This window comes from Burkholderia sp. FERM BP-3421, from assembly GCF_028657905.1.
Taxonomy (GTDB): domain Bacteria; phylum Pseudomonadota; class Gammaproteobacteria; order Burkholderiales; family Burkholderiaceae; genus Burkholderia.
In genome coordinates, this window is sequence record NZ_CP117782.1 from 2,444,013 (window position 1) to 3,351,232 (window position 907,220).

Here is a 907,220-nt window from a genome sequence, read left to right on the forward strand (position 1 = left end):
CCCGCGCTCGCGTTCGTGATGCGCCGCGAAGCGCCGACCTACACCGGCAAGCTCGACGACGCGATCGTCAAGGCGGTGTTCGACTGCGCGCAGGGCCGCTACGGTACGACCCTCGACTACGTGAGCCGCACCGTCGCCGCGCTGCGCGACAGCGGCATCCCCGACCGCGCGCTCGAGGCGCTGCTCGCGCGCTGCCGCTGAGCGGCCCGGCCGTACCGCGAGGCCGTTACGGCGAGGCCGACACAGCGACGCCACGACCTTGGTGTATCCTTGATCATTCCGTGACAGCGCGCCCCAACCGAAACCAGGCGCACCACCATGAACGATTCCTATCCCAGTCGAAAATTCACCGACAAACCGCATGAAAAGCGCTCGCTGCTCGAGCGCCTGACCGACTTCATCTCGCCCGAGCCCGACTCCCGGGCCGAGCTGCTCGAAATCCTGCAGGACGCGCACGAACGCAACCTGATCGACGCCGATTCGCTGTCGATGATCGAAGGCGTGTTCCAGGTCTCCGACCTGTGCGCGCGCGACATCATGGTGCCCCGCGCCCAGATGGACGCGCTCAACATCGCCGACAAGCCCGAGGATTTCATCCCCTTCGTGCTGGAAAAGGCCCATTCGCGCTACCCCGTCTACGAAGACAACCGCGACAACGTGATCGGCGTGCTGCTCGCGAAGGACCTGCTGCGCTTCTACGCCGAAGAAGAGTTCGATGTGCGCGGAATGCTGCGCCCGGCCGTGTTCATCCCGGAATCGAAGCGCCTGAACGTGCTGCTGCACGACTTCCGCGTGAACCGCAACCACCTCGCGATCGTCGTCGACGAGTACGGCGGCGTGGCGGGCCTCATCACGATCGAGGACGTGCTCGAACAGATCGTCGGCGACATCGAGGACGAATACGACTTCGACGAGGAAAGCGGCAACATCATCTCGGCGCCGGACGGCCGCTACCGCGTGCGCGCGCTGACCGAGATCGAGCAGTTCAACGAGACGTTCGGCACCGATTTCCCCGACGACGAAGTCGACACGATCGGCGGCCTCATCACGCATCACTTCGGCCGCGTGCCGCATCGGGGCGAGAAGCTGCGCCTCGACAACCTGATCTTCGAAATCCAGCGCGGCGACGCGCGTCAGGTCCACGTGCTGCTGGTGCGCCGCGATCCGCTTGCCGGCCGCCGCAGCGCATCCGCCGGCGACGACTGAACGCCGGGCCGCTTCGTCCCCTCCCTCGCATCCGACGCTCTCGCATGGCCGATCCGATCCCGTCCCGCCCGCGGCGCGGCGCCGCTTTTTCCGCATCCGGCCGTGCGCTGCCGGGCTGGCACTACCCGGCCGCACTGCTGGCGGGCGCGGCCAACACGCTGACCTTCGCGCCGACGCCGCACGGGGGCTGGCTGCAACTGCTGGTGTTCGCGTGGTTCTACGCGCAGCTCGTGCGCACCACGAGCCGCGCGCGCGCCGCGCTCACGGGCGCCGCGTTCGGCTTCGGCAACTTCCTCAGCGGCATCTGGTGGCTGTACATCAGCATGCACGTGTACGGCGAGATGGCCGCGCCGCTGGCGGGCGGCGCGCTCGTGCTGTTCTGCCTGTACCTGTCGGCTTATCCGGCGCTCTCGGCGCTGCTGTGGTCATGGTGCGCGGGCCGTCCCGGCAACGGCCGCGCCGAGGCCCGGCCGTTCTCGCCGACCTGGCACGGCGCGTTCGCCTTCGCGAGCGCCTGGGCGCTCGGCGAGTGGCTGCGCGGCACCCTGTTTACCGGCTTCCCGTGGCTCGCGAGCGGCTATCCGCAGGTCGACGGGCCGTTCGCCGGCTACGCGGCGCTGGTCGGGGTGTACGGCATCGGCTGGGTGCTCGCGCTGTTCGCGGCGCTCGTCGTGCAGGCCCTCGTGCGCTGGCGCACGCCCGGCCGCGCGTCGGCCGGCGCGGCCGCGCCGGCGGCGCTCGCGCTCGCGCTCGTCGCGGGCGGCCTCGCGCTCGCCCAAGTGCCGTGGACCGTGCCCGCGAACGCGCCGCTCAGCGTCCGGCTGCTGCAAGGCAACGTGAAGCAGGACGTCAAGTTCGAGGAAGCCGGCATCGTCGCCGCGATCGCGATGTACCAGAAGATGATCACCGACAAGCCGGCCGACCTGATCGTCACGCCGGAGACCGCGATCGCCGTGCTGATCCAGGAGCTGCCCGAGCCGTTCGCGCGCGCGATACGCAAGTTCAGCGACACGACCGGCTCGGCGGTGCTGTTCGGCGCGGTGGGCGCAACGGTGACCGACGACGGCCGGATCATCGACTACACCAACAGCCTGTACGGCGTCACGCCGAACTCGAAGGACATCTACCACTACGACAAGCATCACCTGGTGCCGTTCGGCGAGTTCATCCCGTGGGGATTCCGCTGGTTCGTCGACCTGATGAAGATGCCGCTCGGCGACTTCGCGCGCGGCGCGCCGGTGCAGCGGCCGTTCCTCGTGCACAACCAGCCGGTGATGGCGGACATCTGCTACGAGGACATCTTCGGCGAGGAAATCGCCGCGACGATCCGCGACAACCCGCAACCGCCGGGCGTGCTCGTCAACGTGACCAACCTCGCGTGGTTCGGCGACACCATCGCGCTCGACCAGCACCTGCAGATCGCGCGGATGCGCTCGCTCGAAACCGGCCGGCCCATGCTGCGCGCGACCAACACCGGCATGACGGCCGCCATCGACGCGCGCGGCCGCGTGATCGGCAAGCTGCGCCCGTTCACGATCGGCGTGCTCGACGTGCGCGTCGAAGGCACGACGGGCAGCACGCCCTACGTGACGAGCGGCAATACCGCCGTGCTCGCGCTGTCGCTGGTGCTGCTCGCCTTCGGCTTCGCGTTCGGCCCGCGCCTGCGCCGCCGCGGCTGACGCGCAGGCGCGCCCGCGCCTTCAGGCGGCCCAGTCCGCGCCGGACACCAGCGCGCGCAGGTCGCGCGCGACCGCCTCGAGCACCGGCTCCCACTGCGTGAAGGCCGACTGCCGATACAGCGTCACGCTCGGATACGACGGGCTGTCGCGCCGCTCGAGCCGCCACGGCCAATGCGGATTCACGTCGAGCAGCACCCAGGTCGGCCGGCCGAGCGCGCCGGCCAGATGCGCGACCGAGGTGCAGACCGTCACGACCAGATCGAGCGACGCGATCAGCGCCGCCGTATCGTCGAAGCTGCGCAGCGCGTCGGTGTGATCGATCACGGGGAAGCCGGCCGCCCGCGCGGCCGCGACGTCCTGATCCGCGCCCGGCTGCAGCGAATGGAACGCCACGCCCTCCAGCCCGCCGAACGCGGCCGCGTAGCGCTCGAGCCCGACCCGCCGCAACGGATTGCGCTGATGGGTCAGGCTGCCCGTCCAGGCCAGACCGACCCGGAACCGCCGCACGCCCGGCGCGGCCGCCTCGTCGCCGGCGTCGAGCCGCGCGCGCCACGCGTCGCGCGCCTCCTGATCGGCGCGCAGGTACGGCACGGTCTCGCCGAGCGCCGCATCGCCGAGCCCGAGCAGCCAGGGCACGCTCATCAACGGCACTTCGTAGTCGCAGGCAGGCAGCGCCTTGACGCCGCCGCCCGCGCTGAATCCGTCGACGTGCTCGCCGAGCGTGCGCTCAAGCAGCGCGGCGAGCGGCGGGAAGGTGTTCCACAGCAGCCGGCCGCCCTCGCGATGCACACGCTCGGCCAACACCGGCACGTAGCGACAGAACTGCAGCAGGTCGCCCATCCCCTGCTCGCCCCACAGCAGCAGCGTCTTGCCCGCCAGCGGCTCGCCGCGCCAGCGCGGCGCGGGCAACGTGGGCAGCTTGCCGCGCAGCTCGCCCGAGCCCGCCCAGCGCGCTTCGTGCTCCGCCCAGCCCGTCGCGTAATCGCCGCGCACCAGATGCAGGATCGCCAGATTGAAGCGATAGGTCGGATCGTCGGGCGCGCGCTCGCACGCGAGGCGCGTGAAGCGCTCGGCATCGTCCCAGCGCTGCGCCTCCTTGCAGGCGCTCGCCGCGTTGTTCAGCGCGAGCGGATTGTCCGGCGCGAGCGCGAGGGCGGTGTCGGCCGCACTCAACGCGCCCTCGAGGTCGAAACGGGCGATCCGCACGGTGACCAGGTTGATCCACGCGTCGACGTCGCGCGGCTCGACCCGCACCGCCTCTTCCAGCAGCGCGTTCTCGTCGGCCGGGTCGCCGCCCGACAAGCGGATCGCGATCGCCAGGTTGTTGCGCAGCGACGGCCAGTCGGGCGTATGCGCGAGCACCGCCCGGTACGGCGCGACCGCATCGGCATGGCGCCCGGCGAGCTGCAGTGTGTAGCCGTAGTTGAAGCCGGCATCCGCCGAATCCGGATGCAGCCGCCATTGCAGCTCCGCGAGCGCGAGCGCGTCGGCGCCGTGGCCTTCGCGCAGCAGCACCCCGGTCAGCTGGCGGATCGCGGCGTCGTCGAGGCGGTGCAGGTGCGCGGCCGCATCGAGCCACAGCGCGCGCGTCCCGGCCCGGCCGGCGTTGCCCGCCTCGAGCGCGCGGCGCAGGAACGCGAGGAGGGGCGGCAGGAGCGGCAACTGCGGAACGGTGGAGGTCATGGGATCGGGCGCGCGAATTCTGATCTGCACATCTTACCGGTTCCGTCGCGCGCGCAAGCGATTCCGTGCAGTCATGCCGACGTTGCCCCGCGTGCGCGAACGCCCGGACGCGCCGTTCCGGGCCCGCCTGCGCCCGCCCCGCGACGCGCCGCCGGCGGGCCCGCGAGCCCGCGCCGCGCGCCCGCGGCCGCAGCGGCGCGCCGATCCGGTAAAATTACGCGTTTCAGCACACCCAAGCCGCGCGCCGCGCGCGGCCGCGCGGGCCTCGCCCCGTCCGGCCGCACCGGAGCCCAGCGCCACGAAGGCCACTCATGCTTACGTTTCAGCAAATCATCCTGACGCTCCAGTCCTACTGGGACAAGCAGGGTTGCGCCCTGCTCCAGCCGATCGACATGGAAGTCGGCGCGGGCACGTCGCACGTGCACACGTTCCTGCGCGCGATCGGCCCCGAGCCGTGGCGCGCCGCGTACGTCCAGCCCTCGCGCCGTCCGAAGGACGGCCGCTACGGCGAGAACCCGAACCGCCTGCAGCACTACTACCAGTACCAGGTGGTGCTCAAGCCGGCCCCGGAAAACATCCTCGACCTGTACCTCGGCTCGCTCGAGGCGCTCGGCTTCGACCTGAAGCAGAACGACGTGCGCTTCGTCGAGGACGACTGGGAGAACCCGACCCTCGGCGCCTGGGGCCTCGGCTGGGAAGTCTGGCTGAACGGCATGGAGGTCACGCAGTTCACCTACTTCCAGCAGGTCGGCGGCCTCGACTGCAAGCCCGTGCTCGGCGAGATCACCTACGGGCTCGAACGCCTCGCGATGTACCTGCAGAAGGTCGAGAACGTCTACGACCTGATCTGGACGGAATGGACGGAGCAGGGCCCGAACGGCCCCGAGCTGCGCCGCCTGACCTACGGCGACGTCTATCACCAGAACGAGGTCGAGCAGTCGACCTACAACTTCGAGCACGCGAACGTCGACCTGCTGTTCACGTTCTTCAACAGCTACGAGGCCGAGGCGAAGCGCATGATCGACGCGCAGCTCGCGCTGCCCGCGTACGAGCTGGTGCTGAAGGCCGGCCACACGTTCAACCTGCTCGACGCGCGCGGCGCGATCTCGGTGACCGAACGCGCCGCCTACATCGGCCGGATCCGCGCGCTGTCGCGCCTCGTCGCGCAGGCGTACTACGCCTCGCGCGAAAAGCTCGGCTTCCCGATGGTCGGCAATCCGGTGCCGGGCGTGCCGGGCCTCACCACCGACGCGCAGGACGCCGCGCAGCCCGCATGGGCGCCGCCCCTCAAGGCCGAACGCAAGATCGATCAGGACTGACGAGATTTCCCCCACCATGACGCAAAACCATCCCGCTCCGCTGCTCGTCGAGCTGCTGACTGAAGAACTGCCGCCGAAGGCGCTCGCCCGGCTCGGCGACGCCTTCGCCGAGGGCATCGCGCAACGCCTCGCCGCGCGCGACCTGATCGACGGCGAACTCGCGTTCGAACGCTACGCGACGCCGCGCCGCCTCGCCGTGGTCGTGCGCAACGTGCGCGCCGTCGCGCCCGAAAAACAGGTGCGCGAGAAAGTGCTGCCGGTGTCGGTCGCGCTCGACCCCGCCGGCAACCCCACCGCGCCGCTCGCGAAGAAGCTCGCGGCGCTCGGCTTCCCGAACCTGTCGATCGCCGATCTCGAACGCGCGCAGGACGGCAAGGCCGAGGCCTTCTTCGTCAACTACGCGGCGCCCGGCGCGACGCTCGCCGACGGCCTGCAGGCCGCGCTCGACGAGACGCTCGCCAAGCTGCCGATCCCGAAGGTCATGACCTACCAGCGCCCGGACGGCACCGACGTGCAGTTCGTGCGCCCGGTGCATCGCCTGACCGTGCTGCACGACGCCCGCATCGTGCCCGTCAGCGCGTTCGGCATCGACGCCGGCGACACCACGCTCGGCCACCGCTTCCTGTCGGACGGCCTCGTCGCGATCCCGCACGCGGGCCAGTACGCGGACGTGCTGCGCGACAAGGGCCGCGTGATCGCGCACTTCGCCGACCGCAAGGAAACGATCCGCACCCACCTGCACGCGCAGGCCGGCGGCGACGACGTGGTGATGCCCGATGCGCTGCTCGACGAGGTCACCGCGCTCGTCGAATGGCCGGTCGTCTATCCGTGCCGCTTCGAGGACGAATTCCTGCAGGTGCCGCAGGAATGCCTGATCCTCACCATGCAGACCAACCAGAAGTACTTCGCGCTCACCGATGCGTCGGGCAAGCTGCGCTCCCGCTTCCTGATCGTGTCGAACATCGACACGAAAACGCCGGACGAGATCGTCGAGGGCAACGAGCGCGTCGTGCGCCCGCGCCTCGCCGACGCGAAGTTCTTCTTCGAGCAGGACAAGAAGAAGCCGCTCGCGGCACGCGTGCCGCTGCTCGCGAACGTCGTCTATCACAACAAGCTCGGCTCGGCGCTCGCGCGCGTCGAGCGCCTCGAAGCGCTGGCGGGCGAGATCGCGCCCGCGATCGGCGCCGACGCCGGGCAGGCGAAGCGCGCCGCGCACCTCGCGAAGGCCGACCTGCTGACCGACATGGTCGGCGAGTTCCCCGAGCTGCAGGGCACGATGGGCACCTACTACGCGCGCCACGACGGCGAAGCGGACGACGTCGCGCTCGCGTGCACCGAGCACTACCAGCCGCGCTTCTCCGGCGATGCGCTGCCGACCACGCCGGTGTCGACCGCCGTCGCGCTCGCCGACAAGCTCGAGACAATCGTCGGCATCTGGGGCATCGGCCTCGCGCCGACGGGCGAGAAGGATCCGTTCGCGCTGCGCCGCCATGCGCTCGGCGTGCTGCGCCTGCTGGTCGAGAAGCAGCTGCCGCTCGACCTGAAGCGGCTGCTGCGCGCGGCCCACGCGCGCTTCGCGGGCGTGGCCGGCGTCGCCGAATCGACCGATGCGATCCACGCGTTCTTCATCGACCGCCTGCGCGGGCTGCTGCGCGAGCGCGGCTACACGGCGGCCGAGATCGACGCGGTGCTGAGCCTCGAACCGAACCGCGTCGACGACCTCGTCGCGCGTCTCGACGCGGTGCGCGCGTTCGCGGGCCTCGCGGAGGCGGAAGCGCTCGCGGCCGCGAACAAGCGGATCTCGAACATCCTGAAGAAGTCGAAGAGCGACGGCGCACCGGGAGCCGGCGCACCGGCCGACGCGGTGCGCGCCGAACTGCTTGTCGAGGACGCCGAGAAGGAACTGAACCGCCAGCTCGACCAGGTCGCGCCGCGCGTGCAGGAACAGCTGGCCCGCGGCGAGTTCGCTGGCGCGCTGTCGGCGCTCGCGCAATTGCGCGACGCGGTCGACACGTTCTTCAAGGACGTGATGGTGAACGTCGACGATCCCGCCGTGCGCGACAACCGCCTCGCCCTGCTCGGCGCGCTGCACGTGCAGATGAACAGCGTCGCCGACATCTCGAAGCTGGCCGCCTGAGGAGCCGACGATGCCGACCAGCGCCACCAAGAAGCTCGTGGTTCTCGACCGGGACGGCGTGATCAACGTCGATTCGGATGCGTTCATCAAGACGCCCGACGAATGGATCGCGCTGCCGGGCGCCCTCGAGGCGATCGCGCGGCTCAACCATGCGGGCTACCGCGTCGTCGTCGCGACCAACCAGTCCGGCATCGGGCGCGGCCTGTTCGACATGGCGGCGCTCAACGCGATGCATCTGAAGATGCATCGCGCGGCGGCGGCGGTCGGCGCGCGCATCGACGCGGTGTTCTTCTGCCCGCACACGGCCGACGATCACTGCGACTGCCGCAAGCCGAAGCCCGGCATGATGCAGATGATCGCCGAACGCTTCGAGGTCGAGCCCGCCGACACGCCGATGGTCGGCGATTCGCTGCGCGACCTGCAGGCGGGCGCCGCGCTCGGTTTCCAGCCGCACCTGGTGCTGACCGGCAAAGGGCGCAAGACGCTCGCGGCCGGCGGCCTGCCTGACGGCACGCGGGTCCACGACGACCTGCGCGCGTTCGCGCTGGACTTCCTCTCCCAAGAACAGGAGTGACGCGCCCAGCCGCGCGCTCCACACGATCCAGGCCACGCCGATGCGTCTAGTCCGTTCCCTGCTGCTGTTGGTTTATTTCGTTCTGTACACGGTCCCGTATGCGACCGCGTGCTTCATCGCGTTCCCGTTCATGCGCTCCGACGCGCGCTACTGGATGGCGGCCGGCTGGTGCAAGTCGACGCTGTTCGTGGCGCGCTGGCTGAACGGCATCCGCTACCGGATCGAGGGCTACGAGAACCTCCCTAACGGCCCGGCCGTGCTGCTGTCGAAGCATCAGTCGGCCTGGGAGACGTTCGCGTTCCCGGCGCTGATGCCGCGCCCGATGTGCTACGTGTTCAAGCGCGAGCTGCTGTACGTGCCGTTCTTCGGCTGGGCGCTCGGCCTGCTGCACATGGTCAACATCAATCGCCGCGAAGGCAAGCACGCGTTCGACTCGGTGATCCGCCAGGGGCGCAAGCGGCTCGACGAAGGCGCATGGATGATCATGTTCCCGGAAGGCACGCGCACCCCGACCGGCCGCCAGGGCAAGTACAAGACCGGCGGCGCGCGTTTCGCGATCGCCGCCGGCGCGCCCGTCGTGCCGATCGCGCACAACGCAGGGCGCGTCTGGCCGCGCAATTCGTTCATGAAGTATCCGGGTATAGTCACGGTATCGATCGGCAAGCCGATCGATTCGCAAGGCCTGACGCCTGACGAATTGAACAACCGCGTCGAATCCTGGATCGAAGCGGAAATGCGCCGCATCGATCCGACCGCCTACCCGCATGAAGGCGGCAGCGCCGCCCCGTCGGCCGACGCCGTGCGTATCTGAGTCAAGCGAGTTTCACCCATTGCGCAACGCCAAACGAAGCGAACTGATGTCCAAGCGTTCCAGGCCGCGGCCTGCCGTCGTGGCTCTCGATCACCAACAGCTGGACCTGCCGCTCTTCGATGGGCCGGCGGCGGCGCCGTCGCCCGCCGCCGCACCGAGCGCGCCGCCGCCCCCCGCCCACGACCGTTCGCGCCGCACGCTGCCGCTCGACGGGCGCGTGCTCGAGTACCGGCTGAAGCGCTCCGCGCGCCGCACGATCGGCTTCGTGATCGACGGCACCGGCCTCACCATCACCGCGCCGCGCTGGGTCACGCTCGCCGACATCGAAGCCTCGATCACCGAGAAGCGCCGCTGGATCTTCGCGAAGCTCGCCGAATGGAAGACGCGCGTCGAGCAGCGCGCGCTGCCGCAGATCGACTGGCGCGACGGCGCGCAGATTCCCTATCTCGGCAAGCCCGTGGACATCGCGCTCGCCGCGCCCGGCGGCACGCTCGCGTTCGACGCCGAACGCGCGACGCTCGCGCTCGGCCTGCCCGCGCATGCGGACGACCAGCAGATCAAGGATCGGGTGCAGGGCTGGCTGCAGGGCGAGGCAAAGCGCATCTTCGGCGAGCGCCTCTCGGTGTACGCCGAGAAGCTCGACGTGACCTACGCCACCTATGCGCTGTCGTCGGCCGCCACCCGCTGGGGCAGCTGCTCGAGCGACGGCAAGATCCGCCTGAACTGGCGGCTGATCCACTTTCCGATGTCGATCATCGACTACGTGGTCGCCCACGAGCTGTCGCACCTGCGCGAGATGAACCACAGCCCCGCGTTCTGGCAGACGGTCGAATCGATCTTTCCGGAATTCCGCGAAGCGCGGCACACACTCAAGCATCACCCGCCCGAGCTGCTGCCGACGCTGTAAGGCCGGCGTTCGCCGGGCCGGACCCAGACGGACCGCCCGGCGCGCAAGCACGCGGCCCGGCTGCGTTGCACAGCCTGCCGCGCGTCGCGCTCAGCGCATTCAGTGAGCCTTGCGCTGGATGAACTCGATCTTGTAGCCGTCCGGATCCTCGACGAACGCGATCACCGTGGTGCCGTGCTTCATCGGGCCCGCCTCGCGGGTCACCTTGCCGCCCTGCGCCTTGATCCGGTCGCAGGCCTGGTAGGCATCGTCGACCTCGACAGCGAGGTGGCCGAAGCCGGCGCCCAGTTCATACGAGGGCGTGTCCCAGTTGTGCGTGAGCTCCAGCACCGTGCCGTCGCGCTCGTCGTCGTAGCCGACGAACGCGAGCGTGAACCGGCCTTCCGGATAGTCGTCGCGGCGCAGCAGCCGCATGCCGAGCAGCTCGGTGTAAAACTGGATCGAGCGGTCGAGGTCGCCGACGCGCAGCATCGTATGTAGCAATCGCATTCCATGTACTCCGTGGGGACTTGCTTGAACCTGCGAATGTACCAGAGCCGCGCGAATCCCGCCGGGCCCGGCCGCGCCCGACGCCAAGCGCCACGCGGGCCGATCGGTTAACATCGCCCGGCACCCGCCCGACCTCCCTTGCGCCGCGTCCCCGGATACCGTGATGAGCAGCAGCCTCGCCTTTGCCATGCCCCGCCGCACCCTCGACACCCGCGCGATCGGCGTGATGGTCCTGCTGTGCGCGATCTGGGGATTCCAGCAGGTCGCGATCAAGAGCGCCAATGCGACGGTCCCGCCGCTGCTCCAGGCCGGCCTGCGCTCCGCGGTCGCGGCGCTCCTCGTATGGGCCTGGGCCCGCTTGCGCGGCACGCCGCTGTTCACGGCCGACGGCACGCTCGGCCCCGGCCTCGCCGCGGGCGCCTTGTTCGCCGGCGAATTCCTGTGCGTGTTCATCGGCCTGACGCTGACGAGCGCAGCGCGCATGGCGATCTTCCTCTACAGCGCGCCCTGCTTCATCGCGCTGGGCCTGCATCTGTTCGTGCCCGGGGAAAGAATGCGCGGCATCCAGTGGGCGGGCATCGGGCTCGCCTTCGCCGGCATCGCGGTCGCATTCGCGGATGGGTTCGCGCGCCCCGCGGCGGGCGCGCATGCGCTGGCCGGCCTGATCGGCGACGCGCTCGGCGTGCTCGGCGGCGTGATGTGGGCCGGCACCACGCTGGTGGTGCGCGCGACCTCGCTGTCGCGCGGCAGCGCGAGCAAGGCGCTGTTCTATCAGCTCACGGTATCGGCCGTGCTGCTGCTCGCGCTCGCCGCGCTGCTCGGGCAGACCACCGTCGCGCACGTCACGCCGCGCGTGGCCGCGAGCCTCGCCTACCAGGCGGTGATCGTCGCGTTCTTCAGCTATCTCGCGTGGTTCTGGCTGCTCACGCGCTACATGGCGTCGCGGCTGTCGGTGTTCACCTTCCTGTCGCCGCTGTTCGGCGTGAGCTTCGGCGTGCTGTTCCTCGGCGAATCGGTCGGCGTGCGCTTCCTGTCGGCGGCCGCGCTCGTGCTGGCCGGCATCGCGCTCGTCAACACGCCGCCGCGCGCCGCGCGCTGACGGCAGGACACGCGACGGCTCGGCCGCGCGGCGCTCAGTCGGCCGCGCGAGCCGCCTGGACGGCCTGGGCGACGCGCACGTACTCGGCCACCTCGACATCCTCCGCGCGGCGCGCGAGATCGAAGCCGAGCGCCTCGAAGTCGATCGCGTCGCGATAGGCGCCGAGCGTGTTGCGCAGCATCTTGCGGCGCTGCGAGAACGCCGCCGTCACCACCTCGCCGAGCACGCCCTGATCGACCTCGGACAACTCGTGCGGCGCGTATGGAATCATCCGCACGATCGCGGAGTCGACCTTCGGCGGCGGCTGGAACGACTCCGGCGGCACGTCGATCAGCTTGTCCATCACGTAGCGGTACTGGAGCATCACCGACAGGCGGCTGAACGCCTTGGTGCCCGGCTCGGCGACCATCCGCTCCACCACCTCGTTCTGCAGCATGAAATGCTGGTCGACGACGCACGGCGCGAACGTCATCAGGTGGAACAGCAGCGGGCTCGAAATGTTGTACGGCAGGTTGCCGATGATGCGCAGCGACGGCGCATCGCCGGGGCGCGCGAGCGCGCCGAAATCGAACGCGAGCGCATCGCCCGCATGCAGTTCGAGCAGCGCGCCGAAGCGTTTCTGCAGGCGCCCGATCAGGTCGCGGTCGAGTTCCACCGCATGCAGCGGCGACTCGGGCGTCGCCAGCCGCTCGATCACGGGCCCGGTCAGCGCGCCGAGCCCCGGCCCGATCTCGACCATGCGTTCGCCGCGCTCGGGACGAATGGCGGACACGATCGAGTCGATCACCCCGTGGTCGACCAGAAAGTTCTGTCCGAAGCGCTTGCGCGCCATGTGTCCCTGATGCTGTCTGCTGTTCGACATCGAAAATAAGAAAACGGATGAAGCGGAAAGAAGCGGAAAAATTCAGCCGGCGCGCCGATGGCGCGCCATCGTGACGGCCGTGTCGAGGGCGGCGATCAGGCTGCCGGGATCGGCACGGCCCGTGCCCGCGAGATCGAGCGCGGTGCCGTGATCGACCGAGGTGCGGATGATCGGCAGGCCGAGCGTGATGTTGATGCCTTCGCCGAAGGTGGCGTACTTGAGCACCGGCAGGCCCTGGTCGTGGAACATCGCGAGCACGCAGTCGGCATCGCGCAGGTAGCGCGGCTGGAACAGCGTGTCGGCCGGATACGGGCCGCGCGCATCGATGCCGCGTGCGCGCGCCGCGTCGAGCGCCGGCCCGATCACGTCGATCTCCTCGCGGCCCAGGTAACCGTTCTCGCCCGCGTGCGGGTTGAGCCCCGTCACCAGGATCCGCGGCGCGGCCAGCCCGAAGCCCGTGCGCAGGTCGCGGTCGACGATGGCGAGGGTCTCGATCAGGCCGTCGACGCTGAGCGCGGCCGACACGTCCTTGAGCGGCAGGTGCGTGGTGGCGAGCGCGACGCGCAGCGGCGCGTCGCCCGTGCCCGCCAGCATCATCACGACGCGCGGCGTATGGGTGCGCTCGGCCAGGTATTCGGTATGTCCGGTGAACGGCACGCCGGCATCATTGATCGTGCTTTTCTGCAGCGGCGCCGTGACGATCGCGTCGTGGCGGCCGGCCAGCGCGCCGTCGATCGCCGCGTCGAGCAGGCCGAGCACGTAGCGGCCGTTCGCCGCGTCGAGCCGGCCGGCCAGGGCCGGGACGGCCAGCGGGTGATGCGCGAGCGCCACCGCGTCGCCCGCCGTGAGCGCCGCCCAGTCGACCCCGACCGCCGCCGCGCGCGCGGCGAGCAGTTCGGCGTCGCCGAGCACCGTGAAGCGTACGCCGGGCCAGCGCGCGCCGGCCTCGGCAAGCGCGCGCGCCGTCAGCTCGGGGCCCACGCCGGCGGGTTCGCCGGTCGTGATCGCGATCTGCAACGGGGCGCTCATGATCAGGACGTCACTGCGGCGGCAGCGCCGGCAGCTTGAACTGCACGTACGACGAATCGCGCAGCTCGCGCAGCCAGTCGGCGTACGCCTGCTCGGCCTTGCGCTGGCCGATCGCCTGACGCGCGATATCCATCTGCTGCTGGACCGAGCCTTCCGCGTCGCGGCGGCCGAGCACCTGGATCAGGTGGTAGCCATACTCGGAGCGCACCGGATTGCTGACCTGGCCGTCCTGCAGGTTGTTCATCGCGCGCTCGAACTCGGGCACGGTCTCGCCCGGGCTGATCCAGCCCAGATCGCCGCCCTGCGACGCGGAACCGTCCTGCGAATAGGTGCTCGCGAATTTCGCGAAATCGCCGCCGGCTTCGATCTGCTTGCGGATGTCGGCCAGCTGCTCGCGCGCCTGCGACTCGGACTTGCCTTCGCCGACGCGCAGCAGGATGTGGCGCACGTGCGTCTGCACGATCTTCGGCGAGGCCGCCGACGCGCTCTGGCTCTGGCGGCGGTCGACGAGACGCACGATCTCGAAGCCGTCCGGCACGCGGATCAGGGTCGGGTTGACCTGGCCGGGACGCAGCTGCGATGCGGCCTGCACGACGTCGGGCGGCAGCGTCGACGGCGACTTGAAGCCGAGATCGCCGCCCTTCTTCGCGTCGTCCGCCTGCGACTCGCTCTTCGCGAGCTTGCCGAAATTGGCGCCCGGCGCCTGCGCCTGCTGCAGCAGCGCCTCCGCCTTCTTCTGCGCGGCGTCGATCTCGGCCTGCGGCGCGTTGGCCGGCGCCTTCACGAAGATGTGCTCGAGCCGCAGATCCTGCTGCGTGCCGGCCGTCGGGCCGCGCTGGCTCGCGATGTAGTTCGCGACTTCCGCGTCGGACACGGTGATCCGGCTGTCGACTTCCTTCTCGCGCAGCTTCGACAGCATCAGTTCGGTGCGCGCGTCGCGCACGAACACGTCCCAGGGCACGCCCTGCGCCTCGAGCCGCGACTTGTACTGGTCGATCGTCATGCCGTTCGCCTGCGCGAGGCGCTGCAGCGTGACCTGCACGGTCGCGTTGTCGATCGAGATGCCGTCGTCCTTCGCCTTCTGCACCTGGATACGTTCAAGCACCATCTGGTTCAGCACCTGGGCGCGCAGCTGGTCGAGCGTCGGAACCGGCGCGTTCTGCTGCTGCAGCCGGCGCGAGATCAGGCCGACGCGCTGGTCCAGCTCGCGGCCGGTAATGACGTCGTTGTTGACCACGGCGACCACTTCATCGGCGAGCGTCGCGCCCGACGAACTCAGCGCCTGCGCCGCGGCGGGCGGAACGGTGACGAACGACGCGAGCGCGGCCATGCAGGACACGATTGCCGCGAAGCGAAGGGTTTTCTTCATTGCCACAGGTACTCCATTGAAATCGGGCTGATCCGGTGCCGGACCCGCTTGCGGCGGGCGTCTCCCTGGCGGTGGTTATTCGTAATTGCTGAAACGGGACAACGGCGGCGGCGCGGGCGGCAGCGGGGTGTAGCCCGGCACGCCGGCCCTGAACGAGGACACCAGCCCGTTGTCAACGCTCGCCAGCCCCTTCAGCGTCAGTTGCGCCATCATACGGCTCGACGCAGTCGGCTGGCCGGACGACGGATTCGAGCCGTTCGCGAAGCGCTGCATACCGATGCCGAGCGCCCAGCAGTCGGCATCGTATTGTAAGCCGACGAGCCCGTCGACCATGCGGTGGCTGGCGAGGTCGTAGTTGAAGCGGCCGATCGCATAGAGCCGGCGCGTGATCGGCCACTGGCCCGACACGAGGATCTGGTTGATCGGCTGGTTGTCGAGCGTCGTGTTCGAGCGCGTATAGCGGTACGCGACGTTGATCACGCGGCGCTCGCCCGGGCTGAAGCCGAAGCCGATGCTCGACTTCGTGAGCTGGTTGTTGTCGGCGTTGTACTGGAACGAGGTCTCCGACGCGAACCCCGCGCCGAGCTTGATCGACGCGCCGACGATCAGGTCCGAGTGCTGCGCCTGCGACTTCGTCTGGGTCGGCTGCAGCGTCACGCGCTGGTCGCTGAAGTAATACTGCTGCGCGATCACGAAGCGCGCGCGCTCGTCGCCCGTCGCCGGGTTGATGAAGCGGCTCGTCACGGCGGCGGTCAGCCGGTTCGCATCGGCGATCCGGTCGTTGCCGACGAAGGTGTTCGGCGTGAAGATCTCCGCGAGACCGAAGTCGGAATCGACGGTGTCGAACAGCGGCGCGAACGACTGGTCGCGGTACGGCGTGTACACGTAGTAAAGGCGCGGCTCCAGCGTCTGGATGAAGTCCTGGCCGAACAGCCGCACCGAGCGGTCGAAGATCAGCCCGGTGTCGAAGCTGAAGGTCGGGATCGACGTGGTGAAGCGCTTCGGCTGCCCCGGCACGCCGCCCGACGTGCTCGTCAGGTCGTACGACACCATGTGCATCTGCACCTTCGGCACGACGAAGTAGCCCGGCCCGTAGACGCCGTACGAGATGTACGGATTGAACATCACGCGGTCGCCTTCCGGCTGGTCCGCGGTGGTGATCCGGAAGCGCGTGTAGTCGGCTTCCGCGCCGAAGTCGAAACCGCCGACGTTGTACTTCGTGTACTTGACGTTCAACTGCGGCGCGCGGCTGTACGGCGCGACCGACGGCGCGAGCGTCTGCCAGTGCTGCATGCGCGTGAGCACCGACCACGGGCCGTTGTTGTAGGTCAGCCCGGCTTCCTGCTGGTACAGCGTCTGCGTGCCGTTGACGAACTGGTTGGTCGCGCCGAGCTCTCCCGGATAAGCCGAATCCGAAACCTTGTTGTAATAAACGTAGCCGCCGAAACCGTTGCCGAAGTTCTGCTGGTGCTGCCAGTAGATCGCGTAGCGGTTGCGCTGCGCGAGCCGGTCGTCAGGCAGGAATTCGCCCGTCAGCGTGCCGGAATAATTGGGCGACAGGTAGCGGAACGTCGCGTGCGTGAACACGCCGCGCTTCGAGAGCAGCTCGGGCGTGATCGTCAGGTCGCGGTTCGGCGCGATGTTGAAGTAGTACGGCAGCGCCAGCGAGAAGCCGTTGTCCGAATTCAGCGAGAAGGTCGGCGGCAGGAGGCCGCTGCGCCGCTCGCCGCTCAGCGGGAAGGTCATCCACGGGGTGGCGAAGATCGGCATGCCCTGGAAGAACAGCACGCCGTTGCGCGCCGTGCCCTCGTCCGCGCCGGTATCGAAGTCGAACTCGCTGCCCTTGATGTACCACGCGGGGTTGGTCGCGCACTGGCACGCCGTATAGGTGCCGTTGGTGAACACCGAGCGCTCGCTGTCGAGCATCTGCACGTGTTCCGCGCTGCCCGAGCCGCCCGTCGCCGAGAAATGGTACTTCGGCGTGGTCATGAAGCCCTGGTTCGCCTCGACCTTCAGGTGCGCCTCGGGGCCCGTGAAGAGGGTCCCGCCGTTCGCGACCCGCACCTGCCCGTAGGCGTCGGCCAGGTCGGTGTCCTCGTCGTAATGGAGCGCGTCCGCCTTGACCACCGCGTTGCCGCGCCGAAGCTCGGCCGAGCCCTTGGCGGCGAGATCCTGGTCGGTCGTGCCGCTCGTGTGATCGGCGATCACGAAGGTCGCGGGCTTGCCGGACCCGGCGGACGGATGCTCGGTCAGCTGGGGCGCGAGCCGCAGGTCCCACGGCGTGCCAATCGGCTGGGGCGCGGCGGCCGCCCCCGACAGCTGGGCCTGCGACACCGCCGGCACGAGGCCCGGCACCGCGAGCAGCGCGGCCGCGAGCCGCCGTCTGCGCGGCGCGGCATCGCGAGAGGAGACAATCGGGTAGAACGGTTTGGGCGGCATCTATCGTTGGGCGAATCGGCCCTGTCAAGCCAGGCACTGCGCACCGCTGCCCGCGCAATCGAACCGTGACTGCGACATGCGCACACGCAGGGAAGCGATCGGGCGGGCGGCGAAGCGGGCTGCAAAACCTGCGCCGGCGAGGATTGACACGGGACGCGTCAAAAAAGTCGTGGGGTATTATATGGCAAGACGTTACTCCCTCCCCCGAGTTTCAATGACACCCCCTTCCGCCGACTCCCGCCTCGCCCTGCTGTCCGCCTGGCTGGCGCCGTTCGCCGCGCGCTACGCGCTCGACCCCGCCACGCTCGAACCCGCCTCCACCGACGCGAGCTTCCGCCGGTATTTCCGCATCGCGAGCGGCGCCGAGCCGCAGGGCTCGCTGATCGCGGTCGACGCGCCGCCGCCCGAGAAGTGCCGCGAATTCGTCGAGATCGCGCAACTGCTGGCCGATGCCGGCGTGCACGTGCCGCGGGTGCTCGAGCACGATTTCGAGGCCGGCTTCATGCTCGTCACCGATCTCGGCCGCACCTCGTACATCTCGGTGCTCGACCCGGCCGACCCGCAGGCGGCCCGGCCGCTGCTGCGCGCGGCGCTCGACACGCTGGTCCGCTGGCAGGGCGCGAGCCGCGAAGGCGTGCTGCCGCCGTTCGACGAGGCGTTCCTGCGCCGCGAGATGGCGCTGATGCCCGAGTGGTACGTCGGCCGCCACCTCGGCCGCACGCTGTCCGACCAGGCGCTCGGCGTGCTCGAGCGCACCTTCGCGCTGCTGATCGCGAGCGCGCGCGCCCAGCCGCAGGGCTACATGCTGCGCGACTTCATGCCGCGCAACCTGATGGTGGCGCCGCCGAACCCCGGCGTGCTCGACTTCCAGGACGCGGTGTACGGCCCGCTCACCTACGACGTCGTATCGCTGCTGCGCGACGCCTTCGTCAGCTGGGACGAGGAGTTCGAGCTCGACTGCTTCGCCTATTACTGGGAGCAGGCGAAGAAGGCCGGGCTGCCGGTCGCCCCGGACTTCGGCGAGTTCTACCGCCAGCTCGAATGGATGGGCCTGCAGCGCCACATCAAGGTGCTGGGGCTGTTCGCGCGGATCAACTACCGTGACCACAAGCCGGTCTATCTCGGCGACCTGCCGCGTTTCGTCGGCTACGCGCGCAAGGTCGCGCAGCGCTACCGGCCGCTCGCGCCGTTCGCACGGCTGCTCGACGAACTCGAAGACAAATCGGCCGACGTCGGCTACACGTTCTGAATCCATGACGGCACTTCTCGACACGGCGATGATCTTCGCCGCCGGGCGCGGCGAACGGATGCGCCCGCTCACCGACCGGCATCCGAAGCCGCTTCTCGAAGCGGGCGGCAAGCCACTGATCGTCTGGCAGATCGAGCGGCTCGCGGCGGCCGGCTTCGCGACCATCGTGATCAACCACGCATGGCTCGGCGCGCAACTCGAGGCCGCGCTCGGCGACGGCGCGCGCTGGGGCGTGCGGCTGCGCTACTCGCCCGAGACCGAGGCGCTCGAAACGGCGGGCGGAATCGCGCAGGCGCGGCCGCTGATCGAGGCCGCGAGCGCCTCGCCGGTGTTCGCGGCGGTGAGCGGCGACGTGTACTGCGACTTCGATTACACGACGCTGCACGCGCGGGCCGCGGCGATGGCCGAACGGTCCGAGCCGGCGATGCATCTCGTGATGGTGCCGAATCCGCCGTTCCATCCGGACGGCGATTTCGCGCTGCCGGCCGACGGCGTGCTCGCGCTCGACGGCGCGCCGCGCCGCACGTTCGGCAACATCGGCCTGTACGACCTGCGGATGTTCGACGACCTCGCGCCCGGCACGCGGCGCGCGCTGACGCCTTATTACCGCGCGGCGATCGCCGCGCGCCGCGCGACGGGCGAACTGTACGCCGGCCTCTGGGAAAACATCGGCACGCCCGCGCAACTGGGCGCGCTCGACGCGCGGCTCAGGGCCGCCGGCTGACCCTGCGGGCGGGCGCCGCGTTCCGCGCCCGCCCGCACCCGCACCCCGCACCCCGCACCCGCACCCCGCACCCCGCACCCCGCACCCCGCACCTCGCACCCCGCACCCCGCACCCCGCACCCCGCACCCCGCACCCCGCACCTCGCATCCCACACCCCGCACCCCGCACCTCGCATCCCGCACCCCGCACCCCGCACCCCGCACCTCGCATCCCGCATCCCGCACCTCGCACCTCGCACCTCGCATCCCGCATCCCGCACCCCACACCCCGCACCTCGCATCCCGCATCCCGCACCTCGCATCCCGCGCGCCCGGCTCCACGGCCAACGCGCCCTCGCCCTCGCCCTCGCCCTCGCCGAGCGTCCGCTCGGACACTTGCCAATGGCAATCCGCATTCGACCACGCTATGCTGAGCCGCGCTGTCCCGTCGGTCATGCTGTTATTTCGGAATGCGAGGAAACATGTCGAAGCAGACAAGGACGCCGTTGATGCTGGCAGGCAGCATCGGCGCGCTGGGGGTGGTGTTCGGCGATATCGGCACGAGCCCGCTCTACACGTTCAAGACCGTCATCGACCTGACGGGCGGCAGCCGTCCTGAAACCATTCTCGGCATTGTCTCGCTGCTGGTGTGGACCCTGATCGTCGTCACGACGGTGAAATACGCGGGTTTCGCGATGCGCATCGACAACGACGGCGAAGGCGGCATCCTCGCGCTGATGGCCCTGCTCGGCGTCAAGCGTCACAAACGCCCGCTGATCGTCGCGGCGGGCCTGTTCGGCGCCGCGCTGATCTACGGCGACGGCGCGATCACGCCGGCGATCTCGGTGCTCTCGGCGCTGGAAGGGTTGACGCTCGTCGAGCCGACGCTGGAGCCCTACGTGCTGCCGCTGACCGTCGCGATCCTGCTGGCGCTGTTCGCGCTGCAGCCGCTCGGCACGGCGAGGATCGGCCGCGCGTTCGGCCCGATCATGGCCGTGTGGTTCCTCACGATGGCCGTGCTGGGCGTGTGGGGCATTGCGCGTCACCCGGCGATTCTGTGGGCGCTCAACCCGGCGCATGGCGTGAGCTACCTGTTCAACAGCGGCGGCGTCGGCTTCCTCGTGCTCGGCGGCGTGTTCCTCTGCGTCACGGGCGCCGAGGCGCTGTATGCCGACATGGGCCATTTCGGCGCGAAACCGATCAAGTTCGCCTGGGCGGCGCTGGTATTTCCGAGCCTGGTGCTCAATTACGCCGGGCAAGGGGCGCTCGTGCTAGCGGGCGCGCCCACGAGCGGCAACATCTTCTATCGCCTGTGCCCCGAGGCGCTGACCTTGCCGCTCGTGATCCTGTCGACCGTCGCGACCATCATCGCGAGCCAGTCGATCATCACGGGCGCGTTCTCGATGACGCGCCAGGCCATCCAGCTCGAATGGATGCCGCGCCTGAAGATCGAGCAGACCTCCGAGGCGGGATACGGGCAGATCTACATCGGCGCGGTCAACTGGACCCTGATGCTGGTCACCATCGGCCTCGTGCTGGCGTTCAGGAAATCGGACAACCTGGCGGGCGCCTACGGCATCGCCGTCTCGGCCACCATGCTGATGACCACGATGCTGCTGTTCATCGCGATGCGCGAAATCTGGGGCTGGAGCCGCGTCGCGAGCGGCGCCGTCGCGGCGCTGTTCTTCGTGTTCGACACGGCGTTCTTCGCCTCGAACCTCATGAAGCTGTTCGACGGCGGCTATGTGCCCTTGCTGCTGGCCCTGCTGGTCTATTCGGTGATGTTCATCTGGCACAGGGGCGTCACGGCGGTCGCCAATCGGCTCGGCGAAAGCCCGGTCTCCATCGACGCCTTCAAGACGACGCTCGACCGCGGCGTGGCGCGCGTTCCCGGCGCCGCGGTGTTCCTCACGCGCGCGCGCAATGCCGTGCCGCCCGTGCTGCTCTGGTACGTGAAGCACGGCCAGTCCCTGCATGAGCACGTGTTCGCCGTGACGCTGGAAACCGCCTCGACGCCCTGGGTGGACGCCGGCGAGCGGGTCGCGCTCGCGGAAACGCTGCCCGGCTTCTGGTCCGTGACCGCGCGCTACGGCTTCATGGAACACGCGGACCTGCCCGCGCTGATGACCGAGCTGGCCACCCGTCATGCGTGCCCGGTCGATCCGGCCTCGCTGACCTACTTCATCGGCATGGAGCGCATCGTGCCGCGCGACGACGGCCGGGGGCTGCCCCGCTGGATCGAGGCGCCGTTCGCGATGATGCTGCGCAACTGCGCGCGCGTGACCGACTACGCGCGCGTGCCCGCGGATCAGGTGGTGGAACTCGGCCGGCAGGTATCCATCTAGGGCGCGGCCTAGGCCTCGCCCGACACGGCCTGCGCCTCGCCGTCCGCGGCCGCGCGCTGCTGCAGCGCCCACATCTGCGCGTACAGGCCGTCCGCGCGGACCAGTTCCGCATGCGTGCCGCGCTCGACGATGCGCCCGTGGTCCATCACGATGATCTGCTGCGCGTGCACGACGGTCGAGAGGCGGTGCGCGATCACGAGCGTGGTGCGGTGCTGCGCGATCTGCTCCAGCTCCTGCTGGATCGCGCGCTCCGAGCGCGAATCGAGCGCGGACGTCGCCTCGTCGAACAGCAGGATGGGCGGATTCTTGAGGATCGTGCGCGCGATCGCGACGCGCTGCTTCTCGCCGCCCGACAGCTTGAGCCCGCGCTCGCCGACCGGCGTGTCATAGCCGTGCGGCAGGCTCTCGATGAAATCGTGGATGTGCGCGGCGCGCGCGGCGGCCAGCACGTCCTCGCGGCTCGCCGACGGCCGGCCGTAGGCGATGTTGTAGTAGATCGTGTCGTTGAACAGCACCGTGTCCTGCGGCACGATGCCGATCGACGCGCGCAGCGAATCCTGCGTGACCTCGCGCAGGTCCTGCCCGTCGATGCGGATCGCGCCGCCCGTCGCGCGCTCGAGGTCGTAGAAGCGGAACAGCAGGCGCGCAAGCGTCGACTTGCCGGAGCCGCTGTGGCCCACCACCGCGGTCGTGGTGCCTGCCTCGACCGTGAAGTTCACGTCGTGCAGGATCTGCCGCGCCGGCTCGTAGCCGAAATTCACGTGCTCGAAGCGCAGCTGCGCGCCCGCCACCCGCAGCGCGGGCGCGCCGGGCGCGTCGGCCACCTCGCGCGGCGCGGACAGCAGCGTGAACATGCGATCCATGTCGGTCAGGCTCTGCTTGAGCTCGCGATACACGACGCCGAGGAAATTCAGCGGGATGTACAGCTGCAGCATGAAGGTGTTGATCAGCACGAGATCGCCGAGCGTGAGCTTGCCGGCCAGCACGCCCTGCGTCGCACGCCACAGGATGAACACGAGCCCCGTGCCGATGATCGCCTGCTGCCCGAAGTTGAGGAACGACAGCGAATTCTGCGAGCGGATCGCGGCCTTGCGATAGCGCTGCAGGTTCTCGTCGTAGCGCCGCGTCTCCCATTCCTCGTTGCCGAAGTACTTGACCGTCTCGTAGTTGATCAGCGAATCGATCGCGCGCGAATTCGCGCGCGAATCGAGTTCGTTCATGGTGCGCCTGAAACGCGTGCGCCACTCGGTGACCTTGACCGTGAACGCGATGTAGGCGGCCAGCGCCGCGAGCGTCACGTATGCGTAGTACGCGTCGTAGCGCACCACGAAGAAGCCGAGCACCAGGCCGACCTCGACGAGCGTCGGCAGGATGCTGTACAGCGAATACGAGATCAGCTGCTGGATGCCGCGCGTGCCGCGCTCGATGTCGCGCGACATGCCGCCCGTCTGGCGCTCCAGGTGAAAGCGCAGCGACAGCCCGTGCAGGTGGCGGAACACCTGCAGCGCGAGCCGCCGCACCGCGCTTTCCGTGACCTTCGAGAACAGGATCTCGCGCAGTTCGGTGAACAGCGAGGTCGACAGCCGCACCAGCGCGTAGGCGACCACCAGGATGCCGAGGCCGCCCGCGAGCACCAGCCCCGCCGACTGCTCGGCGCGCCCGAGCGCGGTCAGCTGGTGAACCGGCGCGAGGCCGTCGACGATCCGCTTCATCACGATCGGCACGCCGAGATTCGCGACCTTCGCGCCGATCAGGCAGGTGAGCGCGAGCGCCACGCGCACCTTGTAGGTGGTCAGGTAGGGCAGCAACGAGCGGATCGTCTGCCAGTCGTTGCGCGGCCCGAGCGTGATCGGCGCGGGCTCGGAGGAAGCGGGAAAACGGCGCATGCGGGGTATAAGAGGAGAACGCGATGCCCGTAACGGTGCGCCGCCGCGCGCGGCGGCGCAAGCGTCGTGCAGTTCAGGTGCACGCTTTCTCGTACAATTTCAGAACTTTGCATTGTCGCAGAAGCCGGTTCGCCCCGCTGAAGGTCGCTCGCCGCCTGCGCACCGCACTCCCTTACAGAATGGAAGCTTCAACCATGACCGATTCGTCCCCGCAACTCCCGCAAAAATCCCCCGCGCTGCGCGTCGTGCCGCAACCGTCCGACGCGAATGTCCACGGCGACGTGTTCGGCGGCTGGATCATGGCGCAGGTCGACATCGCCGGCTCGATTCCCGCGAGCCGCCGCGCCAACGGCCGGGTCGCGACCGTCGCGGTCAACCAGTTCCTGTTCAAGCAGCCGGTGTTCGTCGGCGACCTGCTGAGCTTCTACGCCAGCATCGTCAAGACCGGCACTACCTCGGTGACGATCGACGTCGAGGTGTATGCGCAGCGGATGGGCCTCGTGGGCGAGGTCGTGAAGGTCACCGAAGCCACCCTCACCTACGTCGCGACCGACACCGACCGCCGGCCGCGCGCACTGCCGCCGCTCGAGTGAGCGGCGCGCGCCGCCGCGCTCAGCGCGCGGCGAGCCCGAATTCGCGCATCGCCGGAATGAAGTCGTGGTTGAGCCTGGGCTTGCGCGACAACTTCGCGAGCACGTAGCGCTGGAACGGCGCGAGCCGCGCCCACGCATCGCACGACGGCGCGGCGAGCCCGGCCAGCGCGCTCTGCTCGACGAGCGCCGCCGGCACCGCATCGACGCCGCGCCAGGCCGGATGCGCGTCGGGCTGGAACCAGTCGGGCTCGACGTCCGCGTGCGTGCGCAGCATCTCGAACAGCGCGTGGTCGAAATTCGGCTCGATCGCGGCATCCTCGTCGGCCGGAAAGCGCGCGAGCAGCTTGCGGTCCTCGAGCGGCAGCATCTGCCACTGCGCGAGCGAGATCCGCAGACCGAAGCGGTCGAGGTTGAAACGGACGATCATCGGGATATACGTGAAATCCTCGGACGATTCGACTTCGAAATTGAACAGCAGCGGCGTGTCGCTCAGTCCCATGTTGGCACCCGGTTGGTCGATCGCCGGCGCAGCGGGCCGGCCTGGAGTATTTTAGAACCTTCGCCGCGCATCGGCGTCATCCGTCCCTTTCCCAGCAGGAGCCTGTCGTGAACCCATCCGAAACCGTCGACGAACCCAGCGGCGTCGTCGAGCTCGCGGTGCGCCGCCGGCGCGGCGCCGAGATCGAGACGGCCATCGACCGGGTCGGCCAGGAGTGGCCGGTCGCGCTCGTCGTCAACGGCATCTCGCATGCGGTGATGATGTGCACGCCGCGCGACCTGGAGGCGTTCGCGATCGGTTTCGCGGTCTCGGAAGGCATCGTCGCGCGCGGCGCGGACATCAAGGACATCGAGGTCGCGCTGCGCGCCGACGGCCCGTTGCCGCACGCCGAGGTGCAGCTGACCGTCGTGCAGCAGGCGTTCGTCGCGCTGAAGGAGAAGCGCCGCGCGCTCGCGGGGCGCACCGGTTGCGGCGTGTGCGGAATCGAGAGCATCGACCTGCTCGACCTCGCGCCGGAACGCGTGCCGGACACGGGCTTCCTCGCGCGCCTCGCCCCGGACGCGATCGCGCGCGCCGCGCGCGAGCTGCCCGCGCATCAGGCGCTCACGCGCCAGACGGGCGGCCTGCATGCGGCCGCCTGGTGCGCCGCCGACGGCGCGATCCGGCTCGCCTTCGAGGACGTCGGCCGGCACAACGCGCTCGACAAGCTGATCGGCGCGCTCACGCTCGACCGCGCCGATCCGACCGACGGCTTCGTGTTCCTGTCGAGCCGCGCCAGCTACGAGCTGGTGCGCAAGGCGGCGCGGGTCGGCATTCCGCTCGTCGCGACGATCTCCGCGCCGTCGTCGCTCGCGATCACGATCGCGCGCGACGCGGGCCTGCGGCTCGTCAGCTTCTGCCGCGAGTCGGGCTACGTCGACTACGGCACCGCGTGACGCGCGCGGGCCGCACGCATCGCGCGGCCCGCTCGTTCAGTCGAACTGCCGGAAGTCCGGCTTGCGCTTCTCGAAGAACGCGCTCATCGCCTCGCGCGCCTCGGGCGAACGCAGCATCGCGCCGAAGTGCTGGCCTTCCTCGCTCATGCGCGATGCGATGTCGACGCCGCCCGTGTTCTTCAGCAGGGCCTTGGTGAGGCGCAGCGACGACGCCGGCAGCGCGGCCAGCTTCGCCGCCTGCTTCGCGGCGAACGCATCGAGTTCGGCGGCGGGCAGCACGCGGTTCACGAGGCCGATCCGGTGCGCCTCGAGCGCGTCGAACGGCTCGCCGAGCAGCAGCTTCTCGGCCGCCACCTGGTGCCCCGCGAGGCGCGGCAGCAGCAGGCTCGACGCCGCCTCCGGGCACAGCCCGAGCTGCACGAACGGCAGCGACAGCTGCGCTGTGTCGGCCGCATAGACGAGATCGCAGTGCAGCAGCATGGTCACGCCCACCCCGACCGCGACGCCCGCGACCGCCGCCACGAGCGGCTTCTGCGCGGTGCTGATCTGGCGCAGGAACTGGAACACCGGCGCGTTGTCGTCCTTCGGCGGCGCCTTCATGAAATCCTCGAGATCGTTGCCCGAGCTGAAGTTGCCTTCGGCGCCGCGCAACAGGATCACGCGCACCGCGCTGTCCTCCTGCGCCGCGCCGAGCGCGTCGGCGACGGTCTGGTACATCGCGGCCGTGAGCGCGTTCTTCTTCGCCGGGCGCGCGAACGTGATCGTCAGTACGCCACCGATGTTGTCGAGCTGGATATCCATCTGAATCGTCTCCGTTGCTGCAGTCGAGCTGCATGAAAAAACGGTGCGCGAGCTGCAGGCCCGCGCACCGTTGTCATCCTGGCCGAAGCGGATCGCTTACAAGCGTTCGATGATACCCGCCGCGCCCATGCCGGTGCCGACGCACATCGTCACCATGCCGTACTTCAGGTTGCGACGGCGCAGCCCGTGCACGACGGTGGCTGCGCGGATCGCGCCCGTCGCGCCGAGCGGATGGCCGAGCGCGATCGCGCCGCCGAGCGGGTTGACCTTGGCCGGATCGAGGCCGAGATCGCGGATCACCGCGAGCGACTGCGCCGCGAACGCTTCATTGAGTTCGATCCAGTCGAGGTCGTCCTGCTTGAGGCCGGCGGCCTTCAGCGCGGCCGGAATCGCCTCCTTCGGGCCGATCCCCATGATTTCCGGCGGCACGCCGCGCACCGCGAAGCTCACGAAGCGCGCGAGCGGCGTCAGGTTGAACTGCTTGAGCACCTTTTCCGACACGACGAGCAGCGCGCCCGCGCCGTCCGAGGTCTGCGAGCTGTTGCCGGCCGTGACCGACCCCTTGTTCGCGAACACCGTGCGCAGCTTCGCCAGGCCTTCGATCGAGGTGTCGGCGCGCGGGCCTTCGTCGAGCGCGATCTCGCGCGTCTTCACGCTGATCTCGCCCGTCGCCAGGTTCGGGAAATGCTCGGTGATCGTGTACGGCGCGATCTCGTCCTTGAACTCGCCCGCCTGCTGGCCGGCGATCGCCTTCTGATGCGACAGGAGCGAAAACGCGTCCTGGTCCTCGCGGCTCACCTTCCACTGCTCGGCGACGCGCTCGGCCGTCAGGCCCATCCCGTAGGCGATCCCGACGTCCTCGTTGCGATCGAAGATGTGCGGCGACATCGACGGCTTGTTGCCCATCATCGGCACCATGCTCATCGATTCGCAGCCGCCCGCGAACAGCGCGTCCGATTCGCCGACGCGGATCCGGTCGGCCGCCATCGCGAGCGCGGTGATGCCCGATGCGCAGAAGCGGTTGACCGTCACGCCGCCGACCGAGGTCGGCAGGCCGGCGAGCAGCGCGCTCATGCGCGCGACGTTGAGGCCCTGCTCGGCCTCGGGGATCGCGCAGCCGATGATCGCGTCCTCGATCAGCTTGGTGTCGAAGCCCGGCACCTGCGCCACGGCCGCCTTGATCGCGTGGACCAGCAGCTCGTCCGGCCGGGTGTTCTTGAATGCGCCGCGGGGCGCCTTGCCGATCGGCGTGCGGCTCGCGGCGACGATGTATGCGTCTTGCAACTGTTTGCTCATTTCTGGCTCCATGCTGGGCGGTCGACCCGGGCGCGTGCTTCAGCGCGTGCCCGGGCCCCGCACAAAGTTGTCCGCTTGCTCAGTTCCGCACCGGCTTGCCGGTCTGCAGCATGCCCATGATCCGTTCCTGGGTTTTCTGCGTGCCGAGCAGGTCGACGAACGCGCGGCGTTCGAGCGCCAACAGCCATTCCTCGTCGACCAGGCTGCCCGCCTCGACGTCGCCGCCGCACACCGCTTCCGCGATGCGGCTCGCGATCAGGAAATCGTGGGCGCTGATGAAGCGGCCGTCACGCATGTTGACGAGCTGCGCCTTGATCGTGGCGATCGCCGAACGGCCCGCGACCGGAACCTGCGTCGCCTTCAGCGGCGCGCGATAGCCCGCGGCCGACAGGGCGCGCGCTTCCTTCTTCGCGACGTCGAGCAGCTCGAACACGTTGAAGACGATCGTGTCCGACGGCTTCACGTAGCCCATGTCGCGCGCGTCGTGCGCCGAGGCCGAGACCTTCGCCATCGCCGCGTTCTCGAACGACTTGGTCACGAACTTGAGCAGCTCGCTCGTCGCGTTCGCGGCGCCCGCCGCGTCCGCCGCGCGCAGCGCCGCTTCCTTCAGGCCGCCGCCCGCCGGCACGAGGCCGACGCCGACTTCCACGAGACCGACGTAGCTCTCGACATGCACCACGCGCTTCGCGCTGTGCAGCATCAGCTCGCAGCCGCCGCCGAGCGCGATGCCCGACACCGCCGCCACCACCGGCACGTTCGCGTATTTGACGCGCAGCATGCCTTCCTGGAACTTCTTCACGAACGGCTCGATGCCCTTCGCGCCGCCCATCATGAACGCGGGCATCGCCTCTTCGAGGTTCGCGCCGGCCGAGAACGGGCCGCCCGGCGTGCCGAGCTTGAGCGAGGTCGGCTGCCAGACCACGACGCCCTTGAAGTCCTTCTCGGCCAGTTCGATCGCCTGCACGAGGCCGTCGATCACGCCCGGGCCGATCGTGTTCATCTTCGACTTGAACGACACGATCACGACGTCGTCCTCGCCCGCGCGGTCATCGACCCACGCGCGCACCGAGTCGGTCTCGAACAGCGTCTTGCCGTAGCTGTGCGGGTCGCGGCCGGTCTCGCCGAACAGCGGCGCGCGGAACACCTGCTTCTCGTAGACGGCGAGGTTCGAGCGCGGCACGAATGCCTTCGCGGCCGGCGACCACGAGCCATCCGCCGTGTGCACGCCGCCCTTCTCGGCCACCGCGCCTTCGAGCACCCAGGCGGGCAGCGGCGCGTTCGCGAGGGCCCTGCCCGCCGCGATATCCTCCTGCACCCACTCGGCGACCTGCTTCCAGCCGGCTGCCTGCCAGCCCTCGAACGGGCCTTCGTTCCAGCCGAAGCCCCAGCGGATCGCGAGGTCGACGTCGCGCGCGTTGTCCGCGATCGATTCGAGATGCACGCCGATGTAGTGGAACACATCGCGGAAGATCGCCCACAGGAACTGCGCGTGCGGGTGGTCGGTCTCGCGCAGCAGCTTGAGACGCTCCGCCGGCGGGCGCTTCAGGATGCGCGCGACGGTCTCGTCGGCCTTCGCGCCGGCGTCGACGTAGGCGCCCGTCTTCGCGTCGAGCACCTTGATCGCCTTGCCTTCCTTCTTGTAGAAACCGCCGCCCGTCTTCTGGCCGAGCGCGCCCTGCTTCACCAGTTCGGCGAGCACGGGCGGGGTCTGGTAGACCGGGAAGAACGGATCGTCGGCGAGGTTGTCCTGCATCGTCTTGATCACGTGCGCCATCGTGTCGAGGCCGACCACGTCCGCGGTGCGGAAGGTCGCCGACTTCGCGCGGCCGAGACGGCTGCCCGTCAGGTCGTCGACTTCGTCGAAGCGCAGGCCGAACTTCGCGGCCTCGGTGATCACGGCGAGGATCGAGTAGATGCCCACCCGGTTCGCGATGAAGTTCGGGGTGTCCTTCGCGCGCACCACGCCCTTGCCGACGACGCTCGTCAGGAAGGTTTCCAGCTGATCGAGGATCTCCGGGCGCGTGTGCGCGGTCGGGATCAGCTCGACGAGATGCATGTAGCGCGGCGGATTGAAGAAGTGCACGCCGCAGAAGCGCGCCTTCAGCTCGTCGGAGAAGCCGTCCGACAGCGCGTTGATCGACAGGCCCGAGGTGTTCGACGCGAAAATCGCGTTCGGCGCGAGGTGCGGCGCGACCTTCTTGTACAGGTCGTGCTTCCAGTCCATGCGCTCGGCGATCGCCTCGATCACGAGGTCGCACTCGGCGAGCTTCGCGATGTCGTCTTCGTAGTTGGCGGCCTGCAGGTACTTGGCGTCGTCCTTCGAGCCGAACGGCGCGGGCGACAGCTTCTTGAGGTTCTCGATGGCCTTGAGCGCGATGCCGCTCTTCGGGCCTTCCTTGGCGGGCAGATCGAACAGCAGCACCGGCACGCGTGCGTTGATGAGATGCGCGGCGATCTGCGCGCCCATCACGCCGGCGCCCAGCACGGCGACCTTGCGAATGATGAAATTGCTCACGGGACTCCTCCGGATGGTGCCGCGCGCCGCCTGTCGATCAGGCGGCGCGCGGCGGGCAAATGTTAGGGTCGCCCGGGCGGCGGGCCGCCCGGGGTGCGCGCGTCAGAACAGCGCTTCGTCGACTTCCATCATGGTCTTCGAACCGGCGCGCGCGGCGCGGATCGTCGACGCCGTCTCCGGCAGCAGGCGCGCGAAATAGAACCGCGCGGTCGCGAGCTTCGACTTGTAGAACGGATCGCCCGACGCTTCCTTGTCGAGCGCGATGCGCGCCATGCGCGCCCAGAAGTACGAGAACACCAGGTGGCCGACGGTGCGCAGGTACGGCACGGCGGCCGCGCCGACCTCGTCCGGGTTCTGCATCGCCTTCATGCCGATTTCCATCGTGAGCTTCTGGACCTTCTCGCCGATGTCCGCGAGCGGGTTGATGAACTCGGCCATTTCCGGCTTCACGCCTTCGGCTTCCGCGAATTCGGTGACGATCCTGCCGAATTTCTTGAGCTTCGCGCCCATGTCGCCGAGCACCTTGCGACCCAGCAGGTCGAGCGACTGCACCGAGTTCGTGCCTTCGTAGATCATGTTGATCCGCGCGTCGCGCACGTACTGCTCCATGCCCCACTCGGAGATGAAGCCGTGGCCGCCGTAGATCTGCATCGCGTGGTTCGTGCACTCGAACGCGTTGTCGGTCAGGAACGCCTTGATCACCGGCGTGAGCAGCGCGACCAGGTCGGCCGCTTCCTTGCGCACGGCTTCGTCGCCGTGCGACAGTTCCTTGTCGATCTGCAGCGCGGACCAGTACGTGAACGCGCGCGCGCCTTCCGCGTAGGCCTTCTGCGTGAGCAGCATGCGGCGCACGTCCGGGTGCACGATGATCGGGTCGGCCGGCTTGTCCGGCGCCTTCGGGCCCGTCAGCGAACGCATCTGCAGGCGTTCCTTCGCGTAGGTCAGCGAGTTCTGGTACGCGACTTCGGTCAGACCGAGGCCCTGCATGCCGACGCCGAGGCGCGCGGCATTCATCATCACGAACATCGCGTTGAGGCCCTTGTTCGGCTCGCCGACCAACCAACCGCTCGCACCGTCGAGGTTCATCACGCAGGTCGAGTTGCCGTGGATGCCCATCTTGTGCTCGATCGAGCCGCACTTGATGCCGTTGCGCGCGCCCGGCTCGCCCGACGCATCGGGGAGGAACTTCGGCACGATGAAGAGGGAGATCCCCTTGGTGCCCTGCGGCGCGTCCGGCAGGCGCGCGAGCACGAGGTGGACGATGTTCTTCGAGAGGTCGTGTTCGCCGCTCGAGATGAAGATCTTGGTGCCGGTGATCGCGTAGGAACCGTCGCTATTCGGCTCGGCCTTGGTGCGCAGGATGCCGAGGTCGGTGCCGCAGTGCGGCTCGGTCAGGCACATCGTGCCCGTCCACTCGCCCGCGACCAGCTTCGGCAGGTAAACCTTCTGCAGTTCCGGCGCGCCGTGCGCGTGCAGGCACTCGTAGGCGCCGTGCGACAGGCCCGGATACATGGTCCACGCCTGGTTCGCCGAGTTCATCATCTCGTAGAGCGCGTTGTTCACGAACGCGGGCAGGCCCTGGCCGCCGTAGTCCGGATCGCAGCCGAGCGCGGGCCAGCCGGCCTCGACGTACTGCTGGTACGCCTCCTTGAAGCCCGTCGGCGTCTTGACCACGCCGTCGCCTTCATAGGTGCAGCCTTCACGATCGCCCACCTGGTTCAGCGGGAACAGCACCTCGGAGCAGAACTTGCCCGCTTCTTCGAGCACCTGGTTGATCGTGTCGGCGTCGAGGTCCGCGTGCTTGGGCATCTGCTTGACTTCGGCTTCGACGTTCAGCAGCTCGTGCATCACGAATTGCATGTCGCGCAACGGCGCGGCGTACTGTCCCATGACTCTCTCCAAAGATAGGGCAATGGCTCGAGCTTCCCGCGGGCTTCGACGCTCCGCTAACGGCTCTCGCTCTGATACGAAACGATCGTTTTTTCCAGCGCGGCCCAGGTCAGGCGCACCGCATCCGGCAGATGCAGGAAGCGGGCGTCGTGATGCAGGCCGAGCGTGAAACTGTACAACTCGAAGAGCATCAGGTTCGGATCGGTGTCCTCACGCAGATGCCCCTCCTCCTTCGCCTGCGCGATCGCCCGCAGCAACGCGGCGCGCCACGCGGTCACGCTCGCGTTCAGCTGCTCGCGCACGGTGCTGTCGGGACGGTCGTCGTACTCGACGGCCCCGCTGATGTAGATGCATCCCGTCGTCACCTCGTGGATGCGCTTCTCGATCCAGCGGGCCAGCATCGCGCGCAGGCGGGGCAAACCGCGCGGCTCGCGCAGGCTCGGAAAGAACACCTCGTTCTCGAAACGACGGTGATATTCGCGCACGACCTCGACCTGCAGGTCCTCGCGCGATCCGAAGTGCGCGAACACGCCGCTCTTGCTCATCTGCATCCGCTCGGCCAACAGGCCAATCGTCAGACCTTCCAGCCCGTCCCGGCTGGCAAGGTCCAAAGCTGCTTCGAGAATCGCGGCACGCGTTTGTTCGCCTTTTCGCATAGCTTGTCTGTGTAACCGTTCGGGGTCATCGGAAAAAATCGAACGGCCGTACTATTATTGGGCGCGACCGTCCGTGAAACAAGGAAATTATTAGAAATCGGTTTCTAACCGTGCCGCTATTGTTGCGGGTTCCGTGCCCCGCAGGAAGGGGTATCCACGGATCGCGCCACCTTGCGTGGCCTAGCGGCGGGGGGCGTGGCCTGCACCACCCGGATCAGGCGCCGCGCGACGACTTGCGGCGTGCGGCGGGCGCCGAGCGAGGGGCGCCCGCGTCAATCATACCCGCCTGTCGTGAGCAGCTTCATCGCCGCGCGATAGACAGTGTACGCGAGCCAGTTCAGGAAACGCTCGCCGAGCGGGCGCGCCGCGTAGCGCGCAGGGTCGATCTCGCGGCCGTCGGCGAACGCGGCCGCGATCGCGTCGCGCAGCTGCGCGGTTTCCACGTCGTGCCGCACCAGCACGACATTGGCCTCGTTGTTGAGCACGAGGCTCAGCGCATCGAGATTCGACGAGCCGACCGTGGCCCAGTTGTCGTCGATCACCGCCACCTTGCCGTGCAGCATCGTGCGGTCGTATTCGGCGACGCGCACGCCCGCGCGCAGCAGCGCGTGATAGAGGAACGGCACCGCGGTGTCGAGCGCCGCGAACTCCTTGCGGCCGACCAGCACCCGCACCTTGACGCCGCGCCGCGCGGCGCCCGTCAGCGCGCGCCGCAGCTTGCGGCCGGGCATGAAATATGGATTGGCGAGCAGTACTGACTGGCGCGCGCGCCCGATCGCGGCCAGGTAGGCTTTCTCGATCGCGCGCCGGTTCAGCAGGTTGTCGCGCGCGACGAACGCGACGCTCGGTTCCGTGACCACCCGCAGCGCACCCGCCTTCACCCAGCGGTGGCTGCGCATCCAGCGGCGGAACTTGGCGGGGAAATCGTCGCGGTAGGCGCGCTGGGGCGCGTACTGCGCGTAGCTCTTGTGACCCGCCGAGATCCGCTCCCACTGCACCTCGAACGCCGCGCGGATATCGATGACGGCCGGCCCCGCCAGCTCCACCGCGAAATCCCAGCGCGGGTAGGCCAGGCGTTCGCCGTTTTGCGCGTAGTCGTCGACGAGGTTGATGCCGCCGCAGAACGCGTAGGCGTCGTCGATCACGGCCAGCTTGCGATGCGTGCGCGAAAAACCGAAGCGGCCGAACAGATAGGGGTTGTAGATGCGGTGCTCGACGCCTTCCGGGCCCCAGCCTTCGAACAGCGGCAGCCGCGCGGTGCCGATCCCGTCGGTAATCACGCGCACCCGCACGCCGCGGCGCGCGGCGCGCACCAGCGCATCGGACACCGGCCGGCCGGCCGCGTCATCGCAGAAGATATAGGTTTCGAGCATCACCTGCTCGCGCGCGCCGTCGATCCGCGCGATCAGGGCCGGGAAGAATGCGCGACCGCCGTCGCAGAGCCGCACCCGGTTGCCGGACGTGAAGGCGAGCCGCGACGCGGAACCGCGTTCCTGCAGGAACATCTGCCGGAGCAGGTCGAGCCGCACGCGGCGCTCGCTCATGCGCGATGCGCCGCGAGACGCGCGGGCAGCTGCAGGATCGCCTCGGCGTTCGACGGCGAGAAGCAGCGCGCCGCCGCCTCGCGATACGGCAGCCACAGGCTGTCGGTGTGTTCGCGCGGCGCAAGCGTGACCGCAGCGCCCGCCGGCACTTCCAGGCTGAACCAGTGCTCGACGTTGCGCGTGACGCCCGGCGCGTAGCGGTGCAGGTACTGCGGATAGATCGTGTATTCGATCCGATGCCGCCAGTCGACGAGCGCCTCGGGCGGAATCCCCGGGCTGCCGACCACGAGCCCGGTCTCTTCGCCGACCTCGCGCGCGGCCGCGTGCGCGAGCGCTTCGTCCGGCCAGTCCTTCGAGCCCGTCACCGACTGCCAGAACCCGGGCTGGTCCGCACGCTTGAGGATCAGCACGTCGAGCGCGGCGGTATGGATTACGACCAGGACGGATTCGGGGATTTTCGGTGGCTTCGTCATCGGGAGGTCATGCGGCGCGGCGGCCGTACGGCAAGGCGGCGCGACCGCCGGGCCGCGAGGGTTCCGACGACTGTACCGCAAAAAACGAAAAAGGCGCATCGCGCGCCTTTCTCCTCGTCGAGCGGGCGCCTGGGCGCCCGCCTTCGTTCGTGGCCCGACTCAGGCCTTCGGCTGCTCCGGCTGGCGCAGGCGGATGTGCAGCTCGCGCAGCTGGCGCTCGTCGACCGGGCTCGGCGCCTGCGTGAGCAGACACTGCGCGCGTTGCGTCTTCGGGAACGCGATCACATCGCGGATCGAATCGGCGCCCGCCATCATCGTCACGATGCGGTCGAGGCCGAACGCGATCCCGCCGTGCGGCGGCGCGCCGTACTGCAGCGCGTCGAGCAGGAAGCCGAACTTCGCCTGCGCCTCCTCCGGCCCGATCTTGAGCGCGCGGAACACCTGGCTCTGCACTTCCTCGCGGTGGATACGCACCGAGCCGCCGCCGATTTCCCAGCCGTTCAGCACCATGTCGTAGGCCTTCGCGAGGCAGCGCGCCGGATCGGTCTCGAGGTATTCGAGGTGCTCGTCCTTCGGGCTCGTGAACGGGTGGTGCGCGGCCACGTAGCGCGCCTCTTCCTCGTCGTAGTCGAACATCGGGAAGTCGACGACCCACAGCGGCTTCCAGCCCGCCTCGACGAGGCCGTTCGCCTTGCCGAACTCCGAATGGCCGATCTTGAGGCGCAGCGCGCCGAGGCTGTCGTTGACGACCTTCGCGCGGTCGGCCGCGAAGAAGATGATGTCGCCGTCCTCGGCGGCGGTGCGCTCGAGGATCGCCGCGATCGACGCGTCGTGCAGGTTCTTCACGATCGGGCTCTGCAGGCCGTCGCGGCCCTTCGCCTTCTCGTTGACCTTGATCCACGCGAGGCCCTTCGCGCCGTAGATGCGCACGAATTCCGTATAGCCGTCGATGTCGCCGCGCGACAGCTCGGCGCCCTTCGGCACGCGCAGCGCCGCGACGCGGCCGTCCTTCGCGTTCGCCGGTGCGCTGAACACCTTGAAGTCGACGTCCTTCATCGCATCGGTCAGCTCGGTGAATTCGAGCTTCACGCGCAGGTCCGGCTTGTCCGAGCCGAAGCGCGCCATCGCTTCCGAATACGGCATGACCGGGAAGGTCGCGGCCAGCTCGACGTCGATCGTCGTCTTGAAGATGTGACGGATCATGTCCTCGAACAGGTCGCGGATCTCCTGTTCGCCCAGGAACGAGGTCTCGCAGTCGATCTGCGTGAACTCGGGCTGGCGGTCCGCGCGCAGGTCTTCGTCGCGGAAGCACTTGGTGATCTGGTAGTAGCGGTCGAAGTTCGCGACCATCAACAGCTGCTTGAACAGCTGCGGCGACTGCGGCAGCGCGAAGAACTGGCCGGCGTTCACGCGCGACGGCACCAGGTAGTCGCGCGCGCCTTCCGGCGTGCTCTTCGTCAGCATCGGCGTCTCGATGTCGATGAAGCCCTCGCCGTCGAGGTACTTGCGCGCCTCGATCGCGACGCGGTAGCGCAGGCGCAGGTTGTGCTGCATCTGCGGGCGGCGCAGGTCGAGCACGCGGTGCGTGAGGCGGGTGGTTTCCGACAGGTTGTCGTCGTCGAGCTGGAACGGCGGCGTCACCGACGCGTTCAGCACGTTCAGCTCATGGCACAGCACCTCGATCTTGCCGCTCTTCAGGCCCGCGTTGGCGGTGCCTTCCGGGCGATTGCGCACGAGGCCCTTGATCTGCACGCAGAATTCGTTGCGCACGCCTTCCGCGGTCGCGAACATCTCCGCGCGGTCCGGGTCGCACACCACCTGCACGAGACCTTCCCGATCGCGCAGGTCGATGAAAATCACACCGCCGTGATCGCGGCGGCGCTGCACCCAGCCGCACAGCGACACGGTTTGGCCCAGCAGGTGTTCGGTCACGAGACCGCAGTATTCAGTTCGCATCGACATGATGTTAGCTTTCGTTCGGTTTGATCAATGGGCGGCGCTCGCGCGCCCCGGCATTACAGCGGCGGCTCGACGGGCCGGCGGGCGGGCGCGGCGACGGGCGCCGGGGGCGCCACCACGCCCATCGAGACGATGTACTTGAGCGCGGCGTCGACCGACATGTCCAGCTCGACGACCTCGCTCTTCGGCACCATCAGGAAGAAGCCGGAGGTCGGATTCGGCGTGGTCGGCACGTACACGCTCACGTACTCTTCCTTCAGGTGGTTGACCACGTCGCCACCCGGCGCGCCGGTCAGAAACGCAATCGTATAGGAACCGCGGCGCGGATACTCGATCAGGAGCGCCTTGCGGAACGCATTGCCGCTGCTCGACAGCAGCGTGTCGGACACCTGCTTGACGCTCGTGTAGATCGGGCCCACCACCGGGATGTGCCGCACCACGACGTTCCACCAGGTGACGAGCTTCTGCCCGATGAAGTTCTGGGTCGCGAGGCCGACGATGAAGATGAAGGCGATCGTGAGCAGCGCGCCGATCCCCGGCAGGCGGAAACCGAGCAGTCGCTCCGGCCGCCACGACTCGGGCAGCAGCAGCAGGGTCTGGTCCATCGTGCCGATGATGAGCCCGAGCACCCACAGCGTGATCGCGAGGGGCACCAGGACCAGCAGGCCGGTCAGGAATACCGTTTTGAGGGTCGTCTTTTTCATCATCCGCCGTCAGAAAGCCGCGCCGGTCGGCGCGGGCGTTACGTGGTGCTGGCCGGCGCGCTCGCGGCGGGCGCAGGCGCAGGCGCGGACGCCGGAGCCGCCGCTGCCGCGCTGTCGCCGCCGCTGGCGGCCGGCGTCGCCGCCGGGGCCGCCGCCGTTTCGCCGGCCGGGTTCGCCGCCGCCGCCGCGCCGCCCGAGCCGCCGCGGAAATCGGTCACGTACCAGCCCGAGCCCTTCAATTGGAACCCGGCGGCCGTGACCTGCTTGCGAAAACTGTCCTTCCCGCACTCCGGGCACTGCGACAGCGGCGCATCGCTCATCTTCTGGAGCACATCCTTCGCGTGACCGCACGCTTCGCATCGATAGGCGTAGATCGGCATGATATTTTTCCCGCGGAAAACGATAAACGGCTTGCAAAACCTTGAATTATAGCCGAAAGGCGCGCCCGCCCCTCACTACGACCGGCGCCAGGTCTGCCAGCGCTCGCGGCCCGCGAATACCGGCAAGGACGACGCGACCGGCGCGTCGTCGATCAGTTCGAAATACGGCCCGAGCAGCGCATCGAGCGCCGCGCGCTCGATGCCGAACGGCGGCCCCTTCGGCGTCTCGCCGATGAAGAAGTAGCCGGCCAGCAGGCCGCCCTTCGGCAGCAGCGCCGCCATCCGCGTCGCATACGCGGGCCACAGCGTGCGCGGGATCGCGCACAGGAAGGCCCGCTCGTAGATCCACTCCGGCGTGAACGGCGGCGTATAGGTGAAGAAATCGGCCTGCTCGACCAGGAGCGCATGCGGGCCGAGCTGCGCGCGCGCCGCGCTCACCGCCTGCGCCGCGAAATCGATCGCGCGCACCGGCCAGCCCGCGCGCGCGAGCCACAGCGCCTCGTACGCGCTGCCGCAACCGGGAATCAGCACCGGGCGCGGCGCATGCGCCGAAGCGAACGCGACGAACTCGGGCGGCGCGCCCGCCTGATCCCAGGGCGTCACGCCCCGCTCGAACCGCTCGTCCCAGAATGCCGCGTCGGCCGGGTTGCGCGATGCGAAATCGGCGCCGCTCGGGCCCGCGTCAGGGTGGGGAGGCTTCACTGCGCTCATCGTTCCGTGCTCCAGGTGCGGCGCCGCGCGCCGGCGTGTTGTGGCGGCGCTCAGCCGCCGTACGCGAGGACGATCAGGATCCGGGTCATCACCGCGCCGACGCCCATTGCGAGCCCAAACACCAACAGCGCCTGCAACAGCCGGTTGGTGCGCTTCTGTTCGAGCAGGATCTGCCGCATCATCTCGTCGCTCGCCACGCGCGGCGCCGCATGGCGTTCCGCGAGCACGTGGTGGATCAGCCGCGGCAGCTGGGGCAGCGTCTTGCTCCATTGCGGCGCCTCGACCTTGAAACGCTCGTACCAGCCGCGCAGGCCGATCTGCTCGGTCATCCAGCGTTCGAGATACGGCTTCGCGGTTTTCCACAGGTCCAGTTCGGGGTCGAGCGAACGGCCGAGGCCCTCGACGTTCAGCATGGTCTTCTGCAGCAGCACCAGCTGCGGCTGGATCTCGACGTTGAAGCGGCGCGAGGTGGAGAACAGCCGCATCAGCACCTGGCCGAGCGAGATGTCCTTGAGCGCGCGGTCGAAGTACGGCTCGCAGACCGCGCGGATCGCGCTCTCCAGCTCCTCGACCCGCGTATCGGACGGCACCCAGCCGGATTCGAGGTGTAGCGTGGCGACCCGGTGGTAGTCGCGCTTGAAGAACGCGAGGAAATTCTGCGCGAGGTAGTTCTTGTCGAAGTCGGACAGCGCGCCGACGATGCCGAAGTCGAGCGCGATGTAACGGCCGAAGTGCTTCGGGTCGAGGCTGACCTGGATGTTGCCCGGGTGCATGTCCGCGTGGAAGAAGCCGTCGCGGAACACCTGCGTGAAGAAGATCTCGACGCCTTCGCGCGCGAGCTTCGGGATATCGACGCCCGCCGCGCGCAGCGTATCGATCTGGCTGATCGGCACGCCCGACATGCGCTCCATCACGAGCACGCTCGAGGTCGAATAGTCCCAGAACATCTCGGGCACGAGCAGCAGATCGACGCCCGCGAAGTTGCGGCGCAGCTGGCTGCCGTTGGCGGCCTCGCGCATCAGGTCCAGCTCGTCGTGCAGGTACTTGTCGAACTCGGCGACCACCTCGCGCGGCTTCAGGCGACGGCCGTCCGGCCACAGCCGCTCGGTCCAGGTGGCGATGTCGCGCAACAGCGCGAGGTCGGAATCGATCACGGGCAGCATGTTCGGCCGCAGCACCTTGATCGCGACCGCGCGGCCCGCGTGCGTGCCCTCGCGGAACTTGGCGAAGTGCACCTGCGCGATCGACGCGCTCGCGACCGGATCGCGCTCGAATTCGTCGAACACCACGTCGACCTGCGCGCCGAGCGACTTCTCGATCAGCGCGATCGCGACCGCCGACTCGAACGGCGGCACCTGATCCTGCAGCTTCGCGAGTTCGTTCGCGAAATCGACGGGCAGCAGGTCGCGCCGCGTCGACAGCACCTGGCCGAACTTCACGAAGATCGGACCCAGGCTTTCGAGCGCCCGGCGCAGCCGCACCGCGGGTGGATCGGAAAAGCGCCGGCCGATCGTCGTGATGCGCAGCAGCAGCTTCACGCGCCGGTCGTCGACGCGCGACAACATCACCTCGTCCAGGCCGAAACGGATAACGGTATAGACAATCTTGATGAAACGGAAAATGCGCATGCGTGACGGCCCTCAGTGCGCGCTGCGCGGGCTGCCGCCCGCGCGCGCGCCAATGCTTTGTTCTAGTCGCTCGACCCGCTTCTCGACCCGCGCGAGCGCATCGCGCGCGCGCGCCAGTTCCGCGCCGACATCGGCGAGCGCGGCGCGCCGCACCACCTGGGGATTCTCATCGAGCCAGTACTCGGTCAGCGAGCCCAGCAGGTTGCGGCCGGTGCGCCGCGCATGCTCGCCCGTCGTACGCACGAGCGCGGCGATCCGATGCGCCGGCGCGTCGCCGATCAGGCGCGCCAGATCCTCCTCCGGCTCCCAGCGCAGATGCTCGGCGAGCTTCGCGATCTGCGTGGCGAATTCGGCGTCGCCCTCGATCTTCACGTGCTTCATCAGCGCCGCCTGGCCGCCCTGCGCGAACGCAGCCGCCGCGTCGAGCGGCGAGCGCCCCGCCGCGCCGAGTGCGATCGAGACGTCGCAGCCGCGCGCGTCGTGTTCGTCGACCGCGGCCAGACAGCCGTCCGGCTGCACCGCGAGCAGCAGCGTCACGGGCGGCACGTCGAGCCGGGCGAGCTTGCCGGCGTAGGGAGTCAGGCGGTCGCGCGCCCAGGATTCGCGGGCGAGCAGGTGATTGACGGCAGCGACAAAAGGCTTGGCGGCAAAGGTCATCGGACAGGGAAAGAAAAACCCGCGCAGGCGGGACGCCTGCGCGGGTTTCTATTGTAACGTCGGTTCGGTCCCGCCCTCTTGCCGCGTGACAGGAAACCGATTTCGGTCAGTGCGTGTTGACCTGCTGGATGCCCGCGAGCAGCCAGCCCTGGCCGTCCGCCTTCGACAGGTTCCAGATTTCCTCGAACGGCTCGGCCGACGCGCCGGCCGCCTCGCGGATCAGCCCCGAGAAGCGCACGCTCGCGAGCGACTCGGCGCCGCGCTCCTCGACCGCCAGCAGCTCGGCGTCGAGCTGCGCGACGTCGGTCTGGTTGGCGCCCGCGCCGCGCGAGGCGAGGTCGACCTTCACTTCCGCGAACATCTCCGGCGTCGTGAATTCACGGATATCGGCCATGTTGCCTTCGTCCCAGGCAGCCTGCAGGCGCACGAAGTAGACCTTCGCGTTGCGCAGGAACGCCTCGGTGTCGAAGCCGGCCGGCACCGCCACGGCGGCCGCGGCCGCCGCGACCGGCGCCGCGCCGCCGCCGAACACGCGCTGCGCCTCGCCGGCGTAGCTGCTGCCCGAGCCCGCGTAGCCCTGATTCTGGTTCTGGCTGAAGCCGGTGTCGAAGCCACCCTGGTTCAGCGACGGCTGGCTGCCGCCCGTCGCGTACGCCGGTTCCTGCGAACGACGACGATTCATGAACTTGCGGATCAGCCAGATGCCGACCATCGCGAGCAGCGCGATCACGATGACGTTCGCCATCATGCTCGCGAACGCCCCGCCCAGACCGAAGTGCGACAGCAGCGCGGCGATGCCGAGGCCGGCCGCGAGACCGGCGATCGGCCCGAGCCAGCGCGAGCGGTTCGGCTGCGCGGCCGGCGTCGGCTGCGCGCCGGGCGCGCGCTGCGCCTGCGACGGCGCGGCCTGCTGCATCGGCTGCTGCGCGGGCGGGGTCGCCTGGCGCTGCTGCAGCGACTGCGACTGGCGGCCGACGCTGCGGCCGCCGCCCATGCGCTTCGCCTCGGCGTCGAGCGACGCGAACGTACCGGCCGTGAGCAGGCCGACCATCAGGAGCGTGCCGATCCGTTTCGCCCACGGCTTCGGCTGCTTGCTGCGGTTAAACAATGAACGGGAATCAGACATCTCCATCTCCAGAATGTAAGACAAATGTATGGAAAGAACCCCTTAGTACTTGGTTCCGAGGTGTAACGCTACCACGCCACCTGACAAATTGTAATATTTGACGGCGTCGAGACCAGCGAGTTCCATCATCGTCTTCAGCGTGTCCTGATCGGGGTGCATCCGGATGGATTCAGCAAGATACCGGTAACTTTCAGCATCTTTCGCGAACTTGTCGCCAAGCCACGGTAATACTTTGAAAGAATAGAGATCGTAGGCTTTCTTCAGCGGCGACCACACCTTCGAGAACTCGAGCACCATCACGCGGCCGCCCGGCTTCGTCACGCGGCGCATCTCGGCCAGCGCCAGATCCTTGTGGGTCATGTTGCGCAGCCCGAACGCGACCGTCACGAGGTCGAAGTGGTTGTCCGGAAAGGGAATTTTCTCCGCGTCGCACAGGAGCGAGGGGGTCACGACGCCGCCGTCGAGCAACCGGTCGCGGCCGACCCGCAGCATCGATTCGTTGATGTCGGTATGCCAGACCTCGCCCGTCGGGCCGGCCGCCTTCGCGAACGAACGGGTCAGGTCGCCCGTGCCGGCCGCGAGGTCGAGCACCTTGAAGCCGGGCCGCACGTTCGCCTGCGCGATCGTGAACGCCTTCCACGCCCGATGCATGCCGACCGACATCAGGTCGTTCATCAGGTCGTAGTTGCTCGCGACCGAGTGGAACACCCCCGCCACCTTCTTCGCTTTCTCGGATTCCTCGACGGTTTCGAAGCCGAAGTGGGTTTTGCTCATCGCGTAGATTCCTCTGGAAAAGACAGAACGGCGCCGCATCCGGCGCCGTTGCTCAGTGGCAGTGGCCTTGCGACCCCGAGGCCGCTGGCATCGGGGCGTCGCGTTCGACGCCCGCCGCCTTCAATTTATCGAAATACTCGCGCCATAGCGCGTCCTGGCGGGTCGCCAGCTCGTACAGCAGATCCCACGAGTAGATGCCGGTCGAATGGCCGTCGGAGAAGGTCGGCTGCAATGCGTAGTGGCCGACGCCCTCGAGCGCCGTGATCGACACCTCGCGCTTGCCGGTCTGCAGGGTTTCCTGCCCCGGCCCGTGGCCGCGCACTTCCGCCGACGGCGAATAGACGCGCATCAGCTCGAAGGGAATCCGGTAGCTCTCGCCGTTCGGGTACTGCAGTTCGAGCACGCGCGACACCGCGTGCACGACGACGCCGGACGGAATCGGCGTCGTGGAAGTCAAGCCGCTCATGGCTCTCCCTGTTCGATGATCTGTTCGATTTCCTCGCGCACCGCGTTGTGCAGCAGCGTGGCCTGCGCGGCGCGCAGCCGCAGCAGCGCGTCCGACACCGAGCGCTGGCGAGGCGCCCAGACCGGCTGCGGAAAGTGCGCGTCGTTGGAGAAGCGCGGGATCACGTGCCAGTGCACGTGCGGCACCTGGTTGCCGAGGCTCGCGAGGTTCACCTTGGCGGGCTGCATCACGCGCCGCACCGCCCGCTCGACCGCGCACACGATCCGCATCAGGTACACGCGCTCCGCCTCGCTCAGGTCGGAGAATTCGGCGACGTGCGCATGCCAGATCACCCGGCAGAAGCCCGGGTAATCGGTCTCGCCGGTCGCCAGAACGACGCGCAGCGCGTCGTCCTTCCACAGCAGTTCGCCGCCGTCCTCGCGGCAGAAGATGCAATCCATCGTCGCTTCCTTACGGGTGGAATTACGGGTGGAATGTTCGTGACATTACACCAGTACGCGCTCGATCCCGCCATTATTCGCGCGAGCGACATAGTCGGCCATCCAGTTCTCGCCGAGTACATTGCGCGCGATCTCGACCACGATGTAGTCGGCCGAGATGTCGGCGTCCTCGTTGTAGCGCGACAGGCCCTGCAGGCAGGACGGGCAGCTGGTCAGGATCTTCACGTCGGCAGCGGCGGCCGGCGGCGCGCCGTCGGCCGCCACGACCGGGATGTTGCGCAGCTTGGCCGCGCCCTTGCGCAGCTCCTCTTCCTTGCGGAAGCGCACCTGCGTCGACACGTCCGGGCGCGTGACCGCGAGCGTGCCCGATTCGCCGCAGCAGCGATCGTTCTTCTCGATCCGGTAGCCGTCCTTCTCCGCGCCCATCAGCTCGTTGACCAGCGTGACCGGGTCCATCGTCTTGATCGGCGTATGGCACGGGTCGTGGTACATGTAGCGCACGCCCGCCACGCCGTCGAGCTTGATGCCCTTCTCGAGCAGGAACTCGTGGATGTCGATGATCCGGCAGCCCGGGAAGATCTTGTCGAATTCGTACCCGGCGAGCTGGTCGTAGCAGGTGCCGCACGACACCACGACGGTCTTGATGTCGAGGTAGTTGAGCGTCGTCGCGACCCGGTGGAACAGCACCCGGTTGTCGGTGACGATCTTCTCCGCCTTGTCGTACTGGCCCGCGCCGCGCTGCGGATAGCCGCAGCACAGGTAGCCCGGCGGCAGCACCGTCTGCACCCCGGCTTCCCACAGCATCGCCTGGGTCGCGAGCCCGACCTGCGAGAACAGGCGCTCGGAGCCGCAGCCCGGGAAGTAGAACACCGCCTCCGAATCGACCGAGGTCGTCTTCGGATCGCGGATGATCGGCACGATCTTGTTGTCCTCGATGTCGAGCAGCGCGCGCGCCGTCTTCTTCGGCAGGTTGCCCGGCATCTTCTTGTTGACGAAGTGGATCACCTGTTCGACCACGGGCGGCTTGCCGGTGGTCGCGGGCGGATGCGCTGTCTGCTTCTTCACCACCTTCTTGAGCACGTCGTTGGCGAAGCGCTGCGCCTTGTAGCCCACCCCCATCATCACGCTGCGCGCGGCATTGATGGTCTGCGGATTGGTCGCGTTCAGGAAGAACATCCCCGCCGCCTGGCCCGGGTTGAACTTCTTCTTGCCCATCTTGCGCAGCAGGTTGCGCATGTTCATCGTCACGTCGCCGAAGTCGATCTTCACCGGGCACGGCGTCTCGCACTTGTGGCACACCGTGCAGTGGTCGGCGACGTCGTTGAACTCGTCCCAGTGCTTGATCGACACGCCGCGCCGGGTCTGTTCCTCGTACAGGAACGCCTCGACCAGCAGCGAGGTCGCGAGGATCTTGTTGCGCGGGCTGTACAGCAGGTTCGCGCGCGGCACGTGGGTCGCGCACACCGGCTTGCACTTGCCGCAGCGCAGGCAGTCCTTCACCGAACTGGCGATCGCGCCGATGTCGGACTGCTGCATGATCAGCGATTCGTAGCCCATCAGCCCGAAGGACGGCGTGTACGCGTTGCGCAGGTCCGCGCCCGCGAGCAGCTTGCCCTTGTTGAAGCGCCCTTCCGGATCGACGCGCTGCTTGTAGGCGCGGAATTCGCCGATCTCGTCCTCGGTCAGGAACTCGAGCTTCGTGATGCCGATGCCGTGCTCGCCCGAGATCACGCCGTCGAGCGAGCGCGCGAGCTTCATGATGCGCGCGACCGCGGTATGGGCGTCCTGCAGCATCTCGTAGTTGTCGGAGTTGACGGGCAGGTTGGTGTGCACGTTGCCGTCGCCCGCGTGCATGTGCAGCGCGACGAACACGCGGCCGCGCAGCACCTGCTTGTGGACGCCCTGCGCCTCGTCGAGGATCTGCTTGAACGCGCCGCCGTTGAAGATCGCGCGCAGCTCCGCGCGGATCTCCTGCTTCCACGACACCCGCACGGTGCGGTCCTGAACGATGTGGAACACGGTTGCATCCGGCTGCGCGTCGACGCGGTCGGCGAGCTTTTCGGCGAGCGCCTCGTAGCCGAGCTGCACGAGGTAGTGCTGCGCCTCGCGCAGCGACAGGTCGAGCTTGTCGCGCAGGAAGATCCAGCGCGCGCGCACCCGCTTGAGCAGCGCGAGCGCCTGCTGCACGCGGTCCTCCAGCAGTTCCGCGCTCGGGATCTCGTTGGCGTCGTCGCTCTTGCCGAGCGGCAGCTTGCCCGTCGAGAAGAACGCCTCGAGCGCGTCGACCAGCTGCAGCTTGTTCTTGATCGACAGCTCGATGTTGATGCGCTCGATGCCGTCGGTGTACTCGCCCATCCGGTCGAGCGGGATCACCACGTCCTCGTTGATCTTGAACGCGTTGGTGTGCTTCGCGATCGCCGCGGTGCGGCTGCGGTCGAGCCAGAAGCGCTTGCGCGCCTCCGCGCTGACCGCGACGAAGCCCTCGCCGCTCTTGCCGTTCGCCATCCGGATCACTTCCGAGGTCGCGGTCGCGACCGCGTCCGCGTCGTCGCCGACGATGTCGCCGATCAGCACCATCTTCGGGAAGGCGTTGCGCTTGCTCTTGGTCGCGTAGCCGACCGCGCGCAGATAGCGCTCGTCGAGGTGCTCGAGGCCCGCGAGGATCGCGCCGCCCTGTTTCGAGGTCTCGAACAGGTAGTCCTTGATCTCGACGATGCTCGGAATCGCCTCGCGCGCCTGGCCGAAGAATTCGAGGCACACGGTGCGGGTATGCGCGGGCATCTTGTGCAGCACCCAGCGCGCGGACGTGATGAGCCCGTCGCAGCCTTCCTTCTGCACGCCCGGCAGGCCCGCGAGGAACTTGTCGGTGACGTCCTTGCCCAGCCCTTCCTTGCGGAAACGGCGGCCCTCGATATCGAGCGTCTCGGTGCGCAGCAGCTTCTCGCCCGGCGCGCGCGCGCCGTCGAACCACTTCAGCTCGAAGCGCGCGACCGCGATGTCGTGGATCTTGCCGAGGTTGTGCTCGATCCGCGTGACCTCCAGCCAGTTGCCGTCCGGATCGACCATCCGCCACCACGCCAGATTGTCGAGCGCGGTGCCCCACAGCACGGCCTTCTTGCCGCCCGCGTTCATCGCGACGTTGCCGCCGATGCAGGATGCGTCGAGCGAGGTCGGATCGACCGCGAACACGTAGCCGGCCGCCTCGGCCGCCTCGGTCACGCGGCGCGTGACCACGCCCGCGCCGGAGAAGATCGTCGGCACCTTGTGCGCGACGCCCGGCAGCTCGGTCAGCTCGACCGCGCCGAGCTGTTCGAGCTTCTCGGTGTTCACCACCGCGGAAAACGGCGTGAGCGGCACCGCGCCGCCCGTATAGCCGGTGCCGCCGCCGCGCGGGATCACCGTCAGGCCCAGCTCGAAGCAGGTCTTCACGAGCGCCGCGATCTCGGCCTCGCTGTCCGGCGTCAGCACGACGAACGGATACTCGACGCGCCAGTCGGTCGCGTCGGTCACGTGCGACACGCGCGAGAGGCCGTCGAAGCGGATGTTGTCCTTTTGCGTGCAGCGGCCGAGCGCCTTCGTCGCGCGCCGGCGCAACTCGGCCATCTTCTCGAATTCGTGCGCGAAGGTGTCGACCGCGCGATGCGCGGCCGCGGCCAGCATCTCGACGCGCGCCGCGCGCTCGCGGCCGGCGTCGTCGCGGTGCGCGGTGAGATCGGCGCTGCGGCGCTTCTCGATCTCGGACAGGCGGTGGTTCAGCGCCTCGATCAGCAACGCGCGGCGCTTCGGATTGTCGAGCAGGTCGTCCTGCAGGTAGGGATTGCGACGCACCACCCAGATGTCGCCGAGCACTTCGTACAGCATCCGCGCCGAGCGGCCGGTGCGGCGTTCGGCGCGCAGCTCGTCGAGCACGGCCCAGGCTTCGTCGCCGAGCAGGCGGATCACGATCTCGCGATCGGAGAACGACGTGTAGTTATACGGGATCTCGCGCAGGCGGGGCGCGGGGTCGGCGGCGACGGCAGCGGCCGCGCCGTGCGGGTCGAAAACTTGCGGTGCGTTCATGTTCGGACGATTCGAAGCGCCGTCCACGCCGTCACGACGTGAGACCGGCAAGCGCGAGGTGCGCAATCTTGGGGAAATCTTCTGTTACCAGGCGCGTGGCTTTGCATGGGACCCGAGCCGGCGCGACGGCGCCCGACTGCGAATCGATCATCACGCCCTGGCGGCGCTCGGAGCCATCAACACGATCGCGCGCAACGCGCGTGCCGTTCCGCCGCAGGACATGCTGCGCGCGGCGACGGCTTCAAACTGGCGATCCGGGGCGGCCTTTGCATCTTCCGATCCTTGATTCAAAAAGGGATTCTAACCCATGATCGCCCATCCCGTGAGGGGCCGGACCGGACCCGGGACCGGCTCCGGCGGGCCTCGCGGCGCGGCGCGCGCGGCCTTTCACCATCCGTCCGGTCGGTAACCATCCGGTTAAGCCCGAAACGACGAGGGTTGGCGCTATCATTGCCGTTTTACCGTTCGCTTACCGCTTCCGTCCCGCGTTCTCTCATGGCTTCCCACGATTATCTGAAGAAAATCCTGACCGCACGCGTCTACGACGTCGCGGTAGAGACCGAACTCGAACTCGCGCGCAACCTGTCCGCGCGGCTCGGCAACCCGGTCTACCTGAAGCGCGAGGACAACCAGCCGGTGTTCTCGTTCAAGCTGCGCGGCGCGTACAACAAGATGGCGCACATTCCCGCCGACGCGCTCGCGCGCGGCGTGATCACCGCCTCGGCCGGCAATCACGCGCAGGGCGTGGCGTTCTCGGCCGCGCGGCTCGGCGTCAAGGCGGTGATCGTGGTGCCCGTGACCACCCCGCAGGTCAAGGTCGACGCGGTGCGCGCGCACGGCGGCCCGACGGTCGAGGTGATCCAGGCGGGCGAGTCGTACAGCGATGCCTATGCGCATGCGCTCGAGGTGCAGCGTGCGCGCGACCTGACCTTCGTGCACCCGTTCGACGATCCGTACGTGATCGCCGGCCAGGGCACGATCGCGATGGAAATCCTGCGCCAGCATCAGGGCCCGATCCACGCGATCTTCGTGCCGATCGGCGGCGGCGGCCTCGCCGCGGGCGTGGCCGCGTACGTGAAGGCGGTGCGCCCGGAAATCCGCGTGATCGGCGTGCAGACCGACGACTCCTGCGCGATGGCGCAGTCGCTGAAAGCCGGCGCGCGCGTCGCGCTCACCGAGGTCGGGCTGTTCTCCGACGGCACCGCGGTCAAGCTGGTCGGCGAGGAAACCTTTCGATTGTGCGACGCGTATCTTGACGATGTCGTGACGGTCGATACCGACGCGCTGTGCGCCGCGATCAAGGACGTATTCCAGGACACCCGCAGCGTGCTGGAGCCCGCCGGCTCGCTCGCGGTCGCGGGCGCGAAGCGCTACGCGGAGCGCGAGGGAATCGAGGGCCAGACGCTCGTCGCGGTCACCTCGGGCGCGAACATGAATTTCGACCGGATGCGCTTCGTCGCGGAGCGCGCCGAGGTCGGCGAGGCACGCGAGGCGGTGTTCGCAGTGACGATCCCCGAGGAGCGCGGCAGTTTCCGGCGCTTCTGCGCGCTGGTCGGCGACCGCAACGTGACCGAGTTCAACTACCGCATCGCCGATGCGCGGGCGGCCCACATCTTCGTCGGCGTGCAGATCCGCCGGCGCGACGAACCGGCCGAGATCGCGGCCAACTTCGAGGCGCACGGCTTCACCACCGTCGACCTGTCGGGCGACGAGCTGTCGAAGCAGCACGTGCGCTACATGGTCGGCGGCCGCTCGCCGCTCGCGCGCGACGAGCGGCTGTTCCGCTTCGAATTCCCGGAACGGCCGGGCGCGCTGATGAAATTCCTGTCGTCGATGGCCCCCGACTGGAACATCAGCCTGTTCCACTATCGCAACCAGGGCGCCGACTACAGCTCGATCCTGGTCGGGCTGCAGGTGCCGCAGGCCGATCATGCGGAGTTCGACCGCTTCCTCGCCGCGCTCGGCTACCCGTACTGGGAAGAAAGCGGCAATCCGGCGTATCGTCTATTCCTTTCCTGACTTCAGACCGCACCATGCATCCCGAACATTCCCCACTCGGCAAGGACACCGTCTACTCGGACCGCTACGATGCGGCGCTGCTGTTCCCGATCCCGCGCGCGGGATCGCGCGAGCAGATCGGCATCGGCGCGCAGCTGCCGTTCTTCGGCACCGACATCTGGAACGCCTACGAGCTGTCCTGGCTCAACGCGCGCGGCAAGCCGCAGGTCGCGGTCGCGACCTTCTTCGTGCCGGCCGAATCGCCGAACATCGTCGAATCGAAATCGTTCAAGCTGTACCTGGGTTCGTTCGCGCAGACCGTGTTCGAGTCGCTCGACGCGGTGCGCGACACGCTCAAGCGCGACGTCTCCGCCAGCTGCGGCGCGAGCGTGGCCGTGCAGCTCACGGCGGCCGCCGACTTCCGCAAGCTGAAGATGGAGGAGTTGGACGGGCTGTCGCTCGACCGGCTCGATCTCGATGCGGAGGTCTACCATCCGGATCCGTCGCTGCTGTCGGCGGCGCACGACGAGGCGCCCGTCGAGGAAACCCTGGTGTCGGACCTGCTGAAGTCGAACTGCCCGGTCACGGGCCAGCCGGACTGGGGCAGCGTGCAGATCCACTATGTCGGCCCGCCGATCGACCACGCCGGGCTGCTGCGCTACATCATCTCGTTTCGCAGCCACACGGGCTTCCATGAGCAGTGCGTCGAGCGGATCTTCGCCGACGTGCTGCGCGCGTGCAAGCCGGTCAAGCTCGCGGTGTATGCGAGATACACGCGGCGCGGCGGGCTCGACATCAACCCGTTCCGCACCAACTACAACCAGCCGATGCCGGACAACGCGCGCACGGCGCGGCAGTAAGCAGCGTAAAAACGGACGCCAACGATGCGCGCCGCCGGGCGGAAAGGTCCGACAAGCCGCGCATGGTTAGCATCGAGTTTCCAGTAGTGAATCAAGGAGTTTCACGTAACGCGTCGATCGCGCAATGCAAAAAGAAAACGCCGAACCATCGATCAGTCGGTCGTCGGACCATCCATCGGCCCGTTCGCTCCGGATCATGTCGGCCGATGCCATCTAGAACGCCTCGGCGGTAATCTCCAGACGCTTTCCGAGCGCAGCAAACGCCGCCTCCAGCGTGTCGATCTTCGTCACGTGCGACAGATCCATGATCCTTTGAACCTCCTGAGGCCGGATCCCCATCCGCTTGGCCAGTTCGAACGGCCGCACGCTTTGATCCACCATCGCATTCAGAAGCAGAACCTTGGCGGACACGCTCGCGGGCAACTCCACGAACGCCTCGCCACGTCTTGCGCCGGAGGGAGGGGGAACCACCCGCTCATCTTCGATGTAGAAGTCCATCGCGGTCAGCAGCGCGTCCTCCGCCATGACCCACGCCTCCTCCTTCGTGGCGCCGGAGGTAATGGCTTCAGGAATATCTCGAAACGTTACGACGTATCCCTCTCCGTCCCGCTCCAGTTTGGCCGGATAACGCAACATAGGAATCTCCTTCTACTCATCAAGCACGATTGCATGAAGTCGTGCGCATCAAGCAATCAGTGTGGCCGGTGCGACCGAAACCCCTTGGGGCTTCCTCCTCACGCCAATCCCAGTTGCTTGCAAATTGCCCTCCTCAAGCCCTCCCCTATCTCTCCGGAGTGCCTCGGAAGCGTCGTCTGCCGGCCATTCAGGTACACCTTCGCATGCTTCGCCCCCTCCTCGAAGGTGGCGCCCCGATCGACCAACCATCGCCTGAATTCGCTGAATTTCACTCGGCCTCCCGCTTCTGCCTGCCCGCGCCTCCGCTCGCCTCGTGATTCAGATGCCACGCATCCGAGAAGAGTAAACAATTTTGTTTACTTCAACAAGGCCCCGGAAAACATTTTTGCCGACGCCGAAGCACAGTGCCGGCCAACGATCGGCCGACTCGACAGACGCGCATGACACGTGTCGGCGCGATCCCTCCCGCCCTGGCTGAACGACGCACACCGAAAGGGAGCCCTCACGGGCCGCGCATCGGGGAAAGGACGAGATTGAAATGGGACGCGCTTCGGAAAGCGCCGCGCAGGATCGTCGACGCACGACTGCGACGGCGCGCCGGCAAGAGCAGGTGCGCGATCCGCGCCTGCCGATTCCTCGGCACGCCAACCGCCAACAGCGGTGCGCAGAGATTTCCATCGAGCGGGATCGGGCGATCCCGCCATGTCAGGACGCCCGTTCAGCGCCTGAATACAACGACACACTTGCGCGGCCCCGCTCGCGGCGCCGCGCGATCCGGCCGCTTACGCGCCCGGCTTCTTGTACGCGATGCAGTCGACCTCGACCTTGCAGTCGATCACCATGCTCGACTGCACACAGGCGCGCGCCGGCGGATGCTCGCCGAAGTACGACAGGAACACCTTGTTGAACGACGCGAAATCGCGCGCGTCGTCGAGCCACACGCCGCAGCGCACGACGTGTTCGAGCCCGTAGCCCGCTTCCTTCAGGATCGCGATCACGTTCTCGATCGTCTGCTTCGACTGCGTGACGATGCCGCCCTCGACGACCTCGCCGTTCACCATCGGCGTCTGACCCGACACGTACAGCCAGCCGTCGGCCTCGACCGCCCGCGCAAACGGCATCACCTGACCGCCCGTCCCCTTCGCATCACCCACACCATAACGCTTCATCGATTCACTCCTGTTCGGTTTCGATGCATGACGGCGCGCCCGCGCGCGCCGGATTGAGATTGGAATTGACGCCGCGCGCCGCCGGACTCAAAACGCGTCCGCCGCCCGCGCGCCGCGCGCGACGAAATGGCCCGCGCGCTCGCCCGTCGGCATGCCGTCGCGATACGACAGCACGCCGTTCACCCATACCGCGTCGATCCCGCGCGCCGGCTGCTGCGGCCGGTCGAAGGTCGCGGCATCGAGCACCCGCGCCGGATCGAACAGCACCAGGTCGGCGTGGTAGCCGATCCGCACCTCGCCGCGCTTTTCCAGACCGAAGCGGCGCGCCGACAGCGAGGTCATCTTGCGCACGGCTTCTTCCAGCGGCAGCAGGCCGCTGTCGCGCGCATAGTGGCCGAGCACGCGCGGGAACGCGCCCCACAGCCGCGGATGCGGCAGCGGATCGTTGGGCAGCCCGTCCGAGCCGACCATCGTCGCCGGATGCGAGAGGATCCGCCGCACGTCGTCCTCGGACATGTTGTGATACACCGCGCCCGCCGGCTGCAGCCGGCGCGCGGCGTCCTGCTCGCTCACGCCCCATTCCGCCGCGATCGTGCTGATCAGCTTGCCCGCCATCTCCGGATGCGGCTCCGACCAGGTGATCGTGATGTCGATGTCGCCCGTCACCTGCTTGAGGTCGAGCGTCGACGAGCTGCGGCTGTACGGATAGCAGTCGCAGCCGATCGGCTGCAGCCGCCGCGCGCCGTCGAGCGACGCGAGCACTTCCGCGCTGCGCCCCCAGTTCGACGGCCCCGCGCATTTCAGGTGCGAGATCACGACCGGCACGCGTGCATGGCGGCCGACCCGGTAGGCCTCGTCCATCGCCTCGAGGATCGCGTCGAACTCGGTGCGCATGTGCGTCGTATACAGCGCGCCCGCCCACGCGAGCGGCTCCGCGAGCGCCATCACTTCCTCGGTGGGCGCCGCGAACGCGGAGCCGTAGGCGAGCCCCGAGCTGAGGCCGAGCGCGCCGTGCGCGAGCGCCTCTTCGAGCTGCGCGCGCATCGCGGCGATCTCCTCGCCGGTGGCCGCGCGATCGAGCCGGTCCATCTGGTTGCTGCGCAGCGCGGTATGACCGACCAGCGCCGCCACGTTCACCGCCGGACGCGCCTGGTTGACCGCGTCCACGTAGGCGGCGAAGCTCGGGTAGCAAAACGCGTCGCGCTCGCCGAGCAGGTTCATCGGATCGGGTGGATCGCCCGCCAGCGTGACGGGCGACGCGCTGATCCCGCAGTTGCCGACGATCACCGTCGTCACGCCCTGCGAGATCTTCGGCAGCATCTGCGGCGCGCGGATCACGTGCGTGTCGTCGTGCGTGTGCACGTCGACGAAGCCGGGCGCGAGCGCGCGCCCCTCGGCGTCGATCACCGTCTCCGCGAGCCAGTTCGACAGATTGCCGATCGCCGCGACATGACCGTCGCGCAGCGCGACGTCGCGCTCGACGGGCGGCGCGCCCGTACCGTCGTACAGCTGGGCGCCGACGATCAGCGTGTCGGCGGCTTCGGGATGCGAATGCATGTCAATCTCCCAAGGGTTGGCGGTCTCCGCCGCCGCGATAGGCATCGAGCGCCAGCTTGACGCGGCGCAGCCGCTCGCGGCACGCGTCGCCGAGCAGCAGCGCGACCTCGGTGACGAGCACGTCGAGCGCCATCATCATCACGTAGCGCGACGTCGACGGTTTGAAAATGAAATCGGTCTCGTACGCGACCACCGGGATCAGGTGATCCGCGAGCTGCGCGAGCGGCGAGGCGGGCGCGGTGATCGCGATCAGCGTCGCGCCGTAGCGCTTCGCGAGCGCGCAGCTGTCGAGCAGCTCCGGCACGCGGCCGGTCGCGGACAGCGCGACGATCACGCAGTCCTTCGTCACCGTGCTCGCCACCATCCGCTGCAGCAGGCCGTCCTGGTAGCTCGCGACCGGGCAGCCGAAACGCACGAGCCGGAAGCGCAGCTCGTCGGCGAGCGCGGTCGAACCGCCGCCCTGCCCGTACACGTAGATCATGCGCGCGGCCGCCAGCGCCTGCGCCGCGGCGTCGAAGCCGGTCTGCCGCAGCAGTTGCTGGTTGTGCGCGAGCGCGACCTGCACGTCGTCGAACACCCGTGCGACGGGGCTCGCCTCGCCGCTTGCCGGATCCTCCGCGGGCACGAGGAAGCGCTGCCCGACGGCCGCCGCCTGCGCGAGCCGCAGCTTCAGCTCGCGCACGTCGCGGCAGCCGACCGCCTTCGCGAAACGGGTCACCGTCGCGACGCTGACATCGGCCTGACCCGCGAGCGCGTTGATACTGGCGTGAGCGGCGCGCGCGAGGTCGTCGAGGATGAAGCCGGCGACCTTGCGCTCGGCGTCGCGCAGCTCCGGCGCGCACTCGGCGATCCGGGCGACGATGTCGAAGGCGGGCGGTTCGGCGAACGAATTCATGTGAATAAACGAGGGATGCGGATGCTGTTAGTAAATAACATTGCGGTGCCGATGCTACTTTCTGTACTATCGCCAAGTCAACTTCCAAGCGATATACATGGATGATGGAGCGAGATGACATGAAAGTTACAAACTATCAAGACGCGACGATCGCGCCGTTCAGCAAGGGCCTCGGCAACCTCCCCAGCGCGAGCGTGCCGCTCGCGGACGCGAGCCGGCTCGAATGGAACCTGCTCGCCGAGGACGTGAGCCTGCCCACCGCCGTGCTGTACGCGGACCGGGTCGAGCACAACCTGCAATGGATGCAGGCGTTCGTCGCCGAGTACGGCGTGAAGCTCGCGCCGCACGGCAAGACCACGATGGCGCCGCAGCTGTTCCGCCGCCAGCTGGACGCGGGCGCGTGGGGCATCACGCTGGCGACCGCGCACCAGGTGCAGGCCGCGTACCACGGCGGCGTGAGCCGCGTGCTGCTTGCCAACCAGCTGGTCGGCAAGCGCAACATGACGATGATCGCGGAGCTGTTGAGCGACCCGAGCTTCGAGTTCTTCTGTCTCGTCGATTCGGTCGACGGCGTCGAGCAGCTGGGCGCGTTCTTCGGCGCCGCGGGCCGCACGCTCGACGTGCTGCTCGAGCTGGGCGTGCCGGGCGGACGCACCGGCGTGCGCGACGACGCGCAGCGCGACGCGGTGCTGGCCGCCGTCGAGCGCCACCCGGGCGTGCTGCGGCTCGCCGGCATCGAGCTGTACGAAGGGGTGCTGAAGGAGGAAACCGAGGTGCGCACGTTCCTGCAGCGCGCGGTCAAGCTCGCGCGCGAGCTGGCCGCCGCCGGGCGCTTCGCGCGCGGGCCGGCGCTGCTGTCGGGCGCGGGCTCCGCGTGGTACGACGTGGTCGCCGACGAATTCGCGCAGGCGCAGTCGGAAGGCGTGATCGACGTCGTGCTGCGGCCGGGCTGCTACCTGACGCACGACGTCGGCATCTACAAGCAGGCGCAGAACGACATCTTCGCGCGCAATCCGGTCGCGAAGAAGATGGGCGAAGGGCTGCTGCCCGCGCTGCAGCTGTGGGCCTACGTGCAGTCGATCCCGGAGCCGGGCCGCGCGATCATCGCGCTCGGCAAGCGCGACGCGGCGTTCGACGCGGGCTTCCCCGAGCCCGCCCGCCATTTCCGGCCCGTCGCCGCATCGGGCGCCGAGGCGACGTCGGACGAGGATGAAGCGTCGGGCGCCGCTGCGTCGGGCGCCGCTGCGTCGGGCGCCGCTGCGTCGGCCGCCGCGCCGCGCCTGCTGGGCGCCGACGAAGGCTGGAAGGTCACCGGCATGATGGACCAGCACGCTTACCTGCAAGTCCCGGCCGATGCGGACCTGAAAGTCGGCGACATGGTCGCGTTCGACATCTCGCACCCGTGTCTGACCTTCGACAAATGGCGTCAGCTGCTGGTGCTCGACCCGCAGTACCGCGTCACGGAAGTCATCGAAACCTTCTTCTGAGCCGTCGCGCGCCCGCCGCCGCCCGAGCGGGCGGCGCGCACGGCGCGCGCGGAGTACACTGCGTGGCGCCCACCCGTCAGGAGAACGCCATGCCCGCCAAGAAGATCCTGTTTCTGACCGGCGATTTCGCCGAAGACTACGAAACCATGGTGCCGTTCCAGGCACTGCAGGCGATCGGCCATCAGGTCGACGCCGTGTGTCCCGGCAAGCGCGCCGGCGACAAGATCAAGACCGCGATCCACGATTTCGAAGGCGACCAGACCTACACCGAGAAGCCTGGCCATCAGTTCACGCTGAACGCGAGCTTCGACGGCGTCGACGCCGCGCGCTACGACGCGCTCGCGATCGCGGGCGGCCGCGCGCCCGAGTATCTGCGGCTCGATCCACAGGTGATCGCGCTGGTGCGCGCGTTCGCCGCCGCGGGCAAGCCGATCGCGGCGATCTGCCACGCGGCGCAGCTGCTTGCCGCGGCCGAGGTGATCCGCGGCAAGCGCATCTCCGCCTATCCGGCCTGCGCGCCCGAGGTGCGGCTCGCGGGCGGCGAGTACGTCGACCTCAAGGTCGACGAGGCCGTCACCGATGCGCCGTTCGTCACCGCGCCCGCCTGGCCCGCGCACCCCGCATGGCTCGCGCAGTTCCTCGTGCTGCTCGGCACGCGCATCGAACTGTAGGCGCTCAGGGCGCGCCCGCCTCGTCGGACAGCCCGACTTCCGACACCCGCACCTCCAGCAGCGCGAGCGCGCCGGACAACGCGTCGAGCGCGTCGTCGGGCAGCGACGCCATGGTCTTGCGCAGGAACGCATTGCGACGCGGCAGGCAGCCCTCGAACGCGGCGCGCCCCGCCGCCGTCAGCGTCACGTTGGTCACGCGATTGTCGCGCGGGTCCGGTTCGCGCTCGATCCAGCCGAGCGCCTCCAGCGTCTTCAGTTGCCGGGTCAGCGCGCCCGGGTCGATCCGCATCGTCTCGACGAGCCGCTTCTGCGACGACGAGCCGCCATGCTGGTTCAGCATCAGCATGATGCGCCAGCGCGGCAGCGGCTGGCCGACGTAGTGTTCGAATGCGCCCATGAAGGCGCGGTAGGTGCGGCCGAACTGCTGCATGACCGCGACGTGATCCCGTTCTTCCATCCGCTCGCTCGATCCTCGTGTAGTGGTCACGGCGCGCGTCAGTCGACCGCGACGGTCGGCTCGGCCGCGCGCCGCAGCGTGATGGGCGGCACGCGCCGCGCGTGCCAGGCGGCGAACAGCGCGACCAGCGCGCCAAGCGCCACGCCCAGGTGGATCGCGCCCACCAGCGCATCGCGCGCCGCCTCGATCAGGCGCGCGCCGTCGTGCCCCGCGCGGGTCAGCTCGTCGATCACGCGCGCCTGCGCGACGCGGTCGATCAGGATCTGCGGATCGGCGAGACGCGCGAACCAGCGCGACGCATGCTCGACACCGAGCGCGCCGCGCACGCCGCCTGCGTACATTTCGCTGACGAGGGTGCCCGTCAGCGCGGTGCCGACCATCCCGCCCACCATCCGCAGCGACTGCAGCAGCGCGGTCGCGATCCCCAGATGCTCGCGGCCCGCCGTCTGCTGCGCGAACACCGTGAGGTTCGGCAGCACGAAGCCGAGGCCGATCCCGCCCACGACCATCAGCGTCATCAGCAGCCAGCCGGGCGTCGCGTGGTTCGCCGCGACCACCCCGCCGCACGCGATCGCGAACAGCGCGAAACCGAGCGGCAGCATCACGTTCGGGCGGCGGATCCGCGTGATCACGCGGCCGTTCATGATGCTGCCGATCGTGATGAACACGACGAGCGGCGTGATCACGAGCCCGGCGTCCTTCGGCGACATCCCGAAACCGCCCTGGAACAGCAGCGGCGCGTAGAACAGCAGCGAGAACATCGCGAAGCCGCCGAGGATCGCGAGCACGAACAGCGTCGACAGCGCGCGGTTCGCGAACATGTCGAACGGCAGGATCGGCTGCGCGCAGCGCTTCTCCCACCACCACAGCGTCGCCCCGCCCGCGAGCCCGACCGCGAGCAGCAACGTCGGCCAGCCGACGAGGCCGTACTTCGGCAGCCATTCGACGAACAGCTGCAGCGCGCCGAGCGTCACCGCGATCAGCACCGCGCCGGGCCAGTCGAGCCGCATCTTCTGCGTGTGTTCGACATGGCGCAGGTGCGGCAGGAAGCGCCACACGAACAGCAGCGACAGCAGCCCGACCGGCAGGTTCACGTAGAACACCGAACGCCAGCCGTAATACTGCGTGAGGATCCCGCCCAGCGACGGGCCGATCGCGTTCGCGATGCCGAACGCGGAACTCATCATCACCTGCCAGCGCAGCCGGACCACCGAATCGGGAAACAGGTCCGGGATGCACGCGAACGCGGTGCCGACCAGCATCCCGCCGCCGATGCCCTGCAGGCCGCGCGCGAGCACCAGGAACAGCATGTCGTTGGCCATCCCGCACAGCACCGACGCACCGGTGAACACGACGATCGACGCGATCACGAACGGCTTGCGCCCGTAGTAGTCGCCGAGCCGGCCGAAGATCGGCACGGTGATCACCGAACTCAGCAGGTACGAGGTCGCGACCCACGCGTACAGCTCGAACCCCTTGAGTTCCGCGACGATCGTCGGCAGCGCGGTGCCGACCACGGTCTGGTCGAGCGCGACGAGCATCGTGACGAAGGAAATGCCGAGCATCGCGAGCAGCGATTCCCGGAACGGCAGGACTTGCCCGCTCGAATGGTGGGCAGCGGTATGAACAGCCATTTTTTGTCGGCGCAACGTTTGACGAGTCAACGAATAAAAAATTCTATCATGTGGCGTTGCGCAGCGCAGAACGCGCGCGCGCCCATCCGCCCCATCAGGAGGGATATGGAACCGATTTCATCCATCACTGGTCCGACGCTGTCGGCCGCCGATCTGGATACGCTGCGGCGCGCCAAGCTCGCGCTCGAAAGCCCGTCGCTGACGGTCAAGCTGACGAGCGTGGTGGGCGCGCCGATCGAGAAGCTGATCGCGAAGCTGCCGGGCTTCGCGACCGACAAGATCAACGACGCGACCCAGCTCGCGCTGCGCAAGTGCCTGCACCTCGCGCTGCGCACGATCGGCAAGTCGGGCGGCGTCGCGAGCGCGGGCGAGACGCCGGACAAGCCGAGCAACCTGCTGCACAAGCTCGCGGTCGCCACCACCGGCGCGGCGGGCGGCGCGTTCGGGCTGTTCGCGCTGCCGGTCGAGCTGCCGGTCACGACCACGCTGATGTTCCGCTCGATCTGCGACATCGCGCGCAGCGAGGGCGAGGACCTGCATTCGATCGAGACCCAGCTGCAATGCCTCGCCGTGCTCGGCATGGGCAGCGGCTTCCAGCCCTCGGACGGCAGCGCCGAAAGCGCCGATTTCGGCTATTTCGCGCTGCGCGGCGCGCTCGCGCAGGCGGTGTCGAAGGCGTCGTCGGAGATCGCGTCGAAGGGTTTCGCGGTCAAGGGCTCGACCACCCTGCTCAAGCTGCTGCAGGCCGTGACCGCGCGCTTTTCCGCGCAGGTCACGGAACAGGTCGCCGCGAAGTCGATTCCGGCGCTCGGCGCGGTGCTCGGCGCGACCGTCAATACGCTCTTCATCGATCACTTCCAGCAGGCCGCGCACGGCCACTTCGCGATCCGCCGCCTCGAGCGCCGCTACGGCACGGCGGCCGTCGAGGCCGCGTATCAGGCGATCGACGCGTCCGCCGTGCGCTGAGTGCCCCGCTCGACCGCGACGCGCCGCATGAACGCGGCCGCGCGCTCGAGCGCCTGCCCCGCCTCCGGCACGAACGGCGTATAGATCTGCCAGACATGCGGCTGCCGCGGCCAGATCTCGAATTCGACCGGCACGCCGGCCGCGCGCGCCTTGTCGGCGACGCGCCGCGCGTCGTCGAGCAGCACCTCGGTGCTGCCCGCCTGGATGAACAGCGGCGGCAGGCCGTCGAAATCCGCGTACAGCGGCGACGCATGCGGATGGGTGGCGGGCGCGTCGCCGAGATAGAGCCGCGCGGCGCGGCCGAGCGCCGCGCCCGCGAACATCGGGTCGATACCGTCGTGGCTGCGCAGGGTCTCGCCGGTTGCGGCGAGATCGGTCCACGGCGAGAACAGGATCGCCCCCGCCGGCAGTGCCTCGCCGGCGTCGCGCAGCGCGACCAGCGTCGCGAGCGCGAGGCCGCCGCCCGCCGAATCGCCGCCGAACACGATCGACTCGGGCGGCGTGCCGAGCGCCAGCAGGCGCCGGTACGCGGCGAGCGCGTCGGCGAGCGCGGCCGGGAACGGATGCTCGGGCGCGAGCCGGTAGTCGAGGGAAAACGCGCGCACGTTCGCGCGCCGCGCGAGCGTGAACACGATCGGCCGGTGCGTGGCGGGCGAGCAGAAGTAATAGCCGCCGCCGTGGAAATACAGCAGCAGGCGGCCGGGCGTCGCATCGGTGCGCTCGAACCATTCGCCGGCAAGCGGCGCGTCCTCGGGCCGGCCGTGCTCGCGCAGCCGCCAGCCGGACGGCGCGCGCCGCGCCCAGCGCGCGCGCAGCGCGGTGAGCCGGCGCGCGCGCGCCGGATCGATCACGGGATTGAGCGTTTCAGGATAGAAATGCCGGCGCAACAGCCAGCATGCGACCTTGCTTTGCCAACTCATCGAACGCACTCGGGAACGGGAACGCGCACCATACCATGCGCGCCGAACCGCACGCCTTGCCGGTCAGCCCGCGGGCAGCACCTGGCCGCGGATCTCGCCCATCGGATGCGCGCCCGTGTGGATGTTGAAGTACCACTTGCCCGCCATCAGGTCGGTGACCTGCGAGTCGGTCAGTTCCTTCGAACCCTTGATCGGGCTCGCCAGCCCGTCCTTCGGGATCGGCACCTGGACCCCCGCGTTCTGTCCCACGGGCGCCGGCCCGTGGAAGTGCGCGGCGGTCGCGGGCCCCGTCAGGCCCGCGTAGGACACGCTCCAGCTCAACGTGCGGCTCGCGGTGTCGAAGGTCGCGGCAAGCTTGCCCTCGCCCTTGCTCGTGGTCGGCGGCACCTCGCTCGACGGCTGCAGGCTCGCGGCGAGCTGCACGGTTTCGGCATGCGCGCCGCCCGCGGCGAACGCCGCGGCCAGCACGCCGATGCGGATCAGGCGAAACGAAAACATGGATGGCCCCCTCCCGTCACGACGGTCTGCGATCGCACGACAGGCTGCCGCGCCGATCCGACCGCTCCGGTCATGGTAGTCGATCGCGCGCCGCGCGCGCACGACGCACGAATGCGCCGCGCGAAACACGCACGCGCGCCGAACAGAGTGTTGCGCGGATCCGGCTCAATCCGCGCAACGCGGTTCGCTACACTGCGCGGCACAGTATTTCCTTCCGTCCGAAGGATTCTGCGAGTTTTGACGCGGCCCGCGGGCCGCGTTTTTTTTGCCTGCCCGCCGCGCCGCGCGCCCCGTTCCGCACGCACACAAAATTGCGCAGCGCGGGCGCGCGCGATCATCGACAATGCCCGCATCGATCACTTCCACGGAAGCCCATCGTGCGCACCCGCGAACTTGTTCCCGGCAACAATCCGCGTCACTGCTGCACGCTTCACCGTCTATTGCTGACCGGCGCGGCCTGCGCCGCCTTGCACGCGGGCGCCGCGTCCGCGCAGGAGTTCGCGCTGTTCGGCGGCCTGCTGCGCGGCAACGACGGCCACAGCTACGCCTGGGCCTTCGATTACCAGGAGGGGCTCGGCCGCTACGCGGCGCTCGGCTTCACCTGGTACAACGAGGGGCACATTCCCGACCATCACCGCGACGGCCAGGCCGTGCAGCTGTGGGGCCGCCTGCCGCTCGCCCAGCGCCGCTTCGTGATCTCGGCGGGCGCGGGCCCCTACCGCTACTTCGACACGACCGCCGCGTCCAACGGGCGCGGCTACTCGGACACGCACGGCTGGGGCGTGCTGATGAGCGTGCGCGCCGCGTATTACACCTCGCACCGCTGGGTCGCGCAGCTGCAGCTCAATCGCGCGCAGATCTTCGGCGGCCCGAGCACCACCTCGGTGATGTTCGGCGTCGGCTACCAGCTCGCCGCGCCCGCCACGCCCGGGCCGCGCGACGAGGCGCCGGGCCGCGCCGGCCCGGTCACGCGCAACGAGATCACGGCGATGGTCGGCGAGACGATCCTCAACAGCACGCGCTCGCCGAGCGCGCTCGGCGGCAGCGTCGAATACCGGCGCGGCATCCTGAACGAGGTCGACTGGACCGCGACCTACCTGTACGAAGGCTCGAAGAAATCGATCCGGCGCAACGGCGTCGCCACGCAGCTGTGGCTCACCCGCGCGTTCTTCGACGAGCGGCTCACGCTCGGCATCGGCGCGGGCGCGTATGTCGCGCTCGACGAACGCGAGGTGCCCGGCAAGGCCGGCCCGCCGGACGGACGGCTCGCCGGCCTGATCTCGATCTCCGCGAGCTACCGGATCGGCCCGCGCTGGTCCACCCGGCTCACCTGGAACCGTGTGATGACGCGCTACAACCGCGACACCGACGTGATCCAGGCCGGCGTCGGCTACCGCTTCTGAGCGCCGCGCTCAGCGCGGCGCGAGGTGCTTGAAGAAACCGTCGTAGAACGCGGGATCGGTGACGGTGGTCGTGATCGAATCGCCGTTGGTGTCCCACTGCGTGACCACGAAGCGCGCCCACACCGAGACGCCGCCGTCCGCGCGCGGCCGCACCATCAGCAACGCGCGCGCGCTTTCGTGATCGGTGCGCGCGGACAGCGGAACGCCCTTCGCCTTGAACACCGCGCGAATCGCCTCGCGCGCGCGATCGCCGACCACCCGGTTGCGCTCGCCCTCGACGAGCGCGCCGTCCGCATCCACCGTCACCGGATCGAAGTCGAGCGCGCGCAACGCGCCCGCGCCGGCGTCGCTCGCGGCGCGCAGCGTGCTCGCCGGATACGCGCGCTGCTGGACCCGCGCGAGCGACACGGCCTCCGCGTTCGTCAGGTCGATCGTGGTCTGCTTGGAGCTGAGCCGGATCAGGCCCGTCCTGCCGCTGTCGCCCGTCACCCGCGCCTGCGGGTTCGGGGTCTTGCAGCCGGCGAGCGCGAGCGCGCAGAAAGCGCCGGCGAGCGGGACGAGCCAGCGCGACGCGCGGCCGGAACGAACGGACGGAACGGACATGGCGGGACGGGGACGAAAAGGCGAAGCCCGCATCATGCCATGGGCGCGCGCGGTTTCGGCCATCGCGCACGCAACGCGCGCGGGCTGTCATGCAAACGTCATGCGACGACGGGCAGGACGCACCGCCGCACCTGTGCACGACGCCTCAATCGATCGCGCGCAGCACCCCGGCCAACTGCCGCGCCGCGCGCGCCCAGGTGAATTGCGCGGCGTGCGCGCGGCCGCGCGCGCGCATGCGGCCGCGCAGCGCGGGATCGTCCATCAGCTGCGCGATGCGCGCGGCGATGTCGGCCGGATCGCGCGCATCGCAATACAGCGCCGCGTCGCCGCACGCCTCGGGCAGCGACGCCTCGCGCGACGCGATCACCGGACAGCCGCACGACATCGCCTCGAGCGGCGGCAGGCCGAAGCCCTCGTACAGCGACGGGAACACGAAGCAGCCCGCGTGCTCGTACAGCGACTTCAACTCGCCGTCGCTGACATAGCCCGCCCGGATCACCTGTTGCGAAGCCTCGCCATCGGCCGATGCCGCCGCGCCGAAGATCTTCACGTTGGCGCCGCCCGCGATCACCACCTTCAGGTCGGGATGCGTGCGTTCGAGCAGCGCGACCGCCTCGAGCGCGCGCGCGAGGTTCTTGCCCGGCGCGAGCGAGCCGACGATCAGCACGAAGCGGTCGTAGGCGAGGCCCAGGCGCGCGAGCACCGCGTCGTCGCGTTCGATCCGCTCGAAATGATCCACGCCGGAATAGATCGTCGACACGTCGGTCGGCGCGACGCCCAGTCGCTCGACGATGCGCGCCTTCGAGAATACCGAGACGGTCAGGATGTGCCGCACGCGGCGCTTGAGCACCATGAACGCGAGCCGGTACCACAGCCGGAACGCAAGCGAATAGCCCTCCGGGAAATCAAACACCGCGGCGTCGTGGATCATCAGCACCTGGTTGCGCTTGAACAGCGGCCCGATGTTGCACAGGCTGAGGAGCGTCTGGTCGCGCGTGGCGAACGGCAGCGCGAGCTGTTCCCACAGCGCGCCGCGAAAACGCGGCACCACGCGGCACGCGAGCGTCGGCGGCAACGCGAGTGCGCCATGATCGCGCGGCACCACGAGCGTCGGCCCGCGCGCATCGGCCGGCGCGAGCCGCGCGAGCGCCGCGGTGAATTCGTGCGCGACGCGCTGCACGCCCGTCAGGCGCTGTGCGGTGAACTTGCCGTTGATCGCGACCGACGCGGGCAGCGCGGCGCGCGCCGCGCCGCGTTCGTCGGCGTCGAACCCGGGCCGGTACGGCGCGCCGGCGACGCCGCCCGAGGTGACCGCGTACGCGCCCGGCTCGGACGGAAAGGAGGAGCGGGATTCGCTCCCGGACGAAGGAGAAGTCATGGCTGCGGCGCTCGCGCGACATTCGGAGAGGGGCGCCCGTGTCCGCGCGGCGCGGTCACGAGCCCGGCCAGCCAGTGTCGCCGCGCGGGCGAGCGCGGTCTGTACGCTCGCCCGCACAAGCCGCGCGCCGCGCAAGCGTCAGCGATTGCGCGCGACCGACCAGACCAGGTAGAACGACTCCGCCGACGGCAGGATCTGCGCGAGCAGGCGGTTGAAGCGCGCCGCGGGCGCGGTGCCGACATAGACGACATCGAGCGGCTTCATGTCGAACTCGGTCGCGAGCATCAGCGCATCGACCTGGGTCATGTCGAGCCGGAACACCTCGGGCCGGTTGTGGCCCGGCGCGTAGTTGATCTTCTTGATGCCCTCCTGCAGGCCCGCCTGCGTGCCCGCGACCGACGTGAGCGGCGGATCCGGATGACGGATCACGATCACCTGGCGCGGATTCGCGCCGTTCGGGTCGATGCTGCCCGCGGTCGTGAGCGCGTCGGCGAGCGACAGCTGGCCCTGGTTCATGTACACGGTCTGCGGCTTCGGCACTTCGCCCATCACGAACACGCGGTTCTGCGTATGGTCCGGCACGTGCACGATGTCGCCCGTCCGCAGCACGATGTTCTGCCGCTGATCGCCGCGATTGAGGATCCGGTTCATGTCGATCGTCACCACCTGATCGCCGCGCGACACCAGCACGCGCTGCAGATCCGCGTCGGGATTCCCGCCGCCCGCGCGGTTGACCGCGTCGACCACGCGCATCGGCGAGCCGGTCAGCGACAGCTGGCCGGGGTTCTTCACGTCACCCGTCACCTGGACGCGCTGGCTGCGGTACTGCATCACCCGCACGTCGATCTGCGGATCCCTGAGGCGCGCCTTCAGCCGCCGCGTCAGCAGCACGGCGATCTGCACGGGGCTCATGCCCTCGACCCGCACGCGGCCCAGCGTCGGAAAGAAGATCGTGCCGTCCGCCGCGACCCGCTGCCCCTGCGCATCGAGGTCGCCCTGCCCGTTCGCGCCGAACGCGCTGGTCTGCTGCGGCAGCACGCCGCCGAGGCTGCCGGTCGCCTGCAGCGTACCGGGGTCGCCAAGCGGCGTGGTGGAGTCGGCGCCGCCGCGCGTCAGTTCCGGATGGCCCCACACGGTGACGCCGAGCACGTCGTCGGCGCCCACGCGGTAATCGTTGAAGGCGGCGGGCAGGCCGGACTGGATGCCGGCCTCGCGCGCACGCGCATCGGCCTCGTCGCCCTGCTTGAGCGTGTAGACGAGCTGCGGCGTGATCAGCTTGACGTCGTAGACGGTCGAATCCGTCGGTGCGCTCAGATTGTCGTTCATGCGGCTCGAATCGAGCGCTGGCCCCGGGGCCAGCGCGCAGCCCGACAGGACGGCCGCGAGCGCGGCCGCCATCGCGAGGGGCTTCAACATCGGGAAGTTCTCCTTATTGAGGGTGCCGCGCGGTGGCGCGGCGTCAGAATGCATTGCGGCCGACGAATCCCCTGACGAGCGTCATCAGGATGATCTTGATGTCGAACCAGAAGGTCCAGTTCTGCATGTAGAACAGGTCGAACTTCACGCGCGCGGCCATCTTCTCGACCTTGCGCGTCTCGCCGCGATAACCGTTGATCTGCGCCCAGCCGGTGATGCCGGGACGCACGCGGTAGCGGTACATGTAGCCGTCGACCAGCTCCTTGTAGAGATCGTCGTGCTCGATCGCGTGCGGGCGCGGCCCCACCACCGACATCTGGCCGAACAGCACGTTGAAGAACTGCGGCAGCTCGTCGAGCGAGGTGCGGCGCAGGAATGCGCCGACCCGCGTGATGCGCGCGTCGTTGCGCGAGGCCTGCGCCACGACGCCCGTGTGCTGTGCATGCACGCGCATCGTGCGGAATTTCAGGATCTCGAACTCGCGGCCGTCGACGCCCTTGCGGCGCTGCCGGAACAGCACCGGCCCCGGCGAGGACAGCTTGACCGCGCACGCGAGCGCCGTGAGCAGCGGCAGCAGCGGTATCAGCACCGCGAGCGCGAACAGCCGGTCGAACACGAACTTCGGCCACAGCTGCGGCACCGACAGCGGGCTCGTCGCGAGATTGATGGCCGGCATGCCCAGCACCTCGGTGACCGAGCGATTGAAGAACGCGATGCCGCGCACGTCCGGCAGGAAGCGCAGGTTGACGAAGTCGTGGCGGAATTCGCGCACGATGCGCTGGATCTGCCGCTCGTGCGACAGCGGCAGCGCGAGCCAGATCTCGTCGACGCCGTCCATCCGCACCTGTTGCCTGAACGCGCGGAAATCGGTGACGAGCGGTACGCCGCTCACCGACGGCTCGCCGGCTGCGCCCTCGTCGAACACGCACACCGGCACGAAGCCGGCCCGCCGCGCGGCCTGCATCTGTTCGAGCACGGCGCGCCCGTAGGCGCGCGAGCCGACGATCGCGACCCGCCGGCGCCGCATCCCGGCGCGGTGCATGCCGCTGCCGAACGCGTGGCCGAGCGCGCGGCCCAGCAGCAGCACCACGCCCGCCATCAGCACGGTGCGGCCGAGCCACGACAGCGACACCTCGGTGTCGCGATGCAGTGCGCCCGCGCACGCGGCGGCGAGCGCCGCGACGCCGAGCCAGCCGAGCAGCACGCGCACGAGCGCGCGATACGAGATCCGGTCGCGCGCCGCACCGTAGACGCCGAGCGCCGGGAACACCAGCAGCGTCAGCACGCACAGCAGCGCGACGAAGGCGCGCTGCGCGTCGGACAAATCGAGCGCGCCGCCGTCGCGCAGCGCCTGCGCGAGCAGCGCGCCCGCCGCGACCAGCAAAACATCCGCGAGCCGCACGAAGATTCCAGGCATGGTGAATTCTCCCGACGCTCAGGCCGCGGGCCGCACGGCGTCGCGATAGCCGCCGATCCGCAGCGGCCGGCCGTCCGCCGGGCACGTATCGTCCTCGTGCTGCGCGTGCGTGATGAGCCGGCTGAATTCGCCGCGGATCAAGCGATAGCATTCGCATGCATGCGCTTCCAGGCCCGCGCGATCGAGCACGGTGATATGGCCGCGCCGCTGGCGGATCAGGCCCGCCTCCTGCAGCTTGCCGGCCGCCTCGGTCACGCCTTCGCGGCGCACCCCGAGCATGTTCGCGATGGTCTGCTGCGTGACCGCCAGCTCGTCGCCCTCGATCCGGTCGTGCGCGAGCAGCAGCCAGCGGCACAGCTGCTCGCCGACCGAGTGGTGGCGATTGCACAGCGCGCTGCGCGAAATCTGCGTCATCGCCGCCTGCCAGTAGCGCAGCATCAGCGCGTAGGTATCGAGCGAGCGGTCGAATTCCTGGCGGAACACATGGGTCGGGATCCGGTAGGCGAAGCCGCCGCTGCGCACCTCGATGCGGCTCGACATCGCGCCCGAACCCGCCAGCGTCGATACGCCCACCGCGCCCTCGTTGCCGATCGCCGCGACCTCGACCATCGTGCCGTCCTCCATCAGGTACAGCACCGACATCATCGCGGTGGTCGGGAAATACAGGTGGCGCATCGGCTCGTCCGCGCCGTACAGCAGCTGCGCGCTCTTGATCTTGACCAGCTCAAGATGCGGCTCGAGCGCACACAGGCTGTCCTCGGTCAATGAACCCAGCAGCGCGTTCGTCTGGAAACCCTCTCGTTGATGCAACATGTTCGTGCCCTGATTGATCCACCCCGCCTGAAGCGGGTGCGGGTATTTGCTTTCGCAAGACACGGTCACGGCAAGATTCACTCATTACCTCTGCGTCGTGTCGGCGGCCTGAAGGTCGTCCTCATTGCACGTTGCCGTGCCGCCCTCTTGCAGGGGCGCCGATACGTCAAAGCGATTTACGTGCCAATTGCGGCTCATCCTTAATATCAAAAGACCTGGATTCGAATTAACATTCACCGCACAGTTTTATTCGTGCAAAAGCGTCGCATTCGCGGACACTTTGGCGCGCGCCAAGCGACATCCGATGTTGCATCGAACCATTGCACATGACGCACGCGCCCACCTTCTCCACACGGCATCCGCCTTTACACACAATGGTTTGCATCGTTTCGCCCCTACCCTAGGGCGAATACTTAGATTTCCGTAACGAAAGCAACCTGCGCACTGTAATCCGTATGAAACTGTCGCAAAAGTGAGCCGAAAGACCTTTACCCCGATCTGTGACTCAACCCGCACTTTCTGCGCAACACATTGATTTACATATGGATTTTTTAAATCCTGAAAATTCATCAAACAATGTTTAATCCATCTGTAAAATTTTCTTCATACATTTTCCCAGCAAGCAAAAAATACCCATTGGTCTTATATCGGTATTATCGAAAAATAAACCCCCTTGACCAATCCCATCACAAGCCATATCGATTTATCGCCCAAAAACTTTCATCGATAATCGGAAATCGTTAAAGTTTGTGAAATCGCGCATTATATGCAATCCCCATAAAAATCAAGCGTGATAATCTGGTTTCTCATCATCAACAGTCAAATCGAATTAACAAATCGATCGGTACGTCGCCTATGCGCTGCCGCGCCGATCGCCGCGATTCGACGCCTCACGTGCGGCCGCGGCCCACGCGATCGCTTCCGGCGCCAGCCGGACAAGGAAGCCACGTGACACATCGTGAATACAAGGAACCGGCCGTACGGCCGGGCGGCGTCATGATCGAGCTGCCCCATCGCACCGACGCGAACCGCTTCCTCGGCGCGCTCGGCGCGGCCGAGCGCGCCGCACTCGCCGGCCACCTGCAGCTCGTGCACGTGAAGTCGGGCCAGGTGTTGTGCGAGCCCGGCGAGGCGCTCGACTACGTCTACCTGCCCGTGACGACGGTGATCTCGATCCAGTACGCGTCGTCCGACGGCATGACGCTCGAGGTCGCGGAAATCGGCAGCGAAGGGCTCATCAGCCAGGAACTGATCGGCAGCAACGGCGCGACGCCGTGCCGCGTCGTCACCTGTCGCGACGGCTTCTCGTACCGGCTCGGCGCGCGCGTGTTCTCGAACCTGCTGCGCGATTCCGCGGACCTGCGCCGCCTCGTGTTCCTGTGCGTGCAGCTGCTCATGGTGCAGGCCACGCAGATCTCGTTCTGCAGCCGCCATCACGTGCTGAAGAATCAGTTGTGCAGATGGTTCATGCTGGCGTACGACCGTTCGCGCAGCGTCGAGATCCAGGTCACCCACAGCATGCTCGCGCAGATGCTCGGCGTGCGTCGCGAGACCGTGACGGACGCCGCCGGCGACATCCAGAAGGCGGGCCTGATCCGCCAGTACCGCAGCTCGATCATCCTGCTCGACCTGCCCGGCCTCGACGCACAGTCGTGCGGCTGCCACACGATCGTGCGCGACGAGATGAACAAGATCCTGTCCGGCAACGTCGGCGTGCTCGCCGAGCTGCGCAGCTGAGCCCGCCCGCGCACCGGTAAACCGCGTACTTCCGCTCGCGAGACGGACGTTTTTGTAACTGTCTGTAAGGTGACGAACAGAAGCGCCGCGGCCGCGATGGTCTACTAGCTCATCGGTTGGGTATGCAATCGGGTATTGCCCGCCGATCCGGAGACCATCTCCCATGCCGGAGCGCCAGGTGAACAACGAGCTCAGAACCATCATCAAGGATGTCGCGCACCTCGAGGTGCCGATCGATACAGTCGCCAACGGCGACGATCTGTACGAAGCAGGGCTGTCATCGCTGAATACCATTCAGCTGCTGCTCGCGATCGAACATCATTTCAACATCGAAGTGCCGGACGACATGCTGAACCGTCAGCTGTTCCAGAGCATCGATTCACTCGCCGGAGCCGTCACGCAGTTGCAGCGTGCCGCGCAATCCGCATGAAGCGCTTCGATGCCGAGGCCGGCCCCGGCTTCGCCGCCGCCGATGCCACCGACGACCATGCGCTCGACGACGCCGCGCGGCGCGTCGCGCAGGTCGCCGCCCAGTTCGCGGACGACGTCGATCGCGCCGCGCGCTTTCCCGGCGAGGCCCTCGACGCGATGCGCGAGCATCTGTTGCTCGGCGCGATGGTGCCGCGCGATCTGGGCGGGCGCGGTGCGTCGCTGGCCGCGGTCGCGTCGGCGTGCCGCATCATCGGCCATGCCTGCTCCTCGGCCGCGATGATCTTCGCGATGCACCAGATCCAGGTCGCCTGCATCGTCGAACATGCGCTGTCGGACAGCTGGTATCGCCAGTTCCTCCGGCAGCTCACGCAGCGCGAGTGGCTGCTCGCGTCGGCGACCTCGGAGGACCAGGTCGGCGGCAACCTGCGCAACAGCCATTGCGCGATCGAGATGCGCGAGGGCAGCTTCACGCTGCACAAGCTGGCGCCGACCATCTCCTACGGCGCGCACGCCGATGCGATCCTCGCGACCGCGCGGCGCGACGCGAACGCGCCCTCGTCCGAGCAGGTGCTCGTCACGCTGCTCAAGGAAGACACCACGCTCACGCCGCGCAGCGGCTGGGACACGTTCGGCATGCGCGGCACCTGCAGCGAGGGTTTCGCCCTCGACGCGCGCGGCCACGCCGAGCAGATCTTCCCGGCCCTGTTCGCGGAGATCGCCGAGCAGACCATGGTGCCGACCTCGCACATCCTGTGGGCCGCCGTGTGGGCGGGCATCGCAGGCGACGCGTTCCGGCGCGCGCATCAGTTCTTCCGCACGCAGATGCAGAAGCAGGGCAGCACACTGCCGCCGTCCGCCCGCCGGCTCGCGGAAGCGCTCGCGCTGCTGCAGGCGATCGACGCCCGCATCGAGGGCGCGCTGCGCCTGCACGGGCGCGGCATCACGCGCAGCTGGTCGGCGTCGATGGCGCACGCGGCCGAGCTGAACACGCTCAAGACCTATACGTCGTCGACCGCGCTCGAGATCGTCTCGCACGCGGCCATGATCTGCGGCATGGCGTCCTACAAGAACGGCACGCCGTACACGCTGGGCCGCCATATCCGCGACCTGCACTCCGCGCCGCTGATGATCAGCAACGACCGTATCGAGGCCAACACGGCCAACCTTTTGCTCGCGCTGCGCCCCGCTTCGCTGGAGAGAGATTCGTGAACGACATGACCATCCCCGCCGCGCCGGCCGCCGCCGCCGCCATCGACCGCGACGGCGTCAACCCGCTGCGCGACGAACTCGTCGCCGCCGGCCTGCTGATTCCCACCGGCGTGCAGGGCCTGTTCGGCCGCAGCGAACGCTTCGAGCGCGTGGTCGAGGGGCTCGACGCCTATATCTCGCGCCTCGGTGCGGACCAGCACGCCGAAGTGATGCGCTTCCCGCCCGCGATGAGCCGCCCCGAGTTCGAGCGCAGCGAATACCTGAAGAGCTTCCCGCAGCTCGCCGGCACCGTGCACAGCTTCTGCGGCGACGAACACGCGCAGCAGCGCGTGCTGCAATGCCTCGATCGCGGCGAAGACTGGACGGCCGACCAGAAGCCGACCTATGTCGTGATGACGCCGGCCGCCTGCTATCCGGTCTATCCGGTGATCGCGCAGCGCGGCCCGCTGCCGGCCGACGGCCGCATCGTCGACGTGTTCTCGTACTGCTTCCGCCACGAGCCGTCGCTCGACCCGACCCGCATGCAGTTGTTCCGGATGCGCGAGTACATCCGCATCGGCACGCCCGAGCAGATCCTCGCGTTCCGCGAGGACTGGATCGCGCGCGGCACGCGCATGATCGACGCGCTGCAGCTGCCGAACAGCATCGACCTCGCGAACGACCCGTTCTTCGGGCGCGGCGGCAAGATCGTCGCGAGCAGCCAGCGCGAGCAGAACCTCAAGTTCGAGCTGCTGATCCCGATCGAGCACGACGGCCGCCTGACCGCCTGCCTGAGCTTCAACTACCACATGGACCACTTCGGCCTGCTGTGGGGCATCAAGACCGACGCGAAGGCGGTCGCCCACACCGGCTGCGTCGGCTTCGGCCTCGAGCGCCTGACGCTCGGCCTGTTCCGCCATCACGGCTTCGATCTCGACCGGTGGCCGCAGTCCGTGCGCGACACGCTGTGGGGCGCGCAATGATTCGGGGCGCGCTCGATGCGCTGCCGGGCGCACCGCCCGGCGACGCGTTCGCCGATATCCGGCACCGCGCGCGCCACTATCGCCCGCATCCGCTGCACGGCCCGCAGATGGTCTGGAAACAGAGCAACTGCTATGTCGACCTGTGGATCGAGGTGCTGGGCTGGTGGGGGCTGAATCCGTATGCGGCGCTGCCGTTCACGGTCGGGCTCGACTTCGAGGGCGACCAGTTCACGTTCTTCAAGTTTCCGTTGGAGGACCTGGAGACGCTGTACGGCATCGTCGTGCAGGAGCATGCGATCTTCGAGTCGGTCGACGTCCACGTCGAGCGGCAGGTCGCGCGCGGCAACCTGATGCTGGTCGAGGTCGACGCATGGCATCTGCCGGACACGCGCGGCGCGACCTACCAGGCCGAGCACGCCAAGACCACGATCGGCATCGACGCGATCGATCGCGCGCAACGTCAGATCGGCTATTTCCACAACAACGGCTACTACCTTGCCGAGGGCGCGGATTACGACGGCCTGTTCGACGCCTCGTCGCCCGCCCGCCTGTTGCCTTACGTCGAACGCGCGGCGCGGCGCTTCGACCCGCTGCCGGAACGCGCGCTGTGCGACGCGTCGCTGGAACTGCTCGCGTGGCACCTGAAGCGGCGTCCCGCGCACAATCCGATCACGGCGTTCCGTCGCCAGTTCGCGATCGACGCGCATGCGATCGCCACGCGACCGCTCGGCTATTTCCACGCGTACTCGTTCAACACGGTGCGCCAGCTCGGCGCGAACTTCGAGCTGCTGGGCCGCTACCTGCGCTGGCTGGAGGCGAGCGGCTGCGGCGGGCCGTTCGAGTCGATGGTCGCGACCTGCGACACGATCGCCTCGGAATCGATGGTCCTCGAATTCCGGCTCGCCCGCGCCAGCGCGCGCGGCAAGGTGGAGCGCGGCGACAGCAGCCTCGACATCCTCGAGCGCGCGTACGCGACGCTCGTCGACCAGCTCGGCGCGCTCACGCCGCCGTCGCGACACGACGCCGCGTCGCCGGCCGGGATCACCACGGCAACGCAATGACCGCGGCGCCGGACAGCCTGGCGCGACTCGACGCCGGATGGACCCTCTGCGCGACGCCCGCGGGCGCGATCGACCGGCCTGAGCGCCTGCCCGACACCGGCTGGTGCGAGGCGCGCGTGCCCGGCACGGTCGCGCAGGCGCTCGCCGCCGCGGGCCGCTTCGATCCGGCCGCGCCGTATCCGCTCGGCGAATCCGACTACTGGTATCGCCTCGCGCTGCCGGGACGCGGCGCGCGCCGGCTGCGCCTGAACGGCCTCGCGACCCTCGCCGAGGTCTGGCTCGACGGCAAACGGCTGCTGTGCTCGACCAGCATGTTCATCGCGCACGAGCAGGACATCGTGCTGAACGACGCGAGCGTGCTGCATCTGTGCTTCCGCTCGCTCAAGCGGCATCTCGATACCGAGCCGTCGCCCGGCCGCGCGCGCTGGCGCACCCGGCTCGCCGAACCCGCCGGCCTGCGCGCGGTGCGCACCACCCTGCTCGGCCGCATGCCGGGCTGGTTCCCGGCCATCGAGCCGATCGGTCCGTGGCGCGCGATCGAGCTGATCGATCCGGCCGCCGGCCTCGCGGTGCTGCGTCATACGCTGCATGCGCGCGTCGACGGTCGCGACGGCCGGCTCGACGCCACGCTCGAATTCAGCGCGCCGCTCGCGCCGGGCGACGACGCGCGGCTCGTCTGCGGCGCGCACGCGGTATCGCTCGAACGCACCGGCCCGCGCACCGCGCGCGCCGGCCTGACCCTGCCCGAGGTCGCGCTGTGGTGGCCGCACACGCATGGCGAGCCCACCCTCCACACGGTCGAACTCGAACTGAACGGCACGCGGCGGCCGCTCGGCCGCACCGGCTTCCGCACGATCGCGCTGTCGCGCGGCGACGACGGCCGGGGCTTCGCCCTGTCGGTCAACGGCGTGCCGCTGTTCGCGCGCGGCGCATGCTGGTCGAGCGCCGACCCGCTCGCCCTGCACGCGCCGCCGCATGCCTACCGGCACGCGCTCGGTCTCGCGCGCGAAGCCGGCTGCAACCTGCTGCGCATCGGCGGCACCATGACCTACGAGGCCGAGGCGTTCTACGCGGCCTGCGACGAACTCGGCCTGCTGGTCTGGCAGGACTTCATGCTCGCGAACTTCGACTACCCCGCGGCCAACCCGCGCTTCGTCGACGCGCTCACCGAGGAAGCGCGCCAGTTCCTCGCGCGCCACGCCGCCAATCCATGCCTCGCCGTGCTGTGCGGCGGCAGCGAGATCGCGCAGCAGGCCGCGATGGTCGGGCTCGCGCCCGCGCAGCGCGACACGCCGCTCACGAGCGGGCTGCTCGCCGAGCAGGCCGCCGCCGGCCGCCCGGACGCGGTGTACATCGGCGATTCGCCGCACGGCGGCGTGCTGCCGTTCCTGCCGCGCGAGGGCGTGTCGCACTACTACGGGGTCGGCGCCTACCTGCGGCCGCCCGAGGACGCGCGACGCGCCGACGTCCGTTTCGCGAGCGAATGCCTGGCATTCGCGAACGTGCCCGGCGACGCCACGCTCGCCGCGCTGGGCCACCCGATTCCTCACAGCCCCGAATGGAAGCGCGCGGTGCCGCGGGACCGGGGCGCGTCGTGGGACTTCGACGACGTCCGCGACCACTACCTGCACACGCTGTACGGCGTCGCGCCCGCCCAGCTGCGCGCGCGCGATCCGGACCGCTACCTCGCGCTGTCGCGCGCGGTGGTCGCCGACCTGATGGTCGCGACGCTGTCCGAATGGCGGCGCGTCGGCTCGCGCTGCGCGGGCGCGCTCGTCTGGCAATACCAGGACGTGACGCCGGGCGCGGGCTGGGGCCTCGTCGACGCGTTCGGCCGCCCGAAATCGGCGTTCCACGCACTGCGCCAGGTGTCGCAGCCGCGCCAGGTGCTGCTGACCGACGAAGGGCTGAACGGGCTCGACGCGCACCTGCTCAACGACACGCCCGAGCCGCTCGACGCGCGGCTCGAACTGGTCGCGCTGCGCGACGGGCGCACCCCGGTCGCGCGCGCGGAACGGGTCGTGCGGATCGCCCCGCACGGCGGCGTCTGCCTGTCCTCGGCGGACCTGCTCGGGCGCTTCTTCGACTTCACCTACGCGTACCGCTTCGGCCCGCGCGAACACGACTGCGTGGTCGCCTCGCTCCATCACGCCGACGGCGCGCTGCTGTCGCGCGCATTCCACTTCCCCGAGCCCGCCGCCGCGAGCGTGCTCGAACCGCGCGACCTCGGCCTCGAAGCCGCGCTGTTGCGCGAAGACGCACGCTGGTGGGTCGAGTTGCAGACCCGCCAGCTCGCGCGCCACGTGCGGATCAGCGCGCCCGGCTGGCGCGCGCGCGACGACAGCTTCCATCTCGCGCCCGGCGCCGCGCTGCGCGTCGAACTGGTCGCAGAACCGGTCACAGAACCGGTCGACCGCTCCCCCGACGCTCACCAGGCTGCCCCGGCGGCAGACCAATGGCCGCCCGACCCGCCCGTGGTCGACGTGCGCGCCCTCAATTCCAACAAGACGATTCGCCCGAGGACACAACCATGAGACCTATCCAGTTCGATGCCTGTCTGGGATGGCTGCACGCGGGACGCACGACGCACGGCGTCGTACTGTGCGAGCCGCTCGGACACGAGGCGCTGTGGACCCACAAGCTGGTGCGTGCGCTCGCGGAGCGGCTCGCGGCGCGCGGCCTGTGGGTGCTGCGCTTCCACTATCCGTCGAGCGGGGATTCAGCGGGCGACGACCTCGCGCCGGGGCGCTTCGCGCGCAGCCTCGCGAGCGTGCGCGCCGCCGTGCGCGCGCTGCGCCTCTACGGTGGCGTCGACCACGTGACGCTCGCCGGCACGCGCGCGGGCGCGGCGTTCGCGCTGCTCGCGGCCGCCTCGCCCGAGTCGGACGCGCCGCCCATCGACGCGTTCGTCGCGCTCGCGCCCATGGTGCGGGGCCGCGCCTATCTGCGCGAACTCGCGATGGTCCAGCAGCGCTGGCTGGACAGCGCGCCGCCCACGGTGCGCGCGGGCCAGCGCGATGAACCCGGACTCAATATCCTCGGCCACCGCTATCCGGCCGATCTCGTCGACGCGCTCAAGGGCGTCGATCTCGTCGACGCGGTCGCCCGGGCGTCCACGCTGCCGCACGCGGCGCTGCTCGTCGACACCGAATACGGCGCGAGCCCCGCGCTGCGCGACGCGTTGCGCGCGCGCGGCGTGCCGGTCGACGAACTGGGCCTCGACGGCTGGGCGGGCGCGCTGCAGGAAGGCGCGCGTTCGCGGCTGCCGCTGCGCGCGCTCGACGCGCTGGCCGGCTGGATCGCGCGCGATCTCGGCACCTCGCCCGCGCGCGCCGCGCCGTCCATCCCCGCGGAAGCGCCGCTCGCCTGCACCGCCGACGGCGTCGCGGAACAGCTCGTGAGGATCGGCCCCGCGCGGCTCGTGGGCATGCTCTGCGAACCGGCGGAACCGACCGCCGTGCGCACCGACGTGCCGCTGCTGCTGATCCCGAATACCGCCGCGAATCCGCGCAGCGGCGACGGCCGGATCGCGGTGCGGCTGGCCCGCGCGCTCGCGCGCCAGGGCATCGCATCGCTGCGCATCGATATCGACGGGGTTGGCGACAGCGGCGCGCGCGCGCCCGACGATCAGTCGGTGGTGCTGTATTCCGAACGCACGATCGCCGACGTCGCGACCGCGGCCGACTGGTTCGCCGCGCGCGGCTGCCGGCCGGTGGTCGCGTTCGCGGTGTGCTCGGGCGCCTACGCGGCGCTGCACGCGGCCGCGCAGTCGACCTCGCTCGCCGGCGTGATCGCGATCAACCTGCCGCGCTTCATCTGGCCGCGCGGCATGACGCTCGCGGATGCGCTGCGCCAGCAGACCAACTCGGCGCGCGGCTATCTCGCCTCGGTGCGCGACTGGCGCAAGTGGCGCCAGCTGCTGCGCGAGCGCCGCGACCTGCGGCCGATCATCGGCGCGCTGCGCCGGCTTGCGCTCGCGCGCGTGCGCGTGCCGGTCGCGCGCCTCGCGGAGCGGATCGGCGTCGAGCCGTCGCGCGACACGCCGCGCGGCCTGCTGCGCGCGCTCGCGCGGCGCGGCGTGCGCACCTGGTTCGTGTACGGGGAATATGATCCGGGCGTCGACGAGCTGCGCCGCCATTTCGGCGCACCCGCCACTGCGTTCCGGCGTGCGCCGCTTGCAGACGTGCGGCTGATTCGCGAACTCGATCACTCGGTATACGGCTCGGCGGCGGCGGATCGGGTGATCGAGTTTTGCATCGAGACGCTGACCGGCTGGTCGCGCCTCGCGGCGGGCTCCGCCGCGCCGGCCCAGCCGGCCGTGGGCGAGCAACGCCGCGCATCGCGCCCGGCGTCGGCCTAGGTCAGTTCGACGAGGCGGCGCCGGCGCTCGCGCGCGGCCGCTCGATGCCGTAGGCGTCCATCCAGCGGTACAGGGTCGCGCGCGAGATGCCCAGCTCGCGCGCGGTGCCGGCGAGGCGGCCGCGATTGCGCAGCAGCGCCAGCTCGATCACCTCGCGCTCGATCGACTTGCGGATCTCCGCGACCGACAGCGGCGCGGTCTCGGCGCAATGGTCCAGCTCCAGGTCGTGCGCGGTGATCAGGCGGCCCTCGGCCATCACCAGCGCGCGCCGCACGCGGTTGATCAGTTCGCGCACGTTGCCCGGCCAATCGTGCTTGTACAGCGCGGAAATCGCGTCGGTCGAAAAACCGCGCACGCGATGCCGCGCGTCCGTCTTGAAGCGTTCGAGCATGTGCCGCGCGAGCAGCTCGATATCCTTGCCGCGCGCGCGCAGCGGCGGCTGGTCGACGCGCAGCACGCACAGACGATGGAACAGGTCCGCGCGGAAACGCCCTTCGTTCATCGCGCCGCGCAGGTCCACGTGGGTCGCCGACACGATGCGCACGTCGACCGGCACGGGATCGCTGCCGCCCAGGCGATGAATCGTGCGCTCCTGCAGGAAGCGCAGCAGGCTCGCCTGGCTTTCGAGCGGCAGGTCGCCGATCTCGTCGAGCAGCAGGGTGCCGCCGTTGGCCGCCTCGACATGGCCGACCTTGCGACCGCTCGCGCCCGTGAACGCGCCGCGTTCATAGCCGAACAGCTCGGATTGCAGCAGATGCGTCGGGATCGCACCGCAGTTGACCGCGACGAACGGCCCGGCGCGCCGCGCGGAATTGCGATGGATCGCGGCGGCCGTCAGTTCCTTGCCGGTGCCGGTCTCGCCCGACACCAGCACGGGCGCGTCGGTGCGCGCGATGCGCCGCACCGTCTCGAACAGTTGCAGCATCGCCTCGCAGGTGCCGATCATGCCCTGCTCGTCGGTCGCGAGCGGCGTCGCGTTCGGCGTGAACAGGCATTCCATCCCGTACGCATGGCCGACCGCGTCGACGATCCGCTGGTGCGACGCCGGCATCGTGATGTAGTCGAAGCAGTGATCGCGCAGCAGCGCGCGCACTTCGGGCATGCCCGCCTGCGGCGCCTCGATGAGCGCGACCCACGCGACCTGGCGCAGCGCCGCGCACACGGCCGCGACGCTGCCCAGCTCGTCGGGCGGCACACCGCTCAAGTCGAGGATGCCGCCCGTGACCTCACTCGTCGTGCTGCGGACCTGATGCGTGCCCGACACGATCGACACCCGCCAGTCGCGGCGCGCGAGTTCCTTGCGCAGCAGCGTCGACGGGGTGTGCGTCCAGTAAATCAGCGGGCGCTGTCGGGGAGATCTCCGAGTGAGACCCCCGATGATCGCGCTCGTCGTCATTGGTGCCTCCATAATGAACTGACCTGTCTACTCCACGAATTCGACCCACGAGGGAACCGGGCTACGCCGCGTGCGCACAGGCGCGCCGACACGAAAACCTCGGAAGAATGACGACCGGCCCGACCGGGCACGGCCATGGGATGCGAAGCGACGCCCGGCGCTCGACGCTTGCCGGACACGCGCCACGCGCGCGCAAGATCCGGCTGTCCGTCCCCGTTGGTGCTCGAAGCCGGGACACGATCCGGGCTGCGCCCGTCCGGATTGCTCGGGAGCGCGCATCAGATGCCTCGTTGGTCTCTCTGAGAGTTATTTGATTTTGCAAGGCGCACGGCTTCGCCATTGACGAGCCTCGTTGCGCCACAGGATTTGCAGTCAGCCATGCGGAGAATCCGGGACTATCCCTGCCGACAGGCAATCAAGCCACCTCGCCCGCATCGGGTTCCGGCTCGCCGGGGACGAGCGGCCGCGATGCAAGCGAGCCGCCTCGCCAACCCGCTGCGCCTCGTATCAGGGTGGCTTTCTATTGCGTCGTGCTTATGATGTCGACTGCGGAAGTTACTGTAACATTGGCCTTCACGAGCCATTCAATTCACAACCCTGATTTGACTATCATTGACCATTGCTGATTCGATTGTGATGAATACCGTGATGCAACTCCTTTTGCGTCTGTCGATTGTGGTACGGCTTTCACGTAATAACTGTGAAGGTGTGAAACAAGTTGCACACAGGGATTAATCAGAACAAATTGGCAGGCCGCGCGGCGCGCGCTCAACGCGTGTCGTCGAACCACGTTCGGCTCCATTCGGCCATCTTTGGCGCCTGAATCGAAATCCACGCGCTGACGGGCGCCGTGCGCCCGTAGCTCAACACGACGATCGCGCACGCCGCCGCGACGAAAGCGACGCTGGCGCGCGCCCCCGCCGCGTGCACGCCGGCGGCGCGGCCGGGCACGCGGCCGGCGCGCGGCGCGTCGGCCGGCGCGGAGCGCATCAGCCGCAACGTCGACGCCGCCGCCGCCGCGCCGAGCGCCCACCCCGACACGACTTCCGACCATGCGTGGAAACCGAGCGCGACGCGCGACCAGCCGATCGCGAACGCGAACAACAGGCCGCCGAGCGCCGCGCGGGCGCGCCGTCCGTCGCGCGCGGCAATCGCCGCGACGAGCGGATAAACCGCCGCGCCCAGCATCGTGTGGCCGCTCACGCCGGTGAAGTGCAGCGCCTCGATGCCGATCCCCCAGCCCGCGTAGACGAACTTGCTCAGCGCAACCAGGCCGATCGCACCGGCAAGCGCGGCGCCCCATTCGAGCGCGGCGCGCCGACGCCCGGTCGCGGCCAGCCAGCCCGATGCCGCGACGGCGAGCGGCGCCGTCATGTAGGGATCGCCGAAATTGGTCAGGAAAGACAGGAATTGCATGGCCGGCCGTCGCTGTGCGTCGCGCTCACGCGCGCGCCAATGCGCCATCGCGGGCCGCGTCAGGTCCGGCGCCGCCCGCGCCGGCCGCATCATGGCCCGCCGCGCCGCCCCCGCCGTCCGCCGGCGCCTCGTCCGCGTCGCGGTCGAACGGCGCGCCCAGCATGGGCGCAGCCAGTTCCGCGCGCAGGCCCGCATACGCTTCGAGCACGAGCCGCGCGAAGGCCGAGCGGAACCGCGCGGCGCTGAAGCGCTCCGCGTTCGCACGGCAGGCGTGCGGATCGAAGCTGCCCGCCGGCAAGGCCTCGAAGCGCGCGAGCGCGTCGAGCAGCGCGTCGCTCGTCTGGACTCCGTAGAACAGGCCGGTCGGATGATCGCCGGTCGCGCGCACCGACTCGCACACGCCGCCCTTGCCGTACGCGATCACCGGCGTGCCGCAGGCCTGCGCCTCGACGGGCGAGATGCCGAAGTCCTCTTCCGCCGCGAACACGAAGGCCCGCGCGCGCTGCAGATGGTCGTGCAGCACCTCGAACGGCTGATAGCCGAGCAGCGTGACGTTCGGCCCGGCGAGCGCGCGGATCTTGGCGTGCTCGGGACCGTCGCCGATCACGACCAGCCGGCGCGACGGCGTGCGCGAGAACGCCTCGACGATCAGGTCGATGCGCTTGTACGGCACGAGGCGCGAGGCGGTCAGATAGAAATCGTCCTTGTCGTCGCGGCGCGTCAGGTGCTCGACGTCGACCGGCGGATAAACGACCCGCGCATCGCGCCGATAGGTCTTGCGAATGCGGCGGCTGACGAACTGCGAGTTCGCGAGGAGCAGGTCGACGCCGTTCGCTGAGCGGGCGTCCCAGTTGCGGATGTAGTGCAGCAGCGTGCGCGCGAGCGCCGATTTCGGGCCGCGCGCGAGTCCCGCCTCATTCAGATACTGATGCTGCAGGTCCCATGCGTAACGCACCGGCGAATGCACGTAGCTGACGTGCAGCTGGTCGGGTCCCGTCAGCACGCCCTTGGCGACCGCGTACGAACTCGACAGCACGAGATCGTAGCCGGACAGGTCGAACTGCTCGATCGCGAGCGGAAACAGCGGCAGGTAGCCGCGATAGCGGGTGCGTGCGAACGGCAGTTTCTGGATGAACGACGTGCGCACGGGCCGGCCGCGCAAGCACGAACGATCTTCCAGGAAGTCGACGAGACTGAAGAGATCGGCCTGCGGGAAGCAATCGATCATCTGCGCGAGCACGCGTTCGGCGCCGCCATGAACCACCAGCCAGTCGTGAACGATTGCAACCTTCAAACACGGAATCCTATGGAGATGCTGCGCTGAATCGGATGGAGCCTGCGTCGCGAGCAACGGCGCACGGCCGTCGTCGCATGCTGTGCATTATCCGAACAAGCCCGCGCCGCCTATGTGCGGAACCGCACACTATCGCCGCATCGCGTCACGATCCGCGCGGCGCGTGCACCAATCACCAAACAGTGCGCTTACGAACAGAACAACAAGGGGCCTGTCCGTATCGTGGACCCAATGCGACGAGGCTGCGTCGCGCCCTTCTTTCGGCCGCGCGACCGCGCCGCCGACGGGCGCCGGATGCGGCCGTCAGATGAGGAATCGACATCATGGATTGGACCTGCTGTGAATTCAGGCACCTGAGTTCGAACGAGCTTTACCTGATCCTGCGCGTGCGCAACGCGGTCCTCGTGGTCGAGGACGCACACACGTTCCTGGACATCGACGGCAAGGATGAATCGGCCGTCCACGTGTTCGCCACCGACCGCAGCGGCGCCAGGCCCGCGATCGCGGCCTACGCGCGGCTGCTGCCGGGCGACGAGATCGATCCGGAGACGACGATCGACAAATGGCTGACGAGCGCCGCGCACCGCGACGACGGCACGGCAGCCGCGCTGGCCGAGCACGCGCTCGCCGCCGCGCATGCCCGCTGGCCGGAGGCGCCGGTGCGCACCCAGGCGCCCGCGCATCGCGAAGCGTTCTTCGTCGGCTTTGGCTTTCGCAAGGCGGACGGCCCATTTCTCGAACACGGCGCGCCCTACATCGGCATGGTGCGTCCGGTCGGCGGCGCGGCGCGCAGCGTGCGCACGCTGATCCGGCGCGCAAGCCGCGCGGCGGGCGCCGACGCGCACGGCGACGCCGAGCGCTATGTCTTTTCGAACCGACTTTCCGCCGACTCCGGGGCGAACCAATGACCGACACCACCTTGAACACCGCGGCGCGCGCCGCCACCCCCACCCTGCTGCCCGTGATTCTCGCGGGCGGCTCGGGCACGCGGCTCTGGCCGCTATCGCGCGAACACCATCCGAAGCAGCTGATCGACCTGATCGCCGACGAATCGCCGCTGGCCGCCACGGCGCGTCGCCTGAACGGCATCGAGCACGCCACGCTCGCGGACACGCTGCTGCTCGTGTGCGGCGAGCAGCACCGTTTCACCAGCGCCGCGCAGGTCAACGCGCGCGGCCTGCCCGCGCGGATCCTGATCGAGCCGGCCGCGCGCAATACCGCCCCCGCGCTCACGCTCGCCGCGCTCGAGGCGCGCGCGCGGCACGGCGACCCGGTGCTCGCGGTGATGCCCGCCGATCACGCGGTGGCGGACGTCACCGCGTTCCAGGAAGCCATCGCGCAGGCCGCGCGCTACGCGCAGGACGACGCCATCGTTACGCTCGGCGTGCTGCCGCGCCGCGCGGAAACCGGCTACGGCTACATCAAGCTCGGCGCGGGCGTGCCGGACGCGCACGGCGCGACGGGCGGCCACGCCATCGAGCGCTTCGTCGAGAAGCCGCACCAGGAGCTCGCGCAGCAATACCTGCAATCGGGCGAATACTGGTGGAACAGCGGGATCTTCGTGGTGCGCGCATCGACCTGGCTCAAGGCGATCGAAGCGCTGCAGCCGAAGATCTTCGCCGCCTGCGAGACCGCATGGCGCACCGGCGCGCAGGACGGCGCCTTCTTCAAGGTCGACGCCGCGACCTTCGCCGCCTGCCCGTCCGATTCGATCGACTACGCGGTGATGGAACGGCTCGCGGACGCGCGCGGTCTCGGCATCCGCGGCCTGATCGTGCCGTTGACGGCCGGCTGGTCCGACGTCGGCTCCTGGGACGCGGTCTGGGAAATCATGCCGAAGGACGAGTCCGGCAACGTCGCGCGCGGGCCGGTCGTGTTCGAGGGCACCGCCGACAGCCTGGTGCGCTCCGAGGGCCGCCTGATCGCCTGCGTCGGCCTCAAGGACGTGGTGGTGATCGAGACGGCCGACGCTGTGCTGGTCGCCGACAAGCATCGCGTGCAGGACGTCAAGCACGTGGTCGCGCGGCTCAAGTCCGACCAGCACGCCGAGGTGCGCGACCATCGCAAGGTCCGGCGGCCCTGGGGCTACTACGATTCGATCGATCTCGGCGAACGCTTCCAGGTGAAACGGATCGTGGTTGATCCGGGCAAGCAGCTGTCGCTGCAGATGCACTACCACCGCGCCGAGCACTGGATCGTCGTGCGCGGCACCGCGCGCGTCACCTGCGGCGAGCGCACCTTCCTGCTCAGCGAGAACGAATCGACCTACATCGCGGTCGGCACCGTGCACCGGCTCGAGAACCCGGGCCGGATTCCGCTCGAGATCATCGAGGTGCAGTCGGGCAACTATCTGGGCGAGGACGACATCGTGCGCTTCGAGGACCAGTACGGTCGCGCGGAAGCGGCAGGCGGTCCTGCGGCAGGCGGTCCTGCGGCTGCCGCCGATGCGCCCGCCGCCGAGGCGGCCGGCTCCACCCCTCGCGCGCATTGACGCCGACCGTCGCGACACGGCGCGCAGCGAAGCGCGCCGCGCCCTTCCCCTCATGAAGATCCTGGTCATCAACGACTACGCCCGCAAGGGCGGCGCCGAGGAGGTCTATCGCACCTCGGTCGAAGTCCTGCGCACGCAGCCCGGCGTCGATGTGCTCACGTTCGACGAACGCACGCCGGGCGTCGCCGCGGACGGCGCGGCGCGCGCCTGGAACACGGGCGCGGCGCGCGCGCTCGCCGCGCTGCTCGCGCGCGAACAGCCGGCGCGCGTGCTCGTGCACAACTACCACAACCTGCTGTCGCCCGCGATCCTGCCGGTGCTCGCGCGCCATCGCCGCCGCAGCGGCTGTCTCGCGCTGCTGACCTGCCACGACTACCACCTGGTGTTCTACAACCCGAACCTGCTGACTTATCCGGGCGGGCGGCCGACGCCGCTGCCGCTCGACGCGCTGCGGCGCGGCGCGCGCCTGTTCATGCGCGCGAGCCCGCGCGGCGCGCTGCACGACGCGGCGAAGAAGCTGCACTGGCACGCGGTCGACGCGCTGCTGCATCCGGCGCGCGGCTTCGACCTGCTGCTGTGCCCGAGCCCGTACATGCGCGACGCGCTCGCGCAGCGCGGGCTGACCCGCACCCTGCTGCTGGAAAATCCGGTCAGCACCGCGCTCACGGCCGTCGCGCCGGTGACCCGGCAGCGCGAGCGCTTCGATCTGGCCTTCGTCGGCCGCCTCGATCGCGAGAAGGGCCTCGACGAATTCCTCGCGCTCGCGGAGCAGACCGGGTTCGCGCGGATCGCGGGCGTCACGGTCTACGGCGACGGCGACGAGCGCGCCGCGCTCGAACGCAGGTACGCGGCGCACATCGCGGCGGGCCGGCTGCGCTTCGCGGGCCGGCTCGACCACGCCGCGCTGTTCATCGCGCTGCGCGCCCACGACGCGCTCGTGCTGCCGTCGATCTGGGCCGAGAACGCGCCGCTCGTGATCGTCGAGGCGGCGCTGTCCGGGTTGCCCGTGCTCGCGCACGACGTCGGCAGCCTGTCGAGCTTCGGCGACGAGATCGGCAACAAGATCCGCTACACGCATACGCCGGCCGGCCTGGCCCGGGCGTTCGACGCGCTCGGCGCGCATCTCGCCGACCCGCGGCGGCGCTACGACTGGTCGCGCTATACTCTGCCCCACTACGCGGCACGGCTCGGCGCCGCGCTGCAACTGAGCGCCGCCGACGCGCGCGCCGACTCCGTCATGCAACTGACCGCTCCACTCCGATCCGCCGCGCGGCGCGAAGGCCGCGCATGACGACGGTACGCAACAACTTCCTGCTGCTGATGACGCTGCAGATATCCACCTACGTGGTGCCGCTCGTCACGCTGCCGCTCCTGACCCGGGTGCTCGGCCCGGACGGCTACGGGCAGCTGTCGTTCGTGCTCGCGGTGGTCACCTACTTCATCAACTTCACGAACTACAGCTTCGACCTCACCGCGACGCCGCGCGTCACGCTCGCGCGCGACGATCGCGACGCGCGTTCGCGGATCTTCTGGGCGACCTTCCTCGCCCAGGCGGCGATCACGCTGGCGGGCTTCGCGATCCTGCTCGCGCTGACCTTCGCGATCCCGCGCTTCGGCGTGGAACGGCCGCTGCTGATGATGGGCTTCGGCATGACGGTCGGCGCGCTGTTCACGCCCGGCTGGTATTTCCAGGGCATCCAGAAGCTGCGCATCTACAGCATCACGCTGTTCGCGTGCCGCGCGCTCAGCGTGCCCGCGATGTTCCTCTTCGTGCACTCGCCCGCCGACCTCGGCGCGGCCGTCGCGATCAACGCGGCCGTGCCGCTCGCCTGCGGCGCGCTGGTGTTCGGCTATCTGATCGTGCAGCGCGAGGTCGGCTTCGTGCGGGTCGGCGCGGCCGACATCGTGGCCACGCTCAAGGGCGGCTGGCAGGTGTTCCTCGCGTCGACCTCGGTCGCGTTCTACGCATCGACCAACACGGTGCTGCTCGGCTTCGTGTCCGGCAACGTCGCGGCCGGCTATTTCGCGGCCGGCGACAAGCTGATCCGCGCGGCGATCAGCCTGCTGCAGCCGCTCAAGGCGGCCGCCTATCCGCACGTGAGCTACCTGATGCATCACGCGCGCGACGACGCGATGGCGTTCCTGCGCAAGCTGCTCGTGGTGCAGGGCGCGCTGGTGCTGTCGATCTCGCTCGCGATCTTCTTCTTCGCGCCGCTCGCGGTGCGGATCCTGTACGGCCCGAGCTACGCGCCGACCGTCGGCGTGCTGCGCTGCATGGCCTTCATTCCGTTCATGGCCGGCATGACCGATCTGTTCGGCGTGCAGACCATGCTGCCGCTCGGCATGAAGACCGCGTTCAGCCGGATCCTGATCTCGTCGGGCATTCTCAACGTCGCGCTGCTGCCGCTGCTCGCGAAGTTCTTCGCGGAACAGGGCGCGGCCGCCGCCGTGCTGATCGCCGAGACCTCGGTGGCGGCCGCGCTCGCGTGGGTGCTGTACCGCCAGCGCGTCGCGATGTTCGCGCGCCCCGCCCCGCGCCGCTAGCGCGGCGGCCGCGCGGCCGGCCCCGTGCTCAGCCCGGGCCCGCCTCGCACCACGGCGCCGGCCGGCCGAGGAAATAACCCTGCACATAGTCGACGCCGAGCGCGCGCAGCTTGCGCAGGGTCGCGGCGTTGTCGACATACTCCGCGACGGTCTTGCAGTTCATCGCGTGGCCGATGTCGTTCAGCGACGCGACGATGTCGAGGCTCGCCGGATTGCGCGCGATGTCCGCGACGAAACTGCCGTCGATCTTCAGATACTCGACGGGCAAGTGCTTGAGATAGCCGAACGACGCCATGCCCGCGCCGAAGTCGTCGAGCGCGAAGCGGCAGCCGAGCGCCTGCAGCTCGCGGATGAAGCGCGCCGCGCCGTCGAGATTGATGATCGCGGCCGTCTCGGTGATCTCGAAGCAGATCAGCGACGGCGGCACGCCGGTGCGCTCGAACTGCGCGCTCACGAAGGCGAGAAAACGTTCGTCGCCCACCGACGCGCCGGACAGATTGATCGCGTACTCGACGAAGCGCCGCTGCCGGATCCGCGCCAACGCGTCGAGCACGGTGCGCACCACCCAGCGGTCGATCTCGGTCATCAGCCCGTAGCGCTCGGCGGCCGGAATGAAGCGCGCGGGCGGCACGACGCCGTCGTCGTCGCCGTCCTGCGTGGCCATCCGCAGCAGCAGCTCGCAGCGCCGCGGCCCGTCCGCATCGGTCTGCGCGCGCGCATCGACGATCGGCTGCGCGTACAGGCGGAAATCGTCGAAGGCCAGCGCATGCCGCACCCGCGCGCTCCACGACACGTCGTTGATGTGATCCGCGAGCGCGCGGTCGAGCGGATCGGCGAACTGCAGGCGATTGCGGCCGCGCTGCTTGGCGACGCCGCAGGCGAGATCCGCGAGCCGCATCGTCTCCTCGAGGCGTGCGTCGCGCCCGGTGCCGCACAGACGCGCGATGCCGATGCTCACGCTGAGCGTGAACGGGTGGCCGTCCCAGTCGAACACGAAGCCATCGAGGCTCGCGCGCAGGCGTTCGGCGCCCTGCTCGACGGCCGCCTCGCCGCCCGCGTGCAGCAGCACGCAGAACTGGTCGCCCCCGAGCCGCGCGAGCACGTCGTCCGGGCCGATGCCCGCGGCGAAGCGCGCGGCGATCTCGCGCAGCAGCGCGTCGCCCGCCGCATAGCCGCAGGTATCGTTGACGAGCCGGAAGCGATCGATATCGAGAAACAGCAGCGCATCGGCGCGCGTCGCGCCGCTCAGCCGGAAATGCCGCTCGAATTCGCCACGGTTGGCAAGCCCGGTCAGCGCGTCGTGCGCCGTCTGCCACCCGCGCTGCCGCGCCAGCTCGCGTTCGCGCACGCGATGCCGCAGCATGGCGCCGGGCTCGCGCGCCAGGACGACGTCGTGCGCCGGATCATCCGATCCCGCCTTGGGCACATCGAGCATCTGCAAGGTCGTGCGCAGCGGCCGCCCGCCCGCGCCGGCCCACGCCGCGCGCGCGGCCCGGCCCGGCGCGCGGCTTTCGCGGCCCGCCCGCGCACCACGCTCGCCGAGCCCGAGCGCGCGCTCCATCCTGCTGACCCGAATCAGGAGACGGCGCAACTGCAGCGCGGGCAACAGCAGCAGCGCGCCGAGCGCGACGATGCCGATCGCCAGCGCGACGAGTGCGCCGTCGCGCGTGGCGGCCAGTTGCCCGTCATCCGCATCGACCTGCGCGAAATCCATGTCGCCCGCGCGCGGCGCACGCCACTGGACCTCGCGCAATGCCGGGCCCAGCGTATCGCGCGACGCCCAGTCGAGCGCCAGCGGCGCGGCATAGGGCGTATCGGCGGCATCGCCGTGCGGCGTCGACGATACGCTGTCGAGACCGTGCCGGATCTCGCGCGGCGGCCCGGCGCGGCGCGTGCAGACGCGCGTGAGCGTGCACGCGCAGGCGAAGCCGCCCGCGCCGCACGACGCGCGTCCGCCGCTCGCGAGCGCATCGCGCACGGCGGGCGTGAGCGCGACGCCGAGCAGGCTCACGCAGAACAACGCGCACGCCAACCCGGCGACGGGCCAGATGAGCGGCAGGAGTTGAAGGTTCGCAACTCTGAAGGATCGGGACAGGGCACTATCCATTGACGCGGATCCGGCAGCGGGGAGCTGCTACGCGTCCAAGGAAGCGGATGCAGCGGGACATGAAGGGGTGACGCATTCAAACGTCAAGCGAAGTCCGTTTTACTGTCATTCGATATCACTGCATGATCCGCTATCTATAAACAAGAGTATGTTGTCTGGATCACCCAACTTTATCCGATTTGACGATCATTCGCTTCATCATCTCGCCACGCCCGTCCAGCGCGCCTTTCGCGCCGGCGTCGGCCCGCGTCGCACGCGCCGGCACGCGGCCGTGCATCGCGCAATCGTCACGCATCCCTCATTAAATATTCATCGCACGCGACGCCGCGCATTCGGCAATCGGCTTATAGATATTTAAAAATTAACAATCCGAACTAACCGACTCGTATTCCATGCGATCTGGTTTTCAACCATGCCGCGCGACTCAGCGCCGGTAGCCGGGATCGACGCCGTCGACGAGCCGCTGCAGGGCATCGAACGCATCCTGGCCGGCGCCGAAGCGCGGGTCGAGATTGAGCGAGTCGCGCGCGCAGCCCTCGAGCACGGGCGTCGCGATGTCGAGCGCGGGGCCGACGGCCCCGGTCGCGACCTGCACCTCGCACGCGCGGTTGAGCAGCCACATCAGCGCGAACGCGTGCGCGAGGGTCGCGCCGATCGTCACCGGGCCGTGGTTGCGCAACAGCAGCACCGGCCGGCCGGCCGCGCTCGCGACGATGCGCGCGCCCTCGTCGCGCCGCACCGTGATGCCCTCGAAGTCGTGATACGCGATCCTGCCGTACAGCTGCGCCGCGTAGAAATTCGAGAACGCCAGGCCGCCGCGCGACGCGCACACCGCCATGGTCGGCGTCGTATGCACGTGCATCACGCAGTGCGCGTCCGGCAGCGCCGCGTGCAGGGCCGCGTGGAAGGTGAAACCCGCGGGATTGATCGGCCAGTCGGCGTGGCCGATCACCTGGCCGTCGAGATCGATCTTGACCAGGTTCGACGCGCACACCTCGCGGTAGTGCAGCCCGAACGGATTGATCAGGAAGTGCCCGTCCTCGCCCGGCACGCGCAGCGAGATATGGTTGTAGATCAGCTCGGTCCAGCCGAGCCGATCGAAGATCCGGTACGCGGCCGCGAGCTGCACGCGGGCGCGCCACTCGGCTTCGCCGAAGCGCGCCGGGCGCGGAAAAGGCTGGTCGGAATGCGAAGTCATGGGGCGTCTCCTGAATGGTCCGGCGCGGCGTCCGGCCTTAAGATGCGAGACGGCGCGCGCCCCGCGAACGACCACGATACGGGCCGGCCGCGCGATGCGCCAACGAACTTTTCTGATCGATTCATCCGTATACCGATATGAATATCAGCCTGAGACAGCTGCGCGCGTTCACGGCCGTCGCGCGCCACGGCGGCTTCACCGAGGCCGCGCGCGCGATGCACGTGACGCAATCCGCATTGAGCCTGCTCGTGAAGGAGCTGGAAGCCGACCTCGGCTTTCGCCTGTTCGACCGCACCACGCGCAAGGTGAGCCTGTCGCAGGCCGGCGAGGAATTCCTGCCGCTCGCCGAGCGGATTCTCGACGACCTGCGCATCGCGACGCAGAACGCGTCGAGCATCGCGCAGTTGAAGCGCGGCATCGTGCGCGTGTGCGCGCCGCAGATCGTCGCGTGCACGCTGCTGCCGCCCGCGCTCGCCGCCTATCGCACGCGCTTTCCCGACATCCGGGTGCGGCTCGTCGACACCCTGCTCGACGCGATGCTGAACCCGGTGCTCGGCGGCGAGGCCGATTTCGCGATCGGCCCCGATCCCGGCCGCGACGACTATCTGGCGAAGCGCCCGCTGTTCCGCAGCCCGCACGTCGTCTGGTGCCGCCCCGACCATCCGTTCGCGGGACGCCGCACGCTCGGCTGGGACGCGCTCGCGGGCGAGCCGCTCGTCGCGACGGGCAGCGACTTCGCGCAGCGCATCCTGCCGCAGGTCCGCGCGCGCCATCCGCGCCTCGCGCTCGACATCGCGCACGAAGCGGCGTTCGTCACCACGGGCTTCGGCCTCGTCGCCGCCGGCCTCGGCATCAATGTCGGCCCCGACTATCTGGCGACGCTCGCGCACAGCTTCCAGCTCACCTCGGTCAAGCTGCGCGCGCCGGTGCTCGGCAGCGTCGTGTGCGCGTTCCACCGGCGCGACCGGCCGCTGTCGCCGGCCGCCGCGAGCCTGCTCGCGTTTCTCGCAGCGCATCTCGTCGCCGCGCGCGGCGGCGCGTGACGCGGCGGGCGGCGCGTTCCGCGATTTGCGCACCGCACAATCCTTCATTAAACTTTCATTTCCATTGCATCCCGTGGCCTCCTCGCCACGTCCTCACGCGCCGCCCGCCCGGCGCGCCCGCCAGCCACGCAGCCCCCTCCGCCTGCGCAGCCAGCCCCGGCCACCGGGACGGCGCGCACGGGCTCGCCGGATGCCGCCTTTCCCCTTCGAGGACGTTCCATCGATGACATTCCGCTTCACCCCACCCATCCACCTCGCCGTCAGCCTCGCGCTGGCCTCGACCGCCCCGGGCGCGGGCGCCGCGCTGCAGCCGATCGACGAAGCGCCCGTCGCGCGCACGGTCGACATGCGCTGCCGGATCCATTCCGATACGAGCACCGACTGCACCACGACCGTCCGTCTCACGATCCTGCGTCCGGCCGGCCGCGAAATGATCTCGCGGCTCGACTTCCGCTACCTCGAGAACGACCGCCTCGACATCCGCGACGCAGCCGTGATCCAGCCCGACGGCACGCGGACGCCGCTCGCGGCGTCGCAGATCGACACCCGCACCGCGCCGAACCCGGCCGCCGGCCTGCGCCGCACCCGCCAGACCTCGCTCGCGTTTCCGGGCCTGCGGGTCGGGAGCGCCGTGGTCTACACGCGCGTCGAGCACACCTCGGCCACACCGCTCGCCGCCGAGTTCCACGAACGCCTGACATTCGGCCCGAAGCCCATACGCGACGACCGCTACCGCGCCGAATTCCAGGCCGACCGGCCCATCGTGTGGCGCGGCGAGCAGATGGAGGACTATCGCATCGAGACGTCCGACGACGACAAACGGCTCGTGATCGACCTGCGCGCGCCGCGCTACGTGAATCTCGTCAACGAAGCGGACAGCGTGCTGCGCCGGATCCCGCGCATCGAAATCGCGAGCAGCCTGAACGCGCAGGACCACTTCGGCGCATACGCGGCCCGCTACGACGCGATCCTGTCCGCGCCGCTGCCGCCCGCGGCCGCGGCGGCCGTGGCCGAGGCGCGCGCGCGTCCCGAGCCGGAGCGGGTCGCCGCACTGCTCAGGCATATCGATGCGCACTACCGCTATCTCGGCGACTGGCGCGCGAGCGAGCGCGGCTACGTGCCGTTCGAGCTGGAGAAGATCGAAGCGAACGGCTACGGCGATTGCAAGGATCTCGCGATCCTGCTCGCCGCCATGCTGAACGCGAGCGGCATCGCCGCGCGCCCCGCGTGGGTGTCGCTCGGCAGCGATGCGCCGCCGCTGCTGATCCCCGGCGCCCGCGCGCCGAATCACGTGGTGGTGCGCGCCATCGTCGACGGTCGCATCTGGTGGCTCGACCCGACCAGCCCGACCTATCTGCCGGGCCGTACGCTGCCCGGCCTGCAGGATCGCTGGGCGCTCGTCGCGGAAGCGGGTGGGCGCGTGCGCGAAGCGCGCATCGCGGCGGAAGCGCCGACCGTCGGCGCGGACGCGACGCTCCACAGCCGCATCGCCCCCGACGGCAGCGCGCGCCTCGACGGCCGCGCCGTGCTCGGCGGGCTGCCGCTGCTGCGCCTGCTCGCGCTCGATCGCGACCAGGGTGCGAGCGTCGGCGACCAGCGGCTGTGCACGCGCTGGTTCAACGAGCCCGTGCGCTGCGACATCGAACGGCCGCGTACCGACAGCATCTGGAGCGGCCCCTATGCGGTGCGCGCGATGGGCGAGGACCGCAACGTGCTGGAACGGGTGTCGGGAAAATCGGTGTATGACGGCGGCAAGCTGCGCGCGCAGTGGGAATACTACGCGGACTACCGGCAGTCGCGCGGCGCGGGCGACCTCTACCTCTCGGACGCCGACGTCACCGAGGTCTCGGTCCGTCTCGACGGGGTGCGGCCGGCGCGGCCGCTCGGCGCGTGCGCCGCGCATTCGCCGTGGTTCGATCTCGACGTGACGCCGGAACCGCGCGCGGAAGGTCTTGCGTACCGCTACCGGTTCGCGCAGAAGGTGCGCTGGCTCGATCACGACGACCTGGCGGGCGACGCGTTCGGCCGCTTCCTCGACGATGCGCGCCGCTGTACCGACGCGCTGCGCCAGACCGTGACCTTCGGGCCGTCGCGTTGATGGGTTGATGCGCCGATGCGCCGATGCATTGCGCATCGGCGCATCGGCCTCGGCTCAGTGCGCGCCCGCCGCGCTCGCGGTGTCGGCGCCGCCCGCGCGCGACGGCTTGGTGATCCAGATCAGCGGGATGATCAGGATGAAGATCACGGACGCCGCGTAGAAGATGTCGTTGAGCCCCATCACGGCCGCCTGGTTGTTCACCGACGCGTTGAACAGCGCATGCGCGGAGTCCGTGCCGAGCTGCAGCATCGAGCGCGAGTTGTCGATCTGCGCGGCGAACAGCGGATTGGTCGCGTTCGCCTGCTCGGTCAGCCGTTCGTGGTGCAGCACCATGCGGTTGTTCCAGGCATTGCCGATCAGCGAAGTGCCGACCGCGCCGCAGAAGGTCCGCCCGAAATTCGACAGGCCCGCCGCGGCGGGAATCTTGTCGGGCGGCAGCCCGGACAGGATGATCGAGGTCAGCGGCACGAAGAACATCGCCATCGGAATGCCTTGCAGCAGCGTCGGCAGGATCAGGTGCCACTGGTCGATGTCGGTGTAGAACGTGGTGCGCATCATGAACACGATCGCGAAGCTGACGAACGCCATCGTCGCGATGATGCGCGGATCGGAGCGCGGCAGGATGCGGCCCATCAAGGGCGTCAGGATCACCGCGAACACGCCGAGCGGCGCCGTGGTCAGCCCGGAGTCGACGGCGCGGTAGCCAAGGCTGCCCTGCATCCACTGCGGCAGGATCACGAGCGTGCCGAAGAACAGCCCGTACGCCACCGAGATCGCGATCGTGCCGCCCGCGAAGTTGCGCATCTTGAACAGCCGGATGTCGACGATCGGGTTCTTCTCGGTCAGTTCCCACACGATGAAGAACGCGAACGAAACGAGCGACACGATGCCGAGCGCGACGATCATCGGCGAGTTGAACCAGTCGAGATCCTTGCCCTTGTCGAGCATGATCTGCAGCGCGCCGACCCACAGCACCAGGAGCCCGAGCCCGACGGTGTCGATCGGCAGGCGTCGCGCCGGCGTCTCGCGATGCCGGAAGATGCCCCAGGTCACGGCCGCGGCGAACAGGCCCACCGGCAGGTTGATGTAGAAGATCCAGGACCAGCTGTAGTCATAGGTGATCCAGCCGCCGAGCGACGGCCCCGCGATCGGCCCGACGAGCGCCGTCATCGACCACAGCGCGAGCGCGGTCGACGATTTCTGTTTCGGCCACGCGCCCAGCAGCAGCGCCTGCGAGAGCGGCGCGAGCGGCCCCGCGACCGCGCCTTGCAGGATCCGCGCGGCGAGCAGCGTCGGCAGGTTCGGCGCGACGCCGCACAGCCAGGAGGCGAACACGAACAGCAGGATCGAGGTCACGAACAGCCGCACCTGGCCGAAGCGCTGCGTGAGCCAGCCCGTCAATGGAATCGAGATCGCGTTCGCGGCCGCGAAGATCGTGATCACCCAGGTGCCCTCGTCGACGGATACGCCGAGGTCGCCCGAGATGGTCGGGATCGCGACGTTCGCGATCGACGAATCGAGCACGTTCATGAACATCGCGAGCGACACCGCGAGGGTGCCGAGCGCGAGCTTTCCGCCCGAGAGCGGTGGAGGAGCAGCGTGTTGGGACATGGAGGCGTGCCTGCGTGGAAGGGGCGCGGCGGATGCGCCGCTCAGGCCGCCGGCCGCGCGGCCGGCGCCGGCGCCGGCGCGGCAGCGTTCGCGCCGCCTGCGTTCGCGCGGATGATGCGGGCGATCTCGGCATCGGCCTCGTCGCCGTACTTCGCGAACACGTCGGTCTGGTAGACCGTGTTCTGCACGCTGCCGAGCTGGCCGCCGCTTTCGTCCTTGATCGCGACGTCGACCTGCATCGACAGGCCGATCCGCAGCGGATGCTTCGCCAGCGCCTGCGGATCGAGCGCGATCCGCACGGGCAGGCGCTGCACGACCTTGATCCAGTTGCCGGTCGCGTTCTGGGCGGGCAGCAGCGAGAACGCGGAGCCCGTCCCCGCCGAGAAGCCGACGACCTTGCCGTGATAGGTGACCGACGAGCCGTAGATGTCGGCCGTCAGTTCGACCGGCTGGCCGATCCGCATATGGTTGAGCTGCACTTCCTTGAAGTTCGCGTCGACCCAGATCTGGCCGAGCGGCACCACCGACATCAGCGGCGTGCCCGGCGACACGCGCTGGCCGACCTGCACCGAACGTTTCGCGACATAGCCCGTGACCGGCGCGGGCAGCGTGTTGCGCGCGTTGTTCAGGTAGGCGTCGCGCACCCTGGCGGCGGCCGCGAGCACGTCGGGATGGTTGACGATGGTGGTATCGGCGGTCAGCGCGCGGTTCGCGGCGAGCTGCTGGCGGGTGGCGTCGAGCGACGCCTGCGCGCCCTTGACCGCGTCGCGCGCGTGCGAGATCTCTTCCTGCGACACCGCGCCCGTCTGCGCCACCGCGAGGCGGCGGCGCAGGTCGTCCTGCGCGCGCGACAGGTCGGACTCGCGCAGCGCGACCTGGGCGCGATACTGGTCGTCGTCGACATACCGGCCGCGCACCTGGCGCACCGTCTGAGCAAGATTCGCTTCCGCCTGTTGCAGCGCGACGCGCGCATCGGCGGGATCGAGCTGCACGAGCGGCTGGCCCGTGCGGATCGACTGCGTGTCGTCCGCGTTCACCGCGATCACGGTGCCCGTCACCTGCGGCGTGATCTGCACGACGTTGCCGTTCACGTAGGCATCGTCGGTCGACTCGTAAAAGCGCGCGACGAGGAAATAGTAGAGACCGTAGGCGATCGCGGCGATCACGATCACGACGACCAGCAGCGTCATCATCCGCTTGCGCTTGCCGCCTTCCTGCGGCGCGGCCGCCACCGGCGGCTGTTGGGATTCGCTCATGGCGAGTTTCTCCGTCTTATCTCGAGTAGTACGTGTGTGTATGAATTGGAATCGGTTCGGGCGGCGGGCGGCTCAATCCGCCTCAGTTCGCATTCGATGCCTGCCGCGCGACCACGGGCGCGGCGAGCCGCGTGCCGGTCGCGTCGAAGCCGCCGCCGAGCGCGCGGATCAGGCCGATCTGCAGATCGCGCCGGCGCATCTTCAGGTTCGTCACCGTCTGTTCGGCCGCGAGCCGGTTGCTGTCCGCGTTCAATACCTGCAGCTGCGGCGACAGCCCGCCCTTGTAGCGGATCACCGCCAGCTCGTAAGCCTTCGTCGACGCGTCGAGCGCGCGCTGCGCATCGCCCATCTGCTGGTCGATCGAGCGGATCGACGACACCTGCGTCGCCACCTCGTTCAGCGCGTTCACGAGCGTCTGGTCGTAGTTCGCCACGTCGAGATCGAAGTCCGCATAGCGGCCCTTGAGCTGCGCGCGCAGCGCGCCCGCATCGAAGATCGGCAAGTGGATCGCCGGGCCGAACTGCGCCTGCCGGCTCGCGAAATTGAGGAATTTGCCCCAGCCGAACGCATCGAAACCGAAGCCCGCCGCGAGGTTCACGTCGGGGTAGAACTCCGCCTTCGCTTCCTTCACGTTGTGCAGCGCCGCCTCCACCTGCCAGCGCGCGGCCACCAGGTCCGGCCGCCGCGCGACCAGATCGGCCGGCAGGTTGTCCGGCAGCGCCACCGCGCCGCTCGGGTTCAGCACCGGCTCGGCGATCGACAGCCCGCGATCCGGGCCCTTGCCGAGCAGCGCCGCGAGCTGGTAGCGCGTCGTCGTGATCTGGCCGTCGAGATCCGACAGCGTCGATTGGCTGGTCGCGACGTTGCCGCGCGCGGTCTGCCGCTCGACGTTGGTGTCGAGCCCCGCGCCGACCCGGCCGTCGGTGATCTTGCCCACGGTCTCGCGGTTGCCGATCTCGCGTTGCGCGATGTCGCGCAGCGCGTACAGCTGCGCGAGCTGGTTGTAGGTGCGCGCCACCGACGACGCGAGCGTCACGCGCGCCTGCTGCAGGTCCGCCTCGGCGGCTTTTTCCTGCGACACGGCCATCGCCAGCCGCGCGCGGTTCTTGCCCCACAGGTCGAGCTCCCACGACGCGCTCGCGAGCGCGTTGTTCTCGCTGTACCAGCTGCCGCCGTACGGCGGCGGGAACAGCCCGTTGCCCGAATACAGCTCGCGGGTCCACGAATACTTCGCGTCGGCCTTCGGCAGCAGCGTCGCGCGCGACGAATCGATATACGACGCCGCCTTCGCGATGCGCGCCTGCGCCTGCGCGATCGACGGGCTGCCGGCGAGCGCCTCGTCGATCAGCTTCGGCAGCTGCGGATCGCCGAACTGGCCGGCCCAGTCGAGCGCGGGCCACGGGCCCCCTTCGCCGGGCAGGCTGCGCGCGGTCTCGAACTGCGACGCGGGCGCGATCTGCTTGTCGCTCTTGATGCCGATGTAGTTCGCGCAACCCGCGAGCGCGAACGCGGCCGCCGCCGCGACGACGACCGCGCGGCCCCGCGCGATTCGGATCGACGCGCTCATTGCGTACGCTCCCGCGCGATGCGCTTCATTGCCCTGATGTCCATGCCTGTGATTCCCCGATGAAAGTCATGTTGTTCCGTGCACGCCGCCCCGGTTCGCCCGCATGCGCGCAAGCAGGCGTACGAGGTGGCGCGCGTCCTCCGGCGAGCAGCCGGCGAGCAGGTCGCCTAGCACCGCGCGAAAAATGGCCGGCAAGGCCGCCGCGTGCGCGCGCCCCGCTTCCGTGAGCGCGACGCGCACGATCCGCCGATCGTCGTGGCCGCGCACCCGCGCCAGCAGGCCGCGATGTTCGAGACGATCGAGCATGCGGGTGGCCGAACTCGCGTCGACGCCATGCGCGCGCGCCAGCTCGACCACGCTCGCCTCGTGGCGGCGCGCCAGCATGAACAGCAGGCGGCCCTGCATGCCGGTCACGCCGAGCGCCGCGCGCGTCCGTTGCGACAGCCGTTGCGCGAACGCCGCGTCGGCCCGCGACAGCAAGGCGCCCAGGCTGTCGTCCCCGCACCGGGACGCTTCCGCCCACGCGTCCGGCCGCGTCATGCGCGCCGCTCCGGCGCGCCGTCACGCGCGCGCCACATCGCGCACCACCTGTGACAGTTCATGCCGCAGGCGCGCGGCCCGCCGCGCGCCGAAGCGCGACTCGAACGCCTGCTGCGCGTCGCGCCAGCGCATCGCGGCATCGGACAGCTTCACGCGCCCCGCTCCGGTCAACACGAAGCGCAAGCCGCGGCCGCGCTCCGCCGTCACGCGGCGCGCGACCCACGCGCCGCGCAGGAGCGGGCGCAAGGTGCGAATGAGTGTCGTGCGATCCGTGGATGTGGCCCGCGCCAGTTCCACCATCGACAGCTCCTCGCCCGTCGACAGCGCGCGCAGGATGCAGAATTGCGCGGGCGTCACGCCCGCATCTGACAAATACCTTTCGTAGAACTGGGAGAGGTGCCTCGCGGCCCGCCGAATGGCAAAGCAATCGTCATCGACGGAAGGCTGAGTGTGCATGCGCACAGACTAGTGGCGCACGACCTGCGCATCAACGTCGTGCGCCGCATCAATTAATAACCGCGACGGCAAGAATCGGCGGCGCGCGACCATACCGGATCGAGGTCACGCACCGTTCGCGGCAGCCGTCCGATCAGGAGCATCACGTCGCGCGAACACGGCCAAAAGCACCACGGTGCTCATCGAGCTCATTGCAAATGGACTTCATCTTCGGTAAATACCGCGATTTTCTCATTCATTTAATTCAGATTTATCTCAATCATTAGATTCAAATCCACCACTTCCTCCGCCTCATATTTTCATATCGTGAAGGCAGGCGTTAACCACGGCCAATCAAGCCGTCTTGCGTGCTTCGTCGAACTGGCATCCGATTATTGAAAATACATTTAAAAATCCGACAAAACAAAAAGCCACGATACCTTTGCTAGTACTTGTTCAATGTCATCGAAATAAAACCCTCAGTAATATCCGTCCGCGCTTCGAGAAATATCGGAGGCGCACGCGGCCGACCAAAAACGAGGCATTCGAGTTTGAACATGCGCAACCACGTGGGCATCCACGCTCCCTTCCTGCCGCTGGCGAACCCGACGCGAGACGCGCCGCGGCCGGCCGGCCGCCCCCGCCATGAACCGAGGCGCGCGAACGCCGCATGCCGCGCTCACTGCCTCGTCTATGCGCTGTTCGCGCCCGTTCTCGCCTGGGCGCAGACCGCGCCCGCGCCGCACATCGACGCGCCGCGCGCCGGTCAGGCGCTGCGCGACATCGAGACCCCGCGCCCGACCGTCCCCGCCCCCGCGCAGCCCGATCTCGACCTGCCGCCCGCCGCCCCCGTCGGCGACGCAAGCGACGAAGGCCCACGGGTCGCCGTACGCCGCTTCGAATTGAGCGGCAATCAGCACTTCGACGCCGCGCGCCTGCAGGCGCTGCTCGCCGACCTCGTCGGCCGCGAGTTGAGCTTCGCGCAACTGCGCGAAGCTCCCGCGCGCATCACCGACTACTACCGCGCGCACGGCTACGTGCTGGCCCGCGCCTACCTGCCGCAGCAGGAGGTCGCGGACGGCGAGGTGCGCATCGCCGTCGTCGAGGGCCGCTACGGCCGGATCGAACTCCACAACCGCAGCCGCGTGCGGGACGCCGTGCTGCGCCAGCCGCTCGGCGCGTTGCGCGCCGATACGCTCGTGCAGGGCGCCGATCTCGAACGCAGCCTGATGCTGCTCGACGAACTGCCCGGCGTCGAGGTCAAGGGCACGCTGCGCGCGGGCGCCGAGCCGGGCACCACGGATCTCCTGATCGACGCGGAGCGCGGCCCGTTCGCGACGGGGGGGCTCGAATTCGACAACTTCGGCGAATGGCAGACGGGTCGCTATCGCTTCAGCGCGAGCGTCGACGTCAATACACCGCTCGGGCTCGGCGACCAGCTCACGCTGCGCGGCCTGACGAGCGAGCGCTCGCAGCGCTACTACCGTGCCGCCTACCAGTTGCCCGTCGGCCCCGCGTCGACGCGCCTGGGCGTCGGCTATTCCAACATGCGCTACCGCATCGGCGGGCCGCTCGAGGAACTGGGCATCTACGGCCGCGCCAACGTGCAAAGCGTGTCCGTCACGCAGCCGTTGCTGCGCAGCCGGCACACGAGCCTCAGCGCGCAGATCCTGTACGAGAACAAGAACCTGCATGACGGCTTGCGCGCGTTCGACATCCTCACCGACAAGAACGTCGGCCTGTGGTCGTTCAGCCTCAGCGGCCGCAGCGAGGACGACTGGCTCGGCGGCGGGCGCAACGGCTTCTCCGCGACGCTCGGCGTCGGCCGGCTGCGCAGCAACGATCCGCTCGGCACGAGCCGGCGCGCGAACACGCCGGGCCGCTTCGCGCGCCTGAACCTGAGCGCGCTGCGCCTGCAGGCGCTCAGCGCGCGCCTGCAGCTGTATACGCAGTTCAGCGCGCAACTCGCCTCGCGCAATCTCGACGCGTCGGAAAAGTTCAGCGTCGGCGGCCCCTATGGCGTGCGCGCGTATGCGCTCGGCGCGAGCGGCGGCGACCAGGGCTGGCAGGCCACGGCGGAATTGCGCTACCTGGCCGCGCCGGGCTGGCAGGTAAGCACCTTCCTCGACACCGGGCGCACGCAGATCGACAAGCAGCCCCTGTCCGACGACCTCAATACGTTCCAGCTGTCGTCGGTCGGAATCGGACTCAACTGGTATGGCGCAAAGCGCCAGCTCAGCGTCACCGCCGCGCTGCCGCTCGGCAACGAGCATGCGGCGCTGTCCCGCCGCTCGCCCGGCGTCTGGTTGCAGGCGGCCCAGTATTTCTGAGCAGTCCGCCGCCGCGCCTGACCCGGCGGGCGGCTTCATGGGGGATGCCACGAGCGTTCCCGGGAAGAGCGGCAAGCAGGCCGACCGCCCCTCCCACTTGATTAGCGATGCAAACCATTTCCGGATCGATCCGGTCACGCATTCCGAGGAGTCCAATCAGCATGAACAAGACCTACGCATTGGTATGGAACCTGACGCAGGGCCGCTGGGTTGCGGTCGGCGAAACCGCGCGCCGTCGCGGCAAATCCGCCGTCGGCAAGCGCCTCGCCGCCGCGGCCTCGCTGCTCGGCCTCGTCGCCCTGCCCGCCTTCGCGCTCCCGTCCGGCGAAACCCTCATCTCCGGCCAGGCCGATCTCGCGCGCGCCGAGAACGGCAAGACCCTCTCGATCAACCAGCATTCCGACAAGCTCATCACCGACTGGCAGGACTTCAGCGTCGCGGGCGGCGAGCGCGTGTCGTTCCACCAGCCCACCGCCATGTCCATCGCGCTCAACCGCGTGATCGGCAACAACGGCAGCCGCATCGATGGCCAGATCGACGCCAATGGCCGCGTCTTCCTCGTCAACCCGAACGGCATCCTGTTCGGCGCGGGTGCGCAAGTCAACGTCGGCGGCCTCGTCGCCTCCACCCAGCATCTCGCCGACACCGACTTCCTCGCCGGCAACTATCGCTTCTCCGGCACCTCCGCCCAGGGCGTCATCAACGAAGGCACGCTCAGCGCCGCCGAGGGCGGCGGCATCGCGCTGCTCGGCGCGCGCGTCGCCAACCACGGCGTCATCGAGGCGAAACTCGGCACCGTCGCGCTCGCGGCCGGCCACGCCTTCACCGTCAACTTCGACAGCAGCGGCCTGCTCAACGTCCAGGTCGACGCGGGCGCGGTCGACGCCCAGGCCAGCAACGGCGGTCTGCTCAGGGCCGACGGCGGTCAGGTGCTGATGAGCGCCCGCTCGGCGGGCCAGCTGCTCGACGCCGTCGTCAACCAGACCGGTACGGTCGAGGCGCGCGGCCTCGATGCGCGCGGCGGGAAGATCGTCCTCGACGGCGGCGCCGTCGTGGTCGAGGGCAAGCTCGACGCCTCCGCCGCCGATGCGAGCGCCCCGGCCGGCACGGTTCTCACGCGCGGCGGGCAGGTCGTCATCGCGAACGGCACGAAGGTCGACACGCACGCCGGCAGCACCGCCGGCACCTGGACCATCGAGGCCGCCAATGCAGGCGTCGCCCGCGCGGGTGGATACAGCCTCTACCCGGCGGGCGCATCGATCGAAGCGAACACGCTCGCCGACAATCTCGCCGACAATCACGTCACGCTCGCGAGCACCCGCGGCGATCTCGACGTCGCGGGCCCCGTATCCTGGGCATCCGACCGCGCCCTGACGCTCACCGCGCGAAACGGCAGCGTCAACGTGCAACAGGCGCTGTCCGCCTCCGGCAACGACGCGGCGCTCGTCGTCAACGCCAGCGACCGGATCAACGTGCGCGACGCCCTGCGCCTCACCGGCCGCAATGCCCGGCTCGAACTGAACGCGGCCAACGGCCACACCTTCGACGGCGACAAGGCCGTCGCCACGCTGTCGGGTCAACACGCATCGTTCCGCGCCAACGGCCACGACTACGCGGTCGTTCACAGCGTCGCCGACCTGCGCAACATCGACGCCGACCTGCAGGGCCGCTACGTACTCGGCAACGCCGTCGACGGCAAAGGCGCGAACTTCCGCAGCATCGGCGGCCCGGACGACTGGGCCTTCGAGGGCACGTTCGACGGTCTCGGCAACACGATCAGCCGGCTCGCGATCACGAACCCCCGCAGCAACGTGGTCGGCTTGTTCGGCACCAATGCCGGCCGGATCGCCAACCTCACGCTGCTCGGCGTCAGCGCAAGCGGCGTCGCGCAAGCCCAGTCGCCGCTGTCGATCGGCGCGCTCGCGGGCTTCAACACCGGCACCCTCTCGAACGTCGCGGCACACGACGTCACCGTCAGCGCCCACGGCAGCGCGTTCGTCGGCGGGCTCGTCGGCTCCAATCTGAGCGGCGTGATCCAGCACGCCCGCGTCTCGGGCCGGGTCAACGGCGATCGACAGGCTGCGGCGATCGGCGGGCTCGCCGGCGAAAATCTCACCTTCCTCGAGCCCAATGCCCGTGTCGCGCAGATCCTCGACAGCGACGCCAACGTGCGCGTCACGGCCGTCAACGGCGCGCCGACGGGCGGCCTCGTCGGCCTCAACAGGGGTTCGATCGAACGCGTGTCGAGCGCCGGCAGCGTGACCGGAGGCAACGCCAGTCTGCTCGGCGGGCTCGTCGGCCACAACGACGGCGTCGTTCGCGGCGCGACGGCCCGCAGCAACGTCCAGGCGACCGGCAACGCCACCATCGGCGGGCTCGTCGGCTCGAATCTCGGTCTGATCGATGCGTCGCACGCGGAAGGCACGGTGACGGCGGGCGCCAACAGCATGACAGGCGGCCTCGCGGGCATGAACGCCGGCACGATCCGGAGTTCGAGCGCGGCCGGCCGCGTCGTCGCGGGGAATTCGGCGGTCGCGGGCGGGCTCGTCGGGTCCGATCGCGGCATCATCGATGCGTCGCATGCGTCGGGCAGCGTCACGCTCGGCGCGGACGGCCAGGCAGGCGGCCTCGTCGGCGAGAGCCGCGGCCAGATCCGGAACACCAGCGCATCCGGCGACGTGGTAGCCGGCGCGCGCAGCCTGGTCGGCGGTCTCGTCGGCTCGCTCGTCCAGACAGGCGCGATCGGCGCGTCCTCCGCGAGCGGCAACGCCAGCGGCGGCCACGCCAGCGAGGTCGGCGGCCTGCTCGGCCGCAACAACCGGGCCAACGTCAGCTACGCCTCCGCGAGCGGGAATGTCCGGGGCGGCGACGCCAGCCAGGTCGGCGGTCTGGTCGGCAGCCAGGGCGGCGACGTCACGGCATCGTCGTCCTCGGGCAAGGTCTCCGGCGGCAACAATGCGCTGCTCGGCGGCCTGGCCGGCGGCAACTACGGTTCGGTCCGCCAGTCGTCGACCACGAGCCGCGTCGCGTATCAAGGCGGCATCGGGCAAATCTACGGCGCGCTCGCCGGCGTCAACTTCGGCTCGTTCGTCGGCAGCACCGCGCGCGGCAATGGCGCCGACGTTCCGCTGATCGGCCTGAACCGCGGCACGGTATCGGACTGAGCGGCCCGGGCGCGGCCTCACGCCGCCACGGCCCGGCGCACCCACGCGCCGGGCCGTGAAGAGGCCGCGCATCGTTTCCCTCCCCGTCGGCCGACCTCACGCGTCGGCCGCGTGATCCTGACTCGCTCGCTCCTCGAAAAACGCCACCGCATGATCAATGAACGCCCGCACCTTCGCGGGCAGCAGCGCGCGCGAGCTGTACGCGAGCCGCAGTTCGGTACCCGCGTCGATGATCTTGAACGTATCGAGCACCGGCACGAGCCGGCCCACGGCGAGATCGTCCTGCACCATCGCGACGGGCAGCACGCCGATCCCGAAGCCCTGCAGCACGAGCCCGAGATTGAACACGGCGTTGTTCGACACGATCTCGTAGCGCAGCGGCACGGTCAGCGTATCGCGGCCGACGCGAAAATTCAGTTCGGGCTTGCGCACCGCCGGCGAGATCGCAACGAACACGTGCGCGTCCAGTTCGGACGGGTGCGCGGGCACCGGATGCGCGGCGAGATAGTCGGGCGATGCGACGATCGTGAACGGAATGCGCTCCATCAGGCGCGTCACCACCGTGTCGGAGGTGAGCATGAACGGTAGCAGCAAGCCCACGTCGAAACCTTCCGCGACGAGATCGACCGGCCGCTCCGCGAGCGTGACGTCGAGCGACACCTTCGGATGCTTGCGCTTGAAACTCGATACGAGCGGCAGCAAGCGATGGGTGGTCGCGGTGGCGTGCGCGATCACCCGCAGCATGCCGGTCGGCTCGCGCGCCTGCATCGAGGCCCGCTCCTCGAGCGCGTCGAGATCCGCGAGCACGCGCACGCAGCCTTCATAGAACTGCTCGGCGGCCTCGGTCAGCGAGATCTGGCGCGTGGTGCGGTTGAACAGCCGGACCCCGAGCCGCTGCTCGAGGCCCGAAATCGCGCGCGACACGACCGGGGTGGACAGCCCCAGCATGTCGGCCGCGCGCGTGAAGCTGCGCGCGTCGACGACGGAGCAGAAGATGCGCAGGCTGTCGATATATTCCATGATGATTCACGCCACGGGACCGTAGACACCGGGCGGAATCGCCCGATAACCCGTCATTATCCAGCAAAGCCGCGCACCGCCGGCCGCACGCGCGGGGCGCGCATCGTGCGATCACTGTTCAAGTTGCAACAATCCGGTCATACGATCCTGCCGCGCGCGCCCGCCCCGGTCAGCCCCGATCATGGCGCGGGATCCCGGATCCATCTAAGATAGCGGCTGTTCGTACCCGTCCTCCCGAGGAGCAGAATGCACAGCGACGATCAACAACCGGACGCATTATTGATCGCGAACAGAATCAAGGAACTCCTGCTCGAACACGGCGTGGGCAAGCGGCAGCACGCGAACGAGGTCAGCCGCATTCTCGGTCTCAGCTTTTCCCAGGCGCACCGCAAGCTGAAGGGGCAGAGCCCGTGGGCGATCAACCAGGTCCGCGATATCGCGCTGGCGTTCGACGCGTCGCCGAGCGCGCTGCTCGACACGATGGACGGCGCCGATGCGCCGGCGCGCATGCGCATATGTCAAGCGGTCCTCAGCATCGGCCGCGAACGCATCCCGTGCACCGTGCATCTCGGCGCCGAGCTGTCGGGCGGACAGCGCGCCGATTTCATCGCGCTCGAACGCGACGGCGAATGGCAGATCCATCGCGGCGACGGCGCGCCGCCCGGCCGTCACTATCTGGCCGAAACGATTGAAATCCGCTCGACCTGTTCCGAGGTGCACAAGATGAGCATCGCGGTGCTCGACGACGCCGTCGAGACCGCCGATGAATTGTCGACGTACCTGTTGGCGCACGGCTTCAATGCGAGCCCGTTCTACGATGTGCCCTCGTTCCTCGACGCGCTGCGCACGCAGGCGTTCGACGGCTTCCTGATCGACTGGCTGATCGGCCAGGAAACGGCGGGCCGCTGCATCGAGGAGATTCGCGCGTCCGAGAACCCGGATGCGCCCGTGCTGATCCTGACGGGCTACCTCGACCTCAAGGAGCGCGAATCCGAGATCGCCACGGCGATGCGCGACTTCGACGTGCTCGGCCCCTACGAGAAGCCCGTCAAGCTCTCCGTGATCAAGGCCGCGCTCGAGCGCTGCTTCAACCTCTGACCCGCTCCGCCAGCGCGCGCGCGAGCGCCGCATCGAGATCCCGTCGCCGCACGGGCTTCAGCAGATAATCATCGAAGGGCCCCCGCTGCTCCGGCGTGAGCAGGTCCGGCTGATAGGCGCTCACGCCGATCAGCGGCGTGCGGCGATTCGGCCCGCGGCCGTCGCGCACCTCCCGCGCGATCGCCGTGCCGTCCTTGTCGGGCAGTTGCACGTCGAGCAGCACGGCGTCATACGGACGGCGCATCAGCTTCTGCATCGCGCGCAAGCCCGAATCGCACAGGTCGCACTGGTAGCCGAACTGCCTGAGCAGCGCGGCGAGCGACTCGCGCACCGCCTCGTGATCGTCGACCACCAGCACGTGCAGCGCCTCGTCGCGCTCGGCCGGGCTCGCGGGCGCGCGCGCCTCGTCGTGCGTATCGACGTATTGAATCGGCAGCGTGACGCTGAACACGCTGCCCTTGCCCAACTCGCTGCGCACCGCGATCCAGCCGCCCAGCAGATCGACGAGACCGCGCACGATCGCAAGCCCCATGCCGACGCCATCGCGCGCGCGCGTCACCGCGCCCGCCTCGTCGCCCTGCGTGAACGGCTCGAAGATCAACGCGAGCTTCTGGTTCGACACGCCCGCGCCGGTATCCTCGACCTCGAGCACCAGCGCCTCGCCGTCCGCCGTCTGCGCGCGCCGGCCGCGCAGCGCGACCGTGCCCGCGTCGGTGAACTTGATCGCGTTGCCGAGCAGGTTCGAGACGATCTGGCGGATCCGCACCGGATCCGAGTGGGCGGCCCGGATCCGTTCGTCGATGTCGCACGTGAACGCAAGCCGCTTGCGCGCGGCGCGGCAGCCCGCGTCGGCGGCGGCCATCCCGAGCAGCTCGGCGAGGTCGAACGGTTGACGGTGCAGGCTGAGCTTGCCGCTGTCGAGCCGGACGTAGTCGGTCAGGTCGCGCATCTGCGCCTCGATCTGCTTCGCGGCGACCTCGAGCCGGCGCACCGTGTCGACCTGCGCGTGCGCGAGCGGCGATTCGGCGATCACGTCGATCGCCGACGTGATGCTCTGCAAGGGCGTGCGCAATTCATGGCCGATCGCGCCGAGGAACGCATTCTTCGCGTTGACCGCCGCGCGCGCCGCATGCGCCGCCTGCTGCTCGGCCAGCAGCGCCTTGGCGTGCTGGCGCGTCGCGCGCCGTTCGCGCCGGATGTTGAGGATCGTGACGGCGCTCAGCACCAGCACCGAGGCGAGAATCACCGCGAGCCCGATGCAGATGATCCGGCGCGTCTCCATGAACTCCTGATACGCGCTGTCGCGCTGGCGGAATTCCGTCTGCGCGGCGATCGTGCCCATGTCGTGCGCGTAGCCGCGCAGCGCCTCGAGGCGCGCGTTGACCTCGGCCGTCGAGCCCGCGTGCGCGGCCAGCGCCTTCATCTGCGGATCGAGCCCGCCGAACAACTGGGCCGACGCGCGCACCGCATCGCGATAACCCGCCTCCTCATAAAGCTGCGCGGTGGATTCGGAGTGATTCGCGAGAATCGCGAATTTCGATTTCAGGATCTCGTATTCGAGCGTCAGATCACGGCACGGCCCGACACAACCCCATCGATTCTGATTGACGGTCAGTTCGAAGTCGTTGAGGCGGATCTGGTATTTCGCCACCGACAGCCCGTAATTCTCCTGCGTGCCGATCACCGAAATCAGGCTCGAATTGGGCTCCACGTTCTTGTAGCAAAACACGGCGGTCACCGCGGCCACCGCCAACAGGACCACCACCGCGCAATACAGGAGGCTGGCGTTCCCGCTGAATTTTTGACCCAGCTTCATTTAATGGTGATCCGGTTGATTTGCCAAATGAATCGGGAATTGTACAAGGGCCCTTTCAGCTCATCGCCGCCCTGGTCGCGCGGATACACCATGAACAGCGGCCCGAAATTCTCGAGGCTCAGGAATTTGCCGTCGGCCTTGTAGGCGAGCAGCACGCCGTACTTGCGCGCATCCTCGACCGGGATGTCGACCATGTAGCCGTCGAGCGCGCGCACCTCGAGCGTGGTCCCCGTGCCGCCCACCCGGTTGACCAGGTCGGCGAGGCCCACGCCCTCGAACACCTCGCGCCCGGTCCAGGCCGTCGAGGTGGTGATGCGGCGCACCGGCATCGCGAGCAGGTCCGCCTGCGCGAAGCGATAGACCGCCTGCTCGGCGTCCGTGTAGCGGCTGATCTTCCCCGCCACCGTCAGGTCGAATGCATGCGCCGCCAGCGCCGCCTGGCTAAGCGCGAGCACCGCACAAGCCCTCACTATGCGTTTCATGGTCGCCATCCAGAAGAGTGTGTAGCGCGATTGATTGATAGGCGTGTTCCACCAGCGCGAGGTCGCTCTCGCGGCTGCTCGCATGCAGGTTTCTCAACGCGGGAATCGCCAGGTCCACCGCCCGGCACGACGGGTAATCGCGCACCCGAAGCCCGGGCGGAATGGACGAGAAGAATGCGAGCGTCGGCACGTCGAAGCCGGCCGCCGCATGCACCGCCGCGCTGTCCGACGCGACGAGGCGATGCGCGCCGCGGACCCACGCGAGAAAGTGGGCCGTGTCGGGCGACAGCGGCGCGATGTCCACGTAGCGCGGATGCGCGAGCGGACCGAAGCCGAGCACCTCGCAACCGAAGCGCGCGGCGAGCGTGTCGACCCAGTGCGTGCGCAGGCGCGCCGGAATGCTGCGCAACGGCGTGCTCGCGGTTGCGCAGAACAGCACGTAGCGGCGCTGCCGCCAGGCGGGCGGCAGCGCCGGCAGCGCGAGCCGCTTCAGCCAGCGATTCGCCTTGAGCGCCGGGTCGACCGCGGCCGGCTCGACGCCCAGCGCCTGCAGGAAGAAATCGATCATCGGCAGCGTCGCGAAATCCGGCCAGAACAGGTGATTGCCGAGATCGACGCTGACGCCGGGCCCGCCCAGCGCCGCCAGCGGCTGCGGCAGCGCGCGCACCTCGGCGAGCGGGCCGCCGTCGAGGCGATAGAGCGCCTCGACATAGGCGGGCGCCCGCGCGGGCCGGCAGATCTCGATGCGCAGCGGCGGATGCAGCATGCGCAGCGCGTCGAGCGCGGTCAGGCCGATGATCGAATCGCCGAGCGCGACGCCCATGCCGTTGACGACCCGCAACCGGCTCACCTCCCGGTAGTCGATGCGGAACGGGCGGCGCGCGGCATTCAGGATGGCGGCTTCGGCGAGCGGGCGATAGGCCGGCGAAACATGCGGCGGCTGTTCGAGATCGTACGGCGCAACCACCTCGCCCGCGGCGCCGACGAGACTCCCGCGATTCGTCAACGCGTCTTCCGCACTCAAATACATGACCATCGCCCCGTGCCTCGATCAAATCCGCGATTAATTCGATTCGAATCCGCTCTTCTCAATCACGCCGTGCTTATTTGAATTGACGAAACTCCACCTATTCACGGCGTTACAGCCAGACAACGGGTCATGATCATCCGAGCGGAATGCAAAACCGCGGTGACGCCAGACACCCGGCAAAGTTACCATAGTAAATAAAAAACTTTTTAATTTCCCAATTAGAATCCCGGTTTATATTTTCAGCATTCGCCACGATAGGCGCATTGATTTGCAATTCGCAATTATTCAAGCAATGGGTACCGATTCCATCTCAAGAACGTGTCCGCATGCGGGATTCCGGTGCATGCCTGCACGAAACCGGCGCATCCGGATGCGCGCGCAACCACCGGCAAAGGAAACGGGCGGCGTCGCGCAAGCGACGCCGCCCTGCCGAGCGCCCGGCAGGACGGGAACCGACTACGCGTAGACGTCCGCGTCCGCGAGCAGGGCGCCTGGTCTTGGCCGCGACGATCGGCTCGCCGTCGAGCGGCCAGCCGATGCCGAGCGCCGGATCGCGCCGGAGCAGGCTGCGCTCGGCCTCCGGATACCAGTAGTCGGTGGTCTTGTAGAGAAACTGCGCATGGGCCGGCAGCACGTAGAAGCCGTGCGCGAACCCGGGCGGAATCCACGATCGCCGCGGGGACGCCGCGGACAACGTCACGCCGACCCATCGACCGAAGGCCGGCAGCGCCGCCGCAGGTCGACCGCGACATCGGACACATCGCCTTCCACGACCCGCACGAGCTTGCCCTGCGCCTGCCCGACCTGGTCATGCAGCCCGCGCAGCACGCCCTTCACGGAACGCGAATGATTGTCCGGGACGAAGATCGCGTGCGGCTCCACCTGCGCGGCCAACGCGCGCGCGTTGAAGCTTTCGAGAAAATAACCGCGCGCATCGCCGAACACGCGCGGCTCGACGCGCTTCACGTCCGGCAGCGCGGCGGGCGTCACCTGGGGGCTCATGCAATCTGCCCCGTCAGGATGGTGCGCAGCTACTGGCCGTAGCCGTTCTTCGCGAGCGGCTGCGCCAGCCGCGCGACCTGTTCGGCGTCGATCCAGCGCCGCCGGTAGGCGATCTCCTCGGGGCACGCGATCATGAGCCCCTGGCGCTTCTGCAGCGTCGCGACGAACTGCGCCGCGTCGATCAGCGAATCGTGCGTGCCGGTGTCGAGCCACGCGAAACCGCGCCCCATGATCTCGACGTCGAGCTTGCCGTCCGCGAGGTAGCGGCCGTTGACGTCGGTGATCTCCAGTTCGCCGCGCGCGGACGGCCGGATGCCGGCGGCGATGTCGCACACGTGCTTGTCGTAGAAGCAGAGCCCCGTGACCGCGTAGTTCGACGCGGTTTCGCCGGCTTCTCCTCGATCGACAGCGCACGGAACGACGCATCGAAATCGACCACGCCATAGCGTCCCGGATCGTGCACGTGATAGGCGAACACCGTCGCGCCGTCGGCGTTCGCATCCGCGCGTTCGAGCTGCTTCGGCAGATCGTGGCCGTGGAAGATGTTGTCGCCGAGGATCAGCGTCGACGGCTGTCCCGCGATGAACGAACGGCCGATCGGGAACGCCTGCGCGAGCCCGTCGGGCGACGGCTGCACGGCGTACTGGAGAGTGAGGCCCCACTGGCTGCCGTCGCCGGGCAGCGCGAAGAAGCGCGGCGTATCCTGCGGCGTCGAGATCAGCAGGATGTCGCGAATCCCGGCGCACATCAGCGTGGCGAGCGGGTAGAGTGGACCATCGGCTTGTCGTAGACGGGCAGCAGCTGCTTCGAGACGACCTGCGTGACGGGATAGAGGCGCGTGCCCGAACCGCCCGCGAGAATGATGCCTTTGCGTGCCATGACGCCCTCCTCAAGCGCGCCGCGCGTAATTGGTTGCGACCCAGTTCAGGTATTCGCCCGACATGACTTCGCGCACCCAGCCCGGATTGTCGAGGTACCAGCGCACGGTTTTCTCCAGGCCGCTCTCGAAGGTCTCGCGCGGCTTCCAGCCGATCTCGCGCTCGATCTTCCGCGCATCGATCGCGTAGCGGCGGTCATGGCCGGGGCGGTCGGCCACATAGGTGATCTGGTCGCCGTATACGCCCTCCGGCTTCGGCAGCACGCGGTCGAGCAACGCGCACAGCGTGGTCACGACGTCGATGTTGCGCTTCTCGCTGCGCCCCCCGACGTTGTAGGTCTCGCCCGGCACGCCGCCCGCGAGCACGGCGCGGATCGCGCTGCAGTGATCGCCGACATACAGCCAGTCGCGTACGTTGCTGCCGTCGCCGTAGATGGGCAGCGGCTTGCCCGAGATCGCATTGGCGATGATCAGCGGAATCAGCTTTTCCGGGAACTGGTACGGGCCGTAGTTGTTCGAGCAATGCGTGGTCAGCGTCGGCAGCCCGAAGGTGTGATGGTAGGCGCGCACCAGATGGTCGGAGCCCGCCTTGCTCGCCGAATACGGGCTGTTCGGCGCGTACGGCGTGCCTTCGTGGAACGGCGGCTCCTCGCTCGACAGCGAGCCGAACACCCCGTCCGTCGAGACATGCAGGAAGCGGAACGAAGCCTGCTTCGCCGCGTCGAGCCCGCGCCAGTATTCGCGCGCCGCCTCGAGCAACGTGAAGGTGCCGATCAAGTTGGTCTCGACGAACTGCGCCGGCCCGTCGATCGAACGGTCGACATGGCTTTCCGCCGCGAAATGCACGATCGCGCGCGGCCGATACTGCGCGAGCAGCGCGTCGAGCGTCGCGCGTTCACAGATGTCGCCGCACACGAATACGTGGCGCGTGTCCCCGTCGAGCGGCCGCAGCGTGCGCAGATTGCCCGCATAGGTCAGCTTGTCGAGATTCAATACGGGCTCGTCCGATTCCTTCAGCCAGTCGAGCACGAAGTTCGCGCCGATGAAACCCGCTCCGCCTGTTACCAGAATCATGTGCTTTTCCTAAGTCAAAGTGACCGGTCGGCCGGATCGCCGGACCGTTCGCAGGTTGGTGATGCGTTGATGCGTGCGCCGGCCTCCGCCGACGCGTGCGACCGGAGCCGCGCGCCTATACCATGCGCCGCGGGCCGCGCTCCGCCGGGCGTGCGCGCGTCGCGCCCGTCGCGATCACAGGCGGCGCGCATCCGCCCGGATCGATGACCCGGACTTGCTGTGCCTCGTTCGCCGGTGCGTCGGTTCCCGGCCGCGCGTCGCCCGCCGGACCGGGCGCGGCCGACGGCTCCTCGAAGTGCGTGACTCACTCATGTTGCTCGGCTCCTGGTTCGGCGCGCGGCGTGCGCAGCCCCGTTTAAAATAGGAATACTGATCAAATGACATCGTGGCGTCACCGTTGTCTATCCCTTCCCGTCCTGCTCGCGCCATGCGAACCGGCTCCGGCGCGCGCCCGTCAGCCTGGGTCGCGCGCCTTGCCCGCCGGTTCGCGCGGCGGGTTCAGCGCTGCCGCGCGAGCAATGCGTCCAGATCGAGGTCCGCGCGCTGCCGCAGCCAGTCGGCGATGATCCGGTACGACACCGACAGCGACGTCGGCATGCTCAGCGTGCCGCCGCCGATGCCCGCGACGATCTCGGCCGGCGTGAACCAGCGCACGTCTTCGAGTTCCTGATCGCGCGCGGCCATCTCCCGGCTCAGCGCGAGCGCGGAGAAGCCGAGCATCAACGAGCCCGGCATCGGCCACGGCTGCGACGAGTGATACGACACCGCGCCGACCCGGACGCCCGTTTCCTCCGCAACCTCGCGCCGCACCGCGTCTTCCAGGCTCTCGCCCGGTTCGACGAAGCCCGCGATCAGCGAATACAGCCCCGGCTCCCAGTGGCTGTGCCGGCCCAGCAGGCACGCGCCGTCGTGCTCGACGAGCGCGATGACCGCGGGATCGGTCCGCACGAAATGCTGTTGCGCGCAGTCCGGCGCGACGCACTGCAGCCGGTGGCCGCCCTGCTCCAGCGCGAGCGGCGAACCGCAGCGGCAGCAATGGCGCGTGGACTGCTGCCAATGCAGCAAGCCCTTCGCGTAGGCGTACAGGCCCGCGTCGAACGCCGACAGCCGCGGGCCCGCCTGCCGCAAGTCTTCGATGCGCGCGGCCAGCTGGTCCGGCGCAATCGCGCGCGCCGCGTCGAGCCGCACCACGAAGTAGCCGGCGCCGTCCACGACGCCCAGGAAGCTCGCCGGCGCGTCGGCCGGCAGCAGTTCGGCGCGCTGCGTCGCGTCGAGCCAGCGCACGCCCTCGCCATCGGGCGTCAGGTAGGCGCGCAACGCATCGTCGAGCAACAGGTAGCGCGCGCCCGGCGAACGGGCGAGCGTGTCGAGCCACGCCGCGTCGCCGCGCCGCTCGGCGTGGCGGTTCAACTCGCGGCCGACGCCGACGAACGGGTTGTCGCGGGTCGCGACGACAGGTGCGGCAGCGGCGGCCGCATCGGACGGAAAGTGGGACATGCGGGGATCCTGGTTGCGAAGCTGCGGTGACGGCAGTGCCGGACACGTGCGCGGTACGCCACGCCCCATCCCAGGATGAACGCGACGCGCGGCCGAGCGCGCGCCGGTCATTGCACTGCAAAATATGGCATTCGATGCAATCATATCGACACCTTGTTGCGCGTCAAGAAATTTCAGGATCCCGTCAAGCACCCCGTCGGCGCCCCCGCGCCGGGCCGTTTCCGCTCCCCGCGCCGGGCCGCCGCGCGGCTTGCGGCGCGGATCGCAGGGCTGCGCGCAGGCGCCGCCGAAGCGGGCCGGCGGCCCCGCCCGGCGCGGGCCGCGCCCGCGGCAGGCGCATACCGCCACACGGCAATTGAGCCGCGCCCGCGCGCGCCTTCCATGGAACACCACCATCGCCGAGCCCTAGGTTCTGTTCACATGCTCACCAGCGTCCCAAAGGCGCAGGCAGCGCCGCGAAGACGAGATAGTTGCCCGCGCGCTTGTTGTATCGAGTGGAGACGCGACGAAAATGCTTGATGCGATTGAAGAAGCGTTCGACGCTGTTCCGAATTCGGTACAGCGCGCGGCTGTGCCGACACTTGGTCTTTTGATTCGAACGTGGCGGGACGGCAACCTTGGCGTGCGCAGCATGGATAGTGTTCGCGAAGGCATCCGAGTCGTCGCCTTTATCGGCAATCACCGCGCCCGTGCGCCGATGCTCGACCAATTCGTGCGCGCACGAAATATCGGCAACCTGTCCCTCGGTGATGATCATTCACACAGGACGTCCAGCTTCATCGACAGCCAGATGCAGCTTGGTCGTCAGTCCGCCGCGCGAACGCCAGGGCGCTTGCGGGCCCACTGGCGGAATGCTGGCGCGCACGCACGAGGGTCGAGTCGATCAGCACGCGTTGATCTCCGTTTCATCGGACACTGCGTGCGCCACGCGCTCCCACACGCCTTTGCGACGCCACCGCGAGAAGCGCATATGCACCGAACTCCTTCGGCAAATCGCGCCACCGGCAGCCCGTTCAGCCGATCCAGAGAACGGCTTCGACAAACCAATGATTGTCGGCTGCCGTTCGTCCTGGAGCGCCTTCCTTGCCAGGCAAAACCGATTTGATTTGTGCCCATACCTCGTCGCCCAGTAACGTTCGAATCATCTTGGCCCGCTTGTGCAAAAGACAAGATGTAAATACATTTCATCGAATGTACAGACCCTGGTTGAATACCAGCGCACTTCAGGCCGTCGCGCCGGCTTGCGCCCGGTGCGCCATGCACGGCGACACGAATTCGCAGTCCTCAACATTTCGCGGCGCTTCCGACGCACCACGGGAACTGCGCCAAGTCGTCGGCCAGGCGCGAGCCCCGCGCGCAAACGCGCAGGCGCACGCCGGCCCACCGGCGAATCACAACGAATGAAATGCTGCGCGGGCAGCCAGCCGGCGGACCGGCATCCGCCCGCTAGCGGCGGGACGTCCGCCGCGTGCGGATCGACTCCGCGCGCGTCCGGCGGCCTCGGTGATACCTCGATTACGTTCCATTCACTTACCTCTCAAATAAGTGCGGACCAACGGGTTCGGTCTCTACGATGCAAGGTTCTGTCCTTTTCCGCGCACGACACGTCCGGCCCCTCGGTGAATCGGAACATCCGGGCCGTATGCGCTCGACTGCTCCCCATCCACAAACTCGCATGAGATGCGATGAATGAGCACTCGACTTATTGCATAAAACACCATGCTATCAGCGAATCCTTGCACGTCAAGTCATATTTTGTGCTGTGCCTTCAAGCCGCAATGATCGCCGGGATGCCGCTCGGGTACGCTTGAAAAAACTGAGCGTATCGCGCCACGCCTTTACTGGAAAGCCTTTCACGTTTCGATCGGGCACCCGTTCCGCGCGCGTGACCGGGCCCTGCACCGGAATGGATCGCGTGACATACGCGCGTTTGATTGCATTGCAGCAACCTGGCACGCCATAAGATGTTTGAGTGTGACCGTGCGCGATTTCGCCGGGATGCGCCGGTGAGCCCCGACGCGCCGCCGTCGATGCGCATGCCGCACGGACACCGTTCCACTCCGGCCGTCACCGGCCGCGCATGGATCGGCTGCGACCAGATCCGCCCGCGCCGCATGCGGAACGACGCCGTGTCCGCCGGCCTGATTCAGGATACCGAACGGAATCGGCATCCACCGCGCCGGCGGACCGCGGATGTCCTGGCTGATCGTGGAAGAAGGATCGGCGGCCGCCGTACGCGGGAATCCCGCCCTTTTCGATCCCGCCGACGCGTGACGCTCACGCAGCACGCGACGCCATCACCGAGTGCCGCGGCGCGCGACCATCGCAATACGCCCCGCGCTCATTCGGCCGGATACGTCGCGACCTCGATCAGATTGCCGTCCGGATCGCGGCAATACACCGACGTCATCGCGCCGAGCGCGCCTTCGCGCTGCACCGGCCCGGCTTCGATCGCGATCCCCTCCGCCACCCAGTGCGCCTTCACGGCATCGGCGTTGGCGCGCGTGACGAAACAGAGATCCGCGCTGCCGGACACGGGCGCCGCGCCGGTGAACCACGCAACCGTATCCGCGTCCCTCGGGCGCAGGTTGATCTTCTGATTGCCGAAGCGCATCGCGACGCGCGAACCGGTGCGCGACGCGAAGTCGATGCGCGTCATGCCGAGCGCGCGCGCATACCACGCGGCGCTCGCCTCCACGTCGGCGACGTTGAGGACGAGGTGGTCGATGCCGTCGATCAGGAAAGACATGGTGGCGTACCCTCCGCGCAAGCGCGCGATGCGTGTGGACATTCGATGCAGGCGGCGGCGATACCGGCGCGCCCCCACGGCCACAAGCCGTCCTGGTGGAGGCGGCAATCGACTCGCGCCTCGGGAAAAACGGGACGCGGTCCGAGCCCGCACCGCTCGAACAAACGGATTGCCGCGTCTCATGCGCACGAGAGGAACGCGCGCGGCCCCTCGCTCGCCCCCGGGATCGCCCGCCTCAGCCTCGCTGCGCCGCCGTCCCGGACACGAACGGATTGCCGGGCACACGCCACCGCCACGGCAGATCCTGGCCGACGCTGATCCCGATGCGAGGGCCGCCCGTCAGGTCGTCGGGCGGCGCCATGCCGTCGTCCACGATGGCGAAGCCCTGCTTGGCGCGAACCAGATCGATCCCGTCCTGCGCGCCGTCGATGCCCATGGCCTGGGTCAACCGGGCCGGCCCGCGGCAGAGATCGCGGTCGCGCGCGGGCAGACGCCGTGCCGCGCGCATGTGATCGAGCCCGTACAGCGGTTCCAGCGCGCGGATCAACACGCCGCTGCCGTCGCCCTCGGGTCCGCACACGCAGTTGCAGCACCAGTGCATGCCGTAGGTGAAATAGACGTACATATGCCCCGGCGGACCGAACATCGTCGCATTGCGCGCCGTCCTGCCCCGGTAGGTATGCGCGGCCGGATCGATCGCGCCCGCATACGCCTCGACCTCCACGATGCGGCCCGCGCGGCCGTCCGCCGCAGCGAGGATCTTGTTGAGCAGCTGCGGCGCCGCCGCGGGCGCGGCCCGGTCGAAGAACACGCGGGGCAACACGGCGCCCGGCCAGGTTATCGCGGTGCGCGCGCGGGTCACCCGGCATCTCCCGTCGAGGTATCGCCGCCGGCAAAGCATCGCGGCGCATGCCGATCGACGCTCAGCATGTCGCGCTCCGATCGCCCGCCGAGACCTCCGCCTGCAAACGGCGATACGCCTCGATCAGATCGTCGAGACTGAACGCGAGATTCCGTCCGCTGGGATTGGGCAGCACCCACACGGCGGCGCCCGCGATGTCCGCGTTCTGCCGTCCCCACGCGATGTCGCGCCGGCCGGACAGCCCCGCGTACGCCGCCTTGCCCAGAAAGGCGACCCGGCATGGCGCATGACGTGCGATCTTCCGCTCGAACTCGGCGGCGGCGGCAACGAACTCCTCGCGTGCGAGTTGATCGGCGCTCGCCGTCGGCCGGCTCACGACCGTCGTCAGACCGTATCCGTATTCGAGTATCGTGCGATCGTGCTCCGGCTGGATTTCCCTGGGGGTGAAGCCTGCGAGGTGCAGCACGCGCCAGAAGCGATTGCTTCTTCCCGCAAAGTGATGCCCCGTCGCGGCGGCCGTCATGCCGGGATTGATGCCGCAGAACAGCACCTTGAGGCGCGCGTCGATGAGGTCGGGGAGTTCGCCGGTCATCGCGGGGCGCGTGAATAGGTGGAAGATCCGGCTTCGACCTGAACCGGGCTCCGTTCCCACCTCGTCGATACAACGTGCATCACCTGACGTCCTCCTCTGATCGCATTCCCGGCACGCGTCGCGCCCCGTCGACATGGATATCTGTTCGCCGGCGGGTGGCCCGGCTGCCGGCGTCCACGCCATCCGGGCAACGACGCGCGCCGGCCGAAAATGTGCGATCCGGGGTCGTCTTGCCTGATCCGGGCGCCGATGCCTCGAACGGAGCGGCTTGCGAAGCGAGGGAATGATTTAATCACAGCTTGGCCGCGCGACCGGCGCGCGGCCGCCGGCTGGGCCCTGCTCGGCATCGTTTTCGGATTCCCGACGATCCGCTGCCATCGAATCGCCCTCCCCCTTACCCCGCCTCGATCAACACGGAGGCGCGTCGACGCGCGCGCCTCCCGACCCGACCGAGCGGCGGCGCTGTGGCGGCGATCGCAGATCATCGGTCAGCCACAATATTTTCTTTCTGCTCGGTCAAATTTTCATCGATTGTAAGAAAAATGAAAATGACCGATGCTCCCGTTTCCGCGTGCATGTGGCCGGGATTGGCCGAAATACCCGCCTCGGGCAATCCTCAAAAATATCCTGGGATGCCGCCTCCCTCAGTCAATCAGCATGCCTGAACGTGTGACGCTCAGGCCGGCAACCCGGCGAACCGGCGGCGCATCCCGCCTGCCACGACATGCACGGCGATCAACCGACAGGAACGAAGGATTCAAGCACATGAAGTTCAATACCCGAAGTCTCATGATGGCGGCCGCCTTCTCACTGAGCGCCGTCGCGACTTCCAGCCACGCCGCCGACAATGCGCAGGACACACTCGGACGCGTGGTGAGCGAGGCCATACGACCGGTGATGGCCAAGTACGACGTGGCCGGCATGGCGGTCGGCGTGATCGTCGACGGCGAGCCCCATGTGTTCAATTTCGGCGTGGCGTCGACCGCCACGCATGCGCCCGTCACGCGCGACACCTTGTTCGAACTCGGCTCCGTGAGCAAGACCCTGACCGCGACGCTGGCGTCGTACGCGCAGGCGAGCGGCAAGCTGTCCCTGTCGGATCCGACGCGTCGCTACCTGCCCGCGATGCAGGGCACCCGGTTCGGCGACGTGAAGCTCCTCAATCTGGGTACGCATACGCCCGGCGGATTTCCCTTGCAGGTGCCGGAGCGGATCGGCACCGACGATCAGCTGATGCAGTACTTCAAGGAGTGGCGGCCTGCGTACACTGCGGGAACGTACCGGACCTATGCCAACCCGAGTATCGGCATGCTCGGCGTGATCACCGCGAAAAGCATGGGGCGCGATTTCACCGCGCTGATGGAGCAGTGGCTGTTTCCCGCGCTCGGGATGAACAACACGTTCATCAACGTGCCCGCTGCTCAAATGGGTCGCTACGCGCAGGGCTACACCAAGGAAGGCGCACCGATCCGGGTGGCGCCGGGCATGCTGTCGGCGGAAGCCTACGGTGTCAAATCGTCGGTGGCGGACATGCTGCGCTTCGTGCAGGCCAACATGGCGCTCGTCCACCTCGACGGCAAGCTCCAGCAGGCGATCACCGATACGCACACCGGTTACTTCCAGGCGGGGCCGATGACCCAGGATCTGATCTGGGAGCAGTACCCGTATCCCACCAAGCTGGACGCCCTGCTGGAAGGGAATTCGGCCAGGATGGCGTTCGAGGCGACGCCGGTGGTCGCGTTGAACCCGCCGCACAAGCCGCGTCAGGATGTCTGGATCAACAAGACCGGCGGGACGAACGGCTTTGGCTCCTATGTTGCGTTCGTTCCGGAGAAGCAATTGGGGATCGTCATTCTCGCCAACAAGAACATTCCCAATGACGAGCGGATCAAGGCCACGTATCGCATCTTCTCCGCGCTGGCCGATGCTGCGCGGTAATCAGGGGAGTCCTATGCATCTCTCTCGTTGCGCAGCGGCGCTGCTGATGACCTTCGTCACGCTGCAGGCCGCGGAGGCGGCGGAACGCGCGCCCGCCACCAAGGAAACCGTGACGCTGCAACGGGTGCCCGTGGCGGGAACCGATCGGGAAATGGCGATGGGCATCGCCGAGTTTCCGCCGAATGCCGAGAAGCCCCGGCATAGTGCGACGGGGCCGGAGCTTTGCTATGTGCTCGAAGGCGCGGTGACGGTCAAAGTCGACGGACGGCCGCCGAAGATCGTCCGCGCGGGAGAAACCTTCCAGCTCCCCGCCCATGTCATGCACGTGACCACCGCCGGCCCGGCCGGGGCAAAGGTGCTCGCGACCTGGGTTCGCGACCCGGCCAAGGCGTTCAACGTCCCGGCGTCGAACTGACGAACGGGCGGCGGCCGACAAGTCGTCTGTCATCCGCCGCCCTTGTCGGGCAATCGAGCGCTGAACACATCGAAAGCGAAACTCAGGACATCAAATAGACCTTGACCATGAACCTCACTCGAAGGTTATGGTTTGTCACGGCAGGCGCATCGCGGCAAGGAACAGTTGTCCGCCGCACGCCAGGCAGCGTTTGCGCGACTGCCTGCCGTGACCGATGAAGGAGAGGTGTCCAGCATGACCAAGCGCATACTTCACGTCGTCAGCAATGTCGCCCATTACGCGGATCAGTCCGATCCGACGGGCTTGTGGCTGTCGGAGTTGACCCACGCCTGGCACGTCTTTGCCGGGAAAGGGTATGACCAGCGTCTTGTCAGCCCGAAGGGCGGCCCATCCCCCCTCGAACCGCGTTCGCTCAAATGGCCGCTCGCCGACGCCTCCGTCAAGGAATGGCTGACCGACAAGGACCGGCAGGCGCTCCTGTCGGCCACCGCTCGCCCCGACCAGATCGACCCGACGGACTTCGATGCGATTTATTTCACGGGCGGCCACGCGGTCATGTGGGATTTTCCCGACGACGCGGGACTGCAAAGGATCACGCGCGACATCTATGAACGCGGCGGGATCGTATCCTCCGTGTGTCACGGCTATTGCGGGCTGTTGAACACGAGGTTGAGCGACGGCGCGCTGCTGGTGGCCAACCGCCGGGTCACCGGGTACTCGTGGATCGAGGAAGTGCTGGCCGGCGTGGCGAAGAAGGTGCCGTACAACGCGGAACAGGAAATGGCTCGACGCGGCGCACGCTACGCGAAAGGGCTGCTGCCCTTCGTACCGAAGGTCGTCGCGGATGGCCGGCTGGTGACGGGGCAGAATCCCCAATCGGCCAAAGCCACGGCCAGGCAGGTTGCGGCGCTTCTATCGCTGCGGGCCGGTTAGCCCGACTTGGGGGATCTGCGTCGGTTTGCCCGGGTGACGCCGGCCGCCGGTTCGAGGCCGCTCCTCGCCCCCACCCGCCACCTCGCCAGCGTGCGCGTCGCGTTGGTCGCGCAGTCGACGTCATCGGGCTTCGCCGCGATCTCCGCCATCAACGACACCAGGCGCATCCTGTTCTGGGCAAGCCGCGCCTCCAACCCCTCGATGTCCCGCACCTCGGCGCTCAGCGCGTCGCACGGCCATCGCGCGCAATCGGGCGGCTGCAGCAAGCGAATTTCATCGAGGCTGAAGCCCGTCTTCTGCGCCGTCGCGACCAGATCGAGCACCCAGGACCGCGTCGGACGAATAGGCCCGATAGCCGTTCGTCTGGCGTTCGACCGCCGTCAGCAGACCGATCCGTTCGTAGAAGCGGATGCGCGAAGGGGTAAGGCCCGTGCGTTCCGCCAGTTCTCCTATCTTCATGTTCCCGATGGCCCTCCGCCCGCGCGGCCGACCGGCCTGCGCGTCGCGCCTTCGTCATGCGCCGACAGGATCGAAGATTCTCGGCCGAGTCGACGGATGCAGGCCCCGTCGCGCGTCCGTGATCCCGTCCGGGCAGAGGCCGGCAACCCCCACTCTAAGACTCGATATGACTTCAAGGTCAAGCGCCCGGATGCGGATGGACAGCATCGACCTCCACAGCAGCCCTTGATTCGCGCTCGTTGAAAACGGGGGGTTGGGATCAGATCATTGATGGGTGTGCAAACGGATCAGCCGCCGCGCGTCGCCTGCGCTCCGGCGCATCCCGAAAGACTATTGACATCAACGTTGTCTTTAATCCTAGAGTTGGACCCTGGCGATGCGCGGCGGCACACCGGATTGTTTCGGCAAACAAACGTTCGCCGGCTGCTCGAACGACTCGACAGGTTTGACCGATCGATTACACGAAAGCGTCCGTGGGCCGGACATCGCCCCTATTCCCCTCTCGAAAGGAAAAAAGCTGTACCGAGCAGCAAGGATCACCAGGCAGGACACCGATCGAAATCTGACACACCGAACAGGAGTACAGACCATGGGATACGTCACAACGAAAGATGGCGTCGAGATCTTCTACAAGGACTGGGGCCCGCGCGATGCGCAGGTGATCTTCTTCCATCACGGCTGGCCGCTCAGCGCCGACGACTGGGACGCCCAGATGCTCTTCTTTCTGTCGCACGGCTATCGGGTCGTGGCGCATGACCGCCGCGGCCACGGGCGCTCCAGCCAGGTATGGGACGGTCATGACATGGACCACTACGTCGACGACGTGGCGGCCGTGGTCAACCACCTCGGCGTGCAAAAGGCCATTCACGTCGGTCATTCCACGGGCGGCGGCGAAGTCATTCACTACGTCGCACGTCATGGGGAGGACCGCGTCGCCAAGGCCGTGCTGATCAGCGCCGTCCCGCCGCTGATGGTCAAGACGGAGAGCAACCCCGGCGGCCTGCCCAAGGCGGTGTTCGACGATCTCCAGGCCCAGCTCGCGGCGAACCGGGCGCAGTTCTATTACGACGTCCCGGCCGGGCCGTTCTACGGCTACAACCGCGCGGGCGCGAAACCGTTGCAAGGCGTCATCTGGAACTGGTGGCGGCAAGGCATGATGGGAAGCGCCAAGGCCCATTACGACGGCATCGTCGCGTTCTCGCAGACCGACTTCACCGAAGACCTGAAAAGCACCACGATCCCCGTCCTCGTGATGCACGGCGACGACGATCAGATCGTCCCGATCGCGGATTCCGGCCTGCTGTCGGCGAAGCTGGCCAGAAACAGCACGCTGAAGGTCTATCCGGGATTCCCGCACGGCATGCCGACCTCCCACGCCGAGACGATCAACGCGGATCTGCTCGCGTTCGTGCGCGGTTGAGCGACGGAATAGGTAGATGAATGCAGGCAAGCCGCGGAAGCGGTTTGCCTGCACGCCGCCGTTCGCGCACACGCCATCAGGGCAGAACCGCCCGAGTTGAGTCCGCGTGCGCATTCGATCGCCTCGCCCCGCGCTCGATCGGTGCATTCGCGCTGCCCGGCTCGAATTGGGGCGACGGGTCACGCAGCCGCCTTCATCGAGACGACGTTCATCAAAAACTCATGGGTCGTCGGCCCGCTTCGTCCTGATCGGAATGGCCTGTCGGCCGGAGCGCGCGAGCGGTCCATCCGTCCTGCGTCCATCGGCGGCCGCGGCACGCAGCTTTGCCATCGCGTTCGATGCATTGCAACGAAACGCATCCCCAGCGTGCTGAAAATACCGCTCGTCTTGCGGGCTTCGACTGTCGCAGCCGGCCAATTTCATGATCGCGGGCCCCGATACGCATCTCGACATCCCGGCGGGTTATTTGTCAATTTTTGTGAAAAGACATTGATTCTTTAATTTGGATGCCCTCTCATCCGACTTGAAGAATTTCAAAAAATTACAGATTTTAGATTCATTTTGTTTAGCAATTCTTATAAACAATCCTTCTGAAAAACACGCAACTCGCAACGAGTGGGAATTCGGCGATCTTTCATGCATAGTAGCCGGCTTCTGATTTTGTTCGCCCTGCCAGCAGCCCGCCTGGCCGGGCAGTCTTGGCAGGAAGATGCACGCGACGTTGCCGGAAAGAAGGCACCTGGGAGGCTGAGCCGCTCCCGTCCGGCCCGATGGCGTTCGCGATGAAATTGTTTGACACGCTTCGATCCAAATGATGTGGAGTACTTAGCATATTTAGCCTGAATCGAATCATTCCGGAGAATTATTCAATGAATAAAAAGATGCCAACCTGGACCGCGATCGCAGTACTTGCAGCTGCGACCCTGGTCGCATGCGGCGGCGACGACGCACCGGCAACCGTCCAAAATGCCGCGAATACCCCGGCCGCCGTGCCGCAGACGCCCGCCACGGCGACAGTGGAATCAGAACTCGACGTGTTCGCCAAGGTTGCGCCGGCCGACAAGGTGCTGGACGACGCCAACACCTACGATACGACTCGCGAGGGGTCGATCGCACTGTCCAAGATCAACGAGGATTCGTCGGTCAAGCGGCACACGATCACCATCAACGGCAAGGTGCTGCCGTACGTCGCCCGCGCCGGCCACCTGATCGCCTATCGCGGCAACGGAGCCAACAAAAAAGCAGAGGCGGCGGTCTTCTACACGGCCTATACGCGGGATGCACTGCCCAAGGAAAATCGCCCGGTCACGTTCCTGTGGAACGGCGGTCCGGGTTCGGCCTCGATCTGGCTGCACATGGGATCGTGGGGGCCGAAGCGGCTCAAGTCCGATGCGCCGAACATGGCCGACCCGACGAAGCAGCCCGATAGCTTCCCGTTCGAGGACAACGCGATCTCGCTGCTCGACCAGTCGGACATCGTGTTCGTCGATCCGCCCGGGACGGGCCTGTCCACGGCAATCGCGCCGACCAAGAACGGCGATCTATGGGGAACCGACGACGACGCCCAAGTGGTCGCTGACTTCATCACCAGCTATACGAACAAGTACAACCGGCAAAGCTCGCCCAAGTACCTGTACGGCGAATCCTATGGCGGCATCCGCACGCCAATCGTCGCCAACCTGCTGGAGCAGGCGGGCACCAGCGGCTACCGACCCGATCCGTCCGGCAAGCCGGCCAAGGTCCTGGCGGGATTCATCCTCAACTCGCCGCTCGTCGACTACAACTCCAATTGCGACATGATGGGCGGCGCGGTAACGTGCGAGGGATACATCCCGTCCTATGCGATGACGGCGGATTACTTCAAGAAATCAGTGAAGCGCGGTACGCAAACACAGGAGCAATACCTCGGCGAGCTGCGTACGCTGGCGAGAACGACGTTCCAAACCACGTTCAGCACGTACTTCGATTCGAACGGCAGGCCGAACGCCCAATGGAACGCGTACGCGGCAAGCCCCGCGGGCCAGGCGCTCCTGAATCGGATGGCGGACTACACCGGCATTCCGGCGGCGACCTGGAAAAACCGTTTCAACTACACGCCTCGGCCGTTCAGGGCGGCGTTGGTTCCCGGCTATTCCCTCGGCCGCTATGATGCGCGCATGAAGGTGCCGAACGGAAACAGCTTCGCGGCGGATGACTACATCAACGTCGCCTTCCTCAATCAGCTCAAAACGTACTTCCCCGACTTCGTCAACTACAAGACCAAGTCGAGCTACCAACCGCTGAACGACGAGACGATAGCCAATTGGAAATGGCAGCGGGCAGGCAGCAAGGATTATTACCCGCAGAGCATTACCGACATCCAGGCAGTCCTGACAGCCAACCCCGACGCCAAGCTGCTGATTCTCCACGGCTATGAGGATATTGCGACGCCGGGCTTCCAGACCGAGCTGGACCTTGAAGGAGTGAACCTCGGCGACCGGATTCCCATCAAATGGTTTGAGGGCGGGCATATGATTTACAACACGGAGATGTCGCGCGCGCCGCTGAAACAGGCGATCGACAACTATTACCAGTCGCCTGCGCGTGTCGCGGACGGCTCCTTACTGTGATCCAGGCGAGGACAGCCATGAAAATCGTGACTTTGATTGTTTCCGGCGTGGTCGTCGCAATGTCGGGGATCGGCGCGGCGTGTGCCTATGACGATCTGCCGAAACCGCCGCCGCCGCCGGAAGGCTGGGTCCAGCCGCCCAAGCAATCGGAAAGCTCCATTACGCAGGACGTGGATAACCAGATCACGCAACGCTTCACCGCAGCGGCGGGGGGCAACCCCGGCGGGCTGCTGTCGCAGCAACAGGCCAAGGCTGCCGGCTGGGGGCTGGTCAGCGACCATTTTTCGGAAATCGATCGTGCCGGAACCGGATACGTCCGGCTCGACGACGTGTTGCGGTTCATGTCGGAGCGGACGCCGCAACGCATCATGCGCATGAAAAACGCGGCGAAACTGGATCAGCGATCGTAACGTGGTGAGATTCCCCGCCGTGCGCGGCGGGGAATCGTGCTGCCGATCCGCGCACGATGGGGCCATCCCTGTCGAAACCGCGGACCGGCAATCTCGAACGGCCTGTCCGCATAGGACGCCCCGGCCTTCCAACACGGCTCAGCACGTCAATCGCACCGTCAGGCCATGCGTCCTGGCGTGCGCAAAAGTCCGATTCTTGAGGTCGCGCGGCGAAAAGGTGAGCGTTCGTCGTTCCAGGGGTGAACTTCACGAACCGCAGATCGCGTCACGCCGGACGCCATCCGACGAACGGAACCCGTTTGTACCGTCCAGGCACACTCCGCCCCGACGGAGCCATGCGTAAACAAAAAAGACCCGAAGGTCCAAGCCAAATCGCTGATTCAGCTCGAACATCCGGGTCTATGCCGACGCCAGGCGACGACGGTCCGTTTTAGAACGGAATATCGTCGTCCATCTCGTCGAACCCACCGCCCGCCGGCGCGCTCGGCCGGCTCGCGCCGCCGCCACCGCCGCCACCGCCACCACCGCTGCGAGCCGGCGCAGCCGCGCGGCCACCGCCGCCACCGCCGCCGCCGCGCTCCATATCACGCCCGCCGCCGTAGCCGCCGTCATCACCGCCACCGCCGCCCGCACCGCGGCCGCCCAGCATCTGCATCTGGTCGGCGACGATTTCCGTCGAGTACCGGTCCTGGCCATCCTGGCCTTGCCATTTGCGGGTGCGGATGCGCCCTTCGATGTACACCGACGAGCCCTTCTTCAGGTACTCGTTGACGATTTCAGCGAGACGGCCGAAGAACGCCACGCGGTGCCATTCGGTCGCTTCCTTGAATTCGCCGCTCGCCTTGTCCTTGTAGCGATCGGTCGTCGCGAGGCGGATGTTCGCCACCGCGTCGCCGCTCGGCAGGTAACGCACTTCCGGGTCGGCGCCGAGATTGCCGACGAGAATGACCTTGTTGACGGATGCCATCTGTTTCTCCAGTTGATTCGATATTTCAGCAGCGCTGGCAAGACCGCGCGGCGCCTCGTCGGCCCGGCCGACGCGGACGCGCGGCTCGGTCGGTTCAGGCCTTGCGCGGCGGCTGCTTCATGCTGGCGGCGATTATAAGCCACACCGCCACCAGGGCCGAGCATGCAAAAAACACCGCGTCCGGCCCGTTGTGCTTGAGCAGCCAGCCGCCGACCACGCCGCCCAGTGCCAGCCCGATCGACTGCGTCGTGTTGTACACGCCTGTCGCCGCGCCCTTGCGCGAACCCGGCGCAAGCTTCGACACGAGCGACGGCTGCGACGCCTCCAGGATGTTGAAGCCCAGGAAGTAGACGAACAGGATCGCCGCCACAATCAGAATCGTATGCGTCGACAGCCCCAACAACAATTGGCCGATCAGGATAGCCGCGATGCCGCCGAGCAGCACCGGCTTCATCTTGCCCCGTTTTTCCGCGACGATGATCGCGGGCACCATCATCACGAACGCCAGCCCCATCACCGGCAGATAGACCTGCCAGTGCGACGCGACGGGCAGCCCGCCGTCCACCAGCAGGCGCGGCACCACGAGGAACAGCGCGGTCTGCGTCGCATGCAGCACGAGCACGCCGAAGTTCAGCCGCAGCAGTTCGACGTTGTGCAGCACCTCGGCGAACGGCGCGCGCACGTGCACCGGCTTCGGCGCGTCCGGCACCACCCACAGCACGACGCCGATCGCGAGCACCGACAGCGCGCCGACGATCGTGAACAGGCCGTTCATCCCGACCCAGTGGAACACGATCGGCGCGCCAACGATCGCCACCGCGAACGACATCCCGATGCTGCCGCCCACCATCGCCATGGCCTTGGTGCGGTTCTGCTCGGAGGTCAGGTCCGCGATGAACGCGAGCACCGCCGACGATACGGCCCCCATTCCCTGAATGACGCGACCGACGATGATCCAGGTGATGTCGTGCGCGAACGCGGCCACGAAGCTGCCGAGCGCGAAGATCAGCAGGCCGATCGCGATCACCGGCTTGCGGCCGAACTTGTCGGAGGCCCAGCCGTAGAAGATGTAGAGCATCGACTGCGTGACGCCGTAGGCGCCGAGCGCGAGGCCGACGAGCAGCACGTTGTCGCCGCCGGGGATGGTTTTCGCGTAGACCGAAAACACCGGCATGATCATGAACAGGCCCAGCATGCGCAGCGCGAAGATCGCCGCGAGCGACGCTGTCGCGCGCAGCTCCGGCGCGCTCATGCGGGTCGAGGTAAGAGACGGATTGGACATCGGGAGTGAATTTCGAATGTGCGGTACCCGCGCCCGAGGCCGGGCGGCGGGAAATCCAGGCCGGCTGCGGACCGTCGCCACCCGCGCCGCGCCGTCCGACGGACGCATGCCGATGCGGTCCGGGCGTCGCCCGCGCAGCCCTGCTGACACTTGCTGCAAAGGCTTGGGGCCTGAAACGACGGTCTCGAAAAGCCGTTATAGTAGCAGGTTTGGTCTCCTCCTCTTTCGCCAGGTTCATGGAACAAATCCGTATCCGTGGGGCCCGTACCCACAACCTGAAGAACGTCAATCTCGATCTGCCGCGCCACAAGCTGATCGTGATCACGGGCTTGTCAGGCTCGGGCAAATCGTCGCTTGCGTTCGACACGCTGTACGCGGAAGGTCAGCGGCGCTACGTCGAAAGCCTGTCGGCTTACGCCCGGCAGTTCCTCCAGTTGATGGAAAAGCCGGATGTCGACCTGATCGAGGGTTTGTCTCCCGCGATCTCGATCGAGCAGAAGGCGACGTCGCACAATCCGCGTTCGACCGTCGGCACCGTCACGGAAATCCACGACTACCTGCGACTTTTGTACGCACGGGTCGGCACGCCATACTGCCCGGACCATGAGATCCCGCTGGAGGCGCAGAGCGTCTCGCAGATGGTCGATGCGGTGCTCGCGCTGCCCGAGGAGACCAAGCTGATGATCCTCGCGCCCGTGGTGGCGAACCGCAAGGGCGAGCACGCGGAGCTGTTCGAGGAGATGCAGGCGCAGGGCTTCGTGCGGTTTCGCGTGCGCTCGGGCGGCGGCACGGCCAACGAGGGCGTCGCGAAGATCTACGAGGTCGAATCGCTGCCGAAGCTCAAGAAGAACGACAAGCACACGATCGACGTCGTCGTCGACCGGCTGAAGGTGCGCGCGGACATGAAGCAGCGCCTCGCGGAATCGTTCGAGACCGCGCTGCGCCTGGCCGATGGCCGCGCGATCGCGCTCGAGATGGATACCGACCAGGAGCATCTGTTCAGCTCGAAGTTCGCGTGCCCGATCTGCTCGTATTCGCTGCAGGAGCTGGAGCCGCGCCTGTTCTCGTTCAACAACCCGATGGGCGCGTGCCCGGAATGCGACGGCCTCGGCCAGATCACGTTCTTCGATCCGAAGCGGGTCGTCGCGCATCCGTCGCTGTCGCTCGCGGCCGGCGCGGTCAAGGGCTGGGACAAGCGCAACCAGTTCTACTTCCAGATGCTGCAAAGCCTCGCGGCGTTCTACGACTTCGACATCGACACCGCGTTCGAGGACCTGCCCGAGAAGGTGAAGAAAATCCTGCTGTTCGGTTCGGGCAAGCAGACGATCCCGTTCTCGTACATCAACGAGCGCGGCCGCACGACGATCCGCGAGCACGTGTTCGAGGGGATCATCCCGAATCTCGAGCGGCGCTACCGCGAGACCGATTCGGTCGCGGTGCGTGAGGAACTCGCGAAATACCAGAACAACCAGCCGTGCCCGTCGTGCGACGGCACGCGCCTGCGCCGCGAGGCGCGCTTCGTGCGGATCGGCGCGGGCGACTACGCGCGCGCGATCTACGAGGTCAGCAGCTGGCCGCTGCGCGACGCGCTCGGCTACTTCGACGGGCTCACGCTCGAAGGCGCGAAGCGCGAGATCGCCGACAAGGTGATCAAGGAGATCGTCGCGCGCCTGACCTTCCTCAACAACGTCGGCCTCGACTACCTGTCGCTCGAGCGCAGCGCGGAAACGCTGTCGGGCGGCGAAGCCCAGCGGATCCGCCTCGCGTCGCAGATCGGCTCGGGCCTGACGGGCGTGATGTACGTGCTCGACGAGCCGTCGATCGGCCTGCACCAGCGCGACAACGACCGGCTGATCGGCACCCTCAAGCACCTGCGCGACCTGGGCAACTCGGTGATCGTCGTCGAGCACGACGAGGACATGATCCGCACCGCCGACTACGTGGTCGACATGGGCCCCGGCGCCGGCGAGCACGGCGGCGCGGTGATCGCGGAAGGCACGCCGAAGCAGGTGCAGGCGAGCACGGCGTCGCTGACGGGCCAGTACCTGTCCGGCAAGCGCACGATCGAATACCCGGACGAGCGCATCGAGCCGGATCCGGAGCGCATGCTGCGGATCGAGGACGCGCACGGCAACAACCTCAAGCACGTCACGCTGGAGCTGCCGGTCGGCCTGCTCTCCTGCATCACCGGCGTGTCCGGCTCGGGCAAGTCGACGCTGATCAACGACACGCTGTACCACGCGGTCGCGCGCCACCTGTACGGCTCGTCGGCCGAGCCGGCGCCGTACGAGTCGATCGAGGGCCTCGAGCACTTCGACAAGGTGATCAACGTCGACCAGTCGCCGATCGGCCGCACCCCGCGCTCGAACCCGGCCACCTACACGGGCCTGTTCACGCCGATCCGCGAGCTGTTCTCGGGCGTGCCGACCGCGAAGGAACGCGGCTACGATCCGGGCCGCTTCTCGTTCAACGTCAAGGGCGGCCGCTGCGAATCGTGCCAGGGCGACGGCGTGCTGAAGGTCGAGATGCACTTCCTGCCGGACGTCTACGTGCCGTGCGACGTGTGCCACGGCAAGCGCTACAACCGCGAGACGCTGGAAGTGCACTACAAGGGCAAGAACGTCAGCGAGGTGCTCGACATGACGGTCGAGCACGCGTACGAGTTCTTCGGCGCGGTGCCGGTGATCGCGCGCAAGCTCAAGACGCTGCTCGACGTCGGCCTCGGCTACATCCGCCTCGGCCAGTCGGCGACCACGCTGTCGGGCGGCGAGGCGCAGCGCGTGAAGCTGTCGCTCGAACTGTCGAAGCGCGACACCGGCCGCACGCTGTACATCCTCGACGAACCGACGACCGGCCTGCACTTCCACGACATCGCGCTGCTGCTCGAGGTGATCCACCGGCTGCGCGACCAGGGCAACACGGTCGTGATCATCGAGCACAACCTCGACGTGATCAAGACAGCCGACTGGGTGGTCGACCTCGGGCCGGAAGGCGGCGCGGGCGGCGGCCAGATCATCGCCCAGGGCACGCCCGAGCAGGTCGCGAAAACCAAGGCGAGCTTCACCGGCAGGTACCTCGCGCCGCTCCTCAAGCGCCGCAAGTGACCGCGGCGCGCCGCCCGGCGCGCGCCGCGCCGCATCGCCCGTCCCACGGCGCGATGCGGCGCCAATTACATTCCTGAAAACGCGATCATTTCGCCCGGCTTTCGTTGCTATACTCGCGGCGATCGGGGTCAATGTCCGCTTGCCGCCACAAGCGCGCCGGATCGCCCCGCCGAATACAGGAACCGTCATGGAGAAGCAATCCGAACCGCCGCGCGATACGCAGGCCCGAGAGCCGCATCTGCGCAGCGTCCGGCTGACCAGTGATTTCAGCCTGCCGAGGTTGTCGGCGCTCGAGATCGGCAGCTACCTCCTCGCGCTCGCCGGCCTGTGGCTCGTCCTGCACCTGCGCCTGCTCGGCGCGCTGCTCGCGGGCCTGCTCGTCTACCAGCTCGTGCACATGATCGCGCCCGCGATCGAACGCCACACGTCGAGCCAGCGCGCGCGCTGGGTCGCGGTCGTGCTGCTGTCGACCGTCATCGTGGGCGGCCTCGCGGGCCTGACGATCGCGATCATCGAGCACTTCGAACATACCGTCCCGAACCTGCAGAGCCTGCTCGGCCAGCTGATGCAGATCGTCGACCAGGCGCGCACCCGCACCCCGTCGTGGATCGCCAACGTGCTGCCGGTCGACGCCGAGCAGATGAAGGTCAAGGCGGCCGGCCTCATGACCAAGCACATGGACCAGCTCCAGCAGGGCGGAAAAAACGTCGCGCGGGTGTTCGGCCACGTGCTGTTCGGCATGATCATCGGCGCGATGATCGCGATCGGCGTCGATCGCCACAAGGTGCGCCAGCCGCTGTCGACCGCGCTCGTCACGCGCGTATCGCGCTTCGCCGACGCGTTCCGGCGGATCGTGTTCGCGCAGATCAAGATCTCGGCGATCAACGCGTTCTTCACGGGCATCTACCTGCTGGTCGCGCTGCCGATCTTCCACCAGCGGCTGCCGCTGTCGAAGACGCTCGTGCTCGTCACCTTCATCGTCGGCCTGCTGCCCGTGATCGGCAACCTGATCTCGAACACGCTGATCGTCGCGGTCTCGCTGTCGGTCAGCATGGGCACCGCGATCGCGTCGCTCGTGTTCCTCGTGGTGATCCACAAGCTCGAATACTTCCTGAACGCGAAGATCATCGGCGGGCAGATCGAATCGCGCGCATGGGAGCTGCTGCTCGCGATGCTCGTGATGGAGGCCGCGTTCGGCATCCCCGGCGTGATCGCCGCGCCGATCTTCTACGCGTACGTGAAGCGCGAACTCAGCTACCTGCGGCTGATCTGAGCGGAAGCGCCCGGGCGGCCCCGGGCGCGGCGGCGCGCCATCTTCCCTGAAACCCTCCCCGGGCGCGCGGCCCGAGGCCGCGCCGCGAGCCGGCCGGCCTGTTGGGCATGGCGGCGACGCGAACACGCCCGCCGCCATGCCGTGTCCGCTTAGCGGAACACCACCGTCTTGGTGCCGTTCAGCACGATCCGGTGTTCGACATGCCACTTCACCGCACGCGCGAGCGTCACGCACTCGACGTCGCGGCCGATCGCCGTCAGCTGGTCCGGCGTCATGCTGTGATCGACGCGCTCCACTTCCTGCTCGATGATCGGACCTTCGTCGAGATCGGTCGTCACGTAGTGCGCGGTCGCGCCGATCAGCTTCACGCCGCGATCGAACGCCTGGTAATACGGCTTCGCGCCCTTGAAGCTCGGCAGGAACGAGTGGTGGATGTTGATCGCGCGGCCGGCCAGTTGCTCGCACATCTGCGGCGACAGGATCTGCATGTAGCGCGCGAGCACCACGAGGTCGGCCTCGTGCTCGCCGATCACCTCCAGCACGCGCGCTTCCTGCGCGGCCTTCGCCGCCGCCGACGCGCCCGCCGCCAGCGGGAAGTGATGGAACGGGATGTCGTAGCTCGCGGCGAGCTGGTAGAAATCCTTGTGGTTCGACACGATCGCCGAAATCTCGATCGGCAGCTGACCCGTGCGATAGCGGAACAGCAGGTCGTTCAGGCAGTGGCCGATCTTCGACACGAGGAGCACGACGCGCGGCTTGAACGCCGCGTCGTGCATTTCCCAGCGCATGCCGAACCGCGCGGCGAGCGGCGTGAATTCGGTGCGCAGCGAATCGAGCGCGGCGGCCGCATCGGCGCCGTCGTGCTCGAAATGCACGCGCATGAAGAATTCGCCGGTGCTGCTGTCGCCGAACTGCGCGGAATCGAGAATGTTGCTGGCGCGCTCGAACAGGAAGCCCGAGACCGCGTGCACGATGCCGTGCCGGTCCGGGCACGACAGTTTGAGGATAAAGCTGTGATCGGTCGACATGACCGCTACTCCCTTCTTGTCTGGTTCAATTCGAATCGCCGGTCGCGCGTCACGCATCCGGCGGCGGCGCGAACAGCGCGTCGAGGCCCGGCGCCGCGTCGGGCGCGAGCCAGCGGTGCCGCAGCAGGCTGTCGAGCATCGCGAGGCTCGCGTCGATCGTCACCTCGCCCGCCCGCAGCCAGGCGATCAGCTGCGCAGGCCCCGCGAGCACGTGCTCCGCGACTTCGCCGTCCTGGTTGTGGGGCACGAAATCCTGCGGAAGCGGCACATCGTAGATGAAGATCTGCTCCGCCTGCGTGCCCTCCGGCAGCGAGCACAGGACATGCGCGGTGCGGCCGGCGATCGCGCGCGCCGCGAGTTCGGCCGGCATGCCGGCTTCCTCCCAGCACTCCTTGAGGAGCGTGTCCTCGACGCCGAGACCCCAGCCGATGCCGCCCGCGACCACGTTGTCGAGCATGCCCGGGTCGGTCGCCTTGGTCGCGCTGCGGCGCCCGATCCACATCCGCGGCGGCGTGGCCGGCGCATATTCTACGACGCCGTTCAGATGCACCGCGTAGGTCATCGTGCCGAAAAAGCGCGACGCGGCCCGTTCGATGTGGGCGAGCGGCGGATCGTCGAAGCGGTTGCGGATCGCATAGATCTCGTCGCGCCAGCCCGGGATCAGGCCTTCCGCCGCGAGCGCGCCGATCGGGCTCGCGAGCGCCATGCTGCGCGCATCGACGCTGTCGAAGCGCGCCGCGAGCCGCACCTCGCCCGCCTCGAACTCGAACACGTCGGGCCAGCGCGCGAGCCGCGCGACGTCGCGCGCGCGGATCCAGCCGACCCGCCGGCCGTCGATCATGAACGGCGCATGCGCGGCCGCGTCGAAACGCCGCGCGGCGGCAATGCACGGAAACGTCATCGCCATCCCCGTCAGTCCTTGAGCGCGACGCGCAGGCCGAGCGCGATGAAAGTCGCGCCCGCGAGCCGGTCGAGCCACACGCCGACGCGCGGCCGGCGCTTGAGCCACGCGCCGATCATGCCTGCGCACACGCCGAACAGCGAGAACACCACCGCGGTCTGCGCCATGAACAGCGCGCCGAGTTCCAGCATCTGCACGGCGACGGGCTGCGCGCCGCGCGGATCGACGAACTGCGGCAGGAACACGACGAAGAACAGCGTGACCTTCGGGTTCAGCAGGTTGCCGATCACGCTCTGGCGGAAGATCGTCGCGAGCGGCTGCGGCGCGCGCGCGTGCGCGTTCGCGAGGCCCTGGCTGCGCAGCGCCTTGATGCCGATCCAGACCAGGTAGGCGGCGCCCGCGAGCTTCAGCGCATGGAACGCGACGGGCGACGAGCGCAGCAGCGCGGCCACGCCGAACGCGGCGAGCGTCGTATGGAACAGGATGCCGGCGGCAAACCCGAGCGCGGCGACGAAGCCGGCCGCGCGGCCCTGCGAGATGCCGCGCGCGAGCACTTGCAGGTTGTCGGGACCCGGCGCCAGCGTGATCGCCATCGAGGTGGCGAGAAACAGCAGGAAGTTCGGCATCGCGGACTCGCTTGAGTGAGGGAATGAGGCGCGGCGTCGGCCGCTCAGTGGCCCGAGAACGCGGTCACGGTGTACAGCGGCAGGCCCGCGCCGCGCAGCAGCGCGGAACCGCCGAGATCCGGCAGGTCGATGATCGCCGCGCCCTCGACGACCACCGCGCCGAGCCGCTCGAGCAGCTTCTTGCCCGCCATCATGGTGCCGCCCGTCGCGATCAGGTCGTCGACGATGATCACGCGGTCGCCGGGCTTGCACGCGTCCTCGTGGATTTCCACGGTCGCGCTCCCGTATTCGAGATCGTAGGACTCGGCGCGCGTCTTGTACGGCAGCTTGCCGACCTTGCGGATCGGCACGAAGCCGATGTTCAGCTCGTACGCGACGATCGGCGCGATGATGAAGCCGCGCGCATCGAGCCCGGCGACGTAGTCGAGCTTCGCGTCGACGTAGCGCTCCACGAACAGGTCGACCAGCACCCGCAGCGCCTTCGGGCTCTGCAGCAGCGGCGTGATGTCGCGGAACTGCACGCCCGGCTGCGGCCAGTCCGGCACGGTGCGGATCTGGCTGTGGAGGAACGCGACGGGGTCGAGCGACGCATCCGACGACGGGTGATTCATGGACTTCTCCGAAAAAAACGGCGCGCAATGACTTGCGCACCGCCTGTCAATATTGGCGTGAGGATTGCGGCCAGGAGCGCCCCTGGCCGGGCGCCCCTAGCCGGGCGCCCCTCTCTGGCCATGGGCCCGGACCGCGCCGCGGCTCAGGCCGCGGCCGGGCTCTCGCGCCGGTGCAGCGACAGCCGCTCCTCGGCCAGCGCGAGCGCTTCCGGCAAGCCGCGCAGCACGACGATGTCGCTCGCGCGCAGCTTGGTGTCCGGGTCCGGCTCGACGCCGCGGATCCCGTGGCGGCGGATCGCCGTCACCTCGAGGCCGAGCGCGTAGAGCCCCAGCTCCTCGAGCGAGCGGCCGACCGCGTCCGCGCGCGCGTCGACCGGCACCGATTGTAGCCGCACCTGCTCGTGATCGTCGTCCTCCGCGTCGTCCGCGCCGTGGAAGTAGCCGCGCAGCAGGCTGTAGCGCGCGTCGCGCATTTCCTCCACGCGGCGCACCACGCGCCGCATCGGCACGCCCATCAGCACCAGCGTGTGCGACGCGAGCATCAGGCTGCCCTCGACGATCTCCGGGATCACCTCGGTCGCGCCCGCGGCGAGCAGGCGTTCGAGATCGGCGTCGTCGACCGTGCGCACGATCACGGGCAGGGTCGGTTCGAGTTCGTGCACGTTGTGCAGCACGCGCAGCGCGGACGGCGTGTTCGCATAGGTGATCGCGACCGCCGCGGCCCGGTGGATCCCGGCCGCGAGCAGCGACTCGCGGCGCGCCGCATCGCCGAACACCACGGATTCGCCGGCCGCCCCGGCCGCCGTGATGCGGTCGGGGTCGAGGTCGAGCGCGACATAGGGGATCCCTTCCTGCTCCAGCATGCGCGCGAGATTCTGGCCGGCCCGGCCGTAGCCGCAGATGATCACGTGGCCCTGCTGCTTGAGGCTCTGGGTCGCGATCCGCGTCATCTGCAGCGACTGCTGCATCCACTCGGTCGACGACAGCCGCATCACGATGCGGTCGGCGTTCTGGATCAGGAACGGCGCGGCCATCATCGACAGCAGCATCGAGGCGAGGATCGCCTGCAGCAGCATGGTATCGACGAGGTGGCGGTCGAGGATCAGGTTCAGCAGCACGAAGCCGAATTCGCCCGCCTGCGCGAGGCCGAGCCCGGTGCGCATCGCGACGCCGGGCGGCGCGCCGAACAGGCGCGCGAGCCCGGTGATCGTGACGCCCTTGAGCAGCACCTGGCCGACGAAGAAGCCGGCGACGATGAACGGATGCTGCCAGATCACGCTCGGGTCGAGCAGCATGCCGGTGGTGACGAAGAACAGGCCGAGCAGCACGTCCCGGAACGGCTTGATGTCCTCTTCCACCTGGTGCCGGTACGGCGTCTCGGCGATCAGCATGCCGGCGATGAACGCGCCGAGCGCGAGTGACAGCCCGAAGCGGTCGGTGATGAACGCGGCGCCGAGCGTGACGAGCAGCAGGTTCAGCACGAACAGCTCCTGCGAGCGGCGCCGCGCGACCACGTTGAGCCAGCGCGTCATGAAGCGCTGGCCGACGATCAGCAGCAGCGCGAGCGCGATCACGATCTTGATCGACGCGAGCCCGAGCGACATCGCGAGATCCTTCGACGACTCGCCGCCGAACGCCGCGATCACGATCAGGAGCGGCACCACCGCGAGATCCTGGAACAGCAGCACGCCGAAGATGTTGCGGCCGTGCTCCGTCTCGATTTCGAGACGCTCGGCCAGCATCTTCGACACGATCGCGGTCGACGACATCGCGAGCGCGCCGCCGAGCGCGACGCTGCCCTGCCAGGTGATGTGCACCCAGCGTTCGAACAACGCGCCGAGCAGCAGCGCGACGGCAATCGTGACGAGCACCTGCAGCAGGCCGAGCCCGAACACGAGCCGTCGCATCGCGCGCAGCTTCGCGAGCGAGAACTCGAGCCCGATCGAGAACATCAGGAAGACGACGCCGAACTCGGCGAGGTGCTCGGCGCGCTCGAGATCGGCGGCAAAGCCGAGCGCATGCGGGCCGACCACGATGCCGACGGTCAGATAGCCGAGCATCGGCGGCAGGTTCAGCGAACGGAACACGACCACCCCCACCACCGAAGCCAGCAGCAGCAGGAGCGTCATTTCGAGCGGGGAAATCACAGGCAAAGCGTCCTCGTTCGTCAGCGGCGCCGCACAACGGACGCCGGAATGGGCCGGAAGAAACAACGGCATGATGGCCGCGAGCGGCCCGGCGCGGCGAACAAACGCCTTTGCTATACTCCGCGCATGATAGCGAAAATCAATGATGACCGGGCGCTCGCGCTCGCCCGCGACGTGCTCGACATCGAGGCGGACGCCGTGCGTGCACTGCGCGACCAGCTCGACGGCAGCTTCATCGGCGCGATGGGCCTGCTGCTCGAATGCCGGGGCCGCGTGGTGGTGTCCGGCATCGGCAAATCGGGCCACATTGCACGCAAGATCGCCGCGACGCTGGCCAGCACCGGTACGCCCGCCTTCTTCGTCCACCCCGCCGAAGCCAGCCACGGCGACCTCGGGATGGTCACCGAGCACGATGTCTTCATCGCCCTTTCGAACTCCGGCGAGTCGGATGAGCTCGTCGCGATCGTGCCGCTCATCAAGCGGCTCGGCGCGAAGCTGATCGCGATCACGGGCCGCCCGGCCTCGAGCCTCGGCCAACTGGCCGACTTCCACCTGAACGCGGCGGTCGCGAAGGAAGCGTGCCCGCTGAATCTCGCGCCGACGGCGAGCACCACCGCGGCGCTCGCGCTCGGCGACGCGCTCGCGGTGGCCGTGCTCGACGCGCGCGGCTTCGGCTCCGAGGATTTCGCGCGCTCGCACCCGGGCGGCGCGCTCGGCCGCCGGCTGCTGACCTACGTGCGCGACGTGATGCGCACGGGCGCCGAGGTGCCGACCGTGGCCATCGACGCGACGCTGTCCGACGCGCTGTTCCAGATCACCGCGAAGCGCATGGGCATGACGGCCGTGGTCGGGCCGGACAACCGGGTCGCCGGCATCTTCACCGACGGCGACCTGCGCCGCGTGCTCGAACGCGACGGCGATTTCCGCCGCCTGCCGATCAGCGAGGTGATGACGCGCGGTCCGCGCACGATCGGCCCCGATCACCTGGCCGTCGAGGCGGTGGAGCTGATGGAGCGCCACCGGATCAACCAGATGCTCGTGGTCGACGCCGCCGGCGTGCTGATCGGCGCGCTGAACATGCACGACCTGTTTTCGAAGAAGGTAATCTGATGGGCGCCACTCCCGCCACGGCAGCCGAGCGCGCGAGCCGCGTGAAGCTGATGATTTTCGATGTCGACGGCGTGCTGACCGACGGCGGCCTGCATTTCACCGCGACGGGCGACACGATGAAGTCGTTCAATTCGCTCGACGGCCACGGCGTGAAGCTGCTCGGCGAGGCCGGCATCGCGACCGCGATCATCACCGGCCGCCGTTCCGAGATCGTCGCCGCGCGCGCGCGCGAGATGCGCATCGGGCACCTGTACCAGGGCGTCGAGGACAAGCGCGCGGCGCTCGCCGAGCTGCTCGCCGCGACGGGCATGACGCCCGACGCATGCGGCTACATGGGCGACGACTGGCCCGATCTGGCCGTGATGCTGCGCTGCGGCTTCGCGACCGCGCCCGCCAACGCACACCCCGAGGTGATCGCGCGCGCGCACTGGGTCGCGGAAGCGCGCGGCGGCCACGGCGCCGTGCGCGAGGTCTGCGACGCCATTCTGCGCGCGCAGCACCGCTACGACGCGCTGCTCGCCGCCGCCTGCGGAGCCTGACGGATGAATCCCCGATTTCGCCTGACCTCGCTGATTCCGCTGGTCGCGATGGCCGCGCTCGCGGGCATCACCTACTGGCTGCTGCAGGCCACGCTGCCGCCGCCCGGCGACGGCGAGGCGCGGCCGAAGAGCCATACGCCCGACTACTTCGCCGATCATTTCTCGGTGACCGAGCTGGACCAGACCGGCACCACGCAATACCGCCTGACGGCGGCCGGGCTCGTCCACTACGAGGACGACGAGTCGAGCGACCTGACGCTGCCGGCGCTGCGCGCGTTCCAGCCGGGCAAGCCGGTCGTGACGACCACCTCGAAGCGCGGCGTGGTCAACGGCGACGTGTCGATCGTCGACCTGTACGACGACGCCCGCATCGTGCGGGCGGCGGGCGGCGGCGATCCGCCGATGCAGGCCGATTCCGAACATTTCCGGGTGCTCGTCAACGACGATGTGATCGAGACCAAAAAGCCGGTTAAACTTCAGCGCGGCCTGTCGGTCGCCACCGCCACCGATGGCATGAAGTACAACAACGTCACCCGGGTCATCGATCTTTACGGCAACGTGCGCGGCATGATCGCCGCCGCTGACACGTCCGGCGGCTCCCATGGCCAACCCAAGTAAACCTCCACGCGTGACTGCATGAACGAATCGTTCCCTTGTTTTTCTGCCGGCCGCGCCCGTCGCGCCGTCCGCGCGTCGCTTGCCGCGGCGCTGATCGCGCTGCCGCTCGCCGGGCTGGCGCCGCTCGCCCACGCCGAAAAGGCCGACCAGGGCAAACCGATCAACGTCGAAGCCGACAACCTCACCTATGACGACCTGAAGCAGGTCACGGTCGCGACGGGCAACGTCGTGATCACCAAGGGCACGATCATCATCAAGGGCGATCGCGTCGAGGTGCGCCAGGATCCGCAGGGCTACCAGTACGCGACCGCGACGATGGCGCCGGGCAGCAAGAAGCATGCGTCGTTCCGCCAGAAGCGCGAAGGCCTCGACGAGTACATCGACGGCGACGCGGAGCGGATCGACTACGACGGCAAGCAGGATCTGACCACGCTGACCACGAACGCGACGGTGCGCCGCCTGCAGGGCCTGTCGACCGTGGCCGACACGGTGCACGGCAGCGTGATCACCTATGACGGCCAGCGCGACTTCTACACCGCGAAGGGCGGCAAGGACGTGGCCGCGCCGGGCAACCCGACGGGCCGCGTGCGCGCCATGCTGTCGCCGCGCAACGGCGGCCCCGCGCCGCTGAACGGCGCGCCCGCGCCGCTCGCGCCGTCGACCACGCTGCAGGGAGCCCCGCAATGAACGCGCTGCCGAATCGCCAGCCGGCCGGCACGAGCAGCTCGCTCGTGGTGCGCAACCTGAAGAAGCGCTACGGCTCGCGCACGGTCGTGAAGGATGTGTCGCTCGACGTGAAGAGCGGCGAGGTCGTCGGCCTGCTGGGGCCGAACGGCGCCGGCAAGACCACCTCGTTCTACATGATCGTCGGGCTCGTGCCGCTCGACGCCGGCGACATCTCGCTGAACGGCAGCCCGATCAGCCTGATGCCGATCCACAAGCGCGCGTCGCTGGGCCTGTCCTACCTGCCGCAGGAAGCCTCGGTGTTCCGCAAGCTCACCGTCGAGGAGAACATCCGCGCGGTGCTCGAGCTGCAGCACAACGACAACGGCAAGCTGCTCAGCAAGGACGAGATCGCGAGCCGCACGGAAGCGCTGCTCGACGAACTGCAGATCGCGCACCTGCGCGACAACCCGGCGCTGTCGCTGTCGGGCGGCGAGCGACGCCGCGTCGAGATCGCGCGCGCGCTCGCGAGCAATCCGAGCTTCATCCTGCTCGACGAGCCGTTCGCGGGCGTCGATCCGATCGCCGTGCTGGAAATCCAGAAGATCGTGAAGTTCCTGAAGCAGCGCAACATCGGCGTGCTGATCACCGACCACAACGTGCGCGAAACGCTCGGCATCTGCGATCACGCGTACATCATCAGCGACGGCAGCGTGCTCGCCTCGGGCGCGCCGAGCGAGATCATCGAGAACGAGAGCGTGCGCCGCGTGTACCTCGGCGAGCACTTCCGCATGTAAGCGGACTGCGCGGGGCGCCCGCCCCGCGGTTTCCCTTTCGGCCGGGGCGCGACGCCCCTGTTGCGGCGCCGCAGCCGATTGCGTCAACACGAATGACGCAACGCGCCGCCCTCGTGGCAAACTGCTGGTATGACTCCCTTTTTGCCATGAAAGCCAGCCTCCAACTTCGCCTGTCGCAACATCTCGCGCTGACCCCGCAGCTGCAGCAGTCGATCCGCCTGCTGCAGCTCTCGACGCTCGAATTGCAGCAGGAAGTGGCGATGGCGGTCTCACAGAACCCCCTGCTCGAGAACGACGACGACTGGATCACGAGCCCGCTGCGCGTCGCGTCGGACGGCTCGCTGATCGCGCAGTCGCCTGCGCAGGCATCGGCCGACATGTCGGGGCAGCCGCCGAACGGTTCGGGCGCGTCCAATGAGCGCCCGGAACGCGACGAGCCCGCCGGTGCCGACGAATACGACGGCTACTCCGACAACGGCGACGCGAGCCCGTGGAATCTCGACGACTTCGGCCGCTCCGCCCCCTCGTCCGATGAAGACGACATACCGCCGCTGCAGGTCCATGAAGCCACGACCTCGCTGCGCGATCACCTGTCCGCGCAGTTGCGCGTGACGCAGGCCGGCCCGCGCGACCGCGCGCTCGTGATGTTCCTGATCGAGTCGCTCGACGACGACGGCTACCTCACCGCGTCGTTCGACGAGATCCTGGCCGACCTGCCCGCCGAACTCGAGATCGACGTCGACGAACTGAACGCCGCGCTCGCGCTGCTGCACAGCTTCGACCCAGCAGGCGTCGGCGCGCGCTCGGCCTCCGAATGCCTGAGGCTGCAGCTGCTGCGGCTGGATCCGTCCCCGACGCGCGTGCTCGCGCTCGAGATCGTGTCGCAATATCTGGAGCTGCTGGCTGCGCGCGATTTCACGCGGCTGCGCAAGCACCTGAAGGCGAACGACGACGAGCTGCGCGACGCGCACACGCTGATCCGCTCGCTCGAACCGTTCCCCGGCTCGGCCTACGGCAAGGCCGAGGCCGACTACGTGGTGCCCGACATCATCGTGAAGAAAAGCGGCCAGAGCTGGCACGCGGAGCTCAATCCGGAAGTCGTGCCGCGCCTGCGCATCAACCATCTTTACGCGAACATCCTGCGCAACAGCCGCGGCGATCCGAGCGCCGGATCGTTGAAGCAGCAACTGCAGGAAGCGCGTTGGCTCATCAAGAATATCCAGCAGCGCTTCGACACGATCCTGCGCGTCGCGCAGGCGATTGTCGAACGTCAGAAGAATTTCTTTGCGCACGGCGAAATTGCCATGCGCCCCTTGGTTTTGCGGGAAATAGCTGATACGCTGGGCCTACACGAGTCGACTGTCTCCCGTGTGACAACAGGCAAGTACATGCTGACCCCGTTCGGGACGCTTGAATTTAAGTACTTCTTCGGATCACACGTGTCGACGGATACAGGGGGCGCCGCGTCATCCACGGCGATCCGCGCCCTCATCAAGCAACTGATAGGAGCCGAAGACCCAAAATCTCCTCTTTCGGACAGCCGCATAGCCGAGCTGCTGGCAGAACAAGGATTCGTGGTCGCGCGCCGCACGGTTGCCAAGTATCGCGAAGCCCTCAAGATCCCAGCGGTGAACCTGCGCAAGTCTCTGTAGCCCGTCGCGCCAGCGGCGGGTATTTTCCGGCCGCCGCGCTGTCGACGGCAAAGGCCGGCCGATGCCTCCGCCGCCTCCGCTGCGCTACGGGGAGGCAGCCAGGTCGACCGGCGCTGCCGCCTCTACGCGGAAGGTGGTCATTAGCTTGGAGAAGCACTATGAACCTGAAGATCAGTGGACACCATCTCGAAGTCACCCCTGCGATTCGCGAATACGTGATCACCAAGTTGGATAGGGTGCTGCGGCATAGCGACCAGGTTATCGATGGCACTGTGATCCTCTCGGTCGACAACCACAAGGAAAAGGACAAGCAGCAGCGAGCGGAAATCAATCTGCATCTGAAGGGCAAGGATATCTTCGTCGAAAGCGCGAACGGCAATCTGTACGCCGCGATCGATCTGCTGATCGACAAGCTCGACCGCCAGGTCGTCAAGCACATGGAGCGACTGCAAACGCACACGCACGATCCGCTCAAGCACCAGCCGGCCGTCGAGCAGATCGAACTGCCGCCGCAATGAAGCAATGAATCACGGCGCTCGAGCGCCATACCGGCCGCCCGCTTAGACGGGCGGTTTTTTTTGCTGCCCGCCCGCAGAGGCATGGGCAGCGCCGCAGCGCACCACGCCGTCTGCTGTGCTCTATAATGTCCCGTTATTACCGGGGGCGTTAAGCCGGCTCGCCGTGCTCTACAAGGTCTCCATCGCCTAACGCCGTCCTAATTGCCCGATATGGAAAATCAGTCCGCCGCCGCGAGGAGACCCCAGGCCGCTCCCTTGCCTGCCAACATGAATCGCCTAGCCAAAATCCTGCCCTTAGAGAACGTCGTCATCGGCCTCTCGGTCACCAGCAAGAAGCGCGTCTTCGAACAAGCCGGGCTGATCTTCGAAAATCAGAACGGTATCGCCCGCAGCATCGTCACCGACAACCTGTTCGCGCGCGAGCGCCTCGGCTCGACGGGTCTCGGTGAAGGCGTCGCGATTCCGCACGGCCGAATCAAGGGGCTCAAGCACCCGCTCGCCGCGTTCGTGCGGCTCGCCGAGCCGATCCCGTTCGAAGCGCCCGACGGCCAGCCGGTGTCGCTGTTGATCTTCCTGCTGGTGCCAGAACAGGCCACCCAGCAGCACCTCGAAATCCTCTCCGAAATCGCGCAGTTGCTGTCCGACCGCGACGCGCGCGAACGCCTGCATACCAGTACGGACCGCGACGAGTTGCATCAACTCCTCACTCAGTGGCAACCTTGAGCTGATCCGGGCGGTTTTTTTTCGCGACCGGCGGCACCGCCCGCCCCCCGGCCACCGCCCGCTGCCGGGCCGGCAGCGCGACCTTCGTCGCGCCGCCGCGGCGCCGGCTCCTTGGAGTGACGGACTCATGGATACGTCCAGCATCAACGCCCAGAGCATCTTCGACGACAACGCCGCCATGCTGAAACTCAGCTGGCTGACGGGGCATGAAGGCTGGGAACGCGGTTTTTCCTCCGACACGGTATCGAACGCGACCTCGAGCGCCGACCTCGTCGGCCACCTGAACCTGATCCACCCGAACCGGATCCAGGTCCTCGGCGAGGCCGAGATCAACTACTACCAGCGCCAGACCGACGAGGACCGCTCGCGCCACATGGCCGAGCTGATCGCCCTCGAACCGCCGTTCCTGGTGGTCGCGGGCGGCGCCGCCGCCCCGCCCGAGCTGGTGCTGCGCTGCACGCGCTCGTCCACGCCGCTGTTCACGACGCCGATGTCCGCGGCCGCCGTGATCGACAGCCTGCGGCTCTACATGTCGCGCATCCTCGCGCCGCGCGCGACGCTGCACGGCGTGTTCCTCGACATCCTCGGGATGGGCGTGCTGCTCACGGGCGACTCCGGCCTCGGCAAGAGCGAACTCGGCCTCGAGCTGATCAGCCGCGGCCACGGCCTCGTCGCCGACGACGCGGTCGACTTCGTGCGCCTCGGCCCCGACTTCGTCGAGGGCCGCTGCCCGCCGCTGCTGCAGAACCTGCTCGAAGTGCGCGGCCTCGGCCTGCTCGACATCAAGACGATCTTCGGCGAGACCGCCGTACGGCGAAAGATGAAGCTGAAGCTGATCGTCCAGCTGGTGCGCCGGCCGGACGGTGAATTCCAGCGGCTGCCGCTCGAAAGCCAGACGGTCGACGTGCTCGGCCTGCCGATCAGCAAGGTCACGATCCAGGTGGCGGCCGGCCGCAACCTCGCGGTGCTGGTCGAGGCGGCGGTCCGCAACACGATCCTCCAGCTGCGCGGGATCGACACGCTGCGCGACTTCATGGACCGGCAGCGCCTCGCGATGCAGGATCCCGACAGCCAGTTCCCGGGCAAGCTCGTGTAACGCGCGCCGGCTCGGCAGCGCCACGCGGGTGCCACGAGCCGGTGCTATGATGAAACGTCAGGATTTACGTCTTCCCATGCGCATTGTCCTCATCACCGGCATTTCCGGCTCCGGCAAATCCGTCGCGTTGAACGCGCTGGAAGACGCCGGCTATTACTGCGTCGACAACCTGCCGCCGCGCGTGCTGCCGGAACTCGCGCGCTACCTGGCCGAGGACGGCCAGCATCGGCTCGCGGTCGCGATCGACGCGCGCTCGAGCGCCTCGCTCGACGACATGCCGGGCCTGATCCGCGCGCTGTCCGTCGACCACGACGTGCGCGTGCTGTTCCTCAATGCGAGCACCCAGGCGCTGATCCAGCGCTTCTCCGAAACGCGCCGCCGCCATCCGCTGTCCGGTTCGCCGTCCCACGACGCGGACGTCGGCCTGCTGTCGTCGCTCGAGGAAGCCATCGAGCGCGAGCGCGACCTGGTCGCGCCGCTCGCGGAATTCGGCCACCAGATCGACACCAGCAGCCTGCGCGCGAACGTGCTGCGCAGCTGGGTCAAGCGCTTCATCGAGCAGAAGAACGACGACCTGGTGCTGATGTTCGAATCGTTCGGCTTCAAGCGCGGCGTGCCGCTCGACGCCGATTTCACGTTCGACGTGCGCGCGCTGCCGAACCCGTACTACGACCACCAGCTGCGCCCGCTCACCGGGCTCGACAAGCCGGTCATCGCGTTCCTCGACGCGCTGCCGATCGTCCACCAGATGATCGACGACATCGAGGCGTTCCTCGTCAAATGGCTGCCGCACTTCCGCGACGACAACCGCAGCTACCTGACCGTCGCGATCGGCTGCACGGGCGGCCAGCACCGCTCGGTGTTCATCGCGGAGACGCTCGCCGCGCGTCTCGCGCGCCAGGCCAACGTGATCGTGCGGCATCGTGACGCGCCGGTGGACACCGACGCGTCGTCGCGGCTCGTCACCTAGCGGGGCCGCCCCTCCTCGAGCGCGCGCCATGTCCTCTCTCTCGACCACTCTCATCGATCTGCCGCTGTTTCCGCTGCATACGGTGTTGTTCCCGGGAGGCCTGCTGCCGCTCAAGGTGTTCGAGGCGCGCTATCTCGACATGGCGCGCGCATGCCTGCGCGACGATGCGCCGTTCGGCGTGTGCCTGCTGCGCAGCGGGCCGGAAGTCGCGCAGGAAGGCGCGGTCTCGGTGCCCGAGACGATCGGCTGCATGGCGCGGATCGTCGAATGCGACACCGGCGAATTCGGCATGCTCTACCTGCGCACGATCGGCACGCAGCGCTTCGAGCTGCTGTCGCACCGCGTCGAGGCGAACGGCCTGCTGGTCGGCATCGCGGAGCCGATGCCCGACGACATTCCGCTCGACGGCGAGCTGACGCTCGCGCAATTCGGCGCCTGCGCGGAAGTGCTCGAACGGATCATCGAGGCGCTGCGCCGGACCGAGCCGGGCGAGATGCCGTTCGTCGAGCCGTTCTGCTTCGACAGCCCGACCTGGGTGGCCAACCGGCTGTCCGAGGTGCTGCCGCTCGACCTGCGCGCGCGGCAGAAGCTGATGGAGTTTCCCGATGTCGGCGCACGCATCGACGCCGTGCACCAGGTGCTGACCCGCCACGGATGGCTGTAGGCGCGCTCAGATCAGGGAGCCGCCGAGACTGTCGAGCAGCTTGCGCACCGGCGCGGGCACGCCGTACGCATCGAGCCCGCCGAGCGGCACCCACGCGGTTTCGTCATCGCCCGCGGCCAACGCGCCGGCCGCGGGCGCCCCGTCCAGTTCCGCGAGCCGCGGCTCGATCTCCAGCTTGAAGTGCGTGAAGGTGTGCGTAAACGACGCGAGCCGCACCAGCGACGCGCCGCCGAACGCGCGCGCGTGCTCGAGCAGCGCCGCGTCGCCGTCGGCCTCGGGCAGGCTCCAGAGTCCGCCCCAGATGCCCGTGGGCGGACGCCGCCGCAATAGCACGGCATCGCCGTCGCGCAGCACCAGCATCCAGGTGCGGCGCACGGGCACCGCCTTCTTCGGACGCGCGGCGGGCAGCTCGCGCTGCCGCCCGCTCGACTGCGCGACGCAGTCGCCCGCGAACGGACACCGCGCGCAATCGGGCTTGCCGCGTACGCACAAGGTCGCGCCGAGATCCATCAGGCCCTGCGTATACGCACTGACGTCGGCTTGATTCGCGGCGTCGGGCAACAGCGATTCCGCCAGCGCCCACATCTCGTTCTCGACGCGCTTCTCGCCCGGAAATCCCTCCACGCCGAACACCCGCGCGAGCACGCGTTTCACGTTGCCGTCGAGAATCGTCGCGCGCGCGCCGAACGCGAACGACGCGATCGCGGCCGCCGTCGAGCGGCCGATGCCGGGCAATTCGGCCAGCGCGTCCGGCGCCGCCGGGAACATGCCGCCGTGCTGCTCGACCACCACCTGCGCGCAGCGGTGCAGGTTGCGCGCCCGCGAGTAGTAGCCGAGCCCGGCCCACAGCGCCATCACGTCGTCGGCGGGGGCCGCCGCGAGCGCCGCGACATCGGGAAAGCGTTCGAGGAAGCGCAGGTAGTACGGCACGACGGTCGACACCTGGGTCTGCTGCAACATGATTTCCGACAACCAGATCCGGTAGGGATCGCGGGTGTTCTGCCACGGCAGGTCGTGGCGGCCGTGCGCGCGCTGCCACGCGATCAGCCTGGCGGCGAACCCGGCATGCAGCGGGGTGACGGGAAACGGAGCGGGGGGAATGCGGGGTGGCTTCAAGTTTTCAACGCTGACAATTCGGACAGTAATAGGTCGACCGCTGTCCCTGCACGATCTGGCGCACCGGCGTGCCGCAGACCCGGCACGGCGCGCCCGCGCGATCGTAGACGAAACAGTCGAGCTGGAAATAGCCGCTTTCGCCGTTGCTGCCGACGAAATCGCGCAAGGTGCTGCCGCCGCGCTCGATCGCGGCGGCGAGCGTCTCGCGCACCGCGTCGGCCAGGCGTTCGTAACGGGGCAGCGACACCCGGCCGGCCGCGGTGGTCGGCCGGATGCCCGCGCGGAACAGGCTCTCCGACGCGTAGATGTTGCCCACGCCGACCACGATGTCGCCCGCCAGCAGCGCCTGCTTCACCGACACGCTGCGCCCGCGCGTGCGCCGATGCAGCAGCACGCCGTCGAACCCCGCCTCGAGCGGCTCGACGCCGAGGCCCGCGAGCAGCGGATGGGTGCGCACGTCGCCCGCGCTGCGCGGATGCCAGAGCACCGCGCCGAAGCGACGCGGATCGCGAAAGCGCAATACAAAATCGTCAAACAACCAATCGATGTGATCGTGCCGCGCGGCGGCGGGCACCTGCGCGAGGTCCGGCAGGATGCGCAGGGTGCCCGTCATGCCGAGGTGGACGATGAACCAGCCGGCGTCGACCTCGAACAGCAGGTACTTGCCGCGCCGCTCGACCCGGAGCACCTCGCGGGCCTCGAGCGTGCGCGCCAGTTCGGCGGGCACGGGCCAGCGCAACATGGCGGTGCGCACCTCGACGCGGCGCACGCGCTGCCCCGCGACGAACGGCTCGATTCCACGGCGCGTGACTTCAACTTCCGGCAACTCTGGCATGGTTCGGTGGTCTGTATCTTGCTGGTAACGATTCTGCGCGTATTGTAGCGGGCGCGTTACAATCGACTGAAACATCGAACGGATTTCCATGACCTTGCCCTCGAAGCTGTTCCAGAAGCGCCGCACCGCACTTGCGCGCGGCCCGCTCGCTGCCCCGGTGCGTCGCGCGATCGGCGCGGCCCTCCTCGCGGCAACGGCGTTCGCCGCCCTGCCTGTGCAGGCGCAGGATCCGGTCCCGGACGACGACGTCGCCGAGGGCCTGCAGATCCCCGCGCTGCCCGAGGAGAAGAAGGATCTCCCGAACCTCCCGCTGACGGCCCAGATCGTCTACCAGGTGCTCGCGGCCGAAGTGGCGCTGCAGCGCGGCCAGCCCGCGCCCGCATACCAGACCTACCTGGCGCTCGCGCGCGACACGCAGGATCCGCGCAACGCGCAGCGCGCCACCGAGATCGCGCTCGCGGCGCAGAGCCCGGCGGATGCGCTCGTCGCCGCGAACCTGTGGCGCAAGTACGCGCCCGATTCGAACCGCGCAGCGCAAGTCGACGCCGCGCTGCTCGTGCTCGGCGGCAAGCCGGCCGAGGCGCAGCCGATGCTCGCGCGCGGGCTCGCGCGCGCGACCGACGATACGCGCGGCGATGCGATCCTCGCGCTGCAGGCGATGCTGATGCGCGGGCCGAACCGCGTGGAAGGGCTCGCCGTCCTTCAGGACCTGCTGAAGAACGACCTGAACCGGCCCGAGGCGCAGCTCGCGCTCGCCCGCCAGCAGCTGGCGACGGACGACAAGGCCGCCGCCGCGCAATCGCTGCGCCAGGCGCTGCAGCTCAAGCCCGACTACCTGCCGGCCGCGCTGATGCTGTCGCAGATGGGGCCGGACGAGCGCGCGGTCGGCATCGCGTCGTTCGAGAAGTACGTGCAGCAGAATCCGAAGTCGCGCGACGGGCGCCTCGCGCTCGCGCAGCTGTATCTCGCAGACGATCGCCTCGACGACGCGCAGAAGCAGTTCGAGGCGATGCGCAAGAACGACTCGAAGGATGCGACGCCGCTGATGGCGATCGCGCTGATCAAGATCCAGCAGAAGCAGCTCGACAACGCGACCACCTACCTGAAGCAGTACATCCAGGTCGCCGAGAAGAAGCCCGGCGCCGATGTCGGCCAGGCCTACATCTATCTCGCCCAGATCGCGCTCGATCAGGACAACGACGCACTCGCCGGCCAATGGCTCGACAAGATCGACCAGACGAGCCAGCACTACGTGCCCGCCCAGGTCACGCGCGCGCAGCTGCTGCAGAAGCAGGGCAAGACCGACGAGGCGCGCAAGGTGCTCGCCGACCTGCAAGTCGTCGATCCGCGCGATGCGGCGGTGATCGCGCGCACCGACGCGTCGATCCTGTTCACCGCGAAGCGTTACAAGGAGGCGTCGGACCGCCTCGCGCAGGCGGTCGAGGATTTCCCGGACGACCCCGACCTGCGCTACGACTACGCGATGGCGAGCGAGAAGCTCGGCCAGTTCACGACGATGGAAAAGCAGCTGCGGATCCTGATGCGCGCCCAGCCGGACAACCCGCAGGCCTACAACGCGCTCGGCTATTCGCTCGCGGACCGCAACCAGCGGCTGCAGGAAGCGAGCAAGCTGATCGAGAAGGCCAGCGCGCTCGCGCCCGATGATGCGTTCATCATGGACAGCCTCGGCTGGGTCAAGTACCGCCTCGGCGACAACGCGAGCGCGACGCGGATCCTGCGGCAGGCCTACGACCTGCAGCCGAACGCCGAGATCGGCGCGCACCTCGGCGAGGTGCTGTGGAAGAGCGGGTCGCAGGATCAGGCGCGCGCGGCGTGGCGCGAGGCCCAGAAGCTCGAACCCGACAACGACACGCTCGTGCAGACGCTCAAGCGCTTCCAGGTCAACGGGCTCTGATGATCGCAGCACCTTCGTCCTTCCGGTTCGCGCCGGCCCTGCGGCGTGCGGCGCTGACCGCCGCCGCCCTCGCGGCCCTCGTGCTTGCCGGCTGCGCCACCCCGCAGCGCCCTCCCACCGCGACGCACGTCCAGGGCGCGCTCGCCACCGCCGCGAACCACGCCTACACGGGCCGTTTCTCGGTGCAGTACAGCGATCAGCTCGGCAACGCGCGCAACGTGTACGGCAATTTCGATTGGCAGGAAGACGGCGACGATGTCTCGCTCGAATTGCGCAGCCCGCTCGGACAGACGCTCGCGGTCGTGAAATCGTCGCCGCGCGAAGCGTCGCTCGAACTGCCGAACCGCCAGCCGCAATACGCGACCGACGTCGGCGAACTGATGCAGAATACGCTCGGCTTCGCGCTGCCCCTCAACGGGCTGCGCTACTGGCTGCAGCCGACGCCCGCGCCCGCCACGCCGGCGACCACCGTGCGCGATCCGGGAAATGCGAGAATCACGCAGATCCGCCAGGACGGCTGGACCATCGATTACGTCGCGTACGCCGACGCACCGGCCACGGGCGTGAAGCGCATCAACCTGGTGCGGCAGGAGCCGCCGCTCGACATCAAGCTCGTGCTCGACCGCTGAACCCGCGCCTTTTGCCTGACTCTTTGCAAGCATGACCGATACGAACCGCTCGCTGCGGGGCTGCCTGGCCCCGGCGAAACTCAATCTCTTCCTGCACATCACGGGCCGTCGCCCCGACGGCTACCACGACCTGCAAAGCGTGTTCCAGCTGCTCAACTGGGGCGACCTGCTCGACTTCGCGCTGCGCGACGACGGCCGCATCGTGCGCCAGACCGACATCGAGGGCGTGCCGGCGCATACCGACCTGGTGGTGCGCGCGGCGATGCTGCTCAAGACCCATACCGGCTCGCCGCTCGGCGTCGACATCGCGATCGACAAGCGCCTGCCGATGGGCGCCGGCCTCGGCGGCGGCAGCTCGGACGCGGCCACCACGCTGCTCGCGCTCAATCGCCTGTGGCAACTCGATCTGCCGCGCGAGGAACTGCAGTCCCTCGCGGTCAAACTCGGCGCGGATGTGCCGTTCTTCGTTTTTGGAAAAAATGCGTTCGCAGAGGGTATCGGAGAAGAACTGAAGCATGTAGAATTGCCGACTCGCTGGTTCCTGGTTGTGACACCGCGGGTTCACGTTCCGACTGCTTCGATTTTTTCAGATAAATCGTTGACAAGAGATTCGAAACCCATCACAATTACGGACTTTCTTGCACGGCAAAGCTGCGATGCAGGATGGCCGGAAAGCTTCGGTCGGAATGACATGCAGCAGGTTGTGACAAGGCAGTACGCGGAAGTTGCGCAGGTGATCGAATGGTTGTATGATTTGACCCCCGCGCGGATGACCGGCTCCGGAGCTAGCGTGTTTGCAGCGTTCCGCAGCAGAGCTGAAGCAGAAGCGGTGCAAGCCAAACTGCCGGCAGGCTGGAACAGCGCGGTAGCCGAGAGCATGAACGAGCATCCACTCTTCGCTTTCGCGTCATAAGTTTTACTGTGTCGGATGTCCTGCACTTCCGGCAGAGTTCAAAGTTGAGTGTAGGGGAGTCGCCAAGTTGGTCAAGGCACCGGATTTTGATTCCGGCATGCGAGGGTTCGAGTCCTTCCTCCCCTGCCAAAATTTCTCGCATTTCCCGCCCAAGCCCGAAGCAGGTGCACGATGAGCAGCCATGACGGCCTGATGGTTTTTACTGGCAACGCAAATCCCGCGCTTGCTCAGGAAGTCGTCAAAATCCTTGGTATTCCCCTCGGCAAGGCAATGGTCAGCCGTTTTTCCGACGGCGAGATCCAGGTCGAGATTCAGGAAAACGTGCGCGGCAAGGACGTCTTCGTCCTGCAGTCCACTTGCGCACCGACCAACGACAACCTGATGGAACTGATGATCATGGTCGATGCGCTCAAGCGCGCATCCGCCGGCCGGATCACCGCTGCCATCCCCTACTTCGGCTACGCCCGCCAGGACCGCCGCCCGCGTTCGGCGCGCGTCGCGATCTCGGCGAAGGTCGTCGCGAACATGCTGGAAATCGCCGGCGTCGAGCGGATCATCACGATGGATCTGCACGCCGACCAGATTCAGGGCTTCTTCGATATCCCCGTCGACAACATCTACGCGACGCCGATCCTGCTGGGCGACCTGCGCAAGCAGAGCTACTCGGATCTGCTGGTGGTGTCGCCCGACGTCGGCGGCGTGGTGCGCGCCCGTGCGCTCGCGAAGCAGCTCAATTGCGACCTCGCGATCATCGACAAGCGTCGCCCGAAGGCGAACGTCGCCGAAGTGATGAACATCATCGGTGAAGTCGACGGCCGTACCTGCGTGATCATGGACGACATGGTCGATACCGCCGGCACGCTGTGCAAGGCCGCCCAGGTGCTGAAGGAGCGCGGCGCGAAGCAAGTGTTCGCCTACGCGACGCACCCGGTGCTGTCGGGCGGCGCGGGCGACCGGATCGCCGCTTCAGCGCTCGACGAGCTCGTCGTCACCGACACGATCCCGCTCAGCGAGGAATCGCTCAGCTGCCCGAAGATCCGCTCGCTGTCGAGCGCCGGCCTGCTGGCCGAAACGTTCTCGCGGATCCGTCGCGGCGACTCGGTGATGTCGCTGTTCGCGGAATCCTGAACCGCCACTGCCGCAGCAAAGCATGCGTGAAAAGCGAAGCGTCCTGCTTCGCTTTTTGCACAATCGGCCCGGGCTGACGAAACCCTGGCCGTTCGTTCGGGGGTCCGACGTCATCGATGCGGACCCCGTCTTACTACCTGGTCGCGGGTAGTTATTGGAGATTGTTATGAAAGTCGTCGCTTTCGAGCGCCAACAGCAAGGTACGGGTGCGAGCCGCCGCCTGCGCAACACCGGTAAGACCACGGGTATCGTGTACGGTGGTGAAGCAGCGCCCCAAATGATCGAACTCGATCACAACGCCCTGTGGCACGCCCTGAAGAAGGAAGCCTTCCACGCGTCGATCCTCGACCTCGAAGTGGCCGGCCAGTCGCAACAGGTTCTGCTGCGCGACGTGCAATACCACCCGTTCCGCCAGCTCGTGCTGCACGTGGACTTCCAGCGCGTCGACGCGAAGAAGAAGCTGCACACCAAGGTGCCGCTGCACTTCCTGAACGCGGAAATCAGCCCGGCAGTGAAGCTGTCGAGCGCGATCGTCTCGCACGTCGTGAACGAAATCGAAGTCGAGTGCCTGCCGGCTGCCCTGCCGGAGTTCCTCGAAGTCGATCTGTCGAAGATCGAAGCAGGTCAGTCGCTGCACGCGAAGGACGTCACGCTGCCGGCAGGCGTCGCGCTGGTCGCGCACGTCGACGCTGAAAACCCGGTGGTCGCCTCGGCGACGATCCCGGCGGGCGCAGTCTCGGACGCGGCTGAAGGCGAAACGCCGGCTGCCTGAGCGCCCTTTCGATCCGTTTCCTGAAACGGTCGACGCAACCCGCCGCGGCTTGCCCGGCGGGTTTTTCTTTTTCCAGGACGGGCCGCCTCCGCGCGGACGCGCCCTTTCGAACATCATGATCAAACTGATCGTCGGCCTCGGCAATCCCGGGGCGGAATACACGGCAACCCGCCATAACGCGGGCTTCTGGCTCATCGACCAGCTCGCGCGCGAAGCCGGCGCGACGCTGCGCGACGAGCGGCGCTTCCACGGCTTCTACGCGAAGGCGCGCCTGCATGGCGAGGAAGTGCATCTGCTCGAACCGCAGACCTACATGAACCGCTCCGGCCAGTCGGTCGTCGCCCTCGCCCAGTTCTTCAAGATCCTGCCCGACCAGATCCTCGTCGCGCACGACGAGCTCGACCTGCCCCCCGGCGCGGCCAAGCTCAAGCTCGGCGGCGGCAGCGGCGGCCACAACGGGCTCAAGGACATCTCGGCGCACCTGTCGTCGCAGCAGTACTGGCGCCTGCGTCTCGGCATCGGCCATCCGCGCGACCTGATCCCCGAGGGCGCGCGCGCGGGCGCCAAGCCCGACGTCGCGAACTTCGTGCTGAAGCCGCCGCGCCGCGAGGAGCAGGAGGTGATCGACGCCGCGATCGAGCGCGCGCTCGCGATCATGCCGCTCATCATCCAGGGCGAACTCGAACGCGCCATGATGCAGCTGCATCGCAACTGAGCCCGTCGCGGCGGGCCGCGCGCCCCCGGCTGGGTTAAGCTCGTGGTTTTTCCCAGCGTCAGGAGCCAAGCGGTGAGCCGTTACTAGAGCGACATCGTTCAGGAACTCGTGCCCTACGTGCCGGGCGAACAGCCCGCATTCGCGCACCCGGTCAAGCTGAACACCAACGAGAATCCCTATCCGCCGTCGCCGCGCGTCGTCGAGGCGATCCGGCGCGAGCTGGGCGAAACCGGCGACGCGCTGCGCCGCTACCCCGATCCGGCCGCACGCGCGCTGCGCGAGACGGTGGCCGCGCATCACGGCATCGACCCGGCCCAGGTGTTCGTCGGCAACGGCTCCGACGAAGTGCTCGCGCACGTGTTCCAGGCCTTGCTCAAGCACGCGCGGCCGATCCGCTTTCCCGACATCACCTACAGCTTTTATCCGACCTATGCGCGCCTCTACGGCGTCGCCTACGAGACGATGCCGCTCGCGGACGACTTCTCGATCCGCCCCGACGACTTCCTCGGCGACAACGGCGGCGTGCTGCTCCCGAATCCGAACGCGCCGACCGGCCACGCGCTGCCGCGCGCGGACATCGAGCGGATCGTCGCGGGCAATCCGGATGCGGTGGTGGTGATCGACGAGGCGTACGTGGATTTCGGCGCGGAGTCGGCGCTGCCGTTGATCGGGCGCTATCCGAACCTGCTCGTGGTGCACACGGTGTCGAAGGCGCGTTCGCTCGCCGGCATGCGGGTCGGCTTCGCGTTCGGCGACGCCGCGCTGATCGAGGCGCTCAACCGCGTGAAGGACAGTTTCAACTCGTATCCGCTCGACCGTCTCGCGCAAGTCGCCGCGCAGGCCGCCTACGAGGATCAGGACTGGTTCGAGGCGACCCGCGGCCGGGTCGCGGCGAGCCGTGCGCGCCTCGCGGCCGAGCTGGCCGCGCTCGGCTTCGAGGTCGTGCCGTCGGCGGCCAATTTCGTGTTCGCGCGCCATCCCGGCCGCGATGCGGCGACGCTCGCGGCCGCGCTCAGGCGACGGGAGATCATCGTCCGGCATTTCCGGCTGCCGCGCATCGAGCAGCATCTGCGCATCTCGATCGGCACCGACGCCGAATGCGACGCACTCGTCGCCGCGCTGCGCGAACTGCTCGCGCAGCCGGCCTGACTCGCCGGCCGGCGCGCCCCGCGCGTCAGGCGTCGCCGTCCTGCGCGGCGGCCGTCAGCGCGCGGTACTTCGCCATCAGCGCGTCATGGGTTTCCGGATGCTGCGGATCGCGCGGGATGCATTCGACCGGACACACCTGCTGGCACTGCGGCTCGTCGAAATGGCCGACGCACTCGGTACACTTGCTCGGATCGATCACGTAGATTTCCGGGCCCATCGAAATCGCGCCGTTCGGGCACTCGGGCTCGCACACGTCGCAATTGATGCACTCGTCGGTAATCATCAGGGACATACAGGTCTCGCTTCCGCCGGCGTGCGCCGGCGCTTGAATCAGCCGGCTGCGTCGCGTGTCACGCGGCCGGCCCGTGGCCCATCGCGGCCACTTTTTCCGTCAGCCATTTCTCGACCGACGGGAACACGAACTTGCTGACGTCGCCGCCCAGCTGCGCGATCTCGCGCACGATCGTGCCCGAGATGAACTGGTACTGGTCGGACGGCGTCATGAACATCGTCTCGACGTCGGGCAGCAGATAGCGGTTCATCCCCGCCATCTGGAACTCGTACTCGAAATCCGACACCGCACGCAGCCCGCGCACGATCACCCGCGCGTTGTTCGCGCGCACGAAATCCTTCAGCAGGCCGGTAAAGCCCATCACCTTCACGTTCGGGTAATGACCGAGCACTTCGTTCGCAATCTCCAGCCGTTCCTCGAGCGAGAAGAACGGCTTCTTCGCGCGGCTGTCCGCCACGCCGACGACCAGCGTATCAAAAATGCTCGATGCGCGCCGCACGAGATCCTCGTGGCCGCGCGTCAGCGGATCGAACGTACCGGGGTACACGGCGACTACCATGTCGCTCCTCCTGTCATCACGCAAATGGGGGCACGGCTACGCGCCGTGCCCGCCAGCCTGGACGCATCGCGCCCGGCGCCTCGTTTGGAACGCGCATTATTCATCATTTTCGCGTTGCAGCAAATGATAGTGGACTGCGCCCGCCTTGCCATGCCGCGCGACTTCCCACCCGGCCAGCACCTCATGCGCCTGCGGATCGAGTGCCTCGCCCGCCTCGACGTACAGGTGGCCGCCCGCGGCCACGAGCGGCAGGGCGAGCGCGAGCGCGCGCTCGAACAGCGCCGCATCGCCGAACGGCGGGTCGAGGAACACCACGTCGAACGAGCCCGGCGCGAGCCCCGCCGCGAGCCGCAGCGCGTCGGCCTCCGCGACCTCGATCGCGCGCGCGGCCAGCTTGTCCTTGTTCGCGCGCAGCTGCTGCGCCGCGCGCGGATGGCGCTCGACCATCACCACGCTCGCCGCGCCGCGCGACGCCGCTTCGAAGCCGAGCGCGCCGCTGCCCGCGAACAGGTCGAGACAGCGCCGGCCGTCGAGGTCCTGGCCGAGCCAGTTGAACAGCGTCTCGCGCACGCGATCGGGGGTGGGGCGCAGGCCGTCCAGGTCGAGCACCGGCAGCGGTGTGCGCTTCCAGTCGCCGCCGATGATGCGGATCGTGTGCGGCTTGCCGCGCGCGGACGACGCGGACGGACGAGCGGAGGACGGACGGGACATACGAAAATTCGATTCGGAAAAGGTCGGCGAGAGGGCGGCGGGACGGGCCCGCCGCCGCGAACAGGCGCACGTTACCACAAGCCGCGCGCGGCTTCGCCGGTGGCGACGCGGCGCGCCTGATAAAATGGCGGGCTTCGGGCCTCCCGGCCCCGGACGCCAGCCGGCGCGCGCGCCGGCCCGGCCGTGCCGCCGGCAGCGCGGTGCGCCTTCTTCCTCCAAGCCAGACCATGTTCAGTTTCTTCAAACGCTTCAAAGGCAACCCGACGCAGGAAGCCACGCCGGACGAGTCGCCGGCCCCGGCGCAAAGCGCACCGGAAGCCCCCGCGCCAACGCCCGCCCCCGCCCTTCGGCGCCCGCAGCCGCGCCGGCGCCCGTCGCCGCGGCCCCGGTCGCGCCCGCCCCGGCCGTCGTCGTGACGGTCACGGCCGCCGACAGCGGCCCGGGCGAGGTCGTCGAGACGGTCGAGATCGTGCCGCCGCCCGTCATCGAGCCCGGCGCGCGGAAATCGTGGCTCACGCGCCTCAAATCCGGCCTGTCGAAGACGAGCGCGAGCATCACCGGCGTCTTCGTCAGCACGAAAATCGACGAAGACCTCTACGAGGAGCTGGAGACGGCGCTGCTGATGTCCGACGCCGGCGTCGACGCGACCGAGTATCTGCTCGGCGCGCTGCGCGAGAAGGTCAAGGCAGAGCGCCTGACCGACCCGCAGCAGGTGAAGGGCGCGCTGCGCGACCTGCTGATCGGGCTGCTCAAGCCGCTCGAGAAATCGCTGATGCTCGGCCGCGCGCAGCCGCTCGTGATGATGATCGCGGGCGTCAACGGCGCGGGCAAGACGACCAGCATCGGCAAGCTCGCGAAGCACCTGCAGCGCTTCGACCAGTCGGTGCTGCTCGCCGCGGGCGACACGTTCCGCGCGGCCGCGCGCGAACAGCTGTCGATCTGGGGCGAACGCAACAACGTGACGGTGGTCCAGCAGGAAAGCGGCGATCCGGCCGCGGTGATCTTCGATGCGGTCGGCGCCGCGCGCGCGCGCAAGATCGACGTGATGATGGCCGATACCGCCGGCCGCCTGCCGACGCAATTGCACCTGATGGAGGAATTGCGCAAGGTGAAGCGCGTGATCGGCAAGGCGCTCGACGGCGCGCCGCACGAGGTGCTGCTCGTGATCGACGCGAACACCGGGCAGAACGCACTCGCGCAGGTCAAGGCGTTCGACGACGCACTCGGTCTCACCGGCCTCATCGTCACGAAGCTCGACGGCACCGCGAAGGGCGGCATCCTCGCCGCGATCGCGCGGCAGCGCCCGGTGCCCGTCTACTTCATCGGCGTGGGCGAGAAGGTCGAGGACCTGCAGCCGTTCAGCGCAGAGGAATTCACCGACGCGCTGCTCGGCTGATCCGGGCCGCCGTGCGGCGGCCCCGCCTCACTCCGCGTCGGGCTGCTCGCCCGGCGCGGCCGCGCGGAACGCCTCGAGCGTCATCGCGTATTCGTAGATGCGCCGGATCGTCGGATACGGCTGCAGGTCGATCGAGAAGCGCTGGGCGTTGAACACCTGCGGCGCCAGGCACAGGTCGGCCAGCGTCGGGGTATCGCCGAAGCACAGCCTGCCCACGCGCGGATCGCCCGCGAGCCGCGTCTCCAGCGTCTTGAATCCCGCCTCGATCCAGTGCCGGTACCACGCGTTCTTCGCGTCCTCGTCGACGCCGAGCGCATGTTTCAGGTACTTGAGCACGCGCAGGTTGTCGAGCGGGTGGATCTCGCACGCGATCTGCAGCGCGATCGCCCGCACATAGGCGCGGTCGAGCGCCGCCTTCGGCAGCAGCGGCGGCTCCGGATAGGCTTCCTCCAGGTACTCGATGATCGCGAGCGATTGCTGAAGCGTCGCCTCGCCGTCGACGAAGGTCGGCACGATCCCGTCCGGATTCAGTGCGCGGTATTCGTCCTTCAGCTGCTGGCCGCCGTCGCGCAGCATGTGCACGGGCACGTACTCGTACGTGCGCTGCTTCAGGTTCAGCGCGATACGCACCCGATACGACGCCGAACTCCGGAAATAGCTGTACAGCTTCATCTGTCTGTCTCCTTGCGCCGGCCGGGCGGCGAACCCGGTCCGTATGACCGCCGCGCCGTGCGGCTGGGGGAGCCAAGTGTAGCCGCATTCCACGCCCGGCTGCGCGCGCCGTCAACTTGCCAGAACGCCGCAAATACGGTACTGAATGGAATCCCACTGACCCTCGCGACGCCCGCCGCCGCGCCGCCCCGCATGCCGATGACCGACTCCCACGACACCGCCCCCTTTCCGTGCGCCCGCTTCATCAAGGAAATCGGCCGCGGACCGCACGGCGCGCGCGCGCTGTCGGCCGACGACACCTTCGCGCTGTACCGGGCGATGCTCGACGGCCGGGTCTCCGACGCGGAACTGGGCGCGATCCTGATCGCGTATCGCCTGAAGGGCGAGACCGCCGACGAACTGGCGGCGATGCTCGCCGCCGCGCATGCGTCGTTCGAGCCGCTGCGGGTCCGCGACGGCGCGTTCCGCCCGGTCTCGATCCCGAGCTACAACGGCGCGCGCAAGCAGGCGAACCTGGTGCCGCTGCTCGCGCTGCTGCTCGCGCGCGAAGGCGTGCCCGTGCTCGTGCACGGCGTCACCGAGGATCCCGGCCGCGTGACGAGCGCGGAAATCTTCGCCGCGCTGTCGATCCCCGCGGCGCGCTCGCACGACGAGATCGAGGACACCCTCGCCGAACGCCGCGTCGCGTTCGCGCCGATCACGCTGCTCGCGCCGCCGCTCGCACGCCTGCTCGCGATGCGCCGCGTGCTCGGCGTGCGCAATTCGACGCATACGCTCGTGAAGATCCTGCAGCCGTTCGAGCCGGCCGGCCTGCGGCTCGTCAACTATACGCATCCGCCCTATCGCGAGAGCCTCGCGCAGCTGTTCACCGGGCATCCCGAGGTCGCCGCGGGCGGCGCGCTGCTCGCGCGCGGCACCGAGGGCGAGGCGGTCGCCGACACGCGCCGCCAGGTGCAGGTCGACTGGCTGCACGACGGCCGCTGCGACACGCTGATCGAGCCGGAACGCGCGGCGGCCGATGCGGCGCCCGTCGACCTGCCCGCGGCGCGCGACGCGGCCACCACCGCCGCGTGGACAGACGCGGTGCTGCGCGGCGACGTCCCGGTGCCGGACACGGTCGCGCGCCAGGTCGAGCTGATCGCGCGACTCACGCGGATCGCCGCCTGATACGCCGGCCGCGCCGGCCACGCGGCCGTTCCGCGACATCCGTCGCCATTTTCTCGCGATGCAACGCGCACGCGGCGCGATTGACAGCATGCGCGGTCTTCGCATAGAGTTGCCCTATGCGTTCCTTCCAGAACACCCTCCGAATTACTTCCGGCCGCCTAGCGCGGCCGCTATCGCTACGACTAGCGTAAAGCTGTCGTAGCGCCGTGCATTTGTCCGCACGGTCCCTCCTTAGCAGTTCCTCGCAGTTCCTTCTCGCTGTTTTTTAACCCGTAGTCGTTAGCCTTCGTCCGTCTATCCGTCGGGCGATCCGCGAAGAAACCCCGCATCGCCGCGCGATCGAGCGCGACCTTGCGCAGGCCGCGTCCACCGACGCCCATGCCGCCCCTCTTCGCTCGCGACTTACCGCCACGAGGCCAAGATGAAGCGCAACCCCGCCGAGAAATACCGACCGTTCGAGCCTGTCCGTCTCCACGGACGCAAGTGGCCGACCCGCGCCATCGAACGCGCGCCGATCTGGATGAGCACCGATCTGCGCGACGGCAACCAGTCCCTGATCGAACCGATGAGCATCGAACAGAAGCTCGAATGCTTCGACATGCTGGTCGCGATCGGTTTCAAGGAGATCGAAGTCGGTTTTCCCTCGGCGTCGCAAACCGACTTCGATTTCGTGCGCAAGCTCATCGACGAACGGCGCATCCCCGACGACGTGACGATCGAAGTGCTCGTGCAATCGCGCGAGGACCTGATCGCGCGCACCTTCGAGGCCCTCGACGGCGTGCCGCGCGCGATCGTGCATCTGTACAACGCGATCTGCCCGTCGTTCCGGCGCATCGTGTTCGGCCTCTCGAAGGACGAGGTGAAGGCGCTCGCGGTCGACGGCACGCGGCTCATCAAGGAACACGCGCAGGCGCGGCCGGGCACCCGCTGGACCTACCAGTACTCGCCCGAGACCTTCAGCATGAGCGAGCTGCCGTTCGCGCGCGAGGTGTGCGACGCCGTCGCGCAGACCTGGCGGCCGACGCGCGATCACAAGATGATCGTCAATCTGCCCGCCACCGTCGAAGCCGCGATGCCGAACGTATTCGCCGACCAGATCGAATGGATGGACCGCAACCTCGGCTACCGCGACAGCATCGTGCTGTCCGTGCATCCGCACAACGATCGCGGCACCGCCGTCGCCGCGGCGGAGCTGGCGCTCCTCGCCGGCGCGGACCGCATCGAGGGCTGCCTGTTCGGCAACGGCGAACGCACCGGCAACGTCGACCTCGTCACGCTCGCGCTCAACCTGTACACGCAGGGCATCGACCCGGGCCTCGACTTCTCGGACATCGACGCGGTGCGCCGCGTGGTCGAACGCTGCAACCAGATCCCGGTCCATCCGCGTCATCCGTACGCGGGCGACCTCGTATTCACCGCCTTCTCCGGCTCGCACCAGGATGCGATCCGCAAGGGCTTCGCGCAGCAGCAGGCCGACGCGATCTGGGAAGTGCCGTACCTGCCGATCGATCCCGCCGACCTCGGCCGCAGCTACGACGCCGTGATCCGCGTGAACAGCCAGTCCGGCAAGGGCGGCGCGACCTTCCTGCTGGAACGCGGCCTCGGCTTCACGCCGCCGCGTCGCGTGCAGATCGAATTCAGCCACGCGGTGCAGGCGCTCGCCGATCGTTCGGGCGAGGAAGTGACGGGCGAGGCGATCTGCGCGCTGTTCGCCCGCGAATACCTCGAACCCGCCGGCCCCGCCGCACGCGCGGGCGGCACCGTGCGCTGGCACGATCGCGACATCTCGACCGCCTGCGCGGTGCCCGTCGACGCGACGCCGACCGTCGCGGCCGAACGCGCGGTCGCCGGCTTCGCGGCGGCGGGCGGCACCGCGATGGAGCTGGCGTCGTGCGAGGTGGTGCGCGCGGCGGATGGCCGCACGGCGGTCTTCGTCGGCTGCAAGGTGCGCGGCGCGGCGCTGCGCCACGGGGTCGGCGTGCACGAGCACGCGGTGGTCGCCGCGATCGACGCGGTCGCGAGCGCGATCAACCGTTCGGAATGGAGCCGCGCGGATCGCCGCGCGGCGGCTTGAGCCCGGCTCGAAGCCGGCCCGATGCGCGCCTCCCGCGCGCCGCGTCACCCGCGGCGCATGGGCACAGGACAAGCGGCCGAACCGGCCGCTTCGCGCGAGACATGAGAAGAGGCGCGACGAGCGCCTATGTCTCGGTCGCGCATCGGGTCGCCTGCCATGCCAGGAGACGCCACTTGCCGCTCTCCTGGGTCTGCACGGCGGTGTACGCGATCGGGAACACGAGGCCGCCGTTGTTGGCCTCCATCTCGATCAGCGCGCGGCCCGTCACGATGAAGGTCTCGTCGCCGACCGGCAGCACGTCCTGCGACTGGATCTCGATCTGGCGATAGCGGCGACGGCCCGCCGTGATCGCGTCGATGAACTGCTGCTTGCTCTCGCGCTTGCCATTCGTATGGACGTAGCAGACCTTGTCCGACAGCAGGACGTCGAGCGCCTCGCCGTCGCCGTCGACCATCGCGCGGAACCGGTCGCGCTCGAGCGCGCGTATCGCATCGATCACCTTCGCCACCATCGCCACACTCCTCGCCTGCAACCGCGCTGTCGCGCGTCGATCGGAATCAGAAGTTGTATTGCACGTAGAGCTGGCTGAAATTTATACCAGGATTCGGCTCTTTGATACCCGCATTGGACAGGTGCTGGAAGCGGAAGCCGGCCTGATACTGCTGACGATTGCCGAATTGCGCGCCGATTCCGACCATGTCCGCGAACTGGAACGAGGACGACATCGTGAAGTGCGTGGAGATGGTCGGATGCGACAGGAAGCGGATGCCCGCGCCGGCCTCGAGGAACGGGCGGATCGCGCCCGAGCTTTTGATGAAGCGGAACACGGGCGTCGCGCCGACTTCGACGATATTGCCGTGGACCGCATGATCGCCCTGATACCACCAGTTCGACACGTGCCCCTCGAGGACGAACGCGAAGTGCCAGCCGCCGATTGCCCACCCGTTCCAGCCCGGATCCCAGACCACGCCGAGATCGGCTGTCTTCACGTCGTGGTTGGCGATCCCGCCGCCGGCCTGCAGGCTCCAACGATCGGCAAAAGCGGCGCCGGAGCCGCTCAAGAGCGCGAGTGCCGCGGCCGCCTGCGCCGCGTACCGTCCCGCCCGGATCAGGTTCTTGTTCTTCATCCGTCCCACTCCAGCTGCTTGAATTGCATAGAGCCTCGCCGCTGCTTGAGCACGGGCTCGAAACAACTGAATCTTATGGTAAAGGACTTTTTCGATCGGTGTCGTCAGGCGAAATGGTTTGCTTCCAAATCATCAAGAATGAAAACGCTTTGCCTTTTCTCCCGAATATTCCTCCGCCATTTACCCCGCTCGCCCAATCTCCGTCGAGCTGCTATCGGAACTCAAAAATCGATAGCAAAATGGGAACTCGAATGCCCCGGTCGCCTCTAAGGATTAGCACTCAATTGGCGAGAGTGCTAAGATGAGCCGCGGAATCGCCCAATAACGGGGCTAGTCCCTGATTCCCCAGGAGTTTTCTACGTGAGCAACGCACTGACCCTTCCGAACACCCTGAGCCCGGCGTCGGCTACGGCCGCTTCGGCAGGCTCATTGACGCTCGCTTCGCAGTCGCTGCTGCCCGGCCAGCTCGGCAACATCGACGCCTACATCCAGGCGGTCAACCGGATCCCGCTCCTGAGCGCGGAAGAGGAACGCCGGTACGCCACCGAGTTCCGCGACCAGAGCAACCTCGATTCCGCGCGCCGGCTGGTGCTGTCGCACCTGCGCCTCGTGGTGTCGATCGCGCGCAACTACCTCGGCTACGGGCTGCCGCACGGCGACCTGATCCAGGAAGGCAACATCGGCCTGATGAAGGCGGTCAAGCGCTTCGATCCGGAGCAGAACGTGCGCCTCGTGTCGTACGCGATCCATTGGATCAAGGCCGAGATCCACGAATACATCCTGCGCAACTGGCGGATGGTGAAGGTGGCCACCACCAAGGCGCAGCGCAAGCTGTTCTTCAACCTGCGCAGCCACAAGAAAGGCATGCAGGCGTTCACGCCGGAAGAGATCGACGGTCTCGCCCAGGAGCTGAACGTGAAGCGCGAGGAAGTGGTCGAGATGGAGACCCGCCTCTCGGGCGGCGACATCGCGCTCGAAGGCCAGGTCGAGGACGGCGAGGAATCCTACGCGCCGATCGCCTATCTGGCCGATTCGCACAGCGAGCCCACCGCCGTGCTCGCCGCGCGCCAGCGCGACACGCTGCAAACCGACGGCATCGCGCAGGCGCTCGACGCGCTCGACGCGCGTAGCCGCCGCATCATCGAGGCCCGCTGGCTGAACGTCGACGACGACGGCTCGGGCGGCTCGACGCTGCACGACCTCGCCGCCGAGTTCGGCGTCTCGGCCGAGCGGATCCGCCAGATCGAGGCCAGCGCGATGAAGAAGATGCGCACCGCCCTGGCCGAATACGCGTAAGCCTCCCGGCTCCCGCACCGCAACCGCTGCCCTCCGGCAGCGGTTTTTTTTCGCCCGATTCACTCGCCGGCTTGAGCAGTCCGGCCGGCCGTTGCAACCGGCGCGCGCCTTTCTCCCCAATCGTTGAGCCACCTCAAATTCCCGCGCCGATTTCGCGACCGTGTGCCGCACTGCAGCACTAAGAGATTTCGCGGTCCGCTCGTAAAATTGGTATATCCGGACAAAAGGCGCTACAAATGCATGGAGTGGCCCCCGAACCGGAATAATCGGCAGGAATCTGCCTGAACCAAGCATCCGATACGCCGTGATACTCATCAACAAGAAAGCCGCGCCGCGCGCGGGCCCGTCGGGGTGGCGGACGCGCATGGCGGCCTGGGCCCGGGGCCCCACCCTCGCCCGTGACATCGCGATCGTGCTCGCCATCAAGCTGGTCTTGCTGATGGCGCTCAAGTACGCGTTTTTCAATCACCCGCAGGCGCGGCACATGTCGTTGCCCCCTGCCGCCGTCGCCGAGCAGCTGCTCTCGGTTCCGGCCTCCGATTCCTCTCAGGGAGACCACCATGATAAGTAGCGAAGTCGTCGATCTGTCGCGTCTGCAGTTCGGCATCACGGCGCTCTACCACTTCCTGTTCGTTCCGCTGACGCTCGGCCTGTCCTGGGTCCTCGTCATCATGGAAGCCGTCTACGTGATGACCGGCAAACAGGTCTACAAGGACATGACCCAGTTCTGGGGCAAGCTGTTCGGGATCAACTTCGCGATGGGCGTGACCACCGGGATCACGCTCGAATTCCAGTTCGGCACGAACTGGTCCTACTACTCGCACTATGTCGGCGACATCTTCGGCGTGCCGCTCGCCGTCGAAGGGCTGATGGCGTTCTTCCTCGAATCGACCTTCGTCGGCCTGTTCTTCTTCGGCTGGAACCGCCTCTCCAAGGTCAAGCATCTGCTCGTCACCTTCCTCGTCGCGCTGGGCTCGAACCTGTCCGCGCTGTGGATCCTGGTCGCGAACGGCTGGATGAACAATCCGGTCGGCGCGGAATTCAACTACCAGACCATGCGGATGGAGCTGACGAGCCTGTTCGACGTGCTGTTCAACCCGGTCGCGCAGGTCAAGTTCGTGCACACCGTGTCGGCGGGCTACGTCACGGCCGCGATGTTCGTGCTCGGCGTGTCGTCGTGGTATCTGCTCAAGAAGCGCGACACCGATTTCGCGCTGCGCTCGTTCGCGGTCGCGGCGGGTTTCGGCCTCGCCTCGACGCTGTGCGTGATCGTGCTCGGCGACGAATCGGGCTACACCACGGGCGAAGTGCAGAAGGTCAAGCTCGCGGCGATCGAATCGGAATGGGAAACCACGCCGGCGCCCGCGGCCTTCACGATCATCGGCCTGCCGAACCAGCAGGAAGAACGCACCGACTACGCGATCAAGATCCCGTACGCACTCGGCCTGATCGCGACGCGTTCGATCGATGAGCCGGTGATCGGCCTCAAGGACCTGATCAAGCGCAGCGAAGACCACATCCAGAGCGGCATGATCGCGTACGGCGCGCTGCAGAAGATCAAGGAAGGCGACGCCGGCGCCGAGACCCATGCGCTGTTCGACCAGCACAAGGCCTATCTCGGCTACGGGCTGATGCTCAAGCAGTTCACCGCGAACGTCACCGACGCGACGCCCGAGCAGATCAAGGCGGCCGCGAAGAAGACCATCCCGCCCGTGGCGCCCGTGTTCTTCTCGTTCCGCATCATGGTGTTCCTCGGCATCCTGTTCCTCGCGACCTTCATCGCGGCGTTCTGGTTCTGCGCGCGGCGCGAGCTGCTGCAGGAAAACCGCCGCTGGTTCCTGCGCTGGGCCGTGTGGGCGATCCCGCTGCCGTGGCTCGCCGTCGAATTCGGCTGGGTGGTCGCGGAACTGGGCCGTCAGCCGTGGACGATCGCCGGCATCCTGCCGACCCATCTGTCCGCGTCGAGCCTCACGCCGTCCGATCTGTATCTGAGCCTCGCCGGATTCATCGCGTTCTACACGGCGCTGTTCGTCATCGAGATCAAGCTGATGTTCAAGTACGCGCGACTCGGCCCGTCCTCGCTGCACACCGGCCGTTACTACCACGAGCAAAAGGCGATCGCCGATGCGACCGTCTGACGACGACCGCGTCCCCGCACTCGCATAAGGAATCGCTATGGACTACGCAACCCTCAAAGTGATCTGGTGGCTGCTCGTCGGCGTGCTGCTGATCGGCTTCGCCGTCACCGACGGCTTCGACATGGGCGCAACCGCGCTGCTGCCGTTCCTCGGCAAGACCGACGAGGAGCGCCGCATCATCGTCAACACCGTCGGCGCGACCTGGGAAGGCAACCAGGTCTGGCTCATCACCGCCGGCGGCGCGATGTTCGCGGCCTGGCCGCTCGTCTACGCGGCCTCGTTCTCGGGCTTCTACTTCGCGATGCTGCTCGTGCTGTTCGCGCTGTTCTTCCGGCCGGTCGGCTTCGACTACCGCAACAAGCGCCCCGACCCGCGCTGGCGCGCCGGCTGGGACTGGGGCCTGTTCGCGGGCGGCTTCGTGCCGTCGCTGGTGTTCGGCGTCGCGTTCGGCAACCTGCTGCAAGGCGTGCCGTTCTCGTTCGACACCGACCTGCGCGTCACCTACCACGGCGGCTTCTGGGCGCTCCTGAACCCGTTCGCGCTGCTGTGCGGGCTCGTCAGCCTGTCGATGCTCGTCGCGCACGGCGCGGCCTTCATCAAGATGAAGACCGACGGCGTGGTCGCCCGGCGCGCCTCGATCGCACTGCGCGTCGCCTCGCTCGTCGCGGTCGTGCTGTTCGTGCTGGCCGGCGTGCTGATCGCCTCGTTCATCGGCGGCTATCACATCACCCAGGCCGCGCCCACCGACTCGGTCGCGAACCCGCTGCTCAAGCAGGTGGCCGCCGGCTCGGGCCTGTGGCTCGCGAACTACGTCGACTACCCGTGGATGATCGCGGCGCCCGTGGTCGGCATCGCAGGCGGCCTGCTCGCCATGCTGCTCGCCGGCTCGAAGCTCGAAAAGACCGCGTTCGTCTGCACCGGCCTGATGGTGACCGGCGTGATCCTGACCGCGGGCTTCTCGATGTTCCCGTTCATCATGCCGTCCTCGCTCGACCCCCGCAGCAGCCTGACCGTGTGGGATTCGACCTCGAGCAAGCTGACGCTCGAAGTAATGCTCGGCGCCGTGATCGTATTCCTGCCGCTGATCCTGCTGTACACCACCTGGGTGTATCGCGTGATGCGCGGCAAGATCACCCCGCAGTTGCTCGAGGAAAACAAGCACACGATGTACTGACGCCGCGCCCGGGCGATCCGCCCGGGCCGGCACGTTTCGACAGGAGTCTGATCATGTGGTATTTCAGCTGGGTTCTCGGCATCGGCGTCGCGCTCGCGTTCGGCATCGTCAACGCGATGTGGCTCGAAGCCCGCCAGAAGGACGGGCCGCCCAAGGCCAAGCCCGCGCAGCACTGAGCCGCGCGTCGCGTTCGAACGAAGCCCCCGCCCGGGGGCTTTTTTACGCCCGCCGCGCGCCCGCCGGCCGGCGCCTCGCCTCATCCCGGACAGTGCCAATCAAATTCCAGATTAATACCACTTGAACACCAATCATCGGTTTTGTAAGATCTTCTGGAAAGCCGACGACAGGCCCCATCCACTCAAGTGGAGGAGACGTGAAGAATTCCCTTGCGGTGCGCTTCGTGCTGTCCTCCGCATCCGCCGATGCGCGGGGCGCGCCGCGCGCGCGTCCTGATGCCGCCTCCCCGCGCACGCACCCATGAGCGCGCGCCCGTCCGCACGCCGGCATCGCCGGCGCGAGCCCGACCCATGAGCGCGCGCGGCGTCCCGGCCGCGCCCCATCGCAGTTCCTGGATTCGTCACGGCATCACGCTTTCGGCGCCGAATCGCCGACCTCTCTAAGGAATACCCATGAACCGAATGCACGCTGTCGCTGCAGGGCTCGTTGCGTCCCTCGCATTCGCATGCGCTGTTGCGCATGCCCAAGCCGCACCGGCCGCCGCGCCGCAAGCGGGCGCGCCCGCCGCGTCCGCGGCCGGCCGGCCGCCCGTCAATCCGCTCGCACTCGCCGCCGCGCTGTCCAACAACCTCGCACTGCGCGTCGCGGTCGACAACAACAACGCCGCGGCCGCGGGCGTACCCTGCGCCAATCTCGGGGCCGACTGGGCCGGTTGCGCGACCGGCCGCCTGATCCTCGTCAACCGCGGCCAGACCCGGATCGACGGCGCCGGCTGGAAACTCTATCTGCACAGCATCCGCCGCCTGCTGCGCATCGACCATCCCGGCTTCGCGCTGCGCCACCTGACCGGCGACCTGTACGAGCTGACGCCGCGCGCGGGCGCGGTGCAGTTCGCGCCGGGCGCGCGCATCGAGGTGCCATTCGTCGCCGAATACTGGCTGCGCCGCTACAGCGACGTGCTGCCGCGGCCGTACGTCGTGGTCGCGGGCGCGCCGCCCGCCGTGCTGCGCTACGACGACACCGACGACGAAACCCGCTACGTCGAATCGCTGCCCGCCGACGCGCAAAGCAATTCGACCGGCAACGCACCGCCCGCGGTCGCGCAGCCCGTGGCGGCGCGCGCGCTGCCCGCGGTGCTGCGGCAGCAACTCGGCGACGCGACGCTCGACGTGCGCGGCGTCGATCTCGCGCTGCCCGACCTGTCCTGGGCGCACCTCGCCGCGCTGCGCGAGCGCGCGGGCACGCTCGGCCTCTACGGCGGCGGCGTCACGGTGCGCGGGCGCATCGCGCCGCGCCGCCTGCCCGCCGACATCGCGGTGCCCGGCGGCTACCGCCTGACGATCGGCCGCCAGGGCGTGACCATCGAGGGCTACGACGCGGCCGGGCTCTATTACGGCGTGCAGACGCTGTTCTCGCTGACGCCCGCGGGCGGCGGCGCGATCCCGTCGATGGTGGTCGAGGATGCGCCGCGCTTCCCGCACCGCGGCATGCATGTCGATCTCGCGCGCAACTTCAAGCACCCCGCGACGCTGCGCCGCCTGATCGACCAGATGAGCGCGTACAAGCTCAACCGGCTGCACCTGCACCTGTCCGACGACGAAGGCTGGCGCATCGAGATCCCGGGGCTGCCGGAGCTCACCGCGATCGGTGGACGCCGCTGCCACGACCCGAGCGAATCGGTGTGCCTGCTGCCGCAGCTCGGCTCCGGTCCCGACAACCGTTCGGGCGGCGGCTATCTGCGTCGCGACGAGTACATCGCGCTGCTGCGCTACGCGGCCGACCGCTTCGTCGACGTGATCCCGGAAATCGACATGCCCGCGCATGCGCGCGCGGCGGTGATGTCGATGGAGGCGCGCTACCGGCGGCTGCATGCGCAGGGACGCGAGCAGGAAGCGAATGCGTACCGGCTGCTCGATCCGCAGGACACGTCGAACACGCTGTCGGTGCAGTTCTACGATCGCCACAGCTATCTGAACCCGTGTGCGCCGGGCGCGCTCGCGTTCGCGACGAAGGTGATCCGCGAGATCGCGGCGATGCATGCGGACGCGCAGGCGCCGCTGCCGATCTGGCATTTCGGCGGCGACGAGGCGAAGAACATCCTGCTCGGCGCGGGCTTCCAGCCGCTCAACGGCACCGATCCGGGCAAGGGTCGCGTCGACCTCGCCGCGCAGGACAAGCCGTGGGCGCGCTCGCCGATGTGCACCGCGCTGCTGCAGCGGGGCGAGATCAAGTCGACCGACGAGTTGCCGACGCGCTTCGCGCAGCAGGTGAGCACGGTGGTCAACGCGAACGGCATCGGCACGATGGCCGCGTGGCAGGACGGGCTCAAGCACGCGAACGGGCCGCAGGACTTCGGCACGCGCAGCGTGATGGTGACGCTGTGGGACACGCTGTTCTGGGGCGCGGCCGACAGCGCGCGGGACTGGAGCGCGAAGGGCTATCGCACGGTGCTCGCGCTGCCCGACTACCTGTACTTCGACTTCCCGTACACGACCAATCCGCGTGAGCGCGGGTATTACTGGGGTTCGCACGCGACCGACGAGTACAAGGTGTTCTCGTTCGCGCCCGAGAACCTGCCGCAGAACGCCGAGGTGATGGCGGACCGCGACGGCAATCCGTTCGAAGTCACGGGCACGGGAGCCGCGCCGAAACTGGAAGGGATGCAAGGGCAGGCGTGGGGCGAGGTGATGCGCAACGACCAGTTGCTCGAATACATGGTGTATCCGCGCCTGCTCGCGCTCGCGGAACGCGCCTGGCACCGGGCGGGTTGGGAACGGCCGTATCAGGCGGGCGTGCGCTACAAGCTCGGCGATACGCATCTCGTCGACAAGAACGCCCTGCAGAACGACTGGGCCGGCTTCGCGACGGTGCTCAAGCAACGCGAGCTGCCGAAGCTGCAACGGGCGGGGATCGGGTATCGGCAGCCGACGTTCGAGTTGGCTGATCACTGACGGAGGGCGTGATCGGCTGCGAAGCCGGTCATGCACACGCCGGGCGCATGCGATATGCCCGGCGTGTGCGTCGGACAAACTGCCCACGCTGTTCGACGTTGAACACGCCATGCCGGCAACGCGCTTCGGCAAGGCGTTCCTCATCGAGCCTCGCCCCAAGTCCATACATCCCTCACGCATCACGCCTGTCGACGGGAACCCCTCTCCATATTTCATCCAGGCGGCCATGCCGATACGGAACGTATCCGATCGTCGCAAGGCATCGGGATCCGCGTCCGAGCGTCATGATGCGCGGCCCCGTCAACTCGGTGGATCGGCCGCTTTTTTGCGATGAATTCGACGGTACGCTGAAGCCACGAATGCACGCCGACGAACTCACGCTCGCTCTCGCGGGCACGGGCGAGTGTGTGGAAGATACCGGCATGCACGGGCGTGTCGCGAGGTGCGCGTCGTGTTGCCAAAGGGACGGACCATGACTGAACAGGAAACCGAAGACGCCGGCTTGTCTTCCACCGAGTATGTGAAGTGCGTCACCGCCTTCATGGACGATGTGAGCAGGTGGTGCGGAGACTGCGGCCTGGCCGTGGAACGCAACCTCGTCACACTGTGGGAGGAGCACATGGACAAATACGACGCCCCCGGCCTTCATATATCGAAAGACGGTGCGTCGTTGGGCAGGGTCGTGCCGACCGGATCAAGAATCATCGGTGCGGACGGGCGCGTGGACCTGAACGGTCGGATCACGAGGCATTCGCTCCTTTTCTATAGGGGAAGAAGTCCGTCGCCCCCGGCGCGGCCGATCGTCGGCCGACGCGCCGCGGCGGCGTCATCGATACGCACGCGCCCCGGAGTGGACGAAGACGGCTGGTATTGGATCGAGGCGTCCGTGCGCAGGTCGATGCGCGTCGACGAGAGTCTGTTTCTCGATCTGCTCACGGACGTTTCCGACTATGAGTTTTGATAACCCGCTCGATCCGGTCTATCGGTCATTTTCCATAGCGAGCGACTGTTTCAGGGTCGTTGCGCGAACGGTCCAAATGCAGCACGAGGAACTCATCGGACGCACGCACTTCGCCAGGGTGGCGCCGGAGGAGGCCAGTCCCGCCCTCGAAGGCGCAGCAAGACAAGCGGCCGACCTCGCCGTCCTGGCGCTGTTCGCTTCCTTCGAGCGGTTCGTCATCGCGCATCTGCAAGCGGCAAGCCATCTGCTCGCGGCAGGATACCCGCAGCAGTACGCCACCAGGCTGGCGGATAAATTCACGGATGAGGTCGAGTACTGGCGCTTCGGCGAGATCCTCAATCTTTTCAAGGCGGAGGTCGATCCTCACCTCATCGGCCAAGTGAAGCAAATCAAGCGCTATCGTGATCGCATTGCGCACAGCAACCCAGGCAAGCCAAGCGCGACGCAGGTCACGCCCGAGAAGACATTCGATATCCTGACCATGATGATCGAACGGATTCGACAGGCCCACGTACCGCCCGCCGGCAACGGGATGGGCGAGGCTCGCGCACCGGAATCCGCTCGATAAGCGCGAGGCGCTGATTGCGGCCTGCTTCCCGCACTCTGCAGCGCATCGCCGCCGAGCCGCCCCACCGTCAAGACTCAAAAAAGAAGCGGCTTGCGTTCCCGCAAGCCGCTTCCTCACCTCATGCCTCACAGGGCCGGACACGTCCGGCCTGGTCGATCACGCCGGCTGCGCCGCCGCCCCGCTGCCGTCCGTCGACGGCAACCGCGCCGCCAACTGCTGCGCATACCGCTGCGCCGCCTGCCCGCAGACGATGTGGAACGTATCGACCGACACCCACGCGACATCGAGCGCCGCCAGCCGCTGCCGGTCCACCGCCGACGGATCGCGCACGACCACGCGCAGACGCGTCGTCGCCACCGCATCGAGCGCCGCGACGTTGGTCGCGCCGCCGAACACCGCGAGCCAGCGCGCCGGCTCCGGATCGAGCGGCCCCGCATCGCCCGCCGCGACCGGCGCGGCAGCCGCCGCCGATGCCGTCGCCGCCGCACCCGAGCCGATCTCGCTGCGGATCTCGTCCGCGATCAGATCCGCTTCCGGCCCGATGATCACCTGCACGCTGCTGCCGCCGCGCTTGAGCACGCCGCGCGCGCCGATCGTCTTCAGATCCGCCTCGGACACCTTCTCCGGATCGACCACCGACAAACGCAGCCGCGTCGTGCATGCATCGACGACCGACAGGTTCGCCGCGCCGCCCAGCGCCGCGATGTAGTGCTGCGCGCGCGACACCGCGGCGCCCGCCGTCGGCGACACGAAGCCGCCGCTGCCGAACGAGGCCGCCTGCGCCTGTTCCGCGCCCGGCTCGCGGCCCGGGGTCGCCATGTTGAAGGTGCGGATGAAGAAGCGGAACAGCCCGTAGTACGCGACCGCATAGGCCACGCCGAGCGGAATCGCGATCCAGCCCTTCGTCGACAGGCCGTAGTTGAGCACATAGTCGATCGCGCCCGCCGAGAACGTGAAGCCGAGCTTCACGCCAAGCAGTTGGCAGATCGCGAGCGAAAGCCCCGTCAGCAGCGCATGGATCACGTACAGCACCGGCGCGAGGAACATGAAGCTGAATTCGATCGGCTCGGTCACGCCGGTCAGGAACGAGGTCAGCGCCATCGAGAACAGCAGGCCGCCGACCACCGCGCGGCGCTCCTTCGGCGCTTCATGGAACATCGCGAGACAGGCGGCCGGCAGGCCGAACATCATGATCGGGAAGAACCCGGCCATGAAGCCGCCCGCGGTCGGATCGCCCGCGAAGAAGCGATGCAGGTCGCCCGTCACCGCCGCGCCGCCCGCCGGCGTGAAGGTGCCGAACACGAACCAGGCGAGCGAGTTGATGATGTGGTGCAGGCCCGTGACGAGCAGCAGACGGTTCAGGAACCCGAACACGAAGGTGCCGATCGCGCCCGCGGTCGTGAGCCACTGGCCGGCCGCGTCGATCGCGTGCTGCACCGGCTGCCACACGTAGCCGAACACGATCCCGAGCACCACGCACACGAGCCCCGTGATGATCGGCACGAAGCGTTTGCCGCCGAAGAACGCGAGGTAGTCCGGCAGCTTGATGTCCTTGTAGCGGTTGTACAGCAGCCCCGCCGTGACCCCCGCGATGATCCCGGACAGCACGCCCATGTTCAGCTTCGGGTCGATGTCCTTCATGATCGCGACTTCGATCAGATAGCCGATCGCGCCCGCGAGCGCGGCCACGCCGTTGTTGTCCTTCGCGAAGCCGACCGCCACGCCGATCGCGAACAGGAGCGGCAGGTTGTCGAAGATCGCGCCGCCGGCGTCGGCGATCATCTTGATGTTGAACACATCCGGCTGGCCCAGGCGCAGCAGGATGCCGGCGACCGGCAGCACCGCGATCGGCAGCATCAGCGCCCTGCCCAGGCTCTGTATTTTCAGAAACGGGTTCCCGTCCATTCAGTCCTCCAATCCTTATGTCTCGTCGTTGATTTAATAGCTCTGTTGCCTGCAGCGGATGCGATTTCGTCGAACGCCGGTTCAGTCCAGCGGCCAGATTTCGCGGCTTGCAGCCCTTACCGCCTGTGCCGATTCCAGCGCGAGCGCGTCCTGCGCGCGTTGTCGGCACAGTTGATAATCGAGACGGCGCACACGCGCCTTGATGCCCGGCACCGACACCGGGTCCACCGACAATTCCGTGACGCCGAGGCCGACCAGCAGCGGCACCGCCACCGGATCGCCGCCCAGCGCGCCGCACACGCCCACCCACTTGCCGTGTTTCTCCGCGCCGCGCACGGTCGCGTCGATCAGGCGCAGCACGGCCGGATGCAGGCCGTCCGCGAGCGCGGCGAGATCCGCCTGGCAGCGGTCCATCGCGAGCGTGTACTGGGTCAGATCGTTGGTGCCGATCGACAGGAAGTCCGCGTGCGCCGCCAGCTGATCCGCGAGCAGCGCGGCCGACGGCACTTCGATCATCACGCCCACCTCGATCGGATCGGTGCGGCCGAGCGCGCGCGCGAATTCGTCGATGCGCGTGCGGATCCGCACCAGCTCGCCCACGTCGGTCACCATCGGCAGCAGGATCCGCACCGCGCCGAACGGCTTCACCGAGAGCAGGCCCTGCAACTGATCGTCGAGCAGGTCCGGCCGGACCTGCGCGAGCCGGATCCCGCGCAGGCCGAGCGCCGGATTCGGCTCGGGCGGCAGCGTCAGGTAATCGACTTCCTTGTCCGCGCCGACGTCGAGCGTGCGGATGATCGCGGTGCGGCCCTGCAGCGCGTCGACGATCGACTGGTAGCTCTGCTGATGCTCGCTCGTGGTCGGCGCAGCCTGGCGATGAATGAACATCAGCTCGGTGCGCAGCAGGCCGACCGAGTCGGCGCCGTTGTCGACCGCCACGTTCGCGTCGTCGAGCGTCGCGATGTTCGCGGCCACCTCGATGGTGCGGCCGTCATGCGTGACGGCGGCTTCGCGCGAGGTGCGGCGATTCACCTCGCGCACGCCCGCGAGTCGCCGGCGTTCGGTGCGCGCGCGCTCGACGTCGAGCGCCGTCGGCGCGTGTTCGAGCCGGCCCGCGCTCGCGTCGACCACCACCTGCGTGCCTTCCGGAATCGCGTGCAGCGCGTCGCCCACGGCCACCAGCGCGGGAATGCCGAGCTGGCGCGCGATGATCGCCGCATGCGAGGTCGCGCCGCCGCGCGCCATCACGAGTGCGGTCACGCGTTCGCGATCGAGCGTCGACAAGTCCGAGGGCGTGAATTCCTCCGCCGCCAACACGGCCTCGTCGGGCAGTTGGCGCGCGGTCGTGTTCGCATAGCCGAGTGCGCGCAGCACGCGCTTGTCGATGTCGCGCAGGTCGGCCGCGCGTTCGGCGAGCAGCGCGTCGTCGACGTTCGACAGGATCGCGATCTGCGCGCGGATCGTCTCGCGCCAGGCGTGGCCCGCGCTCTTGCCGAGGCTGATCAGGTCGCGCGCGGCGTCGATCAGCGTCGGGTCTTCGAGCAACACGCGGTGCACGGCGAAGATCCCGGCCTCGCCCACCGCGCCGCGTTGCGACGCGCTGCGCACCGTTTCGTCGAGCTCCGCGTCGACGTCGGCCAGCGCCTTGTCGAGCAGGCGACTCTCGGCGGCGGACGTGCCGCTCGCCCGCTCGGGCGGCGTCGGGTCGGCGTCGTCCCAGCGCACCAGCGCGCCCACCGCGATGCCGGGCGCCGCGCATACGCCCGCGAGCGTGTTCGGATCGAGCGGCACGCCGGCGCCGCGCGCGACGGCAGGCGCTTGGGCGAAACCGGCGGCGCGCGCCGGCTTCTCCTCGACCTCGCCGTGCGCCTCGCGCAGCAGTTCGACGGCGACCGCATCGACCGCGCGCGCGGCCTGCGGGCCGCTGCCGACCAGCTCGATGGTCGCGTGCTCGCCGGCACCGAGGCCGAGCAGGCCGACGACGCTCTCGATCGCCGCGCGGCGGCCTTCGAAATACACCTCGACCTTCGCGTCGAGGCCGCGCGCGGCTTCGCGCGCACGCGCGGCGGGCCGCGCATGCAGGCCGCCCGGCTGGCTCAGCGTGAGCGCGCGGCGCACCTCGGTCGAGGTCGAAGTCTCGGTCGCGGCGGGCGCGGCCTCGACGGGCTGCGCCGGCGCCGCGCCCTGCGCGCGCAAGGTGAGGAGCGTGGTTTCGCCCGCCGTCACGAGGCCGCCGCCCACGCGCCCGACGACCGCGAACGCATCCGAGTTGGCGACCGCGATCACCGACACGAGGCTGTGCGCTGCGCGCGCGACCGCGTCCTGGTCGAATTCGATCAGGAGGTCGCCCGTGCGCACCTGCGCGCCCTGCTCGACCTTCGCGGTGAACCCGCTGCCGGCCAGCTCGACGGTGTCGATGCCGATATGCAGCAGGATCTCCGCGCCCTGCTGCGTCGTGATCGTCACCGCGTGGCCGGTGCGCGCGAGATGCGACACCACGCCGTCGCACGGCGCGACGAGCCGGCCGTCGAGCGGATCGATGCCGATGCCGTCCCCGAACATGCCGCCCGAAAACACCGGATCGGGCACCTCGGCCAACGGGACGACCGGGCCCGTCAAGGGCGCCAGCAGGACAATCTGGTCGTGGGATGCATTCTTCAACAGGGACTCCTCGGCACGTCTCATCGCTTATCTCGGCTGGTCAATGCGTTTCGGTGACTTTGTTCAGGTGGCGCGGCGTGTCCGGATTGCGGCCGCGCGCGACGGCGAGATCCGCAGCCATCACGTAGAACGAAAGAATGGCGGCGATCGGATCGAGCGCCGGGTGGGCGGACTGCGCAAGCGGCAGCGTGGCGTCGGGCGTGCCGGCGGGCGCGGCGAGCAGCACCCGCGCGCCGCGCGCGCGCATGTCGCGCGCGAGCTGCAGGAGGCCTTCCTGTTCCGGCCCGGGCGGCGCGAACACGAGCAGCGGATAGTCGCGGTCGATCAGCTCCATCGGCCCGTGCCGCACTTCCGCGCTCGAGAATGCCTCGGCCTGGATGCCCGAGGTTTCCTTGAGCTTGAGCGCCGCTTCCTGCGCGATCGCGAGACCGAGCCCGCGACCGATCACGATCATCCGCTCGACGTCGCGCAACTCCGCGACGGCGCTCGACCAGTCGAGCCCGCCCGCCTGCACGAGCACGTCGGGCAGGCCGCGCAGCGCGGCGAGCAGCGCGGCGTCCTGCTGCCAGAACGCAACGATCTGCGCGGACAGCGACAGCATCGCGATATAGCTCTTGGTCGCGGCCACCGACAGCTCGGGGCCGGCCAGCAGCGGCAGCTGGTGCTCGCATGCGTCGGCGAGCGGCGACGGCAGCACGTTGACCGCCGCGACCGTGAGCGCGCCCGCGTCGCGCAGCGCCGCCATCGTATTGACGAGATCCGGGCTCTTGCCCGACTGCGAGAACGCCAGCGCGAGCTGCCCGGCCACGCGCAGCGGCGCCTGTTGCAAGGTGGCGACCGACATCGGCAGCGATGCGACCGGCACGCCGAGACGGCTCATCGTGAGGCTCGCGAAATAGCTGGCGGCGTGATCGGAACTGCCGCGCGCCACCGTCAGCGCGACCTGCGGCACATGCGCGGCCAGGTGCGCGGCGAGCACTTCGACGCGGCGGGTGTCGGCGAGTTGCGCGGCCACCACCTGGGCGGCTTCGCGCGCCTCGTTAAGCATATTCGACAATCGATTCTCCTTCGACATAGGTCGCGGTCAGGTTCAGGTCGCGGTCGAACACCGCGACGTCGGCCCACGCGCCGCGCGCGAGGCGGCCGCGATCGGCGACGCCGAGATAGTCGGCCGCGTAGCGCGACATGCGGTTCGACACGTCGGCGATCGGCAGGCCCAGCGACACGAGGTTGCGCAGCGCCTGGTCCATCGTCAGCGTGCTGCCGGCGAGCGTGCCGTCGGCCAGGCGCACGCCGCCCAGGCATTTCGTCACGTGCTGGCTGCCGAGCCGGTATTCGCCGTCCGGCATGCCGGTCGCGGACGTGCTGTCGGTCACGACGTAGAGCCGCGGGATCGCGCGCAGCGCCGCGCGGATCGCGCCCGGATGCACGTGCAGCAGATCGGGGATGATCTCCGCGTACTCCGCATGCGCGAGCGCCGCGCCGACGAGGCCCGGATTGCGGTGATGCAGCGGCGACATCGCGTTGAACAGGTGGGTGAAGCCGCATGCGCCGTGCTTGAGCGCGGTGACGGCGTCGTCGTAGGTCGCGAGCGAGTGGCCGAGCTGCACGCGCACGCCGCGCGCCGCCATCTCCGAGATGATCTCGATGTGGCCGGCGATCTCGGGCGCGAGCGTGACGACACGGATCGGCGCGATCGACAGGTACTTGAGCACTTCGTCGAGCACCGCCGACACGGCCGCGTCGGGCTGCGCGCCGAGCTTGCCCGGGTTGATGTAAGGACCTTCCAGGTGGACGCCCAGCACGCGCGCGCCGCCCGGCGTGCGCGTGCGCGCGACGTCGCCCAGGCCCGCGACGACGTGCATCAGTTCGTCGCGCGGCGCCGTCATCGTGGTGGCGAGCAGGCTGGTCGTGCCGTAGCGCGCGTGCGTGCGCGTGATCGCCTCGATCGCGTCGCCGCCTTCCATCACGTCGGCGCCGCCGCCGCCGTGCACGTGCAGGTCGATGAAACCCGGCAGGATGTACTGCGCGTCGTTCTTCGCCGGATCGACGCGGTCGCCCGACAGTGCGGTAATCCGGCCGTTCTCGAAATCGAGCGTGCCGTGGATCCAGCCTTCGGGGGTGAGTATGTTTCCGGTCAGCATGACTGTCTCTTGATGGTCTCGATGGCGCGTAAAAGGGTGCTGCTCTTGCTGCGAGAGAGTGGGTGGCCAGGCTGCGCGTAGCGCGTCAGCGTTTCAGTTCGGCCACGAAATCGTAATAGTCGTCACGGCAGTAGCTTTCGGTCACCTCGATTGCCCGCTGGTCGGCGCCGTAACCGATCCGCGTGATGAGCAGGAGCGCCGCGCCCGGCGCGACGCCCATCCATTTGGCGATCTCGCGCGTCGCGTTGACCGCGCGAAAGTGCTGCAGCGCGCGCACCACCGCTGCGCCGCGCATTTCCAGGTAGCGGTACAGCGACGCGCCGAGCGCCTGCGGATCCGGCACGAACGCCGCGGGCAGCGTCGAATGCTCGACCGCCATCACGATGCCGTCCGCGCGGCGCAGCCGTTCGAGCCGCGCGACCAGCGCGCCGGGCGCGAGCCCGAGATGCGTGAGCTCGTCGCGGCTGGCGGCGCGCAGGGCCCGCTTGAGCCATACCGAATCGGGTTGGAAGCCGCGCTGCTCCATCTTCGCCGTGAAGCCGACGAGGCGCGACAGCGGATCGGCCACGCGCGGCGTGATGAAACTGCCCGCGCCGCGCGCGCGCCGGATCAGCCCTTGTTCGACCAGCAGCGACAGCGCGCGCCGCGCGGTGATCCGCGACACACCGACCGACACCGACAGCACCCGTTCCGACGGCAGCGCCTCGCCGGCCTGCCACGCGCCGCCGTGAATCGCGCTCGCGAGATTGCGGGCGAGCTGCAGATAGAGCGGCGTGTCACTGTGAACGTCGGGCGCGAGGGCCGACCAGCCGATTTCCATGGGTATCCGTCGATCGAGAAGCGAACGCGGGGGCGTTCCGATGCGAGGCAATTATATAACCAAACTAATACCAGTCAATTCGACTGGGCCAGACCTCGCCGATACGCGGGAAGCGTTGCCTGGCGGGCGAATCGGCGCACCGAAACCCTTTATTTACAACGTTCTCCGGGATAGGGATTTACCCGTATCGGCTTGATCGGGGTCAGGAAACGCGCGGCGGGAGCAAACGTTTTTGCACCTGGATGAGACCGGAATAGCACCAGTCGAAGGCACTGGTATGCAACGTGGTGCGCAGGGGAATGGGGCGACGCCGAGCGCCGGCGACGCCCCTGCCCTTTCGCAACGCGGTCGATCAGCATCGGATCGACGCCGAGCGCCTTGCCGGTTTCACGCAGCACGCCGCGCGCGGCGGTAGGTCGAGACGGCGGCCGCGAGCGCGGCGCGCTCGTGTCCGTATTTCCTGTAGATATGTTGAATCACCTCTTCCCGACGCTGGTGTTCGAAATCCACGTCGATATAGTACCCATGTGCGCTCTACTGATTTGCGCGCATGCGCGTCCAGCCGATCCGTTCTGACATATCAAGGTGTGACCCTGACCCAAGAAATAGCCCGGATCAAAAGTAGAGAAATTCGGCATGAAGTGTCCAAGCTGACACGAAGGCCATGCCATGAAGACGAGCAAGTTCACCGAAGAGCAGATCGCGTTTTCACTGAAGCAGGCGGAACTGGGCACGAAGGTCGAAGAGATATGTCGCAAGCTCGGGATCAGCGAAGCGACGTGCTACCGCTGGAAGAAGAAATTCGGAGGGCTGGGGCCCTCCGAACTACTCCGGTTGCGACAGCTTGAAGAGGAAAACGCGAGGCCGAAGCGGCTCGTAGCGGGCCTGAGTCTTAATAAGGCCATGTTGCAGGACGTCCTGGCAAAAAAGCTCTAAAGCCGGCCCGTAGGCGCATGTTGATCGTGAGGATTGCGGCGTGCTGGCACGCGTGACAGGACTTCTCCGCGCGGCCATCGTTCATATTGGCGCATAGGTTTTGCCCCTTTCCTGGCAAGGTCCCGGCAGAGAGCTACGCCAAACCGACGCTCGACGTTTTCTGGGGTGCCCGCCCCCGTCCCACGAGAAAAGCCGCAGTCTCTACGGCGCTCGTTGCGTCACCGACCATGCATCGTGTCGGGTCTTCGTGTATGCAGTGACAGGACTTGCGGTCGCTGCTATGTACCACCGGTTTCCGAGCACCGAGCCGCGCCACACAACTGCCACTGCGCCGCTCGGCCCTTCCTGGTGGATCGTCACACGCTTGGCACTGCTCAGCGTCGACGCATTCGCCGGCGGCCTGTTCGTCAATTCGTTGCTGTCGCTCTGGCTGATGCAACGCTCCGGCCTGTCGATCGGCTCGGCGGGACAGTTCTTCTTCTGGACCGGACTACTCTCAGTTGGCTCCCAACTCGTGGCGCCACCGCTGTCGCACAGGATCGACCTGCTGAACACGATGGTGATTACGCACATCCCGTCGAGCCTGTGCCTGATCGGTGCGACGCTCACGCCGTCGCTGCCGGCGACGCTAGCGCTGCTGCTGATGCGCAGCGCCGCAATTGCACAATGCTCGGATTCCCATGACTCAATTTTCAGGATGCCAAAACAATTTAATCTGACAAAAAGTGAGAATTCCATGGATTGGCACATTGTATGATGAATATCTCATCAGGGAAACTACTGATTTATATGAGTATTCGCGTTGGCTCTACGTCGTCGATGTTCGTTCGAGTGGTAGCCAACGCATGCCTGTTCGCGATGGCATGCGGCGTGTCGTCAGTCTGGGCGTTCGATCCGTTGTGGGTCGAGCATTCCGTGTCGACAACACCCGCTGCAGGCGTCCTTGGATCGGATCGCGCGGCGGTATGCGTGTTTGACGCATTGCCAAGGCTACTGCGACTGCAGGACGCGATTGAGCGATCTCTATGCCTCAATCCGAAAACACGTGAGGCGTGGGCAAATGTCAAGATACAGGCGTCCGCGGTCGGCGTCGCGCGTGGAGCGTTCCTGCCAACGCTCTCGGCAAACTGGCAGGGTACGCGTGACAAGACAGTGAATCATGTCATCGGGTACTCCCAATACGACTCGGGTTATCGAACCAACCTGCAGAACGCAGGCGTGTCATTGAGCTGGGTTTTGTACGACTTTGGTAGTCGCGCCGCGGCGCTCCGAAATGAAGCGAATCTGCTAGCTGCCGCGCAGGCGAACCAGCAGGCAACCCTTCAGGAAGTGTTCGCAAAGGTCGCCAGGGATTACTACGCCGCTCAGGCGGCACGTGGTGCGCTCGCGGCCGCCCGTGAGATTGAACAGACGGCACACGATAGCGTCGATGCGGCCACTGCCCTGTTCAATGCCGGCAGGGCTGATGTCAGCGACCAGTTGCAGGCAGAGACAACCTACACGGATTCGATGATGAGTCGCGTCAAGTCCGAGGAAGCATGGAAAGTCGCAGAGGGAACGCTGGCAGCGGACATGAATCTGTCTTCGGACATCGAATTATCGCTACCTGATGTTGGGGATGGCGTCGCGCCGACCCGTCAGTTTACCGATTCGGTCGCTGAACTGATGAAGGAGGCGCAACGAACGCATCCCGCTATCGTCGCGGCTCAGGCACGGGTTGCTGCCGCCCGCGCGAAGGCCAGGCAGATCCGTGCAGATGGCTTGCCGCGCCTGAGTCTGGTTGCACAGTACAACTACAATAACCAGCCGACAAGCCTGCAGCTCGGCTATCCCGTGTTCCCTGCCAGGCATAGCGAGTGGTATTTGGGCATCCAGGTGACAATCCCGATCTTCGAAGGTTTCACGCGCACCTATCTGACGCACGGTGCCGAAGCGCAAACGGATCTGCAGGCCGCTCTCCTTGAGGAGACCCGTCAGCAGGTGGGTCTGGAAGTCTGGAACAGCTATCAGGCGTTGCAGAGCGCGACCTCGAATCTTGGCAACAGTGCAAAGCTGCTTTCACTCGCGCAACGTTCACAAAAAGTGGCGAGGCAGCGCTATAAGATGGGGGTTGGCAACATCCAAGAGCTACTCAACACACAGTCATCGCTAGCCACCGCGAAACAGAAGCGGATTCAGGCACTGACAGATTGGCGCTCGACGCGGCTGCAACTGGCAGCAAAGCTCGGCAATCTTGGTATGTGGAGTCTGGATGGCGCTCAATAGTTTGCCGGATCCTCGTTGTAGTGAATTGCACGCTCAAAGAGCGCCTTGGTCCTAAGTATGGAGCAGGAATAAGTCCCGTCAAACGGGAATGATAGTTAGATGAACTAAATGTGAATCAAGATGTAACTTATCCTGTTCATCGCCGGCATTCTTTCGCAGAGTGCGACTAAGAGGGCCAAATTCCAATCGTCGTTGGGGCACGATATGTCCGCGCGACAAATTTAAAGTGAGCGAGGGCTTCTGATGCGCCTGATCGAATTGCAAAGCGACTTCTTGGATGAGAGTTGTAGCGCGCTAAGTTTTAAGGCCCAGGAGCGCCTTTCGGTGGAACCGTTCTACAGGCTCGAACTGGTATCTCCCGACCCAGGGCTGAACTTCGAAGATCTGCTGGGTACCGGGCTATCGGTGTATATCGATATGGGTACGGACAAGGTGCGTCCGTTTAGTACGAACGTGTTCGCTGGCTACGATACCGGGCAACTTGGAAACCAGTATACCTACACGCTTGAGTTGGGAAGCTGGCTGTCCTTTATGGCCCAGACTCGCAACTGTCGCATCTTTCAGGGTCTGTCGGTGCCGGACATCGTTGCCCAGGTGTTCGAGGAACACCAGTTCACAAACTTCTATTTTGCGCTGGAGAACAGTTACGAGCCGCGTGAGTATTGCGTGCAGTTTCAGGAAAGCGATTTGGACTTCGTCAAGCGGCTACTGGAGGACGAAGGGATTTATTTCTGGGTGGAACATGCACTCGACTATCACGTGATCATGATCTCGGATACGCGGCGGTTCGTGGACCTGGATGCGCCTTACGGACAGATGTATTTTCTGCCCGATGGGGAGGAGTCGCGGGCAATTCAAGGCCGCGAGGGAATCCAGCGGCTCCAGCGCACGCGGCGGATCCGGCCGAACAATGTGGCGCTGCGGGACTTCAACTATCTCGCCCCGGGCAACCGGCTGGACATTGATGCGCAGATGCCGCAGGCAAGTCCACCTCCGATCGCACTGGAATACTACGACTACGGTGCGGGTTACAACGAGCTTGAGAGGGGGCAACGGCTGGCCCGCCTGAGGCTGGCCGCGCTGCAGGCGGAGTCGCACCTGCTGGTGGGACAGAGCAATGCCCGGGCGCTCGCTACAGGACACGCATTCACGCTGTACGGCCACCCCGATACGCAGCGTAACCGGCGCTACAACGTGGTTAGCACCGAGCTTTCGTTCGTGCAGGGCGAGCCCGACAGTGGGGCGCAAGGTCCCAATGTTGCCGTCACGTTTGAAGTGCTGGCGGACGATCAGCCGTTCGTGCCGTTGTGGGTGACCCCGCGCCCCTCGGTGCCCGGCATCCAAAGCGCTACTGTGGTGGGGCGGCCGGGTGATGAGGTGTATACGGACCAGTTCGGTCGCATCCGGGTGCACTTTCACTGGGACCGCTACAAGACAGTGGAAGCGGATGCGTCGTGCTGGATTCGGGTGTCACAGGCGTGGGCGGGCAAGGGCTGGGGGGTACTTGCACTACCACGCGTGGGACAAGAGGTGCTGATCACGTATGTGGACGGTGATCTTGATCGTCCGCTGGTGGTGGGCACCGTGTACAACGGTGAGAATCCGACGCCTTATGAGTTGCCGAAAGACATTCGCTACACGGGGCTGGTCTCGCGCTCGTTGAGAAACGGCAACTGCCAGAACGCCAGTCAACTTACGTTCGACGATCTTCGTGGCGCAGAACGGTTATTGCTCCACGCGGAGCGCGACATGCAGCAGACGGTCGAGCGCAACAGTTCGACGGCTGTCGGTCAGGATCTGAACCTTTCAGTTCAGGGAACCTACACATCTGTGACGGGTATCTCATATAGCTATACCGGCATCTCCGTGTCGTACACGGGGATCAGTGCGAGCTTTACCGGCGTGTCCACGAGCTTTACTGGAACATCAGCAGACTTCACCGGTGTGAGCACGTCGTTCACGGGCGTGAGCACATCGTTCACCGGCGTAAACACCGGCTTCACAGGCGTGTCCACCAGCGGTACGGGCGTATCCACAAGCTTCACTGGTGTATCCACGGACCTCACCGGCATATCCACCAGTGTGATAGGTGCAAGCACGTCCGTCACTGGGACGGTGACCAGCATGACGGGCGTCAGTTCATCGATAACCGATACCAGCACTGACATGACGGGCATCTCCATCTCCTACACCGGAACCTCCACGAGCGTGACGGGCACCAGCACATCGATCACTGGAGAGTCGAAGAGTGTGACCGGCACATCTGTCTCCGAAACCGGCACATCCGTTTCTACGACGGGCAGTTCGGTCAACGTTACAGGTACCGACGTTTCAACTGTCGGTTCGAGCACGTCGACCACGACGTTTGCGAGTAACTTCGTTGGCACCCAAATCGCCGTCACTGGAATCAATATCTCCAGTACGGCTCAGGACATTAAAGTTGGGGAAACCAAAATGTCAAATATCGGCTCCGATCTCATGAGCCGGGGGATGCTAGTCGTAAATTAGTTTTTCAGACTCAACATTCTCTCTTGATTCTTGGCGGAACACGTTCTTCAGGCGCATGACAATTTTTTTCATCGCTAAGGACTGCTACAGATAAGGTGGCTGAATTTGTCTACAACCGCATCCCTGTCAGCGCTATGTGCTCTGGCAAGACTTCATCGCATCTCGGCCGATCCTGACATCCTGTCGCATGAACTTGGGTTGTCGCGTAACGCTCCCGTCCCAGATGAACAGTTGTTGCTCGCATCCAGGCGACTAGGTTTAAAGGCGAAGATCAGGCTCACCCAGGCCCAGCGTCTGCCACTTGCGCCTCTGCCGGCGTTGGCCCGTATCAGGAATGCCGACGGTTCTGTAGGCGCCAGCAGCGACGACGAGCAACACCGGTGGGTGGTCTTATCCGAATGTGATGGCCAGCGCGTCGTGCTCCTGGACTCTGAGGCGGAAGGAAGTCGCGTCGTCGAGCCCCTCAGCAGCTTCATTGAGCGGTGGGCACCGTCAGGCTCAGGCGAATTGCTCCTCGCCACCAGCCACGCCAGCCTGGCCGGGACATTGGATCAGTTTGACTTTACCTGGTTCATACCCAGCATCGTCAAATACCGCAGGTTTCTGGCCGAGGTGCTGACCGTATCCGTTGTTTTGCAGCTTTTTGCGCTTGTCAGCCCCTTGTTTTTCCAGGTGGTGATGGACAAGGTACTCATACACCGCGGTCTCACCACGCTTGATGTGCTGGTGACGGGCCTTGTCATGGTGATTGTGTTCGAGAGCCTGCTTAGTGGCTTATGTGCTTATGTGTTCAGCCACACAACCAGCCGCATTGACGTGGAATTGGGTTCCCGCCTGTTTCGCCATCTTTTGCAGCTACCGCTGGCCTACTTCCAAGCTCGGCGGGTCGGCGACTCGGTCGCCCGCGTTCGCGAACTCGAGAACATTCGCAGCTTTTTGACGGGGCAGTCCCTCACGCTCGTACTGGATGTCGCTTTTTCGGTGCTTTTCATTGGCGTGATGCTGCTCTACAGCGTGCCGCTCACACTTATTGTGCTCATCAGCCTGCCTCTGTACGCCGTCCTGATCCTGAGCGTAGTGCCAGTACTTCGTAGGCGCCTGAACGAAAAGTTTGCCCGCGGCGCTGAAAGCCAGTCCATGGTGGTTGAAACCATCACCGGAATACAGACCGTGAAAGCCAACGCCCTGGAACCGGCCATCGCCCTGCGCTGGGAGAACCAGCTGGCAGGCTATGTAGCGGCCAGCTTCAAGACCCAGAACCTCACCACGTGGGCCCGCGAAGGTATCAACCTGATCGGCAAGCTGGTCAGCGCTGCGACCATGTGGTTTGGCGCCCGGCTGGTAATGGATCACCAACTCAGCGTGGGCCAGTTCGTGGCCTTCAACATGTTTGCCGGTCATGTCGCCCAACCCATCGTGCGGCTGTCGCAGATATGGACGGACTTCCAGCAAACAGGTATCTCCATGCAACGCCTGGGTGACATCCTCAATACGCCCACCGAAGTGCCCCCCAGCACGCCTGCTCCGTTGCCCACGCTCAAAGGGCACGTCACCTTTGACAACGTCACCTTCCGCTACCGGCGCGACGCCACGCCCGTTTTGCAGTGCGTGAGCATCGATATCAGCCCTGGCGCGGTCCTCGGCATTGTAGGTCGATCGGGATCGGGCAAAAGCACGCTGACCAAACTTGTGCAGCGTCTCTACCTGCCCGAGCAGGGACGTGTCCTGGTGGACGGGATCGACATCAGCTTGGTCGACGCCGGCCACCTGCGTCGCCAGATTGGCGTTGTGCTGCAGGATAACTTCCTGTTTAACCGTAGTGTTCGAGAAAACATTGCGATTGCCGATCCGGGTGCCCCCATCGAACGGGTGATGCACGTGGCCCGGATGGCCGGTGCGCACGAGTTCATCTGCGAACTGCCCGAGGGCTATAACACCGTTGTGGGCGAACAGGGAGCGTCGCTGAGCGGCGGACAGCGACAGCGTCTGGCGATTGCCCGTGCCCTGTTCACCGATCCGCGCATTCTGATTTTTGATGAAGCTACCAGCGCACTGGACTATGAAAGCGAGGCCATCATCCAGCGCAACATGGCCACGATTGCACTGGATCGTACTGTGATCATCATTGCCCATCGCCTAAGCGCGGTGCGCCATGCCGACTTCATCATTGCCATGGATAAAGGCCAGATTGTGGAAGGTGGTTCGCATGACGAACTGGTTCACGTTCCCAGCGGCCTATACGCGCATCTGTGGAGCATGCAGCAAAATAATTCTCCGTCGGAACAGATGGCATGAGTGATGCGACGAACCGCAATGCCTTCCAGCGCCATCCGCTATACGCGCTGCTCGTGCGCTACCGTTCCGCATTTCAGGCCGCGTGGCGACAACGGCACGAACTTGCCGGTCCGGTTCGGATGGCTGACGAAGCGGCCTTCATGCCGGCTGCTCTGAGTCTGCAGGTCACTCCGCCGCATCCAGCTCCGGGACGGATCATGTGGATCATCATCGCGCTGTTCGGGTTGGCCTTGCTATGGGCTTGCCTGGGTCAGGTTGACATTGTGGCCGAGGCTTCAGGACGCATCGTGGTGAGCGAGGGTACCAAGCTTATCCAGCCACTGGAGAGCAATGTAATCAAAGCGATCAAGGTAAAAGATGGCGATAGGGTCAAGGCTGGCCAGACGCTGATTGAACTGGATCCGGTCAGCGCGCAGGCCGACAACCATCGTGTCAGTCAGGAGCGCGAAAGTGCCTTCTCCGAACTGTGGCGCACCCAGGCCTTGATGCAGGCCGTGAGCGAAAACCTGGCGCAGCCTGTGTTGCCAGCGCAAGGCAGTCTGCCGGCGCAAGATCTGGTCACGATCCAGACCCAACTCAAGTCGGACTGGCAAGATCTGACGGCTCAGCGAGCCCGGCTCGACGCCGACGTGCATGCTAAACAGGCCGAGCTGGACGTCGCGCGCGCGGAGATTGCCAAAATCACGGCCACCTTGCCGATCGTCAGGCAACGCGAAACGGACTTTAACCGTCTTGCAAAACAAGGCTACGTCAGCCGGCATGACGATCAGGACCGTATCCGGGATCGCATTGAAATGGAACATGACCTGGCCACGTTGCGGGCCCGGCAGGAGGAAGCCGAGGCCACCATTGAGCAGGCCAGACAGACCCTTGTGGCCTGGCAGGCTGACACCATCAAGGCCCTGCATGAGCGCCATGCCAAAGCCGAGCTGCAACAGCGCCAACTGCAAGCGGAAGGCATCAAAGCCGAGCAGCGCGTCCATCAAACGACGCTCACTGCTCCGGTTGACGGCACCGTACAGCAGCTGGCCGTTCATACAACCGGAGGGGTGGTGACCCCAGCTCAGGTGTTACTTGTGGTCGTGCCCGAGAAAGACCAGGTCATGGCCGACGTGACGCTGGAGAACAAGGATGTGGGTTTTGTGAACGTGGGGCAGCCGGCGGAGATCAAGCTGGATGCCTTTCCCTACACGCGCTATGGGACGGTGCCATCCAGGGTAGCCATCATCACGGCGGATGCCGTAATACAGGACCCCGGCGCGCAAGCGTCGGGAACTGGCGGCAAGTCGACCAATCCTGCAGGCGGGGCGGTATTTCCGGTCACGCTGGCACTGGCGCAAAACTTCATTGAGGTGGGCGGCCGGCGAATCACGCTTAAGCCCGGCATGAACTTAACCGCTGAGATCAAGACGGGTAGGCGCCGCATCATTGATTACCTGCTCAGTCCGATCCGAACCTATACACGGGAAAGCCTGCGAGAGCGATAAATATTTCGCTGGAGTGAACGCGCCAATTCAAGAAACCGGATGACCGTATTGATTACGGCCCTATCCTGACGTAGACCGTTCGACAGCGTCAGGTAGGTTCCCGTCAATACGGTTTCCTGTCGTGGTCAGCACCCTCACCGTGCTGGCATTTTTCTGAAACCGTCCTAAGGAGACAGGCACATGCCTAATCCCCAGATCCGTCGTACCGTCGCTGTACATTCTCCTGCCGTCGAAGTAACTGGTGGTACATCTCGCGTAAGCACCCAGCGGAGCGATGCCTCCCCTCCCAGTCCCGTGTACCAGAATCATGCCGTTTCCGAGCCCCAAGCACCGGCAATCGTCAGTCCGGTGCATCAACCACAGGTCAGCGTCAAAAAAAGTGTCTCGGCGGTAAGCGTCGAGACGAGCCACTCTGAGGGGCCTACCTCATCGGTCAAAATTTCGTCTAAAGCACCGAATAGTTCCGCGCCAGATACGAATCCGACCTCAAATATCAATACCGACGCCCCCTCGACTGGTATTGTTGTTAACACAAATACCAGCAACACCGGTTCGCGGGCCGGTCTGGAAGGGGTCAAGGCCAGCGCCACTTTAAATAATAATAAGTCATTGGCGAATTCCGCGAACAACGTCATCGTCGCTCACTCGGTAACTTCGGCTCCTTATAATTTATTTAACGCGATCACCTCGACGCCTCTCGAACAGTTCAAAGCGACCACGGGCCTTGTTTCTGATGCAAAAAACATCACCGAGGAGATTTCCAAAAACAGCAGCCCGAATACACTTAAGCCGATCTCGAGCGGAAACATACAAAAAATTCCGTCAAACAAAATCGTTAGACTCGGCGGACAAGGAGTGAATATCGGAAGTAAAAACTCAAACGTATTCGAAGTAACGCCTTCAAAAATCAATGTGGCCAGCAACACTATTCTGCCGGTTCTAAAAGTTGCTTCTTCAGCAAGCAAGACCGCCACTGGGCCAATCACTGTCGCCCAGGGTATTGGGAATATCCAGGAAAACAAGCCCGTTGATGGCGCTCTCCAGGTAGTCGGAGGTACAGCCAAAACCGTGGAAGGTGGCAGCGAGCTGTACCAGCTAGCGAAGCCGGCGTCGAAAACGGCTGGCACGATCGCCAATACCACGAAAATTGTCGGATCCGGTGTCAGCGCGGTTATCTCCGCAAAAGATACATATGATGGGTTTTCTCAAGCCTTTGATACAACGGCGTCTGATGAGCAAAGAGCTTCGGCAACCATTCAGGGCAGTGTGGGAGCCGCCAATACGATTTTGAATGGCGCTGAATTAATTGGTGCAGCAACGGGCTCCTTTGGTGCCGCGGCAGTAGGCGGAGCCGGGGCCATCCCAATTGCAGTAAATCATGTGCTGCTGAACCACATCAACAATACCATTTCCGACAATCCCAACAGCCAAAGAGCTAAAATTTATCTCAATTCGTTTGCACATCCACAAAACTTCGGATGATCTGTTTTTGGTATTAGTTGATACGGCAGTTGGTGTGTGAAGTTGATCTTTCGAAGCTGCCATTTCAGCCCGGGCAAATTGCCCGGGCATCAGTTAATTGAACCGCAAGCCGACGCGTGATCCACCTTAGGCCTCCCTTTGATCTTGATGCGCTTTACCGTAGCAGCCTGATCCAGGCGCGACAAGGATTTACGATTTTCAAAAAAATATCTAATAGAATTAAATTTTTTCCATGAGCCGCACCGGGAATCGTGGAGGCTGGTTGGTTTAAGTTAATGCGGACACGTCAGCGGCATTTCTGAGTTGCCTGTCGTAGTTCAGCAGTCGGGATATAGCCAAGCGGTTCCATCAGGCGATGATGGTTGTACCAGGCCACCCATTCCAGCGTTTGCCAGTTCGATGGATTCCCTCGTTGAGATCCTCTGTCGGAGTGATGAATCAAGGTTCCGTCCTCGCCAGGTTGGCGGGCATACAGCGCCTGTTCAAGTGCATCCAGAACAAAGTCCGTGGTCATCGACGAGCTGACGCGCCAACCAACAATAGTAGAAGCCCAATGTCTTTCTGGGCCTCTCATTGAGCCGCGCTGCGATCTTGTTCAGTTGTGCCAGCTCGTATTGATCAAGTTGCGTACCGTGAGGCAAGGTTTGCGGCGTGCAGCCGATCATCGGTGCAATCGATTCGACTGCCGCCCACATCGACGGGGGCTCGGCTCGCTACGCTGCCCGCGTACCACGCGCACTGCGCGCTCTCGGACTTCCGGGGAAAACTTGCTTGGCTTCTTGTTCATGGCCCCATTCTCTCAAGAGTTGGAGCCTCCACAGAACTCGGCGCGGTTCAGTCCCTTCCTAGACTTCTCTCTAATGAAAGTTACGACTGACTGTCGGCAACTCGCCTAGAAGATGTGACAGATCTACCAGACGTTTGGCGACCAGGTGCTGAACCCCTTCAACGCTTTGCCAGACGCCCAACGCCGCCAACAGCTTAGCACCGAGGATTTCTTTACGCTGTCTCTCCAGCAACTTGGGCCAGATAATAACGTTCACGTTTCCGGTTTCGTCCTCAAGCGTGATGAAGATTACGCCTTTCGCAGTGCCCGGCCGCTGTCGTACCGTAACCAACCCGCATCCGCGCGCAAGCCTTCCGTTTGGGTAGGTGTTTAACGTCGTGGCCGGCATGAGCCTCTTCGCATGCAACATCGGACGCAGCAACGCCAAAGGATGTCGACGAAGCGTCAACCCCATGGACTGGTAATCACTCTGTATCTCGTTCCCTTCGGATGCCCATCCGAGATCCGGTGTTTCATCAACCACATTTGCTGAAGCAAGCAGATCCTTGTCGGGAACAGCGGCAACGGATTCCCACAGTGCACTTCGGCGACTGCCAGCCAGAGACGCAAGGGCATCGGCCCTAGCCAGAACATGCAAATCATGTCGATCCAACTGAGCTCGCCGAGCCAAATCGACCGTCGACGAAAAGGCCTCAACGGATCGTGCCATTTCAATACGATCAGCCGCCTCCGCTCGCATCCCATGCAGAAGAGAAAGACCAAGCCGAACAACCGGGCGTCCCCCCTGCTCGCGATACTCCAGTGACGATTCCCAGTTGCTGATCGTGACGTCTGCAGGCAAGACCGTGACCCCATGGCGCTTCGCATCCTGGATGAGCTGCGATGGAGAGTAGAACCCCATTGGCTGGCTATTAAGCAACGAGACAAGGAACGCCTCGGGCTCATGACACTTCAACCAGCTACTGACGTAGACAAGCAACGCAAAGCTTGCCGCATGACTTTCCGGGAAGCCATAGTCGGCGAACCCCTTGATCTGGGCAAAAATCGCTTCGGCAAATTCTCGTTCATAGCCACGTATCAACATGCCGCTCACCAAGCGGTCGTGGTAAGGCTCCAGCCCTCCTTTACGCTTCCAAGCTGCCATCGCGCGCCTCAGCCCGTCTGCCTCGCCAGGAGAGAAGCCGGCCGCAAGAATTGCAACCTGCATCACTTGCTCCTGAAAAATCGGCACGCCAAGCGTTCGAGCTAATGCTGTTTCCAGATCCTTACCTGGATAGCTGACCGGATCGATTCCTTGACGTCGCTTCAAATATGGATGAACAGCACCACCTTGAATCGGGCCAGGCCGCACGATCGCCACCTCAATCACAAGATCGTAGAACGTCCGTGGTCTCAATCGCGGCAACATCGACTGTTGCGCTCTCGACTCGATTTGGAATACCCCGACTGTATCTGCCTTCGAGATCATGTCGTACGTTTCCGGATCCTCTGACGGGATATCCTGCATCTCAAATGGCTGATCGCGGTCCAGGGATATGAGGTCAAGCGCCCGACGAATGACGCTCAACATTCCCAGCGCCAGCACATCCACTTTGAGCAACCCGAGCGACTCGAGATCATCCTTATCCCACTGGATCACGCTACGATCCTGCATTGCCGCGTTCTCAATCGGTACAAGGCGTGACAACTTGCCTCGGCTGATGACAAAGCCACCGGAGTGCTGAGAAAGATGCCGAGGAAAACCACACAGCTGAGCGGCAAGCGATGCCCATGTCTGAATGACGGGTGCTGATGGATCCAACCCTGACTCTGTAAATCGCTCGAGTAAATCTGCCGTACCGTCGAACCAGTGATGCGCCTTGGCAACTCGATCGACAATCTGGGCATCAACACCGACTGCTTTCCCTACATCCCGAAGCACGCCTCTTGCACGGTACGTCGATACCGCGGCAGCAATAGCCGCACGGTCACGACCATACTTTCGATAGATGTACTGCATGACGGCTTCTCTCTTTTGATGTTCGAAATCGACATCGATGTCCGGATGACTATTACGTTCCCGGCTGATGAACCGTTCGAACAACATCGTTGATCGTGCAGGATCCACCTCCGTTATGCCAAGGCAATAACAGACTGCAGAATTCGCAGCTGATCCACGCCCCTGGCAGAGAATTCCTTCGCTACGAGCAAATTTGACGATGTCATATACGGTCAAAAAGTATGGCTCGTAGCGCAACTCCGTGATCAGTTCGAGCTCATGTTCGAGCTGCGCTTGCACGTTGAGAGGGATGCCGCTCGAGAAGCGACGATGCGCTCCCATGTACGTTTCCTGTCGCAGATATTCAGTTGGTGTGAGTCCAGCCGGTACTAGCTCATCGGGATACTCGTAACGCAACTCATCGAGCGAGAACCCGCAACGCGAAAGGATCGCGACCGTCTCGCTTAATGCGTTTGGATGATAGAGATGCGCCAGACGTATCCGCGCCCGCAAATGCTGCTCGGCATTCGGTGCAAGCTCATAGCCGCACTCTGCAACAGGCTTACCTATACGGATCCCCGTCATTGTGTCCTGCAGCGGCTTCCTGGAACGGACATGCATGGTTACATGCCCGACTGCAACAACTGGGACACCATTGCCATACGCTATGTGTTCGACAACACCAGCATGAAGATTGTCCATGGCGCGCTGATGCAGACATAGGCCGACCCATGCACGCCCGGGGAACGTCTCCCATAGCCACTCAACTTGGGCATCCAACACTTCCGGATCCGCGGGGAACTTGGGAATCAAGATTGCGAGGCACCCTGGCATTCCTCTCAGATGGGCATGCACCTTCTCCGGTTTCAAGAGGTCCTGTGGCATGAGGCGATATCCACCTTTGGGTGAGCGCATGCGTGCCAGCGTGATGAGCTCGGAGAGATTGCCATACCCTTCGCGGTTCTGTGCAAGCAAGATCAGATCAAAAGCCGGCGACGAATCGGCCTGAGTCAGCTTGAAGTACGACCCGATGACCAACGGAAAATTTAGATCCTTGGCTGCTACATGTGCCCGTACAACTCCCGCCAAAGAGCATTCGTCCGTGATGGCAATCCCAGAGTAACCCAGCTGGGCGGCTCGCTTGACCAGCTCCTCTGCATGCGAAGCCCCCTCCAAGAAAGTGAAGTTCGATAAGCAGAAGAGCTCGGCATATGCCGGCAACGAGAGAGGCAATGTGTCCATGAGATTTACAACCGATGTAGAACATTTCCGTTGAACAGGACATCCGTCAGACATCCGAGCGCTCTGTGTGGCCGGCGCTCTGGGAAGCGATGCTCTTTCGCGCTATCCCGATTGATTCCGTATATCTACCGATTCATCTAAGGGGGTGAAGTACCGAGGCAAAAGGCTGGCAGGCAAGCGTGCCGCTCATCGGTAGAAAAAAGGGGGCTATATACGTCGATATCGGGCGGCTCGCCGCGCTCGCGGCTGATGAAGCGCTCGAACAACAGCGTGCTGCGCTCGGGATCGACCTCGGTCACGCGCAGGCAGTAGCACACCACCGAGTTCGCGGCCGAGCCGCGCCCCTGGCACAGGATGTCGCGGCTGCGCGCGTAGCTGACGATGTCGTAGACCGTCAGGAAGTACGCCTCGTATTTCAGGTCGGCGATCAGCGTCAGCTCGTATTCGATGCGCTCGCGCACCTTCCCGGGCACGCCGTACGGATAGCGCGCCTGCGCACCCTTCCAGGTTTCCTGCGCCAGATAGGTGGCCGGCGTATGGCCGGGCGGCACGATCTCGCGCGGATATTCGTAGCACAGCTGATCGGCCGTGGCCGGATAGCGCGGCACGAGGACCGCGAAGCAGCCGGGCATGCCGCGCAGGTGCGCGAAGGCCTCGGGCGGCGCCGCCAGCTCCTGCCGCGCGAGCCGGTAGGTGCCCTTCGGCGCGCGCATCCTGAGCCAGGAAATCAGCTCGGACAGGTTGCCGTAGCCATCGCGATCGCGCGCGAGCAGCACGAGGCCGAAGCCCTGCCCGTCCTCGTCGGGCGTGACCTCGAAATACGCGCCGACCACGAGCGGCAGCCCCGCCGCCTTCGCCGCGACATGCATGCGCACCGCGCCCGCGAGCGAGCACTCGTCGGTGATCGCGAGGCCGCGGTAGCGCAGCGCGACCGCGCGCTCGACCAGTTCGTCGGCCGTCGACGCGCCGTGCAGGAACGAGAAATTCGAGCGGCAGAACAGCTCGGCGTAATCGGGCGGCGCCGGCAGCGTGCTCAGCATCGCCGCCTACCCGAAGAAACCGTGCAGAAACCAGCCCGGCTCGCCGTCATGCGCCGTCCGGCCGTGATAGACCCAGTAGCATGCGCCCGCGTCGTCCTGCGCGACGTAGTAGTCGCGCGCGCGCGGCGCGCCGTCGAACCAGCCCGCCTCGATCCGCTCGCGCGCCGATGCGAGCGTGAGCGGCGTGCGGTACACCGGGCGGTTGTCGCGCTCCGCGAGCGGCAGCGGCTCGGCCAGCAGCCAGGCCGGCCGGGGCGCCGCGTGCGCGGGCTCGCCGGCCCGGCCGGACGGCTCGCCGAGCGGAATCCAGCGGTTCGCGATCTCGGGCCGGTAGTCGTCGACGGGCGCGGCGCGCAGCACGTTGTGCGCGCCGAGCCGCGCGCCCAGCAATTCGAACAGGCGCGCGCGCGCCTCCGGCGTGCCGCCCGGCTCCGGGAACAGATCGTCGGGCGGCGGCGCGGCCTCGACCACGCGCGTGGCGACGAGGCGCACCGCGATCACCGCGGCCGGCAGCGGCACACGCGCGAGCCGCTCGCCCAGCACCCGCACGCAGTGCGCTTCGTCGCGCGTCGGCGCGGCGAACGCGAGTTCGAGCACGGTCGGCGGCAGCGCGTGCCGCCCGCGCTCATGTTCGAGCCGGCATTCGAACGCCGTGAGCGACAGCTGCCGCGCGGCCAGCCAGCCGCCCAGCTGCGCGATCAGCCGCCGCGCGACGAACAGCACCGCCTCCGCGTGCTCGACCCGCTCCGGCAACTCGAGCCGCGCATCGAACACCGGCGGCACCGGCAGCCATTCGAACAGCTCCGGCGCATCGCCGTAGGCGCGGTCGAGCGCGCCGCTGAGCGCGGTGCCGCAGCGCCGCTGCAATGCGGCGCGCGGCAGGCGGCGCAGGTCGGCGAGCGTACGGCAGCCGAGCCCGTCGAACCAGGCCGCGAACGGCCGGGCCGCAGGCAGCAGCGCGCACGGCACGCAGGCGAGCGCACGCTCGAGCGACGCGCGCCGCAACACCCGGCGCGGCCGCCGCAGGCCGGCGCGCGCGAGCAGCCACGCGCCGCCGCCCGTGGGCGCGACGCCGATGCGCGCGCGATAGCCGAGCGTCGCGAGCGCCGCGCGCGCGGCGCGGCACAGCGCAGGCAGGCCGCCGAACAACCGCAGGCTCGCGCCGATCTCGACCAGCAGCGTCGCCTCGTCCTGCAGGGTCACGTTCGGCGCGAAGCGCAGCAACGCGAGCGCGACCGCGCGCAGCGCGTCCGCCTCGCGCGCCGGATCGCGTTCGAGCAGCCGCACGGCGGGTGCGACGGTCAGCACGCCGCCGCGCTTCATGCCCACGCGCACGCCCGCCGCGCGCGCCGCCGCGTCCGCGCGCAACACCACGCCCTGCTCCAGCACTGCGCAGCCGGAATCGGACTCAGGCGGCATCGGCTGCCGCGGCCGGAACACGTCCAGCGGCAGGGACGGCAGATGGACGCCGAGAAAAACGCGCATGACGGCTCCCCAGGATCGGCGACGGCAGCAGCGCGAGCGACAGCGCGCCGCTCGTCGCCGGCCCGCGGCGCTTGATGATGTCGACCGCGATGCCGCCGGGCTCGGGCCGCAGCGCGACGCGCAGCGGCGCCGGCGACGGCTGCTGCGCGGCGGCCAGCGGCCGCAGCATGATGAACAGGGTGGCGGACGCGCGCGCGGCCGCGAGGTGCAGCCGGCGCAGCGCCTCGGGCCGCGTATCCAGCTGCCACAGCAGCAGCGCGCCGCAGCAGCCGGCCTTGAGGATCTGCTCGGCCGTCCACAGCGCATCCGCGCTGCGCGCGGCGCGCAGCCACAGCAGCGCGTCGCGCGGCAGGCCGAGCCGGGCCAGCGCGCGCGCTTCCGGCACGTGAGGCGGCTGCACGAGCGCGAGCGGCCGCTGCGCGCTGACGGCCCGGACGAGCGCCGGCGCGAGCAGGCGCAGCTCGCCGCAGCCGGCCTGCGGCACGAGCAGCTCGGTCAGCCCGCCGAGCGGCCAGCCGCCGCCGGGCAACTCGGCCGACAGCGACGGATGGCCGGTCTCGATCGTGCGCGGCACGCCGCGCGCGAGCTGGGAGCCGCGCCACAGGGACGGATGAAGGGTTTCGGGAAGAACGGAGGATGCGGGCATGACGCCACCCATAACTGTATATTTATACAGTATAGGACAATGACGATGTTGCGCACAGTCCATGCCGACCCCGGGTTTGCTGGCGACTCCCGCCCTTGAAATCCTGCAGGTCCCGTCGCTCGGCACCGCGACATCTTCGCGGCCTGGCCGACCTCATCGATCATTCAGGATCTCAGCCATGCCGTCTCCGAGATGGATGCGTTGATGGCTCGCTTTCCGGCGGGCGGAGCACCCGTGACCGATTCATTGATCGATACGTCCGCCATCTTCGAGACGGCCTACGCCCGCTTCGTCGGCGTGATCGGACTCTCCGAAGTCAGACGGCGCGATGCGCTGCCGGCCCAGGCGCTGCGGAACAGAAACATTCTGCTCTACAGCAACATCGGCGTCTCCGTGCTGTTTTTCGTTGCAATCCTGATCTTTTCCCGATCGATCCAGAACTTCGGCCGGGCGCTGCGAACGGCCCATCAGGTGTCGCACACCAAGCAGGTGTTTCTCGCCGCGATCAACCACGAACTCCGCAACCCGCTGCAGACGATCGTATCCGCCACGGAAAACATCTCGCACTACGCCACCAGCCGCGAATTGATGCTCGCCGTGATCAACATCGACCAGGCGGTGAAGCACATCGAAACCCATATGCGGGATCTGACAGACTACCTGCGGTTCAAGACGCACAAGATCAACCTGCGCACCGCCCCGATCGATCTTCGCTCGATCGCCGCCGAAGCTGTCCGCCGATTCAAGCCGATGGCCGATAAAAAGGACATCCGGCTTCAGGCCACGTTTTACACGTCCCTATCGACATTCCTCTCCGACGAGCAACGCGTGCAACAGATCATCGACAATCTCGTCGAGAATGCGATCAAGTACTCGCCACATGGCGTCGTCGAAATAAGATGCGCGATTCTTGCGGAGTCAGGCCGTTCGCACGCAAAAATTGAAGTCATCGACGAGGGAATCGGCATCGACAGGAACAAGATCAATTTCCTGTTCTCGCCATTCTTTCAAAGCCAGTTTCAGGATAGCCCGGGGGTCTCCGGATACGGCATGGGCCTCGCGGTCGTGCGAGGTCTCGTGGAAGTCCTGGGTGGAGATATTTCCGTGGAAAGCGACGTCGGCAAGGGCACGGCCTTCATGGTCACGCTCCCCTGCCAATCGCTCGTCACGCACGATGCGCAACCCGGTCAGGCGTCGCCGGACGGGGGTGATTCGAACTGAGCGTCGATCAAGGCGCGGATTTCCCGCGATGCCGGCTCATCGCTCGATACTGCGAGAATGTTGGGGCCGAGATCATGGATGTCGTATTTGAAATCGATCAGCGTCCGATGCATGCTGCCGAGGTTCGACTTGATCTTCTCGATGAACAAGACCGGGCGGGACGCCCGCAAGGTTTCCAGCCCGCCGGCAATGACCGCCTCCTCCATGCCCTCGACATCGATCTTAACGAGGTCGACATGCGGCTGGTCTAACGAGTCGAGTGTGATTAACGGAACGTCGTACCCCGCGCCGTAGTTGATTTGCTGGCCGATATCCTCATTCTTTTTACCATGCACCAGCTCCAGGCTGCCGAAACTGGATTTCCGGTGGTAATCGACGAACGGCACCTTCAACGATCCGACCTCGCCGCCGATCGCCGCGTTTCTGGCGTCGACATTGAAGCAATTATTGATGGCGATGTTTCCGCACAGCGCATAGTAAACCGGCTTTTGCGCCTCGATCGAGATGACGCTGCCCGCATCGCCCAGCGCCCGCGCAAACTCTATCGTGTGTACGCCGATATTCGCGCCGCAGTCGATTGCCACGACAGGCCGCCGGCCGCCGAGCGCGCGCACCTTCATCCTCAGGATCGAATTGAGCAGTTCGACGTCGCTCTTATAAAATCCCCCGGTCTCCAGAATCCCACCCTACACCGTAGGTACCGTACGCTTCGCTACGATTTTCGTCACTTCTGTTGACGATAAGCGTTCCGTGACTCGTTGACGCCAATATGTAAGCAACTTTCACGAACATCCCTCGTTGAATATTTATTCACGCACCTTCGCGCAGGATTTCAATAATACACAGCGAGGCCCGGGAGATTTTCGACGCCCGGGCTTCGCCCGGCGTGAATCACATCCGCGCCCGGTTACGTCTCGCCTGTAATCGGTGGCCGCCAGTCGGAAGACGAGGGCAGATCCACGCGCCTGTCGTGCACTATTCGCACCCGCAGCGAATCATGGATGTTCGGCGTCGAATGCCGCCGAAGAGTCTGTTCGTTTAATTTATTCCACCCTCTTCGGATCACGCCTGCATCACCGATAAGTCCCGCAGGAAAACCTTTGAAGATCAGTCCGGAGCCGCCTCTTTCATGGAGCGAACGCCCGGCCCGACACCGTGGGGACGCACCACGCGCGCCCCCACGGTGCGCTTCACCCCAGCAGCAGCGCGTCGTCGTCGAGCCGCTCGTGCCGCACCTTCTCGAACATCTGCAGCAGGTCGGGCACGTCGAGGCCCTTGCGCGCGTCGCCGGCCACGTCGAGCACCACCTGCCCCTGGTGCAGCATCACCGTGCGATCGCCGTAGTCGAGCGCCTGCCGCATGCTGTGGGTGACCATCATCGTCGTCAGCTTGCCCTCGGCGACGATGCGCGCGGTCAGCTCCAGCACGAACGCGGCCGTCTTCGGGTCGAGCGCCGCGGTGTGCTCGTCGAGCAGCAGGATCCGCGACGGCCGCAGCGACGCCATCAACAGGCTCACCGCCTGCCGCTGGCCGCCCGACAGCAGGCCGATGCGATCGGCCAGGCGGTTCTCGAGCCCGAGGTTCAGGAGCCGCAGCTTGTCGCGGAACAGCTCGCGCGACGCGCGGTTGAGCGCCGGGCGAAAGCCGCGCCGCACGCCGCGCGCGGTCGCGAGCGCCATGTTCTCCTCGATCGTCAGCGCCTCGCAGGTGCCCGCCATCGGGTCCTGGAACACGCGCGCGACGAGGTGCGCGCGATCCCACGCCGGGCGGCGCGTGACTTCGGCGCCGTCGATCGAGATGCGGCCGGCGTCGACCGGCTGGTCGCCGCTGATCGCGTTCAGGAAGGTGGATTTGCCGGCGCCGTTCGAGCCGATCACCGCGACGAACTGGCCGTCCGGGATCTCCAGCGACAGGCCGCGCAGCGCGCGGGTCTCGATCGGCGTGCCGGGATTGAAGGTGAGTTTCAGGTCGTGTGCGGACAGCATCTCATGCCCCTCCGTTCTTGCGCGCGAACAACTTCTTGCGGGTTGCGGGCAGCACCAGCGCGACCGTGACGAGCAGCGCGGTGACGAGGTTCAGATCCTGCGCCTTCAGGCCGATGAAATCGCTGTTGAGCGCGAGCGCGATGAAGAAGCGATAGAGAATCGCGCCGATCACGACGGCCAGCGTCGTCAGCACCAGCCGGCGCGCGGGCAGGAGCGTCTCGCCGATGATCACGGCGGCGAGGCCGATCACGATCGTGCCGATCCCCATCGAGATGTCGGCGCCGCCCTGGGTCTGCGCGAACAGCGCGCCCGCCAGCGCGACGAGCGCGTTCGACAGCGCCATCCCGGCGAGCGTCGCGCGGCCAGTGGCGATTCCCTGCGCGCGCGCCATGCGCGGATTCGCGCCGGTCGCGCGCATCGCGAGGCCGAGCTGCGACGAGAAGAACCAGTCGAGGCCGAGCTTCGCGACCACCACGACCACGCACAGCAGGGCCGGGCGCAGCACGTAGTCGGGCATCCAGTCGGGCTGCAGCACCGAGAAAATGGTCGGCTCGGTGATCAGCGGCACGTTGGGCCGCCCCATGATCCGCAGGTTGACCGAGTACAGCGCGATCATCATCAGGATGCTCGCGAGCAGATCCATGATCTTGAGGCGCACGTTGAGCCAGCCGGTGATGAAGCCGGCGCACGCGCCCGCGGCGATCGCGACGAGGGTCGAGGTGAATGGATCATGGCCGGCCGCGATCAGCGTCGCGGCGACGGCGCCGCCGAGCGGAAAGCTGCCGTCGACGGTCAGGTCGGGAAAGTTGAGGATGCGGAACGAGATCAGCACCCCGAGGGCGACGAGGCTGAAGATCAGGCCGATCTCCAGCGCGCCCAGCAACGAAAACAAAGACATGATGGGGAATCCTGTTGCGGGCGCGGCACGCGTGCCGCGCCCGGTCGGCATCGGCGGCGGGCCCGGGTCGGGCGCGCCGTCCGCCTGTTCTATCGTGGCCCGGTAGGGCCCGCGCAACCGCGCCGCCCGCTCGCGCGGCGGCGCATGCGTCGCGTCTTACTTGATGACCGTCTTCGCTTCCTTCACGAGGTCGGGCGAGAGCGTGACGCCCTGCTTCGCGGCCGCGTCCGTGTTGACGAACAGTTCGAGGTTGCTGCTCGTCTCGGACGCGATCGCGCCCGGCTTCTCGCCCTTCAGGATCCGCACCACGATCTTGCCGGTCTGGCGGCCGAGATCGCCGTAGTTGATCCCGAGCGCCGCGATGCCGCCGCGCTTCACGCTGTCGGTGTCGCCCGCGACCAGCGGGATCTTCGCCTCGTTCGCGACCTTCACGAGCGCCTCGTAGGCGGACACGACGTTGTTGTCGGTGTTCGTGTAGATCACGTCGACCTTGCCGATCAGGCTCTTCGCGGCGGACGCGATGTCGACGGTGCGCGGCGCGGCCGCCTCCTTGAGGCTCATCCCCTGCTTCGCGAGCAGATCCTTGAGTTCCTTGACGACCACGACCGAGTTCGCCTCGCCCGGGTTGTAGACCATCCCGACCGTCTTGGCCTTCGGCACCACGCGCTTGATCAGCGCGACCTGGCGGTCGAGCGGCAGCTTGTCGGACACGCCCGTCACGTTGGTGCCCGACGGCCCCCAGCCCTTCACGAGCTGCGCGGCGACCGGATCGGTCACGCCCGAGTAGACGACCGGCACGTTCTTGGTCGACGCGACCACGGCCTGCGCGGCGGGCGTCGCGATCGCGACGATCACGTCGGGCTGGTCGCCGATGAACTTGCGGGCGATCTGCGCGGCGGTGCCGGTATTGCCCTGCGCGCTCTGGTATTCCCACTTGAGCTTGTCGCCGTCGTAGCCGGACGCCTTCAGCTCCGCGCGCACGCCGTCGCGGATCGCATCGAGCGCGGGGTGGTCGACGATCGACAGGACCTTGACGGTCTGCGCGTGTGCGCCGGACAGCATCGCGAGCGACACCGCGCCCGCCAGGATCGATTGGACGGCCACTGCCTTGAAACGCTTCATGTATGAGTCTCCCCCGGTATCGGTTCTGGGTTTTGGGTTCTATAGGGTGAATCGGGCCGCGTCGCATGACGCGCGCGCCTGTCATGCGATCGTCAGCCAGCGCACGAGCATACCATTCCATTAATATGAATTTCGAGGCGCGCACCCATCCGGCGCGCCCATGAAAAAAGCCCGCACGATCACGTGCGGGCTTTTCCATGAAACCACGGCGCGCCGAAGCGCGCGGCTCAGAACGATGCGACCATCGAGCCCTTGAACTGCTTCGCGATGAATTCCTTCACCTCGGGCGACTGGTACGCCTTCACGAGCTTCTTCACCCACGGCTGATCCTTGTCCTTCGCGCGCACCGCGATCAGGTTCGCGTACGGGCTCGTCAGCGATTCGAGCGCGATCGCGTCCTTGGTCGGCTGCAGGTTCGCGGCCAACGCGTAGTTGGTGTTGATCACCGCCGCGTCGACATCGCCGAGCACGCGCGGCAATTGCGCGGCGTCGAGTTCCGTCAGCTTGAGCTTCCTCGGGTTCTCGGCGATGTCGAGCACGGTCGCGTTGTTGCCGCCCGTGCCGGCGCCCGCCTTCAGCTTGATCACGCCTTGCGACTGCAACAGCAGCAGCGCGCGGTTCTCGTTCGACGGATCGTTCGGCAGCGCGACCTTCGCGCCCTGCGGCAGATCCTTGAGCGACTTGAACTTCTTCGAGTACACGCCGATCGGCGAGATGTAGGTGAGCCCGGCGCTGACGATCTTGTAGCCGCGCTGCTTCACCTGGCTGTCGAGGTAGGGCCCGTGCTGGAAGCTGTTCGCGTCGAGGTCGCCCGCGTCGAGCGCCGCGTTCGGCTGCACGTAGTCGTTGAACTCGATGACCTTGACGGTCAGGCCTTCCTTCTCCTTCGCGACCTTCTGCACGACCTGCCACACCTCCGAGTCCGGCCCGGCGACGGTGCCGACCTTGATGACCTTGTCCTGCGCGTACGCGCCGGAGGCGATGCTCAGTGCCGCGCCGGCCGCGACGACGGAAACCACTTTCAGGAGATTGCGACGCTTCATCTGTTATGTCTCGCTTGCTTGCAGTACGGATCAGGCTCGAAAAGGGAACTCATGAGGGACGGATGGCGGCCCGAGGCCGCCCGTCCGACAGAGCGCAGATGGTGGCACAGGATCCGCGCCCTGTGAAATACATCCCGCTCATATGGGTATGCCTCAGGCCAGGGCCGGCTCGGCGCGCGCCGCGTCGTCCCCGCTCCCGCCGCTCGGCGCGGCCGGTCGCGCCGGCGCGCGCGCCGTGCGCGGCGGCGGAGCGCCGCGCACCTGGAACGCGCTGACCGATTCGCGCAGGCGCGCCGCCTGTTCCTGCAGCGACGCGGCCGCGGCGGTCGCCTCCTCGACGAGCGCCGCGTTCTGCTGGGTGACCTCGTCCATCTGCGTGACCGCGCGGCCGACCTGGGTGATCCCGCTCGCCTGCTCCTCGGACGCGGCGGCGATCTCGCCCATGATGTCGGTCACGCGCCGCACCGCCTGCAGGATCTCGCTCATCGTCGTGCCGGCCTGGCCGACCAGCGACGAGCCGTTGTGCACGCGCTCGACCGACACATTGATCAGCTGCTTGATCTCCTTGGCCGCCGTCGCGCTGCGCTGCGCGAGCGAGCGCACCTCGCCCGCCACCACCGCGAAGCCGCGACCCTGCTCGCCCGCGCGCGCCGCTTCGACGGCCGCGTTCAGCGCGAGGATGTTGGTCTGGAACGCAATGCCTTCGATCACGCCGATGATGTCGGCGATCTTCTGCGAACTGTCGTTGATCTCGCCCATCGTGCCGATCACGCGGTTCACCACGTCGTTGCCCTTGAGCGCGATGTCCGACGCGTTGTGCGCGAGGCCGCTCGCCTGGCGCGCGTTGTCGGCGTTCTGCTTGACGGTCGCGGTCAGCTCTTCCATGCTCGCGGCGGTCTCCTCCAGCGAGGCCGCCTGCTGCTCGGTGCGCGCCGACAGGTCGTTGTTGCCGGCCGCGATCTGCTGGCTGGCCGCCGCGATCGATTCCGCCGCATGGCGGATGCCGCCGATCGTGCCTTGCAGCCGGTCCTGCATCTCGTGCATCGCGGCCATCATGCTGTGGGTATCGCCCGGGCGCACCGGCACCGTCTGGGTCAGGTCGCCGAGCGCGATGCGCGCGGCCAGGGCGGCCGCCTCGTCCGGCTCGCCGCCGAGGCTGCGCCGCACGTTGCGGATGATCACGAGCATCGCGAGCGTGATCACGGCCCCGATCACCGCCACCACCGCGAGGTGGCCGACCAGGGTCTCGTAGTAGACCGTATCGATGTCCTTGATGAACACGCCGCTCGAGATGTACCAGTCCCACGGCGCGAAGCGCGTCACGTAGCTGATCTTCGGCACCGCCGTCTCGCTGTGCGGCAGCCGGCCGCGGTAGTTCACGAAGCCGCGTCCGTCGGCCTTCGCCGCGTTCACCACCGAGACGAACAGCAGCTTGCCGTCGGGATCCTTGAAATCGCTGACCACGGTGCCGACCAGCTTCGGCAGCGTCGGGTGCATGAGCACCGTGGGCTTCGCGTCGGTCACGAACACATAGCCGGAGTCGCCGTCGTAGCGCATCGCCGCGAGCCGCGCGAGCGCGTCGCGCTGCGCATCGGCCTCGCTCATCGCGCCGCTCTGGGACAGCGCGTAGTACGACTGCACCACGCCCTGCGCGGCGTCGACGAGATTCGTCATGCCCGCCTTGCGCTCGGCGAGCATCGTCGCGCGCGTCTCGAACGCGCTCCACGCGCCCACCCCCAACAATCCGACCCATACGAGCGCAAGCGCCAGCCACAGCTTGCGGTTCAAACTCATTCTGCTCATCGTGCGTGCCTTTTTCAGTGTCTTGTCTTCGCACACCGCCCGCAGGCCGGCCTCTCGCCTGCTAACGATCGCCTCCGTTTATTACGGCACGCCGGCTTACAACTTGAATGGAATCCGCCACGAAATCCGCACCGCGCCGCACGCTGTGCTACAAGGAGCGCTGGCCGCGACACGGTGTCGCGGCGTCCTCGTGAGACCTCCATGTACGTCATCGACATCCAGTACACGGTGTCGCTCGAGCGCATCGACGACGCGCTCGAACGCCATCGCGCCTTCCTGCAGCGGCACTTCGACGCGGGCGTGTTCATCGCCGCCGGCCCGAAGGTGCCGCGCACGGGCGGCGTGATCCTCGCCGCGCGCATCGATCGCGACGCGCTCGACGCGATCCTGCGGAGCGATCCGTTCGTCACCGAACAGCTCGCGACCTACTCGGTGACGGAGTTCCGCATGACCCGTGCGGCCGACGGCCTGAATCTGCCGGCGCTGCCGTAGGCGCGCGCCGCCGCCGGACGGGGCGCAGGGCCGCGTCCGGCGGGGCAAAGGCGGGGAAAAGCGAAAAAGGCGGGAAGGGAAGGAAAAAGGTCTCGCCGCAAGGCCGCGCCGAACGGCCGCGCCAAACGGCCTCGCCGCTCAGCCGAGCAGCAGCTTCAGGTCGTGGACCCACGGCGCGGGGCCCTGGCCGTCGCGCACGAACAGACGCAGCTTGCCGTCCGGGTCGAACACGTAGCTCGCGGCGGTGTGGTCCATCGTATAGCTTCCCGGCGTCTTGCCCGGCACCTTCGCGTAGTAGACGCGGAAATCCTTGGTGATCTTCTTGAGCTGCGCCTCGTCGGCCGGACGCAGGCCGACGAAGGTCGGATTGAAGGCGGGCACGTACTGGCCGAGCAGCTCGGCCGTGTCGCGCTCCGGATCGACGGTCACGAACAGCACCTGCACGCGCTTGGCCGCATCCGGCCCGAGCTGCTGCAGCGCCTGCGACAGCTCGGCCATCGTGGTCGGGCACACGTCGGGGCAATGGGTGTAGCCGAAGAACATCACGACCGCCCGGCCCTTGAAGTCCGCCAGCGTGCGCACCTTGCCGGCGGTGTCGGGCAGCGCGAAATCGCTGCCGAACTGGGTGTTGCCGGTGATGTCGACGTTCTGGAACGCCGGGGCCTTGCTGCAGCCGGCGAGCAGCAGCGCGCCCGCGATCGCGCCGGCGGCGAGCCAGCCCTGGCGCGCGCGGCGCCCAAACAATGAATTCAGCATCGGATTCCGGACCAAAGCAAAAGCATGGACGTCACATCCCGAGCAGCGGATGCGCGTAGTGATCGACGAGCAGCGCGACGAACAGCAGCGACAAGTAGATGATCGAGTAGCGGAACGCCTGGCGCGCGAGCGCATCGGAGTAATCACGGTAGATCTTCCAGGCATAGGCGAGAAACACCGCGCCGAGCAGCACCGCGCTCGTCAGATAGACGATTCCGCTCATCCCGGAGATGAACGGCATCATCGTGACGGCGAACAGGATCACCGTGTACAGCAGGATGTGCAGGCGCGTGTACTGCTCGCCGTGCGTGTTCGGCAGCATCGGCAGGCCCGCGTTCTCGTAGTCCTTGCGGCGATACAGCGCGAGCACCCAGAAATGCGGCGGCGTCCAGACGAAGATGATCAGCACGAGGATCCACGCATCGCCCGGCACCGCGCCCGTGACCGCGGCCCAGCCGAGCGCGGGCGGCATCGCGCCGGACGCGCCGCCGATCACGATGTTCTGCGGCGTCATCGGCTTGAGCAGCAGCGTGTAGATCACCGCGTAGCCGACGAAGGTCGCGATCGTGAGCCACATCGTCAGCGGATTCGTGAACGTGTAGAGGGTCCAGGCGCCGGCGCCGCCGAGCACGGCCGAGAACAGCAGGATCTGCGCGCTCGTGATCTCGCCGCGCGCCGACGGCCGCCACGCCGTGCGGCGCATCATCGCGTCGATCTTCTGCTCGACGAGACAGTTGATCGCGAACGCCGCGCCCGCCAGCAGCCAGATGCCGACCGTGCCGCCGAGCAGCACCGTCCACGGCACCATGCCCGGGGTCGCGAGGAACATCCCGATCACCGCGCAGAACACCGCGAGCTGCGTGACCCGCGGCTTCGTCAGGGCCAGGTACTGGGAAAGACGGCTACCGGGGGTCTGGGAGAGTGAGGTCTGCATGGGCGCTCGGCGTCAGGCGGCCGCGGTGTCGCGCGCAGGCTGCGCGATCCGGCCGGGGCGACTTGAAAGGATGCGAAAGTTTAGCATGATGACGAGCAGCAGCAGGATCGCGGCGCCGCCGTTATGCGCGACGGCGACGGGCAAAGGCCACTGCAACACGATATTGGTCAAGCCCGTGACGAACTGGAGCACGACCACCAGCAGCACGCCGTCGGCCGGCCGCCGCAGCGACGCGAAACGGCGCAGCCGCAGCGCGAGGCCGATCAGGTAGGCGACCACGACGAACGCGAAGGTGCGATGGGTCCAGTGAATCGCGACCAGCGCGTCCTGGGTGATCGCGTCGCCGTCCTTGGTCATGCCGAGCGCGCGCCACAGGTGGAAGCCGTGCGTGAAATCCATCGGCGGAATCCACTGGCCGTTGCAGGTCGGGAAATCGGTGCACGCGAGCACCGCGTAGTTGGTGCTGACCCAGCCGCCCAGCGCGATCTGCACGACGAGCAGCACGAGCGCCGCGAGCGCCGCCGCGCGATAACGCCCCGCCCCGGGATCGTGCGCGGGCGGCGGCGTCTGGCGCGCGGCCAGCCAGCCGAGCGCGCCGAGCAGCGTGAGGCCGAGCAGCAGGTGGATCGTGACGATCACGGGCTGCAGCTTCATCGTCACCGTCCAGGCGCCGAACGCGCCCTGCACCAGGATCAGCAGCAGCAGCCCGGTCGGCCACCACGGCGACACGTGCAGCGGGCGACGGCGCAGCCGGGCCGTCCACGCGATCACGACCTGCGCGATGATCAGCACGCCGATCGCCATCGCGAAGTAGCGGTGGATCATCTCGATCCAGGCCTTCGTCATCGACACGGGGCCGGTCGGCATCGCCTGGTGCGCGGCCGTGATCGCCGCATGCGCGATGAACGGCGATGCGGTGCCGTAGCAGCCCGGCCAGTCCGGGCAGCCGAGCCCTGAATCGGTCAGGCGCGTGAAGCCGCCGAACATCACGAGGTCGAGCGTGAGGAAGGTCGTGATCCACACCAGCTTGCGGAATTTGTTGTCATCGGCCTTCACCCACACGTAGGACAGCGGCAGCAGCGCGATGCACAGGCCGATGAGGCCCAGTTGCACTAGATACGACATCTCGGGTTTCCTGTTAGCGGGCGCGGCCTGCGCTCAACCGATGCTCGACCACTTGAGCAGCTTCGTCACGTCGCGCTTGATCTTGCTCGGGTCCGGATTCTTCGGGAAACGCATCATCAGATTGCCGTTCGGATCGACCATGTAGATGTGGTCGCTCAACTGCGTGCCGGCGTCGACCGGCAGCCATTTCGCGAGTTCGGCCGGATCGGCGCTCAACTCGCGGGTGTCGGGGTAGGCGCGCCCGATCACGTCGGGCACGGCCGCCGCATCGCTGCGCAGCCACACCATCGTGATCCGGTGGCGCTCGCCCGCCTGCGTCGCGCGCACCTGGCGCATGAAGTAGAGCTTCTTCGCGCAGGCCTCGTCGCAGGCGCCGCCGTTCACCATCACGAGCAGCCAGACGCCGCGCAGCGACGCGAGCGGCACGCGCGCGCCGTGCTCGTCGGTGACCTCGAACGCGGCCGGGATCGGCCGCTGCGGCTCGATCAGCGTGCCGTAGTTGGTCGAGCCGCCCTGCGGCCGGATCACGTAGTAGGTGAAATACGACGCGAGCATGGGCGCCGCGCAGACCAGCGCGAGCAACAGCAGCATCCAGCGGCCGCGCTGCCACGAACCGCGTTGCGGGGCGGGCGAGCGGCTCGCCTCGGGTGGCGTCGGGCGGGAAGATTGCGTAGACAAAAGAGACCTCTCCAAACTAGGCGCGGCGCGATCCGCCGCGCGACAAACCCGCGCGGCTCACGCCGCGCCCGATGACTTGCGCGCGGCGCGCCGCGCCGCGTACAGACCGAATCCGACGGCCGCGGCCGCCATCGCCCACCACTGGGCCATGTAGCCGTAGTTGCGCTCGACGCCGAGCGTCGGCGCGGGCCAGTCGCGCACGAGCCGGTCGCCGATATCGTTCGTCTGCTGGATCACGAACGGCTGCAGCGGCAGCCCGGTTTCGCGCGCGTACTCGGCGACGTCGAGATTCTGACGGATCCGCTGGTTCGCGGCGGACCCGCCCTCGCCCAGCTCGAATGCGCGCGACGCGTCGGCGCGCGCGATGCCCTCGATCGCGACCTCGCCCGGCGGCGTCGGGAACGCCTCGATCGCGGTGCGATCCGCGATGTTGCGCGGCAGCCAGCCGCGATTGACGAGCACATAGCCGCCGCCCGACAGCTCGAGCGGCATCACCACGTAGAAGCCCGGCTGATCGTGGTACGGCCGGTTGTCCAGGTAGACCGCGCGCGCCGGCAGGAAGCGGCCGACCGCGCGCACCCGGTGGAATTCGATGTCGCGCAGCGCAATCGGCTGCGCATCCAGCGCGCGCGCGGGCGCCTGCTCGTAGCGCGCGATGCTGTCGGCGAGGGCTTCCTTCTGGTGGGCGCGGTCGAGCTGCCAGAAACCGAGCCGCACGGTCACGGCGACCACCAGGAAGATCAGGAGGACGGGGAGCCAACGGAACTTCATCGACGCGCGCTCCCCGGGCGACACCCGCACAGGTGAAGTGCGATAATTGACGCCTCCCTTTCGATCCACCGGTTTCCGGTCAGCTTCATGCACATCCTCGTTCCGATCGCGTTCGTCCTCATCATTGCCAGCCTGGGGTCGGCGCTGTATTTCATGATGCACGACCGCGGCCAGACGAAGCGCATGGTCTGGTCGCTCGCGGCGCGGGTCGGCCTGTCGATCACGCTGTTCCTGTTCATCCTGTTCGCAAACTGGATGGGCTGGATCCATTCGACCGGTTTGCCGATCGGCCGCTGATGCGGCATATCGCCGCAGCTCGGGCACCTTCAAGCAAAAGCGCCGCCTGACGAAGTCGGGGCGGCGCGGCGGATCCGGCTCGGGTTCGCGCGGCGAAGCGCCCGACCCAGGCACGACGGCCCGCGCATCGCTGCGCGGGCCGTTTTCATTACAGCCAGTAGACGACGACGTACAGGCCGAGCCAGACGACGTCGACGAAGTGCCAGTACCAGGCGGCGCCTTCGAACGCGAAATGGTGATCCGGCTTGAAGTGGCCGCGGATCATCCGCACCAGCACCACCGCGAGCATCGTGCCGCCGAGGAACACGTGGAAACCGTGGAAGCCCGTCAGCAGGAAGAACGTCGAGCCGTACACGCCCGAGCCGAGCGTCAGGTTCAGTTCGTTGTACGCGTGGAAGTACTCGAAGCCCTGCAGGAACAGGAAGCACACGCCGAGCACGAGCGTCGCGGCGAGCCAGGCGATCGCCTTCTTGCGGTGATCGTCGCGCAGCGCATGGTGCGACACCGTGAGCGTCGCGCCCGACGACAGCAGGAACGCGGTGTTCAGCGTCGGGATCGGCCACGGGCCCATCGTCTTGAAGTGACCGGCGAGCGCGGCCGGGCCTTCGTTCGGCCACACGGCGCTGAAGTCCGGCCAGATCAGCTTGTAGTCGAGGCTGCCCAGCTGGTGCAGCGCGATTTCGCGCGCGTAGAACAGCGCGCCGAAGAACGCGCCGAAGAACATCACTTCGGAGAAGATGAACCAGCTCATGCTCCAGCGGTACGACACGTCGACCCGCTTGCCGTACTGCCCGCCCTCCGACTCGGCGATCGCGTCGCCGAACCAGTGGTACAGCGTGAAGAGGAACCACAGCAGGCCAAGCAGCGCGGTATATGGCGCCCACGGCTCACCGTTGATCCAAAGCGCAAATGACCCCAGCATCGCCAGCAGGCCGACGGCCGCGCTGATCGGATGATGTGACGGATGCGGCACGAAATAGTACGGGCTCTCGTTTTGACCGCTCATGCTTGATTCTCCACTTCAGTCCAATTTGTTCCGGAAGTCCCGGCTTTATTTCTAGCGGCGCGCGACGGCGCCGCTTCGCTTTCTGCCACGGGCGCGCCGTGACACGCCCGTCGATACCCTGCCCCTACCCGACCACCGCGTGCACGATCGCGATCAGCACGCCGATGAACAGCGCCGCCGCGATCAGCGCGACCAGCAGCACGTGCAGCGGATTGAGCTGCGCGGCGTCGGCCTCGAGATCGCGCCGCTTGCGCACCCCGAAGAACGACCACAGCACCGCCTTGACCGTCTTCATGAAACTGCCTTTGCGGCCCGCGTCACTCGTCATGCGCTCCTCCCTCGTCACGCGTCCGGCTTCGCGGACACCGTGCGCCCCGCCGTGCCGGTCGTGGCCGTCGCGGGCGTATTCAGTTCGAAGAACGTGTACGACAGCGTGATCGTCTTCACGTCCTTCGGCAGCTTCGGATCGATCACGAACACCACCGGCATCTTGCGCGCTTCATTCGCCGCCAGCGTCTGCTGCGTGAAACAGAAACACTCGATCTTCTTGAAGAACTCCGTCGCCTGCTTCGGCGCGTAGCTCGGGATCGCCTGCGCGACGACCGGGCGGCCTTGCCCGTTCGTCACTTCGTACACCACCGTCGTCAGCTCGCCCGGATGCACGTCGATGCTGTTCTGCTCCGGCTTGAAGCCGAGCGGGCCGCGCGCATTCGCATCGAGCTCGATCGACACCTTGCGGCTGTAGTCGATCTGCGTGTTCTTCGCCTCGCGCGCGCTGACGTCGCGCTGCAACAGGTTGTTGATGCCGGTGATCTGGCAGATCGCGCGGTACATCGGCACCAGCGCGAAACCGAAGCCGAACATCAAGCCCACCACGACGACGAGCTTCGCGAGCATCACGCGGTTGAAAGAACGATCGGCGTCAGCCTCGGACTTCGACATGCGGAACTTCCTCAATACTGCGTCAGGACGTGGACAGGAACCACTGCTTGACGACGACACCCACAAAGAAAACGGCCACCGCCACCAGCAGGATCAAGCCAAGCCGCTTGTTGCCCGCGCGGATCTGCTCGGGCGACCGTCTTTGTTGTGGATTCCGGGTCATACGCTTGCTTTCAGGTTGCAGTCTCCGCGCCGCCTGCCGGCGGCGCGGAGAACGTGAACGGGATTACTCGACCGTCGGCGGATGCTCGAAGGTGTGGAACGGAGCCGGGCTCGGCACCGTCCACTCGAGGCCCGTCGCGCCGTCCCACGGCTTGTCGGACGCCTTCTCCAGTTCGCCGCCGCCGCGATAGGCCGGCAGTGCGACCGCGAACAGGAAGTACACCTGCGCGAGACCGAAGCCGAACGCGCCGATCGTCGCGATCTGGTTGAAGTCGGTGAACTGCGCCGGATAGTCGGCGTAGCGACGCGGCATGCCGGCGAGGCCGACGAAGTGCATCGGGAAGAACGTCAGGTTGAAGAAGATCATCGACGCCCAGAAGTGGATCTTGCCGCGCGTCTCGTTGTACATCCAGCCCGTCCACTTCGGCGCCCAGTAGTACCACCCGGAGAACAGCGCGAACAGCGAGCCCGCCACCAGCACGTAGTGGAAGTGGGCGACCACGAAATAGGTGCCGTGGTACTGGATGTCGAGCGGCGCCATCGCGAGCATCAGGCCCGTCAGGCCGCCGAACGTGAACACGAACAGGAAGCCGATCGAGAACAGCATCGGGGTTTCGAAGGTCATCGAGCCGCGCCACATCGTCGCGACCCAGTTGAACACCTTCACGCCCGTCGGCACGGCGATCAGCATCGTCGCGTACATGAAGAACAGCTGGCCCGTGACCGGCATGCCCGTCGCGAACATGTGGTGCGCCCAGACCATGAACGACAGGATCGCGATCGACGCGGTCGCGTAGACCATCGAGCTGTAGCCGAACAGCGGCTTGCGCGCGAACGCCGGGATCACCGCGGACACGATCCCGAACGCCGGCAGGATCATGATGTACACCTCGGGGTGGCCGAAGAACCAGAAGATGTGCTGGTACATCACCGGATCGCCGCCGCCTGCCGCATTGAAGAACGACGTGCCGAAGTGACGGTCGAACAGCACCATCGTGATCGCGCCCGCGAGCACCGGCATCACGGCGATCAGCAGGAACGCCGTGATCAGCCAGGTCCAGGCGAACAGCGGCATCTTCATCAGCGTCATGCCCGGCGCGCGCATGTTCAGCACCGTCACGATGATGTTGATGCCGCCCATGATCGACGACGCGCCCATGATGTGCACCGCGAAGATCGCGAAGTCCATGCCCGGGCCCATCTGGGTCGACAGCGGCGCGTACAGCGTCCAGCCGGCGGCCGTCGCGCCGCCCGGCGCGAAGAACGAGCCGACCAGCAGCACCGCGGCGACCGGCAGCAGCCAGAAGCTGAAGTTGTTCATCCGCGCGAACGCCATGTCGGACGCGCCGATCTGCAGCGGGATCATCCAGTTCGCGAAGCCGACGAAGGCCGGCATGATCGCGCCGAACACCATGATCAGGCCGTGCATCGTCGTGAGTTCGTTGAAGAACTCCGGACGCATGATCTGCAGGCCCGGCTCGAACAGCTCGGCGCGGATCGCGAGCGCCATCACGCCGCCCGACAGGAACATGATGAACGAGAACAGCAGGTACAGCGTACCGATGTCCTTGTGGTTGGTGGCGAACAGCCAACGGCGCCAGCCGTGCGGCGTCTCGTGCGCGTGGTCGTCGTGGGCGTGCCCGCCGGCGGCTACATCGTGTCCGATGCTAGACATAGAACTCTCCTAATCCGAATAACGTCGACAACACGTCAAGCCGCCGGGGCGATCTCGACGCGACGGGCTTCCTTCGCGTCCGTCCCGCCCGTGATCGTTTCCGGCTTCTTCATCACAATCCGGTCCTCTGCGACGCCGGCGGCCTTCAGCGCATCGCGCACGATCAGCGCACGGTGCTTCGCCAGTTCGGCGTTCGCGTCGGCCGAGCCCGTCGTGTCGGTGAAACCCGACAGCGTGAGCTTCGCGTCCGGATGCGCCTTCGCGTAGTCGGCTGCCGCGGCGATCGCGTCCTTCGCGTCCGCCGGCAGCTCGCTCTTGCCCGTCTCGAAATAGATCGCGGCCGGCAGCGCGGCAGCCTGCGCCGACGCAGCGGCGCCCGACGCGGGTTCCGCGGCGGGGGCGGCCGCCTGCGCGCCGCCTTCCGGCAGCTTGCCGCTGCGCGCGTCGGCCACCTGCTTCGGCTGCAGCGAATCGCCCATGTGGTTGCCCCACGAATTGCGCTCGTAGGTGATCACGGAAGCGATGTCGAGATCCGACAGCGACGCCCAGGTCGGCATCGCCGCCTTGCCGTGCAGCACGATGCTCACGTGCTCGGCGATCGGGCCGTTCGCGATCTTGCTGCCGTCGAGCGCCGGGAACGCGCCGAGGCCCTTGCCGTTCGGCTGGTGGCACACCGCGCAGTTGGCCTTGTAAACCTCTTCGCCGTGCGCGATCAGCTCGGCGCTCGTGTAAACCTTGTTCGGGTCGATGGCCGCGGCCGCCAGCTTGGACTTCTGGTCCTTGACCCACTTCGCGTAGTCGTCTTCCGACAGCACTTCGACGACCACCGGCATGTACGCGTGCTCCTTGCCGCACAGCTCCGTGCAGAAGCCGCGGAAGGTACCGACCTTGTCGGCCTTGAACCAGGTGTCGCGCACGAAGCCCGGAATCGCATCCTGCTTCACGCCGAACGCGGGCACATACCACGAGTGGACGACGTCGTTGGCGGTCGTGATGATGCGGATCTTCTTGTTGACCGGCACGACGAGCGGGTGGTCGACTTCCTGCAGGTAGGTGTCGGTGATCGGCGCCTGGCCGTTCACTTCGCTGCGCGGGGTCGACAGCGTCGACAGGAAGCTGATGCCTTCGCCCGGCCCCTTCACGTAGTCGTAGCCCCACTTCCACTGGTAGCCGGTGACCTTGACCGTGAGGTCGGCGTTGGTCGTGTCCTTCATCGCGACGACGGCCTTGGTGGCGGGCAGCGCCATCAGCACGACGATGATGAACGGCACGATCGTCCAGATGATTTCGACGGTGGTGCTTTCGTGGAAATTGGCGGCCTTGTGGCCCTTGGACTTGCGGTGCGCGAAGACCGAATAGAACATCACGCCGAACACGCCGACGAAGATCACCGTACACAGGATCAGCATCATCGTGTGGAGATCGTAGAGTTCTTCAGCGATCTTCGTGACCGGCGGCTGGAGATTGATCTCGTTGACGCGGGGGCCGCCCGGACTGTCACCGACCGCCAGAGCGGCGCCGGCAAAGAGCAGTCCACTGCATGCCAGCACGCCCATGAGGGCTCGCTTGATTGTTTTCATAGCTTCCTTACCCAAAATTTCCATTCAAACCCTCCCCCGTCGCAAGCTGCCTCGCTTTGCGCCGGCCGCCTCGTTCAGCCGCAACGCATCAGCGACGTACGCAGCTCATGTGCGAACTGCGCGCGCCGGTATTGCGCGAGATGCTGCCCGACCACCACGGTCTGCCCACGCGACACCAGCCTGATCGGATCGCGCGGCGACGCAGCCGGCTCGACCCGCACCCAGCGCGGGTTGAATTCGATCTGCGTCAGCTGCTCCGCGCTCATCCGCTCGATCAGCAGCCGATGAGGGAACAGCCGGATGCGTTCGTAATCGACCGCATGGCGCGCGTAAATGGCAAACGCGACGCCGACCGCCAGCAACTCGACCCCGGTGAAGGGCAGCACGAGCCACGCACCGCGCCACAGCAACAGTGCTGCGATGACAAGCGAAAACGCCGCGAGCGATACATAGAAAGTCACGAACTGGCGCGGCGACACCGAGCAGTTGCGCTTCATCAGCCAGTCCCGCAGGACCGGCTCGGCATCCGTCACACTGTCCGCTACTTCCATCGCAACCCCTCGCGAATGGCATGTGGAGCTTGCCCGCATCGGGCTCGCCGCCCTGTATTGTGGGGACCCCCAGGACGACAAACTGACGCATTATAGGCGCGATCAGGGGCATCCACAAGCAAACGCCCATCGCCCGGCGAGCCAAGCGCGACAAGCTTTCCGGCCATTTCGGGGGACTTTTTCCACCCGCTCGCGGCCGTTAATTCCAGACATAACAAATCCGCGCTTTACCGCTTCAGCGAGGCCTGGGACGCCCTTTGCCGATGTCCTCGATGCGCACGATCCCATGCCCTTCGGCGGTCGTGCGGGGCGCCGCCTTCCAGGCATGGCCGTAGATCACCTCGAAGGTCAGCGGGATCGTGCCGTCGTCGCGCCGGCGCGTTTCCAGCGCGTCGCCGAGCGCGCGCCGCAGGCGCCGCGACGGCCCCTGCCGGCGCGCGCCGCGCTCGAACGGATAAGCGCCCCAGCGGCGCACGTCCGCGAGCAGCGAATCGGCGGATTTGTAGGTGACGGTCAGCACTTCCTGGTCCATCACGGGGATCTCGAAGCCGCTTTCGACCAGCATGTCGCCCAGGTCGTGCATGTCGACGAACTCGACCACGTGCGGATCCGGCCGCGCGTCGCCGACCGCGGCCTCGGCTTCCGCGAACGCCGCGCGCAGCTCGCGCAGTGAATCGGGGCCGAGGGTGCTGAACATCAGCAGCCCGTCGACGCGCAGCACGCGGCGCCATTCCGGCAGGACGAGATCGGGACGCGCGTGCCAGTGCAGCGCGAGATTGGACCAGAGGAAATCGAAGGCGCCGCCGGCGAACGGCAGCGCGGAGAAGTCGGCCTGCGCGACGCGCGGCCCGCGATGGCCGAGCGCCTTCGCCAGTGAGGCGGGCAGGAAGCGCCGCCAGCTCGTCTCGGCGGTCTCGCGCGCCGACGCGCGCGCGAGCATCTCGCCCGACAGGTCGACGCCGAACACCGGCGCTTCAGGAAAGCGCGCGCGCAGCAGCGGCAGATCGTCGCCGACGCCGCAGCCCGCGTCGAGCACGCCGGCCGGGTTCACCTTGATGTAGTCGAGGCGCTCGCACATGCGCTGCGCGATCTCGCGCGGCAGGAACGCCACGGCGTCGAACGCGGCGGCGCGACGGTCGAAGATTCGCCGCAGGCGTCGTGGATCATAGGCCGGACGGCCGGTCGGTGCGGGAGCTGGGGACATGTCGGGCAAACTGGCGAAGAGCCCGAAGTATACTCGCTCGCTTCGCGCCCTTCAGCGAAGCGGGCCCCACCGGAGAAAACCGATGTCCGTGCCGCTCCCGCCGAGGCGCGACCGCCGCGCCCCATTTTCGTGCGCGGGCGTCGCGCTGGCGCGCCTCGCCGCGTGGGCGCTGCCGAATCTGTGCGCGCTGTGCGGCAATTTGTCACAGCGAACGCTGTGCGCGCAGTGCGACGCGGCGTACTGGAACGAGGCGCGGCTGCGCTGCGTGCAATGCGCGCTGCCGCTGCCCGCCCGGCCCGCCGCGGACTATCGATGCCGCGCGTGCCGCGACGCGCCGCCGCCGTTCGACGCGACGCTCGCGCTCGCCGATTACCGCGCGCCGCTCGACGGCCTCGCGCTCGACCTGAAGTTCCGCGCGCGGCTCGCGCTCGGCGCGGAATTCGCCGGCCGTCTCGCGCGGCTCGCCCACGAGCGCTTCGGCACGGCGCACGGCCTCGACCTGCTCGCGCCCGTGCCGCTCGCGCGGCGGCGGCTCGTCGCGCGCGGCTACAACCAGGCGTGGGCGATCGCCCGGCCGCTCGCGCGACACCTGCGGGCGCGCGCCGTATCGACGCTCGCCGAGCGGCGCGTCGACACAGCGCCGCAGTCGCGGCTCGACGCCGGCGCGCGCCACGCGAACGTCGCGGCGGCCTTCGCGCCGACGCGCGCGGTCGACGGGCTGCACGTGGGGCTCGTGGACGACGTCATGACGTCGGGCGCGACGCTCGGCGCGCTCGCGCGCTGCCTGAAGGACGCGGGTGCGCGCCGCGTGACGAATTTCGTCGCGCTGCGCACCGCGAAAGATTGAAATAGATTGACTCACATCAAGACTACTTGCCGGACTCGAATCATGTTCAACGTCGTTCTCGTCGAACCCGAAATCCCGCCGAACACCGGCAACGTCATCCGCCTGTGCGCGAACACCGGCGCGCGGCTGCATCTGATCGAGCCGCTCGGCTTCCCGCTCGACGACGCGCGCATGCGCCGCGCCGGGCTCGATTACCACGAGTACGCCAACATGCGCGTGCACCGAGACTGGGAGGCATTTGTCGCCGCCGAAACGCCGGACCCGACGCGCATGTTCGCGTTCACGACGCGCGGCTCGGGTCGCTTCCACGATCTCGCGTTCCAGCCGGGCGACTGGTTCGTGTTCGGCCCGGAGACGCGCGGCCTGCCCGCGCCGCTGCTCGAACGCTTCCCAACCAGCCAGCGCGTGCGGCTGCCGATGCGGCCGGACAACCGCAGCCTGAACCTGTCGAATACGGTCGCGGTCGTCGTGTTCGAGGCGTGGCGTCAGGCGGGCTTCGAAGGCGGAGCGTAAACGGAAGGAAGGCAGCGGAACGCGCGACGCTCAGGCGCGGGCGAGCGCGGCGCGGTAAAGCGCGAGCATCGGCTCGGAAAAGCAGGCGAACAGGATCCGGTCGAAGCAGCCGGCCTGGGGGCCGCCGTCGCGCAGCGCCTCGCCCACGGCGCGCACGGCGATCGCGGTCGCCGCCTCGGCCGGATAGCCGTACACGCCGCAACTGATCGCGGGAAACGCGAGCGACCGGCAGCCCGCCCCGGCCGCCGCCTCGAGCACGCGCCGGTAGCACGAGGCGAGCAGCGCCGCCTCGCCGTGCGCACCGCCCTGCCACACCGGCCCCACCGTATGAATCACGAAGCGCGCGGGCAGCCCGTGTCCGCGCGTGAGCTTCGCATCGCCGGTCGCGCAGCCGCCGAGCGCCGCGCATTCGCGCAGCAGGCCAGGGCCCGCCGCCCGGTGGATCGCACCGTCGACGCCGCCGCCGCCCAGCAGGGTTTCGTTGGCGGCGTTGACGATCGCGTCGAGCGCGAGCGTCGTGATGTCCACGACGCGCGCGTCCAGTTGAGTCGAACCGATGAGATGCGGCATGACGGCCTCCACGGCGAACCTCGCCCGCGCACAGCCTAGCGCGTTCGCCGCGCGCCCGCGCTGCGCTACTCGGCCTTCGCGTCGCGGCGCAGCAGGCCGCTCACCGCGTCGCGCGGCGCGACGCCGTCGAACAGCACGGCGCACACCGCCTCGGTGATCGGCATCTCGATGCCGTGATCGCGCGCGATCGACAGCACCGCCTGCGCGCAACGCACGCCTTCGGCGACGTGGCCGAGCGAGGCCAGGATCGCCTCGAGCGTGCGCCCTTCGGCCAGTTGCAGGCCGACGGTGCGGTTGCGCGACAGGTTGCCCGTCGCGGTCAGGATCAGGTCGCCCAGGCCGGTCAGCCCGGTGAAGGTTTCCGCGCGGCCGCCGAGCGTCACGCCCAGGCGCGACATCTCGGCCAGGCCGCGCGTGATCAGCGCGGCCCGCGCATTGAGGCCGAGCCCCAGGCCGTCGGCGATGCCGGTCGCGATCGCCAGCACGTTCTTCACCGCGCCGCCGACCTCGACGCCGACCACGTCGTCGCCGGTATAGATCCGCATCGCGCCGTGATGGAACGCCGCCACCGTGCGCTCGCGGCAGGCGGCCGAGGCGCTCGCGATCGTCAGCGCGACGGGCAGGCCCTCGCCGACCTCGCGCGCGAAGCTCGGGCCGGACAGCACGCCGTTGCTCGGCTGCCCGGGCAGCGCCTCCGCGATCATCCGGTGCGGCAAGAGCCGCGTGTCGGCCTCGAAACCCTTGCAGACCCATACCAGATGCGCGGGCACCCGGCCCGCGTCGCGCATCGCGCCGCACAGCGCGCGCAGCCCGGCGACGGGCGCCGCGACCACGCACAGCGCGTCGTCGCCCGCCGCATGCGCGAGCGCGGCCGCGAGATCGGCCTCGTAGCGCAGCGCCGGCGACAGCGCGACGCCGTCGAGGTAGCGGACGTTTTCGCGCCGGGCCTCAAGTTCGGAGACGAGCGCGCGATCGCGCGCCCACAGGAGCGTATCGTGCCGCGCGGCCAGATGGCCGGCCAGCGCGGTGCCCCACGCGCCGGCGCCGAGAACGGAAACTTTCATACCCAGCACCGGTCGGTCGCGGCCGCTCAGTTGAGCGTCGTGCCGTTCGGCGCGCCCTGCGCGCCGCCTTCCGCCTGCTGCGACAGCTGCGCGAGACGCTGCTCGTACAGCGCCTGGAAGTTGATTTCCGCGAGGTGGATCGGCGGGAAGCCCGCGCGCGTGATCGCGTCGGCGATGTTCGAACGCAGGTAAGGGAACAGGATCGTCGGGCAGGCGATGCCGACGAGCGGGTCGATCTGCTCGGCCGGGATGTTGCGGATATCGAAAATGCCGGCCTGCTTCGCTTCGATCAGGAACGCGACCTTGTCCTTGACCTTCGCGGTCACGGTGCCCGACACGACGATCTCGTACACGCTTTCCGCGAGGCGCTCGGCCTTCACGTCGACTTCGACCTCGACCGACGGCATGTCCTGCTCGAGGAAGATCGCCGGCGAATTCGGCTGCTCAAGCGACAGATCCTTCAGGTAGATGCGCTGGATATTGAAGAACGGCTGGTTTTCGACGTCGGACATGGTGGCTCCCTAAAATTGATAGCAAGGCGGCCGGAACCCTCCGGCCTGCCCGGTTTTGTTCGTGCTGCGGCACGCGTCGCCCCGATGCGGAGCGAAGGCGGCCATTCTGCCGGAATTAGGCGGCTTCCAGAAGCGGCTTCAAGCCGCCTTCGCGGTCGAGCTTCGACAGATCGTCGTAGCCGCCGACATGGGTTTCGCCGATATAGATCTGCGGCACCGTGCGACGGCCGGTGCGCGTCATCATTTCCTCGCGACGCGTCGGATCCTTGTCGATCAGCACCTTCTCGATCTGCTCGACGCCGCGCAGCTTCAAAAGCCGCTCGGCCTGGACGCAGTACGGGCAGACCTGGGTGCTGTACATGACCACTTTATTCACTTCACCACTCCTTATTTGACGACCGGCATGCCGGCCTGCTGCCATGCGGCCACGCCGCCCTGCAGCACGTGCACTTCGCCGTAGCCCGCGTCCTGCGCGAGCTTGGCCGCCTTCTGCGACTGCTGGCCGTTCTGGCAGACGAGCAGCAGCGGCGCGCTCTTGTTGCGGGCGACCTGTGCAAGCTTCGTCTGCAGTTCGCCGAATTCGACCGAGCGGGCCGCCGGCAGGTGGCCCACGCCGAATTCGGCCGCCGGGCGCAGGTCGATCACGACCGCGTTGCGGCGGTTGATCAGTTGGGTCGCCTCCGCCGCGGACAGGCCCGCCCCGCCGCGCCGCAGCGCGGGCAGGGCCAGCAGGCCGCCGGAAACCACCAGAATCCCGATGAGGGCCAGGTTCGTGTAATCGCTAAAGAACGTCACGGAAAATCCGCCGAAAAAAAGAGAAATCGAAACGACAATCCCGCCATTATAAAATAAGCGCCTTGCGCGATGGCGCCCCACCGCTGCCCGGGCCGTGTCGCGAACCGCTTCCTCACTACCGACCGCAAGCACATATGTACAAGCTCGTTCTCATCCGCCACGGCGAATCGACCTGGAACAAGGAAAACCGCTTCACGGGCTGGGTCGACGTCGACCTGACCGAACAGGGCAACCGCGAGGCCCGGCAGGCAGGCGTGCTGCTCAAGGAAGCCGGCTACGCGTTCGACATCGCCTACACCTCGGTGCTCAAGCGCGCGGTCCGCACACTGTGGCACGTGCAGGACGAAATGGACCAGATGTATCTGCCCGTCGTCCACACGTGGCGCCTGAACGAGCGCCACTACGGCGCGCTGTCCGGCCTCAACAAGGCCGAGACCGCCGCGAAGTTCGGCGACGAGCAGGTGCTGGTCTGGCGCCGCAGCTACGACACGCCGCCGCCCGCGCTCGAGGCGGACGACCCGCGCGCCCCGTTCGGCGACCCGCGCTACGCGAAGGTGCCGCGCGAGCAGCTGCCGCTCACCGAGTGCCTGAAGGACACGGTCGCGCGCGTGCTGCCGCTGTGGAACGAGTCGATCGCCCCGGCGGTGAAGGCCGGCAAGCAGGTGCTGATCGCCGCGCACGGCAATTCGCTGCGCGCGCTGATCAAGTATCTCGACGGCATCTCCGACAGCGACATCGTCGGCCTCAACATCCCGAACGGCGTGCCGCTCGTCTATGAGCTGGACGCCGGCCTCAAGCCGATCAAGCACTACTACCTCGGCGACCAGGACGCGATCGCGAAGGCCCAGGCCGCCGTCGCGCAGCAGGGCAAGTCGGCGGGCTAGGCCCGCGGCGGGCGCCCGCCCGGCGGCGGCGCCCGCGAACCCGCCGGGCCGGGCGCTGTCGAACCCGTTCCGGCGCGATCCGCTCGATTCGGGGGCGAGCAGTTATACTTGTCCGTCCTGTTGTCCCCGCCACAGCCACGCGCTTTCCGACCGCACCAGACTCTATGCGAATGAAATTGAAGAATATCGGCCTGATTGCCGCGGGCCTCGCGACCGGCGTATTCGCCACGTTGCAGATCTCCGCCTCGGCCCAGCAGGCGGCCGTCACGTCCCCGCTGCCGCTCGACCAGCTGCGGCTGTTCGCCGAGGTGTTCGGCCAGATCAAGCGCGAGTATGTCGAACCCGTCGATGACAAGAAGCTGCTGACGGCCGCGATCAAGGGCATGGTGTCGAGCCTCGACCCGCACTCGTCGTACCTCGACAAGACCGACTACGAGGAACTGCAGGAACAGACCAAGGGCCGCTTCGCGGGCCTCGGCATCGAGATTTCCCAGGAGGACGGCCTCGTCAAGGTGATCTCGCCGATCGAGGACACGCCCGCGTTCCGCGCCGGCATCCGTCCGGGCGACCTGATCACCCGCATCAACGATCGCCCCGTGCGCGGCATGACGCTCGACAAGGCCGTCAAGCAGATGCGCGGCGAGCCGGGCACCAAGGTCACGCTGACCATCTTCCGCAAGAGCGACGACCGCACCTTCCCGGTCACGGTCACGCGCGCGATCATCCGCGTGCAGAGCGTGAAGATGAAGATGCTCGACCCGGGCTACGCCTACATCCGCATCACCAGCTTCCAGGAACGCACGACGCCCGATCTCGCCGCCAAGCTGCAGGACATCGCGCGCCAGCAGCCGAACCTGAAGGGCCTCATCCTCGATCTGCGCAACAACGGCGGCGGCCTGCTGCAAAGCGCGGTCGGCGTCGCGGGCGCGTTCCTGCCGCCCGATTCCGTCGTCGTGTCGACCAACGGCCAGATCCCGGATTCGAAGCAGGTCTATCGCGACAACTACGACAACTACCGCCTGCCGTCGTTCGACAGCGATCCGCTCAAGAACCTGCCGGCCATCTTCAAGACGGTGCCGATGGTGGTGCTGACGAACGCGTACTCGGCGTCGGCGTCGGAAATCGTCGCGGGCGCGCTGCAGGATGCGCACCGCGCGCAGATCCTGGGCAAGACCACGTTCGGCAAGGGCTCGGTGCAGACGGTCCGGCCGATGACGGCCGACAGCGCGCTGCGCCTGACGACCGCGTACTACTACACGCCGAGCGGCCGTTCGATCCAGAACAAGGGCATCACGCCGGACATCCCGGTCGACCAGTTCGCGGACGGCGATCCGGACGACGTGCTCGTCACGCGCGAAGTCGACTACTCGAACCACCTCGCGAACACCCAGGATCCGAACGAGAAGAAGGAACAGGAAGATCGCGAGCAGCGTCGCATGGAGCAGCTGCGCGTCCTCGAGGAGCAGAACGACAAGAAGACGCCGGAGCAGCGCCAGAAAGACCGCGACCGCAAGCCGGTCGAGTTCGGCACCGCCGACGACTTCATGATGCAGCAGGCGCTCGCCAAGCTCGAGGGCAAGCCGGTGCAGGAGTCGAAGTCGATGCTTGCGGAAAGCACGAAGGGCGCGGCCACCGGCAAGGCGGCCTCGTCCGCCGCGGCGCCGAAGGGTGCGTCGAAGGCGGCCGCCAAGCCGGCCTCCGCCGCGCAGCCGGCCTCGGCGCCGCAGTAAGCGCCCAGGCGGCCCCAGCGGGCCATCGCGGCAAGCGCCGCGATGGCCCGTTTCATTTGCGCGCCTAGAATAGACGCCACGCGCCCCGTTTCCTCGCCCGACCGCCCGCCATGAACGACGACCAGCTCCTCCGCTATTCCCGCCACATCCTCGTCGACGAGATCGGCATCGAAGCGCAGCAGCGCTTTCTCGATGCGCACGCGCTCGTGATCGGCGCGGGCGGCCTCGGCTCGCCCGCGGCGATGTACCTGGCCGCGTCGGGCGTCGGCACGCTCACGCTCGTCGACGCCGACACGGTCGACCTCACCAACCTGCAGCGCCAGATCCTGCACGATACGGCCGCGGTCGGCCGTCGCAAGGTGGATTCGGGGCGCGACGCGCTCGCGCGGCTCAATCCGGAGGTGCGGGTGCACGCGGTCGCCGAGCGCGTCGACGACGCCTGGCTCGCGCACGCCGTGCCCAAGGCGAGCGTCGTGCTCGACTGCACCGACAACTTCGCGACCCGCCATGCGATCAACCGCGCGTGCGTCGCGCATCGGGTGCCGCTCGTGTCCGGCGCGGCGCTGCGCTTCGACGGCCAGATCAGCACCTTCGATTTCCGCGACCCGGCCTCGCCGTGCTACGCGTGCGTGTTTCCGGAGGATCAGCCGTTCGAGGAAGTCGCCTGCTCGACGATGGGTGTGTTCGCCCCGACGGTCGGCATCATCGGCGCGATGCAGGCGGCCGAGGCGCTGCGCGTGATCGGCGGCATCGGCGCGACGCTCGCCGGCCGGCTCATGATGCTCGATGCGCTGCGCATGGAGTGGAATACGATGCGGATCGCGCGACAGCCGGATTGCCCGGTGTGCGGCGACGCGCACGCGCACTGACGCGGCCCGCGCGCGGCCGCCGCGATCGTTGGCGCGGCCGCGCGACCTGAAGCCGGGAGGCTAGGCGGCGACGTCCGCGCGCGGTTCCGCGCTGTCGAGGCGCTTCAACGCCGACTGCACCTCCTCGGGCTCGAACGCCGCGAGCACGTCGGCCGTCGGCTTCTCGAGCGCCTTCAGATGCGCGCGCAGGATCTCCTGCTTGACCACCAGCAGCTGGCTCGGGTGCATCGAGAACTCGGTGAGCCCCATGCCGAGCAACAGACGCGTGAGCGCCGGATCGCCCGCCATCTCGCCGCACACCGACACCGGCACGCCCGCACGCTTCGCCTCGCGCAGCGTGTAGGAGATCAGGTGCAGCACGGCCGGATGCAGCGGGTCGTACAGATGCGCGACCGCGTTGTCCGCGCGATCGATCGCGAGCGTGTACTGGATCAGGTCGTTGGTGCCGATCGACAGGAAGTCGACCCGCTTCAGGAACAGCGGCAAGGCGATCGCCGCGGCCGGGATCTCGATCATCGCGCCGACCCGCACGGTCGGATCGTAGGAGAGCCCCGCGTCGTCGAGCTGGCGCTTTGCCTCGCGGATCAGGTCGAGCGTCTGGTCGATCTCCTGCGCATGCGCGAGCATCGGGATCAGGATCTTCACCGGGCCGAACACCGACGCGCGCAGGATCGCGCGCAGCTGCGTGAGGAACATCTGCGGCTCCGACAGGCTCCAGCGGATCGCGCGCAGGCCGAGCGCGGGATTCGGCGCGGTCTCGTAGCCTTCGTCGAGCGCTTCGAGCGGCTTGTCGGCGCCGACGTCGATGGTGCGGATCGTCACCGGCAGCCCGCGCATCAGCTCCACCGCGCGCCGATACGCACCGAACTGCTCCTCCTCCTCGGGCATCTGGTTCTTGTGATTCATGAACAGGAACTCGGTGCGGAACAGCCCCACCCCCACCGCGCCCGCGTCGATCGCGGCCTTCGCATCGTCGGGCAGCTCGATGTTCGCGCACAGATCGATGCGGGTACCGCACAAGGTTTGCGTCGGCGAGAACTTGAGGCGCTGCAGCTTGCGTTGCTCCAGCGCCTTTTCCGACTGCCGGTACGAGTACTCCTCGAGCACGATCGGCGCGGGATCGACGATCACGATCCCCTGGTCGCCGTCGACGATGATGAGGTCGTCCTGGCGGATCAGCGCGCTCGCGTGCTGGACCCCGACCGCGGCCGGGATGCCGAGGCTGCGCGCGACGATCGCCGTATGCGAGGTGCGGCCGCCGAGATCGGTGACGAAGGCCTGGAACGACTGGCTCTTGAACTGCATCATGTCGGCGGGCGCGATGTCGTGCGCGACCACGATCATCTCGTCCTTGCCGCGCGCGGCGCGATCGAGCGCCTGCGACGCGGACGGCGCGCCCGCGAGCGCCTTCAGCACCCGCTCGACCACCTGCTCGATGTCGGCCTTGCGCTCGCGCAGGTACTCGTCCTCGATGTCGTCGAAATGGCGGGTCAGCAGCTCGAGCTGCTCGGTCAGCGCCCACTCGACGTTGTAGCGGCGGGTGCGGATCAGGTCGATGGTTTCCTGCACCAGCATCGCGTCGCTCAGGATCATCGCGTGCACGTCGATGAACGCGGCGACTTCGGACGGCGTGTCGTCGTTCAGGTCGGCGCGCAGCGCGTCGAGTTCGCAGCGCACCGCGTGCAGCGACGCGCGAAAGCGTTCCACCTCGGCGTCGATCTGCGCGGCGTCGATCAGGTAATGGGCAACGTCGAGCGCCGCCCGCGCGATCAGATACGCACGTCCGATCGCGATGCCTCTTGAAACGGGAATACCATGCAGCGTGAAGGACACGCGCACCTCCTCTCATCATGTAAGCCGCGGCGCACCGCTGCGATGCGCTTATGACCCCGGTACCCGATTATAAATTCCGCCGCGCGCCAAGGCTGCATGCGGCGCAGCATGCAGTCGTCAATGCATTGTTGTGACGGAAACAGAAATGCCGCGGAAGCCCGCGGCATTCTCATCAAATTCCGGCGCGGCGCAACCGGTCGGTCTACTGACCTTCGCCGAACTTGTCGGCGATCAATTTCAGCAGTGAATCCATCGCCTCTTTTTCATCCGGCCCCTCGGTCTCGATCGTGATCGTGCTGCCAATCCCCGCCGCCAGCATCATCACGCCCATGATGCTCTTCGCATTGATCCGGCGACCGTTGCGGGTCATCCAGACCTCGGCCTGGAAATTCCCGGCCAGCTGGGTCAGCTTGGCGGAGGCCCGGGCATGCAGCCCCAATTTATTCACGATGGTCGTTTCTTGCTGAAGCATGGTTTCCGGTGATCAGGTCAGGGCAGCCGGCGAGCGCTTCGCCGGCCGGGGGTTGAATGACATGCATCCGCCCGCTCAGTGCGGCTCGGCCTGCGGTTTCGGTTCGGGCGGAATCGGCGCGCACTCGCCGCAGCCGAGCCCGGGCGAGCGCGGCGGCGGCGTGCCGGCCGCGACTTCGTGGATCCCCTTGGTGGAACCCGCGAGCGCCTTGTCGACGAGCGTATCGAGCGGCGTGGTGCGGTAACAGACCGCGCGCACCAGCATCGGCAGATTGACGCCCGCGAGCACGCGGACCCCGTCGAGCTTCGCGAGCTGGCCCGCGATGTTCGCGGGCGTCGCGCCGTACATGTCGGTCAGCACGAGCGCGCCGTTCTCTTCCTTCAGGCGCGCAAGCTCGGCGTGCGCGAACGCCATCACCTGAACGGGATCGCTGTCGGCCTGCACGTCGATGCAGCCGATGCGCGCGGGCACCCCGCCGTAGATATGCGAGATGCAGTCCCGCAGAGCGGTCGCGAGCGGTGCATGCGCGATGATGAGAATGCCAGCCATATCAGCCTTGCAACGAGTTCGGCCCGCCTGCCGGGCCTGGCGCACGAGAAACCGTGCCGGGCAAGCGGGCATTGTAGCAGGCCGTCCGGACCGGCCGGCGACGGGGCCTGCGCGGCCGCCGCCGGTGCCGGCGGGTCAGCCGGCGGCGCGCTCCAGCGCGTCGACGAACATCGCCGCCACATCGAAACCGGTCTGCTCCATGATTTCACGGAAACAGGTCGGGCTCGTGACATTCACTTCGGTCAGCCAGTCGCCGATCGCGTCGAGGCCGACGAGCAGCAAGCCGCGCGCCGCCAGCACGGGCGCCAGCGTCTCCGCGATCTCGCGGTCGCGCGCGGTGAGCGGCTGCGCGACGCCGAGACCGCCTGCAGCCAGATTACCGCGCACTTCATTCCCCTGCGGAATCCGGGCAAGCGAGTACGGAACCGGTACACCGCCGATAACCAGGATACGCTTGTCGCCCGCCTTGATCTCGGGAATGAATTTCTGCGCCATCACCGAGCGCGCGCCATCGTGGCTCAACATCTCGATGATCGAGCCGAGGTTCATCCCGTCGGCCTTCACGCGGAACACGCCCATCCCGCCCATGCCGTCGAGCGGCTTCAGGATCACGTCGCCGTGCTCCGCGTGGAACGCGCGCAGGCGCGCGGCGTCGCGCGTGACGAGCGTCGGCGCGACGAACTGCGGGAATTCGCCGATCGCGAGCTTTTCGGAGTGATCGCGGATCGCCTGCGGCCGGTTGAACACACGCGCGCCGCCGCGCTCGGCCTGCTCGAGCAGCCAGGTCGAGGTCACGTACTCCATGTCGAACGGCGGATCCTTGCGCATCAGCACCGCGCCGAACGACGCGAGCGCGCGCGCCTCGACCGGGCCCGCCTCGTGCCACGGCGCGCGATGCAGGTCGGCGGCGTCGCCGACGAGCGTCACGCGGCGCACGTCCGCCTCGACATGCGCGCCCGTCCACGCGAGATGGCGCGGCTCGCACGCATAGACTGCGTGGCCGCGGCGCGCGGCCTCGGCCATCATCGCGTAGGTCGAATCCTTGTAGATCCGGAACTGATCGAGCGGATCGGCGATAAAGAGGATATCCATGCGGTCCCTGAGCGTGGTGGGGCTGCGCCCCGCGATTTATACCTGGATGGCTTCCGGGTCGGTCTTCTCGAGCTCCACCGACGACGCGAGCAACCCGAGCCGCGCGACCACGCCGTACATGTAGAAGCGGTTCGGCGGCGCGGCGCCCGGCTTCGCGTGCGCGTCCGGCAGCGCGGTGTGCTCGAAGCCGAGCGGCACGTAGTGCATGCCGGGGGCGTTCAGGTTCTGGTCGCGCTCGCGCGCGCCGTGGGTGCGGTAGAACCCGCCCACCACGTAACGGTCGATCATGTAGACGACCGGCTCGGCCACTTCGTCGCCGATCCGCTCGAACGTGTACACGCCTTCCTGCACGATCACGTCGCGCACCGCGAGCCCCGCCTTCGATTCCGACATGCGCGCGCGCTCGGCCTTCGTCATGCGGCCGATCTCCGCGGCGTCGTGCACGGTCATCACGCCGCGCCCCGCGGTGCCCGCGTCGCCCTTCACGACCACGTACGGCTTCTCGCTGATGCCGTACTCGCGGTACTTGCGCGCGATCTTCTTGAGCACCGCGTCGATCGCCTCGGCGAGCGCGCCGCCGCCCTCCTGCGCCTGCCAGTCGATATCTTCGACGTGCGCGAAGTACGGGTTCACCATCCACGGGTCGACGCCGACCATCTTCGCGAACTTCTTCGCGACGTCGTCGTAGCAGGCGAAGTGATTCGACTTGCGGCGCACCGCCCAGCCCGCGTGCAGCGGCGGCAGCAGATACTGCTCGTGCAGGTTTTCGAGCACGGCCGGGATGCCCGCCGACAGATCGTTGTTCAGCAGGATCGAGCACGGCTCGAAATTCTTCAGGCCGAGACGGCGCGGCGTGCGCTCGAGCGGCTCCAGCACGATCTTCTGGCCGTCGGCCAGCGTGATCGGCGTGAGTTCGGCGATGCCCGGATCGAGCGAGCCGAAGCGCACGTTGAGCCCGGCCTGGCGCATGATCGTCGCGAGCCGCGCGACGTTCTCGAGATAGAACGCGTTGCGGGTCGGCAGCTCGGGAATCACGAGCAGATTCTTCGCATCGGGACAGATCTTCTCGATCGCGGCCATCGCGGCCTGCACGGCGAGCGGCAGCACTTCGGGCGGCAGGTTGTTGAAGCTGCCGGGAAACAGGTTCGCATCGACGGGCGCGAGCTTGAAGCCCGCATTGCGCAGGTCGACCGAACAATAGAACGGCGGTGTGTGTTCCTGCCATTCGAGCCTGAACCAGCGTTCAATGGCAGGCGTGGCGTCGAGGATCTTCCGCTCCAATTCGAGCAGCGGACCATTTAACGCCGTAACGAGGTGGGGAACCATGAATCACTCGCGGACGGGAGAAAAAAGATTGTAGAGCAATTGCCTACCGCATTTGGGGATTGTTCCCGCGATCGCAAGGATTTAATGGATGTTTATCGCTATAGACCTGATAGCCGACAGGGTTTAACGGCGCCACACCGCCGCCACACCCAAAAAAGAGCCCGCCGAACGGCGGGCCGAAGTCGCTGCGCTCATGCATTCCGGGCGGCGCGGCGTGAAACGGGCCGCGCGCCCGACGAACCGATCACGACCTGCGCTTACTCGACATGCTCGCCGTGCAGGATCACGTCGAGGCCCTCGCGCTCTTCCTCTTCCGACACGCGCAGGCCCATCACCAGATCGATCCCCTTCAACAGCACGAAACTGACCACGCCGCTGTAGACCAGCGTGATCGCCACGCCCTTGGCCTGCAGCAGCAGGCTGCCGTCGGCGCCGCCGATGTCCTTGACCGCGAACACGCCCGTCAGCAGCGCGCCGAGGATCCCGCCCACGCCGTGCACGCCGAAGGCGTCGAGCGAATCGTCGTAGCCGAGCTTGGTCTTGAGCCAGGTCGCCGACCAGAAGCACACGACGCCCGCCGCGATGCCGATCACGAGCGCACCGGCGACGCCGACGAAGCCGGCGGCCGGCGTGATCGCGACCAGCCCGGCGACCGCGCCCGACACGATGCCGAGCACCGAGGGCCGGCCCTTCGCGATCCATTCGGCGAACATCCAGCCGAGCGCCGCGCAGGCGGTGGCCACCTGGGTCGTCAGCATCGCGAACCCGGCGCGGCCGTCGGCCGCGACCGCCGAACCCGCGTTGAAGCCGAACCAGCCGACCCACAGCATCGAGCCGCCGATCAGCGTCAGCACCAGATTGTGCGGCGCCATCGCCTCGCGGCCATAGCCGACCCGCTTGCCGAGCACGAGGCAGGACACGAGGCCCGCGATGCCGGCATTGATGTGCACGACGGTGCCGCCCGCGAAGTCGAGCACGCCGTCCGACGACAGCCAGCCGGTCGGCTCCCACACCATGTGCGCGATCGGCACATAGACGATCAGCGACCAGAGCGTCATGAACACCAGCATCGCCGAGAACTTCATGCGGTCCGCGAACGCGCCGCAGATCAACGCCGGCGTGATGATCGCGAAGGTCATCTGGTAGACGAAATAAACCGTCTCGGGGATCGTCGGCGCGAGGTGGCTGACGGTCAGCGTGGTGGCCTTGTCGCCGTGGATGTAGTTCATGCCCGACAGGAACACCCGCGAGAAGCCGCCGATGAAGCCGTTGCCCGGCGTGAACGCGAGGCTGTAGCCGACCACCGTCCACAGCACCGTGATCAGCGCCGTGATCGCGAAGCTCTGCATCACGGTCGCGAGCACGTTCTTCTTGCGGACCATGCCGCCGTAGAACAGCGCGAGGCCCGGGATCGTCATGAACAGCACGAGGGCCGTCGAGGTCAGCATCCACGCGGTGTCGCCGGAATTGATCTTCGACGAATCGACCGAGAACGGCGCGGTCGGCGCGGCGGGCGCCGCCGCCGAAGCCGGCGCGGCGGCCGCGGCCGCGGCGCTGGCCTCGGCCGGCGCCGCCGCGGGCGCGCTCGCGGCCGGCGCGGCGGCCGCGCTGGCGTCGGGCGCGGAAGCCGCGGTGTCGGAGGCCGTCGCGGCGGAAGCCGCGGCCGCCGACGCGGCGTCGTCGGCCAGTGCCGTGCCCACGCCGCCCGCAATCAGCGAGCCGGCCATCAGCAGGGACATCAGGAAGTTGCGCATCTTGGGTTTCCTCTTATCGCTCGTCTTGTGTCGTGTATTACAGGGCGTCCGCGCCCGTCTCCCCGGTGCGGATCCGGACCACCTGCTCGATCGGCGTGACGAAGATCTTGCCGTCGCCGATCTTGCCGGTGCGCGCGGCCCGCTCGATCGCTTCCACCGCCTGTTCGACGAGATCGTCCGACACCGCGGCCTCGATCTTCATCTTGGGCAGGAAATCGACCACGTATTCCGCCCCCCGATACAGCTCGGTGTGCCCCTTCTGGCGGCCGAAGCCCTTGACCTCGGTGACCGTGATGCCCGAGACGCCGAGGGCCGACAGGGCCTCGCGCGTCTCATCGAGCTTGAACGGCTTGATGATGGCGGTAATCAGTTTCATGAAATCCTCTCGCTGTGTTGTCCCGTCAACCCGCTTGCCTGTGTGACGGGACACCCTGAGCAACTCGCATGCCATGTCGCGCCGCACGGCGCTCAACAGGCTTTCAGCAAGATTTCCGCGGTGCAGCGAGGCGGCGCTCAGGCGCGCGCAGCCTGGGCCGAACGGCCAACGCTCGGCCAGTTCGCTGGCGCAGCAAAAGGATCATTGCTAGAGTTCACGCACGTCCAAGGCATGAGGGCCCCGATCAGGCGGCCGCCATGCCCGGAAAACGGGCCCGGCCCGCGCACCAATTCCGGTCATGCGCGCCTTCCGGGCACGAACGTAACGGCACATGCACAAATAATGTGCAAAGAAGGGGAAACACCATGAAGCAACCCAGCGACGTTTTCAACGACCTGCAGGCGCGGGTCGGCGATCTGCTGAAAAACTCGCCGGCCAGGGATGTCGAGCGCAACGTGAAGGCCATGCTCACGCAAGGCTTCTCGAAGCTCGATCTCGTCACCCGCGAGGAGTTCGACACGCAGACGCAGGTGCTCGCACGCACCCGCGTCCGGCTCGAGGAGCTGGAAAAACGCGTCGCGGAACTCGAGCAGAAGCTGGCCGACGCCCAATCCTGACCTCGCGCGGACGCCGGCCCGGCCGGCGTCCGCCGCTCACCGCCGCTCTCGCGGCCCGGTTTTCCGTCCCAGTTCGCGCCTCGCCGGCAAGCGCGCAGCGAAATCGCCCACCTTGAACGAAGCGCGGCCCGCCGCGCTTCGCCCAGCGAGGAGTGCCCGCCATGTCGCTCGCCGTCGTGCGCAGTCGCGCCCCGGCCGCCGGCCGCGCGCCGGACGTCACCGTCGAAATCCATCTGGCCAACGGCCTGCCGGCGTTCTCGATCGTCGGCCTGCCCGACCTCGAAGTCCGCGAAAGCCGCGAGCGCGTACGCGCCGCGCTGCAGAACTGCGGCTTCGACTTCCCGGTGCGCCGCATCACCGTCAATCTCGCGCCCGCCGACCTGCCCAAGGAATCGGGCCGCTTCGACCTGCCCATCGCGCTCGGCATCCTCGCCGCGAGCGGGCAACTGCCGCCCGGCGTGCTCGACGGGCGCGAGTTCGCGGGCGAGCTGTCGCTCACGGGCGCGCTGCGGCCGATGCGCGGCGCATTCGCGATGGCCTGCGGCACCGCGCGCGGCGCGGCGGAGCCCGATGCGCGGGCCGCCGCCGGCCCGCCCGAACTGTATCTGCCGCTCGCGAGCGCGGCCGAGGCGGCGCTCGCGCCCGGCGTGACGGTTTACGGCGCGCCCGACCTGCCGGCGCTGTGCGCCCATCTGGCCGGCGCGCCGGACGGCCGCCTCACGCCCGCGACCGCGCCCTGTCTCGACGCGCGGCCGGGCTCGCCGGTCCCGGACCTCGCCGACGTGATCGGTCAGCGCGAGGCGCGCCGCGCGCTGGAGGTCGCGGCAGCGGGCGGGCACCACCTGCTGATGGTCGGGCCGCCCGGCGCGGGCAAATCGATGCTCGCCGCGCGGCTGCCGGGCCTCCTGCCGCCGATGAGCGACGACGAGGCGCTCGCGTCGGCGGCGCTGCTGTCGTCGAGCCGGCTCGGCTTCTCGCCCGCGCAGTGGCGGCGGCGGCCGTTTCGCGCGCCCCATCATTCATCGAGCGCGGCGGCGCTCGTCGGCGGCCGCAACCCGCCGCAGCCCGGCGAGATCACGCTCGCGCACCTCGGCGTGCTGTTCCTCGACGAATTGCCCGAATTCGACCGGCACGTGCTCGAAACGCTGCGCGAGCCGCTGGAGGCCGGCCACATCACGATCTCGCGCGCCGCGCTGCAGGCCGAGTTCCCGGCCGCGTGCCAGCTCGTCGCCGCGATGAATCCGTGCCCCTGCGGCTGGCGCGGCGATCCCGCCGGGCGCTGCCGCTGCACGCCGGACCTCGCCGCGCGCTACCTGCGCAAGCTGTCCGGTCCGCTGCTCGATCGCATCGACATCCAGATCGAGCTGCCCGCGCTCACGCCGGCCGAGCTGTCGGAACGGTCGGGCGCACCGGGCGAGACGAGCGCGGTGGTGGCGGAGCGGGTGGCCGGGGCGCGGGCGCGGCAGCTCGCGCGACAGGGCAAGACCAACCATGCGTTGAGCGGGCGCGAAGCCGACGAACTGTGCCGGCCCGATCATGCGGGCGACCTGCTGCTGCGCGAGGCGGGCGAGCGGTTCGGGTGGTCGGCGCGCGCGCATTACCGGGTGTTGAAGGTCGCGCGCACGATCGCGGATCTGGCCGGCGGCGCGGCGCCCGATGCCGCGCAGATCGCGGAGGCGATCCGGTATCGGCGGGTGGTGGCGGGCGGGTGAGCACATGCCGGGCATGGAGCCGCCCCCCCCGGCGGGCCGGCCGCCGAAACGCACGCCGGACAGGCTGCGCGCTCCCCGGCGTCTCCGGCGTTCTCTCCCGGTCAGACATAAAAATCCGCTGTCAAGACTTGACTTATGCACATTTCCGCGTATGAAGCCCTGCGTACGCTCATCCGCGGCGGCTTCACGAAGCAAGCACGCAACCCATTGATTAATTTGATTTTTTAATCAACCGACGTGAACCCCGAAACGCGTCGGCCCTGTTCCCGGCCGGGTTTCGCGGCGATCGGGCCGCACTTGTCAACAAAGTTATCCACATCCATTGTGGATAGCTCAAAAAGCCCTGCAAAATCCGGCGATTAGCGGCTTTTCCTGCGAAGCGACTTCAATCCGCGCACCCGTCGCGCGAACCCCGCCTCAATCGAGCTTCAGCGATCCGAAGAACTGCTCGAGTTGTTCGTCGGGCGGCGCGGCATCCGCGATCACGATCGCCTGATACACATGCCGGCCGCGCGCCACCAGCCGCGCGACGGCGATCTTGCGCGCCGCGCCCGCGCCGTCGAGCCGCAGCTCGACGCCCGCCGTCTGCCCGCCCGCCGCGAGCGGCACCAGCACCGGCTTGACCGCCGGCTCGGCCCCCAGGTTGCGCGCGAGCCCGGCCCGCAGGTAGTCGAGCACCGCGTGCTGGGTCGCGTCGCGCTCGTCCGGCAGCATCACCGTCCCGACCGCGTACACCGCGCCCGACAAGTGCGCGGCCTGCATCCGCATCTCCATCGGCACGCCGCCGATCTCGACCTGATGCGCCTCCACGGTCGGCTTCGCCGGCAGATCGACGCTGTAGCCGGCATCGCTGTGCAGCGTGCGCCAGTCGTACGCGGGCGTGCAGGCCGCGCAGGCCACGCACGCGCACCCCACGACGAACGCGCGCCGCCACCCCGCGACGCGCATGCGCCACGTCGCTCGAACCAGGGACAAACCGGTATGAATCATGCGTCTCGAACCATCATGCAAAACGCGCATTATCCGCTGCCGCGCGGCGCGGCGGGCCGCGATGCGCGCGGTCGATTGACGGTACAATGAGCGCCGTTCCCGCGGCCCGCGCGCCGCGCGCCTTGTCCCCGCACTCCCGAGGCCCAGCCGATGAGTTCCGCTCCCTCCCCCGCCGGCCGCCGCGCCGGCCCGCTGCGCTACGTCGCGCTCGCCGTCGTCGCGGTCGCGATCGCCGTCGCCGGCTATTTCGCGTTCGCGGGCAAGTCGAGCGCGCCCGACGCCACCTTCACGCTGCTGTCCGGCCAGAAGGTCTCCACCACGTCCGATCTGAAGGGCAAGGTCTATCTGGTCAATTTCTGGGCGACGAGCTGCGCGACCTGCATGCAGGAAATGCCGCAAATGGTCGAGACCTATAACCGCTTCAAGGGCCAGGGGCTCGAATTCGTCGCGGTCGCGATGAACTACGATCCGCCGATGTACGTCGCGAACTACGCGCAGACGCGCCAGTTGCCGTTCAAGGTCGCGCTCGACGACGGCAGCGTCGCGAAGCAGTATGGCAACGTCCAGCTCACGCCGACCACGTTCGTGATCGACAAGAACGGCAAGATCCTCAAGCGCTATGTCGGCACGCCGCAATTCGCGGAACTCGACCAGCTGCTGCAAAAGGCGCTGAACACCGCCGCCTGACCCGGGCACGCCGCGCGGGCGCGCCGCCGCCCGCGTCAGCGCTCCGTCTCGCCCCTGGCCGACAGGCCGTAGCGCTTCATCTTCTCGTACAGCGTCGCCTTGCCGACCTGCAGCCGGTCGGCCGCATCAGCGACCGCCCCGCCCGCCTCGCCCAAGGCCTGCGCGATCACCGCGCGCTCGAACTGCTCCACGCGCGCCTTCAGCGCCGGGCCGCCCGCGTCGTCCGGCGCCGCCTCGTCCGCCGCCGCATCCAGCCCCTCGGTCACGCCGAGCACGAAGCGGTCCGCCGCGTTGCGCAGCTCGCGCACGTTGCCGGGCCATTCGCGCTGCAGCAGCGCCGCGCGCTGCCGGTCGCTGAGCAGCGGCGCGGGCCGGCCGTAGCGCACCGCCGCGTCGAGCATGAAGTGCTCGAACAGCGGCACGATGTCCTCGCGACGCTCGGCAAGCGGCGGCAGCGCGACCGTCACGACGTTGAGCCGGTACAGCAGATCGCGCCGGAACGTGCCCGCCGCGACATGCTCGCGCATGTCGCCCTTCGCGGCCGCGACCACCCGGCAGTTCACGCGGATCGGCTGGTTCGAGCCGAGCCGCTCCAGCACGCCGTCCTGCAGCACCCGCAGCAGCTTCACCTGCAGCGCGAGCGGCATGCTCTCGATCTCGTCGAGGAACAGCGTGCCGCCCGACGCGTATTCGAGCTTGCCCACGCGGCGCTTGGCCGCCCCGGTGAACGCGCCCGGCTCGTAGCCGAACATCTCCGACTCGAACATCGGCTCCGGCAGCGCGCCGCAGTTCACCGCGATGAACGGCTTGTCGCGGCGCGGCGACAGCTCGTGCAGGCTGCGCGCGATCAGTTCCTTGCCCGCGCCGGTGTCGCCGTTGATCAGCACCGACGCATCGGTCGGCGCGATATTGGCGATCAGCCGCCGCACCTGCTCGATCGCCGGGCTGCGGCCGATGATGCGCGGCGCGACCACGCCCTGCCCGGCCAGTTCGCGCCGCAGCGCATGATTCTCGAGCACCAGCGTGCGGCGTTCGAGCGCGCGCCGCACCGTCTCGACGAGCCGTTCCGAGGCGAACGGCTTTTCGATGAAGTCGTAGGCGCCGTCGCGCATCGCCTGCACCGCCATCGAGATGTCGCCGTGCCCGGTGACGAGGATCACCGGCACGTCGGGTATGCGTTCGTGGCATTGCGCGAGCAGGTCGAGCCCGCTCGCGCCGGGCAGCCGGATATCGGACACGACCACGCCCGCCGCGTCGCCCGCGAGCGCTTTCTCGGCCGCCTCGGCCGAACCGAAGCCCACGACCTCGAAGCCCGCGAGCTGCAGGCTCTGCACGCTCGCGCGCCGCACCAGCTCGTCGTCCTCGATATAGATCACTTGCAGGGAAATCGTCATCTTTCGTCTACCTGATGCATGACGACTCGGCTCATGCGCCGGCCGCCGAAGTGTGCGGATGATGCGTGCGCACGCGGCGCAGCGTCAAGACGAACGCCGCGCCCCCGTCCGGCGCATTGCGCGCGGTCAGCGAGCCGCCGGCGTCGCTCGCGATCGACGAGGAGATCGCCAGCCCGAGCCCCAGCCCGCGCCCCATCTCCTTCGTCGTGAAAAACGGTTCGAACAGGCGCGGCAGCGCCTCCGGCGCGATGCCCGCGCCGTTGTCGCGCACCGTGATCGCGACCGTCGAGATCCCCACCTCGACCGCGATCTCGATGCGCGGCGCGGCGCCCGCCGCCACCGCGTCGAGCGCGTTGCCGAGCAGGTTGATCAGCACCTGCTCCAGCCGCAGGTCCTCGCACTGGACCACGAGCGCCGGATGATCGGCCGCGAGATCGAAGCGGACCGCCTCGGCCGGCCCGCGGGTCGGATCGCGCAGCGTCACGTCGACGTCGACGGGCCGCAGGCGTTCGTCGAGCAGCGCCAGCACGTTGCGCAGCGCGCGCGCGACCGGCGCGCGCTCGCTGCGCGGCCGCGCGCGGCCGACGAACAGCTTGAGCTGATTGGTGATCTTGCCCATCCGCTCGGTGAGCGCCGCGATCGCCGCGAGGTTCTCGCGGGCCGCCGTCTGGTCGCCGCGATCGAGCAGCACGCGGGTGTTGTCGGAGAAGCTGCGCAGCGCCGCGAGCGGCTGGTTCAGCTCGTGCGTGATGCCGGCCGCCATCTGGCCGAGCGCCGCGAGCTTGCCCGCCTGGATCAGCTCGTCGTGCGCGGCGCGCAACTCCTGCTCCGCGCGGATCCGGTCGCCGACCTCCTTCTGCAGCTGCTCGTTCGCCTGCGACAGGTCCGCGGTGCGCTCCGCGACCCGCTGGTTCAGCTCCGCGTAGGCGTTCTGCAGCAGCGCGCGGCTGCGGATCATTTCCCGCACGCGCGCGCGCCGCATCCGCCAGTAGAACCCCAGCAGGCACAGCGACACGAAGCCGAAGCCGGTGACGACGGTCGCGTTGCTCGCGTCGAGGTCGACCGGCTCGACGGGCGCGAGCGTGACCAGTTGCCAGTCGGGCTCGCCGAGCCGCCGCGTGGTCGCGAGATAGCGCGGCGCGCGCCGCCCGGCGCCGACCCGCACGATCCGCGCGTCGTCCGCGAGCACCTGCTCGGTGCGCATCGCGAGCGGCGTGACGGGCTGCTGCGCGTACTGCCGGGTCGCATAGATCGACGCCGCGACCGGCGCGGGCAAGGGCTGCATCGTGTGATATTTCCAGGCCGGCACCGAGGACAGGAAGATCACGCCGTGGTCGTCGGCGACGAGGAGCGGCTCGGACGCGTCCGCGCCCTGGAACCATTCGAGCGTGAGCTTCACCACCGCGACGCCGACGATCCGCCCGTCGCGCCGGACCGGCTGCGAGATGTAGTAGCCGGGATCGCGCGAGATCGTGCCGATCCCGAAGAAGCGCCCGACGCCGCCGTCCACCGCGTCGACGAAATACGGCCGGAACTGGTAGCCGTTGCCGACGAAGCTGTCCGGCTCGCGCCAGTTGCTCGCGGCGACGCAGCGCCCGTCCGCGCCGATGATGTAAGTCGCGGTCGCATGCGCGTGGCGGTTCATGTCCTCCAGGTAGCGGTTCGCGCGCGCGACGTAGCCCGCCTGACCCGGCTCCGCGAGCACGTCCTGCACGAACGGATGACCGCCGAGCAGGTAGGGCAGCGATTCGTAGCGGTCGAGCGTGCTCTTGAGCGCGTTGGTGGTGCGGTCGACGCGCGCGGCCGCGTTGCGGCGCAGTTCGTCGATGCCGCGCTGCCAGGTGACGTGCCAGGTCAGCGCGCAGGCCGCCGCCAGCGCCACGGCGAGCGTGAACAGGACGAACAGGCGGCGCTTCACGGTCACGGCTTCCGGGGGATGAGAGGCACTCATTGTGGCACAGGGGGGCGTCCGAACGACACGGGGCCGGCCCCCGCCGCGCGCGGGCCGGCCCCGTCGGGCGGCGGGCCGATCAGCGCCGACGCGCGGCGCGTGCGCTCAGACCCGGGCGGCCTCGCCCGCGTCCACCGCCTCGCCGCGCAGCGCGGCGCGCAGCTTCGCGCGATCGAGTTCCTTTTCCCACGCCGACACGACCACGGTCGCGACGCCGTTGCCGACGATGTTGGTCAGCGCGCGGCACTCGCTCATGAAGCGGTCGATGCCGAGGATCAGCACCATGCCCGACAGCGGGATGGTCGGCACCACGGCGAGGGTCGCGGCGAGCGTGATGAAGCCCGCGCCCGTCACGCCGCTCGCGCCCTTCGAGGTCAGCATCGCGACCGCGAGCAGCGTGAGCTGCTGCATCCAGGTCAGTTCGATGTTGGTCGCCTGCGCGATGAACAGCACGGCCATCGTCATGTAGATGTTGGTGCCGTCGAGGTTGAACGAATACCCGGTCGGCACCACGAGCCCGACCACCGAGCGCGAGCAGCCGGCTTTCTCGAGCTTCTCCATCAGCTGCGGCAGCGCGGCCTCGGACGAGCTGGTGCCGAGCACGATCAACAGTTCTTCCTTGATGTAGCCGACGAAGCGGATGATCGAGAAGCCGGTGAAGCGCGCGATCGAACCGAGCACGACCAGCACGAACACCACCGAGGTCAGGTAGAAGGTGCCGATCAGCTTGAGGAGCGGCACCAGCGAGCCGACGCCGTACTTGCCGATGGTGAACGCCATCGCGCCGAACGCGCCGATCGGCGCGAGCCTGGTGACGATGTGCACGATCCCGAACAGCACGCGCGTGACGCCGTCGATGAAGTCCGTGACCACCTTGCCGCGCTCGCCGAGATGCGCGAGCACGCTGCCGAACAGCAGCGCGATCAGCAGGATCTGCAGGATCTCGCCCTGCGCGAACGCATCGACCATCGTGTTCGGGATGATGTGCATCAGGAAATCGACGGTCGACTGGCCGTGCGCCTTGGCCGCGTACGACGCGACTTCCTTGCCGTTCAGCGTCGCCGGATCGATGTTGAAGCCGACGCCCGGGCGCAGCAGGTGGGTGGCCGCGAGGCCGAGCACGAGCGCGAAGGTCGAGACGATCTCGAAGTACAGCAGCGCCTTGCCGCCGACGCGCCCGACCTTCTTCATGTCCTGCATGCCGGCGATGCCGGTCACCACCGTGCAGAAGATGATCGGGCCGATCACCATCTTGATCAGCTTGATGAAGCCGTCGCCGAGCGGCTTCATGTCGATCGCGAGTGACGGATAGTAATGGCCGAGGAGCACGCCGACGATGATCGCGAAGATCACCTGGACGTAGAGGACTTTGTAGAACGGTTTCTTGTTCACGATGCTTCCAGAACGGAGAAGGGGATGGGTGAGCCGAAGGGCGGCGTCACGCGCGCGGGCGGATGTCAGGGGAGCCATCCGCCCGCGCGGCTGCCGTGCCGCGACAAGCGATGGACTCAGGTCGTCCGGGGGGAATGGGTCGAGCGGGTCATCGAATGTCTCCTTGCTGTAGTTGTCAGGCCGAGGCGGCCCTGTCCAATACATTGCAAGCTCGATGCCAGCTCGACTGCGTAACTCAAAGGCTTGAATTTATTGAGTTTTTCAATCACAAGAGAAACAGTCGCGTCCATTTTTCCGGAAATTCGGACAATTTCGATTCCGGCAATCCGGACGGTGGGCGGTGGGCGGTGGGCGGTGGGCGGTGGGCGGTGGGCGGCGGACGGTGGACGGTGGACGGTGGACGGTGGACGGCGGGCGGCGGGCGGCGGGCGGCGGGCGGCGGGCGGTGAACAACCGCCACCCGCCGACGGGCCCGGCCGCCCTCCATCGCTCATCGCGCGGGCGGCCCCCGCCCGATCGCGCCCACCGCGTGCAGCGCCGCGATCTCCACCTCCGGCAGCCCGAGCAGCGTACGCAACACCTCGTCGGTCGCCTCGCCCAGTACCGGCGGCGCGCCGCGCACCGGCAGCCGCTCGCCGTCGAAGCGGTACGGCGGCGCGAACACGTCGACCTCCCCCGCGACCGGATGCGGCTGCCGGGTCACGAGCCCCGCCGCCCGCGCGCGCGGCGAGGTCAGCGCCTCGTGCAGGCCGAGCACTTCGCCGCAGGGAATACCGCCCTCGGCCAGCGCGGCCAGCAAATCCGCGCGACGACGCCGCGCGAGCGCCGCGCGAATCTCCGGCAGCAGCGCGGCGCGATGCTCGGAGCGGCCGAGGTTGGTGCCGAAGCGCGGGTCCGCGGCGAGATCCGCGCGCTCGATCGCCGCGCAAAAGCGCGCGAACTGCGCGTTGTTGCCGACCGTGATCACGAGTGGCCCATCAGCGGCGTCGAACACGCCATACGGCACGATCGACGGATGCGCGTTGCCGTAGCGCGGCGGATCGCGTTCGAGCAGCAGCGCCTCGAGCCCGTAGTACGACGTGATCATCAGCCCGCAATCGAACAGCGCCATCTCGATGCGGCGCCCGCGCCCGCTCGCATGGCGCTCGTACAGCGCGGCGAGGATCGCCTGCGCCGCGTACATGCCGGTGAACAGGTCGACCGCCGCGACGCCGAACTTGAGCGGCGGCTGCTCCGCCTCGCCATTGAGCGCCATCAGCCCCGCCTCGCCTTGCACGACCAGGTCGTAGCCCGGGCGCGTCGCCTCCGGCCCCGCGCGGTCATAGCCCGAAATCGCGCAATGGATCAGGCGCGGGTTCAACGCGTTGAGCGTGTCGTAGCCGAGCCCGAGCTTTTCCGCGCCGCCCGCCTTGAAGTTATGGATCACCACGTCGCTCTGCCGCACGAGCGCGTGCGCGAGCCGCCGGCCCGCCTCGCCACCGAGGTCGAGACAGACCGAGCGCTTGCTGCGGTTCACGCTGTTGAAGTACGCGGTCTCGGTCTCGCCGATGCGCAGGCCCCAGTCGCGCGTATCGTCGCCGCGCCCGGGATGCTCGACCTTGATCACTTCCGCGCCGAGATCCGCGAGCACCATCGCGCTCCACGGCCCCGCGAGCACCCGCGAGAAATCGAGCACGCGCACGCCCGCGAGCGGCAGCGCGGCCGCGCCCTCAGCGCCCATCGCCGGCTCCCGTCCGCGCATCCGCCGAGCGGGACAGCGCGATATAGCGCGCGAGGTGATGGTCCTCGTCGCCGAGCTGGTGATCGATCATCACGAGCCGCTTCGCATAGTGCGACAGCGGCAGTTCCCGGGTCATGCCGATCCCGCCGTGCAGCTGGATCGCCTCCTCCGCAACCCGCGCGCCGATCCGGCCGATGCTGTATTTCGCCGCCGCGAGCGCGCGTTCGCGCGCAAGCCGGTCCGCGCCGAGCTGCGCGGCCGCGTTGATGACGGCGGAACGCGCCTGCTCGATTTCCAGCGCCAGGTCGGCCATGCGGTGCTGCAAGGCCTGGAAGCTGCCGATCGGCACGCCGAACTGGCGGCGCGTGCGCAGGTGCTCGAGCGTATGCGCCTTCGCGACCTCCATCGCGCCCAGCGCCTCCGCGCACAGCGCGAGCACGCCGAGGCCGAGCGTCCGTTCGAGCAGCGCGGCGGCGTTGCCCGCCGGGCCGAGCCGCGCATCGTCGTCGAGCAGCACGCCGTCGAGGCGCAGCTCCGCCGCTCGGCCGCCGTCGATCTTCGGGTAGTCGCGTATCGCGAGGCCCGGGGCGCCGCTCGACACGACGAACAACGCGAGGCCCGCCTCGTCGTCGTCGCGGCCGTCCGTGCGCGCGGACACCACGAAGCAATCCGCCTGCCCGCCGTGGTCGACCACCGCCTTCGCGCCGTTCAGCCGCCACTGCGCGCCGTGCCGCTCGGCGCGCGCGCGCACCAGGAACGGCTCGTAGTGCGTGCCCGGCTCGGCATGCGCGAACGCGGCGGTCGCCGCGCCGTCGATCAGCGCCGCGACGCGCGCGCGGTGCCGCGCTTCGCCCGTCGCCGCGAGCGCGCGCCCCGCGAGCAGCGCGCCGAGGAACGGCTCGACCACGAGCCCGCGCCCCAGCGCCTCGAACACCACCGCGATGTCGAAACCCGCGCCGCCGAAGCCGCCGTCGGCCTCCTCGAACAGCGCGCCCACCGCCCCCAGTTCCGCGAAGCGCCGCCACAGCTCGGCGCTGTAGCCCGCGCCGGAGCGCGCGATCCGGTCACGCGCGGCAAACCCGTACTGCTCGCCGATGAAGCGCTCGAGCGTATCCGCCAGCATCCGGCGGTCGTCGGTATGTCGAAAGTCCATCGCCGCTCCTTACAGGCCCAGCATCATCTTCGCGATGATGTTCTTCTGGATTTCATTCGAGCCGCCGAAGATCGACAGCTTGCGCTGGTTGAAGTACTGCGTCGCCGCGCTGGCCGCCTCGGCCGGGCCGACCGGCGCCTCCGCGTGGCCGGCGTCGAGCGCGTCGTCGATGAAGGGTTGCGCATACGGTCCCATCGCGCGTCGCAGCAGCGCGGCGAGTTCCTGACGGATCTCCGTGCCGCGGATCTTCAGCATCGAGCTTTCCGCGCCCGGCGCGCCGCCGCCCGCCACCGCCGCGAGCACGCGCAGGTTGGTGGTCTTCATGTTGTCCAGTTCGATCTCGACGCGCGCGAGCCGCGCCGCGAACAGCGGATCGTCCGCGAGCGGCCGGCCGTGCTTCGTCACCTTCGCCGCGACCGCGCGCAGCCGTTCGAGCGCCGCGACCGAAAAGCCGATCCCCGCGATGTTGGTGCGCTCGTAGGTGAGCAGGTATTTCGCGTAGGTCCAGCCGCGATTCTCCTCGCCGACGAGATTCGCGACCGGCACCCGCACGTCGGTGAGGAACACCTCGTTGACCTCGTGCTCGCCGTCGAGCGTCACGATCGGCCGCACCTCGACGCCCGGCGCCGCCATGTCGATCAGCAGGAAGCTGATGCCCTCCTGCTTGCGCACGTCGGTCGCGGTGCGCACGAGGCAGAAGATCATGTTCGCGTAGTGGCCGAGCGTGGTCCAGGTCTTCTGGCCGTTGACCACGTAATGATCGCCGTCGCGCACCGCCGTGGTCCGGACCGCCGCGAGATCCGAGCCCGCGCCCGGCTCCGAGTAGCCCTGGCACCACCAGTCGACGCCGTCGAGGATGCGCGGCAGGTAATGGCGCTTCTGCGCGTCGCTGCCGTACTTGATCAGCACCGGGCCCAGCATGTTGACGCCGAACGGCACGATGCGCGGCGCGCCCGCGAGCGCGCACTCGTTGTCGAACAGGAACTTCTGCGCGACGCTCCAGCCCGGGCCGCCGTACTCGCGCGGCCAGTGGCTCGCGAGCCAGCCGCGCGCGTTCAGGATCGCGTGCCAGCTCAGCATGTCGTCGCGGGTGAGGCGCAGGCCGCCCTTCACCTTGCGCGCGATCGGCGCGGGCAGGTGTTCGCGCAGGAAGCGCCGCACCTCGGCGCGGAACGCTTCCTCTTCGGCGGTGAAATTCAGATCCATGATTCAGCTCTCGATGAAGACATCGGGCGCGCGGCGTTCAGCCCGCGCGATCCAGGCTCGCGAAGTTCGCGCCGCGCGCGACCAGGTCGACGAGCAGCGGCGACGGCGTCCAGAACAGCGGGTCCTCGCGCGCGAATTCGCGGATGTCGGCCAGCACGCGATCGAGGCCGAGCGTGTCCGCGTAGTGCATCGGACCACCGCGATAGCGCGGGAAGCCGTAGCCGTGCAGGAACACCGCGTCGACGTCGAGCGGGCGCAGCGCGATCCGCTCGTGCACGACGTTCGCGCCTTCGTTGATCATCGCGGCCAGGTAGCGGCGCACGATCTCCGCATCGCTGAACGCGCGCGGCGTCACGCCCCGCTCCGCGCGCTCGGCCGCCACGATCGCCTCGACCTCGGGATCCGGCACGCCGGCGCGCGCGCCGTCCGGATACCGGTAGTAGCCGCGCCCCGTCTTCTGGCCGAACCAGCCGCGCTCGCACAGCCGGTCGGAGATCGCGACATAGCGGGCGCGCGGATCGCGCGTCGCCGCGCGGCGCTTGCGGGTCGCCCAGCCGATGTCGCCGCCCGCGAGGTCGACCACCTGGAACGGCCCCATCGGGAAGCCGAACGCACGGACCGCACGGTCGATCTGGTACGGCGACGCGCCGTCCTCCATCAGATAGTCGGCCGCGGTGCGGTAGACCGCGAGCACGCGATTGCCGATGAAGCCGTCGCAGACGCCGGCGCGCACCGGAGTCTTGCGCAGCTTCGCCGCGAACGCGAACGCGCTCGCCACGACCGCCGGATCGACCTGCGCCGGCACCACCACCTCGAGCAGCTTCATCAGGTTGGCCGGCGAGAAGAAATGCAGGCCGATCACGTCGGCGGCGCGCGGCGTGCCGGCCGCGAGCGCGTCGATGTCGAGGTATGACGTGTTGGTCGCGAGCACCGCGCCCGGCTTGCACACGCGCGACAGTTCCGCGAACACGGCCTGCTTCACCGCCATGTCCTCGAACACCGCCTCGATCACGAGATCGGCCTGCGCGAGCGCGTCGTAGGTCGTGCCGCCGTGCAGGCGCGCGAGCCGTTCGGTCTGCGCGGCGGGCGTGAGGCGGCCCTTCGCGACGAGCCCCGCATAGACCTTCTCGACGTGCGCGCGACCGCGTTCGAGCGCGGCCGCGTCACGCTCGATCAGCGTGACGGGCAGCCCCGCGTCGAGCACCGCGACGGCGATGCCCGCGCCCATCGTGCCGCCGCCGACGATCCCGACCCGCGCGATCGGGCGCGGCGTCGCGCCGCGCGCCTCGGGCGCCTTCGCGGCCTCGCGCTCCGCGAAGAACGCGTGCACGAGCCCCGCGCGCTGCGGGCTGTCGAGACAGGCGGCGAACAGCTCGCGCTCGCGCCGCAGCCCGGCGTCGAACGGCAGCGTGAGCGCGGCCTCGACCGCGTCGACGATCTTCGGCGGCGAGAACAGGCCGCGCGCGCGGCGCGTCGTCTCCGCGCGCGCCGCATCGAGCGCCGCCTGCGCGGACGCGCGATCGGCAAGCGCCTGCGCATCGCGGGTGCGGCGCACCGGCGCGCCCGCCGCGAGCAGTTCCTGCGCATACGCAAGCCCTTCGGCGAGCGTGTCGTCGCTGTGCGCGACGCGATCGACGAGCCCGAGCCGATGCGCCTCCTCCGCGCCGACATGGCGGCCGCTCAACATCAGGTCGAGCGCCGCCTGCGCGCCGATCAGGCGCGGCGCGCGCTGCGTGCCGCCCGCGCCCGGCAGCAGGCCGAGCAGCACTTCGGGCAGGCCGAGCTTCGCGCCCGGCACCGCGAGCCGGTAGTGCGCGGCGAGCGCGATCTCGAGGCCGCCGCCGAGCGCCGCGCCGTGCAGCGCGACCACCACCGGCTTCGCGCAATCCTCGATCGCCTGGCAGACCTCGGGCAACAGCGGCGGCAGCGGCGGCTTGCCGAACTCGCGAATGTCCGCGCCCGCGATGAAATTGCGCCCCGCGCCGACGATCAGCACGGCCGCGACGGCCGGATCGACGGCCGCGGCCTGCAGCGCGTCGAGCAGGCCGCGCCGCACCGCGGCGGACAGCGCATTGACGGGCGGATGGTCGAGCGTGACGACGAGCACCTTGTCGCGCCGCTCGCGCGCCACCGGTTCGTGATTCATCGGGGGTTCCTGCTCCTGGTTCATCGTGGCTCCGGGTCGGATCGCGCCGGCCGGCGCGGGTCGTGAGCCCGATTCTCGATTGATCCACCCGAATTGACAATTCCCCGAGTCCTTTACAATCCGTCAAGTCTGCTTTGACAATGAGTGTCGCGATGGATCTGAATGCGCTCACGCTGCTCGTCGACATCCTCGACGCGGGCAATCTCAGCAAGGCGGCGCAGCGGCTGCGGGTGAGCCGCGCGAACGTCAGCTACCGGCTCAACCAGCTGGAGAAATCGATCGGCCTGCAGCTGGTGCGGCGCACCACGCGGCGCATCGAGCCGACCGAGATCGGGCTGCGGCTGTACGAACACGGACGGCGGATCCAGAGCGAGCTGCTGGCCGCCGAGGAAGTCGTGACGACGCTCGGCCAGGACCTGCAGGGACGGGTCCGGCTGTCGGTGCCGAGCGGCTACGGGCAACTCGTGATGTCGGCGTGGCTGATCACTTTCAAGCGGCTCTATCCGGGCATCGTGCTCGACGTGGTGTTCGAGAACCGCGTCGAAGACCTGATGCGCGACGAGGTCGACATCGCGGTGCGCGTGATGTCCGAACCGCCGCAAAACCTGGTCGCGCGCGACATGGGCGCGGTGCGCTACGTCGCGTGCGCGTCGGCGGCGTATGCGGCCGCGCACGGCATGCCGGGCAGCCTCGGCGCGCTGCGCGGCGCGCCCCTCATCACCTCGGCGGTGATGGGGCGGCAGTTGCGCGTCGCCGCGTATCTCGGCGACGAGCGCCACGAGGTGCTGCTCGAACCCACCCTGATTTCGGAGAACTTCCTGTTCCTGCGCGACGCGATCCTCGCGGGGCTCGGCGTCGGCCTCGTGCCGGACTACGTGGTGCACGACGACGCGCGGCGCGGCGCGGTGGCAACCGCGCTCGACGCATACCGGCTCAGCATCTTCGGCACCCACATGTACATGCTGTACATGCCGGACCGGCATCACACGCGCGCGATGTCGACCTTCATCGACTTCGTGCTCGACGAGGCGCGGCGCAGCGGGCGCGGCGACGGCTGACGCGATGCACGTCAGGGTTTATGGTCGGATGACAATCCGCTTGCGCGGCGGTGACAATGACACGCCGCCGCGCCGACCGGCGCGGCGGCCCCGAACCCTGAGCGAGGTGTCGATGACGAACCGGAATCACCCGCGCGAGCACGGCGCATGGATGCGCGCCGCGCTCGCGGTATTGCTCGCCGGCATGGCGGCCTGTTCGAGCGCGCCCGACGCGTCGGCGCCGCATGCGCCGACCGCCGGGGCGGCCGCGCCCGCGCCCGCGCCGAGCGACGGCGGCGCGCTGCCCGCGCCGCCGGAAGCCGCCTCGGGCTGGACCGACAAGCCGGGCTGGACCGCGCAGCGCGACATGATCGCGGCCGCCAATCCGCTCGCGGCGCAGGCCGGCAACCAGATGCTGAAGGCGGGCGGCAGCGCGGTCGACGCGGCGATCGCGGCGCAACTGGTGCTGACGCTCGTCGAGCCGCAATCGTCGGGCATCGGCGGCGGCGCGTTCCTGCTGTACGCGAATGCGCAGGGCATGCAGGCCTACGACGGCCGGGAGACCGCGCCGGCCGCCGCGACCGATCGCCTGTTCCTCGGCCCGGACGGCAAGCCGCTGCCGTTCTATCAAGGCGTGGTGGGCGGCCGCTCGGTGGGCGCGCCGGGCGTGCTGCGCATGCTCGAGCTCGCGCATCGCGCGCACGGCAGGCTGCCGTGGCGCACGCTGTTCCAGCCGGCGATCCGGCTCGCCGGACAGGGTTTCGCGATCAGCCCGCGGCTCGCGTCGCTGCTCGCGAGCGAGCGCTACCTGATGAACGATCCGGCCGCGCGCGCCTATTTCTACAACCGCGACGGCACGCCGAAGCAGGCCGGCGCGATCCTCAGGAATCCGCAGCTTGCGGCGGTGCTGGCGCAGGTGGCCGAGCATGGCGCGAATGCGTTCTACAGCGGCCCGATCGCACGCGACATCGTCGCCAAGGTGCGCCGGCATCCGACCAACCCGGGCCTCCTCACCGTTCAGGATCTCGCCCGCTACCGCGCGAAGGCGCGCGCCCCGCTGTGCGCCGACTACCGCAAGTGGACCGTGTGCGGGATGCCGCCGCCGTCGTCGGGCGGCCTCGCCATCGCGCAGATGCTGGGGATCCTCGCGGCCATGCCGGACTGGCAGCAGATCGGCGCGCAAAAACCGGTGCGCAACGCGTACGGCGACGAGCCGACGCCGTTCGCGGCGCACCTGTTCAGCGAAGCCGGGCGGCTCGCCTACGCGGATCGCGCGCGCTACGTGGCCGATCCCGATTTCACGCCGCTGCCCGGCGGCGATGCGAAATCGCTGACGGACCCGCGTTATCTCGCGCAGCGCGCGCGGCTCGTCGGCGACGTCAGCATGGGGCGCGCCCCGGCCGGCACGCCCGACGGCGCGACGCTCGCGCGCGCCGACGATCGCAGCCCGGAACTGCCCTCGACCTCGCAGATCTCGGTGGTCGACCGGTACGGCGGCGCGGTGTCGATGACGACCAGCATCGAGGATCAGTTCGGTTCGCGCCTGATGGTGCGCGGCTTCCTGCTCAACAACCAGCTGACCGATTTCTCGTTCGTCTCGGAGGAGAACGGGCGGCCGGTCGCGAACCGGGTGCAGGCGGGCAAGCGGCCGCGCTCGTCGATGGCGCCCGAGATCGTGTTCGAGAAAGGCACGCGGCGCGTGATGATGGTGGTCGGCTCGCCGGGCGGCTCGTCGATCATCAACTACGTCGCGAAGACGCTGATCGGAACCATGGACTGGGGCATGACGATGCAGCAGGCGATCGCGCTGCCCAACTTCGGCTCGCGCAACGGGCCGACCGAGCTGGAGAAGGGGCGCGTGTCCGACGCGCTCGTCGACGGGCTCAAGGCGCGCGGGCATGAGGTCGCGCTCGTGGACCTCACGTCCGGCGTGCAGGGCATCCAGCGCATCAATGTCGAAGGGCAGTCGGTGTGGTTCGGCGGCGCGGATCCCCGGCGCGAAGGGGTCGCGATGGGGCATTGAGGGCGCCGCGCCGACGCGAGCGGTGTCCGGCCCGCCGGGCGGCGGGCCCCGGCTACCGGACAGCGGCCCCGCGCGAAGCGTCACCGCCCTGCAGTTCGGCGAGCGCGATGTCGCATTGGAATTCGACGGGGGTGCGCAATTGATGGCGGGTCGTCTTCGGCGGATAGAGATGACGCCGCAGCCCGCGCGCGATCACATCCGCCGGCGAGAGCGCGAACTCCGGACGACGCGAGGCCAGGATCACGCTGGAATAGTCGAGCAACAGGCACGGCACCCAGGACAGCGCGGACCGCAAGGCGAACTCTCGCCGATGATGGCCGTCCATGATGACGTGCGTGGCTTGCTCGATCAGCAGCGGATAGCGCCAGCAGCCCAGCGCCGCGATCTCGCGGGAGACGTCCTGTACGCGGGCCTCGATGAATTCCTCGGTGGGCAACAGGTGTTCGGGCCGCAACAGCACGAGATCGCTGCGCTGGACGATGGTCTTCGTGACGATGATGCCGCTCAAGAGTGTTCCTCCCTGTCACGCAATGTGACGACGATTGATCTCGGCCCGCCCCGCTCGTTCGCGTCGCCGCGATCCGCATGGCCCATGCAAAGTAAGGGTATCCAGTCCGTTAGGGCGGTATTAAACTGGCGCACTTCGACACCCATTCAGGAGCCGCGACATGAATTCGACGACTCTCCTACTGTATGTCATCGCCGTCTCCGCCGTCACGGTCACGCCGGGCCCCACGATGCTGCTCGCGCTGAACAACGGCGCCACGCGCGGGATGCGCATCGCGGCGTACGGCATCGCCGGGGCCGCGCTGTCCGATCTCATCCTGATCGGCGCGGTCGGATGCGGGCTCGGCGCGATCATGCAGGCCTCGGAGCACCTGTTCGCGCTGCTGAAGTGGGTGGGCGCCGTCTACCTGCTGTACCTCGCCTGGTCGCTGTGGCGCGCGCCCGCGACCCCGCCCCAGGCCGATGCCGTGCAGGCGGACGGCGCACAGGACGGCCGCTCCGCATTCAAGCGCTCGCTGCTCGTCGCCCTGTCGAATCCGAAGGGGCTGCTGTTCTTCTCGGCCTTCCTGCCGCAGTTCATCCAGCCTCAAGCGAGCGCGGCGACCCAGTACGCCACGCTCGCCATCCTCACCGCCGTGATCGACATCCTGTTGATGAGCGTCTACGCGGTCAGCGGCTATCACGTGATGAAGGTGATGTCCGGACAGGCGCTGAAATGGCTGAACCGGGGTTGCGCCGGCATGCTGGCCGGCCTGGCGATCGCCCTCAGCCTCTATCGCCGCAACACCGTGGCCTGAGGCGATGACGCGCCGGCGCCCGGCGCATCGGCGCCCGACGCATCGGCGCCCGACCCGGCGTCAGTCGACGACCGGCAGCTTGGCGAGCGCGGCCGCCATCTCGGCTTCATCGTAAGTCTGGTCGGCGAGCTTCGACGCGTTGAAGTTCTGATACGCGCTCATGTCGAAATGACCATGCCCGGACAGGTTGAACAGGATGCTCTCCGGCCGCCCTTCCCGCTTGCACCGCAACGCTTCCTGAATGGCGCAGGACACGGCATGCGTGGCTTCCGGCGCGGGCACGATGCCTTCGCAGCGCGCGAACAGCTGGCCCGCGGCAAAGCACTCGGTTTGCTGGAAGGCCATCGCCTCGATCAGACCCAACTCGCGGATGTGCGACACCAGCGGCGCCATGCCGTGATACCGCAGCCCCCCTGCATGGAGCCCCGGCGGTGTGAAGGTCGCGCCCAGCGTGTGCATCTTCGCGAGCGGCGTGATGCCCGCCGTGTCGCCGAAGTCATAGGCATACTGCCCGCGCGTCAACGACGGACACGCCGACGGCTCCGCCGCGATATAGCGGCGCGAGCGTCCGCCGCGCAACTGCTGGCCGAGGAACGGGAAGACCAGGCCCGCGAAATTCGACCCGCCGCCCGTGCACGCAATGATGACGTCGGGATCGTCGCCGGCCATCTCCATCTGCATCAGCGCTTCCTGACCGACGATGGTCTGGTGCAGCAGCACGTGATTCAGGACCGAGCCGAGCGCATAGCGCGTCTCCGGCGTCGCCCCGGCCGCCTCGACCGCCTCGGAGATGGCGATGCCGAGCGAACCGGGATGCTCGGGATCGCCGGCCAGGATCGAACGGCCGAATGCGGTCTCCAGCGACGGCGACGCCAGGCAGCGCGCGCCGTAGGTTTCCATCAGCGCCCGGCGATACGGCTTCTGGTCGTATGAGATGCGAACCTGGTAGACGGTGACGTCCAGCCCGAACAGTTGTCCGGCGAATGCGAGCGAGGCGCCCCATTGTCCCGCGCCGGTTTCCGTGACCAGGCGCTTGATGCCGGCCTGCTGGTTGTACCAGGCCTGCGGCACCGCCGAATTCGGCTTGTGCGATCCGGACGGAGACACCCCCTCATACTTGTAGTAGATGCGCGCCGGCGTATCGAGCGCCCGTTCCAGCCGATGCGCGCGAATCAGCGGCGACGGCCGCCACAGCCGATACACGTCGCGCACGGCGTCGGGGATCGGGATCTCCCGTTCGGTCGACAGTTCCTGCTCGATGATCGCGGGCGGGAACAGGCCCGCGAGGTCGCTCGCCTGGATGGGCTGCCGCGTGCCGGGATGCAGCATCGGCGGCGCGGGTCGGGGCAGATCCGCGACGAGGTTGTACCAGACGCGCGGAAGTTTCGACTCGTCGAGCATGAAGCGGGTAGTCTGATTCATCACAATCGTTCCGTTAGTTAAGGCATGGGCAGGGAAAATCGGCCGTCAACGCATGACCGGACAGCAGTTGAGCCGTGCAGGACGCCTGTGGCCAATGCGCGTGGATCGCCTCGCGCAGGACGGCGGACAACGCGAGCAGATCGGCCTCGCCGCCGGCATGCAGCGCTTCCGCCACGACGAACGCCCGCGTGGTCGACGACGAAATGGCGGAGAAGCCGCTTTGCCGATGGGACCATTTGCGCGCATGCGCGCGGCCGGACTCGTCCTCGAAGGTGACTTCGCCGGCCGGCACGACGGCCGTCTCGCCGTCGAATCCCTCATACGCGGAACGGCCGGAGGCGTAACCGACCTCGAGCCGCCCGTCGATCCGGTCGATGTCCAGCCCGGCCACGGGCACCGCGAAGCGCGCGGACAACGCATTGCAGAGCAGCACGAACGGATGCAGACCGACCGTGAACGCATCGCTGGTTCTCAGACGCCGGAGAATCGATTCGGCCGCCATGCGGAACTTGGTCGGATCGACGCCGCTCTGCCGATAGGCCGCCCGCCAGTCGCGCACCGATTCGATCTGGCTCTCCGAACCCTGTTGCCGCAGCCGTTCGCGCGCGATCGCCAGGTTCGCCTCGACCGCCTCGCTCACGCTCGGCTCGGGAGACAGCCCGTCCACGAAGCACACGAGCGATCGCAGTTTCGGAAAATCGGCGACCAGCGTTCCGGCATACCTGAAGGCGCGCATCATGAATTCGTCAGCCCCTTCTCGCGCAACTGAAGCGCCGTGAGCGTATCGATGATCGCGCGGTAGATCGCGACGATCGCATCGGCGTTCCCGTCGGCGCGACGCGCGCGCGCCGCCGCCGCGTCGAGCACCTGCTGAACGCGGTCGCAGCCGCGGATTTCCTCGACCGTGTGCTTGTGCTTGGATGCCTCCAATGCAAGCGCGATGCGTTTCGCCAGGAGCGGGACGATCTGATCGTCGATGCCGTCGATCTGTCGGCGGATGTCGGCCAGTTGTTCCGGGATGGACATGAGAATGCCTCCAACAAAGTAGGGGTGAGCGGGAACGGGGCGGGCGGGCGCTATGCCGCGCGCTCGTTGACGGTATGCGGCGCCAGATACTGCGCCCGCTGCGCGGGCGGCACCGCGCGCAGCAGGCCGGCCATGCCGATCATGCGCATCAGCATCGCGTGCAGCGATTCGAGCCCCTCTCGATCCTTCATGCCGGCGCCCGGCGAACCGCCGTGGATGACGACCGGGTAGCCGCTGCCGACGAGAATCATTCTGTTGAGCAGGAAATTGCTGACCAGCTGGTGAAACACGGCTTCGTGCGCATAGCGCCGGCCGGTGATCACCGCACCCGCGACCTTGTTGGCCAGCGGTCGCTCGAAACGGAGATAGCCGACCCCGGCGCGCTCGATGAAGATCTGCATCGGATGCGCCATGCCGTAGCCGTGGACCGGCACCGCGTAGATGATCCCGTCGGCCTTGCGAAGCCTCGCGACGATCCCCGGCATGTCGTCGTCCAGCTCGCACGAGGTCGAGCGCATGTTGCATTCGCCGCATCCTCCGCACGGCAGGATCCGATGCTCGCGCAGATGCACGACGTCTATCGTGCACGCGTGATCCGCCAGGATCGAGCGGATGTGTTCGGCGACCTGCTCGGTGTTGCCCATTGCCCGTTCCGAGCCCGTGACGATCGCGAAATGCAGCGGCGTCGCTTCAGGTGGATTCATGATCGATGGCCCTCGTCAGATGCGCTGGAATCGCTGCCGCAATGCCAGGGGCGCGGTCAGGTCCAGCAGATATTTGTCGGTTCGGCACGCGGCTGCGTCGAGATAGCCGATCCCCTGCGAAGGATCGAGCGGAAATCCCGGCACCGCGGCTTGCAGATGAAGATCGCGGCTGGGCTGGAAGCGCGTCGCCATGGCCCAGAACAGGTCCTCCGGGGAATGGATGTCGATATCCTCGTCGACGACCCAGATCGCCTTGACGAGGCGGTGTCGCGCGATCACCTCGTCGCGGAGCCGCGCCATCGCGCCGTCCGTGTCGCGGTGTTTCCTGACGCGCAGCACGGCAATCAGCTGGCCGCCGCCGGCGGACAGATAATGCACATCGAGCACGGCCAGGTCGGCGCCGGGCCGCTGCGCGAAATAGCGGATCATGCCGGCCTCGGTCGGCAAGGCAAGCAGCTCGGATTGCTCCTTGCCCGGCCCGAGAAACGCCTGATAGATCGGCGAGCGCCGATGGAACACCGCGGATACCTCGATCACCGGCAACGCGGCGTGCGCGTCGCCCATGTAGCCCAGGAACTCCGGCATCGCCCCGCGCGCGGCGGCGTGCGCGCGCTCGTCCGCGGTATCCGCGAGCAGCATGCCTTCGATGACGATTTCGCTCTGCGCGAGACAGAACGTCTCGTTCGTCGCACAGCGCGCGATGTCGATCGGCTTGCCCAGGAGGGCGCCTGCGGTTTCCAGTTCGCCACGGCCGGGTTCGACGAAGGGCGCGCTCAGGCACGACGCGAGATAGACCGCGGGCGGCGCACCGATGTTGATCGAGATCGGCAGCGGACGACGCTGGTCGAGCGCTTTCCGATACAGCTGGTCGAGGTCGCGACCCGGCAGGATCCAGATCGTCAGGCGCGTGGCGTCCAGCACGCGCATCCGGTGGATCGACACGCTTGCGAATCCGCGGTCCGGATCCCCCGCGCACACGATGCCGGCGGTCAGATACGGCCCGGCGTCGTCCGCCGTGGTCGTCAGGATCGGGAGCGCATCCAGCCCCGCCGGCGCCTGCTCCTCGCGGCACGGCGGCGCGGCGCACCAGCGCGGCGCAATGCGGGCGCCCAGCTTCAGCGCGAGATGTCGCGCACCGCTCCCGGGACTCGCGCCGAGCAGCCATTCATTGCGCGCCCGCGAGCCGAAGCAGCCCATGGCCACGGGCATGCGCCCGTTCGCGCCGGTGTACAGGACGACAGGCTCATCGCCGCTGCGCGGGCTCCCCGGCGATACGGCGAAGTGCGTGCGATAGTGGGCCGCGATTTCCAGATGAGGATCGAGCCCCGCGTCCATTTCCACGAGCGCATCGCGCGCGCGCCAGGCGTCGAGCGCATCTCGCAGCGAGTGAGGGGGAGACCAATGACGGATCGGCATGTGTCCACCGGCGCATCAACGCGACGCGGCTTCCGTCTGGTTGTCGACCACGAACACGAGGGTCCGGCCGTCGACCGCGCCGCGGGACCGATGCCGGACGCCGTCGGGAATCGAGAATGCCGCGCCCGGGTGGCAGTCGAATGTCTGGTCGTCGAAGATGATCGTGAAGCGCCCCTCGAGGACATAACCCTGATGCCCGACCAGACACCAGTGCTGTTCGTCGAACCCGGGCGGCAGTTCGAGCAGGCGCAGGCGCTTGCCGTTGGAATAGAAGATCTTGACCCGCCCATCGGCGCCGGGCTTGGTCCAGCGCTCCCAGGGCGCCTGCTCGGCATCGAAGGTGACGGGATCGTAGGCAATGTTGGACATCGTGGCGTTCCGTTAGTGAGAGAAAAGGACTGCTGATTAGACAGGGACGGCTACGCGCCTGGACGACGCGGCGCCCAGGTGGTGTTCGAAGAAACTGCTGAAGATCGACAGGCCGTTCTCCGTGGAGATGCTTTCCGGATGAAACTGCACGCCCTCGACCGGCAAATGCCGATGACGCACCCCCATCACCTGCTGGTCGTCCAACGCGTGCGCCGTGACGATCAACGCGTCCGGCACGCTGTCGCGCGCGATCACGAGCGAGTGGTAGCGTGTGGCGGCAAACGGCTTGCCCGAGGTCTTTCGGAACACGCCGATCCCGTCGTTGGCGATCACGCTCGTCTTGCCATGCATGCAGATGGGCGCGCGCACGACTTGCCCGCCATAGGCCATCCCGATGGCCTGATGCCCGAGGCAGACCCCCAGCACCGGCGCGCGCCGCTCCAGCGCGCGGATCATGTCCGGATAGCGCGCCTCCTCGGGACGCCCGGGCCCCGGCCCCAGCACCACGGCATCCGGCGGATCGGCGAGCATCGCGTCGATCCCCGGATCGTCGTAGCGCAGAACACGGGTATCCAGTCCGATCGATCGGAGATAGATATCAATGACAAATACGAAGCTGTCGTACGCATCCACGAGCACAACCTTCATGCGAGCAACTCCTGTCCAGTGACGGTGCGATAGAGCATGCGCAACTTGGCCAGCGTTTCCTGCCATTCGCGTTCCGGATGCGAGTCGTACACCACGCCCGCGCTGGCGCGCAGCCGATATTCGCCTTCGATCCGGCATGCCATCCGAATGCAGAGCGCCAGGTTCATCTCGCCGCGAAAATCGATCAGCCCGATCGCGCCGGCGTATTGGCCGCGCGGCGAGGCCTCCAGGTTCTCGATGATTTCCATCGCGCGGATTTTCGGCGCGCCGACCATCGTGCCCGCGGGAAACGTGGCGCGCAGCACGTCGATCGCATCGCACTCGGGACGCAGATCGCCGGATACGGTCGAGACGAGGTGATACAGCGAGGGAAATTCCTCCAGGGCCATCAAGCTCGGCACCTCGAGCGAGCCCGGCTTGCAGATGCGCCCGATATCGTTGCGGCACAGATCGACCAGCATCACGTGCTCGGCGTTCTCCTTCACGGACGCGCTCAGTTCGTTCCTCAGCGCCTGCGGATCCATCCCGGCCGATTTCGCCAGGGTGCCCGCGATCGGCCGCATCGACAGCCGGCGGCCCGCGAGCCGCACGTAGTTCTCGGGGCTCGCGCCGACCAGCGTCATGTCGTCGGCCTGATGCAGGAACATGTACGGCGAGGGATTCTGCATCCGGAGCTTCGCGTAGAGCGACAACGGGTCCATCGCGGATCCGATGCGGATTTCATGCCCCAGTTGAACCTGGTAGATGTCCCCCGCATGGATATGCTCCAGCGCGGTCCACGACGCATCGAGATAGCGCCCCTTGGTGGTCGACCATCGAATCTCTCCGACCTCCGGCGAAACCGGCAGGAACGGCGACGGCGCGTCGAACAGTCCCAGCAGGGCCGGGAGGTCCGGCGCATCGAAGCCCGGCGCGTGGTTCACGTACAGGGTCGCGCCATCCGTCCCGAAGAGGATCATGTGCTGGTAGAGATCCAGGCGGATCAGCGTCGATTCGTCACGCGGCAGGCGGCGAGGCAGGCGCTCGACGAGCGCGGCCGCGTCGTAGCCGATCCTTGCCACGAAGCCGGCGACGAAGGGCTCCCCGGCGTTCTCCATCCGGTAGCTCGAGAACAGCAAGGTGCGAAGCATGCGCCACAGCAGATCCGTGGAAGCCAGCGCCGCACGCCCGGCGGCATCGAACCGGGGCATGCCCGGCACCGCCTCGACCGTGCGAATCAGGTGCTGGCGCACGGCGTCGGCGGCGTCGATGCGCACCTCGTCGGCCGTCATGCAAATCGAGCCCAGCTTGTTGACGGCGACGAACGACTGCTGGCAATCGGCCGCCGGCCCGCGCACCGATTCGGCGAGAAATGCGTGTTGCGCTCCGAATCGTTCGACAGCCAGGCGATACACGCTGAACGGATCGACGCCGGGTTTGATGCCGATTGGGAAAACTTCTGTCTGGATGGTGTGCATCACAAATAGATTCGCTGGTTGGTCACAACACGCTTAATCGTTTCCAAATAATCAGCCTTGAAAAAGAATCGCACCAGATACACGGAACCACGCTTTAACACTCGCACCTGACGCAAGTTGTATTCTGTGCTCCCCTCATATCGGGCTATCTGTACCGGGTTACGCGAGACATCTCGCAACAATTCAATTACAAAAAAACACACCCGAACAGCATGGAACCGATTTACTCACCAGCCATATAGAAAAAAGGTACAGGGTCGAATGCGAGCAGATTCATATGGATACCAACCTCTTTATGTCAAGTTGGCGAAGCGAATCGAATATGCGATTCAAGTGGGCGCCTACTCGCCGGGGGATCGTTTGCCGTCGTTGAGGAAATGCGCACAAGATCATTCCGTCTCGCTGTCGACGGTTCTGGAGGCCTATCGGAGTCTCGAGGACGCGCGACTGATCGAATGCCGCCCCAAGGCCGGGCATTTCGTGTCCGTTCCGCTGCATCGGGCCTCGGAGACCGAGGTCGGCGCCTTGCCCGCGTGGTCGGCGGCGGTGGAAGTCGCGACCTTGATCGAGACGATGATGCGCTCCACGACCGTCCCCCATCTGGTTTCGTTTGGATCGGGGTACCCCGCGTGCGACCTGATGCAGGCCGAGATGAGGCGCGCCATGCTGCATGCCGTGCAACGCGGCGGCAGGGCGCCGGGATACGATCCGACGACGCCCGGGGAGGATGCGCTGCGCAAGGCCATCGCGCGACGAACCTTGACGATGGGATGCGCGCTCGATCCCCGCGAGATCATCCTGACGACCGGCGCAACCGAATCGGTCAGCTTGTGCCTGATGGCCGTGACCCGGCCCGGAGACACGGTGGCGGTGGAGTCGCCCACCTCGTTCGGCTTCCTGCGAACCCTGGGCGTGCTGGGGCTCAGCGTCCTGGAGATCCCCTCTCATCCCACGCACGGGCTGTCCGTCGATGCGCTGGCGCTCGCGTTGCGCACCAACCGCGTGAGCGCCGTGCTGGCGACGCCGACGCTGGCGAATCCGACGGGTACGTGCATGCCGCTCGCGGAACGCGAACGCCTGGTGCAGTTGCTGGCGCGGGATGAGATTCCGTTGATCGAAGACGTGATCTACAACGACCTGGTCCACGACGACGTGTACCGCCGAGCGGTGAAGTCGTATGACAAGACGGGAACCGTGCTGCTGTGCGGCTCCTATTCGAAAACGATCTCGCCCGGATTGCGGGTGGGCTGGCTGTCCGCCGGTGCGTTCGCCACGCGCATCCGCACGCTGAAATCCGCGATATCGGGCAGCAATTGCCTGATCAACGAGCTGGCGCTCGCCGAACTGCTCGCGGAGTCCCACTACAATCGGCGGCTCCGCGCGCTGCATCAGGCGTATTGCAAGAGCCGCGTCGAAGCCCGGCGCATCATCGCGCGCGCCTTTCCAAAGGGGACGCGCGTGAATGATCCGATCGGAGGATCAATACTGTGGGTCGAATTGCCGGGGGAATTGGATTCGCTCGCGCTTTTCAAGGCGTGCCTTCAGGAGCAAATCCTGATCGCCCCGGGCACGATGTTCAGCGTCTCCGATTCATATCGACACTGCTTTCGGATCAGTGTGCCGCGGCTGTGGGAAAACGTGCATGGCCGGGCATTGGCGCGAATCGGAGAAATCAGCTTCGATTTATTGACTCGGGGAATTCCGTGAATTTCGTGAATTCCGGGATTCCCGATTTATTCGATCGTCCGCGTTTCCATTACCCATTCGCTTAAAATCGCAACACGCATCAGTCAATCCCGGAGAATCCGCGGATTTAACGCGCGGCCGAACGGTTCCAATGCGCGCATTCCGTCACGAGCGAACGGCTTTCGATAAACGGCTTTCGATATATCGCGCGGTTGTCCCGCGAGACAGGTATCGGGCAAGGCGGCCCGTGGGAGGCGGCCATCGATGCCGCCGAACCGAAGCGCCCGCGCGGCACCAGGCCCGGCGCCGCCACCGTCGGGCCGCCGCCCGCTCACCCCCGCCCCTTCCACGGCACGAGCCGGCGCTCGACCGCCCGCATCAGCAGGTCGAACGCCCACGCGATCACGCCGATGATGATGATCCCCATCACGACGACGTCGGTGCGCAGGAAGCTCGACGCATTGAGCACCATCTGTCCGAGCCCGGCCGTGGCCGCGACCATTTCCGCGGCGACCAGCGTGGTCCAGCCGAAGCCGATCGCGATCCGCAGGCCGGTGAGGATTTCCGGCTGCGCGGCGGGCAGCACCACGTGACGGACCACCTGCGCGAAGCTGCCGCCCAGCGAATACGCGGCATTGATCTGTTCGAGCGTCGCGCTCTTCACGCCGGCGCGCGCGGCCATCGCGATCGGCGCGAAGCAGGCGAGGAAGATCACGACCAGCTTGGCGGTCTCGTCGATGCCGAACCAGATCACCACGAGCGGCAGATACGCGAGCGGCGGCAAGGGCCGGTAGAACTCGAGCGGCGGATCGAGCAGCCCGCGCGCGATGCGGCTCACGCCCATCAGGATCCCGGTCGGCACGCCGACCACCACCGCCAGCGCGAACGCGCCGAACACGCGCAGCGCGCTCCAGCCCAGGTGCTGCGCGAGCGGCAGGCCGCCCTGGATCCGCCCATGCCACGCATCGACGAACGCGCGCCACACCGCGTCCGGCGGCGGCAGGAACAGCGGCGGCAGCCATTGCCAGCGCGTCGCGGCCCACCACAGCACGGCCAGCCCCGCCACCGATGCGACGCTGAGCCCGGCCGTGGCGCCCTCGCCCGGCACCCGATAGCGTCGTTGCCGCCCGCGCCGCGCGTCCGCCCGGCCGCGCGCGTCCCGCCTCTCTTCCGCGAACCGCGGGTGCTCCACGACCGCATCCCGTCCGCTCATGCCGCCGCCTCCATCGGTTCGCGCCGGTGCAGGCGCTCGATCAGCCGCTCGCGCCATTCAATGAATTCCGCCGACGACTTCACCGCGCGCGCATCGCGCGTCTCCACGTAACGACGCGCGAACGGCAGGTCATAGGTTTCCGCGATCCGTCCCGGCCCCGGCGTCATCACCACCAGCCGCGTCGCGAGAAACAGCGCCTCCTCGACGCCGTGCGTGATGAAGAACACCGTGTTGCGGGTCCGCGCCCACAGGTCGAGCACCAGCTCCTGCATCGCCTCGCGCGTCATCGCGTCGAGCGCCCCCATCGGCTCGTCCATCAGCAGCACGCCCGGATCGCCCGCCAGCGCGCGGGCGATCCCCACCCGCTGCTGCATCCCGCCCGACAGCTCGTAGACGCGCGCATGCGCATGTCGTTCGAGCCCGACGAGCGCAAGCATGCGGCGCGCCCGCGCCTCCCGCTCGGCTTTCGGCACCTGCCGAAAACGCAGGCCGAGCGCGACGTTGCCCAGCACGTCGAGCCACGGCAGCAGCGCATATTTCTGGAACACGACGCCGCGCTCCGCGCCCGGCCCCGTGACGGGCGCGCCATCGATCAGCACGTCGCCCTCGGTCGGCGCGACGAAGCCCGCGATGCAGTTGAGCAGGGTCGTCTTGCCGCACCCCGACGCCCCCAGCGCCACCACGAACTCGCCCGCCTCGATGCGCAGATCAACCCCGGCCAGCGCCTGCGTGCCGGCCTGGCCGCGCGCGCCCGGATACGCGACGGACAGTCGCCGAATCTCCAGCCTGCTCATGTTGACCTCCCCCGCGCTCAGCGCGCGGCCGCCTTCTGGACGAACCGCGGGTCGACGCCCGCCGAATAATCGGGCAGCACGGCCTGGATCGTGCCCTGCGCCTTGAGGAACGCCGCCGTCGCCGCGAGCGACTTCGCCGCGCCCGACTGCGCGCCGCCGCCCAGCCAGACGTTCGAGGCCTGCTCGGCCGGCGTCGGGAAGGCGTACAGCGCGAGGCTCGCCGGCACGTCGGGCAGGTTCGCCCCCGACACTTTCGCGACCGCCGCCGCCTGCGCCGAGCCGACGCCCCAGGCCGCCGGCCGCGCGCGGTAGTCCGCGTCGGCCGCCGCCAGCACCTTGACGAAGCGCGCGACGAACTCGGGATTGTCGCGCGCGAACGCGCGGCTCACCACGAAGCCGTCGAAGGTCGCCTTGCCGGTCTGTTTCGCGATCTGCCCCGACGTGGTCAGCACCCGCCCGCTCTGCTTCACCTTCGCGAGCACCGGGTCCCAGATGTAGGTCGCGTCGATGTCGCCGCGCGCCCACGCCGCCGCGACCTCGGGGGGGCGCAGGTTCACGATCTTCACGTCGTTCGGGTTCACGCCCGCGTTTTGCAGCGCGACCAGCGTGTGGAAATGCGAAGTCGACACGTAGGGCACGCCGATCTTGCGGCCCTTCAGGCCCGCGATGCTCGTCACGCCCGAGCCGTCGCGCGCGACCAGCGCCTCGGCGTCGTTGATGTTGTCGAGGATCCAGAACAGCGAGATGTCGAGCCCCTGCGACAAGCCGGCCGCGATCGGGCTCGATCCCGCCTCGCCCAGCTGCACCGAGCCCGACGCGAGCGCGCGGATCACGTCCGCGCCGCTGTCGAGCTTGCGGAACGTGACCTTGTAGCCGGTCGCCTTCTCGACTTCACCGCTCGCCTGCGCATAGCGCCACGGCACCACCATGTCCTGGTACGCGATCACCACTTCGCGCGGCCCGGCGTGCGCGGCCGGCGCGGCCACGGCGGATGCGACGACCGTCAGCGCGGCCGCCGCGAGGCGAATCAATCGGGAACGCTGCATGGTACTTCTCTCCTGTCGGTGCGGCAAAAAGGCTTCCGACTATAGGAGGTTTGAAACCGCGGGGTTCCAATTAATCCTGCGATGCTATTGATGCCGTTGGCGCTTTGCTTTCCCTGTTCGATTGGATGCGCCGCGCGATCGGGCCGGCAAAGCCGCGCCGCAGCGACGCTCACGCGTGCGCGAACGCCGCCGCGAGCGCGTCGACCACCACCCGCACGCGCGCCGCGCGCGCCAGGTCGCGATGCAGGACCAGCCACGCCTCGTAGTCGGCCGCCCGGCGCGCCTCCGGCCAGACCCGCACGAGCGCCGGATCGCGGCGCGCGAGATAGACGGGCAGTTCGCCGAGCGCCAGCCCCGCGCGCACGAAAGTCGCGAGCATCAGGCTCGAATCCAGTTCGGCCGCCACCCGGGCGTGCGCGATCGACTCGCCCACGAGCGTGCCGTCCTGCCGCTCGGTCACGCCCGCCTGGTACAGCGCGATGTCGTGGCCCGCGAGCCCGTCGCCCGCGCGCGGCGCGCCGCGCGCGTCGAGGTAGCCGCGCGTCGCGTACAGCCCGACCTCCCACTGCGCGAGCCGGCGCACGATCAGTTCGCCCTGGGCCGGACGCACGGTGCGGATCGCGATGTCGGCCTCGCGGCGCGACAGGTCGAGAAGCCGCCGGGTCGTCGTCAGGATCACGCGCACGTCCGGGTGGGCCTCGCGCAGCGACGCGATCGCCGGCGTCACGAAATCGACCGCGAGCGCATCGGTGGTGGTGACCCGCACCTCGCCCGCGATCCGTTCGTCGAGTTGCTCCGCGCGCCGCTCGAACGACAGCGCGAGGCGCTCCATCGCCGCGCCCGCGTCGCGCGCCTGCCGGCCCGCGTCGGTCAGCGCCTCGCCGCCGCGCGTGCGCAGGAACAGGGTCGCGCCGAGCCGCGCCTCGAGCGCGGCCAGGCGGCGCCCGACCGTCGTCTGGTCGATCCCGAGCGTGCGTCCCGCGCCCGACAGCGAACCCGCGCGGCAGATCGCGAGAAAGATCCGCAGGTCGTCCCAGTTCCCGTTCGTCATCGCTTTCGTTTCTCGTCGTTCAGGCGTTTTTGCATGTGCCTCGTGCATTTCCATGCATTTTCACACGAGCACGACGCGCCTACGATGCGAGACCTTTTCACTCCGCCCTGCTCCCGCCATGCTCCATCCCTCCCTGATCCTGGTCGTCGCCGTGCTGAGCGTGTTCGGCCTGCTCGCCTCCGACGTCTACCTGCCGGCCATGCCCGCGATGGCCGTCGCGTTCGGCGTCGCCGACTGGCGGATGCCGCAGACCGTGTCCGTCTACCTGCTCGCGCTCGCGATCGCGCAACTCGGCTACGGGCCGCTGGCCGACCGCTGGGGCCGCAAGCCCGTGCTGATCGCCGGCATCCTGCTGTACATCGCCGGCTCGCTCGGCTGCGCGAGCGCCGCCGGCTTCATGCCGTTTCTCGCCTGGCGCGCGCTCGAAGCGCTCGGCGCGGCGGCCGGGCTCGTACTCGGCCGCACCATCATCGCGGACACCTGCGACACGCAGGCGGCCGCCCGCGTGTACGGCATCGTGTATCCGCTCGTATCCCTGTCGCCGGCGCTCGCGCCCGCGCTCGGCGCGCATCTCGCGCAGCGGTTCGGCTGGCGGGCCGACTTCGTCTTCGTCGCCGCGTTCGGTGCGCTCGCGCTGCTGCTCACGCTCGTTTATCTGCCGGAAACCCGTCGCGACGCATCGGGCGTCGATACGTCGGGCGTCGATACGCAGGGCGTCGACACGCCCCGCGCGCGCGCCGGCTTCGTCGCAGTGCTCACCGACCGCGACTTCATCCGCTACACGCTGGTCGTGTGCGCGATCTACGCCGCATGGTTCATCTACCTCACCCAGTCGCCGTTCCTGTTCGTACGGCTCGGCGTCGCGCCGACCACCGCCGGCTGGCTGTACCTGCCGCTCACGGGCGGCATCATCGCCGCCAACCTCGCCGCGAAGCGGCTGCTCGGCCGCCTGCCCTACGACGCGATCGTCGCGCTCGGCCTCGCGAGCTTCGCGCTCGGCGGCGCGGCGTTCGTCGTCTGCGCCGCGCTCGGGGTCGCGCAGGTCGCCGCGCTGGTGCTGCCGATGCTGCTCGTCAGCGTGGCGAACGGGTCGTCGCTGTCGCTCGCGGTGCCGGCCGCGATCGGCGCCCGGCACGGGCGGCCCGCGATCGCGTCGGGCCTCGTCGGCTGCTGCCAGATCGGCGGCGCATCGCTCGCCGCGTTCGGCGTGAGCGCGGGATTCGGGACGGGTCAGGGGGTGCTGGCGATGGCGATCGCCGTGTGTGCCGGGGTCGCGGGCGCAGCGGCGCTGTTCGGCGCGCGGCCATGCAAAAAGCCCGCATCGCTGCGGGCCTTTCTCGGTGCGGCGCAACGGAAACGCTGCGCGCGGCTTACACCACGCCGGCGCCGTGCGCCTGCAGATCCGCGTGATAGCTCGAACGCACCATCGCACCGACCGCCGCGTGCGTGAAGCCCATCTTGTACGCCTCTTCCTCGTACATCTTGAAGGTGTCCGGGTGCACGTACTCGCGCACCGGCAGGTGATGCTCGGACGGCTGCAGGTACTGGCCGATCGTCAGCATGTCGACGTCGTGCTCGCGCAGGTCGCGCATCACCTGGAGGATTTCCTCCGGCGTCTCGCCGAGACCGACCATCAGCCCCGACTTGGTCGCGACGTCCGGGTGCAGCGCCTTGAAATCCTTGAGCAGCTTGAGCGAGTGCGCGTAGTCCGAACCGGGGCGCGCTTCCTTGTAAAGGCGCGGCACCGTTTCGAGATTGTGGTTCATCACGTCGGGCGGCGCGGCGTTGAGGATCTGCAGCGCGCGATCGAGACGGCCGCGGAAATCCGGCGTGAGGATCTCGATTCGGGTCTCGGGCGAGTGCTCGCGCACCTGCCGGATGCACTCGACGAAATGGCCCGCGCCGCCGTCGCGCAGGTCGTCGCGGTCGACGCTCGTGATCACCACGTACTTGAGCCTGAGCGCGCCGATCGTGCGCGCGAGGTTCTTCGGCTCCTCGACGTCGAGCGGATCGGGGCGGCCGTGGCCGACGTCGCAGAACGGGCAGCGGCGCGTGCACTTGTCGCCCATGATCATGAAGGTCGCCGTCCCCTTGCCGAAGCACTCGCCGATGTTCGGGCAGCTCGCTTCCTCGCACACCGTATGCAGGTTGTGCTCGCGCAGGATCGTCTTGATCTCGTTGAAGCGCGAACTGCCGGTGGCCGCCTTCACGCGGATCCACTCCGGCTTCTTCAGCTTCTCGATCGGGATGATCTTGATCGGGATGCGCGCCGTCTTCGCCTGCGCCTTCTGCTTGGCGGTCGGATCGTAGGCGGCGGCCGGATCGGCCGATGCGGAGGTAGCGATAAGGTCAGTCATTCGATTGTTCCAGTGCCTGCGGCAATACGGCGGCCGCGGTTGCGCCGTCGAGGTTGGCGATCAGACGGGCCACCAGCGTGCGGGCGACCTCGTCCCAGCCGGCCGTCGCGCCCACGCTCGCCATGTCGACCGTTTCGAGCCCCGCGTAACCACAGGGGTTGATCGCGAGGAACGGCCGGAGGTCCATCTTCACGTTGAGGCTCAGGCCGTGATAGCTGCAGCCGTTGCGGATCTTGAGGCCCAGCGCCGCGATCTTGGCGCCCTCGTGAGGGCCGGATGCCACATAGATCCCGGGCGCGCCCGCCTTGCGAACCGACGCGAGATTATACGCCGCGAGGGTTTCCAGCACGGCATCCTCGATCCGGGTGACGAGCGTGCGCACCATCAGCTTGCGCCGCCGCAAGTCGAGCAGCAGGTAGACGACGATCTGGCCGGGGCCGTGATAGGTGATCTGCCCCCCCCGGTCGACCTTGACGAGCGGCACGCCGCTGTCGGCCACCAGCAGGTGGGCGGGGTCGCCCGCCTGGCCGAGCGTGTAGACGGGCGGATGCTCGACCACCCAGATTTCGTCGCCGCTGTCCGCCGTGCGCGCCTCGGTGAACGCGCGCATCGCATCGAAACTGACCGGGTAGGGCTCGACGCCGAGCCAGCGGACCGTGACGGGCGGCGGGGCGGAAACGGAGGGAGGGGGAACGACCGGCGAGGCAGACATGGGCGATAGTTTACCGAAATCCCACCCGCGCCGCCGGCCTATGAAGGGGACGAATCACCGGCCGCCGCGGCGGCCGATGGAGTCAGACCGTGCGCCAGTCGTCGCCGAACCAGCCGGCGACGCGCGCGAGCGCGCGCTTCACGCCCGACACGGCCGCCTGCCGCACCGGCAGCGCCACCGAGAACGCGACGCAGGCGCTTGCCCGGCCGTCGCTGCTGAGCCACAGGCGCTCGCCGCGGCGCAGCTTCAGGCCCTCGCCCGCCACCAGGAAGTAATCGTCGACATCGTCGCTGCGCGTGGCCCACACCACCCCGCCCTGCACGCTCAGCCGGGTGCTGCGCGCGACCCGCAGCGGAATCGTCTCGCCGGCCTGGATTTCGAAGGTAATGCTTGAGGAAATCTCTCTCATGACAGTCTCCGACAAATCTGCTTCAATGGCTCCAATCGTATATGGATCAACGACTTGCACCAAACGATCTATTTTCACCGCCTTGTGAGAAAAATTAGCAAATGGACTTACGCCAGCTGCCTGCGCTGAATGCGCTCCGGGTATTCGAGGCGGCCGCGCGCCACGGCAGTTTCTCGCGCGCGGCGGACGAGCTGTTCGTCACGCACGGCGCGGTGAGCCATCAGGTGCGCGCGCTGGAGTCGGACCTGGGCACGCCGCTGTTCCTGCGTCACGGCAGGCGCCTGCAGCTGACCGAGGCGGGCAGCCGCTATGCGCAGCAGGTGCGCACCGCGCTGATCATGCTCGCCGACGCGACCCGCGACGTGCGCGCGAGCGATCGCGAGCGGCGCCTCGTGGTGTCGATGCTGTCGTCGTTCGCCGCGCGCTGGCTGACGCCGCGGATCGGCCCCTTCATTGAACGGCATCCGGAAATCGATCTCGAATTGCAGTCGACCAACGTGCTCACCGATTTCTCGCGCGACGACGTCGACGCGGTGATCCGCTTCGGCACCGGCGACTATCCGGGGCTGTACGTGGAGCCCTTGCTCGAGGAGGCGTTTTTCCCGGTCTGCGCGCCGACCCTGAACGGCGGCGTGCTGCCGCGCACGCCCGCGGACCTGCCGCGCTACGCGCTGCTGCGCTCGAACGACGAGCTGTGGCGGCCGTGGTTCGACGCGGCGGGCCTCGATACGCTGACCGAACCGCGCCGCGGCGTGCTGTACCAGGATTCATCGAACCTGCTGCAGGCGGCGATCGACGGCCAGGGCATCGCGCTCGTGCGGCGCTCGCTGGCGATCCACGAGCTGGCGCTCGGACGGATCGTGCGCTTGTTCGATATCGATGGGCCGAGCCCGTGGCACTACTTCCTCGTGTGCCCGGAGCCGATGCTGCGCACCGCGCGGGTACAGGCGTTCCGGCGTTGGCTGCTGGAGGAGATCGCGCGCTTCAAGCTGGAGTGCGCGGGACTGGAGGCGCGGCGCGCGGCGGACGCCGCCGCGCGCCGGCAGGTATGACGCGCAGGATCAGAGCACGACCTTGACCATCGGATGGCCGGTGAGCGCGCGATAGATGGTGTCGAGCTGCGCCTGGCTCGTGGCCCGCACGGTGATCGTGAGGCCCGTGTAGTTGCCGCCGCTCGACACGCGCTCCTCGATCTTCTCGAGGTCGATTTCGTTGTCGTGCACGCTCACGACCTTGAAGATCGTGTCCTTGAACTCGGGATGCGCCTTGCCCATGATCTTGATCGGGAAGTCGCACGGGAACTCCAGCAGCGAGTCCTTGCGCGCCTCGATCGCGCCGGTCATTTCGACGGTCTTGGTGGGTTCGGTCATGGTGATACTCCGGCAAAAAGGTCAGACAGGTTCCAGCTCGCGCGTCTTCGCGCGCTGATAGGCCTCGTACAGCGCCGCGTAGACGGGCCCGGGCGTGCCGCCCTGCACGGGCAGATCGTCGAGCAGCGTCACGGGCAGGATTTCCTTGGTGGCCGACGTGATCATGATCTCGTCGGCCGCGCGCAGCTCGGCCTCGTTGATGTCGCGCGAGACGAACGGGATGCCGCATGCGTTCGCGAGCTCCTCGACGAGCGCGTAGCGGATCCCTTCGAGGATCTTGTTGCTGCGCGGCGGCGCGAGCAGCTCGCCGTTCTTCACGATCCAGACGTTGGCCGACGAGCATTCGGTGACGTGGCCGTCGCGCAGCTGGATCGTCTCGAACGCATCGTGCTCGACCGCATGCTGGGCCATCAGCACATTGCCGAGCAGCGACGTCGACTTGATGTCGCAATGGAGCCAGCGGCGATCCTCGGCGGTCACGCAGCGCACGCCGCGCGCGCGCACCTCGGCGCTCGGCAGGCTCAGCGGGCTGACCATCATGAACACGGTGGGCACGGCGCCCGCCGGAAACGCGTGGCCGCGCTTCGCGACGCCGCGCGTCACCTGGATGTAGACGAGCGCATGGCGGCCCTCGCCGAGCGCGGCGGCGTTCGCTTCGAGCGACGCGTCGATGAGCGCGCGCCAGCCGGCCTCGTCGTGCGGATTCTCGATGCCGATCTTCTTGAGGCTGCGTTCAAGGCGCGCGAGATGCTGCGCGATCCGGAACGGCGCGCGGCCGCCTTCATGCGCGTAGGCCGGCACGACCTCGTAGATGCCGTCGCCGAAGATGAAGCCGCGGTCGAGGACCGGAATGCGCGCCTCGGACAGCGGCACGCGTTGCACGTGAGACGACACGCTCAGGTAAACGACCGGATCGAAATCAGCTTGGCTCATGACGGTTGGGCTCGAGAAGGGATCGGAAGGAAGACTCCGCGTAGCTTACTTCTTTTTGCTGAACATCAGCAGGATCGAATCCCAGATCCGGCCGAGGAGGCCGGCTTCCGGCACGGCTTCGAGCGCGACGATCGGGAATTGCGCGAGCGTCTTGCCGTCGGCGACGAGCTTGACCGTCCCGACCTGCTGGCCTTGCGCGAGCGGCGCGATCAGCGGGGCGTTGAGATCGACTTCCGGCTTGACCTTGTCGCCCATGCCCTTCGGCACGGTGATCGACTGGTCCTTCAGCACGCCGACCTGGACCGTGTTGCTCTTGCCCTTGTAGATGCGCGGGGTTTCGATCGCCTGGCCGGCCTTGTAGAGGCGCACGGCGTCGAACGCGCTGTAGCCGTAGTTCAGCATCTTCATGCTGTCCTGGACGCGGTCGCTTTCCTTGACCTCGCCCATCATCACCGTGACGAGGCGGCGGTTGCCTTCCGACGCGCCCGGCAGCGGCCGCTTCGCGGACGCGATCAGGCAGAAGCCGGCTGCCTGGGTGTGGCCGGTCTTGAGGCCGTCGACGGTCGGATCGATCCAGAGCAGGCGATTGCGGTTCGGCTGCTTGATCTTGTTGTACGTGAATTCCTTGACCGAGAAGATGTTGTAGTAGTCGGGGAAATCGCGGATCAGATGGGTCGAGAGCGTCGCGAGGTCGTTGGCCGTCGTGTAGTGCTGCGGATCGGGCATGCCGTTCACGTCGGCGAAGCGGGTGCTCTTCATGCCGAGGCGCTGGGCTTCGGTGTTCATCATGTTGATGAACTGGGCTTCGCTGCCGCCGACCAGCTCGGCGAGCGCGATGGCCGCGTCGTTGCCGGACTGGATGATCATCCCGTAGACGAGGTCGTGCACCGAGACCGGCTTGTTGGCTTCGATGAACATGCGCGATTCGTCGCGGCCGACGCGGCGGACCGCCTCGCTCGGCGTGACGATCTGCTCCATCGAGATCTTCTTCGCGTCGAGGGCCTCGAACACCAGATAGGCGGTCATGAGCTTCGTGAGCGAGGCCGGCTCGATGCGCTCGTCGGCGTTGCCGGAGGCGAGGATCTGATTGCTGGACGCATCGACGAGGACCCACGAGCGCGCGTTGACGCCGGGCGGGGGCACGGCGCCGGGCATGAAGGTCGCGGGCGCGCCGGTCGGCTCGGCAGCGGCGGGCGCGGCGGGCGCCTTGGCCTTGGCGGCGGGCTTGGCTTCGGCGACGGCGATCGTCGACACGAGCGCGGCGGGCAGCGCGATGCCGAGGGCGACATTGCGGGCGGCGAGCGCGAGGGTGGTGGTGGAGGCGAGGGACGTGAGGCCGAAGGAAGACAAACGCATGGTCGATTCAGGCAGAAAGTGCAGCGCACGGGGTGCGCGGTTGAGAGCCGGGCGGCGGGCGTTTCGGCGTTCGCGGGAGGCGGAGCGGGCGAAACGCGCCGGTTGGACAGATCGCGGGACGATCGGTTCGCGGGCTGGGCGCACGGGAGGCGCGCGGGCCGCGGACCGGGCGGCGGATCCGGCCGGACCAGCCGGGCGGCGCTTGGAACCTGGGCATTATACGTGGGGTTGCGAGGCGAACCCGGGCGTGCGGCGGCGCCGGCAAGCAGGCCGATACGCGTCGCGACGCGTATCGGTCAACATCGGCCGAGATTATTGCGCATCGAAACGAAGGGGCCGAGGTTCGGCCCGGCCGATCCGGCTGCCGGGCGAAACGCCCGGCGCACATCGGCGCCGCGCCGCATTGGCTTCGCCTGGGCGGCCGGCGGTTCGCGTGCGGCGACCTGCGCGCGCCTCGCCGCTGCATCCTGTCGGGATTTCTTCCAGACAAGGAACGATTCGCGATGCTCAAATCCCCCACCGCCCACAACGCCGTCCAGATCGATCGGTACATGCCGGCGGATTTCCAGCCCAACGCCAACCGTTCCGACGGCAAGCATCCGGTCGACAACGCCAAGGTCGCGCAGCGCAATCCGCCCGCGGGCACGGCGCACATGCTTGATTCGCTGACGCGCTACCAGGGCCAGGCGCGCGTGCCCCAGGCGCTGCGCTGGACCGCGACGACCGCCTTGCTGGCCGCGAAACAGGCGACTCCCAGGAGAACCACCCCGGAAGTCCAGGCGTCGGTGCTCAACGGCACGGTGTACCTGGGAACCAATGCGGCCTCGGACGCGGACACCTTGCTCAAGGCGCAACTGCACAAGATCATCAACAACGAAGCGGACCGCACGCAGATCGTCAACGCAACCAGGACGAAAGCCGAAGAAACGTCCCAGCTCGTGACGAACTGCGTCGGCCACGGCGCGGCGGCCCATGCCGCCCATGCCCATGCCGACGGAGAACTCAACGGGCTGGCTGAAAAATATGGACGGACCGCCGACGAGAAAATCTCGCTCGCGGCGGATGTCACGGCGCTCCGCACCGACGCGGAGCAGTCCGGCCGGGCGCTTCACGATCTGTTCGCCAATCAGAACGGGTTCTCCAACCAGAACCTGGACACCCACATGGGGCAGCTTGAAACGTTGAAATGGCAGCCCCACGACGAAGCCGCCACCCACCACCTCCTCACCCAGATTCGCGCGCCCGCCGCCGATACCGCAGCACTGACAAACGGCCTGGCGCAATTCCGCACGGCTGCGGCGACGCAACGCAGCCAGATAGAGAATCTCGCGGAAAAATATACGGCGCCCGGCGCGGACCGGACGGCGCTCGTGGCGACGTTGACCAAGGAACTCCGGGACGTGACGGGGGCCAAGCTTCGGGAAGACGCCCATGCCGTCCAACTGCCCAAGCTGCAGGAAAACGCGCGCATCAGCCAGCAGGAGGAGCGCCACCTGAATAAACTGCTCGCCTTCGTCAACGAACCCGATAAATTCAAGGCGCATCTCGACCGCGCGGAAGCCGAGATCAACGCGTCCACGTCCTCCGGCGCGTCGACCGATCCGTCGCACGGCCTGAACCTGAGCGCGGTCCAGCGCAATCGCGTCAAGCATCTGCTGACGCAGTTGCGGGACGCCCTGCGCAGCAGCGAGGCTGACGGCAAGATCATGATGGCGCCGGGACGGGCGACCGATTCCACGCGCATCATGCAGCACGCCGAACAGCGCATCATCGAGCACGTCCAGCGCAATCAGCCCGCGCTGGAAACGGAGGCCAGGCGGCAGTTCCACGAGCTCGAGGAGCCCGACGCCACCGCGCCGCCCCTCACGCCCGAGCAGCGGAAAATGGCGTCGACGAAGCCCATCGATCTTTACGTGGCGGGCACCAAGCCGCCCTGCGACGTATGCGAAACCACCGAGGTCAACCGGGACACCGTCGCGACCGAAGCCGTCGCGGCAAACCCCGACCACACGCCCAAGTTCGTCGTCACCCGCTTCGAGGACCAGGATTACAAGGTTGGCCCGCTGTTTCCGGGGCAATATGCCAACAGCGACGACACGCGTCTTTCACAGAAACTGGTCGATCACTTCGGCGGCGACCTGACTCAGTCCGATCTGACCCGGACGGCGCGCAAACGGGCCGATTCCGTGCAGGACGACGCGCCCCCGGCCGGGTCCTGAGTCGCGCGCATCGGGGCGGCGGCGCGAGGCGGACCTAGCGCCACGCCGCCACGATGATCCGCTTCAGCACATGCAGCTTGCGGTGAAAGAAATGCTCCGCGCCGGGAATGACGACCACGGGCAATTCCTGCGGCCGCGCCCAGTCATAAACGGCCGAGATCGGCACCGTCTCGTCGACCTCGCCGTGAATGACGACGGTATCCTCGGGCACGTTCGCGACCTGCCACCGGCTGGCCGCCGTCCCGACGAACACCATGCGCTCGACGGCCTGCCCGGCCCCGCGCAGCCGCTCGGCGACATGCGACAGCACGAAGGTTCCGAACGAAAACCCGGCCAGCACGAGCGGCATCTGCGCATACGCGCCCTGCGCGCGCATGTGCGCGATCACGGCAAGCAGGTCGTCCGCTTCGCCGACGCCGTTGTCATGCGCTCCCTGCGTCGCCCCGACCCCGCGGAAATTCGATCGATAGACCACGTACCCGAGCTGCACGAGCGTGCGCGCCAGCGTCTGCGCGACCTTGTTGTCCATGGTCCCGCCGAACAACGGATGCGGATGCGCGACGAGCGCGATGCCGCGCGGCGCCTCGCCGTTTTCGCGCACGGCGTCGGGCAGGTCCACGGCGATCTCGATCTCGCCGACCGGGCCGGCAATCAGGGACTTCTGCGTATGTACGTTCATGCTGCTGTCTCGTTCACTTCACACTCCACCACTCGAAACCCGCGACCCGCGCTCAGATCCGGAGCCGCTCCACCACCTGACCGTCGCGCAGGTGCGACTCGACGATCTCGTCGATATCGTTCTTGTCGACATACGTGTACCACGTCCCTTCCGGATACACGACCATCACCGGCCCTTCCTCGCAACGGTCGAGACAACCCGCCTTGTTGATGCGCACCTTGCCGGCGCCGGCGAGCCCCAGCTCCTTCACGCGTTTCTTCGCGTATTCCTGCATCGTCTGCGCATCGCAGTTCGCGCAGCTCGGGCGTTCCGCGCCCGCCTCGCGCTGGTTCAGGCAGAAAAAGACGTGGTGTTGGTAGTAGGCATCCATGATGTGGGCGATCGGGCGCGACGTCGGCGCCGGTAGAGTGGGAATGGTTGGAATTCGGGAACGCCCGATTATAGCGAGCCGCTCGCCCGCCCGCTGACGCTAGCCGCGCCGCCCGAGCCAGCCGCGCTCGATCTGCGTCGCGAGCCACAGGAGCGCCGCATAGGGCCAGCTCCACGCGAGCCAGTGCGCGATCCCGTTGAAATGCACATAGCGGCCCTGCCGCCAGTCGGACAGCGTGTATTCGAAAAACGGATCCACCGGCAGCAGGTTCACCAGCGCCACCGCCGCCGCCAGCGCGAGCGTCGCGAGCCCGACCCGCGCCGGCCGCCCGAGCGGCAGCGCGAGCCACGCCACCGCGAGCGCCGACCCCATCCCCAGCCACGCGCCGGGCGCGGCCCATTCGAAGCGCAAGCCGCCGCGCGCCTGCAGATACGCCGCCGCCGCCTTCAAGCCCAGCGCCAGCGCCGCGTAGCCGGCCAGCAGCCGCACGCGCGGCGCGTCCGGACGCATCGCGAGCGACGCGAGCAGCAGCGCCCCGGCAAGTCCCAGTCCCGCCACCAGCGCATCCCAGCCCGACGCGCCGAGCCAGCCGTCGAGCCGCTCCGGCCAGCGCGCCACCTGCCAGGCGGGCGGCAGCCAATCGAGCAGCGCGCCGCGCATCGACGCATCCGTGCGCGCCCACAGCGCCGCCGGCCAGTCGCCGAGCCCGTACAGCCAGGGAGAGGGAAACAACACCGCGAACGGCCACAGCGCCGCGATGAACAAAGGCGTCGACGCCTCCGCGTCGAACCACGCGTCGCGCACCCGCCGCAGCAGGCCGCGCTCGATCAGCGCGCCCGCCGCCGGCGCGGCGAGCAGCGCCCCCGCGAGCGCGCCGCCCGCATTGGCCGCCAGGTCGAGGTTGGACGATACGCGCGCGGGCAAGTAGGTTTGCAGCGCCTCCATCGCCGCCGACAGCAGCACGCCGAGGAGGCCCGCCGCGAGCACGGCGCGCGCGCCGCGCCAGCGCGGATACAGCGACAGCACCGCGAGCGCGCCGAACGGCAGGTAACCGAGGATATTGGTGACGACGTCGAACGTCGTCACGTAGCGCGGCATCGGCGCGAGCACGTAGTCGAACGGCCCCACGCCGAGCGAGCGCCATCCGGAGAACGGCGACAGCGACGCATAGACGATCAGCGCCGCGTACACGGCGAGCGCCTGCCGCGCGAGCGTCGAACGGCGGCCCGCGCCGGGCTTCATCCGGACCGCGCAGCCGCCGCGCCCGTCACGGCGCGGCCGCGTAGGTCTGCACGCCGAGCCAGGCCACCAGCTGCGCGACCAGCTCGTCGCTCGCGGTCGCCAGCGCGCGCGCGCCGCCCGCCGCATCGGGCGTGCTCGACGGCGCGCGCGAGACGAACGTGCGCTGGCTCAGCACCTTGCCGTCGCGCGTCAGCGTCGCGCGCGCGGTCACCGCCGCATGGCTTTCCGAGCGGCCGTCGAACACCTGCTCGAATTCGTCGAGCTCGACCTTGAGCACCGGCGCGCGCACGCCGTCCGCGCCCTCCAGCACCGTGCCGCGCAGCGCCAGCGCGCCGCGCAGGCGCTGCGTCAGCAACTGCGCGGGCGGCGCGGTCCAACGGCTGTCGCGGTAGGACGCGAGGCGCTGCGCGTCCGCATACGCGAGCCGGTAGTTGAGCTTGTCCGAATCGAGCACGTCGGGCGCCGTCACGTCGAGCACCTTGAGCGCGGGCCCGCTGCCCGCCGACGCGGCCGGCGTCGCCGGGCCGAAGTCGTAGCGGATGTTGCTCAGCGCGGCCGGCGTACCGGCGCAGCCCGCGAGCGCGAGCGTCAGCGTCAGCGCCGCGAGCAGCGCGGCGCCCGGGCGAGCCGGACGGCGAGGAAAAGGTGACATGACGTGTTCCTGCATTTCAAAAGACAAGGTTCTGTTTCCCACCGCCGCTCACTGCCCGGCGGCCGCGCCCTGCGGCCAGGCGAAGCCCGCCTCGCCCGGCCCCGGCGCCGCGCCCGGCGCGCCGAACAGCAGGCTGCGCGGATTGCGCCCGACCTCGCCCGCGACGTCCTTCAGCGTGCGCGACGCGTCGCTCACGTTCGTCGCCAGCGTGTTGAAGCGCGGCAGCGTGTCGTAGTGGACCCGGGCGTTCAGGTCGGCCAGCGTCTGGTCCATCGTCGACAACGCCGCGCCCGCCTGCTCGGCGGCCTTGCCGGCGCGGTCGAGATTCGCCGCGAGCGGGCCGCCCGGCGCGACGAGCGCATTCGCCGACGCGAGCGTGCGGTTGACCTGCGTGACCGTCTCCGGCATCTGCGCGACCGCCGGCCCGAGCTGCCGGGTCAGGGTGGTCACGCCGTCCGCCGCCTGCTGCATGCTCGCCGCGGTCGCGCGCAGCTGCGCGCGCATGTCGTCGGAAAGCATCGCGTTGACGCTCTTCGCCGCCACTTCCATCTGCCGCAGCAGCTCGTCGCCGCGCTGCTGGATCTGGTCGAACAGGCTCGGGTGCATCGGGATCTGCGCGACCGACTTGGTCGAGGTCGGCAGCGGCGACACGTCGCCGCCCGTGTCGTCGAGCTGCACGAACGCGATGCCCGTCACGCCCTGGAAACCCAGGCTGCCGAAGGTCGAGCGCGTGATCGGCGCGTCCTTGTCGACCAGGATCCGGATCACGATCTCGCCCGGGTGCGCCCGATCGAAGTTGATCGACTGCACCTTGCCGACGTCGAGCCCGCGATAGCGCACCGCCGCGTCCGGGAACAACCCGGTGACATTGGTGCGCGCGACCAGGTCATAAGGGATCCGCACGGTGCGGTCGACGTTGAACCAGAACACCGCGCCCACGATCGCGGACAGCAACCCGATCGTGAACAGCCCGGCCCAGAACGCATGTGACTTGTTTTCCATTCGGGAATTCCTTCGTCGTCTACAACTCGACACTCGACAGCGCCGGCGCGAGCGCGGCCTTCGGCAGCTTCGCACGCCGCTCGGGCGGCAACGCCTGCAGCGCGCGCCGGCCGCGCAGGCCCAGAAAATACTCGTGGATGAACGGATGATCGACGTTCGCGACCGCCTCGACGGGCGCGGCCACCAGCACCTTGCGGTCCGCGATCACCGCGACCCGCGTCGACAGCGCGACCATCGTGTCGAGATCGTGCGTGACCATCACGACCGTGAGGCCCAGCGTGCGATGCAGCGTCGCGATCAGCTCGACGAATTCGTCCGACGCCTGCGGATCGAGGCCCGCCGTCGGCTCGTCGAGGAACAGCAGCTCGGGCTCGAGCGCGATCGCGCGCGCGATCCCCACCCGCTTCACCATCCCGCCCGACAGCGCGGCCGGCATCTTCGACGCATGCTTGCACGGCAGCCCGACCATCTCGAGCTTCAGCATCACGATATCGTGCAGCAGGTCTTCCGGGATCTTGCCCAGCTCGCGCAGCGGCTGCGCGATGTTGTCGAACACCGTCATCGACGAGAACAGCGCGCCCTGCTGGAACAGCATGCCGGACCGGTTGCGCATGACCCGCGCGGAATCCGCGTCGATGGTCGCGTTGTCCTGGCCGAACACCTTGATGGTGCCGGACGTCGGCCGTTCGAGCCCGAGGATCTGGCGCACCAGCGTGGTCTTGCCCGACCCGGAGCCGCCGACGATCGACACGATCTCGCCCTGCCGCACGTCGAAATCCAGGTGCTCGTGCACGACGTTGCGCCCGTAGCGCTTCGACAGGTCGTGCACTTCGATCACGAGGTCGTTGGTCGCCATCAGCCGAGCCCCACGTTCTGGAACAGGATCGCGAACACCGCGTCGGCCAGGATCACGACCGTGATCGAGGTGACGACCGAGGTCGTCGTGCCCTCGCCGAGGCTCTGCGAATTCGCCTTGATCCGGAAGCCGAAGTGGCAGGCGACGAGCGCGATCAGCATCCCGAACACGATGCCCTTGCCGAGCCCGATCCACAGGTTCGCGATCGGCACCACGCCCGGCAGCGAGCGCACGAAGTAACTGACGTCGATGCCCAGCACGAGCTTCGCGGCGAGCGCGCCGCCCGACAGCGCGACGATGTTGGTCCACATCACGAGGAGCGGCATCGCGACGCCGAGCGCGAGCACCCGCGGCAGGATGATCCGCAAGCCGTGCGGGATCCCCATCACGCGCATCGCGTCGAGCTCCTCGGTGACGCGCATCACGCCGATCCGCGCGGTGATCGCCGAGCCCGAGCGGCCCGCGACCAGGATCGCCGACAGCACCGGCCCCAGCTCGCGGATCACCGACAGCCCGAGGATGTTCACGATATAGCGGTTCGCGCCGAACATCTGCAGCTGCTGCGCGGACAGGTAGCTGAGCACGATGCCGATCAGGAACGCGACGAGCGCCGTGATCGGCAGCGCCTGCGTGCCCGCGCTGTAGATGCTCGCGGAGAACTCGGTCCACGGCATCGTGCGCGGCCGGCGCAGCACCCCGAGCAGGTCGAGCATCACGCTGCCGAACATCGTGATCGCGCCGCGCAGGTGCTCGCCGAACTTGAACAGCGCGAGCCCGAGGCGCGTGACCGGCCCGGCGTGCACGACGGGCTCGGGCGGCTCGCGCCCCTCGTCGAGCCGCTGGATCCGCTCGAACACGATCCGCTGGGTGTCGGTCAGCGCGATGTCGGCGGGCAGCCGGTGGCCCCACACGCGCCACAGCGCCTGGCCGCCGACGTGGTCGAGCCGCTCGATGGCGGACAGGTCCCACTCGCGCACCGGATGGCGCGCGAGCCCGGCCACGCGGCGCGCGGCGCCGCCCCGGTCGCGATCGAGCGCGAGCGCGAGCGCCGTCCACTGGCCGGAAAGCCGCACGGTCTTGCCTTGGCTGCCGGTCTCGACCGACAGGCCCGGAGGTGTCTGGAAATCCAAGTGGCGATTCGGGACAGAACGATGACAGCGGCCATTGTAGCGAACCGGGCCATCCCGCGACGCGCCGATTTGCCCGGCTCCGGCCCGCGGCCCTGCCAGCCCTGCCAGCTGGCGCGCAGCTTCCGAACAGCCATCATGGCACTTTCATTCGGCCGTCACGTTTCCTTTCGATACTCTCACGCGCCGAATAGACGGCCGTCGGCGCCCGCGCGCCGCTTCTCTTTTCCGCACGACAAGACAGCACACAGAACAGGAAAATCCGATGCTCTTCCCGCCGTTGTCCCGCCCGCGTCTGCCGGCCGTCGCCGCGCTCGCGTCCCTCGCGTTCCTCGCCGCCTGCAACAGCGACGGCACCAGCTCGCCCGCCCAGCCGCCCGCCGCGCAAGCGCCCGCCGTCGGCACCAAGGCGACGGTCGCGGTGCTCGAGACGACCGACCTGCACACCAACGTGCTGTCGTACGACTATTTCAAGCTCGCGGCCGACAACTCGCTCGGCTTCGAGCGGGTCGCGACGCTGATCGCGCAGGCGCGCGCGCAGTATCCGAACACGCTGCTGTTCGACAACGGCGACACGATCCAGGGCACGGCGCTCGCCGACTACCAGGCGCTCGTGAGCCCGGTGTCGTGCGACCAGACGCTCGCGATCTACAAGGTGATGAACGCGGCGAAGTTCGACGGCGGCGGGATCGGCAACCACGAATTCAACTACGGGCTGCCGTACCTGTCGCAGGTCACGGGCAACACCTTCAACGTGGCCGGCATGCCGGACCCGGCGCAGCAGAAGAAGTGCGCGGGCCCGGATTTCCCGCAGGTGCTCGCCAACGTGGTGAGCGCGAAGACCAACGCGCCGCTGTTCCAGCCCTACACGATCATCACCCGGACGGTCACCGCGACGGCGCCCGACGGCAGCACCGTGAGCGCGCCCGTGAAGGTCGGCATCATCGGCTTCACGCCGCCCGCGATCATGAACTGGGACAAGCGCTGGCTCGACGGCAAGGTCTACACGCGCGGCCTGAAAGAAACCGCCGAGCAGTACGTGCCGGAAATGCGCGCGAAGGGCGCGGACCTGATCGTCGCGATCTCGCACGGCGGCCTCGACAACTCGGCGTACTCGCCGACGATGGAGAACGGCAGCTGGTGGCTGTCCACCGTGCCGGGCATCGATGCGATGCTGATCGGCCACTCGCACCAGGTGTTCCCGGATGCGACGAGCACGGTCGGCCAGTTCAACCTGCCGGGCGTCGACAAGGTCAAGGGCACGGTCAACGGCGTGCCGACCGTGATGGCGAACTTCTGGGGCAAGCACCTCGGCGTGATCAAGCTCGGGCTCGCCTATGACGGCAAGCGCTGGAACGTCGACAAGTCGCAGACCACGGTCGAGGCGCGCTCGATCCAGAACGCCGACAAGTCGTACGTGGCGGCCGACCCGTCGGTGTCGAAGGCGATCGCGACCGAGCATCAGGCGACCATCGACTACGTGAAGACGCCCGTCGGCCGCACCGACTACCGCATGACCAGCTACTTCGCCGACGTCGGCGATCCGGGCGCGATCCAGATCGTCAACGAGGCGCAGGCCGACTACGTGGCGACCTACGTGCAGGCCAACCTGCCGCAGTATGCGACGCTGCCGGTGCTGTCGGTGAGCGCGCCGTTCAAGAGCGGCTTCGGCGGCGGCAACGACTTCACCGACGTCGCGCCGGGCGCGCTCGCGATCAACAACGCGGCCGACCTGTACCTGTACCCGAACACCGTGTACGCGGTGAAGGTGAGCGGCGCGGACCTGAAGAACTGGCTCGAGACCGCGGCGAAGCGCTTCAACACGATCGATCCGACCAAGCCGACCGTGCAGAAGCTCGTCAGCGCTTTCCCCGGCTACAACTTCGACATGTTCACGTCGGCCGACCTGAGCTACGAGATCGACGTCACGCAGGCGCCGGGCGGCCGCATCAAGAACCTGCTGTACAAGGGCGCGCCGCTCGATCCGAACGCGCAGTTCATCGTCGCGACCAACAACTACCGCGCGAGCGGTGGCGGCAACTTCCCGGGCCTCGACGGCAGCAAGACGATCTTCGCGTCGCCGGATGCGAACCGCGACGTGCTGATCGCGTACATCAAGAAGCGCGTCAACATCACGCGCACGGCCGATGGCTCGGCGCGCAGCTGGCGCTTCACGAAGCTCGCCGGTTCGGTCGCGCACGTGCAGTTCGCGTCGGCGCCGAACCTGCTCGCGGAAGCGACCAAGGCCGGCCTGATCGGCATCACGCAGGTGGCGGCCGACGACGGCACGGGCAAGAACCTCGCGACCTATGAAATCGACCTGACGCAATGAGGCACGCGATGCGCAACGTTGAATTCGTGACGATCGGCTCGCCGGCGGGCAGCCCGCTGCGGCGCCTGCTGCGCGCGCGGCTCGCGCCGCCCGGCATGCTCGCGCTCGCGGCGGTGCTCGCCGCCGGCGTGGCGGCGGCCGGCTGGACGGCTCGCGCGCCCGCGCCTGCCAGCCGCGCGCAGATCGAGGAATGGCAGGCGATGGTCGCCCAGGCGAGCGAGCCGCGCGCGCTGCAGAAGCTGCGCGAGCTGGCGCGGCACGGCTCGGGCGACGCGCAGGCGGCGCTCGGCGTCGCGCTGCTCGGCGCCCGCGAGCCGGGGCTGCGCGACGAGGGCTTCGGCTGGCTGGAGACCGCCGCGCATGGCGGCGCGCGCGACGGCAAGGCGCCCGCCAGCGCGCGCGCCGCGCAGCTCGCGCTCGGCAAGGCGCTGCTGCTCGGCAGCGGCGTCGCGCGCGACTACCCGCGCGCGCTGGCGCTGCTGCGCCCGGTCGCGGCCGCGGGCGACCCCGCCGCCGGCTACTATCTCGGGCTCATGTATCGCAGCGGCTACGGCACGCCGGCCGATCCGGCCGCCGCCGCGCGCTGGTTCGAGCAGGCGGCGCGCCAGGGCATCCCGGCCGCGCAGTTCATGCTCGCGAACGCCTATCGCGACGGCAGCGGCGTGCCGCGCGACGAGGCGCGCGCGCTCGAACTGTACCGGCACGCGGCCGACCATGAGTTGCCCGAGGCCGTGCAGACGCTCGCGATGGCGTATCGCAACGGCGAACTGGGGCTCGCGCGCGACGAGGCCGAGTACCACGCCCAGTGGATCGAGACCGCGCACGCGCTCAAGCATCCGGTGAGCGCGCCCTGAGCCTGTCCGGGCGGCGCGTGGCGGCAGCGGCGAGCCGGGCGCCGGGAAAGCGCCGTGCCGGTCATGGCGACGGCGGCGGGCGGTGGGACGCCGTCGTCGTCGAACCAAGGGTGGACATCGGCGGCCCGGTCGCGCGCGTCGCGCCGGCCGGCGCCCTCGACCATGAAGCGCCCCGCCTGTCGCTGCAATCCTCCGCCGACGCCTTGCGCGCTCGGCGGGCGCGCGAACACGGCCTCGCACGCTCGGGCCTCCCGTGCCGAAAAGAAAGTGAAAGGCGGGCTCGACGCCGCATTCGTCGAGCGGCGCGCGCCTCGCGCCGACCTCGCCCGATCGATCCGCGCGTCCGTCGCGCCCCCCGGTCGGCTCTCGTACAATAGCCGCCATGACAGCCACTCCCCTGCCCGCTCACGCGACCATCGATCTGGTGCGCATCGGCTCGCTGCTCGTCGCCGCGCAACCGCCCTGGCCGCTCGATGTCGTCGCCGCCACCGGCTCGACCAATGCCGACCTCGCGCAACAACTGAAGGCGCTGCCGCGCACGCGCGAGGCGCTGCCCCGGCCGATCGTCCGGGTCGCCTACGAACAGACCGCCGGCCGCGGCCGCCAGGGCCGCCCCTGGTTCGCGCAGCCCGGCAACGCGCTGCTGTGCTCGGTCGGCTGCGTGCTGCCGCGCCCCGTGGAGCAGCTCGGCGGCCTGAGCCTCGCGGTCGGCGTCGCGCTCGCCGAAGGGCTCTCGGCCCTGCCGCTCGAAGCCGGCCACGGCGTCGCGCTCAAATGGCCCAACGACCTGCTCGGCACCTTCACCGCGAACGGCGCGACCGGCCTCACGGGCAAGCTCGCCGGCATCCTGATCGAAACCGTCTGGCACACCCGCGACGCGACCGCCGCCGTGATCGGCTTCGGCATCAACGTGCGCGGCGCGGAAGCGGTCGCGGCCGACGTCGCCGCGCTGCGCGCGAGCAACGCGACGCTCGCCAGCGGGCTGCCGCCCACCGCGCTGTCGTCCGCGTGGCCCGCCGCGAACCTCACCGATACGCTCGCCGCCGCGCTCAACGCACTGTCGCCCGCGCTCGCGCTGTTCGGCACGCAGGGGTTCGCGCCGTTCCGCGCGCGCTGGAACGCGCTGCATGCGCATGCGGACCGCGAGGTCATGCTGCTCGAACAAGGCGTCGAGATCGCGCGCGGCACCGCGACGGGCGTCGACGACACGGGCCAGTTGCTGCTCGACACCGCCACCGGCCGTCAGGTGATCGCCGCCGGCGACATCTCGCTGCGGGAGCCCGGGAGTCGTCCGTGAACGGCCCGGTCCTGCTGATCGACGCCGGCAACAGCCGGATCAAGTGGGCCCTCGCGGCGCCGGACGGCGAGCTGGGCGCGGGCGGCGCGTTCGGGCACGCGCCCGGCGACGCGCCCGACTGGTCGGCCCTGCCCGCGCCGCGCGGCGCCTGGATCTCCAACGTCGCCGGCCCCGAGGTCGCGGCGCGGCTCGACGCACTGCTCGACGCGCGCTGGCCCGCGCTGCCGCGCACGACGATCCGCGCGCGCACCGCGCAATGCGGCGTCGTCAACGGCTACGCGACGCCCGACCAGCTGGGCAGCGACCGCTGGGCGGGCCTGATCGGCGCGCGCGCGGCGTTTCCGGACGAACACCTGCTGATCGCCACCTTCGGTACCGCGACCACGCTCGAAGCCTTGCGCGCCGACGGCCGCTTCACGGGCGGACTGATCGCGCCGGGCTGGAGCCTGATGATGCGCGCGCTCGGCGCCCACACGGCGCAGTTGCCGACCCTGACGGCCGACGCCGCGACGCGCCTGCTCGACGCAGCGGCGTCGCAGCCGGCGGAACCGTTCGCCGTCGACACGCCGCACGCGCTGTCCGCCGGCTGCCTGTACGCGCAGGCCGGGCTGATCGAGCGCGCGGCGCGCGATCTCGCCGCCGCGTGGCGCGCGCCGATCCGCGTCGTGCTGTCGGGCGGCGCGGCCGATGCGATCGCACAAGCGCTGAGCCTCGCGCACACGCGCCATGATTCACTGGTGTTGTCGGGTCTCGCGCGGATCGCGCAGGCGGCCTGAGGCGCGCGCGGCGTCGAGGGAGAAGCATCGAGGAGCCGGCGGCAGGCGCGCCGGCATGGGCTGCAAGGACTGATAACCGGTCGAACCGGTGGGAGGCTTGACGATGCTGCGCTGGCTGATAGCTGTGCTGTTTCTCGCCAACATGCTCGCGTTTGTCGTGATGCGCGGCACGTTCGGGCCGTTGCCCGCGGCCGGCCCGCGCGAGCCCGGCCATCTCGCGCAACAGGTGCGCCCCGACGCGCTGCGGGTGACCGCGCTCGCGCAGGCGGCGGACCAGCCGGTGGTCGGCGGCCCGATCGAGCAGCCGAACCTGGACGCCGAACCGCTCGACGCCGCCTCGGCGGCTGCGCCGGCCTCCGCGCCGGGGGCCGCCTCCGCGGCCGCGCCCGCCTCGGCCGCGCCGGGCTGACGCGCCCCGGGCGACGCGCCCCGGGCTGACGCGCCGTGCGCGCGGCTCAGCCGTGCGCGCGGACCTTCTTCAGCAAGGCGGTGGTCGAGCGCTCGAACTCGAACGGGATCGCGAGCGCCCGGCCGCCCCAGCCGCGCACGAGCGCCGATTCCGGCAGCGCATCCATGTCGTAGTCGCCGCCCTTCACGAGGACGTCGGGGCGCAGCGCCCCGATCAGCGCGACCGGCGTCTGCTCCTCGAAACCCACCACCCAGTCCACGCATTCGAGCGCGGCGAGCAGCGCCATCCGGTCTTCCTGGCGATTGATCGGCCGGTCGTCGCCCTTGCCGAGCATGCGCACCGAGGCGTCGCTGTTCACCCCGACGATCAGGGTCGCGCCGAGCGCCTTCGCGTCGGCCAGATAGGTGACGTGGCCGCGATGCAGGATGTCGAACACGCCGTTCGTGAACACGACGGGCCCGTTCAGCGACGCTCGCAGCGCGGCCAGTGCGTCGCGGGTGATCAGCTTGCGTTCGAAGGAGGCGGGCATAGGCATTTCCGTGCGGTGATGAGAGGGGCCGCGGCAAACGCGGCGCCCAAAGAAAAAGCCCGCGGGCGGAACCGGCGGGCTTTCCGGGCGCGGCCGGCGCGTCAGGCCGGCTGAATCGAGCCCGTTTCCGCCTGCAGCCGCAAGGTGACTTCCTTGCGATAGCGGTTCAGTTCCTGCGCGGTCGCGAAGGTGCGTTCGAACAGGATCGACAGATTGTGCAGGATCCGCTCGACCACCTTCTTCTCCCACTCGCCGTCGAAACGGATCTGCTCGTCGAGCCAGCGCTCGAGCCATTCCGGATCGGGCAGGCGCGACTGCACCGTGTCGCGCGGGAACAGCGCCTGGTTCACGTGCAGGTTGGTCGGGTGCAGCGGCTTCTCGGTGCGGCGCGCCGACGCCATCAGCACGCCGATCTTCGCGAACGCCGCGCGCGCGACGTCGCCGCAGTTCGTGAGCGCCTTCTTCATGTAGCGCAGGTACGCGCCGCCGTGACGCGCCTCGTCGCGCGAGATGGTCTCGTAGATGTGCTTGATCACGGGCTCCGTGTGCCACTCGGCCGCGCGGCGATACCAGTGGTTCAGGCGGATCTCGCCGCAGAAGTGCAGCATCAGGGTTTCCAGCGGCGGCGCCGGATCGAACTCGAAGCGCACCGCGTGCAGCTCCTCCTCGGTCGGCATCATCTCCGGCTTGAAGCGGCGCAGGTATTCCATCAGCACCAGCGAATGCTTCTGCTCCTCGAAGAACCAGACGCTCATGAATGCCGAGAAATCGCTGTCGTGGTGGTTGTCGCGCAGGAACATCTCCGTCGCGGGCAACGCCGACCACTCGGTGATCGCGTTCATCTTGATCGTCCTCGCCTGCTCATCCGTCAGCAGCGACGCGTCGAACTTGTCCCACGGGATGTCCTTCTCCATATCCCAGCGGACAGCTTCGAGCGATTTGTAAAGTTCCGGATAAAGCATGGTGTTCATGGTCCCACCCCTGTTCTGCGCAATGCGACATCTAAACGAGATTGTTGCGGATACACCGCCCGGTGCAGGGGCGCTCTCGCAACCAAGTCAATAATTTTACGCGCCAAACCAGCCCGCGGATGCAGGTTTCGCACCGATTGCGGGCGGCCTTGCAGCCGCTGTGGGGCAAGCCGCACGAAGCAATCCGCTGAAGCGGAGCCGCCCGCGCGTGCCTGTGAAGACGCCGGCGTCCTGCCGGCTTCGTTGTCGGGCCTGCTCGCGCAGCCGTCCAGGACGGGGGCGCGGCGGGCTGCTCGATATGGTGTATTCGGCGGCGGCCATGATAGCACGCGACCATGACCGATCCGCGACACCGGATTCGCCCCGATTGACGCCGCTGCGGCAAAGCGCCGCACCGAAAGTCGGCCGAAAGCGTCGCGTAAATGCAACCCGGCGGTCAGGCCCCGTGATTGCCCGCGCCGCGCGGCGCGCGCGGCGCATCCGCCTGCGCGATCCAGCCGGCCAGCGCCTCGCGCTGGCCGAGCGCGTCGCGATAGCCCAGCGCCACCAGCTCGCGCGCGAATTCGGACTCGAACAGCAGGTAGCTCGCGAACGACGCGCCGGCCGGCTGGTTGCCGCCCACCGCGCCCAGCAGCCCGCGCACCGACAGGGGCAGGCGCTTCAGGTGCTTCGCCGCGATCAGCTCGATGCGCTCGGACGGCGCGATCGCGAGCACGTCGACGTGCCGCCAGCCGCTTTCGGGTTCCACATGGTGCGGCAGGTGCTCGATCACGCCGTTGATGTGCTCGATCCGCTCGATGTCGGTGCCGATCGAATCGAGGAACACGCTCGCAAGCACCTGCTGGCCGATCTGCGCGAGCGACGGGTAGCCGCGCCCGCCGCCGTTCAAGGCCGGCACCTCGGGCCGCGCCGCGGCGGCGCCGACCACCACGATGCGGTCCGCGCCGAAGTGGATCGCGGGGGACAGCGGCGCGATCTGGCGGATCGAGCCGTCGCCGAAATATTCGATCTGGCCGTCCAGCACGAGCGGCACCGCCGGGAACACGAACGGGATCGCCGACGACGCGAGCAGGTGCGCGGCCGACAGGTCCACCATGCGCGCCGTGCGCTGCGCGCGCCGCCACGCGTGGATCGGCTCGCTCGCCTGGTAGAAGGTCAGGTGGCGGCCGCTCGTATAGCTGAGCGCCGTCACCGACAACGCATGCAGGGTGCGCGCCTCCAGCATCTGCTCGATCCGGTGGAAGTTCAGCTCGCGCTGCAGCAGGTGCGCGAGCGGACTGTTGTCGAGCAGGCCGCGCGGTGCGCGGCGCGCGGCCCAGCCGACGCTCATCGCCGCGAGCCAGCGCGCGCCGGCGGCCGCGATGCCGAGCCAGTCGGTGCGGTACACGTGGTCCGCGCGCAGTTGCTCCCAGAACGCGAGCAGGCGGCGGGCGCCGTGCTCGAAATCGTCGGCGTGGCTCGCGAGGGACGTCGCGTTGATCGCGCCCGCCGACGAACCGCAGATCACCGCGAACGGCAATTCGCGCCGATCCGGCAGGGCCGCGCGCGCGATCTCGGCCAGCGCCTTCAGCACGCCGGTCTGATACGCGGCGCGCGCGCCGCCGCCCATCAGCACGAGCGCGAGCCGCATGCGCGCCTCAGCGGAGCCCGGCGCCGCGCATCACGCGCTCCGCTTCGCCGCTTTCTTCGCGGCGCGGGGGGCGCCCTCGGCGGGCGGCTCGGCCGCCGCGCCCGGCCGGGGCGACGCCGTGCGCCGCGCGGCCGCCGGTTTCGCGGCCGCCGGCTTAGGGGCGGCCTGCCTGGCCGCCGGCTCCTTGCCGGCAGGGGACGCCGGCGCGGCCGCCGCGCCCGGCTGGGTCATCGCGAAGCTCGCGAGCTGGTTGAACTGCGACTGCAACAGATTCCACCAGCCGGCCGGGTCGAATGCCTCGGGCGTCTGCCCGGCCGATTCCGGCCCCGCGCCGGCCGTGGCCTCGGCGGCCGGCGCCCCGGCGGCGGACGGCGGCGCGACGCCGGGCTCGGCGCTCGCGACGGCCGCCTCGGCGGCCTCCATCGACGACTGCGCGAGCGCGCCGAACGCGCGCAGCGTGGCGAGCGTCGCGCGCTGCACCTCGAGCGCCTGGATCGCCGATTGCAGCATGTTCAGGTTGAGCTTCAGCCATTGCTCGACGGCGCGCAGGTCGGTGATGCGCTTGTCGAGTTCCTCGACGCTCGCGAGCGGCGCCATCAGGTCGGACATCGCCGACAGCGACGGCGGCAGGCCCTGCGCCGAGCCGGGCAAGCCGGCCATCCCGCCGAACGGCGACAGGCGCATCATCTCCCACATCTTGTCGAACAGGCCCGCGGGCGGGAAACCGGCGAAGCCGGCGAACGGTGAGGAACCGGTGGTGTCAGTCATACGGTCATCCTTGCTGATGAATGTGGCGGACAACGAGCGCGCGGCGCACGGCCCCGATCATAGCGCGCGGGCCGCGCGCCGGGTTTCAGAACGGCGCGCCGCCGGAGAAATCGGGAGCGCGGCGCTCGCGCAGCGAACGGATGCCCTCGTGCACGTCCGGCCCCGAGAATCCCATGAATTCGAGCGCGAGCGACGCATCGAAGGTCGGGCCGGCCATCCGCAGCCAGTTGTTGAGCGCGTACTTGGTCCAGCGCAGCGCCGTCTGCGAGCCGTGCGCGAGCCGCTCCGCGACCTCGTACGCCTTCGGCAGCAGGTCCGCATCGTCGACCGCGAGCGACACGAGCCCGATCCGCTCCGCTTCCCCGCCGCTCAGCGGTTCGCACAGCAGCAGGTGGTACTTCGCCTTCGCCATCCCGCACAACAGCGGCCAGACGATCGCCGCGTGGTCCCCCGCGGCGACGCCGAGGCGCGTATGGCCGTCGATGATGCGCGCGCTTTTCGCGGCGATCGACACATCGGCCAGCAGCCCGGCGACGAGCCCCGCGCCGACGGCCGGCCCATGCATCGCCGACACGATCGGCTTGCCGCAGTTGATCACGTTGTAGACGAGGTCGCGCGCCTCGCGCCAGACCCGCGCGCGCACCTCGAAATCGTTCGCCATCTGTTCGACGAGCGCGAGATCGCCGCCCGCCGAAAAGCCCTTGCCTTCGCCGCGGATCACCGCGACGCGGGTCTCGGGATCGCGATCGACGTCGCGCCAGATATCGGCCAGCTCGCGATGCATGCGCTCGTCCGCCGTGGCGAGGCCGCTGCGATTCGTGCCGGCGCCGCTCATCACGATCTCGAGGATCCCGTGCGGCCGGCGCTGCACGTGCAGCGCCTCATAGCCCGAATACAGTGAGAGATCGGCCATGCGCGGCTCCTTGACTGAGAAAGGTAAGGGAAAGAGTGTAGCGAACACGCCGCCCATCAGCATCGGGCGTTACCCGCTCGCGACGCGCCGGAACGCAGCAGCGCGGCGGATTGTTCCGCACGCGGCGACGCCGCGCGGCCGCCCGAAACAATCGGGTCCGGACGTGACGAAATCTCGCGGGTTTATTTTCATGCGGGCATGCCGCGCCGCACGGGTTCCGTTCATCATGTCCGCCACGGTCGGAGCCGGGGCCGCGATTCCGGCGCAATACGAACGCAATACAGGCGCGTCGTGCGCGTGCGGCGGGCCGGGCGGTTGCGGCGCGTCCGGCCGGCGGATCGGCGCCGGGCCGAACCGGCCGAGGCGCGCGCCGCCGCGCACTTACACTCCGAATCCATGTATTCCCGATGGCTTACACCACCTGGATCCAGCTGGAATCCTTCGTTCGCCGGGAAATCGGCATGCGGCCGTACTGGCCGGTCCACCGCGCCGACCGGCTGGAGCAGGACCTCGACGTCACCGGCGACGACGCCGGCGACTTCATGCGCAGGTTCTTTGCCCACTTCCCCGTCGATCCCGGCGACTACGCGTTCGACCGCTACTTCTGCACGGCCGGCTTCAGGCCGCTCGAACGGCTCGCGATGCCGTTCTCGCGGAAACTGCGCCGCAAGTACGACAGGGAACCGCTGACGGTCGGCATGCTCGAGCATGCGATCGAACTCGGCGTGTGGGATTCGCGGCGGCTCGCGGCCGCCGTGCGGTGAAACGCGGCGCGCCGCCGCGCCCCTGCGTCAGGCCGCGCCGTCGGGCGGCGCCACCGCTTGCTCGATCGCGCCGAAGATCGACTTGCCGTCGGGATCGACCATCTCGATCCGCACCTTGTCGCCGTAGCGCATGAAGGGCGTCTGCGGCGCGCCGTGCTCGATCGTCTCCAGGCAACGCTTCTCCGCGATACAGCAATAGCCGCGCTTCGCATCCTGGTTCGACACCGTGCCCGAGCCGACGATCGCCCCCGCGCGCAGGTTGCGCGTCTTCGCGGCGTGCGCGATCAACTGGCCGAAATGAAACACCATGTCGGCCCCCGCTTCGGGCTGGCCCACCTTCTTGCCGTTCCAGTGCACGAGCATCGGCCGATGCACGCGCCCGTCGCGCCAATGCTCGCCCAGTTCGTCCGGCGTCACCGCGACCGGCGCGAAGGCGGTCGCCGGCTTGCTCTGGAAGAACCCGAAGCCTTTCGCCAGCTCGGCCGGAATCAGATTGCGCAAGGACACGTCGTTGACCAGCGTGACGAGCCGCACCGCCTTCAGCGCATCGTCGGGCATCGCGCCCATCGGCACGTCGGCCGTGATCACCGCGACCTCGGCCTCGAAGTCGATGCCCCACTCCTCGGAACGGCACACGATGTCGTCGCGCGCGCCGATGAAATCGTCGCTGCCGCCCTGGTACATGAGCGGATCGGTCCAGAACTCCGGCGGCATCTCCGCGCCGCGCGCCTTGCGCACCAGTTCCACGTGATTCACGTAGGCGGAGCCGTCCGCCCACTGGAACGCGCGCGGCAGCGGCGCCATGCAGTTGGCCGGCTCGAAGCCGAACACATGACGCGCGCGGCCGTGGTTCAGCGCGTCGTACAGCTCGCGCAGCTGCGGCGCGTAGAACGCCCAGTCGTCGAGCACGCGTTGCAGGGTCGGGGCGATCGCGTCGGCGATCGCCGCCGTCTGCAGGTCGCGGGACACGACGATCAGCTGGCCGTCGCGCGTGCCGTCCTTCAGCGATGCAAGTTTCATAGCGGGGAGAGAACCGTGGTAGTGACGATGGAAGGAATCTATTTTACGATGGTGAATCCGTGCGGCGGCATCCGCGCGGCGGGCGGCCGCCCGCGCGCCGCCCGTCCGCTTCCCTTCCTTCTCGTTCGCGCGCCGTGCGCGCCGCCCCGCCCATGTCCGTATCCGCCGCTCCAGACGACGATCTCGCCGACGACGCCACCGAGGAGAAAGTCCGCTCGGGCATCCAGTCGATCGAAGTCGGCTTCCGCCTGCTCGACGTGCTCACGCACGAGCCGCGCGCGATGATGCTGCGCGATCTCGCGCAACGCGCGGGCATGAGCCCCGCGAAGGCGCACCGCTACCTCGTGAGCTTCCTGCGGCTCGGGCTCGTCTCGCAGGACCCGGTGTCGGGCCGTTACGAACTCGGCGGCTTCGCGCTGCAGATGGGCCTCGCCCGCCTCGCGCGCATCGACGGCGTGAAGCTCGCGCGGATCGCGCTCACCGCGCTGCGCGACCAGCTCGACCAGACGGTCGGGATCGCTGTGTGGGGCAACCAGGGGCCGACCGTCGTGCACTGGATGGAGTCGAGCCATCCGGCCCGGGCGTCGCTCAAGCTCGGCGACGTGATGCCGCTCCTCGGCTCCGCCACCGGGCTGCTGTTCGCCGCCTACCTGCCGCGCAGCAAGACGGCGGCGCTGCTCGAGCGCGAACTCGCCGACACGCGGCGCTCGCCGCACCACGGCGGCCCGCGCACGCCGGCCGAGGTCGAGACCCTGCTCGCCGAGGTGCGCGCGCACCAGGCGGCCCGCGTCGAAGGCATGCTGCTGCCGACCATCCATGCGTTCTGCATGCCGGTGTTCGATGCGGTCGGCGATCTCGCGCTCGCGCTGATCGTGCTCGGCCACGAAGGCGCGTTCGACATTCGCTGGGGCGGCGAGATCGACGTCGCGCTGCGCGCCTGCGCGCAAAAACTGTCCTACGAACTTGGGTATAGTGAGGCCCCGCGCGACGCCTGAGCGCGCGCGGCCCTGCGCGAACGTTCGCGCGCGCGGCCGGTCCCAGCGATGAAGCCGCGCCGCGCCGTCGCCCGATTCACGTTTGCCCGAGCCCCGCGTCCCCACTCCATGCCGCCGCTGTCCGCTTCGCCCCGTCCGTCCCCCGCCGCGCGCCGCGCGTGGCGGCTCGGCGTCGTGCTCGCACTCGTGCTCGGCCTGCACGGCCTGGCCGGCCTGTGGCTCACGCGCTATCGCGAACCGTTCAAGCCGCTCGCGCCCGTCGACGCGCCGATCGAGATCGCCCTGCTGAAACCGCAGCCCATCGAACGCCAGCCGGCCGCCGCGCCGCGCCGCGAGGCCGCGCACAGCGATGCGCCGCGCCGCGCCGCCGCGCCGCCGGCCCCCTCCGCGCCGCCCGTGCTGAGCGCCGTCGACACGGCGAGCACACCGCTCACCACGCCCGCGAGCGCGTCGAGCGCCGCCTCGGGCGCGGCCGCCGGATCGGGCGCGGCCGCCGCAGCGGCCGGCGATGCGCATGCCGCGCACGCCGACGCCGAACACGCGGCGGCGGGCGTCAAGTTCCTCGCGCCGCCCTCCGGCGATCTGCAGTACGACACGTTCTACAACGGCGTGCAGAACGCGACCGGCACGATCCTGTGGCGCAGCGACGGCCGCAGCTACACGCTGTCGGTCACCATGCCCGTGCCGTTCGTCGGACCATTCAGATACCACAGCCGCGGCCGCATCGATGCGTTCGGCATCGCGCCCGACCAGTACATCGAGCAGCGCGGCAAGCGCCCCGAGGACATCGCGATCTTCAACCGGGAGACGAAGCAGATCGTCTTCACCCGCACCCCGACTTCGCTCGCGCTGCCCGACGGCGCGCAGGACCGCTTCAGCATGCTGATGCAGTTGGCCGGGCTGCTGCGCGGCGCCCCCGACACCTATCGGCCGGGCGTCACGCGCGAGTTCTATGTCGTCGACAACAACAACGGCGAGATCTGGCCGATCACCACGATCGGCGACGAGACCGTGCAGACCGCCGAGGGCAGCCTGCCCGCGCGGCACTTCATGCGCCTGCCGCGCCGCCCGGGCGACACGCGCCGCATCGATCTGTGGCTCGCGCCGTCGCTCGACTGGCTGCCCGCGCGGATGGTGCAGACCGAACCGAACGGCGCGCAGATCGAACTCGTGTGGCACGGCCGGCGCGCGCCGGCCGCGGGAACGGACGCCGCGCCGGACGCCCCAGCGCCGGGCGCGGACAGCGAGCCGGTAAATTCGACCGCCCCTGCCGAGACCGATCCCGCCCCCGCGACCCCTTGACAATCTTTGACACGAAATCCTGTCCACGCGCAAACTCACGGAAACGTTTTACCGATATCGGCTTCTAAACCGATACGCCCCCTCCGCTTGCGGGCGTGCAGCGCCAACCCCTTGAAACCGGCCCGGCCTGCCCCATCTACCGGGCAACAAGGCCAGAAGCCACAGCGAAGAGGAGTGCCGCCATGCAAATGATCTACAACAGCCCCAACTACTGCGTCGTCGAGTTTCCGCCGCAGCAAGGCCACCACGCGATGAATGCGGGCGGCTACGAAATCGTCGACAAGCACGCGCAGCGCGAGATCTTCATCGACGGTGAACTGGCGGCACGGTTCCGCGAGCATGTGAAGCAACTGATCCAGGACGAGCCGAGCCTCGACGAGGTCGACGAATTCCTCGGGCAATTCGACAGCCTGATGACCCAACCCGTCGTGCTGCACTGAGCAGCCGCCGGCCCGCGCCGCCGGCTGCGCCGCGGGTCGTTTCCTCCACGCACTCCTCTCCCCCCGCCCGGTCCGCCGCGCGGGGGGTTTGCTTGATCGGCGGCACGTGCCGCCACCCGCTACAATGACGGTTTCCCGACTCGCCGGTAAACCGACATGTCCGCGTCCCGACCGCTCGCCCCGTCCGCCCGCTACACGCGCGGCGCCGCGCTGCCCGCGCTGCTGCAGCAGCGCATCCTGATCCTCGACGGCGCGATGGGCACGATGATCCAGCGCTACAAGCTCGACGAGGCCGCCTACCGCGGCGAGCGTTTCCGGGATTTCCCGCGCGACGTGAAGGGCAACAACGAGTTGCTGTCGATCACGCGGCCGGACCTGATCCGCGAGATCCACGACCAGTACTTCGCGGCGGGCGCCGACATCACCGAGACCAACACGTTCGGCGCGACGCGCGTCGCGCAGGCCGACTACGGGATGGAAGACCTCGTCGTCGAGATGAACCTCGAATCGGCGCGGCTCGCGCGCGAGGCGGCCGAGCGCCACTCGACCCCGGGCAAGCCGCGCTTCGTCGCGGGCGCGATCGGCCCGACGCCGAAGACCGCGAGCATCTCGCCCGACGTCAACGATCCGGGCGCGCGCAACGTCAGTTTCGACGAACTGCGCGATACATACTATGAACAGGCCAAAGCGCTGCTCGACGGCGGCGTCGACCTGTTCCTGGTCGAGACCATCTTCGACACGCTGAATGCGAAGGCCGCCCTGTTCGCGCTCGACGAACTGTTCGAGCACACCGGCGAATGCCTGCCGATCATGATCTCGGGCACCGTCACCGACGCCTCGGGCCGGATCCTGTCCGGCCAGACGGTCGAGGCGTTCTGGAATTCGCTGCGCCACGCGAAGCCGCTCACCTTCGGCCTGAACTGCGCGCTCGGCGCGGCGCTGATGCGGCCCTACGTGGCCGAGCTGGCGAAGCTCTGCGACACCTACCTGTCGTGCTACCCGAACGCCGGCCTGCCCAATCCGATGAGCGAGACCGGCTTCGACGAGACGCCGGACGTCACGTCGAGCCTGCTGAAGGAATTCGCGCAGGCGGGCCTCGTGAACATCGCGGGCGGCTGCTGCGGCACGACGCCCGAGCACATCGCGGCGATCGCCCGGGCGCTCGCCGACCTGAAACCGCGCCGCTGGCCCGCGCAGTACAGCGAAGCCGCCTGAGCGCGCCCCCCCAAACCCGCCCCGCCCCCACTGCCATGACCGATCACACGATGCGTCTCGCCGGCCTCGAGCCGTTCAACGTCACGCCCGGCACGCTGTTCATCAACGTCGGCGAACGCACCAACGTCACCGGCTCGAAGGCCTTCGCACGGATGGTGCTCAACGGCCAGTTCGACGAGGCGCTCGCAGTCGCGCGCCAGCAGGTCGAGAACGGCGCGCAGGTCATCGACATCAACATGGACGAGGCGATGCTCGATTCGAAGGCGGCGATGGTGCGCTTCCTGAACCTGATCGCCTCCGAGCCGGACATCGCGCGCGTGCCGATCATGATCGACTCGTCGAAGTGGGAAGTGATCGAGGCGGGCCTCAAGTGCGTGCAGGGCAAGGCGATCGTCAACTCGATCTCGCTGAAGGAAGGCGAGGAAGCCTTCATCCACCACGCGCGCCTGATCCGCCGCTACGGCGCGGCGGCCGTCGTGATGGCGTTCGACGAGACCGGCCAGGCCGACACCTACGCGCGCAAGACCGAGATCTGCACGCGTTCGTACGACATTCTCGTGAACCGGTGCGACTTCCCGCCCGAGGACATCGTGTTCGACCCGAACATCTTCGCGGTCGCCACGGGCATCGAGGAGCACAACAACTACGCGGTCGACTTCATCGAGGCGACCCGCTGGATCAAGCAGAACCTGCCGCACGCGAAGGTGAGCGGCGGGGTGTCGAACGTGTCGTTCTCGTTCCGCGGCAACGATCCGGTGCGCGAGGCGATCCACACCGTGTTCCTGTACCACGCGATCCAGGCCGGCATGGACATGGGCATCGTCAACGCGGGCCAGCTCGGCGTGTACGCCGACCTCGACGCCGACCTGCGCGAGCGCGTCGAGGACGTGATCCTGAACCGCCGCGACGACTCGACCGACCGCCTGCTCGAAGTCGCCGACAAGTTCAAGACCGGCGCGGCGAGGAAGGAAGAGAACCTCGAATGGCGCAACCAGCCGGTCGAGAAGCGTCTCGCGCACGCGCTCGTGCTCGGCATCACGAACTTCATCGTCGAGGACACCGAGGAGGCCCGCGCGAAGATCGCCGCGGCGGGCGGCCGCCCGATCAGCGTGATCGAAGGGCCGCTGATGGACGGCATGAACATCGTCGGCGACCTGTTCGGCCAGGGCAAGATGTTCCTGCCGCAGGTGGTGAAGTCGGCGCGCGTGATGAAGCAGGCGGTCGCGCACCTGATCCCGTTCATCGAGGAGGAAAAGCGCCTGCTCGCCGAGGCGGGCGGCGACGTGCGCGCGAAGGGCAAGATCGTGATCGCCACCGTCAAGGGCGACGTCCACGACATCGGCAAGAACATCGTGTCGGTCGTGCTCCAGTGCAACAACTTCGAAGTCGTCAACATGGGCGTGATGGTCCCGTGCAACGAGATCCTCGCGAAGGCGAAGGTCGAGGGCGCCGACATCATCGGGCTGTCCGGCCTCATCACGCCGAGCCTCGAGGAAATGGCCTACGTCGCCTCGGAGATGCAGCGCGACGACTACTTCCGCATCAAGAAGATCCCGCTCCTGATCGGCGGCGCGACCACCTCCCGCGTGCACACCGCCGTCAAGATCGCGCCGCACTACGAAGGCCCGGTCGTCTACGTGCCGGACGCGTCGCGTTCGGTGTCGGTCGCGTCGAGCCTCCTGTCCGACGAGGGCGCGACGCGCTATCTCGACGAATTGAAGGCCGACTACGACCGGATCCGCGACCAGCACGCGAACAAGAAGGCCCAGCCGCTCGTCACGCTCGCCGAGGCGCGCGCGAACCGGACCCCGCTCGACTGGGCGAACTACACGCCGCCCAAGCCGAAGTTCATCGGCCGCCGCCTCTTCAAGAACTACGACCTGAACGAACTGGCGACCTACATCGACTGGGGCCCGTTCTTCCAGACCTGGGACCTCGCCGGCCCGTATCCGGCGATCCTCAACGACGAGATCGTCGGCGAATCGGCGCGGCGCGTGTTCTCCGACGCGAAATCGATGCTCGCGCGCCTGATCCAGGGCCGCTGGCTCAGCGCGAACGGCGTGATCGCGCTGCTGCCCGCCAACACCGTCGGCGACGACGACATCGAGATCTACAGCGACGAATCGCGCAGCGAGGTGATGATGACCTGGCGCAACCTGCGCCAGCAGAGCGTGCGGCCGGTGGTCGACGGCGTGATGCGCCCGAACCGCTCGCTCGCCGACTTCATCGCGCCGAAGGCGTCGGGCGTGGCCGACTACATCGGCCTGTTCGCGGTCACCGCGGGGCTCGGCGTCGACGTGAAGGAGCGCCAGTTCGAGGCCGACCACGACGACTACAGCGCGATCATGCTGAAGGCGCTTGCGGACCGCTTCGCGGAAGCGTTCGCGGAGCTGCTGCACGCACGCGTGCGGCGCGACCTGTGGGGCTATGCGAACGACGAGACGCTCGGCAACGACGATCTGATCGCCGAGAAATACAAGGGCATCCGCCCGGCGCCCGGCTATCCGGCCTGCCCGGACCATCTGGTGAAGCGCGACATGTTCGAAGCGCTTCATACAGACGAGATCGGCATGAGCCTGACCGATTCGCTCGCGATGCTGCCCGCCGCCAGCGTGTCGGGCTTCTACCTCGCGCACCCGGAGAGCACCTATTTCTCGGTGGGCAAGATCGGCCAGGACCAGCTCGACGATTTCGCGCGGCGCATGGCGCTGTCCCCGGAGGACGCGCGGCGCGCGCTCGCGCCGCTGCTGTGACGACGCGCCGGGGCGGCGGCCCGCCTCTTCAAGAAAAAAGCCCGCATGCATGCGGGCTTTGGCACATCCGGCGCGGCGCGACGCCGCGCGGGCTCAGAAGCCCCAGTGGATGTCGGCGTTCTGCGCCTTCGCCTCGCGCAGCATCACCAGGAACGGCGCGACGCGCTGGGCCAGGCTCGCCGGCACCTCGTGGTGCGCGTGATCCGGCTCCTCCTCGTGGAAATGCCCCGCGTGCTCGGCCCGTTGCTGCTTGGCCTGCGCAACCGCGCCTTCCAGCTTGGCGATCGCGCCGTCGAGTTCGTCGGACGTGATCACCCCGCGCTCGCCCAGCTGCTTGCCGACGATACCGAGCACGTACACCGCGAAATCCTTCAGCACGTCGAGATCCTGTGCCGCTTTGCTCTTGAACGTAATCATGACAATCCCTTTTCATCTTGTTGTGCGTGCCGGCCCCCGCTGCTCCGGAAGCCCGGCGAGCGCGCATCAGGCCGCTCGGGCGCATGGCACCTGAACGGCATATTAGCACCTGTTAAAATTCAACGATTCCTGAAACGCGCGCCCCCGGGCGCGCCGGCGTCCCGGCCCAGGCGGGCCGTCGTCAACGACATTTAACGACCAGCCATGCTGCCCGCACACAAACACACTCTCGAAACCCTGCTCGCCGACAGCGTCAAGCAGGTGGTCCAGGACCTCAAGGGCGACGCCGACGCGGCGTTCGTCACCCCCGCGATCGCGCTCGAGCGCCCGAAGGCGGCCGCGCACGGCGATGTCGCCTGCAACGTCGCGATGCAGCTCGCGAAGCCGCTGGGGACGAATCCGCGCCAGCTGGCCGAGCGGATCGTCGCCGCGCTGACCGCGCAGCCGGGCGCGCAGGACCTCGTCGAGGCCGCCGAGATCGCCGGCCCCGGCTTCATCAACCTGCGGCTGACCGCCGTCTCCAAGCAGGCCGTGGTCGGCGCGGTGCTGGCCGAGGGCCGCACCTTCGGCCAGTCGACGCGCGACGCCGGCAAGCGCGTGCTGATCGAATTCGTGTCGGCCAACCCGACCGGCCCGCTGCACCTCGGTCACGCGCGCCAGGCGGCGCTCGGCGACGTGCTCGCGAGCGTGCTCGCGAGCCAGGGCTACGCGGTGCACCGCGAGTTCTACTACAACGACGCGGGCGTGCAGATCAACAACCTCGCGCTGTCGACGCAGGCGCGCGGGCGCGGCCTGAAGCCCGGCGACGCGCTCTGGCCGGAAGCCGCGTACAACGGCGAATACATCGCCGACATCGCGCGCGACTACCTGGCGGGCGAGACGGTCGCCGCGTCGGACGGCGTGCCGGTCAAGGGCGCCGCCGACCTCGACGACCTCGACGCGATCCGCCGCTTCGCGGTCGCCTACCTGCGCCGCGAGCAGGACATGGACCTGAAGGCGTTCGGCGTGGTGTTCGACGAGTACTACCTGGAATCGTCGCTGTACAAGGAAGGCCGGGTCGAGCAGACGGTCGACGCGCTGGTCAAGGCCGGCATGACCTACGAGCAGGAAGGCGCGCTGTGGCTGCGCACGACCGACGAGGGCGACGACAAGGACCGCGTGATGCGCAAGACCGACGGCACCTACACGTATTTCGTGCCGGACGTCGCCTACCACGTGACCAAGTGGCAGCGCGGCTACACCAAGGTGATCAACGTCCAGGGCACCGACCACCACGGCACGATCGCGCGCGTGCGCGCGGGCCTGCAGGGCCTGCACGTCGGCATCCCGAAGGGCTATCCCGACTACGTGCTGCACAAGATGGTCACGGTGATGCGCGACGGTCAGGAAGTGAAGATCTCGAAGCGCGCGGGCAGCTACGTGACCGTGCGCGATCTGATCGAATGGTCGGGCGGCGCGCAGCCGGGCGCCGAGGTCGCGCCGGACCAGCTCGACGCGGCCACCCTCACGCGCGGCCGCGACGCGGTGCGTTTCTTCCTGATCTCGCGTAAGGCCGACACGGAATTCGTGTTCGATATCGACCTCGCGCTGAAACAGAACGACGAAAACCCGGTCTACTACGTGCAGTACGCGCACGCGCGGATCTGCTCGGTGCTCAACGAACTGAAGGCGCGCTACGGCGTCGACGCCGCGCAGCTCGCGACGGCCGACCTCGCGCCGCTGTCGAGCAAGTCCGCGATGTCGCTGCTGCAGAAGCTCGGCGAGTACCCGGACCTGCTCACGCATGCGGCGGGCGAGTTGGCGCCCCACGCGGTCGCGTTCTATCTGCGCGACCTCGCGGGTGAGTTTCACTCGTTCTACAATGCGGAGCGCGTGCTTGTCGACGACGCGGCGCCCCGCAATGCGCGCGCCGCGCTCCTCGCCGCCGCGCGGCAGGTGTTCGAGAACGGCCTCGCGGTGCTCGGCGTGTCCGCGCCCGAGAAGATGTAACGCGCGAGGACAGACCGTCACGGGTCGCGGCGCCGTCCGGCCGCGACCGTTTCACGATTCTTTTTGCAGGTGACTCAAGCAATGGCAAAACCACGCCGCACTACCAAGCAGTCGAAACAAGCCGGAGGAACATTTCTGGGTATCGTGCTGGGGCTGATCGTCGGCCTCGCGATCGCGGTAGTGGTGGCGCTCTATATCACGCGCGCGCCGTCGCCGTTCGTGTCGAAGGTGCCGCCGCCCACCGATGCCGGCGCAAGCCAGCCGCAGCAATTCGATCCGAACCGCGCGCTGCAGGGCAAGACGCCCGGCCAGCCGGTCCCGCAGGCCGCCCAGCCCACGCCGCCGAACACCGCGCCGGGCCAGGCCGCGAATCCGACCCAGCCGGGCCTGCTGCCCGAACCGCAGATCGTCGAGGTGCCGGGCGCCGCGACCAACGGCGACGCGAACCCGGGCGCGGACAACGGCGTCGCCGTCGCGCCGAAGCCCGCCGACATCACGCCGCCCGTGAAGAAGCCGTCGACCGCGACGGCCGCCGCGCCCTCGTCGTCGCCGTCGACCGCCAGGAACGCGCAGGCGCAGACGCCGCCGAAGGCGACCTCGTCGGCCGCCGCGACCGCCGCCAAGCCGACCTCCTCCGCGACGGCCGCGACCGCCGACGCGAACACCGGCTATTTCCTGCAGGTGGGCGCGTACAAGACCGAGGGCGACGCCGAGCAGCAGCGCGCGCGCCTCGGATTCCAGGGTTTCGAGTCGAAGGTGTCGAAGCGCGACGTCAGCGGCGTCACCTACTATCGCGTGCGGGTCGGCCCGTTCACGAAGTTCGACGACATGAACTCGGCGCGCCAGCGGCTGTCCGACGCTGGTGTCGATACCGCGGTGATCCGCTTCACGAAGCAGTGACGGGCGGCATCGCCGCGCGCCCGTCAGGCCAACCACGCAACCGATCCAACTTCCAACATGAAAAAACTGCTTAGCACGCTGTTCCTGTCCCTGAGCCTCGTCGCGGGCTTCGCGCACGCATCGCCGGCCGCGCCGGTGGCCGGCAAGGACTTCGAGGTGATGAAGGCGCCCCAGCCGGTGTCCGCGCCGGCCGGCAAGGTCGAGGTGATCGAGTTCTTCTGGTACGGCTGCCCGCACTGCTATGAATTCGAGCCGACCGTCGAGGCCTGGGTGAAGAAGCAGGGCGACAAGATCGCGTTCAAGCGCGTGCCGGTCGCGTTCCGCGACGACTTCGTGCCGCACTCGAAGCTGTTCTACGCGCTCGCCGCGCTCGGCGAGTCGGAGAAGGTCACGCCCGCCGTGTTCAACGCGATCCACAAGCAGAAGAACTACCTGCTGACGCCGGAAGCCCAGGCCGATTTCCTGGCCACGCAAGGGATCGATAAGAAGAAGTTCCTCGACGCGTACAACTCGTTCAGCGTGCAGGGCCAGGTCAAGCAATCGGCTGAGCTGCTGAAGAACTACAACATCGACGGCGTGCCGACCATCGTCGTGCAGGGCAAGTACAAGACGGGCCCCGCCTACACGAACAGCCTCGACGGCACCGCGCAGGTGATGGACTTCCTCGTGAAGCAGGTTCAGGACAAGAAGCTCTGATCCACGCCTGACGCCGTTTCACGTTCAGTTTCACGTTCAACCTGGGTTCACGCTTCATGGCTGCACCGCTGAAGGTCTTCATCACCGGCGCCTCCAGCGGAATCGGGCTCGCGCTCGCCGCGCACTACGCGGCGCAGGGCGCGACGCTCGGCCTCGTGGCGCGGCGCGGCGACACGCTCGCCGCGTTCGCGCAACGCTTTCCCGCCGCCTCGATCCATCTGTATCCCGCCGACGTGCGCGACGCCGACGCGCTCGCGCAGGCGGCCGCCCGCTTCATGGCGGCGCATGGCTGCCCGGACATCGTGATCGCCAACGCCGGCATCAGCCAGGGCGCGGTCACGGGGCAGGGCGATCTCGCCACGTTTCGCGCGGTGATGGACATCAACTACTACGGCATGGTCGCGACCTTCGAGCCGTTCGTCGGCCCGATGACGGCCGCGCGACGAGGCACGCTCGTCGGTATCGGCAGCGTCGCCGGCGTGCGCGGCCTGCCCGGCTCCGGCGCGTACAGCGCGTCGAAATCCGCCGCGATCAAGTATCTCGAAGCGTTGCGCGTCGAGCTGCGCCCCGCGCGGGTGGCCGTGGTGACGATCTCGCCCGGCTACATCCGCACGCCGATGACCACCCACAATCCGTATCCGATGCCGTTCCTGCTCGATGCCGAACGCTTCGCCGAGCGCGCGGCGCGCGCCATCGCCGGGCGCGCGCGATTTCGCGTGATTCCGTGGCAGATGGGCGTCGTCGGCATGGTGCTGCACGTGATGCCGCGCTGGCTGTACGACCGGCTGTTCGAGAAGGCGCCGCGCAAGCCCCGCGCCCGCGCCGACTAGGCCGCGGGCCTTCCCTCCCCGCTCAACCGTTGCGCGGCCCCGTCACGTAGATGGCCGGCTCGGCCGCCAGCGCGACCTTGACGCGTCGCGTCACGTCGTCCGCCAGCACCTCCTCCCGCCCCGCCTCGATCGCTTCGAGGGTCTGCCGCGCGACCTCGTCCGGGCTCAGCTTCGAAACGCCGCTCAGGTGGCCGCTCATGTCGGTGTCGATGTAGGCCGCATGCACCGCGACGACCAGCGTGTTCTGCGCACGCAGTTCCTGGCGGATCGCATTGGTCGCCGCCCACGCGGCCGCCTTCGAGATGCCGTAGGCGCCCGCGTTCGGCAGGCTCAGCCACGCGAGCACCGACAGCACGTTGACGAGCGCGCCGCCGCCGTTGTCGCGCAGCACCGGCGCGAACGCCTGCGCCACCGCGAGCGTGCCGAAGAAATTGGTGTCGAGCTGTTCGCGCAACGCCGCCGCGCCGGCCGCCGACAGCAGTTGCGGCGCGGGACGCAGGATGCCCGCGTTGTTGATCACGAGGTTCACGTCGCCCAGCGAGCGCGCGACCTCGGCCACCTCGTCCGGCCGGGTGATGTCGAGCCGCACGGCTTCCACGCCCGGCACCGTGATGCGCGCCGGATCGCGCGCCGCCGCGTAGATCTTCTTCACCCCGGCCGCCTGTAACTGCTTCACGTAGGCCAGGCCGACGCCCCGGTTCGCGCCCGTCACGAGCGCCACCGCTTGCTTCAGTTCCATCGTTCGCTCCTTTCATCACGTCACTGGAACGCCCGCCGCGACGCGCCGCCCTATATGGCCGCGCGCCGCGGCGCGGCGCGACACTTCATCCCGATGCGGGGTCGGGCGGATCGTCACCCGCGACGGCCCGCGGAATCCGGTTCGGGTCGTCGCGGGCGACGAGGTCGCCCGGCGCGGCCCGGTCATCGCGTTCATCGCGTTCGCCCGGCTTTCCCGGCTTTCCCGGCGCATCGCGAGGGCCTTGCCGGGCACACCACGCGACACGGCGGCGTCGTTCGTCGTTCGTCGTTCGTCGTTCGTCGTTCGTCGTTCGTCGTTCGTCGTTCGTCGTTCGTCGTTCGTCGTTCGTCGTTCGTCGTTCGTCGTTCGGCGTTCGGCGTTCGGCGTTCGGCGTTCGGCGTTCGGCGTTCGGCGTTCGGCGTTCGGCGTTCGGCGTTCGGCGTTCAGCGTTCAGCGTTCAGCGTTCGGCGTTCGGCGTTCGGCGTTCAGCGTTCAGCGTTCGGCGTTCGGCGTTCGGCGTTCAGCGTTCAGCGTTCAGCGTTCAGCGTTCAGCGTTCAGCGTTCAGCGTTCGGCGTTCGGCGTTCAGCATTCAACGTTCGGCGTTCAGCGTTCAGCGTTCGGCGTTCGGCGTTCGGCGTTCAGCATTCAACGTTCGGCGTTCGGCGTTCGGCGTTCGGCGTTCGGCGTTCAGCATTCAACGTTCGGCGTTCAGCGTTCGGCCTCCGGCCTCCATCATTGACCGCTCACTGATCGCCGTTCACCGGCCGCGACTCACCGCGCCCCCGCCACGTCGTGCGTCTCGTCGCACGCGGCCATCCCGCGCGAAGCCGGCTCGCCGCGCCCCATCCTCGCTGTCGGGGCGCCGAAACCGGCCGGCGCCTCGTCGGCGGCGGGCATCAACGCCAGCGAGACACTCGTCGCCTGGCGGCCGTCGCCGCCGCGCGCGGACACCCGCGCGGCGCGCGCGATCCCCCCCGCCGCCGCGCCCGTGAACGCGCCCGCGGCACGGCGTCCCCGGGCCAGCACCGCCGCACGCGATACACGATAGGCCCCACGCGCCGCGCGCTCGCCGCCGGCTTCCGGCCCACGCGGCGGCGACACCCGCCGTCCCTTCTGCTTGCCGCCACCCGCGACCGACATCCGCGCCTCGCCCATGAAATATGATGGCCGTCATATTAACTGGATTTTCACCGCCCGATGTGACGCCGATGAAAGTGGCGAACGATGATGCGCGGCCGGTCGCGAGCGCGCGGCTCGGCGTCCGCGGCAACGTCCGCGCGTCGCGCCGCCGACCGAGCCGCATTAACGACGCCCCACCGCCCCCGTGAAACGTCATGTCGTCGATCCCGCCGCCATGACAGGCGGCGCGCGCGCCCGCGTTGGCGGTCCGACCCGCATTGACGGTATGCTATCCGGCTGGCGGGCCCGCCGGCGCGCCACCGGCTCGTTTGCCGCCCCAAGAATCAAGCCACGTGGGAGATCCTATGCGTTTCACGTCGTTTACCGCCGCGGCGCTGCTCGCCGCCGCTCCGGCGCTCGTCGCGGCCAAGCCGCTGACCATCTGCACCGAGTCGAGCCCCGACGGCTTCGATGTCGTCCAGTACAACTCGCTCGTCACCACCAACGCGTCGGCCGACGTCATCTTCAACACCCTCGTGTCCTACGACGAAGCCGCGAAGAAGGTCACGCCCGCGCTCGCGGACAAATGGGACGTCAGCGCGGACGGCCTCACGTACACCTTCCACCTGCGCCCGGACGTCGCGTTCCAGACCACCGATTACTTCAAGCCGACCCGCGCGCTCAACGCCGACGACGTGGTGTTCACCTTCGGCCGGATGCTCGACGACGCCAATCCGTGGCACAAGGTCGCCGGGGCGAGCGGCTTCCCGCACGCTCAGTCGATGGGCCTCACGAAGCTCGTGAAGGCCGTCACCAAGGTCGACGACAGCACCGTGAAGTTCGAGCTGAACGAGCCGAACGCGACCTTCGTGCCGATCCTCACGATGGGCTTCGCATCGATCTACTCGGCCGAGTATGCGGACCAGCTGCTCAAGGCCGGCAAGCAGACCGACCTCAACGCGAAGCCGATCGGCACCGGCCCGTTCGTGCTGAAGGCCTACACGAAGGACGCGGTGATCCGCTACGACGTCAATCCGTCATACTGGGGCGCGAAGCCGAAGGTCGATCGCCTGATCTACGCGATCACGCCCGATCCGGCCGTGCGCGCGCAGAAGGTGAAGGCGGGCGAATGCCAGATCGCGCTGTCGCCGAAGCCACAGGACGTGGCCGCCGCGAAGGGCGACAAGGCGCTCAGGGTGGTCGAGACGCCCGCGTTCATGACCGCGTTCGTCGCGCTCAACACGCAAAAGAAGCCGCTCGACAATCCGAAGGTGCGCGAGGCGCTCAACCTCGCGTTCGACCGCACGACCTACCTGAAGGTGGTGTTCGACAACACCGCGACGCCCGCGAACAATCCGTATCCGCCGAACACCTGGAGCTACGCGAAATCGATCGCGCCGTATCCGCATGATCCGGCCAGGGCGAAGCTGCTGCTCGCCGCCGCGGGCTTCCCGAACGGCTTCGCGACGACGATCTGGGTGCGGCCGACGGGCAGCGTGCTGAACCCGAATCCGAAGGCGGGCGCCGAGCTGCTGCAGGCCGATCTCGCGAAGATCGGCGTGAAGGCCGAGGTCAAGGTGATCGAGTGGGGCGAGCTGATCAAGCAGGCGAAGCTCGGCCAGCACGATCTGCTGTTCATGGGCTGGGCCGGCGACAACGGCGACCCGGACAACTTCCTGACCCCGCAGTTCAGCTGCAACTCGGTGAAGTCCGGCATCAACTTCGCGCGCTACTGCGATCCGCAACTCGACAAGCTGATCGCGGACGGCAAGGAAACCGCCGACCTCGCGAAGCGGACCAAGGCCTACGAGGCCGCGCAGAAGTTGATCCACGACCAGGCGCTGTGGATTCCGCTCGGCTATCCGACCGCGTCGGCGCTGACCCGCGCGGGCGTGAGCGGCTATCGCGTCAGCCCGTTCGGTCGACAGAACTTCACGAGGGTGTCGGTGCAGTAACGCAGCCCGCGGCCGCCCGCGCGACGCGGGCGGCTTCCCCATCACCGGCCCGACGCGCGGCGTCGCGCAAGCGCGACCTCCAGCCCGCCGACAAGGCCGGCGTGCGGCGGACGTCGCCCGGCGCTTGTCCCGCGCGTGCGCCCCGCGCTATACTCCGCCCGTTTTCCTCCTCACCGGATCTCAGCCAAAGTGAACAACTAAGCCCTTCCCGAATGTCGCCGCCGCCGCGTCACGCACGCCGCGCGCAGGGTTTCATGCATTTCCGGAGGCGCTTATGGCCCAGATCACGTCCACCGCGGCGCGCGTCGCGCTGCATCACGTTTCCTTCCGCTTCGACGACGGCGTCACGCTGTTCGATTCGCTCGACCTCATCCTCGACGCCACGCCGACCGGCATCGTCGGCCGCAATGGCATCGGCAAAAGCGTGCTCGCGCAACTGATCGCGGGCCGGCTCGCGCCGAGCGGCGGAACCGTCAAGCACGACGCGCCGGTCGCGTTCGTCGCGCAGCAGGCGCTCGACGATTCGCGCGACGGCGCGAGCGCCGCCGCGCTCGCCGGCCTCGCCGCGCCGCTCGCGGCGCTCGACCGGCTCGCGGCGGGTCGCGCCGACGCGAGCGACTTCGAGGTGATCGGCGAGCGCTGGGATCTCGCGGAGCGCTTTCGCGCCGCGCTCGACGCCGCCGGCCTGGGCGCGCTCGATCCCGCCCGCCCGGCCCGCGACCTGAGCGGCGGCCAACGCGCGCGCGTCGCGCTGATCGGCGCGTTCCTGTCGGACGCGGGCCTGCTCGTGCTCGACGAGCCCAGCAACCACCTCGACGCACCGGGCCGCGCCTGGCTGCGCGACCAGCTCGCGCGCTGGCGCGGCGGCCTCGTCGTGGTGAGCCACGATCGCGGGCTGCTCGCCGGCATGCGGCGCATCGTCGAGCTGACGCCGCATGGACTGCGCGCCTACGGCGGCGACTACGCGCACTATTGCGCGCAGCGCGACGCGGAGCGCGACGCCGCGCAGGCCGCGCTCGATCACGCGCGCACCGAGCGCGGCCGGGTGCGCCGCCGGCTCGAACGCGAGCACGACACGATCCAGCGTCGCGCGGCCGGCGCGCGACGCTACGCGGAAACCGCCAACCTCACGCGCTCGGACCGCTTCGCCCTGAAGAACGCCGCGGTCGAGATCATGGGACACGTGCGGCGCGACCAGCGCGAGCACAAGGCGACGCTCGACGACGGGGTCGCGCGCGCCGCTGCGCGGATCGAGCCGGACACGCCGGTACTCCTGTCGCTGCCGGGCGCCGAGGTGAGCGCGCGCCGCCAGCTGTTCACGCTCGACGACGCGCGGCTGCCCTGGCTCGCCGACGACAACCCCGCCGCCGCCGTCACCTGGTCGGCGAACGGGCCGCTGCGGATCGCGCTCACCGGCCCGAACGGCTGCGGGAAATCGACGCTGCTGCAAGTGCTCGCGGGGCTCGTCGCGCCGCGCGCGGGCCGCTGCGACACGCATGTCGGCGTCGCCTACCTCGACCAGCGGCTCGCGCTGCTCGATCCCGAACGCTCGATCGTCGAGCAGTTGGGGCTGCTCGACACGCCGCTCGCCGAGGGCGAGCTGCGCAGCCGGCTCGCGCTGCTGCAACTCGACGCGACGCGCGCGACGCTGCCGACCGGCCGGCTGAGCGGCGGCGAACGCCTCAAGGCCGCGCTCGCCTGCGCGCTGTGGCGCGGCGCGCCGGCGCAGCTGCTGCTGCTCGACGAGCCGACCAACCATCTCGATCTCGAATCGGTGCGCGCGTTCGAGACGGCGCTCGCGACCTTCCCGGGCGCGCTCGTGGCCGCCTCGCACGACGACGCGTTTCTCGCCGCGCTCGCGCCCACGCACGCGATGCGCTGGAGCGCCGCCGGCTGGCGCTGCGAGCCGCTCGCCTAGCGCGCGGCGGCGGCCGGACGACGCGGCCGGAACCGCAGCACGCCGTCCGCGCCCTGCTCGCGCGCGAATTCGCCCGCGAGCCACAGCAGATGCAGGTGGGCGATCGCCTCGCCGAGCGCGAAGGTCATCTGGTGGATGTCGAGTTCGCGCCGGCGGAACATGATCGGCACGATATCGGCCGCGCTCATCGGCTGGACCGCGCAGGCCTCGCGCACCTCGTCGAGCCGCGCGCGATGATGCTCGCGCAGCTGCGCGATGCGCGTGTGCAAGCCGCGGAACGGCTTGCCGTGCGACGGCAGCACGAGGGTCCCGGCCGCCATCGCGTCGTAGCGGCCGAGCGAGTCGAGATACAGCGCGAGCGGATTGGCCTCGGGCTCCAGGTCGAACACCGACACGTTGGTCGAGATCCTCGGCAGCACCATGTCGCCCGAGATCAGCACGCCGTCGGCCGCGCTGTGCAACGCGCAATGTTCAGGAGAATGGCCGAAGCCCGTCACGACGCGCCAGTCGCGCGCGCCGATCCGCACCGTGTCGCCCTCGCGCAGGCGGCGATAGCGCGGCGGCACGGCGGGCACCAGGTCCGAGTAATAGCTGCGCCGGTTGCGCAGCTTGTCGAGCGCGACGGGATCGGCCAGGCCGTGACGCGCGAAATGCTCGGCCGCCGCCGCGCCGCCCGCGTTCGAGCCGTTGCCGCCCGCGAGCAGGCAGCCGAACGCGTATTCGCCGAGCGTCATCCACAGCCGCGCCTGCCAGCGCGCGCGCGCGCCGCCCTCGCACAGCCAGTGAGCGAGGCCGAAGTGGTCCGGATGGCAATGCGTGACGAGCACCCGCAGCACGGGCAGGCCGTCGAGCTTCGTGTCGAACAGCTGCTCCCAATGCCCGCGGATCTCGTCGGTCGCGATCCCGCAATCGACGATCGTCCAGCCCGCCTGCCCGTCGATCTCGTCGCGCAGCAGCCAGAGGTTGATGTGATCGAGCGAGAACGGCAGCGGCATGCGCAGCCAGCTCACGCCCGGCGCGACCTCGAAGGTGTCGCCCGGCGCGGGCAGCGTATCGGCGAACGGATAGTCGAGTTGATGTTCCAGGGCGTTCATCGGGGGATCTCGTAGTCGTCGCGCCGGGCACGGCGGCGCGTGGAATCGATTCTATCGCCCCGGGCGAAGACGCGCCCGCGCGCACGTCGGCAAGCGCAAAAAAGTTCGCGCCGTGATCCTTGATAAAGGTGGATCATTGCCGGAAGATGTCCCGATCGTCGTCGAATCTCGCGGAATCCGCCTTTCACCGCCGTTTCCCGCCCGTCCCGGGAACGCCGGCATCGGGCCCGCGCGGCGCTAAAATGTCGAAAGCTCCCCGTCCTGAGCGTGCACGCCCCATGAATCACTTTCCCAAACTCCTGTCGTCGCAGATCGGCTTCGACGTCGCGCAGACGATGCTCGAGCACTTCGACCACCACTACCGGGTGTTCCGCGCCGCGGCGGTGGAGGCGCAGCTGCTGTTCGAGCACGCCGACTGGCACGGGCTGCAGAAGCTCGCGCGCGAGCGGATCACGTCCTACGACGACCGCGTGCAGGAATGCGTGGAGCTGCTCGAGGACGAATACGACGCGGAGCACATCGACGACGACGTCTGGCAGCAGATCAAGCTGCACTACATCGGGCTCCTGACCTCGCACCGCCAGCCCGAATGCGCGGAGACCTTCTTCAATTCGGTGTGCTGCAAGATCCTGCACCGCTCGTATTTCAACAACGATTTCATCTTCGTGCGCCCGGCGATCTCGACCGAGTACATCGAGAACGACGAGCCGGCCGCGAAGCCGACCTACCGCGCCTACTACCCGGGCGGCGACGGTCTCGCCGCGACGCTCGAGCGGGTCGTCACGAACTTCCAGCTCGCGCCGCCGTTCGAGGACCTCGCGCGCGACATCGGCTGCGTGATGCAGGCGATCCATGACGAATTCGGCGCGTTCAGCGAAGCGGTCAATTTCCAGATCCACGTGCTGTCGTCGCTGTTCTTCCGCAACAAGACCGCGTACATCGTCGGCCGCATCATCAACGGCGACAGCGTGCTGCCGTTCGCGGTGCCGGTCCGCCACGCGCGGCCCGGCGCGCTCGCGCTCGACGCGGTGCTGCTGCGCCGCGAGCAGCTGCAGGTGATCTTCAGCTTCTCGCACTCGTATTTCCTCGTCGACATGAACGTGCCGTCCGCGTACGTCGCCTTCCTCGGCACGATCATGCCGGGCAAGCCGAAGGCGGAGATCTACACCTCGCTCGGCCTGCAGAAGCAGGGCAAGAACCTGTTCTACCGCGACCTGCTGCACCACCTGTCGCATTCGAGCGACCGCTTCATCATCGCGCCCGGCATCAAGGGGCTCGTGATGCTGGTGTTCACGCTGCCGTCGTTCCCGTACGTGTTCAAGATCATCAAGGACAGCTTCCCGCCGCCGAAGGAGACCACGCGCGCGCAGATCATGGAGAAGTACCAGCTCGTGAAGCGCCACGACCGCGTCGGGCGCATGGCCGACACGCTCGAATACTCGAGCGTCGCGCTGCCGCTCGCGCGGCTCGACCACGCGCTCGTGCGCGAGCTGGAGAAGGAGGTGCCGTCGCTGCTCGAATACGAGGGCGACGACCTCGTCATCAAGCACCTGTACATCGAGCGCCGCATGGTGCCGCTCAACCTGTACCTGCAGAACGGCAGCGACGCCGAGGTCGAGCACGGCGTGAAGGAGTACGGCAACGCGGTGAAGGAGCTGATCAAGGCGAACATCTTCCCCGGCGACATGCTGTACAAGAACTTCGGCGTGACGCGCCACGGCCGCGTGGTGTTCTACGACTACGACGAGATCGAATACCTGACCGACTGCAACGTGCGGCGCGTGCCGCCGCCGCGCAACGAGGAGGATGAGATGTCGGGCGAGCCGTGGTACTCGGTCGGCCCGCACGACATCTTCCCCGAGACCTACGGCCCGTTCCTGCTCGGCGAGCCGCGCGTGCGCGAGCATTTCCTGCGGCATCATGCCGATTTCTTCGACCCCGCGCTGTGGCAGGACAGCAAGGATCACCTGCTGCGCGGCGAACTGTCCGATTTCTACGCCTACGACGCGGCGCTGCGCTTTCGCACCCGCTATCCGGCGCGCTTCGGCGAACCCGCGTCCGCCGACGGCGCGCGGCGCGCCGCCTGAGCGCCACCTTCATCCCCCTTCATGCACGGAAACCTACCGCGATGAACCTCACCGATCACCCGCTGGCCCACCTGTTCGAAAACAACGATGCGTGGGTCAAGCGCAAGCTCGAAGACGATCCGCAATACTTCTCGCGCCTCGCCGACCAGCAGGCGCCCGAGTATCTGTGGATCGGCTGCTCCGACTCGCGCGTGCCCGCCAACCAGATCATCGGCCTGCCGCCCGGCGAGGTGTTCGTGCATCGGAACATCGCCAACGTGGTCGTGCACACCGACCTGAACTGCCTGTCGGTGCTCCAGTTCGCCGTCGACCTGCTGCGCGTCAAGCACATCATGGTGGTCGGCCACTACGGCTGCTCGGGTGTGAACGCCGCGCTGCTGAACCGCCGCGTCGGGCTCGCCGACAACTGGCTGCACCACGTGCAGGACGTGCGCGAGAAGCACGCGAACCTGCTCGACGAGTGGCCGGTCGGCGAGGCCCGCTACCGCCGCCTGATCGAACTGAACGCGATCGAGCAGGTCCTCAACGTGTGCCGCACCACGATCGTCAACGACGCCTGGGCGCGCGGCCAGTCGCTGACCGTGCACGGGCTCGTCTACGGCGTGCACGACGGCCGCATGCGCAATCTCGGGATGGCGGTGTCGCAGCCCGAGGAGCTGGACGCGACCTATCGCCGCTGCGTCGAGGGCATCTCGGCGACGCGCGCGCATTCGGCCGACAATGACATGGTGGCCGCCGATGCGGCGAAGCTCGCCGGGGCCACCGAACTGATTGCCAAAACCATCAAGGAGACAAAGCATGACGGCTGTTAACCCCGATCCGATCGTCATCGCCGCGGCGGCGCGCACGCCGATGGCGGGCTTCCAGGGCGATTTCAGCTCGCTCGCCGCGCCGCAGCTCGGCGCGGTCGCGATCGCGGCCGCGCTCGAACGCTCGGGGCTCGACGCCGCGCGGATCGACGAGGTCGTGATGGGCTGCGTGCTGCCCGCGGGCCAGGGCCAGGCGCCCGCGCGGCAGGCGTCGCTCGGCGCGGGCCTGCCGCTCGGCGCGGGCTGCACCACGATCAACAAGATGTGCGGCTCCGGCATGCGCGCCGCGATGTTCGCGCACGACATGCTGGTGGCCGGCTCGGCCGAGGTGATGATCGCGGGCGGCATGGAAAGCATGAGCAACGCGCCGTACCTGCTGCCCAAGTCGCGCGGCGGGATGCGCATGGGCCACGGCCAGGTGCTCGACCACATGTTCCTCGACGGGCTCGAGGACGCCTACGACAAGGGTCGCCTGATGGGCACCTTCGCCGAGGAATGCGCGGGCGAGTACGGCTTCACGCGCGAGGCGCAGGACGCGTTCGCGATCGAATCGCTCGCGCGCGCCAGGCGCGCCAACGAAGATGGTTCGTTCGACTGGGAAATCGCCCCCGTGACGGTCACGGGCAAGAAGGGCGACGCCGTGATCCGGCTCGACGAGCAGCCGTTCAAGGCGAACCCGGACAAGATCCCGACGCTCAAGCCGGCGTTCAGCAAGACCGGCACGGTGACGGCCGCCAATGCGTCGTCGATCTCCGACGGCGCCGCCGCGCTCGTGATGATGCGCGCCTCGACCGCCGAACGCCTGGGCGCCCGGCCGCTCGCGCGCGTGGTCGGCCACGCGACCTTCGCGCAGGCGCCGTCGCGCTTCACGACCGCCCCCGTCGGCGCGATCCGCCGGCTGTTCGACAAGAACGGCTGGCGCGCGGCCGACGTCGACCTCTACGAGATCAACGAGGCGTTCGCGGTGGTCGCGATGGCCGCGATGCGCGATCACGACCTGCCGCACGACAAGGTCAACGTGAACGGCGGCGCGTGCGCGCTCGGCCACCCGATCGGCGCGTCCGGCGCGCGGATCCTCGTCACGCTGCTCGGCGCGCTGCGCGCGCGCGGCGGCCGGCGCGGCGTCGCGAGCCTGTGCATCGGCGGCGGCGAAGCCACCGCGATGGGTATTGAACTGATCTGAGCCCCCCCGGGGCAGGAGTCCTTCCATGAAAACCGTATTGATCGTCGGCGCGTCGCGCGGCCTCGGCCGCGAATTCGCGCGCCAGTACAAGCGCGACGGCTGGAACGTGATCGCCACCGCCCGCGACGACGAGGCGCTGCGCGCGTTGCAGGCGCTCGGCGCCGACGCGCACGCGCTCGACATCGCGCGGCCCGAGCAGATCGCCGCGCTGGGCTGGAAGCTCGACGGCGAACGGCTCGACGCGGCGATCCTGGTGTCGGGCGTGTACGGCCCGCGCACCGAGGGTGTCGAGACCGTCACGGCGGAGGACTTCGACTCGGTCATGCATACCAACGTGCGCGGCCCGATGCAGCTGCTGCCGATCCTGCTGCCGCTCGTCGAGGACGCGCACGGCGTGCTCGCGGCCGTGTCGAGCCGGATGGGCAGCATCAGCGAGGCGACCGGCACGACCGGCTGGCTGTACCGGGTCAGCAAGGCGGCGCTCAACGACGCGGTGCGGATCGCGTCGCTGCAGACCCGCCACGCGGCCTGCCTGTCGCTGCATCCGGGCTGGGTGCGCACCGACATGGGCGGCGCGCAGGCCGCGATCGACCCCGAGACCAGCGTCACCGGCATGCGCCGCGTGATCGCACAGGCCGCGGGCGACCGCGAGCAGTCGAACGGCCGCTTCTTCCAGTACGACGGCATCGAGCTGGGCTGGTAAGCTGCCGGGCCCTCGACCCTTCTCCGTTCGCATGTCCGCTTCCCGACCTCTCGACTGCCCGTGCGGCGGCGCCGCGCCCAACCGTCCGGCCGGCGCGGGCGCGCCGCGCTTCGCCGCCTGCTGCGGCCGCTTCCTCGACGGCGGCGCGTTCGCGCCCGACGCGCTCGAACTGATGCGCTCGCGCTACAGCGCCTACGTGCTCCGCGACACCCGCTACCTGCGCGACACCTGGGATCCGCGCACCTGCCCGCCCGACCTCGATGCACAGGACGAGCCGCCGCGCTGGCTCGGCCTGTCGATCAAGCGTCACGCGCCGCTCGATGCGACCCACGCCGTGGTCGAGTTCGTCGCGCGCTACAAGATCGGCGGACGCGCGCACCGCCTGCACGAAACCAGCCGCTTCACGCGCGGCGACGACGGCCGCTGGCGCTACGTCGACGGCGACGTGAGCGAACACTGAGGCGCGTGCGGCGCGCCCCGCCGCACGTTTCGGACTTTGCTGATTGATCGGACGCCACGCGGCCCGATATCGTGTGTCCCTGGTTCAGACCGACAGGGAACCGCATCCGATGCCGCCTCGCCCCGCCACCCCCACTCCGTTTTACCTGCACGTCTGCCCGCCCGTCTGCGCGGGCCCGTTCGAACTGCGCCCGCCCGGCCTGCCGGCCGATGCGCACGCGCTGCACGACCCGCACGTCGATGCGTTCGTCGGCTACGCGCACCGCACGTGCAACAGCGTGCGGATCCTCGACCTCGACGGCCGCTGCGTGTCATTGCTCGCCGCACGCCCGATGGACCGCGACGCGGCCAATGCGCTCCGCGCGCTGCTGCGCCGGCGCTTCGCGGCCCTGCTGCGCGCCGCGCCGCGGGTCGCCGTGTCCCCCGCGCATCTGCGCGACGACTCGCGCTTCGTGCCTGCGCATATCCTGCGGCTCGCGATCCGTTACGGCGTCCGCTCGCCGGATCGCGCGGGCCATCGCGGCGTCAGTCGCTATGCGGCCCCGCTCGTGCGCCAGGGCCTCGCCTATCGCCTCGCGCTCGCGGTGCGCGATCACGACGACACGGTCCTCCATGTCAGCTACCAGCGATAACGGGCGCGCCGCGCCGCCGGTCACCGTGCATCCGCTGGCGTTCGCGCATCCGGCCCGCGCCAGCGTGCTGTGGGATCGCGAATGCTTCACGCTGCTCGGCAGCATCGACTACCAGCACGCCGCCGTGCGCCTCGACGGCGCGCCGGAGCGGCACACCGACCTGCCCGCCGCCACGCGCGTGATCGTCGCCGGCCCGCTGGCGCTGACGCTCGACGGCCTGGGCCGGCTCACCGCGTTCGACTTCTATACGAACCCGGCCGGCTGGCGGCGCGTCGAGCGCCTGCCCGTCGCGCGCCCGGCCCTCGTCACGCCCCGCCTGGACGGCGCGTTCGACGCGCTCGGCCGCCTCGGCGCACGCGAGCCCGCCGCCTGGCATGCGCGCGGCACCGGCACGCTGCGGCTCGTGTGGCGCGACGCCTCGGTGTGGTACGCGATCGCGCCCGGCGTGTCGGTCGCCGCGGCCGACGACGGCACGCTCGCGCAGCTCGACATCACGGGTTTTCCACTGCCGGCCGCGGCGGAATGACACGTGCGCGTCGAATCCGCGCCACGGGATCGACGCGCACGCGAGCCCGGACGTCGCCGTCGAGATCGCGCGCTACGCCGGCATCACGCCGCGTCGCGATGCGCGGTCCGTTCACGGCGGCCGCTTCGTTCGATGCCCCACACATCCCGCACGCGCGCCAGCCGTCTTGCGATTCGTCCGGACCCGCGCCGGGGTGCGCCGTCGCGCCCGCCCGGTCGCCGGCGCCATGCCTGAGCCCCCGATCCGGCAGCCGTTTCGCCGCTCGACCGGCGCATTTGTAAGCGGCCGCCGGGTCGGCGCCGCCATCGCGGATGCCGGGTAACTCCCGCATTGCACAGCGCAAAATTGTCAGGCTACGATGAGGGTCATTCGGGTCTACGATCTCAACGGATACGGGCAGATGGCGTTCAGCAAGGCAGTAGTGGGATGGATGGCGGCTTGCGTGCTGTCGGCCGCTCAGGCCGGACCGCTGCCTGCCGCCGCGCCGCCCGACGCCGGCGGCGCGCTCGCCAGCGCCGAGCGCTTCGACTACGCCGATTCCGGCCTGCCCCAGGTGGCCGCCGATCTCAACGAGCAGGTGATCCGCATTCCGGCCGGCGCGGCCGGCGCGGTCACGCTCGAAGCCACGGTGTTCAAGCCCGACGGCCCCGGCCCGTTCCCGCTCGTCATCTTCAATCACGGCAAGAATTCAGGCGACCTGCGCGACCAGCCGCGCAGCCGCCCGCTGTCGTTCGCGCGCGAATTCGTGCGGCGCGGCTACGCCGTCGTCGCGCCGAACCGCCAGGGTTTCGCCGGCTCGGGCGGCGCCTACGTGCAGGAAGGCTGCGACGTCGAGCGCAACGGCCTCGCGCAGGCGCGCGACGTCGAGGCGACCATCGGCTACATGACGAAGCTGCCGTATGTCGATGCGCAGCACGTCCTCGTCGCCGGCACCTCGCACGGCGGCATGGTGTCGCTCGCGTACGGCACCGAGGCCGCCCCCGGCGTGAAAGGCATCATCAATTTCTCGGGCGGCCTGCGCCAGGACCTGTGCCCGAACTGGCAGAAGAACCTCGTCGGCGCGTTCGACACCTACGGCGCCGAAACCCACGTGCCGTCGCTGTGGCTGTACGGCGACAACGATTCGGTGTGGTCGCCCTCACTCGTCGGACAATTGCGCAACGCCTACATGGCGCACGGCGCCAGCACGCTGTTCGTCGACTTCGGCCGCTACAAGGACGACGCGCACCGGATCATCGTCGATCGCGACGGCGTGCCGATCTGGTGGCCGCCCGTCGGCGCGTTCCTGGCCCAGTTGAAGATGCCGGCCGCCGTGCGTTATGCGGTGGCCAGCCCGCGCGAGCCGAACGCGAGCGGCTACGCGTCGATCGACGCGGTCGACGCGGTGCCGTTCCTCGACGACGCGGGCCGCGAAGGCTATCGCCACTTCCTGAACCAGCACCCGAGCCGCGCGTTCGCGGTATCGGGCGACGGCGCGTGGTCCTGGGCCGAAGGCGGCGACGACCCGATGGCGCTCGCGCTCGACAACTGCAAGAAACAGGGGACAGGTCCCTGCAAGCTGTATGCGGTCAACGACCGGGTCGTCTGGCGCGACGCCACGCGCAGCGCGGACGCCAGTCCGGCGAACGACGCCCCGGCCGCCGCTCACGCGCTCGCGAGCCGCTGATTCCCGTCGCGCGCGCCCCTCGCCGTTTCGTCTGATCGTTCGGCCACGCGGACCGCGCACAGGCCGGATCGAGGCCGCCCTGGTCGCGCCGCCGCCACGCTCCCTGCCCGGCCGCCGAAAGCGCCGGCCGCCATCCCGCCTTTTTCCGCTTCCGAACAGATGTCCATCCGCCGGGGAGCGTCACTTTGCCGTCGTCAAAAGCGGACTTCTCCAAGGAACGCGCCCGAACCGTCGCGAGACGTCGACAAATGCCCGCAACTCCATGCCAGACAAGGCTCGGCGGGTTTGTAACGGCTAGTGCAACGAGGCGCGGAACGCGCTAATCTCGGCCCGGTTTTGGTTTTGCACGCATGCGTTTTCACGCCGCCCTGGGCCGCCCGCCGGCCATCGGATCCGGCGGCGGGCCGCGCCCCCGTGGTTGCGCCCGCAACGCCGCGTCTTCGTCACGGAGTCGTTTTGAACACACCAGCGACCGATGACTGGGTCGCGCGCAGCCTGCGCGCGGTCTGGCATCCCTGCACCCAGATGAAGCACCACGAGCGGCTGCCGCTCGTTCCCGTCGCGCGCGGCCACGGCCCGTGGCTGTACGATCGCGCCGGCCGGCGCTATCTCGACGCGATCAGCTCATGGTGGGTGAACCTGTTCGGCCATGCGAACCCGCGCATCAACGCGGCGCTCAAGGACCAGCTCGACACGCTCGAACACGCGATGCTCGCGGGCTGCACGCACGAGCCCGCCATCGAACTCGCGGAGCGGCTCTCGGCGCTCACGCAGCACACGCTCGGCCATGCGTTCTTCGCATCCGACGGCGCGTCCGCCGTCGAGATCGCGCTGAAGATGAGCTTCCACACCTGGCGCAATCGCGGTCGGGACGCGAAGCGCGAATTCGCCTGCGTCGCGAACGGCTATCACGGCGAGACGGTCGGCGCGCTCGGCGTCACCGACGTGCCGCTCTTCAGGGATGCGTACGATCCGCTGATCCGCGCCGCGCACGTGGTCGCATCGCCCGACGCGCGCCTCGCGCAGCCGGGCGAAAGCGCGGCCGACGTCGCCGCGCGCGCGCTCGCCGATGTCGAGCGGCTGTTCAACGAGCGCGGCGACCGGATCGCCGCGCTGATCATCGAGCCGCTCGTGCAGTGCGCGGCCGGCATGGCGATGCACGATCCGTCCTACGTGCGCGGGCTGCGCGCGCTGTGCGACGCGCACGAGGTGCACCTGATCGCCGACGAGATCGCCGTCGGCTGCGGCCGCAGCGGCACCTTCTTCGCCTGCGAGCAGGCAGGCGTGTGGCCCGACCTGCTGTGCCTGTCGAAGGGCATCACGGGCGGCTACCTGCCGCTGTCGATCGTGCTGTCGCGCGACGCCATCTTCGCGGCGTTCTACGACGACGACACCGCGCGCGGCTTCCTGCATTCGCACTCGTACACGGGCAATCCGCTCGCGTGCCGCGCGGCGCTCGCGACGCTCGACCTGTTCGCGAGCGACGACGTGCTCGCCGCCAACGCGCGCAAGTCGGCGCGCCTGCGCGAGGCGCTCCGGCCGCTCGCCGCGCATCCGCGCGTGCGGCACCTGCGCGAGCGCGGCACGATCTTCGCGTTCGACGTCGCGCTCGACGGCGAGGCCGCGCGCACGTTCCCGCGCCGCTTCTTCGAGCATGCGCTCGCGCGCGAAGCCCTGCTGCGCCCGCTCGGCACCACGGTCTATCTGATGCCGCCGTACATCCTCGACGACGACGAGCTCGCGTGGCTCGCCGCGCGCACGCTCGACACGCTCGACGCCACGCTCGAAGGAGCCGCCGCATGACCCATCCCCTGCTCGACACGCTCGCCCGCGGCCTCGCCGCCCTCGACGCCGACGGCCTGCGCCGCCTGCGCCGCATCGCCGACACCGCATGCGACGCGCACATGACGGTCGACGGGCGGACGATCATCGGTTTCGCGAGCAACGACTACCTCGGCCTCGCCGCGCATCCCCGGCTCGTCGACGCGTTCGCCGAAGGCGCGCGCCGCTACGGCTCCGGCAGCGGCGGCTCGCACCTGCTCGGCGGACACTCGCGCGCGCACGCGCGGCTCGAGGACGCGCTGGCCGCGTTCGCGGGCGGCTTCTGCGACGCGCCGCGCGCGCTGTACTTCAGCACCGGCTACATGGCGAACCTCGCCGCCTTGACCGCGCTCGCCGGACGCGGCGCGACGATCTTCTCCGACGCGCTGAACCATGCGTCGCTGATCGACGGCGCACGGCTGTCGCGCGCGACCGTGCAGATCTATCCGCACCGCGACACCGACGCGCTCGCCGCGCTGCTCGCCGCCTCCGACGCCGACACCAAGCTGATCGTCACCGACACGGTGTTCAGCATGGACGGCGACGTCGCGCCCCTCGCGGGCCTCGTCGCGCTCGCGGAAGCGCACAACGCCTGGCTCGTCACCGACGATGCGCACGGCTTCGGCGTGCTCGGCCCGCAGGGGCGCGGCGCGCTCGCCGCGCAGGCGCTGCGCTCGCCGAACCTCGTCTACGTCGGCACGCTCGGCAAGGCGGCGGGCGTCGCGGGCGCCTTCGTCGTCGCGCACGAGACCGTCATCGAATGGCTGGTCCAGCGTGCGCGCAGCTACATCTTCACGACGGCCGCGCCGCCGTCGGTCGCGCACGCGGTATCCGCGAGCCTCGAACTGATCGGCGGCGCCGAAGGCGACGCGCGCCGCGCGCACCTCGGCCAGCTGATCGAGCGCACCCGCGCGATCCTGCGCCGCACCCGCTGGCATGCGCCCGACTCGCACACGGCGGTGCAGCCGCTCGTGATCGGCGACAACGAGACGACGCTCGCCGCGATGGCCGCGCTCGACGAACATGGCCTGTGGGTGCCCGCGATCCGGCCGCCGACGGTGCCCGCCGGCACCTCGCGGCTGCGCGTCTCGCTGTCGGCCGCGCATTCGTTCGACGATCTCGCGCGCCTCGACGCCGCGCTCGCGCATGCGGGCGACGCGGCCGCCGCGCGGGAGGCGCGCGCCGCATGACCGCCCCGCTTTCGCTGTTCGTCACCGGCACCGACACCGAGATCGGCAAGACCTTCGTCAGCGCCGCCCTGCTGTACGGCTTCGCGCGCCACGGGCTGCGCGCCGCCGCGATGAAGCCGATCGCGGCGGGCGCCTACGAGCGCGACGGGGTCTGGCGCAACGAGGACGCGGACCAGCTCGACGCCGCCGCGAACGTCGCGCTGCCGCCCGCGATCCGCACGCCGTTCCTGCTGAAAGCACCCGCCGCGCCGCACATCGTCGCCGCCGAGGAGCGCGTGACGCTCGACATCGGCACGATCGTCGCCGCGCACCAGCGCGCGTGCGAGGCGGCCGACATCGTGGTGGTCGAGGGTGTCGGCGGGTTCCGCGTGCCGCTCGACACGACCCGCGACACCGCCGACCTCGCGGTCGCGCTCGGCCTGCCGGTGGTGCTCGTGGTCGGCATGCGGCTCGGCTGCATCAACCATGCGCTGCTCACCGCCGACGCGATCGCCGCGCGCGGCCTGACCCTCGCCGGCTGGGTCGCGAACCGCATCGACCCGGCGATGGGCTATGCCGACGAGAACCTCGACACGCTGCGCCTGTGGCTCGAACGCGAGCATCGCGCGCCGCTCGTCGGCAGCATCGCGCACCAGAGCCCGCCCGATCCCGCGCGTGCGTCGCACGCGCTCGATATTCCCCGCTTGCTGGACACGCTGCGCGCCGCGCGCGGCGCGTCCTGATTGCCCCTTCCACGTTCCCACGACACAACCAGGAAACGACATGACCGAAGCCCAGACCACCTCCCCGACGCCCGCCGCCGTGCCGGTGGCCGCTCCCGCCGCCCCGCGCTGGCGCGTGGCCGACGTGCTCGCGCTGTACGAGCTGCCGTTCAACGACCTGATGTTCCGCGCGCAGCAGGCGCATCGCGCGCACTTCGACGCGAACGCGATCCAGCTGTCGACGCTGCTGTCGATCAAGACCGGCGGCTGCGAGGAAGACTGCGGCTACTGCTCGCAATCGTCGCACCACGAGACGGGCCTCAAGGCCGAGAAGCTGATGGACGTCGACGCGGTGCTCACCGCCGCGCGCGTCGCGAAGGACAACGGCGCGACCCGCTTCTGCATGGGCGCGGCCTGGCGCAATCCGAAGGACCGCCATCTCGAGCCGATCAAGGACATGATCCGCGGCGTGAAGGAGATGGGCATGGAGACCTGCGTGACGCTCGGCATGCTGGAGGCGCATCAGGCGCAGGCGCTGTCGGAAGCGGGCCTCGACTACTACAACCACAACCTCGACACCTCGCCCGAGTTCTACGGCCAGGTGATCTCGACGCGCACCTACCAGGACCGCCTCGACACGCTCGACCGCGTGCGCGACGCCGGCATCAACGTGTGCTGCGGCGGCATCATCGGCATGGGCGAATCGCGCCGCGAGCGCGCGGGCCTGATCACCCAGCTCGCGAACCTGAACCCGTATCCGGAATCGGTGCCGATCAACAACCTGGTGGCGATCGAGGGCACGCCGCTCGAAGGCACCGCGGCGCTCGACCCGTTCGAGTTCGTGCGCACGATCGCGGTCGCGCGCATCACGATGCCGAAGGCGATGGTGCGCCTGTCGGCCGGCCGCGAGCAGCTCGACGACGCGATGCAGTCGCTGTGCTTCCTCGCGGGCGCGAACTCGATGTTCTACGGCGACCAGCTGCTGACCACCGGCAATCCGCAGGCGGAAGCCGACCGGCAACTGCTCGCGCGGCTCGGGATGCGCACGGAAGTTGCGCAGCAGATGCCGAAGGAAACCGCGCAGTCCTGCGCGCACGGCGCGGCGAACTGATCAACCGATCGACTGATCGCGCGGTCCGGGCCGCCTGGCGGGGCGGCTCGGCGGCGCAGGCCCCGCTCCGCGTTGCGCGGCAGTCGTCAGGGCCGGGCCGATAGGCCCGACGCGGGGCCTGCATCGTCGCGAACCGGCCTGCGCGGCCCGCGACGAGCCGTGCCGGAATCCCGCGCCTCATCGGCCGCGCTCGACATCGGGCAAGCCGTCTTCGACCGCGTCGAGGCATACGACCGGCCTCTCTCCCGCCTCCGCTTCCGCTTCAAACGTCGCATCCTCACGCCCGACGCGGATCGCAACGCCGACCGGCCGGACACCGGCTTCATGTGTTTTCGAGCGGGCCCCGGCCGCTTCGCCCTTGCGCGGCGGCTCACCCCGCGCATGCGGGTCGGGGCCGCGCGCGCCGGCCCCCGGCTGAACCGCTACGCCGCCGCGTCCAACGCGGCGCGCGCCTTCGCCACCTGGCGCGCGTCGACGGGCGCGAGCACCTCGCCGCGCTCGCGCACGCCCGAGCCGAAATGCACCGCGCGCACGCCGGTCGCACGCGCGAATTCCCCGACTGCCGCCACCGTCAGCCCCGCGCCCGCGAGCACCGTGCACGACGTACCCGCCGCGCGCCGCACCATCCGCGCGATCACGTCGCGGCCGTCCAGCGCCGAAGGATGGCCGCCCGAGGTCAGCACCGACGTCACCGCCGGCACGCGCAGCAGCACCTCGAACGCCGCGTTGAGATCGCGCGCGACATCGAACGCGCGATGGAAGGTCAGCGGGCGGCCGTCCGCCGCGTCGGCGACGCGCTGCAGCGCGTTCACGTCGACCTCGCCGTGTGCGTCGAGCATGCCGAACACGATGCCGTGCGCGCCGGCCGCGACCGCCGCGCGCACGTCGCGCGCGATCGTCGCGAGATCGTCGGCGTCGTAGTGAAACGAGCGGCTGTGCGGTCGCACGATCACGTTGACCGGGATCGGCACCGCGGCCACCACGGTTTCGATCAGCCCGACGCTCGGCGTCAGGCCGCCCTCGCCGATCGCCGTCACGAGTTCGAGCCGGTCCGCGCCCGCGCGGGCGGCGGTGCGGGCGTCGCCGACCGTGGTGGCGATCACTTCGAGGAGCAGGGAGGAGGCAGGCATCGGCGGGCTCGTCGTCGGGTGGGATCAGCCTGCATCCTACCCGACCCGCCGCGTCCGATCAGTCGAGGAAGTCCGCGTATTCCTTGCGCGCGTACCCTTGCAACTGAGCCCACGGCGGCGTCGCGGCGCGCGCGACCGGCGTCAGCGTGAGCTTGCGCGTGACGCGGCCGTCCGCGCTCCGGTATTCGATCGCGAGCGGCGCCTGCAGCGTCTCGCTCCACAGGATCCGGTTCAGCCCCTGCGCGCCGGCCGTCGCGACCTTCTGCTCGTACCAGCGCGTGCCCGGCGCGCGGCCCGGCTTCGCGCTCGCCGCGAGCGGCTTCAGGCGCGCGGGCGGCGTCAGGTAGTACGCGTTGTCCCACGAACCGTCGAAGCCGGTGGTCTCGTATTCGGCAGGCGGCACATCGACGACGGTCCGCTCGGCGGCGCTCACGTACTCGATCCGCGCGCACCGGCCGTCATGGGTCACATGACGCGCCGCCGACGCGAAGTCGAAGTGCTTGTGGCCGGCGTGCGCCTCCGCCGCGACGGGCCGCACACCCGTCGACGCCGCGTCCGACGCACGAGCCCGGGCCTGTTCATGCGCGTGCCCGTGTTCCGCCTCGCCGTCCGCGCCGGGCTTCACGCGCTCGACCCACACATGTCCCTCGCGCCGCACCATCCGCTCGCGATACGAGGTGGTGCGCGTCACGCCGTCGGCGCCCACCGTCATGCTTTCGTGCAGCAGCACCGCGTCGAGCGCGGGCGCGGCGCAGGCCAGCGCCGCCGCGCAGCCGCACGCGAGGCCCGCGAGGGCCCGCATTCCGATTCCGTTCATCGCCGCCCGCTCAGAAGCCGAACGCCGAGCGCACGAGACCGAACACCTTCGTGTTGTCGATCGTGCCCTTGAACGCCTTCGCATCGGCGCCGTCCGCGAACAGCATCACGTCGCCGCCGCCGTGCGTCTCCGATCCCGGCCCGCCGACCCGCACGCCGACCTCCTGCAGGTAGGCCTCGTCCGTCACGACCGCCGAATCGACCGACGTGCGCACGTTCGGCCGGTTCGCGCCGTTGCCGAACACGAGCGTCGTGTAGGTGTTGCCGTCCGCGTCCTTGTTCGGCTGGCCGTCGCGATAGCTGCGGCTGATGTCGAGGATCGGATTGCCGCGCTTCGAGTAGCCGTTGATCGTCATCGTGTGGTCGTGGTCGGCCGTCACGACGATCAGCGTGTTCGACAGGTCGACCTTCGACAGCGCGACGCGGATCGCCTCGTCGAACGCGCCGGCGTCCTCGAGCGCGCGCTTCGCGTTGGTGCCGTGCAGCGCGTGATCGATGCGGCCGCCCTCGACCATCAGGAAATAGCCGTTCGGATTCTGCGCGAGCACGTCGATCGCCTTCGAGGTCATCTCCGCGAGGCTCGGCTGCGTCGGCCCCTCGCCCTTGCCGGCGGCGCGGTCCAGTTCGTATTCGAGGTGGCTCGTCGTGCTGAACAGCCCGACCAGCTTGCCTTGCTTGACCTGCGCGAGCTGGTCCTTGGTCGCCGCGACCGCATAGCCCTTCGCGCGCAATTCGGCGAGCAGGTTGCGCCCGTCCGCGCGGCCGCGCTTGTTGCTGGCGGCATCGTACGGCGTCCAGTGGTTGCGGCCGCCGCCCATCAGCACGTCGACGCCGTCGCCCAGCGCCGCGTTATAGCCCACTCCGCCCGGCACGGCCTGCGCGGCGATGTCGTACTGCGCGTCGCGATGGCAGATGTGCGAGTAGGTCGCGGCCGGCGTCGCGTGGGTCAGCTCGGTGGTCGTGATCGCACCGACCGCCTTGCCGCGCGCCTTCGCGAGTTCGAGCAGCGTCGGCACCGCGCGGCCGTTGCCCGGCGCGCAGTTGTTGACGGTCTTGTTGCCGTTCGCATCGGCGCCCGGCGCCACCGCGCGCGTGTCGGACGACATCGACAGCACCTCGTTGTTCATCTTCACGCCGGTCATGTACGCGGCCATCGACGGCGCGCTGTCGGTCGTCTGCGCGTCGTTCGAGAAGGTCTTCACGCGCGCCGTGCGCGCGAGCTTCTCCATCGTCAGCTGGCCCGCCTCGCCCACCTTGTAGATGCGGCTCGCGGTGACCGTGGTCGGCCCCATGCCGTCGCCCAGAAAGAAGATCACGTTCTTCGCCTGGCCCGCGGCCTGCGCCGCCTGGCCGAAGCCCATGCCCGCGATACCCGCCGCGGCCAGCGTCGCCGCCGCGATGCGCTTGATAGTCGACATCCTGTATTCCCCTGTTCCCTGAAAGGCCGCGCTCACAGCTGCACCGCGTTGCGGACCAGCTCGAACACCTTGTTGTTCTCGATCACGCCGTGGAATTGCTCCGCGCCCTTGCCGATCGCGCCGAGGAACACGTCGGTGCCGCCGTGCGTTTCGCCGCCCTTGTCCATCCGCACGACCGCTTCCTGGCGATAGTCGTCCGCGCCCGTCACCGCGTCGCTGAGGTTGGTGCCCGCGCGGCTGCCCTGCACGCGGTTCTCGCCGTTGCCGAAGCCGATGATCGTGTACGGCGCGCCGTCCGCGTCCTTCGCGACCGCGCCGTTCTGGTAGTTGCGCAGCACGCCGAGCACGCCCGGCTTGCCCGCCTCGGTCTTGCCCGTGCGCGCCGCATAGCCGTTCAGCACCAGCGTGTGGTCGTGGTCGGCCGTGACCACGATCAGCGTGTTCTCGAGCTTCGGATCGGTCTTGCGCACCTTGTCGAGCGTCGCGCGGATCGCGTTGTCGAACGCGATCGTGTCCTGCAGCGCGCGCTTCGCGTTGGTGTCGTGCAGCGCGTGATCGATCCGGCCGCCCTCGACCATCAGGAAATAGCCCTTCTGGTTCTTCTGCAGCACGTCGAGCGCGCGCGTCGCCATGTCGGCGAGGCTCGGCTCCTTGGCCGGATTGCGGTCGAGGTCGTAGCTCATGTGGCTCGACGCGAAGAGGCCGAGCAGCTTGCCGCTCCTGGTCGCGTCGGCCGCCTGCAGCTCGTCGCGGGTCTGCGCGACAGCGTAGCCCTTCGCCTTGAACTCGGCGACGAGATTGCGCCCGTCGACGCGCTTGCCGCCGCCGTCCTTCGGCACGAAGAACTGCGAGCCGCCGCCGAGCACGACGTCGACGCCGTCGCGCAGCGCCGCGTTGTAGCCCGCGCCGCCCGGCACGAGCTGCGCGGCGATGTCGTTCTCCGCGTCGCGGTGGCACACGTGCGAATAGGTCGCGGCGGGCGTCGCGTGGGTGACGCGCGTGGTGGTGACGACGCCCGTGCCCATGCCGCGCTCCTTCGCGATCTCGAGCAGCGTGCGCGCGGCCTTGCCGTTGTTCGCGCCACAGTTGCCGGTGAGATCCTTGGTCGGCTCGATCGCCTTCGTGTCCGGCGTCATGGCGATCACTTCGTTGTTGGTCTTCACGCCCGTCATGTAGGCGGACATCGACGGCGCGCTGTCGGTCACCTGCGCGTCGTTCGAATAGGTCTTCACGAACGCGGTTTCCGGCAGCGTGTCGAGCGTCAGCTCGCCGTCCTCGCCCACCCCGTAGATGCGCGCGGCGGTCAGCGTGGTGAGCCCCATCCCGTCGCCGAGGAAGAAGATCACGTTGCGCGCCGCGGTCGCCTGCGCCCCGTCGTCGATGCGGGGCACCGCGCTCGTCGGCCCGTCGTCGCTACCGCAGCCCGTCGCCGCGAAGACGCTTGCACAGAGCAGCGCCGCCAGTCTCGTTCGCTTCATGTTTTCGGCTTCCTTGATGGAGTCTTTCAAAACGAAAGGACGATAAGGGGCCGATGTGACGCGAATGTGAAGGCAAATGAAAGTATCCGGAAATGAAAACGGAAGGATCGGCGGCGGGCGTGGGACGCCCGCGCGTGCGGTTCCGCGGTTCCGCGGTTCGTCAGTCAGCCAGCTCGCGCCCCGCCGCGCGTGCACCGGGCGCGGCGAACCACCAGCCGAGCCAGCCGAGCAGCACGGCGAGGCACGCGCCGCGGATCAGCCCGCTCGCCGGCACCTCGATCGCGATCCCGTGGTTCGCGGCGGCGAGCAGCGAGAGGAATTCCGGCGACAGCCGCATCGCGAGCAGCGTGAGCACGTCGAGCAGGGTGATCGCCGAGGTGACGAGCAGGCCGATGCCGACCGGCCGCATGCGCGGCGTGACGCGCGCGATCCACGCGCCGAGCAGGTACAGGAGCGCCGTGCAGACGAGCGCGACCAGCACCCCGCGATGCTTGAGCGGCACCGAGGGCGCCCAGATCAGCACCATCTCGGCAACCATCAGCACGAGACTCGCGATCCCGACGCACAGCAGGCCGATTGCGTTGCGCACGAAGTTCATCGTGCGTCCCGCACGAAGTAGGCGGTGGCGGCCGGACGATACAGCAGGTAGAGGAACAGGGCGGCCAGCACCGCGCCCGGCAGCAACATGATCTTGAACGGCGAGGTGACGAGCGAGAAGGCGAGCGTCGCCAGCGTGATGACGGTGTAGAGCGTGCGCGCCCACGCGCGCCCCTTCAGGATGCCGACGCCGGCGACGAGGCACAGCGCCTGGGAGGCGATGGAGACCGCGAGCATGACCGGCAGCGGCATCATCGAGCGCGCGAACACAGCCTGCGCGCTCGGATTGTGCAGGGTCCACGGCCACACCAGCAGCGCGATCGCATTGGTGACGACGATGAACCAGCCGAGGATGCTCAGGGAGACGGGTCTTTTCATGGTGTTGTTGTGCGTCCTGGGATCGATCCGGCGGCGCGCGGCGCCTAGTCTCTCCATCCGCGCCCCGTGAAGTTCGCGCCCATTCTCGGCCCGCGTTGCGGAAAAATCAACCGCGCGGACGGGCGGCGGACGAAGCGAGCCGCCCGAGTCGCCCGACCCATCCGGGGGAAGCGCGCGCCGCGCCATGACCCGCGCGGCGCACCGACGCGGAGAAAGAAGGCGGGCCGGCGGCGCGCGCACCGCGGCCCTTGCCCGCGCCGCCTAGTCGCCCGCCGCCGCGTCCTCGTCGAGCCAATCGATGTCCGCGCACAGCACGCACTGCGCATCGCCGACCCGCAGCGCGGCCGACAAGGTCACGCACGGCAGCGCCTCGTTGATCGACAGATACGGCCGGGTCGCATGCACGCGCCCCGGCTCCGCGATCGCCGCGCGGAAATACGGCCGGCGCAGCCAGTTCGCCCCCTGCGCGTCGGCGAGCGGCGTGAAGCGCGATTCGGGCGCCGCGCGATCGGCGCGCAGCACCACGTTGCGGCCCGTCTGCCGCCCGTTCGCATCGAGCAGGAAGCAGCGCGCCGCATGATCGAGCGCGAGGAAATTCCAGCACACCTCGTCGAGCGGTTCGCCGCCCACGAGCCGGTCGACCGCGCGCTCGAACGCGCGCAGGTAGGGCGCGAGCCGCTGCGCGTCGCGCCGCTCGCGCGCATCGGTCCGGCTGCGATGGCGCTCCGTCAGTTCCGCGATGCAGGTGGACGCCGCCACGCTGTCCGGCAGGCCCGGGGCGGGCCGGCCGAAGAAATAGCCCTGCACGAAATCGGTCCCGCACGACAGCGCGATCTGCGCCTCGTGTTCGGTCTCGATGCCCTCGATCAGCACCAGCTTGCCCGCCTCGTGCAGCAGCGTCACGAGCCCGTGCAGGATCGCCGTGAGACCGGTGCGGTGCTGCGCCTGCGACAGCATGATGCGGTCCAGCTTGACGATGTCCGGATTCAGCTGCCAGATCCGCTCCAGGTTCGAATGCCCCGCGCCGAAATCGTCGAGCGCGATCAGGAAGCCCTGCTCGCGAAACGCGCGCACCGCCTCGGCCAGCTTTTCCAGATCGTCGGCGCGCTGTTCGAGCACCTCCAGCACGACGCGCCGGGGCGGCACGCCGAGCCGCGTCAGGTTCGCGAGCAGCGCCGCCGCCTGGAACGGATCGGTGAGCGCGCACGGATTCACGTTGAGGAACAGCCACTCGCGCCCGGCGCCGAGCAGTGCGAAGTTTTCGAGGTGCAGCGCCTGCGCGAGGCGGTCGACCTGCATCAGCTCGCCATGGCGCGCGGCCTCGCCGAACACGTCGAGCGGCGACACCGGCCGGTCGAGCGGATCGTGCGCGCGCAACAAGGCCTCGTAGCCGACCGCGCGCTGGTGCGACAGGCTGAAGATCGGCTGGAACACGCTCGTCAGCGTCAGCTCGCGATGCCGGGTCACGACGCGGTCGAGGCCGGAGGCCAGCTCGGGCTCGAAGTGGTACGGCGATGCGCTCATCGGGCGCTCCTGCTGGGCGATGGTCATGTCAGCCTCCTCATGACGCTCTCATCGGCAGGCGGTAGGTTCGGCTCTCGGGTTTTCATCACGGATCCTCGGTTATCCAATTTAGTTGTGACCACCACCAAGCAAGCTCCGTGCGCGCTCTCGCGCGCGGCCGGCCTGATATTTCGGTGCCCGATTCATTCCGGATGCCTGCCGCCGGGGCTTTTTTGCACCAACCCGGTGCAATCGACCGCGGGGCCGGGACGACGCGCACCTTGCGGGCACGTTACACTCCGTACCGTTCCTGTATTGCCACCTGCACGTTTCAATGGAAATTGTCTTTACCGTCCTGATCCTGCTGCTGGCCGTCGCGCTGTCCGGGATGATCACCCGGGTGCTGCCGCTGCGCCTGCCGCTGCCGCTCATGCAGATCGCGATCGGCGCGCTGCTCGCGTGGCCGACGTTCAACCTGCACGTCACGTTCGATCCCGAGATCTTCATGCTGCTGTTCATCCCGCCGCTGCTGTTCGCGGACGGCTGGCGGATCCCGAAACGGGAGCTGTACCTGCAGCGGCGCGCGATCCTGATGCTGGCCTTCGGCCTCGTCTTCATGACCGTACTCGCGGTCGGCTATTTTGCGCATTGGTTGATTCCCGGCCTGCCGCTGCCGATCGCGTTCGCGCTCGCGGCCGTGCTGTCGCCGACCGACGCGGTCGCGCTGTCCGGCATCGCGGGCAAGGGCCGGATCCCGCCGCAGCTGATGCACATCCTCGAAGGCGAGGCGCTGATGAACGACGCGTCGGGCCTCGTCGCGCTCAAGTTCGCGATCGCCGCCGCGCTCACCGGCGTGTTCTCGCTGCGCGACGCGTCGATCAGCTTCGTGATCGTCGCGTCGGGCGGCCTCGCGACGGGCGCGCTGCTGTCCTGGCTGTTCAGCGCGCTGTCGACGCGCTTCCTCAATTCGTCGCAGGAAGGCGACCCCGCGCCCGGCATCGTGATGACGCTGCTCGTGCCGTTCGCGGCCTACCTGATCGCCGAGCATCTGGGCCTGTCCGGGATCCTGTCGGCGGTCGCGTCGGGGATGATGATGAACTACACGAACTTCTCGCGCACCAGCACGGTGGCGTCGCGGATCCGCGCGGAAAGCACCTGGGCGATGATCGAGTTCGTGTTCAACGGCATGGTGTTCATCATGCTCGGGCTGCAGCTGCCGCACATCATCGGCCGCGCGCTCGTCGACGCGCATCACACGAGCGACGCGCTCGTCGGCGCGATGCTCGGCTATGTCGCGGCGATGCTGGCCGCGCTCTATGCGATCCGCTTCGCGTGGGTGTGGCTGCTGCGCTGGATCGCGAGCCGGCGCGCCGCGAAGCGGGGGCTCGCCGGCACCATGGCGGGGCTGCGCACGATCGCGGTGATGACGGTCGGCGGCGTGCGCGGCGCGATCACGCTCGCGGGCGTGCTGTCGATTCCGGTCGCGCTCGACAACGGCGCGCCGCTCGCCGGCCGCGACACCGCGATCTTCATCGCCTCGGGCGTGATCCTCGGCTCGCTGTGCATCGCCGTGGCCGGCCTGCCGCTGCTGCTGCGCGGGGTCCGCTCCAGCCACAACCCGCATGCGGAGGAAGAGCGCGCCGCGCGCTCGGCGGCCGCCCAGGCCGCGATCCGCGCGGTCGACTCGACCCACGACGCGCTCGCCGTCGAGCTGGACGAAGCCGCCGCCGCGCGCTGCACGGAAGTCACGGCGCGCGTGATGGACCAGTACCGGCGCCGGCTCGCGGGGCTCGTCGGCGAGAGCGAGCCGCTCGCCGAGGCGAAGCAGGCGGAGAAGATGGAGTTGCAGATGCGGATCGCGGGCATTCGCGCCGAGCGCGCGGTGCTGTACCGGCTGCGCGGCGAACAGAAGATCAACGACGAGACGCTCGCGAAGCTGATGCGCGAGATCGACCTGTCGGAAAGCGCGCTGTCGACGCGGAAGAAGGGTTTGGTCGGCGGGTGAGGGACGGAGATTGCAGCGTCGTCCCATAGCCGCCTGGCATCCGTGTCTGGATCATGACGTTCCTGCCAACTGATCAACTTGAGTGCGGAACGCCATGACACGCCCTTCCTTCGCCACCGCTTGGGCCGCCGCGATGCGAATCTACGAACCTGCAACAACCGGAGCAACTATCGCCAAGATAATTGGCGGTACCGTTGCGCGGAACATAACCAACCCGGATCCGCAGCAACGATGGGTAAATACGTGCGCGGTCAGAATGAGCTATGTCCTGAATCAATCGGGCGTGATCGTACCGCGCCTCCCAAGAAGAACCGTTTCGGGAGCGGATGAGAAGTGGCATTTCTATCGTGTCAAAGATCTCATCGAGTTTCTGAGGCAACGATGGGGCCCACCCGAAGTCGTCCCGTTTCCACCGGCTGGCGGCGGCACACTTGCCAACAAGAAAGGAGTGGTTCTATTTGAGGTGTCGGGGTGGTCGAATGCGAACGGCCACGCAACTTTGTGGAACGGTTGCAATTGCTATGACCAATGCTACTTTAATCAACGTGAATCGACCTATCGAACCACACGTGCCAATTTTTGGAGCCTGTCGTGACGAAGCGGCTTAAGATCATTGCAACCCTGCTTGCAATTGCGACCCTCACGACGTCGGGTACTCAAGCGGCAAATAATACGACCTCCCCACAAGCCCACTCCCGTTCCGATCGGCAAAACTTCAAGGACATGGTGCTCGCCACCTGCGTCGCCGACGCATACCGGCAGGCGCCGCTCGCGGCGCGCGACGCGGGCAGCAGCGTCAGCGCCCTGCAGGAATGGTCCCACTACGACATGGAGCGCGCGCCCGATGCGATCCGCGCGCTGGTCGACGCCTATCTCGCCCGCGACTACCGCAATCCGCTCGCGGAAGCCGAGGCCCCGGGCTTGCGATTCGATTTCCTCAAATGCCTGGACCTCTATCACAGCGCCGCGCTCGACACGCTCGCGCGACGCTTGACCGCCCCGCCGGCCCGCGCCTCCCGGCCGCGCAGCCGTTGAAGCTCCACCCGGCCTCGCGTCGCCGGCAAAAACAAAAGCGGGCCGGCGGCCCGCTTTCTTCATGCATGCGCCGGGCGCGTCAGCCCGCCCGCCTCACTGCGCGAGCCTGACCGGCACCGGACGCGTCAGCAGATCCACGTACAGCTCGAAGAAGCGCTTGCTGTCGAACTGCTTCACGATCTTCACCTTCTGCAGCGCGGCGCCCTCGGGCTGCCGCGCATAGCCGATCGACCGACCGTTGTCGGGGCGGCCCGGCTTCGCGACCACGTCGAGGTATTCCTCCGACACCTCCGTCGCGTAGCTCGGATCGAGCAGGTACGCGATCGTCAGCGTGTCCCAGATGTTCTGCGTGTAGTTCGGGTTGTTCTCGAAGCCGTCCTTGCCGGTGAAGCCATAGCCGTTCATCTGGCGATAGACCTCGGTGACCGCAGTCGGGTGCGCCGGGTGCGCGATGCGGTCATAGATCGGCTTGGTCAGGAACACCGTGTCGGTGACGTCGAGCGGCACCACCACCTGCGGGATCGGCAGGCGCACCACCTCGCGCGCCGCGTCCGGATCGAACCACCAGTTGAACTCGGCCGCCTTCGTCGTGTTGCCCGCCACGTGCACCGCGCCGCCCATGTAGATGATCTGCTTGATCAGCGGCACGATCGACGGGTCGCGCTTCGCCGCGAGCGCGAGATTGGTCAGCGGGCCGACCGCGAGCACCGTGATCTCGTGCGGATTCGCCTTGACCGTGCGGATGATGAAGTCGACCGCATGCTCGCGCTGCACGTAGGTGCGCTTCGCGAAGCCGTCGGGCGGCGCCTTCAGGTCCGATGCATGGCGCGGCTCGGGCGAATCCCACGCGCCCAGGTAGCCGTCGCCGCCCGCGCCCGCCGCCAGTTCGCGCTTGATGGTCGCGTAGTTGTGATCGAACGCGTAGTTCGCGCCGCTGTAGATGCCGATCTGGCTGCCCGCGCCGAGCCGCTCGACCGATTTCAGCGCATCGGCCACGCCCTGCTTGAGCCATTGGTTGCCCGACACGACCGTGATGCCCATCACCTTGAGCTTGCCCTCGGCCTGCAGCTGCGCGGCCATCACGCCGAGCTGCCCGTCGTCGCTCATCGTGTTGTAGTCGCTGTCGATGATGATCTTCGGCACGCCGTCCGTCGGCGTCGGCGCCGCCATCGCGCCGCCCGTCGCCAGCGCGGCGAACGCCGCGACTCCCACCCATTTGATGATCCCTGTCTTCATCGGCTTGCGCCCCCTCGAATGGCCGGGCCGCGAATGCCCGGCAGCAGTTGGTATGGTGGCGGCCCGCCTGTCGCGCGGCCGCCCCGTGTTTCGCGCGCGGCGCCCGGCCGGCTCTCGATCCGGCTGACGGGCCCGTCGCCGCGCGATCGCCACTATAGCAAGCAGCCCGCGCCGCCGCGTCGCGCGCCGACAAAAAAGGCCGGCCGGGCTCGCGCCCGCCGGCCCTCGCGGACGATCGGCGGCTTACTTCGCCACCACCACCGGAATCCCGCGCAGCGCGCCCGCGCCCTTCATCTCGTCGAGCGCGTGCTGCACGGCCGCGCCGGTCGAGGCGGACAGCGACAGCCGCGCGGCCAGTTCGCGCTCCGCGCGCTTCACGCCGGCGAGATTCGCGAGCTTCACGTGGCCGTAGCCGCGCACCTTCGCGTGCAGCTCGGCCAGCTGCGCGACCTGCGCGGCATTGTCCGGCGTCAGGATCGCGAGCGCCGCGCGCAGCGTCGTCTCGTAGTCGTCGGCCAGCGCGCGCTCCATGCGCCGCTCGACGGTCCGGCCGAACGGATCGAGCCAGGTGCCGCGCAGCCCGCGCACGCGCGCGAGCGTGCGCAGCACCGGCCACAGCCACTGGCCGAACACCTGCTTGCGCGGCGCCGCGCCGCCCTTGCCCGGCTTCGCCGTGGTCGGCGGCGCGAGGTTGAACCGGATGCGGAAGTCGCGCCCCGCGACGCCCTCGAACTGCGCTTCGAGCGCGCTGCGGAACGCGTCGTCCGCGTACAGCCGCGCGACCTCGTATTCATCCTTCACCGCGAGCAGGCGGTGGAAGGTGGTCGCGACCGCGCGCGTCACGCGCTCGTCGCCGCGCGCGCGCGCCTGGTCGACCAGCGCCCGATAACGGGCGGCATAGCGGGCGCCGCCGTACTCGACCAGCCGCGCCTCGCGGTCGGCGATCAGCGCGTCGAGCGTCACGGGCGCGGCCGCGACGATCGCGGACGCCGCGTGACGCGCCTGCCACAGCGCCTCGAGCCCGGCCGGATCGGCGGCCGCCATCCGGCCCACCGAGAACGCGAGCCGGTTCATCGGCACCGCGACGTTGTTCAGCTCGATCGCGCGCATCAGCGCCGCGTGCGACACGGGCACGAGCCCGAGCTGCCACGCGAAGCCGAGCATCAGGATGTTCGCGCCGATCGTGTCGCCGAGGAAGCGGCCCGCGAGCGCCTGCGCGTCGCAGCTCGACAGGTAGCCGTCGCCCGCCGCGTGGTGCATCTTCTGCAGCAGCGCGTCCGCGTGCAGGCTCGCGTCCGGGTTCTGCACGAAGGCCGCATTCGGGATCGCATGCGTGTTGACGACGATCCGCGTGCGGCCGTGCCGCACCGTCTGCAGCGCATCGCCGCTCGCGCCGACCACCATGTCGCAGGCCAGCAGCACGTCGGCCTGCTGGGTGTCGATCCGCACCTGGTTCAGCCACTCGTCGCGCGCGGCGATCCGCACGAACGACAGCACCGAGCCGCCCTTCTGCGCGAAGCCCATGAAATCGAGCACCGAGGCGCTCTTGCCTTCGAGGTGCGCGGCCATGCTGATCAACGCGCCCACCGTGACCACCCCGGTGCCGCCGACGCCCGTCACGAGCATGTCGTACGGCGCCGCATCGAGATGCGTGGCCGGGCGCGGCAGCGCCTCGACGCGCGCGGCGAGCGCCGCTTCGTCGAACGCCGCGCCCGCGGCCTTCTTGAGCTGCGCGCCCTCGACCGTAACGAAGCTCGGGCAGAAGCCGTTCACGCACGAGAAGTCCTTGTTGCACGACGACTGGTCGATGCGCCGCTTGCGGCCGAGCGGCGTCTCGAGCGGCTCGACCGACAGGCAGTTCGACTGCACGCCGCAATCGCCGCAGCCTTCGCAGACGGCGTCGTTGATGAACAGGCGCTTGTCCGGGTCGGGGAATTCGCCCTTCTTGCGGCGCCGGCGCTTCTCGGCCGCGCAGGTCTGGTCGTAGATCAGCACCGTCACGCCCGCCGTGTCGCGCAGCTCGCGCTGCACCGTGTCGAGTTCGCTGCGGTGATGGAAGGTCGTGCCCTTCGGGAACAGACCGTGATGGCCGTCGTACTTCTGCGGCTCGTCCGACACCACGACGAAGCGCGACACGCCTTCGGCCTCGACCTGCCGCGCGATCTGCGGCACCGAGATGCTGCCGTCGACCGGCTGGCCGCCCGTCATCGCGACCGCGTCGTTGTAGAGGATCTTGTAGGTGATGTTCGCGCGCGCCGCGACCGCCTGGCGGATCGCGAGGATGCCCGAATGGAAATAGGTGCCGTCGCCGAGGTTCTGGAACACGTGGCGCGTGTTCGTGAACATCGCGTGCGCGGCCCAGTCGACGCCCTCGCCGCCCATCTGGATCAGGCCCGTCGTGTCGCGCTCCATCCACGAGGCCATGAAGTGACAGCCGATCCCCGCCTGCGCGATCGAGCCCTCGGGCACCTTGGTGGACGTGTTGTGCGGGCAGCCCGAGCAGAAGTACGGGGTGCGCCGCACCGCGTCCGCCTCGTTCGACAGGATGCTCGGCGCGACCAGATCGACCACGCGCGCGCGGCGGTCGAACGCCGGCTTGTGGCGCGCGAGCCAGTCGGCGAACACCGGCAGGATCCGCGACGGGCGCAGCTCGCCCAGCTCGGACAGCAGCGGCGCGCCCGCCGCGTCGTGCTTGCCGAGCACGCGCGGACGCGCATCGGCGGCGCGGTTGTACAGGTAGTCCTTGATCTGCTGCTCGATGACGGGCCCCTTCTCCTCGATCACGAGCACTTCCGACAGGCCGTCGACGAACGCATCGATGCGCGACATCTCGAGCGGGAACGACAGGCCGACCTTGTAGATCCGCACCCCGGCCGCGTCGAGGTCCGCGGCGGTCAGGTCGAGGCGGCGCAGCGCTTCCATCAGGTCCAGGTGCGCCTTGCCGCAGGTGACGATGCCGACGTTCGCGTGCGCGCTCTTCGCGATCCACTTGTCGATGCTGTGGACCCGCGAGAAATGGCGCACCGCATCGAGCTTCGCGGCGAGCCGCGCCTCGATCGCGAGGCTCGGCAGATCGGGCCAGCGGTTGTGCAGGCCGCCCGGCGGCGGCGTATAGCCTTCCGGCGCGGGCCACTCGAGCTGCAGCGCGTCGAGGTCGACGGTCGAGCCGGATTCGACCGTCTCCGAGATCGCCTTGTAGCCCACCCATGCGCCCGAGAAGCGCGACAGCGCCCAGCCGTACAGGCCGAATTCGAGCATGTCGGCGAGGTTCGACGGGTTCACGACCGGCATGTGCCACGCCATCATCGTGAAATCGCTCTGATGCGGCATCGACGACGACACGCAGCCGTGATCGTCGCCCGCCACCACCAGCACGCCGCCGTGCGGCGACGCGCCGAACGCGTGGCCGTGCTTGAGCGCGTCGGCCGCTCGATCGACGCCCGGCCCCTTGCCGTACCACATCGCGAACACGCCCTCGACGGTGCGCTCCGGATCGGCCTCGACGCGCTGCGTGCCGAGCACCGCCGTGCCGCCCAGCTCCTCGTTGATCGCCGGCAGGAAACGCACGCCGCCCTGGTCGAGCAGCTTCTTCGCTTTCCACAACTGCTGATCGACCATGCCGAGCGGCGAGCCGCGATAGCCGCTGACGAAGCCCGCCGTGTTGCGCCCCTGCGCCGCGTCGAGCGCGCGCTGCATCAGCAGGAGCCGCACCAGCGCCTGCGTGCCGGTCAGGAAGATCCGGCCGCGCGTCGCGGACAGGTTGTCGGTGAGCCGGTAGTCGGACAGGGGCGGGGCGCCGTCGATCGGCAGGCGGGCGTTCATAGGGGGCTTGTCTCCTGATTATGCGGTTCGCGTCTCGTGCGCGATCGTCGGTCGAAAAGCGAAATCGATGGATTTCGGCACGCCGACGAATGGACTCTATTTTTTCGCGCCAATCGGAGAAATTTTTTTCTTATCTTGATCGCGCGCAGACGTCCGGAGAAAAACTGTCGACGCTTTTCGACCGATTTGAGTGAGATCTGCCGGCGCGGTGCGCGGGTCGCGCCGGGCGCGCGATGCTGCGGCGCAATATCCGGCGCGCGCTCGCGCGGCGGCGGGCATCACGCTAGAGTGGCGGGAACCGGTGAGGAGACTGTGCGATGAAACTGTATTACTGGCCCAAGACCCGCGCGTTCCGCGCGCTGTGGATGCTCGAGGAGATCGGTGCGGCCTACGAGCTGGTGCCCGTCAACATCCGCGCGCACGAGCAGGACGGCGACGCGTTCCACCGCGTGAATCCGATGGCGAAGCTGCCGGCGCTCGAGGACGGCGGCATGCCGTTCGGCGAATCGGGCGCGGTGCTGCTGTACCTCGCGGACCGCTATCCCGCCGCCGGCCTCGGCGTGCCGCTCGACGATCCGCTGCGCGGACGGTTCCTGCAGTGGATGAACTTCACGCCCGCCTGCCTCGAACCCGCGATGGCGGAAAAATTCACCGGCGCGGCCGGCAATCCCGCCGCGTTCGGCTGGGGCAGTCTCGAACGCGTGCAGCAGGCGCTCGACGCCACGCTCGACGGGCAACCCTGGCTGCTCGGCGAGCGCTTCAGCGCCGCCGACATCCTGCTCGTGAACACCCTGGAGATCGCCCTCTCCGCCGGCCTGCTGCCGCGCGAGGGACGATACGGCGCGTACGTGGACCGCGCGCACGCGCGCGACGGCTACCGGCGCGCGTGCGCCGTCGAGGCGCGCGAGCTGGCGCGCCTCATGCCCGGCTGAGATCGGGCCCGGCGGGCGGCTCCACCGGCACGACGTCGTTGAAGCGGCTGTAGTCGATGTGCGTCATGCCGTCGACCTCGCTCATCAGGTCGACATAGCGATGATTCCAGCGGATCGCGTCGTGCTCCCACGCATGGCGCGCCTGCATCACCTGCGCCGTGGTCTCGTCCGAGCCCTCGATCATCAGCATCAGGAGCGCGGCGCCCGTCGCGAGCGATTCGGGCGTCGCGCCGTGCAGCGGGCTCGTCTCGTCGATCACGTGCATCAGGCTCCAGCCGAGCAGGAAGATCGGATGCTCGTGGCGCACCAGCTTCAGGTCGTGGATCTTGAGCATCCCGAAGCCCTCGGGCGAGCCTTCCTTGCGCATCAGGCGCAGCTTCGCGCGCGCCTCCGCGATCACGTTCTGGCGCGCGTTCGCGACGCGCATCATCAAGGTCATGCGGCCGTTGAGCATGCGCACCACCACGTGACGCGCGAACAGGATCTTCGCGCGCGGCCGCGCGAAGCGCGCGAACACGAGCCCGGTCGACAACGCGATGCCCGACATCCCGACGAAGATCTCGAGCGTCGCGATCAGGTGTGCGTAGTAGGTCTGCGGATGCATGTCGCCGTAGCCGACGGTCGCGAGCGTCTCGACGCTGAAGAAGAACGCACCCGCGAAGCCGGGCGGCGACTGGTTCGCGATCGGCGCATGGCCGAGCAGGTACAGGCCCGCGAACACCGTGTTGTTGACGAGGAACAGCACGGCGAGCGCGGCGAAGAACACCGGCCAGCTGACCTTGAGCGCCCAGTAGTAGAGATCGCGCCAGCCCGGCGCCGCCATGCCGTGCGCGGTCACGAAGCGCGTGCCGGACCAGATCTTGCGGCCGCGCGTCACGCGGGGGGCGGAGGAAACGGGATCGTCGGGCATCGCGCGGCGGGGCTGGGCCAAGGTGCGCCGAGGGTAGCATGGCCGGGCGGGAAAACGACTGCGTGTTTTCGCTGTCTCCGGCCGGGGTGGGCTCGGACGCCGTTTCGATAAAAAAACGGCGGCCCCGGTTCCGGGCCGCCGCTTCCCGCCCCGGCTGCGCGCGCCGGGCGCGTCAACGCCTCACGTCACTTCCGGTCGACGATGATCTGGTCGAAGGTCCCGCCGTCCGCGAAGTGGGTCTTCTGCGCGTTCGCCCAGCTGCCGAAGACCTGTTCGACGCTGAAGGTCTTGAGCGGCTTGAACTCGGCCGCGTGCTTCCTCAGCACCTCGGGATCGCGCGGGCGCAGATGGTGGCGCGCGATGATCTCCTGCGCGGCCGGCGTGTACAGGTACGCGAGATACGCCTGCGCCGCCTTGCGCGTGCCCTTCTTGTCGACCACCTTGTCGACCACCGCGACGGGCGGCTCCGCGAGGATGCTCGCGGACGGATACACCGCCTCGAAGTCCGCGCCCGACGCGCCGGTGTCCATCAGCGCGACCTCGTTCTCGAACGTGACGAGCACGTCGCCGATGCCGCGCTGCGTGAACGTCGTGGTCGCGCCGCGGCCGCCCGAATCGAGCACCGGCACGTTGCGGAAAATCGCCTTCTCGAATTCGAGCGCCTGCGCGTCGCCCGCGCCCTTCTGCTTCTGGTAGCCCCATGCGGCCAGATACGCGTAGCGGCCGTTGCCCGAGGTCTTCGGGTTCGCGATGATCACCTGCACCCCGGGCTTCGCGAGATCGCTCCAGTCGCGGATCTGCTTCGGATTGCCCTTGCGCACCAGGAACACCATCGTCGTCGAGTACGGCGAGCTGTTGTGCGGGAAGCGCGCGCGCCAGTCCTTCGACAGCAGCTGGCCGCGCTCGGCGAGCAGATCGATGTCGTTCGGCTGGTTCATCGTCACGACGTCCGCCTGCAGGCCCTGCAGCACCGACAGCGCCTGCGCGCTCGATGCGCCGTGCGACTGGCGGATCGCCACGGTCTCGCCCGCCTGCTGCTTGTAGGCGGCGACGAAGCTCGCGTTGATGTCCTTGTACAGCTCGCGCGTGACGTCGTACGACACGTTCAAGAGCGCCGTGTCCGCCTGCGCGAGCGACGCCGCGCCGAGCGCCGCCGCGACCACGCCGGCCCGCAGCCAGCCGCCGATCCCCAGGGTGTGCTTCATCTGATGTGCTCCGCTTGTGTTGTGTCAGGTAACGGTAAGCAGCGATTCTAGCGGCTGCGCGCCGCGCGGGTTCCAATCTGTCGTGGAAAGGCATGCGCGCCGCGCGATAAGCGGCCGGCCGCGCGGCGCGTTCGGCGCGCCGGGCGCGGGGCGAGGCGCTCGCGCCGCCGCGCGAACGGGGCGGCGGTCCTCGCCGGCATCCGGCGCGGGCATCACGTGCACCGGCAAAGGTCGCCGGGCCGCCGCGGGCCGGATCGACCCACCGGACGACATCGCGCACGCGGTGCCGTGCCCGATGACGCACCGTTGATGAGACGGCTTGGCGACGGCGACCGCCACCGGGTCCCGCGCATCGCGCACCGCCGCGGGCCGGATTGTCGACGCGGCGGCCGCGATGCTATGATGGCCGCTCAGTTTTCATCGACCACCCGCCATGTCGCTCCTGTCCCGTTCGCTCACGCTCCTCGCCGTCCCGGCAGGCCTGCGCGCGGCTGGCCTGAAACTGAAAAAACGACACCTCGACTGACGGGGATGTCGCGTCCCGTCAGGCGATCCGCCGGACGGGCCCCCACCTGCGCGCACGCGCTCCTGGCTGCCTCACCCGGCGCTCCGCCGGCGGAACGGTTCCGTTCAATCCGTTTCCGACAAGGCCCATCACCATGCAAGTCCGTTTCGAAGGCATCTGGCTGCCGATCATCACACCGTTCCACCAGGACGCCGTCGATCACGCGGCGCTCGCCCGTCTCGCGCGCCACTACGCGGCCGAGGGCATCGCCGGGTTCGTTGCCGGCGCAACCACCGGCGAAGGCGCGCTGCTCGACGCCGCCGAGGTGCACGCGATCCACGCGACGCTGCGCGACGCCGCCCCCGGCCTGCCCGTCGTGCTCGGCGTGTCGTCGATCTCGACCCGCGACGCCGTGGGGCGCGCCCGCGAGCTGGCCGCGCTCGGCCCGGCCGGCCTGCTCGTCACGCCGCCCGCTTACGTGCGGCCGTCGCAGGCCGGGGTCCGGCAGCATTTCGAAGCGGTCGCCGTCGCGGCCGACCTGCCGATCCTCGTCTACAACATCCCGTACCGGACGGGCGTCGAGGTGTCGCTGGAAACGCTGCAGGCGCTCGCCCGCGATCCGCGCATCGTCGGCGTGAAGGAATGCGGCGGCGGGATCGACCGGATGATGCGGCTCGTGCACGACACGCCGCTGCGCATCCTGTCCGGCGACGATCCGCAGAACTTCGCGGCGCTGTGCGTCGGCGCGCACGGCACGATCGCCAGTTCCGCGCATTTGCTGCCCGCGTGGCACGTGCGGATCCATGCGCTGCTGCGACGGGGCGAACTGGCCGCCGCGCGCCGCCGCGCGGTCGCGCTGCAGCCGCTCGTGCGGGCGCTGTTCGAGGAGCCGAATCCCGCGCCCGTCAAGGCGCTGCTCGCGATGCGCGGGCACTGCGAGGATGGCCTGCGGCTCCCGTTCGTGCCGGCCGGCGACGCGTTGCGGGCGCGCTTGCGGACGGTGTGGGAGGCGTTGGAGAAGGTGGAGGAGACGGAGGGGGTTGCATGAGGGCGGCGCGGCGCGATCGGCCCTGAGCGGCGTGCCCGATGAATCGGCCGAACCACGATGCTATCGGTCGCGGCGGCACCTCGAAATGCCGCGCCCGTCGCGCGCGGGCGATCTCCAGTGACGTTTCGAATCAGCGGGCCGGCAATTCCCACCGTGATGCCGGAGCCGTTTGGCAACGACCCGATGAAGGCTGAAGCCATCGATGCCCCGACGTCGGCGCCCGCTCGGCCAACGCTCTGGAGCAACGCGCAATCGAGCCCACCATCGGGACCATGCAGGCTGATGGTGGGCCCGGTCGGAACCGGCTGAAACCGATCACGCGATGCGGCGCGGCGTCGGGAAACGCCGAGGCTTCTCGACGCCGTCGCGCCTTGTTGCTTTGCGTGGAACGCCACGCCTCATCCTTGGCGCTTACTTGAAGCAACGCCGCGAAAAATGCGTCGGTTCAGATCGATATTTCAACCTCAAATTTACTGATAGATGAAAACCGCATTATTTTCACCTGAATTATGCGATCCGCACGCTACATTGGAGGGATAGTTCGGCTTAAATGTGATGGCGCCATTGTTGGCGGTCGGATATTCAAAGTAACCTGTCGCCGGTTGCTTTGAATTACAAACGACATCGGGGTTGGTCACGCTATTCAAGGAATAACTCTCGATCCAGTTCACGGAATAGCTGATCAGGTTTTGCCCGGACCGGCTTGTAAGATAGCCAATAGCCGTCTCAACACCCGTGGAGGTGTCCTGCACCGTCCCGACCCAGGTGACGCCATTGGGCGTGGAGGCGGTCTCCCAAAGGCGAAGGCGATATCTCACGCCGACCTTCCAGTTGTAGTTGCCCATGCAGCGCCAGACGGGCCCGTTTTCCGCTCCACCTTGGCAATTGAACCCCGACGTTGTGGCCGTTCCCGACGTTGCATTCCACAATGAAAAGATTGCCGTCTTGCCATTCGGCGTGTCCTGCAAGCCGATATAACCCGTATCGCCACCTTGCAGATAAAATTCATGCGACCAGAAATTCATGGGCTGGTCCGCGGAGATCGTAATATATTGATCGAGATTCCAGGCCCCGGTGCCTGCCGGGTTGGTCCAGTATTGATGCGGCCCACCTGCGGCCGCATATACCGGCGCTTCCATTGCGGTGAAAGCCAGCAATGAGAACAAGAGGGATTTCTTTAAAAAAGAAATGACAGCACCGGCATGCGGGCGGGAAATTTTCACAGTACTCACGTTAGTCTCAATAAAAGATTGGGGGATGATTGAAGGTGGCAGCCGCTGCTGCACAAATCCAATTTGAGGACACCGGTTCTCCCTGCAATTGAAATTCAGTCGGGGCGAGCGGACTGTGCGCGGACAGGCTCGGCCACCCGATGAAAGCGCCCGTTCGGGCCGCTCCGGTCGACTGGCCCGACCTGGCGCGCGCACGGAGAATGCCGCGCGAGCCAAGCTGTTCTTGACTTGACCCTCGAGCGACGAAATAGCCGCCAGATGTCTCCCGCACCCACGATCTCCGCGCCCCGGCATTGCACGCTTGCGGGCGGAATCGACGGTTGCGCGCGATGGTGGCAATCGCCGCGTCCAGTCGAGCGCCATGCCTGTCGCCTCTCCCCATGATGTCTACGCGCATGCCGGGCGGCAACAGGTGAGCAGGCAGGACAACACGTCGGCGTCGGCCATGTCGGATAGCGCGCGGATCCGCATTTCGTTAGCAAGGCGAATTATGGAATTTGATCACTATGAATGCGCGATTGCCGCCCAGACAACACAAATAATCTGAACTTGACAATCCTTTGCAAACAAGCGCGGCCGGAAAGGGGCTCGCTCGTTCGAACGGTTTTCCGGGATTTTTGAATGGAAACGCCAAGGCAATCATGCTGCCAATTTGAGCTCTGCGCAGATCGATGCGTTCGCCCCTCCGGCTGATTTCCGACGCACGTTGAACGCGGAAATCCTGACCGCCTCGAATTCGCGCGCCATTCGCCTCACTCGCGGCCTTCCGCTCCTTCACGCCGCCAGCGGCGGCGCCGCCTCGGCCGGCGCGCGCACCGCCTGCAGCATGATCTGCGCGAGCCGCGCGACCGTCGGCGTCGCCGCCGAGGTATTGCGCAACAACATCAAGGGCAAGTTCGGCAGCGCGGGCAGCCCGCGCCCCGCCGGCCCGTCGAGCGCGCGCACCGACGCGGGCAGGCCGTAGCGCGACCGCACCGTCACCCCGAGCCCGGCCGCCGCGGCCGCCCACAGGCCCGCGAGGCTCGGGCTTGCGAACGCGATCCGCCACGGCACGCCGGCCCGGTCCAGCGCGGCCGTCGCCGCGTTGAAGAACGCGCACGGCCGATCGAACACCACGAGCGGCAACGGTTCGTCGGCATCGAACGCGACCGGCGCCGCGGCGCCGATCCAGCGCATCGGCGCGTGATCGATCACCTCGCCCGCCAACCCCGCGCGCGCGTCGAGATCCACCGCGCCGGCGTCGCCCCACACCAGCGCGAGATCAAGCTGATCCGTGTCGAGCCGTTCGAGCAGCTCGGCATTGCGCGCGACCCGCGCCTCGATCCGCACCTTGGGATGCGCACGGGCGAAGCGCCCGAGCACGTCCGGCAGCACCGCCTCGCCGAAATCCTCCGGCAGGCCGATCCGCACCCAGCCGTCGAGGTTCACGCCGCGCACCGCGGCCGCGGCCTCGTCGTTGAGTTCGATCAGCCGCCGCGCGTAGCTCAGCATCGACGCCCCCGCGTCGGTCAGATCGAGCCCGCGCCCCGCCTTGCGGAACAGTGGCGTGCCCGCCTGCGCCTCCAGCTTGCGGATCTGCGCGCTGACCGCCGACGACGAACGTGCGACCCGATCGGCCGCCTTCGCGAAACTGCCCAGGTCCATCCCGGCCACCAGGCTGCGCAGCGCGGCGATGTCGAAATTGGTCTGCGACATGGCAATCATCCTGTTTTATCGAACGATCAGTTAAAAACTTTCCGATATTCAGGATGAATGTACGGCGCGACACTCCCCATCGTCAATCTCTCCCCGCGCCCGCCGCCATGAACTCACCCGCCCTGCCGTGCCCGCCCGCCATCCGGCCCCCGTTGCCCGCGTCGCACCGCTGGCGCGTGCTGGGCGTCGGCGTGGCCGCCAACATGAGCTTCTCCGCCGCCGCGACCGGCATCCCGACCACCGCCGTCTGGCTGCGCAGCGCCTATCACTTCGGCAACGACGGGCTCGGCTTCGTGCTGGGCGCGCTCGGGCTCGGCATCGCGCTGTCCGAGCTGCCGTGGGGCATCGCCGCCGACCGCTGGGGCGACCGCCGTGTGCTGCTGGTCGGCCTGCTCGCGACCGCCGCCGCGCTCGCGGCGATGGCGGGCGCGGTCGCGCCGTCCGGCGACGCCGCGCCCTCCGCGTGGCGGCTCGCGCTCGCGCTGTTCGGCGTCGGCCTGCTCGGCGGCAGTGTCAACGGGTCGAGCGGGCGCGCCGTGATGCGCTGGTTCGGCGTCCACGAGCGCGGCCTCGCGATGAGCATCCGGCAGACCGCGGTGCCGCTCGGCGGCGGCGTCGGCGCGGCGCTGCTGCCAGCGCTCGCGGCGCACGTCGGCTTCATCGGTGTGTTTGGCGCGCTCGCGCTGCTGTGCGCGGCCTCGGCCGCCTTGACCTGGTGCTGGCTGCACGAGCCGCCGCCCGCCGCGCCGGCGAGCCCTGCCCACCCGGTTGCCGCACCCGACGCCGATGCGCGCCATCCGCTGCGCAGCGGCCCGGTCTGGCGCATCGTGCTCGGCATCGGCATGCTGTGCGCGCCGCAGTTCGCGGTGCTGTCGTTCGCCACGGTGTTCCTGCACGACTACGGCCGGTTCGGTCTCGCGAGCATCAGCGCGGCGATGGTCACGCTGCAGGCGGGCGCGATCGTGATGCGGATCTGGAGCGGCCGCCACACCGACCGGCACGGCAACCGCCGCGCCTACCTGCGCGGCGCGGTGCGCGTGGCGGCCGGCGCGTTCGCGCTGCTCGCCCTCGCGACGGCGGCCGGCCCGCGCGTGCCGCTCGGCATTCTGGTCGCGCTGCTCGTGTTCGCCGGCATCTGCGTGTCGGCCTGGCACGGCGTCGCCTATACCGAACTCGCGACGCTCGCCGGCGCGGAGCGTGCAGGCGCCGCGCTCGGCATGGCGAACACCGCGGTCTTCATCGGCCTGTTCCTGACGCCGCTCGTCGTGCCCCGGCTGCTCGCCGCAGGCAACTGGGGCAGCGTGTGGCTCGTCGCGATGCTCGTCGTGTGCGCGACCTATCCGCTGTTCCCGCGCCCGCGGCGTCGCGCGCACTGAAACAATCCGCGCGCGGCGTCGCGCCCCGCTCACGCCTCACGGGTCGGCCCGCGCGCGAAGCGCGCGGGCGCTTCACCGCTTCACCGCTTCACCGCTTCACCGCTTCACCGCTTCACCGCTTCACCGCTTCACCGCTTCACCGCTTCACCGCGTCACCGCTTCTCCGCTTCTCCGCTTCTCCGCTTCTCCGCTTCTCCGCTTCTCCGCTTCTCCGCTTCTCCGCTTCTCCGCTTCTCCGATTCTCCGATTCTCCGCTTCGCATCACGCCCGAGGCCCGCGCCTCTCCGCCGCCTCCGTCCTTCACCGATCACCAAGCCCCACCCCCTTGGTCAATCGTTAGTTATTCGAAAGCATTTCGTCATAACATGGCCGTCGCATTCGCTTCACGCAACCGACGCATCCTCTCTTCATACTTTAAGTCGTTCACGACCAGCCAAGTCCGGGAGACATCCGATGCGCCAGCGCGTCACCGCCGCCGTCCTTGCCGCCGCCGTGCTGCTTGCCGCCTGCAGCGACGACGCGACGCACGCCGCCCAACGCGGCGCGGCGGATGCGCCGTCCGCCGCGCCCGACACGCCGCGCGCGACGGACGGCGCGGCGAATGCTTTCAACAGCGGCGCCCCCGCCGCGCGCGCCTCGAACGACGCACCGCTCGCCCCGCCCGTCGTCCATTACCCGCCCGACGACAACGACGACACCCCCGGCTCCACCGCCACCGCGGCCACCGCCGCGTCGACGCCCGGCTGATCGCCCGTTTCCATCCCCACCGCAGAACAACTCGCCCCAGGTGAAAACATGACGTCAGAAAGTCGCCGCCGTTTCCTGCATACGATGACCCAATCCGCGGGCGCCGCCGCCGCGCTCACGGTGTTCCCCGAATCGATCCGCCGCGCGCTCGCGATTCCCGCCGCCTCGCGCACCGGCACGATCCGCGATGTCGAGCACATCGTCGTGTTCATGCAGGAAAACCGCTCGTTCGATCATTACTTCGGACACCTGCGCGGCGTGCGCGGCTACAACGACCGCTTCCCGATCCCGCTGCCGAACGGCAAGCCGGTGTGGTATCAGCCGTCGAAGGCGAATCCGGCGCAGCCGGTGCTGCCGTTCCGGCTCAACACGCTGACCACGAGCGCGCAGTGCATCGGCGACCTCGACCACTCGTGGTACAAGACGCAAGCCGCGATCGACGGCGGCCGCTACGACCAGTGGCCGGCGAACAAGACCGACATGACGATGGGCTATCACGTGCGCGAGGACATCCCGTTCCACTACGCGCTCGCCGATGCGTTCACGGTCTGCGACCACTACTTCTGCTCGCTGCCCGGCCCGACCCACCCGAACCGCTCGTACCTGATGACGGGCACCGTCGATCCGACCGGCAAGTTCGGCGGCCCGCTGCTCGACAACAACGACTACGTGGACGGCGACGTGCCGCCGCAATACCAGCTGCTGTCGTGGACGACCTTCCCCGAGCGCCTGGAGGCGCGCGGCGTCTCGTGGCAGGTGTACCAGCAGGGCACCAACGGCAACGATCCGCTGAACGGCAACTACGGCACCAACATCCTGCAGAACTTCGCGAACTTCATCAACGCGCAGCCGGGCTCCTCGCTGTACCAGCGCGCGCAGACAGCGCGCTCGCTCGACGACCTGAAGGCCGACGTGCTCGCGAACAAGCTTCCGCAGGTCTCGTGGCTGCTGCCGCCCGCGGCGTTCTCCGAGCATCCCAAGTACACGCCCGCCTACGGCGCGAACTACACCTCGCAGATCCTCGACGCGCTGACCGCGAACCCCGAGGTCTGGCGCAAGACCGTGCTGTTCATCATGTACGACGAGAACGACGGCTTCTTCGATCACCTCGTGCCGCCGCAGCCGGCCACGACGCGCGCGCAGGGCCTGTCGACCGTGACCGTCGAGGGCGAGATCCACAACGTCGTGAATCCGGGTCGCGGCGGCAGCTACACCGCCGACGGCCTGCCCTACGGCCTCGGCCCGCGCGTGCCGATGACGGTGGTGTCGCCGTGGACCAAGGGCGGCTTCGTGTGCTCGCAGGTGTTCGACCACACCTCGGTGATCCGCTTCATCAGCGAGCGCTTCGGCGTCGACGAACCGAACATCACGCCGTGGCGTCGCACGGTGTGCGGCGACCTGACGGCGGCCTTCGACTTCCGCACCCCGGACGCCACGCTGCCGCCGCTGCCCGACACGAGCAACTACCGTTCGATCGCGGATCAGCTGTGCACCACCAAGCCCGCGCCGACGGTGCCGGCCCAGCCGAGCCCGATCGATCCGCAGGAGCCGGGCGTGCGGCCCGCGCGCGCGCTGCCCTATGAACTGCATGTGAATGCGAGCGTGCACGGCGGGCATCTGCGCATCGAATTCGCGAACCGCGGCGACCAGGGCGCGCACTTCTACGTGTACGCGGGCAACCGCAGCGACGGCCCGTGGCGCTACACGGTCGGCGCGCATCGCGCGCTGCACGACGAATTCGACCTGACGGTGACGAACGGCGCCTACGACTTCACGGTGTACGGTCCGAACGGCTTCGTGCGCAGCTTCGGCGGCGCGGCGCAGGCCGGCGCGCCGCATGGCGCGCACGCGGCGGCGCATCCGGAGGTGAAGGCCGGCTACGACGTCGCGAACGGGAACCTGTACCTGAAGATCGCCAATCGCGGCGGCGCGCGCGTGCAGCTGACGCTGACCGACAACGCGTACGGCGCGCCCGCGCGCCACCTGACGCTGCACGGCGGCGAGGAACGGATCGAGCAGTGGTCGCTCGCGTCGAGCCATCACTGGTACGACGTCACGGTGTCGGACGGGACCAGCGGCGGCTTCGCGCGCCGCTTCGCGGGCCACGTGGAGAACGGCCGCCCGAGCTACTCCGATCCGGCCGCGGTCGCGCCCGTGAGCGCCTGAACGCCGCCCGCGAGCCCGACGCATGCGCCGGGCTCCGGCGAGCGGCTCGGCCGGAGCGTCTCGGCCGAACCGGGACAGCCCGATCAGCGTACGCTGGCCGGGCTGTTTTTCATGGCGCGGCGCGTATCGAAGAAGACCGCGACGGAGCGGGCGCGCTCAGGCCACCGTCGCGATCGCCGCGTGCGGCGGCGCGGCCTCGAACTCGCCCGCCTCCTCGCGGAACCGCAGCGGCGCCGCGCAATGGATCAGGGTGTCGACGAAGTACTTCGCGCGCGGCCAGGGGCCGTAGCCGGCCGCCGTGTTGACGTGGCCCGCGTCGCCGAGATTGACGAACGCGCCGCCGAGCCGCTGCGCGAGTTCGCGCGCATCCTCGATGCGCATCCAGGGGTCGGTCTCGCTGCCGATCACGATCGACGGCACGGCGAGGCGCCGGCCCTCGAACGCGCCGGCGAAGGTGAACTTGGCGGGACTCGCGGGCGCGACGAACAGGACGCCCGCCACCTCCGCGAGCGGCGCGCCGGGCTGCGCGAGCGCATGCGCGGCCGCGAGGCAGCCGAAGCTGTGCGCGGCCAGCACGAACGGCCCGCGTTCGCGCGCGAGCAGGTCCAGCAGCGACTGCGCCCAGCGCGCGAGGTGCGGCGCGTCCCAGTCGTCCTGCTCGACCCGCAGCGCGCGCGCGAACTGCCGCTCGAGCCAGGTCTGCCAATGCGCGCCCTCGCTGCCGTGCAGTCCGGGAACGGTCACGAGCCGCGGCGGCCAGGTCGATTTGCTGCATGAGCGCATCTTTGCCCTCGCTGATGCTGGTGGTCCGGTCGCCATTGTCGGCGGCGGCGCGCGCGCGACGAACCAATTTTTCGTGCTTTGCATTTCGACGGGCGGCGGCGCGCGGCGCGCCGAAACCGTAGAATGAGGGCTTCATTCAGGAGACGCCCCCATGCCCGCCCCGCTGCCCGGCGCATTGCGCCCGTTCCATCTCGCCCTCCCGGTCACGAGCCTAGATCAGGCGCGCCGCTTCTACGGCGGCCTGCTCGGTTGCGCCGAGGGCCGCAGCTCCGCGCACTGGGTCGACTTCGATTTCTTCGGGCACCAGCTCGTCGCCCACCTCGCGCCCGACGAAACCGGGCGCGCCGCCGTCAATCCGGTGGACGGCGACGACGTGCCGGTGCGCCATTTCGGCGTGGTGCTGTCGATGGAGGAATGGGAGGCGCTGGCCGCGCGGCTGAAGGCCGCCGGCACCTTGTTCGTGATCGAGCCGCACCTGCGCTTCAAGGGCGAGGTGGGCGAACAGGCGACGATGTTCTTCCTCGACCCGTGCGGCAACGCACTCGAATTCAAGGCATTCGCCGACATCGACCAGCTGTTCGCGAAGTGACGCGCATGGAAATCCTGCTCTGCACGCCGCCCGGCCCGGCCGCCGCCGACTGGCGCGACGCGGTCGCGCGCCATCTGCCCGGCGCGCGGCTGCGCGTCTGGCAGCCGGGCGACGACGCGCCGGCCGACTACGCGCTCGTGTGGCGCGCGCCGCATGCGTTCTTCGCGCCGCGCGCGGGGCTGCGCGCGATCTTCAATCTCGGCGCGGGCGTCGATGCGCTGCTCGCGCTCGAACGCGCGCAGCCGGGCACGCTGCCGCGCGGCGTGCCGCTCGTGCGCCTCGAAGACACCGGCATGGGCCAGCAGATGATCGAGTACGTGACCCACGCGGTGCTGCGCTACCTGCGGCGCTTCGACGACTACGCGCAGTTGCAGCGCGAAGGCCGCTGGCAGCCGCTGCCCGCGCATCCGCGCGCGACCTTCACGGTCGGCGTGCTCGGGCTCGGCGTGCTCGGCACGCAGGTGGCGCGCGCGCTCGCCGCGCTCGGCCTGCCGGTGCGCGGCTTCGGCCGGCGCGAGAAACGGGTGGAAGGCGTTTCCGTGTACACCGGCGCCGTGCACGCGAGCGCCGACGCGCACGCGGACCACGCCCGCCTCGACGCCTTCCTCGACGGCGTGAAGGTGCTCGTGAACCTGCTGCCCAGCACGCCCGCCACCGACGGCATCCTGAACGCGCGCACCTTCTCGCGGCTCGCGCGCGGCGCCTACCTCGTCAACGTGGCGCGCGGCGCGCACCTCGTCGAGCCCGACCTGCTCGCCGCGCTGGCCGACGGCCGGCTCGCCGCCGCGACGCTCGACGTGTTCGCGCAGGAGCCCCTGCCCGCCGCACACCCGTTCTGGCGCGAGCCCCGCATCACGATCACGCCGCATACCTCGGCCGAAACGCTGCACGCCGAGGCGCTCGAACAGATCGCCGCGAAGATCGACGCGCTCGCGCGCGGCGCGACGATCGGCGGCGTCATCGACCTCGCGCGCGGCTACTGAGGCGCGCCGCCCCTGCATTCATCGATATAACGAACCCCTCAGGAGACAGACATGACATTCCCGGCAGCCGTGAAAATCGTCGAGGTCGGCCCGCGCGACGGCCTGCAGAACGAAAAGGGTCTCGTGCCGACCGAGGTGAAGATCGCGCTCGTCGACCGCCTGTCGCGCGCGGGCTTCCGCAACGTCGAAGCGGCCTCGTTCGTGTCGCCGAAATGGGTGCCGCAGATGGCCGACGGCGCCGAGGTGATGGCCGGCATCGCGCGCCGTCCGGGCACCGTGTACTCGGTGCTGACGCCGAACCTGAAAGGCTTCGAGAACGCGCTCGCCGCGCGCGCGGACGAAGTCGTGATCTTCGGCGCCGCGAGCGAGGCGTTCTCGCAGAAGAACATCAACTGCAGCATCGCCGAGAGCATCGCGCGCTTCGAGCCGGTCGCGCGCGCCGCGAAGGACGCGGGCCTGCGGCTGCGCGGCAGCGTGTCGTGCGCGCTCGGCTGCCCCTATCAGGGCGAGGTGCCGGTCGCCTCGGTGGTCGACGTGGTGGCGCGCTTCGCCGCGCTCGGCTGCGACGAGATCGACATCGCGGACACGATCGGGGTCGGCACGCCGCGTCGCACCCGCGAGGTGCTCGCCGCCGTCACGCGGGCATTTCCGCGCGAGCGGCTGTCGGGCCATTTCCACGACACCTACGGCCAGGCGCTCGCGAACATCTACGCGGCGCTGTTCGAGGGCATCGAGATCTTCCATGCATCGGTGGCGGGGCTCGGCGGCTGCCCGTACGCGAAGGGCGCGACCGGCAACGTCGCGACCGAGGACGTGCTGTACCTGATGCAGGGGCTCGGCATCGACACCGGCATCGATCTGCAGCAGGTGGTCGAGGCGGGCGACTTCATCTCCACCGCGATCGGCCGCGCCAATGTGTCGCGCGCGGGCCGCGCGCTGCTCGCGAAGGCACGCAGCGCCACCGATGCGGCGTCCTGTGCATAATGCCCGCCGTCTTTACTTCCTGCTCAAGCGTGTTCTCATGACGACCTCCGCTTCCTTCGACGCCCTGCCCGATTCCGCGCGCCGCGTCGCACTGCTGCTGCGCGAGCGCGGCCACGCGAAACCCATCGTGATGCTGGCGGAAACCGGCAAGACCTCCGCCGAAGCGGCCGCCGGCCTGGGCTGCTCGGTCGCGCAGATCGCCAAGTCGATCCTGTTCCGCCGCCGCGTGGACGGCGCGCCGGTGCTCGTGGTCGCGAGCGGCGCGAATCGCGTCGACGAGGCGAAGGTGGCCGCGCAGGTCGGCGAGATCGGCCGCGCCGACGCGAAGTTCGTGCGCGACCACACCGGCTACGCGATCGGCGGCGTGTGTCCGATCGGGCATCTGGTCAAGCCGGTCACGCTGATCGACGCGGATCTGCTCGCGCTCGACTGCCTGTGGGCCGCGGCCGGCCATCCGCATGCGGTGTTCAACCTGACGCCGGACGAGCTGGTCGCGATGACGGGCGCGCCCGTCGTCGACGTCGCGCTGCGCGAGCAAGCATGAGCGAGATCGTCACGCCGAGCGTCCCGTCGCCGTGCACGGGCATTTGCCGGCTCGACGCCGCCACCGGCTGGTGTGAAGGCTGCCATCGCACGCGCGACGAAATCGCCAGTTGGCGCAAGCTCGACGACGAGGGCAGGCGCGCGGTGCTGGCGCGCCTCGATGCGCGACGCCCGCGGGCAGCGGCAGCGGCGAGCGTGACGGAAGGCGACTGAGCACGGCGCTGCGTCGCGCACCGGGGCCGCGCGCGGGTCTGAACGGGCGAGCCTCGCCGTCCGGCCGTGGTCCGCGGACTCATCCGATGGCGCGCCGCGGGCGCGTGAGGGCGAACGGGTGCGACGCCCGGCCTATCCTCGCCGCGCAAAAAAAAACCGTTCTGCCAATGCGGCGAACGGCGCTCAGAAACGGAATTTTGTCGACGTGATCAACGTCACTGCGCATCATACGAGCCACCCGTCGGGCATCGCATCGGGAGTTTCCCTACGGATTCCCGGCGCGCGACCTGTGCTGCGCGCCGCGCCTTGCGCGCCGTGCGCTCACCGTCCCGGCTTCGCGATCGCGCGCCGCGCCGGCACGATCCGCCAGCCGAGATTCACGCCCGCCGCGGCCACCAGAATCAGCACCGCGCCCAGCACCTGACTCCACGCGAGCGTCTGCCCGAACGCGATCCGGTCGACGACGATCGCGACCACCGGATAGATGAACGACAGCGCCCCCGTCATCGCGGTCGGCAGCTTCTGGATCGCGCCGTACAGCAGCACATACATCGCGCCGGTGTTGACGACGCCGAGCACGACGAGATCGAGCCACTGCGCGGGCGTCGCGGGCAGCGCGTCGTAGTGGACGAACGGCGCGAGCAGCACGACGCCGAGCCCGACCTGGAGCAGCGCGATCAGATGCGGCGGCACGCCCCTGAGGCGCTTCGTGATGATCGACGACACCGCGTACAGGAACGCCGCGCCGAGCGCGAGCGCGACGCCCTCGACATATTCGCCCGGCACGGCGAGCACCGCGGGCTCGACCCGCACGACGCACACGAGGCCGACGAAGGCGAGCAGCAGCCAGCCGACGATCGACGCGGTGAGCCGTTCGCGGAACACCAGCGCGCCCAGCGCGACGAGCATGAAGGGCTGGGTGTGATAAACGGCGGTCGCCATCGAGATCGACGCGCGCGAATACGCGCCGAACAACAGCACCCAGTTCGCGACGATCGCGACGCCGCCGAGCAGCGCGAGGCCGAGCGTGCGCCGCGACAGCAGGCCGCGACGCAGCAGGCCGAGCGCCGCGCACACGCCGAGCAGCGTCGCGCCGCCGAACACGCAGCGGAAGAACACGACGTTCATCAGATGCTGCTGCGACGACACGACGAACCAGCCGATCGTCCCCGACATCAGCATCGCGAGGGTCATCTCGGCGGCGCCGCGGCGGATTTCAGGGGTTGCCATGGAAAACATCCGTTGGGTTCAGGTATGGTTTGATTTTAGAAACCCGAGCCGCGGCAATCCATCGCTTATGCAAGACGAAATTGCCTGTTTTCCTTTTAAAAGAAGGTCGAGATGCCGAAACGCCTAACCCCGCCCGTACCGGTCGATGGCCTCGACGCGACCGACCGCGCGTTGCTGCATCTGCTGGCCGAGGATGCGCGCATGACGACGAGCGAGCTGGCGCGCCGGATCGGGCTGTCGGCGCCGAGCACGGCGGACCGGCTGCGCCGGCTGGAGGCGCAACACGTGATCGGGCGTTACACGGTGGAGATCGATCCGCGCGCGCTCGGCTACACGCTGCAGGCGATCGTGCGCGTGAAGCCGCTGCCGGGGCAGCTGCATCTGGTCGAGGCGCTGCTGCGGCAGATCCCCGAGTTCGTCGAATGCGACAAGGTGACGGGCGACGACTGCTTCATCTGCCGGGTCTACCTGCGCTCGATCGAGCATCTGGACGGGATTCTGGCGAAGGTGACCGAGCGCGCGGAGACGAGCACGGCGATCGTGAAGTCGACGCCGGTGGCGCGGCGGCTGCCGCCGCTCGAACATCGGGCGTGATCCTGCAGCCGGCGGGCACGCGCAGGCGGCGGCCTGCCGCGCTTCCGGCCCGGGCGCAGGCCGGATCACCCCATGAGCCCGCTGGGCAAGCGCCGTCGCGCCGGCCCGCGCCGCTCACGCGCCCACGTCGCGCGCCTCGAAAAAGCCCAGCATCTCCTCGATCAACGCGACCGGCGCTTCCTCCGGAATGTAGTGCCCGCAATCGAGCGCGCGCCCGCTGACATCGCGCGCCACGCACCGCCACTCCTCGAGCGGCTCGAAGCATCGCGCGACCACGCCCTGCGCGCCCCACAGCACGCGCAGCGGGCACCCGATCTTGTTGCCGCGTTCGAGATCCTCGCGGTCGTGTTCGAGGTCGATCGTCGCCGACGCGCGATAGTCCTCGCACATCGCATGCACCGCGCCCGGCTGCCGCAGCGCATCGCGGTACGCGGCCAGCGCCTCCGGCGCGAACGTCGCGAGCCCCGCCGCGCGATGGCCCATCAGCTGCTCGACATAGGCGTCGGTGCGCCCGTCGATCAGCGTCTCGGGCAGCGGCGCCGGCTGGATCAGGAAAAACCAGTGGAAATACGCGGTCGCGAACGCGCGATCGGTGCCTTCGTACATCGCGAGCGTCGGCGCGATGTCGAGCAGCAGCATGCGCTCGACCTGCACCGGATGATCGAGCGCCATCCGGTGCGCGACCCGCGCGCCGCGATCGTGCGCGGCCACGTGAAAACGCTTGAAACCGAAATGACGCATCACCTCGACCTGATCGGCCGCCATCGCGCGCTTCGAATACGGCGTGTGCCGCGCATCGCTCTCCGGTCTCGACGAGGCGCCATAGCCGCGCAGGTCGGTCGCGATCACGGTGAAGTGGCGAGCCAGCGTCGCGGCCACGCGATGCCAGATCATGTGCGTCTGCGGGTGCCCATGCAGCAGCAGCAGCGGCGGCCCCGCGCCTCCCTTGACGCCGAAAATCTCGACGCCCTGCGCATCGACCCTGAACGGCGCGAACTCCTCAAACGACATGGTCTTGTTCTCTGGAATTGTTGTTGCTGCCTATTGTAGGAGGGCAAATCGCACCCCATCGGCCGTTTTCCCGGACAATCCGTAGAAGCAGAACACTCCCTCGACACCGCCGCCGCGCGCCTCGCCCTACAATCGCACGATCGTTCGTATTAATATGCAGCCAACCCGCTGCGTAGCCCTGTTGCGAATCGCATCGCGTGGCTCAATCCGCCGCCTGGGCGCGGCAACGATCACGGAGACTCACCATGGCTTTGCCCGCCGTCCTGCAAAATCTCGCGCTGCCTGTCATCGCGTCGCCGATGTTCATCGTCAGTTACCCCGAGCTGGTGCTCGCGCAGTGCAAGGCGGGCATCGTCGGCTCGTTTCCGGCGCTGAACGCGCGCCCCGCCGAACTGCTCGACGAATGGCTCACGCAGATCCAGTCGCAGCTCGCCGAACACAAGGCTCGCCATCCGGACGCCGTGATCGGGCCGCTCGCGGTCAACCAGATCGTCCACCAGTCGAACGTGCGGCTCGAACACGACATCCGCGTCTGCGTCGAGCACAAGGTGCCGATCTTCATCACGAGCCTGCGCGCGCCCGCGCGCGAGATCGTCGACGCGGTGCACAGCTACGGCGGCATCGTGCTGCACGACGTGATCAACCTGCGGCACGCGCAGAAGGCGCTCGAAGCCGGCGTCGACGGGCTGATCCTGGTCGCGGCGGGCGCCGGCGGCCACGCGGGCACGACCTCGCCGTTCGCGCTCGTCGGCGAGGTGCGCAAGATGTTCGACGGCCCGATCGTGCTGTCGGGCTCGATCGCGAACGGCGGCTCGATCCTCGCCGCGCAGGCGATGGGCGCCGATCTCGCGTACATGGGCACGCGCTTCATCGCGACCCGGGAAGCGCATGCGGTCGACGACTACAAGCACGCGATCCTGAACGCCAGCTCGTCCGACATCATCTACACGAACCTGTTCACCGGCGTGCACGGCAACTACATTCGCCAGAGCATCGTGAACGCGGGCCTCAACCCGGACGATCTGCCCGAAGCCGACAAGTCGAAGATGAATTTCGGCTCCGACAAGGCGAAGGCGTGGAAGGACATCTGGGGTGCAGGCCAGGGCGTCGGGCTGATGGACGACGTGCCGTCGGTCGGCGAACTCGTCACGCGCCTCGCGCGCGAATACCAGGACGCGAAGGCGCGCCTCGGCATCCGCGGCTGACGCCGCGACATCACGGCATGAAATGTAAAAAGGCGCGGCCATGAGGCCGCGCCTTTTTACGTGAAACCCGCGACGCGCGCCGTTCAGCCGTTCAGCCGATCCGCTTCATGCGCGGCAGCGCGAGCACCTTGAGCCGCTCTTCGATCGACGGGCACAGCGACTGCCCGGCGAAGCGGTCGGCGAGGAAATCGACGAACGAACGCACCTTCGCCGAGACATGGCGGCGGCTCGCATACACCGCGTAGATCGGCAGCTCGCGCGGCGGCATCACGTCGAGCAGGAGCGGCACGAGACGGCCCGCCTCGATGTCTTCGCCGACCACCTCGGTCCCGAGCAGCGCGATGCCCGCGCCGCCCAGCACCGCGACCCGCAGCCCTTCGAGATGGTTGACGATCAGGTTGCCCGCGAGCGACACGCGCGATGCGGCCGCGACGTCCGTCGCCATCGCATCGAGCGTGGTGGCGTTCGGATCGCGCCGCAGATAGTTGTGGTGTTCGAGATCGGCCAGGGTGGTCGGGGTGCCGTGCTGCTTCAGGTAATCGGGCGACGCCACCAACAGGATGTGCGCGGTGGCGATCTGGCGCGCGACGAGCGACGACGACTTCATGCCGGCGGGCGCGGCGCGCACCGCCACGTCGTAGCCTTCGTCGATCAGTTCGACCACGCGATCGGACAGCGTGATCTCCACGGTCACGTCGCTATAGCGTGCCGCGTAATCGGTCACGGCATCCATCACGTGACGCAGGCCGAATGCCGAGAGCGAGGTCACGCGCAAACGCCCCTGCGGCACCACGCTCGCCGCGCCGACGGCCTGCCCGGCTTCGTCGAGTTCGGTGAGCGCCTGTACGAGCCGTTCGTAGTATTCGCGTCCGGCTTCGGTCGGCGCGACGCGACGGGTCGTGCGATGCAGCAGCCGCGCGCCGAGCTGTTGCTCGAGGTGCATCACGTGCTTGCTCGCCATCGCCGCCGACATCTGCATGCGTTCCGCCGCACCGACGAAGCTGCCCACTTCGACGACGAAGCGAAATACATTCATGCTGACGAGGGTATCCATCGAAAATGCTCGCAATCGGTGGGAATGAGGCTATCGCGAGCAACTGTAACAAAGGCTGAGAAACGAAATCGTCAAGAAAAGCAAAACGGCGTCACTTGTGTGACGCCGCGAACATGGCGGACTACGGGGCCCGATTGCTTAGAACTTCGCACGAATCCCGGCGCCGAACGTATTGCCGCTCGACATGCCGGACAAACGGTCGTTCATGTAGGCCGTGTAGACGTCGGTGCGCTTCGACAGCGGATAGTCGTAGCCGAGCGCCCAGGTCTGGCGCGTCTGGTCGAGGCCGCCCGCGTCGCGCGAGTACGCGTAGGACGCCATCACGCTGCCCGCGCCGAGCGGCACCGTGACCCCGCCCTGCGCGGTGTTCACATGCCAGCTGCCCGAGATCTGGTCGTTCTTCGTATACATGTACTGGCCGAACAACTTCACGAACTTGAGGTCGTAGCTGACCCCGAGCTGCGCCACGCCCTGACTCTTCATGCCGGCGACGAGCGGCCCGAGGTCGCCCGGGTTGTTGTTGAAGTTCACATACTGGTAGACGGCCGTCGCGGCGAACGGGCCGTTGAAGTAGAGGAACTGGCCGCTCCATTTCTTCGATGCATTGCTGCCCGCCTGATTGCCGAGCGCGTACATCACGCTGCCGCTCAAGCCGTGATAGTTCGGCGTGGTATACGACACCGCGTTGTTCCAGCCCGAATCGCCGACGACGCCCTGGTCGGTCGTATAGGTCGGGAACGTGCCGAGGCCGAGGAACACGTGGTAGACCATCGGCGAGAACACATACGAGTCGATGAACGGATTGAACAGGATCGTCGACACGAACAGATGCGTCGTCAGCCGGCCCGCGGTGACGGTGCCGTACGGCGTCTCGAGGCCGACGTAGGAATTGCGCGCGAAGAAGGTGTCGCCGTTGAAGCGGCCGTAGTTGCCGTTCTGCGGCCGGAAGAAATCCTCGAGCGTGAAGATCGCCTTGTAGCCGCCGCCGAGATCCTCGGTGCCGCGCACGCCCCAGTATGAGGTCGACATCCCGCCGCCCTGCACGCCCCACGCGCGCTCGCCGCCCGGGAATTTCTGCGCGCCGACCCAGGCGTCGACCTGCCCGTACAGTTGGATGCTCGATTGCGCATGCGCGCCGGTCGCGCCGGCGGCGAGCGTCGCCGCGGCGGCGAACGCGAAAGAGGTATGCAGCGCCCGGCTGGCAAGTGACTTCATTGGATCTCCACGTGTTTGTCGAAAAAAGACGGCGCAAGCGCGTTGTTGTTGGTACGGGCGGAGGCCTGCGTCGATTGGGGCGCTGCCATCTTTACGGACCATTTTTCCGGTCAAAAAAGAGGGCGCTTATTGCGGGTATAGCGTCCGCATTAACTTCCCCGCGTTTTGGCGGGATTCAGCAGACGAAAGCGGGGGCAAACCACCTGACGAAATGCTTTCGCGCACCGCGCGAGCGCGCGCGCGGCGGCAGACGAATCCTGCGTCGAGCCCGACGCATGCGCGCCCGTCGCGGCTGCGCGGCTGCGCGGCGCGAAAGATACCTAAGCCGGAAGGGGTGCGGGAGATTTGCGGAGGGACTGTGGCGAATTTGCATCATCGGGCGGCGCGCCGCGCCGCCCGATGATGCGGGTCAGTTGCGGTAGAACGACGAGAAGAACGGCGGACGCCCGGCGTCTTCCTGCGTGCGCGGCGGCGGCATCGGCCGGCCGCCGCGTTCTTCGTTGTAGCGGGTGACGTCGGCTCGGATCGAGCCGGCGCGCATCGGCACCGTGCCGTCGGGCGGATGCGGCACGCCGCGCGCCTCGGCGCTGATCGGGCGATAGGGGCTGCCTTGCGCGGCGTAACGGCCATACGACGGCGTCGGACGCAGGCCCCAGCGCTGCTGGCCATAAGCGTTCGCACCGGGCCGCGCCTCGCCGCCATGCGCCGCCCCGTAGCCACCGCCTAAACCACGTCCGGCGCCATGCGGCGGCTGCGCGCACGCGAGCGACACCAGCAGCACGCCCAATGCGCCCGCCGCCCATCGCCCGATCATCCGTCCTGCACGTGCCGTCATCATCCTGATTACCCGCCGATTTCCCGCGTCTGTGCGCTCGACGCGCGGCACGGGAGCCTTTCAGCAGTAATTTATGAGGGCCTCGCAAACGTGTCGAGCCGAAAAATGTTAGTCCGCCGGCACCGGTGTAACACCGTGTTACTGCTGGTTTTTTCAGGTTTTGCCGCCGCCTCGGACGGGCCTGCCAAGGCGCCGCATTTGACATTCCGACCGTAAGCCTCTGTATTTTTTAAGCGACATCCGGCGAATCGCGCCCCAGAAATAACCATTTACCGAACTCATCAATCGATGCATGGAATGAATTTGTCTATTTAATAGGCGACCCGGAGAATGGCGCATCCGGGACGCGCAAGCGTCCCCGCTCTTATCCGGATTCCGTCATGGCCCGTCCCCGTTTCGTCCCCGACAACTTCACCCTCGCACTCGTCGGCACCGTGGTGCTCGCGAGCCTGCTGCCGTGCCACGGCCCGGCCGCCCACGCCTTCAACTGGGCGACCAACATCGCGGTCGGCCTGCTGTTCTTCCTGCACGGCGCGAAGCTGTCGCGCGAAGCGATCATCGCCGGCGCGACCCATTGGCGGCTGCACGCGGTCGTGCTGCTCAGCACCTTCGCGCTGTTCCCGCTGCTCGGCCTCGCGCTCAAGCCGCTGCTGTCGCCGCTCGTCACGCCGGCGCTCTATGCGGGCGTGCTGTTCCTGTGCACGCTGCCTTCCACGGTCCAGTCGTCGATCGCCTTCACCTCGATCGCGAAGGGCAACGTGCCGGCCGCGGTCTGCTCGGCGTCCGCGTCGAGCCTGCTCGGCATCTTCCTCACGCCCGCGCTGGTCGGCCTCATGATCACCTCGCAGGCGGGCGGCGGCGCATCGCCGTGGAGCACCATCGGCAGCATCGTGATGCAACTGCTCGTGCCGTTCGTCGCCGGCCAGTTGCTGCGCCCCGTGATCGGCGCATGGATCGAGCGCAACCGCGGCGTGCTGCGCTTCGTCGATCAGGGCTCGATCCTGCTCGTCGTCTACGTGGCGTTCAGCGAGGCCGTGAACCAGGGGCTCTGGCACCAGATCCCGCCCAGCGCGCTGCTCGGGCTCATCGTCGTCAACGTCGTGCTGCTCGCGATCGCGCTGCTGCTCACCATGTTCGTCAGCAAGCGGCTCGGCTTCAATCGCGCGGACCAGATCACGATCATCTTCTGCGGCTCGAAGAAGAGCCTCGCCGCCGGCGTGCCGATGGCGAAGGTGATCTTCGCGGCGCACGCGGTCGGCGCGGTGGTGCTGCCGCTGATGCTGTTCCACCAGATCCAGCTGATGACCTGCGCGGCGCTCGCGCAACGCTGGGGCGCCCGCGACCTCGGCGCGGATGAAGGCGAAGCGACGCACGGCGGCAGCGGCGGCAACGCGCTGCGCACCCGCGATCGGTGAGGCGCCGGCCGCGCGCGGCGCGGTGAGCCGCGCGGCCGGGTCGGGATGAGCGGCAGCGGCTCGTCCTGCCCGGGATCGTCCGGCCGTCCCGCACCCTGCCATCGCTTCTGCGAACCGCACGTGCCGGGCCGGCCGCCATCCATTCATCCCCTCGCCGTCCATCGCATTCCTGACGCACACGAGCCCGGAATGACGAGGCGCGTTCATCGAGCACTCCCGTGCGACGGGTTCGTCCTCGCGCATCACGACGCCCGCGCCCCAGCCGCTTGCCGGCGATCGATCACGCGCGGCGCGCGGCGGGCGAAACGCACGACGTGCATGCTTCGCGTCCGTTCGGGGAGTGCGGCGGGCCGCCTCGCACGAGCGCATCGACGGTCCTTGGTTGATCGTCCCGCCGGGCCGGCGCGCGACATTTCCTCGATGGGCAATCGAAAGGCTTCACACGCATGCTCCGCCCCATCCGATGAATGTGAGACGGGCCGTCCCGCTCAAGCGCATCGACGCTCCTGATTGATCGCCCCGCCGGGCCGGCGCGCGACATGCCATCGATAAAGCACAGCGCCTCCCGCCTCGGCATCCGCCGAATCCGACGGCTCGCGCGCGTCCCGATCCGCGCAAGGCGGCCCCCTCCGGCCTCCCCCCTTTCTCGACCGACCCGCGCGCCCCCTCGCTGCAATCGTTTGCCCGCACGCGCCCCCCCACGACAGTGCATCGCGTCACAAAAAATTCATTCAACTCGCGCGCCCGGCTGCCGTTAAGGCCGGCGTTCCGTCGTCATCGTCCACCCCATGCCCTCACCCACCCGCGCCGCCACCGACTCCGTCAGCATCGCCTCGCTGATCGCGGCGCGTGCGCTCACCGCGGTGTTCCAGCCGATCGTCGACATCGAGGCCGGCGCCATCATCGGCTACGAAGGCCTGATCCGCGGCCCGTCCGGCTCGCCGCTCGAACAGCCGGCCGCGCTGTTCGCGCAGGCCGCGCGCGAGGGCGCGTCGATCGCGCTCGAACACGCGGCCGCGGCCGCCTGCATCGAAGCGTTCGCCACGCTCGCGTGCGACGGCAAGCTGTTCCTCAATTTCAGCGCGAACGCGATCCTGCAGTTCGCGACCGTGCGCGAGCATGCGCAGGCCCTGCTGCAGCGCATGGGCTTCAACGCGGAACGGATCGTCATCGAGCTGACCGAACAGAACGCGATCCCCGACGTCGGCGACTTCGCGTCCGCGATCGCCGCGCTGCGCCAGGCCGGCGTCCAGTTCGCGCTCGACGACTACGGCACCGCGAACGCCAGCATGAACCTGTGGGTGAGCCTGCATCCCGACGTCGTGAAGATCGACCGCTTCTTCATCCACGACATCGCCAACGATCCGCTCAAGTTCGAGGCCGTCAAGGCGATGCAGCACTTCGCGAACGCGAGCGGCGCGAAGCTGATCGCCGAAGGCATCGAGAACGAGGCGGACCTGATCGTCGTGCGCGACATGGGCATCGGCTGCGGCCAGGGCTTCTTCCTCGGCCGGCCACATGCGCATCCCGCGCGCCGGGTCGCGCCGGACGCGCACGACGCGATCCGCGCGCAGCACATCGCGGTGTTTCCGGGCGCGACCCGCGCCGGGCCCGCGCCGCGCCCGGGCAGCGGCACGGTGGTCGCGAAGATGCTGGTCAGCGCGCCCGCGCTGCCGCGCCGCGCCACCAACAACGACGTGCTCGAACTGTTCAATCGCCTGCCCGACCTGCATGCGGTCGCGGTCGTCGAGGGCGATCACCCGATCGCGCTGATCAACCGGCGCAGCTTCATGGACCGCTACGCGCTGCCCTATCACCGCGAGGTGTTCGGCAAGAAGGCCTGCCTGCAATTCGCGAACGACGCGCCCGTGATCATCGAAAACACCATGACGGTCGAGCAGATGGCCAAGCTGCTGACGAGCAACGACCAGCGCTACCTGGCCGACGGCTTCGTGATCACCGAACGCGGCCGCTATCTCGGCCTCGGCACCGGCGAGAACCTGGTGCGCGCGGTCACCGAGGTGCGAATCGAGGCAGCCCGCTACGCGAATCCGCTGACCTTCCTGCCCGGCAACATCCCGATCAGCTCGCACATCGCGCGCCTCGTCGACAACGAGGCCGGCTTCCACGCGTGCTACGTCGACCTGAACCAGTTCAAGCCGTTCAACGACCAGTACGGCTACTGGCAGGGCGACGAGGTGCTGAAGTTCGCCGCCACCGTGCTCGCCCACGTGTGCGACCCGACGCGCGACTTCCTCGGCCACGTCGGCGGCGACGATTTCCTCGTGCTGTTCCAGAGCGCCGACTGGACCGCGCGCGTGAAGCGCGCGATCCGTCATTTCAACGAAGGCGCGCAGCGCTTCTACGCGCCGGCCGACCGGCTCGCGGGCGGCATTCGCGGCGAGGACCGCTACGGCAACCCGGCCTTCCACGGCTTCGTGACGATGGCGATCGGCTGCGTGCACGTGCCGCCCGCGGCCGGCCGCGCGCTGCGCTACGGCAGCGACGAGATCGCGTCGGTCGCCGCGCTCGCGAAGCGGCGCGCGAAGCAGCAGCCGGGCGGCTATTTCCTGATCGACATCGAGGAAGGCAGCGCCTGGCTGCGCGCGCGCGGCGACGCGGCGCCCGTCGAGCTGGACTGACGGCGACGGCTGCTCGTCGGGCAGCCCGCGCGGAACGGGCGCGCGGATGGACGACCCGCGTCGCCGGGCGACGGCGCGCCGGATCGCCTCCGTCAACGCCTCTGCCTCTGCCTCTGCCTCTGCCTCCGTTATCGTCTCCGCCCACTCCACTGTCTCCGTGGTCCGCGCTGTCCACGCTGCCCCCCAAAACCGCCCCCCTCCTTTACTATTCGTTTAGTATTTTTACTAAACGAACAAATGGGCTTTATCCTTTTAAATACGGGTATTTACCAGCCCATCAGCCTCGGTTTTCAGCTTGATCGACAATATTTTTACTATACAATCGCCGTCACCCTAAACACCCGGATCCGGACCATGGGCACGACCATTCGCGATGTGGCGCATGCGGCCAACGTATCGATCGGCACCGTGTCGCGCGCGCTCAAGAACCAGCCCGGCTTGTCCGAAGCGACGCGCGAGCGGATCGTCGAGGTCGCGCAGCGGCTCGGCTACGATCCCGCGCAGCTGCGGCCCCGCATCCGGCGCCTGACCTTCCTGCTGCACCGGCAGCACAACAACTTCGCGGCGACGCCGTTCTTCTCGCACGTGCTGCACGGCGTCGAGGACGCCTGCCGCGAGCGCGGCATCGTGCCGACGCTGCTGACGGCCGGCCCGACCGACGACGTGATCCGCCAGATGCGCCCGCACGCGCCCGACGCGATCGCGGTCGCGGGCTTCATGGAGCCGGAGACGCTCGAGGCGCTCGCCGCGACCGGCCGCCCGCTCGTGCTGATCGACCTGTGGGCGCCCGGCCTGCGCTCGGTGAACATCGACAACCACGGCGGCGCGGCGCTCGCGATGCGGCATCTGTTCGCGGCCGGCCGCCGCCGCATCGCGTTCATCGGCGGCTCGCTCGCGCACTACAGCATCGCCCAGCGCGCGCTCGGCTACCGCCGCGCGTTCTTCGAGGCCGGCCTGCTGTTCGATCCGTCGCTCGAGGTGACGATCGACGCCGGCCTCGATCCCGACACCGGCGCGGCGCGCGCGATGCAGCAGCTGCTCGACGCGCCCGGGCCGCGCCCCGACGCCGTGTTCGCGTTCAACGACGCCGCCGCGCTCGCCGCGCTGCGCGTGTGCGTGGCGCGCGGCGTGCGGGTGCCGGAAGACATCGCGTTCGTCGGCTTCGACGACATCCCCGCCGCCGCGCACGCCGCGCCGCCGCTGACGACGCTCGCCGTCGACAAGGAAGCGCTCGGCCGGCTCGGCGTCGAACTGCTGCTCGCCGACGCGCCCGAGCGCAGCGAAATCAGCCTGCCCGTGCAACTGGTCGCGCGGGCCAGCAGCCTCGGCGTCGCGCAAGCGGCGCCCATCCTCACCTCGGTCATCGGATCATGACGACTTTCGCTTCGCCCTCTTCCTGCCCTGCGCCCGACGCGCCGGCCACGCCCGCGCCTGCCGTCGCGAGTTTCCGCGACCCGGCGTTCCTGCTGTCGCACGTACGGGACACGCTGCGCTTCTACGCGCCGACGGTGTTCGACCCGAGCGGCGGCTTCTTCCATTTCTTCCGCGACGACGGCGCGGTGTACGACCGCACGACCCGCCACCTCGTCAGCAGCTGCCGCTTCGTCTTCAACTATGCGATGGCCTACCGGCAGTTCGGCGACCCGCGCGATCTCGACTACACGCGCCACGGCCTGCGCTTCCTGCGCGACGCGCACTGGGACGCGGCCCTGCAGGGCTACGACTGGGAACTCGACTGGCGCGACGGCCGCAAGCACGCGACGCTCGACGGCACGCGCCACTGCTACGGGCTCGCGTTCGTGCTGCTCGCGGCCGCGCACGCGACGATGGCGGGCGTCGACGAGGCGCGGCCGCTGATCGCCGACACCTTCGCCCTGATGGAGCGCCATTTCTGGGATGCCCGCGGCGGCCTCTACATGGACGACGCGACGCCCGACTGGCGCGTATCCGGCTATCGCGGCCAGAACGCGAACATGCATGCGGCCGAGGCGCTGCTCGCCGCCTACGAGGCGACCGGCGAGACCTCGTACCTCGACCGCGCGGAATTGCTCGCGACCCACATCACGCGCCGCCAGGCCGCGCTGTCGCAAGACCTCGTCTGGGAACACTTCCACGCGGACTGGTCGGTCGACTGGGACTACAACAAGGAAGACAGCTCGAACATCTTCCGGCCGTGGGGCTTCCAGCCGGGCCACCAGACCGAATGGGCGAAGCTGCTGCTGATCCTCGAACGGCACCGCCCGCTCGACTGGCTGCTGCCGCGCGCGGTGGAACTGTTCGACGCGGCGCTCGCGCACGCCTGGGACGCGGATCACGGCGGGCTGTACTACGGCTTCGGCCCCGACTACACGATCTGCGACCACAACAAGTATTTCTGGGTGCAGGCCGAGACCTTCGCGGCCGCCGCGCTGCTCGCCGCGCGCACCGGCAGCGAACGCTTCTGGGACTGGTATGACGAGATCTGGCGCTACAGCTGGGCGCACTTCGTCGATCACCGCTACGGCGCGTGGTACCGCATCCTCACCTGCGACAACCGCAAGTACAGCGACGAGAAGAGCCCCGCCGGCAAAACCGACTATCACACGATGGGCGCGTGCTACGAAGTGCTGAACGCGCTGCCGGCCGCCGTCCTCGCCCACCCGCAACCGGAGTCCGCGCAATGAGCCAGGCCGCACTTCCGCAATTCGTGTCGGCGGGCGACATCCTGACCGACATGGTGCGCACCGACGGCGCGCAGTGGGTGTCGCGCCCGGGCGGCGCGGGCTGGAACGTCGCGCGCGCGGTCGCGCGGCTCGGCGTGCCGAGCGCCTGCGCCGGCGCGCTCGGCCGCGACTGCTTCTCCGACGTGCTGTGGCAGGCCAGCGAGGCGGCCGGCCTCGACCTGCGCTTCCTGCAGCGCGTCGATCGCGCGCCGCTGCTCGCGATCGTCCACGAGACCCGGCCGCCCGCCTACTTCTTCATCGGCGAGCACAGCGCGGACCTCGCGTTCGACCCCGCGCAGCTGCCGGCCGGCTGGGAGGACGCGGTGGGCTGGGCGCACTTCGGCTGCATCAGCCTCGTGCGCGAGCCGCTCGCGGCGACGCTGATCGCGCTCGCGGGCGCGCTGCGCGCGCGCGGCGTGAAGATCAGCTTCGATCCGAACTACCGCAACCTGATGGCGGCCGGCTACCGCCCGACGCTGGAGAAGATGGCGGCGCTGGCCGACCTGATCAAGGTCTCGGACGAGGATCTGCGGCACCTGTTCGAGGGCGACGAACACGCGGCGATCGCGCAGCTGCGCGCCATGAATCCCGCCGCCACGCTGCTCGTCACGCGCGGCGCGCAGGCCGCGACGCTCTATGCGGACGGCGAGACACTGAGCGCCGAGCCGCCGCGCGTCGAGGTCGCGGATACGGTGGGCGCGGGCGACGCGTCGATCGGCGGCCTGCTGTTCAGCCTGATGCGCACGCCGCAGCGCGGCTGGCGCGAGCACCTCGCGTTCGCGCTCGCCGCGGGCGCGGCCGCGTGCCGCCACACCGGCGCGCACGCGCCGACACTCGACGAGGTCGTCGCGCTGCTCGACTGAAGGGCTGAAGGGCTGAAGGGCGGAACGATTTGACCGATTGAATGGCTGAAGGCGCGGCCGCGCGGTGCTAGGATGGAGCCGTCCTTTTGCAGGAGAAGCATCATGGACGGCAACACCTACACCAAGGGCATCTACACGGCCAAGGCGCATGCCCGGAAGACGGGCAACGGCCGCTACCAGGGCTACGTGATCCTGTCGCGCGACGAGGGCGGCGCGCCCGACAACACGCGCTACGAGGTCGAGGCGACGAGCCCCAACGAGGAAGAAGCGTTCGCCGAGGCGCAGGCGCTCGCGCACCGGATCCTCGGCGAGCTGGAACTGTGACGGCGAGCCGCCGCCGTCACCACAGGCGCGCGATCACCGACACGATCGCCATGATCACGAGCGTCGACATGAACGGAAACGGATAGACCCGCGCGCCGATCCTGAGCGTCACATCCCCCGGCAGCCGCCCGACGCCGAGCTTCGACAGCCACGGCCAGGTCCGCGTCAGGATCATCACCGCGAGGAAGGTGGTGAGCAGCCAGCGGAACACGGCGCGCCGCCTACAGCGTGTGCGAGCGGTCGCCGCGCGCGAACGCGTCGAGCGTGCCGTCGATCCCGCGCGCGAAGCCGATCACCTTGAACAGCTCGCCCATCTCCGCCTCAGAAATCAGTTTCTGCACCGCATTCGCGGCCGGCAGGAAGGCATGCACATCGGCCGGATCGAGCGTGGCGAGCGCCTCGGTGATGCCCGCGTTCAGCAGGAAGCGCGCCTGCGACGTATAACCGAGCAGGTCCGCGCCGGTCGCCATGCCCGCCTCGCAGACGCCGCTGAACTCGACGTGCGCGGTCAGGTCCTGGAGACCCGGATACAGGAACGGATCGCCGTGCGCGCGATGCCGGTAATGGCACATCAGCGTGCCTTCGGCGCGCTGCGGGTGGTAGTACTCGTGGCGCGGGAAACCGTAGTCGATGAACAGCGCCGCGCCGCGCGCGAGCATCGAGCACACCGTGCGCACGAACCCCACGGCCGCATCGTGGATCTCGGTCAGGTAGCCGGCCGGCAGCGCCGGACCGTCGAACGCCGCGATCAGCGGCTCCGCGCCGCAGGGACGGTCGTCGAAGCCGAAACGGCCCGCCGCGTCCGTCACGACGCCGCGTTCGAGCCAGCCCGCCTCGCCCTTCACGACGAGCCGCACCGGCATCGCGTCGAGCACCTCGTTGCCGATCACCACGCCCTCGAAACGCGCCGGCAGCGCGTCCAGCCAGCGCACCCGCGCGGCGAGCGCCGGCGCGTCGGCGTCGAGCGTGTCGCGCTGGCGCGCGCGCAACTCGCCCGACAGATCCACGATCCAGTATTCGTCGGGCGCCGCGCCCAACGCGTCGAGCGCATTCAGGAGCCCTGCCGCGAGCCGGCCCGTGCCCGCGCCGAACTCCATCACGCGGCGCGTGCCGCTCAGTTCGAGCGCCTGCGCGACCGGCCGCGCGAGCGTCTGCGCGAACAGCGGCGACAGCTCCGGCGCGGTGACGAAATCGCTGCCGTCGTCGCCGCGCCGCCCGAACTTGCGCGCGCCGCCGCTGTAATAGCCGAGGCCCGGCGCGTACAGCGCCTGTTCCATGTAGCGGGAGAACGGCAGCCAGCCGCCCGCCGCCGCGATCTCGGCATGCAGCCTCGCGACGAGGGTTTCGGACTGGACGAGCGCGTCGGGGCCGGGAGCAGGTAAACTAGCGGGTTCGTGAGATTTCGGGTTCATCCCGGCATTGTAAATGACCGTTTCCGTCGACACGTCCGTCCCCCGCCCCGCGCGCACCGTGCTGATTGCCGGCGCCGTGCACACGGGCGCCGTGCATACGGGCGCCGTGCATACGGGCGCCGTGCAAGCGGGCGCCGCGCAGGCGGCCGGTCGCGCCCTCGCGGCGGGCTTCGCGCGCCGGGGCTGGGACGTCGCGCTCGCGGTCGACGCCGGCGCGGCCGAGGCCGCCGCCGCGCTTGCCGCGGAACTCGGCGCGCACGGCGGGCGCGTCGCGGTATTGATCGCGGACCTGGCCGTGGAGCGCGAGGCGCGCGGGCTGATCCCCGCCTGCGCGGCCGCGCTCGGCCGCCCCGCGTGCGTGGTGAGCCTGCCGACGCCGCCCGCGCCGGACCGCGCCGACGACTACGCGGCGCTGCTCGACGCGACGGCGCGCAACGTCGCCGCCCCGCTCGCGCTGGCGCGCGCGCTGCGCGACGCGACGCCCGAGGCGGCGCGCGACGACGAGACGCTGCGCGCCGCGGTGCTGTTCGTACTCGATCAGGCCCTGTTTCATCCGACGTCCGGGCCGTTGCCGCACGCGCTGGCGCAAGCCGCGCTGCACCGCGCGATTCCGGCCGAGGCGCTTGCGCTCGCGCCGCAGGTGCGGGTCGCGGGGCTGGTCCGCGGCCGCGCGACCGCGCCGGACGCGCTCGCCGACGCGGCCTGCTACCTGGCCGACGCGGCGGGCGTCACCGGAGCCACGCTGGATCTCGACGGCGGCGCGCAGCTGGCGCCGTCCGCGAACGGGTTTTGACCGGCGCAGCCGGGCGCGCGGCCGGACGACGGCCGCCGTTTTGCCGCGCCGTTTTGCGTGCCTGCACGCCAATTTGACTGGAACGACCATGTTTGCCGCTCTCCTGGACCCCCGGCTTGCCGATTGCCGCAGGCTCTTCCTGCGTGACCACGACCTGCTCATGGACATCGGCGCGTTCGACCACGAAAAGCGCGGCAAGCAGCGAGTCGTCATCAACATCGACGTGTTCGTGCCGCTCGCGCGGACCACGCCCGTCGAAGACCGGCTGCGCGAAGTGGTCGACTACGACCTGATGAAGCAGAGCGTCGCGCATTGCGTCGCGCGCGGCCACATCCACCTGCAGGAAACGCTGTGCGACGCGATCGCGGCGCACCTGCTCGCGCACGACGCCGTGCGCGCGGTGCGCGTCTCCACCGAGAAACCGGACGCCTACCCCGATTGCGACGCCGTGGGCGTCGAAGTTTTCCGCATCAAGGATCAGGAGCGAGCATGAATGCGCCCCATACCCCCGAATCACACGGCGCCGCCCCGGCCGCTGCCGTGACCGACGCCGGCCGCCCGCCGCTCACGCGCCGCGAGCAGAAAGAGGCCTACGAGAACAACAAGCTGTTCAAGCGCCTCGCGCGCCAGGTCGGCCAGGCGATCGGCGACTACAACATGATCGAGGATGGCGACAAGGTGATGGTGTGCCTGTCCGGCGGCAAGGACAGCTACGCGCTGCTCGACGTCCTCCTGCGGCTGCGCGAGCGCGCGCCGATCCACTTCGAGATCGTCGCCGTCAACCTCGACCAGAAGCAGCCCGGCTTCCCCGAGCACGTGCTGCCCGAGTACCTGACCCGGCTCGGCGTGCCGTTCCACATCGAGAACCAGGACACCTACAGCATCGTCAAGCGGCTCGTGCCCGAGGGCAAGACCACCTGCTCGCTGTGCTCGCGGCTGCGGCGCGGGATCCTGTACCGGGTCGCGGGCGAGCTGGGCGCGACCAAGATCGCGCTCGGCCACCACCGCGACGACATCCTGCAGACGCTGCTGCTGAACCTGTTCTACGGCGGCAAGCTCAAGGGCATGCCGCCCAAGCTGCAATCCGACGACGGCAAGAACATCGTGATCCGGCCGCTCGCCTACGTGAAGGAAACCGATCTGGAGAAATACGCGGAATTGCGCGAATTTCCGATCATCCCGTGCAACCTGTGCGGCAGCCAGCCGAACCTGAAGCGCGCGGAAATGAAGGCGCTGATCCGCGACTGGGACAAGCGCTTCCCGGGCCGCGTCGACAACATGTTCAGCGCGCTCTCGAACGTCGTGCCGTCGCACCTGATGGACACCACGCAGTTCCCGTTCGCCGGGCTGCGCGCGACCGGCGTCGCCGACCCGCGCGGCGACATCGCGTTCGACGAGGAACCGTGCGGCTCGGACGCGGACGACGCGCCCGCCGCGAGCGGCGCGCGCCCGCTGCAGTTCGTCCCGCTCGACGACCTGTAAACCCCCGCCCGCCGGGCCGCGGGCGCGTCAGGCCGGCGCCGGCCCGGCGCGCCCGCATGATAAAATCCCAGGCTTCGAACACTCCCTATTTACTGGCGCCATGAATATCGTGATTTTGGCGGCAGGCACCGGCAAGCGCATGCGCTCCGCGCTGCCGAAAGTGCTTCATCCTCTGGCCGGCCGGCCGCTCCTTTCCCATGTGATCGACACTGCCCGCACGCTGCGGCCGTCCCGGCTCGTGGTCGTGGTCGGCCACGGCGCCGAGCAGGTGCAGGCCGCCGTCGCCGCGCCGGACGTGCAGTTCGCGCTGCAGGAGCAGCAGCTCGGCACGGGCCACGCGGTGCGCCAGGCGCTGCCGCTCCTCGATCCCGCGCGGCCGACCCTCGTGCTCTACGGCGACGTGCCGCTGACGCGCGCGAGCACGCTGCAGCGGCTCGTCGACGCCGCCACCGACGCGCGCTACGGCGTGCTCACGGTGACGCTCGACGATCCGACCGGCTACGGCCGCATCGTGCGCGACCAGGGCGGCTGCGTGACGCGCATCGTCGAGCAGAAGGACGCCTCGCCCGACGAACTGAAGATCGCCGAGATCAACACCGGCATCGTGGTCGCGCCCACCGCGCAGCTCGCGATGTGGCTCGGCGCGCTGGGCAACGACAACGCGCAGGGCGAGTACTACCTGACCGACGTGGTCGAGCAGGCGATCGAGGCTGGCTTCGAGGTCGTCACGACCCAGCCGGACGAGGAATGGGAAACGCTCGGCGTGAACAGCAAGGCGCAGCTCGCCGAACTGGAACGCATCCACCAGCGCAACCAGGCCGACGCGCTGCTCGCCGCGGGCGTCACGCTCGCCGATCCGGCGCGCTTCGACCTGCGCGGCACGCTCGCCTGCGGCCGCGACGTGTCGATCGACGTGAACTGCGTGTTCGAGGGCGAGGTGTCGCTCGCCGACGGCGTCACGGTCGGCCCGCACTGCGTGATCCGCAACACGGCGATCGGCGCGGGCACGCGCATCGACGCGTTCTCGCACCTCGACGGCGCGCGGCTCGGTGCGCACACCGTGGTCGGCCCGTACGCGCGGCTGCGCCCGGGCGCGCAGCTCGCGGACGACGCGCACGTCGGCAACTTCGTCGAGGTGAAGAACGCGGTGCTGGGCGCGGGCTCGAAGGCGAACCACCTGACCTACATCGGCGACGCCGACATCGGCGCGCGCGTGAACATCGGCGCGGGCACCATCACCTGCAACTACGACGGCGCGAACAAGTTCCGCACCGAGATCGGCGACGACGTGTTCGTCGGCTCCGACACCCAGCTGGTCGCGCCGGTGCGCGTCGGCGCGGGCGCGACGATCGCGGCGGGCACCACCGTCTGGAAGGACGTCGCCGACGGCATGCTGGTGCTCAACGACAAGACGCAGACCGCCCGGGCCGGCTACGTCCGGCCGGTCAAGAAGAAGAACTGAAAGAACCCTTTGCGCGGGCGCCCGGACGGGCGCCCGCCTTCTATCCAAGGATCATTTTCTATGTGCGGAATCGTTGGAGCAGTGGCTCGACGTGACATCGTTCCGGTTCTGATCGAAGGTCTGCGCCGGCTCGAATACCGCGGTTACGACTCGTGCGGCGTGGCGGTGCTCGACGCCGACGCGCCCACGCGCGCGCGCAGCGTCGCGCGCGTGGCCGATCTCGACGCGCAGGTGCGCGACGCCCACCTCACGGGCCACACGGGCATCGCGCACACGCGCTGGGCGACGCACGGCGCGCCCGTCACGCACAACGCGCACCCGATCTTCTCGTCGAACGCGCTCGCGCTCGTGCACAACGGCATCATCGAGAACTTCGAGGCGCTGCGCGAGACGCTGCGCGCGAAGGGCTACGAATTCGTGTCGCAGACCGACACCGAGGTCATCGCCCACCTCGTGCACAGCCTGTACCAGGGCGACCTGTTCGGCGCGGTGCGCGCGGCCGCGCGCCAGCTGCACGGCGCCTATGCGATCGCGGTGATCCACAAGGACCAGCCGCACACCGTGGTCGGCGCGCGGCAGGGTTCGCCGCTCGTCGTCGGCTTCGGCGACGGCGAGAACTTCCTCGCGTCGGACGCGCTCGCGCTCGCGGGCAGCACCGACCGCTTCACCTTCCTGGAGGAAGGCGACGTGTGCGAGCTGTCGATCGACGGCGTGACGATCGTCGACCGCGACGGCGCGGTGGTCGAGCGCGAAGTGCGCGTGGTCAGCGCGTACGGCGGCGCGGTCGAGCTGGGCCCGTACCGGCATTTCATGCAGAAGGAAATCTTCGAGCAGCCGCGCGCGATCTCCGACACGATCCCGCAGGCCGACGCGTTCGAACCGGCGCTGTTCGGCCCGGCCGCCGCCGAGGCGTTCGCCGAGATCGACAGCATCCTGATCCTCGCCTGCGGCACCAGCTACTACTCGGGGATGACGGCCAAGTACTGGCTCGAATCGATCGCGAAGATCCCGACCCAGGTCGAGATCGCGAGCGAGTACCGCTATCGCGAATCGGTGCCGAACCCGCGCGCGCTGGTGGTGGTGATCTCGCAATCGGGCGAGACCGCCGACACGCTCGCCGCGCTCAAGCATGCGCAGGCGCTCGGCCATCGGCACACGCTCGCGGTGTGCAACGTCGCGACGAGCGCGATGGTGCGGCTCACCGAAATCGCGTTTCTCACGCATGCCGGCACCGAGATCGGCGTGGCGTCGACCAAGGCGTTCACCACCCAGCTGGTCGCGCTGTTCGTGCTTGCCGCGACGCTCGGCAAGCTGCGCGGGCATGTGGACGGCGCGCGCGAGGCGGATTACCTGAAGCAGCTGCGCCACCTGCCCGCCGCGCTCAACAGCGTGCTCGCGCTGGAACCGCAGATCATCGCGTGGTCCGAGGAATTCGCGCGCAAGGAGAATGCGCTGTTCCTGGGTCGGGGCCTGCACTATCCGATCTCGCTCGAAGGCGCGCTGAAGCTCAAGGAAATCTCGTATATCCATGCGGAAGCGTATCCGGCGGGCGAACTCAAGCACGGGCCGCTCGCGCTCGTGACGGAGGCGATGCCGGTCGTCACGGTCGCGCCGAACGACGCGCTGCTGGAGAAGCTCAAGTCGAACATGCAGGAAGTGCGCGCGCGCGGCGGCGAGCTGTATGTGTTCGCGGACGCGGATACGCAGATCGTCAACGACGAAGGGCTGCATGTGATCCGGATGCCGGAGCACTATGGGCCGCTGTCGCCGATTTTGCATGTGGTGCCGTTGCAGTTGCTCGCGTATCACACGGCCTGTGCGCGCGGGACCGATGTGGACAAGCCCAGGAATCTGGCGAAGTCGGTGACGGTGGAGTGAGAGGCGTGCGGTGGCTGTGGGCCGTCGCGCGCGAGTCATGAAAACGCTCACGGCGGGCGGCTCGTTTGACCGAGCGCCCGCTCCCTCGGTCGCGCAATAGTCGCACGATGCGTGATCCGAATAGGCATGCATGAACACCGGCCGACCCAGCACGATTGCAATTGCAATCGCTCGATGAGGGCACGTGTTCGGCAAACCGATTTCAGTGCGCTTCAGCGCATCCTGCCGAGTGTGCGGAGACCGCGCCGCCGGAATCAAGTGAGCGGTTGAAGGTCTTTCAGAGCCTCGGGGTGCTGCACGGCGACGCGCAGCAACGTTTGAGCTGCGCCCGTCGGATTGCGTCGACCTTGTTCCCAATCCTGATAGGTGCGCACCGACACCCCGAGCAACGCCGCGAATGCGCTCTGCGACAGTCCGGCCCTGGCGCGAGCCAGCGCCGCCTCGGTCGGCGTGACGCGTGTCGCACGCCCCACCTTGCGGGCCTTCATCTGGCGGACCGGCTTCAGCAGATCCGCCTGAAACGCTTCCATCTCCTTATCCACGATCGATTTCCTCTCGAAGTTGATTGAGAAAGCTCGTCGGCAGATTGTCGAACTTCTCTTTCGTATATGCGATCAGCAGCCAGATCTCTTCATCACCGCGCGCCTTCCCACCGACCTTAAACAAAATTTCATCCCCGCACCGCCCACTCTCCATCTTCCCCTCCGCCCCGCATCCGATAATCGCCTCATCCCGCTATCACCACGGAGGCGCGCCATGTCCGGCCCGATGCGCATCGAAAAGATCAACGAGTACGGCAAGCAGACCGTGCTCGTGTCGATAGGCGAGGCCTCCGTGGCGCTCGACCCCGAGGACGTCGACGGCGTGATCCAATACCTGAGCCTGCTGCGCGCATCGATGAAGCCGGCAATCCCCGACATCCCGCCGCGCGACCAGCAATACGTGATGGAAATGGACCCGTGCTGGTACACCGAAAAGCATCCGCTCTACGGCGGCGCTGTGCTGTTCCTGCGCCATACCGGGCTCGGCTGGACCGGCTTCGCACTGCCGCCGCACAGCCTCGCGCGGCTCCACGCGTGTGTCGCGCAGCATCTCGAAGCGCAGGAAGAAGCGGCCAGCCTGCCGAACTGATTCACCTCGCGCCATCGGCGCGCGCCTAATCCCTATCCCGAGAAAACGCGCGCTCGCCGTCGCGCGCTGCCCACTCATTCGTTGAGCTGATCGCGCAACTTCAGCTGCCGCGCCGCCGTTCACGCTCCTCTCCCACGCAGCCTTCAACGCGGCCGGCCTCGCCGCACCCTATCAAAAATCTCCCGCCGCATTCGACCGCGCATCGCGCGCGTCGCCGCACCACACGCAACGCCTCCCTATCGAACGCTATTGGACCACCGCCCTCGCCTGTACCTTCCTGCTCGCGTTCGGCGCCACCGCCCATGCGGCCCCGGCGCTCACGCCGCAGCAATGCACGGACTATCCGTTCGTGCACACGACAGGGCCCGTCACGCACGCGCAGATCGTCAACGAACTGGCGGAACTGGAATCGGTCGGCTACGACCCGTCGGCGGGCGAGTCGGACAACTACCCGGACGACATCGACAGCGCCCAGCAACGGCTGATGGCGAAGTATCGGCGCGACTGCGCGAGCGCGCGGCCGGGAACCGTCGCGTCGGTCGCGCCCTAGGCGGCGCGCGCGTCAGTCGAGATCCGGCGCGCGCTGGCGCAGCGTGACGAACTCCTCGGCCGCGGTCGGGTGAATCCCGATCGTCTCGTCGAACTGCGCCTTGGTCGCGCCCGCGCGGATCGCGATCGCGAGCCCCTGGACGATCTCGGCCGCGTCGCGGCCGACCATGTGCGCGCCCACCACGCGCTGGCTGACGCGCTCCACCACGAGCTTCATGAAGGTGCGCTCGTCGCGCCCCGACAAGGTGTGCCGCAGCGCCTTGAACGACGTACGGTAGATGTCCACCTTGCCGAGCGTCGCGCGCGCGGCGCGTTCCGACAGGCCGACCGTCGCGACCTCCGGCTGGCTGAACACCGCGGACGGCACGTTGCGGTGATCGGCCTTCACCTGCCGCTCGCCGAACAGGTTCGCGGCCAGGAGCGCCCCGTCGCGCGTCGCGACCGGCGTGAGCTGCGGGCGCGACGTCACGTCGCCGATCGCATGGATCGACGGCACGCGCGTCGCCGAGTAGTCGTCGACCTCGATCGCGCCGCCCGGCCCGCGCACCACCCCGAGCGCATCGAGCCCGAGCCCGTCGCTGTTCGGCGCGCGGCCCGTCGCATACAACACCTGCCCGTACGGGCCATGCGCGTGCGTGCCGGCCCGCAGCGTCAGCGCGCCGTCCGCGGCGCGTTCGAGCGCGCGCACGTCGGCCTGCGTGTGGATCGCGACGCCCTGCTTGCGCATCTCGTCGGCGAGGAAGCCGCGCAGGTCGTCGTCGAAGCCGCGCAGGATCTGCTCGCCGCGATAGAACAGGTCGACCTCGACGCCGAGCCCGTTGAAGATGCCCGCGAACTCGACCGCGATATAACCGCCGCCCACGATCGCGATGCGCGCGGGCAGCTCCGGCAGATCGAGCGCCTCGCGCGAGGTGATCGCATGCTCGATGCCGGGCACGGGCGGCAGCGTCGGCCGCGAGCCGGTCGCGATGGCGATGTGCCGCGTGCGCAGGCGCCGGCCGCCGACCTCCACGGTGTGTACGTCCGCGAGCGTTGCGCGGCCTTCGTGCAAGGTCACGCCCGACTGTTTCAGCAGGTCGATGTAGACCTGGCTCAGGCGCGCGATCTCGCGATTCTTGGCGCCGATCAGCGCCGGCCAGGAGAAATTGCCGAGATCGAAGCTCCAGCCGAAGCCCGCCGCATCCTCCACTTCATGACCGTAGTGCGACGCGTAGACCAGCAGCTTCTTCGGGATGCAGCCGCGCAGCACGCAGGTGCCGCCCACCTGCTCCTCCTCCGCGATGCCGACGCGCGCGCCGAGCGAAGCCGCGATGCGGCTCAGGCGCACGCCGCCCGAACCCGCGCCAATCACAAAGAGGTCGTAATCGAATTCCATGGGATCGCCTTGTCTAGGACACGATGACAGGACGATAACAAGAATCCGGCCCCTCCGTGGTAACCGCCCGAGCGGGCAAAAAAAACGGGAGACCGAAGTCTCCCGTCGCGGGGCGTGGCGCGCTCAGGCCTGCGAGCCGTCGCCGCCGTCCTGCGCGGCCGAGTTGTCGGCGCCTTCCGCCGCGTCCGTGTCCTTTTTCTCGACGAGACCTTCGAGCGCCTCGGCGCCCTTGAAGCCCGCCACCGCCGCGAGCCCCTTCGTCAACAGGCCCGCATCCGGATCGACCTTGTCGGTCGCCTCGACCGCGGCCACCGCACCTGCAATTTCACCTACTGTATTGAGGATTCCCATCGCCATCACCATTCGGATTGAGAGTGAGCGTGCATGATTGCATGAACCGCCTGCGCCACATCGCGCCTGTAACGATCCGTAGCACCCGTTACGCCTGCCGGACCCGCCGGCCGCGCCGGGCGATCGTGCCCCGCAGGACTGAATGACACCGCCGGCGTAGACAAGCGCCGCCGCAATTCAGGTTAGCGCAAAGCCGACCGCGCAACTGTCAAACTATGTCGGAAATTTTTCGGATACCTTTCGATCGCGTCTCACGCTCAGCGCCTCGCGCTCGGCGCCGTGCCGGACTACTGGCTCGCGCCCTGCGCCGGCGCGGCATCCACGGCCGACGCCGCGGACGCCGCGGCCGTCTCGCTGGGCTTGCTGCTCACCTCGTCGTCATCCGTCGCCTTGCCGCATCCCGCGAGCAGCGCCGCCACCAGCAGCGCGCCGCCCAGCCTTCGTACGATCGTCCGATTCATGCTCGCCTCCACGCGTTCAAGCCGCTCGCCGCGCCGCCCCGCGCCGTGCGGGGTGACGCGATGTCGAGCTTACTTGAAGAAGGTCATCTGCACGACCTTCACGATCACGAGGCCGACCGCCAGCAACAGATAGCCGCGCAGCACGCCCATCCAGATCCGCGTCGACAGCGTCACGCGCGGCGCCGGCAGCTCGTCGAGCGGCGGCATGCGCCAGGTGTCGCGCACCGCGCGCCCGGCGACCGCTTCCGCCACGTCGCCGCCGCCGCGCTTGCGCAGCATCATCGTCGCGATGAAGCCGACCACCGCGAGCAGCGTGCCGCCTGCGAGCACTTCGAGGATCGTCTCGCCGCTGATGTCCGGATACATCACCGAGGCGGTCAGGATGATCGACAGCATCACCAGCACCCAGATCACCGCGCCCGTGAACAGGTTGAGCTTCTTCGAGTTGACCCACGGGCCGAGCACGGCCCGGTCGTTGCAGAGCAGGAGCAGGAACACCGTCGCGCTCGGCAGCAGCACGCCCGCGAGCGTCTGCACCGCTTCCGTGAGCAGGCCGAGCGGGCTGCCCGGGATCAGCACCAGCGCGGCGGCGGCGGCGACGATGCCGAAGTACACGAGGTAGAAGCCCTTCGCATCCGAGACGCTGCGATGCAGCGAGTGGCGGATCTTGAACACGTCGCCGATCGCATACGCGGTCGACAGCGAGACCGCCGCCGCGCCGATGATGCACGCGTCGAGCAGCGCGACCGCGAACAGCGTCGCGCCGGTGCGGCCCGCATACTTCTCGAGGCCCGCGATCACGCCGCCCGCGTCGGTGAAGTTGCCGAACTCGGGACGCCCCGCGTACAGCGCCGCGCAGAACGAGATCATCGCGACCGCGCCGATCATCACGAACAGAATGCCGATCCACAGGTCCGCCTTCTCGTACTTCATGAAGCGCGGCGTGATGCGCTTGTCGACCACGTAGCTCTGCTGGAAGAACAGCTGCCACGGCGCGACCGTGGTGCCAACGATGCCGATCACGAGCAGCATCACGTCGCTGAGCTTCGAGTTGGCCGGCCAGTTCGGCACGAAGAAATCGCGCGTGATCTGCGACACGGGCGGGTGGATCGACACGAGCACCGGCACGAGCAGCAGGCTCAGCAGGCACAGCACCACCGCGAAGCGCTCGAAGCGCCTGAAGTTGCCGGTACTGACCGCGGCCATCGTCAACGCGGCCGCGATGCACACGCCCGCGATCTTCGAGATGCCGAAGAAGTCGAGCACGAAGGTGATGCCGATGAACTCGGTGACGATCGTCAACGCGTTCAGGATGAACAGGTCGACCACGCTGAAGGCGCCCCAGAACTTGCCGAAGCGTTCGAAGATCAGGCGGGCATGGCCGACGCCCGTCACCGCGCCGAGCCGCAGCACCATCTCCTGATTCACGAACAGCACCGGCACGAGCAGCAGCAGCGTCCAGAGCAGCGTCGTGCCGTAGTTCTGGCCCGCCTGGGTATAGGTGCCGAACGCGCCCGCGTCGTTGTCGCCGACCATCACGATGAGGCCGGGACCGAGGATCGCGAGCAGCGTGCGAAAGCGCGCCCACCACGTGGCGCGCGGGCCGGTGTCATGGTGCGCGATCGTGCCGAGCGCGCCCTTGATGTCGCCGAGGTGCGCTTCGTCGAGGACGGCGCTGCGCTCGAGCACGATAGGTGGTGAAACGTTGGATGGCGTTGACATGGTGTTCCCCCCGAGGGCGAATGGTTAAATCGACAGCGCTCGCCCTCGGCATGCGCAACGGCGTGGGCCGCCCGTGGGCAGCGTCGCTTGCGTATGCCGGAGTCGCGCGTCGCGGTTCAGGAAATCAGGTTCTTCAGGTAGTGCCAGCACGCGGCGAGCGCGGACTGCGGCCGCGCGTCGAGCGTCAGCAGCGCGTCGTAGTGCGCGCGCGATTCCTGGATGTGGGGCAGGTCCGACAGCAGCAGAGCGAAATTCATGAAGGTTCTCCGGGCGAGGGTTCGCGCAAGCGGGGCGGCGGAACGCCCGGATGCGCGCGCTCGGCGCACCTATCGGCGGGCGTCGTCCTGCTTCCCCGAATCAATCAGGCAGGTTCGGCATAAGGGATGACTGTCACTGTCCGGCATCTCGGCTCCTTCCTGGTCAGGGTTGAACGATCAGCGCAGGCGCGCCGCGACGCGGCGTGCGTGCGCACCGCGCGCGCCGCATCGATACGGCGCGCACGAACGCAGGCGCGAGCCCGATGGCTCGCGGCCGACGCCGGACGCGCGCGACGAGGCGACGCGGCCGGCGCGAATCAAGGATGCACGGGGAGTGGGAAACTACGGCGCGCACCGTCTGCCTTCAAGGCAGGACGGCGGCTGGAGGACAGCGCGGACGTTCTACCGATCAGGCACGAATCAAGGTCGAAGATCGACTACTGCAGGCGTCCAAGGCATCAGCCCCATTTGTGAAGATGGCGGATTCTAGATACCCGCCAATTCGAAAGTCAACCCGAAATCTTGACTATTACAAAGATAATTTCAATGCCTCATGCCACGCCTGTCCGGGCGCGGATGCGACATGGCGAAAGCTTTCAGCGACACGCGAATTGAAATGAATATGTAAGCACGAAAGCGCTTCATATTTGAGGGTCTCGCCGCGCGAACGGCCGCTGTGCGCGATATCGCGGCCGCGAAACGATTGATGCGATTTTTACTTGCAATTTCGATTTCGGGCCGAATACAATCCGCCGCAACTCATCAAAGGAGTCCTTCGTGGACACGTACCCTAGTAGTGGAAGTCCGATGCCGGCCCGCGCCGGCGATGCAATCGCGAGCTAGCCGCCAGGGTCCGTCCTTTGCCGCTGACTCGCCCTGGTCGAGTTAGCGCGCTTCACCATCGATCGGCACGCGCCGGTCTTCCGCAGCACGCTTCCTCTGTTTCGATCGTATGCCGCAGGCGAGGCTCGCCCGTGGCGCCCTACGTCGTCCGGCGCCCGCCGGACCGGACGGGAGCGCAGTCATGTTCATTCAATCTTTCGCGGCCAAACTCAGAAACGTCGCCCATCTCGCCTGCCATCGGCTCGCGACCTGCTCGTTCGCACCCTTCGCGCATGCGGCCGGCACCTGGCGCAACGGCGTCTGGCCCGACGCCGCGCTGGCCGCCCGGCCCGCCGGCTGCGCGATCGTCGCCCTGATGGCGGCCGCGGTGGCGCTCGTCGCGCTGTTGTCCGCTTCGTCTTCACGCCTCGGCCTGAACCACGCCCTGCGCGTGAGCTGGTGGTTTTCCTGAACGACCGGCCGGCTCGCTGACCGGCCGCGCCGGCGAACCGTATCCCGCGGCAGCTTCACACGATCATTAGTTTTGCCAATCAATCGCAGACACGCCATGAAGAACACACTGACCCACATGCTGATCAAATCCGGCGCGGCGGCCGGCCTGCCGCTGCTGCTGTCGCTGGGCCTCGCGCAGACCGCAAGCGCGCAGACCGCCGGCGGCGCCGCCCCGCAGGACGCCGCCAGCGCGCCTGCCGCCCCTGCCCCTGCCGCCGACGCGCCCGCGCCGACCGGCTTCCGGGAACGCTCGAACCTGTTCGGCGACATGGGCGGCCTGCGCAGCCTGCTCGGCGATCACGGCATCACGCTGAACCTGCAGGAAACCAGCGAATACCTGAACAACCTGTCGGGCGGCACGCAGCGCGGCGGCGCCTACGACGGCCTCACGCAGTTCGGCGTCGTGGTCGACACCGGGAAGGCGATCGGCCTGCCGGGCGGCACCTTCAACGTGTCGGGCCTGCAGATCCACGGCACCAATCTCACGCAGCGCAACCTGCAGACGCTGCAGACCGCGACCGGCATCGAGGCGAACGCGACCACGCGGCTGTGGGAGCTGTGGTACCAGCAGTCGCTCGCGGACGGCAAGGTCGACGTGAAGATCGGCCAGCAGAGCCTCGACCAGGAGTTCATGGTGAGCCAGTACGCCGCGACCTTCATGAACGCGACCTTCGGCTGGCCGGTGCTGCCGTCCGTCGACATGCCCGCGGGCGGCCCCGCCTATCCGCTGTCGTCGCTCGGCGTGCGGCTGCGGCTCAAGCCGTCCGACGCGTGGACCGTGATGGCGGGCGTGTTCAACGGCAATCCGGCCGGCAGCGGCGTCGGCGATGCGCAGGTGCTCAACGCGCACGGCACCAACTTCAACCTGCACGACAGCGCGCTGATCATCGGCGAGGCGCAGTACGCGCTCAACGCGGCGCCCGCGGACCCGAAGGCGGCGCAGCCCGCCGGCCTGCCCGGCACCTACAAGGTCGGCGTCTGGTACAACACGGGGCGCTTCGCCGACCCGCGCTACGCGAGCAACGGCGTATCGCTCGCGGCTTCCGCGAGCAGCGGCGATCCGGCCACGCATCGCGGCAACTACGGCTTCTATGCGGTGGCCGACCAGATGGTGTGGCGCGAGGGCCCCGACAGCCCGCGCGCGCTCGGCGTGTTCGCCCGCGTCATGGGCGCGCCCGGCGACCGCAACCTCGTCGATCTCGGCATCAACGCGGGCGTGACGCTGAAGGCGCCGTTCAAGGGCCGCGACAACGACGTGGTCGGGCTCGCGATCGGCTATGCGAAGATCGGCTCGCACGCGCGCGGCCTCGACGGCGACACCGGCGCCTTCACGACGCCGGGCTATCCGGTGCGCCGGGCCGAAACCATCCTCGAGGCGACCTACCAGTATCAGGTCACGCCATGGTGGCAGCTCCAGGCCGATTTCCAGTACGCGTTCCGGCCGGCGGGCGGCATCCCCAACCCCGATCCGAGCGCGAACGGCGCGCGCATCGGCGACGAGGCGATCGTCGGCGTGCGCACCACGATCACGTTCTGAGCCGCGCCGGTTCGGCGCGCGTCGCGCGCGCCGAACCCCGCCGGGGCGCGCCGCCGCCCCGGCGATGATTCCAAGCAATGCGAAGTATCGGCAGCCGCCTCGCGAGATGCGCCCGCGACGTGCGCGCTTGTCACCGCCCTGTCACCCGCACTCCGTAACGTCCCCGTTCCTTCAGGCGCGACATCGCACTCGTTCGTGCAATCAATGCGCGCGCCTGTTTCGAGTGTCGCCTCGGTTTTCCACTTTATTGAATTCGCGTAAGGTTAGTGCACCACGCGCGGGCTCGATGGCTCCCCGACCGTGACAGCCGGCACTCGACAACACGACCGGCGATACAAGGAGGGGACATGCGGTGGCAATACAAGGCAGCGGCCGTGCTGGCCGCCGCGATCCTGGCATGGACCGGCGCGCGCCTGCTCGCGCGCCCCGAGGCGCCGACGGCCGCGCGCGCCGAGCCCGCGGCCGCGCAGGCCGCGGCCGCGAACCGCTTCGGCGTCGACGCCGCCGCGCCCGCGCGCTCCGGCGCGCCGCCGCGCCCGCTGCCGCCGCGCGTGACCGACTTCATCGCCAGCCACTACCCCGACTCGGCGTCGACCCGCGCCGCGCTCACCCAGCTCGCATCGGGCTGGAGCCTCGCCGTCAACAACGTGCAAAGCCGCGCCGACGCCAAGGAAGCCGGCAACGCGATCGCGAAAGGCATCGCGTGCGCGCTGACCTCGGGCGTGCTGGGCCGGGCCGGCATCGACCAGCAGGCGATGCTCGACCGCATCCGCGACACGCGCGCCGTGATGCTCGGCACCGAGGCCGACACGCTCGCCTACTTCCGTTTCCAGTCGCTCGCCGGCGGCCAGTACTTCGACGACCCCGGCCCGGGCGCCTGCAGCTTCGATCCTTCGTCATTGCCGAACTGATTCTTCCCCCACCGCAGAAGGAGATCACGCATGAAGAAGTTCGCCGCCGCTTTCCTCGCCAGCTCGCTGCTCGCGCTGTCCTGCCCGACGCCGCTCCATGCGGCATCCGCCGCCGCGCCCGGCTCGGCGATCGTATTCGTCAACGGCATCAACAACACGTTCGACGACGCGGTCGCCAGCCTGCAGGTATTGAAGAACGAAATGAACGCCCGCGACACCGGCAACGCCTACGTCTATGGCAACGCGTACAACGCGACGCAGGGCACCTTCAGCGACATTTACCAGGTGTTCAAGCAGAAGGCGGTGGAAGGATCGAGCCCGTCGGACTTCTGGCGCGCGGTCGACGGCAACGGCTTGCCTTCGAGCGGCATGGACGCGGCGCTCCAGCAGAAATACATCGACATCCTGACGAAGAACGACATCCCCGAGCTGCCCGATCACCTGAGCAAGTACCGCGCCTACCTGCAGCAGAACCGCAAGATCGTGCTGGTCGGCCACTCGCAGGGCTCGCTGTACGCGAACTTCGAGATCAACCTGCTGATCACCGGCCCCGACCGCGCGCAAGGGCGCATCAGCACGGTGAACGTCGGCAACGCGACGCGCTACCAGCTGCCCGGGTCGAGCTACCTGACCTCGTCCTCGGACGCGGTGATCAAGGGGCTGAGCCTCGTGCAGACCGTGCTGCCCGCGAACTTCTCGCTGGGCCTGCACATGCTGACCGATCCGCTCGGCCACTCGTTTCCGAAGATCTACATGAACGAGAGCTTCTCGGCGGCGAGCCAGATCCTCACCCAGGTCTCGCAGCAGGCGCGCAGCACCGCGCTCGCGGCGAGATGAACGCGCGCCCCGCATAAACGAACACCCCGGCGCCGGACCGCGTCCGGCGCCGGGGTGTCGGCGCATCACACGGCGCGGCAAGCCGCGCCGCCCGTTCAGAAGATCGTGCGCAGACCGATCGCGACGCCCGTCTGGTTGCTGCGACCCGGCAGTTCCACCGTCGCCGCGCCGTTCACCTTGTTGAAGTCGACCGTGCCGTACACCTCGGTGCGCTTCGACAGCGCGTACTCGGCGAGCGCGACGATCGCATAGCGATTGCCGTTGGCGAGCTGGCCCGACGCGTTCGTCGCATTGCGCATGCGGTCATAGTAGAACGCGCCCGTCAGCGTGAGCGGCGCGCTCACCTGCCAGCTCACGCCGGCGAACGGGCCGTCGTCGATCCGGCCGGTGCCCTTGAACGTGCTGATGCCGGGCGCGGTGCCCTGCTGCCACAGCGCGATGTTCACGAAGCCCGTGTCGTCCTTCGAATGCAGGTAGCCGCCGTAGACCTTCACGGTGCTGAATGCATAGACGACGTTCGCGTGATAGATGGTCTGCTTGCGGTTCGAGTTGTCGCTGTTCTGCTGCATGCCGGCGGCGACGCTGAGCGGCCCCGTCACGTACTGCAGCGAAAAGCCGTACATGTTGCCCGCGCCCAGGTGGCCCGGAATCTGGCCCGAGAAGCCGTTCACCCCGGTATTGGTCGAATCGGTGCCGAACGAATAGATCGCGCCGATCGTCAGGCCGCCGAAGGTGCCGCGATACTTGACCGCGTTGTCCGCGTAGAGGCCCGCGCCGAGCGCGCCCGGCAGCCACGAGTTCTCGTTGTAGTTGCCGACGGTCAGCGGATCGAAGGTGTCGCTGAGCAGGTCGAACAGCACCGTCTTCTGGCGGCCCAGCGTGACCGTGCCGTACTGGCTCGACAGCCCGACATAGGCCGCGCGGTTGAACAGGCGGGACGCGCTCGACTGCGTGCCGTCCTGCAGGTTCACGCCGCTTTCGAGGTTGAACAGCGCCTTCATGCCGCTGCCGAGATCCTCCGTGCCGTGCAGGCCGAAGCGCGAATTGGTGATCGCGCCGTTGGTCATGAAGACGCGGCCGTCGTTGTTCGCATTGGAATTCGACAGGTAGCGCAGGCTCACGTCAGCCACGCCCCACAAGGTCACCGAGCTTTGCGCCAGCGCATGCTGGCCGGCCATCGCCAGCGTCAGTCCCCCAACCAGCCCCACCATTTTCTTGGTCTGCTTCATCAGCGTTCCTTTTGTTAGTTGTGTCTGTCTCCGTCTCCGGTCGCGGCCGCCGTCACGCGCCGTCGGCGCGGGAATCGCGTGCGCAACCAGCCGAGCATCATAAGGCCAGCCGCCAGCATGAAAAAAATAGTCATCGCGGGAACGTGCGGATCTGTCGTTGATGTGCAACGACCGCGCTAGTCGGGCGTCGCGACGCGCCGGCGCGCGCGCCGCACGATCTCCGCGAAGGCCGCGGCGAGCAGCGCCACCGCGCCCCACAGCGCGCTGTCGCCGAAGCCGCGCGTCAGCAGGCCGCCGAGCACCGCGCCGCCGAGAAAGCACGCGCTGATGATGGCGAGCAGCCCCGAATCGTGCAGCGCGCCCGCGTCGTAGCGCGGGATCAGCCCGACGAACAGCTTCTGCGCGGAGCGCCGCAGGTTGCCGGTCGTCATCACCGACGTGTACGACAGGTTTTCGAGGTGCGTGAACGACAGCGTCTGCAGGGTCGCGACGAAGGAAATGCCCGGGATCAGCCATGCGCTCGACATCGCGACGACGCCGCTCGAGGCGAGCGCGAGGAACACGATCTCGCCGACGAGGCAGACGAACGCGGTGTGCCTGAGCCAGCCCTTCTGCGCGGCGAGGCCGAGCAGGTGCGCGACCAGCACCGCGATCACGAACGCGACGAGGGGCGGCACATGATGCAGCGCCTGCGCCCAGTTGCCCGCGGACAGGTTGATGCCGAGCAGCGCGACGTTGCCGGTCATGGTGTTCGCGAACACGTGGCCGTGGCCGACATAGGTATAGGCGTCGAGAAATCCGCCCGACAGCGTCAACAGCGATGCGACCGTCAGGTTGCGGCTCGCGGCGTCCAGATCCATGAGACGACAGACTCCAGGTGCGGCGGGAAGCGCGACCGGCGCGGCGGCCGGATGCGCGCGGCGCGCGGCGCGCACGCCGCATCGTGCGCGCCGCGGCGGACCGCGCGGCGGGACGCCCCCCGGGCGTGCGCCTCTATAATGAGGCCGGCATGCGGAGCGGGGGCGCCGTGCAGTATACCCGGCCGCCTCCGCCGTTCCCGCCGTCGACTCACCGTTGGACCCTGCCATGACGCCCGCCAAGTTCTTCCTGCGCTACACCGCCATTCCGTTCCTCGCGATCGTGCTCGTGGTCGGCTGGGCATGCCTGCGCGAATCGGGCGAGATCGACGCGCGCCAGTATGCGGCGCTCGTCGCCGCCTATCCGGATTTCTTGCCGAGGCTCCAGGACGAAGTCGCGCATGCGGTGCGCGCGGGCAAGCTCGACAAGGCCGATTACGCGACCATCGTCCGCCATTCGCTCGACGCGGGCTATGTGCTCGATTGGCCCGCGCGGGATGCCGGCCTCGACGCGGAGCGCGGCAGGCTGCTCGGGCTCGTCAACGGCGACGCGCGGGCGCAATGAGCGGCGGCGGGGCCGCCAACAGAGGGAGCACGCGATTCTCGTGAACGCCTGGCGGACGCCCTGTCCGCCAGGCGTTCGAACCGCTTGCGCAGTCGCCTGAAGCGGCGCAGGCATGCGAAACGTCCCCGCCCGGCAGCAGCGCCTGGATCGGCGACCACGGCTCGTCGTCGCGTATCGGTTTTGCCTCGGCCTCCCCATTGGCGCAACACCGGAGAGATCAACCCGGCTTGCCGCAGGGTCGGCCGCCCCGCAACGCGTCTTGCCGAAATCTTTTGCTCCGGGAATGTGTATTTATCGGGTAAATCGTTTCCCGGCCCGCACCTCGAATTAAACATTCCGATCGAAACGATTCAGCCGGCTTCATACAACAATAAAAACCGCCGAATCAAACGGAATTTAACCGGAAGATAACTCTAAACAATCCCCCGCACCTATTTCGATCCGCGCTTTCCGCACGCCTGATCGACATCCCGACGGCCGCCATCTCCGTCCGCCGGGTCGGCCGCGCGTCCGCGCCACGGGGCGCATCCGCCGACCCGCCCCCATCGCCCGCATCCCGACGCGCGGTCGATCACGCCCTTTTCACAATCTTTCCCCCGCCTTTCCATCCGGACACAGAAGTGTGAGTTTTTATCACGTATCCGCGAATTGCATCGTCACAAAATTGACAAACAACAAAAATTAGAAATCGACCCAGACAAGCAATTAGAAACCAGGGGTTCAATTATGCCAATCCGAGAATCAGCCAATATCACCATTACCAACGAACAGAGACGACGATCGTTCAAGGATCTGCTGGAGCACGGCCGCCCCTTGCGCTTCATCGAAAGTCACAGTCCGCTGTCCGCCGTGATCAGCGAAAACGTCTACGTGGCCACGGGTGGGAACCGCATCGAATTCGACGGCTTCTGGTCCAGTTCGCTGACCGATTCGACGCTGCGCGGCCTGCCCGACATCGAGATCCTCGACATCTCGAATCGCCTGTCCAACATTCAGCACATCTTCGACGTCACGACCAAGCCCTTGATCATCGACGGCGATACCGGCGGCAAGCCGGAGCATTTCTCGCTGAATGTTCAACTGCTGGAACGCGCGGGCGTGTCGGCCGTCATCATCGAGGACAAGACCGGGCTGAAGAAGAACTCGCTGCTCGGCAACGAGGTCATCCAGTACCAGGATTCGATCGACAACTTCTGCGACAAGATCCGGATCGGCAAGGCCGCGCAGATCACCCGCGATTTTCAGATCATCGCCCGCATCGAGAGCCTGATCCTCGACAAGGGCATGCAGGATGCGCTCGAACGCGCCGTCGCCTACTGCGAGGCGGGCGCGGACGGCATCATGATTCACAGCCGCCGCACCAGCGCCGACGAGGTCATCGAGTTCGCCGAGCGCTTTCGCGCACTCGGGCAACGCGCATACCTGGTCTGCGTCCCGACCAGCTTCAACGCCATTTCGTTCGCGGAGCTGGCCCGCCACTTCAGCGTCGTCATCTATGCCAACCACCTGCTGCGCGCGGCCTACCCGGCCATGCTCTCGGTGGCGGAAGGCATCCTCGCCCACGGCCGGACCCTCGAGGTCGAGCCGCACTGCCTGCCCATCAACGAAATCCTGAAGCTCGTTCCCGGAACCGCCTGACATGAGCCCACATCTCCTGATCGGGGCGCTGGTCGAGGCCCGGGTGAGCCTCGCCGTCGGCGTGCCCGATTCCCTGCTGAAACCCCTGTGCAATCAGCTGAACGAAGCATGCGCCCCGTTGCGCCACCTGATCGCGGCCAGCGAGGGCGGCGCGATCGGCCTCGCGATCGGCCACCATCTCGCCACCGGCGAGCTGGCCGCGGTCTATCTGCAGAACTCCGGGCTCGGCAATGCGATCAATCCGCTCGTGTCGCTCGCCGACCCGGCGGTGTACGGCGTTCCGCTCGTGCTGATCGTCGGCTGGCGCGCCGAACTGGCCGCCGACGGCACGCAGACGCACGACGAACCCCAGCATCGCCAGCAAGGCCGGATCACGTTGGCGCTGCTCGATACGCTGTCGATTCCCTACCTGGTGCTCGACGGCGCGCATGACGATCCGGCCGCGATCCGGCGTCTGCTGGAAGACGCGCGGCAGCAGTCGCGCCCGGTCGCGCTGGTGGTCCGCAAGGATGCCTTCGACCCCGCGCCGCCTCGCGCGCGCGCGCCGCACCAGGCCATCGATCCGCGCATGACGCGCGAGCAGGCGATCGCGCTGATCGTCGACGAGATCGGCGCCGACGCGGCGATCGTCGCGACCACCGGCATGGCGTCGCGCGAGCTGTACGAACTGCGCGAGCGGCTCGGCCAGTCGCACGCGCGCGACTTCCTCACGGTCGGCGGCATGGGCCATGCGTCGCAGATCGCGACGGGCATCGCGCTGGCGCGGCCGGACCAGCCGGTGGTCTGCATCGACGGCGACGGCGCGCTGCTGATGCACATGGGCGGCCTCGCGTACTGCGCGGGCGCGCCGAACCTGACCCACGTGGTGATCAACAACGGCGTGCACGACTCGGTGGGGGCCCAGCCCACGCTGGCCGCGCGCCTGCGGCTCGCGCACATCGCCGGCGCGTGCGGCTATGCGTTCAGCCGGACCGCCGCCACGCCGGCCGAGCTGGCCGCCGCGCTGCGGCATGCGAACGACGCGCACGAGAGCGCGTTCATCGAGGCGCTGTGCCGGCCGGGCTACCGAAGCGATCTCGGCCGGCCGCGCACCGCGCCCGTCGAGAACAAGCAGCATTTCATGCAATTCCTTTCCAGCCAGGGAGTTCACGATGATCGACACCCCCATCCGCAAGACGATCGCATACAAGCAGCTGTCCAATGCACTCGGTAGCGAGATCTACGGCTTCGGCACGCACTTTCCGCGCGATCCCGAGGCCGCGCGCACCCTGGTCGACGCCTGGCACGCGGGCGGCATCTGCCGGCTCCGGCAGCAGCGGCTCGACATGGCCGCCTTCGTCGAGTTCAGCCGGATCCTCGGCACGCCCGAGCGCGCGCTGAATCAGGAACGCAAGCTGACCTCGCGCGAGGATCTGCCCGAGCTGATGATCGTCTCGAACATCAAGGAGAACGGCGAGGCGATCGGCCACCTGGGCGCGAAGGAAGCGTACTGGCATACCGACATGTGCTACACCGACGTGCCGCCCATCGCCAGCATCCTGTACGCGATCGAGGTTCCCGCGTCCGGCGGCAACACCGAGTTCATGAACATGTACCGGGTCTACGAGGCCCTGCCGCCGGCCTTGCGCAGCCGCATCGAGCGCCTGTCGATCAAGCACGACCGCAGCTACACGGCGGTCGGCGAGCTGCGCTACGGCTTCGACTCGGTGGTGGACGTCACGACCTGCCCCGGATCGGTCCATCCGCTCGTGCGCGTCCATCCCGTCACGATGCGCCCGTACCTCTATCTCGGGCGGCGGCTGAACGCCTACGTGGTCGGCCTGCCGGTCGCCGAATCGGAGGCGCTGCTCGACGAGCTGTGGCGCTACACCCGGCTCGACGGCATGACCTGGAGCCAGCGCTGGGAGGTCGGCGACATCATGATCTGGGACAACCGCTGCACGATGCACCGGCGCGACGCGTTCGACGAAGCGGCGCGGCGGTTGATGTGGCGCACCCAGGTCCAGGCGGATCCCGCGCGCCCGCTGTGAACGGCCGCTCCCCCCATTCCATCGAGGCCCCATGATTGCTCATCCCAACCCGGCGCTGCGCCGCGTCGCGCGCGCGCTCGACCGCCGCACGTCGCCCGCCGCGCGCCGCCCGCTCGCGGTCCGTCATCCGTACGACGGCGCGCTCCTGGCCGAACTGCCGCTCGACGGCATCGACGAGATCCGCGGCCGGCTCGCGCGCGCGCACGGCTTCACGAGCGGCTTGAGCCGGCACGCGCGGATCGCGATCTTCGAGCGGGCGATCCAGCTGCTGCACGCGGAGCAGCGCGACGCCGCGCGCCTCATCACGCTCGAATCCGGCCTGTGCGTCAAGGACACGCTGTATGAAGTGGAGCGCGTGATCGGCGTGATGCAGGCGGCCATCACCGAGCTGAACCGCGACGACAGCCAGACGTTCTCGTGCGACCACGCGAGCGCGTCCGAGCGGCGCAAGATCTTCACGGTGCGCGAGCCGCTGCGCGGCGTGATCGCGGCGATCACGCCGTTCAACCATCCGATGAACCAGGTCGCGCACAAGATCTGTCCGGCCATCGCGTCGAACAATCGGATCGTGGTGAAGCCCTCGGAAAAGACGCCGCTGTCCGCGCTGTACCTGCTCGACCTGCTGCGCGACGCGGGCCTGCCGGAGCCGATGTTCGACGTCGTGGTCGGCGCACCGGCGGAGGTGGGCGCCGAGTTCCTCGCCAACGAGTATGTCGAGGTGGTCGCCTTCACCGGCAGCGTCGCGGTCGGCAAGCGGATCGCGAGCCAGGCGGGCTACCGGCGCACCGTGCTCGAGCTGGGCGGCAACGATCCGCTGATCGTGATGGAGGACGCCGACCTCGAACGCGCGGCGCGGCTGGCCGCCAAGGGCTCCTACAAGAACTCGGGCCAGCGTTGCACGGCGGTCAAGCGCATCCTCGTCGAGCGCACCGTGGCGGCCCGCTTCACCGCGCTGCTGGTCGAGCACAGCGCCGGCTGGAAGATCGGCGACCCGCTCGACGAGACCGTCGACATCGGCACGCTGATCGACGAAGCGGCCGCGCGCGAATGCGAGGCGCGCGTCAACGATGCCGTCGCGGCGGGCGCCCGCGTGTTGACCGGGCACCGGCGCGACGGCGCGGCCTACGCGCCGACCGTGCTCGATCGGGTCGCGCCCGACCTGCCCCTGGTCCAGCAGGAAACCTTCGGCCCGGTCTCGCCCGTCATTCCGTTCTCGGGACTCGACGAGGCGATCGCGATCGCGAACAGCACGCGCTACGGCCTGTCGTCCGGCGTCTGCACGAACCGTCTCGACTACATCACGCGCCTGATCGGCAATCTCGACGTCGGCACCGTCAACGTCTGGGAAGTGCCCGGCTTCCGGCTCGAGAGCACGCCGTTCGGCGGCGTCAAGGATTCGGGGCTCGGCGGCAAGGAGGGCATGCAGGAGGCGCTCAAGAACTTCACCAACCTGAAGACCTATTCGCTGCCGTGGGACACCCTCGGGCCGTCGCTCGCGGCGTGAGGCGCATGCGTCATGCCGCGCCGTTCGCGACGAGCCAGTCCTCGAAGCGACGGTGCAGCACGGTCTTCTGGATGCCGATCGGCGTGATCGCGTAGTAATCGTGATGCGCGACGCGGATCGCGTCGAACGGCGCGACGATGCGGCCGCTCGCGATGTCGCGGCTCAGCGTGACGACGGGACCGATGCCCACGCCGAGTTCGTCGACGACTCCCTGGAAGGTCACGTGGAAATGATCGAAGCGCAGCCGGTTCGCGAAGCGTTGCCCGTCGAGCTGCGCCGCCGCGAACCAGTCGTCCCAGTGGCGCGGACGGGTCTCCGTTTCGAGCAGCGTATGGTCGATCAGGTCGGCGGGGTGGCGCAGCGGGCGCTCCGCCAGCAGCGACGGCGACGCGATCACCGTGTGGTGGTCGCTCAGGAAGCGGACGGCGGAGGCGGGATTGAAGAGCAGGTCCTCGCGGCGGATCGCGACGTCGCAGTGGCCGCCGTTCGGCTGCTGCTGGGTCGTGACGGTGAGGACCTGGATCGTGGCGTCGGGATGGTCGACGCGGAACGTGACGAGGCGCGGAATCAGCCAGCGCATGCCGAAGGTGGTCGGCACGCTGACGCGCAGCACCTGCCGCGCGCGCCCCTTGCCATAGCGCTCGACGATGTCGGTAAGCGCGTCGAACGCGCCGTCCAGTTCCTGCGCGAAGGCCCGCGCGTGCACGGTCGGCACCATCCGCTGCCCGTCTTTCTCGAACAGACGCAGGCCGAGCCGGGATTCGAGGGTCTGGATTTGCCGGCTGACCGCGCTGTGCGTCACGCACAGCTCGTCGGCGGCCGCCGAGAAGCTGCCCGCGCGACACGCCACCAGGAACGTCCGTATCGCGGCCAGCGGAGGAAGTTCGGCCATGTCGGAGGAGCTTTCTGAAAAGTCACGGACGAGCGAAATTTTATCACGCAGCGTCACGCGTCGATTGGCTAGTATGGCCGGCCGGCTCCCGCGTCACGGCGCGTATTCGACGAGGCAATCCCCATGCTGCTGCCCTACCTGCTCATCGTGCTCATCGGCGTCACCGCGGGCGTCGTCAGCGGCGTGATCGGGACCGGCGCATCGATCATGTTGCTGCCGCCGCTGGTGTTCTATTTCGGTCCGCGGCAGGCGATTCCGATCATGGCGATCGCCGCCGTGCTCGGCAATGTCTCGCGCGTCTACGTCTGGCGGCGGGACATCGCCTGGCGCGCCTGCCTCGTCTACGCGGCGGCCGCCGCGCCGGCGGCCGCGCTCGGCGCGCATACGCTGTGGATGCTCAAGCCGCAGTGGGTGGACTGCGCGCTCGGGGTGTTCTTCCTCGCGATGATTCCCTATCGGCGCTTCGCCAGCCGGCGCCACGTCACGCTCACGGCCTGGCAGCTGTTCATCGCGGGTGCGCTGGTCGGCTACCTGACGGGCATCGTGTTCTCGACCGGCCCGCTGACGCTGCCGATCTTCTCCGCGTACGGCCTCGTCAAGGGCGGCCTGCTCGCCACCGAAGCCGCCGCCTCGCTCGTGGTGTACGCCGGCAAGCTCGCCGCGTTCGAGCAGCTGGGCGGCCTGCCGCTCGACGTCGTGGCCAAGGGCGTGCTGGTCGGGCTGTCGCTGTCGGCCGGCATTTCCGTCGGCAAGGCGGTGCTGCAACGCCTGTCGGTCAACGCGTTCCATACGCTGCTCGACCTCGTGATGCTGTCCGCGGGCACCACCATGCTGTGGGGCGCGATACGTTAGCGCAGCGCAAGCACGCCCGGCATCGCCTTTCATTGCGCGGGCGTTTCCCGGCGCCTCGCGCTCAACCGATCAGGCCGGCCAGCAGGCCGACGAGCGCGCCGCCCGCGAGCAGCCACAGCGGATGGATCCGCGTGCGGTAGGCGAGCGCGGCGCACAGCGCGGTGATGCCCCACTGCACCGCACTGCGATTCGAGGCCTCGGTGATCAGGGCCGCGCTCGCGGCCACGAGCCCCGCCGTCACGGGCATCATGCCGAGCTGCACGTAGCGCCGCCACGGTCGGTCCTTGAAGCGCTCCCATGCGTGCAGCGCGCCGATCGTCACGAGCGACGACGGCCCGAACTTCGCGAGCGACGACACGAAGAGCCCGGGCCAGCCCGCGACATGCCAGCCGACCAGCGGCACGATCATCATGTTCGGTCCGGGCGCGGCCTGCGCGAGCGCGAACAGCGCGGTGAATTCCTGCGCGCTCATCCAGCCGTGCACGTCGACCACCTGCCGCTGCATCTCCGGCAGGATCGTATTGCCGCCGCCGAACGCGAGCAGCGACAGCTCGGTGAAGATATGCGCGAGCGCGAGCAAGGTGGCGTTCATCGCGCCGCTCCCGCCGCGTCGCGGCGCGCCGCGAGCCAGATGCTGAGCGGCGTGAGCACGAGCATCGTGGTGAGGAGCGGCAGGCGCAGCAGCGCGATCGCCGCGAACGCGAGCGCCGCGACGCACGCGCCGGCGCGCGCACGGCGCAGCGGCTTCACGACCTTCACGGCCATCGCGATCAGCAGGCCGGCGGCCGCGGCGGCCAGGCCGCCGAACAGGTGCTGCACGCGCGGATCGCTCTGGGTCTTCGCATACAGCACGCCGAGCCCGACGACCACCAGGGTGGGGCCGGCGATCAGGCCGAGCAGCCCCGCGAGCGCGCCCGGCACGCCGCGAAAGCGCATGCCGACCGCCACCGACAGGTTGATCACGTTGCCGCCGGGCAGGAACTGGCACAGGCCGAGCAGGTCGGTGAATTCGTCCGCGCTGAGCCAGCGGCGCTCCTCGACGATCGTGCGGCGCGCAAACGGCAGCGCGCCGCCGAACGACATCAGGCCGAGGCTGAGAAACCCGATGAAGAGTTCGGCGCAGCCGACGGGGCGGCGGCCGGCGCGCGCATCGGAAGAAGGCACTTGCATGGGAGTCCTCGGTAATCGTCCGGCACCGAGATTACGCCGCTTCGCGCACGCGGCAAAACGATTATTTCGACGCCGCCTTGTGATCTAGAATCACAAGCATGACCCGCGTCCTGCCCCCATTCCCCGCGCTGCGCGCCTTCGAGGCCGCCGCAAGACATGAAAGCTTCAGCGCCGCCGGCGACGAGCTGCATGTGACTCACGGCGCCATCAGCCGGCAGATCGCCGCGTTCGAGAGCTGGCTCGGCAAGCCGGTGTTCCATCGCCACGGCAGGCGCGTGTCGCTCACCGACGAAGGCCGCCGCTATCTCGCCGCGGTCGAGATGGCCTTCGACAATCTCGAGAGCGCGACCGAGCAGCTGCGCCGCACCGGCGAGACGCGCGTGCTGCGCATCAATGCGTTGCCGACCTTCGCGATGAAATGGCTGCTGCCGCGCCTGAGCCGCTTTCAGCGCGAAGCGCCCAACGTGGAGCTGAAGCTGTCGACCTCGAACGCGCCGCCGGCCGCGCTCGACGCGTTCGACGTCGCGATCCGGCGCGGCCCGGCGCGCTGGCCGAACTGCGCGAGCGGGCGGTTTCTCGACGAAAGCGTGATTCCGGTGTGCAGCCCCGCGCTGCTCAAGCGCGCGCCGATCGCGAACGCGCAGGATCTCGCGCGCCACGTGCTGCTGCATTCCGACACGCGCCCCGAGGCGTGGCGCGACTGGTTCGCCGCCGCCGGCGTGCCGATGAAGGGCCGCAAGAAGCAGTCGTTCGACCACTTCTATCTCGCGCTGCAGGCGGCGGTGGACGGACTTGGCGTGGCGCTCGGCCCGCTGCCGATGATCGCCGACGAACTGGCGGGCGGCCGGCTCGTCACGCCGCTCGACGGGCCGCGCATCGCGACCCGCAGCTACTGGTGGATCGCGCGGCGCGAGCTGGCCGACGAGCCGCTCGTCAGCCGCTTCTGCGCGTGGCTCGAAGCGCAGGCGGCGAGCACCTGAGGCGGCCCGCGCTCACAGCACCGGGCCGGGCTCCTTTTCCCTGCGCAGCAGCGCGTACAGCAGGATCGCGCCGAACGTCGCGGTGCCGATCCCGCCGAGCGCGAAGCCGCCGAACTTCAGCGAGAAGTCGCCCGCGCCGAGCACCAGCGTGACCGCGGCGACGATCAGGTTGCGGTTGTCCGAGAAATCGACCTTGTTGACCACCCAGATGCGCGCGCCGGTGACCGCGATCAGGCCGAACACGACGATCGACACGCCGCCCAGCACCGGGCCCGGAATCGTCTGGATCACCGCGCCGAACTTCGGCGAGAAGCCGAGCACGATCGCGATCAGCGCGGCGACCACGAACACCAGCGTCGAATAGATGCGCGTGACCGCCATCACGCCGATGTTCTCGGCGTAGGTCGTCACGCCCGTGCCGCCGACGCTGCCCGACACGATGGTCGCGAGCCCGTCGCCGATGAACGCGCGGCCGACGTAGCGGTCGAGGCTGTGCCCCGTCATCGCGCCGACCGCCTTCAGGTGGCCGAGATTCTCGGCGACCAGGATCACCGCGATCGGCGCGAGCAGCAGCATCGCGCGCGGATCGAACACCGGCGCGGTGAAATGCGGCACGCCGAACCAGGCGGCGTGCGCGACGATCGAGAAGTCGATCGGCTTGCCGAGCCCGAAGCCGTTGGTGGTCACCGCATAGATCAGGTAGGCGATCGCGAGGCCGACCAGGATCAGGAGGCGCTGCAGCATGCCGCGTGCGAACACCGCGACGCCGCCCACGCACAGCACGGTGACGAGCGCCATCGTCGAATCGAAGCTCGAGCCGCTCACGCCCTTGACCGCGACCGGGGCGAGATTGAGGCCGATCACCGCGACGATCGCGCCGGTGACGACGGGCGGCATCAGCGTTTCGATCCAGCGGGTGCCGAGCGCCGACACGATCAGGCCGATCGCCATGTAGACCACGCCGCACGCGATGATCCCGCCGAGCGCGACCGGGATCGCGAGGTTCGGGCCGGACCCGCCGTAGCCCGTCACCGCGATCACGAGGCCGATGAACGCGAAGCTGGAGCCGAGGTAGCTGGGCACGCGCCCGCCCACGAGCACGAAGAACAACAGCGTGCCGACGCCGGACATGAAGATGCACAGATTCGGGTCGAAGCCCATCAGCAGCGGCGCGAGCACGGTCGAACCGAACATCGCGACCACGTGCTGCACGCCCATCGCCACCATCTGCGGCCAGGACAGGCGCTCGTCGGGGCCGACGACGCGGTGCGCGTCGCCGCGCGCCTGCAAGCGCCAGCGCGGGAAATAGGAATCGGCCATCGCGGGATCTCCAGTGGTCTGCCGGGTCGGGAACGCCGGCGCGCGGCGCGCCGGCCGAAAAGTCAGGCGCGAGTGTACGGAGCGCGCCCGGCGCTGACAAGCTGGATCGAACCCGCCCGAGGGAGGGCGGCGGCGGGTGGGCGGGCCGGGAACCCGGAGCCGGGACGGACGCCCGGTCGCGGCGCCGTCAACCCGCGGTTGATCGGCGACAAGGAAGCAGGAGCGGGCGCGACCCGGCACGCCGCCGACGTATTCCGGACGCCGCGGGGATGTCGCGCGGGGCAAGCCGGCGCAGCAGGCGGCGCTTGGGCGCGAGACACCGGCGAATCGGGCCGAGGCGCCGGTCGCGAAGGCCACGCATGCGCCGCGCGCGTCCCCGGGCGGGCCGGCGGCTATTCCGCGCGCGGTCGTTCACGCGCGAACCGATGGCCGCTATGGAGCGATTTCAACGCTCACCGCGCCGCCCCTCTCAGGATCGGCGACGCGGCGCGGCTCGACAGGGAGCGGCGTATCAATTGGCGAACGCTGGATGCCGCCGATTTCTGAGGTATTGGGCAACGTCGTCGAAACTGACCGAGCCGCTCCCGGATTGATCGATTTCACTGAAATGTTCGGCAATACCGTTCCACCCGTTCTGCCGGGCCTGCATCAACGTCATGCGATGCGTGATCGGGTCCGCGGCCGCATTGAAACGCTTCTTGATCTCCACGATCGCGCGATCCCGCCGGACAGCGTCCGGGGCAACGGGCGCCTCCCCCTTCGTTGCCGGCGCCTGCGCCTGAAGCTCGCTCGCCTGCGCACCTGAGGCACAGCCGATACTCGCCGCGAATAGTATCGAGATCGCACGCATGATGGTCCTGTTCCAAAGTATCCGGGTTGGAAAACGCGCCGGACGCACGCCGTCCAGGCCGTTCGCCGAGGACGGCGGACGACATCGCCGGGCTCGTCGCTGCGGTCTCACGCGGGTTTCGACGCCGAGGTCGATTGCAAGGCGCGCACGATGCCGTCCAGCCAGATGCCCGCGAGTTTCCGGTGGCCGGCGTCGTTGGGATAGAGCGCGTCGTAGTAGTCCACCCCGATCTTGGGAACCAGCGTGGCGGCGTCGACCAGGAACACATCCCCATATTGCGCCGCTGCGCTGTTCGCCAAGCCGACCACCTGGGCATTGAACCGGCCGATGCGGGCTTGCGTTGCCGCATCCGGGGTCGGCGCGAGCGTCGACAAGACGATCTTCACGCCGGGCGCGGCCGCGCGAATCGTATCCACGAGCTTCCCCAGCCTCGCCGGCGCGGTGTCGACCTGGTAGTTGGTCAGCATGTCGGTGAAACCCATTTGCAACAGGACAAAGCCGGGCTTCGCGGTTCTCACCCAATTCCCGGCGTACGCCGTCATGTCGCCGATCAGCATGCCCGGATGACCTTCGTGATGAGTATCGATGCCGTAGACGCCGTTGCCCGGATAGATCGAACCGACGAACTGATAGTTGAGCGTCTTCTGCGCCAGCAATTCCTGCAAAGGCGCGCGATAACCCGAGTAGTTCGTCCCCGGCAGATTGATATAGCCGTACGTCAGCGCGTCGCCCAAGGGCATGATGCGCAGCGTCCGGGTTGCCGTCGCGGCGAGCGTCGGGCTCGGATCGATCCGCACGAGGCTCGCCTCGGACGGCACGCCGTTCGCGTTGATCACGAAAACCATGTACATGCCCGGTGTGAACTGATGCCTGTCGTTGGTCAAGGCCGCATCCAGCTTCACGCCCTGCTGCACGAACGCCAGCTCGATGAAGCGCTGCTCCATGTTGAACGAATGCGTCGTCGACCCGGTCTTCACCAGCGTGATGCGTTTGATCGAGCCGGCGTCGGCCGACGTCAGCGTGAGCACGCCGCCGGCCGTTGCCGTCAGCGGCGCCGAATCGATCGCCGGGCGCGTCGCGCGCGTGCCGTCCGCGTTGAACAGGTAGGGCGGATAGTAGATCTCCGCATGGGTGTTGGCGGGAAACTCGGGGCCGGGATAGGTCGGCGTACTGGCCCCGCCGCCGCCCGTCAGCACGGTGCCGTCGGCCAGCAGCAACGAGGTGGCGTGATACATCCGCGAATGCGCCGCGACGGCGCCGTCCGTCCAGGTATTGGTCGCGGGCTCGTAAAGCTCGGAGGTATAGCTGCTCGTCGCCAGCTCGTTGTACCCCAGCGATCCCCCGTTGACGAACACCTGGCCGTTCGGCAGCACGGTCGCATGTCCCCAGGTCCGCGGGCGCTTCAGCTTCGACGTCGACACGACGGTCGGAACGGCGCTCGGCGTCGACGACGCCCCGGAGCCCGACGCCTCCATCCGGTTGATGTCGATCACGCTGGCGGTACGGGCGTCGCCGCCCGTGCCGACCACCAGGATCCGGCCCGGGGCGAACATCACGACCGCCTCGCCGCGGCTGCCGGCGGCAAACGGGTTGTAAGGCGCCGCGCTGTTCAACGTCCGGACGGAGCCGTTTCCTCGGGTGTCGACCTCGAAGAACCTCGCGCCGGATTTGCCGAAGATCTTGCCGTTCGGGCCGACGAAGTTGCGCGGATACCAGTCGTCGTAACCGCCTGTATAAGCACCGTTCAGCAGGCGATGCGCGCCGTCCGGCACGCCCCGGATCTCGGGATAGCTATTGCCGCCCGTGCCGCCCTGCAGATAGATTTCGTTGTTCGGCAATACCGTCGCGGTGGAATACCACCTGGGCAGCAGCATCGCGCTGTTCTGCTTGAGCAGCTGCTGCTTCGCATCCGACGCGGCCGGGTTGTAGATCGTGATCGATGAATTGGTGGCGGCGTTGGTCGAGTAGCCGGTGCCGTCGCTGGTCCCGACCGTGACGTCGCCGCCAAAAATGCCGACCGTGCCGTCGGCCAGATTGAGTTGCGAGCTGCAGAAAAGATCGACCTGGGTCGTGTTCGGCAACGTCTGATGCGCACCTGGACCCGTGCCCAGGAAGGGGGACCACACATCGTAGAAGAACATCCCCGACTGAAATCCCTGCTTGGTGCTGCCGTAGGTCAGAACGCGGCCGTCCTTGGTCATCACCGCGTGAATCGGAATGAACGGCCAATTCACGACCGGCGAAAAAACGCCTCGGATCGAATCGCCCTGCTCCGGAATCCCTCCGCCCGGGTTCTGCGATGCGGTTCCACCACGCTGCGCATTGCCCTGTGCCGTTCCGAGCAGGGCGGCGGTTGCGACGCCCGATGCAGTCAGCCCGGCTGCCATCACGACGCGCCTTCTCTTGAAATTGGGTCTGTTGTTCATAATAGGCGGCTCGGAAATCCTGCTCAATCAGCATCCACGATTCATCGTCAATGATCGGCGCTTTCATTCTTGGGATGACGTCGCTCAAGCATCCAGGATCAACCACGCGTCAAGAATTCAAGCAGTCCTCACGCGGTCTTTTTCTACCCGACAATTTTTCTCCCGGCGTTGCCGACCGACCCGCCTGAACGTCATGAGCCATCACGGGAAACCGTCACGTTCAACGAAGTCCGCATATGCTCGACGCAGGCCGTACCGGTGCGCCTTTGAATTGCCGAACGCCGACACGCCCACAAAGTAGGACATCAAATTAATTTGATGTGTTGGTCATATTACATATTGCGTACAGAAAACTTACCGCCGCTCGTCGCCCCCTGGTCACGAGAGCGCGTGGCTCGGCACGCTGCCGACGGCTCCCGGGTGCCGCAGCGATATCGCGCCGGGCAACGAAGCGCGCAGCGCGTGTCGCGAAGGCCGCGCATGCGCTGCGCGCGCTCCCGCGCGGGCTGATGACGCTTCCCTGCACGGTCGTTCACGCGCGCACGGCCTTCACGAAGCCATGCCTCGCGTTCGCCGGTTCCGGCGCGCGCCGCCCCGCCGTCACGCGTAGTACGTGTCGTCCAGCAGCATGTCCTCGAAGAACGCGCCGAAGCGGCGCGCCGGATCGAGCAAATGAACCTCCAGGATCCACCGCAGCGCCGACGGCGCGACGTCGAGGTCCGCAAGCGCGCCCGTATGCAGCGCCGCGTGCGGAAAATCGGCGACCCGATGGCCGGGCAAGTCGAGATTCAAGTCCCACCCCATCTTGCGCGCCGTCTCCGCCGCATAGGCATACAGCGCCTGCCCGCTGAGCCCGCGGCTCGCCCACACCCCGCGCACGTCATGGAACAGGCGCTCCGCATCCGCCGCGCAGCGCGCATGCTCCGCGTGCGCGCCGGCCACGAAGCTCGCGCCGCCGTCGCCCTCCCACGCGCCCACGCGCGGCGCGATGTCGATGAAGAACAGATCGCCGTCGCGCAGCACGACGCCCGGTTCGGACGACCGCTTCATCGGCTTGAGCGTATTGCGGCCGAAGCGCACGCGGGTCGGATGCCAGCTCAGCGTCATGCCGGCTTCGGCCAGGCGCTGCTTCGCCATCGTCACCGCCTCCTCCTCGCGCATGCCGGGCGCGACGCGGCTCGCGATATCGTGGATCGCGCGACGGGTTTGCTCGCGGGCGAGCAGCATGCCATCCGCCGAAAAGGCGGGGCCCACGCGCTCGGCCGCGTGCGCAGTCGACACATTCATGGCGTCACTCCGTATCCGTGATGAAAAAAAGCGCTCGAAATGAGCGCTTTCATTGTTGCGGCCTGCCCGCGCGCCGGCCAGCGCCGCATGGCCGCGAATCCGGCCAATCCGCGCGCGAATCGCGCCACGGCCGCGCGGCGCGCCCGTTCCGGGCGCGCGCCGCCGTAAGATGAGCGCTCCGCCGCTTCGCGCCGCCCCGGCGGCGCCTCCAGCCATGACCCGATCCATCGGCCTCGTCGCGCCGCCCGACGCACAGGCGCTCGACCTCAGCGGGCCGCTCGACGTCTTCGCCGAAGCCAATCGCTTCCTGCTGCCCGACGCACGCTACGAGGCTGCGGTCATCGGCATCGAACCCGGTGCGGTGCGCTGCTCCAACGGCATGCTGGTGCAGCCGCAGCATCACTACCGCGACGCGAACCGCGCCTTCGACCTGCTGCTGGTCGCGGGCGGCCCGTCGGTGCCCGCGCTCGCGCCGCCGGCGCCGTTCGAGGCCTGGCTGCGCCACGCGGCCGGCCGGGCCGCGCGCTTTGGTTCGATCTGCAACGGCGCGTTCCTGCTGGCCCGCGCGGGGCTGCTGGCCGGACGCACCGTCACGACCCACTGGAACGACGCGGCCGCGCTGGCCGCGCTGTGCCCCGACGCGCGCGTCGAGGCGGACCGGCTCTATGTCTGCGACGGCGCGCTGTGCACCTCCGCGGGCGTCACGGCGGGCATCGACCTCGCCTTGTTCCTGGTCGCGCTCGACCACGGGCAGGACCTCGCGCTCAACGTCGCGAAGCGGCTCGTCGTGTTCATGCAGCGCGCCGGCGGGCAATCGCAGTTCAGCCCCTATCTGATGCCGTTCGCCGCCCCGGAATCGCCGATCGCGCACGTGCAGCAGCACATCCTCGCGAACCTCGCGGGCACATTGGACCTGCACGCGCTCGCGCGCGTCGCCAACATGAGCGTGCGGAATTTTTCTCGGGTGTTCCTGCGGGAGGCCCGCGTGTCGCCGGCGGAATTCGTCGAACGGGCGCGAGTGGACGCGGCGCGCCGGCTGCTGGAGCGCGGGCGCAAGCCGCTCAAGACGATCGCGGCCGAGTGCGGCTTTCGCGACGGCCAGCACTTGCGCGAGGTGTTCCGTCGCCGCCTCGGCGTCGCGCCGCTGCAATACCGTTCGAGCTTCGGCGGGATCGGCGAGCCGCGGGCCCGCGACGATGCCTGAGCGACACGCCGCCACGCGACGATCGACGTGGGGTCACGTCCCGCCGGTGGCGGCATGGTCTATTTCATCCGGATTTTAGGACCAGTCCTATTCGCTTGCGCGGCCGATCCCGATACATTCAAGTGACTGCACGGATCCGCACAGAGACGTGCAGGTCTTGAGGTATCTCTGCGTTGGCCGTTCGAACTGCCCTCTGTTCGAACGGCTTTTTTTTGGTTCATCGCGGCAACGGCCGGAACACCGGCGAACCCCGGCGGCGTATCGCGTGCCCCGCACGCGGCTCGTGCCGGGCGGGCCGCGGCTCCTGTCGACAGCGTGGGCACGCGCGCGCAGAGCGAACGACACCCGAAGCGCGCCGCGCGCGATCAGGGATTGATGTACTGGAACAGCGACAGGTTCTGCATCTGCACGAAGGTCTTCTGCGTCGCCGTCAGCGCGTTCTGCACCTGCAGGAACTGGCTGATCGCCGCCGGCATGTTGGTGCTCGTCAGGTCGGCCAGCGAATTCGAGGTCTGCAGCGAATTGTTCGTCGTCACCGTCTGCATCGCCTGCACTTCCTGCGCGCGCCCGCTCACCGAAGCCTGCACGGTCAGCACGTTCGTCATCGTGTTGGTGAGCTTCGTCGCGCCCGTCGTCATGATGTTCTGCAACGCGGTCGCCGCGACGGTGCTGCTGCCCACCGGCTGCTGCAGCGCGGCGATCATCGTGTCGAGCGCGCCGAAGATGTCGGTGCCCGACTGCGGCGCCGGCGTCACCGTGAACGTGTCGCCCGCCGCCGGCGTGCCCGAGATCGCCACCTTCTCGCCGTTGCCCAGCGCGATCGCCGCGCCGCTCGTGTACGGCTGCGGGGTCGGCGGCGTGACGGCCGACGGCGTCACCGTGTAGGTCGGCGCGGCCGCGGTCCCGCCGAACGTGATCGTGAACTGTTGCGTGTTGCTCGTCGCCGTCGGGTCGGTGATCGTCACCGCGCCGATCGCGCCCGTGCCCGTGTTCGACGCGCCCGCGGCCGGCACCGGCGAGCTGCCGAGCATCGGCACGGACTGGAACACGCTCGCGCCGTCGTCGCTCTGCGCGACCGTGCTGTTCGCCGTGATCTGCACGACCCGCTGGCCGCCGTCGCCGCTGTACGACACCCCGCCGCCCGCCTTGTTCGTGAACGGCGGCGTGTTCGCCTGGAAGCCCGAGAACACGTAGTTGCCCGAGCCGTCCGTCGAATTCGCGAGATTCAGCAGCTGGTCGCGCGCGCCCTGCATCTGCGCGGCCAGCGCCGAGCGGTCGCTGTCGGACAGCGTGCCCTTGCCCGCGCTCATCACCGTCTGGTAGATGTTGTTCAGCACCGAGTTGACGCTGGTCAGCGTCTGGTACTCCATCTGCAGCGAGGTCAGCGCCGACGACTGGTTCGCGCTGTACTGCGTGAGCGTCGCCGAGGTCATCGACAGCTGCACCGCCTGCGCCGCGTTGAGCGGATTGTCGGCGGGCGTCGTCAGCGAGACGCCACTCGCAATCTGCTGGTACAGCTGCGACAGCTGGGCCTGCTGGTTGTTCATCGTGCTGACGTTCTGGCTGTAGAACTGGGAAGTGGAGATGCGCATGGTCGTCTACCTTGATCAGTTGAACAGGCCCAGCACGGTCTGGAACAGCGTCGACGCCGTCTGGATCACCTTTGCGTTCGCCTGGTAAAGCTGTTGGTACTGCATCAGATTGGCGGCTTCCTCGTTCGTGTTCACGCTCGACACCGCCTGCATCGCGCTCGTGATCTGCCCGACCAGCCCCGTCTGCGCGGAACTCGACGCCTGCAGCTGGCTCGCGGCATTGCCGATCGTGTTCACGTAGCTCGAATACGCGCCCGTGAGCGTCAGGGTGCCGTTGTTCAGCGTCTTCGCGCTGACGAGCGCGGCCAGCGCCTGCGCGTTGCGCGGGTCGCTCGCGCCGTTGGTGTTCTTGCCGATGGTGAACGTATCGCCGTTCGCCGGCGCGCCCGCCATCGTCACCGTGACGGCGTTCAGGCCGCCCGTGCCGGTGATCGTCATCGCGTTGCCCTGCAGCGCGCTGTACGGCACCGACTGCACCTGCCCCGGCCCCGTGCCGATGTTGAACGACTGCGGCGGCGCGGTGTTGACCGTCACCACCGAACCGTTCGGGAAGCCCGACACCGACGGCGGCGTCGTGGTCCCGTTGTAGCTGAGCGTCACCCCGCCCGCCGGAATCTGGTAGCCGGCGCTCACCGAGCCCTGCGTGATCGTGCCGGTGCCGGTGTTGGTCGACACTTTCTGCGCGAGCACCGGCGACGCCGCCGCGATCGCGGAGTAGTTGGTCGTCGCGACGCCGAAGCCGTTGAGCGCGCCGCGCGTCGGCTGCACCGTGAACGAATCGCCCGCGTTCATCGTGCCGTTCACGTTGAGCTGCAGGTTGCCGATCGTGATCGGCATCGTGGAGCCCACCGGCTGCGCGCCGATGACGTTGCCGGTCGCGCGGTCGGTCAGCGTGTAGTTGCCGTTGTTGATCGCCAGCGTGTAGTCGCTCGTGGTCGGCTGCGAACCGTTCATGATCGATACGCTCAGCGTCGCGCTGCTCGTGTTCGCCTGGTTCGCATACACCACCGGCGCGCCGACCTTGAACAGGGCGCCGCCCGCATTGCCCGACAGGTCGAGACCCAGGCTGTTCTGCGCGTTGACTTGCGAGGCGAAGCTGGTCGCGATCGCGCCGAGCTGCGCTTCGGCCGGATCGAGCGTCTGGTTGCGGAACGACAGGAGGCCGCCGAGCGTGCCGCCCGTCAGCGACGATTCCGGCAGGTAGGTGGTCTGCCCCGGCGGGTTCGCCCCCGCGACGCCTTGCGACGCGATCGTCAGCTCGGTCGGATCGGACGGCGACGTGACGGCCGCGAGCTGGTAGCTCTGCCCCGCGACGACGAGCGGCTGTCCGTTCGACATGAACACGCTGTAGCCGTCGCTGTTCTGCACCATCTGCACGCCGGTCAGCTGCGACAGGTTCGACAGCGCGAGGTCGCGCTTGTCCATCAGCTGGTTCGGCGGCTGGCCCTGCGCGCTCGCCGCCGAGATCTGCTGATTCAGCTGCGCGATCTGCGAGGTGTAGCTGTTGATCTGCGTGACGGTGTTGCTGAGCTGGGTGTTGACGCTCTGGCGCAGCGCGTCGTACTGCTGGCCGGCGGCCGTGATCTGGTTGGCCAGCACCTGCGCGTTGCTGAGCGCGGTCTGGCGCGTGGCCGGATCGGACGGGTTGTTCGCGACGCTCTGCATCCCCGTGAAGTAGCTCGTGATCGCGGTGGAGATCCCGGTCGTCGGGTTGCCGATGTAGTTGTTCAGCTGCGAGACGAGGTTGTAGTACGTCGTCAGGGCCCCGCCCTGGGTCTGCGCGCTGTTCAGCTGGTTCGCCAGGTACTGGTTGTACTGGCGCTGCACCGTCGTGGTCGTCACGCCGGCGGGCAGGTAGCCGCTGCTCGTGTACTGGCCGCTCGTCTCGGCGTAGACCGGGCGTTCGACCGAATAGCCGGGCGTCGCCGAGTTGGCGATGTTCTGGCCCGTCGTCGTAATACCCCACATCGCGGCATTCAGTCCGCTGGTGGCGATATACATGAGATTGTTGGACATGCGCGATCCTGCTGGTGAGCCGGCCGCGCCGCGGCCGCCGGGTTGCGTGACTCCCGATATAACGGCGGCGGACGGAAAAAGTTGAGCGAAAAACGCACGAAAACGCCAGCCGGCGAGGCCGTGCGCGAACGCCGCCCGCGCGACGCGCCGGCCCTTGCCCGGCGGGCGCTTCCGGCCGGACGCCCTCGACGCCGTCCAGGCCCGGCGCGGGGCCGCGGGCGTCTCGTCCGGAATCCCGCCGGGAAGGCTGGATGGGGCTTGTTTCCGAGCCCGGCGGATGCTTCCATATCGGCGGCGCCCCCGGCCCGCCGCCGCGCCGCGTCGATGCGCTCCGCCGCGCGTCCCGCCCCCCGCGCGGCAGCCGTTCCGTCACCGGCCCACCCGCGCCGGGCCTCATTCGCAAGGAGTCAACCGTGCCCGGCTCGTTCAACAATTTCGACGGCATCGTCCGCCATCTGATCGCGGCCATCGCGCCGGACAGCCTGCTCGACATCGGCTGCGGCGCCGGCAAGTACGGGCGGATGGCCCGCGACGCGGCGCCGTCGTGCCGTCGCGTGGGCATCGAGGCCGCCCCGTCGTACGTGACGGCATTCGATCTGGGCGCGCTGTACGACGAGATCCGCGTCGGCGAGGCCTGGCCGGCCCTGCTCGCGAAGCCGGACGATTGCCATGATCTGTGCATCATCGGCGACTGCATCGAGCACATGCCCAAGTCGGTCGGTCTCGATCTGCTGAACTTCCTGACCTACCGCACCCGTTACCTGATCGTGCTCGCGCCCGAGTTCTACGTGCAGGGCAGCGTGAACGGCATCGCGTCGGAAGCGCATGTTTCCGTCTGGAGCGAACGCGATTTCACCTGGCACGACCGCTGGGCGTGGGATCACTGCTTCATGATTTCGTGCTTCGTGCTGCGCGGCTACCAGCCGTCGCCGCTCGACTTCGACACCCTGATCGACGGCCTGAACACGGCCCGGATCCCGATCGTCGCCCCCGACGACGGGCGCGACTTGCGGCCCGCCCGGCTCAACAAGCAGGTGACGCCGCGCGTGGACTGCATCGGCGGCGCGCGGCACGCCTTCCGTCCGCAGTAAGGACCGCGGCCGCCCCGGGCGGGGCGGCGCGCGCGCAGGATCAGACGCGCGCGAGCTGGCGGCGCTTCATTTCAAGCTGCGTGATCAGGCGCTGGAGCGTGTTTTCCGCGCTGCCCGGCAGCGACATGAAGCGGAAGCCCAGTTGGTAGCGGCGCGTGCCGTTCGGCGCGTCGGTCGCGCGGTGCGACACGAGCTGAAGGTCGAGCGACAGCTTGCCGTGGCCGTTCAGGTTCAACTCGACGTCGGGCAGCGTCACGCCGACCTCGAGGGCGGCCACCCGCTCGTCCGCGGTGCGCAGGCCGAGACCGCCGAGCGACAGGTTGTGCACCTCGAACAGGAAGCTCTCGCCGTCGGGCAGGCTGCCCCGGCACACGTAGGGATCGAGCACGGGCGCGTCGACCCGGAAATACTCGCGGCGCTGCACGCAGTACAGCACCTCGGGGAACGCGGCCTCGAAGGCCGGCAGGTTCTCGTAGCGGGTTTCGCGCGGCGCCGCGGTCGCGAATTCGACCCGCACGCCTTCGGGCGAGGCGAGGAACATGCAGCGCGGCGCGGCGAGGATCCCCGCGTTCTGTTCGGCCAGCGCGCCCCAATCGAACACGAAGGTTCGGGCGCCGACATCGACATCGAGGAGTCGGGTAACGAGCTGACCGCCCTGGTACTGGACGGTCAGGAAATCCCCGCGATTGACGAGGTTGCGCAATTGCACGCCGATTTCCAGCGGATTGCGGCGGCCGTAGTCATGACCGGAATGCGCAGCATCCTGATCATGATCCGTCGACTGTTCGGTATTCATGGCTTGCCGATGTTCGTCTTCTTGTTTGCGCCCAGCGTGCCCCGGGGCGCCGATTGACCGGGACAAAACAGGCCCGGCCGCTGGTCTCTCACATTTAGCGGCAACAGCAAGCCAAAGTTTAGATCGAAAACGGCTTTTATTTTTTAAGCAAACGTTAAAACCGCGCGGAGCCCAAGCCCGGCGCGGCCCAAATGCCACGAACGACCGTTCGATTTCGTTCAGCCGAGCTGCTGCATGATCGAAATCAGCTTCTTCGCGTAGTGCGGATCGGTCGCGTAGCCGGCGCGCTGCATGCCGTGCGCGAAGCCTTCCGCGGTGCCGCCCGCGTTCAACACGCCCGCGTAGCGCGGGTTGTTCTTGAGCAGCGACGCGTAGTCGGTCATCGCGTGCTCGTAGGAGTCGTAGGCGCGGAACTGCGCGACCACCTTGCGCGGCGCGCCGTTCACGTACTCGGTCGTGACCGCCGACACCGTGCGGCCGGTCCAGCCCTTGGTCGCCTTGATGCCGAACACGTTGTGGCTCGTCGAGCCGTCCGAGCCGCGGATCTCGCGCTTGCCCCAGCCCGATTCGAGCGCCGCCTGGCCCACGATGAAGCGCGCCGGAATCCCGGTCGCCGCGCTCGCGGCCTGGGCGGGCGCGGCCATCTTGTCGACGAACGCATCGGCGTCCGGCGAGCTGCCGTTGCCCTTCACCGCCGGCGTGAGCGCGCTGTTCGACGAGAAGCCGCGCTTGCCGGCGAGCCCGCCGTTGTTCGCGGCGGCGTCCGAGTACGCCTTCGCCATCGCGTTCATCGCGACGAGGCCGCCCTCGCCGCCCTGGCCTTCCGCGTCGCCGCCCGACGGATCGATGTTGCGCATCAGCTGCTTCATCAGCGCGTCGGCGATGCCGATGCCTTTCGACGACATCTGCTGCGACAGCTGCTGGTCGAGCATCGACGTGTACATCTTCGAGGTGCTCGAATCGAACAGCCCGCCCGACGGCGTGGCGTCGCGCATGCTCTTCAGCATCATCTGCGTGAACATCGCGTCGAACTGGCCCGCGACCATCTTCGCGCTCTGGCGCGGCGAGGCAGTCGCCTGCGCGCGCAGGCCGTCGAAACCCTGTACATCGAGCGCGAAACGCTGCGACAGATCCGCGCCCTTCGGAAGATTCGCCATGATCAGATAATCTCCAGATCGGCCCTGAGCGCCCCGGCGGCCTTCATGGCCTGCAGGATCGACATCAGGTCGGCCGGCGTCGCGCCCAGCGAGTTCAACGCCTTCACGACATCGGCCAGGTTGGCGCCCGCCGTCACCATCTTCAGCGCGCCGTTGTCCTGCTTCAGCTGGATCTGCGACTGTTGCGCGACGACCGTCTGGCCGTTCGAGAACGGCCCCGGCTGCGACACCACCGGCTGGGTGTTGACCACCACCGACAGGTTGCCGTGCGCGACCGCGCAGCTTTGCAGCGTCACCATCTGGTTCATCACGATCGAGCCCGTGCGCGCGTTCAGGATCACCTTCGCCGCGGCCCGCTCCGGCTTCACGTCGAGGTTCTGCAGGCGCGCCATGAAGGCGACCTGCTGCGTCGAATCGGCCGGTGCGGTGAGCTGGATCGTGCGGCCGTCGAGCGCCATCGCGGTGCCCGGGCCGAAATTCGAGTTGACCGCCGCGACGATGCGCTCGGCGGTGCCGTAGTCCATGTCGTTCAGCTGCAGCTGCAGCATGCCGTTCATCTGCGCGATCGCGTTCGGCACCGAGCGCTCGACGATCGCGCCGCCGACGATCCGGCCGGCCGCGAGCTGGTTGACCTGCACGCGGCTGCCGTTCGCGCTCGCGCCCGCGCCGCCGACCGCCATGTTGCCCTGCGACAGCGCATAGACCTGGCCGTCCGCGCCCTTGAGCGGCGTCAGCAGCAGCGTGCCGCCGCGCAGGCTCTTGGCGTTGCCGAGCGACGACACCGTCACGTCGATCGCCTCGCCCGGCCGCGCGAACGGCGGCAGCGTGGCGGTCACCATCACGGCCGCGACGTTCTTCAGCTGCATGTTGGTCAGCGCCGACGCCCCGCCGTTCGCCGACCCGTTGTTGATCGAGATGCCGAGGTTCGCGAGCATGTTCGCGAGCGTCTGCGTCGTGAACGGCGTCTGCATCGTCTGGTCGCCGGTGCCGTCGAGGCCGACCACGAGGCCGTAGCCGATCAGCGGGTTGTCGCGCACGCCCTGGATCTGCGCGAGATCCTTCAGGCGTTCCGCGTGCGCGACGGCCGGCAGCCCGAGCGCCGCGCACGCGAGCGCCGCGGCCGCGACGCTCGCGCGCCAGGCGGCGGGCGAGCGCGGGAAACGGAGACGGGACAGGATCGACATGAGCATCACCACGGCGCGACGTTGAGGAAGAAGCGCTGCAGCCAACCCATGTTCTCGGCTTCGTTGATGTAGCCCTTCGCCGAGTATTCGATCTTCGCGTCCGCGACCTGCGTGGAGTACACCGAGTTCGCGCCCGAGATCGTGTTCGGATTGACGACGCCCGAGAAGCGCACGAATTCGTTGCCCTGGTTGATCAGCATCTGCTTCTCGCCGCTCACGACCAGGTTGCCGTTCGGCAGCACGTTGGTGACCGTCACCGTGATCGTGCCGTTGAAGGTGTTCGCCGCGCTCGCGCCGCCCGTCGCGGTGAACTTGTTCGCGCCGTCGGCCGTCAGGTTCGCGCGGTTGATGATGCCGCCGAGGAAGCCCGCCGTCGGCACCTCGAAGTTGGTGTTGCCCTGGCGGTTGGTGTTCGCGCCGGACGACTTGGTCGCATTGATGTTTTCCGCGATCACGATCGTCAGGATGTCGCCGATGTTGCGCGGCCGCTGATCCTCGAACAACGGCCGTCCCGCGTAGCCCGGGTTGTAGATCGAGCCCGGCGCCTGCATCGACGGCGGCGGCGGCGGCGCGGCCGTCATCGGCTGCTGGATGATCGGCTCGTGCGGCACGAGCCCGCAGCCGGACAGCGCCGCGGCGAACGCGACGGCCGCCGCCGCGCGCAGGCGGGCGGACGGGAACGGGAGAAAGCGGACCGGCTTCATTGCGACGTGACCTGCATGCGATTGGGTTAGCTCTTCATCTGATTGACGGTCTGCAGCATCTGGTCGGACGTCGTGACCGCCTTGCTGTTGATCTCGTACGCGCGCTGGGTCTGGATCATGTTGACGAGCTCCTGCACGACGTTCACGTTCGACGCCTCGACGTAGTTCTGGTTGATCGAGCCCGCGCCGTTCAGGCCCGGCTGCGACACGTTCGGCGCGCCCGACGTGCTGGTTTCCGCGAACAGGTTCTCGCCCAGGCCCTGCAGGCCGGCCGGATTGATGAAGGTGGCGACCTGCATCGCGCCGATCTGCACCGCGTTGCTCGAGCCCGGCTGCGTGATCGTCACCACGCCGTCCTTGCCGATCGTGAGCGAGGTCGCGTTCGCCGGGATCGTGATGGCCGGGATCACCTGGTAGCCGCTCGAGGTCACGAGCTGGCCCTGCGCGTTGGTCTGGAACGAGCCGTCGCGCGTGTACGAGGTCGTGCCGTCCGGCATCAGCACCTGGAAGAAGCCCGCGCCGTTGATCGCGACGTCCTTCGAGTTGCCGGTCGGCTGCAGCACGCCCTGCGTATACAGGCGCTCGGTCGCGACCTGCTGCACGCCGGTGCCGAGCTGCAGGCCCGACGGCAGTTCGGTCTGCTGGGTCGAGTTCGCGCCGGGCTGGCGGATGGTCTGGTACAGCAGATCCTCGAACACGGCGCGCGACGACTTGAAGCCGTTCGTGCTCACGTTCGCGAGGTTGTTCGAGGTCACATCCATCTGCGCCTGCTGCGCATTCATGCCGGTGGCGGCGATGTAGAGGGAACGGTTCACGGTGAATCTTCTCCTGGAAGCGGGGCGCTCAGCTGAAGTTGAGCAGCTGGTTCGCCGACTGCTCGTTCTGGTCGGCGGTTTCGATGAGCTTGGTCTGCAGCTGGAACGCGCGCACGTTGTCGAGCATCGACACCATCGCGCTCACCGGGTTGACGTTGCTGCCCTCGAGCGAGTTCGGCGTGACCACGACGGCCGGATCGACCTCGGCCGGATTGCCGTCGACGGTGCGGAACACGCCGTCGTCGCCGCGCGTCATCGTGCCCGCGTCCGGATTGACCAGCTTCATCTGGTCGACCATCGCGATCGCGGTCGGCGGATCGCCCGGCATCAGCGCCGACACGGTGCCGTCCTTGCCGATCGTGACCTGCGCGTTCGGCGGCACCGAGATCGGGCCGCCGTTGCCGACCACCGGCAGATTGCTCGCGGTCATCAGCTGACCGTTCTCGTCGATGTGCAGGTTGCCCGCGCGGGTGTAGCCCTCGCTGCCGTCCGGCAGTTGCACGGACATCCAGCCCGGGCCCTGCACCGCGACGTCGAGCGGGTTGCCGGTGCGGGTGATCGGCCCCGGGGTGTAGTCCGCGCCCGGCGTCGACGACAGCACGTAGGTGCGGGTGGTCTGCGGGTCGACCGCGCCGCCCGTGCCGAAATTCATCGGCACCGCGCGGAACGTCGCGAGCTGCGCGCGAAAGCCGGTCGTCGACACGTTCGCGAGATTGTTCGCGACGATGGCCTGCTGTTCGAGCGACTGCGTCGCGCCCGTCATCGCCGTATAGATCAGTCGGTCCATGGCTCGATGTGGTCCGTATGCGTGGCTACGTTCAGAGGTTGATCAGCGTCTGGTCGACCGTCTGCTGGGTCTTGATCGTCTGCGCGTTGGCCTGGTAGTTGCGCTGCGCGGTGATCAGGTTCACCAGCTCGCTCGTCAGGTCGACATTCGAGTTCTCGAGCGAGCTGCCCTGCAGCGTGCCGTGGTTGGTGCTGCCCGGCGCCGAGATCTGCGGCACGCCCGATGCCGCCGTCTCGATGTACTGGTTGCCGCCGATGCTCACGAGCCCGTTCGGGTTGTTGAAGTTCGCGAGCACGATCTGGCCGAGCGTCGCGGTCTGGCCGTTCGAGTAGTTGCCGGTCAGCTTGCCGTCCGCGCCGATCGTGAAGGTCGTCAGCGTGCCGCTCGCGAAACCGTCCTGCGCGAGGTTGTTGACGCCGTCCTGGCCGCCGTACTGGGTCGTGCCCGTCAGGTTCAGCGTCAGGTTCTGCGGGTTCGCGCCGCCCGTCGTGTTCGGGATCGTGAAGTTGAACTGGCCGACGTTCGCGGTCGGCGCGGGCGGCGTGCCCGTGGTCGTGCCGGTGATCTGGCCCGACGTGTTGAAGCTGATCGTGCCGAGGTTGGTCGGCGTCTGGCCCGACACGCCCGCGTAGGCCTGCCAGGTGCCGGCCGGCGCCGCGCTCTTCACGAAGTACATGTTGACCGTCTGCGTGCCGCCGAGCGTGTCGTACACCTGAACCGAGGTGTTGTAGTTGAACGTCGTGAGATCGGTCGGATTGAACGGCGTGTTGGTCGGCACCGCATCCTGCGAGTTCAGGTTGAACTGCGCGTTGATGTTGGCGGTCGCCTTGGGCGCGATGTTGGTGGTCGGCGCCTGCAGCGGCACGGTCGCGGCCGTGTTGATCACGCCGTTCGCACCGGCTGCGTAGCCCATCACGTTCATGTTCTGCGAATTGACGATGTTGCCGTTCTTGTCGCGCGAGAACGTGCCGTCGCGCGAATACGTGATCACGCCGTTGTTCGACATCTGGAAGAAGCCGTTGCCGTTGATCGCGACGTTCAGCGTCGAGTTGCTCGACGTGATGTTGCCCTGCGTGAACTGCTGCTGCACCGACGCCATCGTCGTGCCGATGCCGATCTGGTTGTTGACCGCCGACGCGATCGAATTCGCGTACATGTCGGCGAACTGCGCCTGGCTGGCCTTGAAGCCGACCGTGTTCGCGTTCGCGATGTTGTTGCCGATCACGTCGAGGTCGCTCGACGCGCCTGCCAAGCCGCTCAGACCTTGTTGATAGCCCATTTCGTGCTCCGTGCCGTGAATGCTGGATCAGTTGGATGAAGACGTGGACGGCGTGCTGGTCGACGCGGTCTTCGTGCTCGGGAAGATCGACGCCACCTGGGTCAGGCCGACGGTCGTGCCGTTGGACAGCACGAGCCCCGGGGTGCCGTCCGCCTGCTTGACCACGCTCAGCACCTGCGAGGCCGACAGCGTGGTCGGCGTGTACTGCTTGCCGCTCGCATCGGTGTAGCTCGCGCTGATCGTGTAGGTGCCGTCGGGCAGCGGATTGCCGGCGGCGTCGGTGGGCGTCCAGTTGAACGGCACGGTGCCGGCCGCCTGCTGCTTCGCGTTGATCGTGTTGACCACCGTGCCCGCCGAGTTCGTCACGGTGATGGTCAGGTTCGACACGGCGGTCGGGAGCTGCACGCCGAACGGCGAAGCGGCGCCGCCCTTGACCGGCACGGTGTTGCCCGGCGCGAGCACGTTCGAGCCGATCAGCAGCGCGGCCTGGGTCTGCTGGCCTGCCGTCAGCTGCGTCGACAGCGACGTCAGCGACGAATTCAGCTGCGCGATGCCGCTCACGGTGTTGATCTGCGCGAGCTGCGAGGTCATCTGCGAGCTGTCGACCGGGCTGGTCGGATCCTGGTTCTGCAGCTGCGTGACGAGCAGCTTCAGGAAGGTGGTCTGCAGGTCGGCCGCCGAGGTGGTCGACAGGCTGCCGCCCGTGCTCACGCCCGTGCTGGTGCTCGTGCTGAGGCTCGACTTCGAGCCGCCGCCGTTCGAGCTCATCGTATCGAGCGGGATCGCGCCGATCGTCGTGCCGTTGCCGCCGATCGTGGTGGAAGAGGAAGTCATGTCCGATGCACCTTCACAAGAATTTTGCGGTTCAGGAACCGATCGTCAGCGTCTTCAGCATCAGCTGCTTCGCCGTGTTGAGCGTCTCGACGTTGGCCTGGTACGAGCGCGACGCCGAGATCATGTTGACCATCTCCTGCACCGGGTCGACGTTCGGCATCTCGACATAGCCGTCCTCGCCGGCGGCGGGATTCGACGGATCGTAGGTGCGCTTCATCGGCGACGGATCGTCGATCACCTGCGTCACCTTCACGCCGCCCACGCCCTGTCCCGAGCGGGTGCGCGCGCCGCCGACGGGATCGGCCGCGAACACCACCTGCTTCGCCTTGTAGGGCTTGCCGTCGGGGCCCGTCACGCTGTCCGCGTTGGCGAGGTTCGACGCGGTCACGTTCAGACGCTGGGACTGAGCCGACATCGCCGATCCGGCGACGTCGAAGATATTCATCAACGAAGGCATGCGTGCTCCTTAACGCGTGGCGTGCTGACTGAAAGGTTCCGGGCGGTGCGACGGCATCGCTCAGCTGCCCGACGAGATCGCCGCGAGCATCGACTTGATCTGCTGCGTCATCACGGTCAGGCCGGTCTGGTAGTGCAGCGCGTTGTCCGCGAACTGCACGCGCTCCATGTCGGGGTCGACGGTGTTGCCGTCGAGCGAGGGCTGGCGCGGGTTCCGATACTGCGCGCGCCCGTAGTCGTCGCTCGGGCCGCCCGTCGGGATCAGCTTCGCGTTGCCGGCCATGTGGCCCGCCGCGGTCGCCGCCATCGCCATCCCGGCCGTCACCCCGGCCGGCTGCGCGAGCTGCAGCTGCGCGGCGTTGCCGGCCGTGGCACCGCCCGCATCCTTGCGCAGCGCGCGCGACAGCGTCGACGCGAAGTCGACGTCGCGGGCCTGGTACCCGGGGGTGTCGGCGTTCGCGATGTTCGACGACAGCAGCTCCTGGCGGTAGGCGCGCACGTCGAGCGCCTCGCGGCCGAAGGCAAAAGCAGCATCGAGTTGGTCCAGCATCGGGGCTCTCCGTCTCAAGCAGGGCAGTGCTCTTTCGCCGCGCGGCGGCCAAAGAGGCTTTTTTCCATGACACGGATAGTAGGCGGCCGAGGCAAGATGCAATCGGGCGAATAACCGGGAAAGCCCCCCTCTGTTCGTCGTTTGCGCGCGCGCCCCGCTCCCTAGAATGCAATTCGTACCAACGGCTTACAGGAGGCGGCGATGACGATTGACGCAGGCGGCGCGGCGCGCACGCGCTGGCGGCATGCGCGCGCCGCCCTTGCCCTCGTGCTGGCCTGCGCGGGCCACGCCGCCCCCGCCCTCGCTCAGCAGGCTGCGGCGGGCCCGAACGACGGGATGATCGTGATCCCGGGCCGCGGCGAATCGGCCGAGGCCGCGCTCGCCAACGCCAACGCCAATGCGCATGCGCCGTCGCGCCCGGCCGACGTGAGCGCCGCACTCGAGGCCGCCGCGCTGAACCGGCGCCAGATTACGCAGGCCCCGCAGACCGACCCGCAGCAGGACGACCCGGTGCAGCCCGGCTGGATCCGCGTCGCGCCGGCCGAGCCGACGCCGCGCGCCGCGCGGCCGATGCCCGGCGCGCCCATGGCAACCGCGTCTGCGCCGGCCGCGCCTTTCCAGGCCGCGCCTATGCCGGCCACACCTATGCCGGCCGCGCCTATGCCGGCCGCGTCCGTCGCCCCCGCCCGGTCCGGCTTCGCCGGCGCGCAAGGCGCGAGCGGCGCACCGGCCCCAACCCCGGCCGCGCTGCGCACGCAGCCGGCCGCCCGGCCGCTGCCGCTCCAGGCCGCCGCGCGTCCCGCCCGCCCGATCGCCGCAGCCGCGCCGGCCGCCTCGGCCGCCGTCCCCGACGGGCAGCAGGACGGCGAATCGATCCGCCGCGCCGCGCTCGCGTTCCTGCAGCAGCAGTCGGCCGGCCTGCCCGGCAAGACCACCGTCACCGTGGCGCCGGCGTTTCCGCGCGGCCTGGCCGCCTGCACGACGCTCGAACCGTTCATGCCGACGGGCGCGCGCCTGTGGGGGCGCACGACGGTCGGCGTGCGCTGCGCGGGCGAACGCCCCTGGACGATCTATCTGCAGGCGAAGCTGAGCGTGCAGGCCACCTATTACGTCGCCGCGCGGCAGATCGCGCCCGGCGAGGCGCTGAGCGCCGCCGACCTGGTCGCCCGCGACGGCGACCTGACGGCGCTGCCGCTCGCGATCATCACCGCCCCGTCGCAGGCGGTCGGCGCCACCGCGCTGTCGCGCATCGGCGCGGGCCTGCCGCTGCGTCAGGACATGCTGAGGAGCGCGGCGTCGGTATCGATCGGACAGACGGTGCGGGTGGTCGCGGCGGGCCAGGGTTTCACGATCTCGTCGGAGGGCAGCGTGCTCAACAACGCAGCGCCCGGCCAGCAGGTGCGGGTGCGGATGGCGGCCGGACAGATCGTCACCGCGATCGTCAAGGATGCCGGGACCGTGGAAATCCCGCTCTAGGATTGCAAAGTTTCGTTTAATCAGGCGTTTACCGAGGAACGGGTGCTAAAGTTTGAGCCGGCCCTGCCGTTATCTTGCTCAAACCGTTCAGGAAATCCATCGTGAAAGTCGATTCCACCTCCTCTTCGAGCGCCCGCCCGCTGTCGAACGCCACCGCCGGCGCGGCCCGCACCCCGTCCAGTCCGGCAGCCGCCGCGGGCGGCGCGCAAGGCGCCGCAGGCGCGGCGCCCGGCGACACGAACGTGAATTTGTCCGGCCTGTCCTCGAACCTGCGCGCGCTGGCGGCCTCCGGCAGCGCCGATATCGATACCGCGCAAGTCGAGTCGATCCGCGATGCGCTGCGCAGCGGCACGCTGTCGATCGACGCCGGCAAGATTGCCGACGGCGTCTTGCAGACGGCCCGCGAGCTGCTGCAGAACAAGCCGCAGACGGGCAACTGAACGGGCCCCGGGGCCCGCGACGGGAAGGAACAGGCGAGCGGACGGTCCGCCCGCCGGCGTTTTGAGCGAGACGCGATGAGAGAAGAACTGCTGGCCACGGTCAACGACGAGCATGCGACGGTCGAGGCATTCGCCTCGCTGCTCGCCTATGAGGAAAAAGCGCTGACGACCCCGTCGCCGCTCGAGGCGCTGCCCGGAATCATCGAGCGCAAGAACGCGCTGATCGAGCAGCTGGCAAGCCTCGAACGCCGGCGCGACAGCCAGCTCGGCGCGCTCGGCTTCCCGGGCGGCAAGGCGGGCATGGATCAGGCGTCCGGGCAGGACGCCCGGCTCGCGGGCAGCTGGCAATTGCTCCAGCAATCGGCCGAGCGCGCGCAACGCGCCAATGCGAACAACGGGATGCTGGTGCGCATCCGGATGGATTACAACGAACGCACGCTCGCGGTGCTGCGCGCGGTCCCCGAGCGGGCCGGCTTCTACGGCCCCGACGGCCGGGTCAGCGCCGCCACGCCCTGAATTTCCCCTGAAGCCCGAACCCGGGCTTCCCCCGATTCGATCAGACCGGGCCCGAGCCCGGCGTTTCCCGCGTCCTCCGATACAGCCATAGCCGTGCGGCCGCACGGCGCCAATAACAACGATTCGAGGGCAACCATGACCCATGACTGTCGCATCCACGCGATCCGCCGCCGGTTCGCACTGACGGCGCTCGCCGTCGCCCTGCCGCTCGCGGCGCACGCCGCCGCCGCGCCCCCCGCCGAACCGCCGATGCCGACGGGCGACATGACGCTGTCGCCGTCCGGCCCGCTCGCGGCGCCGCCCGCCCCGGCCTCCGACGCGCTGCGCGCGGCCGGCCAGGGCAAGGACACCTACACCTACCTGCGCTGCTGGTATCGGATCAGCGACAGCGCGCTCGCGCCGAAGGCCACCTACGAGTGGGCGCGCGACCCGGGCAGCGGCGACTGGTACCGGGTGCCCGGCTACTGGTGGGCCGACGGCATCACCCAATGGAAGAACATGTTCTTCAGTGCCGTCGCGCAGGAGACGCTCGCCGACGTATGCCGCCGCACGCTCGATGCGCGCGGGATCCGTCAGCCGCTGACCCAGGCGGTCGCGGCCAACAACGCGCTGTCGTTCAACCATACGATCTGGACGCTCGACGCCGCGCAGCAGCCGCCGCGCGCGAACAAGCTGATCGTGTTCGGCGACAGCCTGTCCGATACGCAGAACATGTTCAACGCGAGCCAGTGGACGCTGCCGAACGGCTCGACCTGGCACGCGGGCCGCTTCAGCAACGGGCCGGTGTGGGTCGAGTATCTGGCGCGCGCGCTCGGGCTGCCGATGTACAACTGGGCGATCGGCGGCGCGGCGACCGATCGCTACCTGGTCGTGCCGGGGCTGGTGCAGCAGGTGGATTCGTGGCGCGAGTACATGACGCGCGCGCCGGGCTACCGGGTCGAGAACACGCTGTTCGCGGTGTTCGCGGGCGGCAACGATTTCGTGAACTACGGACGCACGCCCGAGCAGGCCGCCGACGCAGTGCGCACGAGCCTCGAACGGCTGACGGCGGCGGGGGCGCGGCGCATCCTGCTGCTGACGCTGCCCGACGTCTCGCGCGCGCCGGTGTTCGCGACCCGCGACGACGCCACGCGCGTCGCCGCGCAGGTGCTGGACTACAACCGGCGGCTGGCCGAGACGGCCGCCGCGCTGCGGACACGCTATGGCGCGACGCTGAAGCTCGAGGTGTTCGATGCGTACGCGCTGTTCGACGATCTGCTGAGCAACCCGACGCGGTACGACTTCGACGATGCGCGGCACGCCTGCCTCGACATTCCGAAGCCGTCGTCGCTGACCTACATGGCCTCGCAGACACCGCGCGGCGACTGTCGCGATCCGGCGCGCTTCGTGTTCTGGGACACGCTGCACCCGGGCACGCGCACGCATGCGTGGCTCGCGGAGCGGATCGCGCCGGTCGTGCGCGACACGCTGATGGATTGAAGCGGCGCGGGACGAGGGTGGCGGCCGGGACGGTCGTCACCCTCGTCCCGGGGCGGCGGCGGCCGGCGCGCCGCCCCGTCGGGCAGCACACCTCATGCGCCCGGCCCGCGCGCCTCGGACACCGACGCGCCACCGCTCGAACACGCCGGCCCCGGTCCGACGCGCGCTACGCCGCCTCCATCCCCAACGCCTGCGCCACCGCGCGCACCCGCGCGGCGTGCACGGCCTCCTTGATCCGCGCCGCCTCGCCCGCGTGCTCGCGCGCGACCGCGCCCGCATCCACCGCGCGCGCCGCGACGAGCGCGAGGCGCAGCCGCTCGGCCTGCGGATACGGCCGCGTCTCGAAGCCGAGCCGGCCGCGCGCATCGGATTCGCTCGCCTGCAGCGCCTCGGCGAAACGCGCGGGCTTGCGCAACGCGTCGGCGCGCTCGAGCAGCCGCACCAGCGCCGCCGCGCCCATCTCCATCACGCGATGCAGATTGCCGTGCTCGCGCGCGACGAGCACCGCCAGATCGCGGCACTCGTTCGGCACCCGCAGACGCTCGCACAGCGGTTGCAGCAGGTCGACGCTGCGCCCTTCGTGGCCGAGATGGCGCGGCAGCACGTCGGCGGGCGTGGTCGCCTTGCCGAGATCGTGGGTCAGCGCCGCAAAGCGCACCGGCAGCGAATAGCCGTGCTTGGCCGCATGGTCGATCACCATCATCACGTGCACGCCCGTATCGACTTCCGGATGGTAGTCGGCGCGCTGGGGCACGCCGAACAGCGCATCGACCTCGGGCAGAATGCGCGCGAGCGCGCCGCATTCGCGCAGCACCGCGAACATCCGCGACGGCCGCGCCTCCATCAGGCCGCGCGCGACCTCCTGCCAGACCCGTTCCGGCACGAGCGCGTCGACCTCGCCCGCCGCGACCATCGCGCGCATCAGCGCGAGCGTGTCGGGCGCGACCGTGAACGCGGCGAAGCGCGCGGCGAAGCGGGCCACCCGCAGGATCCGCACCGGGTCCTCGACGAACGCGGGCCCCACGTGGCGGAACAGCCGCGCGCGCAGATCCGCCTGCCCGCCGTACGGATCGATGACCGGCCCGATCAGCTGACCGTCCGGGCTCAGCTCGCGCGCCATCGCGTTGATCGTCAGGTCGCGGCGCGCGAGATCCTCGTCGAGCGTCACGTCCGGCGCGAAGTGGAACTGGAAGCCGTGATAGCCGGCCGCCGTCTTGCGCTCGGTGCGCGCGAGCGCGTATTCCTCGTGGGTCGTCGGATGCAGGAACACCGGGAAATCCTTGCCCACCGGCTTGAAGCCCTGCGCCGCCATCTGCTCGGGCGTCGCGCCCACGACCACGTAGTCGCGGTCCTGCACCGGCACGCCGAGCAGTTCGTCGCGGATCGCGCCGCCGACTGCATAGAGGTTCATGCCGGGCCGCCGTACAGATCGATCTGGTGGGTCTCGCGCCGCGACGCGTCGATCCACGCCGCCACCGCCGGCAGCGCCGTGACGCGCGCCGCATATGCGGCCGCCTCGGGCGACAGCGGCGTCGCGTAGGTGTTGAAGCGCAGCACGACGGGCGCGTACATCGCGTCCGCGATCGAGAACGCGCCGAACAGGAACGGGCCGCCCGACGCCGCGATGCATTCGCGCCACAGCGCGTCGATGCGCGCGATGTCGGCCTGCGCGGCGCGCGTCGGCGTGCGTCCCGGCACCGTCTCGCGCACGTTGAGCGGCAGCTCGTCGCGCAGCGCGCCGAAGCCCGCGTGCATCTCGGCCGCGACGCTGCGCGCCCGCGCGCGCACGGCGGCGTCGCGCGGCCACAGCGCATGCTGCGGGAAGCGCTCGGCCAGGGTCTCCGCGATCGCGAGCGAATCCCAGATCGCGCCGAGCGCGTCGTCGACGAGGCACGGCACCTTGCCCGACGGCGAATAGGCGCGGATCCGCGCGGCGGTGTCGTCGCGCCGCAGCTCGATCAGCACTTCCTCGAACGGGATGTCGAAGTGCGCGAGCAGGACCCAGGGCCGCATCGACCACGACGAATAGTTCTTGTCTCCGATGATGAGTTTCATGAGGCTTCCAGGTGCGTGAAAAATGGATAACGAAACCAATGGGTGCGACGCGGGGCGCCGCGCCCGGCTCAACGCCGCGCGCGCCACGCGTCGAAGCGGGAACGCGCCGCGCGCTCGTCCAGATAGGCGGGCGCGACGCTCTCGAGGCTCGCGGGGCGCAGCGCCAGCTCGGGCGCGAGCGGGCCGCTCAGCACGTTCGGCACGCGCATCGATGCGAGATTGTCGCGCGTGATCACGGGCTCGCCCGGCAGATGCTCGAATGCGAACGCCTGCCAGCGCGCGAGCGTGTCGGGCAGCCGCACGATGCGCGCCCAGCGGCCCGCGAGCAGGCCGCAGTAGCGCACCAGCTGTTCGAGCGTATAGACGGCGGGACCGCCCAGCTCATAGGTCCGGCCGCGCGCCGCCTCGAGTCCGAGCGCGGTGACGAGCGCCTGCGCGACATCGCCAACGTAGACCGGCTGGAACAAGGCGTCGGGCATCGCGAGCGGCAGGATCGGCAGGCTGCGCTGCAGGCGCGTGAAGGTGGTCAGGAACGCATCGCCGGGCCCGAACACGACGGACGGACGAAACACGGTCGCCGCGATCCCGCCCGCCGCCGCCTCGGCATGCAGCGCGACCTCGCCGTCGCCCTTCGAGCGCAGGTACATGCTCGGTCCGCGCGGATCGGCGCCGAGCGCGCTCACGTGCAGCAGGCGGGGCACGCCGACCTGCGCGCAGGCGGCCGCGAACGCGCCCGGCAGCGCGACGTGCAGGCGCGCGAAGCGCTCGCCGTAGGGCGCGCCGGACCCGCCATGCAACACGCCGACCAGATTGACGGCGGCGCGCGCGCCGGCGACGAAGCGCGCGAGCGCGCGCACCTCCAGGCCGTCCAGCTCGACGATCTCGATGGGCAGCATCGCCAGGTGGCGCGCGTGCTCGCGCCGCCGCACGCCGAGCCGCACATGCGCGCCCGCCGCGACCAGCGCGCTGACGAGCCGGCTGCCGACGAACCCGGTGCCGCCCAGCACCGCGACGGGATGTGCGTGCATGGTCATGACCTGCGAAAACCGCCTGCCGCCTCAGGCGCGGCAGGCCGGCGAAACGATGGCTAGGGCGCGATGAAGCCCAGCCGCGCCTTCAGCGACTGCGGCTTGCCTTCGAACAGCGCCGCGTAATACGTGGTGTTGGACAGCACGTTCTTCACGTAGTCGCGGGTCTCGTTGAACGGGATCGTCTCCGCGAAGATCGCGCCTTCCACCGGCTGCACGAGCACCTGCCGCCACTGCCGCGGGCGGCCCGGCCCGGCGTTGTAGCCGGCCGTCGCGAGCACCGCGGAGTTGTCGAACTTCTGGTAGATATCCGACAGATACCAGGTGCCGAGCTGGATGTTGGTGTCGATGTCGTGCATCTGCGCGCGCGACACGGCGCCGAGCCCGAGCTTCTTCGCGACCAGCTGCGCGGTGGCCGGCATCAGCTGCATCAGGCCGCCCGCGCCCACCGACGAACGCGCATTGGTGATGAAGCGCGATTCCTGCCGGATCAGCCCGTACGCCCATTCGACATCGAGCCCGTTGCCCTGCGCGTAGCGCTCGACGATGCTGCGGTACGGCGACGGATAGCGCAGCGTGAAGTCGTGCTCGACCTTGGTGCGGTCGGCGGTGTTGACCGTGCGGTCGAGCAGGTCGACGCGCTTGCCGTATTCGGCCGCGGCGAGCAGTTGGCGATCGGTCATGCCGCGCAGCGGCCAGTTCCATTCGCGATTGCCTTCGAGGCGCAGGTTCAGCGCATAGAAACGCTGCGCGAGCGCGAAGCCCGGCACCTTGCTCATCTCGCTGATCTCGGCGTCGGTCACCGTGGTGCGCGGCGGGATCTCGGTCTTCTGGCCCAGTTCCTCGCCCGCCAGCTGGCCGTAGAAGTTGAACTGACCGGCGATCTGTTCGAATTCCTGGTTCGCCTTCAGCGTGTCGCCGCTGCGCTTGAGCGCGCGCGCATGCCAGTAGATCCAGGTCGGCTGGGCGCGCAGCGCATCGGGCATCTGCTCGATCGACCAGCGCACCATCGGCCAATCGCCGACCAGCAGCGCGCTGCGGGTGCGCCACTCGTACGCGCCGGTCGACAACGACGCGTCCTTCGATTTCTGGTACCAGAGCGCGGCCTGCGGCAGCCGCTTCAGCGCGGCCTGATAGCCGATCGCGCCCCAGGCGGTCGCCTGCTCCGCGTTGTTGAGCGACGCCGCGACCGAGGTCAGCGAGCCCGCCGCCGCGTCCGGATCGTTGCGCGCCATGCGCATGATCGCGAGCAGCGCGAGCTGCCGCGAAGCCGGATCGCTGCCGACGCCGCGCGCCAGATACAGCGGCGGCGCGCTGGTGGCCTGGTCGAAGCCGGCCGGGCGCGGGCCCAGCGCGTCGACCAGCTTGCCGCCGAGGGTCGTGTAGTTCTGCTCGTACGCGGCGCGCACCTGCGCCCACACGTCGTCGCTCGAGAACTGCTGGTTGACCGACAGCGCGGTGACCAGGTCGACGCACGCGTCGCCGTAATACTTGGGCTCGACGAGCAGCGCGCGCGCCGCGTCCGCGACGTTCTCGCCGCGCGACGCGCGCGATTCGAGCGCGTAGCACTTGACCTGGGTGTCGTCGTCGAGCACGAAGCGCTTGTACTGGTCGTCGAAGTTGCGCCAGTCGTGGCGCGCGCCGAGCACCAGCAGGTAGTCGTTGCGCAGCCGGTCGGCGATCGCCTGGCCGTCGTAGCGCGCAAGGAACGACAGCACCGGCGCGTCCGGCGCGTCGGGCCGCGCGCGGCCGCTCGAATCGAACAATTGCGGCTTGATCTGGAAATACTCGACGTAGGACTGCGCCGGATAGTTCGGCAGCAGCGCGGCGAGCTGCGCGGCGCGCGCGGGATCGTTCCTGCGCGCGGCTTCGCGCAGCTGCACGAAGGTCTGGTCGTCGCCCGAGGTGGCGTCGTCGGCGGACTGCGCGGCGCAGGAGACCGTCCCCGCGGTCAACACCGCGGCGACGAAGCTCATCAGGGCCGCGCGATATACTCGAAAAAAGCTGGTCGACATCGTTTTGAATGGAGCACGAAGTGAGCGAAAGCATAGCACGCCCCCCCGCCGCGAACGCGAAGCAGGCGCTGCGCAAAACGCTTGCCGCCGCCCGCCGCGACGCGGCCGCCGCGCCGCTTGCCGACGCCGCGCTCGCCCGGCGGCTGCGCGCGCTGCTCGATGCCCAGCCGGCGCGCACGCTCGGCTTCTACTGGCCCCTCGCGGGCGAGTTCGACGCGCGCCCGACGGTGTCCGACTGGCTCGCCGCCGACGCCCGCCGGCACGCCGCGCTGCCGGTGATCGAGACGCCCCACGCGCCGCTCGCGTTCCATGCCTGGGCGCCCGGCGCGCCGATGCGCGAGGGCCATCACCGGATCCCCGAGCCGGCCGCGGGCGCGCCGCTCGTGCCGGAGCTGCTGCTGATTCCCTGCGTGGGCTTCGACGAGGCGGGCTACCGGCTCGGCTACGGCGGCGGCTACTACGACCGCACGCTCGCGGCCTGGCCCGGCGCCGCCCCGCCCGTCACGCTCGGCGTGGCCTACGACGCCTGCGGCGTGGCCGCGCTGCCGCGCGATGCGCACGACCGGCCGCTCGACTGGATCGTCACCGACGCGCGCACGCTGCGGCGCGCCGGCTGACGCGCGGCTACAGCGACGCCGCCGCGCGCGCGGCCGTGTCGTAGAGGCCCGAGGCGTTGCGCAAAAGCTGCGCGGATTCGCCGATCTGCTCGTTGGTCAGGCCGCTTTCCTTGAGCGTCTCGATCAGGCAATGCTCGCGCACCTCGCGATACTTGAGGCACAGGTCGCGACCGGCCGGGGTGGCCGAGAAGAACACCTCCTTGCCGGTCTTTTCGCTTTTTACATACCCTCGGGCCACAAGTTTCTTGAGGGCGTAGGTCGCGACATGCGTATCCTCGATATTGAGGACGAAGCAGATGTCCGCGAGCTTCTTCTTGCGCTCGCGGTGGCTCACGTGATGCAGCAGCGACACCTCGACCGCCGTCATGTCCTTCGCGCCCGCGGCCGCCATGCACCTCACCATCCAGCGGTTGAATGCGTTGCTCGCCATGATGAGGCCATATTCCAGCTCGGATAATTCCGCGCTGGACTCGGAGACGAGATGTTCGGAAGACACGATCTTGGTCGGTGCGCGCTGCATGGCGGAAACAATCCGGCTCGGGTCGAAGGTGAGCCGCAGTGTACGCCAGAACCCCCGCGCCGCCTGCTCCGCAAAAACGCTTATTGAGAAGTTATCGACATTTTATTGACAATGTATTCTTGATCGATGCCCTGCCGCATCCTGGACCGATGACCACACCCCGCCTCTATCCGCTCGGCGATTCCGCGCTGGTCTGCGAAACGCCTCCGCCCGCGACCCTGGACTGCCAGCGCCGCATCTGGGCCGTCGCCGACACCGCGCGCGGCTGGCCGCACGTCGTCGACGTCGTGCCGGGCATGAACAACCTGACCATTGTGTTCGACCCGCTCGCCACCTCCGCCGACGCGCTGCTGCCGCTGCTGCAGGCGGCCTGGGACGCGCCCGGCGACCTCGCGGACGACGGCCGCGAGGTCGAGATCCCGGTGGAATACGGCGGCGCATCCGGCCCCGATCTCGACGCGGTCGCCGCGCATACCGGGCTGTCGGCCGACGAAGTCGTGCGGCGTCACGCGGCCGGCCGCTACGTGGTGTTCTTCCTCGGCTTCCAGCCGGGCTTCAGCTACCTGGGCGGGCTCGAACCGGCGCTCCACACGCCGCGCCGCGCCGCGCCGCGGCTCGAAGTGCCGGCCGGCTCGGTCGGCATCGGCGGCGCGCAGACCGGCATCTACCCGGCCGCCGCGCCGGGCGGCTGGCAATTGATCGGCCGCACCCGGCTGCCGCTGTTCGACCCGGCGCAGACGCCGCCCACCTTGCTGCGGCCGGGCGACCGGGTCCGCTTCACGATCGCGGAGGGCCCCCGCCGATGAACCGTCACGCATCCGCAGGCAGCATCGAGGTGCTGCGCGCCGGCCCCTTGTCCACGGTGCAGGATCTCGGCCGGCAGGGCTTCCGCCACCTGGGCGTCGCGCAGGGCGGCGCGCTCGACTCGCTCGCGCTCGAGGTCGGCAACCGGCTGGTCGGCAACCGGCCGGACGCGGCGGCCGTCGAGATCACGCTCGGCCCCGCGTCGTTCCGCTTCCCGCGCGCGGCCCGGGTCGCGATCACCGGCACCGAATTCGGCGCGACGCTCGACGGCCAGCCCGTCTATTCGTGGTGGAGCCTGCCCGTCGCGGCCGGCCAGACCCTGGTGCTGCCCGCCGCGAAACGCGGGATGCGCGGCTACCTGTGCATCGCGGGCGGGATCGACGTGCTGCCGATGATCGGCTCGCGCAGCACCGACCTCGCCTCGCGCTACGGCGGCCTCGGCGGCCGCGCGCTGCGCGACGGCGACCGTTTGCCGGTGGGCGCGCCCGCGGCCGACACGCCGGGCTGCCTCGCGCCCGACGCGCGCGAATTCGGCGTGAAGGCGCCCGCCTGGTGCGCCTTCACCCGCTTCGACGACGCGCCGCGCCGCCACAAGAGCACGCACGCGGCCTGGGCGATGCCGGTGCGGGTGCTGCCCGGCCCGCAGTATCCGAGCTTCACGCCGGCCGCGCAGCAGGCGCTGTGGGACGACGAATGGCTCGTGACCCCGAACAGCAACCGGATGGGCTACCGGCTCTCGGGCACCGCCCTGACGCGCGCGAAGTCCGACGACCTGCTGTCGCACGCGGTGCTGCCCGGCACGATCCAGGTGCCGCCGAACGGCCAGCCGATCGTGCTGATGCATGATGCGCAGACGACGGGCGGCTATCCGAAGATCGGCTCGGTGATCCGCGCCGATCTGTGGAAACTCGCGCAGGCGCGCCTGAACCTGCCGATCCGCTTCGTGCTCGCCACGCCCGACGCCGCGCGCGATGCGCTCGCGGCCGAGCGCGCGTACCTGCGGCAGATCGACGTGGCCATCGACATGCACGAAGAAGCGCGCGCACGCGCGCAGTCCCGGGCCGCGTGACGGCGGCCCGCCCATCCCGACAACAACAGGCTCCTGACGAGGACAACATGGAAATCGATCTGAACGCCGATCTCGGCGAAGGCTGCGGCTCCGACGAGGCGCTGCTCGAACTCGTGAGTTCCGCCAACATCGCGTGCGGCTGGCACGCGGGCGGCGCGCAGGCGATGCGCGACTGCGTGCGCTGGGCCGTCGAGAAGAACGTCGCGATCGGCGCGCACCCGAGCTTCCACGACCCCGAGAACTTCGGCCGCAAGGAAATGGACCTGCCGGCGGGCGAGATCTATGCGGGCGTGCTGTACCAGCTCGGCGCGCTGTCCGCGATCGCGCAGGCCGAGGGCGGCCGGATCGCGCACGTGAAACCGCACGGCGCGCTCTACAACCAGGCCGCGCGCGACCCGCAGATCGCCGACGCCGTGGTGTCCGCGATCCATGACTTCGACCCGTCGGTGGCGGTGTTCGGCCTCGCCAACAGCGGCTTCATCGCGGCGGCGCGGCAGGCGGGCCTCAGCGCGGTCGAGGAAGTATTCGCCGACCGCGGCTACCGCGCCGACGGCTCGCTCGTGCCGCGCAGCCAGCCCGGCGCGCTGATCGAAAACGAAGACGAGATGCTCGAGCGCACGCTCGAGATGGTGCGCGGCCAGCGGGTGCGCGCGGTCACGGGCGAGTGGGTGCCGCTCAGCGCGCAGACCGTCTGCCTGCACGGCGACGGCCCGCATGCGCTCGCGTTCGCGCGCCGCATCCGCGCGGCGCTCGAACACGCCGGCATCGACATCGCCGCGCCCAACGCGCTGCACGCGGACGCGCGCGCCTGACGCGCAGCCGCCGCCAACCGGTTTTCGCTTTATCCGTCGCGCGCCGCTTCCGGCGGCGCGCGCGGCGACGTGCAGCCTCAAGCGGCCGTTAGAGCCGCTGAAGCGCGCCGGCGCGGCCCTGTCGCGCGCCGCGGCGCGCCGGCCCGCCATCGGCGGCCGGCGCCTTTTCCCTAGTTTGGAGATCGTCCATGCAGAGCACCGTGAATCTATGGCCGCTGATCGGCGTCGCCGTGATCATCCTCGGCTTCGTGCTGCGTTTCAATCCGATGCTGATCGTCACCGCCGCCGCGATCGCGACTGCCGTGAGCGCCCACTTTCCACCAGATCGCATCCTCGCCGCGATCGGCGCCGGCTTCCTGAAGACCCGCAACATCCCGCTCATCATCCTGCTGCCGCTCGCGGTGATCGGCCTGCTCGAACGGCACGGCCTGCGCGAGCGCGCGCAGGCGTGGATCTCGACGATCCGCGCGGCCACCGCGGGCCGCCTGCTGATCGTCTACCTGCTGGTGCGCGAGCTGACGGCCGCGGTCGGGCTCACGGGCCTGGGCGGGCATCCGCAGATGGTGCGGCCGCTGATCGCGCCGATGGCCGAGGGCGCGGCCGAGCACCGCTACGGCCCGCTGCCCGAATCGATCCGGCACCGGCTGCGCGCGTATGCGGCCGCCACCGACAACGTCGGCCTGTTCTTCGGCGAGGACATCTTCGTCGCGTTCGGCGCGATCGTGCTGATGGTGACCTTCCTGAAGGAGGCGGGCATCGCCGTCGAGCCGATGCACGTCGCGCTGTGGGGCATCCCGACCGCGCTCTGCGCCTTCCTGATCCACGGCTTCCGGCTGTGGCTGCTCGACCGCCGGCTCGAGCGCGAGCTGGGCGGAGCCGCCGCCGCACCGTCGGGAGACCGCGCATGACGCTCACCCTCACCTATCTGTTCTGGCTGCTCGGACTCGTGCTGCTCGCGGTCGGCGCGATGATCGTCAGCGATCGCGACCATCCGCGCCGCTTCACCGCGGGCGGCTTCTGGATCGTCTATGCGCTGGTGTTCCTGGTCGGCGACCACCTGCCCGTCGAGCTGGTCGGCCTGCTCGTGATCGTGATGGCGCTGATCGCCGGCTTCGGCGGCGTGACAGCCGCGCGGCCGCGGTTGCTGTCCGACGACGCGCGCCGCGCCAGCGCCGCGCGGCTCGGCAACCGGCTGTTCGTGCCGGCGCTCACCATTCCCGCCGTGACGGTCGTGGTGACGCTCGCGGCCCCGCACCTGCACGTCGCGGGCGCGCCGCTGATCGATCCGAAGAACGCCACGCTGGTCGGCTTCGGCATCGGCTGCGTGGCCGCGCTCGCGCTCGCCTGCGCGCTGACCCGCGACACGGTCGGCCAGTCGCTGCGCGAAACGCGCCGCCTCGTCGACGCGCTGTCCTGGGCCGCGGTGCTGCCGCAGCTGCTCGGCATGCTCGGGCTCGTGTTCGCGGACGCGGGCGTCGGCAAGGCGGTCGCGCACCTGACCACCGCCTATATCAGCGTCGACTTCCGCCTCGTCGCGGTGGCCGTGTACTGCATCGGGATGGCGCTGTTCACGATGGTGATGGGCAACGGCTTCGCCGCGTTCCCGGTGATGACGGGCGGCGTGGGCGTGCCGATCCTCGTCAACGTGTTCCACGGCGACCCGGCGGTGATGGTCGCGATCGGCATGTTCTCCGGCTACTGCGGCACGCTGATGACGCCGATGGCAGCGAACTTCAACATGGTGCCCGCCGCGCTGCTCGAACTGCCGGACAAGAACGCCGTGATCAAGGTGCAGGTGCCGACCGCGCTCGCGATCCTCGCCGCCAACATCGTTCTGCTGAATATCCTGATGTTCCGGTGAACGCGCGCGGAAAAAGAAAAAGCGCCGAACCGGCGCTTTTTTTCGAACACGATGTGGCGAATCAATCAGCCATCCTTAAATGTGACATCGAAAGACGTCACCCTTATTCGTGGCCCGCTGCGCATCGCGGATCAAAACGCGTCCGCCGCCATCCGGTACGACCTCCCCCCGGCCAGACGGCGGAACGTTCAGATCAAGCTGCACGTGCCCGCATGCGATTCATTTTGATGTGGCCCCGCCTGCATGCAGACCGAACGCCGCCGGCACGTCGATACGTGCCGGCAACGCCAACCCCGCGCTGTTTTTCTGGTGCTTCCCCGTAGTGCTTTTGTCGATTTGAAAACGTTGTGGAGTGGAGAATAGATTTTGCCCGCGGGGGTGTCAATTACTGAAACGCGATTCATCGACAACCGGGGGAATGTCCCGATGCGTCAGCCGGCGTCGATCCGCCAACCTTGCTGACGCAACAGTTCGAGCACGCCTTTCAGGCCGCCGAGATGCAGCGCGCCGATCGCAACGAACACCGGCCGGTTCGGCGCGGCGATCTGCGTCATGCGGACCACGAAGCGCCGGTTGCGCTCGTACAGGATCTTGCCGTCGATGCGCTCCGCCACCGCCCTCACGCGCGCGAGCCGCTCGGTCTTCGCGGTCGCCCATGCGGCGAGCGCATCGGCGTCGCCAATTCGCCACAGTCGATGCAGCGCCTTCACGTCGGCCGCGTTCTGCGCGGGCGTCTGCACCATGTCCTGCGCGAGCATTTCGCGCTGCTCCGCGAGCGTGAGCCCGGTGAACGCGCGCATCTGCTCGGCCAGCGTTTCGAGGCCGACCACCTTGCCGCCCTTCTTGCCCAGGAACACGTTCTGCAATTGCGCCTCGGTGCCGTATTCCGTCTGCAAGCCGGCCGACAGCGAATCATAGGTTTCGACCACCAGCGCCGCGAGCCACGGGCGCATCCGGCGGATCCCCGCGAGCGCCGCCGGATTCCCGTGCAGGCGATTCGCGAGCTTCTGCCACAACGGCTCGGGCAGCAGCTTCGGCAGGCATTCGTAGCGGCACACGCCGTACTTCGATACGTCGTCCTGCGATTCGAGCAGGTCGTCCGGCGACAGTTCGAGCGCGAGGGTCGGCGATGCGGCGAGCGCGGCCAGGATCGTCCGGCGGAACGGCAGGGTCGGCGGATAGTCGGCGGGGTCGCCGATATGCAGCGTGCCGAGCACGTAGAGCGTGAGCTTGCCCTTGGTCGCGACGTAGAACGGCATGCGTGCGGGCTGGGTGCGCACCGCGCCGCTCGACACCGTGCCATTGGTCGTGGCGGGCGGCGCGTGGAAGCCCGGCAGCGACAGGCCGGGCGGCGGGATCTGCGCGGGATGCAGCGGCGCGTTCGCGGCGGCCGCGCCGCTCGCATGGGCGGGCCGCACCGGCGTCAGCACGCCGGCCGCCGCGCACGCACCGGCGAGCAGCAGCCCGGCGAGCGCGCGGATGCGCCAGCGCCGGGCCTGCCGGCGGGCCCGCATCACGCGGGCGCCGGCGCAACGCATACGGCGCGCGAACCGGCGCGCCGCTCCTGCTTCAGGCATTCACCTCCCCTACTTCCTCGGCGCGATGGCACGCCACGAGCCGGCCGTCGACCTCGCGCAACGCCGGCACCTCGGCCCGGCAGCGCGCGGCCGCATACGGGCAGCGCTGGTGGAACGCGCAGCCCGACGGCGGATTGAGCGGCGACGGCAGCTCGCCCTCGAGCTTGATCTGGATCCTGCGATCCGACTCGAAGATCGCGGGCGTCGCCGACATCAGCGAGCGCGTGTACGGATGGCGCGGCCGCGCGTAGAGCGTCTGCTTGTCGCCCACTTCCGCGACGCTGCCGAAATACATCACCATCACTTCGTCGGCGATGTGCTCGACCACCGCGAGGTTGTGCGAGATGAACACGTAGCTGGTGCCGAACTGTTCCTGCAGGTCCATGAACAGATTGAGGATCTGCGCCTGGATCGACACGTCGAGCGCGGACACCGGCTCGTCGGCGACGACGATCTGCGGATCGAGGATCATCGCGCGCGCGATCGCGACGCGCTGGCGCTGCCCGCCCGAGAACATGTGCGGATAGCGCTTCGCATGCTCGGGACGCAGCCCGACCGTGCGCATGATCTCGGCGATGCGCTGCGCGCGCTCGGCGGCCGACAGCGGCGTGTTGATCGCGAGCGGCTCGCCGAGCGTCTGCTCGACGGTCTTGCGCGGATTCAGCGACGCGAACGGATTCTGGAACACCATCTGCACGCGGCGGCGCAGCCCGGCGATCGTCGCGCGGTCCGCGCCGGCGACGTCGCGGCCGTCGATCGACAGGCGGCCCGAGGTGGGCGGCTCGATCAAGGTCAGCTGGCGCGCGAGCGTCGATTTGCCGCAACCCGATTCGCCGACGACGGCAAGCGTCTTGCCGCGCTTCAGCTGGAACGACACGCCGTTGAGCGCCTTCACGGTGCCCTGCCCGAACATGCCGCGACGCACCGAATAATGCTTCGCGAGCTGATCGGCGACGAGCACGACGTCGTCGCGGGACGTTGCTGGTACTGCGTTCATCGTGCGCCTCCCGGTGTGCCGATCGCATGCAGGTTCAAGGGCTTGATGCAGCGCGCGCGCATCGCGTCGTTGCCGGCGACGAGCACGTCGAGCGCGGGACGCGCCTTCGTGCAGCCGTCGGCCACGTACTTGCAGCGCGGCGCGAACAGGCAGCCGCCCGGCCGGTCGTCGCGGCCCGGCACCATCCCCGGCAGCGCGGCCAGCCGGCGCGCGCCCGCGTTGTGCTCGGGAATCGCGGCCAGCAGCGCCTCAGTATACGGGTGATGCGGCGACGCGAAGATGTCGGGCACCCGGTTGGTCTCGATCACCTCGCCCGCATACATCACGGCAACCCGCTGCGCGACCTCGGACACCACCGCGAGATCGTGCGAGATCAGCACGAGCGCCATGCCGCGCTCTTTCTGCAGCCGCACCAGCAGGTCCATGATCTGGGCCTGGATGGTCACGTCGAGCGCGGTGGTCGGTTCGTCGGCGATCAGCAGCTTCGGATTGCACGCCACCGCCATCGCGATCATCACGCGCTGGTTCATGCCGCCCGACATCTGGTGCGGGAAGGTGTCGATGCGGTTCTTCGCATCGGGGATCCCGACCTGGTCGAGCAGCTCGAGCGCGCGCCGCTTGAGCGCATCGCCGCGCAGCCCCTCGTGCAGCTTCAGCACCTCCTTGATCTGGTAGCCGACCGTGTAGCTCGGGTTCAGGCTCGTCAGCGCATCCTGGAACACCATCGCGATGTCCTTGCCGATGATCCGGCGCCGCGCCTTCGGGCCTGCCTTGAGCAGGTCGACGCCGTTGAACGTGACCTCGTCGGCGGTGACGACGCCGGGCGCGTCGATCAGGCCCATCAGCGCCATCATCGTCACGCTCTTGCCCGAGCCGGATTCGCCGACCACGCCGACCACCTCGCCCGGCGCGATCGACAGGTTGATCCGGTCGACCGCGGGCAGGCCGTTGAAGTTCACCGCGAGATTGCGGATGCTCAGAAGATCGCTCATGCCGCCCTCCGCCGCGCCGTCCCGTCCAGGATGGCCGCGCCCCCTCGGGGCCGCGCGCACAACAAGCTTGGGAGTCGTTTCATCTCAGGCCATCCGTTTGAGTTTGGGGTCGAGCGCGTCGCGCAGCCCGTCGCCGAGCAGGTTGATCGCGAGCACCGAAATCAGGATCGACAGGCCGGGCATCGTGACGATCCACCAGGCGTTGTCGATGTAGTCGCGCGCGGAGGCGAGCATCGCGCCCCACTCGGCGGTCGGCGGTTGTACGCCGAGGCCGAGGAAGCCGAGCGCGGCCGCGTCGAGGATCGCCGACGAGAAGCCGAGCGTGGCCTGCACGATCAGCGGCGCCGTGCAGTTCGGCAGCACCTGCGAGAACATCAGGCGCAGCGTGCCGGCGCCCGCGACGCGCGACGCGGTCACGTATTCCTTTTGCAGCTCGCCGAGCGCGGAGGCGCGCGTCAGGCGCACATAGCCCGGCAGCGCGACGATCGCGATCGCGAACATCGTATTGGTGAGCCCCGGCCCGATGATCGCGACCACCGCGACCGCGAGCAGCAGCGACGGCAGCGCGAGCAGCACGTCCATCACGCGCATCACCGGCGTGTCGGCCCACTTCTGGAAGAACGCGGCGACGAGCCCGAGCACGATGCCCGGGATCAGCGCGAGCACGACCGACACGAAGCCGATCCAGAACGACATGCGCGCGCCATACATCAGGCGCGAGAGGATGTCGCGGCCCGCCTCGTCGGTGCCGAGCACGAACTGCCAGTTGCCGCCCGCGAGCCACGCGGGCGGGATCTTCACGTAGTCGCGGTACTGCTCGATCGGGCTGTGCGGCGCGATCAGCGGCGCGCACAGCGCGACGAAGATCAGCACGAACACGACGAGGCCCGCGCCGACCGCGCCACGGTTGCGGGAGAAATTGGCCCAGAACTCGCGCAGCGCGAGCGCCCGGCCGCTCGCCGGCGCGACCCGGCCCGGCATGGCGTTTTGCAGATTGCTCATGGCATTACCTCGTATGACGGATGCGCGGGTTCAACACGCCGTACAGCAGGTCGACGACCAGGTTCACGACGATCACGAGCGTCGCGATCAACAGGATGCCGCCCTGCACGACCGGATAGTCGCGGCGGCCGATCGCATCGATCAGCCACTTGCCGACGCCGGGCCACGAGAACAGGGTTTCGGTCAGCACCGCGCCGGCCAGCAGCGTGCCGACCTGCAGGCCGATCACGGTGACGACCGGGATCAGCGCGTTGCGCAGCGCATGCACGACGATCACGCGGCCGGGCGACAGGCCCTTCGCGCGCGCGGTGCGGATGTAGTCCTCGCGCAGCACCTCGAGCATCGAGGAGCGCGTCATGCGCGCGATCACCGCGAGCGGGATCGTGCCGAGCACGATCGCGGGCAGGATCAGATGGCTGACCGCCGACGCGAACGCGCCTTCGTCGCCGGACAGCAGCGTGTCGATCAGCATGAAGCCGGTGGCGTGCGGGATCTCGTATTCGACCGCGATGCGGCCGGACACCGGGGTCCAGCCGAGGTACGACGAGAACACCATGATGAGGATGAGGCCCCACCAGAAGATCGGCATCGAATAACCGGTGAGGGCCGTGCCCATCACGCCGTGGTCGACCAGCGTGCCGCGCCGCAGCGCGGCGATCACGCCGGCCGGCAGGCCGACGGCGAGCGCGAACAGCAGCGCGCACAGCGACAGCTCGACGGTGGCGGGGAAACGGGCGAGGAACTCGCTCATCACGCTGGTGTTGGTGATGATCGAGGTGCCGAGGTCGCCGTGCAGCGCACGGCCGACGTAGTGCAGGTACTGGGTCGGCAGCGGCTCGTCGAGCCCGAGGCGATGCATCGCCTCGGCGTGCATCGCGGGGTCGACGCCGCGCTCGCCCATCATCACTTCGATCGGATCGCCCGGTATCAGGTGAATCAGCGCGAACGCAAGGATGGTGATGCCGATGAAGGTCGGAATCACCATCCCGATGCGGCGCAAGACAAATCGGAACATGAGGCGTCTCGAGTTTTCTTGGGGGGAAATGTGCGACCGGCGACGGGGAGCGTCAGGCCCCCCGTCGCCGGATGGTTATCGTCCAGCCGATGGGAACAGCTTACCCGCCGCGCCTTACTTGACGCCGACGCCGTCGAAGCGCAGGTAGCCGAGCGGCTCGATGCGCATGTCGACGACGTTCTTGCGCACCGGCAGGTAGACGGTCGAGTTCGCGATCGGCGAGAACGGCAGCTGCTGCGCGAAGATCTGCTGCGCCTGCATGTAGATCTTCGTGCGGGCGTCCTGGCCCGAGGTCACGCGGCCCTTCTGGACCAGGTCGTCGAACGGCTTGTAGCACCACTTCGAGAAGTTGTTGCCCTTGACGGCCTCGCAGCCGAGCAGCGTGCCGAGCCAGTTGTCGGGATCGCCGTTGTCGCCCGTCCAGCCGATCAGCATCGTGTCGTGCTCGCCCGCGTGGGAGCGCTTCATGTACTCGCCCCACTCATACGAGACGATCTTCGCGCGCACGCCGATCTTCGCCCAGTCGGCCTGGATCATCTCGGCCATCAGGCGCGCGTTCGGGTTGTACGGGCGCTGCACGGGCATCGCCCACAGCGTGATGTCGAAGCCGCCCGCGAGGCCGGCCTTCGCGAGCAGCGCCTTGGCCTTCGCGAGGTCGGTCGGCGCGGCCTTCAGGTTCTTGTCGTACGACCATTGGGTCGGCGGCATCGGCGCATCGGCGGCCTGGCCCGCGCTCTGGTAGACGGATTCGAGGATCGCCTTCTTGTTGATCGCCATGTCGAGCGCCTGCCGCACCTCGAGCTTCTCGAGCGGCTTGTGCTGGACGTTGTAGGCGACGTAGCCGAGATTGAAACCGGCCTGCGACGGCATGTCGACGCTCGGCTCGGCCTTGAGGGTCGCGATGTCGGCGGGGCGCGGATAGATCATCACCTGGCACTCGTTGCGCTTGATCTTCTGCACGCGCACGCCCGGGTCGGGGGTGATCGAGAAGATCAGCTTCGCGAGCTTCACCTCGCCCTTCTTCCAGTAGTCGGGATTGCCGTCGAAGCGGATCGTCGCGTCCTTCGTGTAGCTGCGGAACACGAACGGGCCGGTGCCGATCGGCTTCTGGTTGATGTCGGCGGCCTTGCCCGCCTTGAGCAGCTGGTCCGCGTACTCGGCCGACAGGATCGACGCGAATTCCATCGCCATGTTCTGGATGAACGGCGCGTTCGGCTCCGCGAGGACGAAGCGGACCGTGTACGGGTCGACCTTCTCGACCTTGGTGATCAGCTTGTCGAGGCCCATGTCGGTGAAGTACGGGAACGACGCCGGGTAGGCCTTGCGGAACGGCTGGTTCGGATCGAGCATGCGCTGGAACGTGAACACGACGTCGTCCGCGTTGAATTCGCGGCTGGGCTTGAAGTAGTCGGTGGTATGGAACTTGACGCCGTGGCGCAGCGAGAACGTGTAGACCTTGCCGTCGGGCGAGACGTCCCACTTCTCGGCGAGGCCGGGCTCGACCTTGGTGCCGCCGCGCTCGAACTCGACGAGGCGGTTGTAGACCGTGAAGGTGGCGGCGGTGAAATCGACGCCGGTGGTGTACTGCGCGGAATCGAAACCCGACGGGCTGCCTTCTGAGCAGTAGACGAGCGTTTTGTTCGGGATCTGCGCGAATGCGGAGCCCGCGATGCCGAGCGATGCCGCTGCGACGCCCGCGATGGCGGTAACACGCAGTGCGCGCAACAGACGGTTATGTTCCATGTTTCCTCCAAGTCTCCAGTTCGGGGCTGGCCTGGGGCCAGCGTAGGCGGATATTACTTGAGCTTTCGATCGGGAAACAAGCTGGAGAAAATTCGCGATGCGGAGCGAATTGCGGCGGGAGCGGTAAAAGGCTTTTATCGCGCGGCCGGCCGGCCTGCCCCGGCCCGCTTGCCTGACAAGCATCCGGCGACAACTCGCGCCATCGTCATGTCATTTTGCGCGCGAGTCCCGTTTATTTTGTCCGCAGCATTTTGCGCTATGACCGGATTTTCTTTGTTTAAGCGCCTTTTTGCTTTTTGTTTATCACTTTTTCATCGACGATGATTTTAGACCGGGCGCAGGTCATGCATCGCGCGCCTGCGTTCGCCCACCCCCGCCGCGTCATCAATGCCGACGCTCAAGCCGGCCGCCGCCCCGAATCGAGGTCCGCCGAGCGCGCGGGCACGAACGCCACCGCGACGATCGACAAGGCGAGCCCGGCCATCACGTAGTAGGTCGGCGCGAGCGGCGTGCCGGTCGCCTGGATCAGCCAGGTCACGACGAACTGTCCGAAGCCGCCGAACAGCATCACCGCGACGTTGTAGGCCAGCGACAGGCCGGTCGACCGGATATGAGCGGGGAACAGTTCGGCGATCATCGCGCCGAACGGCCCGTAGTAGCCGGCCAGCGTGACCGACAGCACCGCCTGCACGATCACGAGGCGCGTGATGCTCGGCGCCGCGTCGAGCCACACGAACAGCGGATAGATGAGCACGAGCGTGAGGCCGAGCGACCACAGCGACAGCCCCTTGCGGCCGATCCGGTCGGACCAGGCGCCCGCGACGGGCGACAGCACGGTGAGCAGCAGGTTGCCGACGATCACCGCGTAGAACGATTGCGCATAGGGCAGCTTGAGCTGCTTGACCGCGAAGGTCGGCAGATAACCGATCAGGATGTAGATCGTCACCGTCAGCGCGACCACCGAGCCCAGCCCGCAGACGACTTCGCGCCCGTGCGAGGCGAACACCTCGCGCAGCGTGGCGCGCCGCGCGCTCTGGCGCCCGTGCAGGAACGCCTCCGAATCGGCGAGATGCCGGCGGATGTAGAAGCCGACCGGTCCGATCACGAGCCCGAGCAGGAACGGCACGCGCCAGCCCCACGCATGCAGCGCCTCGGTCGAGAGCCCGCGCGTGACGGCCGCGCCGACCAGCGCGCCGATCAGGAACGCCGACGCCTGGCTCGCCATCTGCCAGCTGCCGTAGAAGCCGCGCTTCGAGAACGGCGCCGCCTCGATCAGCAGCGCGGTCGCGCTGCCGAATTCGCCGCCCGCCGAGAAGCCCTGCAACAGCCGCCCGAACACGATCAGGAGCGGCGCGCCGATGCCGATCGCCGCGTAGGTCGGGGCGACCGCGAGCAGGAACATGCCCACCGTCATCAGCAGGATCACGAGCGACAGCGCCGCCTTGCGCCCCGCCCGGTCGGCGTAGAGCCCGAGCACGACGCCGCCGATCGGGCGCATCACGAAGGCCACGCCGAAGGTGGCCGTGGTCAGCAGCAGGGACGCGTATTCGTCGTGAGTCGGAAAGAACAGCGCGGCGATCACCACCGCCATGAAACTGAACACGGTGAAGTCGTACCATTCGAGCGCATTGCCGATCACCGCCGCCACCACCGCGCGCCGGTTCAGCGTCCGGCCCGCCATCCTCGTCGAATCCGCCACCGATGCCATGCCTCCCCCACCCGTCGATTCCATGGCGTGCGCATTGTCGCGGCGCACCGCTCGTCTGTCGTGCAGCGAGTGTAGAAAGCACCGGAATCGTTTTCAAGCAATAAAAAAACGCCCGTCATCGTTTCATGACGGGCGCTCTTCAGGTCGTGCACGGCGCGATGCGCCGCGGGCGTCACGCCATTTTCGTGAAGGCGCTGCACCAGCCCTTCGCCGACACCTGCTTGCCCGCGAAGGCGCCGCACGGGCCCGAGGCCGCCCCCTTCTTGCCCTGGTACAGCATGCAGGCCGCGCAATCCTGGCCGGCCGCGTACCTCGGATACTTGGCCTTGTCGACCTTGGTCGCATCGGCCCTGTAGCCGAGCGCGGCCGCGGTCGGATCGGTTTCGGCCAGCAGCGGCGCATCGGCCAGCGCCTGGCGCGACAAGGCGAGCGCCGACACGGCGCCCACGCTCGAAATCAGGAAACTCCGGCGAGACGTTTTCATGGGAACTTGCTCCGACATATTGTGGGTGTTGTGCTGCTCTGGCGGCAGCAGCGCACAAGCATACCCCTCAAGTCCCCTGCGTGCGCCCCCAATTCCGGAGATAAGCCGCGGCGCACGCCGCCCGGGCGCGCCCCGGCTACGCGCGCGCCGCGAACTCGCCGACCCGCTGCGCGATCGCGAGCGCGGCGGTCAGCCCCGGCGACTCGATGCCGTACAGGTTCACGAGCCCGCGCACGCCGTGCTGCGCCGGCCCCTGGATCATGAAATCGGCGGCCGGCTCGCCCGGCCCGGCGATCTTCGGCCGGATCCCCGCGTAGGCCGGCTGCAGCGCGCCGTCGGGCAGGCCCGGCCAGTAGCCGCGGATCGCCGCGTAGAACGCCTGCGCGCGATGCGGATCGACGTCGTAGCGCAGCGTGTCGATCCACTCGACGTCGGGGCCGAAACGCGCCTGGCCGCCGAGATCGAGCGTGAGGTGCACGCCGAGCCCGGCCCGGTCGGGCATCGGATAGACGAGGTGGGAGAACGGCGCGCGCCCCGCGAGGCTGAAGTAATTGCCGCGCGCCAGATAGAGCGGCGGCACCCAGCGCGGATCGAGCCCCGTGATGCGCCGCGCGAGCGCCTGGGCGCCCAGCCCCGCGCAGTTGATCACGCAGCCCGCGCCGAACTCGGCCGGCTCCGCGCCGCCCGTGCGCACCACGAAGTCGCCGCCGCGCGTCGCGTCGATGGTCTCGACGGGCGACTGCAGCGCGCACGCCGCGCCGCCGCGCTCGGCGTCGCCGAGCAGCGCGAGCATCAGCTGGTGGCTGTCGACGATGCCCGTGCTCGGCGAGAACAGCGCGCCGATGCATTCGAGTTCGGGTTCGAGCGCCTGCACCTCGTCGCGCGACAGCGGCAGCAGGTCGAGCACGCCGTTTTCTTCGGCGCGCGCGGCGATCGACTTCATCTGCTTGAGCTGCGCGGGATTCGCGGCGACGATCAGCTTGCCGCAGCGCCGGTGAGGTACATGGTGGGTTTCGCAGAAGTGATACAGGAGATCGCGGCCGTGCACGCACAGCGCCGCCTTCAGCGAACCGCGCGGATAGTAGAGCCCCGCATGGATCACCTCGCTGTTGCGCGAGCTCGTGCCGGTGCCGATCGCGTCGGCGGACTCGAGGATCAGCGTCTCGCGGCCGCGGGCCGCCAGTTCCCGTGCAATCGCCAGGCCGACCACGCCGGCCCCGATCACCACACAGTCAATCCGCTCCATTGTCATTCGCGTCGCTCGCGCACGAAAGCAGAGCCCCGATTGTACGTCGTGCGGCGCAGCACTGCCGATCCCGGCTCAGAAACCGATCGGACGCCGCCGCCCGCCGCCCTCCGCGCGGATGTCGTGCGGCGCCACCGCGTCGCGGCCGTCGAGGCGCGCCGCGCCGAACGCGTGCAGCAGCGCGCGCCGCATCGCGCGCGGCGGCAGCGCCGCGAGCACGTCGAGCACGGCGGCGTCGGGCGCCTCCGGGAAGCGCCGGCCCCAGGCGTGCGCCTCGCGGATCTCGCCGTAGATCGCGCGCGCGATGCGCCGCGCGCCCGCCGCGTCGGGCGGCTCGATCTCGTAGACGTTCATGCGGTTGAGAATCGGCTCGGGAATCGCCTGCGCGTCGTTCGCGGTCGCGATCCAGATCACGTTGCCCGCATCGATCGGCACCTCCGCGAACTCGTCGATGAACGCGCGCGCGGTATCGTGCTCGAGCAGCGCGTACAGCGCGCCGAGCGGATCGTACTGAGCGTCGCTGCCAGCCTTGTCGAGTTCGTCGACCGTGATCACCGGGTTCGCGTAGCTGCCGTTGACGAGCGCGTCGAACACCTTGCCCGGCTTCGCGTTCTTCCATTGCGACGACGCGCCCGACAGGATCCAGCCGGCCGTCAGCGAACTCATCGGCACGTAGTGGTACGCGGTGCCGAGCAGCTGCGCGAGCGCCTTCGCGAAATGGGTCTTGCCGATGCCCGGCGCGCCGAGCAGCAGGATCGGCATCAGTTCGAGCCGATCCTCGGTTTCGAGGCACAGCGCGACCTGCTTGCGCACGTCGTCGAGCGGCGCGGCGAAGTTCGGCAGCGCGTCGACCAGCTCGTCGAAGGCCGGCATCCGGTTCGGCTTCACGCAGAAGCGCAGGTTGCCCGTCTTCAGCATCTTCTCGTAGGTCGCGCGCAGCGCATCGCTCGCGCCTTCGTTCAGGTCGTTCAGCGCCGTCTCCACCCGCTCGAGATCGTAGACCGTGCTGAACGACGCGACCGCCAGTTCCTGCCTCACCATCGCCGTCGTCATCGCCCACCTCTTCCCGCCGTCGTCCATCCATCGGACCCCTTCGATTTCAGTGTAGCGGGCCCGCCCGCGCGCGCAAGCCAGCAGCCGACCGCGTCTGCTGCTGACACCGGCGCGCCGCTGCACGCGGCGCGCGCCGCGCGTATCATCGAAGCTTCGCCGTGCGGGCCGCGGGCGGGCCGTCGGGTCCGGCGCGCGGGCCGCGCCGCCGCTTCAGGAATCGCCGATGTCCGACCCTTCCCCCTCCGACGACGCGCTGCGCGCCGTCGACGCCGCCCTCGCCTCGCGCCGCTCGGTCCGCGCCTTCCTGCCCACGCCGGTGCCGCGCGCGACGCTCGAGGCGATCCTCGCGGCCGCGAGCCGCGCGCCGTCGGGCAGCAACCTCCAGCCGTGGCGCGTCTACGCGGCGACGGGCGCGACCCGCGACACCCTGGCGGCCGCGCTGACCGCCGCGCACGACGATCCCGCGCGCGACGCGAAATATGCTGCGGAATACCCCTATTACCCGCGCGAATGGCGCTCGCCGTACCTGGAGCGCCGCCGCAAGATCGGCTGGGACCTGTACGGGCTCCTCGGCATCGCGCGCGGCGACCACGCGCGCATGCATGCGCAGCTCGCGCGCAACTTCTGTTTCTTCGACGCGCCCGTCGCGCTGTTCTTCACGATCGACCGCCTGATGACGCAAGGCGGCTGGCTCGACTACGGGATGTTCCTGCAGAGCATCATGATCGCGGCCCGCGCACGCGGCCTCGACACCTGCCCGCAGGCGGCGTTCACGCCGTTCCACGGCGTCATCGCCGCGCACCTGGCGGTTCCGGCGCACGAACAGCTCGTGTGCGGCATGTCGCTCGGCTACGCCGACCCCGGCGCGCGCGCGAACCAGCTCGTCACCGAACGCGCCGAGGTGACCGAGTTCACCCGCTTCTTCGCTTGAAGATGCCGGCGCGACGCCCCACCTGTTCTCCTCGTCCGGCCTGCTCCGCCCCCGTGCGCCGCATCCCGGCGTTCGTTGCTTTCGTACAAGCGTAAGATGACTCCCTGCTTCTTTATCCGGCGTTCGCGCCACCTCGTCATGCTCAGAACCTGCGTTGCCGGCGCGCTCGCCGCCGTCTCGCTCGCCGTGCTCGCGCAGAGCGGTGCGCCGCCCGTCGTGGACTGGCAGATCCAGGTGGTGCGCGACGGCCAGACGATCGATACGTTCGAGCATCGCACCACGGTCGGCCAGACCCGCACCGACACGCACCGCACGACGCCCGCCGGCTGCGCGGCATCGGCGGCCGCCTCGGCCGCCGGCGCGCAGCCCGAGCCGTCGCGCACCGTGACGGTCGCGCCGCTCTACGTCGAGGGCGCCTCGATCGCGCTCGCGATCGACACGCAGGACACCCTCGCCGACACGTCGTCGCACGACAGCGGCGGCTGCGTCGCGGCCACGCGCCAGATCGTCGCGAGCCACCCGGGCCTGAACGTGCGCGCCGACGACTGGACCGACTGGGTCGTGGCCGAGCGCGATCCGCGCCTCGTCTACCGCGTGCGCGCGCGCACCGCGCAGGACTGAGCCGTCATGGCCACGCCCGACCTTCGTCCGTTCGCCGCGCCGCAGGCCGCGCCCGCCAACGAGATCACCGCGGTCAGCTGGAACCTGCACAAGGGCCGCTCGCCGCTCGGCTTCACCGCGTGGAACGCGATGCGCAACTGGATGCAGTCGACCCACGCCGACGTGTACTTCCTGCAGGAAGCGATGGCGCGCCGCCTGCCGCGCCCGGTGCTCGCCCCCGGCTTCGGCGCGCCGATGGACGATGCGCTCGACGACGTCTGGCATTGCCAGGCGACCGAGATCGCCCGCGCGCTCGACTGGCAGATCGCGCTCGGCCCCAATGTGTTCAAGCCGTCATGGCGGCACGGCAATGCGATCCTGTCGCCGCATCCGCTCGACCTCGGCGGCCGCTGGGACATCTCCGCGCACCGCTTCGAACGGCGCGGGCTGCTCGTCGCGCGCGCGACGCTCGCGGGCGCGCAGCCCGTCACGCTGCTGTGCGCGCACCTCGCGCTCACGCGCGCCGCGCGCCTGCGCCAGATGAACTGGATCGCGCACTGGATCGACCGCCACGCGCGCACCGGCCCGCTCATGCTGGCGGGCGACTTCAACGACTGGCGCAACGATTCCGTGCCGCTGTTCGGCGAGATCGGGATGACGGAGGTCGCGACGCTGCTCGGCGAATCCGGCCGCACGTTCCCCGCGTTCTCGCCCGCGCTCGCGCTCGACAAGATGTTCGTGCGCGGCCTCACGCCGCTCGAATGGAGCGCGCCCGGGCAGGAAGCCGCGTGGCTGTCCGACCACCTGCCGTACATCGCGCGGCTGCGGCTCGACTGATGCGCGCGGGCGCGGCGGCGGCGCGTTACAGTAGCGGCTTGCCCCCGTTCCGTCCGTTCCGCGCCGCGCCATGAGCTACCTGCCGATCCTGCTGCAAATCGCCGTCGTCTACCTGGTCGCCGCCATCACGCCGGGGCCGAATTTCTTCATGGTGTCGCAACTGTCGCTCGCCGGCCGGCGCGGCCTCGGGGCCGCCTCGGCATGCGGCGTCGGCACCGCGTCGGTGATCTGGGCGAGCCTCGCGCTGCTCGGGCTGTCCGCGCTGCTGCATCAGGTCGCGTGGCTCTACGAGGGCATCCGGATCGCGGGCGCGCTCTACCTGGTCTACTTCGGCGCCAAGCTGCTGCGCGCGAGCGCACGGCCCGGCCCGGCCGCGCCGGACGAAACGGCCGGCGTCCCTGCCGGGCCGGCGCGGCCGGCGGACTATCTGCGCGCGTACCGCACCGGGCTCTTCACCTGTCTCACCAATCCCAAGTCCTGCGCGTTCTGGACCAGCGTGTTCGCCGCGATGCTGCCCGCCCGCGTGCCGACGTGGTTCGACGGCGCCGTGCTGGTGACGATCGGCGCGCTGTCGGCCGGCTGGTATCTCAGCGTCGCGCTGCTGTTCGCGAGCGCGCGCGCGCAGGCCGGTTACCGGCGCGTGCGCCGGCCGCTCGACGCGCTGTGCGGCGCGGCGCTCGTGGGCCTCGGCGCGAAGCTCGCGGCCGACCGCTGAGGCCCGCGCCGACGCGCTCGCCCGGCCGGCTTCCCCCGGTCGCGCCCGGGTCCGCCACGCGGGCGCGCCAAGCAAGGTAAAATAACGAGTTTCCCATTCGTCTGTTATCGAGTAGGCGTGCGTTCCCGCCCGCCATCGGCCGGTCCGCGGATCGGGCCGGTGCCCTCGTTTTTCGCCCGATTCCGAAGCCATGAGCAAATACGACACCGCTATCGTCCAATCCGTCCACCACTGGACCGACACGCTGTTCAGCTTTACCTGCACCCGCGAGCAGAGCCTCCGTTTCAACAACGGCGAATTCACGATGGTCGGCCTGGAAGTCGACGGCAAGCCGCTGGCCCGCGCGTACAGCATCGTCAGCCCGAACTACGAGGAGCACCTCGAGTTCTTCAGCATCAAGGTGCAGGACGGCCCGCTGACCTCCCGCCTGCAGCACCTGAAGGTCGGCGACCCCGTGCTGATCGGCAAGAAGCCGACGGGCACGCTGATCGCCGACAACCTGCTGCCGGGCAAGGTCCTGTGGCTGTTGTCGACGGGCACGGGCCTCGCGCCGTTCATGTCGATCATCCGCGATCCGGAGATCTACGACCGCTTCGACAAGATCGTGCTCACGCACACCTGCCGCCTGAAGGGCGAGCTGGCCTATATGGATTACATCAAGCACGACCTGCCGGGCCACGAGTACCTGGGCGACATCATCAAGGAAAAGCTCGTCTATTACCCGACCGTCACCCGCGAGGAATTCGAGAACGAGGGCCGCATCACCGACCTGATCGCGACGGGCAAGCTGTTCACCGACCTGGACCTGCCCGCGTTCTCGCCGGAACACGACCGCGTGATGCTGTGCGGCAGCACCGCGATGCTGCGCGACACCACGGAGCTGCTGAAGCAGGCCGGGCTCGTCGAAGGGAAGAACAGCGCGCCGGGCCACTACGTGATCGAGCGGGCCTTCGTTGATTGAACCCCGTTAGTTAATCTGCATCAAGAACCGGAGCCGCGCGCTCCGGTTTTTTTATTTGGGGCCTTGGCAAAGTCGTAACAAGGCGTCATCTTGGCATCTCAAAATAGTTACAACTCCGATGCCACCCTCTACCCACGGTCTGTCGGTGTTTTTCCTACATCGGGTACATCCCGAGACGGGATGTGTGCGGTTAAACCAACGGCTGGTATGACTTTTCCTATAATTCTGGGATATCATGCGCGGCGCATAGAGGTAATCGGAAAGTGTGCTATCAGGGCCGGATCAAATGTTACTAAGTGTAAATTTTGTTACTCCGCTATCTGGCAAATCCCTTACAGTAGTTTCGCCTTCGCAACCGCGATCGATGCTGCTGGCAACGGATATCTGCTCAGCTTTCTGACAAGGGAGAGTCATGGATACGCCGTATAGCGCGTCGGCCGGCGCGAACTCCCCGTCCCCGTCTCCGCAATCGATTGCCGGCGACGTTCGCCCCCCCACCACCTTTCATCCCGCTGTCACGCACGCCACGATCGCCGCGCTCGAAACGCGCGTCGGGCAGCTTGCCGCCGAACTGGTCGCCGCGGGCGAATCCGCCCGCCGCCACTTCGCGGGCGAGCTGCATGACAGCCTCGGCGCCGACCTGACCGCTGCTCGATTTGCGCTCGCAAACGTTGACACCTGGCTGCCGGCCGATGCGCCGGAGGGATGCCGGCGCGCGCTCGCGCTGGCCCAGCAGGCGCTCGACGCCGCATCCGACACCAATCGCCGCCTGATCACCGACCAGGACGCGCCCGGGCTTGATACCGGCCTCGTCGGCACGCTGTCGGCCTGGATCGGCGCTTACTCGGAGCGCACCGGCCTGCGCACCAGCTTCATCTGCATCGCCGACGCGCGCATCGCGCACCTGAGCGCGAGCGGCGCGCTCGCCGTGTTCCGCGTCGCGCAGGAAGCGCTCGCCAACACCGCGAAGCATGCGCGCGCCCGCGCCGCCGACGTGCGGATCGAGGCCGAGGAGCACCATCTCGTGCTCGCCGTCAGCGACGACGGCGTCGGCCTGGGCGCGCCCCGCGGCCGCGTCGGGCATGGCCTGCGCGGCATGCGCGTGCGCTGCGAGGCATTCGGCGGCGCGCTCGAGGTCGGCGCGTCGCGCGCCGGCCGCGGCACGACCCTGCGCGCGCGCTTCGACTGGGCCGCGCTGAGCCCGGCCGAGTGCGCTCCCCGCAGCATCCAGCATTCGTGAGGCGCCGTCATGACCCTGCACATCCTGCTCGTCGATGATCACGCCATCGTCCGCCAAGGCATCCGGCAACTGCTGATCGACCGCGGCATCGCACGCGAAGTGGCGGAGGCGGAAACCGGCTGCGAAGCGGTCGCCGCGATCGACAAGGCCGCCTACGACGTGATCCTGCTCGACATCTCGCTCACCGACATGAACGGCATCGAGGTGCTCAAGCGCATCAAGCGCAAGCTGCCGCGCACGCCGGTGCTGATGTTCTCGATGTACCGCGAGGATCAGTACGCCGTGCGCGCGCTCAAGGCGGGCGCGGCAGGTTATCTGTCGAAGACCGTCAACGCCGCGCAGATGATCTCCGCGATCCAGCAGGTCGCCGCCGGACGCAAGTACGTGAGCCCGGCGATGGCCGAGGCGCTCGCCGAATACGTGTCGTTCGAGAACGAACCGCTGCCGCACGAGAAGCTCTCGGACCGCGAGTACCAGACCCTGTGCATGCTCGCGTCCGGCAAGCGCCTGACCGATATCGCGCACACGCTGTCGCTGTCGGTCAAGACCGTGAGCGTGTACCGCACGCGGCTGCTGGAAAAGATGAAATTGTCGAACAATGCCGAGCTGACGTTCTATGTCATGAGCAATCGGCTCGTCGACATGAATCCGCAGATCGGCGCGTGAAACGCCGCGCGCCGTTGTTGCGCGCGCAAGCATCTGTTTTCATTGGATGATTCAATGCCGGCTCCATCGCGCGCCGGCATCGCGGAACTCGGCGGCGCAGCCCTTATCCGTTAAAATTACGGATTTTCCACTATCCGACGCGCGCCTGGCGCGCCTCAGGTCATCCATCCGCAATGTCTCTCTTCCGCAAGAAAAACGTCGATCACATGATCGCCAGTGCGCATGCCGCGGGGCTCAAGAAAGCCCTCGGCGCGCTCGACCTCACGTTCCTCGGGATCGGCGCGATCATCGGCACCGGCATCTTCGTCCTGACCGGCACGGGCGCCGTGCAGGCCGGCCCCGCGCTGATGCTGGCCTTCGTGATCGCCGCCATCGCGTGCGGCCTCGCTGCGCTGTCCTACGCGGAATTCGCGTCGACCATCCCGGTCGCCGGCTCGATCTACACGTATTCGTACGCGACCCTCGGTGAGCTGGCCGCCTGGATCATCGGCTGGGACCTGATGCTCGAATACGGGCTCGCGGCCTCGGCCGTGTCGGTCGGTTGGTCGGGCTACCTGCAGTCGCTGCTGCAGGGCTTCGGCGTCTCGCTGCCGGCCGCGCTCAGCGCCGCGCCCGGCGCGATCCCCGGCGTCACCACCTACTTCAACCTGCCCGCGTTCCTCGTGATGCTGGTGATCACGACACTGCTGTCGGTCGGCATCCGCGAGTCGACCCGCGTCAACAACATCATGGTGTTCGTGAAGGTCTCGGTGGTGCTGCTCGTGATCGCGGTCGGCGTGTTCCACGTCAAGCCCGCCAACTGGACCCCGTTCATGCCGCACGGCTGGAACGGCGTGTTCGGCGCGGCCGCGGTGATGTTCTTCGCGTTCATCGGCTTCGACGCGGTGTCGTCGGCGGCCGAGGAAGTCAAGAATCCGAAACGCGACCTGCCGATCGGCATCATCGCCTCGCTCGCCGTGTGCGCCGTGCTGTACGTGACGGTGGCCGGCGTCGCGACGGGCATCGTGCCGTCCGCGCAGTACGCGAGCATCTCGCACCCGATCTCGTACGCGCTGCAGGCGGCGGGCGAGCGCTGGGTCGCGGGCTTCATCGACCTCGGCGCGGTGCTGGGCATGCTGACCGTGATCCTCGTGATGAGCTACGGCCAGACCCGCATCATCTTCGCGATGTCGCGCGACGGCCTGCTGCCCGGCGCGCTGTCGAGCGTGCATCCGCGCTTCGCGACGCCGTTCCTCACCACCTGGCTGGTCGGCCTGTTCTTCGGCCTGATCGCCGCGCTGATCCCGCTCAACGTGCTGGCGGAACTGATCAACATCGGCACGCTCGCGGCGTTCTCGATGGTGTCGATCGCGGTGCTGGTGCTGCGCCGGACCCATCCGGACCTGCCGCGCGCGTTCCGCTGCCCGGGCGTGCCGGTCGTGCCGCTGCTCGCGGTCGCGGCCTGCCTGTTCCTGATGCTGAACCTGCAATGGGTCACCTGGGTCGCGTTCCTCGTGTGGCTCGCGATCGGCCTCGTCGTGTACTTCGCGTACTCGCGCAGCCGCTCGAAGCTCGCGCACGGCAACCCGCACTGACCGGCCGCCGAGGGCGCCTCGCGCCCCGGGCCACGGCGCCCCGCTTCGGCGGCGGCGCCGTTTTTTTGGCCGGCGCGGCCTGCGCCTGCAGCGTCGCGGCGGGCGGTTCATAATCGCGCCATCGGACGGCCCGCAGGCTGCCCCGCAACAAGGAACGGAAGATGGAAAGCGTCGATCTCGAAGTATTGAAGACGAGCGCGCGCTGGCTCGCCGAGGGCCGGCGCGCGCTGCTCGTCACGGTGGTGCAGACCTGGGGCTCGTCGCCGCGCCCCGAGGGCGCGATGCTCGCGGTGCGCGACGACGGGCTCGTGGTCGGCTCGGTATCGGGCGGCTGCATCGAGGACGATCTGATCGCCCGCGTGCACGCGGCCGGCATCGCGCCGCACGCGCGCCCGGAGGCGGTCAAATACGGCGTCACGGCCGAGGAGGCGCACCGTTTCGGGCTGCCCTGCGGCGGCACGATCGAGCTGGTGCTGGAGCCGCTCGGCGCCGCCGGCGAGATCGCGGCGCTGTGCGACGCGGTCGAAGCGGGCCGCCTCGTGACCCGCACCCTCGAACTCGCGACCGGCGCGGTTACCCTCGCGCCCGCGCAGGCCGCCGACACGCTGCATTTCGACGGCGCGCGCCTGACGACGGTGCACGGCCCCCGCTACCGGATGCTCGTGATCGGCGCGGGCCAGCTGTCGCGCTATCTGTGCCAGATCGCGGCGGGGCTCGACTATCAGGTGACGGTGTGCGATCCGCGCGAGGAATACACCGATGCGTGGGACGTGCCGGGCACGCGGATCGTGCGCACCATGCCGGACGACACGGTGCTCGACATGAAGCTCGACGCGCGCTCGGCCGTGATCGCGCTGACCCACGACCCGAAGCTCGACGATCTCGCGCTGATGGAGGCGTTGAAGACGCCCGCGTTCTATGTCGGCGCGCTCGGTTCGCGGCGCAACAACGCGGCGCGCCGCGAGCGGCTGCGCGAATTCGACCTGAGCGCGACGGAACTGGCGCGGCTGCACGGCCCCGCCGGCATCTACATCGGCAGCCGCACGCCGCCCGAGATCGCGGTGTCGATCCTCGCCGAGGTGACGGCCGCGAAGAACGGCGTGTCGCTGCCGACGATTCTTCAGGTGGAAGGGGCGAAAGCCGCGCGCGAGCTGGCCGCGACGGACGGCGGAACCTGCGGCGTCAGCTGAGGCCCGCCGCGAGCGCGGCCGCCACCGAGCCGACGACGAGCACGACGCCGACCGTGCGGCGCTTGTTCAGCTCGGTCCACAGCAGCACGCCCGTCAGCGACAGCAGGATCATCGAGCCGGCGATGGTGTCCATCAGCAGCACCCAGAACAGGTTCATGCCGACGCCGCGATGCAGGTTGTTGAGGGTCGCGAGGAACGCATTCTCGCTGCGTTTCACCGACACGTAGCCGTTGCCCACCCAGTATTCGGCCTGCACGTTGCTGCCCGGGCCGAAGATGCCGACCTGCCAGCGCTCGGGCTGGATCAGCTTGCGCTGGCCCCAGGCGACCGGCTGCGCCGGTTCCTTGCGGAGCCGGCCGGGCTCGCCGTCGAACTTCAGCTCGCGCTTGAGCCACGCGGCGAGCGCCGCCGGAGTCGCCGGCGCGGGCGTGGGCAGCGCCAGCTGCAATTGCTGGACCTGCGGCTCGCCCGACGAGATCTTGAGCGGCGGCGCGCGGTGGTTGAGCAGCACGCCCGTCACGCCGAACAGCAGCCCCATCACGGCGCCCCACAGCCCCACCCAGCCGTGCACCTTGCGCAGCCACTTGATGAAGGTCGCGCGGCGCGAGCGCTGACGGCGGGCCGCCAGCTCGCCGGCCTCCATCGCGCGGGGCGCGGGACGCAGCACGGTGACGCCGGCCAGCCGGGGGGATTCGATCGATTCGGGCGCGTTCACGCTGCTGGCTCCATCCGCACAAAGGCAACGGGCGGCGCACGACTCCGTCGTGCGCCGCCCATTCGGTTCAAAATGAGAATGGATATCATTACATAAATTTCATCCCGGCTCAATCCGCGCCGGGTCCGGGAGCGGTCCGGGCGCCTCGCCGGGGCGCGCGCCGCGCGTCCGCCCTATCCGGATGCCGCGCCGATGCGTACGCTATCGGCAGCGGCCGGCCGTCGAGACCGGGGCCGCCTTCGTCATCGCATTCCGCCGGGCGCGCCCCGGCGGCGCCAGCCCAGGGAGGCGACCCCGTGATACCGACCGGCCTGCTGTTCGATCCCGCGTTCCTGCAGCACCGGCAGGGCGATCTCGTCTACACGGTGCCGCACGGCACGCTGACTCTCGGCGAGCAGTTCGACAGCCCGCTGCGGCTCGCCTACACGATGCAGTTGCTCGATGCGGTCGGCATGAATGCGCGCCTCACGCGCCTCGCCTTCGCGCCGGCGACCGACGCCCAGCTGCTGCGCGTGCATGAGCCCGGCTACCTGCGCTGGCTCGCGGAAACCTGTGCGCTCGCCGGCCCGGCGATCGTGCCGCTCGGCGACGACGCGGCGGGCGGCAGCGACACCGAGCGCATCGCGCGGCTCGCGGCGGGCGCCGCCTGCGCGGCCGTCGACGCGGTACTGGCGGGCCCGCTGCGGCAGGCCTACGCGCTCGTGCGGCCATCGGGCCACCATGCGGGCGCCGAGGTCGCGATGGGCTATTGCTACTACAACAACATCGCGGTGGCGGCCCGCCACGCGCAGGCCGCGCACGGCATCGAGCGCGTCGCGATCGTCGACTGGGACGTGCATCACGGCAACGGCACCCAGCAGGTGTTCTACGCGGATCCGTCGGTGCTGTTCATCTCGCTGCACGAGACCGGCAACTTCCCGCTCGACGGCGGGCGGCCGGACGAAACCGGCGTCGCGCCCGCGCTCGGCCACAACGTGAACGTCGCACTGCCGTCCGGCACCGGCGACGCGGGCTACGCGCACGCGTTCGACGCGCTGGTGCTGCCGCTGCTCGACGCGTTCCGGCCGGCGTTGATCCTCGTGTCGGCCGGACAGGATGCGAACGCGCTCGATCCGCTCGGCCGCATGCGCGTGCAGCGCGACGGCTTCCGCCGGATGGCGCGCGCGCTGCGGCAGGCCGCGCAAACGCTGTGCGGCGGCCGGATCGCGTTGGTCCAGGAAGGCGGCTACAGCCTGCCCTACCTGCCGATCGCGACGCTGGGCGTGCTGGAGGGGCTCGTCGATTGGGACGCGCCGTTCGTCGATCCGCATGCGTTCGTCCAGCATGCGCTGAGCCAGCCCGAACGCGACGCGGTGGCGGCGACGCGCGCGTCGCTGCGCGGCTATTGGCCGGTCTTGCGGGACGGGTGAGCCGGAGGGCGGGCGATGAGCGGACCGCGATGTCGATGCGGTCGCGCGGCTGACGACAAGTCAGGCTTGTCATTTACGCCAGGAAATTGGCCGGACGAGCACGGTGCGTTCGGATTTCGACGTCGAGGCGTTCGCCTCCCTATCGCGCGCGATTGCCCCATTTGCAGAGGCATTCGGCGGCAGGCCATGCGGATGTGGCAAATGAAAATTGACAATAGCTGCTTGTCACGCCTCATCCGAGCAGAACACGCCTCGGGCATTCGCTTCCGCGCCGCAATGCTTGCACGCGCATGGCCGGGATGCATCTCGATTCGATCAAGCGCCGTCCGAGGATAGGTCGGCAAGCGCTCGCATTCGCGCCGAACGTGCACGGTGCCGCGTCGGGGCGGTTGTCGCGCCATCACGCGCGATTGCCCCGTCTGCTGAGGCATTCGGCAGCAGGCCGCACACATGCAATGAATGCAAATTGACAATGGTTACTTGTCATATTTCATCCGAGCAAAACACGTCTCGTGCATTTGCTTCCGCGCCGCGACGCTTGCGCGCGCATGGCAGAGTCGCATTTCGACTCGATCAATCGCCGCCCGAGGGCAGATCGGCAAGCGCTCGCATTCGTCGAGTGGAAATCGACAATGTTCGCTTGTCAGATACGATTCAGGACAGACGCCGGCACATCGACGTCCCTACCGGGCCCCTTGAGCCCGCTGCTCGGCAACGCTCACCTCCACTCAGGTCGGAAGCGTCGGGCAGTCCGCTCGGGAACCGCTTGGGATGCCGCGAGACATAGACAATAGTTGCTTGTCATTTTTCACCAAAACCCGCCTTCTCCACTCAACGCGCCGGCTTCAGCGTCGGAAATGCCGGCTCGGGCTCGGACTCGCCCCCCGCGCCGTCCCCGACGTCGCTTTCGAGCGCGTACAACCATGCGAGCAGTTCGGCCACCGCCTGATACAACTGCGGCGGAATCCTCGAATCCAGATCGACCTGCATCAGCAGCGACACCATCTCCGGCGCCGTATGCACGTAGAGGCCCGCCTCCTTCGCGCGCGCGACGATCATCTCGGCGACCAGCCCGTAGCCCTTCGCGATCACGCGCGGCGCCGCATCCCCGCCCTTCGCGTCGTAGGCCAGCGCGGCCGCGCTCTTGCGATGGGTGCGGCTCATGGCAGCAGCTCCCAGTCGTCGAGCGGATCGCGCACCGGCGCCCGGGCGGGCTGCTTCGGCTTCGGTTCGGCCGGCAGCACCTCGGTCACGACCGCGCTGCGCGCATAGGCCGACGCGGCGGCGTGCGCGGCGGCGGTGTCGAAGCTCTCCGGGGCATCCTCGATCGCGCGGATCGACAGCCCGCTCAGTTGCAGACCCGCCGCCGCGAGCCGCTGGCGCAGCTGTTCCCCATGCGATGAAAGCCGCGCCGCGCCGGTCTCGTTCGCGCGCAGGCGCGCGGTGATCTGCTCGCCATTCAGCGTGAGGTCCGCGTCGACCATGCCGAGCGACGGCAAGGCCAGCGTGAGCCGGGTGCGCCAGGCGATCCCGTCGCCGGGATCGGCCGCCCCCGGGTCGCGCCCGCGCGTGTCGTCCGGCTCGATCAGCCAGTCGAGCCGCGCGCCCGGCCACACCTCGCCGATCCAGCGAAACTGGTCGGTCGCCAGCAAGTCGAGCTGTTGGCGCACGATCGGCAGCGTCGCCGGATGCAGCGACGACGCGAGCGAGGCGGGCGGATCGGCACTCGCCTCGCCGCGCGTCGCGCCCTGGGTCGCGCTGCTGCTCAAGGTCTTGGCGTCCGGCTCCGGCGTTCCATAGGCGCCGGCCGCGCGGGCGGGCGGCGCGCCCGCTCCGGATTGGGCCGGGTTCTGCGGCGCGGCGGAGGCGCCCTGCGTCTGCGCGCCGGCGTCGCCCGCCGGCCGGCCCGCCTGCGGCAAGGGCAGGCGCGCGGCGAGCGCCTCGGCGAGCGGATCGTCGGGCGCGGGCTGCGCCCCGCCCGGCCGCGCCGACGCAAACACGCCGTCATCCGCGAATTGCGCCTGCGGCTCGCGCGCGAGCATCGCGAAGCTGCGCTGGCCGGCCAGCCATTGGGCAAGATGGGATTCGTAGAACAGGCCGCTGTCGGCCACCGCCTGCACGAGCGCGCTGCTCAGCGCCGCCGCGGGCGAAGCCGGCGCGCCGCCCGAGGCCTGCGCGCGCGCCGCGGCGTCGGCCGGCGCGCCGCCGGCTGCCGCCGGCTGCTGCGCGATCGCGGCCTGCGGACTCGGCCCGCTCGGCAACAGGGGCGCGTTGCCCAGCACCGGCGCGCTCGCTTCGCCGCCGAAACGGGAAATCGCATCGAGCGTCAGCGCCACCTCGGACAGCACCGCCTGCGCCGACGCGAGCGGCGGCCCGGCCGCGCCGGCCGGCAGCGGCGCGGGCGCGGCCGTGCCCGACGCGGTCGCCGAGGTGCCGACCTGCGGCGTCGCGGCGCCGGCCGACGGGGCCGTCACGGGGGTATTCAGCAGGCTGTCGATGCGGCTCGCCAGGATGGCGGCGGCAACTGTGTCGATACCGGTCATCGTGAATCCTGGCGCGGGCCGGAGAGAAAGCGGGACGATTCCGCGCAGCGGCCGTCCAGCGCGACGGGCGCCGCGCGGCGCCGGCGCGTGTGCATCGGACGGTCAGCGACGCGCCTGGTACAGGTCCTTCAACACCTTGGTCGAACGCCCGGTTTCGAACAGCGCCGACAGGCGCGCGACGTCGGGGCTCGCGAGATCGCGGATCGCCGCGTCGTCGGCGAGAATCTGGCGAATCAGTTCGTACTTGCGGCCGCGCTCGGACTCATCGAGCGCAATCCCCGGCCCGGCGGCCTCCTTCAGGCTGTCGACGAGCCGCAGATATTCCTCCTGCAACCCGCCCAGCGCCTGCCACTCCTCGCCGCGGGCGGCGATCAGCATGCGGCCGGACACGGCCGCGATCGCTTCGTAGCGTGCGATGTATTCGGCTTTCGGGCTCATCTCGGCAATTCCGTCCCGGCTTGTGCGCTCATCTTCGCGAATTCGGGCGCGATCCCCGTCCAGGCTTCCTCGAGCGTGGCGAGCAGCCCGTCGACCTCGACCAGCATCGGTTCGCTCGATTGCACGTTGGCTTCGAGCAGCCGGCGGCTGATATAGGTGTAAAGCGCGTCGAGCCGGCCCGCGATCTCGCCGCCGACGTCGAGGTTCAGCGATTGCTGCAAACCGTTCTCGACGATCCGGATCGCCTTGCCGATCGCATCGCCGCGCGCCGCGACATTGCCCTGTTGCAGATGCATCCGCGCCAGCGCGATGGCTTGCCGCGCCCCCTGGTACAGCATGGCGATCAGACGATGAGGGTTCGCGCCCATCACCCCTGTTTCGACGCCGACCCGAGCATAGGCGCTGGCTCCAGCGTGTCCTGGGGAAAACATGGCGGCCTCCTAATTTTGAGATAAGTGGCGTAGGTCAGGCCCGCCGCCGCGCAGCGCACGGTGCGAGAAGGTCTACCGGAGTTATCGGAAAGGAATGTAAAAGCTTTAGGGAAAACGCCCGGAAAACACCCCGAAACCGACTCAAACCGACATTTGCATGATGTCGTTGTAGGCGCTCACCAACTTATTGCGCACCTGCAGGCCGAACTGGAAGCCGATGCCGGCCTTCTGCATGTCGACCATCACGTCGTTGAGCGACACGTTCGAGGCGCCGATCTCGAATGCCTTGGCCTGTTCGAGCGAGCGCTGCTGGTCACCGCTGATCTTGTCGAGCGAGGCCTTCATCGCGCTCGCGAAAGTGCCCGCCGTGGCCGCGCCCGATCCCGCCAGGGCGGCGCTGGGGCTGGCGGTTCCGCCCGACGCCTGCGCGGCCATCGCCTGCATCTGTTGCAAAGCCGAAGCGATTCCGTTGACGGGGGCAGTCATGTGGTTCTCCGCGAAAAAGCCGGCCGGGTCGAGGGCCGGCCGTCGTCCGGTGGCGCGCCCGTCGCGGGGGCCATGCCGGATTGCGAAAAAGCATAGCAGCCGGGCTCGCATCAAAGCCGCGAAAGTACGGGTGAAACCCCGCTCTATTCCTCCGATCAGCCCGCACGCGCGTACGGATAATCGCATCGTGTCAATGTGCGCCCGCTCGTCCGAACGGGCCCTAAGCCCGCTTGGAGAACACCGAAGCATGGATTCGCAGGCCAACTCGCTGATCAACCCCGATGCCCGCGCGAGCCTCGCCGCCACGCCGCCCAATGCCGCGGCCGCGGCCGGCGCGCTGCCGGGCGGCGCAGGGGCAGGCGCGGACTTCGGCCTGGGCGGCTTCGCCGAGCGCTTCTCCGGCCTGTCGCGGATGCGCACCAACCCGCGCCTGCCGTTCATCATCATCACCGCGCTCGCGATCGCCGCGATCGTCGGCCTCGTGCTGTGGAGCCGCGCGCCCGATTACCGCGTGCTGTACAGCAACCTGTCCGACCGCGACGGCGGCGCGATCATCGCCGCGCTGCAACAGGCCAACGTGCCGTACAAGTTCGCCGATGCCGGCGGCGCGATCCTCGTGCCGTCGAACCAGGTGCACGAGACGCGCCTGCGGCTCGCGTCGATGGGGCTGCCCAAGGGCGGCTCGGTCGGCTTCGAGCTGATGGACAACCAGAAATTCGGCATCAGCCAGTTCGCCGAGCAGGTGAACTACCAGCGCGCGCTCGAAGGCGAGCTGCAGCGCACGATCGAATCGATCAACGCGGTGCGCGGCGCGCGCGTCCACCTCGCGATCCCGAAGCCGTCGGTGTTCGTGCGCGACCGCGAGGCGCCGTCGGCGTCGGTGTTCGTCGACCTGTACCCGGGCCGCGTGCTCGACGAGGGTCAGGTGGCGGCGATCACGCGGATGGTCGCGTCGGGCGTGCCCGACATGCCGGTCAAGAACGTCACGATCGTCGACCAGGACGGCAACCTGCTGACCCAGCCCGCCGCCGCGAGCGGCCTCGACGCGAGCCAGCTCAAGTATGTGCAGCAGGTCGAGCGCAACACCCAGAAGCGCATCGACGCGATCCTCGCGCCGATCTTCGGCGCCGGCAACGCGCGCGCGCAGGTCAGCGCCGACATCGATTTCGCCAAGGTCGAGCAGACCTCGGAGAGCTACGGCCCGAACGCCACGCCGCAGCAATCCGCGATCCGCAGCCAGCAGACCAGCACCGCGACGGAACTCGCGCAGAGCGGCGCCTCGGGCGTGCCGGGCGCGCTGTCGAACACGCCGCCGCAGCCGGCGTCCGCGCCGATCGTCGCGGGCAACGGCCAGAACGGCGCGCAGTCGACGCCGGTCAGCGACCGCAAGGACTCAACGACCAACTACGAGCTCGACAAGACCGTGCGCCACGTCGAGCAGGCGATGGGCGGCATCAAGCGGCTGTCGGTCGCGGTGGTGGTCAACTACCAGCCGAGCGCCGACGCGAAGGGCCACGTGACGATGCAGCCGCTGCCCGCGCCGAAGCTCGCGCAGATCGAGCAGCTCGTGAAGGACGCGATGGGCTACGACGAGAAGCGCGGCGACTCGGTCAACGTGGTCAACAGCGCGTTCACGACGGCCGCCGATCCGTACGCCGACCTGCCGTGGTGGCGTCAGCCGGACATGATCGAGCTGGCCAAGGATGTCGCGAAGTGGCTCGGCATCGCCGGCGCGGCCGCCGCACTCTACTTCATGTTCGTGCGCCCGGCGATGCGCCGCGCGTTTCCGTCCGCCGAGTCGGTCGCCGCGGCGGCGCTGCCCGCGCCGAACGAACCGATCGCGCTCGACGGCCTGCCCGCGCTGGACAAGCCGGCCGCCAACGATGAACCCGATCCCGCCCTGCTGGCGTTCGAGAACGAGAAGGGCCGCTACGAACGCAATCTCGACTACGCGCGCACCATCGCGCGCCAGGATCCGAAGATCGTCGCAACCGTCGTGAAGAACTGGGTGTCCGATGAACGCTGAAGGTTTGACCAAGAGCGCGCTCCTGCTGATGTCGATCGGCGAGGAAGAGGCCGCGCAGGTATTCAAGTTCCTCGCGCCGCGCGAGGTCCAGAAGATCGGCGCCGCGATGGCCGCGCTGAAGAACGTCACGCGCGAGCAGGTCGAGGAGGTGCTGCACGAATTCGCCAAGGAAGCCGAGCAGCACACCGCGCTGTCGCTCGATTCGAGCGACTACATCCGCACGGTGCTAACCAAGGCGCTCGGCGAGGACAAGGCCGGCGTGCTGATCGACCGGATCCTCCAGGGCAGCGACACGAGCGGCATCGAAGGCCTCAAGTGGATGGACTCGAGCGCGGTCGCCGAGCTGATCAAGAACGAGCACCCGCAGATCATCGCGACGATCCTCGTCCACCTCGATCGCGACCAGGCCTCCGAGATCGCATCGTGCTTCACCGAGCGGCTGCGCAACGACGTGCTGCTGCGGATCGCGACGCTCGACGGCATCCAGCCGGCCGCGCTGCGCGAGCTGGACGACGTGCTGACGGGTCTGCTGTCCGGCAGCGACAACCTGAAGCGCAGCCCGATGGGCGGCATCCGCACGGCGGCCGAGATCCTCAACTTCATGACGAGCGTGCATGAGGAAGCGGTGCTGGAGAACGTCAAGCAGTACGACGCGGACCTCGCGCAGAAGATCGTCGACCAGATGTTCGTGTTCGAGAACCTGCTCGACCTCGAAGATCGCGCGATCCAGCTGCTGCTCAAGGAAGTGGAATCCGAGGCGCTGATCATCGCGCTGAAGGGCGCGCCGCCCGCGCTGCGCCAGAAGTTCCTGTCCAACATGTCGCAGCGCGCGGCCGAACTGCTCGCCGAGGATCTCGACGCGCGCGGCCCGGTGCGCGTGTCCGAGGTGGAAACGCAGCAGCGCAAGATCCTGCAGGTCGTGCGCAACCTCGCCGAGAGCGGCCAGATCGTGCTCGGCGGCAAGGCGGAAGACGCCTATGTCTGATCCGTCGAGCGCTCGCGCGAAGCCGCTCACCGCGTACCAGCGGTGGGAGATGGCCTCGTTCGATCCGCCGCCCCCGCCGCCGCCCGACGACGGCGGCGTGGCGGCCGCGGCGGCCGCGGCGGCGCTCGCGGCGGACCTGCAGCGCGTGCGCGACGCCGCGCATGCGGAAGGCCATGCGGCGGGCCACGTCGAAGGCCAGGCGCTCGGCTACCAGGCCGGTTATGAACAGGGCCGCGCGCAGGGCTTCGAGGCCGGCCAGATCGATGCGCACACGCAGGCCGCCCAGCTCGCGGCGCTCGCCGCCTCGTTCAGGGACGCGCTCGCCGGCGTCGAACACCTCCTCGCCGACGACCTCGCGACGCTCGCGCTCGACATCGCGCAACAGGTCGTGCGCCATCACGTGCAGCACGACCCCGCCGCGCTGATCGCGGCGGCCCGCGAGATCCTCGCGGCCGAACCCGCGCTCGCGGGCGCCCCCTACCTGCTCGTGAATCCGGCCGACCTGCCGGTCATCGAGGCCTACCTGAAGGACGAACTCGACGCGCTCGGCTGGAGCGTGCGCACCGAGCCCGCGATCGAACGCGGCGGCTGCAGCGCGCACGCCGCGACGGGCGAAGTCGACGCGACGCTGACGACCCGCTGGGAGCGGGTCGCCGCCGCGCTCGGCAAGGTGAGCGCGTGGTGAACGCGATCGCCCGCGACGACCTCACGCCGCTCGAACACGAGCTGGCGCTGGCGTCGCACGGCGCGCGCGCCGCCGCGCCGGCCGCGCTCGCGAATCCGCATCTCGCCCACTGGCGCCAGCATCTCGACGCGCTGCGCGCGCGTAACGCCCGCGCGCTGCCGCTGCGCCCGTGCGGGCGCCTGACGCGCGCTGCCGGCCTGGTGCTGGAAGCGATCGGGCTGCGCCTGTCGGTCGGCGCCGAGTGCACGATCGAATTGCCCCCGGGCAGCACACTGCCGCTCGCCGAGGCCGAAGTCGTCGGCTTCGCGGGCGAACGCCTGTTCCTGATGCCGACCACCGACGTCGCCGGCGTGCTGCCGGGCGCGCGCGTGTGGCCGCTCGAAAGCGCGCCCATCGCCGACCCGATGTCCGGCGCGAAGCGGCTGCCGGTCGGCTGGAACCTGCTCGGCCGCGTCGTCGACGCGTCGGGCCGCCCGCTCGACAGCCTCGGGCCGCTCGCCGCGCAGGTCGATGCGCCGCTCACCGCGCCCTCGATCAACCCGCTCGACCGCGAACCGATCCATCACGTGCTCGATGTCGGCGTGCGCGCGATCAACACCTTGCTGACCGTCGGCCGCGGCCAGCGCATGGGCCTGTTCGCGGGCTCCGGCGTCGGCAAGTCGGTGCTGCTCGGCACCATGGCGCGCTACACCAGCGCCGAGGTGATCGTGATCGGGCTGATCGGCGAACGCGGCCGCGAAGTGAAGGAGTTCATCGAGCAGATCCTCGGCGAGGACGGGCTCGCGCGCTCGGTCGTGGTGGCCGCGCCGGCCGACGTGTCGCCGCTGCTGCGCATGCAGGGCGCCGCCTACGCGACCACGCTCGCCGAATATTTCCGCGACCAGGGCAAGCACGTGCTGCTGCTGATGGATTCGCTGACGCGCTATGCGATGGCGCAGCGCGAGATCGCGCTCGCGATCGGCGAGCCGCCCGCGACCAAGGGCTATCCGCCGTCGGTGTTCGCGAAGCTGCCCGCGCTCGTCGAGCGCACCGGCAACGGCCCGGAAGGCGGCGGCTCGATCACGGCGTTCTATACCGTGCTCACCGAGGGCGACGACCAGCAGGATCCGATCGCCGACTCCGCGCGCGCGATCCTCGACGGCCACATCGTGCTGTCGCGCTCGCTCGCCGAGGCGGGCCACTATCCGGCCATCGACATCGAGCAATCGATCAGCCGCGCGATGACCGCGCTGATCGACGACGCGCATCTCGACCGCGTGCGCCAGTTCAAGCAGATGCTGTCGCGCTACCAGCGCAATCGCGACCTGATCGCGGTGGGCGCCTACGCCGCCGGCCGCGACGCGCAGCTCGACCGCGCGATCGCGCTCTATCCGCGCATCGAGGCCTTCCTGCAACAGGGCTTCCGCGAATGCGCGCCGTTCGCGCCGAGCCTCGCCGCGCTCGACGCGCTGTTCGACACCGAAGGAGGCTGACCATGGCTCAAAGCTTTCCGCTCCAGTTGCTGCTCGATCGCGCGCTCGACGCGCTCGACCACGCGACCAAGCAACTCGGCCACGCGCAGCGCGACCGCACCGATGCGCAAACGCAGCTCGACGCGCTGCTGCGCTACCGCGACGAATACCACGCGAACTTCGCGATCTCCGCGCAGACCGGCATGCCGGCCGGCAGCTGGCTCAACTTCCAGGCCTTCATCAACACGCTCGACGACGCGATCGGCCAGCAGCGGCGCGTGCTGGCCGCGGCCGAGGCGCGCATCGACGCGGCCCGCCCCGAGTGGCAGGCCAAGAAACGCACCGTGGGCTCGTTCGAGATCCTGCAGGCCCGCGGCGCGCAACAGGAAGCCCAACGCGTCGCGAAACGCGAGCAGCGCGACGCCGACGAACACGCGGCCAAAGTGCTGCGGATGCGCAAAGACGCGGCAAACGCCGACGCGGCAAAATAAGCGCCGCGCGAACCGAACCCGAACCTGAGACCCGCCATGCCCTCTCTTCCTCTCCTCGGCACGCTTCTCGACACCGCCGGCGCCGCCGTCGGCGGCGCACGCGGCGCGAGCCCGGCCCCCGCGACGGGCAGCCCGGACACGCCCGTCTCGACCGCGCCGTTCGCGCAGACCCTGCGGCAGAGCGTGCAGTCGCAGCGCCAGGCCAATGCCAACGGCGCGCAGGCGGGCGGCGCGGCGACGCAGTCGAACGGCAGCGCGAGCGCCAACGATCCGAGCGCGCCGACCACCACGCCGACGGCCGGCGCGGGCACGACGACGGGCGGCACGAAGCCGTCCTCCGGCAAGGACGACGGCAAGACGGGCGACAGCACCGCGCAAACCGCGCCCGATCCCGCCCAGGCCGCCGCGCTCGCCGCCGCCGCGGTCCAGGCGCAACTGCAAGCGCGCCCGGACGCGGCGTCGCAGCCGGTCGACGAAGCCGCGGACGCCGCCGCCTCGATCGCGGATGCGGCCAGCACGCTGGCCGCCAAGCTCGACGCCAAGGCCAACGGCGCCCAGACGGATACGACCGACGCGGCCGGCAGCGCGCCCGCGACGATCCGCGACGCGCTGCAAAGCGCGCTCGACAAGCTCACGAACGGCGGCCAGGGCGCCGCGGCGCCGACCGTCACCCCCGGCACCGGCGGCGGCAGCAGTGCGGGCGCGGACAGCGCGCCGCTGCGCGCGCCGCTCACCGCCAAGGGGCTGATGGCCGACAAGACGCTCGCCGCCTCGAACGCGACGGCGACCGCCGCCGATACGGCCGCCGCGACCGCCCCGACGGGCGAGGCGAAGCCGGCCGCCGGAGCGCTCACCACGTCGCAGCCGGCCGTCGATTCCGGCCAGGCGTCGCTCGCCGCCGCGAGCGCCGCGCTCCAGCAAAGCGTGCCGACCACGCAACAGGCGGGCGCGGCCGTGGCCGGCACGACCCACGTCGCGCCGCCCGTGGGCGGGCCCGACTGGGCCGACGCGCTGGGCCAGAAGGTCGTGTTCCTGTCGAACGCGCACCAGCAAAGCGCGGAACTCACGCTCAATCCGCCGGATCTCGGGCCGCTGCAGGTCGTGCTGCGGGTGGCCGACAATCATGCGCACGCGCTGTTCGTGTCGCAGCATGCGCAGGTGCGCGAAGCCGTCGAGGCGGCGCTGCCCAAGCTGCGCGAGGCGATGGAATCGGGCGGGCTCGGGCTCGGCAGCGCGAGCGTCAGCGACGGTAGCTTCGGCGCCGCGCAGCAGCAGAACCCGCAACAGCAATCGGCGCGCGGACAGGGCGCGCAGCGCGGCTTCGGCGCGTCGGCGGCCGACGATGGGCTCGGCGACGCCGACGCAACGCTCGCCGGCACGGCGACGCGACGCGTCGTCGGGATGGTCGACACCTTCGCGTAAGCGACGTCGCCGCGCCGCGCCCGCGCGCCGCCATCAGCGGCCGTGCAGCGCGGGCGAGCGCACCGCTTCGCGCCCCTGCCGCGCGGCGACGATGAAGTCCGCCGCGCGCTCGCCGATCATCACGGTCGGCGCATTCGTGTTGCCGCCGATCAGGGTCGGCATCACCGACGCATCCACCACCCGCAATCCCTCGACTCCGCGCACGCGCAATTGCGTGTCGACCACCGCGCGCGCGTCGCTGCCCATCCGGCAGGTGCCGACCGGGTGGTAGATCGTGTCCGCGTGCGCGACGATCGCCGCGCGCAGCGCGTCGTCGGAATCATCCGGGTGCGTGTACAGCTCGCGGCCGCCCTGCGACGCGAGCGGCTCGGCCGACAGGATCGCGCGCATCGCCTTCGCGCCGCGCAGCAGCAGCGCGAGATCGCGTTCGTCGCTGAAGAAGCGCGGATCGATCAGCGGCGCGACGCGCGCGTCGCCGCTCGCGAGCGCGACGGTGCCGCGGCTCTTCGGCCGCAGCGCGCACACGTGCAGCGAATAGCCGAAGCCCCAGTGCATGCGCCGATTGTGGTCATCGACGATCGCGGTGCAGAAATGCAGCTGCAGGTCGGGCCGGTCGAGCCCGGGCTCGCTCTTGATGAAGCCGCCCGCCTCCGCGACGTTGCTCGACATCATGCCGTCGCGCTTCGACAGATAGCGAAACAATTGCGGCGTCATTTTCGCGAGGCCGCGCACGCAGATGCCGACGAGCGCGGACGAGTTCACGCGCTTGTTGATGATGAAATCGATATGGTCGATCAGGTTCTCGCCGACGTCGGGCGCGTCGTGCACAACCGCCACGCCGTGCCGGCGCAGCTGCGCCGCCGGCCCGACGCCCGAGCACATCAGCAGCTGCGGCGTATTGAACGCGCCCGCCGCGAGGATCACCTCGGCGCGCGCATCGAGCGTCTCGACGCGGCCGTTCCGCGCGAGTTCGACGCCCGCCGCGCGCTTGCCCTCGAACACGACGCGCAGCACGGTCGCGTCGACGATCACGTGCAGGTTGGAACGCTCGCGCCCATAGACATAGGCCCGCGCGACGCTGCAGCGCGCGCCGTCGCGATGCGTGACCTGATAGAAGCCGACGCCTTCCTGCTGCGCGCCGTTGAAATCGTCGTTGAGCGGATAGCCGGCCGCGTGCGCGGCCGCGATGAATCGTTCGGAGAACGGATTGCGAAAGCGCAGGTCCGACACCGTCAGCGGGCCGTCGGCGCCGTGCCATGCGTCGGCGCCGCGCTGGTTGCCTTCCGCCCGGCGGAAATACGGCAGCACGTCGCGCCAGCCCCAGCCGTCGCAGCCGAGCTGCGCCCACTCATCGTAGTCCTGAGGATGGCCGCGCGTATAGATCATCGCGTTGATCGCACTCGATCCGCCCATCCCGCGCCCGCGCGGCTGATAGCCGCGCCGTCCGCCGAGCCCCGGCTGCGGCACCGTCTCGTAGCCGTAGTTGGTGCCGAACTTGAACGGCACGAGCGCGGCGATGCCGACCGGCATGTTGACGAGCACGTTGCGCTCGGTGTGCCGGCCCGCCTCGACGAGCGCGATCGTCGCGTCGGGGCACGCGTCCGCGAGACGACCCGCGAGGCTCGCCCCGCCCGAGCCCCCGCCAACGATGATGTAGTCGTACTGCATGTCATGTCTCCTTCATGCATGAACAGTAAGCGGCGCGCGCGCCGTCCGACGGCCTGGTGCGACCTTGTAATGTTCGCGCATTGTAGGAAGCCCGCCCGGCGCGGCGGCGCATCAATTCAAGAGCGATTCCTCTAAACGCATCCCCGATCTCACTCTAAGATGAATGTCTTCGCCTTGCGCGCACCAACGCGGCCGCCAGAAGCCGCCCGTCGCGAAACGGGAGAGACAGGCATGCACGAACACGTTCTGACAGTCACGCATCAGGTCACGAATCAGGCGCCGCCGCTTGTCGATTACAACGCGTTTGAAACGGACGTCGCGCTCGCCGCCGCGCTGGAACGCCACGCGGCAGCGTGGTATCGAACGAAGCTCGCCGAGTTGGGCGCCGCGTTGACGACCCCCGAGGCGCTCGCGCTCGCCGAGGCCGCGAACCGCCATACCCCCGAACTCGTGACGCACAGCCCGCGCGGCGAACGGATCGACGCGCTCGAATTCCATCCGAGCTGGCATGCGCTGCTCGGCATGGTGCGCGGCGCGGGCCTGCACGCGCTGCCGTTCGCAACGCCGCGCGCCGGCGCGATGCCGGCCCGCTGCGCCGGCTATTTCCTGCACTCGCAACTCGAATCGGGCTCGCTGTGCCCGCTCACGATGACCTTCGCGAGCATTCCCGTGTTGCGCCGCGAACCGGCCCTTTTTGAAACGCTGCGCACGCGCCTGTACGCGTGCGAATACGATCCGCGCGACGCGCCGCTCGAGCAGAAGCGCGCGATCATGGTCGGGATGGGGATGACGGAAAAGCAGGGCGGCTCCGACGTGCGCACGAACACGACCCGTGCGACGCCGCTCGGCACGGGCGGCCGCGGCGGCGCGTATCGCCTGGTCGGCCACAAATGGTTCTTCTCCGCGCCGCAATGCGACGCGCATCTCGTGCTCGCGCGCACCGACGCGCATCCGGGTGTGTCGTGCTTCTACGTGCCGCGCTACACGCCCGACGGCGCGAAGAACGCCGTGCAGATCCAGCGCCTGAAGGACAAGCTCGGCAATCGCTCCAATGCGAGCAGCGAGGTCGAGTTCCTCGACGCCTATGGTCTGATGATCGGCGAGGAGGGGCGCGGCGTGCCGACCATCATCGAAATGGCGAACTATACGCGGCTCGATTGCGTGGTCGGCAGCGCTTCGCTGATGCGCATCGCGCTCATCGAGGCGATTCATCATACGCGCCACCGGAGCGCATTCGGCCGCCTGCTCGTCGAACAACCGCTGATGCGCAATGTGCTCGCCGATCTCGCGCTCGAGTCGGAAGCCGCGACCGTGCTGTTCATGCAGCTCGCGCACGCGTTCGAGGCGGCCGACGGCGCCGCGCCGCCGGCCCTTGCGCGCGGCTGGCGGCAGATCGTGCTGCCGGCTGCGAAATTCTGGGTCTGCAAGCGCGCGCTCGCCTTCACCGGCGAGGCGATGGAAGTCTGGGGCGGCAACGGCTACGTCGAGACCGGCCCGATGGCGCGCTTCTATCGCGAGGCGCCCGTCAATTCGATCTGGGAAGGATCCGGCAACGTGATGTGCCTCGACGTGCTGCGCTCACTCGAGCGCGATCCCGACGCCGCCGCCGCGCTGCTCGACGATTGGCGCGACGACGCGCGGCGCGACCCGCGCTTCGCCGCCGCGCTCGCCGGGCTCGACGATCTGCTCGCGCTCGCGCCCGAGGCGCGCGAAGCGTGCGCGCGCGGGATCGCCCAGCGCATCGCGCTGCTCGCGCAGGCCTCGCTGCTGCTGCGCGACGCACCCGCGCCGGTTGCCGACGCGTTCCTCGCGACGCGCCTCGCCGCGTCGAACCACGACACCGGGCGCGTGTACGGCACGCTGCCCGCCCGCTTCGACCACGCCGCGCTCGTCGAGCGGGCGTTCCCGGCCTGACGGCCGGCCACACCCGCTGCCAAGGAGACCCAGTGAAAAACGACCTGCCCGATCTCGCCCATCTCGATGCGCTGCTGCGCGACCAGCGCGCCGCGTACCTGCGCGCGCCGTATCCGTCCTGGGACACGCGCGCGAGCCACCTGCGCGCGCTGCGCGCGATGCTGCTCGACCATCGCGACGCGTTCGCCGAGGCGATCAGCGCCGACTTCGGCCATCGCGCGAAGGAAGAGGTGCTGCTGTCGGAAGTGTGGCTCGCGAAGGAGGAAATCGACGACGCGCTGCGGCACGGCAAGCGCTGGATGAAGCCGAGCCGCCGCCCGATGAGCAAGTGGATGCAGCCGGCGCGCGCGAAGGTGATGCCGCAGCCGCTCGGCGTGGTCGGCATCATCGCGCCGTGGAACTACCCGCTGCTGCTCGCGGCCTCGCCGCTCGCCTGCGCGCTCGCGGCGGGCAACCGCGCGATCATCAAGATGTCGGAGCTGACGCCGCGCACCGCCGCGCTGTTCGAGCAGCTGATCGCCAAGACCTTCTCGCGCGACCACGTCGCGGTCGTGAACGGCGACGCCGAGGTGGGCGCGGCGTTCAGCGCGCTGCCCGTCGATCACCTGCTGTTCACCGGCTCGACCCAGGTCGGCCGTCACGTGATGCGCGCGGCCGCCGAGCATCTGACGCCCGTCACGCTCGAACTGGGCGGCAAGTCGCCCGTGATCGTCGGCCCGCACGCGCGCTTCGACGCGGCGGTCGACGCGGTGATCGCCGGCAAGACCCTGAATGCCGGGCAAACCTGCATCGCGCCCGACTACGTGCTGGTGCCGCGCGGCCAGGAGCAGGCGTTCATCGCGCGGGCGCGGGCGCGGGTCGCGCGCCTGTACCCTGACTTCGCGCGCAACGCCGATTACACCTCGATCGTCTCGGATCGCCATTTCGCGCGCCTGCAGCGGCTCGCGGACGAAGCCGAGGCGGCGGGCGCGCAACTGCATCCGCTCGCCGACGTGGCGTCCGACCCGGCGCGGCGGCGCTTCGTGCCGACCATCGTCACGCAGGCGCCCGACGCGGCAACGCTGATGCAGGAGGAAATCTTCGGGCCGCTGCTGCCGGTCGTTCCGTACGACCGGCTCGACGATGCGATCGCGTACATCAATGCGCGGCCGCGGCCGCTCGCGCTGTATTTGTTCGACGAAACGCGGGCGACGGTCGAGCGCGTGATGCGCGACACGATCTCGGGCGGCGTGACGGTCAACGACACGCTGATGCATATCGCGTGCCTCTCGCTGCCGTTCGGCGGCGTCGGCGCGAGCGGGATGGGCGCGTATCACGGCCATGACGGCTTCGTGACGTTCTCGAAGATGAAGCCCGTGCTCACGCAACCCCGCTTCAATACCCGCAATCTGCTCGCGCCGCCTTACGGCAAGCGCTTCGCCTCGGTCATCAAGATGATGCTGCGGTTCTGAACCAGGCTCAGGAAGCGGGCCGGCCGGGACGCGGGCGCGCCGCGCTCAGACCGGCCACAGCGGCCCTTCCTGCATCGCGCCGACCTGCTCGCGCAACTCGAGCACGCGCGCTTCCCAATAGCGCGGCGTGTTGAACCACGGGAACGCGGCCGGGAATGCCGGATCGTCCCAGCGCCGCGCCAGCCAGGCCGCGTAGTGGATGAGGCGCAGCGTGCGCAGCGCCTCGACGAGGTGCAGCTCGCGCGGATCGAATTCGCAGAAATCCTCGTAGCCCGCCAGCAGGTCCGTCAACGCGCGCGCCGCCTCGGGGCGGTCGCCCGGCAGCAGCAGCCACAGATCCTGGATCGCGGGCGCCATCCGGCTGTCGTCGAAATCGACGAAGTGCGGGCCGGCGTCGGTCCACAGCACATTGCTCGGATGACAGTCGCCGTGCGCGCGCAGCCTGCGCACGTCGCCCGCGCGCGCGAAGGCCGCCTCGACGCCCTCCAGCGCGAGCGCAAGCACCGCTTCGTACGCGGGACGCACGTCGTCCGGCACGAGGCTGCCGGACAGCAGGAAATCGCGCGGCGCGTGGCCGAAGGTCGCGATGTCGAGCGCGGGCCGCGCCGCGTAGTCATGCGTCGCGCCGACCGCATGGATGCGGCCGATGAAGCGGCCGAGCCATTCGAGCGTGTCGGCCCGGTCGAGATCGGGCGCGCGGCCGCCGCGCCGCTCGAACAGCGCGAAACGGAAACCGTCGAAATGATGCAGCGACGCGCCGTCGAGCACGCGCGCGGGCACGGCGGGAATCTCGCGCGCCGCCAGCTCGGCGACGAACGCATGCTCTTCGAGAATCGCATCGTCCGACCAGCGATGCGGCCGGTAGAACTTCGCGACGACGGGTGGGCCGTCCTCGATGCCAACCTGGTAGACCCGGTTTTCGTAGCTGTTGAGCGCGAGCAGGCGGCCGTCGGTGCGCGCGCCCGTGGGCATCAGCACGCTGTCGAGCGCATCGAGCACGCATTCCGGCGTGAGGCCGGCAAAAGGCACGCCGGCGCTCGGGCCGGCGGCGGATGAATCAGGAAGGGCATCGTTCATGTCCCGCATTGTGCCGTGCACGGGACCGAAAGACGAGCGCTTCAGTGCAGCGCCGCGCCCGCGGGCAGCACCGATTCGCCTGTATCGATCAGGTCCTCGAGGAAGAAGGGCTCGGTGTTGAGTTCCTTGGAATCGCCGGGCACGCCCGCGTACCAGGTCACCATCGCCATGTCGCCGAGGATGCGCTGGACGATGCCGCGCGCGCCCTTGGGCACTGCGATATGAGTGGTACAGACAATCGAACCGACATGCATGATGTTCCCCCGCTTTCAGGGCCGGCCGGTGGTCGCCCGGCCAGGCAAATACACGAAACGCGCGCCGCCGCACGAAGGGCGGTGCTGCGCATCCATTGTCAATCGCGGCTGAAATCGCGAAAAGAGAAAATAGCGCTGAATGGGCCGGTGTCCACGCGGATGTCGCCATTCAGCCACGGCCGTCGCATCAGGCTTGCGCGACGGCTTCGCATCATCATAACCTGACAGGTGAGACGGACGTCTACATCCGTTCGTCGCGCCACCGCAACCGCGCCGTCCGCACACCCCGCCCTCCCGCCGCCCGGAGAACCCGCTTGACCGCCGCCCCCGGATCCGCCCGCTATCTCGAACGCGGCACGCGCGATTACCGGCGGGCCAGCGCCGCGCTGCTGTGCGCGGGCTACGCGACCTTCTCGCTGCTCTACTACGTGCAGCCGCTGCTGCCCGCGTTCTCCGCGCAGTTCGGCGTGAGCCCCGCGCAGAGCAGCCTCGCGCTGTCGCTGTCGACGGCCGCGCTGGCCGGCGCGATCTTCGTCGCCGGCTTCGTGTCCGAAGCGCTCGGCCGCCGCCAGTTGATGACCGCGTCGCTGACGCTGTCGGCCCTGCTCACGCTCGGCGCCGCATGCGCGCCGCATTGGTCACAGCTGCTCGCGCTGCGCGCGCTCACCGGGCTCGCGCTCGGCGGCGTGCCGGCCGTCGCGATGGCCTATCTCGCCGAAGAGGTGCACCCCGACGGCCTCGGCCTCGCGATGGGCCTCTATGTCGGCGGCACCGCGATCGGCGGCATGTCCGGGCGGGTCGTCGCCGGCGTGCTGGCCGATCTCGGCTCGTGGCGGATCGCCGTGGGCGCGACCGGGGTGCTCGGCCTCGCCGCGATGCTCGCGTTCCGCGCGCTGCTGCCGCCGTCGCGCCATTTCACGCCGCGCCGCGGCGTCGGCTTCGCGCAGCATCGCGCCGCGCTCGTCGGCCATCTCACGCGCCGCCCCGGGCTGCCCGCGCTGTTCGCCACCGGCTTCGTGCTGATGGGCAGCTTCGTCACGCTCTACAACTACCTCGGCTACCGCCTGCTCGCGCCGCCGTACCGGATGAGCCAGGCGAGCGTCGGCGCGCTGTTCGTGGTCTATCTGGCGGGCGTCGTCGCCTCGCCCTGGTCCGGTCGCGCGGCCGACCGGCTCGGCCGCGGCCGCGTGCTGATCGCGAGCCTCGGGCTGATGCTCGCGGGCCTCGCGCTCACGCTGCTGCGTCCCGTGCCCGCGATCGCGGCCGGCCTCGCCTGCGCGACCTTCGGCTTCTTCGCCGGCCATGCGGTCGCGAGCGGCTGGGTCGGCCGCCTCGCGAACACCGGCAAGGGGCAGGCCGCCGCGCTGTATCTGCTCGCCTACTACCTCGGTTCGAGCTTCGTGGGCTGGTTCGGCGGACAGTGCTGGAGCGCGGCCGGCTGGCGCGGCGTCGTCGCGCTGACCGGCGCGCTGCTGCTGCTCGGGCTGGCGCTCGCGGTCCGGCTGCGGCAACGCGAGCGGCGCGGCCTCGCGTAAACCTCACCCGCGTTCGATTGCCAGGAAGCCGCGACATCGGCTATCGTTGCGATTCGTCACTCACGTCACGCACGATTCACCCTTCGTCTCGATGCAGCCTCTCGCGCCCGCCTTCGCCGTTTCGCAGCCGCCCTGTCAGGGCTCGCTGCACGCCTGCGCGCGCGCGTCCGCCCCGCCCCCACCTGTCGATCCGCCGCGCGTCGGCGCACCGCCGCCGCCCGTCGCACTGCACGGCTGAACGCCGCGCGGTCGTCCCTCGTTCCAGTCGTCGCACCGGCGCGCCTTGCGCGCGGCGTCCGCACGCCTGGTCCTGCCCGTTTCACTCGACAGGTGAACCCTCATGCATTCCGTCAAACACGCGCTGGCCGCATATGGCGCCACCACGCTCTTCGTGCTGCTGTGGAGCAGCGGTGCGATCTTCGCCGAACTCGGCCTGCGCCATGCGAGCGCCTTCGCGTTCCTGATCGCGCGCTTCGCGCTCGCGTCCCTCGTCCTGCTGCCGCTCGCGCTCGCGCGCGGCCGCTGGCTCCCCGAACCCGGCGCGCGGCGCCTCGCGATCGCGACCGGGTTCCTGCTGATGGGCGGCTACTCGATCCTGTACCTGCTCGCGCTCGAACGCGGCCTCGCGCCGGGCGTGCTCGCGACCCTGCTCGGCGTGCAGCCGATCCTCACGCTCGCGCTGCTCGAACGCCGCTGGTCCGGCGCGCGCCTCGCGGGTCTCGCGCTGGCGCTGGGCGGCCTCGCACTCGTCGTCTATCGCGGTGGCGGGGCGGTACCGCCGTCGGGCATCGCCTGCGCGCTCGGCGCGCTGCTCGCGATGACCTTCGGCGCGCTGCTGCAAAAGCGCATGAAGGCCGCGCCGATCGACGTGCTGCCGGTGCAGAACGCGATCGGCCTCGGCCTGTGCCTGGCGTTCGCGCCGTTCAAGCCGCTCGCGTTCGAGGTGAGCTGGGCGTCCGTGGTGCCGCTCGTCTGGCTCGGCATCGTGATCTCGGTGTGCGCGCAACATCTGTTCTACCGGTTGATGCAGCGCGGCGATCTCGTCAACGTGACGAGCCTGTTCTATCTGGTGCCGGTCGTGACCACGCTGATGGACGCGCTGTGGCTCGGCCATCCGCTCGAACCGCTGGTGCTCGCCGGCATGGCGGCGATCCTCGCGGGGCTCGCCCTGGTGTTCCGCAGCGGCTCCCGGGCGGCAGCCCCGGCATGACGCGGTGCGGCATGCGCGGCCCGCGCATGCCGCACCGATGGAAAGCAATACGAAAGAATCGGCCGCCGGCTTGATCTGAGTCGGCTTTTAAGGGTACGGATAGCGAAAAAACGCGCGGCGTTTCCTATACTCGAAGTAACCGTCCTGCGGCACGTGGTCGGGGTGAGATAACAAGGAGACGAGCATGTCGACTTACTTCACGATTGGCGACTTCATCCTGCTGATTCCGATGGCGCTCGCCGGCGCGCTGTTCCTGGGCGCCGTGCCCTGTGCGACCGAATTCCGCCACAACGTCCTGCGCGTGTTCGGCGCGATGCTGGGGGTGATGGTCGCCGTGCTGCTCGTGGAAGGGCTGCCCGCGCTGATCTAGCGGCACGGATCGCCGCGGCGTGCGACGTGGCGCACGCGCGGCCCGGTCGATCAGATCGCCTGATCCGTGGATGGCTTCTCCCACAGATTGATGCCGCCCTCGGTCGCATGGCGATCGATCTCCGCGCGTTCGTCCGCGCTGAACGACAGGTTCTTCAGCGCGGCGACGTTTTCGCGCACCTGTTCCGCACGACTCGCGCCGATCAGCGCCGAGGTCACGCGGCCGTCGCGCAGCACCCAGGCGAGCGCCATCTGCGCGAGGGTCTGGCCGCGCCGCTCGGCGATCGCGTTGAGCTTGCGCACGTGCTCCAGATTCTCCTCGCTCAGGTGCGACTCCTTCAACGAGCCGCCGCCCGGCTTGTTGATCCGCGCATCGGCGGGAATCCCCTTCAGGTACTTCGACGTCAGCAGCCCCTGGGCCAGCGGCGTGAATGCGATGCTGCCCGCGCCGACCGCGTCGAGCGTATCGAGCAGCTCGTGCTCGGCCCAGCGGTTCAGCAGGTTGTAGGCGGGCTGATGGATCAGGAGCGGCACCTTGTATTCGGCGAGCAGCGTCGCGATCTCGCGGGTCTTGGCCGCCGAGTACGACGAGATGCCGATGTACAGCGCCTTGCCCTGCTGCACCGCGGTCGCGAGCGCGCTCGCGGTCTCCTCGAGCGGCGTGTGCGCGTCGAAGCGATGCGAGTAGAAGATGTCGACATAGTCGAGCCCCATCCGCTGCAGGCTCTGGTCGAGACTCGCGAGTATGTACTTGCGCGAGCCGCCGCCGCTGCCGTACGGGCCGGGCCACATGTCCCAGCCGGCCTTCGACGAGATCAGCAGCTCGTCGCGATACGGCCGGAAATCTTCCTTCAGCAGGCGGCCGAAGTTGGTCTCCGCGCTGCCGTACGGCGGGCCGTAGTTGTTGGCGAGATCGAAGTGCGTGATGCCGAGGTCGAACGCGGTGCGCAGGATCTCGCGCTGGGTCGAGATCGGCGTCGTGTCGCCAAAGTTGTGCCACAAGCCGAGCGACAGAGCGGGCAGCTTGAGCCCTGACTTGCCGCATACGCGGTACTGCATCTCTGCATATCGTTCGGAGGCTGCTTCGTAGGCCATGAGAAGTCCCGGTTAAGACGTGTCGAGAAGGCGGCCGGCGCGATCGCGCCAGACAGGCGGCATGCCGCTGGGCGGCATCCCGGACCGGCTATGTTAGCCAACCCGCCCCGATCGCGCATGCGGCGCGCGCGAACATGGACGCGATAGCGGCGCTCCCCTACACTGCGACGTCCTGATGGTTCGTTATTGCGAGGATTTTCATGACCCGGGCGATTTCCGTTGCGCTCATCGTCGGCGGCATCGTGCTGCTGTATTTCGGCGGCCAGTCGTTTCATTCGATCAACGACGACGTCGCGCGCTTCTTCAGCGGCTCGCCGTCGAACAAGACCATCATGCTGATCGCGGGCGGCGTGGTCGCCATGCTGGCCGGACTGATCGGCATCGCGATCCCGTCCGGCAAGCGCTGAGCCGCGCGCTCAGAGCGTCACGTCGGGCGTGGCCGCCGAGCGCGAGCCGGGCACCGGCCGGTTGCTCGCGCCGTGGTAGGTGAACACGAGCGAGAACTTCACGCGGTCCGAGGTGTTCTGGCCGGCCGAATGCAGCGTGTTGCAGTGGAAGAACACGACGTCGCCCGCCTCGAGCGGCGGGCACACGGCCTGCTCGATCAGCGGGCGATTCGCCGGCAGATCGGCGCGGAAGAACTTGGCCGCGTCGAAGCTGTCCGCGCCGAACTCGGCCGTGTGCGAGCCCGGCACCAGCCACAGCGCGCCGTTCTCGTGGGTCTCAGCGCCGAGCGCGAGCCACACCGACACCAGGTCGGGCCGCTCGAACGACCAGTAGCGCGCATCGCGGTGCCAGCCGGTCAGGCTGCCGTACATCGGATGCTTGGTCATCATGCAGTTGTGATGCGCGCGCGACAACACCGGCGCCTCGTCGAAATACGCGCGCATCCACGCGCCGATTTCGGGCGCCGTCGCGCGCTGCGCGAACGCCGCGTCGCGCCCGTACGCATCGAGCAGCCGCCGCACGGTATGGCCGCCCGGCGCGCGCTTCGATTCGGGCGCGCCCGGATAACGCAAATCGGCCTCGAATTCGACCGGCTGCGCGGCCTCCCCGAGTTGTCGCTCGGCCAGCGCCTTCAGCGCCGCACACCGCTCGGGGGACACGAGCCCCTTTGCCACGACAAAACCGTGCTCGCGCACCGCCTGCACCTGCGCGTGAATCGACTCCGACTGCAACCAAGACATGGGACGCTCGATGTATTTGTATGTGAACGATTCGATTGTAAAACGGTGTGAACCAGTACGCGCACCACCAATACTGGCTGCATGGAATTGAGTGCCGGTACGGATTGATGTAACGCAAGGGAACTGCGCGACGCCGCCCGGCCACTAAGCTCGAAGCAGGCGCGCAGGTCCGCCGTCCGCCGCGGGTTTGCGCGACTTCTCGGCGTCATGAATCGCCTGTAGTCTCGGCGAGCCTGTCAGTTCTTGCGGGCGCGGGATAGCGCGCCTTTCGGTAAGATTTTCGCCAGGCGCCCACCGGGCCTTTGATCCGCACGTCCGTCCCGGACGTCATCCATTCGAGCGAAGCACTGTACTCATGTCTGTCCGCCTTACTTCCCGTCTCGGCCGCGTTGCCCGGACCGCCCTGCCCGCCGCACCGCGCCGCATCGTGCGGGCGCTGCGCCACCACAGCGCCCGCGCGCGGGCCCTCGCCGAACGTGCGCAGCAACCGCTGCGCTTCACCGGCATCCGCGGCTGGCTGCAGGCGCTCGTGGCGATCATGAGCGCGCACGCGGCGGCGCGTCGCGGCGCGCTGCGTTCACTGCTGCAAAAACCCTCGTCGCTGCGCGAACTCGCCGCGCGGCGCGCCGCCCCGCGCCGCCGCGTCAATCGGCCGCGCCGGCTCGCGGCCAGCACCGCCGGCTGGTTCGGCTTCGGTTTCGGCGCACGCTGATCCCCCGGCCGCCCGCGCGACGCCCATAAAAAAACCCCGGCAATGCCGGGGTTTTTCATTCGACGGGGATGCCGCGCGTTCAGGCGGGTTCCACGGCCGGTTCGACGCCGGCGGCTTCCGCCAGCACGAGCGCCTTGTCGGTCGCTTCCCACGAGAATTCCGGCTCTTCGCGGCCGAAGTGGCCGTAGGCGGCGGTCTTTTCGTAGATCGGACGCAGCAGGTCCAGCATCTTGATGATGCCCTTCGGACGCAGATCAAAATGTTCGCGCACGAGCTTCGTGATCGTCTCGTCCGACACGCGGCCGGTGCCGAACGTGTTGACCATCACGGAAGTCGGCTCAGCCACGCCGATTGCATACGAAACCTGGATCAATGCGCGCGATGCCAGGCCCGCCGCGACGATGTTCTTCGCGACGTAGCGGCCCGCGTACGCGGCCGAGCGGTCGACCTTCGACGGATCCTTGCCCGAGAACGCGCCGCCGCCGTGCGGCGCCGCGCCGCCGTAGGTATCGACGATGATCTTGCGGCCCGTCAGACCGCAATCGCCTTGCGGGCCGCCGATCACGAACCGGCCGGTCGGGTTCACCAGGAACTTGATGTCGCCCTTGATCAGGTCGGCGGGCAGCGTCGGCTTGATGATCTCCTCGATCACCGCCTCGCGCAGCATGTCCAGTTCGATTTCCGGTGCATGCTGGGTCGACAGCACGACCGTGTCGATCGAGTGCGGCTTGCCGTCGACGTAGCGGATCGTGACCTGCGACTTCGCGTCCGGGCGCAGCCATTGCAGGCGGCCGTCGCGGCGCAGGTTGGCCTGGCGTTCGACGAGACGGTGCGACAGGTGGATCGGCAGCGGCATCAGTTCCGGCGTTTCGTCGCACGCGTAGCCGAACATCAGGCCCTGGTCGCCCGCGCCCTGGTCGAGGTTGTTGTCGTGCGCGCGGTCGACGCCTTGTGCGATGTCCGGCGATTGCTTGTCGTACGCGACGAGCACCGCGCAGCCGCGGTAGTCGATGCCGTAGTCGGTGTTGTCGTAGCCGATCCGCTTGATGGTGTCGCGCGCGATCTGGATGTAGTCGATGTTGGCGGTGGTGGTGATTTCACCGGCCAGCACGACGAGACCCGTGTTGCACAGCGTTTCAGCTGCGACGCGGGAGTATTTGTCCTGCGCGAGGATCGCGTCGAGGATCGCGTCGGAGATTTGGTCGGCGACCTTGTCCGGATGGCCTTCCGATACGGATTCAGACGTGAAGAAGAAGTCGTTTGCCACGGTATCAGGCTCCTGTTGTGGTTACGGTGCGTTCACGTAGCCAGCTTCTTGAGGCCTGAAGTGGCGACGCTTTAGCGGATTTCCTGCCCGATAGCGCTGGTGGCGCCCATCGGCTTCGCCCCGCAAGTTGTCAGTTAACTCGGCGAAGCCCTTATTATAACGGCTTTCTCGAAATGTAGCAGGCCACCCCGTGCCGTCCGAATTGCTGTTTTATTCCCCCGTCCGCACCGCGCCGGCCCGCCGGCCCGCCGGAGGCGACGCATGCTAGGCCGACTCGGCACGCAACTCGCCCTCGGCTTCCTGAAGCTGCTCGCCCAGCTGCCGTACGGCCTCGTGGCGCGGCTCGGCGACGGCCTCGGCTGGCTGCTCTACCAGATCCCGAGCCGCCGCAAGCGCATTGTCCATACCAATCTGAAGCTGTGCTTCCCGGAATGGAGCGACGCGCGCCGCGAGACGGTCGCGGGCCAGCACTTCCGGCACGCGATCCGCAGCTACGTCGAGCGCAGCATCCAGTGGTTCGGCTCGGCGAAGAAGCTCGAGAAGCTGATCGAGGTCGACAGCGCGGTCGACCTGACCGATCCCGACCTGCCGCCGACGCTGTTCCTCGGCCTGCATTTCGTCGGCATCGAGGCCGGCTCGATCTTCCTCAACTACGCGCTGCGGCGGCGCTGCGGCTCGCTGTACCAGCCGTTCTCGAATCCGACGCTCGAGGCGGCCGCGAAGGCCGCGCGCGGGCGCTTCGACGCCGAGATGGTCGGCCGCGCCGACAGCGCCCGGGTGGTGCTGCGCTGGCTGCGCGACCGCAAGCCCGTGATGCTCGGCGCCGACATGGACTACGGCCTGCGCAATTCCACCTTCGTGCCGTTCTTCGGCGTGCCCGCGTGCACGCTGACCGCGGTCGGCCGGCTCGCGAAGACGGGCCGCGCCCAGGTGGTGCCGTTCATCGGCGAGGTGCTGCCGAACTACAAGGGCTACCGGCTCAAGGTGTTCAGGCCCTGGAACGACTACCCGACCGGCGACGACGACCTCGACGCGCGCCGCATGAACGCGTTCCTCGAGGAGCAGATCCCGCTGCTGCCCGAGCAGTACTACTGGGTGCACAAGCGTTTCAAGACCCGTCCGCCCGGCGAACCCGGCTTCTACTGAGCGGCTCCGCCGCAGCTTACAATAGCGCCCATGAAACTCTCGTTCACCAAGATGCACGGCGTCGGCAACGACTTCATCGTGCTCGACGGCTATCGCCACGACCTCGCGCTCAGCGCCGAGCAGGTGCGCGCGCTCGCCGACCGCCATTTCGGCATCGGCGCCGACCAACTGCTGCTCGTCGAGAAGCCGACGGTCGACGGCGTGGACTTCCGCTACCGGATCTTCAATTGCGACGGCGGCGAGGTCGAGCACTGCGGCAACGGCGCGCGCTGCTTCGTCAAGTTCGTGCGCGACCAGGGCCTCACCGACAAGCGCAGCGTGCGCGTCGAGGTGAAGCACGGCATCATCACGCTGACCATGCAGGACAACGGCGAGGTCGTCGTCGACATGGGCGCGCCCGGCTTCGATCCGGTCCGCGTGCCGTTCGACGCGCAGGGCCTCGACGGCCGCCGCGAAGGCGCGGACACGCTGTGGCCGCTCGAGGTCGACGGCGCGACGCGCTGGATCTCGGCGGTGACGATGGGCAACCCGCACGCCGTGCAGGTGGTCGACGACGTCGACGCCTACCCGGTGCTGGCCGAGGGCCCGCTGATCGAGCACCATCCGCGCTTTCCGCGCCGCGTGAACGCCGGCTTCATGCAGATCGTGTCGCGCCGCGAAGTGAAGCTGCGCGTCTACGAGCGCGGCGCGGGCGAGACGCTCGCCTGCGGCACGGGCGCGTGCGCGGCGGTCGCGGCCGGCGTGAGGCGCGGGCTGCTCGAGGCGCCCGTCACCGTGCATACCCGCGGCGGCCCGCTGACGATCACCTGGGACGGAACCGCCGCGCCGCTGTGGATGGCCGGCCCGGCCACGACCGTGTTCGAAGGCATGATCGACCTGCCCGCCTGACCCCTTATTCGCCCCCGATACAGCGCCATGAACGATCGCGAAGTCGCCGACTACCTGCTCGCCAACCCCGAGTTCTTCTCCCGGCACGCGGAGCTGCTCGCCACCATCCGTCTCGCGAATCCGCACGGCAAGGCGGCCATCTCGCTGCAGGAGCGCCAGATGGAGATGCTGCGCGACAAGAACAAGCATCTCGAACGGCGCCTCGCCGAACTGCTGCGCTACGGCCACGAGAACGACGGGCTGGCCGAGAAGTACGGCCGCTGGACCGCCCGCGTGATCGCCGAGCGCGATCCGTACGCCCTGCCGCGCGCGATCGCCGACGGCCTGGCCGAAGTGTTCGACGTGCCGCAGACCGCGCTGCGTCTGTGGGACGTCGCCGACACCTACGCGCAGGCCGAGTTCGCGCGCAACGTCGGCGAGGAGCTGCGGCTGTTCGCGAACAGCCTCGCGACGCCCTACTGCGGCGCGAACACCGGCTTCGAGGCCGCGCACTGGCTCGCGCCGGGCGCGGCGACGGCGGCCGCGGACGGCGACGCCGCGGCGGGCGCGGCCGAATCGGGCGCCGCGGCGTCGGTTGCGCTGATCGCGCTGCGTGCGCCGCAGGCTGACGCCGACGCGAACGCGTTCGGCCTGCTCGTGCTCGGCTCGCCGGACGCGCGCCGCTTCCACGACGGTATGGGCACCGACTTCCTGACCCAGATCGGCACGCTCGCGAGCGCCGCGCTCACGCGCCTGCTGCCGCACTGAATCGGCCCGCGCGATGACCGACGATCCGATCGCCGCCTACCTGTCGCACCTGAAACACGTCAGGCAGCTGTCGGACCACACGCTGCGCGCCTACGCGCACGCGCTGGACGAACTGGTCAAACTCGCCGACGGCCGGCCGCTCGCGAGCCTCACCGCGGTCGACATGCGCGGCGCGGTGGCCCGCGCGCACGGCGGCGGGCTGTCGGCGCGCTCGATCGCGCACCGCCTGTCCGCGTGGCGCGCGTTCTACCGCTGGTACGCGCAGCACGTCGAAATGAGCGCGAACCCGGTCGCCGCGGTGCGCGCGCCGAAGCGGCCGAAGACGCTGCCGAAGGCGCTCTCGGTCGACGACGCGAGCGCGCTGATGGACGCGCGCCTGCCCGACACGACGGAAGGCGCGCGCGACCACGCGATCCTCGAGCTGTTCTATTCGTCGGGCCTGCGCCTCGCCGAGCTGGTGGGCCTCGACGCCGTCTACGCGAACGCGGACGGCTACCGCTCGTCCGGCTGGCTCGACCTCGCCGAGGCCGAAGTCACGGTGCGCGGCAAGGGCAGCAAGGAGCGCAAGGTGCCGGTCGGCCGCAAGGCGATCGAGGCGCTCCAGGCGTGGCTCGCGGTGCGCGGCGAATTCGTGCGCCTCGATCCGCATCCGCTGTTCCTGTCCGCGCGCGGCAACCGGATGTCGCCGAACGTGGTGCGCGAGCGCGTGAAGCGCGCGGCGCTGATGGCCGGGATTCCGGCCAACGTGCACCCGCACGTGCTGCGCCACTCGTTCGCGACCCACGTGCTGCAGTCGAGCGGCGACCTGCGCGCGGTGCAGGAGCTGCTCGGCCACGCGAGCATCACCGCGACCCAGGTGTACACGTCGCTCGACTTCCAGCATCTCGCCAAGATTTACGACAGCGCGCACCCGCGCGCGAAAAAGCGCGGCTGAGCGCCGCCCAACCCGCGCTTCAACCCGCGCTTGATCCCGCGCTTGATCCCGCCGCGTCCGACGCGGCTTTTTGATGACGCCATGCAAACCGTTACGCTCAAACCGTCGAAAGACAAATCCCTGCTGCGCCGTCACCCGTGGGTCTACGCGAACGCGATCGACCGCGTGGACGGCCGCCCCGCGTCCGGCGCGACCGTCATCGTGCGCGCGCACGACGGCCGCTTCCTCGCGCGCGGCGCGTTCAGCCCGCAGTCGCAGATCCGCGTGCGGGTCTGGAGCTTCGACGAAGCCGAGCCGATCGATCACGCCTTCTTCAAGCGCCGCGTGCAGCGCGCGCTCGCGCACCGGCAGGCGATGGTGACGGACACCGGCGCCGTGCGGCTCGTGTTCGGCGAGGCCGACGGCCTGCCCGGCCTGATCGTCGACCACTACCAGTCCGACGAGACGCCGTCGCGCGGCCAGCTGGTGTGTCAGTTCATGGCGGCCGGCGTCGAGGCCTGGAAGACCGCGATCGTCGACGCGCTGGTCGGCGCGACCGGCTGCCCGAACGTCTACGAGCGCTCCGACGTGTCGATCCGCGAAAAGGAAGGGCTCGAACAGGTGACGGGCGTGCTGGCCGGCGACCCGCCGCCCGCGACCCTGATCGCCGCCGAGCACGGCGTGCGCTACCACGTCGACGTGCCGAACGGCCACAAGACGGGCTTCTACGTCGACCAGCGCGACAACCGCGCGCTCGTCGCGCAGTACGCGCGCGAGCGCGACGTGCTGAACTGCTTCTGCTACACCGGCGGCTTCTCGCTCGCGGCGCTCAAGGGCGGCGCGCGGCGCGTGGTGTCGATCGACTCGTCGGGCGATGCGCTCGACCTGGCGCGACGCAATGTCGCGGCCAACGGCTTCGACGCGGCCCGCGCCGAATGGCTCGACGCCGACGCGTTCAAGACGCTGCGCCGCCTCGTCGACGACGGCGAGCGCTTCGACCTGATCGTCCTCGATCCGCCGAAGTTCGCGCCGTCGCGCGAGCACGTCGACCGCGCGGCCCGCGCCTACAAGGACATCAACCTGAGCGGCTTCCGGCTGCTGCGGCCGGGCGGCCTGCTGTTCACCTACTCGTGCTCGGGCGCGATCGACCTCGACCTGTTCCAGAAGATCGTCGCGGGCGCCGCGGCCGACGCGCGCGTCGACGCGCGGATCCTGAAGCGGCTCGGCGCGGGCGTCGACCATCCGCTCCTGAGCGCATTCCCCGAGGGCGAATATCTGAAGGGCCTGCTGTTGCAAATCGCCTGATCGCCCCGATCTTGGCAGCCAACCGCGCGCGGCGGCCAATGCGACGGTCATCCGGCCGGCGCGCGGGGGCTTGACAGGTGTGCTTCAATAGTCGGTTGCAGGCCTGCGCTTCGCGCGCGGGCGCCGCGCGCACTCCTACGTTTTGACCCCGTTTCACGAACCACAGGCGATCGACATGGCCATTCCCGTCACCATCCTCACCGGCTTTCTCGGCAGCGGCAAGACGACGCTGCTCAAGCGCATCCTGAACGAACAGCACGGCATGAAGATCGCCGTGATCGAGAACGAGTTCGGCGAAGAGAACATCGACAACGAGATCCTCGTTCAGGATTCGAACGAGCAGATCATCCAGATGAGCAACGGCTGCATCTGCTGCACGATCCGCGGCGATCTGGCGCGCGCGCTCGGCGACCTCGCCGCGAAGAAGCGCGACGGCTCGCTCGATTTCGACCGGGTCGTGATCGAAACCACCGGCCTCGCGAATCCGGGCCCCGTCGCGCAGACCTTCTTCATCGACAGCGAGATCGCCGACGACTTCCTGCTCGACGCGATCATCACGCTGGTCGACGCCAAGCACGCGAACGCGCAGCTCGACGAGCACGAGGTCGTGCAGCGCCAGGTCGGCTTCGCGGATCGCCTGTTCATCACCAAGGCCGACCTGGTCGACGACGCGACGCTCGCGGGGCTCAAGCACCGCCTGCTGCACATGAATCCGAAGGCGACAGTGAAGATCGTCAATTTCGGCGACGCGGACATCAAGGAGATCTTCGACCTGCGCGGCTTCAACCTGAACGCGAAGCTCGAGATCGATCCGGACTTCCTCGCCGAGGACGACCACGCCCACGCGCATCACGACCACGACCACGGCCACGGCCACGGCCACGACGACCACGCGCATTGCGACCATGATCACGGCCATTGCGAGCACGGGCACGATCATGGCCACGCGCACCATCACCACGCGCACCACGACGACAAGATCAAGTCGTTCGTCTACCGCAACGACCGCCCGTTCGACCCGAACAAGCTCGAGGACTTCCTCGGCGGCATCCTGCAGATCTACGGCGAACGGATGCTGCGCTACAAGGGCGTGCTGTACATGAAGGGCGTCGACCGCAAGGTGGTGTTCCAGGGCGTGCACCAGATGATGGGCAGCGACCTCGCCGCCAAGTGGCTGCCGATCGAGAAGAAGACCAGCAAGATGGTGTTCATCGGCATCGACCTGCCGCAGGACCTGATCACCGACGGCCTCGACGCCTGCCTCGCCTGAGCGCCGCGGCCGGTGCGGCGGCCGGTTCGCGCCGCATCGGACGTCATCGCTTTTTCGCGGTTTGCAGGTTATATTTTCAGGATGCCGGCCGTACCGGACGGGGATCGACCCGATACGGTGGGCGCTTGCGATTCAGTTACAATACCTGCCCACTGGAAGTGGCATGACGACAACGGGCCCGGTTCTTGCATGATGAATCGGGCGCAACGCACCGGCGAACGCCGCCGCGAGTTGGCCGGTCCGCGCGGTGCGACATGGAACGCCGCCGACCGGTTGGCGGCGCCCGCATCCGGCCCAGGGGGACCTTGGATGATGGACAACCGGTAATCCAGAGGCTTTCGGCCCCGCCCGGCGCAATGGCAAATAATTGCAAGGCCAGTTGCGGGTAATCCCAAAGTGCGGGCAATATCTCGCGGTTTGCCGCACATTGAAGAAGCAAGCAGATGACGAAGAAACTCTTGACCGAAGCCGAAATCCTGAAGATGAGCGACAAGGATTACATGAACGAGGATCAGCTCGCCTTCTTCAAAGCTCGGCTCGAACAGTTGCAGGCGGAAATCCTCCACAACGCTGGCCAGACGACCGAGAACCTGCGTGAGACGGTGATCGTGCCGGATCCCGCCGATCGCGCGACGATCGAAGAGGAGCACGCGCTCGAACTGCGTACGCGCGATCGCGAGCGCAAGCTCCTCAAGAAGGTCCAGCAGTCGCTCGCGCGCATCGAGTCCGGCGACTACGGCTGGTGCGAAGAGACCGGCGAGCCGATCGGCATCCCGCGTCTGCTCGCCCGTCCGACGGCCACGCTGTCGCTCGAGGCGCAGGAGCGGCGCGAGTTGCGCCAGAAGCTGTTCGGCGACTGATCGCCCCGGCGCGGGCCGCCTCCCGCGCCCCCGACACGCTGCTTCGAGACAAGCGCGCGGCCTGCCGCGCGCTTTTGCTTTTTGGGCCGCCGCGCTCTTGATATCGCGGCGCACGCCCTAAAATGAAGGCCATGCGCGTCGAGCATCCTGCTCCGCGCAGCGCCACATTCCAGCGGCGACGCTCGTGCGCCGCCGCGTCTTCCCCGTTTTTCTGAAGGAACGCAGATGGAGCAATTTCACGGCACGACGATCGTTTCCGTACGGCGCGGCGACAAGGTCGCCCTGGGCGGCGACGGCCAGGTGACGCTCGGCAACATCGTGATGAAGGGCGGCGCGCGCAAGGTCCGCCGCATCTACAACAATCAGGTGCTGGTCGGCTTCGCGGGCGGCACCGCCGATGCGTTCTCGCTGCTCGACCGCTTCGAGGCGAAGCTCGAAAAGCACCAGGGCAACCTGACTCGCTCCGCCGTCGAGCTGGCGAAGGATTGGCGCACCGATCGCATGCTGCGCCGTCTCGAGGCGATGCTGATCGCCGCCGACGCCACCACGACGCTCGTCATCACCGGCAACGGCGACGTGCTCGACCCCGAAGGCGGGATCTGCGCGATCGGTTCGGGCGGTTCGTATGCGCAGGCCGCGGCGCGCGCGCTGGCCGAGAACACGGATCTGTCCCCGCGCGAGATCGTCGAGAAGTCGCTCGCGATCGCGGGCGACATGTGCATCTATACGAATCACAACCGCATCATCGAGACCATCGAGTAAGGACGCGCATCAATGAGCACCATGACCCCTGCCGAGATCGTCTCGGAACTCGACAAGCACATCATCGGCCAGGCGAAGGCCAAGAAGGCCGTGGCCGTCGCGCTGCGCAACCGCTGGCGCCGCCAGCAGGTCGCGGAGCCCCTGCGCCAGGAAATCACGCCGAAGAACATCCTGATGATCGGGCCGACGGGCGTCGGCAAGACCGAGATCGCGCGCCGTCTCGCGAAGCTCGCGGATGCGCCGTTCATCAAGATCGAGGCGACCAAGTTCACCGAGGTCGGCTATGTCGGCCGCGACGTCGACAGCATCGTGCGCGACCTGATCGAGATCTCGGTCAAGCAGACCCGCGAATCGGAGATGCGCAAGGTGCGCAGCAAGGCGCGGGACCAGGCTGAAGACCGGATCCTCGACATCCTGCTGCCGCAGCCGCGCGCGGTCGGCTTCGGCGCGGGCAGCGAGCACGCGAACGACGACAACAACGTCACCCGCCAGACCTTCCGCAAGCGTCTGCGCGAAGGCCAGCTCGACGACAAGGAAGTCGAGCTCGACCTCGAGCAGCCGCAGGCCGGCATGGACATCATGGCGCCGCCGGGCATGGAAGAGATGACCGAGCAGATCCGCTCGATGTTCTCGAACCTCGGCAACGCCAAGAAGATGCGCCGCAAGGTGAAGATCAAGGAAGCGCTGAAGCTGCTCACGGACGAGGAAGCGGCGAAGATGCTCAACGACGAGGAAGTGAAGACGAAGGCCGTGCAGAACGTCGAGCAGAACGGCATCGTGTTCCTCGACGAGATCGACAAGATCGCGTCGCGCAACCAGGAAGGCGGCGGCGGCGAAGTGTCGCGGCAGGGCGTGCAGCGCGATCTGCTGCCGCTCGTCGAGGGCACCACGATCAACACCAAGTACGGGATGGTGAAGACCGACCACGTCCTGTTCATCGCGAGCGGCGCGTTCCACCTCGCCAAGCCGAGCGACCTGATCCCCGAGCTGCAGGGCCGCTTCCCGATCCGCGTCGAGCTGGAATCGCTGTCGGTCGAGGATTTCGAAGCGATCCTCGTGTCGACCGACGCGAGCCTCGTCAAGCAATACCAGGCGCTGCTCGAGACGGAGGACGTCAAGCTCGAGTTCGCCGACGACGGGATCCGCCGGCTCGCCGAAATCGCCTACTCGGTCAACGAGAAGACCGAGAACATCGGCGCGCGGCGCCTGTACACGGTGATCGAGAAGCTGCTCGAGGACGTCTCGTTCTCGGCCGGCAACCACGCCGGCGAAAACGTGACGATCGACGCAGCCTATGTCGACCGCGCGCTCGGCCAGGTGTCGCAGGACGAAGACCTGTCGCGTTACGTGCTGTGACGTAACGTCGCGGCGCACGTCACGCGCCGCGACGACGCAAACGAAACGGGCGGCTCCCTCGCGGGAACCGCCCGTTTGTCTTGGCGCGCGCCGGCGCGCCGCCGCGCGCTTACTGCCGCACCGGCTTCTTCGCGAGCTTGCGCTGCAGCGTGCGGCGGTGCATGTTGAGCGCGCGCGCCGTCGCCGAGATGTTGTTGTTGTTTTCCGCGAGCACGCGCTGGATGTGCTCCCATTCGAGCCGATCGACCGACAGCACGACCGGGTTCTCCAACGCCTCTTCCGCCTGCACCTCGGTGGCATTGGTCTGCAGCGCGGCCAGGATCGATTCGACGTTGGCCGGCTTCGCGAGGTAGTTGTCCGCGCCGTCCTTCACCGCCTGAACCGCGGTCGCGATGCTCGCATAGCCCGTCAGCACCAGGATCCGCGCGTCCGCCTGCAGGTCGCACAGCGGCGCGATCAGGCTCAGGCCGGAGTCTTCGCCGAGATGCAGGTCGACGGTGATGAACTGGTACTGCTGCTCGGCCGCGAGCCGCAGCGCCTCGTCCTTGTTGTGCGCCTGCCGCACCGTGTAGCCGCGGCGTTCCAGCCCGCGCGCGAGCGTGCCCGCGAACACCTCGTTGTCGTCGATCACGAGGAAGTGGTTGTCGCTCATCTGTCGTTCTCCATCTGGTCAGCGTGTGTCGTTGAGTCGTGGCCGGCGCCGCGGGCCGCGGGCGCGACTTCGCGCACCGCCGGCAGCCGCAGCCATGCGCGGGTGCCGCGCGGCTTCGCGTCGGCCAGCTCGATCGAGCCGCCCAGCCGCGCCGCCGCGCTGAATGCAAGGTACAGGCCGACGCCGTGGCCGCCCTGCGTGCTGTCGACCGGCATCGCGCCGAGCTGGTCGCGCAGCGCGGCCGGAATGCCGGGGCCGTTGTCGCAGACCTCGAATTCGATCTCGTCGCGCGCGCCGTCGTGCACGAGCTTCGCCGCCAGCGTAACGCGATCGCGGCTCGCGCGGGCGGCATTGTCGAGCAGGATGGTCAGGATCTGCCCGGCGGCGACCGTGTCGTCGAGCGCGACCCCGGCGGGCTGCGCGCCCAGCTGCTCGAAGCGCACATGCGGATGGCGCAGCCGCCAGTGCTGGACGAAACTGTCGAGCCAGTGCGCGACGGGCTGCCGGCTCGCGGGCTCGCTCGCCCGGCTCCTGAGCCGCGCGAGCGCCGACGTGCATTGCGCCATCTGCTCCTCCAGCACCTTCAGGTCCGCCTCGTAGCGGGCGAGCCCCGGGTCGGTGCGCGCCGCGTCGCGCAGCTCCTCCGCCAGCATCGCGATGGTCGACAGCGGCGTGCCCATCTCGTGCGCGACCGTGGCGGCCTGCACGCCGAGCGCGACCGCGCGTTCGTCGCGCAACAGCAGCTGCTGCGCGTCGCCGAGCGCCGCGTCGCGCTGGCGCAGCGCGCTCGACATGCGCGCGACGAACCAGGCGATCAAGCCGACGCTGACCATGAAGTTCACCCACATCCCGGCGCGGAAATAGTCGAACAGGTTGGCCGGGTTGTCGAGATTGAGCGGCACCGAATCGAAACCGAGCGCCAGGTAGCAGGCGACCGCGAACGCGGCGAGCCAGATCATCAGGTGCCACGGCAGCACCGCGGCCGCGATCGCGAGCGACGGCAGGTACAGCGATACGAACGGATTGGTGGTGCCGCCCGACAGGAACAGCAGCGCCGACAGCGCGCCGAGGTCGACCCACAGCTGGCCGAGCAGCTCGAAGTTGGTCTCGGGGCGCGCGCGCAGGACGCGCACCCAGGTCAGCGCATTGAAAACGATCTCGAGCGCGATGACCATGAGCATCGCGGGCAGCGGCAGATGGACGCCGAAGTAAGCCTGGACGACCGCGATCGTGACGAGTTGCCCGATGATCGCCAGATTGCGCAACCAGAACAAGTGGCTCAGGTTGACGCGGCCGGTGGTGGTGATTCGGATTCGTTGCATCCGCGCAGTTTACCTCCTACCCACGCTCCGCCGAGACCCGCCGCGCGATTTCGTCCGCGAGGCATTCCGGGCACAGGCAGCGCGCGCCGCCCGCCGGCCGGGGGGCCGGCGGCAGGCTCGGCATGGCCTGGCACCAGCACATGAACGGCGCGGTGCGCGCGCCGCAGTCGAACGAGCGGCCGCAGCGCGGACAGCGCTTGATCGCGATGGCGGGTTCGGCGGCGTCGGTCATCGAAGTGGGAAGTGGGAAGCGGCGAGGGTGTCGCTACAAGCATAGCGCGGCCGGCGGAAATTGCCTGCCCGGCCGCGCCCCGATCGCCCCCCCTTTTTATCGACGGGAAACCCGGCCCGGGCGGGCCTCCGACGCCCGGCCGAACGGTCAAAAACCGCATGCTGCACTGCGCCAGTCCTGTACAATTCGGCCTGTTTCAACCGTTCCCAGCCTGAGCCGCCGCCATGTCCGAGCCTATCGACCTCTCGCAGATCGCCCCCACGCTGAAAGCCGAAATCCTCGCGGAGGCGCTGCCGTACATTCGCCGCTATCACGGCAAGACCGTGGTGATCAAATACGGCGGCAATGCCATGACCGAGGAACGGCTCAAGCAGGGCTTCGCGCGCGACGTGATCCTGCTCAAGCTGGTCGGCATCAATCCGGTGATCGTGCACGGCGGCGGCCCGCAGATCGACCAGGCGCTCAAGAAGATCGGCAAGCAGGGCACCTTCATCCAGGGCATGCGCGTGACCGACGAGGAGACGATGGAAGTCGTCGAGTGGGTGCTCGGCGGCGAGGTGCAGCAGGACATCGTGATGCTGATCAATCACTTCGGCGGCCACGCGGTCGGCCTGACCGGCAAGGACGGCGGCCTGATCCACGCGCGCAAGCTGCTGATGCCGGATCGCGACAATCCCGGCCAGTACGTCGACATCGGCCAGGTCGGCGAGGTCGAGGCGATCAACCCCGCGGTCGTGAAGGCGCTGCAGGACGACGCGTTCATCCCGGTGATCTCGCCGATCGGCTTCGACGAGCAGGGCCTGTCGTACAACATCAACGCCGACCTCGTCGCGGGCAAGCTCGCGACCGTGCTGAACGCCGAGAAGCTCGTGATGATGACGAACATCCCGGGCGTGATGGACAAGGATGGCAACCTGCTCACCGATCTGTCGGCGCGCGAGATCGACGCGCTGTTCGAGGACGGCACGATCTCGGGCGGCATGCTGCCGAAGATCTCGTCGGCGCTCGACGCGGCGAAGAGCGGCGTGAAGTCGGTCCACATCGTCGACGGCCGGATCGAGCATTCGGTGCTGCTCGAAATCCTGACGGAACAGCCGTTCGGCACGATGATCCGCTCGCATTGAGCGCGGCGCCCGCCGCGCCCGCCCGGCGCCGCCCGCCGCGCCCCCGGCCGCGGGCGGGCCGGCCGGTCTGGCTGTTCGACCTCGACAACACGCTGCACCACGCGTCGCACGCGATCTTCCCGGCCATCAACCGGGCGATGACGCAATACATCATCGATACGCTGCAGGTCGACCCCGCCCGGGCCGACTACCTGCGCACCCACTACACGCACCGCTACGGCGCCGCGCTTTTGGGCCTCGTGCGGCATCACCCGATCGATCCGCACGATTTTCTGAGGATCGTCCATACTTTTCCCGACCTGCCGTCGATGGTGCGCGCCGAGCGCGGGCTCGCGCGCGTGGTCGCCGCGCTGCCCGGCCGCAAGATCATCCTGACCAACGCGCCGGAGGATTACGCGCGCGACGTGCTGCGCGAACTGGGCATCGAGCGGCTGTTCGAGCGGGTGATCGCGATCGAGCACATGCGCGACCGGCGCCGCCTGCGCGCGTGGCGCGCCAAGCCCGACGCGGCGATGCTGCGCCGCGCGCTGCGCGACGCGCGGGCGCGGCTGGCCGACGCGATCCTGGTCGAGGACACGCGCAGCCACCTGAAGCGCTACAAGCGGCTCGGCCTGCGCACGGTATGGATCACCGGGCACCTGCCCGACCATACGCAGAAGGTCGGGCGACCGCACTATGTCGATCGTCGCATTGGTTCGTTAAAATCGCTGCGATTGGGCACTCGATCGGGGCGACAGAAATGCAACCGACTCAACCGCAGGATCCGGCCGTAACCCCGCCAGACGACGACGCCGGCCAGCCGGCCCGTCCCCGCGCCCGCCCGAAGCCGGGCGAGCGCCGCGTGCATATCCTGCAGACGCTCGCCGCGATGCTCGAGGCGCCCAGGATCGAGAAGATCACCACCGCCGCGCTCGCGGCGCGGCTCGCCGTGTCGGAAGCCGCGCTGTACCGGCATTTCCCGAGCAAGGCGAAGATGTTCGAAGGGCTCATCGATTTCATCGAGGAAACCTTCTTCGGCCTGATCAACCAGATCGTCGCGAAGGAACAGGACGGCGTGCTGCAGGCGCGCGCGATCGCGCTGATGCTGCTGAACTTCGCCGAGAAGAATCCCGGCATGACGCGCGTGCTGACCGGAGAAGCGCTCGTGGGCGAGCACGCGAGCCTCAGCGAACGGGTCAACCGGCTGCTCGACCGGGTCGAGGCGTCGCTGCGGCAGTGCCTGCGCGTCGCGCGCAGCGCGGCGGACGGCGCCGCGGAACCGGGCGCCGTGCCGCTGCCGGCCGACTACGATCCCGCCGTGCGCGCAAGCCTGCTGCTCAATTTCGTCCTGGGCGCATGGAGCCAGTATGCGCGCAGCGGCTTCGCGAAGCCGCCCGGCGAGCATTCGGACGCCAAGCTGCGCCTGATCCTCCAGTAGCCGGGCCGACCTCGGCGCCGCGCGCAGGGGCACCGTTCCCTGCAAGCCGCCGCGAACGCCGGGCCTTGCTCGACGCTCGCGGCGGCACGCATGCCGAACGCCATGCGCAGGCGCGCGCGGCGGCATCGTCGCGCCCCCATCCGAGTTCCGCTATACTTGCGCGGTTGTCTGCCGCCGTCCGAGGATGGCCAAGGCAGCCGACGCGCCGATTTGCTGACTCGATTGCGGGCGCGCGAACCACCAGGACAGGGGTCCCGGCCGGGTTCAATAGAAATGCGGCTAAAGAGGTCGTCAGCCGCGCCCCGCCTCACCCCGCGCCCGCCGACACCATTTAGCCGCCCAGTCATAAGGCGGAACGAATGGAATCGATCGGCATCGTCGCTCCACAGACCATGCACTTCGCCGAGCCGCTGCGCCTGCAGAGCGGCAGCGTCCTCGGCAACTACCAGCTCGTCGTCGAGACCTACGGCGAACTCAACGCCGCGCGCTCGAACGCGGTGCTCGTCTGTCACGCGCTCAACGCATCCCATCACGTCGCCGGGGTCTACGCGGACGATCCGCGCAACACCGGCTGGTGGGACAACATGGTCGGCCCGGGCAAGCCGCTCGACACCAACCGCTTCTTCGTGATCGGCGTCAACAACCTCGGCTCCTGCTTCGGCTCCACCGGCCCGATGAGCCTCGACCCGGCCACCGGCACGCCGTACGGCGCGCGCTTTCCGGTGCTGACCGTCGAGGACTGGGTGCACGCGCAGGCGCGCGTCGCCGATGCGTTCGGCATCGAACGCTTCGCCGCGGTCATGGGCGGCAGCCTCGGCGGCATGCAGGCCTTCGCGTGGAGCCTGATGTATCCGGAGCGGGTCGCGCACTGCATCGACATCGCGTCGACGCCCAAGCTGTCCGCGCAGAACATCGCGTTCAACGAGGTCGCGCGCTCCGCGATCCTGTCGGACCCCGATTTTCACGGCGGCGACTACTACGCGCACGGCGTGAAGCCGCGTCGCGGCCTGCGCGTCGCGCGCATGATCGGCCACATCACCTATCTGTCCGACGACGACATGGCGGAGAAATTCGGCCGTGCGCTGCGCCGCGCGGAGGGCGCGCTCGACGCCTACAACTTCAACTTCGACGTCGAATTCGAGGTGGAGTCGTACCTGCGCTACCAGGGCGACAAGTTCGCCGACTACTTCGACGCGAACACCTACCTGCTGATCACGCGCGCGCTCGACTACTTCGATCCGGCGAAGGCGTTCGGCGGCAACCTGAGCGCGGCGGTCGCGCACACCCGCGCGAAATACCTGATCGCGGGCTTCACGACCGACTGGCGCTTCGCGCCCGCCCGCTCGCGCGAGATCGTGAAGGCGCTGCTCGACAACCGGCGCACGGTCACCTACGCGGAGATCGACGCGCCCCACGGGCACGACGCCTTCCTGCTCGACGACGCGCGCTATCACAACCTGATGCGCGCCTATTACGAACGCATCGCCAACGAGGTGGGCGCATGAACCCGCAAGCGCTGAACGCCCTGTCCGCCCGCGCCGATTTCCGCGCGATCGCCCGCTGGGTCGAACCCCGCTCGACCGTGCTCGATCTCGGCTGCGGCGACGGCACGCTGCTGTCGCTGCTCGCCGAGGAGCTGGACGTGGTGGGCTACGGCATCGAGATCAACGACGCGGGCGTGCTCGCATCGACGCGCAACGGCGTCAACGTGATCCAGCAGAACCTCGAGGACGGCCTCAAGCTGTTCGAGGATCACAGCTTCGATTTCGCGGTGCTGTCGCAAACCCTGCAGACCATCCACCAGACCGCCCAGATCCTGCGCGAGACGGTGCGGGTCGGCCGCGAGTGCATCGTGTCGTTCCCGAATTTCGGCTACTGGGCGCACCGTTTGTCGGTGATGCAGGGCCGCATGCCGGTGTCGAAATCGCTGCCGTACCAGTGGCACAACACGCCGAACGTGCGGGTGCTGACCATCCGCGATTTCGAGGCGCTCGCGCCGGAAGTCGGCATCGAGATTCTCGATCGCGTGGTGCTGCACGACGGCCAGCCGATCCGGTGGGGGGTGAACTGGCGTGGTAGTCTTGCGGTCTACCGTGTCAAGCGCAGATAACCCTAGTACTCCTCCATGACGAAACCGCAGCACGATTCCGCCGCCCTCAACGCTCACGAAGGGCACGCCGGCTGGCGCGCCTACCTGAATACGCACATGCTGATCTGCGTGTTCCTGGGCTTCACGTCGGGTCTGCCGCTGTTCACGCTCGTCTATCTGGTGCAGGCATGGCTGCGCTCGGAAGGCGTGAACCTGAAGGAAATCGGCCTGTTCGCGCTGATCCAGTTCCCGTATACGTGGAAATTCCTGTGGGCGCCGCTGATGGACCGCTTCCTGCCGCGCCTGCCCGGCTGGCGGCCCGGCCGCCGGCGCGGCTGGATGCTCGTCACGCAGCTGCTGGTCGCGGGCGCGATCGCCGCGCTCGGCTTCGTGTCGCCGCGCGACTCGATCTGGACCGTCGCCGCGCTCACCACGCTCGTCGCGTTCTTCGGCGCCAGCGCCGACATCGTGATCGACGCCTATCGCCGCGAACTGCTGCGCGACACCGAGCAGGGCCTCGGCAACGCCGTGCACGTGAACGCGTACAAGGTCGCCGCGCTGATCCCCGGCTCGCTGTCGCTGATCCTGTCCGATCACCTGCCCTGGGACGCGGTGTTCGCGCTCACCGCCGCATTCATGCTGCCCGGTATCCTGATGACGTTCTTCGTGCGCGAGCCCGAGGTGCACGGCATCCCGCCGAAGAACCTGCGCGACGCGGTGATCCTGCCGTTCCGCGAATTCATCGGGCGCGACGGCTGGCGCGGCGCGCTCCTCGTGCTCGCGTTCATCTTCCTGTTCAAGCTCGGCGACACGATGGCCACCACGCTGTCGACGTCGTTCTTCCTCGACATCGGCTTCAACAAGACCCAGATCGGCGTGCTCGCCAAGACCACCGCGTTCTGGGCCAGCCTCGCGGGCGGCATCATCGGCGGGATCTGGCTGATGAAGATCGGCATCGCGCGCGGGCTGTGGATCTTCGGCGTGCTGCAGATCGTCTCGACGCTCGGCTTCGCCTGGCTCGCCAAGGTCGGCCCGTCGCCCGTGCTGATGGCGGGCATCTACGGCTTCGAGACCTTCTCCACGGGCCTCACGCTGGCCGCGTTCACCGCCTACATCGCGAGCACCACCGACCCGCGCTACACCGCGACGCAGTTCGCGCTGTTCACGAGCCTCGCCTCGGTGCCGCGCACGCTCGCCTCCGCGTCGAGCGGCTTCATCGTCACGCAGATCGGCTGGTTCGATTACTTCCTGGTGTGCGCCGCGCTCGGCATCCCCGGCATGCTGCTGCTGTTCAAGGTCGCGCCGTGGCGCGGCGGCGACGCGAGCCCCGAGGCCGTCCGTGCAGGCTGAACTGCGGCGTGCCGCCCGGGCCGCCTGCGCCGGTGTCACGCTGTTGGCGGCCACGCACGCGCTGGCGGGCGACGCCGTCGCGCCGGCCGACCACGCGGCCTCGCCGGAATCCCCGCCGCAGCTCCGCTACGGCAATGCGATCGCGTTCCGCAACCTGATTCCGTCGCCGCTGCTCGAACAGGTCACGGCGGCCGAATACCGCCAGCTCGTGCAGGGCGCAGCGCAAAACGATCGCCTGCTGCCCGCGGGCAATGCCCGGGTCCGGCGCGTGTCCGCGATCGTCGGGAAGCTCGCGCCGTATTCGGTGAAATGGAACGACCGGGTCCGGAACTGGAACTGGGAAATCAACGTGATCCGCTCGCGCACGATCCGCGCGGCCTGCCTGCCCGGCGGCAAGATCCTGATCGACAGCGGCCTGCTCGACCGGCTGCGCCTCAGCGACGACGAACTCGGCCTGCTGCTCGCGCATGAGATCGCCCATGCGCTGCGCGAGCATGCGCGCGCCAGCCTCGGCGAGCAGCCGCCCACCATCGGCGCGAATCCGATGCCGTCGCTGTTCGGGCTCGCGGCGCCGTTGCCCGCGCAGATCGGCAACGGCGAGCGGCTCGCGGCGCTGCGCTACGATCCGACCGACGAGACCGAGGCCGACGTGATCGGCGGCGACATCGCCGCGCGCGCGGGCTTCGATCCGCGCGCCGCCATCACGCTGTGGGACAAGCTCGCCGCCGCGACCCGCGCGGACAAGGAAGACGGCTTCATCTACACCCACCCCTACGATGCGCGCCGCCGGCAGGATCTGCTCAAGCGCCTGGGCGACCTGATGCCGCTCTACGCGAAGGCCATCGGCAAGAATCTCGACACGCTGCCGAGCTACGCGGGCATCAGCGCGAAGCGCCGCCGTCTCGTCGGCCGCTGAGCCACCCCGTCAGCGGGACGGATCGAGCGCGAGCGGCCGCTCGCCGCCCGCCTGCGCCCAGCGCAACTCCTCGCTCGGATTGCGGCCGAACAGCCGCTTGAACTCGCGGCTGAACTGCGACGCGCTCGCATAGCCGACCCGCGCCGCCGCCGCGCCCGCGCTCACGCCGTCCTGCACCATCATGAGCCGCGCCTGATGCAGGCGCGCCGCCTTCACGTATTGCATCGGCGAGGTCGCGGTCACGCTCTTGAATTGCGCATGAAAGGCCGCGAGGCTCATGCCGGCCTCGCGCGCGAGCGTCTCGACGTCGAGATCCTGCTCCAGGTTCGCGTGGATCCGCCGCAGCGTCTTCGCGATCCGGCCGAAATGATGCTGCTGCGCGAGCGCCGCGCGGATCGCGTCGCCCTGCTCGCCCGTCAGCACGCGGTAACCGATCTCGCGCATGATCGACGGCCCCAGCACGCGCGTATCGGCGGGCGAGGCGAGCGCCTCCAGGAGGCGCAGCACCGCGTCGGCGAGCGGCGTGTCGAGCGGCGTCGAGTAGACGCCGCGCGGCTCGGCGGCGATCGCGCCGTGGGTTTCGTCGAGCAGGATCGCCAGCTCGGCGATCACCGACAGATCGACGCGGATCGAGATCGCGAGAAACGGCTCGTCCGGCGTGGCCTGGGTTTCGCACTCGAACGGCAGCGGCACCGACAGCACCAGATACTGCCGCGGGTCGTACACGAAGGTCTGTTCGCCGAGATAGCCGTGCTTGCGCCCCTGGCACACCACGATGATGCTCGGCTCGTACAGCACGGGCCGGCGCGGCATCGGGCGGTCGGCGCGGATGAAGTACACGCCTTCGAGCGACGCCTGCGTGAACCCCTCGCGAGGGGCGAGCCGCGTGAGCAGTTCGATCATGCGGCGCTGCGCGTGCGCGCCATCGTCGGAGGAAAGGGTTTGAAAGCTCATCGTCCGGTCGTCGTTCGCTGGAGAATCAGGCTCGCAATCTAGCACCGATCGCTGACGTTCGCGGCACGCGCACGACAATCGTGGAGGAATAGGCAAACATCCAAGACGATCAGGTATTCCGTCCGCCTCCCCGCCTCCTTAGCATGGGAACCCATGCCGCCGCCCCATCGCCATGCGCGCGAATGCGGCGCATCCCTTGTGTTCCGAGTCAGGAGTCCTTCATGTCCCCCATTCAAGCCTACGCGGCGGCCGACGCCCGCACGCCGCTCGCCCCGTTCTCGTTCGAGCCGCGCGCGCTGCGCGAACTCGACGTGCAGATCGAGATCCTGTACTGCGGCGTCTGCCATTCCGATCTTCACCAGGCGCGCAACGAATGGCGCAACACGATCTACCCGGTGGTGCCGGGCCATGAGATCGTCGGCCGGATCACGGCGACGGGCGCGGACGTGTCGCGCTTCAAGATGGGCGACCTGGTCGGCGTCGGCTGCCTGGTCGATGCGTGCCGCACCTGCCCGAGCTGCGCCGAGGGCCTCGAACAGTATTGCGAGAACGGCTTCGTCGGCACCTACAACGGCCGGGACCGCCTGACGGGCGCGACCACCTATGGCGGCTACGCGTCGCAGATCATCGTCGACGAGGCGTTCGTGCTGCGCGTGCCCGACACGCTCGACCCCGCGGGCGCCGCGCCGCTGCTGTGCGCGGGCATCACGACCTACTCGCCGCTGCGTCAATGGGGCGCGGGGCCGGGCAAGAAGGTGGGCATCGTCGGTCTCGGCGGCCTCGGCCACATGGGCGTCAAGCTCGCCCGCGCGATGGGCGCGCACGTCGTGCTGTTCACGACCTCGCCGTCGAAGATCGAGGACGGCAAGCGCCTCGGCGCGCACGAAGTGGTGATCTCGAAGGACGACGCGCAGATGAACGCGCACCTGAACAGCTTCGACCTGATCGTCAACACCGTGGCCGCGCCGCACGACCTGAATCCGTTCCTGAACCTGCTCAAGCGCGACGGCACGCTGACGCTGGTCGGCGCGCCCGAGCACGATCATCCGTCGCCGCAGGTGTTCAACCTGATCTTCAAGCGCCGCCGCCTCGCCGGCTCGCTGATCGGCGGCATCGCCGAAACGCAGGAGATGCTCGATTTCTGCGCGCAGCACGGCATCACGTCGGAGATCGAGGTGATTCCGATGCAGCAGATCAACACGGCCTACGAACGGATGCTGAAGAGCGACGTGAAGTATCGGTTCGTGGTCGATCTCGCGTCGCTCAAGACGCAGCAGGCGGCCTGAGCGCAAACGCGGACGCATCATCCGCGCGCGCGGCCAGGCCGGCTGCGCGCGCGGGTTTCACTACTGTTGGCACGAATTGTCCGGGCTCGCCGGCACCTGCGGGTTGATCGGCGCCCAGTTCACCGTATCGGCCCAGCTTGCATCCTTGTCCACACCGAACCAATTGGCGTCCGAGTTCGACGCGCGGTTGTTGACGACCCAGTTGTGCAGGGGCGTCCTGCCCACGTTCAGCTTGATCATCGAGTCCACTTTGCCGTCGAGCGTGCCCACCTTGCGCATGAGATTGTCGCGCACGGTCAGGTAGTCGCTGCCCTGGTCGAGGTAGATGCCCGTAGGCGGGTACCCGCAGTACAGCTTCGACAATTGCATGTTCCCGATTCTGTTCCCGCTGATCTCGGACTGCTGCTGGACGCCCTGCGTATAGATCGCCCCGCCGTCGTAAAGCAGCTGCATGAAATCGAACACATTGTTGCCCGTGACGACATTCGCATTCATGCCGACGTCGACGTCGCCCCATCCCCAGCCGACGCTGATGCCGGTGTACGGCAGATAGCGCAGCTGATTCCCCGACACCGTGAGGCCCTTCGCATACATCGCGAAGATCCCGACGGAGCCCGCGTAGCGGGTGCCGCAGGACCAGATATTATTTTTCGTGACCGTATCGTGATCCGACAGCCCCGTGGACGACGGGCTTCCCGGGCCGCCGCCGCCCAGGCTCAGGCAACTGCCGCCGATGTCATGGAACACGTTCCCCGTCACGCTGTCGTCGCGGCTGGAATCGATCAGCTGCAAGCCTTCCGCGCCGAGATTCATGAAGGTATTGCCGGTAAAGACCAGCCCCTGGACATAGCTCGCGCTCACCGCGGCCGGCTGGCGGACATAGCTGTCACCGCGCCGGTACATGCTGGCCTGCTGGTTCACGTAGCCATAGCTCGCGGGGTCGTAGAACGTCGTGTTCTCGAACGTCAGACCGGTGAAGGTCAGATTCATGACCGGCTGGCTCGCGGAACGACCCTGGATGCGGATCAGGGTTTCGAGCGTGGGGATCATGAATTCCATCGCGTTCGGATCCGCGCCGTCGGGCGGCTGGTAATACAGCTTCGACGCCTCCGCATCGAAGTACCACTCGCTGGTCGCGCTCAGGAAATCGAGCGCGTTTTCGAGGTGGTACGGTGAAACGGACAGCAGCGTCCCCGCCCCGTCGCCGTGCTGCAGTGCGCTCAGTTCCGCCACGCACGGGCGCAGCGACAGGGCCGCCGTGCCCCCGGACGTCACGCGGTCGACGGCGGCGATGCGGATCGCGCTCTGCGTCCACTGCTGCTGGCTGATAAATTCCACCGGATGCCGCTTGCTTGCGTTCGCGCAATCCGCGCCCTGCTTCGCCACGATCGCGGCGAGATCCGGCGCGCCCGAAGCAAGGGCGATCTGCGGAAATTTCGCGCTCTTGTTCCAGTCGCTCGTCTTCAGGTAGGAACCTGCCGGAACCGACGTCAGCTTCGGATAGCGCGCGCGGATCGCCGGCTTACGGTTGACGTACAGGTCCCGGAACACCGGGTTGGCGACCCGCTGCCCGTTCCGGTCATAGGCGGCCAGATAGCTGTACGGATCGATGGACGCCACCCAGATCGGGCCCGAGTAGCGCTGCCAGTTCAGCTTCGTGGTGAGGCCGCCGACGATCCGCGGCTGCGCGCCGGGCTGGTTCTCGTAGTAGACCCGCGTGCGGGCCGTCCCGGAATCATCGTTCGTGAAGATCAGCGGCCCGTCGATGAAATAGACGCCGTCGCCGAGCTTCACGTGGATGTCCTCGTTGAGCGTCCCCGTGCTCAACAGCGCCCGCACCATGCCCTTGGCCTTGCCGAGCGAGGCAACCGGCGTCTGCGGCCCCCCGTCTGCGCTGTCGGACCCCGTCGGCACAACGTAGATGTCTCGCGCCGCCGCCGGCCCCATCGCCAGCATGGCGCACAGCGTGGCCGCCACCATCCCGATTCCGCGCATGCGCGCCCTCTCTCTCATGTCATTGTCGTTCGATGCGCGTCGAGCCGCGCGAGCGTGTCCTGCGTGCGCCGCGCGCGGGACGGCCGACGGGCGGTCGGTCGTCGTCGCGCGGGCGGCTTACTTGTAGTCGTAATCGACCGTCAGCGGCGCGTGATCGCTGAACTTGATGTCCTTGAAGATCGAGGTGGCCTTCGCGCTGCCGGCGATGCCCGGCGTCGCGATCTGGTAATCGATCCGCCACCCGACGTTCTTCGCGTACGCCTGCCCGCGGTTGCTCCACCACGTGTACTGCTCGGCGCGCGGGTCGAGCGTGCGGAACACGTCGACGTAGCCGACATCGTCGAACAGCTTCGTGAGCCACGCGCGCTCTTCCGGCAGGCAGCCGGAATTCTTCTGGTTGCTCTTCCAGTTCTTGATGTCGATTTCCTTGTGGACGATGTTGACGTCGCCGCACAGGACCACCTCGCGGGTGCTTTTCAGTTCCTCGAGGTGCGGCATGAACTCGTCCATGAAGCGGTACTTCGCCTGCTGGCGTTCGTCGCCGCTCGACCCCGACGGCACGTAGACCGACACGACCGACAGCTTGCCGAAGCGCGCCTCGACATAGCGCCCCTCGGCATCGAATTCGCTGCTGCCGTAGCCGATGATCACGTCGTCCGGCTCGCGGCGGCAGTACAGGCCCGCGCCGCTGTAGCCCTTCTTCTCGGCGTGGTGGAAGTAGCCCTTGAAGCCGTGCGGCGCGACGAACTCGGCCGGCAGGTCGTCGGCCGACACCTTGATTTCCTGCACGCACACGCAATCGGCGCGCTGCTCGCCGAGCCAGTCGAAAAAGCCCTTCTTCGCGGCGGAGCGGATGCCGTTCAGGTTCGCGGTAATGACACGCAGCATGTTGGGTTCCAGTGAAAATGAACGTTACGGTTTATTGGATCTTGACGCCTTCCAGCTCGGGCTTCGCCGGCGGGAATTCGAGCTTCATGCCGGTCAGCTCGCGCAAGAGCAGCTCGGCGATCATCACGTTGCGGTGCGTCTTCGAATCGGCGGGGATCACGTACCACGGCGCATGCTCGTCCGAGGTCGCGGCGAGCGCGTCGCGATACGCGGCCTGATAGGCGTCCCAGTGCTTGCGCGCCTCCAGGTCGGAGATGTCGAACTTCCAGTGCTTGGCCGGATCGTCGATGCGCGCCTGCAACCGCTCGCGCTGCTCGTCCTTCGAGATGTGCAGGAAGCACTTGATGATCGTCGTGCCGGCCTCGACCAGCATCTCCTCGAACTGCCGGATGCGCCGGTAGCGCCGCGCGCATTCGTCCGCGTCGATCGTGCCGAGCACGCGCGGCACCAGCACGTCCTCGTAGTGGCTGCGGTTGAAGATCGCCAGCTCGCCCGCCGCGGGCGCCTGCGCATGCACGCGCCACAGGAAGTCGTGGGCCAGCTCCACCGGAGTCGGCGCCTTGAACGACACGATCCGCAGGCCGAGCGGATCGACCTCGTGGAACACCGCGCGCACCGTGCCGTCCTTGCCGCTCGTGTCCATGCCCTGCAGCACCAGCAGCACGCGCTTGCGCGTCTGCGTATGCAGCCGTTCCTGCAGCGCGTCGAGCTGCGCGGACACAGCCGACAGGCGCTCGCGGTCCGCCTCCTTGCCGCCCGTCGAGAACGGCTTCGCGCCCGCATCGAAGGCGTCGAGCGCGAAGGCGGCCGCCTCCTTCTCGCGCGTGTGGTACGGCACCCGGTAGTCGTCGAGCGACGCTTGCTTCGCCATCAGCCTCTCCTGTCGTCCTGCGATGCGGCGCCGACCGCGCGCCAGACGCGCACGGGCCGCCCGAACCCGACGGTTCGGCGCGGCCCGCGCGCGGTGTGGAGCCGGCCTCGCGGCCGGCGGATCTCAGCCGAGCTTCTTCTTGAGCAGCTCGTTGACCTGCTGCGGGTTCGCCTTGCCCTTGGTCGCCTTCATCGCCTGGCCGACCAGCGCGTTGAACGCCTTTTCCTTGCCCGCGCGGAATTCCTCGACCGACTTCTCGTTGGCCGCCAGCACCGCGTCGATGATCGCCTCGAGCGCGCCGGTGTCGGAAATCTGCCGGAGGCCCTTCGCGTCGATGATGCGATCGGCCGCCGCGTCGTCGGCCGCCTTCTCGTCCCAGATTGTCGCGAAGATTTCCTTCGCGATCTTGTTCGAGATCGTGCCGTCGGCGATCCGCTGCAACAGCAGCGCGAGCTGCGCGGCCGACACCGGGCTCGCGTCGATCTCGAAGCCGTCGCGGTTGAGCAGCGACGATACATCGCCCATCAGCCAGTTCGCGACCGTCTTCGCCTGCGCGACGCCGGCCTTCGCGACCACCGCCTCGAAGTAGCCGGCCATCGCCTTGCTCGACGTCAGCACCGTCGCATCGTACGGCGTCACGCCGTACTGCTCGCCGAAGCGCCGCTGCATCGCGACCGGCAGCTCGGGCAGCTCGCCGCGCACGCGCGCGACCCATGCGTCGTCGATCACGAGCGGCATCAGGTCGGGATCGGGGAAATAGCGGTAGTCGTGCGCGTCTTCCTTGCTGCGCATCGAGCGCGTCTCGCGCTTGTCCGGATCGTACAGGCGGGTTTCCTGCACGACCTCGCCGCCGTCCTCGATCAGCTCGATCTGGCGGCGCACCTCATAGTTGATCGCCTCTTCCAGGAACCGGAACGAGTTCAGGTTCTTGATTTCGGCGCGGGTGCCGAACTGCTCCTGGCCGAGCGGGCGCACCGACACGTTCGCGTCGCAGCGGAACGAGCCTTCCTGCATGTTGCCGTCGCAGATCCCGAGCCACACGACGAGGCCGTGCAGCGCCTTCGCATACGCGACCGCCTCGGCGGCGCTGCGCATTTCCGGCTCGGTGACGATCTCGAGGAGCGGCGTGCCCGCGCGGTTCAGGTCGATGCCCGTCATCCCCGCGAAGTCCTCGTGCAGCGATTTGCCCGCGTCCTCCTCGAGGTGCGCGCGGGTCAGGTTGATGGTCTTCGCGTAGGCATCCTTGCCGGCCTTCTCGTTGGCGGGCACCTGGATCGTGACCTGGCCGCCCTGCACCACCGGGATCTCGTACTGGCTGATCTGATAGCCCTTCGGCAGATCCGGGTAGAAGTAATTCTTGCGCGCGAAGATGCTGCGCGGCGCGATCGTCGCGCCGATCGACAGGCCGAAGCGGATCGCCCGCTCGACCGCGCCGCGGTTCATCACGGGCAGCACGCCCGGCAGCGCCAGATCGACGGGGCTCGCCTGCGTGTTCGGCGCCGCGCCGAACTGCGTCGACGTGCCGGAGAAGATCTTCGACGCCGTCGACAGCTGCGCGTGCGTCTCAAGACCGATAACGACTTCCCATTGCATGTTTACACCCCCGCCGGAACTTGCCTGTGCCATTCGGTCGCGCGCTGGAACGCGTCCGCGACCTGCAGCATCCGGGCTTCGTTGAAATAGTTGCCGATGATCTGCAGGCCGACCGGGCGCTGCGCGTTCGCGCCCGCGCCGAAGCCGCACGGCACGCTCATGCCGGGCAGGCCGGCGAGGCTCACCGACAGCGTATAGATGTCGGCCAGGTACATCTGCACCGGATCGTCGCCCTTCGCGCCGAGATCCCACGCGACGGTCGGCGACGCCGGCCCCATGATCACGTCGCACGACTCGAACGCTTCCTGGAAGTCCTGCGCGATGATGCGGCGGATCTTCTGCGCCTGCAGGTAGTAGGCGTCGTAGTAGCCGTGCGACAGCACGTAGGCGCCGACCAGGATGCGCCGCTTCACCTCGGGGCCGAAGCCTTCCGCGCGCGACTTCTTGTACATGTCGAGCAGGTCGCGGTACTCGGCCGCCCGGTGCCCGTAGCGCACGCCGTCGAAACGCGACAGGTTCGACGACGCCTCGGCGGGCGCGATCACGTAGTAGACCGGGATCGACAGCTCGGTCTTGGGCAGCGACACCTTCACGAGCGTCGCGCCGAGCGCCTCGTACTGCTTGAGCGCGGCCTCGATCGTCGCGCGCACGTCGTCCGCGAGGCCCGCGCCGAAATATTCCTCGGGCAGGCCGATGCGCAGGCCCGCGAGCGGCCGGGCGGCCGGCGCGTCCGGCGTCCAGGCCTGGCCCAGGTGGCGCGTGAAGTCCTCGTCGTCGCGCTCGAGGCTCGTCGAGTCGCGCGTGTCGAAGCCGGCCATCGCGTTCAGCAGCAGCGCGCAGTCGGCCGCGCTCTGCGCCATCGGGCCGCCCTGGTCGAGCGACGAGGCGAACGCGATCATGCCGTAGCGCGAGACCCGGCCGTAGGTCGGCTTGATCCCCGTGACGCCCGCGAACGACGCGGGCTGGCGGATCGAGCCGCCGGTATCGGTGCCGGTCGCGGCGGGCGCGAGGCGCGCGGCGACCGCGGCCGAGCTGCCGCCCGAGCTGCCGCCCGGCACGGCCCGGCGGTCCCACGGGTTCTTCACCGCGCCGAACGCCGAGTTCTCGTTCGACGAGCCCATCGCGAACTCGTCCATGTTGGTCTTGCCGAGCGTCACCATGCCGGCGGCGGCGAGCCGCTCGACGACGGTCGCGTCGAACGGGCTCGTGTAGTTCGCGAGCATCTTCGAGCCGGCGGTCGAGCGCCAGCCGCGCGTGACGAACACGTCCTTGTGCGCGATCGGCAGGCCGGCCAGCGGGCCGGCCGCGCCCTGGGCGAGCGCCGCGTCGGCGGCGCGCGCCTGCGCGAGCGTCAGGTCGGGATCGACATGGACGAACGCGTTCAGATCGCGCGCCGCGTCGATCCGGTGCAGATAGTGCTGCGCGAGCTCGACGGCCGAGTACTCCTTGGCGTCGAGCGCGGCGCGCAGTTCGGTCAGGCTGTGTGCATGCATTGCGTGGATTCCTGGATTCTGGAGCGCTCGCGACGGGGTCCCGAGCAAAAGCGGGTGGGTGCGGCGAGCGCCCCTTACTCGATCACCTTCGGCACGAGGTACAGGCCGTCCTGGACGGCCGGCGCCGGGCGCTGGTACGCGTCGCGGTCGACCGTCTCGGTGACGGCGTCGTCGCGCAGCCGCAGCGCGACCGCCTGGATCTGCTCGATCGGGTGGGCGAGGGGCGCGATGCCCGTCGTGTCGACGGCCTGCATCTGCTCGACCAGGCCGAAGAATTCGTTGAGCTGGCCGAGCGTCTGCTCGGCGTCGGCGTCGGCCATTTCGAGCCGCGCAAGGTGCGCGATGCGTTTCACATCGGTCAGGGTCAGAGCCATGCGGTCACCGGAAGAACTAAAGGCTTGCGCGGCATGCAAAAACACACGCCGCGGCAGGGGGTTGGAGGGTCGATCGATCCCTCAAAAATCGGAGGCGAAGCGGCGAAAATACAGGCCGTTACCATTCAAATACTGCGAAATTATAAGGTATCATTACGCGTTCGACCCAGACCCGGGCTGCCTTCCCCGCGTTGCCGCCCCGGTGGTCGAGGGGCCGCGCAGGCCCCGGTAGATTTCACTCGCAGCTTCGCGTTCCTGAGGCGGCCGCTCCCGCCCGATCCGAGGCTGTTATTTTTTCCGCTGCCGCCCTTCGTGCGTTCCCCGCCGGGGCCGGCCCACAGCGAGACAGGATTCTGAATGTTCGGTTTTTTGCGCAGCTACTTCTCCAACGATCTGGCGATCGATCTCGGCACCGCAAACACCCTCATCTACATGCGCGGCAAGGGCATCGTGCTCGATGAGCCCTCGGTTGTGTCGATCCGCCAGGAAGGCGGTCCCAACGGCAAGAAGACGATCCAGGCGGTCGGCAAGGAAGCCAAGCAGATGCTCGGCAAGGTGCCGGGCAACATCGAGGCGATCCGCCCGATGAAGGACGGCGTGATCGCCGACTTCACGGTCACCGAGCAGATGATCAAGCAGTTCATCAAGACCGCCCACGAATCGCGGATGTTCTCGCCGTCGCCGCGCATCATCATCTGCGTGCCGTGCGGCTCGACCCAGGTCGAGCGCCGCGCGATCAAGGAGGCCGCGCACGGCGCGGGCGCCTCGCAGGTCTACCTGATCGAGGAGCCGATGGCGGCCGCGATCGGCGCGGGCCTGCCGGTGTCGGAAGCCACCGGCTCGATGGTCGTCGATATCGGCGGCGGCACGACCGAGGTCGGCGTGATCTCGCTCGGCGGCATCGTCTACAAGGGCTCGGTGCGGGTCGGCGGCGACAAGTTCGACGAGGCGATCGTCAACTACATCCGCCGCAACTACGGCATGCTGATCGGCGAGCAGACCGCCGAGGCGATCAAGAAGGAAATCGGTTCCGCGTTCCCGGGCTCCGAAGTCAAGGAAATGGAAGTCAAGGGCCGCAACCTGTCGGAAGGCATTCCGCGCAGCTTCACGATCTCCAGCAACGAAATCCTCGAGGCGCTCACCGATCCGCTGAACCAGATCGTGTCGTCCGTGAAGATCGCGCTCGAGCAGACGCCGCCGGAACTGGGCGCCGATATCGCCGAGCGCGGCATGATGCTGACGGGCGGCGGCGCGCTGCTGCGCGACCTCGATCGCCTGCTCGCCGAGGAAACCGGCCTGCCGGTGCTCGTCGCCGAGGATCCGCTCACCTGCGTGGTGCGCGGCTCCGGCATGGCGCTCGAGCGCATGGACAAGCTCGGCAGCATCTTCTCCTACGAGTGATCGTCTAAGCATCGGCATATGACGCACGCGCGGCGCTCCCGGCTCGCAGTCCCCGGCCGAACCGCCGCGCGTTTTACGCGTCTTAGCATCAACTAACCGATCACGCGCCCGGCGCCGACCATGGAATACAGTCCGCCGCCCCTCTTCAAGCAAGGTCCGTCCGCGTTCGCGCGGCTGCTCTTCTTTGTCGCACTGGCCGTCGCGCTCCTCATCTCGGATGCGCGCTTCAACACGCTCGAAATCGTCCGCGGGGTGGTCGGCACCGCGCTCTATCCGCTGCAGCGCGCGGCGCTCGTGCCGCGCGACCTGTTCATGGGCGCGGCCGACCTCGCCGTCACCGGCGCGTCGCTGCGCCACGAGAACCAGCAGCTGCGCGACCACAACCTGAAGCTGTCGCTGCAGGCGAACCAGGCGGGCCAGCTGAGCGCCGACAACGCGCACCTGCGCGCGGTGCTCGCGCTGCGCGAGCGCGTCTCCACCCAGTCGACCCCGGTCGAGATCCAGTACGACACCAGCGATCCCTTCTCGCAGAAGGTCGTGATCGGCCACGGCTCGCAGGCGGGCATCCAGGACGGCTCGCCCGTCGTCAGCGAGGACGGCGTGATCGGCCAGGTCACGCGGGTGTTCCCGCTGCAGTCGGAGGTCACGCTGATCACCGACCGCGACCTCGCGATTCCCGTGCAGGTGCTGCGCACCGGCCTGCGCAGCGTGATCTACGGCACCCCGAAGGGCGACTCGCTCGACCTGCGCTTCGTGCCGACGAGCGCCGACCTGCTGGTCGGCGACGAACTGGTGACGAGCGGGCTCGACGGCGTGTATCCGCCCGGCCTGCCGGTCGCGAAGGTGGTGCGGGTCGACAAGCTCGCCGACACCGCGTTCGCGCACGTGGTCTGCATGCCGGTCGCGGCGGTGCGCGGCGCGCGCGAGATGCTGGTGCTGCACTACCGCAACGACATCCCGCCGCGCCCGGCCGAGCCGGACCCGGCCAGCGACAAGAACGCCAAGGTGAAGAAAACCCCGAAGAGCACCGAAAAGGGCACCCAGCCCGCCGACGCCAACGCCGCCGCCGCGAGCGGCAAGGCGACGGCCGCCACCGCGCAGTCGCGCCCGGCGGGCGGCGCGGCGCCGGCCGGCCCGACCCGGCCGGCCGCCCCGGCCCAGGGAGCGAAGCCATGAGCCGCCCCCAATACATCCTGCAGCCGGTCAACCCGTCCTTCATCATCTTCAGCCTGGCCGCCGCGTTCCTGCTGAACCTGATGCCGTGGGGCCGGATGCCCGGCGTGCCCGACTTCGTCGCGCTCGTCCTGCTGTTCTGGAACATCCACCAGCCGCGCAAGGTCGGCATGGGCATCGCGTTCCTGCTCGGAATCCTGATGGACGTGCACGACGCCGGCCTGCTCGGCGAGCATGCGCTGGCCTACACGCTGCTGTCGTACGGCGCGATCACGATCCACCGCCGCGTGCTGTGGCTGCCGCTCGGCGTGCAGGTGTTCTACGTCGCGCCGCTCCTCGTGCTCGCGCAGCTCGTGCCGTTCGTGATCCGCCTGCTGATGGGCGCCGCGTTCCCGGGCTGGGGCTACCTGGTCGACGGGTTCGTCGAGGCCGCCCTGTGGCCGCTCGCCAGCCTGCTGCTGCTGATGCCGCAGCGCCGTCCGGTCGATCCGGACGACACGCGGCCGATCTGAGCCGCGCCAGGAATCCGGATGAACGCCCACCGCCCGCTCGCCCGACTGCGTCCCGCTAGCGTCCGGCGGGACGGCCGGCGCGCGGCCGCCCTCCCTTCATTCGTACCCGCATGACCGAATTCAAGGACACCCAGCAGCAACTCTCGAAGTTCCGCGTGCGCGTCGCCGCGGCGGGCGTGTTCGTGTTCGTCTGCTTCGGCCTGCTCGCGACGCGCTTCTTCTACCTGCAGGTCTGGCAGCACGGCAAGTACGCGCTGCAGGCCGAGGAGAACCGCATCTCGGTCGCGCCGATCGTGCCGAACCGCGGCATCATCACCGACCGCAACGGCGTGGTGCTCGCGAAGAACTACTCCGCGTACACGCTCGAAATCACGCCGTCGAAGCTGACCGACACGCTCGAGAACACCATCAACGCGCTGTCCGAGGTCGTGCCGATCGACGCGCGCGACCGCCGCCGCTTCAAGAAGCTGCAGGAGGACTCGAAGAACTTCGAGAGCCTGCCGATCCGCACCCGGCTGACCGACGACGAGGTCGCGCGCTTCACCGCGCAGCGCTTCCGCTTCCCCGGCGTCGACGTGCGCGCGCGCCTGTTCCGCCAGTACCCGCTCGGGCCGACCGCCGCGCACGTGATCGGCTACATCGGGCGGATCTCGAAGCGCGACCAGGACCGCATCGACGCGATGAGCGACGAGAACGACAGCGATCCGGAAACCTACGATCCGCGCCGCGACGGCAACAACTACAAGGGCACCGACTACATCGGCAAGGTCGGCGTCGAGCAGAGCTACGAGACCGAGCTGCACGGCCTGACCGGCTTCGAGGAAGTCGAGGTGACGGCGGGCGGGCGGCCCGTGCGCACGCTGTCGCGCACCCAGGCGACGCCCGGCAACAACCTGGTGCTGTCGCTCGACATCGGCCTGCAGCAGGTGGCCGAGCAGGCGTTCGCGGGCAAGCGCGGCGCGCTCGTCGCGATCGAGCCCAAGACGGGCGACGTGCTCGCGTTCGTGTCGTCGCCGAGCTTCGACCCGAATTCCTTCGTCGACGGGATCGACCAGCAGACCTGGGACGAGCTCAACAACTCGCCCGACAAGCCGCTCCTGAACCGCCCGCTGCACGGCACCTACCCGCCCGGCTCGACCTATAAGCCGTTCATGGCGCTGGCGGGCCTCACGCTCGGCAAGCGCACGCCCGGCTGGGGTTTCCAGGATCCCGGCTACTTCACCTTCGGCGGCCACACGTTCCGCAACGACGTGCGCTCCGGCCAGGGCTGGGTCGACATGAACCGCGCGATCATGGTGTCGAACGACACCTACTTCTACATGCTCGCGCGCGACCTCGGCGTCAATTCGATCGCGAACTTCATGAAGCCGTTCGGCTTCGGCCAGATCACGGGCATCGACGTGCAGGGCGAGGCGCGCGGCATCCTGCCCTCGACCGACTGGAAGAAGAAGGCGTTCAAGAAGGCCGCCCAGCAGAAGTGGTTCGACGGCGAGACGATCAGCCTCGGCATCGGCCAGGGCTACAACTCGTTCACGATCCTGCAGCTCGCGCACGCGACGGCGACGCTCGCGAACAACGGCATCGTCATGAAGCCCCACCTCGTGAAGGAGATCGAGAACCCGATCTCGCGCGACCGGCACCTGACCGTGCCGAAGGAAAGCGAGATGATCCCGCTCAAGCAGTCGGACATCGACGTCGTGAAGCGCGGCATGGAGAACGTGGTCGAGAACCCGTCCGGCACCGGCTACAAGATCTTCCGCGGCGCGCAATACCTCGCGGCGGGCAAGACCGGGACGGCGCAGGTGTTCTCGCTGCAAGGCGGCAACTACCACGGCCACCTGCTCGCCGAGCACCTGCGCGACCATGCGCTGTTCATCGCCTACGCGCCCGCCGACCATCCGCAGATCGCGATCGCGCTGATCGTCGAGAACGGCGGCTGGGGCGCGCAGGCGGCCGGGCCGATCGCGCGCCGCGTGCTCGATTTCTATCTCGTCGACCGCAAGAACCCGGCGACCGAAGCGGCCGCCGTGGCCGCCGCCGCGTCGGCGACCGAACCCATCAATGCGCCCGTGATCGGCGATGCGTCGAAGGCCGTGACCGTCGCGGCCGGCTTCAAGGCGCTGCCGCAGCCGGCGACGGCCGCGAGCGCCGTCGGCGCGGCGGGCGCGGGCGCGGGCGCGGGCGCGGGTGCATCGGGCGCGTCGGGCGCGTCGGGCACATCGGGCACATCGGGCACATCGGGCGCATCGGGCGCATCGGGCGCATCGGGCGCATCGGCTGCATCGGCTGCGTCGGCTGCGTCGGCTGCGTCGGCTGCGTCGGCTGCATCGGGCGCGTCGGCGTCAGCGCCGGCCGGCGCGTCGACCGCCGTGGCCGCGCCGGCCGCCGCCGGCAGCACCGCCGCGGCCGGTTCGCCGCCCGTTCGCCCGCCGCCGCGCAAGCCGCGCCGCGCGCCCGCCAGCGAGGCCGCGCCCGTCGCGGTCGCGCCGCGCGACGACCCGCGCAGCGCCCCCGACCAGCCGGCCCGCGCCGGCGCCGACGATTAACGGAGAAAGGCATGCAATTCGACAAGCGCGCCTGGCTCGACAAGGTCAAGCAGATGTTCGCGGGCTTCGACCGCCCGCTCGCCCTGATCGTGTTCCTGCTGCTGTGCGTCGGTATCGTGACGCTCTACAGCGCGAGCATCGACATGCCCGGCCGCGTGGAGGATCAGCTGCGCAACATCCTGCTGACGTTCGTGCTGATGTGGGTGATCGCCAATATCCCGCCGTCGACGCTGATGCGCTTCGCGGTGCCGCTCTATACCTTCGGCGTCGCGCTGCTGGTCGCGGTGGCGCTGTTCGGGATGACCAAGAAGGGCGCGAAGCGCTGGCTGAACGTCGGCGTCGTGATCCAGCCGTCCGAGATCCTCAAGATCGCCACCCCGCTGATGCTCGCCTGGTACTACCAGCGCCGCGAGGGCAGCCTGCGCTGGTACGACTTCGTGGTCGCGTTCGGGATCCTGCTCGTGCCGGTCGGCCTGATCGCGAAGCAGCCCGACCTCGGCACCGGCCTCCTGGTGTTCGCGGCCGGCCTGTTCGTGATCTATCTCGCGGGCCTGTCGTTCAAGCTGATCGTGCCGGTGCTCGTCGCCGGCGTGATCGCGGTGGGCTCGATCGCCGTGTTCGAGGAGCGGATCTGCCAGCCGGAGGTGGTCTGGCCGCTCATGCACGATTACCAGAAGCACCGTGTCTGCACCCTGCTCGACCCGACCTCCGATCCGCTCGGCAAGGGCTTCCACACGATCCAGGCGGTGATCGCGATCGGCTCGGGCGGCGCGCTCGGCAAGGGTTACCTGAAGGGCACGCAGGCGCACCTCGAGTTCATTCCGGAAAAGCACACCGATTTCATCTTCGCGGTGTTCTCCGAGGAGTTCGGCCTGGCGGGCGGGCTCACGCTGCTCGTGCTGTACATGGCGCTGATCGCGCGCGGGCTGTTCATCGCCGCGCAGGGCGCGACGCTGTTCGGGCGCCTGCTCGCGGGCTCGCTCACCCTCGCGTTCTTCGTCTATGCGTTCGTCAACATCGGGATGGTCAGCGGCGTGCTGCCGGTGGTCGGCGTGCCGCTGCCGTTCATGAGCTACGGCGGCACCGCGCTCACCACGCTCGGCATCGCGGTCGGCCTCATCATGAGCGTCGGCCGGCAAAAGCGCCTGATGAAAAGCTGAGCGGCCTCACGGCCGGCGTCCCGCGCCGGCCCCCGCTCACTGCGGCCGCGCGGCCGACCCGCCCGCGGCCGGCGGCGCGCGCAGCGCCGCGCTCAGCTCCTTGAACTTGAGCCCGGCGGCCTCGTCGCCCTGTGCCGCGGCCGCCGCATAGTAGGCGCGTGCGATGTTCAGGTTCGGCGTGACCCCGTCGCCGCCGCGCTCGTAGAACGATGCGGTCACGTATTGCGCGGTCGGGTCGCCCGCGTCCGCCGCCTGCTTGTACCAGACGAACGCCTGCCGGTTGTCGCGCGGTGTGCCGCGCCCGTCGAGGAACTGGTTCGCGAGCGCGAGTTCCGCCTGCACGTGGCCCTGCTGCGCGGCCTTCAGGAACCAGTGGTGCGCCTGCGCCGGGTCGCGCGCGACGAACTGCCCGTCGTCGAACATCGTCCCGTACACGTACTGCGCATGCGACATGCCCGCATCGGCCGCCTGACGCAGCCAGCGCAAGCCCTCGGGCACGTTCGCCGTCACCCCCTCGCCCGTGATCATCATCATCGCGTAGTTGAATTCGGCGAGCCGGTCGCCGCGCTCGGCCGCGTCGCGGAACTGCACCAGCGCGGCGCGATAGTCGCCGGCGTTGTAGTCGGCGATCGCCGACGCCGTCTCGCGCCCGGGATCGGGCTGCCCATGCGGATGCGAGGCCTGCGCGGCCGCCCCCGCGCTCGCGATGGCGAGCACGGCCGCGCCGCACCATGCCGCCCGGCGGTCCGCGGGCTTCATGAGCGCGCCTCCTGCAGGGCCTGCCGCGTCGCGCGCAGCAGCCACGCCACGTCGGCCGACAGCGCGATCACCCGGAACCCCGCGTCGCGATACTGGCGCGCCTGCGCGCTGTCGGCCGCGAAGATCCCGACCGGCACGCCCGCCTGGCGCCCCGCCGCGAGCACCCGCGCGAGCGCGGCCTCGACGCTCGGATGCCTGCCGTCGCCCAGGTGCCCGAGGCTCGCCGCGAGGTCCGCCGGGCCGATGAACAGGCAGTCGACGCCCGGCGTCGCGGCGATCCGCTCGACCTCGTCGAGCGCACGCGCCGATTCGATCTGCACGATCGTGGCGATCTGCGCGTTCGCGCCTTGCAGGTAGTCGCGCCGCATCCCGTAGGCGGCCGCCCGCACGATGCCGGCCACGCCGCGCAGGCCGTCGGGCGCCTCGGGCGACGGATAGCGGGTCAGCCGCACCGCGTGGCGCGCCTCGTCCTGCGTCTCGATGTTGGGGAACATCAGCGTGCGGGCGCCCGCGTCGAGCGCCTGCTTGACGAGCCACGGCTCGCGCGCCGGCACCCGCACGACGGGCTCGCTCGGCAGATGCGCGGCGGCCAGCGCGCGCAGTTGCGCGGCGACGTCGCGCGCGTCGTTCGGCGCGTGCTCCATGTCGATGCACAGCCAGTCGAAGCCGGCATGGGCGAGCGCTTCGGTCGCGGCCTCGCTCCCGAGCGACAGCCACAGGCCGAACAAGGGCTCGTCGCCTTCGGCGAGGCGCGCCTTCAGCGCGTTGGTGAGGGTGCTCATCGACGGTCTCCCGGGGCATGGCGAACCCAGACACGGTAGCGTCGCCCGCCGACGGCCGGCGACGCGGCTCCGCCGCGCGGGCGCATCGCCGCGCGACGGATCGTGCTGATCATACTCGCGACGGCGGCGGGAGAGCGGGAATCCGGCGGCAGCCGCGCCGGAACAGGAGGGGAAATGGCGGACGGCGGCGTCCGCGCGGGCTCAGCGGCCGGGCTCGCGCTCGACGTCGGCCCAGCAGTTCGGCGTTTCGTACAGCCGCACGCGTTCGAGCCGCAGGTTCACGCCGTAGTGCGCGTCGTAGACGTTCGCGAGGATGTCGAACGCGACGGCCGCGAGGTTTTCCACGGTCGGGATCCGGTCAAGCACGATCGTCTTGTGGTCGGCCATCTGCTCGAGGAACGAGCGCACGACCTCGTCGCGCGCGTACACGAGGAACGCGTGGTCCCACTTGCTGACGAGGTGCTCCATCGCGAGCGCCTTCACGTCCGCGAAATCCATGACCATGCCGCGGTCCGGCGCGCCTTCGGTGTCGACCAGGTCGCCGCGCAGCGTGATTTCGAGCACGTAGCGATGGCCATGCAGGTTGCGGCACTGGCTGCGGTGGTCCGGGATGCGGTGGCCCGCGTCGAATTCGAGTTTTCGGGTAATCAGCACGGTGAATGACGCTCGCGGCTCAGGGAATGTTCAGGTACTTGTGGGTCTGCATCGACAGCCGCCATTGCGGATGACGCTTGCACCAATCGATCGCGAGCTTCGTGTTGAAGTCGCGCGCGGGGCCGTCCATCGGCTGCACGAGGAAGTGCGAGAAATCGAGCTTCGCGTACTCGGCGAGGCGCTGGTTGTCCTGCGGCACCACCACCTTCAGCTCGTCGCCCCGGGTGACGACGAGCGGCGCGTCGGCCTTCGGGCTCACGCAGATCCAGTCGATCGATTCGAGCACCGGCAGCGAGCCGTTGGTCTCGATCGCGATCTCGAAGCCCGCCGCATGCAAGGCGTCGACGAGCGGCGCGTCGATCTGCAGCATCGGTTCACCGCCCGTGCAGACGACGAAGCGGTGCGCCTCGCCGACGGGCCACAGCGACGCGATCCGCGCGACCAGCTCGGCCGCGTCCTTGAACTTGCCGCCGTTCTCGCCGTCGGTGCCGACGAAGTCGGTGTCGCAGAAACGGCAGACGGCAGCCGCGCGATCCTCCTCGCGGCCCGACCACAGATTGCAGCCGGCGAACCGGCAGAACACGGCCGGACGCCCGGCATTCGCGCCCTCGCCCTGCAATGTGTAGAAGATTTCCTTGACCGCGTACGTCATGTTGCGTCGCCGCGGCCACGCCGCGGCATCCTTTCGTCTGATGGCCGCCGAGCGGCCGTATGTTCGTGCGTGCGCCTCAGTGCGGCGCTTCCGTCACCTGTTCGCCCATCAGATAGGCCTCGTGGCCGCGCTTGCGCAGCTTGCAGGCCGGACATTCGCCGCAGCCGAAACCCCAGTCGTGCAGTTCGGCGCGCTCGCCGACATAACAGGTGTGGGTGTCGACCCGGATCAGCTCGACGAGCGGCGTGCCGCCCAGCTGCTCCGCGAGCCGCCAGGTGTCGGCCTTGTCGAGCCACATCAGCGGCGTTTCCAGCACGATGCGCGTGTCCATGCCGAGGTTCAGCGCGACCTGCAGCGCCTTCATCGTATCGTCGCGGCAGTCGGGATAGCCCGAGAAATCCGTCTCGCACATCCCGCCGACCAGCACGCGCAGCCCGCGCCGATAGGCGACCGCGGCCGCGATCGTCATGAACATCAGGTTGCGGCCCGGCACGAAGGTGTTCGGCAGCCCGTTCGCGGCGGTCTCGATCTCGATCGAGCGCGTCATCGCCGTGTCGCTGATCGCGCCGAGCACCGACAGGTCGATCATGTGATCGTCGCCGAGCCGGCCCGCCCACTGCGGGAAGCGGTGCTTGAGCGCGTCGCGCACGCCGTCGCGGCATTCCAGCTCGACGCGATGCCGCTGTCCGTAGTCGAAGCCCAGCGTCTCGACGGTCTGATAGCGCTCGAGCGCCCAGGCGAGGCACGTGGCCGAGTCCTGACCGCCGGAAAACAACACGAGCGCGCCGTCTTTAGCGTCTGTCCGAATCACCGTGATACTCCGTGAATGATGAGCGCGCGCCGCGCTGCGCCCGCGGCGGCCTCTTGCCGCCGGACGGCCGGCACGCACCGGCCTGGCCGGCTCCTGCAGTATAGGCAGCGCACCCCGGCCGGATACGGCCCGGCGCTTATACCGCTGATCCGTCGGGCGCCGCGCATCGCGCGCCGAAACGAAAAAGGACTTGCGGCGCCCGTGGCGCGCCCTCAAGTCCTTTAAGTCTTTGAGCCGACGAGGATTTTATCACGCCGGCCCCGTCCGGGCCGCGCGCCGGCAACCTGGTCCCACAAACGAAAAACCCCAAGAATCGGCGGATTCTTGGGGTTGAATACTGCTGGTGGCCTGGGTCGGAATCGAACCAACGACACGCGGATTTTCAATCCGCTGCTCTACCAACTGAGCTACCGGGCCACGAAGAAAAAAGAGTATAGCAAAGGACGACAGCCTGCTCAAGCCCTTTTCTTCACTTTTTAAACCGCGCCCTCGGCCGGCTTCTTGCCCAACTCGACGCCCAGCTGCTTGAGCTTGCGATACAGGTGCGTGCGCTCCAGGCCGGTCTTTTCCGCGACCCGCGTCATGCTGCCGTTCTCGCGCGCGAGGTGATACTCGAAGTAAGCGCGCTCGAATGCATCGCGCGCCTCGCGCAGCGGGATGTCGAACGGGATCGCCGCGGTCTGGCCCGCGCCCCCCGCGCCGCTCTCGTCGCCGAAACCCGGCAGCGCGGCGGCCGAGGCCACCGCGGCCGGCCCCGTCGCCACCTTCGCGGCCGGGTTGAGCGACAGCGGCGCCGCGCCGCGCGCGAGGCCGTGCTCGACCGACTTCAGGAGCTTCTGCAACGCGATCGGCTTCTCGAGGAAATCGAGCGCGCCGATCTTGGTCGCCTCGACCGCGGTATCGATCGTCGCGTGGCCGGACATCATGATGACCGGCATCGTGAGCTGCCCCTGGCTCGCCCACTCCTTGAGCAGCGTGACGCCGTCGGTGTCCGGCATCCAGATATCGAGCAGCACGAGATCGGGCGCCTGACGCAGCCGGTAGTCACGCGCAGCCTGCGCGTTCTCCGCCACTTCCACGACATGTCCTTCGTCGCTGAGGATCTCCGAGAGCAATTCCCGGATGCCCATTTCATCATCTACCACCAGGATGGTTGCCATTTACGCTGCCTTTGTCTGCACAGTTGCTTTTGTCTTTGCGGGTGCCGCCGCACCGCGCGCTCCGCCCTCGGCGCCCGTTGCGTCGTCCGCCATCTGCAGGAACAGGATCGAGACCTGCGCGCCTTCCACGACCTCGCCCTGCATCCGGTTGCGCAGATCGATCCGCGCCCCGTGTTCGTCGACGATCTTCTTCACCGTCGCGAGACCGAGCCCCGTGCCCTTCGCCTTCGTCGTCACGTAGGGCTCGAACGCCCGGGTCAGGATGCGCGCGGGAAAACCCGGGCCGTTGTCGGAGACGGTCAGACGCACCGCGATGCGCGTCTTTCCGTCGGCGTCGGGATCGCCATATTCTACTGTCTTGGTTTCGAGCCACACACGAGGCGGCTCGAGATCCGCCACCGCGTCCTGCGCGTTTTGCAGCAGGTTGTGAATCACCTGCCGCAATTGGGTCGCGTCGCCGCGAATCACCGGCAACGGTCCCTGCTCGACCACGATTGTGCTCTTGCCCTCGCCGACGCCATACAGCGTCAATACTTCGCTGACCAGATCGTTGAGCTGCAGGTTCGCGAGCACCACGGGCGGCGTGCGCGCGTATTCGCGGAAATCGTCGACCATGCGCTTCATCGCGGCCACCTGGTTGACGATCGTCGTCGCGCCGCGCTTGAGCACCTCGGCGTCGGGCGCCGCGAGCTTGTCCGCGAGCTTCATCTGCAGGCGCTCCGCCGACAGCTGGATCGGCGTGAGCGGATTCTTGATCTCGTGCGCGAGACGCCGCGCGACCTCGCCCCACGCGACCGAGCGCTGCGCGGAGATCACGTCGGAGATGTCGTCGAACACGACCACGTAGCCGGCCGTCTGCGGATCCTCGACCTGCCCGGCGAGCGTCGACACGAGGCGCGTGCCCCGCACCAGCAGCGTCAGCGGATCGCTCTCGCCCGGCACCTCCACCGCGAACTGCTGCTGCCAGTGGCCGCGATCCTCTGCGCCCGCCTGCCCCGCCGCCTCGCGATCCGCGAACGCCTTGCGCACCATCGAGCCGAACCCCGCGACCACGCCGATCTGGTCGAGCGTCGTGCCGATCAGCGAATTGAACGGCTGCCGGAAGATCCGCTCCGCGCCGCGGTTCGCGGTGGTCAGGCGGAACTGCCGGTCGAGCACGAACACGCCCGCCGTCAGGTTCGCGAGAATGCTTTCGAGGTAGGTCTTCGAATGCTCGAGCGCGACCCGGTTCTTCTCGACCGCGAGCCGCGCCTCGGACAGCTGCCGCGTCATCGCGTTGAACGACTGGGTCAGGAAGCCCAGCTCGTCGCGCGTCTTGATCTCGCGCTTCGGCGTGTAATCACCCTCCGCCACTTCCTTCGTGCCCTGCGCGAGCAGGAACAGCGGCCGCGCGAGCTGGTTGCCGAGCGCGAGCGCGATCATCATCGCGATGAAGGTGGCGAGGAACAGGGCGAGCGTCAGCGTGCCGATGTACATCTTGCGCAGGCCGCTGCGGCCGAGCGACTTCTCCTGGTATTCGCGGTACGCGCGCTGCACCGCGTCGGCGTTGCGCGCGAGCGTGGGCGACACCGGCTGGGTCAGCTGCAGGAAGCGCTCGACGGGCTGCAGCAGCGCGGTGCTCGCATCGGGGATCCGCTGCACCACGCGCAGCCGCAGCGCGCCCTTCGACCCCTGGGCGCGCGGATCGCCGTCCACCTCGCCCTCGATCGCCGCGTAGCCGCCGTGCTCGCGCGCCTGGCCCAGCATCATCGGCGTCGGCATGTCGTCCGGGATCAGCGCGGTGAAGTTGCCCGACGCCTGCGCGACGATGTGCAGGTCCGGCGCGGCGCCCGGGCCGTTGCGGCCGGGCTCGACGATGGTCGCGTCCTGCACGCTGAACTGGTCGCGCAGGCGCAGCAGCGTGAGCGTGGTGCCGTTGGTGTGGGTGTCGGCGCTCGCGAGCTGGTCGGCCATCAGGCGCGCCTTGGTCTGCAGGTCGGACAGCGAGGTGTCGAGCATCCCGCGGCCGAGGTTGAGGCCCGCCGTCAGCGCGGTCTCGACGTTCACGTCGAACCACGATTCGATGCTGCGCGACACGAACTGGTACGACACGATGTAGATGATGCCGCCCGGCACCACGCCGACGAGCGTGAAGAAGATCGCGAGCTTCGCGAGCAGCCGGGTGCCGAACTTGCCCTTGCGCAGCCGCAGCAGGATCATCCCGACGAGCCCGAGCACGACCAGCAGGAACACCATCGCGACGATGATGTTGGCCGCGTACAGCCACGAGTAGTAGCGGTCGAAGAATTCGGTGTTCGCGCTCGCGGCCGCGAGCAGCACGAGCAGCAGCAGCGCGGTGACGGCGACCGTCGACACGATCACGCGGATCAGGATGCTTTTCCCGCTGGTCGCGCGGCGCACTCTATTTAGCACGATCGGCCACCGTGAAGGTAAAGCGCTTCCAGTCGGAAACGAGGCTCCAGTCGCGGTTGTTCACCGCGTCGACCTGGAACGGCTTGGGCATCAGCGCGGTATCGAGCTGCATGCGCACCGATGCCGTGTAGGTTTCGCCGGCGCGCACCTGGCTCTTGTCGATCACGTGCCATGAGGTCACGTGCTTGATCACCGCGAGCGCCTCCTTCAGGGACGGGAAGCCCAGTTGCAGGCCGCCCGTCGACACCCGGTACTCGCGCGTGAGCGGCTGGAACGACAGGCGGATCGTCTGCGACACCGACACCGGCTGCTCGTCGAACCAGTACCAGCGCGCGCGGCTGAGCTCGAAGTCGGTCGTGAAATAAAGCGGGATGCCCTTGTTGACCGCATCCTCGAGATTGGCGTTCAGCTCGAAGTCGAAACGGGCGTCAAGGCTCCAGCCGCTGCCGTCCGACTGCAGCGAGGCGCGTTGCACGGCGACCGGCTCGGCCCGCGCGACGACGGCCAGACACAAGGCCAGCGCCATCACGAGCGCGGCCGCGAGCCGGAATGGAAGAAGATGTTTGATCGTCACCGTTTCTGGAAACGCGCGTAGAAAAATCCGTCGTGATCGGTGTGCTGGCTGGTGTCGTGCGCGGCGTGCGACCCGCCTGGAGCGGCCCGCGGCAACAGCTGCCCGGGCGCGTCCAATCGTACCGCATCTTGATAGGCCTCTTCAAACCAGCGCGCCTGCATCTCGCCTTCTTCGGGAAAGATCGAGCATGTAACGTAGAGCAATTCGCCGCCCGGCTTCACGAGCGGCCACAGCGCCGCGAGGATCCGGCGCTGCTCGGCGACGAGCGCCGCGAGGTCGGCCGGCCGACGCAGCCAGCGGATGTCCGGATGGCGGCGCACGATGCCCGAGGCCGAGCACGGCACGTCGGCGAGGATCCGGTCGAACGGACGACCGTCGTGCCACGCAGACGGAGCGCCGGCGTCGCCGACCCGCACCTCGGCCGCGAGCGACAGCCGCGCGAGGTTCTCGCCGATGCGCGCCGCGCGCGCCGCGTCGCTCTCGAGCGCGACCACCTCGACGTCCGCCAGTTCGAGGAGATGCCCCGTCTTGCCGCCCGGCGCCGCGCAGGCGTCGAGCACGCGCATGCCGTCGCGCGCGCCGAGCCATTCCGCCGCGAGCTGCGCGCCGGCGTCCTGCACCGAGACCTCGCCCGCCGCGAAGCCCGGAATCCGCTCGACCGGCAACGGCGCCGCGAGCCGCACCGCATGCCGCCCCGCCCGCGTCGCCTCGATCCCGTGCGCGCGCAAGGTGTCGAGATACGCCTCGACCGCGCCGCGCCGCGCGTTCACGCGCAGCGTCAGCGGGCCGGGCACGTCGCCCGCGGCGAGGATCTGCCGCCATGCATCGGGCCACGCGCGCTCGACCGCGTCGATCCACCAGGCCGGGTAGTTCCAGCGCGCGGCGCGATTGCCGTCCAGCGCCTCGCGCCACGCATCGCGCTCGCGCAGGAAACGGCGCAGCACCGCGTTCACGAGCCCTTTCGCAAACGCATATTCACGACGCGCGCCCACCGCGGACACGGCCTGGTCGACCACCGTGAACGACGAATAGGCTGCCTGCTCACCGTCGTCGAGCAGCAGCGCGAGCGCGCAGCCGAGCAGCGCGCGCACCTGATCCGGCGGCGCCTTGCCGACCAGCTGGCCGATCAGCCAGTCGGTCGCGCCGAGGCGGCGCATCGCGCGATAGGCGAGATCCTGGATCGCGCCGCGCGCGACCGGCTGCGCCTCGGCGGACAGGGTCGCCTGCACGGCGGACAGCGCGGCCGGCAGCGCCGAACCACGGCGCACGGCGGCGACCGCCTGCGCGGCGCCGTCGAGCGCGAAGCCGAGCGAATCGGGCGCCAGGTGCAGCGGCGGCAGGAAACCGGTGCGCGAGCGGACCGGCGCGGACGACGAACGGGAATGGGAGGAGCGGCGAGTCTGGGTCATCGAACGAGTAGCGACGGCGGGCGGACCCGCGCAGCCTGAAACTCGACATTCTAGCGCGCCGCGCGCGCGATCCTTCGGGAGACCGAATGCAATGCGCCCCGCGGGCGCGAGGCCGGCGGGGCGCGTGGGAATGCGGCGGGCGCGGCGGATCAGTCGAAGCGGCCCGTGCGCGCCATCTCCATCAGGCGCGCGATGCGCTCCTCGGTCGCGGGGTGGGTCGAGAACAGGTTCTGCAGCCCCCCGCCCGACAGCGGGTTCATGATCATCATCTGCGCGGTGGCCGGATGCGCCTCGGCAGCCGGGAACGGGATCCCTGCCGCGTAGCGATGGATCTTGTCGAGCGCCGACGCAAGCGCCTGCGGATCACCCGAGATCTGCGCGCCGCCGCGGTCCGCCTCGAACTCGCGCGCGCGCGAGATCGCCATCTGGATCAGCGCGCCCGCGATCGGCGCGAGCAGCGCGACCGCGATGCCCGCGATCGGGTTGGTCGGACGGCCGTTCTCGTCGCGCCCGCCAAAGAACATCGCGAAATTCGCGAGCGCCGAGATCGCGCCCGCCATCGTCGCGGAGATCGTCGAGATCAGGATGTCGCGGTGCTTCACGTGCGCCAGCTCGTGCGCCATCACGCCGCGCATCTCGCGCTCCGACAGCACGCGCAGGATGCCCGTCGTGGCCGCCACGGCCGCGTGCTCCGGATTGCGGCCGGTCGCGAACGCGTTCGGCGCGTCTTCGTTGATCAGGTACACGCGCGGCATCGGCAGGTTCGCGCGGGTCGCGAGCTCGCGCACCATCCGGTAGAACTGCGGCGCGGCGGCCTCGTCGACTTCCTGCGCGTTGTACATGCGCAGCACCATCTTGTCGGAGAACCAGTACGAGAAGAAATTCATGCCGAGCGCGATCAGCAACGCGATCGTCATGCCACGCGAACCGCCGATCATGCCGCCGATCGCGATGAACAGGGCCGTGATCGCGGCCATCAGCATCGCCGTTTTGACCCAATTGAACATAATCCACTCCTTGCCCGGATTGCGGGAACGGGACCGCGCGCACTATCGGCGGCGACCTTTGATTGTAAGCGATTTGTTAGATAGGGGCGCGTCGAGAAAATTCAATCTCACCGTATCACCGCTGCATGGCCGCGAGCTTGAGCCCGAGTCCGACGAAGGCGCCGCCGACGCCACGGTCCAGCCATTTCTTCACGCCCGGCTGGCCGGAGAAACGCGCCGTGACCGTCCCCGCGACCCACGCGACGATGCAGCACCAGATCGTGCTCATCGTCGCGAACACCGCGCCGAGCGTGAGGAACGCGAGCGTCTTGCTGGGGCTGTCGGCCGCCACGAATTGGGGGAAGAACGACACGAAGAACAGCACGACCTTCGGATTCAGCACGTTGGTGAGAAAACCCTGCACGAACAACTGCCGCAGGGATTTGTCGGCGCCGCGCGCCGTCGCGTCGGCCGGTGCGGCCGCCGGGTCCGGTTTCGTCAAGATGAGCCGCACGCCGAGGTAGATCAGGTAGAGCGCGCCGACGATCTTGATCACCGTGAACGCCGTGGCCGACGCGGCGAGCAGCGCGGTCAGCCCGAATGCGCTCGCGATCACATGCACGCAGCACCCGGCCGAGATCCCCAGCCCGGACATGAGCCCCGCGCGCCGCCCCTGGGCCACGCTGCGCCCGACGATGTAGGCCGTGTCCGGCCCGGGCGTGATGTTCAGCAGGAACACGGCCGCGACGAAGAACTCGAGATGGGTGATGCCGAACATGGGAAGCCTCAGGGAAACGCGATATCGGAATAGGCGAATTTTACGCGCGCCGTGACGGCGCAGCGCATCCGGGATCGATGGGGGTGAGTTGCCGGACGGCGATCCGTCGGGCGGCGATCCGTCGGGCGGCGATCCGTCGGGCGGCCCTATCGGGCGGTCCTCTATCGGGCGGCGATCCATTGGGCGGCAATCCGCCACGCCCCCATTCACTGAACGATATCCGTCAAGCGGCAACTCGCCGTCGCGCCACGGATCGCGCCGACCCAACGCGCGCCGCGCTCAGCCCGCGGCCTGCTCCGACTCCGGCAAAGCGAAACGCTGGCCGGCCTCGAGCGGCGCGCCCGCGAGGAATTCGCGGACCGGCAGCCGCTTGCCGCCCGGCTTCTGCAGCTGGGTCACGCGCAATGCGCCCGCACCGCACGCCACCACGACGCCATCCGGCCCGGCCTCGACGATCGTGCCGGGCTCAGCCGCGCCGCGCGCGGGCGCCGCCTCGGCCGCCCACAGCTTGAGCGTCGCGCCGTCGAGCGTGCCGGCCCCGCCGGGGAACGGATCGAATGCGCGCACCCGGCGCGCCAGCACCTCAGCCGGCTCGCGCCAGTCGAGCGCCGCCTCGTGCTTCGCAATCTTCTCCGCATAGGTCACCCCAGCGGCCGGCTGCGGCGTCGACGCCAGCGCGCCGCTGCGCTCGAGTTCGACCAGCGCCTCGACGATGAGGCGCGCACCCTGCGCGGCCAGCTTGTCGTGCAGCGTCGCCGTGGTGTCGTCCACGGCGATCGGCGTGCGCGCCTCGCTCAGCATCGCGCCGGTGTCGAGCCCCGCGTCCATCTGCATCAGCGTCACGCCGGTTTCCGCGTCGCCCGCCTCGAGCGCCCGGTGGATCGGCGCCGCGCCGCGCCAGCGCGGCAGCAGCGAGGCGTGGATGTTGATGCAGCCATGACGCGGCAGATCGAGCACCTCCTGCGGCAACAGCAGGCCGTAGGCGGCGACGACCATCACGTCATGCGGCGTCGCGCGCAGCATATCGAGCGCGGCGGCGGCCTCGGCCGGATACTTGCCGGTGCGGCGCAGCGACGGCGGCTGGGCGACCGGCAGCCCGTGCTCGAGCGCGTAGCGCTTGACCGCGCTGGCCTGCAGCTTCATCCCTCGGCCGGCCGGCCGGTCGGGCTGGGTCAGCACGAGCGGAACCGCAAAGCCGGCCTCGTGGATCGCGGCCAGCGCCGCCGCGGCGAATTCCGGCGTGCCGGCGAAAATGACGCGCAACGAATGTGTCATGGAGCAATCGATCAGGAACGGCCGCGCGTCACATCGCGCGTTCGAGCTTCTTCATCTTGGTCTTGATGCGGTTCTGCTTGAGCGGCGACAGGTATTCCACGAACACGCGCCCCAGCAGGTGATCCATTTCGTGCTGGATGCACACGGCCAGCAGGCCCTCGCAGTCCAGCTCGAAGGTCTCGCCGTGCTCGTCGAGCGCGCGCACCCGCACCTGCTCGGCGCGCTCGACCTCGTCGTAGACACCCGGCACCGACAGACAGCCTTCCTCGTAGATCTGGCGGCCGTCGCTCGACCAGACCAGCTCCGGATTGATGAAGGCGCGCAGTTCGCTCTTGTCCTCGGACACGTCGATCACGACCACGCGCTCATGCACGTCGATCTGCGTCGCGGCGAGCCCGATGCCGGGCGCCGCGTACATGGTCTCGGCCATGTCGGCGACGAGCTTGCGGATCCGGTCGTCGACTTTCTCGACCGGCTTGGCGACCTTGTGCAGCCGCTTGTCGGGGTAATGGAGGATGTTCAGCAAAGCCATGGTGTCAGGTTCGATGGAAACGGGTGAAACGCCCTCGTCGGCCATCCGGCCGACTGGCGCGGACCGCGCGCGGTCGCGAAGATGGGCACGGAAAGCGCGGCCTGTGCCGCGCCGGGCAATCCGCCACGGGCAGTCGCGCGTGGCACGTCGTTTTATTTCGGATGATGAAAATTTTACCACGGCATCGTCAGGCCCGCTGGACGTGCGTCTGGAGGAGTTCGTCTTGTCGCCGCCGCCGCTGAGCACCGCCTCGCTCGCCGGCTGGCTGCGGCTCGCGGCGGCGCCCGGCCTGCCCGCAGCGGCCTGGCGCCGCCTGCTGGACGCCTTCGCGACGCCGGACGCGCTGTTCGCCTCGACCCACGCGGCGCTCGTCCCGCTCGTCGGCGACGCGGCCGCGCGCGCCGCGCTCGCGCCGCCCCCCGCCGACCTCGCGCGGCAGGTCGCGCGCACCCTCGACTGGCTGGCGCAGCCGGGCCACGCGCTCGTCACCTGGGGCAACCCGGCCTACCCGCCGCGGCTCGCCACGCTCTACGATCCGCCGCCGCTGCTATATGTAAGAGGCCGCGTCGCACTGCTGGCCGCGCGCGGCATCGCGATCGTCGGCAGTCGCGCCGCCACCCCGCAAGGGCTGATCGACGCCGAGCGCTTCGCCCGCGCGCTGTCGAACGCGGGCCTCGCGGTCGTGTCCGGCCTCGCGCGCGGCATCGACGGCGCCGCCCACCAGGGCGGCCTCGCCGGCGCGGGCGGCACGCTCGCAGTGGTCGGCACCGGCGCCGATCTCGTCTACCCGGCCCGGCACCACGCGCTCGCGCGCGAGATCGCCGTGCGCGGCGCACTCGTCTCCGAATGGCCGCTGGGCACGCCGGCGCGCGCCGCGCACTTCCCGCAGCGCAACCGGCTGATCGCCGCGCTCGCAGACGGCGTGCTGGTGGTCGAGGCCGCGCCGCGCTCGGGTTCGCTGATCACCGCGCGCCTCGCGAACGAACTGGGCCGGGACGTGTTCGCCGTGCCCGGCTCGATCCACGCGCCGCAGTCGCGCGGCTGCCATGCGCTGCTGCGCGACGGCGCGAAGCTCGTCGAAACCGTCGACGACATTCTCGAGGAATTCGGCCTGCCGGCCGCGCGGGAGCCCGGCCCCGCAGCCGCCGCACCCGCGGGCGAGGCAGGCGCCGTGCTCGCCGCGCTCGGCCACGCCCCGCTGCCGCCCGACCTGCTGGCCGCGCGCTGCGGCGTCGCGCCGGACCGGCTGCCGCGCCTCCTGCTCGAACTGGAGTTATCGGGCCAGATCGCACGATTGCCCGGCGGCCGGCTGGTCCGCGTCGTCGCGGCGCCGGACACCGCGCAAACCGGCGGCGGGCCCGGCGTGCTAAATTTTCGCGAATAGGCGCTTCCGCCTTCCATTCATCATGCAAGGAACCGCAATGCCCGCGCTGAATCTCGACACCGACGCCGATCGGATCGCCAAGCGCCTCCGGAATCCCGCGACGCTGCTGGTCGTGTGCCTCTGCGCCGATTGGTGCGGCACCTGCCGCGACTACCGGACCACGTTCGACCAGCTCGCCGACGCGCACCCCGAGCTCTGCTTCGCCTGGATCGATATCGAGACCCACGCCGACCAGCTCGACGATCTCGACGTCGAAAACTTCCCGACGGTCCTGATCGAGGACGACCACGCCGTGCGCTTTTTCGGCACCGTGCTGCCGCACGCGGCGATCGTCGAACGGATGCTGAGCGACCTGAGCGCGGTGCCGGGCGTGCCGCACGCGCCGAAGCTGCGCAACCTGCTCGACGCGCCGGCCTGAGGCGCGGGCGGCCCGGCAGGCCTGCCACCTGCCGCCGGTATTTGCTCCGGGTTTACATCGCCGGGTCCCGTCAGGCTTGCCGCCGCCCCGGCCCCCACTTATGATGACCCGCTTTTCATACATGGCGGCAGCCGATTCCGCGCCATGTGCTATAAAGCCGTCGTAAAAGGGCCGTTAACCGGCCTGTCCGGTCTACCAATACACATTAGTCATGTCCAAAGCACTCATCATTGCGGAAAAGCCTTCTGTCGCGAACGACATCGCGCGCGCTTTGGGCGGCTTTACGAAGCATGACGAATACTACGAAAGCGACGAGTACGTCCTGTCGTCGGCCGTCGGTCACCTGCTGGAGATCGCCGCGCCCGAGGAGTACGAGGTCAAGCGCGGCAAGTGGAGCTTCGCGCACCTGCCCGTGATCCCGCCGCATTTCGACCTGAACCCGATCGCCAAGAGCGAATCGCGCCTCAAGGTCCTGACCAAGCTGATGAAGCGCAAGGACGTCGAGCGCCTGATCAACGCCTGCGACGCGGGGCGCGAGGGCGAGCTGATCTTCCGCCTGATCGCGCAGCACGCGAAGGCCAAGCAGCCGGTCCAGCGCCTGTGGCTTCAGTCGATGACCCCGGCCGCGATCCGCGACGGCTTCGCGCACCTGCGCAGCGACACGGACATGCAGCCGCTCGCCGACGCCGCGCGGTGCCGCTCGGAAGCCGACTGGCTCGTCGGCATCAACGGCACCCGCGCGATGACCGCGTTCAACAGCAAGGGCGGCGGGTTCTTCCTGACCACGGTCGGCCGCGTGCAGACCCCCACCCTGTCGATCGTCGTCGAACGCGAGGAGAAAATCCGCCGCTTCGTGTCGCGCGACTACTGGGAAGTGCGCGCGGAATTCGTCTGCGCGGGCGGCTTCTACGAGGGCCGCTGGTTCGACCCCAAGTTCAAGAAGGACGAGTTCGATCCGGAGCGGCGCGACTCGCGGCTCTGGAGCGTGCCGGCCGCCGAGACGATCGTCGCGGCCTGCCGCGACCAGCTGGGCACCGTCACCGAGGAATCGAAGCCGTCGACCCAGCTGTCGCCGCTGCTGTACGACCTGACGAGCCTGCAGCGCGAGGCGAACAGCCGCTTCGGGTTCTCGGCGAAGAACACACTCGGCCTCGCGCAGGCGCTGTACGAGAAGCACAAGGTGCTGACCTACCCGCGTACCGACGCGCGCGCGCTGCCCGAGGACTACCTCAGCACGGTGGCGAGCACGCTCGAGATGCTCAAGGAGAGCAACAACTACCTGCCGTATGCGAAGCAGGTGCTCGACAAGGGCTGGGTGAAGCCGAACAAGCGGATCTTCGACAACTCGAAGATCAGCGACCACTTCGCCATCATCCCGACCCTGCAGGCGCCGAAATCGCTGTCGGAGCCGGAGCAGAAGCTCTACGACCTGGTGGTCAAACGTTTCCTCGCGGTGTTCTTCCCGGCGGCCGAATCCCGGGTGACGACCCGCATCACCGAGGTCGCGGGCCATCACTTCAAGACCGAGGGCAAGGTGCTCGTGGAGCCGGGTTGGCTGCAGGTGTACGGCCGCGACGCCGAGGGCGCCGATGCGAACCTCGTGCCGGTGCAGAAGAACGAGAAGGTCAAGACCGACAAGATCGCCGCGCACGCGCTGGCGACCAAGCCGCCGGCGCGCTACTCGGAAGCGACGCTGCTCTCGGCGATGGAAGGCGCGGGCAAGCTGGTCGAGGACGACGAGCTGCGCGAGGCGATGGCGGCCAAGGGGCTCGGCACGCCGGCGACGCGCGCGGCCATCATCGAAGGCCTGCTCGGCGAGAAGTACCTGCTGCGTGAAGGGCGCGAGCTGATCCCGACCGCGAAGGCCTTCCAGCTGATGACGCTGCTGCGCGGCCTTGGCGTGAAGGAACTGACCGCGCCGGAGCTGACGGGCGAATGGGAATACAAGCTGTCGCAGATGGAGCGCGGCAACCTGCAGCGTGACGCGTTCATGCAGGAAATCGCGCGGATGACGCAAACCATCGTCAAGCGCGCGAAGGAATACGATTCCGACACGATCCCGGGCGACTACGCGACGCTCGAGACGCCGTGCCCGAACTGCGGCGGCCAGGTGAAGGAGAATTACCGCCGCTTCGCCTGCACGAAGTGCGAGTTCTCGATCTCGAAGATTCCGGGCAGCCGCCAGTTCGAGATTCCCGAAGTCGAGGAATTGCTGCAGAAGAAGGAAATCGGCCCGCTGTCGGGCTTCCGCAGCAAGATGGGGCGGCCGTTCTCGGCGATCCTGAAGCTGTCGTTCGACGACGAGATCAAGAACTACAAGCTCGAGTTCGATTTCGGCCAGGACCAGGGCGGCGAGGACGGCGAGGCGCCGGACTTCTCCGCGCAGGAGCCGGTCGGCGCATGCCCGAAGTGCAGCGGCCGCGTGTTCGAACACGGCATGAGCTTCGTCTGCGAGCATTCGGTCGCGAACCCGAAGACCTGCGACTTCCGCTCGGGCAAGGTGATCCTGCAGCAGGAGATCGCGCGCGAGCAGATGGCGAAGCTGCTGTCGGAAGGCCGCACCGACCTGCTGCCGAACTTCAAGTCGTCGCGCACCGGGCGCAACTTCAAGGCCTTCCTGGTGAAGCAGCCGGACGGCAAGATCGGCTTCGAGTTCGAGAAGAAGGAACCGAAGGCCGCGGCCGCGAAGAAGGCGCCCGCCAAGACCACCGCAAAGGCGACGGACGACACCGAGGAGGCCGCGCCGGCGAAGGTGGCCAAGGTCGCCGCGAAGGCCGCGCCGGCCCGCAAGACCGCCGCGCGCAAGACGCCGACCCGCAAGACCGGGTCCTGACCGCGCAAGCGGCCACGCCCAACAAAAAAGCGCGGACCTCGGGTCCGCGCTTTTTTTATCGGCCGGCGGCGCGCCGCGGGCGCCGCCGACAAGCCGTCACAACGGCGACGGCGCGGCCGCGCGGGTGCGCGCCGCCGCCTTGGGCATGCGCGGCGACAGCGCCGGATCGGCGCCCGCGCCCTCGACCAGCCCTTCGGCCGCGAACGATTCCGCCGGCGCGGCGACGCCGCCCTGCGCGGCCCATTGCTCGCCCATCATCGTGTCCGGAGACTGGCTGAAGTACTCGACCAGGTGATCGATGAAGGTGCGCACCTTGGCGGGCAGGTGACGCCGGCTCGGGTAGGCGACATTGATCTCCACCTGCGGCAGCCGATAGTCGCCGAGCAGGCGCACCAGCCGGCCGCGCGCGGTATCGCCGCCGATCAGGTAGCTCGGCAGGATCGCGATGCCCATGCCGAGCAGCGCGAACTGGCGCAGCATCTCGGTGTTGTTCGCGATGATCACGTTCGATGGCCGCACCCGCACTTCCCCTTCCGCGCCGGTGAACACCCGCTCGTCGCCCCAGTACTCCGACGGCAGGCTCAGGCACGGATGCTCCATCAGGTGCTCGGGATGGGTCGGGATGCCGTGCTTTTCCAGATAGCCCGGCGTCGCGCAGACGGTCATGCAGCCGGTTGTCAAGCGACGCGTGACAATACTCGCGCTGCGCATCTGGCGCGCGATCACGATGCCGACGTCGAAGCCTTCCTCGACGAGATCGACCTGACGATCGACGAGCGTCAGGTCGGGAATGACCTTTGGATAGCGCTGCGTATAGGTTTGCAGCACGGGGGCGAGGTTATGGAGCCCGAACACCACGGGCGCGACGATGCGCAGCGTGCCGACCGGCTCGTGGTTGCGGGCGACCACCATCTGCTCGACGTCTTCCAGCTCGTCGAGAATCTGCCGGGCGCGCTCCAGATAGACCTGACCGGACTCGGTCAGCGAGAGGCTGCGGGTGGTGCGATTGAGAAGACGCGTGCCGAGCCGGCCTTCGAGGTCGGCGACGTGACGGGTGGCGACCGCGTTCGAGATATCCATTGCGCTGGCGGCTCGCGCGAAACTGCCGAGATCCGCAACCTTGACGAACACTCGCATCGACTGCAAATGATCCATAAACAACTCCTGCCACTGTGACCGGTTACTGCTTCAAAAATATGAAGCAAATGAGTAATTCTCCTACGACAGCGAAAAACATGCAGAGTTGCCCCAAACCCGGGGTCATCCCGATAAAAACGGTTAAATATGCTCGCTTCCCGCAAAGACGAGGCGCGATTGTTCTGTTTTCAAAAACAAAACGGCGCAGCTCCACCAGCGGGCTCACGGAATGAGAAACAGGGGCGGGGTGCCGCGGATCGGCCGGAAGGCGCGAACGCGCGGGCGCGGCGGGACGAACGCGGGGACGCCCCCGCTTGCGAGCGGGCGTAACAAGCTGTTAAAAAGAGATACACCTGACACCCTGCCGTCATAGGATCATTACGGCCCCCAAGCCGGGCCCGGGCGCGCCTGGCGCCCGCCGTACACCGCTCAACCGCGCGAATCGCGAACGCTACGCCATGAAAATTGCCATCCTTGACGACTACCAGGACGCCGTCCGCAAGCTCAACTGCTTCGAGATGCTCGCCGACCATGAGGTCAAGATCTTCAACAACACGGTGCGCGGCCTGGGTCAGCTCGCGAGCCGGCTCGCGGAGGTCGAGGCGCTCGTGCTGATTCGCGAGCGCACGCACATCACGTCGCAGCTGCTCGGCAAGCTGCCGAACCTGCGCATGATCAGCCAGACCGGCCGCATTTCCAGCCACATCGACCTGGCCGCCTGTACCGAGCGCGGCATCGCGGTGCTAGAGGGCACCGGTTCGCCGGTCGCGCCGGCCGAGCTGACCTGGGCGCTCATCATGGCCGCGCAGCGCCGCATCCCGCAGTACGTCGCGAACCTCAAGCAGGGCGCGTGGCAGCAGTCCGGCCTCAAGACCTCGGCGATGCCGCCCAACTTCGGCCTCGGCCAGGTGCTGCGCGGGCAGACCCTCGCGATCTGGGGCTACGGCAAGATCGGCCGGATGGTGGCCGGCTACGGCAAGGCGTTCGGGATGAACGTGCTGGTGTGGGGCCGCGAGCACTCGCTCGACGCGGCGCGCGCCGACGGCCACGCCACCGCGGAAAGCCGCGAGGCGTTCTTCGAGCAGGCGGACATCCTGACGCTGCACCTGCGCCTGCACGACGACACGCGCGGCATCGTCAAGCAGGAGGACCTGCTGCGGATGAAGCCGACCTCGCTGCTGGTCAACACGAGCCGCGCCGAACTCCTCGATGAAAACGCGCTGGTGAACGCGCTGTCGCACAACCGGCCGGGGATGGTCGCGATCGACGTGTACGAGAGCGAGCCGATCCTGCAGGGCTACAACCTGCTGCGCATGGAAAACGTGATCTGTACGCCGCATATCGGCTACGTGGAGCGCGAGAGCTACGAGCTGTATTTCAGCGGCGCGTTCCGGAACATCCTCGCATTCGACGGCGGCGACCTGTCGAGCGTCGCGAATCCGGAAGCGCTCAACCAGGGACGCGCGCGGCGCTGAGCCCGCCCGCCAGCGGCGCCTATCCGTGCGCGCGCTCCGCCGCGCGCAGCACGGGCTCCGAGGTGAGGAAGTGCTCACCATCACGCCGCCCCAGGTCGTAGGCGTGCTGCATCTGCGACGGGTTCGTATAGTCCCAGCTGGAGATCGGCACCTTGCTCGACGGCTGCACATACAGGCGTTGCTGCTCGCCGTGCGCGACGGTAAACATCTGCGGCCGCGGATAGCGGCGCGTGACGAGCACCAGCACCTGCCCCGGGGTTGCGTCGAGCGCCCCGACCGGCACGTTGTCGACCATCCCGCCGTCGAGCACGGGCCGACCCTGGCGGCGCAGCACGGGCGTGAACGGCGGCGTGCATGACGACTGCAGGATCAGGTCCGCCAGATCCTCGACCCGTGTGCAGGACTGGGCGCGCACGAATTCGGGACGAAAGCCGAGGGTGCGGCCGAGCGTCGGATGCAGCGTCTTGCGCACGTATTTTTCGATGTTGTACGCGATCAGCCCGGCCGCGACCGCGCTGCGCGCGCCGAGCCAGCGCGGCACGTGCGACACGCCGACCCGGATCTCCGGCGCGGCGGCGAGCTGCGCGAACGGTTCGCCGTAGATGTCGAGCAAAGCCTGGCGATAGATGCGGTAATGCGGAAAGACCGACTCCGACCGCAGCAGATTGCCCCAGTACACGTTCTTGCGGTTGTGCCGGAGCACGTCCGCGTAATAGCGCATCACCCATTGCGCATCGCGCGTATAGAGCATGCAGGCGGTCGCGGCGCCCGCCGAGATGCCGGTGATCACGCGCGGGCGCACGTCGAGCGCCGGCTGCACGACATTCCAGAACCCCGCCTGCCACCAGCAGCGATTGCCGCCGCCCGCGAATACGACCTGATCGAACATCGGGACAGCCTTCCTCTTCCTCAGTTGACGAGCGCGTAGGTGGTGGTCGCATGGACGGCCATCTTGCCGTCCTCGTCGAACAGCTCGACCTCACCGAACACGAGATTGCGGCCCATGCGCAGCACCCGCGCGGTGATGAGCACGTCGCCCTTGCGCACCGCGCGCATGAAATGGGTGTTCAAGGACACGGTGGTCATCGGACGGAATTCGCCGAGCGCGGCGGAGATCGCGACGACCATCGCGGTATCGGCGGCGGCCATGAACACCTGCCCGCAGATCACGCCGCCGGAGTGGCGCAGCTCGCCGGAGAACGGCAAACGTAAAGTGACGCTTTCCTCGGACACCGCGACCGGCGCCAGGGACAGGGAGCGCACCCAAGGCGCGAGAAGTCGATCGAGCAGATCGCGGACAGCCTGTTCGTCCATCATGAAACCCCGTGAGGGCCGCGCGACCGCCGCGCAGCGGGTGTGGGCGACATCATACCGGGAGGCCGTGAAGTGCGACTTGTGCTTTTGCGGGCGCGTCTTGCCGGGCGTTACCGGCGGGGGGGACGAAACTTTTTGCAGGGATTTGAAGAAAACTCTAGCCAAGCGAAAGAAACACGTGCATAATCTTTCTTCTGTTGGGGCGTTAGCTCAGTTGGTAGAGCAGCGGACTCTTAATCCGTAGGTCGAGTGTTCGAGTCACTCACGCCCCACCAAGCATTTCAAAGCCCGGTCATCGAAAGCTGACCGGGCTTTTTCATTTTCCAGCCCCCTCCGGGTCGCCATCGCCGATGGCCCGCAACACGGCCCCATGCGCCCTACATGCCGGCAAAGCCCGCCCATTGCGCAAAGTACGCCTCATATCCCTGCTTTGGAACCCGACGCTCGCCGGGATAATCCGATCAGATGCCACTCTCCGCCTGGGATGGAAGGGCCTTCGCCGCCGCTCTCCGCCACGCATCGGGACCAGGCCGTCGAACGCGTTCCACAGCCTTGAAATCATCCATGAGCCTGCTCGCCCCTCGCCATCAGACCGAAATGGAAACCCGGGGTTGGACGCTTGTCCCCGACGTCGTCGATCAGGTCCTGGTGGGTACGCTCAACGCGGCACTCGTCCCCTCGCTCGAGGCACGCGACGCCATCCGCATACGCAATGGCGTCATGGAAGAACCGCGCACCATGTGCTCGTCGATGCGCCGTGCTACATCGAACTGCTCGCGCATTTCGCAAAGCTCGACCCACTACTCAGAGCGTTTTTCGGCAGCCCGTACATCCTGAACTCGTACGGCGGATTCATCAACGATACCGACCTGTCGACCTACGCCCATCACGTCCATCGCGACATTCGCTTCCACTCGACAGCAAAGCGCTTCATGTTGAATTCGCTCGTGATGCTGGACGACTTCACCGTCGAGAATGGGGCAACCTACATCTCGTCCGCTTCGCAGCATCTGCCGGAGAAGCCGGCCGACGATGTGCTCCTGGAACGGGCGGATCGAATCACCGGGAAACGCGGTGGCGTGCTGCTGTTCGACTCCAGAGTCTGGCACGCCGCGGGTACGAATCGGACGACGCCCCCCAGACGAGCCTTGACGTTGACCTTCACGTGCGCGTTCTTCAAACAACAACTCGATTACCCACGGCTATACGGTTATGCCAACGCAGCCGGCTGCAGCGACTATCTTCGGCAAGCGATCGGCTTCAACGCGCGAACACCCGCTTCCTTCGAAGAATTCTATCTGCCTGTTGAGCAGCGCTTTTACCAACGTGGACAAGACTGACATGGTGAACAGAGACTACAACGCGGAAGCGAAGGACCACCCCGAGCACCGCTATGCCGACGATTTCGACTATCTGATGCATGTGAATACATGCTCAAGACGTTCGCGCCGTATCCGATCTGTGTTCAAGCATCTATGTCGTCTGCGAACGCGGCGACGCAAACTAAAACACCCGGCTACGGCAAGGCGAACCGCGCAGCCCTGCCCGACCTTGCCGTAGCCGCGCAACGGAGCACGCCGGCGGCACCACCGCACCCGCTACAGCCGATCGGCGGAACAGCCCCGACAGCCCCCCTCCTCCGCCCCGGCCGCACCCACCTCACATCGCCCGCGCCGCCCGCTGCACCGCCTCATAACGATCGCGGCGCATCTTCCCAAGCTGCGCCGTCACCGCCTCCAGAATCGCCGGCGCGGCGCGCTCCGGCCGCCCGCTGTCGAACGGCGGCGCCGGTGCGTATTCGATGCACAGCTGCACCGACTGCGCATGCTCGGCCCCGGCGATCTCCGCCATCACCGTCAGCGCCATGTCGATGCCCGCCGTCACCCCGCCGCCCGTGATCACGTTGCCGTCGCGCACCACGCGCGCCTCATCGATGATCGCGCCGAACGGCGGCAGCAGATCGCGCCACGACCAATGGCACGCCGCCCGCTTGCCGCGCAGCAGCCCCGCCGCGCCCAGCAGCAGCGAGCCCGTGCACACCGACGTCACATAACGCGCCCCTTCCGCCAGCCGCCGCAGCTCGCGCACGTATTCCGCATCGCCCATCGCCTCGATCACGCCCATCCCGCCCGGCACGCACACCAGATCCGCGTGCGGGATATCGGCCAGGCGCCGCACGTTCGCGAACGTGAGCCCGCCGTCGGCCTCGATCGTCCCGCCGCCCGACGAAGCCATCACGCATTGCGCGCCGGGCAGGCGCAGGAAAACCTCGTAGGGTCCGGAGAAATCGAGTTGCGTCACGTTCTCGAACAGCGCGAAGACAACGACATACGGTGCGGCAGTCATGGCACGAAGCTCCTTCCGGTGGATTGACACCCCACAGCGTCGCGCTCTATCGTCTTGGCAGCAATGTCGCTGATCCGACTTTTTCTGCCATGCCCCATCGCATCGCCGTACTCGTCTTTCCCGACTTCCAGCTGCTCGACGCAGCCGGCCCCATCGCCGCCTTCGAAGTCGCCGCGCGCTATCGCGACGACCACTACACGCTGCGCACCATCGCCGCGCAGGCTGGCCTCGTGCGCAGCTCGTCGGGCGTCAGCTGGGCCGCCGAAGCGCTGCCTCCGGCCCGCGCGATCGACACGTTGCTCGTCGCCGGCGGCGATGGCGTCGACGCCCTCCTGTCCGACCCGCGCCTGCTGCGCTTCGTGCAGCGCTGCGCGCGGCAAGGCGCGCGCGTGACGAGCGTGTGTTCGGGCAGCCTGCTGCTGGCCGCCGCCGGCGTGCTCGACAACCGCCGCGCAACCACGCACTGGTCCCGCAGCGAGCAATTCGCGCGCACGTTTCCGCAGGTCCACCTGGAGCCGGACCACATCTACGTGAACGACGGCCCGTTCTGGACCAGCGCGGGCATCAGCGCCGGCATCGACCTCGCGCTCGCGCTGGTCGGCGAGGATCTCGGGGAGCGCGTCGCGCGCGCGGTGGCGCGCCAGCTCGTCGTCTACTACCGGCGCCCGGGCGGTCAATCGCAGTTCTCCGAGCTGATCGAGATGGATTGCGCACGCGGCCGCTTCAAGCCGCTGCTCGATCACGTGCGCCGCCACCTCGACGTGCGCCATCGCGTCGACGACCTGGCCGAGCGCGCATGCATGAGCCCGCGGCATTTCGCGCGCGCGTTCCAGGCCGAAACCGGCCTCACCCCCGCGAAAGCCGTGGAGAAGCTGCGCGTGGAAGCCGCGCGCGCCGCGCTGGAAAGCGGCGCGCCGTCGTTGCAGCGCGTGGCGACCGAATGCGGCTTCGGCGATACCGAGAACATGCGCCGCAGCTTCCAGCGCTTGCTGGGCGTGCCGCCGTCGACCTTGCGGGCGCGCTGAGCCCCCTTCCACGCGCGCCGCTCGATACGCACACGATTCCAGCCCGTCCGCCGATTCCATTGCCGCTGAATTCGCTTGAATCGTTCCGCGCCGGAATCCGGATCGATTCAGGCGATCCGGCACGCCATCACCGGCACCGTCAACTCGAGGCGTATTGGCGAAAATCACCTTTCACATCCATTAAGCCTGAATATCACAGAGCCTTTCATTAATCAGGAAAAATTTCCCTCTCCCAATTTGATATCTCACATTTGCGGAAATTTGTACTGACGCATGGAAATCGAAATCCATTCGGGCAATACGGAAATCCTCTCTCACGATATCGAGATAATCGGACGGCAACGCGTTCAAACAAACCGCGGCGCCACCCGCACACATCAAGGTCGCGCATGCCCGCCTACCCTTGCGCCATGTCCATGGCGCGCTTCGACGCCGTCGATCTACCGCTTTAAATCCCCCGCCGAACTGAGGTACATTCCGGGCATAGGAAAAAGCATCGCTTCGGATCAACGCCCGCACATTAAAGCGTGGCAATTTGCACAATCCGAGCCGGGGTCACATGAGGTTCGTTAAAGGTTTCGGGTTAAAGATCGTTAATTAACCGGATATCCGCATCTCAACACGCTAATCTAGTTTCATACAGTACGAATCACACGCACGCTATGTCGACCTCCATTCGGCAGCGCGCTTTCACGCGCGCGCAGTCCATCGCCATTTCCGCCCGCCCGGGATTCCGCCCCGGCGCCACCCGCGATGCGTAGCCGCAAGCCACGCTCCAAATCGATGTTGCTTCCCGCGACGGCGGCGTCGATACGCGAACGGATCCTGCGCAACCACGTCGCACTCGCCGCGTTGCTGGCGGGACAGGGCAACGGGCACTTGCTGGCGGCGCTGATCGAAACCGCCTATCTCACCTGGTATCTGCAGGACGCCGGATTCGGCACGGCCGAACGAGAACGGTTCGAAGCCGTCGAGCGCATGATCACCGCCGCCTCGCAGCGCGCGGAAAGCGGCGGCTGGTCGCTCGAGGCCGAGGACAGCGAAACAGCCGGATGGCTGCTCGAATACCACGAGCAGCAATTGCTGCATGCCCCGGTCTTCGTGGTCCACGACGCGCAAAAGCGCCTCGCGCATTTCGTGCGCAGCGGCAGGCAGTCGCCGTGGTGACGGCGCAGCGCGACAAGCGGGAAAAGGGATCGCGGCCGCCGGCCGAGCCGGCCGGGGGAAAGTGAGGAGGCGACGGCAGGCGCGGACCGCACCCGCCGCCTGGCTCAGACGCTGAAGCGATTCAACGTATAGGCGCGATACGCGGCCACGAACGCATCGAACGAGCCGGCATTCTTGCTTTCGAGTTCGGCCTGCTCCACGAGCGACTGTTCGGCCAGCGCCCGCGCCGCGCGCGTCGCGGCCTCATCGAGCGGCCGCGCACGGAACGCCTGCGCGTGCGCCTCGCTGCGTGTGCGCGCGAACGTCAGGAACGACTGCCCCGTGTCGCGCATCGTCCGCAGCACGTGCGCCGACGGCGTGCGCTCCGGATCCGCGACCTTGTCGCGCTGCGCGGCGACCGTGCTCAGATGCGCGGTATCGCCGCGAATCTCGTCGAGCACGCGCGCCGCCGCCTCGACCTTGTCGAGCATCTCCTCGGCCCACGCGCGCAGCGGAATCGCCGCGCCGTCGCGCGTCAGCTCGAGGCCGGGCCGGCGGCCCTCCAGCGTCACCTGGCCGAAGTTCGCGTTCGCCTCGCGATACGCGTCGCAGGTCAGCGGCGCGCTGTCGTCGAGCGCGCACACGAGCAGGAACGCATCCATGAAGCGCGCGGTGGCGAGCGCGATGCCGGTGGGCTCGAACGGGTCGATGTCGAGGCAGCGCACCTCGATGTACTGCACGCCGCGCGAGGCGAGCGCATGCAGCGGCCGCTCGCCCGAATAGGTCACGCGCTTCGGGCGGATCGTCGAGTAGAACTCGTTCTCGATCTGCAGCACGTTCGTGTTGATCTGGATCCACTCGCCGTCGCGATGCGTGCCGATCGCCTCGTATGCCGGATAGGGCTCGCTCACCGCCTTCGACAGCGCATCGAGATAACCCGGCAGCGTGTTGTAGTCAATCTCGAGCGCCGCCTGCGCGGTCGTGTTCGAGTAGCCGAGGTCGCTCATCCGCAGGCTGGTCGCGTACGGACGGTACAGCGTGTCGGCATCGAACGTTTCGAGCGTATGCGCGCGGTCGCGCAGGAAGCGCGCGTCGAGCGCCGGCGATGCACCGAACAGATACATCAGCAGCCAGCTCGTGCGCCGGAAGTTGCGGACCAGCGCCAGATAGCGCTCCGACTGATAGTCGACCATGCCCGCCGTCGAGCCTTCCTCCGCATGCAGCCGGCGCCACACTTCCTCGTCGAGCGAGTAGTTGTAATGGATCCCGGCGATGCACTGCATCGTGCGGCCATAGCGATAGGCGAGGCCGCGCCGGTACACCATCTTCAGCTGGCCGATGTTCGAGGTGCCGTAGTCGGCGATCGGGATCTGGTCGTCGGCGGGCAGCAGGCCCGGCATCGACTCGTTCCACAGCATCTCGTCGCCGAGCGCGGCGTACACGTCGCGGTGCAGTTCGTCGAGCCGTTCGAGCGTGACGGCCGCATCGGGCTCGGCGGGCGTGATGAGTTCGAGCAGCGCCTCCGAATAATCGGTGGTCACCAACGGATGCATGAGCGCCGACCCCAGCGCGCGCGGGTGCGGCGTCTGCGCGATCATGCCGTCGCGCGTCACGCGCAGGCTTTCCTTCTCGATGCCGCGCAGGCCGCCGGGCAAGCGCGCGCGCGTGTCGCCCGTGCTCAACAGCGCGAGGCGACGCGTCAGCAAACCGGTCTGGCGGGAAGTCTTGGTGTTCGACATGGAAACGGGATGACGGGCTCGGTGGCGCGCGGCCTGAGGCGCGCATCACCTGGCTGGATTGACAGTAGCGGGCACTTTAACATCTCGCCGTCGCGCTCGCTTGAGCCGGCCTCGGCGCGCTCAGGGTTAGCCCGTAGCGCGCGTCAGCCGCCCCGCGCGCCGCCCGCGCGGTCCGCGATTTCGTTCCACAGATGCATCGCCGCATAGGCGCGCCACGGCCGCCATGCGTCGGTGCGGGCCCGCTGGCGCGGCGCGCGGTCGAGCGCCGGATCGCGCGCCGCGATCGCCTGCATCAGCACCAGGTCGGTCGCCGGCCACGCATCGGCGTCGCGCCACGCGCGCATCGCGATGTACTCGACCGTCCACGGACCGATGCCCGGCAGCGCGAGCAGCGCCGCGCGCAAGTCCGCCGGGGCGGCGCCCTCGGCGTCGAGCGGCACCGCGTCCGTCGCAATCGCCTGCGCGACGCCCTGCAGCGCCGCCACCCGCTTGCCCGGCATGCCGATCTTCACGAGATCGCACGCGGCCAGCGCCGCCGGCGTCGGGAAGCGCCAGCCGGTCGCGCCGCCCGCGAGCCGTTCGCCGGCCCGCTCGACGAGCCGCCCGGCGATCGTGGTCGCCGCCTTCACGCTCACCTGCTGGCCGACGATCGCGCGCACCACCAGCTCGAACGCCGACCACGTCCCCGGCACCCGCAGGCCCGGCGCGGCTGCGACGAGCGGCGCGAGCCAGGCGTCGCGCGACAGGGATGCGCCGATCGCCGCCGGATCGGCGTCGACATCGAACATCACGCCGAGCCGCGCGGCCAGCGCGTGATCGGCCACCCGCGCGACACCGCCCTCGAGATGTGCGAGCAGGCAGGCCCGGCGGGGATGCCGGCGCACCGTCAGCAGCCCGCTCTCGCCCCGGTAGTCGATCACGCGGCGGTATGCGCCGTCCTCGACCGCCTCGACGCCGGGAATCGCGCGGCCCGCCAGGAAGCGCAACAGGCGCGCCCAGTCGTAGGGCGCGCGAAACGGCAGCGTCAGTGTGAGATCCGCGCGGAGGGCGCTCGCCTGCGCCGCGCTCACGCCGCGTCGTCCACGCGCAGCGCGGGCGGCTTGGGTTCGGCCTCGGCCGCATGCCGCGCCTCGGTGTCGAGCAGCACGGCCTTGCGCGTCACGCCCCAGCGATAGCCGGCAAGCGCGCCGCCCCGCTGGACCACCCGGTGACACGGAATCGCCAGCGCCACGGGATTCGCCCCGCACGCGCTCGCGACCGCCCGCACCGCGCGCGGCAAGCCCAGTTCGGTGGCGATCTCCGTATAACTGCGCGTCTCGCCGTACGGGATCCGCAGCAGCGCATCCCAGACGCGCAGCTGGAACGCGCTCGCGCCGATGTCGAGCGGCAGGTCGACGCACTGTCGCGTGCCGGCGAGATAGGCCTCGATCTGTTCCACGAGCGGGCGGACCCGCTCGGTCGCCTCGACCAATTCCGCGTTCGCGAACGACGTCTTCAATTCGTCGACGAGCGCGGCCCGGGTGTCGCCGAACGCTATCCGGCACACGCCCTTGCGGGTCGCCGCGACCAGCACCAGGCCGAGCGAGGTGGTCGCGGTGCTGTAGCAGATCCGCAGCCCGGCGCCCTTGTTGCGGAACGCCGACGGCGACATCCCCAGCTCGCGCGACGTCGACGCGTACAGGCGCGATGAGGAACCATAGCCCGCGTCGACCGCGGCGCGCGTCACTTCCGCCCCCTCCTCCAGCGCCTTGCGCAGCGCGGCGCCGCGCAAGGCCGCCTGGTACTGGCGCGGCGACACGCCCACCACGCGCTTGAACACCCGCTGCAGGTGGAATGCGCTCACATGCACCGCGTCGCTCAGCTGCGCGAGCGTGATGCGTTCGTGCGGATGGGCGTCGAGCACCGCGCACGCGCGCTCGGTGATTTCGAGTTCACGCGGCTGCCCTTCGGGCTGGCAGCGCTTGCACGGCCGGAAACCCGCGGCGCGCGCCGCGGCGGGATCGACGAAAAACGCCGTGTTCACGCGCAGCGGCCGCCGCGAGGAACACGAGGGCCGGCAGAACACGCCGGTGGTCTTTACCGCGTAGACGAACACGCCGTCGGCTTCGGGATCGCGCGCGACCAGCGCTTCCCAGCGAGCGTCGTCGGTCGAATAGGCTGATTGCATCATGGCCTCACAAAACTGCGGGAGCGGAATGATTCGATATGCCTACTGTAAGCGGCGTCGGATCGCCTGACGCCCCTGAATCTTGCGGTGTAATTCCCCCGTCCAGTCTCGTTATTGTCGACCGTCACCCCCTTGTCACGCAACGGTCGTGGCGCCGCAACAAAGCAGGGTTTTGTTGCGATGCGGCTCCGACAAAACGGCCGTCTGACGATTTTTTACACCCTGGATATTGCGCCGCACCATCCGCGTGTGTATAGTTGGAACTGTCTCCTCCATGTCTCCTCCTGATATGGATTAAGCCCGTTCCCCGTGAGCGGGCTTTTTTTCGTCCATCGATTTCGCAGGGCCGGGCGCGGGGCTACACTTCCCGCCATTCCCGTCAGAGGAGGAGACGCCGCCAATGAAACCCCACATCCGCGACATCGATCACATCGTGCTGCGCGTGACCGACCTGTCCGCCATGGTCCGCTTCTATTGCGACGCGCTCGGCTGCCACGTCGAGCGCGAACTGCCCGCCCAGGGGCTCGTGCAGCTGCGCGCGGGCCGCTCGCTGATCGACCTGCTCGCGGTGGGCGGCGCGCTCGACCGCGCCGACAGCGGCGCACCGGGCGCCGGCCGCAACCTCGATCACCTGTGCCTGCGCGTCGAGCCGTTCGACGCGGCCGCGCTGCGCGCGCACCTGAGCGCGCATGGCGCGCAGCCGGGCGAGCCCGCCGAGCGCTACGGCGCGGACGGCTATGGGCCCTCGATCTATCTGTTCGACCCGGAGGGCAACATGGTCGAACTCAAGGGACCGCCGGGCGCGGCCCACTGACCACCCGTCACGCGCCGTCGCGCGCCTTCAGCACCACCCATTCGATCGCGACCGGATCGTGGGTCGCGCTCGACAGCCAGGCCTCGCCGTCCTGCACCGTGCACTGAAGCCGCATCGTGCGCTCCGCCATGCCGGCGAGCGCCGCGGCGACCTCCTCCGTGAGCGAGATCACCTGGACGTTGCGCAGGCGTTCGACCTTGCCGCGCACGCCCTGCCACCAGAGATCGGAGGTGCGGCCGCCGTAGGCGATCACGTTCACCTCGCCCGCGCGGCCGCTCGCCTTCGCGATGCGGCGCTCGTCCGGCTGCCCGACGTCGATCCAGGTGTCGATCGCGCCCGTCAGGTCCTTTTGCCAGAGATCCGGCTCGTCGACGTCCGACAGCCCCTTGCAGAATTCGAGCCGCTCGTGCGCGAACAGCGCGAACGCCGCGATGCGCACCATCATGCGCTCGTCGGTCTCGGACGGATGACGCGCCACCGTGAGCGAATGATCGGCGTAATAGTGCCGATCCATGTCGGCAATTTGCAGTTCAGCCTTGTAGATCGTGGATTTCAGCGCCATGCGGGATCTCGGGCCCAAGCGGGCCGTTCCATTCATTCGGGTCGGGGCGTGATGATACCGAATGTGCGGGTCGCGGCGCGGTAAACGCAAAACGGCCCGGCATCAGCCGGGCCGAAACCAAGGCGCATCCGGACAGACGCCCGGACGCGATCCGCCGGCGGATGCGCCGACGTTATTGCTTGATGAAACGCGAATCCGTCCAGAGACCCTGCTGGTCGCTGTTCTCCGCGCTCACGAACTGGATGTCGCCCTTCTCGATGCTGACGACCCGGAAACGCTGCCCCTCGGGGACGGACAGGCAGCGATAATCATCGAAGTAACGCTGCTTCGCCTGCGCCTGGCCATCGCGCTCGTGGTTCAACGCGGAATCAAGGTTGTCTTTCGACAAGCATCCCCAGGCATTCTTGGTCAGCTGGATTTCCTGCTGCGGCTTGAGCGACGCATCGCCGCCCGCGTGGGCCGCCGAGAAAGCGGCAATGCCGCTCATCAGCGCAAGCAGTACACCGGTTCGCTTCATCATGAAATGTCTCCGTGCAAGCAGGATCCGGGTTCGGGTTAGCTATGTATTTAAAGGCATCCGCGGACCTGCGATTTTTCATCCTAGAAGATGCACGGTCGATAGCAAGCACATTCATTGTGCGTTCGCAATAGTGGCGAATTGTCGCACCCCCGATCAGCGGCCTTAAAGACTGCGCAAGCGCCTGTTTTGTCAGCGGAATCCATTCGGCATCGCCCTGCTTTCATCTCTGAAAGCCTTATTCCAAAAGGCTTTCCTCAAAATCGCCGTGTGTTGAATGAACAATTTAGATCATTCAGGATTTTCAGTCATTGATTTGGTGCAACGCACATAAAGTCACGAGAAAAATATTGCGCCGCGACATGAAATTCCAAGGTCGACTGAATACAAGAAAAATGCCAGGCCAATCGGCCCGGCACGCTGGCGGCCTTATGCAGCGGGCGCGCCCTGGAAGTAATCGTGCTGGAACATGCACATGCGCAATGCATTGTGATACGTGCCGTTGCCGAAAAACTCCTCGATCAGCTCGGCCTCGTGCCGGAAGCCGCATTTCTCGTAGACGTGGATCGCCGCGACGTTCGACTTGTCGACGATCAAATAGAGCTTGCGCAGGTTCAGCACCTTGAACGCGTACTCGATCGCGAGCCGCGTGGCGCGCGTGGCATAGCCATGCCCCTGGCGGTTGGGCGCGATGATGATCTGGAACTCGCCGCGGCGGTGGATGTAGTCGACCTCGATCAGCTCGACGAGCCCGACCAGTTCGCCTTCCGCATCCACCGCGACGAAACGGCGCTCGCGTTGGTCGTGGACGTGCCGGTCGTACAGCTGCGACAGCTCGGAGAAGGTTTCATAAGGCTCCTCGAACCAATAGCGCATGATCTTCGCGTCATTGTTCAGTTCGTGGACGAAGCGCAGGTCGTGGCGTTCGAGTGGGCGCAGCGCGAGCGAGTGATTGGGATTCTGTATTTGCATGAAGGTTTGTCCTTGGGTCATTCAGCCTGGCGTATCGGGATATGGAGATCCGCGATGGACCCGATGCACGGGTAATGCGCATCGGCAGAAAATGACTGCGGGCCCTCACACAGAGCCTAAAATGAAAGCAGGGTTCCCGCCACCCGCCGGAGGTCATCGTGATCGAGCAACTGATACTGGGCGTTTTCCTCGTGCTGCCGCTGTTGATCGTGGCGGTTCTGTTCTCGGACGAGCTTTGGCAGGAACACCGGCTGCAGCACCCGCGCGTCGCGCGCACGACGCCGATCGACTGGCGTCATCCGTGGCGCCATCTGCGCCGCGACCACTGATATCGCCCGGACCGGCCGCGCGCCCCGCGCCCGGCCCCTCCGCATGCGCATGCCCCTTCCATCCTCGCCTGCGCCCGACGCCGACGCACACGCACACGCCACTGTCACGCCCGCTCCCGATACGACCCGCGCATGAAGCCGCGTATCGTCGCCCTGTGCGCGCTCCCGACGCCTGGAACGGGCCGGCGGATCCCGACACCTGCCGCCCGCCGATCATCGTCGCACGCCCCTTGCAACTGGCGGTGCCGCGCCGTGTCGGCGCGCGCACCGATGACGTGCATCCGCCCGCCATATCGATGACAATCAGCGCATGGCGTCCCCGCCCGCCACGGGCATGCCGCCTGTCGCCGCCAGCCGCCGGCCGACCCTCCCCGTTCAGAATCATCATGAAAATACGCGCGTCGTTCGTCGCGGAGCTGGTCGCCAATTTCGCCCTGCCGTGGCTCGTCTACCGGCTCGCGCAACCGGCCTGGGGCGAACTCGGCGCGCTCTACGCCTCGGCCGCGCCGCCGCTGCTTTGGAGCCTGTTCGAATTCCTGCGGCATCGCCGTATCGACGCGGTCAGCGCGATCGTGCTGCTCGGCATCGCGCTGTCGTGCGCCGCCATCTCGTTCGGCGGCAGCCCGCGCCTGCTGCTGATGCGCGAGTCGCTGGTGTCGGGCTGCATCGGCGCGGCGTTCCTGTTGTCGCTGCCGCTCGGCAAGCCGCTCACGTTCTATCTCGCGCGCGCCACCATCGCCCGCCAGCGCGGCGACGGCGGCGCCCACATCGAGATGCTCTGGCGCGAGAGTCCGTCGTTCCGACGCGGCATCCGCGTGGTGACGTGGGCGTGGGGGCTCGGGCTCACCGGTGAAAACCTGCTGCGCGCGTGGCTCGCATGGAACTGGCCGATCGAGCGCTACCTGCTCGTCGCGCCCTTGATCGGCTACAGCGTCTATGGCGCGCTGCTGTTCTGGACCTTCTGGTATCGGACGCGCATGCGCGAACGGGGCATGCGCGGCGGCGCAATCATCGAGGGCAACTGAGCCGCGCGTTCAGTCGACGTCGTAGGACAAATCGTGCCAGCGCTGCGACGTCCCCGACGATCCCAATTGGCCGCGCGGAAAATGCATTACCGCGATCGCATCGAGCGCCTTCGCGTCGCGCGCCGGATCGCCGCAGCTGCGGCGCACCTTCAGGTCGCGCACGCGACCTTCATCGTCGAGCCACACGCGAACGATCACCTTGCGGCGCAGCGCATCCGGCACATTCCCCGTCCGGGACAACAAGCGATCCATCAGCGACATCGACATCCTCCATCCAGGGTTCGTCCGCCCGCGCGCCATGCCGCGCAGTGCGTCGTTGCGCGTAGCTTGCCGCCGATTCCGATGCGATGCAACGTCCTGCTGCATGCGAACGCGCTGGACGCCGACCGTATCGCACGCACCCCGACCCTGTTTCGCCACTCATCATGCTCGCGACGGGATTTTGTCGCGCGTCAAATTCGGACTCTTGAAATCGCAGTCGACGCTCTCATGTTCGTGTCACGCAGCAGCCGCGCCCCGCGCACTGCGCAGACCGACTGACCCGCCGTCGCCCGGCGAACGCGCCCGCATGCGCGTCACGCCTCGTCCGCCGGCATCATCCCTGGAGGATAGGAACATGAGCGATCTCTACTTCGGCGCCGATCTCTTCGGCGAGTTCGACCGACTGCAACGCCAAGTGGCCCACCTGTTCGGCGGGCTGCCCTCATCGAGCATCCGGGCCGGCCGGCTCGGCGCCTTCCCGCCCGTCAACATCGGCTCGACCGACGACAGCATCGAGATCGTCGCGTTCGCGCCCGGCATGCAGGCCAAGGACTTCGACGTCTCGATAGACAAAGGACTCCTGACGATCAGCGGCGAGCGCAAGCACGTCCAGGAAAGCGGCGGCGACGCCCGCACCTATGCGCAGGAACGCTTCGTCGGCAGCTTCCGCCGCGTGGTCGAACTGCCGCAGAACGCCGATCCCGAGACGGTCAGCGCCCGCTACGAAAACGGTTGCCTGCTCGTGCGCGTCGGCAAGCGTGAATCGTCGAAGCCGCGCGCCATCACCGTCCAGTAACCGAAGGAGCCAGCCATGAGCAGCAGCAACCAGATCGTCGAACGCGCGCCGTCCCGCGCGCTCACGGGTGACGCGCGGCGCGTGTTCACCGTCACGCCGGCCGTAGACGTCCATGAGGACAAGCAGGGCATCACGCTATGGGCCGACCTGCCCGGCGTGTCGCGGGAGCAGCTCGAGGTCAAGGTGCACGACGGCAATCTGTCGATCGACGCGCGCGCATCGGTGCCGACACCCGATGGCCTGCGCGTGCAGCACGCGGAGGCCCGCGAGCCGCATTTCGCGCGCAGCTTCGTGATCAGCCCTGACTTCGATACGGCGCGGATCGCGGCGAATCTGCAGGACGGCGTGCTCAAGCTAACGATCCCGCGTCGCGACGAAGCACGGCCGCGCAAGATCGAAGTGAGCGCGGGCAGCTGAACGATGCGCACGGATGCCTGAGAGGGCGTTCGTATTCGTCACCATGCGGCGCGGCGCCATGCGCGCCGCAATCGACATGCGGTTCCCGGCGCGCGGATCACCGCGCCGCCGCCTGATCCGCGCCTGATCCGATGTGTTAGCTGTAGAACAGTCTTGCTCATGCCTTCGTCACGATACTGAGCATTCCTGCGGACTCGCGGCATGACCGCGACCGGAGCCGGAACAGGTTCGGAGGAGACGCGCATGAAGCAGGACCGCGGACAGGACAGCATCAACCGGGCAGCCTGGCGCAGCCGGAGCGCACGCAATGGCTACGGCCGCGCGTCCGGCTGGACGGATCCAGGCGAAGCCGCCGCGTTCGCGTGGCTCGCCGAACGCATCCGTGGCCAGCCGATCCTCGACATCGGCGTCGGCGGCGGACGCACCGTTCCGCTCCTGACCGCGCTCAGCACCGACTACATCGCCGTCGACTACACCCCCGAACTCGTCGAGATCTGTCAGCGCAATCATCCCGGGATACAGGTCCGGCATATGGATGCGCGCGATCTGTCCGCGTTCGCGGATGCGTGCTTCGGGCTCGTCGCGTTCAGCTACAACGGCATCGACGCCGTCGATCATGCCGGACGTCTGGCGATTCTCGGGGAGTGCGCGCGTGTGCTCAGGCCCGGCGGATACCTGCTGTTCTCGACGCACAACCTGCACGGCCCGAGCTATCGCCGGCGGCCAAGCGATCTGCTGCGCCTGCCCCGGCGCGACGCCGGCCTCGTCGAATTCGGACGCGACACGCTGCGCATCCTCTATGCATTGCCGGTTGGGGCGTTCAACTATCTGCGGCACACGCGCCTCGATCAAATCGAGGATGGCTACGCCACGCGCGTATGCGCCGCGCATCGCTTCGGCATCGTGATCCTCTATACCGATTTCGCCACGCAACGTCGGCAATTGGCGGACGCCGGGCTGCATTTCGACGTCGCGTTCGGCAACGCGGATGGTGCGAGGGTGGATGAAACCGTCGACTTGAGCCGTGAGGAGTGGATTCACTTCATCGCGCGCAAGCGGTCGCACGGTGATGGGTGATGGGTGATGCGCCGGTGCGCTCCGGCGCGTCAGCGGGGAATGGGAGTGCGTCCGGCGAGCGAAAGCGCAACGAACACGAGTGCGGCCATCAGCACGACCAACAGAGTCAGACGAAGCCAGCCCTTGCGTGTATTCGGCAACGAGACGAGGCCGTCGGGGTTGCCGCTGAGCACGGCGAGCGCGCGTGCGAGGTGCGATCAACACGGCGATCACCAGCGTTGCCTTGGCCACGCCCGAGAAGATCGATTCGATTACGCGCCGCCAGCGAGTCGATCGGTAGGGGCCGGCGACAGGGCGGCGAAATTCAGGTGGTCGATCGAAGCGCATCGGGTCGGGTCGTGGAGGCGGTTTGGAACAGGCAGCGCGTGGATCGCGCGGAAAGGACCGACATGCTCGAAGCGCCTTCGTACGCGCGGTGCAGCGCAGGGATGGCGCAGGCTCGATTGTGGCAAAAAATGCCCGGACCGGGTGGCCCGAGCGAAGTCGCCGGACGAAGCGACGACGGAGGTCAGGTGAAACGAGCGGCGCGCAGCGCGGGCGATAGTCCTGTGCTCGGCGGCCGTGAAAACATCAGAGATACGTGAAGGCATCCGGGGCGGCGCTTCAGCACGCCGCGCGCCGGTGCGCATCGTTACGGATGGCTGTACATCGCGTTCCAGTCGGCCTTCGACACGGCCGCCGCCGGACGCCCTGCCGCAGATGCGTTCTCCACGCCGCCGTAGCCGCTGTTCGCATTCATCTCGCGCACGCGGGCCTGGGCAGCCTGCAGGTCTTCCGGATAGTGCGGATCGGAACCGGCAGCCGGACGCCAGCCCGCCTTTTCGAGTTGCACCAGTTCGGCGCGAACCTGCTCGCGGGTGATGGGGCCGTTCGATTGCGCGAACGAGATTGCGGGGACGGTCAGGGCGACGGCAACAGCAACGGCGTGGATCAGGGACTTCATGACGACTACCTCCTTCGGACTTGGGATCGGTGCGACGGCTTGTCTGCAACCGGTGACTGAAGTCTAGGAGCATCCGAACCTAGGGTTAACACTGATCTTTTGAAAGCAGTGTTCCTGAGGGTGGAAGAATGGGATGGGGGATTGTTTCGGGGCGGGGTTTGTTGCCGGGCCGGTATCCTGGGTCCAAAGCACCGAGCCAATCAAAACCTCGGGGAAATTGCGCTGTAATTCGAGACAACCTCGCCGAATCCGACTTTGCTACGCGGCCCCAAAACAAGCGGGCCCCGTTATGACTCGCCGGGGATTTGTCGGCAGCGTGAATCACGGCGGTATGAGAAATGGAGCGCTCTGCTCACGCCAAGCAGCGAGAAGCCGAGGCGCAGCACCGTGCGCACTGCGGCCGTACGAGACGCCGAGCGCGCCGCGAAGGCGGATGAGAAAGAACGGAAGCCGCTCTACATTGAGTCCTAACTGGCGGACGCCGAAAGTCAGTACGAACAAATCGAAGACAGAATTCAGTCACTCGGCACGATGCTGGCCAGCGGGTTGAAGCGTAATCCGACGATCAACGTCTCCGATTTGCGCATCTCCCCAACCCATGATCCGCTCGACCCGAACGATCTCGCTCCCACGTACCGAGAAGCTTTCTGGACTCGGCACGAGTCGAAAAAAAGCCAAAGGTATGGCAAGTATCCTGCCCTAGGTGAAAAGCGCGTCCGAGAAACGGGTCCAGGCCGCCCAGCAGGCATTCGAGCGGGCACAACTGGCGTTTCAGGCGAAGGAGGATCTGCGCGACGTCCATGCGCACCATCAAAAACTGAATCTCAATGGACGAACTTGTGAATGCTAACCAACCCTACCTAGAACAGCCCTGCTCGACCTCGGGCGAATCAATACAAAACCCCGTGTGACCGGCGAGCGTCTTTCGTGTTCAGGCTCCGTGAAAGTCAGCAGGCATTTGTGTACTAGGAGTTGTTTACATTCGATGAAATGTATTTACATCTTGTCTTTTGCACAAGCGGGCCAAGATGATTCGAACGTTACTGGGCGACGAGGTATGGGCACAAATCAAATCGGTTTTGCCTGACAAGGAAGGCGCTCCAGGACGAACGGCAGCCGACAATCATTGGGTTGTCGAAGCCGTTCTCTGGATCGGCTGAACGGGCTGCCGGTGGCGCGATTTGTCGAAGGAGTTCGGTGCATATTGCGCTTCTCGCGGTGGCGTCGCAAAGGCGTGTGGGAGCGCGTGGCGCACGCAGTGTCCGATGAAACGGAGATCAACGCGTGCTGATCGACTCGACCCTCGTGCGTGCGCATCAGCATTCCGCCAGTGGGCCCGCAAGCGCCCTGGCGTTCGCGCGGCGGACTGACGACCAAGCTGCATCTGGCTGTCGATGAAGCCGGACGTCCTGTGCGAATGATCATCACCGAGGGACAGGTTGCCGATATTTCGTGCACGCACGAATTGGTCGAGCATCGGCGCACGGGCGCGGTGATTGCCGATAAAGGCGACGACTCGGATGCCTTCGCGAACACTATCCATGCCGCGTATGCCAAGGTTGCCGTCCCGCCACGCTCGAATCAAAAGACCCAGTGTCGGCACAGCCGCGCGCTGTACCGAACTCGGAACATCGTCGAACGCTTCTTCAATCGCATCAAACATTTTCGTCGCGTCTCCACTCGATACAACAAGCGCGCGGGCAACTATCTCGTCTTCGCAGCGCTGCCTGGGCCTTTGGGACGCTGGTGAGCATGTGAACAGAACCTAATTGTGTACTACAAACCAACGCCTGCCCTTCCAAGTTCGCGCGCTACCAACTACTTCAGCAGGCGACCGACGGCACGCAGCGGCGCCGTAACCTGCCATGAAGTCGATTTTCTCATCGCGGCGAGACTCTCATCGCGATGACGCAATTCATCGTCCAGATTGCGAATGCGCTCTTGCAGCGCTTGTACCGCTTCGCGCGTTTGCTGCTCGCCTTGCGCCACCGTCGCGGCAAGTTGGGCGATCCGTGAATTTCGCTGCGTGCATTCGTCCTGCGCGGCACGTAATTCCTGCTGCAATCGCGCCACCTCTGCATCGCGGGCAGCGACCGTCTGTGTAAGGCTGCGGATAGCCTCATCCTGCCGGCGCATCTGCATGAGCGCGGGCGCCATATGCCCGAGCGAATCGCGCAAGCGATCGAACAGCGCCACGATCTCCGGATCGTCGATACTGAGTTCGTCACGGCTCACGCGGCGCAGCATCGTGTAGGCATCGATGGCGTCCTGGGGCACAGCCGGATCGAGCCGCAGGTCAGCAGTCTCGAAACGCGCGTGGCGCAGCGATTCATCCAAGAAAATATCGGCGTACTCCCGGTATTCGGGGCTCTGTTCATCGGGCGGGGGAAAACCGAGCGTCGATGCGATCCGCTGCAACTGGCTGGCCGGATCGGCAATGATCGCATCGAAATCCACCACGAGCCGGCGCGCGCCGCGGCTTCCGTGCATCGCGTCGACGATGTACTCGAGCCACAGATAGCAGGCCTTCTCTGTCCCGTAGCCCCATGCCTTCGCGAGCGAGCGCGCCACGCTGAGCGGATCGCGCAGCGAGATCACGTAGCCATGATCGAGTTCGAGATGATCGAAGATCGGGCGCCAAAATCCGAGTAGCCGCGAAGTACGCGGGTCCTTGAATCCGAATGGTTTGCCATCGGCCGTGCGCTGGAGCAACAATGCAGACGCCCGCAGGCGGAACGCGGCAAGCTTATCCGCGGATATGTCCTGCAGGGAAATCGGTCCGTGCGATTGCCAGTCCGCCTGCAGCTCCCGCATCAGCTCGATGTTCAGTTCATAGACATCGAGGTCTTCCCAGAACCCTTTATCGTTGATTCCGGGCCACGCCTTCATTAGATTGTCCCCGAGCTGGACGCCGAAAACCGGCAGTGCGCGCGCGGTCGCGCTGGTCCCGCTTCGGGCCATCCCAAGGACAACAACTAGCTTACGCTGTGCGTTAGTATGGATGTGATTGATCATTTACCAGCTATCGAATCCTTAGTTTTCCGAATGTAATTTGAAGAAATCTGAAAGGCGTCGTATTCGCACCGCGATGGACGAACTCGTAATACCGAGCGTGAGATCACGCGCATCAGGCGTTTCGTAGGACGCCGGCAGGCCGTTGAAGACATTACTACAAATGCCCGATCCGGCGCATGTTCGTTGTCCACACCGGGTCGATCGCAGCCGATCGCCCTGACTTGCGGCGGCATCTTGTAGCCAGTTAAGCAGTGAGTCGCATGTCGATATTATCGGACTCCAGCCAGGCTCGGCGAACCGTGGCCGGAGGTTGGTAGCGATGGGCGCTATGCGGCCGTCGCTCGTTGTAGAACTGTCCCACTGCTCGATGAGCACCTTGGCTTCGGCTCGGCTGCGGAACCATTCGCGATTCAGCAATTCGTCGCGCAGCTTGCCGTTGAAGCTTTCAACGAAGCCGTTCTGCCATGGACTACCGGGCGTGATGAAGGCCGGGCCTATAACCGCTCGTACTTCGTCGATAACGGAAAGGCCCATCGCTTTGATATTGAACGATGAGGCTGCGCTCGGCCAATCCAGGCTCGCGTGGTTCATGCGCGACTGTGCACGCGACGTTCGTCAACGCTGCCCGGCGTACGACCGCCCAGAAAATGAACCCGTGCTCTGGCGACATCTAAATCTTTTTGCACGTGAGGCTACCGATCAACTGGCCTTAGCCGCAGAACGCGACGTTCGCCACTACATGGAACTGCGATTCCAGTATTCACATGAGCTCTTTGCCAAGGACCTGGCGTTGCGCGACATCTTGATCAATCAATACGTTGCTTCAGGCCCGTGATACGACAAGACTCGAAGCTGGCGCGAGAGCATCGATGGCGTCAGCCCAGGCTTGCAACATAGCCTGCATTGCTCTGAATATTCAGCCCGGTTGTACACACCGCGCACGCCGCCGATCGTGTGGTTGAGCGCCTTCTCCACCACATCGGATGCCCAGCCTTTTTCGTGAAGCAACGTAGAAGCAGTCCGGCGCAAATCGTGGATGGTAACTGCCGGAATGTTCTGCCCTTGCAAAGCGACCTTGAGTACTTTGTTCAGCGCGTTGTGCGCGAAAGGCTTGGTCAGGGAACCACGACCAGGCAATATCCATTTACTGTTACCCGCCAGTACCAGCAACTCCTTGAAGAGCGATACGGCCTGACTCGACAAGTAGACGATGTGCGGCTTCCCCGTCTTCGAGTTTTCTTCAGGAATATGCCATTCCGCTTCATCACGATGCAGGTCTTTGCTCTTAGCTAACAGCAGCTCGGATTTGCGCACCAGGGTGAGCAGGATTAGGTGCAAGCCAATCTTGAATTGCCGCCGGATGTTGGACAGGTGAGCAGCTTGCAGGAACTGTTTGATTTCGTCAGGCGACAAAGCACGTTCACGCGAGACGGCTTTGTAGACGTGCCGCATGGGCAACGCCATGACTGGATTGACTGAGATCAGCCCGCATAGTCCAGCATGCGTTTAAGCAGTCCGCGTATCTGGCCTGCGGCGGCGTCAAAGCCCTGTTCCTTCTTCCGCCAGATCACTGACCGAACGTCTTCGGCCGTGACTTCACATACTGGTTTCATGCCGATGTAAGGAAGAATGTCTTTGTCCAGATAGCGGCGCGGTATGGTGTTGTCCTTGCGGTCGCGTTGCTGGATCTCCTTGAAATAGCGTTCGGCGAACTGCTTGAGAGTGGTGTCTTCCGGGCCGGCTACCTTGGCGCGCTGCTTTCGTTGCGCTGGCGATTCACCGATGGCCGCCATCTGCGATGCACCGTCACGCATGAGCCTGACGTTTTTGAGGGTGAGTGCGGGGTACTTGCCCAGAGTGAGCTTTTCGTACTTGCCGTTCAGCCGGTAGCGGGTAGCGGGTAGCGGGTAGCGGGTAGCGGGTAGCGGGTAGCGGGTAGCGGGTAGCGGGTAGCGGGTAGCGCCGGACCATCCCCCCGGTTGGAAATACCTCCAGGTACAGGCCGCGATCATCGCTGACGGTGTAGGTCTTGTCCCTGGGCTTGAGTGCCTTCAGGGCGGTGTCGGTGAGTGCCACCTTCTACCTCCGTATGTCCAAGTAGAGGAAGGCTCAGGCCAAAACCGCTACTTGGACATAAAAACAGACGGCTTTCGGTGTGCTCCGGCAGAACGCTTTAGGCAAGAAACTCAGTGATTATGCGGGTTTCAAGGCGATTTGAAGACCTTGATGGAACCCTGCGGAAATCAGGTTATTTGCCGATGCAGAAGCAAGAGAAAGCCATCTACTATGTTGATTCCAAAGGGTTTTTATAAAACCACTTTGGGCGCTTGGACATAAACTTGGACATACCTTGAAGTCCAGCCTTCTATGAACCTCTGTGGATAACAGTGGAAGACCCGCAATCTAGAGGTTACAGGGGCATGTGGATAACTCTGCCACTGCAATCGCCGTTCAAGCGGGTCAATGACCGCGCACCATCGTGCATAGATGCCAAGCTCGTTCGATTCTACCGTCGAACAGCTCCTACTTCACCCCTATTTTTCTCGATCAAACCGGTTGCTTAGCAGACCGAATTGTTGGCTGAAGTGTGGGTGTCCGATGCGATGAGATTCAGAGGACGGGCCGTTGTGGCCTACACCTCGGAGATCTCTCATGACAGACAATCACAGCAGCTTTACCCCGCAAGCACATGTCGGCCCGTTCATCACACCATCAGCGTTGATGCTCGACATCCGCCTCACCCCGGTGGAGCGCAACGCATGGCAGGTCCTGCGCATGCTGCACGGTGTCGATGGTCGTAGCGCGCTGGCTAGTCTGGCGCAGTTGCGGCCCTATCTCACCACCACCCCGCTAGGACAGCGTGCCGGATTCGAAACGGCCTGGCGCGCGCTCATCGTGCTTCGGCTGACAGGCTGGATTAGCCTTGTGGGACAACATCGTGACCCCTTGTCTGGGAATGTCCTTAGCGAGCTGTACCAGACCTACGAAAGCCCTTTGACGTTCACGCAGGCATGCGAAATCGACCTGGGCCTGGCGAAACTTCTGCAAGACTCCATCGGCCACGAAAACAACCAGGTCGATCGCGTTGCCCTCCACATCCGCGATGGGCTTGAACCCATCGCTGCAGCGCCTGCTAGCGATGCCCAGGTAGGTCGCGATGATGAGGACCCGCCGTCATCCCCGCCGCCATCCATTGATTCTGCTTGCGAGTCGAGCGTTGCGCAGCAGAACGAAGCCGACCGTCTGGCAATGCAATGTCATAGCCCTACGTATAAAGAAGATAAGTATAAAAAATACGTACGTACCGCACGCACACATGCGCGTGAACCTGCGCCCACACGTGAGCGCGAGTCTGGTGCACCCTTGCCGTTGCCGCCGTGCCTCGAACGCGCTGCAGAGGATCAACGGCGCGATATGCAAACCGCTCTGCGGCGTCTGCCCCGGCAGGTGCCCACCCAGCGCGGGCAGCTTGGTGTATGCAGCGGCTTGCCTGGGGCGAGCGTAGTGGGGGTCAATGGCGGGCGCGCAGGCCGCAGCGGAGCGCAGCCGCAGGCGAGCACCGAACGGGTGAGCACCCGGCGTAGCGCACCATTGACGCCCATGCAGCGACCCCAGCCTTACGGCGGGGGTGCAGGGCGCTTTTCCCCCTGCACCCATGCCCTTCGGCGAGAACGGAGTTCCAAGAGGCAGCACCTCTTGGTCAAGGCCGCAGGCGCAGATACGCCTGACTGTCGAGCACGATCCAGGGAATCGCGAGAAAGCCACCAGCATCGCGGCTGGTTTTGCTGTGTCGCCGCTTGTTCGTCATTAATCACGCGGCCTCCTCTTCGGTGCTGATTCTTACCTCTTTGACGAGCGTATAGAGAGCGACTTTCCGATGGGCGAAACCATCCGAATCGATCGCAGTGACTGGTGACGACGAGATTACGTGTCCAATCAAGATCAATTCACGAACGCGTTGTGCCGGATGTGAGATTCCGTGGCGACGAAGTGAATACGTCGTCTGGGAACCTGCCCGTAGATATTCGAGCACTCGCGCCCGTTGCGCAGCGGTCGACATATCTTTATTATTAAATTTGACGTTACTGGCTGCCTTGCTTTTCGGGGTGGCCATTTTTTTATTCATCTCTGGCCTCTGTCAAACACCACTCATCGATTGCTCGATGCCGTCCACCCGATAACTAACGGGATCGGAGAACCAGCGATGAAGTTCACGGTTCGACCACGCAGTGCAACGTGGAGAGAGATGTTGCCGGCGCGGGAAACGGCCTTCTCTCTCACGCTTTCGCAGCGTTTCACGGCAGAAAGGGATAAAGGGTCGCAGATCACTCCAGCGCGAGAAACCATCGAGCGGGAGCGAGTCCGGAGTGGAAAGGTACGCGCTACCGGATGATTTCGCGTTTTCTGCCTTGCTCGTCATTGCTTTGCCTCCTTAGGCGTTTTTTGCAATGACAAAACAATATATTTTCGTTCGCCGGATATCCTAAGGCGCGTTTCCGTTTTTCTTCTTGATCACGCCTGCACTTTTTAGAATGTCCCGCACCCTTCGGTCCGAATACCTAAAATTCCGTGCCGTTATTGACGCCAACTCATGAGGCTTCTTTCCTTTTTCGAGTTGCTGACAGGCGTACTTAACTATCGCGTCGTGCACCGACGTTACGCCAGCTTGACGCACCGAAGCGGTAGCCTTCCCGCCCTGGCTTGCAGCCTTGCGCCGCTTTACTTTTGTCTCCGCATAGGATGTCGCATTGCACGCCAGCTCTTCCTCGAGTTCTCGGATCAATTCGGGATTGCCGTGTGCGCTACGTTTCTCCATCTCAAAATTCCGCCTAAATCCTTCACCCTCAAACACGACGGATAGCGGTATATAGCCTCTGCTCTTTTCGAACTGTCGGCCCCGTTTGGTCTGCATTGCAAGACGACGTCTGTTTTTCGAGCGTGCAGCAGCATTCTCAATAAGACCATCAAGCTCGTCCGGCTCTTTCCGTCCATTCGATATAACCTTGGATGAACTTGATATCAAAATCCATCGATCGCCTATACGGAACCGTTTCAGTTGCATACATCACGCCCTTCATACGCGAACCTTCAATCAGGTGCCCCTACCAGGCCGGTGAAGGTGTCCGGCTCTTCGCTCCGTCGAGCTAGGCAGGGGCAAACCGCAAAGCACGTTAATCCGCCGATAGTCAGGCACCTTTACGCGCTGCCGTCTGGACGCCGCCCCTCGAGCAGTTCCCTCACCTCCTCAAGCATCTGCACGGCCGGCGGCAAATGCTGATCGCGAACATGGCGACGGCGTGCCTGGTAGAGGTGGAACAGAGCCACGTCCAGCTTGCCTTGAACGATTTCGACCTCGTATTCGTTCATCATAGGCACTCGATATCGATCAGGCTGCTGACGGGCCGAAATTCCCGATCACGACCCTCTTCTCCCCACCGACCTCAGCCTCAACAAACTCGGCCCAAAGCTGCAGGATCTTCCTGCGCTCGTCCGCATACTCGGCCCGGTTGTAGACGCCCTTGATACCCTTGATCGAGTGCGCCAGCGCCTTCTCGATCGCGTCCGACGACATGCCCATTTCGTGTAGATGCGTCGAGGCGGTACGTCGGAAGTCATGCAGGACGAAGTGCTGAACGTCGAGACTGAGGGAACGCACGGCCTGATTGAGCGTGCTCTTGGCGATCGGCTGGTCACCGCGGCCGCGCGTCGACGGGAATACGTGCTCGTGATTGCCCGTCTGCTCGTATAACTCGCGAAGCATCGCAACGGCCTGCGAGGACAGGTAGACCCAATGCTCCTTGTCCTTCTTCATCCGGTCGGCAGGAATGCGCCAGATGCCGGCGTCGAGATCGAACTCCGACCACCGCGCCTCGATCAGCTCGGACTTCCGAACCATCGTCAGGATCAGCAGGTGGATCGCGAGCTTGAGCGCGCGGCGAATGTCTGAAGCGTAGACGGCCCGCAGCACGGTCCCGATCTCATCAGGAGAGAGGACTCGCGTACGGCTGTCCTGAGTGGCGACGAAACGCGCGACGACGGCATGAGCCGGATTCGTCAGCGCCAACTGGCGCGCGATTGCGTATTCGAACAGTCGTTTGATGACGTTCCGTGTCGAGAGCGCCATCTTCGGGGCGCCGCGGGCCTTGATCCGATCGCAGATCGCCAGCACGTCACCAGGCGTCACATCCGGCAGAGGCTTGTTGCCGATCGCCGGATAGATGTCCTTCTCGAGCGCCCGCTTGATCGTCCGACCATACTCGGGCGACATCCCCGCGATCTGGGTTGTGTACCAATCTTCGCCGAACTCCCGAACCGTATCGAAGCGCTTCATGGCGCCGCGATCCTTCTTGGCATCGGCGATAGGGGAAACGCCTTTGGCTACGATCTCAGCATAGCGGCGGGCCTTCTCGCGCGCATCCTGCAGCGTGACTGCGGGATAGTCGCCGATCGTCACCATCGGCTGCCGTTCGCCGTGCAGTGTGTACCGGTAGCGCCAGACCTTCGACCCCGACGTCATGACCTCCAGCACGAGGCCGCCACCGTCCGAAATACGGTAGCGCGCCGCCTTCGGCTTGAGCGCCTTGATGCGGGTGTCATTCAGCGGGACGACGGTTTTCGGCATGGTTGGTACACATCGATTGGGACACAACGCCTGTGTGTACCTAAATGTGTACCATCAAAGATTGGATGTCAATAGACAACCTTGGGCAATGCTAGACGACCAATCATAACGTGCACAAGGGTTTCAGAGGGGTGACCAGACGACCTTGGACAACCTTGGGCGACTGGTTATTTTCCAATACAAAACCGACTGAAAATCACCCCCAGCAGATCATCCGACGTGAACTCCCCGGTGATCGAATTCAACTGCTCCTGCGCCAGCCGCAGTTCCTCCGCGAACAGATCCAGCGCCTGCGCATTCTGCTCCGCGTGATCCGCCGCCTGCTCCAGATGCTGCCGCGCTGCGCGCAGCGCGATCAAATGCCGCTCACGGGCCAGATAGACACTCTCCGCCCCCGCCTGCCACCCCGCGATCCGCAGCAGCTCACCGCGCAGCAAATCGATCCCATCCCCGCGCTTGGCCGACAGCCGCACCTCGGTCAGATCCGCCCCGCCCGCCACATGCGCGACCGCCGCCGGCGTCTCCGTCAGATCCGTCTTGTTCAACACCCGCACCACCGGCACCCCTTCCGGAAAACGCGCGGCAATCGCCACATCGTCATCGCCAAGCGCCGCGCGCGCGTCGAGCAGATGCAGCACCACATCCGCCCGCTCGATCTCCGCCCAGGTGCGCGCGATGCCGATCTTCTCGACCTCGTCCTCGGTTTCCCGCAAGCCCGCCGTATCGATGATGTGCAGCGGAATGCCCTCGACCTGGATCGTCTGCGCGACCTTGTCGCGCGTGGTCCCGGCGATCGGCGTGACGATCGCCAGCTCCGCCCCCGCCAGCGCATTCAACAGCGACGACTTGCCCACATTCGGCTGCCCCGCGAGCACCACCGACAGCCCTTCCCGCAACAACGCCCCCTGCCGCGCTTCCCCCAGCACCCGCTCAAGCTGCGCGCGGATGCGCGCGAGCTTGCCGCGCGCGTCGGCCGCTTCGAGGAAGTCGATCTCCTCCTCCGGAAAGTCGAGCGTCGCCTCCACCAGCATCCGCAACGCAATCACATCGTCGACGAGCGCATGAATATCGCGCGAGAACGCCCCGTCCAGCGAACGTCCCGCCGAACGCACGGCAGCCTCGGTGCTCGCCTCGATCAGGTCCGCAACCGCTTCCGCCTGCGCGAGATCCAGCTTGTCGTTGAGAAACGCGCGGCGCGTGAACTCACCCGGCTCGGCCAACCGCAACCCATGCGCCGCACCGGCCGCGAGGCAGCGCTGCAGCACCAATTGCAGCACGATCGGACCGCCGTGCCCCTGCAACTCCAGCACATGTTCGCCTGTGTACGAATGCGGCGCGGGAAAGGACAGCGCAATGCCACGGTCGAGCGGCTGGCCGTCCCCATCGAGGAACGGCACGTAGCTCGCATGACGCGGCGCGAGCGGCTGCCCGCACAATGCGTCGATCAGCGCCCGCGCCGCCGGCTCGCCCGCGCGCCCGAACGACACCCGCACGACCCCGATGCCGCCTCGTCCGGTGGCGGTGGCAATGGCGACAATCGGATCGGAATCGGTGGCGAGCATGGTCAAATTCGAGATAAAGCGGAAGACTGCGCAGGAAACAGGGCGTGTACCGCCCCAGGACGCCCGCATTGTAGCTTGGCCGCTGTGTTGCATTCTTCAGACAAATTCTCAAACGCCCGTTTGATATAAATCTGACTTTATCCTATGCAAGATAGGACAAGTCCTATAATCTAGTACGTATTCTTCGCGCCAATTCGCGGGAATCCTCCGGTTTTCGTACACAGGCACGGCAATCGTTTGCGTCCTGCGTCGCTCAATGCCAGTTAAACGCGTACCTATTTGGGATAAATCTCGCCCCACCGGTTGTCTACCTGATGCCGGCCGAACCGCACAATTTGGCCATGCCGACACTCGAAGAAAAAGCCGCGTTCACCGAGCGCCTGAAATTCGCCTTGTTGCGCAGCCCAGAGAAAGTCACCGGCGCGACGGAACTCGCATTGCATTTCAATTTGCGTCATCACGGCGAGCATCCGGTTTCGCCGCAAACGGCGCATAAATGGCTGACGGGGCGCACCATCCCCACGCCGGACAAGCTCCGTACGCTGGCTGACTGGCTGCGCGTCGATCTCCACTGGCTCCACTACGGGCCGCCGCCCAGCACCGCGGCGCGTTCGACTCCGCAGCCGCTGCCGCGCGACGAGAAATACCCGCCCACGCCCGAGACCATCGAGCTGGCGTCGAAGATCGAGTCGCTGTCGCCACATCATCGCTACCTGGTGCAGGAATTGATCGAGCAGTTCTACGGCGACCCAAGCCGCCACTGACCTCCCCCAAACGAAAAAGCCGCCCGGTTCTCACCGGGCGGCTTTTTTTCATGGCGCGGCGGGAGGCGATGCGCACCGCCTCCCCGCACCGCGTCAGGTCGTCTTTTTCTTCGCGCCGATCGTGCGCGTGATGTAGTACTGCTGCGCGATCGACAGCACGTTGTTCACGACGTAGTACAGCACGAGACCCGCCGGGAAAAAGAAGAACATCACCGAGAACGCAATCGGCATGAACATCATCATCTTGGCCTGGACCGGGTCCGGCGGCGTCGGGTTCAGCTTGGTCTGCACGAACATCGAGACGGCCATCAGCACCGGCAGGATGAAGTACGGATCGCGCTGCGACAGGTCGTGGATCCACAGAATCCACGGCGCGCCGCGCATCTCGACCGACGCGAGCAGCACCCAGTACAGCGAGATGAACACCGGAATCTGGATCACCACCGGCAGGCAGCCGCCGAACGGGTTCACCTTCTCGGTCTTGTACAGCTCCATCAGCGCCGAATTCATCTTCTGCGGATCGCCCTTGAAGCGTTCGCGCAGCGCCTGCATCCGCGGCGTGATTTCCTTCATGCGCGCCATCGACTTGTAGCTCGCCGCCGACAGCGGGAAGAACACCGCCTTGATCAGCAGCGTGAGCAGCACGATCGCCCAGCCCCAGTTGCCGACGTAACCGTGGATCTTCTCGAGCAGCCAGAACAGCGGCTTCGCGATGATCGTCACCCAGCCGTAGTCCTTGACCAGTTCGAGGCCCGGCGCGACGCCTTCCAGCATCCGCTCTTCTTCCGGGCCCGCGAACAGGCGCGCGGACACGTCGGCGGACTGGCCCGGCGCGATCGCCGCGACCGGCTGCTTGACGCCCACGCGATACAGCGTCGGGTCGATCTTCTCGACGTAGATGTCGCGCTTCACGCCCTGCTGCGGAATCCAGGCGGATGCGAAGTAGTGCTGCACCATCGCCACCCAGCCGTTGTCCGCGGACGGGACGTAGTCAGCCTTGTTCTTGTCGATGTCGGCGAAGTTGATCTTCTGGAAGTGCTTCTGGTCGGTGTAGACCGCCGGCCCGAGGAACGTATGCGAGAACAGCGGCGTCTCGACCGGCGTGTTGTCGCGCACCAGCTCCATGTAGACGGTCGGCGACACCGGCGCTGCGCCGACGTTGTCGATCTTGGTGTCGACGCCGATCACATAGCTGCCGCGCGTGAACGTGTAGGTCTTGACCACCTTCACGCCGCCCTTCACCGGCGATTCGAACGACAGCTTCAGCGCGTTCGCGTCGCCCGTCAGCGACGTCGGGCCCGCAACTTGCGCATAGACGTCGTTGTGATTCGGGAAATCGCCGCCGAGCAGGCCCGTGCGCGCCAGATAGGTGTGGCCCGTGGTGTGGTCGAACAGCGTGACGAACAGGTCGGGCTGCTTGCCGTCGCCGGCCTTCTTCAGCGTGAGCTTCGCGAGCGTGCCGCCGCGCGTGTCGATCTCGCCGTCATAGACGTCGGTCGAGAACTTCACGAGCTGCGCCTGCGCGGCCGGGGCCGTCGTCGCGGGCGCCGCGCCGGCGGCGGCCGCCGGCACGTCACCGGCTGCCGTCGTCGCGCCCGTGCCCGATGCGCCGCCCGCGGCGGCCGCGGGGGCCGTCTGCGTGGCGTTCGGGAAGAACATCGACGGGCGCCCATGGAAGCGCTGCCAGTTGTCGAACAGCATGACCGCCGACATGAAGAAGATCACCCATAGGACGGTGCGTTTGATATCCATGCGTTGTCTCAGAGTCGAGGGGAGCGCGCTTCAGCCTGGGTTGGAGCGCGTGGATCGGAGTTGGGCGGCGGGACCAGATCGATGCCGCCCGCGGAAAACGGATGGCATCGGCACAGACGCCTGGCGGCGAGATACGTGCCGCGCGCGGCGCCATGATACTGGATTGCCTCGCGCGCGTAATCCGAACAGGAAGGATAAAAACGGCAGCGGTTGCCGAGCAGCGGACTCACGGCAAGCTTGTAGAAACGCAGCAATGCGATCAATACCGTTTGCATAGCAAGGGCGGCGTAAGGTGCGCCGCGTCAGGTCAAGCGGGCGGGCAACCGGCCCGCGCGTCAGGCATCACGCGCGTCGGAACCCGACGCGGGTTTCGCACCGCTGCGCTTCCCGATCTCCCGCACCGCCCGGTCGAGCAGCGCGCGGATCTCGTCCGCGCACAGCGCCCCGAGCGGAGCGGACGCCGCGCTCGGCAGCGCCTTCGCGTCGAAACGCGTATGCAGGCGCAACAGCAGGTCCCAGCCGGCGAACTCGGCGCGGCGGACGCGGAACGCCTCGCGCGCGATACGCTTGACCTGGTTGCGCGTGACAGCGCGCGGCGCGTACTTCTTGCCGATCACCAGGCCAAGGCGCGCCGCTTCACCCGTCTCGCGACCGTAGATCACGAAGTGCGCGGAGCGCCGCCACGGGCGCAAACGAAAAACGGATGAAAATTCATCCGTTTTCAGAAGTCGCGCAGCTTTGGGAAAGGCGGCGGGCGCTTGCAACGGAATCGAACCCGGGACAGCGGCTGCCTTGCCCGCCTCGCTGCGGACGGCGGACACGACGCGCGGCCCGTCCTTAGATCGCGAGGCGCTTGCGGCCCTTCGCGCGGCGGGCGTTGATGACCTTGCGGCCACCTGCCGTCTTCATGCGAACGCGGAAGCCATGGGTGCGCTTGCGGCGCGTCACGGAAGGTTGGTAGGTACGTTTCATGTTGCTCTCACTTGGTCGAGAATATCGGGAATCAGGGACCGCGTGCCCTCTCTTCAAGGCAACCGGGCGAACGCAATCGCCGAAAAATACAGGATTGGTTTTCGCGGAACCCGCTATTTAAACCGCTTTTCTCTTGGTGGTCAATACTTTACGGCCAACATCGAGACAGGCCGCGTACTGTGCCTGACCCCATCCAGGCCACCCGCCCGCTGCACACACCCCTGTGGATAACTCCCGCGCGGCATCCGTTTGGCGGTAGAATCTCGCCTTATCTCCAAGAATCCCGCACGCCGCTTCGGCTCGCGCCTGTGCCCAAACCCTTGTTGCACAAGCGCCCGAGGCCTACTCGCACGGCCACACCGGGCCTTGTTGCCAATCCGCGACAAGGGCGGCCGGTGAGCCGCCGTGCAACCGAACAACGACAGCACTTCGATGAACGATTTCTGGCAACACTGTTCCGCCCTGTTGGAGCGCGAATTGACGCCCCAACAGTACGTGACGTGGATCAAACCACTTGCCCCGGTTGCCTTCGACGCCGCTGCACATACGCTGTCCATCGCCGCTCCGAACCGCTTCAAGCTCGATTGGGTCAAGAGCCAGTTCTCCGGCCGCATTTCCGATATGGCCCGCGATTTCTGGAACGCGCCGATCGACGTCCAGTTCGTCCTCGACCCGAAGGCCGGCGCACGCGGCCCCGCAGCCGCGCCGGCGCTGACGCCGCGCGCCCCGGCCCAGCCCGTCATGCCCACCGCGCCGCTGGCGCCGAGCGCGGCCGCGCCCGCCGCGCTCGGCGGCGACGATTCGGCCGACCTCGACCTGCCGAGCCTGACCGCGCACGAGGCGGCCGCCGGACGCCGCACCTGGCGGCCGGGCGCGGGCCCCGCCGCGTCGAACGGCGAGACCGACTCGATGTACGAGCGCTCGAAGCTCAACCCGGTCCTCACCTTCGACAACTTCGTGACCGGCAAGGCGAACCAGCTCGCGCGCGCCGCCGCGATCCAGGTGGCCGACAACCCCGGCATCTCGTACAACCCGCTGTTTCTGTACGGCGGCGTCGGCCTCGGCAAAACCCACCTGATCCACGCGATCGGCAACCAGCTGCTGCTCGACAAGGCCGGCGCGCGGATCCGCTACATCCACGCGGAGCAGTACGTGTCCGACGTCGTGAAGGCGTACCAGCGCAAGGCCTTCGACGATTTCAAACGCTACTATCACTCGCTCGACCTGCTGCTGATCGACGATATCCAGTTCTTCTCCGGCAAGTCGCGCACCCAGGAAGAGTTCTTCTACGCGTTCGAGGCGCTGGTCGCGAACAAGGCGCAGGTGATCATCACCAGCGACACCTACCCGAAGGAAATCTCGGGCATCGACGACCGGCTGATCTCGCGCTTCGACTCCGGCCTGACCGTCGCGATCGAGCCGCCCGAACTCGAGATGCGGGTCGCGATCCTGATGCGCAAGGCGCAGTCGGAAGGCGTGAGCCTGTCGGAGGACGTCGCGTTCTTCGTCGCGAAGCACCTGCGCTCGAACGTGCGCGAACTCGAAGGCGCGCTGCGCAAGATCCTCGCGTACTCGAAGTTCCACGGCCGCGAGATCACGATCGAGCTGACCAAGGAAGCGCTCAAGGATCTGCTGACCGTGCAGAACCGGCAGATCTCGGTGGAGAACATCCAGAAGACGGTCGCCGACTTCTACAACATCAAGGTCGCCGACATGTATTCGAAGAAGCGGCCCGCCAACATCGCGCGGCCGCGCCAGATCGCGATGTACCTCGCGAAGGAACTGACGCAGAAGAGCCTGCCCGAGATCGGCGAGCTGTTCGGCGGGCGCGATCACACGACCGTGCTGCACGCGGTCCGCAAGATCGCCGACGAGCGCAGCAAGGATGCGCAGCTCAATCACGAGCTGCACGTGCTCGAGCAGACGCTGAAGGGCTGAGCGCGCGCGCCGCCCTTGAGAATCGGCGGGCCGCCCCAATTTAAAAGGGGCGGTTCGGTTTTGAGGCACAATATAGGTTTGACCGCCCCGGCGGCGGTGGGTACAGGCCCCGCCTGGCGGGGCGTTGCGAGGCTTGCAGGCCGTTATTTCAACGAAGGAACTCTATGCAACTGGTCAAGACCGAACGAGACACCCTCCTCAGGCCGCTGCAAACCGTAAGCGGTATCGTCGAGCGCCGCCATACGCTGCCGATCCTCGCCAACCTGTTGATCACCAAGAACGGCCCGGACGTGTCGTTCCTGTCGACCGACCTCGAACTGCAGATCACGACGCGCGCCGACTTCGGCGTCGGCGGGGATCAGGTCGCGACCACCGTCGCCGCGCGCAAGCTGCTCGACATCCTGCGCGCGATGCCCGACGGCCAGGTCACGCTGTCGCTCGCGGACAAGCGTCTCACCGTGCAGTCGGGCAAGAGCCGCTTCGCCTTGCAGACGCTCGCCGCCGACGAGTTCCCGACGGTCGCGCAAGCCAAGGATTTCGGCGCGAGCCTGTCCGTGCCGCAGAAGTCGTTCCGCCAGCTGCTCGGGATGGTCTACTTCGCGATGGCGCAGCAGGACATCCGCTACTACCTGAACGGCATGCTGCTCGTCGTCGACGGCGACCAGCTGATGGCGGTCGCGACCGACGGCCACCGCCTCGCGTTCTCGTCGATGAAGATCGAAGGCGCGTTCCCGCGCCAGGAAGTGATCGTGCCGCGCAAGACGATCCTCGAACTGCAGCGCCTGCTCGAGGATATCGACGACGTCGTGACGATCGACATCGCGCAGACCCAGGCGAAGTTCACGTTCGGCCAGGTCGAACTGGTGTCGAAGCTGGTCGAGGGCAAGTTCCCCGACTTCCAGCGCGTGATCCCGAAGGGACACAAGAACACCTTCCTGATCGGACGTGAAGAACTGCAGCGTTCGCTGCAGCGCGCGGCGATCCTGACCTCCGACAAGTTCAAGGGCGTGCGCTGCATCATCGCCCCGGGCCAGCTCAAGATCATGTCGACCAACGCCGACCAGGAAGAGGCGCAGGAAGAGCTGGAAATCGCCTACCAGGGCGACACGATCGATATCGGTTTCAACGTCACGTACCTGCTCGACGTGCTCGCGAACCTGAAGGTCGACAACATCAACGTGAGCCTGGGCGACGCAAGCTCGAGCGCGCTGATCACGGTGCCGGAGAACGAAGAATTCAAGTATGTCGTGATGCCGATGCGCATCTGACGCGCGACGGCACACAGGACACACCAAGGGGCGGTACGCCCCTTTGGCGTTTTTATGGCAAATCAGGGCCACCGAACCAGGTGCTTGCCACCCGCCCGAACTGGGCGTCGACGCATGTCGGCCGGCGCGGCGTTTTACTCGTAAAGAACCCCGCGCCGCCGCTCGTGCGGCCCCGCAGAACCGGAAGAAACCCATGACTGAACAGCACAATCAACAGCCCGACAACAGCGGCTACGGCGCCTCCTCCATCCAGATCCTCGAAGGTCTGGAAGCCGTGCGCAAGCGGCCCGGGATGTACATCGGCGATACGTCGGACGGAACCGGTCTGCACCACCTCGTGTTCGAAGTGCTCGACAACGCGATCGACGAGGCGCTGGCCGGTTATTGCAACGACATCCACGTGACGATTCACGCCGACAACTCGATTTCCGTGACCGACAACGGCCGCGGGATTCCGACCGACGTGAAGATGAACGACAAGCACGAGCCGAAGCGCAGCGCCGCCGAGATCGTGATGACCGAGCTGCACGCGGGCGGGAAGTTCGACCAGAACAGCTACAAGGTGTCGGGCGGGCTGCATGGCGTCGGCGTGTCGTGCGTGAACGCGCTGTCGAGCTGGTTGCGGCTGACCGTGCGGCGCAACGGCAAGAAACACTTCATGGAGTTTCATCGCGGCGTCGCGCAGAACCGCGTGCTCGAGATGCAGGACGGCGAGCAGGTGTCGCCGATGCAGCTCGTCGGGCCGACGGAGAATCGCGGGACTGAAGTGCATTTCATGGCCGATCAGACGATCTTCGGCACGGTCGAGTTTCACTACGACATTCTGGCGAAGCGGATTCGCGAGCTGTCGTTCTTGAATAACGGCGTGCGGATTCGGTTGACCGACCAGCGCTCGGGCAAGGAAGACGATTTCGCGTTCGCCGGCGGCGTGAAGGGTTTTGTCGAGTACATCAACAAGACCAAGCAGGTGCTGCACCCGACCATTTTCCACATCATCGGCGAGAAGGAAGGCGTGGGCGTCGAGGTCGCGATGCAGTGGAACGACAGCTACAACGAGAATGTGCTGTGTTTCACCAACAACATTCCGCAGCGCGACGGCGGGACGCACTTGACCGGGCTGCGCGCGGCGATGACGCGCGTGATCAACAAGTACATCGTCGACAATGAAATCGCCAAGAAGGCGAAGGTCGAGACGAGCGGCGACGACATGCGCGAAGGGCTGTCGTGCGTGCTGTCGGTGAAGGTGCCCGAGCCGAAGTTCAGCTCGCAGACCAAGGACAAGCTGGTGTCGTCGGAAGTGCGCGCGCCGGTCGAGGAAGTGGTTGCGAAGGCGCTCGAGGAATTCCTGCTGGAAACGCCGAACGACGCGAAGATCATTTGCGGGAAGATCGTTGAAGCGGCGAGGGCGCGGGATGCCGCGCGGAAGGCGCGCGAGATGACGCGGCGCAAGGGCGTGCTCGATGGGGTTGGGTTGCCCGGGAAGCTGGCGGATTGCCAGGAGAAGGATCCGGCGAAGTCGGAAATCTATATCGTCGAGGGCGACTCGGCAGGTGGGTCGGCCAAGCAAGGGCGTGATCGGAAGTTCCAGGCGATTCTGCCGCTGCGCGGGAAGGTGCTCAACGTCGAGAAGGCGCGGTATGACAAGCTGCTGTCGTCCGAGCAGATCGTCACGCTCGTGACCGCGCTCGGGTGCGGGATCGGGAAGGATGATTACAACCTCGAGAAGCTCCGGTATCACCGCATCATCATCATGACCGACGCGGACGTCGACGGTGCGCATATCCGGACGCTGCTGCTCACGTTCTTCTATCGGCAGATGCCCGATATGATCGAGCGCGGGTATGTGTATATCGCGCAGCCGCCGCTTTATAAGGTTAAAGCGGGGAAGGACGAGCGGTATCTCAAGGATGAGTCGGAGTTGAATGCTCACGTGCTGCGGTTGGCGCTGCAAGGGTCGGAGCTGGTGCCCAGCGAGAACGCCACGGCGATTTCAGGGGATGCGCTTGGGGAGCTGGCTCGGTCGTATCTGCTCGCGCAGGGTGTGGTCAGCCGGTTGAGCCGCTTGTATGACCCGGCAGCGTTGGAAGCGATCATGGATGGCGTGGCGATCGATCTTTCGGATGAGGCTTCGACGGAGGTGTCGGCGAAGGCGTTGTTCGGCGCACTGCATGATGAAGCGCTCAAGAATGAAGTGCGGGTCGTGCCGGCTTATGACACGGTGCGTGAGCAGCGGTCGCTGCACGTCGAGCGCGCGCATCACGGGAATGTGCGGGTTTCCGTCATCGATGAAGAGTTCCAGCATACCGCCGATTATCAGCAGCTCGTGAATACGGCGAATACGTTCAAGGGGCTGATTGGCGTTGGCGCGACGATCAAGCGCGGGGAGCGCAGCACGCCGGTGTCCGATTTCAAGAGCGCGATGAAGTGGCTGCTCGCCGATGCCGAGCGGAATCTGTCGAAGCAACGGTATAAGGGGCTGGGGGAGATGAACCCCTCCCAGCTGTGGGAAACGACGATGGATCCGGCCGTGCGGCGTTTGTTGCGCGTGCAGATCGAAGATGCGATTGCTGCGGATGGGATCTTCACCACCCTGATGGGGGATGAGGTCGAGCCGCGGAGAGCGTTTATCGAGAGCAATGCGCTGCGGGCGGGGAATATTGATGTTTGAGCGGTATGTAGCAGGACCCATAAGGTGGGATTTTGGGAAGCATCCACTGATACATGTATTACCGACTGCGTCCCGATAACTCGGACTTATGGCGCTTAGCCTGACGCCACTCTGCATATAACGACGGCCACCTCATTGAGGTGGCCGTCGTTTTTTTCAGCCTAAGCAACATCACTGGTTGGGGTTTCAGCCGAATACGTGCGGTAACATTTAAGCTATTGGCAAAAATCCGAACGAGCAGATGGAAAGCGAAAACGTAAAACCCGAGGTTGATGGTATCTGGGAGCCATTACAGTTGAAGCCATCATTGTTCGTTCGTTGGGGTTGTCATCGGCAACATCGTCCGTTAGGTGGTGCGATGCAGAGCGCTCTAACTAATCACGCCACAAGCAGGCCAAACCTGCCCGTCTGAAAGCCTATCGCGCTCTTTCATTGCCCGCGCTCGGCCATCCCTTCTCGTCAAAAAAGCGCGCACCCCGGCTTCATCCGTTTGAAATAAAAAATCCGAGAAATTTCATCCAACGATCTCGGATCCGCAACGCGCCGTGGGCCATTCATTACCAGTCTGCATGACACCGCGTTCCCTCGTTCATCCGAATTTTCTTCAATACCGTTACATACATCAAAATCGCCCTTTTCCGGTGCATACCATATTATTATGGAAAGACCATCCAATTACCGCCTCACCAACGAAGCCCGCCAACTCCCAATCCACGCCCCCGCAATAACCTACTTCTCTTCCACGCTGCGATCGCAGCCAGCCGCCGAAACGCCCGCCACGCATGTCTCTCGTGCTCATTTCAGCCAATCCGCCCCCACCTCCACCCCCTCCATATTTTTATTTCCCTAAACTGCCCCCTCCACTTACTCATATCCCTTGACAATCCTCTCAAAATCCAAGGTAATGCCACGCGCGCACATTATTTCCGTGGTGAGGTTGATTCATGTCTTCGCAAGCTGCGAATGGCCTGGCTGTCCATATCGGCCGGGCCAAGCCGTATAACGCGTCACCCATCCGGCCTGCCCGGACTGCTTCGTTACGCGATAAAAATACGCAACACCCAATCCAATTATTAGAAAAAACCACTCAATCAAAATACCCAAAACACTCACCAAAACAATTCCAAAACCCAAAACAATCTCCCCACCCCCACCCGCCAACGAATCGCGATAGCGGAGCGACGCCATGACCGCCACCAGCCTGGTGCTGCAACTGATCAACGGACTGGCAGACGCGTCCACGCTCTTCCTGATGGCCGTCGGCCTCTCGCTCGTATTCGGCGTGAGCCGCATCGTAAACTTCGCGCACGGCTCGTTCTACATGCTCGGCATCTACGTCGCGTACACGCTCGTCAGCCGCATCGGCGCGACCCCGCTCGGCTTCTGGGCCGCCGTCCTGCTCGCCGGCCTCGCCACCGCCCTGCTCGCCGCGCTGTTCGAGATCAGCATCCTGCGCCGCATCTACCGCTCCCCCGAGCTGTTCCAGTTCCTCGCCACCTTCGCGCTCGTGCTGATCGTCAAGGACGCCGCGCTCTACATCTGGGGCGCGGAAGACCTGTTCGGCCCGCGCGCGCCCGGCCTCGCCGGCTCGTTCCCGCTGCTCGGCGGCCGCGTCCCGCAATACGACGTCGTGCTGATCCTGATCGCCCCCGTGCTGCTCGCCGCGCTCTGGTGGTGGCTCAACCGCACCCGCGCCGGCGTGCTGGTGCGCGCCGCCACCGAAGACCGCGAGATGGCCGGCGCGCTCGGCATCAACCAGGCCTGGCTGTTCACCGGCATCTTCGCGTTCGGCTGCTTCCTCGCGGGCCTCGCCGGCGCGCTGCAGGCCCCGCGCGCGCCCGCCACGCTCGGCCTCGATCTCGAAACCATCGGCGACGCCTTCGTGGTGGTCGTGATGGGTGGCATCGGCTCGGTCGCCGGCACCTATCTCGCCGCGCTCGTGATCGCGATCCTCAAGGTCCTCTGCATCGGCATCGGCACGATCTCCGTCTTCGGCTTCGACATCCCGCTCGCGAAGCTCACGCTCGTGATCGAATTCACACTGATGACGGCGATCCTGATCGCGCGCCCCACCGGCATGCTCGGCAAGCGCCGCGTGCCCGACCAGCGCGTCGCCGTCTCGGCGGTGCCGCTGCGCCCGTGGCGCGGCCCCGCACGCTTGGCGGCCGCGCTCCTGCTCGCGGCCCTCGCCGCCGCGCCGCTGCTCGCGCACGCGTACCCCTACCTGTCGATCCTGCTCGTCGACATCGCCATCGCCGCGCTGTTCGCCGCGAGCCTGCATTTCATCCTCGGCCCCGGCAACATCCAGTCGTTCGGCCATGCCGCCTATTTCGGCATCGGCGGCTACGCCGCCGCGCTGCTCATGACCCGGCTGCAACTGCCGATGGAAGCCGCGTTCGTCGCCGCACCGCTCGTCGCCGGCCTCGCCGCGCTGCTGCTCGGCTACTTCGTGGTGCGCCTGTCGGGCGCGTATCTCGCGATGCTCACGCTCGCGCTCGCGCAGCTCGTCTGGGCCATCGCCTCGCAGTGGGACGCCTTCGGCGGCAGCAACGGCCTGATCGGCGTATGGCCCGCGGCCTGGCTCGCCTCGCCGACGGCCTACTACTATCTCGCGCTCGCGGTCGCCGCGCTCGGCATCCTCGCCCTGCGCCGCATCCTGTTCTCGCCGTTCGGCCTCGCCCTGCGCGCCACCCGCGATTCCGCGCTGCGCGCCGACGCGATCGGCATCGACGTGCTGCGCGTGCGCTGGCTCGCGTTCGCGATCGCCGGCGCGTGCTGCGGCGCGGCCGGCACGCTGTTCGTGTTCTCGAAAGGCGGCATCTCGCCGGAGGCGATCGGGGTCGGCAAGTCGATCGATGCGCTCGCCATGGTCCTGCTCGGCGGCCTGCAGACGCTGATCGGTCCGCTCGCCGGCGCAGCCTCGTTCACCTGGCTGTACGACACGGTCGCGCGCGAAGGCGACTACTGGCACGCGGTGCTCGGCGCGATCATCCTGCTGCTCGTGGTCGCCTTCCCCGACGGCATCGTCGGCACCCTCACCCAGCGCGTCGGCCGCCGCACCCCGGCCCGCGCGAGCGCGGGCGCAAACGCGGGCGCGCTCGACCTCGCCGCGCCGGCCAAGGAGACGCCGCAATGAGCCTGCTGTCCGTCACCCATCTGTCGCTCGCGTTCGGCGGCGTCGCGGCCGTCGACGATGTGTCGTTCGAACTGCCGCCCGGCCAGCTGCTCGCGCTGCTCGGCCCCAACGGCGCGGGCAAGACCACCTGCTTCAATCTCATCAACGGCCAGCTCCGTCCCGATCGCGGTTCGATCCGCTTCGACGGCCGCGAGACGGTCGGCATGCGCCCGCGCGACATCTGGCGGCTCGGCGTGGGCCGCACGTTCCAGGTCTCGGCCACCTTCGGCTCGATGACCGTGCTCGAAAACGTGCAGCTCGCGCTGCTGTCGTTCAATCGCCGGCTGTTCCGCTTCTGGTCGCCGGCGGGCGACGCCTACCGCACCGAGGCGCTCGCGCTGCTCGATCGGGTCGGGATGGCCGCTCACGCGAGCCGCGTGTGCGGCGTGCTCTCGTACGGCGACGTCAAGCGCGTGGAGCTCGCGATGGCGCTCGCGAATCGCCCGAAGCTGCTGCTGATGGACGAGCCCACGGCCGGCATGGCCCCCGCCGAGCGTCACGCGCTGATGGCGATGACCAAGCGGCTCGTCGTGGAAGACCATCTGTCGGTCCTCTTCACGGAACACAGCATGGACGTGGTGTTCGAGTTCGCCGACCGGATGATCGTGCTCGCGCGCGGCCGCCTGATCGCGCAGGGCGACGGCGAGACGATCCGCGGCGACGCGGCGGTCCGCGAAGCCTATTTCGGCAACCTCGAAGCGGAGGACGCATGAGCGACGTATTGCTGGAAGTGGCGGGCCTCGACGCGTTCTACGGCCGCGCCCACATCCTGTTCGACCTGCACCTCGCGGTCGCGCGCGGCGAGGTGGTCGCGCTGATGGGCCGCAACGGTGTCGGCAAGTCGACGACCATGAAGGCGCTGATGGGCCTCATCGATCGCGCGAGCGCGCAGCTGCGTTTTCTCGGCCGCGACATCCGCCGCGTGGAGCCGTACCGCATCGCGCGGCTCGGCATGGGTTTCGTGCCCGAGGACCGGCGCATCTTCACCGGGCTGACCGTGCTCGAAAACCTGGAAGCGGGCCGGCGGCCTGCGCGCGACGGCCTGCGCGCCTGGACCCCCGAGCGTCTCTTCGAGTTGTTCCCGAATCTCGGCCGGATGCGCACGCGGCGCGGCGGCGAGATGAGCGGCGGCGAGCAGCAGATGCTCACGATCGCGCGCACGCTGATGGGCAATCCGTATCTCGTGCTGCTCGACGAGCCGTCCGAGGGGGTCGCGCCGGTGATCGTCGAGCAGGTCGCGAACACGATCGTCGAACTCAAGCGCGAGGGGCTCGCGATCCTGCTGTCCGAACAGAATCTTCCGTTTGCCCGCCGCGTGGCCGATCGCGCCTACGTGCTCGACGGCGGCCGGATCCGTCACGAATCGACGATGGCCGAGCTGGCGGCCGACCGCCGTACCCAGCAGGCGTATCTGTCGATGTAAGCGCATCAAGCTGAAAACGCATCACTTTCCCGCATCAAGAACAATCAACATAAGGAGCGAATGTGAATCGGCGATTTTTCCTGAGGGCGCTCGGCGCCAGCGGCGTGGCCGCACTCGGCGCATCGATGGGCGCGGCCCGCGCGAGCACCCGCGCGGCGGCGATCCGTCCCGGCGGCGACAGCGTGCTGATCGTGGTGGACACCCAGAACTGCTTCACGGCGGGCGGCACGCTCGCGATCAAGGACGGCGATCAGGTCGTGCCGGTGATCAACCGGCTCGGCAAGGCCTTCGAGAACGTGGTGATGACGCAGGACTGGCATCCGCGCGGCCACATCTCGTTCGCGTCGTCCCACCCGGGCAAGAAGCCGTACGACACGGTGCGCGTACCCTACGGCGAGCAGGTGCTGTGGCCCGACCACTGCGTGCAGGGCACCGAGGACGCAGACCTGCGCAAGGACCTCGACGTGCCGCAGGCGCAGCTCATCATCCGCAAGGGCTATCACAAGGAAATCGACAGCTATTCGGCGTTCATGGAAGCCGACCGGCGCACGGCGACGGGGCTCGCGCCCTACCTGCACGCGCACCACATCCGCAAGGTGTTCGTGGTCGGGCTCGCGACCGACTTCTGCGTCGCGAGCACGGCGATCGACGCGCGCGCGGCCGGCTTCGACGTCTATGTGATCGAGGACGCGACCCGCGCGGTCGATCTGAACGGCTCGCTCGCGCAGGCGTGGGCGGACATGGAGCATGCGGGCGTCAAGCGGATCCGCTCCGACGACATCGTGGTGCCCGCGTGAGCGCGCCCGGAGGCGTGGCCGCCTCCGGCGACGCGGCGCCCGCGCCGGGCCGCGCCGGCCTGCTGCGCTGGCGCATCGCCGCGCTGCTGCTCGCGCCGATGACGGCCGTGATGACGCTCGATCGCGCGGCGATGAGCATCGCCGCGCCGGTGGTCCAGAAGGAGCTTGGCCTGTCGCTCGTCGACATGTCGATCATCCTCACCGCCTACTTCTGGACCTACGCGCTCGGCCAGTTGCCGGCCGGGCGGCTCGCGGAGCTGTTCGGGCCGCGGCGGGTGCTGTTCAGCACCGGCATCGCCTGGTCGCTCGTGATGGTCGCGACGCCGCTGCGCGCGACCTGGGGCTGGCTGCTCGGCTGCCGGGCGCTGCTCGGCGCCGCGCAGTCGGCCGACTGGTCGAGCGGCATCGTCGCGCTGCGGCGCTGGTTCCCGCGCGGCGAGCGCGCGACCGGCAACAGCATCCTGCTCGCGGGCCTGTATCTCGGGCCGATCGTGTCGGCGCCGCTGACGACCTGGGTGATCGGCCGCTTCGGCTGGCACGCGATGTTCCAGGCCTACGGCGTGTTCGGCGTGCTGCTCGCGCTCGCGTGGTGGTGGGGCTTTCGCGACGATCCCGCCACGCATCCGCGCATCACCACCGCCGAGGCGGCCTACATCGCGGCCGGTCGCGCGGCGCCCCACCCGGAGCCGGCGAAACGCGGGCTGTGGCTCGCCGGGTTCCGGATGCCGCGCTTCTGGCTGTTCGGGCTGCAGTACTTCCTGCTGGTGCTGATCCAGAGCTTCTACTCGACCTGGCTGCCGACCTACCTGATGAAGGCGCGCGGGCTGTCCTTGCAGGCGATGGGCTTCTACGCGTCGCTGCCGTGGATCGCCGTGATCGTCGCGGTGTATGTCGCGGGAAGCCTCTGCGACCGCATCCAGCGCCGCACGGGTTCGATCTGGTTCGCGCGCGTGCCGGTCGCGATCGTCGGTTTCCTCGCCGGCGCCGGCAGCACGTTCGCGGCCGCGCACGCGGTGTCGATCGCGAGCGCGATCGCGTGGCTGTGCGCGGCGTTCGCCGCGGTCGGCTTCGTGCAGGTGGTGGTCTGGTCGGTCACGCAGGATCTCGGCGGCGAATTCACGGGCGTGATGTCCGGCTGGACCAATCTGTGGGGCGCGGCCGCGAATGTCGCCGGGCCGGTCGGGGTGGCGGCGATCGTGCGCGTGACGGGCGACTGGTCCGCCGCGCTGGTCGCGACCGCGATCGCCGCGGCGTGCGGCTCGGTGCTGTGGCTGTTTCTGCAGCCGCAGCGCCCGTTGCCGTGGCGCGCGTCGCTCGCGGGCGACGCAACACTGTCCCCCGCGGTCGCCGTGCGTTCGGGGGAAGCGCAGCCCTGACGCCGACGCGGATCGACGCGCGTCGCCTGAGCCCGGGTCGCTTCCCCGCTCCGGCGACGCGCGCGCTCCGCCTCATATCGATACGGACTCCACACCAATTTAGGCAACGCCGCGCACCATTTCATGTGAATCAGTGCACCACGAAGATATTTAATTACAATTCATCGTTTGCTTAAACGTAAATTCTTCCGATATATCCCGCGCCGGAAAATCGATGGCACATATTACGTTCCTGAATACATCAAGGAGTCACGATTTACCGGAAACCCGTCAAGGGCTTTAGATTACCGTTTGAATAAGCATTCGAATGTAATTAGTATTGCTAGGCCACGCGGCGCGCTATAGAATTCGTCACGTATTGATGAGTACCGGCTTTGTCGCGAGGTTGCATGCGTCAAGCCAACCCGACGGTTCCCCGCGCATGACGGCGCGCAACAGCTTTGCGCCGTCTTTCGTCGCGCGCTTCGCCGCCCCCGCTGCATCCCTTGCCCAGAGGCCCTCGCCCCTGGTCGGGCACTTGCGTCACGCATAAGGTTTCACCCTTCGCAGCACGCTTTCCGCAGCACGTTTCGCAGTCCAGCAGACGATGTCATACGCTCCGCGACCCGGTTCAGCCCGGCCGCGTGGCGAGTATCGGGGTTCTGATATCGCGCGAGCGGCATTTGCCGTCTCGCGGGCCTGTTTTCGCCCATATTTATCAGCGCCCCGCTTTTTCGAGCCCCGCTATTCGATTCCAGAGGTGCACTTTGGAAAACACGATTATTGCTCGTCTGTACGGGCACGCCGATCTCTCGCCGGACAAAGTGGTTTATGCCGACCTGGAGAAAGGCGAAACGCTGCGGCAAACCTGTTCGTTCGCGCAATTGCGTGAACGCGTCATCTCGATCGCCAATGCGCTGACCGAACTCGGTTACCGCGGCGAGCGCGCGCTGATCCTCGAAACCCGTCCGCTCGACTTCGTGCAGACCTTCCTCGGCTGTCTCGCGGCAGGCGTGGTCGCGGTGCCGGTCGCGGTGCCGACCGCGAAGCATGCGGCGCTCGCGGCAGGCATCGCGCGCAGCGCACGCGTGCGCTGCATCCTGTCCGGCCCGCGCGAGCAGCTGCAGCTGCAGGACGCGATGGCCGCGCAGCTCGATCCGATCGCCTGGCACGATGTCGATACCTTCCCGACCACGCCCGGCGTGCTGCCCGGCCCGGCGCTCGACGCGATCGCCTACGGCGACGCCGAGCGGCTCGCGTTCCTCCAGTACACCTCCGGGTCGACCGGCCGGCCGAAGGGCGTGATGGTCAGCCATCGCAGCCTGATGGCCAACGAGGCGGTGATCGGCGAGGCGATGCGCATGCACCGCGATTCGGTGGTGATCGGCTGGCTCCCGCATTACCACGACATGGGCCTGATCGGAAATCTGTTGCAGACGCTCTACCAGGGCGCGCAATGCGTGCTGATGCAGCCGACCGACTTCGTGCAGAAGCCGGTGCGCTGGCTGCGCGCGATCTCGACCTATCGCGGCACCGTGAGCGGCGGCCCGAACTTCGCCTACGATCTGTGCGTGGCGCGCATCCCCGCCGAGCAGCGCGCGGGGCTCGATCTCGACAGCTGGGACGTCGCGTATTCGGGCGCCGAGCCGGTCCGCCACGCGACCGTGCAGCGCTTCCTCGACGCCTACGCGCCGCATGGCCTGCGCGCCGCCTCGATGTTCCCGTGCTACGGGATGGCCGAGGGCACGCTGTTCATCACGGGCGTCACGCCCGGCACGGGCGTCGAGACGGTCGACCTGGACCGGCGCGCGCTGTCGATCGGCGAGGCGACCCGCCTTGTCGCAGCGGACGCGCCCGACGCCGCGCGCTTCGTCGGCTGCGGCCACGTACGCGGCGACAGCCGCGTGCTGATCGTGCATCCCGAGACGCGCCTGCCGCTGCCCGAGGGCAGCGTCGGCGAGATCTGGGCGCGCGGCGCGAGCCTTGCGGACGGCTATTACGGCAACCCCGGCGCAAGCGCCGACACCTTCGGCGCGACGCTCGCCACCGACACCCATCCGCGCGCGCCGCGCTATCTGCGCACGGGCGATCTCGGCGTGCTGCGCAACGGCCACCTGCTGATCGTCGGCCGCCTCAAGGACGTGCTGATCGTGCGCGGCAAGAACCTGTATCCGCAGGATCTCGAACACACGGCGCAAGCCGCGCATCCCGCGCTCGCGGCGGCGGGCGGCGGGGTGTTCCAGCCGCTCGGCGCGGACGACGACCGCATCGTGATCGTCCACGAGCTGACGCGCCAGGGCACGCGCGAGCCGGACCGCGAGCGGATCGTGGAAGCGATCCGCGCGGCGATCATCGATCGGCAGGGCGTGCGCGTGCACGACGTCGTGCTGCTCAAGCCCGGCCACCTGCCGCGCACCACGAGCGGCAAGGTACGCCGCAGCCGCTGCCGCGAGCTGTACGAACGCGGCGAATTCGAAGCCCTCGACGCCCTCGAACTGACGGAGGCCAGCTAGATGGAACGGTCCGATCCCCTCAACGCGCCCGCGCGCCCGGCGCGCGCCGCGCTCGCGACCAACGGCGGTCTCGCGCACTGGCTGCACGCGCTCCTGATCGTGGCGCTGCCCACCCTCGCGCTGCTGTATGCGTGCTGGGCCGCCGCCGCCGGCCAGGTGCGCACCTGGCAGGTGGTGCTGATGCTGGCCTCGTACTTCCTGACCACGCTCGCGATCACGGTCGGCTATCACCGCATGCTCACGCACTACGCGTTCCAGGCGCGGCGCGGCGTCAAGGCGGTGCTCACGATCGTCGCGTGCATGGCCGCGCAAGGCCCGCCGCTCTACTGGGTCAGCAACCACCGGCGCCACCACCGCTTCGTCGACCGCGACGGCGATCCGCATTCGCCGCTGATCAGCGAAGGCCGCGCGCTCGGCAAGTGGCGCGGCTTCTGGCACGCGCACGTCGGCTGGACCTTCGGCCACGGCCTGTCGAATTCGCTCGAGTACTGCCCGGACCTGCTGCGCGATCCGGTCGTGCGCTGGGTCGGCCGCCACTACTTCAAGTGGCTGCTGCTCGGGCTCGTGCTGCCCGGCGTCGTCGGCTACGCGATCGAGGGCAGCTGGCGGGGCTTCGCGCTCGGCGTGGTGTGGGGCGGGTTCGTGCGCATGTTCGTCACGAACCAGCTCACCAACGGCATCAATTCCGCCGCGCATCTGTGGGGCTACCAGCGCTACGCGCTCGGCGACAGCAGCCGCAACAACTGGTTTCTCGGCATCTTCACGCTCGGCGAGGGTTGGCACAACAACCATCACGCGAGCGGCACCGCCGCGGTGTTCTCGCGCGCCTGGTACGAGATCGACATCGGCGGGGCCTTCGTCCTGCTGCTCGAACGGCTCGGCCTCGTCCACGACGTGCGCCGCCCCGATTACGTCGCAGCCAGGCGCGGCACGACGGCCGCGTCGTCTTCCACGCCCCATTCCAGAGAGGAGCAGTCCAGATGAAAGCGGTCGAATCGATCTCACCCGCGCCGGTCCTGCCCGCGCTCGCAACCGGCGCGCCGTCGTCGAAATACAAGCGCACCGTCGACAGCCCGCGTTTCAAGCGGATCCAGCACATCCACACGGCCATCATGACCGGCTCGGGCCTCGGCGGCCTGATCGCCGCGATCCTGCTCGACCGTTTCGTGCACCCGGTGTCGGGCGCGGCGCTCGGCATCTTCCTGCTGTTCTTCTTCTTCGTCGGCATGGGGCTCACGATCGGCTACCACCGCCACTTCACGCACCGCAGCTACAAGGCGCCGACCGCGTTCCGGATGGGCCTCGGCATTCTCGGCTCGATGGCGGGCCAGGGGCCGATCGTGTTCTGGACCGCGCTGCACCGCATGCATCACGAGCTGGCCGACCGCGAAGGCGATCCGCACTCGCCGAACCTGCACGGCCCGGGCGCCTGGAACCGGTTGAAGGGCGTGTATCACGCCTACGTCGGCTGGACCGTCAAGCACGAAGTGCCGAACGCGAACTTCTACGCGCGCGACCTGCTCGCCGATCAGCCGATCATGTGGGTCAACAAGCGCTACTACCAGTGGGTGCTGCTCGGCCTCGCGCTGCCCGCCGCGCTCGGCTACCTGCTCACGGGCACCGCCTACGGCGCGCTGGAAGGCTTCCTGTGGGGCGGGCTGATCCGCATGTTCGCGCTGCACAACATGATCTGGTGGATCACCTCGCTCGCGCACGTGCTCGGCAAGCGCGACTACGTCGGCCGCGATCTCAGCACCAACAACTTCTGGGTCGCGATCCCGACGCTCGGCGAATCCTGGCACAACAACCATCACGCATTCCCGCGCGCCGCGATCCTATCGCTGCACTGGTGGCAGATCGACATCAGCGGCGGCGTACTCGTGGTGCTGGAAAAACTCGGCGTCGTGACCGAGGTGTGCCGCGTGACCCCCGCCGAACGCGCGCGCCGCACGCTCGCGCCGCGCGGCCAGGCATGACGCGTCCGCCGCTTTCGTTTCGCGCGCCGGCCCGCCGCCGGCGCGCTGCTTCCCCGCAGTCCAATCACCAAACCGAGGGATCCACGCAATGAACGACATCACCGCCCAAGACCCGCTCGTCGCCACGCCGTCCAGCGCGCCCGACCAGGAGGAGCAGATCGTCCAATGGCTGCGGCTGTACATCGCCGACGTGCTCGGCGTGCCCCCGGAGCGCATCAACACCGAGGCGAGCTTCCAGCAGCTCGGCCTCGATTCGTCGGCCGCCGTCGGCATGACGGGCGACCTCGGCGAGTGGCTCGGCCGCGAGATCGACGCGGCAGCCGCCTACGACCATCCGTCGATTCAGGCGCTCGCGCACGCGCTCGCCAAGGAGATCTGACGTGACCGTCGATACGCTCATCGATCCGCCCGCCACCGGCGCGTCCGCCGACGCGATCCAGCACCACTACGACGTCGGCAATCCGTTCTACGCACTGTGGCTCGACCCGGGCATGACCTATTCGAGCGCACTCTGGCTCGACGGCAGCGAGGATCTCGAAACCGCGCAGCGCAACAAGCAGGACTGGCACATCGACCGCTCGGGCATCGCGCGGGGCAAGCGCCTGCTCGACGTCGGCTGCGGCTGGGGCGGCCTGATGCGGCGCGCGCTCGCGCGCCATCCCGAGATCGAATGCGTCGGGCTCACGCTGAGCCAGGCGCAGGCCGACTACATCAACGCGCTGAACGAATCGCGCATCGAGGTGCGCCTCGAAAGCTGGGCCGATCATCAGCCGGACCAGGGCTATGACGGGATCGTGTCGGTCGGCGCGTTCGAGCACTTCGCGCGCCTCGACCAGCCGCTCGACGAGAAGATCGCCGGCTATCGCCGGTTCTTCACGTTCTGCCACGACCGCCTCGGCCCCGAGGGCCAGGTGTCGCTGCAGACGATCACCTACGAGAACGCCGCCCGCGAGCAGTTCAGCGCGTTCTTCGCGACGGAGATCTTCCCCGAGTCCGACCTGCCGCATCTGGCCGAGATCTGCGAGGCCGCGCGCGGCCTGTTCGAGATCGTCGAGCTGCGCAACGACCGCCACCATTACGCGCGCACGCTGCGCCACTGGCAGCGCCGCCTGCGCGAGCACAAGGAAGAGGCGCTCGCGCTCGTCGGCGAGGCGAAGTACCGCGACTACGACAAGTACCTCGCGCTGATGGTGGTCGCGTTCCACACCGGCACGATGAACCTGTCGCGTCTCGCGCTGCGCCGGCTGCCCGGCTCGACGCCGCTGTCGCGCGGAGCCTGACGTGGCGCAGCGTCCCATCGCGGTCATCGGCATCGGCGCGCGCTTTCCTCAGTCGGACGGGCTCGACGCGTTCTGGCGCAATCTCGTCAGCGCGCGGGATTGCGTGTGCGAGATTCCGGCCGAGCGCTGGGACGCCGGGCCCTTCGTCGGCGGCGGCCCGGGCGAGCCCGGCCGCCTGTATGCGCCGCGCGCGGGCATGGACGCCGACGCGGACTGCTATGACGCGGATTTCTTCCAGCTCGATCCGGGCGAGACCGCGCGCATGGATCCGCAGCAGGGGCTCGCGCTCGAGCTTGCATGGCATGCGTGCGAGGACGCCGGGATGTCGCCCGCCACGCTCGCCGGCCGCAACGTCGGCGTGTATGTCGGCGTCAGCACCCGCGACTTCGACCGGCGCATGGCGAACCGCTGGCCGCACATCGACGCGCGCACCAGCACCGGCGCGAGCGGCGCGATCGTGGCCAACCGCATCTCCTACGTGTTCGGCCTCACCGGCCCCAGCCTCGCGATCGATGGCGCGTGCGCCTCGTCGCTGGCTTCGGTGCACCAGGCCTGCCGCGCGCTCGACGACGACGAATGCGAGCTCGCGCTCGCGGGCGGCGTCCAGCTGATCCTGTCGCCCGCCAACATCATCGCGTTCTCGCAGCACGGCCTGCTCGCGCGCGACGGCCGCTGCAAGCCGTTTTCCGCGCAGGCCGACGGCTACGTGTGCGGCGAGGGCGGCGGCTTCCTGCTGCTCAAGCCGCTTGAACACGCCGAGCGCGACGGCGACCTGATCCGCGCGGTATTGGTCGGCAGTGCGATCAATCACAACGGCCGCAGCAACGGGCTGTCGGCGCCGTATCGCGCGGCCCAACAGCAGGCGATGCGCACCGCGCTGTCGCGCGCGGGCGTCGCGCCCGCTTCGATCGGCTATGTCGAGGCGCATTCGCCCGGCACGCTGATCGGCGACCTGATCGAGATCCAGGCGATCCGCGATGTATACGGCGCGCAGCGCGACGACGCCGAGCCCTGCTTCGTCGGCTCGGTGAAATCGAACATCGGCCACCTGGAGGCGGCCGCCGGCATCGCCGCGCTGGTCAAGACCGCGTTGATGGTCGAGCACGGCACGCTCGTGCCGAGCCTCCACTGCGAGACGCCGAACGCGCCGCTCAAGCTCGCACAGGGGCCGGTCCGGCTCAGCGACCGCGTGCGGCCGTGGAGCGACGCCGCCGGCCCGCGCCGCGCGGGCGTCAGCGCGTTCAGCTTCGGCGGCGGCAACGCGCACGTGATCGTCGAGCAACCGCCGCTTTCGCGCGCGGCGCCGGACACGGACGCCGCCGGCCCGTGGGTGATCGCCGTCAGCGCGGCGACCGACGTCGCGTTCGCGCGGGTCGCCGCCGCCTATGCGCAGCAGATCCTCGCGCTGCGCGACGCCGGCGCGTCGTCGGCCTCGCTGCGCGATTTCTGCGCGGCCACGCTGGCGAGCCGCCAGCCGCTCGCGCGCCGCCGCGCGTTCGTCGTGCGCGACTGGGACGACGCGCTCGCCGCGCTCGCCGTCGCGCATCCCGTCGAGGCGGCCGGCGCGGCGATCTGTCGGCTCGCGCTCGACGACGCGGCGGACGAGACCGCGAACGCATCCTGGCCCGCGCTCGACATCGGGCTGGACGACGCCACGACGCGCGCGCTGCTGCGCCCGGTCGCGCTGCTCGCGCGGCTCGGCGCGACGGCCGTGCAGATCGACGGCGAGGCGCCGGCGCTCGCCGTCGCGACCGCTCACGCGAGCGGGCTCGGCCTGCGCGTCACGCGCCACGACGCGAGCCGCGCGCGCGGCCCGGCGCTCGTGCTGTGCGCGCCCGGCGCGCCCGCCGAGTTCGCCTGGCGGGCCGACGCGCCGGCGCGCGCCGAAGGCGCCCGGCTCGCCGCGCTGCTGTACGAGCGGGGCCTGCCGCTCGCATGGCCCGCCTATGCCGCGCTGGCCGGCGCGGCGCGCACGCGGCTGCCGCGCTATCCGTTCGATCGCAGCCGACATCACGTCGTGCACGACGACATCGATCCCGACCGTCCGCAGGCGGAGACGGTCGCCTTTCCTTCCTTGAGAGTGCTGCCATGACCCAGACGACCATCGCTCAACCGACCCAGGCCGACATCGCGGACTGGCTGATCCAGCGCTTCGCCGGCATCCTCGACGTACCGGCCGACCAGATCGACGCGACGCGCCCGTTCGTCGACTACCACCTCGACTCCGCGGTCGCGGTGACCGTGACCCGCGAGCTGGGCGCGTGGCTGAGCCAGGATCTGCCGATCACGCTGTTCTGGGAGTACCCGAACATCGACAGCCTGTCGGCCGCGCTCGATACGCGCGACACGACGCACTGACCCCGAACCGCAGGAGAACCCCGTCATGTCCCTCGTCGCCAACGGGCTCGACAGCGTCGCGCCGCCGGCCGCCCGGCCGCCTGCGCTGCTGTTCAATCCGAATGATCCGCAGTTCAACCAGAACCCCTACCCGCACTACGCGCGCCTGCGCAACGAGGACCCGGTGCACCGCAGCCCGATCGGCGTGTGGTTTCTCAGCAAGTACGCGCACGTGCGCGGCACGCTGAAGGACCGGCGCTTCAACACGCCGGACATTCCCGGCCAGCTGCGCAAGAAGAACGAGATCCTCAAGACGCGGCGCATCTCGCCGACCCAGCCGGCCAACATCGACTCGCTGGTCTCGAACGCGGAGAAGTGGTTCGTATTCCTCGACGGCGCCGAGCACATGCGCCTGCGCAACCTCGTGTCGGCCGCGTTCCAGCGCCGCCAGGCCGAGACCATGCGCGCGCAGATCCGCGCGGAGGCGAACGCGCTGCTCGATCGGCTGAACGGCCAGCCGACCGTCGACCTGATGGTCGACTACGCGGCCAAGCTGCCGCAGCACGTGATCGCGAACGTGCTCGGGCTGCCGCGCGAGGACTTCGAACGCTGCGCATCGTGGGCGACCGCGATGGGCCGGCTGTTCGATCCGCTCGTGTCGTTCGACGAGTACGCCGTGCTCAACGAGAGTTCGATCGCGTTCCTCGACTATCTGCGCGAGCTCGTCGCGCAGCGTCGCGCGGAACCGCGCGACGACCTGATCAGCGCGCTGATCGAGGCGCGCGACGAAGGCGACCGGCTCAGTGAATCGGAGCTGCTGTCGATCATCATCTTCAACTTCGGCGCCGGCGAGGAGACGGTCGCGAGCCTGATCGGCAACGGCTGCCTCGCGCTGCTCCAGCATCCGGAGCAGATGCGCCGGCTGCGCGACGATCCGGCGTTGATGCCGAGCGCGGTCGAGGAAATGCTGCGCTACGACCCGCCGCTGCAGATGACCTCGCGCTACGCGAACGAGGACCTCGAAATCGAGGGCCGCCAGATCGCCAAGGGCGACCAGGTCTACGTGATCCTCGGCTCCGCGAATCGCGATCCCGAGCAGTTCCCGGACCCCGACGCGTTCGACGTCGGGCGCGAGCGTTCGCATCACATGGCATTCGCGGACGGCCATCACTACTGCGTGGGCGCGCAGCTCGCGCGCATCGAGGCGCAGGAGGGTTTCGCGGCCTTGCTCGAGCGCTATCCGAGCCTGTCGCTGTCCGAGCAGTCGCTCAGCTATCGCAGCCATACGGTGCTGCGCAGCCTCACGCACCTGTACGCGCGCACGATCTGACGCGCCGCGCGCGCCGGCCGCCGTCACGGGGCCGGCGCGCGACGTTTTCTTCATTCCCGCAATCAGGGCCACCGACATGAGCAACACGCCGATCACGCACACCATCGTCCCTCGCTGGGCCGACATCGACGCCACCCATCATCTGCGCCACAGCGCCTATTCGGACTGGGCGACGCACATGCGAACCGAATGGATGAACGGCAACGGCTTCACGCTGAAGCGGCTCATGGAGTTCAAGATCGTGCCGTTCCTGACCGAGGAGCGCACGCAATACATCTGGGAGATCTATCTCGGCGAATCGATCACGGTCGATCTCACGCTCGTCGGGATCAACCACAATGCATCGCGCTTCTTTCTGCGCCAGCATTTCACGCGGCGCAATCTGGTGTGCGCGCGCCACGAGGTCAAGGGCGCGTGGATGAACATCACGGAGCGGCGGCTCTCGCCGCCGCCGCCGGGCCTGCTCGAACTGATGCAGAGCCTGCCGCGCGCGGAGGATTATGCGGAGCTGGTGGATTAGGGGATGGCGGCGGACAGGCGCTTGTTGCGCCTGCGCATGCCTCGCTCGCGTACTTATGCAACTGCGGTGGCGCTCGTCCCGACCGGATCGTTTTGCGCCAGATAGCGCGTGCCGTCGCAGTAAATCCCACGCTGCTCCCACAATGCGCATGGCCACGACGTGAAAGCGGCAACGGATTCGTGAATGCGTTCCGCCAGTAACTGATCCACCGCCAACGGTATCGTGCCGAGCTCGTCCCAAGCCGATAGGATCATTTTCTCGTAAGGGCGCAACTCGCGCGGCTCCGGCGGATACTTGTGTTTACCTGCGCGCGGTTCAACCGGGTTTCGAAGAAACCCGATATGTCGTTTCAGGCGTCGTTGCTCGCGCAGCAATTGCATCGCCTGCTCCTCCGGACTCTTCGGAACGTCGTACACCCATTCATTCGGTTGGCAGGCTGGGTGGTCGTCGACCGTTCCCGCCGACACAGTGGCGCAAAAGGCAGCACCGACCTTCTCGTACAAATGCCCGAGCACGCGTTCGTCTGCCTGATGGCGGGCCAGGATGCCGCGCCAACGGAAATTCAGGTAACGATGAGGTTGCATCAATGCTTCCAGGTCGTTGCCGGATGCCGCCGGGAGCGCAGCCATGTATTCGTTGTACAGCTTGGTGATTCGAGCGTCATCCGGCAGCTTGAAATCGTCCCTGAATCTCGGCTCCATTTGATCGAGCGGCGTCAACGGCACACCGGCTCGCAATGCTTCGGCAAACATATGTCTTAGCGGGATCAACGACAGATCTTGATCACGGCCCTGGTCGTCCGGTCCGTAGCCTCCGCCTACATCGGAATGCACGCCCGGGTAGACGACTTCCTCGCAATTGGCCGGGTAAGTCTTGTCGACTCGCACCGAATCGAGCGGAAATGCTCTTCTTACTTCGTGTGCCGAGACGTAGTGCAGGCAACGCTCCACTTCGGCCGGAACCGCCAGTTCCGATGCCCAGTCGAGATGCAAGGCAGGACCGCCAACCGAGGCGACCGTATCGAAGATACCCATGAAGCTGATGCGTACCGGTACGCGTACGCCACTCGGCGCTTGCCAGTGCAGCTTGCTGCCCTCTTTGATGCACTTCTGCTCGACGAAGCGGCGCGCAAAGGCACGCGCCTGCGTCGCCCCACGCGAAAATCCAAAGATTGCCACGGTGATTTCGCGCATGTGCTTCCACGAGCCCGGCCCCCAATCAAGCTCCAGCAGCCGGGAAAATTCCCCAAGGGCGAACTGGATCCGTAGATCGCCGCCCGCACCGAATCCGAGTCCAAGCGCCTCGCCTTCATCGTCTTTGAGATGATCGGTGTAGCCGACTACCTTGTCGAACTTGAATGGCGTCCCGACGCCGGGCAGGTAGGTCAACATCGCATCTTCATCTAAAGACCTCTTGGCAACACGAGATAGTTTTGCCACATTCGAGTGCTTGTTCTGCCGCAAGTCCCGATCCATGTTGTTGTTCGTCCCGTCGAAAAAAAACGATAGCGATGGGTGGAGCCGACATGCGATTACATCCTCACTATCAACAGGCTGTTGACATAGGATTCGCTTCGTTGCGCCGTCGATCGCGGCTCGTTTGAGTTCGTCATCAGTAGCTGGTGAGCCAGCTTGTCGAACAGCCATACGCTCTCCCATAGATTCGTTATTTTCCGACGCACCCTGACCGGCTAGGCGAAAACCCCAGTGAGGCAGTATTGCGATCTCGCAAAATGACGCACAGGTAGGCATCTGTTTTGTGCCAGTCAGCGTCTCGATGCGGACCGCCCTCAGGGAAATTCACTTGAACGCTATGCTTTTCGTCCGGCATCGTAATTGCTCCGGTTTTTGGGTCTTCCTCGCGTCCCCATTCCCACGTCACAGTAACTGGCTTGCTCCAGTCTTTCATGCCTGGAAAGCAGCATGCTGCTGCTCCCCCTCCACGTCCGTTCGCGTCAGCATCGCCTGCCCAATACTTCTCAACAAATATATTCACGGCATAACGGCTGGCATGGCTTATCGGCACCATCGCAAGTGCGGGTCCTCCTCCGGCCAATGGATCGTCAGGCATGGAACTGGCGCAAGCGGCTAACCCGAAGACCGCAAGTCCCGCCGCAAAGATCGGGGGCCGAAATCTAGAAAAAGTCATCTTGTACGTTCCTAACGGCAAATGCCGTGATGATGTTTGGTGCTGATATCCGTTTCGTCGCCCCGTTGAGTGCCGCGCGCTTGAGTGCTTCATTGGTAACCAGTTGACCAGCCTACCGAACTGCCATGATGGCTCTCTGATATGCCATCTCACTTGGATAGGCATCCAGTCCCGCTCGGTGAGAATGCGAGAGCGGCAGTATTGCGGTCTCGTAAAATAACGCAAAGGTATGCGTCCGTCTTGTGCCAGTCTGGATCCTGGTGCGGGCCGCTCACTGGGAAGCTCACCTGAAGGCTATGCTTTTCGTCTGGCATCGTAACCCCCTCGGTTTTCGGATCTTCTTCCCGTCCCCACTCCCACGTCACGGTAACGGGCTTACTCCAATCCTTCGTGCCCAGAAAACAGCATGCGGCCTTTGTACCTCCTGCTGGTGCGGTCACATCGCCCGCCCAATACTTGCTAACGAAGATATTTACCGCATAGCGATCGGTATGGTTCACCGGCGCCATCGCAAGTGCGGGTCATCCCCCGGCCAATGGATCGTCAGGCGTGGAGCGAGCGCAAGCGGCTAACCCGAAGACCACAAATCCTGCCATCAAGGCCATACGCCGGAATTTAGCAAAACTCATCTTGTGCGTTCCTTCCAGCGAATGCCATGACTACGTTCTGCGCTGCCCGCTCGCGGCAGGCAGCAGTCGCTTCAACAATGCGGTACCTTCTTGCGAAGCATCGAACGCTTCTCCATGCCGCGCAGCAAGCACACAGTATTCCATTAGCGCACCGCCCCCTTCGATGCCTCTCTGCCGCGCGCGTTCGATCTGACGGCACACCAGCCCATAGCGCTCACGATCAGGCATGTCGGCGAACATCGAAGGATCAAGCTCGGTCAAATGCAACAGCAAGCTATCCGGCACACTTGCCTCGATCAAATCGTCGACTTGCGCCTGCGTCAGCTGAAACGGCGGCCGCAACGCTGGCGCCTCCGTAGAAATTTCGTTTTGCTCCCAATCGAGCCGGCGCAACACTCCATGGCGATCCCAATACCCCCATCGCAGCACCGGTGCAAAAAACGCCCGACGCTGGTCGTCGGATAACACGGGCCCCTTCACGAACAGTGTCTCGTCATTCAATGAGCCGGCCAGGGTCGCAAGAATGGATGGGTCCCAATAGGCCAGCACGATCGGGGTATCGTCGGGCAAACGGACACGCAAGAACTGCTTCACGTGTGCAGCAAGCTCTGCCAACGATAACGGTGACACGATCACCGTCGCACACGGCGACGCCGGTCCGTTTCGCTCCAACCAATCCCTCATCGATTCGAACCGAGCCGGCGGGATATAGATGAGATACGGCGATACAGCCTGCACCTCCGATCCGCCATCCATCAAGCAGACGAGATGGTCCGGTGAGCCCGACAGTGCGCCCGGCAGGCTGTCGTTATGCAAAGGAACTGCAAGCACGTACGCGTGTGCATCCAGCGCGCAACCCTCGGAGAAGATCGCCTGCAGCCCCATCACGCTCCCTGCGTCACAAAAGCACTACGGGCAGCGGCCTGCTTCATCAGGCATGGCGCGCATACCGCATCCGGCGGCAGCGGCATCGGGTAAGGCAAACTGACGGGACCGCTAAAGTTGTGCGTACCTCCTTTGATACCGATCTTGCCTGGGGCGTGGATCTCGATGTTGCCGCCGGATAGCCGAATATAGGCACCACCGGATGTGAGAAGGATCTCTTGCTTCGCGGCCACCTCGATCCTCTCGGTCGCAGACAGGACTTTTACCGATTTCTGCGCCGTCAGCTCGATATTGTCGGCATGCGCCTGGATCTCGATCTTGCCCTTCCCCGCGAACAACTTCATGCCGGCCTTCTGCACGAAAATGCTGATCCTGTCGGCAATGCTGGCGACCACGGACCTGCCTGCGGCCACATGAACGCTCTCGCCGCTCACCATGTTGACGTGTTGCTCGGCGCTCACGTGGACCGTCTGCCGGGTCGACAATCCAATTCCCGCGGGGCTGGCAAACAGCATCAACGGTTGCTTGAATGCATTCGCGTTGCCGGTGCCGCCTCCGGCCGTCCGGCCGCCCGAGGCGTCGCCGCCTACGGTATTCCGGGTGGCATCGGTGTACTGCTTCATCGCTTCGAAGCCCGGTGCAAGGGACTCGGCCAGATGTGCCGCACTCGCCTGCGACAGCGCCTCGATCACGCTCTCGGCATTCACCAGTTGTTGCCGCGCTTCGCGCACGTCGAGGGATTGACTGCGGGCGCTCGTGGAATGTGTGCCCAGATACAGGCCACGCGTCGCACGCAACGCACCATAGGCATCGGTGCGCAAATCGAAACCCGAGCCGAGATATTCGCCGCGCGTATTGCCCGTCTGCTGGATCAGGTAACCGAGGTGCAGTTGCGAGTTGCCTGGACTGCTATGCAACTGCACCCGGTTCTGCCCGGTCGCATCGTCAAACACCAGTTGGTTATAACCACGGCCTCCGTATTCCTTCGATCGATTGCCGGACAAAATTCCGTTCGAGTGCCATTGCGGCTGCGTCGCACCGTTGTATACGCGCGCAACGGCAACCGGACGATCACAATCTCCACCGATGTAGTCGATCAGCACCTCCTCGCCGACACGCGGAGGATGAACGGCACCATAGCCGCCGCCCGTATCGGATTGCACGATGCGAATCCAGCAAGATGCGCCTTCGTCACCCGGGTTCTGACGGTCCCACACGAAGCGCACCTTGATCCGGTTGAGTTCGTCGGTATGGACCTCTTCCCCCTTCCGCCCGACAACGATCGCCGTTTCAAGATGGGTAGCGGGTTTCCGGTGCTCGAACGGGCTGCGGAACGGCACGGCAGTGCGCTGCGCCTCGATCGTGACCCGGTAATAGCCGGCAGAGCCGTCGACATGCGGCACAGCGAACGCCGAGCTATCCGATCGGCCGGAGCGCGCGTCGTTGAACCTGGCCCGAAGGCTATGCGGAAAGCGCGCATCGTTCGCCCCGATCGGAATGTTGTTCGCGATCAGCCAGCCTGCTTCGACAGTGGCGAATTCGCGCTGCTCGACCGAATCGCGCTCATGCCCGGGATGGTCGGCGAGCATGAAGCGCTGACCGACATCAATCGCTCGCCAACCGCCTTCGCCCTCGAACCGCTCGGCGCGCGACTCCCACTCCTCCATTCGAAACCGCGTAAGTGCATCCCCGCGCGACTGCGCCAGGTAGGTATAGGCTCCGGTATATTCGTACACCTCCGCCTGCTCCGGCAGTGCGCCTTGACCCGGCTGCGTCGGCAAACTCGTCTCCTTGGGATGGCGGGCGGCGGCGGGACGCTTGTAGTCGAACGTTCGAGTCGTATACGTCGTGCTCTGGAGCGCCCGGGTTCCTGACCATTGGGTCAGCGCATCCACTTCGCCATCCGTGCCGGATCGGTAGAAGCGTACGGTGCCCAGCGGCTTGAGGGCGGACAGTCGATCGGTGATGGTCAGGCTGTGCGAGCGTCCATCCGACGCCTGCTCCCAAAAACCATAAAGCCCCTCGTCCTCGAGCAATCGGTGCACGAAATTCCAGTCGCTTTCATCCTGACGGCAGAACGAACGTGACGGCAGCGCCTTGGCGAGGTTGAATTCGAATGCGCCGCGCGCCTGCGGATGCCGGTTGAACACATCGGTGACGATCTCGTCGACCGGCCGATCCTGCCAGATACGTTGGTCACGACGGAACTTCAGGAAGTGCATCCACGAGGCGAAGGTAATTTGGTAATAGGCAAGGCCCCCGTCGGCACCAAGGCGTCTCGCCGTATGAACATAGCCATGATGCGGCCGATAGGATCGGTCCGATTGCTGAATCCATAGCGTCACGGGCTGAGCGATCAACGCCTTGAGTTCCACACTGTCGTCCGCAGACACGACGTCGATCGTGAATTCGTAGTGCCGCCCGAGCCGTGCCCGGCCGCTCGCGCGCTGGGGCAGCAAGGCAGCGGTTCCCACTGGAACATCCAGCTTCATGAGACGATCCTGTTGAAGCTGAGCACTGCTGATGCTTCGCGCCAGACGATGCGCATCCATCGATATTCCCTTCTCTCGATCCGCTCCTGCATTGCCAGCGGATCCTTCTCTCTCCACTGGGCCCTCGCACAAAATTCTACAAACGTTGTGCCGAGTGGAGGTCGATCAGGGTGACGCCGTCTCGCTCGCCGCCACGCGAAAATCTCCGTCCGATACGAGCGCATCTGAACGGTTCCGATCACTGGATAGCGGGTAGGCGGCGCCTCATCGATCGATGACCGAAAATAATCAGCCCGCCCAAACAGGGAAAAAAGCGGCGGTGAACATTGTGGCAAACCGTCACATCGTGGCGTAGCGCGTCAGCCCAAGGCAATTTCTCTTGCCTGACGAAAACCGCATGCCGTCGCGCGCGCGACGAAACCGGAAATAAGCAGGATGGCAAAAAGTCAGGACGAAAAAAAGCCGTGCTCGCGCACGGCTCCTGGCTTTCCAACCCGGGCGGCATCGCGCCGCCCTCTCTCCCTCACTCAGCGCGCCGCAGCTTCTTCACCTCCGCGTCCGACGGCTGCACCGACGCGCCGTCCACATAGGCGAAGTTCGTCATCACGCCCTTGCCGTCCTTCAGCGCGGTGCGGCCGACATACGCGCCCATCGTCGACTGATGATCCTGCGCGCGATAGCGGATCGGCCCGAACGGCGTATCGAGCCCGAGGCCGCTGAATGCGCCGACCACCTTGTCGGTGTCGGTGCTGCCCGCCTTCTTCAGCCCTTCCGCGATCGACATCATCGCGGTGTAGCCCACCACCGAGCCCATGCGCGGCCAGTCGTTGTAGCGCTTGCGGAACGCATCGACGAAGCGCTGGTTCTCGGCCGTCTTCACCGCGTACCACGGATAGCCCGTGACCACCCAGTTCACCGGCGCCTCGGCCTGCAGCGGGCTCAGATACTCCGGCTCGCCCGTCAGCAGCGACACCACCTCGCGGCCGTCGAACAGATGGCGCGTATTGCCCTCGCGCACGAACTTCGCGAGATCGGTCGCGAACAGCGCGTTGAAGATCGCGTCCGGCTTCGCGTCGGCGAGCGCCTGCACGACCGCGCCCGCATCGACCTTGCCGAGCGGCGGCGCCTGTTCGGTGACGAACTCGACGTCGGGCTGCGCCGCCTTCATGAGCCGCTTGAAGGTCGCGGCCGCCGACTGTCCGTACTCGTAGTTCGGATAGACGAGCGCCCAACGCTTCTTGTGCAGCTTCACCGCCTCGTTGACGAGCATCGACACGAACATGTAGGTCGACGGCCGCAGGCGATACGTGTAGCGGTTGCCGTCTTCCCAGACGATCTTGTCGGTCAGCGGCTCGGCCGCGAGGAAGAACACCTTGCGCTGCTTCGCGAAGTCGGTCAGCGCGAGCCCGGTGTTCGACAGGAAGCCGCCGAACAGCAGCGACACGCGCTCGCGCGACACGAGATCCTCGGCCACGCGGATCGAATCGCCGGGATTGCCGTTGTCGTCGCGCGTGACGACCTCGAGCTTCTTGCCGAGCACGCCGCCCGACGCGTTGATCTCGTCGAGCGCCATCTGCCAGCCCTGGCGGTAGGGTTCGAGGAACGCCGGCTGTGCCTTGTAGCTGTTGATCTCGCCGATCTTGATGGTGTCCTGCGCATAGGCGGCGCCCGCGACGACGAGCCCCGCCGCCAGCGCGCACAGGGTGGTGATCCGTTGCAATGGGTTCATGGTGAAGTTAGCGACTCTCTCAGTAACACGGTGATGGACAAGGTGACGCACTGGCGATGATCGGCCTCACCCGGCGGCGTCGACGTTCACCTGCACCTGCCCGTCCTCGATCCGGACCGGATAGGTGCGCAGGTCTTCGGTCAGCGGCCGGCACATCGCCTTGCCGGTGCGGATGTCGAAACGCCCCTGGTGCAGCGGGCACTCGATCTCGCCGTTCTCGACGAAGCCGTCGCACAGGCGCGCAAGGCCGTGGGTGCAGCCGTTGTCGGTCGCGAACACCTCGTCGCCGAGCCGGTACAGCGCGACCTCGCGGCCGGCGACCTCGAACGCCAGCACGTTGTCGTCCCACAGGTCGTCGAAGCGCGCGACCGGATGCCAGGTGGTTTGAGCGGATGCGGTCATAGCGGGTAGATGATCGAGTTCGGAATCAGTTCGCTGTCGTACACGCAGACCCGCGATTCGAACCGCAGGCCTTCCGGCGTCTTGCGGATGCGGTCGAAGTAGCGGCCGGTGTTGTACACGTCGCTGATCTGGCCGGTCTTGGTGCGCAGCACCGCGTAGTTCGCCTCCACATGCCAGACGTCGCCGTCGACCTTGCGGATCAGCGGGTTGTCCACGATGTGACGCTGATAGTACGGGTCGTAAAAGAATGTCTCCTGCACGCCGAACGCGCGATCCTTGAGCATCGCCTTGTTCTCGAGATGCAGCAGCGCGAGCGGCAGGTTCTGCTCGTGGTTCTCGCGCGGCACGATCCGGTACTCACAGTCGTCCACGAAAAATTCCGGCCAGTTGTCCCATTGCCCGCCGTCGAGCACCGCGCTGTAGTCGGCATACAGTTGCACCAGCGCGTAGTAATCGTCGAAACCCACCATCATCAACCCTCCATCACGCGGCGCCAGTAGTCGTACATGCCGCGCACCAGCGTTTCCGTCACCATGTGGTCCGTGCGCTCGTCGAGCCCGCGGCCGCCCAGTTCGTTCACCGCCGAACCATACGGATTCGCATCGAAGGTCTGCTGCAGACACTCGACCACCTCGCCGTCGTCGGCCGACACGTAGCCCGCCGGCCCGACCAGGTTGGCCTGCCGCAGCCGGCGCTGGGTCATTTCCTCGTCGTCGGTCTCGAAGCCGAAATGCGTCCACACGTAGTCGAACATGCCCGGGCCCGCCGGCAGGATGCGGCGCGTCGCGAGCGTGTTGACGTTCTGCTGGATGATCACGCTCGGCATCAGCGTCAGCATCACCACGGTCGGATCGCCCCACCACGGCTCGTCCTGCACGTCGAGCAGGCGGCGGTCGTTGAGTTCCATCGTGGTCTTGAAGCTCGTGATGCCGCTCGTCGCCTCGCCCTGCCCGCCACGGCTGCGCTTCGACACCATCGCCGCGTGCCGGTGCTGCGCGTCCATCACCATCTCGCCCTTGTTATCGACGCGCCACAGCCCGAAGTTCACGAACCAGGTGTGCAGCAGGCCGCCGTGGTACGGATCCTTGATGTTCTCCTGCATCAGCTTCCAGTTGCCGGGAATGCGCTGCCGCGTGTAGCCGAGCAGCGTGAGCTTCGGGCCGTGGAACAGGCGGTCGAAGTACTTGAGGATCTCCGGCCCGAGGAAGTCTTCGAGCGATTCGACGTCGTGGTCGAAGCTCGCGAAGATCACGCCGCCGCGCGTCGCGACCTTGAGCTTGACGAGCCCGTGATCCTCGACGCGGAAGTCGGGCGGCATCCCGCCGTTCACGCGTCCGTCCTGCTTCACGCCGCGCCGGAACGGCACGCCCTCGAGGTCGCCCTTGAGGCTGTAGCTCCACTGGTGGTACGGGCAGCGGAATTCCGTCGCATTGCCCGCATTCTTGCGGCAAAAGCGCATGCCCTTGTGCGCGCAGACGTTTTCGACCACCTGAACCGTGTCGTCTTCGGCGCGCACCATGATCACCTGGCGTTCGCCGACATTGCTGAGCCGATAATCGCCCGGATTCGGAATTTCCGCTTCCAGGCCGACATAGCACCAATGCTTCTTATAGAAAAATCTTTCCAGTTCGCGCCGATATAAGTCCATATCGGTATATACCGGATATGGCGTGCGTGTGACGCCTTCTGGCAACAGGTTTGCTACATGCGGAGACATGGAATAGCCCTCGATCGGAAGGAATGCTGCGGCTTCGGGCCGGCGCACGCGAACGGGCGCGCCGTGCCGCGCGACGCGCGGCACGGACGGAGAACGGGCCAGCCTTTAATCGGAAACTTTTATTTCTATTACGCGAGACAGCACAACCCGCGAAGTATATGGCAGATGATCGATAGCGAGAAGAGACACAATGGAGATTTTTAGATCGCGAATGCCATCGATCCGATTCGACTGTCGATAATCAAATAGAAAGCTGATTACGCATGATTATTTACGTCTGTGTAACAGTGACCGGGGAAATGGAAACCGGCTGAATCAATCGCGAGGCGGACCGCGTTGCGCGCGGGCGGCGGCACGACGGTGAGTCGCGATCGACCATCGCCTCACCCTCGCGATTAGAATCACACCCGTTGCACACTTACTCCCCCCGACGACATGCTCATCCGAGACCGACTCCCGGCCGACAACGTGGTGCTGGTGGACATCTGGCATCGCGCGGTCAAGGCGACTCATGCGTTCCTGAGCGAACAGGACATCGCGGCGCTCTATCCGCAGGTGCGGGACCTGTACTTGCCGAATGTCGACGTGTGGGCCGCGCAGGCCGACGACGGCGCAATCGCCGGCTTCATCGGCACGCAAGGCGCGCAGGTCGAGATGCTGTTCGTCGATCCGGACTGGTTCGGCCGGCGGGTCGGCACCGCGCTGCTCGACCATGTCCGCGCGCGGCACGCGCGGTTGACGGTCGACGTGAACGAGCAGAATCCCGGCGCGCATGCGTTCTATCGCCGCTACGGCTTCAACGAGGTCGGCCGCTCGCCGACGGATTCGGCGGGCCGTCCGTTCCCGCTGATCCACATGGCACTCTGAGCGCCGTTCCACACAGCCCGCACACCACAGCGCGATCGAGCGGTTATCCACACGCCCGTCTGGATAAGCCGTGGACAATCGCGCTATTTTTCTGTGTGGCGATTGGGGATAAGCTGCGCCGCACAGCAAAACAGGGAAAAGTTATCCCAGGCCGCGGCCTGTGCCCCACATTCAGTCCGCACAGTTACGCAAACCGCACAGCGTTGAACGCGTTGCATATTTGCCGCTTATCCACAGGCGCGGGCCTGTGTTGTTAACTATTACCTACGTATACATACAGATCTATAGAAAACCTCTGGGGAACGCACGCGCAGCGCCTGAAATCGGGCAGTGCGCCCGGGCGAACCGGGTTTCCACGCTATCGCAGCGCCATAGCGAAACAGCCCGAACCGGCCAAGGCCGATTCGGGCTGTTCGAGTTTTCCACTGCGCGCGCCGCACGGTGAGGTGCGGCGCACATTCCTCCACGACTCACCGCTTGCCGAACACGTCCCGATACGCGGCGTGCATCGCCAGCAACGGTGCGGCGACCAGCAGCGGCGTCAGCACCAGCGCCTTGAGCGGCGTATCCGCGAACGACACCGCATACGCGCCGGCCGTGATCGCGGCGATGCCGGGCACGAGGATCTTCCAGTTGCGCAGTGCCGCCAGCGCGCTGGCCGCGATCGCGTGGGTCGCCGACACGTTGTCGAGCATCACGAGCGCCGGTGCGAACCAGGCGAGCGCCACCGCCAACGTGAAAACCGGCGTAGCGACCAGCCAGTCGGCCGCGAAGCTCACGCCCGGCGTCATCATCAGCACGTCGCGCAGACCGAAGGTGAAGACGTAGGCAATCAGCACCATCACCGCGCCGTACAGGCCGACCGCGATCAGCGCACTGCGGCGCGCGCGCAGTGCGTCGAACGTGTCGCGCAGGCTCACCGCGCGGCCTGCCTGCGCGCGTCCCGCCGCATACATCAGCGCCCCGGCGAGCCACGGCGCGAAGAACACGGCGAGCGGGCGCAGCGCCGGTGCGAGTTCGAGCAGCGTGATGAAGTCCGCATACGCGAGGATCGCGCCGAGCCACATCAGCGGATGTTCGCGCGCGGCGTCCCAGCCGCTCGCGAGCCACGCGAAGGGGCGGGCGAGGTCGACTTCCCGCGCGTACGGCAGCGCTTGGCGCGCCCGGGCTGATCGTTGGGTACCGCTCAGATATTCGAGGTTCATGATTATGTCCTTTCTGGTAGCGAGTCCTGCACGTGCGGAAGAAGCCGCCGGTCGCGCGAGCCGCGCCCGGCGGCGGGGATCAGGTGCTGCTGTCGCGATCGAGGCTCGACGACACGCGATCGATCTGTTGCTTCACATAGCGCGCGAGCCCGCGCCACGTCAGACGGGTGAGCCATACGCACAGCAGCAGGCCCGCGAGACCGATGGGCAGCAGCAGCACGCCGAGGCTGGATTTGACGTTCGATACCACGACGCCGTCGTTCGCCGACACCTCGACGTGTTGCTTTTCGCCGTTGACCGAGATCTGGCCGTCATCGATCGACACCATGCTGCCGCCGCTGTTGATGATCATGCGGCCCTTGCCGTGTTCGCCCTGGGTGATCTTCACGCGATCGCCGTCGTTGTCCTTGATGTCCCACACGACCGACTTCGCATCCTTGCCGGTGCGCGCGAGCGACACACGCGCGCCTTCGTCGCTCTTGAGGTCGAGCGCGATCACGTCGTCGCGTGCGATGCTGTAGCTGCCGTCGTTGGCCTTCACGAGCACGTTCTTGGTGTCGAGCCCGACCGTCTCGAGCGTCAGGTTGCCGTCTTCCTTGCGCATCTCGACCGCGCCGTGCGTGGTGACCATCGACAGCTTCGAATCCTCGGCGAGATCGATCACGTAACGGTCGCCGACGATGCGCAGCTCGTGGATCCCGTCGAGCGCCTTGGTGAGGTTGGCGTTGGTGCCGTCCGCATTGAGGACGGTGCCGGGCGCGGCGGCCGCGCTCGCCGCGCTGCCGCCCCGATCGCCGATGACGATGTTGATCGGATGCCCGTCGAGCGACGGCGTGCCGAACAGGTGATGGCCGCCGAACACGACGAGCGCGACCAGCCCCGCGACGGTCAGCGCGCCCGAGATCACGTAGCCCGCCGTGAGCACGAGCAGGTAGATCATGAACGGCACGAGCAGCAGCATGTTCAGCAGCCCGAGCCCGGCCACCGAGCTGACCACCCGCAGCAGGTTGCCGAACGAGCGGCGGTCCTGCCATTGCTTGTAGTTGGCCTGCGCCTTCAGCTCGCGGGCGAGCTTCACGGGATCGCCGAGCGCCGCGATCACGTCTTCTTCGCTGCGGCCCGCGGCGAGCCCGTCGCTGATGTACTCGTGGTAGTCGGCGACGATTTCGTCGACCGCCTGTTTCGGCAAGTTGCTGAGTTCGTCCCGCAACGCCTGGATGAATGCTTCCTGCTTCATTGTGTTTCCCCTCTGTCCGCTGCCAAGCTGGGTAGTCCCAGCACTCCGTTCACTTCGTCGACGAAACTGCGCCATTCGCCTTCCATCTCCCGCAGACTGCGCCGGCCTGCATCGGTCATCGAGTAGTACTTGCGCGGCGGGCCCGAGGTGGATTCGACCAGGTAGGTCGACACCCACGCCTCGGTCTGCAAGCGCCGCATCAGCGGGTAGATCGTGCCCTCGCTGATTTCCATCGTCGCGGAGAGCGTCGACACCAGCTCGTAGGCGTAGCTGTCGCCGCGCGCCAGCACCGCGAGCACGCACATGTCGAGTGTTCCTTTCTTCAGTTGGGTTTTCATGCCATGTCACTTACGTAGTGTGTGTTGCAAGGTACCGTGTTATGTACTGCACGCGGCCGCGTCACGGAGCCCGTTGACATGTGCGGACTATAGCAGCGGCTATTGTTTTATGCAAGGTACTGTTCTATGCACGGCAATCAATAAATCGGGTCAGGTTGAGTGCTGACGGGGACGGGCCGCGTGGCGGGGCGGCGGACGCCGCTTCCGCCGGCCGGCGCGCCGGTCCGCCCAGAACGCAGTTTGAATTGACTGAGAGCGCACACCGGCGCGCGCGCCCGGCGATTCGCCGCATAGTCACACCAGTTCACTCAGCGAGGTCCGGCATGGCAGTGCACCACGGCGACGGCAAGGCGTACGACTACATCGTGATCGGCGGCGGCTCCGCCGGCTGCGTCGTGACCCACCGGCTGGTCGAGGCGGGCCACCGGGTGCTGCTGCTCGAAGCCGGGCCGCCCGACAATTCGCTCTTCATCCACACGCCCGCGACCTTCGTGCGCGTGATCGGCACGCGGCGCACCTGGATCTACGAGACCGAGCCGCAGGCGCACGCGGCGGGCCGCCGGATGTCGGTGCCGCAGGGCCGCACGCTGGGCGGCGGCAGCTCGGTCAACGCGATGGTCTACATCCGCGGCACCCCGGCCGACTACGACGGCTGGCGCGACGCCGGCTGCGCCGGCTGGGGCTGGGCCGACGTGCTGCCGTTCTTCCGCCGCGCCGAGCGCAACCAGCGGCTCGCCGGCCCGCTGCACGGCGTCGACGGGCCGCTCGCGGTCAGCGACACGCCGTACCGCCATCCGCTCAGCCAGGCCTTCGTGCGCGGCGCGCAGGAGCTGGGCTTCGCGTACAACGACGATTTCAACGGCGCCGGGCAGGCGGGCGTCGGCTTCTACCAGACCACCACCTTCGACGGCCGGCGCGGCAGCACCGCCGCGACCTATCTGGCCGCGGTGCGCGGCGATCCGAAGCTGACCGTCGAAACGGACGCGTGCGTGACGCGCATCGTGTTCGAGCACGGCGCGGCGGTGGGCGTGCAGTATCGGCGCGGCGGCGTCGAGCGCACGGTGCGCGCGCAGCGCGAGATCGTGCTGAGCGCGGGCGCGCTCGCGAGCCCGAAGCTGCTGATGCTGTCCGGCGTCGGGCCGGCCGGGCAGCTGCTCGAGCACGGCGTCCCGGTCGTGCACGACGCGCCCGACGTGGGCCGGCACTTCCAGGACCACCTCGAAGTGTCGCTGTACGGCCGCGCGCGCCGGCCGATCAGCCTGCTCGGCCAGGACCGCGGCTGGAACGCGCTGCGCCACGGCGCGCAGTACGGGCTGTTCCACACCGGGCTGCTGACCTCGAACGTGGTCGAGAGCGGCGGCTTCTTCGACACCCGCGGCAGCGGCCGGCCCGACGTGCAGTTCCACGTGCTGCCCGTGCTGGTCGGCGACGTCGGCCGCGCCCCGCTCGACGGCCACGGCATCTCGCTGAACCCATGCTTCCTGCGACCGAAATCGCGCGGCGTCGTGCGGTTGCGCAGCGCCGACCCGCAGGCGCCGATCCGCTTCGACGGCCAGTTCCTGAGCCATCCCGACGATTTCGCGACGCTGCGGCGCGGCCTCGATCTCGCGCGCGAGATCCTGCGTGCGCCGTCGATGACGAAGCTGATCTCGGCCGAGCTGCTGCCCGCCGGCACCCGGACCGATCTCGACGCCTACGTGCGCGAGCACGCGAAGACGGTGTATCACCCGGCCGGCACCTGTCGGATGGGCGGCGACGCCGACGCGGTCGTCGATCCCGAGCTGCGTGTGCGCGGCGTGCGCGGGCTGCGCATCTGCGACGCGTCGGTGATGCCGTCGCTCGTGTCCGGCAACACCAATGCGCCGACGATCATGATCGCCGAGCGCTGCGCGGCGTTCCTGCTCGCGTCCGCGCCGCACGCGGCCGACCCGACCGCGCGGGCCGGCGCTGTCGCCGGCCCGCGCTTCACTCATGAGGAGACCTGAACCATGCAATCCTTCGCAAACCGCGTCGCGCTGATCACGGGCGGCGGCACCGGGATCGGCGCCGCCGTCGCCCGCAAGTTCACCGAGGCGGGCGGCAAGGTCGTGCTGCTCGGCCGCCGCCGCGAACCGCTCGACGCCGTGGCGCGGCCGCTCGGCGGCCTCGCGGTCGCGGGCGACGCCGCCGCGCGCGACGATGTCCGGCGCGCGCTCGCCGCCGCGCGCGACGCGTTCGGCGGCGTCGACGTGCTGATCGCGAACGCGGGCGGCCACGGCGTCGGCAGCGCGCTCGACACTGACGACGACGCCTGGGCGCAGGCGACCCGCCTCAATCTCGACACCGCCTTCGTCTGCGCGCGCGAGCTGCTGCCGGAGTTGATCGAGCGGCGCGGCAACATCGTGATCGTGTCGTCGCTGGCCGGCCATTTCGCCGGCCCGGAGGTGGTCGGCTACGTGACCATGAAGCACGCGCTGCTCGGCCTCACGCGCTCGCTTGCGCGCGACTACGGGCGCGCCGGCGTGCGCGTGAACGCGATCTGCCCGGGCTGGGTGCGCACCGCGATGGCCGACGAGCAGATGGACGCGCTGAGCGCGAGCCAGGGCCTCGCGACGCGCGAGGACGCGTATCGCCTCGTCACGCGCGACGTGCCGCTCGGCCGGCCGGCCGAGCCCGACGAGGTGGCCTACGCGACGCTGTTCCTCGCCTCGCCGCAGGCCGCGATGATCACCGGCACGTCGCTGATGGTCGATGGCGGCGCTTCCGCCGTCGATCTGCCTACGGTCGCCTTCGCGCGCTGAGCCGGGCGCGTCTCCCTTTCCCTGATACCGAGGATCATTCCCATGGACCACAACCGCCCACAGGACTGGAAAAACTACGAGGATTTCGCGGCCGGCATCGACGCCAACCGGCTGCCGCCGACCCAGGCGCTCGTCGGCCGCGCGTTCACGTTCGCGCTGCCCGACGGCGATTTCCACGCGCGCTTCATCGACGGCCATGCACTCGCCTGGCGTCGCGGCGACGCGAGCGACACCGACTGGTACGAGGCGATCGAGGTTGCCGCGTCGACCTATTTCGTCGACATCACGTTCCGCGGCCGCCCGCACGACGCGCTGACGCTGGTGTTCAGCACCGCGAGCGCGCGCGTGCTGGCCGTGCTGTCGACGATCCGCAGCCGCGAGGTCGCGGGCGCCGCGCCGCGCGTGGCGCAGACCTTCCTGGCCGGCACGCTGGCGGGCCAGCCCGCGCAGGGCGCGGCGCCCGCCGAGACGCGCGACCTGATCGGCGTGCGCACGCTCAACGTGTACAGCCCGAACCACACCTACGAGCATACCTATCTGAGCAGCACGCGCTACTGCTGGCAGTGCCTCGTCGGCGAGCAGCGCGGGCACGGAGACGTCGATCTCGCGACCACCTGGAAGTTCGCGGACGACCTCTACCTGTTCACGTTCCGCGAATTCCTGATTCCGGTCGCGTCGGTGTTCGTCTTCAACTTCCAGGCCGGCCGTTCGACCGGCAAGTTCCTCGGCGAGACGGGCGACGGCGCGATCGCGAACAATCCGGCCGGCTCGTTCATCCACAAGCTGTCCCACACCGTCTACCCGACCGATGCCCAACCCGTCTGAGGAGCATGTGATGCGCACGCCTTACCAGATCATCGCCGAACACTACGCGGCGTCCGACCGCCGCGACCTTGCGGCGATGATGGCTGACCTCGCGCCGGACATCGAATGGATCGAGATGGCGGGTTTTCCGTGCGCGGGCACCTACCGCAGCGCGGACGAGATCGTCCGCAACGTGTTCGCGCGGCTCGGCGCCGAGTGGGACGGCTACGCCTTCACGCTCGAATCGCTGCACGACGCGGGCGACACCGTGCTCGGCGTCGGCTGGTACGCGGGCGCGCACAAGCTGACCGGCAAGGCGTTCCGCTGCCGGGTCGCGCACGTGTGGCGCGTCGAGGCGGGCCGCATCGTGCGCTTCGAGCAGTTCACCGACACGCTGCTCGTCGCGCGCGCGACGGAGCCGTGAGCGCCGCGCGCCGTTCATTTTCCGCACTTCCGCAAGCAAGGACCTCTTCATGCAACTGGCCGAACTCTCGACCCAGCACCAGCGTCAATCGGACTTTCTCGCGCGCCGCTCCTTCGGCAACTGGATCGACGGACGCGAGGTCGCGCCGCACTCGGCGCGCCATCTGAGCGTCATCGATCCGGCCACCGAGATGACGATCGCGGACGTCGCCGACAGCGACGCGCACGACATCGACGCGGCGGTGCGCGCCGCACGCCGCGCCTTCGAGGCCGACAGCTGGGCGAAGCTGCGCCCGGCCGACCGCGAGCGGCTGCTGCACGCGCTCGCCGAGCAGATCGAGCGGCACGCGGACGAGCTGGCCGCGCTGGAAACGCTCGAAACCGGCAAGCTCCTCGACGTCGCGCGCGCGATCGACGTATTCGGCGGCGCCGAGTTCGTGCGCTACATGGCGGGCTGGACCACCAAGATCGAAGGCTCGACGCTCGACACCTCGATCCCCGTCCCGCCGGGCACGGAATACTTCGCCTACACGAAGCGCGAGGCGGTCGGCGTGGTCGGCGCGATCGTGCCGTGGAATTTCCCGCTCGCGATCGCGCTGTGGAAGGTCGCGTCGGCGCTCGCGTGCGGCTGCACCGTGGTGCTCAAGCCGTCGGAGGAAACCCCGCTGACCGCGCTGCGGCTCGGCCAGCTCGCGCAGCAGGCGGGCCTGCCGCCCGGCGTGCTCAACATCGTCACGGGCAGCGGCGGGGAGGCGGGCGCGGCGCTCGTCGCGCACCCGGGCGTCGACAAGATCACTTTCACGGGCTCGGTCGAGGTCGGCAAGCGCATCGGGCATGTCGCGGTCGACCGGATGGCGCGCTTCACGCTCGAACTGGGCGGCAAGTCGCCGCTGATCATCTTCGACGATGCCGATCCCGAAGCAGCCGCGCAGGGCGCCGCGCAAGGCATCTTCTTCAACCAGGGGCAGGTGTGCACCGCGGGCTCGCGGGTCTACGTGCAAAAGCGCAGCTTCGAGCGGGTGGTCGCGGAACTCGCGGCGGCGGCCGAGCGGCTGCGCATCGGCTCGGGCTTCGATCCGCTCGCGCAGCTCGGCCCGCTCGTCTCGAAGGGCCATTTCGAGCGCGTGCTCGCCCATATCGCGCAGGCCCGGGAAGAGGGCGCGACACTCGTCACGGGCGGCGAACGCGCGCTCGCGGGCGGCTATTTCGTGAAGCCGACCGTGTTCGTCGACACCGACGCGTCGATGCGCATCGTGCGCGAGGAGGTGTTCGGCCCGGTGGTGACCGTGATGCCGTTCGAGGACGCCGACGATGCGGTGCGGCTCGCGAACGGCTCGGACTTCGGGCTCGCGGCGAGCGTGTGGTCGCGCGACCTGTCGCGCGTGCACCGCATCGTGCCGCGCCTGAAGGCGGGCATCGTGTGGGTCAACACCCACAACATGCTCGACAGCAACCTGCCGTTCGGCGGGGTCCGGCAGTCCGGCTACGGACGCGAGCTGGGCCGTGCCGCGCTCGATCAGTTCACCGAACTGAAGTCGGTCTGCATCGCGCACTGACGCACGCGGCGGGCACGCATCCCGCCGCCGACAACAACGTCCATCAGGAGACACCATGAAGCCGTTTTCCCCCCTCACGACACGCCGGCTCGCGCTCGCGCTGGCCGGCGCGGCCGGGCTGCTCGCGCTGCCGGCCGCGCACGCGCAGAGTTGCGGCCAGTCGACCGGCAAGCCGGCCGGCGGCGCGCCGATCCCGATCGGCGCGATCGTCGGCAAGACCGGTCCGGACGATTTCAGTTCGTCCGCGCAGGCGGCCGCCGCGTATTTCAAGTGCGTGAACGCGAACGGCGGGATTCACGGCCGGCCGATCCAGTACCTGGTCGAGGACGACCAGTGGAACCCGGAAACCGCCTCGCAGGTCGCGTCGAAGCTCGTGCGCGACCGCAAGGTGCTCGCGCTCGCGGGCAACGCGAGCTTCGTCGAATGCGGCGCGAACGCGAAGTTCTACGAGCAGGAGAACGTGATCGCGATCGCCGGCGTGGGCGTGCCGCGCGAATGCTATTTCGCGCGCAACTACGTGCCGCTCAACATGGGGCCGCGCCTGTCGATGACCCAGGTGGCGCTGTACGCGAAGCAGCAGTACAAGGCGACCCGCATGGTCTGCATCGCGCCGAACATCCCGAGCCTCGGCCGCTGGTCCTGCGAGGGCCCGACGCTGTGGGGCAAGCAGAACGGCGTGACGGTCGACACGATCGTGATGGATCCGGATTCCGCCGATCCGACCTCGGTCGTGCTGCAGGCGGCCTCGAAGAACCCGCAGGCGATCCTGCTCGGCTTGCCGAAGGGGCTCATGGTGCCGATCCTCGCGGCGGCCGAGCAGCAGAACCTCGGCAAGCGGATCTATTTCGTGTCGGCGGCGTCCGGCTACGACCTCGGCGTGCCGAAGGCGATCGGGCCGTACTGGCAGGGCAATTTCGACGTCAACCTCGAATTCCAGCCGCTCGACGCGACCACGCCCGACAACCGCAACTGGCTCGCGGTGATGAACCGCTACGGCGACCCGAAGAACCCGCGCGACACCTTCTCGCAGGCCGGCTACCTCGCCGCGCGGCTCGTCGCCGACACGCTGCTCAAGCTGCCCGCCGACCAGCTCGACCGCGCCCACGTGAGCGCCGCGCTGCGCGACGTGAAGGACTTCCGCAGCGACATCCTGTGCGAGCCGTTCTATGTCGGCGCGGGCGCGCGCCACAACGCGAACCACGCGGGACGGGTCGCGCAGTCGACCGGCTCGGGCTGGAAGACGGTGTCGACCTGCCAGTCCGTCGACGATCCGCAACTGGCCGACCTCCGCGCGACCGAACCGAAGGCGCATTGATGCCATGAGCTTCCTCGACTTCGTTCCCTACCTCGTGTCCGGGCTCGGCGTGGGCGCGGTCTACGCGCTGTCGGGCGTGGGCCTCGTCGTGCTGTACCGCGCGTCCGGCGTGCTGAACTTCGCGTTCGGCGCGATGGGCGCGACGGGCGCTTATGTCGCGGCGGCCTGTCTCGACGCCGGCTATCCGCAGGTGCTCGCGTGGTGCGCGGCGGTCGCCGCGGCGACCGCGACCTCGCTCGTCTACGGCCTCGTGCTCGCGCCGCGCCTCGCGGCGCGCGACCGGGTGGTGCGCAGCGTCGCGACGCTCGGCTTCGCGCTGATGCTGCTCGGCTTTTGCGAGTGGTACTGGGGCGACACGCCGCGCCGCCTGGTGCTGCCGACCGACGCGCAGGCGCTCGACTTCGGCGACGTGCGCTTCACCTACACGCGCCTCGTCGGCCTCGCGCTCGCGTTCGCGATGATGGCCGCGATCGGCGTGCTGCTCGCGCGCACCCGGCTCGGCCTGCAGATGCGCGCGCTCGCGAACCAGCGCGACCTGAGCGCGCTGCTCGGGATCCGCGTGCTGCGCGTCGACGCCGCCGCCTGGGTGATCTCCGGCGTGTTCGCGGGCATCACCGGTCTGCTGCTCGCGAACCTCGTGCGCCTGCAGGCGGCCGTGCTGACCTTCCTCGTGATCCCGGCCTTCGCGGCGGCCATCGTCGGCCGGCTGTCGTCGCTGCCGGCGACCGTCGCGGCCGGCGTCGCGATCGGGCTCGCCGAGGCGCTCGCGATCACGGTGCCGGGCTTCGCCGAATACCGCAGCGCGACGCCGTTCCTGATCGCGCTCGTCGCGATGCTGTTCATCGGTTCCACCTCGGGCGGCTCGGCCGCGAACGCATCATGAAACTGTCCTCCGTGTTACCGGGCCCCACGCAGGCCGCCGCTGCCGCGCCGCGTCCGGCGGGCAACCGGCGGCCGCTCGTCGCGATGCTCGGCACGCTCGCGCTGCTGGCGCTCGCCGTGCCGCTGCTGGCCGACGCCTACTGGCTCAAGACCCTGACCTCCGCGCTGATCCTCGGCATCGCCGCAGCCGGCGTCGCGATGCTGTACCGCCAGCTCGGGCTCGTGTGCCTGTCGCAGTACGCACTGCTCGGCGTCGGCGGCTGGGTCGCGCTGCGCCTCGCGCATCTCGGCGCGCCGTTCGAGCTGTGCGTGCTGGCGGGCGGCCTCGCGGGCAGCGTGCTCGGCATGATCGCGGGGCTCCCGGCGCTGCGTCTGCGCGGCCTCTATCTCGCGCTCGTCACGCTGATGATGGCGGGCGGCTTTCAGGTGATGGTCAGCGCGATCGGCTTTCCGGACGGCGGCGACGGCTTCACCGGCCATCTCGCGTTCGGCGCGCGTCAGATGATGGCGCGCCCGCCGCTCGGCCAGGGCGACGCCGCGTACTTCCGCTACGTCGCCGCCTGGGCCGCGCTCGCCTTCGCGCTGCTCGAACTGCACCGGCGCGCGAAGGCGGGGCGCTCGTGGGCGCTGATCCGGCGCGGCGAGACCACGGCGCTCGCCGCCGGGGTCAACATCGTGCTCTACCAGACCTGGGCCTTCGGCCTCGCGGGCCTGCTCGCGGGCCTGGCGGGCGGCCTGCTCGCCGGCAGCGTCGGCCAGCTCGACGGGCGCGCGTTCGCCGCGTCCGAATCCGTGCTGCTGTTCGCGCTGACGGTGGTGGGCGGGGTCTATCACTGGTTCGGCGCGCTGCTGGCGGGCCTGCTGCTGCGCGCGGTGCCGGCGCTGCTCACCGATTTCGGCGTGAACGGCTATCTCGCGATGATCTTCTTCGGTGCGGCGCTGCTGCATGCGTTCGTCACCGCACCGGCCGGCATCGCGGGCCAGCTCGCGGGGCTCGCCGCGCGCGTCGGCGCATGGCGGAGCGCGCGCGGCCACGGAGGCGCGCGATGATCGAGATCTCGAACCTGACCGTGCAGTTCGGCGGCACGCGCGTGCTCGACGCGCTCGACGCGACGCTCGCCGCGCCCGTGTGCGGGCTGATCGGCCCGAACGGCGCGGGCAAGACGACCCTGCTCAACGTGCTGAGCGGCTTCCTGCGGCCGCGCGCGGGCCGCATCGCGCTCGACGGCCGGCCGCTGCTCGACCTGAGCGTCACGCAGCGCGTGCGCGCCGGCGTGCGCCGCACCTTCCAGACCGAGCAGATCGTCGAGGACCTGAGCGTGCACGACAACGTGCTGGCGCTCGCCGAGCACGTGATGCCGCCCGCCGCCGCGCGCGACGACGCCGCGCGCGCGCTCGAACAGGTCGGCCTGGCGGACGTCGCGGCGCTGCCGGGCGCCGCGCTGAACCTGTATCAGCGACGCCTGCTGGAGCTGGCCAAGGCGCTCGTCGGCGCGCCGCGCCTGCTGCTGCTCGACGAGCCGGGCGCGGGCCTCACTGAGGCCGAGGCGGGCCGCCTGCGCGAGCTGGTGTGCGCGATTCCCGACACGAACGGCGCGCAGGTGCTGCTGATCGACCACGACGTCGACCTGATCGCGGCGACCTGCACGGAAACCCTGGTGCTGGATTTCGGCCGGCGGCTCGCGCTCGGCCCGACGCGCGCGGTGCTCGACGACCCGCAGGTGCGCAGCGCCTATCTCGGCAAGGAGTACGACGAACATGCGGCTTGAAGCGAAGGATCTGGTCGTGCACCGCGCGGGCAAGCCGGTGCTGCACGGCGTATCGGTGCAGGTCGCGCCGGGGCGGGTGACGGCGCTCGTCGGCGCGAACGGCGCGGGCAAGTCGACGCTCGTGATGAGCCTCGTGGGCGCGCTGCCGGTGAGCGCGGGCGAGGTGCGCCTCGACGGCGCGCCGCTCGGCGCCGCGCGGCCCGAGACGGTGCGCCGGCGCGGCGTCGCGGTGGTGCCAGAAGGGCACCGCGTGCTCGGCGAGCTGTCGGTGCTCGACAACCTGCGCGCGGCGGGGGCGTTCCTGCCCGCGCGACGCCTCGACGACGGGATCGAACGCGTGCTCGCGATCTTCCCCGAACTGAAGGCGAAGCTCGGCGCGCGCAGCCGCGACCTGTCGGGCGGGCAGAAGCAGATGGTGTGCGTCTCGCAGGCGCTCGTCGGCGCGCCGCACACGCTGTTGATCGACGAGCTGTCGCTCGGGCTCGCGCCCGCGGTGACGAAGCGGCTCGCGCAGGTCGTCGCGCGGATTGCCGAGGAAGGGGTCGGGGTGCTGCTGATCGAGCAGTTCACGACGATCGCGCTGGCGCTCGCGACCGATGCCTACGTGCTCGAACGCGGCCGGGTCGCGTTCGCGGGCGCGGCGCGCACGCTGCGCGAGCGGCCCGAGATCCTGCACGGCAGCTACCTCGCGTCGAAGCCCGCGGCGTGAGCGTCGCGCGCCGCGCGGGCTCACCGCTCGCGCGGCGCGTCAGGCGGCCGCGCGCTGCCGCACGAATTCGCGCGGCGTCATGCCGTAGCGCGACTTGAAGCTCCGGCAGAAGTGCGCGCTGCTGCTGAAGCCCCAGCTGAACGCGATGTCGGAGATGGCGGGCTTCGCGCCGCGCGCGTGGTCGAGCGCCTCCTTGCAGCGTTCGAGGCGACTGAGCCAGATGTAGCGGTCGATCGTCACGCCCTCGTCCTCGAAGATCCGGTGCAGGTAGCGCTTCGAGCAGCGCAGCGCGGCCGCGATCTGGTCGAGCGACAGGTCGGCGTCGGCGAGGTGGCCGTGGATGTACTGCTTCACGCGCACGCGCAGCACGGCGGGCAGGGTGACGGGCGCGCCCTGCGCGTCTTTCTGGGCAGTCAGCGTCGACACGATCAACCCCAGGATGGTTTCGGACAGCGCGTTGCCGGTCGCGCCGGGCAGCGACGGCAGCTGTTCCGACAGCGAGACGAGGAACGACGAGAGCAGCGAGAACAGGCCCTTCAACTCGAACTCGCGCGCCTCGGAGGTGTGCAGGTCGGGCACCGCGAAGCCGCCGAGCTGGCGACGCGGGATCTGGATCGCGAGCTGGCGGACCCGCGTCAGGTTCGAGATGCTGTAGGGCACCTTGGGGTCGTAGAGGCTCCAGTCGCCCGCGTGCAGCCTGAACACGCGGCCGCGCTGTTCGATCTCGCTCGTGCCGCTCAGCTGCAGGATCAGCTTGAAGTAATCGGAGCCGTGGTCGTGCAGCGCCGCGAGCGGCCGCACGATCTGGTGCGCGGGCGCGGCGATCGTGAAGACGCGCATCGGGCCGATCTCGTACTGGCCGAGCTGCGCGTCGAACGCATCGGTGTCGTCGCAGCGCGCATCGAGCCCGCCGAAATACTGCGTGACGACGCGGCCCCAGGCGCGGCCGCGGGACGCGGGCGATTCGCCCGCCGTCGTGAAGAATCTGCCATTCACCATCTGCTCCTTGCGAGAATCCGACGGGGCCGGATCGGGACAGCGGCATCCGGCATGCATGCCGGATATAGTTAGCATATTAAATATCAATCGACTGGAAAATCCGGTTTACTCCCGAACCGCGCCGGATGCGAATCCGCGCGCCGCGCGTCGGGCGATCGTCAGAATCCCGAAGCAAACGGCGTGCGGCCCGGCCGCGCATCGCGCGGGACCGGGCCGCCGATAAACCGGGCAGGGCCGTCTAGAAGCGCGTCAGCATGCCGAGCCGCCCGAGGAACTGCGTGCGCGAACTCGACTGCGCATTCGGCCCCATCACGCCGTTGATCCAGGCATCCGCGCCGACGCTGCCGCCCGCGAGCTGGTAGACGGCCTCGACATACACGGAGGTGCGCTTGGACAGCGCGTACTGCACGGCCCCCGTGAGCTGGTGCGCGTAGTTGTGGTCGAGCTGCGCGTTGCCCTTCATGTACTGGTAATTCGCGCCGATCGTCCACGGTGCGCCCACGTAGCGCCCGCCGACCTGCACCACGTTGATCGCGGCGCCCGTCAGCGTGTTCTTCGTGTTGGTGTAGAGCAGGTTGAGATCGACCAGCGTGAACGAGTAGCGCGCGCCGAGGCCCCAGTTGCGGATCCCATCGTGGCCGTTGTTCATCTGCGGATACTTGACCTCGACATAGGCCGCGCCGAGCCCAAAGTGGTCGCCCTCGTACTTCACGCCCGCGCTGATCGTGCTGTTCGCGGCCAGACCGCCCGGCTGGTTGCTGAAGCCGTACAGCGCACCGAACACGACCCCGCTGAGGTTCGCGCTCGTGTACTTCACCGAGTTCGCCACGCGCGACGAGCCCGCCATCCGGTCGAAGTCGAACGAGCCCGTCGGGTTGTCGGGGATGCCGAGCTTCGCGAACGGGCCTTGCCGGAAGTTGTACAGGCCGCCGTACTGGAACGCACCGTCGAACGAGCCGAAGTTCAGCGTGTCGGTCATGAAGTCGTATTGCTGGCCGAACGTGACGCTGCCGAGCCGTTCGTTCGACAGGCCGACCATCGCCGTGCGCGAGAACATCGCGCCCGCGGCCGGCAGCGCCGCGCCCGTGCCGAGCGCGTACTGCGAGGTCAGCTCGAACACCGCCTTGGTGCCGCCGCCGAGATCCTCCGTGCCTTTCAGGCCCCACAGGTTCGGCACGGCGATGCCGTCGTCGAAGTAGAGGCTGCGCTTGCCGCCCTCGTTGCTGACGTAGGACACGCCCGCGTCGATCAACCCGAACAGCGTCACGCCATCGGACGCGTGCGCGCCCGCCGCGACAGCCAGGCCGGCCATCGCTACCGTTAACTTTTTCATTGCGTCTCCGTCCGTCATTTGTTTTGTGGTCCTGCGGATCGACTCGACCGATCTCCGGGACGGAGTGTGAAACACGACGCGGCGGCAATCTTCACCGACGACGCACAAAGACTGTTCCCACCGCGCACACGGCGCGATGGCGCATCGCAGCGGAAGGGGAGGGGAACCGGTGGGGGAGCGGGCGGGCGACGCGCGTCGCGCCGCCCGCGGCGGGCCTCAGCCCGGGATGACGCGCGCGGCGTCCGCCGCGGCCAGCAGTTCGTCGACGCTGCGCGCGCGCAGATAGCGCGCGGGCTGATCGTCGTCCGCGATCGCGCGGAAGTGGGCGTCGGCGCACTGGATCTTGCGCTGCTCGCGACCGCGCTGGGCCTCGTCGAGGCGGCCGACCCGGGTCTCGACGACGAAGCACAGCTGCTGCGCGCCGTCCTCCTCGACCAACACGGCCCAGTCGGGCTTGTACGGGCCGAGCGGCGTCGCGATCTTGAACCAGCCCGGCAGCTTCGCGTACAGCTTCACCGCCGCGGCTTCCTCAAGCGCGTTCGCGAACGCCAGCTCGACGTTCGATTCGCACACCACGTCCTCGTGGATCGACTTGCGCGCGTCGCGCCGCAGGTTCTTCAGGTAGCCCGTCAGCTTCTCGTCGTCGAACAGCGACAGCGCGTACGCATGCTTCTCGCCGAGCCGCCGGTACGTGATGCCGTCGACGAGCGCCTGGCGCTTGCAGCGGTTCACGGTATCGGCGACCAGCGCGATGAACTGCTGCGGGTTGTGCCGGAACGCGTCGAGGCGGCCGCTTTCGAGCAGGATCGTCGCGATCGTGCGGCGCGTGAGCTGGGTGCGGTCCTGCAGTTCGGTCAGCAGGTCGGGCAGGGCGATCTCGCCTTCGTCGATCACCACGGTGCCCGCGCCGTCGGTCTCGGTCGCCTCGACGCCCGCCTTGCCGATCGAGATGTCCGCCTTGCGCCATTGCAGCCGCGCGCGCGCGATCTCGGGCGCGGCCTGAAGCGCCGCCACGCAGTCGCGCGCGAGCTGCGCGCTGTCGAACTGCACGCAGTAGGTGGTGCGATGGCGGATCTTGTCCCACAACGCGCGGAACGCCTCGCCGAGATAGACGGCCTTGCCCTCGCCGTCGCGGCGCAGCGCGATCTGCCGGCGGTCGTCGGCGTTGCGCACTTCGAGCCGCCCCGACAGCTTGCGCAGCACGTCGACGATCTGGCTGCGCTGCGCGTCGAACTCGGGCGGCAGCACGAGCGCGCCGCTCTTCAGCGCGAACTTCAGCGTGTCCTGCACCTTGCCGTGGGCGTCGAGGTAGCCGTGCGCGCGCAGATGCGCCCACAGCGCCTGCGACGCGTCGACGCCGAGCAGGCGCGGCTCGCCGTCGGCCGACCAGGCGGTGAGCGCCGCGAACTGGTGCGGCTCGACCACCCCGAAGCGGATCCCGGTGTCGGCCTCGATCTCCCGCTGCAGGTTGTCGGCGAACTGCTCGTAGCTTTCGTTCGCGATCACCGTCAGCGTGTTGATGTCGAAGCCGCGCACCCGCTCGCCGTGCTGGTTCACGCACAGGCGCAGGCCGCGCCCGATGGTCTGGCGGCGTTCGCGCTCGGTGTGGATGTCGCGCAGCGTGCAGATCTGGAACACGTTCGGGTTGTCCCAGCCTTCCTTGAGCGCCGAGTGCGAGAAGATGAAGCGCAGCGGCGTGTCGAACGACAGCAGCCGCTCCTTGTCCCTCATGATCAGGTTGTAGGCGCGCTCGGCGTCCTCGCGGCTGCTCGCGCTGCTGGTGCTGGTGTCGGTCCAGCCGCCCTTGCGGTCGATCGAGAAATAGCCGTCGTGCGCGTCCTGCGCGGCCGCCGCCACGTCCACGCCCTCGAACAGCGCGCGATACGCGGGCAGCTTCGCCGCGCGGCCGTACTCCTCCTCGAAGATCTGCGCGTAGTCGCCCTTGGCGGGCCGGCCGGCCGCGTCGTACCGCCGGTACTTGTCGACGGTGTCGATGAAGAACAGCGACAGCACCTTCACGCCGAACGGCCGCAGCCGCCGCTCCTTGTCGAGATGCTCGCGGATCGTGCGGCGGATCATCTCGCGCTGGATCGCGAGCGCATCGACGTCCGCGTGCGCGTCGCCGAGCGACAGGAACGCCTCGCCGCCCGGATAGCGCAGCTCGATGTACTCCGCGCCGCGCGCCGTGTGGATCTCGCCGATCCGGTAGTCCGCGTAGACCGCGCGCTGCGCGACCCGCTCGAGGTCGTCGCCGTCGGCCACCGTGACCGCCTGGCGCACCACGCCCGCGGGCGTCGCGAGGTCCAGCTCGACGCGCGCGGAGATCGCGCCGCGCCGGTTCGCGACCGACACGAGCCGCAGGTACGGCTTGTTGTGCGCGTCCTCGACGGTCGCCGAGGCGATCTCGATCTGCTTGACGAGCTTGCGTTCGTACGCGTCGACCGCATCGAGCCGGTACACCATCTGATACTTGTCGGCGTGGGTCGCCGAATAGCGCAGCGTGCACAGCGGATGCATCGCGTCGAGCGCCTCCTTGCCGCGCCCGTCGAGGCCGCCGTCGACGCTCTGCGGCTCGTCGACGATCACGATCGGACGGGTCGCGCGGATCAGGTCGATCGGCTTCTCGCCGCCCGTCTTCTCGCTGTCCTTGTAGAGGTTGTTGACGTCCTTCTTGTTGATCGCGGCGACCGTCACCACCATGATCTGCACGTGCGCGCTCGCGGCGAAGTTGCGCACCTCGCCGAGCCGCGCGGAGTCGTACAGGAAGTAGTCGAACGGCACGCCGCCGTAGAGCCCGCGGAAATGCCGCTCGGTGATCTCGAGGGTCTTGTACACCCCCTCCTTGATCGCCACCGACGGCACCACGATCACGAACTTGGTGAAGCCGTAGCGGCGGTTCAGCTCGAAGATCGTGCGCAGGTACACATAGGTCTTGCCGGTGCCGGTCTCCATCTCGATGGTGAAGTCGGTCGCATACGGCGTGCCGGTCGGCGGCAGGCCGCCGTGCAGCTGGACGCGCGCGAGATTGGCCGCGAGCGCGTCGGGTTCGAGCGTCACGCGGTTGCCGACGCCGAGGTCGGACGCGCTCATGCCGAGCGCGATCTGGCGCGACGGGCCGCCGCGCGCGGCGTTGACGCTGAACTCCGCGCGGCAGGTTTCCTGCCCGCTGAACAGCCCGCAGACCGCCTCGATCGCTTCGAGCTGGTAGTCGAGATCGGGTTCGAAGTGCAGCTGCATCTCAGCGTTCCCCCGCACCGTGGCCGCGCGACGCGGCAAAGCAGACGAGCGCGCGCATCACAGGCTCCGGATCTGCTTGACGCCGTGCTGCTCGAGCAGCGCCGACAGGTTGACCTTCGCGACGTCGTCGATGAAGCCGTTGTCGCGGAACACGCAGCGCACCTCCTGCGGCGCGATGCCGCGCGCCTCGAGCAGCGCGACGATGCCGTCGGCGAGCGCGTCGGCGTCGTGGCGCGTGATGCGCGCGTCGAAGCACGCGATCAGCGCATCGCCGACCACGTGCACCGACTTGCCCGCCACCGTCAGCGTATCGATCGGCGCGCACAGGTCGAGGCCGCGCTTGAGCATCAGCTCGTACAGCAGGTCGTGGTCGGAGCGGCCGTCCTTGATGTGCTCGACCGAGGCGAGCAGCGACTGCTGCACGTCGTCGCCGTGCGGATCCCACTCGACGACATTGGTCGAATCGAGCCGGAACACGCGGAAGCCGAGATCCGCGCGATGCCCCGGATACTCGGCGTCGATCCGCTTCGCCGCGCGCCGCAGCCGCTCCTTGGTGATCTCGGCGAGGTTGCGCGGCTTCTTCAGCTTCGCGCAGAACTCGGCCGCCGCCTTCTGGTCCTTGCTCGCCGCGTCGAGCGGCTCGGGCAGCTGCACCAGCACGTAGCGGCGCCGCGCGCCGTCGGCCGCGTTGAGCGCCATCACCGCGTGCGCGGTGGTGCCCGAGCCGCCGAAGAAATCGACCACCAGGTCGTCGCCGCTCGTGCACCAGCCGATCAGCGAGGCCGCGAAATCGGTCGGCTTCGGCTGGTCGAACGGAATCTCCAGTTCCTTCAGGCGTGCGTCGTCCGAGCCGCCGAACGGCAGGATCGACGGCACGTTCTCATACATGTTCTCGTCGAGGTAGTAGATCCGCTGCGGCTGGGTGGTCTCGTCCGCGCCGAACGCGATCAGCCCCTTGTCGAGCAGCTCGCGCATGGTCGCGGGCGGATTGCGCCAGCCGCGCTCCGGCACCGGGCAGGGCCGCCCCGTGCCCGGGTGGACGAGCGGGATGAAATAGTCGTCGGGCGCCTTCTTCTTGTTCGGCCACGCCATCGACACCAGGCGGAACACGCGCCCGTCGGCCGAGATCCGGTCGTACATCGCCTCGCCGCCCGACAGCGTGGTCTGCGCGCGCAGCCAGGCGCGGTAGGCCAGGGTCGCGTCCGCGCCCGATGCGCTGGCCGCGAGCGCGTCGCGCGCGGCGTCGAGCATGCGCTGCGCGTTGCGCTTGGGCCGCTTGAGCGGCGCGTCGTCGAACAGCCGGTCCGCGTTGCGCGCGAACAGCACGATCGATTCGTGCTGGTACGCGATGCCGCGCGCGTCGCCCTTCGGATTGCGCTTGTCCCACACCGCGACGCCCAGCTCGTTCTCCTCGCCGAAGATCTCGCGCATCACGAGCACGAGCGCGTGCGCCTCGTGCTCGTCGATGTGCACGGCGATCAGGCCGTCGTCCGCGAGCAGGTCGCGCGCGAGCTTCAGGCGCGGATAGATCATGTTGAGCCAGTCGGTGTGGAACCGGCCGTTGGCCTCGGTGTTGCTGCTCAGCTTCTGGCCGCCCGCGGCCTGGCCCGTCAGCGCGAGATAGTGGCGCAGGCTGTCGGTGAAGTTGTCGGGATAGACGAAATCCTTGCCGGTGTTGTACGGCGGATCGATGTAGACGAGCTTGACCCGGTTCGCGCAGCTTTTCTGCAGCAGCTTCAGCACTTCGAGGTTGTCGCCCTCGATCATCAGGTTGCGGGTGGCGGCCCACGCGACGCTCTCGTCGGGGCAGGGACGCAGCGTGCCGGACGAGGGCGTGAGCGCGAGCTGGCGCGCGCGGCGCTTGCCGTGCCAGTGGAACCCGTATTTCTCGTCGGCCTCGCTCACGGCGCGTTCGCCGACCAGCTGCCTGAGCGCGTCGAGATCGAGGGCCGCGCCCTCCGGTCCTTCGGTCACGCATTCCGGAAACAGCGCCCGGAGCCGCTCGAGGTTCTCGGCCGCGAGATTCGTGGAGTGGGCTTCCGGACTGGACGCCTCGATTTTCTGCATCATCTTTCCCATCAATTGCCTGTCTGCGTGCCGCGCGCGGGGAGGCCCGGCGGCGGCGAAGGCGAAACGCTAACGATCCGCGCGGCGCAGGTCAAGGAGCGGATCCGCATGGATCCGGTTGAGAAGGGGCATGCGCGGCGAACCGGGAACCGGGGCGGGAAAAGATGTGGATAACTTTTCCGCCGGGCTGTGCGCGCGCGAACCCGCGCCGGCCGATCCGGATGCGGCGCCCGGGATCGCGTCCGGGCCCCCTCAAGTCAAGCGCCGAAGTATACCGGGCGGACCGGCCGCGGCCGGTCCGGCGGTGCGGCGCGCCGTCGCCGGCGGGGCGGGGCCGGGCCGGGTCCGGACGAAGGAGCAAGGGACGGACGGCCGCGTCGCTCAGCGCAAGCCGGCCGCGACGCGTCCCATCATGTCGATGCCGGTGTCGAACAGCCGCCCGAAGAACGGGATCATGTTCGGCAGCATCAGCTGCACGAGCAGCAACCCGACCAGCATCGTGACCGGGAAGCCGACCTGGAACACGCCGATCTGCGGCGCGGCGCGGTTCAGGATGCCGAGCGCGAGGTTGGCGATCAGCACCGCGGCGACCACCGGCAGCGCGAGCAGCAGGCCCATCGCGAACACGGCCGAGCCGAACGCGGCGATGGCGCGCCAGCCGGGCGCGTGCAGCAGGTCCGCCGACACCGGCAGCAGCTGGAACGATTCGGCGAGCGCGGCGAACACCTGGAGATGGCCGTCGAACGCGAGGAACGCGAGCAGCGCGATCGCGTTCAGGAAACGGCCGAGCACGGGCGTCGCGCTGCTCGCGTGCGGATCGAAGAAGGTCGCGAAGCCGAGGCCCATCTGCAGCCCGATGAAGTCGCCCGCGGCCTCGATCGCCGCGAACACGACCTGCATCGTGAAGCCGAGCGCCACGCCGATCAGGAACTGGTTGACGAGGATCCAGATGCCCTGCGCGGAGAACACCGTCACGTTCGGCAGCGGCCCGAGGGTCGGCGCGACGATGATCGCGATGAAGGCCGCGAGGCCGACCTTCACGCGCGCCGGCACGCTCGCGTGGCCGACCACGGGCGCGGTCGCGACGAGCGCGAGGAAGCGCACGAACGGCCACATGAACGCGGTGAGCCAGCCGTTCAGCTGGGCGTAGGTGACGGAGAACATCGGGCGGGGCGCAGCGGCGGGCTCAGCCCGCGCCGAGCGTCGCGACGCGCAGTAGCATCTCGCGCGTGTAGTCGAGCATGGTCGACAGCATCCAGGGGCCGGCGATCACGAGCGTGACCGCGACGGCGAGCAGCTTCGGGATGAACGACAGGGTGGTCTCGTTGATCTGGGTCGCCGCCTGGAACAGGCTCACGACGAGGCCGACGCACAGCGCGACGAGCAACAGCGGCGCGGCGAGCAGCAGGCCGACGTACATCGCCTGGTGGGCGAGCGTCATCACGTTTTCGGGCGTCATCGCGCGTCTCCTCAGGTGAAGCTTTGCGCCAGCGAGCCGATCAGCAGCTGCCAGCCGTCGACCAGCACGAACAGCATCAGCTTGAACGGCAGCGAGATGGTGGCGGGCGACACCATCATCATCCCCATCGACATCAGCACGCTCGCGACCACCATGTCGATGATCAGGAACGGGATGAAGATCGTGAAGCCGATCTGGAAGCCCGTCTTCAGCTCGCTCGTGACGAACGCGGGCACCAGCAGCGACAGCGGCACGTCCTCCGGGCCCTGCATCGGCGCGGCCTTCGAGATCTTCGCGAACAGCGCGAGATCGGCCTCGCGGGTCTGCTTGAGCATGAAGGTCTTGAACGGCGCGACGCCGCGCTGCACGGCGTCGTCCATGCCCAGCGCGCCGACCGAAAACGGCTTGTAGCCGTCGTTGTAGGCCTTGTCGAGCACGGGCGACATCACGAACAGGGTGAGGAACAGCGCGAGGCCGACCATCACCTGATTGGGCGGGGTGGTCGTGGTGCCGAGCGCCTGGCGCAGCAGCGACAGCACGATGATGATGCGCGTGAAGCTCGTCATCATCAGCACCATGGCCGGCAGGAACGACAGCATCGTGAGCAGCAGCATGGTCTGCACGCTCAACGAATAGGTGGTGCCGCCGTTCGGGCCGGGGCTCGTGTTGAACGCGGGCAGGCCCGCCGTCTGGGCGAGCGCGAGCGCGGGCGCGAGGCCCAGCGCGAGGAGCGGGAGGTAGCGCGCCGCGCGGCGCATCACGGTGATCATCATCGGACTACGGTCGGGAGAGGGGAGCACGGCCGCGCGCGCGGCGCGGCGGCACGGAGCGCCGCGCATGGTCAGCGGTTGCGCCCGAGGCGCTTGCCGGCCTCGCCGCGCAGCGCCTCGCGGAAACGCTGGCCGAAGCTGCCGGACGGCGCCGGGTCGTCGGCGGGCTCGGCGATGCCGGTCGAGCCGGCGGGCAGCGTGTGCAGCAGCCGCACGTTGCCCGGCGCGACGCCGAGCACGAGCCAGGTGTCGCCGATCTCGACGACCGTCGCGCTTTCCTTGCCGCCGACCGCCACGCTCGCGACCACCTTGAGCGCGCCGCCGCGGCGCGTGGGCTGGAAGCCGAGCCGGCGCGCGAGCCACGCGCAGCCGAACACGAGGCCGATCACGACCGCGAGCCCGACCAGCGTCTGCATCACCGCGCCGACGCCGAGCGACGGCGCGGCCGAGCCGACCACCACGCCGGACGCGACCGACGCGGGATGGTTGACCGCATCCATGTCGGCCGCGAAGCCGACGCCGGACTGCAGCGCGGCGGCCAGCGCGACGCCCGCGAGCGCGACCCGTCGCATCATCGATTGAGCTTCCGGATCCGTTCCGACGGCGTGATGATGTCGGTCAGCCGGATCCCGAACTTGTCGTTGACCACCACCACCTCGCCCTGCGCGATCAGGCAGCCGTTGACGAGCACGTCCATCGGCTCGCCGGCCATGCCGTCCAGCTCGACCACCGAACCCTGCGCGAGCTGCAGCAGGTTGCGGATCGCGATCTTGGTGCGGCCCAGCTCGACGGTCATCTTGACCGGGATGTCGAGAATCATCTCGATGTCGTTGTGGGTCGAGGTCGCGGCCGCCTTCGACAGCGGCTGGAACACGCCCGCGCCCGATGCGCCGGTCTCGATCGGCTGGTCGTTCTGCTCGGCGAGCGCCGCCGCCCAGTCGTCGAGGCTCGCCTCGCCCGAGGCGGCAGCCGGCGCCGCCGCATCGGCCAGCGCGGCATCGGCCAGCGCCTGCGGATCGTCCGCGCCCGTCGTGTCGTTCAGTTCAGTCATATCCCCTTTCCTTCATCGTGTCGCTGGCGCCGATCATCTTCTGCACGCGCAGCGCGTATTGGCCATTGAAAATGCCGTAGCCGCATTCCATCACCGGCACGCCGTCGACCTTAGCGGTGATCGTGTCGGCGATGTCGAGCGGCAGCACGTCGCCCGTACGCAGATTCAGGATCCGCTCGAACGTCGTGGGAATTTCTGCGAGGTTCGCGGTCAGCTCGACCTCGGCCGACTGCACCTGCTGCGACAGCACGCGCACCCAGCGGCGGTCGACTTCGAGCGCCTCGCCCTGGATCGGCGAACTCAGCACGTCGCGGATCGGCTCGATCATCGAGTAGGGCATGCAGATGTGCAGCGTGCCGCCCGTCGGCCCGAACTCGATCGAGAACTGGGTGACGATCACGATCTCGTTGGGCGTCGCGACGTTCGCGAACTGGGTGTGCATCTCCGAGCGCACGTGCTCGAACTGCAGCGGCCGCACGCTTTTCCAGGCGCTCGAGTACTGCTCGAACACCAGGTTCAGCAGCTTGCCGATGATGCGCTGCTCGGTCGCGGTGAAGTCGCGGCCCTCGACCCGGGTGTGGAAGCGCCCGTCGCCGCCGAACAGGTTGTCGACCACGAAGAACACCAGGTTCGGATCGAACACGAACAGCGAGGTGCCGCGCAGCGGCTTCACGTGCACCAGGTTCAGGTTGGTCGGGATCGGCAGGTTGCGGGTGAACTCGCTGTACTTCTGCACCTTCACCTGGCTCACCGAGATTTCCGCGGTGCGCCGCATGAAGTTGAAGATGCCGATCCGCAAGAGTCGCGCGAAGCGGTCGTTGATGATCTCGAGGCCGGGCATCCGGCCGCGGACGATCCGTTCCTGCGTCGCGATGTTGTACGGGCGCACGCCCGACGCATCGCGCTGCTCGGATACGGAATCGGTCTCGCCTGTAACGCCCTTGAGGAGTGCATCGACCTCCTCCTGGGACATGAACTCTTCGTGGCCCATGCGCGCTCCTTTGCCGGCGGCGTTATTGGACGACGAACTCGGTGAACAGCACGTCGTCGACGCGTGCGCTCTGATTGCCCGGCTGGGTCGGCTCCTCGATCAGCTTCTTCAGCTCGCCCGCGAGCGCCTGCTTGCCGTCGATCGTCGCCAGTTCTTCCGGGTGCTTGGCCGACAGCGCGAGCAGGATCCGGCTGCGGATCTCCGGCATGTGCTGGGTCAGGTGCTCCTGCGCCTTCGCATCGGTGAGCTTCAGCGACAGGCCGACGCGCAGGTAGTGCTGCACGCCGTCGTCCGACTGCAGGTTGACGGTGAGCGGCTCCAGCGCGAAGAAGGTCGGCACCGGCAGCGGCGCCGGCGCGCTCGCGGCGGCGCCCGGGTGCGCGCCCTGCTTGCCCATGAACACGTACATGCCGCCGGCGGCCGCGGCCGCGGCGCCGAGCCCGACCAGGACGATAAGCGCGAGGCGCTTGAACTTGCCGGTCGGCGCGGGTTTGTCTGCGGGCTGGTTTGCGGTCGTGGTGGCCATGTGGATGCGTGCGTGATGACTCGTAGCATGCATTGTTCGGCATCCGGGCCCGGCGCGATGGGCGGAATAGAAGGGGGAATTCCGGCTATCTCAGCCGTTTGTCAGTGCCGATGTCAGGCGGATGACAGCTTCGGCGGCCGCCGGGCGCTAGATCGGCAGCAGGGTCAGGAGCGGCGCGAGCAGCACCATCGCGACCCCGGCGATCATCATGGTGAGGCTCGACACGACGCCCTCCTCACTGCCGATCTCGCGCGCCTTGGCGGTGCCGACCGCGTGCGCGGCGGCGCCGAACAGCGCGCCGCGCGCGAGCCGGCTGCGCAGCGGCAGCAGCGCGAGCACGAGCTCGCCGATCAGCATCCCGCACACGCCGGTCGCGATCACGAACAGCGCCGTGAGGTCGCGCGGCGCGTGGATCCGGTCCGACACCGCGAGCGCGAACGGCGTGGAGATCGAGCGCGTCATCAGGCTGCGCTGCAGCTCGGGCGACAGGTGCAGCAGCTTCGCGAGCAGCAGCGAGCCGCACAGCGCGGCGGCGATCCCGACCGCCACGCCGACCGTCAGCGACAGCCAGTGTCGCCGCATCAGCGCGCGGTATTCGTAGATCGGCACGGCGAATGCCAGGGTGGCCGGGCCGAGCAGCCACATCAGCCAGCGGGTGTCGTGGAAGTACACGGCATACGGGGTGCCCGTCAGCGCGACGAGCGCGACCAGCACCGCGGGCACCATCACGAGCGGCGAGAACAGCAGGGTCTTGCGGCGCGCGTAGAGCCGCTTCGAGGCGAAATAGAGCGCGATCGTGAGGACGAAGCAGCCGGCCGACCAGGCGGCGCTGGCGACGGGCGTGGCGGGCAGGGCGGCGAAGGCGAGCATGGCGGCGGGCGGCTCAGGCGGCCGCGGCCTTGGGCGTGGGCGCGCCCGGCCGGGCGCGGCGCCGGTCGGCGCGCCGGCGCCGCAGCGCGAGGCGGCGCTCGAAGCCCGCCGCGACGTCGACGGCGACCGCCACGGCCAGCATCACGAACGCGGTGCCGGCGACCACGACGAGCGCCAGCCGCCAGCCGTCGACGCGGAACAGCCCGCCGTACTGGACGGCCGCGACGGTGGCCGGGATGAAGAACAGCAGCATGTCGGACAGCAGCCAGTTCGCGCCGTCCTGGATCCAGCCGGGCGCGACGCCGCCGCTCCACAGCAGCGCGAGCAGCACGGCGAGCCCGATCACGCCCGACGGCACCGGCAGCCCGCTCGCGCGCACGGCCCAGTCGACCGCGAGCCACAGCGCGCCGAGCGCGGCGGTCTGCAGCACGATCCGGCCGGCGCGGGCGGTGGGGATGGCGGCGGCAAACGGCTTCGACATGACGGTTCCAGACGGTTTCAACGGACCGGCCCAGTATAAATTTCACCCCGTCATAAATAAAATGACTTGAATCTATTAAAATCATTCCATATTGGAATTCAGAGACCGGGGAGACGGCCATGGAACTGCGGGCGCTGCGTTATTTCGTCGAGGTGGTCCGGCAACAGAGCTTCACGGCCGCGGCCGAGCTGATGTTCGTCACCCAGCCGACCATCAGCAAGATGGTGAAATCGCTGGAGGACGAGATCGGCTCGCCGCTGCTGCTGCGCGACGGTCGCCAGATGGTGCTGACGGATGCCGGGCGCATCGTGTTCCAGCGCGGCCAGGACGTGCTTGCCGCGCAGGCGCAGCTGCGGGCCGAGCTGAACGATCTCGGCACGCTCGGGCGCGGCGAGCTGACGATCGGCATCCCGCCGCTCGGCGGCTCGCTGTTCACGCCGGCGATCGCGGCGTTCCGCCGGCGCTACCCGAAGATCGAGCTGAAGCTGTTCGAGCAGGGCGCGCGCGCGATCGAGGCGGCGCTCATGGCGGGCGAGCTGGAGCTGGGCGGCGTGCTGGAGCCGGTCGACCCGGCCGTGTTCGAGGTGCTGCCGATGGTGCGCGCGCCGCTGTGGCTGGTCTCGCGGCGCGGCGCGCGCTGGGACGAGGCGGCCGCGGTGCCGCTCGCCGACCTCGCGGGCGAACCGTTCGTGTTCTACGGGGAAAGCCTCGCGCTGCACGACGCGGTGCTCGACGCATGCCGCCGGGCCGGCTTCACGCCGTCGATCGTGAGCCGCAGCGGCCATTGGGATTTCATGGCGGCGCTGGTGCACGCGGGAGTCGGCATCGCGCTGCTGCCGGAGCCGTACTGCCGGCGGCTCGACTCGGCCGAGTTCAGCTGCCGGCCGATCGTCGAGCCCGAGATCAGCTGGGCGATCGCGGTCGGCTGGCTCAGGAAGGGCTACCTGTCGCATGCGGCGCGCGCGTGGCTCGACGTCGCGCGCGAGACCCGGCCGGTCGACCCGGGCGACGATCTCGTGTTCGGCGGCCTGCGCGCGCGCTGAGGCGCGGCGCTCAATGCCCGAGCGCGGGCCCCAAGCCCTTCTTCGGCTTGGTCACCCAGACCAGCAGCGAGAGCCCGATGAACGCGAGCCCCGACAGGTAGAAGAAATCGTTGGTCGCCATCATGAAGCCCTGCTGCGTGACGAGCTGGTTGATCTGCGCGCTCGACACCTGGCCGACGACGCCGAGCTGCGCGAGCGCGTCCTGGTAGGCGGTGGTGTTCTGCGCGTAGACGTTGACGGATTCCGACAGCACCGCGTGGTGGTAGATCGCGTCGTTCTCCCAGTAGGTCGAGCTGACGGCGGTGCCGATCGCGCCCGACAGCGTGCGCAGGAAGTTCGACAGCCCGGACGCGCTCGCGAGCCGCTCGTCGCTGATGCTCGACAGCGTGATGGTGGTCATCGGCACGAAGAAGCACGCGACGCCGATCCCCTGCACGAGGCGCGGCAGGATCACGTGGTTGAACGGCACGTCGAGCGTGAAGGTGGAATTCCAGAACGACACGCCAGCGAACACGACGAACGCGAAGCTCGCGACCATCCGCAGGTCGAGCCGGTGCAGGTTGCGGCCGATCAGCGGCGACAGCACGAGCGCGAGCAGGCCGACGGGCGCGGTCGCGAGGCCGGCGATCCCGGCCGTGTAGCCCATCACGGTCTGCAGCCACAGCGGGAAGATCACGACCGAGCCGAAGAAGGCCATGAAGCCGAACGAGATGATCAGCGCGCCGAGCGCGAAGTTGCGGTCCTTGAACAGCGACAGGTCGACGATCGGCTCCTTCTCGGTGGTCTCCCACACCAGCATGAACGCGATCGCGACGACCGCGATCAGCGCGAGCGCGACGATGAAGCGCGAATTGAACCAGTCGCGGTCCTTGCCGAGGTCGAGCATCATCTGCAGGCAGGACACGCCGATCACGAGCAGCGCGAGCCCGATCGCGTCGATCCGCTGCCGGGTGGTCTTCGTCTCCCTGCCGCGCAGCAGGAAGTATGCGCACACGGCCGAGAAGATCCCGATCGGCAGGTTGATGTAGAAGATCCAGGGCCAGGTGTAGTTGTCGGTGATCCAGCCGCCCATCACCGGGCCGAAGATCGGCGCGACGATCACCGTCATCGCCCACAGGCCGAGCGCGAGGCCGCGCTTCGCGGGCGGATAGCTGCGCATCAGGATGGTCTGCGAGAGCGGCACCATCGGGCCGGACACGAGCCCCTGCAACAGCCGGAACGCGATCAGCGACTCGAAATTGGTCGCGAACCCGCACAGCGCGGACGCGATCGTGAACGCGAGCACCGACAGCGTGAAGAGCCGCACCTCGCCGACCCGGCGCGCGAGCCAGCCGGTCAGCGGCACCGCGATCGCGGAGGCGACCGAATACGACGAGATCACCCAGGTGCCTTCGCTCGTCGCGACGCCGAGGCTGCCGGAGATGGTCGGCACGGCGACATTGGCGATCGAGGTGTCGAGCACCTCCATGAAGGTGCCGAGCGCGAGCCCGACGGTGAGCAGCGCGAGCACGCCGCCCGATAGCGGCGCGGGTTCGGCGGAAGCAGTGGCGGGGGCCGTCGCGGCCATGAGTCTCTCCCAAGGAGCGCGCGCGCCCCGGCATGGTTCGGGCGGCCGGATCATGCATGCAGAGTCGGCTTCTGCCCAGACAGATAAATAAGCGTCCACTGAATAAATCGATGACTGCGCCGCGCGGCTAGCGCGCCGGCGGATCCTCCTGCTTGACGCACGCGCGGCCGTCCGGCGGCCCGTTGGCGATGAAGCGCTGCAGGAGCGCGGTGAGGGTGCTCAGTTCGTCGGCGGAAAAGCCCGTGAGCTGCGCGTTCAGTTCGCCCGCGATCACGCCCGGCAGCGCACGCGCCGCATCCGCGCCGCGCGCGGTCAGGCTCAGCTCGATCACGCGCCGATCCGACGCGCTGCGCGCGCGGCTGATGAAATCCTTCTTCTCGAGGCGGTCCAGCAGGCGGGTCATCGAGCCGCTGTCGTACGACAGCTTGCGCGACAGCTCGAACGGCGTGCGCGCATTGCCGCGCGCGAGCAGCAGGATCACGCCGATCTGCTGCGCCGTCAGGTCGAGCGGCCCGAGCGCGCGGTCCATCCGTTCGAACAGCGCCTGGCGCGCCTTCGTCAGGTAATAGCCGAGGCTCGATTCAAGCTCGATGTGCTGGGGATCGTAGAGTTCGCTCATCCGGCATGCCGGGGTCGGTTGCGGAGACGGCAACAGTGCATTGCCGCGAAAGACGCGGCCAGTATCTTGAAAACTAATTGCATAGTCAATATTATTTCAGGCAATGAGTTACGCGCGGCCCATGCCGCCCGACCCGATGTTCCGACTGCTGTGATCGACGCGCCGCCGCCGCGCCGCGTCCCGAGGATGCCGCGATGCTGTTCCTGAAAAATGCCGCCGGCGCGCTGCGCCGCAGCCTGTCCGATACCGCCCACCACGCGTTCGCCGGCCCGCACCGCGGCTGGAAGATCGCGCTCTACGTCGCGATGCTGGTGGTGCCCGGCGGTTCGCTCGCGGCGCTCGGGTTCGCGTGGTTCGACCACCGCCGGCATCGCGCCGCGCAGGCCGGCGCGGGACAGGGGGGCGAGGCGGCGCAGGAGCCGTCGACATGGCCCGCCGCCGCGCACTGCCACTGACGCCTTCCCGCCGCCGTAGCGCCCGCGCGCGTAACGGACGGTAAACCGGCCCGCCGCGCCGGTAACACATCGCGCCCCGTCCCCGCTTTACCCTTCCGTCTGCGCATTCCCGTATCCGTCAGTTACCATTCCGGCCACACGCCGCGAACACGGCCGCCCCGCCCGTTTGCCCATGTCGCAGACGCGCCGCCCCGAAGGAATCCAGACCATGCCGCAAGCCCCCTTTCCGCGCGCCGCCCGCACGCTGAGCGCCGCCGCAGTCGCCGTCGCGACCGCCGTGCTGCTCGCCGGCTGCGCCGTCGGCCCCGACTACCATCGCCCCGACACCGCGATTCCCGCCGCGTTCAAGGAAGCGCCGGCCGGCTGGAAGGTCGCGCAGCCGGCCGACCGCACCGACCGCGGCGCCTGGTGGGCGGTCTACGGCGATCCGCAGCTCGACGCGCTGGTCGCGCGCGTGAACACCTCGAACCAGACCGTCGCGCAGTACGCGGCCGCCTATCGGCAGGCCCGCGCGCTCGTCGACCAGGCGCGCGCCGCCTACTTCCCGACCGTCGGCCTGACCGCGAGCGGCAGCCGCGCGGGCAGCGCGCTGTCGTCGGGCGGCAGTTCGGTCTCGACCGGCACCCCGCGCAGCGTCGGCAACAGCTACAACGTCGGCCTCGACGCGTCGTGGGAGCCCGATCTGTGGGGCAAGGTGAGCCGCACCGTCAGCGCGCAGAAGGCGGGCGAATCGGCCGCCGCGGCCGATCTCGCGAACGCGCGGCTGTCCGCGCAGGCGACGCTCGCGCAGACCTATTTCCAGCTGCGCGCGGCCGACGCCACGCAACAGCTGCTCGACGGCACGGTCGCGTCGTACCAGAAGTCGCTGCAACTGACCGAGAACCAATACGCGCAGGGCGTCGCGGCGCGCTCGGACGTGATCCAGGCGCAGACGCAGCTGCAATCGGCGCAGGCCGCCGCGATCGACAACGGCGTGGCCCGCGCGCAATACGAGCACGCGATCGCGACACTCGTCGGCGAACCCGCGTCGACCTTCTCGCTGCCGCCGATGCCGCTCGCGGCCGAACCGCCGACCACCCCGCCCGACGTGCCGTCGGCGCTGCTCGAACGACGCCCGGACGTGGCCGCCGCGGAACGCCGCGCGGCCGCCGCGAACGAGCAGATAGGGGTGGCCATCGCCGCGTTCTTCCCGACCCTCACGCTGTCCGCGACGGGCGGCTTCCAGAGTTCGGTGTGGTCGTCGCTGTTCACGCTGCCGTCGCGCTTCTGGACGGTCGGCCCGCAGCTCGCCGCGACGCTGTTCGACGCCGGCCTGCGCCGCGCGCAGACCGAGGCCGCGCGCGCGACCTACGACCAGGACGTCGCGACCTACCGCTCGACCGTGCTGTCGGCCTTCCAGGACGTCGAGGACAATCTCGCGTCGCTGCGGATCCTCGAAAACGAAGTCGTCGTGCAGCGGCAGGCCGTCGATTCCGCGCAGCACGCGCTCGACATCACGCTGAACCAGTACAAGGCGGGCACCGTCGCCTACCTGAACGTGCTGACCGCGCAGACCACCGCGTTCAGCACCAAGCAGAAGCTCGCGAGCCTCGCCGGCCAACGGATGGTGGCGTCGGTGGGCCTCGTGAAGGCGCTGGGCGGCGGCTGGGATGCGTCGCAGATGGCGCGCGAGACGGGCGGCATGCAGGCCCCGCCCGCGTCAGGCGCGGCCGCCGCGCCGACGCCGCTCGCGCAGGAGTAGGTGCTCAAGGGATGCGGGGGCTTGGGCGCGCGGCTCTGTGAGGGCGAGGCCCCGAGAGCGAAAACATGACGGTCCCGCCGTAACGGCGAGACCGTCACGGCGAGACGCCAGGGGTAAATCGCCGGGAGCGCCCCCCGGGCGCATCACGCTCAGGGGGCGCCGCCGTAGATCAGCGACACCGAGCCGTCCCCGACCGGGTGGCCGAGCAGGTTCAGCAGCCCGGCGAGATTGTCGCGCTGCTCGGGCGTCGCGCTCGCGTTGCCGCGGAACGACGCCTGGTTCGGACCGAAGTCGCCGCGCCCGGTCAACGTCAGCGGCCCCTTGAGGGTCGCGAGATCGAGCGTCGAGGCCGCGCCCTGCGCCTGCAGCACCGCACGATAGTCGCCGAGCGGCTTCACGCGCGACACCCGCGAACTCATCCCGGTGATCGTCACGGTCAGCTGGCCGAACGCGTCGTTGCCGATCAACCGCCAGTCGGTCCAGCCGATCCGCACGTCGCCCTGCAGGTCGAGCGTGTTGAACGGCGTGCCGAGCCCCGCGAGCAGCGACGCGGGCACCGCCATCGCACCCGCCGACAGCGTCGCGCCGCGCAGCGTCGCATCGAGCGTCACCGCGTCGGGCATCGCATCGGTCTGCAGCATCCGCATCCGCACCCGGCCGCCGAACAGCGGCCAGAATTCGGTATGCCACTCGACCCGTCCCGGCAGCAGCGTCGACGCGCTGCGATCCGCGCCGGGCGCGAGCAGCAGCGTCGCCGAGCCCTGCCACAGCGAGCCGGACGGATTGACGAGATTCACATGGCCGCCCGTCGCCCGCGCGAATTGCGGGGTGACCCAGGCGGCGGGCAACAGCGTGACGAGCGTGATCCCCATCGCGACCGCGCCGACGGCAAGCCACGGCAGCGCGGCCCGCACGCGTATCCGGCGGGTCATCGGCGCGATCGCGCCCGCCGCGCCCGGCGTTCGACCGTCGTGCTCACTTGGCCCCCGCCGGCTGCAGCACCGCGGTCAGGTCGACCTGGCCGTCCTCCTTGAGCGCGGTCGCGTGCGCCTCGACCACCTGCGCCTTGAACTGCCGGCGCACGTCGTCGAGCCACTGCGTCCACAGCGGGAACGCGGCGTTCTTCAGCTGGATCTGCACGCCGTTGCCCACCACCTGCACCTGCGCGCCCACGAAGCCGTGGTCGGACAGCGAGGCGGTCAGCGCATCCTTGAGCGCAAGGCCCGTCGGCGCGACGCCCTGCGCGGCCGCGACGAGCGGGCGCGCCTCGTTGGCCTGGGCCATCATCTGCGCGAGCTGCTGCTGCATCACCGGCAGCGCGCGGCGGATCTTGTCGCGGCCTTCCTGCGCGGGCGACCACAGCATGGAATAGGCGATCACGAGCGCGAGCACGCCGCCGCCCCAGCCGATCAGCTGCTTCTCGCGGTTCGTGCGTTCGTCCCAGAACTGGGTCAGGGTTTCGTTCAGCTCGGTCTTGTTCATGAGCGGCTCCGGATGGTCCACTTGCCCGTGCTGCTGTCGATCTCGCCCGTGAGACCGTTGCGCGCAAGCCGCTGGTTGAAATCGGGATCGACCTTGACCTCGGGCTTGAAGCCGACGTCGAGGCGACGGTCGTGATAGTCGAGCGAGGCGATGCCGTTCGCCGGCAGCGGCCCGAGCGAGCGGGCCACCCCGCTCGCGAGCGCGAGGAAGTCGTTCGGCGACAGCTCGCCCGCCGCGACCCGCAGCTGGTCGAGCTGGCGCGACATCTGCGCGGACGGATCGAGCACCGTCGTGGTCTTCGGGAAGGCGGACAGCAGCGTCTCGGTGATCTGCGCGGACAGCGCATCGCGCTCGCGCGCGAGCCGCCACCAGTCGAGATTCATGCCGATCACCGCGACCACGAGCGTCAGCGCGGCGAGCCCGATGGGCAGCCGCAGCCGCCGCAGCGTCGCGCGGTCGAAGCGCCACGGCGTGACCTCGAACTCGAACTGGCACAGGTCGAACGATTCGTCGAGCGCCCGGCGCGCGAACGCATCGAACGGCAGCAGCGTCGCGCCCGGCAGCAGGCGCGCGTCGTCGCGCGGCTTGATCGACGCCAGCTGCGGCTCCGCGCCCGGTTCGCCCAGTTCGTACAGGTCGAACGGCAGCGGGCCCGCGAGCGCGGCGAGCGTCGCGCCCGCCGCCGGGGCCGGCGCGGCGAAGCCTTCGCCGAGCGGGCCGCGCGCGAGCGCGAGTTCGAGCCGCGGCGCGAGCGGCGCGGCCGGCACGTCGGTCGCTTCTTCCGCGAGCGACGGTGCGCTGGTCAGCGCGACGCCCAGCACCGCCGCGACGAACGGCGCATGCCGTTCGTCCGCACCGGCCGCCTCGGCGCCGTCCTCACCGTCGGCGAGGGCGGCGGCGGCATCCGCCGTCGCGAGCACGGCCACGTCATGCGGCGCCGTCACCTCGCGCGGCAGCGGCAGGCAGCGGGTCGCGGGCACCGCGCGCACGTGGCGGTGACCCGCGCCCGCGAACGCGTCGATGACGAAGCGGAACCAGGTGCGGTCGATGACGGCCAGCACGCGGCGGCCGTCGGCGAGCGCGGCGGGGTCGAGCGCGATATGGCAGCCCTGCGGATCCTGGATCAGCTGATCCTCGATGATGTTCGGCAAGGCCTGCCGCAGCTTCGGGCCCTTCAGCGGCGGCACGCTGGCCGCGAGCATCAGCAGGTCGCGCGCGGCGACGACGAGCACCGTCGACGCGGCCTGCGGCAGCAGCGTGAACGCGGCGCGGCCCGCGCGCTGCAGGTGGCCGGCCTTGTCGACGAGCGCGAACGACAGCTCGGGCCATTGCCACTCCTGCAAGGACGCGGCCGGCTCGCGCGGCGGCAGTAAAACGATCAACGTGCTCAAGAGCTCCTCTCCCGAATGGCGTTGTTATAGCTGGTCGCGGATGCGCACGATGCGCGTCGTGTGCGTGGTCGGATCACGATACACGAGCGACGTGCGATCCACCTCCGCGCGATCGTGCTCGATGCGGCCCCGCACGATGAAATAACTGGTCGTGACGTCGATCTGGCTCGAATCGAGGTTCGCGTTCGGCGCGCCAGCGGCGCGCAGCGCGAGCTGCACGTCGCCGACGTTGCGGAAGAACACGGTCTCGCGGCGCGACACCAGCATCTGCGCGCTCGACACCGACAGGCCCGGCACCAGCGCCGCGATCACCTCGGCGGGCGCGGTGTTCAGGTTGACGGGCGTGGTCGTCGGCAGCACCGTGACGAACGGGCGCAGCCGCGCGACCATCTCGGGCGTGACGCCGTCGACGTCGAGCAGCGAATCGACGCTCGTCATCATCAGCGGGATCGCGCCGCGGTTGTCGTTGCTGTCGGACAGGCCCGGGTCGTCGCTGAAACTCTCGCTGCCGGTCGTGCCGCCGCCGTCCGGCATCACGATCGGCGCGCTCGTCGCGCCCGGCAGCGCCGCCGACTGGAAGCGCAGCGCCGACTGCGACAGCGCCTTGCGCATATGGCGCGCGACCGTCTTCGCGAGTTGCGAATCGAGCCCGAGCGAGGTCAGCAGCCGCTGGAACGTCTGCACCTGCAGCGCGTTCAACTGCAGCTTGCCGGGCGCGGGCGAGGTCACCAGGTTGCGCAGGTTGAACTTCGCCTGCGCATCCTCGATCGAGCCCGACAGATAGGTGTCCGTCGCATCCTGCGCGCCGGGCGCGCCGATCCGCCCGAGGAACTCGGACAGCTTGGTCTTCGCGATCGGCACCGCCCAGATGCCGCCCAGGTAGGTGACGGTCGGCGACGTGTCGCCTTCCGAGCGCAGGATCATGCGGGTCCAGTCGAGCGCGCCGCGCGCGACCCACTGCGCCTGCGCGATCAGCCGCTGGTTCTCGATGCGCCGCACCTGCACCTGCTGGCGCCACAGCATGCCCGACACCAGGATCGCGGCCAGCGCGACCACGAGCAGCGCACTGATGATCGCAACGCCGCGCTGCGGTGCGATGACGGCGCGGCGCGCGGCGCGCTTGAAGGGGAAGGAAAGCGGGGCGCGCATGTCACTCTCCGACCAGGAAGACGCGCGCGATCGGCGCCTTCAGCGAGGTCGCGCCGATGCTGACCTCGAGGCCCGTCACCGCGCGCGGCGGCGGCGCATTGCCGAGCATCGGCACCTTCAGCGCGTTGTTGTTCTGCGCGAGCGCATCGTCGGCGTCGGGCATGCTGGTGGTCCAGCCGACCCGCGGCACGTAGAGGCGCGCGGTGATCGCGCCGACGCCGCGCATCAGCGGCACCGCACTCCAGCCCTCGGTGCTGTCGCCGTGCAGCGCGCTGCGCAGGTCGCCGATCGTGCCGAGCGGCGGCGACGCATAGCGCACGACGCGCCCGCCCGAGATCCGGTAGCGCACCACCTGCAGGCGCGGCGCCGCGCCGGGCGGGTCGAGGTCGCGCACGATCTGCAGCGTGTCGCCCGCGACCCGGATCGCCGGTTCGCCGGCTTCGTCGTCGGTCGTGGCGCGGCGCGCATCGGTGCGCATCTGGTCGAACATCTGCGCGAACACGCGCTCGTCCTCCATCGCGCCCGCGACCTTGTCGCGACCGCGCATCACCTGGTCGAGCCCGCGCCAAGACAGGATCGCGACGACCGCGAGGATCGTGATCGCGATCATCATCTCGATCAGCGTGAAGCCGCGCACGCCGCGCGGCAGGTGTTCAGAGCGAGCGGCTGGTTTCATTCGCCACCACCGTCACCATTTGGGCGAGCATGCCCTTGCGGCCGTTCATCGACACCGACACCTCGACGCGCCGGAACACCGGATTCGGCGTCGCGCTCACGCGCTGCGTGCAGGTGAGCGGCACGTTGCCCTGCGAGCAATCGAAGCTCTGCTCGCCGATCTCGGGCCAGGCATGCGCGAGCCGCAGCTGGGTCAGCGCGTTGTCGGCGCTCCAGCCCGCGAGCAGGCGCTCGTGCAGTTCCAAGGAATCGCTGGCCATGGTGCCGACCGCGCGGATCGATGCGGCGAGCGCGACCGCGATGATCGCGAGCGCGACCAGCACCTCGATCATCGTGAAGCCGCCGACGCGGCGGCGGCCCGGCACGGCGGGCAGGCATCGGGCGCGCCGCATCAGCGCACCTCGTACCGGCCGTTGCCGGTGCCGACGATCGCGATGCTGCCGACCGACGAATAGAGCGTGACACGCACCGGCGTATCGATCGCCTCGGTGCCGAACACGACGCGCTCGGGCTGGGTGTCCGAGCCGGGATAGTCGATCGCCGCGCCCGTCACGCCGCCGTCCCAGCCGCGCGGACGCAGCAGGTCGTCGCGCAGCGGACGCCAGCCGTCGGCCGTGCGCACGTCGAAGCGGAAGCCATGCTCGGTCGGCTGCCACGCGATCGGCCGCGCGCGCACCTGGGCCTCGTCGCCGGCGCTCTCGAACAGGAGCGCGAGCCGCTGCGCCTCCTCGCGCAGGTCGGTGCGCGGATTGCGCCGCATCGACAGCGAGGCGAGCGACACCAGCAGGCCCGCGATCACGAGCACGACCAGCATCTCGAGCAGCGTGAAGCCGCGCGCGCGGCCGCGCGCGCCGGGGAGGGAAGTCGTGCCGTATCCGTGCATGAAGGACTGGACGTATGAGTCGGGCGGGCGGGGCGGCGGACGCCGTCACGCGTTTATTGCCACGAGCCGATGTCGGAGTCGTTGCCTTCGCCGCCTTCCTTGCCGTCCGCGCCGTAGCTGAACACGTCGATCTCGCCGTGCACGCCCGGGTTCAGGTACTTGTACGCATTGCCCCACGGGTCGTTCGGCAGGCGCTCGAGGTAGCCGCCGTCCTTCCAGTTGTTCGGGATCGGATCGGTGCTCGGCTTCGCGATCAGCGCGCCGAGGCCCTGGTCCTGGCTCGGGTAGCGGCCGTTGTCGAGACGATACAGCTTGAGCGCCTGCATGATGGTGCCGATGTCCTGCTTGGCCGCGACCGCGCGCGCCTGGTCCGGACGGCTCATGATCTTCGGCACGATCAGCGCCGCGAGGATGCCGAGAATCGCCACCACCACCATGATCTCGATCAGCGTGAAACCGCGTTGGCGGCGCGCGTGTTGCGAGCGGCGAGTGATCCACGTTTGCATGACTGAAACCTCTTTTTTCAAATAAATAAATGACCGGTGAGCGAAAGTCGCGGGCCGCGCGCCGGATCATCCGCACGCCCGCGTGAAGCCGCATTGTAAGTCGCGTGCGGCTGGTGACTTCCACCCAACGCAAATTTCACATTCATCCGTACAATAGGGCGCATGAACGCGCTCTCGATCCGGATCCTTTCCCTCGCCCTGTTTGCGGCGCTGTGCGCGACGGCCACTTATTGGACCGTCACGCTATCCGCGCATCAGGCCCCGCTACCGGCCGCCGCCGCCCACGCGCCGCTGCGCACCGAGGAGGCCGCCGCGTTGTTCGGCGGCCAGCTCACGCGCAGCCCGATACAGGACATCCACCTGTTCGGCATCCTCGCGCTGCAGCGCGGCGCGGCCGCGATCATCGGCATCGGCGGCGACGCCCCGCGCGCCGTGTCGCTCGGCGCCGAGGTCGCGCAGGGCGCGAAGCTCGCCGAAGTCCGCGACCGCTCGGTGATCGTCGAACGCAACGGCGCCCGCTCCGAGATCTTCCTGCCCGCCAACACCCCGTCGCCCGCGATCTACGTGCGCTGAATGCCGGCGCCGCCCCCTCGGCCGGGGCGGCTCCCTGTCGTCGTTCCCTGTTACTGCACCATGTTGTTCAGTTCGATGATCGGCAGCATCACCGCGAGCACGATCACGAGCACGATGCCGCCCATCGCGAGGATCAGGAGCGGTTCCAGCAGGCTCGTCAGGAACATCGTGCGGCGCTCCAGCTCGCGCGCCTCGCCGTCGGCCGCGCGGTCGAGCATCGTCGTCACGTCGCCCGTCGCCTCGCCCGAGCGGATCAGGTGCACGAGCACCGGCGGAAACGTCTTCACGTTGTTGAGCGCGCGCGACAGCGCCGAACCCTCGCGCACCCGCACGATCGCATCGTCGATGTTGACCCGCATCGCGCGGTTCGACAGCGTCTCGCCCGCCGCCTGCAGCGCGCGCAGGATCGGCACGCCGGCCGCGCTCAGGATCCCGAGCGTGCTCGCGAAGCGCACGGTGTTGTAGCCGCGCACCAGCTTGCCGAGCAGCGGCGCGGTGAGCAGCCAGCGGTCGAACGCGAGCCGCGGCCCGTCGCGCGACAGCGTCGCCTTCACGAGGTAGGCGACGAGCGCCACCGCGATCAGCATCGCCCACCACCAGTGACGCACGAAATCGGACAGCGCCATCATCACGATCGTGAGCATCGGCAATTGCTGCTTGGTGCTCGCGAACACGTTGACCACCTGCGGCACCACGTAGCTGAGCAGGAACGTGACGATGCCGAGCGCGATCAGCGTGACGATCGCGGGATAGGTGAACGCCAGCACGATCTTCTGCTTGAGCGCGTTGCGCTGCTCGATGTAGTCGGCGAGCCGCGACAGCACCACGCCGAGCTTGCCGGTGTGCTCGCCCGCCGACACCAGCGCGCGGTAGATGTCCGGGAAATCGCGCGGATGTTCGGAGAGCGCGTTCGCGAGCGAATGGCCGCCCAGCACTTCGGCGCGGATCGCGGCCATCAGCTCGCGGATGTAGTCGCGTTCGGCCTGCTCGGTCAGCACCGAGAGCGCCTCGTCGAGCGGCAGGCCGGCCGTCAGCAGGCTCGCGAGCTGACGGGTCAGGATCGCCTGTTCGCGCTGCGACAGCTTGCGGCCGAGCGCGAGACGCTGGCTGCGCTCGCCGCGCGTGCGGCTGGCCGCCGGCTCGACCACGAGCGGCGTGAGCCCCTGGGTGCGCAACTGGCCGCGCGCGGCGCGCGCGCTGTCGGCGTCGATCACGCCCTTCTGCGCGCGGCCCGCGGAATCGATCGCTTCGAAACGGAATGCCGGCATCGCGCTACGCGCCTCCCGTCACGCGCAGCACTTCCTCGAGCGAGGTCGCGCCCGCCGCGAGCCAGCGCTCGGCGTCGTCGCGCAGCGTGCGCATCCCGTTCGCGCGGCCGGCCGCGAGGATTTCCGAATCGGGCGCGTTGCGGTGAACCAGCGCGCGGATCGAATCGTCGATCACCAGCAGTTCGTAGACCCCGCGCCGGCCGGTATAGCCCGAATGGCTGCACCTGTCGCAGCCGACCGGATGCCAGACGACGCGCCCGTCCTCGTGACGCTCTTCCTTGCAGGCCGGGCACAGCTGCCGCACCAGGCGCTGCGCGAGCACGCCGAGCAGCGACGATGCGAGCAGGTAGGGCTCGACGCCCATGTCGGTCAGGCGGGTCACGGCCGACGACGCGTCGTTCGTGTGCAGCGTCGCGAGCACCAGGTGGCCCGTCAGCGACGCCTGCACGGCGATCTGCGCGGTTTCGAGGTCGCGGATTTCGCCGATCATGATCACGTCGGGATCCTGGCGCAGGATCGAGCGCAGCGCGCGCGCGAAGGTCATGCCGATCCGTTCGTTGACCTGGGTCTGGCCGATGCCGGCAAGGTCGTACTCGATCGGATCCTCGACCGTCATGATGTTGGTCGTGGTGGTTTCGAGCCGCGACATCGCCGCGTACAGCGTAGTCGTCTTGCCCGAGCCGGTCGGCCCCGTGACCAGCACGATGCCGTGCGGCTTGGAGATCTGCTGGTCGAATTCCACGAGCGTGTCGCGGCCCATCCCGAGCGCTTCGAGATTGAGGCGCTGCGCGTCCTTCTCGAGCAGACGCAGCACCGCGCGCTCGCCGTGCCCGGTCGGCAGCGTCGAGACCCGCACGTCGACCGGCCGGCCGCCGACCCGCAGCGTGATCCGGCCGTCCTGCGGCAGGCGCTTCTCGGCGATGTCGAGCTGCGCCATGATCTTGATCCGCGAGATCAGCGCGCCGTGCAGCGCCTTCTTCGGGCGCACCACGTCGCGCAGCGTGCCGTCGACCCGGAAGCGCACGACCGAGGCGTTCTCGAACGGCTCGATGTGGATGTCCGAGGCCTGCTCGCGCGCGGCCTGCGTGAGCAGCGCGTTGATCATGCGGATGATCGGCGCGTCGTCTTCCGATTCGAGCAGATCCTCGACCTCGGGAATGTCCTGCATCAGGCGCGACAGGTCGACCTCGCCCTCGACCTCGCCGACCACCTGCGCCGCGCTGCCGTCCTGGCGCGCGTACGCATGATTGATCGCGAGCGCGAGTTCGTCGGCAGGCAGGCGCTGCACCGACACCGCGCCGAAATTGCGCGCGACCTCGGCGAGCGCCGCGCCGCTCGTGCGTTCGCTGATCCACACCTCGAGCGTGTCCGCGTGCTGGTGCGCGATCAGGATCTGGCCGGCCTTGGCGAAGCCGTAGGGCAGCAGGCGCGCGGCCAGCGGCGAGGGCGCCGCGCGCTCGCCCGCCGGCCCGCCGGCGCCGCCGGACTGGCTGCCCATCGGGGCGGCGAGCGTCGGCATCACGGCTGGGCTCCCGGCGCTGCGGTGGTCGGCACGGTGCCGAACGGCACGGCGCCGGCGGGCGCCGCGGCCGGGGTGCTGGCCGGCGTGGGCGGCGTCGCCTGCTGACGGCGCATCTTGTCGATGTCGAACAGGTTCAGCGCCGGCGAGCCGCCCTGGCTCGGGCCGAGCGGCATCGGCGGGACCACCGGGTCGTCCTTGTCCTTGATGATGTTGTTGTCCGACTTGTATGCGCCCGTCACGCCCTGGATGTAGTCGTAGCGGTTCGCGGTGACGGCCTGCGCGGTTTCGCGATCGTTGATGATCACGGGGCGCAGGAACACCATCAGGTTGGTTTTCTGGCGGGATTTGGCTTCCGAGCGGAACAGCTGGCCGATCCAGGGAATGTCGCCCAGCAGCGGCACCTTGTTGTTGCTGACGTTGTATTGATCCTGCATCAAGCCGCCGAGCACGATGATCTCGCCGTTGTCCGCGAGCACGGTCGACTGGATCGAGCGCTTGTTGAACGTCGGTCCGGGCGAATTGGCCGCGGTGCTGCTGGCCGATTGAGATTGAAGCACGGACGAATCTTCGGTGTAGAGCTGCAGCTTCAGGATGCCGCCCTCGGTGATCTGCGGCTTCACGTGCAGCGTGAGACCGACGTCGCGACGGTCGTAGGTATTGAACGCGCTCGGCGTCGTGCCGTTCGTGAGGTTCGAGTACGAACCCGTCGGAATCGGGATGTTCTGGCCGACGACGATCTTCGCTTCCTCGTTGTCGAGCGTGATCAGGTTCGGCGTCGACAGCACGTTCGCGTCGCTCGAACCGGCGAAGAACTGCAGCAGCGCACCCAGCCCCTGCACGCCGAACATGTTGTGCAGCCAGCCGATGTTCAGCCCGCTCGTGACCGAGGAGAGGCCGGCGCTGGTCGCCGCCAGGCCGACGATGCTGTTGCCGAGCGCTGCACCGCCGATCGACGTCCCACCCGGCAGGTTCGTCCCGGCGAACAGCGCGTTGTTCGCGACCTGCCACTGGATCCCGAGGTTGCCGGCCGTGGTCGCCTGCAGTTCGACGACGAGCGCCTCGATGTACACCTGCGCGCGCCGCGCGTCGAGCTGGTCGATCACCGCGCGCAGGTTCCGGTAGACCGGATCGGACGCCGTGATGATCAGCGAATTGGTGGCCGGGTCCGCCTGGATCATGCCGCCCGGCTGGTTGTCGTCGCCCTTGTCCTTGTCGCCGCCGAGCAGGCCGCCGCTGCCGAGGCTGCCGTTGCTGCCGCCCGACGAACCGCCGCTGCCCGACGACGAACCGCCGAGGCCGCCCGACGGCAGCGGCGGGGTGCCCGACGAACCGGTCCCGAAGTTGCTGCTGTTCGACGACGAGCCGTTCTGGTTGAACGAATTGGCGTCATTCGAGCTGGCCGACGAATTGCTGTCGCCGCTGCCCTTGCCGAGCATGCCGCGCAGCGTCTTCGCGAGCTTCGTCGCGTCGGCGTTGCGCAGCGGCACGACGTGCATGTTGCCGGGCACGCCGCTCGGCGCGTCGAGCTGCTGGATCAGCTTCTTCGCGGCGGCGAGGCGCGACGCGTTCGACGCGCGCAGCAGCACCGCGTTGGTCCGCGGGTCGGCGGTCACCGTGACCTTGAGGGTCGCGTCGGTGTTGCCGATCGCACCCGGGTCGAGCAGCTTGCCGAGCTGGGTGGCGATGTCGATCGCGTTGGCGTTGTGCAGCGGCACGACCACCACCTGCGCGCCCGCCGCGGTGTCCACGCCGGCGATGATCTGCGCGATCCGGCGGACATTGTCGGCGTAGTCGGTGACGACGATCGTATTGTTGGCCGGGTACGCGGTGATCGTGTTGTTCGGCGAGATCAGCGGCCGCAGCACCGGCAGCAGGTTGTTGGCCGACTCGTTGCGCAGTTCGAACACCTGCGTGATGACCTGGTCGCCGCGCGCCTGCGGGTTGTTGCCGACATAGGTCGGCACGCCCTGCAGCTTGGCGTCGGCTTCCGGCACGACCTTGAGCACGCCGTGGTCCTGGACGAGCGAGAAGCCCTGCATGCGCAGCGCCGCCTGCAGCGTCTTCAGCGCCTGATCCTCGGGCACCGGCCGTTCGGATACCAGGTTCAGCTGGCCCTTGACGCGCGGGTCGACGATGATCGTCTTGCCCGTCGCGGCGCCGATCGCCTTGGCGACCTGGTCGATGTCCGCATTGGCGAAATTGAGCGTGACCTGTGCGTGGACGGCCTGTGCGGCGACAATTCCGGCGACGACGAGCGCCGTCGAGACGCGCCGCAAAACAATGCGAGTTCTTGTCATGGAGTAGTAGATCAATGCCGGCGGTGGCCGTTTCCGACGGTAATGCGTTGAGTCAATTTCAAAACGCAGACATTAGCAGCTTTTCGTGTCCGAAATATCACATCGAACCGAACACTGTCTCCTATACGACATAAAAAATTGACGTGCGCGACGTATGCCGTATGTAAGCATCCTCCTTCGCCCGGGAATCGCCTTCTTCGTTAATTTGATAAGAACCAAAACGAAAATGCGGTATAAACGGCTACTGTCAGATTCCGTCAGCCCGCGCCGGCCGCCCTCGTGGGCCCGCCCGGGTGCCGGTATGATACGGGCGCCTCAGTCGGCCACGCGTGAAAACTGTCTGCGGGTTTTCCCGGTCTCGGGCCGTTTGGGGGCTCGATTCAACACCATCAGTAAACAATCAACAATCAGCGGTTTATTTTTGGGATGATGAAACGCCGTTTCCTGATCGCAGTGCTCGTTGCCGGCGCCGGATTCGCCAGCGCGTCCGCGCGCGCCGATTGCTACGACGAGGCCGCCCGTTATCAGAAGGTCAATCCGCTGATCCTGCGCGCGATCGCATGGCAGGAGTCGCGCAATCGCCCCGATGCGCTGAACAAGAATGCGAACGGCTCGACCGACTACGGGATCATGCAGATCAATTCGATCCATCTGCCGGCGCTCAAGCAGTACGGCATCACGCGCGACACGCTGATGGAACCGTGCAAGAACGTCTATATCGCGGCGTGGCACCTGCGCCAGAAGATGAACAAGTACGGCAACACGTGGCAGGCGATCGGCTCGTACCACTCGGAAACGCCGTCGCTGCGCGACAAGTACGCACGCCAGATCGCCGCGATCCTCACTCAGTGGAAGCTGCTGCCGGCAGCCGATCCGCGTCAGTAGACCGTCAGCAGACATGCGCGCCGGCCCCGCGCCGAAGGCGACCCGCCGTCCCGTTTGATGCACAATGCGGCTTTCACGCCGCACATGCACGGCGCCCGCCGCCGCGGCGGGGCGCCGGTCCGTCCTTTTCGGGCGCCGCGGCCGCTTTTCCCTTTTTTCTTGGTGCGTACCGCGATGAACCAGCCATTGCCCGTCACCGTGCTGTCCGGCTTCCTCGGCGCCGGCAAGACCACGCTGCTCAACCATATCCTCGCGAATCGCGCCGGCCTGCGGGTCGCCGTGATCGTCAACGACCTCGCCGCGGTCAACATCGACGCCTCGCTCGTGCGCGACGCGGCGGCGTTGTCGCATGTCGAGGAACGCCTCGTCGAAATGTCGAACGGCTGCATCTGCTGCACGCTGCGCGACGACCTGCTGGTCGAGATCCGCCAGCTCGCCGCCGCGGGCCGCTTCGACGCGATCGTGATCGAATCGACCGGAATCGCGGAACCGATGCCGATCGCCGAGACCTTCACGTTCGTCGACGACGACGGCGCGTCGCTCGCCGATCTCGCCCGGCTCGACACGATGGTCACGGTGGTCGATGCGTTCAACTTCCTGCGCGACTACGGCTCCGACGACGCGCTCGCGGAACGCGGCATCGCCGCGTCCGAGGGCGACGATCGCACGCTCGTCGAACTGCTGATCGAGCAGATCGAATTCTGCGACGTGCTGGTCCTCAACAAGGCCGACCTCGTCGACGCGGATGCGCTCGCGCGCCTGGGCAAGATCCTCGCGAGCCTCAATCCACGCGCGCGGCAAGTGGTGAGCCGCTTCGGCGACGTGCCGCTCTCTGAACTGATCAATACCGGCCGCTTCGATTTCGATGCGGCCGCGAGCGCGCCTGGCTGGCTCGCCTCGCTCGAGCAGCACGGCCACGATCATCATCATGCGCATGATCACGATCATGTGCATGGCGAGGCGGAGGCGTACGGCATCGGCAACTTCGTCTATCGCGCGCGCCGGCCGTTTCATCCGGAGCGCTTCCTGGCGCTGCTGCACGAAGAGTGGAAGGGCGTGTTGCGCAGCAAAGGATTCTTCTGGCTGGCGACCCGCCCCGATGTCGCGGGTTCGCTGTCGCAGGCGGGCGGGGTGTGCCGGCATGGGCCGGCCGGCCTCTGGTGGGCCGCGCAGGATCGTGCCGAATGGCCCGAGGGCGACGACGCGCTGCTCGCGGAAATCACCGCGGACTGGCACGGCGACCTCGACGATTCGAGCATCGGCGATCGCCGCCAGGAACTGGTGCTGATCGGCATCCACCTCGACGCACCGGCCTGGCGCGCGAAGTTCGACGCGTGTCTGTTGACCGACGACGAATACGCGCAGGGTCAAGCCGCCTGGTCGCACTACCCGGACCCGTTCCCGTCATGGGACATCGACGAGCATGACCACGACCACGATCATGACCACGACGGCGAAATCCTCCCTCGTCACCAATAGTTAAATCTTGAAAGCGCGGCGCGGAGTGTGGCGAAAAAGCTGCGCGCAGATATGAAAAAACCCGCTCACAGGCGGGTTTTTCCGTTCGCAAGCGCTGTACTCAACGCTTGTTCACTGCGTCCTTGAACGCCTTGCCAGCCGTGAACTTGACCGTCTTGGCTGCCGGGATCTTGATGGTTTCACCCGTCTTCGGGTTACGGCCGGTGCGTGCTGCACGCTTGCCCGAACCGAAGCTGCCGAAGCCGATCAGTTGCACTGCGTCGCCTTTCGACACAGCCTTCTTGATGACTTCGAGGAGCGTGTCCAGCGTTTCGCCGGTTTGAGCCTTGCTGGCGCCCGTCTGTGCGGCGACGGCGTCGATCAGTTCCTGTTTGTTCATTAAGGTTCCTTTCTCAGGTTAGGTTGACACGAACAGCGCGAACGCGCCGATTATACGTGCGCGAACGGTGCCGTCGATAGTTGCTGTGGACGGCACAGCGCCGAATACTGCGCCGCGCGACGTACCGCCAGACCCGCCGGCGGCAGGCCCGTTGATACGGCGCTTGCTATGATAGCGCAGCGCAAACCCAATAACGACAAGGGTTTCAAAGATTTTCATCCGTATTTTGCCGAATCGAAGGCCGTCCGCAAGGCTTGCGCACGGCCTTCGAGCCTGATGCGACGCGGCGCGGGCCACCTTTGCGCAAACGCGTTGGTTTTTGCCAACGCCTTGCCGGGCGGGGCTTTCGCGGCGATCGGTCGCGCGTCGGCGCCACTCTTTTTTGTTTCGCATGCCCGACCGAATCGTTCCCGCCGCCCTCGTCCTTCGTGACGACGGCACGCTCGTTTCGCCGCGTTACGGCGACATCTATCACAGCGCGGCCGGTGCGCTCGCGCAGGCCCGGCATGTGTTCCTGCGCGGCAACGACCTGCCGGAACGTTGGCACGGCCGGCACATTTTCACGATCGTCGAGACTGGTTTTGGCACGGGATGCAATTTTCTCGCGACCTGGGAAGCCTGGCGCAAGGACCCCGCGCGCTGCGAACGGCTGCATTTCGTGTCGATAGAAAAGCATCCGTTCAGCCGCGAGGACCTGCGAAGCGCCATCGCGCATATCGTTGCGAACACAACGATCGAGGTCGAGGTCGAGGCCCTCGTGCGGGCGTGGCCGATGCTCACGCCCGGCCTGCATCGTCTCGAATTCGAGGCGGGGCGCGTCGTGCTGACGCTCGCGTTCGGCGACGTGGGCGCATTGCTGCCGAACCTGGTGCTGCGTGCGGATGCGATCTATCTCGACGGCTTCGCGCCCGCGAAGAATGCCGACATGTGGTCGCCCGCGGTGTTCCGCGCGCTTGCGCGGCTGGCCGACGAACACGCGACCTTTGCAACCTATACGAGTTCGGGCGCGGTACGGCGCGCCCTCGACGACGCGGGTTTCACGCCGCGCAAGGTCGACGGTTTCGCGAGCAAGCGCGCGATGCTGGTCGGCGCGTTCGCGCCACGCTGGCGCGTGCGGCGTCACGAACCTCCACGCGCCGCGCCCGTCGCACGCCGCGACGCGCTCGTGATCGGAGCGGGGCTCGCCGGCTGCGCGCTCGCTGAGCGACTCGCGGCGCGCGGCTGGCAGGTGACCTTGCTCGACCGGCATCCCGCACCGGCCGCCGAGGCCTCGGGCAATCCGGCCGGCGTGTTCCATCCGCTGATCACGCGCGACGACAACCTCGCGGCGCGCCTCACGCGCGCCGGCTTCCAGCATGCGCTGCTGCGCTGGCGCGCGCTCGAGGAGGCGGGCCATGCGTTCGACCGCAGCGCGGCGGGCCTCGTGCAGCTTGCCGAGTCCGAAGAGGAATTCGCGCGGATGCAGGCGGCGCTCGATGCATTGGGCCTGCCGGACGCACTGGTGTCGATGTTGTCGCGCGATGCCGCACGCGACCGGCTGGACGCCGCCGTTCCTCACGGTGGATGGCTGTTCCCGTCGGGCGGATCGGTGAGCCCGGCCGCGCTCGCGGCCGCACAGTGCGAACAGGGCGGGGCGCGCGTCACGCGACGCCTGGGCGTCGACGTCGCGCGACTCGCGCGCGGCGCCGACGGCGATTGGCAGGCGTTCGATCCGACAGGCACGCTGCTTGCGCAAGCGCCCGTCGCGATCGTCGCGAACGCCGGCGACGCGGCGCGTGTGATCGGGCTGCGCCATGCGCCCACCCAGCTGGTGCGCGGCCAGTTGAGCATCCTGCCGGCATCGGCGTTTGCCTCGTTGCGCGCGCCCGTGATCGGCGACGGCTATGCGGTGCCGCTCGCGGACTCACGCACGCTGACCGGTGCGACCTATGAGCCGGACGACCTCGACCCCGCGCCTCGCGCGAGCGGACACGCGGAGAACCTGGCGCGCCTCGCGCGCCTGCTGCCGGATCGCGCAACCAACGGACTCGATGCGGCAACGCTTGACGGCCGCGTCGCATTCCGCTGCGTCGCGAGCGATCGGCTGCCGCTGATCGGCATGCTCGGCGACGAAGCCGCCGCCGCCGCGCACGCCGACGCCCTGACCGGCGCGCGCTTGCTCGACGTGCCGCGCGCAGCGGGCCTCTATGGCGCGTTCGGCTACGGTTCGCGCGGGCTCGTCTGGGCCGCGCTCGGCGCGGAGCTGATCGCCGCGCAACTCGACGGTGAACCCTGGCCGATCGAACGCGACCTCGCGGAAGCGATCGATCCGGCCCGTTTCCTGGTTCGCGCGCTGCGGCAACGCAGGGTCGGTTGAGCCTGGGCGGGGGAAATTGCACAGTCGGGCGGAAAAGTTATCCACGCACCACTGTGGATAACCGGGCTGATTGACTGTGATCCTCGTGTGTAGTCGATGTGGACGTAAACGGGGTAACTCCGCACAGCCGCACAGTAGTCAAAAAGTTATTCAATGAATCCCTGTGCACCCGGACCAACTGTGCAACCGGTTTTGCGGAATGCAAGCCCATGATCCGTTTGAATAAAATTGGGTTATCCACAGAAAAGCAGGGGGCTTGTTAACTTCTACTACGTATACATACAGGTTAACCACTGTGGTATACAACACGCCCTGGCTGGACGGCCGGGGCCCCGGCAAATTCGGTCCAGACCGTTCGAGCTGTGGCACAATCGGTCTCCTTCGCATGCCCGCGGCCTCTGCCGCAGGCGTATCAACGGAACGGTTGGCGATGATCCCGATCTGAAGAATCAGGACCGCGCGTTCCTTCACCCATCAGGCCGGCATACGATCGGCCGTGAGTCTGCCCCATACGCATCCAGGGCAGCGATGCGGGCTCACCCATACCCTGCATCCACCTATCAACGACGAATCACGGGGCAACGACCCAGTCGGCGCGCGCACCACTCGTTCATTTCGCTTGTCCGTCGTGTCGCTGGCGGTTGCCTTCCAAAGGAGAAGTCACCACGATGAAGTCGGCATTCTCATTTCTGCCTAGCTGGCCGCTGACGCCCGATGCCGTGTTCTGGGCGGGGTTCGCGTTGTTCGCCGCCGGCCTGTGCGGCGAACTCTGTCATCGCGCCTGGCGCCTGCCGCGCATCACCGGCTATGCGGTGATCGGCCTGATCGCCGGCTCGTTCGGATTCGGCGTGATCGACGCGAGCACCGACGACACCTCCCGGCTGCTGATCAACGTCGCGCTCGGATTGCTGCTGTTCGAACTGGGCAACCGCCTCGACCTGCGCTGGATCCGCCGCAACCCGTGGCTGATCGCATCGAGTCTCGCGGAAGCCACCCTGACCTTCGTCCTGGTGCTGGCCGCGCTGCTGCTGCTGAAGGTGCCGGGGATGGTGGCTATCGTGCTGGCCGCGATCGCGATCTCGACCTCGCCGGCGATGGTGCTCCAGCTGAAAACCGAGCTGCGCGCGGAAGGGCAGGTGTCGCAGCGTCTCATCACGCTGTCCGCGCTCAACAGCGTCTACGCGGTGGTGCTGACCAAGCTCGTCACGAGCTGGCTGCATCAGGAGGCGTACGGCAATGTGTTCGCGACCATCCTCCAGCCGCTCTACCTGCTCGCGGGATCGCTGATCGTCGCGTACCTGTTCGCGCGCGCCTGCAATTTCCTGTTCCGTCACGTCGCGACGACCCTGCGCGACGAGCATTCGTTCGTCGCGCTGTTCGGTCTCGTCGTGCTGGCGATCGCCGTCGCGCAGGCGCTGCGGCTGTCGACCATGCTGACCTTGCTGCTCGCGGGCATCATCGTGAAGAATCTCGAAGCGCGGCCGCAGCTGTGGCCCGAGCATTTCGGCACGGCCGGCTGGCTGCTCACGGTGATCCTGTTCGTGCTCACGCTGACCTCGTTCGAATGGGGCGATCTCGCGGCGGGCGGCCTGATTGCCGTGGTGCTGATCGTCGCGCGGCTCATCGCGAAGCTGGTCGGCGTGCTCGCGTTCGCAAAGCCGAGCGGGATCGGCGCGAAGCAGGGCATCGCGCTCGGCCTGTCGCTCGCGCCGATGTCCGCGCTGGCCTACCTGCTGACCGACGATACCTACCAGCTCTACCCGAACTTCGATCCGCAGTTGCGCGCAGTGATCATGTGCTCGATCGTCATCCTGCAACTGGCGGGGCCGTTCCTCGTCTACCGCTGCCTGTCAGCCGTCGGCGAGCGACGCGACAGCAACTGACCGACGCGCCTCGCGCGCGTCCTCCCGTTATCCGGAAATCGCCATGGCACTCGAAACGTTCAACAATTCGGAGCCGTTCACGTTCGGCATCGAACTCGAAATGCAGATCGTCAACACGCACAACTACGATCTGACGAAAGCCGCGTCCGATCTGATGCGGCTCATCAAGGACGAGCAGTTCCCCGGCAACATCACGCCGGAAATCACCGAAAGCATGATCGAGCTGTCGACCGGGGTGTGCAAAACGCACGATCAGGCATTGGGCGAACTGCACGTCATCCGCGATACGCTCGTGAAGGCCGCGGGTCAGCTGAACGTCGGGCTGTGCGGCGGCGGCACGCACGGCTTCCAGCAATGGAGCGAGCGGCAGATCTTCGATGCGCCGCGCTTCCAGTACATCTCGGAGCTGTACGGCTACCTCGCGAAGCAGTTCACGGTGTTCGGCCAGCACGTGCACATCGGTTGTCCCGATCCGGACAGCGCGCTGTACCTGCTGCACTCGCTGTCGCGCTTCATTCCACACTTCATCGCGCTGTCCGCGTCGTCGCCCTACGTCCAGAACGTCGACACGGGCTTTCATTCGGCACGCCTGAATTCGGTGTTCGCGTTCCCGCTGTCCGGGCGCGCGCCGTTCGTGCTGTCGTGGAACGGCTTCGAGGAGTACTTCACGAAGATGGTGAACACCGGCGTCGTGAACAGCATGAAGGACTTCTACTGGGACATCCGCCCGAAGCCCGGCTACGGCACGATCGAGGTGCGGGTCATGGACACGCCCTTGTCGGTCGACCGCGCGGCGGCGATCGCCTGCTACATTCAGACGCTCGCGCGCTACCTGCTGCTCGACAAACCGCTCACGCTGTCCGAGGACGATTATCTGGTCTATACGTTCAATCGTTTCGAAGCGTGCAGATTTGGACTGGAGGGCACCTGCGTGAACCCACAGACAAGTGAGCGCCGCACGATCGCCGAAGACATCCTCGATACGCTCGACCGCATCGCGCCGCACGCGGCCGCGCTGGGCTCGCGCGCCGCGCTCGACCAGATCGGCTCGCTCGCGAAGGCGCGCGTCAATGACGCGGCGTGGCTGAGAACCGTATTCAAACAGGAAAAATCGTTGAACGAGACGGTGCGACAGCAGTGTCTACGCTGGCGCGAATGAAAAATAGTTTTTCCATTCGAGTACTCGATTACCCGGAGTTCCGGTTAACCCCAGGTTTCCTCCGGCTTTCCGCATACGAACCGCAAATCGTTTGCGCGCGTGCGTCAGGTACTGTGGATAACCCCGGATTCCGTTGTAAAGTCAAAAAGCTGTAAACTGGATAACCGTGTGGAGCAAGGCGCAGTCGATGGCGCCGCGCCGGGATCGGAAATTGCTCCACCGTCGCGGTTTGATATTCATCAAGAAATCCCGCACAGGATGAAGGTGTGGTTATCCAGCCATTATCCACAGTCTGGATTGGATAACTTAGCTGTGCGATTTTCCTCTCTCGCTTAGAATGTCGGCTTCGCGGTGACCGACGCTGACGGGAGTGTCGCACCGTGCGCAGGTTCGCGTCGTGTGCCTCGATGCGAGCGTGCGGGACGCGCTTGTCCAGGCGCGTCCATTTGAGATAGGGATCCGGATCAGATCTCCCCACAATGGTCGCCCGGGGTGAAGGCGACCGGCAACAGCGAAAAGACTATGAGCGAAGGCGTATACGGGAACCAGGCAGCAGGACGTGTGACACACAGTCTGTTGCGGTTGAGCACGGCCATGCGGAGTCAGGCATGGGATTGGGCGGAAGGCGCGGGATTGACGCCGACGCAGGGTGAGATCCTAGTTCTGCTGTTGCAGCGGAAGGGGCCGATGCGCCTCGGCGAGATCGCACGCGAGACGCAGCTGACGGCGGCGACGACGAGCGATGCGGTGAGCACGCTCGAACACAAGGGTCTTGTCGAAAAACGTCGTGCGCTCGACGACGGCCGCGCGCTGGCCGTACGCTTGAGCGCGCGCGGCCGGACCGCGGCGAAGAAAGCGTTGCAGTGGCCGGACTTCCTGACGAAGGCGGTCGGCTTGCTCGGCGCGGACGAGCAAGGTGCGCTGTACCGCGCGCTGCTGAAGACGCTGCGCGAACTGCAGATGAACGGCGATGTGCCGCCGCATCGCATGTGCGTGACCTGCAAGCACTTCCAGCCGGCGAAGTCGGGCAAGAAGACGGTGTACCGCTGCGCGCTGCTCGACCTGTCGATGGCCGACAGCGATCTGCGGCTCGATTGTTCGGTGCACGAAGAGGCCGACGCCGCCACGCAGAAGAAAACCTGGAAGATCTTCGCGCAGGCGTAATCCGCGTCGCGCAGCTCGTTCGCCCGGAGCCCGCTGATGAAGGCTGAAGTCGTTGCGATCCGCCACGTGCATTTCGAGGACCTCGGCAGTTTCGAACGGGTGCTCGGCGAGCGCGGCACGCGCGTACGCTATGTCGACGTCGGCGGGTCGCGCTTCGAGGTGCTGGATCCGCTCGAGCCGTCGTTGCTCGTCTTGCTCGGCGGGCCGGTCAGCGCCTACGACGACGACCTCTATCCGACTACCGCGGTGCTGGCGGCGTTCGTCAGGCGGCGGATCGAGGCGGGCCTGCCGACGCTCGGCATCTGCCTCGGCGCGCAACTGATCGCGCGCGCGTTGGGCGCGAAGGTCTACCCGGCTGCGCACAAGGAGCTGGGCTGGACGCCGTTGACGCTGACGGACGCCGGCCGCGCGTCGCCGCTGCGCCATCTCGATGGCGCGGCCACGTCCATGCTGCATTGGCATGGCGACACCTTCGACCTGCCGCCCGGCGCGATCCATCTCGCGTCGACGCCGGCCTGCCGCAACCAGGCGTTTTCGTGGGGCGGCCACGTGCTGGCGCTGCAATGCCATCCGGAGATCCGCGCCGACGGTTTCGAGCCCTGGCTGATCGGTCATGCGGGCGAACTGGCGGCGACCCCGGGAACCGACGCGAAGCAGCTGCGCGCGCAGACCCTGCGCCACGGTCCGACGCTCGAAGGCGCGGCGCGCCGGATGTTCGGCGACTGGCTCGACGCGGTCGGCGCCTGAGCGCCTGAAATCCCTTTGAAATTCGTCTGACACGAAGCCTGCACGACGCGGCGCCGCGTGTTAACCTCGTTTGCACTTCTCTTTCCTGCGGGCGAATTTCATGAGCGCACTGTTCTCCCCGTTCACGCTGCGCGGCGTGACGCTACCCAACCGCATCGTCATTTCGCCGATGTGCCAGTACTCGGCCGAGCGCGGCGAGGCCAGCGACTGGCACATGATCCATCTCGGCCATCTCGCGCTGTCGGGGGCGGGGCTGCTGTGCCTGGAGGCGACCGCGGTCGAGCCGGACGGGCGGATCTCGGCGGCCGATCTCGGCCTGTGGGACGACGTCACCGAGGCGGCGCTCGCGCGGGTGCTGGCCGCGATCCGCAAGCATTCACCGATCCGGATCGCGATGCAGCTGTCGCACGCGGGCCGCAAGGCGTCGAGCCAGGTGCCCTGGCTCGGCGGCCAGCTGGTGCCGGTTGCGGACGGCGGCTGGCTGCCGCATGCGCCGTCCGCGGTGCCGCACAAGGACGGCGAGACGCCGCCGCTCGCGCTCGACGCCGCGGGCCTGAACCGGGTCCGCGAGGCGTTTCGCGCGGCCGCGCGCCGTGCGGCGCGGCTCGGTATCGACGCGATCGAAGTGCACGCGGCGCACGGCTACCTGCTGCACCAGTTCCTGTCGCCGCTCGCGAACCAACGCACCGACGAATACGGCGGCACGCGCGAGAACCGGATGCGCTTCCCGCTCGAGATCGTCGAGATCGTGCGCGCGGCGTTTCCCGACGATCGCCCGGTCGGGGTGCGCGTATCCGCGACGGACTGGGTCGACGGCGGCTGGGAACTCGAGGACACGGTCGCGTTCGGCCACGCGTTGAAGGCGCGCGGCTGCGACTGGATCGACGTATCGTCGGGCGGCGTGTCGCCGCTGCAGAAGATCCCGCTGTCGCCCGGCTACCAGGTGCCGTTCGCGCAGACGGTGAAGCGCGCGGTCGGCATGCCGACCTTCGCGGTCGGTCTGATCAGCGATCCCGAACACGCGAATCGCCTGATCGAGGCGGGCGACGCGGACTTCGTCGCGATGGCGCGCGCGATGCTCTACGATCCGCGCTGGCCGTGGCATGCGGCCGCCCAGCTCGGCGCGACGGTCACGGCGCCGCCGCAATACTGGCGCTCGCAACCGCGCGAGCAGAAGCACCTGTTCGGCGGCACGACGCTCGGCCAGCGTTGAACGGATCGCGCCGCGAGCCGGCGCGTTTTCGACGCCTGATGTTGAACGAAGCGACATCAACCGTGTAGGATGCGGGTGTTTTGTCGCGGGCCGCACGCGGCGCCAGGCGGCGCCGCGTTTCCATTTGGGGCGGCGCTTCGCGCGCGCCGTCGGTGCTTGCGACGCTTCACGTACAAGCTGTCTTCACAAGGATTCGTTCGATGAGTTCACGCAGGATCGCGGTGCGCCGCTCGGGAGTGCACGGCAAGGGCGTCTATGCCGTGGCGCCGATCAAGGCGGGCGAGCGCGTAGTGGAATACAAGGGTGAGCGGATCTCCTGGAAGGAAGCCTTGCGCCGTCATCCGCACGATCCGGACGAGCCGAACCACACGTTCTACTTCGCGCTCGACGCGGGCGGCGTGATCGACGGCAAGATCAACGGCAACAGCGCGCGCTGGATCAACCATTCGTGCGCGCCGAACTGCGAGGCCGAGGAAGTGGACGGCCGCGTCTACGTGCACGCGCTGCGCGACATCGCGCCGGAAGAGGAACTGTTCTACGACTACGGCCTCGTGATCGACGCGCGCCTGACCAAGAAGCTCAAGCGCGAGTACGCATGCCGCTGCGGCGCGAGCACGTGTCGGGGCACCTTGCTCGCGACCACGGATGAGGCCGGCGAAAAGAAAAAGAAGAAGGACAAGAAGGACGCCAAGGGCGGCAAGGACAAGAAAAAGAAGAAGTGATCGGGCGGGTGCGCCGGCGTCCCCGCCGGAACCTATCCCGAAAATGATCGTCAGTCAGGAAGGACACACCGTGAAAAGAACGGGAGACGCTGACGATGCTCACACGACGTTCCTTGCTGAAAACCGTGCCGGCGCTGGGTCTCGCGCTGACGCTGCCGGCGGTTCACGGCGCACCGGTCGCCTCGGCCGCGCCGCTCGGCAACCTGGCTGACGGCGACATCCTCAACACGCTGAAGATCCTGCTGACCTGGGGCGTATCGGAAATTCCGGAGGTGGGCGGCCTGCTGTCCACGCTGGTGTCGCTGTTGTGGCCGTCGAGCGGCCCGGATCCCTGGGAACAGGTGCGCCAGCAGGTCGAGGCGATGATCGACCGCAAGCTCGACGCCGCGGTGTTCAGCCTGCTGAAGGCGAAGCTCGCGGGCCTGGGCGATGCATTGAAGCTGTATGTGCAGGCGGTCGCGACGAAGGACGGCCCGACGATGCGCATGCAGTTCATCGCGACCAACACGCTGTTCGTCGCGGCGGCCGCCGAATTCCGGAACCCCGACCACGAATGGACGCTCGCGCCGCTGTTCGCGCTGTTTACGCAGCTGCATATGAGCCTGCTGCGCGATTGCGTGCTGAACGGCAAGGACTGGGGCTGGAACGCGGCGGCCTATGCCGACGTCGTGCAGCAGGCGCGCGACACCACCGACGCGTACGTCGCCCATCTCGACCAGGCGGTCGCGCACGAACGGGCCCGGCTCGCGTCTTCCGCGCCCGCCTCGCCGGGCCCGCATCAGACGGCGCTGCACGACTACTGGCAACCGTTCGAGCAGCAGCGGATCGTGCTGATCGACGATTACCGGGTGCTGCTCGTACTGCTCGATCCGGTCCGTCATCCGGGCGTCGCGACGATGCTGCCGTTCAAGGACGTATACAGCCTCGCCTACGGGACCGCGGACGACTGGGACGGCACATGCCGCGGCTGGGCCGCGAACGGCGTGGCGACGCCGTTCGGCACGCCGCTGGCCGACTTCACCGCGATCGACATCGAGCTGTTCAACGCCACGCCGCGCGTCGTGAACGTGCGGCACGCGACGGGGCAGGGGCCGCGCGTGTGGGGAGCGGCGCGCAGCGATCGTTATGGAATCCTCGCGGATCCGCTGGGCGGCGTCGAGCGCTACACGGTCGCGTTTCCCGCGCCCGGGCCGGAGCGGCGCTTCAACGTCGCGAAGGCGGTCGTGACGAGCGGCAGCATCCCGGTCGCACTGACGCTCGTGCTGGCCGACGGCACGCGCAAGACCTTGTGGAACCGCACGGATCTGCCGGGGACGCCGACCCACGAGGTGACGATTCCCGGCCGCATGCTGACGACGCTCAACATGTGGTCGCGCAGCCGGTACTACGACAGCGACCTGGGCTGCGTGATCTTCGGTTTCAGCCGCGACGCGCGCTACGTGCCGCCTCACGTGAAGGATCTGCTGTACATCGGCGCGGTTGCCGAGCCGAATACGGGGCCGGCTTATTTGCCGAGGGCCATCTCGCCGACGTTGCAGGCGCGGCGCGAGGCGTTCTGGCGCGACATCGACGACCGCCCGCGCCGCTGAACGGACGCGGGCGCGGTCATCACGTGGAAGGGGTCGACGCTTCGGCCGCGCCTGGTGCGGCGACGCCCGGCGTAGCGACGCCCGACGCAGCGGAAGGCGCGGCAGCGGGGTTCACGAGCGGGATGCGCACGATGAAGCGCGAGCCGCCGTCGGGCGCGTCGCGATAGGTGACGGTGCCGCCGTGCATCACGATGATGTCGTGCACGATCGCGAGGCCGAGGCCCGCGCCGGTCTCGACGCCGTTGCCGCTTTGCGCGTCGCCGCGGAAGAAGCGCTTGAACAGGTCGGCCTGCTGGTTCGCGGGCACGCCCGAGCCGTTGTCTTCCACGCTGATCTCGGCGGCGTCGGATTCCGCGAGGACGCAGCGCGACACGTTCACCGTGATGCGCGCGCCTTCGGGGCGCGCGAGCGGCACGTACTTGAGCGCGTTGTCGAGCAGGTTCGCGATCACCTCGCGCAGCAGCACCGGATTGCCGCGCGCGATCAGCGGCGGATCGTCGGCGTGGGAATGATCCGGATCGTTCGAGGCCGGCTCGTCGGTGCGCTGGAAACCGAGGTCGACATGCGCGGCGAGCGCGCGCGGCACCCACTCGGCGCCCGTCTCGAACGCGAGCGCGGCGACGTCGACGTCGACGAAGCGCGCGGCCTGCTCGCCGGGCTCCGCGCGCGCGAGCGACAGCAGCTGGTTCGACAGCCGCACCGCGCGATCGGCGGCCGCGCGCAGCTCGCGCACCGCGCCCAGGGTCTGCTGCGGATCGCGTGCGACCGCGGCCTGTTCCGCGTGCAGCTTGACCGCGGTGAGCGGCGTGCGCAGCTGGTGCGCGGCGTCCGCGATGAACTTGCGCTGTGCGTCGAGCGCGGTCTTCAGGCGGCCGAGCAGCGCGTTCATCGCGCTCGTCAGCGGCCGGATCTCGAGCGGCACCTCGGTCTCGTCGACGGGTTCCAGCGACGTGTGGGTCTGCCGATTCAGCGAATCGGCGAGATGCGTGAGCGGCCCGAGCTGCTGGTTGACGACGCGCCACACGATGCCCCAGCCCGCGAGCAGCAGCAACAGCAGCGGCATCATGATCGCAACGAGGAATTCCGCGGCGATCTGGTAGCGGTGGCGCACCGGCTGCGCGACCAGCACGATCATCGGATTGCCGCCGTCCGCCTGTTCGACGCGCACCTGCGCGACCCGCACCGAGTGATTCTCGTAGTCGGCCTCGAACACGTAGGCGTTGTGCATGCGGCGCACGCTCGTGCCCTGCAGCGGCAGCTTCGGATCGCCGGCCAGCTCGTGCTCGCCGTCGCTGATCCGGTAGATCAGCTGGTCGGTCGGGTCGGAGAACATCGCCTGCGCGAGCGGCGGCACGGTGAACGGGGCGTCGGGGCCGGCGATCTGGATCTGCTTCGAGATCGCGGTCGCGAGATCGGCGAGCGAACGGTCGATCACGTGCTGCGTGTATTGCCACGCGAGCCAGTAGGCAATCAGGCCGCTCATCAGCGCGAGCATCGACAGCGGCGCGGCGAGGCGCCGCAGCAAGGAACGGCGCAGGCTGGTCACAGCCGGATCAGAAGACATCGCGCGGATAAAAAAGATAAGCGCCGCTCGGCCGAGCGGCGCGGTCTGGCATCAAGGCGATCGCGGGCGGGCGCGCGCTGCACGCCGGCCCGCACGGGCGCGTCAGACGCTCGCGGTCTGGCGGATTTCCTGCAGCAGGTAGCCGAAGCCCCGCACCGTGACGATCTCGACCCGGCACTGCTCGAGCTTTTTGCGCACCCGGTGCACGTAGACTTCGATCGCGGTGTCGCCGAGATCGCCGCCGAAGTGGGTCAGGTGGTCCTGCAGCTGGGCCTTGCTGACCACGCGGCCGTGGCGCAGCAGCAGCATCTCGAGCACCGCGAACTCGCGCGGCGACAGTTCGAGCGGCTTGTCGTCGTTGAAGATGCGGCGGTCGACGCCCGACAGGCGCACACCGCCCAGCGAGACCTCGGGGCGCGGCATGTCGCTGTGCGGGCCGCTGCGGCGCATCACCGCGCGGATCCGCGCTTCGAGTTCGGCGGGCTCGAACGGCTTGAGCATGTAGTCGTCGGCGCCGGAGTTCAGGCCCTGCACGCGGTCGTTCAGCTCGTCGCGCGCGGTGAGCACGATGACGGGCGTGTGCCGGTTGGTCTGACGAAAGCGCGACAACAGGGTCATGCCGTCGATGCCGGGCAGGCCGAGATCGAGGATTACGAGTTCGTGGCGATTCTGCGCGAGCGCCTGCTCGGCAAAAATCCCGTCGTGGACCATGTCGACGGTGAAGCCAGCCTGTTCGAGGCTGCTTTGAATGCCGCGGGCGATGGGGCGGTCATCTTCGATCAGAAGGAGTCGCATGAGATTCGCTCAAGTACAATGGGTTGGCGGTTCAGGCACGCGGACAGCACGACGCCGTTTCCACAGGAACATCGCATGCCTGACGACAAGCAAGGCGGCCATCGAACACATCCATACCAACATGTCCGACATCTCGATCCACGAACTTGAAGCCGCGATCAATTTCTGGCGCGCCCGCTCGCCTTCGAGCGGCGACGAACTCAAACTCTGCGAAGAGGCAAGCGCGCTTTCCAAGCCGTATGCGCTGCTGATTGTACAGCGCCGGAGTGCGCTGCAACTGGAAGGATTGGACCCTGGCGCACGCAAGGCCTGGGAGTCTTACGTGCGCCTTAAGGACGGCTTGGAAAGCTGAAGGCTTTCGCGTCATTCATCATAGAAAACGCTTGCTGAAAGCGAAACGTTGACGCGAGGTTTTTTTATTCCGGTCAGGGTTATTACGCAATATTTGCTCAGGCGGGATGCGCCTCGCGCCCGACCTCGTCGATGAAGCGGGCCAGCTTGATGTCGCGTTCGGTGAGCCCGTTCGCGTCGTGCGTCGACAGCGTGATGTCGACCCGGTTGTAGACGTTGAACCACTCGGGATGGTGATCCATTTCCTGCGCCTTGATCGCGACGCGCGCCATGAAGCCGAAGGCTTCGTTGAAATCGGCGAAGCGCAGGCTGCGCTGGATCGCATCGCGGCCGGGCATGGCCGACCAGTGGGGCAGGCCTTCGAGCAGGGTCTTGCGTTCTTCGGATGTCAGTTTGTGAATCATTGCAGGCCTCGTTCGGTAGCGGCGCGGCCGCGCGCAGGCTTCGCGGCGGCGCACCGTGCCGGACATTCTTTCACAACTTGCGGCTCATGCGTCAGGATCGTCCGCCCAACCCTCGCCCGTGCCGCGCGTCAGCACGCGGTCGGCGTCGAGCACGGCGCCCGCCGGATGCTCGGGCAGCGGCGTGAGGCGGCGGGCCAGCGCGCGCGCGTCGACGTCGGCGAGCGCGAACAGCTGCGCGAAATCGTCGATCACGAAGTAGGTCTTCTGGAACGTGTCGATCCTGTAACGGGTGCGCATCACGCGCTCGAGATCGAAACCGATCCGGTTCGGCGCCGCGCTTTCCAGGCTGTAGAGCGTTTCTCCCTTGCTCGACACGATGCCCGCGCCGTAGATTCGCAGGCGGCCCGGTTGCGACGCGTCGCGGATCAGGCCGAACTCGACCGTGTACCAGTAGAGGCGGGCGAGCAGCGCGAGCGCCTGCGGATCGTCGGCGACCGCGAGGGCCGCGCGGCCGTACGCGTGCATGTAGTCGGCGAAGACCGGATCGATCAGCAGCGGCACGTGACCGAACAGGTCGTGGAAACAATCCGGTTCCTGCAGGTAGTCGAGCTGGTCCGGGCGGCGCATCCACCAGGTGACCGGGAAGCGGCGGTTCGCGAGGTGCTCGAAGAACACCACGTCGGGCACGAGGCCCGGCACCGCGACGATTTCCCAGCCGGTCGCGGCCTTCAGCTGGCGGTTGACGGCCGCGAACGACGGCACGCCGGCCGCCGACAGGTCGAGGCGCGCGAGCCCGGCGACGAATGCGTCGCACGCGCGGCCTTGCAGCAGGGCCGCCTGGCGGTCGTACAGCTGGTTCCACACCGCGTGGTCGACCTGGCCGTAGCGTTCGAGCGGCTGGTCGATGGTGAAATCGGCGCGGGTTTCGAGACCCGCGTCGAACTGTTCCTTCAGTTTCGCGGTGACGACGGTGGACATGATCGGCTCTGGTTGGGCATCGGTTTCAATAGATGCAAGTGTAGAGCGGGGGGCATGCGGATTGGGCGCAAAGGTGGCGTGGATTTGGCTCGTAATGCGATAATCACGCATCAAATATTGAATCAATGCGGAGAATATTCATGGTTGAACTCGATCACTTCGATCTCGCGCTCCTGGAGGTGCTGCAGCGCTTCGGCCGGGCGACGCACCAGCAGCTCGGCGAAGAGGTGCCGCTGTCGCCGTCGCAGATCGGGCGGCGCCTGCAGCGCCTCGAGTCGGCGGGCGTCATCGACGGGTATCGGGTCGTGTTGCGGCCCGAGCGGCTCGGGCTCGGCGTGACCGCGTTCACGAGCCTGAAGCTCAAGCACCACGGCGATTCGATCATCGAGCAGTTCCAGCAGCAGATCGACGTGCTGCCGGAAGTGCTTGAATGCCATGCGGTGGTGGGCGACGCCGACTATCTGCTGCGGATCGTCGCGCCGGATCTGAACGCGCTGTCGTCGTTCGTGATGAAGAAGCTGATGCGGGTGCCGGGGGTGGACAGCGTGCGCTCGAACATTGTGCTGACGACCTTCAAGCGCAACGGCCCGCTGCCGCTCGCGCACCTGGAGCCCGGCGCGCCGGCCGCGTGAGGCGGCCGCCGGCGCGTGGCGGCGGCCTTACGCGGGCAGGTCCTGCTGCGCCTGGTTGAGCAGGTCGACGTAGGCGACCGCGACGAGATCGTCGTTCGACACGCCGAGCCGCGCGAACACCGCGTGCGCCTCGGCCTCGCCGCCCGCCTCGTCGTCGTCGGGCGCGAGCACGACCTCGAGTTCGACGAAGTCGCCGAGCCCGTCGACCCGGTCCAGGTGGATGCGGGTGCGCCCGGCGAGGTATACGTGGCGCTCCTTGGTCACGATGCCGCGCGTGGTGAGCGCGGTGGCGAGGAGCGCGTGCATCGCGTCGGGATTGGTGACGGGGCTGCGCGTGTAGTACGACGCCTTCGGGCCGTCGCGGTCGTCGCGCTGGTAGAAGATCAGCTCGGCGGGCGTGCCGTCCTCGAAGCGGCGCAGCTTGAGCCGGCCGCGCGGCACGTCGTAGAAGAAATCCTGCTGACGGTAGAACAGCGGGGCGTCGGTCGCGAGCGCCGCCGCGCGCTCCTGCAACTGGTCGAACGCGCGGGCTCGGGCTTTGATCTCGATGTTGCGGGCCATGCGGATCTCCTTCGAACGGTGGTCGGGTGTGAACGGACAATCTAGCAAAAAGTCCGGGGCGGCGGCGTGACGCGCGTGGGGCGGGGCGCCGACGTCACGGTCCGGCCCGGGTGGCCGGGCCCGGCAGGAAGGGCCCGGGCCCGGTTCGCGCGCCGGGCGGCGTCGCCCATCCGGCCAGGCGCCGGGGCTCGCCGCGCCCGCGCTCAGTCCGCCCACTGCGCTTCCATCAGGCGCAGCGCCGCTGCGATCGCGGGCTCCTCGCGGCGCGCGGCGAGCGTGACGAAAGTCAGCTCGGTCGGCACCGTCACGCGCTCGACGATCGTCAGCGCGTGCGCATGCGCCTCGCGCAGCGCGATCGAATCGCGCGCGAGCGTGAGGCCCACGCCCGACTTCACCAGGTCCAGCATCGACAGTTCCTGGTCCACTTCCGCCACCGTCACCGGCTGCACGCGCAGCTCGCCGAAGCGGCGCGACAGCAGCCGGTGATGCGCGGACGCGGCGGGCGTCCAGATCCACGGCAGCGCGGCGAGCGCGCGCCAATCGCGCGCGCGCTGCACCCGCTCCTTCCAGCCCGCGGGCGCGAGCACCCGGTACTGGAAATGCGTGAGCGTCAGCGTGTGGAACAGCGCCGCGTCGCGCGGGTCGTCCTCGGCCGGCTGGCCGATGTAGTAGCCGACATCGAGTTCGTGCGTGCGCACCTGATCGAGCACCCAGCCCGACATCCCGTGCCGCAGCGCGGTTTCGATCTGCGGATAGGACTCGACCAGCTGCCGCAGGAAGCCGCCCAGCCGCAGGAATTCCGGGTCGAGGATCGTGCCGATCCGCAGCCGGCCGCGCACTTCCTGGCGCAGCGCGGCGGCCGCGCGCTGCACGTCGGCCGCGGCCGCGAGCGCGCGTTCCGCGTGCGGCAGCAGCGCCTGCCCGTCGCGCGTCAGCGTGAGGCCGCGCGGCGTGCGCGTGAACAGGGTGAGGTCGAGCCATTCCTGCAGATGCTTGATCTGCAGGCTGACGGCCGGCTGGGTGAGGTGCAGTTGCGTGGCGGCGCGCGTCAGATTGCCTTCGCGCGCCACCGCGACGAAGGCGCGGAGCAGGATCATATCCATGCCGTGATATTAGCGCGGCTTATAACGCATTTGAACATTACTCATTGGATTCGCGGCGGCGCCCGCGGGTAGGCTTCAGGTCGACGCGATCCACCAGAGGAGAACCCCGACATGAGCGAGACCCAACCCGGCGCGGCACACGTGCGCACGCTGTCCCATTTCATCGGCGGCCGCGCGGCCGACGGCGCGAGCGAGCGTTACGGCGACGTCTTCAACCCGGCGCTCGGCGCGGTGACGGCCCGCGTGCCGCTCGGCGGCGCGGCGGAGGTCGACGCGGCGGTCGCGGCGGCGCAGGCCGCGTTTCCGGCCTGGAGCGAGACCGCGCCGATCAAGCGCGCCCGCGTGCTGTTCCGCTTCAAGGAACTGCTCGACCGCCATCACGACGAGCTGGCCGAACTGATCACCCGCGAACACGGCAAGGTGTTCTCGGACGCGAAAGGGGAGGTGATGCGCGGCATCGAGGTCGTCGAGTTCGCGTGCGGGATTCCGAACCTGCTGAAGACCGATTTCACCGACCAGATCGGCGGCGGCATCGACAACTGGAACCTGCGGCAGCCGCTCGGCGTCGTCGCGGGCATCACGCCGTTCAATTTCCCGATGATGGTGCCGTGCTGGATGTTCCCGATCGCGATCGCGTGCGGCAACACCTTCGTGCTGAAGCCGTCCGAGCGCGATCCGTCAGCCTCGCTGCGGCTCGCCGAGCTGTTCGCTCAGGCGGGCCTGCCCGCCGGCGTGTTCAACGTCGTGCACGGCGACAAGGCCGCCGTCGATGCGCTGATCGCCCATCCCGACGTCGCCGCGCTGTCGTTCGTCGGCTCGACGCCGATCGCCGAGGCGATCCATGCGGAGGCGTCGCGGCGCGGCAAGCGCGTGCAGGCGCTCGGCGGCGCGAAGAACCACCTGGTCGTGATGCCCGACGCCGATCTCGACCAGGCGGTCGACGCGCTGATCGGCGCGGCGTACGGCTCGGCCGGCGAGCGCTGCATGGCGATCTCGGTCGCGGTCGCGGTCGGCGAGGTGGCCGACGCGCTGGTCGAGCGCCTCGCGCCGCGCGTGCGCGCGCTCACGATCGCCGACGGCATGGCGCCCGATGCGGAGATGGGGCCGCTCGTCACCGCCGCGCATCGCGCCAAGGTGGCCGCCTATATCGACGCCGGCGTGGCGGCCGGCGCGCGGCTCGTGGTCGACGGGCGCGGCCATGTCGTCACGGGGCGCGAGCAGGGCTTCTTCCTCGGCGGCACGCTGTTCGACCAGGTGTCGACCGACATGTCGATCTATCGCGAGGAGATCTTCGGGCCGGTGCTCGCGGTGGTCCGCGTGCCGGACTTCGCGAGCGCGGTGCGGCTCGTCAACGCGCACGAATTCGCGAACGGCGTATCGTGCTACACATCGGACGGTGGGATCGCGCGCGCGTTCTCGCGGCAGATCCAGGTCGGGATGGTCGGCATCAACGTGCCGATTCCGGTGCCGATGGCCTGGCATTCGTTCGGCGGCTGGAAGCGCTCGCTGTTCGGCGACCATCATGCGTACGGCGAGGAAGGCGTGCGCTTCTACACGCGCTACAAGAGCATCATGCAGCGCTGGCCGGACAGCATCGCGAAGGGCGCGGAATTCACGATGCCCGTCGCGAAGTAGGCGTCCGGCATCGATGCGCGTCCATGCGACGCGCGGCGCGCATCGATGTCCGCCGACGTGGGCGGCCGCGCGGCAGGCGCGGCGGGAGACAAGGAGACACGGGAAGGAGGCTCAGGGTGGCCACTGAAGCAACGCTCGAAGGCGAATTCGACTACATCGTCGTCGGGGCCGGCACGGCAGGCTGCGTGCTGGCCAATCGTCTGTCCGAAGACGCGGACGTATCCGTGCTGCTGCTCGAGGCGGGCGGCAAGGACGACTATCACTGGATCCACATTCCGGTCGGCTATCTGTATTGCATCGGCAATCCGCGCACCGACTGGCGCTACAAGACCGAACCCGAGGCCGCGCTGAACGGGCGCGCGCTGTCGTATCCGCGCGGCCGCGTGCTGGGCGGCTCGTCGTCGATCAACGGCATGATCTACATGCGCGGCCAGCGCGAGGACTACGACGGCTGGGCGCGCGAGACGGGCGACGCGGGTTGGGGCTGGGACGCGGTGCTGCCGCTCTTCAAGCGCAGCGAGGATCACCACGCGGGGCCGAGCGACGCGCACGGCGCGGGCGGGCCCTGGCGGGTCGAGCGGCAGCGGCTGCGCTGGGAGATTCTCGATGCGTTCGCGCAGGCGGCGCAGCAGGCGGGCATCCCCGCCACCGACGATTTCAATCGCGGCGACAACGAAGGCGTCGGCTACTTCGAGGTGAACCAGCGGCGCGGCGTGCGCTGGAATGCGTCGAAGGCGTTCCTGCGGCCGGCGCAGGCGCGAGCGAACCTGACGGTGATCACCGGAGCGCAGGCGGAGCGCGTGCTGTTCGAGGGCCGGCGCTGCACGGGCGTCGCCTACCGCCGCGACGGCGCGCGGCGGATCGCGCGCGCGCGCGGCGAGGTGCTGCTCACGGCGGGCGCGGTGAATTCGCCGCAGCTGCTCGAAGTGTCGGGTATCGGAGCGGGCGCGCGGCTGCAGGCGCTCGGCATCGAGGTCGTGCACGATCTGCCCGGCGTCGGGGAAAACCTCCAGGATCACCTGCAATTGCGCATGGCGTTCAAGGTGCGCGGCGTGCGCACGCTGAACACGCTCGCCGCGCATTGGTGGGGCAAGCTCGCGATCGGCGCCGAATATGCGCTGCTGCGCAGCGGGCCGATGTCGATGGCGCCGTCGCAGCTCGGCGCGTTCGCGCGCTCGGATCCGGGCGATCCCGCGCTCACCCGGCCCGATCTCGAGTATCACGTGCAACCGCTGTCGCTCGACCGCTTCGGCGAGCCGCTGCATCGCTTCAACGCGTTCACCGCGTCGGTCTGCCACCTGCGGCCGACCTCGCGCGGCAGCATCCACATCGTGTCGCCGGACCCCGCGCGCGCGCCGGCGATCGCGCCCAACTATCTGGCGACCGAGCACGACCGCCGGGTCGCGGCGAACGCGCTGCGCCTGACGCGGCGCATTGCCGGCGCGGCGGCGCTCGCGCGCTATGCGCCCGAGGAGGTGCTGCCCGGCGCGCGCTACCAGACCGAGGCGGAGCTGGCCGAGGCGGCGGGCGCGATCGGCACGACGATCTTCCATCCGGTCGGCACCTGCAGGATGGGCCGCGACGACGATCCGGCGGCGGTGGTCGACAGCCGCTTGCGCGTGCGCGGCGTGAGCGGCCTGCGGGTGATCGACGCATCGGTGATGCCGACCATCACGTCCGGCAACACGAACTCGCCGACGCTGATGATCGCGGAACGCGCGAGCGGACTGATTCGCGCGGAGCGTCGACGCGCCGCGCCGGTGTCGCGCGAGACGCCCGTCGAGACGCCGACGCACGCCGTGTAGACAATCGCCGCGATCGTGACGAACCGGATGATGGGTTAACCCGCATCCGGTTTTTTTCGTGCGCGCGGCGCGCTTGCCGTGTCGTAAGAAATCCTGCGTATTGGCCAATACGGGTGTGCAATGCTCGCAATCCTTACAGGCCTATAAGTGCAAATCCCGATGAATGCACTGCACCAACGGCGCGACAATGACGCGCAGTGTGCAGGGCGCATTCTGCGTGGGGAGACCACCTCCGATGCGGCACACGGAACGGGGGCAGCCGCTTGTCCGCTGAATCATTCGCCGCCACCTGAACGTACGCTCCCGGTGCTTCGCCTGACTTCGTATGGAAGGGAACATGATTCTCGGCGACACGATTCTGGAAACACGCGGACTGACGAAGGAATTCAAGGGCTTCACCGCGGTGAACGACGTGAACCTGCGCGTGCGGCGCGGTTCGATCCATGCGTTGATCGGTCCGAACGGCGCGGGCAAGACCACCTGCTTCAACCTGCTCACGCGCTTCCTGAAGCCCACCGCGGGACAGATCGTCTTCAACGGCATCGACATCACCGACGAACGGCCGGCGCAGATCGCGCGCCGCGGCATCATCCGTTCGTTCCAGATTTCCGCGGTGTTTCCGCATCTGAGCGCGCTGCAGAACGTGCGCATCGGCCTGCAGCGCTCGCTCGGCACCGAATTCCATTTCTGGCGCAGCGAGCGCAGCCTGCGTCGGCTCAACGATCGCGCGATGGATCTGCTCACCCAGGTCGGCCTGACCGATTTCGCGCAGGTGCCGACCGTCGAGCTCGCCTATGGCCGCAAGCGCGCGCTCGAGATCGCGACGACGCTCGCGATGGAGCCGGATCTGATGTTGCTCGACGAGCCGACCCAGGGGATGGGGCACGAGGACGTCGATCGCGTGACCGCGCTGATCAAGAAGGTCGCGAGCGGCCGCACGATCCTGATGGTCGAGCACAACATGAACGTGATCGCCGGCATTTCCGACACCATCACCGTCCTGCAGCGCGGCGAGGTGCTCGCGGAAGGCGCGTACGCGGAGGTGTCGAAGAACCCGCTCGTCGTCGAGGCGTACATGGGCAGCGCCGAGGCCGCACTGGCGGGGGCGCACGCATGAAGCACAGCGAACGGGAGGAGCGTGAGTTGAGCGGCGTCGAGAGCGGTACGCCCGCGCTTGCGATCGCGGGCCTCGAGGCGTGGTATGGCGAGTCGCACATCCTGCATGGCGTCGATCTCACCGTGCACCGCGGCGAAGTGGTCACGCTGCTCGGCCGCAACGGCTCGGGCCGCACCACCACGCTGCGCGCGATCATGGGGCTCACGGGGCGGCGCAGCGGCTCGATCCGCATCGCGGGCGCCGAGACGATCGCGCTCGCGACGCATCGCATCGCGCACTACGGCGTCGGCTATTGTCCCGAAGAGCGCGGCATCTTCTCGAGCCTGTCGTGCGAGGAGAACCTGCTGCTGCCGCCCGCGCTCGGCGCAAGCGAGCGCGCGATGTCGCTCGGCGACATCTACACGATGTTCCCGAATCTCGCCTCGCGCCGGCACAGCCAGGGCACGCGCCTGTCGGGGGGCGAGCAGCAGATGCTCGCCGTCGCGCGGATCCTGCGCACGGGCGCGAACCTGCTGCTGCTCGACGAGATCTCCGAAGGGCTCGCGCCGGTGATCGTGCAGACCCTCGCGCGGATGATCGTCACGCTGAAGGCGCGCGGCTACACGATCGTGATGGTCGAGCAGAACTTCCGCTTCGCGGCGCCGCTCGCCGACCGCTTCTATGTCATGGAGCACGGCCGCATCGTCGAGCACTTCAGCGCGCCGCAGCTCGACGCCAAGATGCCCGTGCTGCACGATCTGCTCGGCGTCTGACCCGGAGGCCGTCCAACCGGGATCCTGTCCGTTTCCGTTTCCGTTTCCGTTTCCGCTGTCGCTGCACCTACAACCACAACGCATCACACAGGAGACGTTCATGAAATTGCAGACCCTCGCGCGCGCCTGCGTCGTCGTCGCGGCGTTTTCGACCGTATCGGCGGCGCAGGCCGCCGATACGGTGAAGATCGGCTTCATCACGGACATGTCGGGCCTCTACGCCGACATCGACGGCCAGGGCGGCCTCGAGGCGATCCGGATGGCGGTGGCCGACTTCGGCGGGAAGGTCAACGGCAAGCCGATCGAGGTGATCTATGCGGACCACCAGAACAAGGCGGACATCGCGGCCTCGAAGGCGCGCGAATGGATGGACCGGGGCGGGCTCGACCTGCTGGTGGGCGGCACCAATTCGGCGACCGCGCTGTCGATGAACCAGGTCGCGGCGGAGAAGAAGCGGGTGTACATCAACATCGGCGCGGGCGCGGACACGCTGACCAACGAGCAGTGCACGCCGTACACGATCCACTACGCGTACGACACGATGGCGCTCGCGAAGGGCACGGGCTCCGCGGTGACGAAGCAGGGCGGCAAGACCTGGTTCTTCCTGACCGCCGACTACGCGTTCGGCAAGGCGCTCGAGAAGAACACCTCCGACGTCGTGAAGGCGAACGGCGGCCAGGTGCTGGGCGCGGTGCGGCATCCGCTGTCGGCGTCGGATTTCTCGTCGTTCCTGCTGCAGGCGCAGGCCTCGAAGGCGCAGATCCTCGGGCTCGCGAACGCGGGCGGCGATACCGTGAACGCGATCAAGGCGGCCAAGGAGTTCGGCATCACCAAGACGATGAAGCTCGCGGCGCTGCTGGTGTTCATCGACGACATCCACAGCCTCGGCCTCGACACCACCCAGGGCCTCGTGTTGACCGACAGCTGGTACTGGAATCGCGACGAGGCGTCGCGCAAGTGGGCGCAGCGTTACTTCGCGAAGACCAAGAAGATGCCGTCGAGCCTGCAGGCGGCTGACTATTCGTCGGTGACGACCTATCTGAAGGCGGTGCAGGCGGTGGGCTCGACGGATTCCGACAAGGTGATGGCGCAGCTCAAGAAGCAGAAGATCGACGATTTCTACGCGAAGGGCTACGTGCGAACCGACGGCAGCATGATCCACGACATGTACCTGATGGAAGTGAAGAAGCCGTCGGAATCGAAGGAGCCGTGGGACTACTACAAGATCCTCGCGACGATCCCGGGCGAGCAGGCGTTCGCGACCAAGCAGGAATCGCGCTGCGCGCTCTGGAAGTGAGGGCCGCGCCGCGCGCCGGGGAGCGGCGCGCGGCATGATTTCAACCGGATGGCAGATTCGATGGATATCTTCGGCGTACCGATGTCGGCGATGCTGAGCCAGCTGTTGCTCGGCCTCGTCAACGGATCCTTCTACGCGATCCTGAGCCTCGGGCTCGCAGTGATCTTCGGGCTGCTCAACGTGATCAACTTCGCGCACGGCGCGTTGTTCATGCTGGGCGCGATGCTGGCCTGGATGGGGCTCGCGTATCTCGGCCTGCCGTACTGGGCGATGCTGGTGATCGCGCCGATCCTGGTCGGGCTGTTCGGAATCCTGATCGAGTGCTCGATGCTGCGCTGGCTGTACCGGCTCGATCACCTGTACGGGCTGCTCCTGACCTTCGGCCTCACGCTCGTGGTCGAGGGCGTGTTCCGCTCGGTCTACGGCTCGTCGGGCCAGCCGTACGACGTGCCGGCGCTGCTCGCGGGCGCGACCGACCTCGGCTTCATGTACCTGCCGAACTATCGCGCATGGGTGGTGGTCGCGTCGCTGGCCGTGTGCCTCGCGACCTGGTTCGTGATCGAGAAGACCCGGCTCGGCGCCTATCTGCGCGCCGGCACCGAGAATCCCCGGCTCGTCGAGGCGTTCGGGGTGAACGTGCCGCTCATGATCACACTCACCTACGGCTTCGGCGTCGCGCTCGCGGCGTTCGCGGGGGTGCTCGCCGCGCCGGTGATCCAGGTGTCGCCGCTGATGGGGCAGCCGATGATCATCACGGTGTTCGCGGTGGTCGTGATCGGCGGAATGGGGTCGATTCTCGGCTCGATCCTCACCGGGCTGCTGCTCGGCGTGATCGAGGGCTTCACACGGGTGTTCTATCCGGAGGCGTCGGCGACGGTCGTGTTCGTGATCATGGCGATCGTGCTGCTGGTTCGCCCCGCAGGCTTGTTCGGCAAGGAACGATGATGCAGAAGAAAGCGCTCTATGGCCTGCTGCTGGCCGCCCTGGTCGTCGCGCCGTTCGCGGGCGCGTATCCGCTGTTCGTGATGAAGGTGCTGTGCTTCGCGCTGTTCGCGGCCGCGTTCAACCTGCTGATCGGCTTTACCGGGCTGCTGTCGTTCGGGCATGCGATGTTCCTCGCCACGGCCGGCTATGTGACCGGCTACGCGCTGCAGACGGTGGGCGCGACGCCTGAGGCCGGCGTGTTCGCGGGCGTCGGCGCGGCGGCGCTGCTGGGCCTCGTCGTCGGCCTGTTCGCGATCCGCCGGCAGGGCATCTACTTCGCGATGATCACGCTCGCGTTCGCGCAGATGGTGTACTTCATCTACCTGCAGGCGCCGTTCACGCACGGCGAGGACGGCCTCCAGGGCGTGCCGCGCGGCCGCCTGTTCGGGCTGCTCGACCTGGGGTCCGATCTCGCGCTGTACTACGTGGTGCTCGCCATCGTGGTGCTTGCGTGCCTGTTCATCGTGCGCGTCGTGCATTCGCCGTTCGGCCAGGTGCTCGTCGCGATCAAGGAGAACGAGCCGCGCGCGATCTCGCTCGGCTACGACACCGATCGCTTCAAGCTGCTCGCGTTCGTGCTGTCGGCGGCGCTCGCGGGGCTCGCCGGCGCGCTGAAGGTGATCGTGCTCGGCTTCGAGACGCTCGGCGACGCCTACTGGACCATGTCGGGCCTCGTGATTCTAATGACGCTGGTGGGTGGGATGGGCACGCTGTTCGGGCCGCTCGTCGGCGCCGCGCTGATCGTCGCGCTCGAGGACCGGCTGGGCGACATCGGCGCGTGGCTCGCGGCCTCGACCGGCATCGAGTGGTTCCAGTCGCTCGGCGAATCGGCGACGATCGTCACCGGGCTGATTTTCATCGCCTGCGTGCTGGCGTTCCGGCGTGGAATCGTGGGCGAGGCGATCGCGCGATTGAAGCCGTTGCGCGCCTCCTGAGCGGATGATGCGGAGCACCAAAATCGTTCGGAATCCGATTCAATTTGTCGTGGAAATGCCGCTGGAAACGCCTGTCCGGCGCCCCAATTTCGTGCGGCGATGCACCATAGGGGTAAATGCTAGGTTGTCGCGCCCTGTAGGCTTGCTTTAATCTTCGTCTCAGTTCTGATGCACCGCGAAACGAATTTGCAGGTGGAGAACGAGGAGACAATCGAGGCACTCAGTGCCCGGACCCACGGAAGCGCTGTTGGACGGAATCCAACAGCGCTTTTTCTTTGCGCGCGCGATTTGCACGCGTCGTGCGGTTCCGCTCCGTCCCATCCTCCGCCTCGGGCTTACCCGATTATCGCGTGCCGCGCGCGTCCGTTACACTCGCCTTTCACTGACCGGGTAGTCGGGAATAGCAGCACACAATAGACCAGAGCAACGAGCAGCGCGAATCTCGGAGACGGGTTTGATGAAGCGGGCGTGGCGGTTCTTCGGCATCGGGGCGGCATATCTCGCGGGGCCGGCGCAGGCTGGCGCCGGAAAGGGCGAGGGGGATCGGGCCGCGGGTGCCGCGGTGTCGCTCCGCATCACCGGCGAGCGCGCGATCTCCCGATTGGCTAGGGCAGCCCCCGGTCTGAAGGCCCAAGCCGGCAGGGGCGACGCCGCCCAGACCGTCAACTTCTCCCTCCATCTGATCGACATCACCATCGCGGCACCGGATTCGCCCGGGATGATCGATGTCGTCCCGGGCTCGCGCGCGTCGCGGGTCGAGCCGATGGGCGTGAGGTGCGCCCGGGTGTTCGCGGCGCGATGGACCAATCGCTCAAGGGCAGGCGGCCGTTCGTGGGTGCTTGAGCGCGGCGCGATCACCGCGGCTGGCTGCAACGCCGACCGGCTCACGGCGCTCAGCGGTGCCGTCGCGGCGCGCCGGCGCACGACGGCGGCAAGCGGACGTTTCGCGCGCAACGCCACCGTTGCGAGCGGGCAGGGAAGGATGGCGCCGGACGAGCCTCCCGCCGCGCCGGCGATCGCGAGGGCTGCTCTGCCTTCCGGGCAACCGAGGCAAGCGTGCAACGACGCCATCGCGATCCGCCAGACGCAGAACGCTTCCAATCAAGACTTCCCGCAGGCTCGCGACGACAATCGCATTGGCATCTGCTTGGCGGCGGCAGGCGCATGGCCCGATACACGTTCCGCCGGGCCGTGCACGCTCACGCGTGAGCCGGCCTGCGGACACAGGCCGGGCTCGACTGTCGACGGCCGCGCCCGGAAGGCGGACAGCTTGCCGCCTTCCGCGATACCGGCGGCGCTCGAGCATGCGTTGTCCGGCGTTTTCACGTTGCACCCGACCGATCACGCGCGCCTTGGCGCTCGCGCCCGCGCATGGGTCGGCCTCACCGGCGGCCGGCGCATGCCGGCGCTGGGCTAGCAGCAGGTTCGCGACAGGACGGGAGCGGAATGGAAGGCGCGTGCGGCAGGACGCGCCTTTTTTGTTGCGCGCGGCACGCGCGGTTTCACGTGGAAGTCAGCGCCGGCCCCGGGCCGGATCGATCAATACGCGTTTCGCGTAGCGTTTGGAGACACGCAATGAAGATGAAGCGATGGATGGCGATGGCCTGCGCGGCCGGGCTGCTGGGGAGCGCGACGGCCGCGTCGGCGCAGCTGAAGATCGGCGTCACGCTGTCCGCGACCGGGCCCGCCGCGTCGCTCGGCATCCCCGAGAAGAACACGGTCGCGCTGCTGCCGCGCGAAATCGGCGGCAAGCGGGTCGACTACATCGTGCTCGACGACGCCTCCGACACGAGCCGGGCAGTGCAGAACGTGCGCAAGCTGATCGACGAGGATCACGTCGACGCGATCATCGGTTCGTCCGTCACGCCCAATTCGCTCGCGATGATCGATCCCGTCGCGCAGGGCAAGACGCCGACGATCTCGCTCGCGGCGAGCGCGCAGATCATCGCGCCGATGGACGCGAAGCGCGCCTGGATGTTCAAGACGCCGCAAAACGACCGGCTGATGGCCGACGCGATCGCCGGCTACATGGCCGGGCACGGCGTGAAGACGGTGGGCTTCATCGGCTTCGCCGACGCGTACGGCGAGGGCTGGTACGCGGTGTTCAATGCCGCCGCCGCGGCGAACGGGCTGAAGATCGTCAGCAACGAGCGCTACAACCGCACCGACGCATCGGTGACGGGCCAGGTGCTGAAGACGCTCGCCGGGCATCCCGACGCGGTGCTGATCGCGGGCGCCGGCACGCCGGCCGCGCTGCCGGCCAAGGCGCTTCGGGAGCGCGGCTACAAGGGCAAGGTGTATCAGACCCACGGCGTCGCGAACAACGATTTCCTGCGCGTGTGCGGCAAGGACTGCGACGGTGAGCTGCTGCCGGCAGGCCCCGTGCTCGTGACCGACCAGCTGCCCGACTCCAACCCCGCGAAGCGGCCGTCGCAGGCCTACAAGGCGGCGTACGAGAAGGCCTATGGCGCGGGCACGGTGTCGACCTTCGGCGGCCACGTGTGGGATGCGGGGCTGATGCTCGCGCGCGCGATTCCCGAGGCGCTGAAGAAGGCGCAGCCGGGCACCGAGGCGTTCCGCGAGGCGCTGCGCGCGGCGCTCGAGAACGTGAAGGACCTGCCGGTGTCGCACGGCGTGATCAACACGACGCCGACCGATCACAACGGCTTCGATGCGCGCGCGCGGGTGATGGTGCAGATCGTCGACGGCAAGTGGAAGCTGCAGGCGGACTGACGCTGCGCGGCTGTCCCGTTCGAGCGCGCTCGCGGGCCGCGGCGTCGCTCGGTCCCGACGATCCCGGACGAAATCTCGGATGAAGAAACGGTATGGATATTTCGATTGCGGCGATCCTTGCCCAGGACGGCGTCACGACGGGCGCGATCTATGCGCTGCTCGCGCTCGCGCTGGTGCTGGTGTTTTCCGTCACGCGGGTGATCTTCATCCCGCAGGGTGAGTTCGTGTCGTACGGCGTGCTCACGCTCGCCGCCCTGCAAACGCAGAAGGTGCCGGCGACCTGCTGGCTGCTGGTCGCGATGGGCATCGGCTGCTTTTTGCTCGAACTGGGCGGGCTGGCTCGGCATCGCGAACGGCGGCACCGGTTGGCCCGCACGGTCGCCTTGCTCGCGGGGCGCGACGTGCTGCTGCCGCTTGCGATCCTCGCGGTCGCGCGCAGCGTCGCGCCGCAGGCAATGCCGATGCTCGCGCAGATCGCGCTGACGCTGGCGATCGTCGTGCCGATGGGGCCGTTCGTGTACCGGCTTGCGTACCAGCCGATCGCCGAGGGCTCGACGCTGCTGCTGCTGATCGTGTCGGTCGCCGTGCATTTCGCGCTGGTCGGCCTCGGCCTCGTGATGTTCGGCGCGGAAGGCTCGCGCACGGCGCCGTTCGCCGATGCCTCGCTCTCGATCGGCGCGCTGTCGGTGTCGCTGCAGAGCGTATGGGTCGTCGTCACGGCGCTCGTCCTGATCGCCGCGCTCTACGTGTACTTCGATCGCACGATCGCCGGCAAGGCCTTGCGGGCGACCGCGGTGAATCGCGTCGGCGCGCGCCTGGTCGGGATCGGCACCACGCAGGCGGGCCGGCTCGCGTTCACGCTGGCGGCGGGCCTCGGCGTGCTGTCCGGCATCCTGGTCGGCCCGCTGACCACGATCTACTACGACTCGGGCTTCCTGATCGGCCTGAAGGGCTTCGTCGGGGCGATCGTCGGCGGGCTCGTCAGCTACCCGCTCGCGGCCGCGGGCGCGCTGCTGGTCGGCGTGCTCGAATCCTACTCGTCGTTCTGGGCGAGTGCGTACAAGGAGGTCATCGTTTTCACGTTGATCATCCCGGTGCTGCTGTGGCGCAGTCTGGCGACGCCGCATGCGGAAGAGGGCGAGGAGTGAGGGCGATGAAGACATTGATCCGCAACCGGCTGTTCTGGCTGTTCCTCGTGTTGCTGTTCGCGTTGCCGGTGCTGCCCGGCGTGCTGCGGGTGCCGGAATACTGGATCACCCTGCTGAACTACATCGGGTTGTATTCGATCGTCGCGATCGGGCTCGTGCTGTTGACGGGCATCGGCGGGATGACGAGCTTCGGGCAGGCGGCCTTCGTCGGCATCGGGGCCTATGCGACCGCCTACCTGACGACTGCCTGGGGGTGGTCGCCGTGGCTCGGGCTGCTCGCCGGCGTGGTGCTGACGGCGCTGATCGCGCTGCTGCTCGGCGCGGTGACGATGCGGCTGTCGGGCCATTTCCTGCCGCTCGGCACGATCGCATGGGGGCTCGCGTTGTTCTTCCTGTTCGGCAATCTCGACCTGCTCGGCAAGTACGACGGGATCAACGGCATTCCCGCGCTGAGCGTGTTCGGCGTGACGCTCGACAGCGGGCGCGGCTTCTACTACCTGATCTGGGTCGTGGTGCTGGGCGCGGTGGTGTCGGTCCAGAACCTGCTGAACAGCCGGCCCGGCCGCGCGATCCGTGCGCTGCGCGGCGGCAGTGTAATGGCCGAGGCGATGGGCGTGAACACCGCGTGGATGCGTGTCGTGATCTTCGTGTATGCCGCGGTGCTCGCATCGGTGTCCGGCTTCCTGTACGCGCACCTGCAGCGCGCGGTGAATCCGACGCCGTTCGGTTTGAACCACGGCATCGAATTCCTGTTCATGGCGGTGGTCGGCGGCGTGGCGCACGTGTGGGGCGCGGTGCTCGGCGCGGCGATCCTCACCGTGCTGCAGGACTACCTGCAGACGCTGCTGCCGAAGCTGCTCGGCGAGGACGGCAACTTCGAGATCATCGTGTTCGGCGTGCTGATGGTGGTGCTGCTGCAGTATGCGCGGCAAGGCGTCTGGCCCTTTGTGGCCCGACTGTTTCCGCGCGAACCGGCTGCGATGGCGCCCGAACAGGCGGCGTCGCTGCCGCAGCGTGACAAGCCGCGCGCGGGCGATGCGCTGCTCGTCGTCGAGTGCGTGCGCAAGCAGTTCGGCGGGCTCGTCGCGGTCAACGACGTCAGCTTCGAGGTGAAGGCAGGGCAGATCATCGGCCTGATCGGCCCGAACGGCGCGGGCAAGTCGACCACATTCAATCTCGTGACGGGCGTGCTGCGGCCGACTTCCGGCTCGATCCGCTTCAGGGGCGAGCGGATCGATACGCTGGTTTCACGTGAAATCGTCGCGCGCGGGATTGGTCGAACGTTCCAGCACGTGAAGCTGCTGCCGTCGATGAGCGTGCTCGAGAACGTCGCGTTGGGTGCGCATCTGCGCGGCTCGACCGGCGTGTGGCGCAGCATTGCCCGGCTGAATGCGGTCGAGGAGGCGCGCCTGATGGCCGAAGCGGCGCGTCAGATCCGACGCGTTGGGCTCGAAGCGCACATGCACGACGAGGCCGGCAGCCTCGCGCTCGGGCAGCAGCGGATCCTGGAGATCGCGCGTGCGCTGTGCTGCGATCCGACCTTGCTGTTGCTGGACGAGCCGGCCGCCGGCCTGCGTTACCAGGAGAAGCAGCAACTGGCGGACCTGCTGCGCAGGCTTCGGGCGGAGGGCATGAGCGTGCTGCTGGTGGAGCACGACATGGATTTCGTGATGAATCTCACCGACCGGCTGGTCGTGATGGAATTCGGTACGCGGATCGCGGAAGGCTTGCCGGAGGAGGTCCAGAAAGACCCGGCGGTGCTGGAAGCTTATCTCGGCGGGGTGGAATGATGACGCAGCAGGCAACGACGCCGATTCTCGACGTGCGGGACCTCTCGGTGCGCTACGGCAAGGTCGAGGCGCTGCATGGCGCGGCGATCGCGGTCGGGGCAGGGCAGATCGTCAGCGTGATCGGCCCGAACGGCGCGGGCAAATCGACGCTGCTCAATGCGCTCATGGGCGCACTGCCGGCCAGCGGTCATGCGGATGGGGCGGTGCGCTACCGCGGCGAACAGGTCGAGCGGCTGCCCGTCGAGCAGCGGGTGGCGCGCGGGATGTGCCTCGTGCCGGAGAAGCGCGAGCTGTTTGCGTCGATGTCGGTCGAGGACAACCTTGTGCTCGGCGCATACCGCCGCAAGCGCGCCGGGGACGCGCGCTTTCTCGATCAGCTCGATCCGGTGTTCTCGTTGTTTCCACGGCTCAAGGAACGGCGGCGTCAGGCGGCCGGCACGCTGTCCGGCGGGGAGCGGCAGATGCTGGCGGTCGGCCGTGCGTTGATGGGAAAGCCGGACTTGCTGATGCTCGATGAGCCGAGCCTTGGTCTGGCCCCGCTGATCGTGAAGGAGATCTTCCATATCATCAGCGCGCTGCGCAGCACCGGGGTCGCGACGCTGTTGATCGAGCAGAACGCCCGGGCCGCGTTGCAGATCTCCGACTACGCCTATGTGCTGGAGACCGGCGAGTTCGCCTTGGAGGGGCCGGCGGCGCAGTTGGCGCGCAATCCACGGGTGATCGAAACCTACCTGGGCCTGGCCAGGAAGTCGGCCTAGGCGATCGCCGGGTGTTGGAAAAAGGCGGCGTGTTTCACGTGAAACACGCCGTTTTTGTTGGTTGGCCATTCGGATGAAATTCGGGCCAAAAGCGAACCCGCTATAATTCGCCCCATACATTTCTCTGAAGGTTCGTGCGCGGCCCCCTCGCACGAAGTCCGCAATGCTTTTTCCCACTGAATTCGACGTAATCGTTGTCGGCGGCGGTCACGCCGGCACGGAAGCCGCTTTGGCGTCCGCCCGCATGGGCGTCAAGACGCTGCTGCTGACCCACAACATCGAGACGCTCGGGCAGATGAGCTGCAACCCGTCGATCGGCGGGATCGGCAAGGGTCATCTGGTCAAGGAAGTCGATGCCCTGGGCGGGGCGATGGCTGCCGCCACGGACGAAAGCGGTATCCAGTTCCGTATCTTGAACTCGTCCAAGGGGCCGGCGGTCCGCGCGACGCGCGCCCAGGCCGATCGCTTGCTGTACAAGCAGGCAATCCGGCACCGGCTCGAGAATCAGCCCAACCTGTGGCTGTTTCAGCAGGCAGTCGACGACCTGATCGTCGAAGGCGATCGCGTGGTCGGCGCGGTCACGCAGATCGGCATTCGCTTTCTCGCCAAGGCAGTGGTGCTCACGGCCGGGACCTTCCTCGACGGCAAGATCCACGTTGGCTTGAACAACTACACAGGCGGCCGCGCGGGCGATCCGGCGGCGGTCTCGCTGTCGGCGCGCCTGAAGGAATTGAAGCTGCCGCAAGGGCGCCTCAAGACTGGAACGCCGCCGCGCATCGACGGCCGAACGATCGATTTCTCGAAGCTGGAAGAGCAGCCCGGCGATCTGGATCCGATTCCTGTGTTCTCGTTCCTCGGCCGGGTGGAACAGCATCCGCAGCAAATGCCGTGCTGGGTCACACATACGAACGAACGCACGCACGACATCATCCGCGGTGGTCTCGACCGTTCGCCTATGTATACAGGCGTGATCGAAGGCGTCGGGCCGCGCTACTGCCCGTCGATCGAGGACAAGATTCACCGTTTCGCCTCGAAGGACGCGCACCAGATCTTCCTGGAGCCGGAAGGGCTGACGACCAACGAGTTCTACCCGAATGGGATCTCGACGAGCCTGCCGTTCGATGTGCAGCTCGATCTCGTGCACTCGATGCGGGGTATGGAGCAGGCGCATATCCTGCGCCCGGGTTATGCGATCGAGTACGATTATTTCGATCCGCGCGGCCTGAAGGCATCACTCGAAACCAAGGTGATCAACGGCCTGTTTTTCGCGGGCCAGATCAACGGGACGACCGGGTACGAGGAAGCGGCGGCGCAAGGCTTGCTGGCCGGTATCAACGCGGGCCGCTATGCACAGGAGCAGGACGCGTGGTGCCCGCGTCGCGATCAGGCCTATCTGGGCGTGCTGGTCGACGATCTGGTGACGCGTGGCGTGCTGGAGCCGTACCGGATGTTCACGAGCCGGGCCGAGTACCGGTTGAGCCTGCGCGAGGACAATGCCGACATGCGCCTGACCGAGATCGGGCGTGAGCTGGGCGTCGTGGACGACGCTCGCTGGGATGCATTCAGCCGCAAGCGCGATGCTGTTTCACGTGAAACCGAACGCCTGCGCACGACCTGGGTAACGCCGAAGACCTTGCCGGCCGAAGAGGCGATGGCCTTGCTCGGCAAGCAGATCGATCACGAATACAGCCTGGCCGAGCTGCTGCGTCGCCCGGGTGTCAGCTACGAAGGCGTGTGCGGTTTGCGCAATGGCGAGTGTGGTCCGGCGGAAGCGCTGGCCGATGATCCGGTGTTGCTCGCACAGATCAACGAGCAGATCGAGATCGGGGTCAAGTATCAGGGTTACATCGAGCGTCAGGCGGACGAGATCGAGCGCAATGGTGCACATGAAAACACCCGTCTGCCGGAAGGGCTCGATTACACCGAGGTGCGCGGTTTGTCGTTCGAGGCGAGCCAGAAGCTGAATCAATTCCGCCCGGAGACGATCGGGCAGGCCTCGCGTATTTCGGGCATCACGCCCGCGGCGATTTCGCTGCTCATGGTTCACTTGAAGCGCGGGCTGGGTAGACGCGGCAACGGGAAGGGCGCGGCATCCACGGCAGACACGGGGGGCGCGCAAGTCCCGACGCAGCAATGACGGCGCGCCATCCGTCATCCCAGGCCAGCCGGGAAGCGCTGGCGGCCATGTTGTCCGACGGCGCGCAGGCGCTGGGCGTCGCGCTGACCGATGAGCGGCACGGCAAGCTGCTCGACTATGTGGCGCTGCTCGCGAAATGGAATGCGGTCTACAACCTGACCGCGATTCGCGATCCGCGCCAGATGCTGATCCAGCACATTCTCGATTCGCTGTCGATCGTGCCGCACCTGAGCCCGCGCGGCGCATCGTCCGTGCTGGACGTCGGTTCGGGCGGCGGTTTGCCCGGCATCGTGCTTGCGATCGTCTTGCCGGACTGGCAAGTCACGCTCAACGACATCGTTCACAAGAAGTCCGCATTCCAGAACCAGGCGAAGGCCGAGCTGAAGCTCGGCAATCTGTCCGTGGTCACGGGCCGGGTGGAATCGTTGCGGCCGGGTGTCGAGGTGCCGAATAAATTCGATGCAATCGTCTCGCGGGCATTCGCGGATCTCTCCGACTTCGTTACACTTGCCCGGCATCTGGTTGCGCCGGGTGGGGCGATCTGGGCGATGAAGGGCGTGCATCCTGACGACGAGATCGCGCGCCTGCCGGATGGGGCGCACGTGAAGCAGACGATCCGTCTGGTCGTGCCGATGCTCGAGGCGGAGCGGCACATGATCCAAGTCGAGCTCGACGAAGCAATTTAACCGGGGCGCGCTGTCGCGCCCGGACTGTTTGAAGTAAAGAGGGACACACCAACGATGGCAAAGATCTTCTGCGTGGCGAACCAGAAGGGTGGCGTCGGCAAGACGACGACGACGGTCAATCTCGCCGCGAGCCTGGCGGCGCAGGATCAGCGCGTATTGCTGATCGACCTGGATCCGCAGGGCAATGCCACGATGGGCAGCGGGATCGACAAGGCGGAATGTGAATCGACCGTCTACGAGGTGCTGGTCGACGGCGTGACGGTTGTCGATGCGCGGGTGCGTCCGGAAGCGGTGAAGTACGACGTACTGCCGGCGAACCGCGAGCTGGCCGGTGCGGAAATCGAGCTGGTGAGCATGGAGAACCGCGAGCGGCAGCTGAAAGCGGCGCTCGAGAAGGTCGAGGACGACTACGATTTCGTCCTCATCGATTGCCCGCCGGCCTTGTCGCTGCTGACGCTGAACGGCCTGTGCGCCGCGCACGGCGTGGTGATCCCGATGCAGTGCGAGTACTTCGCGCTGGAGGGGCTGTCGGATCTCGTCAATACGATCAAGCAGGTGCACGCGAACATGAACCGCGACCTGAAGGTGATCGGCCTGCTGCGCGTGATGTTCGATCCGCGCATCACGCTGCAGCAGCAGGTGTCGGACCAGCTGAAGGCGCACTTCGGCGACAAGGTGTTCGATGCGGTGATTCCGCGCAACGTGCGCCTGGCCGAGGCGCCCAGCTACGGGTTGCCGGGCGTGGTGTTCGATCGCGGCTCGCGCGGTGCGCAGGCCTATATTCAATTCGGCGCGGAAATGATCGAGCGGGTTCGCGCGCTGTAAGCGCGACGCCTTGGCAACGAGCGAATCGAGGAATACGAGATGAATGCGGTAGCAAAGAAGAAGGGGCTGGGGCGCGGCCTGGAGGCGCTGCTCGGCGGCACCGCCGACATCACCGAGGCCGTCAAGATCGAGGGTGCGCCGAACGTGCTCGCGCTCGGCAAGCTGCAGGCGGGCAAGTATCAGCCGCGTACCCGCATGGACGAGGGCAGCCTGCAGGAGCTGGCCGCCAGCATTCGCGCGCAGGGGATCATGCAGCCGATCCTGGTGCGTCCGATTTCGTCTGATAAATTCGAAATCATCGCGGGGGAGCGTCGCTTCCGCGCGGCGCGCCTGGCGGGCCTCGAGGAAGTGCCGGTGCTGGTGAAGGATGTGTCGGATCAGGCCGCGGCGGCGATGGCGCTGATCGAGAACATCCAGCGCGAGGATCTGAACCCGCTCGAAGAAGCGCACGGCATCCAGCGCCTGCTCGACGAATTCGGTTTCACGCACGAGCAGGCGGCGGAGTCGGTCGGCCGTTCGCGCAGCGCGGTGTCGAACCTGCTGCGTCTGCTGAATCTCGCCAACCCCGTGCAGACGATGCTGCTCGCGGGCGATCTCGACATGGGGCATGCGCGCGCGCTGCTCGCCGTCGACGCGGCGACGCAGATCACGCTGGCGCACCAGGTCGTCAACAAGCGGATGTCGGTGCGCGAGACGGAGAAGCTCGTCACGCACACGACGAAGGCGGAGCCTGCCGTCAAGGCGCGCGCGAAGGACGACGGCGGTCGCGATACCCGCCGTCTCGAAGAGGAGCTGTCTGATCTGCTCGCATCGAACGTGAAGATCAAGGTCGGGCGTCGCGGCCGCGGGCAGCTGACGATCGATTTCGGCGACCTCGACGCGCTCGAAGGGATTCTCGTGCGCTTGCGTGGCAACGTCGCCGCGTGACCGCGCACGTATGACGTCGGCGGTCGCGCGCGCGCTCGGCGGTCTCGCCGGGCTCGTCCGCCGCGAGCCGATCCTGTCGATCCTGGTGGTCGCGCTGCTTGCGCTGCAGGCGGTGCGTCCGCTGCCGGCGGCCGCGCTCGCGCGGCTCGTCGACTGGCAGACGGTGGCGACGCTGGCCGGCCTGCTGATGCTGACCAAGGCGCTCGAATTATCAGGATTCCTGATGTGGCTCGCGCACCGCATCGTGCGGCGCGTGCGCTCGGAGCGGGCTTTGGCTGCGTTGCTCGTGGTGTTCGCGGCGGCGCTGTCGCTGTGGTTGACCAACGATGTCGCGTTGTTCGTCGTGATCCCGCTCGTCGTCTCGCTGCGCGCGCTGACGCCCTTGCCGTTCCGGCGGCTCGTGATCCACATCGCGATCGCGGTCAACGCGGGCGCGATCGCCACGCCGTTCGGCAATCCCCAGAATCTTTTTCTATGGCAGTTGAGCGGCGTGTCGTTCGGTCGCTTCGTGGTCACGCTCGGGCCGCTTGCGCTCGCGCTGATGGCCTTGCTGCTCGTGCTGACGGCGTGCGCGTTTCGCGCGAAGCCTCTCGATCTGTCGGGCGATGTCGTCGCGCTGCCGGTGCAGCGCATGCACGCGCTGATCGCCGTGGCGTTGTTCGCCGCGTTCGTGCCGCTCGCCGATGCGCATCATCCGTTGCCCGGCCTGCTCGGCGTGGCGATCGTGCTGTTCGTCATGAGGCGCGATGCCGTCCTGAAGATCGACTGGTTGCTGCTGCTGATTTTCGTGCTGATGTTCGTCGTGCTGCGCAGCGCGGCCGCGCTGCCCGTCGTGCACGAGACGATCGCAGGCACTCATCTCGATTCGCCGCTGCGCGTGTTCTTGGCGGGGGCCGTGCTGTCGCAGGGCATCAGCAACGTGCCGGCGGCGATCCTGCTGTCGGAATTCACGCGCGACTGGCGTGCCCTGGCATTCGGCGTGTCGGTCGGCGGCTTTGGTCTCGCGATCGGCTCGCTCGCGAACCTGATTGCCGTGCGCCTCGCGAAGGAGCCGCGCATGTGGCTGCCGTTCCACCTCGTGTCGATTCCGTTCGCGCTGGCGAGCGCGGCGCTGGGGGCGTGGCTGCTGCTTCATGGCTGAGCGTGGCGGCAGAGGTGTGCGGGCCGGATCGCGAGGGCGGGGCACAGCGTGGGTCGCGATTGCGCGTCACGGGCGGCGGGGCGATTCACGGCGCATCGGCCGGACTGTGGCGGTGTGACAACTGATGCCCGGCATCGGTGTGTTCGCAGTCGGGCGATCGCATGGGGTGCCGACGGCCGGCGTGCTGCCCGCATGCGGCCCGCGATGCTCGTCCTGTGCATTGCCTTGAATGGCTTCAGGCCGCGACAGCGCGGCAAATCTTCCCGACCGCGCCCGTCGCAGCGCATATCGAGCGACGTTTCCGCTGTTTCCATGCTTGCCGGAATTTTTCGGGCATCCAATACCGGCGCAAAAATCCGCCCCATTGTGCGTTGCCGGCCGGCGTGTTTTTCACATGATGATGTGGCGTTTCGCGCAGATTTTTGTCGTGTCTAAAGCCTTGAATCACCTGCAACTATCGCTTACAATCGCCCGGATTTGTTAGCTAGGCACCCCCGAAAGCTTTCGGAAAGTTTGGGGCGGACTGAGATTTTGCGGAAGGTTGCGATGGCGGGTCAGGAGGAGCCGATCAATGGGCACGACAAGCACAGCGCACAACGCAGCATCGAACCGGCTGTGAAGCGGCACGCGGCCGCCGCCGACTGGGATGCCGAGCAGCAAGACGACAATACAATCGTTCCGCTTACGCGGGCCGAAGCGGAAACGCTGTTCGGGCCGGAGGTAAGCCGACCCTCGCGGGTCACGCCCTATCGGGTAGTGATCGCGCAAGTGGTTCTGTCCTTGGTTGCAACGCTGGCGTGGTGGCTGTTTTCCTCGAAGCCGCCGGGTGCCGCTGCGCAATCCGCATTCCTGGGCGGGGCGATTGGCTGGGTGCCGAGCGCATTGTTCGCGGCGCGTTTGAGGCGGGGCGGTGCCGACTCCGTGATGGGCTGGGTGGTCGGTGAAGTACTGAAGATGGGCGCGACGATCGCACTGTTTGTGGCGATCGCCGTGTGGTACCCCGGGGTGCACTGGGTACCGCTGCTCGTCACGTACCTGCTCGTGTTGAAGACGTACTGGATAGCGTTGGCCTGGCGATAGACTATGAAACCCTGCGCGGTTCGACCGGAACATGCGCAGGCGCGTTCCCGCAATAGAGTGTTGCGGTGAAGCGGATAGACCGATTTTCGACAATTTGGGTGGCACTAACGATTATGGCAACCAGCGAAGGCTCGCGTGCTCTGGATCCGTCCGAGTACATTGCGCACCACTTGCAGAATTTCTCCACCGCGCACCAGACGTCGATTTTCGATATCCATGTCTGGAATCTCGACACGTTGTTCTGGTCGATCGTCTGCGGTCTCGCCACGATCCTCATCCTGTACATGGCTGCCCGCAAGGCAACGCCGGGCGTGCCGGGTCGTTTCCAGTGCCTGATCGAAATGATCGTCGAGATGGTCGAAGACCAGTCGAAGGCGGTCGTGCACGGCAATCGTACCTTCATTGCGCCGCTCGCGCTGACCGTGTTTATCTGGGTCGCGCTGATGAACTCCCTCGACTTCCTGCCCGTCGACCTGCCGGGTCGCATCATCGGCTGGCTCGGCCTGTCGCAAGTCATCCCGCATCACCGCATCGTCCCGACGGCCGACCTCAACGGCACGCTCGGCATCGCACTCGGCGTGTTCGTGCTGATGATCTATTACAGCATCAAGATCAAGGGCCCGGGCGGCTTCGTGCATGAGCTCGTGTCGGCCCCGTTCGGTGCGCATCCGCTGCTGTGGATCCCGAACCTCGGCCTGAACATCGTGGAATACGTCGCCAAGACCGTGTCGCTCGGCATGCGGCTGTTCGGCAACATGTATGCAGGCGAACTGCTGTTCCTGCTGATCGCCCTGCTCGGCAGCATGTGGGGCTTCGGCGCGGACGCGTCGGTGCTCGGCTTCGTCGGCCACATCCTCGCAGGCAGCATCTGGGCGGTCTTCCACATCCTTATCGTGTTGCTGCAAGCGTTCATCTTCATGATGCTGACGCTGGTGTATCTCGGTCAGGCGCACGAGTCGCACTAAGCGGCCGGACGAATCAAGCAGGTTTGTTTTTAGTTTTTTTAATTCCAGTTCCAAGTCTTTTCACAAAGGAGTGATCATGCAAGCTTTCATCGCCAACATCCAGGGTCTGACCGCTATCGGCATCGGTATCATCATCGGCCTGGGTGCAATCGGCGCCTGTATCGGTATCGGTCTGATGGGTGGCAAGTACATCGAAGCATGTGCACGTCAGCCTGAACTGATCAACCCGCTGCAAACCAAGATGTTCCTGCTGGCGGGCCTGATCGATGCAGCGTTCCTGATTGGCGTTGGTGTGGCAATGCTGTTTGCATTCGCGAACCCGCTCCTGTCGAAGCTCGCAGGCTAAGGTTCCTCGGAAGCATTGCGCCAGCGATCGCCGGCGCAGGGTGGAACGGAAGACGAGCGCCAATCGAACTCACATTCGACGCGCTCCTCCTCGTTTCAATTTCCGGAATAGCAGATAAGGAAACACCGTGAATCTCAACGCAACCCTGTTTGCGCAAATGGTCGTGTTCCTGATCCTCGCGTGGTTCACGATGAAATTCGTGTGGCCGCCGTTGATCAACGCCCTCGACGAGCGCTCGAAGAAAATTGCCGACGGCCTCTCCGCCGCGGAAAAGGGTCAGGCGGAACTCGCAGCGGCGCACAAGCGCGTCGATCAGGAACTCGCGCAGGCCCGTAACGACGGTCAACAACGCGTTGCCGAAGCTGAAAAGCGCGCGCAGTCGGTCGCCGAAGAAATCAAGGCGCAAGCCCATGCCGAAGCCGCCCGCATCATCGCCCAGGCGAAGGCGGACGCGGATCAGCAAATCGTGAAGGCCCGTGAAACGCTGCGCGGCGAAGTCGCCACGCTGGCGGTCAAGGGCGCCGAGCAGATCCTGAAGCGCGAAGTCGATCAAACGGCCCACGCCGAACTGCTGAATCAACTGAAAGCCGAGCTCTGATCATGGCCGAACTTGCAACCATCGCCCGCCCTTACGCAGAAGCGCTGTTCCGCGTGGCCGAGGGTGGTGATATCGCCGCCTGGTCCACGCTCGTGCAAGAGCTGGCTCAGGTTGCGCACCTGCCCGAAGTGCTGTCCGTCGCGTCGAGCCCGAAAGTGAGCCGCGCGCAGGTCAACGAGCTGCTGCTCGCCGCGGTGAAATCGCCGCTGGCAGCCAGCGTGGAAGCGAAGAACTTCGTGCAGATGCTGGTCGAAAATCACCGTATCGCGCTGCTGCCGGAAATCTCCACGCAGTTCGACGAGCTGAAGAACGCGCGCGAAGGCGCGGCAGACGTGCAGATCGTCAGCGCGTTTCCGCTCGAAGGCGCACAGCTCACCGAACTCATCGCCAACCTTGAACGCAAGTTCAAGCGCAAGCTGAAGCCGACGGTCGAGATCGATTCGTCGCTGATCGGCGGCGTGCGCGTGACGGTCGGTGACGAAGTGCTCGATACCTCGGTCCGCGCGCGGCTCGCCAGCATGCAGACAGCCTTGAGCGCTTGAGCGCCCAGGCAGCCGGCACGCAACAGAATTGACTATCAGGAGCGAATAATGCAACTCAATCCCTCTGAGATCAGCGAGCTGATCAAGAGCCGGATCCAGGGCCTTGAAGCGAGCGCAGACGTTCGCAACCAGGGCACCGTGATCTCCGTGACCGACGGCATCGTGCGTATCCACGGCCTGTCGGACGTGATGCAGGGCGAAATGCTCGAGTTCCCGGGCAACACGTTCGGCCTCGCGCTGAACCTCGAGCGCGACTCGGTCGGCGCGGTGATTCTCGGCGAATACGAACACATCTCGGAAGGCGACATCGTCAAGACGACGGGCCGCATTCTCGAAGTCCCGGTCGGTCCGGAACTCGTCGGCCGCGTGGTCGACGCGCTCGGCAACCCGATCGACGGCAAGGGCCCGGTCAACGCGAAGCTGACCGACGCGATCGAAAAGATCGCCCCGGGCGTGATCTGGCGCAAGTCGGTGTCGCAGCCGGTGCAGACGGGCATCAAGTCGATCGACGCGATGGTGCCGATCGGCCGCGGCCAGCGCGAGCTGATCATCGGCGACCGTCAGTGCGGCAAGACCGCGGTGGCGCTCGACGCGATCATCAACCAGAAGGGCAAGGACCTGATCTGTATCTACGTCGCGATCGGCCAGAAGGCTTCGTCGATCATGAACGTGGTGCGCAAGCTCGAAGAAACCGGCGCGATGGCGTACACGATCGTCGTCGCCGCTTCGGCATCGGATTCCGCCGCGATGCAGTACCTGGCGCCGTACGCCGGCTGCACGATGGGCGAATACTTCCGCGACCGCGGCCAGGACGCGCTGATCATCTATGACGATTTGACCAAGCAAGCCTGGGCATACCGTCAGATCTCGCTGCTGCTGCGCCGCCCGCCGGGCCGTGAAGCCTACCCGGGCGACGTGTTCTATCTGCACTCGCGTCTGCTCGAGCGTGCGGCTCGCGTCTCGGAAGAGTACGTCGAGAAGTTCACGAACGGCGAAGTGAAGGGCAAGAGCGGCTCGCTGACGGCGCTGCCCGTCATCGAAACGCAGGCAGGCGACGTGACCGCGTTCGTTCCGACGAACGTGATCTCGATCACCGACGGCCAGATCTTCCTGGAAACCGACCTGTTCAACGCAGGCATCCGCCCGGCAATCAACGCCGGCGTGTCGGTGTCGCGCGTCGGCGGCGCCGCCCAGACGAAGGTCGTGAAGAAGCTGTCGGGCGGTATCCGTACCGACCTCGCGCAGTATCGTGAACTGGCTGCGTTCGCGCAGTTCGCGTCGGACCTCGACGAAGCGACCCGCAAGCAGCTCGAGCGCGGCCGCCGCGTGACGGAACTGCTGAAGCAGCCGCAGTACCAGCCGCTGCAGGTCTGGGAACTGGCCGTGTCGCTGTACGCCGCGAACAACGGCTACCTCGACGACCTCGACGTCAAGCAAGTGCTGCCGTTCGAGAAGGGCCTGCGCGACAACCTGAAGACCAGCCACGCTGACCTCATCAAGCGCATCGAAGACACCAAGGATCTCTCGAAGGACGACGAAGGCGCGCTGCGCGCGGCGATCGAATCCTTCAAGAAATCGGGTGCCTATTGATCCGCGAGTGACACACTGAGGCTGCGCGGGGGCTGACGCACCCGCGCCGCTTCGGTCAAGGAGCAAGCTATGGCTGGAATGAAGGAAATTCGCGGCAAGATCAAGAGCGTGCAGAACACGCGCAAGATCACGAAGGCGATGGAGATGGTGGCCGCATCGAAGATGCGCCGCGCGCAGGAACGCATGCGCGCCGCGCGTCCGTACGCGGACAAGGTCCGTGCCATCGCCTCGCACATGAGCCGTGCGAACCCGGAGTACCGCCACCCGTTCGTGGTGGCGAACGACGGCGCGAAGACGGCCGGCATCATCCTCGTCACGACGGACAAGGGGTTGTGCGGCGGGCTGAACACCAACGTGCTGCGCGCGACGGTGCAGAAGTTCAAGGAGCTGGAAGAGAAGGGCCAGAAGGTCGAAGCCACCGCGATCGGCGGCAAGGGCCTCGGCTTCCTGAACCGCTTCGGCGCGAAGGTGATGTCGCAGGTCTCGCATCTCGGCGACACCCCGCATCTCGACAAGCTGATCGGCGCCGTGAAGACGCAGCTCGATCTGTACTCGGAAGGCAAGCTGTCAGCGGTTTATATCGCGTACACGCGCTTCGTCAACACGATGAAGCAGGAAGCGGTGATCGAACAGCTGCTGCCGCTGTCGTCGGAGCACTTCGAGGCGAATGACGGCACGCCGTCGACGTCGTGGGACTACATCTACGAGCCGGACGCGCAGGCCGTCGTCGACGAACTGCTCGTGCGTTACGTCGAGGCGCTGGTGTACCAGGCCGTCGCGGAGAACATGGCGTCCGAGCAATCGGCGCGGATGGTCGCGATGAAGGCCGCGTCCGACAACGCGAAGACGGTGATCAGCGAACTGCAGCTCGTGTACAACAAGAGCCGTCAGGCCGCGATTACGAAAGAACTGTCGGAGATCGTCGGCGGCGCAGCCGCTGTTTAAGCGGGCGCCCGGAACGACAACTGCGCCCTTGCGCGAGTAAAGAATCAGGTATTTAAAGGAAAAGCGATGAGTACTGCTGCTTTGGTAGAAGGCAAGATCGTACAGTGCATCGGCGCCGTTATCGACGTGGAATTCCCGCGCGACAGCATGCCGAAGATCTACGACGCGCTCATTCTCGATGGCTCGGAACTGACGCTCGAAGTCCAGCAGCAGCTGGGCGACGGCGTGGTCCGCACCATCTGTCTGGGTGCATCCGACGGCCTGCGCCGCGGTCTGGTGGTGAAGAACACGCGGAAGCCGATCTCGGTGCCGGTCGGCAAGCCGACCCTCGGCCGGATCATGGACGTGCTCGGCCGTCCGATCGACGAAGCGGGCCCGATCGAAAGCGAAACGACGCGTTCGATCCACCAGAAGGCGCCGGCGTTCGACGAACTGTCGCCGTCGACCGAACTGCTCGAAACCGGCATCAAGGTCATCGACCTGATCTGCCCGTTCGCGAAGGGCGGCAAGGTCGGTCTGTTCGGTGGTGCAGGGGTGGGCAAGACCGTCAACATGATGGAGCTCATCAACAACATCGCGAAGGAGCACGGCGGTTACTCCGTGTTCGCGGGCGTGGGCGAGCGTACCCGTGAAGGGAACGACTTCTACCACGAAATGAAGGACTCGAACGTTCTCGACAAGGTCGCGCTCGTGTACGGCCAGATGAACGAGCCGCCGGGCAACCGTCTGCGCGTCGCGCTGACCGGCCTGACGATGGCCGAGCACTTCCGTGACGAAGGCCTCGACGTGCTGTTCTTCGTCGACAACATCTACCGTTTCACGCTGGCCGGTACCGAAGTGTCGGCACTGCTCGGCCGGATGCCGTCGGCCGTGGGCTATCAGCCGACGCTGGCTGAAGAAATGGGCAAGCTGCAGGAACGGATCACGTCGACCAAGACGGGCTCGATCACGTCGGTCCAGGCCGTGTACGTCCCTGCGGATGACTTGACCGACCCGTCGCCGGCGACCACCTTCGGTCACTTGGACGCAACCGTCGTGCTGTCGCGTGACATCGCCTCGCTGGGTATCTACCCGGCAGTCGATCCGCTCGATTCGACCTCGCGCCAGATCGACCCGAACGTGATCGGCGAAGAGCACTACACGATCACGCGCGGCGTGCAGCAGACGCTGCAGCGCTACAAGGAACTGCGCGACATCATCGCGATTCTGGGCATGGACGAACTGTCGCCGGAAGACAAGCTGTCGGTCGCGCGCGCGCGGAAGATCCAGCGTTTCCTGTCGCAGCCGTTCCACGTCGCGGAAGTGTTCACGGGCTCGCCGGGCAAGTACGTGCCGCTGAAGGAAACGATCCGTGGCTTCAAGATGATCGTCGACGGCGAGTGCGACCACCTGCCGGAACAAGCGTTCTACATGGTCGGCACGATCGACGAAGCCTTCGAGAAGGCCAAGAAGATCCAGTAAGGGTTCGAGTGGTCGCATGCTGGCGCAGTACCGGCCGGGATTATTAGTCCGACTGTTATCCCGGGCGGTTGCGCCGGCCGCAATACGCTCAACCCGTGCATGAGATTGGAGTCGATATGGCAACCATCAAAGTAGACGTCGTCAGCGCGGAAGAGGAAATCTTCTCGGGCCAGGCGAAATTCGTCGCGCTGCCGGGCGAAACGGGTGAGCTGGGCATTCTGCCGGGCCACACGCCGCTCATCACCCGGATCCGTCCGGGCGCAGTGCGCATCGAGGTCGAGAGCGGCAGCGAGGAATTCGTGTTCGTCGCCGGCGGCATTCTCGAGGTGCAGCCGGGCGCCGTGACGGTGCTCGCCGACACCGCGATCCGCGGCAAGGATCTCGACGCGGCGAAAGCCGAGGAAGCGCGCAAGCGCGCGGAAGAAACGCTGCAGAACGCGAAATCGGATCTCGACCTCGCGAAGGCGCAGTCGGAGCTGGCCACCGCGATGGCGCAGCTCGAGGCGATCCAGCGTCTCGCGAAGATCCGCAGCAAGCACTAAGCGCGCGGTTCCGCATCACGAACAAGAGCAGCCTTCGGGCTGCTCTTTTCGTTGGCGCGCCCGGGTAACACTTGATGTCGGGCGATCGTAAGGGGATGGCACAATGGCCGGATAACGACGGTAGATTCCTCTCGCGGAGACAGCATATGGCGGCAGTCCAAGGCAGCAACGCGCTCATCGCGCCCCAGGGCGGTGTTTCGTATGTCCGCGGCGCCACCGACGCGCCCTTGAACGAGGCCACGATCGGCGCGTTCCTGGCCGACGCCGCGCGGCGTTTCCCGGACCGGCCGGCGGTCGTGTTCCGCGAGCAGCAGGTGCGCTGGACCTGGCGCGAGTTCGTCGCCGAAGTCGATGTGCTTGCCGCGGGCTTCCTCGCGCTCGGCGTCGGCAAGGGCGACCGGGTCGGCATCTGGTCGCCCAACCGGGTCGAGTGGCTGCTCACCCAGTTCGCGACCGCGCGGATCGGCGCGATCCTCGTCAACATCAATCCCGCCTATCGGCTCGCGGAACTCGAATACGCGCTGAACAAGGTCGGCTGCACGCTGCTCGTCGCCGCGGAGCGCTTCAAGACCACCACGTATGCCGAGATGCTCGAGGAGATCGCGCCCGAGCTGGCCGGCGATGCGCCGGGCGCGCTGCACGCGGCGCGCGTGCCGGCGCTGCGCACGGTCGTGTCGATGGCGGACGTCGCGCCGCGCGGCATGCTGAGCTTCGCCGAGCTGCTGGCGCGCGGCCGCGCCGCGCACGATCCCGCGCGGCTCGATGCGCTCGGCGCGACGCTCGCGTCGGACGAGCCGATCAACATCCAGTTCACGAGCGGCACGACGGGCAGCCCGAAAGGGGCGACGCTCACGCACCGCAACGTCGTCAACAACGCCGGTTCGATCGCGCGCGTGATGAAGCTCACCGAACACGACGCGCTGTGCATTCCGGTGCCGCTGTACCACTGTTTCGGGATGGTGCTGGCGGTGCTCGCCTGTGTGTCGGCGGGCGCGAAGATGGTGTTTCCGGGCGAGGCGTTCGAGCCGGGCGCGGCGCTCGCGGCGGTCGCCGAGGAGCGCTGCACCGCGCTGCACGGCGTGCCGACGATGTTCATCGCGGAACTCGATCACCCCGAGTTCGAGCGCTTCGACCTCGGCTCGCTGCGCACCGGCATCATGGCGGGCTCGCCGTGCCCGATCGAGACCATGAAGCGGGTGGTGTCGACGATGCACATGGCCGAGGTGACGATCGCCTACGGGATGACGGAAACGAGCCCGGTGTCGTTCCAGAGCACGACCACCGATTCGCTCGAGAAGCGCACCACGACCGTCGGCCGGATCCAGCCGCATCTCGAGGCGAAGATCGTCGATCCGCTCGGCGCGATTGTGCCGGTCGGCGCGACGGGCGAGCTGTGCACGAAGGGCTATTCGGTGATGCAGGGCTACTGGGGCGACGAGGCGAAGACGGCCGAGGTGATCGTCGACGGCTGGATGCACACCGGCGATCTCGCGACGCTCGACGAGGAGGGCTTCTGCAACATCGTCGGCCGCCTGAAGGACATGCTGATCCGCGGCGGGGAGAACATCTATCCGCGCGAGATCGAGGAGTTCCTGTTCCGGCATCCGAAGATCCAGAGCGTGCAGGTGTTCGGCGTGCCCGATGCGAAGTACGGCGAGGAGGTGTGTGCGTGGGTCGTGCTGCGCGCGGGCGAGGCGATGAGTGACGACGAGCTGCGCGAGTTTTGCCGCGGCCAGATCGCGCACTACAAGGTGCCGCGCTATGTGCGCTTCGTCGACGCGCTACCGATGACGGTGACGGGCAAGGTGCAGAAGTTCGTGATGCGCGACCGGATGATCGAGGAATTGCACCTCGACGTGCCGAAAACGGCCTGAGCGGCCGGGCCCGCTGCCTGTCGACGTTTTCAACGGACGAAAAAAAGCGGGCTTATTAGCCCGCTAAAAACCACACGCTACGGGGTTAGCGCGAGGAGACCATCGGTGAAGCGCATCGGTATGAGCCGACCACGACTTCAACAAGGATGCCCCTTAGAAGGGATTCGGCACGAGGCCGACGGACATGAGGTGTGCTTTGCATCCGCTCACACTCGGCACACCAGACCGCATCCGTGTTGAAACCGTGAGAGGCATTGTGGGCGAATTAGGCAGGCCGCGCGGTAACAAAGTGTTTCAGGTTGTAACGCCCGCCAGATAAGGCTCTCCGGGATTTTTTACTGTCCTCTATGTGATAAAAAGTCATTTTTACCGCCATATTGGATGCATTTTCCGCATTGAATCGGGTGAATGTTTATTCTCCTGTCGCGCGGGTGGTGCCGGCGCCTGGCGGGCGCCGTCGGATATCCGTGAATTCGTGATCGGGTGAGCGCGGCAGGGCCGCGCGACGGACTACTTGAGCCAGCGATCGGAGATCGCGCGATACGCGCCGGTCTCGCGCGCGAGGTGCAGCCACTGGTCGACGTACTGCTGGAACACCACGTCGCCACGCGGCAGCATGTAGGCCTTTTCGCCGTACTGGAACGGCTGGTCCGGGTGCACGGCGCACAGCCCCGGGTTGAGCTTCTGCTGCAGCCGGGTCTCGGAGGCGTCGGTCACCATCACGTCCGCGCGGCCGGCGAGGATTTCCTTGAAGATCGTCACGTTGTCCGGGTAGACGGTGAGATTCGCGTGGGTGAAGAACTGCTTCGCGAAGCGCTCGTTGGTGCCGCCCGGATTCACGATCACGCGGGTCGACGGCTGGTCGATCTGTGCGACGGTTTGATACTTGTCGACGTCCGCGCAGCGCACGATCGGCGTCTTGCCGTCGATCGCGTACGGCGCGCTGAAGAACACGCGCTTCTGGCGCTCCAGCGTGGCCGACACGCCGCCCACGGCGATGTCGCAGCGCGCGATGAAGTCGTCGGTGAGCGTCGGCCAGCTGGTCTTCACGAAGCTGGCCTTCACGCCGAGCGACTTCGCGAGCGATTCGGCCATGTCGATGTCGATGCCCTCGAAGCGGCCGTCGGCGCGCGCAGATGAATACGGCTTGTAGTCCCCGGTGGTGCAGATGCGCAGCGCGCCGCGCGCGAGCACGTCGTCGAGCCGCGACGGCGCGGCGTCCTGGGCGCCGGCGTGGCCTGCGGCGCAGGCGAGCGCCGCGCCGAGCGCGATCAGCGAGTGTTTCATGGAGTCTCCTTGCAAACGGGCCTGGGGAAGCGCCCGATCATAACGGAGCCGCCCCGCGCGTCATATGGACGCGAAGCGCGGGGCGGGCGCGGGCGGCGGGCCGCTGTCCGGTAGAATGCCCCTTTGCTTTCGCTTCGTCGGATTCACCGTGGCCCATACCCTGCTCAACGACACCTTCCTGCGCGCCCTGCTGCGCGAGCCGACCGACTACACGCCGATCTGGCTGATGCGCCAGGCCGGCCGCTACCTGCCGGAGTACCGCGCGACGCGCGCGCGTGCGGGCAGCTTCCTCGGTCTCGCGAAGAACCCGGACTACGCGACGGAAGTCACGCTGCAGCCGCTCGAGCGCTATCCGCTCGACGCCGCGATCCTGTTCTCCGACATCCTGACGATTCCCGACGCGATGGGGCTCGGCCTCGATTTCGCGACGGGCGAAGGGCCGAAGTTCGCGCATCCGGTGCGCACCGAGGCCGACGTCGCGAAGCTCGCGGTGCCCGACATCGGCGCGACGCTCGGCTATGTGACCGATGCGGTGCGCGAGATCCGCCGCGCGCTGACCGACGGCCAGGGGCGCCAGCGCGTGCCGCTGATCGGCTTTTCCGGCAGCCCGTGGACGCTCGCCTGCTACATGGTCGAGGGCGGCGGCTCCGACGATTTCCGCACCGTGAAATCGATGGCCTACGCGCGCCCGGACCTCATGCACCGGATCCTCGACATCAACGCGCAGGCGGTGGCCGCGTACCTGAACGCACAGATCGACGCGGGCGCGCAGGCCGTGATGATCTTCGACACCTGGGGCGGCGCGCTCGCGGACGGTGCGTATCAGCGCTACTCGCTCGACTACATCCGGCGCGTCGTCGCCCAGCTCAAGCGCGAGCACGACGGCGAGCGGGTGCCGGTGATCACCTTCACGAAGGGCGGCGGCCTGTGGCTCGAGGAGATCGCGCAGACGGGCGTCGACGCCGTGGGCCTCGACTGGACCGTCAACCCGGGCCGCGCGCGCGAGCGCGTGGCGGGGCAGGTGGCGCTGCAGGGCAACCTCGATCCGACCATCCTGTTCGCGCCTCCCGAGGCGATCCGCGCCGAGGCGCGCGCGGTGCTCGACAGCTACGGCAACCATCCCGGCCACGTGTTCAATCTCGGCCACGGCATCTCGCAGTTCACGCCGCCCGAGCACGTCACGGAGCTGGTCGACGAGGTGCATCGGCATAGCCGCGCGATCCGCCAGGGCACGGCCTGAAAGCGCTCCGCATGCTGCGTTGCAAGGCGAGAATGCGGGGCAGAACCGCCCCGATCGCTCGCCGGCCTTGACCGCATGCCGATCCGATGCTTGTCAAGACTTGACTTATACACATTTCAGTCGTTGCAGCGCGGTAGACACCCGTATCGCAGGCCGCGTCTCGCTATGATCGTGGAAATTAGATAGCAGCCTTACGGGATAAGGCTTTGCGGCCACCGGACCTAATCTCGAAAAAGCGACGGGCTGCCGGACACAAGGCCGTTCCAGCGTCGATCGACGGAAGTTCTCAACAAAGTTATCCACAGGCTGCACGGGTGGCCGCGATTCCTAATGAGAATCCAAAACTTAGCGCCGAAAGTGATGTTTTACTTTAACTTCGCCTCCGCGACGGGCGTTTGCGCGGCGCGGGCGCCCGCGCCGTCGGCGGCGCGGCGATGACGGATTGCTTCGTCCGCGTCGCGCTCGACCATCCGCTGCAGACGCTGTTCGACTACCGCTACCGCATGGACCTGCCGCCGGTGCCCGGCATGCTCGTCCAGGTGCCGTTCGGGCGGCGTCTCGCGGTCGGGCTCATCTGCGAAGTGACGGCTCGCAGTGACGTCCCCGCGGCGCGGGTGAAGGACGTCGAGGCGCTCTGCGCGGAGCTGCCGCCGCTGTCGGCGCACTGGCTCGACCTCGTGTCGTTCGCCGCCGACTATTACCAGCGCGGCCGCGGCGAAGTGGCGCTGCCGGCGTTGCCGCAGGCGCTGCGCGACGCCGGGCGCTGGGGTCGGCTGCTCGCGCCCGAGCTGCGCTACCGGCTGCTGCCGGCGGGCCGCGAGGCCCTGCCCGACGCGCTGCCGGCGCGCGCGGGGGCGCTGCGCCGGCTCGCGCTGGCGCTCGGCGAGGCGGCCGTGGCGCTGTCGCTCGTCGAGGTGCGTGCGCTTCACCCCAAGGCGGTGGCGACGCTCGACGAATGGCAGGCGCGCGGCTGGGTCGCCTGCGACGAGATCGCGGTTGGCGCGGCGCAAGCGGGCGCCGCGCCGGCGGCCGCCGACGCGCGCGATGCGACGCCGCCGCAACTCACCGATCAACAGGCCGAGGCGCTCGACGCGATCACGGCCGCGCAAGGCTTCGCGCCGTTCCTGCTGCACGGTGTGACGGGCAGTGGCAAGACCGAGGTGTATCTGCGCGCGCTCGCGGCGCTCCTGTCCGCGCGGCCCGACGCACAGGTGCTCGTGCTCGTGCCCGAGATCAACCTGACGCCGCAGTTCGAGGCCGCGTTTCGCGCGCGCTTCGCGGCCAGCCTGCCGGGCGACGCGATCGTCACGCTCCACAGCGGCCTCGCCGAGGGCGAACGGGCGCGTCACTGGCTCGCCGCGCACACCGGCCGCGCGCGCATCGTGCTCGGTACGCGGCTCGCGGTGCTCGCGTCGCTGCCGACGCTCGCGCTGATCGTCGTCGACGAGGAGCACGAGCCTGCGTACAAGCAGCAGGAAGGCTTGCGCTATTCGGCGCGCGATCTTGCGGTCTGGCGCGCGAAGCAACTGGCGATTCCGGTCGTGCTGGGCTCGGCGACGCCGTCGCTCGAAACCTGGTGGCAGGCCGAGCAGGGGCGCTACACGCGGCTCACGCTGTCGCGGCGCGCGGTGGCCGACGCGGTGCTGCCGAGCGTGCGCCTGATCGATCTCGAAGAGGAGCGGCGACGCGGGCGCGCCTCGCAGGGCGGGCTGTCCGGCCCGCTCGTCGCCGCGCTGAAGGCGCGCGTCGAGCGCGGCGAGCAAAGCCTGGTGTTCCTGAACCGGCGCGGCTATGCACCGGCGCTCGCGTGCGACGCCTGCGGCTGGGTCGCCGGCTGCCCGCGCTGCAGCGCCTACGTGGTGCTGCACAAGCCGGAGCGCGCGCTGCGCTGCCACCATTGCGGCTGGGAATCACGGATTCCGCACAATTGCCCCGAGTGCGGCAACGTCGACATCGCGCCGCTCGGGCGCGGCACGCAGCGGGTCGAGGAGACGCTCGCGGAGGCGGTGCCGGGCGCGCGGGTGCTGCGCATCGACGCTGACAGCACGCGCCGCAAGGGCAGCGCGCAGGCGCTGTTTTCCGACGTGCACGCGGGCGAGGTTGATATCCTGGTCGGCACGCAGATGATCGCGAAGGGGCACGATTTCCAGCGCGTATCCCTGGTCGGCGTGCTGAACGCCGACACCGCGCTGTTCTCGCACGACTTCCGTGCGAGCGAGCGGCTGTTCGCGCAGCTGATGCAGGTGAGCGGCCGCGCGGGCCGCGCGGGCCTGCCCGGCGAGGTGCTGATCCAGACCCGCTATCCGCGCCACGCGCTCTATCACGCGCTGACGCGGCACGATTACGTGGGGTTCGCGAATGCGACGCTCGGCGAGCGGCGCGACGCGCACCTGCCGCCGTTCGTCTATCAGGCGCTGCTGCGCGCCGAGGGGCGCACGATCGACGCCGCGCTGGCGTTCCTGCAGCAGGCCGCCGCGGCGCTGGCCGGCTTGCCCGGCGCGGAGCGCGTCACGGTCTACGATGCCGTGCCGATGACGATCGTGAAGGTGGCGAATGTCCACCGCGCGCAACTGCTGCTCGAAAGCGCGTCGCGCGCGGCGCTGCAGCATACGCTGCGCGCGTGGCATCCGGTGCTGCGCGCGTTGAAGGGGGTGTTGCGCTGGGGCGTCGAGGTCGATCCGCTCGACATCTGACGCCGCGCTATTCGTGCGCCCGCAGCGTGCGCCGTTCGAGGCGCGCGAGATCGAGGGCCTGGCCCACGACCGGCGAGGCGCCGCGCACGAATATGATCACGCCCGCCACCCAGCCCGCCAACACAATTCCAATGACTACCCAAGCGTCCATCTTGCCTCCTCGCGGCCGCGCGAAGGGGCGGCCGCATGCTACCCGGGTATACGGCCACATCCACGGCAATCTGTAGCCAGCAAATCTGACAGGGATAAGGGAAAATACCGATCGCCGAGGGGGCTGGTGCGACCCGGTTGCACGAGTGTAAGATATTGATAATAAATAGCTTTATAAGGGTGCAACCAATCTTTTGATTTGGTTGCACCTTTTTATTGGGTGGCTTACGATTCCGCGCATCTTCCCCCGTCACCCGCCGGCACCGCGCCGGACAAGAAGGAACCATGGCAAGCACCACCCTAGGCGTCAAAGTCGACGACCTGCTGCGCTCGCGCCTGAAGGACGCGGCGTCGCGGCTCGAACGCACTCCTCACTGGCTGATCAAGCAGGCGATCTTCGCCTACCTCGAACGCATCGAGCATGGCCAGTTGCCGCCCGAGCTGTCCGGCCATCCGGGCGTTACCGAGCTGTCCGATCATCCGGCGGAGTCGGACGAGGATGGCGCGCCGCATCCGTTCCTCGAGTTCGCGCAGAGCGTGCAGCCGCAATCGGTGCTGCGCGCCGCGATCACGGCCGCGTACCGCCGGCCCGAGCCCGAGTGCGTGCCGTTCCTGCTGGGCCAGGCGCGCCTGCCCGCGAACCTCGCGGCCGACGTGCAGACGCTCGCCGGCACGCTCGTCGAGGCGCTGCGCGAGAAGAGCACGGGCGGGGGCGTCGAGGGCCTGATCCACGAGTTCTCGCTGTCGAGCCAGGAAGGCGTCGCGCTGATGTGTCTCGCGGAGGCGCTGCTGCGGATTCCCGATCGCGCGACCCGCGACGCGCTGATCCGCGACAAGATCAGCAAGGGCGACTGGCGCTCGCACGTCGGCCACGCGCCGTCGCTGTTCGTGAACGCCGCGACCTGGGGGCTGATGATCACGGGCAAGCTCGTGACGACCAACAGCGAGGCGGGCCTGTCGTCGGCGCTCACGCGTCTGATCGGCAAGGGCGGGGAGCCGCTGATCCGCAAGGGCGTCGACATGGCGATGCGCCTGATGGGCGAGCAGTTCGTGACGGGCGAGACGATCTCGGAGGCGCTCGCGAACAGCCGCAAGTACGAAGCGCGCGGCTTCCGTTACTCGTACGACATGCTGGGCGAGGCGGCCACCACCGAGGAGGATGCGCAGCGCTACTACGCATCGTACGAGCAGGCGATCCACGCGATCGGCAAGGCCGCGGGCGGCCGCGGCATCTATGAAGGCCCGGGCATCTCGATCAAGCTGTCGGCGCTGCATGCGCGGTATTCGCGCGTGCAGCAGGAGCGCACGATGAGCGAGCTGCTGCCGCGGGTGCGCGCGCTCGCGCTGCTGGCGCGCCGCTACGATATCGGCCTCAACATCGACGCCGAGGAGGCCGACCGCCTCGAGCTGTCGCTCGACCTGCTCGAGGCGCTGTGCTTCGACCCGGAGCTGGCCGGCTGGAACGGCATCGGCTTCGTGGTGCAGGCCTACCAGAAGCGCTGCCCGTTCGTGATCGACTACCTCGTCGATCTCGCGCGCCGCAGCCGTCACCGCCTGATGGTGCGGCTCGTCAAGGGCGCTTATTGGGATTCCGAAATCAAGCGCGCGCAGGTGGACGGCCTCGAAGGCTATCCGGTCTACACGCGCAAGATCTACACCGACGTGTCCTACCTCGCGTGCGCGAAGAAGCTGCTCGGCGCGCCCGACGCCGTGTATCCGCAGTTCGCGACCCACAACGCGCACACGCTGTCCGCGATCTACCACCTGGCCGGCCAGAACTACTACCCGGGCCAGTATGAATTCCAGTGCCTGCACGGCATGGGCGAGCCGCTGTACGAGGAAGTCACGGGCCGCGACAAGATGAACCGGCCGTGCCGCGTGTACGCGCCCGTCGGCACCCACGAGACGCTGCTTGCCTACCTGGTGCGTCGTCTGCTCGAGAACGGCGCGAACACCTCGTTCGTGAACCGCATCGCGGACAAGACGGTGTCGGTGAAGGAACTGATCGCGGATCCGGTCGACGAGGCGTCGAAGCTCGCGCCGCTCGGCGCGCCGCACGCGAAGATCCCGCTGCCGCGCCAGCTGTACGGCGACGAACGGCCCAACTCGATGGGCCTCGACCTGTCGAACGAACACCGGCTCGCGTCGCTGTCGTCGGCGCTGCTCGCGAGCGCGCATCATCCGTGGCGCGCCGCGCCGCTGCTCGCGGACGACGCGCTCCCCGACGCCCCCGCGCGCGACGTGCGCAACCCGGCCGACCTGCGCGACCTGGTCGGCACGGTCAGCGAGGCGACGTCCGAGCAGGTGGGCGCGGCGCTCGCGCACGCCGTGGCCGCCGCGCCGATCTGGCAGGCGACGCCCGTCGACGCGCGCGCCGACTGTCTCGCGCGCGCGGCCGACCTGCTCGAAGCGCAGATGCACACGCTGATGGGCCTCGTCGTGCGCGAGGCGGGCAAGTCGCTGCCGAACGCGGTCGCGGAAATCCGCGAGGCGATTGACTTCCTGCGCTACTACTCGGCGCAGATCCGCGACGAGTTCTCGAACGACACGCATCGCCCGCTGGGCCCCGTCGTCTGCATCAGCCCGTGGAATTTCCCGCTCGCGATCTTCATGGGCCAGGTGGCCGCCGCGCTCGCGGCCGGCAACACCGTGCTCGCGAAGCCGGCCGAGCAAACCCCGCTGATCGCCGCGCAGGCCGTGCGGCTGTTGCGCGAGGCCGGCGTGCCGGCGGGCGCGGTGCAGCTGCTGCCCGGCGACGGCGAGACGGTCGGCGCGGCGCTCGTGGCCGATCCGCGCACCCGTGCGGTGATGTTCACCGGCTCGACCGAAGTCGCGCGCCTGATCAACAAGACGCTGGCGTCGCGCCTCGACCCGGACGGCAAGCCGATTCCGCTGATCGCGGAGACGGGCGGCCAGAACGCGATGATCGTCGACTCGTCGGCGCTCGCCGAGCAGGTGGTCGCGGACGTCATGCAGTCGTCGTTCGACTCGGCCGGTCAACGGTGTTCGGCGCTGCGCGTTCTGTGTCTGCAGGACGATGTCGCGGATCGCACGCTGACGATGCTGAAAGGCGCGATGCGCGAGCTGGCGCTCGGCAACCCGGACCGCCTGTCGACCGACGTCGGCCCGGTGATCGACGCCGACGCGAAGCGCATGATCGACACGCACATCGCGACGATGAAGGACAAGGGGCACGGCGTGACCCAGCTGCCCGCGCCGGAGCACTGCGCGCAGGGCACCTTCGTGCCGCCGACGCTGATCGAGATCAACAGCATCGACGAGCTCAAGCGCGAGGTGTTCGGGCCGGTGCTGCACGTCGTACGCTATCGCCGTGCGGGGCTCGACAAGCTGCTCGAACAGATCCGCGCGACGGGCTATGGCCTCACGCTCGGGATCCACACGCGGATCGACGAGACGATCGCGCATGTGATCGGGCATGCGCACGTCGGCAACATCTACGTGAACCGCAACGTGATCGGCGCGGTGGTCGGGGTCCAGCCGTTCGGCGGCGAGGGCCTGTCGGGCACGGGTCCGAAGGCGGGCGGCGCGCTCTACCTGCAGCGCCTGCTCGCGACGCGGCCGGCGGGCCTGCCGAAGTCGCTCGCGACCTCGCTGGTCGCGGAGGCGGCGACGGACGGCGCGGCCGCGCAGCCGACGGCGGCGCTGACCGCGCTGCGCGACTGGCTGATCGAGCAGCGCGAGCCGGCCTGCGCGGCGCGTTGCGACGGCTACCTGTCGCACGTGCCGGCGGGTGCAACCGCGGTGCTCGCAGGGCCGACGGGCGAGCGCAACACGTATACACTCGGGGCGCGCGGCACGGTGCTGTGCGTCGCGGCGACGCCGGGCGGCGCGCGCGCGCAGTTCGCGGCGGTGCTCGCGACCGGCAACCGCGCATTGTTCGCCGGCGCGGCGGGCGAGGCGCTGGCGGCTGCGCTGCCGGCCGCGCTGAAGCCGTACGCGAGCGTGCGCAAGCAGGCCGACGCGTCGTTCGACGCGGTGCTGTTCGAAGGCGACAGCGACGAGCTGCTCGCGCTGGTGAAGGAGGTCGCGCAACGGCCGGGGCCGATCGTGTCGGTGCAGGGCGTGGCGGCGGGTGCGTTCGAGCACGGCGATGAGGATTACGCGCTCGAACGCTTGTTGACCGAGCGTTCGGTCAGCGTGAATACCGCGGCGGCGGGCGGCAATGCAAATTTGATGACGATCGGCTAGCCATCCTGGCTGATCGACTCAAGCAAACGGAAGCGGCACGGTGAACCCGATGCCGCTCCATTTACCCTGGTACCTAGGAGAAGCTATGCAACACACGATGAAAAAGCTGGCAGGCGCGACGTTCGTTGCGGTCATGTCGCTCGCGGGGACGGCGCATGCAGATGACGTCAAGATTGGCTATGCAGGGCCGATGACGGGTGCCCAGGCTCACTACGGCAAGGACATGCAGAACGGCATCGCGCTCGCGATCGACGACATCAACGCGTCGAAGCCGACGATCGGCGGCAAGCCCATCAAGTTCGTGCTCGACACGCAGGACGACCAGGCCGATCCGCGCACCGGCACGACGGTGGCCCAGAAGCTCGTCGACGACGGCATCAAGGGCATGCTCGGCCACTTCAATTCGGGCACGACGATCCCGGCATCGCGCATCTACGCGAACGCGGGCATCCCGCAGATCGCGATGGCGACCGCGCCCGAGTACACGCAGCAAGGCTACAAGACGACCTTCCGGATGATGACGTCCGACACGCAGCAGGGCTCGGTGGCGGGCACCTTCGCGGTGAAGGATCTCGGCATGAAGAAGATCGCGATCGTCGACGACCGCACCGCGTACGGCCAGGGCCTCGCCGACCAGTTCGAGAAGGCGGCGAAGGCGGCGGGCGGCACGATCATCGATCGCGAGTTCACCAACGACAAGGCGGTCGACTTCAAGGCGATTCTGACCAAGATCAAGTCGTCGAAGCCGGACCTCGTCTACTACGGCGGCGCGGATTCGCAAGCCGCGCCGATGGCCAAGCAGATGAAGACGCTCGGCCTCACGGCACCGCTGATGGGCGGCGAGATGGTCAAGACCCCGACCTTCCTGAAGATCGCGGGCGACGCGGCCAACGGCACGATCGCCTCGCTGGCGGGCCTGCCGCTGACCGAAATGCCGGGCGGCAAGGCGTACGCGGACAAGTACAAGAAGCGCTTCGGCGAAGACGTGCAGACCTACTCGCCGTATGCCTACGACGGCGCGATGGCGATGTTCGACGCGATGAAGAAGGCGAACTCGACGGATCCGGCCAAGTACCTGCCGTTCCTCGCGAAGACCGACATGGCGGGCGTGACCTCGACGCACGTCGCGTATGACGCGAAGGGCGACCTGAAGAACGGTGGCATCACGATGTACAAGGTCGAGAACGGCGACTGGAAGCCGCTGAAGAGCATCGGCGGCAAGTAAGCGCGGATTCGATTCGGGCATCAAGGGCGGCGCCTTCGGGCGCCGCTTTTTTTCGCGCGGCGTGCGGGCCATGACCTCAGCGCATGGCCCGCATGACAACTTTTCGATTGTCCGCATCCGGCGCCTGAGGCTCAATCCGTTGACGGACGGCGCGCGGCCAGGTCGCGCCGCCGTGTTCCACACCAGGAGGAGAGCCATGCAGAGCGCCGCCGCGCCCCGTTCGAAGCTGCCCGACGTCGGCACGACGATCTTCACCGTGATCGGCCAGCTGGCCGCCGAATACGATGCGCTGAACCTGTCGCAGGGGGCGCCCAACTTCGCGCCCGACCCGGCGCTCGTCGAGCGCGCGAGCCGCGCGATGCGCGACGGACACAATCAGTACGCGCCGATGGCCGGCGTCGCCGCGCTGCGCGACGCGCTCGCTGACAAGACCGAGCGCCTGTACGGCACCCGCTACGATCCGGCCACGGAGATCACCGTGGTCGCGAGCGCGAGCGAGGGGCTCTACGCGGCGATCAGCGCGCTCGTGCATCCCGGCGACGAGGTGATCTACTTCGAGCCGTCGTTCGACAGCTATGCGCCGATCGTGCGCCTGCAGGGCGCGACGCCCGTCGCGCTCAAGCTCGCGGCGCCGACGTTCCGGATCGACTGGGACGCGGTCGCGGCCGCGCTCACGCCGCGCACGCGCATGCTGATCCTCAACACGCCGCACAATCCGACCGCGACGATCCTCGGCGACGACGATCTCGTGCGGCTCGCGGCGCTCACGCGCGACACCGGCATCGTGATTCTGTCGGACGAGGTGTACGAGCACGTCGTGTTCGACGGCGCGCGCCATCTCGGCATGGCGCGCGACCCCGCGCTCGCGGCGCGCAGCGTGATCGTGTCGTCGTTCGGCAAGTCGTATCACGTGACCGGCTGGCGGATCGGCTATTGCCTCGCGCCCGCCGCGCTGATGGACGAGATCCGCAAGGTGCATCAGTTCATGGTGTTCTCGGCCGATACGCCGATGCAGCATGCGTTCGCCGAGACGCTCGCGGAGCCGTCCTCGTATCTCGGGCTCGGCGCGTTCTACCAGCGCAAGCGCGACCTGTTCGCCGCTGCGCTCGCCGGGTCGCGCTTCGAACTGCTGCCGAGCGAGGGCTCGTTCTTCATGCTCGCGCGCTTCCGGCATTTTTCCGACGAATCCGACAGCGCGTTCGTGCAGCGGCTGATTCGCGACGCGCGCGTCGCGACGATCCCGTTGTCGGCGTTCTACACGGACGGCACCGACACGGGCTTGATCCGCCTCAGCTTCGCGAAGGACGACGCGACGCTGCTCGAAGGCGCGCGGCGCCTGTGTGGCGTGTGACGCCGCGCATTCCACTGTTGCCAAGGAGAATTTCGATGAAACGATTGACCTTCCGATTCGCGCTGGCCGGCGCGCTGGGCTTGCTTTGCATCGCGGGCGGCGGCGCGGCGTGGGCCGCCGATGCGTCGCAGACGCTGCGCTTCGGCGTCGAGGCGCAGTATCCGCCGTTCGAATCGAAGGCGGCCGACGGTTCGCTGCAGGGTTTCGACATCGATGTCGGCAATGCGGTCTGCCAGGCGGCGAAGCTTAGCTGCAAATGGGTCGAGACGTCGTTCGACGGCTTGATCCCGGCCCTGCAGGGGCGCAAGTTCGATGCGATCAATTCGTCGATGAACGCCACCGCGCAGCGACGCCAGGCGATCGATTTCTCGACGATCGTCTATCACGTGCCGACCCGTTTGATCGCGCGCGTGTCGAGCGGGCTCGGCTCCACACCCGAGGTGCTCAAGGGGCGCAGGGTGGGCGTGCTGCAGGGCTCGATCCAGGAGACCTACGCGAAGGTGCACTGGGCGCCGGCGGGCGTGGGCGTCGTGTCGTACCAGGACCAGAATCAGGCCTATGCGGACCTCGTCGCCGGGCGGCTCGACGCGACGCTGGTGCTCGCGCCGGCTGGTCAGCGCGGGTTCCTGTCGCGTCCGGACAGCAAGGGCTTCGGGTTCGTCGGCGAGCCGGTGCGCGACGAGCGGATCCTCGGCAACGGCGTGGCGTTCGGTGTGCGCAAGGGCGACGACGCGCTGCGCGTGCGCCTGAACGCGGCGATCGAGCGGCTCAAGGCCGACGGCACCGTGGCGGCGCTGGGCCGCAAGTATTTCGGCGAGATCGATATTTCCGTGCGGTGAGCGAGTGGGCGCGCGGGAGGTTCCCGTGCGCGATCGTGAGGCCGGTCTTGCTTGAACGCTCACCTCGGGCGCTCACCTCGGGCACTTACCTCGGGCACTTACCTCGGGCACTTACCTCGGGCACTTACCTCGGGCGCTTACCTCAGGCGCTTACCTCAGGCGTCCGCCTGCGACAGGCGTTCGGCGATGTCCCGCAGCCATGCCTCGCTCCAGGTCAGCGCGCCGACCTTCAAATGCTCGACGACGCTGCGCACCCAGCCCAGCTCGGCTTTGAGCGTCGCCTCCAGCAGTTCGCTATCCAGCAGGAACAGGCGTGGAATCTGCCGCGCCTGCGCTTCATTGCGCGCGGCTTCAAGGCGCGCCAGTTCACTTTCGAGCGCGCCGATGCGCGCGTCGAGCTGGCGCCGCGCATCCTCGACCGACAGCAGCGGCAGGATCGACAACGCAACCGGAAACGACGGGAATTCGCGCGCGGGTTCCGCGAGCTGCTCGCGCAGCCACGCGCGCGCCGTGTCGCGGCCCAGGTTGGTGATCGCGTAGACGGTGCGCTCGGGAAACGCGCCGTCGCGCGCGGTGTCGTGCACGACGATCAGCGCGTCGCGCAGCAGACGGTCGAGGGTCTGGTACAGGCTGTTGCGCTGCCGGACGTTGATGACCTCGTCCTTGCCGCGCAGCTTGATCAACTGCTGGATGCGGTAGGCGTGCATCGGCGCTTCGGTGAGCATGGCAAGCACGGCCAGCGCCAGGGGGGAGTAGCGAGACATGATATGAATAGTTCATTTATGTCTAGTTATTCTATGACTAGTCATGAATGAACTCAAGCCGGAACTCATCCGCCCCGGCCGTCCGCCAGCCCTTAGCCGACGTGCGTGCGCTTCGCGGGCGGCGCGACGGTTTCCATCGTCGCGAGGCCATGCACGATGCCGCAGTCCTCGACCGTATGCTCGCCCTGGCATTGCTCGCGCAGCACGGCGAGCTGCGTCTTCAGGTGCTGCAGCTCGGTCAGGCGCGCCTCGACGTGGCCGATGTGCTCGTCGAGCAGCGTGTTGATCGAGTCGCAGCGGTCGGCGGGATCGTCGGTCAGGCGCAGCAGCGCGCGAATCTCGTCGTGCGTCATGTCGAGCGCGCGGCAATTGCGGATGAAGCGCAGGCGCTCGACGTGCGTCTCCGTGTAGTTGCGGTAGTTCGAATCGGTCCGCTCCGCATCGGGCATCAGGCCCTCTTTCTCGTAAAAACGGATCGTCTCGGGAGTGCAGCGGGCGGCCTTGGCCAATTCACCGATCTTCATTCCACTCTCCTTACGGAACACTTGACCCTGTAGTGGCTTCAAGGTGTTAACTGTACACCGTCAGCTAATCAGGAGGTTGCAATGACCGAAGCCACCCAGGCGCGAGACCGGCTCCGCGACGCGGAACATGTCCACGACGAAACGTGCGCAGGCGCGCACGGGCACGCTCATCGCGGCCATGCACAGGGCCAGGACGGCCACGTTCATGGCGCGCCGGGGCGCGTCGATGCGCCGCGTGCGCAAACGCACGATCACGCGCACGGTGCGGGCTGCGGCCACGACCACGAACATGGCCGCGAGCACGAGCATGCACCGGCTCGCGGGGGCGTCGATACGCCGCGCGGCAAGGCGCACGAGCATGCGCACGGCGAGGGTTGCAGCCACGACCATGAGCACGATCAAGTCGTCGTTCGCGAGGGCGTCGATACGCCGCGCGCGGACGGGCGCGAGCACGCGCATGACCACGCGCACGGCGGGGGTTGCAGCCACGACCATGAGCAAGCATCCGTTCGCGAGGGTGTCGATACGCCGCGCACAAAGGAGCACGAGCACACGCACGGCGCGAGCTGCGGTCATAGCCACGATCACGCTCATGCGCACGACCACGACCACGACCACGCGCACGACCACGGCACAGACAGCTGCTGCGCGCCGGCCGCGCTCGCACTCGCGCCGCTGCCGGGGGCCAGCGCGGCCGCGAACGGCAACCTGCGTTCGGCGTTCCGGATCATGCAGATGGACTGCCCGACCGAGGAAACGCTGATCCGCAAGAAGCTCGGCGGCATGAAGGAAGTGGCGACGCTCGAATTCAACCTGATGCAGCGCATGCTGACGGTCGAGCACGTGCCGGGCGCGGAAGCCGCGATCACGAGCGCGATCCGTTCGCTCGGCATGACGCCGGAAGCCGCCGGCAACGCCGGCCCCGGCCCCGCGGCGCTGCCCGCCGAGCGCGCGAAGCCGTGGTGGCCGCTCGCGCTGGCGGGCGTCGCGGCGATCGCGTCGGAGGCGGCCACCTGGTTCGGGCTGCCGACCTGGCTCGCGGCCGCGCTCGCGGTGCTGGCGGTCGCTGCCTGCGGCCTCACCACCTACAAGAAAGGCTGGATCGCGATCCGCAACGGCAACCTCAACATCAATGCGCTGATGAGCATTGCGGTGACGGGCGCGATGGTGATCGGTCAATGGCCGGAGGCCGCGATGGTGATGGTGTTGTTCACCATCGCGGAATTGATCGAGGCGAAGTCGCTCGATCGCGCGCGCAACGCGATCCAGGGGCTCATGCGGCTCGCGCCGGACACCGCCACGGTGCGCCAGCCCGACGGCTCGTGGGCGACCATCGAGGCGGCGCAGGTCGTGCTCGGCGCGGTGGTGCGCGTGAAGCCGGGCGAGCGCATCGGCCTCGACGGCGAGATCGTGTCCGGCCGCTCGACCGTGAACCAGGCGCCGATCACCGGCGAAAGCCTGCCCGTCGAAAAAGGCCAGGGCGATCCGGTGTTCGCCGGCACCATCAACGAATCGGGCTCGTTCGAGTATCGGGTCACGGCCGTGGCGGGCAACACCACGCTCGCGCGCATCATCCACGCCGTCGAGGAGGCGCAGGGCGCCAAGGCGCCGACGCAGCGCTTCGTCGATCAGTTCGCGCGGGTCTATACGCCGGTCGTGTTCGCGATCGCCTTGCTGGTCGCGATCGTGCCGCCGCTCCTGATCGACGGCGCATGGCGCGACTGGATCTACCGCGCGCTGGTGCTGCTCGTGATCGCGTGTCCGTGCGCGCTGGTGATCTCGACGCCGGTGACGATCGTGTCCGGCCTCGCGGCGGCCGCGCGACGCGGCATTCTCGTGAAGGGCGGCGTGTACCTGGAGGAAGGCCGCAAGCTGGTCTGGCTGGCACTCGACAAGACCGGCACGATCACGCACGGCAAGCCGGTGCAGACCGATTTCGAGCTGCGCGCGGCCGATGTCGACGCGGCGCGCGTGCGCCATCTGGCGGCCAGTCTCGCGAGCCGTTCCGACCACCCGGTGTCGCAGGCGGTTGCGGCGGCGGCGCGCGGCGACGCGGCGCCGGCCGGCGCGTTCGCGGAAGTGGCCGAGTTCGAGGCGATCCCCGGGCGCGGCGTGCGCGGCACGATCGACGGCACGGCCTACTGGCTCGGCAACCATCGCCTCGTCGAGGAGCTGAAGCGTTGCTCGCCTGCGCTGGAAGAGCGGCTTGACGCGCTCGAGAAGCAGGGCAAGACGGTCGTGATGCTGATCGACGCCGCGCGGGTGCTGGGGCTGTTCGCAGTCGCGGACACGGTGAAGGAGACGAGCCGCGAGGCTGTCGCTGAACTGCACGCGCTCGGCATCCGCACCGCGATGCTGACGGGCGACAACCCGCATACGGCGTCGGCGATCGCGGCCCAGGTCGGGATCGACGATGCGCGCGGCAACCAGCTGCCCGAAGACAAGCTCGCGGCGGTCAACGAGCTGGCGGCGGGGCCGGGCGCGGTCGGGATGGTCGGCGATGGCATCAACGACGCGCCGGCGCTCGCGCGCGCTGATATCGGTTTCGCGATGGGCGCGATGGGCACCGATACGGCGATCGAGACGGCCGACGTCGCGCTGATGGACGACGACCTGCGCAAGATTCCCGCGTTCGTGCGCCTGTCGCGCGCGACCCACCGCGTGCTGGTGCAGAACATCGGTTTCGCGTTGCTGGTGAAGCTGGTGTTCCTCGGTCTCACTATCGCGGGGCTCGGCACGATGTGGATGGCGGTGTTCGCGGATGCGGGCGCGAGCCTGATCGTGGTCGGCAACGGCCTGCGTCTATTGCGTCAACAACGTTGAACGGAGGCGGAAGATGAGTCTGCTCAAATGGATCACCGGCGGCCACGGCCGCGGACATGGCGGGGGTTTTTCGCGCGGGCACGGCGGCGGGCACGGCGGCTACGGCTGGGGCAACCAGGGCGGCCATTCGAACGGTGGCTTTCCGCCGCCGTCGGGCAGCGGTCCGCTGCAAAACCTGGCTTGTGCGCGCTGCGGCGCGCTCAACGGCGCGGCTGCGCAGTTCTGTTCGCAATGCGGCGTGTCGCAGAAGCCCGCCGCGTGCGGCAAATGCAGCGCGGCGCTCGATGCGGCCGCGCGCTTCTGCCAGCGGTGCGGGACGCAGGTCGCCTAGACCAGGCGCGGGCCGGAGGGCGGGCGGATGCCCGCCCTCCGGCGCTTTCACTCGGCGCTTTCACTCGGCGCTTTCACTCGGCGCTTTCACTCGGCGCTTTCACTCGGCGCTTTCACTCGGCGCTTTCACTCGGCGCTTTCACTCGGCGCTTTCACTCGGCGCTTTCACTCGGCGCTTTCACTCGGCGCTTTCACTCGGCGCTTTCACTCGGCGCTTTCACTCGGCGCTTTCACTCGGCGCTTTCACTCGGCGCTTTCACTCGGCGCTTTCACTCGGCGCTTTCACTCGGCGCTTTCACTCGGCGCTTTCACTCGGCGCTTTCCTTCACCGCAGCGGCAGATGGATTTCCGTCAGCAGCTCGGCGGGGCGCACCTCCTGCGGCGAATTCAGATACAGCTCGAACGACGGCGCGTCGGCCGCCTCGCGGCCCGAGTCCGGCAGCCAGGTGCCGTACAGCCAGTCGTAGGTCTCGGCAAGCTGTTGGTAAGGCCCGCGATGCGTGAGCACCGCATATTCGCCGCCCGCGATCACGGTGCGCGCCACCGGCGGCTCGACCGTCACGCCGGCCGCGCGCGGCCCCAGCGCGAAGCAGGCCTTCGAACGCAACTGCGCGGCGGGCGTCGCATCCGGATCGTCATAGAAGATGCCGATGCAGCGCGTGTCCGGACCGAACAGGTCGCGCACGCCGATCCAGCCCGCGAGTTGCTCGAACGCGAGACCGATCTCCGGATACGGGCCGACATGGTCCACCGACAACACCTCGATCGGATCGAGGTGACGCAAGACGACTTCATGCTGGGTCATGGATGACGCTCCTGGTTGCGATGAAAGGGCGGGTTGCGCCACGCGCCGGCTCCGGTACTGCGCGGGCGGCATGCCGAACGCGTCGCGAAACGCGCGGCTGAACGCATGCGGCGAGCCGTAGCCGGCGCGCTGCGCGATGTCGCTGATCGGCCGCCCCGTCCGGATCAGGTCGTCCGCCGCGCGTGCGAGCCGGATGCGCCGCACGGTCGCCACCACCGACTCACCGTAGAGCCCCTGGTAGATCCGGTGCCAGTGATAGGGCGACAGACACGCAACCTCGGCGAGCCGGTTCAGGTCCAGCGGTTCGTCGAGGTGGGCGCGGATATACGCATGCACGCGCGCGAGGCGGGCGTGGTAGCGGGTCCAGCAGGCGGGCAGGGTGGCGGTCATCGGCGCGGCGCGGCGGCGGCGGAACAGGCGCTCACCTTAGCACGTCGCCTTTTGACAAATCTTGCGCTCCGCACCGGTTCCGCGCCCGCGTCGCGCGGGCGTCCGCCCTTATATCTGGCACTATTTAACGCGGCATGGTGCGCGTGGCCGTAACGATTTGCTGATCAATGTTTAAGTACGGTGAAAAACGATTGAATCCGCCATCGTTCCCCGTGTAAGGTCGCGCTGGCAGCCCCGATTTTTCGGAGTCCGCAGGTTGTCCATCGATGTCCAACCGCAGCAACACGCTTTCGGGAGAGAACAAATGGATTCATCCGGCTTCTTGACATCGCTGCAAAGCACCCTGGGCGTTTACCTGCCCAAGATCGCCGGCGCGCTCGGCATCCTGATCGTCGGCTGGCTGATCGCCGTGCTGGTCCGTGCCGGCGTGCGCAAGCTGCTGGGCGCCTTGAAGGTCGACCAGCGCATCGCGGAGAGCACCGGGCAGGGCGCGCAGGTCGAAGGCATCGTCGCGGGCGGCCTGTTCTGGCTGATCCTGCTCGTGACCGCGGTCGGCATCTTCAACGTGCTGAACCTCTACGCGGTATCGAATCCGTTCTCGCTGCTCGTCACCAAGATCATCAACTACCTGCCGAACCTGCTCGGCGGCGGCGCGCTCGCGCTGATCGCGTGGTTGATCGCCTCGCTCTTGCGCAGCATCGTGGGGAAGGCACTGAAGGCGAGCCGGATCGACGGCAAGCTGTCCGAGACGGCCGGCATGAAGCCGATGAGCGGCTATCTCGGCGACGTGCTGTTCTGGCTCGTGATCCTGATGTTCATTCCCGCGATCCTCGCCGCGTTCGACCTGAACGGGCTGCTGTCGCCGGTTCAGGGCATGATCGACAAGATCCTCGCGATCGTCCCGAACGTGTTCGCGGCGGTCGTGATCGGCTTCGTCGGCTGGGTGGTCGCGCGGATCCTGCGCGGCCTCGTCGTCAACCTGCTGAGCGCGGCGGGCGCCGACCGTCTCACGCAGAACGTCGACAGCGCGACGCCCGTGAAACTGTCGAGCCTGCTCGGCACCGTGGTCTATATCTTCGTATTCGTGCCGACCCTGATTTCCGCGCTCGACGCGCTGAAGATCGAGGCGATCTCGGGCCCGGCCACGCGCCTGCTCGACCAGTTCCTCGGCGCGGTGCCCGACATCGTCGCGGCGGTCGTGATCTTGCTCGTCACGTTCTATGTCGCGCGCTTCGTCGCGACGCTCGTGCAGAAGCTGCTGGTGGCGGCGGGCGTCGACGGGCTGCCCGCCGTGCTCGGCGTCGAACGGGTGTTCTCGGGCACGTTGCAGCCGTCGGTGCTGGCCGGCCGGCTCGTGATCTTCTTCGCGATGCTGTTCGCGACCGTCGAGGCCGCGAACCGGCTCGGCTTCGGGCAGGTGCGCGACGTCGTCACGCTGTTCATCGAGTTCGGCGCGCACATCCTGATGGGCGGCGTGATCCTCGTGATCGGCTTCTGGCTCGCCGGCCTCGCGCGCCGCGTGATCCAGCAGGCCGACCACGACCAGAGCGGCCTGCTCGCGCGGATCGCGCAATTCGCGATCCTCGGCCTCGTGTTCGCCATGGGGCTGCGCGCGATGGGCATCGCCAATGAGATCGTGCAGCTCGCGTTCGGGCTCGTGCTCGGGGCGGTCGCGGTGGCGGTGGCGCTGTCGTTCGGTCTCGGCGGCCGCGAGGCGGCGGGCAAGCTGCTCGACCGCTGGATCAACACGCGCGATCGCAAGGACTAACGCGCGGGACGCGGGGCGCCATGCCCCGCGTCGTGTTCAGGCGGAGCCACGTCAGGCCGGGCCAAGCTCAGGCCGCGCCGATGCCGGGCCGCATCAGGCCGAACCGCGTTGGATCGAACCGCGTCAAGCGGACCGCATCAGATCGAATCGCAAGAACTAACGCGCGGGATGCGGGGTGCCATGCCCCGCGTCGTGTTCAGGCGGAGCCACGTCAGGCCGGGCCAAGCTCAGGCCGCGCGCTTCCAGGCGATTGCCCACGCGTGCGGCAACGGCGGGAAGCCGGCCACGCCGGCGAGGCCCGCGCGCAGTGTCAGCGCGTACAGCAGCATCGGCGCGGCGAGCCCGGCGGTGGTGCCGAGCGCGAGGTGCAGCGCGAGCGTCGCCACGGCGGGCGTCGCCACGCCGGCGTGCTGCAGCGCGATACGCACGCTCGCCGTGACCAGGATGTGCGTGAGGTAGATCGGCATCGAGGCGATGCCGGCCGATTCGAGCCAGATCCGCCAGCGGGGCGCATCACGCATCCGGTCCGCGCGCCACGCGAGTTGCAGCGTGAGGGCGATGCCGGCGAGCGCGGCGGGCATGGCCCAGACGCTGTCCGCCTCGCCGTGGCCGTGCGCGAACAGCACGGCCGCCGCGAACGCGGCGCCGCTCGCGGCGATCCGCCCCGGCGTCGCGCCGCGCGCGACGAGCCGCGGCAAATACTCGTTCGCGAGCAGGCCGAGCGCGAAGAACGGCCAGTTCATCAACGCGAGCGAGACGATCCCCCAGTGCGTCGACGCGCCGAGCGCAAGACCGAGCGCCGCGAGGCCGGCGAGCGGCCCGTGCGCGCGCAGCAGCGCGGGCGCCGTATGGGCGAGCGCCCACGCGAGCAGCATGCAGAGCATCAACGCGTAGAGAAACCAGAACTGGCCGAACGGCCGCCAGCCGATCGCGAGCAGGTCCGCCACGCCGAACGCGTGGTTCGTGCCGTGCGTCGTCATCACGAGCTGCGCCGCGCCCTGCAACCCCGACCACAGCAGGTACGGATGCGCGACCGCGCGCAGCTGCGCCGGCAGGAAGCCGTGGCCCGCGCCGCGCAGCGCGCGCTCGACGTGCCGCCCCGACAACAGGAAGAACAGCGGCATGTGGAACGTGTGGATCGTGTAGTCGAGCGCGGCCGCCCACACGGCGGGCGCGCCGTCCGGCACGAGTCCCGCCGCGCCGACCCCGCGCAGCGCGTGCCCGAACACGACGAGGAAGATGCCCGCGCCGCGCGCGGTATCGAGATAGGTTTCCCGCATGGTGGCCTGGTGGGGGCGCGGCGACGCCGCGTTGCGATGAATGTAGGCAGCGCGCATGCGCCGGTGTGTGGGCCGCCCGACACATGCGCGCGCCTCAATGTGGCCTGGATCACCGTGCCGATGCCGCTCGCCCGCAGCGTTGCCCCTTACGAAACGAAAGCCCGGACGTTTGCCGATTTTCGATAACACGTCGATTAATGACTCTCTAGGATCGGTCTTCAGTCGCGGGGGCCAGATACCACCGGTCCGCCCGGCCAGCCGCACTTGAGGAGAGATCCATGCAGACAGAATCGAAAGGTCGCCCCGGCGCGGGCGGCAAGGCGTCGCAGCCGGTTCTCCGGCAGACGCTCGGCACCTGGCAGCTGTGGGGCATCGCGGTCGGGCTCGTGATCTCGGGCGAGTACTTCGGCTGGAGCTATGGCTGGGCCAGCGCGGGCACGCTCGGTTTCGTCGTCACCGCGCTGTTCGTGGCGGCGATGTACACGACCTTCATCTTCAGCTTCACCGAGCTGACCACTTCGATTCCGCACGCGGGCGGGCCGTTCGCCTACGCCCGGCGCGCGTTCGGGCCGGCGGGCGGCTATCTGGCGGGCGCGGCGACGCTGGTCGAGTTCGTGTTCGCGCCGCCCGCGATCGCACTCGCGATCGGCGCCTATCTGCATGTGCAGTTCCCGGGCCTCGAACCGAAGCACGCGGCGATGGGCGCCTATCTCGTGTTCATGGCGCTCAACATCGTCGGCGTGCAGATCGCGGCGACCTTCGAGCTGGTCGTCACGCTGTTCGCGATCTTCGAGCTGCTCGTGTTCATGGGCGTCGTGTCGCCGGGCTTCGCGTGGAGCAACTTCGCCAAGGGCGGCTGGGCGGGCGCCGATCATTTCAGCCTCGGCGCGTTCCACGGGATGTTCGCCGCGATCCCGTTCGCGATCTGGTTCTTCCTCGCGATCGAGGGCGTCGCGATGGCGGCCGAGGAGGCCAAGAATCCGCAGCGCTCGATCCCGATCGCCTACGTCGCCGGGATCCTGACGCTCGTCGTGCTCGCGATCGGCGTGATGGTGTTCGCCGGCGGCGCGGGCGACTGGACCAGGCTCGCCAACATCAACGATCCGCTGCCGCAGGCGATGAAGTACATCGTCGGCGCGAACAGCGGCTGGATGCACATGCTCGTGTGGCTGGGCCTCTTCGGGCTCGTCGCGTCGTTTCACGGCATCATCCTCGGTTATTCGCGACAGATCTTCGCGCTGGCCCGCGAGGGCTACCTGCCCGAGTGGCTCGCCAAGGTGCATCCGTGCTTCCAGACGCCGTACCGCGCGATCCTCGCGGGCGGCGTGGTCGGGATCGTCGCGATCTACAGCGACGAGCTGATCCAGTTCGGCGGCCAGACGCTCACGGCGAACATCGTGACGATGTCGGTGTTCGGCGCTATCGTGATGTATATCGTCAGCATGGCGGCCCTGTTCAAGCTGCGCCGCACGCAGCCGCGCCTCGCGCGGCCGTTCCGCGCGCCGCTGTATCCGTTCTTTCCGGCTTTCGCGCTCGTCGCGGCGCTCGTGTGTCTCGCGACGATGGTGTATTTCAACGGGCTCGTCGCGCTGATCTTCGTCGCGTTCCTCGCGCTCGGCTACGGCTATTTCCTCGCGACCGGCGCGCAGCGTTCGGCGGCGCCCGCCGACGCGCTCGTCGAGGAATGACGCGCGGGCGGCCCGCCCCCGCACCGCGGCGCGCGCACGCGCCGCGGGCATCACAAGGAGTCGGCATCGGATGGCTTATACGGAGACGATCGGTTCGCGCACCTACCGCTTCGCGGACCTGAAAACCCTGCTCGCGAAGGCGAGCCCGCTGCGGTCCGGCGATCAGCTCGCGGGCGTCGCCGCCGCGAGCGAGGAGGAGCGCGTCGCCGCGAAGATGGCGCTCGCCGAGGTGCCGCTCGCGACCTTCCTGAACGAGGCGCTGATCCCCTACGAGGACGACGAGGTCACGCGCCTCATCCTCGACGATCATTCGCGCGCAGCCTTCGCCGAGATCGCGCACCTGACGGTCGGCGATTTCCGCAACTGGCTGCTGTCGTCGGCCGTCGACGGCGCGGCGCTGGAACGCGTCGCGCCGGGCCTCACGCCCGAGATGGTCGCCGCGGTGTCGAAGCTGATGCGCAACCAGGATCTGATCGCGGCCGCGCGCAAGCGTCGTGTGGTCACGCGCTTTCGCAACACGGTCGGGCTGGCGGGGCGGATGTCGGTGCGCCTGCAGCCGAACCACCCGACCGACGACGTGAAGGGCATCGCCGCGTCGATGCTCGACGGCCTCATGTACGGCTGCGGCGATGCGATGATCGGCATCAATCCCGCCACCGACAGCCTCGCGGCGATCGTCAGGCTGCTCGACATGATCGACGGGTTCCGCGAGCGCTACCGGGTGCCGACCCAGTCGTGCGTGCTGACCCACGTGACCAACACGATCGCGGCGGTCGAGAAGGGCGCGCCCGTCGATCTCGTGTTCCAGTCGATCGCGGGCACCGAGCGCGCGAACGCGAGCTTCGGGATCTCGCTCGCGCTGCTGCGCGAGGCGCGCGAGGCCGCGCTGTCGCTGCGGCGCGGCACGGTCGGCGACAACCTCATGTACTTCGAGACGGGCCAGGGCAGCGCGCTGTCCGCGAACGCGCATCACGGCGTCGACCAGCAGACCTGCGAGGTGCGCGCCTACGCGGTCGCGCGCAAGTTCGAGCCGTTCCTCGTCAACACGGTGGTCGGCTTCATCGGCCCCGAGTATCTGTACGACGGCAAGCAGATCATCCGCGCGGGGCTCGAGGATCACTTCTGCGGCAAGCTGCTCGGCGTGCCGATGGGCTGCGACATCTGCTACACGAACCACGCGGAAGCCGACCAGGACGACATGGACACGCTGCTGACGCTGCTCGGCGCGGCCGGCATCAACTTCATCATGGGCATCCCCGGCGCGGACGACGTGATGCTCAACTACCAGAGCACCTCGTTCCACGACGCGCTGTACGTGCGCGAGGTGCTGGGGCTGCGGCGCGCGCCGGAATTCGAGGAGTGGCTGGAGACGATGGGCATCGCGGACGCGCGCGGCGCGCTCCTGGCCGCATCGCCGCGCCAACCCCTGCTCGCGGGCGCGCACGAATGGATGGGGCTCGACGCATGAGCGACGCCATCGAGAAGAATCCGTGGGGCGAACTGAAGGCGTTCACGAACGCGCGGATCGCGCTCGGCCGCACGGGCAGCAGCCTGCCGACCGCGCCGCTGCTCGCGTTCAACCTGTCGCACGCGCAGGCGCGCGACGCCGTGCACCAGCCGCTCGACGTGGAGGCGCTGCACCGCGCGCTGGCCGACGCGGGATTCGCGTCGCTCGACGCGCACAGCGCGGCGCCCGATCGCCAGCACTACCTGCGGCGGCCCGACCTCGGGCGGCGGCTGTCGGACGCCAGCCGCGCGGCGCTCGCGCAAGCGGGCGAGGCGGCGGGCGAGCCGCCCGAGCTGGTGTTCGTGATCGGCGACGGGCTGTCGGCGTTCGCGGCCGCGAAGCAGGCGCTGCCGCTGCTGCAGGCGGTGCGCGGACGGCTCGACGTCGACGGCTGGCGGGTCGGCCCGGTGGTGGTCGCGCAGCAGGCGCGCGTCGCGCTCGGCGACGAGATCGGCGAGCTGCTGCGCGCGCGGCTCGTCGCGATGCTGATCGGCGAGCGTCCGGGGCTCAGCTCGCCGGACAGCCTCGGGGTCTATCTCACCTATGCGCCGAAGGTCGGCTGCCACGACGCGCTGCGCAACTGCATCTCGAACGTGCGGCCGGAGGGGCTGCCCTACGCGGCGGCCGCGCACAAGCTCCACTACCTGCTCACCCATGCGCGGCGGCTCGGCCTCACGGGCGTCGGGCTCAAGGACGACAGCGACGCCACGCTGCCCGGCGCGGCGGCGCCCGCGCAGCTGTCGGACGTTTGAGCGGCGGCGGGCCCGCCGCTCAGGCGGGCTGGAACAGGCGCGCGCACAGGAAGTCGACGAACACCCGCAGCTTCGGCGACAGCTGGCGGCTCGACGGCCACAGCACCGAGAATTGCCCGGGCGCGATCCGGTAGTCGTCGAGCACCGTGACGAGCGCGCCGCATGCGAGTGCGTCGCGCGCGAGGAAATCGGGCATGTAGCCGATGCCGAAGCCGGCCAGCACCGCCGCGCGCAACGCCTCCATGTTGTTGCAGGTCATCGCCGCGCGCAGGTTCGGCGGCTCGCCGCCGTCGTGCGCGAGCGCCCACGGCTGCAGCTTGCCGGTGGTCGGGAAGCGGTAGCGCACGCAGGCATGCGCGGCGAGGTCGTCCGGTATCCCGGGCGCGCCGGCCCGTTCGAGATAGGCGGGCGCCGCGCACAGCACGAAGCGGAACGGCCCCAGGCGGCGCGACATCAGGCTTGAATCGGTCAGCTGGCCGCTGCGGATCACCGCGTCGAAGCCGCCGTCGACCACGTCGACGAGCCGGTCGTTGAAATCGAGATCGAGTTCGATGTCCGGATAGCGCGCGCGGAATTCCGGCAGCACCGGCAGCAGGAAACGGTAACCGATCACGGGCAGGCTCACGCGGAGCCGGCCGCGCGGCGTCTGCGCCGATTCCGACAGCGTGGCCTCCGCGTCGCGCAGCTCCTCCAGGATCCGGTGGCAGCGTTCGTGGAAGTGCCGCCCTTCGTCGGTGAGCGTGACCCGGCGCGTGGTGCGGTGAAACAGCCGCACGCCGAGCGACTGTTCGAGCTTCGCGATCGTCTTGCCGACCGCCGACGCCGAGATCCCGAGCTTGCGCCCGGCGGCGACGAAGCTCAGCGTCTCCGCCGTGCGCACGAAGGCGACGATGCCGTTGAGGTTGTCCATGGGAGCCGATTCCGGGTGTCAGAGGCCAAATACCGAATGCCGAATGCAATTACGGAATTTAACTCCACTATCTGAGGAGTTTCACGTTGTTTTTCTTTGATTAGATCCGAATTATCTTTCATCGCTCCGACGGGCCGCGCGCAGGGCATGCGCGACGGGCGGCCCCGGCTACTGACGAGGAGCGTCGATGGATTCCCTGCTTTCCCCCCTGGCGGCGCGGCGGCGCCGCATGATCCTGCTGGCGGTGTGCCTCGCCGCGCTCGCGCTGCCGCTGAGCTTCGCGGGCGGCGCGGTGGCGACGCCCGCGATCGGCCGCGCGCTGCCGGGCGGCCCGGTTGCGCTGAACTGGATCACCAATGCCTTCATGCTGAGCTTCGGCAGCCTGCTGATGGCGGCGGGCGCGCTCGCGGACCAGTTCGGCCGCAAGCGGGTCTTCCTGATCGGCGTGGGCGGTTTCGCGCTGGCGTCGGCCGCGCTCGGCTTCGCGCCGACGCTGCTCGTGGTCGACCTGCTGCGTGCGGCGCAGGGCGCGGCCGCCGCGGCGGCGCTCGCGGGCGGGACGGCCGCGCTGGCGCAGGAGTTCGACGGCGCGGCGCGGACCCGCGCGTTCAGCCTGCTCGGCACGACCTTCGGGCTCGGGCTCGCGTTCGGCCCCGTGCTCGCGGGCTGGCTGATCGAGCTGCTGGGCTGGCGCGCGATCTTCGCGACGGGCGCGCTGGTGGGTGCGCTCGCGCTGCTGGTGGGCGCGCCGCGGCTGCGCGAGACGCGCGATCCGGCCGCGGCCGGGCTCGACTGGGCGGGGGCGGCGAGCTTCACCGGCGCGCTGTCGCTGTTCACGTTCGGCGTGATCCAGGCGCCCGAGGACGGCTGGACGAGCCCGCTCGTCGTCGGCCTGCTCGCGGGCGCGGCAGTGCTCGCGGCCGGCTTCGCCGCGATCGAGGCGCGCGTGGCGCGGCCGATGCTCGACCTGTCGCTGTTCCGCTATCCGCGCTTCGTCGGCGTGCAGGTGCTGCCGGTCGCGACCTGCTATTGCTACATCGTGCTGCTGGTGCTGCTGCCCCTGCGCTTCATCGGCATCGACGGTTACCGGGCCCTCGACGCCGGCCTGCTGATGCTCGCGCTGTCCGCGCCGATGCTGATCGTGCCGCTCGTGGCCGCACTGCTGACGCGCTGGATGTCCGCCGGGCTGATCGCCGGGGTCGGCCTGCTCGTCGCGGCGGCCGGCCTGCACTGGCTCGGCGCGGCGCTGACGGAGGGCGCGGGGCGCGCGGCGCTCGCGCCGATGGCCGTGATCGGCGTCGGCGCGGGCCTGCCCTGGGGACTGATGGATGGCTTGTCGATCAGCGTCGTGCCGAAGGAGCGCGCGGGGATGGCGACCGGGATTTTCAGCACGACGCGCGTGGCGGGCGAGGGAATCGCGCTCGCGATCGTCGGCGCGCTGCTCGCGGCGCTCGTCGCGACGCGGCTGCACGGGATCGCGCCGGCGGCCGCGCCGCATGCGCTAGCCGAGGCGGCGGCGCGGCTGGCGACGGGCGATCTCGCGCGGGCCGCCGTCGTGTTGCCGGGGGTGACGCGTGAGGATCTGGCCGCGCAGTACCGGGACGCATTCGGCAGCCTGCTGGACGGGCTGACCGTGGTCACGGCTGCGTGCGCGGTGGTGGTGTTCGCGTTCCTGAGCCGGGTGCGCGCGGACGAGGCGGCGCCGCGCAAGGGCGGCCGGACGTCGGGCGCGGGCTCGCTGGTGCTGGAGCGGGACGGCGGGTGAGGGCGGGCGCGAGATGGCGTGGCGGGAGGAGGGACGTCGGGCGCGCCGACTCCTGCTGGAGCGAAATGACAGGTGAGGCGCGGTCGCGCGGCCGGGCGAATGGCACTGCGCGGCGCGCGGATGACCGGGGAGATCGCCGGCGACACGCGCCGGGCCGAAGAACAAGCCCGGCGGAACCGCCCAAGACGCCCGGACGATCCCGCCGGCCGCACCGCGCCGAACCCGGCGCGGCGCCGCTCAGAACAAGCCGAGCGGCTTGTCGCTGTAGCTGACGAGCAGGTTCTTCGTCTGCTGGTAGTGGTCGAGCATCATCTTGTGGGTTTCGCGGCCGATCCCCGATTGCTTGTAGCCGCCGAACGCCGCATGCGCCGGATACGCGTGGTAGCAGTTGGTCCACACGCGGCCCGCCTGGATCGCGCGACCGAAGCGGTAGGCGCGATTGCCGTCGCGGGTCCACAGACCGGCGCCGAGCCCATACAGCGTGTCGTTGGCGATTTCGAGCGCTTCCTCCTCGTTCTTGAAGGTGGCCACCGACAGCACCGGCCCGAAGATCTCTTCCTGGAAGATGCGCATCCGGTTGTGACCGCGGAACACGGTCGGCTTCACGTAATAGCCTTCCGCCAGTTCGCCGCCGAGCGTGTTGCGCTCGCCGCCCGTCAGGCATTGCGCGCCTTCCTGGCGGCCGAGGTCGATGTACGACAGGATCTTCTCGAGCTGCTCGGCCGAGGCCTGCGCGCCGATCATGGTCTGCGCGTCGAGCGGGTGGCCCTGGCGGATCGACTCGACGCGCTTGAGCGCGCGCTCGATGAAGCGGTCGTAGATGCTTTCCTCGACGAGCGCGCGCGACGGGCACGTGCAGACCTCGCCCTGGTTCAGCGCGAACATCGCGAAGCCTTCGAGCGCCTTGTCGAAATAGCTGTCGTCGCGGTCCATCACGTCGGCGAAGAACACGTTCGGGCTCTTGCCGCCCAGTTCGAGCGTGACGGGGATCAGGTTCTCGCTCGCGTACTGCATGATCAGGCGGCCCGTCGAGGTCTCGCCGGTGAACGCGATCTTCGCGATCCGCTTGCTCGACGCGAGCGGCTTGCCCGCTTCGAGCCCGAAGCCGTTGACGATGTTCAGCACGCCGGGCGGCAGCAGATCCTGGATCAGTTCGGCCAGCACGAGGATCGACGCGGGCGTCTGCTCCGCGGGCTTGAGCACCACGCAGTTGCCGGCCGCGAGCGCGGGCGCGACCTTCCACGCGGCCATCAGGATCGGGAAGTTCCACGGGATGATCTGCCCGACCACGCCGAGCGGCTCGTGGAAGTGATAGGCGACGAGATCGCCGCCGATGTCGGCGATCGAGCCTTCCTGCGCGCGGATGCAGCCCGCGAAATAGCGGAAGTGGTCGATCGCGAGCGGGATGTCGGCCGCAGTGGTCTCGCGCAGCGGCTTGCCGTTGTCGATCGTCTCGGCCACCGCGAGGCGCGCGAGGTTCGCCTCCATGCGGTCGGCGATCCGCAGCAGCACGTTCGCGCGATCGGCGGCGGACGTCGCGCCCCACCCGGCCTTCGCGGCATGCGCGGCGTCGAGCGCGCGTTCGATGTCGGCTTCGCGCGAGCGCGGGATCGCGGTGAACGGCTGGCCGGTGACGGGCGAGATGTTGTCGAAGTACTCGCCGCCAACCGGGGCGACCCATTCGCCGCCGATGAAATTCCCGTACTGCTTGCGGAACGGGAACTCAATGTTCAGGTGCTGCATGTCCGCGTGATTCATCGCGTTGCTCCTCGCATGTCGATTGGAATGCGCCGCGCGAGCGCGCGGCGTCCGAGCGTTACGCCAGAAGCGTGCCAGCCGCCGGTGCGCCGCCGCGCCGGGCCTGCGCGCGGGCCGGCCCGGCGCACCGCGCGGGTGCGCGGCGGCGACTGTGCCGGGATGGCGCAATGCGTGTGCGCCGGGTTGCGCCAGCCTTGAACAGTGCGGCGCGGCGTCGCAGCGCGCGGGCGCGGGCGGCGCTTCGGCACGGGAATTGCATCGCTCGCGGCCGGTGAGGTTCAGCGGAATCGCGGAGGCGTTCATGGAACAGGGGCGGGTCGAGACGACGGCGGCGGACACCCGGCGCAGCGCGGGGGGCGGGGAAGGGCCGGCCGGGCGCGCGGTGGTCAGCGTCGCCCATGACGCCGACGAGCAGGCCCGCAACCTGATCGGCTGGCGCCAGACCTACGACCAGCTTGCGGCGGGCCGCTTCGTCGGCACGCTGACCGAGCTGCCGCTCGACACGATGAAGCTGTTTCGCGAGACCACGAGCCATACGCTGCGCCAGGCCTGCGAGGTGCGCGGCGATGCGTACTGGTTCGGCGTGCCGCTCGCGCGCGACGGCGGCGCGCGGATCGACGCGTGCCCGATCACGGCCGACGCGTTGGCGTTCCGGCCCGGCAACGTCGAATTCGAGTTGCTGACGCCCGCGCATTTCTCGATCTACGGCCTCGTGGTGCGCGGCGACGTGCTGCGGCGCTATGCGGAGCAGGTCGAGCGCTGCGGGCTCGACGAGCGTTTGCCGGGGCAGGCGGTCGCGCAGGTCGGGGAGGCGCGGCTCGCGCGTCTGTGCGCGCAGCTCGCGCGCGGGCTCGGGCGGGCCGAAGCGGCGGCCGCGCCGCTGTCGGACTGCGAGCGCCGCGACCTGCAGGCCGGGTTGCTCGCGGCGTTGTTCGATCTCTACGGGGCGCCCGCCGGGGCGGCCGACGCCGGCCAGCCGTCGCGACGCCGCAGGATCGTCGCACAGGCGCGCGACTACGTGCTCGCGCACCGCTCGCGGCCGGTCGGCGTGCCCGAGCTGTGCGAGCAGCTGCACGTGAGCCGCCGCACCTTGCAGTACTGTTTCCAGGACGTGCTCGGGATGGCGCCCGCGACCTACCTGCGCACGCTGCGCCTGAACGGCGCGCGCCGCGACCTGTGCGGGCGCGACGCGGGCTCGGTGCAGGACGTCGCCGCCGCGTGGGGCTTCTGGCATCTGAGCCAGTTCGCGACCGACTATCGCCGCATGTTCGGCGAGCGGCCCTCGGAGGCGCTGCGCGGGGCGGCGCTCGCATGCTGAACGTCTGCGCGCCCGTCTGCCGCGCGGCCGGCCGCGCGGGTGCGCGCCGGCGCTTTTCGCGGCGGTCGGCACGCGCCGTGCTGCGCGGACGGTTCCGGCGCTTCCGCGCGGATCCGCTGCGCGCGCGGGTTCATGCGGCGTGAGCCGGCGCCTGCTCGGGTAGCGGCTCAGCGGCCTGCACGCTCACGCGCGCGTGGCCACACGATCCGGCTCCAGTCGACTGCCCGGTACAGGGCGTCGAGTTCCTCCAGTTCCGCCTCCGACGCCCCCGCATGCCGGCCGCGCCATTCTTCCGGCACGGGCAGCGCGACGCCGGTGCAGTGCGGATAGTCGCGCACCCTCAGCGCGGGCGCGATGCTGGAAAAACACGCGAGCGTCGGCACGTCGAAGCCGGCCGCGAGATGCACGGCCGAGGTGTCGGCGGCGAGCAGCACGTCGGCGTGGGCGACCCACGCGATGAATCGCGCGGTGTCGGTCGAGTGCGCCTGCACGTCGACATAGGCGGGATGGTCGACCGGCCCGAAGCCGAGCACTGGCAGCCGGTAGGCGTCGGCGAGTCGGCCGACGAGCGCGGCGTGCCGCGCGGCCGGGATGCTGCGCAGCGGGGTGCTCGCGGTCGGGCAGAACAGCGCGTAGCGGCGTGTGCGCCAGGCGGGCGGCAGGGCCGGCAGCGCGAGATCGGCGAGCCAGCGGTTGCGCTTCGCGTCGGCCGGGATCGTGGCGGGATCGACGCCGAGCGCGGACAGGAAGAAGTCGATCATCGGCCGCTCGGCGAACGCGGGCCAATACAGCTGATTGCCGAGGTCGATGCGGGGTTCGTGCGCGGGCAGCCGATCCGCGGGCCACGGCAGGCGGCGGCAGGGGGCGATCGCCGCGGTCGCCAGCTGGTACAGCGCGTCGACATAGGCGGGCGCGTGAGCCGGCCGGTACAGCACGAAGCGCAGCGCGGGATGGCGCGCGCGCAGCGCCGCCAGCGCGGTGAGCCCGATCACCGAATCGCCGAGCGCGACGCCCATCCCGTTGATCACGTGAACCGTCCCGCACTGCGCGTAGTCGAGCCGGAACGCGTGGTGCGCGGCGTGAAAGACGCCCGGCAGCTGCGACGCGGGAACGCACGCGGCGGCCGCCGAGGCGGGCGCGTGCGCGAGATCGTACGGCGCGACGAGCCGTCCGTCCGGCGTCAGCAGCGAGCCGGGATGCACGAGCGCCTCGTCGCGCGTAAGCGGGCGCGCTGCCATCGCCGCCGCGTCCATCGCCTAGCGCTGGTGCGCGCGCTCGCCCTGCGCGCGGATCTGGTCGAGCGTCGCGGCGGGCGTGCTGGCCGCCTGCGGCACGCGCAGTTCGAGCAGCGCGGGCAGGCCGCTCGCGAGCGCGCGTTCGAACGCGGGCGCGAAGTCGGCGGTGCGTTCGATGGTCTCGCCATGCGCACCGAAGGCGCGCGCGTAGGCCGCGAAATCCGGATTGGTGAGGCCCGTGCCATGCACGCGTCCCGGATAGTTGCGCTCCTGGTGCATCCGGATCGTGCCGAAGTGGCCGTTGTTGACGACGATCACGACGATCGCGAGGCCGTACTGCATCGCCGTCGCCAGCTCGTTGCCGGCCATCATGAAGCAGCCGTCGCCCGCGAACGCGACGACGGTGCGCGCGGGATACAGCGCCTTCGCGGCGAGCGCGGCCGGCACGCCGTAGCCCATCGCGCCGCTCGTCGGCGCGAGCTGCGAACGGAAATGCCGGTACGGGAAGTGACGGTGCAGCCAGATCGCGTAGTTGCCCGCGCCGTTGGTGACGATCGCATCGTGCGGCAGGCGCGCGCGCAGTGTCTGCATCACCTCGCCGAGTTGCAGGTCGCCCGGCATCGGCAGCGGCGCGCGCCAGTCGAGATACGCGCGATGCGCGTCGGCCGCGCTGCCGGCCCAGGCGGGCGTCTCGGGCGGCGCGAGCGCGGCGAGCGACGCGGCGATCTCCGGCATCCCCGACACGATCGGCAGGTCGGCCGCGTAGACCCGGCCCAGCTCGTCCGCGCCCTGGTGCACGTGAATCAGCGTCTGCCGCGTCTTCGGGATGTCGAGCAGCGTGTAGCCGCCCGTGGTGGCTTCGCCGAGGCGCGGGCCGAGCGCGAACAGCAGGTCCGCCTCGCGGATCCGGCGCGCGAGCGCCGGGTTCACGCCGAGGCCGACGTCGCCCGCGTACAGCGGATGTTCGTTGTCGAAGGTGTCCTGGTAGCGGAACGCGCAGCCGACCGGCAGCTGCCAGGCCTCGACGAAGCGGCGCAGGTCGGCGTGGGCCTGCGGGGTCCAGCCGCTGCCGCCGACGATCAGGAACGGCCGCTCGGCGCGCGCGAGGCGTTCGCGCAGCTCGTCCATCTGCGCGCCCGACGGCGCGGCGGCGACGCGCTTCGCGGCGGGCGCGATCGCTTGCGGCGCGCAGGCCTCGGACAGCACGTCCTCCGGCAGCGCGAGCACGACGGGGCCCGGGCGGCCGGACGTCGCGACGTGAAACGCATGGCTCAGGTATTCGGGCAGCCGGCGCGGATCGTCGATCTGCGCCACCCACTTGGCCATCTGGCCGAACATGCGGCGGTAGTCGATTTCCTGGAACGCCTCGCGGTCGAGATGCTCGCGCGCGCACTGGCCGATGAACAGGATCATCGGCGTGGAATCCTGGAACGCGGTGTGCACGCCGATCGACGCATGGGTCGCGCCGGGGCCGCGCGTGACGAACGCGACGCCGGGCTTGCCGGTCAGCTTGCCGGTCGCTTCCGCCATGTTCGCGGCGGCGGCTTCGTGGCGGCAGACGACGGTGGGCAGGCGTTCGGTTTCGTCGGCCAGGACATCGAGGACGGCGAGAAAGCTCTCGCCGGGAACACAGAACACGCGCTCGACATGATTCGCGAGCAGCGCGTCGACCAGCAATCGGGCACCGGTGGTGGTGCGCGCTTCGAAATCCGGGGAATTCGACATCGGATGCGGGCTCCCTTCTTGACGGGAGGGATAGCTTACGCCGGATGGGCAGGAGAGAAAAGGCGGGGATGGCGGGTGGGTTTCGAGGGGCGCGATTGGCGCGCCCGGCTCCGTGCATCCGCCGTGCGGCGGGTTCGTCTTCATCGCGGCGGCGAGGCGGCGACGGGCTTGCTTCACGCGCCGTTCCGCCGGGCGTTCTCGCCATCGGTCGACGGACGGGCGCATGCGACGTTCGATGCCCTTTGCGCCCAGATGATCGCACGATGACGCCAACATGACGCCCCGCCGCGCATTGCGCCGCGCGCCGCCGCAAATCGCGCGCGCGGCCGCCGCATTGTTTCCGGGGCCGACGCAGCGCACGGAATCGTTAGGCGAATGCCCGGCGGCCGCCCGATACTGGCATCCCGCATCGCGTTCGCCAGGAGGTTCCGTGTCGTCGCCACGCCCATTCCTCTCCGCCGTCCTGCTGCCCGTCGGCGCCGCATGCGTCGCGATGCTGCCCGCGCTCGTGCTGCGCGCAAGCGGCGCGAGCGCGGGCCTCGCGCTCGACGCCGCGTGCTTCGGCGTCGCGATCCTCGCGGCCGGCTTCATGCTGTCGTGGGGAGCGGAAACCGCCGAGCGCTATATCGCGGCGGGCTTCGTGATCGCGCTGGTCGCGCTTGTCACGGTGCTGCCCGAGTATGCGGTCGACATCTACTACGCATTCCGCGCGGGGCAGGACCCGCAGTCGGGCTACGTGGCCTACGCGGCCGCCAACATGACCGGCGCGAACCGCATGCTGATCGGCCTTGCGTGGCCGCTGCTCGTGGTGCTGCACTGCTGGCGCTACCGGCGCCGCGCGGTGGAGCTGGCGCCGCAGAACGCGATCGAGATCGTGTTCCTCGGGCTCGCGAGCGCATATGCGTTCGTGATCGTGCTGAAGAACCGCATCGGCCTGATCGACTTCGTGGTGCTCGCGGCGCTGTTCTTCTTCTATCTGTGGCGCACCGCGCAGGCCGAGCCGGAGGCGGGCGACGACGAGGACGCCGAGCCCGGCCCGGGCGCGTTCATCGCCACACTCGCGCCCGGGCCGCGCTGGGCCGCGATCGGCGCGATGACCGCGCTGTCGGCGCTGGTGATCCTGTTGAGCGCGGAGCCGTTCGCGGAATCGCTCGTGAAGCTCGGCGGTCGGTTGGGCATCGACCGCTTCCTGCTGATCCAGTGGCTCGCGCCGCTCGCGAGCGAGGCGCCGGCGGTGACGATCGCGGTGATCTTCGTGCTCAACCAGCGCGCGCGGGCCGGCCTGTCGGCGATGATCAGCGACAAGATCAACCAGTGGACGCTGCTGGTCGGCATGCTGCCGATCGCGATGAGCGTCGGCGCGGGCGCGCTGACGTCGCTGCCGCTCGATGCGCGGCAGCACGAGGAGTTCCTCCTGACCGCCGCGCAGTCGCTGTTCGGGCTCGCGCTGCTGTTGCGGCTGCGGCTCGGGCTGGCCGGCGCGGCCGCGCTGTTCGTGTTGTTCGCGACGCAGATCGGCATCGCGATGGCATGGCAGGCGCAGCCGGAACGCGAGATCGCCGCGCTGACCGGAATGGCGTGGCTCTACATGGCGCTTGCCGCGGGGGCGTTCGCGGCGAACGGGCGGCGGCTCGCGGCGCTGGTGCGCGCCGCGCTGGGCCGCGCGCCCGTCGCGTCATGACGGGCGGCGCGGCTCAGCACTCGACGATGTTCACCGCGAGCCCGCCGCGCGAGGTCTCCTTGTACTTCGTCTTCATGTCCGCGCCGGTCTCGCGCATCGTCTTGATCACCGAGTCGAGCGACACGTAGTGGCTGCCGTCGCCGCGCAGCGCCATGCGCGCGGCGTTGACGGCCTTCACCGACGCCATCGCGTTGCGCTCGATGCACGGGATCTGCACCATCCCGCCGACCGGGTCGCAGGTCAGCCCGAGATTGTGCTCCATGCCGATCTCGGCCGCGTTCTCGACCTGGCGCGGTGTGCCGCCCAGCACGGCCGCGAGCGCGCCCGCGGCCATCGAGCACGCGACGCCGACCTCGCCCTGGCAGCCGACTTCCGCGCCCGAGATCGATGCGTTCAGCTTGTACAGGATGCCGATCGCGGCGGCCGTCATCAGGAAGTCGATCACGCCCTGTTCGCTCGCGCCCGGCGTGAAGCGCGTGTAGTAGTGCAGCACGGCCGGGATGATGCCGGCCGCGCCGTTGGTCGGCGCGGTCACGACGCGCCCGCCCGCCGCGTTCTCCTCGTTCACCGCGATCGCGTACAGGTTGATCCAGTCGATCATCGACAGCGGATCCTGCAGCGCGCGCTCCGGCTGGCCGGTCAGCGCGCGGTACAGCTGCGGCGCGCGGCGCTTGACCTGGAACGGACCCGGCAGGTTGCCCTCCGCGTCCGGATTGCCGATGCCGCAGCCGCGCGAGACGCACGACTGCATCACGTCCCAGATCTTCAGCAGCCCGCTGCGGGTTTCCGCCTCGGTGTGCCAGACCCGTTCGTTGTCCCACATCAGCTGCGCGATCGACTTGCCGGTCGAGTCGGCCAGCGCGAGCAGTTCCGCGCCGGTGCTGAACGGATGCGCCATCTGGTCGGCCGCGCTCAGCACCTTGGTGTTCGGCGCGCCCGCCGTCACCACGAAGCCGCCGCCGACCGACAGGTAGGTGGTTTCGCGCAGCACCGCGCCGTCCGCGCCGGTCGCGCGCAGCTTCATGCTGTTCGGATGCTCGGGCAGCGCCTGCCGGTAGAACGCGATGTGCTCCCGGAGCACGAACGGCACCGGGTGGGTGCCGAGCAGCGCGAGCGTCTTCGATGCGCGCACCGCTTCCAGCCGCGCGACGATGCTGTCCGGGTCGACCGTGTCGGGCGCGTCGCCCATCAGGCCGAGCATCACGCCGCGGTCGGTGCCGTGGCCCTTGCCGGTCGCGCCGAGCGAGCCGTACAGCTCGACCTTCACCTGCGCCGTGGCGGCCAGCAGCGCGTCACGCTCGAGCCCCTGGACGAACATCAGCGCGGCGCGCATCGGCCCGACCGTGTGCGAGCTGGACGGACCGATACCGATTTTGAATAGATCGAACACGCTGACTGCCATTTGTCTTTCCTGTCATGCAATATAAGTATCAACGCGCCGGCAAGGGCAGGCACATGGCGAGCCAGGCGGGCGTCGTGGGGGACAACTGCTGCGCGACGCTCAGGTAGCGGCCGTCGAGCCGCGCAGCGAGGTAAAACAGTTCGGTGGCGTTCTTCGGATCCCATTGGCCCGAGTAGCCGGGCAGGCCCGCTTCACGGCGCTTCGCGTCGAACGGCACAGGCGAATTGACGAATTCCTCGTGGGTCTTCTCGCCGCGCGCGTACGGTTCGAGCCAGTTCAGCGCGGTCGCGAGGGACGCCCCGCCGGCCGCGCGCTCGCGCAGCCAGTTGCGGTTGAAGCGGCGCGCCGCGAGCGCGGCCGTCACGAGCGGCTGCAGGTCGTAGACCGCGTAGTGCAGCGCGTCGCGCTCCTCGAAGTCGAAGGTCGTGCCGTCCGGCTTCAGGTTGTCGGCGAGATGCTCGGCGAACAGCCGCTGCGCGGCGTTCATCATGCGCCGGTCGCCGAGCGTGAACGCCGACAGCGCGATCAGCTTGATCCGGTGGCTCTGCCAGTTGTTGCGCCAGGTGCCCGCGAGCGGGCGCTTCTGCGCATCGACCTGCTGCACATAGCCGTTGCCGAGCTTCGCGATGAACGCCGCGGTCGCGTTGCGGGTCTTCACCGGCAGCACGCTCGCGGTCATGTCGTAGGCGAGGATCAGGCTCTCGAAACGGGTCTCGTCGATCGGGTTGAAGCTCGGCTGGTAGGTTTTCACCCACGCCGACAGGAAGCGGTCGACGAGCGCCAGGTAGCGGCTCTGGTTCGTCACGCGCCACGCGAGCGCCGCGTTGCGCATCAGTTCGAGGTCCTTCAGCGCCTCTTCGCTCTGGTCGTGGATGCCTTCGCCCGGCAGCGTGCCCTCGGTGTGCACGCGCGGCAGCGCCTTCGGCAGGTCGCCCAGGCGCGCGTCGACGCCGCGGATCAGCGCCTGCACCCCGGGCTCCGCCGAGGTCGTCTCGTTGCTTTGCAGCGCGGGCGCGGCACAGAAATTCATCGCGGCGCGCGCGGGGCCGGCGGCCGCGAACGCGACGCACGCGCACAGGGCCCGGGCCAGCGCCCGGGCGCCCGCCCGTCGCGGCAGCGCCCATGCGTTGCCCGGAAATCTCATACGCACCATGCGGAACTCCTTCGTTGGCTGGATCGCGGTGTGAGATGTTAGCCGGACTTGCGCGCGAACGCGAAAACCGCACGCCACCCGGGGGGGGCGTGCGGTGTGTCAGCGCGGTGCGGGGCGCAAACGGGACGTCAGGCGTAGTCCGACATCGGCACGCACGAGCAGAACAGATTGCGGTCGCCATAGACGTTGTCCGCGCGCCCGACGGGCGGCCAGTACTTGTTGGCCGTCAGCGACGCGACCGGATAGGCCGCCGCCTCGCGCGAGTACGCATGCGGCCAGTCGTTCGCGGTGACGACGGCGGCCGTGTGCGGCGCATGGCGCAGCGGGTTGTCCTCGCGGTCCGCGCGACCTTCCTCGACCGCGCGGATCTCGTCGCGGATCGCGATCATCGCGGCGATGAAGCGGTCCAGCTCTTCCTTGGCTTCCGATTCGGTCGGCTCGACCATCAGCGTGCCCGGCACCGGGAAGCTCATCGTCGGCGCGTGGAAGCCGTAGTCCATCAGGCGCTTCGCCACGTCGTCGACGGTGATGCCGCTCGATTCCTTGATCGGCCGCAGGTCGAGGATGCACTCGTGCGCGACCAGCCCGCCCGGGCCCGAGTACAGCACCGGGTAGTGCGGCGCGAGTTGCCTCGCGATGTAGTTCGCGTTGAGGATCGCGGTCTCGGTGGCGGCGGTCAGGTTCTTCGCGCCCATCATCGCGATGTACATCCACGAGATCGGCAGGATCGACGCCGAGCCGTACGGCGCGGCCGACACCGCGCCGATGCCCTGTTCGTCGCGCGTGTAGCCGCTCGAACGCTGGTTCGGCAGGAAGCGCGCGAGGTGCGCGCCGACCGCGACCGGGCCGACGCCCGGGCCGCCGCCGCCGTGCGGGATGCAGAAGGTCTTGTGCAGGTTCAGGTGCGAGACGTCGCCGCCGAACTGGCCGGGCGCCGTGAGGCCGACCATCGCGTTCATGTTCGCGCCGTCGACGTAGACCTGGCCGCCGTGCGCATGCACGATCTCGCAGATCTCGCGCACGTTCTGCTCGAACACGCCGTGGGTCGACGGGTAGGTGATCATGATCGCCGCGAGGTTCGCCGCATGCTGCCCGGCCTTCGCCTTCAGGTCGGCGACATCGACGTTGCCCTGCGCGTCGCAGGCGACCACCACGACCTGCATGCCGGCCATCTGCGCCGACGCCGGGTTCGTGCCGTGCGCGGACGCCGGGATCAGGCACACGTTGCGGTGGCCTTCGCCGCGCGACGCATGGTACGCGTGGATGATCAGGAGGCCCGCGTACTCGCCCTGCGAGCCGGCGTTCGGCTGCAGCGACACCGCCGCGTAACCGGTCGCGGCCACCAGCATCTGCTCGAGCTGGTCGATCAGCTCGCGGTAGCCGACGGTCTGCTCGGCCGGCGCGAACGGGTGGATCTGGCCGAACTCGGGCCAGGTCACGGGCAGCATTTCCGAGGTCGCGTTCAGCTTCATCGTGCACGAGCCGAGCGGGATCATCGAGCGGTCGAGCGCGAGGTCCTTGTCGGACAGGCTGCGCAGGTAGCGCAGCAGCTCCGTTTCCGAATGGTGGCGGTTGAACACCGGGTGCGTCAGGTAGGCGCTGTCGCGCAGCAGGCCGGCCGGCAGCGCCGGGCTGCCGGGCAGGCCCGCGTCGAGCGCGTCGACGTCGGGCGCCGCGCCCGCGCCCGCCACCTGCGCGAACACCGCGAGCAGGTCGGCGAGGTCGCCGCGCGTGGTGGTTTCGTCGATCGACACGCCGACCTGGGTCGCGTTCACGCGACGCAGGTTGATGCGGCGCGCGCGCGCGGCTTCGTGCACCTCGGCCGTGCGGGCGCCGGTGTCGATCGTGAGCGTGTCGAAGAAGCTGTCGTTGACGGGCGGGTAGCCGAGCTGGCGCAGGCCGGCCGCGAGCAGCGCGGCGATCCGGTTCACGCGCAGCGCGATCGTGCGCAGGCCGTGCGGGCCGTGGTAGACCGCGTACATGCTCGCCATGATCGCGAGCAGCGCCTGCGCGGTGCACACGTTGGAGGTCGCCTTCTCGCGGCGGATGTGCTGTTCGCGCGTCTGCAGCGCGAGGCGCAGCGCGGGCTTGCCCTGCGCGTCGACGGTCACGCCGACCAGCCGGCCCGGCATCTGGCGCTTGAATTCGTCGCGCACCGCGAGGTACGCGGCATGCGGGCCGCCGAAGCCGACCGGCACGCCGAAGCGCTGGGTGTTGCCGACCGCGACGTCCGCGCCCCATTCGCCGGGCGGCGCGAGCACGGTCAGCGCGAGCAGGTCGGCGGCGACCACCACGTGGCCGCCCGCCGCATGGATCGCCTCGGCGAGCGCGCGGTAGTCGCGCACGTCGCCGTTGACGCCCGGATATTGCAGCAGCACGCCGAACGCGTTCGCCTGCGCGGCGTCGGCGGCGGGGCCCGTCTTGACCTCGATGCCGATCGGCTGCGCGCGGGTGCGGATCACCTCGAGCGTCTGCGGCAGCACGTCGTCGGCGACGTAGAACACGTTCGAGGCCGGCTTGCCGACGCGTTGCAGCAGCGTCATCGCCTCGGCGGCGGCGGTCGCCTCGTCGAGCAGCGATGCATTCGAGACCGCGAGGCCCGTGAGGTCGGTGACCATCTGCTGGAAGTTCAGCAGCGCTTCGAGGCGGCCTTGCGAGATTTCCGGCTGGTACGGCGTGTAGGCGGTGTACCAGGCCGGGTTTTCGAGCACGTTGCGCAGGATCACCGCGGGCGTGTGCGCGTTGTAGTAGCCCTGGCCGATGTAGGAGCGGAACACCTGGTTGCGGTCCGCGAGCGCGCGCAGCGCGGCGAGCGCTTCCGCTTCGCTCTTCGGCTGCGCGAACGGGCCGAGCGGCAGCGCTTCGGCGCGACGGATCGAGGCCGGGATCACGGCGTCGATCAGCGCGGCGCGCGACGCGAAGCCGAGCGTGTCGAGCATCGCCTGCTGGCTGGCGGCGTCGGGGCCGATGTGGCGCTCGGCGAACGCATCGTGCGTTTCGAGCGCGGTGAGCGAGAGGGACGTGCGGTTCATCAGGCGGTCCGGGTGTTCGAGCTTCATGGCGATCCTGTGTCGACCAGGGCGACGGGCCCTGGTCTCTCGCGGCGCCTGCCCCTGGCTGGGCGCGGGGCGGGCGCCGCGACGTGGGTGGGAGGGTTAGTCGACCAGCTTCTTGTAGGCTGCCGCGTCGAGCAGGCCGTTCGTGTTGGCGTCGGCCGCCAGCTTGATCTTGAACAGCCAGACGTCGTACGGATCGCTGTTGACTTCCTCGGGGGTGTCGGTGGCGTCCGCGTTGATCGCGACCACCTCGCCCGAGACCGGCGAGTAGATGTCCGAGGCGGCTTTCACCGATTCGACGACGCCGATCGCGTCGCCCGCCTTCACGTGCTTGCCGACGGGCGGCAGTTCGAGGAAGACGATGTCGCCGAGCGTGTTCTGCGCGTGATCGGTGATGCCGATCGTCAGCGTGCCGTCAGCTTCGGTACGGATCCACTCGTGTTCGTCGGTGTACTTCAGGTCGGCCGGGACGTTGCTCATGGAATGCTCCTGGTGTTGATTCGTTGAATGTTCTTGATTAGGGTCGGGCGCCGCGGACGGCCGCTCACGCGGCGAGCACCTTGCCGTTGCGCACGAACGGCAGTTTTACCACGCGCGCGGGAAGCTGTTTGTCGCGAATCAGGACGTGCACGGTGTCGCCGATCGCGACGCCGGCGGGCACTCGCGCGAAGGCGATCGATTCCTGCATCGACGGGGAGAAGGTGCCGCTCGTGATCTCGCCGTCGCCGTGCGCGGTGACGACCTTCTGGTGGGCGCGCAGCACGCCGCCCGCCTTGCCGTTCTCCTTTTGCAGGATCAGGCCGACGAACGCGGCGCGCGTGCCGTCGGCTTCGAGCGCGGCGCGGCCGACGAAGGCGCGCGGCGCGGCGAGGTCGACCGTCCAGGCGAGGCCGGCGTCGAGCGGCGACACGGTGTCGTCCATGTCCTGCCCGTACAGGTTCATGCCGGCTTCGAGGCGCAGCGTGTCGCGCGCGCCGAGGCCGCAGGGGCGCACGCCGTTTGCGTTCAGCGCGGCCCACAGCGCGTCGACGTGGGCGGCGGGCACGATGATCTCGAAGCCGTCTTCGCCGGTGTAGCCGGTGCGCGCGATGGTCAGTTCGCCGAACGGCGTTTCCGCCACGCGGGCGGCGTTGAACGGCTTCAGCTCGCTCGTCGCGCTGCGCGCGGCGGGCACGGTGTCCCAGGCTTTCGCGCGGGCGTTCGGGCCCTGCACCGCGACGATCGACAGGTCGCGGCGCGGCGTGATCACGAGGCCGTAGCCGCCTTCGGCGTTGAGTTGGCCGAACCAGGCGAGATCCTTGTCCGCCGTGCCGGCGTTGACGACCACGCGGAAGAAGTCTTCGGTGAAGTAATAGACGATCAGGTCGTCGATCACGCCGCCCTGCGGGTTGAGCAGGCACGAGTAGAGCGCCTTGCCGGGCGTCTGGAGCTTCGCGACGTTGTTCGCGAGCGCGTGCTCGAAGAAGGCGCGCACGCGCGCGCCGGTGAAGTCGACCACGCACATGTGCGACACGTCGAACATGCCGGCGTCGGTGCGGACGGCCTGATGCTCGTCGATCTGCGAACCGTAGTTGACGGGCATGTCCCAGCCGCCGAAGTCGACCATGCGGGCGTTGAGCGCAGCATGCGCGGCGTGGAGCGGGGTGTGTTTGAGTACGGTCATCGAGGCCTCGGGCAGTGCGCCGGCGCGGGCGCAGGAACAAAACGGCGATGCGACGAAACGCGGCGGCCGACGTGGCTGCGCGATGCGTTGCATGCCCCTCTGTCCTCGATACCTGAGAGATTGCGCCGCGGCCATGAGCCGGCGGGCGCGCGCCCCTTCGGTGGGCAGCTTGCCGGGCGTTCAGCCGGCTACTGCCGCTCTCCAGAGTGCGAAAAACAGCGCTCGATCGAACTGCGGCCAAGCGGGTTTTTCGACGCGGTCGGTCCTTTTGCCTGAGAGTTTGCGGGTATGCCCCTTCGGCGGCGCGACCGGCCTGGAAACGGCGGTCACGCGCTCTCCCGACGCGTGCGGGCGAATGTACGCGAGGCCGTCGGGCTTGTCAATTTGACCAAATGGGTGTCGTTTGGCGACAAGCGACGGTGCGCCGGCGCGGGCGCCCGTCGGCCCGCGGGGCCGTATGGGACTTACTCGCCGATCGCGCGCGCGGCCGTGTCGAGTTCCTGGTTCAGCACGCGCTGCTCGTCGCCGGACAGACCGCCGCCATGCTGGGCCGACATGTCGTTCGATTCCTGGCGGATCACGTCGAGCCGGCGGTGCAGCGCGCCGCCCTGGGGCGGCGGATAGTAGCCCGCGTTCACGCGCGCGTCGATGCGGCGGCTGAGGTTGTCGATGCGGCCTTGAATCTGCTGCATGCGCTCATAGGCGGCCGCTTGCGGATTCGGACGCGGCGGCGGCGGCGGGCGGTGCGGGCGGGGCGCGACCACGCACGCCGCGAGCGAGGAAGCGAGCGCGAGGCACGCCGCCGCACGAATCAACCGTTGCATTGCATTCTCCTGTTTGTCGGTGCCGGATGGGCAGTGGAAGAACGCGCCAGCGGCGCGCGCCGATGACCGGCGCGCTGCAAATGTTTGTAACGAGGGCCGCATGGCTGACGAATCGTCAGGTTCGCGGCCGCGGGCCTTTCGGCGGGCTTTCCGGCGGGCTTTCAGGACGCCGCGCGCATGAACGGCAGGCGTCGCCCCTCGCGTTCGCTGCGCTCGGCCAGCTCGATGATCGTCAGCACGTCGACCGCGTCCTGCGGCGTGACCGGGAACGGCGCGCCGTCCTGGATCGACGCGGCGAGCGCGCGGTAGAACTCCGCGTACTGGCCGTCGAGCGTCGGCACCGGGCGCTCGGTCTCGATCTCGCCCGCGAGCCCGCGCAGCACGCCGGGCGGATTGCCGCCGCCGAACTCGACGTCGCCGGGCGTGAGGCCCGCCTTCAATTGATCCTCCTGGGTGTCGAGGCCGTACTTCTGGTAGCCGCCGCGCGTGCCGAGCACGGTGAAGCGGGCCGGCTCGATCGCGGCGAGCGCGCTGGCGTGCAACACCACGTCCTTGTCGGGATAGCCGAGCTGCAGGTGCGCGAAGTCGGGCGCGCTGCCCTGGTCGCGGCGGGTCTTCACGGTCGCCGAGACGGTCTCGGGCGGGCCGAACAGCGCGAGCGCCTGGTCGATCAGGTGCGGGCCGAGGTCGAACAGCAGGCCGCCGCCGCGCTGGACGTCCTCGCGCCAGCGCTGGCGCACCTGCGGGCGGAACCGGTCGAAGTGCGACTCGAAGTAGGTGATGCGGCCCAGTTCGCCGCTGTCGACGAGTGCGCGCACGGTCAGGAAGTCGCCGTCCCAGCGGCGGTTGTGGAACGGCGCGAACACCACGCCGCGCTCGGCGGCGAGCCGCGCGAGCATGACCGCGTCGGCCGCGCTCAGCGTGACCGGCTTGTCGACCACCACATGACGGCCGGCCTCGAGCGCGCGCCTGGCCAGCGCGAAGTGCGTGTCGTTCGGGGTGGCGATCACGATGCAATCGATCCCGGAGTGCGCGAGGAGCGCATCGAGGTCGGGCACGACGGCGGCTTCGGGATACGCGGCCTGCGCGGCCGCGGGCTGGCTGGTGGCGATCGCGGCGAGCAGCGCGCGGCCGCACTGCGCGATCACCGGCGCGTGGAACGTCGCGCCGGCGAAACCGAAACCGACGAGACCAATCTTCAGCAATGACGACATGGGCAAATCCTGTCTGCGAGCGAAACGGGGAAGGCGGCTGGCGCGGCGCGTGGCGGCCCGCGACGAGGGGCTATTGTGGCATGGCGCGACGCGCGCCGGAGGGCGCATCGGCCGGACGGACAGGGGCGACGCGCGCGTCGGTTCGGGCCGTGCGCGAAGCGGCGCGCAGGCCGGCCCGCGGTTCGGTACGTTCAGTACGCGGGCGTGGGCGTGGGCGTCGCGCGGCTCAGCCGGCGCGTGACGGCGGCCGCCGCCTGCCGGCCCCAGGTCGCGCAGGCGGACGCTCCCGGATGGAAGTCGTCGGACGCCATCAGGCCCGGTTCGAGCGGGAAGCCGAACGGGACGTGCTCGCAGCCGGCCTGACCCGCCGCCCAGGCGGCGAGCGCCGCGTCGAGCCGTTGCGCGCGCAGGCCCAGATACCAGCGCAGCGGCTGGGGCAGCGCGGGGAAGCGGCCCATCGGCGGCACCGCGGACAGGAACACGTGCGCCACCTCGAAGCGCGTCTGCAGCAGCTGCACGAGCGCGGCCTGCCGGTGCAGCCAGCGCGCGGGCGCGACGCCGTCGGTGACGTCGTTGACGCCGAGCGAGGTCACCGCGACGTCGAAGGGGGTGGGCGGCTCGGCGGCGAGCCAGTCGAGCAGGTCCCGGGTGGTGGCGCCGGTGCGTGCGAGCAGCTTCCAGGCGACGCGGTGCGACGGCGCGAGCGCGTCGACCAGCTGGCCGGCGAAGGCCTGCCGCTGCGTCGTCACACCGACGCCGGCCGCGGCGGAATCGCCGAGCACGAGCACGCGCAGCGGCGGCCCGTCGCCGGCGACCCCTTCTCGCGGGCCGGCGGCTTCCGCGAGGCGCGGCGTGACGCGGCGGACATGGCGGCCCTGGGCGAGCAGCAGGGGGCCGAGCGCGACGGTGGCGAACTGGTAGCCCATTCGGCGTGGTTTCCTTGAGCGGTCGATCGGGTGCGACGGGGAGCGGGGCGCCGCCCGCCGCATGACGAGCGCATGCTAACAAACCGGCGCGCGCGCCGGGCCGGCGGCGTGGCGGCGCCGCCCGGCCTTGCGCCGCGGCGTGCGCGGGAAGCCGGCCCGCCGCCGTGTTAACATGCCGGTCCCGCGCGCCGATTCGCCGCGGCATCCCTTCGGCTTCTCCGCCGAGTCAACCGCAACACCATCCGCCATCATGTCCGCAGGTCTCAATCCCGCCCAGAACGAAGCGGTGCGCTATCTCGACGGTCCCTGTCTCGTGCTCGCCGGCGCGGGCAGCGGCAAGACGCGCGTCATCACGCAGAAGATCGCGCACCTGATCGAGGCCAAGGGCTTCGAGCCGCGCCACATCGCCGCCGTCACGTTCACGAACAAGGCCGCGGCCGAAATGCGCGAGCGCGTCTCGAAGCTGCTCGAGGGCAAGACGCTCACCACGCCGGGCAAGGAAGGCCGCAAGGTGCCGGTCAACCAGCTGACCGTGTGCACGTTCCACTCGCTCGGCGTGCAGATCCTGCGCCAGGAGGCGGAGCACGTAGGGCTCAAGCCGCAGTTCTCGATCATGGATTCGGACGACTGCTTCGGCATGATCCAGGAGCAACTCGGCACGACCGACAAGGGCCTGATCCGCAAGATCCAGAGCATCATCTCGCTGTGGAAGAACGGGCTCGTGATGCCGGACGAGGCGATGACGCTCGCCGCGAACGAGGACGAGCATCAGGCGGCGCTCGTGTATCGCAACTACGTGGCGACGCTGCATGCGTACCAGGCGGTCGACTTCGACGACCTGATCCGGCTGCCGGCCGAGCTGTTCGCGCGCAACGAACAGGTGCGAGACCGCTGGCAGAACAAGCTGCGCTACCTGCTGATCGACGAATACCAGGACACCAACGCCTGCCAGTACGAGCTGCTGAAGCAGCTGGCCGGCCCGCGCGCGGCGTTCACGGCGGTCGGCGACGACGACCAGGCGATCTACGGCTGGCGCGGCGCGACGCTCGAGAACCTGGCCCAGCTCGGCAAGGATTTCCCGAAGCTGCACGTGATCAAGCTCGAACAGAACTACCGTTCGACGGTGCGGATCCTGACCGCCGCGAACAACGTGATCGCGAACAACCCGAAGCTGTTCGAGAAGAAGCTGTGGTCCGAGCACGGCATGGGCGATTCGATCACCGTCACGCCGTGCAACGACGAGGAGCACGAGGCCGAATCGGTGGTGTTCCGGCTGTCCGCGCACAAGTTCGAGCGCCGCACGCAGTTCCGCGACTACGCGATCCTGTATCGCGGCAATTTCCAGGCGCGCATCTTCGAGCAGGTGCTGCGGCGCGAGCGGATCCCGTACGTGCTGTCGGGCGGCCAGTCGTTCTTCGACAAGGCCGAGATCAAGGATCTGTGCGCCTACCTACGCCTGATCGCGAACGCCGACGACGATCCCGCGTTCATCCGCGCGGTCACGACGCCGCGCCGCGGCATCGGCAACACCACGCTCGAGGCGCTCGGCGCGTTCGCGGGGCAGGCCAAGGTGTCGCTGTTCGAGGCGGTGTACATGGGCGGCATCGAGGCGCGGCTGTCGGCGCGCCAGATCGAGCCGCTGCGGATGTTCTGCGATTTCATCCAGCGGCTCACCGAGCGCGCGGACAAGGACCCGGCCACCGTCGTGCTTGACGACATGATGGAGGCGATCCACTACGAGGCCTACCTGTACGACGCGTACGACGAGCGTCAGGCGCAGAGCAAGTGGCAGAACGTGCTGGAATTCCTCGAATGGCTGAAGCGCAAGGGCACCAAGCCCGAGGCCGCGGAGGCCGTCGACGGCGAGGCGACCGGCTTCGACAACGCCGACGGGCTGGCCGACACCGGCAAGAACCTGCTCGGCCTGATCCAGACCGTCGCGCTGATGTCGATGCTCGAAGGCAAGGAAGAGGATCCGGACGCGGTGCGCCTGTCGACCGTGCATGCGTCGAAGGGGCTCGAATATCCGCACGTGTTCCTGGTCGGCGTGGAGGAAGGCATCATGCCGCACCGCGGCGGCGCCGACGACGGGCCGGTCGACGACGAGCGGATCGAGGAGGAGCGCCGCCTGATGTACGTGGCGATCACGCGCGCGCAGCGCAGCCTGCACCTGAACTGGTGCAAGAAGCGCAAGCGGGCGCGCGAGACCGTGGTGTGCGAGGTGTCGCGCTTCGTGTCGGAGATGGGGCTCGACGAGGCGCCGCCGCCGACGGCCGAGGAAGCGCCGATGTCGCCGAAGGACCGGCTGGCGAGCCTGAAGGCGCTGCTGCAGAAATAGGCCGGCCTGCAGGCCGTGCCATGAAAAACCCCGCGCTGCGCGCTGCAGACGCGGGGTTTTTTACGCGGGCGCGACGCTTACTTCACGGCCTTGACCATGTAGTCGACGGCGGCCTTCACGTCGGCGTCCGACGCGGTCGAGCCGCCCTTCGGCGGCATCGCGCCCTTGCCGTGCAGCGCGTAGTTGTAGACGGTGTCCATCGAATCCTTGAGGCGCGGCGCCCAGTCGTCCTTGTTGCCGAACTTCGGCGCGTTCAGCAGGCCGCTCGCGTGGCAGGACTGGCAGGTCGATTCGTAGAGCGCCTTGCCGGCCGACGCGTCGGCGCTGGCGAGAGCCGGGGCGGCGCCCGGCTTGGGGAGCGCGGCGATCGCGGCCATCGCCGCGGCGGCCTGGACATTGGCGGCGCCGGCGGCGTCCGGTACGCCCGAGGCGCCGGCGGGGGCGGCCGCGCCCGAGGCGGCCGCCGGGGCGGCGTTGGCGGACGGTTCGGCGGGATCGGCGAACTTCGCGCCGTCGTTGTTGGCCATGTAGACGACCGCGCGGGCGATCTCGAAGTCGCTGTAGTCGTCGGGGCTCGTGCCGCCGCGCGGCGGCATCGCGCCCTTGCCGGTCAGCGCGACGTGCAGCAGCGTGTCGTAGCCCTGCGCGATGCGCGGGGCCCAGTCGCCGGCGTTGCCGAACTTCGGCGCGCCGGCCGCGCCGGTGCCGTGACAGGTCACGCAGACCGCCTTGTAGACTTCCTCGCCGGTCTTGTAGACGCGCGGCGCGTTGGCGTCCTTGATGTCGACCTGCGCGATCGGCGCGATGCGCTGCGCGACGGCCTCGTCGGTGAGCCCGTCGGTGCCCGCGCCGATGCGGAACGCGTGGTTGGCGTAGTTGGCGAGCAGGACGATGATCGCGATCGGGATCGCGAATGAGGCGACGACAACCGCGATGAGTTGCCCAGTGGTTTTGATCGGTGCTTCGTGGGGTGCTTCGCTCATGCTTGCCTCGTCTCCGTGAATAGGAATTGTGAGCGGGTGCGGCAATGGCAGAATGGCTGATCGATGAAGCACGGACGATTATAGACGGAACGTTTACATGGTGGGGAGCGATCGAATGGCGTGTGTTTACCCGCACGGAGGCAGGCCGGGCGGGGCGCCGCGGCCGATGGTGGACGCTTGGGTGGAAACCGGGTATCCTTGCCGTCTTGCCAGTGCCGCGGTTTTTTAGGGCCGTAGCGCTGCGTCTCCGAAGCGCCCGTAGCTCAATGGATAGAGTACTGCCCTCCGAAGGCAGGGGTTGCTGGTTCGATCCCAGCCGGGCGCGCCAAGTCTGACAAGGCTTCCAGCGGTTTCGCTATTTCCTCGTTTTTCCCTGCTGCAGCGCAATTTCAGCTGGCCGGCTGCGAGCATCGGCGGTTTCGATGTCGCGGCACAGCCCGATGACCTGACCTGTGCGGGCTGCGTCTCCCATTTGCGCGCTATTGCTGGTGTTTGGGCGGCCGACGGAACCGCGCCAGCAAGCTGATCAAGGGAAGCGACAGCAAAAACGCGATTGCAAAGCTGACGAGCAACAGGGCGCCAACGAAAATGTCTTCGTTCTGTTCGCCGCCCACAGATCCCAGTGCGCGAAACAGCGGCGCCATGACGTTCCAACCTTCTCCGCCGTTGCCGAACCAATGTTCCATCCACGGGAGGGACGTGATGGCAGCTTGAACTGGCAGCGTGAGCAGCAGCGCAAGCACGATGCGACCGATCAGTTTCATCGAACCGTCACCTTTCCATATGCTTTGAGTGTCGTGCCCGGTACCTGGAATGCAGGTTGAGCTTTCAGGAATGCCCGCAGCCGGTCGAACTGGGCTCGGCTCGATAGTGTGATACAGCCGTCACTTTCGCCAAGGCGGCCGACCGGATGCAGCCGGAAATGGCCGCGGCGGATGCCGTTGATGGTCGTCCAGTCGTCGATTTTCCCGTCGTTGCGATAGAGCGCAAACCAGTCCGCCCGATGCGTGTGGAGTGAGAGGTCCTTCGCCGCGTCGTACAGCCAACCGAGATGGCCGCCGCTTTGCCGGTCGACGATATAGTAGGTGCCGGTTGGGAGAGGGCCTTTGTCCTGAACGGCCGTCGAGTTCGGGTCGTTGACGTATCGGCCGTTTCCAGAGAACGCGGGGACACCGCCGAAGCCGGGGCAATTCAGCACCGACAGATTGTGCCTGTTCAGGGTGAACGTGCATTCCACTGGCATATGTGGATCCTCGGAACGTGGCTCTCAGGTGGTTTTCGTTGTGCCGGATCGATGGACTCGATCCTTGGCGCAGCGATAGTGTTACACAATGGCCATCTCGAAATAGGCGTTCGCATGAGGATGCAGGCTCGACCGCATGTGTGGCCAGTACGCTGAGGTTTCAATTCGGTTTCACCCGGAGAGCTTGAAATTCGCGATTCGCGATTCGCATAAAGCATTGATTCTCAAGAAAGCGCGCCGCTAATCCGCAACCCCGAAGGCAGGGGGCGATCCCAGCCGGGCGCGCCAATTGCCACGAGGCTTCCCTCGTTTCATCCCCCCTCCCGATGTACCTGAACTGCACCTACGTCGCGCGTCAGCGGGCTCACCCATTGCGTCAAATGCTCCGCCGACAGGTGCGCATAGCGCTGCACCATCTCCATCGTTTCCCAGCCGCCCAGCTCCTTGAGCACCTGCAACGGCGTGCCGCGCTGAACGTGCCAGCTCGCCCAGGTATGGCGCAGGTCGTGCCAGCGGAAGTCCTCGATGCCCGCGCGCGCCAGCGCCTTCTTCCACGCCGCGGTCGAGGTCTGCCGCACCGGCCGGCCGCGATACACGAACACGCTGTCCCGATACGCCGGATGCCGCTGCGCCGCCAACTGCCGGCGCAGCACCGCGAGCGCCGTCTCGGACAAGGGCACCGCGATCGCCTTGCGCGCCTTCGCCTGGTCCGGATGGATCCACGCGATGCGCCGCGCAAGATCAACCTGCGACCACTGCAGGCCCGTCACGTTGGCGCGCCGCAAGCCGGTTTCCAGGCTGAAGCGCGCCATCTGAGCGAGATGCGTCGGCAGCGCGGTCAGCAGCGTGTCGGCCTGCGCCGGCGTGAGCCAGCGGATGCGCCGGCCGGTCGTGCGGCCGCGCGGCGTGACGGGCGCGCGATCGAGCCATTCCCATGCCACCGCCGCGTTCAACACCGCCTTCAGCACGCCCGTCACGCGCCGCACCGTCGCCGCGCTGACCCGCCCGCCCGTCGGCTTCGGGCCCGCGCGCGTGAGCACGACGCGCGGTTCGTCGCGCTTCGCCCGGGCGATCGCGTCGATCGTCGCGCGGTCGATGGCCGCGAGCGGCACGCCCGCCAGGTGACGATCGAGCCAGCGCAGGTGCGTCTTGGTCGTCTCCAGGCTCGCGATGCCCTCGCGCTCGCTCACGTAACGCACGACCGCGTCGTTCCACAGATGCCGCGGCCGCCTTCCGAGCTTCGCCACATCCCACAGCTCGGCCTTCAGGCGGTCGTGGAACTCCTGCGCGCGGACTTTGTCGCGGGTGCCAGTGCTGCCTTGTAGCGGCTTTCCGCCGCCAGGCGGGTACAGCTTGTAATACCAGTTCGGACTGCCGGTTCGTTGATAGAGCGACATGCGGTTTCATCCAGGCCAGGGTGAGCGGGGGGCGGGCGGTCCGGCGTCCATTCGCCGGCGAGATAGCGCTGCAGCGCGAGCAGCGAGAAGATCCAGCGCTTGCCGACCTTGCGGCCGGGCAGCGCGCCCGCCTTCGCCTTGAGGCGCACGGTTTCAGGATGGGCGCCGAGCAGCGCGGCCGCGGCGATCAGATCGAGCGTCTGGATAACTGGGTTCATCGGCGGCCTCCTCGTCGACCGGACGGCACGCCCACACGCAGCGCAACGCGTGGACTCGTGGCCTGCCCGTCGCGCGTGCGCAACGCATTGATGGATAAGGGATGGCGGGCGGTATGTCGCCACGCGTCCGACACATGGCGCGGCCCGGACTCGTGGCGCGCCGCGCGGCCGCGCTCGCCGACTCCTGGCGAAACGGCCGCAACCCGTGGCGTCGCGTCCGGCGCGCGGCCGGTTGCGGCACGCTGTCTTTTTTCTTTCTCTTTCAATAACTTGAAGAGAAGAGAAAGAAAGAAGGAACGGTGGCCCCAGGCCGCGCCATTGCTGGCGTTGCACATCCCACTGATGGCGATATGACCGCTTTTCATGGCGCGGTTTTCCTCGCGAATCAAGCACTTGCGATACGCGCCGGCCGAATGCCGTGATTCCGGCGCGCTGTGTGCCGTCTCCCGCGCGGGCGTGGTCCGCAGGCGGCTCATCGCAGATCCTCCCGCACGGCGACGTGCAGGCCGAAGCCCGCGAGCCGCGCGAGCGACACCGGCGTCAGGTACGGCACGCGGCGCAGGCAGATGCGGCGCTCGACCTCCTTCTCGCCGACCACCACGCCCGCGTGGTGCAGCTGCTTCTTGAAGACCCGGTCCGACTTCACCGGCAGGCTGTTCCACTTGTCGCGCAGCGCGCTCGTGTGCGCGATGTGGTCCATCACGTGGCCGGTGCGCAGCAGCAGGCAAAGCTCGCCGTCGATCGTGTCGAACGTATGCGGGTGCTTGAAGTTGCCGCTGTCGATCTCCGACAGCACGGTCTCCATGATCCATACCCACGGCTCGCGGTCGGCGCTCGTCTCGGCGATGTGGCTGTTCATCTCGGCGAGCAGGTCGCGTTCGAAGTCGCCCTCGTCCGGGTCCATGCCGGCGAACTCGCACAGGTAGCGCCACGCGAGCGCGACCGCGGCGTAGTTGCCGGCCATCCGCAGCGCGCCGTCGTCCGCGCCGCTCGCGCGGCTGCCCGCGAGGCAGCGCTCGCGCAGCGCGCGGTACTGTTCGAGGACGTTGCGCGGCGCGAGGCTCGCGAGGAACGCGAGCCATTCGCGCACCGGGAAGCGCGGCAGCTCGTCGGGCAGGAGCGGGCCGCGCTTGCCCGTCAGCGTGGTGCGCACCAGCTTGCCGAGCAGGCTGCGCACCGGCACGTCCTCGCCGGCGAGCATCACCGGCGCGCACAGCAGGTATTCCGTCATGTCCGCGCCGCGTCGCGTGATCGTGTACTGATAGTTCTCCTGCAGCAGCCCGACCGCCTTGTCGATCACGTCCTGGCGGCGCGCCGACAGTTCCTCCCAGCCGACCGGATGGCTCGTGTGGCTGACGCTCGTGAGCAGCCGGAATTCGGTCTGCAGCGATTGCCCCGAGAACATCGTGAACGCGAGCGTGCGTTCGAGGCGCTTGATCAGCGTCGACTTGCCCGCGCCCTTGTCGGCCTGCACGGTCAGGTGCGGCCAGAAGCCGAGCAGCGCCTTCAGGTGGCCGCCGAGCCCCCACACGAGCGGCAGCGCCGCCGCGTTCTGCCGGAAGGTCTGCTGATACGCGGCGATCACGCGGCGCGCGTCGCCGCGCGGCCCCGACGGGAAGCTCAGGTTGTGATACGGACACTGCTTGTCCGCTTCGGTGAAGTAGCAGTCGGGGCCTTCGTTCACGATCAGCCGGCCGTCGCGCCAGGCGAGGCCGACGAAGTTCACCGCGTGGCGCGCGCCGAGATCCGCGCCGCGCTCCAGGATGTTCACCATGCGCAGGAACGGCGCGCGCGCCCAGATCGGCCCGAACTTCGACCACTGGTCGGTGTTGTGCAACTGGTCGTCGAGCATCACGCGGCGGATCAGCGTCGCGCCGTGGCGCGGCGCCTGGACCGACACCGCGAAATAGACGGTCGGCGCCTGGTCGGCGTCGCCCGTCATCGTCGAGGTGGCGCTCGCGACCGCGACGCGGCTGATCGACGCGATCCGGAAGCCGCACAGGTCGACCAGCACGGGCGTCTCGATGCCGGTCTCGTCGTTGCGTTCGAGCTTCGCGATATGGCTCGTGAAGTCGGGCCGCGTGCGGAAGCGCCAGTACTGCGCGAAGTCGTGCGGCGGCAGGAAGATGCGCGGCCGCCCGCGCCGGCTGTCGTCGCCGGGCAGGCCCGCGATCAGCCACGGCTCGTAGTGTTCGAGCGCGCGGCGCAGCGCGGCGACGCCGCGCTGCCGCAGGTAGTCGTTGACGTCGTTGAGCGGTGCGGCGTCGGGCTCGCCGTCGGCGAGATCGGCGCGCCACTCGCGCTGGTCGACCAGCACCGCGCTCACGTTCAGGCCCGTCAGCCGTTCGTACAGGGCCCAGGCGGCCTCGGGCCCGGGGCGCTGGCCGGCGCGCGGGTGGCCGTCGGGAAACGGTTCGTCGTTGTCGAGGCAGATCACGGCCTGCTTGCCGCGCAGGAACGAGAAGTCGATCCGCGCGACGTTCGCCAGGCCGCGCAGCGCGTAGGCGGCCGCGCCCGGCAGCGCGCAGCTGTCGACCGACAGCGCGTTGATCGCGCTCTCGACGAGCACCACGCGCTGCGCTTGCGCCAGCCGGCGCGGATCGGCGGTCCAGCCGTAGCCGGCCTTGTCGCCGTGGGTCTGGGTCTTCACGTCGCCGTTGAGCGCGGGGTCGAGATAGCGCACGTCGACCGCGACGATCTCGTGCCCGGCCGGCGCGCGCACGATGAACGCGGCGGCGGGCCCGCCGTGGCCGACGTTGCCCGGCGGCGTCTTCATGCTGGCCCAGTCGTTGAAGCCGACGGTGCGCGCGTGCAGCGCGGCGTCGAGCGCGTCGGCCGCGATGCCGCGCCCGGCGAGATAGTCGCGGGCCTGCTCGCGGGCCGCGATGCAGCGCTCGGCGATGTAGTCGACCGTGGTCTTGTCGCGCCGCGCGACGCCGGTCGCCGGCGGGCCGGACGGGATCCCGTAGGCGTCGTGCAGATAGCGCAGCGCGTCGGCGACGGTGCCGCCGCGCGCGTACATCACGAGGTCGATGCACGAGCCGCCGACGTCCGCGCTGTGGTCGCGCCAGCCGGTGCCGTGCTTGGGGTGGTGCTGGAAGATCGACAGCGACGGCTGCCGGTCCTCGTGCGCGGGCGAGTGGTACAGCGCGCGCTCGCCGCCGCGGCCGCGCTTGAGGCCGAGGCGGCCGGCGAGGTCGTGCAGGTCGATGCGCTGTTTCAGTTCGTCGATCGAAGCCATGATTGCGGACGCGGTTCTACAGGGATCGGGAAAGCGGCGGCGGCGAGCCGTGCGGGCCGGTGGTCACGCACCATGCGCGCCTCGCGTCGGCAGCGCCCAGGCGAGCAGGGCCAGCAGCAGGATCAGCGTCGCGCATGCGGCGCCGAACGCGGCGAGCCGAGCGGGCGGCTGGCCGGCGCGCCGCACGAGGCGCGCGACGGCGTCGGTGAGGCCCGCGAGCGTGAAGGCGAGCAGCGCGAGCAGGCCGAGGTTGAACAGGGTGTTTTTCATCGAGGTCTCCTGGCGGCGGCGCACGGTGGGGCCTGCCCACGCGACGCCGGGCAAAACGAGTCCCTCGCGCCGCGCAGGCACGATGCGAGGAAACGGGGAACGCGCTGGGGTTTAGCCGGGCAGGTCCAGCTGCTGTTCGAGCCGCTCGCGCACGTGCGGCGACAGCGGCAGGTTCAGCGACAGGTCGGGCGTCGCCGACGGCGACAGCGTGCGGGCGAACTCCATGTTCACCACATAGGTGTGGCCGCACTCGGGATTCGAGCAGGCGAAGGTCACTTCACGGAACGTGAGGGACATGTCGCGGCTGCTGCGCGCGGTGGCGCGCGCGCGGCAATGCGGGCAGCGGTTCAGGATGCGCATGGAATCGGGCTCCGGAGCGGGAACGGGCGCGCGAGGCGGGCGGGAACGGACGGGGCGCGCATCGGCGTCAGTCCTGGGGCGCGTCGGCGCCCGATGCAGCGGCGCCCGACACGTCGGCCTCCGGCGCAGCGCTTTTCTCGACGTAGCGGTCGAGGCCTTCGAGGTAGACGAGCCGCGCGATGCTCGACATCGAACGGCGCTGCCGCTCGGACAGTTGTGCGAGCGTATGCTGCTCATGCGGCATCAGCCGCATGTACACCGGCTTGCTCGACAGCACGCCGCGCGGGGAGCGGGACATGGGGATTCGTTTGGTGGACATGACGGATATACTTCCTGTCGTTAACCTTGCACAAGTTCATAATACACACCATTCGGTGTGCTTTCAACATCCAAACAAACCAAATGGAAAGTATCGGTGAGCGCCTGCGCGCGGAGCGCAAGCGCATCGCGCTGTCGTTGCGCGCGTTCGGCGAACGCGGCGGCGTCACGGAAAAGACCCAGGTGCTGTACGAGAAGGGTGAGCGGGCGCCGGACGCCCATTACCTGGTCGGCATCGGGGCGGCCGGCGTCGACCTGCTGTTCGTGCTGACGGGCGTACGCGCGGCGAGCGCGCTGGACGCGGACGAAGCCGCGCTGCTGGCGGGCTATCGCGGGCTGGACGAGCAGGGCCGCGCGGGGGTGCGGGCACTGATCGGCGGTTTGCGTGCGCCGGCGGCGATGACGTTCAAGGGTGACGTCGGCCAGCAGATCCAGGGCGACGCGACGTTCCACGGCAATGTCGAACTCAATCTCGGAGGTGGACGCGCGAAGAAACGGAAGTAGCCCTTCCCCCGCCCCAGGCCAGGGCGGTATCGAGCTGATTTGTGACAAACGGTACGGAAAATGAAAACAAAGTACGAGTTTGAACGCGAAGTGGGACAGGTTGCCGGGGGCAACATCAAGTCCAACACGGTGCAGGCGCATGTCGACCTGCATATCCACCACGGGGTCGACCCTACGCCCGTCAGCGATCGCCAGCGCAACGCGATCGCGCGCAAGGCGTTCGAGATCGAGTCGAAGACGGGCACCGACAAGCTGATGGTGTACCGCCGCCTGATGAGCGTATTCAATTTCGAGAGCGTGGAGACCTTGCCGCGCGAGAAGTACGCGCGCGTGATGTCGTATCTCGACGGTTGGCTGCGCAACGGCATGGCGGGGCAGGCCTCCGCCGCCCGTCAGCCGCAGCGGCCGGCGAGCCACGGGCTCGACGCGCCGCGCTATCGCCAGGCACCTGCGCCGGCGCCGGCGCCGGCCGCGATGGTCGCCGAACTGCGGCAGCCGATGTTCATTCAGTCGTCGGTGCTCAATCCCGGCGCGAAGAAGCTGCCGTGGCGCGCCGTGCTGGCGGGCGCACTCGCGCTGTCCGGTCTGGTGGCCGGCGCGTACGCGATGGGCGGCCGCCTGGTGGCGCCGGAGCCCGTCGCGATGCCGACGGTGCCGCGCGTGCTGCAATGCGAGTACGGCGGCGCCCGCTATACGGTCGGCAGCATCGTGATGCAGGCGGGCACGCGTCAGCAGTGCGTCGCGGCGGGCGAACACGCCGCTTGGGAGCAGGTGCCGGGCCACCGGCGCTGACGCGATCCGGCGCGACGGACCGTCGCCGTACCGGGCGGCCCAGCCGAGCGCGCGTGGTAGCGCACCCGGCAAACGTTCTCTGTGATCACTTGCCTTTCGGCTTGCCGCCCGAGCCGTTTTTCTGTTTCGGCGGATCACCCTTGACCTCCAGTTCGAGCGTCGTCGTGAAGCCGCCCGCGTCGATCTTGTGCGTCACCTTCTTCGCGAGCCAGACGGTCCCGTCGATCTCCGGCTTGAAGCCGCTCAGGTTCACCGGCATCTCCGGATAGAGATCCGGCCGGCCGAGCGCGAGCGCGTAATCCAGGGTCGCCTGGCTGCGGATCGTGCGCTGGTATTCCGCCTGCGCCGCCGCGCGCGCCGCGGCTTCGTCCGGGTAGGTTTCCGGCAGCACCTTGGTGTTCTTCGCGTCCTTGCCGCCGCCCACCTCCACCGACTTGCGCTTCGCGCTGCCGGTCGAGTGGTAGTACGCGCGCACTCCGCCGAACTCGTCGCGCTTCGCGAGGCTGTACTGGTGCCGGTCGCCGCTCGCGCGCGTGATCGCGAGCGCGGGCAGCGGCTTGCCGCTCGCGGTGCGGCCTTTGCCGATCGGCATGAACAGCAGATTGCCGCTCTTGACCGAGGCGACCGCGTCGTAGCGCTTCGCGATGCGCGTGATGAACGACATGTCGCTCTCGTGCGTCTGGTCGATGTGCGCGATCGCGATTTTCGCGAGATCCGCCGGGATCACGGGCTTCAGGTGATAGCGCGCAGCGATCGCCTGCACGATCGCGCCGAGCGTGGTGCGGTGCCAGCTCTTCTCGCGCCGTTCGCTCATCGCATCGGTCATCGAACCGGCGCGCGCGCGCACGGTGATCGTGTCCGGCGCGCCCCGGAAGCTCACCTCGTCAATGGTGAAGCGGCCCTTGTCCACGAGGCCGGGCTCGATCCAGCCGAGCTGGAGCGTCAGCTCCGCGCCGCAGGCGGGCAGGTCGAGCCGGCCGTCGCTGTCGTCGAGCACCAGCTCGAGCGTGTCGGCCTCGCCGCCGCGGCTCTCCACCAGCGACAGGCTCACGAGGCGCGGATCGAGCGCGCGCGTCAGGTCGCGGCCGTCGAGCGTGATGCGGTAGTCGGCTTGCGGCTGCTTCATGCGCGTCGGCCTTGCGGTTGCACCGTGTCCGGATCGCTCTCGTCCGCGTCCGCGTCGGACGGTTCGTCCGCGGCGATCGCGGGGCGCTCGTCGACGCGGCGCAGGACGATCGAGAAGGTGATCTTGCGCGGCACGCCGTCGCGCTGCAGGTAGGCCTGCGTCTCGTCGAGGCTTTCGATCAGGTAGGCGCCGTAGACGTGACCCGCGCCGTCCACGAGCACGTAGGCGTCGCCGCGCGCGGCCATCGCGCGCAGTTCGTCGAGCGAGTCGAGCGTGCCCGCCAGTTGCGGCGCGAGCACGCCGTTGAGCGTGACGGTGTCCTTGCCGGGGCCGGTGAACTGGCTGGCGTCGCGCACGCCCACGCGCGGCGCGGTGACGTGCTTCCAGTCCATCGAGCGGCGCAGGTCCTGGTAGGCGAGCGTCGGCAGACCGAACGCGAATTGACCGAGAGAGGCGAGCATGCTGGCGATCCTTGCGAGTGAGACGTGGGGTCAGGCGAGCGCGTCGGAGAAGCTCGACACGACGCGCGTGCGCTTCAGTTCCTCGCCGCGCGCGAGCTCGGCGCGCACCATCCGCAACAGTTCGTCGCCGGCCGGCCCGGAGTTGGCGGTCAGCGTGATGTTGTAGGTGTCGCCCGCGACGTTGACGGTCTTGCCCGGGGTCGGTACGCCGAGCGGTGCGCGCGTGTCGAACGCGAGCGGCGCGGCGGCCGGGGCAAAGGCGTCGGACTGGCCGAGACGCAGCGGCGCGACCGGTGCGAGGGGCGCGGGCAGCGGTGCGGCGGCCGGGGCCCACGCGCTCGCGCGCGGCCCCGCGCCTGCCGGCTGCGCCGCAGGCGGCAGCGGCGTCGCGGCCGGCAACGTCGGCAGTGTCGGCGCGGCGAGCGGGCCGGCGCTTGCGCGTCGTCCGCCGAAGCTGGCCGGATCGAACGGCGCGCCCGCCGCGGGCGCGGTCACGGGCGCCAGATGCGCGGAGGCGTCGGGCAGCCCCGGCGCGGCGAGCGGACCGGCGCTTGCGCTTCGACCGCCGAAGCGCGCCGGATCGAGCGGCGCGCCCGCGGCGGGCGCGGTCACGGGCGCCAGTTGTCCGGAGGCGTCGAACAATCCCGGCGCGGCGGGTTGATTCGCGAGCCGCGCGAGCGTGGACGGATTCTTGAGCGCGGCGCCGACGTCTCCGGGCAGCGGCTTGGTCTTGTCGTCGGCGTCGTCGCCGCCGATGCCGAACAGCTTGCCGACGTAGTGCGCCGCTTTCTTGATCCACTCCACGGCGCCGGCGAACACGCGCTGCACGACGTCCCAGTGCGTGATGATCAACGCCGCAACCGTCACCAGCAGCATCAGCGGATTGGCGAGGGCCACCCGCCCGACGAGCCCGATCGCGACCGCGACGCCGCGGAACAGGCCGATCAGCGGGCCGAACAGGCTGAGCCCGCCGAGCGCGCCGCGCAGCATCGCGATCGGACCGAGGATGCTGCCGACCATCATCAGGAGGCCACCGCCCGCGGCCATCACGCCGCCCAGCACGGCGGCGACGCGCATCAGGCTCGCGGTCAGCTCGGGGTTCGCGCGCATCCACTCGGTGATCTTGCCGACGATGTCCGACAGGAATTGCAGCGTGGCCTGCGCGTCGGGCGCGATCGCCGCGCCCGCGATGCTCAGCGCCTCGGTGCCGCGGTCCATCAGCGCTTCGCGCGCGTTGCCGAGCGTGTTGGTCTGCAGGTCTGCGCGCTGCTGCATGCCGGGGCCTGCCGCGAGCTTGTCGGCGTTCTCGCGGTACCCGGTCGGCCCGGCGTCGATCAGCGCCGACGCGGCCTTGCGGGTGGTGTCGTCGCGGCCGAACAGCTGCGCGAGCACGGCTTCGCGCTTCTCGTCCGACAGCGCCTTGAGCTTGCCGAGCTGCGCGGCCATCTTCTCGACGCCGCCGAAGCCCCCCTTGCCGTCGGTGAAGTCGAGCTTCATCGCGGGATCGAGCAGGCGGTTGGCCCGGCCGACCTTGTCGGTCCGGGTCACGGTCGACAGCATCTTCGCGTAGCCGGCGCCGGCCGCCTTGCCGTCGAGGTCGCCGGACTGCTTCGCGATCATCAGCAGCGGCGTCAGCGCCTGCGCGCCGCGCGAGCCCTCGAGGCCGAGCTTGCGCATGGCGGGCGCGAGCTTGTCGAAGCCGGCGGTCAGGTCCTTGTCGTCGAGGCCCGAGTGCAGCGCGCGCTGGGCCACGTCGCTGAGGGCGACGAGATCCTTCGCGCTGCTGTTGGTCGCCTGGCGCAGCGACGTCGCGAGCTTGGCCGCCTCGGCCGGCGTCTTGCCGATCGCGAGCGACAGCTTCGAGACGGCCGCGCCTACGCCGTCGAGCACCTCGGCGGGCTGGGTGCCTTCCTCGACGAGCGTGCTCATCATCTCGCGGAACGCGTTCGCGGAGCCGGGCAGCTTCGCGCCGAACTGCTCCGCGAGCAGGTTCATTTTTTCGAAGACGGGCGGCACCGTGCCGTCCGGTCGCATCAGGCTCGCTTTCAACTGGTTCTGCGAGGCCTCCGCGTTCATCGCGGCTTCGAGCGGCTTGCCGACGATCGTGCGGCCGACCGACGACAGCGCCTCGCCGGCACCCTTCATGTTTTCCGCGCGGTCTTTCAGATCGGCCGTGCGCTTGTCGCGCTTCTCGTCCGAGGCTTTTTGCCGCGTGCCGGTGTCCTGCTGCAAGGTGCCCGCGCGCGTGTCGAGGCGCCGCGACTGCGCGGCGAGGCCGCGGTTGGGAGCGATGCCCTGCCGGCCGAGCCGGGCGGCGACCGCATCGAGTTGGCGACGCGTCTCGCTCTGCCGGGCCTGGGCGGCGCTCGCGCTCGCGAGCGCCGCGGGGCGCTCGGCCACGATCTTCCAAAGCGGGGTGCCGCTTGCCGCGACGATCTCCTGATTGACCTGATCGACGCGCATGCGGGCCTCGATCTGCCGGTCGGTCGCGGTCTTGAGCCGCGCCGTCAGCTTGCGAAAGGACTCGATGTCCTGCTGCGCGCGCTTGACCGAGGCGAGTTCGGCCTTGGACGCCTTCAGCTTCTGCGTCTCGACGTCCCGGCCCGCGAGCATCGCCTGCAGGGATTGGGAGGCGCGCCCGAGGCGCGCCCTCAGCTCACTCGATTTCTGGTCGTTGCTCATGATTCGGATTGGTAACGTTCGCGGGCGCGCTCACGCCAGGCCATCAGCTCGGCGAGCGTGAAGTCGTACATCGCGCCGGGGGGCCAGTGGAACACCAGCGCGATGTCGGCCATCGGGTCTTCTACGCAGACGGGGATGCCATGGCCGCTTTCTGCGATCTCGACAGCAAAAAATCGCTGAAGGCCCCCGCCAGCGCGAGCAGGTCGGCCGGGTCGAGCTGGCCGACCTCGAATTCCGTCAGCGACGGCGAGGTGATGCGCGGCAGCACCTTTTGCAGCGCGCTGACGTCGAAGCGCGCCAGGTCGTGCAGCGAAGTGCCGCGCAGCTCGCCCGCGGTCGGCTTGCGCAGCGTGACGGCGGCGATGGTTTCGCCGTCACGCACGATCGGCGTGTCGAGCGGGATCGCGGAAGCCGCCGCTTCGGCGCGGACGGCTTCGTGTTGAGCGTGGTTCGTCATGATGGAGTCGTTCTCGCCGAAGGGGATCAGAGGCCGATCGCTTTGCGCAGCGACCCGAGCAGGTCGACGCCGTTGACGGTCTCGACCATGTTGATGAAGTCGAACTCGTGAATCACCTGGCCGTTGATCGTGAGCTTGTAGTAGCTTGCCTGCGTGGTGACCTTGAACGCGGTGTCTTCCTTCGACTTGGCCGTGCCGAGGTCGATCTCCGAATGGCGGCCGCGGATCACGATCTCGACCGCGTCCGGGCGCGCTGAATCCTCGCCCTGGTAGGCGCCGGCGAAGCGCAGCTGCACGCCATCGTGGGTCGTCACGCCCCATTGCGACAGCACGCCGCGCATCAGGCCGCCGCAGGTCCATTCGAGCTGGATCGCTTCCTGGCCCCAGTCGACCTTGATCGGGCCGGTCATGCCGCCCGCGATGTAGTCCTCCATCTTGCGCGACAGCTTCGGCAGCGTGATTTCCGCGACCTGGCCGACGTACGCGTTGCCGTCGTTGAACAGCATGTAATTCTTGAGTTTGCGAGGCATACCCATGTGAGTGCTCCAGTGAAAGTGAGGACGGCGGATCAGGCGGCGACGCGCGAGGCGAAATCGGCGAGGTAGCGATCGGTGATGCGCTGGCGCAGCGTCAGGTTCTCGATCGGCGGCACCGGCGTGTAGTCGTAGTCGATCGCGAGCTTGCCGGCCTTCAGCGCTTCCGGCGTGTTGACGCTCTCGTCGTACCAGGCCGAGCCGCCGATCAGGTAGCCGTTCGCGATCAGTTCGCGGAACTTCGCGTTGATGCTTTCGATGATGTCGCGCACGAGCGACGGATGCATCGGCTTGTCGACGTAGGCCATGTGCGCCTCGGCCATCGTGTCGGCCAGCACCTGCGCGGTGCGCGTGTAGTTCTCGAAGGCGAACAGCGGATCGTCGGAGCAGGTGCGCGAGCCCCAGAAGCGGAAGCCGTTCGCGCGGATCAGCGTCGTCACGTCGTGCTCGTTCAGGTAGCCCGCGTCGGTCGCCGGGTCCTGCAGATCCCAGAACACGTCGCGGCTCACGCCCGTCACGCCGTTGATGCCGACGTTCGACAGCGACTTGTGCCAGCCGGTGTCCTCGTCGATCTTCGCGCGCAGGCCGAGCGCGATCGCGGTCGCGTCGATGACCGTGCTGCTGTTGGTCGCGGTGTCCCAGCCGAGGAATTCCGGCCACACCACCATCAGCTCGCGCTGGCTGAACTGCTTGCGGTAGGCGGTGACGTCCTCCTTGGTCTTCGCGCCGGCGGCCGACACGTAGGCGAAGCCGCGCAGCTTTTGCGCGAGTTCGGCGAGCGCGGCCGCGACCGGCTGCGAATCGAGGCCCGGCGCGCCGAGGATGCGCGGCTTCACGCCAAGCTTCGCCTCGGCCGTCAGCAGCGCCTTGAGGCCCGTGTACTGGCCGTCCGGCGTGACCGTGCCGACCACGTTCGAGGTGGTTTCCTCCGGGGTCTTGCCTTGCGGCACGCGGACCACGATGCACAGCGGCTTGGCCTGCTTGCTGATCGCGTCGAGCGAGCGCGCCAGTGTGCCCTTCGTGCCGGCCTTGCCGATCGCCTGCAGCACGTTCGTCAGCAGCACCGGCGTGTTGAGCGGGAAGGCTTTTTCGTCGGCGTCCTCGGCCGTGAAGACGCCGCCGATCACGGCCGTCGAGACGGTGCGGATCGGACGGGTGCCGTCGTTGGCTTCGATGACGCGGACGCCGTGGTGGTAATCCTGGGGCATGTCGTTACTCCAAGGTGAGAAAATTCAGGAGCCCGAATCAGGGCGGTCTGGGGTTAAGCCGCGGGGGCGGCGGGTTGCGGATCCGTTCCGGCGGGCGCCGCGGGGGCGGCGTCGCGGGACGGGGCCGGGGAAGACGCCGCCGGATCCGGTGACGCGTTCTTCGGAGGCGCCGTGGGCCCGGCGGGCTGGGCCGGCGTCGCGGGCGTATCGTCCTTCGGCGGTGCGGCCGGGTCGGGCTGGGGCGCGGGATCCGGCTTCGGCTCGGGCGTCGGCGGGGTCGGCTTCGGCGGCGGCGGCACGTAGGGCGCCGGTTCGGCGGGCCAGGTCACGCCTTCCGGGAAGCCTTCCTTCTCGACCTCGCGCACCAGCGCCATCTGGTAGGTGGACCACGCCTTGAAGTAGTAGACGCCCTCGTCGTCGAGCAGGCCGGCGGCGAGCGCGTCGGCCTTGCCGGCGTTCTGCTTGCGCGCGCGCGTCATGCGCAGCTCGAACTCGGCCATCGCGGCATCGTGCTTTTCGCGGGCGATCTGCTCGGGCGCGACACTCCAGCCGCCGTCGTGCCAGCTGTAGCGCTCGCTCGGGCGCGGCTGATCGGTGAGACCCTGTTCGTCCGGCGTCTTGCCCGCGACCACCAGTTCGGTCGGCAGGCCGTCGCTCTGGCGATACAGCATGCGGCCGCGATAGTCGGGCAGCAGCGACCAGGCGCCGTCGCGGTAGAACGGCCAGGTGAACGGGGTGCGCGCGGGCGGCGCGTCGGTCGTGCTGAAGGCGGGGATCAGCCAGCGCGTGTCGTTGCGCGGATCGATGTCGGGCTGGCTGCTGCTCAGGTACTGGCCGGTGAGCGAGTCGTAGTGATGAATCAGCATGGTGAACTCGTGGAATGGTTAGTAAGCGCGGATCATCGCGAGCATCGCGATGTTGCGCGGGCGCGCTTCTTTGCCGCCGTCCGCGTTGACCGTGATGCCGTGGCTGTGGCGACCGCCGCCGCCGATCCCGATGGCGTGGTTGTGGGCGCCGCCGACGTCGGTCCAGAACTCGTGGTTGTGATCGCCCGCGGGCGACGTGTAGGCCCATGGGTTGTCGTAGTCGATGCCGCCGTGGGAGCCCAGCTGGGACCACGCGGCGACGCCCCACGGGGCGACGTTGACTTCCGAATACGGCGCGATGTGCTGGTGGTTGCCGTTGGCGCCCGTTACGCCGTGGTGGTTGTGCACGCCCTGTCCGTCGGCCCAGGCGTTGTGCACGTGATCGTCCGCCGTGCTCGACGAGGCGCCGTGCGCGTGCCAGATGTTCTGTGAGTCCTGATAGGTGCCGATGCGCCGCTGCGCGTCGATGTCGTCGCGGCCGTCGGCCCAGCAGCGGATGAATTCGCCGCGCAGCTCGGGGATGCGGAACGTGGTGGAGCCGTTACCGTCGGAGAAGCAGCCCCAGTTGCCGTTGGCCCAGTCCTTTTCGGCGACGAGCGCGCCGCTGGCCTGTGCGTAGGCCCACAGCGCGGGATAGTCGGCGCGATTGAGCGGCGCGCCGTTCGCTTTGACGAAGCCCGCGCGCGCGTTGGTGCGCGGCTCGAACACGATCTGGCCGATCGAGGCGGCGGCGATCTCCGACGACACCCACGCGGTGGTGGGCACCCGGTTCGACTTTTCGCCGGCGGGCGGGTGAAGGCTGAACGCCGGCTGGTCGAAGTACGTGCCTTCCGGGGCGAAGTGAACGGTGCCGATGCCGTTGCAGGTCACGCCGAAGTGGCCGTCGGCCATGTGATACAGGCCGGTGTCGGGCGCGCCGTCGTTGATGAAGGTCAGCGACGGCGCGCTCGCGCTGCCTTCCGACAGGAAGATGCGCTTGCCGGGCGCGAAATTGAGGTCGCCGAGCATCTGGCCGCCGAGGTTGCGATCGAGCGGCGTGAGATTGCCCAGGTGCCAGACCAGCTGGCCGTCGACGCGCAGCGTGTGGTCGGTGGCGAAGTACTGGAGCGAGGCGCCTTTGTCCGGCCACCACCAGCCGAAGCTGTCCGCGTTGCCGTAGAGGTAGCCGGTGTTCGTGCCGAGGAAGATGTGACCTTCATTGTTGCCCCGGTTGACATGCAGATCGCTGCCGACGATGGCATTGCCGCCGATGTAGGTGTCGGCGCCATGGCTGGCGATCTTGACCGTGCCCGTGTCGAGCGACCACGCGAAGGGCCGCAGGTCGTTGTAGCCCCCGAATGGATCGCCCTTGCTGGTGGACAGCAGGTAGACGTTCGAATCGTCGTTGCGCAGGAACGCGCCGTAGCTGGCGCCGGCGGCGCGGAACTGCCCGCCGTTGCCACGGTCGCTCCCGCGGCTGATCACGCCGTTCTTGACCTGCAGATCCTTTTCGATCGTGGTCGTGCCGTTGATGAAGGTCGGGGAGCCGTCGAAGGCGATCTTGACCGCGCCGTCTTCGAGCGACCACGAGAACGGCCGGTAGCCGTTGAAGGCGCCGTAGGGATCGCCCTTGTTCGTGGACAGCAGATAGGCGTTGCTGTCGTCGATGCGCAGGAACGCACCGAAGTTGTTGCCGGCGGCGCGGAATTGACCCCCGTTGGCATGGTCGAGCCCCCGGCTGATCACGCCGTTGGCGAATGCGGCATTGCCGTTGACCTGCAGCAGGTTCTTGCCGTCGTCGTTCAGCGAGCCGATCAGCACGCGCCCGGCATTCGTGACCCGCATGCGCTCCGCGCCGGCCGTGATCAGCGAGGTCCAGCCCTTGCCGTTGCCGCCGAGGAAGGCCTGGCCATCGCCCGATGCGTAGTAGTACGCGGTGGCCTGGTCGCTGTTCACCACGGCCTTGGTCGTGCCGCGCCCCGCCTGCAGCGCACCCGAGGTGCCGATGTCGCCGGCCACCTGGAGCAGGTTCGCGCCGTCGTCGTTGACCGTGCCGAGCATCACGCGGCCGCCGTAGGGGGCGAGCGAGATCGGCTTCTTCACCGTGTTGTCCACGTTGAAGGCCTCGATGGTCAGGCCGTCGTAATTGTTCGTGTTGAACGCGGCGATCGCGTTGCCCGCCACGTTGATCACCCGCCGGAAACTTCCGCCGCCGTCGACCTGAAGCGCGCTGGCGTCGCCGTGGGGCAGCTTGCCGATCACCACGGTGCCCTGTCCGGTGAGACGCATCACGCGGCTTTGCTTGTTGTCGTGGTTGATGTCGTTCCCGGCGCTGTTGAGCCAGAAGTCGAGGTATTCGCGGCCCCAAAAGCCGTTGTCGAAGCCCGAGCGCACGGTGGCGACGAGGCGCGTCCCGGTGTCGGCCGTCCCGCCGCCGAACGTGCCGTAGAAGCGCAGGCGGCTTTCGCGTCCCAGCGCGCCCGACGGCGGGCGCAGGTGAAGGTGGGCGGTTTCCGGGCCCGCATCGAAGTCGATCGCGACCGGCCCCACGAAGGTCGCGCCCGTCTTCGCCGCGTAGCGCGAGGCCGCCGTCTTCGGCGTCAGCGCGCGCGTCGCGTCCTGGCCCGCGTTGACCTCGTCCTGCGTGGCCAGCTCGATCACGCCCGTGATCTCGGTCGTCGCGGGCGGATTGACGAACGACGCGTCGCCGATCGTGATCGCGCCCGCGTCGATCGACACGAACTGGATGTCGGCCGACAGCAGCAGGTCCGCCGACGGCGACTTCTCCATGATCGGCGCGTCCTGGGAATAGACGGCGAACAGCACGCCGTTCTCCAGGTACAACCCCATGCCGAACAGCACGTACTGGTCGGCGGTGGCGTCGTTGATGGTCAGGTGCAGCGTGTCCGGGCTGATGTTCCGGCCGCCGATCGTCCTGATGCGCTTCTTTTCCCCGGGCAGCGCCAGCAGGTCCTTCGACGGCGTGAACTTGACGGTGCTCAGCCCGATCTCGACGACCTGGTGCGCGGTGGTGCCGGTGTTGCCGCTCGCGACGAGCGCGGCGCGGCCGGCATCGGTGACGGTGAAGATTGCAGCCATGTATTAAGCCTCTGTCATGCGGATGCGGCGATAGGCGGCCATGCGTGCCACCGCGCCGAAACGTTGCGTGGTGTTGATCGCGAACCCCTGCGTGAACGAGTAGTGCGCGCGCACGGGCTTGGTCCGGTCGATTTCGGCCAGGATGTCGGCGACGTAGTCCGCGGTGGGCGGCTGACCGTCGCGGCTGCTGACGGTCATCACGATCGAGAACGTGCCGGGCTTGCCGGGCGGGTTGGTCTCGAACCATTCGCGCAGCACGATGTTGCCGCCGAAGGTCGCGACCACCTCGCGCACGGCCGCGGCCGTGCCGTTGCGGCGCGCGATCGGGATCGCGGCCTTCACGCGCGCGCGCTTGATCTGCTCGGGCCAGTAGTCTTTCCAGGCGTCGACGCCGAGCTGCCACGCGAGCCACGGCAGCAGCGCGGCCGGGATGCGGTCGGCGTTCATCAGGTCGCGGATCGGCGAGGGCAGGTCGCTGATCCGGCCGTTCACGGCCGCGATGCGCCGCTCGTGGCGCGATGCGTTCGGCGCGAGCAGGTCATCCATAGATGCCGCCGTGCCGGATCGCGGCGTCGACGCAGTACGCCGCCTGCGTCCGGTTGATCGCCACGTTCGCGGCCGGCTCGTCGAGCTGGACGCGCTCGACGCCTTCCACGTGCAGCGCGGCGTAGATGCCCGACAGCGTGATCTCGCGGCCGAGGCGATGGGCGTCGGAGACGTAGCGCGCGAGACGCGCGCGGGCCTCCGCGAGCACGACGCCGGAGTCCGGCCCCGGGAAGGTGTAGAGCGTCGCGCTGACCTTGTACGGCACGATCTGTGCGCTCTGCACGGTGACGCAGTCGGTCAGCGGCCGGACATTGTCGGCCTTCAGCGCGGCGGCGACCGCGTCGATCAGGCGCGCATCGGCCGTGCCGTCGCCGTCGCGCGACAGGATCGTGACGAGCACTTCGCACGGCGCGGGGCTCGTCGCCGAGGCGTCGAGCACGCGGCCGTCGGTGTTCAGCGCATGCGAGATGTACGCGCCTTCCGGGCCCGCGACCGAGTACCCCTGCGGCGCGAGCTGGGTGCGCTTGCGCAGGTCGACGTCGCTTTCCATCACGGCCGGGATGCCCTGTTCGGGAATCGCCGGCGACAGCACCAGGCGCTCGATGGCGAAGAAGGCCGCGAGCTGGTCGAGATCGCGGCCGGTCGCGTAGGCGAGCATCACCGCGCGCGCCGCGTCGTTGATGCGCTGGCGCAGCACGATCTCGCGATACGCGCTTTCCTGGAGCAGTACCAGCATCGGTTCGGATTCGAGCTCGAGCGTCGCGCGCACCTCGGCCTGCTGGCCCGCCGGATAGAGCGCGATCAGGCGCGCCTTGCGCGCCGCGAGCAGCGTGTCGTAGTCGAGCTGCTCGACCACGTCGGGGGCGGGCAGGCGGGACAGGTCGATCGGGGTCGCGCTCATACGGTGGGTCTCGCATCGAGTTGCACGCGCGTCGAGACCGGTTCGCCGGTCTCGGTTGTCACGCCTTCGATCTCCAGCGTCTGCGCGCCGGCGACCAGTTCGTCCGTCGACGCGTCGAGCTGCACGCGCGTGAGTTTCAGGCGCGGTTCCCAGCGCATCAGCGCAGCGGCGACCGCGGCGTACAGGCGCACGCGGGCCGCGCCGTTGTTGGGCGCGTCGATGAGATCGGGCAGCTCGGAGCCGAAATCGCGGCGCGCGATGCGCGTGCCGAGCGGCGTGGTCAGGATCTTGCCGATCGACTGGTAGAGATGGGGCAGGCCGCTCAACGCGCGTCCCGTGGTGGCGTTGAGGCCTTTCATCGGCGGGCCTCCACGTCGGCGCGGCGAGCCGGGCTCGGGGCGGGGGCGATCGAAGGCGAAGCGAGGCGTGCGTTCATGCTTCGATGGTGCCGGGCCGTCGCGGCGCGCGCACGCGACGGCGTGTGTGCCCGGCGCGAGTACAGCGCGCCGGCGGCGCTCAGTCGCGCGGCGCGAGGAACGCGGGCGGCGCCGGCAGATCGAGATCCGGCCAGCTCGGCTGGGCCGGCGCGTCGCGCAGCGCGGCGCGATACGCGAGCAGCACGGTGAATTGCTCGGCGCTCAGGGTCGTGCCGCGCGCGAGCAGCAGTTCGTCCTGGTGCCGGGCCACGACGCCGTCGGTGGTGCGCAGCGTCGCGTCGCGCGCACTGCGCAGGCGCCGGGCTGTCGACGTCGTCGTACAGGCCGGTGATGAAAAGCTGGGCGTCGTAGGACGCGAATTTCTGACCCATCATTGTCCCCAGGCGAAGTAGAAGGCCCACATAGGCGTGTTGGCCAGGCGGCACGACAGGCCCATGGCGGCGGTCGTGCGCGACGGCAGCGCCAGGACCCAGGCGGTCTCCTGCATATAACCGCTCACATCGCCTGGCGTGGCTACGATTCCGAAGCAGGCATTCGGAAATGCGATCGGAAAATTGACCGGGATGACGTTCTCGCTGATGCCGTCGATCACGGTTCCCTGCGTCGAGCCGGAATAGAAGCCCATCTGCAGGATCAGGCCGCTCGGCAGCTTCTGGTAACTGCCGCCGGCGGTGAGACCCGCGCCGAATGCACCCGTGTAGCGCAGCTGGGCGGTGCCCTGGCTGACGAGCCAGGTATTGCGCCCCGTCGACACGAGCCGCGCGCTGTCGCCTGACGCGAGCACCGGCGACAGCGCGGGCGCGCTGCCGATCACGTAGATCGTGTTGCCGCTCGCCGGCGCGAGCGTGACCGCGCCCGGCCCGCCGTTGACGAGATCGATCACGCTGCCGGGCGGGAGATCGGGCGTGTCGGCGGGCAGCGTGAGCGTGATCGCGCCCGCGGCGTTCGTCTGGATGAACTGGCCGACATGCTTGTCGGTCAGCGTCTGCGATGCGTTCAGCGACAGGTAGCCTGCGTGATTGCCCGCCGCGCGGCGCACGAATTCGGTGGTCGCGATGCGCGCGCCGCTATCCGTCAGGGGCGGCGTCGGCGCTTTTGGCGCTCCGGTCAGCGCGGGGGAATCGAGCGGCGCGACGGTGGCCCAGTCCGCTTCCTGCGAATACAGCGACGGCGCCGGGCCCTGCTCGATCTTGATCGCACGCACGGCGCAGCCGAATGCGGGCGCGAGCGGCCGCGCGTCGGCAGCCTTGATCGCGCGGACCTGCGTCGTGCCGGGCGGCGTGACCCCGCTCGCGCTGCGGTACTGCCAGCCGTTCGCGCCCGCGTCGAGCAGGCACTGCGCGACGTCGCCGATCGGCTGGCCCGCTGCGTCGAGCGCCTGCAGCCGCACGCGCACCGTGCCGCGCGTCATGCCGTAGGCGTACAGCTCGGCGGACAGCGCGAGGTTCACGCCCGCGTTGCACGGCAGCGGCGCGCCGAGGTCCTGCAGCAGATCGCCGCCCGTGATCGGCGCGAGGTTCACGAACTGCGGGCCGTCGCCCCAGTTGCCCGACGCCGCAGGCAGGTTCGCGCTGCTCCAGGCCGCGTTGCCGAGTTCCCCCGAGCCGTTCGGCAGCAGGTTCGGCCGGTTCACGCCGTTGAGCTTGCCCTGCGCCTGCACGCCGGCTGCGAGCGCCGCCGCGACGAAGCCGGTGTTCGCGGCCAGCGTCGACGCGTCGCCCCCGGGCGCGTCCGGCACGCGCACCGCGCCGCGGAAGGTCGGCGAATCGAGGTCGGCCTTGGTGGTCTGCAACGACTTCGATGCGTATTGCGGATGCGGGTCCGCGCTCGCGAAGTGCGCCTCCTGGGTGTCCTTCAGGTAGCGCGTGCGGTTCGCGAGCTGCCGGGCCTGCACGTTGTCGATGCCGTCCGGTCCGCCCTCGACGGGGTCGGACGTCTCCAGCTGATAGATGCCGGACTCCCACTTCCCGGTTTCGGTCAGGTTCGTCATGAATGGATCGTTCCTCGGTTGTATTGGCGATCGCGGCGGGCCGCCCCGTTGTGACGGATCGGGCTCGCGCGATAGTCGAGCAGCGCGAGATGCGAACGCTGCGGCGCGTAGCGTTCGAGCATCGCGCGCAGGTTGTCGGCCTGGTCGCGCGTGATCGCGCGCGTGAGCCGGATCAGGTATTCGGCCCAGGCGTCGGCGCGGCCATGCACGTAGTCGCCGTTGCGGCGCATCGCGCCGTCGCGGCGACGGATCAGCCGGCCCTCGATCAGCGCGACCTCGCCGAAGCCGAGCCGCCGGATCACCTCGCGCACCGCCCACGGCGTGCCGCGCTTGCGATGCAGCTCGATCGCGCCGCGAATCAGCGCGCGCCGCGCATCCTCCGATTCCGCCAGCTCCCAGCCGTCCACCGAGACCTCGGTGGCCAGGTAGGGCAGCAGCGGCACGGGGCAGCGCGCGGGATCCCAGTACGCGCGCAGCGGGACCGGCAGCGTGTCGACGCGGCCCAGCGCGTGGGCGACGCGGCGTTCGAGCGGCGTCGCGTTCGGCGGCAGCAGGTCAGTCATCGACGCCGCCGTCGAGAATCTCGATGCCTTCGCAATACGGCGCGGCCGTGGTGCTGGTCACGAGATCGACGGCCGGCTCGCTCAGGTCGGTGCGCGTGATGCCCGCCGCCTGGATCACGCCGATCAGCGCGGAGGTCGCCACCTTGGCGCCGATCCGGTGCATCGCGTCGACATGTGCGCGGACGTTGTCGCGCGCGCGCCGGACCAGCAGCTCCGCGCCGACCGGTGATTGCGTGAAGACGGTCGCGCGCACCCGATAGCGGACGATGTCGGCCGACGCGACCTGCACGGTGTCGTTCAGCGGCCGCTGATCCTCCGCGCTCAGTGCGCGCGCGACGGCGTCGAGCAGGGCCGGCGGCGCCGTGCCGTCGCCGTCGCGCGCGAGCAGCGTGACCAGCACGTCGCCGGGACGCGGACGCGAACTGCGCGCGTCCAGCAGGCGGCCGTCGACGGCGAGCGCGCGCGACACGTAGGCGGCCGCCGGGCCCGCGGTGCTGAAGCCCTGCGGCGCGAGTTGAATGCGGCGGCGCAGGTCGGCGTCGCTTTCGTATTGAGCGGGGATCTGGCCGGCGGGGTCGCCGGGCGCGACGACGAGCCGCTCGACGCCGAACAGCGCGGCGCGCTGTTCGAGGTCCGCGCCGGTCGCATAGGCGAGCATCACGGCGCGCAGCGCGTCGTTGACGCGTTGCCGCCAGACCAGCTCGCGATAGCAGTTCTCCTGCAGCAGGCGCGCGAGCGGCTCGGATTCAAGCGCGAGCGTGGCGGCGATGTCCGCGCGTTCCTCCGCGGGCCACAGCGCGATCAACGCGGCCTTGCGCGCGGCCAGGAGCGCTTCGAAATCCAGCATCTCGAGCGCGTCGGGACGCGGCAGGCTGGCGAGGTCGATCAGGGCGGACAGGCTCATGGGCGGCGCGGCGTCACAGCGGCGGGCTCGTGACCGCGTTCTCGCCCTGCGCGCGGTGCGTGTGGCCGGGGAGGCTCTTGCCTTGCGCGCGCACGTCGCCGCTGAATTCGGCGGCGCCGTCGATGCGCATCGTCGCGCCGCCGCCGCCGCCCTTGCCGGTCATGCCGGCCTGGAACTCGAAGGCGCCCTGCACGAGCAGCGAGCCGGTCACGGTGGTGGCGCCCGCGTCGATCGTCACGGTCTCGGCCTTGAGCGTCGCGGCCCGGGTCCGCACCTCGACCGAGCCGGGTGCGATCACGGTGAGCGTCGCGCCGGCCGGCAGCTCGGCGGTGAGTGCGTGCGCGGCATGGTTGTAGTCGATGCGCGCGCCGTCGGGATAGACGCGCGTGTGCGTGTCCGGGCTGTCGCCGGGCGCGCCGGCCGCATCCGAGAACACCCCGCGCAGCACGACGCCCTGCGCGGGGTCGCCGCTTTCCGACAGCAGCACCGCCTGCTCGCCGACGGTGGGCGGCAGCCATTCGCGCGTGGTGCCCGCGGCGGGCGTGAGCCAGCTCAGCCAGTCGGTCTGCAGCTCGCCGCTCTGGAAGCGGCACAGCGCGCGCGCGTGGTCGACCGCCATGATGCTGCCACGGCGGATCTGGTTGAGCATGAGGCGGGTCGATTCATTGCGGTCGTTCATGCGTGCATCGTGCGGCACGCCGCGGCGCGGCGCACGGCGGCGCGTATGTCGCCGGCGCGGCGACGTCAGCCGAGGATCGTGCCGGGCGGCGCATAGAGGCCGGCGATCGACCAGGCCGGAGCCGGTTCGGACAGATGCTCGCCGCGCCGGCCGCCGTCGGGCAGGGTCGTCACGACGACCGGTTCCGACAGCTTCACGCGCAGCATCAGCCGGGGCGCGCCGTTGTCGGGCGTCATGTCGAAGGTCACGCCGGTCTCGCGTTCGTCGGTCCGCAGCGGCAGCGCCGGCTCGTGCTCGGCGAGCCACGCGACGAGGGCGATCGCGAACGGATCGGGATCGCCCGGCGCATCGCGCAGCGTGACGTTGAGCACGTAGCGGTATTCGAACGAGGGCGACGGCGCGCCGGTGGCGACGAGCGCGCCCTGCTCGATCGACACAGTGAGCTTGTCGGGCGACGCGCCCGCGGCGACGAGCGCACGGCGCAGACTGTCGGGTTTAATCATGGACGGACTCCTGGTCGGACTGGCAGACGACGATCGTGTCGACGACCGCCGCGCATTCGGCCCACGCGCTTTCGGCGCGGGCGAGCGCGGCGCGCAGATCACCGTTGTCGCGTAGTGAGGTCGCCGGCAGCGTGCAGCGGCTCGCCGGCGCGCATGAATTCAAGATAGGAGCCGGCGCCGGTGAAGGCGGGGTGCTCGTGCAGGCGCACAACATCATCAGGCAGGGCAGCAGACGCCCACTCGCGCAGCTTCGCATGGTCATTCTCGAGTCTCCGGTAAGCGCTTTCCCGCGCGGCGAGCGTCGCGCGGGCCGTGTCGCGCGTGTGTTCGAGCGCGGCGAGCCGGACGCGCGCGGCGGCTTCGAGTGCGCGGCGCGCGGCGAGTTCGCGGTCGCGGGCCGCGACCGCGGCTTCCGCCGTCAGGCGGGCGGTGCGGGCGGCGTCGAGTTCGGCGCGCAGCAGGCGCACGTAGGCGAGCGCGCCGCATGCGGCGGCGAGGGCGAGCAGCAGCGCGACGCCGCGCGACAGCCACGGGCTCATGCGGGGCGCGCGTACTGCGCGTAGACGCGCGCGAGCTTCGCGTCGTACTGATTGCGCGCGTAGTCCGGGCCGTTGTAGCCGCGCGCGAACGCGGCCCAGGCCTGGCGGCGCAGCGCGTCGAGCAGGGTCGGGTCCGCGCCCACGAAGCGCGCGAACGCGTCGAGCTGCTCGGCCGCGCCGGCGCGCATGCGCAGCACGAAATCGTCGATGCTCGCGTAGCCGAGCCGCGACCAGTGAAAGCCCATGATCTGGAACGCGCCCCAGCTGGCGGCTTCGTCGGCCGCGGCGAGATCGATCGCCTCGGCGCGCGCGAGGCGCGCGTATTCGGCGGCGCCGCCTGCATAGCCTCCCGGCGTGGTCGCGAGAATGTCCGGACAGGACGCGGCGAGCGGGGCGGGTGCGATGCCGCGCGCGGCGAGCCGTTTCCAGAACTGATGCCGTTCGAACAGGATGACGGGGCGGCCGTCGGGCAGGAAGCCGTTGCCGCGCGATTCGACCTCGGCGACGGCTCGGACGGCGGCGAGCGGCGCGTCCAGGCGCGCGGCGACGGCGGCGAGCTCCGCCGCTTCGAGCGGCGCCGGCTGGACCGCGCGTTCGAGCGCGATCCAGGTCGCGGGGCCGGCGATGCCGTCGACGGCGAGCGCGCGATCGCGTTGCAGCGCGATCACGGCGCTTTGCGTGACGGCGTCGAAGCGGCCGGTCGCGACGAGCGGATAGCCGGCGCGGGTCAGCTGGCGTTGCAGCAGGGCGACGTCCGGCCCGGCGTCGTTCAGGCGCACGGTCATCGCGCGCCCCGCAGGAGGCGCGCGACGTTGCCGCGCACGCCGAATACGAAGACACACAGCAGGGCGGCCCGCAGCGCCTCGACGGTCGAGATCCCGGCTTCGTGGACGAGCGCCTGGAACGCCGACCAGCCCGACACGACGACGAGCATCCACGCGACCCAGGCCACGCCGTGACGATGCCGAGCGCGACCGCGCCGATAGGTCAGCAGCCGCATGCAGACCAGCAGATAGGCGATGAAGGCGGCGAGTGCAGGCGGATTCTCGAGCATGGCAGGCTCACTTCCTGAACAACGAGAGCAGATCGAACGACTTGATGCGCTCGATCAGCTGCAGGGTGAAGGTGATCGCGAGTGCCGAGGCGAAGAAGGCGGCGACGCCGGTCGAATGGATCGGAGTCGCCTGGATGACCTCGGGGGCGGACTGATAGCCGACCGTGATCGAAATCAGCAGGTACGCGAAGCGTTGCAGGATCGACACGTCCTTCGACGTGACGACGACGAGCGCCGCACCGGTGAATGCGCCGAGCAGCGCGTTGCCGTCGATGCCGGGCATCAGGCCCGCGACGCCGATGGCGGCTGCTACGGAAAAGGTGGTGGTGCTCGGTTCGGCCATTGGCGCGGCTCCAGGGTTAATCGAAGAGTTGCAGGAGCGGGACCGGCTTTTGCGCGGCGGCAAGCTCGGGCATGTCGACCGCGACGCCGATGGGCAGCATGGGGCCGTGGTCGGCGAGGCCCGTGTTGTGTTCGAGCACGGCCTCGACCATGCCGCGCGTGCGGCCGTAGTGACGCCAGCACATGGCGTCGACGGTGTCCCCTTGTTGCGAACGGATGATCATCGGATCGGCTCCATGATGGAAAAGCGGTGCGCGTCGGTGACCGGCTCACGGGCGGCGGGCAGGGCGTGACGGTCAGGTCCGGCGCCCGCGCGCCGACGTCGCCGGGCCGGGCGGACAGCGTCGGAACGATGGTGCGGGGTGGGGCGTCGGGCGGCAACGGACGGCGTGCGTCGTGGCGGCGGGGACGCCGCGACGCGGCGCGGGTGCAGCGGAATTGCACCTTGGGTGGGGACGGGCAGGCTTGGGGGAGATTGGGTGAGCTTGGAGTTGCGGGCGGGGTGGGGTAAGGCGTTGATTTGTCTGGGGTTGGGGGCGAGCATCGTGCTCCGAAGGCAGGGGTTGCGAGGAGGGCGCTCGGTCGTCCTCCCGGCTGCCGGACAACGCGCGGGCGAGGGGTTGACGCGTCTGTCCGGCACCTCGGGCCGGGCCTATTTCCGCCTTGCCCGAGGGAGGCGGAATCGGCCCGGTGCGGCCGGCATGGACAGCCGGTGCAGCGGAGGCGTCTCCACCGCGATCCGCTTCACCCCAACTTCAGCAGATCCCGATACGCATCGATGTGCTGATACCCGGCCTGCCCGGTGAATTTTCGATAGTTGTGGCCTTCATTCTGCACGCCCTCGAGCCGATGCGAGGTGCCGCAATGGGTATATCCCAGATCGAGCGCGACGACATCCCGCACGATCTTCTTGATGTAATCCGGCGTGCCGATGTCGTGGTAAAGCGAATCGATCTGCTTCAGGTCGCTGCTGTTCCACGCGTGCGGAACGATATCGAGCGAATTCCACACGCGCGTCAGCTTGCCCTGCAGCACGCTGTCCGAATAGCGCGCGAAGGCCGCATTGCCGGCGGTCGCGCCGGCGAAGGCGTAACAGCTGAGATTCGCGGCCAGCTTGCCGAGTGTCTCGTGAAAGAGCAGCGCGAGCGTGGCCGCCATGGTGCCGCCGAGGCTGTGCCCGGTGATCGTCAGCCGGGCGGTGTCGGGAAGCGCGCTCAGCACATCGGTCAGCTTGCCCGTGCCCGGATTCAGCGAGGATGGGGTTGTCAGAACGGCTTGCAGGCCGATGTCCGTTGCCGGGGAAATCAGCGCGGGAGACGGGCAGCCCGAGACGTATTGCTGGAACGGGACGAGCGGAGGCAGCACGTCGAGATCCTCGAGACCGACTTCGAGCAGCGCGAGGAAGTTGGTTCCGCTCGTCGCGACCCGGTAATCGTCGGGGTCCTGCGTCCCCTGCAGGACGGCCGTGACGTTGGCGGGGAATCCGCTGGGGTCCATGTAGACGGAGGGTCCCCAGATGATCGTGTATTGGTCCCGGGTAAGGGACGAGGCCTTGAGTGCGGCCTGAATTTCCTTTTGCAGCAGAACCGGGGTGATGTTCATCTGGTTCTGCCCGACATTGGTCGCGTAGGCGAGGGTGAGATTGAGTTGAAGATCGTGGAAGACATCTCTCCGTGACATGATGAAACCTCCTGTCTCTCAAGGTGCGGTTGTCGGCCCGTTGCTCATGGGGCGTCGGTGAGTCCATGACGTGCCGACGCATCACGAGCCATGTCCTTGCCGTCATCGCCGACACGCATGAAGCATTTCAGTTTAGAAAGGCCTCGGCCCGGCGGCCCTACCATTTATCGGGGGAGAGGCCTCGCAGGCCCAATGAGGCTGGCCGCCGAACCGCGCACCGGGTTCTGGCTGCCCATTCCGGTAGTCGTGACCGGGCACGCAGCTTCGGAACGCTCCTTCAGGCGAATCAGCTTTTTCTTCGTGTCGCGCGCTTGCGTATTTGGATGGCCGCAAGGAATGTGCGCCGAATTGGGCTGAACAGGCTGGCAACAGAAACGCCGGGCAGTTTTTCAAAAACTAAAGTTGACTATTGATCTGTCGTTATAGGGAGGGCGTAAGGAAGCTGTCATGCGCGATGCAAGCGAGTCGATGCATGACGTCGATTCTTACGCGATGGAGCGTCGACGGTTCGCGGAATCGCAGGGCACGGCTTGCTGTGTGGTCCGGATGCGAAGACTGATTCGAGTATGGGGCCAAGCACCTTGCGCGAACCTCCCGCTCAACGCTTCGAAACCCAGTCGGGCATGAACCTTGAGAGGACTAGATCAATGCGTACGAAAATTGTCGCCGCACTGCTGGCGGTTGCCGTTCCCCTGGTAAGCAGCGCGGCGACGTCGATTCCGATCGACGCGCGCAACAACTGCATCACCGCCGTGTTCGGCCGCGCGCCGGGCGGCACACCGGCGCGCTTCCAGCTCACGCCGGGACGCTATGTCATTTCGCTCGTATCCAACAACATGAGCTGCGCCGGTGGCGGATTGGGCGGCGGCTGCCTGATCGACACCGTGTTCATGCAGGGCGGTTGGGGCACGGCTCACTGGGGCACCAACGCCACGGCGCATCCGTCGGTAATTGATGTCACCAATACCACGACGGATATGTACGCATACGTCAGCGACGACATTTGTTCCGACAATGCCGGCGGGGCGACGTTGCTGATCCAGCCGGCCAACTGAGCGCGCATTGCGCTTGCCGCGGGACGCGCCTCACGCATGGTTCCGGTGAGGCGGCAGGACAAGAGGCGCTTCGGCGCCTCTTGTCTTTTCGCCGACTCGGCGAACCATTGCGGGGCGGCCGTTGCGACACACCTGTTCTGCTTGCCGTGCCGGTGAACGCCGGAATGTCCGATAGATCCGGTCGCTTTTCCGATGAGGGCGACGCCGCCGTTGTTCCACGCATGCGGCACGATGCGCAACGAATGCCAGATCAGTTGGAACTCGCATCGTCGTCTTACTCTTCACGCCGTGTCGACCGAACCCGCCGGTCACTCGCCTCAGCGCGGGCTCGCCTTGCCGGATGCCGCTGCGAGGCGCGCCTCCGCCGGCGCGCTTTCATTCGAGAACCGGTCGAGCGCGGTGACCTCGTAGTGGTAGCCGCGATCGGCCCGCGCGGTCGCGTCGACATACTCGGCGCCGCGCACCGTCGCGAGCAGATGGCGCGCATCGCTGCGGTCGCACGCGGTGAGCGGCGTCTGCTCGCTGCGATAGATCGCATAGGCGGTCGCACCGGCCGCCGGGCGGGGCTGCCATTGCAGGCGTGCGCCGCCTGCGGCCCGTTCGACCTGAACCGTGTCGACCGGAGCGGGCGGCGACACACCGGGCGAAGCCATGACCGGCACGAGCGCGGGGCGCGAATACCATGTGCGGGTCAGCCGCGACATCGCGCCGAGCGAATCCGCGCGCACGTCCTTCGCGGAGAAGTAGATGTCGCCCTGCACCTCGGGCCAGGCGCGATTGGCCGCCAGATGCTTGCTCAATTCATCCGCATCGGCCCAGCCGGGCGACTGACGGGAAGGCTTGCCGACCTTGAAGGCGGCCTGCCCGATATAGAGATGGACGTCGCGCCCCCGCACCTGCTCGGCCCACCACGCCACGACCTGATCGTAGTCGGCGGCCGGGAAGCCCCGGGCCCAATAGACCTGCGGCGCGACGTAGTCGAGCCAGCCCTCGCGCACCCAGCGTCGGGTGTCGGCGTACAGATCGTCGTAGGTCTCGACGCCGGCCCGGGTCGGCGAACCGAGCGGATCGGTCGAGGCATTGCGCCACACCGCGAATGGTGACACGCCGAACTTCACCCAGGGCTTCGCCGCCTTGATGCGCTGCGCGAGTGCCTCGATGAAGCGATCGATGTTGTGGCGACGCCATGCGGCGAGCGTTGGAAAATCCGCGCCGTAGCGCGCGTAGGCGGCCGCGTCGTCGAAGGTCTTGCCTCTGACGGGATACGGGTAGAAGTAATCGTCGAGATGAACGCCGTCGATGTCATAGCGGCCGACCGCATCCATGATCGCGTCGATGACGAACGCGCGCGCGGCCGGAATCCCCGGGTTGTAGTAAAGCTTGCCGCCGTAGCGGACGATCCAGTCCGGATGCGCGCGCGCCGGATGCGTGGCGGCGAGCGTATCGACGCGGCTGCTCATGGCGAGCCGGAACGGATTGAACCAGGCGTGGAATTCGAGATTGCGCCGGTGCGCCTCGGCGACGGCGAACGCGAGCGGGTCGTAGCCGGGATCGGTGCCCTGCCTGCCGGTCAGATATGTCGACCAGGGTTCGAACGGCGACGGCCAGAACGCGTCCGCGGCCGGCCGCACCTGCACGATGACCGCGTTGTGATGCATGCGGGCCGCCTCGTCGAACCATCGGCGCAGCTCGTCCTGCTGCCGGGTGGCCGCGAGCCCGGGGCGGGAGGGCCAGTCGAGGTTCACGACCGAGGCGATCCAGGCGGCGCGGAATTGCCGCTTGGGCGTTGCGGCGTCCGGCGTACAGGATTGCGCCGGCGTATCCGGTGCGTTCGACGCGCTCGGCGCATGCGGCGCGCTTCGCGTGTCCGGCGGAGGCGCGCAGGCGCTGCTCGCGGAAAGCAGGAGCGCTGCTGCGACGCGACGGTACAGCGAGAGGGATGTCGAGTCGCTCGAGGGCGGCATGGCTCGTTCCGGGGATGAAGGGCATAAGGTGAGAAGACCTGTGATGTTCCGCGCAAGTTCCACGCCAAGGCGAGACCGCATTGTGCGGCAGCGAGAAACGGACCGCGGCGCCAGTGTCTCGTGTCACGCGCGCGCCATGCGATTCCAGGCCGTCAATACTTCGGAATGCAAATAAAAGCGAAGGACGGGTCGGCTCGCCGAAGGCTGGGGGCGACGCAGCCCGGCGCTGGGTCGAGGGCGGCTCGATCCGCCGCGGGGCAAGCTGGCCGGGCGCCGCGGCATGGGGCCGCGAGGCTGATGGAGCGGCAGTCGCTCGCGCCGTCGGCCGGCTCCTTTCTGTCGCCTCCGCCGCCCGGATCGCCACGGACGGACGCGCTTGACCGCGTCCCCTGCCGTTCGTCCCATTTACACCAAACCGTCACGACACGATGCTTAGCTCCGGATGACCGTCGGCGGCGAAGTCGCGAAGTCGCGAAGTCGCGAAGACGCGAAGACGCCGCGCTTTCGCCGCGGCATGACTGTCCTCACGCGCCGTCGCACGCTATAGTCGCGGATGTGACAGTTTCGTGACAAAACCTTGCATCGAGACCTGCTCACACGCCGCGCGCGCCGCAAGCCGCGCCGCGGCCGACTGACCAAGATCCAATCAGACTGTAGAGGAGCGCCCCACCCATGACCGACACCCCCGATCTTCCCGACGACGACACCCCCGCCGATCCCGACCGCCGCCGCGTATTGGGCGGCATGGCCGCGCTGGGCGCGAGCCTCGCGCTCACCGGCTGCGAAACCGCGCAGCTCGCGCCGCGTTCCGCCGCCGACCTGCGGTTCGACCAGCTGCTGCGCGACAAGGTGCGCAACATCGTGGTGATCTACGCGGAAAACCGCAGCTTCGTGAACCTGTACGGTCATTTCCCGGGTGTGCGCCATCCGCTCGCCGACGTGTCGCCGAACCAGGCGCTCCAGCTCGACCGCGACGGCAAGACGCCGCTGCCCACCCTGCCGAAGGTCTGGGGCGGGCTCGTGCCGCAGGCGCAGGAGATCGACGGCAAGCGCTACATGATCGCCGAGCGCGACATCCAGAACCTGCCGAACGCGCCGTTCCTGATCCGCGATGAGCAGGGCAAGCCGCTGCCGAACAACGTGATCACGCGCGACCTGTGGCATCGCTTCTACCAGAACCAGATGCAGATCAACGCGGGCCGCAACAACCAGTTCGCCGCGTGGGCGGATTCGGGCGGCCTCGTGATGGGCCACTACCGCAATTCGGCCGAGACGCTGCGCCTGTGGAACCTCGCGCGCCAGTACACACTGTGCGACAACTTCTTCATGGCCGCGTTCGGCGGTTCCTGGCTGAACCACATCTACCTGATCTCCGCGCAGACGCCGCTGTATCCCGACGTGCACACGAGCGCGGCCAAGCACCTGGTGTCGGTGGTCGACGGCGACGATCCGACGGGCACGCGCCTGAAGGTCGCGGCCGATTCGCCCGCGTCGGCGCTCGACGGTCCGCCGAAGTTCGAGCGCGACGGGGTCTTCACGCCGGACGGCTACGCGGTGAACACGATAGCGCCGCCGTACCAGCCGAGCTACGTGCCGCCGCCCGAGGGCGGCAATCCCGCCTACGCGGATCCGGCCGACCCGCGCGTGCTGCCGCCGCAAAGCTACGCGACGATCGGCGACCGGCTGTCGGAGAAGGGCGTCGACTGGGCGTGGTACGGCGGCGCGTGGCAGTACGCGCTCGAGCATCGGGACACGGGCGAGGTGCCCGATTTCCAGTATCACCACCAGCCGTTCAACTACTTCGTGAATTTCGCGCCGGGCACCGAGGCGCGCCGTCGCCACCTGCGCGACGCGGGCCTCGGCGACGATCCGTCGACCAACCACCTGCTCGCCGACATCGACGCGGGCCGCCTGCCCGCCGTCACGTTCTACAAGCCGCAGGGCAACCTGAACATGCACGCGGGCTACGCGGACATCGAATCGGGCGACCGCCACATCGCGACGGTGATCGAGCATATCCAGCGCGGGCCGCAGTGGGCGAACACGGTGATCGTCATGACCCACGACGAGAACGGCGGCTGGTGGGATCCGGCGACGCCGCCGCAGGGCGACCGCTGGGGCCCGGGTTCGCGGATCCCGGCGCTGGTGATCGCGCCGTTCGCGAAGAAAGGCCACGTCGATCACACGCTGTACGACACCAACTCGATCCTGCGCTTCATCAGCCGCGTGCACGGCCTCACGCCGCTCGACGGTGTGGCGTCGCGCGACAAGGCGTTCGCCGCGCGCGGCGCGACGCCGCCGGGGGATCTGACCCAGGCGCTCGAACTGGGTTGAGCACGGAGCGGGGCCGATCCGGCCGGCGGCGGTCGCCGTTGGCCGGGTGGCCGTGAGAAGCCTGCGCGCTCAGGCGTCGGCTGAAGCGGGCGCCCGGGCGACCGCTGCGGCCGTCGTCGCAACGAAGCGCCGGCAACTCGCGCGGAAATGATCGATCTTCGCCTCTTCGGCGGCGGCGAACCGCAGCGGCTCCATCGACCAGCTGTCGCGCGGCATGCGCTGACAGATCCGGTGATCCTCGTCGAATACCTGCCGGTTCACGCGGATCGTCGAATCGAAAAACGACCCCAGCAGATCGCTCGCATGGGGATCGGTCGCATGGGCCGCATAGAGGCGGCTCGTGAAGTGCGTGCGCGCGCCGTCGGCTGCGGGCAGGAAATGCTGTAGCGAATACGAGTACCCGTAAGTCGACGAGATCATCGTGAACGGGAACAGATAGAGGCTCATGTAGCCGTCGTACGCGTCGTCGATCATGAAGAAACGTCGCAGCTTCGCGAGCCGGCTGTTCAGCCGAGCCTCACCGAGCGGCGCATACCATGCGCTGTTGTCGCCGTCGAAGCGGTTCTCGCCGGCTTCGAGCCGCAGGGTCGCGAGCGTGTCCTGGTGAACCGCATCGATGTGGCAGGGCTCCAGTGCATTCTCGATCGCGAGTGGCCAGTAGCACGCGTAGTCGTAGCGGTTCAGGTCGAGCCGGCCGGCAATATTGAACGACAGGCTCTCGAGCGTGGCGGCGAACGCGCCGAGCTGGGTCGAGAGATCGGTGCGCGGTTGCTTCGCGAAGAACAGGAAGTCGCCGCACCAGTCGATCCGAAAGCGGCGCAGCGCGGCGTGTGCGAGCTGGCAGGCGTCGAAGCGTTCGCGGCCGGGCACGATCAGCTCGCCGCGACGATAGGTCCAGCCATGATAGGCACAGGTCGCCGGTTGGTTGCCGCTGTCGCCGACATAGAGACGCGCGCCGCGATGCGGGCAGCGATTGTCGAACGCGACCAGGTTGCCCGCGTCGTTGAACAGCACGATTTCACCCGCCGCGCTGTCGAAGCGCAGATAATCGCCATCGGCCGGCAACTCGCGCCGGTGACAGCCGAGGTGCCAGTAGTGGCCGATCAGTGCGGTGTCGAATTCCATGCTGAGTGGGGTCGTCAGAGTCGTTTGGCGGGCGTCGTGTAGACCACCGCCTGTTCCGGCACGGCGCGCATCACGGTCGCACCCGCGCCGACCTTGGCCCCGGCGCCGATCTTCACGCGCGGCAACACGCGTGCGCCGGAACCGAAGAACGCGGCGTCGCCGACCTCGACCCCACCCGTCAAGTCGACGTGGGCGCTCAGTGTCGAATACGCGCCGACCCGCACATCATGGCCGATGGTGCTGTGCAGGTTGACGGCAACGAAATCGCCGATCCGCGCGTCCGCCGAGATCACCGTGTACGGGCACAACACCACGCCCTCGCCGAGTTGCGCGGTGCGCGCGACGAGCGCACTCGGGTGCCGGAAGCCGGCGAACACGGCGCCGCGCGCGCGCAGGCGCGCCACCACGTCGCGCTTCGCGGCGGGATCGCCGATCGCCGCGAGCAGCGCTTCGTCCGCGCGCGGCGTATAGGCATCGAGGTCGCCCCGCCATTCGAGATCGTAGGCAAAACCGCCCAGCGCATCCGGATTCGCGTCAAGGAATCCGCTGATACGTGGTCCAGCGCCGCGCTCGGCGGCGTCGTCCACCCAGTTGATCAGTTCGCGGGCGAACGCGCCGCAGCCGGCCACCACCAGTCGCGCGGCCATCAGCGCACCCGGTAGCCGCCGTCCACCGCGAGCGCGGTGCCGGTGATCCAGCGGCTCGCGCCGCTCAGCAGGAACAGCACGGCGTGCGCGACGTCGTCCGGTTCGCCGAAGCCGAGCAGGTGGCTCTGCTCGTAGGCAGCCACCGCGTCGTCAGGGCTGCCTTGGGTGAGTCGCGCATGCATTGCCGTCTTCACCGCACCCGCGGAGATCGAATTGACCCGGATCCGCCTCGCGGCGAGTTCGCAGGCGAGCGAACGCACGAGGCCGTCGACGCCGGCTTTCGCGGCCGAATACGCGGTCATCCCGACCTGTCCGGTCACGCCGGCGACCGACGACATCAGCACCACCGAACCGCCGTCGCTCATCACATCCTTGCGGCTGACCGCCCGCGCGATCCCGAACGCCGCATACAGGCTGCTGCCGAACACCTGGTCGAGCTGGGCCTGACGTGTCATGCGGGCCGGCCGGATCAGCTCGGTCCCCGCCGCGTGGAATATACCGGCGAACGAACCATGCAATTCGGCGAGCTGGCCCGTCCAGTCCGCGGCCGGGTCCGCCTGGTCGAGCGCGGCGGGCGCCGCGACATGGCCGTCGCCCGGCAGCGCGGCGACCGCGGCGTCGAGCCGTGCGGCGTCGCGGCCGCCGGCGATCACGCGGCCGCCGGCGCGGGCGATGGCCTGCGCGGCGGCCTGACCGATGCCGGACGACGCGCCGGTGACGAGATAGGTGCCGCCCGCGAGGCAGCGTTCGGAAAAGTAGGTCATAGATCGAGGGTGTCGATGACGCGCAGCGGCCCCACGGCGAGCGACGCGGAGGCCCATGAGTAGCCGACGCCGAAGCCGAACATCGCGAGTTCGAGCGGGCGCACCGCCAGCTCGGCCCGAAGGTCGGTCGTCATCAGCAACGGAATCGACGCGCAGCTCGTGTTGCCGTAGCGGGCAATGTTCGACGGCACCTTCGCGGCCGGCAGGCCGGCCTTCTTCGCGAGGTGCTTGAGCATGAACTGGTTCGCCTGATGGAACAGGAAGGCGTCGTAGGCGCCGGGCTCGCGTCCCGCATGCGCGAACGTGTGCGCAACGAGCGGCGGCACGCCCTGCAGCGTGAAGTTGAAGATCTCGCCGCCGTCCATGAACAGATGGCGCGGCGAGCGTTCCGCGAAGCGCGGATCGGCAGTCGTATCGTAGTCGCCGAATGCGCCCGACGGCACGATCAGGTTGGTGGCGCCGCGTCCGTCCGAACCGATCACGAAGTGTGCGACGTCGTCCGGCGTGCCGGCCTCGAGCGCGGTGACGGTGCACGCGTCGCCGAACAACAGGCTGGTCGAGCGGTCGTCCGGGTCGATCAGCTTGCTGATCGTGTCGCCGACGGCCAGCAGCACGCGCCGCGCCGCGCCGCTCTGGATCAGGTTCATCCCGAGCCACAGCGCCTGCGGATAGCCGGAGCAGCCGAGATTGACGTCGAGTGCAAGGCAGGTGGCCGGCAGGCCCCAGTCGCGTTGCAGCACGAATGCGGTGGCCGGCAGCCGGTACTCGGGCGTCTGCGACACGAACAGCACGGCATCGACGCTGCCCGGCTCCCAGTCGAGGCCGGCAAGGAGCCGCTTGCCCGCCGCGAGGCACAGGCTGCCGGTCGACTGCCCGGGGCTTGCCCAGCGGCGACGCTCGACGCCGATCATCTTGATCACGTCGCGCACCGGGCCGGCACCGAAGCGGGCGTCGAACACGTCGTTGCCGATCTCGCGCGCGGGCAGCGCCGACACCAGGCCCGCGATTCGCGCGCCTCGGGTGTGCAGCGCGCGTCCCGCGGCGGCTTGCGCGGACATCGTCAGCCCTTCTGCGCTGCGATCAGCGCCTCGATGTCGGCGACCGTCTTGCAGTTGCCGAGCGCCTGGCCGTTCAGCAACACGCCGAAGCAATCGTCCGCGAGCGCGATGGTCGATACGATCGCGAGCGAATCCCAGTTGTGCGCGACGAGATCGAACTCGGGCGTGATGCCGGCGGCGTCGATCTCGAAGACTTCGGCCAACCCTTCGTAGAAGGCCTTCACGTCGACGAGTCCATCGTTCAATGCATTCATGTTGCGCTCCTGCTAGTAATCCAAAAGACAGCCGGCCCACGAGTAGCCGACGCCGAAACCCAGCAACATCAGGCGCTGTCCGCGCGACAGGGTGCCCGCGTCGCGCATCTGCTCGAGTGCGAGCGGGATGGTCGACGACACCGTGTTGCCGCAGTGCTCCATCAGGATGGGAAATTTGTGCTCGGGGATCTTCATCTTCTTGCGCAATGCTTCGAGCATGAAGCGGTTGGCCTGGTGCAGCACGTAGAAATCGATGTCGTCCCGGTCCGCGCCGCTGCGCTCGAGCAGCCGTTCGGCGGCGCGCGGCACCTCGGCGAGCGAGAACGCCATGACCTCGGCGCCGTTCATGTACAGGTGCGCGTCGGTGCGCCGGTTGCCGGACGCGTCCTCGTACGCCTGCATGCCGGCCGCATCGAGCGGCGTGCGGAACAGGCCGGCCTTCACGATCAGGTTCGGCGCGCCGCGTCCGTCGGTGCCGAACACGAACGGGCCGATGCTGCCCGCACCGTCGTCGGCGGCGGTGATCGCGGTGGCCGTCGCACCGTCGCCGAACAGCGTGCGCACGCTCTTGTCGTACGGATGGATGTACTTCGAATATGTGTCGGCCGTGAGCAGCAGCACGCAGCGCGCGGCGCCCGTTTCCACCAGCCCCTTCGCGAGCGACAGGCCGTAGACATAGCCGGAGCAGCCGAGGTTGACGTCGAACGCGCCGGCGTGGGTCGGGATGCCGAGACGCTGTTGCAGGATGCAGGCGGAGGACGGCAGGACATAGTCCGGCGCCTGGGTGCACAGGATCACGAAATCGACCTGCTCGGCCGCGACCGCGCCCCGCGCGAACAGGCGTCGTGCTGCCGCATATGCGAGATCCGCGGCCGTTTCGTCGGCGCCCGCCAGATGACGGGTCCGGATGCCGGTCTTCGCCAGGATCTTGTCGGCAGGCCATTCCGGGTAGAGCGCGGCGAGCGCATCGTTCGTCAACGCCGCTTCCGGCAGATGGCCGGCGAGGTCGCGCAGAACCGCGCGCGGCGATCGGTCGGCGTGGTCGGTGCGGATCATCGCGCCGAGTCCGTGTGCTCGCGCGTGCCGTGCCGTGGGGGCAGCGGCGTCATGCGCGACCGTCCGCGATCAGGTCGATGATCCGCATCAGCGATGCGTCGTCGAGCGCGGGGTAGATCGGCAGGCACAGCACGCGTGCGGCGGTTTCGCGCGCAACGGGCAGGCCGTCGGGTTGCGCCGACGGCAGGCCGCGATAGTTCGGGAAATCCGAGATCAGCGGATAGAAATAGCGGCGCGTGTAGATGCCGTGATCGCGCAGCTTCTGGTAGAGCGCGTCGCGCGTCAGCGGATACGCGTCGTCGACGAGGATCGGAAAGTAGGCGTAGTTGCCGACCTTCACGTCGAGGGCCGGCAGGGATCGGATGCCGGCCACGTCGCCAAGCCGTTCGCGGTAGATCGCATCGATGCGTGCGCGGCGCGTCAGCGCTTCGTCGACGTGCTTGAGCTGGAGCAGCCCGAACGCGGCATTGATCTCGCTCATCTTGCCGTTGATCCCGGCCGCGACCACCGTGACCTCGTCGACGAAGCCGAAGTTTTTCAGGTGATCGATGTGCCGCTTGGTCTTCGCATCGGGACAGATGATCGCGCCGCCTTCGAAGGTGTTGAACACCTTCGTCGCATGGAAGCTGAGGATCGACATGTCGCCGTGCTCGAGCACGCTGCCGCTCGCGGTCCGGACACCGAACGCGTGCGCGGCGTCGTAGATCACCTTCAGGTTGTAGTTGTCGGCGATGCGCTGGATCGCCTCGACGTCGCATGGCCGGCCGTAGCAGTGCACGGGCATGATCGCGGTCGTTTGCGGCGTGATCGCCTCCTCGATCCTGGCCGGATCGAGGTTCAGCGTGACCGGGTCGATGTCGACGAACACGGGATTGATGCCGTTCCACAGCAGCGAGTGGGCGGTCGCGACGAAGGAATAGGGCGTCGTGATGACCTCGCCCGTCACGCGCAGCGCCTGCAGCGCGGTGACGAGCGCGAGCGTGCCGTTGGTGAACAGCGACAGATGGCGCACGCCGAGGTACTCGCACAGCGCGCGCTCCAGCTGTTCGTGGAACGGGCCGCCGTTGGTGAGCGTCCTGGTTTCCCAGATCTGCTCGAGATACGGCATGAATTCCTCGAGCGGCGGCAGGTACGGCTGGGTGACGTAGATCGGCGCCTGGGCTTCCAGTTCGATCTGGCGCAGGGGCAGGGCGTTCACTTGGATTCTCCGTCGAGTTCGGGGCGCGGCGTCACGCTGAAGCTTTCGGGCGGCAGCTCGTCGCACCAGCGGCGCCACATGGTCCTGAACGCGTCCGCGATGTTGCGTCCGACGACTTCAGGCTGGAATGCAGGACTTGCCTGGCAGCGCGAACGCAGTTCTCCACGCACGCGTGCGAGCGTATCGACATCGCGTGCGGCGGCGACGCCCTTCGCGACGAAATCATCGGCGTCGGCGGCGATGAACGCATCGAGGCCGACGTGCGACATCCAGGTCGCGCCCGAGCGGCTCGGCAGGGTGTCGCCCTCGATCGTGAGCGTCGGCACGCCCATCCACAGCGAATGGAGCACGGTGGTCGAGCCGTTGTAGGGGAACGTGTCGAGGCAGATGTCGATCTGGTGGTGCTGCTGCAGGTAGACGATCGTCGCGGAACGTGTCAGGAAGTCGAGGCGTTCGCGCCCGATGCCGGCCTGCTCGAACCAGCCGACCAGCTCGTCCTGGCCACCCTCGGGCGGAATGCCGCCAAGCACCATGCGCGCATTGGGCAGCGCGTGCAGCAGGCGCGCCCAGACCGCGATCACATCGGCGCGCAGCTTGTTGAGACGGTTGAAGCTGCCGAACGTGACATAGCCGTTGTGCCGCGCGGGCAGGAGGTTGACGGGCGGCGCCTGGCGTTCTGGCTCGAAGGCGGCGGCGGCCTGCAGGCGCACGATCTTCTCGCTGAACTGCTGCTCGACCGGCCCCGGCGGAATCGCGAAGCGGTCCGCGAAGTAATAGTCCATCGCGTCGAGGCCGGTGGTCCCCGGATATCCGATGAAGCTGACCTGCACGGGCGCAGGCTTGCGTGCGAAGGTCAGGAGCCGGTTGCGCCCGGTGTGCCCCGACAGGTCGACGAGGATGTCGATGCGGTCGTCGCGGATCTGTCGGCACAGTTTGTCGTCCGACAGGGTGGACACGTCGCGCCACGCGCTCGCATGGCCTTTCAACCCGGCCGTCACGTAATCGGTGAGCACGTGGTTGTAATAGAAGTACAGCGACAGATCACCTTCGCGCTTGAGCGGGCCGAGCAGCGGCGTCAGGTACGACGCGACCGCGTGCTTGAACAGGTCGCCGGACACGAAGCCAATGCGCAGCGGACGCGCCGGATCACGGCGATTCGGGTGCGGGGTCCAGCGCGCGCGCAGCGGCGCCTCGTGGCGCGCCGCGAATCCGCGATGCTCGGCGGCGAGCGCGGCGACGTCGATGTTGATCTGGTGAGTGAGGCTGAACAGCAGGCTGCTGTGCGCGCCGGCATCCGAGGGATTCAGTTCGCACGCGCGCCGGAAGTAGGGCTCGGCCTCGGTAGGCGAGCCGTTGTGGTCGAACAGCATCACGGCAAGCGAGCTGTACATCGATTCGTTGTTCGGCGCGAGTTCGATCGCGCGCAGGCCGTAGGTGCGCGCTTCATCCACGCGGCCGAGCCCGCCGAGCAGCGTGCACATCAGGCGGTTCGCCTCCGGCATGTCGGGCGCAAGCTCGAAGATCTGGCGGCATTGCCGTTCTGCGTCCGCGAACTGGTTCAGGAGGCGCAGCCCATCGGCCAGCAGCAGCCGGCACTGCGTGTCGTCGGGGAGCAAGGTGAGGGTTCGCACGAACGCCTCGCGGGCCGGCTCCGTCTGCCCGCTGCGATGCAGCGCCAGCCCCAGCACGCGCCATGCGGGACCATGCGCGGGAAAGCGCCGGGTCAGCGTGCGCGCCAGCTTGATCGCGTCCTCGTCGCGGCCCTTGTTGTAGAGCGTGGCGAGGCGGTTCATGTCCTGCGGGTTCGGCCGGCGCACGCTGGCCGCAGGCTCCGACGCGGAGGCTTCCGCGGTATCCGGCATGGACGGGAGGTCGAGCGGCGTGCTCAGCGTGAAGCGCATCGGCGAGGGCGTGCCCTCGACCGAATTCGACAGGCGCAGCATCAGCAGGTTGAGCGTCTGGCCGCCGACGCCGCGCTGCTGCGCCAGATTGACCGCCGTCCAGCCGGCGGCGATCATGCCCGCCTCGATCAGCGCGTTGATGTAGCCGAACCAGTAGCTCTCGTCATTCGGCGCGCTGCCGAGCGCGATCTCGAAGTGCGGCAGCGCGTCGGCCGGCGCGCCGGTCCGGACCTTCAGCATGGCGAGCCCATAGTGCGCCTGCGGCTGCTCGGGCAGTGCGCCGAGAATTGCCTCATAGAGCGCCTGCGCGTCATCGAACGCGCCCTGCTGGTGCTGCTCTATCGCGCTTTGCAGCACCAGTGCGATGTCGGCGGCCTGCTGGGCTTCGGGAGACAGCGGGGAGGAGGTCGGGACGGACAAGGTGGCCATGGGCATGACGGAATGAGCGAGTTCACCTGATTATCGGCGCCGCCCCCCGAGCCTGAAGCGCGGAGCTAACCCCAAATCCCCCGTCAGTTTGCCGCATGGTCAATCTGTCCCGATTTTTGCTCCGGCATAAAAAAAGGCCCGCACGAGGCGGGCACGGAGGCGAACGAGCACGCGTCTACACGCGTGATTTATTGTTGTCAGGGGAAGCGGCGTTCAGAACCGCGCGGCGGCCTGCTGGTAGGCGCTGGCCGCATTGGCGCGCGCCATCGCGGCGCGGTATTCGGTCTGCAGCTCGGTCTGGGTCGTCTGCGCGTTGTCGAACACGGCCGCGTCGAGCGTCTGGATCTGCCGCACGAGCTCGAGCGACGCGCTCGTCTGCTCGGCCGTGATCGACATCAGGTACGGGGACCGCACGTCGATCAGGCGCGCGGCCTCCGACCAGTCGGCCAGCCGGGCCGCCTGGTCGATGGCGCGCGTCAGCTCCAGTACGTATTGCACCAGCGAAGTCTGGTCCATGGAATCGCTCCTTTGTTCGTCCAAGCGCGACTCTACGCTTATTTGTTGCTTGCCAGCGCGCCCGCGCTGTTGGTGCCGCCGAACAGCGCCGTCAGGTAGTTCTGGTTCGAGTTCATCGAAGCCATCAGCGTGTTGAGCGCGGTGAATTGCGCGCTGTACTGGTCGGTGAGCTGGGTCGTGTAGTTGGTCAGGTTCTGCTGCTGGGTCGCGAGGCTCTGCAGGTCCGAGTTCAGCGCGCTGGTGCGCGTGGCGAGCATGCCGCCCGTTTGCGTGAAGCCCGTGATTGCCGTGTTGATCTGTGCGCCGATGCCGTTGGTGCCGTTGAACAGCGTCGAAGCGGCCGCCGGGTTGCTTTGCAGCGCGGCCGTGAGCTGCGCCTTGTTGAGCACGAGCGAGCCGTCCGGCAGGCTCGAGGACGCACCGTCGGCGATCGTGATGCCGAGCGCGCCGAGCGTCGCGGTGGAGCCGCCGCCGGGCACGCCGCTCGCGAGGATCGTCATCAGCGAGTTGTTGATCGTATTCAGCGTCGAGTCGCCGAGCAGCGGGCCCGCCGACGCCGAGCTGGTGCCGCCGCCGCTCAGCGAGGTCAGCTGCGTGACCGTCGACACGACTGCGTTGTACAGCGACACGAAATTGGAGATGTCGTTGACCTGGGTCGTGACGTCCTGCGACACGGTCAGGGTTTGCGGCGTCGTGCTGACGGCCGCCTGCGTGAGCGTCAGCGAGACGCCCGCGATCGCGTTCGACACGGTATTGGACGCACTGCTCGCGGCGACGCCGCCGATCGAGAATTCCGCGTCCTGCGCGGCGGTCGATTGCGACCACGCGATGCTGCCGCCCGAGGCGATGGTCGACTGGCCGCCCGTGGTGCTCGGCGTCGACGTGACGGCGAGGCTCGACAGGCCGTTGTCGCCGGACAGGTTGCTGACGCCGACGTTGATCGTGTCGGCCGCGCCCGTATTGGTCGAACGCAGCACGAGGTGGGCGCCGTCGCTGCCCGTCACGACGGTCGCGGTGACGCCCGGATTGTTCGAGGCCGAATTGATCGTGGCGGCGACGCCGGCCAGCGTGTCGTTCGTCGAGTTGATCGAGATCGAGGTCGACTGGCTGCCGATCGACAGGGTCAGCGTGCCGGCGCCGAGCTGCTGCGTCGCGCCGAACGCGCCGGAAGTCAGCGTCTGCGAGGTCGCGATCTGATTGACGGTGATCTGGTAGCTGCCGGCGACCGCGCCCGCGCCGGTCGTGGCGGTCAGGCCGGTGCCGCTGGTGGTGGCGGTCAGGACCTGGTTGAAGGTGCCGTCGGCGAGCGCGCCGAGGCCGCTTTGCAGCGCGCCGAGCGCCGATTGCAGCGTGCCGAGCGCGGTGAGCTGGGTCTGGTCGGACGCGGTGGCGGTCGACAGCTGGGCGGTCTGGCCGGCCGTCTTGCCGTTGACGAGGGCGGTAACGAGCGAATTGACGTCGAGCGACGAGTTGCCGGTCGCACCGCTGATGATGGACTGCGCGGCTTCCTGCAGCGCCTGCTGGGCGGCCTGCTGGGTGGCGCTGGTCGAGCTGGTGATCGGCGTGTTGGTCGTCGACGAAATGGGTGTGGACATCGCTGTACTCCGTGCGTCGCCGGAAGCGGCTGGCGCGAATCTGGAACTTCAGTCGCGATAAGCGAAAAAGAGTGCGGCGGCCACGAGGAGTTGCACCGCCGCACAAGACGGGCCGCTCTACTGCGCGGCCCATCGTACGGTTGCCCGTTACAGCATTACTGCAGAAGCTTCAGAACCTGCTGCGGGTTGGAGTTCGCTTGCGCGAGCACCGAGATGCCGGCCTGTTGCAGCACTTGCGCGCGCGACAGGTTCGCGGTTTCCTGCGCGAAGTCCGCGCTCTGGATCTGCGATTGTGCCGACGACAGGTTCGTCGAGTTCGCTTGCTGCGTCGTCGCGATCGCGGTGAAGCGGTTTTGCGCCGCGCCGAGTGTCGCCTGCAGGTTGTTCACCGTCTGCAGCGCGTTGTCGATCGATACCATCGCCTGGTTCGCGCCGGTGACGGTCGAGATGTTCAGGTTCGAGACCGTCGGCGGCTGGTTGACCGCGTTGATCTGTGCCTGCATCGTCGTTGCCGCGCTGGCCTGCGCAGTCGACATGCCACCCGTGGCTTGCGTCGCCAGCGCCAGGGTCGTGACTGCCGTGCCCGTGCCCGCTGCCGTGCCGCCCGAGAAGATGTTGCCGACTGCCGTCGCGGACAGTGCGGTGCCGTTCTGGTCGCTGAACGTGTAGCCGCCCTTGCCGTCAGCCTTGACGGTGACCGACGTGATCGCCACGCTGGACGCCGTCGACGTGTAGGTGCCGGTCGAGTCGAGGTTCAGGTTGGTGAACGTGCCGACCGTCTGGCCTTGCTGCACCAGGCCGCCGCCGACTTGCGCCGCCGACATGCTTTGGCTCAGGTCGAGGCTGACCGTCTGGCCGACGTTCGCGCCGACCTGGAACGACAGAATGCCTGCCGAGCCGTCGAGGATGTTCTTGCCGTTGTAGGTCGTTTGCGACGCGATCCGGTTCACTTCCGCGATCTGCTGCGAGACTTCCTGTTGCAGCGCGTTCTGGTCCGAGGTCGACAGCGTGCCGGTCGACGCTTGCACGGCCAGCGTACGGATACGCTGCAGGCTGTTGGTCAGCGACGACAGTGCGCTCGACGCGGTCTGGATCAGCGAGACGCCGTCGTTTGCGTTCGACACGCCTTGGTTCAGGCCGTTGATCTGGGTTTGCATCCGGGTCGAGATCGCGAGGCCCGCTGCATCATCCGCCGCGCTGTTGATGCGCTTGCCCGACGACAGACGGGTGATCGCCTGCGACAGGGCGCTTTGCGAACCGTTCAGGTTTTGCTGAGCGACCAGCGAGTTGATATTGCTATTGATTCCGAGCATGGAAAATCTCCTAAGTGAGCCGAAAGCCCATAAAAGCCACTATTGGCATCGGCGGAAGCACTCGTTCTTTGCTGGCCGCCTCAGAGCAGGATTTCGGCCTTCGGAAACAAAACTTGAGGGGCGGGCGAATAGATTCGGCCCGATTTTTATGTCGGGCGCGGCGCGAAATGCCCGCCTGGCCGCGCCGGTGGCGGGCGAAACGGGCTCGGGCGGGCCGGCGGCAGGCGCCGCGCGGCGCGGGAAAGCTCGGGGGCGCGGGTGGCCGGCGGCGCTCGCCGGCCGGCCTGAACGACCTGGCCGGTGCGGCGCCAGGACCGCTGGCGCGCTTGCCGCGACGGGCGCGCCCGGAAGGGGCCGCCCGTCGGACGACCGCTTCTTATTGCAGGAGCTTCAGCACCTGTTGCGGGTTGGAATTTGCTTGGGCGAGCACGGAGATGCCCGCTTGCTGGAGTACCTGCGCGCGCGACAGGTTCGCGGTTTCCTGCGCGAAGTCCGCGCTCTGGATCTGCGATTGAGCCGACGACAGGTTCGTCGAGTTCGCCTGCTGGGTCGTGGCGATCGCGGTGAAGCGGTTCTGCGCCGCGCCGAGCGTGGCCTGCAGGTTGTTCACCGTTTGCAGCGCGTTGTCGATCGACACCATCGCCTGGTTCGCGCCCGCGACGGTCGAGATCTCGAGGTTCGAGACCGTCGGCGGCTGGTTGACCGCGTTGATCTGTGCCTGCATCGCGGCGGTCGCGGCGACCGCCGCGGGCGACATGCCGCTCGTGACCGACGCCTTCAGCGCCAGGTCCGTGACGGCCGTGCCCGAGCCGGCCGCCGTGCCCGACGAGAAGATGTTGCCGACCGTGGCCGAGGTTAGCGCCGAGCCGTTCTGGTCGGTGAACGTGTAACCGCCCCGGCCGTCGGCGATGACGCTGACCGCCGTGATCGCCGGCGCGCCCGCCGTCGAGGAGCCGCTGGCGTCGAGACTCAGGTTCGTGAAGGTGCCGACCGTCTGGCCCTGCTGCACCAGGCCGCCGCCGATCTGCGCGGCCGACATGCTCTGGCTCAGGTCGAGGCTGACCGTCTGGCCGACGTTCGCGCCGACCTGGAACGACAGGATGCCGGCCGAGCCGTCGAGGATGTTCTTGCCGTTGTAGGTCGTCTGCGACGCGATCCGGTTCACTTCGGAGATCTGCTGCGAGACTTCCTTTTGCAGCGCGTTCTGGTCGGAGGTGGACAGCGTGCCGGTCGACGCCTGCACGGCCAGCGTGCGGATCCGCTGCAGGCTGTTGGTCAGCGACGACAGCGCGCTCGACGAGGTCTGGATCAGCGACACGCCGTCGTTCGCATTCGACACGCCCTGGTTCAGGCCGTTGATCTGAGTCTGCATGCGGGTCGAGATCGCGAGCCCCGCGGCATCGTCGGCCGCGCTGTTGATGCGCTTGCCCGAGGACAGGCGCGTGATGGCCTGCGACAGCGCGCTTTGCGAGCCATTCAGGTTTTGCTGGGCGACCAGCGAGTTGATGTTGCTGTTGATTCCGAGCATGGAACACTCCTGGGAGAGTCGGACGAAAAGGAAGCCGGAGTCGGCATCGGCGGCCGCCTGCGTCCCTTGCCGGCGGCCTCAATGCAGGTTGTCGTCTCTCATAAAAGCGGCTGAATACAAATGAAAGGTTTGGAAAGGATTTGAGTGAGGCGTGACGTCAATTGGATTGATCCCTTATTTATATGTGCCCGGATTCGAGGATTTATCTCAAAATAGGGCAGCAAATGCGCGGGAACGCAGGGGAAGGCGCTCGGGGAGCCCGCCACGGGAAAGCGGTAAACCGGTAGCCGGCCCAATGTTTACCTGTTATGATGGCGGGCTGAATTGAGATTTTCTGTCAAGCCTTTGCCGCTCGCGGCATGTCTGCTGGCAGTCAAACGCGGCGCCTGGTGTGGGTTGCCAAGCGTGTCGCGGTGCATTCCGCCTCTCATTTCCGGCCTCCGAGGCCGTTAGCCGCTCGTTTCGCCTGTTGTGGGAACGCCCGGAAGGCCGGTGCGTGGCGCTTGGCCGCTACGTTTTTGACCGTATCAAGCAATTTAGGAACGACATGACGACGATTCTTCTGAAGGAAAACGAGCCGTTCGAAGTGGCGATTCGCCGCTTTCGCCGTGCTATCGAAAAAAATGGCCTGATCGCTGAACTGCGTGAACGCCAGTCGTACGAAAAGCCGACGGCTGTGCGCAAGCGCAAGAAGGCCGCTGCGGTGAAGCGCCTGCACAAGCGCCTGCGCAGCCAGATGCTGCCGAAGAAGCTCCACTAAAAGCTTCTTTCCGGTTCGTCCGCGAGCGGCGATGCGAGTCTCGAAAGAGGCTGCATCGCCGTTTTGCTTGGAGCATCCGGCGTGACGTACGATGAAAGACCCCGCCCGGCGCTAGTCGGGCGGGGTTTTTTGTTACCGGGCGCCGGGACGTCGGCGCAAACGGCAACCGGCGATGCGGATCGCCACTGCGATTCCGGACGGCGCCGGCGCATGCGGCGCGAACGGCATCCGGGCCGCAATCGCGAAATGCCGGACCGAGCACGCTCATGGGTCCGGCCGTATCGTCGCGCGATCGACCTTCAGGCGGACCGGACCGGCTCTTTGAACGCGACCCGGCGGCGATGCCAGCGGAGAAGCCGGTCACTGCACGGCGTTCACCCTTGCGCCAGACTTGCGCAGGAGCCGTCCGCCAGCGCGCTCGCCTCCCGAACGGTTCCCTCGGTATACTTTGCGGCAGCTAACCAAGATGTCGGGTCCGACGGCAAGTATGAGAATTCACCCATGCATGATCTGCAGCCGCGAAACGGCGTACTTTTTCTCGAAAGACTACCCGACCTATCCGGGCAGCCCGTTTCCCGAGACGCTGACAGTTGATTTCTGGAAATGCGGAAACTGCGGTTTCACCGTGTCGAGAACCCATCAGGAAATGACCGATGCGCAATGGTCGCAACTGAATTCGAGTTGGCATCACACGTTTGAAAACGATCTTGCATCGAGAACCACCAACCAGCCGCCATACATCGATCAGGCGCTCGCCCTGACGCTGTTGGCGAAGAACGGCGTCGTCGAGCTTGACGATGCGATTGACTATGCGGCCGGCTACGGTACGTTCTCCCGTTGCATGAAGAAGTACTTCGATATCGGCATTCCCATCTTCGATCGCTACGTGCGCAATCAGGACAATCGCGTCAGCTATGTGGCCGAGCAGGATCTGTCCCGCTACACGCTGGTGATCAACAGCGCGATGTTCGAGCATGTGCTGGACCGAGATGCGCTTGATGAGGTCAATCGACTCGTGCGTGACGATGGCGTACTGATGCTGCATACCGTGATCGCCGAGCGGGTGCCGAAGGATCCGGACTGGTTCTACATCGACACCATGGTCCACACGGCCTTCCATACCAACAAGAGCATGTCCTTGCTGATGGACCAGTGGGGATACGCCGCGTCGGTCTATTCGCCGCAGGCCAAAAGCTGGTATCTGTTCAAACGCGGCTGCCCGGGGCTGGCCGAGCTTGAGGCGCGCATCATCGGGATCAACCGCGAATTGCAGACCCCCTATTTTCATTACAAGCAGGGATTCGTGGATTACTGGAAAGGATTTTGATCGACCGCTTGCCCGGGGATATCAATGCCGGCTCGATCCGCCGCGGTCGGGACTGACGCTCGGATGAGCACGGCAGACGAGACCGGGCGCGCTTCGACAATGCCGGCATGGTCAGCATGACCATCGAGAGATGGGCCTATTGACGGCACAGGCGAGATATTGCCGCAACGCTTTCGGTATGCGCCGACCCCGGAAGGTGGCAGCTGATTCTCGTGCGATACCGCACGCCCGCCGGAGCAGCGTCAGGCGAGCGGATCGCTTTGATCCCGCCGCTCAGAAATCGAACTTCGCGTTGACGCTGACGGTGCGCGGATCCCCCGGCATCACGTAGTTCTCGTACTGATACTGCCAGTAGCGGCGATTGGCGAGGTTGTGGAGCGAGGCGCGCAGCGTGACGCCGTGACCGCCGACTCGCGTGGTGTAGGTCGCGCCGAGGCCGAGCAGCAGATAGCCGGGCGCGTTCAGGCCGCCCGCCGCGCGCAGCGGCGTATTGCCGGTGAACTTCGCCTGCGCGCCGAGCGTCAGGCCCGGCAGCGTCGGCACCGCATACGCGAGCTTGCCCGCCGCGACGAAGGTCGGCGCGCCGGCCACCCGGTTGCCGTTGTTGGCCGCGCCCTTCGCATACCAGCTGTCGAGCGCCATCAGGCTGCCAGCCACTTCCCACTGCGAGCCGAGCTTCGCGCTCGCGGCCAGTTCCACGCCCTGATAGATCGACTGGCCGTCCTGCACGTAGACGTTCGCGCTGTTCGCATACGCCGCGCCGCGCTCGATCCGGAACAGCGCGGCCGTGGCGCTCCAGCGCGCGTGCTCGCTCTTCACGCCGACCTCGTATTGCTTGCTGCGCAGCGCCTTGAGCAGTTCGCCGTGGTTCGCATAGGTGTCGCCGACGCGCTGGCCGGGTTCGAGCGATTCGACGTAGCTCGCGTACAGCGTCGTCGACGGCGCGAGCTTGTACAGCAGCGCGAAGGTCGGCGTGATCACGCCGTTGTCGGCATAGGTGGACAGCGTCGCGCCGGCGGGACTGTACGAATTCTGTTCGTAGCTGATGTAGCGCAGGCCGGCGATCACCGACCAGCGCTCGGTCAGCTTCACGGTATCGCTCGCGAACAGCGATTTCTGCGTGATGTCGTTGTCGCGGTACTGCGTGAAGCCGCCCGGGTTGTACAGCGTATTCGGATTGGGCGCGTACAGGTTGCCCGTGCCGATGCTGTGGTACAGGTCGTTGCTCGAATAGTCGCTGGTCTCCTTCTGCCACGCCGCGCCGAACACCAGCTGGTGGCTGAACGGGCCGGTGCGCACCTTGCCTTCGAGCATCGCCTGCCACAGGCTGAAGCGATGCCCCTGGTTGCCGGCGTAGCGCGTGTCGTTGTAGTTGCCGGCGCCGTCGAGCAGGTTCAGCGTGCTTTCGTTGCGCTGGCGCGTCACCTTGCTGTAGCTGTAGGTCGCGCTCGCGACCCAGTCCGGCGTGAGCTGGTACTGCACGCCGAACGTGTACTGCTGCAGGTTGGTGGCGAGATACTGGTCCGCGCCGGCGAGGTTCGAGGTGCCGCCGCTGATCGCGCTCGGCAGGCTCGCGCCGGTGTAGCTGCTGGTATAGATCGACGGCGTCTGGCCCGAGGTGCGCCGGTTCTGGTACAGCGCGCCGAAATTGACGGACAGGTCGCGCGTCAGGTTCGCGTCGAGCGCGAGCGAGGCGGTGTCGCGCCGGACGTTGCCGCCGTTGTAGATCTTGCCTTCCTCGTGGGTCGCGTTCAGGCGCGCGCCGAACATCTGGTCCGGCCCGAAGCGGCGGCCGAGATCGACGTGCTCGCTCCACACCCCGGTGCTCCGGTAGCCGACGTCGACGCTCGCCACCGGCTGCGCGGTGGGCTTCTTCGTCACGTAGTTGATCACGCCGCCCGGTGACGCGAAGCCGTACATGAAGCCGCCCAGGCCCTTGAGCAGCTCGACGCGCTCGAGCTGCTCGTAGGGCATGGTGATTCCGTACGAGACGAACGGCAGCCCGTCGATCTTGTAGCCGTTCTGCCAGTCGAGCTGCAGGCCGCGCACCGACAGGTAGCTGGCCCAGACGCTGTAGCCGTTGCCGTTGTCGGTCACCGACGCGTCGCCCCCGAACACCTCGGCGAGCTTGAATGGCTGGCGCTCCGCCAATTCCTTCGCATCGACGATCGTGGTCGAGAACGGCGTATCCAGTTGCGAGCGGGTGCCGAGCGCCCCGCCGCTCACGTCCTCGCGCAGATGCTGCGGGGCGTCGGGCGCGGCCGTGACGCGCACGGCGGGCAGCGTGTTTTCCTGCGGCGGCGTGCTGTCCGGCGACGGGGCCGCGTGAGCGAGGGCGCTGCTGCAGAAGGCGAGCCACGCGGCAAGGCGCAGCGGTCGAAGGGCGGGATGGGTCATGAAGATGGAATAGTGTTGCGAATCATTCGCATTTATATGAATGAATGGCGCGCATGCTATCAAAGATCGGCCGGAGTCCGAAATCATTTGGCTGCAAACTCAGATGTGTCTGGAACGCGCAACCGGCGGTGAGCCGGCGACTTGTCGCCCAGGCAAGAGATTTGATAGAATGAGAACGATTCTTATTCTATTTTCGTGCAGTGAGTCCCGCAGCCCACTTCTTCGGCGTCCGCCCGGCCGCTTCCGTCCCGTTTCGTCTGTCGCGCGCATGAGGCCGCTGTTCGTCCTCCTGCACCGCTGGCTCGGTGTCGGGGTCGCGCTGTTCCTGTTCCTGGCCGGCTTGACGGGCGCGATCATCGCCTGGGACCACGAGCTCGATGCGCTGATCAATCCCGAGTATTTCCACGCGCACAGCGGCCAGCCGCCGTTGTCGGCGCTCGAGCTGGCCAACCGGATCGAGCGCGCCGATCCGCGCATCCAGGTGACCTACCTGCCGCTTGCGATCGAGCCCGGCCATACCTTGCAGGTGGGATTGATGCCGCGCACGGATCCCGCGACCGGCGCGCCCTACGTACTCGACTTCAACCAGCTGGCCGTCGACCCGGGGACGGGCGCGGTGCAGGCGCGCCGCGAATGGGGGGCGATCTCGCTCGCGCCGCTCGAACTGATCCCGTTCATCTACCGCCTGCACTACGCGCTGCACCTGCCCGCCGTGGGCGGCATCGATCTGGGGATGTGGGTGATGGGCGTCGTCAGCGTGGTCTGGCTCGCCGACAGCGTGATCGCGCTGGTGCTCGCGTTCCCGAGCCGGAAGCAGTGGCGCAAGTCGTTCGCGTTCCGCTTCGCGCGCGGCGGCTACCCGGTGGTGTTCGACCTGCACCGCTCGGGCGGCGTGTGGGTGTGGGCGCTGCTGATCGTGGTCGCGTTCACCTCGGTGTCGATGAATCTCGGCAACCAGGTCGTGCGCCCGCTCGTCGAGCGGCTGTCGCCGCTCACGGCCACGCCGTTCACCGATCCGCAGCGCTTCGCGCCCGCGCAGCCCGCGCCCGCGCCGATCAGCCGCGAGCGGATGGCGGCGATCGCCGCCGACGCGGCGCGCGCGGAGGGCATCGAGGCGCCGCCGGGCGGCATGTTCTATTCCACCGCGCTCAATGTTTACGCGGTCGGCTTCTTCCGGCCGGGCAATGACCACGGCGATGTCGGCCTGGGTAATCCGTGGCTGTTCTGGGACGCCTCGACGGGCAAGCGCGTGGCGGGGCTCGTGCCCGGCCGCGGGTCGGCGGGCGACGTGTTCATGCAGGCGCAGTTCCCGCTGCATTCCGGCCGGATCGCCGGCCTGCCGGGCCGCGTGCTCGTCAGCGCGCTCGGCGTCGTGATCGCGATGCTCAGCGTGACGGGCCTGTGGATCTGGCTGAAGAAGCTCCGCGCCCGGCGCCGTCCGGCCGCCGCGTCGAATCCGGCCAAGGCCGCGCGCGCCGCGTCCTGAGCCGGCTGGCCAGGCGCGGTCGGCTAAGGCGCGGTTGGCCAGGTGCGGCCGGCTAGGTGCGGCCAGCTAGGCGCGCGCGCCGCGCTTGGCGGACGCCTTGCCGAGCGCCGCACAGCGCGCGTGGCACGGGCAGGTTCGCTCGTGATCGTTGACGAGGCCGGTGGCCTGCATCAGCGCATAGCAGATGGTCGAGCCGACGAACTTGCAGCCGTAGCGCTTGAGCGCCTTGCTGAGCGCGTCGGAGGCGTCGGTCGAGGCCGGCGCGTCGCGATAGGAATCCCAGCTGTTCTGGCGCGGCGCGCCGTCGACGAAGGACCACAGGAAGGCCGCGAACGAACCGTGCTCGGCCTGGATCTGCTGGACCGCCCGCGCGTTGACGATCGCCGATTCGATCTTCGCGCGGTTGCGCACGATGCCGGCGTCGAGCATCAGCTTGTCGACGCGCGCCGGCGTGAAGCGCGCCACCTTGTCGACCTCGAAATTGGCGAAGGCCGCGCGGTAGCCTTCCCGCTTGTTGAGGATGGTCGACCACGACAGGCCTGCCTGCGCGCCTTCCAGGATCAGCATCTCGAACAGGTGGCGGTCGTCGCGCGACGGCACGCCCCACTCGGTGTCGTGATAGTGGGCGTCGGCGTCCGTGCGGACCCAGTTGCAACGTTCTCCCATCGCATCCTCTCGTGTCGTTCCGGCTTGAGCTGCGTCAGGATAGCGGAATGCCGCGCACGTGCAAGCCCGGCCATTCGGCCGATGCGCGGCGGCCGCGGTTGCGGTTAAGCTTGCGCGTCGATGAACAGGCGGAACCCAAGCAATGAGCCATGACCTTTATCTGATCGGCATCGACGGCGGCGGCACCGGCACCCGCGCGGTGCTGGCCGACGCCGCCGGGCGCGAGCTGGGCCGGGGCGCGGGCGGGCCGTCGGGGCTCGCGCTCGGCGTCGAGAACGCGTGGCGTTCGATCGAGGCCGCATGCCGCGCGGCGGCCGCGCAGGCCGGCGTCGGCTTCGACTGGCACGCCTGCGTGCTCGGCTGCGGGCTCGCGGGCGTGAACAATCCCGCGTGGCTGGCCGCGTTCCGCGCGCGCGCGCCGCTTGCTGCGCTGGCGGTGGAGAGCGACGCCTACACGACCGTGCTGGGCGCGCACGGCGGCGGCCCGGGCGTGATCGTCGCGCTGGGCACGGGCAGCATCGCGGCCGCGCTCGACGCGGCCGGCGCCTGCCGCCTCGCGGGCGGCTACGGCTTCCCATCGGGCGACGAGGCGAGCGGCGCGTGGCTCGGGCTGCGCGCGCTCGCCTACGCGCAGCAGGCGCTAGACGGCCGGGCGCCGCTCGATGCGTTCGCGCGTGCGCTGCTCGACGAAACCGGCGCGGCCGAGCGCGACAGTCTCGTGGTCTGGTCGTGCGACGCGAACCAGACCGCCTACGCGCGGCTCGCGCCGATCGTGCTCGCGCATCGCGCGCACCCGTATGCGGCCATGCTCGTCGCGCAGGCGGGCGACGAGATCGGCAAGCTGATCGACGCCCTCGATCCGGCCGCCGCGTGGCCCGTCGCGCTCTGCGGCGGGCTCGCGGCGCCGCTCGCCGACGCCGTGCCCGAACGCCACCGGCCCCGCTTGCGCGCGCCGCTCGCCGACTCCGCGCAGGGTGCGCTGCAGCTCGCGCGCCGCGAGGCGGCGGGCCGCGCGGCGGCGCCCTGAGCCGCGCCCGCCGCGACAAACGGCGGCAGGGCGCGCGCCGCGGCGCTAGAATGGCCGTTTGCGCTTCCGCCTCCCCCGCTCAATTCCGACCTGCCGCCATGTATAAAGTCATCGCCACCGATCTCGACGGAACCCTGCTGAACAGCGACCACCAGCTCGATCCCTATACGATCGAGACGGTGCGGCGGCTGGCCGACGACGGCGTGGACTTCGTGATCGCGACCGGGCGCCATCATGCGGACGTGAACGGCATTCGCGACGTGCTCGGGATCCGGCCGTACCTGATCACGTCGAACGGCGCGCGGGTGCATGCGCCCGACGGCAGCCTGATTTACGCACAGGACCTCCCCGCGCCGACCGTGCGGCAGCTGGTTCGGCCCGAGTCGGCGGGCGCCCACGGCCGGGTGATCGTCAACCTGTTCACGAACGACGCCTGGCTGATCGACCGCGACGCGCCGCATCTGCTCGACTTCCACCAGGACTCCGGTTTCAACTACAGCGTTGTCGACCTGCTGGCCCATGATGGCGCCGATGTCGCGAAGGTGCTGTATATCGGCGAGCCCGAGGATCTGGCCGAGGTGTCCGACAACCTCGCCGCGAATTTCGGCGATGCGCTGTACGTTACCTATTCGCTGCCCGATTGCCTCGAAGTCATGACGGCGAATGTGTCGAAAGGGCGCGCGCTGCGCGTCGTGCTGGGCCGGCTGGGCGTCGATCCCGCGCACTGCGTGGCGTTCGGCGACAACATGAACGATATCGACCTGCTGGAAACCGCCGGTCATCCGTTCATGATGAACAATGCGAATCCGGATCTCGTCTCGCGCCTGCCGCGCGTGCCGCGGATCGGCAACAACTCCGACGCGGGCGTCGCCCGCCAGCTGCGCGCGCTGTTCGCGCTCGAGGACGGCGTGGCGGGCTAGGTTGCCGCGACCGATCGGGCGTGCCGCGACGCGGCATCGCCCGAGCACGCTGCACCCGAGCACGCTGCACCCGAGCACGCTGCACCCGAGCACGCTGCACCCGAGCACGCTGCACCCGAGCACGCTGCACCCGAGCACGCTGCACCCGAGCACGCTGCACCCGAGCACGCTGCACCCGACGCGACGCCAGGGTTGCAGCCAGTACGTCCGCTGCGCGGCATGGGGTTGCTCGCCCCGGCTTCGCCGCCTGCCCGCTTCCCTTCGCGGCCCTCGCGCCGGCCGGTCGACGTCCCGGCCGCCCCGCTCCTTCATACTGCGCGGCACCATGAAAAACGGGCGCCGTCGCGCCCGTTGAAACCTGCCTGCCTCCTGGATTTTCACCCGGCGGGAGGCTCGCCGTTTCCTCGCCGCGCCGTCGCGCGGCGCGCCGCATGCGTCATTGCGCGTCGCGGCCCGCGATCAGCGGATAGACCACGCCGGCGATCGCCGCGCCGATGATCGGTGCAACCCAGAACAACCACAGCTGGCCGAGCGCCTCGGCGCCGACGAACAGCGCCGGGCCGGTCGAGCGCGCCGGGTTCACCGACGTGTTCGTCACGGGGATCGAGATCAGGTGGATCAGCGTCAGGCACAGCCCGATCGCGATCGGCGCGAAGCCGGCCGGTGCGCGCTTGTCGGTTGCGCCGAGGATCACGAACAGGAAGAAGCCCGTCAGCACCACTTCGCAGATGAACGCCGCCGCGAGCGAGTAATGGCCGGGCGAACGCGCGTCATAGCCATTCGTCGCGAAGCCGCTGCCGACCACGTCGAAACCGGGCTTGCCGGTCGCGATCAGGTAAAGCACGAACGCGCCCAGCGTCGCGCCGATCACCTGCGCGACGATGTACGGCACGAGGTCGCGCGCCGGGAAGCGGCCCGCGACGGTGAGCCCGACGCTGACCGCCGGGTTCAGGTGGCACCCGGAGATATGGCCGATCGCGAATGCCATCGTCAACACCGTCAGGCCGAACGCGAGCGCCACGCCGACGAAACCGATCCCGAGACCGGGGAAGGCGGCAGCCAGTACGGCGCTGCCGCAGCCACCCAGTACGAGCCAGAAAGTACCGAACAATTCTGCGGTGAGACGTTGGGATAATTTCATTGGATTGGATTCCTGATAAAGGACAGACAACACATGGAGCGCGCACCGACCTCGGTCCGCGCCCCCGGAATTGGTCTGGATTATAGGAAATTACACGGATTCCGAAGGGTCAACGATTGTTAAATTAGGAGTGTTTGATGGTTATTTTTATTAGAATATCGACGCATTGTGAATATATGCGCGGGCGCGCTTAAAAATTTATCAGACAAATTATTAAGCTGGCACGGGTGCAATGCTGATTGCGCAATAGATCCTTTGTGTCTAGGCTGGAATCGCCGAGCGGATCACGAAACAGGGAGTCGAAATGTCTCAATACGCAAAAATCAAGGCGCAGATCGCCGATTTGCAATCCCAGGCCGAAGAAGTGCGCCGGCAGGAAGTCGAAACCGTGATCGCCGAGTTGCAGGCGAAGATTGCGGAGTATGGGTTGACTGCCCAGGACCTCGGCTTCGCCGAACGGGCCCGGCGCGGCCGCCCGCCGAAGAAGGGGCCGCTGCCCCCGAAATATCGGGATCCCAAATCCGGCAGTACCTGGAGTGGCCGAGGCAAGCCGCCCAATTGGATCGTCGGCAAAAACCGCGAGCGCTTTTTGATTGAATAAGCGTGCAGCGCTCAGCCAGATAAAAGCCGCATCCTGGATGCGGCTTTTATCATTTTTCGAACTGTAATTCTGTATTGTTGCCGGGAATGGCGACTAGCCGGCGGCACTCTGTCGCCACTGCGATTGTTTCGTCGTATCACAGAGTGTTTCGTATACGTCCAGATAGTGTCGAGCCATCGCCTTGGCGCTGAAACGCTGTTCGAAGCGCGCACGAATCTCGGTGCGCGACAGTGTATCGATCCGATGCAACGCCCCGATCGCACCGTGCATGTCCTCGACGATGAAACCCGTCACGCCGTCCTCGATCACTTCGGGCACGGAGCCGCGATTGAACGCGACCACCGGCGTGCCGCACGCCATCGCCTCGATCATCACGAGGCCGAACGGCTCCGGCCAGTCGATCGGGAACAGCAGCGCCTTGGCGCCCGACAGGAACGCGGGCTTCTGCGCCTCGTTGATCTCGCCGATGAATTCGACATCCGCGTCGGCGAGCAGCGGCTCGATCTCGGTGCGGAAGTATTCCTCGTCGACCTTGTCGATCTTCGCGGCGATCTTGAGCGGCATGCCGCTGCGGGCGGCAATCCGGATCGCCGTATCGACGCGCTTTTCCGGGCAGATACGGCCCAGGAACGCGAGATAGCCGGGGGCCTGCTCCGAGCAGGGCGTCAGGAGCCCGTCCGGTAGCCCGTGATAGACGGTGCCGGCCCATGCGGCCTGCGGCAGCGGCTTGCGCTGGTTGTCGGAGATCGACACGACGGGCGCGTGCGGGAACGCGTTGAACATCGGCTGCAGTTCCGGCAGGTCGAGGCGGCCGTGCAGCGTCGTGACATAGGGCGTGTCGAGACGCGACATCAACGGGAACGGCAGATAGTCGAGATGGAAATGCAGGATGTCGAAGTCGTGCGCCGAACGCGCCACGCGTTCGAGCAGCCGCATATGGGGTGCGATCGGATCGCGGATCGAAGCGTCGAGGCGCAGCGCGCGCGGCCAGGCGGCCTCGAGGCGCGCTGAGGTGACGGAATCGCCGCTCGCGAACAGCGTCACGTCATGGCCGAGCTCGACGAGCGCCTCGGTCAGGTAGGACACGACCCGCTCGGTGCCGCCGTAGAGCTTCGGCGGAACGGCTTCGTAGAGCGGGGCGATTTGAGCGATGCGCATGGGCGGTCTCCGGTGCGGACAGGCGGCGCTTGCCAGGGGGTCGCGAGGCGCGGCGCCCTCGGGCGTCACGCGGTGACAAGCGAAAAAAATGGAAGCCGGCACGGGGCCGGATACCGAGGTTCGCCGTTCATTATCTGGATCGCTCGCGCGGCATCGAGTGATTTTTCAAAGACTTAAGCCTTGTTACAGGATGAAATACGCCGTAGGCCGTGAAAATGAGCGACTCCACCCAAAATGCGAGACATCCAAAGGGATTGTTGCGGGCGCATGAAAACGCTCTATAATTTCCCCGTAATGCTTTTTTAAAGCCCGCCTCCCGCCTTGTCTGGCGGGGCTTTCCGAGAAATCGCCGCACGTCTACCTGTCAACTCTGACTGTCAGAAAAATTCCTACATGGTTTACAGAGAAATCCTGCCCGGATGCGTTCTCTTTGCTGATACCCGCTTGAAAACCGATTGGCCAAAATGGCAGTAAGACTATAAACGTGCCGTTCGTCTCTCACTGAGAGGTGCCCAGGCAAACGTTTTCATAAGTACGTACGGCCAAGATTTCTACGGGGGAATCATGAGCGCTACCAGCGAAATGCTCACTGAGATCAAAGAAGTAAACCTGTCTTATCTGTTGCTCGCGCAGCGTCTGCTGCGTGAGGACAAAGCCATGGGCATGTTTCGGATGGGGGTCTCGGAAGAACTGGCGAATGTGCTTGCCAATCTCTCGCTGGCCCAGACCGTGAAGCTCGCCGCATCGAATCAGATGCTCTGCCGTTTTCGTTTCGACGATCACGCGCTCCTCTCGTCGCTGGCCGACAAAGGCCGCAGCGACACCGTCACGCAAGCCCACTCCGCCATCCTGATGGCCGGTCAACCGGTCGAAGGCATCCGCTGATCCCGCGTCGTCGGAGGTACCGGCGCGGGGGCGCCGGCGACGGCGCGCGGTTGCGCGGGGAACTCACAGAACAAGCAGGTGAACAACAATGGCGACCAAAAGCGTGGTTGTCGAGGTCCGGGAAATCACCCTGGCCATCGAATTGATCGAATTGGGTGCGCGACTGCAGTTGCTCGAAGCCGAGACCAGCCTGTCGCGTGACCGCCTGATCAAGCTGTACAAGGAACTGAAGGGCGTCTCGCCGCCGAAGGGCATGCTGCCGTTCTCGACCGACTGGTTCATGACCTGGCAGCCGAACATCCATTCGTCCCTGTTCTACAACATCTACCGGTTCATGCAGTCGCACGGCGGCTGCGATCCGATCCAGTCGATCGTGAAGAGCTACCGGCTGTACCTCGAGCACGTGAACCTGTCCGCGGACGAACCCGCGCTCAGCCTCACGCGCGCGTGGACGCTGGTGCGCTTCTTCGACTCGGGGATGCTGCAGATGACCCCGTGCACCCGTTGCGGCGGGCATTTTGTCGCGCATGCGCACGACCCGCAGCACGGCTTCGTCTGCGGCCTGTGCCAGCCGCCGTCGCGCGCGGGCAAGACCCGCAAGGCCGCGGCCAGGGCCGAACTGGCCGCGCTGGCGGTCTGACGGGCGCGCCCTCGCGGGGGCGCGCTCTGGCGCGGCGCGCCCCGCCCGACGGGTTGCCGCGAAGGGGTCCAATCCTCCGCGGATTGATGGTTTACACCGGCCCCGGCGCCTCGCGCAGGCGCCAAAGTTTTTGTCCCGACTGCCGTAAACCACTTAACGGCGGCCTCCCCGCCGCTTACTCGTGAGGGACAGGCAGTGCTGATTTTCGTGGGAACTCTCGTGACGCTGTTGTCCGTGTTCGGTGGCTATGCGCTGGCCGGCGGACATCTGGGCGCGTTGCTGCAGCCCGTCGAGATCTTGATGATCTGCGGCGCTGGTCTGGGCGCGTTCATCATCGGCAATGGTTTCAAGACCATCAAGGCGACCCTGCGCCTGCTGCCCACACTGTTCAAGGGCTCGAAGTACAACAAGGACGTCTACATGGAGCTGATGGCGCTCCTGTACGTGCTGCTCGCGAAGGCGCGCAAGGAAGGCACGCTGACGCTCGAAGCGGACATCGACGATCCCGAGAAGAGCCCGATCTTCACCCAATATCCGAAAATCCTCGCCGACAAGCACATCGTCGAATTCCTGACCGACTACCTGCGGCTGATGGTGGGCGGCAACATGAATGCGTTCGAGATCGAGAGCCTGATGGACGAGGAGATCGAAACCCATCACGCCGAGGGCGAAGGCCCCGCGCACGCGCTGATGCGCGTCGGCGACGCGATGCCGGCCTTCGGGATCGTCGCCGCGGTGATGGGCGTGGTCCACACCATGGCCTCGGCCGACAAGCCGCCCGCGGTGCTCGGCGCGATGATCGCGCAGGCGCTGGTCGGCACCTTCCTCGGCATCCTGCTCGCGTATGGCCTGTTCGGCCCGCTCGCGAGCCTGGCCGAGCAGCGCGTCGCCGAATCGACCAAGATGTTCCAGTGCATCAAGGTCACGATCCTCGCGAGCCTGAACGGCTACGCGCCCGCCATCGCGGTCGAATTCGGCCGCAAGGTGCTCTACTCGACCGAGCGTCCGTCGTTCGCGGAACTCGAAGAGCATGTGCGCCGCGTGAAGGCGAAGTGAGCGCGGAGCCCGGGGCATGAGCAAAGGAAAAGATCGCGCAATCATCGTCAAGCGGGTGGCGCCCCAGAAGAAGGGGCACCACGGCGGTGCATGGAAACTCGCCTACGCGGACTTCATGACCGCGATGATGGCCTTCTTCCTGCTGATGTGGCTGCTCAGTTCGGTCACGCCGGTGCAACTGAAGGGGATCGCCGAATACTTCAACACGCCGCTGAAGGCCGCGCTGCTGGGCAGCGGCGACCGCAGCGCCGACGAGTCGAGCATCATCAAGGGCGGCGGCCGCGACATCTCGAGCATCGACGCCGGCGTGACGCGCCGCACCGACGGCTCGACCAGCCTGGCCGACCGGGTCGCGAAGCAGAACGACGACGACGCGCTCGCGCAGGCGCAGGGCGCACTCGAGCGCCGCGAGCAGGTGCGCCTGCATGATCTGCAGGTGAAGCTGATGGCGGCGATCGAGGCGAACCCGACGCTGCGCCAGTTCAAGCAGCAGATCCGCATCGACTCGACGCTGATGGGCCTGCGCATCGAGATCGTCGACAGCCAGAAGCGGCCGATGTTCGCGATGTCGAGCGACAACGTCGAGCCGTACATGCGCGACATCCTGCGCGAGATCGGCAAGACGCTCAACGACGTGCCGAACCGCATCATCGTGCAGGGCCATACCGACGCCGTGCCCTACGCGGGCGGCGAGAAGGGCTACAGCAACTGGGAATTGTCGGCGGACCGCGCGAACGCGTCGCGCCGCGAGCTGGTGTCGGGCGGCATGGACGAGGCGAAGGTGTTGCGCGTGCTCGGCCTCGCCTCGACGCAGAACCTGAACAAGGACGATCCGCTCGATCCGGAAAACCGCCGGATCAGCATCATCGTGCTCAATCGCAAATCCGAACTGGCGCTGATGCGCGACGATGCGACCACGACGACGCTGTCGTCCGACGCCGCCGGCTCGAAGCAGCTCGCCGAGCAGCTCGCGCCGGCCCCGGTCGTGGCGCCGCCCGCGCCGGCCGTCGCGCCGAAGCTGGCCGCGCCGATGCCGGCCGCGCCGAAACCCTGACGCCTACGAGACCACCATGATCCGAACCATCCTCGCCATCGACGATTCCGCCACCATGCGCGCGCTGCTGCAGGCGACGCTGACCGAAGCCGGCTACGACGTGACGGTCGCGTCGGACGGCGAAGTCGGCCTCGAAATCGCGTCGGTCGCGGCTTTCGACCTGGTGGTCACCGATCACCACATGCCGAGGAAGAACGGCCTGGAAGTGATCGCCGCGCTGCGCGAGAAGGAACACTACGCTTCGATCCCGATCCTGGTGCTGACGACCGAAGACGGCGATGCATTCAAGGCCGCCGCGCGCGAGTCGGGAGCGACCGGCTGGATCCAGAAGCCGCTCGACCCGGAGACGCTGCTCGACCTCGTCGCGGCGCTCGCGCCGAGCCATCCGTGACATGAACTTGTTGTTTTAAGGCGGTGAACCGGCATGACTCTCGATATTACTCAGTTCTACCAGACGTTCTTCGACGAAGCCGACGAGCTGCTGGCGCAGATGGAGCAGCTGCTGCTCAATCTGGACGTCGAGTCGCCCGATCCCGAGGATCTGGCTGCGATCTTCCGCGCGGCGCACTCGATCAAGGGCGGCGCGGCGACGTTCGGTTTTTCCGCGCTGACGGACACCACCCACATCCTCGAATCGCTGCTCGACCGCGCGCGCAACCACGAGCTGACGCTGACCAAGGACATGGTCGACGCGTTCCTTGAAACCAAGGACGTGCTGTCGGACCAGCTCGCCGACTACCGCGCGAGCGCCGAGCCCGACGCGGCCGCGGCCGCGACGATCTGCGCGAAGCTCGAAAAGCTGAAGGCCGCGAGCAGCGGCGCAGCGGCGCCCGCGCCCGCCGCGGCCGCGCCGCAGCCGGTGCCCACGCCGACGCCCGCCCCGCTGGCGGCGCCGGCGCCGGCCGCCGCCGACGGCACCCCGGAACACGTGGTCGAGCAGGCCTACGAGGCCGCGCAAGGCGCGTCCGACGCCGCGCCGGCAGGCGACGGCCCGCATCTGCAGATCACGTTGAGCGGCGTCGACGACAAGGATCAGGCGCTGCTGGCCGAGGAGCTGGGCAATCTCGGCCACGTGGTCGGCCGCGCGAAGAGCGGCCAGGACCTGACGCTGTGGCTCGACTCCGACGTGCCGTCGGACGACATCGTCGCCGTGTGCTGCTTCGTGATCGACGAAAGCCAGATCCGCATCGGCCGCGGCACCGCGCCGGCCGCGCAGCCGGCGGCCGAGGCCGCGAGCGCGCCCGCGCCCGTCGAGGCGGCGTCGGCGCCCGTCGCCGCGCCGGTCGCCGAACCCGTCGCCGCACCGGTCGCGGCCGCGCCGGCGTCGGAACCCGTGCCCGCCGCGCAGCCGGCGGCCGCCAAGGCCGCGCCGGCCGCGCCGCACGCGGACGATCGCAAGCACCGCCCGGCCGCCGCCGCCGCGAATGCGGAAGGCAGCTCGATCCGGGTCGGCGTCGAGAAGGTCGACCAGCTGATCAACCTCGTCGGCGAACTGGTGATCACCCAGGCGATGCTCGCCGAGACCACCAGCACCTTCGATCCGGCGCTGCACGACCGCCTCTACAACGGCATGGCGCAGCTCGAGCGCAACGCGCGCGACCTGCAGGAAGCGGTGATGTCGATCCGCATGATGCCGATGGACTACGTGTTCAGCCGCTTCCCGCGCCTCGTGCGCGACCTGGCGGGCAAGCTCGGCAAGGAAGTCGAGCTGGTCACGTTCGGCCAGGCCACCGAGCTGGACAAGAGCCTGATCGAACGCATCATCGATCCGCTCACCCACCTCGTGCGCAACAGCCTCGACCACGGCATCGAGACCGTCGACAAGCGCCGCGCCGCGGGCAAGGACGCGGTCGGCCAGCTGGTGCTGTCGGCCGCGCATCACGGCGGCAACATCGTGATCGAGGTCAGCGACGACGGCGCGGGCCTGAACCGCGACCGGATCCTCGCGAAGGCCGCCAAGCAGGGGATGCAGATCCCCGACAACATCAGCGACGAGGAAGTCTGGAACCTGATCTTCGCACCGGGCTTCTCGACCGCCGAGGTGGTGACCGACGTGTCGGGCCGCGGCGTCGGGATGGACGTGGTGAAGCGGAACATCCAGTCGATGGGCGGCCACGTCGAGATCGCCTCGTACGAGGGCAAGGGCACCACGACGCGGATCGTGCTGCCGCTCACGCTCGCGATCCTCGACGGGATGTCGGTGAAGGTCGGCGGCGAGATCTTCATCCTGCCGCTCAACTTCGTGATGGAGTCGCTGCAACCGGCCGCCGACGACATCTACACGGTCGGCAACGGCGAGCGCGTGGTGCGGGTGCGCGGCGAATACCTGCCGCTCGTCGCGCTGCACGAAGTGTTCTCGGTCGAGGAGGCGCGCACCGACCCGACCCAGGGCATCGTCACGATCATGCAGACCGAGGGCCGCCGCTTCGCGATGCTGATCGACGAGCTGGTGGGCCAGCAGCAGGTGGTCGTGAAGAACCTCGAAACGAACTACCGCAAGGTGCATGGCATTTCCGCGGCGACCATCCTCGGCGACGGCAGCGTCGCGCTGATCGTCGACGTCGCCGCGCTCAATCGCGAAACCCGCTCGACGCACGGCGCGCACGCCGGCGGCGCGCTGGCCGTTTCCTAACTCTCGCATTCAACCGACCAGGGGGCCAACGTGTCCGAAGTCCAAACGAACCACTCGGCTGCCGCGAATGCGGCGGTCACCCGCCGCGACGCCGCCCAGGGCGACGCGACCGGCCAGGAGTTCCTCGTCTTCACGCTCGGCGACGAGGAATACGGCATCGACATCCTGAAGGTGCAGGAGATCCGCGGCTACGACAGCGTCACGCGGATCGCGAACGCGCCCGATTTCATCAAGGGTGTGATCAACCTGCGCGGCATCATCGTGCCGATCGTCGACATGCGGATCAAGTTCAACCTCGGCCGCGTCGAGTACGACCACCAGACTGTCGTGATCATCCTGAACGTCGCGCATCGCGTGGTCGGGATGGTGGTGGACGGCGTGTCGGACGTGCTCACGCTGTCGACCGAACAGATCATGCCGGCGCCGGAGTTCGGCGCGACGCTGACGACCGAGTTCCTCACGGGCCTCGGCACGGTCGATGGCCGCATGTTGATCCTGATGGACATCGAGAAGCTGATGACGAGCCGCGAAATGGCGCTGATCGAGGCGCTCGGCGCTTGACGGAGCAGCACGGAAATACGGGAGGCTCACGATGTTGCACAACTGGTCGATCCGCACGACATTGACGGCGGTCGGATTCATGCTGGTCCTCTTGGCCGCGGCGGTAGGCGGGCTGAGCCTGTACGGGCTGCACCACGCGAGCCGGTCGCTCGACGCGATCGCGCACGGCGACCTGCCGGCGATCCACGCGCTCGACGACACGTCGTCGTACCTGCTGCGCTCGCGCGTCGCGCTCGACCGCTTCAAGACGCTGACCGAAGCGGGCAACGCCGACGAGGCGCAGAAGGTGCTCGCGCGCGCGCAGGAGCTGTACGGCAGGTCGCAGCAGAACTGGCAGGCGTTTCAGGGCGCGTCGAAGGATGACATCGACGGCGCGCTGACCGACGAGCTCAACGCGCGCTACACGACGCTGACCAAGGAAGGCGTCGAGCCCGAGTTCGCGGCCGCCAAGTCCGGCGACATGGCCGGCTACCACGCGATCGCCGATACCAAGATCAGCCCGATGTTCGTCGCCTACGACCAGTCGGCCGCGGCCGTGGTCGGCGCGTACCAGCAGCGCGCCGAGGCGCGCCAGGACGCGACCCAGGCGCGCATCTCGCTGCTCGTCGCGCTGATCAGCGCGGGCATCGCGCTCGCCTTCGTCGTCGTGATCGCGATCCGCTTCGCGCTGCGCGGGCTGATCGTGCAGCCGCTCAACGACGCGATCGCGCTGTTCGAGCGGATCGGCTCCGGCGACCTGTCGCAGCCGGTGACGATCCGCGGCAGGAACGAGATCGGCAGGCTGTTCGCCGGCATCAAGCGGATGCAGGACGCGGTTTCCGTGATGGTGCGGGCCGTGCATCGCGGCGCGGAATCGATCGACGTCGGCGCGCACGAGATCGCGAGCGGCAATACCGATCTGTCGCAGCGCACCGAGCAGCAGGCAGCGTCGCTGCAGGAAACCGCGTCGAGCATGGAGCAGCTGACCGGCACCGTGCGCCAGAACGCCGAGAATGCGCGCCAGGCGAGCCAGCTCGCGGTCAATGCCTCGGACATCGCGACCCAGGGCGGCGAAGTGGTCGGCCAGGTGGTGGTGACGATGCAGGACATCGCGATCAGTTCCGGCAAGGTGGTCGACATCATCGGCACGATCGAAGGCATCGCGTTCCAGACCAACATCCTCGCGCTGAACGCGGCCGTTGAGGCGGCGCGCGCGGGCGAGCAGGGTCGCGGCTTCGCGGTGGTGGCGGGCGAGGTGCGCTCGCTCGCGCAGCGCAGCGCGACGGCGGCCAAGGAAATCAAGCAGCTGATCGGCGATTCGGCCGACAAGGTGCAAAGCGGCTCCGCGCTGGTCGAGCGCGCGGGCGCGACGATGGGCGAAATCGTCCAGGCGGTGCGGCGCGTGACCGACATCATGGGCGAGATCAGCGCGGCGTCCGAGGAACAGTCGACCGGCATCGAGCAGGTCAACCGCGCGGTCGGCCAGATGGACGCCGTCACTCAGCAGAACGCCGCGCTCGTCGAGCAGGCCGCGGCAGCCGCCGCGTCGCTCGAGGAGCAGACCCGTCAATTGAAGCAGGCCGTGCTCGGCTGGCGCGTCGAGGGCGGCATCAGCGCGCCGGCTGCCGCGGCGGCAACGCCGGCTCGCGCGACCGCCCCGGCGTTGCCGCGCCCCGCGCCGCACGCGGCCGCGCCCGCCCTGCCGGGCGCCGCGCCGAAGCCGGCCGCGGCGCCCGCGCCGTCGGGCTATGCGCCGAAGCTCGCGAAGTCCGCGCCGGCCAAGACCGCCTCGACGAAGGCCGCTCCGGCCGCGGCCGCTCCCTCGAAGGCCGCCCCGGCGAAGGCCGCCTCGGCGAAGGCCGCCCCGGCGAACGCGCCGCGTCCGGCCGCCGCGCCGTCTGCGCTCAAGCGCCCGGTGCTGTCGGGCGAAGCAAAGCCGGCGCTGGCCGCCGCGGCCGTCGCCTCCGATGACGACTGGGAGACCTTCTAAACCATGTTCTCCGCGCGCGCCTCTACCCGTGTCGATGCTCCCGACCCGCAAACGCGGGGCGGCGACGCCGGGCGCGACTTCGATTTCACGACCGCTGATTTCTCGCGCATCCGCGCGCTGATCCACCAGCGGGCCGGCATCTCGTTGTCCGAGCACAAGCGCGACATGGCGTACAGCCGTCTCGCGCGCCGCTTGCGCGCCCGCGGTCTCGACAGTTTCCGGCACTACCTCGACCTGCTCGAGCAGGAGGATGACCCGGTCGAATGGGAGGCGTTCACCAATGCGCTCACCACCAACCTGACCGCGTTCTTCCGCGAGGCCCATCACTTCCCGCTCCTAGCCGAGTTCGTGAAGCGCCGCGAGGCGCCCGTGTCGGTCTGGTGCTCGGCCGCGTCGACGGGCGAGGAGCCGTACTCGATCGCGATCACGCTGATCGAGGCGCTCGGCGATTCCGCCGCGCGCTCGGCGACCGTGTTCGCGACCGATCTCGACACCCAGGTGCTCGCGAAGGCGGAGTCGGGCATCTACACCTTCGACCAGGTCAAGCACCTGAGCCCGGAGCGCCTCAAGCGCTTCTTCCTGAAGGGCACGGGCGCGCAGGCCGGACGCGTGAAGGTGCGGCCCGAGCTGCGCGCGATGATCCGCTTCGAGCAGCTGAACCTGACCGATGCCGACTACGGCATCGCCAAGCCGTTCGACGCGATCTTCTGCCGCAACGTGATGATCTACTTCGACAAGCCGACCCAGGGGCAGGTGCTGTCGCGCTTCGAGCCGCTCGTGAAGCCGGGCGGCCTGTTGTTCGCGGGCCATTCCGAGAATTTCACCTATGTGACCCAGGCGTTCCGTCTGCGCGGGCAGACGGTCTACGAACTGGCGCGCGACGCGGGCGGTACGGCGTCGCGGCCACGCACGCGCCCGGCTACGGCGGCGGCGCGGGAGGATGGGAAATGAGCGGCCTGCCGATCGCGACCAATCTCTATTTCGACAATCACTTTCACCGCCAGGGTGTGAAGCTGCTGCCGAACGAGGTCTACACGACGCACGACGACATGGTGCTCGTGACGGTGCTCGGCTCGTGCGTCGCGGCCTGCCTGCACGATCCATTCGCGGGGCTCGGCGGCATGAATCACTTCATGCTGCCCGACGACGGCGCGGACGCCGCGGCGGCCGCTTCCGAGTCGATGCGCTACGGCGCGTACGCGATGGAAGTGCTGATCAACGAGATGATCAAGGCGGGCGGCCGCCGCGAGCGTTTCGAGGCGAAGGTGTTCGGCGGCGCGGCGGTGCTGGCCGGCATGACCACCATCAACATCGGCGATCGCAACGCCGATTTCGTGCGCCGCTATCTCGCGCTCGAACGGATCCGCATCACCGCGGAGGACCTGCAGGGCGTCCATCCGCGCAAGGTCGCGTTCATGCCGCACACCGGCCAGGCCATGGTGAAGAAGCTCCGGCTGCAGGTGCCGGGCGTGACCGAGCGCGAGGCCGCGCTGGCCCGTTCGGCGGCCGAGGCGCGGGCCGCGCGCGCGCGCGCGAACGTCGAGCTGTTCGCCCCGGCGGGCAGGCCCGCGGCAAAGCCGCGCATCGAGCTGTTCGGCACCCGGGCGCCCCTTCAGAACGTAACGAAAAAGCAGGAGGCATGACCGCAGTGCAAAAGATCAAAGTATTGTGCGTCGACGATTCGGCACTGATTCGCAGCCTGATGACCGAGATCATCAACGGCCAGCCCGACATGGAGGTCTGCGCGACCGCGCCCGACCCGCTGGTCGCGCGCGAGCTGATCAAGCAGCACAATCCCGACGTGCTGACGCTCGACGTCGAAATGCCCCGCATGGACGGCCTCGATTTCCTCGAGAAGCTGATGCGCCTGCGGCCGATGCCGGTGGTGATGGTGTCGTCGCTGACCGAGCGCGGCTCGGAAATCACGCTGCGCGCGCTGGAGCTCGGCGCGGTCGATTTCGTCACCAAGCCGCGCGTGGGGATCCGCGACGGCATGCTCGATTATTCGGAAAAGCTGGCCGACAAGATCCGCGCGGCGTCGCGCGCGCGCGTGCGCCAGGCACCGCAGCCTCATGCGGCCGCGGCCTCCGCGCACGGCCACGCGGCCGCGCCGGCGGCGCCGCTGCTGAACAATCCGCTCGTCAGTACCGAGAAGCTGATCATCGTCGGCGCGTCGACGGGCGGGACCGAGGCGATCCGCGAGGTGCTGGTGCCGCTGCCGCCCGATGCGCCGGCCGTGCTGATCGCGCAACACATGCCGCCCGGCTTCACGAAGTCGTTCGCGCAGCGCCTGAACGGCCTGTGCCGGATCTCGGTCAAGGAAGCGGAACACGGCGAACGGGTGCTGCCGGGCCACGCGTATATCGCGCCGGGCCACGCGCACCTGTTGCTTGCGCGCAGCGGCGCGAATTACATTGCGCATCTGTCGGATGAACCGCCCGTGAACCGGCATCGGCCTTCGGTCGATGTATTGTTCCGGTCGGCGGCGCTGCACGCGGGCAAGAACGCGGTCGGCGTGATCCTGACGGGGATGGGCCGCGACGGCGCGGCCGGCCTGCTGGAAATGAAGCGCTCGGGCGCCTATACGTTCGCGCAGGACGAAGCGAGCTGCGTCGTGTTCGGCATGCCGCGCGAGGCGATCGCGCTCGGCGGCGCCGACGACATTGCGCCCCTCGCCGACATGAGCCGCCGTATCATGGCGCGACTCGCGTCGATGGGCGACCGGGTACAACGCGTGTAAACAATCACATGCGGTGCGGGCGGGCCTGGCCCACGCGCAACCCCGATACGAATTTGCAAAGGAACAGAGATGGACAAGAGCATGAAGATTCTGGTGGTGGACGATTTTCCGACGATGCGACGGATCGTCCGCAACCTGTTGAAGGAACTGGGCTATTCGAACGTCGACGAGGCAGAGGACGGGCTCGCCGGCCTCGCCCGGCTGCGCGGCGGCACCTATGACTTCGTGATCTCCGACTGGAACATGCCGAACCTCGACGGCCTGGCGATGCTGAAGGAAATCCGCGCGGACGCGGCGCTCACCCACCTGCCGGTGCTGATGGTGACCGCGGAGTCGAAGAAGGAAAACATCATCGCGGCCGCGCAGGCGGGTGCGAGCGGCTACGTGGTGAAACCGTTCACGGCGGCGACCCTCGACGAGAAGCTGAACAAGATCCTCGAAAAAATGGCGAAGGCCGGGAGCTGATGTGAACGAGCCGATCAACGCAGCGCTCGCGGAGACCGACTTCGCCGCAGACAGCCATGCCGACGCCGCCGATCTGGCGAGCGACCGGATCCTTGCCCGCATCGGCGTGCTGACCCGGACGCTGCGCGATTCGATGCGCGAGCTGGGGCTCGACAAGCACGTCGAGAAGGCGGCGGAGGTGGTGCCGGACGCGCGTGACCGGCTGCGTTACGTGGTCGCGATGACGGAGCAGGCGGCGGAACGGGTGCTGACCGCGATCGAGATCGCCAAGCCGGTGCAGGAGCGTCTCCAGACCGAGGCCGACGCGCTTGATGCGCGCTGGGCCAAGTGGTACGAGACGCCGATCGAGCGCGCGGAAGTCCGCGAGCTGATGAACGACACCCGCGCGTTCCTGCGCGCGCTGCCGGTCGCGACCCGCGCGACCAACGAGCAGCTGCTGGAGATCATGCTCGCGCAGGATTTCCAGGATCTGACCGGGCAGGTGATCAAGAAGATCATGGACATGGTCTACCTGATCGAACAGCAGCTGCTCGGCGTGCTGATCGAGAATATCGCGCCGGAGCGGCGCGAGCAGTTCGCGGCCACGGCCGCGGCGCTCGCCGCCGAACAGGTGATGAGCAGCACCGGCAGCCCCGAATCGCTGCTGAACGGCCCGCAGATCAACCCCGAGGGCAAGACGGACGTGGTCAAGGATCAGGCGCAGGTCGACGACCTGCTCGCGAGCCTCGGCTTCTGATCCGTCACGGATTGAAACAGATTCGATCGGGGTAAATTGTTTTTTTGACACCCGCGGCAGGCATACTACGATGCACGTTTGCCGGCCGTCGCTTTCTATTGGCTTTCACCGAGTTGTACCGGGGCGCCGCGCGCGGTTGCTGGAACGCAGTCTGATTGTGGAAGGGGGATGCGGTGAAATCGATTCGAACTGGCCGGATCGCCGCGCTCGCGGCGGCCGGCATGCTGGGCGCCGCGAGCGCCGGCCCGGCCTGCGCCGCGCTCGGCGGCGCGCCCATGACGCCGCCGGCGGCGGACAACGCCGCCAAGGTGCGGCTCCTGCAACGCTCGGCGCAGGCGAGCCTGCGCGCCTCGGGCGTCGCCGCGGCGGCGCCCGGCGCCAATTACACGGTGCGCGAGACCACGCTCGGTTCGGGCACGGTGGTTCGCGAATACCTGGCGGGCGACGGCACGGTGTTCGCGCTCTCATGGCGCGGCCCGGTCGTCCCGGACCTGAGCGATTTGCTCGGCCCCTATTTTCCGCAACTCGTCGACGGCGCCCGGGTGACCCAGCTGGTGCACGGCGTGCGTGCGCCGGTGGCGGTCGACGCCGACAACCTCGTCGTGCACACGGGCGGCCACATGGGCGCGTTCTCCGGGCAGGCGTGGCTGCCGCAGGCGTTGCCCGCGGGCTTCACCGGCAACGACATCCAGTGACGAGGGGAGATCGATCTTGCGCTTTCATCACACCCTGAGCCGCCGGCTCCTCGCGCTCGGCCTCGCGGCCGCCACCGCGCTCGTCGTCGCGGCCTGCGGCGGCGGCGACGGCAACAATCCCACCGTGTCGATGAACACCGGCACCGGCAGCGGCAACACCCAGGTCGGCGGCGGCAACGGTTCGAGCAGCGGCAACGGCTCGAATCAGGTCACGATCTCGGTCAATTCGGGCCTCGCGAACGTCGTCAACATGCCGACCGTCAGCCTGACGATCTGCGCGCCCGGTTCGTCGACGGTCTGTCAGGTGGTCCCGAACGTGCTGGTCGACACCGCCTCCTACGGGGTGCGGATCGTCGCGTCGGCGATTTCGGGCGTCAGCGGCAGCCTGCCCACGAGCAACGCGAACAGCGGCGGCCAGCTCGCCGAGTGCGGCAAGTTCGTGTCCAGCTACACCTGGGGCTCGGTGCGCACCGCCAACGTGCAGATCGGCGGGCAGGTCGCCAGCTCGCTGCCGATCCAGCTGATCGGCGACCTCGGCACCTCGAACGTGCCCAGCTCGTGCACCAACAACGGCCGCCTCAGCTCGGGGAACACCGCACAGGCGCTCGGCGCGAACGGCATCCTGGGCATCGGGCCCGCGCCCTACGATTGCGGCGTGAACTGCGCGACCTCGAGCACCTACAGCAACTACTACGCGTGCACGGGCAGCACGTGCCAGGTCACGACGGCGAGCCTCACGCAGCAGGTCGCGAATCCGGTGCCGAACTTCCCGAGCAACAACAACGGCGTGATCGTGTCGATGGGCACGCCGTCGGGCGGCGCGGCGAGCGGCACGCTGACCTTCGGCATCGGCAGCCCGCCGACGACCGTGCTCCACACCGATACCGCGGGCGACATGACCGGCACCTTCAACGGCGCCGCGATGAGCCAGGTGTTCTTCGACACCGGGTCGAACGCGTACTTCTTCGGCGTGACGTCGAACCCGACGTTGCCGCTGTGCAGCGGCAACAACGCGTTCTACTGCCCGTCGAGCACGACCACGCTGGCCGCGACCGTCACCGGGCTCGGCGCCAACGAGCAGGCCTCGCTGTCCGTGACCGCCGCGAACGCGAACGCGCTGTTCAACACGGGCGGCTATGCGCTCGTGAACCTGGCCGGCCCGTTCGGCAACGCGTCGACGCTCGACTTCGGCATGCCGTATTTCTACGGCCGCGCGCTGTACTTCGGCATGGATCTGACCGCCAGCGGCGGCGCGGCGCCTTACGTCGGCTTCTAGCGCGGCAGGCGGCGCAGCCACGCAACAGGGCGCGAGAAATCGCGCCCTTTTTTATTGGCGGCTTGCGTTGCGGTGCAGCGCCTATGCTCGACAAGTGGCCGCCGGGTGGCGGTCGCATGACGAACGAGGAGGTACGCGATGAGCGAGCGGATCCAGCGCATCACCCCATTCCTGTGGTTCGACCACGGCGCGGAGACGGCGGCGAACCAGTACGTATCGGTGTTCGACAATGCGCGCATCACGCGCGTCGTCCGCTACGGCAAGGACGCGGCGCGCGCGAGCGGCCAGCCCGAGGGCAGCGTGATGACGGTTGCGTTCGAACTGGACGGGCAGGCATTTGCCGCGATCAACGGCGGCCCGGTGTTCCGGTTCACGCCGGCGGTGTCGTTCATGGTCAATTGCGACGACCAGGCGGAGATCGATCACTTCTGGCGAGCGCTGTCCGCGGGCGGCGATCCCGCCGCGCAGCAGTGCGGCTGGCTCAAGGATCGCTTCGGCGTGTCGTGGCAGATCGTGCCGGCCGGGCTGTCGGCCTGGCTTGACGATCCGGATCACGCGCGCGGCGCGCGCGTGATGCAGGCGCTGCTGACCATGAAGAAGATCGAGATCAAGCCTTTGCTGCAGGCGGCGGCGGGCTGAGCCGACGCCCGCTTCGGCGCGGCGGCCCGCCCGGGCCGCTTCGCGCCGTCGCGTCGCTGGCCCCCCACCTTCGTCCGCCCCCCGGACAGGTCCGATTCCCGGAATTACCCCCCTTTCCCCGCTTTCCTCGACCGATCGCCGGTTGACGGCTGAATGAATAATCGATGTCACTGGCAAAGCGGCATCCCGCCGCGTCCCACCGGAGGCTCCGTGGCAGAGGAGAGCGATCTCGAGAAGACCGAAGCCGCCACTCCCAGGCGCCGCGAAAAGGCGCGCGAGGAGGGGCAGGTCGCGCGTTCGCGCGAGCTGGCTTCGTTCGCTCTGCTCGCGGCGGGGTTCTACGGCGCGTGGCTGCTGGCCGCCCCGAGCGGCGCGCACCTGCAGACGATGCTGCGCGGCGCGTTCACGTTCGACCGCGCGAGCGCGTTCGATACGCACCGGATGCTGTCGAGCGCCGGGGTCGCGAGCCTCGAAGGGCTCTACGCGATCGCGCCCGTGCTGGCGCTGACGGGCCTCGCGGCGCTGCTCGCGCCGATGGCGCTCGGCGGCTGGCTGGTGTCGTCGAAGAGCCTCCAACTGAAATTCGACCGGCTGAACCCGATCTCCGGGCTCGGCCGGATGTTCTCGATCCAGGGCCCGATCCAGCTCGGCATGTCGCTCGCGAAGACGATCGTCGTCGGCGGAATCGGCGGCGTGGCGATCTGGCGCAGCAAGGAAGAACTGCTCGGTCTCGCGATCCAGCCGCTCGACGCCGCGCTGATCGACGCGCTGCACCTGATCGCGGTGTGCTGCGGCTACACGGTGGCGGGCATGCTGGTGGTCGCGGGGATCGACGTGCCGTACCAACTCTGGCAGTACAACAAGAAGTTGCGCATGACCAAGGAAGAAGTGAAGCGCGAGCATCGCGAGAACGAAGGCGATCCGCATGTGAAGGGCCGGATTCGCGCGCAGCAGCGCGCGCTCGCGCGGCGCCGCATGATGACCAACGTGCCGACCGCCGACGTGGTCGTCACCAACCCGACCCATTTCGCGGTCGCGCTCAAGTACACCGACGGCGAGATGCGCGCGCCGAAGGTCGTCGCGAAGGGCGTGAACCTCGTCGCGGCGCGGATCCGCGAGCTGGCGGTCGAGCACCGCGTGCCGTTGCTCGAAGCGCCGCCGCTCGCGCGTGCGCTGTATCACAACGTCGATCTTGAACGCGAGATTCCGGGGCCGCTGTACTCGGCCGTCGCGGAAGTGCTCGCATGGGTGTACCAGCTGCGCCGGTTCCGCGCGGAAGGCGGGGACTGGCCGGAAACGCCGGTCGACCTGCCGGTGCCCGCCGAGCTGGACAAGGGCGCGACGGTCGCCGACGACGAGGCGCGCGAGGAAGCCGCGGACGCGCTGGGCGCGGCCGGCCGTGACGGGAGCGCCGCATGAACATGCCCGCCGGACTCCTCGGAAAACGCGCGCAGATGTTCGACAGCGCGAACCTGCGCGCGCTCGCCGGCCCGATCCTGATCTGCATGATCCTCGGCATGATGATCCTGCCGCTGCCGCCGCTGCTGCTGGATCTGCTGTTCACGTTCAACATCGCGCTGTCCGTGATGGTGCTGCTCGTCAGCATGTACACGATGAAGCCGCTCGATTTCGCGGCGTTCCCGAGCGTGCTGCTGTTCTCGACGCTGCTGCGCCTGTCGCTGAACGTCGCCTCGACCCGCGTCGTGCTGCTCGAAGGCCACACCGGCCCGGACGCGGCCGGGCAGGTGATCGAGGCGTTCGGTCACTTCCTGGTCGGCGGCAACTTCGCGGTCGGGATCGTGGTGTTCGTGATCCTGATGATCATCAACTTCATGGTGATCACGAAGGGCGCGGGGCGGATCGCCGAAGTGTCGGCGCGCTTCACGCTCGATGCGATGCCCGGCAAGCAGATGGCGATCGACGCCGACCTGAACGCCGGCCTCATCAATGAGGAACAGGCGCGCAAGCGCCGTACGGCGGTCGCGCAGGAAGCCGAGTTCTACGGCTCGATGGACGGCGCGTCGAAGTTCGTGCGCGGCGACGCGATCGCGGGCCTGATCATCATGGCGATCAACGTGATCGGCGGGCTGATCGTCGGGATGGTCCAGCACGACATGACGTTCGCGGCGGCCGGCACCAACTACACGCTGCTCACGATCGGCGACGGCCTCGTCGCGCAGATCCCGTCGCTCGTGATCTCCACGGCGGCGGGCGTGATCGTGTCGCGCGTCGCGACCGACGAGGACATCGGCACGCAGATCACCGGCCAGCTGTTCACGAACCCGCGCGTGCTGATGATCACCGGCGTCATCATCGTGATGATCGGCCTGATTCCGAACATGCCGCACTTCGCGTTCCTGCTGCTCGGCAGCGGGTCGATCTGGCTGTCGCGCACCATGACCAAGCGCGAAGAGGCGAAGAAGGCGGCCGGCATCGTCACCGATATCGCCCCGCCCGCCGCGCTGCCGGCGGACAGCCACGAGGCGACCTGGGAGGACGTGACGCTGATCGACACGCTCGGCCTCGAAGTCGGCTACCGGCTGATCCCGCTCGTCGACAAGAACAGCGACGGCGAGCTGCTCAAGCGGATCAAGAGCATCCGCAAGAAGTTCGCGCAGGAAATCGGCTTCCTGCCGCCCGTGATCCATATCCGCGACAACCTCGAACTGCGGCCGAACGGCTATCGGATCGCGCTGAAGGGCGTCGAGGTCGGGTTCGGCGAGGCTTATCCGGGCCAGTGGCTCGCGATCAATCCGGGCCAGGTGACGGCCGCGCTGCCGGGCGCGCCGACCCAGGATCCCGCGTTCGGGCTGCCCGCCGTGTGGATCGACACCACGCTGCGCGAACAGGCCCAGGTCTACGGCTATACGGTGGTCGACGCGAGCACCGTGGTCGCGACCCACCTCAACCATCTGGTCGTGCAGCACGCGGCGGAGCTGCTCGGCCGCCAGGAAGTGCAGGCGCTGATCGAGCGCACCGGCAAGGATGCGCCCTCGCTCGTCGAGGACCTCGTGCCGAAGACGATCTCGATCACGACGCTGCAGAAGGTGCTGCAGAACCTGCTCGACGAAGGCGTGCCGATCCGCGACATGCGCACCATCATCGAGGCGGTGTCGGAGCAGGCGGGCCGCCTGACCGACGCGTACGACCTGACCGCCGCGGTGCGCCTCGCGCTCGGCCGCGCGATCACCCAGCAATGGTTCCCGGGCGCCGGCGAAATGCAGGTGATGGGACTCGATTCGAATCTGGAGCGGGTGCTGTCGCAGGCGCTCGCCACGGGCGCGAACCCGGGCCTCGAACCGGGGCTCGCGCACACGCTGCTGGTCGGCACGCAGGAAGCGATGCTGCGCCAGCAAAACATGGGGCTGCCGCCCGTGCTGCTCGTGCAGCACGCGCTGCGCGCGATGCTCGCGCGCTTCCTGCGCCGCAGCCTGCCGCAACTGAAAGTGCTGTCCTACGCCGAAGTGCCGGATACCCGCACGATCAAAGTCGTCAACGTCATCGGGAGTAACGCTTGAACATCCGCAAATTCACCGGCCCTACGAGCCGCGACGCGCTGCGACTCGTGCGCGAGGCGCTGGGCCCCGATGCCGTCGTGCTGTCGAACCGGACGCTCGACGACGGCACGGTCGAGATCGTCGCGCTCGCGGACGCCGAGCTTGCCGCGATTGCGCCGCCGGCCGCTGCCGTGCGGGCCGCTGCCGCGCGGGCCGCGGCCGGGTCGGCCCTTGCCGCGCCGGCCGCCTCCCTGCCGGGCTTCGCCGCGCCGGCCGAGCCACCCGGCGCCGCCGGCTTGCCGCGGACGGGCGCCAATCCGTATGCGAACGGCGGCCTGCCGGATGTGTTTTCGTCGGTGTTCGGCGCGAGCGTCGAGGCCGCGCCGGCCGCTGCCGCGCCCGCCGCGCCGTCGGAGCCCGCGCCGTGGCTCGTCGAGCACGCGAAGCGCCTGACCCGGCAGCGCGACGAACTGGTCGCGCGGCCGCGCGCCTCCGCCGCGGCGTCCGCGCCGGCTGCCGCTGCCGCCGCCGCCGACGCCGACGCCGGCGCGCCGGCCAATCCGCCCGAGTGGGCGCGTGACCTGGTGCAGAACGTCGCGCGCCGTGCGGCGGCCGAGGCGACGCCCGCGCGGCGCGCCGACGACGCGCCGCGCCAGAACGCCGAGCGCCTGTCCGATGCGGCGGCCGCGGCGGTGGCCGACGCCGTGAAGGCGCGTATCGAGCGCATCGTCAACGACACCGTGATGCACGAGCTGAGCTCGCTGCGCGGCATGATGGAAGAGCAGTTCGCGGGCCTGATGTGGAACGATCGCCAGCGCCGCAACCCGGTGCACGGCGCGCTGACCAAGCATCTGTTCGCGGCGGGTTTTTCCGCGCAGCTGGTGCGCATGATCGTCGACAACCTGCCGGACGGCGACGAGTCGGACAGCTTCGACGCGGCGTCCGAATGGGCGCGCTCGGTGCTGGCCGCGAACCTGCCGGTGCTGGAAAGCGAGGATGCGCTGATGGAGCGCGGCGGCGTGTTCGCGCTGATGGGACCGACGGGCGTCGGCAAGACCACCACCACCGCGAAGCTGGCGGCGCGCTGCGTGATGCGCTTCGGCGCGAGCAAGGTCGCGCTGCTGACGACCGACAGCTACCGGATCGGCGGCCACGAGCAACTGCGCATCTTCGGCAAGATCCTCGGCGTGCCGGTGCATGCGGTGAAGGACGGCGGCGACCTGCAGCTCGCGCTGACCGAACTGCGCAACAAGCACATCGTGCTGATCGACACGATCGGCATGAGCCAGCGCGATCGCACGGTATCCGACCAGATCGCGATGCTGCACGGCGCGGACACGCCGGTGCAGCGCCTGCTGCTGCTGAACGCGACGAGCCACGGCGACACCCTCAACGAAGTCGTGCAGGCCTACCGCAGCGCGGCGGGCCAGCCCGACCTCGCGGGCTGCATCCTGACCAAGCTGGACGAAGCCACCCATCTCGGCGGCGTGCTGGACACGGTGATCCGCTACAAGCTGCCGGTCCACTACGCATCGACCGGCCAGAAGGTGCCGGAGAACCTGTACGTCGCCACCCGTAAATTCCTGCTGAAGAGCGCGTTCTGCGTACCGCGCGACGGCTCGCCCTTCGTGCCGCAAGACGAAGACATGCCGTCGCTGCTGGCCGCGCTGACCGCCCGCTCGAGCGCCGAGCTCCATGAGGTGCGATTTGGATAAACGCATGACCGATCAGGCTGAAGGCTTGCGGCGTCTGCTCGCCGGCCGCTCGTCGCGCGTCGTCGCGGTGACGGGCGGCCCGGCGGGGGTCGGCTGCACCTCGACGGTGGTGAATCTGGCGGCCGCGCTCGCGGCGCTCGGCAAGGACGTGCTCGTGGTCGACGAGCGCGCCGACGTTCATTCGGTGGCGGCGACGCTGTGCGGCGCGTGGCTGCGCGAAGGCGAGCCGGTGCGCCACGAGCTGGGCTTCTCGGTGCTCGGCGCCGCGCGGCTCGCCCGCGCCGGCTACGCCGAGCACGATCCCGCGGAGTGGCTCGACAACGCGGCGGACATCGTGCTGGTCGATGCGCAGCTCGACGCGCACGGCGCGTTCTCGCCGCTCGCGCGCGACGCGCACGACGTGCTGGTGGTGATGCGGGTGGCCGCGCAGTCGATCACCGAGGCGTACGCGTGCATGAAGCGGCTTCATTACGCGCATGCGGTCGCGCAGTTCCGCGTGCTGATGAATCACGTGCAAAGCCGCGCGGACGCGAAGGCCGCGTACGACAACCTCGCGGGCGTCGCCGGGCGTTATCTGGCGGTGTCGCTGTCGGAGGCGGGCTGCGTGGGGGTCGATCCGCTCGTCGAGCATGCGCGCGAGCTGGAGCGCACGGTGGTGGACGCGTTCCCGACCGCGGCGGCCGCGCGCGATTACCGGCAGATCGCGTCCGATCTGCTGTATTGGCCATTGCGTCCGGGGCCGGGCGCGGGTCGGGTCCGGGCGGGCAATCCGGCGTTTGAGCGGGGTGCGGCGCAGGCCGCATGAATGTCACAGGCAAGAGAGGGCATGATGTACAACGCTCAAGGAAAGATATCCCAGGACGAAGTGTTGACGCAGTACGCGCCGCTCGTGCGGCGGCTGGGTCTGCAACTGGTCGCGAAGATGCCGGCGAGCGTGGATCTCGATGATCTGATCCAGGCCGGCATGATCGGCCTGCTCGATGCGGCGGGCCGCTACAAGGAAGACCAGGGGGCGCAGTTCGAGACCTACGCGACGCAGCGGATCCGCGGCGCGATGCTCGACGAGCTGCGCAGCAACGACTGGCTGCCGCGCAGCCTGCGCAAGACCTCGCGCGAAGTCGAGCATGCGGTGCACCAGGTCGAGCAGCAGCTCGGCCGGCCGGCGAGCGAGACCGAGATCGCGGAGCACATGCAGATGCCGCTCGACGAATTCCAGTCGATGCTGCAGGACCTGCATGGCAGCCAGCTGATTTACTACGAGGATTTCGACCGTTCGGCCGACGACGAGCCGTTCCTCGACCGCTACCGGGTCGACCATGCCGACCCGCTGTCGGCGCTGCTCGACGACCACCTGCGCAACGCGCTCGTGGAGGCGATCGAGCGCCTGCCGGAGCGCGAGAAGCTGCTGATGTCGCTGTACTACGAACGGGGCCTGAACCTGCGCGAGATCGGCGCGGTGCTCGAGGTCAGCGAGTCGCGCGTGTGCCAGTTGCACAGCCAGGCGGTTGCCCGGCTGCGCGCGCGGCTGCGCGAACAGGCCTGGGTCGGCGCCGAGCACTGAGCGGTCGGACCGCGATCGGTCGGGCCGCGCATGGTCGGGCCGCGTATGGTCGGCGTGCGATCGGGCGGAAAACTTCATTCCGATTTGCTACAATCCTCCCTCGTTTCCGAGGAGCGTTGCGACGGGCTCGGTCCCGCCAGGCTCGGAAACCTTCAATGAGCGGCCGCGCGATGCGCACGGCCGCGACCTGAACGGCGCTCACGTCACAATTTTCTAGAACTTACTTAGAAAGGAGGGCGTGATGAACGCCGCTGTCATCGATTCCAATTCCTCGAAAGACTACCTCGTCGCCGACATGAGCCTTGCCGCCTGGGGCCGCAAGGAGCTGAACATCGCCGAGACGGAAATGCCCGGCCTCGTGCAGATCCGCGACGAATACAAGGCGCAGCAGCCGCTCAAGGGCGCGCGCATCGCCGGTTCGCTCCACATGACGATCCAGACGGGCGTGCTGATCGAGACGCTGAAGGCGCTCGGCGCCGACGTGCGCTGGGCCTCGTGCAACATCTTCTCGACCCAGGATCACGCGGCCGCCGCGATCGTCGAAGCCGGCACGCCGGTGTTCGCGTTCAAGGGCGAGTCGCTCGACGAGTACTGGGAATACGCGCACCGCATCTTCGAATGGCCGAACGGCGAATTCGCCAACATGATCCTCGACGACGGCGGCGACGCCACGCTGCTGCTGATCCTGGGCGCGAAGGCCGAGAAGGACCGCTCGGTGATCGCCAAGCCGACCAACGAGGAAGAAGTCGCGCTGTACAAGTCGATCGCCGCGCACCTCGAGGTCGACGGCAGCTGGTACTCGACGCGCCTCGCGCACATCAAGGGCGTGACGGAAGAAACCACCACCGGCGTGCACCGTCTGTACCAGATGGAAAAGGACGGCCGCCTGCCGTTCCCGGCGTTCAACGTCAACGATTCGGTCACGAAGTCGAAGTTCGACAACCTGTACGGCTGCCGCGAATCGCTGGTCGACGGCATCAAGCGCGCGACCGACGTGATGATCGCGGGCAAGGTCGCGGTGGTCGCGGGCTACGGCGACGTGGGCAAGGGCTGCGCGCAGTCGCTGCGCGGCCTGGGCGCGACCGTGTGGGTCACTGAAATCGATCCGATCTGCGCGCTGCAGGCGGCGATGGAAGGCTACCGCGTCGTGACGATGGAATACGCGGCGGACAAGGCCGACATCTTCGTGACGGCGACCGGCAACTACCACGTGATCGGCCACGACCACATGAAGGCGATGCGTCACAACGCGATCGTCTGCAACATCGGTCACTTCGACTCGGAAATCGACATCGCGTCGACGCGCCAGTACGAGTGGGAAAACATCAAGCCGCAGGTCGACCACATCATCTTCCCGGACGGCAAGCGCGTGATCCTGCTGGCCGAAGGCCGCCTCGTGAACCTCGGCTGCGCGACCGGCCACCCGTCGTTCGTGATGTCGAACTCGTTCGCCAACCAGACGCTCGCGCAGATCGAGCTGTTCACGCGCGGCGAGCAGTACGAGAACAAGGTGTACGTGCTGCCGAAGCACCTCGACGAGAAGGTCGCGCGCCTGCACCTCGCGCGCATCGGCGCGAACCTGACCGTGCTGTCGGACGACCAGGCTTCGTACATCGGCGTCGCGAAGGAAGGCCCGTTCAAGCCGAACCACTACCGCTATTAAGGTTCGCGTCCCGCCCGCGCCCCCCGGATGGTCCGCCGTCCGGGGGGCGCGGGCGGATTCCGCCGTCGGGGCGGCGGCGCGCGGCCTGCATCCCAACCGCACAAGGAGTTTTTCATGACCGTGATTCTGACCTGGGTGATCAACGCGCTCGCGCTGCTGATCATCACCTACCTGGTGCCGTCGATTCACATCAAGAGTTTCGGCACCGCGTTGATCGTCGCGGTCGTGCTGGGCCTCATCAACACGATCATCCGGCCGGTGTTGATCCTGCTCACGCTGCCCGTGACGATCGTCACGCTCGGCGTGTTCATCCTGGTCGTGAACGCGTTGTGCTTCTGGTTCGCCTCGTCGTTGCTGAAGGGCTTCGAGGTGTCGGGATTCTGGTCCGCGTTCTTCGGCTCGATCCTGTACAGCATCGTGTCGTGGCTGCTGTCCGCCCTGATCTTCGGCCAACGCAATCTCGGCTGACCAGGGATCTTCCTGAATCATGAACCCGATCGAACTCTCGTTTGAATTCTTTCCGCCCAAGACGGCGGAAGGCGTCGACAAGCTGCGTGCGACCCGCGCGCAGCTGATGCCGCTCAAGCCGAAATTCGTCTCCGTGACGTTCGGCGCGGGCGGCTCGACGCAGCAGGGCACGCTCGACACCGTGATCGACATGCAGCGGGACGGCCTCGTGGCCGCGCCGCACCTGTCGTGCATCGGCTCGTCGAAGGACAGCCTGCGGGCGATTCTCGATCAGTACCGCTCGCACGGCATCCGTCACGTGGTCGCACTGCGCGGCGACCTGCCGTCGGGCATGGGCGAGGTGGGCGAGCTGCGCTATGCGTCCGAACTCGTCAGTTTCATCCGCGCCGAGCATGGCGACTGGTTCCGGATCGAGGTGGCCGCGTATCCGGAATACCATCCGCAAGCCCGTTCGCCGAAGCAGGATCTCGAGAATTTCGCGCGCAAGGTGAAGGCCGGCGCGAATTCGGCGATCACCCAGTACTTCTTCAACGCGGACGCCTATTTCCGCTTCGTCGACGACGTGCGCAAGCTCGGCGTCGACGTGCCGATCGTACCGGGCATCATGCCGATCACGAACTTCTCGCAGCTGATGCGCTTCTCGGAGATGTGCGGCGCGGAAGTGCCGCGCTGGGTCGCGCGCCGGCTCGAAAGCTTCGGCGACGATCGCGATGCGATCCGCGCGTTCGGCGCGGACGTCGTCACGGGGCTGTGCCAGCGGCTGCTCGATGCGGGCGTGTCGGGCCTGCATTTCTACACGCTGAACAACGCGGCCGCCACCAGGACGGTCTGCGAGCGCCTGGGGCTCTAGCGCCGGGCGCGCCGGGCCGGTGCGGGTCGCGCCGGTGCGGGCGGTCACTGAAGAGGCGAGCCTGGCTCGCCTCTTTTTTTATCGGCGGCGCTCAGCGCTGCGCCGGCGCGAGCGGGGGCCGCTTGTCGAACCAGGGCCGGGCCTGTTCGAACTGACGCGCGAGCCGCAGCAGCAGCGCGTCGTCGCCGTGGCGTGCGACGAACTGCGCGCCCACCGGCAGCCCGCGCGCGGTCCAGTACAGCGGCACCGACATCGCCGGCTGGCCGGTCAGGTTGAACAGCTCGGTGCAGCCCGCCCATTCGAACGCGCGCGTCGACGACTGCGCGAGCATCCGCTTGAGGAGCGGCCGGATCGGCAGCACGCCGAGGAGCCGCAGCTGGAAGGTTTCGAACGGCGTCGGACACATCGCGCCGATCTTGATCGGCGGCGCGGCCAGCGACGCGCACAGCACCACGTCGTAGCGCGCGCACGCGCTCGCGACCGCGACGGTGATCTGTTTCTGCAGTTCCAGCATGTCCGGCAGCCGCGCGCGCGCGAGCCGGCGGCCGACCTCGGCCATCGCCCAGGAGGCCGGCTCGAATTCGCTGCGGCGCGGCGCGCGCCCCGTCACCTGCTGCGCGCCGAGCACCGCTTCCTCGGCGACGGTCGCCCACAGCGTCAGGAAGACCTCCGCCGCCTGCGCGAAATCGATCCGCAGCGCGGCCGGCTCGACATGATGGCCGAGCGACGCGGCGAGCGCGGCGGCGTCGTCGAGCGCCGCGCGCACGTCGGGCGACAGCGCCGCCGCGAACATCGGCTCGGTGACGAGGCCGATCCGCAGCGGCCCGGGCGCGGCGTCGAGCGCGCCGAGGAAGCTGTCCGCGGCGCCGGGGAGGCGGCCGGTCGTGAGGTCGAGCAGCAGCGCGCTGTCGCGCACGCTGCGCGAGACCGCATGTTCGACCACCAGCTCGCCCGTGATCGGCAGCGGCGCGAGCGCGGGGTGTCGCGACGGCTTGAGGCCGAACAGCCCGCAGCACGACGCGGGGATCCGGATCGAGCCGCCGCCGTCCGATCCGTGCGCGAGCGGGACGATGCCGGCCGCGACCGCCGCCGCCGCGCCGCCGCTCGATCCGCCGGGCGTATGGTCGAGACTCCACGGATTGCGGCACGGGCCGAACAGCGCCGGCTCGGTATACGGCATCTGGCCGAATTCCGAGGTGTTGGTCTTGCCGAAGATATTGAGGCCGGCCGCGCGGCTGCGCGCGATCAGCGGCGAATCGGCGGACGGGATGAAGTAGCGGTAGTGGCGGCTGCCCATCGACAGCGGCAGGCCGGCCACCGCCGAACCGAGGTCCTTGACGAGGTAGGGCACGCCCGCGAGCGGCCCGTCGAGCGCGCCGGCCCGGGTCGCGCGCTCGCGCGCCGCTTCGTAGTCGCGCAGCACGATCGCGTTGAGCGCCGGATTGAGCGCTTCGGCGCGGCCGATCGCCGCGTCGAGCAGCTCGCGCGCGCTGGCCTTGCGCTGCGCGACCAGCTCCGCGAGCCCGATCGCGTCGTGCGCCAGATAGTCGGGATCCACCGTCGGTCACCCCCGTTGTGACGATTGGCGAGCGCCGCGCGCCGGCCGTGCGGCCGGCGCGCGGCCGGCTTACAGATGCTCGGCGAGGAAGCTCAGCGTGCGGCCGTGCGCGAGCGCGGCGGCGCGCTGGTGGTAGGAGGCGCGGTCGGTGCAGTTGAAGCCGTGTTCGGCGTCCGGGTACAGGTGGAAGGCCGCGTTCGCGCGGCCGGCGAACGCCTGCCGCACCTGGTCGACCGCCTCGGGCGGAATGCCGTGGTCGTGGCCCGCGTAGTGGAACACGATCGGCTGGGCGACCTTGCCGGCGACGTCGAGATGGTTCTGGATGCCGCCGCCGTAGTAGGCGACGGCCGCGTCGACCGAACCGGCCGCGGCGGCCAGATAGACGAGCCGGCCGCCGAAGCAGTAGCCGATCGCGGCGAGCTTGCCGTCGACCTCGGGCCGCGCGCGCAGCGCGGCGGCCGCCGCGCCGAGATCGGCCACCGCGAGGCCGACGTCGGTCTTCTGCAGTAGTTCGATGCCCTTGTCACGGTCCGCGCCGTCGTAGGTCAGTTCGACGCGCGGCTGGGTGCGCCAGAACACGTCCGGCGCGAGCGCGACATAGCCGTCCGCCGCGTACTGGTCCGCGACCGCGCGGATATGGCTGTTGACGCCGAAGATTTCCTGGACGATGAGGACGGCGGGCCCCTTGCCGCGTTTCGGCAGCGCAAGGTAGCCACCGAAGCTGTCGCCGCCGGTGGGGATGTCGATCCATTGGGAAGCCATGCAGATCTCCTGGCAGGCGGAGCCGGTCGGCTCCGAGATTGAGTGAAAAAGGCGCGCGTCAGTGTGCCATCAATCGGGCGCGGTTGCAGTCGACGCACGGGGCCCGCGCCGCGCGACGCCGGCCGGGCGGATCTGGATCCGTTTCGAATGCCGCATCGCCTCCGTTTCAGGCGTCGCGATCACGCATGCCTCGACTTGTCCGCCGGCCATGCCGTTCGCCGCGCGGGCGGCGACGGCGAGCGTGATTCGCGCCGCGATGGCGCGGCGTCGGACGCCGGCACGCTCGGCTGCCAGGGCGGCGCGTCGTGCCGATGGACCTGTTCGCGGTCGAGGCGGGGGCCGCGCGCGGTCAGGCTGTTCGCGTTGCCCGAGAGGACGCCCGGCGACGCGACCGTGCAGCGCGCCTGTTGCGATCGATCCGCTGCGCGCGGTTGTCGGCTTGCCACCCGGCGCGCCGCTCGACACGCCACGCGGTTCGCGCGGTTCGTGCTCGGCGTGCTCGCGCGCGAACGAGGGCGACGACCGGTCGCTGCGGATCGGATGGAGCATGACGCTCGGCCGGCGACGCGGCGCGGCGCGCTCGAGTGCTGCGTTCGCCGACACGGCGGCCGGCGAATGGCGAGACGCGCTCGGGGCGGCATGTTCGTTCGAGCGGCGCGCGACGCCGCTTGCAGCCGTTGGGGATGGCTGAATTATTTCAGCGCGAAGCGCTTGATTCGAAACATTAACGGTGGGCAATTCTTATATTAATGTCGCCTTTCATTTCGTATCCTAATCAGCGGAAACCCTTATCCAACGCAGGTTTCCGGCAATCTTTGCTGCGCCGCCATTGGTACTGGTCCCAGTTTCTTAAAAAAAATCCTGGAATTAATTTGATCACCTACACTTTCGCGCAAGTACGAGGGACGCCGGTCCGGCGGCCCGCGTGCTTGTGGCCAAGTGCATGAGTGATGCATCCGGCGCGCGTCAGTAACAGGCCCATGCGATGACGTGGGCGGCGGGGCACTGGCGACGACGTTTTCTGGGACCGAAACTGGAGACTTACATGACTATTAAGATGCCGAAGTTGTTGCCGATGGGTGCGGCAGCCATGCTGTTGGCCGCGGCCGCCACCAACGCGACGGCCGACCAGGTCGTCAAGATCGGCCACGTCGCGCCGCTGACGGGCGGGATTGCCCACCTGGGCAAGGACAATGAAAACGGCGCGCGCCTCGCCATCGAGGAAATCAACGCGAAGGGCCTGACGATCGGCGGCGAGAAGATCACGCTCCAGCTCGACGCGCAGGACGACGCGGCCGACCCGCGCACGGCCACGCAGGTCGCGCAGAAGCTGGTCGACGACAAGGTCGTCGCGGTGGTCGGCCACCTGAACTCCGGCACCTCGATCCCGGCATCGAAGATCTACAGCGACGCTGGCATCGTGCAGATCTCGCCGTCGGCGACCAACCCGGCCTATACGCAGCAAGGGTTCAAGACCACCTACCGCGTGGTGGCGACCGACGCGCAGCAGGGGCCGGCACTCGCGAACTACGCCCAGTCGAAGGGCATCAAGAGCGTGGCCGTGGTCGACGATTCGACCGCCTACGGCCAGGGTCTCGCCAACGAGTTCGAGAAGAAGGCGAAGGCGCTCGGGCTCAAGGTGATGTCGCACGATGCGACCAACGACAAGGCGGTCGACTTCCGCGCGATTTTGACCAAGATCAAGGGTGAGAATCCGGACGCGATCATGTACGGCGGCATGGATGCGACGGGCGGGCCGTTCGCGAAGCAGGCGAAGCAACTGGGCCTGCGCGCGAAGATCCTCGCGGGCGACGGCGTGTGCACCGAGCAGCTGTCCGATCTCGCGGGCGACGCGGCCGACAACGTGGTGTGCTCGCAGGCGGGCGCGGCGCTCGAGAAGATGCCGGGTGGTGCGGCGTTCCAGAACAAGTACCAGAAGCGTTTCGGCCAGCCGATCCAGATCTACTCGCCGTTCACCTATGACGCGGTCTACATCGTCGTCGACGCGATGAAGCGCGCGAACTCGGTCGATCCGGCGAAGATCCTGGCGGTGATGCCGGCCACGGACTACAAAGGCGTGATCGGCGAGACGGTGTTCGATGCGAAGGGCGATCTGAAGCACGGCATCATTTCGCTCTATGACTACAAGGGCGGCAAGAAGACGTTCCTCGACCAGGTGAAGATGTAATACCGGCGGCGACTCGCGAGGGAACGGGCGCGCATGCGGCAACGCATGCGCGCTTTGTTTTGGCGGCGCCGTTCAGATTCAGATCTTGAGGCGGCTGAGCACCTTGGGCGCGGCGACCGCGACGAGCGCCGCGCACAACGCGACGACCGACAGGCCGACAGGCAGGCTGGCCATCTGTGTGACCGCGCCGATCACGACCGGGCCGAACATCAGGCCGAAGTACGCGAGCCCCGCGACATGCGCGAGCCCTTCGGCCGCGTGGATGCCGGGCACGCGCGCGGCGGCGGCGAACAGCACCGGCATCATGTTCGCGAGGCCGAGCCCCATCAGCGCGAAACCGGTGAGCGTGGCGACCGCGTTGGGCAGCAAGAGCGCGCCGATCATCCCGGCGCAGGCGAGCGCGGCGCTCGCGAACACGAGCTGCGGCGCGCCGAAGCGGGCGCGGATCGCGTCGCCGCCGAAGCGCGCGGCGGCCATGCCGCCCGAGAACGCCGCATAGGCGGCGCTCGACAGCGCGGGCGTCGCGCCCACGATGTCGCGCATATAGACCGTCGCCCAGTCGTACATCGCGCCTTCGGCGATCAGCGCGACGAGTGCGATCGCGCCCAGCATCCACAGCGCGGGCGAGCGCCAGCGGCTCGCGTCGGCGTGGCCGTGCGCGGCGTCGGTGTGCGGCACGTGCGGCAGCACGGCGGGACAGGCGACGAGCAGGACCCCTGCGCTGACGAGCGCGGCGAGCGCGAGATGGACGGCGGGCGGCATGCCGGCTGACAGCAGCGCCCCGCCCGCGGCCGCGCCGGCCAGGCCGCCGATGCTGAACATGCCGTGCAGGGTGGAAATGATCGGCCGTCCGACCGCGATCTCGACCGCGCTGGCTTCGGCATTCATCGCCACGTCGAGCGTCGCCATCGAGAAACCGAACAGCGCCAGCAGCGCGAGCAGCAGCGGATAGGTGGGCACCACCAGGATCAGCGCCGCGCAGGCCGACATCGCGAGGCCGCCCGCGAGGCACGCGGTGCGGTTGCCGACGCGGGCGATCCAGCGCGCGTTGGTGGTCATCGCGACGATCGAGCCGGTCGCGACCGCGAGCAGCGCGTAGGACAGCAGCGCGGGGCTCAACGAGAAGCGGTCGCGCACGGTGGGCACGTGCACGCCCCACGAGGCGTACATCATGCCCGCGACGAAGAACAGGGCCATCGTCGCGTTGCGGGCGCGCAGGCGGGCGGGCATGGGAAGGCGGCGGTGAGCGGCGGGCGGGGCCGGCAGCTCGGAGGAAGCGGGATCGGACACAGGGAAGCTCGACGAAAAACGTGCGCTCGGGGCCGGCTGGCGGAGCGCTTGATGGAACCAGCGCCCGATTCTAGCGGAGCAGGGTGACGGGCGCTTGCGCACGGCCGCGAAGCGGGCGATGCTTTTCGCGATCGGTGGAGCGCCCGATGCCGGGGTGATCGCGCCAAGTTTCCGTCCCATGCAAGGATCTCACTTGAACATACCCGCCGCCCTGCCGCTTCATCTATTGCATCGCAACCTGCTCGGCACGCTCGCGACCCGGATGCGCGCACCCGAGGGCTATCCGTTTCCGACCGTCGTGCCGTACGCGCTCGACGCGCGGCACCGGCCGGTGATTCTCGTGAGCGGGCTCGCCGAGCACACCCGCAACCTCGATGACGATCCGTGCGCGGGGTTCCTCGTCGTGGACGGCCTCGGCACGGGCGCGAAGGCGCCGGGCGAGGTGCTGGAGGCGGCGCGCGCGACGCTGGTCGGGCGTTTCGAACGGGTCGACGACGACTCCTATCTGCGCGCGCGCTACCTGCGCTATCACCCGGACGCCGCGCGCTACGTCGCGCTCGGTGATTTCTCGTTCCGGGCGCTGGCGAGCGAGCGGATTCGCTATATCGGCGGGTTCGGCCGGATGGGCTGGGTCGAGGCGACGGCGCTCGACCCGCTCGCGCCGCTGTCGTTCGACGAGGAGCAGGCGCTATGGGCCTGCGCGGACGCGCTGCCGTCGCGGCGCGCGGACCTTGCCCTGCTGGGCGTGGATCGCCACGGCGCCGACTGGCGCTGCGGCGGGCGTCTGCTGCGCACGCCCTTCGATGCGCCGCAAGCGAGCGGCGCGGCGCTCGAAGCGGCGCTTCAAAATGTCGCAGTCACGAATTTTCACGCGTTCGATGCGGATCGCTAATTGATGGAGTGGGCGCGCATTGATTCTGCATTAACAAGATAAGACATCATGCCGGGATGCGGATCGCCACGAACCTTTCGTTTGATGAAAACTTTGATTTGCTTTTTACAAAGCAGTTGCGCGGCTTGAAAACTTAAAATGTGCACCGAATACCCCTAATGTTCGATCCTGGTAAGCGATAATTGAATACGCTGCCGGCGCTGGTCAAATTGAACAATCAAAACACAAATAACAACATTTATTTTCAGCCCGATCCGATTCCCGTCATTCTTTTCTGTGCTAACCTCTGTCCTCATTATCCGAGGCATCAATACATGTTAAATGGCGAACCGGCTCAAGACCGGCGTCGTTTGGTCAGATAAAAGGGAATTTATGTCTTCTTACAAGGACCTTCTCGCTCAGCGCGAGAAGCTGGAGAAGCAGATCGAAGAGGCGAAGTCGCGCGAATACGCGGAAGTGCTCAATGACGTGAAGCAGAAGATTGCCGATTATGGCTTTTCGCTCGTGGAACTGGGTCTGGGCCGCGGCAAGGCAGGCAAGGCGGGTCGTCCGCGTGCGGGCGTCGCTGCCAAGTATCGCGACCCGGAGAGCGGCGCAACCTGGTCGGGTCGCGGCAAGCCGCCCCGCTGGATCGCCGGCAAGAACCGCGAGCAATTCGCGATCTAAGCTTCTCGGGCATCGTCCGCCGCAAGGCGCGCAAGGGCTACGCCCCCCACGGGGTGCGTGGCCTTTTGTCTTTTCAGGCCGTGTCGCATCCGCCGAAACGCCGCGCGCCGATGCTGCCGGATTCGAAATGAAAATGCGTAGCATTTTCATAAGCGATTGATTTTACTGGTTTTTTCTTGTTGGCGACATACTCGCCGGCCGGCCGACTTGATAGAATCCCGGATATCAGCCAGCTAAATCCGGTATTTCATGTCCACATTTCCGAAAGACGATCCGAGTACCGAAAAGCAGGTCGTCGCCCGCAACAGCACATTCGTCAGCATCGTCGTGAATGTGGTGTTGTCCGCGTTGCAGATCGCAGTCGGCGTAATTGCACATTCTCAGGCCTTGATTGCCGACGGGGTCCACTCCTTATCCGATTTGGTCTCCGATTTCGTGGTCTTGATCGCGAACCGGCATAGCGGAGCCAAGCCGGATGCCGACCATAATTACGGTCATAGCCGCTATGAAACCGTCGCCGCGCTGTTTCTCGGCGCGATTCTGATTGCGGTCGGGGTCGGCATGCTGTGGCGCGCGGCGGAACGGATCGTCCATCTCGACGATATTCCGGCCGTGCATGCCAGTGCACTCGTCGTGGCGGTTATCGTACTGGTATCGAAAGAGGCGCTGTTTCGTTATATGTTGCGAGAAGCCCGGCGCGTGCGATCGGCCATGCTGGTCGCGAATGCCTGGCATGCGCGCTCCGACGCCGCGTCGTCGCTGGTGGTCGCGATCGGCATCATCGGCAGCCTGGCCGGCGTGAAGCTGCTCGATCCGATCGCCGCGGCGCTCGTCGGCTTCATGGTGGCGCGGATGGGCTGGACCTTCGGCTGGGATGCGCTGCAGGATCTGTCGGACCGCGCGCTCGACGACGACGCGGTCGCCGAGATCCGCGCACTGCTGGCCGCCACGCCCGGCGTGCGCGACGTGCACGACCTGCGCACCCGCAAGATGGGCGACCAGGCGCTCGTCGACGCCCATATCCTGGTCGATCCGCGGATCTCCGTGTCCGAGGGGCATTTCATCGCCGAATCGGCGCGCCTGCGCGCGCTGGGCGATTCGCGCGTCCTCGACGCGCTGATTCACGTCGATCCGGAAAACGATGCCGCGCGGCGCCCGGCGCTGGCTCTGCCGCTGCGCGCGCAGGTCACGGCGCAACTGGAAGCGGCGCTCGCGGACGCCGGTCTGCGGGCGCGGACGGTGAATCTGCACTACCTGAGCAGTGGCCTCGAGATCGACGTGGCGCTGGCGGCCGAGGCGAGGGCGACGCCGGGCGGCACCGATCCGGTCGCGCAGCTCGACCTCGACGCGCTGCGCCGGCGGCTCGGCGCGCGCCGGATCGGCATCACGCGTGCGCTGGCCGACGCCCCGCAGCCGGTCGCGGCGACGGGGCGGGCCTGACGCGCCGCGCGCCGCTCAGAGCGGCAGCTGCGTGTCGAACTTGATCTCGCGCAGCACGACGCTGGTGCGGACCTGCGAGACTGCGGGGATCTTGAAGATGCGCTCGTGCAGGAACACGTCGTAGGCCTTGATGTCGGGCGCGACGATCTTGAGGATGTAGTCGGCCTCGCCCGTCGTGCTGTAGCACTCGGTCACCTCCGGGCAGGTCGCGATCTCGCGTTCGAACTGCTCGACGCCGCCCTCGTTGTGGCGGGTCAGGTGGACATGCGCGAGCGCGCACACATGCAGGCCGAGTTTCTCGCGGTCGAGCAGGGCGGTGTAGCGCTGGATCACGCCGGACTGTTCCATGTCTTTGATGCGGCGCCAACAGGGCGTGCTGGAGAGCCCGACCTGATCGGAGATCTCCTGCACGGAACGGCGCGCGTCGAGCTGCAACAGGCGAAGGATTTTTTGCGAAAAGGTATCGAGAGTCACCTGTGCCTCCGGGGGCAGGTACACCATTTCTCAATGGTAGAGGCCGGAGAAAGGAAAGGCAACAAAGTGCGCGGAATGCGAGCAGTATTCGCTAACTCGCCGATTAATCCGTGGCATTTTGTGCTGCCTCGTCCGTTGCGATCCAGCGCGCCTGCTGGGCGCGCAGATCGGCCAGCATGTTGCAGAACAGCGCCCCCTGTTCGATCGCGTCGTCGAGCGCCACATGGGTATGCGGATGCTCGTCGAACCAGTGGCGCGGAAAGCGCGGCTTGATCGCTTTCCGGTACGGCAGGCCCGTCATCGCGAAGGCCAGCGTCTTGATGTCGAGCGCCGACCACGAGAACGGGCAGCGCCCGGCGAAGCGCATCATGTACCAGAACATGAAGGTGAAATCGAAACCCGCGGGCATCGCGACGAACACCGGCTTGCCGGGCAGCGCCTCGACCCACTCGACGTAGGCGACGAGCGCGGCCTCCGGCTGCTGCAGATCCTTGCGGCAGGCCGCCCAGGCTTCGGGCTGGGTTTTCCACCAGGCCTCCTGCACCGGATGCGCGGTGGCGCCGGGCAGGGTGTGCAGGTTCGCGGAGAAGGTGGCGATCAGCTGCTTGTCCTCGGTGTAGGCCGCGGACGCGAAGCTCAGCATCGAGTGCGGGCCGGGAATCGGACCATCCGCCTCGACGTCGGTGCTCACATAGATCTCGGCGCTCATCCCGCCACCCCATCCGCGACGAACGGATTCGTGCGGCGCTCGTCGCCGAAGGTCGACACCGGGCCGTGGCCCGGCACGAAGGTGACATCGTCGCCGAGCGGCCAGAGCTTGGTGCGGATCGCGCTGATCAGGTCCGCGTGGTTGCCGCGCGGGAAATCGGTGCGGCCGATCGAGCCCGCGAACAGCACGTCGCCGACGATCGCGAGCCGGTGCGCGCGGCTGAAGAACACCACGTGGCCGGGCGTGTGGCCGGGGCAGTGATAAACCTCGAGCGTTTCGTCGCCGAACGTGACGGTATCGCCGTCGTTGAGCCAGCGATCGGGCTCGAAGGTGTCGGCGGCCGGGAACCCGAAGCGCTCGCTCTGCGCGGGCAGCTTCTCGATCCAGAAGCGCTCCTCCTCCTGCGGGCCCTCGATGCGCACGCCATAGTGCGTCGCGAGCGTCTTCGCGCCCGCGCAGTGATCGATGTGGCCATGCGTGAGCAGCACCTTCTCGACTTGCACGTTCTGTCGCGCGACCTCTTGCTGGATCACGTCGAGATCGCCGCCCGGGTCGACGACCGCGGCGCGGCCCGTCGCTTCGCAGACGAGCAGCGAGCAGTTCTGCTGAAACGGCGTGACGGGGATGAGCGTGACTTTCATGGCATCGGCAACGGCTGAAAACCTCGATTGTACTGGTCGCGCGCGTGGCCCGTTCGCCTGTCGCCACGGCTTGCACCCGTGCAAATGAATCACATGTCGATTGTTACAGTCATAGTGAGAATCAATGAGCGCGCCGGGCCGTTTTTGAGTCGTTGCTTTTCGTTTATGTATAATGCGGCCCATTGTGCGTGGAAGCCACGCTATCAGTGGGCGTTCAGTCACCATAAATGGTGCAACAACGCCGTCAATGCAAGAGCCGCCGGGGTGACCGGCGGTGCATCTCGGTACCGATTCGTTCGGTGCTCACGTCTTGTCCGGCCGGGCGCTGCGCGCCCGCTGCGGCCTTGCTGCCGCGCCGTCGGATGAGGCCTATGCCGCCGTTCCTGTGCGTTGGAGTTTGCGACGCGCGCGAACAGGAAACCCTGTTCGATGGCGGCATATGGGGTCTGGTCAGGCTGCCGGGGACAGGTTGCGCCAGACGTGAAAGCTAATCAGGACGGTCGCGGCAGCACCTCAGCCGCACCAGTGCAAGCGCCTGCTCGACGCCGAGCGGGGCGTGCGCGCATATCCGTCCGGACCGTTCATGGCAGCTCACGGTCCGCACTCATAGGCGACACGTCGATGAATTTTCGATTACCGAGGCATCTCGGGACACTGGCGGTTTTTTTCGCGCTGACAGGTTGCGCGGTGCCACCCAGCAATGCTCCGGAACAAGCCAGCGCGAAGAAAGATGCGCTGCGCACCGCGTCTGACACAGGCGTGGGCACGACACTGAATTTCGACACGGCGCTGGCCTCGATGCCCGCCGCCGGAACGTCGGACGCCGCGCGCGCGTCGCTCGCCGACGCCAAGCCGATCGATGCGGCCGATGTGTCCGATTTCCGGCAGACCGGCAAGGCCTCGTGGTACGGCAAGGCATTCCATGGCCGCCGCACCGCGAACGGCGAGCGCTTCAACATGAACGCGCTGACCGCCGCGCACCGGACCTTGCCGCTCGCGTCGTACATCCGCGTGACGAACCAGTCGAACGGCAAGTCGGTGGTGGTGAAGGTCAACGATCGCGGCCCGTTCGCGCGCGGCCGGGTGCTCGACCTGTCGTACGCGGCGGCGAAGATGATCGGCCTCGTGCATTCGGGCACGGGGCGCGTGAAGATCCAGGGGCTGTCGCCGCAGGAAGCGCAGATCGCGCGCGACGAGATGCTCGCGTCGGTTTCCGCGTCCGTCTCCAAGTAAGGGACGCGCCGCGCTTCACCATCCATCAGGGCCGCCTCGCGCGGCCCTGATGCTTTTCAGCCGCGCCGTTTCGGCGCGAAGCTCGATCTCAGGCGTCCTTCAGCGTCAGCGCACGCGCATACAGCGTGTTGCGCGACGCGCCTGTCAGCGCCGCGGCCAGCCTGGCCGCGCTCTTCACCGGCACCTCTTCCAGCAGCAGCTTCAGCAGATCGTCGTGGGCCGCCGGGTCGTCGCCTTCCTCCGCCTGCGGCGCGCCCTCTACCACCAGCACGAACTCGCCGCGCGCGCGGTTCGCATCCGTGGCGAGCCAGCCCGGCCCTTCGGCCAGGGTGCCCTGGAACAGATCCTCGTGTAACTTCGTCAGCTCGCGTGCGACCAGCAGGCGGCGTGCGCCGCCAAGCCCGTCGGCGAGCGCGGCGAGGGTCTCCGCGATGCGATGCGGCGCTTCATAGAACACCAGCGCATACGGGTGCCCCTTCAGTTGCTGAAGGGCGGCGGCGCGCTGTTTCGGCTTCGGCGGCAGGAAACCCGCGAACGTGAACGCGCCGGCCCAGTCGCCGGCGACGCTGAGCGCCGTGGCGGCCGCGTTGGGGCCGGGCAGCGGGATCACCGGGAGTTGCGCGGCGCGCACCGCGTCGACGAGCTTCGCGCCCGGATCCGAGATGCCCGGCGTGCCCGCGTCGGAGACATACGCGATGCGTTCGCCGGCGCGCAGCAGTTCGATCAGCTTGAGCGCGGCCTCGCGTTCGTTGTGCTCGTGCACCGCGACGAGCGGCTTCGAGATGCCGTAGCGGGTGAGCAGCTGGCCGGTGTTGCGGGTGTCCTCGGCGGCGATGCGGTCGACAAGCCCGAGCACGTGGAGCGCGCGCAGCGTGATGTCGGCGGTGTTGCCGATCGGAGTGGCGACGACGTAAAGCGCGCCGGCCGGATAGTGCTGCGCTTGGGCGAGTTCGAGGAGAGCGGTCATGACACGGAAAGCGCGGGAGCGCGGCGCGGGCGGAACAAGCACCGCATTGTGCCACGCCGGCGCGGCCGCGGAGGCCGACAACTGTCGGGCGGCGGCCGGGTCCAGGCGCGTCGGCGCCGCGTTCGAGCAACGCGCGCGCCGCTTCCTGGAGCGCGAGCGGCTCGTGTTCGTGGCGGCCAACGTGACGGTGCGCGGCGGCGAGATCGATCTCGTGATGCGCGACCGCGACGGTACGCTCGTGTTCGTCGAGGTGCGGGCGCGCGCGAGCGGACGATACGGCGGGGCGGCGGCCAGCATCGGCATGCGCAAGCGGCGCCGCATCCTGCTGGCCGCGCAGACGATCTGGGCGCGCGCGGGCGGCGACAGCGCGTGCCGCTTCGATGTGGTCGCATTCGAGGCGGGGCGGCTCGTGTGGTTGCGCGATGCATTTCGGGCCGACGACCTTGGCTAGGCCTCGCCGAGGTTGTGTCGAGTTGTAAAGAGATCCGGCAAACGGCCGGGAGAGGCGCGCGGAGTACGGTAAACTCGCGGCACTCACGATGCCGCGCGAAACGGATCGCGCGTAGTACCCGATAGGAATCGATGTCAGTCGAACGTATACAACAACACATCCGCGACAGCGCGGCGCTCACGCTTGAAGCGCTGGATGCGCTGTCCCTGCCGATCGCGGCGGCCGTCGACGCGATGTTCATGGCCCTCGCGAACGGCAACAAGATCATCGCCTGCGGCGACGGCCCCTCGTCGGCGGCCGCCGCACGGCTCGCGGGCGCGCTGCTGGGCGGCTTCGAGCGCGAGCGCCCGAGCCTGCCCGGGCTCGCGCTCGCCACCGATGCGAGCCAGGCCGGCGGCGACGCCGTGCAGTTGTTCGCGCAACAAGTGCGCGCCTTCGGCCAGATGGGCGACGTGCTGGTGGTGTTGGACCCGCTGGGCGAATCGGCGCGCGTGCTGGCCGCCGTGGACGAAGCCCGCGAGCGGGAAATGACGATCGTCGCGCTGACCGGCAACGGCGGCGGCCCGCTGGGCGGCGCGCTGACCGATGCCGATATTCACATCTGCGTGCCGTCCAAGCGGGCGATACGTATTCAGGAAGTCCATCTGCTGACCATCCACTGCCTGTGCGACGGCATCGACGCGATGCTGCTGGGCGAGGATTGAATCGAAGGAGAGCTGTCGATGAGTACAAGCCGCGTCAGATTGACGCTAATGCGGACCACGCTCGTGGTGGGCCTGACGGCCGGCCTGGCCGCCACCTTGCAGGGCTGCGTGCTGGCCGCCGTGGGAGCGGCGGCGGGCGGCGGCGCACTGGTTGCGACCGACCGGCGCACGCTGGGTGCGCAGACCGAGGACCGCGAGATCCAGGTCAAGGCGCTGAGCCAGATCAGCAGCGGCCTGCCGGATCAGTCGCATGTGAACGTGACGGTGTTCAACCGGCGCGTGCTGCTGACGGGCGAGGTGCCGAGCGATGCGGCGAAGCAGCGCGCCGAGGAAATCGTGCGAGGCATCAACAACGTCAATGCGATCGTGAACGAACTGGTGGCGGCCGCGCCGAGCACGCTGTCGTCGCGGGCGAACGACTCCTACCTCGAAGGGCGGGTGAAGACCGCGCTGATCGGCGAGAAGGGGATTTCGGCGAACAACTTCAAGGTCGTGTGCGAGCGCGGGAATGTTTACCTGCTGGGGCTCGTGACGGCGGATGAAGGCAGCCGGGGCGCCGATGCGGCGAGCCGGGTGTCGGGCGTCGAGAAGGTCGTGAAGGTGTTCCAGTACATCAAGCCGCAGGATGCGCAGGCGCTGACGGCCGCGGCGCCGGCCAGCGGCGCGTCGGCGGCCTCGGCGGCCGCGCCGGCGTCGGATGGCGCGACGGTGGGGACGGTGCCGGATTCGGCGGTGACGTCGACGCCGCTGCAGGCGCCCGCGCCAATCTCGAATTCGAGCAGCGTGCATCCGGGCAATCCGAAGACGGGGAATCCATGAAGGTGAAGGTGTGGGGCAAGGCGGGGGCGATGGCAGGGCTTCTCGCGGTGGCGCTGGGCGGCGCGGCGGTCGCGCGCGCCGATGTCGGCGACGGGCTCAAGGTCGCGCGCAGCAATGCCTGCATGGGCTGCCATGCTGTCGACCGGAAGCTGGTCGGCCCGTCGTTCAAGGAGATCGCCGTGCGGTACAAGGGCGATGCGCAGGCCGTGCCGAAGCTCGTGAAGAAGGTGAAGGACGGCGGCTCCGGGGTGTGGGGAGCGATTCCGATGCCCGCGCATCCGCGCATGAGCGACGCCGATGCGAAGGCCGTGGTGGAGTGGGTTTTGGCCGGCGCGCCGGTGAAATGATCTGGCTCAACCGCCCTCGCTGACTAGGGGCGGAGGGTTATTGCCAAGCGCCGAAAAAGGTGTGTATGATGGTTGGCTGTTGGGGCGGTAGCTCAGCTGGGAGAGCGTCGCGTTCGCAATGCGAAGGTCGTGAGTTCGATCCTCATCCGCTCCACCAACGAATTCAAAAGGGCTTAGCCGATTGGCTAGGCCCTTTTTCTTTGGCTGATCGATTCACGCGCTCATTTTGCGCCGTCGCACCTTGGCCGGAACGCGTGTTGCCACCGCTATTGCCATCGGGTCTTCGGTTCGATCCTGCACTTCTGCCGGTGTCTCGTCGCACACCGTGCGTTCACCTTCCAAGCAGCGATTCGCGGACACCTGTCGACCAGGGTATCGCGCAGCGCTGCACCGGACTCCATCCCATGAAAACCATCGTTCGAGCAGTGCCGCGCGACGCCGGGCGAGATCTTCATGCACAGGGACGCACCTTGCCGCCCGCCCCAGGTTATCCCCCCACCCCTGTGGATTCCCCATGAATAACCCACGCACTTTCCTGTGGAGGGATTCTTGACAACCCCGCCGCGCACAGCCGAACGAGAAAGTTGTTCAAGGCTTATGCCGGATGTTCACGCGCGGTCCGAAGGGTTTGAGATTTCCTAGCGGGTTGACCTACCTTACATTTTTGGGATTATCCACAGCTTCGCAGGGTGCTTGTTAACTAAACCTATGTATACATATACATAAGGAAAAACCCTGGGGACAACACCGGATCGCAGCCTGCCCAACCTCTGTGCGCCGTCGCGATTCGTGGCTCAGCCGGTTCGCCACGGATAAGCGGCGAGCAGCCGGAGCATCAGCAGCAGCATGGCAACGCCCACGGCGCCATCGAGCTTTCGCCAGGTGCCCCGGCTACGCAGCAATGGCGCGGTCACCTTCGCGCCCAGCGTAAGCAACCCGAACCACACCACCGACGCCGCCATCGCCCCGCCTGCGAACAGAACCTTGGCCACCCCCGCGTGAATCGTACTGAACGCTCCCACCACCAGCACCGTATCGAACCACGCATAAGGCGTGAGCAGCGCATGCGACAGCGCCTGCTTCACCACCTGCCATCGCGAATCGAGCGCGGTCTCATGCGCCAGTTCGTCGAGTCCGTCCTCGAACCCGACATAAGCCGACCGAAACGCATGGAAACTGAAATACAAAAGATACCCGCTGGTGAGCATCATCCCGGTGACATGCAAGCGGTGACCCCCTGCGAACGCGGCCCCGAGCCCGATCACGCCCAGCGTGATCAGCAGCGCATCCACGGCGGCTCCGATGGCCATGAGCATCGGCGCATGACGCCCATCGAGGCTGTTCCGGATCGTGAACGTATCCTTGGGCCCGAGTGCGATCAGCAGGCCCAATCCCAGCAGGAAGCCTTCGGCGAATGAAAGATATGGCACGTCAGTTCCGTTGGACGTGAAAACCAGCGCACGGCGCGCCGTGCCGGAACCGGGTGTTCGCGGCGGCGCCTCGGGCCGGAGGGGAGGGTCGCCAGTGGAAACGGCAACGCTTCTTGTTCTTCGAACAGCACGACAGGCGTCCAACCGGGGGCGCCGAACCCCCACGCCGATCAGGTGATACCGGACCGATCGCCAACGCCACCATCACGCGTTGACGGAGACGCTCGCCCGCCGGCGAGCGCCGACCTCATCAGATCGCGCAGCGCGCGATATGGAAACGCAGTTCCGGCTCTTCGGGATCGCCGCTGCCGCTGCGCGGCCGATAGACGCCAATCGTGGTGCCGGTCGCGCCGATCGGCGCGAGCGTGACCATCCAGTCGGAATCGGGCGACGACGGGCCGACCAGCAGCGTGGTCGAGTCGCTGCGGTCCGTGACCCGCGCCTGCGGCACGCGGTCGACGATGCATTGCTCGACCGCGGACGCCGGACGGGCCGACGACACATAGATCAGCGGCGCGTTGCCACCGCCGGGCACGCCGCCCACGGTGTCGTTGCTCGGGGAGCCGGCGCAGCCGGCCATCACGGTGACCGCGCCGGCGAGCAGGCAGCGGGCGAACATCTCGGTGGATTTCATGGATCGATTCAACTCTCATACGGCGAAGCGGCCGGCTGACCGGCGGCGCTTCGATTCGACAAGGACGGGATACGGCTTTCGGCCCTACCGCGCATCGCAAAGGGGCCCGCGCCGCGCGGGATCGAGGGGCTTGCGCCCAGCTGTCTCGCAGCCTAGCAAGCCACTTGCGACGATGGTGTTAGAAATTGTACGTCGCGCGTTGTGCGGCGAGAGGAAGAATTCCACTCCGCATGCGTCCATGCCGACGATCGCTCCGATCCTGAAGAATCCGAATTAAGGTGAAAGAAGCGCGCGCGGCATGACGTGCGAGCCGGGTCGCCTGCCCAAGCCCGTCAATTCCTTCGAAAATGGGCGGCGGTTCGCGCGTTCCACGTCGAGCTGTGTCGAGAAGCCGGGTCCGAGGTGTGAATTTGTATGCGATTTTGTCCGCGGATATGTCGGGACAGCACGCGTTTTTCCCCGCAAACCCGCGGATGAATCGACGAAACAGGCAACAAAACCTGACGCGCGGCATTCTCGAAATATCCTGCGATCCGAATCGAATGACGCGGCTATCCCCTTGATGTTCAACGTGAAGTTCCGAGGCTCGACCGACCCGCAGCAAGCCTGTCAACCCACCGTGATTTCGAGGCGTTATAGAACCGGTGCGTGAGTGCCTGCACTGAAAAGATTCCTTACGTTTTGTTGCAGGACAGGCGGGGGACTTCGGCAATACTGGCACCCGGTGCAGTTGAAAAGCATCGTTTCTTATCGGGCACTACCGTTCAGACATTCAAGGAAACAACAATGAAGAAGATCATCGCTTCGCTGGCTACCGCTGCTGTCGCACTCGCATCGGCTTCCGTGTTCGCACAAGACGCAGCACCGGCCGCCGCGTCGGCGCCGGCAGCTGCTTCGGCAGTCAAGCATGACAAGAGCAAGCCGAAGCACACGATGAAGCAACACGGTACGACGAAGGGCAAGGCGAAGGCCGCTGCCGCGTCGGACGCCGGCACGAACGACAAGGGCGCAGCGCAGTAAGCGCGCACCCTGCGGCTGCCCAGGCGGCCGCCACGGTTTGACCGAGCGAACCCCGCAAGCCCTGGCTTGCGGGGTTTGTTTTTTCAGCCGCGCGTCAACGTGCGACGGGCGTCGCCGATACGCTGTCCATCAGCGCGCGCATGCGCTGCCAGTGCGAGCCTTCCCAGAATACGCGCCGGCACACATCGCAGGTCGCGAAGCGCGCATGCCGCTGCAGCACGCCGGGCGGCGCGCGGCCGATCGCATCGGCGGCGGGAAGCGGCCGCAGCGGTGCGTTGCAGGTCAGGCACAGCCGGAACGGCCGCGCGCTGCGCGCGAGATCGAGCCGCGCGAACAGCGCGCGCAGCTGCGTTTCCGGTTTCAGCTCGCGGACGTAGCAGCCATGCGTGATCGCGCGCCGCTTCAATAGTTCACGGTCGCGGGTGAGCACGATGCGCGCGTCGCGCGCGGCGATCGTTTCGATCAGCGCGTCGGGGTAGCGATTGTCGTAGAGGGTGTCGAAGCCCGCGAGGCGCAGCAACTGGGCGAGGCCGCCGAGGTGCGCGTCGGCGATGAAGTGCGTGACGCGCAACGGCGTCGCGCGCACGCGCAGCAGCGGCGCGATGTCGAAGGTCTCGAAAGTCGGGTAGACGGCCACGCGGTCGCCGTCCGCGAGCATGCGTTCGAAGGGCGCCGATTCGCCGTTGACGAGGATCAGTTCCACCTCGGTATGCGGCACGCCGAGCGTTTCGATCACGTGCTTGACGGTGGCGGCGTTCACGCACGCATGGTCGAACGCGTGGCCGCGCAGCGGCCGCGCGAGGAAATCGTTCAGTTCCTCATAGAAGCGGAAAGTCACGGTGGCCATGCGATCAGTATGGCACCGGATCCGGTTCCGCGGGGTCGGCCCGCGGGGCGTCGCCTGCAGACGTCGCGCGGCTGTGCTTTACTCCGAGCTTCTCTTTCTTCCACACGGAGCGATCGATGGAGATCGGATTCATCGGCCTGGGCGAGATGGGGGCCGCGATCGCGGCCAATTTGCTGAGAGCGGGGCACCGGGTGCGCGTCTGGAATCGTTCGCCGGAACGGCTCGCGGCGCTCGTCGAGCACGGGGCGCAGCCGCTTGCGTCGCCGGCGGAGGCGCTGACGGGCGATGCGCTGTTCTCGATGCTGGCGGACGATGCTGCGGTGCGGGAAGTGTTCGACGCCGCGCTGCTCGACCAAGCGCCGCGCGGCCTGATCCACGTGAACATGGCGACGGTGTCCGTCGCGCTCGCCGAGTCGTTCGCGCATGCGCATGCCGAACGCGGGCTGAACTACGTCGCCGCGCCGGTGCTGGGCCGCCCGCACGTGGCGTCGGCCGGCCAGCTGACGATCATCGCGGCGGGGCCGGCGGAGGCGATCGACCGCGTGCAGCCGGCCTTCGATGCGGTCGGCCAGAAGACCTGGCGGCTCGGTTCGCTGCCGCAGCATGCGAATGCCGTGAAGATCGCGGCGAACATGACGATCGCGGCGGCGATCGAGACGATGGGCGAGGCGGGCGCGCTGCTTGCCGCGCACGGCGTCTCGATGAACGATTACCTCGACGTGATCACGCACAGCGTGCTTCCGGGGCCGATCTACCAGGGCTACGGCACGATGATCGCCGAGTCGCGCTACGAGCCCGCGTTCTTCAAGGCGCGGCTCGGCCTGAAGGACGTGCGGCTCGCGCTCGCGGCGGGCGACGCGGCGGCGGTGCCGCTGCCGGTCGTGAGCGTGGTGCGCGACAGCCTGCTCGAAGCGGTCGCGCATGGCGACGGCGACAAGGATTTCGCGGTGCTCGGGCAGGTGGCGGCGCGCCGCGCGGGCCGTTGATCGTGCGGGTGGCGGATTTTGCTGCATAATCGTCGCTTTCATTTCGACAATGCGAGCGGAGGCGGCGATGAACCTGCATACCTGGTGGCTGTACGTGGCAACAGTGTTCGTCATCTCCGCGATTCCGGGCCCGAACATGCTGTTGGTGATGTCGCACAGCGCGCGCCACGGGCTGCGCCACTCGACCGCGACGATGGCGGGCTGCCTGACGGCGCTGATCGCGATGCTGTCGGTCTCGGCGGCGGGCCTGGGCGTGTTCCTGAAGGCCTGGCCGGCGATGTTCAATGTCCTGCGCTTCGCGGGCGCGGCCTACCTGATCTACCTTGGCGTGAAGGCCTGGCGGGCGCGGGTGGATGAGGCCGCGCCGGCGGCCGAGGCGGAGGCGGGCGCGGCTGCCGTGTCCGCCTCCCGCTGGACGCTGTTCCGCGGCGGCTTCCTGGTCGCGGGCAGCAATCCGAAGGCGATCCTGTTCGCCGCCGCGCTGCTGCCGCAGTTCATCAACGCGGCCGAGCCGACGCTGCCGCAATTCGGCATCCTGGTCGCCACCTTCGCGGTGATCGAGGTGAGCTGGTACGCGGTCTATGCACTGGGCGGCGCGCGGATCGGCGCGACGCTGAAGCGCGCGAGCTTCGCGAAGGCGTTCAACCGCCTGACGGGCGGGCTGTTCGTCGGCTTCGGCACGATGATGGCGCTGGTCCGGCACTGAATATCGCCGGGCGCGGGCAGGGACGCCGCGCGCACCGTCCGAACGCCCCGCGTTTCCTGGAAGCGCGGGGCGTTTTCATTGGCGCTGGGCAAATTGCAGCACCAACCCGGTGCAAAAATGAGATGGTTGTCTAATTAGAACCAATAGTCGAGGGAAAATCCTTATTTTCGATATGGAAATGTTGCATTGCGTCAATCAACCGGGTATAGTCCGACCTGTCTCCTCCATGTCTCCTCTGATATGGATTCAGCCCGCCTCTACAGGCGGGCTTTTTTTTGCCCGCTTTTTGCCCGTTCGCCGGGCGCGGCCGGACTCAGAACTTGTACGACACCCCGACGAAGCTGATGATCGGGTCCGCCTTCAGCTCCGATTTCGACTCCGCCAGTTCGGTGCCGTCCGCGGCCTTGATCGTGACGGTCGAGGTGGTCTTCAACGGGATATACGTGACCGACGCGACGAGCCCCCAGTGATCGGTGATGTTGTACGTGAGCCCCGCGTTGAACACCGGCTGCCACGACGACGACGCCTTGGCGGACACCTGGGTCGTGCCCGGCTTGCCGGCGCCGGCCGCGAGGATCGCGCCGAGGTTGTCCTGGGTCTGCTTGATGAAGTTCGGCTGCAGCTGCAGGTCGCTGAACCAGTTGTATGACACCCCGACGCCGAGGAACGGCCGCAGCTTCGCGGTGGCCGCGCCGAAGTAGTACTGGAAGATCATCGCCGGGCTCCACTGCCGGACGCTCTTCACGATCGGATTGACGGGACCGATGCCGATGTTCTGCGAGCCGAGCGCGCCGGCCGGGCCGGGCGGCTGGATGGTGCCCTGTCCGGTGATCTTGAAGGTCGGCGGCACGCCGGCCACCGACGTGACCGCGATGTGATCGGTGAGGAAATGGCTGACCGTCAGCCCCACCGTGTCCGAGCCGCTGGTGTGCAGGCCGGTGCCGGGCGAGGTGAAGGACGCCGGCAGGCGCAGCGGCGTGTTGATCGGCGTCGGCGCGACATTGGTCGTGAGCGGCGAGGTGCTCTGCTGCGGCATGATGTGGAACCAGCCGAGCGTCACCACGTTGCTGCCGGCGCTTTGCGCATGCGCCGCGAGCGGGGCCAGCGCGGCGGCGCTCGCCGCCGCGCACAGGATTCTTTTCATCACGGGCTCCCGGTCGCGGTCACTGCACGAAGGCGCCGATCGTGAAGTACGGCGACGACGCGTTCGACATGTCGAGGAACCCGAATACCCCGCCCGTGAAGATGAACTTGCCGGTCGGCGTCGTGCTGCTCGCGTTCGTGTGCGTGGAGGTGACGACGCCGGGCACTGCCTGCGTGTAGTCGAGGTTCAGCGCGGTCGCGAGCGAGGCCTGCGATGCATTGAACGGATCGAGCAGGGTCGCCTGGGCGTTGCTCAGCGCGGTGGTCCGGTAGTCGAACTGGCTGTCGACGCCGATGTACTCGCCGTTCTGCGAACCGACCGCGAGCGTGGTCAGCGGCGCGAGGATCGAGATGCCGGATTCGTCGTCCGCGGTGAGGCCCGGCACGCCGTTCGCGTCGGGCTGCGGATTCGGATTCGCGACGCCGGTGCGGATCATGATCGGCACGAGCTGGTTGCGCAGCTTGCCGACGATGATGAAGCCCTTCGCCTCGGGCACGGTCGCGAGGGTCGGCTTGACCTGCCCCTGGTAGTGATCGGTCTCGAAGGCGCCGCTGCCGTCCGCCGATTGCACGAGGTTGGCGCCGGGCTGCCGGCAGGGGCCCGCGTAGATGCCGGTCGTGTCGCAGCGGCTCCAGGTGCCGTCGGCGTTGATCGTCACCTGCGCGTCGATGGTCGTCGGCGCGAAGCTCTGCGAGGGCACCTGGCCGTAGCCGAGCTGGTGATAGTTGCCCGCGAGGTTCGCGATATTGGTCTCGAGTGTCGTGAAGCCGATGAACGGGTAGTACGGGAACGTCGTGTCGGGCACCGCGCCCTGGCCGAGCAGGCCGCCGTACGAAATCTCCTTGCCGGGGATCGTGCCGCCCGCGACGCCCATCCCGATGAAGACCCGGGCGGGGCGCGTCGGGTCGAGGCTCGCGCCGTTCAGCCGGTAGGCGCAGTTGTTGAGCTTTTGCGTCGGCAGCTGGGTTTCCTGGGTCAGCGTCCCGCTCTGGGTGGTGCCGGCGCGCGTCGGCGTGACGGTCCCGGTGGTCTGCGGGATCGGCGACTCGACGTAGGTGACCTGCCAGGTGAGCTTGGTGGTGTCGAGCTGCAGCTGGACCAGTTCGCCGTCGCCGCCGCCGCCGGTGTAGGGCGTGCTGTAGTCGACCGAGGCCGGGCACAGCGCGGTTTCCACGAGCGGCGCGGGGTTGTTGTTGCTGTCGCCCCCGCCGCAGGCGGCGAGAAGGGGCGCGGCGAAAGCCAGCGCCAGAACCAGGTTGCGCTTCATGTTGCTCCTCCAGATTGTCTTTATCGGCGGCCGGCTCCCTGTCGGCCGCATCTTGCTGCTGCCCTCTGCCCTGCGTGCGGCGCGCGCGCCGCTTATTTGCTGATCTGCGCGCCCACGCCGAAGTACGGCGCCGATGCGGTGCCGGAGACGGCCGACGTCGACGTGATGCCGCCGTTGACCTGGCCCTGCACCAGCGACGCGAACAGCCCGCCCGTCGCGATCACGTAGCCCGACGCCGCCGGCTGGTTCGCGGCCGCGGTCGTGGCGATGCCGAGCAGGCCGGGCGTCGTCTGCCCGTAGTCGAGCGTGAAGCCGGTTTCGGCGGCCTCGGTGCTCGGGTTGACGAAGGTGCCGGCCGTCCCCTTGATCACGGTCGCGGTGTACTTGAAGTTCGAATCGGCGCCTGCGTAGCCGCCGTCGACCGCGCCCGACGCCAGCGCGGTCGCGCTGCCGAGCACGGCGATGCCGGATTCGTCGTCGACCTGCGCGTCGAGGTGCAGCGGCGCGGTGCCGAGGTTCACGTTGCCGGTGCGGACGATCACCGGCACGGTCGCGCCGTTCAACTGGCCGATCACGAGGTGGGCGGTCGCCGACTTGCCGGTCGCGCCGACGATCGGCAACTGGGTCTGCGGCAGGATCTGCGGCGCCTTCGCGCTGTTGAAATAGCCGTTGCCGCTCGCCGTCCACGCCCCGCCCGTCGTCAGGCAGCCGGACGACGCGCTCGACGTGCACGCGCCGTTGGCGTCGAAGGTTTCGGTGGACTGGGTGCCCGCCGTCGCATAGTTGCCGGACGGCACGAGGTGATAGAGCAGCGCGTTGTAGGTGCCGGGCAGCTGGGCGAGATTGGTCGTCGTGCTGGCGAAGCCGAGGAACGGATAGAAGTCGAAATGCCGCTGCGGCACCTGGCCGACGTTCTGGGCGACGGTGATGCCGGCGACCGCGATGTCCAGCCCGGCGTACTGGATCGTCGCGCCCGGGATGCCGCCGCCCGCCACGCCGAAGCCGATCAGGATCATCGGCGGGTTGGCCTGGTTGAAATCGGCGGCGGTCGAATAGGTCGCGCCGGTCGCGCCCGCGGGGCCGCTGCCCGGCAGCAGGATGAAGGCGCAGCGGGTCTGCTCGGCGGTCGGCAGCGTGCCGGTGGGCGGATGCATCACGTTGCCGGTGATGGTCGTGCCGGCGCGGCTCGGCGTGACCGTGCCCGTCGCGAGCGGAATCGGCGATTCGAGCCACTTGAGCGTGTAGGTCATCGTCGTCGCGTTGATGTTCACGCTGACGATCTCGCCGCTGCCGGCCCCGCCGAGGTAGGTGCCGGCGCCGATGCTCGCGTCGGCCGGGCAGAGCGAGCCGTTTATCGGGATCGACGTGGGGGGGCCCTGGGTGCCGCAACTGGAACCTGAGCATTGCGAAACATTGACGGGGCCGGGGGGGCCGCCGTCACCGCCGCAGGCGGCGAGCAAAGGGGCGAGCGCAATGGCCATAGCCACCCCTTTCAAATAGGCGCGCGACATGCCGCTGTCTCCAATCTGTTTAATTGTCCGGACTAATTTGGCGGCGCCTTTTTTTGATGTCAATTGATGGAATCGTCTAAAAAAGACGATTTAAACAATTAAGAATGTAAAAGCCTAATTGGCGCTTGGGATGGCGCGCAGCATTCAAACGAAATGAGCGTTTGAAATGAGCGTTGCAATGGCGCTGATTGGTCATGGCGATGCGGTTCCGGGCGAATATCATGCATCTTCGCGGAACGTTTGAAGGGCGAAAATATAAGGTGATTCCCTATTGGGGATTTCGAGTGATTTTATATTGTCGGATGAATGAAATTATAATTTTTGTAAATCTATGTTAATGGCGGGGATTTATTTTAAAGGCTTTCATTTCGGAAGCTTTTAAAATGAAAAAGCCGGCCCAGGGCCGGCTTTGCGGGAGGCGGGGAACGTTCAGCGGCGCAGGCCGCTGTCCTCCTCCGCGCCGATGTTCAGGTTCATGCACTGGATCGCCGCGCCCGACGCACCCTTGCCCAGGTTGTCGAGCCGCGCGACCGTGACGAAGCGCTCGGCGGTGCCGAACACGAACAGGTCGACCCGGTTGGTGTCGTTGCTGGCCTGCACGTCGAAGAAGCCGTCGTCGAGGTTGTCGGCGGTGTCGTACGGTGCGACGCGCACGAACGCCTCGCCCGCGTAGTGCTCGGCGAATACGCGCTGCACGTCCTGCGGGGTCACGCGCTTCGCGAGCTGGCTCGGCGTGAAGTAGGTGGTGACCGCGAGGCCCTTGTAGAACGGCCCGACGATCGGCGTGAACAGCGGCGCGTTCGCGAGGCCGGTGTGCGCGGCCATTTCCGGCAGGTGCTTGTGCGCGAGCGCGAGCGCATACGCGCGCGGGCTGGCGAGCCGGCCTCCCGTGTCGGCCTCGTAGTCGGCGATCATCTTCTTGCCGCCGCCGCTGTAGCCGGTGATCGAGTAGCTGTGCGCGGCGAAGTCCAGCGCGACGATCCCCGCGTCGACGAGCGGGCGCATCGCCAGCACGAACGCCGACGCATGGCAGCCCGGCACCGCGATGCGCTTCGCGCCGCGGATCCGCGCGCGCTGCGCGCGGTTCAGCTCCGGCAGGCCGTAGGCCCAGTCGGCGCTGGTGCGGAACGCGGTGCTCGCGTCGATCAGCGTGGTGCGATCGTTGTCGACGAGCGACGCCGACTCGCGCGACGCGACGTCGGGCAGGCACAGGAAGGTCACGTCCGAGGCGTTGATGAGGCGCCGGCGTGCGTCGACATCCTTGCGCTGCGCTTCGTCGATCCGCAGGATTTCGATATCGTCGCGTGCGGACAGGTATTCGAAGATCTTCAGGCCGGTCGTACCTTCCTGGCCGTCGACAAAAACTTTCGTGCTCATCTCGCTCTCACAGAATCGGGGGCGGTTGACGCGGATTGCGCCGGAGAAACCGACATTTTAAGACGTGTTGCATTGCATCGTAACCGGATGCGGCCAAAAAAAGACGGCCCGCGGGTCGTCTTGTGTCCCTGATTGCCCGCGCCGGCGCGGGCATACCAGCGCGGGCATACCGGCGCGGGCGGGGCGTTCAGCGCGCGCCGGCGATCCAGCGCGCGGCGGCCGTCGCGACGCGCGCGCCGAACAGCTTCGCGGTCTCGAGGTCGCCCGGCAGGGGGCCTTCGTCCGGCGACGAGTCGGCCGGCGATTGCCCGAGCAGGCCGCTGAAGCTGCCGAGGAAGTTGACGTCGTTGCGGGTCGCGGCTTTCGTGTTGGCGGGCATCATGCCGGTGCCGACCCACACCATGCCGTGCTGCATCGCAAGCGTGACGAAGTACTGGAGCGTCGAGAACTTGTCGCCGTTCATCGACGCCGAATTGGTGAAGCCCGCCGCGAGCTTGTCCTTCCACTTCTGCGTGAACCAGGCCTTGGAACTGGCGTCCGCGAACTGCTTGAACTCGGCGGAGGCGCCGCCCATGTAGGTCGGCGCGCCGAAGACGATCGCGTCGGCCGCGTCGAGCGCGGCCCAGGCTGCGTCGTCGAGGTCGCCGACGGCGATGAGCCGGGCGTTGGCGCCTGCGTTCTGCGTGCCGGCATGCACGGCCTCGGCCAGCTTCTTCGTATGGCCGTAGCCGCTGTGATAGACGATGACGATGTTGGACATGCGGAAATCCTCGGAAAAGAGAGCAACACGACGCCCGGACGGGCCGGGCGGTTCAGGAGGCGCGGCCGGGCCGCGATGCGTGCAACGGGGATGAGTCTAGCAACGCGCGCCGGCCGGAAAGCATGCCCGCGCGCACTACAGTGTTTCGCCGATGACGGCAATCGTGAGGCTTACTGGCCGTAAGTGACGACGATCTGCGCCGAGCCGATCGCTTCCGTGCCGATCTCATGGTCGAACATCTGCGCCGGCCGTCCGCTCGCGACGCGCAGGTCGTTGGACTTCAGCGCGTAGACCGTGATCACGTAGCGATGCGGCTTGCCGGGCGGCGGGCAAGGTCCGCCGTAGCCGTCCGAGCCGAAGTCGTTGCGGGCCTCGGTCGCGCCAAGCTTCTTGAGGTAGCCGGATGCGCTGGCGTCGGTGGGCAGGCTCGCGACGTCGGGAGGAATGCCGGCTGCGGCCCAGTGCCACCAGCCGTGGCCGGGCGCGTCGGGATCAAGCATCGTGATGGCGAAGCCGCGGGTGCCGGGTGGGGGATTGCGCCAGCTGAGCTGGGGTGAGCGGTTGCCGCCTTTGCAGTCGCCCTGGTTGAAGACCTGGGCCGCGCCGACGCGGCTGCCGGCGCGCAGATCGTCGCTGCTCAGCGTGAAGGCATCCTGCGCATGCGCGCGAGGCGTGGCGAGCGCGGCCGCGCAGAGGCAAAGGCCGGCGAAAAGGAACGGGGGCAGGCGACGGGGCGAACCAGGCGGAACGACTCGGCGACCCATACGCATATGGCGCTTCTCCCGTCACATAGGCCGGCATGAGCCGGCGCGGATTGTTGTGGCGACCCTTGGCACGTCAGAGGCCAGTCTAACATTAGGGACGCATGACGAGCGCGTCGGGAGGTCAAAGGGACGCATGGCGCGGGCCATGAAAAAGCCGCCTGTCGCGACGACAGGCGGCTTGCGGAGCGGGGGCGACGGCGGGCGGCCGCGCGGGCGTTGCCGGGGGCGTGACGCCCTCGGCGCAACGCCAGGAGCGTTACGCCGAGGGCGTGCCGGTGGCGCCGCCGTGCGCAGCCGACCACTCGGCCGGCGCGTGCAGGAATTTCTCGACTTCGTCGAGCGTCTTGGTCTCGAAGTAGCCGGAGGCTTTCGCGACGCGCAGCACGTCCCACCAGGTCGCGAGCGCGTGAAGGTCGACGTCGATGTCCTTCAGGACCGACACGCTTTCCTTGAAGATGTTGTAGTGGAACAGCACGAAGCAGTGATTCACCTGCGCGCCCGCAGTGCGCAGCGCGTTGATGAAGTTGATCTTGCTGCGGCTGTCGGTGGTCAGGTCCTCGACCAGCAACACGCGCGAACCTTCGTCGAGCTTGCCTTCGATCTGGGCGTTGCGGCCGAAGCCCTTCGGCTTCTTGCGCACGTACTGCATCGGCACCATCAGGCGATCGGCGAGCCACGCCGCGAACGGGATGCCGGCGGTTTCGCCGCCCGCGACCGCGTCGATCTGCTCATAGCCGACGTCGCGCAGGATCGTCGCTTCCGCCATCTCCATCAGGCCGCGGCGCACGCGCGGATACGAGATCAGCTTGCGGCAGTCGATATAGACCGGGCTGGCCCAGCCCGACGTGAAGATGAACGGCTTTTCGGCGTTGAAGTGCACCGCCTGCACTTCGAGCAGCATTTTGGCGGTCGTGTCGGAGATCGTCTGGCGATCGAAGCCTGTCATGGGCATTCCTTGGGTGATGTGCGAGGGGCGGGCGCGGGCCCGATGGCGCAGCAAGTGAGGCCCCGGCGGGGTGGCGGGACCGGCGAGGGGCCGGTGAACCATTTCGCTGCGCGCGTAGCCCGCTATTTTACCCGATTCGGCCGTCATTTAGCGCCGCCGAGCGCGCGGCGACCCGCGACGCCGGCCGCCGCGCACCCGGAATCGTCCGATGATTCGAAGTCCGTGCGAATGCTTGCGCGAGGCGCGCCGGGTACCGCGCCGCAGCAACGATTTGCCGGGCACGAGGTGTACACTAGGCGACCCTTAGAAATTGCTCGGCATCCGGTACCTCCCTCTTGCCATCCGCCAAGGTTCGATGGCGCGCCAACCCGGCGCGCGACGGCCGCCGCAGTCGACTATCCCCTCGATTTCCCGGAACGCGGCTCACGGTATCTGGTGCCGAGTCCTTAATTACGCAGTCTCTCGCAGGTCAATCATGGACGAACAACTGAAGCAGGCAGCCCTTGCCTACCATTTGAATCCGAAACCCGGCAAGATTTCGGTCACCCCCACCAAGCCGCTGTCGAACCAGCTGGATCTGTCGCTGGCGTACTCGCCGGGCGTCGCCGCTGCGTGCGAAGCGATCCACGCCGATCCGCTCGATGCGCAGAAATACACGTCGCGCGGCAACCTCGTCGGCGTCGTGACCAACGGCACGGCGGTGCTCGGCCTCGGCAACATCGGCCCGCTCGCCGCGAAGCCGGTGATGGAGGGCAAGGGCTGCCTGTTCAAGAAGTTCGCGGGCATCGACGTGTTCGACATCGAGCTGGCCGAATCCGACCCGGACAAGCTGGTCGACGCGATCGCGATGCTCGAGCCGACGCTCGGCGGCATCAACCTCGAGGACATCAAGGCGCCCGAGTGCTTCTACATCGAGCAGAAGCTGCGCGAGCGGATGAAGATTCCCGTCTTCCACGACGACCAGCACGGCACGGCGATCATCGCGTCCGCGGCGATCCTGAACGGCCTGAAGGTGGTCGGCAAGTCGCTCGGCGAAGTGAAGCTCGTGTGCTCGGGCGCAGGCGCGGCGGCGATCGCCTGCCTCGATCTGCTGGTCAAGCTCGGCCTGAACCAGGCGAACGTGCTCGTGGCCGATTCGAAGGGCGTGATCTACGAAGGGCGCGGCAATCTCGATCCGTCCAAGCAGCGCTATGCGGCGCACACCGACGCGCGTACGCTCGGCGACGCGATCCAGGGCGCCGACGTGTTCCTCGGCTGCTCGAGCGCGGGCGTGCTGAAGCAGGACATGGTCAAGACCATGGGCGACCGGCCGCTGATCCTGGCGCTCGCGAACCCGGAGCCGGAGATCCGCCCGGAAGACGCGAAGGCGGTCCGCCCGGACGCGATCGTCGCGACCGGCCGTTCGGACTACCCGAACCAGGTCAACAACGTCCTGTGCTTCCCGTTCATCTTCCGCGGCGCGCTCGACGTGGGCGCGACGACGATCACCGAGGAGATGAAGCTCGCATGCGTGCGTGCGATCGCCGAGCTGGCGCAGGAAACCGACCAGAGCGAGGAAGTGGCGAAGGCCTACGAAGGCCATTCGCTCGAATTCGGCCCGGACTACCTGATCCCGAAGCCGTTCGATCCGCGCCTGATCATCAAGATCGCGCCGGCCGTCGCGCAGGCCGCGATGGATTCCGGCGTCGCGACGCGCCCGATCCAGGACATGGATGCGTACCGCGAGCAGCTCGGCGCGACCGTGTACCGCACCGGCATGGTGATGCGTCCGGTGTTCGCGACGGCGAAGTCGAAGGCCGCGCGGATCGTGTTCGCGGAAGGCGAGGACGAGCGCGTGCTGCGCGCCGCGCAGTTCGTGCTGCAGGAGAAGATCGCGAAGCCGATCATCGTCGGCCGTCCGTCGGTCGTCGAGATGCGCCTGCAGAAGATCGGCTCGAAGCTCAAGTGCGGCGTCGATTTCGAGATCGTGAATCCGGAAGACGATCCGCGCTACCAGCAATGCTGGCAGGCCTATCACGAGGTCGGCGCGCGCGACGGCGTGACGCCCGAGGTCGCGAAGGCGGCGCTGCGCAAGTTCAACACGCTGATCGGCGCGATGCTGGTGAAGCTGGGCGATGCCGACGGCATGATCTGCGGCATGATCGACACGTACCACAGCCACCTGAAGTTCATCGAGCAGGTGCTGGGCCGTGCGTCGGGCGCCGAGCATTTCGCGGCGATGAACCTGCTGATGCTGCCGGGCCGCAACCTGTTCATGTGCGACACCTACGTGAACGAGCTGCCGAGCGCGGAACAGCTGGCCGACATGACGATCCAGGCGGCTGCCGAGATCGAGCGCTTCGGCATCACGCCGAAGGCCGCGCTGCTGTCGAACTCGAACTTCGGCAGCGCGCCGTCGGCGTCGTCGCGACGCATGGCGGAAGCGCGCCGGCTGATCGCCGAGCGTGCGCCGCAGCTCGAGGTCGACGGCGAAATGCACGGCGACGCGGCGCTGTCCGAGGCCGTGCGCAAGGCCGCCTTCCCGGGCACCGCGCTGCACGGCGAGGCGAACCTGCTGATCATGCCGAACGTCGAGGCGGCGAACATCGCGTACAACCTGCTCAAGATGGTCGGCGGTGAAGGCGTGACGGTCGGGCCGTTCCTGCTCGGCGCGGCGAAGCCGGTGCACATCCTGACGCCGGCCGCGACGGTGCGCCGGATCATCAACATGACGGCGGTGGCCGCGGCGAACGTCAACAACGTCGCGCGCTGACCCGAGGCGGCGCGGCTGCGCCGCCTGCGTCATCCACGCCACGAAACGCGCGTTTCGTGGCGTTTTTTTTCGCGTGCGGCCCGGCGCTCAGCGGTGTGGGGCATGCGCCTGGGTTCGGTCCGACCGTTCCGGATGGGGCGGCGTGGCAGGCTGCGGCGGCCATGGATGATCGGGCGCATGGGGCAAGCCGGCCGGATCGTTGCCCGCGGCCCGGCGGGCGCACGTTCAGGTCCGAACCGACCATCCCGGTTCAGTCTCAGCCGGTTTGGCAGGCCGCGGCCGCCGTGACCTGTCGCGGACGGTTTTCCGTGGATTCCCGCGCGCCCGAACCGGCGCGAGGAATCGCCGATGAACCGGATGAACGAAGCCTGCGACGAGACGCCGGCGCGCCGCGTATGGCGGATGCGCCGTCGCATCGCATGGGTGCGCCCGGCGATCGTCGTTGCGCCGACTGTCTGGCGGTGATCGGCCGATCGATCGGCGAGATGGCGCTACGCCGGCCGGGCAGGCAAAAAAGAAGGCGGCCTGAGCCGCCTTCCTTCAATGCCGGACGCCGCGTGTTCAGGCGACGTGCCGCGCCGTGTCACCCGAGCCGTTCCAGCGCCCGGTCAGCGTCTTCCACTTGATCCGCACCGCACGCAGGTTGTTCTCCTTCACGTGGCCGTAACCGCGGATCTCGTCGGGCAGGTTCGCCAGCTCCAGCGCGAGCGGCATCTTGCTCGCCGTCAGCCCGCCGATCAGCTGCCCGATCAGCGCTTCGTATTCGCCGATCAGCGCGCGCTCGGTGCGCCGTTCCTCGGTACGGCCGAACGGATCGAACGCCGTGCCGCGCAGGAATTTCAGCTTCGCGAGCAGGCGGAACGCCGGCAGCATCCACGAACCATACTGCTTCTTGATCAGATGGCCGTGCGCATCCTTCTTCGCGAACAGCGGCGGCGCAAGGTGGAACTTGAGCTTCCAGTCGCCGTCGAACTGCGCCTTGAGCCGGGCCAGGAACGCCGGATCCGACTGCAGGCGCGCGACCTCGTACTCATCCTTGTACGCCATCAGCTTGTACAGGTTGCGCGCGACCGCCTCGGTCAGCGCTTCCTGGGCGAGATCGGAGCTGCTGAGCGCGCGCTCGGCCGCCCGCACCTTGCCGAGGACGGCGGTGAAGCGCGCCGCGTAGGCGGCGTCCTGATAGGCGCTCAGATGCTGGACGCGCGTGGCGATCAGGGCGTCGACGGCCTTCTTCGTGTGCAGCGAGATCACCGTCGCGCCGGAGGACGCCTGTACGCCGCCCGAGGCGGCCTTCCGCACGCTCGCCAGGTCGTGCGCGGCGCGCCGGCCCCAGTCGAACGCCGCGCGGTTCTTGTCGATCTGCACGCCGTTCAGTTCGATCGCGCGCACGAGCGAGGCGAGCGACAGCGGCAGCCAGCCGCGCTGCCATGCGTAGCCGAGCATGAACGGGTTGGTGTAGATCGCGTCGCCGAGCAGCGCGACCGCGAAGTGGTTCGCGTCGATCAGGTCGACGTCGTTGCCGGCGGCGGCGCGGATGTCCTGTTCGGCGCTCAGGCCCGGGAAGGACCACTTCGGGTTCTTGATGAACTCGGCGGTCGGCGTCTGTGCGCTGTTGACGACGACGCGCGTGACGTCATGGCGCATCCGCGACGTGCATTCGTCGCCCGCCGTCACGATCGAGTCGCAGCCGATCACGAGGTTGGCGTCGCCCATCGCGATGCGGGTCGCGTGGATGTCGGACGGCGCGTTCGAGATCTGCACGTGGCTCATCACGGCGCCGCCCTTTTGCGCGAGGCCGGTGACGTCGAGCACCGTGACGCCCTTGTTCTCGAGGTGCGCGGCCATCCCGAGCAGCGCGCCGATCGTCACGACGCCGGTGCCGCCGACGCCCGTGACCAGCACGCCGAAGGTATGGTCGAGCGCGGGCGGGACGGGCTCGGGGATCGCGGGCAGCGCGCTGCCGTCGACCGACACCGCCTTCGGCTTCTTCAGCTCGCCGCCTTCGACGGTCACGAAGCTCGGGCAGAAGCCCTTCACGCACGAGAAGTCCTTGTTGCAGCTGGACTGGTTGATCTGGCGCTTGGTGCCGAACTCCGTCTCCAGCGGTTCGACCGACAGGCAGTTCGACTTCACCGAGCAATCGCCGCAGCCTTCGCAGACCGCCTCGTTGATCACGGCGCGCTTGGCCGGGTCCGGATACGCGCCGCGTTTGCGGCGGCGGCGCTTCTCGGTCGCGCAGGTCTGGTCGTAGATCAGGATCGTGGTGCCCTCGATCTCGCGCAGCATGCGCTGCACGTCGTCGAGCGCGTCGCGGTGATGGATCGTCACGCCCGGCGCGAGCAGCGTCGTGCCCTGGTACTTCTCGGGCTCGTCGGTGACGATCACGATTTTCTTCGCGCCTTCGGCCGCGAGCTGGTGCGTGATCTGCGGCACCGTGAGGACGCCGTCGACGGGCTGGCCGCCCGTCATCGCGACCGCATCGTTGTAGAGGATCTTGTAGGTGATGTTCGCCTTCGAGGAGATCGCCGCGCGCACGGCGAGCAGCCCCGAGTGGAAATAGGTGCCGTCGCCGAGGTTCGCGAACACGTGCTTCTCGTCGGTGAACGGCGCCTGGCCGATCCACGGCACCCCTTCGCCGCCCATCTGGCTGAAGGTGCTGGTGCTGCGGTCCATCCAGACCGTCATGTAGTGGCAGCCGATGCCGGCGATCGCGCGCGAGCCCTCGGGCACGTTGGTCGAGGTGTTGTGCGGGCAGCCGGAGCAGAACCACGGCTTGCGCTCGGTCGTCACGTGGGGCTTCGCGAGCGCCATCTCCTTCGCGTTGATCACCGCGATGCGCGCGGCGATCCGTGCGCGCACGTCGGACGGCAGGTCGAACTTGTCGAGCCGCGTCGCGATCGCCTTCGCGATGATCGCGGGCGACAGCTCGTAGTGTGCGGGCAGCAGCCAGTTGCCCATCGGCACCGACCATTCGCCGCCCGCGCCGTCCTTCTCGTCGAACTTGCCGAACACGCGGGGACGCTGGCCGTCCGGCCAGTTGTACAGCTCTTCCTTGATCGCGTATTCGAGGATCTGGCGCTTCTCCTCGACCACCAGGATTTCCTCGAGGCCGCGCGCGAACGACTGCGCGCCCTGCGCTTCGAGCGGCCACACGCAGCCGACCTTGTAGAGGCGGATGCCGATGCGCGCGCAGGTATCGTCGTCGAGGCCGAGGTCGCTGAGCGCCTGGCGCACGTCGAGGTAGGCCTTGCCGCCCGTGATGATGCCGAAGCGCGCGTGCGGCGATTCGATCTCGATGCGGTCGAGCTTGTTCGCGCGCACGTAGGCGAGGGCCGCGTACCACTTGTAGTCGAGCAGGCGGGCTTCCTGCACGAGCGGCGGATCCGGCCACCGGATGTTGAGGCCGCCCTCGGGCATCATGAAGTCGGTCGGCAGCACGATCTGGGTGCGGTGCGGATCGATGTCGACGGAGGCCGACGATTCCACCACGTCGGTCACGCACTTGAGCGCGACCCACAGGCCGGAATAGCGGCTCATCGCCCAGCCGTGCAGGCCGAAGTCGAGATATTCCTGGACGTTGGACGGGAACAGCACGGGAAGCCCGCAGGCCTTGAAGATGTGCTCGGACTGATGGGCCAGCGTCGAGGACTTGGCCGCGTGGTCGTCGCCCGCGAGCACGAGCACGCCGCCGTGGCGGGACGAGCCCGCGGAGTTCGCGTGCTTGAATACGTCGCCCGTGCGGTCGACGCCCGGGCCCTTGCCGTACCACATCGAGAACACGCCGTCGTGCTTCGCGCCGGGGTACAGGTTGACTTGCTGAGAGCCCCACACGGCGGTGGCGGCGAGGTCTTCGTTCAGGCCGGGCTGGAAGACGATCTGGTGCGCGGCCAGGTGCTTCTGCGCTTTCCACAGCGACAGGTCGAGCCCGCCGAGCGGGGAGCCCCGATATCCGGAAATGAAGCCGGCGGTGTTGAGGCCGGCGGCGCGATCGCGTTCCTGCTGGAGCATCGGCAGGCGGACCAGCGCCTGGATGCCGCTCATGTACGCGCGACCGCGTTCGAGCGTGTATTTGTCATCGAGCGTGACGGATTTCAGCGCGGCTTCCAGTGACGCGCGCTGACCTGCGTCTAGCGGGGCATTCATTGTCTTATCTCCTCCACCCAGTTTGGGATCGCCAAAACTCGCGCGTCGGCGTCTTGTGAACGCGTCGGCCCGGGGCCGCCATATTGGCGGGTTTTAAGCGATGGTAGCACTGGGGGAAACCCGCCGCTTGCCGCTCGGGAACAGCGCGGGAGGCCGATGAATCAGCACGGAATCAAGGCGTTACAGCATGTAAAAGCATGTAAATCGGGGCGCATTGCGCGCCGAATGCCATTAGCCTGACGGCCTGCCTGGAGGCGCCCCCGGTTTATCCGCGCGTTGATGCGATGGCGGCGCGGCCAGGCGCTGAAAAGGAGGTGCTATGCATACACGACATATCCAGAATTTCCTGATGGTGTCCACGGCCTTTTTCGCGATGAGCGGGCCGGCCCGTTCGGCGGGCGCGAGCGCGTTGGCGGTCGCGGCGATGCCGCAGCTGCAGGTCGTGCCCGCCGTGGGCGACATCGCGGTGACCGGCTGGGCGGCGCCGCGCGCAGTGCGCCCCGCGGCGGCCTGAAACGCCGGGCCGGAATGAAGAAAGGGCGGGAATCGGAGGATTCCCGCCCTTTTCATTGGCATCGGCCGCGCGGGCCGCTTATGCCTTGTCCTGCACCACGCCGCGGCGGATCTGGTCGAGTTCGATCGATTCGAACAGCGCCTTGAAGTTGCCTTCGCCGAAACCCTGGTTGCCCTTGCGCTGGATGATCTCGAAGAAGATCGGCCCGATCTGGTTCTCCGTGAAGATCTGCAGCAGCAGGTCGTCGCGCGCGCCGTCGATCAGGATCTTGCGTTTCTTCAGTTCGTCGAGCGACTCGCCGTGGTTCGGCACGCGGCGGTCGACCAGCTCGTAGTAGGTGTCGATCGTGTCGAGCAGCGTGACGCCCTTGGCGCGCAGGCCGTCGACCGCGCCGTAGATGTCGGCTGCGCCGAGCGCGATGTGCTGGATCCCTTCGCCGCGATAGGCGTCGAGGTATTCCTGGATCTGGCCGGCCGTGTCCGAGCCTTCCTCGTTGATCGGGATGCGGATCTTGCCGCACGGCGAGGTCATCGCCTTCGACTTCACGCCGGTCACCTTGCCTTCGATGTCGAAGTAGCGGACTTCGCGGAAGTTGAACAGGCGCTCGTAGAACTCCGCCCATTCCTGCATGCGGCCGCGGTGGACGTTGTGCGTCAGGTGATCGATATAGGTGAGGCCGTGGCCCGCCGGGTTCGGCTCCGCGCCGGCGATCGGCTCGAAGTCGACGTCATAGATGCTGATGTCGCCGATGCTGCCGGGCGCCGCGCCGTTCTTGCCCTTCCAGCGGTCGACGAAGTAGATCAGCGAATCGCCGATGCCCTTGATCGCCGGGATGTTCAGTTCCATCGGGCCGGTCTTGTTGTCGAAGCCCCATGCGCCGAGATCGCGCGCGTGGCGGTAGGCCTTCGCCGCATCCTGCACGCGGAACGCGATCGCGCAGATCGACGGCCCGTGCAGACGCGCGAAGCGCTGCGCGAACGAATCGGGCTCCGCGTTGACGATGAAGTTGATGTCGCCCTGGCGATACAGCGTCACGTCCTTGTGGCGGTGGCGCGCGACGGCGGTGAAGCCCATCCGTTCGAACAGCTGGCCGAGCGCCTTCGGGTCCGGCGCCGTGTATTCGATGAATTCGAAGCCGTCGGTGCCGACGGGATTGTCCCAGGTTGGGATCTGCATGGTGTCTCCTGATGCCCTTGGCGGGCTGTATCGCGGGAAGGTCTGCGTGCGGCAAAGTGTAGCGGGGCGGGGCGGGCGGATACTTGCGAACTTAATCGCGGTTCGCTACGCTTGCGCAATTTCCCAATCAAATAAACGACCGGAGAGGCAGAAAATGGCGCGCGTGGAATTGGACGCGATCGATCGGCGGATCCTGGCCATCCTGCAGGAGAACGGGCGGCTCTCGAACCAGGAGATCGCCGAGCGGGTGAACCTGTCGCCGAGCCCGTGCCTGCGGCGGATTCGGCGGCTCGAGGAGGCTGGCGTGATCACGGGATACGTGGCCTTGCTCGATCCGCAGAAGCTCGGGCTCGACCTGCTCGCCTACGTGAGCGTGCGGCTCGAGAAGCGCGGCGGCCTCGCGCCGGCGCGCGGCGACGAAGCGTCGGCCCGCGCCGGCGCGACGCACGCGCAGTTGTTCCGCGCGGCGGTGCAGGCCTGGCCGGAGGTGGTCGCGTGCCACGCGATGACGGGCGACATGGATTACCTGCTGCGCGTGCAGGTCGAGGACATGGCGCATTTTTCGCGCTTCGTGCAGGAGCAGTTGCTGCACCATCCGTCGGTGATCGACGTGAAGACGAGCTTCTCGCTCGAACGCTTCAAGGAGACGACCGCGCTGCCGATCCGCTGAGCGCGCGCCAAATGAAACGGGCGGCCCTGGAGGCCGCCCGTGCATGCTGGCGAGGATGAGGCCGCTCAGGCCGTCAGCCCCGCGGGCAGCAGCGATTCGAAGATCTGCGTGGCGCGCTGCGCCTGACGCTTGAGCGCGTAGTCGAACACCGCGGCCTGCTCCTGCATCATTTCGGCGAGGATCGTCGAATGATCGGCGGGCGGCAGCGACAGGTAGGCATCGGCTTCGCCGTACGCGTATTCGATCCGCATGCCCGACTTCTTCGCGATGTGCATCATCGTGGCGTTGCGCGACAGGCAGTGCATATAGAGCATCGTCACCTGGGTGTTGCGGCTGCGGATCGCGGCGCGCTCGAACAGCTTCGAGCCGACGCCGTTGCCGCGCGCGCATTCGAGCACCGACACGCCGAACTCGGCGGTGCGCTTGTCGCCCTCGGCCGGCAGGTAGGCCAGATGGCCGACGCCGATCAGCTTGAGCTGGTGGTCGAAGACGCCGAACACCGTGTCGCGCGAGAAATCGATCGTGCGGACGTAGTTGTCGAGCACGTGATCGGGGACGATCTGGCCGAAGCGGAGCAGGCGATCGTCGTCGTCGAGCGTGAGAAAGTGCGTGAGCAGTTGCTCGCGGTCGGTGGAAGCCAGTTCCCGGACGAGAACCGGCGCGGGGCCGACGTTGCCGGACCACGCGGCAGGACGGCTGACAGACGTGTTCATCGTGGGTTCCTCAAAAGACCGTGCAATCGGTTTGGTGCAATGCAACAACAGTTTAGCCGATCGACGGTTCGGAACCTGGGGAAAACCCGAGTATTGTTTCGAGTATGAATTCTAGATATGTTTTAAATTTCCTGTAAACGTCTGTTTTTGCAGGAAATTTGCATAAATGTCGGGAGGGGCGACAGGCAGGCGCACTGTCATTCCCACGCAACGCATGCTGCTTTGCGGAAAATCAAGCCGTGCCGGACAGGCCGTTCTCGATCATGTCGATCACCTGCTCGGCGAAGTCGCGGTAGCCGAGGCGGCCGCCCGGCTTGAGCCAGGTGAAGGTCCAGTTGATCATCCCGAACACCATCATCGTCACCGAGGTCTGGTTTTCCTTCGCGATGCGTTCCGGATACGCGCGCGCCAGCTGCCGCGCGAACGCGGCGACGATATCGCGCTGCCGGTCGAGGATCACCTGGCGCTGCGTGTCTTCGAGGTACTTGACGTCGTTGAGCAGCGCGACGTGGCGGCTGTGCGAGGTCTCGTACTCCGCGAGGAAGGTCCGCACCAGCTCGGCGAACGCGTCGCGCTCGCTGAGGCCGCGCCGCTGGCTCACGCCCTCGACCTCGGCGATGATCAGCATCAGCCGCTTCGTGTAGCGGTCGAGCAGGTCGAACAGGATCGCTTCCTTGCTCTCGTAATAGTGATAGAGGCGCGCCTTCGAGGTGCCGCTCGCGGTGGCGAGGTCCGTCATCGACGTGCTCGGGTAGCTGGTCTGGGCGAACTTGGCGGCGGCGAGGTCGAGGATCTGCTCGCGCTGGGATTCGTGGTCGGGCGCTCGGGTGCGGGCCATGGGAGAGTCGTCTGCTCGGGTTAGCGGGGGGAGGCGGGGACGGCGCGCAGCGTGAGCGCACGCAGGTTGTCGATGCTCGGTTCGCCGCCGCGCAGCTCGACGCGGCCGGCCGCCGCCAGCTCGCGGCAGCGCCAGAACGCGATCGAGTCGCTGACGAACAGGTGGCCGCGGTCGGCGCAGCCCATCACCGAGCCGATCGTGCGGGCCGCCGGCGCCCATTCGCCGGGCACGTGTTCGAGCACGAGCACATCGAGGTCGGCATAGTGGCCGCTCTTGAAGGTATTGCCGATCCAGTAGCGCAGTTCCGCATTGGCCTGCTTGGCCTCCTGCCATTCGAGCGCGAGCCGGCTGATGCGCAGCACCGAGATCGGCGCGGCCTCCGGCAGCTTCGCGCGCAGCGTCGCGGGCGGAAAGATGCCGGTGGCGGTGGCGGTGTCGGTGCGCAGGTGGACCCACGACTGCGGATCGTCGACATCGGCGCTCGACAGGCGCACTTCGTTCAGGCGCTGCGGGACATTGCGCAGATGGTAGGCGACCCGCCGCAGCATCAGCTGGTCGGCGACGCTCTGCGCATGCCAGACCACCACCTGCCCATCGCCGGCGGCGAGCTGTTCGAGCGTCGCGAGCTCGTCGCGCACCTCGGTCTGCCAGTCCGGCAGGATGTCGCCCATCACGCGCTCCCAGAAGGCGGCGCGCGTGTCGGGAAGCTCGTCGATGCCGCGCAGCGGGCCGATGGCCAGGTCGTCGCGCAATTCGATGACGCGCTCGTCGCGACCCGCGTCGGCAAGCGCGACGCGCAGGGAAGCGGCGGCGGAGCCGCCCAGGGTGACGTGGAGAGTACTCATGGGCCTGTCGTCGACAAAGGAAAGCCGCCCGGCGACCGGCGCGGCGAAGCGGCCGGCCGACGGGCGGCCCCTAGTGTAAGCGAGATGGCCGGCGGCGCGAAACCGCCGGCTCGGCTCAGCGCTCGTCGTAGCTGACCACGACCCGGTCGCTGATCGGATGACACTGGCAGGTCAGGACGAAGCCGTCCTTCACCTCGTGGTCCTCGAGCGTGTAGTTCTTGTCCATGCGGACCTCGCCCTCGAGCACCTTCGCGCGACAGGTGCAGCAGACGCCGCCCTTGCACGCGTACGGCAGCGCGAGACCGGCGCGCAGGCCGATGTCGAGCAGGCTGACGCCTTCATACGGCAGGCGCAGCTTGCGGCGATTGCCGTCGAGCACGATCTCGAGGTCGGCGGCGGGCGTCGCATCGGTGATGTCGACGCTCGGCGCGCCCGCCTGCGGCAGCGGCGAGCCGAAGCGCTCGACGTGGATCCGGCCGGCTGGTACGCCGGCCGCGGCCAGAGCGGCCTCGGCGGCGTCCATCATCGGCGCCGGGCCGCAGATGAAGGCCTCGTCGATCGAGGCGGCGGGCGTCAGCGTGTCGAGGAAGGCCGCGCATTTCTCCTGGTTCAGCACGCCGTTGAAGAGTTCGACGTCCTGCAGGTCGTCGGACAGCACGTGGTACAGCGCGAACCGTTCCATGAAGCGGTTCTTCAGGTCCTCCAGCTCCTCGGCGAACATGATCGCGTCGACGCTGCGGTTGCCGTAGATCAGCGTGAAGCGGCTGCGCGGCTCCAGTTCGAGCGTGGTCTTGATGATCGCGAGCACCGGCGTGATCCCCGAGCCGCCCGAGAACGCGACGTACTGCTTGCCGTGCCCGGCGTTCAGATGGGTGAAGAAGCGGCCGTCGGGCGTCATCACGTCGATCGTGTGGCCGGCCTTGAGCGTGTCGAACGCGAAGTTCGAGAAGCGGCCGCCGCGCACCCGCTTGATGCCGATGCGCAGCTCGCCGTCGCGGTCGTAGTCGGTGGTGCCGACGCAGATCGAGTACGAGCGCCGCGTTTCCTCGCCATCGATGTGGGTTTTCAGCGTGACGAACTGGCCCTGCGTGAAACGGTAGTGTTCGCGCAGTTCGGGCGGGACCTCGAAGGAGACCGTGACCGCGTCGGCGGTCTCGGGTCGCACGTCGCGGATGCGCAGCGGGTGGAATTGCGGAGTCGCCATATCAGTAGGGTTTGAAGTAGTCGAAGGGTTCGCGGCAGTCGACGCAGCGGTAGAGCGCCTTGCAGGCCGTCGACGCGAACTGGGCGAGACGTTCCGTGTCGGCCGACCCGCAGCGCGGGCACGCGGGCGCCGCGAGCGGCTTCGGGCGGAAACGCACGACCCGTTCGGCGGGCGCGGCGGCGCTCCCGCATTGGCCGGTCGGCGGCGCGATGCCGTACGCGCGCAGCTTGTCGCGGGCTTCCGCGGTGATCCAGTCGGTGGTCCAGGCGGGCGCGAGCACGGTCTCGATGCGGTGCGCGGGCAGGCCGGCCCGGGCGAGCGCGAGCCCGATGTCCTCGGCGATCTGCGACATCGCCGGGCAGCCCGAGTAGGTCGGCGTGATGACCACGTCGAGCGTGCCGTCGGCCGCGCGCCGGACCTCGCGCAGGATGCCCAGCTCGCGGATCGACACGACCGGGATTTCCGGGTCGGGCACCGCTTCGAGCACGCGCCAGGCCTCGGCGACGAGCGGGTCGGCGTGGCGCGGTGCGGTGGGGGCGGGATCGTGGAGGGCGGGCATCATCGGGCTCCGTGACGGCTCGGCGCTTACCAGGACGCGCCCGGATGCTGGCGTGCGAGGCTCTGCATCTCGGCGAGCAGGAAGCCCATGTGTTCCGAGTGTTCGCCGAGCTTGCCGGTCGGCACGTGTCGGACCGGCTCGGGCAGCGCGAGCGTTGCCTCGGCGAGGGCGGCGTCGATATCGGCGCGCCACGCGGCTTCGAGCGAGGCCATCGTCGGGCCGATGCCGGTGGCAGCGACGGCGTCCTCGACCGCGTCGATCGAGAAGAATTCGCGGGTGTACGGGATCAGGTAGTCGAGCGCGGCCTGCGCGCGGCGGTGCGACTCGTCGGTGCCGTCGCCGAAGCGGACCAGCCATTCGCGCGCGTGGTGCTCGTGATAGCGGGTTTCCTTGATCGACTTGGCGGCGATGGCCGCGAGCTGCGGATCGCGGGAGGTCTCGAGCGCGGTCCACGCGTGCAGCATCAGCGTCGCGTAGAAGAAATTGCGCACGATCGTGACCGCGTAGTCCTTGTCCGCCTGCGCGGTGCCGGACAGCGGCCCGTAGTGCGGCAGCTCGACCAGCGTGTAGTTGGCGAACTCGCGCTCGGTGCGGAAGTATGCGTAGTCGTCCTCGGTGCGCGCGGGGCCGCCGAGCCGGCGATCGAGGTCGGCCGCATGCGTGTAGAGCAGGCGGGCTTGGCCGATCAGGTCGAGGCTCATGTTGGTGAGCGCGATGTCCTCTTCGAGGATCGGGCCGTGGCCGCACCATTCGGCATTGCGCTGGCCGAGGATCAGCGCGTTGTCGGCGAGGCGCAGCACGTAGGCGAGATGTTGTGGGGTGATCGTCATGGCGCGCCGCTTACATGTGGTTGACTTCGTCGGGCAGCGTATAGAACGTCGGATGGCGATAGATCTTGTCGCCCGCCGGTTCGAACAGCTCCGCCTTCTCGTTCGGATCGGACGCGGTGATCGCCGCCGACGGCACCACCCAGATGCTCACGCCTTCCTGGCGGCGCGTGTAGACGTCGCGCGCCATGCGCAGCGCCATCGACGCGTCGGCTGCGTGCAGGCTGCCGCAATGCTTGTGGTCGAGTCCCTGCTTGCTGCGCACGAACACTTCCCAGATTGGCCATTCCTTGTTCATCACTGTCTCCTGATTCCTGAATGCGGGGCGGCGGCGTGCTTCACGCAGCCTGCGGGTGTTCGCGGGCGCGGCGCTTCTGCTCGTGCGCGAGCGCGGCGGCGCGGACCCAGGCGCCGTCGTCGTGCGCCTTCACGCGGGTGGCGAGGCGCTCCTTGTTGCACGGGCCGTCGCCGTTGACCACGCGCCAGAATTCATCCCAATCGATCGCGCCGTAGTCGAAATGGCCGCGCGCCTCGTTCCACGTGAGGTCCGGGTCGGGCAGCGTGACGCCGAGCACCTTCGCCTGCTCGACGGTCGCGTCGACGAACTTCTGGCGCAGGTCGTCGTTCGAGATGCGCTTGATGCCCCACTTGCTCGACTGGTTGCTGTGGATCGAGTCGGCGTCGCTGGGGCCGAACATCATCAGGACCGGCCACCACCAGCGGTTCACGGCCTGCTGCACCATCTCGCGCTGGGCGTCAGTGCCCTTCATCATCGCGAGCAGCGCGTCGAAGCCCTGGCGCTGATGGAACGACTCCTCCTTGCACACGCGGATCATCGCGCGCGCGTAGGGGCCGTAGGTGCAGCGGCACAGCGGGATCTGGTTCATGATCGCGGCGCCGTCGACGAGCCAGCCGATCACGCCGACGTCCGCCCAACTGGGCGTCGGATAGTTGAAGATGCTTGAATATTTGGCCTTGCCGGCGTGCAGCGCGTCGATAAGCGTGTCGCGCGACACGCCGAGCGTTTCGGCCGCGCTATATAGATAGAGGCCGTGGCCCGCCTCGTCCTGGACCTTCGCGAGCAGAATCGCCTTGCGCTTGAGGCTCGGGGCGCGGGTGATCCAGTTGCCTTCGGGCAGCATCCCGACGATTTCCGAGTGCGCGTGCTGCGAAATCTGGCGCACGAGGGTCTTGCGATACGCGTCGGGCATCCAGTCCTGCGGCTCGATCTTGCCGTCGGCGGCCATGACGGCGTCGAATCGGGCCAGTTCGGGCGAATCGGCGGCGCCATCGAGCGGCGCGACGTTGCCGGAGATGTCGAGGGATTGCGTGTACATGTCGATGGACTCGTCCAGGGGAATGTGTCTGCAGTATAAATTAACCGACCGGACGGTTAATAAATTATTTGAGCTTGCGCATGAAAGATAAGGGTAAACCATGATTCGAGATGGTCGACGCCGGCCGAGGCGGAGTGCGCGTGGGATCTGGGGCAGAATGCACATCCTTTCTCGTGAGGTGATGCGCATGACATTCCGCCGCTGTTTCCCCGTTCTCGCAGGTTGCGCCGCGCTGGTGCTGTCGCAGTGGGCGTCGGCCGCCGGAGGCGGCGCGCCGGGAGCGGCGTCGCATTGGGTGGCGGCCTGGGCGAGCGCGCTGCAGCCGATTCCGGAGCTGGCTGCGCCGCCGCCGCTTTACAAGGCGCCGGACGTGGCCGGGCGCACGCTGCGCCAGATCGTTTATCCGACGGTGGCCGGGCGGGCGGTGCGCGTCCGCGTGAGCAACGCGTACGGCAGCACGCCGCTCGTGATCGATGCGCTGCGGATCGGGCGTTCGGCGGGCGGCGCGGCGGTGCGGGACGGGGTGTCGGCGCCCGTGACGTTCGGCGGGCGCCCGGGGGTGGAAGTGGCGCCCGGGCAGGAGCGGGACAGCGATCCGGTCGCGTTCGAGGTTGCGGCGGGCGAACCCTACGCGCTCAGTCTATATATAGGCGCGCGCCAGCGGATGTCGGTATGGCATCGGGTGGCGAACCAGTCCAACTATGTGTCGGTGCCGGGCAACCATGCGGCTGATTCCGGGGCGCAGGCATTCCGGGTGCGCTTCACGCAATCCGCGTGGGTGACCGAGTTGGCGGTGGAGAGTCCGGAGCCGCCGGCGGGGGCGGTGGTGGCGATTGGCGATTCGATCACCGACGGCCTGCGCTCGAGCCTGAACCAGAACCGCCGGTGGCCCGACGCGCTGGCGCGCCGGGTGTCGGCATTGGGCGGGCGGCCGGTGGGCGTGGTGAATCTGGGGATCAGCGGCAACCGTCTGCTGAGCGATTCGCCGTGCTACGGCGAGGCGCTGGAGAAGCGTTTCGCGCGGGATGCGCTGTCGCGCACGGGGGCGCGGGCGGCGGTGCTGCTGATCGGCATCAACGACATCAATTTTGCCGCGATGCCGCCGCGCGCGGGGCTCGATTGCGACGCGCCGCATACGCAGGTGAGCGCGGCCGCGCTGATTGCCGGGTATCGACGGCTGATCGCGGCTGCGCACGAGCGTGGCGTGGCGTTGTATGGCGCGACGCTGACGCCGGCGGGGCTGCCGCCGGCGCGCGAGGCGATCCGGGTGGCGGTCAACGAATGGATCCGGACGTCGCGGGCGTTCGATGGCGTGGTGGATTTCGATGCGGCGCTGCGGGATCCGGCGCGGCCTGGCGTGCTGCAACGACGCTATGACAGCGGTGACGGCATCCATCCGAGTGACGCGGGGTACGCGGCGATGGCGGATGCGGTGCCTCAAGCCTGGCTGGAGGCGTTGACGAAGGGCCGCTGAGCGGGGGAGGCGCCCGATCGGGCGCCTTTTTCATAAAATTTTAATGAAACCCTTAAAAAGGGCTTGCGTGGCGGGAAAAGCGTGCCTACAATCACGCCTCTTTCGCGCTAACGGAAACGCAGCGCGAAGGAAGAGAAGCAAAGCCTGGCGCGGGTTTCAAGCGTGTTGGGCAAAGATGGTTGATCGATAGCAGGACGATCAGCGCGATGAAAAAAGTTGTTGACGCGCTGCTCTGAATTGATCATAATCTCGCTTCTCTGCTGCTGAAAACGCAGCGCTGCTGAGAAGGTCGATAAGAAGTCCGGCCCGCCTCGCAGATGTGCTCTTTAAAAATTAACAGCCGATAAGTGTGGGCGCTTGATGGGATGCGAGTCTGATCTTCGGATCGGATCAAGCAAAAGTATCAAGAGTCTCACACTAAAGTAAGTCAGGTTTATGAAGCAATTCATATACCTGTCAGCTTTGAGTGAGCGACCGGTTTCTAACGAAACCGAAAAACAGTAACAGGTATTGAACTGAAGAGTTTGATCCTGGCTCAGATTGAACGCTGGCGGCATGCCTTACACATGCAAGTCGAACGGCAGCACGGGTGCTTGCACCTGGTGGCGAGTGGCGAACGGGTGAGTAATACATCGGAACATGTCCTGTAGTGGGGGATAGCCCGGCGAAAGCCGGATTAATACCGCATACGATCTACGGATGAAAGCGGGGGATCTTCGGACCTCGCGCTATAGGGTTGGCCGATGGCTGATTAGCTAGTTGGTGGGGTAAAGGCCTACCAAGGCGACGATCAGTAGCTGGTCTGAGAGGACGATCAGCCACACTGGGACTGAGACACGGCCCAGACTCCTACGGGAGGCAGCAGTGGGGAATTTTGGACAATGGGGGAAACCCTGATCCAGCAATGCCGCGTGTGAAGAAGGCCTTCGGGTTGTAAAGCACTTTGTCCGGAAAGAAATCCTTTGGGCTAATACCCCGGGGGGATGACGGTACCGGAAGAATAAGCACCGGCTAACTACGTGCCAGCAGCCGCGGTAATACGTAGGGTGCGAGCGTTAATCGGAATTACTGGGCGTAAAGCGTGCGCAGGCGGTTTGTTAAGACAGATGTGAAATCCCCGGGCTTAACCTGGGAACTGCATTTGTGACTGGCAAGCTAGAGTATGGCAGAGGGGGGTAGAATTCCACGTGTAGCAGTGAAATGCGTAGAGATGTGGAGGAATACCGATGGCGAAGGCAGCCCCCTGGGCCAATACTGACGCTCATGCACGAAAGCGTGGGGAGCAAACAGGATTAGATACCCTGGTAGTCCACGCCCTAAACGATGTCAACTAGTTGTTGGGGATTCATTTCCTTAGTAACGTAGCTAACGCGTGAAGTTGACCGCCTGGGGAGTACGGTCGCAAGATTAAAACTCAAAGGAATTGACGGGGACCCGCACAAGCGGTGGATGATGTGGATTAATTCGATGCAACGCGAAAAACCTTACCTACCCTTGACATGGTCGGAATCCTGAAGAGATTCGGGAGTGCTCGAAAGAGAACCGATACACAGGTGCTGCATGGCTGTCGTCAGCTCGTGTCGTGAGATGTTGGGTTAAGTCCCGCAACGAGCGCAACCCTTGTCCTTAGTTGCTACGCAAGAGCACTCTAAGGAGACTGCCGGTGACAAACCGGAGGAAGGTGGGGATGACGTCAAGTCCTCATGGCCCTTATGGGTAGGGCTTCACACGTCATACAATGGTCGGAACAGAGGGTTGCCAACCCGCGAGGGGGAGCTAATCCCAGAAAACCGATCGTAGTCCGGATTGCACTCTGCAACTCGAGTGCATGAAGCTGGAATCGCTAGTAATCGCGGATCAGCATGCCGCGGTGAATACGTTCCCGGGTCTTGTACACACCGCCCGTCACACCATGGGAGTGGGTTTTACCAGAAGTGGCTAGTCTAACCGCAAGGAGGACGGTCACCACGGTAGGATTCATGACTGGGGTGAAGTCGTAACAAGGTAGCCGTATCGGAAGGTGCGGCTGGATCACCTCCTTTCTCGAGCTTCGCACAAAGTTGAGCGCTCACGCTTATCGGCTGTTTATCAAGACAGACTCAGGGGTCTGTAGCTCAGTCGGTTAGAGCACCGTCTTGATAAGGCGGGGGTCGTTGGTTCGAATCCAACCAGACCCACCAAGTTGTCTGACGTGTGATGGTTCAGTGCTTCGGTACTGTGCCGCTAACCGCGGGCAGAAACCTGAGGAAGTCTCTGTATGGGGGCATAGCTCAGCTGGGAGAGCACCTGCTTTGCAAGCAGGGGGTCGTCGGTTCGATCCCGTCTGCCTCCACCAATCTTCAATGACAAGCGTTCGACGTGATCGAACTTTTGTCATTGGCGATTGAGCCAGTCAGAGTGATATGAGTAATACCATATCGGCTGTCGTTCTTTAACAATCTGGAAGAAGTAAGTAATTTGGATAGCGGAAGCGTCTTGAGATGGACGTGAAAACTATCCGGGTTGTGATTGTATCGATGTATCTCAAGATGATTCGAACTTCATGTTCGGCTCAATTGGAATACGGCACAACGCGAGAACTCAACCTGTAACGGCTGTAAGTCGAAAGACGAGACAGACTCGTTATAGGGTCAAGCGAATAAGTGCATGTGGTGGATGCCTTGGCGATCACAGGCGATGAAGGACGCGGTAGCCTGCGAAAAGCTACGGGGCTGGCAAACAAGCATTGATCCGTAGATGTCCGAATGGGGAAACCCACTCCTTCTGGAGTATCCATAGCTGAATACATAGGCTATGTGAAGCGAACGCGGTGAACTGAAACATCTAAGTAACCGCAGGAAAAGAAATCAACCGAGATTCCCAAAGTAGTGGCGAGCGAAATGGGATCAGCCTGTACTCTTTATTTTTGTTGTTAGTCGAACGCTCTGGAAAGTGCGGCCATAGCAGGTGATAGCCCTGTAGACGAAAACAGCGAGAAAGAACTAAGTGTACGAAAAGTAGGGCGGGACACGTGAAATCCTGTCTGAAGATGGGGGGACCATCCTCCAAGGCTAAATACTCGTGATCGACCGATAGTGAACCAGTACCGTGAGGGAAAGGCGAAAAGAACCCCGGGAGGGGAGTGAAATAGATCCTGAAACCGCATGCATACAAACAGTCGGAGCCTGGAAACGGGTGACGGCGTACCTTTTGTATAATGGGTCAGCGACTTACGTTCAGTAGCAAGCTTAACCGTATAGGGCAGGCGTAGCGAAAGCGAGTCCGAATAGGGCGTTCAGTTGCTGGGCGTAGACCCGAAACCAAGTGATCTATCCATGGCCAGGATGAAGGTGCGGTAACACGTACTGGAGGTCCGAACCCACTAACGTTGAAAAGTTAGGGGATGAGCTGTGGATAGGGGTGAAAGGCTAAACAAACTTGGAAATAGCTGGTTCTCTCCGAAAACTATTTAGGTAGTGCCTCGTGTCTCACCTTCGGGGGTAGAGCACTGTCATGGTTGGGGGGTCTATTGCAGATTACCCCGCCATAGCAAACTCCGAATACCGAAGAGTGCAATCACGGGAGACAGACATCGGGTGCTAACGTCCGGTGTCAAGAGGGAAACAACCCAGACCGCCAGCTAAGGTCCCCAAATATAGCTAAGTGGGAAACGAAGTGGGAAGGCTAAAACAGTCAGGAGGTTGGCTTAGAAGCAGCCACCCTTTAAAGAAAGCGTAATAGCTCACTGATCGAGTCGTCCTGCGCGGAAGATGTAACGGGGCTAAGCTATATACCGAAGCTGCGGATGCACACTAGTTGTGCATGGTAGGAGAGCGTTCCGTAAGCCTGCGAAGGTGCGTTGAAAAGCGTGCTGGAGGTATCGGAAGTGCGAATGCTGACATGAGTAGCGATAAAGGGGGTGAAAGGCCCCCTCGCCGTAAGCCCAAGGTTTCCTACGCAACGTTCATCGGCGTAGGGTGAGTCGGCCCCTAAGGCGAGGCAGAAATGCGTAGCTGATGGGAAGCAGGTCAATATTCCTGCACCATTGTTAAATGCGATGGGGGGACGGATCGCGGAAGGTTGTCCGGGTGTTGGAAGTCCCGGTCGCTGCATTGGAGAAGGCACTTAGGCAAATCCGGGTGCAGAATTCAAGGGTGTGGCGCGAGCTTCTTAGGAAGCGAAGCAATTGGAAGTGGTTCCAAGAAAAGCCTCTAAGCTTCAGTTTAACAATGACCGTACCGCAAACCGACACAGGTGGGCGAGATGAGTATTCTAAGGCGCTTGAGAGAACTCGGGAGAAGGAACTCGGCAAATTGGTACCGTAACTTCGGGATAAGGTACGCCCTTGTAGCTTGATGCCCCTGCGGGCAAAGGGTGAAGGGGTTGCAATAAACTGGTGGCTGCGACTGTTTAATAAAAACACAGCACTCTGCAAACACGAAAGTGGACGTATAGGGTGTGACGCCTGCCCGGTGCCGGAAGATTAAATGATGGGGTGCAAGCTCTTGATTGAAGTCCCGGTAAACGGCGGCCGTAACTATAACGGTCCTAAGGTAGCGAAATTCCTTGTCGGGTAAGTTCCGACCTGCACGAATGGCGTAACGATGGCCACACTGTCTCCTCCCGAGACTCAGCGAAGTTGAAGTGTTTGTGATGATGCAATCTACCCGCGGCTAGACGGAAAGACCCCATGAACCTTTACTGTAGCTTTGCATTGGACTTTGAACCGATCTGTGTAGGATAGGTGGGAGGCTATGAAACCGGAACGCTAGTTTCGGTGGAGCCGTCCTTGAAATACCACCCTGGTTTGTTTGAGGTTCTAACCTTGGTCCGTGATCCGGATCGGGGACAGTGCATGGTAGGCAGTTTGACTGGGGCGGTCTCCTCCCAAAGCGTAACGGAGGAGTACGAAGGTACGCTAGGTACGGTCGGAAATCGTGCTGATAGTGCAATGGCATAAGCGTGCTTAACTGCGAGACCGACAAGTCGAGCAGGTGCGAAAGCAGGTCATAGTGATCCGGTGGTTCTGTATGGAAGGGCCATCGCTCAACGGATAAAAGGTACTCTGGGGATAACAGGCTGATACCGCCCAAGAGTTCATATCGACGGCGGTGTTTGGCACCTCGATGTCGGCTCATCTCATCCTGGGGCTGTAGCCGGTCCCAAGGGTATGGCTGTTCGCCATTTAAAGAGGTACGTGAGCTGGGTTTAAAACGTCGTGAGACAGTTTGGTCCCTATCTGCCGTGGGCGTTGGATATTTGAAGGGGGCTGCTCCTAGTACGAGAGGACCGGAGTGGACGAACCTCTGGTGTACCGGTTGTCACGCCAGTGGCATCGCCGGGTAGCTATGTTCGGAAGAGATAACCGCTGAAAGCATCTAAGCGGGAAACTCGCCTTGAGATGAGATATCCCTGGAGGCTTGACCTCCTTGAAGGGTCGTTCGAGACCAGGACGTTGATAGGTCAGGTGTGTAAGCGCAGTAATGCGTTCAGCTAACTGATACTAATTGCCCGTAAGGCTTGATCCTATAACAAGTCTGTCTCGATGTCCGTCAGCGCTTCAGCGCAGACGGACATCGAGCGTCGAGTGCAAGGCACTCGATGTACGACGGTTGAAGTACCGCGTACGTGTGAGATACAACCTCACAACCCCAAAATTACTGCTTCTTCCCAGATTGGTCGCGTTGCGAAGCAGCGCGACAACCCTCTTTGCCTGATGACCATAGCGAGTCGGTCCCACCCCTTCCCATCCCGAACAGGACCGTGAAACGACTCTACGCCGATGATAGTGCGGATTGCCCGTGTGAAAGTAGGTAATCGTCAGGCTCCCTCTGCCAAAACCCCCGCCCATCCGGCGGGGGTTTTGCTTTTTGCGCGCCCGAATTCTCCCGGTTCCCCATAGATACCGCCCGACCCGGATCAGGACCGGGCGATGAATCGCGGGCGACGCCCAGGTCGTTGCGCGCGCAGCCATGAAGCAACGCTTCCTCCGCCCGCAGTAACGGACGTCTCCAGCACCTCGCACGCCTGAAGCATCGAGCGGCTTCCCGTCTCGCGCACATGCACGAAAAAAGCATACCCATCGTCGATTCTGGCAAGATGCCGGCCTTCCACTCCTCGGGCGAATGGCCATGTCGCACCGCTTCCTGTTTCCCGAAGACGGCTTGCTCGTTCGCGACGACATCAGGCTGCGCCTGATTCGCGCAGGCGATGCGCCCGACCTCCTGCGCTACTCCGTCGAAAACCGGACCCACCTCAAGCGCTGGGAGCCGAGCAGGGCAGCGTCGTTCCATACGCTCGACGCTATGCACGCGCGGCTCGACGCCGTGCTTCGAAGCCATGCCGCACATACCGCCCTTCACCTCGTGCTGGATCGCCCCGGTGCCTCGGGCATCGTCGGCGAGTGCAACTTTACGAATATTGTCCGCGGTCCGTTCCAGGCCTGCCACCTCGGCTTCTCGATCGATGCGCGCGAGGAAGGGCGCGGGCTGATGGCGGCCGCCTTGAGGCTCGCTATCGCCCATGCATTCGAGGTTCTGCAGCTGCACCGGATCATGGTCAACCATCGCCCCGAGAATACGCGCAGTGCAGTGCTGCTCGCGCACCTGGGCTTCGAGCGTGAGGGGTTGGCAAAGCGCTATCTGAAGATCGACGGTGCGTGGGCCGACCACGTGCTGACCTCGTTGATCAACCCGTCGGACAGGGATTGAAGTGCTCCAGGCCGCCTGGTGCGGGGCCATTCGCGTCAATTTGCACAATTTCGGGATTTCTTTGGCGAAAACTGGCATTTCGCTATTGGCGCAACGCGCCGCAGACCGTATGATGGCGGTCTTCTGTTTTTCAGGTGCGAGCCTGGGTAGCGGAGGCAGACGGATATGGGCGGCAGCTGAACAGGTTACCGTACTCCATGCAGGCAAGCCGGCGCAAGGCGCTGAAATTGCCGGGCAGGGAGCACAGCGACAGTGGGCACTCGAAGATGATGCAAAAATCTTGATGAGGTGCTTGACATGGGTTCGATGCACCCCCATAATCGTCAGTTCTCTACGGAGGGGTGCCCGAGTGGCTAAAGGGGGCAGACTGTAAATCTGTTGGCTTACGCCTACGTTGGTTCGAATCCAACCTCCTCCACCAAGACATACGCAAGAGCGGTAGGGAATCGTTAAGTGGCCCGTGCGGGTGTAGCTCAATGGTAGAGCAGAAGCCTTCCAAGCTTACGACGAGGGTTCGATTCCCTTCACCCGCTCCAGTTCATGAGTTTTGAAGCATAGAAGCGCCCATGTGGCTCAGTGGTAGAGCACTCCCTTGGTAAGGGAGAGGTCGGCAGTTCGATCCTGCCCATGGGCACCAAGCTTTTAAGTTGTCAGTGTCTGTTTGCGCGCGGCGCAACATGTGAAATTCCTGTTAGGAGTTGAAAATGGCCAAGGAAAAATTTGAGCGGACCAAGCCGCACGTGAACGTTGGTACGATTGGTCACGTTGACCACGGCAAGACGACACTGACGGCAGCGATCACGACCGTGCTGACGAAGAAATTCGGCGGCGAGGCGAAGGCCTACGACCAGATCGACGCGGCACCGGAAGAAAAGGCGCGCGGCATCACGATCAACACGGCACACGTCGAGTACGAAACGGCTAACCGCCACTACGCGCACGTTGACTGCCCGGGCCACGCTGACTATGTGAAGAACATGATCACGGGCGCAGCGCAGATGGACGGCGCGATCCTGGTGTGCTCGGCAGCAGACGGCCCGATGCCGCAAACGCGCGAGCACATCCTGCTGGCGCGTCAGGTTGGCGTTCCGTACATCATCGTGTTCCTGAACAAGTGCGACATGGTGGACGACGCTGAACTGCTCGAGCTGGTCGAGATGGAAGTTCGCGAACTCCTGTCGAAGTACGACTTCCCGGGCGACGACACGCCGATCGTGAAGGGTTCGGCAAAGCTGGCGCTGGAAGGCGACACGGGCGAGCTGGGCGAAGTGGCGATCATGAGCCTGGCAGACGCGCTGGACACGTACATCCCGACGCCGGAGCGTGCAGTTGACGGCGCGTTCCTGATGCCGGTGGAAGACGTGTTCTCGATCTCGGGTCGCGGCACGGTGGTGACGGGCCGTATCGAGCGCGGCGTGGTGAAGGTCGGCGAAGAAATCGAAATCGTCGGTATCAAGCCGACGGTGAAGACGACCTGCACGGGCGTGGAAATGTTCCGCAAGCTGCTGGACCAAGGTCAGGCAGGCGACAACGTCGGTATCCTGCTGCGCGGCACGAAGCGTGAAGACGTGGAGCGCGGCCAGGTTCTGTCGAAGCCGGGTTCGATCACGCCGCACACGCACTTCACGGCTGAAGTGTACGTGCTGAGCAAGGACGAAGGCGGCCGCCACACGCCGTTCTTCAACAACTACCGTCCGCAGTTCTACTTCCGTACGACGGACGTGACGGGTTCGATCGAGCTGCCGAAGGACAAGGAAATGGTGATGCCGGGCGACAACGTGTCGATCACGGTGAAGCTGATCGCGCCGATCGCGATGGAAGAAGGTCTGCGCTTCGCAATCCGCGAAGGCGGCCGTACCGTCGGCGCCGGCGTCGTTGCCAAGGTCCTCGAGTAAGCCAGTTATTCGTTGATCGACAGTTTTGGGGCCGGCAGTGGCCGGTCCCACATGGTTTAGGGGTATAGCTCAACTGGCAGAGCGTCGGTCTCCAAAACCGAAGGTTGGGGGTTCGATTCCCTCTGCCCCTGCCACTTGCCACGCTCGTCGTGGCGTTTGTTTTAAGGTGTTATGGCGAATCCTTCCGTCGAAACTGTAAATACCTCCGGCGATAAGCTAATGCTGGCCCTGGGCGTATTGTTGGTCTTGGCCGGATTTGCGGGCTTCTTCTTGCTGGGTGGCAAGGAGTGGTACGTCCGCGGCGCTGCGTTGGCAGTGGGGGTTGTCGCCGGTGCGGCCGTTGCGCTGATGTCGCTTCCGGGCAAAGGCTTCATTGCTTTCGCCAAGGATTCGTATCGCGAAGTGCGCAAGGTGGTCTGGCCCACGCGCAAGGAAGCCACGCAAACCACGCTCGTCGTGTTCGGCTTTGTGCTGGTGATGGCGCTCTTTCTTTGGCTGAGTGACAAGTCCATCGAATGGGCGATTTTCTCGGTGATTCTGGGTTGGAAATGATATGAGCGATACTCCGGCATCCCCGAGTGGAAAACGTTGGTACGTCGTGCACGCCTACTCCGGTATGGAGAAGAGCGTGCAGCGCGCGCTTCAGGAGCGCATCGAACGTGCTGGCATGCAGGACAAGTTCGGCCAGATCCTGGTTCCTACCGAGGAAGTGGTCGAGGTCAAGGGCGGCCACAAGGCCGTCACCGAACGTCGTTTCTTCCCCGGCTACGTGCTGGTCGAAATGGAAATGACGGACGAAACCTGGCACCTCGTGAAGAATACCGCGAAGGTCACCGGTTTCGTGGGCGGCGCCCGTAACCGCCCGAGCCCGATTTCCCCGCGGGAAGTCGAAAAGATCATGTCGCAGATGCAGGAAGGCGTGGAGAAGCCGCGCCCGAAGACCCTGTTCGAAGTCGGCGAGATGGTTCGGGTGAAGGAAGGTCCGTTCACCGACTTCAACGGTACGGTCGAAGAAGTGAACTACGAAAAGTCGCGTGTGCGCGTTTCGGTCACCATCTTCGGTCGCGCGACGCCGGTCGAGCTCGAATTCGGTCAGGTCGAGAAGGTCTAACAAGATTCAGGTGGGCAGCCCCAGGGTTGTCCACTTTTCGCGCTTACGGTCCGCGTCAATGACCGTTGAGGAGCGCCAGTAGTCGCAAGACGAACCCGCGTTATCACTCACCGGACGCTTAGGCGTTCCAACGAGGTTTTCAAAATGGCAAAGAAGATCATCGGCTTTATCAAGCTGCAGATTCCTGCAGGTAAAGCCAATCCGTCGCCGCCGGTCGGTCCGGCGCTGGGCCAACGCGGCCTGAACATCATGGAGTTCTGCAAGGCGTTCAACGCGCAGACTCAAGGCATGGAGCCGGGCCTGCCGGTGCCGGTGGTCATCACGGCATTCGCGGACAAGAGCTTCACGTTCGTGATGAAGACGCCGCCGGCGACCGTCCTGATCAAGAAGGCGGCCAAGGTGGACAAGGGTTCGAGCAAGCCGCACACCGACAAGGTCGGCACGATCACCCGCGCGCAAGCAGAAGAAATCGCCAAGACCAAGATGCCCGACCTCACGGCGGCTGATCTGGACGCAGCTGTTCGCACCATCGCTGGTAGCGCACGCTCGATGGGCATCACCGTGGAGGGTGTGTAAATGGCTAAGATCTCGAAGCGCCGTCAGGCATTCGCCGCTAAGGTCGACCGTCAGAAGCTGTACGCGATCGAAGACGCACTGGCACTCGTGAAGGAATGCGCGAGCGCGAAGTTCAACGAATCGATCGACGTGGCTGTCCAGCTCGGCATTGATGCGAAGAAGTCGGACCAGGTCGTTCGCGGCTCGGTCGTGCTGCCCGCAGGTACCGGCAAGTCGGTGCGCGTCGCCGTGTTCGCGCAAGGCGAGAAGGCCGAGCAGGCGCGTGCCGCCGGCGCGGAAGTGGTCGGCATGGAAGATCTGGCTGAACAGATCAAGGCCGGTCAAATGGATTTCGACATCGTGATCGCTTCGCCGGACACGATGCGGGTCGTCGGTACGCTCGGCCAGATCCTCGGCCCGCGCGGCCTGATGCCGAACCCGAAGGTCGGCACCGTGACGCCGGACGTCGCGACTGCCGTGAAGAACGCGAAGGCGGGTCAGGTGCAGTTCCGTGTCGACAAGGCTGGTATCATCCACGCGACCATCGGCCGTGCATCGTTCGAAGCCGCCGCACTGCGCTCGAACCTGTCGGCACTCGTCGAGGCGCTGCAAAAGGCAAAGCCGGCGACGAGCAAGGGCGTGTACCTGCGCAAGATCGCACTGTCCAGCACCATGGGTGTGGGCGTGCGCGTCGACCAGGCTACGCTGGCCGCGTAAAGCAATTCAAGCCGCTCCGCGCTGGAGCGGCTTTCTGGGCTTTGGGCGGTTGTCCCGCGCAGTGTGGCGGGGCAACCGGTTATCAAAGACCGTTGGTGGGCGGGCAGCAGTCAGGCAAGCCCTTAATTCAAGCCAACGTAGATGGCGAACCCGAAAAAGTTTTGCAGTGGTGAAGCCGGAAGGCGGAGCGATCCGCGATATCCGGTGGAAATACTCCTAACGAGTCGGACGCCGTTGTTGAACGAGGTACGCGAGGCGCACGCCGACCGTATCGTTTCTGGAGGCTGACCGTGCCGCTTAATAGAGAAGACAAGCAAGCCGTCGTCGCTGAGGTTGCCGCGCAAGTCGCGAAGGCCCAGACCGTTGTGCTGGCTGAGTATCGTGGAATTGCGGTTGGCGATCTGACCAAGCTGCGCGCGCAAGCGCGTGAGCAAAAGGTTTACCTGCGCGTGTTGAAGAATACGCTGGCGCGCCGCGCCGTCGAAGGTACGCCGTTTGCTCCGCTGGCAGAGCAGATGACTGGCCCCCTGATCTACGGCATCTCGGAAGATGCAATTGCTGCTGCCAAGGTCGTCAACGACTTCGGCAAGAGCAATGACAAGCTGATCATCAAGGCGGGCTCGTTCGATGGCAAGGTGATGGACAAGGCAGGCGTGCAAGCGCTGGCCAGCATCCCGAGCCGCGAAGAACTGCTCTCGAAGCTGCTGTTCGTCATGCAGTCGCCTGTTTCGGGCTTCGCGCGCGCACTGGCTGCGCTCGCCGAGAAGAAGCAAGCCGAAGCTGCGTAATCGAACGCGGCTCTGCATCACAGATCGCTGGCTGTACCTGCATTCAATTTAGGAGTATTTCAAATGGCAATCGCAAAAGAAGACATTCTGGCCGCAGTCGAAGGCATGACTGTTCTGGAACTGAACGAGCTGGTCAAGGCGTTCGAAGAGAAGTTCGGCGTGTCGGCAGCTGCAGTGGCAGTCGCTGGCCCGGCAGGTGGCGCAGCTGCTGCTGTCGAAGAAAAGACCGAATTCACGGTCGTGCTGACCGAAGCCGGCGGCAACAAGGTTGCAGTCATCAAGGCTGTTCGCGAACTGACGGGCCTGGGCCTGAAGGAAGCGAAGGACCTGGTTGACGGCGCACCGAAGCCCGTCAAGGAAGGCGTGGACAAGGCAGCGGCTGACGAAGCCAAGAAGAAGCTGGAAGACGCAGGCGCGAAGGTCGAAGTCAAGTAAGTATCGGCTCGCTTTGCGAAGGCTGGCGGTTTTTCACCGCCGGCCTTTTTGTGCTTTGTGGGGACAGTGTTTTGGCACTCTTTCGGGAGGCTTGATGCTGGCCCCAGAAGCCAAAGAAAACCGCCTATCCGTGATCGAATCGGCGATTCTCTTTGTCTTCTGAAGCGACTGCAGAAGGCAAGTTTGGTCGGGCAGCGGGCATTCCAGGCATCCGCTGCCGTCAGCCAGCGGTTGGTAGCGGCCAACCACCAAGCTTCTCGGCTCGTGCCGTAGGACGGCCATCGGGTCTCAGTCGGTGAACACTCGGGTTTGACACGTCAAGGTATCCCGCCTCGATAGCGCCCGCCGTGATTCGGAGATCGTATGCACTATTCCTTCACCGAGAAGAAGCGTATTCGCAAGAGTTTCGCGAAACGCTCCATCGTTCACCAAGTTCCTTTCCTGCTGGCTACTCAGCTTGAATCATTCAGCACATTTCTGCAAGCAGATGTGCCGCCGTCGCAACGCAAGCCAGAAGGCCTCCAGGCTGCGTTTACCTCGGTTTTTCCGATCGTCTCGCACAACGGTTTCGCGCGCCTCGAGTTCGTGAGCTATGCGTTGTCGTCGCCGGCATTCAACATCAAGGAATGCCAGCAGCGCGGTCTCACCTATTGCTCGGCCCTGCGCGCGAAGGTTCGCCTCGTGCTGCTGGACAAGGAATCGCCGAGCAAGCCCGTCGTCAAGGAAGTGAAGGAGCAGGAAGTGTACATGGGCGAAATTCCGCTCATGACGCCGACCGGCTCGTTCGTGATCAACGGCACCGAGCGTGTGATCGTTTCGCAGCTGCACCGCTCGCCGGGCGTGTTCTTCGAGCACGACAAGGGCAAGACCCACAGCTCGGGCAAGCTGTTGTTCTCCGCGCGGATCATCCCCTACCGCGGTTCGTGGCTCGACTTCGAATTCGATCCGAAGGACGTGCTGTACTTCCGCGTCGACCGCCGCCGCAAGATGCCGGTCACGATCCTGCTGAAGGCGATCGGCCTGACGCCGGAACAGATCCTCGCGAACTTCTTCGTGTTCGACAACTTCACGTTGATGAACGAAGGCGCGCAGGTCGAGTTCGTGCCGGAGCGCCTGCGCGGCGAAGTCGCGCGCTTCGATATCACCGACCGTGACGGCAAGGTCATCGTCCAGAAGGACAAGCGGATCAACGCGAAGCATATTCGCGACCTCGAAGCCGCGAAGACCAAGTTCATCTCGGTGCCGGAAGACTACCTGATCGGCCGCGTGCTCGCGAAGAACGTCGTCGACGGCGACACCGGCGAAGTGATCGCGAACGCGAACGACGAAGTGACGGAAAGCGTCCTCGAGAAGCTGCGCGAAGCGAAGATCAAGGAAATCCAGACGCTCTACACGAACGATCTGGACCAGGGTCCGTACATCTCGTCCACGCTGCGCGTCGACGAAACCGCGGACAAGACCGCGGCGCGCATCGCGATCTACCGCATGATGCGTCCGGGCGAACCGCCGACGGAAGAAGCGGTCGAGGCGCTGTTCAACCGCCTGTTCTACAGCGAAGACGCATACGACCTGTCGAAGGTCGGCCGCATGAAGTTCAATCGCCGCGTCGGCCGTGACGAAATCGTCGGCCCGATGACGCTGGAAGACGACGACATCCTCGCGACGATCAAGATCCTCGTCGAGCTGCGCAACGGCAAGGGCGAAGTCGACGATATCGATCACTTGGGCAACCGTCGCGTGCGTTGCGTCGGCGAACTGGCGGAAAACCAGTTCCGCGCCGGTCTCGTGCGCGTCGAGCGCGCGGTCAAGGAACGCCTCGGCCAGGCCGAAAGCGAAAACCTGATGCCGCACGACCTGATCAACTCGAAGCCGATTTCGTCGGCGATCCGCGAGTTCTTCGGTTCGTCGCAGCTGTCGCAGTTCATGGACCAGACCAACCCGCTGTCGGAAATCACGCACAAGCGCCGCGTTTCCGCACTGGGCCCGGGCGGTCTGACGCGCGAGCGCGCGGGCTTCGAAGTCCGTGACGTGCACCCGACCCACTACGGCCGCGTGTGCCCGATCGAAACGCCGGAAGGTCCGAACATCGGCCTGATCAACTCGCTCGCGCTGTACGCGCACCTGAACGAGTATGGCTTCCTCGAGACGCCGTACCGCAAGGTCGTGGACAGCAAGGTGACCGACCAGATCGACTACCTGTCGGCGATCGAGGAAGGCCGCTACATGATCGCGCAGGCGAACGCCGCGATCGACGAGAGCGGCACGCTGGTCGACGAACTCGTGTCGTCGCGCGAGGCCGGCGAAACCATGATGGTCACGCCGGACCGCATCCAGTACATGGACGTGGCGCCGTCGCAGATCGTGTCGGTGGCAGCCTCGCTGATTCCGTTCCTCGAGCACGATGATGCGAACCGCGCATTGATGGGTTCGAACATGCAGCGTCAGGCCGTGCCGTGCCTGCGCCCGGAGAAGCCGGTCGTCGGGACGGGCATCGAGCGCACCTGCGCGGTCGACTCGGGCACCACGGTCCAGGCGTTCCGCGGCGGCGTGGTCGATTACGTCGACGCAGGCCGTATCGTGATTCGCGTGAACGACGACGAAGCCGTCGCCGGTGAAGTCGGCGTCGACATCTACAACCTGATCAAGTACACGCGTTCGAACCAGAACACGAACATCAACCAGCGTCCGATCGTGAAGATGGGCGACAAGGTCTCGCGCGGCGACGTGCTGGCCGACGGCGCCTCGACGGATCTGGGCGAGCTCGCGCTCGGCCAGAACATGCTGATCGCGTTCATGCCCTGGAACGGCTACAACTTCGAGGATTCGATCCTGATCTCGGAGAAGGTCGTGGCCGACGATCGCTACACGTCGATTCACATCGAAGAACTGAACGTCGTCGCACGCGACACGAAGCTCGGACCGGAAGAAATCACGCGCGATATCTCGAATCTCGCGGAAGTCCAGCTCGGCCGTCTCGACGAATCGGGCATCGTGTACATCGGCGCGGAAGTCGAAGCGGGCGACGTGATGGTCGGCAAGGTCACGCCGAAGGGCGAGACCCAGCTGACGCCGGAAGAGAAGCTGCTGCGCGCGATCTTCGGCGAGAAGGCTTCGGACGTGAAGGACACCTCGCTGCGCGTGCCGTCGGGCATGAGCGGCACGGTGATCGACGTCCAGGTGTTCACGCGCGAAGGCATCCAGCGCGACAAGCGCGCGCAACAGATCATCGACGATGAACTGAAGCGCTATCGCCTGGACCTGAACGACCAGCTGCGCATCGTGGAAGGCGACGCGTTCCAGCGTCTCGCGCGCATGCTCGTGGGCAAGGTCGCGAACGGCGGTCCGAAGAAGCTCGCGAAGGGCACGAAGATCGACCAGGCTTACCTGGAAGACCTCGACCACTACCACTGGTTCGACATCCGCCTCGCGGAAGACGAAGCCGCCGCGCAGCTCGAAGCGATCAAGAACTCGATCGAAGAGAAGCGCCACCAGTTCGACCTCGCGTTCGAAGAGAAGCGCAAGAAGCTCACCCAGGGCGACGAACTGCCGCCGGGCGTGCTGAAGATGGTCAAGGTGTACCTCGCGGTCAAGCGTCGCCTGCAGCCTGGCGACAAGATGGCAGGCCGCCACGGCAACAAGGGCGTCGTGTCGAAGATCGTGCCGGTCGAAGACATGCCGTACATGGCCGACGGCCGTCCGGCCGACGTCGTGCTGAACCCGCTCGGCGTGCCGTCGCGGATGAACGTGGGTCAGGTTCTCGAAGTGCACCTCGGCTGGGCCGCGAAGGGCCTCGGCTGGCGGATCGGCGAGATGCTGCAGCGTCAGGCGAAGATCGAGGAAATGCGCATCTTCCTGACGAAGATCTACAACGAGTCGGGCCGCGCGGAAGATCTGGAAAGCTTCACCGACGACGAAATCCTCGAACTCGCGCGGAACCTGCGCGAAGGCGTGCCGTTCGCGACGCCGGTGTTCGACGGTGCGACCGAGGAAGAAATGGCCAAGATGCTCGACCTGGCCTTCCCGGACGAGATCGCGGAACAGCTCGGCATGAACGAGTCGAAGAACCAGGTCCGCCTGTACGACGGCCGCACGGGCGAGATGTTCGAGCGCCGCGTCACGCTGGGCTACATGCACTACCTGAAGCTGCACCACTTGGTCGACGACAAGATGCACGCGCGTTCGACGGGCCCGTACTCGCTCGTCACGCAGCAGCCGCTCGGCGGCAAGGCGCAGTTCGGCGGCCAGCGTTTCGGTGAAATGGAAGTGTGGGCGCTCGAAGCATACGGCGCGTCCTACGTGCTGCAGGAAATGCTGACGGTGAAGTCGGACGACGTGAACGGCCGGACCAAGGTCTATGAGAACCTGGTCAAGGGCGATCACGTGATCGATGCAGGCATGCCGGAATCCTTCAACGTGCTGGTGAAGGAAATCCGCTCGCTCGGTATCGACATCGATCTCGACCGCAATTAATCGGACTACGGAGAGAAGCAATGAAAGCTCTGCTCGATCTATTCAAGCAAGTCCAACAAGAAGAAGTTTTCGACGCGATCAAGATCGGTCTGGCTTCGCCGGACAAGATCCGCTCCTGGTCGTTCGGTGAGGTGAAGAAGCCGGAGACCATCAACTACCGCACCTTCAAGCCGGAGCGGGATGGTCTGTTCTGCGCGAAGATCTTCGGGCCGATCAAGGACTACGAGTGCCTGTGCGGCAAGTACAAGCGCCTCAAGCACCGTGGCGTGATCTGCGAGAAGTGCGGCGTCGAAGTCACGCTCGCGAAGGTCCGCCGCGAGCGGATGGGCCACATCGAACTGGCTTCGCCCGTCGCGCACATCTGGTTCCTGAAGTCGCTGCCGTCGCGTCTGGGCATGGTGCTCGACATGACGCTGCGCGACATCGAGCGCGTGCTGTACTTCGAAGCGTACGTGGTGATCGAACCGGGCATGACGCCGCTGAAGGCGCGGCAGATCATGACCGAAGAGGATTACTACAACAAGGTCGAGGAATACGGCGACGAATTCCGCGCCGAGATGGGCGCGGAAGGCGTGCGCGAGCTGCTGCGTGCGATCAACATCGACGAGCAGGTCGAGACGCTGCGCACCGAGCTGAAGAACACCGGCTCGGAAGCGAAGATCAAGAAGTACGCGAAGCGCCTGAAGGTCCTCGAGGCATTCCAGCGTTCGGGCATCAAGCCCGAGTGGATGATTCTCGAAGTGCTGCCGGTGCTGCCGCCGGAACTGCGTCCGCTCGTGCCGCTCGACGGCGGCCGTTTCGCGACCTCGGACCTGAACGACCTGTATCGCCGCGTGATCAACCGGAACAACCGGTTGAAGCGTCTGCTCGAGCTGAAGGCGCCCGAGATCATCGTCCGCAACGAAAAGCGGATGCTGCAGGAAGCCGTCGACTCGCTGCTCGACAACGGTCGCCGCGGCAAGGCGATGACGGGCGCGAACAAGCGTCCGCTGAAGTCGCTCGCCGACATGATCAAGGGTAAGGGCGGTCGTTTCCGTCAGAACCTGCTGGGCAAGCGCGTCGACTACTCGGGCCGTTCGGTGATCGTGGTCGGCCCGACGCTCAAGCTGCACCAGTGCGGCCTGCCGAAGCTGATGGCGCTCGAACTGTTCAAGCCGTTCATCTTCAACAAGCTGGAAGTGATGGGCGTCGCGACGACCATCAAGGCGGCGAAGAAGGAAGTCGAGAACCAGACGCCGGTGGTGTGGGACATCCTCGAAGAGGTGATCCGCGAGCATCCGGTGATGCTGAACCGCGCGCCGACGCTGCACCGTCTCGGTATCCAGGCGTTCGAGCCGGTGCTGATCGAAGGCAAGGCAATCCAGCTGCACCCGCTCGTTTGCGCGGCGTTCAACGCCGACTTCGACGGTGACCAGATGGCCGTTCACGTGCCGCTGTCGCTCGAAGCGCAGATGGAAGCGCGCACGCTGATGCTCGCGTCGAACAACGTGCTGTTCCCGGCCAACGGCGATCCGTCGATCGTGCCGTCGCAGGATATCGTGCTGGGTCTGTACTACGCGACCCGCGAGGCGATCAATGCGAAGGGCGAGGGCCTGACGTTCACCGGCGTGTCGGAAGTGCTCCGCGCGTACGAGAACAAGGAAGTCGAGCTGGCCTCGCGCGTCAACGTGCGGATCACCGAAATGGTCCACAACGAAGACACGTCGGAAGGCGCGCCGCAGTTCGTGCCGAAGATCTCGCTGTACGCGACGACCGTCGGCCGCGCGATCCTGTCGGAGATCCTGCCGCACGGCCTGCCGTTCTCGGTGCTGAACAAGCCGCTGAAGAAGAAGGAAATCTCGCGCCTGATCAACACCGCGTTCCGCAAGTGCGGTCTGCGCGCGACGGTGGTGTTCGCCGACCAGCTGATGCAGTCGGGCTTCCGTCTCGCGACGCGCGCCGGCATCTCGATCTGCGTGGACGACATGCTCGTGCCGCCGCAGAAGGAGACGATCGTCGGTGACGCCGCGAAGAAGGTGAAGGAGTACGACCGCCAGTACATGTCGGGTCTCGTCACCGCGCAAGAGCGCTACAACAACGTGGTCGACATCTGGTCGGCGACGTCGGAAGCGGTCGGCAAGGCGATGATGGAGCAGCTGTCGACGGAGCCGGTGACGGATCGCGACGGCAAGGAAACGCGCCAGGAATCGTTCAACTCGATCTACATGATGGCCGACTCGGGCGCCCGGGGTTCCGCGGTGCAGATTCGTCAGCTGGCCGGGATGCGCGGCCTGATGGCGAAGCCGGACGGCTCCATTATCGAGACGCCGATTACCGCGAACTTCCGCGAAGGCCTGAACGTGTTGCAGTACTTCATCTCGACCCACGGTGCACGTAAGGGTCTGGCTGATACGGCACTGAAGACCGCGAACTCGGGTTACCTGACGCGTCGTCTCGTCGACGTGACGCAGGATCTGGTGGTGGTCGAGGACGATTGCGGCACCTCCAACGGCGTGGCGATGAAGGCGCTGGTCGAAGGCGGTGAAGTGGTCGAGGCGCTGCGCGACCGGATTCTCGGCCGCGTCGCCGTGGCGGACGTCGTCAATCCGGAAACGCAGGAAACGCTGTTTGAATCGGGCACGCTGCTCGACGAAGACGCGGTCGAGGACATCGAACGCCTGGGCATCGACGAAGTGCGCGTGCGCACCGCGCTGACCTGCGAGACGCGCTACGGTCTGTGCGCGGCCTGCTATGGCCGCGATCTGGGCCGCGGCTCGCTCGTGAACGTCGGCGAAGCGGTCGGCGTGATCGCGGCGCAGTCGATCGGCGAGCCGGGTACGCAGCTGACGATGCGGACGTTCCACATCGGTGGCGCGGCATCGCGTGCGGCAGTGGCGTCGTCGGTCGAGGCGAAGAGCAACGGTACGGTGCGCTTCACCGCGACGATGCGCTACGTGACCAACGCGAAGGGCGAGCAGATCGTCATCTCGCGTTCGGGCGAGGCGATGATCACCGACGAATTCGGCCGTGAGCGCGAGCGTCACAAGGTCCCGTACGGCGCGACGCTGCTGCAGCTCGACGGCGCGCTGATCAAGGCGGGCACGCAGCTCGCCACGTGGGATCCGCTGACGCGTCCGATCATCACCGAGTACGGTGGTACGGTGAAGTTCGAAAACGTCGAGGAAGGCGTGACGGTCGCGAAGCAGATCGACGACGTCACGGGTCTGTCGACCCTCGTCGTGATCGACGTGAAACGCCGCGGTTCGCAGGCGGCGAAGAGCGTGCGTCCGCAGGTCAAGCTGCTCGACGCGAACGGCGACGAAGTGAAGATCCCGGGCACCGAGCATGCCGTGCAGATCGGCTTCCAGGTCGGCGCGCTGATCACCGTGAAGGACGGCCAGCAGGTGCAGGTGGGTGAAGTGCTCGCACGTATCCCGACCGAAGCGCAGAAGACGCGTGACATTACCGGCGGTCTGCCGCGGGTGGCGGAACTGTTCGAAGCGCGTTCGCCGAAGGATGCGGGCATTCTCGCGGAAGTCACCGGCACGACGTCGTTCGGCAAGGACACGAAGGGCAAGCAGCGTCTCGTCATCACGGACCTCGAAGGCAATCAGCACGAGTTCCTGATCGCGAAGGAAAAGCAGGTGCTGGTCCACGATGCTCAGGTCGTCAACAAGGGCGAAATGATCGTGGACGGCCCGGCCGATCCGCACGACATCCTGCGTCTGCAGGGTATCGAGGCGCTGTCGCGCTACATCGTCGACGAAGTGCAGGACGTGTACCGTCTGCAGGGCGTGAAGATCAACGACAAGCACATCGAGGTGATCGTTCGCCAGATGCTGCGTCGTGTGCAGATCACCGACAACGGCGATACGCGCTTCATCCCGGGCGAGCAGGTCGAGCGTTCGGACATGCTGGACGAAAACGATCGCATGATCGCGGAGGACAAGCGTCCGGCAACGTACGAGAACATCCTGCTGGGTATCACGAAGGCGTCGCTGTCGACCGATTCGTTCATCTCGGCGGCATCGTTCCAGGAAACGACCCGCGTGCTGACCGAAGCGGCGATCATGGGCAAGCGCGACGATCTGCGCGGCCTGAAGGAAAATGTGATCGTCGGTCGTCTGATCCCGGCCGGTACCGGTCTTGCGTTCCACAAGGCGCGCAAGAACAAGGAAACGGCGGATCGCGAGCGTTTCGACCAGATCGCTGCGGAAGAGGCATTCGACTTCGGCACGCCGGAAACCCCGGCCGCCGCCATCGAGCCGCAGCACCCGGCGGAGTAAGCGCCAGGCGGCGCAAGCCGCCTGGCCGCTGCGCCGAGGAAGCCGCCCAGTTTCGACTGGGCGGCTTTTTTTATGGCTTGCGTCTGGGCGTGCGCGCCGGCGCGCGCATGATTTCCCGTTCGGCGTCGTTGTTTTGAGATGGGTGGAGTGCTACGGTCAGCATTCCTTGCTAAAAAAGCCGTCATGCCGGCAACCACGACGAACCTCCGGTTTCCGCGGCGTTGCCGAGCGGGCCCGGCGGCGCGGCGAGTCGGCCGAATGGCCAGCGCGCGCACATCATTCGCATCGTCCCGCGGCGAGGTTGGTAAAATCCAGCCCCATCAGTCCTTTTTTGCCGGTACGCCTCGACCCATGTCCACCGCTCTCGAAATTCTCAACGAAGTCTTCGGCTATCCGGCCTTCCGTGGCCAGCAGGGGGAAATCGTCGAGCACGTCGCGGGCGGCGGCGATTGCCTCGTGCTGATGCCGACGGGCGGCGGCAAGTCGCTGTGCTACCAGATTCCCGCGCTGCTGCGTCACAGCGCCGGGCTCGGCGCCGGCATCGTCGTCTCGCCGTTGATCGCGCTGATGCAGGACCAGGTGGCCGCGATGCAGGAAGTGGGGGTGCGCGCCGCGTATCTGAACTCGACGCTGTCGGGCGCGGAGGCCGCGGCCACCGAGCGCGCGCTGCGCGAGGGCGAACTCGACCTGCTGTACGTGGCGCCCGAGCGCCTGATGACGCCCCGCTTCCTCGACCTGCTCGAGCGCGCGCGGATCGGCCTGTTCGCGATCGACGAGGCGCACTGCGTGTCGCAGTGGGGCCACGACTTCCGTCCCGAATATATCCAGCTGTCGGTGCTGCACGAGCGCTTCCCGGCCGTGCCGCGCATTGCGCTGACGGCGACCGCCGACGCGATCACGCGCGACGAGATCGTCCATCGCCTCGCGCTCGACGACGCGCGCGTGTTCGTGTCGAGCTTCGACCGGCCGAACATCCGCTACCGGATCGTCGAGAAGGACAACGCGCGCGCGCAGCTGCTCGACTTCATCCGCGCGGAACACACGAACGCGGACGGCACGACCGACGCGGGCGTCGTGTACTGCCTGTCGCGCCGCAAGGTCGAGGAGACGGCCGACTGGCTCAAGACGCAGGGCGTGCGCGCGCTGCCGTATCACGCGGGGATGGAGTTCGAGGTGCGGCAGAGGCACCAGGCGATGTTCCAGCGCGAGGAGGGGATCGTGATGTGCGCGACGATCGCCTTCGGCATGGGGATCGACAAGCCCGACGTGCGCTTTGTCGCGCACCTGGATCTGCCGAAGAGCGTCGAGGGCTATTACCAGGAAACCGGCCGTGCCGGGCGCGATGGCATGCCGGCGAACGCATGGATGGCCTACGGGCTCGGCGACGTGGTGCAGCAGCGCAAGATGATCGACGAGTCGGAGGCCGACGATGCCCACAAGCGGGTCCAGACCGGCAAGCTCGATGCGCTGCTCGGCCTGTGCGAGGCCGCGTCCTGCCGGCGCGTGCGGCTCCTCAGCTATTTCGGCGAGGACAGCCGGCCGTGCGGCAATTGCGACACCTGCCTCGAGCCGCCGGCGTCCTGGGACGCGACCCGCGAGGCGCAGATGGCCCTGTCCTGCGTGTTCCGCGCGCAGCGCGCGAGCGGCTTCAATTTCGGCGCCAGCCACCTGATCGAGATCCTGCGCGGCGGCCGCGGCGAGAAGATCCTGCAGCGCGGCCACGAGAAACTGAGCACGTTCGGGATCGGCGCCGAGCTTTCCGAACCCGAATGGCGCGCGATCTTCCGCCAACTGGTCGCGTTCGGCTATCTCGCGGTCGACCACGGCGGCTTCGGCGCGCTCGTGCTCACCGAAGCGAGCAAGCGGGTGCTCAAGGGCGAGGAGACGGTCACGCTGCGCCGCTACGTGAAGCCGGCGCGCTCGCGTCAGTCGTCGAGCCGCAGTGGAACGCGCGCCGACCCGACGGCAGGCATGAATCCGCTCGAGCGCGCGCGCTGGGAGGCGCTGCGCGCGTGGCGCGCAGAAACCGCCAAGAGCGACGGCGTGCCGGCCTACGTGATCTTCCACGATGCGACCCTCGCGGAAATCGCGCGCAACGCGCCCGAATCGATCGAGGATCTGCGCCATATCCCCGGTATCGGCGCGCGCAAGCTCGACCGTTTCGGCGACGAGCTGCTCGAAGTCGTCGAGTCGGCCTGAGCCCGCCTTCCCGCCTGCCTGAAATCACGCAAGCTGTTGACTCGCTTAGGATTTTCGGAATATTATGATGGGTTCCGGTTCCTGGTAGGTCGGTTCGCGGGCGCAGGCCCGTGCGCCAGATTGGGGAATCGGAGTGTAAACGCACGTCGATTTCGCTTTGCCCGAAAGCGATGTGTCGATTTTGGTCAATTTCAGGAATAAACAATGCCAACCATCAATCAACTGGTTCGCAAAGGCCGTGAGTCGGAAACGACGAAGAGCAAGAGCCCGGCCTTGCAGGACTGCCCCCAGCGTCGCGGCGTGTGCACCCGTGTGTACACGACGACGCCGAAGAAGCCGAACTCGGCACTGCGTAAGGTCGCCAAGGTTCGTCTGACGAACGGTTTCGAAGTGATTTCGTACATCGGCGGTGAAGGCCACAACCTGCAGGAGCACTCGGTTGTGCTGATCCGCGGCGGCCGTGTGAAGGATTTGCCGGGTGTGCGTTACCACATGGTTCGCGGCTCGCTGGATACCCAGGGCGTCAAGGATCGTAAGCAAGCGCGCTCGAAGTACGGCGCGAAGCGTGCTAAGGCTGCGAAGTAAGCAGACTCTGAATGGAGATCGCCCCCGGGCGGTTAATGCGGTGGTGCCGGATTGCCGGTGCTGTCGAGTAAGTGGTCACCCGGCCAAGCTGGTTAGTCGTCAGATGTGATCGGGTTAGTTGGTGGCCGAGGAGCGATTCCGCTCCAACTGAAAAGTCAAAGGAAGAAACATGCCGCGTCGTCGCGAAGTCCCCAAGCGGGAAGTGTTGCCGGATCCGAAGTTCGGTAACGTTGATGTAGCCAAGTTCATGAACATGCTGATGCTGTCCGGCAAGAAGTCGGTCGCTGAGCGCATCGTTTATGGCGCATTCGAACAAATCCAGACCAAGGGTGGCAAGGACCCGCTGGAAGTGTTCACGGTTGCGCTCAACAACGTGAAGCCGGTGGTGGAAGTGAAGAGCCGTCGCGTTGGTGGTGCCAACTATCAGGTTCCGGTCGAAGTGCGCCCGTCGCGTCGTATGGCATTGGCGATGCGCTGGTTGCGCGAGGCTGCGAAGAAGCGTAGCGAGAAGTCGATGGCGCTCCGCCTGGCTGGTGAGTTGTCCGAAGCGGCCGAAGGCCGTGGCGGCGCCATGAAGAAGCGTGATGAAGTTCACCGGATGGCAGAAGCCAACCGGGCGTTCTCGCATTTCCGCTTCTAAGCGTCAGGCTGGGCTTAGCGGAAAAAAATTCCGGGCGGGTGCGCTTTTCGAGCGCCTCGCCCGTTTGTGTTGAGGTGCGATGTAGCGGATGCTCCGTCGCGCCAACCCCATAGAGGATCAAAGTGGCTCGTAAGACACCTATCGAGCGCTACCGCAATATCGGTATTAGCGCTCACATCGACGCCGGCAAAACGACGACGACCGAGCGCATTCTGTTCTACACCGGTGTGAACCACAAGATCGGTGAAGTGCATGACGGCGCTGCAACGATGGACTGGATGGAGCAGGAGCAGGAGCGTGGCATCACGATCACGTCCGCTGCGACCACGGCCTTCTGGAAGGGCATGGGCGGCAACTATCCGGAACACCGCATCAACATCATCGACACCCCGGGGCACGTCGACTTCACGATCGAAGTGGAGCGCTCGATGCGCGTCCTCGACGGCGCGTGCATGGTCTACTGCGCAGTGGGCGGCGTGCAGCCTCAGTCGGAAACCGTGTGGCGCCAGGCGAACAAGTACAAGGTGCCGCGTCTCGCGTTCGTCAACAAGATGGACCGTACCGGCGCGAACTTCTTCAAGGTCTACGACCAGCTGAAGACGCGTCTGAAGGCGAATCCGGTGCCGGTGGTGGTGCCGATCGGCGCGGAAGAAAGCTTCAAGGGCGTGGTCGACCTCATCAAGATGAAGGCGATCATTTGGGACGAAGCGTCGCAAGGTACGAAGTTCGACTACGTGGACATCCCGGCTGAACTCGTCGACACGTGCAACGAGTGGCGCGAGAAGATGGTCGAGGCGGCTGCCGAGTCGAGCGAAGACCTGATGAACAAGTACCTCGAAGCCGGCGATCTGGTGGAAGCGGAGATCGTGAAGGGTCTGCGCGATCGCACGATCGCTTGCGAAATCCAGCCGATGCTGTGCGGTACCGCGTTCAAGAACAAGGGTGTGCAGCGTATGCTGGACGCCGTGATCGACTTCCTGCCGTCGCCGGTCGACATTCCCCCGGTGACGGGCGAACTCGAAAACGGCGAGAAGACGGAGCGTCGTGCTGCCGACGACGAGAAGTTCTCGGCACTCGCGTTCAAGATCATGACCGACCCGTTCGTCGGCCAGTTGATCTTCTTCCGCGTGTACTCGGGGATCGTCAATTCGGGCGACACGCTGCTGAACGCGACCAAGGACAAGAAGGAGCGTCTCGGTCGTATTCTGCAGATGCATGCGAACCAGCGCGAAGAAATCAAGGAAGTGCGCGCAGGCGACATCGCGGCGGCAGTGGGCCTGAAGGAAGCGACCACGGGCGACACGCTGTGCGATCCGGCTCACCCGATCGTGCTCGAGCGCATGATTTTCCCGGAGCCGGTGATTTCGCAGGCCGTCGAGCCGAAGACGAAGGCTGACCAGGAAAAGATGGGCCTGGCGCTGAACCGTCTCGCTCAGGAAGATCCGTCGTTCCGCGTGCAGACCGACGAAGAATCGGGTCAAACGATCATTTCGGGCATGGGCGAGCTCCACCTCGAAATTCTGGTCGACCGGATGAAGCGCGAATTCGGCGTGGAAGCGACCGTCGGCAAGCCGCAGGTGGCGTACCGCGAAACCATCCGCAAGTCGGCTTCGGACGTCGAAGGCAAGTTCGTCAAGCAGTCGGGCGGTCGCGGCCAGTACGGTCACGCGGTCATCACGCTCGAGCGCAGCGAGCAGGGCAAGGGCTACGAGTTCGTCGACGCGATCAAGGGTGGTGTGATCCCGCGCGAATTCATTCCTTCGGTCGACAAGGGTATCCAGGAAACGCTGAAGAGCGGTGTGATGGCGGGCTTCCCGGTCGTCGACGTGAAGGTCACGCTGACGTTCGGTTCGTACCACGACGTCGACTCGAACGAAAATGCGTTCCGCATGGCCGGTTCGATGGCGTTCAAGGAAGCAATGCGCCGCGCGGATCCGGTTCTGCTCGAGCCGATGATGGCTGTCGAAGTGGAAACGCCTGAAGACTTCATGGGCAACGTGATGGGCGATCTGTCGGGTCGTCGCGGCATCATCCAGGGTATGGATGACATGGTCGGCGGCGGCAAGATCGTGCGCGCAGAAGTGCCGCTGTCGGAAATGTTCGGCTACTCCACGTCGCTGCGCTCGCTGACGCAAGGTCGCGCAACGTACACGATGGAGTTCAAGCACTACGCTGAAGCTCCGAAGAACGTTGCTGATGCGATCATCAGCGCCAAGTCGAAGTAATTCGCTATCACAACCGATCATTTTTGAAAGAAGAGAGTCATGGCAAAAGGTAAATTTGAGCGGACCAAGCCGCACGTGAACGTTGGTACGATTGGTCACGTTGACCACGGCAAGACGACACTGACGGCAGCGATCACGACCGTGCTGACGAAGAAATTCGGCGGCGAGGCGAAGGCCTACGACCAGATCGACGCGGCACCGGAAGAAAAGGCGCGCGGCATCACGATCAACACGGCACACGTCGAGTACGAAACGGCTAACCGCCACTACGCACACGTTGACTGCCCGGGCCACGCTGACTATGTGAAGAACATGATCACGGGCGCAGCGCAGATGGACGGCGCGATCCTGGTGTGCTCGGCAGCAGACGGCCCGATGCCGCAAACGCGCGAGCACATCCTGCTGGCGCGTCAGGTTGGCGTTCCGTACATCATCGTGTTCCTGAACAAGTGCGACATGGTGGACGACGCTGAACTGCTCGAGCTGGTCGAGATGGAAGTTCGCGAACTCCTGTCGAAGTACGACTTCCCGGGCGACGACACGCCGATCGTGAAGGGTTCGGCAAAGCTGGCGCTGGAAGGCGACACGGGCGAGCTGGGCGAAGTGGCGATCATGAGCCTGGCAGACGCGCTGGACACGTACATCCCGACGCCGGAGCGTGCAGTTGACGGCGCGTTCCTGATGCCGGTGGAAGACGTGTTCTCGATCTCGGGTCGCGGCACGGTGGTGACGGGCCGTATCGAGCGCGGCGTGGTGAAGGTCGGCGAAGAAATCGAAATCGTCGGTATCAAGCCGACGGTGAAGACGACCTGCACGGGCGTGGAAATGTTCCGCAAGCTGCTGGACCAAGGTCAGGCAGGCGACAACGTCGGTATCCTGCTGCGCGGCACGAAGCGTGAAGACGTGGAGCGCGGCCAGGTTCTGTCGAAGCCGGGTTCGATCACGCCGCACACGCACTTCACGGCTGAAGTGTACGTGCTGAGCAAGGACGAAGGCGGCCGCCACACGCCGTTCTTCAACAACTACCGTCCGCAGTTCTACTTCCGTACGACGGACGTGACGGGCTCGATCGAGCTGCCGAAGGACAAGGAAATGGTGATGCCGGGCGACAACGTGTCGATCACGGTGAAGCTGATCGCGCCGATCGCGATGGAAGAAGGTCTGCGCTTCGCAATCCGCGAAGGCGGCCGTACCGTCGGCGCCGGCGTCGTTGCCAAGGTCCTCGAGTAAAATCGGCGATCGGCTTTTGTAGTAATATGCAGCGCCCGGGGTCGGGCGCGCGCTCTCAGCGCACGCCCGACCCCATGTTCTTTTCGTGACCCGGCGGCGCAACACCGCCTTGCTCTTTTCAAGGAATCGACATGCAGCAACAAAAAATCCGCATCCGCCTGAAGGCTTTCGACTATCGTCTGATCGATCAATCGGCTGCCGAAATCGTCGACACGGCCAAGCGGACCGGTGCAATCGTCCGTGGCCCGGTGCCGCT

The 907,220-nt window shown here is 67.9% G+C and carries 816 protein-coding genes, 11 tRNA genes, 3 rRNA genes, 13 pseudogenes and 3 riboswitches (2 of these 846 cut by a window edge); of the genes and pseudogenes, 408 read left to right on the forward strand and 435 right to left on the reverse strand.

All coding sequences use genetic code 11. The features are described from left to right. The 3 genes from Bsp3421_RS27035 to lnt all read left to right on the forward strand — a co-directional run. Positions 1–201 carry the 3' end of a gamma-glutamylcyclotransferase gene (locus Bsp3421_RS27035; protein ID WP_273999045.1) on the forward strand. The gene continues 429 nt to the left of window position 1, outside the view, so only the last 201 of its 630 coding nucleotides appear in the window; the start codon falls outside the window, past its left edge; its stop codon occupies positions 199–201. A 117-nt stretch (positions 202–318) separates the two neighbouring features. Then, a complete protein-coding gene (locus tag Bsp3421_RS27040) occupies positions 319–1,206 on the forward strand; it encodes an HlyC/CorC family transporter (RefSeq protein WP_273999046.1) in 888 nt (295 codons plus the stop codon). 44 nt (positions 1,207–1,250) lie between these two features. Beyond that, positions 1,251–2,885, forward strand: a complete 1,635-nt coding sequence (lnt, locus tag Bsp3421_RS27045; protein ID WP_273999047.1) for an apolipoprotein N-acyltransferase — start codon at positions 1,251–1,253, stop codon at positions 2,883–2,885. A gap of 21 nt (positions 2,886–2,906) precedes the next feature. Here the strand turns inward: lnt and Bsp3421_RS27050 are convergent, their stop codons facing one another. Next, complete coding sequence (locus Bsp3421_RS27050) at positions 2,907–4,568, reverse strand: tetratricopeptide repeat protein (protein ID WP_273999048.1); 1,662 nt, start codon at positions 4,566–4,568, stop codon at positions 2,907–2,909. Positions 4,569–4,879: 311 nt separating this feature from the next. Between Bsp3421_RS27050 and glyQ the strand changes: the two genes are divergently transcribed. From glyQ to Bsp3421_RS27075, 5 genes are read left to right on the forward strand one after another with little or no spacing between them, the layout of a single operon-like run. Continuing rightward, positions 4,880–5,887: a glycine--tRNA ligase subunit alpha gene (gene glyQ, locus Bsp3421_RS27055; protein ID WP_252982290.1), complete on the forward strand. Its 1,008-nt coding sequence runs from the start codon at positions 4,880–4,882 to the stop codon at positions 5,885–5,887. Positions 5,888–5,903: 16 nt separating this feature from the next. After that, positions 5,904–8,024 carry a glycine--tRNA ligase subunit beta gene (gene glyS, locus Bsp3421_RS27060; protein ID WP_273999049.1) on the forward strand — a complete coding sequence of 707 codons (2,121 nt, stop codon included), beginning with the start codon at positions 5,904–5,906 and terminating at the stop codon, positions 8,022–8,024. A 10-nt stretch (positions 8,025–8,034) separates the two neighbouring features. Next, the gene (gmhB, locus tag Bsp3421_RS27065) at positions 8,035–8,598 is read left to right on the forward strand and encodes a D-glycero-beta-D-manno-heptose 1,7-bisphosphate 7-phosphatase (protein WP_252982292.1); all 564 of its coding nucleotides are present in this window, start codon (positions 8,035–8,037) and stop codon (positions 8,596–8,598) included. A gap of 40 nt (positions 8,599–8,638) precedes the next feature. Further along, the gene (locus tag Bsp3421_RS27070) at positions 8,639–9,409 is read left to right on the forward strand and encodes a lysophospholipid acyltransferase family protein (RefSeq protein WP_273999051.1); all 771 of its coding nucleotides are present in this window, start codon (positions 8,639–8,641) and stop codon (positions 9,407–9,409) included. A gap of 46 nt (positions 9,410–9,455) precedes the next feature. Beyond that, positions 9,456–10,316 carry a M48 family metallopeptidase gene (locus Bsp3421_RS27075; protein WP_273999052.1) on the forward strand — a complete coding sequence of 287 codons (861 nt, stop codon included), beginning with the start codon at positions 9,456–9,458 and terminating at the stop codon, positions 10,314–10,316. Between the two features lie 99 nt (positions 10,317–10,415). Here Bsp3421_RS27075 and gloA read toward each other — a convergent pair whose 3' ends face one another. Next, positions 10,416–10,805, reverse strand: coding sequence for a lactoylglutathione lyase (gene gloA / locus Bsp3421_RS27080; protein ID WP_273999054.1), 390 nt, complete (start codon positions 10,803–10,805; stop codon positions 10,416–10,418). 163 nt (positions 10,806–10,968) lie between these two features. On the opposite strand from gloA, the gene Bsp3421_RS27085 reads away from it, so the two are divergent. After that, entirely contained in the window at positions 10,969–11,904 is a 936-nt protein-coding gene (locus Bsp3421_RS27085) for a DMT family transporter (protein ID WP_273999055.1), read from the forward strand. A gap of 34 nt (positions 11,905–11,938) precedes the next feature. Here Bsp3421_RS27085 and rsmA read toward each other — a convergent pair whose 3' ends face one another. The 4 genes from rsmA to Bsp3421_RS27105 all read right to left on the reverse strand — a co-directional run bounded on the left by rsmA (position 11,939) and on the right by Bsp3421_RS27105 (position 17,603). Beyond that, positions 11,939–12,766 carry a 16S rRNA (adenine(1518)-N(6)/adenine(1519)-N(6))-dimethyltransferase RsmA gene (gene rsmA / locus Bsp3421_RS27090; protein ID WP_273999056.1) on the reverse strand — a complete coding sequence of 276 codons (828 nt, stop codon included), beginning with the start codon at positions 12,764–12,766 and terminating at the stop codon, positions 11,939–11,941. Between the two features lie 42 nt (positions 12,767–12,808). Then, entirely contained in the window at positions 12,809–13,795 is a 987-nt protein-coding gene (pdxA, locus tag Bsp3421_RS27095) for a 4-hydroxythreonine-4-phosphate dehydrogenase PdxA (RefSeq protein WP_273999057.1), read from the reverse strand. A gap of 10 nt (positions 13,796–13,805) precedes the next feature. Further along, positions 13,806–15,164, reverse strand: a complete 1,359-nt coding sequence (locus tag Bsp3421_RS27100) for a peptidylprolyl isomerase (RefSeq protein ID WP_273999058.1) — start codon at positions 15,162–15,164, stop codon at positions 13,806–13,808. Between the two features lie 75 nt (positions 15,165–15,239). Next, on the reverse strand, positions 15,240–17,603 hold the full coding sequence (locus tag Bsp3421_RS27105) for an LPS-assembly protein LptD (RefSeq protein ID WP_273999059.1): 2,364 nt from the start codon (positions 17,601–17,603) through the stop codon (positions 15,240–15,242). A 214-nt stretch (positions 17,604–17,817) separates the two neighbouring features. Between Bsp3421_RS27105 and Bsp3421_RS27110 the strand changes: the two genes are divergently transcribed. From Bsp3421_RS27110 to Bsp3421_RS27120, 3 genes are all read left to right on the forward strand, one after another. Then, positions 17,818–18,852, forward strand: a complete 1,035-nt coding sequence (locus Bsp3421_RS27110; RefSeq protein WP_273999060.1) for an aminoglycoside phosphotransferase family protein — start codon at positions 17,818–17,820, stop codon at positions 18,850–18,852. A 4-nt stretch (positions 18,853–18,856) separates the two neighbouring features. Further along, positions 18,857–19,576 (forward strand): N-acetylmuramate alpha-1-phosphate uridylyltransferase MurU, encoded by a 720-nt coding sequence (murU, locus tag Bsp3421_RS27115; RefSeq protein ID WP_273999062.1) that lies wholly within the window; start codon positions 18,857–18,859, stop codon positions 19,574–19,576. 461 nt (positions 19,577–20,037) lie between these two features. Further along, a complete protein-coding gene (locus Bsp3421_RS27120) occupies positions 20,038–21,900 on the forward strand; it encodes a potassium transporter Kup (RefSeq protein WP_273999064.1) in 1,863 nt (620 codons plus the stop codon). 8 nt (positions 21,901–21,908) lie between these two features. On the opposite strand, the gene Bsp3421_RS27125 is transcribed toward Bsp3421_RS27120, so the two are convergent. Next, positions 21,909–23,786: an ABCB family ABC transporter ATP-binding protein/permease gene (locus tag Bsp3421_RS27125; RefSeq protein ID WP_273999065.1), complete on the reverse strand. Its 1,878-nt coding sequence runs from the start codon at positions 23,784–23,786 to the stop codon at positions 21,909–21,911. 194 nt (positions 23,787–23,980) lie between these two features. Between Bsp3421_RS27125 and Bsp3421_RS27130 the strand changes: the two genes are divergently transcribed. After that, positions 23,981–24,379: an acyl-CoA thioesterase gene (locus Bsp3421_RS27130; protein WP_273999066.1), complete on the forward strand. Its 399-nt coding sequence runs from the start codon at positions 23,981–23,983 to the stop codon at positions 24,377–24,379. Between the two features lie 19 nt (positions 24,380–24,398). Here the strand turns inward: Bsp3421_RS27130 and Bsp3421_RS27135 are convergent, their stop codons facing one another. Next, entirely contained in the window at positions 24,399–24,878 is a 480-nt protein-coding gene (locus Bsp3421_RS27135) for a nitrate reductase associated protein (RefSeq protein WP_273999067.1), read from the reverse strand. 107 nt (positions 24,879–24,985) lie between these two features. On the opposite strand from Bsp3421_RS27135, the gene fdhD reads away from it, so the two are divergent. After that, positions 24,986–25,813 carry a formate dehydrogenase accessory sulfurtransferase FdhD gene (gene fdhD / locus Bsp3421_RS27140; RefSeq protein ID WP_273999068.1) on the forward strand — a complete coding sequence of 276 codons (828 nt, stop codon included), beginning with the start codon at positions 24,986–24,988 and terminating at the stop codon, positions 25,811–25,813. Positions 25,814–25,849: 36 nt separating this feature from the next. Here fdhD and Bsp3421_RS27145 read toward each other — a convergent pair whose 3' ends face one another. From Bsp3421_RS27145 to Bsp3421_RS27230, 18 genes are all read right to left on the reverse strand, one after another. Continuing rightward, positions 25,850–26,614, reverse strand: a complete 765-nt coding sequence (locus tag Bsp3421_RS27145) for an enoyl-CoA hydratase (RefSeq protein ID WP_273999069.1) — start codon at positions 26,612–26,614, stop codon at positions 25,850–25,852. A gap of 96 nt (positions 26,615–26,710) precedes the next feature. Beyond that, the gene (locus Bsp3421_RS27150; RefSeq protein ID WP_273999070.1) at positions 26,711–27,910 is read right to left on the reverse strand and encodes an acetyl-CoA C-acyltransferase; all 1,200 of its coding nucleotides are present in this window, start codon (positions 27,908–27,910) and stop codon (positions 26,711–26,713) included. Between the two features lie 79 nt (positions 27,911–27,989). Beyond that, positions 27,990–30,425, reverse strand: a complete 2,436-nt coding sequence (locus Bsp3421_RS27155; protein WP_273999071.1) for a 3-hydroxyacyl-CoA dehydrogenase/enoyl-CoA hydratase family protein — start codon at positions 30,423–30,425, stop codon at positions 27,990–27,992. A 102-nt stretch (positions 30,426–30,527) separates the two neighbouring features. Then, the gene (locus Bsp3421_RS27160; RefSeq protein WP_273999072.1) at positions 30,528–32,315 is read right to left on the reverse strand and encodes an acyl-CoA dehydrogenase C-terminal domain-containing protein; all 1,788 of its coding nucleotides are present in this window, start codon (positions 32,313–32,315) and stop codon (positions 30,528–30,530) included. 56 nt (positions 32,316–32,371) lie between these two features. Then, a complete protein-coding gene (locus tag Bsp3421_RS27165) occupies positions 32,372–32,971 on the reverse strand; it encodes a TetR/AcrR family transcriptional regulator (protein WP_273999073.1) in 600 nt (199 codons plus the stop codon). A gap of 272 nt (positions 32,972–33,243) precedes the next feature. Further along, entirely contained in the window at positions 33,244–34,515 is a 1,272-nt protein-coding gene (gene clsB / locus Bsp3421_RS27170) for a cardiolipin synthase ClsB (RefSeq protein WP_273999074.1), read from the reverse strand. Continuing rightward, positions 34,512–34,988, reverse strand: a complete 477-nt coding sequence (gene nudB / locus Bsp3421_RS27175) for a dihydroneopterin triphosphate diphosphatase (RefSeq protein ID WP_273999075.1) — start codon at positions 34,986–34,988, stop codon at positions 34,512–34,514. Before nudB ends, clsB begins: the two co-directional genes overlap by 4 nt. A gap of 159 nt (positions 34,989–35,147) precedes the next feature. Beyond that, positions 35,148–36,950, reverse strand: coding sequence for an aspartate--tRNA ligase (gene aspS, locus Bsp3421_RS27180; RefSeq protein ID WP_273999076.1), 1,803 nt, complete (start codon positions 36,948–36,950; stop codon positions 35,148–35,150). A 53-nt stretch (positions 36,951–37,003) separates the two neighbouring features. Next, positions 37,004–37,654 carry a DUF502 domain-containing protein gene (locus Bsp3421_RS27185; protein WP_273999077.1) on the reverse strand — a complete coding sequence of 217 codons (651 nt, stop codon included), beginning with the start codon at positions 37,652–37,654 and terminating at the stop codon, positions 37,004–37,006. 35 nt (positions 37,655–37,689) lie between these two features. Then, on the reverse strand, positions 37,690–38,031 hold the full coding sequence (locus tag Bsp3421_RS27190) for an FmdB family zinc ribbon protein (protein WP_273999079.1): 342 nt from the start codon (positions 38,029–38,031) through the stop codon (positions 37,690–37,692). A 75-nt stretch (positions 38,032–38,106) separates the two neighbouring features. After that, entirely contained in the window at positions 38,107–38,742 is a 636-nt protein-coding gene (locus Bsp3421_RS27195; RefSeq protein ID WP_273999080.1) for a hypothetical protein, read from the reverse strand. 50 nt (positions 38,743–38,792) lie between these two features. Continuing rightward, positions 38,793–40,370 carry a ubiquinone biosynthesis regulatory protein kinase UbiB gene (gene ubiB / locus Bsp3421_RS27200; RefSeq protein WP_273999082.1) on the reverse strand — a complete coding sequence of 526 codons (1,578 nt, stop codon included), beginning with the start codon at positions 40,368–40,370 and terminating at the stop codon, positions 38,793–38,795. 12 nt (positions 40,371–40,382) lie between these two features. After that, the gene (locus Bsp3421_RS27205) at positions 40,383–41,027 is read right to left on the reverse strand and encodes a ubiquinone biosynthesis accessory factor UbiJ (RefSeq protein ID WP_273999083.1); all 645 of its coding nucleotides are present in this window, start codon (positions 41,025–41,027) and stop codon (positions 40,383–40,385) included. A 106-nt stretch (positions 41,028–41,133) separates the two neighbouring features. After that, the gene (locus Bsp3421_RS27210; RefSeq protein ID WP_273999084.1) at positions 41,134–42,153 is read right to left on the reverse strand and encodes a Tim44 domain-containing protein; all 1,020 of its coding nucleotides are present in this window, start codon (positions 42,151–42,153) and stop codon (positions 41,134–41,136) included. Between the two features lie 42 nt (positions 42,154–42,195). After that, entirely contained in the window at positions 42,196–42,927 is a 732-nt protein-coding gene (gene ubiE, locus Bsp3421_RS27215) for a bifunctional demethylmenaquinone methyltransferase/2-methoxy-6-polyprenyl-1,4-benzoquinol methylase UbiE (protein WP_273999086.1), read from the reverse strand. 52 nt (positions 42,928–42,979) lie between these two features. After that, positions 42,980–43,393, reverse strand: coding sequence for a gamma-butyrobetaine hydroxylase-like domain-containing protein (locus tag Bsp3421_RS27220; RefSeq protein ID WP_252982323.1), 414 nt, complete (start codon positions 43,391–43,393; stop codon positions 42,980–42,982). After that, positions 43,390–43,833, reverse strand: a complete 444-nt coding sequence (locus Bsp3421_RS27225) for an HIT family protein (protein WP_252982324.1) — start codon at positions 43,831–43,833, stop codon at positions 43,390–43,392. The genes Bsp3421_RS27220 and Bsp3421_RS27225 overlap by 4 nt, the downstream gene beginning before the upstream one ends. A gap of 45 nt (positions 43,834–43,878) precedes the next feature. After that, complete coding sequence (locus tag Bsp3421_RS27230; RefSeq protein WP_273999089.1) at positions 43,879–47,892, reverse strand: FAD/FMN-binding oxidoreductase; 4,014 nt, start codon at positions 47,890–47,892, stop codon at positions 43,879–43,881. On the opposite strand from Bsp3421_RS27230, the gene Bsp3421_RS27235 reads away from it, so the two are divergent. Next, positions 47,891–48,178, forward strand: coding sequence for a hypothetical protein (locus Bsp3421_RS27235; RefSeq protein ID WP_252982326.1), 288 nt, complete (start codon positions 47,891–47,893; stop codon positions 48,176–48,178). The two genes, Bsp3421_RS27230 and Bsp3421_RS27235, sit on opposite strands and share 2 nt — an antisense overlap. A 100-nt stretch (positions 48,179–48,278) precedes the next feature. Here Bsp3421_RS27235 and Bsp3421_RS34120 read toward each other — a convergent pair. After that, positions 48,279–48,350: pseudogene (locus Bsp3421_RS34120) on the reverse strand (DNA methyltransferase); the annotation flags it as partial. 37 nt (positions 48,351–48,387) lie between these two features. On the opposite strand from Bsp3421_RS34120, the gene ilvA reads away from it, so the two are divergent. Continuing rightward, the gene (ilvA, locus tag Bsp3421_RS27240) at positions 48,388–49,911 is read left to right on the forward strand and encodes a threonine ammonia-lyase, biosynthetic (RefSeq protein WP_273999090.1); all 1,524 of its coding nucleotides are present in this window, start codon (positions 48,388–48,390) and stop codon (positions 49,909–49,911) included. Positions 49,912–49,925: 14 nt separating this feature from the next. Next, entirely contained in the window at positions 49,926–50,750 is an 825-nt protein-coding gene (queF, locus tag Bsp3421_RS27245) for an NADPH-dependent 7-cyano-7-deazaguanine reductase QueF (protein ID WP_273999091.1), read from the forward strand. A gap of 213 nt (positions 50,751–50,963) precedes the next feature. Here the strand turns inward: queF and Bsp3421_RS27250 are convergent, their stop codons facing one another. From Bsp3421_RS27250 to Bsp3421_RS27270, 5 genes are all read right to left on the reverse strand, one after another. Then, the gene (locus Bsp3421_RS27250) at positions 50,964–51,386 is read right to left on the reverse strand and encodes a type II toxin-antitoxin system HicB family antitoxin (RefSeq protein WP_273999092.1); all 423 of its coding nucleotides are present in this window, start codon (positions 51,384–51,386) and stop codon (positions 50,964–50,966) included. 98 nt (positions 51,387–51,484) lie between these two features. Next, positions 51,485–51,715: a type II toxin-antitoxin system HicA family toxin gene (locus Bsp3421_RS27255; protein ID WP_443111599.1), complete on the reverse strand. Its 231-nt coding sequence runs from the start codon at positions 51,713–51,715 to the stop codon at positions 51,485–51,487. Positions 51,716–52,168: 453 nt separating this feature from the next. Next, entirely contained in the window at positions 52,169–52,555 is a 387-nt protein-coding gene (locus Bsp3421_RS27260) for a RidA family protein (protein WP_273999095.1), read from the reverse strand. Positions 52,556–52,642: 87 nt separating this feature from the next. Beyond that, on the reverse strand, positions 52,643–54,112 hold the full coding sequence (locus Bsp3421_RS27265) for an N-acyl-D-amino-acid deacylase family protein (protein ID WP_273999096.1): 1,470 nt from the start codon (positions 54,110–54,112) through the stop codon (positions 52,643–52,645). A 1-nt stretch (position 54,113) separates the two neighbouring features. Then, a complete protein-coding gene (locus tag Bsp3421_RS27270; RefSeq protein ID WP_273999097.1) occupies positions 54,114–55,007 on the reverse strand; it encodes a MurR/RpiR family transcriptional regulator in 894 nt (297 codons plus the stop codon). A gap of 119 nt (positions 55,008–55,126) precedes the next feature. Here Bsp3421_RS27270 and Bsp3421_RS27275 point away from each other — a divergent pair, with 119 nt between their 5' ends. Both Bsp3421_RS27275 and Bsp3421_RS27280 read left to right on the forward strand, forming a co-directional pair. Then, entirely contained in the window at positions 55,127–56,494 is a 1,368-nt protein-coding gene (locus Bsp3421_RS27275) for an amino acid deaminase (RefSeq protein ID WP_273999099.1), read from the forward strand. A gap of 89 nt (positions 56,495–56,583) precedes the next feature. Continuing rightward, positions 56,584–57,165: a DJ-1/PfpI family protein gene (locus tag Bsp3421_RS27280; protein ID WP_273999100.1), complete on the forward strand. Its 582-nt coding sequence runs from the start codon at positions 56,584–56,586 to the stop codon at positions 57,163–57,165. Between the two features lie 4 nt (positions 57,166–57,169). Here the strand turns inward: Bsp3421_RS27280 and Bsp3421_RS27285 are convergent, their stop codons facing one another. Continuing rightward, positions 57,170–57,622: a MarR family winged helix-turn-helix transcriptional regulator gene (locus Bsp3421_RS27285; RefSeq protein WP_273999101.1), complete on the reverse strand. Its 453-nt coding sequence runs from the start codon at positions 57,620–57,622 to the stop codon at positions 57,170–57,172. A gap of 38 nt (positions 57,623–57,660) precedes the next feature. After that, a complete protein-coding gene (locus tag Bsp3421_RS27290; RefSeq protein WP_273999102.1) occupies positions 57,661–59,256 on the reverse strand; it encodes an MFS transporter in 1,596 nt (531 codons plus the stop codon). Positions 59,257–59,361: 105 nt separating this feature from the next. Here Bsp3421_RS27290 and Bsp3421_RS27295 point away from each other — a divergent pair, with 105 nt between their 5' ends. Next, positions 59,362–60,222 carry an EcsC family protein gene (locus Bsp3421_RS27295; protein ID WP_273999103.1) on the forward strand — a complete coding sequence of 287 codons (861 nt, stop codon included), beginning with the start codon at positions 59,362–59,364 and terminating at the stop codon, positions 60,220–60,222. Here Bsp3421_RS27295 and Bsp3421_RS27300 read toward each other — a convergent pair. Beyond that, on the reverse strand, positions 60,192–61,142 hold the full coding sequence (locus Bsp3421_RS27300) for an alpha/beta hydrolase (RefSeq protein WP_273999104.1): 951 nt from the start codon (positions 61,140–61,142) through the stop codon (positions 60,192–60,194). The genes Bsp3421_RS27295 and Bsp3421_RS27300 overlap by 31 nt on opposite strands. A 63-nt stretch (positions 61,143–61,205) precedes the next feature. Beyond that, positions 61,206–61,640, reverse strand: coding sequence for a CHRD domain-containing protein (locus tag Bsp3421_RS27305; protein WP_273999105.1), 435 nt, complete (start codon positions 61,638–61,640; stop codon positions 61,206–61,208). A gap of 443 nt (positions 61,641–62,083) precedes the next feature. Between Bsp3421_RS27305 and Bsp3421_RS27310 the strand changes: the two genes are divergently transcribed. Then, on the forward strand, positions 62,084–63,043 hold the full coding sequence (locus Bsp3421_RS27310; protein ID WP_274004371.1) for a hypothetical protein: 960 nt from the start codon (positions 62,084–62,086) through the stop codon (positions 63,041–63,043). 9 nt (positions 63,044–63,052) lie between these two features. Here Bsp3421_RS27310 and Bsp3421_RS27315 read toward each other — a convergent pair whose 3' ends face one another. From Bsp3421_RS27315 to Bsp3421_RS27335, 5 genes are all read right to left on the reverse strand, one after another. After that, positions 63,053–63,646 (reverse strand): hypothetical protein, encoded by a 594-nt coding sequence (locus Bsp3421_RS27315; RefSeq protein WP_273999106.1) that lies wholly within the window; start codon positions 63,644–63,646, stop codon positions 63,053–63,055. A gap of 145 nt (positions 63,647–63,791) precedes the next feature. Continuing rightward, positions 63,792–65,024: a glycosyltransferase family 4 protein gene (locus Bsp3421_RS27320; RefSeq protein ID WP_273999107.1), complete on the reverse strand. Its 1,233-nt coding sequence runs from the start codon at positions 65,022–65,024 to the stop codon at positions 63,792–63,794. 138 nt (positions 65,025–65,162) lie between these two features. Continuing rightward, entirely contained in the window at positions 65,163–66,440 is a 1,278-nt protein-coding gene (locus tag Bsp3421_RS27325; protein ID WP_273999108.1) for a polysaccharide biosynthesis/export family protein, read from the reverse strand. Positions 66,441–66,483: 43 nt separating this feature from the next. After that, on the reverse strand, positions 66,484–67,857 hold the full coding sequence (locus Bsp3421_RS27330; RefSeq protein ID WP_273999109.1) for an undecaprenyl-phosphate glucose phosphotransferase: 1,374 nt from the start codon (positions 67,855–67,857) through the stop codon (positions 66,484–66,486). 18 nt (positions 67,858–67,875) lie between these two features. Beyond that, positions 67,876–68,670 (reverse strand): Crp/Fnr family transcriptional regulator, encoded by a 795-nt coding sequence (locus tag Bsp3421_RS27335; protein WP_273999110.1) that lies wholly within the window; start codon positions 68,668–68,670, stop codon positions 67,876–67,878. Positions 68,671–69,618: 948 nt separating this feature from the next. On the opposite strand from Bsp3421_RS27335, the gene Bsp3421_RS27340 reads away from it, so the two are divergent. From Bsp3421_RS27340 to Bsp3421_RS27370, 7 genes are all read left to right on the forward strand, one after another. After that, a complete protein-coding gene (locus Bsp3421_RS27340) occupies positions 69,619–70,407 on the forward strand; it encodes a Crp/Fnr family transcriptional regulator (protein WP_273999111.1) in 789 nt (262 codons plus the stop codon). Positions 70,408–70,585: 178 nt separating this feature from the next. Next, positions 70,586–70,837 (forward strand): acyl carrier protein, encoded by a 252-nt coding sequence (locus Bsp3421_RS27345; protein WP_273999113.1) that lies wholly within the window; start codon positions 70,586–70,588, stop codon positions 70,835–70,837. Next, on the forward strand, positions 70,834–72,048 hold the full coding sequence (locus Bsp3421_RS27350; RefSeq protein ID WP_273999114.1) for an acyl-CoA dehydrogenase family protein: 1,215 nt from the start codon (positions 70,834–70,836) through the stop codon (positions 72,046–72,048). The genes Bsp3421_RS27345 and Bsp3421_RS27350 overlap by 4 nt, the downstream gene beginning before the upstream one ends. Further along, positions 72,045–73,010 carry an amino acid--[acyl-carrier-protein] ligase gene (locus tag Bsp3421_RS27355; RefSeq protein WP_273999116.1) on the forward strand — a complete coding sequence of 322 codons (966 nt, stop codon included), beginning with the start codon at positions 72,045–72,047 and terminating at the stop codon, positions 73,008–73,010. The genes Bsp3421_RS27350 and Bsp3421_RS27355 overlap by 4 nt, the downstream gene beginning before the upstream one ends. Beyond that, the gene (locus tag Bsp3421_RS27360) at positions 73,007–74,071 is read left to right on the forward strand and encodes a DUF1839 family protein (protein WP_273999117.1); all 1,065 of its coding nucleotides are present in this window, start codon (positions 73,007–73,009) and stop codon (positions 74,069–74,071) included. Before Bsp3421_RS27355 ends, Bsp3421_RS27360 begins: the two co-directional genes overlap by 4 nt. Further along, positions 74,068–76,605 carry a glycoside hydrolase family 2 protein gene (locus Bsp3421_RS27365; RefSeq protein WP_273999118.1) on the forward strand — a complete coding sequence of 846 codons (2,538 nt, stop codon included), beginning with the start codon at positions 74,068–74,070 and terminating at the stop codon, positions 76,603–76,605. Before Bsp3421_RS27360 ends, Bsp3421_RS27365 begins: the two co-directional genes overlap by 4 nt. Continuing rightward, a complete protein-coding gene (locus tag Bsp3421_RS27370) occupies positions 76,602–78,431 on the forward strand; it encodes a serine aminopeptidase domain-containing protein (RefSeq protein WP_273999120.1) in 1,830 nt (609 codons plus the stop codon). Before Bsp3421_RS27365 ends, Bsp3421_RS27370 begins: the two co-directional genes overlap by 4 nt. A 1-nt stretch (position 78,432) precedes the next feature. Here the strand turns inward: Bsp3421_RS27370 and Bsp3421_RS27375 are convergent, their stop codons facing one another. The 3 genes from Bsp3421_RS27375 to Bsp3421_RS27385 all read right to left on the reverse strand — a co-directional run bounded on the left by Bsp3421_RS27375 (position 78,433) and on the right by Bsp3421_RS27385 (position 82,537). Beyond that, complete coding sequence (locus tag Bsp3421_RS27375; RefSeq protein ID WP_273999121.1) at positions 78,433–79,827, reverse strand: sigma-54 dependent transcriptional regulator; 1,395 nt, start codon at positions 79,825–79,827, stop codon at positions 78,433–78,435. Positions 79,828–80,595: 768 nt separating this feature from the next. Continuing rightward, a complete protein-coding gene (locus tag Bsp3421_RS27380) occupies positions 80,596–81,243 on the reverse strand; it encodes a phosphatase PAP2 family protein (RefSeq protein ID WP_273999122.1) in 648 nt (215 codons plus the stop codon). Positions 81,244–81,268: 25 nt separating this feature from the next. Then, complete coding sequence (locus Bsp3421_RS27385; protein WP_337995293.1) at positions 81,269–82,537, reverse strand: glycosyltransferase family 4 protein; 1,269 nt, start codon at positions 82,535–82,537, stop codon at positions 81,269–81,271. 323 nt (positions 82,538–82,860) lie between these two features. Here Bsp3421_RS27385 and Bsp3421_RS27390 point away from each other — a divergent pair, with 323 nt between their 5' ends. Genes Bsp3421_RS27390 through Bsp3421_RS27405 form a run of 4 tightly spaced genes read left to right on the forward strand, consistent with a single transcriptional unit; the run spans position 82,861 to position 87,572 of the window. Continuing rightward, positions 82,861–83,445 carry a drug:proton antiporter gene (locus tag Bsp3421_RS27390; protein WP_273999123.1) on the forward strand — a complete coding sequence of 195 codons (585 nt, stop codon included), beginning with the start codon at positions 82,861–82,863 and terminating at the stop codon, positions 83,443–83,445. Continuing rightward, complete coding sequence (locus Bsp3421_RS27395) at positions 83,442–85,028, forward strand: mannose-1-phosphate guanylyltransferase/mannose-6-phosphate isomerase (protein ID WP_273999124.1); 1,587 nt, start codon at positions 83,442–83,444, stop codon at positions 85,026–85,028. Before Bsp3421_RS27390 ends, Bsp3421_RS27395 begins: the two co-directional genes overlap by 4 nt. 52 nt (positions 85,029–85,080) lie before the next feature. Next, positions 85,081–86,319 (forward strand): glycosyltransferase family 4 protein, encoded by a 1,239-nt coding sequence (locus tag Bsp3421_RS27400; protein ID WP_273999125.1) that lies wholly within the window; start codon positions 85,081–85,083, stop codon positions 86,317–86,319. Further along, the gene (locus Bsp3421_RS27405) at positions 86,316–87,572 is read left to right on the forward strand and encodes a flippase (RefSeq protein WP_273999128.1); all 1,257 of its coding nucleotides are present in this window, start codon (positions 86,316–86,318) and stop codon (positions 87,570–87,572) included. Before Bsp3421_RS27400 ends, Bsp3421_RS27405 begins: the two co-directional genes overlap by 4 nt. 28 nt (positions 87,573–87,600) lie before the next feature. Here Bsp3421_RS27405 and Bsp3421_RS27410 read toward each other — a convergent pair whose 3' ends face one another. Together Bsp3421_RS27410 and Bsp3421_RS27415 are read right to left on the reverse strand one after the other, a co-directional pair. Continuing rightward, positions 87,601–89,679, reverse strand: a complete 2,079-nt coding sequence (locus Bsp3421_RS27410) for a putative bifunctional diguanylate cyclase/phosphodiesterase (RefSeq protein WP_273999129.1) — start codon at positions 89,677–89,679, stop codon at positions 87,601–87,603. 424 nt (positions 89,680–90,103) lie between these two features. Then, positions 90,104–90,877 carry a class II aldolase/adducin family protein gene (locus tag Bsp3421_RS27415; RefSeq protein ID WP_273999132.1) on the reverse strand — a complete coding sequence of 258 codons (774 nt, stop codon included), beginning with the start codon at positions 90,875–90,877 and terminating at the stop codon, positions 90,104–90,106. Between the two features lie 137 nt (positions 90,878–91,014). On the opposite strand from Bsp3421_RS27415, the gene Bsp3421_RS27420 reads away from it, so the two are divergent. Together Bsp3421_RS27420 and Bsp3421_RS27425 are read left to right on the forward strand one after the other, a co-directional pair. Continuing rightward, a complete protein-coding gene (locus Bsp3421_RS27420; protein ID WP_273999133.1) occupies positions 91,015–91,920 on the forward strand; it encodes a LysR family transcriptional regulator in 906 nt (301 codons plus the stop codon). 223 nt (positions 91,921–92,143) lie between these two features. After that, on the forward strand, positions 92,144–94,018 hold the full coding sequence (locus Bsp3421_RS27425) for a DUF3857 domain-containing transglutaminase family protein (protein ID WP_273999134.1): 1,875 nt from the start codon (positions 92,144–92,146) through the stop codon (positions 94,016–94,018). A 54-nt stretch (positions 94,019–94,072) separates the two neighbouring features. On the opposite strand, the gene Bsp3421_RS27430 is transcribed toward Bsp3421_RS27425, so the two are convergent. The 5 genes from Bsp3421_RS27430 to Bsp3421_RS27450 all read right to left on the reverse strand — a co-directional run bounded on the left by Bsp3421_RS27430 (position 94,073) and on the right by Bsp3421_RS27450 (position 99,364). Next, positions 94,073–95,629, reverse strand: a complete 1,557-nt coding sequence (locus tag Bsp3421_RS27430; protein ID WP_273999135.1) for a DHA2 family efflux MFS transporter permease subunit — start codon at positions 95,627–95,629, stop codon at positions 94,073–94,075. Between the two features lie 41 nt (positions 95,630–95,670). Beyond that, positions 95,671–96,885: an EmrA/EmrK family multidrug efflux transporter periplasmic adaptor subunit gene (locus tag Bsp3421_RS27435; RefSeq protein WP_273999137.1), complete on the reverse strand. Its 1,215-nt coding sequence runs from the start codon at positions 96,883–96,885 to the stop codon at positions 95,671–95,673. Positions 96,886–96,967: 82 nt separating this feature from the next. Continuing rightward, on the reverse strand, positions 96,968–98,452 hold the full coding sequence (locus Bsp3421_RS27440; protein WP_273999139.1) for an efflux transporter outer membrane subunit: 1,485 nt from the start codon (positions 98,450–98,452) through the stop codon (positions 96,968–96,970). Between the two features lie 66 nt (positions 98,453–98,518). Further along, entirely contained in the window at positions 98,519–98,992 is a 474-nt protein-coding gene (locus tag Bsp3421_RS27445; RefSeq protein WP_273999140.1) for a MarR family winged helix-turn-helix transcriptional regulator, read from the reverse strand. 21 nt (positions 98,993–99,013) lie between these two features. After that, the gene (locus Bsp3421_RS27450) at positions 99,014–99,364 is read right to left on the reverse strand and encodes a MarR family winged helix-turn-helix transcriptional regulator (RefSeq protein WP_337995294.1); all 351 of its coding nucleotides are present in this window, start codon (positions 99,362–99,364) and stop codon (positions 99,014–99,016) included. Between the two features lie 620 nt (positions 99,365–99,984). On the opposite strand from Bsp3421_RS27450, the gene Bsp3421_RS27455 reads away from it, so the two are divergent. Then, positions 99,985–101,757 carry a ShlB/FhaC/HecB family hemolysin secretion/activation protein gene (locus Bsp3421_RS27455; protein WP_273999143.1) on the forward strand — a complete coding sequence of 591 codons (1,773 nt, stop codon included), beginning with the start codon at positions 99,985–99,987 and terminating at the stop codon, positions 101,755–101,757. A gap of 161 nt (positions 101,758–101,918) precedes the next feature. Continuing rightward, positions 101,919–104,921 (forward strand): two-partner secretion domain-containing protein, encoded by a 3,003-nt coding sequence (locus tag Bsp3421_RS27460; protein ID WP_273999146.1) that lies wholly within the window; start codon positions 101,919–101,921, stop codon positions 104,919–104,921. A 96-nt stretch (positions 104,922–105,017) separates the two neighbouring features. On the opposite strand, the gene Bsp3421_RS27465 is transcribed toward Bsp3421_RS27460, so the two are convergent. Continuing rightward, on the reverse strand, positions 105,018–105,941 hold the full coding sequence (locus Bsp3421_RS27465) for a LysR family transcriptional regulator (protein ID WP_273999148.1): 924 nt from the start codon (positions 105,939–105,941) through the stop codon (positions 105,018–105,020). 279 nt (positions 105,942–106,220) lie between these two features. Between Bsp3421_RS27465 and Bsp3421_RS27470 the strand changes: the two genes are divergently transcribed. After that, entirely contained in the window at positions 106,221–107,039 is an 819-nt protein-coding gene (locus Bsp3421_RS27470) for a helix-turn-helix domain-containing protein (RefSeq protein WP_273999150.1), read from the forward strand. Here Bsp3421_RS27470 and Bsp3421_RS27475 read toward each other — a convergent pair. The 11 genes and pseudogenes from Bsp3421_RS27475 to mug form a co-directional block, all read right to left on the reverse strand. After that, the gene (locus tag Bsp3421_RS27475; RefSeq protein ID WP_273999152.1) at positions 107,029–108,855 is read right to left on the reverse strand and encodes a hybrid sensor histidine kinase/response regulator; all 1,827 of its coding nucleotides are present in this window, start codon (positions 108,853–108,855) and stop codon (positions 107,029–107,031) included. The two genes, Bsp3421_RS27470 and Bsp3421_RS27475, sit on opposite strands and share 11 nt — an antisense overlap. Continuing rightward, positions 108,852–109,337 (reverse strand): molybdopterin-dependent oxidoreductase, encoded by a 486-nt coding sequence (locus tag Bsp3421_RS27480; protein ID WP_273999153.1) that lies wholly within the window; start codon positions 109,335–109,337, stop codon positions 108,852–108,854. The genes Bsp3421_RS27475 and Bsp3421_RS27480 overlap by 4 nt, the downstream gene beginning before the upstream one ends. Further along, the gene (locus tag Bsp3421_RS27485) at positions 109,297–110,343 is read right to left on the reverse strand and encodes a glycosyltransferase family 9 protein (RefSeq protein WP_337995295.1); all 1,047 of its coding nucleotides are present in this window, start codon (positions 110,341–110,343) and stop codon (positions 109,297–109,299) included. Before Bsp3421_RS27485 ends, Bsp3421_RS27480 begins: the two co-directional genes overlap by 41 nt. Positions 110,344–110,823: 480 nt before the next feature. Then, positions 110,824–111,369, reverse strand: a pseudogene (gene rfbC / locus Bsp3421_RS27490) (dTDP-4-dehydrorhamnose 3,5-epimerase). Between the two features lie 29 nt (positions 111,370–111,398). Then, a pseudogene (gene rfbA, locus Bsp3421_RS27495) lies at positions 111,399–112,248 on the reverse strand (glucose-1-phosphate thymidylyltransferase RfbA). A gap of 10 nt (positions 112,249–112,258) precedes the next feature. After that, a complete protein-coding gene (rfbB, locus tag Bsp3421_RS27500) occupies positions 112,259–113,320 on the reverse strand; it encodes a dTDP-glucose 4,6-dehydratase (protein ID WP_273999156.1) in 1,062 nt (353 codons plus the stop codon). Positions 113,321–113,818: 498 nt separating this feature from the next. Further along, positions 113,819–114,817 (reverse strand): NAD(+) diphosphatase, encoded by a 999-nt coding sequence (gene nudC, locus Bsp3421_RS27505; RefSeq protein WP_273999157.1) that lies wholly within the window; start codon positions 114,815–114,817, stop codon positions 113,819–113,821. 416 nt (positions 114,818–115,233) lie between these two features. Then, a pseudogene (locus tag Bsp3421_RS27510) lies at positions 115,234–115,962 on the reverse strand (IS5 family transposase). 1,196 nt (positions 115,963–117,158) lie between these two features. Next, a complete protein-coding gene (locus Bsp3421_RS27515) occupies positions 117,159–117,566 on the reverse strand; it encodes a VOC family protein (protein WP_273999158.1) in 408 nt (135 codons plus the stop codon). A gap of 235 nt (positions 117,567–117,801) precedes the next feature. After that, the gene (locus Bsp3421_RS27520) at positions 117,802–118,428 is read right to left on the reverse strand and encodes a DNA-3-methyladenine glycosylase (RefSeq protein WP_273999159.1); all 627 of its coding nucleotides are present in this window, start codon (positions 118,426–118,428) and stop codon (positions 117,802–117,804) included. 61 nt (positions 118,429–118,489) lie between these two features. Continuing rightward, positions 118,490–119,020, reverse strand: a complete 531-nt coding sequence (gene mug / locus Bsp3421_RS27525; protein ID WP_274004372.1) for a G/U mismatch-specific DNA glycosylase — start codon at positions 119,018–119,020, stop codon at positions 118,490–118,492. A 765-nt stretch (positions 119,021–119,785) separates the two neighbouring features. Here mug and ampC point away from each other — a divergent pair. The 3 genes from ampC to Bsp3421_RS27540 all read left to right on the forward strand — a co-directional run bounded on the left by ampC (position 119,786) and on the right by Bsp3421_RS27540 (position 122,306). Continuing rightward, entirely contained in the window at positions 119,786–120,958 is a 1,173-nt protein-coding gene (gene ampC / locus Bsp3421_RS27530; protein ID WP_274004373.1) for a class C beta-lactamase, read from the forward strand. Between the two features lie 46 nt (positions 120,959–121,004). Continuing rightward, on the forward strand, positions 121,005–121,373 hold the full coding sequence (locus Bsp3421_RS27535) for a cupin domain-containing protein (RefSeq protein WP_273999161.1): 369 nt from the start codon (positions 121,005–121,007) through the stop codon (positions 121,371–121,373). Positions 121,374–121,607: 234 nt separating this feature from the next. Beyond that, on the forward strand, positions 121,608–122,306 hold the full coding sequence (locus tag Bsp3421_RS27540; RefSeq protein WP_273999162.1) for a type 1 glutamine amidotransferase domain-containing protein: 699 nt from the start codon (positions 121,608–121,610) through the stop codon (positions 122,304–122,306). On the opposite strand, the gene Bsp3421_RS27545 is transcribed toward Bsp3421_RS27540, so the two are convergent. Together Bsp3421_RS27545 and Bsp3421_RS34520 are read right to left on the reverse strand one after the other, a co-directional pair. Next, positions 122,303–122,629 carry a MerR family DNA-binding protein gene (locus Bsp3421_RS27545; protein WP_443111534.1) on the reverse strand — a complete coding sequence of 109 codons (327 nt, stop codon included), beginning with the start codon at positions 122,627–122,629 and terminating at the stop codon, positions 122,303–122,305. The genes Bsp3421_RS27540 and Bsp3421_RS27545 overlap by 4 nt on opposite strands. Next, entirely contained in the window at positions 122,580–122,765 is a 186-nt protein-coding gene (locus tag Bsp3421_RS34520; RefSeq protein ID WP_443111535.1) for a MerR family DNA-binding transcriptional regulator, read from the reverse strand. Before Bsp3421_RS34520 ends, Bsp3421_RS27545 begins: the two co-directional genes overlap by 50 nt. Before the next feature lie 589 nt (positions 122,766–123,354). Here Bsp3421_RS34520 and Bsp3421_RS27550 point away from each other — a divergent pair. The 3 genes from Bsp3421_RS27550 to Bsp3421_RS27560 all read left to right on the forward strand — a co-directional run bounded on the left by Bsp3421_RS27550 (position 123,355) and on the right by Bsp3421_RS27560 (position 127,204). Continuing rightward, positions 123,355–124,185, forward strand: coding sequence for an alpha/beta fold hydrolase (locus tag Bsp3421_RS27550; RefSeq protein ID WP_274004375.1), 831 nt, complete (start codon positions 123,355–123,357; stop codon positions 124,183–124,185). 869 nt (positions 124,186–125,054) lie between these two features. Next, complete coding sequence (locus Bsp3421_RS27555; RefSeq protein WP_273999163.1) at positions 125,055–126,794, forward strand: S10 family serine carboxypeptidase-like protein; 1,740 nt, start codon at positions 125,055–125,057, stop codon at positions 126,792–126,794. 17 nt (positions 126,795–126,811) lie between these two features. Beyond that, positions 126,812–127,204 (forward strand): hypothetical protein, encoded by a 393-nt coding sequence (locus Bsp3421_RS27560; RefSeq protein WP_273999164.1) that lies wholly within the window; start codon positions 126,812–126,814, stop codon positions 127,202–127,204. 430 nt (positions 127,205–127,634) lie between these two features. Here the strand turns inward: Bsp3421_RS27560 and Bsp3421_RS27565 are convergent, their stop codons facing one another. Then, a complete protein-coding gene (locus Bsp3421_RS27565) occupies positions 127,635–128,171 on the reverse strand; it encodes a single-stranded DNA-binding protein (protein WP_273999166.1) in 537 nt (178 codons plus the stop codon). Positions 128,172–128,265: 94 nt separating this feature from the next. Then, the gene (locus Bsp3421_RS27570) at positions 128,266–129,453 is read right to left on the reverse strand and encodes an MFS transporter (RefSeq protein ID WP_273999168.1); all 1,188 of its coding nucleotides are present in this window, start codon (positions 129,451–129,453) and stop codon (positions 128,266–128,268) included. A gap of 236 nt (positions 129,454–129,689) precedes the next feature. Between Bsp3421_RS27570 and uvrA the strand changes: the two genes are divergently transcribed. Beyond that, complete coding sequence (uvrA, locus tag Bsp3421_RS27575; RefSeq protein WP_273999169.1) at positions 129,690–132,557, forward strand: excinuclease ABC subunit UvrA; 2,868 nt, start codon at positions 129,690–129,692, stop codon at positions 132,555–132,557. 187 nt (positions 132,558–132,744) lie between these two features. Then, positions 132,745–133,830: an AI-2E family transporter gene (locus Bsp3421_RS27580; protein ID WP_273999171.1), complete on the forward strand. Its 1,086-nt coding sequence runs from the start codon at positions 132,745–132,747 to the stop codon at positions 133,828–133,830. Positions 133,831–133,979: 149 nt separating this feature from the next. Here Bsp3421_RS27580 and purU read toward each other — a convergent pair whose 3' ends face one another. The 5 genes from purU to Bsp3421_RS27605 form a co-directional block, all read right to left on the reverse strand. Beyond that, positions 133,980–134,858 carry a formyltetrahydrofolate deformylase gene (gene purU / locus Bsp3421_RS27585; RefSeq protein WP_273999173.1) on the reverse strand — a complete coding sequence of 293 codons (879 nt, stop codon included), beginning with the start codon at positions 134,856–134,858 and terminating at the stop codon, positions 133,980–133,982. Between the two features lie 49 nt (positions 134,859–134,907). After that, positions 134,908–135,759 (reverse strand): NUDIX hydrolase, encoded by an 852-nt coding sequence (locus Bsp3421_RS27590; protein WP_274004377.1) that lies wholly within the window; start codon positions 135,757–135,759, stop codon positions 134,908–134,910. Between the two features lie 11 nt (positions 135,760–135,770). Further along, positions 135,771–136,385: a LysE family translocator gene (locus Bsp3421_RS27595; RefSeq protein ID WP_273999175.1), complete on the reverse strand. Its 615-nt coding sequence runs from the start codon at positions 136,383–136,385 to the stop codon at positions 135,771–135,773. A 44-nt stretch (positions 136,386–136,429) separates the two neighbouring features. Next, positions 136,430–136,996, reverse strand: a complete 567-nt coding sequence (locus Bsp3421_RS27600) for an adenine phosphoribosyltransferase (RefSeq protein WP_273999176.1) — start codon at positions 136,994–136,996, stop codon at positions 136,430–136,432. Positions 136,997–137,139: 143 nt separating this feature from the next. Next, positions 137,140–139,143 carry a monovalent cation:proton antiporter family protein gene (locus Bsp3421_RS27605; protein ID WP_274004378.1) on the reverse strand — a complete coding sequence of 668 codons (2,004 nt, stop codon included), beginning with the start codon at positions 139,141–139,143 and terminating at the stop codon, positions 137,140–137,142. Positions 139,144–139,269: 126 nt separating this feature from the next. Here Bsp3421_RS27605 and kdsD point away from each other — a divergent pair, with 126 nt between their 5' ends. The 11 genes from kdsD to Bsp3421_RS27660 all read left to right on the forward strand — a co-directional run bounded on the left by kdsD (position 139,270) and on the right by Bsp3421_RS27660 (position 148,493). Next, positions 139,270–140,253 (forward strand): arabinose 5-phosphate isomerase KdsD, encoded by a 984-nt coding sequence (gene kdsD / locus Bsp3421_RS27610; protein ID WP_273999178.1) that lies wholly within the window; start codon positions 139,270–139,272, stop codon positions 140,251–140,253. Further along, positions 140,253–140,792: a KdsC family phosphatase gene (locus tag Bsp3421_RS27615; protein ID WP_273999180.1), complete on the forward strand. Its 540-nt coding sequence runs from the start codon at positions 140,253–140,255 to the stop codon at positions 140,790–140,792. The genes kdsD and Bsp3421_RS27615 overlap by 1 nt, the downstream gene beginning before the upstream one ends. A 3-nt stretch (positions 140,793–140,795) precedes the next feature. Beyond that, positions 140,796–141,410, forward strand: a complete 615-nt coding sequence (gene lptC, locus Bsp3421_RS27620; protein ID WP_273999181.1) for an LPS export ABC transporter periplasmic protein LptC — start codon at positions 140,796–140,798, stop codon at positions 141,408–141,410. Positions 141,411–141,428: 18 nt separating this feature from the next. Then, positions 141,429–142,097 (forward strand): lipopolysaccharide transport periplasmic protein LptA, encoded by a 669-nt coding sequence (lptA, locus tag Bsp3421_RS27625; protein ID WP_273999182.1) that lies wholly within the window; start codon positions 141,429–141,431, stop codon positions 142,095–142,097. Then, the gene (gene lptB / locus Bsp3421_RS27630; RefSeq protein ID WP_273999183.1) at positions 142,094–142,870 is read left to right on the forward strand and encodes an LPS export ABC transporter ATP-binding protein; all 777 of its coding nucleotides are present in this window, start codon (positions 142,094–142,096) and stop codon (positions 142,868–142,870) included. The genes lptA and lptB overlap by 4 nt, the downstream gene beginning before the upstream one ends. Positions 142,871–143,016: 146 nt before the next feature. Continuing rightward, the gene (locus Bsp3421_RS27635) at positions 143,017–144,522 is read left to right on the forward strand and encodes an RNA polymerase factor sigma-54 (RefSeq protein WP_274004380.1); all 1,506 of its coding nucleotides are present in this window, start codon (positions 143,017–143,019) and stop codon (positions 144,520–144,522) included. A gap of 158 nt (positions 144,523–144,680) precedes the next feature. After that, a complete protein-coding gene (hpf, locus tag Bsp3421_RS27640; protein WP_273999185.1) occupies positions 144,681–145,040 on the forward strand; it encodes a ribosome hibernation-promoting factor, HPF/YfiA family in 360 nt (119 codons plus the stop codon). A 210-nt stretch (positions 145,041–145,250) separates the two neighbouring features. Beyond that, a complete protein-coding gene (gene ptsN, locus Bsp3421_RS27645; protein WP_252983355.1) occupies positions 145,251–145,763 on the forward strand; it encodes a PTS IIA-like nitrogen regulatory protein PtsN in 513 nt (170 codons plus the stop codon). Positions 145,764–145,890: 127 nt separating this feature from the next. After that, positions 145,891–146,859 carry an HPr(Ser) kinase/phosphatase gene (gene hprK / locus Bsp3421_RS27650; RefSeq protein WP_252983354.1) on the forward strand — a complete coding sequence of 323 codons (969 nt, stop codon included), beginning with the start codon at positions 145,891–145,893 and terminating at the stop codon, positions 146,857–146,859. Between the two features lie 76 nt (positions 146,860–146,935). Next, positions 146,936–147,829: an RNase adapter RapZ gene (rapZ, locus tag Bsp3421_RS27655; protein WP_273999188.1), complete on the forward strand. Its 894-nt coding sequence runs from the start codon at positions 146,936–146,938 to the stop codon at positions 147,827–147,829. Positions 147,830–147,857: 28 nt separating this feature from the next. Continuing rightward, complete coding sequence (locus Bsp3421_RS27660; protein WP_273999189.1) at positions 147,858–148,493, forward strand: LON peptidase substrate-binding domain-containing protein; 636 nt, start codon at positions 147,858–147,860, stop codon at positions 148,491–148,493. Between the two features lie 6 nt (positions 148,494–148,499). Here the strand turns inward: Bsp3421_RS27660 and mutY are convergent, their stop codons facing one another. Continuing rightward, complete coding sequence (mutY, locus tag Bsp3421_RS27665; RefSeq protein ID WP_273999190.1) at positions 148,500–149,609, reverse strand: A/G-specific adenine glycosylase; 1,110 nt, start codon at positions 149,607–149,609, stop codon at positions 148,500–148,502. Positions 149,610–149,613: 4 nt separating this feature from the next. After that, positions 149,614–150,444: a bifunctional DNA-formamidopyrimidine glycosylase/DNA-(apurinic or apyrimidinic site) lyase gene (gene mutM / locus Bsp3421_RS27670; protein ID WP_273999191.1), complete on the reverse strand. Its 831-nt coding sequence runs from the start codon at positions 150,442–150,444 to the stop codon at positions 149,614–149,616. Positions 150,445–150,532: 88 nt separating this feature from the next. Here mutM and Bsp3421_RS27675 point away from each other — a divergent pair, with 88 nt between their 5' ends. From Bsp3421_RS27675 to Bsp3421_RS27695, 5 genes are all read left to right on the forward strand, one after another. Beyond that, a complete protein-coding gene (locus Bsp3421_RS27675) occupies positions 150,533–152,359 on the forward strand; it encodes a tetratricopeptide repeat protein (RefSeq protein WP_273999192.1) in 1,827 nt (608 codons plus the stop codon). Beyond that, a complete protein-coding gene (lolB, locus tag Bsp3421_RS27680) occupies positions 152,359–152,988 on the forward strand; it encodes a lipoprotein insertase outer membrane protein LolB (RefSeq protein ID WP_273999193.1) in 630 nt (209 codons plus the stop codon). Before Bsp3421_RS27675 ends, lolB begins: the two co-directional genes overlap by 1 nt. 31 nt (positions 152,989–153,019) lie before the next feature. Next, positions 153,020–153,901, forward strand: coding sequence for a 4-(cytidine 5'-diphospho)-2-C-methyl-D-erythritol kinase (gene ispE / locus Bsp3421_RS27685; RefSeq protein WP_273999195.1), 882 nt, complete (start codon positions 153,020–153,022; stop codon positions 153,899–153,901). Positions 153,902–153,953: 52 nt separating this feature from the next. Beyond that, a tRNA-Gln gene (locus tag Bsp3421_RS27690) sits at positions 153,954–154,030 on the forward strand. Between the two features lie 42 nt (positions 154,031–154,072). Continuing rightward, a complete protein-coding gene (locus Bsp3421_RS27695) occupies positions 154,073–155,029 on the forward strand; it encodes a ribose-phosphate pyrophosphokinase (protein WP_273999196.1) in 957 nt (318 codons plus the stop codon). Between the two features lie 151 nt (positions 155,030–155,180). On the opposite strand, the gene Bsp3421_RS34525 is transcribed toward Bsp3421_RS27695, so the two are convergent. Continuing rightward, a complete protein-coding gene (locus Bsp3421_RS34525; protein ID WP_407655512.1) occupies positions 155,181–155,306 on the reverse strand; it encodes a ribose-phosphate pyrophosphokinase in 126 nt (41 codons plus the stop codon). On the opposite strand from Bsp3421_RS34525, the gene Bsp3421_RS27700 reads away from it, so the two are divergent. From Bsp3421_RS27700 to hisC, 3 genes are all read left to right on the forward strand, one after another. Beyond that, positions 155,250–155,801 carry a 50S ribosomal protein L25/general stress protein Ctc gene (locus Bsp3421_RS27700; RefSeq protein ID WP_443111600.1) on the forward strand — a complete coding sequence of 184 codons (552 nt, stop codon included), beginning with the start codon at positions 155,250–155,252 and terminating at the stop codon, positions 155,799–155,801. The genes Bsp3421_RS34525 and Bsp3421_RS27700 overlap by 57 nt on opposite strands. A 115-nt stretch (positions 155,802–155,916) precedes the next feature. Further along, positions 155,917–156,516, forward strand: a complete 600-nt coding sequence (gene pth, locus Bsp3421_RS27705; protein WP_273999198.1) for an aminoacyl-tRNA hydrolase — start codon at positions 155,917–155,919, stop codon at positions 156,514–156,516. 93 nt (positions 156,517–156,609) lie between these two features. Next, positions 156,610–157,665 carry a histidinol-phosphate transaminase gene (hisC, locus tag Bsp3421_RS27710; protein WP_274004381.1) on the forward strand — a complete coding sequence of 352 codons (1,056 nt, stop codon included), beginning with the start codon at positions 156,610–156,612 and terminating at the stop codon, positions 157,663–157,665. A 25-nt stretch (positions 157,666–157,690) separates the two neighbouring features. Here hisC and Bsp3421_RS27715 read toward each other — a convergent pair whose 3' ends face one another. From Bsp3421_RS27715 to rsmD, 3 genes are all read right to left on the reverse strand, one after another. Next, positions 157,691–157,957, reverse strand: coding sequence for a YfhL family 4Fe-4S dicluster ferredoxin (locus tag Bsp3421_RS27715; RefSeq protein ID WP_273999200.1), 267 nt, complete (start codon positions 157,955–157,957; stop codon positions 157,691–157,693). A gap of 58 nt (positions 157,958–158,015) precedes the next feature. Next, positions 158,016–158,516 (reverse strand): pantetheine-phosphate adenylyltransferase, encoded by a 501-nt coding sequence (coaD, locus tag Bsp3421_RS27720; protein WP_252983341.1) that lies wholly within the window; start codon positions 158,514–158,516, stop codon positions 158,016–158,018. Between the two features lie 96 nt (positions 158,517–158,612). Beyond that, entirely contained in the window at positions 158,613–159,227 is a 615-nt protein-coding gene (gene rsmD / locus Bsp3421_RS27725; RefSeq protein ID WP_273999201.1) for a 16S rRNA (guanine(966)-N(2))-methyltransferase RsmD, read from the reverse strand. Positions 159,228–159,454: 227 nt separating this feature from the next. On the opposite strand from rsmD, the pseudogene ftsY reads away from it, so the two are divergent. Continuing rightward, positions 159,455–160,623, forward strand: a pseudogene (ftsY, locus tag Bsp3421_RS27730) (signal recognition particle-docking protein FtsY). Positions 160,624–160,650: 27 nt separating this feature from the next. Here the strand turns inward: ftsY and maiA are convergent. Continuing rightward, positions 160,651–161,295 carry a maleylacetoacetate isomerase gene (maiA, locus tag Bsp3421_RS27735; RefSeq protein ID WP_273999204.1) on the reverse strand — a complete coding sequence of 215 codons (645 nt, stop codon included), beginning with the start codon at positions 161,293–161,295 and terminating at the stop codon, positions 160,651–160,653. Positions 161,296–161,493: 198 nt separating this feature from the next. Here maiA and ybiB point away from each other — a divergent pair, with 198 nt between their 5' ends. Both ybiB and leuA read left to right on the forward strand, forming a co-directional pair. Next, positions 161,494–162,462: a DNA-binding protein YbiB gene (gene ybiB, locus Bsp3421_RS27740; protein WP_273999205.1), complete on the forward strand. Its 969-nt coding sequence runs from the start codon at positions 161,494–161,496 to the stop codon at positions 162,460–162,462. A 421-nt stretch (positions 162,463–162,883) separates the two neighbouring features. Beyond that, entirely contained in the window at positions 162,884–164,536 is a 1,653-nt protein-coding gene (leuA, locus tag Bsp3421_RS27745; RefSeq protein WP_273999206.1) for a 2-isopropylmalate synthase, read from the forward strand. 124 nt (positions 164,537–164,660) lie between these two features. Here leuA and Bsp3421_RS27750 read toward each other — a convergent pair whose 3' ends face one another. Further along, on the reverse strand, positions 164,661–165,047 hold the full coding sequence (locus Bsp3421_RS27750; protein WP_273999207.1) for a nuclear transport factor 2 family protein: 387 nt from the start codon (positions 165,045–165,047) through the stop codon (positions 164,661–164,663). Positions 165,048–165,093: 46 nt separating this feature from the next. After that, positions 165,094–165,663: an acyloxyacyl hydrolase gene (locus Bsp3421_RS27755; RefSeq protein ID WP_273999208.1), complete on the reverse strand. Its 570-nt coding sequence runs from the start codon at positions 165,661–165,663 to the stop codon at positions 165,094–165,096. Between the two features lie 360 nt (positions 165,664–166,023). On the opposite strand from Bsp3421_RS27755, the gene rpoH reads away from it, so the two are divergent. From rpoH to Bsp3421_RS27795, 8 genes are all read left to right on the forward strand, one after another. After that, positions 166,024–166,959, forward strand: a complete 936-nt coding sequence (gene rpoH / locus Bsp3421_RS27760; RefSeq protein WP_273999210.1) for an RNA polymerase sigma factor RpoH — start codon at positions 166,024–166,026, stop codon at positions 166,957–166,959. A gap of 304 nt (positions 166,960–167,263) precedes the next feature. After that, entirely contained in the window at positions 167,264–167,530 is a 267-nt protein-coding gene (gene cydP / locus Bsp3421_RS27765) for a cytochrome oxidase putative small subunit CydP (RefSeq protein WP_273999211.1), read from the forward strand. Continuing rightward, the gene (locus tag Bsp3421_RS27770; protein ID WP_273999213.1) at positions 167,520–169,097 is read left to right on the forward strand and encodes a cytochrome ubiquinol oxidase subunit I; all 1,578 of its coding nucleotides are present in this window, start codon (positions 167,520–167,522) and stop codon (positions 169,095–169,097) included. The genes cydP and Bsp3421_RS27770 overlap by 11 nt, the downstream gene beginning before the upstream one ends. 37 nt (positions 169,098–169,134) lie before the next feature. Beyond that, positions 169,135–170,271, forward strand: coding sequence for a cytochrome d ubiquinol oxidase subunit II (cydB, locus tag Bsp3421_RS27775; protein ID WP_273999214.1), 1,137 nt, complete (start codon positions 169,135–169,137; stop codon positions 170,269–170,271). 53 nt (positions 170,272–170,324) lie between these two features. Next, positions 170,325–170,447 carry a cytochrome bd-I oxidase subunit CydX gene (cydX, locus tag Bsp3421_RS27780; RefSeq protein WP_273999216.1) on the forward strand — a complete coding sequence of 41 codons (123 nt, stop codon included), beginning with the start codon at positions 170,325–170,327 and terminating at the stop codon, positions 170,445–170,447. Between the two features lie 453 nt (positions 170,448–170,900). Next, positions 170,901–173,399, forward strand: a complete 2,499-nt coding sequence (locus Bsp3421_RS27785; RefSeq protein WP_273999217.1) for a family 20 glycosylhydrolase — start codon at positions 170,901–170,903, stop codon at positions 173,397–173,399. Positions 173,400–173,871: 472 nt separating this feature from the next. Beyond that, the gene (locus Bsp3421_RS27790; protein ID WP_273999218.1) at positions 173,872–174,360 is read left to right on the forward strand and encodes a hypothetical protein; all 489 of its coding nucleotides are present in this window, start codon (positions 173,872–173,874) and stop codon (positions 174,358–174,360) included. 76 nt (positions 174,361–174,436) lie between these two features. Next, on the forward strand, positions 174,437–174,928 hold the full coding sequence (locus Bsp3421_RS27795) for a hypothetical protein (protein ID WP_273999220.1): 492 nt from the start codon (positions 174,437–174,439) through the stop codon (positions 174,926–174,928). A gap of 156 nt (positions 174,929–175,084) precedes the next feature. On the opposite strand, the gene nagE is transcribed toward Bsp3421_RS27795, so the two are convergent. The 6 genes and pseudogenes from nagE to Bsp3421_RS34530 form a co-directional block, all read right to left on the reverse strand. After that, the gene (gene nagE / locus Bsp3421_RS27800; protein ID WP_273999221.1) at positions 175,085–176,833 is read right to left on the reverse strand and encodes an N-acetylglucosamine-specific PTS transporter subunit IIBC; all 1,749 of its coding nucleotides are present in this window, start codon (positions 176,831–176,833) and stop codon (positions 175,085–175,087) included. 81 nt (positions 176,834–176,914) lie between these two features. Then, positions 176,915–179,518: a phosphoenolpyruvate--protein phosphotransferase gene (ptsP, locus tag Bsp3421_RS27805; RefSeq protein ID WP_273999222.1), complete on the reverse strand. Its 2,604-nt coding sequence runs from the start codon at positions 179,516–179,518 to the stop codon at positions 176,915–176,917. Positions 179,519–179,534: 16 nt separating this feature from the next. After that, on the reverse strand, positions 179,535–180,542 hold the full coding sequence (locus tag Bsp3421_RS27810; RefSeq protein WP_274004383.1) for an SIS domain-containing protein: 1,008 nt from the start codon (positions 180,540–180,542) through the stop codon (positions 179,535–179,537). Next, complete coding sequence (nagA, locus tag Bsp3421_RS27815) at positions 180,535–181,638, reverse strand: N-acetylglucosamine-6-phosphate deacetylase (RefSeq protein WP_273999223.1); 1,104 nt, start codon at positions 181,636–181,638, stop codon at positions 180,535–180,537. The genes Bsp3421_RS27810 and nagA overlap by 8 nt, the downstream gene beginning before the upstream one ends. An 85-nt stretch (positions 181,639–181,723) precedes the next feature. After that, positions 181,724–182,458 carry a GntR family transcriptional regulator gene (locus Bsp3421_RS27820; protein WP_273999224.1) on the reverse strand — a complete coding sequence of 245 codons (735 nt, stop codon included), beginning with the start codon at positions 182,456–182,458 and terminating at the stop codon, positions 181,724–181,726. Between the two features lie 335 nt (positions 182,459–182,793). Further along, positions 182,794–182,974: pseudogene (locus Bsp3421_RS34530) on the reverse strand (hypothetical protein); the annotation flags it as partial. A gap of 153 nt (positions 182,975–183,127) precedes the next feature. Here Bsp3421_RS34530 and Bsp3421_RS27825 point away from each other — a divergent pair. The 7 genes and pseudogenes from Bsp3421_RS27825 to Bsp3421_RS27855 form a co-directional block, all read left to right on the forward strand. Further along, positions 183,128–183,420 (forward strand): annotated as a pseudogene (locus Bsp3421_RS27825) (transposase); the annotation flags it as partial. A gap of 221 nt (positions 183,421–183,641) precedes the next feature. Continuing rightward, positions 183,642–184,049: pseudogene (locus Bsp3421_RS27830) on the forward strand (MFS transporter); the annotation flags it as partial. 98 nt (positions 184,050–184,147) lie between these two features. After that, positions 184,148–185,659, forward strand: a complete 1,512-nt coding sequence (locus Bsp3421_RS27835) for a TolC family protein (RefSeq protein ID WP_273999225.1) — start codon at positions 184,148–184,150, stop codon at positions 185,657–185,659. Positions 185,660–185,902: 243 nt separating this feature from the next. After that, on the forward strand, positions 185,903–188,167 hold the full coding sequence (locus Bsp3421_RS27840; protein WP_273999227.1) for a type VI secretion system Vgr family protein: 2,265 nt from the start codon (positions 185,903–185,905) through the stop codon (positions 188,165–188,167). A gap of 105 nt (positions 188,168–188,272) precedes the next feature. Beyond that, positions 188,273–190,462 (forward strand): type I secretion system permease/ATPase, encoded by a 2,190-nt coding sequence (locus Bsp3421_RS27845; RefSeq protein WP_273999228.1) that lies wholly within the window; start codon positions 188,273–188,275, stop codon positions 190,460–190,462. After that, positions 190,459–191,949, forward strand: coding sequence for an HlyD family type I secretion periplasmic adaptor subunit (locus Bsp3421_RS27850; RefSeq protein ID WP_273999229.1), 1,491 nt, complete (start codon positions 190,459–190,461; stop codon positions 191,947–191,949). The genes Bsp3421_RS27845 and Bsp3421_RS27850 overlap by 4 nt, the downstream gene beginning before the upstream one ends. 180 nt (positions 191,950–192,129) lie before the next feature. Beyond that, complete coding sequence (locus Bsp3421_RS27855) at positions 192,130–193,431, forward strand: hypothetical protein (protein WP_273999231.1); 1,302 nt, start codon at positions 192,130–192,132, stop codon at positions 193,429–193,431. 286 nt (positions 193,432–193,717) lie between these two features. Here Bsp3421_RS27855 and Bsp3421_RS27860 read toward each other — a convergent pair. The 5 genes and pseudogenes from Bsp3421_RS27860 to imuA all read right to left on the reverse strand — a co-directional run. After that, positions 193,718–193,984, reverse strand: a pseudogene (locus tag Bsp3421_RS27860) (hypothetical protein); the annotation flags it as partial. A gap of 304 nt (positions 193,985–194,288) precedes the next feature. Continuing rightward, positions 194,289–197,438 carry an error-prone DNA polymerase gene (locus Bsp3421_RS27865; protein WP_273999232.1) on the reverse strand — a complete coding sequence of 1,050 codons (3,150 nt, stop codon included), beginning with the start codon at positions 197,436–197,438 and terminating at the stop codon, positions 194,289–194,291. Between the two features lie 212 nt (positions 197,439–197,650). Continuing rightward, positions 197,651–198,478 (reverse strand): annotated as a pseudogene (locus Bsp3421_RS27870) (PHP domain-containing protein); the annotation flags it as partial. Positions 198,479–198,484: 6 nt separating this feature from the next. Next, the gene (locus tag Bsp3421_RS27875; protein ID WP_273999233.1) at positions 198,485–199,963 is read right to left on the reverse strand and encodes a Y-family DNA polymerase; all 1,479 of its coding nucleotides are present in this window, start codon (positions 199,961–199,963) and stop codon (positions 198,485–198,487) included. Continuing rightward, the gene (gene imuA, locus Bsp3421_RS27880; protein WP_273999234.1) at positions 199,887–200,609 is read right to left on the reverse strand and encodes a translesion DNA synthesis-associated protein ImuA; all 723 of its coding nucleotides are present in this window, start codon (positions 200,607–200,609) and stop codon (positions 199,887–199,889) included. Before imuA ends, Bsp3421_RS27875 begins: the two co-directional genes overlap by 77 nt. Before the next feature lie 204 nt (positions 200,610–200,813). Between imuA and Bsp3421_RS27885 the strand changes: the two genes are divergently transcribed. Continuing rightward, positions 200,814–201,830: a sensor histidine kinase gene (locus Bsp3421_RS27885; protein ID WP_273999236.1), complete on the forward strand. Its 1,017-nt coding sequence runs from the start codon at positions 200,814–200,816 to the stop codon at positions 201,828–201,830. Here Bsp3421_RS27885 and Bsp3421_RS27890 read toward each other — a convergent pair. From Bsp3421_RS27890 to Bsp3421_RS27915, 6 genes are all read right to left on the reverse strand, one after another. Next, positions 201,797–202,450 carry an FkbM family methyltransferase gene (locus tag Bsp3421_RS27890; RefSeq protein ID WP_273999238.1) on the reverse strand — a complete coding sequence of 218 codons (654 nt, stop codon included), beginning with the start codon at positions 202,448–202,450 and terminating at the stop codon, positions 201,797–201,799. The genes Bsp3421_RS27885 and Bsp3421_RS27890 overlap by 34 nt on opposite strands. Before the next feature lie 570 nt (positions 202,451–203,020). Continuing rightward, positions 203,021–203,815 carry an ABC transporter ATP-binding protein gene (locus Bsp3421_RS27895; RefSeq protein WP_273999240.1) on the reverse strand — a complete coding sequence of 265 codons (795 nt, stop codon included), beginning with the start codon at positions 203,813–203,815 and terminating at the stop codon, positions 203,021–203,023. Between the two features lies 1 nt (position 203,816). After that, positions 203,817–204,713 (reverse strand): ABC transporter permease, encoded by an 897-nt coding sequence (locus Bsp3421_RS27900; RefSeq protein ID WP_273999242.1) that lies wholly within the window; start codon positions 204,711–204,713, stop codon positions 203,817–203,819. A 156-nt stretch (positions 204,714–204,869) separates the two neighbouring features. Continuing rightward, the gene (locus Bsp3421_RS27905) at positions 204,870–205,835 is read right to left on the reverse strand and encodes an ABC transporter substrate-binding protein (protein WP_273999243.1); all 966 of its coding nucleotides are present in this window, start codon (positions 205,833–205,835) and stop codon (positions 204,870–204,872) included. A 227-nt stretch (positions 205,836–206,062) separates the two neighbouring features. Beyond that, positions 206,063–206,878: a MetQ/NlpA family ABC transporter substrate-binding protein gene (locus Bsp3421_RS27910; RefSeq protein WP_273999245.1), complete on the reverse strand. Its 816-nt coding sequence runs from the start codon at positions 206,876–206,878 to the stop codon at positions 206,063–206,065. A 153-nt stretch (positions 206,879–207,031) separates the two neighbouring features. Then, positions 207,032–208,681, reverse strand: a complete 1,650-nt coding sequence (locus Bsp3421_RS27915; RefSeq protein WP_273999246.1) for a methyl-accepting chemotaxis protein — start codon at positions 208,679–208,681, stop codon at positions 207,032–207,034. A 201-nt stretch (positions 208,682–208,882) separates the two neighbouring features. Here Bsp3421_RS27915 and Bsp3421_RS27920 point away from each other — a divergent pair, with 201 nt between their 5' ends. Beyond that, a complete protein-coding gene (locus Bsp3421_RS27920) occupies positions 208,883–209,173 on the forward strand; it encodes a YciI family protein (protein ID WP_273999248.1) in 291 nt (96 codons plus the stop codon). Between the two features lie 138 nt (positions 209,174–209,311). Here the strand turns inward: Bsp3421_RS27920 and Bsp3421_RS27925 are convergent, their stop codons facing one another. Genes Bsp3421_RS27925 through Bsp3421_RS27945 form a run of 5 tightly spaced genes read right to left on the reverse strand, consistent with a single transcriptional unit; the run spans position 209,312 to position 213,437 of the window. Then, positions 209,312–209,929 (reverse strand): SCO family protein, encoded by a 618-nt coding sequence (locus Bsp3421_RS27925; protein ID WP_273999250.1) that lies wholly within the window; start codon positions 209,927–209,929, stop codon positions 209,312–209,314. A 31-nt stretch (positions 209,930–209,960) separates the two neighbouring features. Next, complete coding sequence (gene cyoE / locus Bsp3421_RS27930; RefSeq protein ID WP_273999252.1) at positions 209,961–210,863, reverse strand: heme o synthase; 903 nt, start codon at positions 210,861–210,863, stop codon at positions 209,961–209,963. A 12-nt stretch (positions 210,864–210,875) separates the two neighbouring features. Next, positions 210,876–211,988, reverse strand: coding sequence for a COX15/CtaA family protein (locus Bsp3421_RS27935; protein ID WP_273999254.1), 1,113 nt, complete (start codon positions 211,986–211,988; stop codon positions 210,876–210,878). 33 nt (positions 211,989–212,021) lie between these two features. Beyond that, the gene (locus tag Bsp3421_RS27940) at positions 212,022–212,666 is read right to left on the reverse strand and encodes an SCO family protein (RefSeq protein WP_273999255.1); all 645 of its coding nucleotides are present in this window, start codon (positions 212,664–212,666) and stop codon (positions 212,022–212,024) included. A gap of 57 nt (positions 212,667–212,723) precedes the next feature. Continuing rightward, on the reverse strand, positions 212,724–213,437 hold the full coding sequence (locus tag Bsp3421_RS27945) for an SURF1 family protein (protein ID WP_273999256.1): 714 nt from the start codon (positions 213,435–213,437) through the stop codon (positions 212,724–212,726). Positions 213,438–213,524: 87 nt separating this feature from the next. On the opposite strand from Bsp3421_RS27945, the gene Bsp3421_RS27950 reads away from it, so the two are divergent. Further along, complete coding sequence (locus Bsp3421_RS27950; RefSeq protein WP_273999257.1) at positions 213,525–213,734, forward strand: twin transmembrane helix small protein; 210 nt, start codon at positions 213,525–213,527, stop codon at positions 213,732–213,734. 148 nt (positions 213,735–213,882) lie between these two features. Here the strand turns inward: Bsp3421_RS27950 and Bsp3421_RS27955 are convergent, their stop codons facing one another. The 8 genes from Bsp3421_RS27955 to Bsp3421_RS27990 all read right to left on the reverse strand — a co-directional run bounded on the left by Bsp3421_RS27955 (position 213,883) and on the right by Bsp3421_RS27990 (position 220,854). After that, on the reverse strand, positions 213,883–214,740 hold the full coding sequence (locus tag Bsp3421_RS27955) for a cytochrome c oxidase subunit 3 (RefSeq protein WP_273999258.1): 858 nt from the start codon (positions 214,738–214,740) through the stop codon (positions 213,883–213,885). A 124-nt stretch (positions 214,741–214,864) separates the two neighbouring features. Then, a complete protein-coding gene (locus tag Bsp3421_RS27960) occupies positions 214,865–215,068 on the reverse strand; it encodes a DUF2970 domain-containing protein (protein WP_252985129.1) in 204 nt (67 codons plus the stop codon). A 14-nt stretch (positions 215,069–215,082) separates the two neighbouring features. Next, positions 215,083–215,682, reverse strand: a complete 600-nt coding sequence (locus tag Bsp3421_RS27965; RefSeq protein WP_273999259.1) for a cytochrome c oxidase assembly protein — start codon at positions 215,680–215,682, stop codon at positions 215,083–215,085. 22 nt (positions 215,683–215,704) lie between these two features. Beyond that, complete coding sequence (locus Bsp3421_RS27970) at positions 215,705–215,845, reverse strand: cytochrome oxidase small assembly protein (RefSeq protein ID WP_273999260.1); 141 nt, start codon at positions 215,843–215,845, stop codon at positions 215,705–215,707. A gap of 63 nt (positions 215,846–215,908) precedes the next feature. Then, a complete protein-coding gene (ctaD, locus tag Bsp3421_RS27975; protein ID WP_273999261.1) occupies positions 215,909–217,519 on the reverse strand; it encodes a cytochrome c oxidase subunit I in 1,611 nt (536 codons plus the stop codon). A gap of 35 nt (positions 217,520–217,554) precedes the next feature. Beyond that, positions 217,555–219,123 (reverse strand): cytochrome c oxidase subunit II, encoded by a 1,569-nt coding sequence (gene coxB / locus Bsp3421_RS27980; protein WP_273999262.1) that lies wholly within the window; start codon positions 219,121–219,123, stop codon positions 217,555–217,557. A gap of 50 nt (positions 219,124–219,173) precedes the next feature. Continuing rightward, on the reverse strand, positions 219,174–219,689 hold the full coding sequence (locus Bsp3421_RS27985; RefSeq protein ID WP_443111536.1) for a DUF2244 domain-containing protein: 516 nt from the start codon (positions 219,687–219,689) through the stop codon (positions 219,174–219,176). Positions 219,690–219,885: 196 nt separating this feature from the next. Then, the gene (locus Bsp3421_RS27990) at positions 219,886–220,854 is read right to left on the reverse strand and encodes a methyltransferase domain-containing protein (protein ID WP_273999265.1); all 969 of its coding nucleotides are present in this window, start codon (positions 220,852–220,854) and stop codon (positions 219,886–219,888) included. An 82-nt stretch (positions 220,855–220,936) separates the two neighbouring features. Here Bsp3421_RS27990 and Bsp3421_RS27995 point away from each other — a divergent pair, with 82 nt between their 5' ends. Both Bsp3421_RS27995 and trmL read left to right on the forward strand, forming a co-directional pair. Then, positions 220,937–221,701: a ComF family protein gene (locus tag Bsp3421_RS27995; protein WP_273999266.1), complete on the forward strand. Its 765-nt coding sequence runs from the start codon at positions 220,937–220,939 to the stop codon at positions 221,699–221,701. Between the two features lie 42 nt (positions 221,702–221,743). Beyond that, positions 221,744–222,214 carry a tRNA (uridine(34)/cytosine(34)/5-carboxymethylaminomethyluridine(34)-2'-O)-methyltransferase TrmL gene (gene trmL / locus Bsp3421_RS28000; protein WP_273999267.1) on the forward strand — a complete coding sequence of 157 codons (471 nt, stop codon included), beginning with the start codon at positions 221,744–221,746 and terminating at the stop codon, positions 222,212–222,214. Between the two features lie 30 nt (positions 222,215–222,244). Here trmL and Bsp3421_RS28005 read toward each other — a convergent pair whose 3' ends face one another. The 5 genes from Bsp3421_RS28005 to Bsp3421_RS28025 form a co-directional block, all read right to left on the reverse strand. Then, a complete protein-coding gene (locus tag Bsp3421_RS28005) occupies positions 222,245–222,784 on the reverse strand; it encodes an O-acetyl-ADP-ribose deacetylase (RefSeq protein WP_273999268.1) in 540 nt (179 codons plus the stop codon). Between the two features lie 65 nt (positions 222,785–222,849). Next, positions 222,850–223,848: an NAD(P)H-dependent glycerol-3-phosphate dehydrogenase gene (locus Bsp3421_RS28010; RefSeq protein WP_273999269.1), complete on the reverse strand. Its 999-nt coding sequence runs from the start codon at positions 223,846–223,848 to the stop codon at positions 222,850–222,852. A gap of 26 nt (positions 223,849–223,874) precedes the next feature. Next, a complete protein-coding gene (gene secB, locus Bsp3421_RS28015) occupies positions 223,875–224,360 on the reverse strand; it encodes a protein-export chaperone SecB (protein WP_273999270.1) in 486 nt (161 codons plus the stop codon). Between the two features lie 115 nt (positions 224,361–224,475). After that, positions 224,476–224,736: a glutaredoxin 3 gene (gene grxC / locus Bsp3421_RS28020; protein ID WP_252985116.1), complete on the reverse strand. Its 261-nt coding sequence runs from the start codon at positions 224,734–224,736 to the stop codon at positions 224,476–224,478. Between the two features lie 11 nt (positions 224,737–224,747). Beyond that, positions 224,748–225,155: a rhodanese-like domain-containing protein gene (locus Bsp3421_RS28025; protein ID WP_273999271.1), complete on the reverse strand. Its 408-nt coding sequence runs from the start codon at positions 225,153–225,155 to the stop codon at positions 224,748–224,750. A 134-nt stretch (positions 225,156–225,289) separates the two neighbouring features. Between Bsp3421_RS28025 and gpmA the strand changes: the two genes are divergently transcribed. From gpmA to Bsp3421_RS28040, 3 genes are all read left to right on the forward strand, one after another. Then, entirely contained in the window at positions 225,290–226,039 is a 750-nt protein-coding gene (gpmA, locus tag Bsp3421_RS28030) for a 2,3-diphosphoglycerate-dependent phosphoglycerate mutase (RefSeq protein ID WP_273999272.1), read from the forward strand. Positions 226,040–226,203: 164 nt separating this feature from the next. Next, positions 226,204–227,769, forward strand: coding sequence for a S41 family peptidase (locus tag Bsp3421_RS28035; protein ID WP_252985114.1), 1,566 nt, complete (start codon positions 226,204–226,206; stop codon positions 227,767–227,769). A gap of 110 nt (positions 227,770–227,879) precedes the next feature. Beyond that, a complete protein-coding gene (locus Bsp3421_RS28040; RefSeq protein ID WP_273999273.1) occupies positions 227,880–228,638 on the forward strand; it encodes a HesA/MoeB/ThiF family protein in 759 nt (252 codons plus the stop codon). 60 nt (positions 228,639–228,698) lie between these two features. Here the strand turns inward: Bsp3421_RS28040 and ptsP (Bsp3421_RS28045) are convergent, their stop codons facing one another. The 7 genes from ptsP (Bsp3421_RS28045) to Bsp3421_RS28075 all read right to left on the reverse strand — a co-directional run bounded on the left by ptsP (Bsp3421_RS28045) (position 228,699) and on the right by Bsp3421_RS28075 (position 236,040). Next, complete coding sequence (gene ptsP / locus Bsp3421_RS28045) at positions 228,699–230,471, reverse strand: phosphoenolpyruvate--protein phosphotransferase (protein WP_273999274.1); 1,773 nt, start codon at positions 230,469–230,471, stop codon at positions 228,699–228,701. Between the two features lie 202 nt (positions 230,472–230,673). After that, positions 230,674–230,943, reverse strand: coding sequence for an HPr family phosphocarrier protein (locus tag Bsp3421_RS28050; protein WP_252987960.1), 270 nt, complete (start codon positions 230,941–230,943; stop codon positions 230,674–230,676). 75 nt (positions 230,944–231,018) lie between these two features. Further along, on the reverse strand, positions 231,019–231,492 hold the full coding sequence (locus Bsp3421_RS28055; protein ID WP_273999276.1) for a PTS sugar transporter subunit IIA: 474 nt from the start codon (positions 231,490–231,492) through the stop codon (positions 231,019–231,021). A gap of 135 nt (positions 231,493–231,627) precedes the next feature. After that, the gene (gene gshB / locus Bsp3421_RS28060) at positions 231,628–232,584 is read right to left on the reverse strand and encodes a glutathione synthase (protein ID WP_273999278.1); all 957 of its coding nucleotides are present in this window, start codon (positions 232,582–232,584) and stop codon (positions 231,628–231,630) included. 36 nt (positions 232,585–232,620) lie between these two features. Then, positions 232,621–233,910 (reverse strand): glutamate--cysteine ligase, encoded by a 1,290-nt coding sequence (gene gshA, locus Bsp3421_RS28065; RefSeq protein ID WP_273999280.1) that lies wholly within the window; start codon positions 233,908–233,910, stop codon positions 232,621–232,623. A gap of 257 nt (positions 233,911–234,167) precedes the next feature. Beyond that, positions 234,168–235,664 (reverse strand): ammonium transporter, encoded by a 1,497-nt coding sequence (locus Bsp3421_RS28070; RefSeq protein WP_273999281.1) that lies wholly within the window; start codon positions 235,662–235,664, stop codon positions 234,168–234,170. A gap of 37 nt (positions 235,665–235,701) precedes the next feature. Continuing rightward, a complete protein-coding gene (locus tag Bsp3421_RS28075) occupies positions 235,702–236,040 on the reverse strand; it encodes a P-II family nitrogen regulator (protein ID WP_273999282.1) in 339 nt (112 codons plus the stop codon). 365 nt (positions 236,041–236,405) lie between these two features. On the opposite strand from Bsp3421_RS28075, the gene Bsp3421_RS28080 reads away from it, so the two are divergent. Together Bsp3421_RS28080 and Bsp3421_RS28085 are read left to right on the forward strand one after the other, a co-directional pair. Next, positions 236,406–236,657 (forward strand): accessory factor UbiK family protein, encoded by a 252-nt coding sequence (locus Bsp3421_RS28080; protein WP_273999283.1) that lies wholly within the window; start codon positions 236,406–236,408, stop codon positions 236,655–236,657. A gap of 161 nt (positions 236,658–236,818) precedes the next feature. Further along, positions 236,819–238,369 (forward strand): YifB family Mg chelatase-like AAA ATPase, encoded by a 1,551-nt coding sequence (locus Bsp3421_RS28085; protein ID WP_273999285.1) that lies wholly within the window; start codon positions 236,819–236,821, stop codon positions 238,367–238,369. Between the two features lie 417 nt (positions 238,370–238,786). On the opposite strand, the gene Bsp3421_RS28090 is transcribed toward Bsp3421_RS28085, so the two are convergent. After that, the gene (locus Bsp3421_RS28090; RefSeq protein ID WP_443111537.1) at positions 238,787–239,446 is read right to left on the reverse strand and encodes a hypothetical protein; all 660 of its coding nucleotides are present in this window, start codon (positions 239,444–239,446) and stop codon (positions 238,787–238,789) included. 63 nt (positions 239,447–239,509) lie between these two features. On the opposite strand from Bsp3421_RS28090, the gene Bsp3421_RS28095 reads away from it, so the two are divergent. Continuing rightward, positions 239,510–240,046, forward strand: coding sequence for a peroxiredoxin family protein (locus Bsp3421_RS28095; RefSeq protein ID WP_273999286.1), 537 nt, complete (start codon positions 239,510–239,512; stop codon positions 240,044–240,046). A 35-nt stretch (positions 240,047–240,081) separates the two neighbouring features. Here Bsp3421_RS28095 and Bsp3421_RS28100 read toward each other — a convergent pair whose 3' ends face one another. The 7 genes from Bsp3421_RS28100 to Bsp3421_RS28130 all read right to left on the reverse strand — a co-directional run bounded on the left by Bsp3421_RS28100 (position 240,082) and on the right by Bsp3421_RS28130 (position 251,008). Then, the gene (locus tag Bsp3421_RS28100) at positions 240,082–241,440 is read right to left on the reverse strand and encodes a sigma-54-dependent transcriptional regulator (RefSeq protein WP_273999287.1); all 1,359 of its coding nucleotides are present in this window, start codon (positions 241,438–241,440) and stop codon (positions 240,082–240,084) included. 31 nt (positions 241,441–241,471) lie between these two features. Beyond that, on the reverse strand, positions 241,472–243,391 hold the full coding sequence (locus Bsp3421_RS28105) for a sensor histidine kinase (RefSeq protein WP_273999288.1): 1,920 nt from the start codon (positions 243,389–243,391) through the stop codon (positions 241,472–241,474). 105 nt (positions 243,392–243,496) lie between these two features. Beyond that, on the reverse strand, positions 243,497–244,783 hold the full coding sequence (locus Bsp3421_RS28110) for a dicarboxylate/amino acid:cation symporter (RefSeq protein ID WP_273999290.1): 1,287 nt from the start codon (positions 244,781–244,783) through the stop codon (positions 243,497–243,499). A gap of 490 nt (positions 244,784–245,273) precedes the next feature. Continuing rightward, positions 245,274–246,503, reverse strand: coding sequence for a CaiB/BaiF CoA transferase family protein (locus Bsp3421_RS28115; protein ID WP_273999292.1), 1,230 nt, complete (start codon positions 246,501–246,503; stop codon positions 245,274–245,276). Then, positions 246,493–247,656, reverse strand: a complete 1,164-nt coding sequence (locus Bsp3421_RS28120) for an acyl-CoA dehydrogenase family protein (protein ID WP_273999293.1) — start codon at positions 247,654–247,656, stop codon at positions 246,493–246,495. Before Bsp3421_RS28120 ends, Bsp3421_RS28115 begins: the two co-directional genes overlap by 11 nt. Positions 247,657–247,665: 9 nt before the next feature. Continuing rightward, a complete protein-coding gene (locus Bsp3421_RS28125) occupies positions 247,666–248,862 on the reverse strand; it encodes an acyl-CoA dehydrogenase family protein (RefSeq protein ID WP_273999294.1) in 1,197 nt (398 codons plus the stop codon). Between the two features lie 37 nt (positions 248,863–248,899). Then, positions 248,900–251,008: a 3-hydroxyacyl-CoA dehydrogenase NAD-binding domain-containing protein gene (locus tag Bsp3421_RS28130; protein ID WP_443111538.1), complete on the reverse strand. Its 2,109-nt coding sequence runs from the start codon at positions 251,006–251,008 to the stop codon at positions 248,900–248,902. Positions 251,009–251,160: 152 nt separating this feature from the next. On the opposite strand from Bsp3421_RS28130, the gene Bsp3421_RS28135 reads away from it, so the two are divergent. Then, entirely contained in the window at positions 251,161–252,066 is a 906-nt protein-coding gene (locus Bsp3421_RS28135) for a LysR family transcriptional regulator (RefSeq protein ID WP_273999297.1), read from the forward strand. A 112-nt stretch (positions 252,067–252,178) separates the two neighbouring features. After that, positions 252,179–254,068 carry a gamma-glutamyltransferase gene (gene ggt / locus Bsp3421_RS28140; protein ID WP_443111539.1) on the forward strand — a complete coding sequence of 630 codons (1,890 nt, stop codon included), beginning with the start codon at positions 252,179–252,181 and terminating at the stop codon, positions 254,066–254,068. A 52-nt stretch (positions 254,069–254,120) separates the two neighbouring features. On the opposite strand, the gene Bsp3421_RS28145 is transcribed toward ggt, so the two are convergent. Next, the gene (locus Bsp3421_RS28145; RefSeq protein ID WP_273999298.1) at positions 254,121–254,576 is read right to left on the reverse strand and encodes a hypothetical protein; all 456 of its coding nucleotides are present in this window, start codon (positions 254,574–254,576) and stop codon (positions 254,121–254,123) included. Between the two features lie 160 nt (positions 254,577–254,736). On the opposite strand from Bsp3421_RS28145, the gene Bsp3421_RS28150 reads away from it, so the two are divergent. Further along, positions 254,737–255,372, forward strand: a complete 636-nt coding sequence (locus Bsp3421_RS28150; protein WP_273999299.1) for a LysE family translocator — start codon at positions 254,737–254,739, stop codon at positions 255,370–255,372. A 60-nt stretch (positions 255,373–255,432) separates the two neighbouring features. On the opposite strand, the gene Bsp3421_RS28155 is transcribed toward Bsp3421_RS28150, so the two are convergent. The 8 genes from Bsp3421_RS28155 to Bsp3421_RS28190 are packed head-to-tail and all read right to left on the reverse strand — an operon-like array spanning position 255,433 to position 262,351. Beyond that, entirely contained in the window at positions 255,433–256,794 is a 1,362-nt protein-coding gene (locus tag Bsp3421_RS28155) for a TrpB-like pyridoxal phosphate-dependent enzyme (RefSeq protein WP_273999300.1), read from the reverse strand. Between the two features lie 13 nt (positions 256,795–256,807). After that, positions 256,808–257,530, reverse strand: a complete 723-nt coding sequence (locus Bsp3421_RS28160) for a B3/B4 domain-containing protein (RefSeq protein ID WP_273999301.1) — start codon at positions 257,528–257,530, stop codon at positions 256,808–256,810. Then, positions 257,530–257,820 carry a chorismate mutase gene (locus Bsp3421_RS28165; protein WP_273999302.1) on the reverse strand — a complete coding sequence of 97 codons (291 nt, stop codon included), beginning with the start codon at positions 257,818–257,820 and terminating at the stop codon, positions 257,530–257,532. The genes Bsp3421_RS28160 and Bsp3421_RS28165 overlap by 1 nt, the downstream gene beginning before the upstream one ends. A 50-nt stretch (positions 257,821–257,870) precedes the next feature. After that, positions 257,871–258,524, reverse strand: a complete 654-nt coding sequence (locus Bsp3421_RS28170; RefSeq protein ID WP_273999303.1) for a flavodoxin family protein — start codon at positions 258,522–258,524, stop codon at positions 257,871–257,873. Between the two features lie 15 nt (positions 258,525–258,539). Then, on the reverse strand, positions 258,540–259,940 hold the full coding sequence (locus tag Bsp3421_RS28175; RefSeq protein ID WP_273999304.1) for a UbiD family decarboxylase: 1,401 nt from the start codon (positions 259,938–259,940) through the stop codon (positions 258,540–258,542). Positions 259,941–259,955: 15 nt separating this feature from the next. Further along, positions 259,956–260,309: a cupin domain-containing protein gene (locus tag Bsp3421_RS28180; RefSeq protein WP_273999305.1), complete on the reverse strand. Its 354-nt coding sequence runs from the start codon at positions 260,307–260,309 to the stop codon at positions 259,956–259,958. Between the two features lie 36 nt (positions 260,310–260,345). After that, a complete protein-coding gene (locus Bsp3421_RS28185) occupies positions 260,346–260,942 on the reverse strand; it encodes an anthranilate synthase component II (protein WP_273999306.1) in 597 nt (198 codons plus the stop codon). Between the two features lie 11 nt (positions 260,943–260,953). Then, positions 260,954–262,351 (reverse strand): anthranilate synthase component I family protein, encoded by a 1,398-nt coding sequence (locus tag Bsp3421_RS28190; RefSeq protein WP_273999308.1) that lies wholly within the window; start codon positions 262,349–262,351, stop codon positions 260,954–260,956. 396 nt (positions 262,352–262,747) lie between these two features. Between Bsp3421_RS28190 and Bsp3421_RS28195 the strand changes: the two genes are divergently transcribed. Further along, positions 262,748–264,121, forward strand: coding sequence for an aminotransferase-like domain-containing protein (locus Bsp3421_RS28195; protein WP_273999309.1), 1,374 nt, complete (start codon positions 262,748–262,750; stop codon positions 264,119–264,121). A gap of 310 nt (positions 264,122–264,431) precedes the next feature. Here the strand turns inward: Bsp3421_RS28195 and Bsp3421_RS28200 are convergent, their stop codons facing one another. The 4 genes from Bsp3421_RS28200 to Bsp3421_RS28215 all read right to left on the reverse strand — a co-directional run bounded on the left by Bsp3421_RS28200 (position 264,432) and on the right by Bsp3421_RS28215 (position 268,204). After that, positions 264,432–265,313, reverse strand: a complete 882-nt coding sequence (locus Bsp3421_RS28200) for an ABC transporter permease subunit (RefSeq protein WP_273999310.1) — start codon at positions 265,311–265,313, stop codon at positions 264,432–264,434. Continuing rightward, entirely contained in the window at positions 265,310–266,107 is a 798-nt protein-coding gene (locus Bsp3421_RS28205; protein ID WP_273999311.1) for a taurine ABC transporter ATP-binding protein, read from the reverse strand. The genes Bsp3421_RS28200 and Bsp3421_RS28205 overlap by 4 nt, the downstream gene beginning before the upstream one ends. Before the next feature lie 17 nt (positions 266,108–266,124). Next, a complete protein-coding gene (tauA, locus tag Bsp3421_RS28210; RefSeq protein ID WP_273999312.1) occupies positions 266,125–267,153 on the reverse strand; it encodes a taurine ABC transporter substrate-binding protein in 1,029 nt (342 codons plus the stop codon). 169 nt (positions 267,154–267,322) lie between these two features. Continuing rightward, a complete protein-coding gene (locus tag Bsp3421_RS28215; RefSeq protein ID WP_273999313.1) occupies positions 267,323–268,204 on the reverse strand; it encodes a LysR family transcriptional regulator in 882 nt (293 codons plus the stop codon). Positions 268,205–268,322: 118 nt separating this feature from the next. Here Bsp3421_RS28215 and Bsp3421_RS28220 point away from each other — a divergent pair, with 118 nt between their 5' ends. Continuing rightward, positions 268,323–269,654, forward strand: coding sequence for an MFS transporter (locus tag Bsp3421_RS28220; protein ID WP_273999314.1), 1,332 nt, complete (start codon positions 268,323–268,325; stop codon positions 269,652–269,654). On the opposite strand, the gene lipA is transcribed toward Bsp3421_RS28220, so the two are convergent. The 3 genes from lipA to Bsp3421_RS28235 all read right to left on the reverse strand — a co-directional run bounded on the left by lipA (position 269,575) and on the right by Bsp3421_RS28235 (position 271,682). Beyond that, the gene (gene lipA / locus Bsp3421_RS28225) at positions 269,575–270,561 is read right to left on the reverse strand and encodes a lipoyl synthase (protein ID WP_273999315.1); all 987 of its coding nucleotides are present in this window, start codon (positions 270,559–270,561) and stop codon (positions 269,575–269,577) included. The two genes, Bsp3421_RS28220 and lipA, sit on opposite strands and share 80 nt — an antisense overlap. Next, positions 270,554–271,273, reverse strand: a complete 720-nt coding sequence (gene lipB / locus Bsp3421_RS28230) for a lipoyl(octanoyl) transferase LipB (protein ID WP_273999316.1) — start codon at positions 271,271–271,273, stop codon at positions 270,554–270,556. Before lipB ends, lipA begins: the two co-directional genes overlap by 8 nt. 82 nt (positions 271,274–271,355) lie before the next feature. After that, positions 271,356–271,682 carry a DUF2917 domain-containing protein gene (locus tag Bsp3421_RS28235; protein ID WP_273999317.1) on the reverse strand — a complete coding sequence of 109 codons (327 nt, stop codon included), beginning with the start codon at positions 271,680–271,682 and terminating at the stop codon, positions 271,356–271,358. Positions 271,683–271,783: 101 nt separating this feature from the next. Between Bsp3421_RS28235 and Bsp3421_RS28240 the strand changes: the two genes are divergently transcribed. Then, the gene (locus Bsp3421_RS28240; protein WP_273999318.1) at positions 271,784–272,734 is read left to right on the forward strand and encodes a transcriptional regulator GcvA; all 951 of its coding nucleotides are present in this window, start codon (positions 271,784–271,786) and stop codon (positions 272,732–272,734) included. Between the two features lie 9 nt (positions 272,735–272,743). Here the strand turns inward: Bsp3421_RS28240 and Bsp3421_RS28245 are convergent, their stop codons facing one another. The 3 genes from Bsp3421_RS28245 to Bsp3421_RS28255 are packed head-to-tail and all read right to left on the reverse strand — an operon-like array spanning position 272,744 to position 275,341. After that, positions 272,744–273,052, reverse strand: a complete 309-nt coding sequence (locus Bsp3421_RS28245; RefSeq protein WP_273999319.1) for an HP0495 family protein — start codon at positions 273,050–273,052, stop codon at positions 272,744–272,746. Positions 273,053–273,073: 21 nt separating this feature from the next. Beyond that, positions 273,074–273,985, reverse strand: coding sequence for a D-amino acid aminotransferase (locus Bsp3421_RS28250; protein ID WP_273999320.1), 912 nt, complete (start codon positions 273,983–273,985; stop codon positions 273,074–273,076). Between the two features lie 45 nt (positions 273,986–274,030). Then, entirely contained in the window at positions 274,031–275,341 is a 1,311-nt protein-coding gene (locus Bsp3421_RS28255; protein WP_273999321.1) for a D-alanyl-D-alanine carboxypeptidase family protein, read from the reverse strand. Positions 275,342–275,844: 503 nt separating this feature from the next. Here Bsp3421_RS28255 and Bsp3421_RS28260 point away from each other — a divergent pair. Next, positions 275,845–277,560 carry a hypothetical protein gene (locus Bsp3421_RS28260; protein ID WP_273999322.1) on the forward strand — a complete coding sequence of 572 codons (1,716 nt, stop codon included), beginning with the start codon at positions 275,845–275,847 and terminating at the stop codon, positions 277,558–277,560. A 34-nt stretch (positions 277,561–277,594) separates the two neighbouring features. On the opposite strand, the gene Bsp3421_RS28265 is transcribed toward Bsp3421_RS28260, so the two are convergent. The 7 genes from Bsp3421_RS28265 to Bsp3421_RS28295 all read right to left on the reverse strand — a co-directional run bounded on the left by Bsp3421_RS28265 (position 277,595) and on the right by Bsp3421_RS28295 (position 283,491). Next, positions 277,595–278,239: an alpha/beta hydrolase gene (locus Bsp3421_RS28265; protein WP_273999323.1), complete on the reverse strand. Its 645-nt coding sequence runs from the start codon at positions 278,237–278,239 to the stop codon at positions 277,595–277,597. Between the two features lie 52 nt (positions 278,240–278,291). After that, on the reverse strand, positions 278,292–278,609 hold the full coding sequence (locus tag Bsp3421_RS28270) for a (2Fe-2S) ferredoxin domain-containing protein (protein ID WP_273999324.1): 318 nt from the start codon (positions 278,607–278,609) through the stop codon (positions 278,292–278,294). A 99-nt stretch (positions 278,610–278,708) separates the two neighbouring features. Further along, a complete protein-coding gene (locus tag Bsp3421_RS28275; protein ID WP_273999325.1) occupies positions 278,709–279,851 on the reverse strand; it encodes a VanZ family protein in 1,143 nt (380 codons plus the stop codon). A 25-nt stretch (positions 279,852–279,876) separates the two neighbouring features. Next, on the reverse strand, positions 279,877–280,518 hold the full coding sequence (locus Bsp3421_RS28280; RefSeq protein ID WP_274004386.1) for an ABC-type transport auxiliary lipoprotein family protein: 642 nt from the start codon (positions 280,516–280,518) through the stop codon (positions 279,877–279,879). Between the two features lie 33 nt (positions 280,519–280,551). After that, positions 280,552–281,505 (reverse strand): MlaD family protein, encoded by a 954-nt coding sequence (locus Bsp3421_RS28285; RefSeq protein ID WP_273999326.1) that lies wholly within the window; start codon positions 281,503–281,505, stop codon positions 280,552–280,554. Between the two features lie 19 nt (positions 281,506–281,524). After that, positions 281,525–282,361 (reverse strand): ABC transporter ATP-binding protein, encoded by an 837-nt coding sequence (locus Bsp3421_RS28290; RefSeq protein WP_273999327.1) that lies wholly within the window; start codon positions 282,359–282,361, stop codon positions 281,525–281,527. After that, positions 282,361–283,491 carry an MlaE family ABC transporter permease gene (locus Bsp3421_RS28295; protein ID WP_273999329.1) on the reverse strand — a complete coding sequence of 377 codons (1,131 nt, stop codon included), beginning with the start codon at positions 283,489–283,491 and terminating at the stop codon, positions 282,361–282,363. The genes Bsp3421_RS28290 and Bsp3421_RS28295 overlap by 1 nt, the downstream gene beginning before the upstream one ends. Before the next feature lie 262 nt (positions 283,492–283,753). On the opposite strand from Bsp3421_RS28295, the gene Bsp3421_RS28300 reads away from it, so the two are divergent. The 5 genes from Bsp3421_RS28300 to Bsp3421_RS28320 all read left to right on the forward strand — a co-directional run bounded on the left by Bsp3421_RS28300 (position 283,754) and on the right by Bsp3421_RS28320 (position 289,156). Next, the gene (locus Bsp3421_RS28300; RefSeq protein ID WP_273999331.1) at positions 283,754–285,820 is read left to right on the forward strand and encodes a bifunctional 2',3'-cyclic-nucleotide 2'-phosphodiesterase/3'-nucleotidase; all 2,067 of its coding nucleotides are present in this window, start codon (positions 283,754–283,756) and stop codon (positions 285,818–285,820) included. Between the two features lie 8 nt (positions 285,821–285,828). Beyond that, the gene (locus Bsp3421_RS28305) at positions 285,829–286,674 is read left to right on the forward strand and encodes a tetratricopeptide repeat protein (protein ID WP_273999333.1); all 846 of its coding nucleotides are present in this window, start codon (positions 285,829–285,831) and stop codon (positions 286,672–286,674) included. A 382-nt stretch (positions 286,675–287,056) separates the two neighbouring features. Then, on the forward strand, positions 287,057–287,971 hold the full coding sequence (locus tag Bsp3421_RS28310; protein ID WP_273999334.1) for a biotin--[acetyl-CoA-carboxylase] ligase: 915 nt from the start codon (positions 287,057–287,059) through the stop codon (positions 287,969–287,971). Continuing rightward, a complete protein-coding gene (locus Bsp3421_RS28315; RefSeq protein ID WP_273999336.1) occupies positions 287,968–288,747 on the forward strand; it encodes a type III pantothenate kinase in 780 nt (259 codons plus the stop codon). Before Bsp3421_RS28310 ends, Bsp3421_RS28315 begins: the two co-directional genes overlap by 4 nt. Before the next feature lie 103 nt (positions 288,748–288,850). Continuing rightward, entirely contained in the window at positions 288,851–289,156 is a 306-nt protein-coding gene (locus Bsp3421_RS28320) for a hypothetical protein (protein WP_273999337.1), read from the forward strand. Positions 289,157–289,202: 46 nt separating this feature from the next. Here the strand turns inward: Bsp3421_RS28320 and rfaE2 are convergent, their stop codons facing one another. The 5 genes from rfaE2 to Bsp3421_RS28345 all read right to left on the reverse strand — a co-directional run bounded on the left by rfaE2 (position 289,203) and on the right by Bsp3421_RS28345 (position 293,967). Beyond that, entirely contained in the window at positions 289,203–289,685 is a 483-nt protein-coding gene (rfaE2, locus tag Bsp3421_RS28325) for a D-glycero-beta-D-manno-heptose 1-phosphate adenylyltransferase (RefSeq protein WP_273999338.1), read from the reverse strand. A gap of 101 nt (positions 289,686–289,786) precedes the next feature. Beyond that, positions 289,787–290,647, reverse strand: a complete 861-nt coding sequence (locus Bsp3421_RS28330) for a ferritin-like domain-containing protein (RefSeq protein ID WP_274004388.1) — start codon at positions 290,645–290,647, stop codon at positions 289,787–289,789. 445 nt (positions 290,648–291,092) lie between these two features. Further along, positions 291,093–292,286: a patatin-like phospholipase family protein gene (locus tag Bsp3421_RS28335; protein WP_273999340.1), complete on the reverse strand. Its 1,194-nt coding sequence runs from the start codon at positions 292,284–292,286 to the stop codon at positions 291,093–291,095. 30 nt (positions 292,287–292,316) lie between these two features. After that, a complete protein-coding gene (locus Bsp3421_RS28340) occupies positions 292,317–293,054 on the reverse strand; it encodes a PhaM family polyhydroxyalkanoate granule multifunctional regulatory protein (RefSeq protein ID WP_273999342.1) in 738 nt (245 codons plus the stop codon). An 85-nt stretch (positions 293,055–293,139) separates the two neighbouring features. Beyond that, complete coding sequence (locus Bsp3421_RS28345; protein WP_273999343.1) at positions 293,140–293,967, reverse strand: enoyl-CoA hydratase/isomerase family protein; 828 nt, start codon at positions 293,965–293,967, stop codon at positions 293,140–293,142. A gap of 407 nt (positions 293,968–294,374) precedes the next feature. Between Bsp3421_RS28345 and Bsp3421_RS28350 the strand changes: the two genes are divergently transcribed. After that, positions 294,375–294,731 carry a DUF1493 family protein gene (locus Bsp3421_RS28350; protein WP_273999345.1) on the forward strand — a complete coding sequence of 119 codons (357 nt, stop codon included), beginning with the start codon at positions 294,375–294,377 and terminating at the stop codon, positions 294,729–294,731. A gap of 27 nt (positions 294,732–294,758) precedes the next feature. Here the strand turns inward: Bsp3421_RS28350 and Bsp3421_RS28355 are convergent, their stop codons facing one another. Next, positions 294,759–295,751 carry a fumarylacetoacetate hydrolase family protein gene (locus tag Bsp3421_RS28355; protein ID WP_273999346.1) on the reverse strand — a complete coding sequence of 331 codons (993 nt, stop codon included), beginning with the start codon at positions 295,749–295,751 and terminating at the stop codon, positions 294,759–294,761. 152 nt (positions 295,752–295,903) lie between these two features. On the opposite strand from Bsp3421_RS28355, the gene Bsp3421_RS28360 reads away from it, so the two are divergent. The 5 genes from Bsp3421_RS28360 (at position 295,904) to metH (ending at position 302,456) form a co-directional block, all read left to right on the forward strand. Then, entirely contained in the window at positions 295,904–296,746 is an 843-nt protein-coding gene (locus tag Bsp3421_RS28360; RefSeq protein WP_273999348.1) for an IclR family transcriptional regulator, read from the forward strand. 108 nt (positions 296,747–296,854) lie between these two features. After that, positions 296,855–298,048, forward strand: coding sequence for a DUF3108 domain-containing protein (locus Bsp3421_RS28365; protein WP_273999350.1), 1,194 nt, complete (start codon positions 296,855–296,857; stop codon positions 298,046–298,048). A 182-nt stretch (positions 298,049–298,230) separates the two neighbouring features. Next, on the forward strand, positions 298,231–298,488 hold the full coding sequence (locus tag Bsp3421_RS28370; protein WP_252982541.1) for a BTH_I0359 family protein: 258 nt from the start codon (positions 298,231–298,233) through the stop codon (positions 298,486–298,488). Between the two features lie 156 nt (positions 298,489–298,644). Next, the gene (locus Bsp3421_RS28375) at positions 298,645–299,703 is read left to right on the forward strand and encodes a homocysteine S-methyltransferase family protein (RefSeq protein WP_273999351.1); all 1,059 of its coding nucleotides are present in this window, start codon (positions 298,645–298,647) and stop codon (positions 299,701–299,703) included. Positions 299,704–299,738: 35 nt separating this feature from the next. Next, positions 299,739–302,456, forward strand: a complete 2,718-nt coding sequence (gene metH, locus Bsp3421_RS28380; RefSeq protein WP_273999352.1) for a methionine synthase — start codon at positions 299,739–299,741, stop codon at positions 302,454–302,456. A 93-nt stretch (positions 302,457–302,549) separates the two neighbouring features. Here the strand turns inward: metH and Bsp3421_RS28385 are convergent, their stop codons facing one another. Further along, entirely contained in the window at positions 302,550–302,873 is a 324-nt protein-coding gene (locus tag Bsp3421_RS28385; RefSeq protein WP_273999353.1) for a DUF1840 domain-containing protein, read from the reverse strand. Between the two features lie 204 nt (positions 302,874–303,077). Between Bsp3421_RS28385 and argS the strand changes: the two genes are divergently transcribed. From argS to Bsp3421_RS28405, 4 genes are all read left to right on the forward strand, one after another. Continuing rightward, complete coding sequence (gene argS, locus Bsp3421_RS28390) at positions 303,078–304,862, forward strand: arginine--tRNA ligase (RefSeq protein ID WP_273999355.1); 1,785 nt, start codon at positions 303,078–303,080, stop codon at positions 304,860–304,862. 81 nt (positions 304,863–304,943) lie between these two features. Next, positions 304,944–305,762 (forward strand): SPOR domain-containing protein, encoded by an 819-nt coding sequence (locus Bsp3421_RS28395; RefSeq protein ID WP_273999357.1) that lies wholly within the window; start codon positions 304,944–304,946, stop codon positions 305,760–305,762. A gap of 57 nt (positions 305,763–305,819) precedes the next feature. Then, the gene (gene dsbA / locus Bsp3421_RS28400) at positions 305,820–306,458 is read left to right on the forward strand and encodes a thiol:disulfide interchange protein DsbA (protein WP_273999359.1); all 639 of its coding nucleotides are present in this window, start codon (positions 305,820–305,822) and stop codon (positions 306,456–306,458) included. Between the two features lie 56 nt (positions 306,459–306,514). Further along, the gene (locus tag Bsp3421_RS28405; RefSeq protein ID WP_273999360.1) at positions 306,515–307,288 is read left to right on the forward strand and encodes an SDR family oxidoreductase; all 774 of its coding nucleotides are present in this window, start codon (positions 306,515–306,517) and stop codon (positions 307,286–307,288) included. A gap of 22 nt (positions 307,289–307,310) precedes the next feature. Here the strand turns inward: Bsp3421_RS28405 and Bsp3421_RS28410 are convergent, their stop codons facing one another. Together Bsp3421_RS28410 and Bsp3421_RS28415 are read right to left on the reverse strand one after the other, a co-directional pair. Continuing rightward, a complete protein-coding gene (locus Bsp3421_RS28410; RefSeq protein ID WP_273999361.1) occupies positions 307,311–308,027 on the reverse strand; it encodes an SDR family oxidoreductase in 717 nt (238 codons plus the stop codon). A gap of 772 nt (positions 308,028–308,799) precedes the next feature. Further along, positions 308,800–309,168, reverse strand: a complete 369-nt coding sequence (locus Bsp3421_RS28415) for a hypothetical protein (protein ID WP_273999362.1) — start codon at positions 309,166–309,168, stop codon at positions 308,800–308,802. A 344-nt stretch (positions 309,169–309,512) separates the two neighbouring features. On the opposite strand from Bsp3421_RS28415, the gene Bsp3421_RS28420 reads away from it, so the two are divergent. Together Bsp3421_RS28420 and Bsp3421_RS28425 are read left to right on the forward strand one after the other, a co-directional pair. Continuing rightward, positions 309,513–311,102: an ABC transporter substrate-binding protein gene (locus tag Bsp3421_RS28420; RefSeq protein ID WP_273999364.1), complete on the forward strand. Its 1,590-nt coding sequence runs from the start codon at positions 309,513–309,515 to the stop codon at positions 311,100–311,102. Between the two features lie 274 nt (positions 311,103–311,376). Continuing rightward, positions 311,377–313,020, forward strand: coding sequence for an ATP-binding cassette domain-containing protein (locus Bsp3421_RS28425; RefSeq protein ID WP_273999366.1), 1,644 nt, complete (start codon positions 311,377–311,379; stop codon positions 313,018–313,020). Here Bsp3421_RS28425 and Bsp3421_RS28430 read toward each other — a convergent pair. Next, positions 313,017–314,114: an MBL fold metallo-hydrolase gene (locus tag Bsp3421_RS28430; protein ID WP_273999367.1), complete on the reverse strand. Its 1,098-nt coding sequence runs from the start codon at positions 314,112–314,114 to the stop codon at positions 313,017–313,019. The two genes, Bsp3421_RS28425 and Bsp3421_RS28430, sit on opposite strands and share 4 nt — an antisense overlap. Positions 314,115–314,392: 278 nt before the next feature. Between Bsp3421_RS28430 and aceK the strand changes: the two genes are divergently transcribed. From aceK to bioB, 12 genes are all read left to right on the forward strand, one after another. Continuing rightward, complete coding sequence (gene aceK, locus Bsp3421_RS28435) at positions 314,393–316,201, forward strand: bifunctional isocitrate dehydrogenase kinase/phosphatase (protein ID WP_273999369.1); 1,809 nt, start codon at positions 314,393–314,395, stop codon at positions 316,199–316,201. A gap of 41 nt (positions 316,202–316,242) precedes the next feature. Beyond that, entirely contained in the window at positions 316,243–317,013 is a 771-nt protein-coding gene (gene can / locus Bsp3421_RS28440) for a carbonate dehydratase (RefSeq protein ID WP_273999370.1), read from the forward strand. Continuing rightward, positions 317,000–318,193: an acetyl-CoA C-acetyltransferase gene (locus Bsp3421_RS28445; RefSeq protein WP_273999371.1), complete on the forward strand. Its 1,194-nt coding sequence runs from the start codon at positions 317,000–317,002 to the stop codon at positions 318,191–318,193. Before can ends, Bsp3421_RS28445 begins: the two co-directional genes overlap by 14 nt. 25 nt (positions 318,194–318,218) lie before the next feature. Beyond that, positions 318,219–318,896 (forward strand): SDR family oxidoreductase, encoded by a 678-nt coding sequence (locus Bsp3421_RS28450; protein ID WP_273999372.1) that lies wholly within the window; start codon positions 318,219–318,221, stop codon positions 318,894–318,896. 31 nt (positions 318,897–318,927) lie between these two features. Further along, a complete protein-coding gene (locus Bsp3421_RS28455) occupies positions 318,928–319,356 on the forward strand; it encodes a YchJ family protein (RefSeq protein WP_273999373.1) in 429 nt (142 codons plus the stop codon). 73 nt (positions 319,357–319,429) lie between these two features. Further along, entirely contained in the window at positions 319,430–319,987 is a 558-nt protein-coding gene (locus tag Bsp3421_RS28460; RefSeq protein WP_273999375.1) for a hypothetical protein, read from the forward strand. Continuing rightward, positions 319,968–320,513, forward strand: coding sequence for a hypothetical protein (locus Bsp3421_RS28465; protein ID WP_273999376.1), 546 nt, complete (start codon positions 319,968–319,970; stop codon positions 320,511–320,513). Before Bsp3421_RS28460 ends, Bsp3421_RS28465 begins: the two co-directional genes overlap by 20 nt. A gap of 400 nt (positions 320,514–320,913) precedes the next feature. Next, on the forward strand, positions 320,914–322,179 hold the full coding sequence (locus tag Bsp3421_RS28470) for a dienelactone hydrolase family protein (protein ID WP_273999377.1): 1,266 nt from the start codon (positions 320,914–320,916) through the stop codon (positions 322,177–322,179). Between the two features lie 456 nt (positions 322,180–322,635). After that, positions 322,636–323,982 carry an adenosylmethionine--8-amino-7-oxononanoate transaminase gene (gene bioA / locus Bsp3421_RS28475; protein WP_273999378.1) on the forward strand — a complete coding sequence of 449 codons (1,347 nt, stop codon included), beginning with the start codon at positions 322,636–322,638 and terminating at the stop codon, positions 323,980–323,982. Continuing rightward, positions 323,979–325,190, forward strand: coding sequence for an 8-amino-7-oxononanoate synthase (gene bioF, locus Bsp3421_RS28480; protein WP_273999379.1), 1,212 nt, complete (start codon positions 323,979–323,981; stop codon positions 325,188–325,190). Before bioA ends, bioF begins: the two co-directional genes overlap by 4 nt. Further along, positions 325,187–325,912, forward strand: a complete 726-nt coding sequence (bioD, locus tag Bsp3421_RS28485; RefSeq protein WP_273999381.1) for a dethiobiotin synthase — start codon at positions 325,187–325,189, stop codon at positions 325,910–325,912. The genes bioF and bioD overlap by 4 nt, the downstream gene beginning before the upstream one ends. A 40-nt stretch (positions 325,913–325,952) precedes the next feature. Further along, on the forward strand, positions 325,953–327,002 hold the full coding sequence (gene bioB / locus Bsp3421_RS28490; protein WP_273999382.1) for a biotin synthase BioB: 1,050 nt from the start codon (positions 325,953–325,955) through the stop codon (positions 327,000–327,002). Between the two features lie 422 nt (positions 327,003–327,424). Here bioB and Bsp3421_RS28495 read toward each other — a convergent pair whose 3' ends face one another. From Bsp3421_RS28495 to Bsp3421_RS28525, 7 genes are all read right to left on the reverse strand, one after another. Continuing rightward, positions 327,425–328,132, reverse strand: a complete 708-nt coding sequence (locus Bsp3421_RS28495; RefSeq protein WP_273999384.1) for a copper homeostasis protein CutC — start codon at positions 328,130–328,132, stop codon at positions 327,425–327,427. A gap of 58 nt (positions 328,133–328,190) precedes the next feature. After that, on the reverse strand, positions 328,191–328,949 hold the full coding sequence (locus tag Bsp3421_RS28500; protein WP_443111540.1) for a hypothetical protein: 759 nt from the start codon (positions 328,947–328,949) through the stop codon (positions 328,191–328,193). Between the two features lie 10 nt (positions 328,950–328,959). Continuing rightward, positions 328,960–330,366, reverse strand: a complete 1,407-nt coding sequence (locus Bsp3421_RS28505) for an alkaline phosphatase (RefSeq protein ID WP_273999386.1) — start codon at positions 330,364–330,366, stop codon at positions 328,960–328,962. Positions 330,367–330,398: 32 nt separating this feature from the next. Then, entirely contained in the window at positions 330,399–331,844 is a 1,446-nt protein-coding gene (locus tag Bsp3421_RS28510) for an alkaline phosphatase (RefSeq protein WP_273999388.1), read from the reverse strand. Positions 331,845–332,004: 160 nt separating this feature from the next. Then, positions 332,005–332,433: a hypothetical protein gene (locus Bsp3421_RS28515; protein ID WP_273999389.1), complete on the reverse strand. Its 429-nt coding sequence runs from the start codon at positions 332,431–332,433 to the stop codon at positions 332,005–332,007. A 5-nt stretch (positions 332,434–332,438) separates the two neighbouring features. Next, positions 332,439–332,819 (reverse strand): hypothetical protein, encoded by a 381-nt coding sequence (locus tag Bsp3421_RS28520; RefSeq protein ID WP_273999390.1) that lies wholly within the window; start codon positions 332,817–332,819, stop codon positions 332,439–332,441. Positions 332,820–333,080: 261 nt separating this feature from the next. Beyond that, entirely contained in the window at positions 333,081–334,370 is a 1,290-nt protein-coding gene (locus tag Bsp3421_RS28525) for a sensor domain-containing phosphodiesterase (RefSeq protein ID WP_273999391.1), read from the reverse strand. Positions 334,371–334,656: 286 nt separating this feature from the next. On the opposite strand from Bsp3421_RS28525, the gene Bsp3421_RS28530 reads away from it, so the two are divergent. The 3 genes from Bsp3421_RS28530 (at position 334,657) to Bsp3421_RS28540 (ending at position 337,362) form a co-directional block, all read left to right on the forward strand. Next, on the forward strand, positions 334,657–336,327 hold the full coding sequence (locus tag Bsp3421_RS28530; RefSeq protein ID WP_273999392.1) for a Na+/H+ antiporter: 1,671 nt from the start codon (positions 334,657–334,659) through the stop codon (positions 336,325–336,327). A gap of 94 nt (positions 336,328–336,421) precedes the next feature. After that, positions 336,422–336,922, forward strand: coding sequence for a type VI secretion system amidase effector protein Tae4 (locus Bsp3421_RS28535; RefSeq protein ID WP_273999393.1), 501 nt, complete (start codon positions 336,422–336,424; stop codon positions 336,920–336,922). Beyond that, the gene (locus Bsp3421_RS28540) at positions 336,919–337,362 is read left to right on the forward strand and encodes a type VI secretion system amidase immunity protein Tai4 (protein ID WP_443111541.1); all 444 of its coding nucleotides are present in this window, start codon (positions 336,919–336,921) and stop codon (positions 337,360–337,362) included. The genes Bsp3421_RS28535 and Bsp3421_RS28540 overlap by 4 nt, the downstream gene beginning before the upstream one ends. A gap of 93 nt (positions 337,363–337,455) precedes the next feature. Here the strand turns inward: Bsp3421_RS28540 and Bsp3421_RS28545 are convergent, their stop codons facing one another. Both Bsp3421_RS28545 and Bsp3421_RS28550 read right to left on the reverse strand, forming a co-directional pair. Continuing rightward, complete coding sequence (locus Bsp3421_RS28545; RefSeq protein ID WP_443111542.1) at positions 337,456–338,598, reverse strand: nucleoside hydrolase; 1,143 nt, start codon at positions 338,596–338,598, stop codon at positions 337,456–337,458. Between the two features lie 243 nt (positions 338,599–338,841). Continuing rightward, entirely contained in the window at positions 338,842–342,420 is a 3,579-nt protein-coding gene (locus Bsp3421_RS28550) for an indolepyruvate ferredoxin oxidoreductase family protein (protein ID WP_273999394.1), read from the reverse strand. A gap of 317 nt (positions 342,421–342,737) precedes the next feature. Between Bsp3421_RS28550 and Bsp3421_RS28555 the strand changes: the two genes are divergently transcribed. After that, positions 342,738–343,352, forward strand: a complete 615-nt coding sequence (locus Bsp3421_RS28555; RefSeq protein WP_273999396.1) for a glutathione S-transferase family protein — start codon at positions 342,738–342,740, stop codon at positions 343,350–343,352. On the opposite strand, the gene Bsp3421_RS28560 is transcribed toward Bsp3421_RS28555, so the two are convergent. After that, the gene (locus Bsp3421_RS28560) at positions 343,339–344,262 is read right to left on the reverse strand and encodes an ion channel (RefSeq protein ID WP_274004394.1); all 924 of its coding nucleotides are present in this window, start codon (positions 344,260–344,262) and stop codon (positions 343,339–343,341) included. The genes Bsp3421_RS28555 and Bsp3421_RS28560 overlap by 14 nt on opposite strands. Positions 344,263–344,447: 185 nt before the next feature. After that, positions 344,448–345,467, reverse strand: a complete 1,020-nt coding sequence (locus tag Bsp3421_RS28565; RefSeq protein WP_273999397.1) for a sulfate ABC transporter substrate-binding protein — start codon at positions 345,465–345,467, stop codon at positions 344,448–344,450. A 659-nt stretch (positions 345,468–346,126) separates the two neighbouring features. Between Bsp3421_RS28565 and dapA the strand changes: the two genes are divergently transcribed. Continuing rightward, the gene (dapA, locus tag Bsp3421_RS28570; RefSeq protein ID WP_273999398.1) at positions 346,127–347,020 is read left to right on the forward strand and encodes a 4-hydroxy-tetrahydrodipicolinate synthase; all 894 of its coding nucleotides are present in this window, start codon (positions 346,127–346,129) and stop codon (positions 347,018–347,020) included. A 470-nt stretch (positions 347,021–347,490) separates the two neighbouring features. Here dapA and Bsp3421_RS28575 read toward each other — a convergent pair whose 3' ends face one another. Beyond that, positions 347,491–348,252 (reverse strand): DUF3472 domain-containing protein, encoded by a 762-nt coding sequence (locus Bsp3421_RS28575; RefSeq protein ID WP_273999400.1) that lies wholly within the window; start codon positions 348,250–348,252, stop codon positions 347,491–347,493. 774 nt (positions 348,253–349,026) lie between these two features. Then, positions 349,027–349,956, reverse strand: a complete 930-nt coding sequence (locus tag Bsp3421_RS28580) for a LysR substrate-binding domain-containing protein (protein WP_273999401.1) — start codon at positions 349,954–349,956, stop codon at positions 349,027–349,029. A gap of 98 nt (positions 349,957–350,054) precedes the next feature. Here Bsp3421_RS28580 and Bsp3421_RS28585 point away from each other — a divergent pair, with 98 nt between their 5' ends. Continuing rightward, positions 350,055–351,323 carry an MFS transporter gene (locus tag Bsp3421_RS28585; protein WP_273999403.1) on the forward strand — a complete coding sequence of 423 codons (1,269 nt, stop codon included), beginning with the start codon at positions 350,055–350,057 and terminating at the stop codon, positions 351,321–351,323. A gap of 144 nt (positions 351,324–351,467) precedes the next feature. Here Bsp3421_RS28585 and Bsp3421_RS34535 read toward each other — a convergent pair whose 3' ends face one another. Next, on the reverse strand, positions 351,468–351,563 hold the full coding sequence (locus Bsp3421_RS34535) for a hypothetical protein (protein WP_443111601.1): 96 nt from the start codon (positions 351,561–351,563) through the stop codon (positions 351,468–351,470). A gap of 213 nt (positions 351,564–351,776) precedes the next feature. Here Bsp3421_RS34535 and Bsp3421_RS28590 point away from each other — a divergent pair, with 213 nt between their 5' ends. After that, a complete protein-coding gene (locus tag Bsp3421_RS28590; RefSeq protein WP_273999405.1) occupies positions 351,777–352,070 on the forward strand; it encodes a hypothetical protein in 294 nt (97 codons plus the stop codon). Between the two features lie 48 nt (positions 352,071–352,118). Next, positions 352,119–354,236, forward strand: coding sequence for a phosphocholine-specific phospholipase C (locus Bsp3421_RS28595; RefSeq protein WP_273999407.1), 2,118 nt, complete (start codon positions 352,119–352,121; stop codon positions 354,234–354,236). A 156-nt stretch (positions 354,237–354,392) separates the two neighbouring features. Here Bsp3421_RS28595 and Bsp3421_RS28600 read toward each other — a convergent pair whose 3' ends face one another. Next, positions 354,393–355,019 carry an RBBP9/YdeN family alpha/beta hydrolase gene (locus Bsp3421_RS28600; protein WP_273999410.1) on the reverse strand — a complete coding sequence of 209 codons (627 nt, stop codon included), beginning with the start codon at positions 355,017–355,019 and terminating at the stop codon, positions 354,393–354,395. 151 nt (positions 355,020–355,170) lie between these two features. Here Bsp3421_RS28600 and Bsp3421_RS28605 point away from each other — a divergent pair, with 151 nt between their 5' ends. From Bsp3421_RS28605 to Bsp3421_RS28625, 5 genes are read left to right on the forward strand one after another with little or no spacing between them, the layout of a single operon-like run. Beyond that, a complete protein-coding gene (locus tag Bsp3421_RS28605; protein WP_273999411.1) occupies positions 355,171–355,608 on the forward strand; it encodes a VOC family protein in 438 nt (145 codons plus the stop codon). Between the two features lie 5 nt (positions 355,609–355,613). After that, complete coding sequence (locus Bsp3421_RS28610) at positions 355,614–356,591, forward strand: 2-hydroxyacid dehydrogenase (protein WP_273999413.1); 978 nt, start codon at positions 355,614–355,616, stop codon at positions 356,589–356,591. 51 nt (positions 356,592–356,642) lie between these two features. After that, the gene (locus tag Bsp3421_RS28615; RefSeq protein WP_273999414.1) at positions 356,643–357,575 is read left to right on the forward strand and encodes a hydroxymethylglutaryl-CoA lyase; all 933 of its coding nucleotides are present in this window, start codon (positions 356,643–356,645) and stop codon (positions 357,573–357,575) included. 37 nt (positions 357,576–357,612) lie between these two features. Next, positions 357,613–358,119 carry a YbaK/EbsC family protein gene (locus Bsp3421_RS28620; RefSeq protein ID WP_273999415.1) on the forward strand — a complete coding sequence of 169 codons (507 nt, stop codon included), beginning with the start codon at positions 357,613–357,615 and terminating at the stop codon, positions 358,117–358,119. After that, positions 358,005–358,331, forward strand: a complete 327-nt coding sequence (locus Bsp3421_RS28625; RefSeq protein WP_443111602.1) for a DUF1289 domain-containing protein — start codon at positions 358,005–358,007, stop codon at positions 358,329–358,331. The genes Bsp3421_RS28620 and Bsp3421_RS28625 overlap by 115 nt, the downstream gene beginning before the upstream one ends. Positions 358,332–358,652: 321 nt before the next feature. Here the strand turns inward: Bsp3421_RS28625 and Bsp3421_RS28630 are convergent, their stop codons facing one another. Continuing rightward, positions 358,653–359,561 carry a DMT family transporter gene (locus tag Bsp3421_RS28630; protein ID WP_273999418.1) on the reverse strand — a complete coding sequence of 303 codons (909 nt, stop codon included), beginning with the start codon at positions 359,559–359,561 and terminating at the stop codon, positions 358,653–358,655. A 111-nt stretch (positions 359,562–359,672) separates the two neighbouring features. Here Bsp3421_RS28630 and Bsp3421_RS28635 point away from each other — a divergent pair, with 111 nt between their 5' ends. Next, entirely contained in the window at positions 359,673–360,155 is a 483-nt protein-coding gene (locus Bsp3421_RS28635) for an Lrp/AsnC family transcriptional regulator (RefSeq protein ID WP_273999419.1), read from the forward strand. A 114-nt stretch (positions 360,156–360,269) separates the two neighbouring features. Here Bsp3421_RS28635 and Bsp3421_RS28640 read toward each other — a convergent pair whose 3' ends face one another. After that, positions 360,270–361,166 (reverse strand): alpha/beta fold hydrolase, encoded by an 897-nt coding sequence (locus tag Bsp3421_RS28640; protein ID WP_273999421.1) that lies wholly within the window; start codon positions 361,164–361,166, stop codon positions 360,270–360,272. 245 nt (positions 361,167–361,411) lie between these two features. Here Bsp3421_RS28640 and Bsp3421_RS28645 point away from each other — a divergent pair, with 245 nt between their 5' ends. Continuing rightward, positions 361,412–362,371: an NAD(P)H-dependent flavin oxidoreductase gene (locus tag Bsp3421_RS28645; RefSeq protein ID WP_273999422.1), complete on the forward strand. Its 960-nt coding sequence runs from the start codon at positions 361,412–361,414 to the stop codon at positions 362,369–362,371. Positions 362,372–362,462: 91 nt separating this feature from the next. On the opposite strand, the gene Bsp3421_RS28650 is transcribed toward Bsp3421_RS28645, so the two are convergent. The 3 genes from Bsp3421_RS28650 to Bsp3421_RS28660 form a co-directional block, all read right to left on the reverse strand. Then, positions 362,463–363,425 (reverse strand): LysR family transcriptional regulator, encoded by a 963-nt coding sequence (locus tag Bsp3421_RS28650; RefSeq protein ID WP_273999424.1) that lies wholly within the window; start codon positions 363,423–363,425, stop codon positions 362,463–362,465. A gap of 138 nt (positions 363,426–363,563) precedes the next feature. Next, positions 363,564–364,640 carry a porin gene (locus Bsp3421_RS28655; protein WP_273999426.1) on the reverse strand — a complete coding sequence of 359 codons (1,077 nt, stop codon included), beginning with the start codon at positions 364,638–364,640 and terminating at the stop codon, positions 363,564–363,566. Between the two features lie 409 nt (positions 364,641–365,049). Continuing rightward, a complete protein-coding gene (locus Bsp3421_RS28660) occupies positions 365,050–365,478 on the reverse strand; it encodes a hypothetical protein (protein ID WP_273999427.1) in 429 nt (142 codons plus the stop codon). 377 nt (positions 365,479–365,855) lie between these two features. Here Bsp3421_RS28660 and Bsp3421_RS28665 point away from each other — a divergent pair, with 377 nt between their 5' ends. The 6 genes from Bsp3421_RS28665 to Bsp3421_RS28690 all read left to right on the forward strand — a co-directional run bounded on the left by Bsp3421_RS28665 (position 365,856) and on the right by Bsp3421_RS28690 (position 373,421). Continuing rightward, a complete protein-coding gene (locus Bsp3421_RS28665) occupies positions 365,856–366,890 on the forward strand; it encodes a bile acid:sodium symporter family protein (protein ID WP_273999429.1) in 1,035 nt (344 codons plus the stop codon). A 788-nt stretch (positions 366,891–367,678) separates the two neighbouring features. After that, the gene (locus Bsp3421_RS28670) at positions 367,679–369,532 is read left to right on the forward strand and encodes a phosphodiesterase (RefSeq protein WP_273999431.1); all 1,854 of its coding nucleotides are present in this window, start codon (positions 367,679–367,681) and stop codon (positions 369,530–369,532) included. A gap of 354 nt (positions 369,533–369,886) precedes the next feature. Next, a complete protein-coding gene (locus tag Bsp3421_RS28675) occupies positions 369,887–370,906 on the forward strand; it encodes a LacI family DNA-binding transcriptional regulator (RefSeq protein ID WP_273999432.1) in 1,020 nt (339 codons plus the stop codon). Next, complete coding sequence (locus tag Bsp3421_RS28680) at positions 370,903–372,195, forward strand: AGE family epimerase/isomerase (protein ID WP_273999433.1); 1,293 nt, start codon at positions 370,903–370,905, stop codon at positions 372,193–372,195. The genes Bsp3421_RS28675 and Bsp3421_RS28680 overlap by 4 nt, the downstream gene beginning before the upstream one ends. Continuing rightward, positions 372,192–373,097 carry a carbohydrate kinase family protein gene (locus Bsp3421_RS28685; protein WP_273999434.1) on the forward strand — a complete coding sequence of 302 codons (906 nt, stop codon included), beginning with the start codon at positions 372,192–372,194 and terminating at the stop codon, positions 373,095–373,097. The genes Bsp3421_RS28680 and Bsp3421_RS28685 overlap by 4 nt, the downstream gene beginning before the upstream one ends. A gap of 102 nt (positions 373,098–373,199) precedes the next feature. After that, the gene (locus tag Bsp3421_RS28690) at positions 373,200–373,421 is read left to right on the forward strand and encodes a hypothetical protein (protein WP_273999435.1); all 222 of its coding nucleotides are present in this window, start codon (positions 373,200–373,202) and stop codon (positions 373,419–373,421) included. Positions 373,422–373,437: 16 nt separating this feature from the next. Here the strand turns inward: Bsp3421_RS28690 and Bsp3421_RS28695 are convergent, their stop codons facing one another. Both Bsp3421_RS28695 and Bsp3421_RS28700 read right to left on the reverse strand, forming a co-directional pair. After that, positions 373,438–373,632, reverse strand: coding sequence for a DUF2905 domain-containing protein (locus tag Bsp3421_RS28695; RefSeq protein ID WP_252984273.1), 195 nt, complete (start codon positions 373,630–373,632; stop codon positions 373,438–373,440). Between the two features lie 10 nt (positions 373,633–373,642). Beyond that, positions 373,643–374,833, reverse strand: coding sequence for a class I SAM-dependent methyltransferase (locus Bsp3421_RS28700; RefSeq protein ID WP_273999437.1), 1,191 nt, complete (start codon positions 374,831–374,833; stop codon positions 373,643–373,645). A gap of 13 nt (positions 374,834–374,846) precedes the next feature. Here Bsp3421_RS28700 and Bsp3421_RS28705 point away from each other — a divergent pair, with 13 nt between their 5' ends. From Bsp3421_RS28705 to glmS, 5 genes are all read left to right on the forward strand, one after another. Next, positions 374,847–375,626 (forward strand): short-chain dehydrogenase, encoded by a 780-nt coding sequence (locus tag Bsp3421_RS28705; RefSeq protein ID WP_273999439.1) that lies wholly within the window; start codon positions 374,847–374,849, stop codon positions 375,624–375,626. Between the two features lie 88 nt (positions 375,627–375,714). Continuing rightward, positions 375,715–376,119, forward strand: a complete 405-nt coding sequence (locus Bsp3421_RS28710; RefSeq protein ID WP_252984276.1) for a dihydroneopterin aldolase — start codon at positions 375,715–375,717, stop codon at positions 376,117–376,119. Next, positions 376,116–377,108, forward strand: coding sequence for a tRNA 2-thiocytidine(32) synthetase TtcA (gene ttcA, locus Bsp3421_RS28715; protein ID WP_273999441.1), 993 nt, complete (start codon positions 376,116–376,118; stop codon positions 377,106–377,108). The genes Bsp3421_RS28710 and ttcA overlap by 4 nt, the downstream gene beginning before the upstream one ends. Positions 377,109–377,208: 100 nt before the next feature. Then, complete coding sequence (gene glmU, locus Bsp3421_RS28720; protein WP_273999442.1) at positions 377,209–378,570, forward strand: bifunctional UDP-N-acetylglucosamine diphosphorylase/glucosamine-1-phosphate N-acetyltransferase GlmU; 1,362 nt, start codon at positions 377,209–377,211, stop codon at positions 378,568–378,570. A 60-nt stretch (positions 378,571–378,630) separates the two neighbouring features. Beyond that, positions 378,631–380,448, forward strand: coding sequence for a glutamine--fructose-6-phosphate transaminase (isomerizing) (gene glmS, locus Bsp3421_RS28725; protein ID WP_273999443.1), 1,818 nt, complete (start codon positions 378,631–378,633; stop codon positions 380,446–380,448). A gap of 254 nt (positions 380,449–380,702) precedes the next feature. On the opposite strand, the gene Bsp3421_RS28730 is transcribed toward glmS, so the two are convergent. Then, on the reverse strand, positions 380,703–380,990 hold the full coding sequence (locus tag Bsp3421_RS28730) for a helix-turn-helix domain-containing protein (RefSeq protein ID WP_273999444.1): 288 nt from the start codon (positions 380,988–380,990) through the stop codon (positions 380,703–380,705). Between the two features lie 214 nt (positions 380,991–381,204). Here Bsp3421_RS28730 and Bsp3421_RS28735 point away from each other — a divergent pair, with 214 nt between their 5' ends. Next, positions 381,205–381,579, forward strand: a complete 375-nt coding sequence (locus Bsp3421_RS28735; RefSeq protein WP_273999445.1) for a hypothetical protein — start codon at positions 381,205–381,207, stop codon at positions 381,577–381,579. 277 nt (positions 381,580–381,856) lie between these two features. Further along, entirely contained in the window at positions 381,857–382,129 is a 273-nt protein-coding gene (locus Bsp3421_RS28740; RefSeq protein ID WP_443111603.1) for a DUF4148 domain-containing protein, read from the forward strand. A gap of 12 nt (positions 382,130–382,141) precedes the next feature. Here the strand turns inward: Bsp3421_RS28740 and gorA are convergent, their stop codons facing one another. The 5 genes from gorA to Bsp3421_RS28765 all read right to left on the reverse strand — a co-directional run bounded on the left by gorA (position 382,142) and on the right by Bsp3421_RS28765 (position 386,294). Next, the gene (gene gorA / locus Bsp3421_RS28745) at positions 382,142–383,503 is read right to left on the reverse strand and encodes a glutathione-disulfide reductase (RefSeq protein WP_273999447.1); all 1,362 of its coding nucleotides are present in this window, start codon (positions 383,501–383,503) and stop codon (positions 382,142–382,144) included. A 123-nt stretch (positions 383,504–383,626) separates the two neighbouring features. Beyond that, on the reverse strand, positions 383,627–383,854 hold the full coding sequence (locus tag Bsp3421_RS28750) for a hypothetical protein (RefSeq protein WP_273999449.1): 228 nt from the start codon (positions 383,852–383,854) through the stop codon (positions 383,627–383,629). 287 nt (positions 383,855–384,141) lie between these two features. Further along, positions 384,142–384,315 (reverse strand): hypothetical protein, encoded by a 174-nt coding sequence (locus Bsp3421_RS28755; RefSeq protein WP_273999450.1) that lies wholly within the window; start codon positions 384,313–384,315, stop codon positions 384,142–384,144. Positions 384,316–384,384: 69 nt separating this feature from the next. Next, entirely contained in the window at positions 384,385–386,037 is a 1,653-nt protein-coding gene (locus Bsp3421_RS28760; protein WP_273999451.1) for an NRAMP family divalent metal transporter, read from the reverse strand. A 116-nt stretch (positions 386,038–386,153) separates the two neighbouring features. Beyond that, on the reverse strand, positions 386,154–386,294 hold the full coding sequence (locus tag Bsp3421_RS28765) for a hypothetical protein (protein WP_273999452.1): 141 nt from the start codon (positions 386,292–386,294) through the stop codon (positions 386,154–386,156). 1,024 nt (positions 386,295–387,318) lie between these two features. Between Bsp3421_RS28765 and Bsp3421_RS28770 the strand changes: the two genes are divergently transcribed. The 4 genes from Bsp3421_RS28770 (at position 387,319) to Bsp3421_RS28785 (ending at position 390,914) form a co-directional block, all read left to right on the forward strand. After that, positions 387,319–387,588, forward strand: a complete 270-nt coding sequence (locus tag Bsp3421_RS28770; RefSeq protein WP_273999453.1) for a hypothetical protein — start codon at positions 387,319–387,321, stop codon at positions 387,586–387,588. 96 nt (positions 387,589–387,684) lie between these two features. After that, positions 387,685–389,166 (forward strand): carbohydrate porin, encoded by a 1,482-nt coding sequence (locus tag Bsp3421_RS28775; protein WP_273999455.1) that lies wholly within the window; start codon positions 387,685–387,687, stop codon positions 389,164–389,166. A 347-nt stretch (positions 389,167–389,513) separates the two neighbouring features. Further along, entirely contained in the window at positions 389,514–390,077 is a 564-nt protein-coding gene (locus Bsp3421_RS28780) for a hypothetical protein (protein ID WP_273999456.1), read from the forward strand. 30 nt (positions 390,078–390,107) lie between these two features. After that, the gene (locus Bsp3421_RS28785) at positions 390,108–390,914 is read left to right on the forward strand and encodes a hypothetical protein (RefSeq protein WP_273999457.1); all 807 of its coding nucleotides are present in this window, start codon (positions 390,108–390,110) and stop codon (positions 390,912–390,914) included. Between the two features lie 95 nt (positions 390,915–391,009). Here Bsp3421_RS28785 and Bsp3421_RS28790 read toward each other — a convergent pair whose 3' ends face one another. Both Bsp3421_RS28790 and Bsp3421_RS28795 read right to left on the reverse strand, forming a co-directional pair. Further along, positions 391,010–392,143 (reverse strand): porin, encoded by a 1,134-nt coding sequence (locus tag Bsp3421_RS28790; protein ID WP_273999458.1) that lies wholly within the window; start codon positions 392,141–392,143, stop codon positions 391,010–391,012. 176 nt (positions 392,144–392,319) lie between these two features. Continuing rightward, the gene (locus Bsp3421_RS28795) at positions 392,320–393,003 is read right to left on the reverse strand and encodes a YoaK family protein (RefSeq protein WP_273999459.1); all 684 of its coding nucleotides are present in this window, start codon (positions 393,001–393,003) and stop codon (positions 392,320–392,322) included. Between the two features lie 226 nt (positions 393,004–393,229). Here Bsp3421_RS28795 and Bsp3421_RS28800 point away from each other — a divergent pair, with 226 nt between their 5' ends. From Bsp3421_RS28800 to phnY, 5 genes are all read left to right on the forward strand, one after another. Then, a complete protein-coding gene (locus Bsp3421_RS28800; protein ID WP_273999461.1) occupies positions 393,230–393,565 on the forward strand; it encodes a hypothetical protein in 336 nt (111 codons plus the stop codon). 726 nt (positions 393,566–394,291) lie between these two features. Continuing rightward, on the forward strand, positions 394,292–395,203 hold the full coding sequence (gene aepX, locus Bsp3421_RS28805; protein WP_274004398.1) for a phosphoenolpyruvate mutase: 912 nt from the start codon (positions 394,292–394,294) through the stop codon (positions 395,201–395,203). A gap of 1 nt (position 395,204) precedes the next feature. Further along, positions 395,205–396,416 (forward strand): phosphonopyruvate decarboxylase, encoded by a 1,212-nt coding sequence (gene aepY / locus Bsp3421_RS28810; protein WP_273999462.1) that lies wholly within the window; start codon positions 395,205–395,207, stop codon positions 396,414–396,416. After that, on the forward strand, positions 396,382–397,233 hold the full coding sequence (locus tag Bsp3421_RS28815; protein WP_443111604.1) for a TauD/TfdA dioxygenase family protein: 852 nt from the start codon (positions 396,382–396,384) through the stop codon (positions 397,231–397,233). The genes aepY and Bsp3421_RS28815 overlap by 35 nt, the downstream gene beginning before the upstream one ends. Positions 397,234–397,264: 31 nt before the next feature. Next, positions 397,265–398,737 carry a phosphonoacetaldehyde dehydrogenase gene (phnY, locus tag Bsp3421_RS28820; RefSeq protein WP_273999465.1) on the forward strand — a complete coding sequence of 491 codons (1,473 nt, stop codon included), beginning with the start codon at positions 397,265–397,267 and terminating at the stop codon, positions 398,735–398,737. A 10-nt stretch (positions 398,738–398,747) separates the two neighbouring features. Here the strand turns inward: phnY and Bsp3421_RS28825 are convergent, their stop codons facing one another. Next, on the reverse strand, positions 398,748–399,629 hold the full coding sequence (locus Bsp3421_RS28825; RefSeq protein WP_273999467.1) for a LysR substrate-binding domain-containing protein: 882 nt from the start codon (positions 399,627–399,629) through the stop codon (positions 398,748–398,750). A 123-nt stretch (positions 399,630–399,752) separates the two neighbouring features. Here Bsp3421_RS28825 and Bsp3421_RS28830 point away from each other — a divergent pair, with 123 nt between their 5' ends. After that, positions 399,753–400,481 carry a sulfite exporter TauE/SafE family protein gene (locus tag Bsp3421_RS28830; protein WP_273999469.1) on the forward strand — a complete coding sequence of 243 codons (729 nt, stop codon included), beginning with the start codon at positions 399,753–399,755 and terminating at the stop codon, positions 400,479–400,481. Between the two features lie 61 nt (positions 400,482–400,542). Here Bsp3421_RS28830 and Bsp3421_RS28835 read toward each other — a convergent pair whose 3' ends face one another. Together Bsp3421_RS28835 and Bsp3421_RS28840 are read right to left on the reverse strand one after the other, a co-directional pair. Next, complete coding sequence (locus Bsp3421_RS28835; protein WP_273999470.1) at positions 400,543–401,073, reverse strand: chromate transporter; 531 nt, start codon at positions 401,071–401,073, stop codon at positions 400,543–400,545. Then, positions 401,070–401,651, reverse strand: a complete 582-nt coding sequence (locus tag Bsp3421_RS28840) for a chromate transporter (RefSeq protein WP_273999471.1) — start codon at positions 401,649–401,651, stop codon at positions 401,070–401,072. The genes Bsp3421_RS28835 and Bsp3421_RS28840 overlap by 4 nt, the downstream gene beginning before the upstream one ends. Before the next feature lie 98 nt (positions 401,652–401,749). Between Bsp3421_RS28840 and Bsp3421_RS28845 the strand changes: the two genes are divergently transcribed. Then, complete coding sequence (locus Bsp3421_RS28845; protein ID WP_273999472.1) at positions 401,750–402,631, forward strand: transcriptional regulator GcvA; 882 nt, start codon at positions 401,750–401,752, stop codon at positions 402,629–402,631. Positions 402,632–402,643: 12 nt separating this feature from the next. Here Bsp3421_RS28845 and Bsp3421_RS28850 read toward each other — a convergent pair whose 3' ends face one another. The 4 genes from Bsp3421_RS28850 to Bsp3421_RS28865 all read right to left on the reverse strand — a co-directional run bounded on the left by Bsp3421_RS28850 (position 402,644) and on the right by Bsp3421_RS28865 (position 408,514). Further along, entirely contained in the window at positions 402,644–403,951 is a 1,308-nt protein-coding gene (locus Bsp3421_RS28850) for a solute carrier family 23 protein (protein ID WP_273999473.1), read from the reverse strand. A gap of 511 nt (positions 403,952–404,462) precedes the next feature. After that, positions 404,463–404,801: a hypothetical protein gene (locus Bsp3421_RS28855; RefSeq protein ID WP_273999475.1), complete on the reverse strand. Its 339-nt coding sequence runs from the start codon at positions 404,799–404,801 to the stop codon at positions 404,463–404,465. A 107-nt stretch (positions 404,802–404,908) separates the two neighbouring features. Next, positions 404,909–407,188, reverse strand: coding sequence for a galactose oxidase-like domain-containing protein (locus Bsp3421_RS28860; protein ID WP_273999477.1), 2,280 nt, complete (start codon positions 407,186–407,188; stop codon positions 404,909–404,911). Positions 407,189–407,827: 639 nt separating this feature from the next. After that, positions 407,828–408,514 carry a M24 family metallopeptidase gene (locus Bsp3421_RS28865; protein ID WP_273999478.1) on the reverse strand — a complete coding sequence of 229 codons (687 nt, stop codon included), beginning with the start codon at positions 408,512–408,514 and terminating at the stop codon, positions 407,828–407,830. Between the two features lie 214 nt (positions 408,515–408,728). Here Bsp3421_RS28865 and Bsp3421_RS28870 point away from each other — a divergent pair, with 214 nt between their 5' ends. Beyond that, on the forward strand, positions 408,729–409,718 hold the full coding sequence (locus Bsp3421_RS28870) for a GlxA family transcriptional regulator (RefSeq protein ID WP_273999479.1): 990 nt from the start codon (positions 408,729–408,731) through the stop codon (positions 409,716–409,718). 365 nt (positions 409,719–410,083) lie between these two features. On the opposite strand, the gene flgL is transcribed toward Bsp3421_RS28870, so the two are convergent. Next, positions 410,084–411,310, reverse strand: a complete 1,227-nt coding sequence (flgL, locus tag Bsp3421_RS28875) for a flagellar hook-associated protein FlgL (protein WP_273999480.1) — start codon at positions 411,308–411,310, stop codon at positions 410,084–410,086. Positions 411,311–411,325: 15 nt separating this feature from the next. After that, on the reverse strand, positions 411,326–413,326 hold the full coding sequence (gene flgK, locus Bsp3421_RS28880; protein ID WP_273999481.1) for a flagellar hook-associated protein FlgK: 2,001 nt from the start codon (positions 413,324–413,326) through the stop codon (positions 411,326–411,328). A gap of 413 nt (positions 413,327–413,739) precedes the next feature. Here flgK and Bsp3421_RS28885 point away from each other — a divergent pair, with 413 nt between their 5' ends. Beyond that, positions 413,740–414,417 (forward strand): class I SAM-dependent methyltransferase, encoded by a 678-nt coding sequence (locus Bsp3421_RS28885; RefSeq protein ID WP_273999482.1) that lies wholly within the window; start codon positions 413,740–413,742, stop codon positions 414,415–414,417. A 40-nt stretch (positions 414,418–414,457) separates the two neighbouring features. Here the strand turns inward: Bsp3421_RS28885 and Bsp3421_RS28890 are convergent, their stop codons facing one another. The 10 genes from Bsp3421_RS28890 to flgB form a co-directional block, all read right to left on the reverse strand. Continuing rightward, positions 414,458–415,213, reverse strand: coding sequence for a flagellar brake protein (locus tag Bsp3421_RS28890; protein ID WP_273999483.1), 756 nt, complete (start codon positions 415,211–415,213; stop codon positions 414,458–414,460). Positions 415,214–415,431: 218 nt separating this feature from the next. Beyond that, the gene (gene flgJ, locus Bsp3421_RS28895) at positions 415,432–416,370 is read right to left on the reverse strand and encodes a flagellar assembly peptidoglycan hydrolase FlgJ (RefSeq protein WP_273999485.1); all 939 of its coding nucleotides are present in this window, start codon (positions 416,368–416,370) and stop codon (positions 415,432–415,434) included. Positions 416,371–416,372: 2 nt separating this feature from the next. Then, positions 416,373–417,554 (reverse strand): flagellar basal body P-ring protein FlgI, encoded by a 1,182-nt coding sequence (locus Bsp3421_RS28900; RefSeq protein ID WP_443111543.1) that lies wholly within the window; start codon positions 417,552–417,554, stop codon positions 416,373–416,375. A 5-nt stretch (positions 417,555–417,559) separates the two neighbouring features. Further along, positions 417,560–418,258 carry a flagellar basal body L-ring protein FlgH gene (gene flgH / locus Bsp3421_RS28905; RefSeq protein ID WP_273999488.1) on the reverse strand — a complete coding sequence of 233 codons (699 nt, stop codon included), beginning with the start codon at positions 418,256–418,258 and terminating at the stop codon, positions 417,560–417,562. 26 nt (positions 418,259–418,284) lie between these two features. Further along, positions 418,285–419,073 (reverse strand): flagellar basal-body rod protein FlgG, encoded by a 789-nt coding sequence (gene flgG / locus Bsp3421_RS28910; protein WP_273999489.1) that lies wholly within the window; start codon positions 419,071–419,073, stop codon positions 418,285–418,287. A gap of 28 nt (positions 419,074–419,101) precedes the next feature. Continuing rightward, the gene (locus Bsp3421_RS28915; RefSeq protein ID WP_273999490.1) at positions 419,102–419,860 is read right to left on the reverse strand and encodes a flagellar basal body rod protein FlgF; all 759 of its coding nucleotides are present in this window, start codon (positions 419,858–419,860) and stop codon (positions 419,102–419,104) included. A 31-nt stretch (positions 419,861–419,891) separates the two neighbouring features. Beyond that, positions 419,892–421,139: a flagellar hook protein FlgE gene (gene flgE, locus Bsp3421_RS28920; RefSeq protein WP_273999491.1), complete on the reverse strand. Its 1,248-nt coding sequence runs from the start codon at positions 421,137–421,139 to the stop codon at positions 419,892–419,894. A gap of 27 nt (positions 421,140–421,166) precedes the next feature. After that, entirely contained in the window at positions 421,167–421,973 is an 807-nt protein-coding gene (locus tag Bsp3421_RS28925) for a flagellar hook assembly protein FlgD (protein ID WP_273999492.1), read from the reverse strand. A 31-nt stretch (positions 421,974–422,004) separates the two neighbouring features. Continuing rightward, positions 422,005–422,430, reverse strand: a complete 426-nt coding sequence (gene flgC / locus Bsp3421_RS28930; RefSeq protein ID WP_273999494.1) for a flagellar basal body rod protein FlgC — start codon at positions 422,428–422,430, stop codon at positions 422,005–422,007. Between the two features lie 60 nt (positions 422,431–422,490). Next, positions 422,491–422,979: a flagellar basal body rod protein FlgB gene (gene flgB, locus Bsp3421_RS28935; protein ID WP_273999495.1), complete on the reverse strand. Its 489-nt coding sequence runs from the start codon at positions 422,977–422,979 to the stop codon at positions 422,491–422,493. A 201-nt stretch (positions 422,980–423,180) separates the two neighbouring features. Here flgB and flgA point away from each other — a divergent pair, with 201 nt between their 5' ends. The 4 genes from flgA (at position 423,181) to Bsp3421_RS28955 (ending at position 426,890) form a co-directional block, all read left to right on the forward strand. Further along, the gene (gene flgA, locus Bsp3421_RS28940) at positions 423,181–424,455 is read left to right on the forward strand and encodes a flagellar basal body P-ring formation chaperone FlgA (protein ID WP_273999496.1); all 1,275 of its coding nucleotides are present in this window, start codon (positions 423,181–423,183) and stop codon (positions 424,453–424,455) included. Positions 424,456–424,556: 101 nt separating this feature from the next. After that, a complete protein-coding gene (gene flgM, locus Bsp3421_RS28945; RefSeq protein ID WP_273999497.1) occupies positions 424,557–424,895 on the forward strand; it encodes a flagellar biosynthesis anti-sigma factor FlgM in 339 nt (112 codons plus the stop codon). A 75-nt stretch (positions 424,896–424,970) separates the two neighbouring features. Beyond that, entirely contained in the window at positions 424,971–425,411 is a 441-nt protein-coding gene (locus Bsp3421_RS28950; protein ID WP_273999498.1) for a flagella synthesis protein FlgN, read from the forward strand. Positions 425,412–425,546: 135 nt separating this feature from the next. Continuing rightward, positions 425,547–426,890 (forward strand): SGNH/GDSL hydrolase family protein, encoded by a 1,344-nt coding sequence (locus Bsp3421_RS28955; RefSeq protein WP_273999499.1) that lies wholly within the window; start codon positions 425,547–425,549, stop codon positions 426,888–426,890. A 166-nt stretch (positions 426,891–427,056) separates the two neighbouring features. On the opposite strand, the gene Bsp3421_RS28960 is transcribed toward Bsp3421_RS28955, so the two are convergent. The 4 genes from Bsp3421_RS28960 to Bsp3421_RS28975 form a co-directional block, all read right to left on the reverse strand. Beyond that, complete coding sequence (locus Bsp3421_RS28960; protein WP_273999500.1) at positions 427,057–428,301, reverse strand: multifunctional CCA addition/repair protein; 1,245 nt, start codon at positions 428,299–428,301, stop codon at positions 427,057–427,059. Beyond that, positions 428,298–428,945: a glutathione S-transferase family protein gene (locus Bsp3421_RS28965; RefSeq protein ID WP_273999502.1), complete on the reverse strand. Its 648-nt coding sequence runs from the start codon at positions 428,943–428,945 to the stop codon at positions 428,298–428,300. Before Bsp3421_RS28965 ends, Bsp3421_RS28960 begins: the two co-directional genes overlap by 4 nt. A 68-nt stretch (positions 428,946–429,013) precedes the next feature. Then, positions 429,014–429,973 (reverse strand): complex I NDUFA9 subunit family protein, encoded by a 960-nt coding sequence (locus Bsp3421_RS28970; RefSeq protein ID WP_273999503.1) that lies wholly within the window; start codon positions 429,971–429,973, stop codon positions 429,014–429,016. A 59-nt stretch (positions 429,974–430,032) separates the two neighbouring features. Beyond that, positions 430,033–431,988 (reverse strand): lytic transglycosylase domain-containing protein, encoded by a 1,956-nt coding sequence (locus Bsp3421_RS28975; RefSeq protein ID WP_273999505.1) that lies wholly within the window; start codon positions 431,986–431,988, stop codon positions 430,033–430,035. 20 nt (positions 431,989–432,008) lie between these two features. On the opposite strand from Bsp3421_RS28975, the gene Bsp3421_RS28980 reads away from it, so the two are divergent. Continuing rightward, positions 432,009–432,605, forward strand: coding sequence for a 5-formyltetrahydrofolate cyclo-ligase (locus Bsp3421_RS28980; protein WP_273999507.1), 597 nt, complete (start codon positions 432,009–432,011; stop codon positions 432,603–432,605). A gap of 7 nt (positions 432,606–432,612) precedes the next feature. On the opposite strand, the gene Bsp3421_RS28985 is transcribed toward Bsp3421_RS28980, so the two are convergent. Next, complete coding sequence (locus Bsp3421_RS28985) at positions 432,613–433,125, reverse strand: winged helix DNA-binding protein (RefSeq protein ID WP_273999509.1); 513 nt, start codon at positions 433,123–433,125, stop codon at positions 432,613–432,615. Between the two features lie 149 nt (positions 433,126–433,274). Between Bsp3421_RS28985 and pxpB the strand changes: the two genes are divergently transcribed. The 5 genes from pxpB to Bsp3421_RS29010 all read left to right on the forward strand — a co-directional run bounded on the left by pxpB (position 433,275) and on the right by Bsp3421_RS29010 (position 437,671). Next, positions 433,275–433,931 carry a 5-oxoprolinase subunit PxpB gene (gene pxpB / locus Bsp3421_RS28990; RefSeq protein ID WP_273999510.1) on the forward strand — a complete coding sequence of 219 codons (657 nt, stop codon included), beginning with the start codon at positions 433,275–433,277 and terminating at the stop codon, positions 433,929–433,931. Beyond that, positions 433,928–434,998: a biotin-dependent carboxyltransferase family protein gene (locus Bsp3421_RS28995; protein WP_273999512.1), complete on the forward strand. Its 1,071-nt coding sequence runs from the start codon at positions 433,928–433,930 to the stop codon at positions 434,996–434,998. Before pxpB ends, Bsp3421_RS28995 begins: the two co-directional genes overlap by 4 nt. A 47-nt stretch (positions 434,999–435,045) precedes the next feature. Then, entirely contained in the window at positions 435,046–435,810 is a 765-nt protein-coding gene (gene pxpA, locus Bsp3421_RS29000) for a 5-oxoprolinase subunit PxpA (protein WP_273999513.1), read from the forward strand. 188 nt (positions 435,811–435,998) lie between these two features. Continuing rightward, a complete protein-coding gene (locus tag Bsp3421_RS29005; protein WP_273999515.1) occupies positions 435,999–436,718 on the forward strand; it encodes a DUF969 domain-containing protein in 720 nt (239 codons plus the stop codon). Continuing rightward, complete coding sequence (locus tag Bsp3421_RS29010; RefSeq protein WP_252982494.1) at positions 436,715–437,671, forward strand: DUF979 domain-containing protein; 957 nt, start codon at positions 436,715–436,717, stop codon at positions 437,669–437,671. The genes Bsp3421_RS29005 and Bsp3421_RS29010 overlap by 4 nt, the downstream gene beginning before the upstream one ends. Before the next feature lie 431 nt (positions 437,672–438,102). Here the strand turns inward: Bsp3421_RS29010 and Bsp3421_RS29015 are convergent, their stop codons facing one another. The 6 genes from Bsp3421_RS29015 to Bsp3421_RS29040 form a co-directional block, all read right to left on the reverse strand. Further along, positions 438,103–439,248 (reverse strand): TraB/GumN family protein, encoded by a 1,146-nt coding sequence (locus Bsp3421_RS29015; RefSeq protein WP_273999518.1) that lies wholly within the window; start codon positions 439,246–439,248, stop codon positions 438,103–438,105. Beyond that, entirely contained in the window at positions 439,241–440,245 is a 1,005-nt protein-coding gene (locus Bsp3421_RS29020; protein ID WP_273999519.1) for a peptide ABC transporter ATP-binding protein, read from the reverse strand. The genes Bsp3421_RS29015 and Bsp3421_RS29020 overlap by 8 nt, the downstream gene beginning before the upstream one ends. Further along, on the reverse strand, positions 440,242–441,237 hold the full coding sequence (locus Bsp3421_RS29025; protein WP_273999520.1) for an ABC transporter ATP-binding protein: 996 nt from the start codon (positions 441,235–441,237) through the stop codon (positions 440,242–440,244). The genes Bsp3421_RS29020 and Bsp3421_RS29025 overlap by 4 nt, the downstream gene beginning before the upstream one ends. An 84-nt stretch (positions 441,238–441,321) precedes the next feature. Next, positions 441,322–442,239 carry an ABC transporter permease subunit gene (locus tag Bsp3421_RS29030; protein ID WP_273999522.1) on the reverse strand — a complete coding sequence of 306 codons (918 nt, stop codon included), beginning with the start codon at positions 442,237–442,239 and terminating at the stop codon, positions 441,322–441,324. A 4-nt stretch (positions 442,240–442,243) separates the two neighbouring features. Continuing rightward, complete coding sequence (locus Bsp3421_RS29035; protein ID WP_273999523.1) at positions 442,244–443,254, reverse strand: ABC transporter permease subunit; 1,011 nt, start codon at positions 443,252–443,254, stop codon at positions 442,244–442,246. Between the two features lie 114 nt (positions 443,255–443,368). Continuing rightward, positions 443,369–444,997 (reverse strand): ABC transporter substrate-binding protein, encoded by a 1,629-nt coding sequence (locus Bsp3421_RS29040; RefSeq protein WP_273999524.1) that lies wholly within the window; start codon positions 444,995–444,997, stop codon positions 443,369–443,371. A 57-nt stretch (positions 444,998–445,054) separates the two neighbouring features. On the opposite strand from Bsp3421_RS29040, the gene Bsp3421_RS29045 reads away from it, so the two are divergent. Then, a complete protein-coding gene (locus tag Bsp3421_RS29045) occupies positions 445,055–445,321 on the forward strand; it encodes a hypothetical protein (protein WP_273999525.1) in 267 nt (88 codons plus the stop codon). Between the two features lie 73 nt (positions 445,322–445,394). Here the strand turns inward: Bsp3421_RS29045 and Bsp3421_RS29050 are convergent, their stop codons facing one another. From Bsp3421_RS29050 to Bsp3421_RS29065, 4 genes are all read right to left on the reverse strand, one after another. Next, positions 445,395–446,705, reverse strand: a complete 1,311-nt coding sequence (locus Bsp3421_RS29050; RefSeq protein ID WP_273999526.1) for an MFS transporter — start codon at positions 446,703–446,705, stop codon at positions 445,395–445,397. A gap of 172 nt (positions 446,706–446,877) precedes the next feature. Next, positions 446,878–447,189: a high-potential iron-sulfur protein gene (locus tag Bsp3421_RS29055; RefSeq protein WP_273999527.1), complete on the reverse strand. Its 312-nt coding sequence runs from the start codon at positions 447,187–447,189 to the stop codon at positions 446,878–446,880. A gap of 136 nt (positions 447,190–447,325) precedes the next feature. Further along, complete coding sequence (locus Bsp3421_RS29060) at positions 447,326–448,441, reverse strand: NAD(P)/FAD-dependent oxidoreductase (RefSeq protein ID WP_273999528.1); 1,116 nt, start codon at positions 448,439–448,441, stop codon at positions 447,326–447,328. A gap of 69 nt (positions 448,442–448,510) precedes the next feature. Then, complete coding sequence (locus Bsp3421_RS29065) at positions 448,511–449,488, reverse strand: AAA family ATPase (RefSeq protein WP_273999529.1); 978 nt, start codon at positions 449,486–449,488, stop codon at positions 448,511–448,513. A 223-nt stretch (positions 449,489–449,711) separates the two neighbouring features. On the opposite strand from Bsp3421_RS29065, the gene Bsp3421_RS29070 reads away from it, so the two are divergent. The 9 genes from Bsp3421_RS29070 to Bsp3421_RS29110 all read left to right on the forward strand — a co-directional run bounded on the left by Bsp3421_RS29070 (position 449,712) and on the right by Bsp3421_RS29110 (position 458,202). After that, complete coding sequence (locus Bsp3421_RS29070; protein ID WP_273999530.1) at positions 449,712–450,419, forward strand: nitroreductase; 708 nt, start codon at positions 449,712–449,714, stop codon at positions 450,417–450,419. A 75-nt stretch (positions 450,420–450,494) separates the two neighbouring features. Further along, entirely contained in the window at positions 450,495–451,040 is a 546-nt protein-coding gene (locus Bsp3421_RS29075; RefSeq protein WP_443111544.1) for a hypothetical protein, read from the forward strand. A gap of 6 nt (positions 451,041–451,046) precedes the next feature. After that, positions 451,047–451,856 (forward strand): endonuclease/exonuclease/phosphatase family protein, encoded by an 810-nt coding sequence (locus tag Bsp3421_RS29080; RefSeq protein ID WP_273999532.1) that lies wholly within the window; start codon positions 451,047–451,049, stop codon positions 451,854–451,856. Between the two features lie 70 nt (positions 451,857–451,926). Then, complete coding sequence (locus Bsp3421_RS29085) at positions 451,927–452,571, forward strand: LysE family translocator (RefSeq protein WP_273999534.1); 645 nt, start codon at positions 451,927–451,929, stop codon at positions 452,569–452,571. A 190-nt stretch (positions 452,572–452,761) separates the two neighbouring features. Further along, complete coding sequence (locus tag Bsp3421_RS29090; RefSeq protein ID WP_273999536.1) at positions 452,762–453,532, forward strand: ferredoxin--NADP reductase; 771 nt, start codon at positions 452,762–452,764, stop codon at positions 453,530–453,532. Between the two features lie 412 nt (positions 453,533–453,944). Then, complete coding sequence (locus Bsp3421_RS29095; RefSeq protein ID WP_273999538.1) at positions 453,945–454,772, forward strand: sensor histidine kinase; 828 nt, start codon at positions 453,945–453,947, stop codon at positions 454,770–454,772. A 9-nt stretch (positions 454,773–454,781) separates the two neighbouring features. Further along, complete coding sequence (gene rqpR, locus Bsp3421_RS29100; RefSeq protein WP_273999540.1) at positions 454,782–455,438, forward strand: response regulator transcription factor RqpR; 657 nt, start codon at positions 454,782–454,784, stop codon at positions 455,436–455,438. A gap of 173 nt (positions 455,439–455,611) precedes the next feature. Continuing rightward, entirely contained in the window at positions 455,612–457,012 is a 1,401-nt protein-coding gene (locus Bsp3421_RS29105; protein WP_273999541.1) for an amino acid permease, read from the forward strand. A 161-nt stretch (positions 457,013–457,173) separates the two neighbouring features. Continuing rightward, positions 457,174–458,202 carry an XdhC family protein gene (locus Bsp3421_RS29110; protein ID WP_273999542.1) on the forward strand — a complete coding sequence of 343 codons (1,029 nt, stop codon included), beginning with the start codon at positions 457,174–457,176 and terminating at the stop codon, positions 458,200–458,202. Here Bsp3421_RS29110 and Bsp3421_RS29115 read toward each other — a convergent pair. Then, complete coding sequence (locus Bsp3421_RS29115; RefSeq protein WP_273999544.1) at positions 458,195–458,917, reverse strand: PepSY-associated TM helix domain-containing protein; 723 nt, start codon at positions 458,915–458,917, stop codon at positions 458,195–458,197. The two genes, Bsp3421_RS29110 and Bsp3421_RS29115, sit on opposite strands and share 8 nt — an antisense overlap. Before the next feature lie 296 nt (positions 458,918–459,213). On the opposite strand from Bsp3421_RS29115, the gene Bsp3421_RS29120 reads away from it, so the two are divergent. Next, positions 459,214–460,326 (forward strand): class II histone deacetylase, encoded by a 1,113-nt coding sequence (locus Bsp3421_RS29120; protein ID WP_273999546.1) that lies wholly within the window; start codon positions 459,214–459,216, stop codon positions 460,324–460,326. 831 nt (positions 460,327–461,157) lie between these two features. Here Bsp3421_RS29120 and Bsp3421_RS29125 read toward each other — a convergent pair. The 5 genes from Bsp3421_RS29125 to fliE all read right to left on the reverse strand — a co-directional run bounded on the left by Bsp3421_RS29125 (position 461,158) and on the right by fliE (position 464,224). Then, positions 461,158–461,490 (reverse strand): EscU/YscU/HrcU family type III secretion system export apparatus switch protein, encoded by a 333-nt coding sequence (locus Bsp3421_RS29125; RefSeq protein WP_273999548.1) that lies wholly within the window; start codon positions 461,488–461,490, stop codon positions 461,158–461,160. Continuing rightward, positions 461,487–462,869, reverse strand: a complete 1,383-nt coding sequence (gene fliK, locus Bsp3421_RS29130; RefSeq protein ID WP_273999549.1) for a flagellar hook-length control protein FliK — start codon at positions 462,867–462,869, stop codon at positions 461,487–461,489. Before fliK ends, Bsp3421_RS29125 begins: the two co-directional genes overlap by 4 nt. Positions 462,870–462,971: 102 nt before the next feature. After that, positions 462,972–463,307: a flagellar protein FliT gene (locus Bsp3421_RS29135; RefSeq protein ID WP_273999550.1), complete on the reverse strand. Its 336-nt coding sequence runs from the start codon at positions 463,305–463,307 to the stop codon at positions 462,972–462,974. Continuing rightward, positions 463,304–463,738, reverse strand: coding sequence for a flagellar export chaperone FliS (fliS, locus tag Bsp3421_RS29140; protein ID WP_273999551.1), 435 nt, complete (start codon positions 463,736–463,738; stop codon positions 463,304–463,306). The genes Bsp3421_RS29135 and fliS overlap by 4 nt, the downstream gene beginning before the upstream one ends. A gap of 141 nt (positions 463,739–463,879) precedes the next feature. Further along, on the reverse strand, positions 463,880–464,224 hold the full coding sequence (fliE, locus tag Bsp3421_RS29145) for a flagellar hook-basal body complex protein FliE (protein ID WP_273999552.1): 345 nt from the start codon (positions 464,222–464,224) through the stop codon (positions 463,880–463,882). Positions 464,225–464,471: 247 nt separating this feature from the next. Here fliE and fliF point away from each other — a divergent pair, with 247 nt between their 5' ends. The 6 genes from fliF to Bsp3421_RS29175 are packed head-to-tail and all read left to right on the forward strand — an operon-like array spanning position 464,472 to position 471,284. Beyond that, complete coding sequence (gene fliF / locus Bsp3421_RS29150) at positions 464,472–466,250, forward strand: flagellar basal-body MS-ring/collar protein FliF (protein WP_273999554.1); 1,779 nt, start codon at positions 464,472–464,474, stop codon at positions 466,248–466,250. Next, on the forward strand, positions 466,240–467,235 hold the full coding sequence (fliG, locus tag Bsp3421_RS29155; protein WP_252982468.1) for a flagellar motor switch protein FliG: 996 nt from the start codon (positions 466,240–466,242) through the stop codon (positions 467,233–467,235). The genes fliF and fliG overlap by 11 nt, the downstream gene beginning before the upstream one ends. Beyond that, complete coding sequence (fliH, locus tag Bsp3421_RS29160) at positions 467,228–467,920, forward strand: flagellar assembly protein FliH (RefSeq protein WP_273999555.1); 693 nt, start codon at positions 467,228–467,230, stop codon at positions 467,918–467,920. Before fliG ends, fliH begins: the two co-directional genes overlap by 8 nt. Further along, complete coding sequence (gene fliI / locus Bsp3421_RS29165) at positions 467,914–469,392, forward strand: flagellar protein export ATPase FliI (protein ID WP_443111545.1); 1,479 nt, start codon at positions 467,914–467,916, stop codon at positions 469,390–469,392. Before fliH ends, fliI begins: the two co-directional genes overlap by 7 nt. Before the next feature lie 2 nt (positions 469,393–469,394). Beyond that, positions 469,395–469,862, forward strand: a complete 468-nt coding sequence (fliJ, locus tag Bsp3421_RS29170; protein WP_273999558.1) for a flagellar export protein FliJ — start codon at positions 469,395–469,397, stop codon at positions 469,860–469,862. Positions 469,863–469,898: 36 nt separating this feature from the next. Further along, positions 469,899–471,284 (forward strand): flagellar hook-length control protein FliK, encoded by a 1,386-nt coding sequence (locus Bsp3421_RS29175; RefSeq protein WP_273999559.1) that lies wholly within the window; start codon positions 469,899–469,901, stop codon positions 471,282–471,284. A gap of 33 nt (positions 471,285–471,317) precedes the next feature. On the opposite strand, the gene Bsp3421_RS29180 is transcribed toward Bsp3421_RS29175, so the two are convergent. After that, a complete protein-coding gene (locus tag Bsp3421_RS29180) occupies positions 471,318–472,952 on the reverse strand; it encodes a GMC family oxidoreductase (RefSeq protein ID WP_273999560.1) in 1,635 nt (544 codons plus the stop codon). A gap of 231 nt (positions 472,953–473,183) precedes the next feature. Between Bsp3421_RS29180 and Bsp3421_RS29185 the strand changes: the two genes are divergently transcribed. Both Bsp3421_RS29185 and Bsp3421_RS29190 read left to right on the forward strand, forming a co-directional pair. Further along, positions 473,184–474,866, forward strand: a complete 1,683-nt coding sequence (locus Bsp3421_RS29185; RefSeq protein WP_273999562.1) for an isovaleryl-CoA dehydrogenase — start codon at positions 473,184–473,186, stop codon at positions 474,864–474,866. Positions 474,867–474,898: 32 nt separating this feature from the next. Then, the gene (locus Bsp3421_RS29190; RefSeq protein WP_273999563.1) at positions 474,899–476,317 is read left to right on the forward strand and encodes a coniferyl aldehyde dehydrogenase; all 1,419 of its coding nucleotides are present in this window, start codon (positions 474,899–474,901) and stop codon (positions 476,315–476,317) included. A gap of 45 nt (positions 476,318–476,362) precedes the next feature. Here the strand turns inward: Bsp3421_RS29190 and Bsp3421_RS29195 are convergent, their stop codons facing one another. Then, positions 476,363–477,403, reverse strand: coding sequence for a serine/threonine protein kinase (locus Bsp3421_RS29195; RefSeq protein ID WP_273999564.1), 1,041 nt, complete (start codon positions 477,401–477,403; stop codon positions 476,363–476,365). A 32-nt stretch (positions 477,404–477,435) separates the two neighbouring features. Beyond that, positions 477,436–477,648 carry a hypothetical protein gene (locus Bsp3421_RS29200; RefSeq protein ID WP_273999565.1) on the reverse strand — a complete coding sequence of 71 codons (213 nt, stop codon included), beginning with the start codon at positions 477,646–477,648 and terminating at the stop codon, positions 477,436–477,438. A gap of 314 nt (positions 477,649–477,962) precedes the next feature. On the opposite strand from Bsp3421_RS29200, the gene Bsp3421_RS29205 reads away from it, so the two are divergent. The 3 genes from Bsp3421_RS29205 (at position 477,963) to Bsp3421_RS29215 (ending at position 480,763) form a co-directional block, all read left to right on the forward strand. After that, entirely contained in the window at positions 477,963–479,183 is a 1,221-nt protein-coding gene (locus tag Bsp3421_RS29205) for an MFS transporter (protein WP_273999567.1), read from the forward strand. Between the two features lie 340 nt (positions 479,184–479,523). Continuing rightward, on the forward strand, positions 479,524–480,393 hold the full coding sequence (locus tag Bsp3421_RS29210; protein WP_273999568.1) for a DMT family transporter: 870 nt from the start codon (positions 479,524–479,526) through the stop codon (positions 480,391–480,393). Positions 480,394–480,577: 184 nt separating this feature from the next. Then, positions 480,578–480,763, forward strand: coding sequence for a hypothetical protein (locus Bsp3421_RS29215; RefSeq protein ID WP_252982457.1), 186 nt, complete (start codon positions 480,578–480,580; stop codon positions 480,761–480,763). Between the two features lie 50 nt (positions 480,764–480,813). On the opposite strand, the gene mgrA is transcribed toward Bsp3421_RS29215, so the two are convergent. Then, complete coding sequence (mgrA, locus tag Bsp3421_RS29220; RefSeq protein WP_273999571.1) at positions 480,814–481,857, reverse strand: L-glyceraldehyde 3-phosphate reductase; 1,044 nt, start codon at positions 481,855–481,857, stop codon at positions 480,814–480,816. A 200-nt stretch (positions 481,858–482,057) separates the two neighbouring features. On the opposite strand from mgrA, the gene Bsp3421_RS29225 reads away from it, so the two are divergent. Then, entirely contained in the window at positions 482,058–482,264 is a 207-nt protein-coding gene (locus tag Bsp3421_RS29225) for a DUF3185 family protein (RefSeq protein WP_273999572.1), read from the forward strand. A gap of 9 nt (positions 482,265–482,273) precedes the next feature. On the opposite strand, the gene Bsp3421_RS29230 is transcribed toward Bsp3421_RS29225, so the two are convergent. Then, positions 482,274–483,044, reverse strand: coding sequence for a phytanoyl-CoA dioxygenase family protein (locus tag Bsp3421_RS29230; RefSeq protein ID WP_273999574.1), 771 nt, complete (start codon positions 483,042–483,044; stop codon positions 482,274–482,276). A gap of 355 nt (positions 483,045–483,399) precedes the next feature. Between Bsp3421_RS29230 and Bsp3421_RS29235 the strand changes: the two genes are divergently transcribed. Continuing rightward, positions 483,400–483,756 carry a hypothetical protein gene (locus tag Bsp3421_RS29235; RefSeq protein ID WP_273999575.1) on the forward strand — a complete coding sequence of 119 codons (357 nt, stop codon included), beginning with the start codon at positions 483,400–483,402 and terminating at the stop codon, positions 483,754–483,756. A 79-nt stretch (positions 483,757–483,835) separates the two neighbouring features. Here Bsp3421_RS29235 and metK read toward each other — a convergent pair whose 3' ends face one another. After that, the gene (gene metK / locus Bsp3421_RS29240) at positions 483,836–485,023 is read right to left on the reverse strand and encodes a methionine adenosyltransferase (protein ID WP_273999576.1); all 1,188 of its coding nucleotides are present in this window, start codon (positions 485,021–485,023) and stop codon (positions 483,836–483,838) included. A gap of 261 nt (positions 485,024–485,284) precedes the next feature. On the opposite strand from metK, the gene Bsp3421_RS29245 reads away from it, so the two are divergent. The 9 genes from Bsp3421_RS29245 (at position 485,285) to hslU (ending at position 494,270) form a co-directional block, all read left to right on the forward strand. Continuing rightward, a complete protein-coding gene (locus tag Bsp3421_RS29245; RefSeq protein WP_273999577.1) occupies positions 485,285–486,169 on the forward strand; it encodes a lipid A biosynthesis lauroyl acyltransferase in 885 nt (294 codons plus the stop codon). 30 nt (positions 486,170–486,199) lie between these two features. Beyond that, entirely contained in the window at positions 486,200–487,057 is an 858-nt protein-coding gene (gene dapF / locus Bsp3421_RS29250) for a diaminopimelate epimerase (protein ID WP_273999579.1), read from the forward strand. 27 nt (positions 487,058–487,084) lie between these two features. Then, positions 487,085–487,804, forward strand: a complete 720-nt coding sequence (locus Bsp3421_RS29255; protein WP_273999580.1) for a DUF484 family protein — start codon at positions 487,085–487,087, stop codon at positions 487,802–487,804. A 13-nt stretch (positions 487,805–487,817) separates the two neighbouring features. After that, positions 487,818–488,738: a tyrosine recombinase XerC gene (xerC, locus tag Bsp3421_RS29260; protein WP_273999582.1), complete on the forward strand. Its 921-nt coding sequence runs from the start codon at positions 487,818–487,820 to the stop codon at positions 488,736–488,738. 81 nt (positions 488,739–488,819) lie between these two features. After that, positions 488,820–490,022: a class I SAM-dependent rRNA methyltransferase gene (locus Bsp3421_RS29265; protein WP_273999583.1), complete on the forward strand. Its 1,203-nt coding sequence runs from the start codon at positions 488,820–488,822 to the stop codon at positions 490,020–490,022. Between the two features lie 175 nt (positions 490,023–490,197). Continuing rightward, the gene (locus tag Bsp3421_RS29270) at positions 490,198–491,292 is read left to right on the forward strand and encodes a CobW family GTP-binding protein (protein WP_273999585.1); all 1,095 of its coding nucleotides are present in this window, start codon (positions 490,198–490,200) and stop codon (positions 491,290–491,292) included. Between the two features lie 443 nt (positions 491,293–491,735). Beyond that, entirely contained in the window at positions 491,736–492,152 is a 417-nt protein-coding gene (gene dksA / locus Bsp3421_RS29275; RefSeq protein WP_010090354.1) for an RNA polymerase-binding protein DksA, read from the forward strand. A 225-nt stretch (positions 492,153–492,377) separates the two neighbouring features. Next, positions 492,378–492,914, forward strand: a complete 537-nt coding sequence (gene hslV / locus Bsp3421_RS29280; protein ID WP_252982445.1) for an ATP-dependent protease subunit HslV — start codon at positions 492,378–492,380, stop codon at positions 492,912–492,914. 12 nt (positions 492,915–492,926) lie between these two features. After that, the gene (gene hslU / locus Bsp3421_RS29285; RefSeq protein ID WP_273999599.1) at positions 492,927–494,270 is read left to right on the forward strand and encodes an ATP-dependent protease ATPase subunit HslU; all 1,344 of its coding nucleotides are present in this window, start codon (positions 492,927–492,929) and stop codon (positions 494,268–494,270) included. A 109-nt stretch (positions 494,271–494,379) separates the two neighbouring features. Here hslU and Bsp3421_RS29290 read toward each other — a convergent pair whose 3' ends face one another. Genes Bsp3421_RS29290 through Bsp3421_RS29300 form a run of 3 tightly spaced genes read right to left on the reverse strand, consistent with a single transcriptional unit; the run spans position 494,380 to position 496,476 of the window. Then, positions 494,380–494,922, reverse strand: coding sequence for a response regulator transcription factor (locus tag Bsp3421_RS29290; protein ID WP_252982443.1), 543 nt, complete (start codon positions 494,920–494,922; stop codon positions 494,380–494,382). Next, positions 494,919–496,244 carry an ATP-binding protein gene (locus tag Bsp3421_RS29295; RefSeq protein WP_273999600.1) on the reverse strand — a complete coding sequence of 442 codons (1,326 nt, stop codon included), beginning with the start codon at positions 496,242–496,244 and terminating at the stop codon, positions 494,919–494,921. Before Bsp3421_RS29295 ends, Bsp3421_RS29290 begins: the two co-directional genes overlap by 4 nt. A 16-nt stretch (positions 496,245–496,260) precedes the next feature. Then, a complete protein-coding gene (locus tag Bsp3421_RS29300) occupies positions 496,261–496,476 on the reverse strand; it encodes a cysteine-rich CWC family protein (protein WP_273999601.1) in 216 nt (71 codons plus the stop codon). Between the two features lie 224 nt (positions 496,477–496,700). On the opposite strand from Bsp3421_RS29300, the gene argB reads away from it, so the two are divergent. From argB to Bsp3421_RS29335, 7 genes are all read left to right on the forward strand, one after another. Next, complete coding sequence (argB, locus tag Bsp3421_RS29305) at positions 496,701–497,600, forward strand: acetylglutamate kinase (protein ID WP_273999603.1); 900 nt, start codon at positions 496,701–496,703, stop codon at positions 497,598–497,600. Further along, entirely contained in the window at positions 497,597–498,373 is a 777-nt protein-coding gene (locus Bsp3421_RS29310; protein WP_273999605.1) for a pyrimidine 5'-nucleotidase, read from the forward strand. Before argB ends, Bsp3421_RS29310 begins: the two co-directional genes overlap by 4 nt. Next, positions 498,340–499,017 carry a nucleoid occlusion factor SlmA gene (gene slmA, locus Bsp3421_RS29315; protein ID WP_273999606.1) on the forward strand — a complete coding sequence of 226 codons (678 nt, stop codon included), beginning with the start codon at positions 498,340–498,342 and terminating at the stop codon, positions 499,015–499,017. The genes Bsp3421_RS29310 and slmA overlap by 34 nt, the downstream gene beginning before the upstream one ends. 359 nt (positions 499,018–499,376) lie before the next feature. Further along, on the forward strand, positions 499,377–500,522 hold the full coding sequence (gene metX, locus Bsp3421_RS29320) for a homoserine O-succinyltransferase MetX (RefSeq protein WP_273999607.1): 1,146 nt from the start codon (positions 499,377–499,379) through the stop codon (positions 500,520–500,522). After that, positions 500,519–501,127, forward strand: coding sequence for a methionine biosynthesis protein MetW (metW, locus tag Bsp3421_RS29325; RefSeq protein WP_273999608.1), 609 nt, complete (start codon positions 500,519–500,521; stop codon positions 501,125–501,127). Before metX ends, metW begins: the two co-directional genes overlap by 4 nt. Before the next feature lie 15 nt (positions 501,128–501,142). Further along, complete coding sequence (locus Bsp3421_RS29330; RefSeq protein WP_273999609.1) at positions 501,143–502,456, forward strand: AmpG family muropeptide MFS transporter; 1,314 nt, start codon at positions 501,143–501,145, stop codon at positions 502,454–502,456. Next, the gene (locus Bsp3421_RS29335) at positions 502,347–503,372 is read left to right on the forward strand and encodes a M48 family metallopeptidase (RefSeq protein WP_443111605.1); all 1,026 of its coding nucleotides are present in this window, start codon (positions 502,347–502,349) and stop codon (positions 503,370–503,372) included. The genes Bsp3421_RS29330 and Bsp3421_RS29335 overlap by 110 nt, the downstream gene beginning before the upstream one ends. A gap of 9 nt (positions 503,373–503,381) precedes the next feature. Here Bsp3421_RS29335 and Bsp3421_RS29340 read toward each other — a convergent pair whose 3' ends face one another. Beyond that, positions 503,382–504,326, reverse strand: coding sequence for an AraC family transcriptional regulator (locus Bsp3421_RS29340; protein ID WP_273999613.1), 945 nt, complete (start codon positions 504,324–504,326; stop codon positions 503,382–503,384). 221 nt (positions 504,327–504,547) lie between these two features. Here Bsp3421_RS29340 and Bsp3421_RS29345 point away from each other — a divergent pair, with 221 nt between their 5' ends. Continuing rightward, positions 504,548–505,612 (forward strand): NAD(P)-dependent alcohol dehydrogenase, encoded by a 1,065-nt coding sequence (locus Bsp3421_RS29345; RefSeq protein ID WP_273999615.1) that lies wholly within the window; start codon positions 504,548–504,550, stop codon positions 505,610–505,612. A 60-nt stretch (positions 505,613–505,672) separates the two neighbouring features. Here the strand turns inward: Bsp3421_RS29345 and Bsp3421_RS29350 are convergent, their stop codons facing one another. The 6 genes from Bsp3421_RS29350 to gatC form a co-directional block, all read right to left on the reverse strand. Next, positions 505,673–507,625: a right-handed parallel beta-helix repeat-containing protein gene (locus Bsp3421_RS29350; protein ID WP_273999617.1), complete on the reverse strand. Its 1,953-nt coding sequence runs from the start codon at positions 507,623–507,625 to the stop codon at positions 505,673–505,675. Between the two features lie 99 nt (positions 507,626–507,724). Next, on the reverse strand, positions 507,725–508,495 hold the full coding sequence (locus Bsp3421_RS29355) for an exodeoxyribonuclease III (protein WP_273999618.1): 771 nt from the start codon (positions 508,493–508,495) through the stop codon (positions 507,725–507,727). Positions 508,496–508,526: 31 nt separating this feature from the next. Continuing rightward, complete coding sequence (locus Bsp3421_RS29360) at positions 508,527–509,366, reverse strand: PPK2 family polyphosphate kinase (protein WP_273999620.1); 840 nt, start codon at positions 509,364–509,366, stop codon at positions 508,527–508,529. Between the two features lie 123 nt (positions 509,367–509,489). Then, on the reverse strand, positions 509,490–510,959 hold the full coding sequence (gene gatB / locus Bsp3421_RS29365) for an Asp-tRNA(Asn)/Glu-tRNA(Gln) amidotransferase subunit GatB (protein ID WP_273999622.1): 1,470 nt from the start codon (positions 510,957–510,959) through the stop codon (positions 509,490–509,492). A 2-nt stretch (positions 510,960–510,961) separates the two neighbouring features. Beyond that, a complete protein-coding gene (gene gatA / locus Bsp3421_RS29370; RefSeq protein ID WP_273999624.1) occupies positions 510,962–512,452 on the reverse strand; it encodes an Asp-tRNA(Asn)/Glu-tRNA(Gln) amidotransferase subunit GatA in 1,491 nt (496 codons plus the stop codon). 74 nt (positions 512,453–512,526) lie between these two features. Beyond that, positions 512,527–512,826, reverse strand: a complete 300-nt coding sequence (gene gatC / locus Bsp3421_RS29375; RefSeq protein WP_273999625.1) for an Asp-tRNA(Asn)/Glu-tRNA(Gln) amidotransferase subunit GatC — start codon at positions 512,824–512,826, stop codon at positions 512,527–512,529. 357 nt (positions 512,827–513,183) lie between these two features. On the opposite strand from gatC, the gene Bsp3421_RS29380 reads away from it, so the two are divergent. From Bsp3421_RS29380 to rodA, 5 genes are all read left to right on the forward strand, one after another. Further along, positions 513,184–514,227, forward strand: coding sequence for a rod shape-determining protein (locus Bsp3421_RS29380; protein WP_004189550.1), 1,044 nt, complete (start codon positions 513,184–513,186; stop codon positions 514,225–514,227). 120 nt (positions 514,228–514,347) lie between these two features. Continuing rightward, complete coding sequence (mreC, locus tag Bsp3421_RS29385; protein ID WP_273999626.1) at positions 514,348–515,403, forward strand: rod shape-determining protein MreC; 1,056 nt, start codon at positions 514,348–514,350, stop codon at positions 515,401–515,403. After that, complete coding sequence (gene mreD, locus Bsp3421_RS29390; protein WP_273999628.1) at positions 515,400–515,912, forward strand: rod shape-determining protein MreD; 513 nt, start codon at positions 515,400–515,402, stop codon at positions 515,910–515,912. The genes mreC and mreD overlap by 4 nt, the downstream gene beginning before the upstream one ends. A 110-nt stretch (positions 515,913–516,022) precedes the next feature. Then, positions 516,023–518,458: a penicillin-binding protein 2 gene (mrdA, locus tag Bsp3421_RS29395; RefSeq protein WP_273999630.1), complete on the forward strand. Its 2,436-nt coding sequence runs from the start codon at positions 516,023–516,025 to the stop codon at positions 518,456–518,458. A gap of 11 nt (positions 518,459–518,469) precedes the next feature. Next, on the forward strand, positions 518,470–519,618 hold the full coding sequence (gene rodA / locus Bsp3421_RS29400; RefSeq protein ID WP_273999632.1) for a rod shape-determining protein RodA: 1,149 nt from the start codon (positions 518,470–518,472) through the stop codon (positions 519,616–519,618). Between the two features lie 36 nt (positions 519,619–519,654). Here rodA and Bsp3421_RS29405 read toward each other — a convergent pair whose 3' ends face one another. The 14 genes from Bsp3421_RS29405 to def all read right to left on the reverse strand — a co-directional run bounded on the left by Bsp3421_RS29405 (position 519,655) and on the right by def (position 532,402). Further along, complete coding sequence (locus tag Bsp3421_RS29405) at positions 519,655–520,377, reverse strand: tetratricopeptide repeat protein (protein ID WP_273999634.1); 723 nt, start codon at positions 520,375–520,377, stop codon at positions 519,655–519,657. Next, positions 520,374–521,159, reverse strand: coding sequence for an HpcH/HpaI aldolase family protein (locus Bsp3421_RS29410; protein WP_273999636.1), 786 nt, complete (start codon positions 521,157–521,159; stop codon positions 520,374–520,376). Before Bsp3421_RS29410 ends, Bsp3421_RS29405 begins: the two co-directional genes overlap by 4 nt. Positions 521,160–521,360: 201 nt before the next feature. After that, positions 521,361–521,813 carry a 6-carboxytetrahydropterin synthase QueD gene (queD, locus tag Bsp3421_RS29415; protein WP_252983596.1) on the reverse strand — a complete coding sequence of 151 codons (453 nt, stop codon included), beginning with the start codon at positions 521,811–521,813 and terminating at the stop codon, positions 521,361–521,363. Positions 521,814–521,832: 19 nt separating this feature from the next. Then, positions 521,833–522,465 carry a 7-carboxy-7-deazaguanine synthase gene (gene queE, locus Bsp3421_RS29420; protein ID WP_273999637.1) on the reverse strand — a complete coding sequence of 211 codons (633 nt, stop codon included), beginning with the start codon at positions 522,463–522,465 and terminating at the stop codon, positions 521,833–521,835. Positions 522,466–522,541: 76 nt separating this feature from the next. Then, a complete protein-coding gene (queC, locus tag Bsp3421_RS29425) occupies positions 522,542–523,276 on the reverse strand; it encodes a 7-cyano-7-deazaguanine synthase QueC (protein ID WP_273999639.1) in 735 nt (244 codons plus the stop codon). A 341-nt stretch (positions 523,277–523,617) separates the two neighbouring features. Continuing rightward, positions 523,618–523,693 (reverse strand) — tRNA-Phe (locus Bsp3421_RS29430). Positions 523,694–523,752: 59 nt separating this feature from the next. After that, positions 523,753–524,436, reverse strand: coding sequence for a response regulator transcription factor EsaR (gene esaR / locus Bsp3421_RS29435; protein WP_273999640.1), 684 nt, complete (start codon positions 524,434–524,436; stop codon positions 523,753–523,755). Then, positions 524,437–526,848, reverse strand: coding sequence for a sensor histidine kinase EsaS (gene esaS, locus Bsp3421_RS29440; RefSeq protein ID WP_273999641.1), 2,412 nt, complete (start codon positions 526,846–526,848; stop codon positions 524,437–524,439). Beyond that, on the reverse strand, positions 526,838–527,422 hold the full coding sequence (locus tag Bsp3421_RS29445) for a DUF4390 domain-containing protein (RefSeq protein ID WP_273999642.1): 585 nt from the start codon (positions 527,420–527,422) through the stop codon (positions 526,838–526,840). The genes esaS and Bsp3421_RS29445 overlap by 11 nt, the downstream gene beginning before the upstream one ends. After that, complete coding sequence (gene rsmB / locus Bsp3421_RS29450) at positions 527,419–528,831, reverse strand: 16S rRNA (cytosine(967)-C(5))-methyltransferase RsmB (protein ID WP_273999644.1); 1,413 nt, start codon at positions 528,829–528,831, stop codon at positions 527,419–527,421. The genes Bsp3421_RS29445 and rsmB overlap by 4 nt, the downstream gene beginning before the upstream one ends. 149 nt (positions 528,832–528,980) lie before the next feature. Next, positions 528,981–529,838 carry a zinc metalloprotease HtpX gene (gene htpX, locus Bsp3421_RS29455; RefSeq protein ID WP_273999645.1) on the reverse strand — a complete coding sequence of 286 codons (858 nt, stop codon included), beginning with the start codon at positions 529,836–529,838 and terminating at the stop codon, positions 528,981–528,983. A 115-nt stretch (positions 529,839–529,953) separates the two neighbouring features. Beyond that, positions 529,954–530,595: a LysE family translocator gene (locus Bsp3421_RS29460; RefSeq protein WP_273999647.1), complete on the reverse strand. Its 642-nt coding sequence runs from the start codon at positions 530,593–530,595 to the stop codon at positions 529,954–529,956. Positions 530,596–530,874: 279 nt separating this feature from the next. Then, on the reverse strand, positions 530,875–531,870 hold the full coding sequence (gene fmt / locus Bsp3421_RS29465) for a methionyl-tRNA formyltransferase (protein ID WP_273999648.1): 996 nt from the start codon (positions 531,868–531,870) through the stop codon (positions 530,875–530,877). Between the two features lie 28 nt (positions 531,871–531,898). After that, positions 531,899–532,402 carry a peptide deformylase gene (def, locus tag Bsp3421_RS29470; protein ID WP_273999649.1) on the reverse strand — a complete coding sequence of 168 codons (504 nt, stop codon included), beginning with the start codon at positions 532,400–532,402 and terminating at the stop codon, positions 531,899–531,901. 223 nt (positions 532,403–532,625) lie between these two features. Here def and dprA point away from each other — a divergent pair, with 223 nt between their 5' ends. The 3 genes from dprA (at position 532,626) to Bsp3421_RS29485 (ending at position 537,037) form a co-directional block, all read left to right on the forward strand. Further along, complete coding sequence (gene dprA / locus Bsp3421_RS29475) at positions 532,626–533,786, forward strand: DNA-processing protein DprA (protein ID WP_273999651.1); 1,161 nt, start codon at positions 532,626–532,628, stop codon at positions 533,784–533,786. Positions 533,787–533,823: 37 nt separating this feature from the next. Beyond that, positions 533,824–534,204 (forward strand): thioredoxin family protein, encoded by a 381-nt coding sequence (locus tag Bsp3421_RS29480; RefSeq protein WP_273999652.1) that lies wholly within the window; start codon positions 533,824–533,826, stop codon positions 534,202–534,204. A 211-nt stretch (positions 534,205–534,415) separates the two neighbouring features. Then, positions 534,416–537,037, forward strand: coding sequence for a DNA topoisomerase III (locus Bsp3421_RS29485; protein ID WP_273999654.1), 2,622 nt, complete (start codon positions 534,416–534,418; stop codon positions 537,035–537,037). A 96-nt stretch (positions 537,038–537,133) separates the two neighbouring features. Here Bsp3421_RS29485 and Bsp3421_RS29490 read toward each other — a convergent pair whose 3' ends face one another. Continuing rightward, the gene (locus tag Bsp3421_RS29490; protein WP_273999656.1) at positions 537,134–538,192 is read right to left on the reverse strand and encodes a LysR family transcriptional regulator; all 1,059 of its coding nucleotides are present in this window, start codon (positions 538,190–538,192) and stop codon (positions 537,134–537,136) included. Positions 538,193–538,632: 440 nt separating this feature from the next. On the opposite strand from Bsp3421_RS29490, the gene Bsp3421_RS29495 reads away from it, so the two are divergent. Beyond that, positions 538,633–539,649 carry a D-2-hydroxyacid dehydrogenase family protein gene (locus Bsp3421_RS29495; RefSeq protein WP_273999657.1) on the forward strand — a complete coding sequence of 339 codons (1,017 nt, stop codon included), beginning with the start codon at positions 538,633–538,635 and terminating at the stop codon, positions 539,647–539,649. Positions 539,650–539,668: 19 nt separating this feature from the next. Here the strand turns inward: Bsp3421_RS29495 and Bsp3421_RS29500 are convergent, their stop codons facing one another. Continuing rightward, the gene (locus Bsp3421_RS29500) at positions 539,669–540,538 is read right to left on the reverse strand and encodes a patatin-like phospholipase family protein (protein ID WP_273999658.1); all 870 of its coding nucleotides are present in this window, start codon (positions 540,536–540,538) and stop codon (positions 539,669–539,671) included. Between the two features lie 20 nt (positions 540,539–540,558). Further along, positions 540,559–540,963 carry a PaaI family thioesterase gene (locus Bsp3421_RS29505; RefSeq protein ID WP_274004399.1) on the reverse strand — a complete coding sequence of 135 codons (405 nt, stop codon included), beginning with the start codon at positions 540,961–540,963 and terminating at the stop codon, positions 540,559–540,561. Between the two features lie 199 nt (positions 540,964–541,162). Here Bsp3421_RS29505 and Bsp3421_RS29510 point away from each other — a divergent pair. Continuing rightward, positions 541,163–541,238: transfer RNA gene (locus Bsp3421_RS29510), tRNA-Lys, on the forward strand. A gap of 465 nt (positions 541,239–541,703) precedes the next feature. Then, positions 541,704–542,303 (forward strand): phytanoyl-CoA dioxygenase family protein, encoded by a 600-nt coding sequence (locus Bsp3421_RS29515; RefSeq protein ID WP_273999660.1) that lies wholly within the window; start codon positions 541,704–541,706, stop codon positions 542,301–542,303. Between the two features lie 319 nt (positions 542,304–542,622). Here the strand turns inward: Bsp3421_RS29515 and Bsp3421_RS29520 are convergent, their stop codons facing one another. Beyond that, on the reverse strand, positions 542,623–543,309 hold the full coding sequence (locus Bsp3421_RS29520; protein ID WP_273999662.1) for a DJ-1/PfpI family protein: 687 nt from the start codon (positions 543,307–543,309) through the stop codon (positions 542,623–542,625). Positions 543,310–543,398: 89 nt separating this feature from the next. Between Bsp3421_RS29520 and Bsp3421_RS29525 the strand changes: the two genes are divergently transcribed. Next, positions 543,399–544,334 (forward strand): GlxA family transcriptional regulator, encoded by a 936-nt coding sequence (locus Bsp3421_RS29525; protein ID WP_273999664.1) that lies wholly within the window; start codon positions 543,399–543,401, stop codon positions 544,332–544,334. A gap of 783 nt (positions 544,335–545,117) precedes the next feature. After that, positions 545,118–545,501, forward strand: coding sequence for a hypothetical protein (locus Bsp3421_RS29530; RefSeq protein ID WP_273999666.1), 384 nt, complete (start codon positions 545,118–545,120; stop codon positions 545,499–545,501). 104 nt (positions 545,502–545,605) lie between these two features. On the opposite strand, the gene gshA (Bsp3421_RS29535) is transcribed toward Bsp3421_RS29530, so the two are convergent. From gshA (Bsp3421_RS29535) to ada, 3 genes are all read right to left on the reverse strand, one after another. Next, positions 545,606–547,219 carry a glutamate--cysteine ligase gene (gshA, locus tag Bsp3421_RS29535; protein WP_273999668.1) on the reverse strand — a complete coding sequence of 538 codons (1,614 nt, stop codon included), beginning with the start codon at positions 547,217–547,219 and terminating at the stop codon, positions 545,606–545,608. A 143-nt stretch (positions 547,220–547,362) separates the two neighbouring features. Beyond that, positions 547,363–548,289, reverse strand: coding sequence for a DNA-3-methyladenine glycosylase family protein (locus Bsp3421_RS29540; protein WP_273999669.1), 927 nt, complete (start codon positions 548,287–548,289; stop codon positions 547,363–547,365). Continuing rightward, complete coding sequence (gene ada / locus Bsp3421_RS29545; protein ID WP_273999671.1) at positions 548,286–549,389, reverse strand: bifunctional DNA-binding transcriptional regulator/O6-methylguanine-DNA methyltransferase Ada; 1,104 nt, start codon at positions 549,387–549,389, stop codon at positions 548,286–548,288. Before ada ends, Bsp3421_RS29540 begins: the two co-directional genes overlap by 4 nt. A gap of 397 nt (positions 549,390–549,786) precedes the next feature. Here ada and Bsp3421_RS29550 point away from each other — a divergent pair, with 397 nt between their 5' ends. Next, positions 549,787–550,200 carry a VOC family protein gene (locus tag Bsp3421_RS29550; RefSeq protein WP_273999673.1) on the forward strand — a complete coding sequence of 138 codons (414 nt, stop codon included), beginning with the start codon at positions 549,787–549,789 and terminating at the stop codon, positions 550,198–550,200. Between the two features lie 7 nt (positions 550,201–550,207). On the opposite strand, the gene Bsp3421_RS29555 is transcribed toward Bsp3421_RS29550, so the two are convergent. The 3 genes from Bsp3421_RS29555 to speG all read right to left on the reverse strand — a co-directional run bounded on the left by Bsp3421_RS29555 (position 550,208) and on the right by speG (position 552,251). Next, on the reverse strand, positions 550,208–550,762 hold the full coding sequence (locus tag Bsp3421_RS29555; protein WP_273999674.1) for a YaeQ family protein: 555 nt from the start codon (positions 550,760–550,762) through the stop codon (positions 550,208–550,210). 172 nt (positions 550,763–550,934) lie between these two features. Beyond that, a complete protein-coding gene (gene sap1 / locus Bsp3421_RS29560; RefSeq protein ID WP_273999676.1) occupies positions 550,935–551,282 on the reverse strand; it encodes a surface attachment protein Sap1 in 348 nt (115 codons plus the stop codon). A gap of 426 nt (positions 551,283–551,708) precedes the next feature. After that, positions 551,709–552,251, reverse strand: a complete 543-nt coding sequence (gene speG, locus Bsp3421_RS29565; RefSeq protein WP_273999678.1) for a spermidine N1-acetyltransferase — start codon at positions 552,249–552,251, stop codon at positions 551,709–551,711. A gap of 158 nt (positions 552,252–552,409) precedes the next feature. Here speG and Bsp3421_RS29570 point away from each other — a divergent pair, with 158 nt between their 5' ends. Together Bsp3421_RS29570 and Bsp3421_RS29575 are read left to right on the forward strand one after the other, a co-directional pair. Next, positions 552,410–552,580: a hypothetical protein gene (locus tag Bsp3421_RS29570; RefSeq protein ID WP_273999680.1), complete on the forward strand. Its 171-nt coding sequence runs from the start codon at positions 552,410–552,412 to the stop codon at positions 552,578–552,580. A 386-nt stretch (positions 552,581–552,966) separates the two neighbouring features. Further along, the gene (locus tag Bsp3421_RS29575) at positions 552,967–553,605 is read left to right on the forward strand and encodes a VC0807 family protein (RefSeq protein WP_273999681.1); all 639 of its coding nucleotides are present in this window, start codon (positions 552,967–552,969) and stop codon (positions 553,603–553,605) included. Positions 553,606–553,614: 9 nt separating this feature from the next. Here the strand turns inward: Bsp3421_RS29575 and Bsp3421_RS29580 are convergent, their stop codons facing one another. After that, positions 553,615–553,866 carry an energy transducer TonB family protein gene (locus Bsp3421_RS29580; RefSeq protein ID WP_252984702.1) on the reverse strand — a complete coding sequence of 84 codons (252 nt, stop codon included), beginning with the start codon at positions 553,864–553,866 and terminating at the stop codon, positions 553,615–553,617. A 355-nt stretch (positions 553,867–554,221) separates the two neighbouring features. Between Bsp3421_RS29580 and Bsp3421_RS29585 the strand changes: the two genes are divergently transcribed. The 3 genes from Bsp3421_RS29585 to Bsp3421_RS29595 all read left to right on the forward strand — a co-directional run bounded on the left by Bsp3421_RS29585 (position 554,222) and on the right by Bsp3421_RS29595 (position 556,156). Then, complete coding sequence (locus tag Bsp3421_RS29585) at positions 554,222–554,662, forward strand: Hsp20/alpha crystallin family protein (RefSeq protein ID WP_273999684.1); 441 nt, start codon at positions 554,222–554,224, stop codon at positions 554,660–554,662. Positions 554,663–554,677: 15 nt separating this feature from the next. After that, on the forward strand, positions 554,678–555,079 hold the full coding sequence (locus Bsp3421_RS29590) for an Hsp20/alpha crystallin family protein (protein ID WP_273999685.1): 402 nt from the start codon (positions 554,678–554,680) through the stop codon (positions 555,077–555,079). Between the two features lie 243 nt (positions 555,080–555,322). After that, a complete protein-coding gene (locus Bsp3421_RS29595) occupies positions 555,323–556,156 on the forward strand; it encodes a class I SAM-dependent methyltransferase (protein WP_273999686.1) in 834 nt (277 codons plus the stop codon). Between the two features lie 631 nt (positions 556,157–556,787). Here Bsp3421_RS29595 and Bsp3421_RS29600 read toward each other — a convergent pair. Beyond that, the gene (locus tag Bsp3421_RS29600; protein ID WP_273999687.1) at positions 556,788–557,099 is read right to left on the reverse strand and encodes a DUF4148 domain-containing protein; all 312 of its coding nucleotides are present in this window, start codon (positions 557,097–557,099) and stop codon (positions 556,788–556,790) included. 1,028 nt (positions 557,100–558,127) lie between these two features. On the opposite strand from Bsp3421_RS29600, the pseudogene Bsp3421_RS29605 reads away from it, so the two are divergent. Continuing rightward, positions 558,128–558,849 (forward strand): annotated as a pseudogene (locus tag Bsp3421_RS29605) (IS5 family transposase). 68 nt (positions 558,850–558,917) lie between these two features. Here Bsp3421_RS29605 and Bsp3421_RS29610 read toward each other — a convergent pair. From Bsp3421_RS29610 to Bsp3421_RS34125, 4 genes and pseudogenes are all read right to left on the reverse strand, one after another. Beyond that, entirely contained in the window at positions 558,918–560,114 is a 1,197-nt protein-coding gene (locus Bsp3421_RS29610; RefSeq protein WP_273999689.1) for a hypothetical protein, read from the reverse strand. Positions 560,115–560,358: 244 nt separating this feature from the next. Next, positions 560,359–560,603 (reverse strand): annotated as a pseudogene (locus Bsp3421_RS29615) (integrase core domain-containing protein); the annotation flags it as partial. Positions 560,604–560,924: 321 nt separating this feature from the next. Then, positions 560,925–561,566 (reverse strand): tyrosine-type recombinase/integrase, encoded by a 642-nt coding sequence (locus tag Bsp3421_RS29620; protein WP_273999691.1) that lies wholly within the window; start codon positions 561,564–561,566, stop codon positions 560,925–560,927. A 29-nt stretch (positions 561,567–561,595) separates the two neighbouring features. Continuing rightward, complete coding sequence (locus tag Bsp3421_RS34125; RefSeq protein WP_337995298.1) at positions 561,596–562,126, reverse strand: Arm DNA-binding domain-containing protein; 531 nt, start codon at positions 562,124–562,126, stop codon at positions 561,596–561,598. 640 nt (positions 562,127–562,766) lie between these two features. Between Bsp3421_RS34125 and Bsp3421_RS29630 the strand changes: the two genes are divergently transcribed. Further along, complete coding sequence (locus tag Bsp3421_RS29630) at positions 562,767–563,951, forward strand: STY4528 family pathogenicity island replication protein (protein ID WP_273999694.1); 1,185 nt, start codon at positions 562,767–562,769, stop codon at positions 563,949–563,951. Here Bsp3421_RS29630 and Bsp3421_RS29635 read toward each other — a convergent pair. The 6 genes from Bsp3421_RS29635 to mnmE form a co-directional block, all read right to left on the reverse strand. Beyond that, positions 563,926–564,240 carry a helix-turn-helix domain-containing protein gene (locus Bsp3421_RS29635; protein WP_273999696.1) on the reverse strand — a complete coding sequence of 105 codons (315 nt, stop codon included), beginning with the start codon at positions 564,238–564,240 and terminating at the stop codon, positions 563,926–563,928. The genes Bsp3421_RS29630 and Bsp3421_RS29635 overlap by 26 nt on opposite strands. A gap of 12 nt (positions 564,241–564,252) precedes the next feature. Then, positions 564,253–564,534: a helix-turn-helix transcriptional regulator gene (locus tag Bsp3421_RS29640; RefSeq protein ID WP_273999697.1), complete on the reverse strand. Its 282-nt coding sequence runs from the start codon at positions 564,532–564,534 to the stop codon at positions 564,253–564,255. A gap of 63 nt (positions 564,535–564,597) precedes the next feature. After that, positions 564,598–565,176 carry a hypothetical protein gene (locus Bsp3421_RS29645; RefSeq protein ID WP_273999698.1) on the reverse strand — a complete coding sequence of 193 codons (579 nt, stop codon included), beginning with the start codon at positions 565,174–565,176 and terminating at the stop codon, positions 564,598–564,600. Between the two features lie 134 nt (positions 565,177–565,310). Next, entirely contained in the window at positions 565,311–565,484 is a 174-nt protein-coding gene (locus tag Bsp3421_RS29650; protein ID WP_273999699.1) for a hypothetical protein, read from the reverse strand. 16 nt (positions 565,485–565,500) lie between these two features. Next, positions 565,501–566,736: a tyrosine-type recombinase/integrase gene (locus Bsp3421_RS29655; RefSeq protein ID WP_273999700.1), complete on the reverse strand. Its 1,236-nt coding sequence runs from the start codon at positions 566,734–566,736 to the stop codon at positions 565,501–565,503. Between the two features lie 167 nt (positions 566,737–566,903). Continuing rightward, positions 566,904–568,298, reverse strand: a complete 1,395-nt coding sequence (gene mnmE, locus Bsp3421_RS29660) for a tRNA uridine-5-carboxymethylaminomethyl(34) synthesis GTPase MnmE (RefSeq protein WP_273999702.1) — start codon at positions 568,296–568,298, stop codon at positions 566,904–566,906. 341 nt (positions 568,299–568,639) lie between these two features. Between mnmE and Bsp3421_RS29665 the strand changes: the two genes are divergently transcribed. Continuing rightward, positions 568,640–569,062, forward strand: a complete 423-nt coding sequence (locus Bsp3421_RS29665; RefSeq protein ID WP_273999704.1) for a transcriptional regulator — start codon at positions 568,640–568,642, stop codon at positions 569,060–569,062. A gap of 93 nt (positions 569,063–569,155) precedes the next feature. Here the strand turns inward: Bsp3421_RS29665 and yidC are convergent, their stop codons facing one another. Genes yidC through rpmH form a run of 4 tightly spaced genes read right to left on the reverse strand, consistent with a single transcriptional unit; the run spans position 569,156 to position 571,786 of the window. After that, positions 569,156–570,814, reverse strand: a complete 1,659-nt coding sequence (yidC, locus tag Bsp3421_RS29670) for a membrane protein insertase YidC (RefSeq protein WP_273999706.1) — start codon at positions 570,812–570,814, stop codon at positions 569,156–569,158. Positions 570,815–570,822: 8 nt separating this feature from the next. Beyond that, positions 570,823–571,089, reverse strand: coding sequence for a membrane protein insertion efficiency factor YidD (gene yidD / locus Bsp3421_RS29675; protein ID WP_273999707.1), 267 nt, complete (start codon positions 571,087–571,089; stop codon positions 570,823–570,825). A gap of 60 nt (positions 571,090–571,149) precedes the next feature. After that, positions 571,150–571,635, reverse strand: coding sequence for a ribonuclease P protein component (gene rnpA / locus Bsp3421_RS29680; protein ID WP_273999708.1), 486 nt, complete (start codon positions 571,633–571,635; stop codon positions 571,150–571,152). 16 nt (positions 571,636–571,651) lie between these two features. After that, a complete protein-coding gene (gene rpmH / locus Bsp3421_RS29685) occupies positions 571,652–571,786 on the reverse strand; it encodes a 50S ribosomal protein L34 (RefSeq protein ID WP_004198824.1) in 135 nt (44 codons plus the stop codon). A gap of 432 nt (positions 571,787–572,218) precedes the next feature. On the opposite strand from rpmH, the gene dnaA reads away from it, so the two are divergent. The 17 genes from dnaA (at position 572,219) to Bsp3421_RS29770 (ending at position 594,366) form a co-directional block, all read left to right on the forward strand. Beyond that, positions 572,219–573,724, forward strand: coding sequence for a chromosomal replication initiator protein DnaA (gene dnaA, locus Bsp3421_RS29690; RefSeq protein WP_273999709.1), 1,506 nt, complete (start codon positions 572,219–572,221; stop codon positions 573,722–573,724). Positions 573,725–573,888: 164 nt separating this feature from the next. After that, positions 573,889–574,992 carry a DNA polymerase III subunit beta gene (gene dnaN, locus Bsp3421_RS29695; RefSeq protein ID WP_273999711.1) on the forward strand — a complete coding sequence of 368 codons (1,104 nt, stop codon included), beginning with the start codon at positions 573,889–573,891 and terminating at the stop codon, positions 574,990–574,992. Between the two features lie 193 nt (positions 574,993–575,185). After that, on the forward strand, positions 575,186–577,660 hold the full coding sequence (gene gyrB / locus Bsp3421_RS29700; protein WP_274004401.1) for a DNA topoisomerase (ATP-hydrolyzing) subunit B: 2,475 nt from the start codon (positions 575,186–575,188) through the stop codon (positions 577,658–577,660). Positions 577,661–578,846: 1,186 nt separating this feature from the next. Further along, the gene (locus tag Bsp3421_RS29705; RefSeq protein ID WP_273999712.1) at positions 578,847–580,796 is read left to right on the forward strand and encodes an ABC transporter permease; all 1,950 of its coding nucleotides are present in this window, start codon (positions 578,847–578,849) and stop codon (positions 580,794–580,796) included. Then, a complete protein-coding gene (locus Bsp3421_RS29710; protein WP_273999713.1) occupies positions 580,793–581,548 on the forward strand; it encodes an ABC transporter ATP-binding protein in 756 nt (251 codons plus the stop codon). Before Bsp3421_RS29705 ends, Bsp3421_RS29710 begins: the two co-directional genes overlap by 4 nt. Then, positions 581,545–582,258 (forward strand): ABC transporter ATP-binding protein, encoded by a 714-nt coding sequence (locus Bsp3421_RS29715; RefSeq protein WP_273999714.1) that lies wholly within the window; start codon positions 581,545–581,547, stop codon positions 582,256–582,258. The genes Bsp3421_RS29710 and Bsp3421_RS29715 overlap by 4 nt, the downstream gene beginning before the upstream one ends. A 62-nt stretch (positions 582,259–582,320) precedes the next feature. Then, positions 582,321–583,055, forward strand: a complete 735-nt coding sequence (gene pncA, locus Bsp3421_RS29720) for a bifunctional nicotinamidase/pyrazinamidase (protein WP_443111547.1) — start codon at positions 582,321–582,323, stop codon at positions 583,053–583,055. Next, on the forward strand, positions 583,052–584,431 hold the full coding sequence (locus Bsp3421_RS29725) for an MFS transporter (protein WP_273999715.1): 1,380 nt from the start codon (positions 583,052–583,054) through the stop codon (positions 584,429–584,431). Before pncA ends, Bsp3421_RS29725 begins: the two co-directional genes overlap by 4 nt. Positions 584,432–585,177: 746 nt before the next feature. Then, entirely contained in the window at positions 585,178–586,923 is a 1,746-nt protein-coding gene (locus Bsp3421_RS29730) for a fatty acyl-AMP ligase (RefSeq protein ID WP_273999716.1), read from the forward strand. Continuing rightward, positions 586,924–587,907, forward strand: coding sequence for an acyl-CoA desaturase (locus tag Bsp3421_RS29735; protein WP_273999717.1), 984 nt, complete (start codon positions 586,924–586,926; stop codon positions 587,905–587,907). It begins immediately after the preceding gene. Beyond that, positions 587,904–588,899 (forward strand): acyl-CoA desaturase, encoded by a 996-nt coding sequence (locus Bsp3421_RS29740; RefSeq protein ID WP_273999719.1) that lies wholly within the window; start codon positions 587,904–587,906, stop codon positions 588,897–588,899. Before Bsp3421_RS29735 ends, Bsp3421_RS29740 begins: the two co-directional genes overlap by 4 nt. An 88-nt stretch (positions 588,900–588,987) precedes the next feature. Further along, a complete protein-coding gene (locus Bsp3421_RS29745; RefSeq protein ID WP_273999720.1) occupies positions 588,988–589,278 on the forward strand; it encodes an acyl carrier protein in 291 nt (96 codons plus the stop codon). Between the two features lies 1 nt (position 589,279). Next, positions 589,280–590,179: an SAM-dependent methyltransferase gene (locus Bsp3421_RS29750; RefSeq protein ID WP_273999721.1), complete on the forward strand. Its 900-nt coding sequence runs from the start codon at positions 589,280–589,282 to the stop codon at positions 590,177–590,179. Position 590,180: 1 nt separating this feature from the next. Next, on the forward strand, positions 590,181–592,271 hold the full coding sequence (locus Bsp3421_RS29755) for a beta-ketoacyl [acyl carrier protein] synthase domain-containing protein (RefSeq protein WP_273999730.1): 2,091 nt from the start codon (positions 590,181–590,183) through the stop codon (positions 592,269–592,271). Beyond that, on the forward strand, positions 592,268–592,537 hold the full coding sequence (locus Bsp3421_RS29760) for an acyl carrier protein (RefSeq protein WP_273999732.1): 270 nt from the start codon (positions 592,268–592,270) through the stop codon (positions 592,535–592,537). Before Bsp3421_RS29755 ends, Bsp3421_RS29760 begins: the two co-directional genes overlap by 4 nt. Positions 592,538–592,562: 25 nt before the next feature. After that, complete coding sequence (locus Bsp3421_RS29765; protein ID WP_273999733.1) at positions 592,563–593,846, forward strand: cytochrome P450; 1,284 nt, start codon at positions 592,563–592,565, stop codon at positions 593,844–593,846. 76 nt (positions 593,847–593,922) lie between these two features. Further along, a complete protein-coding gene (locus Bsp3421_RS29770; RefSeq protein ID WP_273999735.1) occupies positions 593,923–594,366 on the forward strand; it encodes an acyl-CoA thioesterase in 444 nt (147 codons plus the stop codon). A 53-nt stretch (positions 594,367–594,419) separates the two neighbouring features. Here the strand turns inward: Bsp3421_RS29770 and Bsp3421_RS29775 are convergent, their stop codons facing one another. The 8 genes from Bsp3421_RS29775 to Bsp3421_RS29810 form a co-directional block, all read right to left on the reverse strand. Continuing rightward, positions 594,420–596,012 (reverse strand): T6SS phospholipase effector Tle1-like catalytic domain-containing protein, encoded by a 1,593-nt coding sequence (locus tag Bsp3421_RS29775; RefSeq protein WP_273999736.1) that lies wholly within the window; start codon positions 596,010–596,012, stop codon positions 594,420–594,422. Between the two features lie 651 nt (positions 596,013–596,663). Next, the gene (locus Bsp3421_RS29780) at positions 596,664–597,023 is read right to left on the reverse strand and encodes a DUF3304 domain-containing protein (protein ID WP_273999737.1); all 360 of its coding nucleotides are present in this window, start codon (positions 597,021–597,023) and stop codon (positions 596,664–596,666) included. Positions 597,024–597,173: 150 nt separating this feature from the next. Continuing rightward, entirely contained in the window at positions 597,174–598,028 is an 855-nt protein-coding gene (locus Bsp3421_RS29785; RefSeq protein ID WP_274004405.1) for a DUF4123 domain-containing protein, read from the reverse strand. Beyond that, a complete protein-coding gene (locus Bsp3421_RS29790; protein ID WP_337995299.1) occupies positions 598,028–600,580 on the reverse strand; it encodes a type VI secretion system Vgr family protein in 2,553 nt (850 codons plus the stop codon). Before Bsp3421_RS29790 ends, Bsp3421_RS29785 begins: the two co-directional genes overlap by 1 nt. A 463-nt stretch (positions 600,581–601,043) precedes the next feature. After that, positions 601,044–602,249 carry an ABC transporter substrate-binding protein gene (locus Bsp3421_RS29795; RefSeq protein ID WP_273999740.1) on the reverse strand — a complete coding sequence of 402 codons (1,206 nt, stop codon included), beginning with the start codon at positions 602,247–602,249 and terminating at the stop codon, positions 601,044–601,046. Positions 602,250–602,315: 66 nt separating this feature from the next. Then, the gene (locus Bsp3421_RS29800) at positions 602,316–602,651 is read right to left on the reverse strand and encodes a non-heme iron oxygenase ferredoxin subunit (protein WP_273999742.1); all 336 of its coding nucleotides are present in this window, start codon (positions 602,649–602,651) and stop codon (positions 602,316–602,318) included. Then, the gene (locus Bsp3421_RS29805) at positions 602,648–603,124 is read right to left on the reverse strand and encodes an aromatic-ring-hydroxylating dioxygenase subunit beta (protein ID WP_273999743.1); all 477 of its coding nucleotides are present in this window, start codon (positions 603,122–603,124) and stop codon (positions 602,648–602,650) included. The genes Bsp3421_RS29800 and Bsp3421_RS29805 overlap by 4 nt, the downstream gene beginning before the upstream one ends. Continuing rightward, positions 603,124–604,368: an aromatic ring-hydroxylating dioxygenase subunit alpha gene (locus Bsp3421_RS29810; protein ID WP_273999745.1), complete on the reverse strand. Its 1,245-nt coding sequence runs from the start codon at positions 604,366–604,368 to the stop codon at positions 603,124–603,126. Before Bsp3421_RS29810 ends, Bsp3421_RS29805 begins: the two co-directional genes overlap by 1 nt. 435 nt (positions 604,369–604,803) lie before the next feature. On the opposite strand from Bsp3421_RS29810, the gene Bsp3421_RS29815 reads away from it, so the two are divergent. Continuing rightward, positions 604,804–605,235, forward strand: a complete 432-nt coding sequence (locus Bsp3421_RS29815) for a GNAT family N-acetyltransferase (RefSeq protein ID WP_273999746.1) — start codon at positions 604,804–604,806, stop codon at positions 605,233–605,235. Between the two features lie 470 nt (positions 605,236–605,705). Here the strand turns inward: Bsp3421_RS29815 and Bsp3421_RS29820 are convergent, their stop codons facing one another. From Bsp3421_RS29820 to Bsp3421_RS29830, 3 genes are all read right to left on the reverse strand, one after another. Then, positions 605,706–606,440, reverse strand: coding sequence for a BPSS1780 family membrane protein (locus Bsp3421_RS29820; protein WP_273999747.1), 735 nt, complete (start codon positions 606,438–606,440; stop codon positions 605,706–605,708). Positions 606,441–606,519: 79 nt separating this feature from the next. Next, the gene (locus tag Bsp3421_RS29825; RefSeq protein ID WP_273999748.1) at positions 606,520–607,677 is read right to left on the reverse strand and encodes a DUF1700 domain-containing protein; all 1,158 of its coding nucleotides are present in this window, start codon (positions 607,675–607,677) and stop codon (positions 606,520–606,522) included. Continuing rightward, a complete protein-coding gene (locus tag Bsp3421_RS29830; protein ID WP_273999749.1) occupies positions 607,674–608,015 on the reverse strand; it encodes a PadR family transcriptional regulator in 342 nt (113 codons plus the stop codon). Before Bsp3421_RS29830 ends, Bsp3421_RS29825 begins: the two co-directional genes overlap by 4 nt. A 323-nt stretch (positions 608,016–608,338) precedes the next feature. On the opposite strand from Bsp3421_RS29830, the gene Bsp3421_RS29835 reads away from it, so the two are divergent. The 10 genes from Bsp3421_RS29835 to Bsp3421_RS29880 are packed head-to-tail and all read left to right on the forward strand — an operon-like array spanning position 608,339 to position 618,253. Continuing rightward, positions 608,339–610,000, forward strand: a complete 1,662-nt coding sequence (locus Bsp3421_RS29835) for a GMC family oxidoreductase (RefSeq protein WP_273999751.1) — start codon at positions 608,339–608,341, stop codon at positions 609,998–610,000. 3 nt (positions 610,001–610,003) lie between these two features. Next, positions 610,004–610,795: an SDR family NAD(P)-dependent oxidoreductase gene (locus tag Bsp3421_RS29840; protein ID WP_273999752.1), complete on the forward strand. Its 792-nt coding sequence runs from the start codon at positions 610,004–610,006 to the stop codon at positions 610,793–610,795. A 42-nt stretch (positions 610,796–610,837) separates the two neighbouring features. Next, positions 610,838–611,620: a molybdenum cofactor biosynthesis F family protein gene (locus tag Bsp3421_RS29845; protein ID WP_273999753.1), complete on the forward strand. Its 783-nt coding sequence runs from the start codon at positions 610,838–610,840 to the stop codon at positions 611,618–611,620. A 10-nt stretch (positions 611,621–611,630) separates the two neighbouring features. Continuing rightward, complete coding sequence (locus tag Bsp3421_RS29850) at positions 611,631–612,023, forward strand: nuclear transport factor 2 family protein (RefSeq protein ID WP_273999754.1); 393 nt, start codon at positions 611,631–611,633, stop codon at positions 612,021–612,023. Between the two features lie 49 nt (positions 612,024–612,072). Beyond that, the gene (locus Bsp3421_RS29855) at positions 612,073–613,578 is read left to right on the forward strand and encodes an aldehyde dehydrogenase family protein (protein WP_273999755.1); all 1,506 of its coding nucleotides are present in this window, start codon (positions 612,073–612,075) and stop codon (positions 613,576–613,578) included. A 55-nt stretch (positions 613,579–613,633) separates the two neighbouring features. Then, positions 613,634–614,893, forward strand: coding sequence for an ABC transporter substrate-binding protein (locus tag Bsp3421_RS29860; RefSeq protein ID WP_273999756.1), 1,260 nt, complete (start codon positions 613,634–613,636; stop codon positions 614,891–614,893). Between the two features lie 4 nt (positions 614,894–614,897). Continuing rightward, complete coding sequence (locus tag Bsp3421_RS29865; RefSeq protein WP_273999757.1) at positions 614,898–615,776, forward strand: branched-chain amino acid ABC transporter permease; 879 nt, start codon at positions 614,898–614,900, stop codon at positions 615,774–615,776. Next, positions 615,773–616,825 (forward strand): branched-chain amino acid ABC transporter permease, encoded by a 1,053-nt coding sequence (locus tag Bsp3421_RS29870; protein ID WP_273999758.1) that lies wholly within the window; start codon positions 615,773–615,775, stop codon positions 616,823–616,825. The genes Bsp3421_RS29865 and Bsp3421_RS29870 overlap by 4 nt, the downstream gene beginning before the upstream one ends. Continuing rightward, complete coding sequence (locus Bsp3421_RS29875) at positions 616,822–617,544, forward strand: ABC transporter ATP-binding protein (protein ID WP_273999760.1); 723 nt, start codon at positions 616,822–616,824, stop codon at positions 617,542–617,544. The genes Bsp3421_RS29870 and Bsp3421_RS29875 overlap by 4 nt, the downstream gene beginning before the upstream one ends. Then, positions 617,534–618,253, forward strand: a complete 720-nt coding sequence (locus tag Bsp3421_RS29880) for an ABC transporter ATP-binding protein (RefSeq protein WP_273999761.1) — start codon at positions 617,534–617,536, stop codon at positions 618,251–618,253. Before Bsp3421_RS29875 ends, Bsp3421_RS29880 begins: the two co-directional genes overlap by 11 nt. Positions 618,254–618,292: 39 nt before the next feature. On the opposite strand, the gene Bsp3421_RS29885 is transcribed toward Bsp3421_RS29880, so the two are convergent. From Bsp3421_RS29885 to Bsp3421_RS29945, 13 genes are all read right to left on the reverse strand, one after another. Further along, entirely contained in the window at positions 618,293–619,252 is a 960-nt protein-coding gene (locus tag Bsp3421_RS29885; RefSeq protein WP_273999762.1) for a helix-turn-helix domain-containing protein, read from the reverse strand. A 238-nt stretch (positions 619,253–619,490) separates the two neighbouring features. Further along, entirely contained in the window at positions 619,491–620,585 is a 1,095-nt protein-coding gene (locus Bsp3421_RS29890; protein WP_273999763.1) for a porin, read from the reverse strand. Between the two features lie 216 nt (positions 620,586–620,801). Beyond that, positions 620,802–623,822: a type III restriction-modification system endonuclease gene (locus Bsp3421_RS29895; protein ID WP_273999764.1), complete on the reverse strand. Its 3,021-nt coding sequence runs from the start codon at positions 623,820–623,822 to the stop codon at positions 620,802–620,804. Between the two features lie 57 nt (positions 623,823–623,879). Then, positions 623,880–625,892 (reverse strand): site-specific DNA-methyltransferase, encoded by a 2,013-nt coding sequence (locus Bsp3421_RS29900; protein ID WP_273999765.1) that lies wholly within the window; start codon positions 625,890–625,892, stop codon positions 623,880–623,882. A gap of 378 nt (positions 625,893–626,270) precedes the next feature. Beyond that, positions 626,271–627,053, reverse strand: coding sequence for a flagellar biosynthetic protein FliR (fliR, locus tag Bsp3421_RS29905; RefSeq protein ID WP_273999767.1), 783 nt, complete (start codon positions 627,051–627,053; stop codon positions 626,271–626,273). 22 nt (positions 627,054–627,075) lie between these two features. Continuing rightward, complete coding sequence (gene fliQ, locus Bsp3421_RS29910; protein WP_273999769.1) at positions 627,076–627,348, reverse strand: flagellar biosynthesis protein FliQ; 273 nt, start codon at positions 627,346–627,348, stop codon at positions 627,076–627,078. Positions 627,349–627,359: 11 nt separating this feature from the next. Beyond that, the gene (gene fliP / locus Bsp3421_RS29915; protein ID WP_273999771.1) at positions 627,360–628,121 is read right to left on the reverse strand and encodes a flagellar type III secretion system pore protein FliP; all 762 of its coding nucleotides are present in this window, start codon (positions 628,119–628,121) and stop codon (positions 627,360–627,362) included. Between the two features lie 68 nt (positions 628,122–628,189). Continuing rightward, the gene (gene fliO, locus Bsp3421_RS29920; protein WP_273999773.1) at positions 628,190–628,693 is read right to left on the reverse strand and encodes a flagellar biosynthetic protein FliO; all 504 of its coding nucleotides are present in this window, start codon (positions 628,691–628,693) and stop codon (positions 628,190–628,192) included. Continuing rightward, a complete protein-coding gene (gene fliN, locus Bsp3421_RS29925) occupies positions 628,690–629,169 on the reverse strand; it encodes a flagellar motor switch protein FliN (RefSeq protein ID WP_273999774.1) in 480 nt (159 codons plus the stop codon). Before fliN ends, fliO begins: the two co-directional genes overlap by 4 nt. Further along, positions 629,162–630,160, reverse strand: a complete 999-nt coding sequence (gene fliM, locus Bsp3421_RS29930; RefSeq protein WP_273999775.1) for a flagellar motor switch protein FliM — start codon at positions 630,158–630,160, stop codon at positions 629,162–629,164. Before fliM ends, fliN begins: the two co-directional genes overlap by 8 nt. 22 nt (positions 630,161–630,182) lie before the next feature. Next, on the reverse strand, positions 630,183–630,719 hold the full coding sequence (gene fliL, locus Bsp3421_RS29935) for a flagellar basal body-associated protein FliL (protein WP_273999776.1): 537 nt from the start codon (positions 630,717–630,719) through the stop codon (positions 630,183–630,185). A 114-nt stretch (positions 630,720–630,833) separates the two neighbouring features. Then, positions 630,834–631,556, reverse strand: coding sequence for an LrgB family protein (locus Bsp3421_RS29940; RefSeq protein WP_273999777.1), 723 nt, complete (start codon positions 631,554–631,556; stop codon positions 630,834–630,836). A gap of 13 nt (positions 631,557–631,569) precedes the next feature. After that, positions 631,570–632,037, reverse strand: coding sequence for a CidA/LrgA family protein (locus Bsp3421_RS29945; protein WP_273999778.1), 468 nt, complete (start codon positions 632,035–632,037; stop codon positions 631,570–631,572). A 119-nt stretch (positions 632,038–632,156) separates the two neighbouring features. Here Bsp3421_RS29945 and Bsp3421_RS29950 point away from each other — a divergent pair, with 119 nt between their 5' ends. Continuing rightward, a complete protein-coding gene (locus tag Bsp3421_RS29950; protein ID WP_273999779.1) occupies positions 632,157–633,080 on the forward strand; it encodes a LysR family transcriptional regulator in 924 nt (307 codons plus the stop codon). 10 nt (positions 633,081–633,090) lie between these two features. Here Bsp3421_RS29950 and Bsp3421_RS29955 read toward each other — a convergent pair whose 3' ends face one another. Both Bsp3421_RS29955 and Bsp3421_RS29960 read right to left on the reverse strand, forming a co-directional pair. Then, positions 633,091–634,647 carry a DHA2 family efflux MFS transporter permease subunit gene (locus tag Bsp3421_RS29955; protein WP_273999780.1) on the reverse strand — a complete coding sequence of 519 codons (1,557 nt, stop codon included), beginning with the start codon at positions 634,645–634,647 and terminating at the stop codon, positions 633,091–633,093. A gap of 127 nt (positions 634,648–634,774) precedes the next feature. After that, entirely contained in the window at positions 634,775–635,266 is a 492-nt protein-coding gene (locus tag Bsp3421_RS29960; protein WP_273999782.1) for a MarR family winged helix-turn-helix transcriptional regulator, read from the reverse strand. Between the two features lie 194 nt (positions 635,267–635,460). Between Bsp3421_RS29960 and Bsp3421_RS29965 the strand changes: the two genes are divergently transcribed. Next, on the forward strand, positions 635,461–635,721 hold the full coding sequence (locus Bsp3421_RS29965; RefSeq protein ID WP_273999784.1) for a multidrug ABC transporter ATPase: 261 nt from the start codon (positions 635,461–635,463) through the stop codon (positions 635,719–635,721). 208 nt (positions 635,722–635,929) lie between these two features. After that, positions 635,930–637,462, forward strand: a complete 1,533-nt coding sequence (locus Bsp3421_RS29970) for an efflux transporter outer membrane subunit (protein WP_273999785.1) — start codon at positions 635,930–635,932, stop codon at positions 637,460–637,462. A 149-nt stretch (positions 637,463–637,611) separates the two neighbouring features. Here the strand turns inward: Bsp3421_RS29970 and Bsp3421_RS29975 are convergent, their stop codons facing one another. From Bsp3421_RS29975 to gspG, 8 genes are read right to left on the reverse strand one after another with little or no spacing between them, the layout of a single operon-like run. Then, positions 637,612–638,394, reverse strand: a complete 783-nt coding sequence (locus Bsp3421_RS29975) for a type II secretion system protein N (RefSeq protein WP_273999786.1) — start codon at positions 638,392–638,394, stop codon at positions 637,612–637,614. Positions 638,395–638,437: 43 nt separating this feature from the next. Next, positions 638,438–638,944 (reverse strand): type II secretion system protein M, encoded by a 507-nt coding sequence (locus Bsp3421_RS29980; protein ID WP_273999787.1) that lies wholly within the window; start codon positions 638,942–638,944, stop codon positions 638,438–638,440. Continuing rightward, positions 638,941–640,335: a type II secretion system protein GspL gene (gene gspL, locus Bsp3421_RS29985; RefSeq protein ID WP_273999788.1), complete on the reverse strand. Its 1,395-nt coding sequence runs from the start codon at positions 640,333–640,335 to the stop codon at positions 638,941–638,943. Before gspL ends, Bsp3421_RS29980 begins: the two co-directional genes overlap by 4 nt. A 24-nt stretch (positions 640,336–640,359) precedes the next feature. Further along, positions 640,360–641,484, reverse strand: coding sequence for a type II secretion system minor pseudopilin GspK (gene gspK, locus Bsp3421_RS29990; RefSeq protein ID WP_273999789.1), 1,125 nt, complete (start codon positions 641,482–641,484; stop codon positions 640,360–640,362). Position 641,485: 1 nt separating this feature from the next. Next, complete coding sequence (locus tag Bsp3421_RS29995) at positions 641,486–642,160, reverse strand: PulJ/GspJ family protein (protein WP_273999790.1); 675 nt, start codon at positions 642,158–642,160, stop codon at positions 641,486–641,488. Further along, entirely contained in the window at positions 642,138–642,551 is a 414-nt protein-coding gene (gspI, locus tag Bsp3421_RS30000; RefSeq protein WP_273999791.1) for a type II secretion system minor pseudopilin GspI, read from the reverse strand. The genes Bsp3421_RS29995 and gspI overlap by 23 nt, the downstream gene beginning before the upstream one ends. Then, entirely contained in the window at positions 642,551–643,042 is a 492-nt protein-coding gene (locus tag Bsp3421_RS30005) for a GspH/FimT family pseudopilin (RefSeq protein WP_273999792.1), read from the reverse strand. The genes gspI and Bsp3421_RS30005 overlap by 1 nt, the downstream gene beginning before the upstream one ends. A gap of 53 nt (positions 643,043–643,095) precedes the next feature. Next, on the reverse strand, positions 643,096–643,548 hold the full coding sequence (gspG, locus tag Bsp3421_RS30010) for a type II secretion system major pseudopilin GspG (protein WP_273999794.1): 453 nt from the start codon (positions 643,546–643,548) through the stop codon (positions 643,096–643,098). Between the two features lie 162 nt (positions 643,549–643,710). On the opposite strand from gspG, the gene Bsp3421_RS30015 reads away from it, so the two are divergent. Beyond that, positions 643,711–644,121 (forward strand): type II secretion system protein N, encoded by a 411-nt coding sequence (locus Bsp3421_RS30015; protein WP_273999795.1) that lies wholly within the window; start codon positions 643,711–643,713, stop codon positions 644,119–644,121. A gap of 50 nt (positions 644,122–644,171) precedes the next feature. Here the strand turns inward: Bsp3421_RS30015 and gspF are convergent, their stop codons facing one another. The 3 genes from gspF to gspD are packed head-to-tail and all read right to left on the reverse strand — an operon-like array spanning position 644,172 to position 649,208. Further along, positions 644,172–645,389 (reverse strand): type II secretion system inner membrane protein GspF, encoded by a 1,218-nt coding sequence (gene gspF / locus Bsp3421_RS30020; RefSeq protein WP_273999797.1) that lies wholly within the window; start codon positions 645,387–645,389, stop codon positions 644,172–644,174. Positions 645,390–645,393: 4 nt separating this feature from the next. Further along, positions 645,394–646,887, reverse strand: a complete 1,494-nt coding sequence (gspE, locus tag Bsp3421_RS30025) for a type II secretion system ATPase GspE (protein WP_274004406.1) — start codon at positions 646,885–646,887, stop codon at positions 645,394–645,396. Positions 646,888–646,907: 20 nt separating this feature from the next. Beyond that, positions 646,908–649,208: a type II secretion system secretin GspD gene (gene gspD, locus Bsp3421_RS30030; RefSeq protein WP_273999798.1), complete on the reverse strand. Its 2,301-nt coding sequence runs from the start codon at positions 649,206–649,208 to the stop codon at positions 646,908–646,910. Between the two features lie 429 nt (positions 649,209–649,637). Here gspD and Bsp3421_RS30035 point away from each other — a divergent pair, with 429 nt between their 5' ends. Together Bsp3421_RS30035 and Bsp3421_RS30040 are read left to right on the forward strand one after the other, a co-directional pair. Then, positions 649,638–650,093 (forward strand): lytic transglycosylase domain-containing protein, encoded by a 456-nt coding sequence (locus Bsp3421_RS30035; RefSeq protein ID WP_443111606.1) that lies wholly within the window; start codon positions 649,638–649,640, stop codon positions 650,091–650,093. Between the two features lie 174 nt (positions 650,094–650,267). Next, on the forward strand, positions 650,268–651,572 hold the full coding sequence (locus Bsp3421_RS30040) for a GTP-binding protein (RefSeq protein ID WP_273999801.1): 1,305 nt from the start codon (positions 650,268–650,270) through the stop codon (positions 651,570–651,572). A 100-nt stretch (positions 651,573–651,672) separates the two neighbouring features. Here the strand turns inward: Bsp3421_RS30040 and Bsp3421_RS30045 are convergent, their stop codons facing one another. Together Bsp3421_RS30045 and Bsp3421_RS30050 are read right to left on the reverse strand one after the other, a co-directional pair. Beyond that, the gene (locus tag Bsp3421_RS30045; protein ID WP_006401505.1) at positions 651,673–651,951 is read right to left on the reverse strand and encodes an HU family DNA-binding protein; all 279 of its coding nucleotides are present in this window, start codon (positions 651,949–651,951) and stop codon (positions 651,673–651,675) included. A gap of 18 nt (positions 651,952–651,969) precedes the next feature. After that, positions 651,970–652,344 (reverse strand): hypothetical protein, encoded by a 375-nt coding sequence (locus Bsp3421_RS30050; RefSeq protein WP_274000106.1) that lies wholly within the window; start codon positions 652,342–652,344, stop codon positions 651,970–651,972. Here Bsp3421_RS30050 and mnmC point away from each other — a divergent pair. The 8 genes from mnmC to Bsp3421_RS30090 all read left to right on the forward strand — a co-directional run bounded on the left by mnmC (position 652,343) and on the right by Bsp3421_RS30090 (position 662,784). Continuing rightward, positions 652,343–654,307: a bifunctional tRNA (5-methylaminomethyl-2-thiouridine)(34)-methyltransferase MnmD/FAD-dependent 5-carboxymethylaminomethyl-2-thiouridine(34) oxidoreductase MnmC gene (mnmC, locus tag Bsp3421_RS30055; protein ID WP_274000107.1), complete on the forward strand. Its 1,965-nt coding sequence runs from the start codon at positions 652,343–652,345 to the stop codon at positions 654,305–654,307. The genes Bsp3421_RS30050 and mnmC overlap by 2 nt on opposite strands. Before the next feature lie 668 nt (positions 654,308–654,975). Further along, positions 654,976–656,190 (forward strand): cation:proton antiporter, encoded by a 1,215-nt coding sequence (locus Bsp3421_RS30060; protein WP_274000109.1) that lies wholly within the window; start codon positions 654,976–654,978, stop codon positions 656,188–656,190. A gap of 43 nt (positions 656,191–656,233) precedes the next feature. After that, the gene (locus Bsp3421_RS30065; protein ID WP_274000111.1) at positions 656,234–657,349 is read left to right on the forward strand and encodes a YbdK family carboxylate-amine ligase; all 1,116 of its coding nucleotides are present in this window, start codon (positions 656,234–656,236) and stop codon (positions 657,347–657,349) included. A gap of 522 nt (positions 657,350–657,871) precedes the next feature. Next, positions 657,872–658,513, forward strand: a complete 642-nt coding sequence (locus Bsp3421_RS30070) for a MarR family winged helix-turn-helix transcriptional regulator (protein ID WP_274000112.1) — start codon at positions 657,872–657,874, stop codon at positions 658,511–658,513. 36 nt (positions 658,514–658,549) lie between these two features. Then, a complete protein-coding gene (locus Bsp3421_RS30075) occupies positions 658,550–659,260 on the forward strand; it encodes a glutamine amidotransferase (RefSeq protein WP_274000114.1) in 711 nt (236 codons plus the stop codon). A gap of 100 nt (positions 659,261–659,360) precedes the next feature. Continuing rightward, positions 659,361–660,473: an NADH:flavin oxidoreductase/NADH oxidase gene (locus Bsp3421_RS30080; protein ID WP_274000116.1), complete on the forward strand. Its 1,113-nt coding sequence runs from the start codon at positions 659,361–659,363 to the stop codon at positions 660,471–660,473. 200 nt (positions 660,474–660,673) lie between these two features. Continuing rightward, positions 660,674–661,195, forward strand: coding sequence for an SET domain-containing protein (locus Bsp3421_RS30085; protein ID WP_274000117.1), 522 nt, complete (start codon positions 660,674–660,676; stop codon positions 661,193–661,195). Between the two features lie 95 nt (positions 661,196–661,290). Next, entirely contained in the window at positions 661,291–662,784 is a 1,494-nt protein-coding gene (locus Bsp3421_RS30090) for an insecticidal delta-endotoxin Cry8Ea1 family protein (RefSeq protein ID WP_274000119.1), read from the forward strand. Between the two features lie 19 nt (positions 662,785–662,803). On the opposite strand, the gene Bsp3421_RS30095 is transcribed toward Bsp3421_RS30090, so the two are convergent. After that, positions 662,804–664,348 (reverse strand): sensor histidine kinase, encoded by a 1,545-nt coding sequence (locus Bsp3421_RS30095; protein ID WP_274000121.1) that lies wholly within the window; start codon positions 664,346–664,348, stop codon positions 662,804–662,806. Positions 664,349–664,450: 102 nt separating this feature from the next. Continuing rightward, a complete protein-coding gene (locus Bsp3421_RS30100; RefSeq protein ID WP_004195796.1) occupies positions 664,451–665,143 on the reverse strand; it encodes a response regulator transcription factor in 693 nt (230 codons plus the stop codon). A gap of 121 nt (positions 665,144–665,264) precedes the next feature. On the opposite strand from Bsp3421_RS30100, the gene Bsp3421_RS30105 reads away from it, so the two are divergent. Continuing rightward, positions 665,265–665,495, forward strand: coding sequence for a DUF3717 domain-containing protein (locus Bsp3421_RS30105; protein ID WP_252982067.1), 231 nt, complete (start codon positions 665,265–665,267; stop codon positions 665,493–665,495). A 97-nt stretch (positions 665,496–665,592) separates the two neighbouring features. Here the strand turns inward: Bsp3421_RS30105 and Bsp3421_RS30110 are convergent, their stop codons facing one another. After that, the gene (locus Bsp3421_RS30110) at positions 665,593–665,898 is read right to left on the reverse strand and encodes a 4a-hydroxytetrahydrobiopterin dehydratase (protein WP_274000123.1); all 306 of its coding nucleotides are present in this window, start codon (positions 665,896–665,898) and stop codon (positions 665,593–665,595) included. A gap of 84 nt (positions 665,899–665,982) precedes the next feature. Continuing rightward, positions 665,983–666,876: a phenylalanine 4-monooxygenase gene (gene phhA / locus Bsp3421_RS30115; RefSeq protein ID WP_274000124.1), complete on the reverse strand. Its 894-nt coding sequence runs from the start codon at positions 666,874–666,876 to the stop codon at positions 665,983–665,985. Positions 666,877–667,016: 140 nt separating this feature from the next. Between phhA and Bsp3421_RS30120 the strand changes: the two genes are divergently transcribed. Next, entirely contained in the window at positions 667,017–667,508 is a 492-nt protein-coding gene (locus Bsp3421_RS30120) for an Lrp/AsnC family transcriptional regulator (protein WP_274000126.1), read from the forward strand. Positions 667,509–667,535: 27 nt separating this feature from the next. Here Bsp3421_RS30120 and Bsp3421_RS30125 read toward each other — a convergent pair whose 3' ends face one another. Further along, positions 667,536–668,069: a class IV adenylate cyclase gene (locus Bsp3421_RS30125; RefSeq protein WP_274000128.1), complete on the reverse strand. Its 534-nt coding sequence runs from the start codon at positions 668,067–668,069 to the stop codon at positions 667,536–667,538. Between the two features lie 203 nt (positions 668,070–668,272). Continuing rightward, complete coding sequence (locus Bsp3421_RS30130; RefSeq protein WP_274000129.1) at positions 668,273–669,172, reverse strand: LysR family transcriptional regulator; 900 nt, start codon at positions 669,170–669,172, stop codon at positions 668,273–668,275. Between the two features lie 111 nt (positions 669,173–669,283). Here Bsp3421_RS30130 and Bsp3421_RS30135 point away from each other — a divergent pair, with 111 nt between their 5' ends. The 27 genes from Bsp3421_RS30135 (at position 669,284) to Bsp3421_RS30265 (ending at position 699,785) form a co-directional block, all read left to right on the forward strand. Next, positions 669,284–670,807: a CoA-acylating methylmalonate-semialdehyde dehydrogenase gene (locus Bsp3421_RS30135; protein WP_274000131.1), complete on the forward strand. Its 1,524-nt coding sequence runs from the start codon at positions 669,284–669,286 to the stop codon at positions 670,805–670,807. A 116-nt stretch (positions 670,808–670,923) separates the two neighbouring features. Next, positions 670,924–672,612: a GMC family oxidoreductase gene (locus tag Bsp3421_RS30140; RefSeq protein ID WP_274000133.1), complete on the forward strand. Its 1,689-nt coding sequence runs from the start codon at positions 670,924–670,926 to the stop codon at positions 672,610–672,612. Positions 672,613–672,949: 337 nt separating this feature from the next. After that, complete coding sequence (locus tag Bsp3421_RS30145) at positions 672,950–673,729, forward strand: ABC transporter ATP-binding protein (protein ID WP_274000134.1); 780 nt, start codon at positions 672,950–672,952, stop codon at positions 673,727–673,729. Then, positions 673,726–674,481, forward strand: coding sequence for an ABC transporter ATP-binding protein (locus Bsp3421_RS30150; RefSeq protein WP_274000137.1), 756 nt, complete (start codon positions 673,726–673,728; stop codon positions 674,479–674,481). Before Bsp3421_RS30145 ends, Bsp3421_RS30150 begins: the two co-directional genes overlap by 4 nt. Positions 674,482–674,581: 100 nt before the next feature. Continuing rightward, positions 674,582–675,778: an ABC transporter substrate-binding protein gene (locus Bsp3421_RS30155; RefSeq protein WP_274000138.1), complete on the forward strand. Its 1,197-nt coding sequence runs from the start codon at positions 674,582–674,584 to the stop codon at positions 675,776–675,778. A 60-nt stretch (positions 675,779–675,838) separates the two neighbouring features. Beyond that, on the forward strand, positions 675,839–676,723 hold the full coding sequence (locus tag Bsp3421_RS30160; protein ID WP_274004408.1) for a branched-chain amino acid ABC transporter permease: 885 nt from the start codon (positions 675,839–675,841) through the stop codon (positions 676,721–676,723). After that, a complete protein-coding gene (locus Bsp3421_RS30165) occupies positions 676,723–677,697 on the forward strand; it encodes a branched-chain amino acid ABC transporter permease (RefSeq protein ID WP_274000140.1) in 975 nt (324 codons plus the stop codon). The genes Bsp3421_RS30160 and Bsp3421_RS30165 overlap by 1 nt, the downstream gene beginning before the upstream one ends. A gap of 457 nt (positions 677,698–678,154) precedes the next feature. After that, on the forward strand, positions 678,155–679,114 hold the full coding sequence (locus tag Bsp3421_RS30170; protein ID WP_274000141.1) for a hypothetical protein: 960 nt from the start codon (positions 678,155–678,157) through the stop codon (positions 679,112–679,114). A 158-nt stretch (positions 679,115–679,272) separates the two neighbouring features. Beyond that, on the forward strand, positions 679,273–680,430 hold the full coding sequence (locus Bsp3421_RS30175) for an ABC transporter substrate-binding protein (protein ID WP_274000143.1): 1,158 nt from the start codon (positions 679,273–679,275) through the stop codon (positions 680,428–680,430). A gap of 92 nt (positions 680,431–680,522) precedes the next feature. Continuing rightward, a complete protein-coding gene (locus tag Bsp3421_RS30180) occupies positions 680,523–681,578 on the forward strand; it encodes a branched-chain amino acid ABC transporter permease (protein ID WP_274000144.1) in 1,056 nt (351 codons plus the stop codon). Between the two features lie 5 nt (positions 681,579–681,583). Next, positions 681,584–683,368, forward strand: coding sequence for a branched-chain amino acid ABC transporter ATP-binding protein/permease (locus Bsp3421_RS30185; protein WP_274000145.1), 1,785 nt, complete (start codon positions 681,584–681,586; stop codon positions 683,366–683,368). After that, on the forward strand, positions 683,368–684,126 hold the full coding sequence (locus tag Bsp3421_RS30190) for an ABC transporter ATP-binding protein (protein ID WP_443111607.1): 759 nt from the start codon (positions 683,368–683,370) through the stop codon (positions 684,124–684,126). Before Bsp3421_RS30185 ends, Bsp3421_RS30190 begins: the two co-directional genes overlap by 1 nt. Before the next feature lie 163 nt (positions 684,127–684,289). Then, positions 684,290–686,263 carry a tRNA uridine-5-carboxymethylaminomethyl(34) synthesis enzyme MnmG gene (mnmG, locus tag Bsp3421_RS30195; RefSeq protein WP_274000147.1) on the forward strand — a complete coding sequence of 658 codons (1,974 nt, stop codon included), beginning with the start codon at positions 684,290–684,292 and terminating at the stop codon, positions 686,261–686,263. Positions 686,264–686,310: 47 nt separating this feature from the next. After that, entirely contained in the window at positions 686,311–686,949 is a 639-nt protein-coding gene (rsmG, locus tag Bsp3421_RS30200; RefSeq protein WP_274004410.1) for a 16S rRNA (guanine(527)-N(7))-methyltransferase RsmG, read from the forward strand. Positions 686,950–687,003: 54 nt separating this feature from the next. Further along, positions 687,004–687,774, forward strand: a complete 771-nt coding sequence (locus Bsp3421_RS30205) for a ParA family protein (RefSeq protein ID WP_274000150.1) — start codon at positions 687,004–687,006, stop codon at positions 687,772–687,774. A gap of 39 nt (positions 687,775–687,813) precedes the next feature. Further along, the gene (locus Bsp3421_RS30210) at positions 687,814–688,701 is read left to right on the forward strand and encodes a ParB/RepB/Spo0J family partition protein (RefSeq protein ID WP_274000153.1); all 888 of its coding nucleotides are present in this window, start codon (positions 687,814–687,816) and stop codon (positions 688,699–688,701) included. A 10-nt stretch (positions 688,702–688,711) separates the two neighbouring features. Continuing rightward, positions 688,712–689,842, forward strand: coding sequence for an SLC13 family permease (locus tag Bsp3421_RS30215; RefSeq protein ID WP_274000156.1), 1,131 nt, complete (start codon positions 688,712–688,714; stop codon positions 689,840–689,842). Between the two features lie 546 nt (positions 689,843–690,388). After that, positions 690,389–690,922 (forward strand): ATP synthase subunit I, encoded by a 534-nt coding sequence (locus tag Bsp3421_RS30220; RefSeq protein ID WP_274000158.1) that lies wholly within the window; start codon positions 690,389–690,391, stop codon positions 690,920–690,922. 113 nt (positions 690,923–691,035) lie between these two features. Further along, entirely contained in the window at positions 691,036–691,887 is an 852-nt protein-coding gene (gene atpB, locus Bsp3421_RS30225; RefSeq protein ID WP_274000161.1) for a F0F1 ATP synthase subunit A, read from the forward strand. A 76-nt stretch (positions 691,888–691,963) separates the two neighbouring features. After that, entirely contained in the window at positions 691,964–692,233 is a 270-nt protein-coding gene (gene atpE / locus Bsp3421_RS30230; protein ID WP_025990054.1) for a F0F1 ATP synthase subunit C, read from the forward strand. Positions 692,234–692,360: 127 nt separating this feature from the next. Beyond that, entirely contained in the window at positions 692,361–692,831 is a 471-nt protein-coding gene (locus tag Bsp3421_RS30235; protein ID WP_274000169.1) for a F0F1 ATP synthase subunit B, read from the forward strand. A gap of 2 nt (positions 692,832–692,833) precedes the next feature. Beyond that, positions 692,834–693,373, forward strand: a complete 540-nt coding sequence (locus tag Bsp3421_RS30240) for a F0F1 ATP synthase subunit delta (RefSeq protein WP_274000172.1) — start codon at positions 692,834–692,836, stop codon at positions 693,371–693,373. A gap of 48 nt (positions 693,374–693,421) precedes the next feature. Then, positions 693,422–694,963 (forward strand): F0F1 ATP synthase subunit alpha, encoded by a 1,542-nt coding sequence (atpA, locus tag Bsp3421_RS30245; RefSeq protein WP_252982015.1) that lies wholly within the window; start codon positions 693,422–693,424, stop codon positions 694,961–694,963. Between the two features lie 69 nt (positions 694,964–695,032). Then, positions 695,033–695,908 (forward strand): F0F1 ATP synthase subunit gamma, encoded by an 876-nt coding sequence (atpG, locus tag Bsp3421_RS30250; protein ID WP_274000174.1) that lies wholly within the window; start codon positions 695,033–695,035, stop codon positions 695,906–695,908. A 66-nt stretch (positions 695,909–695,974) separates the two neighbouring features. After that, positions 695,975–697,369: a F0F1 ATP synthase subunit beta gene (gene atpD / locus Bsp3421_RS30255; protein WP_274000176.1), complete on the forward strand. Its 1,395-nt coding sequence runs from the start codon at positions 695,975–695,977 to the stop codon at positions 697,367–697,369. A 116-nt stretch (positions 697,370–697,485) separates the two neighbouring features. Further along, positions 697,486–697,911, forward strand: a complete 426-nt coding sequence (locus Bsp3421_RS30260; protein ID WP_274000177.1) for a F0F1 ATP synthase subunit epsilon — start codon at positions 697,486–697,488, stop codon at positions 697,909–697,911. Between the two features lie 146 nt (positions 697,912–698,057). After that, positions 698,058–699,785 (forward strand): AMP-binding protein, encoded by a 1,728-nt coding sequence (locus Bsp3421_RS30265; protein ID WP_274000179.1) that lies wholly within the window; start codon positions 698,058–698,060, stop codon positions 699,783–699,785. A gap of 510 nt (positions 699,786–700,295) precedes the next feature. On the opposite strand, the gene Bsp3421_RS30270 is transcribed toward Bsp3421_RS30265, so the two are convergent. Next, a complete protein-coding gene (locus Bsp3421_RS30270) occupies positions 700,296–701,072 on the reverse strand; it encodes a transporter substrate-binding domain-containing protein (protein ID WP_274000181.1) in 777 nt (258 codons plus the stop codon). Positions 701,073–701,220: 148 nt separating this feature from the next. Between Bsp3421_RS30270 and hemE the strand changes: the two genes are divergently transcribed. Together hemE and Bsp3421_RS30280 are read left to right on the forward strand one after the other, a co-directional pair. Then, on the forward strand, positions 701,221–702,312 hold the full coding sequence (gene hemE, locus Bsp3421_RS30275; RefSeq protein ID WP_337995301.1) for a uroporphyrinogen decarboxylase: 1,092 nt from the start codon (positions 701,221–701,223) through the stop codon (positions 702,310–702,312). Positions 702,313–702,746: 434 nt separating this feature from the next. Further along, positions 702,747–705,005 carry a primosomal protein N' gene (locus Bsp3421_RS30280; protein WP_274000183.1) on the forward strand — a complete coding sequence of 753 codons (2,259 nt, stop codon included), beginning with the start codon at positions 702,747–702,749 and terminating at the stop codon, positions 705,003–705,005. Between the two features lie 7 nt (positions 705,006–705,012). On the opposite strand, the gene Bsp3421_RS30285 is transcribed toward Bsp3421_RS30280, so the two are convergent. After that, a complete protein-coding gene (locus tag Bsp3421_RS30285) occupies positions 705,013–705,156 on the reverse strand; it encodes a hypothetical protein (RefSeq protein ID WP_274004456.1) in 144 nt (47 codons plus the stop codon). Positions 705,157–705,440: 284 nt separating this feature from the next. Between Bsp3421_RS30285 and putA the strand changes: the two genes are divergently transcribed. From putA to Bsp3421_RS30305, 4 genes are all read left to right on the forward strand, one after another. Then, positions 705,441–709,364, forward strand: coding sequence for a trifunctional transcriptional regulator/proline dehydrogenase/L-glutamate gamma-semialdehyde dehydrogenase (putA, locus tag Bsp3421_RS30290; RefSeq protein ID WP_274000186.1), 3,924 nt, complete (start codon positions 705,441–705,443; stop codon positions 709,362–709,364). 85 nt (positions 709,365–709,449) lie between these two features. Beyond that, entirely contained in the window at positions 709,450–710,589 is a 1,140-nt protein-coding gene (locus tag Bsp3421_RS30295; RefSeq protein WP_274000188.1) for a branched-chain amino acid ABC transporter substrate-binding protein, read from the forward strand. A gap of 196 nt (positions 710,590–710,785) precedes the next feature. Further along, the gene (locus tag Bsp3421_RS30300) at positions 710,786–711,940 is read left to right on the forward strand and encodes a pyridoxal phosphate-dependent aminotransferase (protein WP_274000190.1); all 1,155 of its coding nucleotides are present in this window, start codon (positions 710,786–710,788) and stop codon (positions 711,938–711,940) included. Positions 711,941–711,975: 35 nt separating this feature from the next. Further along, positions 711,976–712,779, forward strand: coding sequence for an ABC transporter substrate-binding protein (locus Bsp3421_RS30305; RefSeq protein WP_274000192.1), 804 nt, complete (start codon positions 711,976–711,978; stop codon positions 712,777–712,779). Between the two features lie 155 nt (positions 712,780–712,934). Here Bsp3421_RS30305 and Bsp3421_RS30310 read toward each other — a convergent pair whose 3' ends face one another. Then, the gene (locus Bsp3421_RS30310) at positions 712,935–713,543 is read right to left on the reverse strand and encodes a PadR family transcriptional regulator (protein ID WP_274000193.1); all 609 of its coding nucleotides are present in this window, start codon (positions 713,541–713,543) and stop codon (positions 712,935–712,937) included. Positions 713,544–713,635: 92 nt separating this feature from the next. Beyond that, a complete protein-coding gene (gene cadR / locus Bsp3421_RS30315; protein ID WP_252982026.1) occupies positions 713,636–714,067 on the reverse strand; it encodes a Cd(II)/Pb(II)-responsive transcriptional regulator in 432 nt (143 codons plus the stop codon). Between the two features lie 81 nt (positions 714,068–714,148). Here cadR and Bsp3421_RS30325 point away from each other — a divergent pair, with 81 nt between their 5' ends. Together Bsp3421_RS30325 and Bsp3421_RS30330 are read left to right on the forward strand one after the other, a co-directional pair. Then, positions 714,149–716,890: a heavy metal translocating P-type ATPase gene (locus Bsp3421_RS30325; protein WP_443111548.1), complete on the forward strand. Its 2,742-nt coding sequence runs from the start codon at positions 714,149–714,151 to the stop codon at positions 716,888–716,890. 13 nt (positions 716,891–716,903) lie between these two features. Beyond that, positions 716,904–717,221, forward strand: a complete 318-nt coding sequence (locus tag Bsp3421_RS30330) for a zinc ribbon domain-containing protein (protein ID WP_274000194.1) — start codon at positions 716,904–716,906, stop codon at positions 717,219–717,221. A 324-nt stretch (positions 717,222–717,545) separates the two neighbouring features. Here Bsp3421_RS30330 and Bsp3421_RS30335 read toward each other — a convergent pair whose 3' ends face one another. Beyond that, positions 717,546–718,415 (reverse strand): AraC family transcriptional regulator, encoded by an 870-nt coding sequence (locus Bsp3421_RS30335; RefSeq protein WP_274000195.1) that lies wholly within the window; start codon positions 718,413–718,415, stop codon positions 717,546–717,548. 304 nt (positions 718,416–718,719) lie between these two features. Between Bsp3421_RS30335 and Bsp3421_RS30340 the strand changes: the two genes are divergently transcribed. After that, a complete protein-coding gene (locus tag Bsp3421_RS30340) occupies positions 718,720–720,183 on the forward strand; it encodes a mechanosensitive ion channel (protein WP_274000196.1) in 1,464 nt (487 codons plus the stop codon). A 227-nt stretch (positions 720,184–720,410) separates the two neighbouring features. Here Bsp3421_RS30340 and Bsp3421_RS30345 read toward each other — a convergent pair whose 3' ends face one another. Further along, entirely contained in the window at positions 720,411–721,463 is a 1,053-nt protein-coding gene (locus Bsp3421_RS30345; RefSeq protein WP_274000198.1) for an acyltransferase family protein, read from the reverse strand. 278 nt (positions 721,464–721,741) lie between these two features. Between Bsp3421_RS30345 and eat the strand changes: the two genes are divergently transcribed. From eat to eutC, 3 genes are all read left to right on the forward strand, one after another. Continuing rightward, positions 721,742–723,151, forward strand: coding sequence for an ethanolamine permease (eat, locus tag Bsp3421_RS30350; RefSeq protein WP_274000200.1), 1,410 nt, complete (start codon positions 721,742–721,744; stop codon positions 723,149–723,151). Positions 723,152–723,221: 70 nt separating this feature from the next. Further along, positions 723,222–724,619 (forward strand): ethanolamine ammonia-lyase subunit EutB, encoded by a 1,398-nt coding sequence (locus Bsp3421_RS30355; RefSeq protein WP_274000202.1) that lies wholly within the window; start codon positions 723,222–723,224, stop codon positions 724,617–724,619. Continuing rightward, positions 724,616–725,410 (forward strand): ethanolamine ammonia-lyase subunit EutC, encoded by a 795-nt coding sequence (gene eutC, locus Bsp3421_RS30360; protein ID WP_274000203.1) that lies wholly within the window; start codon positions 724,616–724,618, stop codon positions 725,408–725,410. Before Bsp3421_RS30355 ends, eutC begins: the two co-directional genes overlap by 4 nt. A 19-nt stretch (positions 725,411–725,429) precedes the next feature. Here eutC and Bsp3421_RS30365 read toward each other — a convergent pair whose 3' ends face one another. Continuing rightward, entirely contained in the window at positions 725,430–726,320 is an 891-nt protein-coding gene (locus Bsp3421_RS30365; protein WP_274000205.1) for a LysR family transcriptional regulator, read from the reverse strand. Positions 726,321–726,507: 187 nt separating this feature from the next. On the opposite strand from Bsp3421_RS30365, the gene Bsp3421_RS30370 reads away from it, so the two are divergent. Next, a complete protein-coding gene (locus Bsp3421_RS30370; protein ID WP_274000207.1) occupies positions 726,508–728,085 on the forward strand; it encodes an MFS transporter in 1,578 nt (525 codons plus the stop codon). A 237-nt stretch (positions 728,086–728,322) separates the two neighbouring features. Here Bsp3421_RS30370 and adh read toward each other — a convergent pair whose 3' ends face one another. Continuing rightward, complete coding sequence (gene adh, locus Bsp3421_RS30375) at positions 728,323–729,843, reverse strand: aldehyde dehydrogenase (protein ID WP_274000209.1); 1,521 nt, start codon at positions 729,841–729,843, stop codon at positions 728,323–728,325. Positions 729,844–730,144: 301 nt separating this feature from the next. Between adh and Bsp3421_RS30380 the strand changes: the two genes are divergently transcribed. Further along, positions 730,145–731,161 (forward strand): helix-turn-helix domain-containing protein, encoded by a 1,017-nt coding sequence (locus Bsp3421_RS30380; protein WP_274000210.1) that lies wholly within the window; start codon positions 730,145–730,147, stop codon positions 731,159–731,161. Between the two features lie 167 nt (positions 731,162–731,328). Here Bsp3421_RS30380 and Bsp3421_RS30385 read toward each other — a convergent pair whose 3' ends face one another. Continuing rightward, positions 731,329–732,399, reverse strand: coding sequence for a glycosyltransferase family 9 protein (locus Bsp3421_RS30385; RefSeq protein ID WP_274000211.1), 1,071 nt, complete (start codon positions 732,397–732,399; stop codon positions 731,329–731,331). Positions 732,400–732,417: 18 nt separating this feature from the next. Then, on the reverse strand, positions 732,418–734,121 hold the full coding sequence (locus tag Bsp3421_RS30390) for a thiamine pyrophosphate-binding protein (protein ID WP_274000213.1): 1,704 nt from the start codon (positions 734,119–734,121) through the stop codon (positions 732,418–732,420). Positions 734,122–734,551: 430 nt separating this feature from the next. Between Bsp3421_RS30390 and Bsp3421_RS30395 the strand changes: the two genes are divergently transcribed. Beyond that, positions 734,552–735,802: a sodium:proton exchanger gene (locus Bsp3421_RS30395; RefSeq protein ID WP_274000215.1), complete on the forward strand. Its 1,251-nt coding sequence runs from the start codon at positions 734,552–734,554 to the stop codon at positions 735,800–735,802. A 13-nt stretch (positions 735,803–735,815) separates the two neighbouring features. Here Bsp3421_RS30395 and Bsp3421_RS30400 read toward each other — a convergent pair whose 3' ends face one another. The 8 genes from Bsp3421_RS30400 to Bsp3421_RS30435 form a co-directional block, all read right to left on the reverse strand. Further along, entirely contained in the window at positions 735,816–737,204 is a 1,389-nt protein-coding gene (locus Bsp3421_RS30400) for an L-serine ammonia-lyase (protein ID WP_274000217.1), read from the reverse strand. A gap of 28 nt (positions 737,205–737,232) precedes the next feature. After that, positions 737,233–738,357, reverse strand: a complete 1,125-nt coding sequence (locus tag Bsp3421_RS30405; protein WP_274000220.1) for an alginate lyase family protein — start codon at positions 738,355–738,357, stop codon at positions 737,233–737,235. Between the two features lie 128 nt (positions 738,358–738,485). Next, on the reverse strand, positions 738,486–741,416 hold the full coding sequence (gcvP, locus tag Bsp3421_RS30410; RefSeq protein ID WP_274000223.1) for an aminomethyl-transferring glycine dehydrogenase: 2,931 nt from the start codon (positions 741,414–741,416) through the stop codon (positions 738,486–738,488). A 96-nt stretch (positions 741,417–741,512) separates the two neighbouring features. Beyond that, positions 741,513–741,893, reverse strand: coding sequence for a glycine cleavage system protein GcvH (gene gcvH / locus Bsp3421_RS30415; protein ID WP_274000224.1), 381 nt, complete (start codon positions 741,891–741,893; stop codon positions 741,513–741,515). A 64-nt stretch (positions 741,894–741,957) separates the two neighbouring features. After that, positions 741,958–743,076 carry a glycine cleavage system aminomethyltransferase GcvT gene (gene gcvT, locus Bsp3421_RS30420; protein WP_274000226.1) on the reverse strand — a complete coding sequence of 373 codons (1,119 nt, stop codon included), beginning with the start codon at positions 743,074–743,076 and terminating at the stop codon, positions 741,958–741,960. An 89-nt stretch (positions 743,077–743,165) separates the two neighbouring features. After that, positions 743,166–743,291, reverse strand: a riboswitch (glycine riboswitch). Positions 743,292–743,326: 35 nt separating this feature from the next. Beyond that, positions 743,327–743,427: riboswitch (glycine riboswitch) on the reverse strand. Positions 743,428–743,540: 113 nt separating this feature from the next. Further along, positions 743,541–743,900 carry a hypothetical protein gene (locus Bsp3421_RS30425; protein WP_274000227.1) on the reverse strand — a complete coding sequence of 120 codons (360 nt, stop codon included), beginning with the start codon at positions 743,898–743,900 and terminating at the stop codon, positions 743,541–743,543. A gap of 161 nt (positions 743,901–744,061) precedes the next feature. Then, a complete protein-coding gene (locus Bsp3421_RS30430; protein WP_274000229.1) occupies positions 744,062–745,114 on the reverse strand; it encodes an oxidoreductase in 1,053 nt (350 codons plus the stop codon). Positions 745,115–745,305: 191 nt separating this feature from the next. Beyond that, the gene (locus Bsp3421_RS30435) at positions 745,306–746,040 is read right to left on the reverse strand and encodes an SGNH/GDSL hydrolase family protein (protein WP_274000232.1); all 735 of its coding nucleotides are present in this window, start codon (positions 746,038–746,040) and stop codon (positions 745,306–745,308) included. 250 nt (positions 746,041–746,290) lie between these two features. On the opposite strand from Bsp3421_RS30435, the gene Bsp3421_RS30440 reads away from it, so the two are divergent. Beyond that, positions 746,291–748,378: a UvrD-helicase domain-containing protein gene (locus tag Bsp3421_RS30440; protein ID WP_274000235.1), complete on the forward strand. Its 2,088-nt coding sequence runs from the start codon at positions 746,291–746,293 to the stop codon at positions 748,376–748,378. Positions 748,379–748,455: 77 nt separating this feature from the next. On the opposite strand, the gene Bsp3421_RS30445 is transcribed toward Bsp3421_RS30440, so the two are convergent. Continuing rightward, a complete protein-coding gene (locus Bsp3421_RS30445; protein ID WP_274000236.1) occupies positions 748,456–749,361 on the reverse strand; it encodes a c-type cytochrome in 906 nt (301 codons plus the stop codon). Between the two features lie 252 nt (positions 749,362–749,613). Between Bsp3421_RS30445 and Bsp3421_RS30450 the strand changes: the two genes are divergently transcribed. Beyond that, positions 749,614–749,689 (forward strand) — tRNA-Arg (locus Bsp3421_RS30450). Positions 749,690–749,840: 151 nt separating this feature from the next. Here Bsp3421_RS30450 and Bsp3421_RS30455 read toward each other — a convergent pair. From Bsp3421_RS30455 to Bsp3421_RS30495, 9 genes are all read right to left on the reverse strand, one after another. Then, complete coding sequence (locus tag Bsp3421_RS30455) at positions 749,841–750,125, reverse strand: hypothetical protein (RefSeq protein ID WP_274000237.1); 285 nt, start codon at positions 750,123–750,125, stop codon at positions 749,841–749,843. Beyond that, entirely contained in the window at positions 750,122–750,604 is a 483-nt protein-coding gene (locus Bsp3421_RS30460) for a DUF2778 domain-containing protein (protein ID WP_274000238.1), read from the reverse strand. The genes Bsp3421_RS30455 and Bsp3421_RS30460 overlap by 4 nt, the downstream gene beginning before the upstream one ends. 311 nt (positions 750,605–750,915) lie before the next feature. Next, positions 750,916–751,956 (reverse strand): tyrosine-type recombinase/integrase, encoded by a 1,041-nt coding sequence (locus Bsp3421_RS30465; RefSeq protein ID WP_274004411.1) that lies wholly within the window; start codon positions 751,954–751,956, stop codon positions 750,916–750,918. Continuing rightward, positions 751,869–752,219, reverse strand: coding sequence for a helix-turn-helix domain-containing protein (locus Bsp3421_RS30470; protein WP_274000241.1), 351 nt, complete (start codon positions 752,217–752,219; stop codon positions 751,869–751,871). The genes Bsp3421_RS30465 and Bsp3421_RS30470 overlap by 88 nt, the downstream gene beginning before the upstream one ends. Beyond that, entirely contained in the window at positions 752,216–752,695 is a 480-nt protein-coding gene (locus Bsp3421_RS30475; protein ID WP_274000244.1) for a hypothetical protein, read from the reverse strand. Before Bsp3421_RS30475 ends, Bsp3421_RS30470 begins: the two co-directional genes overlap by 4 nt. Beyond that, on the reverse strand, positions 752,692–755,460 hold the full coding sequence (locus Bsp3421_RS30480) for a toprim domain-containing protein (protein WP_274000245.1): 2,769 nt from the start codon (positions 755,458–755,460) through the stop codon (positions 752,692–752,694). Before Bsp3421_RS30480 ends, Bsp3421_RS30475 begins: the two co-directional genes overlap by 4 nt. A 63-nt stretch (positions 755,461–755,523) precedes the next feature. Then, the gene (locus tag Bsp3421_RS30485) at positions 755,524–755,730 is read right to left on the reverse strand and encodes a hypothetical protein (RefSeq protein ID WP_252982053.1); all 207 of its coding nucleotides are present in this window, start codon (positions 755,728–755,730) and stop codon (positions 755,524–755,526) included. A 111-nt stretch (positions 755,731–755,841) separates the two neighbouring features. Beyond that, positions 755,842–756,090: an ogr/Delta-like zinc finger family protein gene (locus Bsp3421_RS30490; RefSeq protein ID WP_252982054.1), complete on the reverse strand. Its 249-nt coding sequence runs from the start codon at positions 756,088–756,090 to the stop codon at positions 755,842–755,844. Between the two features lie 67 nt (positions 756,091–756,157). Beyond that, entirely contained in the window at positions 756,158–756,388 is a 231-nt protein-coding gene (locus tag Bsp3421_RS30495; RefSeq protein WP_443111549.1) for a hypothetical protein, read from the reverse strand. A gap of 104 nt (positions 756,389–756,492) precedes the next feature. Here Bsp3421_RS30495 and Bsp3421_RS30500 point away from each other — a divergent pair, with 104 nt between their 5' ends. Together Bsp3421_RS30500 and Bsp3421_RS30505 are read left to right on the forward strand one after the other, a co-directional pair. Continuing rightward, entirely contained in the window at positions 756,493–756,912 is a 420-nt protein-coding gene (locus Bsp3421_RS30500; protein ID WP_274000249.1) for a helix-turn-helix domain-containing protein, read from the forward strand. A 60-nt stretch (positions 756,913–756,972) separates the two neighbouring features. Then, positions 756,973–757,704 (forward strand): alpha/beta hydrolase, encoded by a 732-nt coding sequence (locus Bsp3421_RS30505; protein WP_274000252.1) that lies wholly within the window; start codon positions 756,973–756,975, stop codon positions 757,702–757,704. A gap of 85 nt (positions 757,705–757,789) precedes the next feature. Here the strand turns inward: Bsp3421_RS30505 and Bsp3421_RS30510 are convergent, their stop codons facing one another. The 19 genes and pseudogenes from Bsp3421_RS30510 to lysC all read right to left on the reverse strand — a co-directional run bounded on the left by Bsp3421_RS30510 (position 757,790) and on the right by lysC (position 774,900). Beyond that, complete coding sequence (locus Bsp3421_RS30510) at positions 757,790–758,830, reverse strand: phage late control D family protein (protein WP_274000255.1); 1,041 nt, start codon at positions 758,828–758,830, stop codon at positions 757,790–757,792. Beyond that, a complete protein-coding gene (locus Bsp3421_RS30515) occupies positions 758,827–759,291 on the reverse strand; it encodes a phage tail protein (protein ID WP_274000256.1) in 465 nt (154 codons plus the stop codon). The genes Bsp3421_RS30510 and Bsp3421_RS30515 overlap by 4 nt, the downstream gene beginning before the upstream one ends. Before the next feature lie 30 nt (positions 759,292–759,321). Beyond that, a complete protein-coding gene (locus Bsp3421_RS30520; RefSeq protein ID WP_274000258.1) occupies positions 759,322–761,973 on the reverse strand; it encodes a phage tail tape measure protein in 2,652 nt (883 codons plus the stop codon). Next, positions 761,970–762,086 carry a GpE family phage tail protein gene (locus tag Bsp3421_RS30525; protein ID WP_252982061.1) on the reverse strand — a complete coding sequence of 39 codons (117 nt, stop codon included), beginning with the start codon at positions 762,084–762,086 and terminating at the stop codon, positions 761,970–761,972. Before Bsp3421_RS30525 ends, Bsp3421_RS30520 begins: the two co-directional genes overlap by 4 nt. Positions 762,087–762,094: 8 nt before the next feature. Beyond that, the gene (locus Bsp3421_RS30530; RefSeq protein ID WP_274000260.1) at positions 762,095–762,430 is read right to left on the reverse strand and encodes a phage tail assembly protein; all 336 of its coding nucleotides are present in this window, start codon (positions 762,428–762,430) and stop codon (positions 762,095–762,097) included. A gap of 26 nt (positions 762,431–762,456) precedes the next feature. Further along, positions 762,457–762,966: a phage major tail tube protein gene (locus Bsp3421_RS30535; RefSeq protein WP_252982063.1), complete on the reverse strand. Its 510-nt coding sequence runs from the start codon at positions 762,964–762,966 to the stop codon at positions 762,457–762,459. A gap of 32 nt (positions 762,967–762,998) precedes the next feature. Beyond that, on the reverse strand, positions 762,999–764,171 hold the full coding sequence (locus tag Bsp3421_RS30540; RefSeq protein ID WP_274000263.1) for a phage tail sheath protein: 1,173 nt from the start codon (positions 764,169–764,171) through the stop codon (positions 762,999–763,001). A 197-nt stretch (positions 764,172–764,368) separates the two neighbouring features. Then, positions 764,369–765,037 (reverse strand): annotated as a pseudogene (locus tag Bsp3421_RS30545) (tail fiber assembly protein); the annotation flags it as partial. A gap of 18 nt (positions 765,038–765,055) precedes the next feature. After that, the gene (locus Bsp3421_RS30550; RefSeq protein ID WP_274000266.1) at positions 765,056–768,115 is read right to left on the reverse strand and encodes a phage tail fiber protein; all 3,060 of its coding nucleotides are present in this window, start codon (positions 768,113–768,115) and stop codon (positions 765,056–765,058) included. A 3-nt stretch (positions 768,116–768,118) separates the two neighbouring features. Continuing rightward, positions 768,119–768,661, reverse strand: a complete 543-nt coding sequence (locus Bsp3421_RS30555; RefSeq protein ID WP_274000268.1) for a phage tail protein I — start codon at positions 768,659–768,661, stop codon at positions 768,119–768,121. After that, a complete protein-coding gene (locus Bsp3421_RS30560; protein WP_274000269.1) occupies positions 768,654–769,562 on the reverse strand; it encodes a baseplate assembly protein in 909 nt (302 codons plus the stop codon). Before Bsp3421_RS30560 ends, Bsp3421_RS30555 begins: the two co-directional genes overlap by 8 nt. Continuing rightward, entirely contained in the window at positions 769,559–769,921 is a 363-nt protein-coding gene (locus Bsp3421_RS30565; RefSeq protein WP_274000271.1) for a GPW/gp25 family protein, read from the reverse strand. The genes Bsp3421_RS30560 and Bsp3421_RS30565 overlap by 4 nt, the downstream gene beginning before the upstream one ends. A gap of 157 nt (positions 769,922–770,078) precedes the next feature. Next, positions 770,079–770,249, reverse strand: a complete 171-nt coding sequence (locus tag Bsp3421_RS30570; RefSeq protein ID WP_274000273.1) for a hypothetical protein — start codon at positions 770,247–770,249, stop codon at positions 770,079–770,081. 120 nt (positions 770,250–770,369) lie between these two features. Then, a complete protein-coding gene (locus Bsp3421_RS30575; RefSeq protein ID WP_274000275.1) occupies positions 770,370–771,989 on the reverse strand; it encodes a gp53-like domain-containing protein in 1,620 nt (539 codons plus the stop codon). After that, a complete protein-coding gene (locus Bsp3421_RS30580; RefSeq protein WP_274000276.1) occupies positions 771,986–772,552 on the reverse strand; it encodes a phage tail protein I in 567 nt (188 codons plus the stop codon). Before Bsp3421_RS30580 ends, Bsp3421_RS30575 begins: the two co-directional genes overlap by 4 nt. Then, positions 772,545–773,456: a baseplate J/gp47 family protein gene (locus Bsp3421_RS30585; protein ID WP_274000277.1), complete on the reverse strand. Its 912-nt coding sequence runs from the start codon at positions 773,454–773,456 to the stop codon at positions 772,545–772,547. Before Bsp3421_RS30585 ends, Bsp3421_RS30580 begins: the two co-directional genes overlap by 8 nt. Before the next feature lie 13 nt (positions 773,457–773,469). After that, positions 773,470–774,135 carry a phage baseplate assembly protein V gene (locus tag Bsp3421_RS30590; RefSeq protein ID WP_274000278.1) on the reverse strand — a complete coding sequence of 222 codons (666 nt, stop codon included), beginning with the start codon at positions 774,133–774,135 and terminating at the stop codon, positions 773,470–773,472. A 65-nt stretch (positions 774,136–774,200) separates the two neighbouring features. Continuing rightward, entirely contained in the window at positions 774,201–774,638 is a 438-nt protein-coding gene (locus Bsp3421_RS30595) for a phage tail protein (RefSeq protein WP_274000279.1), read from the reverse strand. After that, entirely contained in the window at positions 774,631–774,900 is a 270-nt protein-coding gene (lysC, locus tag Bsp3421_RS30600) for an Rz1-like lysis system protein LysC (protein ID WP_274000281.1), read from the reverse strand. Before lysC ends, Bsp3421_RS30595 begins: the two co-directional genes overlap by 8 nt. On the opposite strand from lysC, the gene Bsp3421_RS30605 reads away from it, so the two are divergent. Beyond that, complete coding sequence (locus tag Bsp3421_RS30605) at positions 774,893–775,201, forward strand: hypothetical protein (RefSeq protein ID WP_274000283.1); 309 nt, start codon at positions 774,893–774,895, stop codon at positions 775,199–775,201. The genes lysC and Bsp3421_RS30605 overlap by 8 nt on opposite strands. On the opposite strand, the gene Bsp3421_RS30610 is transcribed toward Bsp3421_RS30605, so the two are convergent. The 5 genes from Bsp3421_RS30610 to Bsp3421_RS30630 all read right to left on the reverse strand — a co-directional run bounded on the left by Bsp3421_RS30610 (position 775,174) and on the right by Bsp3421_RS30630 (position 778,175). Next, the gene (locus Bsp3421_RS30610) at positions 775,174–775,962 is read right to left on the reverse strand and encodes an N-acetylmuramidase family protein (RefSeq protein ID WP_274000284.1); all 789 of its coding nucleotides are present in this window, start codon (positions 775,960–775,962) and stop codon (positions 775,174–775,176) included. The genes Bsp3421_RS30605 and Bsp3421_RS30610 overlap by 28 nt on opposite strands. Beyond that, positions 775,959–776,231, reverse strand: coding sequence for a phage holin family protein (locus Bsp3421_RS30615; protein WP_274000285.1), 273 nt, complete (start codon positions 776,229–776,231; stop codon positions 775,959–775,961). Before Bsp3421_RS30615 ends, Bsp3421_RS30610 begins: the two co-directional genes overlap by 4 nt. Before the next feature lie 7 nt (positions 776,232–776,238). Further along, complete coding sequence (locus tag Bsp3421_RS30620; RefSeq protein WP_252986944.1) at positions 776,239–776,574, reverse strand: putative holin; 336 nt, start codon at positions 776,572–776,574, stop codon at positions 776,239–776,241. A gap of 16 nt (positions 776,575–776,590) precedes the next feature. After that, entirely contained in the window at positions 776,591–776,797 is a 207-nt protein-coding gene (locus Bsp3421_RS30625) for a tail protein X (RefSeq protein ID WP_274000289.1), read from the reverse strand. Positions 776,798–777,317: 520 nt separating this feature from the next. Continuing rightward, entirely contained in the window at positions 777,318–778,175 is an 858-nt protein-coding gene (locus Bsp3421_RS30630) for a lipase family protein (RefSeq protein WP_274000291.1), read from the reverse strand. Positions 778,176–778,900: 725 nt separating this feature from the next. Here Bsp3421_RS30630 and Bsp3421_RS30635 point away from each other — a divergent pair. Next, positions 778,901–779,308, forward strand: coding sequence for a hypothetical protein (locus Bsp3421_RS30635; protein WP_274000292.1), 408 nt, complete (start codon positions 778,901–778,903; stop codon positions 779,306–779,308). Between the two features lie 317 nt (positions 779,309–779,625). Here Bsp3421_RS30635 and Bsp3421_RS30640 read toward each other — a convergent pair whose 3' ends face one another. Further along, positions 779,626–781,272 (reverse strand): glycoside hydrolase family 10 protein, encoded by a 1,647-nt coding sequence (locus tag Bsp3421_RS30640; protein ID WP_274000294.1) that lies wholly within the window; start codon positions 781,270–781,272, stop codon positions 779,626–779,628. A gap of 672 nt (positions 781,273–781,944) precedes the next feature. Between Bsp3421_RS30640 and Bsp3421_RS30645 the strand changes: the two genes are divergently transcribed. Further along, complete coding sequence (locus Bsp3421_RS30645) at positions 781,945–783,606, forward strand: acid phosphatase (RefSeq protein ID WP_274000295.1); 1,662 nt, start codon at positions 781,945–781,947, stop codon at positions 783,604–783,606. Positions 783,607–783,675: 69 nt separating this feature from the next. Here the strand turns inward: Bsp3421_RS30645 and Bsp3421_RS30650 are convergent, their stop codons facing one another. The 12 genes from Bsp3421_RS30650 to Bsp3421_RS30705 all read right to left on the reverse strand — a co-directional run bounded on the left by Bsp3421_RS30650 (position 783,676) and on the right by Bsp3421_RS30705 (position 796,990). Continuing rightward, positions 783,676–784,731, reverse strand: a complete 1,056-nt coding sequence (locus tag Bsp3421_RS30650; RefSeq protein ID WP_274000297.1) for an aromatic ring-hydroxylating oxygenase subunit alpha — start codon at positions 784,729–784,731, stop codon at positions 783,676–783,678. Positions 784,732–784,745: 14 nt separating this feature from the next. Then, positions 784,746–785,378, reverse strand: a complete 633-nt coding sequence (locus Bsp3421_RS30655) for a NeuD/PglB/VioB family sugar acetyltransferase (RefSeq protein ID WP_274000298.1) — start codon at positions 785,376–785,378, stop codon at positions 784,746–784,748. Beyond that, positions 785,378–786,142, reverse strand: coding sequence for an SDR family NAD(P)-dependent oxidoreductase (locus Bsp3421_RS30660; protein WP_274000301.1), 765 nt, complete (start codon positions 786,140–786,142; stop codon positions 785,378–785,380). Before Bsp3421_RS30660 ends, Bsp3421_RS30655 begins: the two co-directional genes overlap by 1 nt. Further along, entirely contained in the window at positions 786,139–787,200 is a 1,062-nt protein-coding gene (locus Bsp3421_RS30665; protein ID WP_274000304.1) for a ketoacyl-ACP synthase III, read from the reverse strand. Before Bsp3421_RS30665 ends, Bsp3421_RS30660 begins: the two co-directional genes overlap by 4 nt. 2 nt (positions 787,201–787,202) lie before the next feature. Beyond that, entirely contained in the window at positions 787,203–787,424 is a 222-nt protein-coding gene (locus Bsp3421_RS30670; protein ID WP_274004413.1) for an acyl carrier protein, read from the reverse strand. A 42-nt stretch (positions 787,425–787,466) separates the two neighbouring features. Next, complete coding sequence (locus tag Bsp3421_RS30675; RefSeq protein ID WP_274000305.1) at positions 787,467–788,510, reverse strand: ketoacyl-ACP synthase III; 1,044 nt, start codon at positions 788,508–788,510, stop codon at positions 787,467–787,469. A gap of 49 nt (positions 788,511–788,559) precedes the next feature. Continuing rightward, positions 788,560–789,708 carry a dTDP-4-amino-4,6-dideoxy-D-glucose aminotransferase VioA gene (gene vioA / locus Bsp3421_RS30680; RefSeq protein WP_274000307.1) on the reverse strand — a complete coding sequence of 383 codons (1,149 nt, stop codon included), beginning with the start codon at positions 789,706–789,708 and terminating at the stop codon, positions 788,560–788,562. Then, complete coding sequence (locus tag Bsp3421_RS30685) at positions 789,705–792,038, reverse strand: tetratricopeptide repeat protein (protein WP_274000308.1); 2,334 nt, start codon at positions 792,036–792,038, stop codon at positions 789,705–789,707. Before Bsp3421_RS30685 ends, vioA begins: the two co-directional genes overlap by 4 nt. Before the next feature lie 213 nt (positions 792,039–792,251). Beyond that, positions 792,252–792,554: a flagellar protein FliT gene (gene fliT / locus Bsp3421_RS30690; protein WP_274000310.1), complete on the reverse strand. Its 303-nt coding sequence runs from the start codon at positions 792,552–792,554 to the stop codon at positions 792,252–792,254. A gap of 38 nt (positions 792,555–792,592) precedes the next feature. Beyond that, positions 792,593–794,149 carry a flagellar filament capping protein FliD gene (gene fliD, locus Bsp3421_RS30695; protein ID WP_274000312.1) on the reverse strand — a complete coding sequence of 519 codons (1,557 nt, stop codon included), beginning with the start codon at positions 794,147–794,149 and terminating at the stop codon, positions 792,593–792,595. 155 nt (positions 794,150–794,304) lie between these two features. Next, positions 794,305–795,462 (reverse strand): flagellin, encoded by a 1,158-nt coding sequence (locus Bsp3421_RS30700; protein WP_274000314.1) that lies wholly within the window; start codon positions 795,460–795,462, stop codon positions 794,305–794,307. A gap of 376 nt (positions 795,463–795,838) precedes the next feature. Continuing rightward, positions 795,839–796,990 (reverse strand): flagellin, encoded by a 1,152-nt coding sequence (locus Bsp3421_RS30705; RefSeq protein WP_274000316.1) that lies wholly within the window; start codon positions 796,988–796,990, stop codon positions 795,839–795,841. A gap of 547 nt (positions 796,991–797,537) precedes the next feature. On the opposite strand from Bsp3421_RS30705, the gene rpsU reads away from it, so the two are divergent. Together rpsU and Bsp3421_RS30715 are read left to right on the forward strand one after the other, a co-directional pair. Beyond that, positions 797,538–797,750, forward strand: a complete 213-nt coding sequence (gene rpsU / locus Bsp3421_RS30710) for a 30S ribosomal protein S21 (RefSeq protein WP_006401410.1) — start codon at positions 797,538–797,540, stop codon at positions 797,748–797,750. A gap of 646 nt (positions 797,751–798,396) precedes the next feature. Beyond that, positions 798,397–799,077: a class I SAM-dependent methyltransferase gene (locus tag Bsp3421_RS30715; RefSeq protein WP_274004414.1), complete on the forward strand. Its 681-nt coding sequence runs from the start codon at positions 798,397–798,399 to the stop codon at positions 799,075–799,077. A 273-nt stretch (positions 799,078–799,350) separates the two neighbouring features. Here Bsp3421_RS30715 and Bsp3421_RS30720 read toward each other — a convergent pair whose 3' ends face one another. Continuing rightward, entirely contained in the window at positions 799,351–801,474 is a 2,124-nt protein-coding gene (locus tag Bsp3421_RS30720) for a TonB-dependent siderophore receptor (RefSeq protein ID WP_274000550.1), read from the reverse strand. A gap of 268 nt (positions 801,475–801,742) precedes the next feature. On the opposite strand from Bsp3421_RS30720, the gene Bsp3421_RS30725 reads away from it, so the two are divergent. Continuing rightward, a complete protein-coding gene (locus tag Bsp3421_RS30725) occupies positions 801,743–802,960 on the forward strand; it encodes a PepSY-associated TM helix domain-containing protein (RefSeq protein ID WP_274000551.1) in 1,218 nt (405 codons plus the stop codon). A 66-nt stretch (positions 802,961–803,026) separates the two neighbouring features. On the opposite strand, the gene Bsp3421_RS30730 is transcribed toward Bsp3421_RS30725, so the two are convergent. After that, positions 803,027–803,626, reverse strand: a complete 600-nt coding sequence (locus Bsp3421_RS30730; protein WP_274000552.1) for a DNA-3-methyladenine glycosylase I — start codon at positions 803,624–803,626, stop codon at positions 803,027–803,029. Between the two features lie 142 nt (positions 803,627–803,768). Here Bsp3421_RS30730 and Bsp3421_RS30735 point away from each other — a divergent pair, with 142 nt between their 5' ends. Beyond that, complete coding sequence (locus tag Bsp3421_RS30735; protein WP_274000553.1) at positions 803,769–804,653, forward strand: BadF/BadG/BcrA/BcrD ATPase family protein; 885 nt, start codon at positions 803,769–803,771, stop codon at positions 804,651–804,653. Between the two features lie 98 nt (positions 804,654–804,751). Then, positions 804,752–805,573 carry a Cof-type HAD-IIB family hydrolase gene (locus Bsp3421_RS30740; protein ID WP_274000554.1) on the forward strand — a complete coding sequence of 274 codons (822 nt, stop codon included), beginning with the start codon at positions 804,752–804,754 and terminating at the stop codon, positions 805,571–805,573. Positions 805,574–806,009: 436 nt separating this feature from the next. Here Bsp3421_RS30740 and aqpZ read toward each other — a convergent pair whose 3' ends face one another. Then, complete coding sequence (gene aqpZ / locus Bsp3421_RS30745; protein WP_274000555.1) at positions 806,010–806,714, reverse strand: aquaporin Z; 705 nt, start codon at positions 806,712–806,714, stop codon at positions 806,010–806,012. 304 nt (positions 806,715–807,018) lie between these two features. On the opposite strand from aqpZ, the gene Bsp3421_RS30750 reads away from it, so the two are divergent. After that, entirely contained in the window at positions 807,019–807,315 is a 297-nt protein-coding gene (locus tag Bsp3421_RS30750) for an H-NS histone family protein (protein WP_274000556.1), read from the forward strand. A 93-nt stretch (positions 807,316–807,408) separates the two neighbouring features. On the opposite strand, the gene Bsp3421_RS30755 is transcribed toward Bsp3421_RS30750, so the two are convergent. Next, on the reverse strand, positions 807,409–808,473 hold the full coding sequence (locus Bsp3421_RS30755; protein ID WP_274000557.1) for a glycosyltransferase family 4 protein: 1,065 nt from the start codon (positions 808,471–808,473) through the stop codon (positions 807,409–807,411). A 564-nt stretch (positions 808,474–809,037) separates the two neighbouring features. On the opposite strand from Bsp3421_RS30755, the gene flhD reads away from it, so the two are divergent. The 24 genes from flhD (at position 809,038) to metF (ending at position 833,575) form a co-directional block, all read left to right on the forward strand. Beyond that, positions 809,038–809,358 carry a flagellar transcriptional regulator FlhD gene (gene flhD, locus Bsp3421_RS30760; RefSeq protein ID WP_252981947.1) on the forward strand — a complete coding sequence of 107 codons (321 nt, stop codon included), beginning with the start codon at positions 809,038–809,040 and terminating at the stop codon, positions 809,356–809,358. Positions 809,359–809,446: 88 nt separating this feature from the next. Continuing rightward, a complete protein-coding gene (gene flhC / locus Bsp3421_RS30765) occupies positions 809,447–809,998 on the forward strand; it encodes a flagellar transcriptional regulator FlhC (protein ID WP_274000558.1) in 552 nt (183 codons plus the stop codon). 195 nt (positions 809,999–810,193) lie between these two features. Continuing rightward, entirely contained in the window at positions 810,194–811,054 is an 861-nt protein-coding gene (gene motA, locus Bsp3421_RS30770) for a flagellar motor stator protein MotA (protein WP_252981945.1), read from the forward strand. Positions 811,055–811,070: 16 nt separating this feature from the next. Further along, a complete protein-coding gene (gene motB / locus Bsp3421_RS30775; RefSeq protein WP_274000559.1) occupies positions 811,071–812,108 on the forward strand; it encodes a flagellar motor protein MotB in 1,038 nt (345 codons plus the stop codon). Between the two features lie 16 nt (positions 812,109–812,124). Next, positions 812,125–812,499: a response regulator gene (locus Bsp3421_RS30780; protein ID WP_274000561.1), complete on the forward strand. Its 375-nt coding sequence runs from the start codon at positions 812,125–812,127 to the stop codon at positions 812,497–812,499. 33 nt (positions 812,500–812,532) lie between these two features. Further along, on the forward strand, positions 812,533–814,740 hold the full coding sequence (cheA, locus tag Bsp3421_RS30785; RefSeq protein ID WP_274000563.1) for a chemotaxis protein CheA: 2,208 nt from the start codon (positions 812,533–812,535) through the stop codon (positions 814,738–814,740). Positions 814,741–814,770: 30 nt separating this feature from the next. After that, positions 814,771–815,301 (forward strand): chemotaxis protein CheW, encoded by a 531-nt coding sequence (cheW, locus tag Bsp3421_RS30790; RefSeq protein ID WP_274000564.1) that lies wholly within the window; start codon positions 814,771–814,773, stop codon positions 815,299–815,301. 31 nt (positions 815,302–815,332) lie between these two features. Beyond that, positions 815,333–817,270 (forward strand): methyl-accepting chemotaxis protein, encoded by a 1,938-nt coding sequence (locus tag Bsp3421_RS30795; RefSeq protein ID WP_274000566.1) that lies wholly within the window; start codon positions 815,333–815,335, stop codon positions 817,268–817,270. Positions 817,271–817,273: 3 nt separating this feature from the next. After that, the gene (locus Bsp3421_RS30800; RefSeq protein ID WP_274000567.1) at positions 817,274–818,221 is read left to right on the forward strand and encodes a CheR family methyltransferase; all 948 of its coding nucleotides are present in this window, start codon (positions 817,274–817,276) and stop codon (positions 818,219–818,221) included. After that, positions 818,218–818,913 (forward strand): chemoreceptor glutamine deamidase CheD, encoded by a 696-nt coding sequence (gene cheD / locus Bsp3421_RS30805; RefSeq protein WP_274000568.1) that lies wholly within the window; start codon positions 818,218–818,220, stop codon positions 818,911–818,913. Before Bsp3421_RS30800 ends, cheD begins: the two co-directional genes overlap by 4 nt. Further along, the gene (locus tag Bsp3421_RS30810; RefSeq protein ID WP_274000569.1) at positions 818,910–820,010 is read left to right on the forward strand and encodes a protein-glutamate methylesterase/protein-glutamine glutaminase; all 1,101 of its coding nucleotides are present in this window, start codon (positions 818,910–818,912) and stop codon (positions 820,008–820,010) included. Before cheD ends, Bsp3421_RS30810 begins: the two co-directional genes overlap by 4 nt. Before the next feature lie 69 nt (positions 820,011–820,079). Beyond that, the gene (gene cheY, locus Bsp3421_RS30815) at positions 820,080–820,475 is read left to right on the forward strand and encodes a chemotaxis response regulator CheY (RefSeq protein WP_252981936.1); all 396 of its coding nucleotides are present in this window, start codon (positions 820,080–820,082) and stop codon (positions 820,473–820,475) included. Position 820,476: 1 nt separating this feature from the next. After that, on the forward strand, positions 820,477–821,211 hold the full coding sequence (gene cheZ, locus Bsp3421_RS30820; RefSeq protein ID WP_274000570.1) for a protein phosphatase CheZ: 735 nt from the start codon (positions 820,477–820,479) through the stop codon (positions 821,209–821,211). 173 nt (positions 821,212–821,384) lie between these two features. Then, a complete protein-coding gene (locus Bsp3421_RS30825) occupies positions 821,385–821,906 on the forward strand; it encodes a DUF2844 domain-containing protein (RefSeq protein WP_274000571.1) in 522 nt (173 codons plus the stop codon). Positions 821,907–821,922: 16 nt separating this feature from the next. Beyond that, positions 821,923–823,182, forward strand: a complete 1,260-nt coding sequence (locus Bsp3421_RS30830) for a DUF3443 family protein (protein WP_274000572.1) — start codon at positions 821,923–821,925, stop codon at positions 823,180–823,182. Between the two features lie 138 nt (positions 823,183–823,320). Next, on the forward strand, positions 823,321–823,821 hold the full coding sequence (locus Bsp3421_RS30835; protein WP_274000573.1) for a VOC family protein: 501 nt from the start codon (positions 823,321–823,323) through the stop codon (positions 823,819–823,821). A 210-nt stretch (positions 823,822–824,031) separates the two neighbouring features. Next, positions 824,032–825,240: a flagellar biosynthesis protein FlhB gene (gene flhB, locus Bsp3421_RS30840; protein WP_274000575.1), complete on the forward strand. Its 1,209-nt coding sequence runs from the start codon at positions 824,032–824,034 to the stop codon at positions 825,238–825,240. Then, on the forward strand, positions 825,237–827,339 hold the full coding sequence (gene flhA / locus Bsp3421_RS30845) for a flagellar biosynthesis protein FlhA (RefSeq protein WP_274000576.1): 2,103 nt from the start codon (positions 825,237–825,239) through the stop codon (positions 827,337–827,339). Before flhB ends, flhA begins: the two co-directional genes overlap by 4 nt. Continuing rightward, positions 827,336–829,033, forward strand: a complete 1,698-nt coding sequence (flhF, locus tag Bsp3421_RS30850) for a flagellar biosynthesis protein FlhF (protein WP_274000577.1) — start codon at positions 827,336–827,338, stop codon at positions 829,031–829,033. The genes flhA and flhF overlap by 4 nt, the downstream gene beginning before the upstream one ends. After that, positions 829,026–829,838, forward strand: a complete 813-nt coding sequence (locus Bsp3421_RS30855; protein ID WP_274000579.1) for a MinD/ParA family ATP-binding protein — start codon at positions 829,026–829,028, stop codon at positions 829,836–829,838. The genes flhF and Bsp3421_RS30855 overlap by 8 nt, the downstream gene beginning before the upstream one ends. 21 nt (positions 829,839–829,859) lie before the next feature. Beyond that, positions 829,860–830,594: an RNA polymerase sigma factor FliA gene (locus Bsp3421_RS30860; RefSeq protein WP_274000580.1), complete on the forward strand. Its 735-nt coding sequence runs from the start codon at positions 829,860–829,862 to the stop codon at positions 830,592–830,594. 102 nt (positions 830,595–830,696) lie between these two features. Beyond that, positions 830,697–830,801: riboswitch (S-adenosyl-L-homocysteine riboswitch) on the forward strand. Between the two features lie 34 nt (positions 830,802–830,835). Continuing rightward, positions 830,836–832,257 (forward strand): adenosylhomocysteinase, encoded by a 1,422-nt coding sequence (ahcY, locus tag Bsp3421_RS30865; RefSeq protein WP_274000581.1) that lies wholly within the window; start codon positions 830,836–830,838, stop codon positions 832,255–832,257. Positions 832,258–832,371: 114 nt separating this feature from the next. Then, positions 832,372–832,725 carry a phage holin family protein gene (locus tag Bsp3421_RS30870; RefSeq protein ID WP_252981927.1) on the forward strand — a complete coding sequence of 118 codons (354 nt, stop codon included), beginning with the start codon at positions 832,372–832,374 and terminating at the stop codon, positions 832,723–832,725. A 19-nt stretch (positions 832,726–832,744) separates the two neighbouring features. After that, complete coding sequence (metF, locus tag Bsp3421_RS30875; protein ID WP_274000583.1) at positions 832,745–833,575, forward strand: methylenetetrahydrofolate reductase [NAD(P)H]; 831 nt, start codon at positions 832,745–832,747, stop codon at positions 833,573–833,575. A 91-nt stretch (positions 833,576–833,666) separates the two neighbouring features. Here metF and Bsp3421_RS30880 read toward each other — a convergent pair whose 3' ends face one another. From Bsp3421_RS30880 to Bsp3421_RS30890, 3 genes are all read right to left on the reverse strand, one after another. Further along, positions 833,667–835,133, reverse strand: coding sequence for an amidase (locus tag Bsp3421_RS30880; RefSeq protein WP_274000585.1), 1,467 nt, complete (start codon positions 835,131–835,133; stop codon positions 833,667–833,669). A gap of 69 nt (positions 835,134–835,202) precedes the next feature. Beyond that, positions 835,203–835,895, reverse strand: coding sequence for a dienelactone hydrolase family protein (locus Bsp3421_RS30885; protein ID WP_274000586.1), 693 nt, complete (start codon positions 835,893–835,895; stop codon positions 835,203–835,205). A 69-nt stretch (positions 835,896–835,964) separates the two neighbouring features. After that, positions 835,965–836,444 (reverse strand): hypothetical protein, encoded by a 480-nt coding sequence (locus Bsp3421_RS30890; protein WP_274000587.1) that lies wholly within the window; start codon positions 836,442–836,444, stop codon positions 835,965–835,967. A 496-nt stretch (positions 836,445–836,940) separates the two neighbouring features. Between Bsp3421_RS30890 and Bsp3421_RS30895 the strand changes: the two genes are divergently transcribed. Beyond that, positions 836,941–838,083 (forward strand): branched-chain amino acid ABC transporter substrate-binding protein, encoded by a 1,143-nt coding sequence (locus Bsp3421_RS30895; protein ID WP_274000588.1) that lies wholly within the window; start codon positions 836,941–836,943, stop codon positions 838,081–838,083. A 78-nt stretch (positions 838,084–838,161) separates the two neighbouring features. Here the strand turns inward: Bsp3421_RS30895 and Bsp3421_RS30900 are convergent, their stop codons facing one another. Further along, complete coding sequence (locus tag Bsp3421_RS30900) at positions 838,162–839,313, reverse strand: MFS transporter (RefSeq protein WP_274004416.1); 1,152 nt, start codon at positions 839,311–839,313, stop codon at positions 838,162–838,164. Positions 839,314–839,566: 253 nt separating this feature from the next. On the opposite strand from Bsp3421_RS30900, the gene Bsp3421_RS30905 reads away from it, so the two are divergent. The 3 genes from Bsp3421_RS30905 (at position 839,567) to Bsp3421_RS30915 (ending at position 842,371) form a co-directional block, all read left to right on the forward strand. After that, positions 839,567–840,265, forward strand: a complete 699-nt coding sequence (locus Bsp3421_RS30905) for a HugZ family pyridoxamine 5'-phosphate oxidase (protein ID WP_274000589.1) — start codon at positions 839,567–839,569, stop codon at positions 840,263–840,265. Positions 840,266–840,637: 372 nt separating this feature from the next. Then, on the forward strand, positions 840,638–840,931 hold the full coding sequence (locus Bsp3421_RS30910) for an H-NS histone family protein (RefSeq protein ID WP_274004418.1): 294 nt from the start codon (positions 840,638–840,640) through the stop codon (positions 840,929–840,931). Positions 840,932–841,180: 249 nt separating this feature from the next. Next, entirely contained in the window at positions 841,181–842,371 is a 1,191-nt protein-coding gene (locus Bsp3421_RS30915) for a cation diffusion facilitator family transporter (RefSeq protein ID WP_274000590.1), read from the forward strand. Positions 842,372–842,386: 15 nt separating this feature from the next. Here the strand turns inward: Bsp3421_RS30915 and Bsp3421_RS30920 are convergent, their stop codons facing one another. From Bsp3421_RS30920 to Bsp3421_RS30930, 3 genes are all read right to left on the reverse strand, one after another. After that, entirely contained in the window at positions 842,387–842,845 is a 459-nt protein-coding gene (locus Bsp3421_RS30920) for an Lrp/AsnC family transcriptional regulator (protein WP_252981918.1), read from the reverse strand. Positions 842,846–842,948: 103 nt separating this feature from the next. Beyond that, positions 842,949–843,554: an exonuclease gene (locus Bsp3421_RS30925; RefSeq protein ID WP_274000591.1), complete on the reverse strand. Its 606-nt coding sequence runs from the start codon at positions 843,552–843,554 to the stop codon at positions 842,949–842,951. Continuing rightward, complete coding sequence (locus tag Bsp3421_RS30930) at positions 843,551–844,195, reverse strand: MBL fold metallo-hydrolase (RefSeq protein ID WP_274000593.1); 645 nt, start codon at positions 844,193–844,195, stop codon at positions 843,551–843,553. The genes Bsp3421_RS30925 and Bsp3421_RS30930 overlap by 4 nt, the downstream gene beginning before the upstream one ends. Before the next feature lie 621 nt (positions 844,196–844,816). On the opposite strand from Bsp3421_RS30930, the gene Bsp3421_RS30935 reads away from it, so the two are divergent. Further along, complete coding sequence (locus tag Bsp3421_RS30935) at positions 844,817–845,428, forward strand: septal ring lytic transglycosylase RlpA family protein (RefSeq protein WP_274000594.1); 612 nt, start codon at positions 844,817–844,819, stop codon at positions 845,426–845,428. Between the two features lie 88 nt (positions 845,429–845,516). Here Bsp3421_RS30935 and rsmI read toward each other — a convergent pair whose 3' ends face one another. Beyond that, entirely contained in the window at positions 845,517–846,395 is an 879-nt protein-coding gene (rsmI, locus tag Bsp3421_RS30940; RefSeq protein WP_274000595.1) for a 16S rRNA (cytidine(1402)-2'-O)-methyltransferase, read from the reverse strand. Here rsmI and Bsp3421_RS30945 point away from each other — a divergent pair. The 5 genes from Bsp3421_RS30945 to Bsp3421_RS30965 all read left to right on the forward strand — a co-directional run bounded on the left by Bsp3421_RS30945 (position 846,394) and on the right by Bsp3421_RS30965 (position 848,873). After that, positions 846,394–846,846, forward strand: coding sequence for a YraN family protein (locus Bsp3421_RS30945; protein ID WP_274000596.1), 453 nt, complete (start codon positions 846,394–846,396; stop codon positions 846,844–846,846). The two genes, rsmI and Bsp3421_RS30945, sit on opposite strands and share 2 nt — an antisense overlap. A gap of 131 nt (positions 846,847–846,977) precedes the next feature. Then, positions 846,978–847,550 (forward strand): SIS domain-containing protein, encoded by a 573-nt coding sequence (locus Bsp3421_RS30950; RefSeq protein WP_274000597.1) that lies wholly within the window; start codon positions 846,978–846,980, stop codon positions 847,548–847,550. 18 nt (positions 847,551–847,568) lie between these two features. Next, positions 847,569–848,369, forward strand: coding sequence for a BON domain-containing protein (locus Bsp3421_RS30955; protein ID WP_274000599.1), 801 nt, complete (start codon positions 847,569–847,571; stop codon positions 848,367–848,369). A gap of 29 nt (positions 848,370–848,398) precedes the next feature. Further along, on the forward strand, positions 848,399–848,716 hold the full coding sequence (locus Bsp3421_RS30960) for a c-type cytochrome (RefSeq protein WP_274004420.1): 318 nt from the start codon (positions 848,399–848,401) through the stop codon (positions 848,714–848,716). 81 nt (positions 848,717–848,797) lie between these two features. Then, positions 848,798–848,873 (forward strand) — tRNA-Ala (locus Bsp3421_RS30965). A 637-nt stretch (positions 848,874–849,510) separates the two neighbouring features. Here the strand turns inward: Bsp3421_RS30965 and Bsp3421_RS30970 are convergent. Next, positions 849,511–850,146 (reverse strand): LysE/ArgO family amino acid transporter, encoded by a 636-nt coding sequence (locus tag Bsp3421_RS30970; RefSeq protein WP_274000600.1) that lies wholly within the window; start codon positions 850,144–850,146, stop codon positions 849,511–849,513. Between the two features lie 250 nt (positions 850,147–850,396). Next, positions 850,397–850,780 carry a hypothetical protein gene (locus Bsp3421_RS30975; protein ID WP_274000601.1) on the reverse strand — a complete coding sequence of 128 codons (384 nt, stop codon included), beginning with the start codon at positions 850,778–850,780 and terminating at the stop codon, positions 850,397–850,399. A 786-nt stretch (positions 850,781–851,566) separates the two neighbouring features. Here Bsp3421_RS30975 and Bsp3421_RS30980 point away from each other — a divergent pair. Further along, positions 851,567–851,800 (forward strand): hypothetical protein, encoded by a 234-nt coding sequence (locus tag Bsp3421_RS30980; protein WP_274000602.1) that lies wholly within the window; start codon positions 851,567–851,569, stop codon positions 851,798–851,800. Between the two features lie 94 nt (positions 851,801–851,894). Here the strand turns inward: Bsp3421_RS30980 and Bsp3421_RS30985 are convergent, their stop codons facing one another. After that, complete coding sequence (locus Bsp3421_RS30985) at positions 851,895–852,647, reverse strand: Mut7-C RNAse domain-containing protein (protein ID WP_274000603.1); 753 nt, start codon at positions 852,645–852,647, stop codon at positions 851,895–851,897. A 116-nt stretch (positions 852,648–852,763) separates the two neighbouring features. Between Bsp3421_RS30985 and Bsp3421_RS30990 the strand changes: the two genes are divergently transcribed. Together Bsp3421_RS30990 and Bsp3421_RS30995 are read left to right on the forward strand one after the other, a co-directional pair. Then, positions 852,764–853,633, forward strand: a complete 870-nt coding sequence (locus Bsp3421_RS30990; RefSeq protein ID WP_274000604.1) for an NAD(P)-dependent oxidoreductase — start codon at positions 852,764–852,766, stop codon at positions 853,631–853,633. A 67-nt stretch (positions 853,634–853,700) separates the two neighbouring features. Further along, on the forward strand, positions 853,701–854,339 hold the full coding sequence (locus tag Bsp3421_RS30995) for a LysE family translocator (protein ID WP_274000606.1): 639 nt from the start codon (positions 853,701–853,703) through the stop codon (positions 854,337–854,339). Positions 854,340–854,652: 313 nt separating this feature from the next. Here Bsp3421_RS30995 and Bsp3421_RS31000 read toward each other — a convergent pair whose 3' ends face one another. From Bsp3421_RS31000 to Bsp3421_RS31030, 7 genes are all read right to left on the reverse strand, one after another. Next, positions 854,653–855,483, reverse strand: coding sequence for an OmpW/AlkL family protein (locus Bsp3421_RS31000; protein WP_274000607.1), 831 nt, complete (start codon positions 855,481–855,483; stop codon positions 854,653–854,655). 19 nt (positions 855,484–855,502) lie between these two features. Beyond that, entirely contained in the window at positions 855,503–856,750 is a 1,248-nt protein-coding gene (locus tag Bsp3421_RS31005; RefSeq protein WP_274000609.1) for a DUF2957 domain-containing protein, read from the reverse strand. Positions 856,751–856,842: 92 nt separating this feature from the next. After that, positions 856,843–858,231 (reverse strand): DUF2957 domain-containing protein, encoded by a 1,389-nt coding sequence (locus Bsp3421_RS31010; RefSeq protein WP_274000610.1) that lies wholly within the window; start codon positions 858,229–858,231, stop codon positions 856,843–856,845. Positions 858,232–858,690: 459 nt separating this feature from the next. Further along, positions 858,691–859,638, reverse strand: a complete 948-nt coding sequence (gene argC / locus Bsp3421_RS31015) for an N-acetyl-gamma-glutamyl-phosphate reductase (protein WP_274000612.1) — start codon at positions 859,636–859,638, stop codon at positions 858,691–858,693. Between the two features lie 187 nt (positions 859,639–859,825). Continuing rightward, a complete protein-coding gene (locus Bsp3421_RS31020; RefSeq protein ID WP_274000614.1) occupies positions 859,826–860,398 on the reverse strand; it encodes a flavodoxin family protein in 573 nt (190 codons plus the stop codon). A gap of 170 nt (positions 860,399–860,568) precedes the next feature. Next, positions 860,569–861,168 carry a YbhB/YbcL family Raf kinase inhibitor-like protein gene (locus tag Bsp3421_RS31025; protein WP_274000615.1) on the reverse strand — a complete coding sequence of 200 codons (600 nt, stop codon included), beginning with the start codon at positions 861,166–861,168 and terminating at the stop codon, positions 860,569–860,571. 250 nt (positions 861,169–861,418) lie between these two features. Then, positions 861,419–862,108 (reverse strand): orotate phosphoribosyltransferase, encoded by a 690-nt coding sequence (locus Bsp3421_RS31030; RefSeq protein WP_274000616.1) that lies wholly within the window; start codon positions 862,106–862,108, stop codon positions 861,419–861,421. A 475-nt stretch (positions 862,109–862,583) separates the two neighbouring features. Here Bsp3421_RS31030 and Bsp3421_RS31035 point away from each other — a divergent pair, with 475 nt between their 5' ends. Then, positions 862,584–864,860, forward strand: coding sequence for an NADP-dependent malic enzyme (locus Bsp3421_RS31035; protein WP_274000618.1), 2,277 nt, complete (start codon positions 862,584–862,586; stop codon positions 864,858–864,860). Between the two features lie 561 nt (positions 864,861–865,421). Here Bsp3421_RS31035 and Bsp3421_RS31040 read toward each other — a convergent pair. Then, positions 865,422–869,003: an indolepyruvate ferredoxin oxidoreductase family protein gene (locus tag Bsp3421_RS31040; protein ID WP_274000620.1), complete on the reverse strand. Its 3,582-nt coding sequence runs from the start codon at positions 869,001–869,003 to the stop codon at positions 865,422–865,424. A 319-nt stretch (positions 869,004–869,322) separates the two neighbouring features. Here Bsp3421_RS31040 and Bsp3421_RS31045 point away from each other — a divergent pair, with 319 nt between their 5' ends. After that, the gene (locus Bsp3421_RS31045; protein WP_274000622.1) at positions 869,323–869,517 is read left to right on the forward strand and encodes a hypothetical protein; all 195 of its coding nucleotides are present in this window, start codon (positions 869,323–869,325) and stop codon (positions 869,515–869,517) included. A 78-nt stretch (positions 869,518–869,595) separates the two neighbouring features. Here Bsp3421_RS31045 and hppD read toward each other — a convergent pair whose 3' ends face one another. Then, complete coding sequence (gene hppD, locus Bsp3421_RS31050) at positions 869,596–870,693, reverse strand: 4-hydroxyphenylpyruvate dioxygenase (RefSeq protein ID WP_274000623.1); 1,098 nt, start codon at positions 870,691–870,693, stop codon at positions 869,596–869,598. A 154-nt stretch (positions 870,694–870,847) separates the two neighbouring features. On the opposite strand from hppD, the gene Bsp3421_RS31055 reads away from it, so the two are divergent. After that, positions 870,848–871,363 carry an Lrp/AsnC family transcriptional regulator gene (locus Bsp3421_RS31055; protein ID WP_274000624.1) on the forward strand — a complete coding sequence of 172 codons (516 nt, stop codon included), beginning with the start codon at positions 870,848–870,850 and terminating at the stop codon, positions 871,361–871,363. 65 nt (positions 871,364–871,428) lie between these two features. On the opposite strand, the gene Bsp3421_RS31060 is transcribed toward Bsp3421_RS31055, so the two are convergent. The 8 genes from Bsp3421_RS31060 to paaA form a co-directional block, all read right to left on the reverse strand. Further along, positions 871,429–872,076, reverse strand: coding sequence for a GNAT family N-acetyltransferase (locus Bsp3421_RS31060; RefSeq protein WP_274000625.1), 648 nt, complete (start codon positions 872,074–872,076; stop codon positions 871,429–871,431). A 232-nt stretch (positions 872,077–872,308) separates the two neighbouring features. Then, the gene (locus Bsp3421_RS31065; RefSeq protein WP_274000627.1) at positions 872,309–872,914 is read right to left on the reverse strand and encodes a TetR/AcrR family transcriptional regulator; all 606 of its coding nucleotides are present in this window, start codon (positions 872,912–872,914) and stop codon (positions 872,309–872,311) included. Between the two features lie 20 nt (positions 872,915–872,934). Continuing rightward, positions 872,935–873,759, reverse strand: a complete 825-nt coding sequence (locus tag Bsp3421_RS31070) for a DUF1835 domain-containing protein (protein ID WP_274000629.1) — start codon at positions 873,757–873,759, stop codon at positions 872,935–872,937. A gap of 115 nt (positions 873,760–873,874) precedes the next feature. Continuing rightward, on the reverse strand, positions 873,875–874,963 hold the full coding sequence (gene paaE, locus Bsp3421_RS31075; protein WP_274000630.1) for a 1,2-phenylacetyl-CoA epoxidase subunit PaaE: 1,089 nt from the start codon (positions 874,961–874,963) through the stop codon (positions 873,875–873,877). 1 nt (position 874,964) lies between these two features. After that, the gene (gene paaD, locus Bsp3421_RS31080; protein WP_274000631.1) at positions 874,965–875,525 is read right to left on the reverse strand and encodes a 1,2-phenylacetyl-CoA epoxidase subunit PaaD; all 561 of its coding nucleotides are present in this window, start codon (positions 875,523–875,525) and stop codon (positions 874,965–874,967) included. Positions 875,526–875,548: 23 nt separating this feature from the next. Continuing rightward, positions 875,549–876,352 carry a 1,2-phenylacetyl-CoA epoxidase subunit PaaC gene (gene paaC, locus Bsp3421_RS31085; protein WP_274000633.1) on the reverse strand — a complete coding sequence of 268 codons (804 nt, stop codon included), beginning with the start codon at positions 876,350–876,352 and terminating at the stop codon, positions 875,549–875,551. Positions 876,353–876,362: 10 nt separating this feature from the next. Then, positions 876,363–876,647 (reverse strand): 1,2-phenylacetyl-CoA epoxidase subunit PaaB, encoded by a 285-nt coding sequence (paaB, locus tag Bsp3421_RS31090; RefSeq protein WP_089439024.1) that lies wholly within the window; start codon positions 876,645–876,647, stop codon positions 876,363–876,365. Positions 876,648–876,687: 40 nt separating this feature from the next. Beyond that, entirely contained in the window at positions 876,688–877,686 is a 999-nt protein-coding gene (gene paaA / locus Bsp3421_RS31095) for a 1,2-phenylacetyl-CoA epoxidase subunit PaaA (RefSeq protein WP_274000636.1), read from the reverse strand. 187 nt (positions 877,687–877,873) lie between these two features. Between paaA and Bsp3421_RS31100 the strand changes: the two genes are divergently transcribed. From Bsp3421_RS31100 to rpsJ, 26 genes are all read left to right on the forward strand, one after another. Continuing rightward, positions 877,874–879,160, forward strand: coding sequence for an SGNH/GDSL hydrolase family protein (locus Bsp3421_RS31100; RefSeq protein ID WP_274000638.1), 1,287 nt, complete (start codon positions 877,874–877,876; stop codon positions 879,158–879,160). 512 nt (positions 879,161–879,672) lie between these two features. Then, positions 879,673–881,202, forward strand: a 16S ribosomal RNA gene (locus tag Bsp3421_RS31105). Between the two features lie 61 nt (positions 881,203–881,263). Next, positions 881,264–881,340 (forward strand) — tRNA-Ile (locus Bsp3421_RS31110). A 79-nt stretch (positions 881,341–881,419) separates the two neighbouring features. After that, positions 881,420–881,495: transfer RNA gene (locus Bsp3421_RS31115), tRNA-Ala, on the forward strand. Between the two features lie 293 nt (positions 881,496–881,788). Beyond that, positions 881,789–884,667 (forward strand): 23S ribosomal RNA (locus Bsp3421_RS31120). 184 nt (positions 884,668–884,851) lie between these two features. Then, positions 884,852–884,965, forward strand: a 5S ribosomal RNA gene (rrf, locus tag Bsp3421_RS31125). The 16S, 23S and 5S rRNA genes sit together here with 2 tRNA genes alongside, the layout of an rRNA operon. Before the next feature lie 305 nt (positions 884,966–885,270). Beyond that, positions 885,271–885,849, forward strand: a complete 579-nt coding sequence (locus tag Bsp3421_RS31130; RefSeq protein WP_274000639.1) for a GNAT family N-acetyltransferase — start codon at positions 885,271–885,273, stop codon at positions 885,847–885,849. Between the two features lie 335 nt (positions 885,850–886,184). After that, positions 886,185–886,270, forward strand: a tRNA-Tyr gene (locus tag Bsp3421_RS31135). A 41-nt stretch (positions 886,271–886,311) separates the two neighbouring features. Beyond that, positions 886,312–886,385, forward strand: a tRNA-Gly gene (locus Bsp3421_RS31140). A gap of 26 nt (positions 886,386–886,411) precedes the next feature. Continuing rightward, a tRNA-Thr gene (locus tag Bsp3421_RS31145) sits at positions 886,412–886,486 on the forward strand. A 67-nt stretch (positions 886,487–886,553) separates the two neighbouring features. Beyond that, positions 886,554–887,744 (forward strand): elongation factor Tu, encoded by a 1,191-nt coding sequence (gene tuf / locus Bsp3421_RS31150; protein ID WP_274000641.1) that lies wholly within the window; start codon positions 886,554–886,556, stop codon positions 887,742–887,744. A gap of 58 nt (positions 887,745–887,802) precedes the next feature. Then, positions 887,803–887,878 (forward strand) — tRNA-Trp (locus Bsp3421_RS31155). Between the two features lie 37 nt (positions 887,879–887,915). Next, the gene (gene secE / locus Bsp3421_RS31160; RefSeq protein ID WP_274000643.1) at positions 887,916–888,296 is read left to right on the forward strand and encodes a preprotein translocase subunit SecE; all 381 of its coding nucleotides are present in this window, start codon (positions 887,916–887,918) and stop codon (positions 888,294–888,296) included. Between the two features lies 1 nt (position 888,297). Further along, entirely contained in the window at positions 888,298–888,855 is a 558-nt protein-coding gene (nusG, locus tag Bsp3421_RS31165) for a transcription termination/antitermination protein NusG (protein ID WP_004525645.1), read from the forward strand. A 144-nt stretch (positions 888,856–888,999) separates the two neighbouring features. After that, entirely contained in the window at positions 889,000–889,431 is a 432-nt protein-coding gene (gene rplK / locus Bsp3421_RS31170; protein WP_252986273.1) for a 50S ribosomal protein L11, read from the forward strand. Next, positions 889,432–890,127 (forward strand): 50S ribosomal protein L1, encoded by a 696-nt coding sequence (gene rplA, locus Bsp3421_RS31175; protein ID WP_274000644.1) that lies wholly within the window; start codon positions 889,432–889,434, stop codon positions 890,125–890,127. It abuts the gene before it with no gap. A 290-nt stretch (positions 890,128–890,417) separates the two neighbouring features. Beyond that, on the forward strand, positions 890,418–890,915 hold the full coding sequence (gene rplJ, locus Bsp3421_RS31180) for a 50S ribosomal protein L10 (RefSeq protein ID WP_274000645.1): 498 nt from the start codon (positions 890,418–890,420) through the stop codon (positions 890,913–890,915). 63 nt (positions 890,916–890,978) lie between these two features. Then, positions 890,979–891,350, forward strand: a complete 372-nt coding sequence (rplL, locus tag Bsp3421_RS31185) for a 50S ribosomal protein L7/L12 (protein ID WP_274000646.1) — start codon at positions 890,979–890,981, stop codon at positions 891,348–891,350. A gap of 363 nt (positions 891,351–891,713) precedes the next feature. Then, positions 891,714–895,820: a DNA-directed RNA polymerase subunit beta gene (gene rpoB, locus Bsp3421_RS31190; protein ID WP_274000648.1), complete on the forward strand. Its 4,107-nt coding sequence runs from the start codon at positions 891,714–891,716 to the stop codon at positions 895,818–895,820. A 20-nt stretch (positions 895,821–895,840) separates the two neighbouring features. Continuing rightward, the gene (rpoC, locus tag Bsp3421_RS31195) at positions 895,841–900,085 is read left to right on the forward strand and encodes a DNA-directed RNA polymerase subunit beta' (protein WP_274000649.1); all 4,245 of its coding nucleotides are present in this window, start codon (positions 895,841–895,843) and stop codon (positions 900,083–900,085) included. A gap of 351 nt (positions 900,086–900,436) precedes the next feature. Then, on the forward strand, positions 900,437–902,284 hold the full coding sequence (recQ, locus tag Bsp3421_RS31200; RefSeq protein ID WP_274000650.1) for a DNA helicase RecQ: 1,848 nt from the start codon (positions 900,437–900,439) through the stop codon (positions 902,282–902,284). A 204-nt stretch (positions 902,285–902,488) separates the two neighbouring features. Beyond that, positions 902,489–902,869 carry a 30S ribosomal protein S12 gene (gene rpsL / locus Bsp3421_RS31205; RefSeq protein ID WP_009689279.1) on the forward strand — a complete coding sequence of 127 codons (381 nt, stop codon included), beginning with the start codon at positions 902,489–902,491 and terminating at the stop codon, positions 902,867–902,869. Between the two features lie 169 nt (positions 902,870–903,038). Beyond that, positions 903,039–903,509, forward strand: a complete 471-nt coding sequence (gene rpsG / locus Bsp3421_RS31210) for a 30S ribosomal protein S7 (protein ID WP_006477195.1) — start codon at positions 903,039–903,041, stop codon at positions 903,507–903,509. Between the two features lie 122 nt (positions 903,510–903,631). Next, a complete protein-coding gene (gene fusA / locus Bsp3421_RS31215) occupies positions 903,632–905,734 on the forward strand; it encodes an elongation factor G (protein ID WP_274000697.1) in 2,103 nt (700 codons plus the stop codon). A gap of 39 nt (positions 905,735–905,773) precedes the next feature. Continuing rightward, positions 905,774–906,964, forward strand: a complete 1,191-nt coding sequence (tuf, locus tag Bsp3421_RS31220; RefSeq protein ID WP_274000698.1) for an elongation factor Tu — start codon at positions 905,774–905,776, stop codon at positions 906,962–906,964. A gap of 131 nt (positions 906,965–907,095) precedes the next feature. Next, on the forward strand, positions 907,096–907,220 hold the start of the coding sequence (rpsJ, locus tag Bsp3421_RS31225) for a 30S ribosomal protein S10 (protein WP_004199280.1). Its footprint extends 187 nt past the window's final position; the window shows 125 of its 312 coding nt (coding positions 1–125); its start codon is at positions 907,096–907,098; its stop codon lies off the right edge, out of view.

Coding starts and splice junctions, on each gene's coding strand:
- Bsp3421_RS27040 (WP_273999046.1), top strand. CDS start 319: ATGAACGATTCCTATCCCAGTCGAAAATTCACCGACAAACCGCATGAA.
- lnt (WP_273999047.1), top strand. CDS start 1,251: ATGGCCGATCCGATCCCGTCCCGCCCGCGGCGCGGCGCCGCTTTTTCC.
- Bsp3421_RS27050 (WP_273999048.1), bottom strand. CDS start 4,568: ATGACCTCCACCGTTCCGCAGTTGCCGCTCCTGCCGCCCCTCCTCGCG.
- glyQ (WP_252982290.1), top strand. CDS start 4,880: ATGCTTACGTTTCAGCAAATCATCCTGACGCTCCAGTCCTACTGGGAC.
- glyS (WP_273999049.1), top strand. CDS start 5,904: ATGACGCAAAACCATCCCGCTCCGCTGCTCGTCGAGCTGCTGACTGAA.
- gmhB (WP_252982292.1), top strand. CDS start 8,035: ATGCCGACCAGCGCCACCAAGAAGCTCGTGGTTCTCGACCGGGACGGC.
- Bsp3421_RS27070 (WP_273999051.1), top strand. CDS start 8,639: ATGCGTCTAGTCCGTTCCCTGCTGCTGTTGGTTTATTTCGTTCTGTAC.
- Bsp3421_RS27075 (WP_273999052.1), top strand. CDS start 9,456: ATGTCCAAGCGTTCCAGGCCGCGGCCTGCCGTCGTGGCTCTCGATCAC.
- gloA (WP_273999054.1), bottom strand. CDS start 10,805: ATGCGATTGCTACATACGATGCTGCGCGTCGGCGACCTCGACCGCTCG.
- Bsp3421_RS27085 (WP_273999055.1), top strand. CDS start 10,969: ATGAGCAGCAGCCTCGCCTTTGCCATGCCCCGCCGCACCCTCGACACC.
- rsmA (WP_273999056.1), bottom strand. CDS start 12,766: ATGTCGAACAGCAGACAGCATCAGGGACACATGGCGCGCAAGCGCTTC.
- pdxA (WP_273999057.1), bottom strand. CDS start 13,795: ATGAGCGCCCCGTTGCAGATCGCGATCACGACCGGCGAACCCGCCGGC.
- Bsp3421_RS27100 (WP_273999058.1), bottom strand. CDS start 15,164: ATGAAGAAAACCCTTCGCTTCGCGGCAATCGTGTCCTGCATGGCCGCG.
- Bsp3421_RS27105 (WP_273999059.1), bottom strand. CDS start 17,603: ATGCCGCCCAAACCGTTCTACCCGATTGTCTCCTCTCGCGATGCCGCG.
- Bsp3421_RS27110 (WP_273999060.1), top strand. CDS start 17,818: ATGACACCCCCTTCCGCCGACTCCCGCCTCGCCCTGCTGTCCGCCTGG.
- murU (WP_273999062.1), top strand. CDS start 18,857: ATGACGGCACTTCTCGACACGGCGATGATCTTCGCCGCCGGGCGCGGC.
- Bsp3421_RS27120 (WP_273999064.1), top strand. CDS start 20,038: ATGTCGAAGCAGACAAGGACGCCGTTGATGCTGGCAGGCAGCATCGGC.
- Bsp3421_RS27125 (WP_273999065.1), bottom strand. CDS start 23,786: ATGCGCCGTTTTCCCGCTTCCTCCGAGCCCGCGCCGATCACGCTCGGG.
- Bsp3421_RS27130 (WP_273999066.1), top strand. CDS start 23,981: ATGACCGATTCGTCCCCGCAACTCCCGCAAAAATCCCCCGCGCTGCGC.
- Bsp3421_RS27135 (WP_273999067.1), bottom strand. CDS start 24,878: ATGGGACTGAGCGACACGCCGCTGCTGTTCAATTTCGAAGTCGAATCG.
- Bsp3421_RS27145 (WP_273999069.1), bottom strand. CDS start 26,614: ATGGATATCCAGCTCGACAACATCGGTGGCGTACTGACGATCACGTTC.
- Bsp3421_RS27150 (WP_273999070.1), bottom strand. CDS start 27,910: ATGAGCAAACAGTTGCAAGACGCATACATCGTCGCCGCGAGCCGCACG.
- Bsp3421_RS27160 (WP_273999072.1), bottom strand. CDS start 32,315: ATGGGACAGTACGCCGCGCCGTTGCGCGACATGCAATTCGTGATGCAC.
- Bsp3421_RS27165 (WP_273999073.1), bottom strand. CDS start 32,971: ATGCGAAAAGGCGAACAAACGCGTGCCGCGATTCTCGAAGCAGCTTTG.
- clsB (WP_273999074.1), bottom strand. CDS start 34,515: ATGAGCGAGCGCCGCGTGCGGCTCGACCTGCTCCGGCAGATGTTCCTG.
- nudB (WP_273999075.1), bottom strand. CDS start 34,988: ATGACGAAGCCACCGAAAATCCCCGAATCCGTCCTGGTCGTAATCCAT.
- aspS (WP_273999076.1), bottom strand. CDS start 36,950: ATGTCGATGCGAACTGAATACTGCGGTCTCGTGACCGAACACCTGCTG.
- Bsp3421_RS27185 (WP_273999077.1), bottom strand. CDS start 37,654: ATGATGAAAAAGACGACCCTCAAAACGGTATTCCTGACCGGCCTGCTG.
- Bsp3421_RS27190 (WP_273999079.1), bottom strand. CDS start 38,031: ATGCCGATCTACGCCTATCGATGCGAAGCGTGCGGTCACGCGAAGGAT.
- Bsp3421_RS27195 (WP_273999080.1), bottom strand. CDS start 38,742: ATGAGCGCAGTGAAGCCTCCCCACCCTGACGCGGGCCCGAGCGGCGCC.
- ubiB (WP_273999082.1), bottom strand. CDS start 40,370: ATGCGCATTTTCCGTTTCATCAAGATTGTCTATACCGTTATCCGTTTC.
- Bsp3421_RS27205 (WP_273999083.1), bottom strand. CDS start 41,027: ATGACCTTTGCCGCCAAGCCTTTTGTCGCTGCCGTCAATCACCTGCTC.
- Bsp3421_RS27210 (WP_273999084.1), bottom strand. CDS start 42,153: ATGTCTGATTCCCGTTCATTGTTTAACCGCAGCAAGCAGCCGAAGCCG.
- ubiE (WP_273999086.1), bottom strand. CDS start 42,927: ATGAGCAAAACCCACTTCGGCTTCGAAACCGTCGAGGAATCCGAGAAA.
- Bsp3421_RS27220 (WP_252982323.1), bottom strand. CDS start 43,393: ATGAGCGGCTTGACTTCCACGACGCCGATTCCGTCCGGCGTCGTCGTG.
- Bsp3421_RS27225 (WP_252982324.1), bottom strand. CDS start 43,833: ATGGATTGCATCTTCTGCCGCGAGGACGGCGGCGAACTGCTGTGGAAG.
- Bsp3421_RS27235 (WP_252982326.1), top strand. CDS start 47,891: ATGTTCGGACGATTCGAAGCGCCGTCCACGCCGTCACGACGTGAGACC.
- Bsp3421_RS27230 (WP_273999089.1), bottom strand. CDS start 47,892: ATGAACGCACCGCAAGTTTTCGACCCGCACGGCGCGGCCGCTGCCGTC.
- ilvA (WP_273999090.1), top strand. CDS start 48,388: ATGGCTTCCCACGATTATCTGAAGAAAATCCTGACCGCACGCGTCTAC.
- queF (WP_273999091.1), top strand. CDS start 49,926: ATGCATCCCGAACATTCCCCACTCGGCAAGGACACCGTCTACTCGGAC.
- Bsp3421_RS27250 (WP_273999092.1), bottom strand. CDS start 51,386: ATGTTGCGTTATCCGGCCAAACTGGAGCGGGACGGAGAGGGATACGTC.
- Bsp3421_RS27260 (WP_273999095.1), bottom strand. CDS start 52,555: ATGAAGCGTTATGGTGTGGGTGATGCGAAGGGGACGGGCGGTCAGGTG.
- Bsp3421_RS27265 (WP_273999096.1), bottom strand. CDS start 54,112: ATGCATTCGCATCCCGAAGCCGCCGACACGCTGATCGTCGGCGCCCAG.
- Bsp3421_RS27270 (WP_273999097.1), bottom strand. CDS start 55,007: ATGAATTCGTTCGCCGAACCGCCCGCCTTCGACATCGTCGCCCGGATC.
- Bsp3421_RS27275 (WP_273999099.1), top strand. CDS start 55,127: ATGAAAGTTACAAACTATCAAGACGCGACGATCGCGCCGTTCAGCAAG.
- Bsp3421_RS27280 (WP_273999100.1), top strand. CDS start 56,584: ATGCCCGCCAAGAAGATCCTGTTTCTGACCGGCGATTTCGCCGAAGAC.
- Bsp3421_RS27285 (WP_273999101.1), bottom strand. CDS start 57,622: ATGGAAGAACGGGATCACGTCGCGGTCATGCAGCAGTTCGGCCGCACC.
- Bsp3421_RS27290 (WP_273999102.1), bottom strand. CDS start 59,256: ATGGCTGTTCATACCGCTGCCCACCATTCGAGCGGGCAAGTCCTGCCG.
- Bsp3421_RS27295 (WP_273999103.1), top strand. CDS start 59,362: ATGGAACCGATTTCATCCATCACTGGTCCGACGCTGTCGGCCGCCGAT.
- Bsp3421_RS27300 (WP_273999104.1), bottom strand. CDS start 61,142: ATGAGTTGGCAAAGCAAGGTCGCATGCTGGCTGTTGCGCCGGCATTTC.
- Bsp3421_RS27305 (WP_273999105.1), bottom strand. CDS start 61,640: ATGTTTTCGTTTCGCCTGATCCGCATCGGCGTGCTGGCCGCGGCGTTC.
- Bsp3421_RS27315 (WP_273999106.1), bottom strand. CDS start 63,646: ATGTCCGTTCCGTCCGTTCGTTCCGGCCGCGCGTCGCGCTGGCTCGTC.
- Bsp3421_RS27320 (WP_273999107.1), bottom strand. CDS start 65,024: ATGACTTCTCCTTCGTCCGGGAGCGAATCCCGCTCCTCCTTTCCGTCC.
- Bsp3421_RS27325 (WP_273999108.1), bottom strand. CDS start 66,440: ATGTTGAAGCCCCTCGCGATGGCGGCCGCGCTCGCGGCCGTCCTGTCG.
- Bsp3421_RS27330 (WP_273999109.1), bottom strand. CDS start 67,857: ATGCCTGGAATCTTCGTGCGGCTCGCGGATGTTTTGCTGGTCGCGGCG.
- Bsp3421_RS27335 (WP_273999110.1), bottom strand. CDS start 68,670: ATGTTGCATCAACGAGAGGGTTTCCAGACGAACGCGCTGCTGGGTTCA.
- Bsp3421_RS27350 (WP_273999114.1), top strand. CDS start 70,834: ATGAAGCGCTTCGATGCCGAGGCCGGCCCCGGCTTCGCCGCCGCCGAT.
- Bsp3421_RS27360 (WP_273999117.1), top strand. CDS start 73,007: ATGATTCGGGGCGCGCTCGATGCGCTGCCGGGCGCACCGCCCGGCGAC.
- Bsp3421_RS27365 (WP_273999118.1), top strand. CDS start 74,068: ATGACCGCGGCGCCGGACAGCCTGGCGCGACTCGACGCCGGATGGACC.
- Bsp3421_RS27370 (WP_273999120.1), top strand. CDS start 76,602: ATGAGACCTATCCAGTTCGATGCCTGTCTGGGATGGCTGCACGCGGGA.
- Bsp3421_RS27375 (WP_273999121.1), bottom strand. CDS start 79,827: ATGACGACGAGCGCGATCATCGGGGGTCTCACTCGGAGATCTCCCCGA.
- Bsp3421_RS27380 (WP_273999122.1), bottom strand. CDS start 81,243: ATGCAATTCCTGTCTTTCCTGACCAATTTCGGCGATCCCTACATGACG.
- Bsp3421_RS27390 (WP_273999123.1), top strand. CDS start 82,861: ATGGATTGGACCTGCTGTGAATTCAGGCACCTGAGTTCGAACGAGCTT.
- Bsp3421_RS27395 (WP_273999124.1), top strand. CDS start 83,442: ATGACCGACACCACCTTGAACACCGCGGCGCGCGCCGCCACCCCCACC.
- Bsp3421_RS27400 (WP_273999125.1), top strand. CDS start 85,081: ATGAAGATCCTGGTCATCAACGACTACGCCCGCAAGGGCGGCGCCGAG.
- Bsp3421_RS27405 (WP_273999128.1), top strand. CDS start 86,316: ATGACGACGGTACGCAACAACTTCCTGCTGCTGATGACGCTGCAGATA.
- Bsp3421_RS27410 (WP_273999129.1), bottom strand. CDS start 89,679: ATGGATAGTGCCCTGTCCCGATCCTTCAGAGTTGCGAACCTTCAACTC.
- Bsp3421_RS27415 (WP_273999132.1), bottom strand. CDS start 90,877: ATGACTTCGCATTCCGACCAGCCTTTTCCGCGCCCGGCGCGCTTCGGC.
- Bsp3421_RS27420 (WP_273999133.1), top strand. CDS start 91,015: ATGAATATCAGCCTGAGACAGCTGCGCGCGTTCACGGCCGTCGCGCGC.
- Bsp3421_RS27425 (WP_273999134.1), top strand. CDS start 92,144: ATGACATTCCGCTTCACCCCACCCATCCACCTCGCCGTCAGCCTCGCG.
- Bsp3421_RS27430 (WP_273999135.1), bottom strand. CDS start 95,629: ATGTCCCAACACGCTGCTCCTCCACCGCTCTCGGGCGGAAAGCTCGCG.
- Bsp3421_RS27435 (WP_273999137.1), bottom strand. CDS start 96,885: ATGAGCGAATCCCAACAGCCGCCGGTGGCGGCCGCGCCGCAGGAAGGC.
- Bsp3421_RS27440 (WP_273999139.1), bottom strand. CDS start 98,452: ATGAGCGCGTCGATCCGAATCGCGCGGGGCCGCGCGGTCGTCGTCGCG.
- Bsp3421_RS27445 (WP_273999140.1), bottom strand. CDS start 98,992: ATGACGCGGCCGGACGCGTGGGCGGAAGCGTCCCGGTGCGGGGACGAC.
- Bsp3421_RS27455 (WP_273999143.1), top strand. CDS start 99,985: ATGCGCAACCACGTGGGCATCCACGCTCCCTTCCTGCCGCTGGCGAAC.
- Bsp3421_RS27460 (WP_273999146.1), top strand. CDS start 101,919: ATGAACAAGACCTACGCATTGGTATGGAACCTGACGCAGGGCCGCTGG.
- Bsp3421_RS27465 (WP_273999148.1), bottom strand. CDS start 105,941: ATGGAATATATCGACAGCCTGCGCATCTTCTGCTCCGTCGTCGACGCG.
- Bsp3421_RS27475 (WP_273999152.1), bottom strand. CDS start 108,855: ATGAAGCTGGGTCAAAAATTCAGCGGGAACGCCAGCCTCCTGTATTGC.
- Bsp3421_RS27480 (WP_273999153.1), bottom strand. CDS start 109,337: ATGAAACGCATAGTGAGGGCTTGTGCGGTGCTCGCGCTTAGCCAGGCG.
- rfbB (WP_273999156.1), bottom strand. CDS start 113,320: ATGATTCTGGTAACAGGCGGAGCGGGTTTCATCGGCGCGAACTTCGTG.
- nudC (WP_273999157.1), bottom strand. CDS start 114,817: ATGTCCCACTTTCCGTCCGATGCGGCCGCCGCTGCCGCACCTGTCGTC.
- Bsp3421_RS27515 (WP_273999158.1), bottom strand. CDS start 117,566: ATGTCTTTCCTGATCGACGGCATCGACCACCTCGTCCTCAACGTCGCC.
- mug (WP_274004372.1), bottom strand. CDS start 119,020: ATGACCGGCGAACTCCCCGACCTCATCGACGCGCGCCTCAAGGTGCTG.
- ampC (WP_274004373.1), top strand. CDS start 119,786: ATGAAGTTCAATACCCGAAGTCTCATGATGGCGGCCGCCTTCTCACTG.
- Bsp3421_RS27535 (WP_273999161.1), top strand. CDS start 121,005: ATGACCTTCGTCACGCTGCAGGCCGCGGAGGCGGCGGAACGCGCGCCC.
- Bsp3421_RS27540 (WP_273999162.1), top strand. CDS start 121,608: ATGACCAAGCGCATACTTCACGTCGTCAGCAATGTCGCCCATTACGCG.
- Bsp3421_RS34520 (WP_443111535.1), bottom strand. CDS start 122,765: ATGAAGATAGGAGAACTGGCGGAACGCACGGGCCTTACCCCTTCGCGC.
- Bsp3421_RS27550 (WP_274004375.1), top strand. CDS start 123,355: ATGGGATACGTCACAACGAAAGATGGCGTCGAGATCTTCTACAAGGAC.
- Bsp3421_RS27555 (WP_273999163.1), top strand. CDS start 125,055: ATGAATAAAAAGATGCCAACCTGGACCGCGATCGCAGTACTTGCAGCT.
- Bsp3421_RS27560 (WP_273999164.1), top strand. CDS start 126,812: ATGAAAATCGTGACTTTGATTGTTTCCGGCGTGGTCGTCGCAATGTCG.
- Bsp3421_RS27565 (WP_273999166.1), bottom strand. CDS start 128,171: ATGGCATCCGTCAACAAGGTCATTCTCGTCGGCAATCTCGGCGCCGAC.
- Bsp3421_RS27570 (WP_273999168.1), bottom strand. CDS start 129,453: ATGTCCAATCCGTCTCTTACCTCGACCCGCATGAGCGCGCCGGAGCTG.
- uvrA (WP_273999169.1), top strand. CDS start 129,690: ATGGAACAAATCCGTATCCGTGGGGCCCGTACCCACAACCTGAAGAAC.
- Bsp3421_RS27580 (WP_273999171.1), top strand. CDS start 132,745: ATGGAGAAGCAATCCGAACCGCCGCGCGATACGCAGGCCCGAGAGCCG.
- purU (WP_273999173.1), bottom strand. CDS start 134,858: ATGTCGACCGATCACAGCTTTATCCTCAAACTGTCGTGCCCGGACCGG.
- Bsp3421_RS27590 (WP_274004377.1), bottom strand. CDS start 135,759: ATGACGTTTCCGTGCATTGCCGCCGCGCGGCGTTTCGACGCGGCCGCG.
- Bsp3421_RS27595 (WP_273999175.1), bottom strand. CDS start 136,385: ATGCCGAACTTCCTGCTGTTTCTCGCCACCTCGATGGCGATCACGCTG.
- Bsp3421_RS27600 (WP_273999176.1), bottom strand. CDS start 136,996: ATGAATCACCCGTCGTCGGATGCGTCGCTCGACCCCGTCGCGTTCCTC.
- kdsD (WP_273999178.1), top strand. CDS start 139,270: ATGATAGCGAAAATCAATGATGACCGGGCGCTCGCGCTCGCCCGCGAC.
- Bsp3421_RS27615 (WP_273999180.1), top strand. CDS start 140,253: ATGGGCGCCACTCCCGCCACGGCAGCCGAGCGCGCGAGCCGCGTGAAG.
- lptC (WP_273999181.1), top strand. CDS start 140,796: ATGAATCCCCGATTTCGCCTGACCTCGCTGATTCCGCTGGTCGCGATG.
- lptA (WP_273999182.1), top strand. CDS start 141,429: ATGAACGAATCGTTCCCTTGTTTTTCTGCCGGCCGCGCCCGTCGCGCC.
- lptB (WP_273999183.1), top strand. CDS start 142,094: ATGAACGCGCTGCCGAATCGCCAGCCGGCCGGCACGAGCAGCTCGCTC.
- Bsp3421_RS27635 (WP_274004380.1), top strand. CDS start 143,017: ATGAAAGCCAGCCTCCAACTTCGCCTGTCGCAACATCTCGCGCTGACC.
- hpf (WP_273999185.1), top strand. CDS start 144,681: ATGAACCTGAAGATCAGTGGACACCATCTCGAAGTCACCCCTGCGATT.
- ptsN (WP_252983355.1), top strand. CDS start 145,251: ATGGAAAATCAGTCCGCCGCCGCGAGGAGACCCCAGGCCGCTCCCTTG.
- hprK (WP_252983354.1), top strand. CDS start 145,891: ATGGATACGTCCAGCATCAACGCCCAGAGCATCTTCGACGACAACGCC.
- rapZ (WP_273999188.1), top strand. CDS start 146,936: ATGCGCATTGTCCTCATCACCGGCATTTCCGGCTCCGGCAAATCCGTC.
- Bsp3421_RS27660 (WP_273999189.1), top strand. CDS start 147,858: ATGTCCTCTCTCTCGACCACTCTCATCGATCTGCCGCTGTTTCCGCTG.
- mutM (WP_273999191.1), bottom strand. CDS start 150,444: ATGCCAGAGTTGCCGGAAGTTGAAGTCACGCGCCGTGGAATCGAGCCG.
- Bsp3421_RS27675 (WP_273999192.1), top strand. CDS start 150,533: ATGACCTTGCCCTCGAAGCTGTTCCAGAAGCGCCGCACCGCACTTGCG.
- lolB (WP_273999193.1), top strand. CDS start 152,359: ATGATCGCAGCACCTTCGTCCTTCCGGTTCGCGCCGGCCCTGCGGCGT.
- ispE (WP_273999195.1), top strand. CDS start 153,020: ATGACCGATACGAACCGCTCGCTGCGGGGCTGCCTGGCCCCGGCGAAA.
- Bsp3421_RS27695 (WP_273999196.1), top strand. CDS start 154,073: ATGAGCAGCCATGACGGCCTGATGGTTTTTACTGGCAACGCAAATCCC.
- pth (WP_273999198.1), top strand. CDS start 155,917: ATGATCAAACTGATCGTCGGCCTCGGCAATCCCGGGGCGGAATACACG.
- Bsp3421_RS27715 (WP_273999200.1), bottom strand. CDS start 157,957: ATGTCCCTGATGATTACCGACGAGTGCATCAATTGCGACGTGTGCGAG.
- coaD (WP_252983341.1), bottom strand. CDS start 158,516: ATGGTAGTCGCCGTGTACCCCGGTACGTTCGATCCGCTGACGCGCGGC.
- rsmD (WP_273999201.1), bottom strand. CDS start 159,227: ATGTCCCGTCCGTCCTCCGCTCGTCCGTCCGCGTCGTCCGCGCGCGGC.
- maiA (WP_273999204.1), bottom strand. CDS start 161,295: ATGAAGCTGTACAGCTATTTCCGGAGTTCGGCGTCGTATCGGGTGCGT.
- ybiB (WP_273999205.1), top strand. CDS start 161,494: ATGACCGACTCCCACGACACCGCCCCCTTTCCGTGCGCCCGCTTCATC.
- leuA (WP_273999206.1), top strand. CDS start 162,884: ATGAAGCGCAACCCCGCCGAGAAATACCGACCGTTCGAGCCTGTCCGT.
- Bsp3421_RS27750 (WP_273999207.1), bottom strand. CDS start 165,047: ATGGTGGCGAAGGTGATCGATGCGATACGCGCGCTCGAGCGCGACCGG.
- Bsp3421_RS27755 (WP_273999208.1), bottom strand. CDS start 165,663: ATGAAGAACAAGAACCTGATCCGGGCGGGACGGTACGCGGCGCAGGCG.
- Bsp3421_RS27770 (WP_273999213.1), top strand. CDS start 167,520: ATGATAAGTAGCGAAGTCGTCGATCTGTCGCGTCTGCAGTTCGGCATC.
- cydB (WP_273999214.1), top strand. CDS start 169,135: ATGGACTACGCAACCCTCAAAGTGATCTGGTGGCTGCTCGTCGGCGTG.
- cydX (WP_273999216.1), top strand. CDS start 170,325: ATGTGGTATTTCAGCTGGGTTCTCGGCATCGGCGTCGCGCTCGCGTTC.
- Bsp3421_RS27785 (WP_273999217.1), top strand. CDS start 170,901: ATGAACCGAATGCACGCTGTCGCTGCAGGGCTCGTTGCGTCCCTCGCA.
- Bsp3421_RS27790 (WP_273999218.1), top strand. CDS start 173,872: ATGACTGAACAGGAAACCGAAGACGCCGGCTTGTCTTCCACCGAGTAT.
- Bsp3421_RS27795 (WP_273999220.1), top strand. CDS start 174,437: ATGCAGCACGAGGAACTCATCGGACGCACGCACTTCGCCAGGGTGGCG.
- nagE (WP_273999221.1), bottom strand. CDS start 176,833: ATGGACGGGAACCCGTTTCTGAAAATACAGAGCCTGGGCAGGGCGCTG.
- ptsP (WP_273999222.1), bottom strand. CDS start 179,518: ATGAGACGTGCCGAGGAGTCCCTGTTGAAGAATGCATCCCACGACCAG.
- Bsp3421_RS27810 (WP_274004383.1), bottom strand. CDS start 180,542: ATGCTTAACGAGGCGCGCGAAGCCGCCCAGGTGGTGGCCGCGCAACTC.
- nagA (WP_273999223.1), bottom strand. CDS start 181,638: ATGCTGACCGGAAACATACTCACCCCCGAAGGCTGGATCCACGGCACG.
- Bsp3421_RS27820 (WP_273999224.1), bottom strand. CDS start 182,458: ATGGAAATCGGCTGGTCGGCCCTCGCGCCCGACGTTCACAGTGACACG.
- Bsp3421_RS27835 (WP_273999225.1), top strand. CDS start 184,148: ATGATGAATATCTCATCAGGGAAACTACTGATTTATATGAGTATTCGC.
- Bsp3421_RS27840 (WP_273999227.1), top strand. CDS start 185,903: ATGCGCCTGATCGAATTGCAAAGCGACTTCTTGGATGAGAGTTGTAGC.
- Bsp3421_RS27850 (WP_273999229.1), top strand. CDS start 190,459: ATGAGTGATGCGACGAACCGCAATGCCTTCCAGCGCCATCCGCTATAC.
- Bsp3421_RS27855 (WP_273999231.1), top strand. CDS start 192,130: ATGCCTAATCCCCAGATCCGTCGTACCGTCGCTGTACATTCTCCTGCC.
- Bsp3421_RS27865 (WP_273999232.1), bottom strand. CDS start 197,438: ATGGACACATTGCCTCTCTCGTTGCCGGCATATGCCGAGCTCTTCTGC.
- Bsp3421_RS27875 (WP_273999233.1), bottom strand. CDS start 199,963: ATGCGCGTTTTTCTCGGCGTCCATCTGCCGTCCCTGCCGCTGGACGTG.
- imuA (WP_273999234.1), bottom strand. CDS start 200,609: ATGCCCGCATCCTCCGTTCTTCCCGAAACCCTTCATCCGTCCCTGTGG.
- Bsp3421_RS27885 (WP_273999236.1), top strand. CDS start 200,814: ATGGCTCGCTTTCCGGCGGGCGGAGCACCCGTGACCGATTCATTGATC.
- Bsp3421_RS27890 (WP_273999238.1), bottom strand. CDS start 202,450: ATGAAGGTGCGCGCGCTCGGCGGCCGGCGGCCTGTCGTGGCAATCGAC.
- Bsp3421_RS27895 (WP_273999240.1), bottom strand. CDS start 203,815: ATGCTGTCCGCACACGACCTGAAACTCACCTTCAATCCCGGCACGCCG.
- Bsp3421_RS27900 (WP_273999242.1), bottom strand. CDS start 204,713: ATGTCTTTGTTTTCGTTGCTGGGCGCGCTGGAGATCGGCCTGATCTTC.
- Bsp3421_RS27905 (WP_273999243.1), bottom strand. CDS start 205,835: ATGAAGCGTTTCAAGGCAGTGGCCGTCCAATCGATCCTGGCGGGCGCG.
- Bsp3421_RS27910 (WP_273999245.1), bottom strand. CDS start 206,878: ATGAAGCGTCGCAATCTCCTGAAAGTGGTTTCCGTCGTCGCGGCCGGC.
- Bsp3421_RS27915 (WP_273999246.1), bottom strand. CDS start 208,681: ATGAGCAGAATGAGTTTGAACCGCAAGCTGTGGCTGGCGCTTGCGCTC.
- Bsp3421_RS27920 (WP_273999248.1), top strand. CDS start 208,883: ATGTACGTCATCGACATCCAGTACACGGTGTCGCTCGAGCGCATCGAC.
- Bsp3421_RS27925 (WP_273999250.1), bottom strand. CDS start 209,929: ATGCTGAATTCATTGTTTGGGCGCCGCGCGCGCCAGGGCTGGCTCGCC.
- cyoE (WP_273999252.1), bottom strand. CDS start 210,863: ATGCAGACCTCACTCTCCCAGACCCCCGGTAGCCGTCTTTCCCAGTAC.
- Bsp3421_RS27935 (WP_273999254.1), bottom strand. CDS start 211,988: ATGTCGTATCTAGTGCAACTGGGCCTCATCGGCCTGTGCATCGCGCTG.
- Bsp3421_RS27945 (WP_273999256.1), bottom strand. CDS start 213,437: ATGAAGTTCCGTTGGCTCCCCGTCCTCCTGATCTTCCTGGTGGTCGCC.
- Bsp3421_RS27950 (WP_273999257.1), top strand. CDS start 213,525: ATGCACATCCTCGTTCCGATCGCGTTCGTCCTCATCATTGCCAGCCTG.
- Bsp3421_RS27955 (WP_273999258.1), bottom strand. CDS start 214,740: ATGAGCGGTCAAAACGAGAGCCCGTACTATTTCGTGCCGCATCCGTCA.
- Bsp3421_RS27960 (WP_252985129.1), bottom strand. CDS start 215,068: ATGACGAGTGACGCGGGCCGCAAAGGCAGTTTCATGAAGACGGTCAAG.
- Bsp3421_RS27965 (WP_273999259.1), bottom strand. CDS start 215,682: ATGTCGAAGTCCGAGGCTGACGCCGATCGTTCTTTCAACCGCGTGATG.
- Bsp3421_RS27970 (WP_273999260.1), bottom strand. CDS start 215,845: ATGACCCGGAATCCACAACAAAGACGGTCGCCCGAGCAGATCCGCGCG.
- ctaD (WP_273999261.1), bottom strand. CDS start 217,519: ATGTCTAGCATCGGACACGATGTAGCCGCCGGCGGGCACGCCCACGAC.
- coxB (WP_273999262.1), bottom strand. CDS start 219,123: ATGGAAATTTTGGGTAAGGAAGCTATGAAAACAATCAAGCGAGCCCTC.
- Bsp3421_RS27985 (WP_443111536.1), bottom strand. CDS start 219,689: ATGCGGGCAAGCTCCACATGCCATTCGCGAGGGGTTGCGATGGAAGTA.
- Bsp3421_RS27990 (WP_273999265.1), bottom strand. CDS start 220,854: ATGTCCCCAGCTCCCGCACCGACCGGCCGTCCGGCCTATGATCCACGA.
- Bsp3421_RS27995 (WP_273999266.1), top strand. CDS start 220,937: ATGTCCGTGCCGCTCCCGCCGAGGCGCGACCGCCGCGCCCCATTTTCG.
- trmL (WP_273999267.1), top strand. CDS start 221,744: ATGTTCAACGTCGTTCTCGTCGAACCCGAAATCCCGCCGAACACCGGC.
- Bsp3421_RS28005 (WP_273999268.1), bottom strand. CDS start 222,784: ATGCCGCATCTCATCGGTTCGACTCAACTGGACGCGCGCGTCGTGGAC.
- Bsp3421_RS28010 (WP_273999269.1), bottom strand. CDS start 223,848: ATGAAAGTTTCCGTTCTCGGCGCCGGCGCGTGGGGCACCGCGCTGGCC.
- secB (WP_273999270.1), bottom strand. CDS start 224,360: ATGTCCGACGTCGAAAACCAGCCGTTCTTCAATATCCAGCGCATCTAC.
- gpmA (WP_273999272.1), top strand. CDS start 225,290: ATGTACAAGCTCGTTCTCATCCGCCACGGCGAATCGACCTGGAACAAG.
- Bsp3421_RS28035 (WP_252985114.1), top strand. CDS start 226,204: ATGCGAATGAAATTGAAGAATATCGGCCTGATTGCCGCGGGCCTCGCG.
- Bsp3421_RS28040 (WP_273999273.1), top strand. CDS start 227,880: ATGAACGACGACCAGCTCCTCCGCTATTCCCGCCACATCCTCGTCGAC.
- Bsp3421_RS28050 (WP_252987960.1), bottom strand. CDS start 230,943: ATGCTTCAGCAAGAAACGACCATCGTGAATAAATTGGGGCTGCATGCC.
- Bsp3421_RS28055 (WP_273999276.1), bottom strand. CDS start 231,492: ATGGCTGGCATTCTCATCATCGCGCATGCACCGCTCGCGACCGCTCTG.
- gshB (WP_273999278.1), bottom strand. CDS start 232,584: ATGGATATCCTCTTTATCGCCGATCCGCTCGATCAGTTCCGGATCTAC.
- gshA (WP_273999280.1), bottom strand. CDS start 233,910: ATGGTTCCCCACCTCGTTACGGCGTTAAATGGTCCGCTGCTCGAATTG.
- Bsp3421_RS28070 (WP_273999281.1), bottom strand. CDS start 235,664: ATGCGCAACTTCCTGATGTCCCTGCTGATGGCCGGCTCGCTGATTGCG.
- Bsp3421_RS28075 (WP_273999282.1), bottom strand. CDS start 236,040: ATGAAACTGATTACCGCCATCATCAAGCCGTTCAAGCTCGATGAGACG.
- Bsp3421_RS28080 (WP_273999283.1), top strand. CDS start 236,406: ATGAAGCAACCCAGCGACGTTTTCAACGACCTGCAGGCGCGGGTCGGC.
- Bsp3421_RS28085 (WP_273999285.1), top strand. CDS start 236,819: ATGTCGCTCGCCGTCGTGCGCAGTCGCGCCCCGGCCGCCGGCCGCGCG.
- Bsp3421_RS28095 (WP_273999286.1), top strand. CDS start 239,510: ATGAGTTCCGCTCCCTCCCCCGCCGGCCGCCGCGCCGGCCCGCTGCGC.
- Bsp3421_RS28100 (WP_273999287.1), bottom strand. CDS start 241,440: ATGACGATTTCCCTGCAAGTGATCTATATCGAGGACGACGAGCTGGTG.
- Bsp3421_RS28105 (WP_273999288.1), bottom strand. CDS start 243,391: ATGAGTGCCTCTCATCCCCCGGAAGCCGTGACCGTGAAGCGCCGCCTG.
- Bsp3421_RS28115 (WP_273999292.1), bottom strand. CDS start 246,503: ATGGGCGCTGAGGGCGCGGCCGCGCTGCCGCTCGCGGGCGTGCGCGTG.
- Bsp3421_RS28120 (WP_273999293.1), bottom strand. CDS start 247,656: ATGGACTTTCGACATACCGACGACCGCCGGATGCTGGCGGATACGCTC.
- Bsp3421_RS28125 (WP_273999294.1), bottom strand. CDS start 248,862: ATGGATCTGAATTTCACCGCCGAAGAGGAAGCGTTCCGCGCCGAGGTG.
- Bsp3421_RS28130 (WP_443111538.1), bottom strand. CDS start 251,008: ATGAATCACGAACCGGTGGCGCGCGAGCGGCGCGACAAGGTGCTCGTC.
- Bsp3421_RS28135 (WP_273999297.1), top strand. CDS start 251,161: ATGGATCTGAATGCGCTCACGCTGCTCGTCGACATCCTCGACGCGGGC.
- ggt (WP_443111539.1), top strand. CDS start 252,179: ATGACGAACCGGAATCACCCGCGCGAGCACGGCGCATGGATGCGCGCC.
- Bsp3421_RS28150 (WP_273999299.1), top strand. CDS start 254,737: ATGAATTCGACGACTCTCCTACTGTATGTCATCGCCGTCTCCGCCGTC.
- Bsp3421_RS28155 (WP_273999300.1), bottom strand. CDS start 256,794: ATGAATCAGACTACCCGCTTCATGCTCGACGAGTCGAAACTTCCGCGC.
- Bsp3421_RS28160 (WP_273999301.1), bottom strand. CDS start 257,530: ATGCGCGCCTTCAGGTATGCCGGAACGCTGGTCGCCGATTTTCCGAAA.
- Bsp3421_RS28165 (WP_273999302.1), bottom strand. CDS start 257,820: ATGTCCATCCCGGAACAACTGGCCGACATCCGCCGACAGATCGACGGC.
- Bsp3421_RS28170 (WP_273999303.1), bottom strand. CDS start 258,524: ATGAATCCACCTGAAGCGACGCCGCTGCATTTCGCGATCGTCACGGGC.
- Bsp3421_RS28175 (WP_273999304.1), bottom strand. CDS start 259,940: ATGCCGATCCGTCATTGGTCTCCCCCTCACTCGCTGCGAGATGCGCTC.
- Bsp3421_RS28180 (WP_273999305.1), bottom strand. CDS start 260,309: ATGTCCAACATTGCCTACGATCCCGTCACCTTCGATGCCGAGCAGGCG.
- Bsp3421_RS28200 (WP_273999310.1), bottom strand. CDS start 265,313: ATGAGCGGACGGGATGCGGTCGTGGAGCACCCGCGGTTCGCGGAAGAG.
- Bsp3421_RS28205 (WP_273999311.1), bottom strand. CDS start 266,107: ATGAGCAGGCTGGAGATTCGGCGACTGTCCGTCGCGTATCCGGGCGCG.
- tauA (WP_273999312.1), bottom strand. CDS start 267,153: ATGCAGCGTTCCCGATTGATTCGCCTCGCGGCGGCCGCGCTGACGGTC.
- Bsp3421_RS28215 (WP_273999313.1), bottom strand. CDS start 268,204: ATGACGAACGGGAACTGGGACGACCTGCGGATCTTTCTCGCGATCTGC.
- Bsp3421_RS28220 (WP_273999314.1), top strand. CDS start 268,323: ATGCTCCATCCCTCCCTGATCCTGGTCGTCGCCGTGCTGAGCGTGTTC.
- lipA (WP_273999315.1), bottom strand. CDS start 270,561: ATGACTGACCTTATCGCTACCTCCGCATCGGCCGATCCGGCCGCCGCC.
- lipB (WP_273999316.1), bottom strand. CDS start 271,273: ATGTCTGCCTCGCCGGTCGTTCCCCCTCCCTCCGTTTCCGCCCCGCCG.
- Bsp3421_RS28235 (WP_273999317.1), bottom strand. CDS start 271,682: ATGAGAGAGATTTCCTCAAGCATTACCTTCGAAATCCAGGCCGGCGAG.
- Bsp3421_RS28240 (WP_273999318.1), top strand. CDS start 271,784: ATGGACTTACGCCAGCTGCCTGCGCTGAATGCGCTCCGGGTATTCGAG.
- Bsp3421_RS28245 (WP_273999319.1), bottom strand. CDS start 273,052: ATGACCGAACCCACCAAGACCGTCGAAATGACCGGCGCGATCGAGGCG.
- Bsp3421_RS28250 (WP_273999320.1), bottom strand. CDS start 273,985: ATGAGCCAAGCTGATTTCGATCCGGTCGTTTACCTGAGCGTGTCGTCT.
- Bsp3421_RS28255 (WP_273999321.1), bottom strand. CDS start 275,341: ATGCGTTTGTCTTCCTTCGGCCTCACGTCCCTCGCCTCCACCACCACC.
- Bsp3421_RS28260 (WP_273999322.1), top strand. CDS start 275,845: ATGCTCAAATCCCCCACCGCCCACAACGCCGTCCAGATCGATCGGTAC.
- Bsp3421_RS28265 (WP_273999323.1), bottom strand. CDS start 278,239: ATGAACGTACATACGCAGAAGTCCCTGATTGCCGGCCCGGTCGGCGAG.
- Bsp3421_RS28270 (WP_273999324.1), bottom strand. CDS start 278,609: ATGGATGCCTACTACCAACACCACGTCTTTTTCTGCCTGAACCAGCGC.
- Bsp3421_RS28275 (WP_273999325.1), bottom strand. CDS start 279,851: ATGAAGCCCGGCGCGGGCCGCCGTTCGACGCTCGCGCGGCAGGCGCTC.
- Bsp3421_RS28280 (WP_274004386.1), bottom strand. CDS start 280,518: ATGCAGGAACACGTCATGTCACCTTTTCCTCGCCGTCCGGCTCGCCCG.
- Bsp3421_RS28285 (WP_273999326.1), bottom strand. CDS start 281,505: ATGGAAAACAAGTCACATGCGTTCTGGGCCGGGCTGTTCACGATCGGG.
- Bsp3421_RS28290 (WP_273999327.1), bottom strand. CDS start 282,361: ATGGCGACCAACGACCTCGTGATCGAAGTGCACGACCTGTCGAAGCGC.
- Bsp3421_RS28300 (WP_273999331.1), top strand. CDS start 283,754: ATGCTCTTCCCGCCGTTGTCCCGCCCGCGTCTGCCGGCCGTCGCCGCG.
- Bsp3421_RS28305 (WP_273999333.1), top strand. CDS start 285,829: ATGCGCAACGTTGAATTCGTGACGATCGGCTCGCCGGCGGGCAGCCCG.
- Bsp3421_RS28310 (WP_273999334.1), top strand. CDS start 287,057: ATGACAGCCACTCCCCTGCCCGCTCACGCGACCATCGATCTGGTGCGC.
- Bsp3421_RS28320 (WP_273999337.1), top strand. CDS start 288,851: ATGCTGCGCTGGCTGATAGCTGTGCTGTTTCTCGCCAACATGCTCGCG.
- rfaE2 (WP_273999338.1), bottom strand. CDS start 289,685: ATGCCCGCCTCCTTCGAACGCAAGCTGATCACCCGCGACGCACTGGCC.
- Bsp3421_RS28330 (WP_274004388.1), bottom strand. CDS start 290,647: ATGCTTTATCCGGAACTTTACAAATCGCTCGAAGCTGTCCGCTGGGAT.
- Bsp3421_RS28335 (WP_273999340.1), bottom strand. CDS start 292,286: ATGCGGCTCGCGCTCGTGCTGATGGGCGGCGGCGCGCGCGCCGCGTAT.
- Bsp3421_RS28340 (WP_273999342.1), bottom strand. CDS start 293,054: ATGACTGACACCACCGGTTCCTCACCGTTCGCCGGCTTCGCCGGTTTC.
- Bsp3421_RS28345 (WP_273999343.1), bottom strand. CDS start 293,967: ATGGCCGATCTCTCACTGTATTCGGGCTATGAGGCGCTGCACGTGCAG.
- Bsp3421_RS28350 (WP_273999345.1), top strand. CDS start 294,375: ATGGCTTACACCACCTGGATCCAGCTGGAATCCTTCGTTCGCCGGGAA.
- Bsp3421_RS28355 (WP_273999346.1), bottom strand. CDS start 295,751: ATGAAACTTGCATCGCTGAAGGACGGCACGCGCGACGGCCAGCTGATC.
- Bsp3421_RS28360 (WP_273999348.1), top strand. CDS start 295,904: ATGTCCGTATCCGCCGCTCCAGACGACGATCTCGCCGACGACGCCACC.
- Bsp3421_RS28365 (WP_273999350.1), top strand. CDS start 296,855: ATGCCGCCGCTGTCCGCTTCGCCCCGTCCGTCCCCCGCCGCGCGCCGC.
- Bsp3421_RS28370 (WP_252982541.1), top strand. CDS start 298,231: ATGCAAATGATCTACAACAGCCCCAACTACTGCGTCGTCGAGTTTCCG.
- Bsp3421_RS28375 (WP_273999351.1), top strand. CDS start 298,645: ATGTCCGCGTCCCGACCGCTCGCCCCGTCCGCCCGCTACACGCGCGGC.
- metH (WP_273999352.1), top strand. CDS start 299,739: ATGACCGATCACACGATGCGTCTCGCCGGCCTCGAGCCGTTCAACGTC.
- Bsp3421_RS28385 (WP_273999353.1), bottom strand. CDS start 302,873: ATGATTACGTTCAAGAGCAAAGCGGCACAGGATCTCGACGTGCTGAAG.
- argS (WP_273999355.1), top strand. CDS start 303,078: ATGCTGCCCGCACACAAACACACTCTCGAAACCCTGCTCGCCGACAGC.
- Bsp3421_RS28395 (WP_273999357.1), top strand. CDS start 304,944: ATGGCAAAACCACGCCGCACTACCAAGCAGTCGAAACAAGCCGGAGGA.
- dsbA (WP_273999359.1), top strand. CDS start 305,820: ATGAAAAAACTGCTTAGCACGCTGTTCCTGTCCCTGAGCCTCGTCGCG.
- Bsp3421_RS28405 (WP_273999360.1), top strand. CDS start 306,515: ATGGCTGCACCGCTGAAGGTCTTCATCACCGGCGCCTCCAGCGGAATC.
- Bsp3421_RS28410 (WP_273999361.1), bottom strand. CDS start 308,027: ATGGAACTGAAGCAAGCGGTGGCGCTCGTGACGGGCGCGAACCGGGGC.
- Bsp3421_RS28415 (WP_273999362.1), bottom strand. CDS start 309,168: ATGTCGGTCGCGGGTGGCGGCAAGCAGAAGGGACGGCGGGTGTCGCCG.
- Bsp3421_RS28420 (WP_273999364.1), top strand. CDS start 309,513: ATGCGTTTCACGTCGTTTACCGCCGCGGCGCTGCTCGCCGCCGCTCCG.
- Bsp3421_RS28425 (WP_273999366.1), top strand. CDS start 311,377: ATGGCCCAGATCACGTCCACCGCGGCGCGCGTCGCGCTGCATCACGTT.
- Bsp3421_RS28430 (WP_273999367.1), bottom strand. CDS start 314,114: ATGAACGCCCTGGAACATCAACTCGACTATCCGTTCGCCGATACGCTG.
- aceK (WP_273999369.1), top strand. CDS start 314,393: ATGAATCACTTTCCCAAACTCCTGTCGTCGCAGATCGGCTTCGACGTC.
- can (WP_273999370.1), top strand. CDS start 316,243: ATGAACCTCACCGATCACCCGCTGGCCCACCTGTTCGAAAACAACGAT.
- Bsp3421_RS28445 (WP_273999371.1), top strand. CDS start 317,000: ATGACGGCTGTTAACCCCGATCCGATCGTCATCGCCGCGGCGGCGCGC.
- Bsp3421_RS28450 (WP_273999372.1), top strand. CDS start 318,219: ATGAAAACCGTATTGATCGTCGGCGCGTCGCGCGGCCTCGGCCGCGAA.
- Bsp3421_RS28455 (WP_273999373.1), top strand. CDS start 318,928: ATGTCCGCTTCCCGACCTCTCGACTGCCCGTGCGGCGGCGCCGCGCCC.
- Bsp3421_RS28465 (WP_273999376.1), top strand. CDS start 319,968: ATGTCAGCTACCAGCGATAACGGGCGCGCCGCGCCGCCGGTCACCGTG.
- Bsp3421_RS28470 (WP_273999377.1), top strand. CDS start 320,914: ATGGCGTTCAGCAAGGCAGTAGTGGGATGGATGGCGGCTTGCGTGCTG.
- bioF (WP_273999379.1), top strand. CDS start 323,979: ATGACCCATCCCCTGCTCGACACGCTCGCCCGCGGCCTCGCCGCCCTC.
- bioD (WP_273999381.1), top strand. CDS start 325,187: ATGACCGCCCCGCTTTCGCTGTTCGTCACCGGCACCGACACCGAGATC.
- bioB (WP_273999382.1), top strand. CDS start 325,953: ATGACCGAAGCCCAGACCACCTCCCCGACGCCCGCCGCCGTGCCGGTG.
- Bsp3421_RS28495 (WP_273999384.1), bottom strand. CDS start 328,132: ATGCCTGCCTCCTCCCTGCTCCTCGAAGTGATCGCCACCACGGTCGGC.
- Bsp3421_RS28500 (WP_443111540.1), bottom strand. CDS start 328,949: ATGAACGGAATCGGAATGCGGGCCCTCGCGGGCCTCGCGTGCGGCTGC.
- Bsp3421_RS28505 (WP_273999386.1), bottom strand. CDS start 330,366: ATGTCGACTATCAAGCGCATCGCGGCGGCGACGCTGGCCGCGGCGGGT.
- Bsp3421_RS28510 (WP_273999388.1), bottom strand. CDS start 331,844: ATGAAGCGAACGAGACTGGCGGCGCTGCTCTGTGCAAGCGTCTTCGCG.
- Bsp3421_RS28520 (WP_273999390.1), bottom strand. CDS start 332,819: ATGAAAAGACCCGTCTCCCTGAGCATCCTCGGCTGGTTCATCGTCGTC.
- Bsp3421_RS28525 (WP_273999391.1), bottom strand. CDS start 334,370: ATGACCATCGCCCAGCAGGAGCGCCCGATGAGCGCATCGCCGTACCAC.
- Bsp3421_RS28530 (WP_273999392.1), top strand. CDS start 334,657: ATGGAAATTGTCTTTACCGTCCTGATCCTGCTGCTGGCCGTCGCGCTG.
- Bsp3421_RS28535 (WP_273999393.1), top strand. CDS start 336,422: ATGACACGCCCTTCCTTCGCCACCGCTTGGGCCGCCGCGATGCGAATC.
- Bsp3421_RS28545 (WP_443111542.1), bottom strand. CDS start 338,598: ATGAAGACAGGGATCATCAAATGGGTGGGAGTCGCGGCGTTCGCCGCG.
- Bsp3421_RS28550 (WP_273999394.1), bottom strand. CDS start 342,420: ATGAACGCCCGCCTGCCGATCGACGGCGCCCCGCCCCTGTCCGACTAC.
- Bsp3421_RS28555 (WP_273999396.1), top strand. CDS start 342,738: ATGAAACTGTATTACTGGCCCAAGACCCGCGCGTTCCGCGCGCTGTGG.
- Bsp3421_RS28560 (WP_274004394.1), bottom strand. CDS start 344,262: ATGCCCGACGATCCCGTTTCCTCCGCCCCCCGCGTGACGCGCGGCCGC.
- Bsp3421_RS28565 (WP_273999397.1), bottom strand. CDS start 345,467: ATGAAGCACACCCTGGGGATCGGCGGCTGGCTGCGGGCCGGCGTGGTC.
- dapA (WP_273999398.1), top strand. CDS start 346,127: ATGCAAGTCCGTTTCGAAGGCATCTGGCTGCCGATCATCACACCGTTC.
- Bsp3421_RS28580 (WP_273999401.1), bottom strand. CDS start 349,956: ATGATTGCCATGTCGCAGACCAATTTCGACATCGCCGCGCTGCGCAGC.
- Bsp3421_RS28585 (WP_273999403.1), top strand. CDS start 350,055: ATGAACTCACCCGCCCTGCCGTGCCCGCCCGCCATCCGGCCCCCGTTG.
- Bsp3421_RS28590 (WP_273999405.1), top strand. CDS start 351,777: ATGCGCCAGCGCGTCACCGCCGCCGTCCTTGCCGCCGCCGTGCTGCTT.
- Bsp3421_RS28595 (WP_273999407.1), top strand. CDS start 352,119: ATGACGTCAGAAAGTCGCCGCCGTTTCCTGCATACGATGACCCAATCC.
- Bsp3421_RS28600 (WP_273999410.1), bottom strand. CDS start 355,019: ATGCGCTCATGCAGCAAATCGACCTGGCCGCCGCGGCTCGTGACCGTT.
- Bsp3421_RS28605 (WP_273999411.1), top strand. CDS start 355,171: ATGCCCGCCCCGCTGCCCGGCGCATTGCGCCCGTTCCATCTCGCCCTC.
- Bsp3421_RS28610 (WP_273999413.1), top strand. CDS start 355,614: ATGGAAATCCTGCTCTGCACGCCGCCCGGCCCGGCCGCCGCCGACTGG.
- Bsp3421_RS28615 (WP_273999414.1), top strand. CDS start 356,643: ATGACATTCCCGGCAGCCGTGAAAATCGTCGAGGTCGGCCCGCGCGAC.
- Bsp3421_RS28620 (WP_273999415.1), top strand. CDS start 357,613: ATGACGACCTCCGCTTCCTTCGACGCCCTGCCCGATTCCGCGCGCCGC.
- Bsp3421_RS28630 (WP_273999418.1), bottom strand. CDS start 359,561: ATGGCAACCCCTGAAATCCGCCGCGGCGCCGCCGAGATGACCCTCGCG.
- Bsp3421_RS28635 (WP_273999419.1), top strand. CDS start 359,673: ATGCCGAAACGCCTAACCCCGCCCGTACCGGTCGATGGCCTCGACGCG.
- Bsp3421_RS28640 (WP_273999421.1), bottom strand. CDS start 361,166: ATGTCGTTTGAGGAGTTCGCGCCGTTCAGGGTCGATGCGCAGGGCGTC.
- Bsp3421_RS28645 (WP_273999422.1), top strand. CDS start 361,412: ATGGCTTTGCCCGCCGTCCTGCAAAATCTCGCGCTGCCTGTCATCGCG.
- Bsp3421_RS28650 (WP_273999424.1), bottom strand. CDS start 363,425: ATGGATACCCTCGTCAGCATGAATGTATTTCGCTTCGTCGTCGAAGTG.
- Bsp3421_RS28655 (WP_273999426.1), bottom strand. CDS start 364,640: ATGAAGTCACTTGCCAGCCGGGCGCTGCATACCTCTTTCGCGTTCGCC.
- Bsp3421_RS28660 (WP_273999427.1), bottom strand. CDS start 365,478: ATGATGACGGCACGTGCAGGACGGATGATCGGGCGATGGGCGGCGGGC.
- Bsp3421_RS28665 (WP_273999429.1), top strand. CDS start 365,856: ATGGCCCGTCCCCGTTTCGTCCCCGACAACTTCACCCTCGCACTCGTC.
- Bsp3421_RS28670 (WP_273999431.1), top strand. CDS start 367,679: ATGCCCTCACCCACCCGCGCCGCCACCGACTCCGTCAGCATCGCCTCG.
- Bsp3421_RS28675 (WP_273999432.1), top strand. CDS start 369,887: ATGGGCACGACCATTCGCGATGTGGCGCATGCGGCCAACGTATCGATC.
- Bsp3421_RS28680 (WP_273999433.1), top strand. CDS start 370,903: ATGACGACTTTCGCTTCGCCCTCTTCCTGCCCTGCGCCCGACGCGCCG.
- Bsp3421_RS28685 (WP_273999434.1), top strand. CDS start 372,192: ATGAGCCAGGCCGCACTTCCGCAATTCGTGTCGGCGGGCGACATCCTG.
- Bsp3421_RS28690 (WP_273999435.1), top strand. CDS start 373,200: ATGGACGGCAACACCTACACCAAGGGCATCTACACGGCCAAGGCGCAT.
- Bsp3421_RS28700 (WP_273999437.1), bottom strand. CDS start 374,833: ATGAACCCGAAATCTCACGAACCCGCTAGTTTACCTGCTCCCGGCCCC.
- Bsp3421_RS28705 (WP_273999439.1), top strand. CDS start 374,847: ATGACCGTTTCCGTCGACACGTCCGTCCCCCGCCCCGCGCGCACCGTG.
- Bsp3421_RS28710 (WP_252984276.1), top strand. CDS start 375,715: ATGTTTGCCGCTCTCCTGGACCCCCGGCTTGCCGATTGCCGCAGGCTC.
- ttcA (WP_273999441.1), top strand. CDS start 376,116: ATGAATGCGCCCCATACCCCCGAATCACACGGCGCCGCCCCGGCCGCT.
- glmU (WP_273999442.1), top strand. CDS start 377,209: ATGAATATCGTGATTTTGGCGGCAGGCACCGGCAAGCGCATGCGCTCC.
- glmS (WP_273999443.1), top strand. CDS start 378,631: ATGTGCGGAATCGTTGGAGCAGTGGCTCGACGTGACATCGTTCCGGTT.
- Bsp3421_RS28735 (WP_273999445.1), top strand. CDS start 381,205: ATGTCCGGCCCGATGCGCATCGAAAAGATCAACGAGTACGGCAAGCAG.
- gorA (WP_273999447.1), bottom strand. CDS start 383,503: ATGGAATTCGATTACGACCTCTTTGTGATTGGCGCGGGTTCGGGCGGC.
- Bsp3421_RS28750 (WP_273999449.1), bottom strand. CDS start 383,854: ATGGGAATCCTCAATACAGTAGGTGAAATTGCAGGTGCGGTGGCCGCG.
- Bsp3421_RS28755 (WP_273999450.1), bottom strand. CDS start 384,315: ATGAATCGGACGATCGTACGAAGGCTGGGCGGCGCGCTGCTGGTGGCG.
- Bsp3421_RS28760 (WP_273999451.1), bottom strand. CDS start 386,037: ATGTCAACGCCATCCAACGTTTCACCACCTATCGTGCTCGAGCGCAGC.
- Bsp3421_RS28765 (WP_273999452.1), bottom strand. CDS start 386,294: ATGAATTTCGCTCTGCTGCTGTCGGACCTGCCCCACATCCAGGAATCG.
- Bsp3421_RS28770 (WP_273999453.1), top strand. CDS start 387,319: ATGTTCATTCAATCTTTCGCGGCCAAACTCAGAAACGTCGCCCATCTC.
- Bsp3421_RS28775 (WP_273999455.1), top strand. CDS start 387,685: ATGAAGAACACACTGACCCACATGCTGATCAAATCCGGCGCGGCGGCC.
- Bsp3421_RS28780 (WP_273999456.1), top strand. CDS start 389,514: ATGCGGTGGCAATACAAGGCAGCGGCCGTGCTGGCCGCCGCGATCCTG.
- Bsp3421_RS28785 (WP_273999457.1), top strand. CDS start 390,108: ATGAAGAAGTTCGCCGCCGCTTTCCTCGCCAGCTCGCTGCTCGCGCTG.
- Bsp3421_RS28790 (WP_273999458.1), bottom strand. CDS start 392,143: ATGAAGCAGACCAAGAAAATGGTGGGGCTGGTTGGGGGACTGACGCTG.
- Bsp3421_RS28795 (WP_273999459.1), bottom strand. CDS start 393,003: ATGGATCTGGACGCCGCGAGCCGCAACCTGACGGTCGCATCGCTGTTG.
- Bsp3421_RS28800 (WP_273999461.1), top strand. CDS start 393,230: ATGACGCCCGCCAAGTTCTTCCTGCGCTACACCGCCATTCCGTTCCTC.
- aepX (WP_274004398.1), top strand. CDS start 394,292: ATGCCAATCCGAGAATCAGCCAATATCACCATTACCAACGAACAGAGA.
- aepY (WP_273999462.1), top strand. CDS start 395,205: ATGAGCCCACATCTCCTGATCGGGGCGCTGGTCGAGGCCCGGGTGAGC.
- phnY (WP_273999465.1), top strand. CDS start 397,265: ATGATTGCTCATCCCAACCCGGCGCTGCGCCGCGTCGCGCGCGCGCTC.
- Bsp3421_RS28825 (WP_273999467.1), bottom strand. CDS start 399,629: ATGGCCGAACTTCCTCCGCTGGCCGCGATACGGACGTTCCTGGTGGCG.
- Bsp3421_RS28830 (WP_273999469.1), top strand. CDS start 399,753: ATGCTGCTGCCCTACCTGCTCATCGTGCTCATCGGCGTCACCGCGGGC.
- Bsp3421_RS28835 (WP_273999470.1), bottom strand. CDS start 401,073: ATGAACGCCACCTTGCTCGCGCTCGCGCATATCTTCACCGAGCTGTCG.
- Bsp3421_RS28840 (WP_273999471.1), bottom strand. CDS start 401,651: ATGCAAGTGCCTTCTTCCGATGCGCGCGCCGGCCGCCGCCCCGTCGGC.
- Bsp3421_RS28845 (WP_273999472.1), top strand. CDS start 401,750: ATGACCCGCGTCCTGCCCCCATTCCCCGCGCTGCGCGCCTTCGAGGCC.
- Bsp3421_RS28850 (WP_273999473.1), bottom strand. CDS start 403,951: ATGGCCGATTCCTATTTCCCGCGCTGGCGCTTGCAGGCGCGCGGCGAC.
- Bsp3421_RS28855 (WP_273999475.1), bottom strand. CDS start 404,801: ATGCGTGCGATCTCGATACTATTCGCGGCGAGTATCGGCTGTGCCTCA.
- Bsp3421_RS28860 (WP_273999477.1), bottom strand. CDS start 407,188: ATGGCAGCCGGGCTGACTGCATCGGGCGTCGCAACCGCCGCCCTGCTC.
- Bsp3421_RS28865 (WP_273999478.1), bottom strand. CDS start 408,514: ATGAATGTGTCGACTGCGCACGCGGCCGAGCGCGTGGGCCCCGCCTTT.
- Bsp3421_RS28870 (WP_273999479.1), top strand. CDS start 408,729: ATGACCCGATCCATCGGCCTCGTCGCGCCGCCCGACGCACAGGCGCTC.
- flgL (WP_273999480.1), bottom strand. CDS start 411,310: ATGCGCATCTCCACTTCCCAGTTCTACAGCCAGAACGTCAGCACGATG.
- flgK (WP_273999481.1), bottom strand. CDS start 413,326: ATGTCCAACAATCTCATGTATATCGCCACCAGCGGACTGAATGCCGCG.
- Bsp3421_RS28890 (WP_273999483.1), bottom strand. CDS start 415,213: ATGAATACCGAACAGTCGACGGATCATGATCAGGATGCTGCGCATTCC.
- flgJ (WP_273999485.1), bottom strand. CDS start 416,370: ATGGCGAATCTTCCGAAGGGCGCGGATCTGTCGCAGCGTTTCGCGCTC.
- Bsp3421_RS28900 (WP_443111543.1), bottom strand. CDS start 417,554: ATGTCGATCCTGTCCCGTCTCCGTTTCCCGCGCTCGCCCGCCGCCTGG.
- flgH (WP_273999488.1), bottom strand. CDS start 418,258: ATGAAGCCGGTCCGCTTTCTCCCGTTCCCGTCCGCCCGCCTGCGCGCG.
- Bsp3421_RS28915 (WP_273999490.1), bottom strand. CDS start 419,860: ATGGACCGACTGATCTATACGGCGATGACGGGCGCGACGCAGTCGCTC.
- flgE (WP_273999491.1), bottom strand. CDS start 421,139: ATGGGCTATCAACAAGGTCTGAGCGGCTTGGCAGGCGCGTCGAGCGAC.
- Bsp3421_RS28925 (WP_273999492.1), bottom strand. CDS start 421,973: ATGACTTCCTCTTCCACCACGATCGGCGGCAACGGCACGACGATCGGC.
- flgC (WP_273999494.1), bottom strand. CDS start 422,430: ATGCCTTCGTTGATGAATATCTTCGACGTCGCCGGATCGGCGATGTCG.
- flgB (WP_273999495.1), bottom strand. CDS start 422,979: ATGCTGGACCAACTCGATGCTGCTTTTGCCTTCGGCCGCGAGGCGCTC.
- flgA (WP_273999496.1), top strand. CDS start 423,181: ATGACGATTGACGCAGGCGGCGCGGCGCGCACGCGCTGGCGGCATGCG.
- Bsp3421_RS28950 (WP_273999498.1), top strand. CDS start 424,971: ATGAGAGAAGAACTGCTGGCCACGGTCAACGACGAGCATGCGACGGTC.
- Bsp3421_RS28955 (WP_273999499.1), top strand. CDS start 425,547: ATGACCCATGACTGTCGCATCCACGCGATCCGCCGCCGGTTCGCACTG.
- Bsp3421_RS28960 (WP_273999500.1), bottom strand. CDS start 428,301: ATGAACCTCTATGCAGTCGGCGGCGCGATCCGCGACGAACTGCTCGGC.
- Bsp3421_RS28965 (WP_273999502.1), bottom strand. CDS start 428,945: ATGAAACTCATCATCGGAGACAAGAACTATTCGTCGTGGTCGATGCGG.
- Bsp3421_RS28970 (WP_273999503.1), bottom strand. CDS start 429,973: ATGCACGCACATCCCGTCGCGGTGCTGGGCGGCACCGGGTTCGTCGGC.
- Bsp3421_RS28975 (WP_273999505.1), bottom strand. CDS start 431,988: ATGTCGACCAGCTTTTTTCGAGTATATCGCGCGGCCCTGATGAGCTTC.
- Bsp3421_RS28985 (WP_273999509.1), bottom strand. CDS start 433,125: ATGCAGCGCGCACCGACCAAGATCGTGTCTTCCGAACATCTCGTCTCC.
- pxpB (WP_273999510.1), top strand. CDS start 433,275: ATGACCACACCCCGCCTCTATCCGCTCGGCGATTCCGCGCTGGTCTGC.
- Bsp3421_RS28995 (WP_273999512.1), top strand. CDS start 433,928: ATGAACCGTCACGCATCCGCAGGCAGCATCGAGGTGCTGCGCGCCGGC.
- pxpA (WP_273999513.1), top strand. CDS start 435,046: ATGGAAATCGATCTGAACGCCGATCTCGGCGAAGGCTGCGGCTCCGAC.
- Bsp3421_RS29005 (WP_273999515.1), top strand. CDS start 435,999: ATGCAGAGCACCGTGAATCTATGGCCGCTGATCGGCGTCGCCGTGATC.
- Bsp3421_RS29010 (WP_252982494.1), top strand. CDS start 436,715: ATGACGCTCACCCTCACCTATCTGTTCTGGCTGCTCGGACTCGTGCTG.
- Bsp3421_RS29015 (WP_273999518.1), bottom strand. CDS start 439,248: ATGCCTGAAGCAGGAGCGGCGCGCCGGTTCGCGCGCCGTATGCGTTGC.
- Bsp3421_RS29020 (WP_273999519.1), bottom strand. CDS start 440,245: ATGAACGCAGTACCAGCAACGTCCCGCGACGACGTCGTGCTCGTCGCC.
- Bsp3421_RS29025 (WP_273999520.1), bottom strand. CDS start 441,237: ATGAGCGATCTTCTGAGCATCCGCAATCTCGCGGTGAACTTCAACGGC.
- Bsp3421_RS29030 (WP_273999522.1), bottom strand. CDS start 442,239: ATGAGCAATCTGCAAAACGCCATGCCGGGCCGGGTCGCGCCGGCGAGC.
- Bsp3421_RS29035 (WP_273999523.1), bottom strand. CDS start 443,254: ATGTTCCGATTTGTCTTGCGCCGCATCGGGATGGTGATTCCGACCTTC.
- Bsp3421_RS29040 (WP_273999524.1), bottom strand. CDS start 444,997: ATGGAACATAACCGTCTGTTGCGCGCACTGCGTGTTACCGCCATCGCG.
- Bsp3421_RS29050 (WP_273999526.1), bottom strand. CDS start 446,705: ATGGCATCGGTGGCGGATTCGACGAGGATGGCGGGCCGGACGCTGAAC.
- Bsp3421_RS29055 (WP_273999527.1), bottom strand. CDS start 447,189: ATGAAAACGTCTCGCCGGAGTTTCCTGATTTCGAGCGTGGGCGCCGTG.
- Bsp3421_RS29060 (WP_273999528.1), bottom strand. CDS start 448,441: ATGACAATGGAGCGGATTGACTGTGTGGTGATCGGGGCCGGCGTGGTC.
- Bsp3421_RS29065 (WP_273999529.1), bottom strand. CDS start 449,488: ATGACGACGGCGATGGTGAGGCAGGAACTGGCGGTCGCGTCGTTCAGC.
- Bsp3421_RS29070 (WP_273999530.1), top strand. CDS start 449,712: ATGTCCGACCCTTCCCCCTCCGACGACGCGCTGCGCGCCGTCGACGCC.
- Bsp3421_RS29080 (WP_273999532.1), top strand. CDS start 451,047: ATGGCCACGCCCGACCTTCGTCCGTTCGCCGCGCCGCAGGCCGCGCCC.
- Bsp3421_RS29085 (WP_273999534.1), top strand. CDS start 451,927: ATGAGCTACCTGCCGATCCTGCTGCAAATCGCCGTCGTCTACCTGGTC.
- Bsp3421_RS29090 (WP_273999536.1), top strand. CDS start 452,762: ATGAGCAAATACGACACCGCTATCGTCCAATCCGTCCACCACTGGACC.
- Bsp3421_RS29095 (WP_273999538.1), top strand. CDS start 453,945: ATGGATACGCCGTATAGCGCGTCGGCCGGCGCGAACTCCCCGTCCCCG.
- rqpR (WP_273999540.1), top strand. CDS start 454,782: ATGACCCTGCACATCCTGCTCGTCGATGATCACGCCATCGTCCGCCAA.
- Bsp3421_RS29105 (WP_273999541.1), top strand. CDS start 455,612: ATGTCTCTCTTCCGCAAGAAAAACGTCGATCACATGATCGCCAGTGCG.
- Bsp3421_RS29110 (WP_273999542.1), top strand. CDS start 457,174: ATGGAAAGCGTCGATCTCGAAGTATTGAAGACGAGCGCGCGCTGGCTC.
- Bsp3421_RS29125 (WP_273999548.1), bottom strand. CDS start 461,490: ATGAGCCGCACCCATCGCAAGAGCGCGGCCGCGCTGGCCTACGACGCG.
- fliK (WP_273999549.1), bottom strand. CDS start 462,869: ATGACCGGTATCGACACAGTTGCCGCCGCCATCCTGGCGAGCCGCATC.
- Bsp3421_RS29135 (WP_273999550.1), bottom strand. CDS start 463,307: ATGAGCCCGAAAGCCGAATACATCGCACGCTACGAAGCGATCGCGGCC.
- fliS (WP_273999551.1), bottom strand. CDS start 463,738: ATGTTTTCCCCAGGACACGCTGGAGCCAGCGCCTATGCTCGGGTCGGC.
- fliE (WP_273999552.1), bottom strand. CDS start 464,224: ATGACTGCCCCCGTCAACGGAATCGCTTCGGCTTTGCAACAGATGCAG.
- fliF (WP_273999554.1), top strand. CDS start 464,472: ATGGATTCGCAGGCCAACTCGCTGATCAACCCCGATGCCCGCGCGAGC.
- fliG (WP_252982468.1), top strand. CDS start 466,240: ATGAACGCTGAAGGTTTGACCAAGAGCGCGCTCCTGCTGATGTCGATC.
- fliH (WP_273999555.1), top strand. CDS start 467,228: ATGTCTGATCCGTCGAGCGCTCGCGCGAAGCCGCTCACCGCGTACCAG.
- fliJ (WP_273999558.1), top strand. CDS start 469,395: ATGGCTCAAAGCTTTCCGCTCCAGTTGCTGCTCGATCGCGCGCTCGAC.
- Bsp3421_RS29175 (WP_273999559.1), top strand. CDS start 469,899: ATGCCCTCTCTTCCTCTCCTCGGCACGCTTCTCGACACCGCCGGCGCC.
- Bsp3421_RS29180 (WP_273999560.1), bottom strand. CDS start 472,952: ATGCAGTACGACTACATCATCGTTGGCGGGGGCTCGGGCGGGGCGAGC.
- Bsp3421_RS29185 (WP_273999562.1), top strand. CDS start 473,184: ATGCACGAACACGTTCTGACAGTCACGCATCAGGTCACGAATCAGGCG.
- Bsp3421_RS29195 (WP_273999564.1), bottom strand. CDS start 477,403: ATGCGGGACATGAACGATGCCCTTCCTGATTCATCCGCCGCCGGCCCG.
- Bsp3421_RS29200 (WP_273999565.1), bottom strand. CDS start 477,648: ATGCATGTCGGTTCGATTGTCTGTACCACTCATATCGCAGTGCCCAAG.
- Bsp3421_RS29210 (WP_273999568.1), top strand. CDS start 479,524: ATGCATTCCGTCAAACACGCGCTGGCCGCATATGGCGCCACCACGCTC.
- Bsp3421_RS29215 (WP_252982457.1), top strand. CDS start 480,578: ATGTCGACTTACTTCACGATTGGCGACTTCATCCTGCTGATTCCGATG.
- mgrA (WP_273999571.1), bottom strand. CDS start 481,857: ATGGCCTACGAAGCAGCCTCCGAACGATATGCAGAGATGCAGTACCGC.
- Bsp3421_RS29225 (WP_273999572.1), top strand. CDS start 482,058: ATGACCCGGGCGATTTCCGTTGCGCTCATCGTCGGCGGCATCGTGCTG.
- Bsp3421_RS29230 (WP_273999574.1), bottom strand. CDS start 483,044: ATGTCTTGGTTGCAGTCGGAGTCGATTCACGCGCAGGTGCAGGCGGTG.
- Bsp3421_RS29235 (WP_273999575.1), top strand. CDS start 483,400: ATGTCTGTCCGCCTTACTTCCCGTCTCGGCCGCGTTGCCCGGACCGCC.
- Bsp3421_RS29245 (WP_273999577.1), top strand. CDS start 485,285: ATGCTAGGCCGACTCGGCACGCAACTCGCCCTCGGCTTCCTGAAGCTG.
- dapF (WP_273999579.1), top strand. CDS start 486,200: ATGAAACTCTCGTTCACCAAGATGCACGGCGTCGGCAACGACTTCATC.
- Bsp3421_RS29255 (WP_273999580.1), top strand. CDS start 487,085: ATGAACGATCGCGAAGTCGCCGACTACCTGCTCGCCAACCCCGAGTTC.
- xerC (WP_273999582.1), top strand. CDS start 487,818: ATGACCGACGATCCGATCGCCGCCTACCTGTCGCACCTGAAACACGTC.
- Bsp3421_RS29265 (WP_273999583.1), top strand. CDS start 488,820: ATGCAAACCGTTACGCTCAAACCGTCGAAAGACAAATCCCTGCTGCGC.
- Bsp3421_RS29270 (WP_273999585.1), top strand. CDS start 490,198: ATGGCCATTCCCGTCACCATCCTCACCGGCTTTCTCGGCAGCGGCAAG.
- dksA (WP_010090354.1), top strand. CDS start 491,736: ATGACGAAGAAACTCTTGACCGAAGCCGAAATCCTGAAGATGAGCGAC.
- hslV (WP_252982445.1), top strand. CDS start 492,378: ATGGAGCAATTTCACGGCACGACGATCGTTTCCGTACGGCGCGGCGAC.
- hslU (WP_273999599.1), top strand. CDS start 492,927: ATGAGCACCATGACCCCTGCCGAGATCGTCTCGGAACTCGACAAGCAC.
- Bsp3421_RS29290 (WP_252982443.1), bottom strand. CDS start 494,922: ATGAGCGACAACCACTTCCTCGTGATCGACGACAACGAGGTGTTCGCG.
- Bsp3421_RS29295 (WP_273999600.1), bottom strand. CDS start 496,244: ATGCAACGAATCCGAATCACCACCACCGGCCGCGTCAACCTGAGCCAC.
- Bsp3421_RS29300 (WP_273999601.1), bottom strand. CDS start 496,476: ATGACCGACGCCGCCGAACCCGCCATCGCGATCAAGCGCTGTCCGCGC.
- argB (WP_273999603.1), top strand. CDS start 496,701: ATGTCCGAGCCTATCGACCTCTCGCAGATCGCCCCCACGCTGAAAGCC.
- slmA (WP_273999606.1), top strand. CDS start 498,340: ATGCAACCGACTCAACCGCAGGATCCGGCCGTAACCCCGCCAGACGAC.
- metX (WP_273999607.1), top strand. CDS start 499,377: ATGGAATCGATCGGCATCGTCGCTCCACAGACCATGCACTTCGCCGAG.
- metW (WP_273999608.1), top strand. CDS start 500,519: ATGAACCCGCAAGCGCTGAACGCCCTGTCCGCCCGCGCCGATTTCCGC.
- Bsp3421_RS29330 (WP_273999609.1), top strand. CDS start 501,143: ATGACGAAACCGCAGCACGATTCCGCCGCCCTCAACGCTCACGAAGGG.
- Bsp3421_RS29340 (WP_273999613.1), bottom strand. CDS start 504,326: ATGAGCTTTCAAACCCTTTCCTCCGACGATGGCGCGCACGCGCAGCGC.
- Bsp3421_RS29345 (WP_273999615.1), top strand. CDS start 504,548: ATGTCCCCCATTCAAGCCTACGCGGCGGCCGACGCCCGCACGCCGCTC.
- Bsp3421_RS29350 (WP_273999617.1), bottom strand. CDS start 507,625: ATGAGAGAGAGGGCGCGCATGCGCGGAATCGGGATGGTGGCGGCCACG.
- Bsp3421_RS29355 (WP_273999618.1), bottom strand. CDS start 508,495: ATGCTGCGTGTCATTACCGCGAACCTGAACGGCATCCGCTCCGCCGCG.
- Bsp3421_RS29360 (WP_273999620.1), bottom strand. CDS start 509,366: ATGGCGAAGCAAGCGTCGCTCGACGACTACCGGGTGCCGTACCACACG.
- gatB (WP_273999622.1), bottom strand. CDS start 510,959: ATGCAATGGGAAGTCGTTATCGGTCTTGAGACGCACGCGCAGCTGTCG.
- gatA (WP_273999624.1), bottom strand. CDS start 512,452: ATGCATGCACACAGCCTGACCGAACTGCGCGCCGCGCTCGACGCCAAG.
- gatC (WP_273999625.1), bottom strand. CDS start 512,826: ATGGCTCTGACCCTGACCGATGTGAAACGCATCGCGCACCTTGCGCGG.
- Bsp3421_RS29380 (WP_004189550.1), top strand. CDS start 513,184: ATGTTCGGTTTTTTGCGCAGCTACTTCTCCAACGATCTGGCGATCGAT.
- mreC (WP_273999626.1), top strand. CDS start 514,348: ATGGAATACAGTCCGCCGCCCCTCTTCAAGCAAGGTCCGTCCGCGTTC.
- mreD (WP_273999628.1), top strand. CDS start 515,400: ATGAGCCGCCCCCAATACATCCTGCAGCCGGTCAACCCGTCCTTCATC.
- mrdA (WP_273999630.1), top strand. CDS start 516,023: ATGACCGAATTCAAGGACACCCAGCAGCAACTCTCGAAGTTCCGCGTG.
- rodA (WP_273999632.1), top strand. CDS start 518,470: ATGCAATTCGACAAGCGCGCCTGGCTCGACAAGGTCAAGCAGATGTTC.
- Bsp3421_RS29405 (WP_273999634.1), bottom strand. CDS start 520,377: ATGAAGCCCGCGGACCGCCGGGCGGCATGGTGCGGCGCGGCCGTGCTC.
- Bsp3421_RS29410 (WP_273999636.1), bottom strand. CDS start 521,159: ATGAGCACCCTCACCAACGCGCTGAAGGCGCGCCTCGCCGAAGGCGAC.
- queE (WP_273999637.1), bottom strand. CDS start 522,465: ATGACGTACGCGGTCAAGGAAATCTTCTACACATTGCAGGGCGAGGGC.
- esaR (WP_273999640.1), bottom strand. CDS start 524,436: ATGGCAACCATCCTGGTGGTAGATGATGAAATGGGCATCCGGGAATTG.
- rsmB (WP_273999644.1), bottom strand. CDS start 528,831: ATGACCCAGACTCGCCGCTCCTCCCATTCCCGTTCGTCGTCCGCGCCG.
- htpX (WP_273999645.1), bottom strand. CDS start 529,838: ATGTTCAATTGGGTCAAAACGGCGATGCTGATGGCCGCGATCACGGCC.
- Bsp3421_RS29460 (WP_273999647.1), bottom strand. CDS start 530,595: ATGTTCGGCATCACCCATCTCGAGTTCTTCGTCGCGGCCGTGTTCCTG.
- fmt (WP_273999648.1), bottom strand. CDS start 531,870: ATGACACATTCGTTGCGCGTCATTTTCGCCGGCACGCCGGAATTCGCC.
- def (WP_273999649.1), bottom strand. CDS start 532,402: ATGGCTTTGCTGAACATCCTCCATTACCCCGACAAGCGGCTGCACAAG.
- Bsp3421_RS29480 (WP_273999652.1), top strand. CDS start 533,824: ATGCCCGCGCTGAATCTCGACACCGACGCCGATCGGATCGCCAAGCGC.
- Bsp3421_RS29485 (WP_273999654.1), top strand. CDS start 534,416: ATGTCCAAAGCACTCATCATTGCGGAAAAGCCTTCTGTCGCGAACGAC.
- Bsp3421_RS29490 (WP_273999656.1), bottom strand. CDS start 538,192: ATGGATCATTTGCAGTCGATGCGAGTGTTCGTCAAGGTTGCGGATCTC.
- Bsp3421_RS29495 (WP_273999657.1), top strand. CDS start 538,633: ATGAAAATTGCCATCCTTGACGACTACCAGGACGCCGTCCGCAAGCTC.
- Bsp3421_RS29500 (WP_273999658.1), bottom strand. CDS start 540,538: ATGTTCGATCAGGTCGTATTCGCGGGCGGCGGCAATCGCTGCTGGTGG.
- Bsp3421_RS29505 (WP_274004399.1), bottom strand. CDS start 540,963: ATGGACGAACAGGCTGTCCGCGATCTGCTCGATCGACTTCTCGCGCCT.
- Bsp3421_RS29520 (WP_273999662.1), bottom strand. CDS start 543,309: ATGACTGCCGCACCGTATGTCGTTGTCTTCGCGCTGTTCGAGAACGTG.
- Bsp3421_RS29525 (WP_273999664.1), top strand. CDS start 543,399: ATGCCCCATCGCATCGCCGTACTCGTCTTTCCCGACTTCCAGCTGCTC.
- Bsp3421_RS29530 (WP_273999666.1), top strand. CDS start 545,118: ATGTTGCTTCCCGCGACGGCGGCGTCGATACGCGAACGGATCCTGCGC.
- gshA (WP_273999668.1), bottom strand. CDS start 547,219: ATGTCGAACACCAAGACTTCCCGCCAGACCGGTTTGCTGACGCGTCGC.
- ada (WP_273999671.1), bottom strand. CDS start 549,389: ATGATGCAATCAGCCTATTCGACCGACGACGCTCGCTGGGAAGCGCTG.
- Bsp3421_RS29550 (WP_273999673.1), top strand. CDS start 549,787: ATGAAACCCCACATCCGCGACATCGATCACATCGTGCTGCGCGTGACC.
- Bsp3421_RS29555 (WP_273999674.1), bottom strand. CDS start 550,762: ATGGCGCTGAAATCCACGATCTACAAGGCTGAACTGCAAATTGCCGAC.
- sap1 (WP_273999676.1), bottom strand. CDS start 551,282: ATGATGAAGCGAACCGGTGTACTGCTTGCGCTGATGAGCGGCATTGCC.
- speG (WP_273999678.1), bottom strand. CDS start 552,251: ATGCAAATACAGAATCCCAATCACTCGCTCGCGCTGCGCCCACTCGAA.
- Bsp3421_RS29575 (WP_273999681.1), top strand. CDS start 552,967: ATGAAAATACGCGCGTCGTTCGTCGCGGAGCTGGTCGCCAATTTCGCC.
- Bsp3421_RS29580 (WP_252984702.1), bottom strand. CDS start 553,866: ATGTCGCTGATGGATCGCTTGTTGTCCCGGACGGGGAATGTGCCGGAT.
- Bsp3421_RS29585 (WP_273999684.1), top strand. CDS start 554,222: ATGAGCGATCTCTACTTCGGCGCCGATCTCTTCGGCGAGTTCGACCGA.
- Bsp3421_RS29590 (WP_273999685.1), top strand. CDS start 554,678: ATGAGCAGCAGCAACCAGATCGTCGAACGCGCGCCGTCCCGCGCGCTC.
- Bsp3421_RS29595 (WP_273999686.1), top strand. CDS start 555,323: ATGAAGCAGGACCGCGGACAGGACAGCATCAACCGGGCAGCCTGGCGC.
- Bsp3421_RS29600 (WP_273999687.1), bottom strand. CDS start 557,099: ATGAAGTCCCTGATCCACGCCGTTGCTGTTGCCGTCGCCCTGACCGTC.
- Bsp3421_RS29610 (WP_273999689.1), bottom strand. CDS start 560,114: ATGATCAATCACATCCATACTAACGCACAGCGTAAGCTAGTTGTTGTC.
- Bsp3421_RS29620 (WP_273999691.1), bottom strand. CDS start 561,566: ATGCGGCACGTCTACAAAGCCGTCTCGCGTGAACGTGCTTTGTCGCCT.
- Bsp3421_RS34125 (WP_337995298.1), bottom strand. CDS start 562,126: ATGATCGCGGCCTGTACCTGGAGGTATTTCCAACCGGGGGGATGGTCC.
- Bsp3421_RS29630 (WP_273999694.1), top strand. CDS start 562,767: ATGACAGACAATCACAGCAGCTTTACCCCGCAAGCACATGTCGGCCCG.
- Bsp3421_RS29635 (WP_273999696.1), bottom strand. CDS start 564,240: ATGAATAAAAAAATGGCCACCCCGAAAAGCAAGGCAGCCAGTAACGTC.
- Bsp3421_RS29640 (WP_273999697.1), bottom strand. CDS start 564,534: ATGACGAGCAAGGCAGAAAACGCGAAATCATCCGGTAGCGCGTACCTT.
- Bsp3421_RS29645 (WP_273999698.1), bottom strand. CDS start 565,176: ATGCAACTGAAACGGTTCCGTATAGGCGATCGATGGATTTTGATATCA.
- Bsp3421_RS29650 (WP_273999699.1), bottom strand. CDS start 565,484: ATGATGAACGAATACGAGGTCGAAATCGTTCAAGGCAAGCTGGACGTG.
- Bsp3421_RS29655 (WP_273999700.1), bottom strand. CDS start 566,736: ATGCCGAAAACCGTCGTCCCGCTGAATGACACCCGCATCAAGGCGCTC.
- mnmE (WP_273999702.1), bottom strand. CDS start 568,298: ATGCTCGCCACCGATTCCGATCCGATTGTCGCCATTGCCACCGCCACC.
- Bsp3421_RS29665 (WP_273999704.1), top strand. CDS start 568,640: ATGCCGACACTCGAAGAAAAAGCCGCGTTCACCGAGCGCCTGAAATTC.
- yidC (WP_273999706.1), bottom strand. CDS start 570,814: ATGGATATCAAACGCACCGTCCTATGGGTGATCTTCTTCATGTCGGCG.
- yidD (WP_273999707.1), bottom strand. CDS start 571,089: ATGCAAACGGTATTGATCGCATTGCTGCGTTTCTACAAGCTTGCCGTG.
- rpmH (WP_004198824.1), bottom strand. CDS start 571,786: ATGAAACGTACCTACCAACCTTCCGTGACGCGCCGCAAGCGCACCCAT.
- dnaA (WP_273999709.1), top strand. CDS start 572,219: ATGAACGATTTCTGGCAACACTGTTCCGCCCTGTTGGAGCGCGAATTG.
- dnaN (WP_273999711.1), top strand. CDS start 573,889: ATGCAACTGGTCAAGACCGAACGAGACACCCTCCTCAGGCCGCTGCAA.
- gyrB (WP_274004401.1), top strand. CDS start 575,186: ATGACTGAACAGCACAATCAACAGCCCGACAACAGCGGCTACGGCGCC.
- Bsp3421_RS29705 (WP_273999712.1), top strand. CDS start 578,847: ATGACCGCCACCAGCCTGGTGCTGCAACTGATCAACGGACTGGCAGAC.
- Bsp3421_RS29710 (WP_273999713.1), top strand. CDS start 580,793: ATGAGCCTGCTGTCCGTCACCCATCTGTCGCTCGCGTTCGGCGGCGTC.
- Bsp3421_RS29715 (WP_273999714.1), top strand. CDS start 581,545: ATGAGCGACGTATTGCTGGAAGTGGCGGGCCTCGACGCGTTCTACGGC.
- Bsp3421_RS29735 (WP_273999717.1), top strand. CDS start 586,924: ATGGAACGGTCCGATCCCCTCAACGCGCCCGCGCGCCCGGCGCGCGCC.
- Bsp3421_RS29740 (WP_273999719.1), top strand. CDS start 587,904: ATGAAAGCGGTCGAATCGATCTCACCCGCGCCGGTCCTGCCCGCGCTC.
- Bsp3421_RS29745 (WP_273999720.1), top strand. CDS start 588,988: ATGAACGACATCACCGCCCAAGACCCGCTCGTCGCCACGCCGTCCAGC.
- Bsp3421_RS29760 (WP_273999732.1), top strand. CDS start 592,268: ATGACCCAGACGACCATCGCTCAACCGACCCAGGCCGACATCGCGGAC.
- Bsp3421_RS29765 (WP_273999733.1), top strand. CDS start 592,563: ATGTCCCTCGTCGCCAACGGGCTCGACAGCGTCGCGCCGCCGGCCGCC.
- Bsp3421_RS29770 (WP_273999735.1), top strand. CDS start 593,923: ATGAGCAACACGCCGATCACGCACACCATCGTCCCTCGCTGGGCCGAC.
- Bsp3421_RS29775 (WP_273999736.1), bottom strand. CDS start 596,012: ATGGCTGTTCGACAAGCTGGCTCACCAGCTACTGATGACGAACTCAAA.
- Bsp3421_RS29780 (WP_273999737.1), bottom strand. CDS start 597,023: ATGGCGCCGGTGAACCATACCGATCGCTATGCGGTAAATATCTTCGTT.
- Bsp3421_RS29785 (WP_274004405.1), bottom strand. CDS start 598,028: ATGGGGCTGCAGGCGATCTTCTCCGAGGGTTGCGCGCTGGATGCACAC.
- Bsp3421_RS29790 (WP_337995299.1), bottom strand. CDS start 600,580: ATGGATGCGCATCGTCTGGCGCGAAGCATCAGCAGTGCTCAGCTTCAA.
- Bsp3421_RS29795 (WP_273999740.1), bottom strand. CDS start 602,249: ATGAACCCATTGCAACGGATCACCACCCTGTGCGCGCTGGCGGCGGGG.
- Bsp3421_RS29800 (WP_273999742.1), bottom strand. CDS start 602,651: ATGACCGCATCCGCTCAAACCACCTGGCATCCGGTCGCGCGCTTCGAC.
- Bsp3421_RS29805 (WP_273999743.1), bottom strand. CDS start 603,124: ATGATGGTGGGTTTCGACGATTACTACGCGCTGGTGCAACTGTATGCC.
- Bsp3421_RS29810 (WP_273999745.1), bottom strand. CDS start 604,368: ATGTCTCCGCATGTAGCAAACCTGTTGCCAGAAGGCGTCACACGCACG.
- Bsp3421_RS29815 (WP_273999746.1), top strand. CDS start 604,804: ATGCTCATCCGAGACCGACTCCCGGCCGACAACGTGGTGCTGGTGGAC.
- Bsp3421_RS29820 (WP_273999747.1), bottom strand. CDS start 606,440: ATGAACCTCGAATATCTGAGCGGTACCCAACGATCAGCCCGGGCGCGC.
- Bsp3421_RS29825 (WP_273999748.1), bottom strand. CDS start 607,677: ATGAAGCAGGAAGCATTCATCCAGGCGTTGCGGGACGAACTCAGCAAC.
- Bsp3421_RS29830 (WP_273999749.1), bottom strand. CDS start 608,015: ATGAAAACCCAACTGAAGAAAGGAACACTCGACATGTGCGTGCTCGCG.
- Bsp3421_RS29835 (WP_273999751.1), top strand. CDS start 608,339: ATGGCAGTGCACCACGGCGACGGCAAGGCGTACGACTACATCGTGATC.
- Bsp3421_RS29840 (WP_273999752.1), top strand. CDS start 610,004: ATGCAATCCTTCGCAAACCGCGTCGCGCTGATCACGGGCGGCGGCACC.
- Bsp3421_RS29845 (WP_273999753.1), top strand. CDS start 610,838: ATGGACCACAACCGCCCACAGGACTGGAAAAACTACGAGGATTTCGCG.
- Bsp3421_RS29850 (WP_273999754.1), top strand. CDS start 611,631: ATGCGCACGCCTTACCAGATCATCGCCGAACACTACGCGGCGTCCGAC.
- Bsp3421_RS29855 (WP_273999755.1), top strand. CDS start 612,073: ATGCAACTGGCCGAACTCTCGACCCAGCACCAGCGTCAATCGGACTTT.
- Bsp3421_RS29860 (WP_273999756.1), top strand. CDS start 613,634: ATGAAGCCGTTTTCCCCCCTCACGACACGCCGGCTCGCGCTCGCGCTG.
- Bsp3421_RS29865 (WP_273999757.1), top strand. CDS start 614,898: ATGAGCTTCCTCGACTTCGTTCCCTACCTCGTGTCCGGGCTCGGCGTG.
- Bsp3421_RS29870 (WP_273999758.1), top strand. CDS start 615,773: ATGAAACTGTCCTCCGTGTTACCGGGCCCCACGCAGGCCGCCGCTGCC.
- Bsp3421_RS29875 (WP_273999760.1), top strand. CDS start 616,822: ATGATCGAGATCTCGAACCTGACCGTGCAGTTCGGCGGCACGCGCGTG.
- Bsp3421_RS29880 (WP_273999761.1), top strand. CDS start 617,534: ATGCGGCTTGAAGCGAAGGATCTGGTCGTGCACCGCGCGGGCAAGCCG.
- Bsp3421_RS29885 (WP_273999762.1), bottom strand. CDS start 619,252: ATGGTGAATGGCAGATTCTTCACGACGGCGGGCGAATCGCCCGCGTCC.
- Bsp3421_RS29890 (WP_273999763.1), bottom strand. CDS start 620,585: ATGAAAAAGTTAACGGTAGCGATGGCCGGCCTGGCTGTCGCGGCGGGC.
- Bsp3421_RS29895 (WP_273999764.1), bottom strand. CDS start 623,822: ATGCAGCTGCACTTCGAACCCGATCTCGACTACCAGCTCGAAGCGATC.
- Bsp3421_RS29900 (WP_273999765.1), bottom strand. CDS start 625,892: ATGATGCAGAAAATCGAGGCGTCCAGTCCGGAAGCCCACTCCACGAAT.
- fliR (WP_273999767.1), bottom strand. CDS start 627,053: ATGTTCTCCGTCACCTACGCCCAGCTGAACGGCTGGCTCACCGCGTTC.
- fliQ (WP_273999769.1), bottom strand. CDS start 627,348: ATGACGCCCGAAAACGTGATGACGCTCGCCCACCAGGCGATGTACGTC.
- fliP (WP_273999771.1), bottom strand. CDS start 628,121: ATGATGATCACCGTGATGCGCCGCGCGGCGCGCTACCTCCCGCTCCTC.
- fliO (WP_273999773.1), bottom strand. CDS start 628,693: ATGATGCGACGGGTCGCGCTCGCGGGCGTCGCGCTGGCCGCCGCGCTG.
- fliN (WP_273999774.1), bottom strand. CDS start 629,169: ATGACTGAACTGAACGACACGACGGGCGCGGACGATCCGCAGGCGCTG.
- fliM (WP_273999775.1), bottom strand. CDS start 630,160: ATGGGCCACGAAGAGTTCATGTCCCAGGAGGAGGTCGATGCACTCCTC.
- fliL (WP_273999776.1), bottom strand. CDS start 630,719: ATGCATGCTACGAGTCATCACGCACGCATCCACATGGCCACCACGACC.
- Bsp3421_RS29940 (WP_273999777.1), bottom strand. CDS start 631,556: ATGCTCGCCTTCGCCGCCCTGCCCGCCACGCCCGTCGCCAGCGCCGCC.
- Bsp3421_RS29945 (WP_273999778.1), bottom strand. CDS start 632,037: ATGTCGAAGCCGTTTGCCGCCGCCATCCCCACCGCCCGCGCCGGCCGG.
- Bsp3421_RS29950 (WP_273999779.1), top strand. CDS start 632,157: ATGGAACTGCGGGCGCTGCGTTATTTCGTCGAGGTGGTCCGGCAACAG.
- Bsp3421_RS29955 (WP_273999780.1), bottom strand. CDS start 634,647: ATGGCCGCGACGGCCCCCGCCACTGCTTCCGCCGAACCCGCGCCGCTA.
- Bsp3421_RS29960 (WP_273999782.1), bottom strand. CDS start 635,266: ATGAGCGAACTCTACGATCCCCAGCACATCGAGCTTGAATCGAGCCTC.
- Bsp3421_RS29965 (WP_273999784.1), top strand. CDS start 635,461: ATGCTGTTCCTGAAAAATGCCGCCGGCGCGCTGCGCCGCAGCCTGTCC.
- Bsp3421_RS29970 (WP_273999785.1), top strand. CDS start 635,930: ATGCCGCAAGCCCCCTTTCCGCGCGCCGCCCGCACGCTGAGCGCCGCC.
- Bsp3421_RS29975 (WP_273999786.1), bottom strand. CDS start 638,394: ATGACCCGCCGGATACGCGTGCGGGCCGCGCTGCCGTGGCTTGCCGTC.
- Bsp3421_RS29980 (WP_273999787.1), bottom strand. CDS start 638,944: ATGAACAAGACCGAGCTGAACGAAACCCTGACCCAGTTCTGGGACGAA.
- gspK (WP_273999789.1), bottom strand. CDS start 641,484: ATGCGCGCCCCGCTTTCCTTCCCCTTCAAGCGCGCCGCGCGCCGCGCC.
- Bsp3421_RS29995 (WP_273999790.1), bottom strand. CDS start 642,160: ATGAAACCAGCCGCTCGCTCTGAACACCTGCCGCGCGGCGTGCGCGGC.
- gspI (WP_273999791.1), bottom strand. CDS start 642,551: ATGCGGCGCGCCCGATGCCTGCCCGCCGTGCCGGGCCGCCGCCGCGTC.
- Bsp3421_RS30005 (WP_273999792.1), bottom strand. CDS start 643,042: ATGCACGGATACGGCACGACTTCCCTCCCCGGCGCGCGCGGCCGCGCG.
- gspG (WP_273999794.1), bottom strand. CDS start 643,548: ATGCAAACGTGGATCACTCGCCGCTCGCAACACGCGCGCCGCCAACGC.
- Bsp3421_RS30015 (WP_273999795.1), top strand. CDS start 643,711: ATGAACGCGCTCTCGATCCGGATCCTTTCCCTCGCCCTGTTTGCGGCG.
- gspF (WP_273999797.1), bottom strand. CDS start 645,389: ATGCCGGCATTCCGTTTCGAAGCGATCGATTCCGCGGGCCGCGCGCAG.
- gspE (WP_274004406.1), bottom strand. CDS start 646,887: ATGGGCAGCCAGTCCGGCGGCGCCGGCGGGCCGGCGGGCGAGCGCGCG.
- gspD (WP_273999798.1), bottom strand. CDS start 649,208: ATGACAAGAACTCGCATTGTTTTGCGGCGCGTCTCGACGGCGCTCGTC.
- Bsp3421_RS30035 (WP_443111606.1), top strand. CDS start 649,638: ATGAAACGCCGTTTCCTGATCGCAGTGCTCGTTGCCGGCGCCGGATTC.
- Bsp3421_RS30040 (WP_273999801.1), top strand. CDS start 650,268: ATGAACCAGCCATTGCCCGTCACCGTGCTGTCCGGCTTCCTCGGCGCC.
- Bsp3421_RS30045 (WP_006401505.1), bottom strand. CDS start 651,951: ATGAACAAACAGGAACTGATCGACGCCGTCGCCGCACAGACGGGCGCC.
- mnmC (WP_274000107.1), top strand. CDS start 652,343: ATGCCCGACCGAATCGTTCCCGCCGCCCTCGTCCTTCGTGACGACGGC.
- Bsp3421_RS30050 (WP_274000106.1), bottom strand. CDS start 652,344: ATGCGAAACAAAAAAGAGTGGCGCCGACGCGCGACCGATCGCCGCGAA.
- Bsp3421_RS30060 (WP_274000109.1), top strand. CDS start 654,976: ATGAAGTCGGCATTCTCATTTCTGCCTAGCTGGCCGCTGACGCCCGAT.
- Bsp3421_RS30065 (WP_274000111.1), top strand. CDS start 656,234: ATGGCACTCGAAACGTTCAACAATTCGGAGCCGTTCACGTTCGGCATC.
- Bsp3421_RS30070 (WP_274000112.1), top strand. CDS start 657,872: ATGAGCGAAGGCGTATACGGGAACCAGGCAGCAGGACGTGTGACACAC.
- Bsp3421_RS30075 (WP_274000114.1), top strand. CDS start 658,550: ATGAAGGCTGAAGTCGTTGCGATCCGCCACGTGCATTTCGAGGACCTC.
- Bsp3421_RS30080 (WP_274000116.1), top strand. CDS start 659,361: ATGAGCGCACTGTTCTCCCCGTTCACGCTGCGCGGCGTGACGCTACCC.
- Bsp3421_RS30085 (WP_274000117.1), top strand. CDS start 660,674: ATGAGTTCACGCAGGATCGCGGTGCGCCGCTCGGGAGTGCACGGCAAG.
- Bsp3421_RS30090 (WP_274000119.1), top strand. CDS start 661,291: ATGCTCACACGACGTTCCTTGCTGAAAACCGTGCCGGCGCTGGGTCTC.
- Bsp3421_RS30095 (WP_274000121.1), bottom strand. CDS start 664,348: ATGTCTTCTGATCCGGCTGTGACCAGCCTGCGCCGTTCCTTGCTGCGG.
- Bsp3421_RS30100 (WP_004195796.1), bottom strand. CDS start 665,143: ATGCGACTCCTTCTGATCGAAGATGACCGCCCCATCGCCCGCGGCATT.
- Bsp3421_RS30105 (WP_252982067.1), top strand. CDS start 665,265: ATGTCCGACATCTCGATCCACGAACTTGAAGCCGCGATCAATTTCTGG.
- Bsp3421_RS30110 (WP_274000123.1), bottom strand. CDS start 665,898: ATGATTCACAAACTGACATCCGAAGAACGCAAGACCCTGCTCGAAGGC.
- phhA (WP_274000124.1), bottom strand. CDS start 666,876: ATGTCCACCGTCGTCACCGCGAAACTGAAGGAACAGTTCGACGCGGGT.
- Bsp3421_RS30120 (WP_274000126.1), top strand. CDS start 667,017: ATGGTTGAACTCGATCACTTCGATCTCGCGCTCCTGGAGGTGCTGCAG.
- Bsp3421_RS30125 (WP_274000128.1), bottom strand. CDS start 668,069: ATGGCCCGCAACATCGAGATCAAAGCCCGAGCCCGCGCGTTCGACCAG.
- Bsp3421_RS30130 (WP_274000129.1), bottom strand. CDS start 669,172: ATGGATATGATCCTGCTCCGCGCCTTCGTCGCGGTGGCGCGCGAAGGC.
- Bsp3421_RS30135 (WP_274000131.1), top strand. CDS start 669,284: ATGAGCGAGACCCAACCCGGCGCGGCACACGTGCGCACGCTGTCCCAT.
- Bsp3421_RS30145 (WP_274000134.1), top strand. CDS start 672,950: ATGATTCTCGGCGACACGATTCTGGAAACACGCGGACTGACGAAGGAA.
- Bsp3421_RS30150 (WP_274000137.1), top strand. CDS start 673,726: ATGAAGCACAGCGAACGGGAGGAGCGTGAGTTGAGCGGCGTCGAGAGC.
- Bsp3421_RS30155 (WP_274000138.1), top strand. CDS start 674,582: ATGAAATTGCAGACCCTCGCGCGCGCCTGCGTCGTCGTCGCGGCGTTT.
- Bsp3421_RS30160 (WP_274004408.1), top strand. CDS start 675,839: ATGGATATCTTCGGCGTACCGATGTCGGCGATGCTGAGCCAGCTGTTG.
- Bsp3421_RS30165 (WP_274000140.1), top strand. CDS start 676,723: ATGCAGAAGAAAGCGCTCTATGGCCTGCTGCTGGCCGCCCTGGTCGTC.
- Bsp3421_RS30170 (WP_274000141.1), top strand. CDS start 678,155: ATGAAGCGGGCGTGGCGGTTCTTCGGCATCGGGGCGGCATATCTCGCG.
- Bsp3421_RS30175 (WP_274000143.1), top strand. CDS start 679,273: ATGAAGATGAAGCGATGGATGGCGATGGCCTGCGCGGCCGGGCTGCTG.
- Bsp3421_RS30180 (WP_274000144.1), top strand. CDS start 680,523: ATGGATATTTCGATTGCGGCGATCCTTGCCCAGGACGGCGTCACGACG.
- Bsp3421_RS30185 (WP_274000145.1), top strand. CDS start 681,584: ATGAAGACATTGATCCGCAACCGGCTGTTCTGGCTGTTCCTCGTGTTG.
- Bsp3421_RS30190 (WP_443111607.1), top strand. CDS start 683,368: ATGACGCAGCAGGCAACGACGCCGATTCTCGACGTGCGGGACCTCTCG.
- mnmG (WP_274000147.1), top strand. CDS start 684,290: ATGCTTTTTCCCACTGAATTCGACGTAATCGTTGTCGGCGGCGGTCAC.
- rsmG (WP_274004410.1), top strand. CDS start 686,311: ATGTTGTCCGACGGCGCGCAGGCGCTGGGCGTCGCGCTGACCGATGAG.
- Bsp3421_RS30205 (WP_274000150.1), top strand. CDS start 687,004: ATGGCAAAGATCTTCTGCGTGGCGAACCAGAAGGGTGGCGTCGGCAAG.
- Bsp3421_RS30210 (WP_274000153.1), top strand. CDS start 687,814: ATGAATGCGGTAGCAAAGAAGAAGGGGCTGGGGCGCGGCCTGGAGGCG.
- Bsp3421_RS30215 (WP_274000156.1), top strand. CDS start 688,712: ATGACGTCGGCGGTCGCGCGCGCGCTCGGCGGTCTCGCCGGGCTCGTC.
- Bsp3421_RS30220 (WP_274000158.1), top strand. CDS start 690,389: ATGGCGGGTCAGGAGGAGCCGATCAATGGGCACGACAAGCACAGCGCA.
- atpB (WP_274000161.1), top strand. CDS start 691,036: ATGGCAACCAGCGAAGGCTCGCGTGCTCTGGATCCGTCCGAGTACATT.
- atpE (WP_025990054.1), top strand. CDS start 691,964: ATGCAAGCTTTCATCGCCAACATCCAGGGTCTGACCGCTATCGGCATC.
- Bsp3421_RS30240 (WP_274000172.1), top strand. CDS start 692,834: ATGGCCGAACTTGCAACCATCGCCCGCCCTTACGCAGAAGCGCTGTTC.
- atpA (WP_252982015.1), top strand. CDS start 693,422: ATGCAACTCAATCCCTCTGAGATCAGCGAGCTGATCAAGAGCCGGATC.
- atpG (WP_274000174.1), top strand. CDS start 695,033: ATGGCTGGAATGAAGGAAATTCGCGGCAAGATCAAGAGCGTGCAGAAC.
- atpD (WP_274000176.1), top strand. CDS start 695,975: ATGAGTACTGCTGCTTTGGTAGAAGGCAAGATCGTACAGTGCATCGGC.
- Bsp3421_RS30260 (WP_274000177.1), top strand. CDS start 697,486: ATGGCAACCATCAAAGTAGACGTCGTCAGCGCGGAAGAGGAAATCTTC.
- Bsp3421_RS30265 (WP_274000179.1), top strand. CDS start 698,058: ATGGCGGCAGTCCAAGGCAGCAACGCGCTCATCGCGCCCCAGGGCGGT.
- Bsp3421_RS30270 (WP_274000181.1), bottom strand. CDS start 701,072: ATGAAACACTCGCTGATCGCGCTCGGCGCGGCGCTCGCCTGCGCCGCA.
- Bsp3421_RS30280 (WP_274000183.1), top strand. CDS start 702,747: ATGACGGATTGCTTCGTCCGCGTCGCGCTCGACCATCCGCTGCAGACG.
- Bsp3421_RS30285 (WP_274004456.1), bottom strand. CDS start 705,156: ATGGACGCTTGGGTAGTCATTGGAATTGTGTTGGCGGGCTGGGTGGCG.
- putA (WP_274000186.1), top strand. CDS start 705,441: ATGGCAAGCACCACCCTAGGCGTCAAAGTCGACGACCTGCTGCGCTCG.
- Bsp3421_RS30295 (WP_274000188.1), top strand. CDS start 709,450: ATGCAACACACGATGAAAAAGCTGGCAGGCGCGACGTTCGTTGCGGTC.
- Bsp3421_RS30300 (WP_274000190.1), top strand. CDS start 710,786: ATGCAGAGCGCCGCCGCGCCCCGTTCGAAGCTGCCCGACGTCGGCACG.
- Bsp3421_RS30305 (WP_274000192.1), top strand. CDS start 711,976: ATGAAACGATTGACCTTCCGATTCGCGCTGGCCGGCGCGCTGGGCTTG.
- Bsp3421_RS30310 (WP_274000193.1), bottom strand. CDS start 713,543: ATGTCTCGCTACTCCCCCCTGGCGCTGGCCGTGCTTGCCATGCTCACC.
- cadR (WP_252982026.1), bottom strand. CDS start 714,067: ATGAAGATCGGTGAATTGGCCAAGGCCGCCCGCTGCACTCCCGAGACG.
- Bsp3421_RS30325 (WP_443111548.1), top strand. CDS start 714,149: ATGACCGAAGCCACCCAGGCGCGAGACCGGCTCCGCGACGCGGAACAT.
- Bsp3421_RS30330 (WP_274000194.1), top strand. CDS start 716,904: ATGAGTCTGCTCAAATGGATCACCGGCGGCCACGGCCGCGGACATGGC.
- Bsp3421_RS30335 (WP_274000195.1), bottom strand. CDS start 718,415: ATGACCGCCACCCTGCCCGCCTGCTGGACCCGCTACCACGCCCGCCTC.
- Bsp3421_RS30340 (WP_274000196.1), top strand. CDS start 718,720: ATGGATTCATCCGGCTTCTTGACATCGCTGCAAAGCACCCTGGGCGTT.
- Bsp3421_RS30345 (WP_274000198.1), bottom strand. CDS start 721,463: ATGCGGGAAACCTATCTCGATACCGCGCGCGGCGCGGGCATCTTCCTC.
- eat (WP_274000200.1), top strand. CDS start 721,742: ATGCAGACAGAATCGAAAGGTCGCCCCGGCGCGGGCGGCAAGGCGTCG.
- Bsp3421_RS30355 (WP_274000202.1), top strand. CDS start 723,222: ATGGCTTATACGGAGACGATCGGTTCGCGCACCTACCGCTTCGCGGAC.
- eutC (WP_274000203.1), top strand. CDS start 724,616: ATGAGCGACGCCATCGAGAAGAATCCGTGGGGCGAACTGAAGGCGTTC.
- Bsp3421_RS30365 (WP_274000205.1), bottom strand. CDS start 726,320: ATGGACAACCTCAACGGCATCGTCGCCTTCGTGCGCACGGCGGAGACG.
- Bsp3421_RS30370 (WP_274000207.1), top strand. CDS start 726,508: ATGGATTCCCTGCTTTCCCCCCTGGCGGCGCGGCGGCGCCGCATGATC.
- adh (WP_274000209.1), bottom strand. CDS start 729,843: ATGAATCACGCGGACATGCAGCACCTGAACATTGAGTTCCCGTTCCGC.
- Bsp3421_RS30380 (WP_274000210.1), top strand. CDS start 730,145: ATGGAACAGGGGCGGGTCGAGACGACGGCGGCGGACACCCGGCGCAGC.
- Bsp3421_RS30385 (WP_274000211.1), bottom strand. CDS start 732,399: ATGGCAGCGCGCCCGCTTACGCGCGACGAGGCGCTCGTGCATCCCGGC.
- Bsp3421_RS30390 (WP_274000213.1), bottom strand. CDS start 734,121: ATGTCGAATTCCCCGGATTTCGAAGCGCGCACCACCACCGGTGCCCGA.
- Bsp3421_RS30400 (WP_274000217.1), bottom strand. CDS start 737,204: ATGGCAGTCAGCGTGTTCGATCTATTCAAAATCGGTATCGGTCCGTCC.
- Bsp3421_RS30405 (WP_274000220.1), bottom strand. CDS start 738,357: ATGGTGCGTATGAGATTTCCGGGCAACGCATGGGCGCTGCCGCGACGG.
- gcvP (WP_274000223.1), bottom strand. CDS start 741,416: ATGAAGCTCGAACACCCGGACCGCCTGATGAACCGCACGTCCCTCTCG.
- gcvH (WP_274000224.1), bottom strand. CDS start 741,893: ATGAGCAACGTCCCGGCCGACCTGAAGTACACCGACGAACACGAGTGG.
- gcvT (WP_274000226.1), bottom strand. CDS start 743,076: ATGACCGTACTCAAACACACCCCGCTCCACGCCGCGCATGCTGCGCTC.
- Bsp3421_RS30425 (WP_274000227.1), bottom strand. CDS start 743,900: ATGCAACGGTTGATTCGTGCGGCGGCGTGCCTCGCGCTCGCTTCCTCG.
- Bsp3421_RS30430 (WP_274000229.1), bottom strand. CDS start 745,114: ATGTCGTCATTGCTGAAGATTGGTCTCGTCGGTTTCGGTTTCGCCGGC.
- Bsp3421_RS30435 (WP_274000232.1), bottom strand. CDS start 746,040: ATGGGCTACCAGTTCGCCACCGTCGCGCTCGGCCCCCTGCTGCTCGCC.
- Bsp3421_RS30440 (WP_274000235.1), top strand. CDS start 746,291: ATGTCCGCAGGTCTCAATCCCGCCCAGAACGAAGCGGTGCGCTATCTC.
- Bsp3421_RS30445 (WP_274000236.1), bottom strand. CDS start 749,361: ATGAGCGAAGCACCCCACGAAGCACCGATCAAAACCACTGGGCAACTC.
- Bsp3421_RS30455 (WP_274000237.1), bottom strand. CDS start 750,125: ATGAAACTGATCGGTCGCATCGTGCTTGCGCTGCTGCTCACGCTGCCA.
- Bsp3421_RS30460 (WP_274000238.1), bottom strand. CDS start 750,604: ATGCCAGTGGAATGCACGTTCACCCTGAACAGGCACAATCTGTCGGTG.
- Bsp3421_RS30470 (WP_274000241.1), bottom strand. CDS start 752,219: ATGAACCCAGTTATCCAGACGCTCGATCTGATCGCCGCGGCCGCGCTG.
- Bsp3421_RS30475 (WP_274000244.1), bottom strand. CDS start 752,695: ATGAGCCGCCTGCGGACCACGCCCGCGCGGGAGACGGCACACAGCGCG.
- Bsp3421_RS30480 (WP_274000245.1), bottom strand. CDS start 755,460: ATGGCTTCGATCGACGAACTGAAACAGCGCATCGACCTGCACGACCTC.
- Bsp3421_RS30485 (WP_252982053.1), bottom strand. CDS start 755,730: ATGAAAAACACCCTGTTCAACCTCGGCCTGCTCGCGCTGCTCGCCTTC.
- Bsp3421_RS30490 (WP_252982054.1), bottom strand. CDS start 756,090: ATGCGCATCCTGAACCGCTGCCCGCATTGCCGCGCGCGCGCCACCGCG.
- Bsp3421_RS30495 (WP_443111549.1), bottom strand. CDS start 756,388: ATGTCCCGCTCCCCGCGCGGCGTGCTGTCGAGCAAGCCGGTGTACATG.
- Bsp3421_RS30500 (WP_274000249.1), top strand. CDS start 756,493: ATGGAAAGTATCGGTGAGCGCCTGCGCGCGGAGCGCAAGCGCATCGCG.
- Bsp3421_RS30505 (WP_274000252.1), top strand. CDS start 756,973: ATGAAAACAAAGTACGAGTTTGAACGCGAAGTGGGACAGGTTGCCGGG.
- Bsp3421_RS30510 (WP_274000255.1), bottom strand. CDS start 758,830: ATGAAGCAGCCGCAAGCCGACTACCGCATCACGCTCGACGGCCGCGAC.
- Bsp3421_RS30515 (WP_274000256.1), bottom strand. CDS start 759,291: ATGCTCGCCTCTCTCGGTCAATTCGCGTTCGGTCTGCCGACGCTCGCC.
- Bsp3421_RS30520 (WP_274000258.1), bottom strand. CDS start 761,973: ATGAGCAACGACCAGAAATCGAGTGAGCTGAGGGCGCGCCTCGGGCGC.
- Bsp3421_RS30525 (WP_252982061.1), bottom strand. CDS start 762,086: ATGGCCGACATCGCGCTGGTGTTCCACTGGCCCCCCGGCGCGATGTAC.
- Bsp3421_RS30530 (WP_274000260.1), bottom strand. CDS start 762,430: ATGACGAACCACGCTCAACACGAAGCCGTCCGCGCCGAAGCGGCGGCT.
- Bsp3421_RS30535 (WP_252982063.1), bottom strand. CDS start 762,966: ATGGGTATGCCTCGCAAACTCAAGAATTACATGCTGTTCAACGACGGC.
- Bsp3421_RS30540 (WP_274000263.1), bottom strand. CDS start 764,171: ATGCCCCAGGATTACCACCACGGCGTCCGCGTCATCGAAGCCAACGAC.
- Bsp3421_RS30550 (WP_274000266.1), bottom strand. CDS start 768,115: ATGGCTGCAATCTTCACCGTCACCGATGCCGGCCGCGCCGCGCTCGTC.
- Bsp3421_RS30555 (WP_274000268.1), bottom strand. CDS start 768,661: ATGGATGACCTGCTCGCGCCGAACGCATCGCGCCACGAGCGGCGCATC.
- Bsp3421_RS30560 (WP_274000269.1), bottom strand. CDS start 769,562: ATGAGCGCGACCCCGATCGACCTGTCCCGCCTGCCCGCCCCCGACGTG.
- Bsp3421_RS30565 (WP_274000271.1), bottom strand. CDS start 769,921: ATGAAAGGCCTCAACGCCACCACGGGACGCGCGTTGAGCGGCCTGCCC.
- Bsp3421_RS30575 (WP_274000275.1), bottom strand. CDS start 771,989: ATGACGAACCTGACCGAAACCGGGAAGTGGGAGTCCGGCATCTATCAG.
- Bsp3421_RS30580 (WP_274000276.1), bottom strand. CDS start 772,552: ATGACTGACCTGCTGCCGCCGAACGCGACGCCGCTCGAACGCCGCGTC.
- Bsp3421_RS30585 (WP_274000277.1), bottom strand. CDS start 773,456: ATGAGCCTGTCCGCCCTGATCGACCTCGCCAGCCTGCCGCGTCCCGAC.
- Bsp3421_RS30590 (WP_274000278.1), bottom strand. CDS start 774,135: ATGAACGACCGCAATGAATCGACCCGCCTCATGCTCAACCAGATCCGC.
- Bsp3421_RS30595 (WP_274000279.1), bottom strand. CDS start 774,638: ATGATTAAACCCGACAGTCTGCGCCGTGCGCTCGTCGCCGCGGGCGCG.
- Bsp3421_RS30605 (WP_274000283.1), top strand. CDS start 774,893: ATGGTCATTCTCGAGTCTCCGGTAAGCGCTTTCCCGCGCGGCGAGCGT.
- lysC (WP_274000281.1), bottom strand. CDS start 774,900: ATGACCATGCGAAGCTGCGCGAGTGGGCGTCTGCTGCCCTGCCTGATG.
- Bsp3421_RS30610 (WP_274000284.1), bottom strand. CDS start 775,962: ATGACCGTGCGCCTGAACGACGCCGGGCCGGACGTCGCCCTGCTGCAA.
- Bsp3421_RS30615 (WP_274000285.1), bottom strand. CDS start 776,231: ATGCTCGAGAATCCGCCTGCACTCGCCGCCTTCATCGCCTATCTGCTG.
- Bsp3421_RS30620 (WP_252986944.1), bottom strand. CDS start 776,574: ATGGCCGAACCGAGCACCACCACCTTTTCCGTAGCAGCCGCCATCGGC.
- Bsp3421_RS30625 (WP_274000289.1), bottom strand. CDS start 776,797: ATGATCATCCGTTCGCAACAAGGGGACACCGTCGACGCCATGTGCTGG.
- Bsp3421_RS30630 (WP_274000291.1), bottom strand. CDS start 778,175: ATGAACATCACCCCGGTTCTGCTGCAAAAGGAAATTCAGGCCGCACTC.
- Bsp3421_RS30635 (WP_274000292.1), top strand. CDS start 778,901: ATGCGTACGAAAATTGTCGCCGCACTGCTGGCGGTTGCCGTTCCCCTG.
- Bsp3421_RS30640 (WP_274000294.1), bottom strand. CDS start 781,272: ATGCCGCCCTCGAGCGACTCGACATCCCTCTCGCTGTACCGTCGCGTC.
- Bsp3421_RS30645 (WP_274000295.1), top strand. CDS start 781,945: ATGACCGACACCCCCGATCTTCCCGACGACGACACCCCCGCCGATCCC.
- Bsp3421_RS30650 (WP_274000297.1), bottom strand. CDS start 784,731: ATGGAATTCGACACCGCACTGATCGGCCACTACTGGCACCTCGGCTGT.
- Bsp3421_RS30655 (WP_274000298.1), bottom strand. CDS start 785,378: ATGGCCGCGCGACTGGTGGTGGCCGGCTGCGGCGCGTTCGCCCGCGAA.
- Bsp3421_RS30660 (WP_274000301.1), bottom strand. CDS start 786,142: ATGACCTACTTTTCCGAACGCTGCCTCGCGGGCGGCACCTATCTCGTC.
- Bsp3421_RS30665 (WP_274000304.1), bottom strand. CDS start 787,200: ATGTCCGCGCAAGCCGCCGCGGGACGCGCGCTGCACACCCGAGGCGCG.
- Bsp3421_RS30675 (WP_274000305.1), bottom strand. CDS start 788,510: ATGATCCGCACCGACCACGCCGACCGATCGCCGCGCGCGGTTCTGCGC.
- Bsp3421_RS30685 (WP_274000308.1), bottom strand. CDS start 792,038: ATGGCCACCTTGTCCGTCCCGACCTCCTCCCCGCTGTCTCCCGAAGCC.
- fliT (WP_274000310.1), bottom strand. CDS start 792,554: ATGGACCAGACTTCGCTGGTGCAATACGTACTGGAGCTGACGCGCGCC.
- fliD (WP_274000312.1), bottom strand. CDS start 794,149: ATGTCCACACCCATTTCGTCGACGACCAACACGCCGATCACCAGCTCG.
- Bsp3421_RS30700 (WP_274000314.1), bottom strand. CDS start 795,462: ATGCTCGGAATCAATAGCAATATCAACTCGCTGGTCGCTCAGCAAAAC.
- Bsp3421_RS30705 (WP_274000316.1), bottom strand. CDS start 796,990: ATGCTCGGAATCAACAGCAACATCAACTCGCTGGTCGCCCAGCAAAAC.
- rpsU (WP_006401410.1), top strand. CDS start 797,538: ATGACGACGATTCTTCTGAAGGAAAACGAGCCGTTCGAAGTGGCGATT.
- Bsp3421_RS30715 (WP_274004414.1), top strand. CDS start 798,397: ATGACCGATGCGCAATGGTCGCAACTGAATTCGAGTTGGCATCACACG.
- Bsp3421_RS30720 (WP_274000550.1), bottom strand. CDS start 801,474: ATGACCCATCCCGCCCTTCGACCGCTGCGCCTTGCCGCGTGGCTCGCC.
- Bsp3421_RS30725 (WP_274000551.1), top strand. CDS start 801,743: ATGAGGCCGCTGTTCGTCCTCCTGCACCGCTGGCTCGGTGTCGGGGTC.
- Bsp3421_RS30730 (WP_274000552.1), bottom strand. CDS start 803,626: ATGGGAGAACGTTGCAACTGGGTCCGCACGGACGCCGACGCCCACTAT.
- Bsp3421_RS30735 (WP_274000553.1), top strand. CDS start 803,769: ATGAGCCATGACCTTTATCTGATCGGCATCGACGGCGGCGGCACCGGC.
- Bsp3421_RS30740 (WP_274000554.1), top strand. CDS start 804,752: ATGTATAAAGTCATCGCCACCGATCTCGACGGAACCCTGCTGAACAGC.
- aqpZ (WP_274000555.1), bottom strand. CDS start 806,714: ATGAAATTATCCCAACGTCTCACCGCAGAATTGTTCGGTACTTTCTGG.
- Bsp3421_RS30750 (WP_274000556.1), top strand. CDS start 807,019: ATGTCTCAATACGCAAAAATCAAGGCGCAGATCGCCGATTTGCAATCC.
- Bsp3421_RS30755 (WP_274000557.1), bottom strand. CDS start 808,473: ATGCGCATCGCTCAAATCGCCCCGCTCTACGAAGCCGTTCCGCCGAAG.
- flhD (WP_252981947.1), top strand. CDS start 809,038: ATGAGCGCTACCAGCGAAATGCTCACTGAGATCAAAGAAGTAAACCTG.
- flhC (WP_274000558.1), top strand. CDS start 809,447: ATGGCGACCAAAAGCGTGGTTGTCGAGGTCCGGGAAATCACCCTGGCC.
- motB (WP_274000559.1), top strand. CDS start 811,071: ATGAGCAAAGGAAAAGATCGCGCAATCATCGTCAAGCGGGTGGCGCCC.
- Bsp3421_RS30780 (WP_274000561.1), top strand. CDS start 812,125: ATGATCCGAACCATCCTCGCCATCGACGATTCCGCCACCATGCGCGCG.
- cheA (WP_274000563.1), top strand. CDS start 812,533: ATGACTCTCGATATTACTCAGTTCTACCAGACGTTCTTCGACGAAGCC.
- Bsp3421_RS30795 (WP_274000566.1), top strand. CDS start 815,333: ATGTTGCACAACTGGTCGATCCGCACGACATTGACGGCGGTCGGATTC.
- Bsp3421_RS30800 (WP_274000567.1), top strand. CDS start 817,274: ATGTTCTCCGCGCGCGCCTCTACCCGTGTCGATGCTCCCGACCCGCAA.
- cheD (WP_274000568.1), top strand. CDS start 818,218: ATGAGCGGCCTGCCGATCGCGACCAATCTCTATTTCGACAATCACTTT.
- Bsp3421_RS30810 (WP_274000569.1), top strand. CDS start 818,910: ATGACCGCAGTGCAAAAGATCAAAGTATTGTGCGTCGACGATTCGGCA.
- cheY (WP_252981936.1), top strand. CDS start 820,080: ATGGACAAGAGCATGAAGATTCTGGTGGTGGACGATTTTCCGACGATG.
- Bsp3421_RS30835 (WP_274000573.1), top strand. CDS start 823,321: ATGAGCGAGCGGATCCAGCGCATCACCCCATTCCTGTGGTTCGACCAC.
- flhA (WP_274000576.1), top strand. CDS start 825,237: ATGAACATGCCCGCCGGACTCCTCGGAAAACGCGCGCAGATGTTCGAC.
- Bsp3421_RS30860 (WP_274000580.1), top strand. CDS start 829,860: ATGATGTACAACGCTCAAGGAAAGATATCCCAGGACGAAGTGTTGACG.
- ahcY (WP_274000581.1), top strand. CDS start 830,836: ATGAACGCCGCTGTCATCGATTCCAATTCCTCGAAAGACTACCTCGTC.
- Bsp3421_RS30870 (WP_252981927.1), top strand. CDS start 832,372: ATGACCGTGATTCTGACCTGGGTGATCAACGCGCTCGCGCTGCTGATC.
- metF (WP_274000583.1), top strand. CDS start 832,745: ATGAACCCGATCGAACTCTCGTTTGAATTCTTTCCGCCCAAGACGGCG.
- Bsp3421_RS30885 (WP_274000586.1), bottom strand. CDS start 835,895: ATGGCTTCCCAATGGATCGACATCCCCACCGGCGGCGACAGCTTCGGT.
- Bsp3421_RS30890 (WP_274000587.1), bottom strand. CDS start 836,444: ATGCTCCATCCGATCCGCAGCGACCGGTCGTCGCCCTCGTTCGCGCGC.
- Bsp3421_RS30895 (WP_274000588.1), top strand. CDS start 836,941: ATGACTATTAAGATGCCGAAGTTGTTGCCGATGGGTGCGGCAGCCATG.
- Bsp3421_RS30900 (WP_274004416.1), bottom strand. CDS start 839,313: ATGCCCGCCCGCCTGCGCGCCCGCAACGCGACGATGGCCCTGTTCTTC.
- Bsp3421_RS30910 (WP_274004418.1), top strand. CDS start 840,638: ATGTCTTCTTACAAGGACCTTCTCGCTCAGCGCGAGAAGCTGGAGAAG.
- Bsp3421_RS30915 (WP_274000590.1), top strand. CDS start 841,181: ATGTCCACATTTCCGAAAGACGATCCGAGTACCGAAAAGCAGGTCGTC.
- Bsp3421_RS30925 (WP_274000591.1), bottom strand. CDS start 843,554: ATGAGCGCCGAGATCTATGTGAGCACCGACGTCGAGGCGGATGGTCCG.
- Bsp3421_RS30930 (WP_274000593.1), bottom strand. CDS start 844,195: ATGAAAGTCACGCTCATCCCCGTCACGCCGTTTCAGCAGAACTGCTCG.
- Bsp3421_RS30935 (WP_274000594.1), top strand. CDS start 844,817: ATGAATTTTCGATTACCGAGGCATCTCGGGACACTGGCGGTTTTTTTC.
- Bsp3421_RS30945 (WP_274000596.1), top strand. CDS start 846,394: ATGACACGGAAAGCGCGGGAGCGCGGCGCGGGCGGAACAAGCACCGCA.
- rsmI (WP_274000595.1), bottom strand. CDS start 846,395: ATGACCGCTCTCCTCGAACTCGCCCAAGCGCAGCACTATCCGGCCGGC.
- Bsp3421_RS30950 (WP_274000597.1), top strand. CDS start 846,978: ATGTCAGTCGAACGTATACAACAACACATCCGCGACAGCGCGGCGCTC.
- Bsp3421_RS30955 (WP_274000599.1), top strand. CDS start 847,569: ATGAGTACAAGCCGCGTCAGATTGACGCTAATGCGGACCACGCTCGTG.
- Bsp3421_RS30960 (WP_274004420.1), top strand. CDS start 848,399: ATGGCAGGGCTTCTCGCGGTGGCGCTGGGCGGCGCGGCGGTCGCGCGC.
- Bsp3421_RS30975 (WP_274000601.1), bottom strand. CDS start 850,780: ATGAAATCCACCGAGATGTTCGCCCGCTGCCTGCTCGCCGGCGCGGTC.
- Bsp3421_RS30980 (WP_274000602.1), top strand. CDS start 851,567: ATGAAGAAGATCATCGCTTCGCTGGCTACCGCTGCTGTCGCACTCGCA.
- Bsp3421_RS30985 (WP_274000603.1), bottom strand. CDS start 852,647: ATGGCCACCGTGACTTTCCGCTTCTATGAGGAACTGAACGATTTCCTC.
- Bsp3421_RS30990 (WP_274000604.1), top strand. CDS start 852,764: ATGGAGATCGGATTCATCGGCCTGGGCGAGATGGGGGCCGCGATCGCG.
- Bsp3421_RS30995 (WP_274000606.1), top strand. CDS start 853,701: ATGAACCTGCATACCTGGTGGCTGTACGTGGCAACAGTGTTCGTCATC.
- Bsp3421_RS31000 (WP_274000607.1), bottom strand. CDS start 855,483: ATGAAAAGAATCCTGTGCGCGGCGGCGAGCGCCGCCGCGCTGGCCCCG.
- Bsp3421_RS31005 (WP_274000609.1), bottom strand. CDS start 856,750: ATGAAGCGCAACCTGGTTCTGGCGCTGGCTTTCGCCGCGCCCCTTCTC.
- Bsp3421_RS31010 (WP_274000610.1), bottom strand. CDS start 858,231: ATGGCCATTGCGCTCGCCCCTTTGCTCGCCGCCTGCGGCGGTGACGGC.
- argC (WP_274000612.1), bottom strand. CDS start 859,638: ATGAGCACGAAAGTTTTTGTCGACGGCCAGGAAGGTACGACCGGCCTG.
- Bsp3421_RS31020 (WP_274000614.1), bottom strand. CDS start 860,398: ATGTCCAACATCGTCATCGTCTATCACAGCGGCTACGGCCATACGAAG.
- Bsp3421_RS31025 (WP_274000615.1), bottom strand. CDS start 861,168: ATGCGTATGGGTCGCCGAGTCGTTCCGCCTGGTTCGCCCCGTCGCCTG.
- Bsp3421_RS31030 (WP_274000616.1), bottom strand. CDS start 862,108: ATGACAGGCTTCGATCGCCAGACGATCTCCGACACGACCGCCAAAATG.
- Bsp3421_RS31035 (WP_274000618.1), top strand. CDS start 862,584: ATGGACGAACAACTGAAGCAGGCAGCCCTTGCCTACCATTTGAATCCG.
- Bsp3421_RS31040 (WP_274000620.1), bottom strand. CDS start 869,003: ATGAATGCCCCGCTAGACGCAGGTCAGCGCGCGTCACTGGAAGCCGCG.
- Bsp3421_RS31045 (WP_274000622.1), top strand. CDS start 869,323: ATGCATACACGACATATCCAGAATTTCCTGATGGTGTCCACGGCCTTT.
- hppD (WP_274000623.1), bottom strand. CDS start 870,693: ATGCAGATCCCAACCTGGGACAATCCCGTCGGCACCGACGGCTTCGAA.
- Bsp3421_RS31055 (WP_274000624.1), top strand. CDS start 870,848: ATGGCGCGCGTGGAATTGGACGCGATCGATCGGCGGATCCTGGCCATC.
- Bsp3421_RS31060 (WP_274000625.1), bottom strand. CDS start 872,076: ATGAACACGTCTGTCAGCCGTCCTGCCGCGTGGTCCGGCAACGTCGGC.
- Bsp3421_RS31065 (WP_274000627.1), bottom strand. CDS start 872,914: ATGGCCCGCACCCGAGCGCCCGACCACGAATCCCAGCGCGAGCAGATC.
- Bsp3421_RS31070 (WP_274000629.1), bottom strand. CDS start 873,759: ATGAGTACTCTCCACGTCACCCTGGGCGGCTCCGCCGCCGCTTCCCTG.
- paaE (WP_274000630.1), bottom strand. CDS start 874,963: ATGGCGACTCCGCAATTCCACCCGCTGCGCATCCGCGACGTGCGACCC.
- paaD (WP_274000631.1), bottom strand. CDS start 875,525: ATGATGCCCGCCCTCCACGATCCCGCCCCCACCGCACCGCGCCACGCC.
- paaC (WP_274000633.1), bottom strand. CDS start 876,352: ATGACGATCACCCCACAACATCTCGCCTACGTGCTGCGCCTCGCCGAC.
- paaB (WP_089439024.1), bottom strand. CDS start 876,647: ATGAACAAGGAATGGCCAATCTGGGAAGTGTTCGTGCGCAGCAAGCAG.
- paaA (WP_274000636.1), bottom strand. CDS start 877,686: ATGTACACGCAATCCCTCGACATCTCCGGCAACGTCGCGCCGCTCGAT.
- Bsp3421_RS31100 (WP_274000638.1), top strand. CDS start 877,874: ATGACATTCCGCCGCTGTTTCCCCGTTCTCGCAGGTTGCGCCGCGCTG.
- Bsp3421_RS31130 (WP_274000639.1), top strand. CDS start 885,271: ATGTCGCACCGCTTCCTGTTTCCCGAAGACGGCTTGCTCGTTCGCGAC.
- tuf (WP_274000641.1), top strand. CDS start 886,554: ATGGCCAAGGAAAAATTTGAGCGGACCAAGCCGCACGTGAACGTTGGT.
- secE (WP_274000643.1), top strand. CDS start 887,916: ATGGCGAATCCTTCCGTCGAAACTGTAAATACCTCCGGCGATAAGCTA.
- nusG (WP_004525645.1), top strand. CDS start 888,298: ATGAGCGATACTCCGGCATCCCCGAGTGGAAAACGTTGGTACGTCGTG.
- rplK (WP_252986273.1), top strand. CDS start 889,000: ATGGCAAAGAAGATCATCGGCTTTATCAAGCTGCAGATTCCTGCAGGT.
- rplA (WP_274000644.1), top strand. CDS start 889,432: ATGGCTAAGATCTCGAAGCGCCGTCAGGCATTCGCCGCTAAGGTCGAC.
- rplL (WP_274000646.1), top strand. CDS start 890,979: ATGGCAATCGCAAAAGAAGACATTCTGGCCGCAGTCGAAGGCATGACT.
- rpoB (WP_274000648.1), top strand. CDS start 891,714: ATGCACTATTCCTTCACCGAGAAGAAGCGTATTCGCAAGAGTTTCGCG.
- rpoC (WP_274000649.1), top strand. CDS start 895,841: ATGAAAGCTCTGCTCGATCTATTCAAGCAAGTCCAACAAGAAGAAGTT.
- recQ (WP_274000650.1), top strand. CDS start 900,437: ATGTCCACCGCTCTCGAAATTCTCAACGAAGTCTTCGGCTATCCGGCC.
- rpsL (WP_009689279.1), top strand. CDS start 902,489: ATGCCAACCATCAATCAACTGGTTCGCAAAGGCCGTGAGTCGGAAACG.
- rpsG (WP_006477195.1), top strand. CDS start 903,039: ATGCCGCGTCGTCGCGAAGTCCCCAAGCGGGAAGTGTTGCCGGATCCG.
- tuf (WP_274000698.1), top strand. CDS start 905,774: ATGGCAAAAGGTAAATTTGAGCGGACCAAGCCGCACGTGAACGTTGGT.